This is a genomic window from Desulfosporomusa polytropa (assembly GCF_055380075.1).
The window spans coordinates 2,450,001-3,372,746 of the sequence record NZ_AP042400.1 but is presented as its reverse complement, the minus strand read 5'-3'; the positions used below and the strand labels follow the sequence as shown (position 1 = coordinate 3,372,746).

The 922,746-nt window shown below is 43.9% G+C and carries 820 protein-coding genes, 2 rRNA genes, 1 other RNA gene, 7 pseudogenes, 12 riboswitches and 5 other annotated features (1 of these 847 cut by a window edge); of the genes and pseudogenes, 706 read left to right on the top strand and 124 right to left on the bottom strand.

Going from position 1 to position 922,746, the window contains the following annotated elements; genetic code table 11:
* Positions 1-1,659 carry the 3' portion of a sigma 54-interacting transcriptional regulator gene (locus tag ACZ449_RS17555; RefSeq protein WP_464257354.1) on the top strand. 426 nt of this gene lie to the left of the window's left edge, so only the last 1,659 of its 2,085 coding nucleotides appear in the window; the start codon falls outside the window, past its left edge; it ends in the stop codon at positions 1,657-1,659.
* Positions 1,660-1,801: 142 nt separating this feature from the next.
* On the opposite strand, the gene ACZ449_RS17550 is transcribed toward ACZ449_RS17555, so the two are convergent.
* On the bottom strand, positions 1,802-2,638 hold the full coding sequence (locus ACZ449_RS17550) for a TIGR04282 family arsenosugar biosynthesis glycosyltransferase (protein ID WP_464257353.1): 837 nt from the start codon (positions 2,636-2,638) through the stop codon (positions 1,802-1,804).
* A gap of 374 nt (positions 2,639-3,012) precedes the next feature.
* Between ACZ449_RS17550 and ACZ449_RS17545 the strand changes: the two genes are divergently transcribed.
* The 14 genes from ACZ449_RS17545 to ACZ449_RS17480 all read left to right on the top strand — a co-directional run bounded on the left by ACZ449_RS17545 (position 3,013) and on the right by ACZ449_RS17480 (position 22,593).
* Positions 3,013-3,150, top strand: a complete 138-nt coding sequence (locus tag ACZ449_RS17545) for a hypothetical protein (protein ID WP_464257352.1) — start codon at positions 3,013-3,015, stop codon at positions 3,148-3,150.
* 796 nt (positions 3,151-3,946) lie between these two features.
* A complete protein-coding gene (locus ACZ449_RS17540) occupies positions 3,947-6,091 on the top strand; it encodes a molybdopterin-dependent oxidoreductase (RefSeq protein ID WP_464257351.1) in 2,145 nt (714 codons plus the stop codon).
* A gap of 28 nt (positions 6,092-6,119) precedes the next feature.
* Positions 6,120-6,455, top strand: coding sequence for a hypothetical protein (locus ACZ449_RS17535; RefSeq protein ID WP_464257350.1), 336 nt, complete (start codon positions 6,120-6,122; stop codon positions 6,453-6,455).
* A 389-nt stretch (positions 6,456-6,844) separates the two neighbouring features.
* The gene (locus ACZ449_RS17530) at positions 6,845-8,206 is read left to right on the top strand and encodes an MFS transporter (RefSeq protein WP_464257349.1); all 1,362 of its coding nucleotides are present in this window, start codon (positions 6,845-6,847) and stop codon (positions 8,204-8,206) included.
* A 277-nt stretch (positions 8,207-8,483) separates the two neighbouring features.
* A complete protein-coding gene (locus ACZ449_RS17525) occupies positions 8,484-9,887 on the top strand; it encodes an MFS transporter (protein WP_464257348.1) in 1,404 nt (467 codons plus the stop codon).
* Between the two features lie 554 nt (positions 9,888-10,441).
* The gene (locus ACZ449_RS17520; RefSeq protein ID WP_144034135.1) at positions 10,442-10,582 is read left to right on the top strand and encodes a hypothetical protein; all 141 of its coding nucleotides are present in this window, start codon (positions 10,442-10,444) and stop codon (positions 10,580-10,582) included.
* Between the two features lie 231 nt (positions 10,583-10,813).
* Positions 10,814-12,058, top strand: coding sequence for an L-lactate MFS transporter (locus ACZ449_RS17515; protein WP_464257347.1), 1,245 nt, complete (start codon positions 10,814-10,816; stop codon positions 12,056-12,058).
* A 457-nt stretch (positions 12,059-12,515) separates the two neighbouring features.
* On the top strand, positions 12,516-14,489 hold the full coding sequence (locus tag ACZ449_RS17510; RefSeq protein ID WP_464257346.1) for a methyl-accepting chemotaxis protein: 1,974 nt from the start codon (positions 12,516-12,518) through the stop codon (positions 14,487-14,489).
* A 326-nt stretch (positions 14,490-14,815) separates the two neighbouring features.
* Positions 14,816-16,138, top strand: coding sequence for an MFS transporter (locus tag ACZ449_RS17505; RefSeq protein WP_464257345.1), 1,323 nt, complete (start codon positions 14,816-14,818; stop codon positions 16,136-16,138).
* A 489-nt stretch (positions 16,139-16,627) separates the two neighbouring features.
* Positions 16,628-19,219, top strand: a complete 2,592-nt coding sequence (locus tag ACZ449_RS17500) for a molybdopterin-dependent oxidoreductase (RefSeq protein ID WP_464257344.1) — start codon at positions 16,628-16,630, stop codon at positions 19,217-19,219.
* Between the two features lie 14 nt (positions 19,220-19,233).
* Positions 19,234-20,046: a 4Fe-4S dicluster domain-containing protein gene (locus tag ACZ449_RS17495; RefSeq protein ID WP_464257343.1), complete on the top strand. Its 813-nt coding sequence runs from the start codon at positions 19,234-19,236 to the stop codon at positions 20,044-20,046.
* 76 nt (positions 20,047-20,122) lie between these two features.
* Positions 20,123-20,293, top strand: a complete 171-nt coding sequence (locus ACZ449_RS17490; RefSeq protein ID WP_464257342.1) for a hypothetical protein — start codon at positions 20,123-20,125, stop codon at positions 20,291-20,293.
* A gap of 46 nt (positions 20,294-20,339) precedes the next feature.
* Positions 20,340-20,462 carry a hypothetical protein gene (locus ACZ449_RS17485; RefSeq protein ID WP_464257341.1) on the top strand — a complete coding sequence of 41 codons (123 nt, stop codon included), beginning with the start codon at positions 20,340-20,342 and terminating at the stop codon, positions 20,460-20,462.
* 160 nt (positions 20,463-20,622) lie between these two features.
* Complete coding sequence (locus ACZ449_RS17480) at positions 20,623-22,593, top strand: methyl-accepting chemotaxis protein (protein WP_464257340.1); 1,971 nt, start codon at positions 20,623-20,625, stop codon at positions 22,591-22,593.
* A 44-nt stretch (positions 22,594-22,637) separates the two neighbouring features.
* On the opposite strand, the gene ACZ449_RS17475 is transcribed toward ACZ449_RS17480, so the two are convergent.
* The gene (locus tag ACZ449_RS17475; RefSeq protein WP_464257339.1) at positions 22,638-24,725 is read right to left on the bottom strand and encodes a sigma-54-dependent Fis family transcriptional regulator; all 2,088 of its coding nucleotides are present in this window, start codon (positions 24,723-24,725) and stop codon (positions 22,638-22,640) included.
* A 497-nt stretch (positions 24,726-25,222) separates the two neighbouring features.
* Here ACZ449_RS17475 and ACZ449_RS17470 point away from each other — a divergent pair, with 497 nt between their 5' ends.
* From ACZ449_RS17470 to ACZ449_RS17420, 11 genes are all read left to right on the top strand, one after another.
* A complete protein-coding gene (locus ACZ449_RS17470; protein ID WP_464257338.1) occupies positions 25,223-26,608 on the top strand; it encodes an SLC13 family permease in 1,386 nt (461 codons plus the stop codon).
* Between the two features lie 285 nt (positions 26,609-26,893).
* Positions 26,894-27,006: riboswitch (molybdenum cofactor riboswitch) on the top strand.
* Positions 27,007-27,064: 58 nt separating this feature from the next.
* Entirely contained in the window at positions 27,065-29,188 is a 2,124-nt protein-coding gene (locus ACZ449_RS17465) for a sigma-54 interaction domain-containing protein (RefSeq protein ID WP_464257337.1), read from the top strand.
* A gap of 382 nt (positions 29,189-29,570) precedes the next feature.
* Entirely contained in the window at positions 29,571-29,708 is a 138-nt protein-coding gene (locus tag ACZ449_RS17460) for a zinc-ribbon domain-containing protein (protein WP_464257336.1), read from the top strand.
* A gap of 201 nt (positions 29,709-29,909) precedes the next feature.
* A complete protein-coding gene (locus tag ACZ449_RS17455; protein ID WP_464257335.1) occupies positions 29,910-30,080 on the top strand; it encodes a hypothetical protein in 171 nt (56 codons plus the stop codon).
* A gap of 51 nt (positions 30,081-30,131) precedes the next feature.
* Positions 30,132-32,363: a molybdopterin-dependent oxidoreductase gene (locus tag ACZ449_RS17450; protein WP_464257334.1), complete on the top strand. Its 2,232-nt coding sequence runs from the start codon at positions 30,132-30,134 to the stop codon at positions 32,361-32,363.
* Between the two features lie 16 nt (positions 32,364-32,379).
* Complete coding sequence (locus tag ACZ449_RS17445; protein ID WP_464257333.1) at positions 32,380-32,721, top strand: hypothetical protein; 342 nt, start codon at positions 32,380-32,382, stop codon at positions 32,719-32,721.
* Between the two features lie 142 nt (positions 32,722-32,863).
* A complete protein-coding gene (locus ACZ449_RS17440; RefSeq protein ID WP_464257332.1) occupies positions 32,864-34,147 on the top strand; it encodes an S-layer homology domain-containing protein in 1,284 nt (427 codons plus the stop codon).
* Positions 34,148-34,306: 159 nt separating this feature from the next.
* A complete protein-coding gene (locus ACZ449_RS17435; protein ID WP_464257331.1) occupies positions 34,307-34,768 on the top strand; it encodes an NADH-quinone oxidoreductase subunit NuoE family protein in 462 nt (153 codons plus the stop codon).
* Positions 34,765-36,774 (top strand): NADH-ubiquinone oxidoreductase-F iron-sulfur binding region domain-containing protein, encoded by a 2,010-nt coding sequence (locus ACZ449_RS17430; RefSeq protein ID WP_464257330.1) that lies wholly within the window; start codon positions 34,765-34,767, stop codon positions 36,772-36,774. Before ACZ449_RS17435 ends, ACZ449_RS17430 begins: the two co-directional genes overlap by 4 nt.
* Entirely contained in the window at positions 36,762-37,373 is a 612-nt protein-coding gene (locus ACZ449_RS17425) for a 2Fe-2S iron-sulfur cluster-binding protein (RefSeq protein WP_464257329.1), read from the top strand. Before ACZ449_RS17430 ends, ACZ449_RS17425 begins: the two co-directional genes overlap by 13 nt.
* A gap of 37 nt (positions 37,374-37,410) precedes the next feature.
* Positions 37,411-37,764: a hypothetical protein gene (locus ACZ449_RS17420; protein ID WP_464257328.1), complete on the top strand. Its 354-nt coding sequence runs from the start codon at positions 37,411-37,413 to the stop codon at positions 37,762-37,764.
* Positions 37,765-37,915: 151 nt separating this feature from the next.
* Here the strand turns inward: ACZ449_RS17420 and ACZ449_RS17415 are convergent, their stop codons facing one another.
* Positions 37,916-38,809, bottom strand: a complete 894-nt coding sequence (locus tag ACZ449_RS17415; protein WP_464257327.1) for a LysR family transcriptional regulator — start codon at positions 38,807-38,809, stop codon at positions 37,916-37,918.
* A 332-nt stretch (positions 38,810-39,141) separates the two neighbouring features.
* Between ACZ449_RS17415 and tnpA (ACZ449_RS17410) the strand changes: the two genes are divergently transcribed.
* The 40 genes from tnpA (ACZ449_RS17410) to ACZ449_RS17215 all read left to right on the top strand — a co-directional run bounded on the left by tnpA (ACZ449_RS17410) (position 39,142) and on the right by ACZ449_RS17215 (position 80,235).
* Positions 39,142-39,558, top strand: coding sequence for an IS200/IS605 family transposase (gene tnpA, locus ACZ449_RS17410; RefSeq protein ID WP_464257326.1), 417 nt, complete (start codon positions 39,142-39,144; stop codon positions 39,556-39,558).
* Between the two features lie 145 nt (positions 39,559-39,703).
* Positions 39,704-41,029 (top strand): MFS transporter, encoded by a 1,326-nt coding sequence (locus tag ACZ449_RS17405; protein WP_464257325.1) that lies wholly within the window; start codon positions 39,704-39,706, stop codon positions 41,027-41,029.
* Positions 41,030-41,617: 588 nt separating this feature from the next.
* On the top strand, positions 41,618-43,645 hold the full coding sequence (locus ACZ449_RS17400; RefSeq protein ID WP_464257324.1) for a sigma-54-dependent Fis family transcriptional regulator: 2,028 nt from the start codon (positions 41,618-41,620) through the stop codon (positions 43,643-43,645).
* Positions 43,646-44,082: 437 nt separating this feature from the next.
* Positions 44,083-44,223 carry a hypothetical protein gene (locus ACZ449_RS17395; RefSeq protein WP_186450964.1) on the top strand — a complete coding sequence of 47 codons (141 nt, stop codon included), beginning with the start codon at positions 44,083-44,085 and terminating at the stop codon, positions 44,221-44,223.
* A gap of 257 nt (positions 44,224-44,480) precedes the next feature.
* Positions 44,481-44,705 carry a hypothetical protein gene (locus tag ACZ449_RS17390; protein WP_464257323.1) on the top strand — a complete coding sequence of 75 codons (225 nt, stop codon included), beginning with the start codon at positions 44,481-44,483 and terminating at the stop codon, positions 44,703-44,705.
* Between the two features lie 285 nt (positions 44,706-44,990).
* Positions 44,991-47,318, top strand: coding sequence for a molybdopterin-dependent oxidoreductase (locus ACZ449_RS17385; RefSeq protein ID WP_464257320.1), 2,328 nt, complete (start codon positions 44,991-44,993; stop codon positions 47,316-47,318).
* Positions 47,305-47,655, top strand: a complete 351-nt coding sequence (locus tag ACZ449_RS17380; RefSeq protein ID WP_464257322.1) for a hypothetical protein — start codon at positions 47,305-47,307, stop codon at positions 47,653-47,655. The genes ACZ449_RS17385 and ACZ449_RS17380 overlap by 14 nt, the downstream gene beginning before the upstream one ends.
* Positions 47,656-47,745: 90 nt before the next feature.
* Positions 47,746-47,886 (top strand): hypothetical protein, encoded by a 141-nt coding sequence (locus ACZ449_RS17375; protein ID WP_464257321.1) that lies wholly within the window; start codon positions 47,746-47,748, stop codon positions 47,884-47,886.
* Between the two features lie 119 nt (positions 47,887-48,005).
* Entirely contained in the window at positions 48,006-49,313 is a 1,308-nt protein-coding gene (locus tag ACZ449_RS17370; protein ID WP_464261897.1) for an MFS transporter, read from the top strand.
* A 266-nt stretch (positions 49,314-49,579) separates the two neighbouring features.
* The gene (locus ACZ449_RS17365; protein ID WP_464257320.1) at positions 49,580-51,907 is read left to right on the top strand and encodes a molybdopterin-dependent oxidoreductase; all 2,328 of its coding nucleotides are present in this window, start codon (positions 49,580-49,582) and stop codon (positions 51,905-51,907) included.
* Positions 51,894-52,244, top strand: a complete 351-nt coding sequence (locus tag ACZ449_RS17360; protein ID WP_464257319.1) for a hypothetical protein — start codon at positions 51,894-51,896, stop codon at positions 52,242-52,244. The genes ACZ449_RS17365 and ACZ449_RS17360 overlap by 14 nt, the downstream gene beginning before the upstream one ends.
* A gap of 26 nt (positions 52,245-52,270) precedes the next feature.
* Positions 52,271-52,405, top strand: a complete 135-nt coding sequence (locus ACZ449_RS17355) for a hypothetical protein (protein WP_464257318.1) — start codon at positions 52,271-52,273, stop codon at positions 52,403-52,405.
* Between the two features lie 485 nt (positions 52,406-52,890).
* Complete coding sequence (locus tag ACZ449_RS17350; protein ID WP_464257317.1) at positions 52,891-54,453, top strand: L-lactate permease; 1,563 nt, start codon at positions 52,891-52,893, stop codon at positions 54,451-54,453.
* Positions 54,454-54,973: 520 nt separating this feature from the next.
* Complete coding sequence (locus ACZ449_RS17345) at positions 54,974-56,947, top strand: methyl-accepting chemotaxis protein (protein WP_464257316.1); 1,974 nt, start codon at positions 54,974-54,976, stop codon at positions 56,945-56,947.
* Positions 56,948-57,501: 554 nt separating this feature from the next.
* Positions 57,502-58,329 carry a TIGR04282 family arsenosugar biosynthesis glycosyltransferase gene (locus tag ACZ449_RS17340; protein ID WP_464257315.1) on the top strand — a complete coding sequence of 276 codons (828 nt, stop codon included), beginning with the start codon at positions 57,502-57,504 and terminating at the stop codon, positions 58,327-58,329.
* A gap of 47 nt (positions 58,330-58,376) precedes the next feature.
* Entirely contained in the window at positions 58,377-59,471 is a 1,095-nt protein-coding gene (locus ACZ449_RS17335; protein ID WP_464257314.1) for a heterodisulfide reductase-related iron-sulfur binding cluster, read from the top strand.
* Between the two features lie 19 nt (positions 59,472-59,490).
* Positions 59,491-60,441, top strand: coding sequence for a DUF169 domain-containing protein (locus ACZ449_RS17330; RefSeq protein ID WP_464257313.1), 951 nt, complete (start codon positions 59,491-59,493; stop codon positions 60,439-60,441).
* A gap of 35 nt (positions 60,442-60,476) precedes the next feature.
* Positions 60,477-62,672, top strand: a complete 2,196-nt coding sequence (locus ACZ449_RS17325) for a molybdopterin-containing oxidoreductase family protein (protein WP_464257312.1) — start codon at positions 60,477-60,479, stop codon at positions 62,670-62,672.
* Positions 62,672-63,214, top strand: coding sequence for a 4Fe-4S dicluster domain-containing protein (locus ACZ449_RS17320; protein WP_464257311.1), 543 nt, complete (start codon positions 62,672-62,674; stop codon positions 63,212-63,214). Before ACZ449_RS17325 ends, ACZ449_RS17320 begins: the two co-directional genes overlap by 1 nt.
* A gap of 14 nt (positions 63,215-63,228) precedes the next feature.
* Positions 63,229-64,194: an NrfD/PsrC family molybdoenzyme membrane anchor subunit gene (gene nrfD / locus ACZ449_RS17315; protein ID WP_464257310.1), complete on the top strand. Its 966-nt coding sequence runs from the start codon at positions 63,229-63,231 to the stop codon at positions 64,192-64,194.
* A gap of 14 nt (positions 64,195-64,208) precedes the next feature.
* Positions 64,209-64,673 carry a GNAT family N-acetyltransferase gene (locus ACZ449_RS17310; RefSeq protein WP_464257309.1) on the top strand — a complete coding sequence of 155 codons (465 nt, stop codon included), beginning with the start codon at positions 64,209-64,211 and terminating at the stop codon, positions 64,671-64,673.
* 41 nt (positions 64,674-64,714) lie between these two features.
* Positions 64,715-65,503, top strand: coding sequence for an MBL fold metallo-hydrolase (locus ACZ449_RS17305; RefSeq protein WP_464257308.1), 789 nt, complete (start codon positions 64,715-64,717; stop codon positions 65,501-65,503).
* A 28-nt stretch (positions 65,504-65,531) separates the two neighbouring features.
* A complete protein-coding gene (locus tag ACZ449_RS17300; protein ID WP_464257307.1) occupies positions 65,532-66,125 on the top strand; it encodes a flavin reductase family protein in 594 nt (197 codons plus the stop codon).
* Between the two features lie 16 nt (positions 66,126-66,141).
* Positions 66,142-66,273, top strand: a riboswitch (molybdenum cofactor riboswitch).
* Positions 66,274-66,550: 277 nt separating this feature from the next.
* Positions 66,551-66,680: riboswitch (molybdenum cofactor riboswitch) on the top strand.
* Positions 66,681-66,874: 194 nt separating this feature from the next.
* Positions 66,875-67,855, top strand: a complete 981-nt coding sequence (moaA, locus tag ACZ449_RS17295) for a GTP 3',8-cyclase MoaA (RefSeq protein ID WP_464257306.1) — start codon at positions 66,875-66,877, stop codon at positions 67,853-67,855.
* Between the two features lie 2 nt (positions 67,856-67,857).
* Positions 67,858-68,334, top strand: coding sequence for a cyclic pyranopterin monophosphate synthase MoaC (moaC, locus tag ACZ449_RS17290; protein WP_464257305.1), 477 nt, complete (start codon positions 67,858-67,860; stop codon positions 68,332-68,334).
* Positions 68,335-68,361: 27 nt separating this feature from the next.
* A complete protein-coding gene (locus ACZ449_RS17285; RefSeq protein ID WP_464257304.1) occupies positions 68,362-68,850 on the top strand; it encodes a MogA/MoaB family molybdenum cofactor biosynthesis protein in 489 nt (162 codons plus the stop codon).
* Positions 68,851-68,896: 46 nt separating this feature from the next.
* Positions 68,897-69,331, top strand: coding sequence for an MOSC domain-containing protein (locus ACZ449_RS17280; protein ID WP_464257303.1), 435 nt, complete (start codon positions 68,897-68,899; stop codon positions 69,329-69,331).
* Positions 69,332-69,369: 38 nt separating this feature from the next.
* Positions 69,370-70,392 carry a molybdopterin-binding protein gene (locus ACZ449_RS17275; RefSeq protein ID WP_464257302.1) on the top strand — a complete coding sequence of 341 codons (1,023 nt, stop codon included), beginning with the start codon at positions 69,370-69,372 and terminating at the stop codon, positions 70,390-70,392.
* 23 nt (positions 70,393-70,415) lie between these two features.
* Entirely contained in the window at positions 70,416-71,654 is a 1,239-nt protein-coding gene (locus ACZ449_RS17270) for a molybdopterin molybdotransferase MoeA (RefSeq protein ID WP_464257301.1), read from the top strand.
* Positions 71,655-71,829: 175 nt separating this feature from the next.
* Positions 71,830-73,089: a [FeFe] hydrogenase, group A gene (locus tag ACZ449_RS17265; RefSeq protein ID WP_464257300.1), complete on the top strand. Its 1,260-nt coding sequence runs from the start codon at positions 71,830-71,832 to the stop codon at positions 73,087-73,089.
* A 12-nt stretch (positions 73,090-73,101) separates the two neighbouring features.
* Positions 73,102-73,413, top strand: a complete 312-nt coding sequence (locus ACZ449_RS17260) for an iron hydrogenase small subunit (RefSeq protein ID WP_464257299.1) — start codon at positions 73,102-73,104, stop codon at positions 73,411-73,413.
* Positions 73,414-73,425: 12 nt separating this feature from the next.
* Positions 73,426-74,127 carry a cytochrome b/b6 domain-containing protein gene (locus ACZ449_RS17255; protein WP_464257298.1) on the top strand — a complete coding sequence of 234 codons (702 nt, stop codon included), beginning with the start codon at positions 73,426-73,428 and terminating at the stop codon, positions 74,125-74,127.
* Positions 74,128-74,373: 246 nt separating this feature from the next.
* Positions 74,374-74,967, top strand: a complete 594-nt coding sequence (gene mobA / locus ACZ449_RS17250; RefSeq protein WP_464257297.1) for a molybdenum cofactor guanylyltransferase — start codon at positions 74,374-74,376, stop codon at positions 74,965-74,967.
* A 26-nt stretch (positions 74,968-74,993) separates the two neighbouring features.
* The gene (mobB, locus tag ACZ449_RS17245) at positions 74,994-75,515 is read left to right on the top strand and encodes a molybdopterin-guanine dinucleotide biosynthesis protein B (RefSeq protein WP_464257296.1); all 522 of its coding nucleotides are present in this window, start codon (positions 74,994-74,996) and stop codon (positions 75,513-75,515) included.
* Between the two features lie 94 nt (positions 75,516-75,609).
* Positions 75,610-75,795, top strand: coding sequence for a hypothetical protein (locus ACZ449_RS17240; protein WP_464257295.1), 186 nt, complete (start codon positions 75,610-75,612; stop codon positions 75,793-75,795).
* A gap of 35 nt (positions 75,796-75,830) precedes the next feature.
* The gene (locus ACZ449_RS17235; protein WP_464257294.1) at positions 75,831-76,709 is read left to right on the top strand and encodes a radical SAM protein; all 879 of its coding nucleotides are present in this window, start codon (positions 75,831-75,833) and stop codon (positions 76,707-76,709) included.
* A gap of 177 nt (positions 76,710-76,886) precedes the next feature.
* Positions 76,887-78,290 (top strand): DASS family sodium-coupled anion symporter, encoded by a 1,404-nt coding sequence (locus ACZ449_RS17230; RefSeq protein ID WP_464257293.1) that lies wholly within the window; start codon positions 76,887-76,889, stop codon positions 78,288-78,290.
* A gap of 95 nt (positions 78,291-78,385) precedes the next feature.
* Positions 78,386-78,934, top strand: coding sequence for a gamma carbonic anhydrase family protein (locus tag ACZ449_RS17225; protein ID WP_464257292.1), 549 nt, complete (start codon positions 78,386-78,388; stop codon positions 78,932-78,934).
* Between the two features lie 21 nt (positions 78,935-78,955).
* Positions 78,956-79,588 (top strand): nitroreductase family protein, encoded by a 633-nt coding sequence (locus tag ACZ449_RS17220; RefSeq protein WP_464257291.1) that lies wholly within the window; start codon positions 78,956-78,958, stop codon positions 79,586-79,588.
* A 50-nt stretch (positions 79,589-79,638) separates the two neighbouring features.
* Positions 79,639-80,235: a DedA family protein gene (locus ACZ449_RS17215; protein WP_464257290.1), complete on the top strand. Its 597-nt coding sequence runs from the start codon at positions 79,639-79,641 to the stop codon at positions 80,233-80,235.
* A 38-nt stretch (positions 80,236-80,273) separates the two neighbouring features.
* On the opposite strand, the gene ACZ449_RS17210 is transcribed toward ACZ449_RS17215, so the two are convergent.
* Complete coding sequence (locus tag ACZ449_RS17210) at positions 80,274-80,585, bottom strand: hypothetical protein (protein WP_464257289.1); 312 nt, start codon at positions 80,583-80,585, stop codon at positions 80,274-80,276.
* Between the two features lie 269 nt (positions 80,586-80,854).
* Here ACZ449_RS17210 and eutJ point away from each other — a divergent pair, with 269 nt between their 5' ends.
* Together eutJ and ACZ449_RS17200 are read left to right on the top strand one after the other, a co-directional pair.
* Positions 80,855-81,670: an ethanolamine utilization protein EutJ gene (gene eutJ / locus ACZ449_RS17205; protein ID WP_464257288.1), complete on the top strand. Its 816-nt coding sequence runs from the start codon at positions 80,855-80,857 to the stop codon at positions 81,668-81,670.
* Between the two features lie 10 nt (positions 81,671-81,680).
* Positions 81,681-81,879: riboswitch (cobalamin riboswitch) on the top strand.
* Between the two features lie 109 nt (positions 81,880-81,988).
* Positions 81,989-83,074: a hypothetical protein gene (locus tag ACZ449_RS17200; RefSeq protein ID WP_464257287.1), complete on the top strand. Its 1,086-nt coding sequence runs from the start codon at positions 81,989-81,991 to the stop codon at positions 83,072-83,074.
* 657 nt (positions 83,075-83,731) lie between these two features.
* On the opposite strand, the pseudogene ACZ449_RS17195 reads toward ACZ449_RS17200, so the two are convergent.
* Together ACZ449_RS17195 and ACZ449_RS17190 are read right to left on the bottom strand one after the other, a co-directional pair.
* Positions 83,732-85,044: pseudogene (locus ACZ449_RS17195) on the bottom strand (IS3 family transposase).
* Between the two features lie 286 nt (positions 85,045-85,330).
* Positions 85,331-86,488, bottom strand: coding sequence for an iron-containing alcohol dehydrogenase (locus ACZ449_RS17190; protein ID WP_464257286.1), 1,158 nt, complete (start codon positions 86,486-86,488; stop codon positions 85,331-85,333).
* 258 nt (positions 86,489-86,746) lie between these two features.
* A riboswitch (cobalamin riboswitch) is annotated at positions 86,747-86,947 on the top strand.
* Between the two features lie 118 nt (positions 86,948-87,065).
* Between ACZ449_RS17190 and ACZ449_RS17185 the strand changes: the two genes are divergently transcribed.
* The 26 genes from ACZ449_RS17185 to ACZ449_RS17060 all read left to right on the top strand — a co-directional run bounded on the left by ACZ449_RS17185 (position 87,066) and on the right by ACZ449_RS17060 (position 111,956).
* A complete protein-coding gene (locus ACZ449_RS17185; RefSeq protein WP_464257285.1) occupies positions 87,066-88,100 on the top strand; it encodes a nicotinate-nucleotide--dimethylbenzimidazole phosphoribosyltransferase in 1,035 nt (344 codons plus the stop codon).
* A gap of 24 nt (positions 88,101-88,124) precedes the next feature.
* A complete protein-coding gene (locus ACZ449_RS17180) occupies positions 88,125-89,762 on the top strand; it encodes a response regulator transcription factor (protein ID WP_464257284.1) in 1,638 nt (545 codons plus the stop codon).
* A gap of 300 nt (positions 89,763-90,062) precedes the next feature.
* Entirely contained in the window at positions 90,063-90,404 is a 342-nt protein-coding gene (gene eutS, locus ACZ449_RS17175) for an ethanolamine utilization microcompartment protein EutS (protein WP_464257283.1), read from the top strand.
* Positions 90,405-90,410: 6 nt separating this feature from the next.
* A complete protein-coding gene (locus tag ACZ449_RS17170) occupies positions 90,411-90,842 on the top strand; it encodes a EutP/PduV family microcompartment system protein (protein ID WP_464257282.1) in 432 nt (143 codons plus the stop codon).
* Positions 90,842-91,120 (top strand): propanediol utilization microcompartment protein PduA, encoded by a 279-nt coding sequence (gene pduA / locus ACZ449_RS17165; RefSeq protein WP_464261896.1) that lies wholly within the window; start codon positions 90,842-90,844, stop codon positions 91,118-91,120. Before ACZ449_RS17170 ends, pduA begins: the two co-directional genes overlap by 1 nt.
* A gap of 24 nt (positions 91,121-91,144) precedes the next feature.
* Entirely contained in the window at positions 91,145-91,936 is a 792-nt protein-coding gene (pduB, locus tag ACZ449_RS17160; RefSeq protein WP_464257281.1) for a propanediol utilization microcompartment protein PduB, read from the top strand.
* 21 nt (positions 91,937-91,957) lie between these two features.
* Positions 91,958-93,628 carry a propanediol/glycerol family dehydratase large subunit gene (locus ACZ449_RS17155; RefSeq protein WP_464257280.1) on the top strand — a complete coding sequence of 557 codons (1,671 nt, stop codon included), beginning with the start codon at positions 91,958-91,960 and terminating at the stop codon, positions 93,626-93,628.
* 16 nt (positions 93,629-93,644) lie between these two features.
* The gene (locus ACZ449_RS17150; protein WP_464257279.1) at positions 93,645-94,295 is read left to right on the top strand and encodes a propanediol/glycerol family dehydratase medium subunit; all 651 of its coding nucleotides are present in this window, start codon (positions 93,645-93,647) and stop codon (positions 94,293-94,295) included.
* Positions 94,296-94,315: 20 nt separating this feature from the next.
* Entirely contained in the window at positions 94,316-94,834 is a 519-nt protein-coding gene (locus ACZ449_RS17145; RefSeq protein WP_464257278.1) for a diol dehydratase small subunit, read from the top strand.
* A 13-nt stretch (positions 94,835-94,847) separates the two neighbouring features.
* Positions 94,848-96,671 carry a diol dehydratase reactivase subunit alpha gene (locus tag ACZ449_RS17140; RefSeq protein WP_464257277.1) on the top strand — a complete coding sequence of 608 codons (1,824 nt, stop codon included), beginning with the start codon at positions 94,848-94,850 and terminating at the stop codon, positions 96,669-96,671.
* A gap of 4 nt (positions 96,672-96,675) precedes the next feature.
* On the top strand, positions 96,676-97,164 hold the full coding sequence (locus tag ACZ449_RS17135) for a glycerol dehydratase reactivase beta/small subunit family protein (RefSeq protein WP_464257276.1): 489 nt from the start codon (positions 96,676-96,678) through the stop codon (positions 97,162-97,164).
* Entirely contained in the window at positions 97,146-97,724 is a 579-nt protein-coding gene (locus tag ACZ449_RS17130; protein WP_464257275.1) for a BMC domain-containing protein, read from the top strand. Before ACZ449_RS17135 ends, ACZ449_RS17130 begins: the two co-directional genes overlap by 19 nt.
* A gap of 1 nt (position 97,725) precedes the next feature.
* Positions 97,726-98,004 carry an ethanolamine utilization microcompartment protein EutM gene (gene eutM, locus ACZ449_RS17125; RefSeq protein ID WP_093794825.1) on the top strand — a complete coding sequence of 93 codons (279 nt, stop codon included), beginning with the start codon at positions 97,726-97,728 and terminating at the stop codon, positions 98,002-98,004.
* 196 nt (positions 98,005-98,200) lie between these two features.
* The gene (pduL, locus tag ACZ449_RS17120; RefSeq protein ID WP_464257274.1) at positions 98,201-98,848 is read left to right on the top strand and encodes a phosphate propanoyltransferase; all 648 of its coding nucleotides are present in this window, start codon (positions 98,201-98,203) and stop codon (positions 98,846-98,848) included.
* Positions 98,849-98,860: 12 nt separating this feature from the next.
* Complete coding sequence (locus ACZ449_RS17115) at positions 98,861-99,661, top strand: flavoprotein (protein WP_464257273.1); 801 nt, start codon at positions 98,861-98,863, stop codon at positions 99,659-99,661.
* A 58-nt stretch (positions 99,662-99,719) separates the two neighbouring features.
* Entirely contained in the window at positions 99,720-100,010 is a 291-nt protein-coding gene (locus tag ACZ449_RS17110; protein WP_464257272.1) for a EutN/CcmL family microcompartment protein, read from the top strand.
* A 125-nt stretch (positions 100,011-100,135) separates the two neighbouring features.
* Positions 100,136-101,113, top strand: coding sequence for a cob(I)yrinic acid a,c-diamide adenosyltransferase (locus ACZ449_RS17105; RefSeq protein ID WP_464257271.1), 978 nt, complete (start codon positions 100,136-100,138; stop codon positions 101,111-101,113).
* A 33-nt stretch (positions 101,114-101,146) separates the two neighbouring features.
* A complete protein-coding gene (locus ACZ449_RS17100) occupies positions 101,147-102,583 on the top strand; it encodes an aldehyde dehydrogenase family protein (RefSeq protein ID WP_464257270.1) in 1,437 nt (478 codons plus the stop codon).
* A gap of 32 nt (positions 102,584-102,615) precedes the next feature.
* Positions 102,616-103,947 carry an SLBB domain-containing protein gene (locus ACZ449_RS17095; protein WP_464257269.1) on the top strand — a complete coding sequence of 444 codons (1,332 nt, stop codon included), beginning with the start codon at positions 102,616-102,618 and terminating at the stop codon, positions 103,945-103,947.
* Between the two features lie 18 nt (positions 103,948-103,965).
* Positions 103,966-104,517, top strand: a complete 552-nt coding sequence (locus tag ACZ449_RS17090) for a BMC domain-containing protein (protein ID WP_464257268.1) — start codon at positions 103,966-103,968, stop codon at positions 104,515-104,517.
* Between the two features lie 177 nt (positions 104,518-104,694).
* On the top strand, positions 104,695-105,747 hold the full coding sequence (locus ACZ449_RS17085; protein WP_464257267.1) for a PocR ligand-binding domain-containing protein: 1,053 nt from the start codon (positions 104,695-104,697) through the stop codon (positions 105,745-105,747).
* Positions 105,748-105,893: 146 nt separating this feature from the next.
* Positions 105,894-108,266, top strand: a complete 2,373-nt coding sequence (locus ACZ449_RS17080) for an EAL domain-containing protein (protein WP_464257266.1) — start codon at positions 105,894-105,896, stop codon at positions 108,264-108,266.
* A gap of 482 nt (positions 108,267-108,748) precedes the next feature.
* Positions 108,749-109,441, top strand: a complete 693-nt coding sequence (locus ACZ449_RS17075; RefSeq protein ID WP_464257265.1) for an HAD family hydrolase — start codon at positions 108,749-108,751, stop codon at positions 109,439-109,441.
* A 59-nt stretch (positions 109,442-109,500) separates the two neighbouring features.
* Entirely contained in the window at positions 109,501-110,454 is a 954-nt protein-coding gene (locus ACZ449_RS17070) for an ABC transporter substrate-binding protein (protein WP_464257264.1), read from the top strand.
* A 6-nt stretch (positions 110,455-110,460) separates the two neighbouring features.
* Entirely contained in the window at positions 110,461-111,213 is a 753-nt protein-coding gene (locus ACZ449_RS17065; protein ID WP_464257263.1) for an ABC transporter ATP-binding protein, read from the top strand.
* On the top strand, positions 111,210-111,956 hold the full coding sequence (locus ACZ449_RS17060; protein WP_464257262.1) for an ABC transporter permease: 747 nt from the start codon (positions 111,210-111,212) through the stop codon (positions 111,954-111,956). Before ACZ449_RS17065 ends, ACZ449_RS17060 begins: the two co-directional genes overlap by 4 nt.
* A gap of 355 nt (positions 111,957-112,311) precedes the next feature.
* Here the strand turns inward: ACZ449_RS17060 and ACZ449_RS17055 are convergent, their stop codons facing one another.
* On the bottom strand, positions 112,312-112,761 hold the full coding sequence (locus ACZ449_RS17055; protein WP_464257261.1) for a hypothetical protein: 450 nt from the start codon (positions 112,759-112,761) through the stop codon (positions 112,312-112,314).
* 150 nt (positions 112,762-112,911) lie between these two features.
* On the opposite strand from ACZ449_RS17055, the gene ACZ449_RS17050 reads away from it, so the two are divergent.
* Together ACZ449_RS17050 and ACZ449_RS17045 are read left to right on the top strand one after the other, a co-directional pair.
* Complete coding sequence (locus ACZ449_RS17050) at positions 112,912-114,309, top strand: FMN-binding glutamate synthase family protein (RefSeq protein WP_464257260.1); 1,398 nt, start codon at positions 112,912-112,914, stop codon at positions 114,307-114,309.
* Between the two features lie 118 nt (positions 114,310-114,427).
* Positions 114,428-114,913 (top strand): GNAT family N-acetyltransferase, encoded by a 486-nt coding sequence (locus tag ACZ449_RS17045; protein WP_464257259.1) that lies wholly within the window; start codon positions 114,428-114,430, stop codon positions 114,911-114,913.
* 16 nt (positions 114,914-114,929) lie between these two features.
* On the opposite strand, the gene ACZ449_RS17040 is transcribed toward ACZ449_RS17045, so the two are convergent.
* Positions 114,930-115,499: a xanthine phosphoribosyltransferase gene (locus ACZ449_RS17040; protein WP_464257258.1), complete on the bottom strand. Its 570-nt coding sequence runs from the start codon at positions 115,497-115,499 to the stop codon at positions 114,930-114,932.
* Between the two features lie 164 nt (positions 115,500-115,663).
* Here ACZ449_RS17040 and ACZ449_RS17035 point away from each other — a divergent pair, with 164 nt between their 5' ends.
* The 5 genes from ACZ449_RS17035 to ACZ449_RS17015 all read left to right on the top strand — a co-directional run bounded on the left by ACZ449_RS17035 (position 115,664) and on the right by ACZ449_RS17015 (position 120,410).
* Positions 115,664-116,215 carry a GNAT family N-acetyltransferase gene (locus tag ACZ449_RS17035; protein WP_464261895.1) on the top strand — a complete coding sequence of 184 codons (552 nt, stop codon included), beginning with the start codon at positions 115,664-115,666 and terminating at the stop codon, positions 116,213-116,215.
* A 30-nt stretch (positions 116,216-116,245) separates the two neighbouring features.
* Positions 116,246-116,926: an HAD family hydrolase gene (locus ACZ449_RS17030; protein WP_464257257.1), complete on the top strand. Its 681-nt coding sequence runs from the start codon at positions 116,246-116,248 to the stop codon at positions 116,924-116,926.
* Between the two features lie 419 nt (positions 116,927-117,345).
* Positions 117,346-118,566 carry an IS110 family RNA-guided transposase gene (locus ACZ449_RS17025; protein WP_464257256.1) on the top strand — a complete coding sequence of 407 codons (1,221 nt, stop codon included), beginning with the start codon at positions 117,346-117,348 and terminating at the stop codon, positions 118,564-118,566.
* Between the two features lie 588 nt (positions 118,567-119,154).
* Positions 119,155-119,910: a 3D domain-containing protein gene (locus ACZ449_RS17020; RefSeq protein ID WP_464257255.1), complete on the top strand. Its 756-nt coding sequence runs from the start codon at positions 119,155-119,157 to the stop codon at positions 119,908-119,910.
* A gap of 125 nt (positions 119,911-120,035) precedes the next feature.
* Complete coding sequence (locus ACZ449_RS17015) at positions 120,036-120,410, top strand: STAS domain-containing protein (RefSeq protein ID WP_464257254.1); 375 nt, start codon at positions 120,036-120,038, stop codon at positions 120,408-120,410.
* A 469-nt stretch (positions 120,411-120,879) separates the two neighbouring features.
* On the opposite strand, the gene ACZ449_RS17010 is transcribed toward ACZ449_RS17015, so the two are convergent.
* Complete coding sequence (locus tag ACZ449_RS17010) at positions 120,880-121,158, bottom strand: hypothetical protein (RefSeq protein ID WP_464257253.1); 279 nt, start codon at positions 121,156-121,158, stop codon at positions 120,880-120,882.
* 386 nt (positions 121,159-121,544) lie between these two features.
* On the opposite strand from ACZ449_RS17010, the gene ACZ449_RS17005 reads away from it, so the two are divergent.
* A complete protein-coding gene (locus ACZ449_RS17005) occupies positions 121,545-122,525 on the top strand; it encodes a hypothetical protein (RefSeq protein WP_464257252.1) in 981 nt (326 codons plus the stop codon).
* Positions 122,526-123,161: 636 nt separating this feature from the next.
* Here ACZ449_RS17005 and ACZ449_RS17000 read toward each other — a convergent pair.
* The 3 genes from ACZ449_RS17000 to ACZ449_RS16990 form a co-directional block, all read right to left on the bottom strand.
* Complete coding sequence (locus ACZ449_RS17000) at positions 123,162-124,340, bottom strand: sensor histidine kinase (protein WP_464257251.1); 1,179 nt, start codon at positions 124,338-124,340, stop codon at positions 123,162-123,164.
* Positions 124,341-124,394: 54 nt separating this feature from the next.
* Positions 124,395-125,279, bottom strand: coding sequence for a patatin-like phospholipase family protein (locus ACZ449_RS16995; protein ID WP_464257250.1), 885 nt, complete (start codon positions 125,277-125,279; stop codon positions 124,395-124,397).
* A gap of 109 nt (positions 125,280-125,388) precedes the next feature.
* The gene (locus ACZ449_RS16990; protein WP_464257249.1) at positions 125,389-126,108 is read right to left on the bottom strand and encodes a response regulator transcription factor; all 720 of its coding nucleotides are present in this window, start codon (positions 126,106-126,108) and stop codon (positions 125,389-125,391) included.
* A gap of 252 nt (positions 126,109-126,360) precedes the next feature.
* Between ACZ449_RS16990 and ACZ449_RS16985 the strand changes: the two genes are divergently transcribed.
* The 14 genes from ACZ449_RS16985 (at position 126,361) to ACZ449_RS16920 (ending at position 150,684) form a co-directional block, all read left to right on the top strand.
* Positions 126,361-135,153: an amino acid adenylation domain-containing protein gene (locus ACZ449_RS16985; protein WP_464257248.1), complete on the top strand. Its 8,793-nt coding sequence runs from the start codon at positions 126,361-126,363 to the stop codon at positions 135,151-135,153.
* A 22-nt stretch (positions 135,154-135,175) separates the two neighbouring features.
* A complete protein-coding gene (locus tag ACZ449_RS16980) occupies positions 135,176-136,333 on the top strand; it encodes an ABC transporter substrate binding protein (protein WP_464257247.1) in 1,158 nt (385 codons plus the stop codon).
* A gap of 66 nt (positions 136,334-136,399) precedes the next feature.
* Complete coding sequence (locus tag ACZ449_RS16975) at positions 136,400-138,823, top strand: MFS transporter (RefSeq protein WP_464257246.1); 2,424 nt, start codon at positions 136,400-136,402, stop codon at positions 138,821-138,823.
* Positions 138,824-138,906: 83 nt separating this feature from the next.
* The gene (locus tag ACZ449_RS16970) at positions 138,907-140,802 is read left to right on the top strand and encodes a hypothetical protein (RefSeq protein WP_464257245.1); all 1,896 of its coding nucleotides are present in this window, start codon (positions 138,907-138,909) and stop codon (positions 140,800-140,802) included.
* A 7-nt stretch (positions 140,803-140,809) separates the two neighbouring features.
* Positions 140,810-142,210, top strand: coding sequence for a PP2C family protein-serine/threonine phosphatase (locus ACZ449_RS16965; RefSeq protein WP_464257244.1), 1,401 nt, complete (start codon positions 140,810-140,812; stop codon positions 142,208-142,210).
* Positions 142,207-142,887, top strand: a complete 681-nt coding sequence (locus ACZ449_RS16960; protein WP_464257243.1) for a 4'-phosphopantetheinyl transferase family protein — start codon at positions 142,207-142,209, stop codon at positions 142,885-142,887. Before ACZ449_RS16965 ends, ACZ449_RS16960 begins: the two co-directional genes overlap by 4 nt.
* Before the next feature lie 19 nt (positions 142,888-142,906).
* A complete protein-coding gene (locus ACZ449_RS16955; RefSeq protein WP_464257242.1) occupies positions 142,907-143,326 on the top strand; it encodes an ATP-binding protein in 420 nt (139 codons plus the stop codon).
* A gap of 215 nt (positions 143,327-143,541) precedes the next feature.
* Entirely contained in the window at positions 143,542-144,729 is a 1,188-nt protein-coding gene (locus tag ACZ449_RS16950) for a histidine kinase dimerization/phospho-acceptor domain-containing protein (RefSeq protein WP_464257241.1), read from the top strand.
* 29 nt (positions 144,730-144,758) lie between these two features.
* Positions 144,759-144,974, top strand: coding sequence for an ATP-binding protein (locus tag ACZ449_RS16945; protein WP_464257240.1), 216 nt, complete (start codon positions 144,759-144,761; stop codon positions 144,972-144,974).
* Positions 144,975-144,990: 16 nt separating this feature from the next.
* Positions 144,991-145,422 carry a tripartite tricarboxylate transporter TctB family protein gene (locus tag ACZ449_RS16940; RefSeq protein ID WP_464257239.1) on the top strand — a complete coding sequence of 144 codons (432 nt, stop codon included), beginning with the start codon at positions 144,991-144,993 and terminating at the stop codon, positions 145,420-145,422.
* 15 nt (positions 145,423-145,437) lie between these two features.
* On the top strand, positions 145,438-146,964 hold the full coding sequence (locus ACZ449_RS16935; protein ID WP_464257238.1) for a tripartite tricarboxylate transporter permease: 1,527 nt from the start codon (positions 145,438-145,440) through the stop codon (positions 146,962-146,964).
* 67 nt (positions 146,965-147,031) lie between these two features.
* Positions 147,032-147,982 carry a tripartite tricarboxylate transporter substrate binding protein gene (locus tag ACZ449_RS16930; protein ID WP_464261894.1) on the top strand — a complete coding sequence of 317 codons (951 nt, stop codon included), beginning with the start codon at positions 147,032-147,034 and terminating at the stop codon, positions 147,980-147,982.
* A 176-nt stretch (positions 147,983-148,158) separates the two neighbouring features.
* On the top strand, positions 148,159-149,106 hold the full coding sequence (locus tag ACZ449_RS16925) for a tripartite tricarboxylate transporter substrate binding protein (protein ID WP_464261893.1): 948 nt from the start codon (positions 148,159-148,161) through the stop codon (positions 149,104-149,106).
* 411 nt (positions 149,107-149,517) lie between these two features.
* Complete coding sequence (locus tag ACZ449_RS16920; RefSeq protein WP_464257237.1) at positions 149,518-150,684, top strand: ABC transporter substrate-binding protein; 1,167 nt, start codon at positions 149,518-149,520, stop codon at positions 150,682-150,684.
* A 559-nt stretch (positions 150,685-151,243) separates the two neighbouring features.
* Here ACZ449_RS16920 and ACZ449_RS16915 read toward each other — a convergent pair.
* Together ACZ449_RS16915 and ACZ449_RS16910 are read right to left on the bottom strand one after the other, a co-directional pair.
* Positions 151,244-151,594, bottom strand: coding sequence for a hypothetical protein (locus ACZ449_RS16915; RefSeq protein ID WP_464257236.1), 351 nt, complete (start codon positions 151,592-151,594; stop codon positions 151,244-151,246).
* Between the two features lie 75 nt (positions 151,595-151,669).
* The gene (locus ACZ449_RS16910; protein WP_464257235.1) at positions 151,670-152,032 is read right to left on the bottom strand and encodes a hypothetical protein; all 363 of its coding nucleotides are present in this window, start codon (positions 152,030-152,032) and stop codon (positions 151,670-151,672) included.
* A gap of 987 nt (positions 152,033-153,019) precedes the next feature.
* A riboswitch (cobalamin riboswitch) is annotated at positions 153,020-153,209 on the top strand.
* A gap of 76 nt (positions 153,210-153,285) precedes the next feature.
* On the opposite strand from ACZ449_RS16910, the gene cobT reads away from it, so the two are divergent.
* The 23 genes from cobT (at position 153,286) to ilvA (ending at position 181,229) form a co-directional block, all read left to right on the top strand.
* A complete protein-coding gene (gene cobT / locus ACZ449_RS16905) occupies positions 153,286-154,326 on the top strand; it encodes a nicotinate-nucleotide--dimethylbenzimidazole phosphoribosyltransferase (RefSeq protein ID WP_464257234.1) in 1,041 nt (346 codons plus the stop codon).
* Positions 154,319-155,371 carry a nicotinate-nucleotide--dimethylbenzimidazole phosphoribosyltransferase gene (locus ACZ449_RS16900; RefSeq protein ID WP_464257233.1) on the top strand — a complete coding sequence of 351 codons (1,053 nt, stop codon included), beginning with the start codon at positions 154,319-154,321 and terminating at the stop codon, positions 155,369-155,371. Before cobT ends, ACZ449_RS16900 begins: the two co-directional genes overlap by 8 nt.
* Positions 155,372-155,377: 6 nt before the next feature.
* The gene (locus ACZ449_RS16895; RefSeq protein ID WP_464257232.1) at positions 155,378-157,180 is read left to right on the top strand and encodes an LTA synthase family protein; all 1,803 of its coding nucleotides are present in this window, start codon (positions 155,378-155,380) and stop codon (positions 157,178-157,180) included.
* A 117-nt stretch (positions 157,181-157,297) separates the two neighbouring features.
* A complete protein-coding gene (locus ACZ449_RS16890) occupies positions 157,298-158,914 on the top strand; it encodes a mannitol dehydrogenase family protein (RefSeq protein ID WP_464257231.1) in 1,617 nt (538 codons plus the stop codon).
* Positions 158,915-159,082: 168 nt separating this feature from the next.
* Entirely contained in the window at positions 159,083-159,796 is a 714-nt protein-coding gene (locus ACZ449_RS16885) for a GntR family transcriptional regulator (RefSeq protein WP_464261892.1), read from the top strand.
* Positions 159,797-159,809: 13 nt separating this feature from the next.
* Positions 159,810-160,892, top strand: coding sequence for a mannonate dehydratase (gene uxuA, locus ACZ449_RS16880; protein WP_464257230.1), 1,083 nt, complete (start codon positions 159,810-159,812; stop codon positions 160,890-160,892).
* Positions 160,893-160,999: 107 nt separating this feature from the next.
* Entirely contained in the window at positions 161,000-161,524 is a 525-nt protein-coding gene (locus tag ACZ449_RS16875; RefSeq protein ID WP_464257229.1) for a TRAP transporter small permease, read from the top strand.
* Positions 161,524-162,816 (top strand): TRAP transporter large permease, encoded by a 1,293-nt coding sequence (locus ACZ449_RS16870; RefSeq protein WP_464257228.1) that lies wholly within the window; start codon positions 161,524-161,526, stop codon positions 162,814-162,816. Before ACZ449_RS16875 ends, ACZ449_RS16870 begins: the two co-directional genes overlap by 1 nt.
* A 105-nt stretch (positions 162,817-162,921) precedes the next feature.
* Entirely contained in the window at positions 162,922-163,941 is a 1,020-nt protein-coding gene (locus ACZ449_RS16865) for a TRAP transporter substrate-binding protein (protein WP_464257227.1), read from the top strand.
* Between the two features lie 313 nt (positions 163,942-164,254).
* Positions 164,255-164,785, top strand: a complete 531-nt coding sequence (locus ACZ449_RS16860; protein WP_464257226.1) for a hypothetical protein — start codon at positions 164,255-164,257, stop codon at positions 164,783-164,785.
* A gap of 394 nt (positions 164,786-165,179) precedes the next feature.
* Entirely contained in the window at positions 165,180-166,805 is a 1,626-nt protein-coding gene (locus ACZ449_RS16855; RefSeq protein ID WP_464257225.1) for an ABC transporter substrate-binding protein, read from the top strand.
* Positions 166,806-166,838: 33 nt separating this feature from the next.
* A complete protein-coding gene (locus tag ACZ449_RS16850; RefSeq protein ID WP_464257224.1) occupies positions 166,839-168,917 on the top strand; it encodes a TonB-dependent receptor in 2,079 nt (692 codons plus the stop codon).
* Positions 168,918-169,095: 178 nt separating this feature from the next.
* Entirely contained in the window at positions 169,096-170,178 is a 1,083-nt protein-coding gene (locus ACZ449_RS16845) for an ABC transporter substrate-binding protein (protein ID WP_464257223.1), read from the top strand.
* 27 nt (positions 170,179-170,205) lie between these two features.
* Positions 170,206-171,228: a FecCD family ABC transporter permease gene (locus ACZ449_RS16840; RefSeq protein WP_464257222.1), complete on the top strand. Its 1,023-nt coding sequence runs from the start codon at positions 170,206-170,208 to the stop codon at positions 171,226-171,228.
* 28 nt (positions 171,229-171,256) lie between these two features.
* Positions 171,257-172,063 (top strand): ABC transporter ATP-binding protein, encoded by an 807-nt coding sequence (locus tag ACZ449_RS16835; protein ID WP_464257221.1) that lies wholly within the window; start codon positions 171,257-171,259, stop codon positions 172,061-172,063.
* Positions 172,064-172,166: 103 nt separating this feature from the next.
* The gene (locus ACZ449_RS16830; protein ID WP_464257220.1) at positions 172,167-172,799 is read left to right on the top strand and encodes a MotA/TolQ/ExbB proton channel family protein; all 633 of its coding nucleotides are present in this window, start codon (positions 172,167-172,169) and stop codon (positions 172,797-172,799) included.
* Complete coding sequence (locus ACZ449_RS16825; RefSeq protein ID WP_464257219.1) at positions 172,786-173,199, top strand: ExbD/TolR family protein; 414 nt, start codon at positions 172,786-172,788, stop codon at positions 173,197-173,199. Before ACZ449_RS16830 ends, ACZ449_RS16825 begins: the two co-directional genes overlap by 14 nt.
* Positions 173,200-173,928 carry an energy transducer TonB gene (locus tag ACZ449_RS16820; RefSeq protein WP_464257218.1) on the top strand — a complete coding sequence of 243 codons (729 nt, stop codon included), beginning with the start codon at positions 173,200-173,202 and terminating at the stop codon, positions 173,926-173,928.
* A 329-nt stretch (positions 173,929-174,257) separates the two neighbouring features.
* Positions 174,258-174,905 carry a trimeric intracellular cation channel family protein gene (locus ACZ449_RS16815; protein WP_464257217.1) on the top strand — a complete coding sequence of 216 codons (648 nt, stop codon included), beginning with the start codon at positions 174,258-174,260 and terminating at the stop codon, positions 174,903-174,905.
* A 483-nt stretch (positions 174,906-175,388) separates the two neighbouring features.
* A complete protein-coding gene (locus ACZ449_RS16810; protein ID WP_464257216.1) occupies positions 175,389-177,470 on the top strand; it encodes a sensor domain-containing diguanylate cyclase in 2,082 nt (693 codons plus the stop codon).
* A gap of 137 nt (positions 177,471-177,607) precedes the next feature.
* Positions 177,608-179,269: a ribonuclease J gene (locus ACZ449_RS16805; RefSeq protein WP_464257215.1), complete on the top strand. Its 1,662-nt coding sequence runs from the start codon at positions 177,608-177,610 to the stop codon at positions 179,267-179,269.
* Positions 179,270-179,415: 146 nt separating this feature from the next.
* Positions 179,416-179,862: an OmpH/Skp family outer membrane protein gene (locus ACZ449_RS16800; RefSeq protein ID WP_464257214.1), complete on the top strand. Its 447-nt coding sequence runs from the start codon at positions 179,416-179,418 to the stop codon at positions 179,860-179,862.
* Between the two features lie 61 nt (positions 179,863-179,923).
* Positions 179,924-180,193, top strand: a binding site (T-box leader).
* A gap of 46 nt (positions 180,194-180,239) precedes the next feature.
* Positions 180,240-181,229, top strand: a complete 990-nt coding sequence (gene ilvA, locus ACZ449_RS16795) for a threonine ammonia-lyase (protein ID WP_464257213.1) — start codon at positions 180,240-180,242, stop codon at positions 181,227-181,229.
* 111 nt (positions 181,230-181,340) lie between these two features.
* Here the strand turns inward: ilvA and ACZ449_RS16790 are convergent, their stop codons facing one another.
* From ACZ449_RS16790 to ACZ449_RS16755, 8 genes are all read right to left on the bottom strand, one after another.
* Positions 181,341-182,381 carry an HD-GYP domain-containing protein gene (locus ACZ449_RS16790; RefSeq protein ID WP_464257212.1) on the bottom strand — a complete coding sequence of 347 codons (1,041 nt, stop codon included), beginning with the start codon at positions 182,379-182,381 and terminating at the stop codon, positions 181,341-181,343.
* Between the two features lie 174 nt (positions 182,382-182,555).
* A complete protein-coding gene (locus ACZ449_RS16785) occupies positions 182,556-183,026 on the bottom strand; it encodes a chemotaxis protein CheW (RefSeq protein ID WP_464257211.1) in 471 nt (156 codons plus the stop codon).
* 22 nt (positions 183,027-183,048) lie between these two features.
* A complete protein-coding gene (locus ACZ449_RS16780; RefSeq protein ID WP_464257210.1) occupies positions 183,049-184,212 on the bottom strand; it encodes a methyl-accepting chemotaxis protein in 1,164 nt (387 codons plus the stop codon).
* Positions 184,213-184,269: 57 nt separating this feature from the next.
* Positions 184,270-185,106, bottom strand: coding sequence for an HD-GYP domain-containing protein (locus ACZ449_RS16775; RefSeq protein ID WP_464257209.1), 837 nt, complete (start codon positions 185,104-185,106; stop codon positions 184,270-184,272).
* A 235-nt stretch (positions 185,107-185,341) separates the two neighbouring features.
* Complete coding sequence (locus tag ACZ449_RS16770) at positions 185,342-187,000, bottom strand: PAS domain-containing protein (RefSeq protein ID WP_464257208.1); 1,659 nt, start codon at positions 186,998-187,000, stop codon at positions 185,342-185,344.
* 858 nt (positions 187,001-187,858) lie between these two features.
* Entirely contained in the window at positions 187,859-188,008 is a 150-nt protein-coding gene (locus ACZ449_RS16765) for a hypothetical protein (RefSeq protein WP_464257207.1), read from the bottom strand.
* Positions 188,009-188,067: 59 nt separating this feature from the next.
* Complete coding sequence (locus ACZ449_RS16760; RefSeq protein WP_464257206.1) at positions 188,068-188,193, bottom strand: hypothetical protein; 126 nt, start codon at positions 188,191-188,193, stop codon at positions 188,068-188,070.
* 115 nt (positions 188,194-188,308) lie between these two features.
* Complete coding sequence (locus ACZ449_RS16755; RefSeq protein ID WP_464257205.1) at positions 188,309-188,551, bottom strand: hypothetical protein; 243 nt, start codon at positions 188,549-188,551, stop codon at positions 188,309-188,311.
* Between the two features lie 355 nt (positions 188,552-188,906).
* On the opposite strand from ACZ449_RS16755, the gene ACZ449_RS16750 reads away from it, so the two are divergent.
* The 4 genes from ACZ449_RS16750 (at position 188,907) to ACZ449_RS16735 (ending at position 197,924) form a co-directional block, all read left to right on the top strand.
* Positions 188,907-191,393 carry a LuxR C-terminal-related transcriptional regulator gene (locus tag ACZ449_RS16750; RefSeq protein ID WP_464257204.1) on the top strand — a complete coding sequence of 829 codons (2,487 nt, stop codon included), beginning with the start codon at positions 188,907-188,909 and terminating at the stop codon, positions 191,391-191,393.
* A gap of 95 nt (positions 191,394-191,488) precedes the next feature.
* A complete protein-coding gene (locus ACZ449_RS16745; RefSeq protein WP_464257203.1) occupies positions 191,489-191,719 on the top strand; it encodes a DUF2442 domain-containing protein in 231 nt (76 codons plus the stop codon).
* A 64-nt stretch (positions 191,720-191,783) separates the two neighbouring features.
* Positions 191,784-193,472: a ShlB/FhaC/HecB family hemolysin secretion/activation protein gene (locus tag ACZ449_RS16740; protein ID WP_464257202.1), complete on the top strand. Its 1,689-nt coding sequence runs from the start codon at positions 191,784-191,786 to the stop codon at positions 193,470-193,472.
* An 18-nt stretch (positions 193,473-193,490) separates the two neighbouring features.
* Positions 193,491-197,924, top strand: coding sequence for a beta strand repeat-containing protein (locus tag ACZ449_RS16735; protein ID WP_464257201.1), 4,434 nt, complete (start codon positions 193,491-193,493; stop codon positions 197,922-197,924).
* Positions 197,925-198,011: 87 nt separating this feature from the next.
* Here ACZ449_RS16735 and pdxT read toward each other — a convergent pair whose 3' ends face one another.
* Positions 198,012-198,599 carry a pyridoxal 5'-phosphate synthase glutaminase subunit PdxT gene (gene pdxT, locus ACZ449_RS16730; RefSeq protein ID WP_464257200.1) on the bottom strand — a complete coding sequence of 196 codons (588 nt, stop codon included), beginning with the start codon at positions 198,597-198,599 and terminating at the stop codon, positions 198,012-198,014.
* Between the two features lie 2 nt (positions 198,600-198,601).
* Entirely contained in the window at positions 198,602-199,480 is an 879-nt protein-coding gene (gene pdxS / locus ACZ449_RS16725; protein WP_464257199.1) for a pyridoxal 5'-phosphate synthase lyase subunit PdxS, read from the bottom strand.
* Positions 199,481-199,602: 122 nt separating this feature from the next.
* Here pdxS and pdxR point away from each other — a divergent pair, with 122 nt between their 5' ends.
* Together pdxR and ACZ449_RS16715 are read left to right on the top strand one after the other, a co-directional pair.
* Positions 199,603-201,048 carry a MocR-like pyridoxine biosynthesis transcription factor PdxR gene (gene pdxR, locus ACZ449_RS16720; protein ID WP_464257198.1) on the top strand — a complete coding sequence of 482 codons (1,446 nt, stop codon included), beginning with the start codon at positions 199,603-199,605 and terminating at the stop codon, positions 201,046-201,048.
* 4 nt (positions 201,049-201,052) lie between these two features.
* Positions 201,053-202,312 carry a purple acid phosphatase family protein gene (locus tag ACZ449_RS16715; RefSeq protein WP_464257197.1) on the top strand — a complete coding sequence of 420 codons (1,260 nt, stop codon included), beginning with the start codon at positions 201,053-201,055 and terminating at the stop codon, positions 202,310-202,312.
* A gap of 69 nt (positions 202,313-202,381) precedes the next feature.
* Here the strand turns inward: ACZ449_RS16715 and ACZ449_RS16710 are convergent, their stop codons facing one another.
* Positions 202,382-202,867, bottom strand: a complete 486-nt coding sequence (locus ACZ449_RS16710; protein WP_464257196.1) for a CarD family transcriptional regulator — start codon at positions 202,865-202,867, stop codon at positions 202,382-202,384.
* A gap of 276 nt (positions 202,868-203,143) precedes the next feature.
* On the opposite strand from ACZ449_RS16710, the gene ACZ449_RS16705 reads away from it, so the two are divergent.
* The 8 genes from ACZ449_RS16705 (at position 203,144) to ACZ449_RS16670 (ending at position 210,541) form a co-directional block, all read left to right on the top strand.
* Positions 203,144-204,043, top strand: coding sequence for a phosphate ABC transporter substrate-binding protein (locus ACZ449_RS16705; protein WP_464257195.1), 900 nt, complete (start codon positions 203,144-203,146; stop codon positions 204,041-204,043).
* A gap of 152 nt (positions 204,044-204,195) precedes the next feature.
* Positions 204,196-205,065 (top strand): phosphate ABC transporter permease subunit PstC, encoded by an 870-nt coding sequence (gene pstC / locus ACZ449_RS16700; RefSeq protein ID WP_464257194.1) that lies wholly within the window; start codon positions 204,196-204,198, stop codon positions 205,063-205,065.
* The gene (pstA, locus tag ACZ449_RS16695) at positions 205,065-205,889 is read left to right on the top strand and encodes a phosphate ABC transporter permease PstA (protein WP_464257193.1); all 825 of its coding nucleotides are present in this window, start codon (positions 205,065-205,067) and stop codon (positions 205,887-205,889) included. Before pstC ends, pstA begins: the two co-directional genes overlap by 1 nt.
* On the top strand, positions 205,882-206,616 hold the full coding sequence (locus ACZ449_RS16690; protein WP_464257192.1) for a phosphate ABC transporter ATP-binding protein: 735 nt from the start codon (positions 205,882-205,884) through the stop codon (positions 206,614-206,616). Before pstA ends, ACZ449_RS16690 begins: the two co-directional genes overlap by 8 nt.
* 20 nt (positions 206,617-206,636) lie before the next feature.
* Positions 206,637-207,110, top strand: coding sequence for a hypothetical protein (locus ACZ449_RS16685; RefSeq protein WP_464257191.1), 474 nt, complete (start codon positions 206,637-206,639; stop codon positions 207,108-207,110).
* A gap of 47 nt (positions 207,111-207,157) precedes the next feature.
* Positions 207,158-208,060: a uroporphyrinogen decarboxylase family protein gene (locus tag ACZ449_RS16680; protein WP_464257190.1), complete on the top strand. Its 903-nt coding sequence runs from the start codon at positions 207,158-207,160 to the stop codon at positions 208,058-208,060.
* 76 nt (positions 208,061-208,136) lie between these two features.
* Positions 208,137-209,873, top strand: coding sequence for a sensor histidine kinase (locus ACZ449_RS16675; RefSeq protein WP_464257189.1), 1,737 nt, complete (start codon positions 208,137-208,139; stop codon positions 209,871-209,873).
* On the top strand, positions 209,870-210,541 hold the full coding sequence (locus ACZ449_RS16670) for a response regulator transcription factor (protein ID WP_464257188.1): 672 nt from the start codon (positions 209,870-209,872) through the stop codon (positions 210,539-210,541). The genes ACZ449_RS16675 and ACZ449_RS16670 overlap by 4 nt, the downstream gene beginning before the upstream one ends.
* 424 nt (positions 210,542-210,965) lie before the next feature.
* Here ACZ449_RS16670 and ACZ449_RS16665 read toward each other — a convergent pair.
* Positions 210,966-212,278 (bottom strand): annotated as a pseudogene (locus ACZ449_RS16665) (IS3 family transposase).
* 827 nt (positions 212,279-213,105) lie between these two features.
* Here ACZ449_RS16665 and ACZ449_RS16660 point away from each other — a divergent pair.
* The 5 genes from ACZ449_RS16660 to ACZ449_RS16640 all read left to right on the top strand — a co-directional run bounded on the left by ACZ449_RS16660 (position 213,106) and on the right by ACZ449_RS16640 (position 221,084).
* Complete coding sequence (locus tag ACZ449_RS16660; RefSeq protein ID WP_464257187.1) at positions 213,106-213,447, top strand: hypothetical protein; 342 nt, start codon at positions 213,106-213,108, stop codon at positions 213,445-213,447.
* A 33-nt stretch (positions 213,448-213,480) separates the two neighbouring features.
* On the top strand, positions 213,481-215,190 hold the full coding sequence (locus ACZ449_RS16655) for a ShlB/FhaC/HecB family hemolysin secretion/activation protein (RefSeq protein WP_464257186.1): 1,710 nt from the start codon (positions 213,481-213,483) through the stop codon (positions 215,188-215,190).
* Positions 215,191-215,202: 12 nt separating this feature from the next.
* Positions 215,203-219,036, top strand: coding sequence for a two-partner secretion domain-containing protein (locus tag ACZ449_RS16650; protein ID WP_464257185.1), 3,834 nt, complete (start codon positions 215,203-215,205; stop codon positions 219,034-219,036).
* 152 nt (positions 219,037-219,188) lie between these two features.
* Positions 219,189-219,905, top strand: a complete 717-nt coding sequence (locus ACZ449_RS16645) for a DUF3794 domain-containing protein (protein WP_464257184.1) — start codon at positions 219,189-219,191, stop codon at positions 219,903-219,905.
* Between the two features lie 225 nt (positions 219,906-220,130).
* The gene (locus ACZ449_RS16640; RefSeq protein WP_464257183.1) at positions 220,131-221,084 is read left to right on the top strand and encodes a diguanylate cyclase domain-containing protein; all 954 of its coding nucleotides are present in this window, start codon (positions 220,131-220,133) and stop codon (positions 221,082-221,084) included.
* 525 nt (positions 221,085-221,609) lie between these two features.
* Here the strand turns inward: ACZ449_RS16640 and ACZ449_RS16635 are convergent.
* A complete protein-coding gene (locus ACZ449_RS16635) occupies positions 221,610-221,999 on the bottom strand; it encodes a helix-turn-helix domain-containing protein (RefSeq protein ID WP_464257182.1) in 390 nt (129 codons plus the stop codon).
* 159 nt (positions 222,000-222,158) lie between these two features.
* Here ACZ449_RS16635 and ACZ449_RS16630 point away from each other — a divergent pair, with 159 nt between their 5' ends.
* The 4 genes from ACZ449_RS16630 to ACZ449_RS16615 all read left to right on the top strand — a co-directional run bounded on the left by ACZ449_RS16630 (position 222,159) and on the right by ACZ449_RS16615 (position 226,386).
* On the top strand, positions 222,159-222,863 hold the full coding sequence (locus ACZ449_RS16630) for a two-component system sensor histidine kinase NtrB (protein WP_464257181.1): 705 nt from the start codon (positions 222,159-222,161) through the stop codon (positions 222,861-222,863).
* 91 nt (positions 222,864-222,954) lie between these two features.
* A complete protein-coding gene (locus ACZ449_RS16625; RefSeq protein WP_464257180.1) occupies positions 222,955-223,680 on the top strand; it encodes an MBL fold metallo-hydrolase in 726 nt (241 codons plus the stop codon).
* Between the two features lie 37 nt (positions 223,681-223,717).
* Positions 223,718-224,083 (top strand): VOC family protein, encoded by a 366-nt coding sequence (locus tag ACZ449_RS16620; RefSeq protein WP_464257179.1) that lies wholly within the window; start codon positions 223,718-223,720, stop codon positions 224,081-224,083.
* Positions 224,084-224,562: 479 nt separating this feature from the next.
* Positions 224,563-226,386, top strand: coding sequence for a DUF342 domain-containing protein (locus ACZ449_RS16615; RefSeq protein WP_464257178.1), 1,824 nt, complete (start codon positions 224,563-224,565; stop codon positions 226,384-226,386).
* Positions 226,387-226,444: 58 nt separating this feature from the next.
* On the opposite strand, the gene rbr is transcribed toward ACZ449_RS16615, so the two are convergent.
* Complete coding sequence (gene rbr / locus ACZ449_RS16610; protein WP_464257177.1) at positions 226,445-227,029, bottom strand: rubrerythrin; 585 nt, start codon at positions 227,027-227,029, stop codon at positions 226,445-226,447.
* A gap of 347 nt (positions 227,030-227,376) precedes the next feature.
* On the opposite strand from rbr, the gene ACZ449_RS16605 reads away from it, so the two are divergent.
* Entirely contained in the window at positions 227,377-229,353 is a 1,977-nt protein-coding gene (locus ACZ449_RS16605; protein ID WP_464257176.1) for a methyl-accepting chemotaxis protein, read from the top strand.
* A 102-nt stretch (positions 229,354-229,455) separates the two neighbouring features.
* Here ACZ449_RS16605 and ACZ449_RS16600 read toward each other — a convergent pair whose 3' ends face one another.
* Entirely contained in the window at positions 229,456-231,087 is a 1,632-nt protein-coding gene (locus ACZ449_RS16600; protein WP_464257175.1) for an L-lactate permease, read from the bottom strand.
* Between the two features lie 149 nt (positions 231,088-231,236).
* Between ACZ449_RS16600 and ACZ449_RS16595 the strand changes: the two genes are divergently transcribed.
* The 3 genes from ACZ449_RS16595 to ACZ449_RS16585 are packed head-to-tail and all read left to right on the top strand — an operon-like array spanning position 231,237 to position 234,090.
* Positions 231,237-231,965 (top strand): (Fe-S)-binding protein, encoded by a 729-nt coding sequence (locus ACZ449_RS16595; RefSeq protein ID WP_464257174.1) that lies wholly within the window; start codon positions 231,237-231,239, stop codon positions 231,963-231,965.
* A complete protein-coding gene (locus ACZ449_RS16590; protein WP_464257173.1) occupies positions 231,962-233,374 on the top strand; it encodes a LutB/LldF family L-lactate oxidation iron-sulfur protein in 1,413 nt (470 codons plus the stop codon). The genes ACZ449_RS16595 and ACZ449_RS16590 overlap by 4 nt, the downstream gene beginning before the upstream one ends.
* An 8-nt stretch (positions 233,375-233,382) precedes the next feature.
* Positions 233,383-234,090, top strand: a complete 708-nt coding sequence (locus ACZ449_RS16585; RefSeq protein WP_464257172.1) for a LutC/YkgG family protein — start codon at positions 233,383-233,385, stop codon at positions 234,088-234,090.
* Positions 234,091-234,163: 73 nt separating this feature from the next.
* Here the strand turns inward: ACZ449_RS16585 and larAH10 are convergent, their stop codons facing one another.
* A complete protein-coding gene (gene larAH10 / locus ACZ449_RS16580) occupies positions 234,164-235,459 on the bottom strand; it encodes an NPN-dependent 2-hydroxyacid racemase, LarAH10 family (protein ID WP_464257171.1) in 1,296 nt (431 codons plus the stop codon).
* Positions 235,460-235,518: 59 nt separating this feature from the next.
* Positions 235,519-237,210, bottom strand: coding sequence for a methyl-accepting chemotaxis protein (locus ACZ449_RS16575; RefSeq protein WP_464257170.1), 1,692 nt, complete (start codon positions 237,208-237,210; stop codon positions 235,519-235,521).
* Between the two features lie 83 nt (positions 237,211-237,293).
* Between ACZ449_RS16575 and ACZ449_RS16570 the strand changes: the two genes are divergently transcribed.
* The gene (locus tag ACZ449_RS16570) at positions 237,294-237,431 is read left to right on the top strand and encodes a hypothetical protein (protein WP_464257169.1); all 138 of its coding nucleotides are present in this window, start codon (positions 237,294-237,296) and stop codon (positions 237,429-237,431) included.
* 38 nt (positions 237,432-237,469) lie between these two features.
* On the opposite strand, the gene ACZ449_RS16565 is transcribed toward ACZ449_RS16570, so the two are convergent.
* From ACZ449_RS16565 to ACZ449_RS16550, 4 genes are all read right to left on the bottom strand, one after another.
* Positions 237,470-238,333: a GGDEF domain-containing protein gene (locus ACZ449_RS16565; protein ID WP_464257168.1), complete on the bottom strand. Its 864-nt coding sequence runs from the start codon at positions 238,331-238,333 to the stop codon at positions 237,470-237,472.
* Positions 238,334-238,577: 244 nt separating this feature from the next.
* Complete coding sequence (locus ACZ449_RS16560) at positions 238,578-240,794, bottom strand: EAL domain-containing protein (RefSeq protein WP_464257167.1); 2,217 nt, start codon at positions 240,792-240,794, stop codon at positions 238,578-238,580.
* A gap of 188 nt (positions 240,795-240,982) precedes the next feature.
* A complete protein-coding gene (locus ACZ449_RS16555; RefSeq protein WP_464257166.1) occupies positions 240,983-243,025 on the bottom strand; it encodes a methyl-accepting chemotaxis protein in 2,043 nt (680 codons plus the stop codon).
* Positions 243,026-243,122: 97 nt separating this feature from the next.
* Entirely contained in the window at positions 243,123-243,386 is a 264-nt protein-coding gene (locus tag ACZ449_RS16550; RefSeq protein WP_464257165.1) for a helix-turn-helix domain-containing protein, read from the bottom strand.
* 136 nt (positions 243,387-243,522) lie between these two features.
* Between ACZ449_RS16550 and ACZ449_RS16545 the strand changes: the two genes are divergently transcribed.
* Positions 243,523-243,825 (top strand): helix-turn-helix domain-containing protein, encoded by a 303-nt coding sequence (locus ACZ449_RS16545; RefSeq protein ID WP_464257164.1) that lies wholly within the window; start codon positions 243,523-243,525, stop codon positions 243,823-243,825.
* Positions 243,826-244,046: 221 nt separating this feature from the next.
* Here the strand turns inward: ACZ449_RS16545 and ACZ449_RS16540 are convergent, their stop codons facing one another.
* From ACZ449_RS16540 to ACZ449_RS16505, 8 genes are read right to left on the bottom strand one after another with little or no spacing between them, the layout of a single operon-like run.
* Complete coding sequence (locus ACZ449_RS16540; protein WP_464257163.1) at positions 244,047-245,522, bottom strand: sigma-54-dependent transcriptional regulator; 1,476 nt, start codon at positions 245,520-245,522, stop codon at positions 244,047-244,049.
* 38 nt (positions 245,523-245,560) lie between these two features.
* Entirely contained in the window at positions 245,561-246,163 is a 603-nt protein-coding gene (locus tag ACZ449_RS16535) for a response regulator (RefSeq protein WP_464257162.1), read from the bottom strand.
* 21 nt (positions 246,164-246,184) lie between these two features.
* A complete protein-coding gene (locus tag ACZ449_RS16530; RefSeq protein ID WP_464257161.1) occupies positions 246,185-248,362 on the bottom strand; it encodes a hybrid sensor histidine kinase/response regulator in 2,178 nt (725 codons plus the stop codon).
* 28 nt (positions 248,363-248,390) lie between these two features.
* Positions 248,391-249,944: a CheR family methyltransferase gene (locus ACZ449_RS16525; protein WP_464257160.1), complete on the bottom strand. Its 1,554-nt coding sequence runs from the start codon at positions 249,942-249,944 to the stop codon at positions 248,391-248,393.
* Positions 249,941-250,969 carry a chemotaxis-specific protein-glutamate methyltransferase CheB gene (gene cheB / locus ACZ449_RS16520; protein ID WP_464257159.1) on the bottom strand — a complete coding sequence of 343 codons (1,029 nt, stop codon included), beginning with the start codon at positions 250,967-250,969 and terminating at the stop codon, positions 249,941-249,943. Before cheB ends, ACZ449_RS16525 begins: the two co-directional genes overlap by 4 nt.
* An 11-nt stretch (positions 250,970-250,980) precedes the next feature.
* A complete protein-coding gene (locus ACZ449_RS16515) occupies positions 250,981-252,510 on the bottom strand; it encodes a methyl-accepting chemotaxis protein (RefSeq protein WP_464257158.1) in 1,530 nt (509 codons plus the stop codon).
* A 32-nt stretch (positions 252,511-252,542) separates the two neighbouring features.
* Positions 252,543-252,950 carry a hypothetical protein gene (locus ACZ449_RS16510; protein ID WP_464257157.1) on the bottom strand — a complete coding sequence of 136 codons (408 nt, stop codon included), beginning with the start codon at positions 252,948-252,950 and terminating at the stop codon, positions 252,543-252,545.
* Position 252,951: 1 nt separating this feature from the next.
* The gene (locus tag ACZ449_RS16505; protein ID WP_464257156.1) at positions 252,952-253,470 is read right to left on the bottom strand and encodes a chemotaxis protein CheW; all 519 of its coding nucleotides are present in this window, start codon (positions 253,468-253,470) and stop codon (positions 252,952-252,954) included.
* Positions 253,471-253,713: 243 nt separating this feature from the next.
* On the opposite strand from ACZ449_RS16505, the gene ACZ449_RS16500 reads away from it, so the two are divergent.
* From ACZ449_RS16500 to ACZ449_RS16470, 7 genes are all read left to right on the top strand, one after another.
* Positions 253,714-254,628 (top strand): DMT family transporter, encoded by a 915-nt coding sequence (locus ACZ449_RS16500; protein WP_464257155.1) that lies wholly within the window; start codon positions 253,714-253,716, stop codon positions 254,626-254,628.
* A gap of 46 nt (positions 254,629-254,674) precedes the next feature.
* Complete coding sequence (locus tag ACZ449_RS16495; RefSeq protein WP_464257154.1) at positions 254,675-255,478, top strand: AraC family transcriptional regulator; 804 nt, start codon at positions 254,675-254,677, stop codon at positions 255,476-255,478.
* A 71-nt stretch (positions 255,479-255,549) separates the two neighbouring features.
* Entirely contained in the window at positions 255,550-256,509 is a 960-nt protein-coding gene (locus ACZ449_RS16490; RefSeq protein WP_464257153.1) for a DMT family transporter, read from the top strand.
* A 2-nt stretch (positions 256,510-256,511) separates the two neighbouring features.
* On the top strand, positions 256,512-257,753 hold the full coding sequence (locus tag ACZ449_RS16485) for an allantoate amidohydrolase (RefSeq protein ID WP_464257152.1): 1,242 nt from the start codon (positions 256,512-256,514) through the stop codon (positions 257,751-257,753).
* A gap of 31 nt (positions 257,754-257,784) precedes the next feature.
* The gene (locus tag ACZ449_RS16480; RefSeq protein WP_464257151.1) at positions 257,785-258,651 is read left to right on the top strand and encodes a pyridoxamine kinase; all 867 of its coding nucleotides are present in this window, start codon (positions 257,785-257,787) and stop codon (positions 258,649-258,651) included.
* 35 nt (positions 258,652-258,686) lie between these two features.
* The gene (locus tag ACZ449_RS16475) at positions 258,687-259,214 is read left to right on the top strand and encodes an ECF transporter S component (RefSeq protein ID WP_464257150.1); all 528 of its coding nucleotides are present in this window, start codon (positions 258,687-258,689) and stop codon (positions 259,212-259,214) included.
* Between the two features lie 93 nt (positions 259,215-259,307).
* The gene (locus ACZ449_RS16470) at positions 259,308-259,793 is read left to right on the top strand and encodes a DUF134 domain-containing protein (protein WP_464257149.1); all 486 of its coding nucleotides are present in this window, start codon (positions 259,308-259,310) and stop codon (positions 259,791-259,793) included.
* Between the two features lie 150 nt (positions 259,794-259,943).
* Here ACZ449_RS16470 and ACZ449_RS16465 read toward each other — a convergent pair whose 3' ends face one another.
* The gene (locus tag ACZ449_RS16465; protein ID WP_464257148.1) at positions 259,944-260,819 is read right to left on the bottom strand and encodes a helix-turn-helix domain-containing protein; all 876 of its coding nucleotides are present in this window, start codon (positions 260,817-260,819) and stop codon (positions 259,944-259,946) included.
* 120 nt (positions 260,820-260,939) lie between these two features.
* Between ACZ449_RS16465 and ACZ449_RS16460 the strand changes: the two genes are divergently transcribed.
* Together ACZ449_RS16460 and ACZ449_RS16455 are read left to right on the top strand one after the other, a co-directional pair.
* Positions 260,940-261,260, top strand: coding sequence for a cupin domain-containing protein (locus tag ACZ449_RS16460; protein WP_464257147.1), 321 nt, complete (start codon positions 260,940-260,942; stop codon positions 261,258-261,260).
* Positions 261,261-261,468: 208 nt separating this feature from the next.
* Positions 261,469-262,701 carry an aminopeptidase gene (locus tag ACZ449_RS16455; protein WP_464257146.1) on the top strand — a complete coding sequence of 411 codons (1,233 nt, stop codon included), beginning with the start codon at positions 261,469-261,471 and terminating at the stop codon, positions 262,699-262,701.
* A gap of 83 nt (positions 262,702-262,784) precedes the next feature.
* On the opposite strand, the gene ACZ449_RS16450 is transcribed toward ACZ449_RS16455, so the two are convergent.
* The gene (locus tag ACZ449_RS16450; protein WP_464257145.1) at positions 262,785-264,218 is read right to left on the bottom strand and encodes a DEAD/DEAH box helicase; all 1,434 of its coding nucleotides are present in this window, start codon (positions 264,216-264,218) and stop codon (positions 262,785-262,787) included.
* Positions 264,219-264,746: 528 nt separating this feature from the next.
* Here ACZ449_RS16450 and ACZ449_RS16445 point away from each other — a divergent pair.
* The 7 genes from ACZ449_RS16445 (at position 264,747) to ACZ449_RS16415 (ending at position 272,761) form a co-directional block, all read left to right on the top strand.
* Positions 264,747-265,340 (top strand): HD domain-containing protein, encoded by a 594-nt coding sequence (locus ACZ449_RS16445; RefSeq protein ID WP_464257144.1) that lies wholly within the window; start codon positions 264,747-264,749, stop codon positions 265,338-265,340.
* Between the two features lie 179 nt (positions 265,341-265,519).
* Positions 265,520-267,424 carry a [Fe-Fe] hydrogenase large subunit C-terminal domain-containing protein gene (locus tag ACZ449_RS16440; RefSeq protein ID WP_464257143.1) on the top strand — a complete coding sequence of 635 codons (1,905 nt, stop codon included), beginning with the start codon at positions 265,520-265,522 and terminating at the stop codon, positions 267,422-267,424.
* 268 nt (positions 267,425-267,692) lie between these two features.
* Positions 267,693-267,900 (top strand) — a binding site (T-box leader).
* Between the two features lie 56 nt (positions 267,901-267,956).
* Positions 267,957-268,844, top strand: coding sequence for an isocitrate lyase/PEP mutase family protein (locus ACZ449_RS16435; RefSeq protein ID WP_464257142.1), 888 nt, complete (start codon positions 267,957-267,959; stop codon positions 268,842-268,844).
* Positions 268,841-269,881 (top strand): TRAP transporter substrate-binding protein, encoded by a 1,041-nt coding sequence (locus tag ACZ449_RS16430; protein ID WP_464257141.1) that lies wholly within the window; start codon positions 268,841-268,843, stop codon positions 269,879-269,881. The genes ACZ449_RS16435 and ACZ449_RS16430 overlap by 4 nt, the downstream gene beginning before the upstream one ends.
* A 39-nt stretch (positions 269,882-269,920) precedes the next feature.
* On the top strand, positions 269,921-270,457 hold the full coding sequence (locus ACZ449_RS16425; protein ID WP_464261891.1) for a TRAP transporter small permease subunit: 537 nt from the start codon (positions 269,921-269,923) through the stop codon (positions 270,455-270,457).
* On the top strand, positions 270,458-271,732 hold the full coding sequence (locus ACZ449_RS16420) for a TRAP transporter large permease (protein WP_464257140.1): 1,275 nt from the start codon (positions 270,458-270,460) through the stop codon (positions 271,730-271,732). It begins immediately after the preceding gene.
* 75 nt (positions 271,733-271,807) lie between these two features.
* Complete coding sequence (locus tag ACZ449_RS16415) at positions 271,808-272,761, top strand: P1 family peptidase (protein WP_464257139.1); 954 nt, start codon at positions 271,808-271,810, stop codon at positions 272,759-272,761.
* A 125-nt stretch (positions 272,762-272,886) separates the two neighbouring features.
* Here ACZ449_RS16415 and ald read toward each other — a convergent pair whose 3' ends face one another.
* Entirely contained in the window at positions 272,887-274,002 is a 1,116-nt protein-coding gene (ald, locus tag ACZ449_RS16410; RefSeq protein WP_464257138.1) for an alanine dehydrogenase, read from the bottom strand.
* Between the two features lie 290 nt (positions 274,003-274,292).
* On the opposite strand from ald, the gene ACZ449_RS16405 reads away from it, so the two are divergent.
* The 11 genes from ACZ449_RS16405 to ACZ449_RS16355 all read left to right on the top strand — a co-directional run bounded on the left by ACZ449_RS16405 (position 274,293) and on the right by ACZ449_RS16355 (position 289,274).
* Entirely contained in the window at positions 274,293-275,753 is a 1,461-nt protein-coding gene (locus ACZ449_RS16405; RefSeq protein WP_464257137.1) for a sigma-54 interaction domain-containing protein, read from the top strand.
* Positions 275,754-276,363: 610 nt separating this feature from the next.
* Positions 276,364-277,764 (top strand): amino acid permease, encoded by a 1,401-nt coding sequence (locus tag ACZ449_RS16400; protein ID WP_464257136.1) that lies wholly within the window; start codon positions 276,364-276,366, stop codon positions 277,762-277,764.
* 5 nt (positions 277,765-277,769) lie between these two features.
* Positions 277,770-279,431: a M20/M25/M40 family metallo-hydrolase gene (locus tag ACZ449_RS16395; protein ID WP_464257135.1), complete on the top strand. Its 1,662-nt coding sequence runs from the start codon at positions 277,770-277,772 to the stop codon at positions 279,429-279,431.
* A 193-nt stretch (positions 279,432-279,624) separates the two neighbouring features.
* Positions 279,625-280,716 carry an alanine/ornithine racemase family PLP-dependent enzyme gene (locus tag ACZ449_RS16390; RefSeq protein ID WP_464257134.1) on the top strand — a complete coding sequence of 364 codons (1,092 nt, stop codon included), beginning with the start codon at positions 279,625-279,627 and terminating at the stop codon, positions 280,714-280,716.
* Positions 280,717-281,043: 327 nt separating this feature from the next.
* On the top strand, positions 281,044-282,087 hold the full coding sequence (gene ord, locus ACZ449_RS16385; protein WP_464257133.1) for a 2,4-diaminopentanoate dehydrogenase: 1,044 nt from the start codon (positions 281,044-281,046) through the stop codon (positions 282,085-282,087).
* Positions 282,088-282,124: 37 nt separating this feature from the next.
* Entirely contained in the window at positions 282,125-283,561 is a 1,437-nt protein-coding gene (locus ACZ449_RS16380) for an amino acid permease (protein ID WP_464257132.1), read from the top strand.
* A 32-nt stretch (positions 283,562-283,593) separates the two neighbouring features.
* Positions 283,594-283,905, top strand: a complete 312-nt coding sequence (gene ortA, locus ACZ449_RS16375) for a 2-amino-4-oxopentanoate thiolase subunit OrtA (protein WP_464257131.1) — start codon at positions 283,594-283,596, stop codon at positions 283,903-283,905.
* Positions 283,895-285,307, top strand: a complete 1,413-nt coding sequence (gene ortB / locus ACZ449_RS16370; protein ID WP_464257130.1) for a 2-amino-4-oxopentanoate thiolase subunit OrtB — start codon at positions 283,895-283,897, stop codon at positions 285,305-285,307. Before ortA ends, ortB begins: the two co-directional genes overlap by 11 nt.
* A gap of 43 nt (positions 285,308-285,350) precedes the next feature.
* Positions 285,351-285,716, top strand: a complete 366-nt coding sequence (locus ACZ449_RS16365) for an ornithine aminomutase subunit alpha (RefSeq protein ID WP_464257129.1) — start codon at positions 285,351-285,353, stop codon at positions 285,714-285,716.
* Between the two features lie 2 nt (positions 285,717-285,718).
* The gene (oraE, locus tag ACZ449_RS16360; RefSeq protein WP_464257128.1) at positions 285,719-287,929 is read left to right on the top strand and encodes a D-ornithine 4,5-aminomutase subunit OraE; all 2,211 of its coding nucleotides are present in this window, start codon (positions 285,719-285,721) and stop codon (positions 287,927-287,929) included.
* On the top strand, positions 287,916-289,274 hold the full coding sequence (locus tag ACZ449_RS16355; protein ID WP_464257127.1) for a GlmL-related ornithine degradation protein: 1,359 nt from the start codon (positions 287,916-287,918) through the stop codon (positions 289,272-289,274). The genes oraE and ACZ449_RS16355 overlap by 14 nt, the downstream gene beginning before the upstream one ends.
* A 91-nt stretch (positions 289,275-289,365) precedes the next feature.
* Here ACZ449_RS16355 and ACZ449_RS16350 read toward each other — a convergent pair whose 3' ends face one another.
* The 5 genes from ACZ449_RS16350 to ACZ449_RS16330 form a co-directional block, all read right to left on the bottom strand.
* A complete protein-coding gene (locus tag ACZ449_RS16350; protein ID WP_464257126.1) occupies positions 289,366-290,532 on the bottom strand; it encodes an aminotransferase class I/II-fold pyridoxal phosphate-dependent enzyme in 1,167 nt (388 codons plus the stop codon).
* A complete protein-coding gene (locus ACZ449_RS16345) occupies positions 290,529-291,008 on the bottom strand; it encodes an Lrp/AsnC family transcriptional regulator (RefSeq protein WP_464261890.1) in 480 nt (159 codons plus the stop codon). Before ACZ449_RS16345 ends, ACZ449_RS16350 begins: the two co-directional genes overlap by 4 nt.
* 107 nt (positions 291,009-291,115) lie before the next feature.
* Positions 291,116-291,323 (bottom strand) — a binding site (T-box leader).
* A 70-nt stretch (positions 291,324-291,393) separates the two neighbouring features.
* Complete coding sequence (locus ACZ449_RS16340) at positions 291,394-292,350, bottom strand: ABC transporter substrate-binding protein (protein ID WP_464257125.1); 957 nt, start codon at positions 292,348-292,350, stop codon at positions 291,394-291,396.
* A gap of 20 nt (positions 292,351-292,370) precedes the next feature.
* Positions 292,371-293,093, bottom strand: a complete 723-nt coding sequence (locus tag ACZ449_RS16335; protein WP_464257124.1) for an ABC transporter ATP-binding protein — start codon at positions 293,091-293,093, stop codon at positions 292,371-292,373.
* Positions 293,074-293,844, bottom strand: coding sequence for an ABC transporter permease (locus tag ACZ449_RS16330; RefSeq protein WP_464257123.1), 771 nt, complete (start codon positions 293,842-293,844; stop codon positions 293,074-293,076). Before ACZ449_RS16330 ends, ACZ449_RS16335 begins: the two co-directional genes overlap by 20 nt.
* Before the next feature lie 151 nt (positions 293,845-293,995).
* Between ACZ449_RS16330 and ACZ449_RS16325 the strand changes: the two genes are divergently transcribed.
* The 7 genes from ACZ449_RS16325 (at position 293,996) to ACZ449_RS16295 (ending at position 300,652) form a co-directional block, all read left to right on the top strand.
* A complete protein-coding gene (locus ACZ449_RS16325; RefSeq protein ID WP_464257122.1) occupies positions 293,996-294,730 on the top strand; it encodes an HD domain-containing protein in 735 nt (244 codons plus the stop codon).
* A gap of 488 nt (positions 294,731-295,218) precedes the next feature.
* Positions 295,219-296,088, top strand: a complete 870-nt coding sequence (gene panC / locus ACZ449_RS16320) for a pantoate--beta-alanine ligase (protein WP_464257121.1) — start codon at positions 295,219-295,221, stop codon at positions 296,086-296,088.
* Positions 296,070-296,453, top strand: a complete 384-nt coding sequence (gene panD / locus ACZ449_RS16315) for an aspartate 1-decarboxylase (RefSeq protein WP_464257120.1) — start codon at positions 296,070-296,072, stop codon at positions 296,451-296,453. Before panC ends, panD begins: the two co-directional genes overlap by 19 nt.
* A 161-nt stretch (positions 296,454-296,614) precedes the next feature.
* Positions 296,615-297,796: a diguanylate cyclase gene (locus tag ACZ449_RS16310; protein WP_464257119.1), complete on the top strand. Its 1,182-nt coding sequence runs from the start codon at positions 296,615-296,617 to the stop codon at positions 297,794-297,796.
* Between the two features lie 256 nt (positions 297,797-298,052).
* A complete protein-coding gene (locus ACZ449_RS16305) occupies positions 298,053-298,535 on the top strand; it encodes a TetR/AcrR family transcriptional regulator (RefSeq protein ID WP_464257118.1) in 483 nt (160 codons plus the stop codon).
* A gap of 107 nt (positions 298,536-298,642) precedes the next feature.
* Positions 298,643-298,729: riboswitch (cyclic di-GMP riboswitch) on the top strand.
* Between the two features lie 65 nt (positions 298,730-298,794).
* A complete protein-coding gene (locus ACZ449_RS16300; protein ID WP_464257117.1) occupies positions 298,795-298,950 on the top strand; it encodes a hypothetical protein in 156 nt (51 codons plus the stop codon).
* Positions 298,937-300,652 (top strand): methyl-accepting chemotaxis protein, encoded by a 1,716-nt coding sequence (locus tag ACZ449_RS16295; protein ID WP_464257116.1) that lies wholly within the window; start codon positions 298,937-298,939, stop codon positions 300,650-300,652. The genes ACZ449_RS16300 and ACZ449_RS16295 overlap by 14 nt, the downstream gene beginning before the upstream one ends.
* 147 nt (positions 300,653-300,799) lie before the next feature.
* Here ACZ449_RS16295 and ACZ449_RS16290 read toward each other — a convergent pair whose 3' ends face one another.
* Positions 300,800-301,747 (bottom strand): P1 family peptidase, encoded by a 948-nt coding sequence (locus tag ACZ449_RS16290; RefSeq protein ID WP_464257115.1) that lies wholly within the window; start codon positions 301,745-301,747, stop codon positions 300,800-300,802.
* Positions 301,748-302,789: 1,042 nt separating this feature from the next.
* Here ACZ449_RS16290 and ACZ449_RS16285 point away from each other — a divergent pair.
* The 11 genes from ACZ449_RS16285 to rocF all read left to right on the top strand — a co-directional run bounded on the left by ACZ449_RS16285 (position 302,790) and on the right by rocF (position 316,222).
* On the top strand, positions 302,790-303,095 hold the full coding sequence (locus tag ACZ449_RS16285; RefSeq protein ID WP_464257114.1) for a helix-turn-helix transcriptional regulator: 306 nt from the start codon (positions 302,790-302,792) through the stop codon (positions 303,093-303,095).
* 187 nt (positions 303,096-303,282) lie between these two features.
* Positions 303,283-303,369, top strand: coding sequence for a K(+)-transporting ATPase subunit F (gene kdpF / locus ACZ449_RS16280; protein ID WP_094606971.1), 87 nt, complete (start codon positions 303,283-303,285; stop codon positions 303,367-303,369).
* A 1-nt stretch (position 303,370) separates the two neighbouring features.
* On the top strand, positions 303,371-305,077 hold the full coding sequence (gene kdpA / locus ACZ449_RS16275; protein WP_464257113.1) for a potassium-transporting ATPase subunit KdpA: 1,707 nt from the start codon (positions 303,371-303,373) through the stop codon (positions 305,075-305,077).
* A gap of 12 nt (positions 305,078-305,089) precedes the next feature.
* A complete protein-coding gene (kdpB, locus tag ACZ449_RS16270) occupies positions 305,090-307,114 on the top strand; it encodes a potassium-transporting ATPase subunit KdpB (RefSeq protein ID WP_464257112.1) in 2,025 nt (674 codons plus the stop codon).
* A gap of 25 nt (positions 307,115-307,139) precedes the next feature.
* Positions 307,140-307,271, top strand: coding sequence for a hypothetical protein (locus tag ACZ449_RS16265; RefSeq protein ID WP_464257111.1), 132 nt, complete (start codon positions 307,140-307,142; stop codon positions 307,269-307,271).
* The gene (gene kdpC, locus ACZ449_RS16260; protein ID WP_464257110.1) at positions 307,256-307,831 is read left to right on the top strand and encodes a potassium-transporting ATPase subunit KdpC; all 576 of its coding nucleotides are present in this window, start codon (positions 307,256-307,258) and stop codon (positions 307,829-307,831) included. Before ACZ449_RS16265 ends, kdpC begins: the two co-directional genes overlap by 16 nt.
* A 59-nt stretch (positions 307,832-307,890) precedes the next feature.
* Entirely contained in the window at positions 307,891-309,915 is a 2,025-nt protein-coding gene (locus tag ACZ449_RS16255) for a DUF4118 domain-containing protein (RefSeq protein ID WP_464257109.1), read from the top strand.
* Positions 309,916-310,105: 190 nt separating this feature from the next.
* Positions 310,106-310,513 carry a CBS domain-containing protein gene (locus tag ACZ449_RS16250; protein ID WP_464257108.1) on the top strand — a complete coding sequence of 136 codons (408 nt, stop codon included), beginning with the start codon at positions 310,106-310,108 and terminating at the stop codon, positions 310,511-310,513.
* 513 nt (positions 310,514-311,026) lie between these two features.
* Entirely contained in the window at positions 311,027-313,771 is a 2,745-nt protein-coding gene (locus ACZ449_RS16245; RefSeq protein ID WP_464257107.1) for an ATP-binding protein, read from the top strand.
* Positions 313,761-314,441 carry a response regulator gene (locus ACZ449_RS16240; RefSeq protein ID WP_464257106.1) on the top strand — a complete coding sequence of 227 codons (681 nt, stop codon included), beginning with the start codon at positions 313,761-313,763 and terminating at the stop codon, positions 314,439-314,441. The genes ACZ449_RS16245 and ACZ449_RS16240 overlap by 11 nt, the downstream gene beginning before the upstream one ends.
* Before the next feature lie 869 nt (positions 314,442-315,310).
* Complete coding sequence (rocF, locus tag ACZ449_RS16235) at positions 315,311-316,222, top strand: arginase (RefSeq protein WP_464257105.1); 912 nt, start codon at positions 315,311-315,313, stop codon at positions 316,220-316,222.
* A 145-nt stretch (positions 316,223-316,367) separates the two neighbouring features.
* Here the strand turns inward: rocF and ACZ449_RS16230 are convergent, their stop codons facing one another.
* Entirely contained in the window at positions 316,368-317,150 is a 783-nt protein-coding gene (locus tag ACZ449_RS16230; RefSeq protein WP_464257104.1) for a transposase, read from the bottom strand.
* A 655-nt stretch (positions 317,151-317,805) separates the two neighbouring features.
* Here ACZ449_RS16230 and ACZ449_RS16225 point away from each other — a divergent pair.
* The 5 genes from ACZ449_RS16225 to ACZ449_RS16205 all read left to right on the top strand — a co-directional run bounded on the left by ACZ449_RS16225 (position 317,806) and on the right by ACZ449_RS16205 (position 323,934).
* Entirely contained in the window at positions 317,806-318,960 is a 1,155-nt protein-coding gene (locus ACZ449_RS16225) for a DUF3798 domain-containing protein (protein ID WP_464257103.1), read from the top strand.
* Between the two features lie 105 nt (positions 318,961-319,065).
* Complete coding sequence (locus tag ACZ449_RS16220; protein ID WP_464257102.1) at positions 319,066-320,664, top strand: sugar ABC transporter ATP-binding protein; 1,599 nt, start codon at positions 319,066-319,068, stop codon at positions 320,662-320,664.
* Positions 320,664-321,707 (top strand): ABC transporter permease subunit, encoded by a 1,044-nt coding sequence (locus ACZ449_RS16215; RefSeq protein ID WP_464257101.1) that lies wholly within the window; start codon positions 320,664-320,666, stop codon positions 321,705-321,707. The genes ACZ449_RS16220 and ACZ449_RS16215 overlap by 1 nt, the downstream gene beginning before the upstream one ends.
* A gap of 1 nt (position 321,708) precedes the next feature.
* A complete protein-coding gene (locus tag ACZ449_RS16210) occupies positions 321,709-322,821 on the top strand; it encodes an ABC transporter permease subunit (protein WP_464257100.1) in 1,113 nt (370 codons plus the stop codon).
* A 36-nt stretch (positions 322,822-322,857) separates the two neighbouring features.
* Complete coding sequence (locus tag ACZ449_RS16205) at positions 322,858-323,934, top strand: M24 family metallopeptidase (protein ID WP_464257099.1); 1,077 nt, start codon at positions 322,858-322,860, stop codon at positions 323,932-323,934.
* A 100-nt stretch (positions 323,935-324,034) separates the two neighbouring features.
* Here the strand turns inward: ACZ449_RS16205 and ACZ449_RS16200 are convergent, their stop codons facing one another.
* Together ACZ449_RS16200 and ACZ449_RS16195 are read right to left on the bottom strand one after the other, a co-directional pair.
* On the bottom strand, positions 324,035-324,760 hold the full coding sequence (locus ACZ449_RS16200; protein WP_464257098.1) for an AAC(3) family N-acetyltransferase: 726 nt from the start codon (positions 324,758-324,760) through the stop codon (positions 324,035-324,037).
* Between the two features lie 188 nt (positions 324,761-324,948).
* Complete coding sequence (locus tag ACZ449_RS16195) at positions 324,949-325,176, bottom strand: helix-turn-helix domain-containing protein (protein WP_464257097.1); 228 nt, start codon at positions 325,174-325,176, stop codon at positions 324,949-324,951.
* Between the two features lie 473 nt (positions 325,177-325,649).
* Between ACZ449_RS16195 and ACZ449_RS16190 the strand changes: the two genes are divergently transcribed.
* The 5 genes and pseudogenes from ACZ449_RS16190 to ACZ449_RS16170 all read left to right on the top strand — a co-directional run bounded on the left by ACZ449_RS16190 (position 325,650) and on the right by ACZ449_RS16170 (position 330,428).
* Positions 325,650-326,825: an MFS transporter gene (locus ACZ449_RS16190; protein ID WP_464257096.1), complete on the top strand. Its 1,176-nt coding sequence runs from the start codon at positions 325,650-325,652 to the stop codon at positions 326,823-326,825.
* A 37-nt stretch (positions 326,826-326,862) separates the two neighbouring features.
* A complete protein-coding gene (locus tag ACZ449_RS16185; protein ID WP_464257095.1) occupies positions 326,863-327,969 on the top strand; it encodes a uroporphyrinogen decarboxylase family protein in 1,107 nt (368 codons plus the stop codon).
* A gap of 71 nt (positions 327,970-328,040) precedes the next feature.
* A pseudogene (locus ACZ449_RS16180) lies at positions 328,041-328,250 on the top strand (S-layer homology domain-containing protein); the annotation flags it as partial.
* Positions 328,251-328,256: 6 nt separating this feature from the next.
* Positions 328,257-329,414 carry a hypothetical protein gene (locus ACZ449_RS16175; RefSeq protein WP_464261962.1) on the top strand — a complete coding sequence of 386 codons (1,158 nt, stop codon included), beginning with the start codon at positions 328,257-328,259 and terminating at the stop codon, positions 329,412-329,414.
* A gap of 333 nt (positions 329,415-329,747) precedes the next feature.
* Positions 329,748-330,428, top strand: coding sequence for a Crp/Fnr family transcriptional regulator (locus tag ACZ449_RS16170; RefSeq protein ID WP_464257094.1), 681 nt, complete (start codon positions 329,748-329,750; stop codon positions 330,426-330,428).
* A gap of 70 nt (positions 330,429-330,498) precedes the next feature.
* On the opposite strand, the gene ACZ449_RS16165 is transcribed toward ACZ449_RS16170, so the two are convergent.
* A complete protein-coding gene (locus ACZ449_RS16165; protein ID WP_464257093.1) occupies positions 330,499-331,164 on the bottom strand; it encodes a flavodoxin family protein in 666 nt (221 codons plus the stop codon).
* A gap of 140 nt (positions 331,165-331,304) precedes the next feature.
* Here ACZ449_RS16165 and ACZ449_RS16160 point away from each other — a divergent pair, with 140 nt between their 5' ends.
* Entirely contained in the window at positions 331,305-331,616 is a 312-nt protein-coding gene (locus ACZ449_RS16160; RefSeq protein ID WP_464257092.1) for a hypothetical protein, read from the top strand.
* 47 nt (positions 331,617-331,663) lie between these two features.
* On the opposite strand, the gene ACZ449_RS16155 is transcribed toward ACZ449_RS16160, so the two are convergent.
* Positions 331,664-332,329 carry a phenylalanine--tRNA ligase beta subunit-related protein gene (locus tag ACZ449_RS16155; protein WP_464257091.1) on the bottom strand — a complete coding sequence of 222 codons (666 nt, stop codon included), beginning with the start codon at positions 332,327-332,329 and terminating at the stop codon, positions 331,664-331,666.
* A gap of 354 nt (positions 332,330-332,683) precedes the next feature.
* Positions 332,684-332,747: riboswitch (Fluoride riboswitch) on the top strand.
* 51 nt (positions 332,748-332,798) lie between these two features.
* Between ACZ449_RS16155 and ACZ449_RS16150 the strand changes: the two genes are divergently transcribed.
* The 3 genes from ACZ449_RS16150 (at position 332,799) to ACZ449_RS16140 (ending at position 335,048) form a co-directional block, all read left to right on the top strand.
* Complete coding sequence (locus ACZ449_RS16150) at positions 332,799-333,491, top strand: iron-sulfur cluster assembly scaffold protein (RefSeq protein ID WP_464257090.1); 693 nt, start codon at positions 332,799-332,801, stop codon at positions 333,489-333,491.
* A 22-nt stretch (positions 333,492-333,513) separates the two neighbouring features.
* The gene (locus ACZ449_RS16145; RefSeq protein WP_464257089.1) at positions 333,514-334,512 is read left to right on the top strand and encodes a GGGtGRT protein; all 999 of its coding nucleotides are present in this window, start codon (positions 333,514-333,516) and stop codon (positions 334,510-334,512) included.
* 122 nt (positions 334,513-334,634) lie between these two features.
* Complete coding sequence (locus ACZ449_RS16140) at positions 334,635-335,048, top strand: EamA family transporter (protein WP_464257088.1); 414 nt, start codon at positions 334,635-334,637, stop codon at positions 335,046-335,048.
* Positions 335,049-335,163: 115 nt separating this feature from the next.
* Positions 335,164-335,227: riboswitch (Fluoride riboswitch) on the top strand.
* A 289-nt stretch (positions 335,228-335,516) separates the two neighbouring features.
* On the opposite strand, the gene ACZ449_RS16135 is transcribed toward ACZ449_RS16140, so the two are convergent.
* From ACZ449_RS16135 to ACZ449_RS16110, 6 genes are all read right to left on the bottom strand, one after another.
* Positions 335,517-336,248, bottom strand: coding sequence for an ABC transporter ATP-binding protein (locus ACZ449_RS16135; protein ID WP_464257087.1), 732 nt, complete (start codon positions 336,246-336,248; stop codon positions 335,517-335,519).
* Between the two features lie 4 nt (positions 336,249-336,252).
* Positions 336,253-337,446, bottom strand: a complete 1,194-nt coding sequence (locus ACZ449_RS16130; protein ID WP_464257086.1) for an ABC transporter permease — start codon at positions 337,444-337,446, stop codon at positions 336,253-336,255.
* Positions 337,443-338,633: an efflux RND transporter periplasmic adaptor subunit gene (locus ACZ449_RS16125; protein WP_464257085.1), complete on the bottom strand. Its 1,191-nt coding sequence runs from the start codon at positions 338,631-338,633 to the stop codon at positions 337,443-337,445. The genes ACZ449_RS16130 and ACZ449_RS16125 overlap by 4 nt, the downstream gene beginning before the upstream one ends.
* A 458-nt stretch (positions 338,634-339,091) precedes the next feature.
* Positions 339,092-339,466 carry a DUF2680 domain-containing protein gene (locus tag ACZ449_RS16120; RefSeq protein ID WP_464257084.1) on the bottom strand — a complete coding sequence of 125 codons (375 nt, stop codon included), beginning with the start codon at positions 339,464-339,466 and terminating at the stop codon, positions 339,092-339,094.
* Between the two features lie 145 nt (positions 339,467-339,611).
* Positions 339,612-341,117 (bottom strand): sensor histidine kinase, encoded by a 1,506-nt coding sequence (locus ACZ449_RS16115; protein WP_464257083.1) that lies wholly within the window; start codon positions 341,115-341,117, stop codon positions 339,612-339,614.
* Positions 341,114-341,806 carry a response regulator transcription factor gene (locus ACZ449_RS16110; protein ID WP_464257082.1) on the bottom strand — a complete coding sequence of 231 codons (693 nt, stop codon included), beginning with the start codon at positions 341,804-341,806 and terminating at the stop codon, positions 341,114-341,116. Before ACZ449_RS16110 ends, ACZ449_RS16115 begins: the two co-directional genes overlap by 4 nt.
* Before the next feature lie 253 nt (positions 341,807-342,059).
* Between ACZ449_RS16110 and ACZ449_RS16105 the strand changes: the two genes are divergently transcribed.
* Together ACZ449_RS16105 and ACZ449_RS16100 are read left to right on the top strand one after the other, a co-directional pair.
* A complete protein-coding gene (locus ACZ449_RS16105; RefSeq protein ID WP_464257081.1) occupies positions 342,060-342,542 on the top strand; it encodes a permease in 483 nt (160 codons plus the stop codon).
* Complete coding sequence (locus tag ACZ449_RS16100; protein ID WP_464257080.1) at positions 342,539-343,132, top strand: permease; 594 nt, start codon at positions 342,539-342,541, stop codon at positions 343,130-343,132. Before ACZ449_RS16105 ends, ACZ449_RS16100 begins: the two co-directional genes overlap by 4 nt.
* 200 nt (positions 343,133-343,332) lie before the next feature.
* Here the strand turns inward: ACZ449_RS16100 and ACZ449_RS16095 are convergent, their stop codons facing one another.
* On the bottom strand, positions 343,333-345,501 hold the full coding sequence (locus tag ACZ449_RS16095) for a HelD family protein (RefSeq protein ID WP_464257079.1): 2,169 nt from the start codon (positions 345,499-345,501) through the stop codon (positions 343,333-343,335).
* A gap of 333 nt (positions 345,502-345,834) precedes the next feature.
* Between ACZ449_RS16095 and ACZ449_RS16090 the strand changes: the two genes are divergently transcribed.
* Both ACZ449_RS16090 and ACZ449_RS16085 read left to right on the top strand, forming a co-directional pair.
* The gene (locus ACZ449_RS16090; RefSeq protein ID WP_464257078.1) at positions 345,835-347,157 is read left to right on the top strand and encodes an ammonium transporter; all 1,323 of its coding nucleotides are present in this window, start codon (positions 345,835-345,837) and stop codon (positions 347,155-347,157) included.
* 210 nt (positions 347,158-347,367) lie between these two features.
* Positions 347,368-348,795, top strand: coding sequence for an MFS transporter (locus tag ACZ449_RS16085; protein WP_464257077.1), 1,428 nt, complete (start codon positions 347,368-347,370; stop codon positions 348,793-348,795).
* Between the two features lie 78 nt (positions 348,796-348,873).
* Here the strand turns inward: ACZ449_RS16085 and ACZ449_RS16080 are convergent, their stop codons facing one another.
* Positions 348,874-350,295 (bottom strand): glycosyltransferase family 39 protein, encoded by a 1,422-nt coding sequence (locus ACZ449_RS16080; protein ID WP_464257076.1) that lies wholly within the window; start codon positions 350,293-350,295, stop codon positions 348,874-348,876.
* 100 nt (positions 350,296-350,395) lie between these two features.
* On the opposite strand from ACZ449_RS16080, the gene ACZ449_RS16075 reads away from it, so the two are divergent.
* Positions 350,396-350,782 (top strand): YkvA family protein, encoded by a 387-nt coding sequence (locus ACZ449_RS16075; protein WP_464257075.1) that lies wholly within the window; start codon positions 350,396-350,398, stop codon positions 350,780-350,782.
* Positions 350,783-350,847: 65 nt separating this feature from the next.
* A complete protein-coding gene (locus ACZ449_RS16070) occupies positions 350,848-352,437 on the top strand; it encodes a PocR ligand-binding domain-containing protein (RefSeq protein ID WP_464257074.1) in 1,590 nt (529 codons plus the stop codon).
* 125 nt (positions 352,438-352,562) lie between these two features.
* Here ACZ449_RS16070 and ACZ449_RS16065 read toward each other — a convergent pair whose 3' ends face one another.
* Both ACZ449_RS16065 and ACZ449_RS16060 read right to left on the bottom strand, forming a co-directional pair.
* On the bottom strand, positions 352,563-354,251 hold the full coding sequence (locus ACZ449_RS16065; protein ID WP_464257073.1) for a methyl-accepting chemotaxis protein: 1,689 nt from the start codon (positions 354,249-354,251) through the stop codon (positions 352,563-352,565).
* A gap of 252 nt (positions 354,252-354,503) precedes the next feature.
* Positions 354,504-355,250 (bottom strand): hypothetical protein, encoded by a 747-nt coding sequence (locus ACZ449_RS16060; protein WP_464257072.1) that lies wholly within the window; start codon positions 355,248-355,250, stop codon positions 354,504-354,506.
* Between the two features lie 694 nt (positions 355,251-355,944).
* On the opposite strand from ACZ449_RS16060, the gene ACZ449_RS16055 reads away from it, so the two are divergent.
* Positions 355,945-356,421 carry a GlcG/HbpS family heme-binding protein gene (locus ACZ449_RS16055; RefSeq protein ID WP_464257071.1) on the top strand — a complete coding sequence of 159 codons (477 nt, stop codon included), beginning with the start codon at positions 355,945-355,947 and terminating at the stop codon, positions 356,419-356,421.
* Between the two features lie 156 nt (positions 356,422-356,577).
* Here the strand turns inward: ACZ449_RS16055 and ACZ449_RS16050 are convergent, their stop codons facing one another.
* The 3 genes from ACZ449_RS16050 to ACZ449_RS16040 all read right to left on the bottom strand — a co-directional run bounded on the left by ACZ449_RS16050 (position 356,578) and on the right by ACZ449_RS16040 (position 360,601).
* Positions 356,578-357,678 (bottom strand): GerAB/ArcD/ProY family transporter, encoded by a 1,101-nt coding sequence (locus tag ACZ449_RS16050; protein ID WP_464257070.1) that lies wholly within the window; start codon positions 357,676-357,678, stop codon positions 356,578-356,580.
* A gap of 122 nt (positions 357,679-357,800) precedes the next feature.
* Positions 357,801-358,973, bottom strand: a complete 1,173-nt coding sequence (locus ACZ449_RS16045) for a Ger(x)C family spore germination protein (protein ID WP_464257069.1) — start codon at positions 358,971-358,973, stop codon at positions 357,801-357,803.
* Entirely contained in the window at positions 358,973-360,601 is a 1,629-nt protein-coding gene (locus ACZ449_RS16040) for a spore germination protein (protein ID WP_464257068.1), read from the bottom strand. The genes ACZ449_RS16045 and ACZ449_RS16040 overlap by 1 nt, the downstream gene beginning before the upstream one ends.
* Before the next feature lie 309 nt (positions 360,602-360,910).
* On the opposite strand from ACZ449_RS16040, the gene fliB (ACZ449_RS16035) reads away from it, so the two are divergent.
* The 9 genes and pseudogenes from fliB (ACZ449_RS16035) (at position 360,911) to ACZ449_RS15995 (ending at position 366,892) form a co-directional block, all read left to right on the top strand.
* Complete coding sequence (gene fliB / locus ACZ449_RS16035; RefSeq protein ID WP_464261889.1) at positions 360,911-361,816, top strand: flagellin lysine-N-methylase; 906 nt, start codon at positions 360,911-360,913, stop codon at positions 361,814-361,816.
* Positions 361,817-361,907: 91 nt separating this feature from the next.
* Positions 361,908-362,732 (top strand): annotated as a pseudogene (locus ACZ449_RS16030) (SPASM domain-containing protein); the annotation flags it as partial.
* 399 nt (positions 362,733-363,131) lie between these two features.
* Entirely contained in the window at positions 363,132-363,935 is an 804-nt protein-coding gene (locus ACZ449_RS16025; RefSeq protein WP_464257067.1) for an RQC-minor-1 family DNA-binding protein, read from the top strand.
* Positions 363,935-364,324 (top strand): hypothetical protein, encoded by a 390-nt coding sequence (locus ACZ449_RS16020; protein ID WP_464257066.1) that lies wholly within the window; start codon positions 363,935-363,937, stop codon positions 364,322-364,324. Before ACZ449_RS16025 ends, ACZ449_RS16020 begins: the two co-directional genes overlap by 1 nt.
* 16 nt (positions 364,325-364,340) lie before the next feature.
* Positions 364,341-364,478, top strand: coding sequence for a 4Fe-4S binding protein (locus ACZ449_RS16015; RefSeq protein ID WP_464261888.1), 138 nt, complete (start codon positions 364,341-364,343; stop codon positions 364,476-364,478).
* A gap of 624 nt (positions 364,479-365,102) precedes the next feature.
* Positions 365,103-365,909 (top strand): nitroreductase family protein, encoded by an 807-nt coding sequence (locus tag ACZ449_RS16010; protein WP_464257065.1) that lies wholly within the window; start codon positions 365,103-365,105, stop codon positions 365,907-365,909.
* 28 nt (positions 365,910-365,937) lie between these two features.
* Positions 365,938-366,474, top strand: coding sequence for a hypothetical protein (locus tag ACZ449_RS16005; protein ID WP_464257064.1), 537 nt, complete (start codon positions 365,938-365,940; stop codon positions 366,472-366,474).
* A 14-nt stretch (positions 366,475-366,488) separates the two neighbouring features.
* A complete protein-coding gene (locus ACZ449_RS16000) occupies positions 366,489-366,674 on the top strand; it encodes a hypothetical protein (RefSeq protein ID WP_464257063.1) in 186 nt (61 codons plus the stop codon).
* Positions 366,602-366,892, top strand: coding sequence for a flavodoxin family protein (locus ACZ449_RS15995; protein ID WP_464261887.1), 291 nt, complete (start codon positions 366,602-366,604; stop codon positions 366,890-366,892). Before ACZ449_RS16000 ends, ACZ449_RS15995 begins: the two co-directional genes overlap by 73 nt.
* 189 nt (positions 366,893-367,081) lie before the next feature.
* Here ACZ449_RS15995 and ACZ449_RS15990 read toward each other — a convergent pair whose 3' ends face one another.
* On the bottom strand, positions 367,082-368,293 hold the full coding sequence (locus ACZ449_RS15990; RefSeq protein WP_464257062.1) for a hypothetical protein: 1,212 nt from the start codon (positions 368,291-368,293) through the stop codon (positions 367,082-367,084).
* A gap of 122 nt (positions 368,294-368,415) precedes the next feature.
* Complete coding sequence (locus ACZ449_RS15985; RefSeq protein ID WP_464257061.1) at positions 368,416-368,793, bottom strand: hypothetical protein; 378 nt, start codon at positions 368,791-368,793, stop codon at positions 368,416-368,418.
* A 117-nt stretch (positions 368,794-368,910) separates the two neighbouring features.
* Here ACZ449_RS15985 and ACZ449_RS15980 point away from each other — a divergent pair, with 117 nt between their 5' ends.
* From ACZ449_RS15980 to ACZ449_RS15955, 6 genes are all read left to right on the top strand, one after another.
* Entirely contained in the window at positions 368,911-370,926 is a 2,016-nt protein-coding gene (locus ACZ449_RS15980) for an LTA synthase family protein (RefSeq protein ID WP_464257060.1), read from the top strand.
* Positions 370,927-370,988: 62 nt separating this feature from the next.
* Positions 370,989-371,597, top strand: a complete 609-nt coding sequence (locus ACZ449_RS15975) for a peptidylprolyl isomerase (protein ID WP_464257059.1) — start codon at positions 370,989-370,991, stop codon at positions 371,595-371,597.
* Between the two features lie 265 nt (positions 371,598-371,862).
* Positions 371,863-372,627 carry a 4Fe-4S binding protein gene (locus tag ACZ449_RS15970; protein ID WP_464257058.1) on the top strand — a complete coding sequence of 255 codons (765 nt, stop codon included), beginning with the start codon at positions 371,863-371,865 and terminating at the stop codon, positions 372,625-372,627.
* Between the two features lie 161 nt (positions 372,628-372,788).
* Positions 372,789-373,553: an amino acid ABC transporter substrate-binding protein gene (locus tag ACZ449_RS15965; RefSeq protein ID WP_464257057.1), complete on the top strand. Its 765-nt coding sequence runs from the start codon at positions 372,789-372,791 to the stop codon at positions 373,551-373,553.
* 11 nt (positions 373,554-373,564) lie between these two features.
* The gene (locus ACZ449_RS15960; protein WP_464257056.1) at positions 373,565-374,218 is read left to right on the top strand and encodes an amino acid ABC transporter permease; all 654 of its coding nucleotides are present in this window, start codon (positions 373,565-373,567) and stop codon (positions 374,216-374,218) included.
* A 12-nt stretch (positions 374,219-374,230) separates the two neighbouring features.
* Positions 374,231-374,989, top strand: a complete 759-nt coding sequence (locus ACZ449_RS15955) for an amino acid ABC transporter ATP-binding protein (protein ID WP_464257055.1) — start codon at positions 374,231-374,233, stop codon at positions 374,987-374,989.
* Between the two features lie 74 nt (positions 374,990-375,063).
* Here ACZ449_RS15955 and putP read toward each other — a convergent pair whose 3' ends face one another.
* Positions 375,064-376,545, bottom strand: a complete 1,482-nt coding sequence (gene putP / locus ACZ449_RS15950) for a sodium/proline symporter PutP (RefSeq protein WP_464257054.1) — start codon at positions 376,543-376,545, stop codon at positions 375,064-375,066.
* Between the two features lie 182 nt (positions 376,546-376,727).
* Between putP and ACZ449_RS15945 the strand changes: the two genes are divergently transcribed.
* From ACZ449_RS15945 to ccsA, 19 genes are all read left to right on the top strand, one after another.
* Positions 376,728-377,111: a cupin domain-containing protein gene (locus ACZ449_RS15945; protein ID WP_464257053.1), complete on the top strand. Its 384-nt coding sequence runs from the start codon at positions 376,728-376,730 to the stop codon at positions 377,109-377,111.
* Between the two features lie 97 nt (positions 377,112-377,208).
* A complete protein-coding gene (locus ACZ449_RS15940; RefSeq protein ID WP_464257052.1) occupies positions 377,209-378,027 on the top strand; it encodes an AraC family ligand binding domain-containing protein in 819 nt (272 codons plus the stop codon).
* 84 nt (positions 378,028-378,111) lie between these two features.
* Positions 378,112-379,668 carry a ribosomal protection-like ABC-F family protein gene (gene abc-f, locus ACZ449_RS15935; RefSeq protein ID WP_464257051.1) on the top strand — a complete coding sequence of 519 codons (1,557 nt, stop codon included), beginning with the start codon at positions 378,112-378,114 and terminating at the stop codon, positions 379,666-379,668.
* 255 nt (positions 379,669-379,923) lie between these two features.
* Positions 379,924-380,727, top strand: coding sequence for an FAD binding domain-containing protein (locus tag ACZ449_RS15930; protein WP_464257050.1), 804 nt, complete (start codon positions 379,924-379,926; stop codon positions 380,725-380,727).
* The gene (locus ACZ449_RS15925) at positions 380,718-381,170 is read left to right on the top strand and encodes a (2Fe-2S)-binding protein (RefSeq protein ID WP_464257049.1); all 453 of its coding nucleotides are present in this window, start codon (positions 380,718-380,720) and stop codon (positions 381,168-381,170) included. Before ACZ449_RS15930 ends, ACZ449_RS15925 begins: the two co-directional genes overlap by 10 nt.
* Positions 381,167-383,449: a xanthine dehydrogenase family protein molybdopterin-binding subunit gene (locus ACZ449_RS15920; RefSeq protein WP_464257048.1), complete on the top strand. Its 2,283-nt coding sequence runs from the start codon at positions 381,167-381,169 to the stop codon at positions 383,447-383,449. Before ACZ449_RS15925 ends, ACZ449_RS15920 begins: the two co-directional genes overlap by 4 nt.
* 50 nt (positions 383,450-383,499) lie before the next feature.
* On the top strand, positions 383,500-384,840 hold the full coding sequence (locus ACZ449_RS15915; RefSeq protein WP_464257047.1) for a nucleobase:cation symporter-2 family protein: 1,341 nt from the start codon (positions 383,500-383,502) through the stop codon (positions 384,838-384,840).
* A 100-nt stretch (positions 384,841-384,940) separates the two neighbouring features.
* On the top strand, positions 384,941-385,690 hold the full coding sequence (gene yqeC / locus ACZ449_RS15910) for a selenium cofactor biosynthesis protein YqeC (protein WP_464257046.1): 750 nt from the start codon (positions 384,941-384,943) through the stop codon (positions 385,688-385,690).
* A complete protein-coding gene (locus ACZ449_RS15905; protein WP_464257045.1) occupies positions 385,687-386,286 on the top strand; it encodes a nucleotidyltransferase family protein in 600 nt (199 codons plus the stop codon). Before yqeC ends, ACZ449_RS15905 begins: the two co-directional genes overlap by 4 nt.
* Positions 386,287-386,334: 48 nt before the next feature.
* Positions 386,335-387,615: a 4Fe-4S binding protein gene (locus ACZ449_RS15900; protein WP_464257044.1), complete on the top strand. Its 1,281-nt coding sequence runs from the start codon at positions 386,335-386,337 to the stop codon at positions 387,613-387,615.
* A gap of 149 nt (positions 387,616-387,764) precedes the next feature.
* On the top strand, positions 387,765-388,658 hold the full coding sequence (locus tag ACZ449_RS15895; RefSeq protein WP_464257043.1) for a radical SAM protein: 894 nt from the start codon (positions 387,765-387,767) through the stop codon (positions 388,656-388,658).
* A gap of 164 nt (positions 388,659-388,822) precedes the next feature.
* Entirely contained in the window at positions 388,823-390,094 is a 1,272-nt protein-coding gene (gene uraA, locus ACZ449_RS15890) for a uracil permease (RefSeq protein WP_464257042.1), read from the top strand.
* An 83-nt stretch (positions 390,095-390,177) separates the two neighbouring features.
* Positions 390,178-391,146: a tRNA glutamyl-Q(34) synthetase GluQRS gene (gene gluQRS / locus ACZ449_RS15885; protein ID WP_464257041.1), complete on the top strand. Its 969-nt coding sequence runs from the start codon at positions 390,178-390,180 to the stop codon at positions 391,144-391,146.
* Between the two features lie 102 nt (positions 391,147-391,248).
* Complete coding sequence (locus tag ACZ449_RS15880; protein WP_464257040.1) at positions 391,249-392,097, top strand: methyl-accepting chemotaxis protein; 849 nt, start codon at positions 391,249-391,251, stop codon at positions 392,095-392,097.
* Between the two features lie 277 nt (positions 392,098-392,374).
* Complete coding sequence (locus ACZ449_RS15875; protein WP_464261886.1) at positions 392,375-392,995, top strand: ABC transporter ATP-binding protein; 621 nt, start codon at positions 392,375-392,377, stop codon at positions 392,993-392,995.
* Entirely contained in the window at positions 392,970-393,647 is a 678-nt protein-coding gene (locus ACZ449_RS15870; protein ID WP_464257039.1) for a heme exporter protein CcmB, read from the top strand. The genes ACZ449_RS15875 and ACZ449_RS15870 overlap by 26 nt, the downstream gene beginning before the upstream one ends.
* A gap of 41 nt (positions 393,648-393,688) precedes the next feature.
* Positions 393,689-394,348: a cytochrome c biogenesis protein gene (locus ACZ449_RS15865; RefSeq protein WP_464257038.1), complete on the top strand. Its 660-nt coding sequence runs from the start codon at positions 393,689-393,691 to the stop codon at positions 394,346-394,348.
* Positions 394,345-394,716: a cytochrome c maturation protein CcmE domain-containing protein gene (locus tag ACZ449_RS15860; protein ID WP_464257037.1), complete on the top strand. Its 372-nt coding sequence runs from the start codon at positions 394,345-394,347 to the stop codon at positions 394,714-394,716. The genes ACZ449_RS15865 and ACZ449_RS15860 overlap by 4 nt, the downstream gene beginning before the upstream one ends.
* A complete protein-coding gene (gene ccsA, locus ACZ449_RS15855; protein ID WP_464257036.1) occupies positions 394,713-396,917 on the top strand; it encodes a cytochrome c biogenesis protein CcsA in 2,205 nt (734 codons plus the stop codon). Before ACZ449_RS15860 ends, ccsA begins: the two co-directional genes overlap by 4 nt.
* A 242-nt stretch (positions 396,918-397,159) precedes the next feature.
* Here ccsA and ACZ449_RS15850 read toward each other — a convergent pair whose 3' ends face one another.
* From ACZ449_RS15850 to ACZ449_RS15840, 3 genes are all read right to left on the bottom strand, one after another.
* Positions 397,160-397,567 carry a VOC family protein gene (locus ACZ449_RS15850; protein WP_464257035.1) on the bottom strand — a complete coding sequence of 136 codons (408 nt, stop codon included), beginning with the start codon at positions 397,565-397,567 and terminating at the stop codon, positions 397,160-397,162.
* Between the two features lie 4 nt (positions 397,568-397,571).
* Positions 397,572-398,339, bottom strand: a complete 768-nt coding sequence (locus ACZ449_RS15845) for a histidinol phosphate phosphatase (RefSeq protein WP_464257034.1) — start codon at positions 398,337-398,339, stop codon at positions 397,572-397,574.
* A 133-nt stretch (positions 398,340-398,472) separates the two neighbouring features.
* A complete protein-coding gene (locus ACZ449_RS15840) occupies positions 398,473-399,027 on the bottom strand; it encodes a UbiX family flavin prenyltransferase (protein ID WP_464257033.1) in 555 nt (184 codons plus the stop codon).
* A 269-nt stretch (positions 399,028-399,296) separates the two neighbouring features.
* On the opposite strand from ACZ449_RS15840, the gene ACZ449_RS15835 reads away from it, so the two are divergent.
* Entirely contained in the window at positions 399,297-402,230 is a 2,934-nt protein-coding gene (locus ACZ449_RS15835) for an insulinase family protein (protein WP_464257032.1), read from the top strand.
* A 72-nt stretch (positions 402,231-402,302) separates the two neighbouring features.
* Here ACZ449_RS15835 and ACZ449_RS15830 read toward each other — a convergent pair whose 3' ends face one another.
* Positions 402,303-402,596: a hypothetical protein gene (locus tag ACZ449_RS15830; RefSeq protein ID WP_464257031.1), complete on the bottom strand. Its 294-nt coding sequence runs from the start codon at positions 402,594-402,596 to the stop codon at positions 402,303-402,305.
* 132 nt (positions 402,597-402,728) lie between these two features.
* Here ACZ449_RS15830 and ACZ449_RS15825 point away from each other — a divergent pair, with 132 nt between their 5' ends.
* Genes ACZ449_RS15825 through ACZ449_RS15815 form a run of 3 tightly spaced genes read left to right on the top strand, consistent with a single transcriptional unit; the run spans position 402,729 to position 406,275 of the window.
* Positions 402,729-404,765 carry a hypothetical protein gene (locus ACZ449_RS15825; protein WP_464257030.1) on the top strand — a complete coding sequence of 679 codons (2,037 nt, stop codon included), beginning with the start codon at positions 402,729-402,731 and terminating at the stop codon, positions 404,763-404,765.
* Between the two features lie 36 nt (positions 404,766-404,801).
* Positions 404,802-405,383 carry an RNA polymerase sigma factor gene (locus ACZ449_RS15820; RefSeq protein WP_464257029.1) on the top strand — a complete coding sequence of 194 codons (582 nt, stop codon included), beginning with the start codon at positions 404,802-404,804 and terminating at the stop codon, positions 405,381-405,383.
* A complete protein-coding gene (locus ACZ449_RS15815; protein ID WP_464257028.1) occupies positions 405,373-406,275 on the top strand; it encodes a hypothetical protein in 903 nt (300 codons plus the stop codon). The genes ACZ449_RS15820 and ACZ449_RS15815 overlap by 11 nt, the downstream gene beginning before the upstream one ends.
* 213 nt (positions 406,276-406,488) lie before the next feature.
* Here the strand turns inward: ACZ449_RS15815 and ACZ449_RS15810 are convergent, their stop codons facing one another.
* Positions 406,489-407,610 carry an HD-GYP domain-containing protein gene (locus tag ACZ449_RS15810; protein ID WP_464257027.1) on the bottom strand — a complete coding sequence of 374 codons (1,122 nt, stop codon included), beginning with the start codon at positions 407,608-407,610 and terminating at the stop codon, positions 406,489-406,491.
* Between the two features lie 129 nt (positions 407,611-407,739).
* Between ACZ449_RS15810 and ACZ449_RS15805 the strand changes: the two genes are divergently transcribed.
* From ACZ449_RS15805 to ACZ449_RS15605, 41 genes are all read left to right on the top strand, one after another.
* Positions 407,740-408,582: a carbon-nitrogen hydrolase family protein gene (locus ACZ449_RS15805; RefSeq protein WP_464257026.1), complete on the top strand. Its 843-nt coding sequence runs from the start codon at positions 407,740-407,742 to the stop codon at positions 408,580-408,582.
* Between the two features lie 2 nt (positions 408,583-408,584).
* On the top strand, positions 408,585-409,202 hold the full coding sequence (locus ACZ449_RS15800; protein WP_464257025.1) for a LysE/ArgO family amino acid transporter: 618 nt from the start codon (positions 408,585-408,587) through the stop codon (positions 409,200-409,202).
* 151 nt (positions 409,203-409,353) lie between these two features.
* Positions 409,354-409,563, top strand: coding sequence for a 50S ribosomal protein L31 (gene rpmE / locus ACZ449_RS15795; RefSeq protein ID WP_464257024.1), 210 nt, complete (start codon positions 409,354-409,356; stop codon positions 409,561-409,563).
* A gap of 117 nt (positions 409,564-409,680) precedes the next feature.
* Positions 409,681-410,571, top strand: a complete 891-nt coding sequence (locus ACZ449_RS15790) for a DUF1385 domain-containing protein (RefSeq protein ID WP_464257023.1) — start codon at positions 409,681-409,683, stop codon at positions 410,569-410,571.
* Complete coding sequence (gene prfA, locus ACZ449_RS15785; RefSeq protein ID WP_464257022.1) at positions 410,561-411,628, top strand: peptide chain release factor 1; 1,068 nt, start codon at positions 410,561-410,563, stop codon at positions 411,626-411,628. The genes ACZ449_RS15790 and prfA overlap by 11 nt, the downstream gene beginning before the upstream one ends.
* Positions 411,628-412,488, top strand: coding sequence for a peptide chain release factor N(5)-glutamine methyltransferase (gene prmC / locus ACZ449_RS15780; RefSeq protein ID WP_464257021.1), 861 nt, complete (start codon positions 411,628-411,630; stop codon positions 412,486-412,488). The genes prfA and prmC overlap by 1 nt, the downstream gene beginning before the upstream one ends.
* Positions 412,489-412,571: 83 nt before the next feature.
* Positions 412,572-413,618 carry an L-threonylcarbamoyladenylate synthase gene (locus ACZ449_RS15775; protein WP_464261885.1) on the top strand — a complete coding sequence of 349 codons (1,047 nt, stop codon included), beginning with the start codon at positions 412,572-412,574 and terminating at the stop codon, positions 413,616-413,618.
* 62 nt (positions 413,619-413,680) lie between these two features.
* Complete coding sequence (locus tag ACZ449_RS15770; RefSeq protein ID WP_464257020.1) at positions 413,681-414,274, top strand: manganese efflux pump MntP; 594 nt, start codon at positions 413,681-413,683, stop codon at positions 414,272-414,274.
* A gap of 65 nt (positions 414,275-414,339) precedes the next feature.
* A complete protein-coding gene (locus ACZ449_RS15765; RefSeq protein WP_464257019.1) occupies positions 414,340-414,804 on the top strand; it encodes a low molecular weight protein arginine phosphatase in 465 nt (154 codons plus the stop codon).
* Between the two features lie 55 nt (positions 414,805-414,859).
* Positions 414,860-415,306 carry a ribose 5-phosphate isomerase B gene (gene rpiB, locus ACZ449_RS15760; protein WP_464257018.1) on the top strand — a complete coding sequence of 149 codons (447 nt, stop codon included), beginning with the start codon at positions 414,860-414,862 and terminating at the stop codon, positions 415,304-415,306.
* Between the two features lie 123 nt (positions 415,307-415,429).
* Positions 415,430-415,981 carry a TIGR01440 family protein gene (locus ACZ449_RS15755; protein ID WP_464257017.1) on the top strand — a complete coding sequence of 184 codons (552 nt, stop codon included), beginning with the start codon at positions 415,430-415,432 and terminating at the stop codon, positions 415,979-415,981.
* 137 nt (positions 415,982-416,118) lie between these two features.
* Positions 416,119-417,354, top strand: a complete 1,236-nt coding sequence (locus ACZ449_RS15750) for a serine hydroxymethyltransferase (protein ID WP_464257016.1) — start codon at positions 416,119-416,121, stop codon at positions 417,352-417,354.
* Between the two features lie 18 nt (positions 417,355-417,372).
* Positions 417,373-417,999: a uracil phosphoribosyltransferase gene (gene upp / locus ACZ449_RS15745; protein ID WP_464257015.1), complete on the top strand. Its 627-nt coding sequence runs from the start codon at positions 417,373-417,375 to the stop codon at positions 417,997-417,999.
* 67 nt (positions 418,000-418,066) lie between these two features.
* Complete coding sequence (locus ACZ449_RS15740; protein ID WP_464257014.1) at positions 418,067-418,528, top strand: deoxycytidylate deaminase; 462 nt, start codon at positions 418,067-418,069, stop codon at positions 418,526-418,528.
* Positions 418,529-418,543: 15 nt separating this feature from the next.
* A complete protein-coding gene (locus ACZ449_RS15735) occupies positions 418,544-419,218 on the top strand; it encodes a nucleoside triphosphate pyrophosphohydrolase family protein (RefSeq protein ID WP_464257013.1) in 675 nt (224 codons plus the stop codon).
* A 107-nt stretch (positions 419,219-419,325) separates the two neighbouring features.
* Positions 419,326-420,375, top strand: coding sequence for a glycosyltransferase family 4 protein (locus ACZ449_RS15730; RefSeq protein ID WP_464257012.1), 1,050 nt, complete (start codon positions 419,326-419,328; stop codon positions 420,373-420,375).
* A 110-nt stretch (positions 420,376-420,485) separates the two neighbouring features.
* The gene (wecB, locus tag ACZ449_RS15725; protein WP_464257011.1) at positions 420,486-421,649 is read left to right on the top strand and encodes a non-hydrolyzing UDP-N-acetylglucosamine 2-epimerase; all 1,164 of its coding nucleotides are present in this window, start codon (positions 420,486-420,488) and stop codon (positions 421,647-421,649) included.
* A 197-nt stretch (positions 421,650-421,846) separates the two neighbouring features.
* The gene (locus ACZ449_RS15720) at positions 421,847-422,056 is read left to right on the top strand and encodes an AtpZ/AtpI family protein (RefSeq protein ID WP_464257010.1); all 210 of its coding nucleotides are present in this window, start codon (positions 421,847-421,849) and stop codon (positions 422,054-422,056) included.
* A 21-nt stretch (positions 422,057-422,077) separates the two neighbouring features.
* Complete coding sequence (locus tag ACZ449_RS15715; RefSeq protein WP_464261884.1) at positions 422,078-422,491, top strand: ATP synthase subunit I; 414 nt, start codon at positions 422,078-422,080, stop codon at positions 422,489-422,491.
* A gap of 18 nt (positions 422,492-422,509) precedes the next feature.
* Positions 422,510-423,190 (top strand): F0F1 ATP synthase subunit A, encoded by a 681-nt coding sequence (gene atpB / locus ACZ449_RS15710; RefSeq protein WP_464257009.1) that lies wholly within the window; start codon positions 422,510-422,512, stop codon positions 423,188-423,190.
* A 55-nt stretch (positions 423,191-423,245) separates the two neighbouring features.
* Positions 423,246-423,497: a F0F1 ATP synthase subunit C gene (gene atpE / locus ACZ449_RS15705; protein ID WP_075757102.1), complete on the top strand. Its 252-nt coding sequence runs from the start codon at positions 423,246-423,248 to the stop codon at positions 423,495-423,497.
* Between the two features lie 86 nt (positions 423,498-423,583).
* Positions 423,584-424,087, top strand: a complete 504-nt coding sequence (atpF, locus tag ACZ449_RS15700; RefSeq protein ID WP_464257008.1) for a F0F1 ATP synthase subunit B — start codon at positions 423,584-423,586, stop codon at positions 424,085-424,087.
* Positions 424,081-424,635 (top strand): F0F1 ATP synthase subunit delta, encoded by a 555-nt coding sequence (locus ACZ449_RS15695; RefSeq protein ID WP_464257007.1) that lies wholly within the window; start codon positions 424,081-424,083, stop codon positions 424,633-424,635. Before atpF ends, ACZ449_RS15695 begins: the two co-directional genes overlap by 7 nt.
* An 80-nt stretch (positions 424,636-424,715) precedes the next feature.
* Positions 424,716-426,239 (top strand): F0F1 ATP synthase subunit alpha, encoded by a 1,524-nt coding sequence (gene atpA, locus ACZ449_RS15690; protein WP_464257006.1) that lies wholly within the window; start codon positions 424,716-424,718, stop codon positions 426,237-426,239.
* Positions 426,240-426,245: 6 nt separating this feature from the next.
* On the top strand, positions 426,246-427,097 hold the full coding sequence (gene atpG / locus ACZ449_RS15685) for an ATP synthase F1 subunit gamma (RefSeq protein ID WP_464257005.1): 852 nt from the start codon (positions 426,246-426,248) through the stop codon (positions 427,095-427,097).
* A gap of 32 nt (positions 427,098-427,129) precedes the next feature.
* Positions 427,130-428,539 (top strand): F0F1 ATP synthase subunit beta, encoded by a 1,410-nt coding sequence (gene atpD, locus ACZ449_RS15680; RefSeq protein WP_464257004.1) that lies wholly within the window; start codon positions 427,130-427,132, stop codon positions 428,537-428,539.
* Positions 428,540-428,542: 3 nt separating this feature from the next.
* Complete coding sequence (locus ACZ449_RS15675) at positions 428,543-428,953, top strand: F0F1 ATP synthase subunit epsilon (RefSeq protein ID WP_464257003.1); 411 nt, start codon at positions 428,543-428,545, stop codon at positions 428,951-428,953.
* A 226-nt stretch (positions 428,954-429,179) separates the two neighbouring features.
* Positions 429,180-430,436: a UDP-N-acetylglucosamine 1-carboxyvinyltransferase gene (gene murA, locus ACZ449_RS15670; protein WP_464257002.1), complete on the top strand. Its 1,257-nt coding sequence runs from the start codon at positions 429,180-429,182 to the stop codon at positions 430,434-430,436.
* Between the two features lie 237 nt (positions 430,437-430,673).
* Positions 430,674-431,678 carry a stage II sporulation protein D gene (gene spoIID / locus ACZ449_RS15665; protein ID WP_464257001.1) on the top strand — a complete coding sequence of 335 codons (1,005 nt, stop codon included), beginning with the start codon at positions 430,674-430,676 and terminating at the stop codon, positions 431,676-431,678.
* Positions 431,679-431,735: 57 nt separating this feature from the next.
* On the top strand, positions 431,736-432,446 hold the full coding sequence (locus ACZ449_RS15660; RefSeq protein ID WP_464257000.1) for a peptidoglycan DD-metalloendopeptidase family protein: 711 nt from the start codon (positions 431,736-431,738) through the stop codon (positions 432,444-432,446).
* A gap of 162 nt (positions 432,447-432,608) precedes the next feature.
* Positions 432,609-432,866, top strand: a complete 258-nt coding sequence (gene spoIIID, locus ACZ449_RS15655; RefSeq protein WP_464256999.1) for a sporulation transcriptional regulator SpoIIID — start codon at positions 432,609-432,611, stop codon at positions 432,864-432,866.
* Positions 432,867-433,048: 182 nt separating this feature from the next.
* Entirely contained in the window at positions 433,049-434,077 is a 1,029-nt protein-coding gene (mreB, locus tag ACZ449_RS15650) for a rod shape-determining protein MreB (RefSeq protein WP_464256998.1), read from the top strand.
* Positions 434,078-434,149: 72 nt separating this feature from the next.
* Entirely contained in the window at positions 434,150-434,887 is a 738-nt protein-coding gene (gene flgF, locus ACZ449_RS15645; protein ID WP_464256997.1) for a flagellar basal-body rod protein FlgF, read from the top strand.
* Between the two features lie 21 nt (positions 434,888-434,908).
* The gene (flgG, locus tag ACZ449_RS15640; protein ID WP_464256996.1) at positions 434,909-435,691 is read left to right on the top strand and encodes a flagellar basal-body rod protein FlgG; all 783 of its coding nucleotides are present in this window, start codon (positions 434,909-434,911) and stop codon (positions 435,689-435,691) included.
* A 9-nt stretch (positions 435,692-435,700) separates the two neighbouring features.
* The gene (flgA, locus tag ACZ449_RS15635; RefSeq protein WP_464256995.1) at positions 435,701-436,675 is read left to right on the top strand and encodes a flagellar basal body P-ring formation chaperone FlgA; all 975 of its coding nucleotides are present in this window, start codon (positions 435,701-435,703) and stop codon (positions 436,673-436,675) included.
* A gap of 15 nt (positions 436,676-436,690) precedes the next feature.
* The gene (locus ACZ449_RS15630; protein WP_464256994.1) at positions 436,691-437,275 is read left to right on the top strand and encodes a flagellar basal body L-ring protein FlgH; all 585 of its coding nucleotides are present in this window, start codon (positions 436,691-436,693) and stop codon (positions 437,273-437,275) included.
* A 57-nt stretch (positions 437,276-437,332) separates the two neighbouring features.
* Positions 437,333-438,448, top strand: coding sequence for a flagellar basal body P-ring protein FlgI (locus ACZ449_RS15625; protein ID WP_464256993.1), 1,116 nt, complete (start codon positions 437,333-437,335; stop codon positions 438,446-438,448).
* A gap of 42 nt (positions 438,449-438,490) precedes the next feature.
* Positions 438,491-438,910 carry a rod-binding protein gene (locus ACZ449_RS15620; RefSeq protein ID WP_464256992.1) on the top strand — a complete coding sequence of 140 codons (420 nt, stop codon included), beginning with the start codon at positions 438,491-438,493 and terminating at the stop codon, positions 438,908-438,910.
* 74 nt (positions 438,911-438,984) lie between these two features.
* Positions 438,985-440,412, top strand: a complete 1,428-nt coding sequence (locus ACZ449_RS15615) for a phosphodiester glycosidase family protein (protein ID WP_464256991.1) — start codon at positions 438,985-438,987, stop codon at positions 440,410-440,412.
* Between the two features lie 64 nt (positions 440,413-440,476).
* A complete protein-coding gene (locus tag ACZ449_RS15610; protein WP_464256990.1) occupies positions 440,477-440,788 on the top strand; it encodes a biotin/lipoyl-containing protein in 312 nt (103 codons plus the stop codon).
* A gap of 11 nt (positions 440,789-440,799) precedes the next feature.
* Positions 440,800-442,620, top strand: a complete 1,821-nt coding sequence (locus ACZ449_RS15605; protein ID WP_464256989.1) for a SpoIVB peptidase S55 domain-containing protein — start codon at positions 440,800-440,802, stop codon at positions 442,618-442,620.
* A gap of 387 nt (positions 442,621-443,007) precedes the next feature.
* Here ACZ449_RS15605 and ACZ449_RS15600 read toward each other — a convergent pair whose 3' ends face one another.
* Entirely contained in the window at positions 443,008-444,228 is a 1,221-nt protein-coding gene (locus tag ACZ449_RS15600) for an IS110 family RNA-guided transposase (protein ID WP_464256988.1), read from the bottom strand.
* 760 nt (positions 444,229-444,988) lie between these two features.
* On the opposite strand from ACZ449_RS15600, the gene ACZ449_RS15595 reads away from it, so the two are divergent.
* From ACZ449_RS15595 to ACZ449_RS15325, 55 genes are all read left to right on the top strand, one after another.
* Positions 444,989-445,759, top strand: coding sequence for an MlaE family ABC transporter permease (locus ACZ449_RS15595; protein WP_464256987.1), 771 nt, complete (start codon positions 444,989-444,991; stop codon positions 445,757-445,759).
* A 57-nt stretch (positions 445,760-445,816) separates the two neighbouring features.
* On the top strand, positions 445,817-446,575 hold the full coding sequence (locus ACZ449_RS15590; RefSeq protein ID WP_464256986.1) for an ABC transporter ATP-binding protein: 759 nt from the start codon (positions 445,817-445,819) through the stop codon (positions 446,573-446,575).
* Positions 446,572-447,843 carry an MlaD family protein gene (locus ACZ449_RS15585; protein WP_464256985.1) on the top strand — a complete coding sequence of 424 codons (1,272 nt, stop codon included), beginning with the start codon at positions 446,572-446,574 and terminating at the stop codon, positions 447,841-447,843. Before ACZ449_RS15590 ends, ACZ449_RS15585 begins: the two co-directional genes overlap by 4 nt.
* 108 nt (positions 447,844-447,951) lie before the next feature.
* On the top strand, positions 447,952-449,295 hold the full coding sequence (locus ACZ449_RS15580; RefSeq protein WP_464256984.1) for a TolC family protein: 1,344 nt from the start codon (positions 447,952-447,954) through the stop codon (positions 449,293-449,295).
* Positions 449,296-449,445: 150 nt separating this feature from the next.
* On the top strand, positions 449,446-453,771 hold the full coding sequence (locus ACZ449_RS15575; protein ID WP_464256983.1) for a translocation/assembly module TamB domain-containing protein: 4,326 nt from the start codon (positions 449,446-449,448) through the stop codon (positions 453,769-453,771).
* Between the two features lie 14 nt (positions 453,772-453,785).
* A complete protein-coding gene (locus tag ACZ449_RS15570) occupies positions 453,786-454,427 on the top strand; it encodes a sigma-70 family RNA polymerase sigma factor (RefSeq protein ID WP_464256982.1) in 642 nt (213 codons plus the stop codon).
* Positions 454,428-454,844: 417 nt separating this feature from the next.
* On the top strand, positions 454,845-455,456 hold the full coding sequence (locus ACZ449_RS15565) for a hypothetical protein (protein WP_464256981.1): 612 nt from the start codon (positions 454,845-454,847) through the stop codon (positions 455,454-455,456).
* 75 nt (positions 455,457-455,531) lie between these two features.
* Positions 455,532-457,211 carry a BamA/OMP85 family outer membrane protein gene (locus ACZ449_RS15560; RefSeq protein WP_464261883.1) on the top strand — a complete coding sequence of 560 codons (1,680 nt, stop codon included), beginning with the start codon at positions 455,532-455,534 and terminating at the stop codon, positions 457,209-457,211.
* Between the two features lie 174 nt (positions 457,212-457,385).
* Entirely contained in the window at positions 457,386-458,567 is a 1,182-nt protein-coding gene (locus tag ACZ449_RS15555; protein WP_464256980.1) for a hypothetical protein, read from the top strand.
* Between the two features lie 85 nt (positions 458,568-458,652).
* The gene (locus ACZ449_RS15550) at positions 458,653-459,123 is read left to right on the top strand and encodes an OmpH/Skp family outer membrane protein (RefSeq protein ID WP_464256979.1); all 471 of its coding nucleotides are present in this window, start codon (positions 458,653-458,655) and stop codon (positions 459,121-459,123) included.
* A gap of 120 nt (positions 459,124-459,243) precedes the next feature.
* Positions 459,244-460,191, top strand: a complete 948-nt coding sequence (locus ACZ449_RS15545) for a molecular chaperone Skp (RefSeq protein ID WP_464256978.1) — start codon at positions 459,244-459,246, stop codon at positions 460,189-460,191.
* A 54-nt stretch (positions 460,192-460,245) separates the two neighbouring features.
* Positions 460,246-460,668 (top strand): OmpH/Skp family outer membrane protein, encoded by a 423-nt coding sequence (locus ACZ449_RS15540; protein WP_464256977.1) that lies wholly within the window; start codon positions 460,246-460,248, stop codon positions 460,666-460,668.
* 13 nt (positions 460,669-460,681) lie between these two features.
* Positions 460,682-461,701: a UDP-3-O-(3-hydroxymyristoyl)glucosamine N-acyltransferase gene (lpxD, locus tag ACZ449_RS15535; RefSeq protein WP_464256976.1), complete on the top strand. Its 1,020-nt coding sequence runs from the start codon at positions 460,682-460,684 to the stop codon at positions 461,699-461,701.
* Between the two features lie 912 nt (positions 461,702-462,613).
* Entirely contained in the window at positions 462,614-463,246 is a 633-nt protein-coding gene (locus ACZ449_RS15530) for a YjbH domain-containing protein (RefSeq protein WP_464256975.1), read from the top strand.
* 14 nt (positions 463,247-463,260) lie between these two features.
* Entirely contained in the window at positions 463,261-464,133 is an 873-nt protein-coding gene (locus tag ACZ449_RS15525) for a lysophospholipid acyltransferase family protein (RefSeq protein WP_464256974.1), read from the top strand.
* A gap of 44 nt (positions 464,134-464,177) precedes the next feature.
* Positions 464,178-464,492, top strand: coding sequence for a hypothetical protein (locus ACZ449_RS15520; protein ID WP_464256973.1), 315 nt, complete (start codon positions 464,178-464,180; stop codon positions 464,490-464,492).
* A gap of 988 nt (positions 464,493-465,480) precedes the next feature.
* Positions 465,481-467,832 carry a hypothetical protein gene (locus ACZ449_RS15515; RefSeq protein ID WP_464256972.1) on the top strand — a complete coding sequence of 784 codons (2,352 nt, stop codon included), beginning with the start codon at positions 465,481-465,483 and terminating at the stop codon, positions 467,830-467,832.
* Between the two features lie 37 nt (positions 467,833-467,869).
* Entirely contained in the window at positions 467,870-468,643 is a 774-nt protein-coding gene (locus ACZ449_RS15510; protein ID WP_464256971.1) for an amino acid ABC transporter ATP-binding protein, read from the top strand.
* 92 nt (positions 468,644-468,735) lie between these two features.
* Positions 468,736-469,563 carry a UDP-3-O-acyl-N-acetylglucosamine deacetylase gene (gene lpxC / locus ACZ449_RS15505; RefSeq protein ID WP_464256970.1) on the top strand — a complete coding sequence of 276 codons (828 nt, stop codon included), beginning with the start codon at positions 468,736-468,738 and terminating at the stop codon, positions 469,561-469,563.
* Between the two features lie 26 nt (positions 469,564-469,589).
* Positions 469,590-470,021 (top strand): 3-hydroxyacyl-ACP dehydratase FabZ, encoded by a 432-nt coding sequence (gene fabZ, locus ACZ449_RS15500; protein WP_464256969.1) that lies wholly within the window; start codon positions 469,590-469,592, stop codon positions 470,019-470,021.
* 194 nt (positions 470,022-470,215) lie between these two features.
* The gene (gene lpxA, locus ACZ449_RS15495; RefSeq protein ID WP_464256968.1) at positions 470,216-471,037 is read left to right on the top strand and encodes an acyl-ACP--UDP-N-acetylglucosamine O-acyltransferase; all 822 of its coding nucleotides are present in this window, start codon (positions 470,216-470,218) and stop codon (positions 471,035-471,037) included.
* Between the two features lie 95 nt (positions 471,038-471,132).
* Positions 471,133-471,936: an LpxI family protein gene (locus ACZ449_RS15490; RefSeq protein WP_464256967.1), complete on the top strand. Its 804-nt coding sequence runs from the start codon at positions 471,133-471,135 to the stop codon at positions 471,934-471,936.
* Positions 471,937-471,946: 10 nt separating this feature from the next.
* Entirely contained in the window at positions 471,947-473,083 is a 1,137-nt protein-coding gene (gene lpxB / locus ACZ449_RS15485) for a lipid-A-disaccharide synthase (RefSeq protein WP_464256966.1), read from the top strand.
* 4 nt (positions 473,084-473,087) lie between these two features.
* Positions 473,088-474,812: a lipid A export permease/ATP-binding protein MsbA gene (gene msbA / locus ACZ449_RS15480; protein ID WP_464256965.1), complete on the top strand. Its 1,725-nt coding sequence runs from the start codon at positions 473,088-473,090 to the stop codon at positions 474,810-474,812.
* A 24-nt stretch (positions 474,813-474,836) separates the two neighbouring features.
* The gene (locus ACZ449_RS15475) at positions 474,837-476,183 is read left to right on the top strand and encodes a 3-deoxy-D-manno-octulosonic acid transferase (RefSeq protein WP_464256964.1); all 1,347 of its coding nucleotides are present in this window, start codon (positions 474,837-474,839) and stop codon (positions 476,181-476,183) included.
* Entirely contained in the window at positions 476,180-477,343 is a 1,164-nt protein-coding gene (gene lpxK / locus ACZ449_RS15470) for a tetraacyldisaccharide 4'-kinase (protein ID WP_464256963.1), read from the top strand. Before ACZ449_RS15475 ends, lpxK begins: the two co-directional genes overlap by 4 nt.
* A gap of 31 nt (positions 477,344-477,374) precedes the next feature.
* On the top strand, positions 477,375-478,115 hold the full coding sequence (gene kdsB, locus ACZ449_RS15465) for a 3-deoxy-manno-octulosonate cytidylyltransferase (RefSeq protein WP_464256962.1): 741 nt from the start codon (positions 477,375-477,377) through the stop codon (positions 478,113-478,115).
* Positions 478,115-478,939 (top strand): 3-deoxy-8-phosphooctulonate synthase, encoded by an 825-nt coding sequence (gene kdsA, locus ACZ449_RS15460; protein ID WP_464256961.1) that lies wholly within the window; start codon positions 478,115-478,117, stop codon positions 478,937-478,939. The genes kdsB and kdsA overlap by 1 nt, the downstream gene beginning before the upstream one ends.
* A 19-nt stretch (positions 478,940-478,958) precedes the next feature.
* Positions 478,959-479,933, top strand: coding sequence for a KpsF/GutQ family sugar-phosphate isomerase (locus tag ACZ449_RS15455; RefSeq protein WP_464256960.1), 975 nt, complete (start codon positions 478,959-478,961; stop codon positions 479,931-479,933).
* Positions 479,933-480,478 carry a KdsC family phosphatase gene (locus tag ACZ449_RS15450; protein WP_464256959.1) on the top strand — a complete coding sequence of 182 codons (546 nt, stop codon included), beginning with the start codon at positions 479,933-479,935 and terminating at the stop codon, positions 480,476-480,478. Before ACZ449_RS15455 ends, ACZ449_RS15450 begins: the two co-directional genes overlap by 1 nt.
* A gap of 51 nt (positions 480,479-480,529) precedes the next feature.
* Complete coding sequence (locus ACZ449_RS15445; protein WP_464256958.1) at positions 480,530-481,414, top strand: lysophospholipid acyltransferase family protein; 885 nt, start codon at positions 480,530-480,532, stop codon at positions 481,412-481,414.
* Positions 481,411-481,974, top strand: coding sequence for an LPS export ABC transporter periplasmic protein LptC (lptC, locus tag ACZ449_RS15440; protein WP_464256957.1), 564 nt, complete (start codon positions 481,411-481,413; stop codon positions 481,972-481,974). The genes ACZ449_RS15445 and lptC overlap by 4 nt, the downstream gene beginning before the upstream one ends.
* The gene (locus tag ACZ449_RS15435; RefSeq protein ID WP_464256956.1) at positions 481,974-482,795 is read left to right on the top strand and encodes an LptA/OstA family protein; all 822 of its coding nucleotides are present in this window, start codon (positions 481,974-481,976) and stop codon (positions 482,793-482,795) included. Before lptC ends, ACZ449_RS15435 begins: the two co-directional genes overlap by 1 nt.
* A 30-nt stretch (positions 482,796-482,825) precedes the next feature.
* A complete protein-coding gene (gene lptB, locus ACZ449_RS15430; protein ID WP_464256955.1) occupies positions 482,826-483,545 on the top strand; it encodes an LPS export ABC transporter ATP-binding protein in 720 nt (239 codons plus the stop codon).
* Between the two features lie 30 nt (positions 483,546-483,575).
* On the top strand, positions 483,576-484,664 hold the full coding sequence (locus tag ACZ449_RS15425; protein ID WP_464256954.1) for an LptF/LptG family permease: 1,089 nt from the start codon (positions 483,576-483,578) through the stop codon (positions 484,662-484,664).
* 15 nt (positions 484,665-484,679) lie between these two features.
* Positions 484,680-485,948, top strand: coding sequence for a DUF3084 domain-containing protein (locus ACZ449_RS15420; RefSeq protein ID WP_464256953.1), 1,269 nt, complete (start codon positions 484,680-484,682; stop codon positions 485,946-485,948).
* 492 nt (positions 485,949-486,440) lie between these two features.
* Positions 486,441-487,589, top strand: a complete 1,149-nt coding sequence (locus ACZ449_RS15415) for an S-layer homology domain-containing protein (protein ID WP_464256952.1) — start codon at positions 486,441-486,443, stop codon at positions 487,587-487,589.
* An 805-nt stretch (positions 487,590-488,394) separates the two neighbouring features.
* Complete coding sequence (locus tag ACZ449_RS15410) at positions 488,395-488,808, top strand: RuvC family protein (RefSeq protein ID WP_464256951.1); 414 nt, start codon at positions 488,395-488,397, stop codon at positions 488,806-488,808.
* A 417-nt stretch (positions 488,809-489,225) separates the two neighbouring features.
* Complete coding sequence (locus ACZ449_RS15405) at positions 489,226-490,500, top strand: S-layer homology domain-containing protein (RefSeq protein ID WP_464256950.1); 1,275 nt, start codon at positions 489,226-489,228, stop codon at positions 490,498-490,500.
* Positions 490,501-490,719: 219 nt separating this feature from the next.
* Positions 490,720-491,985: an S-layer homology domain-containing protein gene (locus ACZ449_RS15400; RefSeq protein WP_464256949.1), complete on the top strand. Its 1,266-nt coding sequence runs from the start codon at positions 490,720-490,722 to the stop codon at positions 491,983-491,985.
* Positions 491,986-492,249: 264 nt separating this feature from the next.
* Entirely contained in the window at positions 492,250-493,179 is a 930-nt protein-coding gene (locus ACZ449_RS15395; RefSeq protein WP_464256948.1) for a hypothetical protein, read from the top strand.
* 148 nt (positions 493,180-493,327) lie between these two features.
* The gene (locus tag ACZ449_RS15390; RefSeq protein WP_464256947.1) at positions 493,328-494,728 is read left to right on the top strand and encodes an LPS-assembly protein LptD; all 1,401 of its coding nucleotides are present in this window, start codon (positions 493,328-493,330) and stop codon (positions 494,726-494,728) included.
* A gap of 27 nt (positions 494,729-494,755) precedes the next feature.
* Positions 494,756-495,751 carry a bifunctional heptose 7-phosphate kinase/heptose 1-phosphate adenyltransferase gene (locus ACZ449_RS15385; RefSeq protein WP_464256946.1) on the top strand — a complete coding sequence of 332 codons (996 nt, stop codon included), beginning with the start codon at positions 494,756-494,758 and terminating at the stop codon, positions 495,749-495,751.
* The gene (gene rfaE2 / locus ACZ449_RS15380) at positions 495,751-496,242 is read left to right on the top strand and encodes a D-glycero-beta-D-manno-heptose 1-phosphate adenylyltransferase (RefSeq protein WP_464256945.1); all 492 of its coding nucleotides are present in this window, start codon (positions 495,751-495,753) and stop codon (positions 496,240-496,242) included. Before ACZ449_RS15385 ends, rfaE2 begins: the two co-directional genes overlap by 1 nt.
* On the top strand, positions 496,235-497,497 hold the full coding sequence (locus ACZ449_RS15375; protein WP_464256944.1) for a capsular polysaccharide export protein, LipB/KpsS family: 1,263 nt from the start codon (positions 496,235-496,237) through the stop codon (positions 497,495-497,497). The genes rfaE2 and ACZ449_RS15375 overlap by 8 nt, the downstream gene beginning before the upstream one ends.
* Before the next feature lie 16 nt (positions 497,498-497,513).
* Entirely contained in the window at positions 497,514-498,887 is a 1,374-nt protein-coding gene (locus ACZ449_RS15370; protein WP_464256943.1) for a UDP-glucose dehydrogenase family protein, read from the top strand.
* Positions 498,888-498,896: 9 nt separating this feature from the next.
* Positions 498,897-499,859, top strand: a complete 963-nt coding sequence (locus ACZ449_RS15365) for a GDP-mannose 4,6-dehydratase (RefSeq protein WP_464256942.1) — start codon at positions 498,897-498,899, stop codon at positions 499,857-499,859.
* Positions 499,860-499,870: 11 nt separating this feature from the next.
* A complete protein-coding gene (locus tag ACZ449_RS15360) occupies positions 499,871-501,016 on the top strand; it encodes a glycosyltransferase family 4 protein (RefSeq protein ID WP_464256941.1) in 1,146 nt (381 codons plus the stop codon).
* Between the two features lie 16 nt (positions 501,017-501,032).
* Positions 501,033-502,085, top strand: coding sequence for an O-antigen ligase family protein (locus tag ACZ449_RS15355; RefSeq protein WP_464256940.1), 1,053 nt, complete (start codon positions 501,033-501,035; stop codon positions 502,083-502,085).
* Between the two features lie 49 nt (positions 502,086-502,134).
* Entirely contained in the window at positions 502,135-503,082 is a 948-nt protein-coding gene (locus ACZ449_RS15350; RefSeq protein WP_464256938.1) for a glycosyltransferase family 2 protein, read from the top strand.
* 14 nt (positions 503,083-503,096) lie between these two features.
* On the top strand, positions 503,097-503,810 hold the full coding sequence (locus tag ACZ449_RS15345; protein ID WP_464256937.1) for an acyltransferase: 714 nt from the start codon (positions 503,097-503,099) through the stop codon (positions 503,808-503,810).
* A 106-nt stretch (positions 503,811-503,916) separates the two neighbouring features.
* Entirely contained in the window at positions 503,917-504,246 is a 330-nt protein-coding gene (locus tag ACZ449_RS15340) for a hypothetical protein (protein WP_464256936.1), read from the top strand.
* Positions 504,234-504,491, top strand: coding sequence for a hypothetical protein (locus tag ACZ449_RS15335; protein WP_464256934.1), 258 nt, complete (start codon positions 504,234-504,236; stop codon positions 504,489-504,491). The genes ACZ449_RS15340 and ACZ449_RS15335 overlap by 13 nt, the downstream gene beginning before the upstream one ends.
* Before the next feature lie 408 nt (positions 504,492-504,899).
* Complete coding sequence (locus ACZ449_RS15330) at positions 504,900-506,312, top strand: MBOAT family O-acyltransferase (RefSeq protein WP_464256933.1); 1,413 nt, start codon at positions 504,900-504,902, stop codon at positions 506,310-506,312.
* A gap of 14 nt (positions 506,313-506,326) precedes the next feature.
* Positions 506,327-507,304, top strand: a complete 978-nt coding sequence (locus tag ACZ449_RS15325; RefSeq protein WP_464256932.1) for a hypothetical protein — start codon at positions 506,327-506,329, stop codon at positions 507,302-507,304.
* Positions 507,305-507,621: 317 nt separating this feature from the next.
* On the opposite strand, the gene ACZ449_RS15320 is transcribed toward ACZ449_RS15325, so the two are convergent.
* Together ACZ449_RS15320 and ACZ449_RS15315 are read right to left on the bottom strand one after the other, a co-directional pair.
* Entirely contained in the window at positions 507,622-508,899 is a 1,278-nt protein-coding gene (locus ACZ449_RS15320; protein WP_464256931.1) for a CDP-glycerol glycerophosphotransferase family protein, read from the bottom strand.
* A 28-nt stretch (positions 508,900-508,927) separates the two neighbouring features.
* Positions 508,928-510,109, bottom strand: a complete 1,182-nt coding sequence (locus ACZ449_RS15315) for a glycosyltransferase family 4 protein (RefSeq protein ID WP_464256930.1) — start codon at positions 510,107-510,109, stop codon at positions 508,928-508,930.
* Positions 510,110-510,213: 104 nt separating this feature from the next.
* Between ACZ449_RS15315 and ACZ449_RS15310 the strand changes: the two genes are divergently transcribed.
* A complete protein-coding gene (locus ACZ449_RS15310; protein ID WP_464256929.1) occupies positions 510,214-511,311 on the top strand; it encodes a glycosyltransferase family 9 protein in 1,098 nt (365 codons plus the stop codon).
* On the opposite strand, the gene ACZ449_RS15305 is transcribed toward ACZ449_RS15310, so the two are convergent.
* Both ACZ449_RS15305 and ACZ449_RS15300 read right to left on the bottom strand, forming a co-directional pair.
* On the bottom strand, positions 511,283-512,371 hold the full coding sequence (locus ACZ449_RS15305) for a polysialyltransferase family glycosyltransferase (protein ID WP_464256928.1): 1,089 nt from the start codon (positions 512,369-512,371) through the stop codon (positions 511,283-511,285). The genes ACZ449_RS15310 and ACZ449_RS15305 overlap by 29 nt on opposite strands.
* 98 nt (positions 512,372-512,469) lie before the next feature.
* A complete protein-coding gene (locus ACZ449_RS15300; RefSeq protein WP_464256927.1) occupies positions 512,470-514,461 on the bottom strand; it encodes an LTA synthase family protein in 1,992 nt (663 codons plus the stop codon).
* A gap of 308 nt (positions 514,462-514,769) precedes the next feature.
* On the opposite strand from ACZ449_RS15300, the gene waaC reads away from it, so the two are divergent.
* From waaC to ACZ449_RS15135, 33 genes are all read left to right on the top strand, one after another.
* Complete coding sequence (waaC, locus tag ACZ449_RS15295; protein ID WP_464256926.1) at positions 514,770-515,792, top strand: lipopolysaccharide heptosyltransferase I; 1,023 nt, start codon at positions 514,770-514,772, stop codon at positions 515,790-515,792.
* 122 nt (positions 515,793-515,914) lie between these two features.
* Positions 515,915-517,405, top strand: coding sequence for an undecaprenyl-phosphate galactose phosphotransferase WbaP (gene wbaP / locus ACZ449_RS15290; RefSeq protein WP_464256925.1), 1,491 nt, complete (start codon positions 515,915-515,917; stop codon positions 517,403-517,405).
* Between the two features lie 77 nt (positions 517,406-517,482).
* On the top strand, positions 517,483-518,355 hold the full coding sequence (rfbA, locus tag ACZ449_RS15285) for a glucose-1-phosphate thymidylyltransferase RfbA (protein WP_464256924.1): 873 nt from the start codon (positions 517,483-517,485) through the stop codon (positions 518,353-518,355).
* A 79-nt stretch (positions 518,356-518,434) separates the two neighbouring features.
* Entirely contained in the window at positions 518,435-518,890 is a 456-nt protein-coding gene (locus tag ACZ449_RS15280) for a dTDP-4-dehydrorhamnose 3,5-epimerase family protein (protein WP_464256923.1), read from the top strand.
* A gap of 12 nt (positions 518,891-518,902) precedes the next feature.
* A complete protein-coding gene (gene rfbB, locus ACZ449_RS15275) occupies positions 518,903-519,913 on the top strand; it encodes a dTDP-glucose 4,6-dehydratase (protein WP_464256922.1) in 1,011 nt (336 codons plus the stop codon).
* Between the two features lie 9 nt (positions 519,914-519,922).
* Positions 519,923-520,759, top strand: a complete 837-nt coding sequence (gene rfbD, locus ACZ449_RS15270; protein ID WP_464256921.1) for a dTDP-4-dehydrorhamnose reductase — start codon at positions 519,923-519,925, stop codon at positions 520,757-520,759.
* Between the two features lie 25 nt (positions 520,760-520,784).
* Positions 520,785-521,594 (top strand): ABC transporter permease, encoded by an 810-nt coding sequence (locus ACZ449_RS15265; RefSeq protein WP_464256920.1) that lies wholly within the window; start codon positions 520,785-520,787, stop codon positions 521,592-521,594.
* Positions 521,595-521,644: 50 nt separating this feature from the next.
* On the top strand, positions 521,645-522,556 hold the full coding sequence (locus ACZ449_RS15260; RefSeq protein ID WP_464256919.1) for a class I SAM-dependent methyltransferase: 912 nt from the start codon (positions 521,645-521,647) through the stop codon (positions 522,554-522,556).
* Positions 522,553-523,494, top strand: coding sequence for a hypothetical protein (locus tag ACZ449_RS15255; RefSeq protein WP_464256918.1), 942 nt, complete (start codon positions 522,553-522,555; stop codon positions 523,492-523,494). The genes ACZ449_RS15260 and ACZ449_RS15255 overlap by 4 nt, the downstream gene beginning before the upstream one ends.
* Positions 523,495-523,543: 49 nt before the next feature.
* A complete protein-coding gene (locus tag ACZ449_RS15250; RefSeq protein ID WP_464256917.1) occupies positions 523,544-524,821 on the top strand; it encodes an ABC transporter ATP-binding protein in 1,278 nt (425 codons plus the stop codon).
* 31 nt (positions 524,822-524,852) lie between these two features.
* Positions 524,853-527,723, top strand: coding sequence for a rhamnan synthesis F family protein (locus ACZ449_RS15245; RefSeq protein WP_464256916.1), 2,871 nt, complete (start codon positions 524,853-524,855; stop codon positions 527,721-527,723).
* Between the two features lie 152 nt (positions 527,724-527,875).
* On the top strand, positions 527,876-528,010 hold the full coding sequence (locus tag ACZ449_RS15240) for a hypothetical protein (protein WP_464256915.1): 135 nt from the start codon (positions 527,876-527,878) through the stop codon (positions 528,008-528,010).
* A 75-nt stretch (positions 528,011-528,085) separates the two neighbouring features.
* Positions 528,086-529,630 (top strand): hypothetical protein, encoded by a 1,545-nt coding sequence (locus ACZ449_RS15235; RefSeq protein WP_464256914.1) that lies wholly within the window; start codon positions 528,086-528,088, stop codon positions 529,628-529,630.
* Between the two features lie 27 nt (positions 529,631-529,657).
* Complete coding sequence (locus ACZ449_RS15230; protein ID WP_464256913.1) at positions 529,658-530,611, top strand: glycosyltransferase family 2 protein; 954 nt, start codon at positions 529,658-529,660, stop codon at positions 530,609-530,611.
* A complete protein-coding gene (locus ACZ449_RS15225) occupies positions 530,601-531,341 on the top strand; it encodes a class I SAM-dependent methyltransferase (RefSeq protein WP_464256912.1) in 741 nt (246 codons plus the stop codon). Before ACZ449_RS15230 ends, ACZ449_RS15225 begins: the two co-directional genes overlap by 11 nt.
* A 30-nt stretch (positions 531,342-531,371) precedes the next feature.
* Positions 531,372-532,037, top strand: a complete 666-nt coding sequence (locus ACZ449_RS15220) for an acetyltransferase (RefSeq protein WP_464256911.1) — start codon at positions 531,372-531,374, stop codon at positions 532,035-532,037.
* Between the two features lie 50 nt (positions 532,038-532,087).
* The gene (locus ACZ449_RS15215; protein ID WP_464256910.1) at positions 532,088-533,857 is read left to right on the top strand and encodes an HAD-IIIC family phosphatase; all 1,770 of its coding nucleotides are present in this window, start codon (positions 532,088-532,090) and stop codon (positions 533,855-533,857) included.
* Entirely contained in the window at positions 533,847-534,113 is a 267-nt protein-coding gene (locus tag ACZ449_RS15210) for an acyl carrier protein (RefSeq protein ID WP_464256909.1), read from the top strand. The genes ACZ449_RS15215 and ACZ449_RS15210 overlap by 11 nt, the downstream gene beginning before the upstream one ends.
* Complete coding sequence (locus ACZ449_RS15205) at positions 534,110-534,802, top strand: WbqC family protein (protein WP_464256908.1); 693 nt, start codon at positions 534,110-534,112, stop codon at positions 534,800-534,802. The genes ACZ449_RS15210 and ACZ449_RS15205 overlap by 4 nt, the downstream gene beginning before the upstream one ends.
* An 18-nt stretch (positions 534,803-534,820) precedes the next feature.
* The gene (rffA, locus tag ACZ449_RS15200; RefSeq protein WP_464256907.1) at positions 534,821-535,963 is read left to right on the top strand and encodes a dTDP-4-amino-4,6-dideoxygalactose transaminase; all 1,143 of its coding nucleotides are present in this window, start codon (positions 534,821-534,823) and stop codon (positions 535,961-535,963) included.
* Between the two features lie 405 nt (positions 535,964-536,368).
* Complete coding sequence (locus ACZ449_RS15195; protein WP_464256906.1) at positions 536,369-539,275, top strand: beta strand repeat-containing protein; 2,907 nt, start codon at positions 536,369-536,371, stop codon at positions 539,273-539,275.
* Positions 539,276-539,742: 467 nt separating this feature from the next.
* Positions 539,743-541,878: a peptidase domain-containing ABC transporter gene (locus ACZ449_RS15190; RefSeq protein WP_464256905.1), complete on the top strand. Its 2,136-nt coding sequence runs from the start codon at positions 539,743-539,745 to the stop codon at positions 541,876-541,878.
* A 1-nt stretch (position 541,879) separates the two neighbouring features.
* Positions 541,880-543,247 (top strand): HlyD family type I secretion periplasmic adaptor subunit, encoded by a 1,368-nt coding sequence (locus ACZ449_RS15185; protein ID WP_464256904.1) that lies wholly within the window; start codon positions 541,880-541,882, stop codon positions 543,245-543,247.
* 6 nt (positions 543,248-543,253) lie between these two features.
* Positions 543,254-545,395 (top strand): peptidase domain-containing ABC transporter, encoded by a 2,142-nt coding sequence (locus tag ACZ449_RS15180; protein WP_464256903.1) that lies wholly within the window; start codon positions 543,254-543,256, stop codon positions 545,393-545,395.
* Between the two features lie 23 nt (positions 545,396-545,418).
* Complete coding sequence (locus ACZ449_RS15175) at positions 545,419-546,636, top strand: glycosyltransferase family 4 protein (RefSeq protein ID WP_464256902.1); 1,218 nt, start codon at positions 545,419-545,421, stop codon at positions 546,634-546,636.
* Positions 546,637-546,694: 58 nt separating this feature from the next.
* Positions 546,695-547,759: a glycosyltransferase family 4 protein gene (locus ACZ449_RS15170; protein WP_464256901.1), complete on the top strand. Its 1,065-nt coding sequence runs from the start codon at positions 546,695-546,697 to the stop codon at positions 547,757-547,759.
* A 42-nt stretch (positions 547,760-547,801) separates the two neighbouring features.
* The gene (locus ACZ449_RS15165) at positions 547,802-549,211 is read left to right on the top strand and encodes a glycosyltransferase (RefSeq protein WP_464256900.1); all 1,410 of its coding nucleotides are present in this window, start codon (positions 547,802-547,804) and stop codon (positions 549,209-549,211) included.
* A gap of 79 nt (positions 549,212-549,290) precedes the next feature.
* A complete protein-coding gene (locus tag ACZ449_RS15160; RefSeq protein ID WP_464256899.1) occupies positions 549,291-549,833 on the top strand; it encodes a class I SAM-dependent methyltransferase in 543 nt (180 codons plus the stop codon).
* Between the two features lie 385 nt (positions 549,834-550,218).
* A complete protein-coding gene (locus tag ACZ449_RS15155; protein WP_464256898.1) occupies positions 550,219-550,389 on the top strand; it encodes a hypothetical protein in 171 nt (56 codons plus the stop codon).
* Positions 550,390-550,626: 237 nt separating this feature from the next.
* Entirely contained in the window at positions 550,627-552,321 is a 1,695-nt protein-coding gene (locus ACZ449_RS15150) for a calcium-binding protein (protein ID WP_464256897.1), read from the top strand.
* A 49-nt stretch (positions 552,322-552,370) separates the two neighbouring features.
* Entirely contained in the window at positions 552,371-553,234 is an 864-nt protein-coding gene (locus ACZ449_RS15145) for a class I SAM-dependent methyltransferase (protein WP_464256896.1), read from the top strand.
* A 300-nt stretch (positions 553,235-553,534) separates the two neighbouring features.
* A complete protein-coding gene (fliB, locus tag ACZ449_RS15140; RefSeq protein WP_464261798.1) occupies positions 553,535-554,776 on the top strand; it encodes a flagellin lysine-N-methylase in 1,242 nt (413 codons plus the stop codon).
* A 52-nt stretch (positions 554,777-554,828) separates the two neighbouring features.
* Positions 554,829-555,194 (top strand): EamA family transporter, encoded by a 366-nt coding sequence (locus tag ACZ449_RS15135; protein ID WP_464261797.1) that lies wholly within the window; start codon positions 554,829-554,831, stop codon positions 555,192-555,194.
* A gap of 214 nt (positions 555,195-555,408) precedes the next feature.
* Here the strand turns inward: ACZ449_RS15135 and ACZ449_RS15130 are convergent, their stop codons facing one another.
* The gene (locus ACZ449_RS15130; RefSeq protein WP_464261796.1) at positions 555,409-555,873 is read right to left on the bottom strand and encodes a hypothetical protein; all 465 of its coding nucleotides are present in this window, start codon (positions 555,871-555,873) and stop codon (positions 555,409-555,411) included.
* A 329-nt stretch (positions 555,874-556,202) separates the two neighbouring features.
* On the opposite strand from ACZ449_RS15130, the gene ACZ449_RS15125 reads away from it, so the two are divergent.
* From ACZ449_RS15125 to ACZ449_RS15110, 4 genes are all read left to right on the top strand, one after another.
* Complete coding sequence (locus tag ACZ449_RS15125; protein ID WP_464261795.1) at positions 556,203-557,051, top strand: transposase; 849 nt, start codon at positions 556,203-556,205, stop codon at positions 557,049-557,051.
* A gap of 678 nt (positions 557,052-557,729) precedes the next feature.
* A complete protein-coding gene (locus ACZ449_RS15120; RefSeq protein WP_464261794.1) occupies positions 557,730-558,710 on the top strand; it encodes a glycosyltransferase family 2 protein in 981 nt (326 codons plus the stop codon).
* A 2-nt stretch (positions 558,711-558,712) separates the two neighbouring features.
* A complete protein-coding gene (locus ACZ449_RS15115) occupies positions 558,713-559,798 on the top strand; it encodes a glycosyltransferase family 4 protein (protein WP_464261793.1) in 1,086 nt (361 codons plus the stop codon).
* Positions 559,795-560,919 carry a glycosyltransferase family 4 protein gene (locus ACZ449_RS15110; protein ID WP_464261792.1) on the top strand — a complete coding sequence of 375 codons (1,125 nt, stop codon included), beginning with the start codon at positions 559,795-559,797 and terminating at the stop codon, positions 560,917-560,919. The genes ACZ449_RS15115 and ACZ449_RS15110 overlap by 4 nt, the downstream gene beginning before the upstream one ends.
* A gap of 48 nt (positions 560,920-560,967) precedes the next feature.
* Here ACZ449_RS15110 and ACZ449_RS15105 read toward each other — a convergent pair whose 3' ends face one another.
* Positions 560,968-562,023, bottom strand: coding sequence for an acyltransferase family protein (locus ACZ449_RS15105; protein WP_464261791.1), 1,056 nt, complete (start codon positions 562,021-562,023; stop codon positions 560,968-560,970).
* 124 nt (positions 562,024-562,147) lie between these two features.
* Positions 562,148-564,388 carry a M10 family metallopeptidase C-terminal domain-containing protein gene (locus ACZ449_RS15100; protein WP_464261790.1) on the bottom strand — a complete coding sequence of 747 codons (2,241 nt, stop codon included), beginning with the start codon at positions 564,386-564,388 and terminating at the stop codon, positions 562,148-562,150.
* Between the two features lie 420 nt (positions 564,389-564,808).
* Between ACZ449_RS15100 and ACZ449_RS15095 the strand changes: the two genes are divergently transcribed.
* A complete protein-coding gene (locus tag ACZ449_RS15095) occupies positions 564,809-565,825 on the top strand; it encodes a Bug family tripartite tricarboxylate transporter substrate binding protein (RefSeq protein WP_464261789.1) in 1,017 nt (338 codons plus the stop codon).
* A gap of 254 nt (positions 565,826-566,079) precedes the next feature.
* On the opposite strand, the gene ACZ449_RS15090 is transcribed toward ACZ449_RS15095, so the two are convergent.
* The gene (locus ACZ449_RS15090) at positions 566,080-566,445 is read right to left on the bottom strand and encodes a helix-turn-helix domain-containing protein (RefSeq protein WP_464261788.1); all 366 of its coding nucleotides are present in this window, start codon (positions 566,443-566,445) and stop codon (positions 566,080-566,082) included.
* A 166-nt stretch (positions 566,446-566,611) separates the two neighbouring features.
* Here ACZ449_RS15090 and ACZ449_RS15085 point away from each other — a divergent pair, with 166 nt between their 5' ends.
* The 9 genes from ACZ449_RS15085 (at position 566,612) to ACZ449_RS15045 (ending at position 577,237) form a co-directional block, all read left to right on the top strand.
* On the top strand, positions 566,612-566,860 hold the full coding sequence (locus tag ACZ449_RS15085) for a helix-turn-helix transcriptional regulator (RefSeq protein ID WP_464261787.1): 249 nt from the start codon (positions 566,612-566,614) through the stop codon (positions 566,858-566,860).
* Between the two features lie 128 nt (positions 566,861-566,988).
* Positions 566,989-568,638, top strand: a complete 1,650-nt coding sequence (gene ilvD, locus ACZ449_RS15080) for a dihydroxy-acid dehydratase (protein ID WP_464261786.1) — start codon at positions 566,989-566,991, stop codon at positions 568,636-568,638.
* 40 nt (positions 568,639-568,678) lie between these two features.
* Positions 568,679-570,208, top strand: a complete 1,530-nt coding sequence (locus ACZ449_RS15075) for a gluconokinase (RefSeq protein WP_464261785.1) — start codon at positions 568,679-568,681, stop codon at positions 570,206-570,208.
* Positions 570,209-570,234: 26 nt separating this feature from the next.
* Positions 570,235-571,185, top strand: a complete 951-nt coding sequence (locus tag ACZ449_RS15070) for a phosphoglycerate dehydrogenase (RefSeq protein WP_464261784.1) — start codon at positions 570,235-570,237, stop codon at positions 571,183-571,185.
* A gap of 74 nt (positions 571,186-571,259) precedes the next feature.
* The gene (locus ACZ449_RS15065; RefSeq protein ID WP_464261783.1) at positions 571,260-572,486 is read left to right on the top strand and encodes a nickel pincer cofactor-dependent isomerase, group 22; all 1,227 of its coding nucleotides are present in this window, start codon (positions 571,260-571,262) and stop codon (positions 572,484-572,486) included.
* An 82-nt stretch (positions 572,487-572,568) separates the two neighbouring features.
* A complete protein-coding gene (locus ACZ449_RS15060; protein WP_464261882.1) occupies positions 572,569-573,789 on the top strand; it encodes an MFS transporter in 1,221 nt (406 codons plus the stop codon).
* Positions 573,790-573,816: 27 nt separating this feature from the next.
* A complete protein-coding gene (locus tag ACZ449_RS15055) occupies positions 573,817-574,464 on the top strand; it encodes a bifunctional 2-keto-4-hydroxyglutarate aldolase/2-keto-3-deoxy-6-phosphogluconate aldolase (protein ID WP_464261782.1) in 648 nt (215 codons plus the stop codon).
* A 458-nt stretch (positions 574,465-574,922) separates the two neighbouring features.
* On the top strand, positions 574,923-575,726 hold the full coding sequence (locus ACZ449_RS15050) for a transposase (RefSeq protein ID WP_464261781.1): 804 nt from the start codon (positions 574,923-574,925) through the stop codon (positions 575,724-575,726).
* A 338-nt stretch (positions 575,727-576,064) separates the two neighbouring features.
* Positions 576,065-577,237: an RNA-binding domain-containing protein gene (locus ACZ449_RS15045; RefSeq protein WP_464261780.1), complete on the top strand. Its 1,173-nt coding sequence runs from the start codon at positions 576,065-576,067 to the stop codon at positions 577,235-577,237.
* A gap of 373 nt (positions 577,238-577,610) precedes the next feature.
* Here ACZ449_RS15045 and ACZ449_RS15040 read toward each other — a convergent pair whose 3' ends face one another.
* Positions 577,611-578,024: a type II toxin-antitoxin system HicB family antitoxin gene (locus tag ACZ449_RS15040; RefSeq protein ID WP_464261779.1), complete on the bottom strand. Its 414-nt coding sequence runs from the start codon at positions 578,022-578,024 to the stop codon at positions 577,611-577,613.
* A gap of 360 nt (positions 578,025-578,384) precedes the next feature.
* Between ACZ449_RS15040 and ACZ449_RS15035 the strand changes: the two genes are divergently transcribed.
* The 5 genes from ACZ449_RS15035 to ACZ449_RS15015 all read left to right on the top strand — a co-directional run bounded on the left by ACZ449_RS15035 (position 578,385) and on the right by ACZ449_RS15015 (position 580,825).
* Positions 578,385-578,801 (top strand): GxxExxY protein, encoded by a 417-nt coding sequence (locus ACZ449_RS15035; RefSeq protein WP_464261881.1) that lies wholly within the window; start codon positions 578,385-578,387, stop codon positions 578,799-578,801.
* Between the two features lie 572 nt (positions 578,802-579,373).
* The gene (locus tag ACZ449_RS15030; RefSeq protein ID WP_464261778.1) at positions 579,374-579,661 is read left to right on the top strand and encodes a nucleotidyltransferase family protein; all 288 of its coding nucleotides are present in this window, start codon (positions 579,374-579,376) and stop codon (positions 579,659-579,661) included.
* The gene (locus ACZ449_RS15025) at positions 579,648-580,043 is read left to right on the top strand and encodes a nucleotidyltransferase substrate binding protein (protein WP_464261777.1); all 396 of its coding nucleotides are present in this window, start codon (positions 579,648-579,650) and stop codon (positions 580,041-580,043) included. The genes ACZ449_RS15030 and ACZ449_RS15025 overlap by 14 nt, the downstream gene beginning before the upstream one ends.
* 54 nt (positions 580,044-580,097) lie before the next feature.
* Positions 580,098-580,508, top strand: a complete 411-nt coding sequence (locus tag ACZ449_RS15020) for a nucleotidyltransferase substrate binding protein (protein ID WP_464261776.1) — start codon at positions 580,098-580,100, stop codon at positions 580,506-580,508.
* Positions 580,505-580,825, top strand: coding sequence for a nucleotidyltransferase family protein (locus tag ACZ449_RS15015; RefSeq protein WP_464261775.1), 321 nt, complete (start codon positions 580,505-580,507; stop codon positions 580,823-580,825). Before ACZ449_RS15020 ends, ACZ449_RS15015 begins: the two co-directional genes overlap by 4 nt.
* Before the next feature lie 213 nt (positions 580,826-581,038).
* Here the strand turns inward: ACZ449_RS15015 and ACZ449_RS15010 are convergent, their stop codons facing one another.
* The gene (locus ACZ449_RS15010; RefSeq protein ID WP_464261774.1) at positions 581,039-581,410 is read right to left on the bottom strand and encodes a hypothetical protein; all 372 of its coding nucleotides are present in this window, start codon (positions 581,408-581,410) and stop codon (positions 581,039-581,041) included.
* A 147-nt stretch (positions 581,411-581,557) separates the two neighbouring features.
* Between ACZ449_RS15010 and ACZ449_RS15005 the strand changes: the two genes are divergently transcribed.
* Complete coding sequence (locus ACZ449_RS15005; RefSeq protein WP_464261773.1) at positions 581,558-582,412, top strand: hypothetical protein; 855 nt, start codon at positions 581,558-581,560, stop codon at positions 582,410-582,412.
* Between the two features lie 95 nt (positions 582,413-582,507).
* Here the strand turns inward: ACZ449_RS15005 and ACZ449_RS15000 are convergent, their stop codons facing one another.
* Positions 582,508-583,101: a Uma2 family endonuclease gene (locus ACZ449_RS15000; RefSeq protein ID WP_464261772.1), complete on the bottom strand. Its 594-nt coding sequence runs from the start codon at positions 583,099-583,101 to the stop codon at positions 582,508-582,510.
* Between the two features lie 387 nt (positions 583,102-583,488).
* Here ACZ449_RS15000 and mntA (ACZ449_RS14995) point away from each other — a divergent pair, with 387 nt between their 5' ends.
* The 9 genes and pseudogenes from mntA (ACZ449_RS14995) to ACZ449_RS14955 all read left to right on the top strand — a co-directional run bounded on the left by mntA (ACZ449_RS14995) (position 583,489) and on the right by ACZ449_RS14955 (position 590,003).
* Positions 583,489-583,893 (top strand): type VII toxin-antitoxin system MntA family adenylyltransferase antitoxin, encoded by a 405-nt coding sequence (gene mntA / locus ACZ449_RS14995; protein ID WP_464261771.1) that lies wholly within the window; start codon positions 583,489-583,491, stop codon positions 583,891-583,893.
* Between the two features lie 2 nt (positions 583,894-583,895).
* The gene (hepT, locus tag ACZ449_RS14990) at positions 583,896-584,309 is read left to right on the top strand and encodes a type VII toxin-antitoxin system HepT family RNase toxin (protein WP_464261770.1); all 414 of its coding nucleotides are present in this window, start codon (positions 583,896-583,898) and stop codon (positions 584,307-584,309) included.
* 160 nt (positions 584,310-584,469) lie between these two features.
* Positions 584,470-584,988, top strand: a complete 519-nt coding sequence (locus tag ACZ449_RS14985) for a hypothetical protein (protein ID WP_464261769.1) — start codon at positions 584,470-584,472, stop codon at positions 584,986-584,988.
* An 85-nt stretch (positions 584,989-585,073) separates the two neighbouring features.
* Positions 585,074-585,196, top strand: a pseudogene (locus ACZ449_RS14980) (NAD-dependent epimerase/dehydratase family protein); the annotation flags it as partial.
* Positions 585,197-585,209: 13 nt separating this feature from the next.
* Positions 585,210-585,467, top strand: coding sequence for a hypothetical protein (locus tag ACZ449_RS14975; protein ID WP_464261768.1), 258 nt, complete (start codon positions 585,210-585,212; stop codon positions 585,465-585,467).
* 2 nt (positions 585,468-585,469) lie between these two features.
* Positions 585,470-586,684, top strand: a pseudogene (locus ACZ449_RS14970) (BREX system ATP-binding domain-containing protein).
* Positions 586,671-587,900: a BREX system ATP-binding domain-containing protein gene (locus tag ACZ449_RS14965; RefSeq protein WP_464261767.1), complete on the top strand. Its 1,230-nt coding sequence runs from the start codon at positions 586,671-586,673 to the stop codon at positions 587,898-587,900. Before ACZ449_RS14970 ends, ACZ449_RS14965 begins: the two are co-directional and overlap by 14 nt.
* A 71-nt stretch (positions 587,901-587,971) precedes the next feature.
* Positions 587,972-588,559: a Uma2 family endonuclease gene (locus tag ACZ449_RS14960; protein WP_464261766.1), complete on the top strand. Its 588-nt coding sequence runs from the start codon at positions 587,972-587,974 to the stop codon at positions 588,557-588,559.
* A 61-nt stretch (positions 588,560-588,620) separates the two neighbouring features.
* Positions 588,621-590,003 carry a mannose-1-phosphate guanylyltransferase/mannose-6-phosphate isomerase gene (locus ACZ449_RS14955; RefSeq protein ID WP_464261765.1) on the top strand — a complete coding sequence of 461 codons (1,383 nt, stop codon included), beginning with the start codon at positions 588,621-588,623 and terminating at the stop codon, positions 590,001-590,003.
* Between the two features lie 109 nt (positions 590,004-590,112).
* Here ACZ449_RS14955 and ACZ449_RS14950 read toward each other — a convergent pair whose 3' ends face one another.
* On the bottom strand, positions 590,113-590,781 hold the full coding sequence (locus tag ACZ449_RS14950; RefSeq protein WP_464261764.1) for a hypothetical protein: 669 nt from the start codon (positions 590,779-590,781) through the stop codon (positions 590,113-590,115).
* Positions 590,782-590,995: 214 nt separating this feature from the next.
* Here ACZ449_RS14950 and ACZ449_RS14945 point away from each other — a divergent pair, with 214 nt between their 5' ends.
* From ACZ449_RS14945 to ACZ449_RS14925, 5 genes are all read left to right on the top strand, one after another.
* A complete protein-coding gene (locus ACZ449_RS14945) occupies positions 590,996-592,357 on the top strand; it encodes a phosphohexomutase domain-containing protein (protein ID WP_464261763.1) in 1,362 nt (453 codons plus the stop codon).
* Between the two features lie 23 nt (positions 592,358-592,380).
* A complete protein-coding gene (gene galU / locus ACZ449_RS14940; RefSeq protein ID WP_464261762.1) occupies positions 592,381-593,286 on the top strand; it encodes a UTP--glucose-1-phosphate uridylyltransferase GalU in 906 nt (301 codons plus the stop codon).
* Positions 593,287-593,297: 11 nt separating this feature from the next.
* On the top strand, positions 593,298-594,764 hold the full coding sequence (locus tag ACZ449_RS14935; protein ID WP_464261761.1) for a glucose-6-phosphate isomerase: 1,467 nt from the start codon (positions 593,298-593,300) through the stop codon (positions 594,762-594,764).
* Positions 594,765-594,776: 12 nt separating this feature from the next.
* Positions 594,777-595,448 carry a response regulator gene (locus tag ACZ449_RS14930; protein ID WP_464261760.1) on the top strand — a complete coding sequence of 224 codons (672 nt, stop codon included), beginning with the start codon at positions 594,777-594,779 and terminating at the stop codon, positions 595,446-595,448.
* Between the two features lie 61 nt (positions 595,449-595,509).
* Entirely contained in the window at positions 595,510-595,986 is a 477-nt protein-coding gene (locus ACZ449_RS14925; RefSeq protein WP_464261759.1) for a glycosyltransferase family 2 protein, read from the top strand.
* Positions 595,987-596,069: 83 nt separating this feature from the next.
* On the opposite strand, the gene ACZ449_RS14920 is transcribed toward ACZ449_RS14925, so the two are convergent.
* Complete coding sequence (locus ACZ449_RS14920) at positions 596,070-596,660, bottom strand: hypothetical protein (protein WP_464261758.1); 591 nt, start codon at positions 596,658-596,660, stop codon at positions 596,070-596,072.
* 271 nt (positions 596,661-596,931) lie between these two features.
* Between ACZ449_RS14920 and ACZ449_RS14915 the strand changes: the two genes are divergently transcribed.
* The 3 genes from ACZ449_RS14915 to ACZ449_RS14905 all read left to right on the top strand — a co-directional run bounded on the left by ACZ449_RS14915 (position 596,932) and on the right by ACZ449_RS14905 (position 600,835).
* Complete coding sequence (locus tag ACZ449_RS14915; protein WP_464261757.1) at positions 596,932-597,537, top strand: IS607 family transposase; 606 nt, start codon at positions 596,932-596,934, stop codon at positions 597,535-597,537.
* A complete protein-coding gene (locus ACZ449_RS14910; protein ID WP_464261756.1) occupies positions 597,530-598,744 on the top strand; it encodes an RNA-guided endonuclease InsQ/TnpB family protein in 1,215 nt (404 codons plus the stop codon). The genes ACZ449_RS14915 and ACZ449_RS14910 overlap by 8 nt, the downstream gene beginning before the upstream one ends.
* A 174-nt stretch (positions 598,745-598,918) precedes the next feature.
* On the top strand, positions 598,919-600,835 hold the full coding sequence (locus tag ACZ449_RS14905) for an ABC-F family ATP-binding cassette domain-containing protein (protein ID WP_464261755.1): 1,917 nt from the start codon (positions 598,919-598,921) through the stop codon (positions 600,833-600,835).
* A gap of 321 nt (positions 600,836-601,156) precedes the next feature.
* Here ACZ449_RS14905 and ACZ449_RS14900 read toward each other — a convergent pair whose 3' ends face one another.
* Positions 601,157-601,489, bottom strand: a complete 333-nt coding sequence (locus ACZ449_RS14900; protein WP_464261754.1) for a hypothetical protein — start codon at positions 601,487-601,489, stop codon at positions 601,157-601,159.
* Positions 601,490-601,734: 245 nt separating this feature from the next.
* Here ACZ449_RS14900 and ACZ449_RS14895 point away from each other — a divergent pair, with 245 nt between their 5' ends.
* From ACZ449_RS14895 to ACZ449_RS14865, 7 genes are all read left to right on the top strand, one after another.
* The gene (locus ACZ449_RS14895) at positions 601,735-602,325 is read left to right on the top strand and encodes an RNA polymerase sigma factor (RefSeq protein WP_464261753.1); all 591 of its coding nucleotides are present in this window, start codon (positions 601,735-601,737) and stop codon (positions 602,323-602,325) included.
* 78 nt (positions 602,326-602,403) lie between these two features.
* Positions 602,404-602,628, top strand: a complete 225-nt coding sequence (locus tag ACZ449_RS14890) for a DUF1659 domain-containing protein (protein WP_464261752.1) — start codon at positions 602,404-602,406, stop codon at positions 602,626-602,628.
* Between the two features lie 31 nt (positions 602,629-602,659).
* Positions 602,660-602,872, top strand: a complete 213-nt coding sequence (locus tag ACZ449_RS14885; protein WP_464261751.1) for a DUF2922 domain-containing protein — start codon at positions 602,660-602,662, stop codon at positions 602,870-602,872.
* Between the two features lie 94 nt (positions 602,873-602,966).
* Positions 602,967-603,101, top strand: a complete 135-nt coding sequence (locus ACZ449_RS14880; protein WP_464261880.1) for a YvrJ family protein — start codon at positions 602,967-602,969, stop codon at positions 603,099-603,101.
* Between the two features lie 362 nt (positions 603,102-603,463).
* On the top strand, positions 603,464-605,665 hold the full coding sequence (recD2, locus tag ACZ449_RS14875) for an SF1B family DNA helicase RecD2 (protein ID WP_464261750.1): 2,202 nt from the start codon (positions 603,464-603,466) through the stop codon (positions 605,663-605,665).
* A complete protein-coding gene (locus tag ACZ449_RS14870) occupies positions 605,659-606,315 on the top strand; it encodes a ComF family protein (protein ID WP_464261749.1) in 657 nt (218 codons plus the stop codon). Before recD2 ends, ACZ449_RS14870 begins: the two co-directional genes overlap by 7 nt.
* 60 nt (positions 606,316-606,375) lie before the next feature.
* Positions 606,376-606,726 carry a hypothetical protein gene (locus ACZ449_RS14865; protein ID WP_464261748.1) on the top strand — a complete coding sequence of 117 codons (351 nt, stop codon included), beginning with the start codon at positions 606,376-606,378 and terminating at the stop codon, positions 606,724-606,726.
* A gap of 215 nt (positions 606,727-606,941) precedes the next feature.
* Here ACZ449_RS14865 and ACZ449_RS14860 read toward each other — a convergent pair whose 3' ends face one another.
* On the bottom strand, positions 606,942-607,538 hold the full coding sequence (locus ACZ449_RS14860) for an HD-GYP domain-containing protein (protein ID WP_464261879.1): 597 nt from the start codon (positions 607,536-607,538) through the stop codon (positions 606,942-606,944).
* Between the two features lie 386 nt (positions 607,539-607,924).
* Between ACZ449_RS14860 and ACZ449_RS14855 the strand changes: the two genes are divergently transcribed.
* The 28 genes from ACZ449_RS14855 to fliB (ACZ449_RS14720) all read left to right on the top strand — a co-directional run bounded on the left by ACZ449_RS14855 (position 607,925) and on the right by fliB (ACZ449_RS14720) (position 633,751).
* Entirely contained in the window at positions 607,925-608,326 is a 402-nt protein-coding gene (locus ACZ449_RS14855) for a flagellar protein (RefSeq protein ID WP_464261747.1), read from the top strand.
* Positions 608,327-608,467: 141 nt separating this feature from the next.
* Positions 608,468-608,761, top strand: coding sequence for a flagellar biosynthesis anti-sigma factor FlgM (flgM, locus tag ACZ449_RS14850; protein WP_464261746.1), 294 nt, complete (start codon positions 608,468-608,470; stop codon positions 608,759-608,761).
* 29 nt (positions 608,762-608,790) lie between these two features.
* On the top strand, positions 608,791-609,279 hold the full coding sequence (locus tag ACZ449_RS14845) for a flagellar protein FlgN (protein WP_464261878.1): 489 nt from the start codon (positions 608,791-608,793) through the stop codon (positions 609,277-609,279).
* Positions 609,280-609,325: 46 nt separating this feature from the next.
* Positions 609,326-611,233, top strand: coding sequence for a flagellar hook-associated protein FlgK (gene flgK, locus ACZ449_RS14840; RefSeq protein WP_464261745.1), 1,908 nt, complete (start codon positions 609,326-609,328; stop codon positions 611,231-611,233).
* An 11-nt stretch (positions 611,234-611,244) separates the two neighbouring features.
* Positions 611,245-612,507, top strand: coding sequence for a flagellar hook-associated protein FlgL (gene flgL / locus ACZ449_RS14835; protein WP_464261744.1), 1,263 nt, complete (start codon positions 611,245-611,247; stop codon positions 612,505-612,507).
* A 33-nt stretch (positions 612,508-612,540) separates the two neighbouring features.
* Entirely contained in the window at positions 612,541-613,101 is a 561-nt protein-coding gene (locus ACZ449_RS14830; protein WP_464261743.1) for a DUF6470 family protein, read from the top strand.
* Positions 613,102-613,304: 203 nt separating this feature from the next.
* Positions 613,305-613,763: a flagellar assembly protein FliW gene (gene fliW, locus ACZ449_RS14825; RefSeq protein ID WP_464261742.1), complete on the top strand. Its 459-nt coding sequence runs from the start codon at positions 613,305-613,307 to the stop codon at positions 613,761-613,763.
* 1 nt (position 613,764) lies between these two features.
* Positions 613,765-613,995: a carbon storage regulator CsrA gene (gene csrA, locus ACZ449_RS14820; RefSeq protein WP_464261741.1), complete on the top strand. Its 231-nt coding sequence runs from the start codon at positions 613,765-613,767 to the stop codon at positions 613,993-613,995.
* Between the two features lie 106 nt (positions 613,996-614,101).
* Complete coding sequence (locus ACZ449_RS14815) at positions 614,102-614,485, top strand: flagellar protein FlaG (RefSeq protein WP_464261740.1); 384 nt, start codon at positions 614,102-614,104, stop codon at positions 614,483-614,485.
* A gap of 24 nt (positions 614,486-614,509) precedes the next feature.
* A complete protein-coding gene (gene fliD, locus ACZ449_RS14810) occupies positions 614,510-616,042 on the top strand; it encodes a flagellar filament capping protein FliD (protein WP_464261739.1) in 1,533 nt (510 codons plus the stop codon).
* Positions 616,043-616,080: 38 nt separating this feature from the next.
* On the top strand, positions 616,081-616,473 hold the full coding sequence (gene fliS / locus ACZ449_RS14805; RefSeq protein WP_464261738.1) for a flagellar export chaperone FliS: 393 nt from the start codon (positions 616,081-616,083) through the stop codon (positions 616,471-616,473).
* A gap of 7 nt (positions 616,474-616,480) precedes the next feature.
* Positions 616,481-616,819 (top strand): hypothetical protein, encoded by a 339-nt coding sequence (locus ACZ449_RS14800; protein WP_464261737.1) that lies wholly within the window; start codon positions 616,481-616,483, stop codon positions 616,817-616,819.
* Positions 616,820-617,101: 282 nt separating this feature from the next.
* Positions 617,102-618,334, top strand: coding sequence for a flagellin N-terminal helical domain-containing protein (locus tag ACZ449_RS14795; protein ID WP_464261736.1), 1,233 nt, complete (start codon positions 617,102-617,104; stop codon positions 618,332-618,334).
* Positions 618,335-618,668: 334 nt separating this feature from the next.
* The gene (locus ACZ449_RS14790) at positions 618,669-620,576 is read left to right on the top strand and encodes a 6-hydroxymethylpterin diphosphokinase MptE-like protein (protein ID WP_464261735.1); all 1,908 of its coding nucleotides are present in this window, start codon (positions 618,669-618,671) and stop codon (positions 620,574-620,576) included.
* A gap of 1 nt (position 620,577) precedes the next feature.
* Complete coding sequence (locus ACZ449_RS14785) at positions 620,578-621,138, top strand: GNAT family N-acetyltransferase (protein ID WP_464261734.1); 561 nt, start codon at positions 620,578-620,580, stop codon at positions 621,136-621,138.
* On the top strand, positions 621,125-622,141 hold the full coding sequence (locus ACZ449_RS14780) for a Gfo/Idh/MocA family protein (RefSeq protein ID WP_464261733.1): 1,017 nt from the start codon (positions 621,125-621,127) through the stop codon (positions 622,139-622,141). The genes ACZ449_RS14785 and ACZ449_RS14780 overlap by 14 nt, the downstream gene beginning before the upstream one ends.
* Complete coding sequence (locus ACZ449_RS14775) at positions 622,134-623,432, top strand: DegT/DnrJ/EryC1/StrS family aminotransferase (protein ID WP_464261732.1); 1,299 nt, start codon at positions 622,134-622,136, stop codon at positions 623,430-623,432. The genes ACZ449_RS14780 and ACZ449_RS14775 overlap by 8 nt, the downstream gene beginning before the upstream one ends.
* Positions 623,404-624,402 (top strand): hypothetical protein, encoded by a 999-nt coding sequence (locus ACZ449_RS14770; protein ID WP_464261731.1) that lies wholly within the window; start codon positions 623,404-623,406, stop codon positions 624,400-624,402. Before ACZ449_RS14775 ends, ACZ449_RS14770 begins: the two co-directional genes overlap by 29 nt.
* On the top strand, positions 624,399-625,136 hold the full coding sequence (locus ACZ449_RS14765; protein ID WP_464261730.1) for a cytidylyltransferase domain-containing protein: 738 nt from the start codon (positions 624,399-624,401) through the stop codon (positions 625,134-625,136). Before ACZ449_RS14770 ends, ACZ449_RS14765 begins: the two co-directional genes overlap by 4 nt.
* Positions 625,137-625,146: 10 nt before the next feature.
* Positions 625,147-626,157 carry a polysaccharide biosynthesis protein gene (locus tag ACZ449_RS14760; RefSeq protein ID WP_464261729.1) on the top strand — a complete coding sequence of 337 codons (1,011 nt, stop codon included), beginning with the start codon at positions 625,147-625,149 and terminating at the stop codon, positions 626,155-626,157.
* A gap of 79 nt (positions 626,158-626,236) precedes the next feature.
* Positions 626,237-626,833: a hypothetical protein gene (locus tag ACZ449_RS14755; protein ID WP_464261728.1), complete on the top strand. Its 597-nt coding sequence runs from the start codon at positions 626,237-626,239 to the stop codon at positions 626,831-626,833.
* A 16-nt stretch (positions 626,834-626,849) separates the two neighbouring features.
* Entirely contained in the window at positions 626,850-627,587 is a 738-nt protein-coding gene (locus ACZ449_RS14750) for a cytidylyltransferase domain-containing protein (protein WP_464261727.1), read from the top strand.
* A 13-nt stretch (positions 627,588-627,600) separates the two neighbouring features.
* Complete coding sequence (locus ACZ449_RS14745) at positions 627,601-628,059, top strand: GNAT family N-acetyltransferase (protein ID WP_464261726.1); 459 nt, start codon at positions 627,601-627,603, stop codon at positions 628,057-628,059.
* Positions 628,060-628,062: 3 nt separating this feature from the next.
* A complete protein-coding gene (gene pseI / locus ACZ449_RS14740; RefSeq protein WP_464261725.1) occupies positions 628,063-629,112 on the top strand; it encodes a pseudaminic acid synthase in 1,050 nt (349 codons plus the stop codon).
* A gap of 19 nt (positions 629,113-629,131) precedes the next feature.
* Positions 629,132-630,232, top strand: a complete 1,101-nt coding sequence (pseG, locus tag ACZ449_RS14735) for a UDP-2,4-diacetamido-2,4,6-trideoxy-beta-L-altropyranose hydrolase (protein WP_464261724.1) — start codon at positions 629,132-629,134, stop codon at positions 630,230-630,232.
* A 21-nt stretch (positions 630,233-630,253) separates the two neighbouring features.
* A complete protein-coding gene (gene pseC, locus ACZ449_RS14730) occupies positions 630,254-631,411 on the top strand; it encodes a UDP-4-amino-4,6-dideoxy-N-acetyl-beta-L-altrosamine transaminase (protein ID WP_464261723.1) in 1,158 nt (385 codons plus the stop codon).
* Between the two features lies 1 nt (position 631,412).
* Entirely contained in the window at positions 631,413-632,360 is a 948-nt protein-coding gene (locus ACZ449_RS14725) for a dTDP-glucose 4,6-dehydratase (RefSeq protein ID WP_464261722.1), read from the top strand.
* A 149-nt stretch (positions 632,361-632,509) separates the two neighbouring features.
* The gene (fliB, locus tag ACZ449_RS14720) at positions 632,510-633,751 is read left to right on the top strand and encodes a flagellin lysine-N-methylase (RefSeq protein ID WP_464261721.1); all 1,242 of its coding nucleotides are present in this window, start codon (positions 632,510-632,512) and stop codon (positions 633,749-633,751) included.
* A gap of 217 nt (positions 633,752-633,968) precedes the next feature.
* Here the strand turns inward: fliB (ACZ449_RS14720) and ACZ449_RS14715 are convergent, their stop codons facing one another.
* Complete coding sequence (locus ACZ449_RS14715; protein WP_464261720.1) at positions 633,969-635,027, bottom strand: tetratricopeptide repeat-containing glycosyltransferase family 2 protein; 1,059 nt, start codon at positions 635,025-635,027, stop codon at positions 633,969-633,971.
* A gap of 234 nt (positions 635,028-635,261) precedes the next feature.
* Here ACZ449_RS14715 and ACZ449_RS14710 point away from each other — a divergent pair, with 234 nt between their 5' ends.
* Positions 635,262-638,207 carry a flagellin N-terminal helical domain-containing protein gene (locus tag ACZ449_RS14710; protein WP_464261719.1) on the top strand — a complete coding sequence of 982 codons (2,946 nt, stop codon included), beginning with the start codon at positions 635,262-635,264 and terminating at the stop codon, positions 638,205-638,207.
* Positions 638,208-638,332: 125 nt separating this feature from the next.
* Here the strand turns inward: ACZ449_RS14710 and ACZ449_RS14705 are convergent, their stop codons facing one another.
* A complete protein-coding gene (locus tag ACZ449_RS14705) occupies positions 638,333-639,136 on the bottom strand; it encodes a hypothetical protein (RefSeq protein WP_464261718.1) in 804 nt (267 codons plus the stop codon).
* Between the two features lie 351 nt (positions 639,137-639,487).
* On the opposite strand from ACZ449_RS14705, the gene ACZ449_RS14700 reads away from it, so the two are divergent.
* Both ACZ449_RS14700 and ACZ449_RS14695 read left to right on the top strand, forming a co-directional pair.
* A complete protein-coding gene (locus tag ACZ449_RS14700; protein ID WP_464261717.1) occupies positions 639,488-639,745 on the top strand; it encodes a type II toxin-antitoxin system RelE/ParE family toxin in 258 nt (85 codons plus the stop codon).
* Between the two features lie 115 nt (positions 639,746-639,860).
* Entirely contained in the window at positions 639,861-640,241 is a 381-nt protein-coding gene (locus tag ACZ449_RS14695) for a DUF8042 domain-containing protein (protein WP_464261716.1), read from the top strand.
* A gap of 161 nt (positions 640,242-640,402) precedes the next feature.
* Here the strand turns inward: ACZ449_RS14695 and ACZ449_RS14690 are convergent, their stop codons facing one another.
* Positions 640,403-640,573: a hypothetical protein gene (locus ACZ449_RS14690; RefSeq protein WP_464261715.1), complete on the bottom strand. Its 171-nt coding sequence runs from the start codon at positions 640,571-640,573 to the stop codon at positions 640,403-640,405.
* 256 nt (positions 640,574-640,829) lie between these two features.
* On the opposite strand from ACZ449_RS14690, the gene mntA (ACZ449_RS14685) reads away from it, so the two are divergent.
* Both mntA (ACZ449_RS14685) and ACZ449_RS14680 read left to right on the top strand, forming a co-directional pair.
* Entirely contained in the window at positions 640,830-641,135 is a 306-nt protein-coding gene (gene mntA, locus ACZ449_RS14685; RefSeq protein WP_464261714.1) for a type VII toxin-antitoxin system MntA family adenylyltransferase antitoxin, read from the top strand.
* Positions 641,136-641,191: 56 nt separating this feature from the next.
* Entirely contained in the window at positions 641,192-641,524 is a 333-nt protein-coding gene (locus ACZ449_RS14680) for an HI0074 family nucleotidyltransferase substrate-binding subunit (RefSeq protein ID WP_464261713.1), read from the top strand.
* 79 nt (positions 641,525-641,603) lie between these two features.
* On the opposite strand, the gene ACZ449_RS14675 is transcribed toward ACZ449_RS14680, so the two are convergent.
* Entirely contained in the window at positions 641,604-642,209 is a 606-nt protein-coding gene (locus ACZ449_RS14675) for a hypothetical protein (protein WP_464261712.1), read from the bottom strand.
* 461 nt (positions 642,210-642,670) lie between these two features.
* Here ACZ449_RS14675 and ACZ449_RS14670 point away from each other — a divergent pair, with 461 nt between their 5' ends.
* The 6 genes from ACZ449_RS14670 (at position 642,671) to hpf (ending at position 646,591) form a co-directional block, all read left to right on the top strand.
* Complete coding sequence (locus ACZ449_RS14670) at positions 642,671-642,967, top strand: zinc-ribbon domain containing protein (RefSeq protein ID WP_464261711.1); 297 nt, start codon at positions 642,671-642,673, stop codon at positions 642,965-642,967.
* 161 nt (positions 642,968-643,128) lie between these two features.
* A complete protein-coding gene (locus tag ACZ449_RS14665; RefSeq protein ID WP_464261710.1) occupies positions 643,129-643,920 on the top strand; it encodes a basic amino acid ABC transporter substrate-binding protein in 792 nt (263 codons plus the stop codon).
* A gap of 129 nt (positions 643,921-644,049) precedes the next feature.
* Positions 644,050-644,715, top strand: coding sequence for an amino acid ABC transporter permease (locus ACZ449_RS14660; protein WP_464261709.1), 666 nt, complete (start codon positions 644,050-644,052; stop codon positions 644,713-644,715).
* Positions 644,702-645,421, top strand: a complete 720-nt coding sequence (locus ACZ449_RS14655) for an amino acid ABC transporter ATP-binding protein (protein WP_464261708.1) — start codon at positions 644,702-644,704, stop codon at positions 645,419-645,421. Before ACZ449_RS14660 ends, ACZ449_RS14655 begins: the two co-directional genes overlap by 14 nt.
* An 85-nt stretch (positions 645,422-645,506) precedes the next feature.
* Positions 645,507-645,707 carry a cold-shock protein gene (locus tag ACZ449_RS14650; protein ID WP_021169152.1) on the top strand — a complete coding sequence of 67 codons (201 nt, stop codon included), beginning with the start codon at positions 645,507-645,509 and terminating at the stop codon, positions 645,705-645,707.
* 335 nt (positions 645,708-646,042) lie between these two features.
* A complete protein-coding gene (gene hpf / locus ACZ449_RS14645; protein WP_464261707.1) occupies positions 646,043-646,591 on the top strand; it encodes a ribosome hibernation-promoting factor, HPF/YfiA family in 549 nt (182 codons plus the stop codon).
* Between the two features lie 40 nt (positions 646,592-646,631).
* On the opposite strand, the gene ACZ449_RS14640 is transcribed toward hpf, so the two are convergent.
* Positions 646,632-646,874: a hypothetical protein gene (locus ACZ449_RS14640; protein ID WP_464261706.1), complete on the bottom strand. Its 243-nt coding sequence runs from the start codon at positions 646,872-646,874 to the stop codon at positions 646,632-646,634.
* Positions 646,875-647,143: 269 nt separating this feature from the next.
* Between ACZ449_RS14640 and ACZ449_RS14635 the strand changes: the two genes are divergently transcribed.
* The 18 genes from ACZ449_RS14635 to uvrB all read left to right on the top strand — a co-directional run bounded on the left by ACZ449_RS14635 (position 647,144) and on the right by uvrB (position 669,620).
* Positions 647,144-648,403, top strand: coding sequence for a [FeFe] hydrogenase, group A (locus ACZ449_RS14635; protein WP_464261705.1), 1,260 nt, complete (start codon positions 647,144-647,146; stop codon positions 648,401-648,403).
* 12 nt (positions 648,404-648,415) lie between these two features.
* Positions 648,416-648,727, top strand: coding sequence for an iron hydrogenase small subunit (locus ACZ449_RS14630; protein ID WP_464261704.1), 312 nt, complete (start codon positions 648,416-648,418; stop codon positions 648,725-648,727).
* 12 nt (positions 648,728-648,739) lie between these two features.
* The gene (locus ACZ449_RS14625) at positions 648,740-649,438 is read left to right on the top strand and encodes a cytochrome b/b6 domain-containing protein (protein WP_464261703.1); all 699 of its coding nucleotides are present in this window, start codon (positions 648,740-648,742) and stop codon (positions 649,436-649,438) included.
* 315 nt (positions 649,439-649,753) lie between these two features.
* Complete coding sequence (gene secA / locus ACZ449_RS14620) at positions 649,754-652,276, top strand: preprotein translocase subunit SecA (RefSeq protein ID WP_464261702.1); 2,523 nt, start codon at positions 649,754-649,756, stop codon at positions 652,274-652,276.
* Between the two features lie 21 nt (positions 652,277-652,297).
* A protein-coding gene (gene prfB, locus ACZ449_RS14615) for a peptide chain release factor 2 (RefSeq protein ID WP_464261701.1) occupies positions 652,298-653,408 on the top strand; the annotation gives its coding sequence in 2 pieces (ribosomal slippage) (positions 652,298-652,369 and positions 652,371-653,408; 1,110 coding nt in all).
* Positions 653,409-653,446: 38 nt separating this feature from the next.
* Positions 653,447-654,139, top strand: a complete 693-nt coding sequence (locus ACZ449_RS14610) for an LmeA family phospholipid-binding protein (protein WP_464261700.1) — start codon at positions 653,447-653,449, stop codon at positions 654,137-654,139.
* A gap of 100 nt (positions 654,140-654,239) precedes the next feature.
* Positions 654,240-656,309, top strand: coding sequence for a DUF5693 family protein (locus tag ACZ449_RS14605; RefSeq protein ID WP_464261699.1), 2,070 nt, complete (start codon positions 654,240-654,242; stop codon positions 656,307-656,309).
* Entirely contained in the window at positions 656,302-657,393 is a 1,092-nt protein-coding gene (csaB, locus tag ACZ449_RS14600) for a polysaccharide pyruvyl transferase CsaB (protein ID WP_464261698.1), read from the top strand. Before ACZ449_RS14605 ends, csaB begins: the two co-directional genes overlap by 8 nt.
* A 12-nt stretch (positions 657,394-657,405) precedes the next feature.
* Positions 657,406-658,251, top strand: a complete 846-nt coding sequence (locus tag ACZ449_RS14595) for a YitT family protein (protein ID WP_464261697.1) — start codon at positions 657,406-657,408, stop codon at positions 658,249-658,251.
* A 279-nt stretch (positions 658,252-658,530) separates the two neighbouring features.
* Entirely contained in the window at positions 658,531-659,373 is an 843-nt protein-coding gene (locus ACZ449_RS14590) for a transketolase (RefSeq protein ID WP_464261696.1), read from the top strand.
* Positions 659,374-659,565: 192 nt separating this feature from the next.
* Positions 659,566-660,507 (top strand): transketolase family protein, encoded by a 942-nt coding sequence (locus ACZ449_RS14585; protein ID WP_464261877.1) that lies wholly within the window; start codon positions 659,566-659,568, stop codon positions 660,505-660,507.
* 685 nt (positions 660,508-661,192) lie between these two features.
* Complete coding sequence (locus ACZ449_RS14580) at positions 661,193-661,933, top strand: site-2 protease family protein (RefSeq protein ID WP_464261695.1); 741 nt, start codon at positions 661,193-661,195, stop codon at positions 661,931-661,933.
* 194 nt (positions 661,934-662,127) lie between these two features.
* The gene (gene ftsE, locus ACZ449_RS14575) at positions 662,128-662,814 is read left to right on the top strand and encodes a cell division ATP-binding protein FtsE (RefSeq protein WP_464261694.1); all 687 of its coding nucleotides are present in this window, start codon (positions 662,128-662,130) and stop codon (positions 662,812-662,814) included.
* Positions 662,804-663,691, top strand: a complete 888-nt coding sequence (gene ftsX / locus ACZ449_RS14570; protein ID WP_464261693.1) for a permease-like cell division protein FtsX — start codon at positions 662,804-662,806, stop codon at positions 663,689-663,691. The genes ftsE and ftsX overlap by 11 nt, the downstream gene beginning before the upstream one ends.
* 14 nt (positions 663,692-663,705) lie before the next feature.
* Entirely contained in the window at positions 663,706-664,845 is a 1,140-nt protein-coding gene (locus ACZ449_RS14565; protein ID WP_464261692.1) for a murein hydrolase activator EnvC family protein, read from the top strand.
* Between the two features lie 222 nt (positions 664,846-665,067).
* Positions 665,068-666,204 carry a S41 family peptidase gene (locus tag ACZ449_RS14560; protein ID WP_464261691.1) on the top strand — a complete coding sequence of 379 codons (1,137 nt, stop codon included), beginning with the start codon at positions 665,068-665,070 and terminating at the stop codon, positions 666,202-666,204.
* Positions 666,205-666,290: 86 nt separating this feature from the next.
* The gene (locus ACZ449_RS14555; protein WP_464261690.1) at positions 666,291-667,526 is read left to right on the top strand and encodes a PDZ domain-containing protein; all 1,236 of its coding nucleotides are present in this window, start codon (positions 666,291-666,293) and stop codon (positions 667,524-667,526) included.
* A gap of 33 nt (positions 667,527-667,559) precedes the next feature.
* Positions 667,560-669,620 carry an excinuclease ABC subunit UvrB gene (gene uvrB / locus ACZ449_RS14550; protein ID WP_464261689.1) on the top strand — a complete coding sequence of 687 codons (2,061 nt, stop codon included), beginning with the start codon at positions 667,560-667,562 and terminating at the stop codon, positions 669,618-669,620.
* 291 nt (positions 669,621-669,911) lie between these two features.
* Here the strand turns inward: uvrB and ACZ449_RS14545 are convergent, their stop codons facing one another.
* Complete coding sequence (locus ACZ449_RS14545; RefSeq protein WP_464261688.1) at positions 669,912-670,310, bottom strand: hypothetical protein; 399 nt, start codon at positions 670,308-670,310, stop codon at positions 669,912-669,914.
* A 179-nt stretch (positions 670,311-670,489) separates the two neighbouring features.
* Between ACZ449_RS14545 and uvrA the strand changes: the two genes are divergently transcribed.
* The 3 genes from uvrA (at position 670,490) to rd (ending at position 675,410) form a co-directional block, all read left to right on the top strand.
* Positions 670,490-673,324 carry an excinuclease ABC subunit UvrA gene (gene uvrA, locus ACZ449_RS14540; protein ID WP_464261687.1) on the top strand — a complete coding sequence of 945 codons (2,835 nt, stop codon included), beginning with the start codon at positions 670,490-670,492 and terminating at the stop codon, positions 673,322-673,324.
* Positions 673,325-673,348: 24 nt separating this feature from the next.
* Positions 673,349-675,154: an excinuclease ABC subunit UvrC gene (uvrC, locus tag ACZ449_RS14535; RefSeq protein ID WP_464261876.1), complete on the top strand. Its 1,806-nt coding sequence runs from the start codon at positions 673,349-673,351 to the stop codon at positions 675,152-675,154.
* 97 nt (positions 675,155-675,251) lie between these two features.
* Complete coding sequence (rd, locus tag ACZ449_RS14530; protein WP_464261686.1) at positions 675,252-675,410, top strand: rubredoxin; 159 nt, start codon at positions 675,252-675,254, stop codon at positions 675,408-675,410.
* A gap of 39 nt (positions 675,411-675,449) precedes the next feature.
* Here the strand turns inward: rd and ACZ449_RS14525 are convergent, their stop codons facing one another.
* Positions 675,450-675,989, bottom strand: coding sequence for a DUF3231 family protein (locus tag ACZ449_RS14525; RefSeq protein WP_464261685.1), 540 nt, complete (start codon positions 675,987-675,989; stop codon positions 675,450-675,452).
* 166 nt (positions 675,990-676,155) lie between these two features.
* On the opposite strand from ACZ449_RS14525, the gene ACZ449_RS14520 reads away from it, so the two are divergent.
* The 35 genes from ACZ449_RS14520 to smpB all read left to right on the top strand — a co-directional run bounded on the left by ACZ449_RS14520 (position 676,156) and on the right by smpB (position 714,353).
* Complete coding sequence (locus tag ACZ449_RS14520; protein ID WP_464261684.1) at positions 676,156-677,169, top strand: alpha-hydroxy-acid oxidizing protein; 1,014 nt, start codon at positions 676,156-676,158, stop codon at positions 677,167-677,169.
* Complete coding sequence (locus ACZ449_RS14515) at positions 677,163-677,687, top strand: methylated-DNA--[protein]-cysteine S-methyltransferase (protein WP_464261683.1); 525 nt, start codon at positions 677,163-677,165, stop codon at positions 677,685-677,687. Before ACZ449_RS14520 ends, ACZ449_RS14515 begins: the two co-directional genes overlap by 7 nt.
* A gap of 87 nt (positions 677,688-677,774) precedes the next feature.
* Complete coding sequence (locus ACZ449_RS14510) at positions 677,775-678,119, top strand: phage holin family protein (protein ID WP_464261682.1); 345 nt, start codon at positions 677,775-677,777, stop codon at positions 678,117-678,119.
* Between the two features lie 30 nt (positions 678,120-678,149).
* Entirely contained in the window at positions 678,150-678,947 is a 798-nt protein-coding gene (locus ACZ449_RS14505) for a Cof-type HAD-IIB family hydrolase (RefSeq protein ID WP_464261681.1), read from the top strand.
* Between the two features lie 28 nt (positions 678,948-678,975).
* On the top strand, positions 678,976-679,851 hold the full coding sequence (gene rapZ, locus ACZ449_RS14500; RefSeq protein WP_464261875.1) for an RNase adapter RapZ: 876 nt from the start codon (positions 678,976-678,978) through the stop codon (positions 679,849-679,851).
* Between the two features lie 189 nt (positions 679,852-680,040).
* Entirely contained in the window at positions 680,041-681,396 is a 1,356-nt protein-coding gene (locus ACZ449_RS14495; protein WP_464261680.1) for a gluconeogenesis factor YvcK family protein, read from the top strand.
* A gap of 17 nt (positions 681,397-681,413) precedes the next feature.
* Positions 681,414-682,376, top strand: coding sequence for a DNA-binding protein WhiA (whiA, locus tag ACZ449_RS14490; protein ID WP_464261679.1), 963 nt, complete (start codon positions 681,414-681,416; stop codon positions 682,374-682,376).
* Positions 682,373-683,128 carry a polysaccharide deacetylase family protein gene (locus ACZ449_RS14485; RefSeq protein ID WP_464261678.1) on the top strand — a complete coding sequence of 252 codons (756 nt, stop codon included), beginning with the start codon at positions 682,373-682,375 and terminating at the stop codon, positions 683,126-683,128. The genes whiA and ACZ449_RS14485 overlap by 4 nt, the downstream gene beginning before the upstream one ends.
* A gap of 79 nt (positions 683,129-683,207) precedes the next feature.
* Positions 683,208-684,299, top strand: coding sequence for a copper amine oxidase (locus ACZ449_RS14480; RefSeq protein WP_464261677.1), 1,092 nt, complete (start codon positions 683,208-683,210; stop codon positions 684,297-684,299).
* Positions 684,300-684,431: 132 nt separating this feature from the next.
* The gene (scfA, locus tag ACZ449_RS14475; protein WP_021169117.1) at positions 684,432-684,578 is read left to right on the top strand and encodes a six-cysteine ranthipeptide SCIFF; all 147 of its coding nucleotides are present in this window, start codon (positions 684,432-684,434) and stop codon (positions 684,576-684,578) included.
* 189 nt (positions 684,579-684,767) lie between these two features.
* Positions 684,768-686,123, top strand: a complete 1,356-nt coding sequence (gene scfB, locus ACZ449_RS14470) for a thioether cross-link-forming SCIFF peptide maturase (protein ID WP_464261676.1) — start codon at positions 684,768-684,770, stop codon at positions 686,121-686,123.
* 18 nt (positions 686,124-686,141) lie between these two features.
* Complete coding sequence (hypF, locus tag ACZ449_RS14465) at positions 686,142-688,412, top strand: carbamoyltransferase HypF (protein ID WP_464261675.1); 2,271 nt, start codon at positions 686,142-686,144, stop codon at positions 688,410-688,412.
* Positions 688,413-688,414: 2 nt separating this feature from the next.
* Positions 688,415-688,642: a HypC/HybG/HupF family hydrogenase formation chaperone gene (locus ACZ449_RS14460; RefSeq protein WP_464261674.1), complete on the top strand. Its 228-nt coding sequence runs from the start codon at positions 688,415-688,417 to the stop codon at positions 688,640-688,642.
* A complete protein-coding gene (gene hypD, locus ACZ449_RS14455) occupies positions 688,626-689,723 on the top strand; it encodes a hydrogenase formation protein HypD (RefSeq protein ID WP_464261673.1) in 1,098 nt (365 codons plus the stop codon). Before ACZ449_RS14460 ends, hypD begins: the two co-directional genes overlap by 17 nt.
* Positions 689,716-690,732: a hydrogenase expression/formation protein HypE gene (hypE, locus tag ACZ449_RS14450; RefSeq protein ID WP_464261672.1), complete on the top strand. Its 1,017-nt coding sequence runs from the start codon at positions 689,716-689,718 to the stop codon at positions 690,730-690,732. The genes hypD and hypE overlap by 8 nt, the downstream gene beginning before the upstream one ends.
* A 75-nt stretch (positions 690,733-690,807) precedes the next feature.
* Positions 690,808-692,217, top strand: coding sequence for an RNA polymerase factor sigma-54 (rpoN, locus tag ACZ449_RS14445; protein ID WP_464261671.1), 1,410 nt, complete (start codon positions 690,808-690,810; stop codon positions 692,215-692,217).
* Positions 692,218-692,367: 150 nt separating this feature from the next.
* Positions 692,368-692,934 carry a glycerol-3-phosphate responsive antiterminator gene (locus ACZ449_RS14440; protein WP_464261670.1) on the top strand — a complete coding sequence of 189 codons (567 nt, stop codon included), beginning with the start codon at positions 692,368-692,370 and terminating at the stop codon, positions 692,932-692,934.
* A 350-nt stretch (positions 692,935-693,284) separates the two neighbouring features.
* Positions 693,285-694,781: a glycerol kinase GlpK gene (glpK, locus tag ACZ449_RS14435; RefSeq protein ID WP_464261669.1), complete on the top strand. Its 1,497-nt coding sequence runs from the start codon at positions 693,285-693,287 to the stop codon at positions 694,779-694,781.
* A 123-nt stretch (positions 694,782-694,904) separates the two neighbouring features.
* On the top strand, positions 694,905-696,515 hold the full coding sequence (gene glpA, locus ACZ449_RS14430; RefSeq protein ID WP_464261668.1) for an anaerobic glycerol-3-phosphate dehydrogenase subunit GlpA: 1,611 nt from the start codon (positions 694,905-694,907) through the stop codon (positions 696,513-696,515).
* On the top strand, positions 696,502-697,746 hold the full coding sequence (glpB, locus tag ACZ449_RS14425) for an anaerobic glycerol-3-phosphate dehydrogenase subunit GlpB (RefSeq protein WP_464261667.1): 1,245 nt from the start codon (positions 696,502-696,504) through the stop codon (positions 697,744-697,746). The genes glpA and glpB overlap by 14 nt, the downstream gene beginning before the upstream one ends.
* 42 nt (positions 697,747-697,788) lie before the next feature.
* Positions 697,789-698,985 (top strand): anaerobic glycerol-3-phosphate dehydrogenase subunit C, encoded by a 1,197-nt coding sequence (locus ACZ449_RS14420; protein WP_464261666.1) that lies wholly within the window; start codon positions 697,789-697,791, stop codon positions 698,983-698,985.
* A 152-nt stretch (positions 698,986-699,137) separates the two neighbouring features.
* Positions 699,138-700,172: a sugar-binding transcriptional regulator gene (locus tag ACZ449_RS14415; protein ID WP_464261665.1), complete on the top strand. Its 1,035-nt coding sequence runs from the start codon at positions 699,138-699,140 to the stop codon at positions 700,170-700,172.
* 13 nt (positions 700,173-700,185) lie between these two features.
* Positions 700,186-701,193: a type I glyceraldehyde-3-phosphate dehydrogenase gene (gene gap, locus ACZ449_RS14410; RefSeq protein ID WP_464261664.1), complete on the top strand. Its 1,008-nt coding sequence runs from the start codon at positions 700,186-700,188 to the stop codon at positions 701,191-701,193.
* 84 nt (positions 701,194-701,277) lie between these two features.
* Positions 701,278-702,465 (top strand): phosphoglycerate kinase, encoded by a 1,188-nt coding sequence (locus tag ACZ449_RS14405; protein WP_464261663.1) that lies wholly within the window; start codon positions 701,278-701,280, stop codon positions 702,463-702,465.
* An 18-nt stretch (positions 702,466-702,483) separates the two neighbouring features.
* Positions 702,484-703,236, top strand: a complete 753-nt coding sequence (gene tpiA, locus ACZ449_RS14400; RefSeq protein WP_464261662.1) for a triose-phosphate isomerase — start codon at positions 702,484-702,486, stop codon at positions 703,234-703,236.
* Positions 703,237-703,253: 17 nt separating this feature from the next.
* A complete protein-coding gene (gene gpmI, locus ACZ449_RS14395; protein ID WP_464261661.1) occupies positions 703,254-704,795 on the top strand; it encodes a 2,3-bisphosphoglycerate-independent phosphoglycerate mutase in 1,542 nt (513 codons plus the stop codon).
* A 137-nt stretch (positions 704,796-704,932) separates the two neighbouring features.
* A complete protein-coding gene (gene eno, locus ACZ449_RS14390; protein ID WP_464261660.1) occupies positions 704,933-706,219 on the top strand; it encodes a phosphopyruvate hydratase in 1,287 nt (428 codons plus the stop codon).
* Positions 706,220-706,247: 28 nt separating this feature from the next.
* A complete protein-coding gene (locus ACZ449_RS14385; protein ID WP_464261659.1) occupies positions 706,248-706,481 on the top strand; it encodes a hypothetical protein in 234 nt (77 codons plus the stop codon).
* Positions 706,482-706,687: 206 nt separating this feature from the next.
* The gene (secG, locus tag ACZ449_RS14380) at positions 706,688-706,918 is read left to right on the top strand and encodes a preprotein translocase subunit SecG (protein ID WP_464261658.1); all 231 of its coding nucleotides are present in this window, start codon (positions 706,688-706,690) and stop codon (positions 706,916-706,918) included.
* A gap of 79 nt (positions 706,919-706,997) precedes the next feature.
* Complete coding sequence (locus ACZ449_RS14375) at positions 706,998-709,004, top strand: sodium-translocating pyrophosphatase (protein WP_464261657.1); 2,007 nt, start codon at positions 706,998-707,000, stop codon at positions 709,002-709,004.
* 582 nt (positions 709,005-709,586) lie between these two features.
* Entirely contained in the window at positions 709,587-710,306 is a 720-nt protein-coding gene (locus ACZ449_RS14370; protein ID WP_464261656.1) for a gamma-glutamyl-gamma-aminobutyrate hydrolase family protein, read from the top strand.
* 125 nt (positions 710,307-710,431) lie between these two features.
* A complete protein-coding gene (locus ACZ449_RS14365) occupies positions 710,432-711,076 on the top strand; it encodes an alpha/beta hydrolase (RefSeq protein WP_464261655.1) in 645 nt (214 codons plus the stop codon).
* 16 nt (positions 711,077-711,092) lie between these two features.
* Positions 711,093-711,488 carry a PaaI family thioesterase gene (locus ACZ449_RS14360; protein WP_464261654.1) on the top strand — a complete coding sequence of 132 codons (396 nt, stop codon included), beginning with the start codon at positions 711,093-711,095 and terminating at the stop codon, positions 711,486-711,488.
* A gap of 1 nt (position 711,489) precedes the next feature.
* Positions 711,490-713,763 carry a ribonuclease R gene (gene rnr / locus ACZ449_RS14355; RefSeq protein ID WP_464261653.1) on the top strand — a complete coding sequence of 758 codons (2,274 nt, stop codon included), beginning with the start codon at positions 711,490-711,492 and terminating at the stop codon, positions 713,761-713,763.
* A 119-nt stretch (positions 713,764-713,882) separates the two neighbouring features.
* The gene (smpB, locus tag ACZ449_RS14350) at positions 713,883-714,353 is read left to right on the top strand and encodes an SsrA-binding protein SmpB (protein WP_464261652.1); all 471 of its coding nucleotides are present in this window, start codon (positions 713,883-713,885) and stop codon (positions 714,351-714,353) included.
* Between the two features lie 56 nt (positions 714,354-714,409).
* Here smpB and ACZ449_RS14345 read toward each other — a convergent pair whose 3' ends face one another.
* A complete protein-coding gene (locus tag ACZ449_RS14345; protein ID WP_464261651.1) occupies positions 714,410-715,330 on the bottom strand; it encodes a DMT family transporter in 921 nt (306 codons plus the stop codon).
* Positions 715,331-715,532: 202 nt separating this feature from the next.
* Here ACZ449_RS14345 and ssrA point away from each other — a divergent pair.
* Positions 715,533-715,878, top strand: a transfer-messenger RNA (tmRNA) gene (ssrA, locus tag ACZ449_RS14340).
* 292 nt (positions 715,879-716,170) lie between these two features.
* Here ssrA and tnpA (ACZ449_RS14335) read toward each other — a convergent pair.
* A pseudogene (gene tnpA, locus ACZ449_RS14335) lies at positions 716,171-716,467 on the bottom strand (IS200/IS605 family transposase); the annotation flags it as partial.
* Positions 716,468-716,974: 507 nt separating this feature from the next.
* Between tnpA (ACZ449_RS14335) and ACZ449_RS14330 the strand changes: the two are divergent.
* The 7 genes from ACZ449_RS14330 (at position 716,975) to ACZ449_RS14300 (ending at position 724,939) form a co-directional block, all read left to right on the top strand.
* Complete coding sequence (locus ACZ449_RS14330) at positions 716,975-717,256, top strand: hypothetical protein (RefSeq protein WP_464261650.1); 282 nt, start codon at positions 716,975-716,977, stop codon at positions 717,254-717,256.
* A 2-nt stretch (positions 717,257-717,258) separates the two neighbouring features.
* Entirely contained in the window at positions 717,259-718,383 is a 1,125-nt protein-coding gene (locus ACZ449_RS14325; protein ID WP_464261649.1) for a TniB family NTP-binding protein, read from the top strand.
* A 971-nt stretch (positions 718,384-719,354) separates the two neighbouring features.
* Positions 719,355-721,262 carry a hypothetical protein gene (locus tag ACZ449_RS14320; RefSeq protein WP_464261648.1) on the top strand — a complete coding sequence of 636 codons (1,908 nt, stop codon included), beginning with the start codon at positions 719,355-719,357 and terminating at the stop codon, positions 721,260-721,262.
* 711 nt (positions 721,263-721,973) lie between these two features.
* A complete protein-coding gene (locus ACZ449_RS14315) occupies positions 721,974-722,789 on the top strand; it encodes a hypothetical protein (RefSeq protein WP_464261647.1) in 816 nt (271 codons plus the stop codon).
* An 85-nt stretch (positions 722,790-722,874) separates the two neighbouring features.
* On the top strand, positions 722,875-723,498 hold the full coding sequence (locus ACZ449_RS14310) for a hypothetical protein (RefSeq protein WP_464261646.1): 624 nt from the start codon (positions 722,875-722,877) through the stop codon (positions 723,496-723,498).
* A 42-nt stretch (positions 723,499-723,540) separates the two neighbouring features.
* Entirely contained in the window at positions 723,541-724,338 is a 798-nt protein-coding gene (locus tag ACZ449_RS14305) for a hypothetical protein (RefSeq protein ID WP_464261645.1), read from the top strand.
* A gap of 454 nt (positions 724,339-724,792) precedes the next feature.
* Positions 724,793-724,939, top strand: coding sequence for a hypothetical protein (locus tag ACZ449_RS14300; RefSeq protein ID WP_464261644.1), 147 nt, complete (start codon positions 724,793-724,795; stop codon positions 724,937-724,939).
* A gap of 299 nt (positions 724,940-725,238) precedes the next feature.
* Here ACZ449_RS14300 and ACZ449_RS14295 read toward each other — a convergent pair whose 3' ends face one another.
* Positions 725,239-725,586, bottom strand: a complete 348-nt coding sequence (locus ACZ449_RS14295) for a magnetosome magnetite crystal formation protein family (RefSeq protein ID WP_464261643.1) — start codon at positions 725,584-725,586, stop codon at positions 725,239-725,241.
* A gap of 401 nt (positions 725,587-725,987) precedes the next feature.
* Here ACZ449_RS14295 and ACZ449_RS14290 point away from each other — a divergent pair, with 401 nt between their 5' ends.
* The 6 genes from ACZ449_RS14290 (at position 725,988) to ACZ449_RS14265 (ending at position 729,570) form a co-directional block, all read left to right on the top strand.
* The gene (locus tag ACZ449_RS14290) at positions 725,988-726,761 is read left to right on the top strand and encodes a transposase (protein ID WP_464261642.1); all 774 of its coding nucleotides are present in this window, start codon (positions 725,988-725,990) and stop codon (positions 726,759-726,761) included.
* A 339-nt stretch (positions 726,762-727,100) separates the two neighbouring features.
* Complete coding sequence (locus tag ACZ449_RS14285) at positions 727,101-727,688, top strand: RQC-minor-1 family DNA-binding protein (RefSeq protein WP_464261641.1); 588 nt, start codon at positions 727,101-727,103, stop codon at positions 727,686-727,688.
* Positions 727,688-727,831, top strand: coding sequence for a hypothetical protein (locus tag ACZ449_RS14280; protein WP_464261640.1), 144 nt, complete (start codon positions 727,688-727,690; stop codon positions 727,829-727,831). The genes ACZ449_RS14285 and ACZ449_RS14280 overlap by 1 nt, the downstream gene beginning before the upstream one ends.
* A gap of 29 nt (positions 727,832-727,860) precedes the next feature.
* A complete protein-coding gene (locus ACZ449_RS14275; protein ID WP_464261639.1) occupies positions 727,861-728,241 on the top strand; it encodes a hypothetical protein in 381 nt (126 codons plus the stop codon).
* Positions 728,242-728,472: 231 nt separating this feature from the next.
* The gene (locus tag ACZ449_RS14270; protein ID WP_464261638.1) at positions 728,473-729,090 is read left to right on the top strand and encodes a hypothetical protein; all 618 of its coding nucleotides are present in this window, start codon (positions 728,473-728,475) and stop codon (positions 729,088-729,090) included.
* A gap of 237 nt (positions 729,091-729,327) precedes the next feature.
* A complete protein-coding gene (locus ACZ449_RS14265) occupies positions 729,328-729,570 on the top strand; it encodes a transposase (protein ID WP_464261637.1) in 243 nt (80 codons plus the stop codon).
* Between the two features lie 97 nt (positions 729,571-729,667).
* Here ACZ449_RS14265 and ACZ449_RS14260 read toward each other — a convergent pair whose 3' ends face one another.
* Together ACZ449_RS14260 and ACZ449_RS14255 are read right to left on the bottom strand one after the other, a co-directional pair.
* Entirely contained in the window at positions 729,668-730,015 is a 348-nt protein-coding gene (locus ACZ449_RS14260; protein ID WP_464261636.1) for a magnetosome magnetite crystal formation protein family, read from the bottom strand.
* Positions 730,016-730,257: 242 nt separating this feature from the next.
* Positions 730,258-732,006, bottom strand: coding sequence for an IS1634 family transposase (locus ACZ449_RS14255; protein WP_464258205.1), 1,749 nt, complete (start codon positions 732,004-732,006; stop codon positions 730,258-730,260).
* Positions 732,007-732,458: 452 nt separating this feature from the next.
* Here ACZ449_RS14255 and ACZ449_RS14250 point away from each other — a divergent pair, with 452 nt between their 5' ends.
* The 20 genes from ACZ449_RS14250 (at position 732,459) to ACZ449_RS14155 (ending at position 755,759) form a co-directional block, all read left to right on the top strand.
* Positions 732,459-733,232 carry a transposase gene (locus tag ACZ449_RS14250; RefSeq protein WP_464261635.1) on the top strand — a complete coding sequence of 258 codons (774 nt, stop codon included), beginning with the start codon at positions 732,459-732,461 and terminating at the stop codon, positions 733,230-733,232.
* Positions 733,233-733,313: 81 nt separating this feature from the next.
* Positions 733,314-733,901: an RQC-minor-1 family DNA-binding protein gene (locus tag ACZ449_RS14245; protein ID WP_464261634.1), complete on the top strand. Its 588-nt coding sequence runs from the start codon at positions 733,314-733,316 to the stop codon at positions 733,899-733,901.
* Positions 733,901-734,047 carry a hypothetical protein gene (locus tag ACZ449_RS14240; RefSeq protein WP_464261633.1) on the top strand — a complete coding sequence of 49 codons (147 nt, stop codon included), beginning with the start codon at positions 733,901-733,903 and terminating at the stop codon, positions 734,045-734,047. Before ACZ449_RS14245 ends, ACZ449_RS14240 begins: the two co-directional genes overlap by 1 nt.
* Positions 734,048-734,118: 71 nt before the next feature.
* The gene (locus tag ACZ449_RS14235) at positions 734,119-734,307 is read left to right on the top strand and encodes a hypothetical protein (RefSeq protein WP_464261632.1); all 189 of its coding nucleotides are present in this window, start codon (positions 734,119-734,121) and stop codon (positions 734,305-734,307) included.
* 152 nt (positions 734,308-734,459) lie between these two features.
* Complete coding sequence (locus ACZ449_RS14230; RefSeq protein ID WP_464261631.1) at positions 734,460-735,077, top strand: hypothetical protein; 618 nt, start codon at positions 734,460-734,462, stop codon at positions 735,075-735,077.
* Positions 735,078-735,716: 639 nt separating this feature from the next.
* Positions 735,717-737,483, top strand: coding sequence for a sigma-54 interaction domain-containing protein (locus tag ACZ449_RS14225; protein ID WP_464261630.1), 1,767 nt, complete (start codon positions 735,717-735,719; stop codon positions 737,481-737,483).
* 263 nt (positions 737,484-737,746) lie between these two features.
* Positions 737,747-738,805 (top strand): Leu/Phe/Val dehydrogenase, encoded by a 1,059-nt coding sequence (locus ACZ449_RS14220; RefSeq protein WP_464261629.1) that lies wholly within the window; start codon positions 737,747-737,749, stop codon positions 738,803-738,805.
* Positions 738,806-738,961: 156 nt separating this feature from the next.
* On the top strand, positions 738,962-740,365 hold the full coding sequence (locus tag ACZ449_RS14215; protein ID WP_464261628.1) for an amino acid permease: 1,404 nt from the start codon (positions 738,962-738,964) through the stop codon (positions 740,363-740,365).
* A gap of 522 nt (positions 740,366-740,887) precedes the next feature.
* Positions 740,888-742,933 (top strand): OPT family oligopeptide transporter, encoded by a 2,046-nt coding sequence (locus ACZ449_RS14210; RefSeq protein WP_464261627.1) that lies wholly within the window; start codon positions 740,888-740,890, stop codon positions 742,931-742,933.
* A gap of 339 nt (positions 742,934-743,272) precedes the next feature.
* A complete protein-coding gene (locus ACZ449_RS14205; RefSeq protein ID WP_464261626.1) occupies positions 743,273-744,046 on the top strand; it encodes a transposase in 774 nt (257 codons plus the stop codon).
* A gap of 79 nt (positions 744,047-744,125) precedes the next feature.
* Complete coding sequence (locus ACZ449_RS14200; protein WP_464261625.1) at positions 744,126-746,738, top strand: FIST N-terminal domain-containing protein; 2,613 nt, start codon at positions 744,126-744,128, stop codon at positions 746,736-746,738.
* Positions 746,739-746,826: 88 nt separating this feature from the next.
* On the top strand, positions 746,827-747,021 hold the full coding sequence (locus tag ACZ449_RS14195) for a hypothetical protein (RefSeq protein ID WP_464261624.1): 195 nt from the start codon (positions 746,827-746,829) through the stop codon (positions 747,019-747,021).
* A 21-nt stretch (positions 747,022-747,042) separates the two neighbouring features.
* Positions 747,043-747,129: riboswitch (cyclic di-GMP riboswitch) on the top strand.
* A gap of 96 nt (positions 747,130-747,225) precedes the next feature.
* Complete coding sequence (locus tag ACZ449_RS14190) at positions 747,226-749,796, top strand: FIST N-terminal domain-containing protein (RefSeq protein WP_464261623.1); 2,571 nt, start codon at positions 747,226-747,228, stop codon at positions 749,794-749,796.
* Between the two features lie 215 nt (positions 749,797-750,011).
* Positions 750,012-750,464 carry a chemotaxis protein CheX gene (locus ACZ449_RS14185; RefSeq protein ID WP_464261622.1) on the top strand — a complete coding sequence of 151 codons (453 nt, stop codon included), beginning with the start codon at positions 750,012-750,014 and terminating at the stop codon, positions 750,462-750,464.
* A gap of 21 nt (positions 750,465-750,485) precedes the next feature.
* Positions 750,486-750,854, top strand: coding sequence for a 50S ribosomal protein L18 (locus tag ACZ449_RS14180; protein ID WP_464261621.1), 369 nt, complete (start codon positions 750,486-750,488; stop codon positions 750,852-750,854).
* Positions 750,855-751,015: 161 nt separating this feature from the next.
* Positions 751,016-752,731, top strand: coding sequence for a methyl-accepting chemotaxis protein (locus tag ACZ449_RS14175; protein WP_464261620.1), 1,716 nt, complete (start codon positions 751,016-751,018; stop codon positions 752,729-752,731).
* A gap of 368 nt (positions 752,732-753,099) precedes the next feature.
* A complete protein-coding gene (locus ACZ449_RS14170) occupies positions 753,100-754,029 on the top strand; it encodes a hypothetical protein (RefSeq protein WP_464261619.1) in 930 nt (309 codons plus the stop codon).
* Positions 754,030-754,318: 289 nt separating this feature from the next.
* Positions 754,319-755,167: a potassium channel family protein gene (locus ACZ449_RS14165; protein ID WP_464261618.1), complete on the top strand. Its 849-nt coding sequence runs from the start codon at positions 754,319-754,321 to the stop codon at positions 755,165-755,167.
* A 149-nt stretch (positions 755,168-755,316) separates the two neighbouring features.
* Positions 755,317-755,499 (top strand): beta-N-acetylglucosaminidase domain-containing protein, encoded by a 183-nt coding sequence (locus ACZ449_RS14160; protein WP_464261874.1) that lies wholly within the window; start codon positions 755,317-755,319, stop codon positions 755,497-755,499.
* The gene (locus ACZ449_RS14155; protein ID WP_464261617.1) at positions 755,436-755,759 is read left to right on the top strand and encodes a hypothetical protein; all 324 of its coding nucleotides are present in this window, start codon (positions 755,436-755,438) and stop codon (positions 755,757-755,759) included. The genes ACZ449_RS14160 and ACZ449_RS14155 overlap by 64 nt, the downstream gene beginning before the upstream one ends.
* 121 nt (positions 755,760-755,880) lie before the next feature.
* Here the strand turns inward: ACZ449_RS14155 and ACZ449_RS14150 are convergent, their stop codons facing one another.
* Complete coding sequence (locus ACZ449_RS14150) at positions 755,881-756,276, bottom strand: pyridoxamine 5'-phosphate oxidase family protein (protein ID WP_464261616.1); 396 nt, start codon at positions 756,274-756,276, stop codon at positions 755,881-755,883.
* Between the two features lie 120 nt (positions 756,277-756,396).
* Between ACZ449_RS14150 and ACZ449_RS14145 the strand changes: the two genes are divergently transcribed.
* Positions 756,397-756,792, top strand: coding sequence for a winged helix-turn-helix transcriptional regulator (locus tag ACZ449_RS14145; RefSeq protein WP_464261615.1), 396 nt, complete (start codon positions 756,397-756,399; stop codon positions 756,790-756,792).
* Between the two features lie 515 nt (positions 756,793-757,307).
* Here ACZ449_RS14145 and ACZ449_RS14140 read toward each other — a convergent pair.
* A complete protein-coding gene (locus ACZ449_RS14140) occupies positions 757,308-757,457 on the bottom strand; it encodes a small acid-soluble spore protein P (protein WP_464261614.1) in 150 nt (49 codons plus the stop codon).
* A gap of 282 nt (positions 757,458-757,739) precedes the next feature.
* Positions 757,740-757,853: riboswitch (molybdenum cofactor riboswitch) on the top strand.
* Between the two features lie 67 nt (positions 757,854-757,920).
* Between ACZ449_RS14140 and tig the strand changes: the two genes are divergently transcribed.
* Positions 757,921-759,255 carry a trigger factor gene (tig, locus tag ACZ449_RS14135; RefSeq protein ID WP_464261613.1) on the top strand — a complete coding sequence of 445 codons (1,335 nt, stop codon included), beginning with the start codon at positions 757,921-757,923 and terminating at the stop codon, positions 759,253-759,255.
* Positions 759,256-759,423: 168 nt separating this feature from the next.
* Here the strand turns inward: tig and ACZ449_RS14130 are convergent, their stop codons facing one another.
* Positions 759,424-759,906, bottom strand: a complete 483-nt coding sequence (locus tag ACZ449_RS14130; protein WP_464261612.1) for a hypothetical protein — start codon at positions 759,904-759,906, stop codon at positions 759,424-759,426.
* Positions 759,907-760,180: 274 nt separating this feature from the next.
* Here ACZ449_RS14130 and ACZ449_RS14125 point away from each other — a divergent pair, with 274 nt between their 5' ends.
* From ACZ449_RS14125 to ACZ449_RS14000, 26 genes are all read left to right on the top strand, one after another.
* Positions 760,181-761,884, top strand: a complete 1,704-nt coding sequence (locus ACZ449_RS14125) for a uracil-xanthine permease family protein (protein WP_464261873.1) — start codon at positions 760,181-760,183, stop codon at positions 761,882-761,884.
* A 289-nt stretch (positions 761,885-762,173) separates the two neighbouring features.
* Positions 762,174-762,554 (top strand): hypothetical protein, encoded by a 381-nt coding sequence (locus ACZ449_RS14120; RefSeq protein ID WP_464261611.1) that lies wholly within the window; start codon positions 762,174-762,176, stop codon positions 762,552-762,554.
* A 343-nt stretch (positions 762,555-762,897) separates the two neighbouring features.
* A complete protein-coding gene (locus tag ACZ449_RS14115) occupies positions 762,898-763,326 on the top strand; it encodes a MarR family winged helix-turn-helix transcriptional regulator (RefSeq protein ID WP_464261610.1) in 429 nt (142 codons plus the stop codon).
* Between the two features lie 85 nt (positions 763,327-763,411).
* On the top strand, positions 763,412-765,421 hold the full coding sequence (locus tag ACZ449_RS14110) for a methyl-accepting chemotaxis protein (RefSeq protein ID WP_464261609.1): 2,010 nt from the start codon (positions 763,412-763,414) through the stop codon (positions 765,419-765,421).
* 231 nt (positions 765,422-765,652) lie between these two features.
* The gene (locus ACZ449_RS14105) at positions 765,653-766,495 is read left to right on the top strand and encodes a C40 family peptidase (protein WP_464261608.1); all 843 of its coding nucleotides are present in this window, start codon (positions 765,653-765,655) and stop codon (positions 766,493-766,495) included.
* 311 nt (positions 766,496-766,806) lie between these two features.
* Positions 766,807-767,481, top strand: coding sequence for an aspartate/glutamate racemase family protein (locus tag ACZ449_RS14100; RefSeq protein ID WP_464261607.1), 675 nt, complete (start codon positions 766,807-766,809; stop codon positions 767,479-767,481).
* A gap of 143 nt (positions 767,482-767,624) precedes the next feature.
* On the top strand, positions 767,625-768,599 hold the full coding sequence (locus tag ACZ449_RS14095) for a bile acid:sodium symporter family protein (RefSeq protein WP_464261606.1): 975 nt from the start codon (positions 767,625-767,627) through the stop codon (positions 768,597-768,599).
* Positions 768,600-768,650: 51 nt separating this feature from the next.
* Positions 768,651-769,058, top strand: coding sequence for a GlcG/HbpS family heme-binding protein (locus tag ACZ449_RS14090; protein ID WP_464261605.1), 408 nt, complete (start codon positions 768,651-768,653; stop codon positions 769,056-769,058).
* Positions 769,059-769,180: 122 nt separating this feature from the next.
* Positions 769,181-769,897 carry a FadR/GntR family transcriptional regulator gene (locus tag ACZ449_RS14085; protein WP_464261604.1) on the top strand — a complete coding sequence of 239 codons (717 nt, stop codon included), beginning with the start codon at positions 769,181-769,183 and terminating at the stop codon, positions 769,895-769,897.
* A 12-nt stretch (positions 769,898-769,909) separates the two neighbouring features.
* Positions 769,910-770,770, top strand: coding sequence for a class II fructose-bisphosphate aldolase (locus tag ACZ449_RS14080; protein WP_464261603.1), 861 nt, complete (start codon positions 769,910-769,912; stop codon positions 770,768-770,770).
* A 21-nt stretch (positions 770,771-770,791) separates the two neighbouring features.
* A complete protein-coding gene (locus tag ACZ449_RS14075; protein WP_464261602.1) occupies positions 770,792-771,595 on the top strand; it encodes a beta-keto acid cleavage family enzyme in 804 nt (267 codons plus the stop codon).
* Between the two features lie 14 nt (positions 771,596-771,609).
* Entirely contained in the window at positions 771,610-773,046 is a 1,437-nt protein-coding gene (locus tag ACZ449_RS14070; RefSeq protein ID WP_464261601.1) for a four-carbon acid sugar kinase family protein, read from the top strand.
* Positions 773,047-773,174: 128 nt separating this feature from the next.
* Entirely contained in the window at positions 773,175-774,068 is an 894-nt protein-coding gene (gene garR, locus ACZ449_RS14065; protein ID WP_464261600.1) for a 2-hydroxy-3-oxopropionate reductase, read from the top strand.
* A 17-nt stretch (positions 774,069-774,085) separates the two neighbouring features.
* Positions 774,086-774,934, top strand: a complete 849-nt coding sequence (locus tag ACZ449_RS14060) for a methyl-accepting chemotaxis protein (RefSeq protein ID WP_464261599.1) — start codon at positions 774,086-774,088, stop codon at positions 774,932-774,934.
* A 418-nt stretch (positions 774,935-775,352) separates the two neighbouring features.
* A complete protein-coding gene (locus ACZ449_RS14055) occupies positions 775,353-777,365 on the top strand; it encodes a methyl-accepting chemotaxis protein (RefSeq protein ID WP_464261598.1) in 2,013 nt (670 codons plus the stop codon).
* A gap of 319 nt (positions 777,366-777,684) precedes the next feature.
* Positions 777,685-778,455, top strand: coding sequence for a DeoR/GlpR family DNA-binding transcription regulator (locus ACZ449_RS14050; RefSeq protein WP_464261597.1), 771 nt, complete (start codon positions 777,685-777,687; stop codon positions 778,453-778,455).
* A gap of 12 nt (positions 778,456-778,467) precedes the next feature.
* Positions 778,468-779,406, top strand: a complete 939-nt coding sequence (pfkB, locus tag ACZ449_RS14045; protein WP_464261596.1) for a 1-phosphofructokinase — start codon at positions 778,468-778,470, stop codon at positions 779,404-779,406.
* 32 nt (positions 779,407-779,438) lie between these two features.
* On the top strand, positions 779,439-780,812 hold the full coding sequence (locus ACZ449_RS14040; protein ID WP_464261595.1) for a PTS fructose transporter subunit IIC: 1,374 nt from the start codon (positions 779,439-779,441) through the stop codon (positions 780,810-780,812).
* 163 nt (positions 780,813-780,975) lie between these two features.
* The gene (locus ACZ449_RS14035; RefSeq protein ID WP_464261594.1) at positions 780,976-781,428 is read left to right on the top strand and encodes a PTS sugar transporter subunit IIA; all 453 of its coding nucleotides are present in this window, start codon (positions 780,976-780,978) and stop codon (positions 781,426-781,428) included.
* A gap of 10 nt (positions 781,429-781,438) precedes the next feature.
* Positions 781,439-781,708, top strand: coding sequence for an HPr family phosphocarrier protein (locus ACZ449_RS14030; protein WP_464261593.1), 270 nt, complete (start codon positions 781,439-781,441; stop codon positions 781,706-781,708).
* A gap of 21 nt (positions 781,709-781,729) precedes the next feature.
* Entirely contained in the window at positions 781,730-783,466 is a 1,737-nt protein-coding gene (gene ptsP, locus ACZ449_RS14025; RefSeq protein ID WP_464261592.1) for a phosphoenolpyruvate--protein phosphotransferase, read from the top strand.
* Positions 783,467-783,841: 375 nt separating this feature from the next.
* Positions 783,842-784,714, top strand: a complete 873-nt coding sequence (gene wtpA, locus ACZ449_RS14020) for a tungstate ABC transporter substrate-binding protein WtpA (protein ID WP_464261591.1) — start codon at positions 783,842-783,844, stop codon at positions 784,712-784,714.
* 36 nt (positions 784,715-784,750) lie between these two features.
* Positions 784,751-785,848: an ABC transporter substrate-binding protein gene (locus ACZ449_RS14015; protein ID WP_464261590.1), complete on the top strand. Its 1,098-nt coding sequence runs from the start codon at positions 784,751-784,753 to the stop codon at positions 785,846-785,848.
* A gap of 27 nt (positions 785,849-785,875) precedes the next feature.
* Complete coding sequence (locus tag ACZ449_RS14010; protein WP_464261589.1) at positions 785,876-786,901, top strand: FecCD family ABC transporter permease; 1,026 nt, start codon at positions 785,876-785,878, stop codon at positions 786,899-786,901.
* On the top strand, positions 786,901-787,683 hold the full coding sequence (locus ACZ449_RS14005) for an ABC transporter ATP-binding protein (RefSeq protein ID WP_464261588.1): 783 nt from the start codon (positions 786,901-786,903) through the stop codon (positions 787,681-787,683). Before ACZ449_RS14010 ends, ACZ449_RS14005 begins: the two co-directional genes overlap by 1 nt.
* A gap of 152 nt (positions 787,684-787,835) precedes the next feature.
* Positions 787,836-788,561, top strand: a complete 726-nt coding sequence (locus ACZ449_RS14000; RefSeq protein ID WP_464261587.1) for an SAM-dependent methyltransferase — start codon at positions 787,836-787,838, stop codon at positions 788,559-788,561.
* Positions 788,562-788,916: 355 nt separating this feature from the next.
* On the opposite strand, the gene ACZ449_RS13995 is transcribed toward ACZ449_RS14000, so the two are convergent.
* Positions 788,917-789,699, bottom strand: coding sequence for a FadR/GntR family transcriptional regulator (locus ACZ449_RS13995; protein WP_464261586.1), 783 nt, complete (start codon positions 789,697-789,699; stop codon positions 788,917-788,919).
* A gap of 217 nt (positions 789,700-789,916) precedes the next feature.
* Positions 789,917-791,545, bottom strand: a complete 1,629-nt coding sequence (locus tag ACZ449_RS13990; protein ID WP_464261872.1) for an L-lactate permease — start codon at positions 791,543-791,545, stop codon at positions 789,917-789,919.
* 316 nt (positions 791,546-791,861) lie between these two features.
* Here ACZ449_RS13990 and ACZ449_RS13985 point away from each other — a divergent pair, with 316 nt between their 5' ends.
* The 4 genes from ACZ449_RS13985 to ACZ449_RS13970 all read left to right on the top strand — a co-directional run bounded on the left by ACZ449_RS13985 (position 791,862) and on the right by ACZ449_RS13970 (position 798,130).
* A complete protein-coding gene (locus ACZ449_RS13985; RefSeq protein WP_464261585.1) occupies positions 791,862-792,470 on the top strand; it encodes a LutC/YkgG family protein in 609 nt (202 codons plus the stop codon).
* A 3-nt stretch (positions 792,471-792,473) separates the two neighbouring features.
* Positions 792,474-794,645 carry an L-lactate dehydrogenase (quinone) large subunit LdhH gene (ldhH, locus tag ACZ449_RS13980; RefSeq protein WP_464261584.1) on the top strand — a complete coding sequence of 724 codons (2,172 nt, stop codon included), beginning with the start codon at positions 792,474-792,476 and terminating at the stop codon, positions 794,643-794,645.
* A 91-nt stretch (positions 794,646-794,736) separates the two neighbouring features.
* Positions 794,737-794,995: a binding site (T-box leader), on the top strand.
* 60 nt (positions 794,996-795,055) lie between these two features.
* The gene (locus ACZ449_RS13975) at positions 795,056-796,018 is read left to right on the top strand and encodes a bile acid:sodium symporter family protein (RefSeq protein WP_464261583.1); all 963 of its coding nucleotides are present in this window, start codon (positions 795,056-795,058) and stop codon (positions 796,016-796,018) included.
* Between the two features lie 321 nt (positions 796,019-796,339).
* Positions 796,340-798,130, top strand: coding sequence for a C69 family dipeptidase (locus ACZ449_RS13970; protein ID WP_464261582.1), 1,791 nt, complete (start codon positions 796,340-796,342; stop codon positions 798,128-798,130).
* A gap of 134 nt (positions 798,131-798,264) precedes the next feature.
* Here ACZ449_RS13970 and bioA read toward each other — a convergent pair whose 3' ends face one another.
* The 6 genes from bioA to ACZ449_RS13940 all read right to left on the bottom strand — a co-directional run bounded on the left by bioA (position 798,265) and on the right by ACZ449_RS13940 (position 804,659).
* Positions 798,265-799,602, bottom strand: a complete 1,338-nt coding sequence (gene bioA, locus ACZ449_RS13965) for an adenosylmethionine--8-amino-7-oxononanoate transaminase (protein WP_464261581.1) — start codon at positions 799,600-799,602, stop codon at positions 798,265-798,267.
* A 3-nt stretch (positions 799,603-799,605) separates the two neighbouring features.
* Positions 799,606-800,292, bottom strand: coding sequence for a dethiobiotin synthase (gene bioD, locus ACZ449_RS13960; RefSeq protein ID WP_464261580.1), 687 nt, complete (start codon positions 800,290-800,292; stop codon positions 799,606-799,608).
* On the bottom strand, positions 800,285-801,253 hold the full coding sequence (gene bioB / locus ACZ449_RS13955; RefSeq protein ID WP_464261579.1) for a biotin synthase BioB: 969 nt from the start codon (positions 801,251-801,253) through the stop codon (positions 800,285-800,287). The genes bioD and bioB overlap by 8 nt, the downstream gene beginning before the upstream one ends.
* 1 nt (position 801,254) lies before the next feature.
* Complete coding sequence (locus tag ACZ449_RS13950) at positions 801,255-801,821, bottom strand: biotin transporter BioY (protein ID WP_464261578.1); 567 nt, start codon at positions 801,819-801,821, stop codon at positions 801,255-801,257.
* A gap of 177 nt (positions 801,822-801,998) precedes the next feature.
* On the bottom strand, positions 801,999-803,840 hold the full coding sequence (locus ACZ449_RS13945; protein ID WP_464261577.1) for an APC family permease: 1,842 nt from the start codon (positions 803,838-803,840) through the stop codon (positions 801,999-802,001).
* A 132-nt stretch (positions 803,841-803,972) separates the two neighbouring features.
* Positions 803,973-804,659 (bottom strand): response regulator, encoded by a 687-nt coding sequence (locus tag ACZ449_RS13940; RefSeq protein WP_464261576.1) that lies wholly within the window; start codon positions 804,657-804,659, stop codon positions 803,973-803,975.
* A gap of 149 nt (positions 804,660-804,808) precedes the next feature.
* On the opposite strand from ACZ449_RS13940, the gene ACZ449_RS13935 reads away from it, so the two are divergent.
* Entirely contained in the window at positions 804,809-805,771 is a 963-nt protein-coding gene (locus ACZ449_RS13935; protein WP_464261575.1) for an AEC family transporter, read from the top strand.
* Positions 805,772-805,862: 91 nt separating this feature from the next.
* Here ACZ449_RS13935 and ACZ449_RS13930 read toward each other — a convergent pair whose 3' ends face one another.
* Complete coding sequence (locus ACZ449_RS13930; RefSeq protein ID WP_464261574.1) at positions 805,863-806,957, bottom strand: response regulator; 1,095 nt, start codon at positions 806,955-806,957, stop codon at positions 805,863-805,865.
* A 220-nt stretch (positions 806,958-807,177) separates the two neighbouring features.
* On the opposite strand from ACZ449_RS13930, the gene ACZ449_RS13925 reads away from it, so the two are divergent.
* The 40 genes from ACZ449_RS13925 (at position 807,178) to ACZ449_RS13730 (ending at position 847,533) form a co-directional block, all read left to right on the top strand.
* Positions 807,178-809,823: an ATP-binding protein gene (locus ACZ449_RS13925; protein ID WP_464261573.1), complete on the top strand. Its 2,646-nt coding sequence runs from the start codon at positions 807,178-807,180 to the stop codon at positions 809,821-809,823.
* Positions 809,824-809,839: 16 nt separating this feature from the next.
* Positions 809,840-810,922: a response regulator transcription factor gene (locus tag ACZ449_RS13920; protein ID WP_464261572.1), complete on the top strand. Its 1,083-nt coding sequence runs from the start codon at positions 809,840-809,842 to the stop codon at positions 810,920-810,922.
* A gap of 305 nt (positions 810,923-811,227) precedes the next feature.
* On the top strand, positions 811,228-812,475 hold the full coding sequence (gene urtA / locus ACZ449_RS13915; protein ID WP_464261571.1) for an urea ABC transporter substrate-binding protein: 1,248 nt from the start codon (positions 811,228-811,230) through the stop codon (positions 812,473-812,475).
* An 83-nt stretch (positions 812,476-812,558) separates the two neighbouring features.
* On the top strand, positions 812,559-813,464 hold the full coding sequence (gene urtB / locus ACZ449_RS13910) for an urea ABC transporter permease subunit UrtB (RefSeq protein ID WP_464261570.1): 906 nt from the start codon (positions 812,559-812,561) through the stop codon (positions 813,462-813,464).
* Between the two features lie 28 nt (positions 813,465-813,492).
* The gene (gene urtC, locus ACZ449_RS13905; RefSeq protein WP_464261569.1) at positions 813,493-814,566 is read left to right on the top strand and encodes an urea ABC transporter permease subunit UrtC; all 1,074 of its coding nucleotides are present in this window, start codon (positions 813,493-813,495) and stop codon (positions 814,564-814,566) included.
* A gap of 21 nt (positions 814,567-814,587) precedes the next feature.
* Positions 814,588-815,343, top strand: coding sequence for an urea ABC transporter ATP-binding protein UrtD (urtD, locus tag ACZ449_RS13900; protein WP_464261568.1), 756 nt, complete (start codon positions 814,588-814,590; stop codon positions 815,341-815,343).
* Positions 815,333-816,028, top strand: a complete 696-nt coding sequence (gene urtE, locus ACZ449_RS13895; protein ID WP_464261567.1) for an urea ABC transporter ATP-binding subunit UrtE — start codon at positions 815,333-815,335, stop codon at positions 816,026-816,028. Before urtD ends, urtE begins: the two co-directional genes overlap by 11 nt.
* 26 nt (positions 816,029-816,054) lie before the next feature.
* Positions 816,055-816,372 (top strand): urease subunit gamma, encoded by a 318-nt coding sequence (locus ACZ449_RS13890; RefSeq protein ID WP_464261566.1) that lies wholly within the window; start codon positions 816,055-816,057, stop codon positions 816,370-816,372.
* Positions 816,373-816,374: 2 nt separating this feature from the next.
* Entirely contained in the window at positions 816,375-816,728 is a 354-nt protein-coding gene (gene ureB, locus ACZ449_RS13885) for an urease subunit beta (RefSeq protein ID WP_464261565.1), read from the top strand.
* A gap of 30 nt (positions 816,729-816,758) precedes the next feature.
* On the top strand, positions 816,759-818,465 hold the full coding sequence (gene ureC, locus ACZ449_RS13880; RefSeq protein WP_464261564.1) for an urease subunit alpha: 1,707 nt from the start codon (positions 816,759-816,761) through the stop codon (positions 818,463-818,465).
* Positions 818,466-818,496: 31 nt separating this feature from the next.
* A complete protein-coding gene (locus ACZ449_RS13875; RefSeq protein ID WP_464261563.1) occupies positions 818,497-818,928 on the top strand; it encodes an urease accessory protein UreE in 432 nt (143 codons plus the stop codon).
* A 32-nt stretch (positions 818,929-818,960) separates the two neighbouring features.
* Complete coding sequence (locus tag ACZ449_RS13870) at positions 818,961-819,599, top strand: urease accessory protein UreF (protein ID WP_464261562.1); 639 nt, start codon at positions 818,961-818,963, stop codon at positions 819,597-819,599.
* 11 nt (positions 819,600-819,610) lie between these two features.
* Positions 819,611-820,222: an urease accessory protein UreG gene (gene ureG / locus ACZ449_RS13865; RefSeq protein WP_464261561.1), complete on the top strand. Its 612-nt coding sequence runs from the start codon at positions 819,611-819,613 to the stop codon at positions 820,220-820,222.
* Positions 820,222-821,100 carry an urease accessory protein UreD gene (locus ACZ449_RS13860; RefSeq protein WP_464261560.1) on the top strand — a complete coding sequence of 293 codons (879 nt, stop codon included), beginning with the start codon at positions 820,222-820,224 and terminating at the stop codon, positions 821,098-821,100. Before ureG ends, ACZ449_RS13860 begins: the two co-directional genes overlap by 1 nt.
* A 495-nt stretch (positions 821,101-821,595) precedes the next feature.
* Entirely contained in the window at positions 821,596-822,090 is a 495-nt protein-coding gene (locus ACZ449_RS13855; RefSeq protein ID WP_464261559.1) for a hypothetical protein, read from the top strand.
* A 607-nt stretch (positions 822,091-822,697) separates the two neighbouring features.
* A complete protein-coding gene (locus ACZ449_RS13850; RefSeq protein ID WP_464261558.1) occupies positions 822,698-823,105 on the top strand; it encodes a putative ABC transporter permease in 408 nt (135 codons plus the stop codon).
* A 305-nt stretch (positions 823,106-823,410) separates the two neighbouring features.
* Positions 823,411-824,577 carry a branched-chain amino acid ABC transporter substrate-binding protein gene (locus tag ACZ449_RS13845; RefSeq protein WP_094607346.1) on the top strand — a complete coding sequence of 389 codons (1,167 nt, stop codon included), beginning with the start codon at positions 823,411-823,413 and terminating at the stop codon, positions 824,575-824,577.
* Between the two features lie 19 nt (positions 824,578-824,596).
* Positions 824,597-825,520, top strand: a complete 924-nt coding sequence (locus tag ACZ449_RS13840) for a branched-chain amino acid ABC transporter permease (protein WP_094607345.1) — start codon at positions 824,597-824,599, stop codon at positions 825,518-825,520.
* Positions 825,521-825,532: 12 nt separating this feature from the next.
* Positions 825,533-826,687, top strand: coding sequence for a branched-chain amino acid ABC transporter permease (locus ACZ449_RS13835; protein ID WP_464261557.1), 1,155 nt, complete (start codon positions 825,533-825,535; stop codon positions 826,685-826,687).
* 4 nt (positions 826,688-826,691) lie between these two features.
* Positions 826,692-827,462 (top strand): ABC transporter ATP-binding protein, encoded by a 771-nt coding sequence (locus ACZ449_RS13830; protein ID WP_464261556.1) that lies wholly within the window; start codon positions 826,692-826,694, stop codon positions 827,460-827,462.
* Positions 827,456-828,193 (top strand): ABC transporter ATP-binding protein, encoded by a 738-nt coding sequence (locus ACZ449_RS13825; RefSeq protein ID WP_464261555.1) that lies wholly within the window; start codon positions 827,456-827,458, stop codon positions 828,191-828,193. The genes ACZ449_RS13830 and ACZ449_RS13825 overlap by 7 nt, the downstream gene beginning before the upstream one ends.
* Complete coding sequence (locus ACZ449_RS13820) at positions 828,186-829,340, top strand: M20 family metallopeptidase (RefSeq protein WP_464261871.1); 1,155 nt, start codon at positions 828,186-828,188, stop codon at positions 829,338-829,340. The genes ACZ449_RS13825 and ACZ449_RS13820 overlap by 8 nt, the downstream gene beginning before the upstream one ends.
* 286 nt (positions 829,341-829,626) lie before the next feature.
* A complete protein-coding gene (locus ACZ449_RS13815) occupies positions 829,627-830,547 on the top strand; it encodes an ABC transporter permease (protein ID WP_464261554.1) in 921 nt (306 codons plus the stop codon).
* Positions 830,548-830,557: 10 nt separating this feature from the next.
* On the top strand, positions 830,558-831,442 hold the full coding sequence (locus tag ACZ449_RS13810) for an ABC transporter permease (RefSeq protein WP_464261553.1): 885 nt from the start codon (positions 830,558-830,560) through the stop codon (positions 831,440-831,442).
* 19 nt (positions 831,443-831,461) lie between these two features.
* The gene (locus tag ACZ449_RS13805; RefSeq protein WP_464261552.1) at positions 831,462-832,490 is read left to right on the top strand and encodes an ABC transporter ATP-binding protein; all 1,029 of its coding nucleotides are present in this window, start codon (positions 831,462-831,464) and stop codon (positions 832,488-832,490) included.
* 12 nt (positions 832,491-832,502) lie between these two features.
* Complete coding sequence (locus ACZ449_RS13800) at positions 832,503-833,474, top strand: ABC transporter ATP-binding protein (protein ID WP_464261551.1); 972 nt, start codon at positions 832,503-832,505, stop codon at positions 833,472-833,474.
* A 65-nt stretch (positions 833,475-833,539) separates the two neighbouring features.
* On the top strand, positions 833,540-835,156 hold the full coding sequence (locus ACZ449_RS13795; RefSeq protein WP_464261550.1) for an ABC transporter substrate-binding protein: 1,617 nt from the start codon (positions 833,540-833,542) through the stop codon (positions 835,154-835,156).
* Between the two features lie 79 nt (positions 835,157-835,235).
* Positions 835,236-836,135 carry an aminopeptidase gene (locus ACZ449_RS13790; RefSeq protein WP_464261549.1) on the top strand — a complete coding sequence of 300 codons (900 nt, stop codon included), beginning with the start codon at positions 835,236-835,238 and terminating at the stop codon, positions 836,133-836,135.
* Positions 836,136-836,291: 156 nt separating this feature from the next.
* Positions 836,292-836,957 (top strand): YkgJ family cysteine cluster protein, encoded by a 666-nt coding sequence (locus ACZ449_RS13785; RefSeq protein WP_464261548.1) that lies wholly within the window; start codon positions 836,292-836,294, stop codon positions 836,955-836,957.
* A 282-nt stretch (positions 836,958-837,239) separates the two neighbouring features.
* The gene (codY, locus tag ACZ449_RS13780; protein ID WP_464261870.1) at positions 837,240-838,019 is read left to right on the top strand and encodes a GTP-sensing pleiotropic transcriptional regulator CodY; all 780 of its coding nucleotides are present in this window, start codon (positions 837,240-837,242) and stop codon (positions 838,017-838,019) included.
* Positions 838,020-838,214: 195 nt separating this feature from the next.
* Positions 838,215-838,883, top strand: coding sequence for a DUF1638 domain-containing protein (locus ACZ449_RS13775; RefSeq protein ID WP_464261547.1), 669 nt, complete (start codon positions 838,215-838,217; stop codon positions 838,881-838,883).
* Positions 838,873-840,711: an ASKHA domain-containing protein gene (locus ACZ449_RS13770; RefSeq protein ID WP_464261546.1), complete on the top strand. Its 1,839-nt coding sequence runs from the start codon at positions 838,873-838,875 to the stop codon at positions 840,709-840,711. Before ACZ449_RS13775 ends, ACZ449_RS13770 begins: the two co-directional genes overlap by 11 nt.
* 57 nt (positions 840,712-840,768) lie before the next feature.
* Positions 840,769-842,040 carry a PocR ligand-binding domain-containing protein gene (locus ACZ449_RS13765; RefSeq protein WP_464261545.1) on the top strand — a complete coding sequence of 424 codons (1,272 nt, stop codon included), beginning with the start codon at positions 840,769-840,771 and terminating at the stop codon, positions 842,038-842,040.
* A gap of 14 nt (positions 842,041-842,054) precedes the next feature.
* Positions 842,055-842,714, top strand: a complete 660-nt coding sequence (locus ACZ449_RS13760) for a corrinoid protein (protein WP_464261544.1) — start codon at positions 842,055-842,057, stop codon at positions 842,712-842,714.
* Between the two features lie 292 nt (positions 842,715-843,006).
* Positions 843,007-843,642: a cobalamin B12-binding domain-containing protein gene (locus ACZ449_RS13755; protein ID WP_464261543.1), complete on the top strand. Its 636-nt coding sequence runs from the start codon at positions 843,007-843,009 to the stop codon at positions 843,640-843,642.
* Positions 843,643-843,668: 26 nt separating this feature from the next.
* On the top strand, positions 843,669-845,048 hold the full coding sequence (locus ACZ449_RS13750; protein WP_464261542.1) for a methyltransferase MtaB domain-containing protein: 1,380 nt from the start codon (positions 843,669-843,671) through the stop codon (positions 845,046-845,048).
* A gap of 71 nt (positions 845,049-845,119) precedes the next feature.
* On the top strand, positions 845,120-845,917 hold the full coding sequence (locus ACZ449_RS13745) for a dihydropteroate synthase (protein ID WP_464261541.1): 798 nt from the start codon (positions 845,120-845,122) through the stop codon (positions 845,915-845,917).
* 244 nt (positions 845,918-846,161) lie between these two features.
* A complete protein-coding gene (locus ACZ449_RS13740; RefSeq protein WP_464261540.1) occupies positions 846,162-846,755 on the top strand; it encodes a GTP-binding protein in 594 nt (197 codons plus the stop codon).
* On the top strand, positions 846,748-847,125 hold the full coding sequence (locus tag ACZ449_RS13735) for a hypothetical protein (RefSeq protein ID WP_464261539.1): 378 nt from the start codon (positions 846,748-846,750) through the stop codon (positions 847,123-847,125). Before ACZ449_RS13740 ends, ACZ449_RS13735 begins: the two co-directional genes overlap by 8 nt.
* Before the next feature lie 24 nt (positions 847,126-847,149).
* On the top strand, positions 847,150-847,533 hold the full coding sequence (locus ACZ449_RS13730; RefSeq protein WP_464261538.1) for a helix-turn-helix domain-containing protein: 384 nt from the start codon (positions 847,150-847,152) through the stop codon (positions 847,531-847,533).
* A 196-nt stretch (positions 847,534-847,729) separates the two neighbouring features.
* On the opposite strand, the gene ACZ449_RS13725 is transcribed toward ACZ449_RS13730, so the two are convergent.
* The 3 genes from ACZ449_RS13725 to ACZ449_RS13715 form a co-directional block, all read right to left on the bottom strand.
* Complete coding sequence (locus ACZ449_RS13725) at positions 847,730-848,260, bottom strand: hypothetical protein (RefSeq protein ID WP_464261537.1); 531 nt, start codon at positions 848,258-848,260, stop codon at positions 847,730-847,732.
* Positions 848,261-848,350: 90 nt separating this feature from the next.
* Positions 848,351-848,953, bottom strand: coding sequence for a TetR/AcrR family transcriptional regulator (locus ACZ449_RS13720; protein WP_464261536.1), 603 nt, complete (start codon positions 848,951-848,953; stop codon positions 848,351-848,353).
* Between the two features lie 13 nt (positions 848,954-848,966).
* On the bottom strand, positions 848,967-853,190 hold the full coding sequence (locus tag ACZ449_RS13715) for an acyl-CoA dehydratase activase-related protein (RefSeq protein WP_464261535.1): 4,224 nt from the start codon (positions 853,188-853,190) through the stop codon (positions 848,967-848,969).
* A gap of 264 nt (positions 853,191-853,454) precedes the next feature.
* Between ACZ449_RS13715 and ACZ449_RS13710 the strand changes: the two genes are divergently transcribed.
* The 45 genes from ACZ449_RS13710 to ACZ449_RS13490 all read left to right on the top strand — a co-directional run bounded on the left by ACZ449_RS13710 (position 853,455) and on the right by ACZ449_RS13490 (position 906,320).
* On the top strand, positions 853,455-853,763 hold the full coding sequence (locus ACZ449_RS13710) for a YtxH domain-containing protein (protein ID WP_464261534.1): 309 nt from the start codon (positions 853,455-853,457) through the stop codon (positions 853,761-853,763).
* A gap of 85 nt (positions 853,764-853,848) precedes the next feature.
* On the top strand, positions 853,849-854,214 hold the full coding sequence (locus tag ACZ449_RS13705; RefSeq protein WP_464261533.1) for a hypothetical protein: 366 nt from the start codon (positions 853,849-853,851) through the stop codon (positions 854,212-854,214).
* Positions 854,215-854,352: 138 nt separating this feature from the next.
* Entirely contained in the window at positions 854,353-854,685 is a 333-nt protein-coding gene (locus ACZ449_RS13700; RefSeq protein WP_464261532.1) for a hypothetical protein, read from the top strand.
* Between the two features lie 366 nt (positions 854,686-855,051).
* Positions 855,052-856,008 carry a homoserine O-acetyltransferase MetA gene (metA, locus tag ACZ449_RS13695; protein WP_464261531.1) on the top strand — a complete coding sequence of 319 codons (957 nt, stop codon included), beginning with the start codon at positions 855,052-855,054 and terminating at the stop codon, positions 856,006-856,008.
* 5 nt (positions 856,009-856,013) lie between these two features.
* A complete protein-coding gene (locus ACZ449_RS13690; protein ID WP_464261530.1) occupies positions 856,014-856,667 on the top strand; it encodes a helix-turn-helix domain-containing protein in 654 nt (217 codons plus the stop codon).
* 285 nt (positions 856,668-856,952) lie between these two features.
* Positions 856,953-857,171 carry a hypothetical protein gene (locus ACZ449_RS13685; protein ID WP_464261529.1) on the top strand — a complete coding sequence of 73 codons (219 nt, stop codon included), beginning with the start codon at positions 856,953-856,955 and terminating at the stop codon, positions 857,169-857,171.
* Positions 857,172-857,424: 253 nt separating this feature from the next.
* Positions 857,425-857,949, top strand: coding sequence for a cob(I)yrinic acid a,c-diamide adenosyltransferase (locus tag ACZ449_RS13680; protein WP_464261528.1), 525 nt, complete (start codon positions 857,425-857,427; stop codon positions 857,947-857,949).
* A gap of 18 nt (positions 857,950-857,967) precedes the next feature.
* Positions 857,968-859,650, top strand: coding sequence for a methylmalonyl-CoA mutase family protein (locus tag ACZ449_RS13675; RefSeq protein ID WP_464261527.1), 1,683 nt, complete (start codon positions 857,968-857,970; stop codon positions 859,648-859,650).
* Between the two features lie 24 nt (positions 859,651-859,674).
* Entirely contained in the window at positions 859,675-860,073 is a 399-nt protein-coding gene (locus tag ACZ449_RS13670) for a cobalamin B12-binding domain-containing protein (RefSeq protein ID WP_464261526.1), read from the top strand.
* A gap of 5 nt (positions 860,074-860,078) precedes the next feature.
* Complete coding sequence (gene meaB, locus ACZ449_RS13665) at positions 860,079-861,053, top strand: methylmalonyl Co-A mutase-associated GTPase MeaB (protein WP_464261525.1); 975 nt, start codon at positions 860,079-860,081, stop codon at positions 861,051-861,053.
* Between the two features lie 69 nt (positions 861,054-861,122).
* Positions 861,123-862,310 carry a M24 family metallopeptidase gene (locus ACZ449_RS13660; protein ID WP_464261524.1) on the top strand — a complete coding sequence of 396 codons (1,188 nt, stop codon included), beginning with the start codon at positions 861,123-861,125 and terminating at the stop codon, positions 862,308-862,310.
* A gap of 87 nt (positions 862,311-862,397) precedes the next feature.
* On the top strand, positions 862,398-863,372 hold the full coding sequence (locus ACZ449_RS13655; RefSeq protein WP_464261523.1) for a CoA transferase subunit A: 975 nt from the start codon (positions 862,398-862,400) through the stop codon (positions 863,370-863,372).
* The gene (locus ACZ449_RS13650; protein WP_464261522.1) at positions 863,373-864,185 is read left to right on the top strand and encodes a CoA-transferase subunit beta; all 813 of its coding nucleotides are present in this window, start codon (positions 863,373-863,375) and stop codon (positions 864,183-864,185) included.
* A gap of 327 nt (positions 864,186-864,512) precedes the next feature.
* Positions 864,513-867,455 carry a DUF5752 family protein gene (locus ACZ449_RS13645; RefSeq protein ID WP_464261521.1) on the top strand — a complete coding sequence of 981 codons (2,943 nt, stop codon included), beginning with the start codon at positions 864,513-864,515 and terminating at the stop codon, positions 867,453-867,455.
* 137 nt (positions 867,456-867,592) lie between these two features.
* Positions 867,593-868,945, top strand: coding sequence for an NADP-specific glutamate dehydrogenase (gdhA, locus tag ACZ449_RS13640; RefSeq protein ID WP_464261520.1), 1,353 nt, complete (start codon positions 867,593-867,595; stop codon positions 868,943-868,945).
* A gap of 203 nt (positions 868,946-869,148) precedes the next feature.
* Positions 869,149-869,610 (top strand): hypothetical protein, encoded by a 462-nt coding sequence (locus tag ACZ449_RS13635; protein ID WP_464261519.1) that lies wholly within the window; start codon positions 869,149-869,151, stop codon positions 869,608-869,610.
* Positions 869,611-869,640: 30 nt separating this feature from the next.
* Entirely contained in the window at positions 869,641-870,171 is a 531-nt protein-coding gene (locus tag ACZ449_RS13630) for a hypothetical protein (protein WP_464261518.1), read from the top strand.
* Between the two features lie 24 nt (positions 870,172-870,195).
* Positions 870,196-871,059 (top strand): CAP domain-containing protein, encoded by an 864-nt coding sequence (locus ACZ449_RS13625; protein ID WP_464261517.1) that lies wholly within the window; start codon positions 870,196-870,198, stop codon positions 871,057-871,059.
* A gap of 31 nt (positions 871,060-871,090) precedes the next feature.
* Positions 871,091-871,273: a hypothetical protein gene (locus ACZ449_RS13620; protein ID WP_464261516.1), complete on the top strand. Its 183-nt coding sequence runs from the start codon at positions 871,091-871,093 to the stop codon at positions 871,271-871,273.
* Between the two features lie 78 nt (positions 871,274-871,351).
* Positions 871,352-871,738, top strand: coding sequence for a hypothetical protein (locus ACZ449_RS13615; protein ID WP_464261515.1), 387 nt, complete (start codon positions 871,352-871,354; stop codon positions 871,736-871,738).
* 425 nt (positions 871,739-872,163) lie between these two features.
* Positions 872,164-873,384: a diaminopropionate ammonia-lyase gene (gene dpaL, locus ACZ449_RS13610; RefSeq protein WP_464261514.1), complete on the top strand. Its 1,221-nt coding sequence runs from the start codon at positions 872,164-872,166 to the stop codon at positions 873,382-873,384.
* Between the two features lie 69 nt (positions 873,385-873,453).
* Positions 873,454-874,695, top strand: a complete 1,242-nt coding sequence (locus ACZ449_RS13605; protein ID WP_464261513.1) for a YgeY family selenium metabolism-linked hydrolase — start codon at positions 873,454-873,456, stop codon at positions 874,693-874,695.
* 76 nt (positions 874,696-874,771) lie between these two features.
* Positions 874,772-875,776, top strand: coding sequence for an ornithine carbamoyltransferase (locus ACZ449_RS13600; RefSeq protein WP_464261512.1), 1,005 nt, complete (start codon positions 874,772-874,774; stop codon positions 875,774-875,776).
* Between the two features lie 2 nt (positions 875,777-875,778).
* Complete coding sequence (gene arcC / locus ACZ449_RS13595) at positions 875,779-876,729, top strand: carbamate kinase (protein ID WP_464261511.1); 951 nt, start codon at positions 875,779-875,781, stop codon at positions 876,727-876,729.
* A 98-nt stretch (positions 876,730-876,827) separates the two neighbouring features.
* Positions 876,828-879,383, top strand: coding sequence for a selenium-dependent xanthine dehydrogenase (xdh, locus tag ACZ449_RS13590; RefSeq protein ID WP_464261510.1), 2,556 nt, complete (start codon positions 876,828-876,830; stop codon positions 879,381-879,383).
* A gap of 24 nt (positions 879,384-879,407) precedes the next feature.
* Entirely contained in the window at positions 879,408-882,518 is a 3,111-nt protein-coding gene (ygfK, locus tag ACZ449_RS13585; protein ID WP_464261509.1) for a putative selenate reductase subunit YgfK, read from the top strand.
* Between the two features lie 12 nt (positions 882,519-882,530).
* Positions 882,531-883,859: a putative aminohydrolase SsnA gene (gene ssnA, locus ACZ449_RS13580; protein ID WP_464261508.1), complete on the top strand. Its 1,329-nt coding sequence runs from the start codon at positions 882,531-882,533 to the stop codon at positions 883,857-883,859.
* 222 nt (positions 883,860-884,081) lie between these two features.
* Positions 884,082-884,933 carry a selenium-dependent molybdenum cofactor biosynthesis protein YqeB gene (gene yqeB, locus ACZ449_RS13575; RefSeq protein ID WP_464261507.1) on the top strand — a complete coding sequence of 284 codons (852 nt, stop codon included), beginning with the start codon at positions 884,082-884,084 and terminating at the stop codon, positions 884,931-884,933.
* 21 nt (positions 884,934-884,954) lie between these two features.
* Positions 884,955-886,724, top strand: a complete 1,770-nt coding sequence (locus tag ACZ449_RS13570; protein ID WP_464261506.1) for a sigma 54-interacting transcriptional regulator — start codon at positions 884,955-884,957, stop codon at positions 886,722-886,724.
* Between the two features lie 471 nt (positions 886,725-887,195).
* On the top strand, positions 887,196-888,548 hold the full coding sequence (locus tag ACZ449_RS13565; RefSeq protein WP_464261505.1) for an 8-oxoguanine deaminase: 1,353 nt from the start codon (positions 887,196-887,198) through the stop codon (positions 888,546-888,548).
* 111 nt (positions 888,549-888,659) lie between these two features.
* The gene (gene xdhA / locus ACZ449_RS13560; RefSeq protein ID WP_464261504.1) at positions 888,660-890,939 is read left to right on the top strand and encodes a xanthine dehydrogenase subunit XdhA; all 2,280 of its coding nucleotides are present in this window, start codon (positions 888,660-888,662) and stop codon (positions 890,937-890,939) included.
* A gap of 17 nt (positions 890,940-890,956) precedes the next feature.
* On the top strand, positions 890,957-891,835 hold the full coding sequence (xdhB, locus tag ACZ449_RS13555; RefSeq protein WP_464261503.1) for a xanthine dehydrogenase subunit XdhB: 879 nt from the start codon (positions 890,957-890,959) through the stop codon (positions 891,833-891,835).
* Entirely contained in the window at positions 891,832-892,338 is a 507-nt protein-coding gene (xdhC, locus tag ACZ449_RS13550) for a xanthine dehydrogenase subunit XdhC (RefSeq protein WP_464261502.1), read from the top strand. Before xdhB ends, xdhC begins: the two co-directional genes overlap by 4 nt.
* Before the next feature lie 21 nt (positions 892,339-892,359).
* Positions 892,360-894,072, top strand: a complete 1,713-nt coding sequence (gene ade, locus ACZ449_RS13545; RefSeq protein ID WP_464261501.1) for an adenine deaminase — start codon at positions 892,360-892,362, stop codon at positions 894,070-894,072.
* A 59-nt stretch (positions 894,073-894,131) separates the two neighbouring features.
* A complete protein-coding gene (locus ACZ449_RS13540) occupies positions 894,132-895,472 on the top strand; it encodes a nucleobase:cation symporter-2 family protein (protein ID WP_464261500.1) in 1,341 nt (446 codons plus the stop codon).
* A gap of 47 nt (positions 895,473-895,519) precedes the next feature.
* Positions 895,520-896,911: a dihydropyrimidinase gene (gene hydA, locus ACZ449_RS13535; protein ID WP_464261499.1), complete on the top strand. Its 1,392-nt coding sequence runs from the start codon at positions 895,520-895,522 to the stop codon at positions 896,909-896,911.
* 37 nt (positions 896,912-896,948) lie between these two features.
* Positions 896,949-897,050: riboswitch (purine riboswitch) on the top strand.
* A 97-nt stretch (positions 897,051-897,147) separates the two neighbouring features.
* On the top strand, positions 897,148-898,497 hold the full coding sequence (locus ACZ449_RS13530) for an NCS2 family permease (protein WP_464261498.1): 1,350 nt from the start codon (positions 897,148-897,150) through the stop codon (positions 898,495-898,497).
* A 52-nt stretch (positions 898,498-898,549) separates the two neighbouring features.
* Positions 898,550-899,839: a guanine deaminase gene (guaD, locus tag ACZ449_RS13525; RefSeq protein ID WP_464261497.1), complete on the top strand. Its 1,290-nt coding sequence runs from the start codon at positions 898,550-898,552 to the stop codon at positions 899,837-899,839.
* Between the two features lie 157 nt (positions 899,840-899,996).
* Positions 899,997-900,419, top strand: coding sequence for an HIT family protein (locus ACZ449_RS13520; protein ID WP_464261496.1), 423 nt, complete (start codon positions 899,997-899,999; stop codon positions 900,417-900,419).
* Between the two features lie 351 nt (positions 900,420-900,770).
* The gene (locus ACZ449_RS13515) at positions 900,771-901,502 is read left to right on the top strand and encodes an amino acid ABC transporter ATP-binding protein (RefSeq protein WP_464261495.1); all 732 of its coding nucleotides are present in this window, start codon (positions 900,771-900,773) and stop codon (positions 901,500-901,502) included.
* A gap of 33 nt (positions 901,503-901,535) precedes the next feature.
* Positions 901,536-902,348, top strand: coding sequence for a transporter substrate-binding domain-containing protein (locus ACZ449_RS13510; RefSeq protein ID WP_464261494.1), 813 nt, complete (start codon positions 901,536-901,538; stop codon positions 902,346-902,348).
* Positions 902,348-903,019 carry an amino acid ABC transporter permease gene (locus ACZ449_RS13505; protein ID WP_464261493.1) on the top strand — a complete coding sequence of 224 codons (672 nt, stop codon included), beginning with the start codon at positions 902,348-902,350 and terminating at the stop codon, positions 903,017-903,019. Before ACZ449_RS13510 ends, ACZ449_RS13505 begins: the two co-directional genes overlap by 1 nt.
* Entirely contained in the window at positions 903,016-903,666 is a 651-nt protein-coding gene (locus ACZ449_RS13500) for an amino acid ABC transporter permease (RefSeq protein WP_464261492.1), read from the top strand. Before ACZ449_RS13505 ends, ACZ449_RS13500 begins: the two co-directional genes overlap by 4 nt.
* 257 nt (positions 903,667-903,923) lie before the next feature.
* The gene (locus ACZ449_RS13495) at positions 903,924-905,066 is read left to right on the top strand and encodes an HD-GYP domain-containing protein (protein WP_464261491.1); all 1,143 of its coding nucleotides are present in this window, start codon (positions 903,924-903,926) and stop codon (positions 905,064-905,066) included.
* 189 nt (positions 905,067-905,255) lie between these two features.
* Positions 905,256-906,320 carry a hypothetical protein gene (locus ACZ449_RS13490; RefSeq protein WP_464261490.1) on the top strand — a complete coding sequence of 355 codons (1,065 nt, stop codon included), beginning with the start codon at positions 905,256-905,258 and terminating at the stop codon, positions 906,318-906,320.
* Between the two features lie 131 nt (positions 906,321-906,451).
* Here ACZ449_RS13490 and ACZ449_RS13485 read toward each other — a convergent pair whose 3' ends face one another.
* Positions 906,452-907,099: a 3D domain-containing protein gene (locus ACZ449_RS13485; protein ID WP_464261489.1), complete on the bottom strand. Its 648-nt coding sequence runs from the start codon at positions 907,097-907,099 to the stop codon at positions 906,452-906,454.
* 231 nt (positions 907,100-907,330) lie between these two features.
* Between ACZ449_RS13485 and ACZ449_RS13480 the strand changes: the two genes are divergently transcribed.
* The 5 genes from ACZ449_RS13480 to ACZ449_RS13460 all read left to right on the top strand — a co-directional run bounded on the left by ACZ449_RS13480 (position 907,331) and on the right by ACZ449_RS13460 (position 913,438).
* Entirely contained in the window at positions 907,331-908,191 is an 861-nt protein-coding gene (locus ACZ449_RS13480; protein WP_464261488.1) for a DUF6612 family protein, read from the top strand.
* Positions 908,191-908,478: a DUF1294 domain-containing protein gene (locus tag ACZ449_RS13475; RefSeq protein ID WP_464261487.1), complete on the top strand. Its 288-nt coding sequence runs from the start codon at positions 908,191-908,193 to the stop codon at positions 908,476-908,478. The genes ACZ449_RS13480 and ACZ449_RS13475 overlap by 1 nt, the downstream gene beginning before the upstream one ends.
* A gap of 232 nt (positions 908,479-908,710) precedes the next feature.
* Positions 908,711-910,402: a methyl-accepting chemotaxis protein gene (locus ACZ449_RS13470; RefSeq protein WP_464261486.1), complete on the top strand. Its 1,692-nt coding sequence runs from the start codon at positions 908,711-908,713 to the stop codon at positions 910,400-910,402.
* A 25-nt stretch (positions 910,403-910,427) separates the two neighbouring features.
* Positions 910,428-910,730, top strand: coding sequence for an STAS domain-containing protein (locus tag ACZ449_RS13465; RefSeq protein ID WP_464261485.1), 303 nt, complete (start codon positions 910,428-910,430; stop codon positions 910,728-910,730).
* A 77-nt stretch (positions 910,731-910,807) separates the two neighbouring features.
* Positions 910,808-913,438 (top strand): PAS domain S-box protein, encoded by a 2,631-nt coding sequence (locus tag ACZ449_RS13460; protein WP_464261484.1) that lies wholly within the window; start codon positions 910,808-910,810, stop codon positions 913,436-913,438.
* A 108-nt stretch (positions 913,439-913,546) separates the two neighbouring features.
* Here ACZ449_RS13460 and ACZ449_RS13455 read toward each other — a convergent pair whose 3' ends face one another.
* Positions 913,547-913,861, bottom strand: coding sequence for a zinc-ribbon domain containing protein (locus ACZ449_RS13455; RefSeq protein ID WP_464261483.1), 315 nt, complete (start codon positions 913,859-913,861; stop codon positions 913,547-913,549).
* Positions 913,862-914,098: 237 nt separating this feature from the next.
* Here ACZ449_RS13455 and ACZ449_RS13450 point away from each other — a divergent pair, with 237 nt between their 5' ends.
* Positions 914,099-914,674, top strand: a complete 576-nt coding sequence (locus ACZ449_RS13450) for an N-acetylmuramoyl-L-alanine amidase family protein (protein ID WP_464261482.1) — start codon at positions 914,099-914,101, stop codon at positions 914,672-914,674.
* Positions 914,675-914,740: 66 nt separating this feature from the next.
* Here the strand turns inward: ACZ449_RS13450 and ACZ449_RS13445 are convergent, their stop codons facing one another.
* The gene (locus tag ACZ449_RS13445) at positions 914,741-915,157 is read right to left on the bottom strand and encodes a PaaI family thioesterase (RefSeq protein ID WP_464261481.1); all 417 of its coding nucleotides are present in this window, start codon (positions 915,155-915,157) and stop codon (positions 914,741-914,743) included.
* A gap of 119 nt (positions 915,158-915,276) precedes the next feature.
* Between ACZ449_RS13445 and ACZ449_RS13440 the strand changes: the two genes are divergently transcribed.
* The 7 genes from ACZ449_RS13440 (at position 915,277) to rrf (ending at position 922,711) form a co-directional block, all read left to right on the top strand.
* Entirely contained in the window at positions 915,277-916,542 is a 1,266-nt protein-coding gene (locus tag ACZ449_RS13440; RefSeq protein WP_464261480.1) for an MFS transporter, read from the top strand.
* Between the two features lie 85 nt (positions 916,543-916,627).
* Positions 916,628-917,170 (top strand): NADH peroxidase, encoded by a 543-nt coding sequence (locus tag ACZ449_RS13435; RefSeq protein ID WP_464261479.1) that lies wholly within the window; start codon positions 916,628-916,630, stop codon positions 917,168-917,170.
* A 14-nt stretch (positions 917,171-917,184) separates the two neighbouring features.
* Positions 917,185-917,508, top strand: coding sequence for a DUF1540 domain-containing protein (locus tag ACZ449_RS13430; RefSeq protein WP_464261478.1), 324 nt, complete (start codon positions 917,185-917,187; stop codon positions 917,506-917,508).
* 143 nt (positions 917,509-917,651) lie between these two features.
* A complete protein-coding gene (locus ACZ449_RS13425) occupies positions 917,652-918,053 on the top strand; it encodes a DoxX family protein (protein ID WP_464261869.1) in 402 nt (133 codons plus the stop codon).
* Positions 918,054-918,196: 143 nt separating this feature from the next.
* Positions 918,197-918,487, top strand: a binding site (T-box leader).
* Between the two features lie 73 nt (positions 918,488-918,560).
* A complete protein-coding gene (locus ACZ449_RS13420) occupies positions 918,561-920,150 on the top strand; it encodes an L-lactate permease (RefSeq protein ID WP_464261477.1) in 1,590 nt (529 codons plus the stop codon).
* 720 nt (positions 920,151-920,870) lie between these two features.
* Positions 920,871-922,426 (top strand): 16S ribosomal RNA (locus ACZ449_RS13415).
* 168 nt (positions 922,427-922,594) lie between these two features.
* Positions 922,595-922,711, top strand: a 5S ribosomal RNA gene (rrf, locus tag ACZ449_RS13410).
* Positions 922,712-922,746: the final 35 nt, after the last annotated feature.

The window sequence follows — 922,746 nt, the reverse complement described above, 5'->3', positions numbered from 1 at the left end:
GATACTCGGACAGGATTTCTTATCAATGAAGAATCTGAGGGTACTACTGCTCATGAATTATGCCTGCGGCTTAAACATCCTGTACAGTTACTGGGTCCAGAACATTATTGTATAGCTTTCCAAAACAGTATTGCTTCAGCAGCTCCGATAAAAGACGAAAATGGTAATGTCCAAGCAGCACTGGTATTAGTAAGCCAGCCCTTATTAAATACGCCAGAGGAAGAAACTCTTAAAAAGATGGGGCCACATAGCTTATGTCTGGTAACTTCTTTGGCGACTACGATAGAGAAAGAGCTTAATCTTGAAAATAAGTATATTTCAATAAATAATACATTGAAGACCACTTTGGCTTGCATTGATGAAGGCGTTGTGACACTTGATGGAAATGGTCAAATTTTACATATCAATCCTGCCGGCATGCGCATTCTGAAGTTGAGCCCTGAAGAAAATAATGACAGAAATATTAATGAGTTTCTGGGAAGTACTTCTAGTATAATGGATTTCGTGAGAAAAGGCGAAAACGTTACTTTTGAAGAACATTTCGGTTTGGGTAATGACAGATGCTTTTGTCATGTGAATGCTAGGCCAATTCTAAACCAACACACCCAAGAAGTAGATGTCATTGTGCTAAAACTAAGTTCTTGTGAAAAGTTAGCCATTCAGCAAAATAGCAAACCCGGCAACATGGCTACTTACACGTTTGAGAGTATCATAAGCCAAAACAAAGAGTTTCAGAAGAGTATGGCGTTAGCGAGGCGCTTCGCCAGTTCACCGGAAAACATCCTTGTAATTGGGGAAAGCGGTACAGGGAAGGAACTTTATGCCCAGGCGATTCATAACGTGTATCGTCCTCAAGGACCGTTTATGGCAGTAAACTGTGCCGCTATGCCCCGGGAATTAATTGAAAGTGAACTATTTGGCTATGAAGGTGGCAGCTTTACTGGTGCGGAGCGAAACGGCAGAACTGGTAAAATTGAATTGGCTCATGGCGGTACACTGTTTCTAGATGAAATTGGTGACATGCCGCTGGAGCTTCAGGCTGTTTTGTTAAGAACGTTGGAAGATAAGCAAATTATGCGAGTTGGCGGTAGCCGTTATAAAAAAGTTGACTTTAGATTAATTGCAGCCACAAATAAAAATATCTATAAAATGGTAAAGGAAAATCGATTCCGTGCGGATCTATATTATCGGTTATCTGTATTAACGATTAACATACCATCATTGCGGGATAGAGGCGCAGATATCAAAGTTCTTAGTGAGTTCTTTGTTGAGAAATATTGCCGGAAAAATGGCTGGGGTATTCCGCAAATCAGTTTAGCAGCACAAAAAAAGCTTAATGAATATGAGTGGCCGGGCAATGTACGGCAATTGCAAAACGCAATGATTTATGCCGTCAATACTGCCCAAGGAGGCGTAATCAAGCCGGAAAATTTGCCGAGTTATATTATTTTGGAAACCTGCCCGATAAAAATTGAGGATATATCTGGCAGCAATGGAAACCTGGGAGAAATGCTTTGTCTGGAAAATCTTGAAAAGGCTGCCATCGAAACAGCGCTAGCACATGCTAATAACTACGTACCTGCTGCCGCCGAGATACTGGGTATAAGCCGATCTACCTTATATCGAAAACTAAAAGACTATAATATTGAATATGGCTAATGGGATAACTTATATGTTAAACAAAAAAAATACTCCTTGAATATAAGGAGTATTTTGCGTTTTTGCCCAGAGAGGATAATTTTTTGGATAATATCAAAAACGGCTTTCGTCAAAGGTTGACGAAAGCCGTTTTTCCATATAGTTAGTCGACAATCTCGGATATTGGGGCCGAGGCTTGGAGACCTAATTCTTCTAAATAACGTATCGTTCTTTTTGGCAATACAATGTTCGAATCGTATTGACGGACAAGCTTAAGTGTACTAAGTACAGGAAGTAAGCTGGCCAGATCTGCCGGCAAGTCAATATCAGGGATCATTTCAACAAGGTTAATAGGAATGTTTTTTTCTGCGGCTTTATAAGCAATCATATCCAAGGCTGTTATGCCATCTGGGTTATAGAAAGCGCCATTAAATGAAAATGGTGTAGAGTACGTGTAGCCGATTAAATTAAAACCACCTTCTTGATCGACAGATTCGATGATTCCGGCACCAATTATTGGATTAGCAATATGTGTCTGTTTTGCACAAGTAAATGCCTCAGGAATGGAGGCTATCAATTCAAGTTTTTTTACGGCTTCTTGAATTGTGGAGGCCTGGAGTGTAGGGGTATCTCCACCTAGGATAAATACACTGTCTGCCAGCCGTTGGTCAGACCCATCTTTAAATATGTAGTCAACCGCATATTGCATGCCTTGGTCAAACGAATGTCCTTCATCCTTGAAGATTTCTTTGAGAGCGCCATGGCCGAATGTCGATTCAATGAGCTGATTCAGGTAATTTTTATCTCCGGCTAAATTTTGGCAAATATATATATCACAGCAATCTGCGGTAATACAGCTATCAATCACATCCAATAGAGAGGCTTCATAAAACTCTTTGGCTTCTTCCAGTGTTAATATGCCGCCACGTTCTACAGTGAGTCGGGTCTTGTTGTCGCCGGTTTTGGGAACCTTCGTAAATATGACAATTGCATTTTTCATATCTGTACCTCCAAATTGGTTTGTATTGAAAACTAGTAGACATCTAATAAAATAGCGTTTCTTCTTTGAATATAAAGGAAAAATGGTCAATTTGCAATATAAAGGTAATTTTTTTATGTCCAATTAATCCAATTAGGTTTATGAATCCTAAAATGACATTATGCTCCTAATTTTAGACTGCCTGATTTTCAGCGATTTCCCTGCATTACAGAGCGGCAAGCAATAATTTAACCATCCCAAAAAGAGATTAAGTAAGGGGTGCTTTAGGTAAAGTAAATAAGCTATAAACCCTGAAGATACGCGGATCTTCAGGATTATAAATAAGCTGGCATGATTATTGCTTAATAGTTCTGACATAAAGGAGGTGATTTTCTATGACAGAAAATAAAGAGGAAAAGGCTCCAAAGACAGAGGAGGCTGGCAAAGAGAAAGCAGTTGATAATTCTCAAGTGCCACCATCAAAGCGTAAACCCGGACAGAACTATGGTTCAGCAAATTTCACAAAAAAATAAGTCTGTCTAATGCTCACAGGGTCACCAGAAGCGATGTGGATAAATTGTGGTCAGTTAAGCTGGAAGTGTCTTTGAGAAGAGCAAAGGCAGTTTTTGTATGTTCGGCTTGGAATAACCGAATAGCGAAAGCTGCAATTTAATGCTTCCTTGCTATCATAAAGAATAAGAAAGATGGCTACTTCGAATGAGGAAGGACGTAGTCGTCTTTCTGATCGCAATTTATCCAACGGCTTATACAATCCTTTTTTGCTGAAAACATATGCTGTTTATATGCCGCTAACATCTACAATGCTTTCGCTAAATGAGATCCTATAATGACATATTGGTCGCAAAAAAGGATTATCCAATATTCTGGTGTTTTCCCAGGTTTGCAGACTTATAAGCTAGAGTTTATGATTCCTAAAAAAAGAATATTTGCGTTTTTGTGAATTAACGAAGAACGCCGAATAATCCAAGAAAAGAGCAGCTTTCGGGTTATAAAGAGAGTTGGCATGTTTATTGCAATAATACTTCTTCGGGCAGACAAGCAACTGAACGGATATCCAAACTATAGCTGTACAGCTTTTTGCAAGTTAAATAAATCGAGACTAAGAAAAAAGGTGCTCTGGTCTGTCAAACGCCTGAGGAGGTGTTTTGAAGCAAAAACACATGCTTGGATTGTTCAAAGTAAAAGAGAGTTTTTGAAAGGGTTGGTGAGATCGTGGAAAAAGAATGGAAAAAAATACACGAGGACGGTAGTTATACAGTTCGGACTTGTGGTTGGTCACCCCCGGGAGATCATCCAGTAGGCTGCGGCATGAAATTAACTGTTAAAGATGGTAAGCTGGTTAAAGTTGAGGGTGACCCTGAACATCCTATTAGCCAAGGCCGTTTATGCGTAAGATGCTTATCTTTACCAGAGTTTGTACATCATCCCGACCGCATTATTTATCCTATGAAACGTGCTCTTGAGGATCGCGGTAAAGATAAATGGGTAAAAATCACCTGGGATGAAGCCTGGGACATCATTGTAGAGAAAGTAAACGGATTTAAGAAAAATCATGGTGCTGAGTCGATCGTTGTATTTGGCGGTACTGGTAGGGAAGCTTGCTTGTACTATTATCCGCTTGGGTTCTCCTCACTGCAAACTCCAAATGTTTGCTATCCTTTGAGCGGTTGGTCTTGCTACGGACCTCGTTGCGCTATCACTGACTATATCTTAGGCGCAGGTTATCCGGAAATCGACTTTGCGGGTCACTACCCAGACCGTTATGACCATCCTGGATATAAAGTACCGGAATATTTAGTGCTTTGGGGCAAAATGCCATTATGGTCAAATCCTGATGGATTCTATGGTCACTCCATTATTGATATGATGAAACGCGGAACCAAGATTATTTCCATTGACCCACGGTTGAATTTCCTTTCTTGCCGGGCAGCATATTGGATGCAATTACGACCAGGCACAGATACCGCATTGGCTCTTGGCTTCTTGAATGTCATCATCAACGAAGATCTCTATGATCATAAGTTTGTTGAAGACTGGTGCTATGGTTTTGAAGAACTTAAAGAACGCGTTCAACAATATCCAGTAGAAAAAGTGGCAGAGATCACTGGTATCCCTGCTGAAAAAATCAGAGAATGTGCTAGAGCTATGGCTACAGCTAAACCTACTGCCATTCAGTGGGGTCTGGCTGTCGACGAAAATCCGAATGGCGTTCAACTTGGTCACGCTATTCTTTCGATCTCTGCCATCACTGGCAACCTCGACGTGCCAGGTGGCATTACATTAGGGCCACCGGCTGCATTACTTGGCAAATGGCGTGTTGAGACCCGGTCTCAGATTTCTGAAGAACTTTGGGATAAACGTATCGGAGCAAAAGAATGGCCAGCACTGGCTACTGCTCTGGCTACCACTCATCCAGACGAAACTTTGGATACTCTGGAATCAGGTAAACCTTACAAACTCAGAATGGGTTGGTTCAACAGCAGTAACTTTATCACTCCTACCAACTCAGCTGCTCCTCAAAGATGGTATAAAGCTCTTAAAACGCTGGAATTCAACGTTGTACAGGATTGCTTCATGACTCCGACTGCTATGGCTTTTGCCGATGTCTTCCTGCCATTGCCAACATTTGCTGAGCATGATGGTGTAGTTCTGACTCACTTTGGTCGGAATGCCATTTTCATAGGCGCAATGAACAAAGCCTTCTCTGTTGGCGAATGTAAATCTGATATTGAGGTTTGCATTGAATTGGGTAAACGCCTCAATCCTGAAAACTGGCCTTGGGAAAGCGTTGAAGATTTCTTCACCGACCAACTCAAACCAGAAATTGGCATTGACTTTAACGGCTTGAGAGAAGCCGGTGTATACCAACCTGGGTACACCTATCGTAAACATGAAAAAGGCCTCTTGAGATATGATGGTGAGCCTGGCTTTAATACAGTAACAGGTAAAGTTGAACTTTGCTCGACACTCTTTGAAGAATGGGGCGAAGATCCGCTTCCTTATTACAAAGAGCCACCATATAGCCCGGTAAGCACTCCTGAACTTGCGAAGGAATATCCATTGGTATTGACTACCGGTGCTAGAAAAGTTACCTCCTTCCATTCAGAACATAGACAAATTGAAACTTTGCGTACTATTGATCCAGATCCGATTTTGGAAATTAATCCAGCTACTGCTGCCAAACTTGGTATCAAAGAAGGCGACTGGGTCTATATTGAAAACCAATTTGGTAAATGTAAAGAAAGAGCTCATCTGATGCCTGCCATTAAGCCAGATGTTGTTCATGCAACTCATGGCATGTGGTATCCAGAAGAAGACGGTGAAGAGCCAAACTTATATGGTGTTTGGAAATCCAACATCAATACCCTAATCCCGCATAAACATATCGGTAAACTTGGCTTCGGCGCTCCGTTCAAGAGCATACTCTGCAAAGTTTACAAGGTAGAAGACTAAGATTATAGAATAGAATGGAGGGAAAAGGATGTCAAAGAACGGTATTTTGATCGATTATCAATATTGCACAGGTTGCCGTAGCTGCGAAGTTGCTTGCAGAAACGAGAAAAAAATCCCCAAAGACAAATGGGGGATAAAAATGACTGAAGTTGGTCCCTTTAACGTTGAAGGCGATAATTGGGAATGGAACTTTGTTCCTGTTCCTACTCAACTTTGTGACTTGTGTAAAGATCGCTTAGCTAAAGGTGAGAAAGCAGCATGTGAGCTTCATTGCCTAGGTCAATGTATGGAAGTAGGCCCGATTGAAGAACTGGCTAAAAAAGCTGCTGAAAAGGGTACAAGAGTAGCTGTATTTCTTCCCTGATCCGTGCGTGTTTAAGTGACATAGAATTATAATGTGAAAGATAAAGTGCCATGACGTGTTCCATTTCACGATATGGACCGTTATGGCATTATTCTTTTACGCTAGGTCAACCCTAGCTTAAAAGAATAATCTTCAGATAGGCTGGGCCGTCAATTCCATGACAATTGTTCAGTATCGCTTGTAGTAAGAGTGGTATTAGTATTAGATGGTTTAAATTGAAACCTATTGCGGCAGTTATGCTAATTACGGTAATTACGGTAATAAAAAAAATATTATGCTGTAAATATTCTGAACAATTAATAATATCTGAATAATTACAGGCTAGTTTAACCACTTACTTTATTTATTTCTTGCATGACCGCAAAGGTTAGCGGAAGGAGAATAAAAAGGTGAAGAATTTTACCATTTCAGAAGTAATCGATTCTTTTGGGGTTAACAAATTTACCTGGTCTATCTTTTTCTTTCTCGGTATGTCAATGGTTTTTGACGGCTATGATTACATGGTTGTATCTTATACTATGCCGCAAATATCCGCTGAATGGGCGTTAAGCAAAGTACAAACCGGTAGTCTGTCTTCCTGGAGTCTCTTCGGTTTGATCATTGGGGGAGCACTGGCCGGCATCATTTCAGACAAAATTGGTAGAAGGAAAACGTTGATATACTCGATCGCTGCGTATTCACTTTTAACCATTCCTATCTATTTTGTCCAAAGTTTTGAGGCCTATGCTTTTTTTCGTGTGTTGACTGGAGTGGGGCTAGGCGCTTGCATTCCTGTTGTTACAACAATATTTTCAGAGACTACGCCCACCAACCGCCGGGCTCTATTTATTACATTTGGTATGGCATGGATGATTGTTGGTTGGGTTCTGGGCGGTCTTATCCCCACGCTCCTTGTTCCGTCGCATGGCTGGAGAATTTGCTATCTGATAGGAGGAATACCTTTCTTATACGCGGTATTCCTGCATTTTAGAATGCACGAGTCTGCTCACTGGCTGGCTAATAAAGGACGCAAGGAAGAGGCCGTAAAGGTTCTCCAAGATATTGAAAGAATCGCAACTGGAAAAGTAACTGATTGGGATCCTAATGCCTTAGTTGTTCCGCCAAAGTCCAAAGTTGCTGGGCCTAAAGCTCTTTTTTCCAAGGACTATAGAATGGCAACTGCTGGTGTCTGGCTCACATATTTCTGTGGGTGCTTTATCGTTTATGGCATTAACGCTTGGTTGCCATCTTTGATGTTGGAGAAAGGATTAAAACTCTCATCTGCCTATGGATTGGCGATTGCCAATAATGCTGCTGCGGTAATTGCCAATGCTTCTACTGGCTTTGCCGCCGAAATATTTGGTCGTAGAAAAAATCTTATTTTCAGCTACTTCATTGGTGGTGTTTCGATTCTTATTATGGCTTTCGTTCCAAGTAATTTTGCAGCTATCCTTGCGGCCAATATTTTTATGGGTTTTGCTATTAACTATGCAATTACTGCTGTACAACCTCTTATGGCGGAGAGTTACCCAACGGAATTTAGAAATACAGGCGTATCCTGGTGTCAGGCGTTTGGTCGGCTCGGAGGGGCTTTAGCACCTATTGTTGCCGGGTTCATTATGTCAATGAACCTCGGGCCGCAGATGTCATTCTTATTTTATATTATTCCGGCAGTTATCGGCGGATTAGCGGCCTATCTTTTTGTTAAACGAGAAACCAAAGGAAAATCTCTCGACCAACTTGCTCAGGAACGGGCCAGTATGACATTATAATAAGCTAAATTATATGTATCGGTGTACAAACCACAACTGGTCCCTTTATTTAAGGGACCAGTTGTGGTTTGTGGGCATCATAAATAATTAAGGAAGTGGCTAGAGTGTCGTTTATCTGTAAAAGTGCAATGTTACTTTTAACTGGACTAAATCTTATAGATTCTTTTGTTGAAGTGGATTTGTCACAGCTTGTTTTTATCATATGTTTGGGGGTCGCCTTAGATTCTAAGGCGATTAGTGATAGAGCAGATCTAGTCTACAACGGAGGAAACTAATCATGAAACTACAACTTACAATGGAAAAAACTGCAACAGTTGTTGTAATGACAGCCTATTTTTTAACACCTTTTATGACCAGTGCTGTTAATCTTATCATTCCAGCTATTGGCACTGAATTTTTCAGCCAGACATTGCTTCTTAGCTGGTTGGTAACAGGCTATTCTCTTGCTACCGCTGCCTTTTTGCTTCCATTTGGTAAACTAAGTGACATTATTGGCCGGAAGAGGGTCTTTATAATCGGGATGTTTTTATTTTCCCTTTTTACCCTATTATCCGGAGTGGCTTGGTCTATATGGTGGATGATCCTTTTTAGAATATGTCAAGGAATCGCCAGTGCTATGATTTATAGTACCGGCATGGCTATCATAACATCTATCTATCCACCCCATAGGCGAGGGCAAGTATTAGGACTTTGTACTGCAGTTGCTTACATTGGGTTATCACTGGGTCCTTCTCTCGGCGGATTGATTAGCCACTATTTCAGTTGGAGAGTTATTTTTTATTTGACTGGGTTCGCAAGTGTTTTGGCAACGTTACTGGCTGCTTGGCGTCTTAGGGGAGAGTGGACGGGGGCTAAAGGGGAATCTTTTGATTTTCAAGGAAGTGTATGCTATGTATTAGCGCTTGCCTTATCGTTATTCGGTTTTTCATCATTAGCTCAAACGGAGTGGGCCATTTATTGTTTGTGCATTGGCTTAGTGCTCATGGTTTATTTTTTTGTGTATGAATCAAAACAAGCCTGTCCGCTTCTACGGATACAGATTTTCCATCATAACTCAGCTTTCGCTTATTGCAATTTAGCTGCCATGATCAATTATAGTGCTACATTTGCGATAGCATTTCTTGTATCATTACAGCTTCAACTTGTTATGAAATGTGATTCCTATGTAGCTGGCCTGATTATGATTTCTCAGCCGTTAGTTACGGCTTTATTAGCGCCACTTGGCGGCTACTTAGCTGATCATTTTGATCCACGGGTAGTGACTTCCTATGGTATGGCGCTAAGCGCAGTAGGACTATTTTCATTCAGCCTTGTTACTTCAGAAATGTCCCTTTGGTTGATTGCAGGTAGTTTGGCGATTGCTGGAGCCGGGTTTGCTTTATTTGCCGCACCTAATAATAGCGCTATTATGGGGGCTGTCGATAAAAGTGATTATGGAGTTGCTTCATCTATAGCGGGAACTATGCGGAATATTGGTCAGTCAATAAGTATGGCTGTCGTGACATTGGTTATGTCAGTTTACCTAGATGGAATCGATGCGGCTAGCTATAATCAAATGTTAGTAACTTGTTTTCGCACTGCTTATATTATATTTACTATAATTTGTATTGCAGGGGTGTTTTGTTGTCGCAGGGGTAAGCAATTTGAAACTAAGGCTGAAGTTGTGAATCAAAGATCGTAAAGACAAACCACCATGATCCTTATAATTTTTGAATGATTTGTACAATACAAATAGCGATGGTAGGCATTTTAGAAAATCCTAAAATGATATTGTGATTAAAAAAAAAGAGTAGCTTATATCGCTTGATTTTTCTGATTTGCGAGCTTTTAAGCAAAGGTTTTAGAATCTCAAAACGAGACCTGCAGTTATCGGTAAGAGGCAAGAAAAATCGGGACTAACCCTTGTAATACACAGGTTTATCATGATTGCAATAAGTTGGCATAGTTAATGCATAATATTTTTAAAGAATGATAGCAATTCTGCTTTTACTCAGGCTATAGTTATTTATTTATCCAGATGGAAAGGTTACCTTTCCCTGGATAGAACGACTAAAGCTTGTGCCGGCGTCCTAAAGGACGTCGGCGCAAGCCAAGTCTTATCTTATTAGCAAGCTGAAATTAGCACGTTTGCGGGATGATGAAAATTAACCCGAAACAGCGATAAAAGGAGGTGGGTAGAAACCAATACGCAAAAACGATGGGAGCATTACTAAACAATAAAGGAGGTACAATATAATGTGTTTTAGACCAGCAGCCTTATCCAAGCCGACAATATGCCCGAACTGTGGTAAAAAAATCGCAGCGATGGCAGGCATTAAACAAAAAGTTTGTCCTTTTTGTAAGACCGAATTACCAAAAGACGAAGACAAAAAGTAAGATTATCACTTTTGATGAATAATTGATTCACTGGAAGTTGTAAGTGGATAAAGGCAGGCCAGATAATTAGGCCTGTCTTTATTTAAGCGAAAAACACTAGAATTTTTGCCTTTGGCACCAAGGAACACTTTTTCTACATCACAGTTTTATCTATGTCGCATTTGAAGCCGAAATAATGAGACTTTATTTGACACAAAAATCGAAATTACAGTATAGGAAGAGGTAAAACAATTGTCACAACAAACGTATAATCGATGGCTAATTCTTGTTGCTGCAGTGGTAATTAACATTTGTATAGGTACATTATATGCTTGGAGTGTGTTTGCCTTGCCGTTAGGAAAAACCTTTGGCTGGGCTGCAACCTCCATTGCTTTGGCCTTTACAATTAATCATGCTTTAAGTCCGGTCTCGATGATCGGAGGGGGGTACATTCAAGACCGTTTAGGCTCAAAATCCAATATTATTATTGGTGGTATTATGTTTGGTGTAGGGTTATTTGTAACCGGGTTTGTATCCAGCGTAGAAATGCTTTACGTTACTTATAGTGTGCTTGCTGGTATCGGCGGCGGGGTTATTTATGCCGGAACACTAGGTAATACCGTAAAATTTTTTCCCGATAAACGGGGTTTAGCTTCAGGTCTAGTTGCAGCCGGATATGGTTCCGGAGCTACAATTGTTGCCCCTATTGCCAGTTCGTTAATTACCAGCTTTGGTGTATTAACTACTTTCAAAATTTTTGGTGCCGTATTCTTCGTTATTATCATGCTGTGTTCAATGGTAATAAAGAATGCTCCGGCGGGTTTTAAGCCAGAGGGCTGGAATCCCCCTGTTGATGTTAAAATTTCCAAGCCTGCCGCTCGCGATATGGTTTGGTCTCAAATGTTGCGTGACGGCGTGTGGTGGGTGATTCTGGTCATGCTTACTTGCGGAGCAATGTCAGGATTGATGATTACCGCTTTCGCCTCGCCGATTGGGCAACAAATGTTTAAGTTGTCTCCCATGGACGCAGCTTTGTTTGTTAGCTTGGTTGCTGTATCCAATGCTTTAGGACGAATTATTTTTGGTGCCGTATCGGATAAAATTGGACGAGCAAATACCATTATGGTGATGTATACCCTTTCAGCCTTAGGTATGTTGAACTTGGCGTTAACAGATTCCGTAGCCGGATTTGCTGCTTCCGCTATCGCTGTTGGTGCAGTTTTTGGTGGTTTCATGAGTACAATGCCATCAATTATCAGCGAAAGATACGGATTGAAAAATTTTGGCGTAAACTATGGAATTACCTTTATTGGTTTCAGTTTAGCGGCAATTTTTGGTCCGATGACCGCTGCCACTGTCCGACAGTCTACAGGAAATTATGAACAAGCCTTCTGGGTTGCCTTAGGTTTAAATGTCGCGGGCCTAGTTTTCGCGTTTATTTTTAGAACCTTAGAAAAACGCAGCGAAGAGGAAAACTTAGAAACTGCTTTAGATTAAGTAATGTGGTAATTAGGGTAGAGTCGGCTATTTACATAAATTTAATAATGTAATAAGGAAAATATATATTCTTGTTATAATACTATAATTCTGTAAGTGGTTCGGTTCTACCCGGCTTCTTATTTTTCCTCAAAGGATATAGCAAATTCTTAGTCTGGTTTCATATTGTTAGCTTGTGGATTCTACTTTTACAGGGATGATCGTAGCAGAAAAAATTTGCATTATATCGGTTAATACGATTATTGTTGATATGGTTCTTACCAGATGATCATCCCCGTGAGTGCAGAAGCAATAATCAACAGAATGGAAATGTCCAGGTTGAACACGCGAGCAAAGTTGGCATGGGATCAATGGAATATGAAGTGCTTGAAGTAGAGTGCTAATTTTTAATTATATAGAAGTTGAGGTTTGTTTTTATTAGGGGCATTACCCAATTTCATTATGGTGAGGAGAAAAAATGAACAGTATAAAATTAAAACTGGGTGCAATTATTATTACTTTACTGATAATTGCACTAGGTCTATTATCAGGCTTGAACTATTGGCAAGCGGAAAAAATCATTTTACAAGATGTCGAAACAGATCTTGCCAGTAAAGCGCAAGGCAGTTCCGTCCAAATCGGCGGATGGCTGGACAGCAATAAACGAGATATTGCAACACTTGCTCGTTCTCCGGTCATTGTTAACGGCACTCGTGAAATAATAGTACCTTATTTAAACGCAGAACTAAGCAATGCTAAGATTTATGAAAGTTTGATTTGGATTGATGGCAAAGGCGATTATATTGACTATAAAGATGAAACAGGGACTTTAGCAGAACGCGAATACTTCCAACGCGCAATAAAGGGGGAAACTGTTGTTTCTGACCCTGTAGTTTCGAAAAAAACCAATAAATTAGTAGTTGCTGTTTCGACTCCTATTCGCGCTGGAAATCGTATCACCGGTGTACTTGTGGCCCTAATTAATATTGAGGAAATCGAAAAAATAGTTCTGGAAATAAAAGCCGGTGATACAGGGTATGCCTATGTAATCCGAGGAGACGGAATAGTAATGGTGCACCCTAACAAAGAATTAGTCAACAAAGTCAGTAGCATGACTGACCCTAATGCACCTCCGGAATTAAAAGCAGCTACTGAAAAGATGACTAAGGGAGAGCAGGGAATTGTGAGCTATGACTATCTTGGAACTAGCAAATATCTAGCTTATGCGCCGATTCCAGGGTATAACTGGTCAATTGCCGTAAATGTGCCGAGTAGTGAAGTAAGGGCAAAATTAAAAACATTTACTTGGACATCGCTAATCATAAGTTTGATTGTGTTACTTATTGCCGCCATTATTGTGCTGATAGTGGCAAATAAAATCGCTACGCCATTGAAAATACTCAAGGATGCAGCTGAGCGTATTGCTGATGGTGATCTCTCTTTGAGCAGTATCAATATTTCCTCTAAGGATGAAATGGGGCATTTGGCCCACGCTTTTGAAACGATGGTAGGTAATTTACGTGGTCTGGTACAACAGATCAACGGATCATCCGAACAGGTTGCTGCGTCTTCGCAAGAACTAACCGCTAATGCCGAGCAGTTAGCGCAAGTAGCAGGTCAGGTAAGTACTTCAGTTACAAGTACTGCTCAGGGAGTCGGCGATCAGGTAGCTGTTGTCGATAAGGCCCTATTGCTTGTAGAAAAAATTGCGTCTGGTGCTCATGCAGAGGCCATTAAAACAGGAAATGTAATCGATATTACAGCTAAGGCTGTGAGTGCGGCAGCAGAGGGAAATCAAGCTGTTGAAAGTGCTATTAGTCAAATGAATAGTATCCGGCAGACCGTAGATAATTCTGCCCAGGTCGTTGCCGAACTAGGAGAACAGTCTAAAGAAATTGGACAAATTGTCGAAACAATTTCCGGTATTGCTGGTCAAACTAATTTACTTGCGTTAAACGCTGCGATTGAAGCGGCACGAGCAGGCGAACAGGGACGAGGATTTGCCGTCGTAGCCGAAGAAGTTAGAAAATTGGCTGAGCAATCCCAAGAAGCAGCTAAACAAATTGCAACACTCATTGGTGATATTCAGAGTAAAACCGATAAGGCTGTAATCGCAATGGCTAACGGTACCCAAGAAGTAAAAACAGGATCTGACGTGGTTGATCAGGCTGGTAAAGCCTTTACTGATATTGACCTGCATATAAAAAAGGTTGCTTCGATTGCCCAAGCGGCAGCAGACGGCATGCAACAGCTTGCCGCTTCCAGTCAACAAGTAGTTGAATCAATGAAAGAAGTTGAAACCTTTAGCCGTGAGATTTCTAGTCAGACACAAAGCATTTCGGCCGCCACAGAGGAGCAATTGGCATCAATGGAAGAAATATCTTCTTCCAGCCACTATTTAGCTCAATTGGCAGAGCAGTTACAAGGAGCAGTGAATAAGTTTAGGATGTAAGCGAGGCATTATATGTCTTGGTGCAATTTAACATTGCTAACAAATCAAAATAAAGTGAGGCTTTGGAAAACTTATCTAAGTTTCCCAAGCCTCACTCTTTTTGTCTAGAGGAAAAAAATTACTAGTTAATATGATGATAATTCTCGATAATTGAAAAATAAAAAATCAAAAATAGGAAGTTTCCCATTTTTGCGAGGTAATTCCTAGAAATGAAAAAGGTCAGTAACTCTGTAAGGCTGCTAACTGGGCAGTTTAATGGTTGTTGCAATTTGGCATGTTTAATGCACAAGTAATTTATTTAAAAAATCAAAACAGGAGGTTTTTGGATGAGATCAGTTTTCATCAATGAGGTAATTGACCAGAGTAGTTTTAACAGGTTTTACCGTAACATTATTGTCATTTGCATGTTAACATCAATTTTTGATGGATTTGACCTCAATTGTTTCTCACTGGTCATCCCGTCGCTTATGGCAGACTGGCATTTAAGTCCGGTTGAGATCGGCTGGCTAGGCAGCTATGGCTTTGCAGGAATGATTCTAGGATCTTTTGCCTTTGGGCCAATTGCTGAGTGGATTGGGAGAAGACGCGCCATTATATTGGCGACAGCAATTTATTGTATTTTTACTGTGGCAGTAGGTTTTGCCCGAGGATTTACTGAGTTTGCAGTGTACCGCTTTATTGCCGGTATGGGATTGGCAGGGGCTTTTCCTCTTGTTGTTGCGTTTACTTCAGAATATTCTCCCAAACCTATCCGGAGTCGCCTCGTTGTTTGGGTTACGTCCGGTCAAGCCATAGGTACCGTTTTGGCAACCCTGGTAGGACTGGCTCTGTTAGCTGAGTTTGGTTGGCGGGTCATGTTTTATGCTGCGGCTGTTCCCTTACTCTTAGTTATTTGGCAATGTTTTTTGCCTGAATCATTGGCGTATTATTTGAAAAAGGGGAAACGAGAAAAAATTGCTCAGGTATTGGTTGCCGCGAACCCAGAGTTTACGCCCACGACAGAGGACGATTACAAATTTAACTGTCAACATTCCGGTAAGGACAATCCTTTAGCTTTGTTCAAGGCTGGCGAGGCCAGAAACACGATTTTGTTATGGATTATGATGATTGCTAATTATGTGTTTACCTTTGGCATTGTAGTCTGGTTACCTAAATTAATGACACTACAGGGTTGGTCACTAAACTTCAGTTTATGGTTTACACTGGTCTGGAATGCAGGATTTGTTGTGGGGATTCCACTTTCTGGTTGGGCTCAGGACAAATTTGGCGGCAGATGGACATTATTAGCTATCACGATTATTATTGCGGCTTTTACCAGTGTATTGGGAGTAATTAAAACGCCGATGCTGCTTTCGGTGATGATTTTTTTCACCGGTGCTTGTCAACATGCACTAATGGGAGTATCAGGCTCATATATTGCCCAGAATTATTCGTTGACCATCCGGGCGACAGGTACAACCTGGGGTTACGGTGTTGGCCGCATTGGCGGTATTATTGGTCCGATGGTTGGTGGTGTTTTATTAGCAAACCAGGTTTCTGTGCCGATGAATTTTATTGTTTTCGCCTGTGTTCCGCTTATTAGTGCGCTGACTGTTCTGCTTACAACTGATCGCTCACGAGTTATCGAAAGTAAGTTAGCGATAGTATAGAGTTCTATCAAGGGAATCCCATAAGCCGGAAGAAGTCGCAAGGGTGGGAAAATGTTGCGTCCAAATGTAGCCCGTTTTATGAAAAAACCAATTGAATATTATCTCTCTAACTCCAAATTTTGCAAAATTATTGAAGATTTTTTGGCTTTGTAAATGTAGGCTCAGATGTGCTTGTTGATTGGATTCTAAGCACACAAGGGTAAGTGTTTATTGTATTTAAAAAGGTTAGATTATTATGTTTAGATATAGTAAACTTTTACTTTTGGCACGGTTTTTGCTTTTTATATCATTGTAGATGTTTCTCATACTTTTTCATCTTCAGCTACTTTAGCACGGACTCTGGTATGGCTAATAGATTTAACAGGAAGATATGACTTTTTATAGTAAGTAGCAGGACAGTAGCTGAAGAGGAGTTTATACAGAGAAGGAGGTAACGTTTCGGTTATAGCTACATTTACTAAATATCTAATTAAGTAAGGGAGGAAAAAAATGTCTAAGAAGAATAGCGAAATAAAAACCTATTATAAAGGACTTGGTTTTTGTGGTTTTGGCATTGGAGCGAATACCGCAGAAGTTGATGTAAAAGACGGTAAAGTATTACGTATTCGTCCTGCTAAGTTTGATAAAAAATACAAGCAAGAAGAACTTAATCCTTGGAAAATTGAAGTTAGAGGCAAAACGTTTGAGCCCAAAATGAAGACTCTGTTGCCTCCATTCAGTTATATATATAAAAAGAGAATGTTTTCAAAAAACCGTGTACTTTATCCGTTAAAACGGGTTGACTGGGACCCCAATGGTGAGAGAAATACAGAAAATCGTGGGGAAAGCAAATTTGTAAGAATTAGCTGGGATGAAGCTACAGACATCATCGCTAATGAAATCAAACGTATTCATAAACAATATGGTCCATATGCTATCCTTTCTCAAGGTGACGGCCATGGCGAAACTAAAGCAATCCATGGTCCACATGGTTGTCAAAAAAATCTTCTTGAATTACTTGGCGGATCGACTACGCAAGCAAGAAATGCCGACAGTTGGGAAGGTTGGTACTGGGGTATTAAGCATTTTTGGGGTTGTGAGCCTATTGGCCAAGGTCTCCAAAAAAATATGTGGTGGGATGTTTCCAACAATACAAAAATGCTATTGTACTGGGGTTGTGATCCTGAAACCAATACTTGGGGCTGGGGTGGGCAAAATCCAAGTCGTCTCAGTCGTTGGTTCAAAGAAATTGGCATAAAATCAGTATATATTTCTCCAGACCTCAACTATAGCGGCGCTGTTTGGGCTGATAAATGGATTCCTGTTATTCCTAATACAGATGCGGCCTTACAATTGGCAATTATGTATACTTGGATTAAAGAAGATACTTACGATAAAGAATATATCGCTACTCATACGGTTGGCTTTGAACCCATGAAACAATACGTTATGGGCGAAGAAGATGGCGAAGCGAAAACTCCAGAGTGGGCCTCAAAAATCTGTGGTGTTCCAACCTATACGATCAAAGCGCTGGCTAGAAAATGGGCAAAAGACGCTACGACAATTGGTCACTGCAACGGCGGCTCTTATATCCGTTCAGGGTATTCTAGTGAACCTGCCCGTTTGGAAGGCTGCTTACTTGCCATGCAAGGCCTTGGCAAACCAGGGCGTGGTCAATTAAAATTCATCGAATTCGGCCAATACGGGTTACATGAATATTATCCTTGTCCTAAATCGAAAGTAATCCCAAATGTTGGTGGTGCTTATAATGGCGCTACCTACGATATTTCCGGTCAGTTTTTACCGAAAACGTTAATTCCCAAAGCCATATTAGGTGACTGGACAGCTGAAAATCCTATGACTTGGTACGGAGTTACTTCTTCCGGGTTCCCGGCAGACGACCAGTTCGTTGAGTATCAGTACCCAATCGAAGAGGATGGTTCCGAACTTCATATGATCTGGACAGATACTCCATGCTGGACAACTTGCTGGAATGGCGGCAACAGTATGATTAAGGCATTAAGGAGCCCCAAAATAGAATTCGTTCTGGCGCAACATCCATGGCTTGAAAACGACTGCTTATTTGCCGATCTGATTTTACCGGTAAGCAGTAAATTTGAACAAGAAGATATTGCTTGCGATAATCAAAGTGGTGCATTTAATAGCCTGTATTATGAGGGACAATGCGTTGAACCTCGTGGAGAAGCTAAAAGCGACTATGAATGTGTTTGTGAAATTGCCAAAAAGCTAGGTGTATATGAAGAGTACACTAAAGGCATGACTTATGAAGATTTGATTAAACGAGGCTTTGAAATGTCTGGATGTCAAACATTAATGAACTATGACGAGTTCCGCGAAAAAGAAATCTGCGTTGTTCCTACCGATGAGAACTGGAAAGATGTTGTCCCAGGGTTCGGCGATTTTGCGAATGATCCAGAAGCAAATCCAATGACGACTCCATCTGGAAAACTAGAATTTACTTCTGAAAATCTTTCTGAATATTTCCCGGATGACGAAGAACGTCCCCCACATCCGAAATTTATTCCTTTTGGTAAAACCCACCAAGAAAGCTATTTGCATCCAAGAAGCGAGCAATATCCTTACTTGTTAGTCTCTAACCATCCTCGCTGGCGGGTACATGCAAACATGGATGATGTAACCTGGTTACGCGAAATTCCTACCTGCAAAATGAGAGCTAGAGACGGTTATATGTATGAGCCGGTATGGATTAATCCGATTGATGCTAAAAAGCAAGGCATCGCACATGGTGATGTTGTAAAACTTCATAATGAACGCGGCTGGGTGCTTGGTGCAGCCTATGTAACAGAAAGAATCATGCCACATGTCATTTATCAGGATCATGGATCCCGCCTTGACCCAATCGTAGCCGGAGAATCTGATCGCGCTGGTGCAAACAATCTTATTTGCCCCACCAACACCGTATCTCAAAATTGTTCAGGTGAGGTTACTAGCGGTTTCTTAGTTGGAATTAGTAAAGTAGATGAACTTGAATTAGCTAAGCAATATCCGGAACAATTCAACAGACCATATTGTCCGCACTCTGGACAAATTCTGACTTCTAGAGTTATTGAAAAAAACTAAGGTGGTGTAAATAAATGAAAGTTTTTGTCATTGATGTTGAAAACTGCAATGGTTGCTATAACTGTCAATTAGTTTGTAAAGATGAACACGTTGAAAATGATTGGTCACCAATTGCAAAACCACAACCTGATACCGGTCATTTTTGGATGAAAATGACGGAAAAAACGCATGGTCAGGTTCCCAAAGTAAAATTAGAGTATGTCCCCCAAGGCTGCATGCACTGCGATAACGCACCTTGTATGGAAGTAGCTAAAAATGATGCCGTTTACAAACGTCCGGATGGACTTGTTATTATTGATCCGGAAAAAGCCCAGGGACAAAAAGTAATTGTTGAAGCTTGCCCCTATAAAGCCGTTTACTGGAACGAAGAATTGAAGATCCCTCAAAAATGCACAGGCTGCGCCCATTTAGTTGATGAAGGCAAAGAACCGCGCTGCGTGGAGGCTTGCCCGCATGATTGCATTAAGTTCGGTGAAGAAAGTGAATTTGCCGATTTAATTGCCAAAGCAGAAATTATGCTTCCTGAAGTTGGCGCAAAACCTAGAGTGTACTATGTAAACCTACCTAAAGTATTCGTTGCAGGCTTGGTTTATGATGCGGAAAAAGACGAAGTAATCGAAAATGCCAAAACTACTTTAACCTGCAAAGCAACAGGTGTTGCGCTAAATGCAACTACTGATGACTTTGGTGATTTTTGGTTCAGAAAACTTGAGGTCGGTAACTATGTGTTAACAATTTCGGCCAATGGTTATCAAACCTATGAAAAAGATATTGTTGTTGACCAAAGTCTTAATGCAGGTGACATTGCTTTAAAAGCCGCTCTTTAAAAAATTAGAGTTGAGTTTTGTCTGATGTTTTCATTCAGACAGTATATAAATTTCTTTTGATTTTAGGGAGGATAATATGGAAGATCAAGATAAGAAAGTAGCTGTAGATCCAGGAACTGCAAATATGGAAAGCCATTTTGCTGGCAGCAAAAACAGAAAACCAATTAAATGTCCCGAATGTGGGACACTGAATCCAGGGGCAAGGACTACATGTAAAAAATGCAAGGTGGATTTACCTTTACCCTGATTAACCAGATTATATGCGAGTTCAATAACTAGTAGGAGTTGTTAAAATGTGTTTTAGACCACCGACTGTAGCTAAACCGATAAAATGCCCTTCATGTGGTGCGTTAAATCAGCCAACGAAGAAAACTTGCAGCAAATGTCAAGCCGACCTTACGGCTGCCAAAAAGTAGTTAATAGCCAAAAAACATAAAAATTTATTCTTTTTCTAACTTAGCAAAATTGTAACAAATGATTCTGGCGTTGAAAAAAGTTCCTTGCCCTATCTAGGAGCTTGGGCCTTTCAACGCTTTTGTCATTTGGTGTAATTGAAAAAAGGGGGGGACTTTGTTTGTGAAGATTCAAGCAAAGCTTACGCTGATTATTGGTGTTTTGTTTACGCTTGCGCTAGGGGGGTTAGCCGGTCTGAACTATTGGCAGGCTAAGAATCTGTTAACGCAGGACGTAAAAACTGAATTTGCTATAACAGCAGAAAGACATAGTGAAGAAATCGCTTCCTGGCTTGATCTATATAAAACTGAAATGGTTACTATTGCCCGAACTCCTGTTTTAACTAGTGGCAACAAGGAAGCAATAAGGCAATACCTTGCTGCCGAAGTCAAGAATAACAGCGTTTATGAGACAATGCTGTGGTTTGATATTACAGGAATGTCAATTAACGCCGAGGGCGTGGTCCGTAATGACGCGGATCGTGAGCACTTTAAGCAGGCAGTACAAGGTAAGACTGTAGTATCGGATCCAATTATTTCCAAGGGAACAGGCAAACCGATAGTGGTTATTGCCACACCTGTTAAAGTAAACGGTACAATTATAGGGGTAACGGCAGGAGTAGTAAATATTGCGGAGTTAGGAAAACTGGTTGAACAAATAAAAGTTGCTGATACTGGTTATGCTTTTGTAGCTCGCAGTGATGGCATGATAATACTTCATCCGAACAAAGAACTAGAAGGCAAAGTAAATGCCCTGCAAGATCCTAACACCAATTCTGTCATGAAGGCAGCTTTGGGAAAAATGGTGAAAGGAGAAAAAGGCTTTGCTGAATACCAAAACTTAGGGGTGGAAAGATATGTAGCTTATGCTCCCATTCGAGAAACTTCCTGGGCGATTGCGGTAGTTGTGCCTGTACATGAAGTTACCGGTAAACTGACATCATTTACCTGGACTTCGCTACTTTCGATAGTTATTGTACTTATTCTGGCGGTTGTTATTATCTTAAGGGTAGCGGCTCATATCGCCGGGCCGCTAACAATATTGCAAGATGCGGCAAACCGTATAGCCGGCGGCGATCTTAGTGTGACTCAGATTCCTGTTAACTCGCAGGATGAAATGGGAAGTCTGGCACGATCTTTTGAGAATATGGCCGCCAACCTTTGTCAATTAGTACGGCAGATTAGTGATTCTTCCGGCCGGCTAACTGTTTTTTCGCAAGAACTAACGATTAATACCGAACAGTCGGCGCAAGCGGCCAACCAGGTAGCCGGGTCGATTACAGAGACGGCGCGTGGTGCCGAGCAGCAGGTAACTGCTGTAGGAAAAGCCATGGTTCAGGTGAGAGAAATTGCCGAGAGTACTAGACAGGAGTCAGCGCAGAGCAAAAGTGCTATAGAGATGGCTCATAACGCGGTAAATGCTGCTAATGAAGGCAATAAAGCTGTTAGTATGGCTATAAGCCAGATGAACAGCATACAACAGACGGTAGATGCTTCAGCGCAAGTGGTTACAGAACTTGGCGAATACTCTAAGAGAATTGGGAAAATTGTCGAAACCATTTCTGGTATTGCCGGACAGACCAACCTGTTGGCTTTGAATGCTGCCATTGAAGCGGCCCGTGCCGGTGAACAGGGGCGGGGGTTTGCCGTAGTCGCTGAAGAGGTGCGTAAGCTCGCAGAGCAATCACAAGAGGCGGCCAAGCAGATAGCACTTTTGATTAGTGAAATTCAAGGAAAGACGGCTGATGCAGTCAATGCCATGGGAAGCGGTACTCAGGAAGTTAGACGCGGTTCTGAGGTTGTTAACAGTGCAGGTGGATATTTTCAGGATATTGAGGTGCATATTAGAGAGGTTTCAGTTATTATCCAAAAAACTGCAGAGGGAATGAACAAACTAGCAGATAGCAGTTACTCTGTTCTTGAGGCGATGCAGGAAACGGAAACAGTTAGCTGCGAGATTTCCAGTCAGTCACAAACTATATCAGCAGCTACTGAAGAACAGTCTGCGTCTATGGAGGAGATTGCTTCTTCCAGCCAACATCTGGTCCAACTGGCAGAGCAATTGCAAAACGCGGTGGCCAACTTTCATACTTAACAACAAACAAGGAGGAGCCGAAAGCTCCTCCTTGTTTGTTGTTATTATATTTCAATTCCATATTCTTTTATCTTGCGATACAGGGTGGACTTGCTAACCTGAAGAAGATGAGCAGCTTGCACGACGTTGTTATTAACACGGGAAAGGGCTGAGCGAATAAACAGGATTTCCGCATCTTGCAAAGACACCATTTCTTCGACATTGATATCGGGAGGAGGATAGTTTATTTGTGCCGGAGTGGAGAATTTGCAACGTAATATTTCTTCCGGTAAGTGTTCAGGGTAGATAAAGTTGTCTTGCGCCATATTAACGGCGTAGATCATGGCATTTTCCAGTTGACGGACATTACCCGGCCATGAATATTTACTGATGAGGTTACATACTAACTCGGAGATTTGCGGGATGGGTAACTTGGCACGTCGACAGTAAGTTTGAATAAAATGTTTTGCCAGCATTAGGGTATCATCACCACGCTCGCGTAAGGGAGGAATTTGCAATTTTAGGACAGATAAGCGGAAATACAAGTCTTCCCGGAAGGCTTTTTCATCTATCATTTTAAAGAGATCCTTATTGGTAGCGGCTACCAGGCGGAAATCCACCGGCTGATAGCGTTTACCGCCTACACGCATAACCTTTTTATCTTCCAGAACGCGCAGTAACACAGCTTGTATTTCAAAAGGCATATCACCTATTTCATCTAAAAAAAGGGTGCCACCGCTGGCTAATTCGATCTTGCCGGGACGTCCACCGCGTTCAGAACCGGTAAAACTTCCCCCTTCATAGCCAAAAAGCTCACTTTCAATTAAATTACGGGGCATCGCGGCGCAGTTAATGGCAATAAAGGGTCCATTAGGACGGGAAAAGTTATGAATAGCCTGCGCAAAAAGCTCTTTGCCAGTACCGCTTTCGCCAATTAACAAAACGTTTTCTGGTGAGCTGGAAAATCGCTGACACATCATTTTTGTTTTACTGATAGCTTCGTTATTGCCAATAATATCCTCAAAACAAAAGGTTGCACTATTACCTGTTCGACGAGCCACCAGGGCATTGATCTTATCTACATGATTCAAACGCAGGACGGCGCCGGCTACTTCGGTGTTAGTTTGAAAAAATACCGGTCGGGTACTGATAATGCAGGGCTGTTCTCTTTCATCAAGGTTCAAAGTTTCTTCTATATAATTAAGGGTAGTCCCGTCTTTCACAGCTTGAACAATCAGGGAATCAGGGCTTAGATAATTAAACACACTATAGTTGGTCGCCTGTTCCGGAGCGATTTGCAGCATATTTAATCCTTCTTGGTTGCTATGGATGACCTTTCCCAGAGGATCAACCATGATGATCCCTTCATCGATAAAACTAATGGTAGCTTCCAGCGTGTTTTTGGCAACCTTCAGGCGCTGGTTGGCTTGTTTTAGGCGCATTTGCTGCTGGATAGCCAAAGCCATAGATGTTATCCAACCAAGAGAATGAGTTTGTATTTTATTCAGAGCATGCTTGTTGTCACACTTTCCAAAATCATGGGCCAGTACCAAAGTGCCGATAAGCTGATTATTGGCATCGAAAATGGGGGCAGAAGAACTAAGATTATCGTGAAGTACCAGAGGATAATTTTCCGGACCAAGCAACTGAATGGGTCGCTTGAGACGCATGCACAGGTTATGTGCGCAGGTTCCGACGATTTCTTCAGCCCAGACTACTCCAATTACCGAATTAACATTATTAAAGGCAGTTATTTCCTCCGAATTTCCTTCCTGCAGTAGCAGGACCCCCTGTTGGTCCCGCAGTGTCAGCATATAACCGGAGTGTATCGCCAGACCGCTAAAGGCCTTAATTAGGGGGGTAGCCGTTTTAATCAATAATTGGTTTTTAATCAGAAGAGTTTGTAGTTGAACAGCGCTTACATTAGTTCCTAGTATTGGGGAATAGGGATTAGCGCCTGCTTTACGGGAACGAAGCCATGATTCAGCTACCTCACGACGCATGAAAGGAGCTGTAAGCGGGTTCTCGCCATATTCCAGGAAACGCTTTTTGCATTCGATGATTTGTTCCCAGTTTTCCATGGAGATAATCGCGCTATCGTTGCAAAGTGATTGAGCATTTGGGTCTAAATGCTCTAGGGGATTAGAATTCATATCTAAAGCCTCCAAATATGTCGAGTATCAAGTATTTCAGGTAGCGAAATGAATTTTGAAGGAGAGAAGATGGTTGTTTAATTTCGACAATATGGTATATATAATTATATCTTTCTACAGCAGTGAGCGAATTCCTGTATAGACAGTAATTCGCTCACTGCTTTTTAATTAGGTTATAGTATCGTGGGGGCAGTTTAGTGCCCTGGTTTTATAAACGGGAAGTTTCCTAATTTAAAACTATTTTAAATTCCGCCATTGGGAAAATTCCTGGAATAAGGAATTGGTCAATTAAAGGCTGTTTTACTATATATAGTACAATTTCCTCTAATTGACCACTTTATATTGTATAATGACACCTTGGCATGCTTTATGCAAAAAGAATAATAATAGATGCAGGTCTTTTTGTTTGAGAATTTATTCCAAAGGGGGAAAAGCAATTTTGTAACAGCGGTACATCAAGCAGAATGATTTGACTCGAATTGAAAGGACGTGACAGTGTGAATAAAAGAGTGGTTAGTCTATTGGCGGCAGTAGCGATAGTATTGCTATTTTGCCTTATGCCCATTCCGGAAGGTCTGAACCGGGGAGGAATAATTTCACTTGGACTTTTACTCGCAGGTATTTTGCTGTGGATTACGGAAGCTATGCCGTTGGCAATCTCCGCGTTGTTATTAATGGTGCTAATGCCATACTTGGGAGTAACCAATTTCCCAACCGTTTGGGCTAAGTTTATCAGTCCGGTAATTTTCTTTGTTATTGCCGCGTTTGGATTAACAGTAGCTTTATTAAAAACCAACATACCACTGAGGCTAACAGCTTCTTTGATGAAATGGTCAGGAACAAATGCTCCTAAATTGGTGTTTGGTTTTTTGCTTTGTACTGCTCTTGTTTCCACAATCGTAACTAACACTGCAGATTGTGCATTGTTTATGGGGCTGGCGTTATCGATGCTTCGGGCAAATAATTCGATACCAGGGAAATCCAATCTAGGCAAATGCTTGATGATGGGAGTACCAATGGCTGCTATGGTGGGCGGCGGAGTTACTCCGGCAGGTGTATCCATCAACATTATGGCAATGAATATGTTTACCAGTCATACCGGTATTACGATAAAGTTTCTTGATTGGGTCGTTATGGGGCTTCCTATGGCGATTATCCTTTTACCGATTTGTTGGTGGTGCCTGATTAAGACGTTTAAGCCGGAAGACATATCAGAAGAATCCTTGCAAACTGTTTTAAAACAGGCTGATGCACTTGGACCATTGAATATAGTGGAAAAAAAGGTTTTGGCAATCGTAACTCTTATGCTTGTGTTCTGGGTAGCCGGTAATTGGGTTCCGGCTCTTGATGCAACTGCTGTCGCAGTGTTGGGCCTAGTTGTTATGTTTTTGCCAGGAGTGGATTTATTAACATTTGAAGAACTGACTAAAGGGGTATCATGGAATGTTGTCTTGCTGATCGGCGGTGTACAATCACTAGCTGCGGGCATATTGAGCACAGGCGCTGCAGCCTGGCTGGTAAAATCGGCGATGTCTCTTGTCGCTGGCGCCAGCAATACAACAATTATGGCTGGCGCAACTACACTACTCTCATTCTTGCATCTTATTATTCCGGTTGGACCGGCTATCGCAGGTATGACGACGATTCCATTGGCAGATTTGGCGGCATTAACCGGCATTAGTCCTGTAGCTATGACGGTTATGGTAGCTTTTTGGGCGGCCATATCCTTTGTTTTGCCAATTGACTGTGTACCGCTTATTACCTATGGTTTAGGTTACTATAAAATGGTTGATATGTTTAAGGCAGGTTGGTTTCCCACAATTGTATTGATTGCTTATTGTACCTACGTTCTTCCTGTCTTGGCGCGTATGTTGGGATATTAGATGAAAAAGTATCCGATATATCAAAAGAAAATAGGTTTAGCGTCGTTTGACTAGCAAAGCCCTCATACTGTTTAGTGAGAAGCCCCCCAATCGTAATAAAATTGATTACGATTGGGGGGCTTCTGCATGGATGACTATAGGTAATCTCGTTTTACGCTTAGCTAGTTAAAATGAGCCTTAAAACATTGAGGAGATGTTAAAGGTGGTTCATTAATTGCCGAAATATTTTTAATTAAACAATTAATTTTTGGCAGGATTTTATAGTCATATCAAGAATGATTATAATCATAAGATGAGTTCCAAGTCATCATTGCCCATGTGGAAATGATGACCGAAGGGTATGAAGAGTAATTTTTGTGCCTGCCTGTATTGTGCGAAGGAAGTCTGGTAAATCAGGCTTTCTTTTTTTAACTTGTTGAGTTGGTACGGATTTATTGACGAAATGGAGGTATTTTAATGATCTTAGTTTGTCAGAAACCGGATATTAATGATATTTTCAGTTCAATCAATAGCGATAAGTTCTTTTCCAAGGAGAGCTGGAAAAATATACAGCAATGTAGAATTAACTTTTTCGAAGATGCAGAAGACCCCCGAAATAGTCAATATGTTGACAAAGAAATAGCTAGATCTTGGATATACTTGCGTGATAGGGGTATAAACCCTAATTCTCTGGTAACTAAAGAGTGGTTAAATTCCGAAGCACTGGAGAAAACGATAGAAAAAAACAGACTTCTCATTGAAGTTACCAATTCGATTATCAGAAACTTTAAATATGTAATGTTTTATTCTGGTTATATTATATACTTGATTGATAAAAATGGGATAATACTTCTCCAGGATGGTGATTGGGAGAGCTTAGTTCCATTCTCCAAACAAAAATCATTAACTGGCTTAATTGTGAATGATACTAGTATGGGCAACAGTTCCCACATGTTGTGTATGTATCTAAAAGAACCAGTGCAGTTGCTGGGACCGGAGCATTACTCAGCTGCTTTTCAGAATAATATTGCCTCAGCTACTCCCCTATTTGATGAACATGGAGAAGTAATTGCCTCCCTGGTATTGTTAAGTCAAGCTTTGGTAAATCCCACCTGGGAAGACAGCTTGCCAAGGCTAAGTCTGCATACCCTTGGCCTTATTATTGCTATGGGTGTGGCTATTGAAACTCAAATAAAACTTATAAAGAGCAGTGACAATCTTATCCGTGCCAATAATAATTTAATGCAAGTTAATGAGAGTCTAGAAACCTCCTATAATATGCTGGAAGCTACCCTGGCATTCACAGATGGGGGATTAATTACAGTGGACAGATTCGGCGATATTACGCATATTAATCAGAAAGCTAGTCGAATATTAAGGCTGACACACTCTGAAGCTATCAGTAGAAATATTTCAGACTTTCTTACTGACAAGTCGTTTATAACAAAAGCCCTTACTTGTGGTGAGCCTGTTAGTTATCGGGAGACAACGTTCAAAATTGGTAAAAATGAGGAAAACTACATTTTGACTATTCGCAGTATGCATAGTCAGGACCCCCAAATAATCCGGGGAGCAGTAATTCGAATCGTTCACCCCGATAAAATTAATGCTCTGGCAAGCCTGCGAGCAGGGTTTCAGGCCAAGTTTGGATTTACTGATATTATTGGCGATTGTAACGAAATAAAGAAGGTAAAGGATATAGCACAACGTTTTTCTTTGTCCTCGGAAAACATTTTACTTATTGGCGAGAGCGGTACTGGGAAAGAACTCTTTGCGCAAGCAATCCATAACAATTATTGTCCCCAAGGCCCTTTTGTTGCTATTAATTGTGCGTCTATGCCGAGAAGCTTGATTGAAAGCGAACTGTTTGGATATGAAAGCGGTTCATTTACCGGTGCCGATAACCATGGTAAACCTGGTAAAATAGAGTTGGCCAATGGTGGCACTCTCTTCCTGGATGAAATAGGCGATATGCCTTATGAGGTTCAGGCAGTACTGCTGCGGGTGTTGGAGGATAAACAAGTCATGAGAGTAGGTGGGAAGCGGTATCAAGAAGTTGATTTCCGAGTTGTAGCCGCAACGAACCGCAATCTGCTTAAAATGGTCCAAGAAAATCAGTTTCGAGAAGATTTATATTATCGATTATCAGTCCTGAGAATTTCTATCCCTCCCTTACGTCAGCGAGAACATGATATAATACTGCTGTGTCAGTACTTTATCCGCACTTATTGTGATAAAACTGGCAGGTCCAAACCACAAATGAGCCCTGCTGCTATAAAAAAAATTCTGGAATATAATTGGCCGGGAAATGTGAGGCAATTGGAGAATGCAATTATTTATGCGATTAATATTACCCAGAGTGACGTCATAAATGTAGAGCACTTACCTTATGAAATGGTAGAAGACGGTGGGGAATTTATCAATGATAAAAATAATAGCACAGAAACCGAGGAAATACTTCCTATGCGGGTCTGGGAAAAAGCAGCAATAAAGAGTACTTTATTAAAAAGCCATAATTCCATTGCTCAGGCTGCAAGTATCCTGCAGATAAGCAAATCCACACTGTATAGAAAAATTAAAGAGTACGATATTACATTATAACCTACAGTTCGCCGCTACCGCTGGCGACAGAAATAGTAAAAAGACGCCCTCTCATGTAGATTCTTAAGTCTACATGGGAGGGCATTTTAATTTCAATCATATCCTTGTTGTATGTGGCAGTTTTGGCAGTTGCAGGACAGAGGTTGCTAAAATGCGTAGTTATAACTTTTTGCAAAATAGCGAAAAGGTTTTTTAAAATAGGAGTGCGATTTTGTCATAATCGTATTTTTAGATGGCAAATCAGTATGCATTTTTTAAAAAGACCCTGATGTATTGCCCGGTATGGGGATATGAAGACTAATTGGCACACTTAATGCTATATATAGGGTTATGCAGCTTACAAACTAGTATTGCAAATTCAAACCGGGAAGGAGAAGATGTCATGTGTTTTAGACCACCAGGTGCAGCCAAAGCGGTAAAGTGTCCTTCATGCGGAATGCGCAATCAGCCGACCGTTGAAAAATGCAAAAAATGCGGAGCAGACATGACCAAAACGAAAGATGTAACTAGCGAAAAATAGTTAAACTCATTAAAAAACGTATTCAGTTTGAATGTAGCCAAAATGTGCCCTGATATAGGGATAAACATATTGGACAGCAACATGCGAAAGGGGGCATTACAACATTGAGAATGTGTACATGCGGTCTGGATTATCTAACCGGATAGCATCGGGTTGAGGCCGCGTGGCGGAGAAATGACAGTTAGAGGGAGGTTTTCGAGTATGGATAAGAAAAAAACAGAGGGAACTCCGGGCATGCTGACTAATCCGAATTACAGTTTAAGTGACTATGCAACTAAAAATGTCAAGTGCCCTTCCTGCGGGATGTTTAATCCGCCGACCCTTGAAAAATGCCGCCGATGCGGGGCAGATGTTCCCAAAAAGGAAAAATAGCAAAACCTAAATAGCAATACAAACATTGATATTATAAGGAGGCAGGCAATTATGGGTAGTGATAGTAAAAAAGTACAGTGGCAAGAAGGCGATTTGACTGTAACCCGTACCTGTTCATGGACAGCGCCGGGTTGCCATGATGGCTGCTCAGTCCTTTATTACACTAAAGGAAATGAGCTGGTTAAGGTAGAAGGAGACCCGGAAAGCCAATATAATTTTGGCAGACTGTGTATGCGGTGCTTGAGTGCTCCGGAACTGGTTAACGATCCGAAACGTGTCAAATGGCCGATGAAGCGAATTGGTGAACGCGGCGAGAACAAATGGGAACGGATTACCTGGGATGCAGCCTATGATATTATCGAAGAAAAAGTACGTTCCATCTGGAAAGATTATGGACCGGAGTCTATCGTAACCGCCATAGGAACCGGACGTAATACCTGGTCAATCGTACCGAAGCTGACGTATTCTGCTTTTAAGAGTCCTAACTTCTCCATGGGATTCCTGGCTGGTGACTCCTGCTACCTGCCCCGTGCAGCAGCCATGGGAACCATGATTGGGGACTTCTTTATTGTTGATGCGTCTCAGTTAGATCCACGCCGTTATGATAATCCCGAATGGAAGCTGCCGGAATGTATTATCATCTGGGGTAATAACCCAATAATCAGTAATGGTGACGGATTTCTGGGCCACTGGATCGTTGACATGCAAAAGCGGGGGACCAAACTGATCGTGGTAGACCCCTACCTGACCTGGTTTGCTTCTAGAGCTGATTATTGGCTGCAGTTGCGCCCGGGTACTGACGCTGCAGTTGGTCTGGCTATGCTTAACGTAATCATTGGCGAAGAACTCTATGACAAAGACTTTGTAAAAGACTGGACCTATGGATTTGAGCAACTGGCTGAACGGGTTAAAGAATATCCCCCGGAAAAAGCAGAGGAAATCAGCTGGGTTCCTGCCGAAAAAATTAGGGAGGCAGCACGGTTCTTTGCTAAAGCGAAACCAGCTTCGGTTCAATGGGGACTGGCCATCGACACCCAGAGAGCCGGGGTTTCCGTTGCTAACTCCATTTGTGCCCTGATTGCTATAACCGGCAATCTTGATGTTCCTGGCGGAAATCATCTTATTCGGTCGGCATTCGGTGTAGATCGTCTCGCTCACGTAGCGTCTGACTGGGGTTTTGCAGAATTGCCTGAAGAAATGCGGGCAAAGCGCCTTGGTGTTGATGATTATCCGCTGTTTAAATATGGATTGGCTGCAACGTCTCGTGGCGACTCAGTCTTAGAGGCTATTGAAACTGGCAGGCCGTATCCTGTTCAGATGTACTGGATGGAATCTACCAACACCTTTGTAAACACGGCAAGTGAGTCAAAACGTGTTTACGCAGCCTTGAAGAAAGTACCCTTCGTTGTAGTTGTAGACCCGGTTTTAACACCTTCTGCGGTAGCTCATGCTGACCTGGTTCTGCCAGCTTCCATGAGCGTAGAACGTGACAGCTTAAGAAATTGGTGGACGCCTTTACGTTCCATTTCCAAGGTTACCCAATATGAAGAGGCTAAGACCGATGAAGAGATCGTCTTAGACATCGGCAAACGCCTGAATCCGGAAGCATTTCCATGGGATACAGTGGAAGACATGATTGACTGGGCCCTAATACCAGCCGGCGTTACCTTCAAAGAGCTTGAAGCAAAAACCGTGATATGGCCGGAAGTTCATTACAAGAAATATGAAACAGGGAGGCTGCGTGAAGACGGAGAGCCTGGATTCAACACAGATACCGGAATGGTCAACCTTTACCAGGACATCTTTGTTGAGTGGGGATTGGATCCACTGCCAGACCATATGGAACCGCCCTATGGTCCAGTTTCTACTCCCCAAATGATGAAGGAATATCCGTTAATTCTGACTGCTGGATCACGGCAATGGGAATTCTTCCATTCCGAACATCGTCAGAGTGCTACCTTGCGGGAATTCCATCCCAATCCAAGAGTGAGCATGAACCCCGAAACTGCTGCAAAATATGGCATTAAAGAGGGAGACTGGGTATGGATCGAAAATAATATCGGGAAATGCAAACAGCAGGCGGTGCTTGATCCGGGTTGGGACCCCAGAGTCATTCATGGTGAACATGGCTGGTGGTTCCCGGAAAGAGAAGCTGCAGAACCTACCCTGTATGGTGCATTCGAATCCAACATCAACAACCTTACAACCCAGTGTACAACTGGCCCCACCGGCTATGGTGCCCCGCTAAAGAACACAATTTGTAAGATTTACAAAGCAGAATAAATGGAGGTGTAGAAAGATGTCACGTAATGGTTTATTAATAGATTATGAATATTGCACAGGCTGCCATAGCTGCGAAGTTGCCTGCAAAAAGGAGTTAAATCTTCCCAATGGCAAGTATGGTATTAAACTAGCTAAAAATGGTCCTTTTAAACTAAAAGATACTGAGGACAAATGGGAATTAACCTATGTTCCCATTCCTACCCAACTTTGTGATTTGTGCGGTGACAGGGTGGCCGCTGGTAAAAAACCTTCCTGTGTACACCATTGCCAGGCTTCGGTTATTGAATACGGCCCGGTAGAAGAACTGTCTGCCAAGTTAAATAACAAAGGCAGACAAGTACTGTTTGTTCCTGAGTAAAAACAGATGCTCATGCTTGCTCCGGCTCTAGTGGCGAGTTAGTGAGCTGATTAGGGCTCCCTCAAAGCAGAGGGAGCCCTAATCGGCGTTATACGGGTAGCGAAAAAATCGTATCAACATGAAAATGAGGGGGGGAAAACACATGAAACGTAGTCTCGTAGCTACACTAGCACTTGTATTCGGACTTGGTGTCGCAGGTACTGGCTTTGCAGCAACAAGTCCTTTCGCGGATGTTCCTGCTACGCACTGGTCCTATGGTGCAGTTAGCAAACTGGCTCAAGCTGGTATTGTTGATGGTTATGGCAACGGAACTTTTCGGGGTGACAGTACGCTAACCCGCTATGAAATGGCAACACTCATTGCCAATGCCATGACCAAGATGGATAAGGCTAATGCCGAGCAAAAGACGATTATAGATAAACTGGCTTGTGAGTACTCTTCTGAACTCGAAGGTCTCAATGTTCGCGTAATTAAATTAGAAAACAAAGTGGGCAAGGTTAAGGTAGGCGGTGAAGTCCGTTATCGTTATGAATGGACAGACAACAACGACGGATCACCTGATACATTTACCCGTGTGCGGATTAATTTATTTGCCCCACTGACAGACAAATTAGTATTTAGTGGCCGTGTCGAAGGCGAAAATAGAATTGGTACTAAATCAGATATAAATATTGCACATGCATTTATCGCTGGTAAAGCATTTGGCTTAGATACTTTTATCGCAGGTCGTATTCCTCTTTATCTTGGACAAGGTCTGATTAATGGCATCGGAGCTGAAGGTAGTGCACACAGCGGTGCTGACGGCGTTGTTCTTGGTATCAGTGGTAATCAGGTGAAATTTGCCATTGCCGGTGGTAAGGCCGGTGCTGATGAGGCAACTAGTCTTAACTTGCGTGCTGCTAATCTTTCCTATGATGTTAACAAGAATACTAATGTGACCGCATCCTATATGAAAGATAAAGATAGTGAGTTTTATGAAAGCTATGCAGCCGGATTCAACTATCGGGGTATCAAAAATATTAAGGTAACCGGTGAATATGGCGAAAACGATGCTAATTGGGCAAAAAAATATAACGGGGATACTGCCAAGGCTTGGTATATTACAACAAAATATCGTGGTGCTGACCCTACGAAAGACAATAGTGACGGGTTATGGGTTGGTTACAGAAATGCGGATATAGGTTTTGACCCACTGACTCTTGGTAATGCGGAAGCTTCTGGATTGCAAAAATCATTTGATCCTATGGATCCAAGTTTTAGCCCATATAACGCATTTTGTATGTCTAACGTAAAAGGTTTTGAATATGGCTATGAACGGACTGTATTTAAAAACGCCATCTTTAGCCTGCAATACAATGATCTTGAGAAAAAAGACGATAAGGCAAGTGCCGACAGCTTATTGGTAGGGTTAACTTACTCCTTCTAACACAACAACCTTACAACTCAGTGTACAACTGGCTCCACCGGCTATGGTGATCCGCTAAAGAACACAATTTGTAAGATTTACAAAGCAGAGGGAGCCCTAATCGGAGTTATATAGGTAGCGAAAATATTTATAGTTGCAACTGTTAACAGAGGAGGGAAAATGATGCCGACAAATCTGGAAGAATGGGAGCAGTTACCGGAAAGCGATAAACAGCTAATCAATATCCTTAATCAGGTTCAGGAGGAGCAGGGGTATATTCCGCACGACCGGTTAACCGAACTGGCCCGGCAGGCAGGAGTGCCGGAGTCACAACTGCATGGACTGGTAAGCTTCTTTAATTTTTTTCGCAGTCGTCCCGCCGGTAAGCACAAACTATCGGTATGCTATGGAACTGCCTGCTATGCCCGGGGGGCTTCCTTAATAAATGATCGCCTGGTTGCTGAGCTAAAACTAGAGGACGGCGAAGATACTTCAGCTGATGGTTTTGTAACGGTAGATCACGTTTATTGTGTTGGTGCCTGCAGCCGTGCTCCGCTGGTAGTGGTAGATGGGCAAATAAACGGTAAAATCAAATCATACCAGGTACCTCTGATGCTTGGAGATTTGAGGAAAAAGGGATGATTGGCCGTTCAGAATTTCGGTTTCCAGCCATACATAGCTATCAGGTAGCTAAAACTATTGCGGCAGAAAAAAGGAAACCGATACGATTTGAACCGTACAAACCGCTGAATTTTGCGGTGCATGTACCCCTCAAGAGTCTGGCCGAAGAAGGGAAGATAACGCTCTGCGGTCGTAAATCCCGGATCAATGTAGGAACGGCTACCTGTGGCAGAGCTGCTGGAGCGCTGGAGGTTTATAATAATTTAGAAAAACGGGATTGGAACGAAAAAGCCGGAGTATACAAAGTAGGCTGTCAGGGAGCCTGTTATGCGGAGCCGCTGGTGAATGTCAGAACACCAGACGGAAAACATTACTTTTATGGAAATATAGACACGAATTCCTTTTGGCGCATTATTAAAACCGCGGAGGAACCCCCAGGAAGCAAAACGTCCCCTTATCTGTGGGCTATAGCCCAAGAGCGTAAACCTGGAATTCTTCGTAGCATTCAAGATTTGGAACTAATAAAAGTAGTGAACTCAGGTTTCAGTGAATTCTTTCAGCCCCAGATGCGGCGCATCAGCGGTCGCTGTGGTTTACTAGATCCGGAAAGTATAGCAGAATATGCCGCCATGGGCGGCTATCTGGCACTGGAGAAAGCACTTTTCAAGTTAAAAAGAAGAACGATCATTGATATGATCGGGGCATCCGGCCTGCGTGGTCGGGGGGGAGCAGGATTTCCTACCGGGGAAAAATGGGATATAGCCTATCAGAGCCCTGATCCTGTCCGTTATGTAATCGCCAATGCCGATGAGGGGGATCCCGGGGCCTATATGGATCGAGCTCTTTTAGAAAGTGATCCGCATAGTGTACTGGAAGGTTTGATGATTGCTGCGCTGGCGGTTGGTGCATCTCAGGCCTATATATTTGTGCGGCACGAATATCCGCTGGCAGTTCAGCTACTAAGGAAAGCAATCGCAAGTGCACGTAAGGTGGTTTATTTAGGAAACAATATTATGGGTTCCAATTTTAGCCTTACCATTACCCTGGTGGAGAGCGGTGGAGCCTTTGTGTGCGGTGAAGAAACATCCATGCTGCAGGTTATGCAGGGTAAGCGCGGGGAACCCCAACTTCGTCCACCCTATCCAGCCAATAGCGGCTTTTATGATCATCCCACTGTTATCAATAATGTGGAAACGCTCGCCAATATCCCATGGATTATACTCAACGGAGCTGAAGCCTTCCGAGAAGCAGGTACGGAGAAAAGCCCGGGAACGAAAATATTTTGTCTGGCCGGGGATATCAAGCGTATGGGATTTATTGAAGTCCCATTGGGTACCAGCACTCAGGTATTGGTAGAAAAAATTGGGGCTGTAGATGAGGAGGCTATTAAAGCTTTGCAGATTGGAGGACCATCGGGCGGGATAGTTCCTTATCGCGATTTTCCCCTTGATTATGAAACAGTCGCTTCTGCAGGAGCCATCATGGGCTCAGGGGGATTAGTACCTTTGGGTAAAAACCGCTGCATGGTAGATATGGCCAGGCATATGACAAACTTTATGGGCAGTGAGTCCTGCGGCAAATGCAGCATCTGCCGGGGTGGTTTGCTGGAATTGGAAGCTCGGCTGTTGACATTAACAATTGGGAAGGGTTATAAAGGCATAGTGGAAGAAATAGAAGAATTGAGTAAGACTATTCCTCAAGTGGCGCTATGTGGTTTAGGTCAGACAGCAACGAATCCGGTAATTACAACGTTAACTTATTTTAGAGACGAATATGAGGCGCATGTAAAAGGTAAATGTCCGGCAGTATCCTGCAAACCTCTAATCGATTTTGAAATTATTCTGCCCTGCAAAGAATGTAAGGCGTGTTATCAGGTTTGTCCAACTGAAGCAGTTACAATGCGAGGGGGAAAAACAGACCGCTTCATTGTTGACCCTGAGCGCTGCATTAAGTGCTGGGCCTGCTATGAGACCTGCCCCTTTAACAGCATCCGAATAACTTCGGAGGAATTTGCATGGCAGAATTAGTAGAGATAGTAGTCGACAGGAGGAGTCTGGCTGTCTCCAAGAGTGCTATCGTGCTGCAAGCTTTGCGAGATCATGGAATAGATATACCTGCTTTGTGCTATTATCCATCTTTAGAAGCCTATGGAAGCTGCGGCCTGTGTATGGTAGAAATCTGGAACAATGCTATTTGGAAACCCTGGCATGCCTGTTTATTGGCAGTCGAAGCTGGTCTGCAAATAAAAACTGCTACCCCGCGTCTCCAGCGTCTACGCTCCTGGGCAGCTCAAATTCTCTTGCGCGGCAGGCCCTTCCATAACAGTGAAGCAGAAGATTTACTGCTGCAACTCGTACAAGGCGAGACGGCAGACGGCCAGGTGTTATCTGGTTCCACAACAGCAGGGTGTATACTATGCGGGCTATGCATAAGAATGTGCAGGAAAATAGGCAAAAATCGCCTGACATTTTTAGGCCGAGGCCAAAATCTGCGGATTGGTTTAGTTCCTGGAGAAGGTAACAAAGCCACCTGCGGAACCTGCAGCGCCTGTCGCAATATCTGTCCCATGGGATTTATTTCTCCTGATGCCGAGCATGCCTTTACGGCCCGGTTGTATAAAGAGTAGTATCGCAAAAATAAATAGTAAATGGAGATATAAAAATATGAAGAATAAGGACCGTGTACTAATTGAAGTGTATGGTGGAACCAAGCCGAATTCTGAGCTTGATCAAGCAGGCAAGCAAGCTGCTTTGGAGCTTGCTTCATTTGAAGATTTAGTTAAAGAATTAAAGCAGAGTTTCGGTGACGGTGTTGCCATAAGATATATTGATACTGATGTTAAAGGGATACAGAATGACAAATGCCGCCAATTAGTTGAAGCTGGCAAGCCTTTTCCCATCACTGTCATCAATGGAGAGCCTTGTATTGTAGGTGGTATCAATAGTAAACTTGTTAGAAGATTTCTGGATGAAAGAGCCTTTCAAATGCTAGAAAAATTGAATGCCCAAAACAAATAATCCAGTCTTTCAGCAAAGGAACATCACATGATGCAAAAATCTTTAACACATCGTATATAGTTTTGAAACAAAATATAGATAAAGTAGGGCTGTGAATAAACTTATCTCTAAGTTATTCACAGCCCTGTTTTTTTATAAAGGGTGATTTCCTTTATTTTTCTAAAAATTCGCTTTTTTCCAACTCATTTAGAAAAAAGGAGATAGCCGGATTTGAATTTGCTGAATTCCAAGCGATTACAAACTCAACTTGAGTATCATTGCCTTCCAGGCCAGATAACTGGAGGTTAGGACTGCCATAAGTATCAGGGATTAAACGGGGGAGTATTGAGATCCCCATTCCAGACTCAACAGACATAAGTACTGTTCCCCAATTTGGGGCTAAGTTAACGTTAGGCGTAAAACCCCTATTTGAACAAACTCGTGTTAGATTATTAAAGCCCCTTGGAGATGTTAAGCGATCCTGAAAGAACACTGTTTCTTTAATTAAATCCGAAAAACTAATATCGTTGCTTTCTGTTAATGGGTTATCATTACGCGATACTACGCAAAGAGTGTCTCTTTTGAGGGTTTTCCAGTTCAAAAAGCTTGGTGCAGGTTTTTCTATTAATGTAAATCCTACATCTACATTTTGAGCTTCAAGGGCTTTATCTAGGGCACCCATTGAGAGTAGCTTTAAAGATATTTTGATATGCGGATATTTTGAGCGATAAGATAAAATTAACGAAGGGAGAAAACTTCGCTCAGAAAGGCCTAAAACGCCAATTGTTAAACAGCCCGCCATACCACTCTGAACCTGGTTTGCAAGTTGCATGAATTCATCCGACTTAGATACAAGATATTTTGCTTCTGGCAATAACTCATCAGCAGCTGGAGTTAAAAAAACAGAATGCCTGTTACGGATGAACAGTTTTACTCCAAGATGACGTTCGAGGTCAGCAATTTGTTGGCTAAGAGCAGGTTGTGTCATAAAATGCTCTTGTGCCGCTTTGGTAAAATTAAGATGTTTAGCCACAGAGATAAAATATCGTAATTGCTTTATATCCATAATCTCTCCTCAGTCAATACCCTTATTTTAATTATACATAGTTACCTATATTAGAACAATGGACGAAAACTCTGAATCTTATATAAAATTTTATTATCCTTTAATAAGTAATACTTATCTCCATTGAACTTAATATTGTTCTATAATATAGATGTATATACAAGACTGAAAAATCCGAATATTAAGGTTTTAATGAAAATCCTAATCCCCCAGCTATGCTGGGGCGAACAGAGTACGCAGAAGCGTTACTGCGGGTGAACTAAAAAAACCCTGTGTTAGTCTGATACTGGTGTCGCAAGCCAATATCATACTAACACAGGGGGTTATCCAAAATGGACAGTTCAAGCTTATCATATACAAAATGGAAATGCCAGTATCACATAGTTTTCATACCGAAGTACAGAAGGAAAGTTCTGTACGGAAAAATAAAGGCGGATGTAAGAGAGATAATAAAAAAGCTTTGCAAATACAAAAATGTAGAAATCGTTGAAGGAGCCGTATGTGTAGACCATGTACATTTATGCGTAAGTATTCCGCCCAAATTGAGTGTAGCAGAATTTATGGGGTATTTGAAAGGGAAAAGTGCGTTAATGATATATGATGCACATCCAGCTCAAGGAAGTAAGTGGAGCAGAGCATTTTGGGCACGAGGCTATTATGTATCAACCGTGGGAAACATCACGGAAGAAACAATTAAGATATATATACAAGAACAACAGGAAAAAGCCAAGAAAGAAGAAATGAACTAAAGAGCCTCTTTTAGAGGCTGATGGTAACAGTGTTTGCGATACCCGCCTTTTAGGTGTAGCAAGTAATCAGCCCTTACAGGGCCAACAACAAACCACCACTTGATGTGGTGGTCATGACTTAGTAAATAAATTGGGAGTGGTGTTTATGGATAAAAGCATGATGCTCGAAAAACTGAAAAAATATCAGTGGACTATGTATGCGATTATTTGCATTGCATATATGCTCAGTCCTTTTTGCCGCCAAGCGCCCGCGGTTATGGGGCCAGATCTGATCCGTGATTTAAAACTTGACGCCGCACAATTCGGATTATTGGGGCTTACCTTCTTCTGGGCGTATGCGATTGCCAATGCTCCCGCCGGAGCAATAATCGACCGGGTAGGTTCCCGTATAGGTTTAGTTCTCAGTTTATTAGTTACTGCAATTGGCAGCTTTATTTTTAGTATGGCTGAATCTTTAGCAATGATTGTTGTTGGACGAATGTTGGTGGCTGTATCGTTGGCAGGGATATTTATTGCCGGTGTGAAGATAATTTCCTCTTGGTTTTCCGCAAAACAGTTTGCCACAATTAATGGCATTTATATGGGCTTTGGAGCATTAGGTGGATTATTTGCTACTGCACCACTCCAAGTTTTAATAAACCAAACTGGCTGGCGTAGTTCCTTTGTGATTATTACCATTACATGCGTAGTGATGGCAATAATTTCTTATCTAGTAATAAAATCCCATCCATCGGATATTGGGTTACCTACACCTGATGAGCTCGACGAAGATACAATTCTTCAAATAAAGAAGGATTCCCCGCAGGTTCACTGGTGGATATCGACCAAGCAAGTGCTTGCTCAACCGCGCTTATGGCTAATTGCGGTGTTTGCTCTCGGGACGAATGCCACTAGCCAAGTTATTGTAGCCTTATGGGGTGGAGTTCTTCTCTCCAACGTGTATGGTCTCACTAAGGGGGAGGTTGCCGAAATATTAACTTATGCTGCTTTGGGAGCAATTTTAGGGAGCATTGTAGTTGGATGGGTTAGTAAAAAGATTGGTAATGCAGGAGTCATGTTATCGGGGGCAGTAATATTTCTATTGTCATGGTTGTATATGCTGACTAATTTGCGAACCCTTAGTATTATGGAACTAAAGATTATCTATGCAACCATTGGTTTTTGCGGTATGTATGCAGTAGTAGGAGGTTTTGCCGTTGTTAGACAACTTGTTCCAGCCTCGCAGGTAGGTACGGCTATTGGAGTATGTAATACTTTTGCTTGGATTTTTGGTACAGGTGCATTTCAACAAGTGTGGGGTCTAATTATCAACACTGTCTCAAAAGGGCAAACACCTTATCCGGTGGAAGCCTTTGAATTGGCAATGTGGGTACAAGCAGCTACGTTGGTAGTTAGTTCATTTTGCGCAATCTATCTTATTAAAACTTTGCATAGGTCTGAATCTACCGCAAATCGTACTAACGCCATTTAGGTGTAGCCTAGTAATAAAGGGAAAAGGTGGCGTACGTTCAAGCAAAACCCCCGGCTAAGCCGGGGGTTTTGTAATTTTGAAACGTTAAAAGGTTAAATATGTGAAATAAATATCATGAAATATCGAAAAATATCAGAAAATATCAAAAATAGGTGCAGGATTTTTTTTGAATTCCGAGAATAGCATATATTACCACGAGGAGTTCCTAGTTATTATTTCCCAATGGAAGTGATGACTGAAGGATATGAAGAGTAAATTTTTATGCCTGCTTTATTATGCAAAGGAAGTCTGGTAAATGAGGCTGCCTTTTTTAATGCCAAAATGTAGTATGGCAAGGGGATGTGAATGCTCTTTATATTCTAAAATAAGGATGTACTATGGCCGCCTATAAGTACATCTTTATAAGGGAAGGTTTGTTATCTTTAGTATGCTTGGAAAGCGTCTAGTTGTTAGTCCTGCCGGTTTAGCAATGAAAGCTGTAAAAAATTCACTTAAAAATCGGCAGAATTTTGGATTAATTTGCGGAGAAATTGAGGACTCAACCACCTGACGAATACCAAGAATCTAAAATGAAGAGGGGGCAGGGGATTGAAACTCAAAAATCGTTGGCTGGAAATACAGCAAAGCAAGATAAGATTTTTCAAAGATAATGAGGATCCACGTAGCTGTATTCACATTAATTCGGAAGTGGCTGAATCCTGGATTAAATCTCAAGCTATGGGCATCAGCCCTTACACCGAGATAATTGCGGAGCGTTTGGATCCCGAACAACTTGAGAAACTCTTGGAAGAAAACCGTTTGCTTATTGATGTTGCTAAATCTGTATTTGAAGCCGTGAAATTGAAAGACCTGATGATTGCTTCTCGGTATGCCATCTATTTATTTGACGGAAATGGTGTATTGTTGTTAAATGAAGGCGATTTGTTAAGATTAGTTCCTGACCGTGATTCGATGACTGGAATCGTTTGGAACGAAAAAACCATGGGTACCTGTGCACATATATTAAGTATGCAACTTAGGCGCCCGGTGCAATTGGTCGGGCCGGAACATTATTGTATGACCTTTAATAATTCTAATACTTCAGCAGCTCCTATAATGGATGACAACGGTGATATTATTGCCATCATGGCTTTGAGTCAGCATTTAATGAATGAACCTGTGGATGATGACATTTTTCTTAATTTGAATTCACATGCCCTGGGTTTGGTAACTGCCATGGCAGCCGATGTTGAGAATAAACTAAAATTAAGAAAAAGTTATGATCAACTGCAAATTGCTAATGAACGGCTAAAGATGGCTAATTATACGCTTAAAGTCACCTTAGCGGTCATCGACGAAGGCATTATTACCATAGATTCAATTGGTAAGATAATTCATATTAATAAAGAAGGCAGCCAGATGTTGAGGTTGGGGAACGGCGAAACAGAGAATAAAAATATCCGTGAATTTTTAAGCAGCCAGTCTCGCCTTATGACATTGATCGCAGATGGGGAAAATGCCGATGTTGAAGAAAGCCTTTGTGTTGGAAATGTTGAACAAAACTATGTAATTAATATTCGGGTGGTAAATTCTACAACCGGGGAAATAGACGGAGCTGTTCTAAAACTGGTAAGCGCGGAAAAAGTAAATGCTTTGGTAAACAGTCGATCAGGCGCCATTGCGAATTATTGTTTTGACGATCTTATTGGTGAGAGCAAAGAATTTAAAAAAGCGGTAGCATTAGGCAGACGTTTTGCCAATTCTCCGGAAAATATTCTGTTAATTGGTGAGAGTGGTACTGGCAAGGAGCTTTTCGCCCAGGCCATTCATAATAAGCATCGACCCAATGGTCCCTTTGTGGCAGTAAACTGTGCAGCACTACCCCGGGAATTAATTGAAAGTGAATTATTCGGCTATGAAGGTGGAAGCTTTACCGGTGCTGAGCGTGGCGGAAGGCCAGGCAAAATAGAGTTAGCTCATGGTGGAACGCTTTTCTTAGATGAAATTGGGGATATGCCTCTGGAACTTCAGGCTGTATTGCTTAGAGTTTTAGAGGACAAGCAAGTTATGCGTGTTGGTGGACGGCGCTATAAACGGGTAGATTTCCGCGTGGTTGCCGCCACCAATAAAGACCTCTATCAAATGATAAAAGAAAAACTCTTTCGCGAAGACCTTTATTTTCGCCTGTCTGTTTTGTCAATCAACCTTCCTCCATTACGATTAAGAGAAAATGACGTGGAGCCCTTGGGTCAATATTTTATCAAGAAATACTGCGAAAAGATGGAGTGGAAGGTTCCGGTAATAAGTCCATCTGCGCGAAACATAATGAGAGAATATAACTGGCCCGGCAATGTACGGCAATTGGAGAATGCTGTAATTTATGCAGTTAATACTGTTCAGAATCAAATTATCGAAGCTGAAGACCTGCCTGCAATAATTCTAAATGGTGAGCCTGCCCAAACTGCTGCTGTTGGCAATATAGCGGAAGTATATACCATTGAGGTTTTAGAAAAAATATCCATTGAAAATGTATTATATAAAACTAAAAATAATATAACTAAGGCGGCTGATTTACTGGGAATAGGCAAATCTACGCTTTATAGAAAACTGAAAGAATATAATATTAATGTTGGTTAATTAATATATGAGTTTTATTTTTGCGGTAATCTACTTCCTGTTAAACAACTCTCTTAGCAAGATAAGAGATGTTGTTTAACAGGAAGTAGTATTTTTATGTCCAAATAACACTAGTTCTGGTACTGATATTTATCATACTATGTTTTTGGCAACGTTGGTTTGCAAGCTCGGATTCCCAAAATAAAGCAGTAATTCTTTAAATGAACCGATTGACTAACAGCCGGAGTGGCGGATAAATATCTAAAAACATTGAAGAAACAAGAGGTTATGGGCGCTACGATAGGATTGGCACATATTTTGCATTCTTAGAAGATTGGAAAGAAAAATCTTGATAGTTGTGAGTTAGCGTTAGAATGTATGTTGCAAAAGCGGCGGCCTATTGTTATACATAAGTTTAGCGTTAAATCATACTAGCACACGAGAAGGAGAGGATTTTTATGGGAGCAACTAATGCCAAGGGTGGTTTTGTACCACCGTTAGCAGAAAAACTGGTTTGGGAGTGTCCCGCCTGTAAAGGATTCAATTCCATAAAACTGACAAAATGTAAAAAGTGCGGTGCCGAAAAGCCCCCAAAATAGAATTCAGACAAAATCATAAAATGCGCCATGTAGAATTACGTGGACGAAGATTCGCCATTCTGAAAGGATGGCGAATTGTTCTCCAGATGGAAAGTATAACTTTCCCTGGATAGAACGACTAAGGCTTCTGCCGGCGACGCACCCGGATGGTGCTAGTGCCGATTGCGCCATGGATGGCATAGCAATTCGGCCGTCCTAAAGGACTTGGTACAAGCCAAGTCTTATCTTATAGAAGGATAAATATAAGGAGCAAAAATATGAATGATGAAAATAAACTAACAGTGCCATATCTCTTAAAATTGCTCGAGATTGACTCGCTTCCCGGTGGCAAATTACTGGAGACATTCGTATTACGCAGTGCGACGGGCCTCATAAACGAACATGGCGAAGACTGGATTAGGGAACAACGGTCGAGGTTGGTGGAAGAATTGGAATTTATCACAAAGGAAATTGAAAAGGAAAATACTCATCCTGAACAATGATTACCTGCAATTTGTTCTTGGTTTGGAGCAGAATAAATTCCCAAAAGAAATCACTGATTCTTTAAATGATGCGGTTGGCTCGTAAGCCGGAATAGTGAATAACTAGCTGAAAGTGTTGAAAAACCAGGAGTTTTAAAACTGTTGTGAAGGTTGGCACACATTTTGCAATATTAGAAAAGTGGTAACATTGAATATTTTCGATTTATTTCTAAGTATTAGGGGGGATCGAATAAAACAGCTTCAGTTGAATTAATGTTATCCAAAAAGAGTTAAGGAGGGAAAAGCATGTCTGAAGAAATTAACAAAGAGCTTTACAAAACGGAAGCCCGTTGGCAGGAAGGCGAGTATGATGTAACTCGTACCGCAGTGTGGACGGCTCCAGGGTGTCACTGCAGTTGCGGAGTACTTTTGTACACTAAGAATGGCAAGCTGGAGAAAATTGAGGGTGATCCCAATTCTCCGGTTAATCGTGGCAGATTATGTTTGCGTTGTATAAACATGGTTGAGCAAATATATAGCCCGGAACGCTTAAAATGGCCTCTCAAAAGGGTTGGAGAAAGAGGCGAAAATAAGTGGGAACGTGTTACCTGGGATGAAGCGTATGATTTGATTGAAAGCAAATATAATGACATCAAAGAAAATCACGGTGTAGAAAGCATTGTTACCTTGGTTGGTACAGGCCGTAACGCCATGTGGCAGCCTGCGGTAATTACGCGTACCATTTTTGGAAGCCCGAATGTTTCCTTTGGATTTCTTAGTGCAGACTCCTGCTATCAGCCGCGGATGACTGCTAACTTGATCAAAGCTGGCGATTGCCTGATTGCTGACTGCTCACAAACTCATCCACTGCGCGAAGCTCGTCCTGAATGGCAGAAACCGGAAGTTATTCTAGTTTGGGGCAACAATCCGCTTGTGTCGAATGGTGACGGTTTCCTTGGTCACTGGCTTGTAGACATGATGAGACTAGGTACCAAACTAGTTGTAGTAGATCCTGCCCTGACTTGGCTAGCAGCCAGAGCAGATGCATGGTTGAAGATTCGTCCTGGCACCGACGCTGCCCTAGCTCTTGGTATCCTTCACGTGGTTATCAATGAGAAACTTTATGATGAAGACTTTGTTGAAAATTGGACATACGGTTTTGATGAGTTAGTCGAAAGAGTACAGGAATATACGCCGGAAAAAGTAGCGGAAATTACCTGGATTCCTAAAGATTTGATCATCAAAGCGGCACGTATGTATGCAAATGCCAAAAACGGAGCTGTTCAATGGGGTCTGGCGATCGATATGCAGATGGCTGCCATGGAAGCTTCTTGCTTAATTACAGATTTAATGGCAATCACTGGCAACATTGACGTACCAGGTGGCATGGTGTTACAACGGTATGCTTACAACCGTGGTAAAAAATATGGCAGTGGTTTGGAAAATATATCGGAAGAAATGCTCTTAAAACGGATTGGCACCTATGAGTCTCCTATCCATGAATCTGGTTACACTCCGTTCATTCCACCTGATAAACTTCTAGAAACCATGGAAAGCGGCCTGCCATATCCTGTGCAAATGCTGTGGATGCAGGGAACCAATCCAATTGCCAACATGGCCGGTGAAGCGCCTCGCGTATATGCGGCTATGAAAAAAGTACCTTTCAACGTAGTTGTTGACTTGTTCATGACCCCGACAGCAGTAGCGTGTGCCGATTTGGTTCTGCCTGTTGCGATGAGTGTTGAACGTAATAGCTTCCGGTCATGGTGGACCCCGCTGCGTGCTCTGACTAAAGCGGCTGACACCTACGAAGATACCAAAACAGACGAGCAAATTGTTCTTGACTTAGGCAAGCGGATCAGACCTGACCGCTTTGAACAATACAATACCGACGTAGACTTCCTGGATGATTTCCTTAAAGATGACGATGGCGTAGATTATGATTTTGCTGATCTTGTTGAAAAAGTGCAAGACTGGTGGGATTGGGATTACACCTATAAGAAATACGAAAAAGGCCTGCTTCGGAAAGATGGCCAACCAGGTTTCGTAACTCCGACTGGCAAGTACGAAATTACGTCCACCTTGTTTGATGTTTGGGGATTTGATTCCTTAGGATTCCACATTGAACCAAATGAAGGTCCGCATACCACACCGGAACTTATGAAAGAATATCCGCTGATTCTTACCACCGGTAACCGGCTCTGGGGCTGCTTCCACTCTGAGCACAGACAATTACCAACCATGCGTGAAATTCATCCGCAACCGATGATGGATATCAACCCGGAAACAGCAAAAGCATTGGGAATCATTGAAGGAGACTGGGTATGGCTTGAAAATCGTCGTGGCAAGTGCAAACAGATAGCAAGATTTAATGTTGGCCTTGATCCCAAAGTAGTTCGCGGTGAACATGGCTGGTGGTTCCCTGAGAAAGAGGGAGCAGAACCAACGTTGTTTGGGGTATTTGATAGCAACATCAACAACCTTACAACAATGGGCGTACATGGTCCTACTCATTATGGAGCTCCATATAAATCAACCATTTGTAAGGTATATAAAGTGACCCCTGAGAACGATAAAGAATTACCTTCGAAAATAGTAACCAAGCTGGGGGGTTTTGGCTATGTCAAAAAGTAATGAAAAAGGTCGCTATGGCTTACTAATCGATTATGAATATTGTACAAATTGCCATAGCTGCGAAGTGGCCTGTAAGAAAGAATTAGACCTGCAAGTGGGTCAATACGGAATTAAGGTTGTAGAAGAAGGTCCCCGTCAGAATCCTGATGGCAGTTGGGAATGGAATTACATTCCTGTTCCCACATCGCTTTGCGATCTCTGTGCCAAACGGGTTGAAGAAGGGCGTAAACCAACCTGCGTACACCATTGTCAAAGCAATGTTATGTACTACGGAACCCTGGAAGAGCTTGCTAAGAAAATGGAAGAAAAACCAAAAATGGTGCTGTTTTCTAAATAAGCAAAGTCACTCTATGTAAGCTGGGGGCCAATGTTAAACGTAAGTTTAACATTAGATAAATACTAAAACGAAGAGAAGGAGAGGATTTTAATGGGAGCATCTAATGCCAAAGGCGGATTTGTACCACCGTTAGCAGAAAAACTGGTTTGGGAGTGCCCTGCCTGCAAAGGCTTCAATTCCACAAAACTGGCGAAGTGTAAAAAGTGTGGTGCCGAAAAACCTCAAAAATAAGATTCTGACAAAGTCATAGGTAAACCACGTAAATTTGCGTGGATGAAGATTCGCCATTCGCTTAAAGAATGGCGAATCTTTCTAAAATAATGAAATACGAGGAGGCGAGTATCTTGGATATGAATAAACAAAAAATGCTTACTAAGTTAAAAAGGCATCAATGGCCAATGTATATTATCGTCGTTTTAGCGTATATGCTCACGTTGTTTCATCGAATGACGCCCGGAATCATGGGGCCGGATTTGATGAAAGACCTACAACTAACGGCTATAACTTTTGGATTCATGGGACTTGCTTATACGTGGGTTTACGCGATTGCTCAGGCACCGGTGGGAACACTGATGGACAAAATCGGTGCCCGTAAGGGAACAACCGCTCTTTTGATTCTGAGTGGTATTGGCGGGTTGGTTTTCGCCGGAGCACAGGGTTTCACCATGCTGGTAATCGGTCGTGTTATTTTAGCGCTAGCAGTATCAGGATTCCTGATCGGCGGAGCGAAGATCACCTCTGCATGGTTTACTAGTGCCCAGTATCCTCTTCTATGGGGCCTGTTTATGGGACTTGGGGCTCTGGGAAGTGTAGTGGGAACAGCTCCCTTGGGCCAACTTATGGACACTGTGGGATGGCGTCCGGCTATGGTGTTCGTGGCCATTTTTAGCTTTGTACTTGCCGTAGCCGCATTTCTGTTCCTCAGAGACAAACCTGGTGAAAAAGGTTTGTTAACGCCTGATGAGTTGGCAGGAATCGCTCCGATAGCCATGGATGATGCTGCGAATGCAGAACAAGCAGGGATCGGCACCGTATTAAAGAGTCCGCTTCTCTGGCTGGTCTTTTTGCTTTCACTGGGTGGGAACTCCCATGCCCAGTGCTTTGGCGGCATGTGGGAAGGCGTTTATCTGTCCAATGTATTCGGCTTTGAAAAACCCATGATTGGCAGCATTATGGTGTGGTATGCATGGGGCATCGTGGTTGGCTGTTTCCTTAGCGGGGTGATTGTGAAAGCGCTGGGCTCCAGAAAAACAATGTTCTATGGGGTTATTTTAGTAGCACTGAACTGGATCTGGCTGATGACACAGTCCGGTACGATCGGTGTAACCGAGCTGAAGGTATTTAACTTCTTCCTTGGCGGGCTGCAGATGTTTGTAATTTCAACCACCTTTATCTTCTGCCGTGAAGCCTTTCCTGTTTCCTATCTGGGAACAACCATGGGTTTTTTGAACACCTCCGTGTGGGTTGTTGCTGCAGGTGTAGGCCAACAAATCTGGGGCCTAATCATTCAGAGTGTTTCTAGAGGGGTTACTCCTTATCCTGTTTCAGCCTTTGCAGCTTGCATGTGGTTTAATCTGATCCTGTCTATCATTGCAATTGGTTGTGCATGGATTCTTATGACAAACAAAAAATACAGTGCGGCGCATATAGAAGCCTGAGTTTTGGTTGGATGATAAATTCCCAAAAGAAATCAATGATTCTTCAAATGAAGCGGTTAGCTAGTGAAGCAGAGTGGGTTGTACATAGCGGAAAGTCTTGAAAAAACAGGGTTTAGGACAATGTTGTCAGAGTTGGCACACATTTTGCATTATTAGTAAGTGGTACCATGAATGTTATTGATTTTAGTTTTAGATAGTAGGGGGGATCCGATAAACAGCTTCTCAGTTGTACTACTGTTACCCAAAAGAGTTAAGGAGGGAAAGGCATGTCTGAAGAAATTAACAAAGAGCTTTACAAAACGGAAGCCCGTTGGCAGGAAGGCGAGTATGATGTAACTCGTACCGCAGTGTGGACGGCTCCAGGGTGTCACTGCAGTTGCGGAGTACTTTTGTACACTAAGAATGGCAAGCTGGAGAAAATTGAGGGTGATCCCAATTCTCCGGTTAATCGTGGCAGATTATGTTTGCGTTGTATAAACATGGTTGAGCAAATATATAGCCCGGAACGCTTAAAATGGCCTCTCAAAAGGGTTGGAGAAAGAGGCGAAAATAAGTGGGAACGTGTTACCTGGGATGAAGCGTATGATTTGATTGAAAGCAAATATAATGACATCAAAGAAAATCACGGTGTAGAAAGCATTGTTACCTTGGTTGGTACAGGCCGTAACGCCATGTGGCAGCCTGCGGTAATTACGCGTACCATTTTTGGAAGCCCGAATGTTTCCTTTGGATTTCTTAGTGCAGACTCCTGCTATCAGCCGCGGATGACTGCTAACTTGATCAAAGCTGGCGATTGCCTGATTGCTGACTGCTCACAAACTCATCCACTGCGCGAAGCTCGTCCTGAATGGCAGAAACCGGAAGTTATTCTAGTTTGGGGCAACAATCCGCTTGTGTCGAATGGTGACGGTTTCCTTGGTCACTGGCTTGTAGACATGATGAGACTAGGTACCAAACTAGTTGTAGTAGATCCTGCCCTGACTTGGCTAGCAGCCAGAGCAGATGCATGGTTGAAGATTCGTCCTGGCACCGACGCTGCCCTAGCTCTTGGTATCCTTCACGTGGTTATCAATGAGAAACTTTATGATGAAGACTTTGTTGAAAATTGGACATACGGTTTTGATGAGTTAGTCGAAAGAGTACAGGAATATACGCCGGAAAAAGTAGCGGAAATTACCTGGATTCCTAAAGATTTGATCATCAAAGCGGCACGTATGTATGCAAATGCCAAAAACGGAGCTGTTCAATGGGGTCTGGCGATCGATATGCAGATGGCTGCCATGGAAGCTTCTTGCTTAATTACAGATTTAATGGCAATCACTGGCAACATTGACGTACCAGGTGGCATGGTGTTACAACGGTATGCTTACAACCGTGGTAAAAAATATGGCAGTGGTTTGGAAAATATATCGGAAGAAATGCTCTTAAAACGGATTGGCACCTATGAGTCTCCTATCCATGAATCTGGTTACACTCCGTTCATTCCACCTGATAAACTTCTAGAAACCATGGAAAGCGGCCTGCCATATCCTGTGCAAATGCTGTGGATGCAGGGAACCAATCCAATTGCCAACATGGCCGGTGAAGCGCCTCGCGTATATGCGGCTATGAAAAAAGTACCTTTCAACGTAGTTGTTGACTTGTTCATGACCCCGACAGCAGTAGCGTGTGCCGATTTGGTTCTGCCTGTTGCGATGAGTGTTGAACGTAATAGCTTCCGGTCATGGTGGACCCCGCTGCGTGCTCTGACTAAAGCGGCTGACACCTACGAAGATACCAAAACAGACGAGCAAATTGTTCTTGACTTAGGCAAGCGGATCAGACCTGACCGCTTTGAACAATACAATACCGACGTAGACTTCCTGGATGATTTCCTTAAAGATGACGATGGCGTAGATTATGATTTTGCTGATCTTGTTGAAAAAGTGCAAGACTGGTGGGATTGGGATTACACCTATAAGAAATACGAAAAAGGCCTGCTTCGGAAAGATGGCCAACCAGGTTTCGTAACTCCGACTGGCAAGTACGAAATTACGTCCACCTTGTTTGATGTTTGGGGATTTGATTCCTTAGGATTCCACATTGAACCAAATGAAGGTCCGCATACCACACCAGAACTTATGAAAGAATATCCGCTGATTCTTACCACCGGTAACCGGCTCTGGGGCTGCTTCCACTCTGAGCACAGACAATTACCAACCATGCGTGAAATTCATCCGCAACCGATGATGGATATCAACCCGGAAACAGCAAAAGCATTGGGAATCATTGAAGGAGACTGGGTATGGCTTGAAAATCGTCGTGGCAAGTGCAAACAGATAGCAAGATTTAATGTTGGCCTTGATCCCAAAGTAGTTCGCGGTGAACATGGCTGGTGGTTCCCTGAAAAAGAGGGAGCAGAACCAACGTTGTTTGGGGTATTTGATAGCAACATCAACAACCTTACAACAATGGGCGTACACGGTCCTACTCATTATGGAGCTCCATATAAATCAACCATTTGTAAGGTATATAAAGTGACCCCTGAGAACGATAAAGAATTACCTTCGAAAATAGTAACCAAGCTGGGGGGTTTTGGCTATGTCAAAAAGTAATGAAAAAGGTCGTTATGGCTTACTAATCGATTATGAATATTGTACAAATTGCCATAGCTGCGAAGTGGCCTGTAAGAAAGAACTAGACCTGCAAGTGGGTCAATACGGAATTAAGGTTGTAGAAGAAGGTCCCCGTCAGAATCCTGATGGCAGCTGGGAATGGAATTACATTCCTGTTCCCACATCGCTTTGCGATCTTTGTGCCAAACGGGTTGAAGAAGGGCGTAAGCCAACCTGCGTACACCATTGTCAAAGCAATGTTATGTACTACGGAACCCTGGAAGAGCTTGCTGAGAAAATGGAAGAAAAACCAAAAATGGTGCTGTTTTCTAAATAAAATCAATAAATGAAAGGGGAATTTCCATGTGCTTTAGACCGCCGGAACTAAACAAAATGATGACACAGTGTCCCGCTTGCAAAGGGTTTAATCCACCCAAACTTACCAAATGTAAAAAATGTGGTGCTGATTTGCCTAAGCCGGAAACTGAGAAAAAGTAATAAAAAACATTGCGGTTAGCTGTTAGTGAGGTTCGTTCTGGACGAACCTTACTAACATGTTTTTAACTGGAGCAGGCGGCAGCAGAATAACAAAGCGATTTCAAGATTGAATTTTGTAAATTTGTGGAACCCCTTGTAGTATCGTTTTTCACATGCAAAAATACAAGCACAAACTCGCTTCCACTGTAGTCAGTTCGTAAAACCTGACTACAGTGAAAACGAGCAGGGAAGAAAATGACACCAATCAAACTAAAGACTAGCAATTGAATTCTAAATTAAACAAATATTATGAAAATAAATGCATAGGGGTACCCGTTATATACGAAATGCTTTATTAAGTATGTTTTTGACTAAAAATTCTAGAGTGTATCAGGATGCTTTGGGTGGAAGTAACCCACCCCATTTCCCCATAGCCTGATTTGGCTTACTTTGTAAAATATCATTTATACTACTAAGTTGCAAATAGGAAACTGAGGGGGATTTATGTGGAATTGTTAAGCTTTTTAACTTTGCTACCAATTATTGTGATTTTTTTGTTGCTAACATGGAAAAATGTCGCTACCCATACCAGTGCTCTTATCGGCTGGGTATTGTGTATGTTGGTAGGTTACTTTTTCTTTTATACGTCTTTTGAAATTAGTTTGAGGGCGAGTGCTGCCGGAATTATTGCTTCTTTTCCCATTACATTAATGGCGGTTACATCAATTCTTCAGATTAACTTTATGGAAGCTACTGGTGCGCTAAGAAGAATTGCCGTTTTTTTGAAAACCTTAGCTCCTTCGGATTCGGCTACGCAAATAATGACCGTTAATCTGGGAGCGGGTATGATGTTAGTAGCAGCCGGAGCTACACCAGTAACCGTCTTGCCTCCGATTATGGTGGCAATGGGTTATTCTAATTTTATGGCTATTGCCTTGCCAGCCTTAGGCTTCGACGCACTCTGTACATATTCAATGTTAGGAGCGCCACTAGTAACTTATTCAGATTTTACCGGTGTTCCATTGGTTGAAGCTGCTCAGGTTTTTTCTAAATATTTACCAGTCATATCGACTTTAATTGCATTTGCGATGATGTGGCTTGTGGGCAGAACAAAGATGATGCTGCAAGGATTTTTCCCATGCCTTCTCGCTGGGCTGACAGCCGGTTTTACGGCTGTGGCTATTGCCTATATTCCAGTTCTTAGTTCAGGTGTAGTATTGACCGGCATAATTGCTGGTATTGCCGTGATGCTGGTGATGATGCTTTATCTTAAAGTAATGGGCAAGCCGATTATTTGTAAAGACTGCTTAACAGCAGAAGAATTGCAAATAGAAAAGGAGATGTCGTTGCTTACAGCATTTTCTCCTTGGATTATTTTGATTATATCCTTGTTGATCGTTAATTTTTATCCGCCTTTAAATACATTACTATTTAAAGAATTTGAAATGGCAGTTTCCGTAGTACCTGGTCAGATGATAAAGATTCGACCGCTTTGGAATGCGTATACTTGGGTATTGATAAGTACATTGCTTTCGGCAATTTTTCTTAAGCCAAAAAAGAAAGAGGTTCAAAAAACCCTAAACAATTGGCTGATAAGAGCTCCTAAGCCAGTATTATCATTAGCGGTATTTTTTATGCTGGGCTTGCTAATGAATAATACCGGACTGGAAAATGTCGGAGGAGTCTGGAAGAATGTCGATCCCACTCATAATATGGTTTCGGTTCTGGCTTTAGAATCAGCGGAAATATTTGGTTCTTTATATCCGTTGATTACCGCGCCTTTAGGGATGTTTGGAGGATTTGTTACTTCAAGTGAAGCTTCTGCTTTGGCCATGTTTGCTAAATATAATATATTAACCTCTGACATGATACATGTTGATCCGCGGATTGTTACAGCCGCTACAGGTATAGGTGCTGGCTTGGCCAGTGTTTGTTCACCGGGAAAACTACAAAATGCTGCTTATGTCATAGATGCTTTCGGAGAAGAAAATAAAGTCATGAGAGCTACTTTTCCAATATCAATTATTTTAGTATTGATAACTGCTGTTATGTGTTATATGTTGGCTTAAGTACAAATTTAATTAAAGAACGTATATGAGAAATCATAGCCTCATCCTAACGGAATGTACGTCACCACTACTAGAAATTTTTACTGCTGACCGAAGGTTGCCTGAGGCGTCCGGTCAGCATTTTTTGTTTGAACTTCTAGAATAAAATACGTGTTTGAAAAAGAGAGGAGGAAGTAGTATGTGCTGGGTCTGTAATCCATCCTGTGGGAAATGTAAACCACCGATTCAAATAGTAAAATGTCCTGGATGTGGTGCTCATAATTTAGCCAATAGTAAGAAATGTAAAAAATGTCGGTCGATTCTACCGGAGCCTGTTGAACAATCTGCCATTAGGTGTCGATATAGCGGGATGATGTGCGCGAATCCTTGTAATAGACATCAAGATATTCCTAAAGATGGTGTCGTAAGACCTTGCAACCGAAATACACCACCGAAAAAGGATTTAAGTATACCTGAATCAAGTACTGGAAGTTAACTGGCAATGGTTAGTGTTAAATAATAGTAAATGGGAGCGATTTTTGTGAAAAGTATTAAAGCTAAACTGCTGGTGGCGATTATCACTCTTTTCGTGGTGACGCTCGCCTTTCTGGCGGGGCTAAATTATTGGCAGGCAAAGAAAATTATTACAAAAGATATCGAAGTGGAAATTACCAATCTGGTACAAAACAGTGGTAAAGAAATCGGCATGTGGTTGGCAGGAACTGAGACGGAGATGGCTACTATCGCTAGATCGCCGATCTCAGTTAGTGGCAACCGTGAGGTTATTGCACCTTACCTTGGCGCAGAATTGAGCAAGAATAAGATTTACGAAAACATCCTTTGGATTGACAATAGTGGAAATTACTTTGATTCCAAAGGTGAAACCGGGAACTTGGCTGATCGCGACTATTTTAAACGGGGGATAAAGGGAGAAACCGCCATTTCTGACCCGGTTGTTTCCAAAGGAACAGGTAAGCTCATTGTGGTTATTGCCGTCCCTATCCAAACCAATGGTCGCATTATCGGTGTTTTGGCTGGGCCGGTCAACGTTGAGGAAGTGGAAAGAAAGGTTCTCGGTATACAAGTTGGAAAAACCGGTTATGCCTTCTTGCTTCGTGAAGATGGGTTAACCATTATCCATCCCAATAAAGATGTTGCCAATAAGACAAATGTGTTGACCGATCCTAACGCCAACCCCGCGCTGAAGGCGGCAGAGGGGAAAATGGTGAAAGGCGAAAGCGGTCTTGCAAGCTACGAATATGACGGTTCGTTAAAGTATTTGGCTTACGCACCGGTAGCGGGAACGAGCTGGTCTATCGGAGTCAATGTACCAATAAGTGAAGTGACCAGCAAATTGGACGCTTTTACCTGGATTTCCATTGGTACTATCATCATAGTGCTTATTATTGCCAGTTCGGGCATTCTGATGATGGCTTCTCGCATTTCCAAGCCATTGCAAGCATTGGAGGTAGCAGCAAACGGCATAGCTGCTGGCGATCTTAGCGTGACAGAGATCAACGTCAATTCCCAGGATGAACTGGGGCATTTGGCGAGAGCATTTGAAATGATGGCTGGGAATTTGCGCAACCTAGTGCGGCAGATCAGCAGTACTTCAGAGCAGGTTGCTGCTTCCTCAGAAGAACTGACCGCCAACGCCGATCAGTCAGCCCAGGCCGCTAGCCAGGTGGCTGGCTCCATTGTCGAAACGGCTCAGGGAGCCGAACGCCAGACCGGCGCTGTAACTAAAGCCGTAGATTTTATGCAACAGATTACGAGTGAAGCACGGCAGCAAGCCGACAAAACACGAAATGCAGTGAACATTGCCAGCAGAGCGGTGAATTCGGCTACAGAAGGCAATAAAGCAGTTACTACTGCGGTGAGTCAGATGAACAGTATTAGGCAGACGGTAGATAATTCAGCTCAAGTGGTCGCTGAACTGGGCGAACGCTCCAAGGAGATCGGGCAGATTGTCGAAACGATATCTGGTATTGCCAGCCAGACAAATCTATTAGCACTAAATGCTGCCATTGAGGCGGCGCGCGCTGGTGAACAAGGTCGAGGTTTCGCAGTGGTAGCCGAGGAGGTCCGCAAGCTGGCAGAACAATCGCAGGAGGCGGCAAAAAAGATCGCTGAACTTATTAGCGATATTCAAGGAAAGACGGATAAGGCGGTTACAGCCATGGCCAACGGTACCAAGGAAGTCAGACGGGGATCTGAAGTCGTGGATCAAGCCGGCATAGCCTTCCGGGATATTAACGGGCATGTGAAAGAGGTCGCAGACATTGCGCAGGGAGCCGCGGATGGGATGGATGGATTGGCTATTAACAGTGAAAAGGTACTTGAGACAGTGAAGGAAGTGGAAATGATAAGCCGAGATATATCCAGCCAGGCGCAGACTGTTTCCGCTGCAACTCAAGAACAGTCGGCTTCAATGGAAGAGATCGCGTCTTCCAGTCAGAATCTAGCTGAATTGGCAGAACAATTGCAAAGTGCAGTTAATAAATTCAGGATTTAAGTATAGCTATTTATGAAGGTTGCAGTTTATCCAAGAAGCGGACGGTGGTAAAGTCGAATTTTGTAAGCAGCGATGATTTGCCATAGTCCCAAAATAGAAAAATTAAGTCAATTTGATTCGTTTTGTTATAGCGATAAAAAGTAGTTATATAAGGAATTTCAGGATTTTGTCACTATAATTTAGTTGGCATGAAATTTGCATTTAGATATCTATAGAAATATAATGAATTCATTTTTCCTCTCTATCTGGGGGGGAAGAAGGGTTGTTGTTTTTAAAATGAGACAAAAAAAATGTGATGATTCTCAAAATGAAAAAAAGAAATAAACATCACAAAACTTGATAGGGCCGCAAACGCTTTAATTATAAGGAGTTGTAGGAGTTGATAATAAAATAACTAATTGGCACGAATTTTGCATTAAATAGTATTCAGATAATAATATAAATGAACATAAAGAGAAAAATACTGAGCTAACAGATGCAAGACAGTCCACATTGGCAATGTGCTTGGTATAGAATTAAAAGTTGGATGAATCGGATTTATAGGAGGAATAGTAATGCACAGTGCAATAGTTGTATTTACCAAAGTTCCTAAGGCCGGAGAAACTAAAACCCGGCTTACTACAGATCGTGGTGGTATATTGACGCCGGAAGAGGCTATGGCTTTTTATGAAGGCTGCCTGTTAGATGTAATTAATGTTTGTATCGAAGCGAAAAGCGGCGATATTCTGGTTTGTTACAATCATGATGGGGATCGCGAAAATCTGGAAAAACTGTTGTCCAAGGTTTCTGATCGCTCGCAAATTAAAGAAGTTTATCCGGACCAAGGTGGCAACTTTGACCAATGCATGCAATATGCCGCTGATTATATTTTGAAAAATGGGGCTCCGGAACGGTTAGCTGATAGTGTGATTCTTGTCGGCGGAGACTTGCCTAGTTTGCAGCCTTCCATCCTAAAGGATGCTGTTTGTAAACTGGGACAACTGGCGACAAGTGAAAATGGGCTGAAAGTGGCCCGTAAAATTGATACTGTTTCCCAGACACTGGGGGCAGCGTTAGTGGAAGGAGCTTGTCAGGAAGGCGGCTTTTCTGTTGTCGGTTTTACCTGCACGACGCCCTTTGATTTCAACCGGGTATTTTACAATTCGGACGGGATAACCGCACTGGATATGTTGGTTACTAAGGCGGTACAGCAAGATATTCCGTTTGGTATAGTGGAAGCTGCTTCTGATGTTGACATTCCAGTGGATTTAGCAAGTATGATTCCAGTTGTCAGGGCATTAGAATTAGCAGCGCGTTGCGATAAAAATATTAAGGTACCAGTAAATACCATTGCAATTTTAAATGAGATAGGCTTGGAAACTACAGCAGTTAAACATCGTTGATCAAAACCCATGTAATAAATCGTGGCGTTCTTAAGGGGAGATCTTGCATGGATACGCTAGCGGAAAACTGTATTGAGTGTGGGAAATGTACTGCTATTTGCCAATTCTTGGCGAAAACAGAAAAAACACCCGCGATTATAGCGAAACAAGGGGCTGAGGTTAGCGAGGCCTTTAGTTGTTCACTATGCGGAGCCTGTGAGGCTGTTTGTCCACTAGGACTAAGCCCCAAAGAAATGTTTGCCAGCCGAAGGAATGAAGCAGTAGCTAATGGTGAATTGGATATTGATGAATATCGGTATCTATTTCCTGATAGAAAAAACAATGTTATGAATGTTTACCGCAGCTATTGCGGTATTGACTATCGTGATATAGAAAATGTCGGCAGTGGTGGAACTTGGTTTTTTCCTGGCTGTACCTTGTTGACTTATTCGCCGGAACTAACGCGTGAGGTTTATCGCAGGTTACAAAGTGACTGCAATTGTCAGGGCATATGGACAGAGTGTTGTAGCAAACCTTTGATTCAAATGGGTTTGCAGCAAAGAGCTGAAACCATGCAGGCCGGGTTAAGGGAATTTGTGCAAAAACATAACATTACCAGACTTATTACCGCCTGTCCAGGTTGTTATTATCAATTGAAAAACGTCTTTGAGTCTTGTGATGTTAGTATTCAGACAGTGTATGAAGTGTTAAAAATTGAGCCGCTTAAGCGGACTGACAAAATCAAGTGCACCATTCATGATGCCTGTCCGGACCGGTTTGAACTTACGTTTGCCAATCAGGTGCGTCAAGCGTTGGAACAAAGTGGGTTTTCTATAATAGAAATGAAACACAGTAAAGAGCAAGCAATTTGTTGTGGCAGCGGTGGGCAGATTTCCCATTTCAATCCAGAATTGACACAAGAACTTGTACAGCAAAGACTGAATGAAGCTCAGCTCTCCGGAGCCGATATACTGGTAGGGTATTGCTTAAGTTGTGTATTGAAATTTGATGCAGCTAATTCGCCTATTCCAGTAACTCATGCGTTACACTTGTTGCTGGATCAACATAAAGACTTCACTGGGGCGAAAGCACGAGTGGCTAAAATGCTTACAGGTGCTGATGGGGAAAAAATTTGGGAACAAATTATGACAGAGGACAGGTAAGAAAAGGAGACCAAGCAGCGTGAATAATAATGAACTTGCCACAGCACTTACAAAAATGTTGACACTTAGGTGGTCACCAGTTGCTGTAAAACTAGTAAAGCCTGGTGAAAAAATTCCGGAAAAAGTAACCCAGCCTTCGGTTCCGCTAAGACACTGTCAGGCTATCACCCTTGCTCGGCGTGGTAATAGCTTATACATGCCACCCAGTCGGCATGCCTGCCCAGATGGAGCGGCAATTATGGGGCTGGTTCCGATGTCTCCTAAATTGCGCTCTGGTGAATTATATCTGTTGTTTAAAAAGTTACCGAACATTGAATGTGCACAAAAGATGATAGCCACCCGGCAGGAGTTTGAAGCAGGAACCTATGCGGCGACTGTGCTTGCTCCGCTTGAAGATGCCACTTTTGAACCAGATGTAGTTATTTTTACTATGTATCCTGAGCAAATGATGTGGCTAATGTGTGCATCCAGCTATAGCACGGGGGAACGGCATAATTTCCATACTTCAGGTTACAACTCCACTTGTGCCGATCTGACTGTACAGGTTATGAAAACGCAACAAATGAACATTTCTTTTGGTTGTTATGGTGCCAGAGCCGTTAGCGATATTAGTGATTTTGAAGCCTATGTTTCTGTACCGTTTCAACAGCTGCCCACACTGGTAGGGGCACTGGAAAAATTATCGGCAAAAAGTATTCCGGAAGCGCGGCGGCGGATTTATATGCCGCCAGTTATTGATAAAGTAGCTTACGCTGAACCGGTAGGAGGTACTTCGGTTGATGTTCGTATTGACAGCGACCAGTGTACCGGCTGTGGTTTATGTGAAGCGTTTTGTCCGGAAGCCGTAATTACGATGGTGACTGTGGATGGGCAGCAAAAGGCAAGTGCATCAGCTGCCGAGAAGTGCTGTGCCTGCTATACTTGTGCCGGGCAGTGTCCGCAAAAGGCCATACAGCTGACAGTCAGGTAAACAAACTAAAATTGCATAAAATTGGGGGATAAAGGATGAGTGAAGTAAAAAAGGCGGCATGTCATTTCTGTCATATGAATTGTGGCATGCTGGCAACAGTCGAAAATGGAGTGGTAACAAAGGTTGTGGGAGACCCGGAGCATCCATTTAATGCAGGGGCGCAATGTCCTCGGGGAGTTTTGGCATTAGATCACCTCAACCACCCCAACCGGATCAACTATCCTCTTAAACGGGTAGGTGAACGTGGGTCAGGTCAATTCAAACGGGTATCCTGGGAAGAAGCATTAGATGACATTGCGGCGCGTTTAACTGCGTTAAAAGAAAAATATGGTGCTGAGACAATCACTACTACCGGAGGAACTAACCGGACTGACGATTTTGCCCGCAGGCGTTTCTTCAATCTCGTGGGCAGTCCTAATGTTGTTCATACAGCTCCTGTGTGCTGGATACCCAACTTTTTAACTGAGGCAGCTTCTTATGGTTGGGCTGCTTTCGATCCTGAAGTTGCAGGGTCCAAATGTGCTGTTATTTGGGGTCATAATGGCGGGTCTTCTTATTTACCGGAAATGCGCGGTATGTTGCAAGCAAAAGAGAATGGTACCAAAATTATCGTTATTGATCCAAACTTCAGTGAAACAGCCTCAAAGGCCGATATCTGGATGCCTTTAAAACCAGGCTCAGACAATGCTCTGGCCCTTGCCTGGTTAAATGTTATTATTAGCGAAGGTTTATATGATTTTAACTTCGTTGACGAATGGACAGTAGGATTTGACGAATTAGCTGAAAGGGTGGAAGAGTACACTCCTGAATGGGCAGCCGAAAAAACCGGTATTTCTCCGGAATTGATTGCGGAGACTGCCAGAATATATGCCATGAGCAAGCCGGCTTGTATTGTTTGGGGGGTTGCAACTGATCAATTAGGTAAAGGCAGTTCAGCTTCAGCGCAAGCGCGGGTTGCGCTGCGGGTTATTTGTGGCAATCTAGATGTTCCGGGCGGCGATGTCATGCCTGGTCCTCATCCGACCTTTATTACTGACTGGGAAATGGAATTAAACGATATGCTGCCGGAAGAGCAGCGGGCAAAACAATTGGGGTCAGATCGGTTTAAACTACAGTCCTGGCCAGGCTACAAACTGCTAACAGAAAATATGCTGCGCGTGTGGGGCAAAAGTATTCCGGCAGAATGGTTTTGTGAAGCTAATCCTTCGACCGTATTTCGAGCCATGGCGACAGAAAAACCCTATCCGGTAAAAGCCTGTATCACATTGGCCAATAACCCGCTGGTGTCGTACGCAAACTCCAAACTAGTTTATGAAGGATTAAAAAATCTTGATTTGTATGTAGTGATGGAGTATTGGATGACGCCGTCAGCTATGCTGGCTGATTATATTTTGCCAGCCGCCTCTTGGTTAGAGCGACCGGTTATGACAACCACATATGGTGTTTCCGATTGGTTGATTGCTTCTGAAAAAGCAATTGAACCTATGTATGAACGTAAAACTGATACAGAGTTTTGGTCAGAACTTGGTCATAGAATGGGGCAAGCAGAGCATTGGCCTTGGAAAACTGATGAAGAAATATTCAAATACCGGCTTGATCCACTAGGCTTAGAACTTGAGAGTTACGAAGAATTTGTTGAGCTCTATCGGATGCATTTTGCTGACAGGGAATACCGGAAGTTCGAAACTCGTGGTGTGGCTACACCGTCAGGAAAAGTTGAATTGAAAATTTCGATTTTTGAGCAACTTGGCTATGATCCATTGCCCCACTATGTTGCACCACCGTTTAGTGCGGAAGCTAAGCCTGAATTAGCCGAGCAATATCCCTTAAGCCTTGTTGCTGGTGGTGGGTTTATGCCTTTCTTCCATTCGGAACATCGGGAAATAACAAGAATCAGACTGCTTAGGCCCTATCCACGGGTTTCCATTAATCCGGCTCTTGCCCAAAAAATGGACATCAAGGAAGGCGAGTGGGTTTGGATTGAAACGCCAACCGGCAAGGTTAAGCAGACCGCATTTATCACCTCGGCCGTAGCACCTGATGTCATTCAGGCAGAACGTGGTTGGTGGTTCCCTGAAAAGGAAATGAAAGCGCCGAGCTTAATGGGCGTATTTGAATCCAATATTAATGTATGCGTGGATGACGATCCGGACACCTTAGATGAGCTTTGCGGTAGTTTTTGCGCTAGAGGCGTTATGTGCCGGATTTCGAAAGTGGAGGGGAACGACTAATGCACTGGGGAATGCTAATTGATTTGACAAAATGTGTTGGCTGCCATGCCTGCACGATTGCTTGCCAAAATGAAAACAAATTACCTTTTGATATGAAATACTGTAAGGTTTCCAAGGTGGGGCCAATTGGGGAGTATCCGAATTTAACTTCCTATAATATTACGCTAGGGTGTATGCATTGCCAAGATGCCCCCTGTGTTGACGGTTGTCCTACTGGTGCTAGTCACCACCGGGAAGATGGTATCGTGACAATCGATCCGGATAAATGCGTAGGCTGTCAATTCTGTATGGTAGTTTGCCCCTATGGTGTGCGCCAAATGAATAAAGAAACTGGAGTCGTTGAAAAATGCTCCATGTGTTTTGAGCGCTTAGACGAGGGTATGGTTACACGGTGTGTAGAAACCTGCCAGTTAAAGGCAAGACATGTCGGTGATCTTGACGATCCTGATAGTGAAATCGTGAAATTGATACGAAAAAATAATGCACAGCCGTTGTACCCGCATTTAGGAACTAAACCATCGATTTACTATATTATGCCGTAGGAGGAGGGACTAGCATGGAAAAACAGCAAGAATATTGGGGAAGTCAACCAGCATGGTACTTCTTTCTAGCCGCAATGGGAGCGATGATGTTTGTTATTGCTGCAGTAACAGACTTGGTAGGAAATCCAATAGCCGGACAAATTAACGGCTGGGTAAGTATCGTGGCATTAGCAGCGGCCGGAGTAGGCGCATTGTTACTATTAGAAGAGTTAACTCATAAAACCAAGGGGCATTTGGTTAATGCACGTCCGTTTGCTTCTGTTATGAGTTTTGGCTCACTCATACAAAGTTTGTATATACCTTTGGTTTTTGTATATGGAACATTTTTCTTCAGTTTTATTCCTTGGGCAGGATTGGGTTGGCTCAAAACGATTGTTGCGGTTTTGGCTATTATAGCGGCGTTGCTCTATGTTACCTACCCAGGCGTAGAGCTGGGTGAAGCAAAAGGCAGAAGCTTTTGGAATGGTGGCGGACTGATTGGTGTTTTCCTAATCAATGGGACTGCAACTGGGGCTGCCGCATTAACTCTGGTGTTGTGTATATTGGGTTATGGTGAGGATGCTTATACTGTTACCATTACGAATGTATTGGCCGCTTTGTTAGTTGCTCAGCTATTTACTATACCTGGCTATGTATTAGGAATGAAGTTGTCATCAGCCGAAGAAGCGCGGCGGGGAGCCAATAAATTATGGAGTGGCGAGTTTAGCTCAGCTTTTTGGGGTGGAGTCGTTATCTTCGGAACGATAGTGCCAATGATAGTTAGCTTGCTATTTAGCTCTGTATATTGGTTGGCTATGGCAGCTGTATTGGTTCTTATTGGCGGGGTTTCTTTCAGAATCGATTTCTTACGAGCTGCAGTACGAGTTGTTTTGCCTGGTGAAGAAAAGGATGAAATGAGTAGAAAAGAAATCGCCAAGCTGGCTAGTGCACTGGAAACCCGTTGGCAGGAAAAGGCTAGTTGGTTAAATCCACAAAAATAAGTAGAGGTATTACTATGAACGACATAGCATTTGCCACTAGCGAAGAGGAAGATGAATTACAAGATTTATTCACAAGCTACGGTATGGGTCTTGCTGGCGATATTGAGGAACACGTACTGGTAAAAGTAGATGACAAAGTGTTAGCTGGGGCGATGTTATCTCAAATTGATACTAACTTCTTTCATTTGTTAGTATTTGCCGTAAGAGAAGAAGGACGTAACAGGGGAATCGGCAGTCAACTGTTACAAGAATTGCTCAAAAAACCTGAAATGTACTGTCATACTCCCTTTGACAGTATTGACAGCTCTTACAAGATTTCGACAGTTGCCAAAGGTGACGCTGTACATTTTTATGAAAAAAACGGGTTTGTCGCTTGTGATTTTTCCGCACTAGCAGAGCCTTATGATGAGCAGTGTGGAAAATGTCCGGACAAAGAGGACTGTAAGCCTGTTGCGATGATCATTGCATGTCATAAATAACAGTATCTTACAAGAATAGGTACAATGAGGAGAGAACTGACGTGGAAGCAACTTTCATATTACTGGGGACTGGTGCAGGGCCTGGCTTACCTTCCTTCTTTTGTGATTGTGTGGGATGCCAGGAAGCCAGAAACAATCCGGAGTTAGCCAGAACACGCAGTGGAGCATTCATCGACACCGGTACTAGCAAGATACTTATTGATGCTTCTCCGGATTTACGGCGTCAACTTATCAAAGAAAACATTACCCAAGTTGACTGTATATTTATGACTCATTGGCACTACGATCATTTTGGCGGACTTGGAGAACTTGAATATTATGTTAAATTAGCTAGAAACGAAGCGATTCCTATATTCTTACCACCAAGTGCAGTAAGACAGTTTACAGAGGCGTTCCCTAATTTGTCCGAAGTTTTTGAGGTTAAATCATGGGAGTTTAACAAGCAATATTGTTTGGGTGCATTACACTTGACTCCTTTGCCTGCAAATCACGGGATAGAAACGGCGGGTTTTTTGCTGGAATCAACGGGTAATAGGCTTGCCTATTACCCGGATACCGCTGGGCTTCCGGCAGCTAGCGCTGCCAAGGTGTGTGGGGTTGATTGGTTGATATGTGATGCGACTTTTCATGGCGAGAATTGGTTTCCCCATGTTCATATGTCAATTGAGCAGGCCGTTGATCTTGGCAACCAAATTCGAGCTAAAAGAACGGTGATTACTCATTTGGCGATCCATTACAGCCAACCAGTGACCACAAAGCAGCTTGCTGAGGAAGTTGCAAAATATGAGAATGTATATGTCGCTTATGATGGAATGCGTATTAAACTTTAGAATTGTTTACGAATGAAGAGGTGGGAGTATGAAAAAGTCTCTAGGAACTAAATTATTTGCTATGCCCTCTCCGGTATGGGTTGTAGGAAGCTACGATGCTAGCGATCAGCCTAATATTATGACTGTTGCGTGGGGTGGGATATGTTGTTCGGCTCCCCCATGTATAGCAATTTCATTGCGAAAATCACGATTGACGTATACTAACATTCTTCAGCAGAAAGCATTTACGATTAATATACCATCAGTGCAACATATCGCTGAAGCAGATTATATTGGTCTTGTTTCAGGTAAAAATACAGATAAATTTGGCGTGACTGGCCTTACTCCGATAAGAAGTGATAATGTTAACGCGCCATATGTTAGTGAGTTTCCCTTAGCTTTTGAGTGCAAACTCCTTCATGCTATTGAAATGGGGGCTCACACGCAATTCATAGGTCAAATTCTTGGCGTCAAAGCAGATGAAGAAATTCTTGATTCAAATGGAACCCCGATGGCTAGTATGATTAATCCATTAATTAGTAGTGCTTCAGACCGCTCGTATTATGCATTTGGAGAATATTTAGGTCAAGCCCATTCACATGGACTGACATTTTTGGATAACCATGAGGGTGAATTGAATTGATATAGATTCACAACTGAATAAAACTGGCACTCCGAACTGCATGACCTAAAGTTATCCATGGTCTGGCAGTCTGAACTACAAGTTCACGGGGTAGTGAAAGAAATTTCACTACCACCCAATCTGGGAAAGGAGGCGCTTCATGAGTTGTTGATATGAAAACTTCTGTGCGCTTTGCATAGAAGTTTTATTTTTCAGACAACAAGTATAACTGTCCATAAGAACTAGCAACAAACAAAATGAAAAAGAAGATTGTTTATTTCAAAATGATACAAAATGATACGATTTTCCCAAAATAAAAAAATAAATAATATATCACAAAAGCTAAGAACGCAATAAAGGCTTTATTTACAAGAGTTTTCTTGGATTGGATAATAGGAAAACTGATTGGCACGAATTTTGCAATAAAGAGTATTTAGAATAATAAATAAAAACTGGCACTCCGAGCTGCATGACCTAAAGTTATCCATGGTCTGGCAGTCTGAACAACTAGTTCACGGGGTAGTGAAAGAAATTTCACTACCACCCAATCTGGGAAAGGAGGCGCTTCATGAGTTTTGAGACAAAAACTTCTGTGCGCTTCTCGCAGAAGTTTTATTTAGTCTACCAGACAATATAAATATTTTCTGGTAGACATAAGAACGACTAAGGCTTGTGCCAGCGTCCTAAAGGACGCCGGCACAAGCCAAGTCTTATCTTATATTCTGAAAGAGATTTCGTTCTATTTAATCTAGGAAGGGAGTGAATGAACTGTGTTTGACAGTTATGCTCGAAGCATTGACTATTTGCGGGTTTCTGTTACAAATAGGTGTAATTTACGATGCAAATATTGTATGCCTGAAGAGGGAGTAGAAGATCTTGGTCATGATATAATACTAAGCCTGGAAGAAATTGCTCATCTCGTTAAGGTTGCTGCCCGGATAGGAATTCAAAAGGTTAGGTTGACAGGTGGAGAGCCACTTGTTCGTAGAAATATTACTAAACTTATTGCAGATATCGCCCAAATTCCAAAGATTAACGATATAGCGATTACGACAAACGGAATGCTATTTGCTGACATGGCAGAAGAACTAAAAACAGCCGGTTTAACTAGGGTTAATTTCAGTTTAGATAGTCTTGATCCGGAAACGTTCAGATATATTACCACTCGAGGCAGCCTGAATGATGTGATTCGTTCGATTTCCAAAGCATTGGAAATGGGTATGGCACCAATAAAAATTAATACTGTGGTTATGAAAGGCATTAATGACCACGAAATATTGGATTTTGTTGAACTAGCAAAAAAAATGCCGCTTCATGTGCGATTTATTGAATTTATGCCTGTAGGGGATTTGCCCTTTTATAAAACAGACCGGGTGGTGACGGTAAGTCAGATTAGAGAGACCATTGAACAAAAATACGAGTTGTATAAAGGTGCAGTAATACAAGGGAATGGCCCGGCCAAATCGTACCGAATACGCGGTGGAATGGGGACAGTTGGTTTTATCAGTGCCATGAGTGATCATTTTTGCAGTGAATGCAATCGAATCCGCATGACAGCCGATGGTAAACTCCGGGGTTGCTTGTTCGCCAAAGAAGAGTTTAATTTAAAATTGGCACTGCAAAATCATGCCAGCGACGAAAAATTGGCAGATATCTTTAGCAAGGCAATTAGAGAGAAGCCACAACGCCATCATATGGATGAAGGTTGGGGTGCGGACAATAAACGTAAGATGTACCAAATAGGGGGATAATAATGGATTTTACGCATTTCAATAATGACGGATATGCTCGCATGGTGGATGTCAGTGAAAAAAATGATACTGTGCGTACAGCTACAGCACAGGCCGTTGTTCATATGCAACCCGCTACCCTGCAAGCTATAAAGAGTGGCGGTATCAAAAAAGGGGACGTTTTGGGAGTTGCCCAGGTAGCCGGTATTATGGGGGCAAAACAAACGTCCAGCCTTATTCCTATGTGCCATCCCCTAATGTTGACTTCTGTAGACATTGAGTTTGAAATAGACGAATTAAATTCAAACATAATCATACGCTGCCAGGTTAAAACCACAGGAAAAACCGGTGTGGAGATGGAGGCAATCAGTGGTGTCAGTGTTGCGGCTATGACCATCTATGATATGAGCAAAGCTATTGACCGCTGGATGGAGATTACCGATATAAAGCTTATGGAAAAAATGGGCGGCAAAAGTGGCCATGTTAAGCGAGATATATAGAGAAGGTTATTTTATAGAGGTGATACGATGTACAAGACAGGGATACTTATCCTGAGTGACAAGGGCGCCAGGGGAGAACGGCAGGATTTGAGTGGCCAGCAAATACGGGAATCTCTAGGACCTCAATATAGCATTGAATATTACAAAATTATACCAGATGAAAAAGATCAAATCGTGAAAGAGCTTTGTTATATCTGTGATGAATTAGCACCGGCACTTTTACTTACCTCCGGGGGAACTGGCTTTTCCCATCGTGATGTAACTCCAGATGCTACCGGGGAAGTGATTGAAAAAGTTGTTCCAGGGATACCGGAAGCAATGCGGTACTATGGTTTGCAAAAAACACCAAAGGCTATGTTATCAAGAGCGACAGCCGGAATTCGGGGAAAGACACTTATTATTAATTTGCCAGGTAGTGTTAAAGGAGTGCGGGAATCGCTTGAAGCTATTATGCCGGCTCTTAATCATGCGTTAGATATTATGCTGGGGACAGCTTCCGAGTGTGGACAGGGTTAATGTAAAAATTCATGGTTGCTTTTGTTAGTATACGGGGGGAATAAATGTGGCAAAGGTATTGGCAGTAAATATAAGTGAAAAAAAAGGTGAGCCTAAGCAGGCCATCGCAAAGGGTTATTTTGAAGTGAACTCAGGCTTGCAAGGGGATGCACATGCCGGTGATTGGCACAGACAGGTAAGTCTGCTTGGAAACGAGAGTATTGATAAGATTAGAAACATGGGGTTTGATCAGCTTGAAACAGGAAGTTTTGCCGAAAATATTACTACGGAAGGTATCATTTTGTTTGAGCTTCCTGTAGGAACTAAACTTAAGATCGGCGAAACACTGATGGAAGTGACACAAATCGGTAAAGAGTGTCACAAAGGGTGTGCCATCAGAGAAAAGACCGGAGACTGCGTTATGCCTAGAGAAGGCATATTTACCATAGTGCTTACCCCAGGATGGATAAAAGCCGGTGATCCAATAGAGCGGATCGGTTAAAGTTACTTTTCTAGGATAAAACGAGAGGGGAAAAATCGATGCAGATAGTCAGAGTGGAAGACGCAATAGGCAATGTGCTATGTCACGACATTACTAAAATAATACCAGGCGAATTCAAGGGAGAAGCCTTTAAAAAAGGGCACATCATTACAGAAGAAGATATACCAGATCTTTTAAAGCTGGGTAAAGAACATCTCTATGTGTGGGAAATGAAAAAAGGATTTTTGCATGAAAATGACGCGGGGCTACGTCTTGCCCGAGCCGTAAAGGGACAAGGACTTAGCATGACTGAACCCAGTGAAGGCAAGATTACTCTTATCGCCGAGCATGATGGAATGCTTGTTATAAATGAAGAGGATCTAAATCGTATTAATATGATTGAAGAGATTGTTGTTGCTACCCGTAATAATAACAGGCCTGTGAAAAAGGGAGATAAGATAGCAGGTGTTCGGGTTATCCCCTTACTTGTTGATGAAACAAAAATAGAAATGGTTGAGAAAATTGCGCAGCAAACCGAGGTTACTGCCGTTAAAGCGTTTCACCCTTATAAAGTGGGCGTTATTACGACAGGAAGTGAAGTTTATCATGGGCGCATTCAGGATAAATTCGGGCCAGTTGTAAAAGCAAAGGTTGAAGGATTTGGGTGCAAAGTACTTGAACACATCCTTGTCCCTGATGATGCAGAGCAAATAGCACAGGCGGTGAAATCATTAATAGCTAATGGTGCTGAGCTGATATTAACAACTGGGGGAATGTCGGTAGATCCTGATGATGTGACTCCTAGTGGTATTAGAAAAGCAGGTGCGAAAATTGTAACCTATGGTGCCCCTGTATTGCCAGGTGCTATGCTGATGGTAGCGTATTTGGGGAAAGTACCGGTTTTAGGGCTTCCGGGCTGTGTTATGTATCACAAAACGACTGTGTTTGACCTTATCTTGCCGTTAGTTCTGACAGGTCAGCAGATTACAAGGCCAATGGTTGTGAAACTTGGGATGGGTGGCTTATGTTTGGAATGTGAGGTTTGTCAGTATCCTGCCTGTTCGTTTGGTACTGGTGCGTGAAAAAGAAGCAGGAGGTAGAAAAAATGAAGACAGGTATTTCATTAGAAGAAGCGCAGACATTGTTATTGAAATTTACCCATCCGGTTAATGAATGTCAGGTGGCGTTGACTGACTCTGTCGGCAGAATTTTAAGTCAAGATATACAAACAGCTATAAATCTACCGCCATTTGACAAATCTCCTTTGGATGGTTATGCTTTACAGGCGAAAGATACAGAAGCCGCTAGTTCATCAAATCCTGCAACCCTGGAAGTTATTGAGGAAGTGCGGGCTGGCTATATGCCTAAAAAACAAGTAACTTCGGGAACGGCTATCAAGGTTATGACCGGGGCTCCGTTACCAAAGGGCGCAGATGTAATTATTAAATTTGAGGATGTAACAAGAACCGAGAATAAGGTCGATCTATATTATCCTCTAAAATCAGGAAATGATATCATTCGAGCCGGTGAGGATTTACGGCAGGGAGAAGTTATTGCTAAGAGAGGTGCGGTGTTGACTCCACCACTTGTGGGGCTGTTAGCTTCAATTGGATTAGATAAAATACCGGTGTTTAGTAAAACTAGAATAGCTATTCTTAGTACCGGTGACGAAGTGATTGATCCAGCAGAAGAACTCAGGCCAGGTAAGATATATAATTCCAATCAACATTTTCTAAGTGCCTATTGTTCACAACTAGGGGCAGCACCTGTGTTAATGGGAATTGTTCCTGATGAAAAAGCAGCTATAGTTGAGCGCCTTACCCAAGCATTAGATGTAGCAGATTTAGTAATTACTACTGGGGGCGTTTCAGTAGGCGATTACGATATAGTACCAGCCGCTTTTAAGGAAATTGGGGCAGATATCATTTTTCGAAAAATTGATATGAAACCAGGTTCGCCGATGATAGCTGCAAGCCACAATAATAAATTAATTATTGGCCTTTCGGGAAACCCTGCCGCCGCCTACATAACCTTTGATTTGATTGTTGTGCCTTTAATTAAAATCATGCTCGGGCTTGAGCAAAAAATGCCGCTCAAATTTTCGGCAATTCTGAAAGACAGCTTCAATAAATCAAGTACACAGCGCAGATTTTTACGGGCAAAAGTACAGACAATTAACAATACTAATTATATAGAACTTACAGGCGCGCAAAGTAATGGCGTTCTGAAATCCATGGTTGCCTGTAATGCGCTAATTGATGTGCCGGCGGGAAGTGGTCCGCTACTAGCCGGGCAGGAAGTTTCCGCAGTTATGGTAGGAAGCGGCAGTGAACTTTTTATATAAGTGTGTCAACGGAAACAAGCTTAGGCAGTACCCTATATCATTGGTTTAAATAGTTTTTTTAGTAAATCAGAAAGTTATTTTACTTTCTGATTTACTAAGCTAACTCAGTTCTCGTCAATCGCCACAGGTTTGATGCGAGCCAAGTTATCTTAAATTTTATAGGGGAGGTCTAAATTTGAAAGGATTTCAAGGGCATGAGTTAACGAGCGTTATTGAAATCGATCGCAAGGCTTGTAAAGGCTGCGATTCCTGCAAGTCGTTTTGTCCGGCAGAAGCTATCGACGGCAAATATGGAGCCGTTCATACGATCAACAGTGAGAGATGCATCTCTTGTGGACAATGTTTGATAAATTGTCCTTTTGGGGCACCGAAGGATAAGGTTGACGTTGTTGACAAAGTGCTCGCGCAACTAAAAAACAAACAGCTCACTGTTGTCGCAACAATTGCTCCGGCAGTTCGCGTTGCTATCGGTGAGGAGTTCGGCATGGAACCCGGCAGTCTGGTAACTGAAAAAATGTATGGAGCAATGAAACAGGCTGGGTTTAAGGTTCTTGACACTAACTTTACTGCTGACCAGACCATTATGGAAGAAGGCATGGAGCTTATTGGTAAGATCCGCCACTATGCGTTAGGCGAGCCAGCAGAGCATCATTTAGGACCTTTGCCACAGTTTACCTCGTGTTGTCCGGCTTGGGTTCGGTATTGTGAGCTGTATTATCCTGAACTTTTGCCAAATATGTCTTCTGCCAAGTCACCAATGATGATGGCTGGAGCACTTGGTAAAACCTATGGTGCTAAAGAAGTTTGGAAGGTTAATCCAGAAGATATCTTCATGGTAGGCGTTATGCCTTGCACGGCCAAAAAATTCGAGGCTTCTCGTCCTGAATTCAACAGCGCTTCTCAGTATTGGAAGACGCAAGGCAGAACCGGGAACTATCCTGATATCGATGTAGTGCTCACTACCCGGGATTTAGCCCGTTTGTTTAAAAAGTTAAATATTGATCTTAAGACTGTTGCTGAGTTTACTGACAAGGATAATCCCTTGGCCCAGTACAGTGGTGCAGGTACGATCTTTGCTAATACCGGCGGCGTAATGGAAGCTGCTTTACGGACAGCCTATTTTGTAATCACTGGCAAGGAACTGGATGTGCTTGAATTCAAGCCTGTTCGCGGTCTCAAAGGCGTAAAGGAAGCCAGTGTTACCATGAAAGATGTGAAAACAGGTAAAGAAGTTACCTTGAAAGTAGCAGTAGCTCATGGCACCAAAGAAAACGTGAAACCGCTATTGGAAGAAGTCAAAGCTGGTAAATCACCGTATCATTTCATCGAAATCATGAATTGTCCGGCCGGCTGTGTTAATGGCGGTGGTCAGCCAATCAATCCAATGGGTACTTCCTGGCTGGATAAAGCCAAGGCTGTACTGCCTTGGTCATAAGGAGGGAACACAATGGCGCAGTATGATTATATAGAAAAGGCCGTCAAGGTCTCACGGCGTGAATTCATAGGAATCGTGGGTGTAGCCGGTGCCATCCTATGGACTGGGGCCTATGTTGCAACAGATTTGGTACAAGACCGCACAAAATACATCAAGATGCGGGCACAAGGCATCTATAACGATGATGTAAAATCAAAAATCCGTCAGAGTCATAACAATCAGGCAGTTACTGATGTGTACGAAAAATTTGCCAAGAATCCACTCAGTAATTTGGCCGAAGAACTGTTTCATACTAAGTATGTAGACAGAACGAAATTAGGGTAGGAGGGATAATTGATGAGTGATCATGATGAACATGGACCGCGGGTACTCAAGCACCCTCTTATCTCGCGGCTATTTCACTGGGGATTAATAATAGGTTTTTTACCAGCAGCCATTACCGGATTTTTTATTTGGCTAAAACCATTTGGTGAAGATCTGCAAAATTTGATTATGCAAATCCATATTGTTGGTGCCTGCGTTCTTACGTTATCGTGTATTTTTTACACCATCTTTGCTTTGGACAGAATTGTGGCCTTTACTCGTCGAATATTTACCTTTGATGAGCGGGATATGGCCTGGATGAAGATTTGCGGTGGCTATCCGCAGAAAATTCTATTAGGCAAAACCATTCCGGTACCGCCGATGGGTAAAATGAACTCTGGCCAAAAACAAATGGGAATTATGATGTTGTTTGGTGGTATACTGTTGATTGTTACTGGTTGGGCCTTATACGCCTTCCTGCCAGTAGCTCCTAAAGCAGCCATGTACTGGTTTGATATGGTGCACTTGGTGGTTGGTATCGTCCTGGGGCTGAGTGTATTTGCCCATATCTTCCTCGGCATTTACAATTGGGGCGAGTTCTTGTGCATGTTTGGTGACGGAACTCAGCCACTTCATGAGGCTGAGCATCACAACCCGGTTTGGGTTGAAAACGAAATTGTACGAGTAAAAGTAACTGCGTCTGTGCCTGTTACAGGGCAGCAGCATGCACGTTAGTGAACTCGTTTCAGCCAAGCTGAAACATCGGGGGTTCAGGTGGAGAGTCTACTCCACCTGAACTGACGCCGCCTATAGAGGCGGGAGTCTTGACTCGTACGCTAAGATAAAATGGAACAGAAGTAGTTCACTGTTTTGAACAGATCTATATACAAAACGTAAAAAAATTGCAGGTGGGTGGTGTGTTGTAAAACACCCCCTGCAAAAATATAATGGAAATACAATCAATGGGTTAGGGGGACTATTATGGCGGTAAGTGGTATAATTTTGGCAGGCGGACGTAGCTCACGCATGGGGCGTGATAAAACACTGCTATTAATTAAAAATGAAACTCTTATCGAGCGTACTGTGCGAAAATTGCGAGGTTTTGTGGATGAAATAATTATTGCCAGTAACCACACGGCAAAATATGATTTGCCGGGAATTGTGGAGGTTCCAGATAGCTACCCGGGTATGGGACCACTTGGCGGAATGCACGCAGGGCTTATGGTCGCAAAGCATCAGTATTCATTTATTGTCTCATGTGATATGCCATTTTTTACAGAAGAGTTAGCCAGGTATTTGCTGGAGCGAAAAGCAGGCTATGACGTAGTAGTTCCCGAGATAAGAAACCGGTTGGAACCACTTTGCGCAGTCTATTCCCGCGATTGCATAAAACCCATCGAACAGTGTTTACAAGCAGGTGTTAGCCAAGTATACAGATTTTACCCCGATGTAAGAGTCTGTAAAATAGTGGAAAGCGATTTAGGGCAGATCGGAGACCTTAAAGAAATATTTTGTAACCTGAATACACCAGAAGATTTATCCTGTCTTGGCGAGATCCATAAACCGGTTAGTTAGCTATAATAAAGGAGCGCAATGATAAAATGAATAACCAGTTTACGCCTGTAATATCTTTTGTTGCTAAATCATCAGGATCAGGAAAAACTACTTTATTGGAAAAAGTAATAAAAAGGCTCAAAGACGAGGGAATCAAAATTGCCGTTATTAAACATGATGCTCATCAATTTGAGATAGATAAACCAGGTAAGGATACTTGGAAACTAGCGCAGGCAGGTGCAGATATTGTTGCAATATCTTCAACTGAAAAAGTTGCTATCATTGAAAAAGTGGAAGAAGAGAAAAAACTTGATGAAGTAATTGCAATGCTTTCTGGTGTGGATCTAGTACTTACAGAAGGTTTTAAGCGTAGTGATAAGCCTAAAATTGAAGTTTTTCGCTCAGAGGTTCATAAGGAGTTATTGTGTAGTGCTAAGGAATTGGTCGCGATAGCTAGTGATGTTGAATGGAATATTGGCGTTCCTTGCTACGATATTAATGATGTAGAAGGAATTGTCAAAGAAGTTTTACAGTATATGAAAAATTTTTCAGCCGCTAAACCTGTGTAGTATCATCCTAGTCTCTAGGTTTTGCATGATATAAAATTATAAGCAGGTCAATTTGTAGCTGAGTCCTAAAAATATCTGATTGAGGTGTTGTACTATGGAAACATATGAAGTTAAGTATCGGGTTTTCCCAACTGCAGGTGAGGTTTTTTTAATGATGAATACAGTAGAAACGAATAGTCCGGAAAATGCTAAGAAAATGGTATATAGCATGCTGTTTAGAAATAAACCGAAGAAAGCAAAAGTTAAGTTTATGTATGTGCGCAAAGTAACAAATAATTAATCGGTGCTTGATTGTGGGGAGAGAAGAGATTCATTATGAGATATGAAGGAGATATTTACAGCCCCCATATAGCAGGGGATGATTACATACTTCAGTGTACGATTGGTTGTAGTCATAATCAATGCACATTTTGCTATATGTACAAAAATAAAAAATATCGAATTCGTGAACTACATGAAATATTGCAAGATATTGAGCTTGCAAAAAAATATTATGGTGATATCGAAAAAGTTTTCCTTGCAGATGGTGATGCTCTAAGTATGCCAACAGAAGACTTGGTAACGATCTTAGATTGTCTATATGATACATTTCCTACTCTTACATATGTTGGAATTTACGCGAGCGCAGTTAGCATACTAGATAAATCGCTCGCAGAATTGGAAGAACTTCAAAAACACGGGCTAGTTGAGGCTCACTTGGGAGTAGAAAGCGGAGATGAGCAAGTTCTTCGTGATATACGAAAAGGAGTCAGCCGCACGGAAATGGTGCAAGCAGGGAGAAAAATAAAAGAGGCGGGTATCAATTTATTTGTTACTGTGATTGTAGGACTGGCTGGAAAAACGCCTAAAGCTCAGGAACATGCAAAGAATACGGCTCAAATCTGTAATGAGATACAGCCAGATTATATAGGAATGCTAACGATTATAGTGCAGCCAGGAACCGAGCTCTATGAGAAAAGCCAACAAGGCGAGTTTGAAGTCCCGGAAAAAATGGAAATATTGGAAGAGATGCGTTTAATGATTCAAGATATGGAGTTGAATCATTCCGGTATTACATCGCTTCATCCATCTAACTGTATTTATTTGCAAGGCTTGCTGCCTGAAGATAAAGACCAACTTATGCGAACGCTTACTCAGATTATAGATAATAAAGACGTTTCCCAGCTCCGGTCACGAGATACCGAAAAGGTGTAATAGCACCATTTTGGTCAATAGTTATTAGAATTAAACAAATTGTCTAACATATACAGGGCTGCATGGCCCTGTTTTCGTTATTTGACAAGGAGTAAACTAGTAATAGTAAAAAGGTTTTGTAACATGGGAGAGAAAGTGGTAGTATTAAAGAAGTTTTTTATGTAAGGAGATGAGTATGTGAAAGTACGCTTTGCCAAAATTGCCGTTTTGTTGAGTGTTGCCGTAGTGTTTTTTTCTTATCCGGCCCCCAGTGGCTTAAGCGTAACGGCGTGGCATTTATTTGGTGTTTTTGTTGCTTTAATACTAGGACTTATTTTACAACCATGTCCTGAACCGACGTTGCTATTGGTTATTACAACATTGGCAAGTATATTTGTTCTACCCATTCAAGCGATATTAGTTGGATATACTGATGCAATGCTGTGGCTGACACTAGTGGCCATGATGATTGGTGTCGGCCTGAAAAAGTCCGGACTTACCCGGCGGGTTGGACTTTGGTTAATTTGTCGTTTCGGCAAAACAACACTGCGGATTGGTTACATTTTAAGTTTTATTGATATGATACTAGCTACTAGTACGCCGTCTTCACCGGCCCGGACAGGCGGGTTGGTGTACCCACTGGCTGAGGGGGTTATTAATGCCAGCAGTTCTAGTCTGGAAGGTAAACAGCGAACCGGTGCCTATTTTACTTTGCTGGCATTTAATGCCAGTATGCTTTCAGGCGGGTTGTTCATGACTGGGATGGGGCCAAATCTGATTAATGTTAAGCTAGCTCAGGATGTGTTAGGCATAAGTATTAGTTGGCCATTATGGACCCTGGCTGCGCTGCCAGGGTTTATCGGTTTTTTGTTGACACCCTATATTGTATCTAAGCTATGCCCGCCGGAGTCTGCCTCGATGGTCGAGGTGCGAGCAAGAGCTAGCCGGGAATTGTCAGGCATGGGTTGTATTACTAGGAACGAGTTAACTGCGATTGGAATATTTTTCACGATATTGATTCTATGGTCTACAGGTACGATAACCAAAGTGGATAGTACGCTGGTCGCCTTTATTGGTGTATCGCTTATGCTGGTCACTGGCGTTCTCGATTGGGAGGACTTGGCTGAAACCAAAGAAATGTGGTCACTTCTCATCTGGTTTGGTGCTATTTTGGGCTTTTCAGTGGCACTGACCAAGTTGGAATTTTTTACTTGGTTTGCCGGTGTTATCAAACTAATGTTGCCGACCGCTGGCCTGGGGGCCTATTCGATTTTGCTCTTAGTCGCGGCGCTGGCCATTGTGCCACACTATTTTTTTGTATCCTATACTGGCTATGTGGTAGCCTTTTCACCACTTATTTTTTCGTTTGTAGCGGCTACCGATGTACCCCGCTATCCGGCCTTTTTTGTGTTAGCCTATTTAATGATTATTTCGTGTACACTGACTCATTATGGCAACGCGTTAGGGCCATTCTTGATGGAAAAGGGATATAATGATAAAAAGACTTGGTGGCTTGTTGGTACAGTGATTACCTTGCTGCATGCCGCGCTGTATTTGACAGTCGGCGTTGGGTATTGGCGGCTAATTGGATTATGGTATTAGTAGTACGTTATTTTGATAGGATAATATTGTATAGTAAACTGAAAAATACAGAAATGACGATGTTTATGATCGTTCCCGTATAAGGAGATGTAGTAATGATTGCAGAATTTGAAGGAATTAGTCCCAAGCTTGCTGAGAAAACTTTTATTGCAGATGGTGCTAAGGTTATAGGTAAGGTTATAATGAAGGAATTTAGCAGTCTGTGGGTGAATGTTGTTGCCAGGGGAGATGTAAATCAGATTGAAATTGGCTGCTACAGCAATGTACAAGATAATACTGTTGTGCATGTAGCCGATGATCATCCAACACTAATTGGCGACTATGTTACTGTTGGACATAATGCCGTTATTCACGGCTGTATTATAGAAGAGCATTGTTTAATTGGCATGGGGGCTATTATTCTAACTGGTGCGGTGATTGGTAAAGGCAGCATTGTTGCTGCCGGAGCAGTAGTCAAGGAGAACCAGATCATTCCTCCTCATTCCCTAGTGGTTGGCGTTCCTGGTAAAGTGGTGAGATTTGTACCAGAGGAATGGGACAGCATTCACGCTCAGGCAGTAAAATATAAGACTTTGTGGAGTGAGCGGTATAAATTTATGCCTGACGCTGGCGGTGAACGCTATAAAGGTGAAAAAATAATTTAATAGCTAAGGAGGTTAGTTGTTATGGATCTTGATTTTATTTACAAGCGTCATAGTGTACGTCGATTTACCAAGGAAGAAGTCCCTGAACAAACCATTAAAGAATTAATTAAAGCTGCCACTTATGCACCTTCGGGAAAAAACCAGCAGAATTGGCATTTTGTTGTTATCACCAATAAGGAGAAGATTGACGAGATTGCGCGGATTGTTGAGCGAAAGAATGCCGAGTTATGCACCTATTTATGTGATGAGGCAAAAATCAAGGGGTTAAAAGCGAGCCTACCCTATCAAACGGTTTTCAAAGCTGCACCTGTGCTAGTTCTTGTGTATGCCGGTCCATATGACACTATTGCTGATATGCTATTGGCTGATGGCATTATGCCGTGCGAAGAGGCCGTAAAATATGCTAAACCCAATCCCGGAATTCAAAATATCGCAGCTGCCCTGGAAAATCTGCTGTTAGCTGCTGCCGATCGAGGTTATGGAACTTGCTGGATGACCGGACCGACGCATGCTGCTGAGGAGATTTCAGCATATATTGGTTTTAGGAAAGAAGGCTATTATTTGGCTGCCATGACACCGCTGGGAGTACCAGCTTCTGATAAATTATCAGCACCACCGCGAAAACCAGTGGAGGACGTATTGACTTTTATCTAGGTTACATTAGCAATGTATCTATTACTCAGTGGAGGTTAGGTAATTCGACAATGGAACAAGTAGCACAAGCAGTGCTTGATCAGCTAGATACATATGGCTACTTTACTATTTTTGCAGCTATGATGCTTACTGGTATGGGTCTGCCCTTGCCAGGAGAATTAACTTTGGGGTTTACCGGATATTTAGTGTTTAGCGGACAATTGGAAATAATTCCTGCCATTGCGGCTGCTGCGACGGGAGATTTACTGGGGGCTGTTATTAGTTATGGACTTGGCTTTTTTAGTAGAACAAAAATTGTAGCGCGACATATCTCCCTGTTTATGCCAGCTGAGTCTAAATTGATGACTATTGAGAAATGGCTTAACAAATACGGCATTTCTGCCGTCGTTTTCGGCAGGCTCCTGCCGGTCATCCGCGGCGCTATCCCTATTTCCGCAGGCTTTGTTCAGATGAATGGTAAGAACTATATTTTCGGGACTTTTTTTAGTTCAATTGTTTGGTGTGGTGCTCTTATCTATCTGGGGATTGGATTGGGGTATAATTGGCAACAGATAGCTGGTGTAGGTAATTCTATTGGTATGTTAGCTATAGGCGTAGTGGCTATCGTAGTTTTAATCTGGTATTTGCTTTTTTGTGCAAAAAAATAAACCGGCACATTGAGGCCGGGCTAATTACTTGGTTGCCTTTAAACAGGACGGCGGGCAAGAGAACGAATTTTGATTTCATGTTCGCCGGTGACTTCTGCCAAGGACTTTAAATCTTCATGAATGGTATCAATCTTTTTACTGGTTAATTGGAGCAGGTGATAGATGTCCTTTTGCTGGACTTCGCCATATTGCTCAATTTTATTTTCTAATCGGGTAATATCGGCTTTAGTGGCCATATCTGACTTGATGGTGATAATATCTTTTTCCATGTTGTCTAGGCGTTGGGTAATAGGTTTAATTTCTTCTTTGATAATAGCGCTGATGGCTCGCAGGAATTCTGTATTCTCCATTGCTGACACCTGCCTTTAAAACTATCTATTCTTATTATAGCCTTTACGAGCGGGAGAGACAAGGCAATCTTATTACACCAGTTGTAATAAGCGTTAATTATTTTAGCAACAGAAAAAGACAAGAATCTACTATATACAAGCGTGTAAGGGGATAGTAAAATACAGGTAATAAAATTATGGTTATGGTAACAGATATTTGCCTGAGTTTTAGGGAAAGCAAATACCTATAAACCTAAGTAATGCAGGTGGTTAGGGGGGGGGGCTAATGCGTGGAAGCTTATGAGAAGATTCATAAATTGCATGAATTGATTGAAACCAAAACGGTAGCCGATCTGCCAGGCCCTTACAAGGTCGGGGTTGATCTGGGAACAGCCGATGTTGTGCTGGTTGTTACTGATGCGGCCGGTAACCCGGTGGCAGGGAGTATGCAGTGGGCTTCGGTGGTTAAGGATGGTTTGGTTGTTGACTTTCGAGGAGCCATGGTTATTGTTGAAGAGTTGAAGGCCGAGATCGAAGCACGGATGGGAATTACCTTAGATAAAGGAGCTACTGCCATTCCCCCGGGAACAGTAGGAAGAAACGCGATGGCCTGTGGTCATGTTATCGCCGGGGCTGGTTTGGAACCAGTTTGCCAGGTAGATGAACCGGTGGCAGCAGCGGAGGCGTTGGGAATTACGCATGGTATTGTGGTAGATATTGGTGGTGGCACCACCGGTATTGCTGTGTTACGTAATGGGGAATTGGTTTTTACGGCCGATGAACCAACAGGCGGTACACATGTGTCTTTAGTTTTGGCTGGTGCTTATAAGATATCCTTTGAAGAAGCTGAATTGCTGAAGCGCGATTCTACTCAGCACCGTAAAATTATGCCGGTCATTTTGCCGGTTGTGGAAAAAATGGCAACTGTGGTTAAAAATATGTTAATCGGATATGAAGAGTTTGATGATTATCCTGTTTATGTAGTGGGCGGTACTGCATATTTGCAGGGGTTTGAAACCGAGTTTGGTAAAGCGTTTGGCCGGCAGGTGCATGTTCCGCCACATCCGTTGCTGGTGACACCGCTCGGAATTGCTATGTTTGGTTAAAAATAGAACTTAATAACGCCACCATACAGGTGCCTCTTACGTTTAAGAGGAGAATAGGGAAGTTCGGAAGGATTGGAAAATCCTTAAACGACGCGGTCGCGCCACTGTAATCGGGGAAGATTACCTTTAATATGCCACCGAGAATCCGGGAAGGTGAGGTATTCTTACGATCCGTAAGCCAGGAGACCTGCCTGTATTGGCTGTTATTTACCTCCGCGCCAGGGGTAATACCAGAAGGATAGGATTATGAATAGTAAGCTCCTAGCCCTTTTGGGCTAGGAGTATTTATGTTTGGCGCAAAAAAAATAGGGGGTAAACATGTTGAGTATGCAGGATTTGATTGTAGCTCTGGGAGTAGTAATCAACGCCATACCAGGAGGTTTATATGCTTTGACCTTCGGTTTTGCGTCTGTTCCGACGGCAGCTGGTTTTATTATTGGCGCCATCGGCTGTGGGGTATTAGGGGTTGTGGCTCCTATTTCTTTTCAGGCGGAGACGTTAACGCTGGTAGGAACCATGGGGCGTACTGTGCAGGAACGAATTTCGATGGTTTTTCTTGAGGGCGTGATTTTGCTTGCTGTCGGGTTGTTAGGACTGTTTAAAGTTATCGTTGCTTTTATTGGTCCGGTGATTACATATGCCATGATGGCCGGTATAGGGATAGTTTTAGCCAAGGTTGCTGTGGAAATGACTGTAAGAAATCCTATTGTGGGTAGTAGTTCTATAATTGCAGCTCTTTTAAGTTATTATATTACCCCAAATCCAGCTGATAAACTTATTTATGCTATTGTTAGTTGTGTTGCTATTTCGTCGCTGGTTAGTGTTTGGTTAAAACGGAATCAGCAGCTGGCGGTTGAACCGGGGCGTGAACGGTTTGTTATGCGAAAGCTGTCCTTTACGAAAAATGTGGTTCGCGGGGCGCTAGGCTTAAGTGCTCTGAATATTGGTGCCAATATCGCTTTTGGTAATATTACGGCGCAGACCTTAGCCAAGACGGAAGTGAATCTTGATTATCTGACAATTATCAGCAGTATTGCTGATATCGTATCCTCACTTTTTGGCGGTGCGCCAGTTCAGGCTATCATTTCAGCTACCGGAGCTGCGCCGCATCCACTAGCGTCAGGAGTTTTAATGATGGTCAGTATGGCTGCTATTTTGGCGGCTGGGTTACTTGTCAAGATTGGAAAGTATGTACCAAATGAATCCATTGCCGGCTTTCTCTTAGTGTTAGGTGCTATTGTAACTGTACCCATCAATGCCAGCTTGGCACTAAATAGTGGCGTGGGTAGTGTTGATACCATTATTGGTGGTGTAACTATGACTGTGACAGCAATAGCTGACCCCTTTATGGGGATGGTTTCAGGTTTGCTGGTAAAGGCGCTTATTAGTATGTTTGGCATGTAAAGCAAAAAAGTAATGCCCTGCAGTTCATTCTCGCTGTAGGGCATTACTTTTTTTATGAATTTATAAGTTTTGGGAGTCGCGGAGGCATTATAAAACAAGGGGCGTCAAGTACAAAACCCGGCACAGGCGGCCGTACTGTTTACGCCCGGCAACTCCCCGTAGCCCCCTCGGCCTTTGCCGGAAAAAGCGTTCCGCAGGAGAAAAGCCGGGCGGTATTCCGTTAAAAAATCCGTATTGTTTGAGCGTAGCGAGTTTACGGATTTTAGGAATATTGCCCGGCTTTTCAGCTTTTGGAGGCTTAGGGCCTAGACCTTTTGTTACTTTTGTGGCAATGACAAAAGTAAAACCGCTTACCCTTCGAAACCCTTTGCGCTCTTTGTGTCCTTTGTGGTTTAACAAACCTAACTCCATAGCCTAAAACCAAGCCTATTTTAAGGATTGTTACCGCAAAGTACTCAAAGTATGCAAAGGGGTTAACGGTATCGTAGTAATTGCAAGGGTTAGGCCTTGCAATTCACGGCAACTCCCCGTAACCTCCCGGCCTTTGCCGGAAAAAGCGTTCCGCAGGAGAAAAGCCGGGCGGTATTCCGTTAAAAAATCCGTATTGTTTGAGCGTGAACTGGTACCCTAAATTAGGACAGTGAGAAGAAATCCGTTTTAGGAAGCGATAAGATGATCCCGATATTGATTTGGGGTCATCTTTTTTAATCCCCATTGGTAACGTTGGCAATTGTAATACTCAATGTATTCATCGATCTTATTCTGAACTTCAGTAAAGCTTTGGCACTCTTTTATATTAATTTCATCCTTCATATGTCCAAAGAATGACTCCATTGATGCGTTATCCAAACAGTTGCCCTTCCTAGACATGGACTGTTTTATCAATAATTCTTTCACCCTGCACTGAAATTCAGGATGTGTATAATGAAATCCCTGATCCGAGTGTATAATTGCGTCAGGGTGGATGTTTCCGCCCAAAGTTTCCTGTAATCGGTCCAGCGTTTTCATCACAAGACCCATTTCGAGAGAAGTCGATAGATGGTAAGCCAAAATTTCTCTTGTTGATCCGTCTTTAATGACCGATAAGTAAGCCTTACGCCCCTCGGCGTAATATAGATAGGTAATATCGGTTAACATGACCTTTTGCGGCTCGTGGTGATCAAACTTGCGCTTTAGCAGATTACATACCGTTTTATGAGGTTGAGTTGCCTTTGCCATTTTTCGATACGGATTCTTCCGTCTCACCACCGTAACCAATTGGAACCTTCGCATAATACGCAAAATCTTCTTGTGATTCATAAGAATTGCGTACTCTCTTTCTAGATTCATCTTTATCGTGCGCCAGCCACCCTTTCTTTTAGTAGCAATAAATATTTCTTCAATCAGTTTATAATCATTTCTGTCATGCTCTTCTCTCTGGTATCGACTAGGTGCTGCCTTCAGCCAGGCATAGAACCCGCTACGGCTAACTTGTGCTATCTCACATAAGTAACTAATCATACGATACTTCGGATACTTTCGTATGACTCGATATATGATTTGGAACTTTTCTGCAGCATTTAACGCCTTCTTTCTTTCTCCCGTATCTTTTTTAACAATTCATTTTCTGCCTCAAGAAAATAAATTTTGGCCTCGGCCTTTTTTAACTTATCTTCAATGGACGACTCTCTGCCTGTTAAACGGATACCTTTTGAACTTCGTCCCGCTTCTCTCAGACCTTGCTCACCACGCTGTTTGAAAATGATACGCCATCTTTTGATACAGACAAATGGTTTATCGTCTCCTATTAGTTGAAGATTGAAGCCATTGTCAATAAAAATTTGTCTAGGCTTCTTTCCAGATAAGTATTCTTTGACCGCTCTAATTTTAAAATCGGAATGATACGAGATATAGCGGTCAGTTACTTTCTCTACATTGGGGTTTCTCAGAAGGATGTGTTGATCCGATTCGCTATAGAATATATTACTCACTAAAATTCCGCCTCCGGTAATTAATAATTTCATTATATACATTTATTCGTTCTATGAACATACAAAAACCCCGATACGGACTTTATAATAGTGTCCATTATCGGGGTACCGGTTCACGTAGCGAGTTTACGGATTTTAGGAATATCGCCTGGCTTTTCAGCTTTTGGAGGCTTTGGGCCTAGACCTTTTGTTACTTTTGTGGCAATGACAAAAGTAAAACCCCTCTCTTCGTATTCCATTGATTGAACTTTAAGCCAAAGGAACGCGTTAGCGGTTTTCTTTAAGCCTATAAAATTGATTGGTAGATATCTTCGATATCTTGTTGTGAGCCCTGGCGGGGGTTGGTTTGGCAGCAGACATCCTTAAGCGCATTTTCTGCCAACAAAGGTATGTCTTCCGGTTTAAAGCCTCGTAGTTCCGATAGTCTGGCTGGCAGGCCCAAATCTTTATTAAGCTGCTGCACTTGGGCGACAAATTCGTTGGCGCTTGCCTCTGATGACTGGTTGGTAGTATTGATTCCGGCAGCGCGGGCAAGATCAGCATATTTAGTAATGGCGGCTGGCAGGTTATATTTCATGACAGCAGGTAATAAAATAGCATTGCACAGGCCATGGGGCAGATTGTAAAAGCCGCCCAGTTGGTGAGCGAGAGCATGTACATAGCCAAGACTGGCATTATTAAAGGCAATGCCAGCTAGGTATTCCGCGAAAACCATGGCTTCTCTAGATTTTAAGTCGCTGCCATTGTTATAGGCAGTACATAAGCTACCGGCAATTAACTCAACCGCCTTTACTGCTTTGCAATCAGTTACCGGACTGGCATTTGTCGATACATAAGCTTCGATGGCATGGGTTAAGGCATCCATGCCGGTAGCTGCAGTGAGACCAGGTGGCATGCCCAGCATGAGTTCGGCGTCGCTTACCGCAATGATAGGGGTAACATGCCAATCGTTAATGGTCATTTTTACGTGTCGTTTCTCATCAGTAATAACGCAAAACCGCGTGAGTTCACTGCCTGTTCCGGCTGTCGTATTTATGGCAATAAGCGGTGCAGCTCGTTTTTTGGATTGGTTCAAGCCCTCGTAGTTGGCAATTTCACCGTCATTGGTAGCTAAAAGAGCGATGGCTTTAGCGCAGTCATGAGGGGAGCCGCCGCCAAACGATATCAAGAAATCACAGCCATTATCCCTAAGTAATTTTAAACCATAATTTACTTGGTCGACTGTTGGGTTAGGCGAAACGTCCTTATATATGATATAAAAAATCCCCTCAGTAGTAAGTAAGCTCAGAAGTTTGTCAATCAGTCCAGTATCGACAAGAATTTTGTCGCTGACAATTAGAGCTTTTCTAAACATCATTGGTTTTATATAGGCGACAATTCGTTCCATACAGCCTGTACCTAAGATGCTAATAGGTGTCATAAAATATTCATGGATCTTTTCCATAAGACGATAGCCTCCTTATACATCGGTTCACCAAAGAGTAGCATTGTTTTATAGTTTGTGCAAGGATATAGCGGCGTAATCGAGAAACGTTAGCAAAAAAACAACAAATCATAACAAGGGATAACTATCTCGTTTTACGTAAAAACTATAAAATAGAACTTTTTGGACTAAATATTTCAACATTTTGCGAATCGTGCATAGGCTAACAGGAGAACAGGTTTACCTGTAGAATACGATAAATATAGAAATTAAAATTTAATAAATTTCCACCATACAGGTGCCTCTTAGTAAGTTAAGAGGAGAATAGGGAAGCTCGGAAGGATTGAAAAATCCTTAAACGACGCGGTCGCGCCACTGTAATCGGGGAAGAATACTTTTATTATGCCACCGGCAATCGGGAAGGCGAGGGTATTCTTATGATCCGTAAGCCAGGAGACCTGCCTGTTTTGGCTGTTATTTACCTCCGCGCCAGAGGTAGTACCAGAAGGACAGGATTTATGAAAACCATAACCCTGGCCCTTTTGGGCTAGGGTTTATTTTATTATTGGCGCAAAACATGAAAATTGGAGGCGTAAACGTGAATTATCAGGCAAAAGTAAACAATTTAGTTGATGGTGCAGCAAAACCAGTAAACAGCCTAGGCTTATTAGAGAAAATATTCAAAAAAATGTTATTGGCTTGGGGTACGATGCATCCAGAAATCAAACCCTATCACTTGATTTTTGCTGCTGATAATGGTGTTATTGAAGAAGGAGTGGCGACTTGCCCAGAGGAAATCACCTACCTTCAGGCGCAAAATATGGTAGACGGGCGAGCTACTATTAGTTGTTTTTGTCAAGCCAATAATGTGCCCTATTCTGTCATTGATATCGGAATAAATAATAAAAAGATAGCAGGTATTAACCGCAGAGTTGTTGCTGGTACAAAAAACTTTATGAAAGAGGAAGCCATGACGCTGGCTGAATTTGAACAGGCATGGCGTGTAGGGGAAGAGATGGCTGGCTATGCCATTGATACGCAAGGTGCAAACTTAGTTTCCTTTGGCGAAATGGGAATTGGCAATACCACTACCTCCTCAGCCGTTTTGCATGCCATGACCGGAATCTTACCTGAATTTGTTGTAGGGTATGGCGCTAGTGGACCAGTCAATGAGATTGTTAAAAGAAAATGTGTTGTAGTAGCTAAAGGCGTTGAACGCCATCGGGAAAGCTTCCGTAGTATTGAAGATATTTTGCGTTGTGTTGGGGGCCTGGACATTGTTGCTATATGTGCGGCTATGATTGAGTGTGCAAAACGCAAAACCCCCTTTGTCATCGACGGTTTTATTACTGCCGTCGCCTTTGCCTGTGCTTCTAGGATTAATAAGAAGGTAGAACATTGTGGGTTACCCTCGCATATGTCCAAAGAGCCGGGTATGTCTTATGCGATGCTGTTAGGCAACATATTAGCTGATGATATACCTATCAGGGCCAATATGGGGTTGGGCGAGGGAACTGGCGCGATATTGATGGTTGCCATGCTTAAAACCATGACCTATACTATGTATAATATGGCAAAGCTTTCGGATTTTAATTTAAGTACACCAGAACCGCAGCAAGTGGCAGGTATGTAGTGAATTATATAGGGAGACATATGTATGTATACACTGTTGATTGCCGACGACGAACAATTAGAACGGCAGGCTTTACGGTTTATCATTGAACGTAATTGTCCAGAAGTGCGCATTATCGCTGAAACCGGGGATGGCAGAAGTGCTGTAGCTATTACTGCAGCTGAAAAACCGGACATTGTGCTTATGGACATTCGTATGCCAGAGATTAGCGGGCTGGATGCGGCTCGTGCCATCAGGGCAACGTTGCCTGACACAACCATTATCATGTTGACGGCCTTTGATGAATTTAACTATGCTAAAGAAGCTCTTTCATTGGGTGCAGCAGAGTATTTGTTAAAGCCGCTGCGACCTAAAGACTTATTGCAGACGTTAACGGCTGTTGTAGAAAAAATCCATCGGAGAAAGTGCAAAGAGCAGGAAGAAGTTGAACTCAAAAAAAATCTCGATCAGGCTATGCCGTTTATCAAGAATTCATTTATCCATGACGTGATTTCCGGCAAGGTTACTGATTTAACCAACTTTCGGGATCGGGCTGGTTTCTTGGGGATCAAGGCTGATTCTGGTGTGATTTTGGTAGCTAATATTGATAATTTTAAACAGCTTACCCGCAGGGCATCCGAACTGGAAAAACAGGTGGTTAAGCAGCAGGTATATCAGCATGTTTGCGAAATCGCTGGCAAAGAAATACTGGTGGTACCTTTTGGCGGCGATGAAATCATTATTTTTATCGGCTATGAAGGTGATATCGACCCAGGGCAAGTCGAACAGCAAGTCCGGGAGTTGGCCGGAAAAATCAGGGATGATATAATTCAAGTAGGCATTAGCTTAACAATTGGCATTGGCCGTTATTATAACGACCCGCTGCAAATTCATAAATCATACCTTGAAGCGGTCAGTGCACAGCAACAAAAATTTTATATAGGCGATAATCAAATTATCCATATTGATGATGTGCCGCACCTAAACGTTGCTTCCTTTCGCTATCCCTTTAATTATGAACGCAATCTCCTAGATAAAGTTCGCTGTGGTGAACGGCAGCAAGCTAAGGAAATTTTGCGGCAGCTTTTACAGGAAGTCTTTACAGCCAAAGCCAGTATGGAGACGGTAAAGGCGTGTGTATTGGAACTACTGATTGTATTATCTAGAGCAGCTGTAGAAGGTGGGGCCAATCTCGAAAAATTAACGTTGCTCAATTTTAATTGTATCAATCATTTGATAAGCTGCACAGACAGGGAAGAGGTGCGGTGCTGGATTCTGGATTCACTGGATCAATTCATGGATAATATGCTAGAGAACCGCAGCAGTATGAACGTAAGACTAATAAATAAGGCTTGTGCTTATATAACAGAAAACTTCCATAAAAGTATTTCTTTAGATGAAGTTGCACAAACTGTCCATTTAAGCCCCTACTACTTCAGCCGCATTTTTAAAGCAGAACAGGGCTGTAACTTTGTTGAGTTTCTGACTAAGGTTAGAATTGACAAAGCGAAACTTATGCTGCAGAAGCCGGAAATGACAGTTGTTCGTGTGGCTGCTGAAGCTGGTTACCAAGATGCCAGTTATTTTTGCCGGGTATTTCGTCAGGAAGTGGGGGTTACACCCAATCAATACCGTACAAAGCTTAAGAATAGTAAACTAAGTTCTGAAGTCTTAAAAGGGTAGCAATAAATTTTTAGAATATAACGAAAAAATACTGTCATAATATAAATATCATATAGAACTTGAATACATACAAAAAAGACTGTGAGAAACAGTCTTTTTTTGTTTTCATTCGCAAAAACACCAAGATAGCACAAAGAAATACCATGAGATGAAAATAAGAGCTGCTTCTTGAAGAGTGGTTTATCCGGAATACAGGCAAATATGTCCTGTGGTTACGCAAGTTCGTCTCAAGGTAAACTTGCAAAAAAATCTAATTATTAAGAGGAGTCAAAAAGACAACAGAATTGTGAGGTAGGGGTCATGCTCCAAGAAAAGCCGAGAGTAGTACAGGAATATGTGCCTGGTAAACAGGTAACATTAGCGCATCTTATCGCCAACCCCAAAAAAGAACTGTGCGAAAAACTGGGTATTGTGGATAAGGGGGCCATTGGTATCTTGACAATTACTCCTTGTGAAGCAGCTATTATTGCAGCCGACGCAGCAACCAAAACAGCAGCAGTCCAAATTGGATTTATGGATCGCTTTACTGGTTCTGTAGTTATTACCGGCAATGTCTCGGCTGTTGAGGCAGCTTTAAAGCAAGTCGTCAACTTATTATCTGAGGGTTTGGGTTTTTCGACCGCCAAGCTGACAAGGTCGTAGCAGCATATGATTATGTTGGTCGGACCTGTAGGTGCAGGAAAAACATCATTAATTAATGCCCTTAATAATGACTGTAACAAGGCTGAAAAAACATCAAGCATCTGTTTTACTAACGGAGCCATCGATACACCTGGTGAATATGCGCAAATGCCGCGTTTTTACTCGGCTTTAGCCGTGACAGCTACTGAGGCCACGTTAGTTCTAATGGTTCAGGATGCCACAGATTGTCGTATCACACTCCCACCCGGGTTTACTGCCATGTTTCCGCGACCGGTAGTAGGAGTAGTCACAAAAATAGATGCCCCTGGGGCTGACCAGGAAAAAGCCAAAAACCGTCTTTTACAGGCAGGAATCAAAGAACCTTTTTTTTGTGTTTCTGCGTATACCGGAGCAGGTTTGGCTGAATTGACAGAATATCTCATGCGAAAGGAGGTGTAATTATGAGCGAAGCGTTAGGCATGATTGAAACAAAAGGTTTAGTAGGAGCCGTTGAGGCTGCTGATGCCATGGTAAAATCAGCTAATGTCATTTTAGTAGGTTATGAAAAAATTGGTTCCGGTTTAGTTACTGTGATGGTGCGTGGTGATGTTGGCGCCGTCAAAGCTGCGGTTGATGCAGGTGCTGCTGCTGCCAGAAATGTGGGAGAGGTAGTATCTGTTCATGTAATTCCCCGTCCGCATACTGATGTTGAGAAAATTCTTCCTACAGTTAAATAGCCATAATTTTGGAGGTGTAATTATATGCAAGACCAGTTGATCGAAAAGGTCATGGATGAAATTAAGAAACGTATGGAGACAGAAGCTCAGGCAGCTCCAGCCCAGGAAGCCGTGAAGGCAGCCTGCAACCCCGGTATTACCGAGTTTGTTGGTACTGCCATTGGTGATACGGTAGGTTTGGTTATTGCCAACGTTGATCCTATGTTACATGAAAAAATGAAACTTGATCCTAAGTATCATTCTATCGGTATTCTCGGTGCCCGTACTGGCGCCGGCCCGCATATTATGGCTGCTGATGAAGCAGTAAAAGCCACCAATACCGAAATCGTAACAATTGAGCTTGCCCGTGATACCAAAGGTGGCGCAGGTCATGGTTGCCTGATTATTTTCGGGGCTGAAGAAGTATCTGATGCTCGTCGGGCCATAGAAGTGGCTTTAAAAGAACTTGACCGTACTTTCGGTGATGTATATGGTAACGATGCCGGTCATCTTGAGCTTCAATATACGGCCCGCGCCAGCTATGCGATTAATAAAGCCTTTGGCGCACCTATCGGTAAATCCTTTGGCCTAATTGTAGGTGCACCTGCTGCTATCGGTGTTTTAATGTCTGATGTCGCCGTAAAAACGGCCAGCGTTGAAGTTGTCGGTTATGCCAGCCCTGCTAGTGGCACTTCCTTCTCTAACGAGGTTATTCTTCAAATCACTGGTGACTCCGGTGCTGTACGTCAAGCGGTAATTAGTGCTAGAGAAGTAGGCAAAAAAGTATTAGAAGCTATGGCTGGTCCGGCTCCATCCACGACAAATCCATATATCTAAAAATACAGGGGGGAAATTGAGATGAAGAGATCAAAACGTTTTGAGGTGTTGGAAGCCCGCCCTGTAAATCAGGATGGTTTCGTAGTCGAGTGGCCGGAAGTTGGCCTGATGGCTATGGGCAGCCCCAACGATCCTAAACCCAGTATTAAGATTGAAAACGGTAAAGTAGTTGAAATGGACGGTATTCCTCGCGCCCAGTTCGACTTTATCGATCAATTTATCGCAGATTATGCTATTGACACTGGCATTGCTAATAAAGCAATGGCTATGTCTGATGTTGAAATTGCCAAAATGCTTGTTGATGTCAATGTATCCCGGGATGAACTTATTAAGATTATTCGTGGCTTGACGGCAGCAAAAATTGTTGCTGTACTTAACACCATGAATGTAGTAGAAATGATGATGGCTTTGCAAAAAATGCGGGCCCGGAAGATTCCTTCAAATCAATGCCATGTTACTAACCCGCAAGATAATCCAGCACTCATTGCTGCCGATGCTGCTGAAGCAGCATTACGCGGTTTCGATGAAATGGAAACAACAGTAGCTGTTGTTCGGTATGCACCGTTTAATGCTTTGTCCATATTAGTAGGTTCCCAAGTAGGTCGTGGTGGCGTACTTACTCAATGCGCTCTTGAGGAAGCAACCGAATTGCTCTTAGGCATGAGAGGCATCACTGCTTATGCCGAAACTATCTCGGTATATGGTACTGAAAACGTATTCGTAGATGGTGACGACACTCCTTGGTCCAAAGCCTTCCTGGCCTCGGCATATGCTTCACGCGGTCTTAAAATGCGCTTTACTTCCGGCACTGGTTCTGAAGTACAAATGGGTTATGCTGAAGGCAAATCGATGTTATACCTGGAAGTTCGCTGCATTATGCTGACTCGTGGCGCTGGGGTCCAAGGTCTCCAGAACGGTTCTGTAAGTTGTGTTGGCGTACCTGCCGCTGTTCCTTCCGGTATTCGCGCTATTCTTGGTGAAAACCTAACAGCTGCAATGCTTGACTTGGAAGTTGCTTCAAGTAATGACCAAACCTTTACCCATTCCGATATTCGCCGTACCGCCCGAACTCTGATGCAAATGTTGCCAGGCACTGACTTTATTTGTTCCGGTTACAGCGCAACTCCGAACTATGATAACATGTTTGCCGGTTCCAACTGGGATGTTGATGACTATGATGACTGGAATATTCTCCAACGCGACCTTATGATTGATGGCGGTCTCAAGCCGGTATCTGAAGAAGACGTTATTGCTATCCGTAGTAAAGCGGCTAAAGCTATTCAGGCAGTATTTAATGAGTTTGGTTTCCCGGCTATTACTGATGCCGAAGTGGAAGCTGTTACTTATTGCCATGGCACCAAAGAAATCATTAAACGGAATGTTGTTGAAGACCTGAAGGCTGCCGAAGATATGATGAAACGTGGCATTACTGGTGTAGATGTCGTAAAAGCCCTTGCCAAATCCGGTTTTGCTGATGTTGCTGAAAATGCACTAGGTGTTCTTAAACAACGTATTTCTGGCGACTATCTCCATACCTCAGCAATTCTCGATAAAAATCTTAACGTTATTAGCGCTGTAAATAACAAAAACGACTACGCTGGGCCGGGAACAGGCTATCGCCTCAGCAAAGAACGTTGGGATGAAATTAAAGACATACGCCAGGCAATAAAACCGTCTGATTTTGACGTTTGATTTAGGAGAAAGGTGGATGGAAATGGAAATTAACGAACAATTGATTCGCGAAATAGTAGGGCAGGTTCTTGCCGGCATGGCGCAGCCTGGAGCTCCTAAAACAGCGGCCGCAGCAACCGGACGTCCCATGACCCTCGTGGAAAAAGGGGAAGCTCGTCCAGGTACCCGATCAGACGAAGTTATCATAGCTTTGGCTCCGGCCTTTGGCAAATATCAGAATAAAACTATCGTAAATGTACCCCATAGTGATGTACTCCGCGAAATGATTGCAGGCATTGAAGAAGAAGGCGTGCATGCAAGAGTAATCCGGGTTCTCAGAACCTCTGACGTAGCGTTTGCTGCTCATGACGCTACCAAGCTTAGTGGGTCAGGTATCTCTATTGGTATCCAATCCAGAGGCACTACGGTAATTCATCAAAAAGGTTTGCCGCCGCTGAGCAATCTCGAATTGTTCTCACAATCCCCATTACTCGATCTTGAGGCTTATCGGCAAATCGGTAAAAATGCCGCTCAATACGCGAAGGGTCAATCCCCTACCCCAGTACCAACTAGAAACGACCAAATGGCCCGGCCTAAATACCAGGCTATTGCAGCAGTACTTCATATTAAAGAAACTGAGCACGTAGTTCCCGGCGCTAAACCGGTCGAACTTGATGTGCAGTTTTAACTAGGCGGAGGTGAAAATAAATGTCAGAAAATAAAATGTTAGAAGATATCGTTCGTGAGGTATTAAAATCTATGGCTGGTGCTCCCGCTTCCCAAGCAACTACCTGTCAGGCTCCGGCATCAACTGGCCTTTGTCCTGAACGTGACTATCCGCTAGCTAGCAAGCGTCCCGAACTGTTAAGAACTCCTACAGGCAAAACATTGTCAGATATTACCTTAGATAAGATTATGAGCGGCGAGGTAAAATCCGAGGATGTTCGTATTACCCCGGAAACTCTTAGAATGCAGGCAGAGATTGCTGATGGCGTAGGCAGATACCAGTTTGGCGATAACCTGCGTCGTGCAGCTGAAATTGTTGCTATTCCGGATGATCGTGTTCTGGAAATTTATAATGCAATGCGTCCCTATCGTTCCACTAAACCAGAATTACTAGCTATTGCTGAAGAACTGGAAGTAAAATATAACGCAAAAATTAATGCCGCTTTAGTGAGAGAGTCCGCAGAAGTATACGAGCGCCGGAACCGTCTCAGAGCGGATTAAGGTGGGAATTTTCATGCCTATTATTGCAGGCGTGGATATAGGAAACTCCACAACTGAAGTGTGTTTGGCCCAAATTGAAGCAGGTCAAATAAAAAAATATGTAGCCAGCAGTATTATTAAGACAACAGGCATCAAAGGAACACTGGCTAATGTACCTGGTATTATTATCGCGCTGCAAGAGGCGGTAAGAACTGCTGGACTAAGCTTGAACGAGATAGGTCAAATACGGCTTAACGAAGCGACGCCGGTTATTGGTGATTTGGCTATGGAAACCATCACGGAAACCATTATCACCGAATCCACCATGATCGGGCATAACCCATCTACTCCCGGGGGAATTGGGTTAGGTGTTGGCATGACAATCACCTTTAGTCAGCTTGCCGGGAGTCAACCGGGGGCGAAAGTTATCTGTTTGATTCCGAAAGGCATTGATTTTGAAGATGCTGCGCGTGGCATTAATTCTGCCCTGAAGCGTGGTGTGGCCGTACAAGGTGCGATAGCACGGCAAGATGACGCTGTGCTTATCGCAAATCGGTTGAAGCAGGTAATACCTGTTGTTGATGAAGTTACTTTAATCGAAAAAGTTCCGGTGGGTATGCTGGCTGCTGTTGAGGTGGCTGAGGCTGGGCAGACGATTAAGACTTTATCTAATCCCTATGGAATTGCTACTGTATTTGATCTTACACCAGAAGAAACGAAAATGGTTGTACCCATTGCCAGAGCTTTGATTGGCAATCGCTCAGCCGTTGTTGTCCGTACTCCTGAGGGTGATGTAAAAGCTCGCTCCATTCCAGCTGGTTTCATTACTATCGTAGGGCAAAAGGGCAAAGCCGATATTGATGTCGAAGCAGGTGCAGCCGCTATCATGGAAGCCGTGGAACGAGTGCAGCCGGTTGTTGATGTACAAGGTGAAGCAGGTACTAATGTGAACGGTATGTTGGAAAGAGTGCGGCAGGTAATGGCTGAACTTACCACCCAGCCGCTAGCTGACATGAAAATCCAGGACATATTAGCTGTTGATACCTTTGTACCGCAAAAAGTACAAGGCGGTTTAGCCGGGGAATTTGCGCTGGAAGGTGCGGTAGCATTGGCTGCTATGGTTAAGACCAGTCGCTTGCCTATGCAGCAGATCGCCAACAAACTTCAGGCAGAACTGGGAGTAAGTGTCGTGATTGCTGGTGTTGAAGCCAACATGGCAATTCGCGGTGCCTTAACCACTCCAGGCACAGATACACCGCTGGCCATTTTAGATATGGGCGGTGGCTCTACCGATGCTGCCATCATTACCAGAGACTGTCAGACCCACTCCATTCATTTGGGTGGGGCTGGTGATATGGTAACCATGCTGATTAATTCCGAACTGGGACTCAATGATTTTGACCTGGCAGAAGATATAAAGAAGTATCCCTTGGCTAAGGTTGAAAGTTTATTTCATGTCCGGTTGGAAGATGGTACAGTAAAGTTTTATGATAAACATTTGCCGCCACATGTATTTGCCAGGGTAGTTATTTTAAAAGATGACGGTATGGTTCCGATACCTGTTGACCATGCGCTTGATCGAATCCGGCATGTACGGCGGGAAGCCAAGAAACGTGTTTTTGTTACCAATGCGCTCCGCTCCTTGAAGCGGGTTGCGCCTACTGGCAATATCCGGCACATTGAATTTGTCGTATTAGTCGGCGGTTCAGCTATGGACTTTGAAGTACCTGATATGGTAACAGATGCTTTAGCGGAATATGGTATCGTTTGTGGACGTGGTAATATACGCGGCAGCGAGGGACCTAGAAATGCTGTTGCTACAGGTCTGGTACTGTCTTATCTTGATAGTGAGGCGTGAGCTTATGCAGTCAGCTACAACACTAAATCGACCCAGCATAATTATTTGTACCTCTCCCGATCCAGCATGCGAAGCTAAGCTGCGAGAACTTCGAGCTGGAATGGAAGAAGAAGGCGTACCCTGTTCGCTCGTAGACGGCGGTTCGGCAGATGCCATAGCGCTTGCTTATAAGGGGGCGCAGGTTTCGCTGCTTGGAGTGGGCGTAGGTATTGCTCCAACTGCCATGTGTATCCATTATCAAAAATTGCCTGAAAACCAGCCGCTGTTTGTGCATGATGGTCAAAGTACTTTAGCTGAGTGGCGGTATTTCGGTTATAATGCCGCCAGGCTGGTAAAAGGGTTACCTTTTAAAGAAAATCCAATGGAAGAAGCTGCGGTTCCGGAAGATGCTACGGCCCAGCTTTACGAAAGTGTACGCGAGATTATTCTGAAAGTATTACAGGAAAGTGCTCAAGGCCATGGGGAGGTGAATACATGGTCAAAAATGCCTTAGGCCTGATTGAGGTAGTAGGTCTTGCAGCCGGTATGGAAGCGGCTGATGCTGCCGTGAAAGCAGCTAACGTGGAATTACTTGGCTATGAGCTTGCCAAAGGCGGTGGTTTAGTTGTTATTAAACTAAGCGGCGATGTAGGCGCTGTAAAAGCAGCTGTTGATGCAGGCGCAGCAGCGGCTGCAAAAGTAAACACAGTATATGCCAAACATGTCATACCGCGTCCGCACAATGAACTGGGCCAAATTATCATTAGTAAAGAGACTGTAGGACAAACGCCGGCCCCGAAGCTGACAGAAATTCGGCCAAGGATGGAAGAGGCTGCTCCGGCTGAGACTATAATTGAGGTGAAAGCGGACTCAGAGCCTGCTGATACGGCTAAGGAAAATACGAATATTCAAGTCGCGGAACCTGCGGAAGCGCCGCCGGCTGAAACGGAAAATCAGGCGCCTAGTAATCCGCCGGATGTTTGTAACTTGTGCGGAGATCCTGCATGTCCACGGAAAAAAGGCGATCCCAGAATCACCTGCATTCATTATGATAAGAACAAGGAGGATGAATAGTATGCGCGGAGAGGCATTAGGAATGGTTGAAACCAAAGGGTTAGTTGGCGCTATTGAAGCTGCTGATGCGATGGTAAAGGCCGCTAACGTAGCTTTGGTTGGATATGAGAAAATTGGTTCAGGATTAGTCACGGTTATGGTGCGCGGTGATGTTGGTGCTGTAAAAGCAGCTACTGACAGTGGCGCAGCTGCTGCCCAACGGGTGGGTGAACTGATATCTGTACACGTTATTCCCCGTCCTCACACAGATATTGAGAAGATTCTTCCCAAGTCAGAATAAGTAAAATAAAAGCGAGATCGCCACGCGTCGTACCTCAGTCGAGCATTTGCGTCCCACGTTCGACACTAGGCACGTCAGGTGCCGTCGTCGCAATGCCCATAAGTAATTTGGGTCATTTGCGAGGAACAGCGTGGCAATCTCGCTTTCTTAGAAAAAGTTATAGCAACTTGGTCATCGGATTAAACGGGGTGAGCTGATGGAACAAAAACTACTCGAACAGATTATAAGTCAAGTATTGGCTGCTATGCCTGAATTAAATCAGTCGGCAAAGACAGAGCAAGGTATACCAGTTGGTGTATCCAACCGTCACATCCACCTCTCTGCCGAGCATATGGAAGCCTTATTTGGTAGTGGATATACTCTTACTAAGGATAAAGATTTAAAACAAATTAATGAATTTGCTGCCAAGGAGACTGTTACCTTGGTAGGTCCCAAAGGCGTTATGCGTGGCGTAAGGGTGCTAGGGCCGATACGCAAATCAACTCAAATTGAAATATCCCGGACAGACGGATTTGCTCTGGGAGTAGCACCACCCTTGCGGGATTCTGGTAACATTCAAGGGTCACCCGGCATTGTTGTTGTAGGTCCTAAAGGTGCGGTTAATCTTGCCGAAGGCGTCATTTGTGCAACCCGGCATATTCACATGGAGCAAACCGATGCACAGCGGTTTCATGTAGCTGACGGTGACCGTGTCACTGTTAAAGTCAGTGGTTCCCGGGGTGGAAGTTTTGATGATGTTTTAGTACGGGTAAATCCTAATTTCCGACTGGAATTTCACATTGACACAGATGAAGCCAATGCCGTATTTCTGAAAAACGGCGATATGATCACTCTGTGTAAATAGGGGAGAACTAGTGTGGACAATGAAAAACTTGTGGAGTTAGTTATCACTGAGGTATTGCGTCGGCTCAAACAAGCGCAGAGCGAAAAACTTGTGCAAACGACCGGTTCACGGCATAAGGCATTGGCTATTTTCACGGGCGGCAGCATTGGACTTGAACCAAGCCTGGAGGAGCTTAGAGCTCTGCAGAATATCGGCGTAGAACTTACTATTGTGCTTTCGCTGACAGCAGAAACGATTGTAGGGGAGAAATGGATAAAAGAGAAACTGGGTAATGACGTCCGTGTTATTACTACCCAATCCCCTTATCCAGGTAACTATTTGCGTATGGCCGATATTGTATTGGTCCCGGTATTAACCCAAAACACAGCGGCAAAATTGGCGCATACTCTAGCTGATACCATGGTGTGTACGTTGATAATGCAGGCGTTGATGCTGGGTAAACCTGTAATAGCGGCAGCAAATGCAGCTGATCCGCAGGATAGTTGGCGGATACAAAAAAATATGAATCAAACACCGCCGGTGCTGTACGAAGCACTGAAAAATAATCTAAAAAAAATTGCCACCTATGGCATTGAACTTACTTCTGTAACAAATTTGGCGGCTGCGGCCCAAAAGGTGTTAAACAAAGAAGTTAGCGTTGATCTGCCAGCTGCTACGGCAAGAACCGCTAAAAAACAGGTACTGGATGCTGCTTTTCTTAGACATGCTGCACAGAGCGGGGAGAAGATCGTTCGTGTTGCCCAAGGTACCATTATCACTCCGCTGGCACGCGATGTTGCTAGAGAATGTAATGTAGATATCATTTGGGAGTAAGGTAGACCTGGGAAGCGATATTGAACCGCACTCTAGCAGAAGGAAAGGAAGAGTGAATATGTGGGTAGGTAAAATAATTGGCACACTTGTGGCTACACCTAAGGATGACAGCTTAACAGGCTGCAAACTGCTCATTGTTCAACCAACACGCTTTGGTACTGGTGCGCCAGGTAAGCCTATCGTAGCGGTAGACACAATTGGCGCCGGTACAGGTGAAACCGTACTTGTTGTTGATGGCAGTTCTGCGCGCCACGTGACCGGCAATCCGCATTCGGCAGTTGATGCAGCCATCGTTGGAATTATTGATAGTATCGAGATAAAGCGAGACTTGCTTGAGGAAGAGTGTTAACTCGAACTGAAGCTTAGCCGAGCCTATCCAGGGACTTAGGTGCTCTTAAATCCCGCTCAGAAGCGGGAGTCTTAGAGCAACTTGGTCATCGGATAAAACAAGATTTACTCGAGGAGTAATGTACCATGAAAGTGTATACCAAAACAGGTGATGAAGGAAAAACCAGTCTTCTGAGCAAAGAACGGGTATTTAAAGATAGTGACCGGGTAAACGCTTACGGTACTGTAGATGAAGCCAATGCCGCTATGGGCTTGGCAAAATCGCTGACCGACAAACAATGGGCGATTGATATTATCCATGCGATTCAAAAGGAATTAATTTTATTGAATGCTGATTTGGCTACCGACAATGCAGCCGATACTAGCGAGTATCGCATTACTCCCCAACATGTAGAGCGATTAGAGAAAATCATTGACAAGCTGGAGCTGCAGCGGATTCCGCAAAAGTATTTTGTTACGCCAGGGGAAACACAAACAAGCGCTGCGCTTGATTTGGCGCGGACTATTGTCCGGCGCGCTGAAAGATGTATTGTCAGACTTAGACGTACAGAAACTGTGAATACACCTGTGGCCCTGTATTTAAACCGTCTATCTGATCTGTTATTTGTTCTGGCAAGGTGTGTTGAGCAGGAAGATCTGATTACGAAGGTAAGCCAAATTGTAATGCAAGTTCTTCAAGGAACACCACAACAAGTTGATGGGGGGAAGAACGATATGTTGGAAAAGGCGAAAAAAATGATTGCTGCAGCTGAAAAGAAGGCAATTGAAATTAATGTACCGATGGTAATTGCCGTAGTGGATGCTGGCGGCAACCTTGTGGCTCAGGAACGAATGGATAATGCTTTACTGGCCAGTGTTTCTATCGCTTTGAACAAAGCATATACGGCAGTTGCACTTAAGATGTCTACCGAGCAGGCGGCAGCGGTATCCCAGCCAGGGCAAAGTCTATATGGAATCAACACTACTGATGGTTGTCGCATGGTCATATTCGGCGGCGGCATACCCATCTGGGATAACGGTGTTTTAGTTGGCGGAATTGGTGTAAGCGGCGGAGCAGTCGAGGAAGATATGTCTGTAGCCAAAGCCGGTCTGGCAGCCTTTTAAGATAAGGCTGTAAGGACGGAAGGAGGAAAATGAATGACAATTGATCAAAGTTTAGTTGCAAAAATTACAGCAGAAGTAATGTCCAGGGTTCAGGAATATAAAGCAGGTACTGTCGATAATGGCGGTATTTATGCAACTATGGATGAGGCTATAGTTGCAGCTCGTGATGCTTATAAACAGTTAAAAAAATTGTCTATTGCCCAAAGGGAAGAACTCATCCAGGCTATGCGTAAGGTTGCCCGTGAAAATGCAGAAATATGGGCTGAGATGGCCGTCAAGGAATCTGGCATGGGCCGGGTTACTGATAAAATCATCAAACATCATCTGGTTGCTGACAAGACTCCAGGTACGGAAGGACTTGCAACTGAAGCATGGTCTGGTGACAAAGGGTTAACATTGATTGAGATGGGACCTTATGGCGTCATTGGATCGATTACACCAACAACAAACCCGGCAGCAACCGTTATTTGTAACGCGATTGGCATGATTGCAGCCGGTAATGCGGTTGTCTTTAGTCCTCATCCTACTGCCAAAAATACATCCCTAACAGTAATCAGACAGCTAAATGAAGGCATTGTTAAAGCTGGTGGTCCGGCCAATCTATTAACCGCAGTTGTTGAACCATCGCTGGAAGCAACCAATGTTATGATGAAACATCCGTACATCAACATGCTTGTGGCTACTGGCGGCCCTGGTGTAGTAAAGTCTGTTTTGTCTTCTGGTAAAAAAGCTATTGGTGCCGGTGCCGGCAATCCGCCGGCCGTTGTTGATGAAACTGCCGATATTGAAAAAGCGGCCAGGGACATTATTGCCGGTTGTTCATTTGATAATAACCTGCCATGTATTGCTGAAAAAGAAGTTATTGTTGTCGGCTGTGTAGCTGATAAGTTGATATCCTACATGCAGCGGTATGGGGCTTATCTCATTTCCGGTCAAGATATTGACAAGTTAGCTAACGTCATTTTGACTGAAAAAGAAGAATTAGTTGCTGCCGGTTGTACCGAAAAACCCAAAAAGAGCTACGGAGTTAATAAGAAGTATGTCGGTAAAGATGCTAAGTACATTTTAAGCCAAATTGGTATTAATGTACCTGATAGTGTTAAAGCCGTCATTTGTGAAGCGCCGGCTGACCATCCATTTGTTGTTGAAGAATTGATGATGCCGGTACTGCCCATTGTGCAGGTAAAAGACATTGACGAAGCTATTGAGCTTGCTGTCAAAGTCGAACATGGCAACAGACATACGGCGATTATGCATTCCAAGAATGTGGATAACTTAACTAGATTAGCTAAGGCGATTGAGACTACTATATTTGTGAAAAACGCTCCGTCATTTGCTGGAATCGGTGTTGGCGGCGAGGGATTTACGACCTTTACTATTGCAGGGCCGACCGGCGAGGGACTTACCTCTGCACGCAGCTTTACCCGCCAGCGTCGCTGTGTTCTTGTTGATGCGTTTTCCATCGTGTGAGTAACATGATACGCCAAGAGAGTAGGTGACATATGCGGGAAGAAATTATTGCCGCCGTTAAAGCGGCAGGCGTAGTAGGAGCCGGCGGAGCCGGCTTCCCTACCTATGTAAAAATCAATGCCAATGTAGATACCGTTATTATTAATGGGGCAGAATGTGAGCCGCTGCTAAGGGCGCATCAGCTTATTATGGCAAGTGAAAGCAGCAAACTTATTGCCGGTCTAAAGACCGTCATGGTGGCTACTGGTGCGCGGCGAGGGGTTATTGGCCTCAAACGCAAATATGAAGATGCCGTAAATAAACTACAGACCGAACTTAAGCAAACAAGCGGTCAAGGAATTGAACTTTTTTTTCTGCCAGATATTTATCCGGCAGGTGACGAACAGGTGCTTGTGCATGAGGTAACTGGCAGAGTGGTACCTGAGGGCGGCATTCCACTGCATGTTGGAGTCGTTGTAGCTAACGTTGAAACTCTTATCAATGTAGCCGAGGCACTTACTGGGCAACCGGTTATCGATAAGTATGTTACCGTCACAGGTGCGGTCAATAAGCCTGCTACCTTTAAAGTACCTGTTGGGATGGCTATTCGCGAACTTATCCTATTGGCGGGTGGAGCTACTGTTGCCAATTATGCCGTTATTGATGGTGGACCCATGATGGGAAAGCTTACAACTGATGATCAGCCTGTTACCAAAACAACAGGCGGCATCATTGTGTTACCGCCTGATCACTCATTGGTAACCCAAAAAGCTACCCCCTGGTCGGTTATTGCTAACAGGGCTAAAGCCGTTTGTTGTAACTGCCGGGCTTGTACTGATGTATGTCCGCGTAATCTCCTCGGCCATAGTTTGGAACCACATCGGATTATGCAGGCCATTGGCAGAGGGCAGTATAACGAACACGATGTTGTTACGAAAGCCCTTCTCTGCTCAGAATGTGGAGCTTGTGAAACCTTCGGCTGTACCATGGGGTTATCACCACGCCGAGTTAATGCTGAACTAAAACGACAATTTTCTCAGGCGAAAATGAAGAATCCTCATAATGCTAAACCGCAAAAGTCCCGCATCAATCGGGAATATCATCTAATTCCTACGAAGCGGCTGCTCTACCGTCTGGGATTGGATAAATATGATGTTAAAGCACCGCTTGCAACAGTGCCAGTTACAACGAAAAATGTAAAAATACTTCTTTCGCAGCATATTGGTGCGCCAGCAAAACCTGTTGTTGCTGTAGGCACTATGGTTAACAAGGGTGATTTAGTTGCTGTTATTCCTGAAGGTGCAGCAGTAGGCACCAATCTGCATGCAAGCATTTCAGGACAAGTGGTTGCTGTGGATGGAGCCATTAGTATTCGGGCAGTGTAATGAGCAGGGGGGATTAAAATGAAACGTGCCATAGGATTGTTAGAACTTAAAAATATTACCAAAGGCATTTTGGTTGCTGATGCCATGTTAAAAGCGGCTAATGTTGAGTTAATACTATCGCAGCCCCTGTGCCCGGGAAAGTATGTTGTGATGGTTGGCGGCGATGTTGGTGCAGTGCAAAGCGCTGTACGGAGTGGGAAAAGCGTTGGCGGGACAGAGAATGTAGTCGACGAATTTGTTCTGCCCAACATTCATGCTGACGTATTCCAAGCATTATCAGGCTGTACTGAGGTTAAAGAAATCAAGTCATTAGGCGTAATTGAAAGTTACTCAGTGGCTTCGGCGATTGTTGCTGCCGATACAGCAGCGAAGGCAGCTAATATACAATTACTTGAAGTTCGTCTGGCGCGGGGGATGGGCGGTAAGGCTGTCGTTTCCATGACTGGCGAGGTTGGCGCGGTGACAGCTGCTGTTAGAGCTGGTAGTAATGTTATCAAAGACAGTGGCTTCCTTGTTGATCAACTGGTTATTCCGGCACCGCATCATAGTCTGCATCAGTCGTTATTTTAATCTCGATTAACAGTAATTGAGTACTTATTATATGAAGGGATCAGTAAGGCAATTGCTAACTGGTCCTTTTTATATATTTCATAAGTTACATAATTCTTACAAGGAAATATATCGAAACATAGCGAATAAAGTAATAATTCACAAAATTTAAATAAATCATATGAGGGGGACAGCTTAATGCAAAACCAAGTGATAAATGCAAATCAAGGCTTAACCGACAGCAATAATGTAAAATTGCAGGACATCGTCGACTTGGATTTTTTGCAAAAATTTCAGGACAGCTTTGCAGACTCCTTGGGTGTGGCAAGTATTGCAGTTGATATTGATGGAAATCCAGTAACTAAACCAAGCAATTTTACTAAATTTTGTATTGGCCATACCCGGGGTTCAAAAGTTGGTCTTGCTCGCTGCATGGAATGTGATCGCAAGGGCGGCGAGGAGTCAGCCAGGACAGGTAAACCATCGATTTATGACTGCCATGCTGGACTGGTAGATTTTGGTACTCCTATTATGCTAGAGGGGCGGCAAATCGGCTCAATACTCGGGGGGCAGGTGTTGACCTCAACTCCGGACGAATCCTATTATCGCAAGGTAGCCCAGGAAATTGGTGTAGACCCTGAAGAATATATAGCTGCCTTGCGTGAGGTAAAGCAAATATCAAGAAAAAGCTTAGACGCCGCCGCCAATATGCTGTTTCTGGTGGCTAATACCCTTTCGAAAGCAGGGTATCAGCAGTATAAATTAAAACAGATGGCTGGTTTGATAAATGATAGTGTTGTCCAGATATCGGCTACTATGGAAGAATTGGCGGCATCTGCAAATGATGTCAGCGAAAATCAAAATACACTCAACAACGAGATTAAAAACGTAAATGTTGTCTCAGGAAAAATCAATGAAGTAATGGACTTTATTAAGGATATAGCGGATGAGACTCGGTTACTTGGCCTAAATGCAGCGATTGAAGCGGCACGAGCTGGACAAGCGGGCTTGGGCTTTGGTGTGGTAGCTCAGGAAATACGCAAGCTCTCCGGTGATTCTAAGGAAACGGTTGGCAAGATTAAAGAGTTTACTACCATCATCCAAGAATCTGTTGACAAAACGGTTACTATGGGACAAGCAACCTCTGTCACGGTAGAACAGCAGGCTGCTGCCATTGAGGAAGTCACTGCCAGTATTGAGGAAGTGACCAGCATGGCTGAGCAACTACACGCCTTGGCTAACGAAAAGTAGCATGAACGCGGGTGCGATTGCAGTTCTGTATCATTAAATGATACGGGGGATTTATTTGTTGAAAATTGACGAATTTTGCAAAATGGAGGTTGCCAGATTGCCATAAACATGAAATAATTAGATATACTAGCGCGAGGTGGTGCGGGGTGTATACGGAACATAAACTTGCTGCCGGATATCTTCTTATAGTAGCTGTAATAATAGTCTCGGGCTTGCTTAGTTATGGCAATTTGGTGAAACTTGAAAAAAATGTTGACCAAATTCAAATAAATCATATGCCAAGTGTTGAAGCCCTGGGTCGGATGAGTATTACTGCATCAAGTATTCAGCGCCTGTTGTATGAATTAACAACAGAGCAAGACCCCCTGAAGCTTGAAGAGGCCAGGCGAAAATCGCTGGATATTATGACCGAAGTCAATTCCCGTCAGATGATCTATCGACTAAGATATATAGGCAGTCTGGAAGAACAGGAATTGTTTAATGATGTTGAAAATTCGTGGAAGAAGTTTTTACCTGAAGCAAAAGCAATAGCATCAGATCCTTGGTCAGCAGCGCGTTGGTATGAGTCCAAACAGTTAGGACAATTGATGGGCTATTGGCAGGAAATTGATCAAAAGATAATGGCGCTGATTGAGTACAATACGGTAGAGTCAGCTCAGGCAACCAACGAATCAACGCAGTTAGTTCGGGCTGTCCGGGCACAATATTCAGCAGGTGCAATCGCTGTGGTTGTACTGGTATTTTTCATATGGGGACTGACATCAAGGGTTATTACTCGTTCAGAGGCGTCACTACAAAAAACAGTAGAAGAACTTAAAGCAAGTAATGAAGAGTTATCTACAAGCCGGGATATGTATCAGCTACTGTTGGAAGGTTCGCATGATGTGCTTTGGGATTGGGACTTGATTAATGACAAGCGGACTATTTCCACAAGGTGGAAAGAAGTAATGGGATTTACAGAGGAATCTTTTGTGAATTTGCAGGTGTGGTGCAACGCTATTCACCCGGAGGATTTGCCGGGAGTTGATAAAGCGCTGGAACGGCATTTATTGGGTTTGACACCATATTATGTGTGTGAGCACCGCTGCATAAATGCAGACGGAGAATTTCGCTGGCTACTTGCCCGAGGCAAGGCGTTACTTGACAGTAAAGGAAATCCCATAAGACTGGCTGGTTCCTATACGGATATTACGGAAATGAAAGTTCAGGAAGATAAGTTATACAGGCATGCTTATTATGATCGTTTAACAGGGCTGCCAAACTCAAGCCAATTCAACGAGAAAGTTTCATCGATTTTGAGTCAATTGGATTTGATGAGTGGCGGAATCTTTTATATCGATCTTGATAATTTTAAACTTATCAATGATTCCTATGGACACGACTGGGGCGATTTATTTCTTGTCGCGCTGGCCAAACGGGTGGAACAGGTTATGCCACCAGGGGGCTTATTTTGTCGTATGGGTGGCGATGAGTTTGTTGCATTACTACCAGGTATTACCGCGAAGGAAGCTAGCAATTTCGCCCGGACAATTTTGGAGGTTATGCACGAACCTTTCGAAATCAATAGTATCCTGTTTTTTACTACCGCCAGTTTAGGTATTGTTTTATATCCTGAACAGGGTAACGAGGTTGCTGAATTATTGCGCAAAGCAGATACAGCGATGTATCATGCCAAAGAGTCAGGTAAGAATAGTTTCTGTCTGTTTGATAACTTTATGGAGGATGCTGTTGTGGAGCGGCTTTCGCTAGAAAGTGGTCTTAGACAGGCGCTTGCTAATAATGAGTTTGTACTGCATTATCAGCCGATCATCAATCTGGCAGATAACCAGGTTAGCGGATTTGAAGCACTTCTCCGCTGGAATAGTAAGGAATATGGTCAAGTATCGCCGCTAAAGTTTATTCCGGTAGCAGAAAGTACCGGGTTGATTATTCCGATTGGCGAGTGGGTAATGCGGCAAGCCTGCGAATTTATCCAAAAGGTTCACATGGCAGGTTATTCGAAGGTTACAATTGCGGTCAACGTATCTGTCAATCAATTGTTTTTAGGTAATCTAGTCGATACTGTAACTAAATTATTAGAAGAATTTCAGCTAGAACCTCGTTTTTTAGAGCTGGAAATAACGGAATCAATATTGATGGAGTCTTCAGGTACAAGTATAAAGCAACTGGAGAGCCTCAAGGCACTTGGCATCTGTGTGGCGTTAGATGATTTTGGCACAGGGTATTCGTCACTTACCTATTTGCGCCAACTGCCTATTAGTTCGCTTAAACTTGATAAAACCTTTATCGATCATTTGCAACAAGAGGATGTAACATCTGCTAAGGCTATTGTTGAAGGTGTTATTGTTATGGTTCACAAACTAGGGCTGAGTGTTGTTGGTGAAGGTATTGAAACTGAGGAACAGCTACGTTATTTGCAGGGGCATGGCTGTGATTATGGACAAGGGTATGTAATAAGTCGTCCTATTCCTGAACAAGAGATTTTTCAGTGGCTTCAACAATCGGAAATTTCTGAATAATACTGCTTGCAAAAATGGTGTGTCTATGTTATTATCTAAGTAAGCACCATCCTTATAGCGTAGATTCAAAACCCAGGATGCAGTAGGTAGGAAACTTTTCGTTTTCCGGTTGTTGCAAAGTTGGTTAGTTGATCTGGCAGGATAGTGTTTTTGGTTTCCGCAAAAAAAGTCAATTGAATCACATCTTTCCATTTGGCATAAGCGTTAGGTTGTTCCCGTTGGCAAGCAAGGTAGTATACGGTTAGTGTGTATCAAGTACAGTGACTGCTATAGGGATGGGCTTTAGGTAAGAGGGAAGGGTTAAACCTTCCTTCTTTTAATTTATGTCAATACTTGTAAGTTACAGGATTTGTCAGTATAATTTTGTTCAGTACTATATACAACGTGGTAAAGACTTCTGCATCACCTACCTGCGCCTGCAAACTTCTTTACTGCGGAATATATACATAAAAACAAATAAGAAATAGTTAGGGGAATGTTTGTTGAAAATACTTTTTTGGGATATTGATGGAACACTAATCAGAACAGCCAAAGCTGGCTTATATGCTTTTGCGCAGGCAACAACAGAATTCTGGGGCGAAGCAGTGGATTTTGATACTATTGCCACAGCTGGCATGACCGACAATTATATTGCAAGACAAATTATTAAGGTATCTTCCGGCCGTGAAGCAACGCAGACTGAGATAGATAGTTTATGTCGGCGTTATGAAGAACTCCTTCCCCGCGAACTAGCTGCCAGAAAAGGTTTGGTTCTACCTGAGGTAGCCAACATCTTGGCAAGACTTCATGAGCGTGAAGACTACAAGCTGCTGTTGTTAACAGGCAATAGTAAAACAGGTGCGCAAATAAAGTTAAAGTACTTCGCGTTGGATCGGTATTTTGATTTTGATAGCAGTGCGTTTGCGGAGCAGTTTGAGCAAAGAGACGATATAGCCAAGAGCGCTCTGGCAACAGTGCACTCAAACTGGGGTGACCCCGGGCAGCATAAAATTTATGTAATTGGTGATACTCCCCATGATATCACGTGTGGAAAAGGTATTGGAGCATACACAATTGGCGTTGCTACAGGTCGGTATTCGATAGAAGAATTACAAAGCCTAAGTCCCTGGTGGGGTGTGCAATCTCTACCAGAACCGGATGTTTTTGAAGCTAAGATTGCAGCGAAAAGAGTGTAATCGAACAAAATAGAGCAAGCCCAGTCTTTAAATTATTCATAGGAAATGAGGTTTGTACAATGAAAAAAAAAGCTATCTTAATTACGGTTATGCTGCTGCTGCTTGTAGTAGCAGGATGTGCTAGTGAGAAAAAGGAAAATACGGCGCAGAAGCAAGGTCAGATGCAGAATATTACCATTGGTCTTATGCCTGACGTAGATTCTATTCCCTTTATTATTGCCCAGGAGAAGGGATATTTTAAAGAAGAAGGGTTAACTGTTACCCTGAAACCATTTAAAAGTGCCATGGAACGAGATAGTGCATTGCAAAGCGGTAACCTGGATGGTGCTATCTCTGATATATTGGCTGAGGCTTTTGCCAAGGCTGGCGGCTTTGATACTGTAATTACTGCCTTAACAAACGGGAGTTATAAGTTGGTTGTGAATAAAAGCGAGACGGCCACGTCTGTTCAAGAACTTACGGGAAAAGATGTGGCTATTTCTAAAAATACCATTATCGAGTATGTCACTGACCAGATAGCCGCACAAGGTGGCTTAGCTGCAACTGCTATGAACAAAACCGTTATTCCCCAGATTCCTGCACGCTTAGAAATGTTGCAAAATAACAAGATTGCTGCAGCAACTCTGCCAGACCCGCTAGCAACAGTGGCTGTTAAGAATGGCGGCAAAGTAATAAGTAGTTCGGAACAATTAGGCATTAACCCCGGAGTTATGCTATTTACGCGGAAGTCTGTCAATGAAAAAGAGAAAGAAATTCAGGCCGTGTATCGAGCCTATAACAAGGCGTTAGACTATTTGGAACGCGAGCCGATGGAAAACTATATTGACATGGTTATTGAAAAGGCAGGCTTTCCGAAAGACGTTAAAGCAGCACTTAGCTTGCCAAAATACAAAAAAGCAACCGCACCACAGCAAAAAGATGTTGATGACGTTATTGCCTGGATGCAGGCAAGGCAGCTTATTCAGCAGAAATATCAATATACCGACTTGGTTGATACCCGGTTTGTCAGGTAGTTAGCGATGATCCAGATTAAAGACTTGAATATTGGTTATGAATCTAGTGGAGTCTGTACGACTGTGCTTACAGATATTAATCTGGAGCTTGCCGATGGGGAAACATGTGCCATTATTGGTCCTTCAGGCTGTGGAAAATCAACATTATTGAAGATCTTGGCCGGAATTATTACCTCTTTTGAGGGCACTGTCCTAATTGATGGGCAACCAATTATGCCTAAGCAACAGAAGATTGGGTTTATTCCGCAAAACTATGGATTATTACCTTGGAAAAACATAGCAGATAATATTCGATTAGGTGTAAAGATTAAGAATAAAAATGCCAAGGACTGTGCCAATGCTCTTGCTGAGATGGTGCAACTTCTGGGGCTGGGCGGTTTGGAATACCGGTATCCAGGTGAACTTAGCGGCGGTCAGCAGCAGCGAGTGGCATTAGCCCGTGCTTTTTTGTTACATCCCGATTTGTTACTGATGGATGAGCCATTTTCCGCTCTGGATGCTATGACTCGGGAAGAAATACAGAATGTGTTTTTGGATGTCTGGAGAAGGCATTCTGTGTCCACTATTCTAGTCACCCATCATGTGGAAGAGGCTGTATATTTAGGCCGGAAAATTGTGATTTTATCGGCTGCTCCTGGGACAGTTAGCAAAGTAATTGATAATCCACTTTTTGGAGTAGAAGGTATTCGCAATCACCAAGATTTTTTTCAACTCTGTCTTGAGCTACGAAAGACAATAAAAGAGGATTGGTCAAAATGAAAGAAAAAGGAGCCGGGGTTTGGTATATCTATGGTATGCTAATTTTCCTCACTCTGTGGCAGGCTGTCGCTAGTTGGTTGCAGTTACCCATTATTCCAGCGCCAGGGATTGTTCTTGTTAATTTATTTCATGTTTTTCTGTCGCAAATTGCCGTTCATGGGCTTTATAGCATATGGCGGATTGTTGCCGGGGTTTTGCTTGCTGTGATTGTTGGTATTCCACTTGGTCTGTGCATGGGGTATTTCCCCAAAGGGGACAGGTTGTTGTCTCCCCTTGTTTATTTAACATACCCGGTACCCAAAATTGCTCTGTTGCCTGTCGTAATGTTATTGTTTGGTTTAGACGAATTTTCAAAGATTTTAATGATATTTTTAATCGTTGTTTTTCAGGTAATTGTTGCGGTAAGGGATGGCGTTAAAGCAATCCCCAAAGAAACCTATTACCCATTGTATTCTCTGGGAGCCGGGTTTCTTGATATTTTCCGGGAAATTCTCATTCCGGCATCTATGCCCAAATTTTTGACAGCGTTACGGGTGGCTATGGCTACTGCTGTATCAGTTCTCTTTTTTACCGAAACCTTTGGAACTCAGTATGGGATGGGGTATTTTATCATGGATGCATGGCTTAGGGTTAATTATTTGGAAATGTATTCTGGCATTGTAGTATTAAGCACCATTGGACTGATTCTATTTGGTATTATTGATTATTTGGAAAGAAAATTGTGTGGCTGGCAGTATAAGTAACTATAAAACCCGGTAACCCTCGTAACTCCCGTAACCCCGCGGCCTTTGCCGGAAAAAGCGTTCCGCAGGAGAAAAGCCGGGCGGTATTCCGTTAAAAAATCCGTACTATTTGAGCGTAGCGAGTTTACGGATTTTAGGAATACCGCCTGGCTTTTCAGCTTTTGGAGGCTCAGGGCCTAGACCTTTTGTTACTTTTGGGGTAATGCCAAAAGTAAACCCCTTACGCTTTCGTAACCCTTTGCGCTCTTTGTGTCCTTAGTGGTTCCCACCTAACCCCATAGCCATAGCTCAAACCTAAGCCTATTGTAAGGATTGTTACCGCAAAGTCCGCAAAGTTTCCAAAGTACGCAAAGGTTTATTTTACGGTTACCCACAAATCGGTTGCTCTGTCAGTCTCCGTGCTGTTGGGAATAATCTGGAGTTTGCCTTTGCCGGCATTCTTAGCGGTAAAGATGAGTTGACCGCTACTGGTTTGTTCACCTTCCTGCTGCATAACATCGCCCCAAAAATTGTCAGTGCCTGATGTAAAGCGGGTGTTCTTGGTTAGGCCGGGGGCAGGCTGCAAAATAAGCTTTTGCCCTACATTGAGTACCAGATTATTGGCTGAAAGCTGAATTGGACCGGTATCGCCATAATTATACGTGACTGTGTGTTCCTGAACGTTGGCGGTTTCTTTAGCTGGAGAAGGGGGCACAGTTGGGTTCTGAGGTTCAAGAGGGGTCATGTTGGTGCAGCCCCCAAGTAACAGGCAGCTTACCAGCAGTAGTAAGGTAGCTGCCTGTACGATTTTCTTAGGATAAATCATTTTTGCAAACCTCCTAGTATTTAGTGTTACCATTATTATTAGGAATTTGTTATTTATTATCCGAAACCGATTTCGGATAATTTGCCTGATTTCTTTGCGTACAAATGGTAGTACCCGGGCAGACTAACAGGTAAATACGGAGGTGGTTTCATGTTGTTAAGCTGGTTGATGATGAAAATGATGGATCCGATGGCTGATGAAGCTATGGCTAAAATGCTTACAGAAGATTATCCTGATAACCCGTTTCTCATGGTGACTGTCGCTGAAAAATTATCGCCCCGCGCCATTATGGAAGCGGCTATGCGGGCTGAACTGGGCAAAGAGTTGACCCGACCACTAGGCAGCCCAGTGGTCTTATCGCCATGGGACAAACTGTTACTTAGCCCCAAACAGCTATTCCAATTGCCGCATCCGGATTATACACAAGTTGACACGACAACTGTGATTGGTCCCACGGCAAAACGGCCCCTGCAATTAGCTATTCCCATTATGATTACAGGCATGTCCTATGGCGGCTCATTGAGTCTGCTTATGAAAATGGCGTTGGCTAAAGGAGCGGCGCTGGCTGGAACTTCAACCAATACGGGCGAATCGGCTGTTACCAATGAAGAACGTGACGCCGCCAAATTTCTGATAGGGCAGTATCATCGGGGCGGGCAACTAAGCGGTCAGGAGCAACTGAGCCGGTTGGATGCGATTGAGGTTCAGTTAGGTCAGGGCGCTTGGGGTGGAGCTGTTGACGAACCTATGCCTGCTGACAAAATTGGTAAACATTTGCGACAAGCCTGGCACTTGGAGGAAGGGCAGGGGAGCACGGTCTATGCACGAATGCCTGGGAAGCATACATCTCAGGATTATATTACTATGGTTAATAATATGAAAGCTCAGTATGATGTACCGGTAGGCGTAAAAATCGCCGGGACTGATTACATAGAATATGAACTGGCAATAATTGCCCAGACCCAGGCCGACTATATTGTTGTCGATGGTTCAGAGGGAGGCACGGCCTCATCTAATCCTACATTGCAAGACAATGTAGGATTGCCAACCTTTCATACTCTTGTGAGAACAATAGATTGGTTGGAGGAAAATAATCTACGCAGTCGGTTTAGCGTGATTGCCACAGGCGGCCTGACAACTCCTGGTCATTTTCTTAAAGCGTTGGCTTTAGGGGCTGACGCTGTATATATTGGTAGTATTGCATTGATGGCAGCCATGCAGGCTCAAGTGGCAAAAACACTGCCACAGGCACCCCCCACCCAAATGGCGATGTATTTCGGGAAAATGAATGACAAGCTGGATGTTGATAAGGCAGCACAGCATTTGGCTAACTTTCTAACCTCTTGCCAGGCCGAAATGCAGCTTGCTGCCCAAGCGGTTGGCAAACAAGCACTACGAGATCTAGACCGCAGCGATCTTGTTTCAGTCGAAAAGGATCTTGCGGAGTTTGCCGGAATCCGTTATGCGGCCAGTCACAGGCCATATCAGGGACAGCCCGCTGTCGAACAGAAAGTACAGTGCCAGCTACAGGAACTGCAGCTGCACTAGTGCATAGGCAGGAAAAATAGGTTGATATAGCGAAAAGAACCATAATTATCCATGAAGTTCTTGGATAATTATGGTTCACCTTATTTTCTAATGTTATGTGAGGGGACGGGTTTAGCCAATGGAACCGATTGAGATAGTAAATTTAACCGAAGGTCGATTAGAAGAAGCCTTAGCCGTCTTCAAAGCCAGCGGCTGGGACGAAGATAGCTTGTTTTATGTAAAAGTGGAAATGCGGGCTTTTTTAAAAGGAGACATCAATGGTTACATCCGCGCCCACTTTATTGTAGCCATTGTCGATAATCGGGTTATCGGAGTAGCCGCCTGGGCGCCGTCCATGTGCTCTTTTTGGCTTTATGAATTATCCTGGGCCACAGTATTACCTGAGTGGAGACATCGCGGCATCAATTCGCTGATGCTTACTGAGCGGATACGCCAGATACGGGAGCACCATGGTTCAGAGGAATTTAGCGTAATGGTCTGTACCTGGGATAACCCCATGTATACCAGAAACGGTTTTGTACCTATGCAGGTGCACGGGAGAAGTTCGCCAGATAAAAAAGGTAAAAGCTTGTTATTGGCTCAATTCGGTCCGACTACTGCCTAGGAGAGTGGAACTGACTTTATAAAAACTCCACTTGTCCATTAACAAACGATTTTATCCGGGCAAGTGATTCTACACGATACCCAGCGTCGGTGAGCTTTTGCGCGCCAGGCTGGAAGGATTTTTCGATGACAATGCCGATGCCAACTATCTTAGCTTTAGCTTGCTCTACAATATTGGCAAGGCCAGCGGCGGCTTCGCCATTTGCTAAGAAATCGTCAATAATGAGCACATTATCCTCAGACTGCAGAAACTGTTTGGAGATCATAATATTGTTGCTTTCACCCTTGGTATAGGAATATACTTTGGCCGTATATACATCATCGCCGGTGACCTTGGGCTTGCGTTTGCGGGCGAAAATAACAGGGACTTTAAGAATTAGTCCGGTCATAACCGAAATGGCAATGCCGGAAGATTCGATTGTTAAAATTTTGGTGATTTTTTCACCAGCAAACCGGCGGACAAACTCTTCGCCAATCTTCATCATCAGTTCAGGATCAATCTGCTGGTTCAAAAACGAGTCAACCTTGAGTAAAGAGTTATTCAAAATCAGGCCATCAGTCTGAATACGTTGTTTTAATAAATCCATAACAGCCTCCTGTATTGTGTGGGCTATAATCGAAGAATATATGATTCCTAAGTTATTTAAGCCTTATTGTAACAGCATTTTTGCGAGGTTGTCAACAAATGCAAAACAAAATTCGACAGATCGTGAGATGCTTTTTTCGACAGAGGGAGAGAGTATAATTGATAATGGTAAATGAACCAAAACCGTTTCCTACAATTAAGACTGAGCGGCTGATATTACGTCAGCTACTAATAGAGGATGCCGTAATCTTACAGCAATATTGGTCAGACCCGGCAGTGACGGAGTATCTGACACTTGAGCCTTTCAAAGAACTTCAAGAAGTCGTTGTTATGATTGAATTGCTAAACAGCTTGCCTGAAAGTAATCAGGGGATTCGCTGGGTGATTACTAGCAGACTGGAGGGGAAAGTTCTTGGTACTTGTGGTTTTCACAACTATAACCCAGAACACAGCCGGGCTGAAATGGGATATGAACTAGGACAAGCTTATTGGCGACAAGGGTTCATGACAGAAGCGTTAACCGCCATCTTGCACTATGGTTTCGAAAAAATGTCTTATAATCGAATTGAGGCTTTTGTAAATGTCGGCAATATCAAATCCACAGGGACTTTAGAAAAAATGGGCTTCAAGCTGGATGGACTTTTGCGTGAATACGAATTTGCCAGGGGTAAATTCGTCGACCAGTATTGCTATTCTTTATTGAAGTCTGAGTATTAAGCTGCTTATTTTTGGGGGAGGAGTATTGAGATGGGTTATGAAGTGATCTTATTTGATTTGGATGGAACCTTGACAGATCCTAAGGTTGGAATTACCAAGTCGGTGCAGTATGCGCTGGCGAAATTTAATATAGATGAGCCTGATTTGGACAAACTGGTGCCGTTTATTGGTCCGCCGCTGGTTGAGTCTTTTCAGGAGTTTTATTCGTTGAGTGAAACCGAGGCAATTGCTGGGGTGGGGTATTACCGGGAGTACTTTACTAAGGCTGGAATGTTTGAAAATGCAGTTTATCCAGGTATCAAGGATATGTTGGCACTGTTGGTCGAACAAGGTAAGCAATTAATTATTGCTACTTCCAAACCCACAGTATATTCTGAGCAGATTATCGAACACTTTGGGTTGACGCAATTCTTCCAATCCATTGTGGGCAGCAATCTGGATGGTTCGCGTATTCATAAAGACGAAGTTATTGCGTATAGCTTAGCAGAGCTGTCTCATGTTGAGCGGGAGAAGATTGTAATGGTTGGAGACAGAATGCATGATATTGTAGGTGCGCAGAAAAATGGTATTGATGTGATTGCTGTTAAGTATGGTTACGGAACGGCGGTAGAGTTGCAAACCGCTAAGCCTACTTATATAGTATCTACGGTTAATGAGCTTGCAGAGATTTTGCGGGGGCCGAGTATTCTACTTGACACCCCTTGTTTATAAAGCCTATGTAACTCCCAAACCTTTATTTCTACAATAAAATAACCCTTTGCGCACTTTGGCAACTTTGCGTACTTTGCGGTAACAATCCTTACGATAGGCTTAGTTTTGGGCTATGGCTATGGGGTTAGGTGGGAACCACAAAGGACACAAAGGGTTACGAAAGCGGGGGGATTTACTTTTGGCATTGCCCCAAAATCAGATGCAACGCGCGCTGTAGCATCACCATAAACGAAAACAATGTCGTATAATTAAAGTGTGGCATAAGGTCGATACTTTTTGAGCTAAGAACTCGACCCCAAAATTGATATGACTTCCTGCTTGAACCACATATTGTCCAGCTCATTCGGGCGAAAGGACGTGTAGTAAAATAATAACTTACAGGAAGTCGCGCCATATTTTATCTACAAGGGGATGATATTGTGAACATAACTTATGAGCGTTGTTGTGGGATTGATGTACACAAAAAGATGATAGTTGCCTGTCTAATCTGTGGTGGAAAGCAGGAACTTCGTCAGTTTGGTACAACGACAAAAGAACTGCGGGATTTATCAGCCTGGCTAGTCGAAGCTAGATGTCAAATGATTGCCATGGAAAGTACCTCTTCCTACTGGAAGCCATTGTACAACATCTTTGAACTGTCCGGCTTGGATGCCATGGTAGTCAACGCCCAGCACATGAAATCTTTGCCTGGTCGTAAGACCGACGTCAAAGATGCAGAATGGATTGCGGATCTTCTCCGACATGGGTTACTAAAAGCAAGCTATATTCCAGACCGTGAACAACGGGAACTGCGGGAAATCTCTCGCTACCGCAAGAGCTTGATTGATGAGAGAAGCCGTGAGCTGAACCGATTGCAGAAAATGCTAGAGGGAGCCAATGTGAAACTATCTAGCGTAGTAAGTGCTATCAACGGCAAGAGTTCCCGGCGACTTTTGGAAAGCATTGTCCAGGACAAAAAGCTGGATGAAGACGAAATTCTAAGGCTACTTCATCCCAGCATGCACGGTAAACTCAATGAAATCATGGCTTCTGTTGACGGAGTTATCTCGCCTTTGCAACGCAGATTGCTGCGCAATGTCCTGGATCATATTGATGATATGACAAAGCGTATCGAAGATATGGACAAACTCATCAAAGACTACCTAGATAAATATGAAGCTGCCATCACAGCCATAGATGAAATTCCGGGTGTTGGGAGAATCAGTGCAGAAACCATCTTAGCGGAAATCGGGCTTACTATGAATCGGTTTCCCACAGATGGCCATATTAGCTCTTGGGCCGGTGTGGCTCCAGGTAACCATGAGAGTGCAGGAAAACGAAAGAGTGGAAAAACCACTCATGGAAACAAAACATTAAAAGCCATCTTAATTCAATGTGCTAAGGCTGCGCAAAAAGTGAAGGGAAGCTTCTTTTCAGCCCAATATCAACGGATTGCAGCACGAAGAGGAAGCAATAGAGCCGCCGTAGCTGTCGCCCATTCCATACTGATAGCGATCTACCACATACTAAAAACAGGCGTTCCTTATCGAGAGTTAGGTTCCGAGTATTACAATCGATTTAACCGGGAGAAGAAAATACAATCATATTTGAAGAAATTAACGGCTTTGGGTTGGGAGCTCCCCACCACAGCTACGACCTAATTGCCTACATACTATAAATTTTTTGGCCTTAGACTCTAAGGCTTGTATTTGTGCGCCCTTTTTTTCTGGCACATAGGAGATGTTTTCATAGTAAAGTAACAAAAGGTCTAGGCCCGAAGCCTCCAAAAGCTGAAAAGCCGGGCGATATTCCTAAAATCCGTAAACTCGCTAACGCTCAAACAGTACGGATTTCTTAACGGAATACCGCCCGGCTTTTCTCCTGCGGAGCGCTTTTTCCGGCAAAGGCCGGGGGGTTACGTGGTTTATACTTGACACCCCTTGTTTCATAATGCCTCCACGACTCCCATACCTTATACTTTCTACAATAAAATAAACCTTTGCGCACTTTGGCAACTTTGCGAACTTTGCGGTAAAATCCTTACAATAGGCTTAGTTTTGGGCTATGGCTATGGGGTTAGGTGGGAACCACAAAGGACACAAAGGGTTACGAAAGCGGGGGGTGTTACTTTTGGCATGGCCCCAAAAATAACAAAAGGTCTAGATTCGCTTCCTGTTAAAAACTGCATTACATTGAAACAGTTATTTGGCAGAAACTATAATAATAGTTTGGTAAGGAGGCGAATGCAAATGACGCATAAACTGCATCGAAAACACAATAATTCCCTTAAACGCAGACTTAAACGTATGGCAGCAGCTGCTGCTGTTGCTGGTGCCGCGTTTATATCGTCTGCCTTTATGCCAGGGTTACCAGCTACCGCCCATGCCTCGGCCCTGCCTGATGTCGTGGCCCCGCCGGACGCTGCTGTGCAGCAGATGGTAAAAACCCCCAAGGGCCACTACAATTTACAGTCAGACAGTAGGATTCCTTTGAAGAAACAGGCTAGAATGCAGGCTAAGGCGGCAGCACGTGCTCAGACAGCTGAGCGTGTACAGGCTGCAGAACGTAGTCAGCAACCAAACAAATCTGTACAAGGCAGTACCATAGACAAGGCCAATAAACAGATAACCCAAGCCAAAAAGGTTCAGGCTGCATCGACAGCCGAAAAAACATCAGCAGATGCGCCTGATAATTTCCAGAAGGTCATCGACGTTAAGGCCACTGCGTATGCTCCTGGTGCTCACGATAATGAACAATGGGGGGACAAGACCTTTCTCGGGACAACAGTTCGCCCAGGCATTGTTGCAGTAGATCCGAATGTTATTCCGCTCGGTTCACAGGTATATATTGAATACCCTGATGGCACTGGTCACTATGCAACAGCAGAAGATACCGGTGGTGCCATCAAGGGCAATCGGATTGATGTGGCCATGAGTTCGGTAGATAAAGCCTATGACTTTGGGATCAAAAATGTAAAAGTATATGTTGTAGGCTCAAAAGCATAACTTTTCTCAAGCTCCACCTGTTATTAGGAAGGGTGGAGTTTTTCAATAAAAAACTTATACTTTCTGCTCCCAAAGGAGAAGGGATTTTTCAACGCAGGTCGAAACTTTCTGTAAGAGGCATAGAAGTGTCGAAACGCAAGTGTGCTTATTTTACATATGAAGAGGGGATTTCGATGGATGTTAAGTCAGTAGGCGATGTGAAAATACCGGTGATTATACCTCGTGTGGATGCACATACTGCCAAGGAAGTGGAAGCCAATCTAAACGATTTAGTAAATGGGGGAAATAAAAGAATTGTATGCGATTTCTCGCAGAATGATTATATTTCCAGCGCAGGTCTGCGGGTATTTTTGCAGATGCTGAAGATTATGCAAAAGTCGGGCGGTAAAATCGCCCTATGTTCTTTAAAACCTCAGGTTAAAGAAGTTTTTGACATGGCTGGGTTCAGTCAGTTATTCCGTATTTTTGATACGGAAGAAGAAGCGATAAAAGAATTATAGGACAAAAAATAAGACCTGCTACGCCTTCAACCAAGGTTTAGCAGGTCTTATTTTGTCTACCAGAAATTTATAAAAAAATCTGTTGACATAAAAAAGTATAAGTTTTTGAGAGTCATGGAGGTCTTATAAAACAAGGGGTGTCAAATACAAAACCCGGAACAGGTGGCTGTACTGTTTGCGTCCAGTAACCCTCGTAACTCCCGTAACTCCCGTAACCCCTCGGCCTTTGCCGGAAAAAGCGTTCCGCAGGAGAAAAGCCGGGCGGTATTCCGTAAAAAAATCCGTACTGTTTGAGCGTAGCGAGTTTACGGATTTTAGGAATACCGCCTGGTTTTTCAGCTTTTGGAGGCTTGGGGCATAGACCTTTTGTTACTTTATTATGAAAACCCCTATAGTGTGTGAGGAAAAAAGGACATACAAAACAAGCCTTACACATTAAGGCTAAAACGATTGTGTAGTATGTAGGCGATCAGGTGGTAGCTGTGGTGGGCAATTCCCAGCCTAAGGCCGATAATTTCTTCAGATATGATTGAATCTTCTTCTCCTGATTGAACTGATTATAGTACTCAGAGCCTAACTCTCGATAGAGGCTACCTGTCTTTAGCATGTGGTAAATTGCTATCAGCATAGAATGGGCAACGGCTACTGTCGCTCTATTACTTCCTCTCCGTACCGCAATGCGCTGATATTGCGCTGAAAAGAAAGATCCCTTAACTTTTTGAGCCGCTTTTGCACATTGCGCTAACATGGCTTCCAGTGCCTTATTTCCATGGGTCGTTTTCCCGTTTTTTGGGGCAATGCCAAGGAGTAACAGGCCCTCACCTTGTATTCGATTGACCAAATATCTGATGTGTGCAAATCCAAAGAACTAGCCCAAAGTCAAGCCCATCCCATTTTAAGGATTGTTACCGCAAAGTATTCAAAGTACGCAAAGAAATAACGGTATCGTGGACTAGAGCATTAGTATTTTTTGGCTGAAGATTAAAAGGCCGCGCTAGCGGTTTTCTTATCGTAACTGTCTTCATCGACTAGGGATAGAAACAATATTTACGGACGTCTCAGCACATTGCCATAATTATTTGCATATTTTAGAGTATAACCAATTTTTTACTAAAGAGGGAGGGCGAGATTACTATGCTTTCTGATGATCCCAAAAGTATTCAGGTAAGCGACAACAGTGATAAGACCGATTCCAGACCAGGAAGCGTCGAGTCCAATGGCCGCATTCCATATTTCAAATGCTCTAAATGTCATAAATATCATACAGATGAAGACTGTTCTTGCGATCAAGAAGATTCTGAAGACCAAGAATGTACTGACGACCAAGATTGTCATGACGACCAAGAATGTCCCCCAATATGTCCACCAATATGTCCACCAATATGTCCACCAGTATGTCCACCAGTATGTCCTACCGGACCTGCTGGTCCTGCTGGTCCTGCTGGTCCTGCTGGTCCTGCTGGTCCAGCCGGTCCTGCTGGTCTTGCCGGACCTGCTGGTGCTGCTGGTGCTGCTGGTGTTGCCGGTCCTGCTGGTGTTGCCGGTGCTGCTGGTGCTGCTGGTGTTGCCGGTCCTGCTGGTGTTGCCGGTCCTGCTGGTGTTGCCGGTGCTGCTGGTGCTGCCGGTCCTGCCGGTCCTGCCGGTGCTGCTGGTCCTGCCGGTCCTGCCGGTGCTGCCGGGCCTGCTGGAGGAGTATTAAGTGCTGCAGATTTTTATGCGTTGATACCTACTGATGCTCAGGTAGTTGCTGCCGGTAGCGACGTAATGTTTCCGCGAAATGGACCTGTGGTTGGGACTAATATTACCCGTCTCAGCGCCAGCGAATTTAATTTGGGTGCAATTGGCACTTATCAGGTCTTATTTCAGGTGAGTGTGGACTCAAACGGACAACTGATTTTAACTCTCAATGACGCTGACCTAGACTATACGGTGGTCGGGCGAGCAACAGGTACTACACAGATAGTAGGAATTGCGCTTGTGGAAACGGAAGTTATTGATAGCGTACTCACTGTACGATATCCTGCTGGCAATGCACCACCGACTATAGTCCCCACTACTTCGGCTGGAGGGGAAAGGCCTGTTTCAGCACATATTGTTATCACGCAAATCGCATAGAGAGAAATAGGATGGCCTATTCGAGGTCAATTCTATCTCAATGAAGCTCTGAGTGTAGAAAACCCGATTACTTTAGCCAAGATACCGTCATAGCGCCAATCGTATTCCCCGAGCTGCAGATAGATCTTAAAGAAATATTTCCAGAGGAAAATCAGGAATAGGCATAATAGCGTACTCCTGATTTTTTTGTCTACCAGAATTTATAGTGCGACCAGGCAAGGTCGTAGTTCCAAGCGGGTGGGAATCCTGCCTGGTAAAGCCTAACCAGCAACCAGTAATGAGTCTTTGGATTCGACGCGGTAACGCGTCGAATTAAGCGTAGGACAGGGAGGTAGCAGGCCGAAAGCGATGAGCTGAAGGAATGCAGAAAAAGAAGAAAAAGCCAGGAAAGCCAACACCGCCGCGCCCGAGTACAGTGGTTTACCTTGTTTAAGTGTGAAAACAAGAAGAAATCCCCTACCAAGTGGTAAGGGACTTTGATAAGCAGGATATTACAAGGGATCTAAGCTACCCACCACAGTTTAGCTGTGGTGGGGTAATGCATCCACGTTACTACAAAGGGGTTCATGGATTTGAGTACCGAATTTCGGATGTACTCGAAGCCAAAGGACAGCGCTAGCGGTTTTTCTTATTGAATTAGCAAGATGGAGCCGCAAGCGGGAGGGAAAATGTAAAGGTAGTTCCTTCGTGAAGCTGGCTTTCAACCCAGATTTGGCCATTATGAGCAGTAACAATCTCTTTAGCTATGGCCAGTCCTAGTCCAGAACCACTGTGTTTGCGGCTATCGCTACGATGGGGACTTTGGTAATAGCGGTTAAAAACAAACGGCAGATCTTCGTCGGCAATGCCGTTGCCAGTATCCTGTACAAAAAACAAAGCAGCAATTTTCTCGGGGGCGCTTGGAAAGCGTCGAAAGCGAACTCCGATATAAATTGTTCCACCAGGCATGGTGTGGCGGATAGAATTAGTTAGAAGATTTAAAAATACCCGTTCAATTCGGTCAGGATCAGCATAAATGGTGTCGTCTTTAGGACATAACTGAGGTTCGGAGTCGGGTGAAATAAATTTGACTGACAGATTGGCATTTTGGGTATCTGTCTCATATTTTTCATAGATACTTTTGGCAAGATTAGTTGCCGAAATTGGCTGAATTCGCAGTGAAAGCTGACCTGACTCAAGCTGGTTGAGGTCAAAAAGTTCTTGTATTAGCCGGTTAAGCCTGAGCACGCGGGCATGTATCAGATTTAGATATTTTAGTTGATCTTCGGGCGTAGAAGCTATCCCATCAAGCAGCGTTTCTGTATAACCCTGAATGAGTGTAATAGGAGTACGTAAATCATGAGATATATTGGCAATTAAGTTGCGGCGGGCGGCATGACTGCGTTCCAGGGCTGCTGTACGTTCGGAGACTAACATTTCTAATTGCGAATTTATATCCTGCAGATGCTCGTTTAGTAGATCATGTTCCCTAAGCATGATTTCTAACGCCTGGATTTTTTTAGCATCTTGCTGGGTCGAGGATGAATTGTGAGCAACTGTTACCTGACGAAGTCTGTCCGATTCTTGCTTAGCATGTGATTTATAGGGAAAGGAGAACGCAAGAGTGCCTTTGCTGGATTCTATGATTCCGGTATACAGGTGTCTGGCCAGGGTGAACAGTATTCGGGTAAAGAATAGTCCGGTGACAAGTATGCCAGCCATAAAGGCTGTAAGCCAATAATATCCTGTCCATACGCTCCAAACGCCTAGTACCACCAGCGCAGTAATAGCGATAGTAACAAACACAAATCGTGAAGAAGTGTCTGCTTCGTTCATGATTAATCACCACCACACTCGAATTTATCTACAGGATGGAAGGAGAGGTTGTTGTCAATCAACAGGGACTGTAAAACTTTCGAGGGCACCCAAAATTTCGTTTTTACGGGAACGAACGGCTTCCCGGCCGGTTGCAATAATGTCCGCAAGCCCTTTATCGGAAAAGAACTCTGCAGTGTACCCAAAATGAACATTAATTAATATCATTTCATGGTGATGCAGAGAAATTGCGAGAGCGGTTTGATTTCGTTCACCAGTGGTCAGAACCTTGTTAATAAATTGCCAATAGTGATCGAAAAAGTGAGCGGGTTCTTGTTTTGGATGGTTGTCAAATGACATAGCAATGATAATATCCATATTATGTCGTACTGCTTCCATAACTGGAAGCGCAGAAATATAGGAACCGTCCACAAGCAGTTGGTTATCGACTGCAAGGGGCGGTAAGAAAGGAAATTGAGCAGTTGTAGCATACACAGCATTGGCTGCCTGTCCCCGATTTAGTGCTATTCCCAGTCCTGAACGAATATCTGTTGTTTGTAATATCGTACGCGGATGAAACTCTTCCAGGTGGCGTTCTTTAAAGATAGTTTGGCAAACCGATAACAATCTATGAGGTCGTAAAATGGCGGCTGTAGGACTAAATTGGCCAAAAGGCAACCCGAGAATATCTAAAATTGTACGATAATCTAGGCGGGAGAATAGCTTGGGGTTCCAAAACTCCCGTCCACAGGATTTCATCTCATCTGGTGTGAAACCAGCTCCGCGTAGTGCCGCCATAATTCCGCCGCCACTACACCCGACTAATAAATCAATGGGCAGGTTGGCTTCGTCCAAAAATTCAAATAAACCTATTGCGGCCAATGCCCGCCAGCCGCCTCCCCCTAAAACAACGCCAATTTTGGGGCGTCGGTTAGCGGAATGTTGGTTTGTATCTGTCATAGTCAATATCACCACCTGCAATTAGTGATTACCCAGTGTTATTATGTGTTATATACGTAGTATAAGCGTTTATTGCTGTCCTGCGGTTAAAGGTTTTATAAAGAAAGACTTAGCTTTCGGATAAAGTTGGGTTAAAGCGGTACCCGGCACCACGTACGGTAAGAATATACTCTTTGCTATCAGGAAATATCTCTAATTTTCTGCGCAGGTTGCTGATATGAACCATTACGGTTCGGACATCATCTAACCCTTGTGCGTGCCAAACCAGCTCATAAAGCTGCTCCGTGCTGAAAACCCGGTGGCGGTTTTGCACAAGCAGGTACAATAGCTTAAACTCGATAGTGGAAAGGGGCACTTCTGTATTTCGAATCCGAACGCTATGGGCTAGCAGGTCAATCACTAGATCGGCAAAACACAGTTGCTGCTGATTTTCCGCAGCAACTGAAGGGCTGGCGGTTGCTCGTTTACGACGTAAGCGGGCTTCTACCCGTGCTGTAAGTTCACTTGGGCTGAAAGGTTTGGTCACATAATCATCACCAAGATGTAAGCCTTGTACAATAGTTTCCTCTTCGTTGCGGCAGCTAAGAAATATCACCGGGATATCACTCAAGCCAAGGTCGGCAAGTTTGGTAGTGACCTGGAACCCGGTTATATCTGGTAGAACGATATCAAGGACGATCAGGTCTGGTCGCATATGGACAGCTGCATTAATGGCCATCTCACCAGTGGTTGCCCGGAAAACCTGATAGCCTGCTTTATTTAGGTATAGTTCAATAATGTCAATGATTTCTGTTTCATCATCTACGACTAGAATGTTGGCTAAGGCCAAGCCTCACACCTCCTTGCTTAGTAGTGATTTCTGCGTGAGGAAGAATAATCCTCTCAATTTATTACATAAGATGAGCGATTTGGAGTAATTTTTAAAAAAATCTTTAGGTTTTGATTTTACCAGGGTGATATAATGGAAATAGATTAGCCATTTTTGCACATAAAAGTCGATATTGTGCAGCAAAGAAGCTTGAGGAACAGTTTGCACGCAAAGATTTAACGATAGATATGTCAGCATTTTGAGGTGGAAAATTTGGGAGAAACGAAAATAACTACACTCCACGGTTTATTTGCAGAACAAACTAAAAAAACTCCTAACCAGATTGCGGTAATAGCTGGCTCAGAACAACTGAGTTACCACGAGTTGGAAGTCAGAGCTTCTCAATTGGCCTGGTTATTACAACAACACGGGGTAGGACCTGCTGCTGTTGTTGGGATTATGCTTAGGCGGTCAGTACATATTCTGATTGCCATGCTAGGAATACTTAAAGCCGGGGCTGCTTATCTGCCTGTTGATCCGGATTATCCGGCTCAGAGAATTAACTATATGCTTAAGGACAGCGGGGTGCGACTGCTACTTACAGAACAGGACGTTACTGGAACTCAATTTGCTGGTGAGAAACTTGATATTACAGACGAAACTATCTTTCGGGACATGACCGAAAAGGCTCTTGTTGATGTGCAGCCAGACAATTTGGCTTATTTGATTTATACATCAGGTTCAACAGGCAATCCCAAAGGTGTTATGATTGAGCATCAATCAGTCTGCAATATGATTGCAGGCATGACGGCGCTTATTGATTTTGTCCCAGGTAAGACACTGCTATCATTAGCGCCGATAGCTTTCGATATGTCTGTATTTGAAATTTGGGTTCCGCTCGTAAATGGCGTAACTGTTCTTCTAGGCACTGAACAGGAGCAGCAAAGTGTGGAAGAGTTAAAAGCGCTGTTTGCTACCCACACTATTCAGATAGTGATGATGACTCCCTCACGGCTGCAATTATTAAAAAATACCGGCGAACTGGCTATATTATCACAGACGACTGAGATTATGGTGGGCGGGGAAGCTTTTCCGCCATTGTTGCTGCAAAGTCTTGTTGAGTATACCTGTGCTCGGATTTATAATTTATACGGGCCTACAGAAACCACGGTATGGTCAACAGCTAAAGAACTTACCACAGATTGTGAGATCACGATCGGTCGTCCTTTAGTTAATACCTATGTCTATATTCTGAATGAGAACAGGGAGCTTCAGCCTGAAGGTGTTGCCGGTGAGTTGTGTATCGGCGGGGAAGGGCTGGCAAGGGGATACTGGAATCGTCCGGAACTGACCGCTGAGAAATTTGTCCCCAATCCATTCCGGCCGGGTGAACAGATGTATCATACCGGCGATTTAGCCAAATGGCGTCCAGACGGAGAAATTGATTATTTGGGAAGAGTCGATCAGCAGGTAAAAGTACGGGGTTACCGGATTGAATTGGGGGAAATAGAGACTTTATTAGTTACATATCCGGGTGTTCAAGCAGCAGTGGTTGTTGCGCAGGAAGATCAGACTGGCGACAAATTTCTGTGCGCTTATTTTGTCGCGCCCCAAGAACAGGCTAGTGAACTGCTAAGACAATATCTAGGTCAACAATTACCGGAATATATGGTGCCCTCGTATTTTGTGCGGTTGGAAGCGATTCCATTGACAGCCAATGGAAAAATAGACCGCGCCGCCTTGCCTGTGCCACAAGGCCGGACCGACTTTGCCTCCGGGTACCAGGCGCCAGATACAAATACTGAACAAATCATTGTAAGCATCTGGGCAAAGCTGCTTAGAACCCAATTTATTGGTCGTGATGATAACTTTTTTTCTTTGGGTGGACATTCATTAACAGCCATGTACTTTTTGGCAAAGCTTCATAAGGAAACCGGAATAGCGCTATCATTGAAAGAGTTGTTTGACAATCCTGAAGTCAAGCAATTGGCACGTATTGCTGACACCAAAGGAAAAACTTTTGTAGCACCTATTACTAAAGTTCTGGAAAACCCAATGTATCCGGTATCGCCAGCGCAAAAACGTTTCTTTTTTCTCAATCAGCTGGGGGCCGGCAGTACGGTATACAATGTGCCAATAGCGGTGCGGATTAGTGGCAAGCTGGATAGAACGGTATTTGCAACAGTACTGCGGCAGCTGACAAAGCGGCATGAACTGCTGCGTACCTCCTTTGCACTAGATAATAATGAAGTAAACCAGAAGATGGAACAAGATTGTGTTATTGATTTTCAGCATCTGGATGCAGGACAAGATGAAACCAGATTAGCGACTATACTAGAAAATTTCATTAGGCCGTTTGAATTGGCTAAGGCTCCGTTATTGCGAATGGCACTGGTAAAGACAGGCCTAGATAATTATATTTGGCTTACTGACATGCACCACATTATTACTGATGGAATCTCTGTTCAGCTGCTATTGAAGGAATTCTTTGTGCTATATGCTAGTAGGGTGGGTGAGGTGCCCTATGAACTGAAGGCATTACCGATTCAATTTAAAGATTATGTTCAGTGGCAGCAGGCACAAAAAAAACATAATGATATACAGCAACAGGCGAAGTATTGGCAGGAAATGTTCGCTGCTGCCGTTCCGCTGCTTGATTTGCCGCTGGATTACCCACGACCAGCGATACGGAATTATCAAGGGGAGCAGGTTAGTCAGGTTGTAGACCACGGTTTAGTTAATGCCTTGAACAGTCTTATACATACTTCCGGCGTTACGCTATTTACGATACTTTTCGCAAGTTTTAGCATTCTCTTGGCGAAATATAGCGGACAGCAGGATATTGTTATTGGTACGGCAACTGCAGGCAGACGCCACAGTGATACCCAGAACATGCTCGGTCCTTTTGTTAATACGTTAGCGATCAGGAACTTTCCTGATAGGGAGCAATCATTTTTAGAATTTATAGCTGCGGTACAAGATACACTTTTAGCGGCTTTTGCCAACCAGGATTACCAGTTTGAGGATTTGGTGGAAGAGTTGGCTCTGACACGGGAGGCTAGCCGGAACCCACTGTTTGACGCTTTATTTCTTATGGAAGAAAAACCAACCTGGTTTGTCCCTGGCTTGACTGTCAGTACGTATGATCTAGCGCCCTTTCACAAGGTTTCCATGCTGGACATAACGCTATTGGCTGAATTTAGCGACGAAGAACTGGAACTGAAGGTGCAGTATTCGACAGAACTATTCCGGCGTGAGACCATGGAAAAGTTCATTAGGCATTATATAAAAGTTTTGGAAAGCGTTGTAGCTAACCCGTCAGTCAAGATTGCCAATATAGGCATGCTTACTGAGGCCGAAAAAAGGCAGTTAACATATGAGTTCAATGATACGTACGATGGTGTTTGCTCTTTCCAGACAATTCAGGAATTATTCGAGAATCAAGTCATGGTCACCCCGCAGGCAGCAGCGGTTATCGCGGGAACAACTTGTTTAAGCTACTCAGAACTCAATCGGCAAGCTAACCAGCTAGCCTGCGTGCTACGGCAACAGGGTGTTGGGCCGGATCGTATTGTGGGCCTTATGGTTAGGCGCTCACCGGCAATGCTTATAGCTATTTTGGCTGTTCTTAAAGCCGGGGGGGCCTATTTGCCGCTAGATCCGGATTTCCCTGCCCAACGAATTGGGTTCATGTTGCAAGATAGTGGGGCAGGGCTGCTGATTACGGAAGTCCAACACGTTGCGAGCCATGATTATCAGGTGGAAAGCATTTTTATTGACAAAACTGGCTTATTTGTCGGGACGGGAGAAAATCCAGCGATTATTAATCAGCCTGGAGATTTAGCCTATGTTATTTATACCTCTGGTTCGACGGGTGTGCCCAAAGGGGTCATGCTCGAACATAAGTCGGTACTGAACTTCATTGGTGACATGAGAAAACGGATCGATTTTTCGCCAGGCCAAAGAATCTTGAATTTGACTACAATATCATTTGACATTTTCGTACTGGAAACCCTTGTGCCGCTTTGTGCGGGCGCTACTGTTGTCATCGCTAACGAAGAGGAACAGCATAGTGTTGAGGCACTACGCCAGCTGCTTGTAAAGCAAAAAGTTACGATGGTGCAGTTGACACCTTCCCGGCTCCAAGTGTTGAAAAACGCGGATAGTCTTGACTGTCTTGCACATGTGTCAGATATTTTACTGGGCGGCGAAGCGCTTTCGCCTAGTTTGATCGCGGCACTAGCGACGCAGACCACTGCCAGAATGTACAATATGTATGGTCCGACTGAGACTACGGTCTGGTCGATGGTCAAAGAGCTTACTGATCAGGAAATAACTATTGGACAGCCCATAAGCAATACCCAGATTTATATCTTGGACCCTACTGATCAGTTGCAGCCTATCGGTGTAGCGGGAGAACTCTGTATTGGTGGCCAAGGGCTGGCACGGGGTTACTGGAATCGGCCGGAATTAACAGCCCAGAAGTTCGTGCCAAATCCCTTTCGCCCTGCTGAAAGAATGTATCGAACTGGCGATTTAGCCAAATGGCGGCCAGATGGGGAAGTTGAGTTTTTAGGAAGAATCGATCATCAGGTTAAGGTGCGGGGTTACCGGATTGAATTAGGGGAAATAGAAACCTGCCTGCTGCAGTATCCGGGGATGCAAGAAATCGTTGTAACTGCCAAAGAGGATAAGTCGGGAGATAAGTATCTTTGTGCTTACTTTACAGCAATAGAACAGCAGCAGGTTGCGAAAATCAGAGAATATGTCAGTCAAAAGCTGCCTGACTATATGGTTCCTTCCTATTTTGTCAAGCTTGAAAATCTGCCTTTAACCCCTAATGGGAAAGTTGACCGTAATGCTTTGCCAGAGCCTGAAGTGGATGCCAGTGAAGTTGGCACCCTGCCACAAACAGGTAGCGAATGCCTGCTTACAACTCTGTGGCAGGAACTCCTAGGGGTCAGCCAGATATATACAGAGGATAACTTTTTTGATCTTGGCGGGCATTCGCTCAAAGCCATGAGTTTTTTAGCCAGACTTCATAAGGAGACGGGGATTGAACTTTCCCTAAGACAGTTCTTTACCAGCCCAACGATTAAAGCTACGGCTGAATATCTTATGTCACAGACAGCAGACTTTGATCTGATAACTGTACTACCAGAGCAGCCCTATTATGCACTCTCAGCAGTACAAAAACGCATGTACTTTTTGACGCAGTATGCCGATAATGGTGTAAATTATAACATTCCCTTTACAGTTTCACTAGAAGGCGATCTGGATAGAGAAATGTTTGAAAAAGCCTTGCAGCAGCTAGTAAACAGGCATGAGGTGCTACGAACGTCGTTTGCTGTCATCCAGGGTGAATTGGTGCAAAAAATCCAGCCCACTGCTATTAGTAAGGTGGAATATCAGGATGTATCAGGTAAAAGCGAAGCCGTAGTCCAACAAGAGCTGGCGGCTTTCATTCGTCCATTTGATTTTACGCAAGCGCCGCTTATGCGTAGCAAGCTGCTGGAGTTAGCAACCGGCCAGTATAGTTGGCTTGTTGATATTCATCATAGTATCGCTGATGGTGCTTCGATTGCTATTTTACTCCGGGATTTTGCAAAGTTGTACCAGCTGCAGGGCGACTTGCAATACATATCAGTTTTGCCTGAGCTAAAGGTGCAGTATAAGGATTTTGCAGCCTGGCAAAATCAACGGCTAGCCTCTGATCGGCTGAAATCCCAGCAGCAATATTGGCAGCAGGTATTTGCAGAGGAAGTGCCGGTATTAGCACTGCCGACCGACTACAACAGACCGGAAAATAGGAGCTTTTCCGGGAGGGTTGTAAAGTTTTCCATAGGCTGTGAACTGACTGCTCAAGTAAAGAAATTAGCTAAAACAACAGGCACTACTGATTTTATGGTACTATTAGCCGCCTTTAACGTGTTGTTGTTTAAATACTGTGGACAGGAGGATATCATTGTTGGCACCGTTACATCAGGACGAAGTCACGCCGATATCGAGGATGTTGTCGGGGTGTTTATCAATACACTGGCATTAAGGAGTCAGCCGGCAGGATCTAAGTCTGTTGTTCAGTATTTAGGTGAAATAAAGGATATTGTTTTGGCGGCGTTTGATAATCAAGACTATCAGTTTGAACAATTGGTGGATGAGTTAGCCATTAAACGAGAGGTTGGCCGTAACCCGTTGTTTGATAGTATGTTTCTACTACAAAACAATCCTCAAGTGTGTTATAGTGCCGCTGGTCTTACGATTTCGAACCTCGTGATGGGGGCTGAAGACTATGTTGCACAAATGGATTTGCTACTGGAAGCGGAAGAACAGGGCGGGCAATATGTATTTCGTTTTAACTATGCCACCGAGCTGTTTGCCAGTTCGACTGTTGCGCGGCTGGCAGCGCACTTTAACCAGCTGCTAGAGCAAATAGTTACCAAGCCGCAAGCCAGTTTGTCGGAACTAAAGCTTGTATCAGTCGCAGAAGAAAAGCAGATTCTTACCGAGTTTAATAATCCAGTTATAGCGGCTTCAGCGGTAAGTACTATCCATCAGTTAGTTGAACAGCAGGCAGCTGTGCGACCAGCAGCACCGGCAGTTAGCTATCAGGGAATGAGCATGTCCTATGCAAAACTTAATAACCAAGCTAATTTGCTGGCCCAGGTTCTCCGAGAAAAGGGGGTCGGTCCTAATGTTATTGTCGGCCTATTAGTGGACCGTTCCTTCTCGATGATGGTTGGGATACTCGGCATTTTGAAAGCCGGTGGAGCCTATCTGCCAATTGACCCCAAGTATCCTAAGGCGAGAATTGAATACTTACTGAAAGACAGCAAAGCAAGAATCCTGTTGACTAAAGCGTTGCCGGATATGGTTATAAATTTTGACGGATTGACGATCAATATTACAGATGAGTGTTTTAGCCAAGGCCAAGGCAATAACCCGGCAGTAAGCAGCACTTGTTCGGATTTAGCTTACGTAATCTATACATCAGGTTCGACCGGACTACCGAAAGGGGTTATGATTGAACATCAGTCAGTAATCAATCTGGTGCAGGCGCTTGCTGAACATATTAGCTTTGCAGCAGGTAAGCGGGTAGTGTCGTTGGCGACCTATTCATTCGATATGTCGATACCAGAGTTGTTGCTACCGTTGGCTTTGGGCATGACTGTCGTTATTGCCGGTGAGCGAGAGCAAAATGATATTAATGCTTTTCAAAAGCTACTGGTTGATGAGGCCATTGATATTATGCAAATCACCCCCGCTCGCCTAGCTCTGCTGCATGAAGGCAACAGACTTGATTGCGTAAAAACAGTCGGGGAGCTGATTGTCGGCGCTGAACCGTTTCCCCTTGCGCTTAAGGACAAATTGAGCCAAGCGGGAGAATGTAATGTATATAACATTTATGGTCCGACAGAAACGACGGTGTGGTCGCTGATTAAAAAGGTGAATAGCAGCCAGCCGGTTACGCTGGGCAGGCCGCTTGCCAATACACAGGTGTATATAGTTGACAGATATAATGCGCTGCAGCCGATCGGCGTTGTAGGAGAACTGTGTATTGCCGGTAACGGTCTGGCGCGCGGTTATCTAAACCGTGATGAACTTACCTCTGAAAAATTTGTACCAAATCCGTTTGTACCGGGAACGCGGATGTATCGTACCGGCGATCTGGCTAAATGGACAGAAACCGGGGAAATTCAGTTTATTGGCCGGAAGGATGAACAGGTAAAAATACGCGGCTATCGAATTGAATTGGGAGAAATTCAAACTTGTCTTGCTAACCATCCTGCGGTGAAAACAGCTGTAGTGGTAGATAAAATTGATCGTGCGGGCCTGAAATGTTTGTGCGCCTATTATGTTGCTGCAGGTCACATAACAACAACTGAATTTAGAAATTACCTGAGTCAGTCACTACCTGAGTATATGATTCCTTCTTATTTTGTAAAAATTGAGACAATACCATTGACGCCTAATGGCAAGGTAAACCGCCAGGCTTTGCCATCACCGGAGCAAGGCGGCGCTTGTTCGACACTTTATCAAGAACCACGAAACGAGGTTGAGCGTGATATCGCTACAGCGTGGGAGGCTGTATTGCGAGTGGGGCAGGTTGGGGTGGATGATAACTTTTTTGAGATTGGCGGCGATTCACTTAAGGCCATTCTTGTAGCAGCTAAGCTAGCCGACCTAGGGCGTACCATCGGAGTTGCCGATTTGTTTAAATATCCGACAATTGCCAGCTTGAGTGAGCGGTATAGCCATAGTCAGACTGCATTGCCTGCGGTAATTTCCTCAAGCAGCCGGATTAAGTGGCTGCCTAGCTCAGTGATTGCTCAAGGTGACGGCAGTACTACTAAGCCTAGATTACGTTTATTTTGTCTGGCGTTTGCCGGTGCATCGGCTGCTGTGTACGCTTCTTGGGATAAACACCTGGCTCCAGATATTGAGCTTTGTATGCTTGAATTACCAGGCAGGGGAATACGGTTTCAGGAGTCGCTTCAACATGATTTTGAGATGGTACTTGAAGATATCTATAAGTCGACTGAACCATGGCTGAATGGCGTGCCTTATGCTATTTTCGGGCACAGTCTTGGTGCATTATTGGGGTATGAATTGGTGTGTAAACTTACAGCTGCAGGCTGTCCGCCACCAGTACACCTCTTTTTATCAGGTACCGTGACCCCGGAAAAACTCCAGCAGCAAGGCGTCAGCCAGTTGTCTGATACTGAGTTGAAAAAATTAATTAATTGGCAGGAAGACCGGCTGGGGCAGGATGCCGCCGCTAACGATATGTGGCAAACTGCGTTACCGGTTTTGCGGGCTGATTATAGCTTAATAGACTCCTACGGGGCAAGAACTTCGCGGAGTCAGCAAGAAAAACTACCCTGCGATATCACTATATTGAACGGAACAGCCGAAGGTTATGAGGCGGTGTCTGGTGCTGACGAGTGGCAGCAGTATACACAGGGACTGTGCACTATGGTGAAAATCACTGGTGGGCATATGTTTGTCAGAGAACAGGCAGATAAAGTGGCTAAGATAGTCACCAACACATTGCTAAAAAAACAGTAAGCATAAGGAGGTAGTACTGAGAATGAAAATGAAGATGAAACATATTGCCGTCATGATGCTAATCACGATGGTCTGCAGTATGGTATGGGCAACAGCTGCAGATGATTCCATATCTTCCAACCCTAATACCAACAACGGTCAGAAATGGCGTATTGGCTATTACGAAGCAGGCAACTATTCCAGTTACACAATTGTTTTTGGCAATATTATTAAAGCCTTAAATAAAATGGGCTGGCTTGAAGGTGTGGAGGACTGTCCCTTTAATAGTGATTCCCGTACTATGTGGAAATGGCTTGCGGCACGTAATACCGGAAAGTATATTCAGTTTGTTGACGACGGATTTTATAGTTTTAATAACAATGAAGGTGCGCGGCCGGAAATCAGGGAAAACCTGCTAGCGCGGCTAAGTCAGAAAAAAGATATTGATTTAATGCTTGCTATGGGTACTGCTGCCGGACAGGATTTGGCTACTGATTCACATTCTGTTCCAGTTATGGTCTTTTCTACTACTGACGCCGTTAAAGCCAAGATTGTGCAGTCAAATGAGGATTCAGGTCGTGATCATGTGTGGGCCCATTGCGAGCCAGATCGTTACAAACGGCAGATAGAACTGTTTCATGATATTTTCAACTTCAAAAAACTGGGGATTGTCTATGAAAATACCCCTACTGGCAGAGCACTAGCTGTTGTGGATGATATTGAGGCAGTTGCTAAAGAGCAAGGATTTGAGGTTGTTGCAGAATATTTTAATGAAAATATAGCCGATCCAGATGCATACCATCAGGCATTAAGTCAGGCCTATGACAAAGTTGCCGAGCAAGCTGACGCCATATACATTACTTCACGTACTAAGCTGCGCGAGGATCGTTTACCAGAAGTGGTAGCGCCAATTATTAAGAAAAAGATACCGACTTTTTCCTTTACAGCCAGGTATGTTCCAAATGGTGCTTTAATGGCAGTATCTATTGCAAATTTTGAAATTGTCGGAGCTTTCGATGCGGAAGCTATTGCTAAGGTGCTCAATGGCGCTAAGCCGCGCAGTGTCAACCAGGCGTTTATAACACCACCAAGTATTACTCTTAATTTACAAGTTGCTGATATGATTGGATATGCTCCGCCGTTTACTATTCTTCTTACTGCCGACCAAGTGTATCAAGAAATTCAACATAATCGACTGTAGTTGGCACAGAGTTAGTGCTGTAGGAGAATAGTGTGGTAATTATCAGGGAATAAGGAGCGGGTAGATATGCTGTACAAAAGACCAAAGCGGCTTATTTTGTTGGCGGCGGCTGTGCTGGTATTGATTACGATAGGATTTGGGTGTTTATTAAATATCGCTTCATTTAAGAAAGGGTATAGCGAATCGTTGGCAGCAGGCTATAAAGTGATAGCACTCCAGGGCCATAGAAATATTGAGTATTCGGTGCGCTATGGAAAGCCGCTCAATAACTTTTTAGGTATGACGGAAATATTGGACAGTATGAAAACCAGTATTCCCGAGGTTGCTGAAGTGCGTGTAGCCCAGGCAGATGGGCAGATTCTCTATAAAAATGGCGTTAAAGAAAAAATTAAGGACGAAGTACTTTCTGCCACGGTGATGAATGATTTCAATGTACATCAGGCGAAACAGGATCGCGATTTTTTCGTAACCCATGAACAGGATAAGTATCATGTTGTTGTGCCTATCAGGGATAAGCAGGGAAGTTATATTGGCGGCCTGGACATGGTTTTCCCGGAAATAGTGTTTCAAGCGCATATGGACCCGTATATTTGGAAACTTGTTGCGATTATGGCGATGATTGTTGTTCTGACAATCGTTTGCACTGAAATCGGTTTGCAAAAAATGAGTGTCATTAGTAGTGCCGGACATATTGAAAAGAAACGGCTGCTTGCGGTAATCTGTGTATGTTTTGGAGTAGCTCAATTAGTCTATGGTGTCTATAGTGTGAGTTTGTTTAAGACTGCCTATGAGGGAATGGTAGTGCGCAATCTCCAGCTTGTTGCCCACAGTCTGGCGGAAGATATTAATCATGTAACCACCAAGGGCATATCCTTTGACAGGCTAGTTGGTCTTGAAGACTATATGCGGAATGTAATCAGTACAGTGCCTGAACTGGATAATATGTACATTACTGATTCCCATGGACAGGTATCTTATAAAACGTCAGTAAATGATTTGGCTCTTTCAGAAAATGATAAGCAGCATAAAGCTGATATTATCCTAAATAAAGACAAGCAAGGAACAGAACGTACCTTATCCCTCCTTCCTTCAGGTGCCTATATTCAAGGAAAAGTGAATAATATCATTTTGGATATGGCCACAGTCGGTGCTATTGCCTTTTTTCTGATGTATGAATTAGTTAACTTGTTTACCATGGCCATTAAACGTAAGCTGCAAGGCGATGAAGGCGAGCAGGATGATGGTTCCAGTATTTTGCAGTTTATTCGTCCGGTTACCTTTCTGATGTTTATTGGTACAGATATGTCCTTGTCCTTTGTTCCGCTGCATATGAAGAATTTATATAATGCAGGAATGGGGTTATCACCGAAGGTTGCCATGGGTATTCCCATAACCGGTGAAATGTTGTTTGCCGGGATTACCACAGTTATTGCCGGCATTATTATTGATAAAAAAGGCTGGCGCTTGCCGTTTAGGATTGGGATAGGGGTTCTTTCGGCAGGAGCGATACTGTCAGGCTTGGCGCAGAATGCGTATCTATTTGTAGTGGCGCGGTGCGTTGTTGGGGTAGGTTATGGATTAGCCTGGATGGCCTTGCGCGGTTATATTGCCAAGTGTCCCTGGAAGTCAGGCAAGGCGATTGGTTTTTCCCAGTTTAGTGCTGGCATTCTAGCTGGCAGTGCTTGCGGGTGTGCGTTTGGTGCTATGCTGGCAGAACGAATTGGCTATTCAAGTGTGTTTTTTTGTGGAGTAGCTCTATTTGCTGCTACTGCCTGGCTGGCGACGTTATATTTGACTGACTTGAAGCTGCCAGGTGCTAGCGCACCTGCTGCTTTGCAACCGCCGCAGACAACAGGGGCTGTTGCAAAGATGGGTAAATTCCTCGCTAACCCCGATATAGTAGCTTCTTTCTTCTTATATATTGTTCCCGCCACTATTTGTACTGTCGGGTTTATCAATTACTTTCTTCCGGTATATTTTGGCGAAATTGGAGTATCTACAGCCAACACGGGCCGGGCGTATATTTTGTACGGAATATGTATTATCTACTTTGGCCCCTGGGCAGGTAAGTATATTGCTAAACACCGCGGTGAAGCCAACTATGTAATACTGGCAGGAGCCATGGTAGCGTTGGGACTGATTGGATTTTCCTGGATTTCCGGCTTCTCAGGCTTGGTAGCAGTATTGTTTATGTTGCTTATTATTGGGATATCCGAGAGCTTTGGCGCTCTTGCGGTAAATACCTTCTATCTTAATCTTGATGCTACCAAGGAATATGGGGAAGGTAAGGCGCTGGCGTTATCCGGACTAATCAGGAAAATTGGACAAGCTTTGGGACCTGTTGTTTTCGGGAGTGCCACGGTAGCCGCAGGCGCCAATGGTGTGCAGTTTGTTGGTATGGGCTATCTGGTGCTGTTGGCAGGATTTATCTACTGCGTTTTTCTTGCGAAGAAACATAAAGTACAGCGTGATGCAGGGCTGGGCGGCTAGCCTTACCCCGTCTGCCTGTACCGATACATTTTTATAATGCAAATCCAGAAATCGTATTGATGAGAAGGGAGGTAAAAAGTAACATGAAGCAAAATAACAGACTTCGATTGGTGCTAATTACGGTGTCGATTCTTTTAATAATCATAGCTTTGAGTTTCAGCGGCTGGATCACGATAGTTACCTTTCAGAAAAACTATGTTGACTCGCTAGCGACCAGTTATCAGGTGGCAGCGCAGTCTGCCAAACGTAATATTGAGTATGCAGTGCGCTATGGCAAACCACTGGATCGCTTTAATGGCATGGAACAGCTGTTGCGCTATGTCAAGGATACTGTGCCAGAACTTGAGAATGTCCGGGTTATTCAGCCTAATGGCAAAATTCTCTATGATTTATCTGGCCCGGTAAAAAACCAAACGCTACCGGCTGATATGGTAAGCGAAATCAATTTTGATCCAGGTCTGACAGGTGCACGTTCTTATACCAAGCTATATGCGCAGGAGCATCATTTCTTTATACCACTGCGGAATAAGGCTGGTGATTGGATTGGCACATTAGATCTTAGCGTGAATGAAACTTATATTAAGGATCATGTTGCCCAGTATTCCTGGACGGTTATTCAGGATACCGTGGTTATTGCTATCATTTCATTGAATTTCATGGTATTTTTGCTGTTTGCAGTACCCCTGCTTGATCAGCAGGGGAATATCCGGCGTACAGTACTGATTGCCATTGTTGGCTGTATTTTTGGTTTGGCGCAGATTTCGTACAGCGCGCTTAATATTGGCTTATTTCAAAAGGCGTATATTTCCATGGCCCAGAGTAATATTGAGGTTATGGCCAAAAGTGTCAAAGCCGATGTTGATGGGGTTATTGCTAAAGGAATTCCCTATACCAAGCTGGCAGGACTTGATGAGTATTTGAACCAAATTATTGGCAGTTCGCCAGGCATTGAACGCATTGCTGTAGACACAAGTTCAGGCGAGGTTCGCTATCAAGCCGCTGCCACTCGCGCTGACGAGTATCTTTGGGCTAATGCGGTTGAATACTCGCAAGAACTTATGGCTGATAAGAACGGTGTGACCGGAAAAGTTCAGGTGCAACTGTCGGATTTTTATATCGCTAGCAAGATAAAACATATTTTAACAGATTCCATTATCATCGCTGTGGTATTTTTTCTATTAGTGTATGAGATGTTTCGGTTTGTGCCCTTTGCGTGGCGCAAGTCCATTCAAACTGACGCCACAAGTACGTCAGCTATCTCCTATCATATCAGGGTGCTTGCGTATTTGTTTTTTCTCGGTGCGGGAATGGCGCTTGCTATTATGCCGACATTGAGTACCTATAGCGAGTGGTCTGCAGCGCTTATTATGCAGCTTTGTGGAACTGCTTTCACGGTTAGTTATGCGGAAAAGTGGGCTAAAAAACAGAGTTGGCACAGGATACTGTACGCCGGAATGGCCATTATCGGCGTAGGGGCTATTTGTGCAGCCAAGTTTTCAGGATTGGTAACAATCCTTTTAACCTGGGGGCTGGTCGGCAGTGGCTACGGCTTAGCATGGCTGGCAATGGAAGCTTACATGGCGACAAGTGAACTGGGTGCGTTAGGCCTGGATCAGCGTACCCTGCATTTTTGGGCCGGAGTGGTAGGAGGCACACTCTGCGGTACAGCGGTGGGCAATTTGCTGGAAAACCGCGGTGGTGTACTCAGCGCAGGTATCGCCATGCTGCTATTGTTTCTAGCGGCGGCGGCTTTTGTATCTAAGATTAAGAGCAATGAAAATTTGCAGACTGGAATAGCAAGCAGCCAACTGGCAACGAACACACGTAAACGATGCATTTGTGCGATAGTTCCTTTGCTAGTCGGGTTAGCGTTTGTTTATGGTAATCTAGCTAATTTTAATATAGTCAGCCTAAGTTATGTGGCAGCATTGATTGCACTTGTGACAATGACGGCAGCTAAGGGTGCGAAAGTGAGGTGAACAGGGTATGGAATTTGTGACACAACTTGTCATTTCGATAGCAAGCACTGCCTGCGTTATGGCGGTCGTAGCCTACGGGGTTATACGGACTAAGTTATTTACTATGATTTTGGCAGATAACGAGCTTTCGTTTCGGAATCAATTGGTGCTCATTTTGCCGTTTGCCGTGTTTTCCGCTTACGGCGCTGTAAATGCTATTCCTGTAGCCGGAGCGTATGTTGCCTTGGCTCATGTTGGCCAGATCGTAGGGGGCTTACTGGCTGGCCCCATTGTTGGTATTGGCGCAGGAACTATCTTATGTGCCTTTCGCTATCTATTCGGCGACTATATTGCCTTGCCAGCAGCGTTGTCATGTATGTTGGCTGGTTTGTTTGCCGGACTCTATCACGAGTGGTACAAGGAGTTTAAAGAGTCCAATGCCGGCAAATTAGATGCTAGGCGAGCGATTATATTTACCGTAATTGTAGAGTTATTTGGATCAGGCTTATCGCTGTTACTGCTGCCTGATTTCCAGAAAGCGCTTAGTATTGAGTTGGCTGGCGCATTACCCATGATGATTGGCAATGCTGGTGCAGTCGGGTTGTTTATCTTTATTATGAATGCATTGCTGGCTGAAAGAAAGACGCTGGCAGTTAAAGAACGGATTGAAAGTGAGCTCCGGGTAGCGCGCGATATCCAGCTTAGTCTGGTTCCTAAAACCTTCCCGGCTCCCCCTGAAGTACCAGGCTTTGAGGTATTTGCCGTTTTGGAACCTGCCAAGGAGGTCGGGGGTGATTTATATGACTTCTTCTTTATTGACGAAGAATGCTTTTGTTTTGTTATTGGCGACGTGTCTGGCAAGGGTATTCCGGCAGCGTTATTTATGTCGGCAACTCGTAGTGTGCTTAAAGCACAGGCTGATAAAGGGACATCTCCAGGCACAATTCTTTACAAGGTAAACAATGAATTGTGCCGCGGCAATGATACCTGTATGTTCGTTACCTTATTTTGTGGTATTTTGAATGTGCGTACAGGCGAAATTACCTATAGTAATGCTGGCCATAATCCGCCGTACATCTACCGCCGTGATGGCAGTATGGAGGAGTTAACTAAGATACAGGGAATGGCTCTTGGTACTATGGAAGATATGCCCTATGGCCAGGAGAAACTGCAACTTCAGGGCGGTGAGTCTTTGGTGCTTTATACAGATGGAGTATCGGAGGCTATGAGTGTAACCTATGAACAGTTCTTAGTTGAACGGTTGCAGGCGTCAGTCACCAATGGCGAGAGCTACGAGCCGAAGAATATTGTAGAGAATATGATGAAGGATGTCAGTGCACACACTGTTGGTGCTGAACAGTCAGACGATATTACCCTGTTGGTTTTGACATACCGTGGGGATTCAGATGCGAAAGAGACAGTGGCATGATAACCGGATTAGTCCTATATGCTGCCCGTACGCCCAATTTGAGTGAGCAGCAAATTTTTCGGTATGCTGCTGCTCTACCGGCAGAACGGCAAAAAAAAATAGCAAGCTACAGACAGCTAAGTGACAAATTGCGCTCATTGACTGCTGGCTTACTGCTCAGGCAAACGCTAAAAAAGTGCTGCAATACTGCTGTCGGCGATACAAACTTGTTGGTTACAGATTACGGCAAACCCTATCTGATGGGTAGGATAAGTATGAACTTCAATCTGTCTCACTCTGGCGATTGGGTGGTTTGTGCTGTTGATAAGCAACCGGTAGGCATTGATATTGAAAAAATAGAAGCACATGTGGACCTGAAATTGGCAGACATGTTTTTTTCCCGGCAGGAGTTTGCGGATATTTGCTCAGTAAACGCGTTGGAACAGCCTGCCCGGTTTTTCCGGATTTGGACACATAAAGAAAGCTATGTGAAGGCAGTAGGGACAGGACTGTACATGCCGCTAAAGTCGTTTACTATCGGCATTTCTGACGATAGTCAGACAGTGCTTGCCGATGAGGATAGACGACTTTGGTTTTTTAAAGAGTATGAAGTGGATAGGGATTATGCGCTCACCGTGTGTGCCGCCCATAACCACTTTCCTCCTATGATAACTATTCAGGATGTGCTCGAAAATTAATAAAGGGTTGGTGGTGTGAATGGCAAAGAACAGGACATTGATCTTACAAAACAACCTTGATGAACTGGAAAAACTCAGCATGGCTCTGGAAGAATTTTTTGAGGAAAATGATATTGCTCCCCCAATATTGTTTCAAGTAAACTTGGCGCTGGATGAGCTTGTGACCAATATCATCTCTTACGGACACTCAGACGGTTTACTGCATGAAGTGGTCATTGAGATTGGTCTTGCTGAGAGTACACTTAGTCTGACGGTTTCTGATGATGGCGTAGCCTTTGACCCCTTGGCTATTCCCGAGCCAGACCTTAATCAGTCTGCCGAGGACCGGGAAATTGGTGGACTAGGCATTCATTTTGTGCGGAAAGTCATGGATTGTGTAGAGTATCGGCGACTGGACGGAAGAAACTTACTTTCTCTAAAAAAAGTGGTGGGATCATAAATATGATCCCACCACTTTCCCATTTTTATACAAAAAAATAAAGGAGTTTGCTGGAAATTGTAGAATACAATAAAAAACATAATTATCAAAAAAAACAATAAATGCAAAAAAATGTATCTATTTTTTACCAACGCACCACCTACCTGCAAAAATCTTTAACACGTTGTATATAAATGGTTGCTGGAAAAATACTGTAGCGAAAGCTTGGGGATATCGTGAAAATATCTAATCTGACTACCAGACTAAACATTAAAGCAGTCGGCATTGTTTTGGTATTTATGCTGTTTTTTTCTATATATCATCAGTGGGTAGCCTTTGACGAGAAAACGGCAACCCGTGCGCGGGTTATGGAGAACTATGCCACCTATCTGGAAAGAATGCTTCCTAGCTGGATCTTGATTGAGGCTACTGAAAATCAGGGCTATGCCGAAAAATCATCGGAAGAACAGGTAATGCTGCTTAATACTAAGCTGCAACCAGCCTTGGACAATGTTTATATTCCTACCTATCCTCTCAGGTTTGGTGTATATTCCACTCGGTTACAGCGGATTGTTGCCATTGGCCCGGAACTCGACAAATCCTTGTTATCAATCGTAGATCCCCAAGTGTTTGGCGATTTGTTTCAAAAAGATGTAGCAACGTTTGGTCAACAGAACAACTCGGTGTTATGGTATGGTGCACAGATAGCATATTTTGTGAGGCCAATCCAATATGAGGGTGAGGTTATTGGTTACATCTTTGTCTGTGACAATCTGGATAAAGTTAAAGCCAGCCTGTGGATAAGCTATACAAGGCCACTGCTGGGCGGCATTGTAGCGCTGGTTGTGGTCATTATGCTATTTCAAGAGATATTTATTCGCTTAAAGCAGGAGCTTACGTTATTTGCTGGTGCCATCGTAGAAGGCCGCGGGAAAAGCTTTCAAAGTGAAATAGCTGAATTAAATCCTATTTTACAGTATATCAGCGAGCAAACCGACCGCATGGCCCGGCTTGACCGGTTAAATACAATCGGTGAGATGGCAGCTAGTATTGGTCACGAGGTGCGTAATCCATTGACAACGGTAAGAGGGTTCTTACAATATATAGGCAATAAGCAGACCTTCGAAGACTATAAGTCTCATTTTCTGCTGATGCTTGAGGAACTTGACCGTGCTAACGCTATTATTACAGATTTTTTGTCATTGGCTAAAAACAAGGCCATGAATTTTAAAGAAAACCATTTAAATATGATTATCCGGGAAGTGGTTCCCTTGCTGGAGGCAGATGCCTTGCGGTATAACTGCCAGCTAGAACTGGACTTGCAGGATATTCCGCTCCTTAGTCTTGATGGAAACAGCCTGCGCCAGCTTATTTTGAACATTGTAAGGAATGGGATAGAAGCTATGCCGCAGGGGGGAAGCTAAAAATCAGCACCTATAGCTCTGATTCTACGGTGCTCCTGACCTTTCGCGATGAGGGGATAGGTGTTCCAACTGAACTTATTGACAAACTGGGGACGCCGTTCTTCACTACCAAAGAAAATGGTGTAGGTCTTGGTTTGGCTGTATGTTACCGGATTGTAGAGCGGCATAACGCCACTATGATTATAGAAAACCTGCCCGAAGGGGGAGCCAAGTTTACTATCACTTTTAAACAGGGAGTAAGCTAGGGCGTGAGGTGAGAAAATGACCGAAAAGCTAATTGCTATTTTCTTTTTAATCCTGAGTGTTATCTATACCTATGATGCCTGTTCTTTGTCTTTCGGTAGTTTTATGGCGCCGAAAGCGGGATTTATGCCACTAATAGCAGGTAGTATTGGCATCATGGTAGCGCTTGTTCTCACTATAAGCGCGTTGTTCCAGAAAGGGTGTAAGGAAACAGGAAGTGCTAAGGTTGACATCAATGGGAGAAAGCTGATTTTTCTAATTATCGGCATACTTGTTTATCTAATTCTTTTCCGTTTACTTGGTTATATGGCAGCTACCTTTATTAGTCTGATCTATTTGCTAAAAGTGACCGAAACGGCAGGCTGGGTTTATCCGTGTTTCTTTTCGGCAGGAATTGCGGTAAGCTTCTATTTTCTATTTTCAGAGTTGTTAGGATCTAATTTGCCGTAGGCTGGAGTGGATACTATGGACGTTTTAGCTATGATTGTAAATGGTTTTTATGTGAGTATGTCAGCGGCAAACCTGCTGGCCTGTACAATCGGTGTGCTTATCGGAACACTGGTGGGTGTTTTGCCTGGCATTGGGCCGGTAGGAACGATGGCTCTATTGCTCCCTTTTAGCTTTACTATGGATGTTACCACTTCGCTCATTATGTTTGCGGGGATTTACTATGGCTCCTTATATGGTTGTTCTACGACGTCGATTCTTTTGAATGTTCCCGGTGAAGCCTCTTCCGTAGTCACTTGTATTGACGGCTATGCTATGGCTAAAAAAGGACGGGCAGGAGCAGCACTGGCGATTGCGGCTATTGGTTCTTTGATTGCAGGCACAATGGGGCTTGTTGGGTTAACTTTTTTTGCGCCAATTATGTCCAGGGCGGCCGTAAGTTTCGGGCCGCCGGAATATTTTGCGATTGCCGTGTTCGGGTTGTTAGTTCTTATGAGATTAACAGGTACTTCGATGCTCAAATCTGGTTTGATGGTGATAATAGGGGTTATGCTTGGCACAGTAGGCTTAGACAGCTTGACCGGTATTAACCGGTTTACCTTTGGTGTTGATGAATTACAGCGCGGCATGGAATTTTCCATTGTGGTGATGGGATTATTCGGGGTTGCTGAGATATTACATACCCTGGTTCAGTCTGAGGCTGACGAAAAGATACAATCTGTTCGGTTTCGTGAGTTGTATCCCAGCAAGGAAGAATGGCAACGTTCGCTAGGCCCCATTTTTCGCGGCGGGGTGATTGGCTTTTTAGTGGGTTTACTTCCCGGGCCGGCAGCCACTATCTCAACCTTTGCCTCCTATGCGGTAGAAAAGAGGCATAGTAAGCGACCGGAGGAATTCGGCCAGGGGGCCATTGAAGGTGTTGCCGGACCGGAATCGGCAAATAACGCAGCAGCTTCGGCGACCATGATTCCCTTATTATCCTTGGGTTTGCCGTTTTCTCCCTCTGCCGCCATTTTACTGAGTGGTTTTATGATTCATGGAATTATGCCAGGCCCAACCTTAATGACGCAAAATCCGGATTTGTTTTGGGGACTTATTGCCAGCATGTATATCGGCAATGTGATATTGCTGATAGTGAATCTGCCGCTGGTGGGGCTGTTTGCCTATCTTTTAAAAACCCCGATAAGGATTCTTATGCCGATTGTTTTGATCATTACCCTAACAGGTGCTTATTCCATCAATAATAGTTTTTTCGATCTCGGTCTATTAACCGCCTTTGGTATCCTTGGTTTTTTTATGAAACATACAGGCTATGAACCGGCGCCGCTGGCTCTGGGACTTATGTTGGGACCTGTCCTGGAAAACGGGTTGGCGCAGGGCTTGATTATTGGCGATGGTAGTATTTGGTTTTTTCTTTCGCGTCCGATCTCTGGTACTATTCTTTGGCTTGGTATTGCTTTGCTGCTTTTTAACATCGGCATCTGGGTTACCGAAAGATGGCAGAGCAAAAAATATAAAGCTAGAATGGGGGGGTATAGTGACTAAAGATAAGGGTTTTCTAGTCCTGGGGGTACTCTTTTTAAGTATGGCAATTATTATGGGGGGATGTAGTATGGGAGCAAAAGAGAGTATGGTTTCTGAGAAATATCCTAGTAAACCAATTACAATAATTGTGCCGTTTGCCGCCGGTTCAAGCTTAGACGTGCTGGCAAGGGCACTGGAAAAGTCAGCCCAGAAGCATCTGGGTCAGCCGCTAGTAGTAGTCAATATGCCTGGTGGCGGAGCCACTATCGGCATGAATGAACTTGCCAGTGCCAAACCGGATGGCTACACAATTGGAATTGTTGCCACGAGTGTAATATTGCAACCACTTATTGGGCAGACAAGATACCATTATCCTACTGCATTGGAACCGTTAGTTAATGTTGTATCTTCACCCGTGGTAGTGGCCACGCTTGCCGAAAAACCGTGGAAAAACTTGAGTGAATTAGTTAGCTATGCCAAACAGCATCCTGGTGAAATCAAGTTTGGACATGGAGGGTTGGGTACGTCAACACATGTTACGGGAGAAACGTTTGCCAGAGAAGCCGGTATTACGATCAAACAAGTTCCTTTCCGGGGTGGTGAATCAGAAGCTTTGGCGGCTCTCTTGGGCGGGCATGTGCAGCTTATTGGAGTATATAATCCAGCAGTCATAAAAGAACATGTAAAAAGCGGTACTATCAGAATACTGGGGGTTGCAGAGGAGAATAGACTAACCATCCCTGGCTTTGAGGATGTGCCAACCTTCAAGGAACAAGGAATAGATGTAGCTTTTAACTTTTGGACGGGAATCGCCGCTCCCAAAGATATGCCGCTAGCTGAAAAGGCCAGGCTGGCAGCAGGGCTAAGGGAAATGATCAATGATCCTGACTTCAAAAAGAGTATGGAAGAACTGGGAATGGAAGTCCAGTATTTAGGGCCTGAGGAATTTAGTGCAAGATGGATAGAAGATAATGCAAAATTAACGAAAACAGTAAAAGAGACCGGAATTGCGGAGCTGATTGCGTCTCAGAAAAAATAATATCGCTTATTTATACAGTGGGTGCCCATCCCGCTTTTTAACATAGGTATCTGGTTTATCGAAAGAAGGCAGAGCGAAAAAATGTAGAATGGGGGGGTATAGTGACTAATAACAAAGGTGTTCTTGTCCTGGTGATACTATTATTTAGTATGAGCATTACGATGGGGGGATGTAATATGGGAGCAAAAGAGAGTATGGTTTCAGAGAAATATCCGACAAAACCCATTACGGTGATTGTGCCGTTTGCCGCCGGTGGAAGCACTGACATGTTGGCGCGGGCACTGGAAAGGTCGGCACTGAAGCATCTGGGGCAATCTCTGATTGTAGTCAATATGCCCGGTGGTGCAATGACTATCGGCATGAATGAGCTTGCCGGCGCCAAACCCGATGGCTATACAATCGGCGTTGTTGGGTCTAGCGCAATATTGCAGCCGCTTTATGGAGAAACAAGATACCATTACCCTACCGCCCTGGAGCCATTGGTTAATGTTGTATCTTCGTCAGTAATGATAATTTCGCTTGCTGACCAGCCATGGGGAAATTTGAATGAATTAATCAGTTACGCCAAAGAGCATCCAGGCGAAATTAAGGTTGGTCATTCAGGATTAGGTACGACAGTACATATTACCGAAGAAATGTTTGCCAAGGAAGCCGGTATTGCTATTAAACAAGTTCCATTCAAGGGTGAGTCGGAAGCCATTGCGGCTCTCTTGGGCGGGCATGTGCAGCTTATTGGCGTGTTTAGTCCACCGGCCATAAAAGAGCACGTAAAAAATGGTACAATCAGAATATTGGGAGTTGCAGAAGAAAATAGACTAACCATTCCCGGCTTTGAAAATGTGCCAACCTTCAAAGAACAGGGAATTAATGTTGCTTTAAACTTTTGGAGTGGACTTGCAGCCCCCAAGGGTATGCCGGCAGCTGAAAAGGCCAGGCTGACAGCCGGGCTAAGGGAAATGATCAATGACCCTGACTTCAAAAAGAATATGGAGGAACTGGGAATGTCAGTCCAGTATCTGGGGCCAGACGATTTTAGTGCAAGATGGATAGCAGATAATGCAAAATTAACGAAAACAGTAAAAGAGACCGGAATATTAGAACTTATCGCGGCTCAAAAAAAATAAAGTGTTTAATACACAGTGTGCTCATGCCAAAGTAACGGGATGGGTACACTTATTTTTTATTAGTAACGTAGTAGTATTGAGACAGAATATCGGCAAATAACACGCCAGGGAGACGAATAAGGACAATGTATTTGTGAAAAGGACAAATGGTGAAAAAAATCAAGATAATTAGTGATTGATATCACTAATTATCTTGAAAAAGCCTGTGGGATGTAATATAATGTAGAACTATAGCAAACAAGATTAAAAAAATACTATAAAAGTACTCGGGCGGTATACTTTTATGGATGTTTTTAAAGGCCAGCTTTTCGACAGCCTGAAACGAATTCGTTGTAGAAAGTATTCATGCGAGGAATTTGTATATGTAAGGTGAGTTGTTGCGGCCAAAAAAGAGGGGGAGAAATTTACAAAATGAACAGGACAAGTGTAAAAATGGTAGCCGTGCTAGCAGCAGTACTACTAATGGCAGGTATTTTGACTGGCTGTGGCGGTGCGTCTTCTAATGAGATTAAAATTGGTGTTTTGAATGAAATGACTGGTGGCAATGCCACCATGGGCACCTCGTCAGCCAATGGTGCCAAGATGGCAATTAAGGAAGCTAATGCCAAGGGTGGTGTTCTTGGCAAACAGATTCAAGCTGTTGTTGCAGATAACAAAAGTGAGCCATCAGAAGCTGCCAATGCGATGACTAAATTGGCAACCCAAGATAAAGTTGTAGCTATTACCGGAATGTTTGCCAGCTCAAACGCGATTGCTGCTTCTAGTGTAGCCGAATCAACAAAAGTTCCTTTCTTGGCAGTCGGTGCCACCAACCCTAAGGTAACTGTTGATGAGAAAACAAATAAAGTAAAAGATTATACCTTCCGGGTATGTTTCATTGACCCGTTCCAAGGTACAGTTGGTGCTAACTTTGTACTTAATACACTAAACCTTAAAAAAGCCGTATTCTTAGTTGATAACAGCAGTGATTATAGTAAAGGCTTAGCTGCCTTCTTCAAAGACGCTTTCACTAAAGGCGGCGGTGCTGTAGTAGCTGAAGAGGCCTACCTGCAAAAAGACCAGGACTTCAAAACCATTTTGACTAAGGTCAAAGCACTTAATGCAGAAGTTATCTATGTACCAGGTTATTATGAAGAAGTAGGGAAAATTGTAAAACAAGCTCGCGAAATGGGCATTACTGTTCCCATAATTGGTGGCGATGGCTGGGATTCACCTAAATTAGTAGAAATCGGTACTCCGGCTGCATTAAATAATACTTATTTCACCAATCACTACTCGGTGGATGACACCAGTGCTGCCTCACAAGCCTTTGTTGAGGCCTACAAAAAAGAGTATGGCCAAGCACCTGACGCTCTGGCAGTACTTGGTTATGATGCTGCTAATGTGTTAATTGATGCTATTAAACGTGCTAATAGCACTGAACCGGCCAAAATCCGTGAAGCATTAGCTGCGACTAAGGATTTTATGACCGTAACTGGCTCTACTACGTTAAATGCCACCCATGATGCTGTAAAAAGTGCTGTCATCATTGAAATGAAAGATGGTAAGCAAATGTTTAAAGCCACTGTGAAACCGTAAACGGTTTAAGCAGCAGGCAAAATAAGCAGTCGCTCATTTAGAGCGGCTGCTTATTTTTTTCCAGATGGAAAGAATAACGTTCCCCGGATTGAACGATAGTATCGACATCCCACGTAATTCACGTAACCCCGTAACCCCGTAACCCCGTAACCCCGTAACCCCCGTACCTCCGCGGCCTTTGCCGGAAAAAGCGCTCCGCAGGAGAAAAGCCGGGCGGTATTCCGTAAGAAAATCCGTACTGTTTGAGCGTAGCGAGTTTACGGATTTTAGGAATATCGCCCGGCTTTTCAGCTTTTGGAGGCTCAGGGCCTAGACTTTTTGTTACTTTTGTGGCAATGACAAAAGTAAAACCCCTTTTCTTGTATTCCAGATAATCCATCGTTGCTGGCGGTAAACTTCCGCTTAGGCAAATGGAAGCAAAAAGAACGTCTCGTTGCTTCCTGACTTCCACTTTCGTACCCCTTTGCGCCCTTTGTGTCCTTTGTGGTTAACAACCCTAACCCCATAGCCCAAAACCAAGCTCAGTTTAAGGAGTGTTACCGCAAAGTACACAAAGTATTCAAAGTACGCAAAGGGTTAACGGTATCCTCCTAATTGCCAAAGTGGTAACCCCGTAACCCCCGTGCCTCCTCGGCCTTTGCCGGAAAAAGCGTTCCGCAGGAGAAAAGCCGGGCGGTATTCCGTAAGAAAATCCGTACTGTTTGAGCGTAGCGAGTTTACGGATTTTAGGAATATCGTCCGGCTTTTCAGCTTTTGGAGGCTCAGGGCCTAGACTTTTTGTTACTTTTGTGGCAATGACAAAAGTAAAATCCCTTTTCTTGTATTCCAGATAATCCATCGTTGCTGGCGGTAAACTTCCGCTTAGGCAAATGGAAGCAAAAAGAACGTCTTGTTGCTTCCTGACTTCCACTTTCGTACCCCTTTGCGCTCTTTGTGTCCTTTGTGGTTAACAACCCTAACCCCATAGCCCAAAACCAAGCTCAGTTTAAGGATTGTTACCGCAAAGTACGCAAAGGGTTAACGGTATCCTAATTGCCAAAGTGGTATCCCCGTAACCCCCGTGCCTCCCCGGCCTTTGCCGGAAAAAGCGTTCCGCAGGAGAAAAGCTGGGCGGTATTCCGTAAGAAAATCCGTACTGTTTGAGCGTAGCGAGTTTACGGATTTTAGGAATATCGCCCGGCTTTTCAGCTTTTGGAGGCTCAGGGCCTAGACTTTTTGTTACTTTTGTGGCAATGACAAAAGTAAAACCCCCTTTCTTGTATTCCAGATAATCCATCGTTGCTGGCGGTAAACTTCCGCTTAGGCAAATGGAAGCAAAAAGAACGTCTCGTTGCTTCCTGACTTCCACTTTCGTACCCCTTTGCGCTCTTTGTGTCCTTTGTGGTTAACAACCCTAACCCCATAGCCCAAAACCAAGCTCAGTTTAAGGAGTGTTACCGCAAAGTACGCAAAGGGTTAGCGGTGTCCTAATTGCCAAAGTGGTATCCCCGTAACCCCCGTGCCTCCCCGGCCTTTGCCGGAAAAAGCGCTCCGCAGGAGAAAAGCCGGGCGGTATTCCGTAAGAAAATCCGTACTGTTTGAGCGTAGCGAGTTTACGGATTTTAGGAATATCGCCTGGCTTTTCAGCTTTTGGAGGCTTTAGGCCTAGACTTTTTGTTACTTTTGTGGCAATGACAAAAGTAAACCCCCTTTTCTTGTATTCCAGATAATCCATCGTTGCTGGCGGTAAACTTCCGCTTAGGCAAATGGAAGCAAAAAGAACGTCTCGTTGCTTCCTGACTTCCACTTTCGTACCCCTTTGCGCTCTTTGTGTCCTTAGTGGTTAACAACCCTAACCCCATAGCCCATAACCAAGCTCAGTTTAAGGATTGTTACCGCAAAGCACACAAAGTATTCAAAGTACGCAAAGGGTTAACAGTATCTTAATTACCAAAGTGGTATCCCCGTAACCCCCGTGCCTCCCCGGCCTTTGCCGGAAAAAGTGTTCCGCAGGAGAAAAGCCGGGTGGTATTCCGTAAGAAAATCCGTACTGTTTGAGCGTAGTTTACGGATTTTAGGAATACCGCCTGGCTTTTCAGCTTTTGGAGGCTTTGGTCCTAGACTTTTTGTTACTTTTGTGGCAATGACAAAAGTAAAACCCCCTCACCATAACTCTTTGTGTCCTTTGTTGTTTTACAAACCGATACAACCTCAATCAAGCCTATCTTAAGGTGGTTACCGCAAAGTACGCAAAGGTTCACAAGTACTCAAAAGCTTATTTTATTGAGTAAAGCAGTAAAACTGGATTTCACCATTGACGGTAGTAAGGCCGTCTGTTATAATGACCATAAAATTATACATATTTTACGGATAAGGTGCCCTCTAGGGGGAGAATAGGGAAGTCTGAGTATAGGGAGACTATAGACTATACATAGGCGCGGGCCCACCACTGTACCGGGGAGATCTTACATGGCCACTCGTCAAGGGGAAGGCGTAAGAGCTGATGAACCGGGAGCCAGGAGACCTGCCTTAATCGCAGAACCATCCTTCATGGACAAGAAGGCTTTTTTGGGCTTAACCAAAAAAGCCTTTTACTTTTATTATCTAACAACAGGAGGTATTATGAGCGTACTGCAAGAAACGTTAGTGAAGATTATGGCTCCAGATACAGCAATCAAAGAACAGGTACAGGCTAGCTTGGCTGGCTTATTACAGTCAGCAGGCAGTCTGGGCCGATTGGAAGAGATGGTACAAAAGTATGCCGGAATAACAGGTGAACTAAGGCCTACACTGCCAAAGGCTTGTATGGTGGTAGCTTCAGCTGACCATGGAGTGGCTAGACGTGTGGTGAGTGCTTATCCAATCGAAACAACGATTCATATGACAGCCAATTATCTTATCTCCAAAGGCGCGAGTGCCAATGCTTTTGCCAACTTCTGCGGGGCGGATATGGTTGTGGTTGATATGGGCGTGGCTGGGGACATGTCGTATGTTCCCGGACTGTGGCATCGAAAGATTGCCTATGGCACGCAGGACTTCACCCAAGGCCCGGCAATGACGCGTGAGCAGGCCATACAGGCGGTGGAAACAGGTATCGAAATTGTTAATGACCGAGTGAGGCACGGTTTTCGCTGCTTTAGTTTGGGGGAGATGGGTATTGGTAATACAACATCCAGTGCCGCTATTGTCGGAGCGTTTACCGGTCTAACTCCGGAAAAAGTAACTGGGCGGGGAACCGGGATATCAGACAGCCGGCTTAAGACCAAGATGGAGATTGTTGGTCAAGCCTTAGCTGTTAATAAGCCCAATCCACAGGATGGCTTGGATGTTTTAGCCAAAGTGGGCGGTTTTGAATTAGGTGCACTAGCTGGCGTAATCCTCGGATCAGCTGCCAATCGCTGCGCTGTTGTCATCGACGGACTTAACACTACTGCTGCGGCTTTAATCGCTAATGCCATTGAGCCCCTGAGTAAAGAGTATATGTTTGCATCGCACCTTTCTGGCGAACCGGCTCATATTATTGCATTACGTCATCTGCAGCTAGAAGCTTGTTTGGAATTGGGGGTCAGGCTAGGGGAGGGAATTGGTGCTTCCATGGTTGTTGATATGCTCTATATAGCTATTAAAATGCTCAATAATCTGGGAGGTAAAACTAATGCTTGAAGAACTAATTGCAGCCATAAAACCACTGGATAAGGTAGCAATGGAGCGGTGTCAACTAAGAGTCGATAATCTAACTAAGCCGTTACATAGTTTGTACTCGTTCGAACATATCGCCTGTAAGCTTGCAGGCATTACCGGGAATAGCCGACCGCGCTCACTGGAAAAAAGTATCATTATTATGGCCGCTGATAATGGTATAGCAGACGCAATTGAGCAGCAACTGCTGCCAACAGCTGCACGACTGCAAGTTTTCGGCCAGGGAAAGGCACCGATCCAGGTGTTTGCTGCCCATGTTCAGGCCAAGCTAATTGTGGTGGATATTGGCGTTGCTGCCGAGTTGCCGTTATCTCCGGTAGTATGTCAGGAAAAGATCACGTATGGCAGTCAAAATAGTATGGAGGGCCCGGCTATGACCCGTGAACAAGCGCTGCAAGCGATTGAAGTAGGGATAAGAATGGCCCGCACAGAGATTGCGCGCGGCTGCCAGGTGATCGGCTTGGGTGAAATGGGGCAGGCTGGCCTGGTTGCGGGTATGGCGGTTGTCGCTTGCTACCATGATGGGCCACTGCCGGGCTTGACCGGGCAGGAGTCAGAACTTGTCAATACAGCCGTAGCAGTCAACCGGCCAAATGCTACTGATGCGCTGGATATTCTGACTAAAGTGGGTGGTTTAGCTATAGCGGGTTTAGTTGGCATTATTCTGGGGGCTGCTGCCGGGCGAGCGGCAGTAGTGCTGGATGGCTTGGCCACCAGTGCTGCCGCATTGCTTGCTGTAAACCTGGCGCCAGGTGTCAAGCCCTATTTGCTAGGCTCGCACTTTGCTGCCGAGCCAGCCCATGAGAAGGCATTAGCGTTGCTTGACGTATCGGCCTATATTCAGCTAAAAATGAATCTGGGAGAGGGAACCGGGGCGGCCCTCGGGATGTCAGTAATTAACGCCACGTTACATATGCTAAATGATATGAAAACCTTCGGCGAGGCCGAAGTTGCTGTGGCGCAGGACGGACCGGGTGCGCTAAGGCAAAGCAAGGATGTTAGAGATTAAGCAGCTATGACAAATGCATATGAGTTTTGGCTGTTATGGCTCAGTACCCTGTGTGCTTTATTGTTTAAATCAGTTTTCTTAATTGGTGTGGTAAATTGCACAGAATTTTTCAAGGCCGCTTTCGGGGATGTCTGGTCGATTGTACCTACCTATAATGTCTATCTGGCCTTTATTGTAATACCGCTATCTTTGGTTTGTTTGCTGAAAGGTCAGCATCATTTTTGGCTATTGCTATTAGGCAATAGCCTGCTTTCATTGCTCTTTCTCTTTGATCTCTGGCATTTTAGGGCCTTTGGCACCTTTCTCTCGGTGCATGTGGTAAGTCAGGCTGCCAACCTAACTAATCTTGGCAGCAGTATTTGGTCTATGAGTCAGGCCGAAGATATCCTGTTATTTTTGGATATCCCCGTATTGCTGGTTCTGACTGGGTTAACCTACAAGCGCCGTAAGGCGCCTGTAGGCAACAAACGGCTGGCTGGGCTGCTGCTCAGTCTTGCCGTCGGCTATTTGCTATATGCGCATTATGTGTTTGATGTATCGCCAGAACGCGGTCAAAAACAGTTTCTTTTTGCTATGTGCTGGGCTCCCAGTCAGACGGTGACTGGTTTATCACCGGTAGGGTATCACCTTTTTGATGCGTATAGCTATATTGCCGATTCGCGTCCCCTGGTACTCAGTGAGTCTGAAAAAGCGGAAATAGCAGCTTGGTACAACGATAACCAGGAAGTCCGGTCTGATAATGCCTACAAAGGCCTTTTTACCGGCAAAAACCTTATTTTTATCCAAGTAGAATCCTTAGAAAGCTTTTACTTGGAAAATTCGGTTGGCGGGCAGGAGATTACGCCTAATCTGAACAAACTGCTAAAAAACAGTTTGTATTTCTCCGATTTCTATGAGCAGGTCAGCAATGGCACTACCGCTGATGCGGAGTTCATGGCGAATACGTCTATCTATCCACTGCGCCGGGGCACCGAATATTTCCGCTATCCTAATAATACCTATAACTCGCTGCCCAAACTTTTGGCTAAGCAGGGCTATACAACGCTAGCTATCCACCCTGATAATAAATCCTACTGGAATTGGCAGTATAACATGGAGTCCATCGGGTACAAGCTATGTTTGGATTCTTCAAACTTTATTATGGAGGAACAAATTGGTTTAGGCTTAAGTGATGGTGCTTTTTTTCGTCAAGTGGCACCTATCCTTCAAGAGTGCAACAACCCTTTTTTAGCATTCATGATTACTCTGACAAACCACACTACCTATGAGCTACCTGATAACTATAAGGAACTTGAGGTTGACGAAAAGTTTGCCGGCACCATGCTGGGTAAGAGCTTTCATACTGTACATTATACTGATAAACAAATAGGGCAATTTCTGAATTTGCTGGAGGATAACAAGCTGTTGGATAACACGGTTGTTGTCATCTACGGCGATCATACCGGCGTACACAAATTCTATTCCCCGGAAATAAACAGTATCACACCTGCTGAAGCTTGGTATCTGGATAATCAGCATAAGGTACCACTGATTATCTATCAGAAAGGCTTAACAGGTCAGGAAGTTAAAACAAGTGGCGGCCATATTGATATATTGCCAACTGTCTCCTATCTGATGGGGATTGAGAAAGATGAATATGTGAATACAGCTATGGGGAGAAACCTGCTGAATACAGGCAAAGATTTTGCCGTATTGGCTGACGGACAGTTTGTCGGAACGGCTGCAAGCGAATGGGAACAGGTGCATGCTGCTAAAGGCTGGGAATTGGCCAATAAAATTATCTGTAGTAGCTATTTCGGTAAACGGTAGCTGTATTGACTAGAAAAAGAAGGGGTTAATATAGGCAAGTATTAAAAAAAATATTGCTAACCATACTAGTATGGTAGTACAATCAGAGTGTAAATCATGGAAGGAAGAAGGGATTGTATGTTACAGTTGAATAAAGACAGTATAAAAAATACTGTTTTATGGGAACAAGCAGGTATCGAAAATGTAAAGTTTAATTATGAGCATATGGCAGCAGTTACAACAGAGAATCCGACATGGGTGCATTTTGGCGCTGGTAACATTTTTCGCGGATTTATTGCCATGCTGCAGCAATCTTTGCTAAACGCAGGTATAGTGGACAGCGGAATTGTTGTTGTGGAAACCTATGATGAGGAAATTATAGAGAAAATTTATGCACCTTATGATAACTTAGGGTTATTGGCTATAATGAATACCGATGGCAGCCTGGAAAAGAAGCTTATTGGCAGCATCAGTGAAAGTCTTGTTGGCGATCCAACCAGGGACAAGGATTGGCAGCGTCTAAAGACTATTTTTGCTAACCCTTCGCTTAAGCTAGCTAGTTTTACCATAACGGAAAAAGGCTATAGCCTGAAAAATGCGGCAGGCAACTATTCTGCTGAGGTAGAGCAGGATATGGCAAACGGCCCAGACCAGCCCAAAAGTGTTATGGGCAAAGTGGCTGCTTTGGCGTACACCCGTTATCAGCATGGGGAACTACCCATTGCTTTTGTCAGTATGGACAATTGCTCCCATAATGGGGATATACTCTATAATTCAGTGGTAACAATCGTAAAAGCCTGGCAGGAAAAGGGCCTAGTTGAAGCCGCTTTTGTGGACTACATTAATAATCCTGGCAAAGTATCTTTTCCTTGGAGTATGATTGATAAAATTACTCCCCGACCTGCGGAAAGTGTTAAAAATGCCTTGGAAGCCAGTGGCTTTGGCAGTACCGGTATTTTACGCACCACGAAGAACACCTTTATCGCTCCATTTGTTAATGCAGAAAAATCTCAATACCTGGTTATCGAAGATAAATTCCCTAATGGCCGGATGCCACTAGAACAAGCGGGTGTAATCTTTACCGATAAAGAGATTGTAGATCGGGTGGAAAAGATGAAGGTATGTACTTGTCTCAATCCGCTACATACATCACTTGCTGTCTTTGGCTGCTTACTTGGTTATCAACTAATTGCCGATGAAATGAAAGATCCGGAATTGAAAAAACTGGTGGAAAAGGTAGGCTATCAAGAAGGAATGCCAGTGGTTGTCAATCCCGGGATTATTCAGCCGGAAGCTTTTATCAAAGAAGTTATTGAGGTTCGTTTTCCCAATCCCAATATCCCGGATACGCCGCAGCGAATTGCCACAGATACTTCACAGAAAGTGGGTATACGCTTTGGCGAGACAATCAAGGCCTATAAAGAGCGGGCTGATCTTGACGTGAAACAACTAACCTTTATTCCCCTTGTTATCGCTGGCTGGTGCCGTTATCTGTTAGGTGTGGACGATCAAGGGCAGGAAATGAGCCTAAGTTCAGATCCCTTATTGTCGATGCTCAGCACTCATCTTACCGGCATAAAAGTAGGTGACAGCAAATCGCTACAAGGACACCTGCAACCCATTTTGTCTAGCAAAGAAATATTTGGTTCTGATCTATACAGTGTCGGTTTGGGAGAAAAGATTGAGGCGTATTTTACTGAAATGATCGCCGGACCAGGCGCGGTACGAGCTACTTTGCAAAAATATGTAAAATAGAAAAGTCTTTAACACATTGTATGAGAAGCTCCGGCAGCAACCGTTTGCAGTCGGAGCTTCTCATACAGTAAGAATATGTAATTATTTATTATTGCGAAAATTCAATAGACATGTTAGTATGGTAGTGTGGTAGTCGTACCAGTCCGGAAAAGGAGTATTAGAAATTTGGTGATTATTGAGCAAAACCCGCAAGAGTCTATTCGTGAGTATGTGTATAGATTTCTAAAGTGTAACATTATTAATTTGGAGCTTCCTCCAGGGCAAAATATTTCCGAACAAGAGGTAGCCAGTCAGTTGAAAGTCAGCCGAACGCCGGTAAGAGAAGCTTTTATTAAGTTAGCGCAGGAAAACCTACTGGACATTATTCCCCAGAAAGGAACCTATGTTTCGTTGATTGATACAGATCAAGTGGAGGAATCCACCTTTGTCAGGAAAACATTAGAGTATGAGGTCATTCAACAGGCCTGTACTTGTTTTCCGGCTGAAGAATTATTCCAGTTACAGTCTTGTTTAGCGCTGCAAAAGCTGTGTATTAGTGAAAAAAACTATTATAGATTTTTTGAACTAGATGAAACCATGCATGCGGTTATTTTTAGGGGCTGTAAAAAGGGTCGTACCTGGGAGATGCTGCAGCTAATGAATGCGCATTATAACCGGGTGAGAATATTAAACTTAAAGACTAAGGAATTCCAATGGGATCAATTGCTTGAGCATCATCAAGAGCTTATCAGGGCAATTCAAGAGCAGAACGTAGAATTGGGAAAGAAAATAATTAATTTGCACTTAGAAAAAGTACTTATTGATTTGGAATATCTGAGAAAAGCTCATGGTGATTACTTTTTGCAGCGTAAGCAACAAATCTTTACCAAGACACAAAAATAAAGGAGGATTAATTATGTTGATGTCCTTTCGCTGGTATGGTAATAAGCTTGACAAAATTCCGCTCCGCTATATCCGCCAAATACCAGGAATGAAAAACGTGGTAAGTGCCATCTATCATATTCCGGTAGGTGAAGTATGGCCGTACGAAGACATTCTGGAGCTTAAGAAGGAAATTGAAGCAGCTGGCCTTATGTTTAAGACAGTCGAGAGCGTAAATGTGCACGAAGATATTAAACTTGGTCTACCCACTAGAGATCGCTATATTGAGAACTACTGTATTACGCTTAAAAATTTGGCCAAAGCTGGCATCGAAGTTGTGTGTTATAACTTTATGCCTGTATTTGACTGGACCCGTACCGAGTTAGCCAAAGTTCTGCCTGATGGCTCAACCGCGTTATTTTATGATGAAAAAGTCATTAAGGGCCTGGAACCAAATAAGCTAGTAGAAGAGATGGAAAAGGGGTCTAATGGTTTTGAGCTTCCCGGTTGGGAAAAGGGCCGTCTGGCTTCGATTAAGAAGCTGTTTGACTTATACAAGGATATTGACGAAGAAAAACTATTTGCCAATCTCAAATATTTTCTGGAGGGAATTATCCCTACTGCCGAAGAGTGTGGTATCAAAATGGCAATTCACCCGGATGATCCACCTTGGTCAGTATTTGGGTTGCCACGGATTATGACCAGCAAGGCTAACCTTGAGCGTCTTGTGAAGCTTGTTGACAGCCCAGCCAATGGTTTGGCTTTGTGCAGCGGTTCGCTTGGTGCTAATCCCAACAATAATATTCCAGAGATTTTTGGCCATTTTGCCAAAATGGGCCGGCTTCACTTTGCTCATGTACGTAATATAAAAATCTATGAACCAGGCGTATTTAGCGAAACCGCCCACAAAGCCGATGATTCGTCGCTTGATATGTATGCCATCATGAAGGCCCTCTATGAGGCAGGATTTAACGGCCCCCTCCGCCCAGACCACGGTCGGATGATTTGGGACGAAGTCGGCATGCCTGGCTATGGCCTTTATGACCGGGCGCTGGGCGCAGTATATTTATATGGTTTGTGGGATGCCATTGACAGAGAGACCAAAGGATCTAAGTAATTCTTATCCAGGATTTAATTGCGCTACAATCCTGCCTATGCCACAGGGAGACAAGGCGGGATAAGCGCAGTTTGATCCTCCAATAAAGATAAGGAGGACATAAATAATTGGAGATCTTGAAAAAAATTGCTTTGAAAATTGATACATTTTTTGAGTCATTTGCAATTATAGCTTTATTAAGTGTTATTCTGGTTATGTTTATGCAGGTAATTACGCGGAAAATATTTAACTTTGTCTTTTTCTGGTCTGAGGAGGGCATTTTGCTCTGTTTAGTATGGTTTTCCTTCATGGGGATTGCTGTTGGTTTCCGCGAGGGAGTTCATATGGGTGTAGAATCTTTGACCGACTATTTATCGCCCAGGGTGAATTTCTGGATTGATAAGTGGATCGAACTAATGGGCCTAATGTATGGTCTTTACTTTGTTGTTTATGGCTGGGAATTCACGGTGCTTATGTTTGATTCCACCTTGCCGGCTACCAAATTGCCTAATAGTATTGTGTATTTAGTTATGCCTGTCAGTGGCCTAATGGTATGTGCTTATTCCTTGTTGCATCTTGCAGGTATTGATACAAAGCGCCATAAAGGTTCTGACCTTGAGGTTGGCGGGGACGACTTGGAGGGTAAAGCATAATGGATGTAAATGATATTGCGATATGGCTATTGGCAATCACCTTTATTGGTTTTACATTGCTAAAATTGCCGGTAGCGCAAGCACTATTTGCTTCTTCACTGTTCACCATGGTATTTTTGGAAGTTCCTCTGCCTACTATCGGGCAGCAAATGATTAACGGGGTTAGTACCTTTACACTGCTTGCGATTCCATTCTTCATCCTTACTGGTCAAATTATGGGTGAAGGCGGTCTGGCCCAGCGGCTTGTTGACTTTGCCAGCTTGCTGGTAGGCAGAATTCGCGGCGGTTTGGCCTTGGTAAACTGTATTGCCTGCATGTTCTTTGGCAATATTTCGGGATCAGCAGGTGCGGATGCCGCTTCTGTTGGCTCAGTTATGATTCCGGCTATGAAGAAAAAGGGTTATGATGCTGATTATGCGGTTGGTCTTACGATTTCCTCCGCTATTCAAGGGGTTGTTGTCCCACCAAGTCACAATCTGGTACTGTTTTCCGTAGTTGCCGGCGGTGTTTCAATTAAGAGCCTATTCCTCGGTGGGATTGTGCCAGGGTTCATGCTGTTGGCTTCCTTAATGACTGTAGCTTATATTATTGCCAAAAAACGCAATTATCCGATGAGTGATCCTGTTGAAAGAAGCGCTGTTCCTGGTATTGTATTTAATGGAATTTTGTCTATATCTCCGGCCTTTGTTATTCTCGGCGGTATTATTTCCGGTGTATTTACTGCTACTGAATCGGGTGCGATTGCTGTTGTCTATGCATTTATTCTGGCTTTCGGCTACTATCGTGATGTGCCAATAACCCGGATGTGGAGTGTGCTTAAACGGACACTCAGGACAGTCCTGATGGTGTATTTCCTGATTGCTGCTTCAGCTGCCTTTGGTTATGTAATGGCTTATCTCAGCATTCCTGATATGATTACCGACTGGTTTATGAGTGTTTCTGATAATAAATATGTAATTTTGATGATGATTAATATTCTGCTCCTGATTCTAGGCGGACCAATGGATATGGCGCCGATGATTCTAATTTTAACCCCTGTTCTGTTACCGGTATGCACTGCTTTGGGTATGGATCCCGTCCATTTTGGTTTGATGCTGATCTTCAATGCTGGCATGGGTTTGTTGACACCGCCGGTAGGTACGGTATTATTTATTGGCTGCGCCATTGGCGGTGTAAGTATCTCCAAAGGTACCAAAGCCATGTTGCCGTTTTTCTATGCGATGATCGTTGTCTTGCTCCTGATCACTTATATTCCGCAAACCGTTCTTTGGTTGCCATCTCTCTTTAAATAGAGATTTGTTTTAAGTATGCAAACTAACGGGTAAGAGGAGGCGGTTGGTTTAAAAATAACTGTCAGAGTATTACCATATTTGCATTAATTTTTGAGGGGGAAGAAAATGAAAAACAGAAAATGGTTAGCAGCGTGTTTAGCAGTTGTACTAGGAGCCGGTCTTGTGGTAGCAGGCTGCGGTGGGGCAAAAAAGGATGCAGCTGCAGGTGATACGCAAAAGCCTAAGTACACCTTCCGTTTGGCAGAGGCACATCCGCCAGATTATCCGACAACAATGGGCGATAAAAAATTTGCAGAACTGGTTAATGAGCGCAGCAAAGGCCGCATTCAAATCAAGGTATTTGATTCTGGACAGCTTGGCGATGAAAAGTCAGTGGTTCAGCAGATTCAAATGGGTTCGCTTGAGTTTACTCGGGTAAGTACAGGCAATTTGGCTGAGTTTAATAAAGCTTTTGGCGTATTTTCTCTGCCCTATATATTCAATGATGATGCCCATGTATGGCGGTATCTTGACAGTGAGTCAGGTAAGCAAATGTTAGCAAGTCTTGATAAGTCCAAGATGGTCGGACTTGCCTACTACAGCTCAGGTTCCCGTAGCTTTTATACCAAAAACCCTGTTAAATCACCAGAAGATCTGAAGGGTATGAAAATCCGTGTAATTCAAAATGCCATTAATATTGATCTAATGAAAGCCTTTGGTGTCAGCGCTACTCCCATGGCCTATGGCGAAGTATTCAGTGCCTTGCAGACTGGTGTTATCGATGGTGCAGAGAATAATGCTCCTAGCTATTTGACTGCCAATCATAATCAGGCTGTAAAAAACTATGTGTTGGATAGCCATCAACGCGTTCCTGAAGTGTTAATGATGAGTAAATTAACCTCAGATAAACTGTCTGAGGAGGATCGGGCTCTTATCAAACAAGCTGCTCAGGACTCTGTTGCCTACCAAAAAGAGCAATGGAACAAATATGAGAAAGATGCTATGGATAAGCTGGTTCAGAGCGGCGTAGTTGTAACTGAAGTTAAAGACGTAAAACCGTGGCAAGATGCTGCCAAATCGGTAGTTGATAAATACGGTGTGGACTTCAAACCTGAGCTAGAAGCTATTCAAAAATTAGCTAAGTAAGATAACGGAAAAGAAACTTAAAAGACAGGAGTTTAGCCTGTCTTTTAAGTTTCTTCAGGTTGTTAAGAAAATCCAAAAAATTAATAATACAGAAAATGATTTTAGGGGTCCTATGTAGAATATCTATATAGGACTTTTTTGATGGTGGACTTGCTAAGAAGAACATTCCTTTGGTGCAAGCGCTAGGTGAATTGGCAGTGTAACAGGTAAAAGCCGTCTGGATAAGTGGATAGACAGACGGCTAACAAGAGTAAGCATTTTATCGCGTCCTGTTTTGCTTTCCTTGCGAAATACCTTCCGGAGGAAATGGCGTTTGGCTTTGACATTACTGACGCTGACAGTTGCGGGAACGGTATTTATGGCCGTCTTTTCCATTCGGGCATCGTTGTATTCTACATTAGATGATGCCCTTGATTATTTTCGTTATGATATCTCTGTTGGTTTTAGTCAAAACTACCGGGCTGCCAGGATTGAACACGAAATTCTTGAGGTTCCTGGTGTCAAGGCAGCAGAGCCATTGGGCTTTACTTCTGGACGATTACTCAGGAATGAACGAAAGGAGTCGGAGGATGAGGCCAGCAAGAACGTATTTATTCTTGCGCCGCCAGTAAGTACTCAGATGATTCATCCCAAGATGATTGAGGACGTTGGCTGCTGGATGAAGACGAGAGCGCTAGGTATACCTGAATTAGAGATAGCTGGTAAAGTAAAAGCCATCAGAGCATATGGCGAAAAGAAACGTGGTGACATTACATATACCGTCACCGTCGCGCCTGAGCGCTGGGATGATAGATTGCGTTGGAATATGACAGCACAGCTTGCGATAATGCCGTCAGATCTATAGATAAAACAGCAATGTGTTTAATTGCTGTTAAATAGTGTCGGCAAAGAACATCCTTCCCTTGATCAATCAGGGGGAGGATGTTCTTTTGTATAGTTGCTTGATATTTTGGTGAATGGCAGGGAATCTTTGGATTGGTGAGATTTTTGTACCAGAACTGTTCTTGGGAAAGCCGGTTCGGCTTTCTATTGTTTAGTTGTATTCATTTATGTATTGAATAGTTTTGTTAAACAAATATGAATTAGCGAAAAATTGACGAAAATAGAGGGACCATGATATTATGACAAATAAAAACGAATAATAATTAATTTATTTAGTTAATTAGTTAGTTAATGTTGATTTATGTTATTGACCTGTCTATTGCTTTATAGTTTATGATGAAAAAAGGAGATTGTTGATGTATACCATCGGACAGATAGCAAAGAAGTTTCACCTTTCTCGCACAGCACTTCTATACTATGACTCCATCGAACTTTTGAAGAGTTCAGAGCGAACGTCATCTGGGTATCGACTTTATTCCGAGTCCGACTGCCAGTTGCTCGAAAGGATTTGCAGCTATCGCGAAGCTGGAATGTCCTTGAATAGTATTAAGGAACTACTATCTGGTTCTCAAAGTATAACAGTGTCTCTTTTGGAAAGGAGAATCCACGAACTAAACCAATCTATCGAGACATTGCGTGACCAACAAAAAGGGATTGTCCGGTTATTGCTGGACTTTCAAGTGCAAGAGCGAAAAGCACTAGTTGCCAATGATGCATGGGATGGGATCTTTAGTGCTGCAGGATTTAGTCTTTATGATCAATGGCAGTGGCACCGGGAATTTGAGATGATGTCGACAGAGCAGCACCAGTTGTTTTTGGAATCGGCTGGTGTTTCACCAGGAGAAATTTCAAAAATAAGAAACTGGGCGCAAAACGATTTTGAAATAATCAATAATTCCTATTGGGGCCGATCAAAAAATAACTCCATTTTTATAATGACGCTAACCTTGTTACTGTTGTTGAGCGGTTGTAGTGCGGATGTTCCAACGATGCCAGCGATAAAACAGGCAATGTTGGTAACCGATATGTTCGGTGTGCCGGTAAATTTGAACAATAAAATTTACCGCATTGCCGACGCCTGGGCAGCTCATCAGGACATTGTCTGCTTATTGGGCGGCGGTAACAAAATTGTGGCGACAACTATGGCGACAACCCAAAAAATGTGGCTGCAAAAAATCAACCCGGACATTAATAAGGCGGCGATAATATTCAGCTCTGCCAGTACTAAGGTGGAAGAGTTGATTAAATGTGAACCGGATGTGGTTTTTGTCTCAAATAGTAATAAAGACGTGGAGGCCATCAGAAAAGCTGATATTCCTGTAGTTCAATTGTCAGTCACCGATTTTAACAGCTTGAAAGACTGTGTCAGACTTACAGCAGCCGTGCTGGGCGGTTCGGCGATAGCGCAAGCGGATAAATATATTCGGTATCTGGATGATAAACAGGCCCAAATAACCGGAATTACCACCCAAATACCGCTGCAGCAAAGACCACGGGTATTACATATTGCCAAACTTAATCCCCTGCTCATTGATGGTGTCGGCACGATTATCGATGATTGGATCAATATGGCCGGCGGTGTAAATGTCGCTGCCGTAACCGGCAACTTACAGGCGGCTACGCTGGAACAGGTCATCAAATGGAATCCCGAGGTACTTGTTATTGCCCGGGAGGCTTTAGTTGGCCGGCAAATTATCATGGAGTTGGAGCAAGATGATGTATGGCGACAGATCGCTGCCGTAAAGACCAAGCGGGTGTACGTCAATCCTCGAGGGGTATTTTCCTGGGATCGTTATGGCGCGGAGGAAGCGCTACAAATACAGTGGGCGGCTAAGGTTTTTCATCCGGAGAATTTTACAGATGATTTAGGGCCTGAAGTTAAATGGTTTTTTAAAGAATTTTACCATTATGAATTGACTGACCACGAAGTAAGACAAATCATTGGCGATGAATCGACCCAGTTAATAGGGGATTCAAGTTAACACGCATTTATGTTGGGGAGGCGTTTATATTTTATGAAACACAACAAGTTATTGATAGCATTGACAGTATCTTCCATAGTCTGTGGTGGTACAGTGTTGTCGGTACAGGCCCAAGAAAGCGATAATGAAAATACTACTGTACTTAGCGATGTCCAGGTAACGGGCAAAAAAATTGCAACACCTGCCAAAGAAGCAACAAATACAATGGCCGATCCGGTAGATACTCGTTTGGCTGTTCCAGAAAGCAGCAAGATAGCGACGGAAACCTTTACCCAGGAAGACATTGAAAAAATGCATCCTAAAGATATATTGGAACTTATTCAAAACGGGATGGGACTCAATGTCATGCGCTATGGTGCTAAAGGCTATTGCAAAGTTGAGACGCGCGGCGGTGATGAAATTGGTTATATCATTGATGGTGTCTGGCTGCCAGAAGCGCAAGCCTCGCGTATGCTCATGAATCTGCCGGTTGACATGATCGAATCGATTACTTTTTGCCGCGACGCATCAATCTTGACGATGGGGCCAGTAGCCTCCTTCGCGCAAACTAACGTTAAGTCCGGTGCTCCTGCTCAAGGTTATATTATCATTACGACCATGACGCCTACCAAGTCGGTTGACAAGGCCAAAGTGAGTTACGGAACTTTCAATGCAGAAAAAGCAAGCTATGTGCATGGTGACAAGATCGGTGATACAGGTTATTATACGTTGGGCTACGCGAAAGACAAGACCGACGGTATGGATGGCTGGAACAATAGCCAAAATCTGAACACATATTTATTTAAAATCGGGGATAAAGGCGAGGACTGGGTTGCCAATCTGACACTGCTGTACAATGAAGGCGATGTCCATAATAAAGCTTATTTTAACTCGGTAGCAGATTCCTATGCTCTCAATATAACTCCTGCAAATAAATTGGCCCTTGGCGGATTTTTGCCGATCAAGACGACAGTATTGGCGTTGAATGCGGCGAAAAAATGGGATGAGCATCATACAACTGACTTTAGTTTCGGCTGGAGTCATGTGGATTCATATAGATGGGCACTAAATGGAGACCCGGTTACCAAGAAGGCTGGCGGTTTCTATGAACGGGATTATTTGCGGCAATTGAATCTGGGACATACGCTGGATTATGGCCGGGATAAGCTGAAATTCGGTACGCAGCTCATGTGGTATGATGCACCGACCGGGATGGGTACATACGGCGGCAGCCCACGTGAGGAAGAACTGTACGGCTTTTATATGTATGGGGAAAGAAAAGCTACGGATAAAGTGACGCTTGATGTTTCGGCTAGGCTCGATAAAAAACATATTACAGCAGGAATTGGTAAATATTTAGCGGGCTCAACCTCAATAGCGTATGATCGGCTTTTTGGAGACATGTGGGAAGGAAATTCGGTCAGCACATCGGTAGGCGCGGCTTATCAGATCAACAAGGTCTATAAAGCAACGGCGCGTCTGGGCTATTCGCAGCAGTCAGATAACGATTTTGCCCTCGTGGATAACAATGAAAAACTGGGCGATGAAAAGCGTATAAAATGTGAAACAGGAGTGGAAGCGAATTACAGTAAAGCGCTGAATGCCTCGTTGACAGCCTTCTATTATGACATTGATAATGCTCGGGTTGCTACAGGCAACAAATATTATGAGTCTTGGGATACATCGCATAGCTACCCGGTTTACAGCTATACTGCCAGAGATTTGCAGCGTAGAGGTTTTGAATTGGGTTTTCATGGCGATATAACCGATCACTTCGGTTATAAAGCGAGCTACGCTTATTTTCATTCAAGTAATGCCTTGGATAATAGCCGCACACCGCATAACCTTTATAATATAGCGCTAAATTATAAAAATAAGGACATATCGGCTAATCTGATGCTGCATCATAACAGCCAGTATCGAGGTACAGCCAGTGGCGTAAATGCAGGTAGCGGCACAGACTTTAATATGGATGGAGTAACTACCATCGATATCAACATCAACAAGGAATTGAATGCAAATACCACCCTTACCCTGTTCGGCAACAATATCACTGACCAGCGCTATGCTACAGGCATGTACGTGTATGATACCGGAGCCACCTACGGTGTTCAGCTCAGCAAGAAATTCTAATTTTGTGCTGACATTGTAAAATATAAAATGAGTAAAGCTGCTCAGCCCAACCGTTAATCATGTGATGGTTGGGTTGAGTAGCATCAATATGAATTAGACAATTACGTAAATTGCTTCAATAAACTCCAAATTCATAGCTCATTGAATTATTTAACAACAGCAGAAAGGATGTAGCGTTATGTCATATAAAAGTGTATATAGAAATGGTTTTATTTTTGTAACATTGCTTTTATTGATTTTGGCTTTAGTCGGTTGTGGCAGTGAACTGACAGCAACAAAACAAGAAAGAGTTGTTATAACCGATTCTGCCAAAGCCAAGATTGAGATTCCCGCTAAGCTTGAAAGTATTGCGGATGCCTGGCCGGCCCATAATGAAGTACTGACGATGCTTGGGGCGGGTGATAAAATAAAAGCTACTGTAGATATAAAAGGTGCCAGGCCTTGGCTTTATATTGTGAATCCGGCGATGAATGATGCGCAAATTGTGTTCACACCCAAAGACGTGAATATCGAGGAACTTATGAAGACAAAACCGGACATTGTATTTATTTCGACAAACAATGTAATTGCTACAAAATTGAAAGATACAGGGATACCGGTTGTGCAATTGTTTTTTACTGATTTTGCTGGACTTAAGGAGTGTTTCCGGACAACCGGTACGATTTTGGGCCCGGAGGCCAAGGCGAAGGCCGATGCTTATATTGCTTATTTAGATGAAAAAATGGCTAAGATCAAGGCTGTTACCGATCCGATTTCCCAGGAACAACGGCCTAAAGTCTTGCATATCAATTCTTGGAATCCATTGCTCATTGATGGAACAACTACAATCATTGACAATTGGATTGAAGTTGCCGGAGGAACGAATGCAGCGGTTGATGTTAAAGGCAATATGAAACCAGTAACAATGGAGCAAGTTATGGCTTGGAACCCTGATGTTATTATTGTGAGCAGTAATGCTTTGCCTATTGAGCCGGATGGTACTCGCAATATACATAGGATTATGGATAATCCTGTTTGGCAGGGCATCAAAGCGGTTCAAAATAAAAAAGTCTATGCCAATCCTGATGGGGCCTTTTTGTGGGATCGCTATGGAGCGGAAGAGGCACTGCAAATTCAATGGGCGGCTAAAACATTGTATCCTGAGCAATTTCAGGATATAGATATTGTCAAGGAAACACGGTATTTTTATAAGACATTTATGAATTATGATCTTTCGGAAGCTGAGGCGAATCGCATTATTTCCGGGAAAAATCCGGAATAAGAATATAAATAAGTGGGGAGTAAAGTGATGAAATGGATCAGATGTTCTGAGGATACAGTGAAATTGATAAGCTTATTGATCACTTTATTGACCGTTTTTTTTATATCTTTTATGGTGGGGCGCTATCCTATCGCTCCAGATACGGCCTTGGGGATATTAGCCGCAAAAATTATGCAGATCACGCCGTTTTGGACACCAAATACAGAGATTATCCTGTTTAAGATCCGCTTGCCGCGGATTATTGCCGCTATGCTTGTCGGCGCAGCGTTATCTGCAGCTGGTGCAGCCTATCAAGGGATGTTTCGCAATCCAATGGTTTCGCCTGATATTTTAGGCGTGACGGCGGGAGCAAGTTTTGGTGCTGCTATAGCCATCCTTTTGTCATGGTCAACGTTTGGTATCCAGCTTTCTGCTTATGTATTTGGACTTATTGCTGTATTGTTGACTTACGGCATTGCGACGTGGGTAGGCAAACGTGGCGATAGGGTTTTAATGATGATTTTAGCGGGGATTATCATAGGGATGCTCTTTGCTTCGTTTGTATCCTTGACGAAATTTGTGGCTGATCCCGAAAACACTTTGCCGGCAATTACCTATTGGCTGCTTGGCAGTTTGGCTTCGGCCAGTGGTGAAGCCGTATACATTACAGCAATTCCTATTTTATTGGGAGTTACGCTGCTCCTGGCACTGCGCTGGAACCTGAATGTCATATCGTTTGGTGATGAAGAAGCCAAAGCATTAGGCGTGAATGTTACTAGACTGCGTTTTTTCGTTATTTTAGCGGCAACACTTATTACATCAGCCGCAGTTTCTATAAGCGGTATTATCAGCATGGTTGGTCTGGTGGTACCACATCTGTCGAGGATGATTGTTGGACCGAATAATAAAATCTTATTGCCGGCATCGGTTGTTATGGGGGCTATTTTTTTGTTGCTGGTGGATGATTTAGCGCGAACGTTATTTTCGGTAGAAGTTCCCCTCGGGATATTGACCTCGATCATCGGCGCACCATTTTTTATTTATTTGTTGTATAAAACCCGTAAAGGTTGAGCCAGGTTGCAGAAAGGAATAAAAAAACATGGAGCTTCAACTTGATCACGTGAATTGTGGTTACGGTAAAGTAACAATTTTGAAAGATATATCATTTACTGTAAAATCAGGCGAGTTTTTCTGCCTGCTGGGGCCGAATGGCGTAGGGAAGACGACCTTATTTAAGACGATTTTGTGGTTGTTGAAATTACAGTCGGGACGGATTTTGCTTGATGGCGAAGACATAGCCAAATGGTCATGCCAGGAATTTGCCAAAAGAGTTGGTTATGTGCCGCAAGCCCATTCATCTGTTTTTGAATTTAAGGTCCTTGATGTTGTCGCTATGGGGCGGGCTGCTCATCTGGGCCTTTGGGGATCACCGAGCAAGGCCGATATTGAGATTGCCGCCACGGTTCTAGAAACTTTATTCATTGGGCATTTAAAGGATAGTATTTATACCGAAATCAGCGGTGGCGAACGTCAGCTTGTATTGATTGCCAGGGCATTGGCGCAAAAACCGGATTTTTTAATTATGGATGAACCTACATCAAATCTTGATTATGGGAATCAAATTCGCGTGCTCGACTACATTCATACGATGATTCAAAAAGCAGGGCTGGGCGTAATCATGACAACGCATTCACCGAATCATGCCCTGCAGTATAGTTCCAAAGTAGCCGCGATCAGCAGTGGGGGCCGGTTTCAAATCGGAAGACCGGATGAAGTAATCAATCCGACCTACATAAAAAATACATACCATGTTAATGTTCAGATTGTAAGGCCGGAACTGGAAAACGGTACGAAAGCTGTAATCTGTGTACCATTTAAGGAGCAGAATTTTTGGCGAGATTTTTAATGTGGATAAAAGCCCTGTGCCGGGTTAAGGTAAATTTGATCTGGGACGAGGGGTTTAATCAGGATATTCAAATTTTATCATAATTAATGGGAGGAAATTATTTATGGACTTAATTCTTCAGGGAGCCGCTTATTTTCAAAAGGGCGGTTTCGTCATGTATATTCTTTTGCTGTGTTCGATTTTCGTTGTAGCTATCGCCATTGAGCGATTTCTTTATTTTCGCCGGGCTGATTCCGGACGCAAATTTGCCGAAGACTATTGCAATGCCCTCAGTAATGACCGCTGGCAGGACGCCAAGCAATTGGCAGCAGCAACAGCAGGCGATCTCGCTGGTATTCTCGAAGTCGCCATGCAGAAGGCGGGCAAAGATGCCAAAGCCATTACGGGCTTTGCTGAAGTCCAGTCTGGCGTTGCGTTGGCAAAATTCCGCAGCCGTTTATATTATCTGAGCGTAATCGTAACTATGGCACCATTGCTAGGTCTCTTAGGCACGATCAGTGGCATGATTTCCGCCTTCAGCATTTTCAATCTACAGGTCGGCCAGCCGATGGCAATTACCGGCGGCATTGGAGAAGCCCTGATTGCCACGGCTACAGGGCTTTGTGTTGCCATTATTTCCATGGCTGTACATGCTTACTTCATTCAACGGCTCGATCATATCGTAACCGATATGGAACAATGTTTTTCTTCGCTGGAAAATCAAGTAGAACGGGGGGCGGCCCATGAGGTTGCGTGACCGCCGCTCCTTCAAAAAACCGGAAATCATGATCATTCCGATGATCGATATTATGTTCTTCCTGTTGGTGTTTTTTATGTTAAGCACTTTATATATGGTTGATTTAAAGGCACTACCGATTAATATGCCAACAGCAAAACATGCGGAATCTCAGATCAATGCGACATTTCTGGTGACAATAAAAGAAGATGGCACTTTATGGCTCGAAGATAAGTCCATTACTGAAGAGAACTTGCTGCTGCAGGCTAAGGCCGAAAACACTAAAAATCCAAAATTTGCCATGGTTATCCGCGCCGAAAAAGGCCTAGCTTATGGCAAGGTCATAACATTTCTTGATAACCTCAAAGCTGCGGGCATCACACGTTTTGGCTTGGCTGTCGATGCTGAGGTGAAAAACTAAATGAAACAAGATAAAAATGAACGCATCGGCTGGGGCCTTTCGATTCTTTTGCATCTTGTTTTGTTCATTGTATTGGCAACCAGTGGTTTCTTTAACTATTTAGAACAGCAGAAACCGCCATTGATGGTAGATGTCATCTACGAAGTTGTCAGCGGTAGCAGCAGCGGTAGTGCTGGCAGTGATAGTAATAGCAGTGACAGCTCGGTTCCTGCTTCGAATATAGCTCTGCCAAAACCAGAACAGCCAACAACGCATCTGGATGAGCAAAAACCAACGCCATCTGACAGCACGCGGCAAGAAAAGCCGTCGCAAACGCCTGAATCAGCTTCTGATGCTGGTTTCAACAGCGGCAAAAGCAATGGTACCGGCAAGGGCCAGGACAGTGGAAACGCCGATGGCATAAAAGGCAATGGCCAAGGTGGCGGCGATTCAGACGGGAAAGATAATTTGGAACCGGCAACACCGCTGCGCGTGCTCAGCCGTACGAATCCGGTTTATCCGGAAGAAGTGCGTCGGCAGGGCATAAGCGGCACCGTGAGCATCCGAGCTATTATCGGTACGGATGGCAGCATCGAAGGGGCTAGTATCACCGCTTCTTCTGGTTCATCTGCTTTAGATCAAGCGGCTTTAACGGCTTTTTATCAGTGGTCCTTTGCCCCAGCTAAAAACGCCCGGGGAAGAGCTGTTCGCTGCTATATATCCCAAAGCTTTGTATTCCATTTAAATTAATTAAAGCTCTTTAGGCATTTTTGATGCCATGACTAATGACCGGCCATACCGCAAAGCCTTGTCACAAAGTGAGGCGTTAACTGAGATTGCACGTTGTTCCGGAAGTCAGTTTGATCCGCTACTTGTGCAGATCTTTATTGAATTGGTATGTGAGCAGTGAGGTCGAAAGTTTCTCTTTTTTGCAGTATTTTTAGCGAATTTATGATAAAATTAGCAGAGAAAAATAATAGACTATATTGACGTGGTTAAGACTTTTGCATTACCTACCTGCGCCTGCAAACTTCTTTACTGCGGAGTATATAGAATAGAATGCAGGAGAGGGACGAATCATGACAGCGTGGAGTGTATTTGAAGTTATGGGGATAATAGCTTTTGCGGTTTCAGGCGCATTAACAGGGATTCAAAAAAAACTGGATGTCTTTGGTGTGTTGGTATTGGCGATAACGACAGCCATTGGTGGCGGGGTACTGCGGGATGTTATTATTGGCAATACGCCACCGCTAACTTTTCGTGATCCTACTTTCCTGATAATCAGCGCTATGGCTACCATAGGTGTTTTTTTTACTTACCGTTGGTTGGACCGGTTCAAATATACTATTCAGGTAGTTGATGCCATTGGGTTGGGCGCTTTTACGGCTACTAGTGCTAATCTTGCCATTCAGCATAACCTCGATTCCTTATTTATCGTTACAACTGTCGCTGTAATTACAGGGATTGGCGGCAGTGTCATGCGTGATGTATTTGTCAAAGAAATTCCCTATGTGTTTCGCCAGGAGGTCTACGCAATTACTACCATCGTGGGTGCTATGGCATTTTATTATGCTCAATCGTATTATACTGGCAACCTACCGTTGTATCTTTGTTTTTGTATTACGACAGGCTTGAGATTGTGCTGTATTAAATACGGCTGGAACTTTCCAATTCTTGGCTTAGATTCTAAGGATGTAGTGTCCGAGAACCGTAATTCTGGTAATTAGTGATTTGGACTGTGCTGGGGATGGGGTATAATAGGAAAAACTGAGAAATACAAGAAGTAATGGAAGCTGTTCATCGTTGGATGCGCCAGCTTCTTTACTTTTTAAATCAGATATGGAATTATGCGCTTTTGCCAACACACCACCTACCTGCAAAAGTCTTTAACACGTTGCATATAGGTCGACCTGTCCTGTGTTTTCGAGGAGCTATACAAGTACATATTGCTAAAAAAATAAAGGATATTGCAATAATTTGTCGAATTCAATTAATTTAACTTATATAGATATTTAGCGGAGTATTCTTGAGGATTGGCTTATATTGGCAAGTAAATGGATGAGCCGGTTTTAACTAAAGATAAAAAACTGAATATTGCAATATTTATAATTGGACAGTGATGTGTCATGGTTGTACCCTGTTCCTAGAAGGGTGGAATTGTCAGGGTTATTTGCTCGGAATCAGTGGATAAACTAGTAGGGGGGAGTACGGTGTTACCTACAACAACCCTGGTGAATAAGGTAGCTGACCTGTGGCAAATGCTAAGTTTGCGAGCCAAGCTAAGCGTTTACCTGGTTGGCATGACAGTGATTCCCTTGCTGCTAACAACTGCAATAACTGGTTATAATGGCGAAAAGGCATTGACTGAATTAGTTATTGACCATAATTGGAATGCAGCTTTGCATACAGCCGAGGATATTGACAGGATGTTTGGCGAAAAGATTAGAATTTTGCGAATGGCTGCCGCTACCAGTGAGATTAAATCTATGATTTCAGAAAAACAGTTGCCACTGCTTAGGGCTATTGAGGGGCAGGATGCGGATATACTGATTGTCACGACAGCAGATGCTGAAGGCAACCTGCTTGCCCGTTCTGATGCGCAACCGATCGAAAGATGGATTAATTATAGCAGCAATAGCTACTTTCAGAACGCGCAACAGACAGGCAAGACTACTGTTTCCGATGTTATTTTATCGAAAACCACAGGCTATCCTAGTATTGTTATTGCTCAACCCATTCAGGATGAGCAGCAGAAGATAGTAGGTGTTTTATCGATTACCGTTGAGTTGAGAACAGTTATGGACCATATCAACCGAACCAAAATTGGTCAAACTGGATATGTGTATCTTGTTAATCAAGAGGGCCATATTCTGGTACATCCTGACTGGAAACTGGTTGCCAGCGGGGAAGAGGCTTCGCAGTGGGCTCCGGTTAAAGCCGTTATGGAGCAAAAGACTGGGTGGACAGAATACGAAGTTAACAGACAAAAAAAATTGGCTGCCTATAGCTATATCCATACTATTGGTTGGGGATTAGTGGTAGAGCAGCCACTTAATGAGGCTTTGGAATATGTAAATCATGTCAAGCGGACGGGAATTGTCATGAGTATGCTGGCTGCTTTGGTTGCTTCATTGCTAAGTATTATTATTGCAGGTATGATGACAAAGCGTATTACTACTATAGCAGCGCTCACCGACCACCTGGCTGCTGGTGACCTGAATGCATCGCTCAAGGTTACAAGTAAAGATGAAATTGGGCAGTTAGCCCTGGCATTTAATAAGATGGTAGTCCAACTAAAAGCCAGCAGAACAGAATTGCGTGACAGCGAAGAAAAATATCGCTCGCTGGTGGAAAATAGTAATGTTGGTGTATACCGCAAAACAGGTAATGATAATTCTTTTATAGAATATGCCAATCCAGCGCTTGCGAAAATGTTCGGTTTCTCTTCTGTGGAGGAACTGTTACAAACGTCTGCAATTCATTTTTCTGACCAGGAAAGTTTTAAGCTGTTGCTTGAAGAAATCGACCAGCAGGGAGCAGTGAAAGACCGAGAAATTAGGCTGAAAAAAAAGGATGGAGCTAGCGTCTGGTGTTCTGTGACTTCGATCAAACATTTTGATGAAAAAAGGCAAGTTTTTCTAATTGATAGTATTGTAAAAGATATTACTGAGCGTAAAATCGCAGAGGAAGCTTTGCGTCAGGTTCATGCCGAGTTGGAGATAAAAGTAAACGAACGAACGCAGGAATTAAGAGTGTTGAATGAAAAATTGTATAGGCTTTCTTTGGAGGACGGGTTGACCGGCATTGCCAATCGGCGCTGTTTTGATGAATTTCTGCAACGAGAATGGCAGCGAGCCAGACGGGAACAACTGCCACTGGCTTTAATTATGATTGATGTTGACTTATTTAAACACTATAACGATACGTACGGTCATGTTTCTGGCGACGAATGTCTTAAGCGAGTTGCCGGAGTTATAAAAGAGGTAGCCAAGCGGGCGACAGATTTGGCGGCACGTTATGGCGGGGAAGAGTTTGCCATAGTCTTGCCCAATACAGATCAAGCAAATGCTGTGAAGTTAGGAAATGAGATCTTAGTTGGTGTTAGAGAATTGGGTATTCGTAATGCAACAGCTGTAAGCAGCCAAATCGTTACCATAAGTCTGGGCATAGCCGTGATTATACCGTCAGACATTACTACTCCTGATAGCTTGATTATCGCAGCAGATCAGGCTCTCTATCAGGCGAAGAATGAAGGGAGAAACCAGTTGCAGGTGGCCTCAACGAATACGTAAACACGAATCCTTGTTATAATTTGCAAATTACTTGACAGTTGTATATAATTAAAGCACTAGTTAGGGTCGGCGTTACGTTTAAGCATAGAGGACGGATGAAAGAATAATTAGTGAATACTATATAACTGGAGGTTCTAGTGAGTAAAAATGATAAGCTTTTAATTATACCGCTCGGGGGACTTGGTGAGATTGGTAAGAATATGACGGTGTTTCGCTGTGGCGATGACATGATTATTCTTGACTCTGGTCTGGCTTTTCCTGAAGAGGACATGCTAGGTATTGACTTAGTTATACCAGATATCTCTTATATTATTGAAAATAAGGAAAAAATCAAAGCCGTTGTCTTAACCCATGGTCATGAGGATCATATTGGATCATTGTTTTATCTATTGCGGCATATTGATGTACCTGTGTATGGTTCGCGGCTTACGTTAGGTTTGGTGGAGGGACGCTTAAAAGAATATGATGTATCCGCGCCTAACCTAATTCCGGTCGCTCCCGGCGATTCTGTTACGCTGGGTTCATTTGAAGTTGGTTTTATCCGGGTTAACCATTCGATTGCTGATGCGCTGGGGATTTATTTAAAAACGCCAGTCGGTACAGTGGTTCATACTGGAGACTTTAAAATCGACCAGACCCCTGTTGATGGCAAGATGATTGATATCCACAAGTTCGCTGAATTGGGTAATCAAGGAGTGCTTGTACTGCTTTCAGACAGCACCAACGCCGAACGTCCAGGCTATACCAAGTCGGAACGCACTGTAACGGTGAGTCTTGATGAGCACTTTCGCACAGCAAGGGGACGTATTATCCTAACCACATTTGCTTCTAATGTATCCAGACTGCAGCAGGCCATTAATGCGGCCTGTAACTATGGGCGCAAAGTAGCACTGCTCGGACGGAGCATGGTGACAGTGGTAACTAAGGCCAGTGAGCTTGGTTATATGGACATACCAGAAGGAGTCCTGATTGGCGTTGACGAAATCAGTCGCTACCCTGATAATCAAATGCTGATCTTAACAACCGGCAGCCAAGGCGAACCCATGGCTGCGCTCAGCCGTTTGGCGTCGAAAAGTCACCGTAGTCTGCAACTAGCTCCAGGAGATACTGTGCTAATAGCAGCCAACCCAATACCAGGCAATGAACGCTCGGTTGGTCGCACTATTGATGCTTTAATGCGTTCTGGGGTTCATGTTGTGTATGAACGATCCTCAGGTATCCATGTTTCGGGACATGCCAGTCAGGAAGAGCTTAAGCTTATCTTGAACCTGGTTAGTCCTAAGTTCTTCATTCCTGTTCACGGCGAACACCGAATGCTTCGACAACATGGTAAACTAGCACAAGAAACAGGTATACCTAAGGAAAATGTTTTTATCGGCGAGAATGGACAGGTTTTGGAGTTTACGGCTGAGACCGGACGTTTTGCCGGTAAAGTAACTGCTGGCAAAATCTTTGTTGACGGTCTGGGTGTCGGTGATGTCGGCAATATTGTTATCCGGGACAGGCGGCAATTATCTCAGGACGGGGTATTGATTGTTGTGGTTACCCTTGACAAAAGTCGTGGTTGCGTTCTGGATGGTCCTGATATTGTTTCGCGGGGCTTTGTCTATGTTAGAGACTCAGAAGCCCTGATTGATGAGTCGCGTAATATTGTAAAAACTGTGTTAGAACGTTTTGAAAATCAGCCAATCACCGAATGGGCTCCCCTAAAGAATGGTATTCGGGAAGCGTTGGCGAAGTATTTATTTGCAAAAACTGGCCGGCGCCCCATGATTTTACCAATTATCATGGATTTATAAGGTATTGCCGTTACGCTGAGCTGAATAAGTCATAGTAAAAACCCTGCAGGATATTAATTTCTGCAGGGTTTTTGATATAAAGCAAGAATTTAATTATAATTACCACCTGATAACAAATTAAATGACAAGAAAGAAGGGTATTACTTATGTTTGTGCAAAAGAAAAAGGTTTGCATGTCTATGCTGCTTACATTACTGTTTACAATTGTGGTTGGCGCAACCTTAGTGGAGGCCGCACCGGCGCCTGCTGCCATTGTCGGTGTTGTTGACGTCGCATATCTGCTTAACAACCATCCGGATACGCCTAAGGCAAATGAAGAACTTAAGGTAGCGCAGGAGCAGGCGAAACAGGAGTTCGAGACCAAGTCAGCCGGTTTGGGTGACAAGGAGAAGCGGGATCTTGATTTGCAGCTAGGGCAGCAGCTGGCCCAGAAACGGCAAGAACTGCTTAAGCCTATTACAGAGGGAATTGCCAGCGCAATTAAGGAAGTGAGAGCAGCTAAGGGTTTGTCAGTGGTGCTAGGGAAAAATGTCGTCATTGACGGCGGGGTAGACATTACCCCTGATGTGCTGAAGAAACTTACCGGGAAGTAAGCTGAGGAAACACTTGACAGCAGGCAAGCGTTTCGATATACTAATGAACAATAATATTGAATTAAAAACGATGAACAGAAGAGTAGGCATAACAAAGATATTTTCAGCGAACTGGGTTTGGTGTGAGCCAGTAACTATCTGATATGACCGAAAATCCTCTGTGAGTTGCAGGCTGAACAATAGTAAGCTTTGCCGGGGCCCGTGAGGGTAACAGTGCCCGTTATTGTGCTGGGGTATCGAGCTTTGCTCCGTACTTTAATGAGAGATTGCAGTCTTTACATAATGACTGTAATAATTAGGGTGGTATCGCGGATTAACCTCCGTCCCTTTGTACAAGGGGACAGAGGTTTTTTTATTTTATAAGGAGGTAATTTGAAATGGATGTTCATGAGCTAAACTTAGTAAAAATAAAAGAGGCATGGCAACGAATTACCCCCTTCGTTCATCAGACCCCGCTGCACCATTCCCGTACTTTAAGTGAAATAGCCAATTGCCAGGTCCACTTAAAACTGGAAAATATGCAAAAAACGGGTTCTTTCAAAATCCGGGGGGCTGCCAATAAGATATTCAGTTTACGTCCAGAAGAGATGGCTTGTGGGGTAATAACAGCCTCGGCCGGCAATCATGCCCAGGGCGTAGCCTGGGCGGCAAAAGCCTCTAATGTACCTGCCATTGTTGTTATGCCGGAAAAAGCACCAACAGCCAAGGTAGGGGCTACCAAGGCCTATGGTGCCAATGTAGTGCTGTATGGTCAGAATTATGATGAAGCCTACCAGCACGCCCGTAAGCTGCAGGCAGAGCAAAACAGAACCTTTATCCATGCATTTGATGATCCAGCGATCATTGCTGGTCAGGGAACTATTGCGTTGGAAATCATGTCGCAGATGTTTGATGTGGATGCCATCATTGCTCCTGTTGGCGGGGGCGGTCTAATCGCCGGTCTGGCTGCGGCTGCCAAAGAGCATAATCCCAAAATCAAAATAATCGGCGTGCAGGCGGCTGGTGCGCCCTCTATGGCACAAGCACTGGCCTGCGGAGCGAGGTCCTGCCTGCCATCTGTCAGTACCATTGCCGATGGGATTGCCGTAAAGCAGCCAGGCGAGCTTACCTTCCACTATACACAAAAGTATGTTGATGATCTTATTTTAGTTACTGAGGAAGAAATTATTGCTGGTATTTTGTTCATGCTAGAGCGTGGTAAAATAATGACTGAGGGGGCAGGGGTAGTCGGAATTGCGGCTCTATTGGCCGATAAAATCAAGCTGCCGGCACAAAAAATTGCTGTAGTCGTCAGTGGTGGCAATATTGATCCCATGCTTTTATCCATGCTTATCGAGGATAAGTATCATCAGGTAGCCTGTTGGTAACAGGACAATGACTTTAGTTATCTAAGTTACTTGATCAGGTCTCAGTAGCCAAATTTGTTTTGAGATCCTTGCTGACTCATAATTATCCTCCTGCTGTTTTATTGAATGAACTCAATCCAGTACTGCGACGACGGTAATTGTTTCATCATTATCTAAGTCGAGGAAAATGCCGTTATCCAGCCTTACTATAGGTCTGGATGTGGTGATATTTAGCATCTGAACTACTTTACCCTGTTCCCCATTGCTTAACAAAACCCGCATACCAATTAGGAATTTCCGGAGGTTGATTGACAGGGTTAAGCAAGTGGCGGAGTCAAGTTTGTCGCCCATTTGATTAAGCATTATATTTATTGCAGTAAAAGGCAGCATTTTTTTCCGGTACACCCGCTCGGTAGTCATAGCGTCGTAAATATCTGCAATGGCTACAAACTTAGCGCAAGTACTGATATCTTTGCCCTTTAACCCCAAGGGGTAACCGCTGCCGTCTTCTCTTTCGTGGTGTTGCAACACTCCTAGTTTGGCTTCTTCCGAAATTTCGGCACAATTGCTTAGCAAGTGATAGCCTTGTGATGAATGCAACTTGATAATGTCCATTTCATCGGCAGTAAGTGGACCCGGTTTATCAAGTATTTTCCAGGGAACAAGGGCTTTGCCGATATCATGCAATAGCCCGGATAAGATAAAATCTTTTCGCTTTGCGTCCGAAAAGCCTGTCCATTTACCCAGGAGGCCGGCAAGTATGGCTACATGAAGAGAGTGTGTGAAGGTGTACTCATGGTACGTCGTAATCCGGTAAAGGGCATCCAGAACACCTTCGGTATCAATTATAATTTTTATGTATTTTTCAGCTAATTCTTGGCACTCGGTAATCGGAACTTCTTTACATTGCCGGACTTTTTCAAAAATAGACGAGATTAAGTTTAATGTTTCATTATAGATGCTAAAAAGGTAGGGGCTTACGGAAGGGCGGGGGTCTGGGCAGGCTACATTAACAGCCGAAATTCCCCAATGTAAAAGTTTTTTTATGGTATCTTCAGTAATAATGGCACCCTGCTTTAACAGGATATGCTTTTTTTCTGAAATTACCGGCCGGGCAATTACCATACCGGTTTTGAGGTTGCTGCTTAATACTAGGTTACATTTTGAAAACATTGGTAGCCTCCGCGAATTTTATACCCATTACGTCGGTATATGAATTTAGGGAGAGTCGTAATATTTGGTGGGTAAGGGCTATCCTAAAGGTTTTAATAGGATAGCCCTTTCAAGTAGAATGTTTGCAATAATTTTAAAGAACGGAACGGTTAGTCGCTCCGTTCTTTAAAGTTCCTAGACTACGTCTTGGAGCTCTTGCGCTTCGCGCTGGTTTAAAATTTTATCCATATCCAGTGCAATTATTAATCGCTCATTCATCTTGCAAATACCGAGAATAAAGTTGGCACTTACTCCGCCGGCAATCGTTGGCGCTTCGGATACATCTTCAGTTTCTATTGGAATAATTTCCAATACGTCATCAACAAGTATTCCGCATTTTTTGCCATTGATATGTACAACAATGATTCTGGTTGTATCTTGGGTAATGGTATTGCCAAAACGGAATCGTTCTTTTATATCAACAACCGGAATAACGTCACGACGCAGGTTCATAACACCATTAACAAAAGCTGGCATCCCAGGAAGCTTGGTGGTCGACAGGGGGCGGGTTATTTCATAAACCTGCTGGATAGGAATACCATATTCATAAACTTTACTGTCATGTTCTAGCACAAAGACAACTAGTTTGAGATTTTCTTCTGCCATCCGTATCACACATCCTTTTAGATTAGAGCTTAGCAGCTGTTTGCGTTAAATTACCTGCTATACTAGTCAATTCTTCGATTGTGGCGTTAACCTCCTGAATGGCTGCAGAAGTTTCCTCAACCACGGCTAACGTAGATTCAGAGGCGCCTGACGTTTCTGTCATGGATTTATCAATTTGACCGGTTAATTCCCGAATTTGTGCGACTGTTTTCTTGGATTCCTCAGATAGCTTTCGAATTTCTTCGGCCACTACGCCAAAACCCCGACCGGCTTCCCCAACTCTGGCCGCTTCAATTGCCGCATTTAGCCCGAGCATTTTGGTTTCATCAGCAATTTCTTTAATAAAGCCCATTACTTTATTAATATTGTCCAGGTACTCTTTTACTTGCTGAATTTCGCCGTGAAGGTGAGATTGGTTTTCGCTAATATCATTGGTGGCGGCGGTGATTTGTTGTACTGATGCGGAAACACCGGTTAGCCCCTGGTCGAGAGAATTGGCGATTTCTTTTAAATCATTGGCTAGCTGCCTTGGCAATGTTAAGCCGAAGCTGCCTACGACTTCTCCGTTATCCACAATGAGCGGAGCGGAAGCAACCATAGTTGGAACGCCATAGATGGATGCGTCTACCTCTTGCATGACTAGTTTTTTTTGTTGTTGAGATTGAATAGCTATACTATCATTCCGCAATGGGGTATTAACCTGTACTCCCTCAACATCGAACTTGTTTGAGCCCTGTTTCTTTATAATTTTTTCTTTGTCGGCTACATACAATACCCCGCCTTCTGGTAGTAAATCGGCCAACGTCGGGGCAAAAGAGTCAAAGGCATTTACAAGTTTGTGCTGTCGCGGTATGGCTAGTACCCAGGCACCAAGAATTTCCCTGTCGGTTTCATCCCAGAGGGGGCCGCCTATGGCAAATATTCTCACTCCATATACATTGCGGTCAAGCTGTTGTAAAATCACTCTGCGGGCTTGGATGACCTGAGCAGCGATACCGTTTTGACTGTATTGAGTTCCTACCTCCAAGCCGGCAATATCAAATGTATGCTTTGATTTAAATGTTACTGTATTTAAATCGGTAACAAAAAAGCAGGCCCCATCTTCATAAGAAGAAATAGTAATGTCCAAATATTGCTTTAAAAACGCCAGTTCCTTTGTATGTACCCGTAAATCAGTTAGTTCCATTTTACCCAGTCCCTTCGTTTATGTTATCCAGGATGGTTTTTCATCCTAGATAATGCTTTATTCTAATACTGCGATGACGGTAATTTTTTCATCATTATCTAAGTCCAGCAAAATGCCATTATCCAGCCGGACTATAGGCCTGGCTGTGGCGATATTAGGGATTTGCACTACTTTGCCTTGTTTGCCGTTGTTTAACAAAACTCGCATACCAAGCAAATAATTTTGGAGTTTGGCTGAAAGCGTTAAGCAAATGACGGAGTCAAGTTTGCCGTACATTTGATTGAGTATTATATTGATAGCAGTAAAAGGCGGTATTTTTTTTCGACACGTCCGCTCTGTGGTCATTGCGCTATAAATATCTGCAATGGCAACAAACTTAGCGCAGATGTTTAAATCCTTTCCTTTTAACCCCAATGGGTAGCCACTGCCGTCTTCTCTTTCATGGTGTTGCAGTACCCCTAATTTCACTTCTTCAGAAACATCGTCACAATTGCTTAGCAAATGATAGCCTTGTTCTGAATGCAGCTTGATAATGTCCATTTCTTCAGTAGTAAGTGGCCCGGGCTTATCAAGTATTTCCCGGGGAACAAGCGCTTTCCCAATATCATGCAATAGCCCGGATAAGATAAAGTCTTTTAGAAGTGCGCCCGTAAAGCCTGTCCATTTTCCCAGGAGTCCGGTAAGTATGGCTACATGAAGCGAGTGTTTAAAGGTATATTCATGGTGTGTCTGAAGCCGGTAAAGGTTATCCAGAACACCCTCGATGTCAATCATAAGTTCTATGTAATTTTCAGCTAATTCTTGGCATTCGGCGATCGGAACTTCATCAAATATCCGGACTTTTTTAAAGGTTGATGATATTATGTCCAGCGTTTCGTCATACTTTGGAAACATTCGCAGCCTTCGCGATTTGATGCCATACAATCGTGTATCATCACTCCCCCAAAAATGCATAATATAATTAAATGCGTCAATGTTCTACTCGATTTATAATTTTAAGATAAATAGCATAAATATACTATTGGACCAGATACTAGAAAATAGGAGCAGTTATTGTTTCCCTATAACAATAACTGCTCCTATTTTATATTATAAAAAGCATATTGATTGTGATAATAAGCAAGAATGCTTACTGTTTCTTTTCTAAATCTGTTTTATTTTGTAGTTCCCATATTTTTAAATGCAACATAAGTGTTACCTTGGTTTCCATTTTGTCTAATGACATGCTCAGCAATTCCTCTATCCGATGTTTTCGCCATATTGCGGTATTGGGATGAATATAAAGCTTTTGGGCAACTACTTTCAAGCTATCGCCTTCCAAAATGTATTTTAATGTTAACAATAAATTACCTCCGCGAGTCTGGTCATATTCTACAAGTCGCCCTATCGTGCTGGCGGCTAAGGTGACAATATTTTTATCTTTTATAAGTTGAAAGGCAATTTCATAAAGCCCAATATCGTCAAAGTGCACTATCTGTGGGTGACTATCTGCGCTTGCAACAATAGCCGCGCGGTTAGCCTTTTCATATACATCCTTAATATTGAGAGGAATGCTGGATGAGCCAGATATACCAATTATTGTACAGAGAGTAGGAAAGTGCTTTTTCATTTCGTGAGCCAGTTGATGGGAGAAGTCCAACTGATATTGCTTGGTACTAATGGCTTCGTCTGATAGAGCTACTAAGAGAATGATAGTATTGTTTAAGTTCCATATTTTATCATGCCCCTTGTCAGCAAGCCAAATGAGAACCTGCTGTTTTATCCCTGCTGTGTCATCTTCAGCATTGGCTGTCTCAACTGCGTTTCCCGTACTGTCAGTCACTTGAATCACAAAGCAACAATACACCACATGGCTTTCGAGGCCGAACTCACTGAGAGCCTTACTGGTATATTCCAATGGATAATCATTCAACAACAAGCGATTCAGATAATTACTTCGCGTGTTAACTTGATTAATGAAAATCAAGTCCTTTTCTGCCTTGTGGATACGGTTTTCTGTCTGCTTTTTTTTCGTAATATCCTGGGTTACCCCCAATAGTTTGGTTAAGTGCCCTTGCTGATTTGTAATTGCGTTAATTCGGGCATAGACCCATCCAACAGAATGATCACTCTTTAGAATCCTGAACTCTAATTCTAAATATTTTGCATTTTTTATTTCGGCTACTGCTGATTTTACGGTCGCACTATCATCAGGATGAATGCGCCTGGTAAAAAGGTCTACTGTCGGCTTAGCTTTTTGAGGTGTATAACCAAAGTTTGCATATTGTTGATCTGAGCAGTAGATAGTACCATTGCTAATATCCAGTTCAAAATAACCCAGTTTGGCAATTTTCTGCGCCATCTCTAAATGATGCTGATTTGCACTTAATTTGTTTTTATGGAATACTAATTGATCAAGTACTTTTTGTTCTTTAGTCACATCACACACTATGCCAAGTACGAATTCTATTTCCTTGTTGCTACTTTTCTCAGGAACCAAGGAAATGTGGTACCGTCGTATTCCTACATTTAGTTGAAACACTTCTTTTTTTGCAGTGGCAAAAGCTCGCTTTAAATGATATTCACATTTTTTGTAATTTTGGAATTCAAGGCGAAAGTGAGTAAGGTTCTTACCAACAATATTTTTTGTTACAATGCCGGTACTTGGATCATTATAGCTCACTTGTACCAGTTTGCCTTCACGATCCAACCGGCTTACTAAGATGGGGCCGGGGTTTATCTCGTATACGGTTTTTCTTTTATTAAGACTAACGTTATTCTCGTTTATTCCAAAAAAACAATCGCTCATAATTGCCTCGTAATATCGAATTTGTTTACCTATGATATATATATTTACAAGTATTGTCAATGTACACGGGTTTTTGCACGGTTTTTACATAAACCTTCTCCGAGATTTCATTGTTTCCCTTGTGAGTTTCGATAATTATGTAAAAATTTGTTTATGATCCAAATAGTATAGCAGATTATAAGTTGTAAAGCCTTAGGTTAATTAGGCGAGTATTGTAAGTCCGTGTCCAACTAAGTCCAAGGTGAGAGATAGTTAGAAAATAATATGCATATGCATATGCATATGCGTACGTAGACTATACGGCATAAGAAAAGACTTGGTTTGTGCCAAGTCCTTTAGGATGCCGATAGAAGCCTTAGTCGTTCAATCTAGGGAAAGTTATACTTTCCATCTGGATAAGAAAACCGCTAGTGCGGTCCTTTGTCTTACGTTGAGTCAGTGGAATACAAGGAGAGGGGTTTTACTTTTGGCATTGCCCCCAAAGTAACAAAAGGTCTAGGCCCTAAGCCTCCAAAAGCTGAAAAGCCGGGCGATATTCCTAAAATCCGTAAACTCGCTACGCTCAAACAGTACGGATTTTTTAACGGAATACCGCCCGGCTTTTCTCCTGCGGAACGCTTTTTCCGGCAAAGGCCGAGGGGTTACGGGAGTTACGAAGGTTACTGGACGCAAACAGTACAGCCACCTGTTCCGGGTTTCGTATTTGACACCCCTTGTTTTATAAGACCTCCATGACTCTCAAAAACTTATACTGTCTTATCTTATAAAAAAAGAGGCCATGCGGCCTAATTGGGGGAGGGAATGATCTATTGCTAGTATCTTCAGTTCCCGGGGATTTATGTGCACGACTTGCCTGGATTATGAATGAATGTTAGGGTCACGGCGATTACGTAATTTATCTTGAATTTTTCCGCTTGTTGCAGGGTTATTGTATTTGACCAACGGCTGCTCGGACACATTTTTGTTAAATATATCTTGCTGTGTTGCGCCGCTATCTCCTTTAGCCATTTCTAACACCTCTAAACAAATTTTATTTTAGTGTTTCGCAATAGTAGCCTATGCTGCTCTCAGGTTGATGGGTGATTGGGACCAGTAAGGTGTTTATCGTCACTGCTATTCTTGTTTTTGAGGTTCTGATTTTGTTCTTTTGCTTGTTTCTGAGCTAAAGAGTCATTAGCGTTGTTCTTAGCCACAGTATCACCTCCTGTGGGTTATTGTTTACAAGATTAATCACTAAAATACGGAAAAAAGCTCATACTTCTTTTTAATCTAAAAGGTGGCCTAATCCCCGTATAGGCCACCTTTAATTTATTCGTTACTATACTTAAAAATGTTATCAATTTTTTTTGTGTAATGTTTTCCCGACAAACCTATTATGAACTGGCAGTCGGTGCTTTTGCAGGTGCTTTCACCGCTGCAGTATTTTGTTAGCAGTTCACTGGTTGGCTGAGCCGCTTGCTTGGTAAGAATATAGGCTGAAAATTGTTGGGCAACTTCCTTGCCGGTAAGTTCGCAATGGGTAATCCGGTTAATAGTGATGGTTTCACGCATGCGTTAAATCCCTCCCGAAAACATATTATTTTTTAATATAACATGTTTTCGGGAGACAGAATAGGCTGTTTGTGTTAAGAAAATGTTAATTTTTGTTTGTATATATTTCGCAGTAAAGAAGTTTGCAGGCGCAGGTAGGTGATGCAAAAACCGTTAACACGTTGTATATAGTTCTGCAAAAGATAATCAGTTGCTGCAAAACCCGCTTTGTTAAAATGTGTAATAATTCAGCAGGACATAGGATACTAAGTATAGAATATAAAATTACCCATAATTTGCCGGAAAAGTAGGTTGTGAGTCTATATAATTATATTACCGATCGAGGAGATCAAGCATATGCTCAGGAGGCGTTTTCATGTTAAAAAACGATGCCCGGATTATGTACATGCGCAAGTCGGTCAATGGGGCTCTGGATAAGATATGGGAATATCCGCTGACTGTGGTGGAAGCGCCAATGGGCTATGGAAAAACAACCGCGGTGAAGGAGTATTTAAAGACAAGCCAGGCCCAGGTGCTGTGGCAAACGCTGTTGGATGAGTCAGAAACAAGTTTCTGGAATGGTTTTTGCCGTCTGTTTAGAAAACTCAATCCAACCGCTGCGGCCAGTCTTGCGGAAGTGGGGGTTCCTAGCAACAGCGTATTTTTGGAAGAGGCTGTCGGCATTTTGGAGGGGATACAATTTCCAGCAAGAACGGTTATTGTTTTGGATGATTATCATTTGGTGTCATCTGCCGATGTCGATCAATTTGTTGAATTGCTGGTCAAGGCTGAGATTCCCAATCTATATATCGTAATAGTATCGCGTAGCGTTTTTGGCGATAACACAGGCGAGCTTATCCTCAAAGGGTATTGCAGGGTTATCAACAAGAACTGTTTTGTGCTTTCGCGGGAAGAGATTATCGAGTATTGCAAGCTGCGTGGAGTTAAACTCCATGCAGAGGATGCGGATTTTCTGGTTTCTTATACGGAAGGCTGGATTAGCGCCGTATATCTTTGTTTACTGGGTTTTCTACAGGATGGGCGGATTGAACATCAGGTCAGTCTGCATGAGTTGATAGAAAAGGTCGTCTATCGGCGGCTTTCTACAGAAGCTCGTGAGTTTTTGTTAACTATCTGCATTTTTGATAACTTTACCTTAGAGCAGGCGGAATACATGTGGTGCCAGGACAATGTCGAGGTGCTGCTGCGACAATTAGCGGCAAACAACGCTTTCATCCGGTATGATCAAACCGCTGGAACCTATTATATGCATAATATTTTTACAAGTTACTTGCGGCGAATGTTTGACAGATTGGGTTTAGACCAGAAAAAGGCTGTTTGGAATAGAGCGGGGAAATGGTATGTAAATGTCGGCGATTGTATTCATTCCCTGGATTATTTTTATAAAACGGCCGGCTTCGACGATCTGTTACTGGCTATTGAATTGGATAAAGGAAATGGCATATGGAGTGAGCATAAAGAAAAACTGATCCGCTATTTCCATGAATGCCCCATAGATATAAAAAGAGAGCATTTGCAAGCTTGTCTGATCTACGCCATCAATCTGTTTTCGTTTAATGAAATGGAATTGTTTGCGCAGCAGTGCGAAGAAATCGGCGAGTACATCGAGTCTTTGCCAGAGGAAAAGGAACACGAGAGAAAACAGCTGATGGGAGAACTCGAACTCCTGTGCAGCTTTGGCAGGTATAATCACATAGCCGGGATGTCCGAGCATATTGAGCGGGCTGATAGCTTGCTAAAAGGGCCGTCAGAGTTCATCGACAAAAACAGTTCATGGACATTTGGTTCACCATCTGTTTTGTATATGTTTTATCGTGAGAGCGGGCAACTTGAACAGGTAGTACAGGAGATGAATGTTGCCATAACGCATTACTCCCGCTTAACATCAGGACATGGCTCGGGTGCGGAAGCTGTTATGCAGGGCGAACGGTATTATTACATTGGCGATTTTGAAAATGCGGAAATTGCGGTGCATAAAGCCCTGTACAGTGCCCAGTTCCAGGGACAAACAGCCATTGTGCTGTGCGCGCTGTTTCTTCAATTGCGGTTGGCACTTGTAAAGGGAGACTTAGAATATGTAACGAGCAGCTTGCGGAAAACGAGGGAAAAAATCAAGCAACAGGGATTGTATCAATATCTTCATACCTGGGATATGTGTGAAGGGTTTATCTATTCATACCTCAATCTAGAGAAGAAAATTCCGACATGGATTGCGAATGGTGATTTGCAGGATCGGTCGATCTATTTCCCCAGTTACGCTTTTTTCAATATTGTTTGGGGCAAGGTACTGCTAATCAGTGGTCAACAGCTGAAGCTAATCGGCTTATCCGAAACATTCATCGATCTTGCAAGCGTGTTTCCCAATCTGTTGGGTCTGGTGTATACCTATATCTATGAAGCAGCCGCTAAGTTCAAATTGGGGCATCAGGAAGCCGCGCTGTTCGCGCTCGAAAAAGCGTTAGCTGTTGCAGCTCCGGATCAGGTGATAATGCCATTTGTGGAAAATGGAGAGTACCTTATCGAACTGCTTACCGAGTTGGAAGCAGGTGGGCATTACCCGGAATTGATCAGCGAGATACGCAGGAAGTTTACGCCAATTGCCAAAAATAGGGAAATAATGTCGACAGAACTAAGCGGTGGTAACAGCAAATTGCCGCTTACCGAGCGGGAATGGACTATTGCCGAACTGATTGCAGCAGGAAAAACAAATCGGGATATCGGAAAAACATTGCACATAGCCGAAGTCACGGTGAAAAAAGCGTTGCAGAACATTTATGTAAAGTTAAGTATCAACAGCCGAACAGTACTTGCCAGGATAATCATTGAAAACAAGACTGGCTGATGGAAAAATGTATACTTTCGGATAGTATCTTCTAAAGCTAATTCATTTTATGATTAAAATGAATTAGCTTTTCTTTATTGATGTGAGGTGAGTGTATGGGAAAAATCACGGCAGTGATTCTTGGTGATGATTATCAGGTTACCGTTCGCTTTGATAACAACCATTCGGTGATGCTTGATATGAAAAAAAAACTGCATACTGCTCGGTTTTCTGAACTTAGAGACGAGCAGGTGTTTCAAGCGGTGAAAACCGACGGAAAATCGATATATTGGCCGGGAGGAATAGCTATTGCTATTAGTGAGATTATGGAGATCGTAATGAAATGAAGTTGGTGGATATGGCATGTGTAATGCTAGTACTACCCTATGCAAAGAAAGGAAGTAATATATAATGGATCATTCATCCATCAACCGCTGCCTTACAACCGGACTAGCCCTGCTGATGGCTGCTGCGCCACTAGCCGCGCTGGCTCTGGAAGCGCCTGATGCCGGCAAAACCATTGAAGGACTCAAAAAACCCGAACTGGCTCAACCGCAGCAAGAGTATAAAGACATCGTCATCCAGCAGCCGTCGCCCTCAACTCAGGTCGATCAATCCACCCGCTTTCCCATTGCCAAGCTGCGGCTGACCGGCGAACTGCCTGTTCCTGAAGGCCAACTGCAAACCCTGTTGCAAGGCTCGCTCAGCCAGGAACTGACGCTTGCCGATCTTAATGGATTGGCAGCCAAGCTCAGCAACTATCTGCATGAGCAGGGTTATATTGTTGCCACTGCCTATATCCCGGCCCAGACAATCCAAGATGGTATTGTTGAAATCACAGTTGTTCCAGGCAAATACGGAAATATTATCATTAAAGATAACTCCCTTATTGGCGCAGATAAAGCCAACTCGTTTGTCAACCCTCTCAAATCGGGTGACATCATTCGCAAACCGGCTCTGGAACGGGCGCTGCTTCTCTTGCGAGACCTGTCAGGCATTCGTACCAATGCCACCCTCAGTCCGGGAACTCAGCCCGGAACTAGTGACCTCACCATCGAAATTAACGCCGCAAGCACTACCAATGGTGCCATCTATGTCGACAATTATGGTAATAAATTCACCGGCGCCAACCGTTTGGGAATGGTCGTCAACTGGAACAACCCCTTCCGGCAGGGTGATACCCTAACCTTCAGCGGCATAACCGCCGGTTCCGGTCTCACCAACTACGGACTATCCTACCAATTGCCGCTGGGCGGCGGCTGGGATATAGGTGTCAATTACGCCCATACCCGCTACACCCTGGGCAAAGACTTCGCCAGCCTTGACGCCACTGGCACCGCCGATACCAGCGGGATATACCTGGCCTATCCCTTCTTGCGCTCCTATAACGCCAACCTGAGCGGCCGCATCGGCTATGACCACAAAAAACTTGTTGACGATATCGGCTCAACTGACAGTCACACGCCTAAACACACCAACGCCTGGAATATTGGCCTAAACGGCAACTGGCAGGAGAAAAATACAGCCTACACCAGTTATGCCCTGACCTATACCAGTGGCCGCTTGGCATTTGACAACAGCGCCGACAGCGCCAACGATGCCCTGACTGCTCAAAGCGAGGGCCGTTATCACAAAACCGTACTCAATCTAAACCGCCGCCAGTACCTAAATAACCGGCTGACCCTGGGACTGAACTTCACCGGACAAACTACCGGGAAAAACCTTGACTCTTCTGAGAAAATATCACTAGGCGGCGCCAATGGTGTCCGCGCTTACCCGCAAGGCGAAGCCACTGGCGACCAGGGCTATCTGTTTACCGGCGAATTCAACTGGCAGCTGCCGCTTAAAAACAGTAAAGAAAATTTGGCCTTGGCTCTCTTCTATGACCAGGGCGGGGTAACCCTTAACAAAAACCAGTGGAACGGAGCCAGCGGCGACAACCACCGCACCTTGTCCGGTGCGGGTCTGGGCGTCATCTTAAGCCGCGCCGGGGAATATTCCTTGCGCATGGATTATGCATGGAAGCTTTCTTCCGCAGAGGCCACTTCTGACACCGATAAAAACGGACGTTTCTGGCTGCAAGCCGTAAAGTACTTTTAAGGAGCGTGAACCTGCAGTATGAGAAGAAAATGGCTGCGAGCCTGGCAACGCAATGAATCCGGGACGAGAAACATCGCCCATACTATGACCAGGACTATAATGCCGCCGGTATTGGCGGCAGGTATCTTCCTATTCTCGGCTACCGGCGTATACGCCAGCCCTAGCGGCGGGCAAATTGCCAGCGGCTCCGGGCAAATCGCCCAAGCTGGCGGCAACACCACTGTCACCCAAACCACCGATAAACTGGGCATTAACTGGCAAAACTTCAACATTGCCAAGGGTGAAACCGTCCGATTTATTCAGCCGGGCACTAACGCTGTGGCCTTAAACCGTGTCCTAGGCAGCAACGCTTCCGCTATCTATGGCACACTCAGCGCCAACGGCAAAGTGTTCCTTATCAATCCCAACGGCATTTTGTTTGCTCCTGGCTCCCAGGTCAACGTCGGCGGCCTTGTGGCTTCCACTATGAATATGACTGACAACGACTTTCAGGCCGGACGCTACAAACTGAGCGGCAGCGGTGCAGGTGCAGTTATCAACCAGGGCTCCATCACAGCAGCCGACGGCGGCTATGTTGTCCTCCTGGGCGCCCAGGCGAAAAACGAAGGCATCATTACCGCCAATCAAGGCACAGTCGCCCTTGCCGGCGGCAAAGCCGTTACCCTTGACTTCACCGGCGATGGCCTGCTGAAGCTGGCTGTCGACCAAAAAACCCTGAATGCCAGCGCGGCTAATAGCGGACTTATCCAGGCCAATGGCGGGCAGGTGGTCATGACTGCCAGTACGGCTAATACGTTAGCCGGTACGGCTGTCAACAACAGCGGTGTGATCAAAGCGCAAAGCGCTGTGAGTAAAAATGGTGTTATTATTCTGGATGGTGGCACAAACGGTGCAGTGACAAATAGCGGTACACTGGATGCCAGCGGCAAGAATGCCGGACAAACCGGCGGCACCATCAAAGTACTTGGCGGAAAAATCGAACTGACCGGACAGGCTAAACTCGACGCCTCAGGCGAAATCGGGGGCGGCACAATTCTTGTCGGCGGCAACTACCAGGGCAAAGGGACAGAACAAAACGCCACCACGACTAAAGTTGCTGCCGGAGCCAGCCTTAACGCTGATGCCATCACTAGTGGCAACGGCGGCAAGGTAGTGGTGTGGGCCGACGACACCACCACCTTCGCCGGTAAGATAACTGCCAGAGGCGGCTCAGTCAGCGGCGACGGCGGCATGGTTGAGACCTCGGGGAAAAACACTCTCAGTGTAACTGGCGCGGTCAACGCCGGAACTGCCAAAGGTAAGGGCGGGAGTTGGCTGTTGGACCCGACGGACTATACCATTGATACGGCGGCGGCCAGCAGCCTTAAGACAGCTTTGGATGGCGGCACCAGTGCTACTGTGACCTCCAGTAGTCCTGGCGCAACAACCGGTAATGGCGACATCCACGTCAACTCGGCGCTAAGCTGGACAGGCGGCGGCTCGCTGACTTTAACCGCATCCAGAAATATCAATGTCAATGCCGCCATTACGGACGGAGGCGCGGGGAATCTGACCTTTACGCCGGGCAGTGCAGGAAATCTGCTGGTCGGTAAGTATGGGTCGGTAAGTCTGACGGGGACCGGTGGGTTATCTATTTCTGACAATCAAGGTAATCTTCATCCATACATGCTGATTAACACCGTGGGTGATTGGAATAGTATGCTATTGTCCGGCTATTATGCGCTCAACAACGATATTACAGGTGTGATCGCGGCGAAAGGAACATTAGGTAGCCCTTTTGTCGGCGTACTTGATGGGCTAGGGCATAAGGTCGAAATCAACATTAATGCTGGCGGTGGTGGCGTTTCTGTCGGTTTATTTGGCAGGACTGAAACCAATGCTCTTCTCCGCAACGTTGGCGTTAGTGGGTCGATAACCGGGACGGCTGGCCGCGTCGGCGGCTTAATTGGGAGTAATTATGGAGGCAACATTATCAATTGCTATAGCTTAGTTAACCTGAATATGACGGCGGCTCCTGATATTGGCGGCTTGGTTGGCGTGAACAGCGGAACTAGCATTGATACCGGAGCGATTATCAACAGCTATAGCGCAGGAAAAATGGCTTCGGCTAACTCAACGGATGCCGGCGGCTTGGTAGGGTTAAACTCCAGTGGCGGCAGCATCAAGAACAGTTATAGTACGAGTGAAGTGAATGCTTACGGTAGTAATGCTGGTGGCTTGGTCGGGAAAAACACTGGCACAGTTGATAATTCCTACAGCACGGGAGACGTGACTGGCAATTTGGTCGGCGGCCTGGTGGGATATAGCTCAAATGCTATTCGGTATTCCTTCAGCACTGGAAAAGTGACTGGCGTTGTCGGCGTCGGCGGTCTGTTGGGAACGTACGCATCGGGAATGGATCTGATCCAAAATTGTTTTTGGAACACGACCGTCAACGCTGGACTAAATGGTGTTGGTGATGGCACTACTTCTGGCGCAATTGGTAAAACAGCAGATGAAATGAAGATGGCAGCTACTTTCGCTTCATGGGATCAAAGTGTGTGGAAATTCTACGATGGCAGCACCATCCCTTTGCTCAAGTCATTCTTACAGTCGGTAACAGTTACGGCTAATTCGACTAGCATGATCTATAACGGAACGATATATAACGGCAGTGCAGGAGTTACGTATTCATCGCCTGTTACACTTTCCGGCACACTGGCTTTTACCGGCGCAAGCAAAGATGTGGGAAACTATACCGTTATTCCCACAGGTCTATTTACTGATCAGCAAGGCTATAATATTACTTTTGCCAGCGGTACTCTAACAGTGACTAAAGCCCCCTTAACGGTAACGGCGACTGGAGTAAATAAGGTGTATAATGGCTTGACTGATGCTAGCGTGACCTATGGCGGCTGGATAAGCGGCGATAATCTGAGCGCCAGCGGCACAGCGGCCTTCGGCGATAAGAACGTCGGAAACAACAAGGCAGTGAACGTGAGCGGCATTAACATCAGTGGGACAGATGCCGGGAACTATAGCTTGCAGAACAGTACTGCTACGACGACAGCCAACATCACGCCGGCCCTCCTAACGGTAACGGCGACTGGAGTAAATAAGATCTACAATGGCCTGACTAATGCCAACGTGACCTATGGCGGCTGGATAAGCGGCGATAATCTGAGCGCCAGCGGCACAGCGGCCTTCGGCGATAAGAACGTAGGAAGCAATAAGGCAGTGAATGTGAACGGCATCAACATCAGTGGGACAGATGCCGGGAACTATAGCTTGCAGAACACTACAGCTACGACGACAGCCAACATCACGCCGGCCCTCCTAACGGTAACGGCGACTGGAGTGAATAAGATCTACAACGGTCTGACCGATGCTAGCGTGACCTACGGCGGCTGGATAAGCGGCGATAATCTGAGCGCCAGCGGCACAGCGGCCTTCGGCGATAAGAACGTAGGAAGCAATAAGGCAGTGAATGTGAACGGCATCAACATCAGTGGGACAGATGCCGGGAACTATAGCTTGCAGAACACTACAGCTACGACGACAGCCAACATCACGCCGGCCCTGCTAACGGTAACGGCGACTGGAGTGAATAAGATCTACAACGGTCTGACCGATGCTAGCGTGACCTACGGCGGCTGGATAAGCGGCGATAATCTGAGCGCCAGCGGCACAGCGGCCTTCGGTGATAAGAACGTAGGAAACAACAAGGCGGTGAACGTGAGCGGCATCAACATCAGTGGGACAGATGCCGGGAACTATAGCTTGCAGAACACCACCGCATTAGCAAACGCCGACATTACACCGGCTAGTCTGACGTACACAGCTAATTCGTCTAGTCGGTTATATGGCGAGGCCAATCCAGTCTTCAGCGGTACGGTAATCGGATTTGTTAATGGGGAAACACAAACGACAGCCACAACAGGAACTCTCGCTTTCTCCAGTTTGGCCGATACCGTCAGTCCTGTTGGCCCATATGCTATTAATGGAAGTGGTTTGACAGCGAACGATGGGAATTATACTTTTGTCCAGGCACCTGGTAATAGTAATGCGTTGGCCGTTCATTCCATCCCGGTTAATCCGCCGACACCAACGCCGACACCAACGCCGACACCAACGCCGACACCAACACCGACACCAACACCAACACCGGCACCGACGCCGACGCCGACGCCGACAAATACATTGGATGTTTTCAAAAGAATATTGCCATCGATTCTCCAGTACGTTTCCAGTGCTTTTGGTAGTCCCAGCCACGCCGATAGCTTTTTTATGTCAGGCAATACAGCAGGAATAAGGGGAACTAGCAACTCGCTGTATACGATAGAAGGGAGCGGCATTAATATTGGAACCTTATCCAATCCGTCTGCCTTGTTGCCAGCTAATCACCCCAACAATACAGTAGACCCAAATTTGCCAGTAACAGGTGAAGATACTAAAAAACAGAATAATATATAAAAGCGGAATGCGGACAATAATTAGCAGATAAAAATACCTTGTGCCCACTAGTGATGGTGTGCACAAGGTATTTCTTATTTGTCATGTTTATTTGCTGAAGCAGGCTTTCGCTTTGTCAACAAAGTATCTGTGAAAATCCAGGCAGCCACTTAATTCCGGATGAAAAGCGGTTGCCAGCATGTTGTTTTCTTCTACAGCGACAATTTTGCCAGCAACAACGGCCAGTATTTTTACCGCCTGACCGGCCGTAACAACATAAGGGGCGCGGATAAATACCAGGGGTACAGGCGCAGCGGAGACTGCTGGCACAATTTGCTCTGTGCAAAAACTATCGAGCTGACTGCCATACGCGTTACGCTGGACAGTAATATCCATTACCCCCAGATGGTTGACAGGTTCGTCAACAATAGTCTTGGCTAAGAGAATCATGCCAGCGCAGGTTCCCCATACCGGCAGGCCTGATTTAATTTTGTCAGCCAGGAGGGGAGCCAGGTCAAACTCCTGTAACAGCTTGCCCATGGTTGTTGACTCGCCGCCAGGCAGGATAAGGGCATCCACGGTGCTAAGTTCAGCCGCCTTCTTTACGGCAATGCCCTGGGTATCAGGGAGTGCGTTCAGACAGTCCAGGTGTTCCTGCACAGCTCCTTGGAGGGCTAAAACGCCAACTGTGAGCAAGTCTACCACCCTCTGCTTGCCAGGCGATCAGCTGGCTCAAGTTTGTCCAGTCCAATACCGACCATGGGCTCACCTAGGTTTTCGGAAACACGGGCTAAAAATTCAGGGTCATTGTAGTGAGTGGTAGCTTCGACAATGGCTTTGGCGCGTTTGGCAGGATCACCTGATTTGAAAATACCTGAACCGACAAATACACCATCGCAACCCAGCTGCATCATGAGGGCGGCGTCGGCTGGAGTGGCAATGCCGCCGGCAGCGAAGTTAACAACAGGCAATTTACCATGTTTCCAGATATACTCAATAAGGTCAAAGGGGGCGCTCATTTCCTTAGCAATACTCATTAGTTCTTCGGCCGGTGCGGCTTTTACCCGGCGCATATCGGCCAGCATGGTACGCATATGCCGGACAGCCTCGACAACATCGCCTGTGCCAGCTTCTCCCTTGGTGCGGATCATAGCGGCACCCTCGCCAATACGGCGCAAGGCTTCGCCCAGGTTGCGGGCACCGCAGACAAAGGGGATTTTGAAATCGCGTTTATTAATGTGGTAGGACTCATCGGCCGGGGTTAAGACTTCACTTTCGTCGACATAGTCAATACCCAAAGCTTCAAGAATCTGGGCTTCAACAAAATGACCAATTCTAGCTTTCGCCATGACAGGTATCGTAACGGTGGCTTTAATTTCACGAATCATTTTCGGATCAGACATCCGGGCTACGCCGCCATCTTTACGAATGTCGGCAGGTACACGTTCCAGGGCCATAACAGCGACGGCCCCGGCTGTTTCCGCAATTTTGGCCTGTTCCGCATTGGTAACATCCATAATGACGCCACCCTTTAACATTTGAGCCAAGTTTTTGTTGAGTTCATATTGGTTTTGCATAATTTATTGTCCTCCTCTTTGCATAAAATGAATTGTTCTGTTAAAATAATTGTACCGACACGATTTCAATGTATTAGTACAAAATTTTTGTAATTATAGCAAGGTGGGAAAGAAAAAGCAAGATGACTACGGAATTTTTAGAATTTGTATCGATACAATTAATAAAAAACAATAAAATAGCTCTATATGTTCAGTTGTATGATAACTTGCGCGAGCTGATTACCAGCGGCAAATTGAGTTATGGCTATTTATTGCCGCCGGTGCGTAAGCTAGCAGCTTTTTTGGAGGTTAATCCGGGGACGGTGGTTAATGCCTATAAATTACTGGAGCAAAACGGCTACATCTTTTCCCGTGCCGGCAGCGGCAGTTATGTGGCTGAAATACCAGTCAATGGCAATACCGAATATCAGCCTGCTGCTGAAAACGAAGTAGAGCTCCTATCACCTGTTACGGTAGACCCAGGAAAAAATTATCTTGATTTTGCCACTGTAATGCCGCCCCCTGATTTATTGCCAATTGACGATTTTAAAAATGTGTTGATCGAAGTCCTGGATCGAGATCAGGGCAATGCGTTTAGCTATCAGGACAGCCAGGGATTTGAGCCCTTACGGCAGGCGATTTCCACTTATCTAAAGGAACAGGGGATCAAAGCGCAGGCTAATAATGTTCAGATTATTTCAGGAGCCCAGCAAGGCATAGATATTGTTGCTAAGGCTGTATTAAATTATGGTGACTATGTGTTTACCGAAAACCCCACTTATCCTGGTGCCATTGCGGCTTTTCGTTCCCGCGGTGCCAAAATTGTTGAAATAAATATGGAAAGTGACGGCATTAATATTCAGGAATTGGAAGCCAAAATCAGATCATTTCGTCCTAAATTGATTTATGTAATGGCAAATATCCAGAACCCGACAGGCTATTCCTATTCACTTGGCAAAAGGAATCGGTTAATTGGTCTTGCCAGGCGATATAATGCGCTAATTTTGGAAGATGACTATATCAGTGAACTGGATGTTTCTGACGTGCCCTTGGCCCCGCTAAAGGCGCTGGACCGTGACCAGCGGGTTATATATTTAAAAAGTTTTTCTAAAATCTTTATGCCTGGTCTCAGACTAGCTTTTCTGTTAATGCCGCCGTCCATGGTGGCGAAAGTGCTGGCTAGTAAGCACAATTCGGATATTTCTACTTCCGGCTTGACGCAGCGGGCCTTTGATCTCTACTTGCGCAAAGGCATCTGGCAGCAGCACATTGCGGCTATTCGCCGCATTTACATAGAACGGTATCAAACAACACTGGCGGCCATTGAGCAGTTTCTGCCGCCTAGCGTAACCTGTCACCGACCCCGGGGCGGCTTGACCTGCTGGCTGGCTTTACCGGAAGGGGTATCTGCTCAGCAGGTTGTTCAAGCTGCCGAGCAGCAGGGTATGCTGTTAACCCCAGGTACGGCATTTTTTCCGCGACATGCGCCTGACCGGTTTATCCGGCTAAGTTTTGCGGTGGTTTGCTCGGAAGAAATACTACAGGGAGTAAAACTATTGGGTAAAATTATAGGTGAAAGGGTCAGGTGAGTAGATGAGAAAAACAAAGCTATTTTTACATATCTTTTTTCTTGTTATTGTTTTGGTGCTCAGTTCTTCGTCAACCTTTCTGTCAACAATTGCTATGGGGGCCACGGCGGCTCCGGAGCATATTACGTTAACCTGGTCAGCTGATCCTAAAACCACGCAGACGATAACCTGGCGAACGGCGGCTGTTACGGTTGGCGGGCAGGTGCAGTATGCTGAAACAATAAATGGCCACTTGTTCCCTGAGCATGCTATAACTATAGTTGCCAGTGTAGAAGCACTTCATACGAATATCGGCGATTTGGCTATTCACTCCGCCCTCATAACTGGACTAAAGCCCAATACCCGTTATGTTTATCGGGTGGGCGGGCCTGATGGCTGGAGCCAGCCAAAATATTTCACTACAGCACCAGCAATAACACAGAATTTTACCTTTTTGGTATTTGGTGACTCCCAGAGCATTAATTATAATGTTTGGGGGACTACCTTGCACAAGGCATATCAAGCTAACTATCAAGCTGCATTCTTTGCAAATGTAGGTGATCTTGTTGATGTCGGTCAGGATTATGCCCAGTGGAATAGCTGGTTTAGTGCGGGGCGAGGGGTTGTTGATACAATCCCGGTTATGCCTGTGACTGGTAATCATGAGTACTATACACCACAGCGCCGCCAGTTCACCATGCCGGTTTTGTTTACGGCGCAATTAAAGTTACCGCTCAATGGTCCTGAGACTCTGAAGGGCCAGGTATATTCTTTCGATTACGGAGATGTACATTTTGTTATGTTAGACAGTCAGGCAGGAGAGCAACGCGAATTTGTGCCTGACATGCTCGAACAGCAAAAGGTCTGGTTGGAAAACGACTTACAGAGTACCCGGAAAAAATGGAAAATTGCCTTCTTACATCGCCCGCTCTACAATAATAAGCCTGAGGACAATGATGCTATCCGCAAAGCGTTTGGGCCTATTTTTGATAAATATCATATAGACGTTGTATTTACTGGCCATGATCATGCCTACGCCCGGACCTACCCGCTTTATGGTGGCATGGTGACAGCTAGCCCGGTTCAGGGGACAATCTATGTTGCCACTGGCAGGAGTGGAACTAAAACCTATCCGAATGTGCTAGCCAAAGAGTGGCATGAGTTTTTCTATGATCCGCAGGACGAACCCAATTATCTGGTTGTAGCAGTCAGTCAGACTACGCTGCAGGTGAAGGCATTTAAGCAAAGTGGTGTGCTTATTGACAATTGGGTTATTAGTAAATAAACGAAACATAGCGCTGAAACCAGAAAAAACCCCTAAGCCATTTGGCTCAGGGGTTTTACTGGTTGTGTGTTATTGAAGATCGCATATTTCGTCTAATAAATGAGTGGCTTGGTCATGAGGAATATCTTTTACCAGTACGACTTCGCTGATGAGAATTTGCCGGGCGTTGTCAAGCATGTTCTTATCAGCCATCCCCAACTTGCGCTTATTTTTGATTCTGAGTAGATCCCGAATGACAGCAACTTCTTCGCAGATATCACCACTCTTGATCTTGCTCATGTTCAGTCGCTGCCTTTGGGTATCATTCATTGGTGTTGTATCTGTTTCACCACTGTGGAAAGTGCTAAGCACATTATCCAGCTTATCTGGATCTACTATCGGGCGCATCCCCAGTTTTTCTGTCTTATCCAAGGGGAGCATTACCTGCATGTTTCGATGAGGTATATTGACAACATAATAAAGCTGTGTCTGCCCAAACATTTCTTTCTCTTCGATCTTCTCGATAATACCTCCACCATGCATTGGATAAAAGATCTTATCACCTATTTGAAACATGAAGTCACCCCCTAGTAACGATGTTATTAAGTATATCACAAAAATAGAAAAATATCAAATTAAAAACCATAATTATAGCACTGCAATTTGAAGCCGTCAATATGTTAATTTATTATCCAGATATTCCTGTATGAGGCAATAGTTACTTTAGTGCTTATAACTGGTAGGTAGACTTGAAGTTGCTCTTCTTTTTAGAAAAAATCCATTGACAAACCATATAGATATTATAGAATTAATATAGCATTTATCATAAATAAGTCGATTTGGGAGGAAATAATGAAGAAGCTGCTAACGTATTTTCTATTACTAATTTTTACCGCTGTTATTGCAGGCTGTGGTGGTTCTACTACTAATAAGCCACCGCAGGCTAAGGACTTTTCAATTAAAATTGGTGGTTCCAGTACGCTGGCACCGGTAGTTGCCAAGGTTGCTGATGATTTTACTGAGAAATATAAGACCTGGAAAAAGGTAAAAGATAGCTTGGCTGATGAACCGATTGCAATTTTCGTGGCTACTGGTGGTTCAGGCTTTGGGGTAAAATCGGCTACTAATGGGACTGTCGACATTGGTCTGGTGTCGCGGGTAGTGACTGAAGCTGAAAAACAAAAACTTCCCAACCATAAGCTGTATACGGTAGGATTTGACGCGTTGACGATTGCTGTACATCCACAAAATCCAGTTGCAAAAGTCAAACCAAATCTGACTAAGAATGAGGTTAAACGCATTTTTTCTGGTGAGATAAAAACTTGGAAGCAGCTTGATGCCAGCTTGCCGGAACGACCGATTGTTGTGGCAATTCGTGACCTGGGCGGTGGTGCCAGCCAGGCATTTGATGAAGCAGTAATGAAAGGCACGCCAATCTCTAAAGAGGCTATTCAATTCCCATCAATGGGGGCATTGGCAGGTAAGGTTCAAGACAACGTGGATGTTGTCGGCTATGTTTCTACAGGTTTGGTTGAGCAAAATAAGGGCAAAATTGCTGTACTGTCTGTTGATGGTGTAGAGCCCACCAATGAGAATATCGTAAGCGGTAAGTATACCATAGCGCGTCCGCTAATTCTTATCGCCAAGACTCAGCCTGATGAACGTGAACAACAGCTTATCAACTATCTGATATCAGATAGCGGCCTTAAAACCTTAGAAGAAATGGGATTTGTACCTGTCAAAAACAAATAGCAGTACTAGAGTGAGATTGCCACGCTGCGCTCGCAATGACCGTTTGGGAGGCGCCCATGTCGTCATTGCGAACATAGTGAAGCAATCTCGTTTTTATTTTAGTGCTGAAGTTGCGGGAAAATAGAAAAAGATTTTGTTTGGTGGAGAGTTCTATGGCATGTGATAGAAAAGATATAGTACTAAAATGGTGCGGCAAAGTATGCGCAATAGGTTCAGTGCTAGTACTGTTGTCGTTATATGTGTTCATTGCTGGCGAAAGCTTGCCAATTTGGTGGGATGCAGGAATTTTACCACTACTGTTAGGCAAGGAATGGCAGCCACTGGGTGAATCGTCACAATTCGGCTTTTTCACTATGCTGGTCAGTACGCTGTGGTCGTCACTGGGAGCTATGCTTATTGCTGCGCCGCTGGGAATTTGCTGTGGTATTTTTCTTGCCGAATATGCACCAGGCTGGTTGTCGGCTGTAATCCGTACCGTACTGCATATTCTTACCGGAATTCCCTCGGTAGTGTACGGTTTTCTGGGAGCGAGTGTAATAGTCCCCTGGTACGAACGGGTACTAGGCGTACCGAGCGGGGAATCGTTGTTTTGTGCATCATTAGTATTGTCGATTATGGTTGTTCCATACATTGTGTCAGGCACTTATGCTGCCTTTAAAGCAATTCCTCTGACATACCGGGAGGCTGGGTATGTGCTAGGTGTTTCTAAGCTGTATATAACAACTAAAATATTAACCCCATTGGCAGGACGCAGTATGGCTAGTGCTGTTACACTTGCTTTTGGCCGGGCCGCCGGAGAAACTATGGCAGTGCTCATGCTTGCAGGAAATACACTTACATTGCCGCTTTCCTGGTTTAGCAAAGGAGAGCCGCTGTCAGCGCTTATCGCACTAGAAATTGGGACAGCTGGCATTGGCAGCCGCCAATATCAAGCCTTGTTCGCGGCAGGTTTAGTCTTGCTTTTGTTTGTTTCTTCCATTAACTTCGCGATTTATTATTGTAATAGCAGGGGGAGAGGCTAATGGGAAGAATCTGCTTATGGGCTTCAGGGCTAGTGGTTATCGCTATTTTACTATTTATTATGGGATTGCTGGTTGTTCGCGGTGGTGGGGTGATCTCCTGGGAATTTTTAACCTCAACACCCAAGGGTCTATATTTGGGAATGGAAGGCGGAATCTTCCCGGCAATAATTGGAACAATTAGTTTGGTTGCTATTGCTACTTTGACTGCTGCCATACCGGCCCTGTTGACAGCCATCTATCTTGTTGAATATGGGAAAGCATCACCACTTGCACATGTGATCAATTTTGTTATCCAGGCTATGATTGGTATCCCGTCAATCTTAATCGGTCTATTCGGCTATGCTTGCTTTGTTGTTACTCTGGGATTAGGTATATCGTTACTGTCTGGTGGACTTACGTTAGCAATTATGATTCTACCGACTTTGGTAGTCTTGATGCGGGATGCATTACAAGCAGTCAATGATGACTACCGACTTTTAGGGGAATCGCTAGGCGTTTCGCGTCGCTATTTGCTGCAAAGAATTATTCTGCCTGTAGCTAGTCCCCATTTACTAAGTTCAATATTATTGGCTATGGGGTATGCTGCTGGCGCGACAGCGCCTATTATGGTTACAGCTGCTGTTGTCATGTCGCGGGGTTCTGTTAGCCTGTTAAACCCGGTTATGGCCTTGCCATTTCATCTATACATTTTGTTTAGTCAGCATATTTCGCTTGAACGGGCTTATGGAACGGCATTAGTTCTAGTACTGATTTTGCTGGCGCTAAATCTGCTTAGCCTTTATTTGCGCAGCCGGTATGGAAAGAGAGTGGCATTCTATGATTAAAATAAAAGAATTTACTGCTTTTTACGCTAAAAAGCAGGTTCTTCACACTATAACGGCTAATTTTAATAGAAAAGATATTACTGCTCTTATTGGCCCTTCCGGCTGTGGCAAAACAACGTTGTTAAAGTCTATCAACCGGACAGCCGAACTGCAGCAGGAGTTTCGGGCTGCTGGGAGTATCTTACTGGACGGCCAGGACGTTTATCAATTGAATAACCCGGCAGCAGTGCGGCGGCAAGCTGGTATGGTTTTGCAAAAGCCAATAGCGCTGCCGCTAAGTATTAAGGAAAACATTCTGTTTGGACCAAGGTACTATGGTGTAAGAGATAAGGTGGAGCTAGATACTGTGGTTACAACAACTCTTACAAAAGTCGGCTTATGGAATGAGGTAAAAGATAAACTGAATTCACCGGCAAGTGAGTTGTCAGGTGGCCAATTGCAACGACTATCTATTGGTCGGATATTAGCAGTAGATCCCAGGGTGTTGCTGCTTGATGAGCCCTGTTCTAGTCTTGACATCAAATCCACGCAGTTGATAGAAAAATTGTTGGTAGAGTTAAGGGAACATGTAACAATTGTTATTGTTACTCATAATCTTATGCAAGCCAAGCGATTGGCCGATCAAACGATTTTCATGTCCGCAGGACGAATCATCGAATATAATGCAACAGCATTACTGCTCGAACAGCCGCAAAATCAGATTACCCAGGAGTTTTTGGCATTTTGAGATGTAAGGAGAGTAGGTTGATGATAAATTTTACTTTGCCAGATGGTCGCGAGTATAAAATAACCAATGCAGTATTTGACTATAATGGCACACTGGCCGAAGATGGTGTAATTACTGGGGAAATAAAGGAACTCCTGGAAAAGGTAGGTGAAGCAGCCAAAGTAACGGTACTTACTGCCGATACCTTTGGCCTGGCCCGGGCACAGTTAGAAAACGTGGCAGGTGTACAGCTCCATATCATTAATAAAGGGGAGGAAGCTGCCCAAAAACGAGATTTTGTCAGAGCGTGCGGTGCGGATACTACCATTTGTTTTGGCAATGGCGCCAATGATTGCGCGATGTTTGCGGAAGCCATTTTGGCGGTTGGTGTTATTGGGCCGGAGGGTGCTTACCAGCCAACCTTAGCGCAAGCTGATATTGTGGTAACCAACCCTAAAGCTGCGCTCTTGCTGCTGCTTAAGCCGGGGCGACTTGTGGCCACTTTGCGAACATAAACGACTAAGAAAATTCACCAATTTACGTCAGCAAGATTGGAGGCATTATGAAACAAAGAGCAAGAGTGGAACAAGCCATCAAACGACTGCCTGTCGATCAGACACCCTGCGGTGAGCTTGTCATTACCGATAAACTGGTACAAATGATGTTTAAGCAAACAGTTCTACAGTTTGAGCACCGTTTAGAGTTTATCAATACAATGGGGTTGGATGCTGTGTGTTTGCATCCAACCTGTACGGATATTTCCCGCGGTACTCCTTGTGTTCAGGATATTGTATTTAACGATTTACCGAACTGGGTGAACACCGAGTTATTTACCTTTGCTGTAGTCGATGGTCCGATTGGCTGGGCTGGTAAACTACTGGGTTTTGAGCAGTTGATGATGCAATTGGGTCGCCGTACTTCGGAGTTTTGTGAGTTTATTGCAGCTATCGAAACCCTGAATAAAGAGCTTATTAAGCGATTGGCGGGCAACGGGATAAATGGTATCCTCCTGGCTGACGATATTGCCTATAATCAGGGCGTTATTGCTCGTCCGGCGCTTTTGCGGGAAATGATATTTCCTTCATTAGCCGCGCAAGCCGATTATGTCAAGCAGTTAGGCTTGCCGGTGTTCTTTCATTCTGACGGCAATCTGACGATGGTGCTTGATGACATCGTCGCCGCCGGGTTTGACGGTCTGCAATGCATTGAGGCCCTGGCTGGCATGGATATTGGAGAGGTAAAAAGGCAGTATGGCCACAAATTATGCTTGTGGGGGAACTTAGATCCTGCTGAATTAATTCAATCGCGCAATGTAGCGCAGCTTGAACAAAAGGTAGAGCAGATTGTTACTGCTGCCGGTAGCAATGGTGGGTTGATTTTTGGTACGTGCAGTGGGCTTTTTGAAGATATGCGGTTGGACAGTGTAAAGGCTGTTTATGAAATGGCCAGAAGAAAAACAATATAGCGTATAGAGTCAGTATGATAAACATAGGGAAACCGTAAGGGATTAATTTTTTCCCAAGCAAAGGAACTGATTATTTGTGCTAAGTAGAGCGTATCAACCAGTCGAACCTATATGGCTTTATCTTTTGGTTACCGGGGCGCTGATTGCCTTAATGACCTATATCTGGAAATTTCGCAAAATGCCGGGTGCAAAACAGCAGGTCTGTCTGCAGGGCTGTAAAGCCGCGTGGCTAGTGTCCATGATCCTGATCGGTGTCAACCACGAATTGACCGATAAGCTTATTGCCTATCGGCTTAATTTACTGGCAGGCGTGCTTTCTCCTTATCTCTGGTTTATTTTTACATTGGAAATCAGTAATCAGGGGAAACTGGTACCGCCATTTGTTAAACAAGGATATTTGGGAATTATCGGCTGTTTATGGTTAGCCATTCTAACCGATCCCTGGCATGGGCTATATGGGCAGCAGACCTGGCTTGACGGCCAGGTCTTACACGTTATTCTGGGATACGGCAACCTGGCAATTAGGCTATCTAGTTATACGCTCAGTATCATAACTCTGGCCTTGAATGTGCGTTGGATTTTCATTACAGCAGGCCTGCGCCGCCATCAGGCTTGGTGGTTTACGATGTCAGGTTTGGCTTCGCTAATCGGTATTATATTTGAGAACCACCCGGGGGTCGGTTGGCTGGTGCCGCTGCCGCTGGGCTTCTTGCTGGCAGGGCTCTTTGTTACCTGGGGCTTTTACCGGTGGCAGGTCTACAATATTTTGCCGTTGGCGCAGCAAGTTGCCGTCAGGAACATGTTTGACGGCTTACTCGTTGTCGATGAATATGGTTTTGTTGTTGATATGAATCCGGCCGCACAAACAATCCTAGCCGGTTTGCCGGCTGCTGTTGGTACTAAATATGAAGAACTTGTCGCAGCCTGGCCGGAACTGGCGCACGTTGCTGACAATTCCGGGCGAACTGTATTGGAAGTGGTACGGGAATTGTCTGCAGGCAACCGGTTTTACCAACTAAATGTAACTTCTTTGCATACCAGGGGACATTCAATGGGAAAAGCGATTATCTTTAAAGATATAACCGAGCAAAAATGCAATCAGGCCAAGCTTCTGGAACGCGAAAAAGCGTTGTCCATTTTGACCGAACGGGAACGGCTGGGCAGGGAACTGCATGACGGACCGGGACAACAATGGAGTTATATCCATATGCAGGTCGAGGCCGCTCGGACATTTTTAGAAAAAAAAGACCCTGTTCAAGCCGAAGCACTGCTGGCAAGACTGGCAGGAGTTACTCGGGATATGCATGTCGATATCCGGGAATCCATCACCGGGTTACAACTCGCAGCGGCAACAGAGCAAGGGATATGGCAAAACGTAGAGGAATATCTCCAGTGGTTTAAGCAAAATTATGGAATTGACACCGTGTTAACAGTTAGTAACGAATTTGCCGCCAGGCTGCTGTCGCCGACGACCGAAGTGCAATTGCTGCGAATTATTCAGGAAGCGTTGACCAATATCCGCAAACACGCGGGTGCCAGTCAGGTCAGGGTTATGGTCAGGATTGACGGCAACCTGGCCGATATTTTGGTGGAGGACAACGGAACTGGGTTTGACTTTGCGACGGCGGCAGTGAAAAAAGGCAGCTTTGGGCTGAAAATTATGCAGGAACGGGCGGCAGAGATCGGAACGCAGTTTGACATCCGATCAAAGTCAGGTGCTGGAACCACGATTATTTTACAAGTCCCGTTGGCGTCGGAGGTTGGTAACGAACCGGCTATAGACCGCGGTGACAGAAAGGAACTGCCGCAATGAGAGTGCTGTTAGTTGATGATCATGCTTTATTTTTGGAAGGACTGAAAAATCTCCTGACCGCCAATGACATTGAAGTGGTCGGAATGGCGGTGGATCTCCGGGAGGCGCTGTGCAAAACGGCAGAACTGATACCTGAGGTCATTTTGATGGATGTGCAGATGCCAGGTGGGGACGGAATTGAGGCAACCCGGCTTATTAAGGATAAATACCCGGACATAAAAATTGTAATGTTGACCGTATCTCAGGATGACGAACATCTGTTTAAAGCTATCAAGGCCGGCGCTTCAGGCTATTTACTCAAAGGCCTGCCCAAAGAACAGTTCTTGTCATTATTGGTTGGGTTACACCGCGGCGAATCGCCCCTTTCCCCTGGCTTAGCCGCCAAAGTGTTTGCAGAGTTTTCCCGGAGGGAACGGGAACGAGAACAGCAAATAGCAGATATGGCTCCGGAAAAAATCAACTGCTTAAGTGCTCGCCAAATTGAAATCCTCAAGCTGGTCGCCCAGGGTGTGACCTACAAGGAGATAGCCGCTAAACTGAATGTCAGTGAAGCAGCGATTAAATACCATATGGGGGAAATTATTGGCCGGCTTCAACTCGAGAATCGTGCTCAAGTCATTACCTTTGCCACAGAATTGGGATTGGCTGCCAATAAGGAAAACAATTAATAACAAAATACAATCTTTGATAAAAAGCATAGGAAACTATGCTTTTTTTTAATGTATCAGACAAAACCCGGCACAGGCGGCCGTCATACAACGTTTCGCCGCTAGCGCTTAACCTCTGCTTATGCATAACGACCGCCTGTGCCTCCGTACTGTTTACGCCCGTCTTGAGCAAAGAGACGGTGGTTTTGTCTTGTTAACTCACCCCCCCTAAGATGGTAACGCCACCCCCTTACCGTAAAAAAATTGTGCCCCATAAGGTGGTGGCACCCCGGCACCCCCGTAACTTCCGCAACTCCCGTACTCCCCGGCCTTTGCCGGAAAAAGCGTTCCGTAGGAGAAAAGCCGGGCGGTATTCCGTTAAAAAATCCGTACTGTTTGAGCGTGAACTGGTACCCTAAATTAGGACAGTGAGAAGAAATCCGTTTTAGGAAGCGATAAGATGATCCCGATATTGATTTGGGGTCATCTTTTTTAATCCCCATTGGTAACGTTGGCAATTGTAATACTCAATGTATTCATCGATCTTATTCTGAACTTCAGTAAAGCTTTGGCACTCTTTTATATTAATTTCATCCTTCATATGTCCAAAGAATGACTCCATTGATGCGTTATCCAAACAGTTGCCCTTCCTAGACATGGACTGTTTTATCAATAATTCTTTCACCCTGCACTGAAATTCAGGATGTGTATAATGAAATCCCTGATCCGAGTGTATAATTGCGTCAGGGTGGATGTTTCCGCCCAAAGTTTCCTGTAATCGGTCCAGCGTTTTCATCACAAGACCCATTTCGAGAGAAGTCGATAGATGGTAAGCCAAAATTTCTCTTGTTGATCCGTCTTTAATGACCGATAAGTAAGCCTTACGCCCCTCGGCGTAATATAGATAGGTAATATCGGTTAACATGACCTTTTGCGGCTCGTGGTGATCAAACTTGCGCTTTAGCAGATTACATACCGTTTTATGAGGTTGAGTTGCCTTTGCCATTTTTCGATACGGATTCTTCCGTCTCACCACCGTAACCAATTGGAACCTTCGCATAATACGCAAAATCTTCTTGTGATTCATAAGAATTGCGTACTCTCTTTCTAGATTCATCTTTATCGTGCGCCAGCCACCCTTTCTTTTAGTAGCAATAAATATTTCTTCAATCAGTTTATAATCATTTCTGTCATGCTCTTCTCTCTGGTATCGACTAGGTGCTGCCTTCAGCCAGGCATAGAACCCGCTACGGCTAACTTGTGCTATCTCACATAAGTAACTAATCATACGATACTTCGGATACTTTCGTATGACTCGATATATGATTTGGAACTTTTCTGCAGCATTTAACGCCTTCTTTCTTTCTCCCGTATCTTTTTTAACAATTCATTTTCTGCCTCAAGAAAATAAATTTTGGCCTCGGCCTTTTTTAACTTATCTTCAATGGACGACTCTCTGCCTGTTAAACGGATACCTTTTGAACTTCGTCCCGCTTCTCTCAGACCTTGCTCACCACGCTGTTTGAAAATGATACGCCATCTTTTGATACAGACAAATGGTTTATCGTCTCCTATTAGTTGAAGATTGAAGCCATTGTCAATAAAAATTTGTCTAGGCTTCTTTCCAGATAAGTATTCTTTGACCGCTCTAATTTTAAAATCGGAATGATACGAGATATAGCGGTCAGTTACTTTCTCTACATTGGGGTTTCTCAGAAGGATGTGTTGATCCGATTCGCTATAGAATATATTACTCACTAAAATTCCGCCTCCGGTAATTAATAATTTCATTATATACATTTATTCGTTCTATGAACATACAAAAACCCCGATACGGACTTTATAATAGTGTCCATTATCGGGGTACCGGTTCACGTAGCGAGTTTACGGATTTTAGGAATATCGCCTGGCTTTTCAGCTTTTGGAGGCTTTGGGCCTAGACTTTTTGTTACTTTTGTGGCAATGACAAAAGTAAAACCCCTCTCTTTGTATTCCATTGATTCAACTTAACCGCCGATTTTACTTGTCAATCATGTGGGGAGATGTATCCCCGCTACTACAATAGGGTTCATGGATTTGAGTACCGAATTTCGGATGTACTCGAAGCCAAAGGACCGCGCTAGCGGTTTTTCTTAATTGAATAAGAAAGTATAAGTTTGGGGATTCGTGGATGCCTTATAAAACAAGGGTTGTCAGGTGGCCGTACTATTTACGTCTGGCAACCCTCGTAACTCCGTAACCCCTTGGCCTTTGCCGGAAAAAGCGTTCCGCAGGAATACCGCCTGGCTTTTCAGCTTTTGGAGGCTTGAGGCCTAGACTTTTTGTTACTTTTGGGGCAATGACAAAAGTAAAACCCCTCTCCTTGTATTCGATTGACCCAATATCTGATGTGTGCAAATCCAAAGAACGAATAACGGTATCGTGGACTATAGCATTACTATTTTTTGGCTGAAGATTAAAAGGCCGCGTTAGCGGTTTTTCTTATTGATCCTATACTTTAGTCTAGTGTGTTTTTACCTAATTTTTGCTAAGGTGATAGCAAGGGTATCAGAAATCTGTCAAATCTGGGGAAATGGGGTGGATTTTTGCAAAGGGTGGAAGTCGTTTTCTGCGGCAACTCTGTATATCTCTGCGGGCTGGCAGGCGGCTTGCAACAGTTTGCGCACATCCGTGTTTGCCTGGTTTCCTCATTACCGGAGCAGCTAATACCTGAGCTAAAAATGCTTTGCCCGGACATCGTTATCATGGAGGCAACCGGTAATAACGCAGGCTTGATCGACTGTTTGCACAGGGCAAATTTATGCCCGGTGATTATTATTGTTTATCCGAAGACCGACTCGCTGGCGGTATTTGCTGGCGGGCGTTACTTTACAGCTCCATTAGATGGCTTGGTACAGGTAATTGAGGAGTGCATTTTCAGAAATTGAAGGTAACTGTTACTCGAACGAAAGGATGATATCATGAATACGAACAAATGCCGTACCGGCAGAAAAAATAGGGCCGTCATTTCCCTACTCTGTATGTCAATGCTGGCTCCGGCCTCTGCGGCGGCTGCGCTGCCCAACAGCGGCACCGTTCTCGAAGGGGCTAAGCCACCGGCTGCCCAAGCACCGGCGCAGCGTCAAGCACCAGTCATCACTGTGGAAGGCGAACAACCGGCGGCAACAGATGACAACCAACAGAAAATCGCGATCAGCGGCTTTCGTCTTAGCGGCGAGTTTCCTGTCCCGGCAAGTGAACTGCTGAAACTCCTTGATGATCAGGCCGGCAAGGAATTGCCGCTTGGTCAGTTGAATAAGCTTGCTGGCAAAATTACCGATCACCTACGGCAACAAGGCTATCTTGTCGCCTTTGCCTACATACCGGCGCAGACCATCAAGGATGGCATTGTCGAGATAACCGTTGTCCCCGGAAAATACGGCCGGCTTACTATCACCGGCGAAGGCATCAGCCAAGCGCAGCTGCGACGCATGTTTTTCGCCGCTAAGCCTGGCAGCTTTATCACCCGGGAGCCGCTGGAACGGGCGCTGCTGTTGGCTAGTGACCTGAGCGGCGTAAATATCAAAGCCACCCTGACTCCCGGCAAGGAGGCCGGTGCGGCTGACCTGGTACTGAACGTTTCCCGCACCAATAAAGTAACTGGTATTTTCTACACCGACAACTGGGGCAACCGCTATAGCGGTAAACTGCGTAGCGGCGCGCAGATCACCGTCAATAACCCCGGCAACAGCGGTGATCAGTTAACCCTGGGCGGCTTGCTTACCGAAGACAGGCGGCTGGACGACTACAACCTAAGCTACCAGACGCCCCTTGGCAACAACGGGGCGCATCTTAACCTCGGCCATTCTAAACTGCACTATACCCTGGGTGAAACCTATGATGACCTTGGTGCTACTGGTGAGGCAGATACCGACAGTATCAGCCTGAGCTATCCCGTGATTCGCAGCCGCGCCTTTAACCTGACCGGCACGTTAGGCTATGACCACAAACGTCTCCATGACGATATTACCGCTTCTGATACCTATTCCCGTAAAACCAGTGGATTATGGAACCTGGGAGTGTCAGGCAACTTCAGTGATACCTGGCTGGGCGGGGGAATCAACAGTTTTGCCTTGACCCAGTACTCGGGACGGCTCAGCATCCATGATACCGATACCGCTGCCATTGACGCTATGACTACCAATACCGCCGGACATTTTAACAAAACGGTGCTGAACTTGGAACGGCAACAGGCAGTGGCCCAAAATCTGAGCTTTCACTTTACGTTTACCGGCCAGTTGGCGAACAAGAACCTTGACTCCTCGGAAAAACTTTTTATCGGCGGTGCCGACGGTGTCAGAGCCTATCCTCAAGGAGAAGCATCTGGTGATCAGGGCTATCGGTTGAGCGGCGAACTAATGTGGCGTCTGCCGGGATTGTCTACCGCCAAAGACAGTGTGTATCTGACTAGTTTCTATGATTATGGCAATGTTATAGTGAATAAAAACACCTATACTGGCTCAGGCGATAACCGGCGCAGTCTTATGGGAGCCGGTCTCGGTTTGTTATGGAACAAGGATAAAAACTTCACCCTTCGCCTGGATTACGCCTGGAAACTCGGACATGAAGCAGCCAACTCCGACACTGATAAAGGCGGGCGCTTCTGGCTGCAGGGCGTGAAATACTTTTAAGGAGGCAGACCTATGCAACGAAAATGGAAACGGCACTGGCAGCGCCTTGCAAAAATGATAATGCCACCGCTAACGGCAGGCATACTGCTCATGAGCACCTATAACCCGGCCTATGCCAACCCGGCAGGGGGCCAGGTCACCGGTGGGGCGGCTACGATCACTACCAACGGTGCGAGGACAACGATCAACCAGACTTCAAACAAAGCGGCCATCAACTGGCAGAGCTTCAACATCGCCAAAGGCGAAACCGTGAACTTTGTCCAGCCGTCGGCCAGCGCGGTAGCTCTTAACCGGGTAATCGGCAATAATGCCTCCGCCATCTACGGTACGCTGAGCGCTAACGGCAAGGTCTTTCTCATCAACCCCAACGGCGTCCTGTTTGCTCCCGGTTCTCAAGTCAATGTCGGCGGTTTGGTGGCTTCAACCTTGAATATGTTTGACAGCGACTTTATGAACGGCAACTACACTTTCAGCGGCAGCGGCACAGGCAGTGTTATCAATCAGGGCGCCATTCAGGCCGCCGGCCAGGCCGTACTCATCGGGCCGCAGGTGAAAAATGAAGGCACCATCGCCGCTCAGGTTACCGGCCTGGCGGCAGGCAATAAAGTCAGCCTGGACTTTAGCGGGGACAAGCTGTTGAACCTGACAGTCGACACCGGCGCTGCCGGGGGCAGTGCTGTGAACAACGGCACCATCTTGTCTGACGGTGGCCTGGTGGTTATGAGTGCCGGGACAAAGAGTGCGCTCCTTACCACTGTTGTAAACAATAGCGGCATGATTCGGGCGCAGAGTGTGAACAGCGAGAATGGCGTCATTAAACTGGAAGGCAGTACAGTGACCAATAACGGCACCCTTGATGCCAGCGGCAAGGCAGTAGGCCAAACCGGCGGCACGGTCAAGGTGCTGGGTGATACCGTTACTTTGGCACAAGGTTCGTCGATTGACGTAGCCGGTGACAGGGGCGGCGGCACTGCCTTGATCGGCGGGGCGTACCAGGGCGGCAGCAGCGAGTATGCCGCTACTAAGACCACAGTCGCCCAAGGGACAAGCATCAAGGCCGACGCTCTGACAAGCGGCAACGGCGGACAGGTCATCGTGTGGTCCAACGATACAACCACCTTCGCCGGCAGCATCAGCGCCACAGGCGGCACGGCTGGCGGCGACGGCGGCAGTGTCGAAACCTCGGGACATCATACGCTGACAGTCGCCGATACGGCAAGTGTCAATACTACGGCTGTAAACGGCAAGACAGGCAATTGGCTGCTAGACCCGGCAGATTTCGTGGTAGATGATACCGGCAGCAAAGGGATGAAAGCTGCTGTTCTGTCGAATGCATTAAATAACTCCAGCATTACGATTACCACGACTAGCGGCACGGCAACTGCAACTAATGGCAATACTTCCGTCGGCAGCAATAGTGATATCAACGGCAATGGTGATATTACTATCAGCAGTGCGGTAAGTTGGAATACTCCTGCCAACATTTTAACTTTGAGCGCTTACCGCAACATTAACATTAATGCTGCTATTACCGCCTCAGGTGACAATGCAGGTTTGGCGCTTGCCTGCGGCACGGGTACGACCGGCACCTACAGTTTGGGTAATCGAGCGAAGATTACTCTATCCGGCAGTGGGGCTAAGTTTAGTTTGAATGGTGACAACTATGAAGTGATTAACAGTCACAGTACAAGCGGCGCGCTGAACGCACTGCAGGCTATTGGCACAGATAGCACGACACTGGGAAAAAGTTATTTTCTCGGCGCGGACATTGACGCCAGCGGCATAGGCACAGGCGTTCAGCCTATCGGTACTTTATCTAATATATTTACCGGTTCTTTTGACGGCGGCGGTCACACCATCAGCGGCTTAACAATTAATACAGCGAACGCAGCGAATACTCACTCTGTTTATGCCGGTTTATTTGGCTGCACCAGTAGTACCGCCACCATCCGCAATCTTGGATTGGTGAACAGCAGTGTGATAGGAACTGTTACCAGCCCCAGCGACGATATAAACGCTTATGTCGGCGGGCTGGTAGGCGAGAATGAAGGCACAATTACAAATTGTTATAGCAGTGGTGACGTGATTGCTACTGCTATTGCTACTGGCACCAACTCCGCTATAACTAATGCTGGCGGGCTGGTAGGCGAGAATAATGAAGGCACAATTACAAACTGTTATAGCAGCAGTAATGTGACTGGCACTGCCACCGCCACAAACAACGCTCAAGCAAAGGTTGGCGGGTTGGCAGGGGGGAATTATTCCAGTGGCATAATCACAAACTGTTATAGCAATGGTGACGTGACTGCTACTGCTACTGGTACCTTCGCTGCAACTTATGCTGGCGGGCTAGTGGGGGATAATCTGTGGAGTACGATTGACAATTGTTATAGCACAAGTAGCGTGACGGCTGTCGACTACACCGTTGCCAATGTTGGCGGACTGGTTGGGAATAATAGTTATTACGGAACAATCCAGAATTGCTATAGCACCGGTGATGTGGCTGTGGAAGACGACATAAGGGCCAATGTTGGCGGGCTGGTGGGGTATAATGATAATTACGGAACAATCAAGAACTGCTATAGCACTGGTGCAGTGACTGTCCACAAGCAGCATACCAACGGTGCCTACACCGGCGGGCTGGTTGGGGGTAATGCTAATGCTAGTAATGTTGGTGATGCTGGGATAATCATGGATTGCTACTGGAATACCGATACTTCAGGCATTCCATCAACCGGAATCGGTGATGGAACTAATAGCGGCGCTACCGGACTGAGCACCTCTCAAATGCAAACATCATCTTCCTACACAAACTGGGATACCTCAGTCTGGCGCATCTATGAAGGCCACACCTATCCATTATTGCGGAGCTTCCTCACGCCGCTGACGGTTACCGTTACTGACGCCACTACAACTTACAGCGGCAGCGCCCAGAGCGCCGCGGTGAGCTATTCCACAACTCCGAACAGCGCGTTGCTGGGCACATTTTCTTTATCTTACACCAATAACGCTACAGGCGTAACAGGGGCTGCCATCAATGCCGGTACCTATACCGTTTCCGGCGGCTCGGGCCTGTATTCCACGCAGCAGGGATATGACATCAGCTACGGTGGCAGCGGTACGCTGACCATCAACCCGGCGGCGCTGACAGTTAAGGCTGCTGCGCAAAGCAAGACATATGGCAGCAATGATCCGGCGCTAACCTACAGTGTGACCGGCCTGCAGGGGAGTGACACGGCAGCCGGTGTGTTAAATGGCAGCCTGACGCGAACAGCAGGCGAGACAGTAACAGGCGGCCTCTATGCCATAACCCAGGGAACACTTACACTGCTAGGCAACGCTAACTACACCCTAAGCTATATCGGTAACTTCCTGACCATCAACCCAGCAACGCTGACAGTTAAGGCCAACGATGTTAGCCGGTATTATGGATATGAAAATCCTGCCTTTACCTATACGGTTGTAAGCGGTTTAATTGGCAGTGATACTAAGAATGATGTGGTCAAAAACCTTGCACTGACAACCACGGCGATAAGGACATCGCCTGTTGCCCAATATGATATTACTCTAGGCGACAAACAAATTTCGTCTAATTATGCCCTGAATTTCATTCCCGGCAAGCTGACAGTAAACCAGGCGCCATGGCAATATAATAGCTACCAGGGGGCGGTTAGTTACGTCTACAGGTTGGCTGGCCAATCCGGTTTGACGGTAGGTAACTATGTGACGAACGGTGATTATCAGACTAGTACAACAGGCGACGTTCCAGGGTTAACCGTAGTTGAAACTGGCATTAACATTGACGGGCTGCTAGCGTCGACAGGTGGTCTAAACGAAACCGAGTAGAAAAATAAGCGGTCAGCTCCCTGTACTAGGAGGCTGACCGCTTTAATCTTTATTATTAGAGGCGTAAATAACAGCATTATTACCTACCGCTAGCGCCTTCCACCACTCTTTTGCATATATATATTATAAGGGGATGGGAAAGGAGGGTAACAATGACACATAGCGAGCCATGGGAAATGCCGGGAAAATGTACTTTAGGGTATGCCCCTAAGTCTATCGTAGTGCAGCAGGTGTTGGGCGAAAGACGGGTTCAGAAATCGATTGATGTGCATGTGTGTGTGCCACGCCACAAACCAGCGATTGAACAAATTGTCGATGTGTTTGTTAAAAAACTACAAATTACTGACGTTGATGTCATCCATGATAAAGTGGTTGTCAGAGGCGAGTTTGAGGTAAAGGCTTTGTACGTTGCCTGCAGGCCACGCCAGCCAGTGCATGCTGTCGAGGTGTGGCCTATCCGCTTTACCGCGCATGCGGATATTAGAGGTGCGCGGCGGGGAATGGAGGCAGATGCCAGTGTGATGGTCGAATTTGTCGATTATGATGTTGCGAAGCATACCCGCGCCTACTGGCATAAGAAAAAAGATCATGATTACGATCATTGCCAGGATGATGCTGCTGAGTACTGCGATGGTGATTATGATGATTGTGACTGCGATTGCGACTGTGATGAGGATTACCACCATAAACATAAGACGCTTAAAAAACATAAATTTAAGCCCAGCTGCAAGCCTCACAAGCCGCCATGCCACTGCACCCGCCACTTTGATGTTTCAGTAGTGCTAGGAATTGCCGTCAAAGTCATGATTGATCGCGAACTCATGATGTATCCTCAACCGCAGGGACTGCCTTATAAACCTAAGGGATAATTTTATATTTTAAAAGAAAAAATCTCTGGTTCGACAAATTACCGAACTAGAGATTTTTCTATATTTACCATATAGTCTACCTTCTGGATAAAATATTTATACAGAATATTTTATAATTTTCTGAAATATGATATTATAAGTATAAAGGCATAGTGTAGATAACCATGGGATGTAGCCGTTCTTTAAATTTCGCTAGTATTTGCGAGAAAAGGAAGAGGTGAAGTTATGGGGATATGCTTAGCTGAACAGGGCGATATAGACTTACTCTCTAATTCAAGGGAGGATTTTTTTACCTGGAGTGAGGTTAAATATCGGGCTCTGTTAGAAAACATGAATAACAGTTATGCTCTGTATGAAGTTCTCAAAGAACAAAGCGGAAAGCCGGCAGGGTATGTATTACTTGACGTAAATCCTGCATTTGAAAGGCAAATAGGTGTTCTTAAAGAAGCTGTTGTTGGTAAGGATATATCTGAAACTATTATTGCCGCACGCTATATGGGAATTGACTGGATTACTTTGTTTAATAAAACTGCTAAAGACGGAATAGCTCGCACGTTTGAAAAACATTCAGAGTTGTTGGGACGATGGTTCTGGATTGCGGTATTTTGCCCGCGGGAAGGGTATATTGGAGTATTGTTTTCTGATATAACCCAGCAGAAAGACATGGAAGAAAAACCTCAATACTATGCCTATCATGATCATAATATGGAGGTATCTAGCCAGCGTCTTTTGGAGGACAGGCTCATGTTAGCGATTTTGCAGGCCAAGAGAAATCGTGAGCAGTTGGCTGTTGCCATGTTTAGCGTGGATAATTTTCAGTGGATTGTTGATAACTATGGACAGGCGGCCGGAAATGAGCTGTTACAAGAGATAGCCAGACGGACAGTACGATGTCTCCGTCAAAGCGACACCATTGCTCGCGTCGAGAGCGATACCTTTGGTATTATATTGCCTGCGGTCAATTCCAGAACAAATGCCGTGATGGTGGCTAACCGTGTGCTAGAAGAATGCAGGCGTCCTCTTCTGTTGAGAGATGTAACGATAATAGTATCAGGTAGTATAAATATCTGTTTTTTTCCACAAGACCAAGTGAATTTTGCTGAAATGGTTAGCCCGGAAGATGTCAAAATGTATTTGTCAAAACAACGAAGGTATGCGCAGGTTTGTTTAACTATGTAACAGGAAAGTGAGATGCCACCGTTTACGATATAGAAAGAGTAAACGGTGGCATCTCATTTGAAAAAAATAACCAAATAATAACATACAATTAACACAAAGCTAAATGGCAAATGGTATGCTGAAACAGAGGGTGAGCATATGTCAAACAAAGTGGTGTACGGCTTGTTCCTGTTAGTGGTAATTCTTTATTTGGTCATATACTTTTTTCAATTACACATTCTTTCCGAAAGCACGGGAATGTTCGAGCTTCCTTCATCGTAAAGAACTAAATATTGCTCCCGCTTCCTTCCTGACAGACCAAAACAGGGGGGCGGGTGGCTTTTCGACTTATTCCAGGGTTTAGTTTCAAATCAAGTTTATATAGCTAAGAGATATTTGAAGTCTGAATTTAACTAAAAAACCAAGGCAAAGAGATGGTCCCTTTGTCTTGGCTTTTTTACGCTGTAAAGCGGCGATCGTAAGAAAGCTTTTTGGTTACAAAATTTAGGTAGTCTGTACAAGATGTGATTTGGTCAGATACAAGTATTATTTTCGATTGTTTTCTTTCAATACTAACGCTATTTTTGCGTTTACTTCAAGCAGCTGAAGAACAATACTCGGATCAAAGCCATAGGCCTGAGCGGTTGTTATTACCTTGTGCCAGTTGCTGTCGATTGATGACTGATAGTTGCCAGCAGCTTCGTGAAATTGAGGTGCTCTTGCGGGAAAAGCTTCTTTTTCAAGTTTATGGTTGACAAGCCAATCAACGCTTACTTGGAAAAAAGTTGCTATGCGGCATAATGTTGCTATATCTGGCTCTCGCCGGTTAACCTCCCAAGACGCCAGCGTTGAGCGATCTACTCTGAGTAAGCCTGCCAATTCTTCTTGTGTTAATTTGTTTCTCAGTAGTTTGATTTTTTCTCCAAGGGTTTCCATAAGCCACACTCCTTACTACTTACAATAACGTGCTTATGCCCTTGATTTCAATTATTGTGTCCATAAGACATTTCCAAGAAGGAAAATGGAAACAATTGGCGAAAAGGTGTCATAGAGACACTAAAACAAAGAGGGTCTATATCTAAGGGGGCGTATTCGGTGGAGGGTATTGAGCGAAGGGTAAGTCATGCCAGGTTAGGGAAGAGTTCTCACCGGGCTTTAATTGGTCGAATGGCTATTGGGGTGGCACACGAAATAAGAAATCCGTTAACTGTTATTAAAGGCTATTTGCAACTGCAGGAAAAAAGGGCTACATGTTGTACCAACGAATCACTAGGCATTATATTTCAGGAATTACATCAGATCGAAGTACTGGTAACCAATATTATATCATTGGCTGAGAACAAAGCTATTAAGAAAAAACCGGAAAACCTTAACCAGATACTTGAAAGGGTTTATCCGGTTGTGCAGAGGGCTGCAGTCAAGAGCGGTATTATGACTGAACTACGGTTAGCTGATAATTTACCGATGTTGAACTTACATGCGGAAGAGATAGAGCAAATGGTACTAATTTTGGCTAGAAACGGCATAGAAGCCATGCAGGTTAGCGGGAGTTTACGTATCGGTACTATTCGTAAATCAGGCAGCGTTGTTTTATATGTTAAAGATGAAGGCAGTGGTATTCCACCAGAACAAAGAGGAGAAATTTTTGATCCATTTTATTCGACTAAAGCAGGTAATGCAGGTTTAGGACTCGCTATCAGCCTCAATATTGTTGAAAGGCATCAAGGAGAAATTGAGGTAGATTCAACGTTGGGTGTGGGCAGTGTATTTAAAGTTTTGTTCCCAATAGGTAAGCAGTGACAGTGGACTGATTGCTATAGCTGGTTCGTTGCTTGCCTTTCTAGAATGTGGTAATATAAAAATAAATATGCAATGGTGCGGATGGTGAGAAATGAATTATTTGATGTCACAATTGACTGCTGGTGCTTATGTAATCGCTGTTAAAGATACCCATACATGGGATGTTGCATCATACACCAACATGTATGTATTACAACGTCCAGGGCAAACCATCTTAATTGATGCTGGGCTGCAAGAATATCAGACTGCCATTATCCCGGCGCTAGCTCAAATTGGAATAGCGCCTAATATGGTTACACATGTGCTCTTGACCCATGGTCACCACGACCACGTCGAGGGCGCAGCCTTGTTTAACAAGGCGAAGAAGTTTGTACATAGTGCTGATTTACCCATGATAGCGCCGGCGTTGGCGACACAGTTTGCTGTGTTTACGCCACAGTTGGGGAATGTTACGTATGCAGCCGAAGGCGTAAAGGGGCTGGAAATAGTGCTTGTTAACACGCATTCTCCCGGTTCGGTCGCTATTTTTGATAAGGTATCCAAGGCTTTATTTGTTGGCGATTTTTTCTGCTATTTTGGCGAAAGTCTGCCTGAAGGCGAGTTAGTTACGACTAGTGAACGTATTAAGCGAGGCTCATGTGACTATGTTGCCGGCCAGGCAACGGCTGGCGAGCCGGAATTTGAAAAATTTATGCTGGGTTTGACCAGGCTGCGTACTTATCAGCCTGAATTCTTCTGTACCGGTCATGGTGTAGTGCTGCGACAGGATATTCAGACTTTCTTAATGAATATGTGGCAAAGCGGAACACCAACGTAGTACCGCTCAAAAAAATTTACATTGGGAGTGAGGATGTATGAACTTTAGATTTACCCACAATAACATTAATGTGCTAAACCTGGAAAAAAGCATGGCCTTTTATCACGAGGCGTTGCAACTGACTGAAACCCGGCGTATTGAAAAGCCTAGTTTTACTATCGTTTATTTAGGAGATGGCCAGACACCGCATAAACTGGAATTAACCTGGATCAAGGAGCGTAAGGAAGCGTATAATCTAGGGGAAAATGAGTTCCATCTGGCTTTTATCACCAGTGACTTTGAGAAAGCGTACAACCACCATAAGGCCATGGGCTGCATCTGTTATGAAAATAAAGAAATGGGCATCTATTTTATTTCTGATCCAGACGGTTATTGGTTGGAAGTTCTTCCAGAACGTTTTTAAAACAATACACAATAGTGAAAGCCGGAACCTTTTATTTGTCAGGGTTCCGGCTTTTACTATTGTGCCAGAAGACTAATAAAAAACACGGGGACCTTAGCTTCTACTATTCTGTAAAGGCTCTCGTAGATGCATGACGCTTCCCGTGTATAAACCATTCGAACAGGCCGCCTTGTGTGCAGTGTTACAAGTCCCAACCAATATTAACCACCAAATCATGTTCGAGTTTCATGCTAAATAGGGGGATTTTTCACACTGCATAGCATATCATCAGGCAACCGTCGTTAGGACAATTTTCCTATATAATCAGGACATTTATTACACGATGTAATTTATAATAAATGTCTCACAAAAGCTCCCGGTTGCGCTTAGCTAGCTGTGAATTCAGAGTAATATTTATGTGTACATCGGTTAGTCTCCGGAGAGTGCAATAGTTATAGTGCGTTATTTCCAACCTGATTAATGGACTAGGATGTGGTTTTATGGATGAAACAGTTTTGCCTGTGGCGCAAGACGGCCAGTATCAAATTACTGCTAATGATGTTGGCATATACCTGAGTGTATGGGCTCCAGCTAGGGGCGGCTGGACAGTGACAAAAGCTGCAATTATTGAGGAATTAACAAATCGGAAATGTACCAATTTTGATAGTGATTTCATTTCAGTGGTAATTAGAGAAGCTATGGGGACACCAGTGCTGATTGCCAATACAGGACCGAAGATCGATGGGCGGTATGAAATCAGTGCCAATGACGCCGGTGTGTATCTCAGCGTGTGGGCTCCCGGCAATGACGGGTGGCCGGTATCAAAAGCAGCAATTATTCAGGATTTGACAGATCGGAAATGCACCAATTTTGACAGTGATTTCATTTCCGTGACAATCAGAGAAGCCATTGGGGCACCGGTACTCATTGTCAGCTCACAGCTATCAGTTTTGCCGTCAGAGAATCTGGTTAGAGTCAAGGTTGGATACAAGCGCCTTGAAGCCAGGGTTAGTGTCAATATCCCTGTAGATAGGCCGCCGGTCACATATTTACAGCTATTAGCCGATTTGAAAGCTGCCGGTGTCTGTTATGGTATCGACGAAGATGCTCTTAACATGCTTACGCAAACACATACAGCAACCAATATTATTTGTGCCCGTGGTACGCCGCCTTGCAAAGGCGACAACGCCTTCCTAAAATATTACATTGATCCTGACAGCCAGGGGCGGCCGGTAGAACTGGAGGATGGGCGGGTTGATTTCAAAGAAACTAACAATTTTCTCTGTGTGGAAGAGGGGCAATTGTTAGTAGAAAAAATTCCTGCAACACCAGGTACTCCGGGAACAGACGTATTTGGGTTACCGCTTCCGCCTAAGTCCGGTAATGACATCCAAATGCCTGTGGGACAAAATGTAATTAATGTAGACGACTGGCGTCTTTATGCTGCGATTAATGGGCATTTGCATATATTCCTTGATAAACGCATTAATGTCATACCGATTATTGTAATTGACGGGGATGTTGACTATTCTACCGGAAATATCGATTTTAAAGGCAGTATCATTGTTAGGGGTTCTGTCCAACCTGACTTTTTTGTAAAAGCCGGCGGTAATGTTGAAGTATGTGGTACAATATCCGGTGGCACGGTAGAGGCCAACAACATCATTGTGCGCAAGGGAATTCAGGGCATGAAGCGTAGTGTAATCAAAGTACGGGAACGTCTTGTGGCCAATTTTATTGAAAGTGCTACTGTTTTTGCCGATGAGGACGTTATCGTCAATGATGTTATCTTAACTAGCTCCGTGTACGCAGGTTCGCGCGTCATTGTTGAAGGCGGTCGGGGACTTATCCGGGGCGGACGTGTATCGGCCGGTGAATTAATCCGCGCAAGTACCATTGGCAATCAATCCGGTGTTGTTACTGAGATTGCGGTGTCGGCTAATTCACTTCTCAAGGATGAACTAATTAGTCTCCATCAGCAAATTAAGAAAGCAGAAGTTACATACAATGAATTGCAGTTAGCAATGTCTCACTTTCGCAATCAGGGCAGTAAACATCTTTCAAGTGAAAAAAGGGAACGCTATACAAAACATGAACTGGAGTATAAAACTCTGCCCGACCGGGTGGAAACGATGAAGCAGCGCATAACCAATATCGAGAGGATTCTCAATACCACCAAGCCAGGCAGGGTTCGGGTTAGCGGCTATATTTATCCTGGAACCATAGTCTTTATCTGTTCATTAACCAAGAGCATCAATGATTCATTGCAATTTGTCTCTTTCTATGTGGTTGGTGGTGAGATTACGTTTAGTTCTCTGCGGTGAGTGGAAACACGGGGACCGGTGAAGTGTTTCGAGGTGAGAGGGTGTTAGTCAAAGCAGACTAATAAGTTTCAACAAACACTTCAAAGTAGCCTTGTGGATGCGCACAGGCCGGGCAGAGGTCAGGAGCCTGATCGCCGGTATGGATGTAGCCACAGTTATTACATTTCCATTGAACAGTAGCAGGCTTTTTAACTACAGTATCATTGACAATATTGTCATGCAGCTTTCTGTAGCGGGCTTCATGATGTTTTTCTACTTCAGCGATCTTCCGGAAAACAGTGGCAATAGCCGGGAAGCCTTCTTGGTCAGCAACATCAGCAAAATGCGGATAGAGTTCAGACCATTCCTCATTTTCCCCTTGCGCGGCAGCTAAAAGATTGGCTTTGGTGTTGCCCAAAGCAACGGGAAAGTCGGCTTGAATGGTAACGTTTTGGCCATCAAGGCATTCCACAAGAAACTTATAGAAACGTTTAGCATGTTCTTTTTCATTGTCGGCTGTTTCAGTAAACAAGTTGGAGATTTGCACATAGCCTTCTTTTTTTGCAGCAGAAGCATAGTAGGTGTAGCGCATTCTGGCTTGGGATTCTCCGGCAAATGCTTGCATCAGATTGACCGCAGTTTTGGTATCTTTTAGTGATTTCATACTAATCCCCCTTATGATAATTTAAATTTTTCTGTTTTTGCATAGAACTGCCGGAATGTTTATTCGCGGCAGCTCTTTATATGTAATTAATTACTACAAAGTAATGGAAAATCCTGCTGCAGATAATTAATTATATATATTGGATAATTATGAGAAAAAACAATGTTTATGGGGACTTATGGAGGAATAATAAAAAAGTTTATAGAACATAGCAGAATATGTTTATTTTTAGAACCATTCATTCAGGTTTGTCTGACAAGACGTATGTTAGTCAATCGTTAGGGTGCTCCGAGTAAGCGGAAGGCCAGGTTTATAGCTGTGCAGAAATTATCTTGGAGGTTTTGAGAATGGTAAAAAAAGTTTCATTCACAAGTCTGAGAAGTAAACTGCTTCTCTTTTTTTCATTAATTAGTTTAGTGCCCTTGCTTATCCTTAGCAGTGTTAATGGGTATCAGGATTATCAGGATGATGTCCTTAAAGCCAATAAAGAGAATCAACAGTTATCGGCGGCCTTGGCTGACGATATAGCAAGCATGCTTGAGGCTCGAGTTGGTGTACTGCGGACAGTAAGTAAATTGCCACAGATCCAAAGTATGAATCCGGAGCAGCAAGTTCCTGTACTGCAAGTAGTAAAACAGCAGTATGATGATTTATCTACTGTTGTCACAGTGGCAACAAGCGGACAACAGATTGCCCGTGATGCCGGCAAATTAATCAGTATTGCCGACAGGGATTACTTTCAGGGCGTTATGAAGGGGGAGCAGGAAGTAATTAGTGAGGTGCTTGTTTCTAAAGCTACCGGCAAACCAGGTATTTTTATTTGTCTGCCCATTAAGAATGCCCAGGGCGCTTTAGTTGGTGCGATTTTTGCAAACCTGGATTTGTCAGGGTTGGTAAACAAAACAACGGCCGTTAAAGCAGGTGCCACCGGCTATGCTTTTGTCACCGATAATTTAGGTAAGGTTATTGCCCATCCTGTTAAAGAACTGGTGGATAAGCAGGTCGATATGTCGCAACTGGTGCCTGTGCAGAAGGCAATCACCAATAATACGGGTAATGCTACTTATGAATTTGAAGGACAAAATAAACTTGCAGGCTATGCCTTTGTTCCTAGAACAAGCTGGGCCGTTGTGGTGCAGCAACCAGAAAGTGAAGCGCTTGCCGACGCGCGTACCAACCTAATGATGTCTGGCGGTATGGTTGCTGTTGCCGCTTTGTTGGTCATTGTTGCCGCTTCCGCCATTGCGCGGTCCATTACCAGGCCGCTTGGTCGGTTAGTGGCAAATACGCAGGCGGTGGCGGCTGGTGATTTATCGCAGAGTCTGCCAGTCGAAAGCCGAGACGAAATTGGCCAATTGTCAGAAGCCTTCAATACCATGACGACTGAGTTAAAGGCCTTAATCAGGCAAATTACTGTTGATGCCGAGCAACTTACCGCCTCGTGTGAGGAACTTACTGGCAGTGCTGAGCAATCGTCACAAGCAGCTAATCAAGTAGCAGGTACGATCACCGATGTAGCTAAAGGAGCAGAAGAGCAGCTGACCACAGTACAGGATACTGCGGCTGTGGTGGCCCAAATATCAGTGGTTACCCAGCAAGTAGCTGCCAACGCGAATGAAGTAGCTCTACAATCAGCTGAGGCTGCCGGTAAGGCCAGGGAGGGCGATAAATCGGCTGTAAAAGCAATTGAACAAATGAATTCTATTGAGCAAACTGTCAATACTTCGGCAGCGGTAGTGGCTAAGCTCGGTGAACGTTCCAAAGAAATTGGCCAAATTGTGGATGCTATTGCCAATATTGCCGGACAGACTAACCTGCTGGCGCTCAATGCTGCTATTGAAGCTGCCAGGGCGGGGGAACAAGGTCGTGGTTTTGCGGTAGTAGCCGAGGAAGTGCGAAAGCTGGCTGAGCAGTCCCAGGATGCGGCCCAAGAAATTGCCGGCCTAATTACGGAAATTCAAGGCGATACCGATAGTGCGGTCATTGCCATGAACGACGGAACACGAGAGGTAAAACGAGGCGCAGAGGTAGTGAATGCCGCTAGCCAAGCCTTCCGGGAGATTGTAGGTCTAATAACGCAGGTATCGGAACAAATCAAGGAAATATCAGTAGCCATTCACCAGATGGCTGGCGGTACTCAACAAATCGTAAGTTCTGTTAACAAAATAGAAAAAATTAGCCGCAATGCTACCGGAGAGGCACAGACCGTGTCGGCTGCCACCCAGGAGCAAGCGGCAGCCATGGAAGAAATAGCTTCTGCCAGTGAGGCGCTTGCGATGTTGGCGCAAAATCTTCAAACAGCTGTTAGCAAATTTCGGATATAATTATATTATATATGACACAGTAGGATACGCCTTGGAGCAACAATAAAAGTAGATCTAGCCTAAGCAATTAGGCCAGATCTACTTTTTTCTACTTCGCAATTCTTACGGAATCATCCAGGATAGGGCATAAGCTTGCAGATAGGTCATGATTCCTACTAGGATAGCCAGAGTGATAGAATGCATGACAGTAAAGCTGAATAGATCCCCTTCTTTACCGACAAGACCGGTAGCGGCAGTGGCTACGGCAATACTTTGCGGTGAAATCATTTTGCCGGTAACGCCACCGGAAGAGTTGGCTGCCACAGTCAAAATAGGGTCAACGCCTACCTGCTGGGCAGTGACTGATTGAAGATTACCAAACAAGGCATTGGCTGATGTATCTGATCCAGTTAGAAATACTCCCAACCAACCAAGCCAGGCAGAGAAAAAGGGGAAAAATGATCCCGAGCCTGCCAGGAAGAGGCCCAGACTGGAACTCATGCCAGAGTAATTCATGATATAAGCCAGACCGAGTACCGCAGGAATGGTAATCAATGGTTTGGTTAGTTGGCTAAAGGTTTTACCAAGAATGCGGAAGAACTGTCCAGGTCCTACACCCAGTATCATAGCTGATAGTATGCTGGCAATAAAAAGTGCTGTACCAGCGGCGCTTAACCAGTTTATTTTGTATACTGCGGTCATAGCAGTAGGTGCTTTGGCGATAGGCGCAACCTGCGTAACTAGATTATGTAAGCCGGGTACATAAATTGATAAGGTAGGCATATCCAATAGCGCCTTAATAGGTTTTAGTCCCCACAGAATAACCATAACAGTCAAAATGATAAAGGGGCCCCAGGCGGTAACAAGCTCTGTTGTAGAATAGGTTGGTAAAACCGCTGTTTTTGATTTTCCAGCCTCTTCACCAGGAAATCGCCAGATGGAGGCGGGTTTCCATATCTGCAGAAAGAAGGTTAGTGAAAAAATCGATGCCAGTGAGGAGAGAATATCTGGAAGTTCCGGGCCGAGGTAATTAGCAGAGAAGAACTGTACGACAGCAAAAGAAACGCCAGCCACCAAGCAGGCAGGCAGTACTTCTCTAGTTGCTTTCCAACCAGACATAAGTACCACCAGCCAAATGGGGATGAAAACCGAAAGAAAAGGCAGTTGCCGTCCAACCATCTGGCTTATCTTCATAGTATCTAGGCCTGTAACCTGTCCGGCCACGATGATCGGAATACCAATGCCCCCAAAGGCAACTGGTGCGGTATTGGCGATAAGACAAAGGCCAGCGGCATACAACGGATTAAAGCCCAGTCCAACGAGCATGCCGGCAGAAATGGCTACTGGAGTACCAAACCCGGCTGCGCCTTCTAAAAACGCGCCAAAGGCAAAGGCAATCAGCAAGGCTTGCAGGCGGCGATCATCGGTAATTGTGGCAATAGAATTTTTGATTACATCGAATTTACCTGTCTCAACAGTCATGTTGTAAATGAAGATGGCGGTCAATACTATCCAAAATATGGGAAAAACACCATAAGCTATACCCATCAGAGCTGCTAGAAAAGCAGTGTTCAAGGGCATTTTGTAGACAAGCACTGCTACCAAAAAAGCGGCTATCAGTGCTGAAATTCCCGCAACCTGTCCAGGTGAACGGCGAATAGCCAATAAATAAAAAATTATGATCATCGGGATGGCGGCGGCTAATGCGGATAATGCGATACTGCCTAACGGCACATATTCTTGTGTCCATGTCATAATAATAGTTCCCTCCTGAGCACTTTAATTTCTTCTCTGCTATTATTTGTCACTAAGAGGAAAAAAAATCAGGATAATGCTGGATAAAGTGCACAAACTAAAAATGCTTCAATGGCTAAGGCTTACTTTATTTGTGGAGGTCACATGTGATGAAAGCATCCATATTTATTACTTGCATTTGTGATAGTATGTATCCCCAGGTTGGTGAAGCTATGGTTCGCGTTCTGGAAAAACTGGGCGTAACATTAGATTTTCCGCCTGAACAGACTTGTTGCGGCCAACCAGCGCTTAGCAGCGGCTACTGGGAGTATGCTCGGCCAGTTGCTGAGACCATGCTTACCGCCTTCAAGAACAGCCAGTACGTGGTTGCACCAGCTGGCTCGTGTATTACCGCGGTTAAAGAGTATTATCCGATCCTGTTTGAGAAGGATCCTGAGAAGTATCGCCAGGCCAAAGAGTTGAGTGCTAAACTCTTTGAATTTAGTGAATTTGTGGTCAAGATTTTAAAGAAAGAGGATGTAGGAGCGCGTTTTCCTCACAGGGTAACCTATCATTCCAGCTGTCATGCGCGCAGATTTTTAAATACAGACCAATATGTTCGTACATTGCTCACAAACGTAAAAGAAATTGATTATGTACCCTTGCCGCATGAAGAAGCTTGCTGCGGTTTTGGGGGAACATTCTCAGTAAAGCTGCCCGAAATATCAGAAGCCATGGTAGATGAAAAGGCCCGAAATATCATGGAAACCAAGGCCGATGTACTTGTTGGTGTTGATTTAAGCTGTCTGATGAACATTGATGGTAGATTAAAGAAGCAAAAAACTAACGTGCGGGTCATGCATGTGGCTGAATTATTAGATGAGGGGATGAGACTGTGAGCGAGAGGCCAACTTTGCACTTGCGCGACAGAGCGGTCAAAGCCTTAAAAGATGACCAGATGCGGCAAGCTGTTCGCAAAGCGGTAGACCGTTTGAGCGCGAACAAAGATAAAGCGGCCCGTGAACTTCCCAATTGGGAGGAATGGCGGGAGCAAACCAAGCTTATCAGGCAGCATACGGTCAATCATCTTGACTATTACTTGAAGTTGCTAACAGATAATGTGAAGAAAGCAGGTGGAAAGGTTCACTTTGCTCCAAATGCTGAAGCGGCGCGTAAGATTATTGCCGACTTATGCAAGGAGTACAATGCTAAAAAAATTATTAAATCAAAGTCCATGGTGACTGAGGAAATACATCTTAATACAGCACTTGAGGCAGTTGGTATGGAAGTAATCGAAAGTGATCTGGCAGAATATATTCTGCAGCTGGCAGGAGAAACACCCTCCCATATTATTGTTCCTGCCATCCATAAAAACCGCAATCAGATTGCTGAACTATTCTCTAAGGTAGCTGGTAAAAAAGTTGAATCCGATACACCCGCCCTTACTGCTTTTGCCCGTAAAATTTTGCGCAACAAATTTATTAGTGCCGATGTTGGCATTACCGGCTGCAATTTTGCCGTTGCCGAAACTGGTTCTATTACACTTGTTACTAATGAAGGAAATGCCAGGTTAACAACAACCTTGCCGAGGGTTGTCATTAGTGTCATGGGTATGGAACGGGTTGTCCCGACCTTTGAGGATTTGGAAACTGTCTTATCAATGTTGCCACGCAATGCAACTGGGCAGAAGCTTACCAGTTATGTTTCGGTTATCAATGGCTCGCGGCAGCCAGGCGATATTGATGGCTGTGAAAAGTTCCATCTGGTGATTGTTGATAATGGGCGTTCACGTATGCTGGCAGATGAAGAATACCGTCAGGCGCTTAATTGTATCCGCTGTGGTGCCTGTTTTAATGTGTGTCCTGTATACCGTCAAATCGGTGGACATGCGTATGGATCAGTCTATGGCGGTCCCATAGGATCGGTTATTACTCCGTTATTAGAAGATGATATCGACTTTTGGGGCGAACTGCCATATGCTTCGACCTTGTGCGCTGCCTGTACAAGTGTCTGTCCAGCAAAGATTCCGTTACAGGATTTGTTGTTCAAGCTACGGCATCGGCGGGTGAGTGACGGTTATGGCCAAGTAGTTGAAAAGTTTGCTTTTAACATGTGGAAGCGGTTTTTCAAATTGCCTAGTACCTATAAATTTGCCATGAAAGTCGCGTCACTGGGGCAAAAGCCTTTAGTCAATAATGGCTATATTACTGCTAAATTACCGTTGCTTGCTAATTGGACTAATTCACGTTATATGCGGGCGGCTGCAGATACAACCTTCCGCGAGCGATGGGAAAAACGTAAGAAATAGGTGAGCATATGACAAATATTCAGGAAGATATTGCGCAGGAAACTATGTTTTTGCAAACGGTAGCCAAGGCCTTGGGGAGGGATAAAGTACTTACAGTAGCCCCTAACCGGAAAGAAGTTGGACCGCCGGCTTTTTGGCGGGAGCAGAAGTTTGAAGCGGAGCAGCCGCTTACACTATTTAAGGCCAACCTGGAAGCGCTAACCGGCAAAGTCGCCATCGTTAACAATGGAGTAGAGGCTACTAATCAGATAAAGTTGTGGCTCAAAGTGCTAAATGCCAAAACTGCTATTGTGTGGGATCACCCTGAGTTACGTAAGCATATAGAATTCTCCCGCTTGGGCGTAAAAACTGAGCTTTGGAATAGTGATAAGTCCCGGCAGGAACTAATCGAAATTGCAGAACAGGCTGATGCCGGCATTACCTGGGTTAACTATGCTATTGGCTACACCGGGACGGTAGCTTTGTTCAACGGAGCCAATACCGGACGTTCTGTGAGTTTGCTGCCGCCTACCCATATTGCAGTCATGCACAAGTCAGATATTGTGCCAACTATGTCTACGGTAATGAGGCACCTCGTTGAGCAGCGCGGCCAAGGTAAATTGCCGTCAGTCGTTGATTTTATCACAGGACCCAGTCGTACCTCTGACATTGAGATGGATCTATCAATAGGGGTGCATGGGCCATTTCGTATGTGGGCTGTAGTTATCGATAATTGAGGCTGCCTGCTCAGAAAATAAAAGCAGCCAGAACCCATAGTTATTTTGGGTTCTGGCTGCTTTTATTAATAGACTATTCCGGCAGCAGCGGTACAGTATTAGCACCGTGCGGCATAAGAGTGATGGTATAGTTTTTGCGGTCAAGTTTTTGCACGGCAATCGCTAGGGCTTCTTCCAGGGTGGTGGTGGCAATTAAACCGGCGTTCTCGATGAATTCTTTATTTTGTGGAAGTGTGACAATAATGTGCGGCACTTTTTTAGCCGCGAGACCGGTTTTGAGAGCAATAAAACCAGGAACAGTAAAGGCTTTACGTAGAGCGATTTCACGGTCATAGAGTGACTCGTAGTTAAACCAGCCGCTAAAATCAGGCGGTTCCATAATATCACGACACTCCATCAAAGTAATGATAACACCATCGTCCTTCACGGCCATAAAGGCATTTTCCGTGGTCTTGGTAGCCTGATAGAGATTAATGTCTTTGGGGAAGCCACCAGCGGAGGCAATTACCAAATCGGCTTTGGCGGTAATGGGTACGCCGAAAATATCTTTTACCGTTTGGCAGCCTTCCAACCAGGCAGTGTGCCAATGGCCGGCGACAAATCGGGCAAATTGTCCTTCCGGTGTAAAGACAGCATTGACGAGAAAGACTTGTTTAAGCATAGCTGCCATTTCCATCATGTCTGCATGCATGTTATTGTCATTAAGCTTCCCAGCCATGCAGTTGGGGTTAATACCCTGACCAACAACCTCATGCAGGCAAAAGCTATGATTGCCCTGAATGGTGGAATAACCGGCAACACCTGGCATAATAGCTTTACGGCCACCGGCGAACCCTGCCATGGAGTGGTAGACAATGCCACCAGTCATGATGACCTTGTCAGCAGCAACAACATGTTTGTTAAGATAGGTTTCTACACCACGCGAAGTTTTGCCCATATAGACAAAGTCGGCAGTATTAGGAGCATAGCTTTGGACAAGTTGAACACGGCGTACTGCTTCCTGGCCATAGACTGCGATATTTTCCTGGTCGGTATGTTTGCGGTGGGAACCAAGGCTGACAACGATGGTGATGTTGTTGTCAGGAATGCCGGCACCGTTCAGTTCGTTTAAGAGTGTTGGCAAAAATGCAGGATACGAGATCCACTTACGGGTAATATCGCTGGCAATGATTGCGACTTTGTCGCCAGTTTTGACTACTTCTTGCAGCGGCGGTGAGTCAATTGGATTACGTAATGCTGTTTTTATGGCTGCAGGTACATCGGTAATAGCTTTGACGGCCTTACCTTCAATAATGTGAAGAATTTGCTCTTCTGGTAGAGTGAGTGCGACTTCTTTTTCTCCAAAACCCAATACGATTTCTTTTTGCATATTCATCCCTCCAGCTGATTATATACTCGCTTATATGATATATTTCCTGCTGGCAGGGATTACATTCTAAATCTTGCAGTGATTTCATTAAGGTCGGTAGCCATCGTAGCCAGCGCTTCGGAACTGGAACTGACCTCATGGAGGCTGGCGCTTTGTTCTTCTGCTGAGGCTGCTACTGTTTGGGTGCTGGCACTGGTTTCTTCTGCTACCGTACTGATATTTTGGACATTGTTGACCACAGATTGCATACCATGAGCTGTTTCTTCCACTGCATGGCTAATCTGCTCGATACTGTTTTTGACTTGATCCAGTTTAGTAATGATCGCCTGGAAACCCTGTTGTGTTTCATCAGTTGCTGTTTTGCCTGCTGCTACTTCTGTAGTAGCCTTGGCAACCGCATCTACTGAAAACTGGATATCGGTGGTCATGTGGGCTATGATTTCTTCAATATGGCTGGTAGCGGCAGCGCTTTGCTCGGCCAGCTTGCGGACTTCGTCTGCTACCACCGCGAAGCCTCGTCCGGCTTCGCCGGCTCTGGCTGCCTCAATGGCGGCATTCAAGGCCAGCAGGTTGGTCTGACCAGCGATGTTGTGAATGGTGGTGACAATCTGCTGGATATCATCTGAGCGTTTTACTAGTGATTCTGATACTTGAGTAATAGCTACCATTGATTTTTCGATAGTGGTATTTTGAGTAACAAGCCTGTTGATACGCTGCATTCCCTGATCGGCGTCGCCCACTGCATCCTGAGTAACACTATTGACGTGAGCGGCGCTGGCGCTCATTTGCTCGGCTCCGGCGCCAACCTCTTGGATAACAGCGGAAATATCAGTGATAAGCCTGGTATTCCGGTCAGCCCCAGCGGCAACATCGGTAATGGTTTTGGCGATGTTTTCTGATACTTGCAGCTGCTCATGCACCGACGAAGACAGCTCTTCACTGGAAGCAGCCAGCATATCGGCATTGTTTCTGACCAAGCGGACAATGTCCTGCAGTGCCTGCTTCAGCGCAATAAGCGCATCGGCCATGTCACCGATTTCATCATTGCGGGTGGCATAAATGTTTTTACCAGATAAGTCCAGCTCGCTGAGGGCCAAGAGGTCGCTGCGCAGATTTCCCATTCGATTAGCCAGTTGACGGCTATACCAGATCAGAAGAGCGATAATAGCAAGAATCCCCAGGACGCTGGAGCCAATGACTATTTTAAATACGGTAGCTTGTCGTTCATTGAGCTGGCTGACGCGTTGCTTAAGAGCTGTGTCCTGAGTCGTCATGGCATCGTTGAACAGCTTGTTGACTGTTTCAGTTTTCTGCCGGGTTCCCGCCAGTACGGTGGCATAACTGGCATCATGATTCTGTTTTAAGGCAATGGAATGCTTAATGTCATCAATATAAGAGAGCAGAGCTACCTGCAACTGTTCACTTATCTGTTTACTCTCTACTGCTGTAACCGCGGCGTTAAACGTCTTTATCGCTTCTGAGCTTTGGTTCAGCAGAGTAATGGTGTCGGCTGCATATTTTTCGTCATTATAAGCAACATAACCACGCATGTTGCTCAAGCCTTCATGGAAGTCATCCTGAGCATTTTGTAAAGCCATAGTTCGCGTAACAGCACCGGATAGCATATTCTGATAGCTGTTGCTGGTTTCTTGAATTTCATAAAGGACTATTCCCAGTAGAATGACCATAAGTACTAAGGCAGTTCCCATAAGTACACCCAATTGGGCGCCGATTGGCATACGTTTTTTCATTTCTTATTCCTCCAATTATAGTAATAGTAGAGTTGCAAAGTTTTCAGCAGTCATAGGTAAAAATAGTGTGCGCGGCGTCTAAAATGGGCTGTAAAGATTGTTCTCCAGATGGAAAGTATAACTTTCCCTGGATTGAACGACTAAGGCTTCTGCCGGCGACGCACCCGGATGGTGCTAGTGCCGATTGCGCCATGGATGGCATAGCAATGCGGCCGTCCTAAGGGACTTGGCACAAGCCAAGTCTTTTCTCACCAGCTTGCTACGCAGTACAATTTCGTCCGGTTTGTTTGGCCAGGTATAACTGGTTATCAACTTTATCAATTAGTTGATGCAGATCAGTTTCCAGGCCGGAAAAAGTATGTACGCCGAAACTGGCGGTAATATGAAGCTGGCCTGCCGAGGTTGAGAAGGGAGTCTGCTCAATGATTGTGCGGAATTTTTCTGCAGCTTGATATGCTGGACTTTCCGGGCAGTTGATTAAGACAATCAGAAATTCTTCGCCGCCATACCGGGCAACCCAATCGCCGTTTTTTTGACGAATGTTGTTTTGCAGCTGCGCTGCAAAAAACTTCAGTATTTCATCACCAACCGAATGTCCGTATTGATCGTTAATTTGCTTAAAATAATCAATATCGGCCATGATAACAGAAAAAGGCAGGTTGTGTTGTTGGGACAGGGAAATTTCTAGTGGAAGCTGTTCGTCAATATACCTTCGGTTATAAATGGTGGTTAAGGCATCTTTGATTGCCAAGTCATTGAGTTCGGCGATAGCACGGTAAAGGTTGGTGCTTTTTCCTGGCAGGGGCAGAAAGCTTTCTGCCGTTTTTTCACTGATGCATTTTATAAGCTCAAGCGCTGCAGTGTGTCCGGCTATTTCTAACGGCATAGCGGTAATCATAAAGAATTTTTCTTGTCGCACTTCAATTTTGATAAAGGTTTCTTTTTGCTGGATTGCCTGTAAGGAGACACAATTTTTGCAAGTATGGGCACTGTTTCCCAAGTGATAGCAATCCCACAGACCGTAGACAGCTGGTGGCAGGGAGGCTGGTGCTAGTGGGTCAATGACTCTGGCAATGTCATAGTATTTTTCTAATATCGTCAGATCGGTGAGCAGAGTAGTCAAAATGATCATCTCCTGTTATTACGCCAAAATGTACATGGATTATTATATGCCCCAGATAGGTATTATGTAATTGGACTACAATTATCTTAATTAATGCAAAAAGCATGCCAAAGTTGGCATGCTTTTTGTTTTAGTGGGTTTTCAGTTTAAGATATCAGTATAAATCGTGCTAATTAAGCCCCAAAAAATAAATTGATCGTTATTTTTGCTTGTTGTTATGTTAGAGGTCCACTGTGGTAGGTGCTCACAAAAACTTCCCGGGTGAGAAGTTTTTGTGAGAAGTTTTTGTAAATACTTCATTCATCTTGCTTATGTACTCATAAGCTTTATCTGGTGACAGTGCCGGACTGTATAGATATCCCTGGCAATGCACACGGCCTAGCTGCCGCAATACAGTTCGTTGTTCCTCTGTCTCGACATATTCTACGATTGTTTTAATATTAAGAGAAGCGCAAAGGTTTATAATGGACGAGACAATTTCCTTGCAATTTTTTTCTTTTGCTATATCCATACTTAATGACTTATCAATTTTCAATGTATTTACAGGAAAATTTTTAATATAACTTAGTGAACTATGTCCCATGCCAAAATCATCAATGGCAATCCGCACCCCCATTTGGTACAGGCTATTTAGCATTTTTTTTGTTTTGGTATCAGTATTCATCGCGATATTTTCCGTAATTTCAATTTCAAAATTCGTTGGCTGGATACCGTTTCTGTCAATGGCCTGGGAAATATCTTCCAGAATATTTCCATGATCAAATTGGGTGGCTGATACATTGACAGACATGGTTATATTTATTTTTTTGTCATTCCAGCTTCTAAGTTGCCAACAGGCAGTATCAATAACCCATTTTCCTAAAGAATGAATCATCCCTGACTCTTCAGCAATTACAATAATCAGTGGTGGTGGTATATGACCATAGACTTTGTGGTGCCAACGTAATAAAGCCTCAACACCTGTCACCTGCTCATTTTGATCAATCTGAGGCTGATACTTCAGTGTCAGTTCTTGTTTGGCAAGAGCCTCTCTTAAATCATGTGCTAGAACCCGTGACAGGTTTCCAACAGTATCACGCCGGGCCAAGACAGATTGCGTAACACTGTTAGAAATCGCTAGTTGAAAAAGGGTATCTAGCGCATGGTTCATTTTTAGCGCTTTTTGTTTATTTGCCAGCCACACAAACGGGAGATAAATTGCGACTCCTACCACTATATCGATAAGTTGCAAGACCACCCCTGTCCAAGAATTGGTTGCCATATAACCGCTAAGTAAAATAGGAGTAGTCCAATTAAACACACTATTTGTCAGGGGTACAAAACCAACTGCCATGGCAGTATATGATAGTAATGTCATACTGATAGGCGCTAATATAAAGGGAATTAAATAAATGGGATTAAGTACAATTGGCAAACCAAAGACAAGTAATTCATTAATATTAAAGATACCTGGTAAAATTGATAATTTAGCCAGCCAAGCGGTATTACCTTTTCGTACGATAATCAATATTGCAATAATTAGGCATATTGTTGAACCAGTTCCACCTATTGTAGAATAAGCATCTATAAAGCTAGTAGTTAAAAATTCAGATGGTTGTCCCCCGTCAAGATACATCGTCATGTTTTTATCTGCGGCAGATGCATAAATGCTTTGTTGGATTGCTCCAAGAACATTTTGACCATGAATACCAAAAAACCACAACAACTGTACCATTGCATGAAATATAATCACTGTACTTAGAGTATTCGGCAGTTCCATAAAAGGAAATTTGATAAGGTCGTAAACCAGTTGATGGATGTCCATAACATCTCCGGTAATTGTCACAAACTTAAGTAGTGAAAAAATAAGTAAAGTGATTGCAGCTGGAAATATTCCTGCTACTGCCTGTGAAATAACCGGCTCAGCTTCATCAAAAAAAATACTGGGGCGAATTTTTTTTATGGAACTTAAATACAGAAAAATCTCTGTTGCGGCTAATGCTGTTAATATTGCCGGCATTAGCCCGAATACACCTAACCAGTTAAGGGGGAGTCCTAGTGCCCCTTGGTTTCGTAACGGCTGCATTATTGCAATCAAGCAAGTCAATGATACAATAGACGTCATTTTCGGATAAATAGACCCATTTTGTGCTAGTACACTGGATTTTGCTAAAAAATAACTAATTGACAACACTAATAAGACGGACAGCATGCCAAATGTTGAGTTGTATATGGCGCTGCCAATTGTTTTCCACTGAGAACCCAGTATGTTGATCATAAATTGCTGATAAACTGGTAGTGGCAAATTTATAAACATATTTGCAAATGAACCAATTACCACGAAAGGTGTATTGAGCAAGAGCCCTCGTCTGATTGCAGTAATATGTCTTTGTTCAGCTATTTTTTCTGACAACTCCGCAAGTCTTTTAAAAGGCAGGTGTGTAAGATTATTTCTGGTCTTAAAGGGAGCATTGCCATCCATCGTAACCTCCTAGTATAAATAAAAAGCAGCAAGATATTGGTTTGCTAAGAAATGAACACTTACTGATGAGCGACTCTAAAATTAATTTTCGTGGTTTTTCATCGACAGTGCTTTTTAGTACAATAAGAGATAGCCATTTTGGCAGTTCTGATTAATGGTTTTTTGAAGGGTTTCACTGTGTATCTTGGTTATAACTGGAATTTTGCTATGGCAACTTGTAAGTCGGTAGCTAACGTAGCCAGGCTTTGACTGGCGGAGGCAATTTCCTGCATAGATGCAGATTGCTCCTCGGTAGCTGCTGAAACATTCTGTGATTCGGATGCTGCCTGTTTGCTGGCCATATCAATTTCTTGAATTGATTCAACAAGTGTCTGATTGCCAGTGGCAATCTCGTGGATGGATTCGGAAATGTCTTTGATTTGATCGGATAGATGGAGAATGGCCGCTACAATCTTTTGGAAATTTTCCCCGGTATTATGGACAAGAGAAATGCCTGTTTGAATACCGGCAGCTCCAGTTTGGGTAGTAGCAACAACTTGCCCCAGGTTAGTTTGATTTTTTTCAACAAGTAAGCCAATTTGGTGGGCAGCTTGGTTGGATTCTTCGGCCAATTTTCGAACTTCTTCGGCGACGACGGCAAAGCCACGTCCTTGCTCACCCGCCCGCGCTGCTTCAATAGCGGCGTTTAAGGCTAAGAGATTGGTTTGTCCGGCAATGGAAGAGATGAGGGTAACGATTTCGCCGATTTCCTGGGAGCTTTTGTTTAATTCTGCGATAGAGGCTTGTGTAGCAGCAGCGCCTTTGCCAATTTCATTCATTTGTTCGACGGTTTGCTCTACTGTCTGTTGGCCTTGTTCTGCTGCCTGGGCGGTAGCGGTTGCAATGCTGGATATATCTTTTGCTGTTTGAGAAATTTGGTTTACTTGATCTGACATGGTTTGTGCCACAGTCATAATTTGATTAGCAGATGTCGCCTGCTTTTCCGCTCCATGGGCAACTTCGGTGATGGAACCGGCGACCTGATTGGCCGCATCTGCTGATTGATGGGCGCTGGCTGTCAATTCTTCACTAGAGGCGGCTAACTGGTTTGATTCAGATTGAACTTGCTGTACCAGTTTACGCAAATTTTGATTCATAAGGATGATGTTGTCTGACAATTGCCCAAACTCGCTTTTGTCCTGAATGGTTTTTTGAATGGATTTTAACTGGCCAGCGGCAATATCCTGAGTGATCTGATTGATACGGATGATGGGGCGGACAAATGAGTTACTTTGCCAAAAGGTAATTCCTAGAACAAGCAGCAGGCAAAAGATGGACAGGCCGATCAGGGTTCGGGATAAAGCGGTAATTTCACTGGCGGCATCTGCTTTCGTTGTGGACATGAAAAGAACCCAATGTTGACCACCGGGCAGTTCAATCGGAGTGAAGGAACCAACTTGTTCCAAACCTGTGGGTTCTTTATATTCCAAGCGGACACGCATATTTTTTTCCGTGGATTCGGCAAAAGCAGCTATGAATTTAGGGTCAAGAGCGGTGTTGCTGTCCAGTTGTTTTTTTAGTTCAGCAGAAATTTCTCCGGTTTTTACGTTCATGCTGCCAGCTAACTCGGGGCGGGTGGGATGAGCTAAATATACGCCGCTGTCATCAAGCAACGCTCCATAACCCTGTTGCTTAAATTTGATGTCTTTGATAATTGGCAATAGTTTATCCAGCGAGTAGGTGCCAAATAAGACACCGGTCACTTGATCGGCGTAGATAACCGGAACGCATAGGGTAATTGATTGCTTTTGGTTGGCACGTGAGAGAAATACTTCTGAAATATATGGTTTTTTCGTGCTGACAACTTTATTAAAATACTCCCTGTCGGCAACATTGATTACGACACCGGCTCCGTTAATGGTTGAGCCATCCAAAGAAGAAAAAACAATATCGTCATATTTACCAATGCGCTGCATGGCTTCCTGTAAGGCAGGTTGAATCTGTACTTTGTCGCCGCTTTGCAACCGGGCAATGCTGGCGAGGTCTTCCAATTGGGTAATTGCCATACTGAGTTCCGAGTCTACGTGCGCGGCGGCACTGGCAGCTACTGCCTGCTCTGTTTGATTCAGACTCTCTTCCAGATATTTTTCGGAAAAGTAATAACCGATGCCAGATACGACCAGCAGTGTGCCGACAACAAGACCGGCAATGAGACACATAAGCCGAAAACGAATGCTGTGTGTCAGGTACATGTCTTTTTCATCTCCTTTTTGGGGTTCTGCCTACTTGTTTTGCAAAGTTAAGTATTGGGGTCATTATAAGCGATATAACACGCAGATTGCGCAGCTCTTAATGAAAATCACACGCCCCATTTTTATATTTTTTAGATGTCGTTGGCATGCATTCGGGGCTGTCGACACTGGTTAATTCCAACAGAGTGACACCCAGAGCGATGGAAAGCTGTTGGAAATAGATGATTCCTGGATTTTTACGTTTACCAGATTCGATTTCACTGATGGCCGATTGAGGGACTTTTGAAATAGTCGCTAATTGGTTTTGGGATAAGCCTTTGCGTTCTCGCAATAGCAGCAATTGCTTTCCAATATTACTCATTTCACCACCTCCAATATGGATTATAACATAATTCTATCCTTTTAAGTATTAATGTCAATACTTAAAAGGATAGTGAATGCTGAAAATATTTATGCTACATTAGCCATACGAATCCGTATAGCAAAGGAGCACTATTATGAATGTAGGGCAAAAAATAAAAGCAATTCGGGAATCTCAAAACATCAGCATGAATAGTCTGTCAAAAATATGCGAAGTGTCGCAGGCGAATTTAAGTCGTATTGAAAGTGGACAACAGCAACCAGCTTTCGATACATTGGAACGTATTATTACTGCTTTAGGTTTTACTCTTGTTGATTTTTTTTCAACAGACAATTCCGAATTAGAACCAGATTTAAAGCGTTTGCTTGATATTATTCGAACATTAAAACCCCAACAGAAACAGGCTTTGCAGGTATTCTTAGAACAAATGAAAAAATAGGATAATAGTTCTTATATGTTTAAAAATGCAAAAAGCATGCCAAACTTAGCATGCCTTTTGTTTATTTGCTTTTCAGCTGTTATAGAGTCTGATAATGTACCAATATAATATCAAAAAATTGGTGATCTTCCATTTTTTTTATTATAGTTACGGTAAAATTTAGACAAGGAAAGGGTTGCAAAAACTTCCCAGTGGGAAGTTTTTGTGAGAAGTTTTTGTAATTATGCCAGATGTTGTTCTTTCTTATTGCGCATTTCTTCTAGGCGATAGGATAATGCTCTGCGGGAAATCCCCAAATAATTGGCTGTAGCTGATTGATTGTTATTATGTGCCGCCAAAATCTTCAGGATGATGTCCTCAGTGTAGTTTTTTAACGGATAACCCTGTAATGGAAAAGGAAGCTCGATCATCCCGCCGTGCTCAGGTAAGGAAGAAGTTTCTTCGCGTTGTGGTTGTAATAGTCCGATAATGTGTTCCGGCTTTAGTTCTTTATCATTATAGGCAAAGGTGGCATATTCGATAATGTTCCGCAATTCCCGGACATTCCCGGGCCAGTTATATTCTTCCATAATCCTTGCTGTTTGCGGAGCAATTGTGGCAAACTGCTTCTTCTTGTGTCGCGAAAATTCCTGTAAGAACATAGTAGCCATTGGCAGAATTTCCTCTTTACGCTTTCTCAGCGGCGGAATGACAATATGCGCAACTTTTAAGCGGAAATATAGATCTTTCCGGAAAGTGCCATGTTCGACGCCTTGCTCCAAAGGTATATTGGTTGCACAGACAGCGCGGATATCAGTTTTAATTTTCTTCAAACCGCCTACCCGGTAAAAATCTTTTTCCTGCAATACACGGAGTAATTTTCCCTGTAAATCAGAAGGAATTTCACCGATTTCGTCAAGTAACAAGGTTCCGCCATGTGCTAAATCGAATTTCCCTTTGGCGCCTTTGGCCATACTGCCGGTAAAAGAGCCTGCTTCATAGCCGAAAAGTTCGCTCTCAAACAGAGTCGGCGCCAGTGCAGCGCAATTAATATCCACAAAAGGGGCAGCACTCAAGGGATCAAAATTGCTCCCGTAGTGAATCAACTTGGCAATTACTTCTTTGCCGGTGCCAGTTTCACCCTCAATTAAGACAGGAATGGAGCGGTCTGCGTGAAGTTGCTCGGCTTGTTGAAAAATTGCCTGCATGCATTCTGAAAAAACACCTACTGAACCAATGATAGATTCTGCTACAATTTGTTTTATCTGGACAAGCTCACGCCGGGTTTCTTCGGTTGCGGCATGTACCTCGTCATGAAAGCGTTCTGTCAGGTTTTTATTTTCTCGCAAAAGTGTCTGGTGTTCGGCAACCCGCTCAATGACAGAATTCAGTTCTTCCGGATTTACGGGTTTTGCCAGATAATCATAGACTCCTGCACGTAATGCGGTAACCGCCGAGTTTAAGTCAGCATAGCCTGTGAAGAGAACAATATCGGTTTGCCAGCTATTGGGTAATTTTTTAATAGCTTTAGCCAGTTCAATGCCAGACAAACCTGGCATCTGAATATCTGATAATACCATGGGGTAATTATCAGTAGAAAATTTTTCCAAGGCTTCCACGCCGTTGGCACACTCGGTTACTTCATGGTTCTGATGCTTTAAAAACCACAGCATAGCCTGGCGGCTATGCTGTTCATCATCTATGAGCAATATCTTCATGCGCTATCCCACCTTGTTGCTAAAACTTGGTTAAAAATTTATATTCGCAATTTTTTAAGCATACTGGCAAGAAGGTCAGTTTGAACCGAAATTTTTTCCATACAGTCGGAGAGTTCTTCATCAGGTAGTTTTTCCCCCTGCTTTAGTAAAAAGAGGATACCGCCAGCAATCATTTTTATCGAATTAAGCGGTTGATTAAGGTCATGAAAAAGTTTTGCAGGCATTTGGGTTAGAGAATCAGGTACAGATTCTCTAACTGGCAGGTTAGCTAATGCAGCCAGAACTGTTTCTGCAAAATTTTCGTCTTTTAGGATGTAGGTGATTCCCAGACTGGTCGCTTTCCGGACAATGATTTCATCGGTTTCACTGGTTAAAATTAGAAACAGTAGGTCAGGATATTCAGTATGGACTTGTTCAAAGAGTGCAAGTCCATTGGTATCTGGCAAATACATATCAGAGATAATGCCAACATATTCGTTACCATTGTGTAGCTTTTGCAAGGCTTCTGTACCGCTCTCGACACCGGTTACTTCATAGTTCTCTGTTTCCAGAGTTAAGATAATCATTTCTCGCATAAAGCTGTCATCTTCAATAAGCAGCAATTTTATGGGAGAATTGTTTGCGTTTGTAGGTTTATTCATAGTTCATCCCTTTCAAACGTATTACCCGATGACGTTTTTCAGTGTTTCAATAAGGTTAGTTTGATCAAAGGCACCTTTAACAATATAGGCGTTGGCACCAACCTGAATACCCCGCCTTTTATCTTCTGCCTTTTCGCGGGAGGTTACAATTATTATCGGAATTTGTTGATAACGCTCATCTTGACGCAAATGTGAAGTAAGGCTGAAGCCATCGAGCTGAGGCATTTCCACGTCGGTTATAACAGCATCATATACTTTTTTGTCAGTTTTTTCAATAGCTTCCAGCCCGTTTTCGGCCAAGTCTACCTGGTAGCCATAGGACTCTAGAATGCTTTTTACAATATCCCTGGTGTTGACAGAATCATCGACAACCAAAATGGTTCTGTATTGTTTTTGCGAGTCAGTTTCTGAAGAAATTCCTGCAGGCACTTTATTTTTGCGAGACTGCTTTAGTAGTGCTGCGACTCCGAGCACACTGATTATTTCATCATTGCTGCCTACAGTAAAACCAGAAAGCAACGCAAGTGGCTTTAGCGCTGAAGGTAAAGGTTTTATAACCATGTCGGCTTCACTTATGAGAGTATCAACAATTAGACCTAGTCTTTCCGCGCCTGATGCCAGTAAGATAATCAACAACTCAGATCGTTCATGCGGTACGGTTTGCGGGCAACTTAAAATAGTCTCAAGTTCCTCCAGGGGGACAATTTGCTCACGTACGCGTAGGGCTCGTTTGTCGACGACATAGATAATTTGGCTGGCAGGTACCATTATTATTTCCTGAACCGAGTAGGTGGGAATGGCGAAGGTGTGGTTGGCGGCTGCCACAAGTAACATTCGTGACAGTGCTAGCGTGATGGGGACTTTCAGCAGAAATGTAGTTCCTTCTCCGGCGCGTGTTTGGATGCTGACAGAGCCCTTAAGCTTCTCTGTAATTGTTTGTTTCACAACATTCATTCCTACACCGCGCCCGGATATGTCGGTAATAATGGGACTTGTGCTAAAACCAGATAAAAAGAGCAAATCCAGCAATTCCATTTCTGTCAAGGTACTTACAGCATCTTCAGTTAGCAGTCGTTTCTTTACAGCAGTTGTTTTTATCTGATCTAAAGAGATGCCTGCCCCGTCATCATGGAGCACGATAGTGACTCCGCCCGAATCGTAAAAAGCGGATAACCGGATGATGCCATATGACTTTTTACCTGCCATAACCCGGTCTTGCGGCAATTCAATACCGTGGTCAACGGCATTACGAACCATATGGAGTAAACAGTCGCCCAACTGCTCAATAATTTTGCGATCAAGTTCGGTATTGCCGCCCTCCACTTGAAATTCAATTTCTTTGCCTGTTGTGCGAGTAAGATCTCTGACTACCCGGTTAATTTTATCAAAAACGGTTGCTAACGGCAGCATGCGTATTTTCAATGATCGTTCCTGCAGGTCAGCAGTCAGAAGGTTTTCGATTACAGCGTCATTGCGCAGGGAATCTTGAAATTTTGACAATTGACTGTGCATAGCGGCTAAGGTGCCTGTCAATTCCTTAAAAACAGGTGTCTGTTCATTGGTAAGAGCTTGGCAGGATGCTAACGCAAGACTTGTTGTTGATAATCGCATGATATCGCGGACTATACTGACTTGCTGTTTTTTTCGATATTGAAAGGAAATGATTTCTCCCATCAACTGGATTAATTCATCTAGTCGCTCTGCGCGTATTTGGACAAAATCATGTGGTATATTTGAACCGACATCCTGGACACAATCGTTTGTTACTGTGGCAGAAGTTTGATCTGGACATTTTTCCTGGTTATCAGCGGTATCTTTCTGCAGAAATTCCTCTAGTTCAAAGCAGACCGGGGGCAATGGTTCCGGCAAGGGGGCCTCGGCAGCAACTGCAGCAAGGAGTTGGCGAATCGTATCAACGCCTTTTAATAACAGATCCATTACTTCTTGAGAAAGGTTGCTTTGTCCACTTCTCAGCAGCTCAAAAACATCTTCCATTCGGTGTGCTACTGTTGAAATACCTGTTAATTTTAGCATGCGGGCAGCGCCTTTTATCGTATGCGCAGCCCGAAAAACCGAATCAAGAATCTCTGAGGAAAAGCCTTGTGCCTCTAATGTGAGTAATTCTTTTTCAATTTGATCGCAATGTTTCGCGGCTTCTACTGTAAATTTAGTCAAAAGAAGTTTGATATTTAATGCCATACTGCCATACCCCTCCTTCAGTAGGGATTTAGTGGTCATAAGCCTGCAATTTTGCTATATTGTGCTGGCATAATCGGATAAAGTTATCGAGCTCAAACGGCACTAAAAAAAAGCTTAACCCATGTTTTTCAAAGTTGCCTTGTTTGAGTATTTTCATAGCCACTTCATATTCCCGCTTGGCGTAAGGGGCTTCTTCTGGCAGTTGATACATTTCTGCCAGAAAGAAATGAGCCAGCCAGCATTCGGGATACACATACACCGCTTCCTTAAAGCGTTGGATGGCCTCTGAATGTTTTCCGGTAAGCTTGGCTGCTATGCCAAGGAGCAGATAAGCTTCCAAGCAAAAAGTATCTATCATCAGCGCTGTCTGGCACAGTTCGATTGCAGCTTCCACTTGCTCATGATTCAGAAGAATATTGGCTTTTAAGGTATAAGCCTTAATGAAAAATGAATCAACGGCAAGGATTTCGTCCAGACGGCTAATGGCCTCAGGATATTCTTTCAATTTCACTAATTCCAGTGCAGCGGTGAACCGTTCGTGGCAGCGAGCGCCTTTGGCAGCTAATGACAAAGGTGATTGCCGCATACTGGTTGTTAAACTGGAACGAACTGTTTGCGGTGCAAGTTTAGGTGAGTGTTTCTTTAGGTGTGATGGGGGAATTTGCCTTGGCAGGTCAGCAGATAGGTACTGTTTATTTGTTGCAGTTATCTCTCTGGCAACAGCAGCGCGGCCAGTCGTTGCTTCAACAGCTTGTTTTTGGTAATAAAATGCGTCACCATTTTTAACCAGTGATAGTAGCTTATTATTGTGATATAAAGTTTCCGTACAGCTTAGAAACAAGCAGCCGTCAGCATTTAGCAACTCAGACAAACGACGAAAGACTGCTTTCTGTTGCTCTTTAGAAAAATAAATGGAGACATTCCGATAAAATACGATATCCATGTTTTGCGTCCAATCCGGATACGCTTGCGCAAATAAGTTTAACGATTCAAACCGTACTTTTTTTTTGATATGGCTTTTAATCATAAAACTCTCTTTTGATACGCGATCAAAGCAACTATCACGGATATCATTGGGACAGGAACGAAAAGAATATAAGCCATATAAACCGGCTTGCGCCTTTTTTATGGCTTCTTTGTCCACATCAACACCGATTATTTCAAAGTCCCAATCAATTCCTGCGCCAGGTATTGTAAGAGCAGTTATTGCCATAGAATAGGCTTCTTCACCTGTTGAGCAACCGGCGCTCAACAGGCGAAGAAAAGGAAGGTGTTTCCCGGTTTTTAGTAACCGGGGAATGACCTGCTTACTCATAGTAGCAAGGTGGGCCGGTTCACGGAAAAAATAAGTCTCATGAATAGTTAAAAGGTTAATAAGCAGCAATAATTCGTCTTCTTGTTGCTGCACCAACTGCAAATAGTCGTTAATAGTGAAAATTTTACATACTTCCATACGTTCACGGACAGCTTCTTGTAACAGTTTCAGTCGTTGCTGACGAAATTCCAGCCCATACTGCTGGTTGATGAACAGGCTAAGTTTTTCTAAATCAAGCTCTGCCAGCATAGTTGGCTTCATTATCATAAGGCAAGCACCTTAATCAATGTGGACGAGATATCCTTTTCTGCCACAATAAAATCGGCTAAACCAGCTTCAATTACTAGTCTGGGCATGTTGTAGATAAGTGAAGTTTGTTCATTTTGAGCGATAGTAACACCGCCGGCTGCTTTAATGGCTCGCATTCCTTTAACTCCGTCTTCCCCCATGCCTGTCAGAATAATGCCGATTGCTCCTTTACGGTAGACATGCGCTACCGAAGAAAGCAGCATATCACAGGAGGGATGATAGATATGCCCGGGTGAATAGGGTAGTAGTTCCATGTTGCCATTTACATCTACCTGCACGTTATATTCCGGCGGGGCAATCAATACTCTACCTGGAAGCAAAGAATCGGATTGTGACGCCACCTTTACGGTAAGTGGTGTTTGCGAATCAAGCCAGTCTGCCAGCGCTTCGGCAAAACCTTCCGAAATATGTTGTGCAATAACAATCGGAGCCGGAAAATCAGCAGAGAGTTGTGAAAGCATGGTTCCCAGTACTTTTGCGCCACCTAAGGAGGAGGCTATGGCTACTGCTCTGGTGTGACGGTTTGTCTGGGTCTTGGTGATAATCGATTTTGATTTCGCTTGCCTGTGGCCGGTGATATGCCTGATCACTTTTACTCCAGCCAGTAGTTTGAGCTTATGAATGAATGGCCGATAATTGCTGGAATCAATACTGGGTTTTTCAACAACTTCCAAGGCGCCTCTGCTTACTGCTTCGTACGCTAAATGCGCATCATTATCGGCAGTAACAACTATGATCGGAGTAGGATTATTCTGCATAATGACTTCAATGGCTTCTAAGCCATCCATGACAGGCATCGCGATATCCATAATAATTAGATCAGGATGCAGCAGGAAAGCCTGTTTGATTCCTTCTTCGCCATTGGCGGCTTCACCGACTATCTTAATGCCAGGTTCTTCTGCTAAAAGCCCAGTTATAAACTCCCGTACAATCGGGCAATCGTCAACAAGCAGTACTCGAATAACGTACTTTTGAACAACCATAGAATCCCCGCCTAACCGCTGACTTGATCAGCTGCTGCAACCTTTTTACCATGTTCAACGACACGTTCCAGTTCTTCGGCCAAAATAGCCAATTCTTTACTAATTGTTTTTGTTTGTTGTATCATCGCGGTATTGTCGTTTGTTCCCTGTTTAATCTGTCGTAACGCCGTTAGGACTTGTTCGCCGGCGGTTTGTTGTTGCTGGATAGAAAGAACAATTTGCTGGACTGCATCGGTTGTCTGGTCTGCTGCGGTTTCTATGTCATAGATAATAGAAACCGTACGTTCCGAATAGGCCATCCCTTCTTCAATTCCTTTAGTATTCTTTTCAGAAGCAACTACCTGTCGGCTTACTGCCGCCACAATTTCATTACTTTTTGATTCAATCTCTTTTGTTGATTCCATGACACTATCTGCCAAGCGTCTGATTTCTAAAGCAACTACCCCAAACCGTTTGCCGGCTTCCCCGGCGCTGGCTGCCTCTAGTGCGGCATTAAAGGCAATCAAGCGGGTTTGACTTGCGATACTATTAATAAACTCCATGATTTTGTTAACTTCTTTCGACTTATGGCCTAAGGCAACAATCTCCTGAATATTAACTTGATTATCGTTATAGATTTCTTTCATTTTTTCCATCAAGGCCTCAACTTCAGCAACGCCTTGCCTGGTCCTTTGCAACGTTTGCGCAGCACTATCGGCCACTCCCTGACTATGGTTGCTAATTAAAATAGCTGATGAGGAAAATTCCTCCATAGTTGCGGAAATTTCACTTACCGAAGAGGAAAGCTCAAGCGAAAAGCTAGCCTGGGTTGTCACGGTTTCATCCATTTTTGTCGCATATGTATTTACTTTGGTAATGGCTCCGGTCAGTGGCTGGGTTATATAGCGGTTAATTAAGAAACCGGCAGCAGCAATAATAAGTACAAGTGCAAAAGCTGCTATCAGCAAATATCTTTGCACCGTATTCCATACCTCTTGTTGAATAGAGCTTTCTTCTTTATGGACAGCCGCTGCTACATCATCAAGATATACGCCTGTTACTACCAGCCAGTTCCACTTGCCAATGACCTTGCCATACGATAATTTGGATTCGGTTTTTGAGGAACCTGGTTTTAGCCAGGTGTATTGTATTGTACTTTCGCCGTTTTCTTTGCATTGTTCAAGCAGCTTCAGCAAAAAGACTTGATTATCGGCATCTTTTATCGTTGCTAAAGGCTGGCCTTCCAGCAGTTGATCAATATGGACAGCCATACTGCCATTGGTATTGATAACCAAAAAGTATCCATCAATACCATAGCGGGCATTGCGCACAAATTGTTTAGCCTCTTCTTCTGTCATTAAGGATGCAGTACTGGAAATGGCTTCAACAAGGTTTTTCATGTTATCTGTTTTCTGCTTATAAAGCATATCCTGGTATTCGTGCAACCGGACTTCGCCGCGCTGCAGTGTACTAATAACAGAAACATAGGACAATACAGCCACTAAACAACACATGAAAAGCGCCATAAGTCCGATAATTTTTACCTTAAGACTACTATTCATTTCTACACGCTCCTTGTGACTGCATCGCATATCTAGTTATCGATACTACTTGCAAGTCGTTTAAATAGTTGATTCTTATAAAAGTCAATCAGTATTATTACGCCGCTTTTCTGCGGTAAAAGTCCCCATATGCCTTTTTTCCCAGATGCCACAGTCAAAACAGCAGGCAGTTTATGAATGTCGCTGACTTGGAAGGTTGTTACTTCGTCAGGTTCAGGAATGAGGATTGGCGTTTGCAGTTGCTGTTTGATGAGTAGCATTTTTGAATAAGGACAGTTCATAACAGGATCTGCGGCCAGCAATTGTTCAAAGCCTACAGAGGATTCGGTTGTATCAAAATTCGTCAAATAAGCAATCTGATCAATATCAATACCATAACGGTTGTCCCCTAACGAAATGATCAATAGTTGAAGTTCATTTTGGTCTATATCCATAACCACGTTAGGAAGTCGCCTTCTCTATAAGTAAGGAAGCATCCAAAACTGTTACCATATTACGCCTATATTCAAACTGATTTAACGCAAAACGCTTGAAACGTTCGTCCAGGGTTGGCAGTAACTGGGTAGTTTCAGAAACAGGCACCTCAACAACATCTACGATAGTATCCACTAGAATTCCAGTTCGTCCGTCCCCGGCCCGTACCATTACCACGAAATTATCTGCTGTTTTTGAACTAGTCTCATTTATACTAAGTATCTGCTTTACATCAAGTACTGCCGCCACATCGCCGCGGACGTTGATTACTCCTGGAATAAGCGCGGTTGCACCAGGAATCCATGTTATGGTTGTATATGGCAGTATTTCACGAGTTTGGCTGCCACCAAAAGCAAACAAATAGCCTCCAAGCTGAAAAATAAAGAAACAAATTTGTTCTTCATCTATTGCGACGATCTTTTCGGTAAGATTATGGGCCTCAATCTGGCGAAGAATAGTGTCACTTTTAAATGATTCATCTGCCACCTTTCGCTTGCCCTCCCTCAATTATGCTATATTTCTCTATAATATAGCATGAAGCTGTTTTAATTTACCAGCATTTTTCGCACTATAGGCATCAAGAAATGTACAAAAAAAGACAGACCAGAGCGATTAAGCAGGCCTGCGAACTAGACGAAAGGCTAATTTGGTGGTAGTATGGTACCAATGCCCCTTTTCTATTTGTTCTAGGAAGGGGGCTTGGTCTTTTAGCAAAGGAGTTTGGATATTATGAGTGCGATGAAATCAAATTTGCTGTTATTACTTGCGGCTGCTATCTGGGGCTTTGCTTTTGTGGCGCAGCGAGTAGGCATGGAGCATGTAGGACCTTTTACTTTTAATGGGGTACGATTTGTACTGGGTAGTCTTTCACTGTTGCCGCTAATTTTTTACTATCGAAATAAGCCTGGGCACTCACCCACGGTGAGTGCCCAGGGAGCGCTATTGCCAGGGATTTTAGCTGGTTTGATTCTGTTTGCAGGAGCATCTTTGCAACAAATCGGCCTTATTTATACGACCGCAGGCAAGGCCGCATTTGTTACTTGTCTATATATTGTACTTGTCCCTATTTTAGGGATATTTCTGAAGCAGCATGTTAGCAAGGTTACTTGGATTAGCGCGGTGTTGGCTGTGGTAGGATTGTATTTGTTATGTGTCAAGGAAAGTTTTTTCATTTCCTATGGTGATTTGCTGCAATTGATTGGTGCTTTATTCTGGTCGGTACATATTCTGCTGATTGATCACTTTGCTGATAGGGTGGATGTGCTGAAATTGTCTTTCTTCCAGTTTGTTACCTGCGGCTTGCTGAGTATAGGGACGGCTCTTGGGTTTGAGAGTATAACTCTGGAGGGGCTTAGCGGGGCGCTTATCCCTATCCTGTATGGCGGCTTTTGTTCAGTGGGAATTGCTTACACTTTGCAGGTGGTTGGTCAAAAACATTCACCACCGGCTCAGGCGGCCATTATTCTCAGTATGGAAACGGTTTTTGCCACCATTGGCGGCTTTTTGCTGCTGGATGAACGGCTGGGTTTTCAGGAACTAGTGGGCTGTGCTCTAATGTTAGCTGGTATGCTATTAACCCAACTGCAGAGTATCCAGCCTGTGGCCGGCGCAGAGCTGATAGAGGAAGCGAATGGTAAAGGCTAGTTGGCAAAATAGATTCGCAAGGTAGTGCGTAATTGGAGGGATTGCTATGGCAGGAGTGCAATTTTACCGGGATGCTGATTTGCCATTTTTTGAGTTGAAACTATGTGATGCCAATCGCCTCTGTTATAAGAAACATTCTCATGAAGAATATTCCTTAGGGGTAGTGGAGGCTGGTAATAGTGTTTTGTGGTATGACGGCAAAATAAGCAAGGTTAATCCTCAGACCATTGTGCTTATCCCACCTGGCCTAGTTCATTCCTGTAATCCGCAGCTGCAAGACCAATGGAAGTATAAAATGCTGTTTATTGACGCAAATTGGATGAGGCGGTTCTTTGAAAGTAAAGGGCTGCCTGCTTTGTGTCGACCAGTTGTCACAGGTCTGGCGAATGTTCATTCTTATATTGCTCTGAATAGTATGCTTGAGTGTCTGATTAAACCGATAAGCCCGCTAGAAAAAGAAGCAGGAATAATGGCCTTTTTTGAACAGACCGTTCAGGGTATAGGAAAGCTGCAAAAGTTCAGCAGGGCAAAAGAAATACCCAAATTGGAAATCATAAAAGAGTATCTAGACAATAACTATTTGCGAAGGATTACCTTAGAAGAATTGGAACAAGTATCAGGCCTAAATAAATTTAATATCATTCGTTCTTTCAAGGCAGAATTCAGTATACCGCCCCATATGTATCAAACCCTACTACGAGTTAATTGTGCCAAGAAACTATTAAGGCAAAATAACCAGATAACCGAGGTGGCTTATAAAACTGGTTTTTATGACCAGAGTCACTTTCATAAAGTATTTAAAGACCACACCGGAGTAACACCTGATAAATACAAAAGCTGTGAGGTATAATCAATTTTTTACAATACGCCTGCAGGTTTTGCTGATACGATAGAAAAAAAGAGCAGGAGGGTGTTGTTGTTATGCGAAAAAATGGGGTTGAGACGCAGGCTGATGCAGGTCTGAGGGATAAGAAATATATATTGGCTAACATACTGATGTTGGTGACAATTCTCTTTTGGGGAGTATCTTATGTAAGTATCAAAATTACAGTTACTGAGGTGCCGCCGGTTACGACAGCGGCCATTCGGTTTATAATTGCTTCGGTATTACTGTGGATACTGCTTAAACGAGTCGAGCCCGGTGCCAAACTAGCCAAGGCTGATATTCTACCAATGGTTGTAGCTGGTTGCTTAGGTATTACGCTGTATTTTTACTTTGAAAATATTGGTATAAAACTGACGACAGCTGCCAATGCCTCACTTATAGTTACTATTATCCCCATTCTAGCAATTGGTTTGGACATACTATTTTTTGGTGCCAAGGTATCGATGATTAAGCTAATAGCAATCGCCATTGCTATCATCGGTGCCTATCTTTCAGTGACCGCCAATGGCCAGCTTGATTTAAACTCTGCCAACTTTGTGGGCAATCTATTTGTAGTGGGTGCCATGTTGTCCTGGACTTTCTACACACTTGTTAATAAATCGCTGCAGAATAAGTATTCAGGTATGTGCATGACTACCTATCAAACTGTAATTGGGACGATATTCCTCATACCATTATCTCTTACCGAGTGCGGTGAATGGCAGATGCTTTCGTTGACTGCGTGGGGACATATTCTGTTTTTGGCAATATGCTGTTCGGTGCTTGGTTATCTATTTTACATGTATGTACTAAAGCAGTTAGATGTTGCCATTACTACCTTATATCTTAATTTAGTGCCTGCTGTTGGAGTAATCAGCGGCTATTTCATCTTGGGGGAAAGTGTATTGCCAATTCAGATAGCTGGGGGAGCACTAACACTAGTGGCTATTATCGTTATGAATTTGGAAAGATCAAGACATGAAAAAGTTGGCGAAAATGTAGTGGAGGGGGTATAACCATGGTTTGTAGCAAGCGATTAGAAGAGAATTTCCGTAAGCTGGCAACCATTGGCGCCCAGGTGGACGGAGGCATAACACGTTTGGCCTTCAGCGATGCTGATTGGGAAGCGCGCAGTTTCATTATTGAACTCATGCAGCAGGCAGGACTTGCTGTGCGGGTTGATGCGTTTGGTAATCTTATTGGTCGGCGGGAAGGAACTGATGGTGCAGCGCCTGTGGTCATGTTGGGTTCGCACATTGACAGTGTACCAAATGGCGGTAATTTTGATGGCGGGCTGGGTGTGTTGGCTGCTATCGAAGTAGTCCAATGTTTGCAGGAGGCGGGGGTACAAACTCGTCATCCCATTGAGGTTGTGGTATTCATGGCCGAAGAGTCCAGTCGTTTTGGCATAGCTACTATGGGGAGTAAGGCGTTTTGTGGTAAGCTATCGCTGACTCAGTTGGAGCAACTTACAGACAAGCAGGGCATGACGTTGATCGAAGCTATGCAACAGCGGGGGCTTGAGCCGGAGAAAGTTGCTGCCGCCCGGTATGTTGGTGAAATTAAGGCTTTTTTTGAGTTACATATAGAACAGGGACGGGTATTAGAAAATAGCGGCGATCAGATTGGTATTGTCACCGGGATTGCGGCGCCGACTCGTTTTAAGGTAGTGGTTACTGGCCAAGCAGACCATTCCGGGGCTACACCTATGAATATGCGCCAAGATGCGCTAACCGCAGCTGCCGAGATCATACTGCTAGTGGAAAAGCTGGCCGGGCAAGAAGCTCATAACGGCACTGTGGGTACAACCGGTATGGTTGAGGCTGAGCCGGGAGTTATGAACGTTATTCCCGGACGCGTTGAATTAGGAATTGATATTCGCGGCATTGTCGCAAGTAGCAAACAACAGGTGGTACAAGAACTGACAGCAGGCCTGGCGGAGATCGAAAATCGCCGTGGTGTGGCAATTGAGAGTAGGACCATTACTGATGAAAAACCTGTTGAAATTTCCCGGGAAATAGTCGAATTCTTACATGGCATAGCGAAGGACGGGCAATATGCTAGTCGACTGATGCCTAGCGGTGCCGGGCATGATGCCATGCATTTGGCCGGGATTGCTCCTACCGGGATGTTGTTTATATCCTGCAAGGGTGGAGTTAGTCATAATCCAGCAGAATATGCCAGCATAGAGGACATTACCGCTGGTACCCAAGTAATGTTCAGGGCAGTAACTAAACTAGCGGAAGCTGGAAAGCTGTAAATATGTTGGGAAATTTAGAAGGGAGTAGACCATGAGTTCAAGGGTTCCGCGGGTTGCGGCTGTTCATGATATTTCTTGTTTTGGCCGGTGTTCTTTAACTGTAATTATGCCAATATTATCTTGTATGGGCATTCAAGTGTGTCCACTGCCAACAGCGGTATTAAGCACCCACTTAGGTGGTTTTACGCAGATTGCTTTTTGCGATTTCACCGAGCATATGCCTGGTTTTTATCAGCATTGGAAAAGAGAAAACATTGACTTTGATTGTATCTACAGTGGTTTCTTAGCCTCAGAGAAACAAATTGATACAGTGATTCATTTTATTGAGGAATTTTCGGACAATAAGTCTTTGGTACTGGTTGATCCGGTGATGGGGGATGAAGGTAAACTCTATTCGGTTTATACACCCCAAATGCAAGAGCATATGAAGCGGCTTATTAGCAAAGCCGATATTATTACCCCTAATTTTACCGAGGCTTGCTTTCTATTAGGGGAGCTTTATACAGATCAGGTAGTGAAAACTGATTTGATTAAGAACTGGCTTATCCGGTTGGCTGATTTTGGCCCGTCAGTTGTTATTATGACCGGGATCCCTGTAGAGGGTAAACAGATTATGAATATTAGTTATGAGAAGAGTACTGGTTCTTTCTGGCAAGTGTTCAGTGAACATATTCCAGCAAAGTATCCGGGAACAGGGGATATTTTTGCCAGTATTTTGGCTGGTGCCTTGCTCTCCCAATATAGTGTGGCTGCGGCTATGCAACTGGCAGCTGATTTTGTTGCTATGGCAATCAAGGTTACCTATGAGGCAGGTACTCCCGCGCGGGAAGGTGTAATGCTAGAAAAGGGTCTGCCTTGGCTAGCCCAGATGTGGGCTAAGCTAAGCGTTAATAAGTAATCTTCTATTACGTTATACATAAGGAGAAAATGAGTATGAATGAAAAACGAAAATTGACTACCAAAGACATTGTTTATAGCGGTGTGTTAGCTGCTATGTGTGCTATTGCTACTTCCCTCAAAATTCCGTTTGGCGTAGGAGCGATGGTTCATCTTGGTACTGCTTTTTTATTTACTGTCGGGATTTGTTTTGGTGGCGTCTATGCGGGTTTGGCTGGTGCCATTGGGTCAGCTTTCTATGACCTGCTCATGGGTTTTTCCCCCTATACGGCCTGGTCTTTTATTATCAAGGGTACTGCTGGTTTTATTGTTGGTTTTGTCGCCAAAGGGGTGTGGCCTGCACCGGTAACCAATGAAACAGGCAGCTGGGCTTGGCGTGCAGCGCTTGGCTGTATATTGGCAGCATCTTGGACACTAGGTGGTTATATTGTGGCTTGGTGGCAAATAACAGGAAGTTTGGCGACGGCATTAGCCAATATACCAAGCTCGCTCATGACCTCAGGCGTCGGCATAGTAGTCGCGATGATATTGTCGCCCAAACTGCGTAAAAGTGTGAACAGATAAATTTTAAAAAAATTAGTATTGTCTATTGAACTTTTCCGGTAATTTGGTATATACTATAAATGAGCATATGCTCAAAATAGGAGTTGATAGTTTGTGCCAAGGCGACGTTGTTGCGGATTAGTTGATGAGGAACCGTTATGTCGAAAATTTTCCCCTGAGGTCGAACCTGGGGGGGAGCCGGTTATTTTGCAATTGGAAGAATTAGAAGCAATCCGCCTGAAGGATAGTAAGGATTTTGAGCAAGCTATTTGTGCGTCGCTGATGGGGTTATCTAGACCGACGTTTCAAAGAATCCTGTATTCTGCCAGGCGAAAAATCGCGACGGCGTTGGTGGAAGGCAGGACTATTATTATTGAAGGGGGAAATTACGTTATGAACAATCGGGTTTTTGAATGTGTGGAGTGTCAGCATGTATGGGAGGTAGCTCCTTGTACTGAAGGTGGAAAACACGGTTACGAAATTGCTTGCCCCAAATGTGGCAGCATGAAAAAAATGAAGCTTGACAATGGGGTAAAACACGCCTGTGGCGGCGGCCAACATCAGCATGGGCAAGGCGGCGGTTGCTGCGGCGGTCACTAGGAGAAGTACGATTTGTATAGTTACCACAAGCATTAATGAAATTGCAAAAAAAACACCTAACTCTTGAAAATTTAGAGTTTGGGTGTTTTTTTATACCATCAAGCCTGTAATGTTTATAGAATCGGACTTACCAAGATGCAAGTCGGGTATTTACTGCTTAAGTGTTCGGCTGCGGTACTGAGCCGGGGTTAAGCTGTATCTACTTTTAAATAACCGGCAAAAATAGGAGAAGTTACCGATACCTGCTGCTTGCCCGATTTCTTGCACAGATAATTGCGAAGTAGTTAGGAGTACACAAGCCTCCCGTAGTCGGCAGGAAATGAGATAATCGCTGATGGTACTGCCAGTGGCTTTCTTAAACAAGTGCGATATATGGTAATTGGATAAATGCAGTTCCTGAGCCAGGGCGGTTAAGCTAAATTCTTCACGAAAGTGCGCATGAATCCACTGCATAATTCTTTCCGCATAGTGGACATGCCGGAGCTTGGCCTGGCTGTCAATAGTCTCTGCTGTCAGCAGCCAAGAATGTTTTACTAATTGAAGGAAAACAGCGGTAAACAGGCCGAAATTTTCCAGGCTGTCGGCAGACGAAGGCTGGATTCGCGGCTGGAGGCCCAACAGGGCCTCAAATTCGCCGGCATTTTCAGGTAAGTGCAATACTTGGTGGGTAAGTTGATCTTCCCATAAATGACGGAAAAAAGATTGCAGCAAGGGAAAACTGGCAAGCAGCGGGAAGATAAGTGTTGGTTCAAACAGCGTCTTGGAGCGAATATAGCAACTGTTGCCGAGCTCGGCTTTTACGCGATGCAGCTGAAAAGGCTGAAAGTACATTAAGGTGCCAGGCCCAAAAGGATAAATATCCTGATCAAGAATGACTAAACCGCGCCCTTGATGAACAAAAATAAACTCCATACCTGGATGGGCATGGTACTTGTCCCACTCCTGCTCGGTGGTTGTGCGGTGGCGGGAAATGAACTGATAGGGGTAGTGTGTTAGATCAAAACTAAAATCATCGGTTGCAAACATATCGAAGCTCCTATTACCACAATTGAGTAATATTTTATCACAACTTGTGTCAGTGACAAAATAGATATTTTTGGTTACACTATAGATAAAACAGAAATTATAATTGGGGAGGTATTATTTATGAATAACACTAATTTGCCATGCATTCAGCTTACTGATAAGACTACCAGGCGGGTAATAAGCTATGGTGAAGATTTGATGTTGGTTGAGTTTGGCTTTAAAAAAGGCGGCATTGGTCAGCCGCATAGCCATGAAGAGCACGAACAAATCGGCTATGTGGCCCAAGGCAGTTTTGAGCTTATTGTGGGTGAGGAAAAAAGTATAATCAAGCGTGGAGATACCTATTATGCACCGCGTAAGACGTTGCATGGTGTTGTGGCTTTGGAAGATGACTCCATTCTTATTGACGCCTTTACTCCTATTCGCAAGGACTTTCTTTAATCTATATATTGCGCAGAAAAGAAGTTTGCAGACGCAGGTGAAACAGGGGACTGGGACGGTGTTTTTGCCGCTGGCAGAAACATGGTCTCGGTCCCCTTGTTTCGAGAATTATTATTATATATTAATCATACCATGATAAAGTGAATACGATGTGTTAAGAATAAAGTACTACGAGATAGTAGAATGCAAGTGATGGAAAGGAGTCAACATGAAATCTGCTATGCTGGAAAAATATGCTCAACTGGTAGTAAAAACAGGGATAAATATTCAACAAAATCAAACTCTGGTTATTTCTTCGCCGCTGGAGTGCGCTCCCTTTGCCAGGAGTATTGCCACGATTGCCTACGAGGCTGGTGCCAGGGAGGTGGTTATGAATTGGAAGGATGAGTTATCCTCCAAGATTAAGTTCTTGCAGGCTCCTGATGAAATTTTTGATGAATTTCCTGAATGGCAGAAGGAATTTTATCTTTCCTATGCCCGTCAGGGCGCCGCGTTTATAAGTATTGCCGCTTCTGATCCGGAATTGTTAAAGGATGTAGACCCCGAGCGGGTAGTCAGGGTGCAGAAGGCTGGTAATGCGGCGTTAAAAGAGTATCGGGAACGCATGATGAGTAATAAGAATGCCTGGAGTGTTGTGTCAATACCCACCGAGGCCTGGGCGAAGAAGGTATTCCCCGAGGTATCGACTGAAGAAGCTATGGAAAAATTATGGACAGCTATTTTAAAGTCTGTACGGGTGGATACTGTTGATCCGGTTGCTGCCTGGCAGGAACACAGTCGTCAGTTAAAACTAAGTATGGATTACCTAAATTCTCATAAATTCAAGCTGCTTTACTATAAAAATTCGCTGGGCACGGATTTACGGGTGGAACTACCAGCAGGGCATCTATGGCTTGGTGGACCGGAATATACGGCAGATGGTACCGAATTTGTTGCTAATATGCCGACAGAAGAGGTGTTCACTCTCCCGAAAAAGTCAGGTGTCAATGGTGTAGTGGTGAGCTCGAAGCCGCTGAATTATAATGGCACATTGATTGATGATTTTTCACTAACCTTTAAAGACGGGCGGATTGTTGACTGCAAGGCGACGCAGGGGCAAGAGGTGCTTAAAAAACTTGTAGAAACTGATGAAGGCTCCCACTATCTGGGTGAAGTAGCCCTTGTTCCTTATAATTCCCCCATCTCCAACGCCAATATTTTGTTCTATAATACACTGTTTGACGAAAATGCCTCCTGCCATTTGGCCATCGGTAAGGCGTATCCTATCTGTCTGAAAAACGGGGTTGACATGAATCAGGAAGAGCTAGAACAAGCTGGAGTCAATGATTCCATGGTACATGTTGATTTTATGCTGGGTACAGCCGATCTGGAGATAACCGGAACAACAGATACTGGGGAGAGTATTCCGGTATTTAAAAACGGTAATTTTGTAATTTCATAAAATAAGAAGAGCAGAAAAGGCGAGATTGCACGCATAGCGTGGCAATCTCGCCTTAATTTTTTAGTAGTAGTATATTGTTTTAACTATTTCCGAAAGCCGTTTGATTTATAACGTGGTTTGCCACCTGCAGCGGCAGGTTTTCTATTTTCCGGTGGTCTGCGTTTGCCGCCGCCACCGCCACCGCCGTAAGAACGGCTGCGTAATGGTGCTTCCTCAGTAATTTTGATGGGGGTACCATCTGGCTCTTTGGTTAATAGTTTTAGTGCGGCTGACAGCAAGGCAACGGAATCTGTTTCGGTGAGCAGCTCTTCGGCACGGCCGCGGTATTGCTCAAGACCGCCATCTTCAATCTGATTGAGTAATTTTTCAACAGCTAAGCGCTGCTGGCCCTCAATAGCCTCAGTTACGGTAGGTACAGGCATCCGCACAATTTTGCGCTTAGTGAGCCGTTCAATGGAACGTAAATGGTCTAGTTCGCGGGGAATAACAAAGGTCATGGCTATGCCGGTTTGCCCAGCACGGCCTGTACGGCCAACCCGATGAACATAGCTTTCAGGATCTTGGGGAATATCAAAGTTATATACATGGGTGACACCGCTGACGTCTAAGCCACGGGCGGCCACATCGGTCGCAACAAGAATATCAATAGTACCTTCGCGGAATTGGCGCAGGACGGAATCGCGCTTGGCTTGAGTAAGGTCACCGTGAATGCCTTCAGCCGAGTAACCACGTTTTTTCAGGCCCTCAGTCAGTTCATCTACCCGACGTTTGGTTCTGCCGAAAACAATCGACAATTCGGGTGATTGGATGTCCAGGAGGCGACAAAACACGTCAAATTTTTGTCTGTCAAGTACTTCCATATAATACTGCTCAATCAGCGGAACAGTTACTTCTTTAGATTTGATGCTAATAAGCGCCGGGTCTTTCAAAAACCGCTGGGCCAAGTTTTGAATTTGGCGAGGCATGGTAGCTGAAAAGAGCAGCGTTTGCCGGGAATCAGGTGTAGCGCTTAGAATCTTTTCAATATCCTCGATGAAGCCCATGTTGAGCATTTCATCGCCTTCGTCCATAACTACCATTTTGATATCGCTAAGCTTAATGGTACGGCGATTCATATGGTCCATCAGCCGACCAGGGGTAGCGACAATGATTTGCGGTTTTCTTTGTAAGGATTTAATTTGACGCTGAATATCTTGGCCGCCATAGATAGGGAGGGTACGCACGTTAGAGAACTGTCCAAGTTTGTTAAGTTCTTCGGCCACCTGAATACATAGTTCGCGAGTCGGGGTTAACACAATCCCAAAGATTGCCCCAACGCTGTTGCCGATGTTTTCTAATAAGGGAATGCCAAATGCGGCTGTTTTACCTGTACCGGTTTGGGCCTGTCCGACCAAATCTTTGCCTGCAAGTAATAATGGGATAGCCTGTTCCTGAATAGGTGTCGGTTCTTCAAAGCCCATATCACTCAGGGCCCGTATGGTTAAATCGCTAATTCCTAGCTCTTTAAATTTTTCCAATTAATGTAGCCTCCTCTTGTTGCTTGAATCTTTTTTTTTTAATAGTATCGCCAGTCTGTAAGGGGTTATATACGCTCGGCCGTAATGATAAAATAATGGAATCTACACTATGATCTTTCGAAGATGGTCAGCTCATCTTGGTAATATCAATATTTGCTTAAAAGCAAAAAAATTCAGTTTCGTAAATTTACTACAGCCAAGGAGTGGCAAAGCCCAGGCCATGGAACCAAACTGCTTCATTATGTTATCGCCGCGGCTAATGCCAGTCGGCAACCGCCTTTTATCAAAGGTTTGGTTAGCTACCACTAGCGAATTTTGAGCGGTTAGACCTTAAGTATATCATAATGCGGAAATAATTGCCAACGAAATATAAAATTTTTTTTGATAAGTCCTATATTGTTGCAGGATAATTAAGAAGTTTCAAGAAGATAGCAAAGTTACGCTGTATTTATTCGCTTCTAACTATATACTCCGCAGTAAAGAAGTTTGCAGGCGTAGATACTGATTTTCGGGGGAAAGAGGGACGTTGTGACTACTGAACGATTGAAACAGCAAATCGAGTTCATTGTCGAAGTAGATAAAATTAAACAGATATATCGGAAAAATTTTGTAATTGATAGTGAGCGGCATGAAACAGATGCAGAGCATTCCTGGCATTTAGCCATGATGGCTATGCTCCTGGCTGAGCATGTTACCAGTCAGCAAGTGAATGTGCTCACAGTACTCAAAATGGTGCTCATTCATGATATTGTGGAAATTGATGCCGGTGATACCTATTGCTTTGATCAACAAGCCGGCCTGGATAAGGCGGAACGAGAAACGAAGGCAGCTGATAGGTTATTTGGCTTGCTGCCTAGTGATCAGGCCCAAGAATTCCGTTCATTGTGGGAAGAGTTTGAACAAAGAGTCAGTCCGGAGGCCCGGCTTGCCGATGCACTTGACAGGCTGCAGCCATTGATATTGCACTATCATACGCAAGGAAAATCCTGGCAGCTAAATGGTATCACTAGCGATAAGGTAAAAGAGCGCAACCAGCATACAGCCGCCATTGCCGCTGAGCTGGGGCAGCTTGTTGACGAGATTATTCAAGATTCTATCAAAAAAGGCTATCTTAAAGAATAGTCAAGTCGCCGTAATGTTGAAATAAAGGAGTCTGGAACGGTAACAATTAAATCGTTTCGGACTCCTTTATTGTTTAGATATAGTATTTTGAGAAAAAACTCACAAAATGCTTTAACTTGTTAAGGATTGGCATTATAATAGCAATAGTGAGAAAATTAACAAGGTTCAGGTGATGCGGAATGAGTGAAGACATTTTATTAACCAAGGAAGACTTATGTGCCGGTTGTAATAAATGTATTGCCAAGTGCCCGACTAAAGCTAATGTTGCGTATGAACTTAATGGGGCAAATAAGGTAAGGGTAGATCAAAATCGCTGTATTCACTGTGGTGAGTGTTTGGAAGTATGTGATCATGGGGCGAGAGACTTTGCTGATGATACTGATCGATTTTTTGCCGATTTGCTGCAAGGGACAAGCATTTCGATTATTGCTGCACCTGCAGTACGTTTTAATTTTACTAACTATAAACGGCTTTTCGGTTATTTAAAGTCAATAGGTGTCAAGGTTATTTATGATGTGTCCTTTGGAGCCGATATTACTACTTGGGCGTATTTGAAAGCCATCAAAGAGCAGCAGCTGAAATCGGTGATTGCCCAGCCCTGTCCGGCCATTGTTAATTTTGTACAAAAATTTCGGCCAGAACTAATTAAAAGTCTGGCTCCGATTCATAGTCCAATGATGTGTACTGCTGTTTATCTGCGAAATTATAAGAATGTTACAAATAGATTGGCTTTTTTATCGCCCTGTATTGGTAAAATTGATGAAATTAATGAAAAAACTACAGCCGGATTAGTGCAATATAATGTAACTTATACCAAACTGGAGCAATATCTTGTGCGAAATGGTATTAACCTTGCTAGTTATCCGGAGGTTGATTTTGAGGAACTTAGCTGTGGCTTAGGGTTGACCTTCAGCCGACCAGGCGGATTGCGGGAAAACGTTGAATTTCAGACCCAAGATGCCTGGATTAGGCAGATAGAGGGGCCAAGCCATGTCTACCATTACTTGGATGAATATACTGGCCGTGTGCAGGCTGGTAAACCAATTCCCCTGCTGGTTGATATCTTAAACTGTGTTTGTGGCTGCAATCTTGGTACCGGCACAAACAAGGTTAGGGCGCTTGATGATATTGATTATCAGATGAACGCACTAAAAAAAGAAAAAATTAAAGAACATACCCAAAACAAACTATTCAAAAAAACGTATGACTTATTTGCGCAGTTTGATAAAGAACTTACGTTAAGCAATTTTGTCAGAAGGTATGAAGATAAGTCGTTAGCGCGCTACAATACGGAAGCTGAAGGGGTAGAGGCGATATTTGCCCAGCTGCATAAACCTACGGAGGAGTCCCGCAAAGTAAACTGTTATGCCTGTGGTTTTGGTAATTGCCAGGACTTTGCCATGGCGGTAGCGAAAGGCATTAATCATGTGGATAACTGTATCGACTATAATCGTAAAGAAGTTGAAAATGAAAAGCTAGAGTTAGCGGCAAGTCATTCGGAGGTTGAGGAAATGCTTTGTAAGATGAAAGCATTAAATGCAGAACGTGAGCGTGCTGCCGACTTGCTTAAAGAGCATGTCAAAGACATAACTGCTGCTATCAATGAGGTATCGATTGGTAGTAGTGAAAATGCCAAAAGTATCGAGAATATCAGTGAAGAAGTGCATTTTATTTTCAAAACAGCCACTGAGCTTAGAGGCAGCGTCGGTGAAGTGGAAACAAAGCTGGGTGATTTTGGACAGGCATCTGACGAAATTGTTGGTATTGCCAGTCAGACCAATCTGTTGTCACTCAACGCTGCCATTGAAGCGGCGCGGGCGGGCGAACTGGGTAAAGGTTTTGCAGTGGTAGCCAATGAGGTCAGGGTTTTGGCTGATCGCTCGAAAACGGCAGTTACCTCTACAAAACACAGCGAAAATGATATCAGACAGCAGGTAACTAAAATTATGAGTATTTCTGATGATTTGGAAAAGAAAGTAAATACAGTTAATAACGAAATTACTAATATTTCCGCAACTGTGCAGGAAGTAACAGCTAAGTGCCAGGAAATTGCTGCAACGGCTTCTATGCTGCAAGAAAAGTAATATATAGATATTACGCAGTAAAGAAGTTTGCAGGCGCAGGTAGGTGATGCATTAACAACGCTTCACCACTAGCGTTTAACTTCCGCTTTTGCCAATACACCACCTACCTGCAAAAATCTTTAACACGTTGCTGTTAAGAAGTGTATAGGTAACAAGTCTCTGCTCCTTTTGCGGGTGTCAGAGACTTGTTTTTTATTTTGGAACCGAACATGATTGACAAAATGACAGCAAGCTGTAATAATGTATACAAAGTTACATTATTTTTTATACCTAAGTAATGATTGGGTTAAAGCGGCGGTTACGTTGCAACAGAGAGCCGGTGGCAGGTGGAAACCGGTGCAGCAGCCATTGTGAATCTCACCCATGAACTCTTTTGTTGAACCCCTTATCGGTGCAAGTAGGCAAAAGCGACTCCCGGGCGTTAACCGGCTTGTAAGTATAATGTAGGGTGGTACCGCGAGTAATTCGCCCCTATTGGCGTAGCAATATGCCAATAGGGGCTTTTATATTTTGAAAAGGGGGAATTGGAATTTTGACCGACAAAGCGACAAACTTACGTAAGTTACTAATGGAACCAGATATTTTGGTATTGCCGGGAATTTATGATGCACTGACAGCCAAAATCGCCGAAACGGTAGGATTTAAGGTTGTGGTTATGGGTGGGTACAGCATCGCGGCCGCAAAATTGGCGCAGCCTGATGTGGGCTATCTGTCGATGACTGAGATGGCAGAAGCGGTTAAGGTAATAAATAATGCGATAGATCTGCCGGTAGTGGCTGATGGCGATACCGGGTATGGTAATGCACTGAGTGTGCGGCGTACGGTACGTGAATATGAGCAAGCTGGTGCGGCAGCCATTATCTTCGAGGATCAAGTCTGGCCAAAGCGTTGCGGGCACATGGGCGGCAAGGAAGTGATTGCTCCCGAGGAGCATGCGCAAAAAATACGGGCTGCCGTAGAAGCTAAGGTAAACCAGGATACCTTGATTGTGGCCCGCACAGATGCGCGCAGTGTATTCGGTTTGGATAATGCTATCGAGCGTGGCAAACGCTATCTCGCCGCTGGAGCGGAGGCATTGTTTATTGAGGCGCCGCAGGATGAGCGGGAATTAGAATGTATTGCTAAAACCTTTCCTGATGTGATTTTAATTGCCAACATGATCGAGGGTGGCAAGACACCAGGGTTAACAGCAGGGCAGCTGCAGGCATTAGGCTTCAAAATCGTCTTTTGGCCTTGTACGGCCCTCTATGGGATAGTACATTCCCTAACGGCCATCTTCAAAGAATTGAAAGAGACAGGCACTACCAAACGTTGTGAAGATGCTATGCTTAATTTTAATGAATTTAATCAGTTTATCGGGCTAGAAAAGTTTCAGGAACTAGAGCGAAAGTACAAATGTAGTGGAGGGAAAAACATATGAAAAAAGCAGGGATGCTTCGAATAGTAATAACATTATTCGTGGTAGCGTCGTTAGTTGTACTGGCAGGTTGTGGCAAGTCTTCCGAACAAAAGCAGGCAGCCAGCACTGGGGCCAATGGTAAGGTTGTGGCTAAACTAGCTCATAATTTGCCTGTTGCCCATCACTTAGCCCGGGGTATGGAGGATTTTGCCAAGAAGGTAAATGAAAAGTCACAAGGCAATATTCAGATAAATATTTATCCGTCAGGTCAGCTTTATAATGATAAAAGTATGAATGACGCTGTAATGAACGGCGGGGTAGAGATGGGTCTTAACTCGACAGCCATGTGGTCTTCGGTTATTCCTGCTATGGAGATTTTTGACGTTCCATTTTTGTTTCCTAGCTATGATCGCATTGCAAAGGCCATCGCTGGTGGTGTGGGCGAAAAATTATCTGGCGAAATGGAGAAAAAAGGCGCTAAAGTGCTAATTTGGGCCGATTATGGATTTGTTCAATTTGCGAACAATAAACGTCCGCTTACCAAACCTGAAGATTTTAAGGGGTTGAAGCTGCGGGGCTATGGTGAACTTCCGTCAGAGACAGTAAAAGCATTAGGTGCATCGCCTGTGACGATGGGATCTGGTGAAGTCTATATGGCTACCCAGCGTGGTACTATCGATGGACAAACCTCTGGCACGACAGCTATGTATGAACGCAAAATGTATGAGGTTTCTAAGTATCTTACCATGACTAATCATGCTTTCCCTGAGTTTGTAGTGTCAATTAATCTCAAGTTTTGGAATAGCCTGACGCCTGAACAGCAAAAGATTATGCAGGAGGCTGCGAAAGAGGTAGGCGATTCGATCAGGGCTGAAGCTAAAAATGAAGATCAAAAGACGCTGCAGGCATTAAAAGATAAAGGTGTAGAAGTCTATGTTGTTCCTGAAAGTGAAATTCCGGTTTGGCAAAAAGCCACTGAACCAGTGCAAGCGCTGTTTGTGAAACGTACTGGACAAATAGGACAGGAATTGATTACTATCTGCACAGGTCTCAAATAATTGTGTTACTATTCTGCGGGAGGTATTGTTTTGCGTAAAGTGGTAGAGATGGTTGACCAGATTATCCAGAAAATAACGAGCTTGGCAACTGTGCTTGCAGGGTTGTTTATTCTGGCTACAGCAGTTATGGTATGTTATGAAGTTATTGCCCGCGGACTCTTCGATGCTCCCACTGAATGGTCGCTTGAAATGTCAGTGTACTTAGTGCTGGCAAGTGGTTTTCTAGGGTTAGCAGCTACGTATGCTGATGATAAGCATATTCGAGTAGATATTTTGACAGCAAGGCTATCTGAACGCAGTAATACCTGCCTAAATATTTTTGTAGGCCTCGTTTCACTAGGGATGTGTTTGGTTTTTCTAGTGGAGAGTTGGGATATGGTACTGACGTCCTATCAGATGAACAATACTTCACCGAGTACGCTTAGGGTGCCTTTATTCATTCCGCAACTATCACTGCCGGTAGGTTTTTTGCTGCTGTTCTTGCAGCTTGTCCGTAAAATTATGTTAGACATCTTAGACTTGAGTACTAAGCGGCCCCCAGCTTCAGAGATAGCAGCGCAAAGGAGGGACGACTAAGTGGAAGTTTTAATCGCTGTATTATTGTTGCTCCTGCTTACTGGTGTGCCGGTGGCTTTTAGTCTCAGTCTTGCCGGCCTAGCTGGTATGTACTTTTTGGCTGGTGGGGCTGCTACTTTTGCCCAAGTTCCGAATATTGCCTATAAATCGCTTGACGATTTTGTGCTTTCGGCAATACCGTTATATGTTCTAATGAGTCAGATTCTCCTTAGTGGCAAAGTCGGCAGTGATTTATTTGAGGTGGCCAGTAAATGGCTGCGCCACTTGCCTGGTGGTTTAGGAATAGCAACTATTTTAGCTTGTGCTATCTTTGCTGCTATTTCCGGATCAAGTGTAGCTACTGCTATAACCATTGGGGCGGTGGCTATTCCCGAGATGTTATCACGTGGTTATGACAAGCACATGGTACTTGGCTCAGTGGCGGCTGGTGGCACACTAGGTATTCTGATACCGCCAAGTATTCCGATGATTCTATATGGTTCTATTACCGGAGAATCTGTTGGTGAACTATTTATATCCGGGGTTGTACCAGGGATACTGCTGACGTTGTTTTTTATTATTTTGGTTGTGTTCCAGGCTAGAAATGTAGTGCCAGAGCCGGCTACTTCTTGGGCAGAACGACTGGAGGCTTTGCGCCATTCTTTCTGGGGGCTCTTGCTGCCTGTTCTTGTTGTGGGCGGAATTTACGCCGGCTGGTTTACTCCCACTGAGGCAGCAGCCGTTGGTACTGTCTATAGTATCATTATTACCTTCTTTGTGTACAAAACACTCACATGGCGTGACTTATCAAACGTTCTTACCGATACTGTTAAAACAACAACTATGATTTTTGCCATAATTATCGGTGCCATGATGTTTGGTTTTGTTTTAACAGTGCTACAGTTACCTCAGCACATGACTGAATTCGTAATTGGGCTGGATGCTGGTCGTTGGGTGATTTTTGTACTCATTAATCTAGTGCTATTATTTTTGGGTTGTTTTTTGGAGACGGTATCAATCATTCTTATTACCCTACCGATTCTGTACCCGATTATCATGAAGCTAGGCTTTGACCCAATCTGGTTTTGTGTAATTATGGTTATTAACATGGAGTTGGCACTGATTACCCCACCTGTAGGGATGAACTTGTTTGTTATTCAGGGAATTAGCGAAAATACACGAATGGAGGAAATCGTCAAAGGTGTATTGCCGTTTGGTCTGGTGATGGTACTGCTGATGGTCATATTGGTCTTCTTTCCGGGTATTGCGACTTGGTTACCTGCGTTTCTTAAATAGTGATGTCATGGTAAAAGGCTCCTGTGGGAGCCTTTTACTTCAAATTTATGTGTTATAAGGTAAGGTGGTAGGAATATGCCAAAACTAACAGATATTCCTGGAATACGTATTGGCCATGCTGGCAACCCGGTGGCAGCTACTGGTTGTACAGTAATTCTTTGTCCTGAAGGTGCAACCGCTGGGGTGGATGTGCGCGGTGGTGCGCCTGGCACGCGGGAAACGGATTTACTTAATCCGGTAAACTATGTGGACAAGGTGCATGGCATTTTGCTGGCAGGCGGCAGTGCTTTTGGACTAGATGCAGCTGCAGGGGTTATGCAATACCTGGAGGAACAGGGCTGCGGGTTTGATGTCGGTGTAACCAAGGTGCCCATTGTGGCTGGTGCGGTGCTGTTTGATTTAAACTGTGGCGATTACCGGATACGACCGGATAAGTGTATGGGCTATGAGGCCTGTCAGCTGGCTGACAATCAGGAAATAGTCGAAGGTTCAGTGGGGGCGGGTACCGGGGCGACAGTCGGGAAAATTTTTGGTACCGAGCATGCTATGAAGGGCGGTATTGGGGCAGTGTGTTTAGGTGTTGGTAATTTGCTGGTAGGTGCCATTATCGCCGTCAATTGCCTCGGAGATGTAGTTAATCCTGCTAATGGCAGCATTGTGGCTGGTGCGTTTCAAGCTAATCCCTTTGGTTTCTTAAATTGTGAAGAGGGTCTGCTTGCGCAGCAGGAAAAACCAATCAATAGGTTTGCCGGTAATACCACTATTGGTGCGGTTATTACCAACGCAGTCATGACCAAAGGGCAGGCCGCCAAGGTGGCGTCGATGGCGCATAATGGTTATGCTAGAACCATCCGCCCAGCACACACGCTGTTTGATGGAGATACCATTTTTGCCTTAGGGACCGGCCAGGTTGAGGCTGATATCAATGTAGTCGGTGTGCTGGCCGCCCGGGCGGTTGAACAAGCCGTACTCCGCGCGGTAACTCAGGCTAGTTCGTTGGCAGGAGTTATGTGTTGTGGGGATATCTAAGCCAGTAGGACTTAACCTTATATATAATCACTAATACAAAAAGATGGCTACTTCAATGCTGGCAGTAGCCATCTTTCTTATATTGTAAAGAACCAGGGGCTGTGTGAAAACACAGTCTCTTTACGTTAAGCCAACACTTCGGCTACTGAAGTCAATGGAAGGTTATGAGCTTCGGCAACACCTCTGAAGGTAATCTTACCTGCATAGGTATTAAGGCCTGTAGCCAACCCGGGGTCAGCCTGGAGTGCGTCCTTCCAGCCCTTATTGGCAATTTGCAAGGCATAGTCAAGTGTGGCATTGGTCAGTGCAAAAGTTGAGGTACGCGAGACCGCGCCGGGCATATTGGCCACCGAATAATGAACTACACCATGTTTTACATAGGTAGGATTGCTGTGCGTAGTAACACGGTCAATTGTTTCGACTGAGCCGCCCTGATCAATTGCTACGTCAACAATGACTGAACCAGGTTCCATGGATTTAACCATTTCCTCGCTAACCAGCTTGGGAGCTTTTTCTCCAGGCAGCAATACAGCCCCAATAAGGAGATCGGCTTTTTTCACCCAACTGGCAATATTATAGCTGTTGGACATAACGGTTGTTACTCGCCCGCCAAAGATATCGTCAAGATAAACCAGACGGTCTGCTGATGTATCAAGCACGGTAACCCGCGCGCCCATGCCCACAGCCATCTTAGCTGCATTAGTACCAACAATACCGCCGCCGACAATAACGACTTGAGCCGACTCAACACCAGGTACGCCGCCTAATAAAATGCCCTTACCGCCGAATGGTTTTTCCAGACAGTGCGCGCCTACCTGCACTGCCATTCTCCCTGCAACCTCGCTCATGGGGGATAATAATGGCAGTGTGTGATTACGTTCAATTGTTTCGTAGGCAATACCGGTTACCTTTTTATCAAGCAATGCCCTGGTTAATTCAGGCTCAGGTGCTAAATGCAGGTATGTGAAAAGAATTTGTCCTTCATGAAACAACTCGTACTCAGGAGGCAAGGGTTCTTTCACCTTGATAATCATTTCAGCCTGGTCAAACAATGCTTTTTTGTCTGCAAAAATCTGCGCCCCGGCTGTTATATAGCTTTCGTCGGAAAACCCACTGCCAACACCGGCGCTTTGTTCAACAAGCACCGTGTGGCCAGCCCTTTTCAAGGTTTCGGTACCAGCCGGCGTAAGTCCCACCCTGCTTTCATTATTTTTGATTTCCTTTGCTACACCAATAATCATTTGTTTTCCCCCTTATAATGATTGATTAAGTTACGCCGCTAAAATAGCGTCGTGTATTGAACGATTAACAATGCAATTATTATGCCAAAGATAGTGAATGAGAGGATGTATGTCACGTTAATAAAATAACGTGGCATATTATGGTGTAGTGACTTGCTTAAACAACATAATGGATATAGAATGTATTTGTCATAAAATGTTAATTTGAAACGATATCACTCTTCAGTTTGAGCCAATAGTAAAGTGTATATTATTCAGGGCTTTGTAATGCGAAGAAGAGAGGTAAAAAGTTGAAAAGTATAGCTAAAAGAGAAACTCTATTGGACGAACTTCGGCATAAGATTCAAGGCTATGAGACAATTCTCGGGAGGTTGGACGTAGGTATTCATGTTATTGACGAAGAGGGTAAAACCATTGTCTATAACGAGACTATGTCAAAACTGGAAGGCTGCGAGGTGTCCGAAGTATTAGGAAAAGACCTTTTGAGTGCGATGCCGCATTTGACGGTAGAGAACAGCACATTGCTTACTGTTCTCCGGACAGGGACAGCGCTGCCTGACCGCCAGCAGAACTATATTAACGCTAGGGGTAAGCAGATTGTTACAGTAAATAGTACCACGCCGCTTATTATTGACGGGAAGGTAAAAGGGGCATTAGAGATTGCCAAAGATATAACCTTTATTCAAGCATTAGCAGATAAGATTGTAAATCTGCAGGAGAACTTGATTAAACAAAAAACAAGAGGTCAAATGCCGCACCATCCTAATACCCGCTATACCATTGAAAGTATTTTGGGTGAAGCACCGCAATTAAGAGTAGCTATACATTATGCTGAACGAGCAGCACACACGTCTTCGAATGTTCTCATATTTGGTGAGACAGGTACTGGTAAGGAGCTATTTGCTCAAAGTATACATAATCTAAGTCCGCGCAAGCGCCAGCCTTTTATTGCTGTCAATTGCGCGGCATTGCCGGAACAATTATTGGAGGGGCTGTTGTTTGGTACGACAAAGGGCGGTTTTACCGGCGCGATTGACAGGGCAGGTTTGTTCGAGCAGGCTAATGGCGGTACGTTATTGCTAGATGAGCTTAATTCTATGAATATGGAACTGCAGGCTAAACTCCTCCGCGTTCTTCAGGAAAACATAATAAGGCGGGTAGGCGCAGTCAATGAAATAGCTATCAATATGCGGGTTATAGCTACCATGAATGTGGAACCGGCTGTGGCTATCGAGCAAAAGAAACTACGGGAGGATCTGTATTACCGCCTCGGTGTAGTGACAATAAGGATTCCTGCTTTGAGGGAGAGAAGAAGTGATATTGCTATTTATACGGATACCTTTATTAAAAAATATAGTACGATTTTAACCCTAAAGGTTAAGGGCGTTGATAAAGAAGTGGAGGATACTTTTTTACGGTACAACTGGCCGGGGAATGTTCGTGAATTACAACATGTAATTGAGGGAGCTATGAATCTCGTTACAGATGATGAATATATTACAATGGGGCATTTGCCGATGCTGTTTTGCGCCAATGCGGCAAATACGCTAGAACGGTCTCAAGAGCAGGTTGTGCATCCTGTTGCTTTCCCCAAAGGGCTTTCCCTGGGCAATCAAAGGGAATTGCTGGAGATGGATAATATTGCTGCTGCGCTGGCTAAAACCGGCGGTAATATTACCCGGGCTGCTGATTGTCTGGGTTTGACTCGTCAAGTGCTGCAATACAAAATAAAGAAGTATAAAATGAAGTAGCTTTATAGGCCGATGGCTTAAAAACAGGCATTGATTGTGCAGTATGTTTTGATAGAAACATAACTGCAAATCAACGTAGAATTTTTGCCATGGGCTATTCTTTTGTAGAAAACTAGTTGCAAACAATGGGACAGGCATGCAGGGAAGCAATACGAGATGAGATAAGCTGTACCGCAAAAAAAATTGCTCCAGGTTATTGGCTGAAGTGCGGAAAAAATTGGTTCTATCTTCTGGGAAAAAATAGTCGATGACTTTTGACAATAGCACTATTTATGCGAGTTTAATGGGTCAGTGGATGATTGTGTTTGAATCATATGGACTGGTGCAAAAAAAACGGCGTTAGTGCCATTTTTTTTGCAGACTAAGAACAGTTAAATACGGAATAATCAGTCTTTTCCGAATTTGGCATTAATCTTGCTGTTAAAAGAAATGGGTATGTAGCGAAGGTGTTACAGATAAATATGACAGTTAGTTTTGCCGAAGAATGATAAAACGAGGAGGGATATTAATTGTTCGGGGTTGGTAACTTCTATACGAACAGAGTTAGTTAGCGAGAAATGCCCGGTGGGTTAAGAGCGAAGAGTGCGCAAAAATGGAGGAGTGTAAAACTATGGATAAACTGGAGATAGCTCAGGAAAATTTGCACCGTGGCTTGCATGACCGGCATATTCAACTTATTGCCATGGGCGGTGTCATTGGGGTTGGACTATTCTTAGGCTCTGCATCAGCTATCAAAACTGCAGGCCCAGGAATTTTGTTAGCTTATTTAGTAGGCGGTATTATTGTGTTTTTTATTATGCGGGCATTAGGTGAAATTGCTGTAACATATCCTGTATCTGGTTCGTTTGCTCAATATGCCACTACCTTTCTCGGTTCGAAATTTGGCTATATTACTGGCTGGAATTATTGGTATCAATGGGTAGTGGGATGTATGTGCGAAATCACGGCAGTCGGCATGTATATGAAGTTTTGGTATCCGGATATTGAACAGTGGATACCTGCGCTTGCGGCACTGGCTTGTATGACAGTTGTCAATCTGGTGGCGGTTAAATTTTATGGAGAATTTGAGTTTTGGTTTGCCCTAATTAAAATTATAGCGATTGTTGGTATGATTTTGATTGGCTCTCTGATGATCTTATTTGGGATAGGTAATGAGGGTGTGGCGCTGGGGATATCTAATCTGTGGGCCAACGGTGGTTTTTTACCCTTTGGCATACAAGGGGTGTTTATGTCTATGGTTATGGTTACCTTTGCTTATTGTGGCAGTGAAGGTATCGGGCTAACTGCGGGAGAGGCTAAAGATCCCAGCAAAACGTTGCCGTCGGCGATAGACAAAGTTTTTTGGCGGGTATTGATCTTTTACGTTGGTTCGTTATTTGTAATACTATCAATCTATCCTTGGGATCAGATTGGAACTATTGGCAGTCCGTTTGTTGCGACATTTAAAAAACTTGGTATTTCAGGTGCTGCAGCCATTATCAATTTCGTAGTAGTCACAGCTGCATTATCTGCCTGTAACACTGGTATTTACTCTTCCGGACGATTCTTATACAGTCTGGCGCTGCGGGGAGAAGCTCCTGTCTATTTTAGAAAGCTGAATAGTTCTCAAGTGCCGCAAAGGGGGATTTTAGCTACTTCAGCAGTAATACTGGTAGGGGTAATTCTCAATTATTGCGCTCCTGCGCAGGTTTTTGTTTATGTAACAAGTCTTAACGTTTCGGGTGCTTTGTGGACCTGGCTGATGATTCTTTTGACACAGCTGAAATTTAGAGAAAGATTGATGCCAGATGAAATTAGCAAATTAAAATATCGTATGCCTGGATCGCCATATACTAATTGGATATGTATAGCATACTTGTTGTTAGTAGCTATCATCATGTTTGTTAATGATCAAACGCGTATTGCAATATACCTTGCGCCGGTATGGTTTGGATTGCTGTATTTTACGTATTCGGTATTTATTGCTAAAAACTCTGGTAAAGACACTATAAATATTAATATAAAGGAGTGATTTTCGTGAATAAGATCATCGCGGGCAATTTGGGTGAAAAAATAAGAAACATTGCTGTTGAACTTACCCATATCCGTAGTGTTGTAGGTACCTATGGGGAAATTACTATTGCCGAAGAAATTTATAAGCATTTAGAAAAAATAGAGTATTTCAAGAAACATCCGGATAATTTACGGTACCTGCCACTAAAAAATGATGAATTGGGCAGGAAAAACGTCCTGGCGTTCATTGAAGGAACAAAGCGACACTCTAAACGGACAATATTGTCTCTCGGGCATATTGATACTGCCGGTATTGATGATTTTGCAGAATTAAAGGAGTATGCTGACAAACCAGAAATAATCCAAGAAAAATTAAAATCCATTAAATTTTGTGAGGAAACACTGGCCGAGATTCATTCACCTGATTGGATTTTCGGACGGGGAATCTTTGATATGAAAACCGGTGTGGCGGCATTACTCGTCATGCTGGAAGAGTTCTCCAAACAGGTTGATGACTTGGAGGGCAATATTGTCTTTATTGGTGTTCCCGACGAAGAGGGTAACTCTGCCGGCATGCTTTCCGGTGTTGAGGATCTGGAACAGCTTGCAATGGAGCGGGACTGGGAGTTTATCGCCGCTGTTAACACCGATTATATGACAACAAAGTATCCTGGTGATGACAACAAATATGTATATATTGGTACGGTGGGAAAACTATTGCCTTGTTTTTATCTTTATGGTGAAGAAACCCATGTTGGAGAAGCCTTTAATGGACTTGATGCTAACCTTCTGGCGTCAGAAGTCTTGTATCAGGTAGATTTGAGTACAGATCTTTGTGATATAGCCGATGGCGAGGTTACGCTGCCACCGATTAGCCTTTGCCAGCGGGATTTGAGAACAGAATATTCGGTACAAACAACCAACGCGGTTAATCTGTACTTTAATTATGCAACCCACTCAAGTCAGCCGGATGAAGTTTTAGCAAAGTGCAAAGCAAAAGCGGAGCAATCGTTTGAGAACGTCATTAAAAGGCTGAATGAAGAATATGAAAAGTATTGTAACCTGTCCAATATACCTTTCCGAAAACTGCCGTGGAAAACACAGGTACTGACGTATGATGAACTATATCGGCACGTAAAAAGTGAAATGGGGGATAAGATTGATGAAATTATCGCAGGCCTAGTCGCTGCTTTAAAGCAAAAAGGTGTGGATGATAGAGCGTTTTCTCTGGCTATTGTTCAGGAAGTACATAAATATTATTCTGATCAAAATTCAAAAATCGTCGTGTATTTTGCGCCGCCCTATTATCCTCATATTTTTGTTCAGGGATATGACGCAAAGGAAAGAAACCTGCTTTGTGCTGTTGAACAAGCGGTGACTGATGTTAAAGTACAATATGATTATAATATTGTGATAAAAAAGTTTTACCCCTATATTTCGGACTTGAGCTACTGCAGTATTTCTCAAAACACTGCAAATATCAAAGGGTTAACAGATAATCTGCCGGCGTGGCCACATAAATACAATTTGCCTATAAAGTCGATGCAAAATATCAGTATGCCGGTAGTCAACATCGGACCCTTTGGCAAAGATGCCCATAAGCTGTCGGAACGATTATGCACTGCCTATTCTTTTGATGCCATGCCCCAAATTTTATATAAAACTCTGCAAAATTTATTGAAATAAGATTGCATGTTATTAAATGGAGCCGTCCGATGGGCGGCTTTATTCACTTATTATACAGAGCGTATAAATTTGTTAAAAGCAAGATAAAGGCAACCGCGGCTTCTGTCAGAGGCTTGGCGTACTTATGCTTGGCATTGTTTTTGCAAGATATCTTATTGATAAATAAAATACATTTTGAGGTGGAGGTTTTACCATGGGTTATCCTTTTGTAGAAATTGATTTGGAGAAGATAGCGGCGAATACGCGGCTGCTTGTTGAATTATGCAGGAAACAGGATATTCAGGTTGTAGGTGTAACTAAAGCTTTTTGCGCTGATACAGCTATTGCCCAAACGATGATAAACGGCGGGGTACAGATGCTGGGAGATGCCAGAATACAGAATCTCCGTAAACTTCGCGAAGCGGGAATCAAGGTTCCATTCATGCTGCTGCGGATTCCTATGCCTAGTGAAGCCGATGAAGTTGTAAGAATCGCTGACTGTAGTTTGGCTTCTGAATTTACAACGATGCGTCAGTTGAGTCAGGCAGCAAAGAAAGCCGGATATGTTCATAATGTTGTTTTAATGGTCGATATGGGAGATTTGCGGGAAGGTGTTGTGCCGCAAAAAATTTTGCCATTAGTTCAACAAAGTTTGCTTTTACCCGGAGTTAGGATACAGGGTTTTGGTGTTAACTTCGCTTGCTATGCCGGTTTGATTCCAACGCCCGAGATCCTCAATAATCTGGTTAGTCTGACGCAAGAGGTGCGGGAGAAAGTTGCGATGGAACTGCCTGTTATTTCAGGCGGTAATTCGGCCAATATCGAATTACTGCTAAATGGCGGCATACCAGCTGAAATTACCCAGCTGCGACTAGGGGAAAGCATTCTTCTTGGTCGGGAAACTGTACATTACAGACCCATTCCCGGTGCGTATCAAGATGCTTTCATTTTGCATGCCGAAGTTATTGAAGTTCAGGAAAAACCATCAGCATCTCAGGGTGAAATGGGTCGGGATGCGTTTGGCGATATACCTGTACTTGAGGACCGGGGGATTAGAAAGCGGGCTATTGTTGCGATTGGCCGGCAGGATGTTACGCTGGAAGGGTTACAGCCGCTCTTGCCAGGCGTGGAAAATTTAGGCGGCAGCAGTGACCATTTAATACTTGATGTTACTGATGCGGACAGCGTGATATCTGTTGGGCAGGAGCTGTGCTTTTCAATAGAATATGGGGCGTTAGTCCATGCTATGGTTTCTCCGTATGTATCCCGCGTTTACAAATATCCGGAAAATTATTGTTGCGGGTAAAGGCTGTGAGCAAACTGCAAGTAAAAGATACCTGTAGTTCAATTTATCTTAGCGTGCGAGTCAAGACTCCCGCCTCTATAGGCGGCGTCAGTTCAGGTGGAGTAGAATCTCCACCTGAACTCCCGATGTTTCAGTTTGGCTGAAACGAGTTCACTCACTGCGATAGTGCAAAAAAAACAGCAATGCTGCAAATTTTTTTGCAGCGGGCGATGATCTATTATGGAGTAAATAGAGCACGCGCAGGTTTCTGAAAATTGGCATCATTCTTGCAATAGGTAAATTACAAACATGTATTGTGATGTTTATAATTACGAGGAGGTTGATTTTATGGAGAATGTTAAAGTGATTTTATGGGGCTTGGGTTCGATGGGCAGTGGTATAGCTACCGACATAGTAACAAACAAACAGGGTATTGAAATTGTGGGAGCGATTGGACAAAATCCTGCCAAAATCGGTAAAGATTTAGGTGAAGTACTGGGGCTAAATCGTAAGCTGGGCGTTATTATCTCCGATAAGCCGGAACAGGTGTTGGCAAATAATAAAGCTGACATTGTCCTTCACTCTACGCAGTCGTTCACCAAAGATGTATTTCCGGAGCTTGCCCTTATTGTGAATTCTGGCAAGAATGTTATTACCATTGCAGAAGAAATGTCGGCACCGCAGGTAGAAACTCCTGATTTGGCAGATGAGCTTGATAAGCTTGCCAAGAAGAACAATGTAACGATTCTTGGTACCGGTATTAATCCCGGCTTTGTTCTTGATACACTCATTTTAACGATGACCGGAGCCTGTCAGATTGTTAATAAAATTTGGGCCTCACGTGTTAATGACCTTTCGCCGTTTGGACCGACAGTTATGAAAACGCAAGGGGTAGGGACAACGGTGGCAGAGTTTCAGGCCGGGGTAAAGAGTGGTGCAATTGTTGGCCATATTGGTTTTAGGCAATCCATATACATGATTGCTAAGTCCTTGGGCTGGAAGCTGGATAATATTGTTGAAACCAGGGAACCGATCATTACTAATGTGTATCGGGAAACACCGCACGTTAAAGTTCAGCCGGGGATGGTGGCAGGCTGCTGTCACATTGCCAAAGGCTACAAAAATGGGTTAGAGATTATTACGCTGGAACATCCGCAGCAAATTCACCCTGAACTGGAAGGCGTTAAGACAGGTGATTATATTGTTGTCGAAGGCACACCAACGATTAAATTTGCTGACGAACAGGAAATTCCCGGCGGCATAGGTACAATGGCTGCTGCTGTTAATATGATTCCACAGGTGATTAACGCCCGCGCCGGTCTTCTTAGCATGCCGGAACTTCCTGTTATCAGTGCCCTAATGGGTGATGTCCGTCAATTGATTACACGTTAGCAGGGGAAGTAATCCGTTAAGTGAGGTGGATTTTCTTATGGAAGGTAGTCATTTTGATGATAAGGTCAACGGTGTGGTGTCCCAGCAGTCTGGTCTAGATCGAGGAATGAAAAGCAGACACCTGTTTATGATTACTTTAGGCGGTGTTATTGGTACCGGGTTGTTTCTTGCTTCGGGGTCTACAATTAATCAGGCCGGTCCTGGCGGTGCTGTTGTGGCCTATGCTATTGGCGGTTTTATCATGTATATGGTTATGCTTTGCCTGGGTGAATTGGCTGTGGCTATGCCTATCGCCGGGTCCTTTCAAACCTATGCAAGTACCTTTATCTCGCCGTCGATAGGCTATCTGTTAGGCTGGTTATTCTGGTTAAACGGGGCAACGACTATTGGCATTGATTTGGTCGCAGCCGGAATGCTGATGAATAATCTAACCGGAGTATCTGAGTGGGTATGGGTACTTGGGTTTGGTGTTATATTGTTTGGACTAAACTCGCTGCGGGTAGGAACGTTCGGCGAATCAGAGTTCTGGTTTGCTGGTATTAAGGTAGTCGCAATTGTAGCCTGTATTATCACCGGAGGTTTGGCGATGACGGGGACGATCGGCGGGCATAGTCCGATTGGTATCAGCAATTATTTTGCTGATGGTTTATTTCCTAATGGTGTTGGGGCTATTTTGCTGGCTATGCTGACAGTGGCTTTTGCATTCAATGGTACAGAGATTATTGGGATTGCCGCCGGTGAAAGTGAAAAACCGGAAAAAACCATTCCGAAGGCCATTAACGCTACAGCTGTCCGCACGCTGCTGTTCTATGTTTTGTCAATTATGGTGGTTGCTGCAATTGTCCCGTGGAAAGAAGCCGGGGTTAAAGAGAGTATCTTTGCCGAGGTTTTCCAGTATGCCGGTATTCCGGGTGCTTATACGATTATGACACTTGTTGTTATTACATCGGCACTTTCTTGTGGGAATTCCTGGGCATACAGTGCTACTCGGATTTTGTGGGCTATGTCGAAAGGTGGAATGGCGCCTGAGTCTTTAGGCAAATTGAACAAATATCAGATACCGATGAACGCTTTGATTTTGACAATGGCTGTGTCAGGAGTATCGCTGCTTTGCAGTGTGTATGCTGCTGATAGTGTATATCTATGGCTTATCTCTATCTGTGGTTTAGCCGGAGTACTTGGTTGGATGGGCATCTGCGCATCGCAGTTTTTCTTCAGAAAGGAATTTATCAACAGCGGTGGCAAGGTGAGTAATTTAAAATACCGGACACCACTGTTCCCGTTAGTTCCCGCTTTAGGTTTTTTCCTTAACGTGATTATTGTCATTGGACTATGGTTTGATGACAATCAGCGAATTGCAATTTATGCAGGGATACCATTTATTATTGTGGTCATGATCTATTATTACGTGGTAGTGGCGCCGAAAAGGGCAGCTAGGAAAGACCAAATCACAAACGGGTTAAAAATAGGTTAAAAATAGTATGATTTCTAAGGGAGGAGAGCATTTTGGCTTATGCACGGCAAGGAGACTGGGTACAAATCTATCAGGTTGTTTTGCAGGCCGGAGAACGGGCTCCGCAAGTACCGCCGGAAACAATGCAGGTGCCATTGGAATTGAAGGTTAAAGGTTTTTTATTAGATGAACAGGCGCAAATAGGAGAGCAAGTTACTATTTGTACTTTGGCCAGAAGGCAGCTGTCTGGTAAGCTGGTAGCAATAAATCCTGCTTATGGCGTAGATTATGGTCTGCCGCAACCTGAATTAGTTACTATTGCTGGAGAATTGCGGGGCCTGCTGAGGGGGGAACATGATGCGTGACACAAGTTATCAGGCAGTTATGGCTCGCCGGTCAGAGATTATCCGGCGCGCCACTAATATTGACTATTGTGAATTTGAAAGCGGCAGTATTGCTTTTGACTATGAAAAAATGATGCGCCAGGCGGCTTATGATATTGCAGAAGTTGCTGCGATTCAGCGAGAAACTGCTATCGGCGCAACGCCGCTAATTGAACTGAAAAATATTACGAGGCTTGTTAGGCAGATAGCGCCTCACGGTAAGGGAGCGAGAATTTTTCTCAAGGATGAAGCAGCTAATCCTTCAGGTAGTTTCAAAGCCCGCCGGGCGTCGGTGTCGGTATACCATGCTTGTAAGCATGGTTATCCCGGAGTCATCGCTGCTACCAGTGGGAACTTTGGTGCTGCCATAGCCTCACAGGCAGCTATGAGAAATCTTAGCAGCATTATCATTCAGGAGGTTTTTGACAGTAGAGGTGTTTGTCAGCCGGAAATCATGGAAAAGGGGCGGGCCTGTGAGGCCTATGGAGCAGAAGTATTACAATTATCAGTCGGGCCGGAATTGTTTTATATGTTTCTTTTGGTATTAGAGGAGACGGGATTCTTTAATGCATCGCTGTATACGCCTTTTAGCATTGCCGGTATCGAAACCTTAGGCAAGGAAGTTGCTGAGCAAACGAAACAGTATGTCGGATGTTATCCTGATGTTGTGGTTGTCACTCATGCCGGTGGGGGTAATGTGACAGGTACTGCCCGGGGACTGCGGCATGCAGGCTGTGATAAGACAAAAGTTATTGGCGCCAGTGTTGATTTGTCCGGCCTGCATATGGCTAGTGACAATGATTTTAACCGCAAGTCGTTCACAACCGGACATACTGGTTTCGGAGTTCCCTTTGCCACTAATCCTGACCGGGTTGATGTACCTCGCAATGCCGCGCGCCCGCTTCGTTATTTGGACCGTTATGTCACTGTAACCCAGGGTGAGGTATTTTATGTTACGGAAATGCTAGCTGCCTTGGAGGGTATTGAGCGTGGTCCGGCAGGTAACACTTCGCTGGCAGCGGCCATTGCTTTGGCTAAGCAAATGAGTCAGGAGGAAGTTATTGTGGTACAGGAGACCGAGTACACCGGGGCGGGAAAACATCCGTCGCCACAACTGACATTTGCTAAAGCCAACGGTATTTCCGTCCGGCGTGGGATGCCGACAGATAACATACCCGGTAAAACCATTGTTATTCCTGAAACTCCTGGCCAAATATCTGTTAAGGATATTGACCTTGATAAAATGCGATATTCCTATATCCGTAATGCTTTGAGCCAGAATAGGCGGCCTAATTTGGCAGATATTGAGTTTTTAGCGCAGGAGACCAGGCTTTTACCTGCGGCTGTGGAAGAGCTAGCCAATCAGATAATGAGTAAAAAATAGCCCAAAAATATGCAGGAGGTGAACCGGGGGATTCCCGGATTATATGCAAAGACAAGATGATTTTCCGGAACGGCGTGTACAGCTGGCTGCGCTATCTGACGCAGAGCTGAAAGAACGGTTTTGGCAGTTAACCGAGCAAGTGGTTCAGCCATTAGTGGAATTAGCCCGTACTCATACTTCGCCTTCTGTTGAGCGCTCTGTGTTGCTGCGCATGGGCTTTTCCAGCATACAAGCCAAAGAAATTATTGATAAGTGTGGAGAAAGAGGAATGCTGGGCAAAGGAGCAGGTCATGCCGTATGGCGGCTTGCACAACTGGAAAACATAGCTTATTTGGAGGCGGGAAAGCATCTGGCGCAAGGTGCAGGCTGGGATCGTCTGCAGGAATTTTGGCAAATGGGAGGGGAGTGAGCATGACGCTTAAGGCTGATGAAAAATTAAATTTAAACAATTTGCTGGCAGATTTACAGAGTTATCGTCCCCGTCGTAAAGGCTGGACATGGCGCAGTCATCCGGGAGCCAGACAGCTGGGACCTTTTACTTATAACCAGGTTTCCGAACCGCTCAAGCAATCCTGCCCATTGCCAGCTGCCAAGTATTTTAACAACATTGATCCGCAGCCTGATTGTGTGATAACTACCGAGATTGCTTCCGGCCGCTTTGAGGATGATATTCGCAGGATGCGGATGGCCGCGTGGCATGGTGCTGATCATATCATGGTTATTCGCACCGCAGGCCAAAGCCATTTTGATGGGCTTATTGAAGGTACTCCGGAAGGCGTTGGCGGTGTGCCCATAACCCGTAAACAGCTGCGAGCTACCCGCAAGGCGCTTGATTTGATTGAGGATGAGGTTGGCAGACCAATTAACTTTCATTCCTATGTGAGTGGGGTCGCTGGTCCGGAGGTGGCAGTACTGCTTGCTGAAGAAGGAGTAAATGGTGCGCATCAGGATCCGCAGTACAATGTATTGTATAGGAATGTTAATATGCACCGTTCCTTTGTAGATGCGGCAGTTGCCAAACAGATAATGGCAGCTACCGGCATGGCACAGATTGACGGGGCGCATAATGCCAATGCTACGGCTCGGGAAGCCTGGAAGGTCATGCCTGAGCTTATGGTACAACACGCTATTAATTGTCAGTACTCCATTCTGGTTGGTATGCCCAAAGACAAGATTTGCTTATCAACAGTGCCGCCCACTTCCCCGCCGGCTCCCTGTATTAGTCTTGATTTGCCCTATGCTGTTGCTTTGCGCCAATTGTTTGAAGGTTTTAGATTCAGGGCGCAGATGAATACCAAGTATATGGAGTCGTGTACCAGGGAAGTAACCGTTACTCACGTACTCAACGCCTTGTTGTCACGGTTAACCAGTGCCGACATTCAGAGTACCATTACTCCTGATGAAGGTAGAAATGTTCCCTGGCATTATAATAATATCCACGGAGTTAACACGGCAAAACAGGCTTTGCTTGGACTTGATGGTTTGCTGAATATGGTCAGTTTGAATTTCGACGGCGAATTGGGGGTCAAAGTTCGCGAACTAAAGGAACGCGCCTGCTTATTTATGGAAGAGATTATTGCTGCTGGCGGTTATTTTTCAGCAGTCAGTCAAGGTTTTTTTGTTGATTCTGGTATGTATCCCGAACGCAATGGCGATGGAATCGCCCGCCAGATCAACGGTGGGGTAGGTGTTGGTACAATTGTACCGCGGGATGTCGACTATATGGCACCAGTGTGTGATCATTTTGGCTACAACGCATTGCCTGCAGGGGTGACCAAGGCTTGCGAGCTGATTGGTGGTTGTACCTTGTGCAGCCCGGATAAAATAGTCTGGATAGATGAATTGGATAAGGAGGACAATGTGCACTGTCGGATGGCTGAACATGATGTAGAACGGCGTCAGGGTCTGTTGCAGCCTGAAGTTCAATGGCATGGGGATGGCATTGTATGTATGACTATGTTTTTGCCAGCTGCCGAGCGGGTGGCTGAGTTTGCTGCCAAAAGCATTGGTGAGCGGATGGGGTTTGAGGATGTAGAGGTCATTCATAAACAAATTATGCATCCCGCCGAAGGTACTTTGGTGGAAGTCAAGGGCCGCATTCCTTTTGCTATTAATCCGGCAGAACTGGTGATACCTCCTGTGGAGGAAATATTAACCGAAGATGCAATCAGGCAGTATGTTGCCGATCACCAATTTAAAATAGTGGCTGCTACTGTTGGCGAAGATGAACACTCGGTGGGTTTGCGCGAAATATTGGATATAAAGCACGGTGGTATCGAAAGATTTGGTATAGAGTGCCACTACCTGGGAACCTCTGTGCCTGTGGAAAAACTGGCTGATGCAGCTGTTGAGCTTGGTGCTGATGCTGTCTTGGCAAGCACCGTCATATCCCACGCGGATATTCACCGGCTCAATATGCGGCGGTTACATCAGTACTGTCAGGAAAGAGGGATTAGAGATAAATTGATTGTCGTTTGTGGCGGTACACAAGTAACTAACGAACTAGCTGTTATGGAAGGAATGGACGCCGGCTTTGGTCGGGGTACCAAGGGTGTGCAGGTTGCCAGTTTGCTGGTAAAACGGCATAAAGAACTAGGGAGCAATAAGAATGAGCATGTTTGATGTGCTTGTTGCAGAAATCGGCAGTACGACGACTGTTGTTAGTGCTTTTTCCGGCGTAAAAGCTGGCGTGCCAATGCTGGCCGGGCAAGGCCAGGCTCCGACAACGGTTTTAGCTGGAGATGTTACACTTGGATTATCCCAGGCAATTGACGCGCTGGAAGGACAACTAGGGTTCCCTGTTGTGTGGAGAGAGATGATGGCTTCCAGTAGTGCAGCTGGGGGTTTACGCATGACGGTTCACGGCTTGGTTTATGATATGACAGTCAAAGCAGCCCGCGAGGCTGCTTTGGGAGCCGGTGCCAATATTCATCTGGTGACAGCGGGGGAACTGAGTGCAGTAGATCTTGAGGAAATTCGCAGAATTAATCCTAATATTATTTTATTGGCCGGTGGGGTTGATTATGGCGAAAAGCAAACTGTTATTACTAATGCCAACAGGTTGGCAGCAGGGCTTTCGCCGGCTATACCGGTGATCTATGCAGGCAATGTTGCTGCAAAGCAACAAGTGTGTGCAATATTCACTAACCAAGGGTTTAGTGTAAAGGCGGTTAGCAATGTTTATCCCCGAATTGATCAGCTCCAAATTGAACCCACCCGGCGAGTTATTCATGAAGTTTTTGAAAAGCATATTACGGAAGCGCCAGGTATGAGCAAAACCCGCGAATTGGTCAGTGGACGCATCATTCCCACGCCGGGTGCTGTTATGCAAGCTGCCTGTTTGTTGCGGGAAGAGATTGGTGACCTTGTTGTTCTAGACGTTGGCGGGGCGACTACTGATGTACATTCAGTAACAGAAGGTGATCCTGAGATTGCCGCTTTGTTAATTGCACCTGAACCATTAGCTAAACGTACTGTGGAGGGTGATTTGGGCGTTTATATCAATGCTGACAATGTATTGGCGCTAACTGACTGTGAGCGGTTGTGCGAACAGCTATGCTGCCAGCCGGAGCAGTTAGCTCATTTGCGCACACCGTTGCCGGTAACTATGGCAGAAAAAGAGTTTGCGGGAATTTTGACTGAGCTTGCGGCAACTACGGCGATAAAACGGCATGTCGGCACAATAGAGTATATTTATGGGCCAACAGGACGAATGACACTTGCCAGGGGAAAAGACCTAACAGCTGTCAAATGGATTATTGGCACCGGGGGAGCGTTGACGAGATTACCGGTTGGCCATTGTATTCTGAACAGTATTAATGTTCCACGCAATAACAGTTATTTATTGCCGCATAATGCCCAGGCACTTATTGACAGGCACTATGTTATGGCGGCGGCGGGGTTACTGGCTGAACGGTATCCTGAGGCAGCGCTGCATTTAATGAAACAGAGTTTGGGAATAGCTTAATGCTTCCGGGGGCTACTATCGAAAAGGCGAGATTGTCACACTGCGCTCGCAGTGAAGCAATCTCGCCTTTGTATTTTTTTCTTCCTAATTCCTACTGATACTGCTTAATAAAACGACCAATTCTCTCCAGCGCCTGAGAGAGGTTACTGACTGAGGAAGCATAAGAACAACGGATGAAGCCTTCGCCACTTTCGCCAAAGGCATCGCCTGGGACTACGGCCACTTTTTCAGCTTTTAACAGTTCTTCAGCAAACTGCAGTGAGGTTAGGCCGGTTTCTTTAATAGAAGGAAAGATATAGAAGGCTCCTTTGGGCTCAAAACACTTGAGGCCCAGCTGGTGCAAGCCATCCAGTATTAGCTGGCGGCGGCAGTTATATTCAGCCACCATACTGTCCATTTTATCTCTGCCATGACGGAGGGCTTCAATCGCCGCAATTTGAGCGGTAATGGGAGCACACAGCATGGTGTATTGGTGGATTTTGTTCATCGCCGCAATAAAATCAGGATTAGATAACGCATAGCCAATTCGCCAACCTGTCATAGCATAGGCCTTAGAAAAGCCATTTAACAGAATGGTTCGATCACGCATCTCCGGCAGGCTGGCAAAACAGGTGTGAGTACCTTCATAGGTCAAATCAGCATAGATTTCGTCTGAGATAACAATTAGGTCATATTTTTTGGCAAACTGCGCAATGGCCGTTAATTCCTGTTTGGGCATGATTGCGCCTGTCGGGTTGTTGGGATAACCGATTAAGAGAACTTTGGTGCGGGGGGTGACCAGCTTTTCCAGCTGTTCTACAGTAACGCGGAATTCATCCTCCATTGTGGTCGGGACTGGCACCGGCTGGCCACCAGCCAGCGTGACACAGGCTTTGTAGGAAACATAACAGGGTTCAGGGATGAGTACTTCATCACCAGGACTTAACAGCGCACGGATAGCCAGGTCCAGTGCTTCGCTGACTCCGACGGTGACTAAGGCTTCGGTACGCGGATCATAGGTGACCTGATAGTTGTTGTAGATGGTGCGGACAATTTCCTCTCTAAGTTCTAGGAGACCGTAATTGGACGTATAGGAAGTATAGCCCTTATGCAGGCCGTGCATGCAACTCTCGCGGATATGCCAAGGGGTAATAAAGTCAGGTTCGCCGACGCCTAGCGAGATAACGCCCTTCATTTCGGCTGCAATGTCAAAGAAGCGACGAATACCGGAGGGCGGTACAGCTTTGACAGCCGGTGACAGGCGGTTAGCCCAACTCATGGCGACACCACCAAACGGTGATCTTCTTCCCGATCATTAATAATTACGCCAGCATATTTGTAGGGCTTGAGCATAAAGTGGGTGGTAGTACTGATAACGCCGTCAATGGTGGACAGCTTGGTAGATACGAATTTAGATACTTCTTTGAGGGTATGGCCTTCGACCATAACGCTTAAGTCATAGGCGCCAGACATTAGATAGAGGTTAACCACCTCAGGGAAACGGTAGATGCGCTCGGCAATGGCGTCAAAGCCGACTTCGCGCTGGGGGGTTATTCTTACATCAATGATGGCAGTTACCTTATCTTCGCCAGCTTTCTCCCAGTTGATAATCGGCTGGTATTTGACAATGATTTTGTCATCTTCCAGTTGTTTGATTTGCGCAGCCACTTCTTCTTTGGTTTTGTGGAGCATGGCGGCCAGCTGTTCAATTGGCTGCGTACAGTCTTTTTCTAATTGTGCTAATAATTCTTTCAATGACTCTTTCACAAGTAAGTGCCTCCCTTAATTTATTAGATAAGCCTTAGTCGTTCAATCCAGGGAAAGTTAACCTTTCCATCTGGGAAAATAAAAAATCCCGTCCGTAAAAGGACGAGATTATAGTTCCCGCGGTACCACCTAAATTAGCCACAAGGCTCGCTTGATCCTGTTAACGCCAGGTACGGTAAGGCCTACTTACTTTCAGCCTCCAGCTCAAGGGTGGCTTTCTTATACTGCCTTCCGCCGGTTTTCACCATAGCCGGCTCTCTGGAGGTAAGACAGATATAATACTTTCCCTATCATCACAATGTGGATATTAAGTTTTTTATAGAATACCATAAAAAACGGCCTGGGGCAAGTCGAATATTCAGTTTTTTTATATTTATTTGCTCAGGTCTTTGAGTAACTTTTTGATTTCGACTTTCTGGGTCAGTAAGCCATTTTGCACCAAAAAGTCCTGAGTTTTTTCCAAGTCTTTAATATCACTGTCTTTGATGCTAGGGTCAAAGTCATACCAGCCGTACATCTTCTGGACATCTTCAATGGAGATACCTGTTTCTTCGGCTGCCAGGCGATAGACTTCTTCCGGGTGTTCCTTCATGTAGGTTAAGCTTTGCTGGTGGACCTTCATATACCGTTTGGCTACATCAGGGTTTTCCTTCAAAAACTTACCATCTACGGCAATGACAATGGTGGCATCTAAGAGGCCTTCGCCTGTAGTAATAATCCGGGCGCCAGCTTCTATGGCTTTTGGCACAGCCGGACCGGCGACAAGTGCGGCATCGGCGTCACCGGATAGTAACGCGGTTACACCCTGGGGAATGCCCATATTAACATAGTTTACGGCATCGCCAGATAAGCTATGCTGATTGAGAGCCGCTAATAGTAGCTGATGGAGAATAGTGCCTTTGGGGCCAGCTACCGTTTTGCCTTTAAGGTCGGCTACGGTTTTGATGTCTGGACTCTTGACCATTATCGTAAAGGCTTTGGGAGCACGACTGTACATCCCGATAATTTTAATATCAAGTCCATTGGCGGCGGCCAAAATGGCCGAAGTACCACCTAAAGCATTACAGAAGTTGAGTGAACCGGCAGCTAAGGCAGATGTCATTTTGGGGCCTTCGGTTATTTCAGGATAGGTAATCTTGGTGTTGTCGTTGGCAAATTCTTTTTCAAATAGTCCCAGTTTTTTCTCAACAATCGAGGGTACATTAAGGGGGAGCTTAACATAGGAAATTGAGATCGCGTCTAGTTTTTTGGCAGCTGGTTGGCTGCTGCCGCAGCCGGTAATTGTCACTGTAAAGGCGACAAGCAGCAATAAGGTCGTTAGTTTTTTCATAAAGAGGAACTCCTTTCAAATCATTCTGTCATAATGGCTTGCAGTACCTGGGTTCGGATATCATAAAACTCTTTGTCAGCCGTATTGCGGGGATAGGGTAGTGGGACAGCGAATTCATTGAGAATTTTTCCATCGCCCATGACAATAACCCGTTGGCCAAGCAGCACAGCCTCATCAACATCATGGGTAACAAAGAGAATAGTTTTACCAGCCGGGCGAAATAGCAGGACAAGTTCTTTCTGCAAGGCGGCTCTGGTAAAGGCGTCTAGTGCGCCTAGTGGCTCGTCCATCAAAATGATGTCCGGATTAAAGCACAGCGCCCGGCCTACGGCTGTCCGCTGCGCCATGCCGCCAGATATTTGGGAAGGATAGGCACTACGAAAGTCTTCCAAATGGAGCAGCTTCAGATAATGAGTTACTGTCTGCTCTACAAGCTTTCGGTCAGTTTCTTTGAGTAACGCAAATGCCATATTGTCTTGCACTGTCAGCCAAGGCATGAGTCGTGGTTCTTGGAATACCAGCCCAATTTTGGCATTAGACGGGGTGAAGAGTAACTGGCCAGAAGTTTTTGCTTCCAGGCCAGCAACCAGCCGGAGCAATGTTGTCTTGCCGCAGCCGCTGCGCCCGACAATGGTCACAAACTGGCCAGTCTCGACTGTCAGGTTAATATCAGTTAGCGCCGTAAGCTGATGATCTTCGAGTAAATAGGTTTTACCAATGCCATTAAGGGTTAACGCTGTCATGAGCTGCCGTCCTTTTTGCCCAGGGCATACTGTAATGGGCGATTTTTAAAAACAAATAATCAATACTATAGCCGATCATGCCAATTGTCAAAATACCGATAATGACAATATCTGAGCGCGAAATTTGCTCAGCATCCAAAATCATATAGCCGATGCCCGCAGAGGCTGCAACTAACTCAGCACCAATCAATGCCCGCCAACTGTAGCCTAGTCCCAGACGCATGCCAACAATGATCGCAGGCAGACAGGCAGGTAGAATAATTCGCCGGAACTTTTCGTAAGGATTCAAACCAAATGCATCACCAACCTCTAGCAGTTTTTGATCACATTGGCTGATGCCATTTAAGGTATTTAAAAATATGGGAAAAAAAGCGGCCATGATGATAACCGCCAGCTTAGAGGCTTCGCCAATACCGAACCAGAGTATAAGCATGGGAATACAGGCAAGTGGCGGAATATGTCGGACAAATTCGAGCGGCGGGTTGATAAACGGGGCAAACCGCCGGTTCATGCCAAGCAAAATAGCTATGGGAAAAGCAAATAAAAAGGAAATACTAAAGCCGGCAATAACCCGATAAAAGCTTGTTGACAGATGTTTTAGCAGGGTGCCCTTTTCTAAAAGTATAAGTGTTGTTGCCAATACCTGCTCTGGAGGTGGAATGATATAAAAACTAATTAGTTTGAGCTTAGATACAATCAGCCAAACCAGGAGTAGGAAAGCAGGCAAGGCAAGTCCTTTGATCAAGTTCATTAATGAGGTAAGCTCCTTTATATAATGGCAAATGCTACTAAATTCGACAGGTGTGCACCGCTATTCCTGCCCTACTGCTACAAATAGTAAGGATGGTTTTCTAAACTTGATCGGCGCGTATGCTATAATGATAAGCGAAGGAGGCGCAGCAATGACTAAACTCCACTATTTATACCAATGGTTAGAAAAATATATCCACACTTTTTATACTGACGACAAATTCATTATGGACCGCGTGCTGCTGAAAGAGGAGCATAGTAAACGGGTAGCAGACAATGCCGTACAGCTTGCGCATTATGCACAGCTTACAGCTCGTCAACAAACCCTGGCTGAAGTCATAGGTCTATTTCATGACCTAGCCCGCTTCCGGCAGGTTACCGAATATCGCACTTTTGTGGATGCTGAATCCTTTGACCACGGCGATGTAGGTGCAGCCCTGCTAGAAGAAACAGGAATACTGCAGGAGTTTTCGCCAGTCGAGCAGGCTGCGATTGCTTTTGCCATCATAGCGCATAATAAAATGGTTATTGCACCGACAACGCCAGAGAATGAGCTGTTCGCCAAAATTATCCGTGATGCGGACAAACTCGATATTTTCCGGATTTTGCCACCCGTCCAGGCCAATCATGATTATTCTCCCAAAATGATTGAGCAGCTGAAAACAGGCGGCGTCTTATCCTATATTGATGTTAAGACGTTGGCCGACAAGCGGCTCATTCGGTTAAGCTGGTTTTATGATATCAATTTCGACTGGACATTAACACAACTGGTAGAAGAGGGACAGCTAACAAGGCAGTTGGCGGCTTTGCCTGATACCGCAGACTGTGGCGTGATTAAAGAGACCTTAAACCAATATATTGCTAGACGGATACAAGGAGCCAATTAATTGATTATCCAACAAAAAAATCCTGAGTTAAAAGATGTGGTTAAGTCATAAGGTACCGGAGAACCTTCCCCCTTGTATTTCTAAATTAAGTTCTTGCAAATTTTGCGAGATATGATATTATCAAAATGAGCTGCAACTGTTGTATGGGTGACATCCATTAGGAGTCATACCGTTAAGCAATGATAGTTGTAATCTCAAACGACAACTATATACACATTTAGCCGCTTGGATCCAATGGACTGAGACGGGAGGTAAAATAAGGGATTACTATGCCTTCTGGACATGCCAGAGGGCTTTTTTGTTTCCTCGCTCAGTTGTGAAAGGTAAATATGGAGGGGAGAGATTTGCATAACACAAATAAAAGAGATATCGCCGTTGTAAACGAGCATATAACCAAAGTACATAATATAAGCGTTCCCAGAGCGTAGTGCAGCTTTAGGGATGTCGGTCTGGAGTTTGATAAGTTACATTAGAGAGGAGAATACACCTTGGAAGTAATAACAACAGTCGAAGCTATGCGCCAACTGGTAAGCCAAGCTAAACGGCAGGGGAAAAGCATCGGACTTGTACCAACAATGGGCGCCCTGCATGACGGGCATCTAGAGTTACTGCGTCGTGCTAAGTCAATGTGTGATGTAGCAATAACCAGCATCTTTGTCAATCCTGCGCAATTCGGTCCCAACGAGGATTTTAGCAAGTATCCACGCGATTTTGCCAATGACTGCACCAAAGCCGCTAATGCTGGTATTGATATAGTCTTTCATCCTGCGGCGGCCGAAATGTATCCAGAAGGCTATGTCACATTCGTCAATGTCGATGGCAGTATTACCGATAAATTATGTGGTCTGTCCCGGCCCGGGCACTTTCGTGGTGTTGCGACCATTGTTAGCAAATTGCTTAATATTATTCAGCCTGACAAGGCTTTTTTCGGTCAGAAGGATGCGCAACAGGTGGTTGTAATTAAGCGCATGGTTGAGGATTTAAATTTGAGTACAGCTATTGAAATAGTTCCTATCGTCCGAGCTGCCGATGGCTTGGCCTTAAGTTCACGCAACGCCTATTTAAGCAGTCAAGAACGGGAAGCGGCGCTGGTGTTGTCGCGCAGCTTACGATTGGCTGAACAAGCCGTAAACTCTGGGCAACGCGACCTCGCGCAGATCCGTCAATTGGTAGTGGACGAGATTAACGCTCAAAAATTAGCCAGCATTGACTATGTGGAAATATACAGGTTTCCTGGCCTTGAACCTATCCAACAGCTTGACGAGAAAGCTTTACTGGCCCTGGCCGTTAAATTTGGCAGGACTCGCTTAATTGACAATACTATTTTGGAGGCTGCAGCATGCTGTTCACATCGTTAAAAGGCAAAATTCACTGCGCTACCGTAACCGAAGCCAATCTCAACTATATGGGCAGCATTACTATTGATGAAGCCTTATTGGAGGCGGCAAACATTTTGCCTAATGAAAAGGTTCAAGTAGTCAATAATAATAATGGTAGCCGTCTGGAAACCTATGTAATTAGAGGCCCACGAAATTCGGGAGTCATCTGTCTTAACGGAGCTGCTGCCCGTCTGGTTCAGCCTGGTGATAAGGTGATTATTATTGCTTATGCTATGATGACAGAACAAGAAGTGGTTGCCTTCCGGCCGACTGTTGTACTGGTGGACGGCAATAATCAAATTGTGGAAGTGCGCAACGCTGAGGTTCATGGGGAAAGTGCCTAGCAGAAATAGGGTAAGTCCGGTGATGTGCTTATTCTTTCTAAAGAAGATTTGCTGTGTAAAAATGATAGTTTTCGCTAATTTTCGCTAATGAAGAACTTCATTTTGTACGATTATATATGTACTAGTGGTTTGGTTTACATATATATTTAGGAGCGAAAACAATGATTTCATTTAATGATATTAATCTTTTTCCTATCGTGTATGAATTATTACAAAACTTAGCTATCATGTATACATTTATTTCTTTATTCATGCCGATGGTAACGCAAGGTTCTTTAAAATATAGCGCTCGAAAAATACATAGTAAGGGAGTAATTTTCTTTAGTGTACTTGCGTTAGTATCAATGTTAATACCTATTCGCTTTATCCAAATTCCTGACGTTGTTGTTGACCTCAGAATAGCTATTATCACATTGGCAAGTGCCTATTTAGGGCCATTAAATTCATTTTTGGTTGGCACTATGACAATTGCATATCGCTTAATGTTCGGAGGCTTAGGCTGGATCTCTTGGTTGCCCGTGGCCTTACTAGGTGGTCCGCTGGCATATTATATTGTAAAACAAGTAAGGAATCGCACAATAGGGTTAATTATGGCAAGTGTGGCTTGCACATTAACATCAACAATGTTTTTTGCACTAATTGCGCAATATTTTAATGTTTTTGTCTACTTTTCTCCTTTTGCCAACTTAGATAATTATCTTAAGATTACCTTTGCTTTATTAGTTTGTAATTCGCTGGCGGCTATTGCTTATGATCATGCCATAAAAACCATTATTAACCGCCAACAGAATTATCAAGCACTTCGTATAAAAGCGGATACAGATGGCATGACGGGGCTTTATAATCATAATAGATTTCAACAAGAATTATCCCAAGCCTTAGAGAGTGCGCGAACAAATAAAAGACATCTTTCTTTACTATTGCTTGATTTGGATTATTTCAAAGAATACAATGATAATCTTGGACATCAAGCGGGTGATGCCTTATTAAAAGAAGTAGCAAAAATATTTCTAGATAGTATTCGTCCAAATGATATTGCTGCTCGCTATGGCGGTGAGGAATTTGCCATTATTTTACCTGATTGTTCTTCGTACGAGGCACTCAAAATTGCCGAAAGAATACGAGTGAGAATTGAACAAAATTCCTTTTATGGTCGTGAAAAAATGCCCAAAAGAAAGGTTACGATTTCCATTGGAATTGCCTGTTTTTCAGGGGCTGTAATGGATAAAGATGATTTGATTCGAATGGCTGATGCCGCTTTATATTCTGTTAAACGAACCGGGCGCAATAAATCCTTAGTGTTTAGTCCGTATAAAAATGTTTGTTTTATGGTCAAATCATAGTTTGTAAATTTAACCCAAGGCGCCTATGGGCCAGCGTGGGGCATCTAAAGAATAAGAGTGGCCGCACGGTTCTTTTTGGGGCTCAGATGATGAATAATACTGGATTATGGATGATGAAGGAAATGCTTCGTGCAGAAGAAAAATATCGGTTGTGTAAATATAAAAAAAATGATGAAATAAAAGGAATTTTGTCATTGGCGTATAATTATATGTAAAGTAAGTACTCACTATCGATAAAGTGGTGAATTTAAACTAAATGAAAGATATCGAAGCGGCAGTTATTAATGCGACTATCGAACTTATAATTGATAAAGGCATCACCGGACTTAAAACAGCCCAAATAGCTCAATGTGCTGGTACTTCTGAGACAGTTGTATATCGTCACTTTAAAAGCAAACAAGACATTATTGGGCAAACGGTTTCTTTTTTGCTCCTAGAATTAATGCAAGAGTTTGAAGCTGTAAAAACGCAGCATTTACCAGCCTTAGTGAGATTAGATGAACTACTTAATATCCATTTGAGTTTTAATGAAAAAACAAAAGGAATATCTCGGCTAGCTTTTTCTGATCAATTTCATTTGGGAGATAGTACCTTAAAACAAATTGCGAAAACTCACCTTGAGAAATATGAGGCTTTTATTATGGAGACACTTCAGGATGGAATTGCGGAAGGGGTTTTCAGAACCGATTTAGATCTTAAAACGTCTGCACAGAGTTACATAGCAACCATTTATTTGTAATGAACAAATGGTCCCTTGCAGATTTTTCGTGGAGTTTACAAAGCGAAAAGGACCGTATCTTGCAGTACTGGACTAACTTATGGGGTATACATTCAATTGAATAACTATTTTATCAAAGGCAAACTTATTGAAAAATAAGGACGCAAAGCCGTGGGTCTAAAGGTATTATTATCAATGACTGCCAGGTTGCATCAGAGAATTGTACGATTTTCGCGATGCTCCTGGCAGTCTTGTTTTTATTAACTCATAGGAGGGGGGGATGCTAGATAAGCAAGAGTTTGAATTGACAAAAGAAGAATTGGAGGAATTAATTAAGGAACTTCCGGAAATCTTGAAAGAACTCGAAATGTTGATAGTATTTGATAAAAATAGATATGGAAAAAGTGTAAGGAGTAAAGAATATGACTTTTTTTAACAACATGAAAGTAAAGTACAAATTAGGGGTTTTAATTTTTATCGCTTTTTTTGCATTAGGTGTTATCGGTTGTACAGGGTATTATTATCTTCAACAATCGAATACAACAATAAATACTATGTACAAGGACCGGCTAATCCCTGTCCGGGATTTAAATGAAAATCGCATGCTTATTGCCAGAGCTAATGCGGCGATCATGGAATTGATGCTTACTACGGATGAGAATAAAAAAAATCAACTTAAAGCAATCTTAGAGGATACCGGTAAACGAGCCGCTGCTAATCTGACAGAGATTGAAAAAATTCATCTAGATGTTAAAGCCAAGGATTTGTTGAACAAAGTGAACACGGCCAGAGGAAAGTACCGTGATGCAAGGGAGCAAGTTATTAGTTTAGCTCTGCAAAATAAAAATGCCGAAGCATATGCCCTATATGTTGCTAATTTGGATAAGCAGGCGGCAGAGTATATTGATCTAATGCGCGAGTTTAGCGATTATTATACAGAATTATCCCAAAAAATGAACGAGGATAACCAAGCCGCTTTTAAAAATGCTAACCAAATTACTTTGGGAACTCTGTTGTTGGCCTTTCTTGTATTGGGTCTGAGCGGCTGGTACATAACAAAAATCATAACCCAACCGCTAAATGAGTTGAGCTTAGTTTGTGATGAACTTGCTAATGGTGATTTTCGTGATAAGCCGCGCCGGGTTAACAGGACAGATGAAATCGGAAAAGTGGCAGATGCTTTGGTAGCTATGCGTAGCAATGTCCGAACGCTGATGAAGAAGATTGACGTGTCTGTTGAGCAGGTGGCTGCAGCCTCTGAGGAGCTGACAGCTAGCGCTGACCAATCGGCCCAGGCGGCCACCCAGGTAGCTGGCTCCATTGTAGATGTGGCGCAAGGCATGGGAGAACAGTTGAGTATAACCGGAGACGCTTCGGCAGTCATACGACAGATGTCGGCAAGTATTCAGCAAGTTGCTGCTAACGCCAGCGACGTGTCTGGACAATCGGCTTTAGCCGCTAAAAAGGCTAATGAAGGTAATATTGCAGCAGATAAAGCGGTACAGCAAATGGCACACATTGAACAAACGGTTACGAGCTCTGCCGGGATAGTGGCTAAACTAGGTGAACGGTCTAAAGAAATAGGCCAGATTGTAGATACGATTGCCGGTATTGCTGGTCAAACCAACCTTCTGGCCTTGAATGCCGCCATTGAAGCAGCACGGGCTGGGGAGCAGGGACGCGGCTTTGCCGTGGTAGCAGAAGAGGTACGTAAGTTGGCTGAGCAATCACAGGATGCTGCCAAGCAAATTGCTACACTTATCGGAGAAATACAAGGCGATACCGATAAAGCGGTTATCGCCATGGGGGAAGGTTCTCAGGAAGTTAAAATGGGAGCAGAGATAGTCAATGCTTCAGGTCGGGCTTTTCATGAGATTACTAAGTTAGTAACACAAGTATCTGACCAGGTCAAGGATATGTCTATGGCCGTAGATAAAATGGCAATTGGCAGTCAGCAAATTGTTAGCTCAGTACAACAAATTGATGAGTTGAGTAAAAAAGCTTCCAGCGAAGCACAAAGCGTCTCAGCCGCTACGGAAGAACAATCCGCATCGATGGAGGAAATAGCTGCCTCCAGCCAAGCTTTAGCCCATCTTGCCATGGATTTACGGGACGCAGTCAATAAGTTTCAAGTTTAGAGGGATAGTTGATGAAATAAAGCAATTTAAAAATTCCCAGAAACCTTTAAAAGCAAGGTTTCTGGGATATTATTTTTGCGGTGATGGAAACATTTGGTGAGGAACAACTATCACAGATTCAGGCCCTATTTGGTGTGTATATCCCTATTATTGCGCCGCCAGTGCTCCCCGGATAATGGCCTCCTCCAGTACCACAGCAGCGGCTGTACCCACCAGCGTAACGAGCTCGTCGCTCGTTAGGTTACTGGTGTGTGAACCCAAGGCGAGGCAGAAAATTGTGTCACCGTCCCATTGAGTGTGATTGGGGGAGATTGCTCGGGCCATTCCATCTTCGGCGAGCATTGCCACCCGGTTAGCCTGTGCCTTGGTCAGTCGAGCGGTGGTAGCTACTAGTGCGATTGTGGTGTTCCTGGTCTGGCGGGACTTCGGTACCGGTACACCAGCCAACATCGCTTGGGTCTGGTTAACAAAGGTTCCGTCAGGATTTAGCGCTCCAACGACGATACGCCCACCACACCATACGTCTCCGACGGGATTGACCACCGCCAAGGCTGCCACCACGGGACCGCCGGGAATGCAAAGGGAGGCTGTGCCAAGTCCGGACTTCATCGGCCTTCCGTAGATTTTCCCCGCCGTTGCTCCCGCTCCGGCACCCACATTTCCTTCCGGCACGGGACCCGCATTTGCAGACTGGCAGGCGGCGTAGGCAAGAGCTGCATCAGGCGGAGGGGAGCCCATGGCGAAGGGGAGGTCGTAGATGACCGCCGCAGGTACAATGGGTACATCGTCGATCCCTCGCTCAACGAGCCAGCGCATCACCCCGCCCGTTGCCGGCAGCCCAAAGACACTGCCCCCTGTGAGGAGGACGCCATATATAGGATTATCTGCAGTGCCAGGGCGGATGTTATCGGTATTCTGGGTACCGGGGTCGCCTCCGCTAACGGATACGCCGGGGATTGCCCCATTCGGGCAGAGAATGACCGTGCATCCCGAGCGGCCGTCTCTATTCATAGCGTTTCCTACCAGGATGCCGGGAACATCAGTAAGGCCACCCATGGTGGCTGCTTTCATTTTGTGGTATTTTTTCATACTCATTTTATCTCACCCTTATCGTTAAAGATTTAAGACAATAAGGCTTTTTTCTATGTTGTCAAGCGTATCCCCAATTTCGACTGCAATGGTCACAACATAAAACGATACATCCAATCAGTCCGGGTTCTTTGCAATGGGGCATTCAAACCTCTTTCCTATTCAATATCATAATATGTAAACCGAAACAAAAATGTGATTTGGCAAGTAAATTATAATTTTTTGTGTTATTCACACCTCTTTGGTTCATATCTTGATTAAATAAAACCCCCACTCTTTAGCATATTCTCTTCTCCAAGGAGAGAGTTTCTGCCGAAAGTGGGGAAGTTTAAAGTGGCCGTTATTGAGGATTTTAACGTTGGCATTCACACACACAAACAATCCAGGATATACCAATGACTTCGCCACAAGTATTTAATGCATTTACCTGAAAATATGGCCCATCTGAATTAACACAAATATTTGTCTCAAATCCGGTGCGGGGGGTATTAGGAACTCGATCAAGAGGTCTATTCAAGTGCTTTTTTGCACACGCGGTTAACACCCCTTGATGCATGTAAATTATGATGATTTTTGCGTAAGGATTTAATCCGGCAATAAGAAACGCCCCCCTACCCTTTGAAGTGAACCCGGGTTTGGGAAGGTAAATTAAAAACCCTACTCGTAGGATTGCTTAACCTTACGTATACTGACACCGTTTTTCATATGGTGTCAGTTTTGTTTTTAGTTGACAGCGTTCGTAGCTTCTCTTGGCTGAGAGCTCAATATTGACAGAATCTGTACGTAACTGACTACATTTTTGTCCCCGTATTTACGGACTTTAGTAGTATTGTATATACATGAGGAGCAACTCAAATTTAGAAGTGAAGGGAATATAAATTAGCAGGATTGATCTCAGCGGACAAAGACGGATACTTTCACATCGCTCTGCAAAAGGAATTCCGTCACTTTGGTTTGGCAGGCGATAGTGTAATCCAATTTATGTCTTAACGTGGCTAAGGTTTTATACTGCCGGTAATAAATTAAGCTGAAAGAAGGGGGGATCGTCGTGATAAGCGATACCATTCGCATCCTGCGAATTGAACATAACATGAGTCAGGAGGAACTGGCTGAGAACGTTGGCGTAAGCCTGATAGCAATTCGAAATTACGAGCATAACATCTGGAAGCCAGGATTGCAGATACTGCAGCGATTGGCAGACGTGTTTCATGTGAGAACAGAGGAAATTACTCGCGGATACCGTCTTGCTTATGATGAAGCTTCAAATCAAATGATGATTGTACGTAATATGGGCGGGAATATGATCCGGGTAATCGAGAAGCTGCATTGCTCAAAGCCAATAAATATTAAATGATGGCCAGATAAACTTATAAGACAGTATAGTAAATATGCTTGATATCCCAATGATTTACGTGCTTATTCCCAATATCCTGACAGAATATTGACACCTTTAAAGACTTCCCAGACAGCATCCTGACGGAGGTTTGGGGTACAATAAGCTTGTTGCTGCATTATAAAAAGTAAATCAAGGAGGCGCTAGCATGACCGACCTATGGTTGGCAGGGGGAATAACATTTCTATTACTGATTTATCTCATTTATGCTTTGATGAAACCGGAGGAATTTTAAAATGGCAAGCGACCTGATGCTATTTGGTCTGTTTTTTGTAATTCTTTTTGGCCTGGCTTGGCCACTTGGCCGATACATGGCCAAAGTATTTAATCTCGAAAAAACTGTCTTTGACCCAATCTTTCAACCACTAGAAAAATTACTGTATCGCTTAACAGGTGTTGATGATTCAACAGAAATGAACTGGAAGCGATATGCGAGTGCAGTTATCTGGTTTAATCTTCTGGGTATGGCACTGGTATTTATCATCCAGATTCTGCAAGATAAACTACCGTTTAATCCTGAAAATTTAGATGCGGTAGCGCCGTGGCACTTAGCTTTCAATACAGCAGTCAGTTTTATGACCAACACGAACTGGCAGGCTTACGGCGGCGAGACGACGATGAGCTATTTTACCCAGATGGCCGCACTGACTGTGCAGAATTTCTTGTCTGCAGCTACAGGCCTTGCAGTGGCAATAGCCTTTATCAGAGGTCTTACTCGCAAAACAACGCAGCTTATCGGTAACTTCTGGGTCGATCTTACCCGCAGTGTTATCTATATTTTGCTTCCGATATCGATTTTGTTTTCAGTGGTGCTTGTCCAGCAAGGCGTACCGCAAACGTTGTCATCCTATGTGAGTGCGCAGACTCTCGAGGGAGCAGAACAAAAGATAGCGGTGGGGCCGGTTGCTTCACAAGAGGCAATTAAAATGCTGGGAACAAATGGCGGCGGCTTTTTTAATGCCAACTCGGCACATCCCTTCGAGAACCCTACCCCGCTTACTAACTTTCTTGAGGCTCTCAGTATCTTTTTAATTCCTGCCGGTTTAGCATTTACCTTCGGGCATATGGTCAGAGACCGGCGTCAGGGTTATGCGATACTGGCAGCGATGACACTCTTGTTCCTCATGATGCTGACACTTAACTATGCCAGTGAACTAGCTGGCAATCCCCTGGTAGCGGCCAACGGCATTAGTGGACCATCTGCCATGGAAGGTAAGGAAGTCCGCTTTGGTATCGGCGGGACTTCGCTGTTTGCAACCGTAACCACTGCTGCATCATGTGGAGCGGTAAATGCGATGCATGACAGCTTTACGCCGCTGGGTGGTTTGGTGCCGATGCTGCAAATGATGCTTGGTGAAGTTGTCTTCGGTGGTGTTGGCGCTGGTTTCTATGGCATGCTTATCTTTGTAGTGCTTACCGTATTTATTGTCGGGTTAATGGTGGGGCGGACACCCGAATATCTAGGGAAAAAGATAGATTCCCGGGAAATGAAAATGGCTACAATCGCTATCCTGGTTCCGGCTGTTACAATCCTTATCGGCAGTGCCATCGCATCGGTGACAGAGGCTGGACTGGCAGGTATTGCCAACCCAGGTCCCCACGGCCTGAGTGAAATGCTTTATGCTTTCGCTTCCGCTGCCGGTAATAACGGTAGTGCTTTTGCCGGACTCACGGTCAATACTTTGTTTTACGATCTTTTGCTTGCCATGGCGATGCTACTCGGCAGGTTCGGCGTTATCATCCCAGTGCTGGCAATTGCCGGCAGTATGGCAGAAAAGAAAATATCACCGCCTGGCCCTGGCACATTCCCGACCACGGGTTGGTTGTTCGTAGTGCTGTTAGCGATCATTGTACTGGTGGTCAGTGCACTGACCTTTTTGCCAGCGTTGGCGTTGGGACCCATTGTCGAACACTTATTAATGCTACAGGGCACTACCTTTTAAGGAGTGAAGGAAATGAATGAACGCAGTAGTTTCAATAAAGATATTTTAGTGCAAGCAATCCGGGACGCTCTTAATAAGCTTAATCCAAAGACACAGTTCCGTAATCCGGTCATGTTTATTGTCTATATTGGTGCTCTATTAACCACTTGGCTGACTGTCCGTGACTATTTTATTGGTGAGCCAATAGCTTTTTCTTTGCAGATAACTCTTTGGTTATGGTTCACTGTATTATTCGCCAATTTTGCTGAAGCGGTGGCTGAAGGCCGGGGTAAAGCCCAGGCCCAATCCTTGAAGACGGCCCGTTCCAAGACCAAAGCGAATAAAGTGACCGGTAACGGTACTATCCAGACCGATGCTACCGAACTTCGTAAAGGCGACATAGTTTTAATCAATGCGGGAGAATTTATTCCCGGTGACGGCGAGGTTGTCGAAGGAATGGCATCGGTGGATGAGAGTGCCGTAACTGGTGAATCTGCTCCTGTCATCCGTGAATCCGGCGGCGATAGGTCGTCGGTAACTGGTGGCACCAGGGTTCTGTCTGATTGGATTAAGGTCAGGATTACGGCTAATCCCGGTGAAACTTTCCTTGATCGGATGATTTCGCTGGTGGAAGGTGCGAAACGCCAGAAGACGCCTAATGAAATCGCGCTTACTATATTGCTTGTTGGTCTGACCATTGTATTTTTGGTAGCCGTGACAACGATTGAACCCTTTGCCGTTTACTCAGGGACTCTAATCTCAGTGATTACTTTGATATCATTGCTGGTTTGCCTCATCCCGACAACGATCGGCGGGTTACTGAGTTCCATAGGCATTGCAGGTATGGACCGCCTCCTAAAACGTAACGTGTTGGCAATGTCCGGTCGGGCGGTAGAGGCCGCCGGCGACGTTAATGCCCTGTTACTTGATAAGACTGGCACCATTACTCTCGGAAACAGAATGGCAACAGAGTTTATCCCCGCACCAGGTGTAAGCGAAAGCGAACTGGCAGATGCAGCGCAACTGTCATCCTTGGCGGATGAAACCCCTGAAGGACGTAGTGTTGTCGTGCTGGCTAAAGAAAAATATAACATCCGTGAGCGGGAGCTAACCACGCTTGAAGCCGAGTTTGTGCCGTTTACTGCCCAAACTAGGATGAGCGGCGTTAATATCAAGGGAAATCAAGTTCGTAAAGGCGCTATTGATGCTATTCAAAAATATATAGTAGAACAAGGCGGCCAGTTTCCTGATGCAGTGAAAGCTGCTGCCGAGCATATTGCTAAAGCCGGTGGGACGCCGTTGATTGTTGCTCAAGGGGCTAAAGCCCTAGGCACTATCTATCTGAAGGATATCGTTAAAGGCGGTATCAAGGAGCGATTCCATGAGCTTAGGCAGATGGGCATTAAGACAGTTATGATAACAGGGGATAATCCTTTGACTGCCGCCGCTATAGCCGCTGAGGCGGGGGTAGACGACTTTTTAGCAGAGGCAACTCCAGAGGCTAAACTTCGTCTAATCCGCGACTATCAGGAAAAAGGCATGCTGGTTGCTATGACAGGTGACGGCACCAACGATGCACCTGCTCTTGCTCAGGCTGATGTAGGTGTAGCGATGAACAGCGGTACTCAGGCGGCAAAAGAAGCCGGCAACATGGTGGATCTTGACAGTAATCCGACGAAGCTTATCGAAATTGTTGAAATCGGTAAGCAGTTACTCATGACTCGCGGCTCGCTTACAACGTTCAGTATCGCCAATGATGTTGCTAAATATTTCGCGATTATACCGGCCATGTTTGCAGGTACTTACCCAGCAATGAATGTTCTTAACATCATGCATTTGGCAACTCCTGAGAGTGCGATACTTAGCGCTGTTATCTTTAATGCGCTGATCATTGTTGCGCTCATTCCGTTGGCACTTCGTGGTGTTAAATACAGGCCAATGGGAGCTGAAGTCATTCTTCGCAGAAACATTTTAATTTACGGTGTCGGAGGATTAATAGTACCGTTCATCGGCATTAAAATAATTGATGTAATAATCGTCGCATTGGGGCTTGTTTAACATGGAGTAGGGAGGTAACAGAATTATGGGTAATTCGATAAAATCATTCAACTGGATTGTTGGCGGTAAATGGATAGATATTGTAGCAACAATTCAGGATGGGAGTAGCCCGGATAACATCCAAGAGGGAGCTGAAGGTCAATGTGGCGCCAAATAGTAAATTCATTCAGAATGCTGCTTGTTTTAACAGTTATTACTGGCTTAGTGTATCCGCTAACTATGGTTGGGGTAGCCAAAACAATTTTTCCGTCTCAGGCAAAGGGATCGTTGGTTGAGAGCCAAGGGCAGGTTGTTGGTTCCAAACTAATCGGACAAAATTTTACGCAACCGGGTTACTTTCATGGGAGACCGTCATCAGCCGGCAAGGATGGTTATGACGCCGCAGGGTCGTCTGGTTCCAATCTTGGTCCCACCAATAAGAAACTAATTGATACGGTTGCTGACAACGTGAACAAAGCACGCGAAGAAAACAGTCTTGATGATAATGCTGCTATACCTGCTGATCTGGTAACGGCATCAGCGAGCGGACTAGATCCCGATATTTCCCCAGAGGCGGCCTATCTCCAGGTTGAGCGCGTTGCTGAAGCCCGTGGGTTATCGGCCAAGGAAGTATACAGTTTAGTGGATAAAACTATTTCAGGCCGGCAACTAGCGCTGTTTGGAGAACCAAGGGTTAATGTACTGGCATTAAACATGGCGCTTGATAGCTTAAAATAAGTAAAAAATGCCTAGTAATATAAAAACGTAAATGAAGGTTTCGTTTGGGGGAGTTCAAAATGCCATCAAGCATCAAAAATCCAAGTCGGCCTGATCCAGATGCTTTACTGGACAAAATCAATAAAGCTGAACACGGCAAACTAACGGTGTTTCTCGGTGCTGCGGCAGGGGTGGGTAAAACCTACGCCATGCTGGAGGCGGCACATGATCGTCTGCAAGAAGGTATTGATGTAGTTGTTGGCTGGATTGAGACCCACGGTCGCCGGGAGACGGAGAGCCTGGTACTTGGCCTTCCCCGTATTGAGCCTAAAGGCATCGAATATCGAGATAAGACCCTAAACGAAATGGATATTGACGCCATTATTGCACGGAAACCAGAATTGGTTCTAGTCGATGAACTTGCCCATACCAATATTCCCGGCTCCCGCCATGTGCGGCGGTTCCAGGATGTCGAGGAGCTTCTGAGAGTCGGTATCAATGTTTATACAACATTGAATATCCAGCATATTGAAAGCTTGAACGATGTCGTGGCGCAGATTACCGGGGTCATTATCAGGGAGACAGTCCCGGACCATATTATCGATCATGCTGATTCCGTGAAACTGATCGATATCCCACCGGAAGACTTAATCAAGCGACTCAAAGAAGGAAAGGTGTATATTCCTGGGCAAGCGGAACAGGCTCTGCAAAAATTCTTTAGGCAGGGGAATATCAGTGCTCTGCGGGAACTATCCTTACGTTTTACCGCTGCACGGGTGGATAAGGACTTAAACGAATATATGCGTGAACACAGCATTTCCGGTCCGTGGCCCGTTTCGGGGCGGGTCATGGTCTGTGTGAGCGCAAGTCCATTTTCTGCCCAATTGATCCGGGCCGCCAGTCGGTTGGCTGGAGGACTGCAGGCCGACTGGTTGGCTGTTCATGTTGAAACGGTTCGCCAACTGCCGATGAGTGATAAGGAAAGAGATCGATTGGTTCGAAATATGCGATTGGCCGAGGAACTAGGGGCTAAAACTCTTACCGTTGTGGGCAAAAACTTGACTACAGAAGTATTGGAAGTTGCCTGCAGTCAGAACGTATCGACGATTGTAATTGGTAAGCCAAGGCATAGCCGCTGGTGGGAACTGATTCACGGCTCAGCTGTGGACAAAATAATTCGCCTTAGTGGTGGGATTAACGTCTATGTTATTCGTGGTGAAGCAGAGACAGAACAGGCGGCCACCACAATTAAAACGGGCGCCGCTGTTCGCCCCACTTCATGGCTTCGTTTCGGTGGTGGGTTATTACTTATGGCAGTTGTAACAGGCTTTAGTTTATTAGTCAATATAAAGTCCCAAATGGAAATTACTAATATTGCTCTTTTGTATCAATTGCCGGTCATGCTCAGCGCCTTCTGGTGGGGTAGGTGGCCATCTTATCTTACCGCTCTTTGTAGCGTTATGGTATTTGATTACCTATTCATAACTCCGTTATTGCATTTTGAAGTCAATGATGTAGGGTACTTATGGAGTTTTGCCACTTTTCTGTTTGTAGCCTACGTCATCGGTGGTCGGACAGATCATTTGAGAATGGAGGCGGCAGCGGCCCGGGTCAGGGAAAGAAGTACCCGTGCTCTTTATCATTTCAGCCGGGAAATTGCCGCAATCACTGACTTGAAAACAATAACTCAGGGAATTGTCACGCAAGCTGGCGGGGTTATCAACCGGGCCATTGCGGTTCTGTTACCCGATGAAAATGGGAGACTGAAAGTATGGGCGGAATATAAGCTGCCCCTTCCGGAAGGCAGTCAACCGGAAGCTAAAGAACCACATGCCCTTGTAGATTTGACAGAAAATGTCGTTGCAACCTGGTCCTATCAGCATGGGAAGGTAGCAGGGAGGTCCACTGAAACGCTTTCGGGCACTGAATATTTATATATTCCATTGAAAACGCGTGACGATATAGTAGGCGTACTTAGTATCTATGTTGGAGAGAATAAGCTGACACCTGAAGAACGTCGACTTGTGGACGCTTGGACGGGGCTTGCTGCCATCGCTGTAGAGCGTGCGCTATCAGCTCAAGGTAAGTGTATCCAAACGAAATAATTATTTTCAAATTAAAGTAGGTGATGTAATATGCCGAGTAATCACCTTCGGATTCTTGTCATTGAGGACGATCCATTTTTGTGTAGGTTACTAAAAATTATGTTTCGCACACAAAACTACAAACTGGATGCAGTATATTATCCGTAACTTCAACTAATTAGCTCAAAAAGATATAAGAGGAGTATTTTTCGTGAATATCGCGTTTTTTCTTATTCCAAAAGCAAAAGTTGTTTATTTGCCGCTTGATTGCACCATGAGACAAGCTCTTGAGAGGATGGAATACCACCGCTATACGGCTGTTCCGATTCTTGATAAACATGGCAAATACTCTGGGACACTTACTGAAGGAGATTTATTGTGGAAAATGAAAAATACACCGGACTTGACTTTTGCTGGTACCGAGAAGATCAAGATTAAAGACATACCATGGAGGATGACTAATACTCCGGTGCATATTAATGCCGAATTGGAAGATCTTCTTTCTTTAGTTATCGCTCAAAACTTTGTTCCGGTGGTGGATGACAATGAAATTTTTATCGGAATTATTCGCCGCCGAGAGATTATAGAGTATTATACCAAGCTACCTCCAAAAGGCTGATCGCAATTACAAGTGTGTTTTAGCCTGACTAAGCTAATCATTTTGACGGAATACTGACACAATGCATAAGTAAATTTACCCATTATTTACGGGATTGTATGTTATCATTACCTCAAAGTTAATGCAATGAGTCGGGGGGAGTATTAGTTTCATTTTGGAGAAAGAAGGTAAAAGGTATGGATGCTTTAGATCTAACGGGTGTGATATTATTCGTTTTTGGTTTAGGCTTTTGTCTGGGTTTACTTTTGTGGCCAAGATTAATTGGATTCAAATAATATCGGATTGGGATGATTTGTATCTTTGCTTGTTATTATAGATGTGTAAATATTAATTCATGTAGGCACGTAGTTGCATTAAAAAAAGCGCGTTGATTTTATTTCAACGCACTTTTTTTATAATATTTTTGTTCATTTTGACAATATCTTTACAGGTAGTTTAGAATCTTAGACACCTTTTTGATAGAGGTAAGAGCTATACTAACACTGTACGTTGCAACTAATGGAGGAAAATTATATGTTTATGAAACCGGAGAATCGTGCTGATCCTGATATGCTTCTGCAAAAAATATCAAGAAGCGAAAAGGGAAAGCTTACTGTATTTTTAGGCGCTTCGGCTGGTGTGGGAAAAACCTACACCATGCTGGAGACTGCCCATGAACGTTTGCGTGAGGGGATCGATGTTGTCATCGGTTGGGTGGAGACCCATGGGAGGAAGGAGACAGAAGGCTTGGTTTCCGGGTTGCCTGTCATCTTGCCTAAGTTGATTACCTATCGAGGCAAGACAATGCAGGAAATGGATATTGATGCTATTCTTGCTCGAAGGCCTGATATTGTCCTGGTTGATGAATTGGCACATACCAACATCCAGGAGTCACGCCATGTGCGTAGATTTCAGGATGTTGAGGAACTTTTGAAGGCCGGTATCAATGTATATACGACTCTTAACATTCAGCATATCGAAAGTCTGAATGATGTCGTTGCCCAGATTACCGGTATTATTGTTCGGGAAACGGTTCCTGATTATGTTGTGGAACAGGCGGATAATGTTCAATTAATTGACATATCGCCGCAAGACTTAATTAAGCGTTTGCAGGAAGGCAAGGTGTATATTGCCGGACAGGCAGAACAAGCGCTACAAAATTTTTTCCGGCAAGGCAATATTAATGCGTTGCGCGAAATGGCCTTGCGGTTTATGGCCAGGAGAGTAGACAGTGATTTGAGTGAATATATGCGCGAACACAAGATTGATGGCCCTTGGCCGGCTTCGGGCAAGGTCATGGTATGTGTTGGCGCAAGTCCTTTTTCTGCTCAGCTTATTCGGGCGGCCTGCAGGCTGGCAGCTGGTCTGCAGGCCGAATGGCTGGCAGTTCATATTGAAACCAATGATAGGTTTTCTCAAAAGGAAAAGGAACGCCAGCGCGACCGCGTGGCACGCAACATGCGCTTAGCTGAAGAGCTTGGTGCTAAAACGATCAGTATAGCAGGCCGAGATTTGCTGCATGAACTGTTAGATGTTGCCAGAAACAATAATGTTACAGCCATTGTGATTGGCAAGCCTCAACATAGTCGTTTATGGGATATGGTGCATGACTCGGTTGTCAATAAGTTGATTCGGTATAGCGGCGGTATTAATGTATACGTTATTCAAGCACAAAAAGAGCAGCAGAACCGAAATACACACATCAATACAGAAGTAGCATCTGTTCATGGGAAATGGCAATATTATCTGATGAGTTTTGGCATGACAATGGCTATTAGTAGTTTCGGCTGGTTTTTTAAAGATTTGATAGAAATTATCAATATTGCCCTGCTTTATCAGCTGCCTGTAACGTTAAGTGCATTTTGGTGGGGGCGTTGGCCTTCTTATTTTACGGCTTTGAGCAGTATGATTTTATTTGATTTTTTGTTTGTGCCGCCAATATTTGCCTTTACTGTATATGATTTGCGTTATATTTGGAGTTTTATCACGTTTTTGATTGTTGCTTTTGTTATTGGCGGACGTACTGAATTTTTAAGAGAAGAGGCCGCTTTGGCACGCCAACGGGAACGTAGTATTCGTTCATTATATAGTTTTAGTAAAGAAATTGCTGCGGTAGTTGATTTAGAGACTATTACGCACAGTTTTGCGATTCAGGCAGCAGACACCTTGGGACGTCGAGTCATGGTATTATTGCCTGATGAACATAATCAGCTTATGGTATGCGCGGAACATGAGGCAGGAACAGTATTGGAGCAAGATACAGGTCATCCGATTGCCGATAGCTCGGAGGCGGCTGTGGCGGCTTGGGTATTTACGCACTGCGAAGCTGCCGGACACTCTGCCGAAACTCTGCCAAGTGCTGAATATCTATATTTACCACTGTTTACACAGGAACGCATTGTCGGAGTGTTGGGGATAAAAATTATCGAAAAACTTATTACTCCTGAGCAGCGCCGCCTCATGGAAGCTTGGGCCGGTTTAGCGGCGATTGCCATTGAGAGAGTACAATTGACAGAAAAAGCCCGTGAAGCAGCTTTGCTGCTGGAATCTGATAAACTTAAGAGCACTTTGTTAAATTCAGTCTCTCATGAATTGCGAACCCCGTTGTCATCTATTATCGGGTCAGCGTTAACTCTTAGAGACGCGGCTCAGCATTGTTCTTATGAAGAAAAAAATGAGTTATGGGATAACATAATCGACGGAGCAAAACGAATGGTGCGGGTCGTGGCAAACTTATTAGATACTGCAAGGTTAGAGGGAGGAACTTTCCGACTGAAAAATGATTGGTGTGACTTGCAGGATATTATCGGTGTAGCTTTGCGGCAGCTTGAAGATCAGATAAAAGAACGGCCAATCCAATTCAATATTCCATCTGATGTTCCCATTGTTCGTGGTGATAGCCGGTTATTAGAACAAGTTATGGTGAATTTGCTTGATAATGCTTTAAAATATTCACCATCCAACAGTCCGGTGGAAATATCAATTGTAACAGATAAAAACAGAGTTCAGGTTTCCATTGCTGATAGGGGTATTGGTATACCGACTGCCGATTTATCACATATTTTTGATAAGTTTTATCGGGCAAAACAAATTGAGAGCAATATTAACGGTATCGGCTTAGGATTATCGATTTGCCGAAGCATTATAGAAGCACATAACGGAAAAATTTGGTCTGAAAATCGCAAAGACGGAGGTGCGATTATTCATTTCTATATTCCACTTCATGAACAGGATAAAATGCTAATGGATCAGGAAGGCGGTATTTTTAATGGGCATTAAAATTTTAGTCGTTGATGATGAACCACAGATTAGAAAATTCTTAAAGGTTTCTCTTAGAGTTGGTGATTATGATACGGATGAAGCCACGAATGGGCAGGAAGCCATTCAACGTGCTGTAATATTTAAGCCTGATATTATTTTGCTGGATTTGGGGTTGCCTGATATGGACGGCAAAAAGGTAATTAACCAAATTCGCGAATGGTCGCAGGTGCCGATTATTGTCCTTACGGCACGTGAGCAGGAAAAAGAAAAAGTCGACGCGCTTGATGCAGGTGCCGATGATTATGTTACTAAACCTTTTGGGGTTGAAGAGCTTATGGCTCGAATAAGAGTATTTATTAGAAGAACGACACGTGTTGATGATAAACCTGTAGTAGTATGTGGTGAGTTAACGGTTGATCTTGCCAAGAGACACATCCTTGTAGGCGGTAAGGAAGTAAAGCTGACACCGACTGAATATGAAATTATGAAAGTTTTAGCACAGAATGTGGGGAAAGTGATAACCCACCGACAGTTATTTACAGCCGTATGGGGAAACAATTATTGCGATGATAACCATTATATTAGGGTGTATATTAATCAATTGCGGCGCAAAATTGAGGATAATCCTATCAGGCCAAAGTATATCATTACTGAATCAGGTGTTGGCTATCGGTTAATGGATTATTAATAATGTTTGATTTTGTAATGCTTATTAATAATAATGCCAAGAAGAAGCAAAAAGGAAGCAAAGGGACATATATTTTGCTTTTCGTTGATCGAATGGATAAAGCGGGAAAGATATAATAAAACAAGGGTTGTCAAGTACAAAACCCAGCACAGGTGGCCCGTATGTATACGTCTGGCACCCCTCGGAACTCCGTAACCCCCTGGCCTTTGCCGGAAAAAGCGTTCCGCAGGAGAAAAGCCGGGCGGTATTCCGTAAAAAAATCCGTACTGTCTGAGCGTAGCGAGTTTACGGATTTTAGGAATACCGCCCGGCTTTTCAGCTTTTGGAGGCTTAGGGGCTAGACCTTTTGTTACTTTTGTGGCAATGACAAAAGTAAAAGGCCTTCACCTTGTATTCGATTGACCAAATATCTGATGTGTGCAAATCCAAAGAACTAGCCAAAAGCCCATCCCATCCCATTTTAAGGATTGTTACCGCAAAGTATTCAAAGTACGCAAAGGAATAACGGTATCGTGGACGATAGCATTACTATTTTTTGGCTGAAGATTAAAAGGCCGCGCTAGCGGTTTTCTTACGGTTGACTCAGTTGCCTCCCAGGCTTTATGCTTGGAATCCGACATTAAGCATACAAGTAAAGGTGACTTTTCAGTACAGATTACTTCCAACGAAATATTGTAGAAACAATGACAATACCCCATAGCGAGCCGTAACAGGCATTCTCTGGGGTGTAGTTTATTTAATTTCGTATTAAATTAGGGGAAAATCAGTAACCTAGTTTTGGCTACTAATTTGCCGAATCAAAGTTTTATTTGAGACTATACTTGATTATGAGTAAGAAGATAAGGGATATGTTTAAGGGGGTTCTCTATATGAATCCAACTATTAATAATCGCATTTCTATTATCGGAGTACCGTTAGATCTAGGTGCGGATCGCCGGGGCGTAGATATGGGGCCTAGTGCTATCCGTTACGCAAAAGTGGGTGAAAAACTCCAGGCACTCGGTTATGAAATTGACGATAAGGGAGATATTGCGGCTAATAGGCCAGATTCCTGCTATGTGGACGGAACGAGTCTAAAATATCTGGATGAAATTGAAAGAGTTAACACTGAGCTTTGCCGCATGGTAGCTGAGGAAATGGCAAAAGCCCGTTTTCCCCTGATTCTTGGCGGTGACCACAGCATTGCTATTGGTACCATCTCCGGTGTGCTACAGCATAAAAAAAAGTTGGGTGTTCTCTGGTTCGACGCCCACGGCGATATTAATACTGCTGTAACTTCGCCGTCCGGCAATATTCACGGAATGCCGGTGGCGGTGTGCTTAGGCCGGGGTCATGATCGGTTGACCGGAGTCGGCGGCCAGGCTGCAAAACTTGAACCGGGGAAGTTTGTAATGATTGGTATTAGGGATTTGGACCCAGGGGAGAAGATATTACTTAAAGAACTTGGTGTTGTCGTGTATACCATGCATGAAATCGACATAATGGGCATGGCTAAGGTAATGGAAGCGGCTATTAAGATAGTAGCTAATGGCACTGATGGTGTTCATGTGAGTTTCGATATGGATGTCATCGACCCCTTACACGCACCGGGCGTTGGTACACCGGTACTTGGCGGATTAACATACCGTGAAAGCCATTTAGCCATGGAACTTATTTCTGCGGCTAATATTGTTACCAGCGCCGAGTTCGTGGAAGTGAATACCATATTAGATGATAGGAATCAGACCGCTAAAGTGGCGGTAGCCCTTATGGGATCGTTATTAGGAGAAAGGGTTTTGTAGCAGTTTAATGGTTTTGGCATATATGATAAACTATTAAAACATTATCACTGCCCCTTGTTTCTTCCATCCGTATCTACCGAAAGTCGGAGGGAAGCAAAGGGACTCTAAAAATAAAACATGAAATGATGGGTATTAATCCTGCAAATTATATAAGTTTGCAGGATTTTGTATTTTTATGGTAAATAAGAATGGTATATGGAAATGAGTTGGGTTGAATCGAACCATAAATCATATTGATGTGATAGATAAAGTATAGGATACAAAAGAACCGTCCCGCTGTATCCTCTTTGCTTTCTAAAAAATCAAACATATCTTTTGATGGATAACCCCGATCAAATAAAAACAGGTCATTTTGAAAGCCTTTAAGTTCAAGTCTTTCAATAAGATATTTTGCTACATCTCTTTCGGCAGCTTTCCATGTGCGGATATCAGATTCAAGTATGATATCATTTTCTATATCATATATTACACATACCATCGCCCTTGCTTGCTGCCTATCGCTTTGGTTATGATAATATCCGAAATGTTCTCTGTTATTAACTGTATTTGGAATTTCAGTAATGCTGCCGTCAATCGAAAGCAATCGATAACCCTTATACTTATTAAAGTCACCATCGCTGTAAAACCAATTTATATATTTTTCATTCAGCTGTATAAACGCATCTGGTTTAATTTTTTGTCTCAGTTGCGAAAAGGCTTGTTTTGTCATAGTATTTTCCCCGCCTAAAAATTCAAACCAATCATCTATTTCAATTTGTAGCGTTTTTCTTAATCCTTTTAAAATGAAATATATTGCATCCTTAAAATTCATTTTAGCAGTATTTTTTGTAAAATATGTGCTTTTGGTACGGTTGGTGAGCATAAAAAGAGAATCATTAATTTGCTCTTTGGCTATTTCAAGAGAAGTCATAAATTTTTTTAACATCATTATATCACCCAACAATGAGAGGATATACCCTAAAAGGGGTATTCACCTCGATTATTGGGATACTTCTAAAAAGTCAAGTGTTTTTACGATTTCTCAAAATTTTTCTGGTTTTCAATCAATTACCTATTTGTTACAGTTAAGCTTTATGACATTGGACGGCAGGCTGTGCGAAAAGTCATCACTTCTAAGAAAACTTAGTTAAAAGTGGAGGGTGATCTCTATTTTACTAAGCATTTTTGATTATATTATGTCTTAAATATGACTTTTATTGTACTAAAGTGGGGAATACAAAATGGGAAAAATAGTTTTCGCACACTCTGACGGTACTTATGATTCCGTGAAATAATAGGCTGACGCAACAGTACAGTCCTTATTTGCCTGACTGGCTACTTGATTAGAAAGACAATGTTTCCTTCCAATGTCAAATAATGAGACGATATCCCTGTCCCCTGTGTTTCTTTTCCCGTGTTTCTAATAATGAAAAAATGTTGCATTATAAGCGCGATCCCATTATAATAAATTTATGGAATAATTTGTATAAACCGGGAATAACTGTAATTATCGGTGGCTTGTATTTTACTTGCTTTCTTAATGGAAGAAAGCGTAAGTGTCTTTTTTTCCATAAAAAAGAGTAGAAAAAATGGAGGGGATTCATTTGTTCAAAAAGGGATTAGCGCTACTTCTTGCTGGTATTTTTGTAGTCAGCCTCGCAGGATGTGGTCAGTCGTCGAAACCGACGACCGAGGCGCCGAAAAAGATTAAGATCGGCATAATGACGACTACTGTTTCTCAAAATGAAGAAGAATATCGGGCTGCAGAAAAAATGGTAAAGAAATACGGTAAAGATGTCATTTTATTTAAAACGATTCCCGACAACTTTATGACAGAGCAAGAAACAACCATTGCAAATATGCTGGCTATAGCCGACGACCCTGATTGTAAGGCTATTATTATGGCTCCAGCCGTTCCGGGTACTTCGGCTGCTTTTGAAAAAGTTAGAGAAAAAAGACCAGATATATTGCTGATTGCTGGTGCTCCTAATGAGGATCCGGATATGGTGGCTAAGCGAGCCGACATTAGTCTTGCTGTCGACGAATTGTCGATGGGTAAAACTGTACCGGCGCAAGCTAAAAAATTAGGGGCCACGACCTTTGTCCATTACTCCTTCCCACGGCACATGTCCTACCCACTCCTTGCTCAAAGAAGAGATATCATGAAAGCGGAGTGCGAAAAACTTGGAATGAAATTTATCGATGCAACTGCTCCAGATCCGCTGGGTGATGCGGGTGCACCAGGAGCCCAACAGTTTATGCTGGAAGATGTCCCGAGAAAAGTGAAAGAATTTGGCAAAGACACTAATTTCTTTAACACCAACTGCGCCATGCAGGAACCGATGATTAAGGCTACGCTGGATGCAGGCGGAATTGATGCACAGCAATGTTGCCCGAGTCCGTTCCATGGTTATCCCGGAGCTCTCGGTATCCAGATTCCTCCGGATAAAGCTGGCGATGTTCCATTCATAGTCGGTCAAATTAAGGCTAAAATCGCTGAGAAAAACGGAACAGGTAGGTTCTCCACTTGGCCAGTACCTGTAAACATGACCATGATTGAAGCAGGCGTAGAATATGCCAAAGATTGGGCCGAAGGAAAATTCCCGGAAAAGAATAACAAAGCAATGCTTATGAAGAAATTATCTGAAGTTGCAGGTACCAAAATTGAAGTTCAGACTCTTAAATCTGCCGATAAGACGGGTAAAGAAGTTACTTACGACAATTATTATCTAATTCTTATTGATTTCGTGAGCTTGTAAAAGCCAGACAAATTTATATTTATATATATTAAGGTTGCTATTTTTATGGCAGCCTTAATATATATGGGAAAAACACAATAGTATGTGGGCAGGGGGGGCTGACAAATGGAAGCAGGATACTTACTTGAGATGAATAATATTGCAAAAGACTATTTTGGCAATAGGGTGTTAAAAGGCGTAACCCTTAAGGTTAAGCCGGGCGAAATCCACGCGTTAGTCGGTGAGAACGGGGCTGGAAAGTCCACTTTGATGAATATTTTATTTGGTATGCCTGTTATCTATAGCACCGGCGGGATAAAGGGGCAAGTTGTTTTTGACGGTAAACCAGTGGAAATTAAGTCGCCGAAAACCGCGATGGATCTAGGAATAGGCATGGTGCATCAGGAATTTATGCTACTGCCTGGCTTCACTATTACCGAGAATGTGAAACTAAACCGGGAGACCACCAAACACAACCTAGTCAGCAAAGTGTTGGGTGATCACCTTAAATCCTTGGACATTCCAGCAATGAGGAAGGACGCGCAGAAAGCACTTAACACACTGGGGATGAACGTGGATGACTGGCTACCGATTGCGGGGCTACCGGTGGGATATATGCAATTTGTTGAGATTGCTCGAGAAATCGACAAGGAAAATATCAAATTGCTGGTATTTGACGAACCAACAGCGGTGCTGGCTGAGAGTGAAGCCGACAAGTTGTTGGCGGCGATGAAAATACTTGCCGCTCAGGGTATTGCTATTTTATTTATTACGCATCGCTTGGACGAGGTATTGGCTGTTGCCGATAATATTACTGTTTTGCGGGACGGAGAGCAGGTCGGTTTCATGACGCATGCAGAGGCCAGCCTTGAGAGAATCGCCGAAATGATGGTTGGCAGAAATATTGAGAGCATGGTGCAAACTGCTAAAGAACAGAAAGAGGAGATAGCCCTTTCGATTCGCAATATGAGTGTGACAATGCCGGGAGAATTGGTGAAGAATATTAGTCTCGACGTGAAAAAAGGTGAGATTTTAGGATTAGGTGGATTGGCGGGACAGGGGAAGATCGGGGTAGTCAATGGTATTATGGGTCTTTACCCGGCTACTGGCGAGGTATATAAGGGAGAAACCAAGCTGGAACTCAACAATCCCAGGAAAGCCATCGAGAGTAAACTGGCCTTCGTCTCTGAAGACAGAAGGGGTGTAGGGTTGCTGCTCGACACTTCCATTGAAATGAATATCATGATGACAAGCATGCAGATTCAAGGGGGCTTTCTAAAAGCTTTTCTAGGAATTCGTGCTATTCAGATGACCGACGATAAGAAAATCCGTGATCATGCGCTTACAATGATTAAAGACCTAGATATTCGTTGCACTGGGCCGACCCAAATCACCAGGCGACTTAGCGGCGGGAATCAGCAGAAGGTCTGTGTGGCCCGCGCCTTGACTTTGGAGCCGGACATTTTATTTGTGTCAGAGCCCACCAGAGGGATTGACATCGGCGCAAAGAAACTGTTGCTTGATTTATTGGTCAAGCTTAATCGGGAGTTGGATATGACCATTGTGGTAACTTCGAGTGAGCTTGCTGAACTTAGGTCGATCTGTGACCGAGTAGCTATTGTTTATGAGGGAAGAATTGAAACCATATTAAGTCCGGCGGCGTCTGATCTGGATTATGGCTTAGCGATGGCTGGAAAATACAGTACTCGCGAGGAGGCCGTATAATGATGAAATTATGGCAACAGGCGATCGACAGGTATGGCTATCCGAAGGTCTTTATCACAATTTTTCTGGCGCTATTAGTTAATTTGGCTTTTTATCACAAGCAAGATGTAGCGACAATGTTTGGTGACGCACTGGTCAGGATTGCGATGAACGGCATCCTGGTACTGGCGATGGTACCAAGCATCGTGTCAGGAGTAGGCCTGAATTTTGGACTGTCGTTAGGGATTATCACTGGCTTATTAGCGGGCTGTATTAGTATTGAAATGAACTTGCAGGGGATGTCGGCATTTATATGGGCGGTCATTATCACGATTCCACTTGCAACAGTAATGGGCTGTTTCTACGGCTGGATACTCAATAAGGTAAAAGGTGATGAAATGACGGTCGGCACTTACATGGGCTTTGCGATGGTGTCGTTGATGTCAATTGGTTGGTTGCTTATGCCGTTTAAAAGCCCAGAAATGGTCTGGGCAATTGGGGGAACGGGTCTAAGGACTACAATTGCCCTTGGCGGTAGATATGCTAAGGTACTGGATAATTTTATGGCCATTCCGCTTTTGGGGACGAAGATTCCCACGGGTACAATAGTATTTTTCGCTGTATTTTGTTTGCTAATGTGGCTGTTTTTGAAATCTAAAACTGGTGTTGCGATGCTAGCGACTGGCGATAATCCCAAATTTGCCGTGGCCTCCGGGATTAATGTCAATCGGCAGCGGATGATCGGGACTGTTCTTTCCACGATACTGGGCGGAATTGGTATGCTTGTGTATGCTCAAAGTTTTGGCTTTTTGCAGCTGTACCAAGCGCCGTTAATGATGCCGTTTGCGGCGACCGCGGCCATCCTAATCGGCGGTGCAACGGCTAAAAAAGCAACCATTTCACATGTTGTTGCCGGAACGGTATTATTTCAGGCTCTGCTGACCATATCCTTGCCGGTTATTAACGCAGCAGTAAATGTCGGAAATCTTTCTGAGGTTATTCGCATCATCGTCAGCAATGGGGTTATTCTCTATGCATTGACGAAAGTGGGAGGCAATGACTGATATGAATACAAGATTGGCAACGAATACAAAAAGGGTAGTTTCTAGTAATTGGCTGAAAAAATTTCTTGCGGCCTACACCGTGCCGCTTATTTTCTTAGTATTGTGCATCGGTGCGACTATTGCTTCCGAATTGTCACTGCGATTTGTGATCAATGAATTGGTAGTTCGCTTGTCTAGGAACTTGTTCCTGGTAATTTCGCTGATTATTCCGGTACTTGCCGGCATGGGACTCAATTTTGCGTTGGTTATCGGTGCGATGGCGGGACAAATCGGCTTGATTGCAGTGAAGGTTTGGGATACTGGTGGACTCATGGGGTTCCTTATGGCCATCTTAGTCGCCACTCCCTTTGCAATTGGGTTTGGTTATCTTACGGGAGTTATTTTAAACAAGTCAAAAGGGCGCGAGATGATTACCAGTATGATACTGGGTTACTTTTCGAATGGACTTTGGCAATTGGTATTTTTATTGTTCATTGGTACACTTATTCCCATTTACAATCCGGAAATCGTGCTAAAAGGCGGCGTAGGATTAAAGAATGCGATTGACCTTAAGTTTCTTCAATACGCCTTGGACAGGCTGGTTCATTTTAAACTATGGGGAATTGATATTCCGGTGATAACCTTTGTCGTAATCGGCGCGCTCTGTTGGTTTACCAAATTTATTGTTAAGACAAAAATAGGACAGGAATTTAGAGCGTTGGGGCAGGATCTGCATATCGCTCAGATTGCTGGTATTCCCACCAATAAAATACGGCTGGTAGCGATTACGATTTCTACTGTTTTAGCGGCCTGGGGTCAGGTCATATTTTTGCAAAATATTGGGACACTCAATACCTACAACAGCCATGAACAGGTGGGCATGTTTTCGATTGCGGCGCTCTTAATTGGCGGAGCTACCGTTGCCAAGGCGACAATTTCCGATGCAATTATTGGAACGTTGCTGTTTCATACGCTGTTTATTGTTTCGCCTCAGGCCGGTAACAACCTGTTCGGGGATGCGCAGATCGGCGAATTCTTCCGGGTATTTATCGCTTATGGTGTAATCGGAATGTCGCTATTGCTGCATGCTTGGCATAAGTTTCGGGAAGCCAAGAAAAAGACGATGTTGGAGTGAGGCCGATGCCTACTATACTAATTAAAGAGGTGGCTTATGAAACAAGAACGACTTACTAAAGTATTGAACGATATGGCTGCGCAAAATATACCGCAGATGGTGGTTTCTGACCCGGCAGCGATCTTTTATTTGACCGGTAAATGGATTCATCCTGGGGAAAGAATGCTGGCACTGTATCTCACTCTTACCGGGAAGCATAAATTATTCATTAACGAATTGTTCAGGGTGCCTGAGGAACTTGGTGTGGGCAAAGTCTGGTTCAATGATACACAAGATGGCGTAAAAATATTTGCGCAGTACATTGATAAAGCTGCGCGAATGGGCATCGATAAGAACTGGCCAGCCCAATTTTTGCTGAGACTGATGGAGCAAAAAGGCGATAACGCATTTGTTAATGCTTCAGCGATTGTGGATAGAGTGCGAATGTGCAAGGATGAGCAAGAAAGAGCTGCCATGCGGGAAGCATCCAGACTCAACGATTTGGCGGTTGACAGGATGATTAAGCTTGTTCCTAAGCAGTATTCGGAAAAGAAGCTAGCGCAGCTACTGCCGGGTATTTATGAGGAATTGGGAGCGGAAGGTTGTTCATTTGCGCCCATTGTTGCCTACGGTGCCAATGCGGCTGATCCTCATCACGAACCGGAAAACTGTCCACTCAAAGAAGGGGATAGCATCATCATCGATATGGGTTGTAAAAAAGATTCCTATTGTTCCGACATGACCCGTACGGTATTTTATAAGTATGCTTCAGACCATGCTCGAAAGGTGTATGACATCGTATTAGAGGCCAATAAAAGGGCGATTGCGGCTGTAAAACCAGGGACGAGATTCTGTGATATTGATGCTGCAGCCAGAGATCATATAACGGCCGCTGGCTATGGGAAAGGCTTTGTCCACAGAACGGGTCATTCGATCGGTCTTGATGTTCACGACTTTGGCGATGTTTCTGCAATCAATACCGATCGGGTTCAGCCAGGCAATATATTTTCCATTGAACCCTGCGTAATTGTACCGGGGGAATTGGGTGTCAGAGTCGAAGATTTGGTACTGGTCACGGAAGACGGCTGTGAAGTTCTTAACAAGTATAATAAGGAATTAACTATTGTAGGATAGGCCTAGTACTTATTTTCATTCTAAATGAATTACCTCTTCGCAAATTCCGACATTGTCCACAGGGCCGAAAAAGAAAAAGTCCGGCTAATGCCGAGAACTTTTACTTAATTCCATATAACCTAAGAGCATCACTGGCCAGTGCATTTTTATAAAGATTTATTACATCATTAACTTTGAAAAACATACACTTGGCTTTTCCAATGTTAATATCTTTTATATATTCGTTTGCATATGCTTGATCTTGTATTTTATACCAGGCCTTTTCAGGAGGTTTTCCTGTCTCGATATACCATTGATCTTTTGGGTAATAGCTTTGAACTTCAGCTGTTGGCCTAAATATGTTTTCTATTTCCGGTGGAAGATTATCTTCTACATAATGCATACTAGTGAGTTTATATATATCGACGCCTAATAATAAGCCATAGCCATTTTTTAAGTGTAGATTTGATAATCCTTTACTATTTTTATCTTGCTCCGCACCCCAGACCGATACTCTATACATTCCTTTGCCGGTTATTACATCAGGCATTTTTCGAAATGTATCTGAAATAATTCCCATTCCGGTTCTCTCACTAGAATTAGGGTTCAATATTTTTATCTTGCAGGTTAAACCTCTTTGCCTATCGTCTTCTGTAAGTTCAAGCGGTTTTGACATAGGAAATGAAGTCATAATAATTGCACCTGTTGGTGTAATAATATTCTTTAATGCTGAAATTACTGATTCTGCTCCGCCATCAGCTTGACCAAAACTGCTAAGAGAGCTATGTACTTCAATGTACATACTTTTTTGTAAACCAAGCTCACGTATATTTAGATTCGATTGCATTACGGGTAATCATACTATTATTTCCTTTCTTTCGATTTGAGTAGGAACAAGACAAGGACGGAGGAACTGTCTTGAGATTAAGAAGATACCACCCTTTGTCCGCTCTGAATTGTTTCGATCATCAAAAACGCCTAATCAACCGGAATTTGTCAGGTTGGTTAGGCGTTTTAACCTTTTATTTCTAATAATTATCGCTTTGTTGGGTCATTAGAGCGCCCAACCAAATAATCAAGCGATACAGCAAAATAGTCTGCTAAAGCGGTAGTAACATCAAGAGGAGGAAGACGATCACCCAATTCCCAACGGCTAACGGTTTGTTTTGAAACATTGAATTCTTTGCCGAGTTGCTCAGCAGTGAGTTGCCTAGTCTGCCGTAGGCTTCTCAGTCTTTCGCAAAAAAGTTTTTGAGAAAACATAAAAAATCTCCTTGACAGTCACCATAAAGGTGACTAAAATAAAGGTGAGGTTGTCACCTTTATGGTGACAAGCGAGGTATACCCAATAGCTGTTTGGTTTTGAGGGCTGAGAACTAGATAAAGCGTTGCCGGTTGGTGAGAAAGCCGGGAAAGGCAAAACACTTAACATCTAGTCTGAGAAAGGAGGTGGATAAAAGAGCAACCTAAACCACACCAGGCTTACACAATGTAAGCCGTCAAACAAGGGCAAATCATGCCTAAAAATGTGTCCAAAAGACACTTGTTGCCTATCGTCACAGTAAGACTGCTGCTAACGCGGGGGCAAATCGAACGGAAAACAGGGGTGTGCTCCACATGCGATTGTCTCCATTATAGCGCAGCAGACGCCTGTCTTCAATGCGGGTGATGCAAAAAATGGAGAAAGGGGCGAGAGAAAGTTCAACCATTACGAAACAGGAAAGAGGTGTAGATCAATGAATCGGGTTCTGTTAAAAGCGGCGGTATTGTCCATTTCCCTAGTACTCTTGGCAGCCACAGCGGTTTCCCCGGCTATCGCCAATATCAGTGCGGCCTTTAAGGAGGTAAGCACCCAGACCATTATGCTGTTGGTTGCCTTGCCATCGATGACAATGGTACTAGCTTCCCTGGTATTTAGCAAACTGAGCGAGTTAATGGGTAGACGAACGCTCGTTCATGTGGCCATGCTGCTCTTTTTGGTTGGCGGCATTACGCCGTACTTTATGAATGACATGACCATGATCCTGGTGATGAGAGCTATTTTAGGCTTAAGTTTAGGCCTGATATTTCCGCTATCGCTGGTACTTATTTCCGACTTTTTCGAAGGCGGTGAGCGGGCTACGATCATGGGCCTGCAGAGTGTTTGTGTAAATATTGGCGGGATCCTATTCTCCCTGCTGGGCGGTCTGCTGTGTGTAGCCGACTGGCACAATACCTTCCTGGCCTACGCTATTGGTTTCTTGGTACTCATCTTTGTATATTTCTATCTCCCCGAACCGCCTAAACCTCAGGTGACGGCAACCCAGGAGGAGGCAGCAGCCAAATCTCCGTTGCCCGGTAAGGTGTATTTTATCGAAAGTGTTGTGTTCCTGTATAATCTACTGATCTTCGTTTTCTTCACCAACGTAGCCATTCAGGTTGTTGGTGAAAATATGGGCAATGCGGCGAGTGCCGGTTTTGCGTTAACCCTGTTTACCGGTGGCGGTCTGGTAGGTGGTTTGCTGTTTGGCAAAGCCATGCAGCGGTTAAAAGGCTATACTATTGCTGTTGGCTGGTTACTGACCGGGGCGGGGATGGCACTGATAGCCGGAACCCATGACTTTACGCTGCTACTAGTCGGCTGCTTTATCGGCGGCATCGGCTTTTCTACCACCTGTCCGGCCTTCTTTGTTACTCTTTCCATATTGTCACCGCCAGCCCGGGTGGCGTTCAGTATCGCCTTAGCCTCGGCGCTCAGCGGTATCGGTCAGTTTGTCGCCCCCTTTGTGTTGGAAGCTGTAGCAGGACAATTTGGCCAGGGACCGGGACGGTTTCCGCTCCTGGTCAGTGCGGTATCCTTTGTAGCGGTGGGTTTGCTGTTGCTGCTGCAAAATTACCTACAAACACCCAGGCCAGTTAAGTTGAATAGCTGATCTGTAAACAAAAAAATAAATGGGAGGGTATACCTGGATGAAAACAAATCAGGAGTTACTTAAGGAGCGTACCGAGCGACTAAAGAAAGCCATCCTTTTGGAGAAAACAGACCGGACCCCCGTCATTCTTACCGCTGACGCATTCTGCGCCAGACATGTCGGGATGAAACTATCCGAGTTTTGTTTAAACATGAAAGCATCCCATGAAGCCATTTTGTCTTCCTTCCAAGCCCTGGGAGACGTAGATGGAACAGGAGGTACCTTTGCCGCCGCCGCGATGTTCCCGTTGATGTTTTATACGAAGATTAAACTGCCGGGCCGCGATCTCCCGGATGATACCCCCTGGCAGCTGGATGAGCAGGAAATCATGACAGTCGAAGATTATGATACGATCTTGAACAAAGGCTGGCAAGCCTTTAGCGACGACTTTTTAAAGAATCGCCTGGGCGTGGATGTGGATTCTCTCTACGCCCAACTGGCCGATGTTCCGCTATTCATGAAAAACTTTGAGGAGGCCGGGTATCTAGTGTATACGCCCAGTGCCTCCATAACAGTAAATGAACACCTGAGCGGTGCACGGTCCATGCCTAAATTTTTGCGGGATATCTACAAAATGCCGGACAAAGTGGAAGCCGTGCTGGATATTATTCTGGCAGAAACCCTTGTCGGGTTCCGGGAACAAATCCGTGCTTTTAAGCCCTTAGTGGTATTTATTTCCCCGGCCCGGGGGGCCAGTGAATTCTACTCCCCGAAAATCTGGGAGCGGTTTGTCTGGAAATATCTCAAGGCCGCCGCTGAAGTGATCATCGAAGAAGGGGCGGTTGTTGACCTGCATATCGACGGCAACTGGGAACGGGATTTAGCCTACTTCAAGCAATTACCCAAGCATAAATGCATCTTTGAATCCGATGGCGCCACAAATATTTACAAAATTAAAGAAGTCTTAGGCGATCACATGTGTATTAAAGGCGATGTGCCGGCAGCCCTGTTAACCCTGGGTACACCAGATGAGGTCTATACCTACTGTACGAAACTGATTAACGATATGGGACCAGGCTTCATCCTGGCCTCCGGCTGCACCATCCCACCCAATGCATCTGTCGAGAATGTCAAAGCCATGATTGCCGCTGCTACCGGTAAATAAGCGTAGTCGTCCCAGATCAACTTAGAGAGATAGAGAGATCGAGAAAAATAAGTTGTTAAGGTGGGAGAAGGATGAGAAAATGCGTAGTCATCGCTGCCGTGCTGGCGGTACTGGTGAATATCACCGGTACCATAGCAGCGGCCGGACCAACGAATCCCTTTGGCGATGTCCCGGCTAATCACTGGTCCTATGCGGCGGTCAACAAACTAAACCAAGACGGGATCATTGACGGCGACGGCCAAGGACAAGGTTCCTTCGGGGGTGACAGAACAGTTACCCGCTATGAAATGGCGCAAAGGATCGCCCGGGCTATCTGGAATATGGAAAAAGCCAATACGGAGGACAAGGTGTTAATCGATAAGCTCGCGGCAGAGTTTACCAGTGAACTTACCAGTTTAGGGGTGCGTGTCGCACCCCTGGAAAAGAAAAGTGACAAGATAACGATCTTCGGCTTCCTGCATCTGTCTGACCAGGTATGGAATAACAGCGGCTCTTTTGCCGGTCATACCGCAGCTACCGGCGATACCCCGCATCCTAACGACGGTCATTATCCGGCAGTTGGTATGGATCTCTATGTCAATTACAGGATTAACGACAAATGGCAAGTGAAAATCGAGAACGAAGCTGTGAGAGATTTCAGAACAGGGGGCTTTTGGTCCCGGATTCCTAACGGCGACGGCACATATACGACGATTGACGGCACCGTTAGCGGTTCGCAGCGCTATGATCAACTGTATGCGGAGGGGCTTGTCGGCGCAGCTACCGTAAAAGCCGGCCGGTTTGATTACGGAGCCGCCTACGGATTAATGGTCACTCCCGGCCGCAAAGGGATCAATGGGGTTCAGTTGGCGGTTGGCGACCGGAACCGGACCACGTTGACCTATGGCTATTTCCGGCAAGGCTGGACGGGTAACGCCACCAATCCCTATCTTATTTCTAACAAAGCAGACAACCGGTATGCCGCGATTGAATGGGACGCCCCGCTTGCCAAAGACCTCAATCTAAAAGCAGCCTATCATAACCTAGCCACTGACGGCTCCGATACAAGCATTGTGTCCGATACTATTAACCTGTGGGAAGTCGGTGTCGATACGATGCTCGGCAAAAAACTGAACCTGTTTGCCACGTATGGCAAATCCGATGCCTCAAGCCAGAACAAGGCCTACATGGCCGGGATTACCTATGGACAAGCTGATCTCAATACCCCCGGCTCTTATTTCGTAACGGCCCGCTATCTGAACGCCGAGGCCAAGGCTTCCATTGCTCCGGATAATTACTGGGTGTCAAAATATGATTGGGGCCTAAAAGGGCCGGAGTTAACAGGGCAGTTCATCATTGATAAAAACATGGATATCTTTTTGTGGGCTGCCTCCCTGAAGCCTACTGACGGTATTCATACCGGCAAGCTAAACACTGTTAAACTGGGGGTTGACTTCTACTTCTAAATTTTTGGCAGTTATGGGGATACAGGGCTATAAAAGGGTCTGTGTTGAAATTTCAATACAGACCCTTTTTGTAGCGCACAGAGGATGTCGATTTGGTTCGGGGCATGGGGCTGGTGGTTCTGTCTTGTGATATACTACAAAAAGACAGGGGATTGCTACTGAGGTTGCAATTTTCACTCCAAACATTTTCAACAATAAGAAAACAGGAGAATTACAGAAATAACAGAAGAAAAGTAATTTAAGTGAAATTGTAAAAAAATAAATAAAGCTATGGAAGGATATTTCCCCAAAAAAGTGGGTGGGTTGTGCAAAATATATTGGAGGATAGTGATTATGACCAAGCGATGCATGAAAAATTTAGATATCTTTTCCGCTTTAAGTCACACTGATCGAGAGCAGATTGGCGATCTCGCTCTAAAAAAAATCTACCGTAAAAATGAGCTGATTTTCACTGAAGGAGTGGAGGCAGACTCGATCTACCTCATTAAATCCGGTAGGGTCAAGCTATATAAGATATCAGAAGAGGGTAAGGAATTTACACTCGACTACTTGAAATCTGAAGACATTTTTGGCGAAGTCACTTTTTTCGAGAACGCTGTGCATACCATGAATGCAGTGGCTATGGAAGATACATTTATATGCTGTTGCACTAAGGAACTCTTTGTCAAGCTCTTAAGCAACCCCCAAACGGCGCTCAAAATTGTCCAATATCTGGGCAAAAAAATGAATACGTATACTGAGCACATGTCCCACACCGCCTTTAATGACGTAAGAGGCAGGGTGCTAGGTGTGCTTTGCCGATTGGCGGAGAGCTACGGGACACGAACCGGTGCCGGACTTACCATAGCACTGGATCTCACACATCAGGATATCGGCAGCCTTGTCAACGCCTCTCGAGTTATGGTGACAAATGTGTTAGGTGAATTACGCAAAGAGCATCTGGTTCATATTGATGGTCATCGTATTACCGTGTCTACTGAAAGCATTACGATGTATCAGAATCGGGGCATTTAGGAAAATTAGTAGTCTGGTTTATAATCTTTTAATAGAAACATGCCTCTGCTACTTTAGCAGAGGCATGTTTCTATTTTGGAGATACTTCTTTTTTAAGTGTCTCGGTAATTAATCTGCCCAATCTACTAGCTTCTTCCATTGATGGTTGATCTTCGAAATTGTTAACACCGGCTTTTGCTACTGTGGCGGTCGGACCTAATAGCATTTTAAGACCAGATATCTCACACGTGTCACCAACGCCGCATCTGATACAAGGCACGTTACCCATGACTTTCACCCCACCGAGATAATTCATTCCTTCCTCCATCATATAGTACATGATGGAATTTTGCCCCATAGAAGCCGCCTGCGGCAACTCAAGATTTGCTTCTGGCGCTGCATGTGTAACCACGGAAACAGCTGGTTTACCTTTCATATAGTTCTTTAAATGCCGGTTAGCAAAACATCTCTCCATGAATGCCTTTGTACGTGAATCCAATGATGAGTAAGGCGTCCATCCTCCTATCACAATTGCATCCGCTTCTCTAGCTTTTTCAATTAGTATAGGACCATCGTCATCTGTAATTGCGCACTTATTCGTGTATGTACATTTCAGACAGTGCATGCAACCAGAAAATTTATAATCGCTCAATTTGATAAACTCTGCTTCTAATCCTGTTGCATTCAGTATTGCCTTGACAGCGCGGTCGGTATTGCTGTTGGAAATAGGTGAACCTGAAACTCCAAGTACTTTCACTATTTTTTTTCCTCCTTTAAATTCTGCTGAGCACAGCTATGTTGTCAAAAACTATATTATACTAATTTTCTTATTATAGATGTAAAGTGTTTTACACAATCCAAAAGAAATGTGAAGACAGGGGTGTTTTTTCGAGTAACATGGATACAGATATCAATAATGTGTTTGAAGGCTTATTAGAATGTCCGCAATTAAAAAGGTTTGTAAAAGTAGCTGGTGTTTGGGAATTAGTATTGAAGGAACAAACGGTTAAGATAAAAGTAACTTATGATTATAAGACCACGTATTATAGTTATATAGTAAGTCATTATTATCAAGGACCTACAGATGATAGGCCTAATATTCCGCGTAAAATAATTGATAATACATCAGATGGAATACTGAAAAGAGCAGTACGGAGTATTCTTAGTGTATATGATAAGGATTATGTGGGCGGGAAATGGTTTATTTAATAGCAGGAATTGAATAGAATCACGGGGATATATCCGCACAAGCCGTATTAACCGAAAATCTGTTGCAACTCAATTTCAGCGTTTACGCTGACAACCGCGACATAATTGTAAATATCAGATAAGTGATCTGATATTTCCTTTTGGGTAATACCAGGAGGTGCATAAATGACAAAAACGGCTTTTTGTGTGTCGGGCTTTATTTGAGTTCGTAAATCAGGTCCATGAATAATACTAGAAATAATTCCCTCGTAGTCTTGAATAAGCATATCCCCTGGCTTTAACTGTTGTTCACGACCATTAATTAGAATATATTTTTCATCACCCTTTGCAACATTCAGAGTTAGAGGCAGTTTTAGTGTTTTGTAATCGTGCCCCGCAGTCAGTAAACAGTTTTTTAGTTCGGCCATAAACATGGCTTCAACCAGACTAGCCACACTTGGGATTTTTTTACCTTTGAAAATAACTGATTCTAGTTGTTGCTTGACATGATACGTCTTTCCGTACCGTTTATAATAATCAGTATAAGCCTTGATTGGACTATGATCATTTAATTCTTTTCGATCTAAAAACCTTGCAGCTAGATTCTCTATTAAGGTTTGCTTATGAATATCTAATTCTTTACATTGTGCAGGGTTAAACACATTATTTATAACCATTACACCAACATTTGCTTCGGGATATGCTTTCCTCCAGGCTTCTGTGATTTTTAACAAACTGGACATCTCCTTGTTAACAACATTATTCCGATAATGATATGCAACGAAATAGTACAATCCTCCTAGCAGATTCCATATCTAAAGCGATATGCTAAGGAAGATTGTAATAATGGTATCATAATTACTGGTGTGATTATAGAGCCACTAGACTACGAATTTTAAAGGGCCAGTTGCATCGATGCTGTCAAGATAGTGTCAAACGTATCAATAAAATAATGAAAAGGTCGCCAGCTCGTTATTGGGGGTTTCATAATTAAGCAACTTAGTTGTGTGAGTATGAGTATGAACAATGAACACAACATATAAAAAACTAAATTGACTATTTAAGGCAAGCATTGTTATAATAAAGCTATTATAAGAGGCGATGGAGTTCGCCATTAAATCCGTTTAGTGCGGTGATGACTCCTACTAGTAATTAATATACTAGTAGGAGTTTCTTTATTTTTAGCTGGAGAGGAGAGAGAAGATGAACTATTCAAAAGAAGTTTTAGAAATGTGTACTGTAGCCAAGGGTCCTAATCATGGAGCTGCTCCCATTCCGCAAGAAGGACGATGGACAAAGGTAAGAAAGGTTAAAGATATAAGCGGGTTAACCCATGGTATTGGCTGGTGTGCGCCGCAACAGGGAGCCTGTAAACTAACTGTGAATGTTAAGGAGGGAATTATTCAAGAAGCTCTAATAGAAACAATCGGATGCTCTGGGATGACTCACTCGGCGGCTATGGCTTCAGAAATACTTCCGGGAAAAACAATTTTAGAAGCATTAAACACCGATTTGGTTTGTGATGCTATCAATACTGCTATGCGCGAGTTATTCCTTCAAATTACATATGGTAGAACACAGACAGCATTTTCTGAAGATGGGTTGCCAATAGGTGCAGGCTTGGAAGATCTCGGTAAAGGTTTACGCAGCCAAATAGGTACAATGTATAGTACTTTGGATAAAGGGCCTAGATACTTGGAACTGGCAGAAGGGTATGTTACTCGAATTGCACTTGATGAAAACAATGAAATTATTGGTTATCAGTTTGTCCAGCTTGGAAAAATGATGGAGATGATATCCAAAGGGATAGAGGCTAACCAGGCTTTGCAGAGTGCGACAGGCCAATACGGACGATATGATGAAGCAGCTAAAGTAATAGATCCCCGGCATGAGTAAGATAGAGAGGAGATGAGGAATAGTGACTACATTTGAAGGATATGAACGCCGCATTACGGGCATTAATGAAGTTTTGAAAAAGAATGATATTGCATCACTAGATGAAGCAAAGAATATTTGTGAGCAGAAAGGAATAAATGTACATAACATAGTTAAGGAAATCCAACCTATTTGTTTTGAAAATGCTTGTTGGGCATACACGCTAGGGGCTGCCATTGCGATAAAAAAAGGCATCACAAAAGCGGCTGATATAGCGTTGTCACTAGGAGAAGGACTACAAGCTTTCTGTATTCCCGGTTCTGTTGCTGATAATCGTAAGGTTGGAGTAGGACATGGCAATTTGGCAGCGATGCTTTTGCGGGAGGATACTCAATGCTTTGCTTTTTTAGCTGGACATGAATCCTTTGCCGCGGCAGAGGGGGCTATTGGTATTGCTAAGTCGGCAAACAAAGTAAGGTCAAATCCCTTGCGAGTTATACTTAACGGACTGGGGAAAGATGCCGCCCAGATTATATCGCGCGTTAATGGATTTACCTATGTTCAAACAAATTTTGATTACTATACTGGCTTATTGCATATAGTTAAAGAAATTAAATACTCATCTAGTGAACGGGCTAACGTAAGATGTTATGGGGCCGATGATGTAATGGAAGGCGTGGCTATTATGGCCATGGAAAAGGTCGACATATCAATCACCGGAAATTCTACCAACCCGACACGTTTTCAACATCCGGTAGCAGGTACTTATAAAAAAGAATGTATAGAGAAAGGAAAAAAATATTTTTCAGTAGCTTCTGGTGGCGGAACCGGCAGAACGCTGCATCCTGATAATATGGCGGCTGGTCCGGCTTCTTATGGTATGACAGATACTATGGGCAGAATGCATTCTGATGCTCAATTTGCTGGTTCCTCTTCTGTTCCGGCTCATGTAGAAATGATGGGGTTGATTGGTATGGGAAACAATCCAATGGTTGGTGCCAGTGTAGCAGTAGCTGTTGCGGTTGAAGAAGCAAGCATGTAATCTAAAGGTAATAAAAAACTAACGAGTGGAGGTATCACTGACAAAACTTATCCGCGGTACATGCTAAATGGATAAGATGGGGATGAAATACTTTGAAAAACGAACTTCAGGGAGAGAAGTATATGTGGTTTGTATTTGCACTATTGTCTGCAGTTTTTGCCGCAGCAACTTCAATTTTGGCTAAAATCGGTATAGAAGGGGTTAATTCCAATTTGGCTACAGCCATTCGCACAATTGTCGTGTTAGTGATGGCTTGGGGTATGGTGTTTATTACAGGGACGCAAAATGAAGTTACTAACATGAGCACTAAAAGCTGGACCTTTCTAATATTATCTGGTATGGCTACAGGCCTTTCTTGGTTGTTCTATTACAAGGCATTGCAAATAGGTGAAGCATCCAAGGTTGTTCCGGTGGATAAATTCAGTGTAGTTATTACCATGCTTTTGGCCTTTGTTATTTTAAAGGAGGCTGTTACAACAAAGGTCATTATCGGTGGAATTTTAATTACCGCTGGGACGTTTGTTATGATATTGTAATAAGTAGAAAATTATATGTTAAAACATCGCAAATGAAAATGATATGTTTGCAGTGCTTTGTTGTTATTAGTTTTTTAAAAATTTGATGGTGAAATTGTATCAATAATGGATTAATTAATGATGGGGCGATGGAGTTCGCCATTAAATCCGTAAAAAACGGTGATGACTCCTACCAGTTGTGGTAGGAGTCTGTTTTTTTTAGTCCTAAATCCAATAAAAGGGAGTTAGTGTGAGTTGGAACAGAACTTTTTAGTGGCGATCGAGTGGCTTTTATTGGCAGTGTTGCGCAAAAAGTGGTAACCTATTCGAAAATGCCTGTTCTAGTGATAAAGTAAAGCGGGATAAAGAGGTGTTTTAGGAACTATTTTATCTAGTTGGCAATTGGTAACATCTACGCTGGTATTGGGCCAACTTGCTTCGTTTCCTGATATCATGATTATCCATATGGATTCCTCCTGTGTTCCTGCATTAGTCTGGAAATGGTAGACCTTGCCCCTGTTCTTCATGGGCAATACCATCCCGCAGGCGGTACAGCCTTTTAAACCGGGGGATAATGATGTCATCATGAGTAACCACAATAATGGCGGTCTGGTATTGTTCGGCCAGCTTGGTTAGTATTCTCATGACAATGAGGGATCGTTCGCTATCTAAAGGAGCCGTCGGCTCATCAGCCAGGATAAAGGGTGGTTTATTGGCCAGGGCGCGGGCGATGGCCACGCGCTGCTGCTCGCCCCCCGACAGTTCGGATGGTTTCGCATGAGAACGATGGTCAACTTCCAGTGCGGTCAACAGTTCCCTAGCCCGTTCCCGGGCTTTGGCATTGGAGAGACCGGCCAGCATGGGCAGGAGCGCCACGTTGTCCAGCACCGAAATAAAGGGAATGAGATAGGGGGCTTGGAAGATAAAGCCGATTTTATCCCGCCGGAGTGCTCGAAGGTCGTCCACACGCCAGCCGTTGTCATAGATGACTTCTCCTCCTAGGACAATTTTACCGCTGGTCGGGTCAATGACTGCGCCCAGGCACTGGAGTAACGTGGTTTTGCCTGAACCGCTGGGACCTAGTAGACCGACGACTTCGCCAGGCGAGACTTCGAGATTGACGCCTTTGACGGCATGGACGGCGGTGGAACCAGAGCCGTAGGTTTTGACCACATTGTCCATACGGATGGCTAAAGAGGGAGTGGAATGCTCAGTTGTCATAGTATCATCCTCCTATCGCCGAAGCTGGCTGGACTTTGAGTGCCGCTCGGATGCCGATGAGGCTGGCCAAGGTGCAAATCAAGAGAGTAAGGATAAAGGCGACAATGCTATCGGTCAACACAAATTCAATGTGTTTGGGAAACAGCGGCGCCCACAGGGTAGCGGTTGTTTTACCTACAGCAAAACCAATAAGCCCCAGCCCCCAGGCTTGCTGCAAGATCATGCCGGCAATAATCCGGTTTTTGGCGCCAATGAGTTTTAGAACTGCGATTTCTTTGATTTTGCCCATGGTCATGGTATAAATAATGAGGGCGATAATGGCCGTGCTGACGATGGCCAGAATGATCATAAATATGCCCAGTTGCCGGAGCGCGTTCGAGATCACCTTAACGAGGAGAATTTGTTCCATCTGGGCAAAGGTGTAGACTTCAAAGTGCTTCCAGCGCCGGATGGTGTCAGCCACAATCGCCGGGTCGGACCCAGGGGCTACCCGGACGAGTACGGCGTTTACTTTGTGATTGGATTGCTGGGATTCGGTAACTGCCTGCAGGAGACCGGGCACGCCGGGACGGTTGATCTGGGGGTCGGCGGCCAGGCGGTTGCGGTCATTATAGATGGAGGTGTTATCTTTTTGAAACTGTACTTCTTGTGCATCCTGCATGGTAATGAAGACTACCGGGTCGCCGCCGGAGGATACCATGCGATCGGTTAAGCCCACAACGGTGTATTCGTTGCGGCGGATGCCAATTTTATCGCCGACTTTGAACCCGGTCTTGGTGTCGGCGATGGCTTCATAGCGGGATTTGCTGATGGGGCGGCCGGCCACCAGATACGGTGGTTCACCGGGTTTGTCATGTTCAAAGCCGGCTACCATAGCACGCACGTCTTTGTCACCATATCGCATTTGGACTGTCAGATAGGCCACATTACTGACTTCGGCCACACCGGGCAGACCGGCAATACTGCGATACACATCATCATAGAGGGTGGAAGATTCGGCGTAAGGCCCCATGGTATCATCCTGTACCACCCACAGATCGGCGTGGGTACCACGGATGAGGGCCAGGGCATCGTCCATCATGCCGCGCACCAGACCGGTCATGGTTAAGGTCACGCCGATTAACAGGCCTAGGCCGACTGCCGTCAGCACATAACGAACCCAGCTATGGGAGATTTCTTTTACGGCTAAATTAATCATGGCTTTTTCTCCACCCGGACGCTCATGCCTTCGGACAATTGTTTCGGGCTGTAGATTACCACGGCGTCACCCGGATTTAATCCGTCAATAATTTGAGTCTGGCCGTCCAATGTCTGTGTGCCAACCGTAACCGGCTGAAAGCGCAGACGATCATTTTCCACTAGCCATACGCCATTTTGTTTGTTGAGGCGTTTGACAGCGGCGGTGGGCACTACGAGCGTATCGGCAACAGGGGGCAGGTCAATGGTGACCTCAGCTAACTCGCCGAGGGGAATTAGGCCGGCCAAATCGCTGAATGAGACATCAACAAACCGTTCCTCGGTTACATTATCGCCCTGGACTTCCAGACGCGCTACTTTACCAACAAGAGGAGCGTCCTGGCGGGAGCGGAGAACAATGCTGGCCAGTTGGCCGATGGCAATCCCATAAAACCGGGATTGGTCAATGCGGGTTCGTACCCATAAGGTTGCCGGGTCTACCAGGTGAAATACCGACTGCCCGGCGACGACCGTTGTGCCTGGCTCGGCGTCCCGGGATACGATGATGCCGTTAACCGGGCTGATCAGTTGTAAGTTACTGCGTTGGCTCAATATGGCTTTTTGGTCAGATGCTGCCCGGGCTACTTCTTCCCGCGCTGCTGCCAGTGAAGCCTGGGCGGAGTCATAGGCGGCTTGGGCAGAATTGGCTTCGTTTTGCTTGGAGTCAGTCAGCTCGGCGCTAATCGCCTGGGCAGCCAATAAATCGCTATATCGCTTGGCGTTGGTCTGGGCCAAGGCATTGCGACTGTAAGTATCCCGTACCTGCGCTTCGCTACTGGCCATTGCGCTTTGTGCTTTGGCCGTGGCAGCCGCAGCAGACTGCAGTTTCTGGTCCAGGTCTACCGGGTCAATTTCGCCCAGTACCTGTCCGGCTTTTACAAGGTCACCGTGGTCGGCCAGCGCGGACAGCAGCCGGCCGGCTTGGATTGGTCCGACGGTATAGGATAAGCGGGCTTCCACGGTGCCGATGCCGAACACGGCGGGTTTTAGATTTTCTTTATGGGCTTTGGCAATGGTTACTTTCGATGGACCTAGTGGTCCTTTGGTGTACAAAAACCAGCCGGCACCGCCAACTAGGGCCAGGGCGCAAAGCGCGATAATAGGACGTTTCCATTTTCTCAGCCAGGTCATCAAACTACAACACCTCAATTCGTATTAGTCAGGAGGGAAGCAATACCGCTAGGGGTGCACGGTAGCCAGTACTATAAGTTCAATAAACAAGACGAACAGTTTCCCCAGGCTGCAGACCTCCTGATGACAAGTATATTAGAAAAGTTAGGCGAAACTGTGCCGCAAATGTGAAATAACTGTGAAATCTTCCCTGGTATAAGAAAGTATAAGTAAAGTAAAACACCTCTCCTTGTATTCCATTGACTCAACGTAAGACAAAGGACCGTGTTAGCGGTTTTCTTATATTTTTGTATCCAATTGCAGTGAGTTCTCCTTTGGCATAGCGAAGCTTTAGCAATTCATGACTGCTTAAGTCATCTGAGGCATGGGTGATGATATCGCCAAAGGTTGCGGCATATCCTAATCGTCACGCAAATTATGGTAAAAAAAAGAATCCCGCTTTGGCGGGATTCTTTTCACCCTTACTTGTTAACAGGCTATTGCTGTTGCCAGCCAGGGCCAAAACCATGGCCACCGCGCATCATACCAGGGCCTCTGCCCATCATGCCGGGGCCTGCGTTGTTTTCCAGACGTTCTTTCATCCAGGTGATACGCTGGTCAGCCTGCTCTTGGGTCAGGTTGCCGAATTCGACTTGTTTTTGGATGACTTGCTTACGGACTTCAAACATTTGCTTTCTGAGGTCGGTCATTTGATTAAATAGGGGAGCCAGTTCCTGCTTCTGGGCGTCGGTCAGATTCACCTGGTTGCGGGCGAAGGGCGGCACGTTGGCCGGAGTTGCGGCAGATACCAGGGAAGCGGCAAAGGCCAGCACCAACAGACCGACTACCGCGATGAGAAGGGATTTTTTCATACTTTTTACCTCCTTGTATTGATTAATCGGTTGGGTTTTGCCAACTGATTTTAGTGTATACAAGAAATTGGGCAAAAGTATGGAGAAAGTGTAAAAGAAGTGTGAAATCGAATTGGGGTTCGAATGGGGTATCAGATTTTTGCTGTTATGCTAGGGGAAACCGGACCGTGACAGTGGTGCCTTGACCAACCTGGCTGGTGACTGTCACCGCCGCCTGGTGCAGCTCAATAATTTGCTTGGCGATGGCTAACCCCAGGCCGGTGCCGCTGTCGTCCCGGCAATGGGATTTATCCACTTTATAAAAACGTTCCCAGATGTAGGGCAAATCTTCGGACGGAATCCCGGTGCCAGTGTCAGCAATTTTTATCGCTGCGGCGTCACCGTCGGTAAAGGTCGTGAGGGTTACCGTCCCACCGGACGGGGTGTATTTTATGGCATTATCCAACAGGATTAATAAGAGCTGAGTAATCCGGTCGCCGTTAGCCTGAATAGCAGGGAGTGGTTCTTTGGTGTCGGCTACTAGGTGAATTCCTTTTTGCTCTGCTTGCTGTGTAAGCATATGCACCACACTGTTGGCTACTGCCGCCAGTGGTATTTTTTCTTTGTCGGCAACTTTGGCTGACTGCAGCCGGCTGAGGTCCAGTAAATCATTAATCAGGCGTTCCAGCCGCACTGTTTCGTCCCGCATCAGCCGGTGGTGTTTTTTGATTTGCGCGGGTTCGTCAACCGTCCCGTCCAATAGCGCTTCGTTATAGCTCCGGATAATGGTCAGCGGTGTCCTGAGTTCATGGGACACATTGGCCACGAAATCGCGGCGCAATTTTTCCATTTTATTGAGTTCGGCAAGATAACTGGCTAAATCCCGGGCCAGGGAATTGAGTGCCAAGCCCAGACGGCCCACCTCATCAGTGGTTTCTACTTTGACCAGGGTGTTATAATCACCCCGTGCCATGGCTCCGGCTGTTTCCTGCATGGCTTTGAGCGGGCGCACGATGTTGCGGGTGAGATAGTTGACTACCAAGAGAGCTAACAGGATGGCCAGGAGGCCCGCTCCGCCAATATAATAGTAAAGGTGCTGCATGAAGGCGTTGATACCGGCTACCGACGCATGCAACAGCACTGCTCCGCCCACCTGACCGTTTGCCAGGGTGATAGGGACAGCAACGACCAACATTTTTTCACCATAATACGGGTTGTCGAATGTTTTTGTCCAAGTTTTGCCGTCAACAAATACGGGGTCCAGTTCGTTGATAATGGCGTATATGCCGCCTTGGGACTGGAATCCCATGCCGGGCTGTCTGGGGCTGCTCAACCCAGGCCCGCCGTTCATGCGCCAGCCGGGGCCCGGGCCCATACCCATGCCGGACATGTTAACCACGTGACGAGATGCGTCCAGTACCCATATCCGCGCGTCCAGGTAGCTGTCGACATTGGACAAAAAAGTGTCCAGGCCGGTAAAACTGCCGTTTTCAGCGTGAGAATTTTTTAGGGCGCTGGCCAACTCCGTTCCCTTGGCCGTAAGCTCTTGCTGCTTGGCTGCCAAGGTTTGCTCTTTGATGAGGGCCGATACCCCCAAGAGGACGCCGCCGATTAAGACGATGATGACCAGCATAAAACTGAATAATAGTTTGAGTTGCAAGGAGTGTTTCATGGTCGTACCTCGAAGCGATAACCGACTCCCCACGCTGTTTGAATATCCCAGGGAGTGGTTTCTTTCGTGCCTAGCTTTTGCCGCAGGCGCTTAATATGGCTGTCGACCGTGCGGGTTTCGCCGCAGTAGGTGTAGCCCCACACTTTTTCCAGCAGCATTTCCCGGGAGAAAGTTCGCCCGGGGTGAGACGCCAGACACCATAACAGTTCCATTTCTTTCGATGTCAGTGGCACAGTTTGTCCAAAGGTAGTAATGGTATGTTCATTGATGTTAATTTCCAGATTGGTAAAGCGCAAGACCTCGGCTTTGGTAAATTCGGTATCCGGCGCCCGCCGCAGCACGGCGTTGACCCGGGCCACTACCTCGCGCGGGTTGAAGGGCTTGGTTATATAGTCGTCAGCCCCTAATTCTAGCCCCATAATCCGGTCATCATCTTCGGCACGGGCTGTAAGCATGATGATGGGTACACGAGAAAATTTGCGGATTTGCCGGCACACTTCGATACCATCAAGTACCGGCATCATAATATCTAACAGAATCATGCTGGGTTTTAATTGCTCAACTTTGCGAATGGCTTCCACACCGTCCGCTGCCTCCTTGACGGTAAAGTTTTCTTTGGTAAAATACAGGGCTAATATCTCCCTGATTTTTTCATCATCATCGACAATTAAGATCGTCTGTTCCCGCATGAGAATGCCTCCTTTGTGGTGATAGTTATCCTCATTATACTGGAAAGCGGTGGCGGAAGTATGACTCAAATGTGAAAAAAGTGTGAAATCTATTTTTCCATACGATATGCGGATTGCTTTTTTAGTAACAGGGGAATATAGTAATAGTGAGCATATGCTCACTTGAATGGGGGAGTTACATAGTGAAAAAACGGCGAAGAAAACTGTTTCATTAACCAGTGCGGCAACAAAACCTGGTAAAGGAGTGGAATTTATGGATGTAGTGATTACTTACGCGCTGGCCATCGGCGCGCTGGGATGGTCCTATTCTAAAGACAAGTCCAAAACGCGGCAGGGATTGAAAAAAGCATGGAAGGCGTTTGAAAACATTCTTCCCGCTTTTGCCGTCGTTTTACTCTTGATTGGCATTTTACTTACTGTTATTTCACCGGCAACGGTAACGGCCATGCTAGGGCGGGACAGCGGCTTTTGGGGGATGCTTATGGCCAGTATCATTGGTTCCATCACGTTGATACCCGGGTTTATTGCCTTCCCGTTGGCTAAAGCCGTTCTGGACATGGGGGCGGGGATTCAGCAGGTGGCTGTCTTTGTCTCCACGCTCATGATGGTGGGTGTGGTGACGGCTCCGCTGGAGCGGCAATTTTTCAACACCAAGACCATGCTGTTGCGAAATGGCATGAGTTTTGTCTTTGCCTTTGTGGTAGCTTATGTTCTGGGGCAGGTGATGACGTTATGAGTTGGCTCATGCGATATAAATGGGTCCTGGTTTTTTTGTTGGCTGATGTCTTGCTGTACATAAATGACCAAACGCTGGGTAGGGAAATTATGCACCGCACCCAAGAAAGTTTTATCGAGATGTTAAGTTTTATTCCGCCGATTTTTGTTTTATTGGGTCTTATGGATGTGTGGGTGCCACGGGAAAAAGTAGTTGCCCATTTAGGACCGAATTCAGGAGTCGCGGGCATGGGACTAGCGACGTTTTTAGGCTCGGCTGCCGCTGGCCCGCTGTATGGTGCATTTCCCTTTGCGGCGGTCATGATGAAAAAAGGAGCCAGCTTTTACAATGTCATGATTTTCATTGGCTCTTGGGCAACCTTAAAAATCCCGATGTTCTTGTTTGAGACACAATACTTAGGACCTGTGTTTGCCGGCACTCGCTGGCTATTGAGTTTAATCTGTATTGTCGTGATTGCCGTCACGATAGATTATTTGTTGTCTCCAGGAGAAAAGACGGAAATATATCGTAAGCATACTGAGGACAATGTCTCTTTTCAACCAGGGATTAAACACTCAGGTATGCCCATACAAGATAGACTACGGCCTTAGGTGAAAAGCCGAAAGTTTGAGGGTGTTACTTGTTGCTATGGAGCGAATTAAAAGTCAGTTTAGGCAACAAAAATATCATCTTATTTCGATTTGTTAAGTTTGCGAAAAAATAAGGGGCTGCCCTCAAAATGTATGAGAGGTAGTCCCTTTAAGCTGAAAAAGAGGAGCAAAAGGCGGATACAGTATTCGTCTATTAATTTCTATGTAAGCAGCGGTGTAAGTTTTCCCTGGTGCAGGATATGCAGGTAATACATGGCTCGCGACAGGGCAACATAGAGTAGTTTGGCATCATAAAAGGCAGCAGTAAAGTTTTTATCTGAGGCGTTCCAGATAATGACGCCGTCAAATTCCAGGCCTTTGGCTAAGGGGATAGGCGCAATCGTAATGCCACCATGATAGCTGAGGACGCTGGTGGTGATCAGGTGGAGGTTGGTGAGGTGGGGGGCGGCCTGGTGCAGTCCCTCATATAGTTTGTGGCTGTCGCTTTCGTCTTTGGTCAATATGCCAATTGATTTGCAGCCCAGGGTTTGATATTCCTCAATGATTTCAAGGGTGCGTTTGAGTGCAGTCAGGGTAGATGGTACTGGCTCGATAATTGGTTGCCGGCCAATCTCGTAGACAGGGATGGCCTTTGAACGGCCTGAAGGGAGTACTTTGTTGAATAAATCGACAATTTCCTTGGCGGAACGGTAGCTGAAATTGACTTCGTAATAACGGCATTTAGCCTCGAAAAATACTTCTTTCAGCAGCTGTTGCCAACTGGTAAGCCCACGGTCGGTGTGAATGGCCTGAGACATGTCACCCATGATGGTAAAGGAGGTATTGCGGGACAAGCGAGAGAGGATGATATATTCTAATAGATTACTATCTTGTCCCTCGTCTATCGCAATATGGTCAAATTTCTCAACATGAGCAAAGCCATCAAGCAAATATTTCAGATAACACAGCGGCGCCAGATCATCACGTTCCACTTGACTGGCTGCTAGTAATGTAAGTGTGTGGGAGAGCAGGACGTCAACGGTGGTACCATACGGTTTGACTTTGCGCCAGACTGGTTTGTCGTGAAAAAGCTCTGTATAGCCAGCGAATAGCTTCAGGAAGGGTAGTTTGGCAAAATGCTTTTCCATAAATTGTTTACCTGCGGCGGCATAGCGGGTTGCTGTTTTTTCGTCAGCGCGCTCATCGCCGCGCTTGGTTCTTGCTTCATAGACTTCAATAAAGTTTCTAACTCGGAACCGGATATATTTCTGGAGTGACTGCAGCCGCTCGTTGTAGGGTACATTAGCTCCATCAATTACTTTTTCCAATTGCTGTTCTTTGGTAATGATCAGCTGGTTGTCAAATAGGCTGAGATTAGTAAGCTTAACACAGAATTTTTGTAGTTTTTTATCTAAAAAGGTTTCCATGACCTTGATGAATTCGGAGGTGCCTTTCCATCTGGACACTGCTGCCAGTGTTGCCGATGGGGTTGTTGCCTGACAGATGACTGGCTCTATTTGCATAATAGCTGTTGCCAGATCAGGGAAAGTGGTTTGATGAACATCTTGGGCATCAATTTCAGGCAAGAGCTCAGAAATATAATCCAAAAAGATTTTATTAGGGGCGACAATGACCAATTTTTCCGGTTTGAGCTTTTCATTATAGAGAAGGTATGACAAGCGATGCAAGCCAATGGTGGTTTTGCCTGAACCGGCTACTCCTTGAATGATGGTAACTTGGTTGAGCGGTTCGCGGATAATCTGATTTTGTTCAGAGCGGATGGAGGTAACGATATCTTTAAGCCGGTCGCCAGCCCCAGCTAACAGACGGTCCAAGAGGAATGGGTCAGCAATGAGCGATTCCTCTTGTCGAGACATAAGCTTGCTGAGAATAGTATCCTCTGACATTGAGATTAAACAGCCATCTTCAATTTTGTATTGCCGTTTGAGGCTGACATCACCAGTATAGGTGTAACGGTCCAGTACTTCATAGGCAGCACGTCCGTCCTGGCATTCATAAAAAATAGTTGAGATCGGGTCACGCCAGTCAAACACCAGGATGTCTTTACTGCTTTCAATGTCCAGCTTGGCTACCTTGGTTCGCCCAATGTAATAGCACTCAAAGCTCTCAGTGCCGTCTTCGCGAAAGTCCACCCGGCCAAAGTAGGGATTATCAAGCGCCTTGGTGATATCAGATACTTTCATAGCGTGGTCGCTTTTCATGAGCGAATGAACATAGGCGCTGACCGCGTCTTTTTTTGACAATGACTGATTGATTTTGTGTACACGGTCGTCCATATCATGTTCTAAAGCTTCAATCACTTGTTTCATGGCCGCGATAGTAGTAGCTAAATGCTGTTGTTCTTGGAGAAAATCCGGATGGTTGCTCATAGGGTTTACCTCGCGTTAACGTAACATTAAATTCCAGGTCTGCTACAATAGTATAGGACTATATTATTATGTTTAGCAAGCGGTTTTGTAATGCTTGCCAAGTATTACTGATTCTATTGAAAATGTACTTCGGATACGTACGGATGATGAATGAGTTACAGCTTTGTAGTACAAAAGAAAAAAATGTTGTTATAAATGTATTGCGAGATTAAGATATTGTGCTATACTATAACTAAAATTCATACAAAATTATGGCGAAGAAGCCAGTGATGCCGATGTATTAATACATGGGTATTACTGGCTTTCTTATTTTTTCGAGGAAGGTGAGTAAAAATGGAATTATCAATTAATTCGCTTAATTCTCTGGCGACCGGTATCGACACAGTTTGGGTGCTCATATGCGCCGCTCTGGTATTTCTTATGGAGGGCGGGTTTGCAGCGCTCGAGGCTGGTTTTGTTCGCAGCAAGAATTCGTTAAATATTATTATGAAAGTAATCATGGATTGTACTGTTGGTATGTTGGCATATTTTGCCGTTGGTTTTGCCATAATGTATGGTCTGGATAAAGCCGGTGTCATCGGCTGGTCAGGTTTCTTTTTAAAAGGAGACATGGAGTATTTAGGATTAAAAATACCTGTATATGCATTTTGGCTGTTTCAGGCGGCTTTCGCCATTGCCATGGCGACCATTGTGTCTGGTGCGGTGGCTGAACGCATGAAGTTTATGCCTTATTTAGTTTTTTCGCTTATTGCCACAGCTGTTATTTATCCTATTGCCGGGCATTGGGTATGGGGTAACGGCGGCTGGCTTAATAAACTGGGCATGCTTGATTTTGCCGGGTCGGCAGTGGTCCATTCATTAGGTGGCTGGGCCTCGTTGGCGGCGGTAATGGTATTAGGGCCGCGGACAGGCAAGTTTGGTAAAGATGGCTCTGTACATGTTTTGCCGGGCCACAATCTGCCCTTAGCCGCGCTTGGTGCTTTCCTATTATGGTTTGGCTGGTTTGGTTTTAATCCGGGCAGTACTTTGTCCGGGCTGGACTTGAATATTGCCCGGATTGCCGTCAATACCAATTTGTCGGCTGCCGCTGGTGGTACAATTGCTGCGTTATACACAGCAGTAAAATGGGGTAAGGCTGACCCTAGTATGGCTATTAACGGAGCCCTGGGTGGACTTGTTGCCATCACGGCTGGCTGTGCTTTTGTGGAACCTATCAGTGCTATCGTTATCGGTGGTATTGCCGGTATGTTGGTGGTATTTGCTGTACCGCTGCTTGACCGCTTACGGGCTGATGACCCGGTTGGTGCCATTGCTGTGCACGGGGTATGCGGTACTTTTGGAACAGTGGCTGTCGGGATTTTTGCTGAAAAAGGTGGCCTGTTATATGGTGGCGGTCTAGGACTGCTCGGTGTACAAGTTCTTGGTGTAGCGGTTGTATCGTTGTGGGGCTTTGCTGCTACCTATACGCTGTTTTCTGTTCTCAAGGCAACAGTTGGTATACGGGTATCGGTGGAAGAAGAGACAGAAGGCTTGGATATGAGCGAACATGGCATTACGGCCTATAGTGATCTGGAGTGTAATCCTCTTACTGCTCTTGGTCCTGTAGCCAATATCGGAGGGCTGCCAGTAGTGCAGCACCAGCTTGCAGAAGAATAGGTTATAACCACCGCATTAAAAAGTTTTAACAGGCACATGTAGTTTTCAATAAATTGACTAAATCAGCATATCTCGCTTGACGGGATATGCTGATTTTTTTACAATGGAGTAAATTGGCAAAGGGAATAGCGTATTACTGGTGGAATTTCTCAAAGAATAGCAGGCAAACTAACTTTAATACGTTGTATATAGTTGGAAAGGGGTTTCTGGGTGCAGGAAAAATTGCAGCAACTTCCATATTATAAGTGGATGATTTTTGGTGTTATTAGTATAGGCATTTTCATATCGACAATGACGTCTTCGATTGTTAATGTTGCTTTGCCGCCGATTACTATCGCGTTACATACTGACATTCCCACAGCCCAGTGGGTGGTAACGGCATATTTGCTGGCAATAACCAGCTTGTTACCACTTGTGGGGCGGCTTGGCGATGTATGGGGGCGGCGGACTATCTATGGCTATGGTTTTATCGGTTTTGCCGCAGGTTCATTATTGTGTGGTATGGCTAATTCGATTGGTATGTTGATTGGCTTTCGCGTAATTCAGGCGATTAGCGCTGCAACATTGATGGCTAATGGTATGGCCATTGTGACGGCAAGCTTTCCACTCAAGGAGCGCGGTAGGGTACTGGGAATGATTGGCACTATTGTAGCGTTAGGCAGTCTGAGTGGTCCAGGCTTAGGTGGACTGATTGTCGAAAATTTTGGCTGGCATGCTATCTTTTTTGTCAATATTCCCATTGGCTTGCTCGGCTATGTCGGAGTGCGACTGGTTTTGCCAGTTGATCAGGATTTGCAGCAGGAGAAAATTGATTATCTTGGAGCGGCTTTATTTACGATAGGTATGGTTAGCTTTTTATTGGCGTTAAGCTATGGCACCAGGTGGGGCTGGCTTTCAATGAGAACATTTGCCTGTATGGGGTTTGCCAGCGTCATGTTTATCCTATTTATTAGGCAGGAAAAGAGCATTGATTATCCGATGCTGGAACTGTCAATATTCAAGAATTGGGAGTTCTCCGCAGGCAATCTGGCTGGGATGCTCTCTTTTATGGCCATGTTCAGCAACACCTTGCTGTTGCCATACTTTCTGCACGATATATTAGCTTTTACCCCAGCCAAGACGGGGCTGATTATGTCAGCTTTTCCCGTGGTGATGGCGGTAGTTGCACCGCTTAGCGGCAGTTTATCAGATAAGGTTGGTACAGGTCCGTTAGCTACTACTGGACTGGGAATACTGGCGGTAGGCTTGGTTTTGACTGCCAAGCTTCAGCTAGATACTACGTTATGGCTGATTATGGCCTCACAAGCCCTTATGGGCTTGGGCAATGGCCTTTTTCAGTCTCCTAATAATAACAGTGTAATGAGTGCTGTACAGACCAGGCAGCTGGGGGTGGCAGGCGGTATCAATGCTTTGGCGCGAAATTTTGGCATGGTATGCGGTACGGCGGTATCGGTGTCTATTCTAGAATACCGGCGGTCTGTCAGCCTTAGTAGCTTTAGTCAGCCGACGCTGGCGCAGCAGGTAGCGGCTTTCATGGATGGATATCAGGCCGCATTGCTGGTGGGTGCTGCCTTGGCTGTTGTCGGAGCCATAGTTTCCTTTCAACGGTCTGGGAAAAATACGGCAGGAAAACCGTGAGCAGGAATCTTGCGGCGAAGCTCTATATTCCGTAATAAAGAAGTTTGCAGGCGCAGCAGGGGAAAAAGCAGTTGTGCGTTACTTGGGACTTGACAGAAGTGGGGATTTTAGCTGATTACAGCGATATATACTGAAACTGCGTGTAATATAGTTATCCTGATACACCAGGGTGTCAAGTAGCACAACCGTGGTAAACAATTGTTCGAGCTGGGGAAGTTTTTCGGGGCTGCCAATATAGACGGCTTCTTTGATGGTTTTACCTGCCAGTTGGGCTTGCCAATAATCAAAGTTGGAGGGCGGGGCAGTGGTAAGAATATATACTGCGGGTTGGCCTTCCAGGTAGTACCAGGCCATGGAGGCGTTTTGATAGCTGTCACTTAAGACTAGGGTGTGGCCGGGCACAATATAGCTGCTGGCAGCTTCCATGATGTTGCTGTAGCCCAAATATTGTTTTTTAAGTATAAGCTCTTTGGGAAGAAAGGGGAACATTTCCGGGAGTCTAACTAGTGTCAGCAAGAGAATGGATAAGAGTAAGCCGATGGCTATCAGACGCTTTTTTTGCTGCTGTGCCAGCCAATAGCCCAGTAACAGGCTGCCTGTTATATAGGCAGGAGCCGGCCAGTTGGCCTCCGCTTTTTTGAACATGGCTGTATAGGTGAAAAAAGCCAGCGAGAAGATAAACGGCCAGAAAAGAAAAGCTAGCTTTTCTTGTTGCGTGTTCTGCCTGATTTTGGTCAGGGTATAATAAATCATGGTTAGAAAAAATACGGGATTGGCCAGGCCCAGCTGCCCGCCGATAAACTCACCCAGGGTAGCTGGATTAAAGATACGCTGTTCGGCCATGCCGTGATTAAACTGATAAGCGAAGGAACTCCAATCATGCTGCCAGTTCCAGATAATAACCGGCGAAAAAACAAGAAGTCCGAGCAGGATAGCTGTATAAGGTCCTTTGGTGCCAAGGAGAGAGCGGTAGCGGGTTGTGATTAAAAATAGAAATAGGCCTGGAAGCAAGAGTATGCCGGTATATTTGGACAATAACATCAGTCCGCCGCTGATACCAGCCCAGTACCAACAGTGCTGCTGCTGCTGGAAAACGGCTTTGTAGACAAAATAAAGGGTGGATGTCCAGAAGAGCAGTAGGGGCGGGTCGGGGGTCATAACCTGGTGGCCAAGTTGGGTAAGCGGCAGAAATAGAAAGATAATAAAGCTATAGGTGGCTGCCTCAGGTGAAAATAAGTTTTCCGCCAGTTGATAAATTAGCAAGCAGGTGAGTGACATGGCAATAACAGCACCCAAGTGAATAGACCATTCTTGGGCACTGAATAAGGTTGCTATTTTAATGAAATAAGCAGCCATGGGGGGATGGTCAAAATAAGATAATTGCGGGTTTTTGGTCCAAATCCAATAATAGGCCTCATCCACATGCAGGGGTAAATAAGCATTGTAAACCAGGTTGCTTACTAGGCTTATGACAAAAAGAATAATCAAAGTATAAGGCATATGTCGCTCCCCATTATTGTTGTATATTGATGTTTTTGCCAATAGGCTAGTTCATTTTACCATATTTCAGAAAAAAATGTAGAGTAAGGCTGGTGATACCATGATAAAGGCAGGACGGGTGTTTCAAGTTTGGCCTTTGCTAAAACTTGTGCGGGAAAATGCCATAATTTTATTCTATGCCTGGCGGCATCCGCAAACTCCGCATTATCTCAAGGGAATACTGGCAGCAGTAGTTGTTTATTTGCTCAGTCCGATTGATATAGTGCCTGATTATCTGCCGTTTGTGGGCATTGCCGATGACGCTGTGCTGTTCACTGGTGCCATGCTGTATTTGACTAATTTACTGCCAGCGTCAGTACTCACAGACAGCAGACGGCAAAGTGAAAAATGGCGCCGGCGATTGCCCTATATTATGGGCGTGATTGCGGTAGCGGCTGTGGCCTGGATTGTTATAGTTGTGATGGTTGTCCGTAAATTGATACAGTAAGCAGTAAAGAACAGCAGAACCAAGGGATGAATCGGGTTTACCTCACTTGCATAAGGAGGGCGAGCATGAAGTATGATTTTTGTGATTTGGTCAATATAAACAAACTTAATACGCTAATGCAAAGTTTCTATCAAGCGACAGGAATCCCGTCAGGAATCATTGATATCAAAGGAAATATATTAGTGGCAGTTGGGTGGCAAGAGATTTGCCAAGATTTCCACAGAAAAAATTTGCATTCCGAAGAACTATGCAGGCAAAGCGATGAGTGCATTAAGCAACAGCTTGCCACGCAAACGACTGACAAGCCCTATCTGTGTTACAAGTGTCCCCATGGGTTAATTGATGCGGTTGCCCCTATTATTATTGACGGATTACATGTGGCCAATGTTTTTCAGGGGCAGTTTCTATTTGAAAAGCCTGATGTGAATTATTTTATACGCCAGGCTGAGTGCTATGGTTTCGATAAAGAGGCTTATTTGGCGGCTCTTGCCAAAGTTCCTATATATACTCAAGAAAGACTTGATAATATTATGCGGTTTTCTGTTGAATTTGCAGAAATGATCGCTGATTTGGCAGTGCCTCGCCTTCGACAAATTGAACAACAGAAGCAAGCATTGCAGCGAGGCGATGAACAAATCTTTATGATATTTAACAGCACGCCGAATGTAGCCATCCAAGCCTATGACGAGCATGGTAACATCACCTTCTGGAATAATGCTTCAGAGCAATTGTTCGGGTTTAGGCAGGCAGAGGTAATCGGACGGCCTTGTAAAGAGATACTGTTAGACGATGAAGATGCGGGAGTATTCATTTCTATCTTGCAAGAGGTTAACCTTACTAATTTGTTATATGGACCTAGTGAGTGGAAAACCAAACATAAAAGTGGAAATGAGAAATTTGTCTATGCAACTTTGTTCCCGATCAGATTGTCTACAGGGAAGAAAGAATTTATTTGCATGGATATAGACATAACAGAGCAAAAGCATTTTGCGAAAGAAATTGAACGTCTTGACAGGCTGAATTTGATTGGAGAAATGGCAGCTGGCTTGGCTCATGAAATAAGAAACCCGATGACAACTGTTCGTGGTTACTTGCAGTTGTTGAGGAATAAACAGTGCTACCAAGAACATATAAATCGGTTTGACCTGATGATTGAAGAATTAGATTGCGCGAACAAAATTATCACGGAATATCTTTCCCTAGCTAAGAACAAGTCAGTTAAGAAAGAAACACATGATCTAAATCAAATAATTAATACATTGCTTCCCTTACTGTTTGCGGAGGCAAATCGAGAAGGTAAAGTTATTCATTGGACGCCGGGTGACATTCATACTTTGTTATTGGACAACAATGAAATGCGTCAGCTGGTCATTAATCTAGTGCGGAATGCTTTGGAAGCCATAGATTGTGGCGGGATTGTACAAATAGGTACTTTCATGGACAATGGGACGATTGTACTACAGATTCAAGATAACGGCAAAGGAATTCCGAAAGAGGTATTAGATAAGATGGGCACGCCTTTTTTTACCACGAAAACCACCGGCACTGGTTTAGGATTGCCTGTTTGCTTTAGTATTGCCTCCAGACATAATGCTAGCATAGTTATTCAATCAAATGCTTTGGGAACAAGTATTTTTGTAAAATTTTTTACCTAACAGTTTTAAGCGAAAAACCACCTCAGAGATTTTGGCGGTATTATCCAGATATACAAAAAGCTAGTTGTCTACTACTGGACAACTAGCTTTTTTGTACAAAGTTTTCCGCCTTTTTCTTAAATTAACTAAACCTGAAACTTATTAATAGTTTCCCGTAGTTCCATAGCAAGTTTGGCTAATTCCTGACTGGCTGAGTCGATTTCCTGCATGGACGCTGACTGCTCTTCGGTTGCCGCTGATACCGTCTGCGTTTCCCCAGATGCTTTTTTGCTTAGTTCGTCAATCCGTTTTACCGATCCGACAATATGCTGGCTGCCAATGGCCATTTGCTCAATGGCGGTGGATATTTCCTTGACCTGAGCAGATACTTGGGTTACCAAATCTGCAATTTCCCGAAAGGCTTGTCCTGAAGCGTTGACGACTTCGGCACCCAGCTTGACTTCCCGCGTGCCATCGTTCATGGCGACAACAGCTTTGTCAGTATCGCACTGAATTTCATTAATCAATGTGGCGATTTGCTTGGCGGCTTCCTGGGATTGCTCGGCCAATTTACGAACTTCTTCAGCTACTACGGCAAAGCCACGCCCCTGTTCTCCCGCACGTGCCGCCTCAATAGCAGCATTCAAGGCTAAGAGATTGGTCTGTCCGGCAATACTGGATATAGCATCTACAATCTGTCCGATTTCCTTGGATCGCTCACCTAATTGAGTGACTATCTCAGCGGAGGTGGTAACAGTCTGTTCGACTTGGGCCATTTGGGTTACCGCTTTTTCCACCGACTTATTACCTTCTTGGGCTTTATTGGCTGCCTGGGCCGATTGTTCAGATACTTCATTGGTGTTGGCAGCAATTTGCTGGATACCAGCCGACATCTGCTCTACTACCGCAGAGGCATTGCTGGCGGCAATCAACTGTTCTTCGGCGCCTTTTGCCACATCGGTAATCGAACTTGCAACCTGATTAGCGGCTTGAGCCGATTGATCAGCACTGGCGGTTAGTTCTTCTGAAGATGCTGCCACCTGCTCGGCCGACTCATTAACGTGTTTCATCATTGTGCGAATACTACTGCGCATGTTTACCAAGGCATCAGCCAATTGACCGATTTCATCGTTGCTAACAAAGGTCCGTGGTTTATCCCGAAAATCGCCATTTGCCAATTCTTGACTAAAAGATAACATCGCTTTTAGGGGTCTTGTAATAATTCTGGCTGCAAAAATCCCAACCAATATACCTAGGATAGCCGCAATTATACTGGAACTAACGGCAGCAGTCCTAGCCGCGTTTGAAGCTTGAATACTTTCCGTTAATACACTTTTGGTTGTTTGTACCCCTAAATTTTGATATTCTCTCGATTTTGCTATCAGTGCCAATCCTATTGGTGTTAGTTCATCGGCTGCCACCTGTAAGGCTTCCTGATCCTTGCCTGCCTGTTTTAAAGTCAGTACCCGTTTTGCAAACACCTCGTTATATTTATCATCAAGGGCCTTTACTTCCTGGAGAAATTCGCGTGCCTTCTCTGATTTAACGTCGCTAATTAATGCAGTTTCTAATTGCTCATTTTCCCTAGCTTGTTTATGATATTCATCAATATAGTTTTGTTTATTGAAAAACAAATAGCCCCTAACATTGCCAACTTTTCCAATTGCATTGGCGGTCACTTGAGAGGCCCCGTCTAATCGTGGCAACGCATACTGGTCAACAAATTCAATGCTGGTAGAACTTTGGCCAATCTTATAGAATACATATGTGGAACCAATGGCACTCACCAAAACTACTACTAAAAAAGAAACGATCATCTTTGTAGATAACTTCATCACTATTCCTCCTTGAGTGAAAATCTGTTTTTCTTCTGCATTTCATATACCTTGGAAAAGCATACGTTTTATATTAGCAAGTATCCTTCATCACGACACCCCCTTTCCCCCAAAAAAAAGAGTCGACTAGCCATCCTTGGCTGTCGACCTTTTTCTGACTTGTTAGTTCAGAATATTGGATCAATACAAAACTTATTTGAAATTATTCTCCTAAAAATGAGTGTTAGCGTGCTGTAGACAGGCTAATTGACTCTAATGATTATGGCAAAATTCCGAAGCTACTATCTCCTTGCTAGATAATGCAAATTCCCCCGTCCCGAAAACCAATGAAATACTAATATCTTTGTCTATGTCAATGATATTTACGTTATTTATAGGCGTACCAGTATATAATGAGTTAAAGGCCTCATTCAGATTATGTTCGGCAATGTTTTCAATACATTTAGCGTTATCCATGCTTTTTTCAGCAAAAAGCTTATCCCCTTTTGATACCAACCCATTTACTACATACACTATTAAACTTGAGTTCATGCATATTGCTCGTGTTTTTTGGGGGCCTCTACCTGTAAGCTGCCGGAGGTTTTTCGCTAGCAAGCCTACATGCTGATCTTCCAAATTCTGAATATCTGCAGCGGCCTTGCGGAAAATTGGTTTTTCAAAAATAGCTATAATAAATAGTCGATACTGACCATCTAGATATATCAATTTATAATCTGAATGAAGGATGTGGTGTTGATATTGTTGCTCATACTCTAAACAAAGATATTTTCGTATAATAATCCTAATAATTGGTTGCATTTCTCTATGTTGTAAGACAAGGGGATCTTGAAAAAATTCGATTTCCCAATAGGGTATTACAATAGCGTGCAAAATTCTGACATTCGATTGCGTCAAAACAGACTGTACCTTTAGCGGGGTGAAATGATATTTTTCACAAAACTCGTCTACTCGCTTCTGCGAGATTATAATTTCATCTTCTTCTCGCACATACTTATTCACAAAGGCTTCCACTGCTCCGTTCACTAACTCATAAATTACGTTTACTAGGTATCTTCATTTTTTTTAGTACATTCGGTAAAAACTTGCAAAATCCTTTAATTTATTCATGTTTTTTGTAATAGCTGTAGTCAGAATCACCAAACAGCATTTTCTATTATTGCACAATAAACTAGTTATTAGAGAAGATACAGCTCTTGCATATTCAAAAGAATGGTGGGGACAGTTCCGACGAGTTACTTACATTGCTGAAATATCCAAGCCCGATTGATTAGGAGGTGGTTTTAACTGTTTATTTCCGAAAAATGTAACGAATACTGCGGTTGGCATAACATTTCCTTAGATACCAAAACCGTGCCAGCTGTAATATTGTAAATTTAAGAAAAAATCCTAATATTGCGAAAGGAGTTTCCTAGTAAAGCGCGAATGGTATATAAAAGCAGTAATTGAAGAATTTTGTCGAATGATTTATGTAAACTAATTCACCTCTATTGCGATTATTGGAAGACTCTGATTGATCAATTGTTTTTCCAAAGGCACTGCTTGGTGGAGGAAAATAAAAGAAGACTAAGGTAACTACCTTACTCTATTTGCCTCTCGGGTTTCCGAGAGAGTTCTAGGAAAAGGAGGTATGAAATTAGCAAAAAAATGTTATATCAAGTCGGTAAATAACAATAGAGAAGGAGTGGTTCGTTAAATGAGAAGAAAAGTTATTTGTATGTTAGTATTTTGTATGGTAATGGTGATGGGATTTGCAGCAGTAGCGCAAGCTGCTCCAGTCGTGAATTTGGAACATGCGAAAAAAATGATTTCCGCCGCTGAGCAAAAGGCAATAGAGATTGGCTGTCCTATGGTTATTACCGTAGTTGACGAAGGTGGAAATATGGTAGCCCAGCATCGTATGGATGGGGCACTTTTGGCCAGCGTTGATATATCCCATGGCAAAGCCTATACTGCAGTAGCTCTCAAAATGTCTACTGAAAAGCTTGCTAGTTTAACTCAACCAGGTCAGATGTTATTTGGAATTAATACAACTGATAATGGACGTTTGGTTATTTTTGGCGGCGGTTTGCCTATTATTGAAAATGGTCAGGTAGTAGGTGGCATTGGTGTAAGTGGTGGTTCAGTAGAACAGGACGTTAGTGTTGTTACTGCAGGTTTGTCTGCTTGGTAAAAGAAGAATTAACTTTGTTTTAATACAAAACTAAAAAAGACGTAATGAGTCAAGGGCGGTTCCACGACTCATTACGTCTTTTGGTATTATATAGCAATACCTTTATAATTTATCGTTTTTTCTGTTATCCTATGCTTTTTAATATCGTGCCACAGATTAACGGTTACAGTCAATTTTCATGTTCATAGTTCTTTTAAGAAAAAAAATAGCCAGCGCAAATACAGGAATAACAAACATAAAAATTAAGTTGATATAAGGTACGTAGTATTCAATAATATTGAATACTATAACAGACTTAAGAATCTCTGTTTTTAAAGCAGTTATGAATATCACTATACCCATGGGAATAATGAGAATCTTGCGTGTTTTAAGTTCCAGAACTTGAACCGAACATAGTATTGCCAAATATATCATTAGTGAAATTTTGACGAACATGCTAATATTCCAGGCGGCAACAATGAGAAATTCAATGCGTGTGATGAAATCATAGATGTTGATTTGTTTTATAAAGAGATAATAGGGGTCAAAGGTTTTTTTGGAGAGATCTAGTCCTAAGCCTGCTAGCGTTGGAACGATGATTATAAGGGAAAATATGATAATAATGATCATTGCCCAGAAAAAAATCATAGTTATATTCCCTTTTTTAATAGATGGAGCTAGTATAGCAAGAACTACAAGTTCGTTGACCCTGGCAGCTGTAATAAAGGCCTGAAAATTAATTTCCGAGAAAGTGGAATCAGCCAATATTGGCAAAAATACTTTGAAATCCATATCAGGGATTTGCAGCAATGCATAAAAGAAAATGATGGCAAAAATTTGCGGGGTAAAAAACTCCGCCGCCCTGCAAATGCATTCCAGGCCCAGATATACACCATAAGCACAAGTGGTTAACGCCAGTAAAACGATGACAGAATCCGGAGTTTCGGGATAATTTATTGGCTTAAGAATGTTATTAAACAACGATAAATCAAGGGTAGCCAAAAACAGAAAAAAAACAATATATAACGATCCCAGTATTTTACCGATCAGTTTACCGGTTATTATTGGTAAATACTCGATTAGCGTCAGATTAGCAAACTGCTTACTTAAAAATAATAAAGGAGCAGATAATATTGCAAGGTAAAACAAAGCAAGAATTTCTGTAATCCATACATCCTGGTTGGCGAAATTAAACCATAATAGTACAATAGCTATGCGGCAAAAGCTCAATAAAAGAATGACTTGTATGGGAGATATTTTTTCTAAATTTGCTATCAATTGTTGTTGGCCCCTTTTTATTTGGATACGAGTCAAGATTCCCGCCTCTATAGGCGGCGTTAATTCAGGTGGAGTAGACTCTCCACCTGAATCCCCAATGTTTCAGCTATGCTGAAACGAGTTCACTCCTGCACAGGATCTGCTGATTTGCCTGTTTTGGTTATCTTTGTTTGGGTTTCCACTTCAATGGTTGCTTGTGAGAACAAGTCATTCCAATTATCCTGCATGTTCTTCCACTCCTGAGGATATTTGCGGTGGACAAGTTGTCCAAAGCCAAAAATATCAGACTTATATTCGGTCTGCACTTTTAGCAAGGTATGCTCCACTTCCTGTTTAATGGTCTGTGCAGTAGCCTGTTCTAGCATTGCTAGTACAGCAGGATCTGTTATTTCGACTTTAGTTGTTTCTTCATCAAGCATACCAGTCATAGTGATTTTTACTTTGATTTTTATATCATTACCGCTAATCTCGACCTCATTTTTACTTTTGGCTGTTAATATTTCTACAGAGCTAGTTCCATTACTATTGGGGGTAGGGGATACAACGATACCACTATGTACTTTGCCGATTACCCAGTTATAACCTCGTGTTTCCTCACCGTCCAGAAATCCGACCAATCTGTCCTTTAAAAACACGGCTGCTCCTTCAGGGCTCAATTCGTATTCTTCATTTTGCTCTGTTCCTATTTTGGCCTTCTTTACTTTCTGTAGTACCGTAACAACAGGGTTTATACCTTTGCCGTTATATGTCTTTAAGAAATCAATAACTTTGGAATCCACGCTTTTCGCATGGGCTTTATATTGCCTAAGTATGTCTTCGAGATAGCTTGAAGGAATAATATTGATTCCACTGGCAATGGTCATACCATCGGCAGCAGAAGCGTCTTTTACAATTAATAAATGCATTGTCAGTCTCATCTCATGGTCGCGTAAAATCATATCAAGATGCTTTGCCAACCCATTTCTGGCAAGTTCTTCACTGAACAAAAATCCTTTTGCGTGCGCCACGAATAGCTTGCGGTCAAACCGCAGCGGTGTAACGCGGAATGTTTCTATAACTGTTCTGCCGTTAGCTTGTACGTACTTGACAGGTTCAGCTTGTTCGCCACCACTTTTACTGGTTTTCTTAGGATTAATGATCTCAAACGTAGATTTAATGCCATCATTACCAGCGTCTACGCCTACCAGGCCGACAATTCCAAGCGTGTTTAACTCGCGACGATTCCAGCACCCGGTAAGCGATAAAGCTAATACAAGTATTACGATGCTTGCTAGCATTCTTTTGTGTAGGACCATTAGTTCTCCCCCCGCCTTTGTTGGTTGTCCTTTGCAATAGCTGGCGGCCTTTTTTTCATCGCCCATAGCGGAAATCTAAGAAAAAAATCCATAAGTACGCCTTGATCAGAAGGGGCTAACGAGGAGGTATAGGGAACACCAAAGGAACGCAGCGAAACTGCGTGAAACACAAGGAGGAATAACCCGCACACGATGCCATACAGGCCCATTACGCTGCCTGCAATTAAGAAAAAAAATCGAAAAAACATGATAGCTTCTGATAAAGCCGGTACAATAAACCCGGCAACTCCAGTAACGGCAGTAACAATAACCACAGGAGCACTTACGAGGCCGGCATTTACCGCGCTTTCGCCAACAATCAGCGCGCCGATGATACTGATTGCCGATCCTACTGCTCGGGGAAGTCTGACGCCTGATTCACGGAGAAACTCATAAAAGACAACCATGATAAGCATTTCCGCTCCAGCCGGAAAGGGTATATCCGAGATTGAGCCAGCCATGCGTAATAGTAGTATTGTTGGAATCATTTCTTGATGATAAGTCTGAAGCGCGACATATAAACCGGGTACAAATATACTAAAGAAAAGAGCTGTAAGTCGGATTATTCTCCACCCTGCTGCGATGAATGGTCGCATGTAATAATCCTCACTGGTTTGCAGTGTCTCGATAAGCAAGTGGGGAACAGTGAGTACATGCGGAGTCCCATCACAAAATATGCCTACCCGACCTTCGAGTAGTTTGGCCGCCAGAATATCGGGCTTTTGGGTATTGGTAATAGTCGCCAGTGGCGAAAACGGGCTATCTTCGATAAACTGCTCAATGTAACCTGTTTCTAGTATCGAATCGGTATCAATCTTATTTAGCCGTCTTCTCACTTCCCCTAGTACTGCCTGGTTTACAATGCCATCAATATAAGCGATAGCAACATTGGTGTTTGTCTGCTTGCCAAGGCTGATATTTTCAAATACTAAGTTGGGATTTTTTATCTTCCGTCGCAATAAACTTGTATTTGTTCTGATATTTTCAATAAAACCTTCCCGGGGACCGCGAATAACTGACTCGGTATCAGGCTCAGATACCGCACGTTTTTCCCATCCTTTGGAATCAATGAGCAGGGCCGTAGCTACTCCATCGACAAACAGAACCGTGTTACCATTTAATACATCATCAATAACCGTAGACATTATTTTGGTTTCTGTCACGTCTGCTACCGCAATTAAGTTTTTCAAAATTTTCGGATTAAGCAGCGCATTTGCTTGTAGTTCTTTCGAGTTCATAATAAATGAATTTATAACGTCTCGTCCCAATAGTTCCTTATTTACTAATCCGTCAATATATACTATCAAGACTTTTACGCCTGAAAAGGTAGCAAATTCATTAAACGTGATGTCGCCACTATGTTTCAATGCCTCCTTCAAACAAGTTTTATTGGCTGCTACGGCTGTAAAGACGGCTGCAGCTTCTACATGTCTAAGTTTTGCAATAATCTGCGATATTCCGCCTGTGACTTTCTCGCTTTCTATAAGTAGTTGTCTAAGAGCATAAAGCTTTTTCCCAGCCATGGCATGCGAAGTTTCCGGCATTACAGTCGATAGCTTATTTATATGTAGACACTTTTGCTCTTTCATTAACATACACCACCTAAAACAACCTGCATACGTTAGTATTACACTATGTGGGGCTTTTACTCAGGTACTGGTTGATGTACCGGAAAACACTTGATGGGGTGTGCGAAAGAGATGGCACGCATAGACAAATAACGCAAGCCTGACCCGAAATGGCTGGTATAGGGACAGGGACTTGTCTTGCATGAAAGGAAAGAGTATCATATTAATTAAAGAGACTAGGGTTATGTGTTTCATAAAAACACTAACCTTGTCTGTTTTCTATTGCTATTTCTGTAAATTGTCTCTAAGTAAGAAGGTGTTTTTACGTACATTTATCTAGATCTGTGCGCACAGTTCACTTGTGAAATGTGCGGTACTTGTTGCCGCAATCTCTGGCAGGTAACCATGGATGAAACCAGCTATCGCCGCAATGAAGCGTTGTTTACCAGCACTGGACGTAAGGCTGAGTTTGACCAGGCTTTTATCAGGCTAAAAGAAGCTGCAGGGTATGGTGAATATGCCTATATTGCGAAACAGGACGGGGGTGGCTGTTGGTTTCTGGATAATAACAATCACTGTCGGTTGCATAAGGAAGCTGGTCACAGTCATTTGGACGCGGTTTGCCAGACTTATCCGCGTTACCCAATGAGTACTTCACGGGGAATTGAACTGACGCTTAGTTTCAGCTGTCCGGCCGTATTGAAGTTGGCTGCCAGAGAGGAACCGCTGGCTATTGTCAAAGCCGACCAACAGCCAATGGCATTCCCGGAGAATAATTATGCTGTCGAGGTTTACCCCCAGCAGCAGCCACCCTGGGAACCGTTGCACTACTATTTTGAATTGGAAACTCATTTTATTGATATCTTGCAGTGCCGGAGCCTAGCAATGGGCGAACGTCTGGATTTTTTGGTGAAAACAGTTACGGCAGTAATGGCTTTACCGCAAGACGAAAATATTGGCAGAGAGCTGACGGCTTTATTTAATCGCAATTATGACTGGCTGGAAAAACTGGCTGCTGATAAGCTGCCGCTAGTAACAGGACCGGGGGATTACTTGCTGGAAAATTTTTTAGTCAGCTTTATCTTTAGAAAACCCTTCTACATTTATGGCTTTGAAAAAACGTCACTATTGCTGGAACGCCTGTGGAGGCAAATGCGTGATACCAAGACGATTGCTGCGGCTATCCTACAATTTGAATTTCAATATGGGCATGACCGTCAGGCTTTGTGGCGGTAAAGAAAAAGTATACGGAATAGTAGCGAATTAGTGTTAAGGAATAGTTTAGGGTATGATTGTATTGGGATTTGTATGGTACCCATTTTCGGAGTTAAAATGGATCGGTGTAGGTTATGTCGGTATTTCTTTGGATGATTTGCGTGAAGTAAACGATAAGTTTCGCGGTAAAGAGGGCGCTTTCCAAGCCGCAATGCAGGGAATTCAAAACTGTGTTGCGGCCGGCCAGCGTGTAGGACTGAGATTTACCATAAACCATCACAACCTACAAGAGTTGAATAATATCTTTGATTTTATTGAAACGGAAAAAATTGATCGTGTTTGCTTTTACCACTTGGTGTACTCTGGGCGCGGTAACCTAATGATGGGCGAAGATATAACTAATGCTGAGTCACGCCAGGCTATGGATATTATTATTCATCGGACCCGAGACTTCGAAGAACGCGGTTTGACTAAAGAAATTCTAACAGTTGATAACCATTGTGATGGAGTATACCTTTACCTGAAAGCACTTGACGAGAATAATCTTGCATTGGCTGAAAGAATCAAAGCGTTGATTTCGCTTAACGGCGGTAACCGATCCGGAATTGCGTTTGCGGAAGTGGATCCAAGCGGGTTTGTTTATCCCGATCAATTCACCCAACACCATACCTTTGGTAATGTGCGGGAACGGAAATTTGGGGAAATCTGGACTGATCTGACTAATCCAATTCTTAGCGGACTTAAAGACCGTAAACCATTGCTTAAAGGTCGGTGTGGTGCTTGCCAATACCTTGCTATTTGTAATGGGAATTTCCGGACGCGGGCTGAGGCAATGACCGGGGATTTCTGGGAAGCTGATCCCGCATGTTATCTTACAGACGAAGAAATTGGGATAAGAAAACCGCTATCGCGGCCTTTTAATCTTCAGCCAAAATAATAGTAATACTATCGTCCACGATACCTTATTTCTTAAGGCTTTATGACCTCTAAAAACCTATACTTTCTGTTATATTAAGATAAGACTTGGCTTGTTCCAAGTCCTTTAGGACGCCAGCAGAAGTCTTAGTCGTTCTATCCAGGGAAAGTAACCTTTCCATCTGGATAAAAAATAAGTAGTAATTTTTTGCCATTTTTTGGGCCTAGTTATTGCAAAGCCAATGCCGTTACTGACTGACATGTGTCAAGGTGACGGCATTTTTGACGCTTACATTTCATGCAAATTTTCCGGTGGAACCGGAAGTTCGACTAGAGGATTTGGCTGCATAGTGGAGAATTATCTACAGGCAGCATGACACAAGCGGGCGAAGGAGCCTGTAACATTTAAAGGGGTGTTACAGTGAAAAATTTCAAAGTGGATCATTTTAACAAAAGAGAGGATAAGCTGGTACTGTCGGAAGAAATTAACGCTATTTTGCGGGCTGCAGATGATATTATTGCATGTGGTGGACGCACGTTGTTGGCAAAAATTTTAAAAGGCTCTAAAGATAAGAAGGTACTGCAACTTGGGCTTGAACAGAATCCGTGCTATGGTTTCTTCAGAGCTTTAAAGATAGAGGAAATTGTGGCGAAGATCGACTGGATGATTATTCATGATTTCCTGGAAATACAATATAGCGGTAAACTGCCGATGCTTGTATTTACGGAAAAAGGATGGATACTTGAACGCGATCAATATGCTAATGAATTGCTACGACAGTGGGATGAATGGTTAGCCCAAGGCATAATTCCTGAAAGCATGGAGTACCTTAAAGATCGAAATCGCGGGTTAATATTGCTCTTTCTTGAGAAAATCAGACAGACTGGTGATGAGAGATATATCCCGCTGTTAGAACAGTGGGTCGGCATTGAATACAAAAAGGTGCGACAAGCAATTTGCCGGGTTATTAATCACTTACAGAGTCCGGGCGATAGTGGCTGTAAACGTATTCAAACTGAACCTATTGGTGCCGGAGAATTAGCGGAATTATTAAAAGTAGATACTCTTACACCAGAAGTATTAAAATGCTGGGAATGTGGCAAAAAGTTTGTTTGGAGTGAAGAAGAACAGAAATTCTTCAAATTAAAAGGATTTGTTCCTCCTAAGCGTTGTCCCGTGTGCCGGGATACAAAATGGCTTGGGAAAATGGGTGTTGAAGTTTAATGAAGAAGAAAAAAGCAAAGTCATCAGTACCTCGACATAAGCGACTTGTTAGGTCTGCTCGTTTGCAGGCGGCAAAACACTGGATTCCCAAGTATGAAGGGAAGAATATATTGAAGGGCTACAAACAACATTTTGGCTTAAATTGGGAATGTGCAATTATTGAACTTGAAATGCTCGGAGTCACACTGAATCCGCAATATATTCATCAGCTCAGACAAAGCGAAACTGCACGGCTGCAAAGTATGCAGGCCAAGAAACGGAAGCTGCTGGAACAAGCGAATGATAGCTTTCTTGAATCTGATGACACTTTTTACTTTATAGCGGGATATACCGAAAATGGATTTCCTTTTGGGATTACGTGGCTGGAAGCAGATCAATTAAAGAGATAGTGAGACTAGGGATGGAATCATCAAATCTAACCAATTTGCAGGAACTAATATTGAGCAGGATATAGGAAGGCTTGAACCTACCCTCATTTCGCTATGTACTGGTTGTGGAGACTGCCAAAGAGCATGCCCTGTAGGGGCTATTACTTTTAACTGACGCTAGAATTTAGTTAACAGAAAAATTGCTTATTTTACCTTTTCGCGGCGATGGGCACTGCCAAGGAGTGTTTTTATCAAGTACTTGCAGCAAGCGTGTTTCCAATATATCCAGAGGTTCCAGGTGATTCTCAATATCGCTTGGAACCTCTATTTGTTTTTATTGCGCTATGCAGGAAAAAGCAAAGAATTCACGAAGTAAAAAAATGGCAATTATACAAATAATTGGAGTGAAGTTATGAAGCTCGAGCAAACAACGGGGCAAACAAGCACCAACCTCCGGGTGTCAATTGGCAAAGGCCTTGTACTGCCTATACATATACTATCGTGCAAGCGGTACAGAGAGTAGCTGAAGAAACACCCATATCCTGAATATTTATGGCATGCTGCAGGTGAGCCGGAGAGTACAGGCCGTAACCAAGGCCAAGGAATTAAAGCTGATAAACTAAGAAAACATCCTTATGCGCTGTTGAAGGGATGTTTTTTTGAAAATATCACATCTCACCCGTTTGGGTGATCCTCTTTTGGTAATAATACTGTAATTTTGAAATTAGCCTATGTATCTAGGCTAAGGATATCAAGTATTAATAGAAAGACTGATATTATTAGAAGGAGTGGTTTGATAATGTTAACTGTTAGTGCAAAGTGTACCAAATGTGGTACTTGCGTAGAGATATGCCCGGCTATGGGAATTATTGAAATGCGGCAGCAGGGGCCGGAACTGCTTTTGCCGGAAGTATGCTGTAAGTGTGGGCATTGTGTTGCGGTATGCCCGGAAGGGGCGTTAGATCATCCACAGGTACCACTTAGTAAACAAGTGCCTGTAAATGATCTTCCTGTGCTGGACCCGGCTGCTGCTGCCCGTTTTTTAAGATCGCGCCGGTCGATCCGCTCTTACAAGCAGGAGGCCGTCCCGCAAGAGCTATTGCTGCAACTGCTGGATATTGCCAGATTTGCACCATCCGGTTGCAATAGCCAGGGTCTGTCATACCTAGTCGTTACCAAGCGGGAACTGATGGCAAAGCTAACTGAGGTGACGGTGCAATATCTGGAAGAACAAATTGGGAACAACGTGGATTGGGTAATGCCGTTCAAGGGTTCTGTGGACGTTTACCGAAACACCAAGCAAGACGTTATCCTGCGAGATGCACCACATTTGATTGTTGCCATGGCTCCCAAAGAGCATTTCCTCGGACGGGACAATGCGCGCCATTCATTGGATTATGTTGAACTATTCGCGCCAACCTTAGGGCTGGGAACCTGCTGGGCCGGCTTATTGGAGATATGTGGTTTTACTGGTTATCCTGAAATGTACCGATTGCTAGAGATCGGGGAAAACATGACTATAGTTGGCGCGCTGATGGTGGGCTATCCCCGCTATACTTACCAAAGGCTGGTTGATAGGAATCCGTTGGAAGTAACCTGGCGATAAGAATCGATATTAGGGGAGGAAAAGGAAAATGGCAACCCAGCAAATGGTAACTATCGGACAGGGGACCAATAACGCTGTAATCAACGTTCCACTGAAATCGATCAATCTGGCAAAATGGTTTTTTAGCCTTACGGATGAGGAATACAGAGCATGTTCGTCCGGACACAACGGTATGGTGCAAGGCCGTCTACCGAGCGGTAAGCGAGTAGCGATAAGTGTCGAAACAATTGGTGGTAATTTTATTGTGAATAACTTTATTGAGGACCTAGCCCAGCGTGATCACGTACGCACTGTATCCAGCTCTGTTATGTGGATTGGGGGACCGGATGGAACTTTTTCGGTATTGGTCAAAGTTACCTGGGAACTTAAAATTGCTGTTGTGTCTGCTCAGTCATGTATGCTGACCTGTAAAGTTACGGCTGAGACGGCGGATATGACGTTCCTCTCAATGCTTCAGAATCTTCCGTCTAGTGATTCTGATCCGACGCACGAACATTTCATCAGTGAGACCCCTCTTTTCGCAGCAGACATAGAGCAAAAAGCAAAGGTCGGGATATTTTATTAAGGGAGGAAAGAGAAATGAAGATTACAGTTATAAATGGAAGTCCTAAAGGTAAAGATGGCAATACCAATCTAATGGTGGCCGCCTTTTTAAAAGGCGCACAGGCGGCAGGCGCAGAAACAGTTAACATCTGGCGGAAAAGGAGATCAACCATTGTAGAGCTTGTCATACCTGTTGGTTTGGCACTCCCGGGCAGTGCGTAATTCATGATGATATGGCGGAAATACTGTCTCTGAGTCAAGAAACAGATATTCTGGTTTTAGCCACACCGCTAAAATATGCCAACATATCCAGTATGCTAAAAGTTTTTATTGAACGAATGTTTGCCCAAGGGTTGAGGAAATTGAGTTTTCGAAAAAAATGGCAGTATACATTTGGATGTCCTGAGCGTGAAAATAGATTGCCTCTCTGTGTGCTATGATGCGCAGAAAGGCAATCTATTTTTCGTCCAGATAGAATAACTTTCCCTGGATTGAACGTCTATACTCCTAAAGAAGGGCACAGGCGGCTTCGGCCGGCGATGCGCCCGGATGGGGCGCTAGTGCCGGTTGCGCCATGGATGGCATAGCAATTCGACCGTCCTGACGGACTTGCCACAAGCCAAGTCTTTTTATTTTTTGTATAAGGTATAGTTACTCAAGGTAGTGCCATTTTGGTCTACAAATTGAATATGAATAGGATTGCCAAAGTTTAATGTCAAGCGGTCAAGGGGAATGACGTCATTGGTTTTAGTTGGCGCTAGTCGGTGGTTTTCCAGCGGGCTTTTCATTCTGATGGTGACAGTCAGGTCATTGCCTGTTTGTACAACTTTTTCAATGCCAATACCATAGCCTTTGCTATCCACAGAGCCGATATGGGTGAAGAGTACAAGTTGCCGTTCAAAATCAATAGGTTCCACCTTATCGACAATGATAGCCGGAATGTCTGCAATAGCAGCTGATTCAGGTTTGGAGAGCAGAATGCCGACTTGCATATCTGCGGGGTAGTTACTTTCGTGCCATGTCCAATCGGTAAAGGTAGTGTTACTATACAATGTTCGAGCAGGAATAGTTGTCACCGCTCCCAGCGTTCGATAGCCATAGAGACTGGCTGGACGATAAGTGGCAGGGTAGTTGCTGTTGCCGATGCCGCGAATTGTAGTGACAATCCATTTGTCGCCGCCTTTTTCCAGATCAACTTTGAAGGTTTGACCACTGGTTTTTACTTGGACAATGGCTTTGCTGCCAGTTATTGACAATAGCGTGAACCTATCATTGGAAGTATCAAAGCCGAAGGTAGCCGCATTGGCCTTTACAACATCGACCGGATCACTTAAATGGATAACATCATCACCATGGCCGCCGGTAATGACCGTTGTCACGCCATCAATTTTCCAGTTGCCAGCTGCCATGCTTAGACGAACTTTGAAGGTTTTGCCATTGTCTGTGCGAACCATGACCACAGCTTCTGTCGAACTTTGCCATTGTAGTGAAAAACTGTCCTGCTTGGCATCGAAGCCATAGGCAGTCGCCGCTGCCTTAACAGCGGCTAGTGGTGAAGCAGACTGCTGCTCAGCATGACGTTCTTGATCACGGTCACGATTTTGGGCATTTTCTTTAGTAGTTTCTGTGGTATCTTTGGTATCGGCGTGCTGGCCTTCCGTGGGAGGACTGGCCGAAGTGTCAGGCGACGGAGCCGAGATTGTCGTGTTTTCTGCGGCATGAGCCTTGGAGAAGGGGAGTCCGGGCAGCAAAGCCGAGGTGATAACAGCAGCACCGGCAAGGGCAATCACTAGACGTTTGTACTTGCGTTTAGCATTTTTTCTACGGCTGGTGTGCTTCATAATGTGCTCCTTTCTATGCCAAAGTTTAATTATTTATTTGTTATTGTCTGCAAAAATCGAGGATAACAACCGTGACAGTTTATGGCTGATTAGCTAATTTTAAAAATATCGTCCGGTTGCGCTCATTGTGTCCTTTGTGGTTTAACAAACTTAACCCCGTAGCCAAAAACCAAACCTATCTTAAGGATTGTTACCGCAAAGTACTCAAAGTACGCAAAGGGGTTAACGGTATCGTAATTGCAAGGGATCAGGTTTTGTAATTCCAGAAATTGTGTCTCCAAAGTGGTATCCCCGTACTCCCGCGGCCTTTGCCGGAAAAAGCGATCCGCAGGAGAAAAGCCGGGCGGTATTCCGTAAAAAAATCCGTACTGTTTGAGCGCAGCGAGTTTACGGATTTTAGGAATATCGCCCGGCTTTTCAGCTTTTGGAGGCTTAGGGCCTAGACCTTTTGTTACTCTTGGGGCAATGCCAAAAGTAAAACCCCTCTCCTTGTATTCCATTGACTCAACGTAAGACAGTATCTTAGATAAAAAACTTTGCTGATTGTAGCAGGATTTTAGCAAATAAAGTAGAAATCTACCGAGACTTTAACTTTAGTTAAATCAATAGTTTGCTTCATGGTGGGAAAGGTTGGGTTTATCATAAAACTGGTTAGCTGGGACGAATTCTATGTTGAGTTGCAGCAAGATTGCAAACTCTTTATTTTTATACTGGGAGTATTCTGCCTGTTTCGCATGGGTTTTATCATTGTGCTGCATTCCTTTCTGAGTGAAGCTGTAACAATGAGCGACATTGGCGCAGCCTTATATTATGGGTTTAGAATCAGTTTAAAAAGCGCTGGACTGTTGGTAATGGTGCCACTTGTTTGCTGTACGGGTTTTCGCTTGCTTCTTCCCTGGAAAAGACTCAGCCATATTCGCTTCTATCTGGGAGTTATTTACGTTACCCTGCTCAGTTTTTTATTTCATGCGCGGATCCCGTATTATCAGGAATTCCGCATGGCCTTTAATCAATTATTATTCAATACGGTAAATGATGACATGACAGCCATTTTGCATACTATTGTTGAGCAGTACAATTTGCCTGTTAGAATTCTTATGGCGAGTGTGACAGCATTTGTATTATGCAAACTATTGCGGCGGTGGTTGGCTGTTAAAACCTTCCGGTTTCCCCGCTTATCCAAATGGTATCAAAATATTGTTCTACGTGCGGCCCTGCTTGTGGTCATTTTTTATGTAGCCATTTTCATTCGTTTTGGTGGGACAATGACCTATGCCTATAACATCGACTGGGAAAATTCTGGGATTACTAAAGACCAGTTGCTAAATGAAGCTATCTTGGATGATGTGCAGGCCCTGTACCGGGCTTATGTATTACATGAACGGGTCTGTTCCTCTACCGGCCTGGATATGGAGCCGGCACGGTTGAATGATTATGGCAATTACCTGGCAGGGACTCCAGTGAATTCGGTGAATTTGGACGACTTTTTACGTAAAAAGGTAGTAGTGGGAACAGCTGTGCCGCCTAAACAGGTATTTCTCATCATTGCCGAAAGTTATGCCAATTGGCCTTTACTACCTCAGTATAGCAGCCTTACTATTGCAGGTGGCATGAAGGAACTTATTGCGCAAGAAGACACCGCTTATGTACCCAATTTTTTACCAAATGGTATGAGTACCATTTCTGGCGTAATGGGTGTAATTACTGGTTTGGCTGAGGCTAACCTGTATCTGAACTACCTGCCAGAGTCGTATAAAGAACCCTATGCTACGGCGTTGGCGCCGCAGATGAAGCGGTTGGGCTATACCTCCGATTTTTGGTATTCCGGGCCTGCTTCCTGGGAAAAAATCAAGGATTTTACGTTAGCGCAGGGCTTTGAGTCCTTCTATGGTATGGGCGATTTTGCTAGCCAAGGCGGCAACGTCTGGGGCGTTGATGATGCCGATTTGTATAAAGCCGTGCTGGGACAGGTAAAGGATGATAAACCTGGTTTTCATGTTATTCTTACAGTATCCAATCATTCACCCTATACGGTCGATTTGGCCAAGGCAGGTTTTGACCCTAGTATTGTTATTGACGGGCTGCCTGACAAGTTTAAGGATGACCAGGAGCTTATTAAGAAATTGGGGCATTTCTGGTATGCTGACAAAATGTTAGCCCAATTTGTTAAAGCGGCCCGCCAGCAGTACCCTGACAGTTTGTTTGTCATTGTGGGTGATCATGCTGATAGAGTCAATGTGGAGACAAACCCAGCCTTGTTTGAGCGGTATGCGATTCCCTTTATTGTTTGTGGCAAAAACATCAATAAAGAGTCTTTGCCAGAGCAAACGGCAGGCAGTCATATTAATGTTACACCCACCTTGCTGGAACTTGTCGCCCCAAGCGGTTTTGAGTATTATTCTGTGGGCCGTAGTCTGACCAACGGCAATGACTTTGGTATGAACTATGGGTTCTGGATTACGCCTGGTTATGTGGGTAAAGCCGACGACAATTACACTGAGGCGCATTTAACAAAGCAAGGGCTCCTACCGCCAGATCAGGATAAAATTCGCGAGGAGATTGATTCGGCCAGAGCCATTTCCTGGTGGCGAATAAAATACGGAAAAATGTTGCAAACGGTAAAATCGATTTAATCTATAGTATCGTTTGTGGTATACTAATATTTGGATAACAAATGAAGAAAAGAGTTGATTTTATGAAAAAATATGTAACGACTTTTATTTTGCTGCTAACATTAGTGGTGCTTTCAACGGCAGGCTGTGCCAGCAGCAACACCAGTCAGCCCAAACAAACGGAGAACACTCCTAAGCAAACACAAACAGCTGTAGTTACTACGAAAAATAGTGTAGCGCTGTTTGAAACCTCGAAAGGTAATTTCCGCATAGAATTGTTTGAAGATAAAGCGCCGCAGACTAGCAAGAACTTTATTACTCTTGCTGATAAAGGGTTTTATAATGGATTGATTTTTCATCGGGTTATCGCTGACTTTATGATCCAGGGCGGCGACCCCAAGGGAAATGGCACAGGCGGCCCCGGCTATACCATTCCTGACGAGTTTCACCCTGACCTTAAGCATGCCGAAGGCGTTATTTCCATGGCCAACGCCGGTCCCAATACGGGCGGTTCTCAATTTTTCATAACACTGAAAGCGACCCCTTGGCTGGATAACAAACATGCTGTATTTGGCAAGGTAATTGAAGGGATGGATGTTGTTCAGGCCATTGGTAAAGTCAAGACAGGCGCGCAGGATAAACCGGCAGAAGATGTTGTTATCAAGAAGATTACGATCGAACCAGCTAAGTAATCAGCATTTATTCGTCTGTGAAATGTTCTATAAGCAATACGACCTACAACCGGGACCTTTTAGGTTCCGGTTGTAGGTTATCTGTATCGTAATGTTGCGGACAATTCTAGTTAATATGATAAAAGAATTGTACAGGGTGAATATGAACAAACAGAACATTATACGATTATGCGTGAATTTATTAATAACAGGAAAAAGATGCTTAAGATATTAATGAACACTTAGAAAGTATATTATATGGCTAAAAGCAAAGGGAGGAAGAAAATTGGAACTACAGACAATTGAGCAAGCCGTGACTGAATTTATTATCAGAACACCGCTTAATGTTGTGCCGGAAATTGAACTGGATAAAATCTATGATAGGCCGCTGATAGGTGTGGCTAGTGCTGAGGATGGTTTGTTTGAGACGTTAAAGGCAGATAATATTGTCGGTCCCCATCACTTGACGCCGCGTAAATGGCTGCCGGCGGCGCAGTCGGTGATTTCTTGGTTTTTACCTTTTAGCCAAGCTGTACGGGAAGCCAATCGGCAGGGTGAGCTGCCAGCTACTGAGTGGCTGTATGCGCGAATTGAAGGTGAAATGGTCAACAATGCCTTACGCAAGTTTTTAGTAGAGTGGTTTCAGGCAGCAGGCTATCAGGCTATAGCGCCAGGGCTTGATGAACGGTTTGCTGTAGTCAGCCGCAAAAGCAACTGGTCAGAACGGCATGTTGCCTATGTGGCTGGTTTGGGTACCTTTAGCCTGAATAGGTCATTTATCACCAGGGCCGGTGCGGCCGGGCGGTTGGGCAGTGTTATCGTCACGACGAATATTACGCCCTCACTGCGCGCTTACCAGACATATGACGAGTATTGCAGCAAATGTGGTGCCTGTATAAAACGCTGCCCAGCCCGAGCCATTGACGATAGTGGCAAAAATAATGATATTTGTGCTAAGTTTGTTGATGGCACGGCATTGCGGTTTAAACCACGCTATGGCTGTGGTAAGTGCCAGACCGGGGTACCCTGTGAAGCGGCTGTACCGATTTAGTATTTGTCAAAAGAACAATATACTGAGATTTAAGCCGTAAAGGCAAGCTTTTTCATACAAATACTAGACCATTTGCTAAAACAGCGCTTTTTATTACTTCCAAACTTTAATGTGTTAAAGTAAAATGGAAATAGATTTTAGGGAGAGTGGAGGAGTTCAGAGTGAGAAAATTAGTAGCAGCCATGTTAGTGTTATTGGTGACAGGCATGTTGGTGGCCGGATGCGGCGGCGCTGACAAGAAAAAAGTCGTGGTTGGTCTTGATGACAATTTTCCGCCCATGGGTTTCCGGGATGATAAAAACAACATTATTGGTTTTGACGTAGATATGGCGAAAGAAGCTACCAAGCGTATGGGCGTAGAGGTTGAATTTAAGCCTATCGATTGGAACAGTAAAGAAGCAGAATTGAGCGGTAAACGGGTTGATGTGCTGTGGAACGGTCTGACGATTACCGAAAAGCGCAAAGAAAATATCCTCTTTTCCAATGCTTATATGGAAAATCGCCAAATTATCGTTGTAGCCGCTAATTCACCGATTAAGACTAAGGCTGATTTGGCAGGCAAGGTAGTGGGGACTCAGGACGGCAGCAGCAGTATTGAAGCTATTGAAAAAGATGCTGCCACGCTGAAGTCTTTTAAGGAACTCAAGAAGTTTGGCGACAATGTAGCAGCTTTTATGGATTTAAAAACCGGTCGTCTGGATGCTGTTGTTGTAGATGAAATTGTTGGCCGTTATTACATAGCTAAAAAGCCGGGTGAATTTACCATTTTGAAAGATAACTTCGGCTCAGAGGAATATGGCGTAGGCTTACGCAAAGACGACAAAGACCTGTTAGGCAAACTGCAAAAAGCGTTGGATGAAATGAAGAAAGACGGCACATCCGCCAAGATTTCTCAGAAATGGTTTGGCGAAGATATTGTAAAATAAGGAAGACATAAATGGACTATGTAATAGGAATTTTGCCGCCGCTGCTAGAAGGCACGGTAGTAACGCTGCAAATGTTTTTTGCCACTATTGTTCTTGCATTGCCACTGGGATTATTGCTGGCCTTAGCCCGTATTTCTCGGTTTAAGGCCTTGAGCAGTGCAGTTGGCGTCTATATTTGGTTGTTTCGGGGAACACCCTTGATGCTGCAACTGTTATTTATCTATTTTGGGCTGCCGTTTTTGCCGTATGTTGGCATAAGGCTGCCTGATTTTCCGGCGGCCTTATTGGCCTTTGCGCTAAACTATGCTGCTTATTTTGCTGAAATATTCCGGGCAGGTATTCAGTCCATTGATCGTGGTCAGTATGAAGGAGCCAAGGTGTTGGGCATGAGCTATGTACAAACCATGCGCCGTATTGTTTTGCCTCAGGTCATTAAGCGGGTATTGCCGCCGGTGAGCAATGAAACCATTACGTTGGTCAAAGATACTTCCTTGATCTATGTTTTGGCCATGAATGATCTGTTGCGGACAACTAGAGCCATTGTCCAACGAGATTTTAATACAATGCCATTTATTGTTGCTGCCGTATTTTACCTGATTATGACCCTGGCACTTACCTGGTTGTTTCAAAAGCTGGAAAAGAAATATGCTGTATATGACGAGTAGGAGCAAATGGCAATGAACATGATTAAAGCAGTAAACATTCATAAGCAGTTTAACCAACTTGAGGTGTTAAAAGGCATATCACTTACGGTGGATAAAGGCGAGGTTATTGCCATCATCGGTCCCTCCGGTTCAGGCAAAAGCACATTTTTGCGCTGTCTGAATCGCTTAGAAACCATTGATAAAGGCACTATTGAGATTGAAGGCGATGTATTGGTGGCAGATGGCGGTCAAGGAAAAGTCAGCTACGCCGCTGAAACCGAAGCCAGACAGATTTGCCGCCGGATGGGAATGGTATTTCAACAATTTAACCTTTTCCCCCATCTTACCGTGCTGGAAAATGTTATTGAAGCGCCGATTACCGTCAAAGGCAGCAAACGCGAAGACATTGTGCCGCAGGCCGAGGAGCTTTTGCGGAAGGTTGGACTAGCCGAAAAATGCGATGTATATCCTTCATGCCTGTCAGGTGGTCAAAAACAGCGGGTGGCTATTGCCAGGGCGTTAGCTATGGCTCCAGACATCATGCTGTTTGATGAACCAACCTCAGCGCTTGATCCGGAGCTAACTGGCGAAGTTCTGAAAGCCATGCGCAAGCTGGCCGAAGAGCATATGACCATGATTGTTGTCACCCATGAAATGGCCTTTGCCAGAGAAGTAGCTAACAGGGTTATTTTCATGGACAATGGCGAAATTGTTGAAGAAGGGCTGCCGAACGAGATATTTGGTTCGCCGTCACAGCCTCGGACCAAGGCCTTCTTGCAGAGGGTAGTGTAATAAAAATACTTTCTTATTCTAGGACAAAAGCGCGATTGCTTCAACGAAGCAATCGCGCTTTTGGTTTAATGGTACTAGATGTTGCTGTTATTTACTTCTTCAAACTCATCAAGAATCGCCTGCGCTGGTGGAGTATCCAACATACTCACAACATAAATAGCCAGACAGGATAGGATAAAGCCAGGTACAATTTCATACAGCCCAAACAGCGCCAGCTGTTTCCAGATGAGTACGGTAATGCCGCCAACGATAATGCCTGCTAAGGCACCATTGCGGGTCATACGGTTCCAGAAGAGTGATAGTACCAGTGCCGGACCAAAAGCAGCGCCAAAGCCGGCCCAGGCATAAGATACCATATCTAATACAAAGTTATTGGGGTCTAAGCCGATAAGAACGGCAATAACGGTAACGCCAATGACAGTCATACGGCTAACCCAAACCAATTGTTTTTCACTGGCATCTTTATTAATTAAGGCTTTATAAAAGTCTTGTGATACAGCTGAGGCTGTAACTAATAGCTGGGAAGAAGCGGTACTCATAACAGCCGCCAACACGGCCGAGAGAATAAGACCGGCAAAGAAACTGGAAAATAGATCATGAGTCATAACCATGAACACAGTTTCAACTGCTGAGCCTGTGAGCGGTTCTGGTAAATAGACCCGGCCCACCATACCGACAAGCACGGCGGCTGCTAATGACAGAATAACCCAGGTCATAGCGATCTTGGTAGCGTGCTTGATTTGGGAAGATGATTTGATGGCCATGAAGCGAACCAAAATATGTGGTTGGCCAAAATAGCCAAGTCCCCAAGCCAAAAGGGAAATAATAGCAATAAGCGACAAAGGTTTACCATCCGGAGTGGTAAAGGGATTAAACATCTCGGCATTAAGGGTAGCTAGGGCGGCAACAGTAGTTGCTGGTCCACCCATCATAAAGGAGGCAGTAATCGGTACAGCCAGAATAGCAAAAAACATCATGACACCTTGCACAAAGTCTGTCCAGCAGACAGCCATGAAGCCGCCGAGAAAGGTGTAAAAAACTACGACAAAAGCGCCTAAAATCATTGCCCACGTATAAGGAATACCAAAAACGGTGTTAAATAATTTTCCACCGGCGACAAAGCCTGAAGACGTATAAATCAAGAAGAAAATAAGAATAAATACCGCTGATATAACCCGGAGAATTTGGGAATTATCCCGAAATCTGTTTTGAAAATAATCAGGGACCGTCAGTGAGTCATTAGCAATCTCAGTGTATTTCCGCAGTCGTTTGGCGATAAATTGCCAGTTGGCCCATGTTCCTAAAATAAGTCCTAAGGCAATCCAGCCTGCGCCAAGTCCGGCCACATAGGCATAACCTGGCAGGCCCATAAGCATCCAGCCGCTCATATCAGAAGCTTCGGCACTCATTGAGGTAACCCAGGCACCTAACTGGCGGCCGCCTAATATGTACTCTGACATTTTTTGTTCTTGCCGCCAATAGTAGATACCAATTGACATCATGGCACTCAGGTAGACCACAAAGGCAATAATGACGCCCATATTCAATTCTAACATATGTATATATCCCCTCCTTACAATATGTAAAATTATAACCCCAATATGTAAAAATGTGCAATAGGTGGAGACTTTAATTGTAAAGTACACATCCTAGAGAAGATGAGCAATAATGTACAAAACAAAGGACGGTTGATGTGTAATGATTGTAATGCATCAATTACACAAGGGGGATGGATTATATGAGTATTACTATTGAAAAGGTTCAGCAGGGTAAGGTTGTTTTTGGCGCTAATGAGTATGAGGTGGACTCGTTACCTTGGAATAACCACCCTACATTTACTGGGGTTGCGCTAAAACATCTGATTACAGGCAAAGATACAGCTGATAAATTTAGTTGCCATCTGGTACGGATAGATACAGGCTGTGAAATTGGCAGTCATATTCATGTCGGCAAGTGGGAGCTGCACGAAGTAGTCAAGGGGAAAGGGTATTGTCTGATTGAAAATAGCAAAATTGCCTATGGCGAGGGTATCGTCACAGTAATCCCCGCAGATTTACCCCATTCGGTATTTGCTGACGAACAACTCTATTTATTAGCAAAGTTTGTGCCAGCTTTACTGTAGCTATTGCCAACAAGATTGCAATTTGTTATAGTGAGACTAAAGAAAAGCCGACCAGCTATGATAAACTGGTTGGCTTTTGCCTATTGGGGGTGAGCGGTTGGGTAAGCGTCAAACAGATAGCGGAATAATTCATTTTTCGGATTATCGAAAAACGTTAGGAGTGGAGCTGGTCTATGGCAGGGAGATTACTCACGAGTTCACCCGTCACACCCACCGTACATTAAGTTTTGGCCTGGTAGAGCAAGGGGTGAGACTGTATAGCTGTCAGGGCGAAAGCTATCAGGTCACTCCAGGGCAGATTTTTGTAATACCTCCTAATAGTGAGCATTCCTGTAGTGCTGTTAACAGACAGCCGCATACCTACCGGTTGCTGATACTTTCCAATGACGTATTACAAGCCAGCGGGTTGCTAAGTGATGAATATAATTATATATCTAAGCAGCTAGTAATTAGCAATACTGACGCATATAATCAATTGAGGCAACTGCATGATACACTTGAAAGTGATGAACCAGAATTTATTAAAAAGTCATTACTGCTAACCGTTGTAGGTTATTTATTAGAAAACTATGTCGAAGTTCCAGTTAAGGTCAAGATCAGTTCACATCACTATGATACTATTAGGATGGTACAAAAATTTATTGAAGACAATTATGCTGCCTGTTTTTCATTAGAAGATATTGCGCAACTTGTACATATCAGTCCCTATCATTTGTTGCGCTTATTCAGCCAGATTGTGGGAATACCTCCTCATGTCTACCAGCAACAGGTACGGATTCGCCAGGCTAAACAACTATTGTCCCAGGGAAGGTCCATTCTTGATACCGCAATGAGCACCGGCTTTGCCGACCAAAGTCATTTTACGAAGGCGTTCAAGCGAATGGTCGGCATAACTCCAGGTGAATATATAAGGTAGGCACATCGGAAAATGGTTTTGACAGCTCTAGCCGCCTTGCGCTAAAATATAAAGGTATTTGCTAAAAGTAAGAGGAGTAAAAAAATGAGTGTTTTAACTGTTGAAAATGTATCACATGGCTTTGGTGCTCGCGCTATTCTTACAGAGGCTTCTTTCCGCCTCCTAAAAGGCGAGCATGTTGGTTTGATCGGCGCTAATGGTGAAGGAAAATCGACCTTTTTAAATATCATTACAGGCCAATTGACACCTGACGAGGGTAAAGTGGAATGGTCTAACCGCGTGAATGTCGGTTATCTTGATCAGCACTCGGTGCTAACCAAGGGTAAGACCATCAGGGATGTACTGCGGGAAGCCTTTCAAAAGATGTTTGACATGGAGGCTGAGATGCTGGGCCTATATGATAAAATGGGCGAGGCTACCCCGGAAGAATTAGATAAAATGATGGAAGAAGTCGGCGAGATACAAGACATGCTTGAACATGGCAGCTTCTATATTCTTGATGCCAAAATTGAAGAGGTAGCTAATGGCTTAGGTTTGGGTGATATCGGTCTTGATCGCGATGTAGCCGATTTAAGCGGCGGCCAGCGTACCAAGGTGCTTTTAACCAAATTGTTATTACAGAATCCGACTATTCTTATTTTGGACGAACCGACTAACTATCTTGACTTTGAACATATCGAATGGCTGAAGCGCTACCTTAAAGCCTATGAAAATAGCTTTATCCTGGTATCTCATGACATTCCGTTTTTGAATGAAGTTGTTAACGTTATTTATCATGTAGAAAATGCGGTTCTTACCCGCTATACTGGCGATTATGAGCAATTTGAACAAATGTATGCTATGCGCAAGAGCCAGGAAAATCGGGCCTATGAGCGGCAGCAGCAAGAGGTTGATCGCCTGGAGGACTTCATCGCCCGCAATAAAGCCCGGGTGGCTACTCGGGGCATGGCGAATAGCCGCCAAAAAAGGCTGGATAAAATGGAGATAATGGAAAAGCCACGGGAGAAACCGAAACCTACTTTCCAGTTCCGGGAAGCCCGGACGCCCAGCCGCTTTGTTGTTGAGGCCAAGGATTTGGTGTTAGGCTATGATGAGCCGCTTACCAAACCAGTGGATATTACCTTAGAGCGTGGTCAGAAAGTAGCTATCAGAGGTGTCAACGGCCTTGGCAAATCAACATTGCTCAAAACGCTGCTTGGCTACATCCAGCCAGTTGACGGTAAGGTGATACTGGGGGATTATCTGCAGCCCGGTTATTTTGAGCAAGAATCCAGCCGTAATAACAGCCGGACAGCCATGGAAGAGGTGTGGGAGGAGTTTCCCGGCCTGACCAACTTTGAAGTGCGGGCTGCGCTGGCACGTTGTGGTTTGACCAATGAGCATATTACCAGCCAGATGATGGTTTTAAGCGGTGGTGAGAATGCCAAAGTGCGGCTATGTAAGCTGATGCTTAAGGATGTTAACTGGTTGATACTGGACGAACCTACCAACCACCTTGATATCGAAGCCAAGGCCGAACTGAAACGGGCTCTGATCGAGTTTAAAGGCACCATTCTTTTGGTTTCCCACGAGCCTGAATTTTACGAGGACTGGGTCACCGTGGTATGGAACGTTGAGAATTGGACGACAAAGATAGTGTAAAGAAAACACGGCTTGCGCCGAGCCTATGGCGACAGTGCAAGTCGATGTTCCCTTATCCTGCCTTTAAGAAAGTTGTACTTTCTGTTGGGGTAAAAGTATCGGCCGGTCGTTTGCAAATGTTGCAGCGGTCGGCATTTTTCTTTCTATATACACACAATATATATATAACATCTTTTCGATAAGCAAGCTCCTATGTTATAATTCGCACTGTAATAGCGAAATAATTGCCGAATGTTCGGTAATGGAGGTTGGAAATTGTTTACATTGCTTACTGTAGCACAACCAGCTACGCTGGAAGCTGCTTATAAAGTATTAAAAGAGAAAAAAAGCAATGCCGTGCTGGGCGGCTGTGCCTATCTGCGACTGGGTTCTCAGAAAATTAATACCGGAGTAGATTTGTCCAAACTTGGCCTGAGATATATTACAGACAGTGATAGTTCGATTGAAATCGGTGCTATGACAAGTTTGCGCGATATAGAAACCAATGTAGCTTTGAATAATTATGCCGACGGCCTATTACCAAAAGCAGCCGCCAATATTATTGGGGTGCAATTTCGTAATGTTGTGACTGTTGGCGCATCAGTCTTTATGCGTTATGGTTTTTCTGATGTTATTACCGCCTTATTGGCGCTTGATACTGAAGTTGAATTAGTTAAGGGCGGACAGATGACGTTAGCGGCTTTTCTGGATACGCCTCGCAGCAAAGATATTTTGACAAAAATAATAATTAATAAAACCAAGGGCCACGCGGCCTATCAGTCGTTGCGCAATTCAGCCAGTGATTATCCCCTGTTGACAGTGGCTGTATCTCAGCTTGACGGTGAATGGAAAATTGCCGTTGGAGCCAGACCTACTCGCGCTAAATTGGCTATTCAGGCGGCGACACTGTTGGGACAGGCCGGTAATGATATGACCGCCGTGATCGTGGAACAGGCGGCGCAAACGGCAGCCGGCGAATTGCCATTTGGTGATAATCAGCGCGCTTCGGCGGCATACCGCCAGGCGGTAGCCGAAACGTTGATTAAACGGGCTATTACGGAGGTGGTAGCATGCAGATAACAGTCATCATCAATCATCGGCAGGTTATCCTGGACGTTCAGCCTGACGATTTCCTTGTTGATACGCTGCGTGAGCAGGGCTTATATAGTGTAAGAAGAGGCTGTGACACTTCTTGTTGCGGCTTATGTACTATCTGGTTAAATGGTAAACCGACATTGTCCTGCGCTACCTTATCCTTTCGCGCGAATGGCCAGCATATCACCACCATTGAGGGGCTGAGGCATGAGGCTGAGGAATTTGCCGGCGTTCTGGCGACAGAAGGAGCTGACCAATGCGGTTACTGCAGTCCTGGCTTTATCTTGACAGTACTGGCAATGAAACGGGAACTAGTTAATCCCACCGAGGCTGACATTGTTCACTATTTGACTGGTAACCTGTGCCGCTGTACCGGTTATCAGGGACAGCTCAGGGCAATCAAGAAATACCTGGGGGTGATAGAATGATGAAATATGTAGGCCAAGCTTTGCCCAAAACCGATGCGATTGCTATTTGCACAGGTAAGCCTGTATATACCGAAGATTTGGCACCAGCCAATGCGCTGGTGGTAAAGATCTTGCGCAGTCCGCATGCATTTGCCAGAATCAAGTCGATTGATACAACGAAAGCGCGTAATAGTAAAGGGGTAGAATGTATCCTTACCTATAAAGATGTCCCTAAAGTGCGCTTTACGCTGGCTGGCCAGTCCTATCCGGAACCATCGCCCTATGACCGATTGATTCTTGACCCCATTGTCCGGTATGTTGGTGATGAGGTAGCCATAGTTGCTGCTACCAGTGAACGGGCTGCTAACACTGCGATGAAGCTAATCAAAGTTGCCTATGAGGTGTTTGAACCAGTACTTGACTTTGAGCAGGCCATTGATCATGCCTCAGTCGTTCATCCGGAAGCTGACCTTTCCTGCAATTTTGATATTGGCATGGAAAAAGGCCGCAATATTTGCTCCTCCCATACCTTAGCAGTAGGTGATGTCGAACAGGAATTGAAAAATTGCGATATTGTTATTGAAGAAACCTACTATACACAGGCGCAGGCACCGGCAATGATGGAAACCTTTCGTGCATTCACCTATCTTGACCATAATAGTCGTCTGGTAGTGGTAAGTTCCACGCAAGTCCCTTTCCATATTAAACGCCAGGTGGCGCGGGCCTTGGAATTGCCTGCCACGAAAGTGCGGGTTGTTAAACCTCGGATTGGCGGTGGCTTTGGCGGCAAACAAACCGGTTCAGGTGAGGTATTTGCCGGGCTGGTTACCCTTAAGACTGGTAAGCCTGCCATGTTTATCTATAGCCGTAACGAGACCTTCAGCTGTACTACCAGTCGCCATGCTATGCGGCTGACAGTCAGATTAGGGGCAGATAAGGACGGTTTTATCCGCGCTATTGATATTGAGAATTTATCAGATACAGGGGCGTATGGTGAACATGCGTCAACTACCTTTATGGTATGTGGCGATAAAACGCTGCCACTTTATAATAAGACCAGAGCTGTTCGCTATTACGGCCATGCCGTGTATACGAACAAAACGCCGGCAGGGGCGCTCAGAGGCTATGGCGCTACGCAGGGAACCTTTGCGCTGGAATCGACAGTCAACAAATTGGCGGCCAAACTCAATATGGATCCAGCTGAACTTAGACTTAAAAATATAATCAAAGCAGGTGAAACCGCGCTTGCTTATCACGGCAATGTGCTTGGCAGTTCGGCCTTAGAGAGTTGTATTCAAAAAGGTAAAGAGTTGATTGGCTGGCAGGATAAATATCCCCGCCGGGAGCTGCCAAATGGCAAGATACGTGCTGTTGGCATGGCTGTAACTATGCAAGGCTCAGGCATTGCCGGTATTGATACGTCGTCGGCAGCCATTCGTCTGAATGAAGATGGTCACTATGTCTTGCTTATCGGTTCCACTGATATGGGCACAGGCAGTGATACTATGCTGGCCCAGGTTGCCGCCGAAGTGCTTGATACACCGCCAGAGGAAATTATTGTTCATGCGGCAGATACTGATGTCTCACCCTATGATCCCGGTTCCTATGCCTCCAGCACCGCCTATGTTACCGGTATGGCCGTGCTGCAGGCTGCTGAAGACTTGAAAGAACAAATTATCGCCCATAGTGCCAAAGTGCTAGGTGTAACCCCTGAACAAATTGAATTTGATGGCCAAACAATTACGGCGCTTAACGGCAGTAAGGTGATTAGTCTCAGAAAGCTGGCAGAAGCACTGGTCGTGGGAACTGACAAGAGCCAGTTAGTCGGCAATGCAACCTATGGCTCACCGATATCACCGCCACCCTTCATTGCTGGGTTTGTGGAGGTAGAAGTCGACCCGGAAACCGGGAAAATTAAGCCGATTGAATATGTAGCGGTTGTAGATTGTGGTACTGTGCTGAATGCCAACCTGGTAAAAATCCAAGTAGAAGGCGGGATCGCCCAGGGGATTGGTATGGCTATGTACGAAGAAGTTCGTTATGACAAAGGCGGCCAGCTGCAGACTAACAACTTTATGCAATATAAGATTCCCTGCCGGAAGGATGTGGGCAGGATTACCGTGGCTTTTGAAGAAAGCTATGAACCAACAGGCCCGTTTGGGGCTAAATCAATTGGCGAGGCAGTTATTAATACGCCATCGCCGGCGATAGCGCATGCTGTTGCGAATGCCGTGGGCGTCAGCGTTACTCATTTACCAATTACTCCGGAAAAGGTGTTTATGGGGATGAAACGCAAGTAAGACCTGAATAATCGTCAATCCCCCAAGAATAGAAGGAGGAGAAAAATGTTATGCAAGAGGACCAATCAAAACATCCAGTAGATCAAATGCTGCCGTTAGGCCAGCTGTTTACCTACGGCTTGCAGCACGTATTGGCTATGTACGCTGGCGCTGTGGCTGTGCCGCTCATTATTGCCAATGCGTTGGGCTTAAGCAAAGAACAGCTGATTTACCTGATTAATGCCGACTTGTTTACCTGTGGTATTGCGACCCTGATTCAGACCATTGGTTTTGGAAACATGGGTATTCAGATGCCTGTTATTCAAGGGGTAACCTTTGCGGCAGTAACGCCGATGATTATTATTGGCAAGACCCATGGACTGACAGGCATTTATGGATCCATTATGGTCGCCGGTCTTGTCACGTATTTAATGAGCCCTTATTTTAGTCGCCTTATTCGTTTCTTCCCGCCGGTCGTGACTGGCACTATTATAACCATCATTGGTGTCACGCTTATGCCGGTAGCTGTTCGCTGGGCAGCTGGCGGTAATCCGGCAGCCAAAGATTTCGCAGCCTTTCCCTATATCTGTATGGCACTTATCACCTTGATACTTGTGTTGTTTTTCTATCGCTATTTTAAAGGATTTTTGAGCAATATTGCCGTTCTATTGGGATTAATTGTAGGTACGCTGATTGCTATTCCCTTAGGTATGGTTAACTTTTCGCAGGTTTCTACCGCTGCGTGGATGGGAGTTACCACTCCTTTTGCTTTTGGAATGCCAACCTTTGATCTGGCCTCCATTCTCGCCATGATACTGGTTATGCTGGTAGTTATGACCGAAACGACAGGCGACTGTATTGCTATTGGTGAGATTATTAATAAGCCTGTTACGCAAAAAGATTTGACCCGGGGCCTCCGCGCGGATGGTTTTTCCACTATTCTGGGAGGTATCTTGAACAGCTTCCCTTACACTGCTTTTGCGCAAAATGTCGGTTTGGTTGGTTTGACTAGGGTTAAAAGCCGGTTTGTGGTAGCAGCAGCCGGTGTCATCTTGATAGCTTTGGGCTTATTTCCTAAGGCGGCTGCGGTTATTGCGGCCATTCCGAATCCAGTCCTGGGTGGCGCAGGTATTGCCATGTTTGGTATGGTAGCTGCCAGTGGGATTAAAACCTTATCCAAGGTTCAATTTGACGGTACTCACAATATCATGGTAGTTGCTGTCAGTATCGGTGTGGGTATGATTACACTGGCAGTTCCCAACTTTTATCAAAACTTCCCTAGCTGGGCACAGGTTATTCTCCATAGCGGCATTACCGCCGGTAGTGTGGCTGCTATCATTTTGAACGCTGTCTTGAATGGTACCGATAAACCAGGTGAAGCTGCTATTGGGAAGCAGGAATATATTGGTTAAATAGCGAAACAATAAAGGCGACAACCACATGTATGGTTGCCGCCTTTACTTTGATATAAACCGTTGGCGGCGGGGTACTGGAAGCTAGGGGGTAGATATTATGTTGCTGGATGCAGTAGGGCTAAAACAGCCTGAGGTAGTGGCTTGTGTTGGTGCGGGGGGGAAGACATCCTTAGTGCAATCACTGGCCGCTGCTTGCCTGGGAGGGCCTATTGTGATTACAACCACAACTAAGATGTTTTATCGCCAGGTAACTGATTATCCGTTGGTGGTGAATGATAACTATGGCGCTGGGGTGGCGCAGGTTATGCACATCTTGGCAGAGCAGCATCAGGTGGCGTGGTTTAACAGGCAAGCCGGCGAAAAAGTCATTGGTATACCACCAGACTGGGTGGATAAGCTGGCTGCCTTGCTGCCTGCTGCCTATATTTTGGTCGAAGCAGATGGGGCACGCGGTTGTCTCGTCAAAGCCCCGTCTGAGCAGGAACCGGTTATACCTGCCAGTACTACTAGAACTGTCGGCATAGTAAATCTAAGTGCCCTGGGCCAGCCGTTATCGGAAGGAAATACCCATCGTTTGGATTTGGTGACTTGTAGAATTAAGAAACAGCCGGGAGAAGTAATCACCTGGCTGGATATAGCCCGGCTGGCTGTGCATCAGCAGGGCATTTTTCAATATGCTCGGGGGAGTAAGGTCTTACTGCTGAGCGGGTGTGACGACAAGGCTGCCAGGCTGGCAGCCAAGCAAATTGCTGGCTATGTTACGTTAGCGAATGTGGGCATCGACCGGGTAGTGGCAGCCACAGGCTATGGCGCTGCTATGCAGGCAAATGAGGTGTATGTGCTGTGAATAACGGAATTGGTGCGGTAATTTTGGCAGCAGGTACTGCCAGCCGTATGGGCCGGCAAAAACTGTTGTTGCCATTGGCGGGGCAGCCCTTGCTAACCCATGTGCTCGGGACTGTGCGCAAATTACCATGGGCTGATTGTATTGCCGTTATTGGGGAACCTGAGGCTGAACTAGCTGCTCTGTGCCACACGCAGGCTATTCGTTCTATCTATAATTCCAAGCGCCAGCAGGGGCAGGCTGCGTCGATTACCTTGGGTGTGCAGCAGTTAACCAGTGATCTTGCCGGCATTATGTTTTTTTTAGGTGATCAGCCATTGATATCTCCAGCCCTGATTGCAGGTGTAATTGATCAATTTACCCAGTCGGCTAGTGATAAGGCTATTATTGTGCCCTGTTATCAGGGACAACGCTATAGTCCCGTACTATTTGGAGGCTACTGGCGCGGGTCGTTGGCTACTTTGAGCGGTGATACCGGCGGACGGCAGATCATGCGCGCTAACCAGGCACAGGTTGTGGAGGTTAACTGGCCTGAGCAGGCACCGTTTTACGATGCTGATACCTGGGAAGACTATCAAAGATTAAAAAGGTTACTGTAAATCTTTAATGGAACTATATAAATCGGGTAATTGGTAGGAGGCCTGGTCTTGGGACATATCGTCAACGGCGAACGCGAATACCGACTGCTGCAGCAACGGCTAGACCAAAATATCACTGGTGCGCCGTATTCACCGGTATTCATCCAAATACTGAAAATGCTATTTTCACCTAGCGAGGCCACCATTGCCAGGCAGATTCCCCTACGCCCCACCTCGGTAGCCGCAATGGCACGAAAAATAGGACTTCCTGAGGATGAATTGCATGATAAAATAGTAGTGATGGCTGAAAAGGGCCTGGTATTTGATTTTGAATATAAGGGACAATGTCATGTGGTATTAGCACCTGTGGTTATTGGCTTTTTTGAATTCGTTTATATGCGTACCCGTGATAACCTGGCCATGGCCGAACTGGCACAGCTATTTGAGCAGTATATGTTGCAGGATGATCAATTTGCTCGCGACATATTCCAAGAGACTACCCAGTTAGGGCGTGCTCTGATACGGGAAGAAGCCTTGGACGATTACTCTGAGGTGCTTGACTGGGAAAAGGCTAGCCAGGTCATTCGGTCGGCCAAGACAGTTGGATTATCATTATGTGCCTGCCGTCACAAAGCCAGCCATTTGGGCAAGGCCTGTGCCGCGCCGCTCAGGACTTGCCTAACCTTTAACAATGGGGCTGATATGCTAATAAAAAAAGGGATAGCCGAACAGTCAAGCGTCAGTGAGGCTATGTCTGTACTTGAACAATGCAAACAGGCCGGTTTAGCGCAAATCGCCGACAATGTACAGCACTCAATTGGCTTCATGTGCAATTGCTGTGGCTGCTGCTGTGGCATGTTTCAAGCAATAAAGACTTTCAATATTAGGAATGCGGTTGTTACTTCCAACTGGATGGTTCAGATTACTGCGGAAAAATGTACTGGCTGCGGACTGTGTGTCAAGGCTTGCCCGGTAGATGCCATCAGCCTTGAGGCAGGCTGCGCCGGACAGCCTAAAGCCGTGTGTGAACCTAGTCTTTGTCTGGGATGTGGGGTATGCTACTCGGCCTGTAAGCGTGGTTGTATTAGCATGAGTAGTCGCGAACAGCAAGTCCTGGTTCCTGAGACAACCTTTGATCGCATGGTAACTATGGCTATTGAAAGAGGTAAACTAAGCAACTTTCTCTTTGACGACCCCTCACGACTTAGCCACCGGGCGTTGGGACGTATTGCCGCAGTTATTGAAAGGTCCGCTCCTGTCAAGGCATTTATGGCGATTAAGCCGATACGCTCGGCATTTTTAAGCGCTATTGCCGCCGGAACCAAAAAGTATATATATAATCGGCGGTAAAGAAGTTTGCAGGCATAGATAGGTGGTGCATTGACAACGCTACACCACTAGCGTTTAACTTCCGCTTTTGCCAACACACCACCAACCTGAAAAATCTTTAACACGTTGTATATAGAACGGTAATTTTACTTAGACTAGAGGCGATATATTTGTATTTTGCCAATGCCGAGGGACCGGTATTTCGTCCGCCCAGTGAGGCATACAGCTTTATTTTGCGAGTGACAATTGGTTGTTCGCATAATGCCTGCACGTATTGTACTATGTACCGGTCAGTTATGTTTCGCACCTGCCCCCGGGAAGAGATAATGGCTCAGATTAATGCCGCTAAACCGTATAACCAGAACATTCGCCGTATATTTTTGGCAGATGGCAACGCATTGGTTCTGGCAACAGACAAGCTGTTAGACATATTGCAGCTTTTAAAGCAAACCTTTCCCCGTTTACAACGAGTATCTTGTTATGCCGGGCCAAAAGACATATTGAATAAAACGCCGTTAGAACTGGCGGCGCTCAGGGATGCCGGGCTCAGGTTGGTTTATTATGGACTGGAGTCAGGCGATGATATTGTGCTAAGACAGGTGAATAAAGGTGTTAGCGCAGCCGAAACGATCGAGGCTGGTCAGCGTATTGTTGCTGCCGGCATCAAACTGTCAGTTATGATTATTGCCGGTCTTGGCGGGCAAGTCCATTCTAGCCGGCATGCATTCCATACAGCGCAGGCGGTAAATACTATTCGCCCTCAGATGGTGAGTGCGTTGACGTTAATGCTATACCGCGGTAGTGAACTGGTAGAGCAATTTGAACGTGGTGAATTTATGCCTTTACCACCAGCTAACATTATGGCCGAACTCTACCAACTGGTAAGCGCCATTGATTTACCGCTAGGTAGTCATTGTTTGTTTAGAAGCACCCATAGCTCTAATCATATTGGCTTGGCAGGTACTTTGCCCAAGGATAAGGCCAGATTGCTCCAGGAATTGCAGGCAGCTGAAGCCCAATTGAGATATTTGACTGACTGGGACCCCTACAACAATGTTGAGTAAGAGTAAGATATAGATTCATTGCATTCCATATCTTGACAAAAATCGCCCTAGGGCTTAAAATTATGAAAACTTATCAGGTTATCTTCAAAATCTGAGACCGAAAAAATGCAGTAAATCGGCCTTGCTGACAGATAAGTTATTTACTAGTATTAAGGAGGAGTTACATGCGACGCACTATTCAAGTGGAAGAAAAGTTACCGATGATTGAAACGCTGCCGTTAAGTCTGCAACACCTGTTTGCCATGTTTGGAGCCACAGTCCTTGTACCTATTTTATTTAAAATTAACCCCGCAACTGTATTATTGTGGAATGGTATCGGCACACTGCTCTACATATGTATTACTAAAGGAAAAATTCCAGCCTATCTTGGCTCAAGCTTTGCTTTTTTATCACCGGTATTTTTGGTATTGACCCAATACGGGTATGGGGCTGCACTCGGTGGTTTCATTGCAAGTGGTCTTATTTTTACTATCGTAGCCTTAAGTATTGGCGTTGTCGGTACAAAATGGATTGATGTTGTTTTTCCACCGGCAGCCATGGGCGCCATTGTCGCCATTATCGGCCTGGAACTGGCGCCGGTTGCTGCTGACATGGCAGGGCTGTTGGCCAAGACTCCTGATTCCCAAGCGATAATGGTATCGATCTTTACGCTCGGGGTGACTATTCTTGGTTCAGTGTTATTCAGGGGCTTTTTTGCTGTTATTCCAATATTAATTGGTATTGTTGCCGGCTATGCCTTAGCATTGGCATTAGGAATGGTCAATTTAGCAGCCGTATACACAACGCCCTGGTTTGCGCTGCCTACCTTCTATACGCCTGAATTCAATCTGCAAGCCATCATAATTATCATTCCTGCTTCATTAGTAGTTATTGCCGAACACATCGGCCATTTGGTAGTTACCAGTAATATTGTGGGTCGCGATTTGTCAGCATCACCAGGATTACATCGGTCCTTATTAGGCAATGGTATATCGACAATGATATCTGGGTTCTTTGGCTCTACACCCAATACTACATATGGAGAAAACATTGGCGTTATGGCTATATCCCGGGTCTATAGTGTCTGGGTAATCGGCTTTGCCGCAGTCCTGGCTATTATTTTATCCTTTGTGGGTAAACTGGCAGCTCTTATTCAAAGCATTCCTGGCCCGGTTATGGGTGGAGTATCGCTGCTATTATTTGGGGTAATCGCAGCCTCCGGTGTTCGGATACTGGTGGATTCGAAAGTGGACTATAACCGTTCACGCAACCTAATTTTAACCGCTGTTGTCCTGATTATCGGTGTCAGCGGTGCCCACATGACCTTTGGTTCGGTTACACTGAAAGGCATGGCGTTAGCTACGATAGTAGCTATCATCCTGGGTTTGGCCTTTACACTTTTTGACAAGCTTGGTATAACCAATGATGTTGCTGAAACTCAGAAAGGTCAGGAGTAAAAATAAACCGGGGCCATCAAGCCCCGGTTTTTATTTTTCTATAGAAAGGTTAACTTCCCTAAAAAGGAGGCAAGAGGTTTATTATGCGAACAATGCGGGGGCGTTTTGCTCCCAGTCCTACAGGTGAAATTCACTTGGGGAATGTCTGGACAGCGCTGCTGGCCTGGCTGCAGGTGCGCGCTCTTGGTGGAACCATGGTGTTGAGGGTGGAGGATCTTGATCCTGAGCGATCTCGGCTTGTTTATGTCAAAGGTCTGATGGCTGATATGAAATGGCTGGGGCTTGATTGGGACGAAGGGCTGGATATTGGCGGCCGGTATGCGCCCTACTGCCAAGACAAGCGGCGTGAACTGTACCAGGCAGCGATTGAACGGCTGGCCGCAGCAGGATTTGTGTATCCCTGCTACTGTACCCGGGCGGAACTGGCCGCCTCGGCGCCGCATGCTGGCGAAAGGGAACGCGTTTACTCTGGCATCTGCAGGCTGCGTAAGCCTGGCGATGCCACGCAGGCAACCCGGCGTCCAGCGCTTCGTTTAGCTGTACCACCTGGTGAAATTTGTTTTACAGATTTGCACGCAGGCTTTGTTAGTCAGAATATCAGTCAGGAGGTTGGAGACTTTGTCGTGCGTCGTTCTGATGGTATTCATGCCTATCAATTAGCAGTGGTGGTGGACGATGCAGCTATGAACATTACTCATGTTTTACGTGGGTACGATCTTTTAAGTTCAACACCTCGCCAACTGTTGCTATACCGTCTGCTAGGAATGGAAGCTCCGGTTTTTACGCATGTGCCGCTATTAATAGATCAGGAAGGTCATCGCTTATCCAAACGCCAGCAGGCTTTATCCATTGGGGCGCTGCGGTTGCAGGGCGTGAAAGCCGAAGCTATTATCGGTTATCTGGCCTGGAAATCCGGTTTGCTGGAACAATATCAGCCAGCCAAAGCTTCAGAACTCATTGAGATTTTTACGGTTGACAAATTACCGTCAGGCCAGCTTGTCGTTGATCCGTTGCCGCTGTTGCCCTTGCGCCACTCAGTTGCCAAACGGTAACGCATTATCTATAGTGATTGCGAAAAAAGGTGTTATTAGTAAAAATGTAGAATAAAATAAACAAAATTGGTTGGCGATAGCCTGGCAGGAGGATACTAACACATGGGGGAATTTACCGGTTCACAGATTCTGGATATGTTTTACGATATAGCGCCCTATCTAAATGATACAATTGCAGGTGATATCGGTGTATTGATTTCGCGGGAAGGAAAATATGTACTTTATATTGCCGCAGACGAGTTGGATCTAAAGGTCAAGGTGGGAGATCCGGTATTGCCAGGGACGACGAAACAGGCACTGGATACAGGCAAACAAGTAGTGCGAGTGGTTTCCAAGGAAAAGTCAAACTATGGAGTTGCCTATATTTCTAATGCCATGCCCTTTAAAGACGGTGACACAGTGGTTGGCAGTGTTACTACCTATCAGGCCATTTCAGCGATCGAAAACATCAATCACGCTACCAGCGAGTTAGCGGCTGCATCTGAGGAACTAACGGCAGGGCTGCAAGAACTGGCGAGTCGCTCAGCCCAACTGGTTGGCACCAGCAATGAATTGGACCAATTGGGGAAAACACTGTTGACTACGGCTAATCAGACGAATGAGATTGTAAGCTTTATTCAAAATGTGGCCAGTCAAACAAACCTCTTGGGATTAAATGCCGCCATTGAGGCAGCCCGGGTAGGGGAAATGGGTAAGGGGTTCGCTGTGGTAGCCGCCGAAGTTCGGAAACTGGCGGTTTCTAGTGCAGAGTCGGTTACCCAGATATCAACCTCGCTAGGCGCCATTCAACAGGCGATAATGCAATTAACCCACAAAATTAATACTATTGATGAACATGTCAGTGGGCAAACAGAAGCTGTCCACGAGATGGCTAAATCTAGTCAGTCATTGGCTGAGTTAGCAGGCCGCCTCGCCGATTCAGCCAATAAAATTTTTCAGGTAACAGAGTGAACTCGTTTCAACAGAGCTGAAACATCGGGGGTTCAGGTGGAGAGTCTACTCCACCTGAACTGACGCTACCTGTAGAGGCGGGAGTCTTGACTCAGCAATTGAGATAAACAACAAAAGCAACAGTCCTGACGTCAAGTGTCAGGGCTGTTTTTAAAATCATTGTTAGTAATGACATGATTATCAGTCTTTTATTATTTCTCTATATCGATAAAAATGATATAAAGATGGCATATTAAGATGGATATAAATTCCTTATGGAGTAATTATTGTGAAAGAAATGCATATAGTGGTAGAAAATGTCGGTAAACGCTTTGACAATAGGTGGTTGTTTGAACATATTAATGCCGGAATTTTGCCAGGGCAGTGTCTGGGTATAACAGGGCATAACGGCTCAGGTAAATCCACGCTGCTCAAGATTGTTGCTGGGTTAATCAGACCAACTCAAGGCCGGGTGCGGTTTTTTAGCAATGACTCGGGCCGGGAAATTAACGTGAAGGAAGGATTAACTGGTATTGGCTTGGTAGCTCCTGATATGTCGATGTACACGGCGCTCACTGGGGTGGAGAATATATTGTTTTGGACAAAGGTACGGGGAATTGCCTGCTCACCTGGTGAGGCGGCGAATTTTTGCCTACAGCTGGGGCTAGATAGGATTGCCGCAGGACAGCAGGTACAAACCTATTCCACAGGTATGCGTCAACGGCTTAAGCTAGCAGTGCTTGTAGCCATCAATCCTGCTATTTGGCTGTTGGACGAGCCTTCGACCAATCTTGACAACAACGGGAAGGCTCTGGTGGGTGAGCTGGTGGCATCTGCGGTTAGGCGCAAGGCGGTGGTACTACTAGCTACTAACGAACCTGAGGAGGCCGGATATGCCAGTACCACAGTTGAACTTTAGTCAAGCAATACAAGCGGTGTGGCACAAGGATGCGCTGTGTGAGTATCGGACGCGCTATGCGGCGGGGGCATTACTCATGTTTGCTCTTACGACCCTTTCCAGTGTCAGTATGGCTATTGCTGGTACGTCTTTGCCGCCGGATCTGGCAGCTGCGCTCTTGTGGATTGTCCTATTTTTCTGTGCTATGGCAGGCTTAGCCCGGGTATTTGTTCAGGAGCAGGAGGCCGGTACGCTCTTAGGACTACGTTTATACGCCCCGCCTCAGGCTGTGTTTTTTGGTAAGCTGCTATTTAATCTGGTGCTGTTAGCCAGTTTGGCCTGCCTTGTCGTACCGCTGTTTGTCATTTTTCTTGCTATTGAGGTTGAGCAGTGGCTGGCATTTGGGGTTATTTTGGTTTTGGGCTGCACCGGGATTGCGGTGGTGTCTACTTTGACAGCAGCCATGGTAATGTATGCCGAGGGTAAGCATGCCATATTTACTGTGCTTACGTTTCCAGTATTGCTGCCACAGTTTTTAAGCGCTATCAGCGGTACTGCCCGAATTTTAGCGGGTGGTATGCCGGATTATACGGAATTACTGTTTATGGCAGGTTATGATGCTGCTATGATTGCTGCCGGGGTACTCTTATTTGATTATCTTTGGCAAACTTGAATAGAGGTTTGTAAGCAAAATGCGGAGGGTGACAACAGTATATGGACTCAAATATAGTTGCGGTAGTAATCGCAGGTTGGTTGGTTGGAGTTGCTGGCGCTGTATTTTATCTGGTGCCACCGGTAGCAGGATTAGGGTATCTTGTCAGGTTAGCTTTTTTTCATATACCGGTTGCCTGGGTGTCGGTACTGGCTTTTTTGGTGTCAGCAGGAGCGGCTATCCAGTATTTACGAACCAGAGAGCGCAAATATGATTGCCTAAGTGCCTGTTCGGCAAAGCTTGGCTTAATTTTTTGTATTTTGGCTACAGTCAGTGGTGCCATATTTGCCAAACTGACCTGGGGGGCATATTGGAATTGGGACCCCCGGCAGACCACGGTGTTTATTTTGCTATTGATTTATGGTGCTTATTTAGCATTGCGCGCGGCGATTGACGAGGAGGAGCGGCGGGCCGGAGTATCGGCAGTATATGCGTTATTGGCCTGTTTGTCGGTGCCATTTTTGGTGTTTGTTATTCCCCGCATGTATTTTTCACTACACCCCGAGCCTGTGCTTAATAGTGCAGGCTCGGTAGCGATGGACCCGATATTGTTGTATGTGCTCATAGCTGCTCTTGGCGGTTGTACTGCGCTGTACTGTTTGCTGCTCTGCCGGGCTGTGTCCAGGAAAGCACAGCTGTCAGGAAAGGAACTGCATATATGAAAAAACATCAGATAATCTGTTTAGCTGTGATTATTGGGTTTGTAGCGTATAGTGCGTTAGCTTTTCAAAGTTCGGTTACGCCTTATGTTACTTTTGCCCAGGCCAAAAGCAGCAAAAGTACTGTTCAGGTTAAGGGAACTATGGGAGTAGGCAAAGTACTACCGGCTGAAGATGGTCAAGCCACGCAGTTTGTGCTGCGTGATGATGCGGGTGAGGAAGTGACGGTAGTCTACCGGGGTGTTAAACCTGATGGCTTAGAACAGGCGACTGGCATCGTGGCTATTGGTAAGTATGTTAAAGGGCAGTTTCTGGCAGACAAGCTGTTAGTTAAATGTCCGTCAAAATACCAGGGGAGCGTGAATCAATGATTGGTTATGGTGCAGTGCTGCTAGCACTTGTTGTTACCCTGAGCGTAATAGCTTGCTATTGGCCAGCCAGACGCAACCAAATAAGAGCAAGGCAGTTGGCAGGTAAGGCACGTATTTTGTATGGCGTGTCCGCAGGTTTGGTCGGGGTGGCAGCCTGCTATTTACTGTACCTGATAGTAGGTGACAGATTTGATTATGCCTATGTAGCAGGTTATTCCTCGCGGGAGTTAGCTTTAGGGTATAAGCTAGCCGCTTTCTGGGCAGGTCAGGAAGGCTCCTTTATGTTATGGCTGGTATTTCATGCCGCCTTTGGGTTAATATTATTGCAAAGGCCAGCAGCACCGGCGCCTGTCATGACAGTATATGCGCTTATTCAAGCAGTACTGCTGGGGCTGCTCTTGGTGAAAAGTCCGTTTATGATGCTGACCGAGCCGCGTGTTGACGGTTTTGGGCTTAACCCGCTTCTGCAGGACCCCTGGATGGTTATTCATCCGCCTGTGCTGTTTTTGGGGTATGCGGCGTTGGCTGTGCCCTTTGCCTATGCGTTAGGCAGTATGTGGAGTGACCGCCATGTGGAGTGGCTGAAACCAGCCGCAAGCTGGACAATGTTGGCATTGTCAAGTCTGGGGGCGGGGATGTTTCTGGGCGGCTTTTGGGCTTACAAGGTATTGGGCTGGGGCGGCTACTGGGCCTGGGACCCGGTGGAAAATTCATCGCTGGTACCATGGCTGGCAGCCGGGGCAGTAATCCATCTGCTAGTGTTGGCGAGGGTGCGACTTGCTGCTGTTAAGCAAGTGTATGCCGGAGTAATTACCAGCTTTATCTTAGTACTATACGGCACTTTTCTCACCCGCAGTGGTGTGTTGAGTGATTTTTCTACCCATTCGTTTACCGATGAAGGTGTTGGCGGCTTGTTAGGTCTGACAGTGTTGGTGACGACTTTTATCGCTTATGTCTTATATATTGTTAAATGGTCAGGAATGCCATCAGGAGAACTTTATTTGAGACTTGCCAGCCGGGAGTTTCTGCTGGCGCTTACGGCTTCGGTACTGGCCTTTCTGGGCGTATTGGTGTTTATCGGTATGTCTACACCGCTGGTTACGATGGCTCTGGGGAGTCCCCAAAGTGTCAGCAGCACTTTTTATAATCAGGCGGCTTTGCCATTGGCAGTTGCCTACGGGGTGGCGCTGATTGCTGGTCCGCTTAGCAAATGGGGCGGCAGCACTGGCGGAGTGTGCAAAAAAAATTGGTGGCTGGGGCTAATTTTGATCGGTGGCCTGGCTGTGAGTAGCTGGCTGAAACTAGGGCAACCGCTTGTTGTTATAGCTTTTTGCTTGGCAGTTACTGCTGCTGCAGCCAATGGGCATGCTGCCTGGAACCGGACATTGTCCTGCGCAGCAGCCTGCAGCCATATCGGGGTAGCTATCTTGCTTGCCGGGATTATGGCTTCAGGGGCAGCTAGCCAATCGGCAGTTGTGATGTTTAGCGCTGGCCAGGTACAGACTGTTTTCGGTCAACAAATCAGCTATGAAGGAACTGAGTCAGAACCGTCAGGCAAAGAAATCTATCGTACATTTCACGTCGGTCCGGACAAAACAATTGTCCAGGCGTTGACTAAGCTGAATAAGGCAGGGATGCCTGCAGCCAGGGAGCCAGGTATCTACCGGAGCCTGTTGGCTGATATCTATATTGCACCAATTGAAAAAGAAGTTGAGTCTGGTTCTGAATTGACACTGGTCAAAGGTCAGCCGCTAACACACGAGGGTCTTAGCCTGAAACTTGTAACGTTTACTATGGCTGGTATGGATGGAAGCACCACCGTACGGGTACAGACTGTCCTTGAGGTGACGACCGGGGGTCAGACCCAGGAAGTACGGCCTGAGCTTACTAGCCAAAACGGACAGATTGTTGGTTCGACAGTCACCGCCTTTGACCGGTATCAGCTGCATATAACAGGCATTAGACCACGGGAAGGACAGGTTACTATAGAGTATAACGACAGCAAGGCCGCTAATGCCGCCAGACCGGCGCGGCTGGAGGCTGAGGTCAGTCATAAGCCATTGATCAATCTGGTGTGGCTGGGAGCTTGCCTGATAACTGTGGGGACAGGCTGGGCAGGAGTAAAGCAACTGATTGGTCAGCGTCAGGTACTGCAAAGGGGGCAAGGTCCTGCTGCCAGGACTAATAGTAGAACCCGCTAAAAGGGCCTTTGCCGGAAAAAGCGTTCCGTAGGAGAAAAGCCGGGCGGTATTCCGTTGAAAAATCCGTACTGTTTGAGCGTAGTGAGTTTACGGATTTTAGGAAAATCGCCCGGCTAGTATGGCAAATATATTATAGAAATCGCGAGAGGGAGTGGACTCAAAAAAGTAGTCCGCCACATTTTTCATGTGGACGGACTACTTTTTTGAGTGTAAAACACTATAGGACGTCAGCAAAAATAAATTTATTGCTTAAAGGAATCGTAAACCACTTGATACTCAGGGGTTGGAGGAATGGATTTATAAATATACACATGAACACCACTAGGGTCATTAACAACAAAACTGCGTTCACCCCAGGGCTTATCCATGATTTCTTGGCATATTTCAACTTCAGCCTCTTTCAGTCGACTGTATTCAGCGTCAACATCGTCAACTTCCAAAGAAATAATAATGCCAGAACCGTTAAAAAATTCGCCGGCATCCCGTTGCGGCTTAGTAAAGCTAATACCAGCCGGCAATCCTGGAGCAATGAGTTCAATATACCAGTCACTCTCATACACTAATGTAAAATTAAAGTAACGCATATAGAACTCTTTGGATTCATTCAGCTTATCAGTACTAATGGTAGTATCAATCCGTTTTATTTTCATAAAGCTATTTCCTCCATTCAGGTTTGCGCTGCTTGAAATAGACTACTCTCAGCTTACAAGCTTCTGCCATATCTGTTGCTATCGCCAGATTACTGCCAATCGATTCAGGTTTATGAGCGTCAGATCCAAGCGTAACCATCTGTCCTCCCAATTCATGAAATCGTTTGTAAATGGGCAGCAGGTTGGCTACAGTATCCGGATTTGTCAGACGGCGGGTGTTAATCTCCAGGGCTTTCTCGTTACGAGCAACCAGTTTTAGTATTTCGTCAATTCGATCACTAAATTCATAATAGTAAAGTTCCGGATCGTCATAGCGGGCATAGCGAGATATGTAATCAATATGTCCCACACTGTCGATAAAATCGTATGTCTTCAGGCAGTCCAGCATAGATTCAAAATAACGATTATATGTGTCAAGCTTGGATCGGGAATGATAAAATTCCTCTAGATAGATTTCTATATTATCTACAAAATGAATGGAACCAATAACAAAATCAAAAGGATTATTATTGACGATATCGCGATTATCATTGAAACATTCGGTCCGCATTCCTAACTCTATTCCTAGAAGCACCTTTTCGCTTCGATACTTTGTATAGTTTTTAAAATACTGTTTGATATCAAAGGTAACGTCTGCCTCGGGATACGCCATATCCATATGTTCGGTAATAGTAATGGCCAGTCCTAACTCGGACGCACGATGGATAGCCGTCTCTATGGCCATATTTGAATCATTGGAAAAACAGGTATGAACATGAGTGTCAACTAACAAGAAAACTGCCTCCTAATCAACTAAAGAAATATTATAATCCACATATACCATTTTAATACAAAAATAAGCAAACTACAAATATTGTTTCAAAAAATAATGGCAGCTTAAACGGAGCTGCTTAGTAAGGAAGGTATTATGATTGTTCTCCCCAGCGTTTTATCATGTCATGTTCGATAGCAAGCAGGTCTAATATTCGGCCAGTATGATGGTTTACGATATCATCAATACTGGTTGGTTTATGATAAAAACTTGGCATATAGGGCATAATAGTGGCTCCTTTATAGGCCATATCCATCATGATTTTTAAATGATCAGGGAGAAAGATGGGTTCACTTATAACCACTATCAGCTTTTTCTTTAGTTTCAGTATATTATTAGCGGCTGCTTGCAGGGTGTTTAGGGGCGAATCATGAACAATTGCTGCAATTGAGGCTACACTGCAGGGAACGATGATCATAGAGTCAGCTTCGTGCTCGCTATATGGTAAAGTTGTATCATCATGGAAGCAAAAGTGATGAACCAAACTTTTAACATGAATTAAAGAGCAATTCATTTCCTGGCTAAGAGTTGCTTCGGCTTCGCGACTCATAATAAGGCAGGTTTGCGCGTTGAGTGTATAGAAAGTTTCTAAAAGACGTAGTGCATAAATCATTCCCGTGGCATTGGTTATTCCAACAATGGGTTTCATAGGGATCCTCCACAGCCAATATTTCAATTTGTATGGCTTACTATATTATACCAACAGCATGCGTAGAAGGAAATCTTTATTAGTGACAATATTAATTTATTGCCAAGCGGGAGAAGCTATTTATTAGCTTCTCTTTGTTGCGTTTGAAGGAAAACTGTTCCAGATTGGCGAAAGACAGAATAATAACTTCTCGGTAAGGCACTACATAGGATAATGTAGACTTAGCTTCAACGATAATTAAAACAAAAAGATAAAAGCGAGGTAACGATATGTCCTTTAAGACAGGTAAAACCTATCATGGCTTTAGGTTGTTAGAGGCAAGCCATGTTGATGAGATTAACTCTGATGCCAAATTGTTTGTGCATGAGCAAAGTGGGGCGCGCCTACTGCACTTAGGTAATGAAGATGATAACAAGGTATTTTCCATTACCTTCCGTACCCCACCGGAAGACTCAACCGGTGTGCCGCATATTGTGGAACACTCGGTGCTCTGCGGTTCACGCAAATTTCCGATAAAAGAGCCATTTGTCGAATTGGTAAAGGGTTCACTCAATACGTTTTTGAATGCCATGACCTTTCCGGATAAGACCATGTATCCTGTTGCCAGCCGCAATGATAAGGATTTTCGCAATCTAATGGATGTTTATCTGGATGCGGTATTTTATCCACTGATGCTGGAAACTCCCGAGATTCTTATGCAGGAAGGCTGGCATTATGAGCTGCCTGATAAGGCGGCCGAGCTTACCTACAAGGGTGTTGTTTATAATGAAATGAAAGGCGTATTCTCTTCTCCTGATGCTATTTTGGAACACCAGATTTATGCCAGTCTGTTTCCTGATACCACCTATGGCGTTGAGTCTGGCGGCGATCCTGAGTTTATACCAGAACTTACCCAGGAACAATTTGTTGCTTTTCATAAAAAGTATTATCACCCCGCCAATAGCTATATTTTCCTTTATGGCGATATGGATTTGGAGGATAACTTAAAGTTTTTACATGCCGCCTATCTCAAGGACTTCACGATGGCTGAGATTGACTCTGAAATTTCGCTGCAAAAACCGTTTGAAGAAATGGTAGTAAAAGTAGTTGATTACCCGGTTTCGCCAGATGAGTCAACAAACGATAAAACCTTTATTACGCTAAATATTGTTGCTGGCAAAGCTACCGATCCTGAAAGTTACCTGGGCCTTATGATGCTTGAACATATTCTCTTAGAAACTCCGGCGGCACCGCTCAAAAAAGCGCTGCTGGATGCGGGACTGGGAAAAGAGGTGTTTGGCAGCTATAATAAGAGTATTCTTCAACCTACCATGACCTTTGGGGTTGGTGGCGCTAATCCTGAGCAAGTCGATTTATTTAAAGATACGGTTTATGCTGTGCTAAGCAAACTAGCGTCCGAAGGTTTGGATAAAAAATTGGTAGAGTCCTCGGTAAATATTTTTGAATTCCATTTGCGGGAAGCGAACTATGGCAAACATCCTAAAGGATTGGTTTACAACATAAAATGTCTTGACAGCTGGCTCTATGACGAAAGCCCGCTTATCCATCTGGCATATGAACCGGCACTGGAAAAAATTAAACAAAAATCTGGGCAAGGTTATTTTGAACAACTGATTAAAACCTGTTTACTAAATAATCATCACCAAGCGCTGGTTACCTTACAGCCTAATAGCAAGATTGGTGCAACCAAGGCGGCTGAGAGTAAGGCCAAGCTGGACGAATATAAGGCTGGGTTAAGCCAGGCTGAGTTAGCGACAGTTATTAAGCAGACAAAGGCATTGAAATTACGTCAGGAAACCCCTGATGCACCGGAAAAACTTGAACTTATTCCACTAGTGGAGCTAAAAGATATTGATCCAAAAATAGAAAAATTAGTGGTAGAAGAGCACCAGGAACAGGGCGTACCGATATTGCTTCACCCCTTGTTCACCAACCGTATTGCTTATCTTAATCTTTATTTCAATACCGGTGCTGTAGCCGAAGCAGAGTTACCATATCTGTTTTTGCTAGCTGATATTTTAGGCAAGATTGATACAAAAAAATATTCGTATGCCGAACTAGCGAAAGAGACTAATATTCATACAGGCGGTTTTTCCTATGATGTCTTTGCTTTTTCAGATAACGGCAATGATCAGAAATATACGCCGATGTTTAGGGTTAAAGCCAAAGCGCTTGTGAGCAAGCTGTCTGAACTGTTTAGCCTGTTAGGCGATATAACTGGCAGTAGTATATTTACCGACACAAGCCGTCTGAAAGAACTCATCCGCGAGAACAAAGCAACCTGGGATACTGCACTGTTCCGGCGCGGCCAGCAGGTGGTGGCCAGCAGGCTGCTATCCTATATATCGCCTGTCGCCAAATTTAATGAAGTGGGTCAGCTGACCTATTATAAATTTATTGCAGCACTAGAGCAAGACCTTGATGGCAAGATACACGAGATTGGCCAGACGCTGGCAAAGGTAGCTCAGACGATCTTTAATAGCGGTAACATGTTGGTAAGCATAACTTGTGAAACTGAAGATTATAAGGACTTTTGTCAGAACTTGCCGGTACTTATCGACAAACTGGGAACAAGCCAATATGAGCCGGTTACCTATGGTTTCCAGGCTAAGGCCCGTAATGAAGGGCTGTTGACGTCAGGAAAAGTACAGTATGTAGCCAAAGGGGCCAACTTCTCCCGCTTAGGCTTTAGGTATCATGGCAGTATGAAGGTGCTGGAAACCATCTTGCGTTATGATTATCTTTGGAATCGTATTCGGGTGCAAGGCGGAGCGTATGGTGCTTTTGCCCAGTTTGACCGCAGTGGTAATGCGGTATTTGGTTCCTACCGCGACCCCAACCTGGCTGAGACCCTTAAGGTTTATGATGAAACGGTAGATTATCTGAATAACTTCACCGCTGAAACGGTTAGTAAACGTGAAATGACCAAATACATTATTGGAACCATGAGTACCATGGATACGCCACTGACACCGCAGATGAAAGGCGAGCGGTCAGACGCTGCTTATATTCGGAATATTAGCCAGTCAGATTTACAACAGGAACGGGATGAAATACTGGCGACTACCCAGCAGGATATTCAAAAACTAGCCCAACTAGTTGATGCTGTGATGAAAGCCAATATCTTGTGTGTCCTGGGCGGAGAGGAAATCATCAAGGCCAATAAAGAGTTGTTTACTGAATTGGTGACTGTAATAGAGTAATAGAAAAATGCCACGCCTATTGTGTACAATGAAAGCTTTACAGGCATTGTGTACGTAAGCGTGGCGATTTTATTATTCTGTTAAAATCCCTTGTGCCAGTAAGCAATCATCTTTTTCCCAAGATTCTACAATTACTTTTGCGGTAGGATAGTCAAATCCCATGCCCATCAAATAGGCGATTAACGCTAATTCTGTTAGGGCATGGCGAGGGTTACTTTCTACAAGCTCGGCTATTCCGTGACGGATGGCAGGTTCAACCTGTAGTAAAAAATAACCGGTAGTCAGCGGCTGACCGGGAACAAGCTGGAATACTGGCACGGCCCTGGAACTACGCTGGCCAGATAGTAGTTTGCGGAATTTCGCCATGTAGCAGCCTCCTTTAGGGCTTTTACTATAGTTTATGTATTGGTGCAAATATTGTGAGTTATGTTAAGAAATTAAATAAAAATCCCGATAACAGAGATAATCATATGTAAAGCAGGAAAAGGGTGAGAGACTATGAATATTAACACCATTAACGATACCGGCTCTGCCCAGACTGTAGCGGCGGTGAAACCGGAAGCCATACCGGCGGGGCAACAGACGGAGAATAACCAAGTAGAGCAGGATACAGCAGGTAAGGCTACCACCACCAATTCATCGCAAGCGGTATTGGTGGCGTTAGAAAGCACGATTGCAGCCAAACTGACTGAACTTACTCAGACTGTTGCCGACAGAACAGCACTTGTCAAAAGCTTACCACCAGAAATAAGAGAGCTTGTACAGCAACTTTTAAGTCAAAATCAAGCTGGGCAGACTACTCTGTCAGAGGGTTTGGTTACGCTGCTTCAATCGCCAAAGACCGGAGCCGAAAAGCTGGTAATGCTAGCCGATATGCTGGAAAAGGCAGGTCTGCCCGTTCCGGAAGGGCAGGCAGAAGCATCAACCCCGGCAGCAACCGGTAAACAGCAACTACTGACACAGCTTGCGGCTGCCTTGCAGGGAATGCAGCCGGACGACTTACAATCAGCAGCCAAAGTGCTACGAGAGCTGGTTGCTGCTGTTCAGCCAAATGAGCAACAGAACACCATACCGGAGACGCCAAAAAATATGGCACAGTCCAATGTAGCAGACAATAAGCAACAGGCGATGCCAGTAGCGATCCCCCCCCAGTCAATCGAATTAGTAAGCCAATCGCCAGAAAAAACAGCAGTGGCCGTGCAGACTGGTATACTGCAGGAAGAACAAGCTGAAGTAGTACTGCGTAGCAAAACTTCTAACCAAGGGGCTGATGCAAAGCAGTCTGAAGTGCCTCAGCAGCAGGGGAGTTTGCCTAATAAGTCACAGGAGTTGCTGATAAAACCGGCTATGCCAACAGGTGATTCTGTTAAGTCAAAAGAAATGACTCAATTACTCAAGAACGTCATTGCTCAACCCAAGCTGCTTGAAAGCCTGCCGCCAGATATCAGGAAGATTGTTCTAACTATGTTGCAGCAGGAAGAACCAGCAGCGCAAACAACACAGCAGCAAGCGCCGCAGGCAACACAGTCAGGCCAAACAACACAGCAGCAAGCGCCTCAAACAACACAGTCAGGCCAAACAACACAGCAGCAAGCGCCGCAGGCAACACAGTTAGGCCAAACGACACAGCAGCAAGTGCCGCAGACAACACAGTCAGGACAAACGACACAACAGCAAGCGCCGCAGGCAACACAGTCAGGCCAAACAACACAGCAGCAAACGCCGCAGACAACACAGTCAGGCCAAACGACACAGCAGCAAGCGCCTCAGGCAACGCAGTCAGGCCAAACGACACAGCAACAAGTGCCTCAGACAACGCAGTCAGCACAAAGTCAGCAAAAAACTCTGACCTTGCAAACACCAACATCCCAACTAGTAACATCAACCTCGGCAACCCCTGCGCAACAGATGCAAACATTGCCACCAGCGTTGGCGGGAATAGTAACCTCCCTCAATAAATCGGAGAAGTCGCCGAAGGAAAAGATTATAGTGCTTGCCAATGCGTTGGAGCAGGTGGCGGAGTTGCTTACTCCCAAGCAAGCACAGGCTACTCAACAACTAGCGTTGCGACAACAAGCCATGGCAGAACTTACCAACATTTGGCAAGAGAAAAGTCCGGAAGAGCTTAAAGCAGCCATCAAGGTATTGCAGGAATTGGCTGGGACTATGTCTAAAGCCAGTGGTGTAACTGCTGAACGGCAGGATGCCCAGAAGGTATTGACTTTTGCGGTACCCTTATACTTTGGTGAAGGACAAACGGCTTATCCAGCCTATGTTCATGTTTATCATCACGAGGAAGAAGATAAAAAAAATCCCGGACAAAAAGTGACCGAGACGTGGCTGAGAATTTGTTTGGAAACTGAAAACATCGGTATAGTAGATACGGCGTTTCACTTATATGACGAGAATATCCTGGATGTAAAAGTGCGCTTTACCGATACTGAAGCGGCCGCTGGCTTTGCCAACAGTATGGAGGAAGTAAAAGAGCAGTTAGGACAGTTGCCGCTCACTCTGGGGGAATTTTTGGTAAAATAAGTTGTAAATATGTGAGGGTAAAGCGTGGTGACATAGATGCCGTATGATGAAAATAGTATGATTACCAAGGCGCAAAGCGGTGAACGGGCCGCCCTTAATGAGCTAGTTGCCACCTATTGGCCGATTGTCTACCGCTTGGCTTTATCCAAGACTGGCAGCCCGGAAGACGCCCAGGAAATTGCACAAGACACCTTCTTGCGGGTATTGGCGGCACTGCCGCGGTATAAAGAAACCACTGCCACCTTCAAAACCTATCTATCGCGCATTACGCTTAACCTCATTACTGATTATTACCGAAAACGCGGCCGGTCGCCCCAAATGGTTGATATTGATCAACATAATGAGCTGATAATTGACGCAAGTACCCGTCCTGACGAAGCCCTCGTAAGTGCGGAACGGCGCGGGGAAGTTGTTCGGCTGCTAGCACTTTTGCCGGAGGAGCAGCGGCGGGTGATTGAACTTAGAATTCTTCAGGGTGTGGCGGTAGCCGATGTCGCAAGGATTATGGAGAAAAGTAGTGCTGCCATAAAAATGCTGCAACAGCGGGCACTCAAAAAATTGAAGGATTTATTTGCTGAAAATGGTATTACTGGAGGGGGGGAAGCTGATGCAGGATAGCACCAATACGGAAAAAAGGCAAGCAGAAGCATTGTCAGCCGCGATTGATAGGCTTAATCAAGGTTTGCCGCTAGAAAACATGCAAGAGGAAGAGATCACAGAACTGTTATATGCTGCTAAACTTGTCAAAGTATCAGCCAAGCCATTGGCCGTGCCGCCGCCAGCAGTACTAAATCATATTGTGGAGCAAGCAGTTAGCGATATTGCTCAGAAAAAACGTAAAAAACGCGTAGCCTGGGGCATAGCTAGTCTTGGCGGCACGGCAGCGGCGGTACTATTAATTATACTCTTACATGGTATGCCACCAGCCACACAAGAACCGCCACTGGCTAAGGCGCCGACGCAGACGGCACCGGCGCCTACCACTGAAGCGCTGCAGTCACCATCTATTGCGAAAACGCCAGCTACGCTAACAACGCCGCCGGACGAGCTGCAGGCGCCGGCTGTCGATACTGAAACCACGGTGGCAGTTCAACCAGAATCTGAAGCAGCCACCCCAGCTCCTAGTGTGGCTTTGGCCTTGGATTTGCCTCCCGCCTCGATACCGTCAGCTAGCGCTACCATGCTGGTCTTAGCTGACCGCAAAGCAGATAGTGTTACAATTGATGCAATTAGTAAGACAATTAGGCAAGTGTACCGCCAGGGGGAGCCTGATGAAATCATCATTACTCAGGCCCCAAAACGTACCAACGAACTCCGTTCAGTACCAATGTCGCCCCCGATACTGGCAAAAAAGTCTATTCGCAAGGAAATCGTTGCAAATAACCTGCCAAACCGTAACAAAGTAACGGTCATTATTGATAATAATGAAGTAACGCTGGAAGGTGCAGGCAGCCAGGAAGAACTACTGAGCCTTGCCAAAACACTAACCGAAGTGAGTGCTGCAAGATAAGTGAGTGAACTTGTTTCAGCAGAGCTGAAACATCGGGGGTTCAGGTGGAGAGTCTACTCCACCTGAACTGACGTCACCTGTAGAGGCGAGAGGCTTGACTTAGCGATTAAGATAAAAATAACCAGGACAATTGCCTGGTTATTTTGCGTGAATTTCGTTGTAATGAGAGCGTTTTACCTATATTTTCAAGTATTGGAAATGCTATAATAATGGTTACAGGGGTGAAGCGGTGTCCAACTGCATAACCTCTGTAGGGGTAAATACCTTACTAATAAATGTTGTCAGGTGTCTAGTCAAGTCAATTTCAGGCCCGTTTTTCAACCTGCAGCCCCTGTCATCCAGGAGAATTTTTAAGGTTGGCCGGGTTTGCAGTCCGGGAATTACTTTTGTAACTACTGCAATGGCGCCGGTGGTAAGCTGGACGATGCTGCCAAGCGGATAGATAGCAACTTGGTTTAGAAAAGTCCGTAAAATAGTTGGATCAAAGTGGGTATTGGCCAGTGACATCATGATTTCATAGGCTTCGTGTGGTAAGGTTCCATCTTTATAAGGACGGTCTGAGGTGAGCGCATCATACACATCGGTAATGGCTACAATACGAGCATATTCATGAATATCTGTGCCGCTAAGGCCGCGGGTATAGCCTGTGCCGTCAAATTTCTCATGGTGTTGAAAGGCAATATGGGCAGATATTAGGGGGATATCTCCTTGCTTACGGAGAATATCAAAACCAAGGTCGGAATGTTGCTGCATGAGTTTGCGTTCATCACTGGTAAGTGGACCCGGTTTGATAAGGATATCTTTAGGAATGAGCATTTTGCCTGTATCGTGGAGTAAAGCGCCTAATGCTAGTTCTTTAAGCTTAATCATGTCATAGCCTAACTGAACGCCGGTGAGGGTAGAAAGTGCGCAAACATTGACAGAGTGCCCAAAGGTGTAGCCATCGCGGGCTCGGATATCTGTAAGATGAATCATAGCCCCGCGATTTTTGATAACTTCATCAAGGATAAAATCAGAGATCGCCTTAAACGGCTGTGCGTCAAGTTCTTGCGTATGAGCAAGATTTTCGAAGGCTGTATTCACGATTTGGACGGCCTGGACCCGTGTTTCTTCGCGGACAACCTCGGGAATAGTATTGATAAGGTCGTCGTCAAGTAGGTTGTCTGTAAAGGGATTTTTTATATAAATACTAGGAAGGTTGAATTGTTGTAATCGATCAATTTGCAGAGTATTAAGCACAGTATTTGCGCTCAAGAGTAATACGCCTTCTGTGCTGAAAATATTACGGGCAACTACCATGTTGGGCTGAAGGTTTGGTATAGCGATTTTTTGCATGATATAAGTTATCCTCCTGATAGTCTGCTAAAATTATTCGACAGGCACTATTGGGAAATCCTGCTGTTTTCGCTTACCTTTTGCAAAATAGTCTATTATATGGTGTAAATTATGATCGGAGGGGTATTTGTGGCTGTAGTTACTGTGGGAATTTGTCAATTAGGGGTTGTGACTGATAAAGAGGCCAATATTCGTAATGCTAGAAGCATGATTGCTGAGGCGGTCATGCGGGATAGCCGTTTGGTGGTATTGCCGGAGATGTTTAATTGTCCGTATCAGTCTGAGCTATTTCCCCAATATGCCGAAACCTATCCGGCGGGGCCGACAATTGAAATGTTGGCAGAGTGCGCTCAAAGGCACAAGGTAATCCTTATTGGTGGCTCAATTCCTGAACGGGACGAGGCTGGTAATATTTACAATACCAGTTTTATCTTCAATGAGCAGGGTAAGTTGATTGGCCGCCATCGCAAGGTGCATTTGTTTGATGTAGCTATTAAGGGGGGGACGGTATTTCAGGAATCAAAGACGCTGACAGCAGGCAGCGAGATGACGGTGGTAGACACTTCGCTGGGAAAGATTGGTGTGGCTATTTGCTATGATGTGCGTTTTCCTGAGCTGGCCAGGACAATGGTGCTCGAGGGAGCCAAAATTTTAGTTTATCCAGGAGCCTTTGGCTCGGTAACCGGGCCGGCCCATTGGGAGTTATTAATGCGGGCCCGGGCTATTGATAATCAGGTATATGTAATTGGGGCATCGCCGGCATTAAATGCGGCGGCTGAATATAAGGCCTACGGTCATTCGATTATTGTTGACCCTTGGGCTAGAGTATTGAAGATTGCCGATGAAGAAGAAACTGTGATTACCAGCCAAATCGATTTTAGAACGTTGGACAGAGTGCGGGAAGAATTGCCGTTGCTGCGGCATCGCAAGCCAGAAGTATATGGGGGCTGGGGAGGAGAAAAGAGAACATAAGGATGGAAGCGTTTATTCATGGCATTATTTTAGCGTTTGGGCTTATTTTACCGTTAGGTGTGCAAAATTTGTTTGTTTTTAATCAAGGGGCAGTACAGGCCAATTTGTGGCAGGCCATGCCTGCGGTAGTAACTGCCGGACTTTGTGATACGGTGCTTATTCTGGCGGCCGTGCTGGGGGTATCGCTAGTTATACTAAGCTTTTCTTGGCTAAAGACCGCGCTGTTGGCTGGCGGCTTTGTCTTTTTGGCTTATATGGGGTGGATCGCTTGGCAAAGCAAGGCTGAAGATAGCCAAACAGCTGAGGGAACAGGCTTGCCTCCGAGTAAACAGATCATGTTTGCTGCCTCAGTATCATTGCTAAACCCTCATGCTATTTTAGATACTATCGGGGTCATTGGTACCAGCTCCTTGCAGTATGCAGATAGCAGCAAGCTGTTGTTTACAACTGCTTGCATTCTGGTGTCCTGGCTGTGGTTTTTCTCCTTAGCCTTTGCTGGGCGGATGCTGGGAAACTTAGATAGCTCAGGCAGGGTACTGGGGTTGCTGGGCAAATTTTCAGCGGTATTTATTTGGGGAGCTGCCCTATATTTGGGCTATAGCCTGATGGCTGGGTTTTAATACAGTATTAATGTTCAGCCTGAGCTGACCGAGATATTTGTAAGGATATTAGCAAAGTTACCGTGAGACAGCTTGCGCAGCGTAATTCGATATGCTATAATTACTACGCATAAATTTAATTTAAATGGCTCTATAAAGTGAGGTGCAAGATATGCAAGAAAAGATTCATCCCCAATTCAGTGAAGCCAAAGTTGTCTGCGGCTGTGGCAATACATTTGTTACCGGTTCGGTTAAAAAAGAACTGCGTGTAGATGTATGCTCCAAATGCCACCCATTCTATACTGGTCAACAGCGCCAAATAGCAGCAGGCGGCCGTGTAGAAAGATTCAACAAACGTTTTGGCAGCAATACCCAAGAGTAATTGCCGCTTGGCTAATTGAACAACATTTGGGCAGCAGAGCAGGAATGCTCTGCTGTACTTATATGTGAACACAGACGAATATTTCGTAGAAGTTTTGATAGAAGGAGGGCGGGCAGCATGAGTCAAAAAAAACCTTTTGTTGGCGGCCAAGCTGTTATTGAAGGTGTCATGATGCGTGGTCCGGAATTTATCGCCACTGCCGTTCGCGAACCGTCCGGCAATATTACAATTCAAAAGGAACGGTTGACTTCAATTACTGACCGTTATCCTATTTTAAAAAAACCAATGATCCGTGGGGTTGTTGCGTTAGCCGAATCGCTGATTTATGGACTAAAAGCCTTGTCGTTTTCCGCGCAAGCGGCCGGTGAGGAAGAAGAGACTTTATCTACCAAAGAAATTGCCATAACCATGGTGTTCTCGCTGGGATTGGCTATTTTGCTGTTTGTAATTATTCCAACCTTCGCTGCTAAATATATTCATAGTGCAGTCACTGATTCGCGGTTGCTTAATACCTTTGAAGGAATTTTGCGATTGGCCATTTTCTTTCTGTATATTTGGGGAATATCACTCATGAAAGATATTCAGCGAGTATTTCAGTATCATGGCGCTGAGCATAAAACCATTCATACGTATGAGGCCGAAGAGGAGTTGACAGTCGAGAATATCAGAAAACATAGTCGGCTGCATCCCCGCTGTGGCACTAACTTTTTGCTTATTGTCATGGTAGTAAGTATTATTATGTTTGCGTTTTTGGGGTGGCCGGACCTATGGCTCCGGATTTTGTCCCGGGTGGTTTTGTTGCCAGTAGTGGCTGGCATTGCCTATGAGATTATTCGGTTTGCCGGACGGAGCAAAGCCCGCTGGGTTGCTTGCGCCATTACGCCAGGTCTGTGGCTGCAGCAACTGACTACCCGTGAGCCTAGTGACGATCAGATTGAAGTAGCTATCGCCGCCTTACATGCTGTGCGGCCTGACCAAGAGATAGAGGTGAAAATAAATGCTGGATAAATTACAGGCACTGGAAGATAAATTTCTCGAGCTGGAAGGGCGGATCAGCGATCCGGCGGTCATGGCTGATATGGGCGAATGGCAGAAGTTGACTAAGGCTCATAGTAAAATGACTTTGATTGTGGAAAAGTTTCGGGAATACAAGAAAACGCTGCAGACTGTTGCCGATGCCCGTGAAATGCTCAAAGATAAGCTGGATGCTGATTTTCGCGAGCTGGTGGAAGCCGAGTATAGCGAGGCACACAATAAAATCGGGGGTTTGGAGGAAGCATTGCGAATTTTGCTTCTGCCCAAAGACCCTAATGATGATAAGAATGTTATTGTTGAAATCCGGGGCGGTGCTGGTGGTGATGAGGCTGCACTATTTGCCGGTGATTTATTTCGCATGTATACCCGTTATGCCGAAAATCAAGGATGGCGGACGGAGATGCTTGATGCAAATGCGCCCGATCTAGGCGGCTTCAAGGAAGTGGTATTTTCTATTCAAGGCGATGGAGCGTATTCTAAGCTCAAATATGAAAGTGGTGTGCATCGAGTGCAGCGGGTACCGACCACCGAGTCAAGCGGTCGGATTCATACCTCCACCGTGACAGTAGCGGTGTTGCCTGAAGCCGAAGATGTAGATATTGAAATTAATCCCAATGACCTTCGTATTGACACCTATTGTGCCAGTGGCGCCGGCGGTCAGCATGTTAACAAAACCGAATCGGCTGTACGTATTATTCACTTGCCGACCGGGGTTATGGTAACATGCCAGGATGAAAAATCGCAGCTCAAAAATAAGGATAAGGCCATGCGGGTGCTGCGGGCCAGAGTATTGGAAATGGCGCAGTCTGAGCAAGCTGCCGAGATGGCGGAAAATCGCAAAAGCCAGGTAGGTACCGGTGATCGCAGTGAGCGGATTCGAACCTATAATTTTCCGCAGGGACGCGTTACCGATCATCGTATCGGCCTGACACTGCATAAACTGGACTTTGTTCTAAATGGTGATTTAGATGAACTAATCTCTGCGTTGGTAACGGCTGGCCAGAGTGAGAAATTGCAAGAGGTTGAATAATGACGGAACAATGGACCATATCTTCAATTGTACAATGGACTAGGCAGTACTTCGGCTCCAAGGGGATTGATAATCCCCGCCTGGATGCCGAAGTACTGCTTTCCCATATACTGGGTAAGGATAGGCTGTATTTATATACAAATTTTGACCAGCCATTAACGCCTGAAGAACTTGCTGCTTATCGGCAGGCTGTCAAGCGCCGGGTTATGTATGCGCCGGTAGCTTATATTAACGGCTACAAAGAGTTTATGGGGCTGGATTTTATGGTTAATCCAGCAGTACTTATTCCTCGCCCTGATACCGAAATTTTGGTGGAAGCCGCGCTTGAACGCCTGAATGGTATTGAAGTGCCAGCTATTGCAGATTTGGGTACAGGCAGTGGTGCTATCATTGTCAGTCTACTAGTAAAACTAGTTACTGCGGTAGGTATGGCGGTTGACATTTCGCCAGAAGCATTGGCGGTTGCCGGGGAAAATGCTGACAGACAAGGGGTTGGCGAACGTCTGACATTTTTTAAGGGTGATATGTTGCAGCCGCTGGCAGGTGAAAAATTTGATGCAATAGTATCTAACCCGCCGTACATTCCAGACAATGACATCTGTGGTTTAAGCCCTGAGGTACGTCAAGAACCGCGGTTGGCGTTGGCTGGCGGGTCTGATGGCCTTGACTTTTATCGCCGGATTGTGGCGCAGGGAGCAAACTACCTTAAACCAGCAGGCTTTATTGCGGTAGAAGTCGGAATTAACCAAGCTGGGTCGGTAGCCGCACTGGCTGATACTGACAGTAGGCTGAAACTGGAAGCTATTATTAATGATTATGCTGGTATCGAACGTGTTGTAATTTTTCGTTTAATGCCTTAACAAAACTTGCAGGCACCTATAAGAAGTAAAGGGCTGTACATAGAATGAACTGGCTTCTTGACTTTGTCGTGGAGATGATTAACGTGCATACTAATTATTATAAGATAGACCCGCTTAAACCAGATATAGCTATTTTAGCAGAGACAGCCGCGATGCTGCGACAGGGACAACTGGTGGCTTTTCCTACAGAAACAGTATATGGTCTTGGTGCTAACGGGCTGGACGTGCAGGCAGTAAAAACTATTTATGAGGCCAAGGGACGACCTTCAGATAATCCACTTATTCTACATATTGATGCTGTTGATAAACTATATACTTTAGCAGCATCTGTGCCGGCAAATGCCCTGGCATTGGTGGAACGCTACTGGCCAGGGCCACTTACGGTGGTGGTGGAGCGTCGGCCATTGGTGCCAGATGCTGTGACTGGCGGTCTGGATACGGTGGCCATTCGATTGCCGTCGTCGCTGGTGGCCAGGGAGTTAATCCGTCTAGCTGGTGTGCCGGTGGCGGCGCCCAGTGCCAATACTTCGGGAAGACCAAGCCCGACGACGGCGCAAGCTGTGCTGGCAGATCTGGATGGTAAAATTGCCGCTGTGATTGATGCCGGGCCCTGTGCAATTGGTGTAGAATCAACGGTGGTTGACTGTACTACCCCGGTGCCGACATTGCTGCGACCAGGGGGGATTACGTATGACATGCTGGTTGAAGTGTTAGGAGAAGTTGAAATTGATCCGACGCTGGCTGGTGCGCAGGCGATACCTAAATCGCCTGGCATGAAATATACGCATTACGCGCCTTTGGCGCCGCTATTTTTAGTAGAAGCCAAACCGGCTATTGCGGCTGTGCTGCTAAAACGCGAGCTGGAACAAATGCTAGCGTCCGGGAAAACAGTGGGGGCTATTGTATCTACTGAATTAGCAGGCAGTTTACCACCTCAGGTCATCACGTATGTTTACGGGCCACGTGCCGATGCGGCTGCTATTGCAGCCAACCTTTACACCGCTCTTAGAAGTTTTGATGATAAGGCTGTGGATGTCATTTATGCTGAAGGTATCGCCGACCAGGGGTTGGGGCTTGCTGTCATGAATCGATTACGAAAGGCAGCTGGGTATCGCATTATCCGCGCTTAGAATGGATGAATGCTTCATATTGCCTCCTGTTGCTACATATACATTACCAGCGGAGGTGGAATATGAGCTTGTTTGAACTGTTTGTTCTGAGTGCCGCATTGGGAACAGATTTGTTTTCAGTGGCTGTGCCTATTGGTATGAACAAGGTACGGCGTTTGGTGATCCTTCAATCAGCCATTGTATTTGCTGTATTTCATATAATTATGATTCTAATTGGATATCATATTGGCCACTGGTTGGGGAGCATTGTAGAACACGTAGGGGCTTACCACATCAATTGGCCGGTGGCCAGCGTGCAAAACTTTGCGACAATTATTGGCGCATTGGTGCTTGCGGGCTTAGGCACCTTGATGATTAAAGACAACATTAGTGATTCGAAAGACACTGTGTCAGGCAATCCCTTGCATGGTATGGCCCTCATCGTATTGGCTGCCAGCGTTAGTATTGATGCCCTGGCAGCGGGGTTTAGCCTGGGCATGATTGATGTAAATTTATTCCAATTGAGCTTGGTTTTGGGGACGGTGATCTTTGGTATTGGGCTGCTTGGCCTGGGATTAGGTCGTAAGCTAGGTCGGTATATTGGCGGACGGGCTGAACTGATGGGTGGCAGTGTGTTAGTGTTGTTAGCAATACATATCCTATGGACAACAATCTGAGGATGATACTGTCCGCAGGTATGAGAAATTTTTTCCTGGTACAAAATAGGAGGGAGTGAACAAAGATGTTTAAGGTGCTATTCGTATGTACCGGCAATACCTGCCGTAGCCCCATGGCAGCCGCTTTGCTTGATGATATGACCGTACAAGCGGGGTTGGCAGATAAAATTGTTGTGGCCTCAGCAGGTATTGCCGCTTGGCAAGAGCCCGCCTCACCCCAGGCCCAGACTGTTATGCGTCAGTCTGGTCTTAGTTTGGACAGGCATTGTTCGGTGCAGCTTGATTTGGCACAATTGACGGCTGCAGATTTGGTACTTACTATGACAATCGCGCATAGACAGGCGATTGTGGCGATGGCACCAGCTATGGCGGAAAAAACATTCACCCTAGCTGAATTTGCCGGTCAAACAGGCAATGTTACCGATCCGTTTGGTGGTAGCGAGGTTCAGTACCAGGCTTGTGTCCAGCAGTTGCGACAATTGCTAACTTCAGCGTGGGAAAAAATTGTAAGTCTAGCAGGAAAAAAGTAATTAACGTTGAAATGGAAGAAGACGTGAAAAAATATACATAGGAAGTGTTACTGCAATGAAAGTGGCAATTGGCAGCGACCATGGTGGTTTTCGCCTAAAAGAAGAGATTAAAACCCTATTAACTGAGCTTAAGGTAGATAGTTATGATTTTGGCACCTATACCTCCGCAACGGTTGACTACCCCGACATTTCCCGTCAAGTAGCCGAAGCAGTGGCAAAAGGCGAGTATGAGCGGGGCATTATTGTTTGCGGCACAGGCATTGGGGTTAGCATTGCGGCTAACAAAATTAAGGGAATCAGAGCCGCTCTTTGTAATGATGTCTTTTCAGCGCAGATGTCGCGGGAGCATAATGATGCTAATATCCTAACACTGGGAGAACGCGTGATTGGCATTGGTTTGGCCAGGATGATTGTTGAGGTCTGGCTTAAGACTAAATTTGCTGGTGGGCGCCACGCCTGCCGGGTAGAAAAGCTTATGGAGTTAGAAAAAGACAGCGAGTGAACTCGTTTCAGCATAGCTGAAACATCGGGGGTTCAGGTGGAGAGTCTACTCCACCTGAACTGACACCGCCTATAGAGGCGGGAGTCTTGACTTACCGATTAAGATAAATTGGAGTGAATGACCATGGATACAGACTTGGCAACAATCGGCCGTCAAACAATCCAGGCGGCTGAAGAATTGATAAAAACAGCCCATTTAAAGCCAGGAGAAATTCTGGTAGTGGGGTGCAGTACTAGTGAAGTACAAGGGGCGCGTATTGGCTCTTATGGTTCTGAGGTAGTGGCTGCTCGAATTTTGTCAAATCTCTTAAAGGTTTGTTCCTGGTATCAGGTTTCGTTGGCGGTACAGTGCTGTGAGCATCTTAATAGGGCACTTGTTGTCGAAGCAGCAGTGGCTGCTGCCTACCATCTCGAAGAAGTGACAGTCATTCCGGTGGCAAAAGCCGGTGGTTCGCTGGCTGCGCAGGCTATGCGTGAATTTACCAAGCCGATGGTCGTGGAAACTATCAGTGCCCATGCCGGCCTTGATATTGGCAGTACGCTTATTGGGATGCACATTAAGCGAGTGGCTATTCCAGTACGGTTAACGCCAAAACATATTGGACAAGCCTATCTAACGGCGGCTCATACGAGGCCCAAACTAATTGGTGGCGTTCGCGCTGTTTATGAACTATGAACTATATACAACGTGTTAAAGGCTTTTCCAGGTAGGTGGTGTGTTGGCAAAAGCATCACCTACTTGCGACTGCAAACTTCTTTACTGCGGAATATATATACTAAAATAAATTGCTTTATATTTGGGGAGGAATACACATGACAATACTTGCTGGAGTAGATCCTGAAGTAAAAAACGCTATTGACCTTGAACGCGCCCGCCAGCAAAATAAACTGGAACTTATCGCGTCAGAGAATTTCGTCAGTAAAGCCGTAATGGAGGCCCAAGGGTCGGTACTTACCAATAAATATGCTGAGGGGTATCCGGGGCATCGCTATTATGGTGGCTGTGAATGTGTTGATATTGTTGAGCAACTGGCCATTGACCGGGCCAAAGAGATTTTTGGTGCAGAGCATGTCAATGTGCAGCCACATTCAGGAGCACAGGCCAATACTGCCGTATATTTTGCTTTCTTAAAGCCTGGTGATACCATTTTGGGTATGAATCTTGCCCATGGTGGCCATCTAACACATGGCAGCCCGGTAAATATTTCTGGACAATATTTTAATGTAATTCCTTATGGAGTTGACTCGGTTACCCATCGTATCGACTATGACCAGGTTGCTGAGCTTGCTTACAAGCACAAGCCCAAGATGCTGGTGGCTGGTGCCAGTGCTTATTCCCGGATTATTGATTTTGCCCGATTAGGACAAATTGCTCGTGATGCAGGGGCGATGTTGATGGTAGATATGGCTCATATTGCCGGCTTAGTGGCAGCTGGGTTTCATCCTAGTCCGGTGCCGCATGCCGATATTGTTACCACAACGACTCACAAGACGCTCCGCGGTCCGCGGGGTGGTATGATCCTGTGTCGTGCCCAATATGCCAAAGCCATTGACAAAGCTATCTTTCCTGGCATCCAGGGTGGTCCGTTAATGCATGTGATTGCTGCCAAGGCAGTGGCTTTTAAAGAAGCACTTAGTCAGGAATTCCGCCTTTATCAGGGCCAAATTATAAAAAATGCCCAAGCGCTAGCTGAACGGCTCAAACAAAAGGGGTTTACGCTGGTATCGGGCGGCACCGATAATCATCTGGTTTTGGTTGATTTACGGGCACAAAACCTAACAGGCAAGCAAGCGGAACACTTCTTAGATGAAATTGGCGTTACTGTCAATAAAAATGCTATTCCTAATGATCCGGCCAGTCCTTTGGTAACAAGTGGTGTTCGCATTGGCGTTCCGGCTGTTACTTCCCGTGGGATGGTAGAGGCCGATATGGTAGCAATTGGTGATATTATTGCGATGACGTTGACCAGTCCGGATGACAGTGCAGCCCAAGACACAGCGCGGACTATGGTGGCTGAATTATGCCGCAAATACCCATTGTACGCATAAGGAAGGAGAGATGATATTATGCAAGTAAAAATAATTGATCACCCGCTCATTCAGCATAAACTTTCGCTCATTCGTGATGTTAGGACAGGGACTAAGGAGTTCCGCGAGCTCTTAGAGGAAATTGCTATGCTTATGGCCTTTGAGCTGACCCGGAATATGCCTCTGGAAGAGACCCAAGTCGAAACGCCGCTTACAACTTGTACTTGTAAAGTGCTGTCAGGTAAAAAAATCGGTGTTGTGCCGATTTTACGTGCTGGCTTAGGCATGGTGAATGGCATTATAAAACTTATTCCTGCGGCCAAGGTTGGGCATGTTGGCTTATATCGTGATCATGAAACGCTAAAACCGGTAGAGTACTACTGCAAACTGCCGACAGATGTTGCTGAACGTGAACTTATCGTTATTGATCCCATGTTGGCTACCGGCGGTTCCTCGGTCGCGGCCATTGACCTCTTAAAAGCCAAAGGTGCTAAGAATATTAAACTGATGTGCTTAGTAGCTGCACCGGAAGGTATTAACCTAGTCAACTCCCATCACCCTGATGTTGAGGTGTACGTAGCTGCTGTTGACAGCCATCTCAATGAGAATGGCTACATAGTACCAGGTTTAGGAGATGCCGGCGATAGGATCTTTGGCACCAAGTAAGCGGTTATTTTTTGCTTGTGCCATGAATACACTGTTAGTACACTGTTTGGCCAAGGGGGTAGTATCGATGACTGATAACCAAGAATTTGTCCGGCCGTCCTGGGATGAGTATTTTATGGAAATAACCAAAGTAGTTGCTACTCGCTCAACTTGTCTGCGCCGTCAGATCGGTGCGGTTATTGTTAAAGATCAGCGCCTTTTATCTACTGGGTATAATGGTGCGCCTTGCGGTTTGGCCCATTGTGGCGAAATTGGCTGTGTGCGTGCTGTTAACCATGTGCCATCAGGCGAACGTCAGGAGCTTTGCCGGGGGCTTCATGCCGAGCAAAGCGCGGTGGTTCAGGCTGCTATGTATGGGGTTCCTATTCGTGGCGCAACAATCTACTCTACTCATCAACCTTGCTCGTCCTGTACCAAAATCTTGATAAATGCTGGTATTGCACGAATTGTCTATCAGTATAGCTATCCTGACAAACTGGCTGAACAGTTAATTGCTGAAGCAGCAATAGCATATGACTGTTTCGGCTAATAAAAGGGGAGTTCGATGGTAGAAGATATTTATTTGCCAAAACTCAATAACCTTACGCCTACACTGGAATCGACTTTGTTAAAGGCTATGGAAGAAGCCGGAGAATTAGCCCGTGCTGTACTTAAATTTATGTTATGGGAGAAACTAAGTCCGGAGGAACTAGCAAAACAGCCAGTGGCTTCAGAGTTACTAGCTGATGTCAAAGAAGAGCTATTGGATGTAGCACAAACCTGTGTGACAATGATTTTTGTCATGGAAGACTGCTTTACAATTGATGCCGACAGTCTGATTGGTGAGCACCTTACCAAATTAGTGGACAAAGGCTACTCCTATGATAACAGTCAAAACTATCGCATAACTACGATAAAAAATCGCCATGGTGGCAACTACAAATATATTAGTTTACCACACCTTCAGCTTGCTGACGTTACACTATTGACTACTGTGTGCAAAATTCAGGAAGAACTTGGGGAACTCACTCAATTTCTTGGCAAACATGCTGGCGCGTCAGGTGAGCAAGAGTGTCTTGCTGTTGACGAGGTTAACAAAGGAGCGGCGTTGGAGCTATTGGATGTGGCCCAATGCTGTTTTACGATGATGTATATTTTGGCTGAGCGGCATGCTGTAAATATACCCGCGCTTGTTGAAAGGCATGTGAATAAGCTGCGTCGCAAAGGATATTGTCAGTAGTATTCGTACAATACGAAATTGCAGGCCTATTTCTTCGTTTGCTTTAGATTGACAACTTTCGCACAGGGAGTTACAATGAATGTTGTGTAGAAATGAGGTGTTAGCATATGCAAACATATGTAGTGGCTTTTACAGTTGCTTTGGCAGCAGCTTACTTTATCACGCCGCAGGTCAAGGACTTGGCCATTAAGGCAGGAGCTATGGATGCCCCTGATGCCCGTAAAGTGCATACTATTCCAATTCCCCGGATGGGTGGATTGGCAATATATTTTGGCTTCGTGCTTGCTGTATTGTCCAGCATGCATATTAGCCATGAGATTTTAGGATTATTGTTAGGTGGTACTGTCATTTTGGCAGTAGGTATTATTGATGATATGATACAGCTGTCAGCTAAGGTAAAACTGTTAGGCCAGATTATGGCGGCAGTTGTGCTGGTACTCTTTGATGTCCGAATCGAGTGGTTGACTAATCCGTTTGGCGATATGATTTATGTTAATTATTTAGCCATTCCGATTACGATTATGTGGGTAGTCGGACTTACCAATACGGTTAACCTGATTGATGGCCTGGATGGCTTAGCTGCCGGGGTATCGACTATTGCTTCACTTACCATTCTCTTAGTGGCGGTAGAACAAAATTTATGGACAGTAGCCATTTTGACAGCTGCATTGGCTGGTAGTGCGCTTGGTTTTCTGCAGCATAACTTTAATCCAGCCAAGATTTTCATGGGTGATACTGGCAGCATGTTTTTGGGATATATGTTAGCTGCTGTTTCCATATTAGGGGCTGTTAAAAGTGCGGCAACCATTGCGCTAGTAGTTCCTATCGTAGCATTAGGGTTGCCGATCATGGATACTGCCTTTGCTATTATTCGTCGTTATATGAATGGCCGTCCAATTTTTAAACCAGATAAAGGACACTTGCACCATCGGCTTCTTGCCATGGGGTTAAGTCAGAAACAGGCTGTACTGTTGATGTATGTAATCAGCGGCTTCTTAGGAGTGAGCGCCATTGCACTTACTGAAGTCAGCAAATCCTATGCCGCGTTAATTATTCTGGCAATTATTATTGTGGCCTGCCTTGGTGCCAAAAAAATTGGTGTGCTAAGTAATAATGACGGGGTGCTTAAACCTAGTGATTCAGTGAAAAGCCATTAAAAACGATTTTCAAACAAAATATGTACTAATAGGCGGGCATTTTGCCCGCCTTGTATTTATCAGAGGAGATAGTGAAAAACACCACTTGTTACCAGCGGAAGGAGTTTTTTATGTCACGCATTAAAGTTATGACTGTTTTTGGCACAAGACCTGAAGCCATAAAAATGGCACCTGTTGTACTCGAATTAGCAAAACACCCCGAATACATAACGCCGGTAGTCGCAGTCACGGCCCAACACCGGGAGATGCTAGACCAAGTACTCGGTCTATTTAAGATTACTCCCAATTATGATCTAGACATTATGAGCCAGGGTCAAACCTTGTTTGACATTACCTGCCGGGCGATGCAAGGTCTCAACCAGGTATTGGCCGAGGAAAAACCGGATATTGTCCTGGTTCATGGCGATACGACGACGACCTTTGCCGGTGCGCTGGCTGCCTTTTATCACCAGACTGTAATCGGCCATGTCGAAGCAGGACTGCGTACTGGTGATAAGTATTCGCCATATCCTGAGGAAATCAACCGTAAGCTGACAGGGGCATTAACCGATATTCATTTTGCGCCGACAAGTACAGCCAGACAAAATCTGCTGCAGGAAAACGTAGATCCCCAAACAGTATTCGTGACAGGCAATACCGTTATTGATGCGCTGAAAGCTACCATTGACGCGGCGTATACCTTTACTGACCCGTTATTGCAAAGTATTGACTATGTTAGCCGGAAAGTTATTCTAGTTACTACCCATCGCCGGGAAAACCTAGGTGAACCCATGCGACATGTCTATCAGGCATTAAAAGCTATTGCTGATGGTTTTGACGATGTTGAAATTGTTTTTCCTGTACATAAAAATCCGCTGGTACGGCAGGTTGTTCAGGAGGAACTAGGTGGGCTTAGTCGCGTACATTTGATTGATCCGCTTGATTACCAGCCGTTTGCTAACCTTATGGCCAGATCCTATTTGATCCTTACTGATTCGGGTGGAATCCAGGAGGAAGCACCAGCCCTTGGTAAACCAGTGCTAGTCTTACGTGATACCACCGAACGCCCAGAGGCAGTAACCGCTGGCACGGTTAAGCTTATCGGCACAGACAAGGAACGGGTATATAGTGAGACCCGCGAATTGCTTGTGAATGATAAAGAATATCAGCGTATGACAAGTGCCGTAAATCCCTATGGAGATGGCAAGGCGTCCAGTCGAATTGTGAATGCTATTTTATATAGGCATAACTTGATTTCGACTCTGCCAAATGAATTTGTGGCTAGCAGTAAGTAACAAAATTGTTTTAAATTATTCAAATTAATGAAATTTTTACTGTTTTCTGTAACATAATTGCAGGATTTATTGTGTACAGTATAGAACATATAAAATGAATGTTAGCCTTTTGACGTTTTATTGCATAAAATGATAACTTGTTGCTATTTGGTTATAATAAGCAACGAATAGCTAACAGGTTTATAAGAGGTGAAGCTATGCCGGGAAAACCTGATGGGACATGGTCGGCGCTTAGCGTGGCAGCGAACATAGGTCTTACTACAGTGGCTACGGTAGCGGTAGGACTGTTTTTAGGGCGCTGGGCTGATAACTACTGTGGTGTTTTCCCCTGGTTTACTGTGTCAGGAATTGTACTAGGCATGCTGGCCGGATTATGGGCTACCTACAAAAAAATTGTCAAGTCATAAAGGGTGTTATTTTTGCTCAAAATGGAGTTTTCCAACAACTATACTAGTCACGTGCGGCGAGTATTGCTGCACCTTTTGGCTTGGGGTTTATTTATAACTGTTAGCACTTTGGTATCAGGTAGAATTGGCATTTTATTGGGTTTGTTGACTGGTTGGACAAGCAGTCTGTTTTATTTTTTGCTCATGTGCCGCCGGATAAAAAAAAGTGCTGAATTACCTCCCGGACAAGCAGTGGCATCAATGCGTACAGGCTGGTTGCTCAGGTATGGCTTTATGATTTCGATGCTGGTTTTATCAGTCCATCTACCAGGTATTGATTTTTGGGCGGCAGTAGTGGGGTTATTCTCACTTCATATAGTGCTTTTTCTGAATGCCGTAGGTATTGTGGTTTCCGGGCTTATAACAAATTTAGGAAAGTCCAAAATAAACTCGTAGAAAGGAGTGAAAATGAATATGGGACATGGTGGAGGAGGCCATGAGATTGGCAGTCATAAGCTGGCACATTTTGCCGGACTTACCTTTAATATGGACACCTTAACTATGACATGGCTGACTATGGCAATTGTCATTATCTTCGCAGTGATCGCCACCCGCCGGGCAGCGCTTGTTCCTCGGGGTTGGCAAAATTTCCTGGAAATGGCTGTTACCGCCTTGCTAGACCAAATTGATAACACAATGGGGCCAAAAGGCAGAAAAATGGCACCGCTCATTATCACATTGTTCTTGTTCCTTGTTGTTGGCAATGAATTAGGTTTGGTGCCAGGATTTACCTCACCAACCAATGATATCAATACAACATTAGGATTGGCCTTGATGGTTGTTATCTTGGTACATATTATCGGTATCAGGGAAAAGGGAGCCGGTAGGTACATTAAACATTTTTTTGAACCCTATATCCCCTTTGTTATTATCAACATTATTGAAGAACTGGCGAAACCGATTACCCTATCCTTTCGTCTATTTGGCAACATTCTGGCAGGCGAGATTCTGCTCATTATTTTGGGTATGTTAGTGCCATATGTTATTCCGACAGCGTGGTTGGCCTTTAGCGTGTTTGTTGGCATTGTTCAGGCATTTATTTTTACCATGTTGTCCATGTCGTATCTGTCCAACTCATTGAAAAATGAACACTAGTTTTTAGCTTACTCTGAAAGTCTATAACTGAACAAACAAAAAGGAGGAATTTTCTGTGGAACAAGCTATTATTATTGCGGCTTCTGCTATTGGTGCTGGTTTAGCTATTGGTCTTGCCGCCATTGGTGCCGGTATTGGTGACGGTGCAGTAACCGCCAAGGCAATTGAGGGTATGGCAAGACAACCAGAAGCAAAAGGAACTATTCTCGTAAACATGTTGATTTCTGTAGGTTTGATCGAGTCTATTCCTATTATTGCTGCCGTTATTGCGATTGTACTAGTATTTGCCAATCCATTCATTAAGTAATCTAAGCGTTATCGGGCGACTGGCAGGACGCATTATGCCTTCTGCTAGCGCTCCCCTTATACGCCGGAAAGAGGAGGGGCCCTCAATTGGTTGATTTGAATGCGACGCTTATAGCGCAAATTATAAATTTTCTTATACTTGTTGCTATTTTAACAAAAGTGGCATATAAACCGCTAATGCAGGCGCTGGCTGACCGGCAGGCCAAAATTGCTGATAGTCTGGAAACGGCTGAACAGGAAAAGCAAGCTGCTGAGAAACTCAAGCAGGAGTATCTTGCTCAACTGGCTGAAGCACGTACTCAGGCACAGACTATTGTTGAAAAGGCCGCCAAGCTGGCTGAACAGACCAAAGAAGAAATTCTTAAAGAGGCCCGTGAAGAAAGTTCGCGGCTCTTAAAGGCCACCCAGGAAGAAATTGCCCGCGAACGAGAACAAGCTATTGCCGAACTTAAAGGCGAGGTTGTGACGCTTGCTGTTGCTGCTGCTTCCAAAATTATTGCCCAGAATATGGACGAACAAGCTAACGCCAGAATTGTTGATGATTTTATCAATAATCTTGATGGCAAGAAAATTGGTGGTCTGCCATGCTAACCAATAAGTTAGCACTTAAATACGCACAAGCTGTGTATGAAATTGCAAACGAAAAGGCTATGCTGGATGTAGTGGAAAAACAGCTTAAGTTGGTGCAAGCCACCATTGCCGGACATGATGATTTGACTACGCTTATGTATCATCCACTGGTACCGGCTCCGGCTAAAAAGGAAACAATTAACCGAATTTTTGCCGGAGATCTGGACGGTTTTGTCCAAAACTTTTTATTGCTCTTAATTGATAAACGACGTGAACCAGCGTTACCGGCCATTATTAGCGAATACATTCGCTTGGCCAATGAAGCCAGAAATATTGCCGAGGCCGAAGTCTTTACAGCCAAAGAACTCAGCGCAGAGCAGCTTGAGGCGTTAGCGGCTAAACTTAGCAAAGTTACCGGCAAAAATATTGTGCTCAAGACAACCCTGGACCAGACACTGATCGGTGGAATTATTGTCAAAATCGGTGATAAACTGATTGATGGCAGTGTAGAGCGCCAGCTTAAAGTGATGAAAGCAGCGCTACTCACGAATCAAGCCGTTGCAGTGTAGTGATAGTATCTGATGAATAAGACTGCTTACGTCTTGAGCCGCCTTGCTGTAGACTTTATGATTGGGGTGACATACGAGATATGAAAATGAGGCCAGAAGAAATAACGGCTATCATTAAACAACAGATTGAGAATTATCAGGTAGACCTCAATGTTGATGATGTTGGCACAGTTATCGAAGTAGGCGATGGTATCGCCCGGATTCACGGCCTGGAAAAGGCTATGGCCGGCGAATTATTAGAATTTCCGCATGAAGTATTTGGCATGGTTCTCAACTTAGAGGAGGACAATGTCGGCGCTGTACTTTTAGGCGGTGAAATTGAGATTAAAGAAGGCGACACCGTGCGCCGCACCGGACGCATCATGCAGGTTCCTGTAGGGGAAGCCATGGTTGGTCGGGTTGTCAATGCACTTGGTCAGCCTATTGATGGTAAAGGTCCAATTAATACTACTGAGTTTCGCCCAGTTGAATACCGTGCGCCTGGTATTGCTGACCGACAGTCTGTTAAAGAACCATTGCAAACAGGTATTAAGGCAATTGACTCCATGGTACCTATTGGTCGCGGCCAGCGCGAGCTCATTATCGGTGACCGTGGTACAGGTAAAACAGCCATTGCGGTTGATACCATTATTAACCAAAAAGGCCACGGCGTAATTTGCATTTACGTCGCTATAGGCCAAAAAGCATCGACCGTTGCCCGGGTTGTAAAAACCCTGGAAGAGGCTGGTGCCTTGGAATATACCATTATTGTAGTCGCTACTGCCTCTGACAGTGCACCGCTTCAGTACCTGGCACCTTATGCCGGTGTTTCTATGGGCGAGTACTTTATGTATAAAGGCGGAGCAGTTCTTTGCGTGTATGACGATTTATCCAAACATGCTACAGCATATCGTGCTATGTCGCTCTTACTTCGTCGTCCTCCCGGACGCGAAGCGTACCCAGGCGATGTATTTTACTTACACTCCCGTCTCTTAGAACGGGCGGCCAAGTTGTCGAGCGAGTTAGGCGGCGGCTCTATTACGGCTCTGCCGGTTATTGAAACCTTGGCAGGTGACGTATCGGCCTATATACCAACAAATGTAATCTCCATTACTGATGGCCAGATATTCCTGGAAGGCGAGCTGTTCTATTCCGGTATTCGTCCGGCCATTAATGCAGGCCTGTCAGTATCCCGTGTCGGTGGTTCCGCTCAGATTAAAGCCATGAAACAGGTTGCAGGACGCTTGCGTCTAGATCTGGCGCAATACCGCGAACTCGCGGCATTTGCTCAATTCGGTTCTGACCTTGATAAGTCTACTAAGGCACAACTAGATCGCGGTCAACGGATGATGGAAATTTTGAAGCAGCCACAATATGCGCCGTTGGCGGTTGAAGAACAGGTTTTATCTATTTATTGTGGTATTAATGGCTACCTTGATGACGTGCCAATTGAGGATGTAACTAAGTTTGAACAAGACCTCCTCAAATTCATGCGCAGCAACTACGCGGAAGTGCCTAAAACTATTAGAGACAAGAAGAATCTTGACACTGAGACTGAGGCAGCTCTTAAAAAAGCTGTTAAAGAGTTTAAAGACACTTTTGTCAAAGTTGAAGCGGCGAGGTGATAATACATGGCTAGCGCCAGAGATATTCGCCGCCGCATCAAGAGCGTAAAGAATATTCAACAGATAACCAAAGCCATGAAAATGGTGGCTGCAGCCCGGCTGCGTCGGGCGCAGGAAAGGGCTATTGCCAGTAAGCCTTATACTCACAAGGTTAGAGAAGTATTGGCCAGTGTGGCGGCCAATGCCCGTGATGCTTCCCATCCGCTCTTGGCGGTGCGGGAAATAAAGCACATTGGATATTTGGTATTAAGTGCTGACAAAGGCTTGGCTGGGGCGTATTCGTCTAACCTAATTAAAGAGGTTTTGCCGCAAGTACGCGGTAAAGATAACGCCAGATTGGTTACTGTAGGTCGTAAGGCCCGTGACTATTTTAAGCGGCGGGGTTATACCATTGATGGCGAGTACACCGGCTTTTCGGAAAGACCATCCTATCAGGATGCTGCCAAGCTGGCTGAGCTCATGGCTGATAAATTTGCAACAGGTGAATATGATGAAATTTATCTGACATATACTCATTTTTATTCACCAATTAATCAGAAGCCAACAACAATTAAGCTTTTGCCGGTAGCTGAAGTTGGCGAGGGGGAGGAAATGCCCCAGACTGAGTACATTTTTGAACCGTCAGCTAATGAGGTTCTTAATTTACTCTTACCGCGTTACCTGGAAACAGTCATTTATGGAGCACTGTTACAATCTGCTGCTAGCGAGCTGGGTTCTCGTATGACTGCTATGGGATCGGCTACTGATAACGCGCAAGAACTCATTTCCAAACTGACCTTAAACTACAACAAAGTTCGTCAGGCCACCATTACCCGGGAAATTTCCGAGATCGTGGGCGGTGCCGAGGCACTTAAGTAGATGGTTCTAAGAAGTTAAGGAGGGGAAACCCCGTGAATATCGGTAGAATTATACAAGTTATCGGTCCTGTTATTGACGCTGAGTTCCCCCCGGAAAAACTGCCTGCCATATATAACGCTGTCACAATTGACGAAACAGTTGGCGATGTTCAAGTTAAGCTGACTGCGGAAGTAATGCAGCACCTGGGCGACAATACCGTCCGCTGCGTAGCTATGTCTTCTACTGACGGTCTTACTCGCGGCATGAAGGCGGTAGATACCGGGGCACCAATTAAAATTCCAGTTGGTAAAGGTACATTAGGCCGGGTATTTAACGTACTTGGTGAAACAGTGGATAAAAATCCAGAACCAGTGGTTGCTGATGAGTATTGGCCTATTCACAGGCCGGCACCGAAGTTTGAAGATCAGGAAACTTCGACGCAAATACTGGAAACAGGCATCAAGGTTGTTGACCTCATAGCTCCCTATTCACTTGGCGGCAAAATTGGCCTGTTTGGCGGTGCTGGTGTAGGTAAAACAGTACTCATTATGGAACTTATCCGCAACATCGCCACAGAGCATGGCGGCTACTCCGTATTTGCCGGTGTAGGTGAACGTACCCGTGAGGGTAATGACCTTTGGAATGAAATGATTGAATCAGGCGTTATTGATAAGACGGCGCTTGTTTACGGTCAGATGAATGAACCGCCTGGAGCTAGAATGCGGGTAGGGCTTACCGGCCTTACTATGGCCGAATATTTCCGCGATGTTGCTGGGCAGAACGTGCTGTTGTTTGTTGATAATATCTTCCGCTTTATTCAGGCTGGTTCCGAAGTTTCGGCGCTCTTAGGCCGGATGCCATCGGCGGTAGGATATCAGCCTACCTTGAGTACAGACGTTGGTGCATTGCAGGAACGGATTACTTCTACCAAAAAAGGCTCTATTACCTCAGTACAGGCCGTATATGTGCCTGCTGACGACTTGACTGACCCGGCGCCTGCGGCGACTTTCGCCCATCTGGACGCCACTACAGTACTGTCACGCCAGATTGCTGAGCTTGGTATTTATCCTGCTGTTGATCCGCTGGATTCTACATCCCGGATTATGGATCCGCATGTACTGGGCGAAGATCACTACCAGGTTGCTCGCGGTGTTCAGGAAGTTCTGCAGCGCTATAAAGAACTGCAAGATATTATTGCTATTTTGGGTATGGAAGAATTGTCTGATGATGACAGACTGACTGTTTCCCGGGCAAGAAAAATTCAAAGATTCCTAAGCCAGCCGTTCTTCGTAGCTGAAGCCTTTACAGGCACTCCAGGTAAATATGTACCGCTTAAAGAAACCATTCGTGGTTTTAAAGAAATTCTGAGCGGTAAGTATGATGATTTGCCGGAAACGGCCTTCTATATGGTAGGAACTATTGAGGAAGCAGTGGAAAAGGCTCAGAAGATGAAGGGGGAATAATACATGGCCAATAAAATTCGGCTGGATATTGTTACTCCTGATCGGATGGTCTATTCCGCAGACGTCAATATGGTTATTGCCAGAGCCACTGACGGTGATCTGGGTATTCTTCCCGGTCACGCACCTTTAATTGCCGGTCTTGAGATATGGCCGCTGAGAATTCAGACAGACGAAGGCGAGAGCCTGTTTTCCGTGTGTGGTGGCTTTATTGAAGTTCGCCCCCAAAAGATAACTGTGTTGGCAGGCTGCGCTGAGTTACCAGAAGAAATTGATATTGACCGTGCCGAATCTGCCAAAGAACGTGCCGAGAGGCGCTTAAAGGAAGCCGAAGCTGCGTCAGGTATTGATGTTCGGCGGGCTGAAGTAGCGCTAAAACGTGCTATAGTGCGTCTTAAGGTCGCAGAAAAAAAATAATCGGGCTATTGTAATAATTGGATTGCGACGTTAGCGTCGCAATCTTTTTCTTTGCTCACCATAATTTACATGGAATAACGAGCCTAAATACTGGCAAAAATGAAAGTAACGGCTATATTTAAAGTAATTATATGATTAGGAGCTCTTGCGTTAGCTACCACGGTAATGATAAACTAGGTTAGGGAATTTATGCATTGTACTTACCGCTGTGGTGGGAGGAAATTTTGTGGAAAAATTAATTATTCGAGGGGGCAATAGGCTTTCTGGCACAGTAAAAGTCAGCGGAGCTAAAAACGCAGTGCTGCCGGTAATTGCCGCAACACTACTAGGGACAAGTCCTAGCACCCTGGAAGAAATACCAGACTTAGAAGATGTCCGCACAATTGCCGAGGTGCTCACACACTTGGGCGCGGCGGTTAAAATTGAACCAGGTGCGTTCTATGTTGACAGCACTACTATAGCAACCTGCGAAGCACCCTATGAGCTTGTAAGAAAAATGCGAGCCTCTTTTCTGGTTATGGGGCCGCTGTTAGCACGAGAAGGTTGCGCTAAAATTTCGTTGCCTGGTGGCTGCGCGATTGGCACTAGGCCAATTGATTTACACTTAAAAGGGTTTGAAGCATTAGGCGCTGAAATTGTAATGGGTCATGGCTTTATCGAAGCCAAAGCGCCAAATGGCTTAAAAGGGGCCAGGATTTACCTGGACTTTCCTAGTGTTGGTGCTACTGAGAATATTATGATGGCAGCAAGTATGGCCAAAGGTAAGACCATTATTGAGAACCCGGCAGAAGAGCCAGAGATTGTGGATTTGGCCAATATGCTTAATCATATGGGCGCTAATATCCGTGGTGCTGGCACCAAGATGATAAGAATTGAAGGTGTCAGTGAACTAAAAGGTGCTTGTCACTGTGTTATTCCTGACCGAATTGAAGCAGGCACTTATATGGTAGCTGCAGCGATCACCGGTGGCGATGTTTATGTGGAAAATGCGTTAATAGAGCACCTAAAACCAGTGATTGCTAAACTAAAAGAAGCTGGCGTTACCATTGAAGAAGACGTAAATGGCGTAAGAGTCTGCAGTAACGGTAGTATTCGTTCAGTTGACATTAAAACATTACCTTATCCTGGTTTCCCAACAGATATGCAGGCTCAATTTATGGCGCTTATGACGGTGGCACAAGGAACCAGTATTGTAACCGAAACCGTCTTTGAAAATCGATTCATGCATGTTGACGAACTGAAACGGATGGGGGCGTCGATTAAAATTGATGGTCGCAGCGCTGTGGTAGAGGGTGTGAGAGCCCTTACTGGTTGTCCAGTGAAGGCTACTGATCTTAGAGCAGGTGCGGCGCTTGTGTTGGCAGGTCTGGTTGCTGAAGGCCAAACCGAGATTGGCTATATTCATCATATTGACCGTGGCTATGACAATTTAGTGGAAAAATTTCGGAGCATTGGTGCTAATATCGAACGTATAGATTGCTAGTCACGTAGCTGAACTAATTATATAATTATACAGTAAACGCAAGCGAGATTGCTTCGCTATTACTCGCAATGACCTTTGAGGAGAAACTCAACGGTCATTGCGGGCGTAGTGGAAGCAATCTCGCTTTATATTTTTCATATAGCTCCTCTATTGACTCATAGCGTGGAGCTTGTTTGCATAGTATGAATATAGGGATAGAAACCGGTGTAATTGAGTTGCTGTAAAGAAGGTGAGAGGGTGCGGTATTATATAGCCATCTACAGTGTATTGCTTGTGATTGTCGCAGTTATTGCTATTCCGTCAATCGTAGTGCTAAGTATATCAAATACAAACAGGGAAATGGCGGTCAACAAGTCTGCTGTTATGCTGGGTGAGGATGTTACCATAAAAGTATATATGCATGAAATCAATCAGGTTGTTGCGATGAATCTCGAGGATTATGTCAAAGGAGTAGTCGCTGCTGAAATGCCTGCTGAGTTTGAATTAGAAGCACTCAAGGCACAAGCGGTGGCGGCACGAACCTATGCGGTAAAGCATATGGCAATATTCGGTGGCGCAGGTAGCCAAGAACATCCTGGCGCTGACGTCACTACCGACTATAAAGACAGTCAGGCCTGGTATAATGAAACCAAGTTAAAAGAAAAATGGGGAGAAAATTATGGAAAATATTGGAGTAGAATCAGCCAGGCAGTAAATCAGACTCAAGGCCTGATAATTACCTATCAAGGAGAACCCATTAATGCGGTATTTCATTCCACTAGCGGGGAACGCACTGCAAGTGCCAAGGAGGTATGGGGATTCGAATATCCCTATCTTCAAAGTGTAGCCTGCAGTTGGGATCAGTTGTCGCCACGGTATCAGGATACTAAAGCGATATCGCTTGTCGAACTAGAAGCCCGCTTAGGCACAGATGCTGGTATTATGGCAGCTGCTCAGGGGGGCAGAAGTGCTGATGTTGTTAGCATTATTGATTATACCAATTCAGGCAGGGTCAATAGAGTGAGAATTGGCTCAAAAACATTAACAGGACTTGAAGTTCGCCAGCAATTGGAATTGCGTTCAGCCAATTTTATTGTGGAGGCAGCCAGCGATAAGTTAATATTTAAAACCATCGGCTATGGTCATGGTGTTGGTTTATGTCAGTATGGGGCTAATGGTCAGGCAAAGCAAAACCGCAATTTTCGGCAAATTCTAACATATTATTATACTGGGACAGCTATAAAAAACATTCATGGCTCCTAAAGGAACGCGGGTTTTAATACCTGCCATAACTGGGCATACTATCCATGAGGTGATTATATGCCTAGAAAAATTTTTGCTAAGATAGTACATGCTGGTTATTTGGGTCAGGTATTAACAGCCGGACTATTATTGACAATAGCGGCGCTGCTCATGTTTGCCGTTATTAGTACGCTAGAACCGGTTGCAAAGCCACCAGCAGCGAAAACGGCGCCGGTATCAGAAGCTGTGCAGCCAGACCAGACCGCAGCTTCTAATTCCCTGTTAACAGACCCTGTTGTCACTATCCAACCTTCAACATCATCGCCTAGCGTTGCTGCGTCAGAGGAAGCAGTTGCCGATGATAGTCGTACAGTTACAAATAGTCAAGCTATTCGTGCGTTATGGAGCGGTATAATCACGCAGAAATTTGGCTGGCAGCTTCATCCCCTATACCAGGATTGGCGATATCATAATGGTGTTGATATTGCTGGTGAAGAAGGACAGATCGTGCCAGCCTTAGTAAGTGGTAAAGTAATTGACATATATACTGACAAACAATATGGTTTGACGGTAGTTGTTAAAAGTGATAGATACCTAATTTCTTATAGCTCGCTTGCCAGTGCTGCTGTGCAAGAAAATACAATAATAAATCTAGGGAGACCGATCGGATCTATGGGAATTACCCTATCTGAGCCTGAGTCACACTTGCACTTGGCTGTTCAGACGCCAGATAAGGAACAATACCTTGACCCTTACGAAGTGTTTTCTCAAAATTCCGGAATAAAGTAGCAAAATACTGTCACAGTCCCTCGGTATGCAGCAAAGCTAGTCGTAGCGATTTACGAGTGCTTGGCTTAACCGGGGGGCTGTTTTTTGTTCTTCTTCCCCCGTCCACCGCATATACATGGTATCAAAGAGTTAAAAGGACGGGCGCGAGGGGGAAGAGAATGGATGAAAGAATACATTCGCAAGCGGGTTCTGGATATATGCAATCACATCATGGAAACCAAGCATACAGTACGGCAAACCGCATCAGTATTTGGGGTAAGCAAGAGCACAGTCCACAAAGATATGATTGAACGTCTCCCGGAAATAAATAAACGACTGGCTGTAAAGGTGAAAAATATTCTTGAGATGAATAAAGCCGAACGGCATATTCGCGGTGGTGAGGCTACTAGAAAAAAATATAAAGAAGAAAAACAAGGATAATATGTGTAAATAAAGAGGATAGATGTCTGGATCGATGACGAAAAATAGAGGACTTTTAAATTATTTGTAGAATATCTAACTCACTTGTGATTATCTTACTGCCACCTCTTTTTTCTTTTAGAAAAATACGAGGACAAGTTAGAGGTAGGCATAGATAACTTGAAAGGGGATTGAAATTTTACATGTTTGGAACTATGGATATTGGCGTCGATTTGGGAACAGCCAACGTTTTAGTATACATAAAGGGAAAAGGTATTGTATTACGGGAGCCTTCGGTGGTCGCTATTGATCGCGATAGTAACCGCATTTTGGCAATCGGTGAAGAGGCTCGCCGGATGTTGGGGCGGACGCCAGGCAACATTATTGCCACTCGTCCTTTGCGTGAGGGGGTAATAGCTGATTATGACACTACCGAAAGTATGCTCAGACACTTTATTCAAAAAGTAGCTGGCAAGAAATTCTTTTTTAAGCCTCGAATTATGGTTTGCATTCCGTCAGGAGTGACTACTGTAGAAAAAAGGGCTGTATTAGAAGCTGCTATGCAAGCAGGTGCCAGTAAAACCTATCTTATTGAGGAACCACTGGCAGCCGCTCTGGGTGCCGGTCTTGAAATCGCTGAACCGTGTGGCGCTATGGTTGTTGATATCGGCGGCGGTACGACTGATGTAGCGGTACTTAGTCTTGGCGGTATCGTTGTTAGTGAGTCACTGCGTATCGGTGGCGATAAATTTGATGAAGCACTGATTCGTCATGTAAAAAAAGAATACAATATTTTGATTGGTGAACGTACAGCGGAAGAGATAAAGGTTGCGATTGCTACTGCTTATCCTAATGGCCGTAACGAAACCCTGGAGATTCGTGGTCGGGATTTGGTGTCTGGTTTACCGAAAACTCTGCGCGTTAACTCGGCTGAGACACGGGAAGCCTTGAGTGAGACTGTATCACTTATTGTCGAGTGTGTAAAATCTGTATTAGAAAAGACACCACCTGAACTGGCGGCAGATATTGTTGATCGCGGAATCGTAATGACTGGCGGCGGTTCGCTTATTCATGGTCTGGACAAGCTTATCAATCAGGAGACGGGTATTCCTACTTATTTAGCGGAAGATCCCTTGTCCTGTGTGGCACTCGGGACTGGTAAGGCACTGGATTCACTGGAGAGCCTGGAAGATACTTTGACAACACTAAAAAAAGGCAATTTAGCCGGATAAAAACGGCAGTAGCCAAATTGTGGTATTAAGGAACCAGAAGAATTTTACGATACTATCAAAGAGGTGATACCATTGATTCGAGGTATTTATACAGCAGCTTCTGGTATGCTTGCCGAAACCACCAGAGCCGATACGATTGCCAATAATTTGGCTAATGGCAATACGGCTGGTTTTAAGAAAGATGTGGCTATATCCAAGGATTTTGCCAGCGTGTTAATCAGGCGGATCAACGACGGTCCGGAGGCGCCGGTTATTGGCGGGTTGGGTGTAGGCACTGTGATTGATGAAATAGCTACTATTCAGTCCACTGGTTTGATGCACTTTAGCGGCAATCCCTTTGATTTTGCGATTGATGGTAAAGGTTTCTTTGCTGTTCAGACTGCAGCGGGGGTACGCTATACCAGAAATGGTACATTTACCCGCAATGCAAGAGGAGAATTGGTAAATGCTGAGGGGCAAAAGGTGTTGGGGCAAAACGGGCCGATTACTCTGCCTGACGGCCAAGTAACTGTTGATGGCACTGGCAATGTGATAGTTGATGGTGCTAATGTGGGACAACTTAGAGTGGTTGAATTTAATAATGAACGTGAATTAGTAAAGGAAGGTGCCAATCTGTATCAGGCACCGAATAATGGACGTCAGGCAACCGGAAAAGTAGCTCAGGGCTTCCTGGAACAATCCAACGTTAATGTTGTTTCAGAGATGGTGAACCTTATAAGTGGTTATCGGGCCTATGAACTTAACGCAAAAACCGTGCAAACGCACGACCAATTGCTGGATAAAGCTGTAAACGAAGTTGGGAAAGTCTAATAAAATACGGGGGTAATACTGATGATTCGAGCTTTATGGACTGCCGGTACAGGTATGGGTGCTCAACAAGCTAACCTTGATGTTATTTCCAATAACCTAGCAAACGTAAATACGACTGGTTTCAAAAAAAGCCGGGCCGATTTTGCCGATCTTATGTATCAGAACATGCGTCAGGCTGGTGCTTCCACCGGCGCTGACAGTCAATTGCCAAGCGGTATTCAAATGGGGCATGGCACACGTCTTGTGGCTACTCAAAAAATATACACACAAGGCCCTGTGCAGGGTACTGACAACGAATACGATCTTGCCATTCAAGGAGATGGCTTTTTCCAAATAACTCTGCCTGATGGGACGCTGGCTTATACTCGAAACGGCTCATTTACGAAAGATGACCAGGGGCGTGTAATAACTTCTGAGGGGTACCCGCTGGAACCGGCGATTACTGTCCCCTCTGATGCCACTGAAGTTACAATCTCAGCTGAAGGAATAGTTACAGCTACCAGACCTACGACTACGGAAGAGTTAGGTCAGCTTACCCTGGCGCGGTTTATCAATCCTACTGGTTTAGAGAGTATGGGCGGCAACCTAGTTAAAGAAACTGTTGCGTCAGGTGCGCCGATTGTCAACAATCCTGGTGAAGAAGGTGCAGGAAAATTGCTGCAAAAATATGTAGAAATGTCGAATGTCCAGGTAGTGGAAGAGATGGTTAACATGATTGTGGCTCAGCGGGCCTATGAGGTTAACTCCAAAGCCATCACGACGGCTGATTCTATGCTAGAAACAGCGGCTTCTCTTAAACGCTAGGAATAACGTATGAAAACTACTCTATACCGGCTTACCATGGTGCTTCTATGTGTTGCCGGTATATTCTTTACCGGACAGCGTGTTGTTCAGGCCCAGGACCTGAACATTGTCATTCCCGCAGAAGCCACCATTACCGGACAATATTTTGTTTTGGGAGACATCGCGAACATCAATGGCGATGATGCTGAGCGCATTGAGCGTTTACGGCAAATTCGGCTAGGACATACACCTTCGCCAGGCCAAAGCTTTGCAATTGCGGGAGATATTTTAATGGCCCGAATTAGGGCGGGAAATATTGATTTATCGGGGATCACTTGGCACATGCCGCAGCAGCTAAAGGTAACAGCATTATCACAGTCAATTAGTGGCCGGCAGCTTGTTACTCAAGCCGAACAGTATCTAAAAACTAGTGTAACTGGTGAGGTTATGATTACTTCGGCTGGGCAACCCCAGGATATTTTGGTACCGCCAGGAGATATAGCATTTAACATTGCGGTGCCACAGGGCATTCGCTATAACGTCCCCACTAACATCCGAGTTAATGTTCAAGTAAATGACCAGCCAGTCACTACAGTTATACTGCGGTTTGATTTGAAAAAATACCAACAAGTTGCCATTGCTAGCCGGACACTGAATTCTGGTGAACCTATAACGACTGACAGTATTATCTTTGAGCGGCGCGATATTGGTCAACTACCAGCTGGATATTTTACCGAGCTTGATAAGATACTAGGATTATCGGCAAAACGTCAATTGGCTCCAGGAATAGTCATCACTAAGAATATGCTGGGGGAAATAATACTTATCAGACGAGGTCAACCAGTTAGCATTGTTGCTAAAATCGGCGGCATTGAGGCAACGATGTCAGGCACTGCCTTGCAAGATGGCAGTAAAGGTGAGTTTATTCGCGTGAAAAACAGTAATTCTCAAAAAGTAATTGTCGGGCAAGTAATTAATGACACAACTGTTCTGACAAATATATAAAAGTAAGGTGATATAATGCGCAAGCTTATAGGTTTTTTACTGCTATGTACATTGATCATGGTGCCTGCGCTTTATGCGGAGGCCAATTCCCTTTGGGTAGATAGCGGGTCGGCTGCTAACTTATTTTACGACCATCGGGCCCAGGCTGTTGGTGATGTTATTACCATTATTATCAGCGAGTCTTCCACTGCCAAGCGTGCTGGTAGTGCTTCTAACAAAAAAGATGCCAGTGCTAGCCTGGAGAGTGGTACAGGGTTGTTTACTTTTATTAGCGCACTTAGTGGCTCAAGTTCTGACAGCTTTGCTGCCGACGGTTCTTTATCTAACACCAACAAAGTAAGTGGTCGAATTACCGTCAAGGTAACGGAAGTTCAACCCAATGGTCAATTGGTTGTAAAAGGCACGCAAACCATTAGACAAAATACCGATGTACAGACAATTACCATTACTGGCATAATCAGGCCAGACGATGTGACTGCTAACAACACAGTGCTATCAAGCAATGTAGCTGATGCACAGCTTAAGATCGAAGGAAAAGGTCCGCTGACTAGCAAACAGCGGCAGGGAATATTAACACAAGCATTCAATTTTTTATTCTAGAGCAATCCTAAAGTGAACAAACAGTTTAATTGCTCTAGAAATAGTATTGGAGGACATATGCGCAAAGTAACAGCAATCCTTCTAGCCGTCGCGTTAGCTGTAAGTATGACGATCCCGTCAATAGCTGCTGCTCAGGTCAGTGCCCGGATTAAAGACATAGCCAAGGTGCAGGGTGTACGTAGCAATCAATTGGTAGGCTATGGTTTGGTGGTCGGTCTAAATGGTACAGGTGATGATAGTAATAAAAGCAAATTTACTATCCAGTCGATAGGCAATATGCTCAAAAGCTTCGGCGTTTTTATTGATGCAACCCAGGTCAAAACCAAAAACGTGGCCGCTGTTATGGTAACAGCTAATTTACCAGCTTTCGCCAAAGCCGGTGATGCTATTGATGTTACTGTTTCTTCTATGGGTGATGCCAAAAGTTTGCAGGGCGGCACACTACTACAGACACCAATGCGGGCAGCCAATGGACAGGTATATGCTGTTGGTCAGGGAGCAATATCAACAGGCGGTTTTGTGGCTGGTACTGGTGGTAACAGCCAGCGTAAAAATTTTCCTACCGCTGGCAATGTCCCGAACGGAGCGTTAGTAGAACGGGAAGTACCTATGCCCTTTACGGACAAAGACAAAATTTCATTATTGCTCAGTCAGCCAGACTTTACTACCGCTAACAGGATTAGTGAGGCGATTGGCCGAAATTTTGGTCAGATAGCTTCGCCCCAAGATCCTGGTACAGTGATTGTTGAGATACCTTCCTATTACGGTAACAATGCAATAGCTTTTATTGCGGCTATTGAGGAATTACCAATCACGCCGGATAATGCTGCGAAAGTTGTCATTAATGAACGTAACGGGACAGTGGTTGTTGGCGGCAATGTAACAATTGATCAGATAGCTGTCGCCCAAGGCGGCCTTACTGTAAAGATTGGCCAGACGAATAATGTTTCTCAGCCACCACCCTTTTCAGGCGGTAGTACAGTGGTAACAACAGATACCACTGTTCAAGTAAAAGAAGAGCCTGCCGGACTTGTTGAATTACCTGCTTCGTCCAGTGTTGGTGATGTAGTTGCTGCTCTTAATGCGGTAGGTGCAACTCCACGTGATGTTATCTCTATTCTGCAAGCCATAAAAGCAGCAGGAGCCTTGCATGCTGAGCTACAAATAATGTAAAAGAATGATAAAACAAAGTTCATCTCTTTAGGTGGTGATTGAATGCGAATTAACGCTAATAATTTGATTCAGCCCAGTACACTATCTGGCGATAGTGGTGCGATGGCCATGCCTGACCAAGGTGCGTCCTTTGCTGATCGTCTGGGAAAAGCTGTTCAGGCTTCCGAACAGGGCAAAACCACAGCGACTGCAACAGCGACAATGTCTGCAGCCGAAGATGCCAAACTCAAAGCTACTTGCCAGGATATGGAGGCTGTCTTCCTTAATATGATGATGACACGTATGCGGGCTACTGTTCCCAAAGATGGTTTGCTAGGCAATAGCCAAGCGGAACAAATGCTGACCTCAATGTTAGACACCGAGTTAACCCAAAATATGGCGAAAGCCGGTGGGATGGGCTTAGCCGATATGCTTTACCGTCAGTTGAGTAAAACTACTGTTAAAAGCCAGGCTACTCGTTAGCCTGGCTTTCCCCTTACTATGTAGGCAGGACATGTAGCAATTTTATTAGACTCTCAAGGAGCGTGGTATATAGTATGGGCAATCAATTTCGGCAGCGAGTATTGTTTTATGCCGTAATCACAGTTATAGCTATCTTTGCTATGCAAAGTGTAGTTTGGGCAGCACCTAGTGCTGTTTTGAGCAAAGTCCGGACAAGCCAAACCGCTGATACAGTGCGAATTGTTTTTGATGTCACGACCTTGCCTGAGTATTCCGTATCAACCCTGGAAAACCCAATGCGGTTGGTTATTGATATGCCAGGTGTTGTAAATAAAGCGGCTAATCAATATGTTTTTAATGATGTAACAGTAGACAAGCTACGCTTATCTACTGACGAAGGTGCTAAGGTTAGAGCTGTTCTTGATCTTAAGACCGCGTACACGTATAAAGTATTTACCCTGAAAAACCCTAACCGCGTAGTTGTTGATATTATTAAGAAATATGATCGAAAGTTTGTCGATGAAGTAGCGCCAGGTATTACCTATACTTCGTGGTTGAGAAGTGCAGCTAGTGGTCCGGTGTTGGCCCATATTCTTGATATTGCCCCTCAAGCTGGCTTTACGATAAAACCAGCGCTCTCCAATGGCGTTATTCAGGGTCTTGAGCCACTATTGCCAATGGTTGAACGTACGCAGGCGTTAGCGGCTGTTAATGGCTCCTATTTTGGACTTGATGGTTCTATTATCGGGTTACTCAAAATTGATGGCGAAATTGTCAGCACGCCGGAATTACCACGGACTGCTCTGGGCATTATGCCTGACGGAAAAATACTGATTGATCAAGTAGAATATGACGGTAAAGTTGCGCTGCCTGACGGACAGACAGTGCCAATTAGTGCAGTTAACCGGGAACGTGGTGAAAATGAGCTTGTAGTATATAATCGATTGTATGCTCCTACTACTGGCAGCAACAACTATGGGCAGGAATATGTTGTAGTAAATGACATAGTAACTGCTATTAACCTCAGCAATTCACAAATACCACCTAACGGGGTTGTACTGTCAGCTCATGGTGATGCTGCTAAACTGATGTCCTCCCTCAAAGTAGGTGATAGCGTTAAGGTGCAGCAAACACTTGGGACGGTATGGGATAACACGTCGCATGTACTGGGCGCTGGTCCGATGCTAGTTAAGAATAACAGTGTATTTTTGACTACTAAAATTGAAGAATTTGGCTCCGACGTAGCTGGTGGCCGTGCTCCGAGAACAGCCCTTGGCCTTAAGGCCGATGGTCATATTCTGGCAGTGGTTGTTGATGGCCGCCAAGATAACAGTATAGGCATGACACTTTTGGAACTAGCCTTATTTATGCAAGAATTAGGAGCCCAGGATGCCATGAACTTGGATGGAGGCGGCTCAAGTGAGATGGTAGTAAAAGGTAAGATTGTCAACAAGCCGTCTGATGGCCGTGAGCGGCGAGTAGGTGACGCGTTAGTAATTGTACCAGACCATGTTGCCAATTAAAAAAAATACGTTATAATGAAGGTAAGAGGAGCCTTTTCACTAAAGTAAAGGTAGGTGTTATGTTATGACTCACAAAAAGAGTATTATTGCCATTACTATATTACTGGTGATTGGTGTGGTCGCTTGGTCGCTGGCGGCTGGTCAAACCGTTGATCAGCACAGTGTACTGTCAGGCAATGTTTTACCAAATGGTCTTGTTGCTGCTGGCACTATGGCGCGTGAGGGGGATATTCTAGTATATGTTGAAACCATTACTGGCCCTGCTGCCGCAGTACGTGCTAATGTCGACGGCGTTGTCCGCGAAGTAGCGGTCAGACCTGGTGACAAAGTCAAAACAGGCGATATAGTAGTCCGAATTGAACCAGCTAAAAGGTAATTTGGGGAAGGATGAACATTTTGTCGATATTTATGAGACGCTGCCTGGCAGCGCTGGTAGCTGTGTTTTTCGTGCTACCAATTACTTACGTCCAGGCTGCGCCTGAATTTTTGCCTGTAGACCAAATTACTAAAGGTATGAATGGTATTGCAAAAACTGTTGTTGCCGGTAATACCATTGAGGAGTTTGGTGTTGAAGTTCTGGAAGTTATGAAACAAAAAGGTCCAGCAGGAGACCTCATTTTAGTTCGCACATATGGTGATGTGATTGAACGTACTGGTGGTATTGCCCAGGGAATGAGTGGCAGTCCAGTATATATTAATGGCAAGCTAGTAGGCGCTATTGCTTATGGCTGGTCGCTAACCGACCATAAAATTGGTATGGTAACACCGATTGCCGACATGCTGAAGTTATGGGAAATTGCGGATGGCCAAGCTGAACAGAAGGTGTCAGAGCAAGAGTTGGCAGCTATGCCGGCAGCTACCCCACTGATGGTTTCAGGTTTTGGTGAACAAGCTTTAAAAATGTTGGCAGATAAGCTTAAGCCCTATAACCTTACACCCTACGCTGTAAGTGGTAGTATTGATGATGCAAATAATGGAATTGCTTATAAAACAGTGGAACCTGGCAGCACTATCGGCGTACAATTAGTTCGCGGCGATGTCAGTGTAGGAGCATTAGGAACGGTAACCTATGTGGAAGGGGATAAAATTTTGGCCTTTGGCCATCCTTTTCTAAAACGCGGTAAAGCCAACTATTTTCTCACCGACGCCGATGTTTTTACAACAATCAGTGGCTTGGAAAACTCCTTCAAAGTGGGAACATCCACGGAAGCCATTGGCGTAATCAACCAGGATAGAGGTGCTGGTGTTGCCGGTAAGCTGGGAAAATTTCCTGGCATTGTACCGTTGCGGATCAGTGTTACTGATAAGAATCTAGGACAGACTAATGACATGTGGGCGCAGGTAATCCAGGATGAAGAATTAGCGCCTACCCTGGCGGCAGTCAGTGTTTTTAATGCCATTGAGAAAACCACAGATCGTGTTGGCTCAGGAACAGCTAAAATCAGCTTTGAAATTAGCGCTAACGGTATTCCTGGCCAGGCATTAAAACGTGAAAATATGTTCTATACCCAGGGAAACATTGGTGAATTGGCAGTGGCTGAAGTACATGAGGCCTTGGCGCTGTTGACTGGCAACCAGTTTTCTGCTGTTGATATCATGGATGTTAAAGTAAATGTTGCAATTGACACTGAACGACGGACAGCCACTATTATCGAGGCCAAGGCTGCTACCGATCCTGTCAAGCCAGGTGATAAAGTGGACATTGCCGTAAAACTAAAGCCTTATCGCAGTGAGCCCATTACTCGCCATATTACCTATACAGTGCCTAAAGATCAGCAAGCAGGCACACTTATGCTGGCAGTGCGCGGCGGTGGTATGGTCTCAATGGCACAATTGCTTGGCAAGCGCCAAAATGGAGAAGAAGATTTAACTAAGCTATTTATAAAAGCCCGTCCTAAGTCACTGGATGAAGCAGTCAATGAACTGGTTAATCGTGATCGTAATAATGACCTTGTGGTAGAAGTGATTGATATGAATGTTCCGGAACCTACACAAAATGGTGAAGGGAAAGCCCCCAAAACGATAGCTGAAAAATTCGAAACCAGTCCCAGCCCGGCGTTGCATACTACTACTCCTAAAGCAGGAACCGGTGATGGCAATGCAGCTACCAAGGTCACTAAAGGTGACAACAGCCAGCGTAAAGTATATATCACCACCGACTATATCATCGACGGCGATACGCAGCTTATACTCAACGTAAAAAAATAAATGACTCCCCAAGAAGCCGAACATCGGCTTCTTGGGGAGTCTACCAGCATTTACAGGTTTTAGTGTGGCGGAGGCCTTATAAAACAAGGGATATCAAGTACGAAACCCGGCACAGGCGACCGGTAACTCCCGTAACCCCTCGGCCTTTGCCGGAAAAAGCGTTCCGCAGGAGAAAAGCCGGGCGGTATTCCGTAAAAAAATCCGTACTGTCTGAGCGTAGCGAGTTTACGGATTTTAGGAATACCGCCCGGCTTTTCAGCTTTTGGAGGCTCAGGGCTAGACCTTTTGTTACTTTACTATGAAAACATCTCCTATGTGCCAGAAAAAAAGGGCGCACAAATACAAGCCTTAGAGTCTAAGGCCAAAAAATTTATAGTATGTAGGCAATTAGGTCGTAGCTGTGGTGGGGAGCTCCCAACCCAAAGCCGTTAATTTCTTCAAATATGATTGTATTTTCTTCTCCCGGTTAAATCGATTGTAATACTCGGAACCTAACTCTCGATAAGGAACGTCTGTTTTTAGTATGTGGTAGATCGCTATCAGTATGGAATGGGCGACAGCTACGGCGGCTCTATTTCTTCCTCTTCGTGCTGCAATCCGTTGATATTGGGCTGAAAAGAAGCTTCCCTTCACTTTTTGCGCAGCCTTAGCACATTGAATTAAGATGGCTTTTAATGTTTTGTTTCCATGAGTGGTTTTTCCACTCTTTCGTTTTCCTGCACTCTCATGGTTACCTGGAGCCACACCGGCCCAAGAGCTAATATGGCCATCTGTGGGAAACCGATTCATAGTAAGCCCGATTTCCGCTAAGATGGTTTCTGCACTGATTCTCCCAATACCCGGAATTTCATCTATTGCTGTGATGGCAGCTTCATATTTATCTAGGTAGTCTTTGATGAGTTTGTCCATATCTTCGATACGCTTTGTCATATCATCAATATGATCCAGGACATTGCGCAGCAATCTGCGTTGCAAAGGCGAGATAACTCCGTCAACAGAAGCCATGATTTCATTGAGTTTACCGTGCATGCTGGGATGAAGTAGCCTTAGAATTTCGTCTTCATCCAGCTTTTTGTCTTGGACAATGCTTTCCAAAAGTCGCCGGGAACTCTTGCCGTTGATAGCACTTACTACGCTAGATAGTTTTACATTGGCTCCCTCTAGCATTTTCTGCAATCGGTTCAGCTCACGGCTTCTCTCATCAATCAAGCTCTTGCGGTAGCGAGAGATTTCCCGCAGTTCCCGTTGTTCGCGGTCTGGAATATAGCTTGCTTTTAGTAACCCATGTCGGAGAAGATCCGCAATCCATTCTGCATCTTTGACGTCGGTCTTACGACCAGGCAAAGATTTCATGTGCTGGGCGTTGACTATCATGGCATCCAAGCCGGACAGTTCAAAGATGTTGTACAATGGCTTCCAGTAGGAGGCGGTACTTTCCATGGCAATCATTTGACATCTAGCCTCGACTAGCCAGGCTGATAAATCCCGCAGTTCTTTTGTCGTTGTACCAAACTGACGAAGTTCCTGCTTTCCACCACAGATTAGACAGGCAACTATCATCTTTTTGTGTACATCAATCCCACAACAACGCTCATAAGTTATGTTCACAATATCATCCCCTTGTAGATAAAATATGGCGCGACTTCCTGTAAGTTATTATTTTACTACACGTCCTTTCGCCCGAATGAGCTGGACAATATGTGGTTCAAGCAGGAAGTCATATCAATTTTGGGGTCGAGTTCTTAGCTCAAAAAGTATCGACCTTATGCCACACTTTAATTATACGACATTGTTTTCGTTTATGGTGATGCTACAGCGCGCGTTGCATCTGATTTTGGGGCAATGCCAAAAGTAAAACCCCCGTTACTTTCATACCCCTTGCGCTCTTTGTGACCTTTGTGGTTCAACAAACCTACCCCTCATAGCCCAAAACCAAACCTATTTTAAGGATTGTAACCGCAAAGTACACAAAGTGTTCAAATGGTTAACGGTAGCGTAATTGCAAGGGGGCAGGCCTTGTAATTTCAGAAATTGTGTCTCCAAGGCGGTTATCCCGGCACCCACGTAACCCCACGGCCATTGCCGGAAAAAGCGTTCCGCAGGAGAAAAGCCGGGCGGTATTCCGTAAAAAAATTCGTACTGTCTGAGCGTAGCGAGTTTACGGATTTTAGGAATACCGCCCGGCTTTTCAGCTTTTGGAGGCTTAGGGCCTAGACCTTTTGTTACTTTTGGGGCAATGCCAAAAGTAAAGACACTCACTTCCTTGCTTTGAATAATTTAATTAACAGGGAAGCAGCAGGGAATTTGAAATAAATATTGAATACTATTACACATTATCTGAACCGAATACAGGGTAAGGAGTCTGGGTATGCTTATTGAATTTTTTGCCCGTACCGGTAGAGTGGTTATTGGCATTTTGGAAGATATAGGAAAAGTATTGATTTTATTTGGTCAAACGGTCTATCATTTACGTCATGTAAACAGTAGGCTGCTGCTCAGGCAAATGGCACATCTAGGGGCCGACTCGTTACCAATTGTACTACTGACCATGTTGTTTACAGGTATGGTTATGACAGTGCAAACTGCTCATGAATTTGTAAAATATGGGGCACAGTCCTCAGTTGGCGGTTTGGTAGCGGTGGCTATGGGCCGCGAATTATCACCAGTGTTGGCAGGGGTCGTGTTTGCCGGACGGGTGGGGGCAGCCATTACTGCTGAGATTGGCTCAATGAAGGTAACCGAGCAAATTGATGCCTTGCGGGTTATGGCAGTAAGTCCTATTGCTTACCTGGTAGTGCCCCGCCTGCTTGCCTGTATGGTTATGTTACCAATATTGGTTATTTTTGCTGATGTTATTGGTACTATTGGTAGTTATCTAATTGCAACATTCTCTGCCAACATTACTCCGTTTACCTTTTTTAACTCGATTAAAGTGTTTGCGGTGCCACATGATATTCTTGGTGGACTGATTAAAGCCATGGTCTTTGGGGTTATTGTTGCCATTATCGGCTGTCATAAAGGGTTAACAACTGCGCAAGGTGCGGAAGGCGTGGGTCAGGCAACAACCGGTTCAGTAGTATTGTCTATTATTCTAATTTTTATTAGTAACTATTTTTTATCTGTAGCGCTATATCAGTAACGATAAACACACCGCCGTCTGCAACCATTGTTGTATATAGAAATGTGAGGTTCAACCATGATCAAGCTAGTTAATGTCAATATGAATTTTCGGGGAAAACAAGTCCTTAAAGACATTAACCTGACAATTGAACAAGGGGAAATCATGGTCATTATCGGGCCAAGTGGTTCGGGAAAAAGCACCCTGCTCAGATTGATTATCGGTTTATTAAAACCAACAAGTGGCGAGATTTGGGTTAATGGCCGGGAAATTACCGCAATGACAGAAGATGAGCTTAACAAAATCAGGTTAGAAATGGGTATGGTTTTTCAGTATTCAGCCTTGTTTGACTCCATGTCAGTAGGACAGAATGTGGCCTTTGGTTTACATCAGCATACCGATATGACAGAAGAAGAAATTGCCCGAACCGTGCGGCGTAAGCTGCGAATGGTCGGGCTGCGGGGCCAGGAAACGGCTATGCCTAACGAATTGTCTGGTGGGATGAAAAAACGGGTTAGCTTGGCTCGGGCGATTGCGATTGATCCGCACATTGTGTTGTATGATGAGCCTACCGCGGGTCTTGATCCTATTATGTCAAATACTATTGACAGGCTGATTGTTAGTACCAGACGGATGATTGATGCTACTTCGGTTGTTGTTACCCATGACATGTCGAGCGTTTTCAATATTGCTGACCGGATTGCGATGATTTATGGCGGCAGCATTATTGAAACTGGTACGCCTGACAAGATAAGACAATCCGAAAACCCGATTATGATTAAATTCATTCGGGGAGGAATTGCGTTCCCAGAAAGTAAAGGGAGGTCCAGAGCATGAATACAGAAGCAAAAGTCGGAGCCATAACGCTGGCTGGTCTTGCTTTACTTGTTGGAATGATTATTTATTTAAGTGGTATGAGTTTTAGCGATAAAGGATATCCGGTACAGGCCATGTTTGGGCAGGTAAGTGGCTTGAAGCCTGGTAACCTTGTGCGTTATGCCGGTGTAGAGGTCGGTAAGGTGTCTGATGTACGGGTGTTACCTGAAGCGGTTGTTGCTGATATTATGCTGAATCCTGGAGTTAAGGTTCCTATTGGCTCGAAATTTACCATCGGCTCAGATGGCTTACTGGGGGAAAAATTCATCAATATTGTACCGCCACAGGATGTGAAAGGTTTTTTAGTTCCTAATGACAAGGTGTATGGCGAGAACCCGCAGGGAATGGATGAACTCATGGTATCAGCCAATCAGGTACTGGATGAAGTCAAAACTTTGGTTAAGGCGCTCAACGATATTATTGGCGACGAAAAAGTCCGAGCTGCACTTAAAGCAACAGCCCTAAATACCAGGGATATAACTGATAACCTGAATCGTTTGACAGCTACGTTGGCCATATTGGCTGATGCGAGTCATGGTGATGTAACATCCATGGTTAGTAACCTAAAAGACATGTCAGTCAGCCTCAAGGCTACGGCGGGCAGGGTCGATACCATGCTTGCCGATGTGGATAACAACGGGCAGACAGCCCAAAATTTGCGGGAAACCATTGCGGCTCTTCGCCAAACCAGCAGCCGGGTTGAAAAGATGGCTGCTGCCCTAGAAGGGGTTGTAACCGATCCCGAAACGTCCAAAAACCTCAAGGAAACCCTAAAAAATGCTCGTGATGCTTCGGCCAAGGCTAATCAAATGCTCAATAAGGTAGCGAATATCAAAACAGAGGCAAGTATCGAAGCGCTCTATGATCCTGATAATCATAAGTACCAAAGCAATGCCAATATTACCATCAATACATCACCTAGTGATTTTGCGGTTATTGGTGTTAACGATATCGGTGAAGATGATAAAGTGAACTTGCAACTAGGCAAAAGCGGTCCGGTTATAAGTCAAAGGGTAGGTATTATTGATAATAAGGTCGGCATTGGTGTGGATGCCAAGCTGGGTAAAGAGCTGCGAATGTCGCTGGATGCCTATGATCCCAATGATGTCCGGGTCAAACTGCGTACCCAATATCAGGTAGCACCAGATACTTTTCTGGTGGGGCAGACAGACAGTCTGAATAAGCAGGATGAAAAAACGTCTTATTGGGGGATACGACGCTCATTTTAGCGGTATTTCGCATTGACACCGTCAAGCGGTGAACCTATAATAATAAGTGCTTGACTAAACAGTCAATACATACAACAAGTGATAATTTCAAGGAGGTTATATATATTTATGGTAAAATTAAAATTATGTAGTCGCAGGGCCAAACAGGCAACAGCGCTACTTGCAGGGACAATGATCATGGCGGCAGCGCTTCCAGGCTTTGCTGCCCCAGTTGAACTTACGCTAGAGGAAGCTGTGGCAATGGCACTCAAAAGTAACCCTGCCGTAAAAATTTCGGAATCTGAGCTGGAAAAGGCCAACTGGGATGTTAGCGTTGCCAAGGCTGGCAAAGCGCCGTCAGTCACTTTATCCCATAATGCAAGCCGTTATAAGACAGGCGCATCAAGTTCATACTACTATACTGGAAGTTCGATAGCTAAATACCCTGTTCCGGCGTACTTAACCACCCTCTATGCCAATAGTATTGATATGACACTGCCCTTATACACTGGTGGCAAGCTTGAAGGTACTATTGATAATACTAAACTAGCAGTGAAAGTTGCTGATTTAGGTGTAACCGACACCCAGCAGCAAATCAAACTGAATGCCACAACCGGATATTACAGAATTCTACAAACTCGTAATTTGGTCATCCTTAACGGAGAATCCCTGGATCGTCTTACCGAGCATCTGAAGAATGTAGAGGCCCAATATAATGCCGGTACTGTGGCGAAAACTGACGTATTGCGTTCAGAGGTAGAAAAAGCCGATGCGGAACAAAATCTAATTATTGCCAAGAATTCGTATGAACTTGCGGTATCTAACTTAAATAATATTATCAGTTTGCCGCTTGATACTGAGCTTAGCGTTAAAGATGAGCTGAAATACCAAAAATATGATAAAACGATGGAAGAATGTATTGCGGCTTCCTTGAACAACCGGCCTGATTTAGCGCAGTCAAAGACCAATGTGGAGATTGCTAAAACAAATATTAAAATAGCCGAAAGCGGTAATAAGCTGACAGTATCGGCGACGGCCTCTGAAAAGTGGCATGACAGTGATTTTCCAGGTACCGAAAATAACACCTGGACGATCGGCATCAGTGCCAATTACAATCTGTTTGACGCTGGCTTAACCAAAGCACAAGTCAAAGGTGCGGGGGCTCAACTCACTAAAGCTACAGAGCAGCTGCGTCAGGTCAAAGACAGTGTGCAGCTAGAAGTCCGCCAGGCATACCTCAATATGCTGGAAGCTGAAAAACGCATTGATACCAGTAAAGTAGCTGTAATTAAGGGCGAAGAAGACTATAAAATCGCCCAAGTGCGGTATAGTGCCGGGGTTGGTACCAACCTTGACGTTATTGATTCTCAGGTCGCCTTAACCTCAGCCAAGACTGATTATGTACAAGCCTTGTACGACTACAATACTAGTCGTGCCAACCTAGATAAAGCCATGGGTATAGCAGTAAAATAGGTTTGATCTGAAATAAAAAGAGTTGTTTTGGCAGTTATGTCAAAACAACTCTTTTGCATTGGAAGCGTAAAATTCCCAGGCTGGTCTTACAGGAAGAAGCAACTAGTCTGTCGAAGTAAAGCAGTACCGAACAAGCCGAGGAGGCACATAATGCGAACCAAAGTGATTGCTTTACTTAGTATAGTACTTATGGTTGGACTGGCTGCATTTGGCTGGTGGTCTAGCCACAGTCAGGCTGTGTTTGCCCAAATGGAAGACACATTAGCTGCCCAATTGACTGAGTCGTTGGGAACCAAGGTAACGATCGGTCAACTGCATACGACCGGACTAACCTCAGCTGCCGTAGATGATGTAATGATATTTGATAAACATGGCCGGGAAATGGCGGCTGTCAAACAGGTCACGATTCACTATAACCTGCTGGCTTTGCTCCACGGTCAGACGGCGATGGATGCTCTCAAACAATTCACGCTCACACAGGCGAAGATTCTATTGGTAGAAGAAACAGATGGTACCTGGAATGCGGCTTGCCTAAAACAGGAAGCTAAGCCTGACAGCCCGGAATTTAGTGGTAACGTGTTTTTGGAACAAGCTAGTATTCAAGTCCGCTCATCCAAAGGCCAATGGGATTTGGAAAAGATTGATGGTCAGGTTACTGTCAATGGGAGTCAAACCGTTGATGCAAGTCTAACTGGCAGCCACAACGCTTCGCCGCTGAAAATACAAGGGTCACTTAACAATTCTAAAAACAGTCTGTGGTTAACCGTCAAAGCAGAACACCTGAACCCGGCCGACTATCAGGCCATAGTGCCTGCTGGTACAGAACTCAAATTTACCGCTGGTTTGCTCAACCAAGTAGAGGTTACGGTTACGAATAGTCCGACAGGTTTGCGCTATGCAGGGAAATTTGGACTAGATAACCTTGCGGCACAGGTGTCAGGGATACCTGTTGAACAGGCCTATGGTGATATCTCGTTTACTAATGAAAATGTTTACATATTGAGTAGCTATGCGCTTGTTGCCAGTCAGCCAGTAACCGTGCTCGGAAAAATCGGTATAGCGGGTGATCAACCGGTGTTTGACCTGAGGGTAGGCTCTCCTGGTTTTGATTCTGCGGCCATTACTAATGACTTGCCTGTTACCGGGATAGTCAAGTTTGATGCTACCGTTGCCGGGACGCTTAACAGCCCGATTGTCGCTGCAAAAATCGCCGTAGCCCAGGGCTCGGTTGCCAACTATTCCTTGCAAACGGCAAAAGCCAACCTTAAGTTTGCCAACAATATCCTTACTATTGACGATTTTTCTGTCAGTATACTGGGGGGGCAGGTACAAGGGCAGGGTGAATTCGATATTGTCAGCAATCGCTATCAACTACAGCTTGCTGGTGAAAATCTGGAGGCAGCCGCTGTCCAAAAGTTACCGCTGGAACTAAGTGGACGGGGACAAATCAATCTTTCTGTCAGTGGACAAGGGTGTGATTGGCAGTCAATGGCTGGTATGGCTGTGGTCACCTTGACCGATGGGAATGTCAAAGGGATACCCTATAACACGATATCAACCTTGATAGAACGCAGTGGCAACAAGACAACCGTAGAATATTTCAATGCAGCGCTGCCAACAGGGTATGTTGCTGCTAATGGCCTGTTGCAAGGTGAGCAGTTGACAATGAAGGTCAGCGGCCAGGGTATTGGGCTGCAAGATATTCCCGCTGCTGCTGTGAAGAATAATAATTTTGCCGGGACAGCGTCATTTGCGGGGCAAATTACCGGGACAATAACTGCCCCGAATATTGTTCTTGCTTTTGACGTTGCTAACCTAAAAATCAATGAGCAATTGTTGGGTACAGCCACCGGCAGCCTCACTGCTGATTCCCAGCAGGTGACTTTGCCTCAGGTTCTGCTTACCGATGGTACTGCCAACCATGAAATTGCTGGTAAAATCTTGTTGGCAGGTCCTGAACCTGAACTCAATCTTGTGGCAATTACTCACGCTGCCCGGGCTGAGACCTTTACTCGAATAGTTATGCCTGACTTAAAACTAACAGGCAATGTGGACCATGAACTACACATGACAGGGCCGCTGAGTAATCCAACCCTTCAAGGAAAAATTAAACTGACACAAGGCAGCTTGTACGGCCAGCTTGTTGCCAAAGCGGAAGGCTCGTATGAGTATCAGGATGGTGCCATTATTGTCGATAATCTTGAACTAGTATCACTGGGTACCAGTATAAAATTAGCAGGAAGGGTGGGGGCTGACAATAGTTTAAACTTTGCTGTAAATGCCCAAAATATGAAGCTTAGCCGACTGCGACTAAATTATCCCTACCCAGTTGCCGGTAAGGTAAACATTAGTGGTCAAGTGACAGGCACGATTGCTAGTCCGCGGCTGGAGGGGCAGCTAGAAGCGCCACTACTCTTATTAAACGGTCAGGAGCTTAGAAATATTTTCTCTCACTTAAGTTATCAAGACGGATACGCCAATATCCAGGAACTACATTTTGCTCAAGGAACTGGCAGCTATGTTTTCGCAGGGGCTGTTGATCTAAATACAAAGGCTATAGATGGTTTGCTCAGAGTCGAAGATGGCGAACTATCTGGTATCCTGGCTATTGCTAATATACCGGATAGGGATATTAGCGGCCGGCTTAACGGCGAAATTGCCTTAAGTGGCAGCATCACCAACCCCAACGTGCTATTACGCGGCGCTATCACTAACGGGCAAATTAAAAACTATTCACTTGATAGCATTGACATTGATGCTGAGCTTACTAACAAGATTATTACCATTAATAAATTTATGGGTAAACAAGGGGCTGAAGGGATACTGGTTGCCAAAGGTCAGGCTGATCTAAATGGGGCCATTGATATGGAAGTTGGCGGCCGCAACATTGAGACCGGAATTTTACCAGCGTTGTTTGATACAACTATTGCGACCACAGGCAAATTCAGTTTCAATGTTCAGGCTACAGGCCTAGCTGCTGATCCTAATGTGGCAGTATCATTGGATATGCAAAAAGGTAGTGTTGCTAATGCTGAATTTGATAACCTCTATGGACTGTTTGTCTACAAGCAAGGCAGTATTCATGTCAATCAGCTATTTTTAGCGCGAGGCCCCTACAAAGCAAGCGCCTATGGCATAGTACCGTTAAAAGCCCTCAATAGTCAAGGACGCAGCAAGGCAGATATGACTGATAGAATGGATCTAAAATTGCGCCTTGATAACGCTGATCTAAGTATACTGCCGATGCTGACAAAAGAAGTGGCTTGGGCCGCTGGGCCAACCGCCGGTGAAATCAGCGTTGGCGGCACACTGGCCCAACCAACCTTGAATGGTCAGCTAACAGTAGTCAATGGTACCATTAAATTGGCAGATATTAGTGAACCCATCCAAAATGTAGGGGTTGATATTCGGTTTCAAGATGATACAATTACTATTAACGACTTTGGTGGACAAATGGGTGGCGGTTCCTATGCCTTAAGTGGTTCTGCCCGCTTAAACGGCTTAGCGCTGGATGATTATAATATAATGCTAAACCTAAATCATTTGGGAATTAAACATAAATACTTTGCCGGACCGCTAGATGGTGTGGTATCATTGACAAGTGAAAAGGGAAAACCGCTGCTACACGGGAAGCTGAATGTTACAAATGCTACCATTAATATCCCGGCTGTGCCTGAGGGCGGAGAGCTTGATTGGGATGCTGGACTTGATGTTGAGCTTGTTATGGGCAATAAAGTCCGGATGTATAATCCCTATCTCTATGATTTCCTGGCCGAGGGTAAAGTTAAGTTTTCCGGAACGTTGCAAAAACCGCGGACTTCTGGCCGCATAGAGGCGCGGCGCGGTACGGTAAAATATCTGACAAACCGCTTTACCATTGAAAGTGGCAGCGCCGAATTCACCCAACATCGCTCGATTATACCGATAATTAAGTTAAAAGCCAATGCTAAACTGCAACAAACACGCGTCAACCTGGCGATCAATGGCCCGGCAACAGCGATGGAACTTACCTTGACCTCCGATCCAGCCATGAGTCAGCAGGAAATTATCTCAATTCTGACATTGCGTGGCGGTGACTTTTCCAATAGCCAGTCTAAATATGATAGCGTGTTAGGGCATGACCAGTTAGTTAACCTGCTAGAGGCGGGTTTGCAGATGCGTTTTATTGCTGAGATAGAGAATACCATGCAAAATGCGCTAGGGGTCGATGAGTTTCGTTTAGTAAAATCATCAGTATTTGATGCCTATAGTAATCGAGCCGGTCAAGATAATAATGACAGCAGTTTCCAGGGCTACAACTTGGAAATTGGCAAATATCTGACAGATAAACTGCTGCTAAGCTATACCATGGATCTTGATCAGAAAAAAGATAGTGTAAGCCTCAGGTATGACTTGAACAAGCGTATTGCTGTTGGGGGTACCTTTGGTGGTACTAATAATGGGCTATTCATAATTGAGACCAGAGTTAATTTTTAAAAAGGGTGGATACCATGATTCTCAGTCAGTATTTGTCAGAACTGAATAAAATTGAAATGTTGCTGCCTGAAGAAGAACGTAGTTTGTGGCAGAGTTATAAGGTGGACGGTGACCTTGAAAGCCGCCGCTGCCTTATCGAAAGCTATCAGCCGTTGGTCTTTAAAACCGCCATGCGCTGGCGTCTGTCTGAACCAGCTATGCTGGATAGTATTCAGGAAGGAACAGTGGGACTTATTGAAGCTGTTGAAAATTATGACCACACCCGCGGAGTAGCCTTCAGCTTGTTTGCGGTGCATCGCATCAAAGGCCGGATTATTAATCACCTGAAAGGTGAAGATAGCAGCCTGCTGCATATTGATAGCCCACTAACTGAGAGTGCCGGCAAGTCAACAATCGCTGATTTATTAATAGATGCTCAGGCTGAGGTGTCTGCACAAGTAGAGCAGAACTACCTTGTCGAGCAACTTAAAACAGCTATGGATCGGTTGCCTGCCAAAGAACAGCAAGTCTTGCAGGGGGTATTTCTTGATGACTGTCAGCCCAAAGAGCTGGCGGCGGCAATGGAAGTAAGCCTATCACATATCTATCGTTTGCAAAAACAAGGAATCCGGCGCATGCGTGGGATGATGTCTAAGCTAATGGGAAACTGGCGATAAAGTGAGACTTGTCGAACTAATCCAGGGACTTAGTTGCTCTTAACTCCCGCTTGTAGAGACGGGAGTCTTAGAGCAACTTAGTCATCGGATAAACGCCCATCTGCTTCGTTGCTCCTCAAAACGCTTGCTTGCGTACGCCGTGTACGCGGCGCTGCATGTTTTTCCGGTGCGCCTCGCAGCTGAACATTTCTCGCCAGTTTCCGGAAATTAAGGTAGCGTGTTTTATCAAACACGCCGAAGAAGGGGTTGCCCCACTCGATAGCGTGGTAATCTCACTTCCGTACCAACTTCGAAAAAGACAGTAAATACGTCAAAACTACTCGAAATACCGACTATCAACAAGCTAATTGAGCTATTTGCTCGTTTTTGCTTGTTTACTAATGACCAGAATCTGGCCTCTTCACAGGAGTATATATAATGTTTATAATAGGGGTGGTGAATGTGGCGGATTGCAAACAAAATGTTAACCGGCATTTAAACTCAGCGCAGCAATGGCTTTCGGAGGCTGAACAGGCCTTTGACAAAGACAAAACCATTCGCGGCGAGCTTAACTTGTTTTTAGCTCAGGCTGAACTTACCCATGCTCGGGAAGTTAACCGTTCCCAGCAGTGGCGCTACAAATACCCTATGCTGCGGCATAGTCTGGCGTTTGGCTTGGCTGTAGCTGTAGCCATTAGTGGAGTAGGTGCTAGTTACTGGTGGGGGGGGAATCATCACCAGTCTCAGCCAGTAGCTGAGATTCATCAGTCAGTTCCAGCTGTGGAAACAAGTTCTATGCAGGCTCCGCCTGCTGCTAAAACCATAACTCCGGCTTCGTCCCCAGCATTGCCAGCAGTTGCATCAGTAATTGGTCAGTCTGGGACGACTCAGGCACAGACTGCTGGTTATAAGCAGACTGTACAACCCTCGGAGTCAACAGAACAAAAAAAATCCGCTTCCGATGCCGGCCAAAGCAAAGAAGTTCCCCTGACAACGGATGAGATTAACAAACTGGTCCGTACAGCTGGACAATCATTGCGAGGTCAATAACAATAAATAAGGAGGTAATAGATGAAGAACGATCTACGCTGCAAACTTTTTGTTATTGCCGCGCTTGTTTTAAGCATGACCGCAGGTTTAATCCTGCCTGCTTATGCAGCAAATATGGAAGGTAAGACAGTTACCGGCATAACAGTTACCGGCATTAATAAAGTTGCCGAAAGCACTGTTCGCGGTGTGGTAAAAATTCAGCCAGGTGATGCCGTAACCGCTGAGAAAATCAAACAAGACATGCAGGCCATCTACGATTTAGGCTACTTTTTTGATGTTGTAGCTAACTTCACCGAAGTGCCTGAAGGCGTCAATGTGGTATACACCGTTATGGAAAACCCCAAATTAGCAGACATTATTGTCAAAGGCAATACTAAAGTGTCTGCGGACAAAATTAAAGAACTAGTGACAACCAGTAAAGATAGTATCTTGAACACCAGAACGCTAAATGCTAATGTTCGGGCTATCGAACAATACTACCATGATCAGGGTTATATTTTGGCAAAAGTAAGTGATGTGGCTATGAGCCCAGCTGGCGTACTGACCTTGACCATTAGTGAGGGTTCATTGGAAGGCATTGTTGTTAAAGGCAATGAGAAAACTAAAACCAATGTTATCACCCGCGAAATGAAAGTTAAACCAGGCGAACCTTTCAACGTAAAGGATGCTCGCCGCAGTATGCAAAAGGTGAACAACTTGGGTTATTTTGAAGATGTTAACATGAAGCTTAATCCAGGCAAAGAACCTAATGCTGTTGTGCTTGAGACCAATGTTGTTGAGCAAAAAACAGGTACTTTCTCCATTGGCGGCGGTTACAGCAAGTCTGACGGGATGATTGGTATTATTGAAGTGGGCGACAACAACTTCAGAGGCAGTGGCGACAAAGTTAAATTTCACTGGGAGTTTGGTGGTGTCGACAACAAAAACTATGAAGTAAGCTATACTCGCCCCTGGCTGGACAGTAAGCAAACCTCGCTGAGTTTCAGCTTATACGATCTGACCAATGAGTATACTGATTACTATGACGGCACCGATAAAGAGAAGTCAACCTACGACAAAAATCGTAGAGGTGTTGATATTACCTTAGGTCGTCCGTCAGGTGAATATATCCAGAATTATATCACCTTAAAAAACCGCAAAGACAAGTATGAAGAGTATGAAGACGGACCGATAAACTATTTAGACGGAACTGCAGAGCATAATGAATATCTCAAAGATAACTATGGTCTGACCCGCAGCATTACTTTAATGCGAGTGTTTGATTCGCGGGATAACGTTTTTGCTCCGTCTGAGGGAGCGCGGTACTCCTTATCAGCTGAATTTGCTGGTTTTGGTGGTGACTTTGATTTCAACAAATATACTCTTGAAGGACGCAAATATTTCAAAGTCGGCCCTGACCACGTAATCGCTACTCGCCTCACAGCCGGTTATGCGGATGGTAATATTTCAGATTCAAACCGGTTTGAAGTCGGCGGTGCCGATACACTTCGTGGTTATGAGGATGAACAATACAAAGGCAGCAAAATGCTTGCCGGGTCTGTTGAATACCGCTTCCCAGTCATTAACAAAATTCAGGGTGTAGTTTTTACTGATATTGGTAATGCCTGGACAGATGGCGGCTTCAAGCTCAATGACCTAAAAACCAGCGTTGGTGTTGGTATTCGCATGACAACCCCAATTGGGCCAGTCCGTATCGACTATGCGCAAGGCGATGAGGGTGGACGTACTCACTTTAGCTTTGGCGGTCAGTTCTAATAAAATTTAGTAATAAGTCAGGCCGCAGGCCTGACTTATTTACTAAGAGGGGCGGTATGCGCTATTTGCAAAAAATACCCACGTCAGGTGATGCTAGTTCTCAGCACGGTTGTTTTGCTGCTCAGTGCATGGTCGGGAACAGGCTCAGCTGCAATTGAGACGGTGGATAAAATTGTGGTGAACGTTGCAGCCGCTGAGTTGCCGACTGATAGAATTGTCAAGCGGATGACAGCAAGTATTATGGCAGTCGGAGAGCAGATGCTTGTTGGGCGAACCATAGTTGATGTAGAGACCAATCAAGCCAAATATGAAAATCTTGTCCGGGATATATTCAACAGAGTACTTGTTGGTTATACAGTCGAGCAAGTCAGTTTAAGTCCAGGTACTAGCACTGGTATTGTAGTGAACATGAGGCCCTGGGGAGATGTCGTACGCGACGTTTCTGTTGAAATTGACATAGGTGGTCTGTCTCCGGATGTAATGGCATTAATCAAACAGGATATGGGTAAAGTAGAAGATCAAGTAGCCGACGTCTTGATCGGTTTGCCTGTGGACTCGGTAGAATGGGCAGGCGGCATATCTAAGACTGTTATCCGCGAATTATTAGCAGACCAACTGCCGGAATTTCGTAGTAATCTTGAAATTACCGCCGGGCAGCATACTATCGTTAAACTTTCGCTAATTCCCACAGGTCCGATAATTAATAATGTCCAATTGTCCCTGCGCTCCCGTACCATTCCCAATATCCTGCTGGCCGAGGCCAGACCCCCTGTCCGAGAAGCAGCCGAAATGCTGCGTGGCTTGCCGGTAGCATTTGTAGAGCGGCATAAAGAGTATTTTTCAAATAAGGTACAAAAAACGGCGGCGAATCATCCCCTGGTCAAGACATATGGGTTGATACTAACTCCAGTTGTAAGTCCTGGGGTTGACACTGAAATAACACTCCAGGCCGAAACCACCAAATATCGGGTAATTCTCGAAGGTAATTTGGATATGGGGCGACAGCATGATAATACATCAGGTAAACTTCACTTTGGTAAATTTGCCGGCAACCGGGATGAGGTTTTTATGGAAATTAAATTTATTCCTACTAACATGGAATGGGAGTTTGAACCAGGCTGGGGTCATAAATTTACTGAAAATACCATAGCTGGCATAAAGTACAATATCGCAGACCGCGAAAGTATCCTATGGCTTGATCACTCCCTTGGCCCCAATTGGACGCTCCGTTTGGAAGACACGCCCAAAGCAGATTACTACGAATTTGGAGTCAGATATAAGCTGCATGAATTCCTGAGCGCCGAATATGTTATTACTGAAAAAGAAAACTGGCTTAGACTGATAGCGAATTTGTAGGGCTTGCTGAATAGAGTAGGGCCTGTTATAATTGGTAAGTGGAGGAGAAATTTTATTGCCTAGTGGCAGGAAAGAAGGGTAAAAAATGTTTAAAAACAAAAAAATGGCTAAAATGGTTGCTGTTACTATAGCTGCAGTATTCTTGCTGGGTGTCTTTGGTTTGGCGCTTTCGCAAACTGGTACAGGTCATGCGGCTAGTGCCGGTACTGCATCTAATGTTGGTAAAGTAAACAGATCGCTGCTCATTCAACAGCATCCGGATCTAGCTAAAGCGGAAGAAACCATGAAAACCGAAGTAGAACAAGCCAAAACCGATTTTGAATCCAAGTCAGCTAACATGGCTGAAAAAGAAAAACAGGAATATTACAATCAAACCATGCAGCGCCTTGAATTGAAACGGCAAGAGTTATTTGCACCAATTCAGGACAAAGTAGATGCAGCCATCAAAGGAGTAGCTGATGCCAGAGGTATTGCTGTCGTATTTGATGTCAACAATGTAGTTTATGGCGCGCAGGATTTGACAGATGATGTTATGAAAAAAATCACCGGCAAATAATATATAATTATCCGGTAACAATGAGCCGAGCCGGTTAAGTCTGTGCTCGGCTTTAACCTTATTATATGTGAATTTAATTTTGGTAATCGTAAGACTAGAAAGGGTGATTTGGTGTTTACAATGAAAAAACAAACAACACCAATATGGTTTCTGGCAATCCTACTTCTTAGTGCTGTCCTTTTTACAGGCTGCTCTCGTTCGAAGACACCTGAAACCAATCCCCCTGAAGTGCCGCAAGTCGGTGTAATTGATATGGATAAGGCCATAAATGCTCATCCTAAATACCAAGAGTGGCAAAAGCTCAAACAGCAGGCAGCTACCCTTCGCCAGCAGCTAAGCGGGCAAAGTAATCAAACACCTAGCACTGCAGCGGCGCCAGCTTTAAATCTCCAAGGGAGTGCGGCAGCTGGATTACAAGCTGCAGCTGCGCAAGAATTCAATGCCAAAATGGCAGCAAAGCAACAAGAATTGCAGGCTGCACTTGCCGAAAAGGCTGCTGAAGTCCATGGTGAACTGTCAAGCCAGCTCAAGGCCTATGCTCAAGAGCTAGATAAAGAGTATCAGCCACAGATTTTTAACCAACAGCTAAAATTGCAAACGGTTCGACTTGATGAAAAACAAGCAACTGAAGTAAAAAAGACACTTGACGCTTTGAAAGCAGAGCAAGCCAAGAAAGTGGCAGCAAAAGAAAAAGAGTTAAGCCAAAGTGTAGATGTACTAATGGCTCCTGAAAAAGAGGCTATGGAACAAAAACTTGCTGCTTATGCCCAACAGGTAAATGTGGAGCTCAATGCCAAAACATCATCCCAAGCGGCCAATATGTCTGCCCAAATGGCCCAGTCGATTATTCCCTCTGCTACAACTACTGCGAATACGCAGTTAGAGCAGCAGCTGGGCATGAAACAGCAGGAAATCAATGTGCTTGAAGAAACTATTTTAAATGATATCCGTGATAAAACCGCCAAAGTGGCAACAGAACGTCGCCTTGATACCGTACTGACAGGATATCAAGTCAATGTTACGGCTGTGGATATTACTAATGCGGTGATTGCCGCGTTTAAGAAATAATTTGCATGCACATACTATAACTAAGTTATGAGGGTTCCAAAGGAGGAGTTTAACATGAATAAACAAATTAGAATGGCGCTGGTAGTAGTACTCGTTTTTATTGCTGGTTTGGCACTTACAGGCTGTAATAGCGGTCAGGCGGCCATTGGTGTTCTTGACGTAAACAAAGTCATGTCTGACAGCCCGAAAATAAAGCAGTTCCAAGACCAGCTTAATGTTAAAGGCAAAGAATTGAGTGATCAGTTAGAAAAAGACAAAGCCAGTATCAGTCCGGAAGAATTTCAAAAACGCCAGGAAACTGCATATGGTGACTTTTTAAAGACCAAACAAGAGTTAGAAACTCAGATTGATACTAATATCAAACAGGCTATTGAGCAAGTAAGCCAAGAGAAAAAAATGGGTGTTGTACTTTACAAAAATAGTGTTGCTACTGGCGGTACCGATATAACAGATGCCGTTATTCAAAAAATGCAATAAACGGAGGCATCCAGTGAAAAAAACATTAGCTGAGATTGCCGCCTTGGTTAACGGAACAGTCATTGGCGACATTGATAGGGAGGTTACCGGCATAACAAACATTGATGATGCCGGTCCTGGGGACATTACCTTTGCTGTGCCTCCCCATCTTGATAAAGCCGCTAAGTGCGCCGCCGCAGCGGTAATTATTCCTGATACAATCGAAGAGTTTCCTAAACCGGCTATCCGGGTAAACAACCCCCGGATGGCCTTTACCACGTTACTGGCCGTGTTTACTCCCAAACCGGCGATTGCTGTAGGTATCCATCCGACCGCTGTCCTAGGGACTAATGTAAAACTGGGAACAGCAGTGGCGATTATGGCTCATACTGTTATTGAAGATAATGCCCAAATCGGCAGTAATACCATCATTTATCCCCACACCTATATCGGCAGAGATGTGACAGTGGGTGAGGATACGATAATTTATCCTAATGTCACCGTGCGCGAAAGCTGTCACCTTGGTAACCGGGTCATTGTGCAAAGCGGCGCTGTCATTGGTAGTGACGGTTTTGGTTTTGTTACTGTTGATGGTCGCCACCAAAAAGTACCCCAAGTAGGCAATGTCATCATCGAAGATGATGTCGAAATCGGAGCCAATACTTGTTTGGACAGAGCTACAACCGGTAGTACGATCGTTAATAAAGGTACCAAAATCGATAATCTAGTACACTTGGCACACAATGTAGTAGTTGGCGAAAACTGTTTCTTTGTCGCCCAGACAGGTATTGCTGGCAGCACCAAGATTGGCAATAACGTTACCTTTGCCGGGCAATCAGGCAGCAACGGCCATATAAATATTGGCGACAATTGTGTGTTTGCTGCTCGCACCGCCCCCATTAACGATGTCCCGGCCAACTCCTTTTGTGCGGGCTTTCCCGCCCGACCACACCGGGAATGGCTGCGTTCCGAAGCCGCCATTAACCGGCTGCCTGAGCTAGTCAAAAAAATCCGCAGCCTTGAACAAAGACTAGCTCAACTGGAACCTAAGTAAGCGGGAATGCAAGGCAACATCGGCTTGAGCAAAGAGACGGTGGTTTTGTCTTGTTAACGCAACCCCCAAGATAGTATCGCCACCCCCTTGCCTTAAAGAAATTGTGACCCATAAGGTGGTATAACCCCGGTACCCCTCGTAACTCCCGTAATCTCGCGGCCTTTGCCGGAAAAAGCGATCCGCAGGAGAAAAGCCGGGCGGTATTCCGTAAAAAAATCCGTACTGTTTGAGCGTAGCGAGTTTACGGATTTTAGGAATATCGCCTGGCTTTTCAGCTTTTGGAGGCTCAGGGGCTAGACTTTTTGTTACTTTTGTGGCAATGACAAAAGTAAAACCCCCGCTTTCGTACCCCTTTGTGGTTTTCAACCAACCCCCATAGCCATAACCCAAAGCTAAGCCTATTGTAAGGATTATTACCGCAAAGTACGCAAAGTTGCCAAAGTGCACAAAGGTTTATTTTAATGTGAAAGTATAAGGTTTGGAAGTCACGGAGGCATTATAAAGCAAGGGGTATCAAATACAAAGCCTGGCACAGGCGGTCGTACTGTTTACGTTCGTAACCCTCATACCCTCGCGGCCTTTGCCGGAAAAAGCGATCCGCAGGAGAAAAGCCGGTTGGTATTCCGTAAAGAAATCCGTACTGTTTGAGCGAGTTTACGGATTTTAGGAATATCGCCCGGCTTTTCAGTTTTTGGAGGCTCGAGGCCTAGACCTTTTGTTACTTTTGTGGCAATGCCAAAAGTAAAACCCCTCTCCTTGTATTCCATTGACTCAACGTAAGACAAACGGCTGCGTTAGCGGTTTTCTTATTTACAAAAATTACTCAGGCCTTACAGGCAGGATTCTGGGGGCTTATGGGGGAATAGATATAGATTCGTACCACCAAATACACTTTTATTAAGGAGAACTAACATGAAAAAAACAATACTTGCGGCTATAACCCTTTTGTTAGCAGCGGCGCCGGTGTATGCGGCCCCTTCAGTCAATGGCTCAACAGGCCTTATTAATACTCCGACGGCCGATGTTCTACAAGAAGGGCAATTCGCTTTAGGGTACTATCATTTAAAAGATGGGGGTGTCGGCACCTTCAATATGAATTTGACTGGCAAACTTGAGGTTGGTGCAGCAGGCTTTCGCTATGATAGCGAATCCGGCCGCCAAGATCACACCTATGTCAATGCTAAATATGGTCTGGTGCCTGAAACCGTTTTAACCCCGGGTGTGGCTATTGGCGTTGAGGATATTGCCGATTTGGACAAGCGCACAGCATATGTGTCTGCCAGTAAAGCCTTGCCCTTTGGGTTCCGCATTCACGCCGGTGTCGGCAATGGACGCTATGATGGCGTATTTGCTGCCTTGGAAAAAACCATTAGTCCGCTAGGCATGCTTACCGGCAATAATGTTTTTCCGGCAACAACGCTGATTGCTGAATGGGATGGCAATGACATGAACTATGGTGCTCGTATGGCAGTAGTGCCTGGCCTCAAACTGGATGTTGGCCACCGCGCGCATCAGACGTACTTTGGTGCCAGCTTTACTTACTAAAAGGAGGGACAGCGGTGCTGTACTACCTAGTAAAAATAATTAGTGGTGTGGTATGTAGTTTGCCGCGAGCTTTGCGACATAACTTGGGTATGGTGCTTGGCAGACTTTGCTGGCCGCTGGTATCGGCAAAACGCCGGAAGATGACTATTGACAATATTAGCCGTGGCCTCGGCGTTACTGAGGAACAGGCGGCCAACATCGCTAAGGCTAGTGGAATTCGCTTTGGACCGATGTTTATGGAAGTACTCCATATGCCCAGACTGAATAAAGACAACATTAATCAGTATGTTACCCTCAGAGGCAGTGAGCATCTTGAAGCAGCACTTGCTATGGGGCGGGGGGCAGTACTGGCTACTGCCCATAGTGGCAATTGGGAACTGCTAGGGGCGGCGCTGGCCATGCATGGATTCCCCTTAGTGGCCGTAGTCCAGCGTCAGACTAATGCAGCCATGGATACCTTTATAAATGAATATCGTACCAAAGCCGGTATGCATGTTACCTATAAGCAAGGGGTACGGGAAATGGTCAAGCTGCTGGGAAAAGGTAAAATTATCGGCCTCTTAATGGACCAAGATAATCACAATCATGGGGTATTTGTAGAGTTTTTCGGGCGGATGGCGTCCACTCCGCAAGGGGCCGCGGCGCTAGCCAGATTAAATAATGCGCCCATTGTCCCGGCCTTTATAACAGAGAACCCGGATGGCACCCACACCGCCATTCTTCATCCGCCAGTTTTGGTAACGAAAACAGCCGACCGAGCCGAGGATATCCGTAGTACTACAGCGCATTTAACCCGAATTATTGAGCAGCATATCAGGCAGCATCCCCAGGAATGGTTTTGGCTCCACAACCGCTGGAAGACAGCGCCGCCTGATTCAAAAAAATAAAAATTGCAAGTAGGAAAAGCGAGATTGCCACGTTGGTGCTCAAAGTGACTGTAAAGGGAAACGGTACTAGCACCCTAGTCATTGCGATAACAGCCCAACAGGGCAAACTTGCTTTTTTCTATGTATTAGATGAGTTTTGGGAGTCGCGGAGACATTATAAACAAGGGGTGTCAAGTACAAAACCCGGCACAGGCAGCCGTCATACAACGCTTCGCCACTGGCGCTTAACCTCCGCGTATACAAAAAGAAGCAAAAGGAACGTCCCATTGCTTCTCGAAGGTGGTGGCAACTCCCGTAACCCCGCGGCCATTGCCGGAAAAAGCGTTCCGCAGGAGAAAAGCCGGGCGGTATTCCGTTAAGAAATCCGTACTGTTTGAGCGTAGCGAGTTTACGGATTTTAGGAATATCGCCTGGCTTTTCAGCTTTTGGAGGCTCAGGGCCTAGATTTTTTGTTACTTTTGTGGCAATGACAAAAGTAAAACCCCTTTTCATGTATTCCAGAAAATCCATCGCTGCTGGCGCTTACCTCCGCGTATACAAAGAGAAGCAAAAGGAACGTCTCATGCTTCTCGAAGGTGGTGGCAACTCCCGTAACCCCGCGGCCTTTGCCGGAAAAAGCGTTCCGTAGGAGAAAAGCCGGGCGGTATTCCGTTAAAAAATCCGTACTGTTTGAGCGTAGCGAGTTTACGGATTTTAGGAATACCGCCTGGCTTTTCAGGTTTTGGAGGCTTAGGGCCTAGACTTTTTGTTACTTTTGTGGCAATGACAAAAGTAAAACCGCGCCCTTCGTAACCCTTTGCGCTCTTTGTGTCCAAACATAACCTATAGCCTAAAACCAAGCCTATTTTAAGGATTGTTACCGCAAAGTACTCAAAGTACGCAAAGGGTTAACGGTATCGAATTGCAAGGGGTCAGGCCGTGCAATTCACGGTACCCCTCGTAACTCTCGTACCCCGCGGCCTTTGCCGGAAAAAGCGTTCCGCAGGAGAAAAGCCGGGCGGTATTCCGTTAAAAAATCCGTACTGTTTGAGCGTAGCGAGTTTACGGATTTTAGGAATATCGCCTGGCTTTTCAGCTTTTGGAGGCTCAGGGCCTAGACTTTTTGTTACTTTTGTGGCAATGACAAAAGTAAAACCCTTTTTTATGTATTTCAGAAAATCCATCGCCGCTGGCGCTTACATCCATGTATACAAAGAGGAGCAAAAAGAACGTCCCATTGTTTCTCATTCATTCGTAGATAAAATAACACAATATCATATATAAAATATAAGTAATTTTGATATACTTATTTACATAAAACTGATATACGTGGTATAATGTACTCCAGAAATGGGGTGACTAAAGCGTATGTTAAAAATGAAAATAATGAAAATAGTTAGAAGTATATGTAAGGATTCTATTCAACGAGATATCTTGGCACTGCTGACTGTAAGTGTAATTATTGGCTCACTAGTGGCTGGCTCGGTCTCCATGGCCGCTAACACCTATTTTTCAAAAACACTATCTAGCCTTGTGGGTGACTATGGTGAATATGATTTAGTAATTCAAGTCAGAGAAGAGATGAAAGACGATACAGCCGTGCAGGTGAATAAAATTGTTGCAGAGGTGTTCCCCGGGGGGAAAGTAAGCCAAGGTCCGACCGTTACCGGCAAATCGTATTTCTATGTTACTCTGCCTGACCAATATAAAACTAAGCAAATTTACGAAGATCTGCCGAAAACCTTTGGCAGTATCCCCGGTGGTGCCAGTGTTGGTATGATGACCGAGCCGCGCCTTAATATCCGCGGCGTGCCAGATGGTGCCAAAAATATGTTAATTGAGCGTATTATGCAAATGGATGGTGTTCGTTTCGCTTTCCGTGATGGCAGCAGTGTTGGCGTCATTTTAGCGTCGCTGGATAAGTCATCAGCTGTAAGTAGCAGTATCAAGAATATTTTAAAAGATTATCAGGTTATTGAAATTACCTTCCCGGTAGGTAGTGAACCTGCCAATCCTGTGCGTCTGGGAGAAGGCATTTCAGAGGCTATGCACAAAGAGCTGCGCCTGGAATATGCACAGAATGTATCGATTGACGGTAAGAATGATGATATGACCTACATGGTCAGTACCATGATTGAATTGAAACGATTCCTGTCAGCCTATGCGTCACAAGTCACCCTAACTCCGGCTGCCGGCACTAAACTGGCAAAAGGGGATATTGTTGTCTTTCAAGGACTGGCAGCACAGCCGCCACAGATTGGTCAAGCACCTGAAAAAAACAATGTAATTGTGGAAATAACGGCTGCCGGAAGTGGCCTGGCTGAAGGTCGCATTACTCAGGGTGATGCTGCCCAGCTAGGTAATATGTCAGGTTATAAATTGGAAAAAGAGGTAGTTGGCTCGCAAGCTGCAACTGCCACCTATAAAAATCCTCGCCAGGAACTGGGAAATGCGTTAGGCGAGACAGGTAAGCTTGTCGGACAGATTCCCGGTTTTGCCCAAGATGCCAAAAGTCTAAGTGGTATTGCTCTCGGGGCACTTGATAACTATGGCGGTAGTGTTGACGCGTTAGCAGGCACTTTATCAAGCCTGCAGGTGGCAGGTGGTACCATTCAGGCTGCTACCAGCGCTCTGGCTGGTATTGATACCCGCGGTATCAGGTATCAACTTGACAGCTCCTCGCGTAATATCGGCGGCTTAGTGAACAGTCTGCAGGTACTGAAGTTGCTCAATGGTGATGTCAATTCGACCATCAGCACGTTGACAGGGGCGCAGCAAAACCTGGGCGGCTTAAGCTCCAGTCTAGCGTCGCTTGATGGTGTGGCAGCAAATGCCAGGCAGGCTAAATCAGCCATTGACAACATTGTTGCCAATGGCGAAACAACGCTTGGTACATTGCGCGCTTTTGATGCGCAAGGAGCTAAGCGGGGACTGACAGACGCCAATGCCCGCCTAAATGGGCTGCAGGAACTTAATGTGCCCATGATTACCGCCCAGGTTCAATATTTGGCAAGCGCTGTGCCTAATCTCAAAGATGAAGAAATTAGCCACTCAGTTACGCTGCTGGATAAATTCATCGCCGGACAAGTTATTCCCGGTGCCAGGATTCAAATTCTGACAACAAGCAATATCGGTATAGAAGCAGTGACCCCCCTTGTTCAAGCCCAGGCCGGTCATACTAATGTATCACTATACTCGACTGCTCTCGGGGTAATTGAGCCTAATGCGCGCGGCGAGTTATACCAGGTGCTTAATGAAGTAAGAGGAGTGTTAGCAGGCATGACAGCCATCATTATCACCATTTTGCTGCTGGGTCTTGATCACACGGCCATCATGACTGTCATTCGCCGCAAGCGCTTAGCGAAAAAGCTGCCTGCCACAGGCTGGCGCAAAGTAGTTGAGCGCCTGACAATAGCATTTACTGCACCTGAGCGCCGCTATGGCATGAGTGTAGGTGCCGTTATGCTGACAGGCATGTTTGTGCTCTCTGGTGGTGGTATTCCGTATCTGCCTTGGATTGGGGTACCTCTAATTGGTGGCTTGCTTGGCTTGCTAGTGGCTGCCTATACCGAAAAAATTAGCCCGATTGCGGGCGAAGAGGTTATGGCTGGTGAAGCACTGGGCATGTCTCTAGATGAGGTCATGCGGGAGATTGTTATTCCCAGTGGCCGCCCAGGTCTGCTGCAAAAATTGAACCAACGCAAGGTAAAGTTTAAGTAATTGACTGACAATGGTAACTAGAATGGCGGTGAGCAGTATGCTCAACATCCAGAACCTATATAAACAATTTGGCAGTCTGGTAGCTGTCAATAACCTTAGCCTGACAGTGGCTCCCGGGGAGACTGTTGTCATCATGGGGCCATCAGGGTGTGGTAAGTCAACAACCATCCGGACAATTAACCGCCTGATCCAACCAGACAGGGGTTCTATTGTCTTTGATGGTGTAGACATTACCCAATTATGCGAGGATGAGCTGAGAAAGGTGCGTAAGCGTATTGGTTATGTTTTTCAGCACTTCAATCTGATTAGTCGGCTCAGCGCTGTTGAAAACGTTATGCTAGGACTAGTCATGGGGGGGCAGTCCAAAGAGGAGGCCTATGACAAGGCGCTTATTGCCATGACCAAAGTAGGGATCGAACAAGTGCAAGACCACAAACCAGATCAGCTGTCTGGCGGTCAGCAACAACGGGTAGGCATTGCTAGGGCTCTGGCTTTTGAACCAGAACTCATGTTGTGGGATGAACCTACCGCCTCCCTTGACCCGATGTTAGTACGAGAAGTTCTTGTCGTTATGGAGGAATTGGCTAAATACCGGGCAGCCACCATGCTGGTAGTGACCCATGAAATTGCTTTTGCGCTGCACGTAGCCGACAGGATTGTGCTTATGGAAAAAGGCGCTATTGTAGAAGCAGGAATTCCAAGTCAAGTATTTGTTAATCCGGCTTCCCATGTTGGCCGTCAGTATAAAGAACTCATTGAGTACCAACTCAATACCAGCGCCCGTACTCTAGCTGGCAAACGTATTGCCTAAATCTCAGTTTTCCAAATTTTTATCAACATACTTGCGTAAAATCTCAATTTCCTGTAAAATTAATTGGACTTAGACAACTCAGGAGGAAACCTATGGATCGCCAAACCACAGTAGCTTCGTGCGTAACTTATACCGGTATCGGTCTGCATTCCGGGCGGGATGTAACCATCGCACTCAACCCGGCGCCATCCGGTAGTGGCATAGTATTTGCCCGGACTGACCTTGCTGGTATGCCTAGTGTAGCAGCCAAGGCAATCAATGTAACTAATGCCATGCGGGCGACTACACTAGAATTTGGCGAGGCCAAAGTTTTTACCGTGGAACACCTCTTAGCGGCGTTTGCAGCTATGGGTATTGACAACTGCCTGGTGGAAATTTCTTCAGTAGAACCACCGGTAGCTGACGGTAGTTCGCTGCCTTTCATTAAAATGCTGGAGACAGCAGGTATTAAAAGGCTGGCTGAACTGCGTCATCCGCCCATTGTCATAAAACAAGCCATAACAGTGCGTTATCCCGAAAAATTTATTACTATTTTACCATATGACGGATTTCGCATTACCTTTACCTCCATTAATCCGCATCCGCTGTTAGGTGTTCAATTTGGTGATTATGAAATAACTCCTGAAGTATTTGCCCGGGAACTGGCTCCGGCTCGTACCATTGGCTTTATGCACGAGGTGGAGGCTCTCAAAGCACAGGGATTGGCTTTGGGCGGAAGTCTGGACAATACAATAGTATATGATGACGAAAATTGTTTAACGCCGCTGCGGTTCCCAGATGAACTGGTCCGGCATAAAATTTTAGATGTAATCGGAGATTTAGCATTAGCTGGCCGCATTGCCGGTCATGTTATTGCCGTAAAGTCAAGCCATGCGCTCAATACGACGTTGGCTAAAGAGATTGTAAAAGCAAGTATGTGATGAAGATTTGAGGAGGCGTTTCCTAGATGATTTTGACAGCAACAGAGATTCAAGCCATTATCCCGCACCGTTACCCTATGCTACTGGTGGACCGCATTATTGAACTTGAACCAATGAAACGGGCGGTAGGCATAAAAAGTGTAACTATCAATGAACAGTTCTTCGCAGGACATTTCCCGCAAAAACCGGTTATGCCGGGAGTGCTTATTTTGGAAGCTATGGCGCAGGTTGGCGGTGTAGCTATGCTATATCCTGAGGAAAACCGCGGTAAGTTGGCTGTTTTTGCAGGGATGGAGCGGGTTAAATTCAGAAAACCGGTTACGCCTGGTGATCAGCTTCGAATGGTAGCTGAGGTTCTGAAACTTCGCGGTTCAATCGGCAAGTTATGGGCACAAGCCTTTGTTGACGGTCAAATTGTGGCGGAAGCCGAATTTTTGTTTGCTCTTACAGCAGTATAATGATCGAAAAACGGATATAAATACTGAAAGATGGTTGATAAATGCGAGTAATGTAGGTATTCGGCTAATAGCGCTTAATTTTACCCGAAATTAGCATGTCATTTTTCGACTGTCCAGTCGGAATATATATAACAACAAACGACACTTAAGACCTGCTTATATAGCTCTAATTCTAGTGGGGAGTTGATTTTGATATGAAACCGGAATCGGTGGTAATACCATTGCGAAAAATACATGAAACTGCAGTAATCCACCCCAATGCCCGTATTGGTAAAGACGTAGAAATCGGGCCCTACGCCGTTATCGGCGAAAATGTGCTTATTGGCGACGGTACGCAAATTGGCGCTCACGTAGTAATTGACGGTTGGACTAGCATTGGCAAAAATTGCGTAATCTATCCAAGTGCTTCCATCGGCGCTGAACCGCAAGATTTGAAATTTCGTGGCGAAAAAAGCTACGTATTTGTAGGGGATAATACCAAAATCCGTGAATTTGCCACAATTAACCGGGCTACCGGCGAAGGGGAAGAAACACGGGTTGGCTCTAATTGCCTGCTGATGGCCTATACGCATGTAGCCCATAACTGTACTGTTGGCAATTATGTAATTATGTCAAATGCAGCTACATTGGCTGGCCATGTAGTTGTAGAGGATCGTGCGGTTATTGGTGGGTTGGCCGGTATTCATCAATTTGTTAAAATTGGCAGGAATGCTATGATTGGCGGTGCTTCCAAGGTTGTACAGGACATTCCGCCGTTTGTGATTGTTGACGGTCACCCGGCTAAAGTATGCGGACTAAACAGTGTGGGTATTGCTCGCGCTGGTGTGAGCTCAGTCGCTCGCAGTAATTTGAAAAAAGCCTATAAAACTCTCTATCGTTCCGGACTCAGCCTGCCGCAGGCCATTGCCGTGATGGAACAGGAACTGGAAGCCTGTGAAGAAGTTGAGCATATGCTGCGGTTTCTCCGCAACGCAGAACGCGGTATTTGCCGCGGACGCAGAGACTCAGATAATTAAGAGTGCATAGGTAAATGCTGCTCAGCAAAACCTATAGTTAACATCCGCTTGATGCGGCAGTGTGCCGCATCAGCTACATAAGGTGGGAAGCCATTATGAATAGTATTGGATTGATCGCCGGCATTGGTCGGTTACCAGTAGAATTTGCCCGTGCCGCTCGCGGCATGGGTTTTGACGTGATAGCCATAGCCGTAGCGCCAGGGGTGGAAGCAGAACTGGCACAAGCCGCCACCCGCTTTCACACAATTGGCCTAGGCGAATTAGATAAACTGATTGCCTTGCTGCACCAAGAAGGTGTACAGCAAGTTACTATGTTGGGCAAGGTCACCAAAGAGCATCTCTTCAGCGGCACTGCGCGTCCAGATGTGCGCATGCAGCAGCTGTTAGCAAGTCTCCCAGATTTGAATGACGACACCGTCATGCTAGCACTTGTGAACGAATTTGCCCAAGCAGGAGTAGGTGTGCTTGACCAGACACAGTTAATTCGTCAACTTATGCCTGCCCCAGGTGTACTTACAAACCGCCAGCCCACCCCAGAAGAACAAGCTGATATGGAATACGGCTTGGCTATGGCGCGTCAGGTTGGCGGCCTGGATATTGGACAAACCGTTGTTGTGAAAAATAAGGCTGTTATGGCCGTGGAAGCCATTGAAGGCACTGATTCCTGCATTAAGCGGGGCGGGGAGCTTGGCCGTGGCGGCATTGTTGTGGCCAAAGCTGCTAAGCCTAAGCAGGATTCCCGCTTTGATGTTCCCAGTGTGGGACCAGATACCCTAACAGCCATGATTGCCGCAGGTGCAGTGGCTTTGGTTATCGAGGCAGGTAAGACATTGTTGGTGGATAAAAAGCTAGTTATTGAACTGGCTGACACGAATAACATAACCATTGTTGCTATGTAGGAGGAAATCCATGAAAATTATGCTCTCAGTCGGCGAAGCCTCAGGCGATATGCATGGGGCCAGTGTGGCCAGCGCGCTTAAACTTTTGCAGCCAGATATTGAACTTTTTGGAATGGGCAGCAAAGCCATGCGGTCTGCCGGCGTAAGAGTGGACTATGATATTGCTGGTCAGGGAATTATGGGTTTAGTGGAAGTAGTAAAAAATTTAGGAAAACTATTTGAACTGAGAGATAACCTGGCGGCACTGATGGACAAAGAACGTCCGGATGCGCTTGTCATTATTGATTATCCGGACTTTAATATGCGTCTGGCAAAAATTGCAAAAACAAAAGGGATTCCGGTCGTGTCGTATATCAGCCCCTCAGCATGGGCGTGGCGGCGCAGCCGGGCCAAAGGGGTGGCCGAGACAGTGGATAAAGTTGCGGCCATTTTTCCCTTTGAGGCCGAAGTGTACAAAGACGCTGGCGCTGATGTTACCTTTGTCGGCCATCCACTAGTAGATATCGTAAAACCAGTTATGACCAAAGCAGCAGCCTATCAGCACTTTAAAGCCGATCCAAACCGGCCGGTCGTACTGTTAATGCCAGGCAGCAGGCAACAAGAAATAGCCAAACTTCTGCCGGTAATGCTGGGAGCAAGTCAGTTAATCCTGCAAGAATTGCCTGACTGTCAATTCTTTTTACCGATAGCATCGACAATTTCCCAGGAAATACTGCAAAATAGTATTGACAGCTGTCAGGTGCCTGTTACCTTAACAACCGATTATACCTATGACCTAATGGGTTTGGCAAATGCCGCTATTGCGGCTTCTGGTACCGCCACCCTGGAGACCTCCATCATGGGAGCGCCTACGGTCATTATTTATAAAATGGCTCCGCTCACCTATTTCTTAGGCAAGTTCCTGGTTAAAATACCTAATATCGGCTTGCCTAACATTATTGCCGGGCGGCGCATTGTTCCTGAATTAATACAAGATGCTGCCAACCCGCAGAACATTGCAGCAGAGACACTGAAAATCCTCACAGATCGTCAAGTCTACGCCCAGGTTCAAGCAGACTTGGCCGAAGTACAAGCAAAGCTCGGTCAAACCGGCGCAGTCAAACGGGTTGCAGAGGTCATCTTAGAAGTAGCAGAAAAAAAGAGGTAACTATATGAAGATCTACTTACGACTGCTAAGCTATGTACGTCCCTATTTACGGCGACTGGCACTGGCCATTGTGTGCATTTTAGTTGCATCAGGTACCAACTTATACGTTCCTTGGATTATCAAGGACGTTATCGATGGTGTGCTTGCTTCCAAAGATATGGCGATGCTTAATACAATTGCCGGCGGCATTGTTGTGGTGTTTATGGTGCGAGGTATTTTCTTTTACGGGCAGACCTATTTAATGTCCTTTATTGGACAAAAAGTCATTATTGATATCCGGGAAGCCGTATATCGGCACCTACAACGGTTATCCTTATCCTATTATGAAAAACGCCAGACAGGTGCGATCATGAGTCACATTACCAATGATGTGTCCGCTTTGCAAAATGCGTTGGTCGATAGCGTAATTGAACTATTTACCGAATCCATGATACTGATTGGCTCGATGGCCACTATGTTTTACTTGCATTGGAAGCTGTCACTGCTCACTTGTATTACGCTGCCGCTAATCGCGCAAGTCATGAGCATTTTTGGCAAACGTCTCAGACGGGCCAGCCGTGTCATGCAGGAGCGGGTGGCAGATATTACCTCTGTTCTGCAAGAAACCATCTCGTCGGTGCGGGTCATAAAGTCCTTTGTCCGTGAGGATTACGAAATCGGACGCTTTAACAAGGAAAATGACTCCAATCTTCGCGCCCAAATGAAATCAGCGCAATTAATGGCTACTCTGACACCGATTATCGAATTTTTAGCGGCTATTGGCATTACCGTAATTATTTGGTATGGTGGCCGTGAGGTCATTAACGGTAATCTTACGTCAGGTTCTCTGATTGCCTTTTTGATTTATGCAGTTAATATCAGCAACCCTGTTAAACGCCTTAGCCGGGTGTATGCTAACATTCAGCGAGCCTTGGCGGCGGCACAGCGAGTTTTCGAAGTCCTTGATACTGAACCTGAAATTCAGAATTTGCCAGGAGCCAAGGTGTTACCGCGCATTACCGGACGAGTAGTCTTTGAAAACGTCGATTTTTCTTATAAACCAGGTGAACCGGCCCTTAGCAACTTGTCCTTAGTGGCCGAAGCCGGACAAATGATTGCCATCGTCGGACCTAGTGGCGCCGGGAAAACTACGATTGCCAACCTTGTTCCCCGTTTTTATGACCCAACCGCAGGACGTATCACTATTGATGGTTACGATATTAAAACCGTCACCTTGAATTCCTTACGCGAACAAATTGGCATCGTGCCGCAGGAGACTGTTCTCTTTAACGGCTCGGTCTATGAAAATATATTGTATGGCGATCTTGCAGCTAACAAAGACCAAGTGATTGCCGCGGCTCAAGCTGCCAACGCTCATGAATTTATCATCGCAATGCCTGAGGGATATGATACCCAAATCGGTGAACGCGGTTCCAAACTCTCCGGTGGACAGCGCCAGCGTATTGCCATTGCTCGGGCTATACTCAAAGATCCCCGTGTGTTGATACTTGATGAAGCCACTTCGGCACTTGATGCTGAAAGTGAAAAACTGGTGCAGGGAGCGCTCGATAAGCTGATGGTTGGCAGAACCTCATTTGTTATTGCCCATCGCTTATCTACTGTACAGCGTGCCCAGGTTATTTTGGTTATAGATAAAGGCCGAATTATTGAATGTGGTACACATGAAGAACTAGTTACGGCAGGAAGTCTGTACAGCAAGCTGTATCAAGTGCAATTTGCTGATAAGTAAGAGGGACGATAACGAGGGATCAATATGTATTTTATTTACAATATCTTGGCAGTCATACTAGTCATCTTGGCATTGCCGGTATTTGCCGTACGTGTTGTCAGGGAAGCGGGGTTTGCGGAGCGGCTGAAGCAGAGCTTTGGTGCCCTGCCGGCCGAAACTTTGGCAAAAGTAGCAGGCAAAGAGGCAATTTGGGTGCATGCTGCGTCAGTCGGCGAAATTGTGGCGGCAAGTCCAATTGTTAAAGAAATACGACGAGAGTTGCCAGCTATACCTATTATGGTATCGGTAGTTACGGCCAGTGGCTATGATATGGCCAAACGCATTATCCCGGAAGCAGAGGGAATTATCTTTTTCCCTTTGGATTTACCATACCTTAGCTATTCCGTTGTTGCCAAAATCCGACCACAGGCTTTTCTCATGGTAGAAACCGAATTGTGGCCAAATTTTCTCAAAGCCATCCGGAGATTCAAGATACCAGCCATGATGGTTAATGGCAGAATCAGCGACAAGAGTGTCAATCGCTATATCTACTTTCGACGAGTACTTACCGATATGCTAAATACTGTTGTCCAATTTTGCATGCAATCGAATATTGATGCCAAGTATATTATCCGGCTAGGTGCTGATCCGGCGCGGGTGGTTGTTACCGGTAATACCAAATTTGATCAAAGCTACACCGAACTTGGTCTGGAAGACAAGACTAAAATGCTTACTGACCTGGGGTTGAGTGGTGCTGATCACATCCTGGTGGCAGGTAGTACCCACCGGGGTGAGGAAGAATTGTTATTTCCGGCCTTTAGTGAGGTTCGTGTTCAATTTCCTCATACCCAATTTATTGTTGCCCCGCGTGATACCTTGCGGGCGGGAGAGCTTATTGAGTTAGCAGCTAAGTATAACTTTGCTGCCGTAAAACGTACCAGTATGCCAGATAAACAGATTGTGAAGCCTGATATGATCATTATTGATACCATTGGCGAATTGGGAAAAATCTATGGACTTGGTGACATTGTCTATGTTGGCGGCAGTCTTATCCCCCATGGGGGTCACAATATTCTGGAACCAGCCGCTCATGGCAAACCCATACTAGTTGGTCCACATATGTTTAATTTCAAAGAAACCTATGCTCTGTTTTCTGAGCGCGGGGTGTGTCTGACTGTTCATGACAGTGTTAGTTTAACCGCAACAATGCTCCAGCTGCTGAATAACCCTGAGCAGAGACGAGAACTTGGTCAGGAGGCACTGGCGATCATCAATGAAAATCGTGGCGCTTCCCATAAAAGCGCCTTATATTTGAATATAATATTGCAGCATAGGCAAGCTCCAGCAAGTGGTGAACAGTGTAAGTCCAAGGAAAAGGCGGAAACTATATGATGAATCAGCGGGAAGCGCTTCAAGTATATTTATATAAACTAGTGCACGGCGAGAAACGTGGTTTGTTAGCAGCCGTGATTCTTGGCGTGCTTCGCGTCATGTCTTTCATTTATGGAATGGGAGTGCAATGTAAGCTTGCATTGTACCGCTGGGGTGTCCTGCAGCGGCACAAACTTCCCTGTAAAGTTATCAGCTTGGGTAACATTACTGTTGGCGGTACCGGGAAGACCCCGACAGCTCAGCGCCTGGCCGCCCTTATTCGCGATAAAGGATACAGGGTTGTCATACTTAACCGGGGTTACCGGGCTGGCTGGAAAGGACAAGTTGGCGTCGTTTCAGATGGTCGTAAAATTTACATGACAGTTACCGAAGCAGGCGACGAGGCGTATCTGCTTGCTAAGAGCCTGCCGGGTGTACCAGTGGTCATTGGTCGCAACCGCTCGATTACTGGTGATTACGCAGTACAGTATTTAAACGCAGAAGTTATTATCCTGGATGATGGCTACCAGCATTGGCAACTGGAACGCGATCTTGACATTGTGCTAATTGATACCATTAACGTCTTTGGTAATAACTTTCTGTTGCCAAGAGGGACGCTGCGTGAACCGCTCACCAACCTGGATAGAGCTAATGCCTTCCTCTTAACCAAAGTCGATCAGTCTACAGACATTGCCAGGGACGCTATCAGAGAGACTGTACGCAAGTACAACTCGGAAGCACTAATCATTGAGAGCACCCATACCCCACGCTGTTTCATTGAAATTGAAGAATGGTACAAAGGGGTTCGCCCGGAAGCAGTGCCTTTGGATGTTATTAAGGGATGTTCGGTATTGCCATTTTCAGCTATTGGCAATCCGTCCTCCTTTGAACAAACCATTACTGATTTAGAAGGTAAAATCGTTGATGCTGTTCGCTATCCGGATCATCACGACTATACCATGGCCGAGATGCAGGTTATTATGCAAAAAGCGGTTGATAACAACGCGGAGGCACTTATTACCACCGACAAAGATGCCGTTAAAATTCCTGCCGAATTTATTCATTCCGAACGGCCCTTACCAGTGTATGTATTGTCCATTGAAGTCCGATTCCATGACGGTTATGAAGAGCTAATGGACATGATAAAACAATGCAGTCAAGAGTCAAGCGTAAATAAGTGATATTCCTACAGTTTCTATTTGGAGGTAACCCATGAACATACTTTGTGTAATTCCTGCCAGGTACTCATCCACTCGCCTGCCAGGCAAACCACTGGCCCTGATTGCTGGTAAACCCATGATCCAGCGGGTTTATGAGCGGGCGAAAGAGGCTAAAAGGCCCAATGCCGTGTTGGTAGCCACTGACCATGAACTAGTGTACCAGGCCGTCCAAGGCTTTGGCGGCCAAGTAATGATGACTTCGCCTGACCACCCTACAGGCACTGATCGTCTGGCAGAGGTGGCCAAAGAGCATCCAGAAGCTGAGATTATTATCAATGTCCAGGGCGACGAACCGCTCATTGCTCCGGAAGTTATTGACTTATTGGCAGGTGCCTTTGATGGTGATCCTGAACTAAACATGGCTACCTTAATGACTGAAATGGATAAAAGCGAATATAATCTGCCAAGTGCGGTCAAAGTAGTGGCAAGCCTTACTGGCTATGCTCTGTATTTTTCCCGCTCACTCCTGCCTTACCCACGTAATAGCAAACTGCCTGGCGGTCCGCTGCCGGTGTACAAGCATATTGGCATCTACGCCTACCGCCGTGACTTTCTGCTCAAATATGCCGCCTTGGAGCCGACACCGCTTGAACAGACAGAGTCTTTGGAACAGTTGCGGGCATTAGAACATGGCTATAAGATTAAAGTACTTAAAACCGACTTTAAATCCATCGGGGTAGATACCCCGGAAGACTTAGAAAAAGTAAACGAATATTTTAGGAGGAAGGCGTAATGAATACCGTACAGATTCAAAACATTACAGTTGGCGCACAAAACCCCATTGCCCTGATTGCCGGGCCCTGTGTTATTGAAGATCCCGAACGTACTTTAGCTATTGGACGGGCAATCAAAGCGATTGCTGATCGTTTGAACATTCCTTATATCTTTAAAGCTTCCTATGATAAAGCCAATCGTTCTTCCTATAATTCCTTCCGCGGTCCTGGTTTGCAAGAAGGCTTGCGAATTCTGGCTCATATCAAAAAAGAGTTGGGCGTACCTGTAGTGAGCGACATTCACTGCATTACCCAGATTGAACCAGCTGCTGAAGTACTCGATATCCTGCAGATTCCTGCGTTCCTTTGCCGTCAGACTGATTTAGTATATGAGGCTGCTCGCAGCGGTAAGGTTATTAATGTTAAAAAAGGCCAGTTTTTGGCCCCGCTGGATATGAAGAATGTTATTGCCAAAATGGAAGAGGCCGGTAACAAAAATATTCTGCTGACTGAGCGCGGTGCAACCTTTGGTTACAACAACCTGGTAGCTGATTTTCGCGCTTTGCCTATCATGCGCTCACTCGGTTATCCGGTAGTATTTGACGCCACCCATAGTGTACAGCTCCCTGGTGGTGCTGGCACAACCTCCAGCGGTCAGCGCGAATTTGTGCCTTATCTGACTCGCGCCGCTGTCGCGACAGGTATTGACGTATTGTTCATGGAAGTACACGATAACCCGCCTGAAGCCAAATCAGATGGCCCCAACATGCTCTACATTGATCAAGTGGAGGCTTTACTCCAAGATGTGTTAGCCATTGATAATGTGGTCAGGAAGCACAAGTAACCTACAAGGAGGTAGTTTTATGCCGATTGAACATGCACGTGCCTGCTTAGAGCTTGAGGCCGAAGCCATTCGCGCGTTAATTCCCCGTATTAACGACCAATTTGCCGCCGCCATGGACATGATTTTGAACTGCCACGACCGGGTAATTGTTACTGGTATGGGCAAGTCAGGCATTATTGGCAAAAAGATAGCTGCAACTCTGGCCAGCACGGGTACGCCGGCCTTTTTTCTTCATCCGGCCGAGGGGATTCATGGTGATTTGGGCATGGTTACAGCCAATGATATTGTTATCGCCATTTCCAATAGTGGTGAAACCAATGAAGTGATCGGCCTGCTGCCAACACTCAAACGAATTGGTGCGCCCATTATTGCTATGACAGGTCGGGCCGAGTCCACGCTGACCCAAAATGCTGATATTTTTCTGGATGTAACCGTAGAACGAGAAGCCTGTCCACTTGGTTTGGCACCTACGGCCAGTACAACAGCCGCCCTGGCGATGGGCGATGCCTTAGCGGTAGCGCTGCTATCAGCCCGCAACTTTACGCCTGAGGATTTTGCCCTATACCATCCGGGCGGTGCATTGGGACGCAAATTACTGCTCACAGTGGAAAACGTTATGCATGGCGGCGAGGATCTGCCAATAGTAACACCAGATAAAACAGTAAAAGAAGCCTTATTTACCATTACTGCCAAAGGACTTGGCGCTGTATTGGTAGTAGAGTCGCTAGCTGCCATGCAACTGGTGGGACTATTAACCGATGGCGATATTCGGCGCAGCCTGGAAAAAGGCCATGAGTTTCTGGATAAATCAGTAGCAGGACTGATGACGAAAAAGCCGCGTACTATTACCAAAGACAAACTAGCCGCTCAGGCTCTTAATATGATGGAGAAAAATCAACCACGCCCGATTACATTGTTGCCAGTAGTTGACAGCGAATTTCGTGCCATTGGAATTATTCACCTTACTGACTTATTGCGCCAAGGAGTGGTATAATGAATAGTGTCCATTATGCTGAGCAGATCAAACTGATCATTTTTGATGTGGATGGCGTTCTAACCGAGGGACATATTATCTTCGGTCAGGATGGCGAAGCCCTAAAGGCCTTCCACTGCCAAGATGGTATGGGCATCTCACTAGCTCATAAGGCCGGTCTCAAAACAGCCATCATAACCGGACGCGAAAGTCAAATTGTATATCGACGGGCCAGTGAACTAAAAATTGGTGACATCCACCAAGGTGCCACCGACAAAGTAACTGCTCTCTACAAGCTTATGGAAAAGCATTCATTAGCCCTGGAGCAGATTGCCTATGTTGGCGATGACATTAACGATCTGCCTGTCATGGTACAGGTGGGCCTCCCCTGCGCGGTAGCTAATGCCGTATCAGAGGTTAAGGCAGTGGCTAGGTATATCTCCGCTTGCTCAGGCGGTAACGGCGCTGTACGTGACATTATTGAGTACATTTTGAAATCCCAAAATGGTTGGGATAAGATTATCGCCGAGTATATGCAAAAAGAGAGATTTATGGTAACACAGTAACGCAATCGAAATTAGTAGGGGGTGGAGGCTGTTTATAAACAGCCGGGGAGCATGGCAAATGAGTGGCAATATCATACGTGGAAACTTGTTAGCCGTTTCGTGTGCCTGCTGCCACGTTCTGCTATACTGTCTTCCGGTAAACTGCTAGGGCGCCTATACTACCATATTGCCGCTAAACAGCGCAATCGTGCCCTCCTGCAGATCAAAGAACGTCTCGGTTTACCCCAAGAACTAGCTGAAGCCACCATCAAAAGTTCCTTCATCAAGCTTGCCCAGACATTTCTGGAAGTGCTTTCGATGCCTGCCTTGACCAGAGAAAAACTAGAAAACTATGTAACTATTGAAAATCGTCACTACCTTGCCGATGCACTGGCTCAGCACAAAGGAGTTGTATTTTTAACCGGTCATCTTGGCAATTGGGAATGGTTTGGCGCAGCACTCGCGGTGGCTGGTTTTCCTGTTGCTGATATTGTTAAACGCCAGCCCAATGATCAACATACCCGTCTATTGAACGAAAACCGCCAATTGTTTGGCATTGAGATTTTTGCCAGTGGCACCAGTGAAGTTGTTGGTGCTGCTAAAGCCTTGAAAAAAGGCAAGATGCTCGCTTTTTTCGCCGATGGTGATGCCGGCCGTGACGGTATATTTATTGACTTTTTTGGCAAACCAGCTTCGACTCACCTGGGACCGGCCGTATTTGCCCGCAAATTTAAGTCACCGGTAGTGCCTGGCTTCATTACCCGCAATCCGGACGGCACACATTGTATCCGTCTACAGCCACCTATTTACTATGAAGACACCGGCAACCCTGATGCCGATTTATATAAGCTAACAGAACGCACAACCAAAATCATTGAGTCAGCCATTAGGACCTATCCTGACGAATGGGTCTGGTTTAAAAAGCGCTGGAATACAGAGGCGGTGAAGTCTCCTTGAACAAAACGGCATATCTAAGTCTTGCCTGTGCATTACTGCTCGTAATCGGGGGACTTTATTATTTTTTCCGGGAAGAACCGGTGCTGCCTGAAAATACCCCGGCAATTGAGCAGACAACTGCCCAGCCTGCGGCTAACCTAACCTTTGCCGGATCTTCGATCATTGAAGAGAAAAACGGCAAAAAGGTCTGGGAAATGAACGCCGAAAGCATCGAAGCTGACGCTGGCGGCAAGCTGGTTTATCTGAAAAAACTCAAAGGCACATTTTATCAGGAAAAAGGTGGCACAGTGGACATTATTGCCCAAGATGGTATTCTTGATACCAAAACACATGACATTACTTTGCAGGGCGATATGAAAGCTACCTCTAGCGATGGTGTTGTATTTACGGCTCCCCAAGGTCGCTATGTGGAACAAACCAAAACCTTTTCCGGTACAGGCGGTATTACTTTGACCAGGGGTGATACCATCATCACTGGCGACCAAATTGATGCTGACACCACTATGGAAAAAGTAAAAGTCCAAGGTAATGCTAAGGTTGTAACAGGAGGGCAGAACTAATGATGGATAATAAAAAGCAAGATTGTTTCATAGATGTTCGCTATGACAGACACCTATTTCGGTCACTGCGAGGAGCAGTAGCGACATGGCAATCTCATTCTTACCGTATCCTGCTTGCAGCTGCATTAGTCATAAGTGCTACAAGCCTATACGCCGTGGCAGCTCCACAGTCCCAGGCCAAAACACCGGTTGAACTTGTTGCTGATACCATCGACTACGACTCCAAACAAGGGGTTATCAATGCCACCGGCACAGTTCGTATAACTCAGGGACAGGCAATCATTACAGGGGCTAAAGCCGAATACAACACCAACAGCCAGGAAGGGCGCATTACCGGTGGTGTCAAAGCCGTCAACCAGGATGCTACTCTAACAGCTGCTGAAGTCCAAACCTACAAGAACAACACTTATCTCGTTGCCATCGGTGATGCCGTGCTGACCAAAGGCGAAAACCGTCTTACTGGTCCCAGAGTGGAGTACACTGCCGATACGCAATATGCATTAGTTCCCCAAAATGGCAAAATTGAAATGCCGGACGGCACCATGACAGCCGACAAAATTGAGGCTTTTCTGCCGGAAAACAGTGCAACAGGCACTGGTTCTGTACACATAGTCAGCCCAGTCCGTAACCTGGATGCAACTGCTAATACGGCCACCTATTACGGCGATCCCAAAGGCCAGAGTAAAGTTATTCTAAACGGTAATGCCCGTGCCATCCAGGACGGTAATGTCCTGACAGGCGAAACCCTCAACCTACGTCTTGACGAAAAGGCGATGGACTCCCAGGGTGGCCGGAGCAAGTTAGTTATTACCCCAAAATAATCTAAAATGGTAGCAAGGATGTTGCGCGATATGTATATCGAAACCCGCGATTTAGTAAAAACCTACAAAAACCGTAATGTAGTCAACGGTGTCAGCCTTCGCGTCGACCAAGGCCAAATCGTCGGCCTGTTAGGTGCAAACGGTGCAGGTAAGACAACCACCTTCTATATGATTGTCGGCCTGGAACGTCCGAACAAAGGCAAAATATATATTGACGACCAAGACATTACCGGTCTGCCCATGTACCAGCGTTCTCGTTTTGGGATTGGCTATCTGCCCCAGGAAGCTTCGATTTTTCGTAAAATGACGGTAGAGGATAACCTCTTGGCCATTTTGGAAACAACGGAGCTTACACCAGCAGCACGTCAAGACAAAATGAATAGTCTGCTGGAGGAATTCAACGTCACTCATGTTAGGCAGCGCCAAGGCTCTGAATTGTCAGGCGGCGAACGCCGCCGGGTGGAAATTGCCCGGGCATTGGCTACAGACCCTAAATTTATCTTGCTGGATGAGCCTTTTGCCGGTGTTGATCCCATTGCTGTTGCCGATATCCAAGCTATTATTGCCTATCTCAAAGAACGCGGCATCGGCGTACTCATCACCGATCATAACGTCCGTGAAACATTGACCATTGTTGACCATGCCTATATCATGAATGATGGTCAAATCCTCATTGCCGGCGATAGTGATACCATTGCTACCAGCGAAATTGCCAAAAAGTATTACCTGGGGCAAAACTTCACACTGTAAAAATGTTAACGTACCAAGCAGGAGAAACGAATGCGTATACTTGACAAATATATCATCAAAGAGATGCTGGGACCGTTTGTTTTCGGCGTAGCCGCCTTCTCAAGCATTTTTATCGGTACCAACGTACTTCTGAAATTAACAAAATATATTACCCAATATGACGCGTCTGTGCAGACTGTAGTTAAGCTTTTTATCTACAGTCTGCCGAGCATCATTGTCCTGACATTTCCGATGGCTATGCTGCTGGCATCACTCCTGGCCTTTGGTCGGTTATCAAGTTCGAGCGAAATAACCGCCATGAAATCAGGCGGTCAGAGCTTTTTCAGGCTGGCTGTTCCAGTGCTTATTGCTGCGTTCATTGTTAGCTCAGCGGCCGTAGTTCTCAATGAAGCCTTAGTGCCAGCCGCTAATATCGCTTATGATAACATTGTGCGCTATGAGGTAGAAAAAAATACTAGCCCCAAAATCCAGGAACACATTATTATTAAAGACATTAAACAAGGTGAACTGGAACGCCTAACCTATGCACGAAATTTTGTAGTAGAAACCAGTACCATGAATAAAGTGGCTGTTCAACAGTATCAGGATGGTCGGCTTGTGCGGGTAGAAAACGCCGAAAAAGCTGTATGGCAGAATAACCACTGGCTTATGTACGATGGCACAATTACCGAACTTTCAGCTGAAGGGCGGGTAGAACGGACACTCACATTTTCCGAACAGGTATTACCTATAGAGAAAAATCCTGTTAGTATAGCACGAGAACAAAAAGATGCGGAAGACATGTCGATCCAAGAACTCAGACAGCATATCGCGGCGTTAAAGCAGGAGTATGTAGCCACCAGCACCTATGAAGTAGAATTATATCAGCGGCTGGCCATTCCGCTCGCCAGCTTCGTTTTTGCCATGATTGGCACGCCGCTTGGGCTATCGCCGCACCGCTCCAGTTCATCCATTGGTCTTGGTTTGAGTATCATCATCATCTTTATATACTATATACTATTGACAATATCAACCGCTTTGGGAAAAGGCGGGGCGATAGATCCGTTTATCGCCTCCTGGATACCGAATATCATTGGTATCCTGGTAGGCACATATTTAGTATCTAAATCATCGCGGTAGGGGGGAGGGAGTACCATGTACGGGTTGGCGCTAATCGCCATTATTACCATCATGGGAGGAGCTATTGCTTATATTGGCGACAAATTAGGCACCAAGGTGGGCAAGAAAAAACTGAGTATGTTTGGCCTTAGGCCCAAACATACATCCATCATTGTTACTATTGTTACCGGTATCTTGATTTCTGCTACAACACTTGGCTTTATGACCGCCGTGTCTTGGGATGTACGCACAGCCCTCTTCGGTATGGAAGAACTCAAAGCCGAACTCCTATCTCTAACTACAGAAGTTACTTCAAAAACAGCCGAACTAGAAACCAGCCGTGCGGCTCTTGACGCTAAAAATGCCGAATATACCGCCATCAGTGCCAAAGTAAAACAAACCTCAGAGCAACTCGCCACAATCATGGACGAACTCAACGAAGTAACAGCTGAACGCGATCATACAATTGCAGCCTTAACGACCCTGCAAGCAGACTATGCTCTGGCCCAAAGCGATTTGCTTAGCTATCAGGATAATATCAGAAGTCTTCAGGCTACTAAGACGGAACTAGACAACCGGGTTGCCGGGCTTAATAGCCAAATTGGCGAATTAAACACGGCAAAGACCGCGTTGCAAAGCGATGTTGACCGTCTTAATGAACTGACATCCAATCTGAAAAAAGGCTTGCAGATTGTTAGGGAAGGTACGGTAGTATTTAGAACAGGTGAAATTCTTTCAACTTCTCTTGTACATGGTGGACAGGCAACGGAAGCTACAGCAAAGGAACTGGGCGGCGTAATCTATAATACCAATCAACATATCCTTGATAAGCTTAATGTAACTGATAAAAAACTCGAAATACTATGGATTGCTCGCTCGGAGTTTGATCAAGCAGCAAAACTGATTGCCGAAACCAATCAAGAAGTCATTGTCCGTATCTCAACCGTTGGCAACACCATCTATGGCGAACCAGTCATCGGTCGGATTGAATTGTTTCCTAACTATCTTGTCTATAGTCAGGGCGATCCGATTTACAGTGATACTGTCAATATAACATCTGCTAGTTCGGCAGAAGAGACAGTTATCTCTTTCTTGCAAAGAGTAAACACCGCTGCCGTAACCAAGGGCATTCTGTCTGACCCCATCCAGGGCACAGTGGGCAGCATGAGTGGCTCCCAGCTATTTGATACCGTTAGCAAGGTTAAGCGCCAGTCAGGCCAAGTAGAACTGACTGCTGTCGCCAAAAGCGACACCTATACCGCAGGACCGCTGCAAATAGAGATAAGAATCAAAAGCGTGTTGTAAGACAGAGAACTAAGGGGGGAGGCGCGGGAACGCGCCTTCCCCCTTAGTCATTGCAAGCGCTAGCGTGGCAATGACTTCAGTTCGTTCCTGCCCCTTTATTAACAAAATATACTAGTGAAGAATCCTGTTTACTAAGCAGGATTCTTTCTTTTTTGTGAGAATATATATGAGTATAAAGATTGATTATGTAAAGTCCATAATCAATCAAGACATGGCCAAAATATTCCTGCAAACCCATACAAACAAAGACTTTTACCAAAACATACCTCAGCAAAACAAGCAGGAAACATTGCAACTGTGTCGAAGTTATGTTAATATAAAACCTGCGGAATGCGGCAGGTGCGTATCGAGAATAAGCCCTGCAGAGAGGAAGGAAAGATTGAGGAAACGTGGATACTCATTCGAACCCCTCCCCCTTGAACGGGTAGTACATCCGGTACGCCGGTGGCAACACCCGCTAAAATTAAAAATATTACAAGGGGGATTTTTCAAATGAACAAAAGATTTCTTAAACTAGCTGTGACTACAGCTCTTACCGTAGCATTCGCCGTTCCGGCTTTTGCGAATCCTTTCACTGATGTACCTGCAAAACATTGGGCTTATGACGCAGTAAATAAATTAGCTCAAGCTGGTGTAGTAGCCGGTTATGGCGATGGCACCTTCAAAGGCGACAAAACCGTTTCCCGTTACGAAATGGCTTCCGTGATTGCTACTGCTATGCAAAAGAATCTCAACAGCGACCAAAAAGCAACTGTTGACAAACTGTCTAAAGAATTTGCTACCGAACTTAACAGCATGGGCGTCAAAGTCGAAACTCTTGACAAAAAAGTGGACAACATGGTTAAAATCTCCGGTGACGCTCGTGTCCGTTATGGCGCTAGCGACAGCGTTGACAACACCGATTTCCGTGCCCGTGTAAGCTTTGACGGTAAAATCAATGACAACCTGAAGTTCAATGCTCGTTTGACTACTAATAACATGAACTATAACGACGATTTTACTACCAAAACTGGTATCAAACTTGATACTGCTAACGTAACCTTCAACGCTCTTGGTCTGACTAACACAGTTGGTCGTCAAGATCTGGTATTGGGCAACGGCTTCCTGCAAGACTCCGCTATCACTGGTATCGCTTCCCAAGCGGGTAACCTGAAAATGTTTGCTGGTCATCTGAATGATACCAACGAAATGTATGGTGCTGAGTACAACATGAAACTTGGTGCTGCTAACATCACTGCCGACTATGTAAACTACGATACGGGAACTGATAGCGTTGATGTTTATGGCGCTAATGTAGGCGTTAAATTGACCAACAGTGTAACTGCTCTTGGCGAATTCTACAATGTCGATAACGGCACAACTGATGGCAATGCTACTGCTTATGGTCTTAAATTCAACAAAATTGGTTTAACAGCTCTGTATCGTGACGTAGAAGCTGCTGCTGACTCCAAGTACTCCAACATCCACAGTGATATCCTGAGCCTTGGCGATACCGGTTACAAAGGTCTTGAAGTAAGATACGACCGTGCAATTGCTAAAAACACCACGTTGAACCTCAAATATCAAGATTTCGAAAACCAAGATGGTACTGAAATCGCTGGTGGTGCTCGTACCCAAGCTGCTATTAACGTTAAATTCTAATACTGCATTCCGCAAATGTAAGGACGCCTTAGGGCGTCCTTTTTTTTATAAGATAAGAAAGTATAGGTTTTGGGAGTCGCGGAGGCAACCCTCGTAACTCCGTAACCCCCTGGCCTTTGCCGGAAAAAGCGATCCGCAGGAGAAAAGCCGGGCGGTATTCCGTAAAAAAAATCCGTACTGTCTGAGCGTAGCGAGTTTACGGATTTTAGGAATACCGCCTGGCTTTTCAGCTTTTGGAGGCTTGGGGCCTAGACTTTTTGTTACTTTTGGGGCAATGCCAAAAGTAAATCCCCGTAACTTTCGTACTTCTTTGCGCTCTTTGTGACCTTTGTGGTTCAACAAACCTACTTCTCATAGCCCAAAACCAAACCTATTTTAAGGATTGTAACCGCAAAGTACACAAAGTACTCAAAGGGTTAACGGTAGCGTAATTGCAAGGGGGCAAGGCTTTGTAATTTCAGAAATTGTGTCCCCAAGGCGGTATCCCGGCACCCCCCGTAACCCCGCGGCCTTGCCGGAAAAAGCGATCCGCAGGAGAAAAGCCGGGCGGTATTCCGTAAAAAAATCCGTACTGTCTGAGCGTAGCGAGTTTACGGATTTTAGGAATATCGCCCGGCTTTTCAGCTTTTGGAGGCTTAGGGCCTAGACTTTTTGTTACTTTTGGGGCAATGCCAAAAGTAAAACCCCCTCGCCCAAACCCAAGCTTAATTTAAGGATTGTTTCCTATTCTATACATAGATGTGGTATCATAAATAAAGGAAACCTTTACTAAGTGTATGCATATAGATAAGAAGAGGTGGATGAAGTGGCAGAAGACATAGTGGTAGCTATTGACCCAGGCCGGGAAAAGTGTGGTATTGCCATAGTACATAAAGCGCAGGGGGTTATTTACAAAGCTATTATTGCCACTGGCGAATTGGTCAACATTGTTACTACTCTGGCTGCAAACCATAAGCTAACCACTGCCGTCATCGGCGATCGCACGACCTCCCACACTGCTCAAACTGCCCTTACAGGCATCATGGTGGACGGACAACAAATAAATATCATTCCTGTCAACGAACACCACTCTACCGATGAAGCCCGCAAGCGTTACTGGACAGAACATCCGCCAACAGGCTGGAAACGCCTGCTTCCCACAACCATGCAAGTTCCACCAAGGCCGGTAGATGATTATGTTGCCGTAATCCTGGCTGAACGGTATTTCGCAGGATTATAATCTCTGCACATTCGTAAGTTTAATAAAAAAACAATAGCATGAACTTTGCCGTCAAAACCTGTATGTTTATATTTCGAATATGTACATTAACTTCAAATAAAAGCATTTTGTATATGTATGGATGATAAAATGCAATATAAAGTTTTTTTGATGTAGAAAAAAAGTTCCTTTTTAGTAAAATTGTCAGCGCATAAAAGCAGGATTATATTCCATAACGTAGAATATCACTAAAAAGTCAGATCAAGGAAAGAATCCCAAGATATAATGCGCTCATATTCGGTCTTTACGCCTGTGAAAAGCAGGCGCTTAGATAAGAGCACAAGCCAAGAAGAAAATTTGAGGAAACATGGCCACTCAGATAGTCTCTTCTTAGGTAGTTGCTCCAAACAAATTTAAAAAACCTAGGGGGAAAACACAATGAAAAAACAAACAGCTATGGCTCTAGCAGCAGTATTTGCTATGAGCGTAGCAGGAACCGCTCTGGCAGCTCCTGCAAATCCTTTCGTCGACGTACCGGCAAAACACTGGGCGTATGACTCCATCAACAAACTTGCTCAAGCTGGCGTAATCTCCGGCTATGGCGACGGTAGCTACAAAGGTGACAAAACCCTTACCCGTTATGAAGTTGCTACTATCGTAGCGAAAGCAATGGCTAACAGCGACAAAGCTGATGCTGCATCCCAAAAAGAAATTGAAGCCCTGAAAGCTGAATTTGGCACAGAACTGAGCAACCTCGGCGTTCGCGTTGACAACCTTGAGAAAAATGCTTCTAAAGTAAAATTCACTGGCGAAATTCGCTCGCGTTATGATTACCAGGATAGAGAAGATAATGACACATTTGATGGTACTAAAGAACGTACTCGTCTTCGTTTAAACATGACAGCTCCAATTGATGAAAACGTTACTTTCCATGGCCGTTATGAATCACAATCAGAATGGGGCAGCAGTTCAGGCAGTGAAGCTAAAATGACTCAAGCTTACATTGATGGCAAAATTGGTGACGTAGGCTATAGCTTTGGTCGCCAGCCTATCTGGTTGGGTCAAGGCATGATTGCCGATATTTCCGGTAATTGTGATGGCTTAGTGTTAAGCGGCGGTAACAAGGTAGTAGTTGCAGCAGGCGCTTTTAAAAAGAAAGATTCGACCTATGCAGGTGATGACTATAATTTGAATTTTGTTGCTGGTAATATTTCTGCGGATTTAAATAAAAATCTCAATTTAAGTGCATCCTACCTTGCTGATAAAGATGATAATGTTTATAAAACTACTTCATTCGGCTTAAAGTATAAAGGAATTAAAAACTTCGCTATAACCGGTGAGTATGGCGAGAATGATTCAGATATTGCTAATAACAATAATAATGGCGATGCAGCCAAAGCCTGGATGGCGCAGCTTAAATATCGTGGTGCCCAAAGTGATAAAGTTGGTTCATTAGGTCTATGGGTAGGTTATAGAGATGCTGAGCAAGGTTTTGATCCTGGCGAATTGACTACTCTTGATTCTGGTAGATATGATGATACAACTTATGGCATTCTTGACAATGCTAAGGGTGCTGAATTTGGGGTTGAGTATACTGTGTTTAAAAATGGTATACTGACAGTTCAATATAATGATCTGGAGCTTAAAGATTCAGCAGTTGGTCAAAATAAAGATAAACAGAGTCTATTTGCCCAATTAGTTTATACATTCTAATTAACACAAAATAGGAACCGTTAACTTCTGTTAGCGGTTCCTATTTATTTTTCAACAAAAATATTATTTTTTTTAGCAGGAATATAATACATAATGTAGAATATATATCCTATGAGCAAACTACAGAGAGAAAAGTATGAGGAAACATGGACACTCATAACAGTTTCTCCTTAGTAGCTCAAAAATAAAATTTCCAAAATCTAAGGAGGCAAAAACACAATGAAAAGACAAACCGCTATGGCTCTTGCAGCAGTATTTGCAATGAGCGTTGCTGGCACCGCGCTGGCAGCACCTGCTAATCCCTTCATCGACGTACCTGCAAAACACTGGGCGTATGATTCCATCAACAAACTTGCACAATCTGGCGTAATCTCTGGCTATGGCGACGGCACCTACCAAGGTAACAAAACCCTTACCCGTTATGAAGTTGCTACTATCGTAGCTAAAGCAATGGCTAACAGCGACAAAGCTGATGCAGCATCCCAAAAAGAAATTGAAGCTCTGAAAGCTGAATTCGGCACAGAACTGAGCAACCTCGGCGTTCGTGTTGATAACCTGGAGAAAAATGCTTCAAAAGTAAAATTCACTGGTGAAATCCGTGAGCGTTATGAGTATGCTAAAGACTCCAAAGATGGCGATAAAACCGACATGAAAACTCGTGTCCGTATCACCATGACTGCTCCGATTGCTGATAACGTAACCTTTAAAGGCCGTTACCACAGTGAACCTGAATGGGGCAGTTCGACTAGCTCTGAGGCAAAACTTGACCAAGCATATATTTTTGGTAAAGTAGGCGGTATTGACTATAGCTTTGGTCGTCAGCCTATTCTGCTTGGTCAAAAAATACTCATTTTCAACACCCAATATAATGATGGTATTTCGTTAAGCGCTGGTAAAGATATTAGAGTTACCGGAGCTGCTTTCAAGCTTGAAAAAGATTACAATGGTAGTGGGAAAACTGATTCTAACGAAAACCTTAACTTTGTTGCCGGTAATATTGACTTCAAAGTTAATAAAAAACTCAACATTACTGCTTCTTACCTTGCCGATGATGATGATGAGTTTTATAAGAGCACCGCTGCTGGTTTGAAATATACTGGCTTGAAAGACTTCACTATTACCGGCGAGTATGGTGAAAATGATTCTGACTGGGCTAATGCCAGAAATGACAAAGACGCAGCTAAAGCTTGGGCAACCAGAATTAAATATAAAGGTGCAACCGGTACTCCTAACTCCTATGGTCTGTATGTTAGCTACAGAAAAGCTGATGCTGGCTTTGACAATCAGAACTTTAATGATTTCTCTGATATGGCTACTTGGAATGGCGGCTTTAAAGAAATGGACGACATTAAAGGTTTGGACTACGGTTTTGAATATGCATTATTCAAAAATGGTATTATGCGCCTTCAATACAATGACATGGAAAGCCATGACGGAAAAACCGATAAGAGAAACATGTTCGCTGAACTTATTTACAGCTTCTAACTGTGATGTATTAAAACGACCGCTAATCTTATTAGTGGTCGTTTTTTTGTGGATTATGGCGGTTATGTAAGATAATCAGCTCTTCAAATGATTCACGGGGACGCTTCTTTTTAGTCACAGAGAGACAACAAGGGCAATGCTTCTGCAGTGTGCAAAAGGCGGCTAACAGAATTCTGCTATCATAATATCGTGCTTCTACGGCAGGATAATTTCTTTGTCATGACGAATTATTCCAATTATATAATTCATCAAGGAGGAATTTACATGTTTAACAAAAAAATAACGGCGGTGATTACCACCCTGATACTAATGATTTCAGCATTCGCCTTGCCTGTTGCGGCGCAAGCGGATAGTGAACTTACCGTTATTGAAAAATTGGCTGTTGTCGAGAAAGCCATTTATGGCGCAACACAAACAGGGTCGTTGACCGATAGGATAACCAAAGTAGAAGTAGATGTCTATGGCAGTGAAGCGAAGGAAGCCCTAATGCCACGGGTGGATACACTATATACCCATGTCCTCGAAACAACCGAACAAGCACCGTCAATTCTTACTAAACTTAACGCTGTCGAATGGACCTTTACGCACCATGTAAGTAATACTCCAATAAAAGCGCGGCTAGAGAATCTCGAGACCATAATGAATGGCAGCCCGATAACGGGATCGGTGAATTCGCGTATCACTAAACTCCTTAAACTTGCTTATACAGACGGTCAGTTTGAAATTGCCGCTATGACAGTTCCCAAAGATACGCTGGTAAAAATAAAAACCCTTTCGACACTAAATAGCAAACAAAGCAAAGTCGGTGATACCGTAGCTTTGGGCATTGCGGAAGACCTAATCATCGATGGCGTACTGGTATTTCCCCAAGGAGCCAGCGGGATCGGTACGATTACAAAAGTTGAACGTTCTAAGAGTTTTGGCCGGGATGCCAAGCTGGAAATAAGCTTTGATAATGTGCAAGCAACTGATGGTAGTACAGTTGCGACATTACTAGGAGACAAGGCTAAAAAGGAAACCAAGTCTTTGGTTACAGCTGCAGGTGCCAGTGTGGCCGGGATGATTATCCTCGGACCAGTTGGTATACTTGGCGGAGCTTTTGTTAATGGTAAAGATGCTGACATACCTATTGGCAGTCAACTCTACATACAGACTAAAGAAGCTGTTGAAGTATATGGAATTAAAGTTAAATAAAACGGTAAAAATTTTTAGGAAGCCGCATTTATGCGGCTTTTCTACATATTACTAACCCACGAATGAAGGAATAGTGCGCTAGATATAGAATAACTGTTAATAGTATACTTACTTTGCGATATTAAATGACAGGAGAACAGGAAGCGCTATGCTTAATAATAAAATGATTCTTGGAATATTGGCCTTAGCCATTGTTTTTGGCGCAACCAACCCCAGCCAGGCCAAAGAAGAAGTAAAAGCCAAGCAGTCAACAGCAGTTCAGGCACCGATTGTAATTGAAGCCGATAATCTCTCTTTTAGTGATGAAACAGGTGACATTCTTGCTAATGGCAAAGTGGTAATCACAAACCAAGGTCGGCGGATGGAAGCAGAACACATTAATGGGAATACGAAATTGAGTGAGATATGGATTAACGAAAATGCTGCTTTTTTTGTGCCTGGTATTACACCTGACAAGGCGACCACGCTTACCGGTAACCATACCTTATACAACTATAAGCTCAAAACCGGCAGTATGGAACAGGTTAAAGGCAAGGTTGAGCATAAATATGTCTCTGGTGAAAGCATTAGCATGTTTCCTGACAAATATCTCATCACTAATGGGACAACGACGAATTGTCCTGCCAAAATTCCTGATTATCATGTAAGTGCTGACAAAATCGAAATCTGGCCTGACGATAAGATGATAGCCTATAACGCGAAATTCTGGATTGGTAATACCGTGATTTTTGCGTTGCCGAAATACCAGCAGTCAATTAAAGATGGTGAAGGTGATAAAATCTTTCCGCGTATAGGGTATGACAGTGATAATGGGGCCTATATAAAACAGCACCTTGAGTATCCGCTTAATAATAAGCTTTCTGCTTATGCCAATATTGATTACTATAGCAAGCCAGGATTTAAATCAAGCTATGGGCTTATTCAACGTGAGACCAATTTTGCTCTCCGTGTTGACCAGGGCCATTTTCTTGATGATGACGACAACTGGATAAAAAAAGAACCAGAATTTAAATTTTCCTACTATCCCCACCGCTTAGGGAATCTGCCTGTAAGCTATACCTTTACAGGTATTTATGGCAAATGGACAGATAAGTATAAAACAAGCTGGCATCAGGAGTATGAGGTGTACTTTAGTCGTGACCCTATTAAACTGAATAGCACGATGAACCTGTACTTGGGTACCGGTTTTGAACATATCCGTGAAAGCTATAACGACTCAGCACAAAACATCTTCAAATATGATATCACTATTGACAAAAAGTGGTCTGAACGGTTAAATAGTTGGGTAGCCTATCATTACAACCAAAGCAATACGACCTTGTTTTCCTATGACAGCGATGATCTAAACCGTGAACTAGCTACCGGTTTTGTCTATAAAATTGACAAAATGAACTCGATCGGCGTAACCCGAAACTATGACCTAGACCAAAAACGTGTGGAAGATTTAGACTATACCTGGTATCGCAACCTCCACTGCTGGCAAGGCACGCTAACTTACAAATCCAAAAAGGATGAAATAAAATTTGGTATCACTACCACTCGCTGGTAATCTCTCCCTGCGAAAGGAGTCGTACTCATGTCTCAGAATCTAACTCACCTTATCGATAAACTCCAAAACAAAAAAATCATGGTCATTGGTGACATGGTCGCCGATGTCTACCTGGAAGGAAAAATCTCCCGTATATCCCGGGAAGCGCCTGTCCTTATTCTTGACCACTTGGGAGAAACCGTTGTTCCTGGCGGTGCGGCCAACGCGGTTCATAATGCCGCAACCCTAGGCGGCCAAGTCTATGCTGTCGGCATAATTGGTGCAGACAATGCGGGACAGGAACTCATCAGAATAGTAACTGACAAAAAAGTCAACACCGTAGGGTTGCTCGCTGACCCTACCCGCTCCACAATCACGAAAACACGCATAATGGCAGGCGGACAAGCAACAGTACGACAGCAGGTGGTACGCATAGACCGTGAAAGCAAAGCGCCACTTAGCCCTGAAATTGAACAACAAATGCTTGCATATATAGAAAAAAATATTCCCATCATGGATGCCGTAGTTATAAGCGATTACGGCAGTATGACCATATCGCCCGCTGTCAGGGAACAGGCTATTACGGCCTGCAACCGAGCGGGCATTGTGTCGATGGTGGATTCGCGTTATAATATAATGGCTTATAAAGGCATCAAACTTGTCAAACAAAACGAGTCCGAAGCAGCAGCTGCAGTAGGCGTAACGGCGTTAACAAATGACCAGCTTCCGCAAGCAGCTCAAACCCTGCTAACGCGTCTACAGGCCGATGGTATTCTAATAACACAAGGCCCGGAAGGAATGACTTTTTTTGCTAAAAATGGGACAAGTACGCATATTCCGGTAACCAATATCAGTGAAGTATACGATGTTACCGGAGCAGGCGATACCGTTGTAGTCACAATGATGCTGGCGCTTGCTGCCGGCGCAGACTATATCAGCGCTGCATCTCTAGCCAACTATGCTGCCGGAGTCGTTGTTCGTAAACATGGTACTGCCACAACCACACCCGCCGAACTAAAAGCCGCTATTGGAGAATATATGTAATGAAACTCATCGACCGCACTACTATTAGTACAATTGCTAACAACGAAAAAACAGCCGGTAAAACACTTGTTTTTACCAATGGCTGTTTTGATCTGCTCCACGTTGGCCATGTCCGTTATTTGGCAAGTGCCCGCGCCTTAGGGGACTGCTTAATAATCGGTTTGAACAGTGATGCATCAGTGCGCAACCTCAAAGGACCCACCCGCCCTATCAACAGTCAGGAAGACCGGGCTGAAGTACTGGCTGCGCTGGCAGTAGTCGACTATGTGGTGATCTTTGATGAGGTTACTGCCGAAGCCTTAATAGCTGCTATCAAACCTGATATTTATGCCAAAGGCGGCGACTATACAATTGATACATTACCGGAAAGCAAAACAGTAACAGCCTATGGCGGAAAAGTAGTTTTATTGCCAGAAGTACCTGGCCGGTCGTCAAGTACTATCATTAAGAAACTTAGTGCAATCGACGACAGAGGTGAGAACCATGGCTGACCTGCGGAAGCGGATACTGTTCATTTCTTTGAATGGACATCAACGACGATACTTTCAAACAGTAGAAAATTATCTTAAGGAACAGTACCAGATTTTTCATGTCAACTATTCGGCCTCAACCATGTTGGATATACTAAACCCGCCATCGCTGGAAACCTTACCGGTAGAGCTTGGTATTACAGAACAAGACATCGAAGAAATGATCTCATTTCTATTGATAAAAGGGCGATATCGAAATTTTGGACTAGTAAGGCGCTATCTTCATAGTAGACAAGTGCTGGAGGCCCAGGCGTATGGGGCCTTACAGTTTTTTTATAAGTATATTAAGGAACACAACATTGCCCTGGTATGCGTGTGGAACGGAACCTTGATTCCATTGGCGGCTGCAACCAAAGTAGCTAAAAAACTTGGTAAGAAAACCCTGTTTTTTGAAAATGGCTACTTACCTGACACTACGACAGTCGATCCCTGTGGTGTAAATTACGCCAATAGTCTTGTTGGCAAACCACGGTCATTTTATGATAAAATTATACTTGATACCGAAAAACTGCGACAGCTATATGAAACAAAACCTGTTATTCGCGCGTTGAAGACTAAATGGTATCAAAAGCCAAAAAATAATCAAAAACAGGAGCAAATGGAAACTGTTCAGCTGCCTGCCCAATACCTCTTTGTCCCCTTTCAAGTCCATGATGATACCCAGGTACTACTAAATTCACCTAACGTAAAGACAATGTCGGAATTACTTGACTGTATTGTTCCTGCAGTTAAGCGATATAACAACGAGACCAATGATAATCTTGAATTAGTAATCAAAGAACATCCCTCAGACTTTGGCCGCATAAATTATGACGAGTTGCAGCAAAAGTACCAAGGGAGCAGAGTTATATTTTTTCGACATTTCCCTACGCCACAACTGATTGCTTCTTCCGTAGGTATCATAACAGTCAATTCTTCTGTTGGTATAGAGGCACTTGTAAAGCACAAACCGGTTATAACCTTAGGTAATGCTTTTTATAATGTTCCCGGACTAACCGTAAATGTTCCCGACCCGGCTAACTTAGCCGCCGCTTTTGCTAGCGTAAAGGCGGAGCCTGACCACAGCCTAATCGACAAGTTTTTGTATTATCTTCGTTATCATTATTTAGCAGAAGGAAGTTGGCGCCAGCCTGATCCAGCTCACCTGCTAAGTGTCAAAACTAAGGTCGATACCGTATTGTTTGCGGGTGACAATGAATTAAGAATAAAAAACTAAAGAAAGTAGTGAATGTATGAATCCATATAGCTTAAACATTTGTGTAGTGGGAACCGGGTACGTAGGTTTGACAACCGGCGTATGTCTTGCTACTATTGGTCACAAAGTAACTTGCATTGATGTTGATACTAACAAAATCAACATGTTGCTGCATGGTAAATCACCCATCTATGAGCCTGGCATTGAAGATTTGCTAAAACTAGCAAGTGATCATCTTGAATTTACAGCCTCATACAGCAATTGCAATAATGCTGATGTTATCATCTTAGCGGTCGGTACACCTTCTACAGCAACAGGTACAGCCGATCTGTCTTATCTGGAGGCGGCGGCGGTAGAAGTTGCTAAATACCTAAGCGCCAGCAAGTTGCAAGTAATAGTGAATAAATCTACTGTTCCCATCGGCACAGCTAAACGGGTAAGACTCATTATTGATATGGCTCTTAGTCGGGCAGACAAGACGGCTAAGTATGCTGTCGCTTCCAACCCGGAATTTTTACGGGAAGGGGTAGCTGTCCATGATACCTTATATCCAGACAGAATTGTCATCGGCTCAGACAGTATGGATGCAATCAATGTGCTTAGGACAATGTACGCCCCCATCCTTGAACAAACATTTACAGTTCCCCAGGAATGTCCTCGCCCTGAAGGGTTTTCTTTACCGGGGATTATTACAACAGATACCACCAGTGCTGAGATGATCAAATACGCGGCCAATGCATTTTTAGCTACCAAAATAAGTTTTATTAATGAAATTGGCGGCCTCTGCGAAAAAGTCGGGGCAAACGTTACTGAAGTAGCTCGTGGTATTGGCCAAGATAAACGGATTGGCAGTCGTTTTTTACAGGCCGGAGTGGGCTGGGGCGGCAGTTGTTTTGCCAAAGATACGGCAGCCCTTATTAGCACAGGCAAAGAATATATGTACGAACTGCCGATTATTTCGGCAACCGTCAAATTAAATAAACGGCAACGGCAGCGGATTATCGAAAAATTGCAGGAAACCTTAAAAGTAGTGCGTGGCAGGACAATTGGTCTATTAGGACTTGCGTTTAAACCTGATACTGACGACCTGCGGGACGCCCCGGCACTTGACATTGTCCGCGATTTGTTAGAAATGGGGGCACGCGTAAAGGCCTATGATCCCATTGCCATGGATAATTGCCGGAGCCGCTATCCCGAACTGGAAATTGAGTACTTTCCTAATGCTCTCGCTGCCGTAGAAGGCTGTGATGCTGTAATTCTCGTCACCGAATGGGATGAGTTCAGACACCTTGCCTTGACCAATATGGCTGAAAAAATGTGTAACGAGAAAGTCCTAATTGACGGGCGCAACCTGTATAAACCGGAGGAGGCTCGGCAGGCCGGACTGACTTACATCGGGTTCGGGAGGTAACGTAAACATATGCAGCACCTATTAGTTACCGGCGGTGCCGGTTTTATTGGCAGTCATCTGGTCGATAGACTATTAGCCGCAGGCCATAAGGTAACAGTTATTGACGATTTCAATGATTTCTATAATCCGGAATTAAAGCGACAGAATATCAGTCAACACCTGTCCTCGCCTCATTACCAACTCGCTGAGGGAGATATCCGGGATAGTAGCTTCCTGGACAACGTATTTTCTGCAGCACCCTATACTGCTGTTATTCATCTTGCGGCACGGGCTGGCGTACGCCCGTCATTAGAAGAACCGGTACTCTATCAGCAAGTCAACGTGGCAGGTACCCAAAATATCTTCGAGTGCTGCCGCAAATATAGTATTAAGAAGTGTGTGTTCGCTTCCTCCAGCTCGGTCTATGGTATCAACAGCAAGATACCCTTTGCCGAAGATGACAATATTGCCAAACCGATAAGCCCTTATGCGGCCACCAAGGCTGCCGGGGAATTACTGGCCCATGTTTATAGCCACCTGTATGATATCCAGATAATATGTTTGCGATTCTTTACAGTATACGGACCACGTCAACGCCCGGATTTGGCCATCAATAAATTCACCAGACTCATTGATAATGGTCAGCCGATACCTCTTTTTGGTGATGGCACAACTCGTCGGGATTATACCTATATCGATGATATTATGGCCGGTATTCTGGGAGCCTTAGTATACCGTGATACTCAATATGAGGTAATAAACTTAGGAAACTCAGCCACCGTGGTTTTAAAGGACCTAATCCAGATACTAGAGAAAACCTTGGACAAGCAGGCGATAATTAAGCGGCTGCCAAGTCAACCGGGTGATGTACCGCAAACCTACGCCGATGTTAGCAAAGCCGCTAGATTATTAGGCTATAAACCACAAACCTCAATCGAACAGGGCATAGCTAATTTTGTAGCATGGTATCGCCATGAAAATAAGTGCAAGTAGAGGGTGAAGTAATGGCGCGAATATGTATGGTTCTTAATAATTTTGAACTTCCTTTCGGCGGACCGGAACTTCAGGCGCAAAAAGTTGCTGCTGCACTTATGGCGCGAGGGCATCGCGTGTTTATTATTGCCAAAGGGAGCGGCAAGGCACCTGCTCAGGAAGCATTAGGAGAACTGAACATTGTTCGCCTAAATAAACGAGGATTAGCCTCAGTGGAACTCTTTTGGCAGTTATTCAAATATCGGAATGATTTTGATGTCATTCATGTGCACGGTGTGGGCAGACTGGCTTCTGTGGCTGTACGGTTTACTAAGCAGTTTCAAAAAAAGGTATTTATCAAAGTAACAACAATGGGGCATGTCTTTAAAAAGCCCCAATCTAAGATTAAGGAATTGTTGCAAAAGGCATTGCCTTTTCGCCAACAAAAACTGAAACTGCTGCAAAAAGCTGACGGCATGATTGCTATCAGCAGTGAAATCAGAACTGAACTTGAAAATAATGGCTTTCCCCTTCCCAGCATCTATGACATCCCAAATGGAGTTGATACTGCGCGCTATCATCCGATAGAATTGGGAAATAGGAATCAGCTGCGAATTAAATTGGGATTACCGGTAGATAAGCGCGTTTTTGTTTACACCGGCAAGCTTACTCGGCGTAAAGGCATCGACACTTTACTGACTGCCTGGTGCAAAACCTCACAGGCGAAAAAAGCAGGGCAGCTAGTTATGCTAGGTAGCGGGCACGGTCAGCAAGACAGTCTGGAAGCATATATTCAAACCACTATTAAGGAACATGGCCTTGAGCAGTCAGTAGTTACTTTGGGTGATGTTGATAATGTTGCCGAATATCTCCAGGCAGCTGACGTCTTTGTTTTTCCATCGCGGCGTGAGGGTCTGCCTAATTCCCTCTTAGAGGCCATGGCTTGCGGTCTGCTATGTATTGCCTCCGATATTGGCGGCAATAACGACTTAATTTCCTCAGGGCAGAATGGCTATTTAGTGCCGGTTGAAGCTGTGGATCAGTGGAGTAAGCAGCTTGAAAATGGAGTAATGAACATAGATAAGAGTCTAATGGAGGCAGCTGCTACGACGATTAGGGATAACTATGATCTGAATGTTACGGTGGACAGGTTGGAGCAGCTTTTTAATGAAAAATAGGGGAAAGGAATTTTAAATGCATAATTTTAAAATTCGCAGCAACCATATATTTTGGGTCTTGTTTAGTTTTTTGTTATTCGCGCTGCCATCTGTTATTTATTATCATACTGAACAAGCTTTAAAAGCATATGGTTATCTTATTGGCGGCAGTGCTTTGTGTTTCGTAACATATAAAGCTGCGCAAATCCCACAATATCGACGTTATATAAAAGCTGTTTTGTGCCTGTTACTAATTTGGAGCGCCGCTGCTGCGGTAAAAGGCATGTACCAATATGAATTTTTACATATTGAGCGACCGTTAGCATTCTTTAGACATCCCAATCTTTTCGCTATGCATATGGAAGTTATGATTCCTATCGTGATCGCCGCTATTTTAAGTAAGCAGAACTTATATAGTAAGGTAGCATTAAGTGGTATTTTACTACTGTTGTTTGGGGGACTTATCGTTACCCTGTCAAGGGGGGCTTGGCTGGCAGAAATAGTTGCCGTTATCGTAATGCTAATGGTAGAAAAAAACTATAAAGTTTTGTTGATGGCCTGTACAGCGTCTGCTTTGGCGATAGTTGCCAGATATGATATTGTTTTGGAACGGCTGCGAAGTATTTTTGATTTGCAAATGCAGAGTAATGCCGAAAGAATATATGGTCTTTATAGCAGCCTTGAAATAATTAAAGCAAACCCACTAACAGGGATCGGCTTTGCGAATTTTGGTAAGGTTTACCCGCAGTTTGTCTTGCCTGATGCTAAAGAATTACTGCCACATGCTCATAATGTATTCCTAGCCTATGCAACCGAAGCAGGCATTTTAACTGCCATTGCGTTTATCGGCTTTATTTGTCTGGTGGGTTTGTACTTTTACTTGAATTATTCGCAGATTTCGAATAAAAATCATCGCCTGCTAGTCTTAGGTATTGGTTGCGGGGTGTTAACACTTATGCTGCACGGACTTGTCGATCATACCCTGCGGCGTTCGGAACTTTTGTTGATTTTTATGTTTTTGACCGGTTGGGGACTAGGGATAGTTAGCTGCTATGCAGACGGTAACTATAATAAAAGGCTAACAAAATAACTTAGCTTATAAGGTGGGGAACTTTATTAATAATACGGTTTCTATTATCATGCCTGTTTATAATGTGGATGAATATATTGCCAGCAGCATTGAATCTGTACAAAAGCAGACATATGAAAATTGGGAGCTAATTGTAATAAATGACGGTTCCTGCGATAATACACTAGCAGTTGCTAATGATATAGCCAAAAATGACAAAAGAATCATCGTGGTTAACCAGCAGAATGCAGGAGTATCCCGAGCCAGAAATAAAGGTTTGGCAATGGCTAATGGTCAATATGTTGCCTTTTTGGACGGCGATGATCTTTGGAAACCTGAGTTTCTTGCTAAGTTAATCACAGCTAAAGGAAATGCCGAGGTAGTTTATTGCGGCTATCGACGGTTACATGCCGACGGGCATTGTGGACAATATAAGTTTCCATATCACAATGGTTGGCTGTTACCAGAGTTTATCCAAAACTATGCTCTCCTGCATATTAGTAGTTTTATAGTAGATAGAGCAGTGCTAACTGAAAAAAATATTTGGTTTACCGAAGAGTGCAGTATCGGCGAAGATTCCGAGTTCATTGTAAAAATATTGGTGACAGCGAATGTACGGTCTGTACAGGAAAACCTTACAATATATCGGCTTAGGCAAGGATCGGCCACTCATACAAGCTGGGATTGGCAAAAACTATTAGATGGTATGAAAGCGATAAAAAGAGCAACAGATTATATTTTGGTAGAGTTGGAACAAGATGATGCAAAAATCACTTGCATAATGCCAGTGCTGTATAATTATCTGACATACAAAACAATCAAGTTTCTTTGGAAGATGATTAAGCTCGGACATCATGAAGCTGCGCTTTCGTTAATTAATGACGAATTTGCCTACAATCTGCAGCAGATAAAAAAAAGCACGCTGAGCAGTTCTGATTATTTACGGTATTTAGCGATAATTTCAAAAAACAGAAAGTTGTGGGGGTATATTACTACTTTTTATAAAAATAAAAAATGAAAGAGATGGTGCTCATGTTTAGTTGGGATACCCTCAAAAGGTGGTTTTATTTTCATTTTCTCTGTAAAGTAAGTAACAGAGGAACAGGCAATACTATTATCAGCGACATGGCGACTTTAAAAAAAGTGAACATCACTATTTCAGGAAGCAATAATGTGATAAAGATAGGAAAAGGCACATTATTGCGTGGAACCAAGGTGGTAATGAAAGGAAATAATAATAAACTTATTATTGGTGAGAATTGTACATTCAGAAAAGGACTATTACAATTTTGTGATCATGATGGCACAATAGAGATAGGAAATGGTACGACAGCTGGTGGTGGCACTGAAATATTAGTCAGCCAGCCTGATTCAGTTATCAAGATCGGCGATGATTGTATGATTTCTTACGATGTTTTAATCCAAAATAGTGATGGGCACTCAATAATAGATCTAGCAACTAGAAAAAGAATAAATTTTGACCAAAGTATTTTAATCGGTAATCATGTGTGGCTTGGCGCTTATTCGAGAATCCTAAAGGGCGTTGCAATTAACGATAATTGTATTATCGGTTTGGGTTCAATTGTAACCGCGCAAGTTCCCGCTAATAGTATTGCGGCAGGAATCCCGGCGCGAATCATAAAACGTGATATAACATGGACACGGGAAAAATATCTTAGGGATGAACCAATTCCTGAAGAATTAATATATAATAGCTTAAGTTTCGCACCCAATAAAACAGGTTAAATCTGTGGTTGTGAAAAGATAAAAAGGCAGTAAAAATCCGCATGAACACTGGGTTTTTGGTATAATAAGAGTACCAATCCAAACCATACCAAACCGAGGTGTTATCATGCGGAAAGATGTAACCGAGATTCAAAACGTGCTTAAAACTCATGGATATTCAGTTAACATTATTATATGCGATGTGATGAAAACCTTCAAGTTGAAATCACTTTGTCGACAAGTGGGCTTTCAAAAACAGGAAGGCTATAGTGCATTTGAAGTCATATCGCTAATGCTGATGCTTCCCCTGATGATACTCAAAAGTGTGAACGCTCTATACCGGAGCGAATTCAGGCAGGTCACTGACATGAAAAAAGATGCTATCTATCGTCTGAAAAACAATGAAAAAATGCCGTGGCGTGACCTGCTACTGAGCGTAGCAAATTGTTTGAGGTGATCAAGGATGAACTCATAGAGAAGAATGTGGCTGAACGATTGTGGACGTTGTTCGAGGAATTATTGCAGACTGTCATTAACGCTATAACTGAATCCGGCGCACTTGATATCAAAGAGTTCCAAAACTCTGTCGAGTATCTATACATAGTATCCAAAATTAACAACGGTCAAAAAATCAAACTGTACATAGAAGCGAAGGGCGAAACCAGTTCGAGAGGCGAAAATAATTTTCAAAAAAAACCGTAATCGATTTGGGGAGGCTTTTACTAGTAGTCAGGTAAGAGAACACATTGGCCAAGCACTATATAAAGTTGCTCAAATACTCTCTCTAAATGATTCGAGTTGTGAAATTAGAGCGGCGATTGCCATTCCCAAAAATAAGCATCATTTAGATCAAGTAAAAAAGATACAGAAAGCATTAAATAGATTAGGCGTGGCTCTTTTTTTTGTAAACGATGATTTGATCGTGGAAATTCAATCACCATTACCATTATAAATATTAGTCAAAACGACACCGGCATCGAGGAGCCAGGGCGCAGTCGGTAAAGTCCGGGAAACCACGCCCTGGCTTCGGCAATGTCGACTTCTACCAATTTATCTGAATTTTATATAGACTTGTAAAAAATAAATATTGTAATTTTTGGAGTGAATATTATGTTGTTTAACTCATATGAATTTGTTTTTGTTTTTTTACCGATTACATTACTAGTTTATTTTATATTAATTAGTTTTAAATTGACCAAATTAGCGACAACGTCACTTGTACTTGCATCATTAGTGTTTTATTCCTATTGGGATATTCGGTATTTGCCATTATTATTAGGATCAATATTATTTAATTATACTATTGGTTCTTTTATAGAAAAAACCAGAAAAAAGTACTTGCTTTTTTCTGGTTTTTTGGTCAATTTATCATTATTAGGTTACTTTAAATATGCAGGTTTCTTAACACAGACTTTTAATGACATAGCAGGAGTTAATTTTCTTGTACCAGAAATAGTCCTTCCTTTAGGTATATCATTTTTCACTTTTACCCAAATTGCTTATTTAGTAGATGCTTATCGTGGAGAAACTCAAAAATACAGTTTACTAACGTACAGCCTTTTTGTAACTGTGTTTCCACACTTAATTGCTGGTCCAATACTATATCACAAAGATATGATTCCACAGTTTTCAAAGCTTGAAAACTTCAAATTCTCAACTGAAAATATGGCATTAGGTATTTCAATATTTGCTATAGGTTTATTTAAAAAGGTAATAATTGCTGACGAGCTAGCCTTATGGACTAAAGTTGTATTTGAAAATGCCAATAACGCCACTTTTCTTGATGCATGGGCAGGTGCTTTAGGATATACTCTCCAATTATACTTTGACTTTTCTGGTTATTCAGAGATGGCGATAGGATTAGGTTTGATGTTTAACTTTAAACTTCCTATTAATTTTAACTCTCCATATAAAGCTACATCTATAATTGATTTTTGGCGTAGGTGGCACATAACATTATCAAATTTCCTTAAAAATTACTTATATATACCTCTTGGGGGAAACAGACATGGTAAATTTAAGCGATATATAAACTTAATGATTACAATGCTTGTTGGTGGTCTCTGGCATGGCGCAGGCTGGTTATTTGTAATATGGGGTGGCCTACATGGTGTATATTTAGTAATTAATCACCTATGGAGAAAACAAAAACTTATACTTCCAAATTATTTTGCATGGCCTTTAACATTCCTTTGTGTAGTAGTTGGATGGGTTTTCTTTCGAGCAAATACAGTTGCAGATGCAATGTCGCTATTATACTCAATGACCGGTCTAAATGGACTAGATTTTTCAACAAATATTGGACATGAGTTTCCATCGTTTAAAATTCAAGGAATTCTGTTTCCTAAAATGTTCTTATATATTCCATGTTTAATTATATTATGCCTTTATTTAAAAAATAGTTATGAAACATTCAATAATTTTAAACCATCTATGAAATGGGCTATATTGATAACTACTTTTTTATCAATAAGTCTTCTAAGTCTAAATAAAACATCAGAATTTCTATATTTTCAATTTTAAAAGGGGTTACTATAATGAAATATAAAACCTATCTTATATTAATATTGTCAATTACTTTTCTCATTATTGCAAGTGCTGTAACAATTAATTATATTGTTGATCCGTATGGAATTTTTAAAAAAGATTTCCATAATCAAAAAATTGAACCAAACCAACACTTTGTTAAAATGAAACTTTTGCTTAATAATCCTACAAAATACGAATCGTTTATTTTTGGATCGTCCAGGGTAGGTAATATTGATATAAATAAGATACCGAATCAAGAACGATTCTATAATATGACATATTCAGAGGGGCTTCCAAAAGAATTTCTAGATGATATTAAGCTAATGATTAATAGTGGAATAAAAATAAAAACCATATTAATTGGGTTAGATGAATTTTCGTTTAGAGTTGATCCTAAGAAACATTTACAACAACCAATGAAAATGCCTTATCCAGAAAACCCAGAAAACGTTACAAAATTTTATATGAGCTATCTAATGAAAATGCCTAACCCCATGATAATTAAATCAAGTCTTTTTAATAAAAAATCAAGTTATTATGATATCTTGAATTCGGGAAGACAGTTACAACCGCAGATAGATACGAAAATAGAGAATAACCCAGAGGTTCATATAAATGACCCTAAATTTAATAAACCTATGGGTTATAGAGGTAATAGAATAAAAGAAACTTTAGAAGAACTGCAAGAATTAAAACATATAGCATCTCAAAATAACATTTGCCTAATATTTTTTATTAATCCAATTCATAAAACGACTTATCTTGATACGAATATGACTGAATTTCAAGAATTTAAGCAAGGGTTAGCTAATATATCTTCTTATTACGACTTTAGCGGAGTAAATTCAATAACAAGTAATAATTATTATTATTACGAAACATCACACTATAGACCACTAGTTGGAGATATGATAATTGCAAAACTGTTTGATATCCAAACTGTTCCTATTCCAGATGATTTTGGGAAACGGGTTAATCTCAATTAAAGGAATACTGGCATTATCTACAGCCGGATCGGAGCCAGAGAGCAGTCTGTCAAAATGGATGCCGGTCACGGTCATGACCCGGAGCGGAAGAGATTTTAAGTCACGCGTAAACAGTCCCCTTATCCCGCTCCCACCGCTCTAATTCAGAATTTATGTGATCCAACTCCTCAAAGTGTTCTCGTGCTTCTCTAACTGCAATAAGGATTTAAGCCATTCTGATCATCCCGTAAGACCTCGGTTTTCGGGGTGCGAAACTTAAGTAATAGAATGTAAAAAAGGGTTGCCTGCGTTGGCAACCCTTTTTACCATTCTATGTATTATTTTATGTTTACTTTAATCCCTGTTTTGATGGACACTTGTGGATAAATAGTATCCTCCAATTTCTCCATCAGATACTCAAAGACCCTTTTGGAAGCAAAACCATCCTTATAGGTAAACCCAATATCGGCAACTTCCTGGCGTCTGGTTTTAAAACGGTCGTTGCCGTTGACTAAAAATTCGTGAATGGTTTGTAGCAGCTCTGTCTGCGTGCGACATTTGGGGCCAGGTGTAATCCAGTCATAATCAAAGCTTATTTCTCGGTCTTTGGCCACATATTTTTCATAGTCGTAAGGAAAAAAGAGGAGCGGCCTGTCTAACAGGACATAATCCATATAGATCGAGGAGTAGTCCGTGATCAGTAAATCAGCTAACCTCATCATCGGATAGGTATCGCAGTGCCGGTCATACTCCCAGACATGACTGAGTTCCGCGATTGATTGGGTAGTTTTGGCTTTATAATGCATTTTAAAGATAAAAATAATATGATGGCGTTCGCCGAAAGCATTAAGGTCATTGAGCCGCAAAATGCCATCAGCCAGCGCATCCCCGCCTGTATCCCTAAACGTTGGGGCATAGAGGACGATCTGATACCCTTGCTGTTTTCTGCTCCGAATACGCTGGATAAGGGTATCGTCACTGCCGATAAGTTCCAGGGGAGACACCTCGCGAAATAAGCAGTCATTCCGAGGAAAGCCGGATTCAATAATATCTGTGGGCATAAACCGTGTGGCAAAAACATTCTCGCTATAAAAAGCAGAAGGTGCCGTTGCCAAGTCCCATTTTCCGGAAAAGCCTACTGCCTTATTAAGTTTATAAATCCAGGGATGGTCCCCATACTGTTTTTTTCGCAGGCTGCCGGTTTTTTTCATGGTAGCGCCATGCCATAATTGTACTTTATAGGCTCGTGAACTGCAGAGATTATCAAAGTTGGATAAATTGCCAGCAACGACAACCGCTCCGGCACGGATTAGTGCAGCTATACTTTGCGGCGTAGGATGCAGTAAGATCGGTAACCCTTTGGCAGTTAGTGTTTGACAGAGTTCCTTATCTTTTACGATATAGGAAACAGCAATATCCTGCCTGCCTTGGCTATGAATATATAAAAACAAATATTTGACATTATCGCTAAAACTGCCATATTTACCAATTAGAACAATGGACTTCTTCTTTTTCGGGAGAAAGAATTGCAGCGGCATAATGATCAGCCAGTAAAGCAAGCGTAAAAAACCACAGCGCAATACTTTACTGCCTAGTTTTCGTAAAGCTTTAAACATGGAATCACCTTCTCAACACAGATACCAGTTAGGATTTCGCCAGCGTATTTTCATACACCGCAAGATATTGAGCCACAATCTTCTGTGGCAAAAATTCCTTTGCTTTGATAAGACATGCTTCGCGCATGGTTGCAGCCAGCTTGGGATTATCAAGAAATTTATTGAGCATTGTGACAAGTTCCTGAGTATTGTCCGGATCAAACAGGAACCCCGTCTTACCCTCTTCAATTAATTCGGGAATTCCGCCGCGGCTTGCGCCAATGACTGGAATCCCGTACGCATAGGATTCGAAAACCGTTCGGGGAAGGGGTTCATGCCACAAAGAAGGAGCAACAAGCACATCAATTTGCTTGAATAATTCTTCAGGGGCGACAAAACCAATGTAGTTCACATTGTCCTTGCTCTGTTGTCTGAGCTTGACTTCATAACGGTCAGTACCATTTCCAGCGACCACAAGCTCAATCTTGTCTGGGGAAATGTGTGCTACTGCAGTTAATAACCTTTCTATTCCTTTTACCCCGCGTAATCGCCCGATAAAGCCAATCCGTAATTTTTCACTGTTAGACTGAGGTGTTATCAGTCTAGTGTTTTCAAAGGCATTAAAAATAACTGCCGGCGTCGCATGCGGGAAGAGCGAAAATTGCAGGTGTTTTTCAAGAATAAACCGGCTATTGCCCACAACGGTATCGACACAATGAGAAGCCTTGTGTTTGGCCAGAGAATACAGATTGCAGGAAAAACAAGGCTTGTCACAGTTTTTCCCTTTGCGGTACATCGAAGAGTCAGGACAGAGGGCATAATAGTCGCGTAAAGTATGGACAAGTGGCAACCCTCGTTTTTTAACAACTGACCAGACAGCAGCAGAAAAGCAGGAAATGTTATTAGTGTGAACTAAATCAGGCTGTTCGATTTCAAGGATACGGTCAAGCTCCTGAGCCATGAACGGATTATACGCATCAATGAGCTGCCATAACGGTTTCAAAAACTTCGGCTTTTGCTTGGCAAACGGCCAGTATACATTTTTGATACCCACATAATAGGTCTTAACGCCGTTAATCATGTTTGTACGGCGGCCTGATTCCGGCATAGCGGAAACAACCACGATTTCATGGCCGGCTTTGACTAAATTCTCAGCCAAAAATTGCACAGAACGTTCTGCGCCGCCAATGATATTCGGATAATACAAGGTATTTACAATCAAAACCTTCATTAAACTACTCCTTCAGGCAGGATGCGTATTAGGAATTGTTTTTTGCATCCTAATCAATTACAATTAGTAGGACTGGCAATTAAAAATTTAATGGGGAATGCACTATGAAACAATATATCTTGGATAACGAAATAAAAAACATCCTGATTATTCGGTTAAGCTCAATCGGCGATGTGCTTAAATGCACGGTAACGATTGACAAGCTGCGCAAACGGTTCCCTCAGGCCAAGCTTACCTGGCTTGTTGAGACTAAGTCCCAGGGAGTACTGGCTGGTAACCCCCACATTGACGAATTGATTGTGTGGGACCGCAAGGAGTGGAGCCGGCAAGCGCGTCAGACCAGAAATTACCTGCGTTTTGCCCAGCAACTGCTTACTTTTGTCAGGGAAATCCGGGCTCGCCGCTTTGATTTAGTCGTTGATTTGCATGGACTGCCGCGCAGCGGGATGGTTTCCTTTTTGAGCGGCGCTCCCTATCGTGTCTGTTATGACGGAGCGCGTAAAAAAAGTCATCTGTGGTCCAATATTCGCGTAACGCCTGACAAAAAACAAGATAATACAGTGATGCAGCGTTATGCGGGGCTGCTGCGCGTACTTGGCATTGAGACCGCTGACTTAAACATGCAGATGCCGGTCTTGCTTGATGACGAAGGCTTTGCCCAGCAATTTATGACTAATAACCGCCTGACTCCTGGCGGCTTTATCATTATTAACCCTGCCACCAGCTGGCAATCCAAATGCTGGCCAAGTGAATATTATGCCCAGCTTGCCGATCGTATTATCGAAACCTGTCAGCTGCCTGTCCTGCTGACAGGCGGGCCGGCAGACGCTGCTCTTTGTCAGCAAATCACTGACCAAATGCGCCATCAGCCTATCAATGCCTGCGGCCAAACAACACTGCGTCAGCTTGCTGCGATAATAAAAAATGCTTCACTATTTATCAGCGGTGATACTGGTTCGCTCTTTATCGCTGAGGCAGTGGGGACGCCGACCTTGTCCATGTTTGGCCCCACAGATCCTGACTGGCATGCACCCCAAGGTGAAAACCATGTTGCTTTAAGCACCCGGCTGTGCACTTGTGATAAGAGTTTTTGTGAAAATCCCATTTGTTTAACCAAACTTACTCCGGAAAAGGTATGGGACGAATTTGTAAAACTAGCACGACAACTAGCAATTAAAGGGATGCCAGAAGTTCATCCTTAGAGTGGGGCAGCCGCACCCCAGCTAAGCACATGATTTTTTCCAGTTTTTCCTCATCTTTTTCGAGGGAAACCATCTTAAAGAGGGCAATGGCTTGTACGCTTTGCTGCGAAAACACATCGGCGTACAATAGACCTGATGAGCTATAAGCAAGTACCGTTTTGATCTGCGGATGGCAATAAAAGAAAATTTCAATCGGATCAGAAAAGTTTATAAGGATAAGTTCAGGGATTTGTGTTTGATAATAGGCTAGTTTTTCTTTTTCTTCAAACGGGTGCGGCTTATAGCAAAGCTGCATCTTTTTTTCTTTAGCAACAGCCGCTATGTCTTGCAGCAGCGAGAGTTCCTGGTCGCGCGATAAATGGCCACGATCAACAAACACACTACCAAGAAAAACCATTGCGTCATTATGACAAAGTAAAGTACGGGCGGTATCCATACCTGCCGTCAGTTTTGCCAGCGAACGGTGAATAGCCGCTTGCGGGATGGCTATGGCCTGCGGCGATGAGCGCTGCAATAAATGCGGTTTGAACAGGTAATCGGCTGTGGCGGCCTGCCCATACCCGCCGCCGCGGTAATTATAACGCAGGCCGGTGTGAACGCCTGTAAGTAACTTGACAATGCGACTCCAGATAAACATGCCGACTTTTTCTTTGCTAGAACGGTCAGGGCTGGAATAAGACCAGACACCGTCTTCCAGTCTGGCATACGAAGTATTGCCGACAAGTTCAACAAGGTATTGGTTGTCAAATTCCCGGTCTGCTCCCAGGTACACCTGATCCACGTTTCCCGGTTCGAGAAGCTGCTGTTTTAGTTCGCCAAGCCGTTCACGCAGTCGAAATATTTCTGAGCGGCGGGCAACCCGGTGTGTCTGGGTAATCACTTTATGCCAAACCTCTTGATCGGTTGCCATCCTCTTTAGGCAGTAGGTACTTTGCCACAGAGTATTGCCCCGAGGGTTAATCAGGACAAGATCATTTACTGCCTGTGACTGCTCTTGTCCTGCAAGTATATAAGCAGATAGCAATTGCAAAGGAGTGCGTACAACAAACAAATTATGCATGGCTTTTTTATCCCAGCCCTTTAACTATTAAATAGGTTAATAATACCAATAAAAATCGTACATTCGACAAACATCCTTTAATTTCCTGCACTTTGCGTTCACTTCTCGCCATTTCCGCGATCTTGCACAAGTTCGCCTTTTTGGATTCGCCACCAGGATAGTGCATTCACAGTATCGATGCTTTCGTGCAGCTGAGCTGGATCAGGCGGTGCAGTGATTGAACTCTGGAAAGGTAAAGGTTCAGCAGCTTGTGTGTCTATTTTGCCAATATAGTCAGGTGTTATCCATAACTCACTGTTAATGCCAAGTTGACTGTTTTGCGTCATACTTTGCCCAATTGAATAATAGACAAACCCTTTCGGCGCAATCAGCTCCAGTAGAGTTGGAGCAATATTTAGATGGCTGCCGGCCGTGTGGGGCGGCAGGACATTCTTAGTAACCCCTTGGCCGTAAAGAATGAAGGGAATTCCGCAACGTACGAACAGCGAGGGGGTTGGCTCAATATTTACCCGGTCACCGTGGTCGGCAGTGATAATAAACAAGCTTTCCGGAGCCTGAGCCTCCATTCGCTTAACAAATTCAGCGAGTACTTTGTCAGCGTACCAGAAATGGCCAAGTTTGGTCAGCCACGCTGTATCATTTTTCAGATTGTCAGGCAGGCCACCTTGAATACTTTGCGGATCGAAGCCTTCTTGAGCCAAATTAACCGTAAAAGGAGGGTGGTTCGATGTGGTCAGGATTACGTGAAAGCTTGGCTGAGAATCAGTAGCATTGATTTCATTAAATAGCTGCTTATCTTCCATCCCCCAGGCATTGCCGCCGGTGCTATTTCCCATGTCACCATAGGCAAAGAAGTGATCAAAGCCTTGCGACAAGGCGAAGTCTTTCAAACGCTGCCAGGAATTAAAACCGCCATACCAAAAATAAGTCGTATACCCCAGCTTTTTCATCTGCGCCGCTAACGCGGTAGCATAGGGCGCTTTATAGGATTCCGGCTTGTAATTAGGATATAAATTAACTTCAGACATACCTGTAATGACGGTAGTGATGCCGCCGATGGTATTGGTGCTGCCAGGCAAAAAGGCTTGAACTGTAGCTGATTTTTCGCTGGCAGCAAGTGCTTTTACCCCGTCGGCCAGATGGAGGTTTTCATACTGCGGCAAAAGTGGCCACTGGGCAAAACTTTCATCAACAATAAGAAAAATATGGCGTGGTTTATTAATGAGTGCGCCTTGCGCTTCTTTACGAAAGTAGTCATTGATATTTGTACTAGTAAGTGGCTGGCCAACAAGCTTTGCCCCATAGCTGGCTGCTTTTTCAGCCGATAGATTCAGTTTGGAGGCTCGCTCAAACCGGTGATTCAGTTGATACGCTCGATAGAGTGCTTGTACGTCATCCAAAATAGCTTCATTGAGAAACTCATCTTTGGTTACAGCGGCGTTTTCCCAATGTACCGATCCCGCGTAACCGAGACTGCCGCCAAAACGGGTAAAAATAGTAAACAACACAATGACAAGGACTAAGGTTGAGCGAAATAAGAGTGTTTGCACTTTTGTCCCCCAACGGGGCAGCGGCAAGGTTGAAGTCCTCAAGCAGCGGGCAAGCAGTTTGCTGATGACTATCGCGATTAAAGCAACAATGAATAATCGTACAGGCAACTGGTATTCCTGGATAAGTGTTGTAGTCAGCGCGCCAACATCATCCCTAAAGGTATTGAATAACATTTGGTTGAAAGCAGCGTGAAACTGCTCATAATAGGGAATACGGACAGCAAAGAGCAAGGTTAGGAGTGACACCGCTATTCTTCCAATGGCCAAGCGAAGGGTGTCATTCTTGAGCCGGGGGAAGCCAATCGATAATACGGTGCAACAGAGAAAGGATAAAAGTGTAACCATACCGGCACTTTTGAGACTAATTCTCGCTCCATAGTAGAGAGAGGTGCTAATATCAGTAAACGTTGACGCCTGACCGATATATTTTTGCAAGATAAGAATAAAAGCCAATCGTAAACAACACAGTAAAATAAGGACAAACCCAAACAACTTTAAATCCTGCTGGATATTATAATAGAACTTCTCCCATTTAGACATGATTGTGGCCAACTTTCCAAGTAAATTTTACTAACCATACAATATTTTACACCAGATGCCGGAGAAGTTAAATACCTATTATAAAGTGAGACTTAGCTTCAGGTGGGGTTTTAACCCCATCTGAAGTTTAGTCGAACTAATCCAGGGACTTAGTTGCTCTTAACTCCCGCTTGTAGAAGCGGGAGTCTTAGAGCAACTTGGTCATCGGATAAAGGGTTAAAGCTATAGGCAGTCAAATTACACTTGACTTTGACCCGCTATCAGGCGCAAAATGGTTGATAGTAATCAATAGATAAAAGGAAAAGTATATGCAATACAAAAATATTCTTATTGTCAAGTTAAGCGCCATCGGCGATGTTATTCATGCTCTGCCAGTGGCTCCAGTAATAAAACAGCAATTTCCGGAAGCGAAAATAACTTGGGTGGTAGAAAAGCCAGCCTATGATTTATTAACCAATAATCCCTATATTGATGACATCATCATCTTTGATAAGCCTAAGTTTAAATCATTAGGCGGTTTATTGACTCACGGGCGGGAATTAGCGCAGCTGCTCAAAAACAAAAAAATAGACCTGGCGCTTGATTTGCAAGGTCTGTTTAAAAGTGCTGCTATTGTCTATCTGAGCGGGGCGACTACGCGGTTAGGCTACTGTAACATGCGCGAGCTTAGTCAGTTGGTTAGTAAACCAGTTATTGGCGAACACCAAACTGGACATGTTGTTGAACGGTATCTTGATGTTGTCAGGGCACTGGGGTGTGAGGTTACACAGCCGATAGTTTTCCCTCTATATATTACCCCACAAGAAGCGGCAACCGCCGAAGCCATTGCCGCGCAAGCTGGTCTGGGGCGAGATAGCCGCTACGTTGTTTTGGCCCCAGGCACTAACTGGACAACGAAATGCTGGCCGGTACATCATTTTGCTCAGCTCGTTGATAAACTATATCAGGATAATATGATTCCTGTTCTTATCGGCGGAACTAGCGATAAACGGTTAGCCGAAGAAATCACTGCTAAAGCCAGTATACCGCCGGTTGACCTTGTCGGCAAAACCAACTTGAAACAGCTTGCCCATATTATTAAACAAGCCAGCTGTTTTGTCGGCGGCGATACCGGCCCCATGCATCTGGCGGTCGCGGTCAATACCCCGGTAGTAGCATTATTTGGTGCGACTGATCCCCGGCGTAATGGGCCTTATGGGGCAGAACACAGGATATTGACAGCAGATCGACCCTGTCAGGGCTGCTGGAAAAGAAGCTGTCCCCAGAACGAGGTGTGCTTGGAGACAATCGCACCTGAGCTTGTGCACCAATGCGTAATTGACAGTATTTAGTTTATTCAGATAGAAACCAACAATTTCTACAATTATTACTAAAATAATCATGCGAAAAATTGCAGGATTTTGTATTGCTTTGCCTAATTAAGAGTATAGACAACACTTAGGAGCTAAAATTTATGTATGAAATAAAACCCGAGACCTTGTCGATGGGGGGAGGAATTTCCAGATCCTTGGCCTGGACTGATAGTCTAAGGCGCTGGCTTGTTCCTATTATCTTTGTATGCAGCGATTATATTGCAGTCTTGCTGGCTATTGGGAGTGCGTATGTAGTACGCACCGAGCTGCTGCCAAAGATAATTACCTTACAGACCTTTAGTGGTATTCCCGACATCTATACCTATATAACAATACCGATGACCGTGATATTTTTCATGCACTTCGGCTGTCTGTATCGGCGGCGGCTTTCTCTGTGGCAGCAGACCGAAAAAATATTTGAGATAACAATCTACTCCCTAGTATTCATTTTAACTATAATGTATATGACGGAAACGGTAAAACAGGTATCGCGCCCATTTATGTTGGCGCTAAGTGTATTTATGTTTGCCTATTTGACTTTTAGCCGACATGTAGTAAAAAAAATATTACTTGCTTTTGAATTATGGCAAATTCCGATTGTAATCATTGGTGCTGGTAAAACCGCAGAATTATTGTTAAAAGCCTTTCAGGAGGATGACTCTTTAGGTTATAAGGTAGTTGGCCTTATTGATGACAACCCTGAAGTGTCTTCGGCATTGAGCAGAATACCGATAATCGGAAATTTTAAACAGACAGAAAATGCCATAAAAAAAACCGGCGTAGGGCATGTCGTTATTGCCGCCCCCGGCTTAGAGCGGGGAAAACTTGTTGAACTAGTGTATCGGCTGCAGCTTAATTCCCTGAAAGTGACCTTTGTGCCTGATTTGTTTGAAATCCCGGTTGGCACTCTGGAAATGGAAACCTTATTCAATGAAAAAGCCGTATTACTGACAATCAGGAATAACTTAGCCCAGTATCATAATGTAATTAGTAAACGCATATTTGATATAGTGGTTAGTGGGCTTTCTTTTTTGTTTGTGCTACCGGCATTATTACTTATCGCCGTACTTATTCGCCTTGATTCACCCGGGGCGGCCATCTTTGTTGATAAACGCATTGGAAAAAACGGCCAGATTTTTAATTGTTATAAATTCAGGACAATGCACACTCGCTCAGAGGTTGTATTACAAGAATACCTGCAGGCGAATCCCGAGGCATTAACCGAGTGGCAGCAGTATGCCAAACTGCGAAGCTATGACCCGCGAGTAACAAGACTGGGCAAATGGCTGCGCAAATATAGCCTGGATGAACTGCCGCAATTTATCAATGTGTTGAAAGGCGAAATGAGCCTTGTCGGGCCACGGCCGTATTTGCCGCGGGAAAAAGAACAAATGGGATACTATGCGCAGACCATCGAAAAGGTACACCCTGGCATCAGTGGGCTATGGCAAGTTAGCGGACGTAATGATCTTACCTTTGAAAAGCGGTTGACATTAGACTGCTGGTACATTCGGAACTGGTCCTTGTGGCTGGATATGATGCTGTTAGCCAAGACGCTCAAAGTTGTATTCGCAAGAAAAGGCGCCTATTGATAGTGGGATAGTGGCTATTTTATAGGTTTGACTACAAGCCAAAGTATGTAATATATAAACGGAGGGAATTATTCATCGTGATCAAAAAAGGTATAATTTTAGCTGGCGGCTCAGGAACAAGACTGCACCCCTTAACCAAGGTTGTCAGCAAGCAGCTCATGCCCATCTATGACAAACCCATGATCTATTATCCGTTAAGCACCCTGATGCTTGCGGGTATTACCGATATACTAATAATCACAACCCCGCAGGACGCAGCCTTATTTCAGAGTTTGCTGCAGGATGGATCCCAATGGGGTATTAATATTTCCTATGCCGTTCAGCCAAGTCCTGACGGACTGGCACAGGCCTTTATCATTGGCAAGAATTTTGTGGGCAAAGACGGTTGTGCTTTAATTTTAGGAGATAATATTTTTTATGGTCACAGCCTGATTGATTCCACACAGCGTGCGGCAGCTCATACTAACGGTGCGACCGTTTTTGCTTATCAAGTAAAAGAACCGCAAAGCTACGGGGTTATCGAATTCGACAAAGACAAGAACGCTGTGAGCATTGAGGAAAAACCGGCTAAGCCGAAATCCAACTTTGCTGTTACCGGGCTTTATTTTTACGATAACCAAGTGAGTGACATTGCTGCCTCGCTCAAGCCCTCTGCTAGGGGAGAACTGGAAATAACTGATGTAAATAAGGTATACTTAAATAACAAGCAACTGCGGGTGGAAACACTAGGACGCGGCTATGCCTGGCTGGATACCGGTACGCATGAATCACTATTGCAAGCGTCTTCTTTTGTACAAACCGTTGAAGAGCGTCAGGGTTTAAAGATTGCTTGCCCTGAAGAAATTGCCTTCCGCATGAACTATATCAATGCCGTGCAGTTGCAAAGACTTGCCGAGCCGCTCAAAAAGAATGGCTATGGTCAGTACCTGTTGAATTTGGCTGCAAAATAAGCCTTGTTAGAATGAATGTAAGGCAGATAGAAAAGTTTATATCAACGAAAAATAGAGCGGGAAAGCGAGTGGAGACAACATGATACATGGTGTAGAGGTTAAGAAATTAGTCCGTCACCCTGATGATCGGGGATTTTTTATGGAGATATTGCGAGATGATGATGATTTGCTGAAAAGATTTGGGCAAGCCTCATTGTCAAAAAGCTATCCAGGCGTCATTAAAGCCTTCCATTATCATAAACGGCAGGATGACATCTGGTTTTTCCCTGTAGGAAATGCCCAAGTTGTACTCTGTGACGTAAGGGAAGAGTCACCTACCAAAGGCGAAACTAACGTTTTTTATCTTGGTGAAGACAATCCACAGATTGTCGTAATTCCTGTTGGAGTAGCCCACGGGTATAGGGTGTTAGGGAATACTCAGGCAGTCATTGTCTACTTTACCACCGAGTCATATGACCCCAAGAATCCCGATGAATACAGGATTCCCTGGGATGACCCGGCAATTGGTTTTGACTGGACAACAAAACATAAATAAGGATGGAATTAGATGAAAAGGATTTTGGTGACAGGCGGAGCCGGCTTTATTGGTAGCAATTTTGTACGCTATATGGTAAATAAATATTCACAATATAAAATCATCAACTTTGACGCCCTGACCTATGCAGGGAATTTAGAAAATCTCCAGGATGTTACAGATAAGTCTAACTACGCTTTTGTTCACGGTGATATCACTGATGCGGTTGCCGTCGATAAGGTAGTTGCTGATGGGATTGATGCCATTATTAATTTTGCTGCAGAATCACATGTAGACCGGAGTATTACCGATCCAGGCATTTTTGTAAAGACCAATATTATGGGGACTCAGGTGTTACTGGATGCCGCCAGAAAATATCATGTAGGAAAATACTTACAGGTGTCAACTGATGAAGTCTACGGAACCCTAGGTGCGGAAGGTTTTTTTTCCGAAACAACACCCTTGGCGCCTAACAGTCCGTATTCTGCCAGTAAAACAGGTGCGGACTTATTAGTACGGGCATATCACGAAACATACGGTATGAATGTGAATATCACGCGCTGCTCCAACAACTATGGCCCCTATCATTTCCCGGAAAAACTGATACCATTAGTTATTACAAACGTCTTAGAGGGAAAAGAAATCCCTGTTTATGGTGACGGTCTCCAAATACGAGATTGGCTCCACGTAGCAGACCATTGTAGAGCTATCGACTTAGTATTGCAGCAAGGGAAAAGTGGGGAAGTTTATAATATTGGTGGTAACAACGAAAGAACCAACATGCATATAGTAAAAACCATTTTAAAGGAACTCGGCAAACCGACAACACTCATTAAACATGTTGCCGACCGGTTGGGACATGACCGCCGTTATGCCATAGATGCTACCAAGATTCGCACTCAACTGGGATGGACACCTCAGTACACCTTTGAGACAGGCATTAAAGATACAGTTAAGTGGTATTTGGAAAACCAAGACTGGTGGCAGCGGGTTAAATCTGGCGAGTATTTAACCTATTATCAAAATATGTATGGTAATCGGTAGGTGTACACAATGAAAATAGTGCTAACAGGTGCCAATGGTCAGCTAGGCCGGAAACTGACAAAGAGACTACAGGGTACGGATTTTTTGGCGACAGATGTGGCCGAAATGGATATTACCAGCCAAAAGAAAACCATTGAAGTCATTCGTAACTATCAGCCGGATGTCGTCATCCATGGTGCCGCCTATACCAATGTAGACGGTGCAGAACAGCAGCCAGATGTTGCCTATAGGATTAACGCCATTGGTACCCAGAATGTGGCAGCCGCCTGCCTTACCTGTGGGGCCAAAATGGTTTATATCAGTACAGACTATGTGTTTGACGGCACATTAGGCAGAGCTTATAATGAATTTGACCAGACCAACCCCCAAAGTATCTACGGTAAAAGCAAACTGGCAGGAGAAATACTGGCCAAACATATCGTTAATAAGTTATTTATTATGCGCACATCTTGGCTCTATGGTGATGGCAATAATTTTGTCAGAACAATGCTTAAATTGGGTCAGGAACGGGAGGAACTGAAAGTAGTCAACGATCAGTTCGGTTGTCCTACCTCTACACAAGACTTAGCAACAGCTATCTTAGCCTTGATTGAAACTGAACATTATGGCATCTACCACGCTGCCAATACAGGAATAACAACATGGTATGACTTTGCCAAAAAAATATTTGAGCTAAACGGCAACCATAAGATAACAGTGTTGCCACAGACTACCGAAGAATTGGGAAGACCTGCGCCGCGGCCTAGATATTCCCAGCTTGATAATATGATGCTGGGCCTTACCATTGGAAATGGTATGAGACCATGGGAAGAAGCGTTAGCAGAGTATATCGCAGCTGAACGTTAGCTCAAAGTCTATGGAGTACAAGCTTATGAAATATGTAGAGCAAATTTGGACTTTATTAACAGATATAATAAATAACAGAAATCTCATTATTGAAATGACCAAAACAGATTTTCAGACTAGATACCTGGGGTCGTATTTGGGAATTTTCTGGGCTTTTGTTCAGCCGGCCATTACTGTGTTAATTTTTTGGTTTGTATTTGAGCAGGGGTTCAAATCCAAGCCTGTGGATGATTTTCCGTTTATACTATGGCTGCTGCCAGGTATGCTGGTATGGTTTTTCATAGCCGATAGTATAAACGGCGCGACCAACTCCATTCTTGAAAATGCCTTCTTAGTCAAAAAGGTAGTTTTTCGCGTGAGTATATTGCCAATAATTAAGATACTTTCAGCCTTATTTGTTCATAGCTTCTTTATTCTGCTGCTAATAGGCATATTTTATTTTTATGGCCATGTGCCTGATGTCTATACTTTTCAGGTAGTTTATTATCTATTTTCTGCGATTGTTTTGCTGATGGGCCTATCATGGCTGACTTCGGCGCTAGTAGTGTTTTTGCGTGATGTAGGTCAATTGGTAGCCATGCTGCTGCAGTTCGCCTTTTGGCTGACACCTGTTTTTTGGTCTGCGAGAATGATTCCTTCCGAGTATCATCAGCTATTGCGATTAAACCCGGCTTATTATATTATTGAGGGATATCGTAACTGCTTTGTTTATCATCAATGGTTTTGGCAGGATATGCCGCTGACAATCTACTACTGGATAGTGACACTGTGTATCTTTGGATTGGGGGCAATTGTCTTTAAACGTCTGCGTCCCCACTTTGCTGACGTGTTATGAGACTAAGGTACTCTTTGTGTCGGAAAATTTATCTAGGGAGTATTTGACCGATGAATATTGGACAAGTAATAGTAAATCTGCAATTCTATACCGGGACAGACACTTACAGTGACGGCGATATTGAAAATGAGTTACTGGAGATTGTTAAAAACAATTCTGACCTTAACGCTGTCATAGCGCAAGACAACAGATGGCCTGTACTTTGCCATTTCAGCCCGCAACGACGGAATCTCTTAGAGTGGTACAATTTTAAACCACATGCCTCAGTACTGGAAATCGGAGCCGGTTGTGGTGCAATTACCGGTTTGTTATGTGAAAAAAATGACCGAGTTGTAGCCGTCGAGCTATCAAAGCGGCGGGCAGAGATTACCGCTTACCGTCACCGTAATAAAGCCAACCTTGAAATAATGGTTGGAAACCTTAATGATATGAAATTTATTCAAAAATTTGATTATATTACGTTGATAGGCGTACTGGAATACGCGGCTGCATTTACGGCCACGGCACAGCCGCATTTGGATTTTTTAACAAGCTTACGTCGCTTGCTTAAACCCGATGGTGTACTTATTGTTGCCATTGAAAACAAATTCGGTCTAAAATATTGGGCCGGTGCTCGCGAAGACCATACCGGCGATTTTTTTGAGGGATTGGAAGGCTACCCTCAAAATAACCGGATTGCCACATTTGGCCGGAAAGAACTAACCAACCTGCTCACCGATGCAGGCTTTGCAGGGCTAGAGTATTACTACCCTATGCCTGATTATAAATTACCCGGACAAATATACTCCAGTCAGTACTTACCACGCATTGGGCAACTTGGTAGCTATGCTCCAAACTATGATCATGAACGTATTAGGCTTTTTAAAGAGAATTTGGTCTATAATCATATTATTAAAAATGATGCGTTTGAGTTTTTTGCCAACTCTTTTTTAGTTTTTTGCCAGAATCGAGGATGCGAATGATTACTCTGTATGCAAAATACAATAGAGAACGACTGTCGAAGTTTCAGATTGAAACAACCATATGTCGTGACGGTGACCGTATGTTGGTAAAAAAACGCTCCTTGCAAAGTCAAGCGGCTCAACATATCCATACTATGTACAAAAATTATCTGCTTCTTAGTCAGGAATCTACTAACATTCATCTTGCTGCTGCTACTATGGAGGGGCAGGACGAAATTACCTTCGAATATATACACGGTCAATCTTTTGCAGATAGGCTGATTGATGCTCTAATGCGTAAGAATACAACCCAAGTCATTGAACTATTAGAGCAATTTGCAGAATTGCTTCATCATAGCAGCGCTGTTACCGTGATGCCTGTAGAAAAATTGTTTGGTGTGACGGTGAACCTGACTGCTGAAACATGTCTGAACACTGCTAATATTGACTTTACTTTTGATAATGTATTTTGTTTCGATGGGCAACCCCAGCCGTACGCCGTCATTGATTATGAATGGGTATTTGAACAGATACCTGTCTCCTATATCTTATTCCGAAGTCTACATTACTTTGCTTACCATTATGTCGATTTGTTTACTGAACAGTTCCCACTAGAGCAAGCCTATAATTGTTTAGGTGTTACGCTCCAGCATATTGCCATATTCGAGCAAGTGGAACATGGCTTCCAACAGTATGTTTACGGATCAAGTAGGCCCTACCGGATACCTGACAATTATGGAAAGAAGCATGAGTATTTTGCTGATGTTTATCATAATAGTAAAGAATTGCCCAGGGTTTGGGAATGGGGCAAGGGTCTGGAGAATACTGTCCGTGAGTTAGGCTATCAGCTGTTTGAACGGGAACAGGAGATCAACGATTACAAGAACTCCCGTGGTTACAAATTACTATGCCGGTATTATCGTGTGCGTGACGCAGTGCGGAATCTTTGTGGGCGATAATACCAAACGAAAAAGCTACACAGCATTTTAAACAGAGGAATAAAATAGTATGAACACATCTAGTGTTATCCGAGTACAGAATTTATCCAAAACATACAAGTTATACCATAAACCGGTAGACAGGCTCAAAGAATCCATTCATCCCTTTGGCAAAAGTTATCACCACGAATTTTATGCTGTCCGTGATGTATCCTTTTCGGTTAGGCAAGGTGAAATGGTGGGAATTATCGGCAAAAATGGGTCAGGAAAATCGACCTTGCTCAAAATGTTGACAGGAGTACTTACACCCTCTGCCGGTGATATTCAAGTGAATGGGAGGATATCCTCATTACTTGAATTGGGTGCGGGGTTTAATCCGGAATTTACTGGTATGGAAAACATATTTTTTTATGGCATGATTACAGGCTTTACCAAGGAAGAAATGGAGCAAAAAGTCAATGCCATTTTGCAGTTTGCCGATATCGGCGAATTCGTTCATCAGCCTGTAAAAACATACTCCAGCGGGATGTTTGCCCGCTTGGCTTTTGCAGTAGCAATCAACGTTGAGCCAGATATTCTGATTGTTGATGAGGCTTTGTCGGTAGGAGATATCTTTTTCCAGGCAAAGTGTTATCAAAAATTTAATGAATTTAAAAAACAAGGCAAGACCATCTTGTTTGTTACCCACGATATGAGCAGCATCGTCAAGTATTGTGACCGTGCCATTATCCTGAATGAGGGAGTGCTGGTCAAGGATGGGGCACCAGCTCAGATGGTGGATATTTATAAAAAGATACTGGTAAATCTTTATGATGATTCCCCAGAAGATACGCAGGGGGGGGGATTTACAGAGGCTGATGATACTGTAGTGTGGAGAAACTTCTATTCTACCAATACCAACGCCCTTGATTATGGCAACGGTCAAGCTGAAATAATCGACTTTGCCATCATTGATGATCGTAATCAGTTTACAAACACGATACACAAAGGAAGGTCATTTCAATTAAGGGTAAAAATCAAGTTTCATCAGACGGTGTATGACCCCATCATTGCTTTCACCATTAAAGATACAAAAGGAACAGAAATCGCCGGTACCAATACACTGCTTGAGAATCTTTCTACAGGGGAAATTTTGGCCGGTAGAGTGATAGAAGTATCTTTTTCCCAAGCTGTTCATCTGCAAGGAGGCAGTTATATCATATCGCTTGGTTGTACTGGATTTGCAGGCGGTGAGTTTGTAGTTTATCACAGACTGTATGATATTTTAGAACTAAATATCATATCAACTGCTAACAAAGTGGGTTTCTTTGATATGAATTCGCAAATTGAGATAAAAAAACTTCAGTAGTATTCTATTACCAAAAGGGGTTAAAGCAGAAGTGTTGCATTTTTCTTCGACAACTATCAAATACATCAAAAAAATATATAAGGTATTGCCATTACATCCGGCTCGGAAAGAAAAAGTCAAAGATTTCGTTTATACCTATTTTGGTTTTATGCTAAGAGATACCTTAATGTATCGTATGTGGCAAGTGTATAAAAAAAACGGAGGTTACCCACAGGATAGCCAGTTGGCTGCTGGGGGAACGCAAGTCGTTTATGAATTTACTCAGGAACTTGACAATAGTCAGCCAGGTAAAATAGGCATTCATGTACATCTGTATTATATCGATCTATTGGATGAATTTGTCAGATTTTTGGCCAACATGCCTTTTAACTATGATTTATATATATCCATTACCGACGAGACTCATCGCGAGCCAGTAAGCGCAAAGCTCCGCCAACTGCCATATCTGCAAAAATTCAAAATTGAAAAGGTAACCAATCGCGGCCGCGATGTAGCCCCCTTGTTGGTGACCTTTGCCAAAGAATTGTTACAATATGACTTCATTTGTCATATTCACACTAAAAAATCATTGTATAGCGGGAAATCCCAGGACAGTTGGCGCCAGCATTTATTGCATAATTTGTTCGGTAGTGCCGATATTATTAAAACCATATTTACCATTTTTAAGCGGCATAAAACAGTTGGCTTGGTATATCCGGAAACCTATAATGAACTGCCATACTGGGGGCACACCTGGCTTTCTAGTAAATCTGTGGGAACAAAGTTTTTAGCCAGTTTGGGGATTGCCCTCGATGGAGCAGCCTATATTGACTATCCTGCCGGTACTATGTTCTGGGCTAAGGCCAAAGCAATTCAACCTCTCTTGGCGTTAGGACTTAGCTACCAGGATTTTGCCGAAGAAGCAAAGCAGACAGATGGAACACTGGCGCATGCAGTGGAACGTTCCCTGGTTCCGGTTGTCAGGCAGCAGGGTATGACTTTGTGTGAAATAAATTGTGAAAATAACCTATACCGCATTGGTACTGGCAGTAAAAACCTGTGGCAATACTGGCTCAAAACCAAGAATGATATTGCTACAATGCCTGATACGGATATTGTGTCTTTCGATATCTTTGATACCTTGGTGACAAGACCATTATTGGACCCTGACGCCGCTTTCTTATTGGTGGAGCATAAAATACGGCAACAATTGAATATGACCATTGAATATGTACAAAACCGCAAGCTGGCCGAAGGCGAGGTGCGAAGCAAACAGGAGTTTAAGGGCGATTGCTCCATTGACGAAATCTATCAGGAATTTGCCCGGTTAACTAAGCTGCCCCAAGAAACTTGCGAGACCATTAAACAGATGGAAATACAAAACGAAATAAATATCTGCATCCCCAGGAAAGACATGGTGGATATATTTTATCAATTGAAAGCAAACGGAAAAAAGATATGGCTGGTTAGTGATATGTACCTTTGTAAAAACCATATAGAGGCTATTTTGGACAAGTGTGGCATTTCCGGGTATGATGAATTATTAATATCCTCCAACCTTGGCAAACGTAAAGACACCGGTGAAATGTGGACACATGTCCAGAAGTGTACGGCTGGCAAACAGTGTCTGCATATCGGAGATAACGAACACTCTGACATTCAGATGCCAACAGACCGGGACATTGCCAATTATCATGTTATGTCAAGTGCTAACTTGTTTTATCAAACCAGCTTGGGGACGGTTATTCATAAACATCGTCGTTCGCTGCAATGGGGAGATTCTGCTTTGTTCGGTACTATTGTAGCCCAAAAATTTAATAGCCCGTATACCCTTAACCAAACCAATGGCAAATTCCAAATCACTGATTTTCATTCTCTGGGATACGTGATTTTTGGACCTGTTATGTTATATTTTATTGTGTGGCTGCTAAGATACATCAAAGAGGATAATATTAGCAAAGTATTATTTTTGGCAAGAGAGGGATATTTACTGGAAGAATTGTTTAAGATGGTTTACCACTGCAGTGGTGTAGCTAAAGGCAATTTACCAGTTGACACCATGTACTTCCTGACATCCCGTCGCGCCAGTTCGGTGGCTGCCATCGCTGAGGAAGCCGATATTGATGCTCTACTGTCAACTACCTATAAGGGTACTGTTGCCAATCTTTTGGTCGCGCGCTTTGGCATACAGGTTGGGGATGATACCGATGAACTTAAGCAGGTTATAGCCTTGCCGCAAGACTATAAAATGGTAAAAGCGATCTTGTCAGACTACCAAGACACAATTCTAGAAAACGCCAAGACAGAGCGAGAAAACTATAGCGGGTATTTGGTGGAGAATGGTGTTGTGTCAGCAGATCACATTGCTGTTGTTGACCTAGGTTATTCAGGAACGATACAATATTACATATCTAAACTTTTAAAGTCCTCCACAACAGGTTACTACTTTGTTACGAGTAATGACCAGAAAGCAAACAACTATCGTGGTAACGTGATGAAAGGCTGTTTTGGGGAAGGGGAAGAATATCTAACAACGTCAAAGCCGGTTTATAAATACCATCTTGTTCTGGAAAGTATCTTAACTTCACCTGACGGGCAATTTATTGGATTTGGCCGTAATGGAGACATCCTTCAGCCGCAATTTGGTAAACCCGGCTACTCACAGCAAATATTTGACCAAATTAGTCAAGTGCATCAGGGGATTAGGGACTATTTTAAAGATGTATTGGATCAATATGCCGACTATGTACTGGACATGCCTGTCACAGAGGAAATTATTCAGGAATACTTTGCTATGATCTTCCAAGATGAAACATTACTAGCAGAAGACATCAAAAAAGCCTTTTTTGTGGAAGACAACTATTGTTCATCAGAAGAGATTACCGTTTTCGATTTCTATCGCCAATTGTGGCGACAGTCATAGCCTGCCATGAGCTTGTGTAAACTGTACGGGGGAAGTGAGGAAGACAATATGCGTCAATCATATCAAATTGCTCTTTTATCACTTATATTTTCCGGTATCTATTGGCTGTTCTGGGGCAATATTGGTCTTCGGCCGGCAGATGAAGGTTTTTTATGGTACGATTCATATCAGGTTGTGCATGGCTAATATGTACTATTGCCGATGGCGATCAACAAATACTGGCTATGGCCAAAGTCGTGACTATAACCAAACAAAAGCAAGGACAGAGGGACAGGGACATGTCCTGATCGAATCGCATTATGATTTTTTCATAGATTGCTACTGCGTGACAGGGCTTGAGCGTTAGGAGAGTGTGATCACGTTTGAAACTAAAACAGTATATTTTTATTACGGTTATCAGTATCGTAATGGCCTGTCTGTATTGGCAGCTGTGGGGTAATATCGGCCTCAGGCTTGCGGACGAAGGCTTATTATGGTATGACTCTGTTCGGACTCTGCATGGGGACATTCCCATGCGTGACTTGCAATCTTATGATCCAGGGCGTTACTACTGGAATTCCTTTTGGATGAACTGGATTGGTGAAGGTATCCTTGGTGTTCGTATATCCATCCTTATTTTTCAAACCATGGCCTTTGCTTGTGCTATGCTGATTTTAAAGAGAGTGGTTAAGTCCTGGTGGATGCTTATGCTTTTAGGGGTTGTTATCGCCACTTGGATGTTGCCTATACACAAAGCATATGATCATTCACTTTCCATTTTTTCCGTATATGTCGCCGTGCTGCTCCTCGAAAAACCAGTAGTGCAGCGATATTTTATGACCGGACTCTTTATTGGGTTAGCAGCTGTTTTTGGACGCAATCATGGCTTCTACAATCTAGTGATTTTTGCTATCCTTAGTGCCTACATTTATTTTAAAATAAATAAAAACCAAACCATCGCCAAATTACGGGCCATGGCCGGGGGCATTATTATTGGCTATTTGCCAATGCTTGTCATGTTGGCAGTCATACCTGGTTATTGGGAAGGGGCGTATGCCTTTCCTTTTCGCTATATGTTTAATATGCACGCTACGAATATTGCGCTGCCGATACCTTGGCCTTGGACCGTAGACTATGCACATTTGCCCTTGGTTTATGGGATTAGCTCTTTTATTATTGGTACTTTGTTTATACTTATTCCGGTATACTATTTTTGCACAGCAGTGTGGCTTATCAGACTTAAGCATACCGGGATAAGCAGCCAGCAGCCCGTTCAGTCCATCGCTATCGCAGCATGGGTAACTGGTATTGTGTACATACATTATGCGTTTTCACGAGCTGACATCGGACACTTGGCATTAGGTATACACCCCTTTCTGCTTTCGATAATGGCTGTCGTTATCGGCGGAGTCCGTAATACAGGTGCTCGTATACTTGGTATATTGATGCTAGTAGTGATGACTGCTTTTTCTGTTGGTCTTTTTACACCCTACTATGCTATGCATAGCGGTGCCCCCGGTAGTTGGCAACAGAAGCAAGTGCAAGGCGATACCTTATGGCTGGATAAAGATACTGTCGCTATAATCGATGCCACAACCGCTCTTAGTCGTCAACTGGAACCAGGACAAACCATGCTCATTGGACCACACTGGCCGGGGCTATATGCAGCCGTTGGACTGCCGTCGCCAGTATGGGAAACCTATCTTCTCGTCAATCAACTACCTGATAAGCAAGAGCAAATGATTGAGCAAATGAAAAAGCATCAAGTAAAATACGTTATCCTCGGCGATGTTCCATTAGACGGAAGAGACGACTTGCGTTTTAAAAATACCCATAGTTTGCTGGATAGATACATTCAGGCTAATTTTCACAGTATCGGCAGCAAGGGTTTTCCTGCTAATTATCAAGTTCTGCAGGTAAATCCTTAGATAGATAACAATAATAGAAGGTGCAGCATGGAGTCAGCGATTGAGCTAAGCATTGTAACCACACTATATAAATCCCAATCTTTTGTGCATGAATTTTATAGCCGTATGATTGCGGAAGCCGAAAAGCATACCTATTCCTTTGAACTGATCTTTGTTGATGATGGTTCCCCAGATGCGTCCGGGGAATGTGTCAGAGAATTGATAAAGCAGGATTCTAGGATAATTTTGGTTGAACTGTCAAGAAATTTTGGACATCACTATGCGGCCTTAGCAGGACTAAAACAAGCAAGGGGACAAAAGGTCTTCCTGATTGATTCCGATCTGGAGGAGCAACCGGAGTGGTTAGGCATATTTCAAAAAACAATGCATACAAATCACGCGGATGTGGTTTTTGGAGTGCAAAATGCGCGAACTGGGAGTGCTTTTAAAAAATATTCCGGAGAACTATTTTACAAAGTTTTTAATAGAGTATCAGAGATAAAAATTCCGGAAAACGTGTGCACAGTTCGCTTAATGACAAACAGATACGTAAAAGCCTTGACTCAGATAGAGGATAAGAATTTATTTCTAGCTGGCATTTTTTCATGGACAGGCTTCAAACAACAGCCGCTTATTGTGCAAAAAAACATCAGTAACCGTCATTCGAACTATAATATTATCAAATTGATGAGCCTGTGTTTAAATGCCATTACATCCTTTACCAGTTATCCGTTAAAACTGATTTTTTTTGTAGGATTAGCTATATCCACGTTTTCCGGACTTATAGGAAGTATGATGCTTGTTGAAAAAGTATTGCATTCAGAAAAAGTTTTGCTTGGCTATTCCTCGATTATGGTTTCCATCTGGTTTCTAGGTGGATTGATTATTCTGTTTGTTGGTACCATTGGCTTATATTTATCAAAAATGTTTACAGAAGTAAAAGGACGGCCTCAATTTATTATTCGTAAGATTTACAGGAGCGAAGAAAGCAATGAAAAATAAGCTAGATGAGTTAGCAGGTGCCTATGTTGAAACAAGTGATTTTTATCAGGATAATGTATTAATGCTTGATTGGTACGCTCGACGGATGGTCAGTACCCTGCAAGAACATAACTATCGTTCTATGATTAGTTTAGGAATAGGGCACACCATAGTGAGCACAACAGTACTGGAAACAATGTCAGAAACATTAGAACAATACTGGATAATTGACGGTTCGGCTGAGATTATTGCAAACTTTAAAAAGAATAATAGTCTGCCTGAACAAGTTTGCCTTGTAAATGAGTGGTTCGAAAATTTTGTTTTGCCGCATAAAGTGGATGCAATTGAAATGGGATTTGTTCTTGAACATGTAGATGATCCTTTAGAAATACTAAAACAATATGCCCAATTCTTAAATCCTGGGGGTACTCTGTTTATCGCGGTTCCCAATGCCAGCTCGCTCCACCGGATCATTGGCTATGAAGCAGGTCTGCTTGATAATATTTACAATCTCAGTCCCCAGGATATCGGTTATGGGCATAAACGGTACTTCGATATTCAATCCCTAACCGAGTTAGTTCATACAGCCGGGTTGAAGATTACAAATACCGAAGGCTTGCTGCTCAAACCCATTGCCACTTCCCAAATGAAAGCCTTACAATTAGCACCGGAGGTTATGACGGCACTAATGAAAGTGGGAGTTAAGTATCCGGAATTGTCAAATGCAATTTACATGGAAGTTACGATATAATGTGAAGCACATAAAGAAGGAGGCCAGACGGTGAAGGATGTTGTCATATTTGGTATTGGTGAACTTGCCCAGTTAGCCTATTACTTCTTGAAAAACGACAGTGATTACAATGTGGTGGCCTTTACCGTTGACCGGCAATATAAAAAGCAAGAGACATGCTTCGATTTGCCTGTTATTGACTTTGAAAATGTGGAAACGATATATTCCCCTGCGTCAGTGGGAATGTTCGTTGCTGTCGGTTACAATCAGTTAAACAAAGTCCGCGCTCAAAAATGCCAGGAAGCTAAAATGAAAGGCTTTTCCTTAATCAGCTATGTTAGTTCCCAGGCCACAATCTGGCCGGACAGCAAAATTGGCGAGAATTGCCTTATAATGGAAGCTGCTGTTATGCAGCCCTTTGCTGCAATTGCAGATGGTGTTATTCTGTGCAGCGGAGTTCATATTGCGCACCATACTGTAATTGGCGAGTACTGTTTTCTTGCGGCGAACTGTGTGATTGGCGGCAATACGCGGCTAGGCCCGTACTGTTTTGCCGGTATGAACGCGACAGTGCGTGAACATATTTCGGTGGGACAATCCTGCCTGCTTGGAGCAGGTGTTCTGTTGCTTACAGATGCTCCCCCAGGCAGTGCCTATGTAGTTCAAGGTACACCGCAAGCTTCATTCGGTAGCCGCATAGCGAAAAACTTTCTTTAAAAGAAAACATACGAAAGCGAAACATTGAACCGTTAAAGGTGGAATGGCAGATGGATTTCCTTGAACTGATGAATACAGTCAACGAATTGGAGAAAAAAGAACAATCCTTTGATAAAAAAATAAAACTTGCTTTTTTGAGAAATTTCACCATTGAAGGGATAAAACCGTTTCTGCAATATCATTTGTACAAAACAGAAATTTGCCCCGAATTTTTTTTTGGTGGATATAACACCATGCATCAGGAACTATGGGACGAAACATCAGGTATCAGTCGCGGCGTAAAAGATATCACAGTAGCAGCATTAACCCTGGAACAAATGGAACCTGACTATAATTTGCCAGGCTGGCAAAGTCATCAAGTCAAAGAGCAGCTGTCAGACCTATTTACCCTCCTCGCTGGCAAGAGCCGCTCTTTAGTAATAGTGAATACCTTCTTATTGCCCTTTTACTCCGAAACAGGCATAGCTCATTCCCTAGATAATGATAATCTAACCTGCAAAATTGCTGACCTGAATCAGTTCATCAGAAAGTATGCGCAAGCTCATGCCGGTCAATTTATTGTCGCCGACTGGGAAAATTTCCAACGGCAAATTGGCGAACAAGACAGTATGGATTACAGGAACCAGTATATGTTCAAAGCGCCGTTCAAACCAAGCTTTTTGAATGCCTATGCGCTGGAAATTGCCAAAAGTGTTCGTGCCTTACTTGGTCAAACAAAAAAATGCCTGGCACTTGACTGCGATAATACCTTATGGGGCGGCATCATTGGTGAAGATGGCATACACGGCATAGCCCTTGATCGGAACGAATATCCGGGAAACATCTATTACGAATTTCAAAAGACAATCCTTCAGCTTCAGGAACGGGGCGTTTTAATTGCGCTGTGCAGCAAAAACAACGAGTCTGACGTATGGGACGTGCTGGATAAACACCCCCACTGTCTTATCAAACGCTCCCATCTGGCCGCCTGGCAGATCAACTGGGACGATAAAGCGCAAAACCTAAAAAACATAGCGAAACAACTGAACATAGGCAATGACAGCTTTGTGTTTGTCGATGATAACCCGTTGGAATGTGATATAGTCAAAAAATTCCTTCCGGAAGTTACTGTATTGCAAGTACCTAAGAAAATGTATTTATATCCTAAGCTGCTATTCACAGAGGGTTTGTTTGATACCTTAACGATCAGTGCTGAAGACCGAAACCGCACAGCCATGTACCGGCAGGAGCAAAACAGAACACAGCAGCAACAGAAGTATCAAGATATAAATGAATATTTAGCTACCTTGCACATGGAAGCCCGTATCAAAAGGGCAGACAGTCAGCAAATACCGCGGATTGCCCAGCTGACCCAAAAGACAAACCAATTTAACCTGACGACCAGACGCTATTCCGAAGCGGAGATTGAAAACTTCCTCCGATTACCGGAACACTATTTTGTTTTTACACTGCAGGCTGCTGACAAATTTGGTGATTTAGGTTTGACCGGGGTCTTTATCGCCCAAAAGCAGGGACAGGAAGTTCATATTGATACATTTTTAATGAGCTGCCGTATTTTAGGAAGGAAACTGGAACAAGTATTTTTGGGACATTGCCTGCAAATAATCGAACAGCAATGGAAATTTTCACAGTGGCGGGCACAGTATCTGCCAACAGCCAAAAATCGGCAAGTCGCCAACTTTTGGCAAGAGATGGGCTTTAATGAAATAATGGCAGCCTACAGGTCTGAGAGCAAGGAATATATACTCGGCAAAGGCCAGCAACAGGCAATGGACGTACCGTTTATTACGATTGTGGAGGAATCATACAATGGCACCTGAAAACAAGCAGCTAGTCATTCAACAGCAGCAGGTGAAAGCCGTTATGGCGGCTGTGCTAAATGTGGACATAGAAACAATCCGCCCCGAAGCAGCCAGAGAACAGTTTGCAGCCTGGGACTCACTGACACAAATCAGACTAATTGCGGCTTTGGAAGAACAATTTGCGGTGGAATTCAGTGATGAACAAATAACCGGGCTTATCAGTTATCAGTCAATCTGTCAGGCTATTGCGGCACTAAATAAGGAACAACGATGAAAAAAGTTGCTGTACTTCAGTCCAACTATATACCTTGGCGCGGCTACTTTGATCTCATACATGATGTGGATAGCTTTCTCTTTTATGATGATGTCCAGTATACCAAAAATGATTGGCGCAACCGCAACAAAATTAAAACCCCGCAAGGTACAGTCTGGCTGACCATTCCTGCCGGTTATGATTGTACCCGTTTGATTTGTGAGGTAGAGCTTGCCGACCATACCTGGCAAGCAAAACACTGGCGCACCATTTGCCAGTATTATAGCAACGCCGCCCAGTTTGCCCGCTATCGTGAGTTCTTTGAACATGTCTATTTGGAATGCCGCTGGCAATCCTTATCAGAACTCAATCAATATCTGATCACTACCATAGCCCGTGACTTTCTGGGAATAACCACTCGCTTTGAGGATTCCCGTCATTACCAGCCAGCCGGGAAAAAGCTCAACCGTTTGCTGGATTTATTGGAAAAAGTCGGGGCTACCCATTATATTTCGGGCCCCTCGGCGCAAAATTATATTGAAACTGACGCATTTACCAACAAAGGGATTGCGCTCAGTTACAAAGACTATGCTGGCTATCCTGACTATCCCCAATTCTTTCCGCCTTTTCGTCCGGATGTCTCCATCCTAGATATGCTGTTTCAGTTAGGATCGGATACGCCTGAGTATATCTGGGGTTGGCGCCCATAATAGAGGAAGGTGGGTATTATGTTACCATTTAACAAGCCATATGCTACAGGGAAAGAATTTGACTATATTCGTCAGGCCATTGCTAATGGTCATTTGTCAGGCGACGGAGAGTTTACACGCCGCTGCCATAACTGGTTAGAGAGCACGATTGGCAGTGCCAGGGCGCTACTCACCCATTCCTGCACCGCCGCTTTAGAAATGGCGGCGATACTGGCCGACGTCCAGTCTGGTGACGAAATCATCATGCCGTCCTTTACCTTCGTCTCCACCGCCAATGCCTTTGTCCTACGCGGTGGTGTGCCTGTGTTTGTGGACATTCGTCCTGATACCCTCAACCTGGATGAACGCCTGCTGGAGGCCGCCATTACCCCCCGCACCAAAGCCATCGTCCCCGTACACTATGCCGGTGTCGGCTGCGAGATGGACGCCATCTTAGATATTGCTGACCGCCATAACCTCCTGGTCATCGAAGATGATGCCCAGGGGATTCAGTGTACGTATAACGGAAAACCCCTCGGCAGTATCGGCCACCTGGCCGCCCTGAGTTTTCACGAAACCAAGAATATTATCGCTGGCGAAGGCGGGGCGTTACTCATTAACGACCCTGTTTTTGTTGAACGGGCCGAAATTATAAGAGAAAAAGGCACCAACCGCAAACAGTTCTTTCGTGGCCAGGTAGACAAATATACCTGGGTGGATATCGGCTCCTCCTATTTACCCAGTGAAATCATCGCTGCCTTCCTGTGGGCGCAAATGCAGCAGACCGATGAGATTACTGCTGAGCGGCTGGCTATCTGGCAGACCTACCATGTTGCTATGGAACCCTTGGAGCAGTGCAGTCTACTGCGCCGTCCCATCATACCAAGCCATTGCCAGCATAACGCTCATATGTACTATATTATCCTCAATACCAAAGCCCTCCGTGATCAGTTACTCCAGCACCTGCAGGAACAGGGCTTTGGTGCTGTCTTTCATTACATACCGCTGCATAGTGCTCCGGCTGGGCTTCACTACGCACGCACCCCATTTCCGCTACCCCATACCGACGCCGTGAGCGCCTGTCTGCTGCGCTTACCGCTATGGCTGGGTATGACAACAAGCCACAGCCAAGCCATCAGCCAGACGATCACCCGCTTTCTAAAAAGAACAAAAGCTAAATGACATTATTTACAAAATAAATCTAAACAAAAAAAATATATAAAAAAAAAGGAAATCTCGCTTTTTTGTAGAAATTAATCCAATAGTTACCTAACTAATTGACTCAAACAGTTTAAATCAATTACCTGACTCTGTAGTGTCAGTACTTGTGCAGAGTATTTGTAAAAACGTAAAACTGCAGACGATACGTATAATTTGCTAAAAAAGTTATATAATGCGAAATATGGTATTTATTTTACCAGCATTGTGTGATACAATTATCATTGTATAATTTTGAATTACTATTATACGTAAACTTCGTCGTTATTTCGATGAAGGAGGTATGTTTATAGGAGTTACTTTGGTTTTTATGGTATGCTTTTGATGCCATTAGAATAGTTTTTTAATACGAAAGGGGATTTTTAAAGAATGGCTACAGCTATAACTAATGCAAGTTTTTCCAATGGTACATATGTGGTTCCGGCTGCTGGTGATTATTCGTACGCTGACGTAACTGCTACCACTGGTGGAGAGAAGATTATTCTTAGTGCAGGTAATGATACTTTAACTTACGCCGCAGCAGTCACTGATGCCCAAACTACCTATGCTGGTGCTGGCAATGACAGCATTGATGGTGCTCTTCTTACAGTGAAGTTAACTGCTTATGGTGGCGATGGTAATGATTCTATTGCTGGCGGTACTGTTGATGATGTTCTATATGGCGGTGCTGGTAATGACTCGATTTGGGGCAATGCAGGCGCTGATACTTTGTATGGCGATGAAGGCGCTGACATCCTAGTTGGTGGCGCTGGTGCTAACAAATTGTACGGCGGAGCTGGCAATGACTTCTTAGACAATAGTGCTGGTACTGTCGTTGCTGGTTATCTGAGCGGTGATGATGGTAATGATACTATTATTGGTAGTGCTTTGGGTGATAGCATCTACGGCGGAGCTGGTAATGACATAGTAACTATTGCTACTGGTACTGTTGGTAGCTTAGTGGATGGCGGCGACGGTAATGATATCTTGACTGCTAATCCTAATGCCGCTGCTGTAGGCGATACCCTCTTGGGTGGTGCAGGCGCTGACACGATTACTGGTGGCGTGGGTGCTGATTCTATCGTTGGCGGCGACGGCAATGATAAAATCGTTGCTACTGGTGCTGGTGCTGCTGGTGCTGACACTATCATTGGTGGTGCTGGTAATGAATATATTGATATAACTGGCAACACTGACAATGCTACTATCATTTTTGACGGTGGCGCAGATACAATTACTGGTGCCCTTGCTGGTGATAAAATTAAATTCAATGTGACTGCTGACAAGCTTAGCTTTGCATATAATACTGCTGGCAATGTAGTAATTACTGCTGGCGACGCTGGCACAGTGACCGTTGATGCTGCTACTTTAGGCACTGCCACTATCAATGTGAAGAATGCTGATGGCACTGATACTGTTTTTGGTGCTAATTTTGGTACTACTGCTGATGATACTGCTGCTACTGATGTAGATATTGCTGCTTATAAAAATAGCTACGCTTTTGCTGGTAATGACGAACTTAATGCCGCAACTGCTACTGATCTGAATAAAGCCACACGGATTGACGGCGGTGCGGGCACAGATACTATTACTACTGCTGCTGCAGTCGGTGCTGTTAGTATTAACCTGTATGACAGCAAATTTGTTAGTGTTGAAAACATTAATAATGCTGTCAATGGTGTTGGTGGTTCTTACCTCCGCGGTGACAAAGCCGGCACTAATAACTTAATTACAGCTACTAATGCTGTAGCTCCTGGCGCAACTGGTGACCAATTGTGGGGCGGTACTGCTGGCACTGGTACTGGCGATGCCGATACTTTAGTTGGTGGTTCAGGAATTGATACCTTCTGGTTTGGTAAAGGCGACGGCAAGGATATTGCGAGTGGATTCACTACTAATGATATTATCAACTTGTACAATGTTAGTCGTAATGACCTTACCTTTACTCGTTCCGGCAATGATTTGTTAGTAGCTATCAAAGGTACTACTGATGTACTGACAATCAAAGGCTACAATGTAGCTGGCGCGGCAGCTCTTACCTTCAAAGATGCATCTGGCGTATTTACCTTCAGCTATACTGATGCCACTGATACCACGAAAGCTACTATTATTTATGATCCTGCTGCTACCACTATTGCTGGTTCAGACGGCGTTACCGATACTGTGAAAATCGCTGCTGCTCCAGATAGCCAAATTAACCTGTTTGATGCTAAATTTGTTAGCATTGAGAACATCGACCACAGTACCAATGTCAATGCTGCTTATCTGCGCGGTGACAAAGCCGGTACCAATAACGTGATTACAGCCGGTATTGGTGGCGATAATATTTGGGGCGGATCAGGCGCTGACAGCGATACCTTGGTTGGCGGTATTAATGCTGGTGCTCTTGCTGGTAATGATATCTTCTGGTTCGGTAAAAACGACGGTAATGATGTAATTACTAGTTATCAGACTACTGATGTTGTAAATCTATACAATGTTGGGTCCGCAAGTGAACTGACCTGGACTCTTTCCGGTGACAATCTTGTCGGTACTATTGCCGCTACCGGGGATTCCGTAACTTTGGTTGGCTACAATGCAGGTGCTGCTGCTGTAAGTCCGACATTCCAACTGAGTGATGGCAGCCAATTTGCCGTAGCTGTTGGCACAGATTCAGCTGAAAATATTACTTCTACTGGTGTTGTAGTTGCTGGTGCCGGTAGTGATGTTATTACGAAGGATCCTCTTGTAGCCGATGTATACATTGATGGCGGCGCTGGTACAGATACCTACATCTTAGCTAATGCAGATTCTGGAGCGTCCATCAATCTTTATGACACTACCAAATTCAAAAGCGTAGAAAACGTGACGAATACTGGTACTGTATCTACGTACCTGCGTGGTACTGTGGACAATAACATTCTAACAGCTTCTGCTACACTTAATGCTGTTGGCGACGAATTGTGGGGCGGCACAGGCGGTAACGATACCATGGTTGGCGGCGTTGGTGCAGACAGCTTCTGGTTTGGTACTGGCGACGGCAAAGATGTTGTTACCCAAACTGCCAACGCTGCTGGTTTAGTTGATAAAGTAATGCTCTACAGCGAAGGCTTAACTTCTTCTAATGTAACTGGCACTGTGGTAAATAATACTAATCTGGTATTAACCCTTGCCAGTGGTGAAACACTTACCATTAACGGGTTTAGTACTGCTACTCAATATGTATTCGGATCTACCGCTAATCCGGATAACAGTAATGTTTATACAGTTGAATTAAATGCTGATCTATCCTTCAAAGGATTTAAAGCAGCAGTATAACAACGTTAAATGATTATATCCGGTACAGTAGCAATACTGTACCGGATATTTTTTTGGTCTACCAGAATTTATAAAAAAACTCTGTTGACATAAGAAAGACTAAGCATCTGTCAGCGTCCTAACTGACTTGGCACAAGCCAAGTCTTTCTTATCTTATCCAAAGGGCCGGATAGAACGACTGAGTTTTCTGCCAGAGTCCCAAGAATTTGGCTTGTGATTAGTAGCGGGCTTGCTAAAGAGTAAAGCAGCAGATTAAAATGCAGGAAAAGGGAGCTTTTGTATAGAATCTTATAAGCTATAGAATAAAGCGAGTATTGTTTCGCTGAGGAGAGATGCGTTTTAGGCTTTTTGAAGGTGGTGTAGTTTATGCAACACAGCAGGGAGAAACGATTGACCATTCCAGTGCTTTCTGCGATAATAGTAAAGTATAATAATTATAATAAAGTTTTTACGTATTGAGGTAGAGAATGTCATTACAAACACAAGTACAAACAAGTTTACAGCCAACAGATACCGCTTTGGCGTGTTTTGTTATTGCTGCCAATTATTTAGGCGTCAAGGTCACTACCGATGTATTGGCTGAACGCTGTGGCGGTTGCACGGCTGATATGCAGATGCTGGTGCAGTTGGCTAAGTCGTTTAAATTTAAAGCAAAGATTATGACAACTAAGCTGGAAAATTTGCCGAACATTCCTATTCCCGCTATTGTTCGCATGATAGACGGGCATTTTGCTGTTATGGGCTGGAATGACGGTAAAAGTGTTTTTGTCTCTGATCCGACGCGGGATAGGCCAGTGGCGCTGCCGGTGGAAGAGTTCGCGACCGAGTGGAGTGGTGAACTGGTTGTGTTCACACAGAAGTTTGATTGGCGCCGGATTGTAAAGAAGTACAATCTGGACTGGTTTTATTCCGTTATTCTGCATTATAAACGCTATTTTGCCGAGGTATTTGCCGCGTCCTTCTTTTTGCAGGTATTTGGTCTAGTGGTGCCGCTGTTTACTCAGGTCATTATTGACAAAGTGCTAGGGAATAACGGCATATCGACCTTGGATATTCTGGCCGGCAGCTTAGTGGTTCTTAGCGTGTTTCAGTGCGGGTTGAGCATATTGCGTACCTATCTATTGACCCATACGACCAATAAGCTGGATGTTATCTTAGGTTCGCGTTTGTTCCGCCATTTGTCGGCGTTGCCGCTGCCGTATTTCGAGCATCGCCGGGTTGGCGATACCATGATGCGGGTCGGGGCCTTGGCCAGTATCCGAGAGTTTTTGACTGGAACGGCGATTACGGTAGTGCTAGATGTGCTGTTTTCTGTGGTATTTATTGCTGTTATGTTTTATTTCAGTGCGCCGCTGACCTGGCTGTCGCTGGCAATTGTACCGGCTTATGTATTCCTAAATGTGGTAGTAACTCCGATATTTCGTCAACGTCTGGAGGCTGTATGGGCGGCCGGGGCGGAGAACAACGCCTTTCTTATTGAAACCGTCACCGGGATGCACACCGTTAAGTCGCTGGCACTGGAACCACAATTTGTTCACCGATGGGAACAACTGCTTGCTAGGTATGTGGGCAAAAATTTTGATTGTGCAAAGTTGGGTATTACCATTAACAATAGTGCTGGTGTTTTGCAATTGCTGTCGTCGATGAGTATTTTATGGATGGGCGGTCACATGGTTATGGATGGTGAGCTGACACTCGGTCAATTGATCGCGTTTCAGATGCTGGCCGGACAGGCCAATACGCCGCTGTTGACATTAATTGGCATGTGGCAGAATTTCCAGCAGACGGTATTATCAATGGATCGGTTAAGTGATATTCTCAATACTAGGGCTGAGCCGGTGTTAGCCAGAGTGCAGCCGAATACACCGCCCCTTGAGGGCGCGGTGGCTTTTGAGAAGGTGTCCTTTCGGTATCGTCTGGACCTGCCGGAGGTGCTTCACGATATTTCGTTCCAGGTTCCGCCGGGAACCAAGGTAGGGATTGTCGGCCGATCGGGTTCAGGCAAAAGTACGCTGACAAAGCTAATCCAACATATGTACATCCCGGAGCAAGGGCGGGTACTGCTTGACGGCCATGATATTGCTGGGCTGCCACCAGGCTGGCTGCGAGCACAAATTGGGGTTGTTTTACAAGAAAACTATCTGTTTAACTCCAGTGTGCGGGACAATATTGCACTGACTCGCCCTAGCGCCTCAATGGCAGAGGTAATTGAAGCTGCCAAGGTGGCCGGCGCCCATGAATTTATTTTGGAGTTGCCGGAAGGGTATGATACCAAGGTGGGCGAGCGAGGGACGGCGTTGTCAGGAGGTCAGCGGCAGCGGGTGGCGATTGCGCGGGCACTTTTAACTAACCCGCGAATCTTGATTTTTGATGAAGCGACAAGTGCCCTGGACTATGAATCAGAGCGGATTATTATGGAAAACTTAGGTCAGATCAGTAAGGGGCGGACCTTGTTCATGATTGCTCACCGGTTGTCCACTGTCGCCCACTGTGATATCATCGCCGTGCTTGACAAAGGACGTTTGGTGGAAGCGGGTAATCACTCCCAACTGCTGGCAGCAAAGGGTTTATACCACTATTTATACGAGCAACAAGAGGGGTAACATGAAATTTAATATTAAAAAATGGCTTGGCTTACAACAAAATACGGAATTAGGCAGGGAAGAGACTGAGTTTTTGCCGGCAGTTCTGGAAGTGACGGAAACCCCGCCTTCACCGATTGGCCGGATATTACTGGTTGCTATTATGGCCCTTTTGACAATTGGACTATTGTGGTCTATCTTTGGGCATGTGGATGAGGTGGCTGTAGCCAACGGGAAGATTATACCGACAGGTCAGGTGCAGCTTGTTCAGCCGGAAGATAAAGGCGTAATTAAGCATATCTATGTCAAAGAAGGGCAACTGGTGAAAAAGGGTGATTTGCTGGTAGAGCTTGACCCGACGATGTCGGCGGCGGATTTGACCAACATTAACAAACAGATTGCTTATTATAATCTGGAAATTGACAGGCTGATGGCGCAAAAGACCGGACAACCCTTTGGTCCGGTTCCCAATGAGGCTTTGGACCCTAAGGATCTGGCTGCACAACTTAGTTTGTATCAAAGCTGGTTGGCTGAGCGTCAGGCCAAATTAGCAGCGGCGCGGGCGGCCGTGCAGCAAAGTGCAGCGGCATTGGAAACAGCGAGCGCGAATCGGACGAAGTATAGTCAACAGCTTACGATTTCCAGGGAAATGGAAGAAAGGACGCAAACGCTTTACCAACAGAATGCGGTAGCATACTTTCAGTTTTTAGAGCAGCAGTCGAAACGCATGGAATTGGAGCAAACCTTGGTAGCACAGGAAGGCGAAATTGCCAAAAGCCAAGCCGCTTTGCTGCAGAGTCAGGAAAGTCTGGCAAATGCTGTTGCTGCCTATGATAAAGATGTAGACACGAAGTTAAATGAGGATCGAAAACAACTGCTAGAGTACACAGAGCAATTTAAAAAAGCCAATGAGAAAAATCGTTTGTCCCGCATTCTGGCACCATCTGATGGCCGCGTGGGACAGTTGGCTATCTATACTGTGGGAGGCATTGTCACCGCAGCTCAGCCGCTGATGAATATTGTTCCTGAAGATGTAGAAATGGAAGTGGAAGCTTGGGTCGCCAACAAAGATATCGGCTTTATTCAAGTCGATCAAATAGCAGAAGTGAAAGTAGAATCCTTTAATTTTCAGAAGTTTGGTACACTGGAAGGACGGGTTGCTGAAATCAGTCCGTATTCGGTAAGTAATGAGAAAGAGAAAGATAAGGATATGAAATATCGAGTCGTTTTGCGTCTGAATAAGGGGCATATCGCAGTAGCAGACCGGAATGCGGCACTAAGCCCGGGTATGTCGGTGACAGCGGAGATAAAGATTCGACAAAAGCGTATTATCGAGTTCTTCTTAGACCCGTTCCGCAAGTATCAGAGCGAAGCATTAAGAGAGAGGTAAATGGTTATGCAGCAAGCGGAACAACCGATAGTCCGCCGTATGGATACGGCCCTGGAATGTCTGATAGTGGTAGCACGTATGCTGGGGATTGCGGCAGAACGTGAGCAGTTGCGGCGCGCTTATGTGGTTTCAGCGGCAGGAATGGATGTCTTGACCTTACTGCGGGCAGCGAAAGACTTAAGTTTGAAAGCGCGCGTAGTACGCCCGGAGCGGGAGATTTTTGCCAAATTGCCTTTGCCGGCTATTGCGATCTTAACGAATGGCCAATTTGCTGTTGTAGCGCAAACCGACGGGGAAAAGGTTGTGATTATTGATCCTTCTCAGCCCCGTCCGTTTACGGTAACGGTTGCCAAGTTTTTTGAAGTGTGGAGCGGCGAAATTGTTTTACTGGCTCGTCATTTTGCCTTAAAAGAACAAGTAAGGCGTTTTGGCGTAAGCTGGTTTTTCCCTGTTGTTATGCGCTATAAACGGTTTTTTGGCCAAGTGTTGTTTATGTCTTTTGTGTTACAACTATTTGGCTTAGCCAGTCCGTTATTTACCCAGGTAATTATTGATAAAGTACTGGTGCATCGCAGTAGCAATACTTTGGATATTTTATTGGTGGGAATGCTGTTTGTTGGGCTGTTTAAAGCCTTGCTGACCGCGTTACGGTCCTATTTGTTTACTCATACCACCAGTAAGATTGATGTGACTTTAGGTGGTCAGCTGTTTCGGCATGTTTCAGCGTTGTCGATTAAATATTTTGAGTCCTGGCAAGTGGGCGATGTGGTATCAAGGGTACGGGAACTGGATACGATTCGTCAGTTTATAACCGGAACGGCCCTTACAGTTGTGTTGGATATTATTTTTGCTGTGGTATATGTTGCTGTGATGGTAATGTATAGCGGCATGTTAAGTATTGTTACCTTTATGGCGGTATTGTTATATGTTGTGCTGAGTGTGATTGTGACACCTATTTTCCGCAGGCGTCTGAATCAGCGTTTTATGGCTGGTACGGAAAGTCAGTCTTTCTTGATTGAAGCAGTAACCGGTATTCAAACCGTGAAATCACTGGCAGTTGAGCAGCATTTTATTACTCGCTATGAAGGTTTGCTGGCGCGGTATGCTAAGACGGCTTTTGCGGCACTTAATCTGGGAAATATTGCTGGCAATCTTGGTTCTTTGATTCAAAATCTGTTTACGATTGCTATTTTGTGGGTAGGCGCTCAGGCGGTTATGGAGGAAAAGCTGTCAGTAGGGGAGTTAATAGCCTTTCAAATGATTGCCGGGCAAGTCATTAGTCCAATCCTCCGCCTGGTGAATATGTGGCAGAATTTTCAGCAGACCATGGTGTCGGTGGACCGCTTAGGCGATATTATGAATGAGACGCCAGAGCCGGCTTTCAATCCTGGACGCACAACGCTGCCTGCTTTGGCCGGTGAGGTTGTACTAGATAAGGTAACTTTCCGTTATCGTCAGGATGGCAGTGAAATATTGCGGCAAGTGAATCTGCATATTAAGGCCGGGATGCGTGTGGGGATTGTCGGTCGTTCAGGTTCAGGAAAAAGTACGCTGACGAAATTAATTCAGCGTTTGTATGTACCGGAATCAGGGCGGGTACTCATTGATGGTGTTGATTTGATACAGGTAGAGCCGGCTTGGCTCAGACGTCAGATTGGGGTGGTATTGCAGGAGAACTTCTTGTTTGGCGGGAGTATTCGGGATAATATCGCGATAACCGAACCGAATGCCACGCCAGAGGATGTGGTACAGGCAGCTAAGATTGCCGGTGCTGATGAGTTTATCACTGAATTGCCCAAGGGCTATGATACGCCGGTTGGTGAGCGGGGCGCTTTGTTGTCAGGTGGGCAGCGGCAGCGGATAGCCATTGCCCGCGCGCTGATGACCAATCCGCGGGTGCTGATTTTTGACGAGGCAACCAGTGCGCTGGACTATGAATCAGAACGGATTATTATGAATAATCTGGATGCCATGGCTGCTGGCCGGACGATGATTATGATTGCCCATCGCTTATCTACCGTACGGCGCTGTGATGTGATTTTTGTGATGGAGCGCGGTGCTATTGTTGAACAGGGCACCCATGAAGAGCTTATGGCTCAGGGTGGCTATTATTATAACCTGTACAGTCAGCAGGAAAAAATTCAATAAATAACAACGAGGGATAGTAAGGTATGCGTTTTTTATTTATACATCAAAATTTTCCGGCGCAATTTGGCCGGATGGCGACACAGTTGGCCAAAGTTCCTGGCAATCAGGTGGTTTATATTACAGGACGTAAAGATATTGAATTACCGGGTGTTTATAAAGTCGTTTATAGTGAGCCACGGGAACCTGCCAAAGAAACACATCATTATATTCGCTACCTTGAACGTGCTGTGCTGCAGGGGCAAGCTGCTTATCGTGCTGGCCTGGGGCTTAAGCAGCAGGGTTTTGTGCCTGATGTGATTTATGGTCATTCTGGTTTTGGGGCAGCTATGTATATGCGGGATTTATACCCGAAGGTACCGTTAATGGGCTATTTTGAATGGTTTTATCATGCCCATGGCACCGATGCTGATTTTGATCCCAGTGAGCCGTTTGGTCTGGATGATGAATGTCGCATCCGCACTAAGAATATGGTGATGTTACAGGAATTGTATGCCTGTGATGCCGGTGTCAGCCCGACGTACTATCAGCATAGTCAGTTTCCCCTGGAGTACCGCACTAAGATTCGGATTATTCATGATGGTATTGATACCCGGCTGTTCCGGCCTGTACCAAATGCTAAGCTGGTATTGCCTGAACATAAGCTGGATTTGTCAGAGGCCGAGGAAATTGTTACTTATGTGGGGCGCGGAATGGAGCCTTATCGTGGGTTTCCCCAGTTTATGGAGGCTATGTCACTGCTTATGAAGCGGCGACCTAAGTGTCATGTGGTGATTGTCGGGGCTGATCGGGTGGCTTATGGCGGCTCCCATCCCAGTGGTAAGGGTTATAAAGAGCTTATGCTGGAAAAATTTTCATATGATGCGAATAGGCTGCATTTTACCGGGCCTTTGCCGTATGGCGATTATCGGCAGGTCTTGCAAGCCTCCAGTGTGCATGTATATTTGACCAGACCCTTTGTGTTGTCTTGGTCGATGCTGGAAGCCATGTCCTGCGGCTGTGTGCTGGTAGCGTCAGATACGCCGCCGGTGCGCGAAGTGGTGCGTGAGGGGCAAAATGGCTTATTGGTTGATTTCTTTGCACCTGACAAGCTGGCAGACCGGGTGGAGGAAGCGTTAGGGAATAAGAAACTTCGTACTTCTCTTGGTGCTAATGCTCGTGAGACGGTTAAAGATAATTATGATATGGAACGTTTATTGCAGCAGCATATACAGCTTGTGGAGAGCATGGCGCAAAAACGGTAGTGAACGTATTTCTTGGGATGGAGTAGAGTTACCGCTTGTTTAATGAAGGGAGAATAGTATGAAGGTTGGGTTTGTGTTGCCGGGGCCTATGAACACACCTTCCGGTGGCTTTCGCATTGTCTATGAGTATGCCGACCGTCTTGCAGCACGCGGCCATGAGGTAACGGTTTATCACAATTTGATTTTGCCTAAGATTAACTATAATCAGGACTGGCTAATTAAACGTCTTATTTATTGTTTGCGACAAAAATGGCCGCAGGACTTTCAGCCAGGCTGGTTTTCTTTCCGTCATTCGCTACGGACCGTAATTGTACCTGAGACGTCTGATTTATATGTAGAGGATGATGTGGTAGTAGCTTCTTCCTGGCCAACGGCGTACGGTGTGGCAGGCTTGCGTCCGGAGCGAAAAAAGTTATATTTAATTCAAGGCTATGAAGTATGGCAGGGAGAAGTAGATAATGTTCATAACAGTTATAAGTTGGGACTAGGAAATATTGCTGTTGCTGGTTGGCTAAAGGAAATAATTGAAAAAAGCGGGGCGAAAGTTGCAGCGCATATTTCGAATAGTATTGACTTTAGCCGATTTTTTTTGACTAGTTCCAGTGAAGATAGAGACCCTTATTCAGTGGCGATGGTGTACCATACTTTGCCGCTGAAGGGGGCAGAGGATGGATTAACGGCTTTGAAGCTGGTTAAAGAGCAATTTCCACAGCTGCAGGCAACGTTGTTCAGTATTTTTCCTGAACCAGCCGGACTGCCAGCGTGGATTCAGTTTGTTTTTCAGCCATCGCAGTCTGCGATACGAGATATTTACAATAGTCATAGCGTGTTCTTAAGTTCGAGTTGGGAAGAAGGGTTTGGCTTGCCGGGAGCGGAAGCCTTGGCGTGCGGCTGTGCACTGGTGACGACCGATAGCAAGGGCGTGCGTGATTATGCTGTTAATGGTCAGACAGCGTTGCTGTCACCACCGAAGAACCCGCAGCTGTTGGCGAAAAACGTGATATCGTTGTTGCAAAATCCTTCTTTGCGAACAGTATTAGCCCAACATGGATATCAGAATATTCGACAATTTTCTTGGGACGCAGCAGTGGAGCGGCTTGAATCACTAATGACTGGTTTGTAGAAATTTACTCATTTATTAATGTCAATATTCCGGAGGTTATAAATGAAACGTTCTGAAAAAACGGGCAAAACATTATCAACGTTAAAGCACAAAACCAGTATTATTATACTGACATATAACCAGCTTGATTATACGAAAAAATGTATCGAAAGCATACGAAAATATACGGCACCGGATACGTACGAGATTATTGTAGTTGATAATAATTCAACTGACGGGACAGTAGAATGGTTAGGGCAGCAACAGGATATCTTGTGTATCTCTAATAGCGAAAATAAAGGTTTTGCGCTAGGCTGTAACCAAGGGATTCTGAAAGCGCAGGGTAATACTATTCTGTTGCTTAACAATGATGTTGTTGTTACTCAGAACTGGCTTACTAATATGGTAGCCTCTCTTTATAGTCGGGATGATATTGGCGCTGTCTGCCCAGTGACAAACTTCTGCTCTTATTATCAGTCCATACCTGTTTCTTATAAATCACTTGATGAAATGCAGGAATTTGCCAGCAATCATAATAAGTCTAACTCGGCTTTGTGGGAAGAAAGACTGAAACTTGTCGCCTTTTGTATGTTGTTAAAAAAAGAGGTAATACATGAGATTGGTTTGCTGGACAAACGGTTTTTCCCGGCTAACTACGAAGATGATGATTATTCTTTTCGTATTCGTTTTGCCGGATATCGGCTAATGCTGTGTAAAGATACTTTTGTGCATCACTTTGGCAGCATTTCACTGAAAAGTAATCCGCAAGCTCATGCCGAATCATTGCAAACTAATAGGAAAAGGTTTATTGATAAATGGGGATTTCACCCGGCGTATTCGACATTTGTTCGTTCTGACGTTATTAGTCTAATGACTCATCCTAATGATAGCACTCTTAATGTTCTTGAAGTTGGTTGTGCCTGTGGCGGGACGTTGCTTAAAATTAGAGATAAATATAAGCATGCCAATTTATTTGGAATAGAATTAAGCGAAAGCGCTGCTAAATCAGCCCAGTTGTTTGCGAAAGTCGTTGTTGGGGATGTGGAAAAGGCCGAGATCAGTTATCCGGACTTTTTTTTCGACTATATTATTTTTCCTGATGTGCTGGAACATTTGAAAGACCCTTGGGGTACTTTGGCGAAGATTAAGCGTTTTCTGAAACCAGGCGGCAAAGTGATTACCAGTATTCCGAATGTAATGCATCACCAGGTAATCAAAAATCTTTTGTATGGAAACTGGACGTATGAGGAAGCCGGTATTTTAGACAGAACGCATTTGCGCTTCTTTACGCTGAAAGAGGCATTACGGATGTTTGAGCAGGCAGGATATCAAAATATTACCTATGGCCAAATTAATGCGAATGTTACGGAGCAGGATAAGCTCTTTATCAGCGAACTTGCGAAACTGACTAATGAGAATATGATAAAGCAGTATGCTGCTTATCAGTATATTATTAGTGCTACAATAGGTTAGTAGTTTTCTTAGTATTAAAAAATGATTTATACTAGAAAATAGTTACAATAGTTTATTTTAATTATATGGAGTGGTCTTAATGCATATAGGTTCTTTAGCCAAAATGAAGTACTTTGTTAAAAAATATCTTGAACGTTATTCGGATAGGAAGTTAAGAATTTTGGACATAGGTTCACAGGATGTAAATGGTTCTTATAAACAATTTTTTGTCAAAGAAAATTGGCAATATGTTGGCTGCGATATGGTAGAAGGAAATAATGTTGATATAATTTTAAAGGATGTATACAATTGGAAAGAATTTGACACAAATTCTTTTGATGTGATTATTACGGGACAAACTTTTGAACATATTGAATATCCGTGGCTAACTATATTGGAAATTGCACGTGTATTAAAACCAGGCGGATTATGTTGTATTATAGCACCAGCGGCAGGACCAGAGCATAAATATCCAGTGGATTGCTGGCGAATATATCCAGATGGATTTAAAGCTTTAGCCCAGTATGCATCTTTGGAAGTGATTGAGGCATTTACGGAATGGAACGGAGCATATCCTGATAAAAGTGAAATATGGAAAGATTCAGTGCTGATAGCTACAAAGCCCCCTATTAAAGAAGGATAGGGATGCAGGGTCCAGGGTCAGGGCTTGGATAGTGTAGGATGCAGGGTCAGGCTTGCGTTATTTAAAATAGTTGAGTTATTTAGAGCTTGTCAAAACATCCAATAGGGGATAGGGAATTGGCTTGGCGTGAGAATTTGATACTATAATTGACATGCCAAGGCAAGCACGAAAAAATGTATTCAAATGGACGGGGTTGGTGACAATGATGAAAACTGTCACAATTCCTTTTTTTTGATATTTTTTATTAGAGTTATATTGGTATAATATTTTATATAGTATTTATAAAGTGTTAAAAATATTGTATAATCTTGAATCATAAGGAAGAATTTAGAAACGATGGATAATGTAAGTATTTTATGTATTTTTTGAAGGGAGTGGAGAGGTAATGACGTTTACTAATGCTACAAGTACGATAGCAATGAATAGTAAGGTTGTTACTATCGCTGATTGTGGAGAAACGCTGAATCTTTATGAACCTGCTTATTCAGCTATAAATAAGGTACTGGGGAAAGATATTATACAAATAATTATCAACCTTCTGGTGAAGGTTTTGTAAGCTACACAATGCAAGCCTTATTCGGAAATGCAGATTATAATAAAGATAACTATATTTTCACAACCGAATTATATTCCTATGACTATGACAATTTATTTAATTTTGGGCAGCGAAATAATTGGATGCAGACATATGGGAACGATATACATGCCTCAATTTATGATAGTAGTAATGGGAATTTTATATTTAATAAATTTGTATAAATCGTAAGCTAATTTTGCTTAAGGGAGGCAGCACATGGCAAGTCGCGAGGGAACCAGTGTATATGCGGATTGTTCGGGCGATGTGGTGAATGCCTTTGAGCCGCAATATCAGGAAGTTGTACAGATTATTGGCGGCCAGGGAAATGATATTTTGCGGGGAAATGAGGGTGATAACCTCATAACAGGGGCTAGCGGGGCAGACCAGTTATGGGGGTATTGTGGCGGACAGGATACAATGACTGGTGGTTCAGGACATGACGCCTATTGGTGGGGCAGTGGTGACGGGCAGGATGTAGTTCTCAATGAAGCAGTCAATGTTGGCGATGCTTTGATTTTATATAATGTAAGCCGCGGTAATTATGCGGCTGGTAATGATAATGGTAATCTTTATGTTCGGTTAAACGATGGGGCCAGTTTGGAGGTTAGTGGCTGGTATACTACGCCGGTCAAAGAACGAATCCAAAGCTTTGTATTTTCTGATACTATTGCGTATGCCTGGAATGATGGTGCGGGAGCCGAAGTTAATTTGTTTGATAGTATCTATGAATACAATCAAGTTCGAAGTCTTGTTTCAGTTGATGCTGGTGATTGTACCCTACGGGGTGGTTCAGGTAATGATTGGATAGCAGGAGCGGCTGGTGACGACCAGATTTGGGGCGGGGTAGGCGCTAATGACAGCATGGCAGGGGGCGGTGGCCGAGATACTTATTGGTATGGATTCGGGGACAGGCTTGATGTAATTGAAGCTGGTGCAGGTAATACGGGAGACACTGTCAAATTATATAATGTACAAAGTTCCAGTTCGACTGCGATCAGCCGTGTTGACAATGATCTTGTGATTGTATTGTCTGATGGTGAGCAGTTATCGTTAGCTGATTGGTATATTGCCGATGAAGATAAAGTTAACCGGTTTGTGTTTGCTGATGGTGTTGGTAAGACCATTGTGAATGATACCTGGCAGACGATGGGTGTTGAAAACACCGGTTTTTCTATTGAAGTTGATTATTCCCGGTATGATCAAACAGGTTTTTTTGCCGGCCATCCGGAACGCCAGGCGGTGGTGGAGGAGGCCTGTCGGATTTGGGAAAGTATTATTGCGGATGATTTTGATAATGTTTATACCGGTACTACCATAACGGTGATGAATCCCAATACACGTTCTGGCGAAAGTGTTGTATTGGATCAGGAAATAGATGATTTTAAATTGTATATTGGCTCTTCTGCGATGGGTACAGGTGGTACGTTAGGTATTTCGACGGCATTATCGCAGGCGAATACAGGTGATTCTCGTCTGGATGAGCGTTATAATAGTTATTATGATATTGAACCTTGGGTTGGTTCAATTGCGCTCAATAGTCAGTATGCGGATTTATTTTATTATGATGTAACTCCTGATGATCCGTATGATGATACAGTTCCTGGTGATAAATATGACTTTTTGCATATTATTTTGCATGAAATTGGACATGCGTTGGGATTAGGGCCGCAAAATGCAGGCAGTCAGTATGTGACGCAAAGCGGTGGGACATATTATTTCAATGGGCCTCAAGCAACTTCGGTATATGGCGGTCCGGTTCCGCTAGACTTTGCCAGCGGTTCCCATATTGCCTCGTGGTCGAAGATTGAGTCGCTGATGGAACCCACATTACAATTTGGTCATCGTGTTTTGCCTTCTTCGTTGGACAAAGCTATGTTTGCCGATATAGGCTACGAGATTCGTTTGAGTTGATAATATACTATTTGGGGGCTAGGTATGCTGGTATGTCAGGAGAGTCAAAATGAAGAAGTGTATTAAATGCGGACAAGTATTTGCAAAGGATGATTGGGAGTGTCCTGCTTGTAGCTATTCGCCTATAAAGGTGGATGGCTACATTTCATTCGCTCCTGTTTTGTCAGCTGGTAATGAGCATTTTGACAGTGCGGCATTTTCAGAGTTAGCGAAGTATGAGGGAATCAACTTTTGGTTTCGGGCACGCAATAAATTGATTGTTAGTTTGCTGCAAAGGTATTTTTCCACCTGTGGTAAATTGTTGGAAATCGGTTGTGGTACAGGCTATGTGTTAGCTAACATCGAAAAACGGTTTCCTTACCTGGAGGTATATGGCAGTGAAATATATACAGAAGGATTACGGTTTGCCGATAGCAGGTTAACAAGTGCCAGTTTGTTTCAAATGGATGCGCAGGATATTCCGTTCTATGAAGAGTTTGATATTGTGTGCGCTTTTGATGTTCTGGAGCATATTGAAAACGATGCGCTGGTACTGCAGCAGATGTACGAGGCTGTCAGACCGGGAGGTGGGATACTGGTTACGGTTCCCCAGCATCGTTTTTTGTGGAGTCAGGCTGACGAATTTTCTTGTCATGTAAGACGCTATGAACGTAAGGAGCTTGTTGATAAGGTTGCTGCAGCCGGTTTTAGGATTGTTAACTGCGGTTCCTTTGTATCGGTGTTATTGCCCTTGATGATGATTTCCCGCCTAATGCATTCGAAAAAGAAGGTACAGATTAAAGATGAACTAAACTTGAATCCAGTACTCAACAGCTTGTTAGAAAAGGCGTTGGATATGGAAAGAATAGTAATTAATAAAGACATAAAATTTCCTTTCGGTGGTTCTCTTTTTTTGTGTGCCACCAAAGAGTAAATATTCAATTGTAATAATACCCATTTCGCTTCTGCAGGAAAAATCCATGTAAGCCGCGAATAAGGATGTATAGATATATATTTGAAGATAAATTATAAGAAAAGACTTGGCTTGTGCCAAGTCCTTCAGGACGGCCGAATTGCTATGCCATCCATGGCGCAATCGGCACTAGCACCATCCGGGTGCGTCGCCGGCAGAAGCCTTAGTCGTTCTTATGTCAACAGAATTGCGTTGTAAATTCTGGTAGACTAAGAAGTCAACGGGATTTCATATATTTAATAAGGTGGTCAAGTAACTGTTATGTCTTATTTGAAAGAAGATTTGCCATTAATTATTCCTTCCCATATACTTGCGTATCAATGTAAACAGTGTGGGCAATGCTGTATTCGTTTTCAGCAAACAGAAGAGGCATTACCAGTAGATAGTGTATCTTATGATAAGATAGTGTCATTATATAAATCTACCAAAGGATTAGGCCGCCGAACTTCGTTTATCAAAAAAAATAAAGCAGGAAAGTTGGTTGTCAAATTCGCCAATCATAGCTGCATTCACCATATAGAGGGAAAATGCAGAATTCAGAGTTATGGAGGAGAATACTTGCCAGATGCTTGCAAGGTGTATCCCAGAAGAGTTGGGTTGACATCACGGGGCATCGAATTTTCGTTGTACTTTGGCTGCGAAGCGGCGGCTGAAATGTTATTTTTGAAAGATAAAATCGCAGGGAATCGCTATTCTCCTGAGTCTTGTACGATGCAATTTACTAGGCCGAATTTCCCCGAATATAGTGCCTTTCCGGAAAAGTATTCACCTCAGAATAAACTATTTCACTATTATTATATGGAGAATTTATTTATTCGGATTCTTCAGTCGCGCTCCGTGTCGTTACCGATAAGGATGGGTATTCTTGGTAGATTGGTGTTTGCGATTGCCAATGTTGAGAAATGTGAAAACTGGCCTAAACTTGTTATGGATATGCTTGAGAAGATAAAGCATTCTAGGTATAACCTGAATACTGGCAGTGATTACAAGAATATATTCATGCAGGTAGTGAGCGGTCGAGTAAATCAAGTTTGCCATGATTATGATGTTAAGTTAAAAGAAAACATAAAGGAACTTAGTACTGCATTCACAACTTGGACATGTAGTCAGGATAACCTAAATTACGATATATCCTGGGAGGAATATGTTTCGTTAAAGCAAGAATATTGTTCTTCCACTATTTATCATGAATTTGAGTATGTGTTTGAAAATTACTTGGTAAACTTTATTTTGCATAAGTTCTTTTTTATGGAAAATGATTGGAAAAAAATATTTCTGATTATGGCTTTTTTATATGCCATGATACAGTTTTCTTGTGTAGGATATTGTCGTAGCCAACATAAGCAGTTATCAAAAGAAATTCTGATTAGGGCGATATCGGAGCTTGATTTTGGTTTTCTTTACTCGCTTAATGTTACTGCAACATTGCTCGATAATGCGGTCGGCAAGCGTAGCGACGAGGAGCAACTCGCAATTGCACTACAGTGGATTGAACAATTTTAAGGACAGACGAAGGGACCGGTGAATCTACTATTTTTGGTGGGAGTTAGGAAGAATGAGTCATTTATATATATTAGGCACAATAGTATTTACTATTTATGGACAAATTATTCTTAAATGGCGGATTGGATTTTATGGATCACTTCCTGTCAGTGGGCAACAGAAGGTAGCTTTTTTACTTAACTTATTATTAGATCCTTTTATTATATCAGGACTGGTAGCTGCATTTATTGCTTCTTTATGTTGGATGGCGGCGATGACGAAGTTTGATATGAGTTATGCATATCCGTTTATTGGTACAACATATATACTAAATCTATTTTTTGCGGTAGTTCTTTTGCATGAACCGTTTGCCTGGAATAAAGTTATAGGCAATGCGGTTATTTTATTGGGGATTATTATTGCAAGTAGAACGGTATAAAACGGGTTCCGTCTGATAGGCAAAAACCTTTTCTGACTGCACATGAAACGCCCCAAAGACGTGGGGACGGTAGAAGATGAAGAAGACAACCAAAAACTAAAATTAGTTTTCCTCAATAAAAATATTCCTGGCAGTTCATGGCTGCACAGGAATATTTTATTGGGTGTAGTAAAGCTAAGTTTATCCTCTTTCCTATGAAATTAATTGTAAGAATTTATTTAATTAGCGCCCACTGACTCGCGCCATTGGTCATGGAGAGCTGGTAGGTATGCTTATCGCTAGCAAAGTAAAATTGATTTAATTGATAGTCTGTACCTATGTTCCAACCTTGTATGGTAAGCTGATTTGAGCCATACCTAAGTATTAGGTCATTTCCACTTACAACAGTATCAAGATTATTTTTGGTTAAGTTCCCATAGATATATACTAAATCCTGGTTGTTACTGCTTGAAGCAGCAATAGTGTCATAGCTGTCGCCGGCACTCCACCAGTAAGTATCAGCACCAGATCCTCCTACTAATGTATCGTTTCCGCCTGCACCTCCCCAAATTTGATCAGAGCTGTTTCCACCTTCAATAACATCGGATAATAACCCGCCACGCAGCGTAGAATTTCCAGCATCTAAGGATATTAGATGGTTAATACCATTATCCAGGTAGATTTTATTGGATAGGTTCACTGTCGCGCCACTACCGTTATTCCATGCATAGGCTATTTTATCTGCAAAAACAAAACTTTGAACTCTGTTATTTGAAGCAGAAGTGTACCAATTTTTTAAATCAAGAGTTGAGCCATTCGCTAAGGCAAAGTGAAAATCACCGTTTATATTTTGGGCAGTATATTGGCCTCTGTATACATTATATAACCAAAGAGCATCTTGCGCATTATCTGGAGAATGTGTAACTTGATCAGGGGAACATGGGGTCAGGCTTGAGTTATATAAAAATTGACTTATTCACAGTCAATTTTTATATAACTCAAGCAAAGTAAGGTTGGCAGGTGAGAAGGATGGCAAGAAAACCAAGGATACACTACGAGGATGCAGTCTATCATGTAATAGCCCGAGGAAATAATAGAGCATATATATTTGAAACAAATGAAGAAAAAGCAAAATATCTAGAGATAGTAGCAGACTATAAAAAACGATATGATTTTCGATTGTACGCATATGTGATTATGGACAATCATGTGCACCTACTGCTCCAAGTAGGTGAAGCTCCATTGGCAAAAATTATGCAAGGCATTCAACAGAGATATACACAGTATTACAATTGGCATCGTAAACACAGCGGGCATGTATTTGAACAACGCTACAAGGCATTTTTATGTGATAAAGAGAGCTATGTAATGATGGTATTATGTTATATTCATCAGAATCCAGTACGGGCAAAGATACCGGAGGGAATCGACTATGGGTGGAGCAGTCATCTATCCTATGTTAGAAAAACGTATGGATTAGTAAATGTGGAATTTATATTAAATATATTGAATTCCGATCTTGATAAGGCAACAGATCAATACCTGAAAATAGTAGGGACAGTCGTTGATAAACTGGAATATAAAAGCGGAAAAGAAGAACAGCAAGAAGAACAAAAAACTTTCCCCAAAGCAGGAATGGAAAAAATACGGACGGAGCTAACATGGGAGCAGCTAGTTGAGAAGATTGTTGTAGAGGAAGAAGTAAATCAAGAGCAGTTGGTAGGAAAGTGCCGGATACGGCAGGTGGTGGCAGCAAGAAAGCGCTTGATTTATGAAGCAATAAAGAGAAATTTAATGACAAGAACGCAGTTAGCCAAAATACTCCAGATTGATCCAGCCAATATTACAAGGATTTGGCAAGAGTTAATAGACAGTTAAGAAAAAAGGAAATAAGTCAAAAAATATATCACTCAAGCCTGACCCGTCTGCCCTTCTGATCTTGCATATTTTTATTCTTATGGGTATAATAATATAAGAAAAGGACTGACGTGCTCTAACACGCCAGCCCACAGGCTGTCTAACCGGAAACGGTTAACCCAAAAGAGTTTAGTTACAAGAAGTAACCGCTTACCTTTGGCCAGGAGCGGTTACTTGCCTTTTATGACTAAAACTACTAGAGTAGCAAACACAATCCATATGTAGTCATTAAGTAACACCCCCCTTATTGCGGGAGTGTTAACCGTCTCCTGACAACCTGTACGCTTATTATAGCATATTCTGCCAGACGGGAAAAAGGAATTTTCTCGTCTGGCAGAATATGCCGTGCAGCCCTTCTTTGACTAGGGCGGCCTTTTTATTTCCTAATTGCGCAGTCTGCGATTCTCTTGCTGCCGACAAAGCTCATCTGTAGGGTCAGGCTTGAGTTATGTAAAAATTGACTTATTTGATCAGCTTGTATGGCTCTTAAAGAGTTTAACGGTATAGTCAAATTACGAAGAGAATAAGAAATAAGTCAAAAAACGTATAACTCAAGCCTGACCCCTGTGCCCCACTGGTTGTTTTGGGGAGTATTATTGTGAGCCAAGGATGAAAATATCTGAAGTAGACGAGGGCACCATGAGCGATAAGGTATACATTTTAATATTGAATTGGAATGGCTGGCAAGATACAGTTGCGTGTTTGGAAAGTGTATTTGGCAATGATTATAACCCATATGTGGTAGTTGTTTGCGATAATGGCTCAACTGATGATTCGTGGCAGCAGTTACAAGCTTGGGCGCAGGGAAAAACAAGTGGCAAGCTAATTACTTATATAACTTATTCGCGTAAAGAGGCTGAAGCCGGGGGAATAGATGGTCGTGAAGCTCCGCTAATTTTGATTCAGACTGGTGAGAACTTAGGTTTCGCTGGCGGGAATAATGTGGGGTTACGGTATGTGCTGCGGCGTAATAATTTTGCTTATGTGTGGTTATTGAATAATGATACTGTTATTGACAAACATGCGTTGACTGCAATGGTCGAGCGAATGAGCCCCTTTTCTGATGGGGGTCTGTGTGGTTCGACGTTACGCTATTATTATCAAGAGGATTATATTCAGGCGTATGGGGGGTTTACATATAATTATTGGTTCGGAATATCACATCAGATTGGGCAGTGGCATCATGTGAGTCAACCTGTACCTACTGTGGTCGTGGAAGAAACCATGTTTGGGATACAAGGAGCCTCCATGCTGATAAGCCAATCGTTCTTGAAAAATGTAGGCTTGCTGTCGGAAGACTATTTTCTATATTTTGAGGAGCAAGATTGGGCTGTTCGGGCTCGGCGCAAGGGGTATCGGCTGTTATATGCTGCCGATAGTATTGTGTATCATAAAGAAGGCCAAAGTAGTGGTGCCAATGATCGCTGCAAGGAAGGAAAAAGCTGGTTAGCCGATCAGTATATGGTAAGAAACCGGATTCGCTTTACCCGGAAGTTTTACCCATGGGCGTTGCCTACGGTGTATTTGGCATTTATTGGAACACTTGTCAATCGAATGCGTCGAAGGCAGTGGGATAGGGTATGGAAGATTGTGGCGATATTGTTGCGTGGGGGGGCATAGCAGTGATTATAAGCGTCGATGCTCGTATGATTCAGTCATCCGGGATTGGCCGCTATTTGCAGCAGGTGTTGCCGCAGGTCGTGCGCTATCTTCCAGAGTACCAGTTCTGTTTATTAGGTTCGGTTGCCACACTGTCGCAATATGAGTGGGTAAAGAGTGCAAATGTTAGGGTAATAGAATGTGAGGCTCCCATTTATTCGCTGGCGGAACAGTGGCGTTTGATAAGGAAGATTCCTGCGAATACTGATTTATTTTGGTCGCCTCATTACAATATTCCGATATTGTATCAGGGACGGCTGTTGGTTACTATTCACGATGTGCTTCATTTGGCTATGCCTGAGTTATTTCCGGGCTGGCATAAACAGCTTTACGCCAAGGGCATGTTTCAATGTGTAGCACACAAGGCGGACACGATACTTGTGGTATCTGCCTTTACGCAACACGAATTGTTACGGTTTATTTCGTATGACATTGGTAAGATGCAGGTAATTCCTAATGGTATCGACCCGACATGGCTTGCGTTGAAGGGCGGCAACCCGGTTCATTCCAGACCCTATTTTCTCTATGTGGGAAATGTGAAGCCACATAAAAATATTGGGAGTTTGTTGCGGGCGTTTGATTTACTAAAGAATGAGATTCCGCATGATATTGTTATTGTTGGTCGCAAAGAAGGGTTCATTACCGGTGATACAGATGTAATCAATGAAGCTGATAAAATAGGAGAACGGATAATTTTCACTGGAATGATTGACGATGGTTTGCTGCAACAATACTTTTTAGGAGCAGAGGCTCTAATTTTTCCTTCCTTATATGAAGGATTCGGATTACCACCGTTGGAAGCTATGGCCTGTGGTTGCCCTGTCATTGTTTCGCGTGCAGCTTCCATGCCGGAAGTTTGTGGCGATGCCGCTCTTTATTGTGATCCTAGGCAGCCAGAAGATATCGCTAAGCAAATGTGCATGCTGTTGCAGGAGCAAGGTTTGCGCGAAAGATTGCGCATAAAAGGTTTCGAACAGGCAAGGCTTTTTTCTTGGGAAAAGTGTGGGAAGAGTGTTGCCGCAGTAATGCGGAAGGTGTTGAGTCAATGAAAGTAGCAATTGTGTGTGACTGGCTGGTTACTTATGCCGGTGCGGAACGAGTAGTGGAGCAGATTGTTGCATTGTTTCCAGAGGCCGATATCTATGCGGTAGTAGATTTTTTGCCACAGGAGCAGCGGGTTTTTCTTGGAGGTCATACTGTACAGACAACTTTTATACAGCAATTGCCTTTTGCGCAGAAGCATTACCGTCAGTTTCTGCCTTTAATGCCGCTCGCCATAGAGCAGCTAGATCTATCCGGCTATGACTTGGTGCTTTCAAGCTCTCATGCGGTAGCAAAAGGTGTGTTAACTGGTCCGGACCAAATACATATTTCTTATGTCCATTCGCCCATTCGCTATGCCTGGGATTTGCAGCATCAGTATTTACGGGAATCTGGTTTGACAAAAGGAATAAAAGGGTATTTAGCCAAAGTCATTTTGCATTATATGCGTATGTGGGATGTACGGACAGCCAATGGTGTTGATTGCTTTATTGCCAATTCGCAGTTTATCGCCAAGCGTATTTGGAAGGTGTACCGACGTGAGGCGTTGGTGGTATATCCGCCGGTTGATGTTATGGCATTTACACTATGCGAGGATAAAGAGGATTTTTATGTAACAGCTTCCCGAATGGTGCCATACAAGAAGATGGATTTAATTGTTGAGGCCTTTAGCGAAATGCCGGATAAACGCTTGGTGGTTATTGGTGACGGACCTGATTATGCTAAGATTAAGGCTAAGTCGGGTAAAAATATTAATTTCTTAGGCTATCAGGCTTTTCCTGTTTTGAAAGATTATATACAAAGGGCTAAAGCGTTTGTCTTTGCTGCCGAAGAGGATTTTGGCATTACTCCGGTAGAAGCGCAGGCATGCGGAACTCCGGTTATTGCCTATGGTCGTGGCGGCGCTGTAGAAACGGTTCAAGGGCTTGATAGCCAGCAACCCACGGGAGTATTTTTTGGCGAACAAACGACTCAGGCATTACAGGCGGCAGTAAAGAGGTTTGAACAAGAACAAGGGCAAATTTTACCCTCTGCCTGCCGTAGAAATGCCGAAAGATTCTCCGCGGAAATCTTTCGGCAAAAGTATAAGGACGCGTTGATAAAGCAAATAGAGCTTATAAGAGAATGAGCGTGACTATAGTATTGTTGACTGTTGTATCATAAGCGTCAAAAATCCTCATCTTGAATTAGATGAGGATTTTTCATTAATAATGCTCATTTTTGAAAATTTTAGTATCTCCCGTATTAATCTCTCGCATAGTAAGGGGATGGTTAGCCCAATAATTACATAAGCAACCCATGATACTCCTGGAATAGTAGGAAATTTTGCCAATAAGTATTTTGACATACCGTAATAATGTATATAAGCAAACGAGACAATCTTAAATGCCAGAAAATGCAAGGCCATAATTGATAAAGATTTTTCTCCAAGGTATGATATAAAATTTGCTGGAATTTCGTATTTATTAAGTATTTTACTAGCATAAAGATTTACATAAATTCCAGCCATTGAGGCTGCTAGAAAAGCAGCCGGATTTAAAAATATTTTTCTACTTAATTCAATTTGACCGACAAAATGGCAAATCGTAATAACAATAAACATACTTATTGCGAGGAATGACCAATGAAACGGTAATTCGATATTGTATTTTTTTATTAAAAAACCAGTAAGATATACCGGCAAAACAATCAATGCAACATTACCGTACATTGACATTTCTTTTGTACTAAATCCTGCAAGATACAAGAAAAATACTATTATTATTGTTAGAACCGTGCTGTGATTTTGGCTATAAGTAATACAGAAATATCTTATCAGGCAAAATAACATACAGACAATAAGCAAGACAATTATAAACCACATTGCCCCTGCGAGTTGTTCAATATTTTTAAATAGTAACGTATTTTTTACGGCAGATAAATAGTGTGTAGGTAATAACTTAGGGATTTCTTCGCCACTGTAAACATGAATCCGAATAAAAACATTATGAAGTAACAAAAAGAATAGACCGTATTTTATATATGGCAAATATAAACTCTTTATTTTTCTTACCGCAAATTTTCCTGGCGACAAAGAATATGTATCTTTATATAAAAAACCGGATGCATAAAAAAACAGTGCCAAGTGATACATGTATACATATCGCCCTAGTGGCGACACCGTGTGACCTATTACTACTGCAATAATCCCCAATCCTTTGAGGATATTCCAGTATCTGATATTCATATTCATAAAAAAACATCCTTATTTTTTGAAAACTAACCATATGGTCGTCAGCTTTTCATCTATTTTTTTGTTGTATTTTAGAATATAATGATAAGTTTATCCTCTTTCCTATGAAATTAATAGTAAGAATTTATTTCATTAGTGCCCACTGACTCGCGCCATTGGTCACGGAGAGCTGGTAGGTATGCTTATCGCTAGCAAAGTAAAATTGATTTAATTGATAGTCTGTACCCATGTTCCAATCTTGTATGGTAAGCTGATTTGAGCCATACCTAAGTATTAGGTCATTTCCGCTTACAACAGTATCAAGATTATTTTTGGTTAAGTTCCCATAGATATATACTAAATCCTGGTTGTTACTGCTTGAAGCAGCTATAGTGTCATAGCTGTCGCCGGCACTCCACCAGTAAGTATCAGCACCAGATCCTCCTACTAATGTATCGTTTCCGCCTGAACCTCCCCAAATTTGATCAGAGCTGTTTCCACCTTCAATAACATCGGATAATAACCCGCCACGCAGAGTAGAATTTCCAGCATCTAAGGATATTAGATGGTTAATACCATTATCCAGGTAGATTTTATTGGATAGGTTAACTGTCGCGCCACTACCGTTATTCCATGCATAGGCTATTTTGTCCGCTAAAACAAAACTTTGAATTCTATTATTGGAAGCGGAAGTGTACCATCCTTTTAAATCAAGAGTTGAGCCATCCGCTACGGACAATTGAAGATCGCCGTTTATATTCTGGGTCGTATATTGGCCTTTGTATACGTTATATAACCAGAGAGCGTCTTGAGCGTTATCTGGAGAAGTGGTAATTTGATCATGACCGTCACCTTTACCCCACCAATAAGCGTCGGCACCTGCTCTTCCTATTAATGTATCGCTTCCGCCTACACCTCCCCAAATTTGATCAGAATTATTCCCACCTTCAATGACATCAGATAGTAACCCGCCACGCAGAGTGGAATTTCCAGAATCAAGGGATATTAAATGGTTGATACCATTATCGAGGTAGATTTTATTAGATAGATTAACTGTCGCGCCACTACCGTTATTCCATGCATAGGCTATTTTGTCTGCAAAAACAAAACTTTGAACTCTATTATTTGGGGCAGAGTAGTACCATCCTTTTAAATCAAGAGTTGAGCCATCCGCTAAGGCAAAGTGAAAATCACCGTTTATATTTTGGGCAGCATATTGGCCAGAATATATGTTATATAACCAGAGAGCGTCTTGCGCATTATCTGGAGAATTGGTAACTTGATCATGACCATTACCTTTACCCCACCAGTAAGTATCACTGCCGGCACCGCCTAGCAGAATGTCGTCGCCGCCTGTGCCACCCCATAACTGATCCTGGCCTGCACCGCCGTCTAATACATTGTTAGCCAGGTTTCCTCGTATGATGTCGTTACCGTATCCTCCAACGGCATTTTCGATTAAGGAACAAGGATTGTTATTATATAATAAAGCGTTGGCGACGTTTCCAGGCGGTTTTTGACCATCTCCCAAATCTGCTAACTGGTTATCTGAAAACTTACTCCAGGAACCGGGATTGAGTTGAATGACGGTGTCGGTTGTATAGCTTGATAAATCATAAGTATCTACACCGCCACCATCCCAAATCGTCTGGAAGATTTTATAATCAGTAGGGTTGAATTTGTATATTGTATTGCCTGAATTATAGTTATAGTTTGCGCCATACATGTATTGGACTGCTTGAATATCATTCATCATAGGGGTTTGAGGAAATGAATTAACGTCACCGTGATAATAATTATAATTTGCTCCAACATAAGCGCAATAACTCATTACTGTGTACTGAAAAGCATCAATAGTACTATTAGCTTCTATACCTTTATCACCATAGTTGTAATTTTGGGGGTGTTTAAGTCCTATTGCATGACCTAATTCATGGAGGAAGCCTGCCGAGAAACTAAAGTTGGCATAGGTTTTCCATTGTGGATTTGAATAGTCCTCATAAGATCCGAACCAAACGTCTCCGGAGCTTTGATCTGTGCCAGGACGATACGCCTGCGCTGTACTAGGAGAATCGCTTTGGGCAATTCGTATTGTTCCAACTGAGTTAGGCTCAGACACTTCAGTAAAAGTAATATTTGCTACATTTGCCCAGGCTTGCAGAGCGGCTCTTGCACCCGCTTTTTGCGCTTCGGATAATGGCTGGAAGCCATCCCAAGGCTCATTGTCATTTGAGTATTGATATAGGAAATGAGATTCCCAGTTAGGAAAACTGTATGTTATATTTTTTGAACTCCATCGAAAATTTGAAAGTAAAGAATCGATATTATTTTGACCACTATTCCCTACATAGAGTACATTTGCAGTTCCATCTGAGTTGTTAGCCATAAATAATCCCTCCTTGGATGATTTCAGATATGCAGACCATTCGGAAAAATACCAACGCAATATACTTGCTGGGAACGATCTGAGCATATCTAAAGTTAAGTCACATTTTAGTGTTATATTATATAGTTCTTCGATAAGTAAAGAATTCCCTGCAAATTTGTCAAGGAATGGGATTATAATCAAGAAATGTCAGGGGACGGGATTACTAAGAGATGTCAGGGGACGGGGTGACTGACAACAATATAACTGTGAAATAAGAAAAGACTGGGTTAAAAAAATACCACAGAAAGAAAAGTAAAAGCGGTTAAGACACTACCACCGTCTTCGTGTCGTTTATTTCAAAATTATCATCTAAAAAAAGGAAATAATGTATTTTTGTAGAAATAATGTAAATAAAAATCATAACAAGGAGGGGACAATGTGGTACATAAGAAGCTTATTCGTCTAGTATTTGTGTGCTTCTTAGCCACAATGACGATGATGATGGGATGTGGTGTGAAAGATAAAGAGATGACTGTTTCTATGGAATATCCAACTAAACCGATTACGGTTATTGTTCCTTACACTGCTGGTGGAAGTACGGATAAAATGGTACGGGCGATGGAGAAAACGGCAATGAAATATATGGGCCAGCCGCTGGTTGTCACCAATATACCGGGTGGCGGCGGCAATATAGGTTGGAATGAATTGGCTGGAGCTAATCCTGACGGCTATACGCTTGGTGCAATAGGCACTGGAACGATTTTGCAAACACTTCATGGTCAGACAAGATATCATTATGCTACTGCTTTAGACCCGATAGTTCAGGTAGCAGATTTTCCGATTGTTGTGGCGGTCCGGGCAGATCAACCGTGGCAAAATATTGGAGAATTAATCGAATATGCGAAAGAGCATCCGGGGGAAATAAAGTTCGGTCATTCGGGTGTAGGCTTGGCAGTGCATATAACAGGGGAAATGTTCGCCAGGGAGGCGGGCATTAGTATTGCGCAGGTTCCATTTAGGGGAGATTCTGAGGGAATTGCTGCTCTTCTGGGCGGACATGTTCAACTTTTGTTCGGAACTGCGGGGATAAAAGAACATATTAAAAATGGTAAGGTTCGGGTGTTGGCAGTTGCATCTGAGAGACGGTCAACTATTCCTGAACTCAAAGATGTACCAACGCTAAAAGAACAGGGAGTAAACGTCACGTTTAGTATTTGGCAAGGAATCGCAGCGCCCAAGATGCTGCCAACTGATGTAAAGATACGGTTGGCTGAAACGTTCAAAAAAATAGTGAACGACCCTGATTTTAAAAAGCTCGTGGAAGAAATGGGAATGTCGGTAGATTATATGGGACCGCAAGAATTTAGTGAAAAATGGATAACCGAGTGTGCAAAGCTTGATAAAATCCTAAAGGAATCTGGTATTGCCGAACAGATAGCGGCGCAAAAAAAATAGAAAGCCAGGGACGACACTTAAAAAGCCATCTACTAATTTCTGTAGATGGCTTTTGTAATAGGGGGTCATGAGTTATATATGTGCCCACGTGCATGTGAATGAGCGTGTCTATATTTGCTTATTAAACTATTTTGAGGTCAACGGTAAAATCCGCTGACCTCATTTTTTCAGGGTATCGTTTGAGAAAGGACAAGGATAAAGGATTATAAAGGGTCTGCGGATAAGTGGAACTCTACGATAGACGAAATTTCTTATTACTTATCTATCTTAGTTTTTTTGCCGTACTTAATTCGCATTAACTCTTTAAATTCTTCTATACGTTCAATTGCCTCTGATGGTAGGTCATCGATTGTTTTTTCTGCTTGGTGGGTGGCGATAGGTGAAATATTATGTTGTTTACGATCAGTAGCAATACCGAAGAGATAGTCGGTGGAAACATTAAGTCGTTTGGCAAGCTCAACTATGATGGTGGCATGAGGTAATCTACCACTTTCCCATTGAGAAACAGTCGATTTTCGCATATTAAACCAATTTCCAACATCCTCTTGTAATAAGCCTTTTTCTTCTCTAAGTTCACGTAACCTTTTACCGAAAAGAATATTTGTACTGTCATTACTCATTTTCATCACCACCTAAAAACATGATATCACAATTAGTGAACAACAAAAATAAAAGTTCACAAAAGAATAACTTTTGCACTAAAAAACATTGACAGTTCATAAAACGTGAACTATAATCGAGTTAACAGAGCGTGAACTGAAGGCGTGTGGGGAGGTGATTATTGCAATGGGGATTTTACAAGAAATTATGATTGTTCATCAATTGAAACCTCTAGAGATGGCAAAAAGACTAAAAGTTAGCAAAAGTTATTTTTCAATGTTATTAAATGGAGAACGACCCATATCAAAAAATATTGCATTAAAACTTAATAATGAGTTTGGCGTGCCGCTAGAGGTTTCACTATGTCTTGAAGTTCACGCTGTGGAAACAAATACTAATAGAATAGGAGAGGATGCAAGAAGGATGACGTACTAATGTTTGGGCATCAGAAAAACACAATTACAAGTCGTAAACGTCTATTGAAGCAAAGACTTGGATTTCTTTATTTCCCGGCAATATAGAAGAAGTCTAGTTCCAAAATCTTTTTAACCAAGGTGATAATCATGAAAACACAGCTTAACCTTTTACCACCCTACCAGCGTGCTATTGCCAAAGGCCACTTAGGCTCAACCGGCATCCGGTATCGTGACCTCGATCGCCCCATCATCGCCGTAGTTAATTCATGGAACGACATTGTTCCCGGTCACTGCCATCTGCGCGAGCTGGCGGAACAGGTAAAAAAAGGTATTTGGGAAGCAGGCGGTTTTCCGCTGGAGTTTAACACTATTGCCCTCTGTGATGGCATTGCCCAGGGGCATGCCGGTATGAAGTATGTACTGCCCAGTCGGGAACTTATTGCCGATTCCATTGAGGCCATGATCCGGGGGCACGGGATTTTTGACGGCATGGTCATGCTGGCTTCCTGCGACAAAATTGTCCCCGCCATGCTCATGGCGGCAGGAAGGCTCAATTTGCCTGCGGTCATGGTGACCGGCGGTCCGATGGTCAACCGTAGTACCCCGGCTGCATCCAAACAAGCGCGCCGGGAATTCCTGCAGGGGAGAATCAATGAAAAATCTCTTTTTGATACCATGCTGGAGTATTATCCGTCTGCCGGGATTTGTCCCTTCCTCGGGACAGCCAACACAATGTGCATAGTAGCGGAAGCGCTTGGCATGACGCTGCCCGGTTCGGCCACGTTTCCGGCGCGGAGTAAGCTGCGGCAAATGCTGTCCTTGGAAACAGGAAAGGCTGCCGTTTCCCTGGTACACAAGGGGCTCAAGGCCCGCGACATTCTGACGAAAGAAGCTTTTGAAAATGCCATTACTGTAGTCCTGGCCATGGGCGGTTCTTTAAACACGGTGCTGCACCTGCCGGCCATCGCTCAGGAATGCGGCCTGGCGGTTACCTATCAAGACTTTGACCGTATCAGCCGGATCACGCCGCTCCTTACCCGGATAGTGCCCAACAGCCAGGAATACACCGTAGCTGATCTTTATCCGGTTGGGGGCCTGCCCACCATTTTAAAAGAACTGCAACCACTCCTGCATACCGATGCTATTACCATAACCAACCAGCCGCTCACGTCCATCCTGGCAAGAGCAGAAAGTGCCGATGGACGAGTCATTCGTCCCTTAAGCCGGCCCTTCGCCGCTGAGGGAGGACTGGCGGTGCTAACCGGAAATCTGGCGCCGGCAGGGGCGATAGTAAAGAGTTCGGCAGTGCCGGCAGAATTATGGGATTTTCAGGGACCGGCCCGCGTATTTGATGCAGAAGAAGAATGTATGACAGCTCTTGCCTCCGGGCAAATTCAGCCCGGTGATGTCATTGTGGTCCGCTATGAAGGACCGGTAGGCGGGCCGGGGATGCGGGAAATGCATCGGCTTACCGAAGTAGCCGCCGGAATCGGACGGGTCGCCATTCTTACGGATGGCCGTTTCTCCGGCGCATCTGCCGGATTGTCCATTGGTTATTTATCACCGGAAGCGGCGAGCGGCGGTCCCATTGCCTGGGTACAAGACGGTGATTGGATTTCCATTGACCTAGAACGGCGGCAACTCAACTGGCAGGTAAGTGAAACCGAACTGGCGGCACGAATGGCCCGGAGTCCGGCGAAATGCGGACAGGCAAGTGAAAGTCTGTTTCTCAATCTCTATCGGCAGCAGGCCGCTTTTGCAGCGCAAGGCGCGGTGAGACGCTGTCAGGACAAATAAGTATAGCTGGCTAAGGGGTGATGAAATGAAAGAATCCATCATGCTCGGGGTAGATATCGGTACAACCGGTATCCGTTCGGCAGCTTACCGGCTGGACGGTAGTTCCACTGCTATTGCTACCGAGGAATACCCGCTGTTTACCGACCAATCCGGGTGTGCGGAACAAGATGCCGATACGCTTGTTATGGCCATGGAGGCAGTGATTGGTAGGACGATGGGTCTATTAGGCGGGGAAGGGGCACATGTAACAGGGATTTCCCTAAGCTCGGTACTCCATAGCTTTTTAGCCATTGGCGAAGATGGCCGGCCTTTAAGTCGGTTGATGACCTGGGCCGATACCCGGGGGCAGATTTACCTCGAAGAGCTTAAGGCCAAACTGGATGCGACCGCTTTGTATCACCGGACCGGTTGTCCGCTCCACCCCATGTATTCCCTGCTTAAAATTTTCTGGCTTAAACAGAAACGGCCGGACGTGTTTGCCCAGACCGCCTGGTTTGGTTCCATCAAAGATTATGTCTTTTACCGTTTAACAGGCAGACGGGTGGTGGACCGGTCTGTAGCCAGCGGCAGCGGTTGCTACAACCTTACGCTTTTAGATTGGGATACCGAAGTATTAGCAACACTGGGCATTACCGCTGACCGGATGATTCCGGTAGTGTCAACCACAACCTGGTATCCGCTGCTGGCGGGAATCGCCAAGCGGCTGGGACTGCCGGCGGGATTGCCTGTCATTATCGGGGCTGGCGACGGCATGCTGGCCAACGTCGGAGTCGGAGCGGTAAAAGCAGGGCAAATCAATATTACCATTGGCACCAGCGGTGCTATTCGTATGGCGGCGGATCAGCCCACAACCGATGCCAAGGGGCGGACTTGGTGCTATAACCTCGCCGATGGCCGCTGGATGCTGGGCGGCGCCATCAACAATGGCGGCATTTCGTTCCGCTGGGTGCGGGATAAGTTTGCCGAAACCGAACAGCGGGTAGCTGAGAAATTAGGCTTGGATTCCTATAGCCTTCTGGCTTCCTATGCCCAGCATGTTCCGGTCGGTTCCAACGGCCTGATCCTCCTGCCTTTCTTTACCGGTGAGCGGGCGCCCTATTGGAATGCCGATGCCAGGGGCGTGTTATTCGGTTTAACCTTGAACCATGACAAGCGTCATATGATCCGCGCCGTTTTAGAAGGTATCTGTTACCGGATGAAAAGCATCCTATTGTCCCTGGAGGAACTTACTGGCCAGGCGCAGGAAATCCGCGTCAGCGGCAGTTTTACCCGTTCTGAGGTATGGCTGCAGATGTTAGCCGACGTGTTGGGCCGTGAAATCTCCCTGCCGGATGTGGAAGAAGGAGCCGCCTTTGGCGCTGCGATTTTGGGATTTTATACGTTGGGTCTGCTGCCGAGCCTCGATGCCGCCGCTGACATGGTAGGCATCAAACGGATTTTCACTCCCAGTGAAAATCATCATCAGACTTATGAAACACTCTACGCTATCTACCAAGACGTCTATTGGAATATACAAGAACAGTTTCATACTATTTCTGCCTTTCAACGCAGCGAACTAGGAAGGCTATGAAAAATGAGGAGAGGAGAGATGAAAATATGGCCGTCATTTTGACAACACCCCGTTCGTTTACCGGCTGCAGCAAAGCGCAGCAGCTCCTTACAGAGGCCGGGCATGAGGTGCGGGTGACAAAACCGGACAAGCCGTATACCGCTAAGGAACTATGTGCCCTGATCCTAGGTGTCGATGCCCTGATCGCCGGTCTGGATGAAATCAATCGGGATGTGATCAGGCAGGGGGCGCCTACGCTTAAGGTGATCGCCCGCAACGGCGCGGGGTACAACAACATTGACCTGGCAGCCGCCCGTGAGGCGGGAGTGGTAGTAACAACCACTCCCGGCGTAAACAGCATTTCGGTTTGTGAATTGGCGTTCGCCTTAATGATCGGGCTGGTCCGCAAGGTCCATGTCATGCATGCTACTATCCGCCGGGGGTACTGGACAAGAGTTCCCGGCAGCGAACTATGGGGGAAAACACTGGGCGTGATAGGCACCGGCGCGATCGGCAGTGAACTTATCCGCCGGGGCAGGGCCTTCGGTATGAACATTCTGGCCTATGATCTCTATCCGAAAGAAGAATTGGTCTGTGACGTTGGGGTGCGTTATGTCGAGTTGGCAGAACTGTACCGGGAGGCGGATGTTCTATCCTTGCATTTACCGGCAAGTGAACAAACCAAAGGCATGATTAATGAAGCGGCTTTCGCACAGATGAAACGGGGCGTCATTCTCATCAACACCGCCAGAGGCGATCTTATCGACGAAAATGCTCTTTTCGCGGCGCTAACAAGCGGTCAGTTGGGTGGGGCCGGACTGGATGCGTTTAATCAGGAACCTTTTACCGATCATCGCTTTTTCGGACTGCCTAATGTATTACTTACGCCGCATAGCGGTTCCTATACCGCTGAAGCGGTGGAGCGAACGCTGGTGGCTGCGGCGGAGGAAGTGCTGCGCGTCTTATCAGATCAGCCGCCGCTCCATGCTATTTCGTGATTTTTTGAAACTGGAAGGAGGGGTGCAGCATGGAAGTGCTGAAAGCATTGCTGGCGGATATTGTGCTGCCGAAAATGGTGCGGGTACGGCAGGAGTTTCCGGGTGACAGGGTCGGCGATCTTGCCGTCAGGCTGAGTGAAGAGTTTGAAAAACCGGGCATCGGTGAGCGGATTAAGCCGGGTCAAAAGATTGCCGTGGCCGTCGGAAGCCGTGGTGTCGCGGATATTGTGACGATAACCAGGGTAGCTGTGGCCCAGATCAAACGCCGGGGAGGAATTCCATTCATCGTCCCGGCCATGGGAAGTCATGGCGGCGCGACAGCCGCAGGGCAACAGGAAATATTGGCTAATCTGGGTGTGACGGAAGCGGCAGTGGGCTGTCCGATCCGGTCATCCATGGAGGTTGTGGAAGTAGGGCGATTGGACAATGGTTTGCCGGTACTAATGGACCGGCTGGCCTATGAAGCAGAGGGTATTGTGGTGATTAACCGGGTCAAGCCGCACACCGCCTTCCGCGCTCCGGTGGAAAGCGGCTTGTCTAAGATGATTACTATTGGACTCGGCAAACAAAAAGGGGCGGATTCCTGTCATGCTTATAGCTTTAAGTATATGTATGAATTCATTGTAAAAATGGCCCAGATCAAAATCGCCCGTACTCCAATTTTGTTTGGCATTGCTACAGTGGAAAACGCCTATGATCAAGTGGCGCTGGTGGAGGCGGTTCCGGCGGAAGCCATTATTGAACGGGATGCGGAGCTGCTAACCATTGCTAAAAAGAATATGCCGTCGATTTTGTTTGCAGACATGGATGTACTTATTGTGGATTACTTAGGAAAAAACATTTCCGGCGACGGCATGGACCCCAATATTACCGGCCGGTATCCGACCCCTTACGCCAGCGGTGGACCGGCAATTAACAAACTGGTGGTGCTGAACCTGACGTCTGAGACGCATGGCAATGCCAATGGCATTGGTGCGGCCGATTTTACAACGGACAAGGTGGAGCAGGCGATGGACCGGGTTGCCACCTATATGAACGGACTGACCTCCACGGTGGTTTCACCGCTCCGGCTGCCGGCGGTCATGGGGTCGGATAAGCAGGCCATGCAAGCGGCGCTTAAAACCTGCAATGCATTTGATCGGACAAAGGCCAGAGTAGTACGCATCCGCGACACGTTGCATTTAGGGGAAATTATGATTTCCGAGGCAGTCTTAAGCGAGGCTCGAAACCTGGAGCATGTTACTATTCTGGGGAGTGCGGCGGATTGGTGTTTTGATGAAAAGGAAAACCTGATGGGATGAATGCGAACAGCAAAGGAGGAGAAAACCGGTGAATAACGTTTTACAAGGCAAGACTCATATCCGTTTCTATATTGGTATCCTCATGTGGTTGGCGATTGTCATTAATTATCTGGACCGCACCGTGATGTCGGCTGCGGCTCCCGCCATCATCCAAGATCTCCATATTGGTCCGGGGGAGATGGGAATCATTATGTCGGCTTTTTTCTGGAGCTATGCCGCTTTTCAGATTCCGGCCGGCTGGTTGGCTGACCGGATCGGCCAGCGGTTATGTTTGGCGGTGTCAGTGCTGTGGTGGTCGCTGGCGACTGCCGTTACCGCTATGGCGAAAACCCCGCTTGGCTTCATTGGAGCCCGTATCTTTATGGGGACAGGCGAGGCGGGTGCTTATCCTTGTAATGCCGGAGTGGCGGCCAAGTGGTTCCCAGACAGGGAGCGTGGCCGGATTACCGCCTTATTTGACAGCGGTTCGAAGTTCGGCACTGCCTTTACCATGCCGCTGGTCGCCTGGACTGTGGCGGTGTATGGCTGGCAGGTTGCCTTCCTGATTTGCGGCGGTCTGGGTATTTTCTGGGTATTTGCCTGGTGGGCTTATTACCGGGACCCGGAAAAACATCAGTCGATCAATGCGGCTGAGCTCCAATATATCCGGGACGGACAGGCGAAAAAAGAAGGGATTGACAAGGTGCAGCCACTGAAATGGTACCAGTTGCTTCGCTACCGGAATGTGGTTGCCATGTGTATCGGTTTCTTCATGCTGAACTATGCCATCTATTTCTTTATTACCTGGTTTCCCACGTATTTGGTGCAAGAGCGGGGCATGACGCTGATGAAAATGGGCTGGATGGCTATGCTGCCGCCCCTCACGGGGATCTTAGCTCAGTGGGCCGGCGGCATTTTTACCGATTATATGTACGCGAAGACCGGATCGCTGAATAAAGCGCGGAAAATAAACCTGGTAGGCGGCATGACGCTGGCGACGTCGATTGCCTTGGCAGGCTTGACGCAGTCAGATGTTGTCGCGATTGCGCTGCTTTGTATCTCGTACGGAGGCTTGGCGTTTGCAGCCAGCGCCATCTGGTGTTTACCCGGTGACATTGCGCCAAGGAATATGACTTCGGTGCTGGGCGGGATACAAAATTGTGTGTCCAATTGCGGCGGTATTTTGGGGCCGATTGTGACAGGGTTTATTATCGCTTCGTCGGGTTCGTTTATTCCGGCGCTGATGGTTTCCGGGGCATGCTGTCTGATTGGGGCGATGGTGTATTTGTTTATGTTGAAGGATATTAAGCCGATTGAGGTGTAGGACGGAAAATGGAGAGGAGGAGTTATTTTGAACAAACAACAAGTGTTGGAACGAATTTTTCGGTCAGGATTAGTAGCAGTGGTGCGGGCCGAGAATGGGGACCAGGCTAAGCATATCGCCGAAGCTTGTCTGGCTGGTGGTGTGCAGGCAATCGAAATTACGTTTACGGTTCCAGGAGCGCATTCTATCATAGAAGAGTTGGCCAAAACGTATTCACCGTCTGAGCTTATTATCGGCGCCGGTACGGTTCTTGACCCGGAAACAGCCCGCATTTCATTGTTAAGCGGTGCGCAGTATGTAGTTTCGCCTTGCTTACATGTCGAGACAGTACGTTTGTGTAACCGTTACCAGGTACCAAGCATGGCTGGCGCGATGACGATTAAGGAAATCGTCGAAGGTATGGAAGCAGGTGCTGATGTGATCAAACTATTTCCCGGTGAGTTATTTGGACCCGCTATGGTCAGGGCGGTGAAAGGGCCTTTGCCACAGGCTCAAATCATGCCAACCGGCGGAGTTAGTGTTGATAATGTGCAGGAATGGATAAAGGCTGGCTGTGTGGCGGTCGGCGCAGGCAGCAGCCTGACCGCCGGTGCCAAAACCGGTAATTATACGGCAATCACGGAAACGGCCAAGCAGTTCCTGGCAGAGATTGTTAAAGCCCGGGGAGTAAAATAAACAAGGGTAACATCAGGTTCAGGCTTGAGTATATAACTCAAGCCTGAACCTGATGCCCTTCCCTTGACAACACAACCGGCTTTTATTTTGTCGGTAGATGTAAGAATAAGAAGACAAAAATACATTTACATTTATTAGGAATAACGGTAAGCTGTAATTAAGTAAAGTGATGTTTGCCTTCATGGTCACCCTATGGACTCATTTAATAAGGGGGTGAGTATTGTGGGGTTTATCACTCTTAAGGACATAATAACAATAGCTGCATCTATTTTAGCAATATTTAAAACCATCATCGAGCTTTGCTCGAACCCGCAAAACAAGAAACGTTCTCGTTCCCGCAGAAAATGTCATCCATAATTGAGCCGTAAGGCTCTTTTTTCATGCTCGTGAAAACCACTGGGGACGGTTCTGATTGACAACGATCTAATTTTGGAATAAAATGGTCTTGGGTGATTTCTATGCCAAGAAATGCTAGGCAACTAAGTAAAACAGGTATTTATCACATAATGTTACGTGGTAATGAACGGAGAGATATATTTTTAGAAGATGCAGATAAATTAACCTTCATAGATTTCTTGTATGCAAAGAAATCTGATGAAGGTTGCTTGTTATATGCCTATTGTCTGATGGATAATCACGTTCATATAGTGGTTAAAGAAGGGTGCAATGGCATCGCTAAGCTTATGAAACGAATTGGAACAAGTTATGTAAAATACTTTAATCAAAAATACCAGCGGGTTGGGCACCTATTTCAAGACCGTTATAAAAGTGAGACTATAGAGAGCGACAGTTATTTCTTAACTGTTATCCGCTATATTCACCAGAATCCTGAAAAGGCTGGTATAGATAGGAGCGAGGCGTATAAATGGAGTAGTTATCAAGCTTACTTAAATGGATCGGGTGTAACACGCTATTTACCGGAGATGACTGAAGTTTTAGGGATGTTCGGGCAGGAGACAGAGATAGCGCTTAATCGATTTCGGCAGTTTCATGCAGAGTATGACGGTGAAGTATGCCTTGATATTCGTAATTGCAATGAACTGGATGAGAAAATAGAGGCTTACGTTCAGCGGTTATTAAATGATATTTTGCAAAGTAATGAACTGACTTTAAAGGATATAGCCAAAAAAGAAAACACGTATATTCTTAAGGAATTTATACTTAAACTAAGGAATGATACTGGTTTGTCAGGAAGAATGCTATCACAGCTAACAGGAATAAATAGAGAAACTATTAGAAGGGCACTACTGACTTTTAGATGAAGGGGGTCAGACATTGCGATTTGTGTTTTATTATGGCGTTATATCAGATTACACGGGGATTTAGGGATATATCGAATGCGAAGGTATATTTTTGCCCTTATTTGACTCCATCTTTTCTCGCGTTAATAATACAATTGTACAATACAACAGGAAGTGGCAGGCGAGATTTTCAAACAGTTAGCTGTTTATTTTATTGAAAAAAATGCAAGGTCTATTATGCAACGGTTATAATATAAAGAAAGATGCTGTTGGTATAATGCTGGCAGCTAATGAGCGTAAGCAATGAAATAATGTATAATAGACGCCAATGACACTTAAGGGTGGGGAGGTAGGAAACCATGGGCGGAGTGGAAATATTAGAAAGAATTGAACTGGGAGAAGGCAGTACTACTCAATTTAAAGAAAATATTACTAATAATGTTGCTCTTGCAGAGGAAATGGTTGCGTTCTCGAATGCGATTGGTGGACTAATTATTATTGGGGTAAAAGATAATGGTGAAATAAAAGGGCTTAGTGCGGAGGATATCAGAAGGCTCAATAATATGGTTTCTAATGTTGCCACAGACCATGTAAAACCACCGATTACTCCTTTAACTAAGACGATCAAGGTTGAAGAAAAAGTGCTATTGGTTATTGATGTAAAGGCAGGTATAAATAAGCCATATTGTACTAATAATGGTGTGTATGTAACTAAGTCCGGTGCTGATAAGCGAAGAATTTCTCAAGAAGAGCTTCAACGTCTTTTTCAGGAATCTCAAAAAATATATGCAGATGAATTGTTGGTGTATGATACAGGAATAAATGATATTGATAATGTGTTGCTGCAACAGTATTACGAAAAAGAATATGGTGAACCATTGACGGAGCAGGAGATTTCCATTTCTAAAATTATGGAAAATTTGTGTCTGGTTAAAGAAGGTCGTCTTACTTTAGCCGGCTTATTATTGTTTGGTAAAACTCCTCAGTTGCGTAGGCCTGTATTCATGGTTAAGGCAATTAGTTTTGTCGGTAACGAAATATCAGGCATATTATATAGGGATAGTGAAGATATAATAGGGAATATCCCCGAGTTATTTAAAAAAAGTATGGGATTTTTGTTGCGTAATCTTCGTAAACTTCAGAATGAGCAGTCATTTAACAGTATAGGCGAACTGGAAATTCCTAAAATTGTATTAGAAGAATTACTAGTTAATGCTCTTATTCATCGGGATTATTTTATTGATGCACCTATTGATATTTTTATTTTTGACAATCGCATAGAACTGGTGAGCCCGGGCAAATTGCCTAATAGTATTAACATTGACAATATAAAATACGGAATATCTGTAATCAGAAATCCGATTATTACCTCATTTGCGGTCAAATTATTGCCTTATCGGGGCATCGGCAGTGGAATACTCAGGGCGCTCAAGAATTATGACAAAATAGATTTTGACAATGACCGGCAAGCCGAGCGCTTTAAAGTTACCTTGTGGCGAAAGACGGATGCCACTAGGAACGGTTCCGGTTGACAACATCCTTACTCCCTTCGTGGAGTCACGGTGCTTATGCATTCAACCGGGACAAAGGGACATGTAGAGACCTATTAGCAGAAGGGTGCAAGGTGAGCCACAAAACTATCTACGTGCAAAATTTTTTATTGCCCAGGAAGAAGGAAATCGCGGTTGTTCGGCTATGGATTTTCAATTGAGGAGAGTCCCTTTTTTTTTACTCTTTTTTAAGATAATTTTGGTTAGGAGAAGCGCGGGGACGTTTCATTTTGTTTCTTTACAGTATGAGAATGGGCTGGGTGTGTGGAGTCTATCATAATAGTCTCCACATTAGCAGATTTCGCAAGTAAAAGCAAGGTAGATAACAAGAGACGTCAAATGGCGGCTCTTAACATTACCGGATACCTAAACGATTTTTTAAAGCAGACTGTAGCTCATGGGAGAAGTTAATCTTTTTCTTTTCGGCCATTTGATTGAGATAATACGGAATGGTCAGTGTCTTTTTGATAGCGCGGGTGTCCAGCTTAGCACGGAAGGCGAGCAGTGATACTTCAACCAAGCCGATGATTTCACCAGGGTATTCACCATGTACGGCGTCAACGGTAGATGGTGAAGGAATCTCTTCATTATCACGCTCGAAACCCCAGAGATGCAAGCCAAGGGCTTCTTTTGCCATGCTGTGGGTATGTTGTAAATCATCACCCATTGAAACACAGCCGGGGAGGTCAGGAAAGAATACGCCATAATGGCCTTGCGGTGCTTTTTCAAAGACAGCGGGAAAAACGTAGGAATCACGGTCTTTAGCCATATAGTAAAACCTCCTTTAGTGGCGGGGCTATTTCGAAAGTCCAGCCTGTTTTAGGATTGACTTTTCTGTTCTGGGGGTAAGGTCGATGTTCATGGAATGAGTTGCAACTGTGATATATTAGTATGCAACACGTGTAAGCACGTGTCAATTGTTTTCGGGTGGTCTGCAATGAGGTTATAATATCTATTACATCTTTTCGTGCTAAAGGCAAATATCGGATTTCTTGAAATGTCAGCAAAATGTATGCTAAGATAAAGGAAGAATGTTGTTTGTTACTGTTGAGGATGTAGGGATTAGGTTTGTTGAACCACAAAGGACACAAAGCGCGCAAAGGGTATACGAAGGGTAGACGTGATTTTGATGTTGCATGAAAAAACAGATGAAAAAATAGAAGCTTTGGCTCATAGTGTTATTGGTGCAGCAATAGAAGTTCATACTGTATTAGGACCTGGTTTTTTGGAAAATATGTATGAAGAAGCACTGGCAAGTGAATTGTCTCTGAGGAAGATTCCGTTTGAACGCCAAAAGAAAATAGGCTTATATTATAAAGGTTGCTCTATTGGCGAACATAGAGTTGATTTACTGGTGGATGGTCAGTTAATTGTAGAATTAAAGGTTGTGGACAGTTTTTCCCCAATTCATACTGCTCAAGTTTTATCGTATTTAAAAGCTACAGATTTGAAATTAGGTTTATTAATTAACTTTAATGTTACTAGCCTTAAAATCGGTATAAAGCGAGTCATAGCAAAAAACATTTCAGTTCTATACCAACCATAAAGAGCGTAAACCCTTTGAGATCTTTGAGTACTTCGGGTACTTTGTGGCAACAATCGTTAAGACAGGCTTGGGTTAGCTTGTGGGATTAAGTTTGTTGAACCACAAAGGACACAAAGAGCGCAAAGGGATATGGAGGGTAGACGTGATTTTGATGTTGGATACCCTTTGAGATCTTTGAGTACTTCGGGTACTTTGTGGCAACAATCGTTAAGACAGGCTTGGGTTAGCTTGTGGGATTAAGTTTGTTGAACCACAAAGGACACAAAGAGCGCAAAGGGATATGGAGGGTAGACGTGATTTTGATGTTGGATACCCTTTGAGATCTTTGAGTACTTCGGGTACTTTGTGGCAACAATCGTTAAGACAGGCTTGGGTTAGCTTGTGGGATTAGGTTTTTTGAACCACAAAGGGCACAAAGAGCGCAAAGGGATATGAAGGGTAGAGTATTAACAGACCACAGGAACGGTTCTGATTGACAATGAAACTAAATTGTAATAAATTGGTTTTAGAGTATGTGCGAGTTTATCAATAGAGTTGTAATAGTAGATAGTAGAGTGTCAAGAGGTAGTTAGATGGATAATGTATTGCTGCAAATAAAAGAAATTTCCAGTAGGTATCATATACAAAAGGTGATTTTATTTGGTTCACGTGCTAGAGGAGACAATTCGCCTGTTAGTGATTATGATATTGCCGTTTTTGGCAAGGATATGTCAGAAAGAGTAAAAGCTGGTTTTTACCTTGATGTTGAGGATATTGATACACTTAAAAAGATCGACATAGTATTTGTTGACGATAAAGTAAGTCCAAGACTTCTAGATAAAATTGCCGACGAGGGGGTTGTTGTGTATGAAGGGGCTTGAAACTAAGCTTGAAAATCTTATCAACGCAAATCTACGATTAAGAGAAGCTGTAATAAAGTTTGCCAATAATAGCGATGATCTTTTTCGGGACGGTTTAATTCAACGGTTTGAGTTTACTTACGAACTGGCTTGGAAAACACTAAAGGAATATTTAGAGTCTATTGGGATAGTAGATAGGAATTCACCGAAGGCTGTTATGAAAGAGGCGTTTGTCCAAAAACTTATAGAGGAAGAAGATACATGGCTTCTTATGTTAAAAGATAGAAATTATACAGCTCACGTATATAACGAAGAGCTGGCATTAGAAATAGCTAAACGTATAACAACGTTGTATGTGGATGAGTTTGGGAAACTGATAAACGTTATAGGACAGAAAGAATAGGTTTTAACAAAAAGTAGGAAACATAAAGATGCTTTGAAAAGAGAGGATGCCAGTATGCTAGATTTACGAAGCTTGAAAAAGGCATTGGAAGCGTTAAAGATTGCTTTCGAAATCTATGACCAAAATCTACTGCCCAATCATATGCCGGAAAAAATCGTTTTGCGTGATGGCGTAATTCAGCGGTTTGAGTTTACGTTTGAATTGTCTTGGAAAACTCTCAAACGATATTTGGAAGAATACGGGTTGGAGAAAGTTGACAGTTTAAATAATCGTGATTTTTTTCGTGTAGGTTTTGAGCAAGGTCTGCTAGATGATCCGGAAGTTTGGTTTCATTATCTTAAGATGCGGAATCAGTCCAGCCATGTTTATGATGAAGCCAAAGCAACCATAGTTTTTTCCAGTGCGCGAAATTTTCAGAAGGATGCTCAATCTTTGCTAGAAAGGCTTGAGGAGAAAATTCAATGATGGATATTCAGCCTCAGCATGAACATATTGTCAAGACCATTCTGCGGCAACATGTGCCGGGGGCAGTCGTTTACGCTTTTGGCTCACGAGTGGCTTTAACTGCGAAGCCCCATTCTGATCTTGATCTAGTCATTGTGGGAGAAGGCGAAATACCAATTCAGCGCATACATTTGCTGGAAGAAGCTTTTGCCGATTCGGATCTGCCATTCCGTGTGGATGTGCTGGATTGGCATGTTATTTCTGATGACTTTCGCAAGCACATTGTAGAATGCTGCGAAGCCATAGAACCCGCGGCAGCACGTAATTCTTATGGATGAGGTATTTGGAGGTTTAATATGGTAAAGCAGGATATTATAGAACGCAAGCTTGGTTAAATTGAAAAGTCATTGTGTAAGATAAGGCCGTATAAAGTATTGTCATATGCTGAGTTTATCAGTCATGTTGTTGCAAGAGATGTTATGTTAATAAAAATATTCCTGACAGTTCATGGCTGCACAGGAATTTTTTATTGGGTGTAGTATATATAATTACTATTTGGCTCGTTTAAGTAATGTAATTTCTGCTTCGTGCTGGGCCGTATCGGCGGCCAGTTTTCTAAGCATTTCTGATTGTAAAGCCTGAGTGGCATCAATTTTGTCGACCTTTTTTCCAAGGATAGTGATCATCTGGACAACGTCAGTAAATCCATTTTCTACGGTGACTTCCAGGCGATCGCCTTTGGTTTCCAGGCAATCTACTTTGGTCTCTAGGCGATCTAACCTAATCCCCTGATTATCAACTTTGGTTTCCAGACCGTCCATCTGCTGGCGTAGTTCTTCGGTTACAGCATTATTGTGGCCGACCATTTTGACGAGTTGTTCCATAAGGGTTTGCATTTGATTGAGTTGGTCTCTGAGTTTCATCGCATTTTCACCTCATGTTTCTAAAATGGTAGGTACGATTATCTCTTTTACTTGATTGTATACTAAAATAAACAAAAAATAAAGAAGAAGTGTGGGGACGGTTATGTTACAATGAACTTACGGTGGAGGAGGGTTTGAGGAGAAGACATGAAAAATAAAAGTAATATTTTTAGTTGCTGTTTAACCTTACTTATTCTAGTCACTGTATCTTTAACTGCATGTGCTCAGGCAACTGTTGGGCAAGAAAATGCAGTCGCCGAGCAATCGTTAGTTAGGATTGAGCAACTCAACGATGTAACAGATACTGAAGCGACGATAATTGAGCGCGCGGCAGCGGAAACAACGCGGTTTTTTCAGGATGCCGGTCTGGATTTAAAATCACCCATCGAAATTATTCTTGTACGCGGCCGGCAGGCCTATATATCGGAAGTGATGTCAAGGTTCAAAATCAGTGAAATCGAGGCAACCAGAGCAATTAAAGGAACAGATGCAGTTGCTGGTCCGGGACGGATTATTATAAATATGGACGGAGTTCCTTCTGATAGGCAAAAAACGTTTTTGACGGCCCATGAAACGACTCATCAGTATCAGCGGAGCTTGGCAGGCAACCGCGCTGTCACTGTGAAATGGCTGCTGGAGGGTATGGCTGAGACTGTTGGCGCTCAGGTGGTAGACCGTATGGGCTATATGACGCTGGCTGATTATCGGAGTAATTGGCAGAATGGCCTGCGCATGATTCCTAATAAACCAGAGTTGGCTGAGCTGCGAGCTAGCGCTGATTGGTCGAATGCTCTGTCCCGCTATGGCTCTCCGGCAACCTATAAGACTGCAGGCTTTGCGGTAATGGTGCTGACCGAACGCTTTGGGCAGGAAAAGGTTCTGGCGTATTTTAGTAGCCTAGGTAAAGGCGATAGTGCGGAAAATGCTTTTTATCGTAGTTTTGGGATAAACCTAGCCGACTTCGAAACCGAGATCATGAGTTCGCTTAGGAAAGCGTCCTAAAGCCAGGTTCCTGTTCCCCTGTCGTGTCTAAAAACTGTTGCAGCGATAAAATGACCCCTTCGGCCTAAGGGCTGAAGGGGTCATTTTATGAATTTTCATTCTTCCCAAGTGTCAAAAATATCACTTAGCTTAATAACTAAGTCAGGAAAAGTAGTCGCCCCAATTTCATCATCATCCGCTACTGCATAAATAGCAGGCTTATTATAGTGTTCTTGTTCATCAAGAGTATACTTCATGATTGATTGGTTTTCAGGGATAATGATCCAATATTCTTTTACACCGGACGTTTCGTATTTATTTAATTTCAAAACTTGATCACGTTTCACCGAACTTTTAGATACGATTTCAACTATTAAAGTAGGCGCTCCGCTATAGCCATTTTTGTCAAGTTTGGATTTATCGCAAATGATAACTATATCAGGTTCGACGATGTTTTTGTTTTTCCGTTCCGTTGTTTCCCCGCTATTCATTGGTAATCTAACAGTAAATGGCGCTGCAAATACTTGGCATTGTTTTCCTTTTAAATAAACATGAAATGCCGAACTTAAATTCATTGATATTCTTTGATGTAATGGAGATGGAGTGGCCTGCATAAGTGCTATACCATCAATAATTTCCCAACGTTCATCTTCCGGCCAACTTAAATAATCCTCGTAGGTATATTCCCGCTGTTCTTTTGATAATGGCATTTTACTTGCCTCCTTTCATGGCTTTTCTTATTTCTCTAACTGAGATAATGGGAGCAGCATAAGCAAAAAGCATATATCAGAAGGTTGGTAAGACTAGACAAAATTAAATTTTTACTTAATCATTATTGTAGCATAAAATACTAGAAACTATAAATGGCAAAACAGATTTTGTAGCAGGTGAGTTTTTGCTCTTTGAAACAAGGTTATAAAATTAGCCGCAGCTGATGCTGCGGCTAATTTTTGCTCATTTCTGGGGGGAGAGTAGAGATATTAAATTTGTTATATGTTGACAATTCATATGGTATAATAAAGAATAAGATATAAGCGAGAAGATAGATGGCGTATTGGGAAACTGTGTGAATAGATACAGGGGAGATGTTTGTATTTATGCTTATTGATTATGAGTTGATGATAAATGGATTAAAAGAGTTTTTTAACAATAGAAATGAATTGTTATTTGTGTGGTTATTTGGTTCTATGGCTACTCAAAAAATGAATAAGTTCAGTGATGTAGATATTGCAGTGTATGTAAAGGATGAAAGGTTAATTGATGATTATGATTGGTATTTGGAATTGAAAGTACAGCTTATGAAGATAACAAAACGTGAAGTTGATCTAATTATTCTAAATTCTGCAGCTCCTTTGGTTAAGCATGCGGCAAATATGAAAAAACGTGTTTTGTTATCCCGTATTCCGCTGTTTGAAGCAGAATACTCGTTAGCCATAATCAAAGAATATAATGATGTACGGTATTGGGCCAGGCAAACAAGAAGAAGATATTTAGAGGTGTGAACATGGTAAAACATGATATTATCGAACGTAAGTTGTGTCAAATAAAAAAGTCAATGGAGAAGTTACAGCAATATAGTATATTATCGTATGATGATTTTATCAATCATGCGGTTGCTCGAGATGTAGTCGAATATAATCTGTTTATCATAATTAATTGCATGATTGATATAGTTAATCATATTGTTGCAGATGATAATTTAGGTGAAGTGGATATGTTGGCAGATGGTTTTAAAATTCTTGAAGGATATGGATATTGGACAGAGGCTGAATGTAAGGTGTATGTAAAAATGGTAGCTTTTCGTAATATGATATCACACCAATATCTGAGTATTGACGAAAAAATAGTATATGACATTTTACAAAATAGATTGGAAGATATTATTGAATTCGGACAAAAAATAGTGAATAAAATCTGATATTATCACAAATATATTTCCCGATACCGGGGATCTAATTTAAGAAGTTGATATTGCACGTTTTGATGACATATATGGACGGGCGTAACATAGCTTGCTGTGATATAATCAGATTAAAAAGTAGTGCGTTATTTTAACAGGCGCAGCGAGGAGGATTTCTATGAGTGAGGAACGTTTTGACCAAATTGAAAAAATGATGGCCCAACTTATTCAAATGGTAGGCCATAATAATGCTGTTACCGAAGAATTGCGTCAGGATGTCAGTGGACTGAAGCAAGATGTTGCAGTTTTGAAACAGGATGTCAGTGGACTGAAGCAAGATGTTGCAGTTTTGAAACAGGATGTCAGTGGACTGAAGCAAGATGTTGCAGTTTTGAAACAGGATGTTAGTGGACTGAAGCAAGATGTTGTAGGTTTGAAACAGGATGTTAGTGGTTTGAAACAGGATGTTGCTGGTTTACGACAGGATATAGTAGCTCTTGACGCTAAGATGGAGAAGGGGTTTGCGGATATTGTTACTATGGTTAATGTGCTTGGTGAAAAGGTTGACAAAATAGAGATGACACAAGCCAAGCATTCGGATTTGCTGGAAGTATTTGCAGTACGTACTACTAATCAGGAAGCGGAAATTCTAGGATTAAAGCGGGCAAAGTTAGGGGGGCAGGCTTGCGCTATTTAAAAGTATTGAGTTAGCGTGAAAAACAACTTGACATTTTTTCATTACTATTTGTGTCGCCAGCGGCAGCGGCGAAATGGAGGTTTAAATGAATATCTTAGTTACTGGTGGGGCGGGTTATATCGGTTCGCATACAGTATATGAGTTATTGGATGCAGGTTACCATGTTGTCATTTGCGATAACTTATCTAGAGGTCACGTAGCTTGCTTACCGGGAGGGAGAAGTGCTCTGGGGCCGGGCGGTGGCATTGGACGAGTTGTATGAGTTATTGACTTTAAAACGTGGTTCCCGCCAGGATTTTCCGAAACCGCTGTTTTTGTTTGAACTGGGGCGGCTTAAGGAACAGTTTGAGATGAAGTTGGACGAGTATCAGTTTGAGTTTGGATTCCCCCGCAAGCAGGAAAAGGCTGTGACGATTGTTGACAGTCGTGGCCGGGAGAGCCGGGTCAGCAGTTTGACTATTCATAAGGTGGTTGAATAGTCATGATTTTTTATGACAGGGATTTAGCGGCGCTGCAAGCAGGGAATCCGCCTTCTAGTCCAGAATGGCTGCAGGGATTAACTCTGGGACGCGAAGTGTGGCTGGACAACTTTAAACGGCATTATTTGCAAAATTACATTGTTAGCGGCGGCAGTAAGGTTAAGGTGTTGGTGGGCAGCCAAGGCAGTGGCAAAACCCATTTACTGCGCTGTGTGGAAGCCGATGCTCGCAGTCTGGGGTATGCTGTGGTATACCTATCAGCACGGGAAATGGTTTGCCGGATTAATGATTTACCTAATTTGTACCGGAGTATTTTTCAAGGAATTGAATCGGCAGTGCTGGTCAAAGGGTTGTGTCTCAAGGTCGCGGAAAGACTGGGCTATGGCAAGGAACGCTATCAAGGTGAGGGTAGGCTGCTGCCGCTGCTTATCGAAGATGGGTTTGCCCGCTATGATGCCGAGCGGGAAATCCGGAACGCGGCGGTCAGGACATTCCGTGGGATTGACTTTGGTCCGTCATTTGTTACTTTTGCCTACACCACGGCGTATGACGGCCTGACAACCGGCTTGGACAGCGATTTGTTCCGGTTGCGCCTCAAGTGGCTGTCTGGCGAAAAATTGGAGAAAAAGGAGCAACAGGAAACCGGACTGTTGGAGCAGCTAAAACGGGTAAATGCCCGCTACTGACTGAATTCACTGATTCGACTGCTAGAACAGGCCGGGATGCCGGGCCTGGTAGTGTTGCTTGATGACCTGGAGGTTATTACCGAACGGGTACCGGAAACAGGTAAGTTTCGCTATACGCCGAATGCTATTAAAGATACCTGTGAGTTATTTCGCCAGATGATTGATGATGTGGAATTGCTCAATGGCTTGTTGATGGTTTTGTCAGGTCAGCGGGCTATTATTGACGATGAACGGCGTGGTTTTAAAAGCTATGAAGCCTTATGGATGCGTCTCCAAACTGGCTTAGTGCCATCAACACGGTTTAACCCGTTTGCTGATATTGTTGATGTGGATGCCCATTATGACGCAATTGGCGAGAAATTTCCGGAACGGTTAGCAGAGCGCTTGGCCCAGTTCTTGAAACAACAGGGCTTTGAACGGCGGTATCGGGAGGATTTGCCTGATACTTCGCAGGCGGGTGTGCTCAGGCGAGTTGTGATGGAGAATGCGCTACTGGCGGCAAGGAGTGAGGCAAGCCATGGAACGATATGATGAAAGCCGGTTAAATGCGGTACGTGTGGTAGAATCGCTCCGGGCGGGTGTTCCTACCCGGATTTCAACGCGGCGGTTACCTGATTTGCGGCAAAATCTTACTGACGCTATCAGGGCTGATCTGCTTACTTTTTCTGAAGGACGTATTCCCCGGGGACGGATTGTTTGGGGGCAGTACGGTCAAGGTAAGACCCATGTATTGACAACAGTGGAGCATATTGCGCTGGATATGGGTTTTGCGGTTAGCATGGTTTCCTTAAGTCGGGAGGTATCCTGTCATAACCTGCTGCAGTTTTTTGGCAGAGTGGCGCCACGGGTTCGGACACCGGATTCGACGATTATGGGGATTGAGCGGGCGCTGAATGCCGGCAGTATTGAGGACTTAGAGCGTAGTCTGGTGGTCGAGTCTGAGCGCTATGTGCATCCTTTGCCTGCTTTGGTGTTGGAGGATTTTTTTCATACCAGCGGCGAAGAACAAAACCTATTGTATGGTGACTTGACTGGGATTAGGCTGCCGATGCCTGAGCTAAGGCGTATTCATCGGGCGGCGCGCCAAGCGAGTTTTCCAAAATTACCGCCGTTTCGGGTCGGTGAACATGCCGGTGCGTATTTCGGGGTAATGGCTGATGCCATTCAGCTATGTGGCTATAATGGCTGGGTTATATTGGTTGATGAACTGGAGCTTATCGGACGGCTGAGTGCGCTTGGACGACTGAAGGCGTACCGCAATTTGGCGTGGCTGTTGAATTGGGCAGAGTCGCTGCAATACCCCATTTATACCCTGGCTGCTGCCGCTACCCGTCTGCAAGACGACATTTGGTATGGCGGCGGCAAGGACGATCGAACGATCATGCCATCGTTGGCAGAAGCCCGCTTTGGTGAGGCAGCCAGACGGGATATGGAGATTTTCTTTGAACGGGCCATTGGCAGTGAAAGTCCGGTGGTAGCACCTGTCGGCGGTGATAGCCTGATGGAGATGCTGGATACGCTGGCCGATGTTCATGGCATTGCGTATGACTGGATTCCGACGCTTGATGTGCAGGCACTGGTTGCCGAACTCGGTTCGCAGCCGATTCGTACCTATGTCCGGGCCGCATTGGAGTCACTTGACATAAAGTATATTTACAACGAAACGGTAACAATGACAGCAACAGAATTAACAGAACAAAGGCTGGAGGAAGAGACCGATTTTTTGACTGATGCTGACGGTGAGTGAAAAAAAGGGTAGCTTTATGATTTTCCAATAATTTGATATACTAAAAGAAAAAATGAGTGGAGGATGAAGCCATGGGTAGTTACGCCATAAAAAATGATAAAATTTATACGTACGCTGATTATCTTACGTGGCCAGGTGATGAGCGATGGGAGATCATCGACGGAGTAGCCTATGCTATGGCTCCACCTTCTACCGAGCATCAGATAATTGTAGGCAGCTTATTTGTTGAATTTGCAAACTACCTCAAAGGCAAGTCCTGTAAGGTTTTTGTAGCTCCTTTTGGAGTAACCTTTGAGAAAGATATAAAAAATGAAAAGAATACCTGCGCTGTAGAGCCTGATATAGCTGTAATCTGTGATAAAACAAAGATTACAGAGAAGGGCTGTAAGGGAAATCCAGATTTGATAGTAGAAGTTTTATCAAGGACCACGGCCAGTATGGATATTATCAAGAAACGTCGGCTGTATGAACAAAATGGGGTTTTGGAATATTGGATAGTTGACCCAGTACACCAGATAATTACTAGACTTTACCTGAGTGATGATTTAAGTGAATATAGGAAACCGGAATATTACAATCGAGACAACCAGATAACTCCGGTTATCTTTCCTGACTTACAAATAAACCTGGCAGATATATTTTCCGAGACAGAGGATTGATAGAATATAGGATATATTCTATCAATTAAATCAATAGGAGTAAAAAGGAGATCAATTTCATATGAAGCTTATTATTCTTGCTGGCGGCGGCGGTACGCGTTTGTTTCCGTTATCCCGTACTTGCATGCCAAAGCAATTTCTAAAGCTTGGGAATTCTGACTCGCTGTTAACGCAAACAGTCAAACGTTTTCTGCCTTTGTTAAAACCGGCAGACATTGTTGTTGTAACAAATAAAGAATATATGCACCATGTTAAGACTGAGCTGGCAACTTGTGGGGCTAGCAGCGCACACATTCTGTTGGAACCAGTTGCCCGTAATACGGCCCCGGCGATAGCGCTAGCCGCGCGGTTTTGTCAGGAGGAATTGGGCGCAGCCGCGGAAGAGGTTTTATTTGTGACTCCGGCAGATCATATTATTCATCCTGTCGATATTTTCATTAAAAATGTGCGGCAGGCTGTTGAACTGGCGGCACAGAATAAGGTTGTTACTCTGGGTATTAAGCCTGATAAACCAGAGACTGGCTATGGTTATATTCAGGCAGGTGAAGCTTTTGGTACAGGGTACCAAGTGGACTCTTTCCGGGAGAAGCCGGACAAAGAAACGGCTGAGCGATATCTGGCTGCAGGCAATTACTACTGGAACTCAGGTATGTTTGCCGTTACTACCGGTTGTATTATGGAAGAGTTTCGTGAGCACGTACCGGAGATTTATCAGCTTGCAGCGGCTCCGTTGGCAGACGTTATCAGCAAGTTCGCTGGTATGCCCAGTATCTCTATTGACTACGCGGTAGCTGAGAAATCGGTGCGGGTAGTCATGGCGCCACTGACTGCTTATTGGAATGACATTGGTTCCTGGGATGCCATCTATGATGTGCTGGACAAAGATCATTCCGGTAATGCGCTGCAAGGCGATTGTCTGCCAATTGATTGTTCGAACACGCTTATGCTGGGGCGTAACCGTTTGATAGCAGGCATTGGACTGGAAGATGTGTTGGTGGTTGAAACCGATGATGTTATTGTGGTTGCCAAGCGCGGGGAATCGCAAAAGGTCAAGGATGTGGTGACTGAGCTCAAGGCCCGCGGGCGGCGCGAGGTGGATGAGCATACGACCATGTACCGTCCCTGGGGCAGTTACACAGTATTGGGTGAGGGTACTGGTTACAAGATGAAAAAAATCATGGTGACACCTGGTCATCAGCTCAGTCTGCAGCTGCACTATCACCGCAGCGAGCACTGGATTGTCATTAGTGGTACGGCGAAGGTTACTATTGGCGAGCAGGAGCAGATGGTACATGTGAATGAGGGTGTGTATATTCCGCCATCCACCAAGCATCGTCTGGAGAATCCTGGCAGGATACCGCTAGAGATCATCGAGGTGCAAAACGGCAGTTATCTTGAGGAAGATGATATTGTGCGTTTTGACGATGTATATGGACGAGAGTAAAGCCAGTATGTCTTGTTGATTAAAGCAGGCAAAGTGATTTTAAAAAAATAAGAACAGGGCAGCTTTGAAATCGTTGTTAGGGCTGCCCTGTTCTTATTTTTTTAATGAATCAGATAGCTTTGTCTTTTCCTCGCGGTAATGTTGGTTGATCAGTTTGGAACTGTTTACTCCAGACTACGTTAATCATAAAGCTAAGGACAGCACAATATGCTCCGAGTTCCCATAGTTCTTCGAAAAGCTCGGTTCTGGCCCCAAACATCCCCCCAGAATGGTGTTCAATCATGTCAGCTATAAACATAGCGGCGCCGACGATGCCAAAGTCCAGAAGGGGAAGTATGCCTTGTTTAAGCCAAAGGATCAATTCTTTATGTATGCCATTGGCGAAAAAATAGCCAAAAGCGGCAAAGACTATAACCGCTATGGACGGGTACACGTAGGGCCCATACCACAGGGATTTCAGTGACGGTATGCCACCGGTGCTGGTGGTATAGAAAGTTCGGCCCCAACTGAGTTCGCGGGCGATGCTCAGTAGCCAGATAACGCTTGTTAAGGCAAACAGCCGTCGGCGGGCTGGGGCTAGATTGGTTTGCAGCAGGGCGCTTATTGATACAAGTGCAGTAAGACCTAAAACGACGACCTGCAGCCACTCGACAGGTCCATTTTCCTTCCCGTAGGCTGGGGGTAACAGCCAGGCAAAGCTGATGGAAAATAGTAATACAGTTAAGCTGATATGGGTTGTTGGTGTAAGCCCGCGAAAGCGGTGCGCAAAGTTTGTCAAAATACTCCCTCCATTTGAAATAGTTTGTTACTATTGTTATTTATATAGTAACTTGTTATGATGAACATGGCAAGGCTATGCAAGCTAGATTGTTACGCTCATCACAAAGCGCGAAACATGAATTAATATTCCTGGCAGCTATGGCTGTACAGGAATATTTTTATCTGGTGTAGTATATAGTATATGGTTGAGAAAAAAGAGAGGCGGGGTCATTATGGAAATTAGACGTGATGCATTTAAAGCGTATGATATTCGCGGTAAGGTTCCGGAGGAACTTAATGAGGAAATAGCGTACCGTGTGGGACGCGCCTTTGTCGATATATTTAAAGCCAAGAAAGTAGCTGTTGGTAATGATATTCGGTTGTCAGGGCCTGCTTTTAAAAGTGCTATAATTAAAGGTCTTACAGAAATGGGCTGTGATGTTGTTGATATTGGACTATGCGGGACAGAGCAGATTTACTTTGCCACTGCGCATTTAAAGTTGGATGGCGGTATTATGATTACGGCCAGCCATAATCCTAAGGATTATAACGGCATGAAGCTGGTGCGGGCAGAGTCAAGGCCGATCAGCGCTGACACCGGTCTTAAGGAGATTGAAGAACAGGTGGTTACTGGTGAGTTCCCGCCTGTCAGCCAGGATATTACTCCTGGTACGGTTACTTATGTGGATATTCTAAAAGATTATATCGAGCACTTACTCACCTATGTGGACAAGGCTGCGCTTAAACCACTAAAGGTGGTTGTTAATGCTGGTAATGGTGGTGCAGGGGCTGTGATTGATGCGCTAGAGCCATACCTGCCATTTGAGTTTATCAAAGTTAATCATCAGCCTGATGGCAGCTTCCCTAACGGAGTACCAAATCCTTTGTTGATTGAGAATCGTGAAGTGACTGCCAAGGTGGTGCGTGAGAATGGTGCTGATGTTGGTATTGCCTGGGATGGGGATTTTGACAGGTGCTTTTTGTTTGATGAAAAAGGGGATTTCATTGAAGGCTATTATCTTGTTGGCTTTTTGGCGCAGGCTTTTCTGCAGCGCCGGCCTGGGGCTAAGATTATTTACGACCCGCGCCTGACCTGGAACACCATTGAACTTGTGGAGAAGGCAGGCGGGCTGCCGGTGTTGTCCAAAAGCGGTCATGCTTTTATTAAAGAGCGGATGCGCAAGGAAGATGCTGTATATGGCGGGGAAATGTCGGCCCACCATTATTTCAAGGATTTTTCCTATTGTGACAGTGGCATGATTCCCTGGCTCTTAGTGCTGGAGATTCTTTGTCAAGAGGGTAAGCCGTTGTCGGCGCTGATGCGGGAAAGAGTTGCGTGCTACCCGGTGAGCGGTGAAATTAACAGTACGGTGGCTGACGCCAGGGCTGTTATCGGGCAGATTGAGGAAAAGTATACGCCGGGGGCGCTGAAGATTGAGCGCGTGGACGGACTAAGTGTGGAGTACGACAAGTGGCGCTTTAATGTGAGAATGTCGAATACCGAGCCGGTGCTCAGGCTTAATGTGGAGTCCAGGTGTGATGTTAAGCTGATGGAAGAGAAGACCAAGGAATTGTTGGCGCTGATCCGGGGGTAAGATGAAAAGAAAGGATTGAGTATATGCCTAAAACCCACCAAAAAATAAAAAAGGCGATCATTCCTGCGGCTGGTTTGGGGACTCGCTTTTTGCCGGCTACTAAGGCGCAGCCTAAAGAGATGCTGCCGATTGTAGATAAACCTGCTATTCAGTTTATTATCGAAGAAGCCATCCAGTCTGGTATTGAGGAAATTCTCATTATTACTGGTCGGAATAAACGGGCGATCGAGGATCATTTTGACCGGGCGATTGAGCTGGAGATGACGCTTAAGGCCCAGGGAAAATACGAACTGTTGGGGCTGGTGGAGGAGCTAGCGGAAGTCACGATTCACTATGTGCGCCAGAAAGAAGCCAAGGGGCTGGGGCATGCCGTGTTGTGCGCGAAGCAGTTTGTTGGCAATGAGCCGTTTGCGGTGCTGCTGGGTGATGATATTATTGATGCCAATGTTCCATGCCTCCGTCAGTTGATGGATGCCTATGACGACTGTCAGGGAACTATTCTGGGGGTGCAGGAAGTGCCGAAGGAAAAGGTATCAAGCTATGGTATTGTTAAGGCTGAGCCGGTGAAGGATAATCTGTGGAGAGCTGTTGATTTGATAGAAAAGCCAACAATGGAAGAAGCGCCGTCCCAGCTTGCTGTGTTAGGGCGGTATGTGATTGAACCGGAAATTTTTTATCTCCTGGAAGATACACCGCCAGGGCGGGGTGGCGAGATTCAGTTAACAGATGCGCTGCGCCGCTTGGCTGCTTTTAAACCAGTATATGCCTATAATTTTGAGGGGCGCCGCTATGATATTGGTGATAAGCAGGGGTATCTGGAGGCGACGGTGGAATATGCATTGAAGCGCCCTGAACTGAGGGATAAGTTCTTGCGCTATTTGATGAAAACAGTGGGGCAGTTAGAGAAGGATTCGTCGACAACGAAATAAGGAGGTAAGGCATGGAGGGACAATCCGCAATAGTTGCGTTGCCATCAGGTTTTTCTTTTGATTATAGTAATCTTTATGGTCAGGGCTTGATAACACAACAAGATGTTGCTGCGATTGCGGCGCGCACTGAGACCGCCCACAAGGCTATTGAGCATATGCGGGCAACTGGTGAAATACGCGGCCATTTGTCAAAAGACGGTACTCCGGAGAAAGTATTATTTAGTCAGCTGCCGTATGTCGAGGAAGGGAATATAAATAGCCCGGCTTCGATTGCCAGGCTCAAACAATTCGGGCAGTCACTGCGATATAAGGTGGATGCGGTACTATCCTTTGGAATTGGCGGCTCTTATCTCGGAAACAAGGTACTGTTTGATGTGCATTGTGGCGAGTTCTGGAATGGTAAGAGCGGTGAGGAGCGGCAGGGGTATCCGAAACTGTATTTTAGTGGTAATAACATTGATCCGCGCCGAACGCTGGAGCTTGTGGAGCAGATTAAGGCTGAGGCACGGGCAGCGGCTGCGCACGCCGGGGCGGGGCGATCTTTCCAAGTCCTGCTTGTTGTTATTTCTAAGTCGGGTTCTACGTTGGATACCATGTCGAATTTCATGGTGGTCTATGATGCTCTTAAACAAGTCTCCAATATTACAGTGCAGGTGGTGGCTGTTACTGACCCGGCTACAGGCACTCAGGAGACCTTGCTGCACAAGCTGGCTGATGAGCAGGGTTGGCCTATGTTTAGTGTACCTGACGGAGTTGGTGGACGGTTCAGTGTGTTTTCCGAAGTCGGGCTGGTGACGGCGGCCTGTATTGGTTTTGATTTTGAAGCCTTTTTAGGCGGGGCCAGGGCTATGGACGAGGCGTGTAAGACAGAGGATATTTGGCACAATCCGGCTATGCTCAATGCAGTACTTAAGTATCTGGCGGCTGCCAACTATGGGCGGGATATTGAAGTATTTATGCCGTATGCCGATTATCTTAAGTCTGTGGCCGAGTGGTATGTCCAGCTATTAGCCGAATCGCTAGGCAAGCGGACTGATCGCGCAGGCCGGGAGGTGTTCTACGGACGGACGCCGATTGTTGCAGTGGGAACAACAGATATGCATGCCCAGACGCAGCTGCATCAAGATGGCAAAAAGGATAAGGTTGTGCAATTTATCAAGGTCGCTAAGTGGACCAATGACCTGCCAATACCTGATGTTTTCCCCACAGCGGCTAAATTGTCAGACATCTCTGGTTTGCGACTCAGTCAGGCGCTGGATGCTGCGAGACAAGCTAATGCGGCGGCACTGAGTGAGGATGGCAGGTTTAATGCCACATTTGCGCTGTCTGAGATGAATGCCTTTCATCTGGGCGAGTTGTTATATCTCTTGGCCTTATCGGTGGCCTATGAAGGCGAGTTGGCTGATGTGGATGCGTTCGATCAACCAGGGGTTGAAACATATAAGCGATTGTTGGGGCCGATGCTAAAAAAAATGTAGAAGGTGAATTTAGTGCCAATTAAACTAGTTATTGCTGATGACCACGCGCTTCTTAGGCAGGGAATTAAGAATGTGCTATCTTTAGAACCTGATTTGGATGTAATTGGTGAGGCAGGTGATGGCGAAGAAGCTATTAGTAAGCTTGAGAGCCTTAAGCCTGATATACTGTTGCTTGACGTGAATATGCCGCATATGAATGGGTTGGAGGTAACGAAGCGTCTCAAGACCGCCAAGTCGACGGTGAAAATTATTATTTTGACCATACATGATGATGAAAACTATGTGATTGAGGTTATTAAGTCCGGCGCAGATGGCTATCTCTTAAAAGATATTGAGCCAGGTATGCTGGTCAAGGCCATCCGCCTCGTCTATGAGGGCCAGTCTTTTATCTACCCGACATTGGCAAAACGATTATTTGGCGAGCTTTCCCGTCAGGAGGAGCGAAGGCTGGAGGTTCCGAACATGTTGGAGCGCCGCAAGGAAGAACGCCTGACCTATCGTGAGGTGGAAGTGCTGCAGCTTATCGGGCGGGGAATGAATAATCAGGAAGTGGCCCAGAAGCTATTTTTAAGTGAAAAGACGGTTAAGAATCACTTGACAAATATTTTTCGCAAGATCAATGTGGTCGACCGCACGCAGGCGGTGTTGTATGCAATTAGAAATAAGATTGTAGTGCTGGAATAGTTGCATTAATATAATAGTGTGCATATACTATCCTATCCCAAAGCGAAGGGGGTAGGATAGTTTGTTTTTGTCATATTCTGCAAGTGTTATTCTGGTTTCACTGGCCCTATATGGTTTATGGTATGCTAGCAAGGAGATATGGGCCTGGATTATTATGATGAAATTTGTGCGGTTACCTGCTGCCAGCTTTGTGATTCTTGTTCATAATATGGAATATGAAGTAGAAGAACTGCTACGGTACTTGGTCAATGAACTAACAGACGGCGGCCAGGAATATGATACTATTGTGGTGGATTGCGGCTCTGATGATTTGACCCCGGCGATTCTACGGCGGCTGGCCGAGGAATTGACTGTATTGACAGTGGTCAATGCGCCACGGTCATCGCGGCCTGTGACTGAGATATTGCCATTGTGCCGGGGGGCGGTGGTGCATGTACTTGATTTAACCGGACGGCTTACCAGCGAACAGTTTACGGTCGTAGTGTCAGCGCTGCTGAGGCAAAGTCAGCAGGATGTGGCGGTTCGCAGAGACAGGTAATACTAGCGTGAGACTGCCATGCTGCGCTCGCAATGACCAACCACTCGGTCATTGCGAGCGTTAGCGAAGCAATATCGGTTTTTTTACTGGCGTTGTTTGCTGCTCAATATGTCTTGGAAAATGTCAATTAGCTTTACCGCCAGGGTTAGTAACTCCGGTTCGTAACCGGGGAAGGATTCCCGCAATATACTGGCAGAAGGTGGTTGAGTAGTAGGCGCTGTATGGGCGGCCAGGCGAGCCAGCGCCAATTGGCGGTTAACAGTGGCGGTTGTCCAGAGTACCGGGATTTCTGTTTTTCCAGATAGCATAATGGTTGTTTGGTAAGGCTTGTTTGTGTTGGGACAGATGGTGTCAACGGCGTAAAAATTGATATAGCCGGTGGTAGTATCACCGGCTATTCTGGGTTGGCGAACCTTAACCGGGACGAGGACAAGCCCTGGCGCTAAGGGGAGCGGTTCCAGGTTTGTCCTCTCGGTAAGAGCACGGACTTGGCTTCGCAGCGCCGCCAGGTCAACAGCCCGGCTTTTGGCCAGTCGCTGAATGACAGCGCGGACGCGGGAAGTAAGAATGGTCGCGCTGCCGTTGATAGAGAATATGGTAGTGCTGTCACCTGAGGAGTTATAGCAGGGAACAATCGCCGCGATCTGTGCATGAATAGGTATAGATGGGGTCATAGTGATACCTCCTAAGATTACGAACATATGTTCAGGATTTGTTTTTATACTAACAGAAAAGTAAGTTATTGGCAAGTGAAATAAGAGTAGCAGCAGGGGTGAGCTTGCGCAGCAATCTCGCACTTGTATCTAATTGCGTTAATCGGTACAATAGTAGTGGCAGACAGGGAGGGGACAACTGTTGGATAAAAGTTATTAAAAGTTATTAAAAGTTATATAAAGTTATATATAATTAATAATATTAGTAGTATAATATTATTGAGGTGTTAACATGGAATATTATACAATTAACAAATTTTCTAAGATGGTTGGAAAAACTCCCCAAACATTAAGAAACTGGGATAAAAGCGGTGTTTTAAAACCACATCATACTTCTACAAATGGGTATAGGTACTATTCAGAAGAACAAGTTCAGCAGGTTTTACACATTAGAATTGATAATCCTAAAATTGTAATTGGTTACTGCCGAGTTTCATCATCTAAGCAAAAAGATGATTTAGAACGGCAAATTAGTAATGTAAGTAGTTATTTGATAGCACAAGGCAAACCGTTTGAAATAATATCAGATGTTGGTAGCGGTATTAGTTACAATAAAAAAGGCTTGCAAAATTTAATACAACGAATAGAGTCTGGTGAAGTTGAAAAGGTTGTTATTTTATACAAGGACAGACTGATTAGATTTGGTTTTGAATTGATTGAATATATCGCTAGTCTTAATCAATGTACTATTGAAATTATAGATAATGCAGAGAAAACGCAAGAACAAGAACTTGTTGAGGATATGATCCAAATTGTGACTGTTTTTGCTTGTAGACTTCAAGGCAAACGAGCAAACCAAGCAAAAAAGTTTGTCAAGGAGTTGGGCGAGCATGATTAAATCAATCAAAGTTCAACTCAAACCAAATAATAAGCAAAATTCATTACTTTTTCAATGCGCTGGTGTGGCACGTTGGGGGTATAACTGGGCGTTAGATAGGCAACAGAGGAATTATGAAGCTGGTGGCAGAAAGATTATTTCTGATAGTGTTTTGAGAAAAGAATTAACGCAACTAAAACAGACCAAGGAATTGAAATGGCTATATAAATACAGTAACAATATCACAAAACAAGCTGTGAAAGATGCTTGTATGGCTTATGACGAGTTTTTGAACATCAAAAACAAGCATTATTCAAAGAAAACTATTGCTAAAGCTAAACGGCAAAATAGAGTATTAACATACAGAGATTTAGAAGGGTATCCGAATTTCAAGTCAAAGAAAAAGTCTACACCTAAATTTTATCAAGATAACATCAAAATTAAGTTCAATCATACCCATGTTCAACTTGAAAAGTTTGGCAAGGTAAAACTTGCTGAATTTGGACGTATACCTGTTAATGGGAAGTACACTAATCCAAGAATAAAACATGATGGATTGAATTGGTTTGTATCTGTCGGTATTGAAATGGGCGATATGACAATCAATAATCCTACGACTGAATCTATTGGAATTGATTTAGGTGTTAAAGATTTAGCGATAGTCAGTACAGAAAAAACTTACAAGAATATCAATAAGACTAAGCCTGTTAAAAAAGCTAACAAACGCCTTAAACGCTTGGAAAAACAAGCAAGCAGCCAGTACGAAAGTATGAAAAATAATAAAATAAAAGAAAAGGGCAAGAACTTATTAAAACTTGAAAAGCAGATCAATAAAACTTATAAGCGACTAACGAATATTCGTACTGATTATGTGCATCAAATAACTACTTCACTGGTGATAGCCAAACCAGAATACATAGTTATTGAGGATTTATACATAAAGGGTATGATGAAAAATAAGCATTTATCTAAAGCTATTGCTGAGCAAAAGTTACATGAGTTTAGGCGACAACTTGAATATAAATGCAGTTGGTACGGTGTTCCGTTAATTCTTGCAGATAAATGGTATCCATCAAGCAAAACATGCTCATGTTGTGGGAATATCAAAAAGGACTTAAACCTTTCTGATAGAGTCTATAAATGTACTGAGTGCGGATTAGCGATAGATAGGGACTTAAATGCAAGTATTAATCTAAGAGAATACCCTAAATTAGCGAAAGCCATATAAAAGACTTTGCTAATATGTACCGATTCGTTATGTCGGGAATTTAAGCCCTTGGAGCGTTATAGCAAACGAAAGTAGCTTAGGCAAAATCGGACGCAATGAATTGGGAAAAGAACATAAAATTATAAGTTTTTATCTAAAGTTTATAAGTTTTAGTAAGTTTCTTGTAACGGACAAATGAGTTTATTGGAAGTTCGCGGCCTGAGTAAGGCCTATGGGATACAAACTATTTTTGCAGATATTAATTTTCAAGTGCGGCGTGGGGAAAAGGTGGGCTTGATTGGGCCTAATGGTGTGGGTAAGACCACACTGGTGCGTTGTTTACTGGGGTTCGAAAAGCCAGACAGCGGCCATGTGGCCTTGACTCCCGGTGAACGAATCGGCTATGTGGAGCAGGATACCGGCCTGGGTGATAATACGCTATATGAGGAGCTGGTAGGTGCGTTTGGTGATGTGCTGGGCTGGCAGCAGGATATGCGCCGGTTGGAGGCGGCCATAGCCAGTGAAAAGGCAGCAGACAAGCTTGACAAGTGTATGAAGGAGTATGCACAGGCTGTCGAGCGCTTTGAGCGGGGCGGTGGCTATGAGGTTGAGAATTCTGTGCGCCGGGTAGCTTTTGGCTTAGGCTTTACGGCCGAAGACTTGACGCGCCGTACTAATGAATTTTCCGGGGGGCAAAAGACTCGGATTTGTTTGGCACGGGCGCTTATTCGTCAGCCTGATTTTCTATTTCTGGATGAACCGACTAATCATCTTGATTTGGGGATGGTGGAGTGGCTGGAGGAATTTTTGACAGGTTATTCCGGGGCTGTGTTGGTGATATCCCATGACCGCTACTTTCTTGATACCGTAGCTGAGCGGATTCTGGCTATTGAAAATGGTAGTATCGCCGATTATAGTGGCAATTACAGTGAATATTTGGCGAAAAAAACAGAAAAGCTGGCAGCGCAGGAAAAGGCGTACGGCAAGCAGCAGGCGTTTATTGCAAAAACAGAGGAATATATTGATCGCTACCGGGCAGGCATTAAGTCTAAACAGGCGCGCGGGCGGCAAAGTCAGCTCAGTCGGTTGGCGCGGCTGGCCCAGCCGGAAGATATGAAAGGATTTGACTTTTTCACCTTTAATCCACCGGCAGAATGTGCCGAACGGGTGGCCGAGCTGGGTGAGGTTGTGGCTGGCTATGGCGATAAGACAGTACTTGACAAGGTGTCACTATTGGTGCGGCGCGGCGATGGTGTGGCGCTGGTGGGGCCAAACGGGGCAGGTAAGACGACACTGTTAAAGCTGCTAACCGGGGATATCACGGCTAATTATGGCAAGGTCAAGCTCGGGAGCCGGGTGCGGCTGGGATATTTTGCTCAGGAACATGAGACGTTGACTGACAGCAACAGTGTGCTTGATGAGGTTATGCGGGAGTTCGCTTTTAGTGAGGAACGGACGCGGCATTACCTAGGAGCCTTTCTGTTTCGTGGCGAGGATGTATACAAACTGGTAGGTGACCTCTCCGGTGGCGAAAAGGCGCGGCTGGCGTTGTTAAAGCTCATGTTGGCCGGGGCCAACTTTCTCATCTTGGACGAACCTACCAACCATCTGGATATTGCCGCACGGGAAGCGGTGGAAGAAGCTATTATGAACTTTCCTGGCACTTTTCTAACAGTGTCACATGACCGGTATTTTCTTGATAAAGTGGCGAACCGCATGGTCGAGTTAGATGGCGGGCAGCTGACTGAGTATGCCGGTAATTACAGCTATTATCATGATAAAAAGGCCGCTGCAGCCAAAACAGCGGCACAAGCGTCCAGTCAGGCGGCTGCTGCTGAAAAGAAACAAAAGGGCAAGCCGGAAAAACCGACGCAAACGCAAGGCACCGGTAAAGGGGCCAATTGGCGTAAGCCTGATACAGATAAGCTAGCTAAAAAACTGGAAGAGGAGATTGCCATGCTGGAGCACGACCTGGCGGCTCTTGAGGTCAGGCTAAATGATCCGGCCAGTCATGCTGATGCCGTGCTCAGTCGGGAGTTATCTGACGAATATGCGGCCCGACAGGCTGAACTTGACGAAAAGTACGTTGCATGGCTGGAAATGACGGAATAGACTTTGTGCCTCTTTCAGGGGCTGCTGGTTCTGAACGCCCATCTGCTTTGTTGCTCCTGCGATCTGTTGCTCAACGTACTCCAGTGACTTTGCACTACGTTCAATGGCTGCTGGCTCTGAACGCCCATTTGCGTTGTTGCTCCTGCGATCCGTTGCTCAACGTACTCCGTGTACGTCTCCGCTACGGTTCTCGGTGCGCCTAGCATCTGGGCATTCATAACCAGCAGCGTGTATATTCATGGATAGAAGGGTAACGTGGTCTGACTTGCGTTATTTGAGAAAAAACTAGCGCCTACCGGTGTCCGGTAGGCGCTAGTTTTTCTACTTCGCTCGGCTTAGCTGCCGTATATCTTGCTCGTGCTCACTAGCCTTGCGAACAAGAAAGATAACATCGTTTGCCATGCGATCAAACTGTTCGTCCGTCTTATTGAATCTAATATCCAGTTTATTCATTACACCGGTCAGCGTATTGAGGTTATGTGCAAGTCCATGCACTTGGGCATTAATTTCTTCATGCCAGTGTTTTAAACCCTTGGTGACGTCAATGTTTTCCTTAAGCGCAACCTCCACCCCATCAAGCCTGGAATTAATCTGCTTAACCTCAGCAAACAGCTGTTTCTGTCCATCAAGAATCTGCTTTAGAATTTCCTCCACCCCATACCCCCCTTTTTGCGATATCGAGATAGTTTACTTTATTATAACATAGAACAGACACCCAGTCCTAGTGTAACTGGGGTCAGATTTGACTTATCATTATTTGCAGTCCATTTTTTAAAAGCCGGGCTAGCTCAGTCATCAACCTGAGCCAGTTCGGCTTTTGTTTTTTGCTCGGCGGTAATGCTATTCTTACCGCAAGCGCTAATATAGAGGGACCGGTTCCTTGCCGACAGGTGAGGATAATGAGTTTGGAACAGTTGGTTATAAAGGCCCAGACCGGAAGTTCGGGCGGGGCAGCATTTGCGGAGGTTTGTCAGCGGTTCACCGGTTTGGTGAAGAAGTATGCTAATCAGCCGCATTTGGCAGGGATAAAAGAAGAAGCCACCGCTGAAGGGTGGCTGGCAGTGGCGGCAGCAGTACAGAACTATGACCAGGCTGCCGGTGTCCGGTTTGCCGGCTATGTTGAGAGCCGGGTCAAGTATGCGGTCTGGAACTTGTTTAAGCGGGAACGGCGGCGCTGGCAGCAGGAGCTTCTGCTAACCGGAGGAGGTACAGAGGATGAGGAAAAGGCAGCGCCTAGTTGGCTGGAAACCCTGGCTGCTGTTGACAATGTAGAGGCTGCAGTTGAGGCAAGTTTGGTCACTACCGCCGTTCGCGAAGCCTTAGTTACCTTGCCTGACAAGCAGCGGGTAGCTGTAGTGCGGACTTTGCTCAAAGAAGCACGGTTAGGCGAAGTGGCCGCAGAGCTCGGAGTTTCCCCGCAGGCAGTATATAGTTTGCGCCAGCGGGGATTAGCCCGTCTTAAAAAAGAATTGGCGAAAAATCTCTTTTAAAATACTTATGAATTCTTCTTCTCCCGTTTAAAATCGCAAATCCCTGGAATGTATGAGAGTATAAAGGGGGTGAGCAAAATGGCAGTAGCAAAAGTACCGCAGAGCGTCAAGCTGGTTCTCAAGGTGCAGACCGGCGTAAATGCATCCGGTAATCCGGTTTACCGGTCCCGGACATTCGCGAACGTCAAAGCGGCGGCCGCTGATAGTGATGTTTTCGCAGTCGCTGAGGGTTTGGCTGGTCTGCAGAAGAACACACTGGTAGACATTGTTCGACAAGATTTGAACAACCTTGTTAACCAGTAAAAAAACACCGTATTAGAAAGGAGGAATAATCATGACTAAGACACTGGAGTTGGTGTTTCGCACCAGTGCCGGTACTGAGACAACCATCAGTGTGGTTGATCCCAAAGACGACCTGACATTGGCGCAGGCGCAGACCGTGATGCAAGACATTATCACCAAAAATATCTTTGAGATCAAAGGCAGCGTACTGGCAGAAAAAGTAGAAGCCCGCATTCGCAGTCTGGATACTGTGGCCTTGGTGTAAGGCTCTAAGGAGGAGCGCTCTAGCGTAGCTGGGGCGCTTTCTCACTATGGAGCTAAACTGCGCATTGGGGAAAGGAGGAAATGCTGTGGAACAGATGCTTATCTATGCTTCCAGCTACGGTTTTCCGATGGTAGTGGCTGCCTACTTATTGGTACGTATTGAGGCGAGATTGGAAACATTGACAACCAGTATTAACGACCTGGCTAAGATAATTGCCGAAAAGCTGTAGTGCAAAGAGAAAGGCCCTGTTTACCGGGATGTGGTAAGCAGGGCCTTGTTCATGTAACCTGTAAGCTTTGTTTTTTTAGTGTGCAAAATAAAGTGTAGCAACAATATACATAGTTGAAGATAGGAGTACCATGTGGAAGATAAAATCAGGGAAGCGGGACGGGCGTTGAATGGTACGGTTCTGAAAGTAATGGTAGGTGTACATATGCTCTTTCACAATTTATGCCTCACAATTTGTAAATTCTTGTAGTAATAGTACAGTTATTTATAAAGTACTCCATTTATAAGAAAAATCCTGCTTGTCAAGTGAAAAAAATAGGCAGGATTTTATCCCAGCTGGTGCGAATAAAGAAACAGGAACTTATGTTTGGAATTATCCTAGGTATTGGGAGTAACAATGTGGAGAATAAACTAGAAGGTATTGTTGAAAATATAACATTTCAGGCAGTTGACGGCAGCTTTACTGTGTTTCGCCTTAAGCCAAGTAGTGAAAGCGGCATTGTGGCCGTAACAGGCAACTTTCCACCTCCCTTGGTAGGTGAGCAGGTCATGCTAACAGGAGACTGGGTAGAGCATGCCCGCTATGGACGACAGTTTAAGGCCATTAGCTGTCGGCGGATTGCACCAACCTCTGAAACGGGGATCGAACGTTTTTTGGCTTCTGGGGCGATCAAAGGAATTGGGCCGGCTATGGCGGCCCGGTTGGTCAAGCATTTTGGTTTGCGTACTCTGGAGATTATGGAATTGTCGCCGCACCGATTGGCTGAAGTCGAGGGAATTGGCAGCAAAAAGGTAGAGCAGATCCGTAAATCTTTTGCCGAACAGGCTGAGCTCAAAGAGGTTATGCTTTATCTAGAAATGCATGGGGTTACCGGTGCCTACGCGGCTCGAATTTTTGCCTGCTATGGTTCAGACTCAGTAGCTGTATTAGAAGCCGATCCCTATCGCTTGGCCGAAGAGGTAAAAGGCATTGGTTTTCGTATTGCTGATCAGATTGCCATGGCGGTAGGTTTTGACCGGGGACATCCCTCGCGCTTAGCGGCTGGGGTGCAGTTTGCTTTGCTCATGACAGGGCAAGCAGGTCATTGCTGTGTGCCGACAGAAACACTAACTGCTGAAACCGCCAAACTTTTAAACCTTGATGCCGCTGAAATCGCGGGTATTGTCAGTGAACAAATTCAGTTAGGCAAGCTATATACTGAGGATTTTCACGGTATGACCTTAGTCTATCCCCGCTATTTGTACCGGGCTGAAAAACAGGTCACCGAACGATTGCTCACGCTCAGGGACAAGGCCAAGCCGATTGCTGATATTGAAAGCCAGAGCCAGACTCTTGTGGATGCTTGGGAGACGTCAGCTGGTGTTACTTTGGCAGTAGAGCAGCGCGAGGCATTAGCGGCAGCACTGTTGCATGGTGTGCTGGTGCTGACTGGCGGGCCGGGAACTGGCAAGACGACGACGGTAAAAGGTATTTTGGCTTTGCTGGAACAGCAGGGCTTTAAAATCGTACTAGGTGCACCCACCGGCCGAGCGGCTAAGCGGTTGGCTGAGACGACCGGTCGTGCGGCTTCGACCATTCATCGGCTGCTAGAAGCAGGGGGCGGTATGGAAGAGGACCCCATGTTTGCCAGAGATGAGCAGAACCCGCTGGATGCCGATGTGGTCATTGTAGATGAGACCTCAATGATGGATATGGTTTTGATGGGCTGTTTTCTACAGGCTGTGCCGGATGGCTGCCGAGTGGTACTGGTGGGTGATGTGGACCAGCTGCCAGCAGTCGGTCCAGGTTCGGTCTTGAAGGATATTATCCGCTCTGCTGCTATTCCGGTTGTCCGGTTGACTGAGGTATTTCGTCAGGCAGGCGAGAGTATGATTGTACTTAACGCCCACCGGATCAACCGGGGACGCCTACCCGAATACGGTAGTCTTGATTTTCAATTTCGTGAACTAGAAGGCAGTGAGGCAGCGGCTCAGGCCATTGTTGATCTGTGCCAAAAGGAACTGGCACAAGAGGGGTTTGACAGCTGGCGCGATGTTCAGGTGTTATCTCCCATGCACCGACAGCCATGCGGAGTTGAGAATCTCAATCGATTACTGCAAGCAGCGCTCAATCCCCCGGTTGACGGTAAGGACTATCTGCAGGGTGTCAATCAGGTGCTGCGCGAAGGTGATAAAGTTATGCAAATCCGCAACAACTACACCAAACGGGTATTTAACGGCGATATTGGTTTTATTCGGGCGATTGTTGACGGTAAAGTGCTTGTTCATTACCCGGAAGAGGATGTTGTATATGAAAAAGGGGAGTATGACGAACTAACGCTGGCCTATGCCATGAGTGTTCACAAAAGTCAGGGCAGTGAGTATCCGGTTGTTGTTATGCCGCTTACCCCTGGCCATCATATTATGCTGCAGCGCAATTTGTTGTATACGGCGGTAACCAGAGCCAAAGAACGCGTCATTTTGCTTGGCACGCGCGCGGCACTCAATACGGCAGTTATGAGTGACCGCACCCGTCGGCGTTACTCACTGCTGGCAGAACGTTTGCGGGGCGAGAGTCTATGCTAAAAGACTGGTGGACAGCACTGCTTGCTTTACTCTTTCCCCAACGCTGTCCAGCTTGCAAGGAGTGGGCTGACGGCGCAGGGTGGTGTTCAACCTGCATTGCCCAGATCGCCAAGCTACGGCAAGTGGCCTTGGTTCTCCACAATCTCCGGTGGCTGGACGAGTGTGTGACAGTTACTAACTATACCGGCCCAGTCCAGCGTTTGATCCGGGACATGAAATTTCGCCGCATGACCAGGCAGGCCGCAAAACTGGGTCAGCTGCTTGACCATGCGATAGCCAGTGGACAGTACGCGGACATGGAGGCTATTGTACCTGTACCGCTTCATAATGACCGTCTCCAGGAACGCGGCTTTAACCAGACGGCACTTGTATTCAAACCCTGGGCAGCACGTCAGAAGCTTATCTGGACAGAAGCACTTGCGCGTACCAGACCTACTGCGCCCCAATGGGAGCTTACCCTGAAAGATCGCCGGAAAAACATCAAAGGCGCGTTTACAGTAACGCGCCCAGAGCTTATAATTGGAAAACATATTCTATTGGTGGATGACATCTTTACCAGTGGTCTTACTATGGAGGAGTGTGCCAAAGTATTGAAGAAAGCTGGCGCAGTAACAGTGAGGGGACTGGCACTAGCGAGCGGGGCAAGATAATTTACTATTGCCCAGTCTGCCTTTAGCAGGATATAATAGTTTTAAAAGAAGGTGTTACTAATGGAAACCTTATTAAGGCAACTCTTAGAAGGCCAGCAGCAAATTATCAAACGTCTTGACCGTATGGAGGAAAGCCAACAGCAGCTTAGCGAAGATATCGCTGAACTTAAAACCACCGTTAATAACATCGAAGGTCATCAGATAGAGAATAGCCGCTTTATTCATGCTCTCCGGCATAACTCAGAAGAAGTTAATGCTCAGCTTCACAACATCGGCCATAATCTCGATGTACTTACTGGACGAGCTGCCACAAAAGAGGATATTACTGAATTAAATGCCAAGTTTGACCTGCTTAACAATCGCCTATTTCAGCAGGAAGCAGCCATTCACCAATTAAAAGCGGTTAAATAGTGACCCCGGCAACTTTCGTAACCCCCACGACCTTTGCCGGAAAAAGCGTTCCGCAGGAGAAAAGCCGGGCGATATTCTGTAAAAAAATCCGTACTGTTTGAGCGTGCGAGTTTACGGATTTTAGGAATATCGCCCGGCTTTTCAGCTTTTGGAGGCTCAGGGCCTAGACTTTTTGTTACTTTTGGGCAATGCCAAAAGTAAAACCCCTCACCAACCTATCCCAACGCATCAATAAATGCACGAACGACCTCAGAATCAAACGCCATACCTGACAGACTTAAGAGTTCGCCGACGGCTTCATCCTTAGTCTTGACCCAGTTCTGCGTACACGGATTAATAAACCGGTCATAGTGATTGGCCACGGCAATAATCCGCGCACCAAGCGGGATATTCACACCTTTTAGCCGTTTAGGGTAGCCTGTGCCGTCAAACCGTTCATGGTGGAAACGGATATACGGAATAAGCTCCTGACAGGAGGGGATATTTTCCAACATGTAACTGCCAGCATTGCAGTGACTTTTGAACACACTCATCTCACGAGTGGACAAATAAGGCACTTTAGCCAGCACCTGATTGGGTACAGTAATATGCCCCACGTCATGTAATAGTGCGGCCAAACGGATACGCTCAATCTCTTCTCGGGGAAGGCGCATTTTAGCGGCAACACTAACCGCATAGTTGGCTACTTGTTGACTGTGGAGAAATAGTTTGGCGTTTTTTAGCTGAATAAGCTGCATAAGATTGGCAAAAATACCATGGAAGGTTTCCATATCGCCCGCATAAATTTCCGGGTCCTGCATGAGCGTTAGCATATACACGACAAACTGCCTTTCGTTGGAGACCAGCACCTAGATAATGACATGGCTGGCTTCCGTAATTATAAAGAAAACACGGCTTGCGCCGAGCCTTTGGCGAAAGCGGAAGCCGATGTTGCCCTTATCCTGTTTTTAAGAAAGTTTTATACTTTCTGTTAGGGTAAGAAAGCGCTGAATAAGCAATATTGTTAATTAGATAAAAACCGCCATAATCCTGCCTATTGAAATAAAAAAATATCTATTATTTCAGAAATGAGTCTAAAGGCCTAGGCTATAAAGCGAAAATACTATATAATAACGATAATTATAGTAGTGCAATAAAGAATGTATCGTAGGAAGCAACTATTTTATTGCAGCCTATACAGAAAAAGGGGGGCAAGATCATGGGACTTGCGAATTGTTCGGAATGTGGAAAGCTGTATGTCGAAAATGCGGCGCGAGTGTGTCCGGAATGTTACCGCCGACAAGAAGACGATGCGGAAAAAGTAGTAGAGTATCTGCGTGATGTAGACAAAGCTACGTTAGAAGAAATCCATCAGGCTACTGGTGTTAAACACAAGATAATACTGCGTTTGCTTCATAGCGGCCGCATCATGGGCAGTGCGATTTCCTATCCCTGCGAAACCTGTGGCACCTTAATTGCCGAGGGGCGGTTATGTGATAAATGCAGTAAAAATATCCTGGATCAGATAAAAACCGATGAACGGCATGAAACACATGAACAGCATGCGCAACCGCAAAAAAGCCGGTCGCGGATGTACGGCAGTTTGGGGGATAAAGAATAACGTTGATATTGAGAGCAAAATGCCGAAATAGTGTGATATAATCAGCAAAACAGCGCTAATTACTTGTGGCGGGGATTAATAACCCCGCCGCTTTTATCGATAACATGATATAGAAATTCCGGAGTTGTGAGGTGCTCATTTATGAATATCAAAAACATCCAAAATGTTGCCAAAATATATGGCGAACAAACGAAAACATCTAAAAGTTCCAAAGGTCAGGTAGCCGGTACGACTCAGCAACCGGACGAAGTCATCCTGTCCAGCCAGGCTCAGGAAGTGAGTCAGTATGTGCGGACAATTAAAGGCATGTCTGAAGTGCGGGATGAAGTAGTCAATGAACTGTCTGAAAAGATTGCCAGCGGCGAATACAAAGTGGATTCAAGGGAACTTGCCGACAGAATTATTGCCTATTCCAAAAATGAACGTTTTTACTAATAGAGGAGGCTTCTTCGTAAGTGACAGATATGTGGGATAAACTGGTGGTTGCTTTGAATCAGATTCTTGAGATCTATCAAGCACTTTTGCAGTTAAGTCGAAAGAAAAAGGAAATTCTGATAGCAGCAAATCCACAAGAACTTGAAAAATTGACTAAGCAAGAGGAAATGCTCATAATTCAAGCGGGTAAACTGGAAAAACTCCGATTGGTGGCGATGCAGGGTCTTGTGGTCGAACTAGGTATTTCACCTGATCAAGTAGTAATGTCAGCACTTATAAAGTATGCGGATAGCACTACTGCCGCTAAGCTAAGTGAAATCTTCCAGGCGTTCACAGAAATAACAGGTGAACTTAATAAACTGAATGAGCTTAATGAAAAGTTAATTCGGCAATCTTTGGATTTTGTTAGCTATAACATCAATATTCTAAGTCAAAGTAAGGCAGATACTACTTATGCGCCCCAAAGGCAGGAGTCAGTTGGTAAGTCGGGGCGTACAATTTTAGATGCAAAGGTATAATAGATAAATTGCAGCGAAAATATGCAATATGTAACGGAGGTCACAAATGAGATCGACATTTGCTGGTTTAAACACAGTTGTACTGGGTCTTGCGGCCCAAAAAATGTCCCTTGACACGGTCGGACATAATGTTGCTAACGCCAATACTGATGGTTATTCCCGGCAACGGGTTAATCTGATTACGTCTACGCCTCAAACTATCTATACAGGCAATGGTGGTTCGGCGCAAATTGGCAATGGTACGCTTGCGCAATCCATTACCCGGATTAGAGACAGTCATATTGATAAGCAGATGTGGAAAGAATCATCTACGTTGGGTTACGGGCAGACCATGCTGGATAACTTGACGAAGATTGAAGGCGTTTTTCAAGAACCAACAGAGACAGGTATGCAAACCGTGCTTGATAAGTTCTGGAAGGCATGGAATACCCTATCCACCGATGGTTCGAATAATAGTGCTCGCACAGCCTTGCGGGAATGCGGTGTTGGACTGGTGGATGCCATACAACAGGCCAACACTCAGTTGACAAATATGATTTCCGATATTAACGATGTAGTTAATTTAAAAGTGAGTTCCGTAAATCAAATAACCTCAGAAATGCTTTCCCTCAACAAGCAGATTGTCAACGTGGAAGCAGGCGGCGTGGATCATGCTAATGACCTAAGGGATCGCCGGGACCTTTTAGTTGATCAGTTATCGTCACTGGTTAATGTGCGGGTCACGGAGACAGCAAACGGCAGTTACACAGTGCAATCTTCGGGCTATACGCTGGTGGATTATACGAGCGCAACTAAATTGAAGACAGTCCAAGATATGGATCCGGATTATGAATATGGAACAGTGCGGGTTGTAACAGCAGATACGGAAGAACCTATCAGTTTTACAGGTGGCGAGATAGCTGGCCTTATTGATGCACGGGACAAAACGTCTGACGGCACAGATGATGCGAAGGAAACTGATATTAGCTGCAAAGCTTATTTGAATAAATTGTCGTCGATGAGTCAGTTTTTGCTGCAAGAGTTTAATGCTGTCCAACGGGATGGGTATGGATTAGGCGGCGAAGCCGATACCGGATACAATTTTTTCGGGATGCAAGGGAATAATACTTCGACGACTGACTACAATGACCCTGTAGGTATTGAAACTATATTTAATCTTGCGCCTGGTGTCAAGCCTAAGGCGAAAGACTGGATTAATCAGTTGCATGTTAATGAGGATTTGTTTGATGCGACAAATGGATTAGGGCATATTGCCGCTAAAACAAAGGTTGGCAGTTTGACCATCACGCAGAGTGACCCTAAGTCACCCAAAATTTCGATTGGCGGGAATTATTCTACTGGTGTAACGTTGCCTGCTACTTATGATGTTACAGTAAAAAGAGATACTACAACAGGAAAGATTACTTCAATTGATTATAGTGTGAATAGTGGGGTAGTGACATCACTAACACCGCCTTTTTCAGACTCTGCAACAGGAACAACAAAAATTTATCTAGGTACACCACCTACACCACCTGCGCTACCTACGTGTTTAACTATTACAGTTGATTCAATAGATACAAGAACTTCGCCTGCTGATTGCAAATATTCCTTTACTACGCTTAAAGAATCCCAGGGCAATGCTGCCGGCGACAACGCCGTTAATTTAGCCAACCGATTAAAGGTCGATATTTCAACTAACCTTGGCAAATCTTCTCTCGACACATACTATGGTTCCATGATTGGTGCACTTGGCGTACAGGCAGATAATGCCGACCGCTTAACAACAAACCAGACAACCTTAGTCAGCCAAATTACCAACTGGCGCTCCTCGGTTTCAGGAGTCAACCTTGATGAAGAACTAAGTGATATGATTCGCTTCCAAAAAGGCTATAGTTCAGCGGCCAGGGTACTAACCACTATGGATGAAATGCTTGATAAACTAATTAACGAAACCGGTCGTGTGGGAAGGTAGGTAATGAATAAATGCGCGTAAGTTCAAATATGCTCAGTTATAACTTTATGTCAAGTTTAAACAAATCTCTGGCGCGGCAAAACGAACTTCAGGAAAAATTGTCTGATGGCAAAGCCATTCACCGTCCCTCAGACGATCCGGTCAGAGCTGTCAGAAGCCTTAGATTTAACATTAACTTACGGGAAAACGAACAGTATACCCAACATGTCAAAGATTCCATATCCTGGATGGAAACAAGCGACAGTGCAATGAGCAGCCTAAGCTCTTTGACAATTAAAGTGAAAGAACTCGCTGTTAAAGCAGTCGCCCCTAATCCCGACCTTGGTTTTGACGCTATTGCCGAAGAATTAGATGGTATAATTAACCATATGGTGGAAATTGGAAACACAAAGATTGGTGATAGATATATTTTTGCTGGGCAAGATGATAAAACAAAGCCCTTTGAGCGACGTATGGTTGATTTTGGGCCACCAATAGGAAAAAAGGATGCAGTCGTTTACTCGGGTGATTCAAACGCAATATCTATGCGAGCCCAACCAGGGGTAATTACTCCTACGCAAGACGGTGTTAATGTCAAAGGCAGCGAATTATTTGGACCATTGACTACGGCAGCAGGCGAAAACGCACCTGTTTCCGAGATGTTCAATCATCTTATCCAGTTGAAAGATGAGCTGTTGTGCAAAAATACAAGTATTGAAAAACGCCCGATTGCGCAAAGCAATCTGGAAGGCGGAAAAGCTACTCTTAGTGGTTCATATGCTCCAGCAAGTGACAATCCTCAGATTTCAATTAAAGTCACAAATGTTGGTGTTGGTGGTGTGGTTTCTGGGGTAGAGTATTCGCTGGATGGCGGTACGCCTGTAGCTGTATCGCCAACGGGAGCACCGCCAAGTTTCCTCATCAATGGTGTAAGCGTTACTATTGGCGACAGCCCTAAAAATACAGTGGGCGATACATATGGATTTAAGCCCTCCCAGGGAACTGAGCCCGATTTAGAGTGGATATCAAATGGTGCCATAGCATGGAATGATGCAGATCATAATAGTCTACTGGGTTTACAGACAGAATTGGGTGCCCGTATGTCCATGTACAATCAAGCTGAGTCCCTCCTGGAGGGGAGTTATGTTACTATTAATGATTATTTATCTGCGAATGAAGATCTTGATATACCTAAAGCTATGGTTGACTTTAAAACAAGCGAAAGCGTGTACCGTACTGCCTTGTCGATTGGGGCAAAACTTTTGCCGCCAACACTTGCTGATTTTCTGAATTAATCCAACACACTCATTCTTAGGGGGCGATAAGAAATGCTCACCCTCAATATTTCTCAGCAATATGCCAAAATTAATATAACCACAGCACGGGCTGACATGGGGCTTTCCACTACCCCGCCCCAACTTACTATAGAAACCGAGCCGGCTGTTGTTGAAATCAGCCAGCCCAAAGGCGAGCTGGAGATTGACTGGGAACCCTTTTGGGCATCGATTGGTTTGAAAACGCCGAGTCAGTTTTCACGCGATTATGCCGAGTTAGGCCGACAAACCGCCTTGGAAACAATCGGCCGTATTGCGCAAGACGGCGATCGCATGGCGGCAATCGAATCGAAAGAAGATGCGATGGTAGCCATGGCTGCTGAGTCGATTTTGCAACCGGTGCCTGAGGTGGTGTGGGCACATTTAGAGCCGCCTGCTATCCATTACACAGCCCGCCCGCCGGTATTTAACCCATCGCCTGGTTCTGTTAAGTATAACTTCGTCCGAGGAACCTTAAACATGGATTACCAGCCTGCACAAGTTAATATCAGCATGGCTCAGTATCAAAGCGTAAAAATGTGGGTAACAGATAGTTCGGTGGACATTAATGCCTAAACTTGCTGCAATGTGAAAAACTGGGTATAATAATCATTATAGATGAAAAAATCTATGTATTTAAGAGTAAGGTATTACCCTTCATTAAATATTGGGCAGAGTTATACCTCTGCCCAATATTTGTTGTGACAAACAGAAGAAGACAGGCTAATTTCCATTCAGCTACATAGTATTACCTATAATAGATAGAAGGAGGATTACCCATGTTAATCCAATCTACCCGGTTTGGTCAATTGGAAATTGCTGATAGCGAACTTATTTATTTTCCACATGCTCTTCCCGGTTTTCCAGAGGAAACCACGTTTGCATTCCTTCCTTTCCAGCCTGACAGTCCTTTCGCCTTTTTGCAGTCTACGAAGGAACCTGATTTAGCCTTTGTTATTGTGCAACCCTTTACTTTTTTCAAAGAGTATAGTTTTACCCTGGATGATATTGTTATTGCAGAATTAGGATTATCTGACGAAAATATGCCTGGAATTTTTAATATTGTACGTATTCCGGATAAAACGGAAGAAATGACTGCCAATCTCTTAGCCCCCATCATTATTAACTGGGAAAACCGCAAGGCTATGCAGATTGTTTTAGAAAAATCATCCTACACCGTACGACACCGCCTTTTTCCTCAGGGTCTTCCTGACCAATCAGAAAGAGGGGGTAAGTAGCATGCTGGTGCTTACTCGTAAGATCGGTGAAAACATTATTATTGATAATAATACAATCTTGACGATTGTAGATGTAAAAGGTGATAGTGTTCGTATAGGTATTGAAGCTCCCAAAGAAATTACAATATATCGGGGCGAGCTATATGAAGCTATCGTTACCGCCAATAAACAGTCCGCGCAGCCTGCGAATTTAGACAAACTGGATATGCTAAAATCGGTAAAGCTGCCGTAGCTTAACTAATTACATACTTTTTCCTACATTTTCAAAAAACTTCTAAGGATTTTGCAGATTTCTTCGATAATATAGGTAGAATAGCAATTCTTATGAGGTGGTTTACGTGGAGATTAACAGTGTAACACTCACAAAAGGTCCGGCAATTTATACTCCGCCTGCAGCGTTGGGTAATTTGGGCAGTGGTACTGAAGATAAAATCGAAACTAAGCCTGATTTAGCCATTGAAGGCATCAAAATGGAAAACGCTGAAGACCGGGAAAAGCCTAAAGACGAACTAGATAAAATAACAGATGCTATGAATAAAATTATGGAGCTATTCAATGCGGATCTTAAATTTGTCCTACATGACAAGACACAACGCTTGATGGTTCAGCTTGTTGACCTTAAAGAACACAAAGTGTTAAAAGAGTTTCCGCCCCATCAGCTCTTGGATACTCTGGCAGCAATACGGGATTATGTAGGAGTGTTATTAGACAAAAAAGCATAATAAATCCAGGGAGGGATTATTGGTATGGGAATACGAACTTACGGCCTTAGCGGGTCTGGCATGGATGTCGACCAAATGGTCAAAGACCTAATGAAAGCGCAACGTGCTAGATACGATGCATTAGGACAAAAGAAGACGCAGACGGAATGGAAAAAAACTGACTTTAACTCCATGTATACGACAATCAATGATTTTCGTAACACTGTTTTTAGCTATAAGCTTAGTAATACTGTTTCGCCTAAGGTAGTTTCGTCGCAAGACGAAAAGGTTGTAAAAGTAACCGCGAATGCTGAAGCATCCAATGTAAATCATAAGATCGAGGTTTACAAACTGGCTGAGGGCGTGACGCTAGCAAGCAGTCAGGAACTTAGCGCATATAAAGGTACATTAACTGAACAATTCGGTGCAGCTTTACCTAGCGGCGATATTGTCCTGAATATTTCTGATGGCAAGATCGGTAAGGAAATAAAGGTAAATAAGGATGGCAGTCTGAATGATTTGGTAAGCCAGATAAATAATTCCGGTGTAGGTATCCAGGCGAACTATGATGCAACGCTGGGAAGGTTTTTCTTATACAGTAAAAATACCGGCTCAAATGTAAAGATAGATATTAGTGGCAGCAATGCGGTTGACTTCATGAGCAATGTCTTGAAGATTCCGGCATCATCGCCCAGTACAATAAGCTATTCCGGGTCGGACGCCGAATTTTCTTTGGACGGTATTGGTGCCGATGTTGATGTAGATGGCAACCCCATTAATCCGTTAAAGCAAGTTAACAATACCTTTACAGTTTCTGGTGTTACCTATGACCTAAAAAGCACAGGCAAGGCTAACGTAACAATTAAACCTGACACTGACAAAACCATCGCCAATGTCAAGGCATTTGTAGAAGCCTATAATACCCTATTGAGTAAATTAAATGGTGAAGTGGCCGAAGCGCGTTACAAGAACTTTAAGCCGCTGACTGCTGATCAAAAGTCGGCTATGAGTGAATCTGATATCAAAGCCTGGGAAGAAAAAGCAAAAAGTGGTATGCTCCACAATGATCCGATACTGCGTGATTTGGTTAGTAAAGTGCGTAACGATATAGCAAGTCCTATTTCGGGACTATCAGGCAAGTACACCAGCCTGTCTTCGATTGGGATTACTACTAGCGCAGATTATCTGGAAAATGGTAAGCTTGTTTTTGATGAAGCTGCTGAAACTAAGCTAAAAAAGGCGCTCGAGGAAGATCCGAATATAGTGAATAAGCTATTTGCAACAACTGTTGACAAAGGTAGTAGTAGTAAACAAGGTATTGCTGTAAGAATGTATGACACTCTTAAGGGTGCCATGGACAAGATTACTGATGAAGCAGGCTTTAGCGCCTCTACGAAAGGTGATACCAAGAGTACCCTTGCCAAGCTTATCAATGACTATGATGACCAAATGGATACTCTTAATGCCCGGTTGGTAGATCTGGAAAATCGGTATTATAAACAATTTAATGCGATGGAAGCGGCGTTAAGTAAACTTAGCAAGCAAAGTAGCTGGCTTACGCAGCAATTAGGTTCCTAATTTGTATTAAATGACAGGAAAGCAGGTGGACGAACTTTATGAATGCTGCAAGCACTGCTAACGCTTATAAAAGTCAACAAATTATGACGGCTTCTCCCGAGGAGCTAACCTTGATGTTGTATAATGGTGCCATTCGGTTTATTGCGGAGAGTATGCAGGCCGTTGATCAAGGCAATCTTGAGAAAGCGAATCATGCTAATTTGCGGGCTCAGAATATTGTTCGCGAGTTTATGTGTACGCTGGACATGCAATATGAAATATCGCAAGGCTATTATAAACTTTACGATTACATTGAATATCGCTTAATCCAGGCGAATCTTAAAAAAGACAAAGGTCAGTTGGAGGAAGCAAAAAACTTACTAGCCGAACTGCGTGATACCTGGGTACAGGCTATGAAGCTTGCCCGAACCCAGCGGGCTGCAGCAAGGTAATGATGTGATGGCTGAAGTAAAAAAAACAGCGCGGGAATTATGGCAGAATTATGCTCTTTTAACCCAGGAAATTGCTAAATTTATTAAACGTGATTGGGACTTGGTAACAGAGCTTTTGAAGCAAAGGGAGAACCTACAATCACTTATCGAAGCGGCACCTGATGACGGCTATAAAGCGACCATAGAGGGGCAGGAAACGCTACAATCTATTCGAATACAAAACCAGGCTATTACAGTTGGAGTGCAGCGCCTATATAACAACGCTCAGCGCAACCAACAAATATCCCAGGCTTATGAGCAAGAACTGGCTTCCTATTCGGGAGCATTTATGGATCGGCACAGTTAAGTTAATCTGTTAGTAAGAGGAACGACAGCAATCAAGCCGTGTCGTTCCTCTTTTTTTTGACAGAGTTTTATTTACCTGCTCCAAACTTCCAATAAAAACCTAATAAATTTTCTAATAAATTTCTAATAAATATCTTAAGTTCTTTGCACCTCTTTACGATATCATTAATGAATAATTCAGTAGACTATTCCCTCTGAACCGGCCGGACAGGGGGAATATGCTGAATATAATTTAGCCGGGCATGGATGCCTGAGCATAAACATCAAGGAGGAAGAAAATACTATGATTATCAATCACAATATGTCAGCCCTTAACACCCTTCGCCAAATGGGTACCAACGAGAAAACTACTTCCAGCTCATTAGAAAAACTGTCTTCCGGTCTTCGCATCAACCGTGCCGGTGACGATGCAGCTGGCTTGGCAATTTCTGAAAAAATGCGTGGGCAGATCCGTGGCTTGGATCAAGCTTCCCGTAATGCCCAAGACTCCATCTCCCTGCTCCAAACTGCTGAAGGCGGTCTGAACGAGACTCACAGCATTCTTCAACGTATGCGCGAACTGTCTGTTCAAGCTGCAACTGACACCAATACCACCACTGACAGACAAGCGCTGCAAGACGAAATGAAGCAATTGACTTCTGAAATTGACCGCATTGCCAGCACTACTGAGTTCAATACTAAGAAGCTATTGAATGGCGATCTGAAAGGTGCTACTGACTTGGTTAAAGGTTCTCTGAGTCTTGAGTCATCGTTTGCTAATGGTGATGTTACGCTAACCGCAACAGTCAGCGCAGGCGGACAGGATGTATTTGAAAATACTGATGTCATCCACGTCAATGTCGTGAGTGGTGCACAAGTGGCTTCGTTAGCTAAGGCAAGCTCCTTCAAACTATCGAGCAGTGTGGTTCTTGGCGGTATCCCCGGTGCCAAAGTTACGTTTAGTTCCAAGAATGGCACCATTATAATCAGTACTACTAGACTTCAACTTTCTACTGGTAAATGGAGTGCGGTTACCCTTAAAATTGCAATAAACAATTCTGATAAACTTAAAGCTGGCGATAGCATAACCATTTCAATTAAAGCAGCTGAAAAGGCTGTAAATGGCAATAAAACAGCGGTTGCCCAAATTGGCGCCAATGCCGGTCAAAACCTGAAAATCGGCATTGGAGCTATGGATTCAAAATCAATCGGTGTACGCGATCTCAACGGTAATGCCTTGGATCTTACTTCTCAGAAGAATGCGGACGGTGCTGTCTTCCTGGTGAACAATGCGCTTGAAAAAGTTTCCACCGAGCGTTCCAAGCTGGGTGCTCTCCAAAACAGATTGGAGCATACCATTAACAACCTTGGAACTTCTTCTGAAAACGTTACTGCTGCTGAATCACGCATTCGCGATGTTGATATGGCTAAGGAAATGGCTAACTTCCAGAAGAACAATATCCTCAACCAAGCCGCGCAAGCTATGCTGGCGCAAGCCAACCAACAGCCGCAAGGCGTTCTCCAATTACTCCGGTAATTGAGGCTGAGGCAAATGAAATAATGTATAGAATGGCTGATCGTAATGGTCAGCCATTTTATAGTATTATCGTCAAATTGTAAAAATTTTCTTGTTCGTTTTGTGCTCATTTCTGATTTCAAAAGGTTTTGTTGAAAAATAATTAAAGAAGGTTTTTGACATGAGAAATGAGCTGCCAACTACACATCCAATGACGGCGGGAAGATTGCTGCGCTGGCGCTCGCAATGACGATGGAGAAACCCAACCTCTTGTCATTGCGAGCGGTAGCGAAGCAATCTCACTGCTCTCGTCACTTGCACTCCCACCATGTTGTAGAAAAGGAGTAATTAGTCTATGATAACAGAAGTATTACGAAAAAATATGGAAATAATTGGAGAACATGCCCCGTTTCTCTTAAATGAATTACTGCCGCTTGATTTTTCGCAAATCGGGGACGGGGTAGCCGAAGAGATTGCCGAGAGTGGCAGCCGGGATATTTATTTTTGTCATAATAATAACCGGTATTTGCTGCATAGCAGTTATGACCCGGCAGCCGAAGCGCGGCGGATTGTGCGGCAGGCAACAGTAGACAAGGATTATTTGTACGTGGTGTACGGTCTGGGGCTTGGCTTGCATCTGCGGGAGCTGCGGCAGCGAATCTCCCCGGGCAGCAAAGTGGTTATCATTGAACACAATGTGGATGTGGTGAAATATGTGCTGGGGCATTTTGATGTATCAGACATTTTCGCAAAGGGACAATTTGTGTTGCTGTTCGGTGATGCCCCGCAGCTTGGGAAAATGATTTTGTATTTAGCTGGATTGAATTACTATAATTTAGCGCATAACCTGCAGACACTGACTCTACCCAATTATTATGTATATACAAAAAAAAACCAAGCTGCATTTAGGCAGATTACAACAGTTTTGCATAATACGTTTTTATCACTGGGCAACTCGCTGGACGACCAGTTTGTCGGCTTTGCCAATATGTGTCATAATACGGAATCAATCATGAACAGTAATTCCATTGAGGATATAAGAGTGAAATACAAAAATATTCCAGCTATAATAGTGGCTGCTGGACCATCACTGGACAAAAATATTGAGTATTTAAAAGAGGCCAATGGCAAAGCCCTGATTATTGCTTGTGACGCTAGTATGCGGGCGTGCGAGCAACATGGTGTGCGCCCTGACGCTCTTGCCAGTATTGAGCGGGATGAACCCACCTATACCTATTACTATAAGGACAGAACCTTCCCGGAGGACTTGGTACTACTAGGACCTGGCTCGTTATGGCCAACAATTTATGAGGAATACCCCGGGAAAACCATCATTATGTCACGTAATGATGCCGGCTTTGAACAACTGTGGTTATCTGCCTGCACCCAGTTCAAGTTTGTCAGCTTGGGGAGCTCGTGTGCGACAGTAGCTTTTGCGGCAGCCAAAGAGGCTGGCTGCAATCCAATTATTCTGATCGGTCAGGATCTTGCCTATACCAGCGGCAAAAAACACAGTGATCTGACCCATACCGAATTGGAAGGTACCAATGATGACCGGGATTCCACCGCAGGCGTATATCTAGAGGATCATGAGGGCAATTTGCTGCAATCGCATATTGTGTACAAAATGTTCAAGGAATGGTATGAGATGCAGATTGCCAGCAACCGGGAATTGGAGGTCATTAATGCCACTGAGGGCGGAGCCTATATCCAGGGGACGACGCTGATGCCACTCAGGGAAGCCATTGACCGCTACTGCCGGGAACCTGTCGGCAAACGGCTTGCAGACTGCCTGCCTGACTGGAGGTCGAGGGAAGGCGCCAGCCTGAAGAAGTATGACAAAATTCTTAAGGCCCTGACCAAAGATCTGTCCATATTGAAAAAAACGCAAAAGAATGCGGACGAACACATGAAGCGGCTGGCAGAAGTGGATAAGTGCCTGACCGAAGCGAGCGATGAGCAGGAACTGACGGCGGCGGTTCGCAAGATGCAGCGGGGGGACAAGATCATCCGGCAGATTACTGCCACCGACTCGATTGTAAGCTACTTCACGCCTATTATTGTGCCGACAATTATGGAGGTAAAAAAGCTTGGTAATGAATTAACCCTGAAAAATGTTCAGCGCAACTGTTTCCTGCAATATAACCTGATGTTTATGATTGCCAATAGTATTGACCTGATTATCAGGGAGTACAGCAACGCCCAGGAAATATTGACTGAAAAAAGGCAAGAATTCAGAGAAGTATCGGTTAGGAGGGAATAGTGTGCAACAGCCGTTTTTGATTGCCAATAGAATTTACTTACGCCGACTGGCAAAGGAAGATATGGACGGGAACTATTTTCAATGGCTTAACGACCAAACGATTACGCGCTGGATGAGGCAGGGGATTTTTCCTAATAGCTATGAAGCCATGGTGGCATTCTATGATTGCCAGGCCATGAGTAAAACGGATATTGTTTTTGCAATTGTAGTAAAGGAACAGGATCGACATATTGGCAATCTCGGGTTGCACTCTATTAATTATGTGTTTCGTTCTGCTGAGATTGGTATAATTATCGGCGAGAGTGATTGTTGGGGTAAAGGATATGCTGCTGAAGCAATCGCCCTACTTGCTGACCATTGTTTTACACGGATAAATTTAAACCGTATAGCCGCTGGCGCAGTTGATGAAAATGTTGGCTCAATACGTGCTTTTGAAAAAGCGGGATTTCGTAGAGAAGGGGTTTCACGTCAGGCCTATTTTTGTGAAGGCAAATACCATGATTGTATAAATCTAAGTTTACTACACAGTGAATGGTTGGAGAAAGAACATGGCTCAATATAAGGCCGCTGTTGTTGGTTTAGGCCAGATTGGTCTGACTTATGATTTGGACCCCAAAAGAGAACGCCCCTCTTCACATAGTTTAGCTTACAGCCTTCACCCGAGCATTGAACTTGTAGCTGCTGCCGATGTTAACAGAGAACAAGGCAAGGTTTTGAACAGTCTGGTGCCTGAAACTCGCTTTTATCAGAGCCTTCCAGAACTATTGCAAAACCATGCTCCTGATATTATTAGTATTTGTACGCCGCCTGTTCACCATTTGCCAGCTATTCAGTATATTTTAGGTAACTCAACTGCTAAGATCATTTTTTGCGAGAAACCTCTGGTGCATTCTCTGCAAGAAGCAGCTTTATTAAAGAAAACTCTCAAGGATTCAACCTGTTTGCTAGTCCCGAATCTTTCCCGCCGTTGGAATAGTGGGATGCAGCGAGTCAAAAAAACGATTGCAAGTGAAAAATATGGCGAGCTTCAAAAAATTTATGTTAAATATACCAGAGGTATCTATAATACAGGTGCTCATATATTCGATTTAATACATTGGTGGGTCGGACAGATAGATCAAGTGCAAGTCGTTCATAGAGTAGATACATCGGCTGACGCAGACAATGATCCTTCTTTTACATTTACTTTCAGAATTGGTGATAAAATAACTGGTTTTGCCGAAGCATTTAATGACAAGCAATATTATTTGTTTGAAATTGATCTATATTTTTCACATGGGAAAATTTCAATCTGCAATAGTGGGGATGAAGTCTCCTACTATTGCGTAGGAGATCATCCTTTATTTTCAGGATTCAAAAGTCTGAATTTAGAACGTCAGGAAGGAAAACTGCTGGCAGATGCAAACTTAGCCAAAGCTATCAGCAATCTTGCCAACGTGCTAGCTGACATTGAACAACCCCGATGTACGGTTGATGATAGTATATATCCTTTATATGTCGCACAAGCGTTATTACAGTCATATAACAATAACTTTTCTCTAGAAAGGGTTGAATGGTATGGATAACTTGGCTTTATTAGGGGGAACTCCACTTAGAAATACTGCTATTCCCTGGACAAACACTATGGGAGAAGAGGAAAAAGCTGCTGTTGTAAAGGTGATGGAGTCTGGAACGCTTTCGGCCTTTCTGGGGCGAGCAGGCGATGGATTTTTGGGTGGTCCCAAAGTAAAAGAAATCGAGCAAATGTTTGCCAGCCGATTCGGAGCAAAGTATGGAATTTCTGTCAACTCGGCAACTACTGCACTGCATGCAGCGGTCGCTGCCTGTGAAATTGGTCCTGGCGATGAGGTGCTGGTTTCGCCTTATACAATGTCGGCCACGGCTACTGCTATTTTAATGAATAATGCTGTGCCGGTTTTTGTGGATATTTGTGCAGACACCTATAATTTGAATCCTAACGAAATTGAAAAATGGCTCACTCCCCGCACAAAAGCCATCATAGTAACCAATTTATTTGGTTTGCCGGGAAACTTGCCTGAAATTGTCCGGATTGCCAGAAAACATGGTTTGTATGTGATTGAAGATAATGCACAGGCACCTGGTGCCACCATCAATGGTAAACAGGCGGGAACTTTTGGTGATTTAAGTATTTTCAGCCTTAATTATCATAAGGTTATTCATAGCGGCGAAGGTGGCATTGTTTTAACTGATAATCAAAAATTGGCCTATCGTTGCCAGTTGATTCGAAATCATGGCGAAGTGGTGATGGATGATCTGGATGATGACGAAACCGTGGTCTTGGGTTCTAATTATCGAATGACTGAACTGCATGCCGCTATCGGCATTGAACAGCTAAAAAAATTAGATGGTTTTTTAGTAATGCGCCGGGCTTTGGCAGACAAGCTTACTGCTGGCTTAAAAGCTTTCAAGGGTTTGCAAGGTGTTACTGTGCCTGTAGGGTATGAACATTCGTACTATGTATATCCTATGCAATTTGACAAATCTATATGGGGAATTAAAAGGGCCACTTTTGCTGCCGCAATGAAAGCCGAAGGATTTTCATTAGGTATGGGCTATGTGAAACCGATTTATTTAATGAAAATATTTCAGCATAAAAAAGTGTATAATCAGACGCAATATCCCTTCTCCTTAATTGCTAATCCTGCACAAAAATACCAAAGTGGGATTTGCCCAGTTGTAGAAAGTATGTACGACGAAAGACTTTTGAGTGCAGATGTGTGCAGGATACCATATTGTGAACAGGATATTAATGATTTTCTAACAGCTGTGGAGAAGGTATGGCAATCTCGCCAGGAACTTTATGAATATGAAAAAAATAATATTTTTGGCTCATGATCCTGGGGGATATGATGTAGTTTTTCCGGTTGTCGAAAACTTTCAACGGGTAGGTATAGCAGCAGAGTTTTATTGTATCGGTCCGGCTGCAAACCTAAATCCATTATACAAGATTACGTCAGAAGAACTCCTGCAAATAATTCAATATCAATTGGAGTGTGGGAAGATAACCGGACTTGTAACCGGAACCAGTTGGGGAAGCATTATTGAGTTACAGGCAATAGCTGCCTGTAAACAAGCCGGAGTGCCTACTGTTGCGATTTTGGATTATTGGTCAAACTATCAAACACGGTTTGTTTGTCTGACCGGTGAGACCATCTATCCGGATTACTATATTGTGATGGATGAACTGGCCCGAAACGAGGCGATTCTGGCCAGTGTTCCACAGGCGATTATCAAGGTTCTGGGGCATCCCGGACTTGATAAATATATTGCCAGTCAGGTTTCAGTAAGGTGTTCAAACAAACAAATTAAGAAGGTATTATTTCTTTCTCAACCTCTTTCGGCTTTGTATGGCGAGAATTTAGGATATACTGAGCAGCAGGCGCTGGCCGACTGTGCTAATGTGCTTGCTCGGCACAACTGTCTTTTGCACGTTAAATTCCATCCAAAGGATGAAGATAGCTTTCAACAACGTTATGCAGAGATGGCAGTATCAGGTAATCTGCTTGATATTATGCCTAGCTATGATTTAATTATTGGTATGTCCACTATGGGTTTATTACATGCAGTACTTATGGGAATACCGGCAATTAGTTATCAGCCGAACCTGCGCGAACCTGACATGTGTATTACAAATAAACTTGGCTTAACCGAATGCGCAGACTCGTTGCAAGAATTAGAGCTGCAGCTAGCGCTAATGAGTGGTAATGTTATAAATAAGTGTAATGAATTATCGCAAAAGCTTATTTGGCTTGACGGGCATTCGACAAAACGGGTGGCCGCCTTTATTCGGGAGGTGTTTACATGAAGTTTAATGCAATAGTAGCGACCAGAATGACGTCTTCCCGGTTGCCGGGGAAAGTGCTGATGGATTTAGCGGGGCAACCGGCTTTGGTTCGCTTAATCGAAAGACTTAGAGGATCAAAATATTTAGCTGACATTGTGATTGCGACAACTACCAATCCAACCGATGATGTAGTCGTGGAAACCGCGAAGGGCCAGGGAATTAAGTACTACCGGGGTAGTGAAGAAGATGTGCTGTTGCGGACTGTGGAGGCAGCAGAAGCTACCGATACTGATTATATTGTTCAGATAACCAGTGATTGTCCACTGGTTGATCCGGAGACGATTGACAGGGTAATTGAGAGATTGCTGGAGCACCCGTATCTTGACTATGCAGCAACCCAATTGGTTCGTACATTCCCGTTGGGGTTTAGTGTAGAAGTTTTTCGCACAGCAGCTTTGCGGCATGTGGAGCGGACAATATCCGATGCAGCAGTGCGTGAGCATGTGTCATTATATTTTTATGAGCATCCTGAACTGTATCATTTGTCAAATGTGGAGGCACCGCGCTTCTTGCGTCATTCTGAATATCGTCTGACCCTCGATACCGAAGAGGATTACCGGTTAATCCAGAATATATATGAGGCGCTCTATCCTGTTAAACCAAAATTTGATTTATATGATATTACCCGTTATTTGGAACAAAACTCGCAAATAGTGTCAAAAAACAGTCATATTGTGCAGAAGAAAGCTAGATAGGGGGTAAACTTTGAACTTTTTTGCAGGACAAAAGATTTTAATTAGCGGAGGCACTGGGACAATTGGTCAGAGTTTACTCAAACATATATTAAATGAGAAGCCTGAAGTTGTTCGGATTTTTAGCCGTGATGAACATAAACAATTCGAATTACGGGAAAAAATGGGGCACTACCAGAATATCCGTTATCTGATTGGTGATGTTCGGGATTGTGACCGCATTGAACGCGCTATGAAGGATATTGATTATGTTTTTCATCTGGCTGCTATGAAGCATGTTCCAGCCTGCGAGTACAATCCGTATGAAGCAGTGAAAACTAATATTATTGGCACGCAGAATATTGTTAAAGCTGCTCTTAATACTGGAGTAAAGAAGGTTATATTTACCAGTACCGATAAAGCGATTGCACCTACCAATACCTATGGGGCCTCCAAGCTTATGGCCGAGCGCCTAATTGCTTCGGCACAATACAATAGCGGCAATCATGCAACGATATTTGCTGCCGTCCGGTTTGGAAATGTCATGGGTTCACGCGGTTCGGTAATTCCTTTATTCAAATCCCAGATTGCGGAGAAAAGAAAAATAACAGTTACTAATTTTACCATGAGCCGGTTTATGATGACCTTGAAACAGGCGACTGATTTGACCATCAAAGCCATGCAAACCGCTCAAGGTGGCGAAGTGTTTGTTTTAAAAATGCCGGTGATATGTTTAAAAGATTTAGCTGAGGTCATCGTTGAAGAGACAGCGAAAAAAATCGGTATAGGGTCAACTGATGTCGAGATACTCGAAGGCGGCTTGCGTCCTGGAGAAAAAATGTATGAAGAATTAATGACAATCGAAGAAGCCAAGGATGCATACGAATTGCCTGATATGTTTGTAATTCCGAATATGTTTTTACAAAGAGAACTTTTTTACCCGGGTGCTAAAAAGGCTATTCAGAAAAGCTATAGTTCGAATGATGAGGCACCAGTCAGTCGCCATAAACTCTTAACAATGTTAAAAGAAAACGGACTTATATAAGTGCTTTCTATTACAGATTGTGGCCGCGTATCAGGGGCGGTGGTAAACTGCTCTATTTTAATTTTAAGAGGTATTGACTATGCAAATTAAAATAATGGATAAGGTTTATGAATGCGAAAATCAAATTGTTGCTATTGAAAATATATTTAGTCAAGTTAATGAATTATTAATTCAGACTAAGCTTAATCTTAGCAGTATTGTCATTGATGATACAGAACTATTTGACGATTATGATCAATATATAGTTGATCATATCGAAGGTATCCGAACAATTACTATCAATGTGAAAACATTAAAAGAATTAATGGATGATACTCTTATTACAATTCAGGAATATTTACTGCGGGCTGTTCCTGAAATAGATAAAATTGTGGATGAATTTTATCATGAAGTTACTCAAAATACCTGGGACAAATTTGCTCAGTTATTGGAAGGATTACAATTTATTACAGATAGTCTTGCTACAATTAGTGAAAATCAGGAATGGTATTATAATGCTTCGCAATTTAATTTAATAAAGCAAAATATCCTAAGGCAGATCGTCATGTTGCAAGAGGCAATGGAAATTCAGGATCGCGTTAAGTTAAGTGATGTGCTTCTTTATGAAATAACTCCATCCTTTCAGGCATTAAATAAAGAAATAACTGTAATTTCTGAGTACGGTAAAGTACAATAAACGAAGGTGAATATTGGTGAAGACAGTAGCTATTATTCAGGCCCGAATGGGCTCCACAAGATTGCCCGGGAAAATAGTAAAAGTCTTGATGGGAAAAACGGTTTTGCAGCATGTAATCGAGCGAGTTCAGCAGGCTAAAAGCATCGATGAGGTAGTGGTTGCAACTACTACGCTTGCCCAAGATGATGCGGTTGTTAGGGAAGCAGCGCGGTGTGGAGTTAAGTATTTCAAAGGCAGTGAAGAGGATGTGTTGGCCCGCTATTTTTTAGCAGCCCAAGAAAATAATGCAGATATTGTAGTACGCATCACGTCTGACTGTCCATTAATTGATCCATTAGTTACAGATGAAATTGTTGAATTTTTTAAGGATAAAAAAATATATGACATAGTGACCAATGCAAGCAGCGACTTGAGTAAGCGAACATATCCTAGAGGGTTGGATACTGAAGTTTTTTCGTTTAGTGTGCTTAAAAAAGCATTTAATAATGCAGAAAAACAATATCAGTGTGAACATGTTACTCCGTATATATATGAAACTAGTTCGAAGATATATTTTTACAAAAATAAATTTAATTATTCCCAATATAGATGGACTTTGGATACAAAAGAAGATTTTGCCCTTATTGAAGAAATATACCGCCATTTTTATAAAGGCAAACATGACTTTTATATGCAGGATATCATCAATTTATTTTTACAGAAGCCAAATTTAATGCTAATTAATTCACATATTGAGCAGAAAAAACTAGTATAATGATAGGTGGATTATGAATAAAATAATACTTAAAGAAGTAACTAGTGAAGATATCGATTTACTCTTTGAGTGGGCAAATGATGATACTGTCAGAGGGAATTCATTTAACTCCAGTAAAATAGAATATAATGAACATAAAGCCTGGTTTTATCGCAAATTGCAATCATGTGATTGCAAAATTTATATTGGTTATTGTAATGATATACCAATTGGTCAAATTCGGATCGATATTGAGGGAGAGGCAGCTGTGATTGGCTATAGTGTCGACAGGCGCTATAGGGGAAAAGGATTCGGGACCTTACTGCTAAATGAGCTTATTAGTAAAGTCAGAGAAGCGAATCGACATATTAAGAGAGTAATTGGAAAAGTTAAGGATAATAACTTTTCCTCCCAGCGTACATTTGAAAAGGCTGGATTTATTAGAAAAATTGAAGATGAGAATATAATCTATTATAAAAGCGTGGGGGAATAGTAAATGAATGAACCTTTTATGATAGGAGAACGGATAATTGGCGGTGGCAACCCCTGTTATTTTATAGCAGAGATGTCGGCTAATCATGCCGGAAGTATTGACAGAGCTATCGAGATAATTCATGCTGCAAAAGAAAGCGGCGCAGATTGTATCAAGCTTCAAACATATACAGCTGATACGATGACAATTGATTGTGATAAAGAGTATTTCCAGATTAGTAAAGGTACATGGGAGGGCGAAAATCTTTACAAGTTATATCAAAAGGCGTATACTCCTTGGGAATGGCAAGAAAGGTTAAAACAAGAAGCTGAGAAAGTAGGACTCGATTTTTTATCTACACCGTTTGATAAAACTTCAGTAGATTTCTTAGAAAGCCTGAAGGTAGCTGCTTATAAAATTGCATCCTTTGAGTTAACTGATTTGGCATTAATAAAATATATAGCATCAAAAAACAAGCCAATTATAATGTCGACAGGTATGGGTACTTTGGGAGAAATTGAAGATGCAGTGTCTACTATACTTTCACAAGGAAATAATAAGTTATGTATTTTAAAATGCTCTAGCTCTTATCCAGCTATTCCGGATGATATGAATCTCAGGACGATTCAAAACTTAAAAGATATATATGGTGTTCCTGTAGGATTATCCGATCATTCTATGGGCTCGATTGGAGCAGTTACAGCGGTTGTATTAGGTGCTAATGTGATTGAAAAACACTTTTGTATGAGCAGAAAAATCGAAAATCCTGATGCATTATTTTCAATGGAACCACAGGAATTTAGACAAATGGTTGAAGATATAAGAACTGCGGAACGAGCTATGGGAAAAGTTAGTTATCATTTATCTGATAGGGAACAAGCGAGTAGGATATTTCGACGCTCTATTTTTGTAATAAACGACATAAGAAAAGGTGACGTTTTCACAGAAGATAATATTCGTATAATTCGGCCTGCACATGGTCTACCACCTAAAGAATATAATAACGTTTTAAGCAAAGTTGCCACGAGGGACATAGAACGAGGTACACCTTTAGAGTGGAGTATGATTATGTGATTAGGAAGGTTGATTGAGGATGCTTAGTGTTGCGTTTCGAGTCGATGGCGGGAAAAATGTGGGTATGGGGCATATTATGCGCTGTTTGTCATTAGCTAACGCTTTTCGACGAGATGGACACAAGGTTTATTTTTTTAGTAAAGCGGATGAGGGTATCGAAATAATCCAGAATGAGAAATTTGACGTTGACAGCTTACCTTCTGTAGCTCAAAATACAGAAGGATTTTTTTACGGTAGCCCTGCCGAACTTATAACAGAAGCGGAAGCCGTTGTTTCTAGGTTGTATAGTCAACAGATTGATGTTTTGATTGTTGACACCTATAATGTGACGAACGAGTATTTTCAATTACTTAAACCACATGTCAAAAAGTTAGCTTACATAGATGATATTAATAAATTTTCTTATGCGGTCGATATTATTGTTAATGGGAATATTACCGGGAAATATCTGGGGTACCGGCAATATGATGGGCAACCACTAGTATTGTTAGGGCCTTCCTATAATATGATACGCAATGAGTTTCAGAGTCTACCTGTAAGGAATATGAGAAAACAGGTTGCTGAAATTATGATAACGACAGGTGGAGCCGATCCTTATAATCTAACAGATAAGTTACTTGCCATTTTGTTGCATAATGAACAATTGAAAGTTTTGCGAATGAATGTATTGGTAGGTAGCGGCTTTACTAATATAGAACATTTAATCAATATAAGCCAAAAACATGATAATGTTGTCTTGTATGCTAACTCAGCAGTGGCTGCCAACTTACCGGCTATTACTTATTCAAATATATCTGACATTATGTTGCGGTCAGATCTGGCCATATCGGCAGGTGGCAGTACTTTATATGAATTTGCTGCTTGTGGGACTCCGGTATTGGTATTTGTATTGGCAGATAATCAGGAATTTATTGTGCAAAAGATGGATGAATTAGGCTATATACAGAGTCTGGGCTGGTATAATCAACTGGATGATAGCCAAGTGGTTAGTGCTTTGCTAAATCTGATGAGTAATTTGGAAAAACGTCAGGAAATGAGTTGTAAAGGTCAAAGGTTAGTTGATGGCAGAGGCACCGAACGAATAGTCAAAAGTATTATTGATAGTTTACAGGTTAATTGATAATGAGAGGATGAACAAGTTGTGAGAGAAACTTTCTTACCTTATGGTAAGCAGTGGCTTGATGAGGATGATATCGCCGCTGTAGTTGCAGTGCTAAAATCAGATTATTTAACAACCGGGCCTAAGATTTCTGAGTTTGAAAAGACTTTCGCCCAATACGTCGGCGCGAAGTATGCCGTAGCTATATCTAACGGCACTGCAGCTCTGCATGCAGCGTGTTTTGCAGCCGGAATCCAATCAGGCGATGAGGTTATTACTACTTCCATAACGTTTGCCGCTTCTGCGAACGCGGTTCTCTATTGTGGAGGAACTCCGGTTTTTGCTGATATTGATGTGGCTACCTATAATATTGATCCCCGAGAAATCCGCAAAAAGATTACTGCCAAAACGAAAGCCATAATACCTGTACATTTTACCGGACAGCCGTGCGCTATGGATGAAATTGACGAAATTGCAAAAGAGTACAATTTGACAGTGATCGAAGATGCCGCTCATGCGGTTGGCGCCGAGTACCGGGGAAAGTTGATTGGCGGCATTTCCAATATGACGACATTTAGCTTTCACCCTGTAAAACATATTACCACTGGGGAAGGTGGCATGATCACTACCAATAATGAAGTTTTATATAAGAAACTGCTGCTGTTCAGAAGTCACGGCATTACCAGGGATGATGCTATGATGCTGGATCATCAAGGCCCATGGTATTATGAACAGCTTGAATTGGGCTATAATTACAGGATGACCGATATCCAAGCATCCTTGGGGCTTAGTCAGCTTAAAAAGGTAGACAAGTTTTTGCAAAGGCGTCGTGAAATTGCTGATATGTACACAGCTGCGTTCAAAGATTCAAAGGGTCTGACAGTGCCTTTCCAGCAAGACGGTTGTAGTTCAAGTTGGCATTTATATGTTATCCGACTGAATTTAGAGAAGCTCAAATGTGGCCGGAAAGAAATATTTAATGCGCTCCGCAGCGAAAATATTGGCGTGAATGTGCATTATCTGCCTGTATACAAACATCCTTATTATCAGCAGAACGGCTACCATAAAGTAAAATGTGATTACAGCGAAGAGTTATATAGTAGTATTATAAGTCTGCCTATTTTCCCCAAGATGACAAATCAAGACGTACAAGATGTGATATATAGCGTAAAAACCGTTCTGGAAAGGAATGAAAAGTAGCGTGAAAATAGTAGTTACTGGCGGAGCCGGATTTATTGGGCGTTGGGTAGTGAAAAGACTGCTAGAAGACGGTCACGATGTGTGGGCTCTTGATGACTTATCTAATGGGCGACAGGAAAACATTGAAGAGTTTAAAGAGGATGCTAAACTAAAAGAGTTTATTAAAGGTGACATTAGAGATGTGGAACTTTTAAATAAACTTTTCCTCAATCGCTTTGATATTTGTTATCATTTAGCCGCAAGTATTAATGTGCAGGATAGTATTGATGATCCGCGTACTACTTTTGAAAATGATGTAACTGGTACCTTTAATGTTTTGGAGCAATGTAAAAAATATAATACTAAGATTGTTTTTATGAGTACTTGTATGGTATATGACCGTGCTAATGACGCAACAGGAATTACCGAATTGCACCCGGTTAAGCCTGCTTCACCTTATGCCGGCAGTAAAATTGCCGGAGAAAATATGGTTTTGTCATACTGGTATGCTTATGGTATGCCGGCCGTTGTTGTTCGTCCTTTTAATACTTATGGTCCATTCCAGAAAACCGGCGGGGAAGGCGGTGTAATTGCCATCTTTATTAAAAATAGTTTGGCTGGTAAGGACTTGGGCATCTATGGCAGTGGCGAACAAACCAGGGATTTTCTGTATGTAGAGGATTGCGCTTCCTTTGTGGTTCAATGTGGCTATAATGAGGCAGTTAATGGTGAGATTGTTAATGCCGGACTAGGGCGGGATGTTACGATTAATGAGTTGGCGAAGCTCATTGTTAAGGATGAAATTAAAATTAAGCATTTGCCGCATATCCATCCCCAAAGTGAGATAATGAAATTGCTTTGCAATTCTACTAAGGCCAATAAACTGCTAGGGTGGCAGCCAACGTATGATTTAGAAACGGGTATTGCTAAGACCACAGAGTGGATCAAAAATAACGCTAGCCTTATATAATGAGCCACGCATCGGTTTCCAGGTGACTAGGCTGCCATTGGATTTTGTCAGGTTGTAGATGGAACAAAAGACGACTTGGGCTGTGTTAAGTCCTTCAGAACGTTCGCAAAAGCCTTAGTCATTCTTACAATAAGGAGGGATTTATTCATATGTCCAATAAGACTCGTAAAATTCTTCAACCAGAGTATATGAAAAAGTTTCAGTGTCTTGGGACTAACTGTGAAGACACTTGTTGTGCTGGTTGGCGCATCGGGATTGACAAGGACACTTATAAAAAGTATCGCGAGTGTCCGAATAAAGAGTTGCGAAAGCGGTTAAAAGCTTGCGTATCTCGCGTCCGTACTGATCCCAGCGATGTTAATTATGCCAAAATTAGACTAAATGAGGACGGAGTGTGCCCGCTCTTAGATGAGGATATACTTTGTTCGCTCCAACGCCAATTGGGTGAAGAATATTTATCATTGGTCTGCGCCACCTATCCCCGTGTGACAAATCTGATAAGTGGGGTAGCTGAGACGGCATTGTCCGTATCATGTCCGGAAGCTGCCCGAATTGTGTTATTAAATCCTGAACTCATGGCCTTTGAGGAAGGGGTAGAAGACACGAAGATTCGCAATGTGCATGCTTGTGTGATTGAAACCAACAATGGCATGTTTAGTCATCCGGCTCTTCGCTATTTCTGGGATTTACGCATTTTTATTATTGCCTTATTGCAAAACCGTAATTATAAGCTGTGGCAGCGGCTGGTTATTTTGGGTCTGTTTTGCCGGAGTCTAGAGCAGCATGTTCATGAAGGTAATAGTCAGGACATTCCCAAACTGATTGCTACCTACCTCGAGTATCTAGAGACAGGCAATTTGTTAGAAGAATTGAATGCCATTCCCACTGAATATACCCTTCAAATGAAATTGATGAAAGAAGTAGCAGATTATCGGATTGATAATGGTATGTCTAAACGGTATTTTAACTGTTTTGCTCAATTTCTGGAGGGGATTCAATATACTGCTGATAACACAGTAGAACAAATTGGTCAATACTATACTGAAGCATATAGTAAATATTATCAACCGTATATGGAGAAACATGAATATATTTTAGAAAATTATCTTGTTAACGATGCTTTTACGAGCATATTCCCATTTATGGGGCAACAGTCTATTTTTGATAATTATGTAATGTTTGTTGTTAAATATTCCATGATTAAGATGTTGCTGATTGGCATGTCAGGATTACATAAAGATAAATTTAGTGCAGAACATGTAATTATACTCATTCAGTCGTTTGCTAAAATGATTTCTCATAATGTAGCTTTTTTGCAAAATATATCCCAGCTATTAAAGTCTTCAAATTTTAATACAATGCCTTATATGGCTATTTTAGTTAAAAATTAAGATAAAAATTGTCTTTACTCACCCGCTTATAGAAGTGGGAGTATTAGCGCGGATTAGGCATTGGATAAAAAAGCGGATTAGCAAGGGGGCAGATCGCTTCTACCATGTTAATCCGGATTGTTTGAGGAAATAGGAAACCGCTATTTGTCTGTGATGGACAAGTAGCGGTTTTCTTATACCTGCTGCGGACTATATTCTTGTGAGCTTGGCTTGACACTTACTGTTTAAAAGAGGCTAGCCTTATTTTTGCCGGCTCATAGTTGCCGCATTGTTTATAATAGCCGATGGCTTCTTTACGATACCCCAAAATTTCATAAATAACGCCAATATTGTAATTTGCCAAATAAGAATTGACGCCTTGGATTTTTCCTTCTATAGATCCTATACATAGTAGAAAATTTTCGACAGCTTTGCTAAATAGGGCATTATTCATATATATTAATCCCATAAGAAAATTAAAATCAGGCGAATGATGATAATATGAGCTGAATTTTTCAATTTCGAGTGCTTGCTTGTACTTTTCGCTATTGATCAGGGTATATCCAAAAGTTTCGACAAGATCCTGGACATACTCGTAGGCATAATCCAGTGGTAAAGACAGAGCCATCTCAAAGCTATTGTGCGCTTGGTCGTAATCTTTTGCTAAGTAGTAGGATTTGCCAAGTTGGTAGTGCAGATACGGATCGGCAGGATTAGCGGCAATTGCTTGTTGTAATAAAGTGATATTGCGCTCCAGTTTGCCAGTTCTATTTAGTACTTCTTTGGCATAGCCAACATGGTCAACAGTAATATTGAGAGGAATGGTTTTGTAGGAATCGCTTCCACTCTTTTGAACGATTTGTTCATGAATAATACCTTCATAGTGATAAAAGTTCCTGTTAAATACCCGGCTTATTCGTTCTATATGGCGTGTTGGGCCCCACTTGTCTTCAATATAATTTATTCGTTTTATTCTACCTACCGTTGTTTCTCCTGCGTGGATTAGTGACTTTGAAATGTTACGGCTAAACTCGGTCACGATTTCATCGGCATCCAGTATGAAAACCCAGTCATGGCAGGCTTTACCAATCGAAAAGTTTCTGGCTTTTGCAAAGTCATTGCACCAGGTAAAGTCATAAACCTTATCAGTAAACTGATTGGCGATAGTTTTGGTTTTATCTGTGGAGCCGGTATCAACAATAATAATCTCATCGACTTGTTTGGTTATGGCCTGCAAGCATTTCGCTAATAAATCTTCTTCATTCTTTACTATCATGCAGAGACTGATTTTCATCATGTTCCTCCGATCAGATTACAATTACTAGTATTTTCGATAAGAATCGCCAATACCCTCTAAATGATATTGTGAAAAAATTAGCTATTAGTGGCATTATAGTACTAAAGTCCTATAACGTGAGAAAATGGTCCTAGAATGAAAAATACTCGCAAAAACCGAGTTAATCATTATTTAATGAATAGACGATATATATTTACGATACGGCTTTGTAAAAGCTTTTCGGAGGTACCTTGCATGATAATTTGTAATAATATTCTTGGCCTTAATGCATTTAAAGAACTAAGTAAGAATGAACGGAAAACTACTGGTTCTCTGGAAAAATTATCTTCTGGTTTAAGAATTAATAATGCGGCGGACGATGCGGCCGGACTTAGTATTAGTGAACGGATGCGAGCGCAAATCCGCGGTCTCGCACAAGCGGCTAGAAATATTCAGGATGGAATTAGCTATATGGATACTGCGGAGGGCTATCTTAGCAGCATCCATACTCCGCCGCTTCAAAGGCTGCGGGAGCTTGCGGTGCAGGCGGCTAATGATACTTTAAACAAACGTGATCGTGAGGCAATTCAGGAAGAGGTTCTGCAAATTCAGGAACACTTAAAGAAGATATTTAGTTCAGCCGAGTTTAATACAATCGATATTTTTGCTCAAGATATCAAGCGTATAAAAACACCGATTCCGGGAGTATTACCAGGCGATACGGTAATACGGCAATATGGGCTCAATGTAGTAGCTGGTAAAAATGACAGATTGACATTTCGCTGGGGTGATGCGCAATATGAAATTACTCTGGAAGCTGGCAATTACACTGCAGAGCAGCTTGTGGACAAACTGAATGACAAATTTAAAACGGCCGGTACTGACGTAACGGTTCAGTTTGAAGGAGATAGTCTGGTCTATTCTTCGCCCACCAAACTGCTGGATAGTTTCGGTGGTTCGATGATTGCGATAGATTCGCCGCTTGCGTATACTTCTATTATTTACGACAATAGCAAGCCCGGTTATATTTCCGGTGCTGCTATTTTTGGTGCAGAAAATATATCTGACGGAGTAATTATCGATAGTTCGCATAACGCATTAGCCTTTCGCATAGGGAGTAATGGCGTATACACAGATGTTGCACTAACCTTGGCTGATAGTACGTATACTGAACAAGGTATATTAGACGCATTAAATGGCTATTTTGCGGATAATAACATTGATGCTACGGCTACTACTGTATCAGGGCGCCTGAAACTCCAGCATAATAAGTGCGGTGCAGGATACACCCTGGATCAATTAAGCGGAACAGCCCGGTCGGTCATATTGGATCAACTAACTTCTTATACATATAATGAAACTATAGTCGGCGGTTCAGATGGCTATGCCGCTGCGATTACCGGATATAAATCACTTGCAGCCGGTATTACTATTGAGGCAGGACACAATGATACTTTGCGCCTTAATGTTGGTGGTACTACCTATACCGTAACTTTAAGTTCCGGCACTTATACGCAAGCCGGAATTTTAGATCACTTAAATGATGTGTTTGGCAGTAACGGTATTACCGCTACTGCCAAAGCGTCTGGTACTGCTTTGCGTCTGGAGTATACTGGTCCAGGCGCAGGGGAAATCGGCACGGTAACAGGTGGCGCAGCATATACTCTTATGGGGCTGGCAGGCTCCGGGCCTGCTATATATCCGGGAACATACTATTTTGTAGAAGGAAATTCGACGCCACTGGCCGGGAATCATGCGACAGCAATAGGGCAGACTTCACTGAGTAATGGTGTGCAGATAGTAGCAGGATATAATGATACATTAACGTTTAACCTGGACGGCGAAGCGAAAACAATTACGCTTGGTGCAGGCTGGTATAACGCTAATGCTTTGTTGTCGGCAATTAATACAGGGTTAACTGGCATGGATGTAACGGCACAGTATTATGGTTCTAACCAGTTGGAATTTGAACACAAAAAAGCTGGTGGAGGAATCCCGCTTTTTCCGTATTCATTAAATAATTTTGGCGGCAATGCTCTGTCTACACTCATGAGTACGACAATGCCTGTGAGTCAGTACTCAGGTGCTGCGGCTTCTCCCTGCCATGTATATGGTGCGGCTACTGTTACCAATGTTACTATCAGTGCAGGGGTTAACGATGCGTTAACGGTGAGAGTTAATAACGCAGATCATTCTATTGTGCTGGATGCCAAAACATACACACAGGCGGACTTGGTGGCAGAGATAAATAAAAAGCTATCAAATGAGGGTATAGGCAGTGATATCGTTGCGAGTCAGTATTCGTCATACTTAGAACTTCATTCAAAGACGACTGGTACGACTACAACGATAAATTCCGTTTCAGGTAATTCAGTAAATACACTATTTCGTAATGTTCAACAGTATTACACTTACGCCAGCCTTATTACACCAAGTGCGTCAGATACCTATATCGACGGCCGTGCAGATTTGAATGGCGGAGTAATTATTGCAGCCGGAACAAATGATAAGCTTGCTTTTGACCTTCATAATGATGGTGTAATTGAACGGAAAACAATAACACTGGATGAAGGAGAATACACTGCAGATAGTTTGGTAAGTATGATAAATGAAAAGCTGCAAGCACAAAACTTACTTATGTCTGCTGCCCTTAAAAGTGTTAGTACGCCATCTGGGGATAAATCAGTTTTGACACTAACCTATTCACCAGGCAAAAACGGTAATTTTGCGATTGACGGTGTAGGCGGCAGCGCTTCCTATGTTGTATTTTATCCAGGACCGTATGATATCACGTATAAAGGCGGTGTCGCTCTAAATTTTCATGTCGGAGCGAATTCGGGAAATAAGTTGGCATCAGGAACACAGCTTCTGATGAATCTGGAAATTCTCGGTATAGAAAGATTGGATTTGACCACTCGTAGTGGAGCAGACCAGGCTATCCAAGCAGTTGATGATGCTATAAACATGGTTAGTTCTGCTCGCGGGCTGACAGGGGCCATACGAAATGAGCTTGAAGCCATTTATCGCAATGTAACTCAATCAGGAGAAAATTTGCAGGCTGCGGAGTCGCTAATTCGTGATGCCAATGTAGCCAAAGAAATGGTGGAATATGCAAAAATTTCTGTGTTGTCACAAGCATCTAACGCTATATTAGCTCAAGCTAATAAACAGTCGGAGATGATTCTGGAACTGCTGAAATAGAGGTTAGGTCTGGGCAGTAGGGGGTTTAGGGCTTGCGATTTGAATGTAAAAAAGGGACTCAATGTTACCGTCCTCTTTATGGTAACATTGAGTCCCTTTAGCATTGCTTGTTGAAGATTGTCCATTTAAATCATTACATCAACTAACGTGGATTCCTGGTTTCTTTTTTTGTCCTTTTTATCTTCAGGATATTCTGGAATGCTCTTGGAATCACGTGTATCAGCAATAGGAGCAGCCTCAGTTTCTATTGTTATATCCCCATTATCAGCTACATTACTAACAGACATATTATCTTTGCGATCTTCTTTTATTTCATCTTTGTTTTTCCGCGTATTCTCCGCTTCTTTTATCCCCAATTTTACGGAGCTCTTTAGGTCCTTCTGGACTTTTTCCATTTTTAGTGCCATGTCGCTTTCGAGCTTAGAAAGTTTACTCGAAGTACTAATAATGACATCCAATTGATATTGGATGCTACCATGAACGGCATATTTGATTTGAGTTTGGGCAATGGACGTTTCTGCGTTTAGCTTTCTACGTGCATTGTCCATGGTTTTTAATTCTGAACTATTTTTACTTGCAGCGAGTAATTTATTCAAACTGGGAGACAATATGACTCCTTGATTATTTTCGTCTGTCTCGCGTTCGTATTTTTTAATTTCTGCTTTTTCCGCAGCTTTTTCCTGGGCTTCTTTTATTTCTCGTTGCTTAGCATCTAAATTCGCCTGAATGATCTGCTGATCAATATCTGCTATTTGAGTAGTGAGATTCTTAATTTTTTCTGCCTTTGTTTTACTATCTTGCTTACTGGCTTTTACTTCCGCAATCTGTTTAGACAATTCTGCCTTTTGCTTTTCCAATGCTTCAACTGCACTATTAGATTTATTAGTAGTACCCAAGCTGCTACTTGTTGCCACTTTGGAAATAGTCATGATATCAATCGCCTCCAATAAATATATCGTAAATATTTCCAATTTATTAAATATATCCTGACTCTTCGGGGTCCGGCCTTGCGATTTGTGTTTCTAAACAATGAAGTAATGCATTTTAGTAGCCTATTCATCCTAGTAGCAGGCAATATCGCAAATTATCAGCCCAGAGGCACTATCTTGGATGAGTGGGACTGGGCACAGGCATCGTGATTCTTCGGAATGGGAACCATTGCCGAAAGAGGTGTTCATGGTGCTGGTGACTTCTGGAATGGAGGTATTCGATTTTTGCACTCGTAGATAAGTATGACGTGTAAATTTTATCAATTTTATGATAAAATGGAGGTGAGAGTTATGCCCGTTATTCGTCCAATCTCTGATTTGAGAAATAAAACTTCGGAAATTGAAGAGACTGATGAACTTGGACAGAGTATTTTGAGGTTAGAGGACATTCCGCTTATGGGGCTAACTCCAAAAAATCGGCGACTAGTTCTTAAAGGATATAAAATTTGGATTGTAAACGATTACTTGATATTTTACGTTATTGACGGCGGAATGGTAGAGATTCGAAGAATTCTTTCAGGAAAAAGAAATTACACTAAACTACTGTAAGTGGTAGGCGGGCTAGATGGGGTCCGGCCTTGCAATTTCAAATTCTTAAAGACAGCGATTTTAACACCATGGTCTATATGCCATCTTAATCAAAAACTGATGTGGGTGAGCTTTTATGCAAATATATAGCGATAGTCGCAGTGAGGTGATTTATCAACTCCTCGCATTGCTGCCGATAATCGAAGAAGGACTTATGCATATGCAGACCCAACTAGAGGAACTGCGTCTCGAAGAATCGACAGCGCTATTCCAGGACGCCGCAATGGGCATTGGCATTATTGCCAACCACTTGCCGCCATTACTGGACAATAACCATAATCAGGACTTGCTGGATAAAACCATCCAAGTCCGCACAGCCATAACCATACTCATTGATGCCTACGAACAAAACGAGCTATTGGTCATCCAAACAACATTGAACAGCCATTTACTACCCGCCTTTACTGCCTGGCAACTGGAACTGCTATCCCTCTTCAGCCCAGCAGTAATGTCATAGGACTGCGATTTGGCGGTTCGATTTGCAGATGGAGCTCATGAAAGAAGTGGCCGATGAGCGCATTTACCCCCAACCGCGAAGTTATTTATTATATCCTCGAACTCCTAATAACACCAAATAAGCACCTACCAGGCAGCCTGATAGGTGCTATCTCGTTTTTCTCAGACAATAGGCCTCATCTTATTCAATAGCCTTCCGTGCCTTAACCCCATGGTAACGTCAGTGTTTTCCTTTAGCGCAACATCAATACCATCCAGCCTAGTGGTAATTTGCTTGAATTCGGTAAACAGTTGTTTCTGCCCCTCAAGCAACGGTTTGATCATGTTCTCCATGTCCACCACTCCTTTGCTGTTGTATCGCGTTATTTTGCTTTATTGTAGCATATAATAGATTCCCAGTCATATAAAAAACATCAAGTAGGGGTTAGACTTTGCGATTTGCGTTGTGCTGTGGTATTATATGGAATAATAAAGTGATGTTTGCCTGATGAGAGATATTTATGGCGGGAAAGCAGAGAGTAAATTATAAAGGTGCGATTTATCATGTTACGGCTAGAGGTAAATCAAAGCTTTATCAGGGGAGGTTGCTATGGGAAGCATAGCGCGGCAGCAGATTTTGGATATGGTCAGGCAGGTTGTGTTGACTGAAATTGGTGATGAGCCTGTTACAGTGTATTTGTTTGGTTCATGGGCGCGGGGCGAAGAGCACCTATCTTCTGATATTGATATTGCTGTGGATAGCATAGACGGGGTACATTTAGAAAAATTAGTCCGGTTGCGTGAGGCGCTCGAAGAATCAGCGATTCCTTATCGCGTTGATGTGGTTGATTTGGCGGAAGCGGCAAAAATACTTGCGGCCAAAGTGCGGAAAGAAGGCATAGTATGGAAAGACTAAGAGAAAGATTAGCGGTTGCTGCCCGGGCAAATTCGCGGTTATAGGAGGCTGTTCAATTGCCAAATCCCAGTGATTTGGAAAGAGATGCAATTATTCAACGCTTTGAATTTGCTTTTGAAGCTGTTTGGAAGGCGGCTCAAGCCTATTTGCGTGCGGTAGAAGGAATTGATTTGGCTTCGCCTAAAAGCGTGATTCGTGCTTGCCGTGAAATAGGATTGTTAGATGAAACAGAAGCCATGTTGGCATTGAAAATGGCTGATGACCGCAATCTGACAGTCCATACTTATAATGAACCGCTGGCTATTGCTATTTATGAACGTATTTTACAACATCAAGTGTTATTAGCCAATTGGCAGATGGACATGGAACAACGTTTGGAAGTACAATAATGGGGGTGCGTGGGCTGTAAGGGGGCTCATTTTAAAAATATAGCGCCTACCCGTTGAACGGTGTAGGCGCTTTGCTTATCTATTTTGCCCGGGTTAGATGCCGCATAACTTCGTCATGTTCGCTGGCTTTGCGCAGTAGGAATGATACATCGCCAGCCATTGAATATACATTGGCATCAATACGGGTTGCTTTTCGTTCTAAGCTGTCCATTCGGTCGGCAAGGGTGTCCACTTTCTCATCAACCTGATTGACTTTCCCTTCTAGCTTGGCCATGGCATGTCCGAGGCTCTGAACCTGGGCATCAAGTTCCTCTGTCCAGTGTTTTAATCCCTTGGTCATATCCACATTTTCTTGGAGAGTAATTGCTATGCCATCTACTTTTTCTTCAAGCTTATCGATCCTAGTACACAGTTGCTCTTGACTTTTGAATAATTGTTCTTGGCCTTTGAACAATTGCTCTTGTCCTTTGAATAGTTGCTCTTGTCCTTTGAATAGTTGCTCTTGGCCTTTGAATAGTTGCTCTTGGCCTTTGAGTAGTTGCTCCTGAACTTTGAATAGTTGATCCTGGCCTTTAAGCAGTTGATCCTGGACTTTGAATAGTTGATCCTGGCCTTTAAGCAATTGTTCCTGGACTTTGAACAGTTCCTGCTGCCCGTCGAGGATTTGTTGGAGGATTTTTTCCATTGCCACACCACCCTTTCGCACCATGGTACATCATTATTTTATTATAGCATAACACGTTCGCATAGTCACTAAAAGCCTTGCGAGGAAGCTGTGTTGTTTATGATGCAAAATAGGAATATTTAACCAATTTTGCGATTATCCAAAAAATATGTGCTTGCTTTTTTCCTTATGCACTCCTATAATTTAATATAAGAACCAATTTGCTTAGGTCTGTGGTTGAAAGTCGATGCCAGTCGCAGGCGAAACGACCCACGTAAGAAGCCCAAAGCGGCTTTGAGCATGGTGCGGCTTAGAGGTAAGTCCTGCCGATCCAGAAAATGATACATATATATTGATCGAGAGAAGCAGTAGTGAGGAGATTGATTTCTTAGTAGCGACCCTTCCAGCAGGCGAGTGTGGGGTCAAAGACCAGGTCGGCTAAGCAGTGGTTTTTAATTTCTTAAGGTGAGGGGATTTCATTAATGGCTTTTCAGGACAAAACTCTTAAGTGTAAGGACTGTGGAAAAGATTTTGTTTTTACAGCAGGGGAACAGGAGTTTTACGCAGAAAAAGGTTTTGAAAATGAACCTGCTCGTTGTCGTGAATGTCGGGGTAACAGAAGACGCAGTCGTGATGGCGGCGACGCGCAGACAACCCCACGGGAAATGCATGAGGCAATATGTGCCGAATGTGGTGCAGTTACTCAAGTGCCATTTAAACCTCGCAATGATCGTCCTATTTATTGCCGTGACTGCTTTATCGCTAAAAAAGAGCAATAATATATATAATAAAATGAGACAAACCTACCCGGGATATTTATATTCCGGGTTTTTGCTTGTCCATTAAAATGTATACATAGTAACCCTCTTGTTTAATTATGCACATACTCGTATAATTATTTACGGAGAAGTTTTTACTGATTAAAGGGAGGGGTACATAGGTGTCAAAAAAACTGATTGCTTTATCGGTGGTTGCTATGTTTGTATTGGTATTTGGGTTGGCAGGCTGTGGTGGTCAACAGTCAGCAAAACAGGCTGATCAGGGTAAAGGCAAGGTGCTTAAGGTTGGTTCTGAAACCACGTTTGCACCGTTTGAATTCCAGGATGAAAAGACCAAAGACTATGTTGGTTTTGATATGGATCTGATCAAGGCTGTCGGCAAGCAGATGGGGGTAGAAGTCCAGGTGCAAAGTATGGGCTTTGATGGCCTGATTCCGGCGTTGGAAGCTGGCAATATTGATGCGGCGATCTCTGGTATGACCATTACTGATGAACGGGCGAAAAAGGTTAACTTTTCCAAGCCATATTATAAGTCTGGTTTGTCCATGGTTGTCAAAGCCGATAACAACACGTTAAAGACTTTTAAAGATCTGGAAGGTAAACGGATTGCTGTGCAAATCGGGACTACTGGTGCCAGCGAAGCTAAAAAGATTAAAGACGTCAAAGTGCGGGAGTTTAATAACGCGCCAGAGGCATTTATTGAGCTTAACAGTGGCGGCGTTGATGCCGTTGTTAATGATTTGCCTGTTAACGAATATTACATTGCTCAGGCTGGCAGTAAAGATGCCAAGATTGTAGGCGAACCGCTTAACTCTGAGGAGTATGGAATTGCTGTTGCCAAGAAAAACACCGAGTTGACTGATAAAATCAACAAAGCCATGGACGAACTTAAGAAAAATGGCGAGTATGAAAAAATTTATGTCAAGTGGTTTGGCAAGAAGCCTCCCCAATAGATTTGACAGTAATGGCGCGGAAATCGCGCCGCTTTTTTTGCTCTTTATTTATTGACACCTATGGTCTGTCCGCATATAATTGACATGTGATTTTATCCGCCTTATATAATTTTAGTAAGGGTGAGGAATTTGAATTTTGATTTTGAGCTAATCATTCAGTCGTTTCCATTGCTGCTTATGGGCGCAGGCGTTACTGTGCAAATTACGGTGCTTAGTGTTGGTTTTGGTCTTTTAATAGGTATGTTTGTTGGGATTGCACGGCTAGCGACAATTTGGCCGGTTAAGATGTTGGCAGCTGTATATGTGGACTTTATCCGGGGTACACCGCTTTTGGTGCAGATTTTCCTCATTTATTTTGCGTTACCGCTTATCGTAGGGCAGCGGATTGACCCGTTTATTGCAGCAATTACTGCTTGTAGTGTTAACAGTGGTGCTTATGTGGCCGAGATTTTTCGCGGGGGCATTCAGTCCATTGACAAAGGACAGATGGAGGCTGGACGGTCGCTGGGGATGACCTGGGGGCAGACAATGCGTTACATAATTTTACCCCAAGCTTTTAAACGTATTATTCCACCATTGGGTAACGAATTTATTGCCATGCTCAAAGATTCCTCGCTGGTGTCGGTAATCGGCTTTGAAGAGCTTACACGGCGCGGACAGCTAATAATTGCCCGTACCTATGGTTCGTTTGAGATTTGGATCACAGTGGCCTTTATTTACCTTGTGATGACTTTTACGATATCCCGCTTTGTGGATTATCTTGAGCGGAGGTACAAGACTGATGATAAGCATTAAGAATCTTCACAAAAAATTTGGTAATTTACATGTATTAAAAGATGTTAGTGCCCATATCGCTGAACAAGAGGTTGTTGTTATCATTGGCCCGAGCGGTTCTGGCAAGAGCACGCTGCTCCGGTGTATTAACTATCTTGAACAGCCTACTGAAGGCGAAATTGTTGTGGATGGTATTCCCCTTACCAGTGAAGCGAATATTAATAAGGTACGCGAAGAAGTGGGAATGGTTTTTCAGCGCTTTAATTTGTTTCCCCATATGACTGTGCTGCAAAATATTGCCCTTGCGCCGGTTAAGGTTCGTGGAATGCAGCGGGCGGAGGCCGAGCAGGTAGCGCTTGTTTTATTGGAAAAGGTAGGGTTGTCAGATAAGGCGAATGCCTATCCGGAACAATTATCTGGTGGTCAGCAGCAACGGGTAGCGATTGCCCGGGCGCTTGCTATGAAACCTAAGGTTATGCTATTTGACGAGCCGACCTCGGCACTTGATCCTGAGATGATTAAGGAAGTACTGGATGTTATGAAGACGTTGGCCAATGAGGGGATGACTATGGCTGTAGTTACTCATGAGATGGGGTTTGCCCGTGAAGTGGGTGACAGGGTTATTTTTATGGACGAAGGCCGCATTGTAGAAGAAGGATTGCCTGATGATGTGTTCTTGAACGCCAAGGAAGAACGTACGAAGGCTTTTCTTTCGAAAATATTATAAATTGACAGTGCTGCCATTTTGTGTTATACTTCCTCTTGTGGCTGTGAAATAGCAGTCTGTAGTTCAATCTTAGGAGGAGTTTCACATGATTGGTAAAGTTAAATGGTTTAGTGCAGAAAAAGGTTACGGATTCATTGAGAGAGAAGATGGCGGCGACGTATTCGTACACTTCTCGGCTATTCAAGATGAAGGTTTCAAAACCTTAAATGAAGGCCAACAAGTTGAATTTGAAATCGTTGAAGGCGCTCGTGGACCACAAGCCAGCAACGTCTATAAGGCTAACTAGGATATATCAACATAAATACCCGGCGATGAATTTTCGCCGGGTTTTGATTTACCCTAACAGAAAGTATAAAACTTTCTTAAAAGCAGGATAAGGGCAACATCGGCTTTCGCTTTCGCCAAAGGCTCGGCGCAAGCCGTGTTTTCTTTATCCAGATGGAAAGTATAAAAGAATAACATCGGCGTGTGCTGTCGTCGTCAATAAGAGACTCGGCGCAAGCCGTCTTTTTATGTAAAAAAAACGCAGAAAAATAAAAAGAAATTTGAATTTTTGGACAGGACTTTTTGAATTGATAGGGAATAATAACTATATAGGAACCAGGAAAGGGGATGGGTAATATGGCAATTACAGTACGAGGAAAAAACATTGATATTACACCAGCACTAAAAGATTATGTCACCAAGCGTGTCGGCAAAATCACGAAGTATTTTGATGGTGCAAGCATGGGTGAAATTACTGCAATCCTCATTGTTAACAAAGGCCGTCATATTGTTGAGGTCACTGTGCCTATTAATGGAATTCTTCTTCGGGGTGAAGAAGCGACGCCAGATATGTACACTTCCATTGATTTGGTTATTGAAAAACTGGAAAAGCAAATTGAAAAATATAAAACTAAACTGTCTCGCAAATTAAAAAGTGGCAGCTTTAAGACTGAATTAATCCCGACCGCCACGTTGGCTAGTGCGCCGACTCTTGGTGATGATGAGTTTGACATTGTAAAAACCAAGCGGTTTGCCATTAAACCAATGGCTGTTGATGAGGCTGTTATGCAGATGAACCTTATTAATCACGACTTTTATGTTTTTGCTAATGCTGACACCGAGGAAGTTAATGTGGTGTACCGCCGTAAAGATGGTCGCTATGGATTAATTGAACCGGAATTTTAGGTTAGTAAAAAAATAGCTGGAAGTTATCTTCCAGCTATTTTTAGATTGATTTACTATCATTTCGAAGTGTTCGTAATTCTGACCGTCGTTTCATAATTATCTCAGCCAGGGAGGCTGATTCCAGCTCTTGGGCTTTTTGAGCGAATTCCTGTCTGGTGAAGAGTCCTTTATCGATGAGAAGTTCTATCAGCACGGCAATGGCTAATGTATTTTTGGAGTCAATCGATTTAAGGTCGGCAAGCTGACCGGCTATGTCGAGGATATCCATGACATCATGCTTCATAATGCTACCTCCTAAGGTAAAACCTTTGGTAATAGTATGCATGAATTGATAGATTTTTAAACTTTTCCTTAAAAAAAGGACAAAGTGAAATAAATAACTTGTTCAGACTATTTCAATATTATTGACAAGTCTCACAATTTAAATTACAGTTAAAACATGGCATTCATTTATCACTAGAGTATCACAGGTTTCAAATGTTCCAATTTTCACAATGGTGGTTGCTGCACATTGGCATACTATTTAATTTTCATGGGTGAGGAGGTTTTGTCTTGAAAGGTTTTCAATCACAGGAGGTAACCCGTATTATCGAGATTGACAGCAAGATATGCAAGGGCTGTGATTCGTGTAAGGCATTTTGTCCAACAGATGCGATTGAGGGCAAGTATGGTGCCGTTCACAAAATCAACAGTGAGAAATGTATTTCTTGCGGTCAATGCCTTATTAACTGTCCATTCGGGGCTCCTAAAGACACGGTCGACGTAGTGGATCAAGTTATTGACAAGCTCAAGAACAAGAAACTGACAGTTGTCGCAACAATTGCTCCGGCAGTTCGCGTTGCTATCGGTGAGGAGTTCGGCATGGAACCCGGCAGTCTGGTAACTGAAAAAATGTATGGAGCAATGAAACAGGCTGGGTTTAAGGTTCTTGACACTAACTTTACTGCTGACCAGACCATTATGGAAGAAGGCATGGAACTTATTGCCAAGATTCGCCACTATGCGTTAGGCGAGCCATCAGAGCATCATTTAGGACCTTTGCCACAGTTTACGTCGTGTTGCCCGGCTTGGGTTCGGTATTGTGAGCTGTATTATCCTACACTTTTGCCAAATATGTCTTCTGCCAAGTCACCAATGATGATGGCTGGGGCACTTGGTAAAACCTATGGTGCTAAAGAAGTTTGGAAGGTTAACCCAGAAGATATCTTCATGGTAGGCGTTATGCCCTGTACGGCCAAAAAATTCGAGGCTTCTCGTCCTGAATTCAACAGCGCTTCTCAGTATTGGAAGACACAAGGCAGAACAGGGAGTTACCCGGATATCGATGTAGTGCTCACTACCCGGGATTTAGCCCGTTTGTTTAAAAAGTTAAATATTGATCTTAAGACTGTTGCTGAGTTTACTGATAAGGATAACCCCTTGGCTCAGTACAGTGGTGCAGGTACGATCTTTGCTAATACCGGCGGCGTAATGGAAGCTGCTTTACGGACAGCCTATTTTGTAATCACCGGCAAGGAACTGGATGTGCTTGAATTCAAGCCTGTTCGCGGTCTCAAAGGCGTAAAGGAAGCCAGTGTTACCATGAAAGATGTGAAAACAGGCAAAGAAGTTACCTTGAAAGTAGCAGTAGCTCATGGCACCAAAGAAAACGTAAAACCGCTATTGGAAGAAGTCAAAGCTGGTAAATCACCGTATCATTTCATCGAAATCATGAATTGTCCGGCCGGCTGTGTTAATGGCGGTGGTCAGCCAATCAATCCAATGGGTACTTCCTGGCTGGATAAAGCCAAGGCTGTACTGCCTTGGTCATAAGGAGGGAACACAATGGCGCAGTATGATTATATAGAAAAGGCCGTCAAGGTCTCACGGCGTGAATTCATAGGAATCGTGGGTGTAGCCGGTGCCATCCTATGGACTGGGGCCTATGTTGCAACAGACTTGGTACAAGACCGCACAAAATACATCAAGATGCGGGCACAAGGCATCTATAACGATGATGTAAAATCAAAAATCCGTCAGAGTCATAACAATCAAGCAGTTACTGATGTGTACAAAAAATTTGCCAAGAATCCACTCAGTAATTTGGCCGAAGAACTGTTTCATACTAAGTATGTAGACAGAACGAAATTAGGGTAGGAGGGATAATTGATGAGTGATCATGATGAACATGGACCGCGGGTACTCAAGCACCCTCTTATCTCGCGGCTATTTCACTGGGGATTAATTTTAGGTTTTTTGCCAGCAGCCCTTACGGGATTCTTTATTTGGCTTAAACCGTTTGGTGAAGGTCTGCAAAATTTGATTATGCAAATCCATATTGTTGGTGCCTGCATTCTTACTTTATCCTGTATTTTTTATACCATCTTTGCTTTAGACAGAATTGTTGCTTTTACTCGCCGAATATTTACCTGGGATGCGAGGGATATGGCCTGGATGAAGATTTGTGGTGGCTATCCGCAGAAGATGCTGTTAGGCAAAACCATTCCAGTACCGCCAATGGGCAAAATGAACTCTGGTCAAAAACAAATGGGAATTATGATGTTGTTTGGTGGCATACTGTTGATTGTTACTGGTTGGGCCTTATACGCCTTCCTGCCAGTAGCTCCTAAAGCAGCCATGTACTGGTTTGATATGGTGCACTTGGTGGTTGGTATCGTCCTGGGGCTGAGTGTATTTGCCCATATCTTCCTCGGCATTTACAATTGGGGCGAGTTCTTGTGCATGTTTGGTGACGGAACTCAGCCACTTCATGAGGCTGAGCATCATAACCCGGTTTGGGTTGAAAATGAAATTGAGCCGGTCAAGGGTAGTAAATTCACTACTCCTGGTCAGCAGCAGCCAGGCTAAGATAACTGGCGTTAAAACTACCGTATATAACTAACCAGCGAGATTGTTTCGTGATTCTTGTAGTGACGAGGGCTTACAGCCCTTGGTCACTACGAGCGTAGCGTCGCAATCTCGCTTTTGCTTTTTGGCTGCGTATTTAACTTTTCCAAGCAATCCAGTTTTTGACTTTGCACGAGCTTTCTGTTAAAATCATATATTAGGCACATACTAACCCCATGACTGCGGAGAAAGGCCTATCTATGCGATGTTGCGCATTTCTAAACGGTCTAAGTTACTTGTGCAATACATTTGTTTTTTTGCTGGGGAGTTGATAATTTGTTTAAATTTTTGAAGAACATATTTGGTGATGATAACGAAAAAGAAATTAAACGCATGTTCCAGTTGGTGGAAAAAATTAATGCGTTTGAGCCCGAACTTCGGAATATGAGTGATACTACGTTAACTGCCAAAACGGCTGAATTTAGGCGCCGGCTTGATAAGGGTCAGACGATTGATGACCTTTTGCCGGAGGCATTTGCTGTGGTGCGGGAAGCCTCGCGCCGGGTTTTGGCTATGCGTCACTTTGATGTACAGATGTTGGGTGGTATCACCTTACATGAAGGAAAAATTGCGGAGATGCGGACAGGCGAAGGTAAAACGCTGGTAGCTACTTTGCCGGTATATCTCAATGCCTTGACCGGCAAGGGTGTTCATGTTGTTACCGTTAATGACTACTTGGCAAGCCGCGATAGTGAGTGGATGGGGAAACTCTACCGCTACCTTGGTTTGTCTGTCGGTCTTATTGTTCATGGTCTGGACTTTGATGAACGCAAATTGGCCTATAGCGCTGATGTTACTTATGGTACTAACAATGAATTTGGCTTTGACTATCTGCGGGACAACATGGTTATTTATGCTGAACAAATGGTACAGCGGCCACTACATTACTCGATTGTCGATGAAGTTGACAGTATTTTGGTCGATGAGGCGCGGACACCGCTCATTATATCTGGCCCTGGAGAAAAGTCTACTGATATGTACTTTGTTTTGGCTAAGGTTGTGCCAAAATTAACAGCAGGCGATGACTATACCATTGATGAAAAAGCCAATACGGTAGCACCGACCGAGGCTGGCGTGGCTAAAGCTGAAAAGCTGCTTAATGTTAAAAATCTCTATGATAGTGAAAACATTGAGATGTCGCACCATTTTAATCAGGCACTGCGGGCGCATGCGTTGATGAAGCGGGATAAGGACTATGTGGTTAAAGAGGGCGAGGTTGTCATTGTTGACGAGTTTACCGGACGGTTAATGTTTGGCCGCCGCTACTCGGAAGGTCTGCATCAGGCCATTGAGGCCAAGGAAGGCGTTAAGGTGGAACGGGAAAGCCAAACGCTGGCTACTATTACGTTCCAGAATTATTTCCGGATGTATAAGAAGCTTGCTGGCATGACTGGTACGGCTAAAACTGAGGAATCTGAATTCCGTAAAATCTATAATCTTGATGTTATTGTCATTCCGCCCAATCGTCCGATGCAGCGGCAGGATTTACCTGATGTCATTTATAAAACCAAACGCGCCAAATACAGGGCGGTTGTTAATGAGATTGCTGAACTCCATAGCAAGGGTCAACCCCTGCTTGTGGGTACAACCTCGATTGTTCAGTCAGAAGAATTGTCGGCTATGCTCAAGAAAAAAGGTGTGCCGCACAATGTACTTAATGCTAAGTTTCATGAAATGGAAGCTCAGATTGTGGCGCAAGCTGGTCAGGCTGGGGCGGTAACCATTGCTACTAATATGGCTGGCCGTGGTACTGATATTGTGCTGGGTGAGGGTGTTAGCGACTTGGGTGGCCTCCGTATTATTGGCACCGAGCGCCATGAAAGTCGCCGGATTGACAATCAGCTGCGCGGCCGGGCCGGGCGTCAAGGCGATCCGGGGTCCACGCGGTTTTACCTGTCGCTGGAAGATGATCTGATGCGTCTGTTTGGCTCAGATAATATTGCCAGCATCATGGATAAACTGGGTATGGAAGAAGATGAGCCGATTGAGCATTCGCTGATTACCCGTTCGATTGAACAGGCACAGAAAAAGGTGGAAGCTCGTAACTTCGATATCCGCAAATATGTTCTTGAATATGATGATGTCATGAATCAACAGCGTGAGGTTATTTACAGCCAGCGTAAGAAGATCCTGACCGGGGATAACCTCAAAGAGAATATCGATATGATGATTGAAAAAGTCATTGATTATGGTATGGATGGATATGCTGATGAAAAGATATATCCTGAAGAATGGGATTATGCCGGCTTGATTGAATACTGTGAAGGTTTTTTTGCGCCTGTTGGTGGGCTTAAGCAGGAGGAACTTGAGAAGCTAAGCCGTTTCGAGCTTAGGGAGGAACTTGTGCGTGTAGCCCAGGCTGCCTATAGTGGACGGGAAGATTTATTCGGTTCTGACAATATGCGTGAGCTTGAAAAAGTTGTTATGCTCAAAACGCTTGACGCTAAATGGATGGAGCATCTTGATGCCATGGATATGCTGCGCCAGGGTATTGGCCTTAGAGCATATGGCCAAAAAAATCCATTGATTGAATATAAAATTGAAGGCTATGATATGTTCCAGCAAATGATGGAAAATATCCAGGAAGATATTGTCCGGTATATTTTCAGGGTCAATATTGTATCTCAGGCCCAACCGGAAGATCATTTGCGCGGAGCCCATGCCACTCGTGGCGGCGAAGAAGGAGAAGAACAGTCCCAGCCGCTAGAACCCATTGTTAATACAGATACAACAGGCCGCAATGAATTATGTCCTTGCGGCAGTGGTAAGAAATACAAACGCTGTTGTGGCGCTAAATAGTAGTAATAGGGAGTTGAGAAAGTGCTTTTGGAAGAGTTACGCGGGTCAATTGAGACCCTGGCCAAACGGATTGACGAGATGAGGGCTTCTCTTTGACGTTGCCAGTAAAAAGGAACGTATTGAAGAACTAGAAGATAGAATGAGTGATCCCACCTTCTGGGATGATCCTGCTGTGGCACAAAAAATTGCCCAAGAGGTCACCCACATGAAGGACAGTATTAGTCAGTATCGTGATTTGCTTAGTCGCCACAGTGATATGGCTACCTTGTGGCAACTGGGGATGGAAGAGCAGGATGAGAGTGTCTATTCTGAGGTAACTGCCAGCCTTACCAGCATGGAACAGGAGCTGGATCATCTCGAACTGACTCAGATGTTATCTGGTGAGTATGACCAAAATAATGCTATATTGACTCTGCACGCTGGAGCTGGCGGCACCGAGGCCCAGGATTGGGCGCAAATGCTGCTTAGAATGTATGTGCGCTGGGCCGAAAAAAATAATTACAAGGTTGAAACCATGGATTTTCTGGCAGGTGATGAGGCTGGCGTTAAAAGTGTGACACTGATGATTAGTGGCACCAATGTTTATGGCTATTTGAAAGCCGAAAAAGGGGTACATCGCCTTGTGCGTATTTCACCCTTTGATGCCAGTGGCCGTCGCCACACATCATTTGCAGCTGTCGATGTTATGCCCGAGATTGATGATTCGGTAGATATTGATATTAATCCGGTCGACTTGCGGGTAGATACTTATCGGGCCAGCGGCGCCGGTGGTCAGCATATTAATAAAACCGATTCAGCTGTTCGCATGACTCATCTGCCGACAGGTGTTGTTGTGCAATGCCAGAATGAACGTTCCCAGATTCAGAATCGGGAGCAGTGCATGCGCATGTTGCGGTCCAAGTTATTTGAATTGGAACGGCAAAAGCAGGCAGAGAAGAAGGCCGAGCTTGGTGGCGAATACCAAGCCATTGAATGGGGCAGTCAGATCAGATCCTATGTTTTCCATCCCTATAATATGGTGAAAGACCATCGGACTGCTGCCGAAACAGGTAATGTCCAGGCGGTAATGGATGGAGAAATTGAATTGTTTATCGAAGCCTACTTAAAAAGTGAGGTTAATGGTAAGGAATGAAAAGTGAGAGAAAGTTTTCCTAAGGGGGGGCTAACCCTATGAAGCGCTTTACAACCATTGTTCTGTTTCTGGTTATGGTTATAGCGGCCATAGAAGTCGCACTACCTAAGGTGGTGTCAGATGCTGTGGCCCATGGGATCAGCGAGCTGACAGGCAGTAAGCAAGTGACTGCTAGGGTGGATAAAATCCCGGCCGTGTTTATGCTTGATGGTAATTTTGACCATGTGACGGCAGATGTTAGCGAGGCTAAGACTGAGAAAATAACCTTTCGCAATATGCATGTTAGTTTAAGTGATGTAAAGGTGGATATTCAGTCACTATTGAAGAGCAGAAAACTGGTGCTTGAACAAGTAAAAGATATTGAGCTTACAGCGACCATCGGGCAAGAGGAATTGGCTGCTTTTCTCAATAGCTCAGTCAAAGGGGTTAAAAATTCAGTTGTAACGATAACTCCGGGGAAAATCCAGGTGAGCAGCGCATTAACCGTGGGTGGTCTTGCCCGAGTTGATGTCAAAATGGAAGGCCGGATTGCAAGTGATCGTGAGAATCGACGAATTACGTTTGTTACTGACCGGTTTTGGCTGAACAATACCCCTGTTGGCAATATCGGCGGCTCGCTGCTGACAGAACTGCCATTAGTGGATCTGAAAAAATTGCCATTTAATGTGAATGTGCGGGATGTTGTTATGGAACAGGGCCAGGTTATTATTTATACCGATAACCGGAATTAGTATTGGTGCAAGCTTGTGCTGGATTTTGGGAATAGTACATATACCATATAATTATCGAAACTGCCTCAATATTGGCGGTTTCAAAAAGGGTGGAGAAATTTTGTCAACCTTTACATATAACAAATGGCTAATTGGCGTAGTCATTGTTGGCCTATTGGCGTCCCTTACTATCGATTGGCAGCGTCACACGGTTGAACAGGCCAATTCCACGGTTGAAGTGGTTATGGAATATGAAGATGTTGTGGAATTAGCGCAAATTGAGGGTGTCCGGCCAATTGACATGTTTAAGCAATTTAAAGAGGCTGGCATTACTAGCTTGGCCGTGTATGAAGCTACTCTGGAAAAACTCAATAAAAGTGGCAAAATAACGGCATTGCCTGGTGCAGATATTCTTCACCAGAAAAATACCGGCACGCTAGCCGATCCCTTTTGGCGCAATTTAATTGCCGAAGGTAAGATCCAGGCTGAGGATGTATATGTCGTTGGGCAAGATCAACAAGTATTCCAGGAAGTGATGGCTGACTTAAGCCGCCGTTTGGGACCTGACAGGGTAACGCTGCTGGCAGATGGTGAGCGTCCGGTATTGGAAGCCAAAGCCAATTTTGAAAAAGTTGTGAAGTGGAATCTGGGGCTATCTTCAGCAGAACTTGCTGTAGTTGACAAGCTGGGCTTTTACGTAATTGCCCGTCCAACAAACTATACTAAGGTAACTCCTGCAGATATCGATTCAGTGTTTCAGCGCTTGGCAACGGTTAATAACCTGAGTGCGATCATGTTTTCTGGTGAGGAGGTCTTAGGTTATCCAGATCTATTGCCACTTACGGCCAGCCAGTTTCGCGAACGACAGCTGACCTTAGCCATGATTGAGCATCCGTTGCAACTGCAGTTTCTTAAACAGGAAGGGCTTACTCAACTGGCAACTGCCAATAACTATCAGTCTGCCCGGGTTTATGTTATTCCCAAAGATGAACAGGTAAAATTAAAATCAGCTGAAGCTATTCAGCGTTGGGCGCTGGCTGATCAGGAACGGAATATCCGGATCAATCTCCTGCGCCGGTATGATAAGCCGGAGCCAGGAAAAACTCTGACTGAAACTAATCTGGATTATGTGTCAGGTGTTAAACGAGCTTTAGTGGACGAGGGCTTCAGTCTTGGTCGGGCGGGTACCTATAACCCGTATTTTCCTGCGCCATGGCTCTTGGCCTTTGTTGCGCTTGGAGCAACGGCGGCTGGGGTACTGTTTTTGTCTTTAGTCTATCCCTTTGGTGCCCGCTGGCAGTATGCGCTTACCGCTATAGTGGCAGTGCTGCTGATCTTCCCGATTATTAAGGGCGGCGGTACGCTTAGCCGTCAGATGGTAGCGCTGGCCAGTGCCAGTGTTTTTCCGGCTTTGGCTATGACTTGGCAGCTGGATCATTGGCGGCAGCTGGAGGCGACTGGTCTGTTTGAACGTCCGGCTTCTCTGGGTAAAATTATTACCGCTGGTTTGGGCGCTGTTGTTATTACTACGTTTGTTTCTCTGGCAGGTGGTCTCTATTTAGGCGCTGTGCTTAGCGATGTGCGCTTTTTTCTTGAAATGGAAATATTCCGGGGAGTAAAGCTCACGTTTGTCGCCCCAATGCTATTAGTTACTATGGTGTACTTAACTCGCTATAATTTGTTTGACAATGTTCAATTGAAAGATGCCAGAGGCTTGTGGCGTCAGGTAACTACTATCTTGAATTATCCGGTAACTATGAAAACCTTGCTATTGGTTGGCATGGCTGCATTTGCGGCTTGGGTGTATATTGGCCGTTCAGGACATACGGCCGGTGTACCGATACTGGGGATTGAACTTAAACTCAGGGCACTATTAGAGCAGCTTCTGTACGCTCGGCCAAGGGGAAAAGAGTTCTTAATCGGACATCCGGCCTTTTTGTTGGCAGTCATGGCTGTCTATCGCCAATGGCCGCGTCTGGTGCAATACTTGCTGATCGTAGTAGCGACTATTGCTCAGGGTTCACTTGTGGAGACTTTTGCGCATTTGCGGACCCCGGTACTCATGTCCACCGTTCGGGGCTTAGACGGCATGGTTTTAGGTGCAATCATTGGCATAGTAGCGGTTGTTGGCGTGTATCTGGTTCAAGCCGTAATCACTCGTTTGGGAAGGAGTACGGTTGCCCATGAGTGATATTGTTGTTTCAGGCTATTATGGTTTTGCCAATGCGGGCGACGAGGCGATGTTGGCAGCTATGATTGAGGCTTTAACCGATATTGAACCTAATATTAAAATTACGGTCATATCCGGTAATCCGGAAGATACGAGAAGGCGGCATGGCGTAGCTGCTGTCTATCGTTTGAATTACCCGGAGATTGCCAAGGTGTTAGCTAAAAGCCAGCTGTTAATCAGCGGCGGCGGCAGCTTGCTGCAGGATGTGACCAGTGACCGCAGTCTTTACTATTATCTGAGTATTATGATGCTGGCCAAAAAGCTGGGTAAGCCGGTTATGCTGTACGCGCAAGGAATTGGTCCGGTACGAGGAACGCTGGCCCAGGGGGCCATGCGCTATATTGGCAATATGGTCGATCTGATTACTGTTCGTGATGATGGTTCTTATGAGGAACTAAAGCGGTTAAAGGTAACTGCGCCGCCTGTTCATATAACGGCTGATCCAGTTTTGGCCATGCATCCGGTGGATAAACTCATTGGCCGCAGCATTCTAAAAAAACATGGACAAGAAGGCGTGGCGCCATTAATTGGTATCTCTGTGCGGGAATGGAAAGATTGGGGCCATTTTAAACAGGTGATGGGCCATGCGGCTGACCTGATGATTGAGGAACTGGGGGCCAAAGTTGTATTTATTCCTATGCAGTGGCCTGATGACCTGGGGGTTTCTGAAAAGATTGCCAGGCGCATGAATAATAAAGCGAGTGTGCTGCCAGGTGAATATACTACAAGTGAGTTACTTTCACTTGTTGGTAATTTGGATTTATTAATTGGTATTAGACTGCATGCACTTATTTTCGCTGCCGTTATGCATGTACCAATGGCTGGTATATCCTATGATCCCAAAATTGACCGTTTTTTGGAGACGATTGGCGAACGACATGTCGGGACCTTAAAATCGGTAACGGCCGATAACCTGATGACCAGGATACGCGCGATGTGGGATGAACGTAAACAGCCGAACCGGGAGCGGGAGGATCGTATTAACATTTTGCGTAACAAAGCTTTTTTAAATGCCGAACTCGCGCTCAGCCTGGTGAAAAAGTAAGGAGGGGTGGCGATGGTAAAGCGGCAGTGGCTGCGTGACTATTTGGGAATTGTGCTGGGGACAGTGATTACGGCATTGGCTCTTAATATGTTTTTAATCCCTAATAAGGTTGCGGCAGGCGGCATTAGCGGCCTAGCCACAGTGCTCCACCATACGTTTGGGTTGCCAGTCGGCATGACTATGCTGGCCTTTGATATTCCCATGTTTTTTCTTAGTGTTAAAATCTTGGGAACTCGCTTTGGATTTAATACGCTGCTAGGTGCCGGCATCTTAGCGGCCAGCATTGATTTAACCGCACCATTTGTACCTGTTCTCACCCATGATCTACTGCTTAACTCCTTATATGGCGGTGTGCTTGCCGGTGTTGGTATGGGCATTGTATTTAAATTTAAGGGAACCACAGCTGGTACTGATTTGGCAGCAGCCATTATTCATAAATTAACGAAGATCAGTATTGGTCAGGCACTGCTGAGCGTTGACTGTTTCGTCATTGTTACAGCCGGTATTGTGTTTGGCAGTGCTGAGTTATCATTATATGGACTTATATCTTTATTTGTTACCACCCAAATCATTGATTTGGTGCAGGAAGGTTCAAGTAATGCCAAAGCTTTTTTCATTATGTCACAATCGCCAGCGAAGGTGTCTGAGGCCATTATGACTGAGCTCGGGCGGGGCGTGACCTTTTTGGCAGGCCGCGGTGCTTATACGCATGCCGACCGTGAGGTTGTTTTTTGCGTAGTCAGTACCAGCGAGGTTTCTGCTGTCAAAGATTTGGTGTACCGTATTGACAGCCAAGCTTTTGTTATTGTTACTGATGCACATGAGGTGCTGGGTGAGGGTTTCAACGCCTATCACTGAAACTGCTGAAACAGGCTATAAACGCCCATCTGCTTCGTTGCTCCTCAAAACGTTTGCTTGCGTACGCGTGTACGCGGCGCTGCACGTTTTTCCGGTGCGCCTCGCAGCTGGACATTTCTAGCCAGTTTCAGGCCTTGGCACATTTGTTTTATATAGTGCAAACCTAGTAGTAGTAGTGGACTTGTTTCAGCTAGCTGAAACATTGTGGATTACGACGGACTAGTTGAAACATTGGGGATTAACCCCGCCTAGATAAAGGACTTATAGGAGGTTGAAAGAATGACACAAAAACTAACGCAGCAGCAGCTTACTGAGCTTGCCGGGCATGCAAAATCCATTCGGGGCAATATTATACGTATGGTTACTGAAGCAAAATCAGGTCATCCAGGCGGTTCCTTATCTGCGGCTGACATTCTAACTGTGCTTTATTTTGCCGAGATGAGAGTAGATCCGGCTAAACCTAAGGATGCTGAGCGTGATCGCTTTGTGCTTTCGAAAGGTCATGCGGCGCCAGTGCTGTATGCCACACTTGCTGAAAGAGGGTATTTGCCCAAGGAAGAGTTATTAACGCTGCGCAAGATTAACAGCCGCTTGCAAGGGCATCCTGAGATGAAACATGTTCCTGGTGTAGATATGTCCACTGGTTCGTTGGGACAAGGTTTGAGCGCTGCCAATGGTATGGCCCTGGCTGGTAAACTGGATGCCCGGGATTACCGGGTATATGCCCTGTTAGGTGACGGGGAACTGGAAGAGGGTCAGGTATGGGAAGCTGCTATGTTTGCCCCACATTATAAGCTGGACAACCTTACGGCTTTTGTTGACTTTAACGGTTTGCAGATTGACGGCCCGATTAGTGAAGTCATGTCACCGCTGCCGATCCCTGAAAAATGGCAAGCTTTCGGCTGGAATGTAATTGTTATTGACGGTCATGACTATAACGCCATCTATGATGCCATTCAAACAGCCAAGACAGTAAAAGACAAACCGACCATGATTGTGGCTAAAACCATCAAAGGCAAAGGCGTTTGTCAAATGGAAAACCGCGCCGAGTGGCACGGCAAAGCCCCTTCACGCGAAGAATGCGCGACATTCTTAGCCGCATTAGAGGCTATGGACGATTAATATAACACGGTGTACATAGGTTTAAAAAAGTTATGAATATACACGCGGATGGCTATGAATGCCCAGATGCGAGGCGCGACGAGAACCGTAGCGGAGGCGTACACGGAGTACGCTGAGCAACGGCTCGCAGGAGCAACGAAGCAGATGGGCGTTCAGAGCCGTCCGCCTATGAAAGAGGTGCAAAGTTTTATTATGAGTAATCTCGCTACCCGCGAAGCCTACGGTTTAGCATTAAAGGATCTGGGCGATCGCAATAAAAATGTTGTGGTATTGGACGCCGACCTGTCTAAGTCCACCAAAACCAATGTGTTTGCCAAAGCGCATCCTGACCGTTTTTTCAATGTCGGCATTGCCGAGCAGAATTTGATGGGGGTTGCCGCTGGTCTAGCCGCTGCTGGCAAAATCCCCTTTGCTTCAACCTTCGCCATGTTTGCTACCGGCCGCGCATTTGAACAAGTGCGTAATTCTATCTGTTATCCGCAGCTCAATGTTAAAATAGCTGCAACTCATGCCGGTCTGACTGTTGGAGAAGACGGCGCATCTCATCAGTCTATTGAGGATATTGCTATCATGCGAGTATTGCCGAATATGACGGTTATTGTACCTGCTGATGCCACCGAGACTAAGCAAGCCATTGATTTTGCTGCTGAGCATCATGGTCCAGTATATATTCGGCTGGGACGGGCAGCAGTACCTGATATTTTTGGTGAAGCTTATGAATTCCGTATTGGTAAAGCCGCGTTGTTAACAGAGGGCACAGATGTAACGATTATCGCCTGTGGGGTCATGGTGGCTCCGGCGCGGCATGCAGCTGAGCAGCTTATTTCCCAGGGAATAAGCGCACGGGTACTAGATATGGCCTCGATTAAACCGATTGATAAAGAGGCTATTATTGCCGCCGCCCATGATACAGGTGCCATTGTGACCTGTGAAGAACACAGCATTATCGGTGGCCTTGGCAGCGCTGTTGCCGAAGTACTTGTTGAAAATGCACCTGTTCCGTTAGAACGACTAGGTGTCATGGATACGTTTGGCGAGTCAGGGACACCAAGTGATTTGCTGAAAAAATATAATTTGACAGAAGAAGCAATTGTTGCTGCAGCTAAAAAGGTAGTTAGCCGCAAAAACGCGTAATATAATAAAAAATCCCGCACATGCATATCTATGATGTATGTGCGGGATTTTTCTGTCCTGAAAGAAAGTATAACTTTCTTAACTTCGTAACCCTTTGCACTCATTGTGTCCTTTGTGGTTCCACAAACCTAACCCTATAGCCCCAAAACCAAACCATTTTAAGGATTGTTACCGCAAAGTACGCAAAGGTTTAAAGGTATCGTGGACTATAGCATTACTATTTTTGGCTGAAGATTAAAAGCTGCAATAGCGATTTTTTAATGTATCATTAAATAAATTGTGCATCCATAAGGTGGCACCCGGCATCCCTCGTAACCCCCCGGCCTTTGCCGGAAAAAGCGTTCCGCAGGAGAAAAGCCGGGGGGTATTCCGTAAAAAAATCCGTACTGTTTGAGCGTAGCGAGTTTACGGATTTTAGGAATATCGCCCGGCTTTTCAGCTTTTGGAGGCTTAGGGCCTAGACTTTTTGTTACTTTTGGGGCAATGCCAAAAGTAAAGCCCCTCACATTCGTAAACCTTTGCGCTCTTTGTGTCTTTTGTGGTTCAACAAACCTACCCCTCATAGGCAAAACCCAAGATTGTTACCGCAAAGTACACAAAGTACGCAAAGGTTTAAAGGTATCGTGGACTATAGCAGTACTATTTTTTTGAGGGTACCCAACTGATCACCGGGAGGAGGGATGCTGTGAGTTGCTGGAAGGTCATCAATCTGGGGCGGCGAGTACTGCGCCGAGCAGGGATCGGGATAGTAGGGTTGCTGGCACTATTCCAGGTGGACGGTGCTCTTTCTATGGCTGTATCCATGTTGGTATCGCTGGCTTTTTATGCGCTCGCCTTTGGTGTTAAGTTTGGTATTGGCTTTATTTTGTTGTTATTGGTTCATGAATTAGGACATATTGCAGCCTCGCGCATTGTTGGGCTCAGAGCCAACGGTCCCACCTTTATTCCCTTTATTGGTGCTGTTATTAGCTTAAACCGTCCACCCATCAATGCTAAAATGACAGCTAATATTGCCATTGGCGGTCCCGCAACCGGGACGTTGAGTGCATTAGTATGTTTGGCTTTTTACCTGTGGAGCAATAGCACGCTAATGCTGGTACTTTCGTATACCGCCTGCCTGTTAAATATTTTTAATCTTATTCCCTGCGCTCCACTGGACGGAGAACGCATTGCAGCTGCCATCTCGCCACGGCTTTGGTGGATTGGCAGTTTTGTTATTGGTGTTGTGTTCTTGTATACCTATAACATCTTAGTTTTGATTATTTTTTTGTTTTCACTGTTTGAATTGTGGCGGGGCGAAGAACCACAGGATCACAGCTACTATCAATTGACAGCGATGCAGCGGTTGCAGGTGGCATGGTGGTATTTTGGTTTATTAAGTGTGTTAGGATTGACGACTTTGTATACGATGGAGTTGCTGAAGTGAACTCGTTTCAGCAAAGCTGAAACATCGGGGGTTCAGTTGGAGAGTCTACTCCACCTGAACTGATGCCGCCTGTAGAGGCGGGAGTCTTGAGTCAGCAATTAAGAATAATACGGCGAAAAAGGAGGGTTTTGTCTATCGGCGTCGAATATTCTATATGTTTTGGTCTTTGAATTTAGTTTGGAGGTATTCTACGATTGATTTACATGAATGAAGTGTCGAAGGTATACAGCAACGGCTCAGTTGCGTTGGCCGAGGTTACGGTAGATATCCACAAGGGTGAGTTTGTTTTTGTCGTGGGTACGAGCGGCGCTGGGAAATCGACATTCATTAAGTTGCTTTTACGTGAAGAGCTGCCCACAAGAGGACGGCTTGTTGTTAACGGACGGAATGTCATAGAGATGCTGTCCAAGGACGTGCCTTATTTACGGCGGAGCTTGGGCGTAGTATTTCAGGATTATCGCTTGTTACCCAATAAAACGGTATATGATAATGTGGCTTTTGCTATGCAGGTGGTTGAAGCGCCGCGCCGGGAGATGCAAAAACGGGTGCATAATGTACTCGATTTAGTTGGGCTCAGGCATAAGGTGCGCACCTACCCGTCAGAACTGTCAGGCGGTGAGCAGCAGCGGGTAGCTATTGCCCGGGCCATTGTCAATAATCCGGTTATCGTTATTGCTGACGAACCTACAGGCAATCTGGACCCTGATACCTCGTGGGAAATCATGAAAGTATTTGATACCATTAACAAGGCTGGGACGACCATTATTATGGCTACTCACGATAAAACTGTTGTTGATGCGATGCGCAAACGGGTTATTGCTATTGAAAAAGGCCGTATTGTCCGTGATCAGGTAAAAGGAGTATACGGCTATGAAGATTAGAACTTTTGAATATTTTGTGCGCGAGGCAGTGTCTTCCCTACGACGTAACAGCCTTATGGGGATTGCTTCTGTAAGCACGGTGGCAGTGTCACTATTGATTTTGGGAATGTTTTTGGTGATGGTGCTTAACCTTAATCATATTGCCTCTACGCTAGAAACCCAGGTACAGATTACCGTATATATGGAAGATGGGTTATCTGATCGGGACATGCGGGAAATCGGCACCAGAATAACCAAGCTGCCTGGTGTGACTGAGGTAATGTTTATTGATAAGGACGAGGCTATGGTTAAGTTCAAAGAACGTTTAGGCGAGCAGCAAGGCCTGCTTACGGCACTAGGGGATACCAATCCGCTTCCTAATTCCTTTGAAGTAAAAGTAGACAAGCCGGAGTATGTGAAGCCAGTGTCCCAGGCGATTGGACAGCTTAAAGGGGTAGAAAATGCCAAATATGGACAGGAAATCATTGAGCAATTGTTTGCTTTGACAAGAATGATTCGGATTTTTGGGCTTATCCTGATTGTTTTTCTGGCTCTGGCGGCTTTGTTCATTATTTCAAATACCATTCGGATTACCGTTTTTGCCCGTCGAAGAGAGATTGGGATTATGAAATTTGTGGGAGCTACCGACTGGTTTATCCGGTTACCTTTCATGATTGAAGGCATGATACTGGGCTTTAGTGGAGCTCTCTGTGCTGTGCTCATCTTGAGCCAGACCTATAGCACCCTTACCGAAAAGGTCTACGAATCCCTAGCATTTTTGCCTTTAATCCCCAAGAGCCCATTCTTGACTCATATTAGTATTGTGTTATTGGTTGTGGGCACAGCCATCGGCGCTTTAGGCAGTTCTATTTCGCTTAAGCGTTTTATGAAGGTGTAACAGGGGGGAGAACTTTGGTTAGTAAACGAATATTATCAGTAGTTTTAGTCATTTTACTGGTTACAAGTGTGATAGCTACGGCGCTCGCAGATGAGATTGATCAAAAACAGCGTGAACTTGAGAATGTTCAGCAGCAGATAGAGACGCAGCAAAATAAAGCGGCTCAGGCACAACAACAGGTAGATAGTGTCTCTGAACAGCTCCGGACGATTCAGGGCAATCTTGATACAGCTACCAGTGAATATAACAGTATTTTATCTAAGCTGGCTGCCACTGAGCAACAGATAACGGTGAATACGGCGCTGCTAGAAAAAGTAGAAAAAAATCTGGCTGCACGTAGCCAAGTTTTGAATAAGCGAATGCGCGATATCTATAAAAACGGTCAGGTAAATTACTTGGATGTTCTATTTGGGGCTACCGACTTTGCTGATTTTACGACAAGGGCCGAGTTGTTAAAAAGGGTTGTTAATCTGGACATCAATCTTGTTGCTCAGGTAAAAGCTGAACGCGAGCTTGTAGTTCAAAAACGGGCCGAACTTGAACGGGACAAGGAAGTTATTAGTGAGCTTAAGGCGCAAGCTGCTACGAAAAAGGCGCTTATTGTGACCAGTAAAAATGAGCGGGAAAAAGTATTGGATTCAGCTGTAACTGAACGTGATACGGCTGAGCAGGCCTATAGGGAGCTCATGGAAACCTCTAGTCAGATTGAGCAAATGATTAGACGAATTCAGTCTTCTAGCAGTAATGCGGCTGGCCCGGCAGGCGGCAGTGGTGCGATGATGTGGCCGGCCTCAGGCCCAATTACATCGCCCTTCGGTTGGCGGACACATCCGATTTTTGGCACCGAACGCTACCATAGCGGTATTGATATTGGCGCTGATTATGGTGATGCGGTTGCAGCAGCCGATAGTGGCGTAGTGGTGTCCAGTGGCTGGATGGGCGGCTATGGTAATGCCATTATTATTGATCATGGCGGCGGTATATCGACATTGTATGCACATAATTCAGAGTTACTAGTGGAAGAGGGAGCTCGGGTGAGGAAAGGGCAGACAATTTCCCGCGTTGGCTCGACAGGATATTCGACTGGTCCGCATTTGCATTTTGAAGTGCGGGAAAATGGTTCACCAGTTAGCCCTATGAGTTATTTGCCTTAATGAAAGAGAGTGAACTCGTTTCAGCAAAGCTGAAACATTGAGGGTTCAGGTGGAGAGGCTACTCCACCTGAACTGACGCCGCCTGTAGAGGCGGGAGTCTTGACTCAGCGATTAAGATGAATGGTAAGAATATTTATAAGCAGTTTAACATATAGTTAAAAGGATAAGAAGAAAAAGGGATAAGTCCGGTAGCAAAACCGCGACTTTTGCGAGGTGTATTGATTGAGCCGCCGTAAAATACTTTTTGGCGCAGTAGTAGTGGTGTTAGTGACTTTTTTGGCGACATCGGCCGGATTTTTATATCTGATGAATGCCTGGTCGTCTGATGTTGTCAGCACATTGAAGGTGCTGAGAGCGCTTCAGGTTGTCAAGTCCCGTTATGTGGAAGAGGTACCGGTAGAAACACTGATGGCCGGATCTATTAAAGGGATGGTAAAGTCCCTTAATGATCCGCATTCCATCTATATGGACGCCAAAATGTTCAAAGAATTTATGATTGAGACCGAAGGCTCCTTTGGCGGGGTGGGTATTGTTATTGGTACTAAGGATAAACTGCTTACCGTGATTGCTCCGATTGAGGGTACGCCTGGTGAAAAAGCCGGAATTAAAAGCGGTGACCAGATTATTAAGATTGACGGTCAGGATACCAAAGAAATGGTGCTAGATGAAGCGGTCAACAAGATTCGGGGTACAGAAGGCAGTCAGATTATATTAACCATTATGCGCGGGCAGGAGGTACAAGATTATACCCTGACCCGCTCTAACATTCAGATTAAAACTGTGGCTGGCAAGATGCTCGATAATAATATTGGTTATATTCGGATATCCATGTTTAATGAGAATACGGGCAATGATTTTGCTCGTAAACTACAGGAACTGGAAAAAGAAGGAATGAAAGCCATGATTCTTGACATGCGGGATAATCCTGGCGGACTTTTGGATGAGAGTGTCAAGGTGGCCAGCCAGTTTGTTCCTAAGGGTCCGGTGGTTTCGGTAGTTACCCGCGATGGACGGCGGGAGACTCATTCGTCTAATTTGGAGGCCACGAAATATCCGATCGCTATTTTGGTTAATGGCGGTAGTGCCAGCGCCTCAGAGATTGTAGCCGGGGCGGCCCAGGATACTGGCGTAGGTACGCTGATTGGTACCAAGACCTATGGTAAGGGGTCTGTTCAGACCATCATTCGTTTAGATGAGGGTTCGGCCATTAAGCTGACCATTGCCAAGTACCTGACGCCGAAAGACCGGTCCATTAATGGTGTGGGGATTGAACCAGATATTGTAATTGAATTGCCGGAAAGTAGAGATAAGGATGTACAGCTGGATAAAGCCCTTGAGGTTTTGAAAGGCAAAATGTAGGATTGTACAAAAGCTGAGGGTTGGTTTATAATTTTATAAACCAACCCTTGTTTGCATACATATAGAATACATTGAGGTGAGACAAGTTGTTTCCCTGGTCTGATTTAAGTTTACTCATTATTCGTGGTGTTTGGGATGTAGTCATGGATGCCAACTTTTGGCTAATTTTGGCGTTAGTGGGCTATCAGTATCGGCAGATGCAAAAAAGTCAGCAGCGAATGTTCGGAGTTTACAACTACAGCTTGCCGCAGCAAATTTTGCTGGCCGGGGTATATGGGCTTAGCGGCGGCTGTATTGGCAGCTTTTTGCTGACACTTGTTGGTGTTACGTTGAATCAGCTTGCCTTCAATTATATTTGGCCGGTGGCTTTGGTGCTGATGTTGATCAATATGCGGTTTTTGTGTTTTGCTTATGCTGGCGGTCTGGTGGCTTTGGCCAATATTATTTTTGGCTGGCCGGAGGTTAATGTACCTCAATTGCTGGCACTCGTGGCTGTATTGCATATTACTGAGAGTCTGCTAATTGCCATTAGCGGTGGCTACAGTGCAATGCCAATGATTGTAAAAAAACAAGATGGACGGTTGGTGGGCGGCTTTAGTTTGCAGAATTTCTGGCCACTGCCGTTGGTTATTCTGGCAGCGGTTACCGTACCCTCAGGCACTGCGCCTAGTGACAGCATGCCGCAGTGGTGGCCGCTACTTGCCATGTCGCAGGAGCCGCCAACTGGTTCGAGCTGGATCTATGTATTGGCGCCGGTGGTAGCTGCCCTGGGGTATACTGACATGGCAATAGCCAGTCTGCCGCAGCAGCGTCGGTGGAATTCCGCACTACATCTGGCTGGTTACAGCATTCTCCTGCTAGTACTGGCGCTTTTATCAGCAAAATACACCTGGCTGCAAGTTGTCGCCGCTGTTTTGTCGCCGCTTGGTCATGAATTGCTTATTCAAATGGATAATCGTCGTGAGCTGGCGGCACCGCCCCGCTTTGTACCGCCGCCCTATGGGCTTATGGTGCTTGACACAGTGGGTGACTCACCGGCGGCTAAGGTGCTTAAACCAGGTGATATTATTACTAACGTGGCTGGCTTGCCGATAAATAGCCGTTATGATTTGGCAGTAGCGATTAGTCAAGCTCCGGCAGAGTTCAGTATGGCTTTCGAGCGAGCTGGCAAGGATTTCTATAAGAATAGTAGGTTTAAACAAGGTGAACGCCGTTTAGGTGTAATTTTAGTTCCCGATGGGGACGAGCCATTTTATGTTGAAATGGTTACTGATAGGTATGGGCTAATTGATTGGCTTAAAGATAAGTTTCGAAAGCGTTAAAAACAAAGTGAATAAATCAGATAGGTGATAATTATGGCAACTGTACCAAAACTCAATACGGTTCATCATGAAGGTAGCATTCCTTTTAAAGTAGAAGCCCCGTTTGTGCCGACTGGTGATCAGCCGACAGCTATTGTGCAGTTGACTGAAGGCATTGATCGCGGCGAGATAGCGCAAGTACTGCTGGGAGCTACTGGTACTGGCAAGACCTTTACTATAGCCAAAGTCATTGAAGCTGTGCAAAAACCAACATTAGTGATTGCGCATAATAAAACGCTTGCGGCTCAATTGGCCAGTGAATTTAAAGAGTTTTTCCCGAATAATGCGGTGGAGTATTTTGTGAGCTACTATGATTACTATCAGCCAGAAGCCTATATTGCGCAAACTGATACGTATATCGAAAAAGATGCTTCGATTAATGATGAAATCGACAAGCTGCGTCACTCAGCAACTAGTTCACTGTTTGAGCGGCGAGATGTTATTATTGTGGCCAGTGTGTCGTGCATTTATGGTTTAGGTTCACCTGATGAATATCGGGGATTAGTGCTGTCGTTGCGGCAGGGTCAAACCAAAGACCGGGATGACATTTTGCGTAAGCTTGTGGAAATCCAGTATGAACGCAACGATTATAACTTTACCCGCGGTACTTTCCGGGTAAGGGGCGATATTGTTGAAATTTTTCCGGCAGCCTATGGCGAGAAGGCTGTGCGGGTGGAATTATTTGGCGATGAAATCGAGCGGATTTTGGAGATTGATACCTTGACAGGTGAAATTATCACTGAACGCAAACATATTGCGATTTATCCGGCCTCCCACTATGTTACTTCGCGGGAAAACATGTTGCGTGCGGTACAGGATATTGAAGTTGAACTGGATGAACGTCTGGCTTATCTCAAGGCAAATAACAAGCTATTAGAAGCCCAGCGTCTGGATCAGCGCACCCGCTATGACTTGGAAATGATGTTAGAAATGGGTTATTGCTCAGGAATTGAAAATTATTCCCGGCATCTTACCCAGCGCCAGCCAGGCGAGTCGCCGTATACGTTGATAGATTATTTTCCGGAAGACTTCCTTATTGTAGTTGACGAGTCCCATGTTACGTTGCCGCAGGTCCGGGCTATGTATGCAGGTGATCGTTCACGCAAGGAAGCACTTGTGGGGAATGGTTTCCGTTTGCCCTCCGCATTTGATAACAGGCCGTTAACTTTTGACGAGTTTGGCGAGCGAATTAATCAAATTGTCTATGTTTCAGCAACCCCGGCCGCGTATGAACTGAAAGAAGCCAGTCAGGTAGCTCAGCAGGTTATTCGTCCGACCGGTCTTATCGACCCTGAAATTGAGGTTCGCCCCATTAAAGGGCAAATGGACGATTTGCTGGATCAAATCAAATTGCGGACAGCAGTCAATGAGCGGGTGCTTGTGACCACGCTGACCAAGAAAATGGCAGAAAACTTGACCGAGTATTTAAAAGGTATGGGGATTAAGGTGAATTATCTCCACTCAGATATTGCAACAATTGAGCGGGTAGAGATTATTAGGGATTTACGGGCCGGGGTGCATGATGTGCTTGTGGGCATAAATCTGCTGCGGGAAGGACTGGATATGCCGGAAGTGTCACTTGTGACTATTCTCGATGCGGATAAAGAGGGTTTCCTGCGTTCGGAGACTTCGCTGGTTCAGACCATTGGTCGTGCCGCCCGGAATGCCCATGGCAAGGTTATCATGTATGCTGATAAAATTACTGATTCCATGCGCCGGGCTATGAGCGAGACTGAGCGCCGCCGGGAAATTCAGCTGGCGTATAACACAGAGCACGGCATAACCCCAAAAACCATTGAAAAACGGGTGAAGGAACTTATCGAAACCACCAAAGTTGCGGAAACTCCGGCAAACTACAAAGTCGATCGCATTGGTAACATGAAGAAGGACGATATGCTGGAACTGGCTGCTAATCTGGAGAAAGAAATGCGTCAAGCCTCTAAGTTATTGGAGTTTGAACGGGCGGCTGAGCTTAGAGATATGATTGTCGAATTGCGGCAAAAGGCCGGGGCGGGACCGGTAAAAGCGAAATCTGCTAAACGGCAAAAAAAATAATTACGTTAAGTCAATGGAATACAAGGCGAGGGGGTTTACTTTTGTCATTGCCACAAAAGTAACAAAAGGTCTAGGCCCAAAGCCTCCAAAAGCTGAAAAGCCGGGCGATATTCCTAAAATCCGTAAACTCGCTACGCTCAAACAGTACGGATTTTTTAACGGAATACCGCCCGGCTTTTCTCCTGCGGAACGCTTTTTCCGGCAAAGGCCGAGGGTTACGTGAGTTACGAGGGGTGCCGGGGTACTACCTTATGACGGTTGCCTGTGCCGGGGCATTTTACAATCATTGCTTTAGCGTGCTTTCTTGAGCATGCGAATATCAGCTGCTTGATTCAAAATGTAATCATTAAGTATTTCAAGCTTGGTTTCAAGATGAGGAATAGTATCCACTTTTTCTCCAAGGAGATTAACCATAGCGGTAAGTCCGGCAAAACCAGTTTGTATTTGTGTTTCCATACAGTCAACTTTAGTTTCTAGCTTATCGACTTTGGTTTCTAGATTATCAAACTTTGTTTCTAGATTATCAAACTTGGTCTCTAGTTTGTCCATGCGATCGCTAAGCTCTTCAGTAACAGCATTATTATGGCCAACCATTTTAATTAGCTGTTCTGTCAGGTTTTGCATTTGACTCATTTGGTTTTGGGTTTGTTCCAGCATTTTTTCAAGCCGGTCAAAACGTTCTTCGCTCATACAAGCCTCCCTCTATCTTTTTCTACATTCTATATTATCATTCTACCTGCTACGACTTGGGAGGACAAGTACTATTTTTATGTTCGTAGACGCTACCATTATATTAAGAATACTGATATAATATAAAAATAAAATAATTAATATCAATTAATATATATAGTCTAAAAGGGGAACCAAAAATGCCAGACAGTATTATTGTTAAGGGTGCTAGACAGCACAATTTAAAAAACATTGACATAACCATTCCGCGTGATCAACTTGTGGTTATTACCGGCCTGAGTGGTTCAGGCAAGTCCTCATTGGCTTTTGATACCATTTATGCAGAAGGTCAACGCCGCTATGTGGAGTCGCTATCGTCTTATGCCCGTCAGTTTTTGGGGCAGATGGACAAGCCAGATGTTGACTATATTGAAGGTTTGTCGCCAGCTATATCGATTGACCAAAAGACCACCAGCCGCAATCCGCGGTCTACAGTGGGGACAGTGACTGAGATTTATGATTACCTGCGTCTGTTGTTTGCTCGGGCGGGGCGGCCGTATTGCCCTAAATGCGGCAAACCAATCAGCCAGCAGACCGTAGAACAGATGGTTGATCAATTGATGGCCTTAGGCGAAGGTGCCAGGCTGAGTATAATGGCTCCGGTGATCCGTGGTAAAAAAGGCGAGCATTCGAAGGTGTTGGAAGACATTCGTAAGAATGGCTACGTCCGGGTACGGGTGGACGGCGAAATCCATGATATTACCGATGAAATCAAGCTTGAAAAAAATAAGAAGCATACTATTGAAGTAGTTGTTGACCGCATCGTTGTGCGCGACGGGGTCGGCAGTCGTTTAGCCGATTCGCTGGAGACTTCACTCAAGTTAAGCGGCGGTATTGTGGCTGTAGATGTCGGCGGCGCTAAGGAGCTTATGTTCAGCCAGAATTTTGCTTGTGTTGACTGTGGCATTAGTCTGCCGGAGATTGCACCGCGGATGTTTTCCTTTAACAGTCCTTTTGGTGCCTGTCCGGATTGTACGGGGCTAGGCAACAATCTGGAGATTGATCCAGCGCTGGTTATTCCTGATGCCAGCAAGGCCTTTATTGATGGGGTCATTGCCCCACTGAGCAAGAGTGCTAATTCTTATTTTATGTGTCAGTTAGAGGCTGTTTTGACACAATATGGGCATACGCTGTATGATACCTGGGAAAAGATGCCTGACACTATCAAGGAGATTATTCTCAAGGGAGCAGGCGAGGATAAATTTACCTTCCACTACGAAAATATGTATGGCGAGACTAAGACCTATCACGCTAACTTTGAAGGTGTGCTGCCGCTGCTGGCTCGCAGGCACCGTGAATCCACGTCAGACTGGTCACGGGAGGAAATCGAGGAATACATGAGCTCCAAGCCTTGTCCGGCATGTAAGGGAGCCAGGCTTAAACCAGAGGCGCTGGCTGTCAAGATCGACGGGAAGAATATCAATGAAGTCACTAGGATGACAGTGGCTGAGTCCCAGGCATTCTTTAGCAGCCTTACGCTTAGCGAGCGCGAGATGACTATTGCCAGGCAAATACTAAAAGAAATCAATGCCCGTCTAGGATTTTTGCTCAATGTCGGTCTTGATTACCTGACGCTTGACCGGGCGGCTGGTACTCTTTCCGGTGGTGAAGCCCAGCGTATCCGCCTAGCTACCCAGATTGGTTCCGGGCTGGTAGGGGTGCTCTATATTTTGGATGAACCCAGCATTGGTCTCCACCAGCGTGATAATAACAGGCTGTTAGACACCTTAAAGCATATGAGGGATCTGGGCAATACGCTCTTAGTAGTTGAGCATGACGAAGATACCATGTATGCAGCTGACCACATTATTGATGTGGGACCATTGGCTGGGGCTGGCGGCGGGACTATTGTGGCTCAAGGCAGTGTAGAAGAAATTAAGGCTTGTGAGGCCTCGATTACCGGACAATATCTAAGTGGTCGTCAAGCCATTCCGGTGCCTGCTGAACGGCGGCAGCCTAATGGTAAATGGTTGGAGGTTATTGGTGCTAAGGAAAACAATCTGAAGAAGCTCAATGCCCGTTTTCCGCTGGGGGTATTTACGGCTGTTACCGGCGTGTCCGGTTCAGGCAAAAGTACCTTAGTTAACGAAATCTTGTATAAAGGTCTGGCCAGCCAGCTGTATCGCGGCAGCCGTACCCGGCCAGGTGTTCATGATGGGATTCGAGGCCTGGAATACATTGATAAAATTATTGATATTGACCAATCCCCCATCGGACGTACGCCGCGCTCCAATCCGGCTACTTATACCAGCCTGTTTGACAATATTCGAGAGGTTTATAGCCAAACGCCGGAAGCCAAGATGCGCGGCTATAAACCCGGACGGTTCAGCTTTAACGTTAAAGGCGGTCGTTGTGAGGCGTGCAAAGGCGATGGAATTATCAAGATTGAAATGCACTTTTTACCTGATGTCTATGTGCCTTGTGAGGTGTGCAAAGGTGCCAGGTATAACCGTGAGACATTGGAGGTGCGCTATAAAGGCAAAAGCATTGCTGATGTGCTTAATATGGTAGTGGATGAAGCGGTGGAGTTTTTTCAAAATATCCCGAAGATTCATCGCAAGCTGCAGGTCTTGCAGGATGTCGGTTTAGGCTATATTAAGCTGGGGCAGCCAGCTACCCAGCTATCAGGTGGTGAAGCTCAGCGAATAAAGCTAGCCACTGAATTGGCTCGTCGCAGTACTGGTAAAACGTTGTATATTCTGGATGAACCGACTACTGGGCTGCATACGGCTGATATTCACCGGTTACTGGAGGTACTACAGCGGTTGGTTGACGGCGGGGATACGGTTGTGGTGATTGAACACAACCTGGATGTTATTAAGACCGCTGACTACATTATTGACTTGGGACCAGAGGGTGGAAATAAAGGCGGGACCATTGTGGCCCAAGGAACGCCAGAACAGGTGGTTGCTGTGTCCCAGTCTTATACGGGTCAGTATTTAGCTCCTATTCTCGCCCGTGGCCCGCGGCAGTAAAGGAGGTGTACGGCTATTTCTGTAATATCTCCCCTAGTAGAAGAAAAGTTGGCGCTTTTACCGGATAAGCCTGGTGTCTACCTGATGAAGGACGATAAAGGCCGGATTATTTATGTTGGAAAAGCTATTAATTTAAAAAACCGGGTGCGTTCCTATTTTCAGTCCAGTCGCAACCATTCAGGCAAGGTATTGGCACTGGTGGCGCGCATTATCGATTTGGAATATATTATTACCGCCTCAGAAATTGAGGCATTAATCCTCGAGTGCAACCTGATAAAAAAACATCGTCCCAAGTACAATATTAGTCTGCGGGATGACAAGACGTATCCATATATCAAATTGACCTATGAGGATTATCCTCGGGTGTATGCTACTCGTAAGGTACTAAAGGATGGAGCCCGCTATTTCGGGCCATATACTAGCGCCGGGGCTGTACATGAAACATTACGGCTGTTAAAGACCTTGTTTCCGCTGCGCTCTTGCCGCAAGCTTGTGGCCAAGCGACCTTGTTTGGAGCATCACATCAAACGTTGTTTGGCGCCTTGTGCCAACAAAGTGGATCAGGAGACGTATGGTGAAATGATAAAAGCTGTGGCTCTGTTTCTTGAGGGCCGCAGTGATGTTGTTGCCAAAAATCTCAAACGGCTCATGGCAGCGGCAGCAGAAGAATTGGAGTTTGAGCAGGCCGCCAGACTGCGTGATCAGCTTGCTGCGGTTGAGAAGATTATGGAAAAGCAAAATATCGTGACAGGCAGTGGTGATCAGGATGCTATCGGTCTAGCCCGTTCGGCCGTCGGTATTTGTGCCCAGGTATTCTTCATTCGCAGCGGTAAGATGGTGGGGCGTGATCACTTTATGTTGTCAGGTGGCGAGGATGAAGCCGATGAAAATATTCTGGAAGCTTTTATTAAACAATATTATAGCCAAGCAGGGTTTATTCCCAGGGAAATCTTGCTGCCTCTGGAGCTAGAAGAGCAGCAGTTGTTAGCTGACTGGCTGAGCAGTAGTAAGGGCAGTCGGGTGCAGGTGGAAACGCCCAAACGCGGTACGAAGAAGGATCTAGTCAATATGGCGGCAGGCAATGCCGCTATTGTACTAAAAGAACAGGCAGTCCGCCTGGAAACAGATGTTGCCAAAACTACCGGGGCAGCAGCTGAGCTGGGGCAGTATTTGGGGCTGCCTAATGCACCAGAACGTATTGAATGTTTTGACATCTCGCACATTCAGGGCTCGGAGACGGTGGCATCCATGGTGGTGTTTGAAGGTGGTCAAGCTAATAAAAATGAGTATCGTCGCTATAAGCTTAACACCGTAGAAGGCAAACCTGATGATTTTAAGTCCATGCAGGAGGTAGTAGGGCGGCGTTACCGTGACGCATTGGAGAAGGGGCCTATTCCTGATTTAATCATTATTGATGGCGGTAAAGGCCAACTTAATGCCGCGCTCACGTTGATCCGCGCTGCTGGCCTTACAGAAGTTCCGGTTGTTGGTCTGGCTAAGGAGTTTGAGCATATTTTTCGGGAGGGGATTAGTGAACCGTTGATTTTGCCGCGACATTCCCAGTCCCTTTATCTGGTGCAACGCATTCGTGATGAGGCGCATCGGTTTGCCATCACCTATCATCGCAAATTACGCTCAAAGCGGAATCTGGTTTCGGTGCTTGACCATATTCCGGGTATTGGTGCCAAACGTCGTAAAGCGCTCTGGGATCATTTTGGCAGCTTAGCCAAAATCAAGACTGCCGAGGTGGAAGTACTTGCCAAGGTTGAGGGTATGACATTACCTGCAGCGGAGGCTGTCTACAATTTTTTTCGCAATAAAAATTTGTAAGGTCTTGTAAAAATACGGACAAATTGATTTGCATTATCATTCCTAAAATAGTAAAATTAGGGTAAGTGTTTTGATTATTAAAAAGGAGTGATTTTTGTTGGAAAAATACAAGTGCATGGTATGTGGTTATGAGTATGATCCGAGCCAAGGTGATTTGGATCATGGAGTTCAGCCGGGAACAGCCTTTGAAGATGTATCTGAAGACTGGCAATGTCCAGTCTGTGGTGTAGGCAAGGATCAGTTCGAAAAGATCTAAAGTGGAATTAAAAAAGTCGCGCATGGGCGCGACTTTTTTTTAATGAGAAATCTTATTGAGATGTGGCAACCAGCCGCGATCAAGCATGAGTTGCAGCAGACGGTAGTCAAAATCCAGCCCATGGTCCAAGGCCTTTCGATACATAAGGGCAACATCCAACTGGTAAGAACCGTGAAGACCGGTCAGCAGTGCCGTTTGCGCAGCTTTGGCCATTGTGCCAACAGCAATGGCTATTTCTTGATCAGACATCCGGGCATCATCAGGGATGTTAACAGGTGAGTCATGCAGGTTGCGTTTGACAAACTGGAAGGCTGGTGTATGGCCGTCGCTTTCAAAGAGCTTATCTTCTGCTTCTTCCATGGTCATTTCTGTGTGGTGGTTAATGGCTTCTTTAATGAGGACTTTGAGTTCAGGATCATGGGCGTGATTGTACATGACTTGCAGGAGAGCGATATTGAAACGTCCTTGAGCGACGATGCCATATAATCCGGCCGCTTCAATGTAATTTAACGGTTCTTTATCCAAGATTGCATTCATGATGGTACGAGTCTGGGAGTTTATTTTGTCCATTACCGTCATAGTGTAACCTCCTAAATGTAACTGTTTTTTATATGGAATTCAATATATCTCTAATTTAATCAATATGATGAATTTTATACTTGTTAGTAGCTAAGCAGCAGGAATTTGCCGGATAAAAAAGAATTTCAACAAAGTATGAACATATAATTCCAGGAGGATCTTATATATGGATATAAATAGTATTAAAAAGGCAGCCAAAGAACGGTTTGCCGGTGTTTGCCGGGTTTGCCCGGTTTGTAACGGTATTGCTTGTGCGGGCGAGGTGCCAGGCATGGGGGGGGTAGGGACAGGAGCTGCTTTTCGCCATAATGTGCAAGCCTTGGCGGAATGCCGGTTGAATTTGCGAACCATTCATGATGTAAAAAAAACCGATTTGTCCTACCGGATATTCGGTGTAGATTTGGCAATGCCGGTTATTGGCGCCGCCATTGGCGGGATTGTTCTTAATATGAATGGTGCTATGACAGAAGAAGAATATACGCAGGCCGTTGTTGGCGGTTGTCATCAGGCTGGCAGCATTGCTATGACTGGTGATGGTCCTAATCCGCTAGTGTTTGACTCTGGTATGGCTGCTATTGCTAAACAAGCAGGCTGGGGTATACCTATAATGAAACCGAGAGAAACTGAAAAGGTAGTGGAATTGGCCAAACAGGCGGCTGCTGCAGGCTGCCCGGCGTTTGGGATGGATATTGATGCGGCGGCCCTTATCAATATGACCAATGCAGGACAGCCGGTAGGCCCTAAAACTATCCAGGAACTTGAGTATATCAAAAATCATACAACCATTCCCTTTATTGTCAAAGGTATTATGACTCCTGATGAGGCGGAGTCTTGCTGGCAGGCTGGGGTAGACGCCATTGTTGTTTCTAATCATGGCGGGCGGGCACTTGACCATACTCCTGGTACCGCAGAGGTACTGCCCTATATTGCGGAGGCAGTAAAAGGTAAAATGACAGTATTGGTGGATGGCGGCATTCGTAGCGGGGCTGATGTTCTTAAGATGCTGGCACTAGGAGCTGATGCCGTGCTGCTTGGTCGGCCACTGGCCATTGCTGCTGTAGGCGGCAGCAATGAAGGAGTAGAATTTGTTTTAAATAAATACAAAGCAGAGCTGAGCGCCGCGATGACACTGACTGGTACCGCTCAGGTAAGCGACGTACCGGTAGAGATTTTATGGTAGAACCGTCAGCGCTGTATTACAATGTAATTATGACTAGCTGGGGTCAGGTGGCAGCCGTATGGTCTGATATGGGGTTGTGGGAACTTGGTTTTCCGCGACCGGAAGAGAACGCGGCTTTTGCCGATATTCATGCTAAAAAGATTAGTGTTTTGACAGCAGATCAAGAGGCTTGTCTGTGGTCTGAACAGCTTGCTGAGGAATTACGCTTATATTTTCAGGGATTTCCTGTTGCTTTTGGCGTGCCTGTTGATTGGCGGTTTTACAGCTTATTTCAGAAAGCTGTGCTTACTTACACCGCTGCTATTCCCTACGGGGCCACTGTCAGCTACCAGACAGTGGCCAAGGTCGTTGGCAGCCCTAAGGCTGCCAGGGCTGTTGGCGGGGCTATGCATAGCAATCGCACACCGCTGGTTGTGCCTTGCCACCGGGTTATAGGGGCGAGCGGCAGCCTGACTGGTTTTGGTGGTGGGCTGGATATGAAGAAGGCGCTGCTGCTTTTAGAGACGCAGCAACAATAGATTGCCGGAATTTTGTTTGTTGGATATAATATAGAGGATTCGATGTTCAGCTCGGCGAGTTCACTAGCGGTAGGAGGGATATAAGCAGTGACAGGTTTTTTATTGCGGATTATTATAAATGCGGTGATTCTAATTATGCTGGTGGTTGAATTGCCAGGAGTATTTGTCGACACCTTGGGCGGGACACTGCTCGGTGGGGTGATTGTCGGGTTGGCAAATGCCACCATTAGACCGCTATTGATGCTAGCTGCTTTGCCATTCAATTTCTTGACTTTGGGCAGCATTACCTTCATGGCCAATATTTTTACACCGTTGATGGTTGTTAAAGCGCTACCCGGGTTTCAAATTTCCAGCGTGATGGCATCGTTCACCGGTATTTTGCTGATGACGCTATGTAGCTTTACTTTGTCCAAAATAATACAGGATCGATAAATTGCAGGATATTACCAAAGAGGAGATACTATGACAATAAAACTTATTGCAATAGATTTAGATGATACTTTATTAGATAGCAAATTAGCTGTTTCGCCAAGGGCTTGCGAGGCCATCCGGCAGGCTGTAGCGAGGGGCGTAACTGTGACAATTGCCACAGGGCGGATGTATTGTTCAGCTTTGGTATATGCTAAGCAGCTTAAACTTGACGTACCGCTTATTACCTATAACGGGGCTTTAATCAAGTCTTGCTTGTCTGGAGAAACATTGCTGCACCAGCCTGTTGAAAGAGAGCTTGCGCTGGAAGTTTTGGAATTATGCCGGGAACGGGATTGGTACATTCAGACCTATATGAACGATAAATTGTATGTAAAAGAACTGGATGAACACGCGCTATATTATGAGCGCTTTTCAGGAGCACCGGCTAATGCTATAGGTGACAGACTATATGCTGCAGAGCAACTACCGACCAAAATGTTGGCCATGTCGACCGCAGAAAATATTAAAGCAGCCTATAACATCATGAAAACACGGTTTGACAATAAGCTGACAGTATCAATATCCAAACCGACCTTTCTGGAAATCACCCATCCGCTGGCTAATAAGGGGCGTGCTTTGGCTTATTTAGCAGATAAGCTGCATATTAAACAGGAAGAGGTTATGGCGCTTGGCGATAGTGGCAATGATTTGGATATGATTACATATGCTGGCTGGGGGGTTGCTATGGGTAATGCTAGTGACGCTGTTAAGGCGGCTGCCTGTGCGGAAACTCTGGCTAATGATGCTGATGGGGTGGCAGAAGCCATCGAGAAATATGTATTGAGTTAAGGCGATCAAAATAGAGGTGTACAGGATGATAGATGACTTTCGATTGGTAATTATTACCGGTATGTCCGGGGCTGGTAAATCTCAGGTGGTACGCGCTATGGAAGACCTGGGTTATTTTTGTGTAGATAATCTACCGCCTATGCTAATTCCTAAATTTGCTGAACTATGTGCGCAGTCTGGGGGCAAGGTTACCAAAATTGCGCTGGTAGTAGATATTCGCGGTGGTGACTTTTTCGACACACTGGTGCAGGTGCTGGAGGGGATGGAGAAGCAAGGTTTACTTTATGAGATATTATTCCTGGAAGCTTCGGATGCAACGATCATCCGCCGTTATAAGGAAACGCGCCGCCGTCATCCCATGGCCCCCCATGGACGGATCAGTGAAGGTATCAACCGAGAGCGGGACCGTCTGGAACAAATCAGGGGACGGGCTACACATATTATTGACACCTCAGGGCTCTCTACCGCTGAGCTTCGCGGCAAGATTACGGCACTGTTTGCCAAGGAGCACGAGCATGAGCGTATGACAGTTACGGTTGTGTCTTTTGGTTTTAAACATGGTATGCCGCTTGATGCCGATATGGTAATGGACGTGCGGTTTTTACCCAATCCCTTTTATGTCGAGTCTTTGCGACGCAAAAGCGGACGTGAGGCCTTGGTGGGTGACTATATCTGGAAATGGCCTGTTACTCAACAATTTATGGAAAAAATGTCAGGTATGGTTGATTTTCTTGTTCCGCACTATATCAAAGAAGGAAAAAGCCAGCTGATTATTGCCATTGGTTGTACAGGCGGCTTGCACCGCTCGGTGTTTATTGCTGAGAAGCTGTTCGAATATCTCAAAGGCAAGGGGTTTAAGGTCAATGTTGAGCATCGGGATATTAAACACAATGTCATTGAATAAGCGAGGGCGGCAGGTTCTAAACGCCCATCTGAATAACGGAAATACTACAAGTTCAGAGCAGGTTAGAAATGTCCAGCTGCGAGGCGCGATGAGGACGAGACCGCAGTCGTACTGGGAAGTACGTCGGAGGGAGCGCCCGCAAGAGCAACGAAGCAGATGGGCGTTTATCACCTGCTCGGGGGTGGAAGCATGCACTTTCTGAAATGGCTATATCCAGGCATGAAGTTTAAACGCTGGCTGCTGTTGTTTTCCGCAGGGGTTATTTGTGCCAGCTTAGGCTTGGCGATTGTGTTTAACTATAAATATATTGGGGTAGTGGAAGAAGCTATCTTTCGGTTGTTTTATCTGACGACAGGTAAATATTATTATGCTGTGACTACTATTGCCGGCACTGCCATTATTGTGCTTGGTCTTAGTATTATGATGGCAGCAACGCGGCAGATTATAAGGTCTGTTATTAGTGTCCTGGTGCCTGAGGGTTCTGATAAGCTTGTGGAGATTATTTTTGAAAAACGTAAGCTCAACCGCGGTCCGGCTATTACTGTTATTGGCGGAGGTACCGGCTTGTCGGTCTTGTTACGAGGAATAAAAAGCATTAGCAGTAATCTTACGGCAGTGGTGACAGTAGCCGATGATGGCGGGTCATCCGGGCGATTGCGCGAGGATCTGGGAATTATTCCGCCAGGTGATTTGCGCAACTGTCTGGTGGCACTTGCTGATACCGAGCCACTCATGGAAAAGCTGTTTCAACATCGGTTTGGTGGCACCGGGGAGTTAGCTGGTCATAACTTTGGTAATCTGTTTATTGCAGCTATGACGGAAATTGTTGGTGATGTTGAGCAAGCACTTAAAGAGTCGAGTAAAGTATTGGCTGTACGGGGGAAGGTGCTGCCTTCTTCGACTGAACGAGTATTACTGGTAGCTGAAATGACTGATGGTACCATTGTTGAGGGAGAATCCAAGATTCCACTGTCAGGCAAAACGATTAAACAGGTATATATTGAGCCAAAAGATGTTATGCCGCTAAAAGGCGCGGTAGAGGCCATCCGTGATGCCGATGCCTGTATCCTGGGACCAGGTAGTCTCTACACCAGTGTTATCCCTAATTTATTGGTTAAGGGTATTGCTGAGGTTGTAAGAGATAGTGATGCCGTTAAAATATATATTTGTAATGTTATGACTCAGCCTGGTGAAACCGATGGGTATAGTGCGTATGACCACATAAAAGCCATTATTGACCATGCCGGTCCGGACATAATTGATATTGCGGTTGTTAATGTGCAGGAGGTAGCGCCCGAATTACGGGAAGTCTATGCTGAACAGGGGGCCTACCCGGTAATGCCGGACATCGCGGCCATTGAGGCATTGGGAATTAAAGTAGTTAGAGCTAACCTTATTAGCGAAACAAATTTGGTGCGTCATGATCCGGCGAAGCTGTCGCGCACTCTTATGTCTGTGGTGTATGATTTGAAGCTTAACTCTGACCGGATGCGCTTATTAGACTATTATATTATGGCGGAAAGTATCAAAAAACTAAAAGATTAACCGAAGGACTGAGGCCCTTGTCATTTTCAACTGAAGTAAAAAATGAGCTGGCTCGCGTAATCGGCGAGCGCAGCTGTTGTGATGCTGCCGAACTGGCAGCGCTCATCCGGATGGGGGGCGCGATGTCTATTGGGGGCAATGCCAATCTGGGGATCAATTTTAGCAGCGAGAATGCTGCCGTTACCCGGAAGGCACTTGGTTTAATCAAAGGATACGCGAATATTAAAACCGAAGTGGTTGTAACCAGAGGGCGGCGGCTTAAAAAAAATAATACCTATCATGTACGGGTAATACCGTCACCGGGGGTTAATGAACTTCTGGCGGCCTTAGGCATTATGCGGGATGGTGGTCTTAATGTCCACTCAGATCGAGCGATTCTTCGCAAAGTCTGCTGTCGTCGGGCCTATCTCAGAGGGGCGTTTTTGGGCGCTGGCTCAGTCAACCGCCCTGAGGGCTCCTATCATTTGGAATTGGTCACAGGTAATGTTGAATTGGCAAAATCGCTGGTGCGAGTCATGAAAACCCTTGACTTACCAGGGCGCATGACTGACCGTAAAGATGACTATATTGTCTATTTGAAGGATGGTAACGCCATTACTGCTTTTCTCCAAATTATTGGCGCCCATAGTGCTTTGTTGACTTTTGAAAATGTACGAGTTGTTAAAGATATGCGCAATCAGGTTAACCGACTGGTTAACTGTGAGACGGCGAATCTGCAAAAAACCGTAAACGCTGCTGTACGGCAGGTGGAGAGTATCCGGGTCATTGCCGAGGCAGTGGGGCTTGATAAGCTGACTCCACCGCTGCGGGAGGTGGCCGAGGCGCGACTGGCCTACCCAGAGGCCACTTTGTCTGAATTGGTAGAGATCTTGGAAGGGCGGATCGGCAAGTCCGGCATCAATCACCGGTTGCGTAAGCTGGGAGAAATAGCCCAGTCAGTAGGTTTTCACCAAACAGAAATTGAGATGAGTAGAAAATGATACGAGGTTTACAAGTTATTGGTGTTCTTATGTTGATCGTTACTCTCTGGCTACTGGCTCCTGGTGGTGGTGTGCCCATTCTGGCCTACCATCAAGTGGGCAGTTTGCCTGAGATATATAGCGTTGATGCTGATGAATTTGACCAACAAATGCAATATTTAGCAGAGCATGACTATACAGCCATTTCCTTAGGCGAATTATTTGCAACCAAACAGAGTGGTGGCAAGCTGCCATCCAGGCCAGTCATTATTACCTTTGATGATGGTTATGAGGATAATTATTTGACCGCTGTGCCTATTATGGAAAAGTACGGCATGAAAGGCACTATATTTGTTATTGCTGGACAAGTGGGTCAACCCGAATATATGACCTGGGAACAACTGAAGGTGTTGCAGCAGAAGGGAACGGAAATAGGTTCTCACACGTATAGCCATGTGGCGTTAAACGAAATCAGCCCAACTGAGCAATTGGCTGAGCTTGGGCGCTCTAAGCAGGTGCTTGAGACTAATCTCGGGCAGCCGGTTGAGTTTCTAGCCTACCCGTATGGTCAATATGATAGTGCGACCCTTGCAGGGGTGCAGCAAGCTGGTTATACTGGGGCTTGCACTGGTCGACCTGGTTTAGGCACGACAAGCGGAGATGTCTATCAGCTCAATCGTGTCAATATCCCTCGTCCCAAATATGGTTTGTGGGAATTTCGCCTGCGGCTGCTCAGGGCACAAGTCTATGGAAAGCTGGCGTCCTTGCGGTAAACTCTGCCAAAGGTTGATGGACAGGCACTAGTCTGTTATAATACCGGTAGGTGCTCAACCAATGCTAGGAGGTATATTTTTGTTGAATTTTTTTAAAAAAATGAGTGTAGCCGTAGCTGTTACACTTGTAGTTGGTTTTGTTTCTACACCCCAGCTTGTGCTGGCCAAGGCTGGGTTTCCGGCAAATACTGATATGCGGAACCTGACAGAAATGCCTGTTACAATGACTGAACAAGAGGGTAAGTTGCTGCTATCAGACAGTCCGGAGATGGTGGAAGCAGATGGTATTATGTATCAGGATACCGTAAACGGTGACACCCGGTTATTTTTTCATCATGTTAATGCTACCAAGGAGTTAAAAAAGATTGTCGTTCTCTTGGTCAACGATTCAGACACAGCCACAGATGTTGTGGTACATCAGCATGGACTAGGTGGTCCGGGTCTTGATTATATGGCGGTAGGCAAAGCCGCTCAAATGAAGTATCTAAAACAAGAGGAAATCGAGCTTATTGAAGTGCCTGCCAAAGGTGCAGCATTATTAGAACCAATCCTCAATAAGACGGTTGTTGCGCCAGATGAACTGGTTAATGGCATCTATGATTTCCAGAGCAAAAGGCCGATTAAAGTTGTTATTATGATGTTGCCTGTCGATGCCGACCCAGCTGCATTTGCTGCAAAAGCCAGTGTATTGCCAAACACCAATCACCGGCTTAGGGGAACTTTCTCTGGTCGGGACCGCTTACTTGTTCCTAGTCAGGTCTATAACTCAGCCACAGATGGCGTAATGGCTATTACCCTGGCTGATAACAAGATTGATACCTATGTTAGCGGTATTGATGCCACTGACGGTTCTAAGACGCTTAACTTTGGCAACTATGGTGTTATGTACAAGTTGTTTTTACCTACGGCATTTGCACAAAACTATGCTGTTTACTTAAATCCCCGGGGCGGGCAATATGCTGGTGGGATGAAGGTAAAATACCGCCACCAGGAAGAAAATACGACTGGGACCCCGGCCGATAAACTGTTTTTTGGCAACCAGACAAACAATGATGTTGCATATCTTGGCGACTTTGTGGGTGGGCAATCACTGTGGCTGACATTTTCACCACCAGGCGCATCTAATTTGCCTGTTAAGCTCATTTTGGCCCCTGTCGCTAAAAATCAGTGAAGTGAATTATGGTAAGGGGACGTCCTGCTGGCAGGAGGATCTCCTTTTCCTATTGATTACTGTTGGCAAAAGGGCTAAAATAGTAAAGTAAGAAGTAATTACATATTTGCATAGGCAAGGAGGGAATTAACTATGAAAAAGCATGTTGTAACTATCAATAAAGCATCGCTCACTCAAACTGTACAAACTGGTGGTTGTGGGGAATGCCAGGCTTCCTGCCAGTCGGCCTGCAAGACTTCCTGCACTGTTGGCAATCAGGTTTGTCAGCAACAGGCGTAGTGCACCAGCCCCTTGCCCAGTCAAGGGGCTTACTTTTTTGGAGGCGGCTTATAAATGCCCATCTGCTTTGTTGCTCCTCAAAACGTTTGCTTGCGTACGCAGTCATGTACGCGGCGCTGCACGTTTTTCCGGTGCGCCTCGCATATGAACATTTCTAAGCCGCCTCAATCCAAGGAGAAAGGAATTAAAATGCAAGTTCATAAATTTAAAATAAACGATCTATTCATTGTTCTTGATATTAACAGCGGTGCCGTGCATGTTGTTGACAGTTTGGTGTATGAAATATTGGATATTTTTAACGGCGACAACGAGGCGGAAGTTTTGGCCGCTTTTAGTGATAAATATGAAGTAGCAGCACTTACCGAAGCTTTAACTGAACTAAAGGAACTGATGGGTGCCGGACAATTGTTTGCGCCTGAATTAACAGTGCCGTTAACTTTTCGCGATAAGCCGTTGGTGAAATCGCTATGCTTGCATGTGGCTCATGATTGCAACCTGCGCTGTGGATACTGTTTTGCCGGGACAGGTGATTTTGGTCATAGTCGTGGCCTAATGTCCCAAGAGGTTGGTGAACGGGCTGTTGATTTCATTATTGAAAATAGTGGACAACGCCGTCATTGCGAATTGGATTTTTTTGGTGGGGAACCACTTTTAAATATGAAGACTGTCCGCCATGTTGTCAGTTATGTGAGAAAGCGCGAGCTTGAGACTGGTAAGGTATTTAAGCTGACACTGACTACTAATGCGTTATTGCTGACAGATGATACCATTCAATACCTCAATGATAACAATATTAGTTTAGTTCTTAGTCTGGATGGTCGCCCAGAGGTTCATGACCGCATGCGCCCGCGGGTGGATGGCAGCGGCAGTTATGATAAGGTTATTAAGCGCTGCAAACAGGTAGCCACTTCGCGTGGGGATCAAAACTATTACCTGCGTGGTACCTATACGGCCTATAATCTTGATTTTGCCGCCGATGTATTGTCAATGGCTGATCAGGGATTTGGTCAGCTTTCGGTTGAACCTGTTGTGGCCAAAGACGTTGAGTATGCTTTGACAGAAGAGCACTTGCCTGAGTTATTTCGCCAATACGAACTATTGGCCGAGGAGTATTTGAAGCGCAAGCTGGCAGGCAATGGCTTTGATTTTTTTCATTTTAATCTTGACCTCGGCAATGGTCCCTGTATTGCCAAACGCCTGAGTGGCTGCGGTGCAGGGCATGAGTATTTTGCGGTCACGCCTGAGGGAGATTTATATCCTTGTCACCAGTTTGTCGGGCGGGATGAATATAAACTGGGTACTATCTATGAGGGTGTTAAGAACACCGAAATACCAGTGAAATTCCGTCAGGCGCATGTGCTGAACAAGCCAATCTGCCGCGAGTGCTGGGCCAGATTTTATTGTAGTGGTGGCTGTCATGCCAATGCCGATTTGTTCCACCACGATTTGCATCAACCTTACGAAATAGGCTGTGAGCTGCAGAAAAAACGCCTGGAATGTGCTATCATGATTCAGGCCAAGCTGGCAATAGCCAGTCAGAGCTAGTATTTTTAGGAGTACTTTATGATGGATACGGCAGTTCATATTCAGATAACTGGTATCGTCCAAGGGGTGGGGTTCCGCCCCTTTGTTTATAACCTGGCCGGACGATATGGACTAAAGGGATGGGTATCAAATAATGCCAGTGGTGTAGATATTGAGGTTGAGGGCAGTCAAACGGCTATTACTGACTTTTTAGCTGCCCTTCGCCGCCAACCGCCGCCACTAGCTGTTATTGACACTATCCTAGTCACTTCCTGTCAGCTGTACGGCTATCCTGGTTTTCATATTAAGGAGAGTGTGGCTGGCAAGGCTAAAACTGCGCTGATTTCACCTGATGTGGCTACTTGTTCGCGCTGCCAGGAGGAGCTCTTAAACCCGGCTGACCGTCGTTACCGCTATCCGTTCATCAATTGCACCGATTGTGGTCCGCGGTTTACTATTATTAAGGATATTCCTTATGATCGGCCAGCAACTACCATGCATAATTTTACTATGTGTCCGGATTGCCAGGCCGAATATGATAATCCTGCCAACCGTCGGTTTCACGCTCAGCCCAATGCCTGTCCGGTGTGTGGTCCGGCGTACCAATTGCTGGACAAAGAAGGTCAAATGGTCGACAGTCAGGAACAGGATGTTTTTGTTTTGGCTAGACAACAGATAGCCGTTGGCCGGATACTGGCTATCAAAGGTATTGGCGGTTATCATCTGGCTGTTAATGCCTTTGATCAATCTGCCGTCGCGCGGCTTAGAGCGCGGAAAGTGCGTGAAGATAAGCCATTTGCCGTGATGGCCGGCAGTCTGGCTGCAGGCAAGACCCAGTGCCTGGTGTCAGCAGCGGAAGAACAATTGCTGACAAGTGCAGCCAGGCCGATTGTGCTGCTGAACAAGGGGACAAGCTACAGTCTGGCAAAAAGTATTGCTCCAGGCAATCCCTGTGTTGGCCTGATGCTGCCTTATACGCCGGCACATAGTTTGCTTTTGTCACCAACTGATATCTGGGTTATGACTAGTGGGAATCTTAGTGATGAGCCGATTGCCTACCAGGATAACGATGCCATCAGCCGGCTTACTACGATTGCTGACTATTTTTTGGTCCATAACCGGGATATATATTGCCGGGCCGATGATTCGGTGGTCAGGGTAGTGGCTAATAAGCCCTATTTTCTCCGTCGCAGCCGCGGCTATGTTCCTGCACCTATCAATCTGGCGCGTGAGCTGCCGCCCGTATTGGCTGTGGGCGGCGAGCTAAAGAATACTTTTTGCCTGACTAGGGGCAAACAAGCCTTTTTAAGTGCTCATGTCGGCGATTTGGAGAATATGCCGACATATCAATCCTATGTTGAAGCCATAGACCATATGCAAAAACTGCTGGCGGTTAAGCCGGTGGTGGTAGCTTGCGATCTGCATCCTGAGTATCTGTCAACTAAGTATGCAAGAACATTAGGGTTACCGTCGGTTGCTGTCCAGCATCATCATGCCCATATTGCCGCTGTTATGGCTGAACACCATATAACCCGACCTGTTATCGGCCTTGCCTTTGACGGAACAGGCTATGGGCCAGATGGTACTCTGTGGGGCGGCGAATTTTTAGTGGCTGATCTCAGGGAATATCAGCGAATCGGACATTTGTCCTATCTGCCGCTGCCCGGCGGGGCGCAAGCCGTTCGCCAGCCGTGGCGAATAGCCATCTGCTTGCTTAAAGAGTTATATGGCAAGGAGTTTATTAATCAGGCAATACCCTTGGTGCAAGAGTTGCCTGTAGGCTGGGAGCTAGTGGTAGCGGCTGCTGAAAAGAAGATTAATACGCCATTGTCGTCAGGGGCTGGTCGGTTATTTGACGCTGCTGCTGCCTTGCTAGGTATCCGCCAGAGTATCAATTATGAGGGGCAGGCAGCAATTGAACTTGAATTGGCAGCGCAGGGAGCTGTTGGCAGGGTGCTGCCTTATGAGATAAAAGAAGTAGACGGCAAATGGGAGCTTGATTTTAAACCCGTATTTGCTGCCTTATGCCAAGTACTGCAACAAGGCGTAGCAGTAGGGCAACTAGCTGCTGATTTTCATACTACATTGGCTGCGGCTACCTGCGATATGACACTGAAAATCAGTAAAGCCACCGGTATTCGGGATATTGCCCTGAGCGGTGGAGTTTTTCAAAATATTACCCTGCTATCACAAGTTATCAGAATGCTCGCGCAACAAAATTTTTCGCTATATCTTCACCACCAGACACCACCCAATGATGGTGGTTTGGCTTTAGGTCAGGCGGTAATTGCTGGGGAAAGGAGTCGATAGATATGTGTTTGGCTGTTCCTGCCAAAATAATTAAACGCAGTGAATTTTTGGGTACGGTTGACATCAGCGGCGTAACCCGTGAGGTTAGCTTGATGTTGTTACCTGATGCTGTGGTGGGTGATTATGTGCTCGTTCACGCCGGTTTTGCCATTCAGGCTATTGATGAAGAAGAGGCGTTACGCACGCTGGAACTGTTTAAGGAGCTGGAACAATATGAAATTGACAGCTGAGGAAACAGCCCGCGCTGCTGACTTTTTCACACAGGCCATTGCTAAGCTGGTAAAACATCCGGTACGGCTTATGGAGGTGTGTGGCACCCATACGGTGTCCATCTTCCGCAGTGGTATCAGGCAGCTATTGCCTGATACTGTTGAGCTGGTCAGTGGTCCTGGTTGCCCGGTATGCGTAACACCGAATGAATATCTGGATACGGCTATTGCTTATAGTGGCCGGAAAGATACAATTTTGACTACCTTTGGCGATATGCTCAAAGTGCCAGGCTCTCAGTCAACACTTATGGCTGAGAAAACACAAGGGGCAGATATTCGGATTGTCTACTCACCATTAGACAGCCTGGCAGTGGCCAGGGAGAACCCCGAGAAAGTCGTGATTTTTCTGGCGGTTGGATTTGAGACTACAGCACCTACGGCCGCAGCTACTATACTACAAGCTGAGCAACAGGGATTAGACAACTTTTTTGTTTTATCTGCACACAAGTTGGTGCCGCCAGCGCTGCGGACCATCTTGTCCGCGCCAGATATTAGAGTAGATGGTTTTTTGCTGCCAGGGCATACGGCGGCCATCAGTGGACTTGCGCCCTACCAGTTTGTTGCCAGCGAGTATCAGGTACCGGCGGTTGTTACCGGCTTTGAGGCGCTGGATATTTTGCAAGGTATATACATGCTGTTGGCACAGATAGCTAATAACAAAGCCGAAGTGGCTAATCAGTACCGACGGGTAGTTAAACCGGCAGGCAATGAGGCGGCCTGCCGTATTCTCCAACAAGTGTACCAACCTGCACCCGCTATTTGGCGGGGGTTCGGCGAGATTGCGGACTCAGGGCTAGTACTAAAACCGCAGTACAGCGGTTTTGATGCCAAAGCGAGATTGCCGCTGGCGGCAGTGGTAACCAGGGAACCGTCTGGCTGTCGCTGTGGTGAGGTACTCTGTGGTCGGATTCGTCCAGAAGATTGTCCACATTTCGGATTAAGCTGTACACCAGAGCATCCGGTAGGGGCCTGCATGGTGTCGGTGGAAGGGGCTTGTGCTGCTTGGTATAAATACGGCCAAGGACGGTGGAATTATGCATAATCAAGAAGAACTAATCTTGCTAGGTCATGGCAGTGGTGGTCGTTTAAGTCATGACTTAATAAAAAATATTATGGTGTCAGCTTTTGCCAATCCGTTACTGGCCGAGTTGCATGATGGCGCGCGCTTCAGCATTGGTGGTACCAAGCTGGCCTTTACTACTGACAGCTATGTTGTCAAACCACGATTTTTTCCTGGCGGCGATATCGGTAAACTGGCCGTTTGCGGCACTGTGAATGATTTGGCCATGTGTGGTGCTAAGCCACTCTATTTGAGTGCCGGCTTTATTTTGGAAGAGGGCTTACCTGTTGTTGAACTTAAACAAATTGTAGAATCGATGCGGGCTACGGCGAAGATTGCTGGTGTCGATATTGTTACCGGTGATACTAAAGTGGTCGAAAGAGGGGCAGTAGACGGTATCTACATCAATACGGCCGGGATTGGCGCTGTACTGCCTCAGGCAGATATTACCGCTAGGCGCGTCAAGCCAGGTCAGGTAGTCATTGTCAGCGGTTATCTTGGCGATCATGCTATAGCTGTCATGAGTGAGCGGCACGGCTTAACACTGCCAGCACAAATTATCAGTGACTGTGCACCCTTGAACGGACTTGTCCAGGAGCTATTAACTGAGGTGCCTGCTATTAGTATGTTGCGCGATCCCACTCGGGGGGGACTTGCTACAACCTTGAATGAGATTGCTGCTGATGCCGGGGTAGGTATTGTGCTGGAGGAAAGTGCTCTGCCAGTGAGGCCAGAGGTACAGGCTGTCTGTGAATTATTGGGATTTGAGCCTTTGTACCTTGCCAATGAAGGGAAAGTAGTTACTTTCGTCGAAAAGGAATATAGTGAAAAAGTTCTGAAAATTATGCGCCAGCATCCTGTGAGTGCAGCTGCCTGCATTATTGGCACTGTGACTGACAAAGCGGCTGGACAGGTAGCGCTCAGAACAATGGTAGGTGGTTTACGCCTACTAGATATGTTATCAGGTGAACAGCTACCGCGAATTTGCTGATTTTTTTTGGATTCATATATCATAAAATTATTATCATGGGACAGACATAGTTCTGGCTCGGGGGAGGTTATCTCTGTGCAATTGGATTATGGGCTCAAATTGGAAACAACCCAAAAGTTAATAATGACTCCCCAACTCCGTCAGGCAATCGCCATTCTCCAACTTCCGGCTACCGAGTTGGCCGCATTGGTGGAAAAAGAATTACTGGAAAATCCGGTGCTTGAGGCTGATGCCCCTGAAAGTAATGATGAGTCTGAGGGCGAGGTTGAACCGCTCAGCAATGAGCAAACGGATAACCAGCATGAAGAAGATGGTTGGGTTGAGTATTTGCTAAGTGGTACGCAGAGCACAACAAGTGGTCAGTCCGGAAGTACTGAAATGGCAAAGCAGCGGGAGATAGCGGATGCGGAAATGGTATCACTGCAAAACTATCTGGAAATGCAGTTGCATTTTGCTGTACTGGATGCCAGTTACTTGAATATCGGCAAATATCTTATCGGCTGCATTGATGACAATGGCTATTTGTGTGGGACAACAGCAGAAGCGGCTGCCCGACTGGGAACAACAGAGACCATAGTAATTAATGTGCTGGAAATTATACAAACCTTTGATCCTATTGGCGTAGGCGCGCGCTCTTTGCAAGAATGTCTGCTCTTGCAATTAGAACAAAAAGTGGAAGAATACAGCAAGGAATTCGCGTTAGTGGCTGCCGTTATTAAGGACCATCTTGATCAAGTGGCTTTAGGCCGGTATAAACAAATTGCTGACAAACAGCACTGTTCAATCCACGAAGTCCAACAGGCTGTGGATGTTATCCGGACACTTGATCCCAAGCCGGGCTGTGCTTTTGGTGGCGGGCAGGCAGGCTATATTGTACCTGATATTATTATTGAGCGCTTAAATAGCGAGTATGTCATTCTCATTAATGATAATCATGTGCCGCAATTATCCATCAATTCATATTACCGGCAGATTGTCCGGGAAGAACACAGTGACGCCCGCAAATACGTAGAAGGTCGGATTAATGCAGCAGTCTGGCTAATAAAAAGCATTGAACAGCGCCGGCGCACCTTATATAATGTGGCGGAGGCCATTATTGATCTGCAACAAGGTTTTTTTGATCATGGTCCCAAATTTTTGCGGCCGCTCACTATGAAGAAGGTGGCCGATCAGATTGGTGTTCACGAATCTACCGTGAGCCGTGCAACAGCCAATAAATATATGGCTACACCCCACGGAGTTTTTGGTATAAATACGTTTTTTACTGCTGGCATTCAGAGCGCCGTCGGCGAGAATATTTCGGCCAGTCGGGTAAAACAAGAGATACGAGAAATGATTGCTGGCGAAAATCAAATGCAGCCGTTAAGTGATCAGGCTTTAGGCGACATTTTGAATGGTAAAGGCATTATGGTTTCACGGCGAACGGTTGCTAAATATCGGGAAGAAATGAATATTCCCGCCTCAAGTAGACGAAGAAGGCATTAATATAGAGGATATGAGACTTCCTTAGCTAGTAGCTAAGGAAGTCTTATATCTTTACATTAAATGGCAATAATTCACCAAAAGCTGGAAGGGGAAATTGGAATATATAGCGAATAAGTAATAAGAAATTATTACAGAGGCGGTGAACGTCGATTGGCACCCTACAATATCTTTAAATTGTTATGTGACGGCCATGTTATACCGGCGCCTCGCAATTACGAGGATTTTAAATATGCGCTGGAATATTCTGCAAGTCCCAGTATCATTTTGTTATTTGGCGATATCAATGTTTTACCAGAGCTTCTAACTCAAGCCCGCGAACACAAAAAACGTATTCTGGTACACTTAGATCTGATAAGCGGTATAGGTAAAGATAAAGCTGGCATTATCTTTTTGGCGCGAATGGGGATTGCAGCTGTTATTACCACCAAAACGCAGCTGGGAAAACTTGCACGTGAATCCGGAATGCTGGTGATTCATCGCTTGTTTTTGATGGATTCGGAAGCCATTAAGACCGGGGTCAATTTGCTCAAAGGGTATAAACCAGATGCGTTAGAATTATTACCGGCATCAGTTCCTGCAACTGTTGTAGCTGAACTTGCCCGCATGACCGGACTTCCTGTTCTGGGTGGTGGTCTGATGCATACCCAAGAGGACATTGAACAGGCTATCAGTAATGGCTTGAGTGCCGTGAGTGCCAGTAAACGTGAACTCTGGTAAGTGTTAAAGTAACTTTCAAAATGAGTGAAAATAATAACTTTTCACATTATTTAAAATTTAGCAGGAATTATAAAAAGCGGCGAGAATATAGTTACAACAGAAGAATAAAGGGACAGAGATAAAGTAAGTCCGAAGTTTTCGCCTTTGTAGAAATTGCAGCTCTATAGGCGTTACTTTGGGCTTTGTTTTATGTCTGGACAGGGAGGGCGATGCTCGAGCAGTGGTAGTAAGAAGTCGAAGAAATTATTTACTTGTTATGTTTAATCTGGAGTTTGGTTAATATAGAATGCTTGCCCCAAAATGCGTTAAAGCAGTCTCAAAAATAATATAAATAAAAGGGAGTTGCTGTTATGTCCAAAAAGTATGTACTTGCACTTGATCAGGGAACTACCAGTTCGCGAGCCATTGTGTTTGATTCAGAGTCCAACATTGTGGCCGTAGCTCAAAAAGAGTTCACCCAGATATTCCCCAAACCAGGCTGGGTCGAGCACAATGCCGATGAAATCTGGAGTTCACAGATTGGGGTTGTTGCTGAGGCTATTGCTAAGGCTGGTATCAGCGCAACAGATATAGCTGGCATTGGTATCACTAATCAGCGCGAAACTACCGTAGTGTGGGATAAAACCACAGGTAAGCCAGTGTATAATGCGATTGTCTGGCAATCCCGCCAAACTATGGATATTTGCAATGAGCTTAAAGCTAAAGGATTGGAAGATATCTTCCGCCAAAAAACTGGTTTGGTAGTAGATGCATATTTTTCGGGCACTAAGGTAAAATGGATTCTAGATAATGTTGAGGGTGCTCGCGCCAAAGCGGAAAAAGGCGACCTCCTGTTTGGAACCATTGACACTTGGCTTATATGGAAACTGTCAGGCGGAAAGTTCCATGTAACAGACTACTCGAATGCATCCCGGACATTAATGTATAACATTCGTGAACTCAAATGGGATGAAGAACTGTTGGCAGCTTTGACTGTTCCTGCCTGCATGCTGCCAAAGGTTCGCCCCTCCAGTGAGGTGTACGGCAACACTGAGCCTAGTGTATTTTTAGGCGCAGCTGTACCTATTGCCGGCGCAGCTGGCGATCAGCAAGCAGCATTGTTTGGGCAAACCTGTTTTAAACCTGGTATGGCGAAAAATACGTATGGTACTGGTTGCTTCATGCTAATGAATACCGGTGACAAAGTATATGAGTCTAAGAATGGCCTGTTGACTACTATTGCCTGGGGGATTGACGGCAAAGTCGAGTACGCACTGGAAGGCAGCATCTTTGTAGCCGGCTCTGCAGTTCAATGGCTGCGCGATGGTCTTAAACTGATTGATGCGGCTCCTGATTCAGAATATATTGCGAAAAAAGTCAATGATTCTGAGGGTGTATATGTAGTTCCAGCTTTTGTTGGTTTGGGTGCTCCCTATTGGAATATGACGGCTCGCGGCGCTATCCTTGGTTTAACCCGTGGTACGACTAAGGCTCATGTGGTTCGTGCTACGCTTGACTCCATGGCTTATCAGACTAAAGATGTACTGAGCGCTATGGAAGCCGATTCTGCTATTAAACTACAGGCGCTTAAGGTTGACGGTGGCGCTGTAGCTAATAATATCCTGATGCAGTTCCAGGCCGATATCCTGGGTGTGCCAGTTGACCGGCCTCAGGTTACTGAGACCACCGCATTAGGCGCAGCGTATCTTGCCGGTTTAGCGGTTGGTGTATGGAACAACAAAGAAGAACTTATTAAGAATTGGAAGTTAGATACCCGTTTTGAGCCCAAAATGGCAGCTGAGCAGAGCAGTAAATATTATAAAGGCTGGCAAAAGGCGGTTAAGCGCTCAATGGATTGGGAAGACTAAGCAACAATAGATAAAAATTCAGAAAAAGTAATATCGGACTTAGAGATGAAGAGAAGTCCTTCTTGCGCCAGTTATCGGCCCAGGGGGGCTTCTCTATCCTTTTTTAGCGGGGGTTAAATAAGTATGCAAGCTACCGTAGTTGTCATTGGTGGCGGGGCAACAGGAGTTGGGATTCTCCGAGATTTGTCTATGCGAGGCATCAAGACTGTTTTAGTTGAACAAAAAGATTTAGCTTATGGTACCAGCTCGCGTTTTCATGGATTATTGCATAGCGGTGGTCGGTATGCCGTAAAAGATGCTGAATCAGCCCAAGAATGTATTGAAGAAAATACCATCCTGCGCAAGGTAGCCCGCTATGCCGTGGAAGAGACTGAGGGTTTGTTTGTCAGACTACCGGAAGATGATGAGCAGTTTGAGTCTTCTTGGGTAGCGGCTTGTGCCAAAGTTGGCATTCCAGCTATTCCCATTACACCAGCAGAAGCAAACAGGCTGGAACCGCAACTTACTAGACGCATACGTTCGGCTTATCGCGTGCCCGATTCAGCCATCGATGGCTTCCGCCTGGTATGGCAGAATGTTATGTCAGCGCGGCAATATGGCGGTGAAGTGCTGACCTATACTGAAGTAACCGCTATTGAACACGTAAACAATCAGGTAACAGGTGTTAAGGTCAGAAATACGATAACGGGAAAGACCGACTCAATTGCCTGTGATTATATTGTAAATGCTGCAGGCTCCTGGGTGGGCCATGTGGCCCACTTAGCAGGCGTGGATGTTCATGTTAAGCCAGATAGAGGCGTATTAGTCGCTTTTAATCATCGTTTCACTAGTCGGATCGTCAACCGGTTGCGGCCAGCTTCTGATGGCGATATCTTTGTACCTCATGGTTCCATTACGATTTTAGGTACAACGTCTTCACCGGCTGAGCGGCCTGATGATACTATCCCGCGTACTGCCGAGGTGGCGACATTGCTCAAAATCGGCCAACCGTTATTTGAAAACATTTATAATTACCGGATTCTCCGGGCTTTTGCCGGAACGCGCCCGCTCTATAGTGCTGATCCCAATGCCGCTGGTAGGTCGGCTTCTCGTAATTTTACGATTATTGACCATGAAAAAGACGGACTAACAGGTATGGCTACTATCGTCGGCGGCAAATTGACAACATACCGGCTGATGGCTGAAAAGATGGCTGACAGAGTGTGTGGCAAGCTTGGTGTCGATGCTGCATGCCGGACGGCGGTTGAACCCATGATTGCTGATGCGTCGGCCGCCGATATGGCAGCAGCCAAACGGTTTTTCCCTGCGTATAGTGTTAACAGTGCGGTATCACGGTTAGGCGCGAAATTGAATGAAGTTGTTAAAGTTATGGAGGATAATCCAGCGAAACGACAATTGTTATGTGAGTGTGAAATGGTTACACTGGCTGAGGTTGAAGCTATGGCAGCTGATCCTACCAGTTACACCCTTGAAGATGTAAGGCGTAAAACTCGTATCGGCATGGGAACTTGCCAAGGGGCTTTTTGTGGTTTCCGTGGCGTAGGCGTGGCAGTAGCCAATGAATTTATTCCTGCCCAAGAGGCTCCTAATTTTATTAAAGATTTTTTAGAAGCACGCTGGAACGGTATCCGGCCAGTACTGTGGGGGAACCAGCTCAGGGAGGCGGAACTGATGCGCGGCATCTATGGAGCCTCATTAAATATAGATGGAGCGGTTAAACATGAGAACAAGTGATGTTATTGTAATCGGTGGCGGACTTGCCGGTTTGACGGCAGCAATTGCTGCTGCGGGTCGGGGCCGGCAAGTTACCCTTATGACCTCTGGTGCAGGGACACTGGCCATTGGCGGCGGCACGATTGATCTATTGGGTTATCTGGAGAACAATACCCTGGTTGCTACCCCGCGTGCTGGTTTAAGTCTGTTACCGCCCGAACATCCATATAGCAAGGTGGGCAGCCAGGTAGTGGAAGACGCGGTACAATTCTTCTTAACCATGTGTCAGGAAGAAGGATTTGCATATACTGGCGGTTTGGATCAGATCCAGTGGCTGCCAACGGCTATCGGCACCGTGAAACCTAGTTGTCTGGTACCACTTACTATGGATAGCACTCCTATTCAAACAGCTAGCCAGGTTGTAGTGGTAGGATTTACTAGGTTGAAGGATTATTTTCCAGAATTAATTAGTAAAGGCTTAGGGACGATTCCGGGTTTTCAAAAAGAGTATCAAGAGATTGTTGTTGATCCTGGTTTTACTGGCGGGCGAGATGTAACTACCCTTGACATTGCCAGATGGCTTGATACCATCCAAGGCCAACAAGTTTGCCGGGAACAATTGGTAAAGCATATGAAGCCTGGCAGTGTAGTTATTATTCCGCCGGTATTAGGCTCAAGGCCGAGCTATGTTGTCAGAGATACTCTGGAAAAAATGCTTAATTGCAAATTTGTTGAGGCTGTAATTATGCCGACAGCTGTTGTTGGGCTCAGATTGCGTGCTATGCTGCTGCAGCGTGCTAAACGGCTGGGTGTTACCATTATGGAACAAGCGCATGTTGTCAGGGCCGTGCAGGAAAGCAAGCGAGTGACTGCTGTTATTACTGGCAATGTTGACAGAGAACGTTCGTATCCCACCAAGGCTGTTGTCTTAGCGACAGGTGGCTTTTTTGGCGGCGGTATTGTCGCTGAACATGATAGTATAGGTGAACCTATTTTTGATTTACCGGTGACAGCCCCAGCTGAGCGGGAGGAGTGGGGAGCACGCAACCTATTTGCCGATGCAGCCCAACCTTTTGCCAAGATTGGCATTCAGGTTGATACCAATTTGCGGCCAGTAAATTCTGAGGGGCAGGTAGTGCTCGAAAACGTCTATGTTGCTGGCCGCAATCTGGCTGGTTATGATTACTGTCTGGAAAAGTCGGGCAATGGGGTAGCATTGGTTAGCGGCTATAAGGCGGGTTTAAACTGTTGACACCTTTTACAGTTTAAAATTAAGTATATGGAGAGAAAAACCATGAAAAAACATCATTATAATCCTGATGCCTGTACAGCCTGTACGTCTTGTGTTATTCATTGCCCGGTTGCCCAAGCTGTGCGGGAGTTCCAGGGCCCCAAGCTTGCCGGTCCGGCTGGCGAACGCTTTCGACTACAGGAAGACGAGTGGGAGTCTGCGTTGGAGTATTGCTCAAATTGCAAAAATTGTGATATAAGCTGCCCTTCACGTGTTCCTATTTCGACACTGAATATGAAGGCTAGAGCCCAGTACTATAAAACTCATAAGCAGCCTTTGAGAGACTGGATTTTGTCACATGGTGAACAAATGGCCAAGATGGCCGGACTTACGCCAGGACTGGCCAACCTCGGGATGAATAACGTTGTGAGCAAAGCAATTTTAAACACCATAGGAATATCAAATAAAGTGCCGTTGCCTGCCTATGCCAGCGAGAGTTTTATCAAACAGTTTAAAAAAATCAAACAGCAGACTTATGCAAATAAAGCAGTGTTTTATCCAGGTTGTTTCGTCAATTATAATCAGCCGCAAGTAGGGCTGGATGTTGTGGCTGTGTTGCAGGCCAATAAATTCGAGGTGATTGTTCCCGAGGCGGCGGTATGTTGTAGTTCGCCATTAGTGGTCAACGGGTATATGGACGAGGCTGAGGCCAATGCTCATAAAAATATCGCTATTTTGCAAGACTATGTTAAGAAGGGCTATCCGATTATAACGGCCTGTACCAGCTGTGGTCTTATGCTCAAACAAGAATATCAGGAGTTATTTACAATTGAAGGGATAGAACAAGTTGCCAGCCACATCTATGATATCGCAGAATTTTTACTAGAACTCTATGATAAGGGACAGCTTAATACTAACTTTGCCAAGCAAACGGGACGATATCTTTACCATGCTCCTTGTCATCTGCGTGTACAGGGGATAGGAACCCCCAGCCTGGAACTTGTCCGCATGATTCCGGGTATTGAGATTATTGACGCTGATGCTGGTTGTTGCGGGATCTCAGGCAACTATGGGTTTAAGGCCGACAAACATGATATTGCTATGGCGGTTGGCAATACTCTTTTTGAAACCATCAAAGCTAGTGGTATAGATACGGTGCTCTCAGAATGTGGTACCTGCCGTTTGCAGATAGCCCATGGCGCTGGTGCGAAAACGGTGCATCCTATCTCGATTGTTAGGGCTGCCTACGATCGGAAGTAACAGGTTGTTATAAAATTTTCCTGCGGTAGCAGGAGTTTCTAGGCGCTTGCCGAATAGGTGTAAAGAAAGAGATAGGCAGGCTATCTAGTTTTTTTATCTGACATGGGACATAATATGTTCACATGGGACATATTTTAACCCGAGGAGCTAGTATGGAGAAATTTATTCAGCTACAGCGCAAACTTGCGCCAGAACTTATACAAATTATTGAAGCACGCTACAATCTCTTGCGCCATATCCAGCATGCTCAGCCAATTGGACGCCGTGCGTTAGCCAGTATGTTAGATATGGGGGAACGCGGAGTTAGAGCTCAGGTAGATTGGCTCAAAACGGCTGGACTTGTTGAATTTTCGCAGCTGGGCATGAGTGTCACGGCCGAAGGCCAGACTATGCTGGCCGATTTGGCTGAATATATTCGAATGCTTCATAATTTAGTCGGACTTGAGGCTGAACTGGCCGAACGTCTGAACCTTACTCAGGTAATTATTATTCCGGGTGATAGCGAGGCTGACAGCGCCGTGCGCCGCGAACTTGGCCGGGCTACGGCAAGTGTACTCAGCCAGCATTTGGGAGACAATATGGTTGTTGCCGTAAGCGGTGGTTCAACTATGGCCAAGGTGGCGGAAGCCATTAATTTTAGCGCTCCCACAACAATCGTTGTACCAGCCCGGGGGGGACTCGGTGAGGTAGTGGAGTATCAGGCTAATACCATTGCCGCCGTTATGGCCAGCAAGTTAGGCGGGCGTTATCGTCTACTGCATATTCCCGATGGGGTAAATGAGGAGACTCTAGAAGCCATTCTGGACGGAGATGCCAATCTTCGGGCTGTGGCCGACATGATTAAAGAGGCTAACATTCTGGTACATGGCATTGGTGAAGCCGTTGAAATGGCTGAACGGCGTGGTATGGCAGCAGCTACTATTGCTGAGCTTGAGCAGCTTGGTGCTGTGGGCGAAGCGCTTGGCCAATATTGCGCTTTGCCAGGAGAGATTGTATATGTCACCAGCAGTATTGGTTTGCGACTGGATGACTTGGCCGGAATTGACACGGTAATCGCTGTAGCCGGTGGTAGCGCTAAAGCCAAGGCAATCTTGGCAGTCGCTGGTACCGGTGGGCAAGGTGTGCTTGTTACCGACGAAGCTGCGGCTAAAGCTATTCAGTTATTAATAAATACTAATAATATTTAGGAGGAGTTTTATTATGACTATTAAAGTTGGTATTAATGGTTTTGGCCGTATTGGTCGGAATGTTTTGCGGGTAGCAATCAATAACCCTAAGTTTGAGATTGTGGCGGTAAATGACTTAACAGATGCCAAAACTCTTGCTCATCTTTTGAAATATGATTCTGTCCATGGCACACTGAATGCCGAAGTCAAAGCTGTTGATGGCGGTATCGAAGTAAATGGTAAGCTCATCAAAGTAATTGCTGAAAAAGATCCGGCCCAGCTGCCCTGGAAAGCCATGGGTGTTGATATTGTAGTTGAGTCGACAGGCCGTTTCACCGAAAAAGACAAAGCAATGGCACACATTACAGCCGGTGCGAAAAAAGTTATCATCTCCGCTCCTGGCAAAAACGAAGATATTACCATCGTTATGGGCGTAAATCAAGACAAATACGATCCGGCCAACCATCAAATTATTTCCAATGCTTCTTGCACGACCAACTGCCTGGCACCGTTTGCCAAAGTGCTGCAAGAAAAATTCGGTATTAAATCTGGTTTAATGACAACAATTCATTCCTATACAAATGACCAAAACATTCTTGATCTGCCACATAAAGACCTCCGTCGTGCCCGTGCTGCTGGTATGTCTATCATCCCGACGACCACCGGTGCAGCTAAAGCGGTAGCTTTGGTTCTGCCTGAACTGAAAGGCAAGCTCAATGGCTTTGCTCTGCGGGTACCGACTCCGAATGTATCCATTACCGACCTGGTTGCGCAACTGGAAAAACCGGCTACTGCCGAAGCTGTTAACGCTGCCTTAAAAGAAGCAGCTAATGGTGAACTTAAAGGCATTATGGCGTTTTCCGAAGAACCGCTGGTATCGATAGACTACAATGGCAATGCCCATTCCTCCATCGTTGACGGCTTGTCAACAATGATGGTGGGTGATAATCTGGTCAAGGTAGTTTCTTGGTATGACAATGAGACTGGCTATTCCAACCGTGTTGTCGATCTGATCAACTTCGTTATTGGCAAAGGCCTGTAAGATTATTAAGGGTGAAGCAATCTCAGTTATTTGGGATTGCTTCTCTTACACCTCACCTGCTTAAGCTAAGATGGAGGAATGGTTATGAATAAAAAAAGCTTACATGATGTTTGGGTATCTGGGAAAAAAATATTAGTGCGGGTAGACTATAACGTACCGATGGATAAGGCGGGCAATATTACCGATGATACGCGTATCCGGGCTACGCTTCCTACTCTGGAATTTTTACTGTCCAAAAATGCGGCTGTTATTATCGCCAGTCATCTGGGACGGCCAAAGGGCAAAATTGCGCCTGAATTTTCGCTCAAGCCTGTTGCACAAAAACTGTCACAATTACTTTATGGCCGTGAAGTTTTGTTTGCTAATGACTCGGTAGGGCCGGAAGCCAGAAAAATGGCGGCTGCCCTTCAGCCTGGTCAATTGCTTATGCTGGAAAACCTGCGCTTTAATCCTGAAGAAGAAAAGAATGATCCTGAATTTGCCAGACAACTGGCTGGTCTTGCAGAAATTCTTGTTAATGATGCCTTTGGCGTATCCCACCGGGCTCATGCTTCGGTGCATGGTATAACCAAGTACATCCCGGCCGTATCCGGTTTTCTGATGGATAAAGAGTTACTGTTCTTAGGTCAAGCTGTTACCAACCCGGCACGTCCGTTTGTTGCCATTATCGGCGGCGCTAAAGTTTCTGATAAAATTGGTGTCATTGAAAATCTATTAAATAAAGTGGATACCCTAATCATCGGCGGCGGTATGGCCAATACCTTTTTGGCTGCTCAAGGTTACCAAACAGGTAAATCGCTGGTAGAAACCGACAAGTTGGTTTTGGCTAACGAGCTTATGGTAGCTGCCAAGAGCAAAGGCGTAAACCTGTTGTTGCCAGAAGATGTTATGGTGGCTGAACAATTCGCTGCCGATGCTGACCACAAAGCTGTGTCTGTTACGCAAATACCCAGTGAGTGGATGGCACTTGATATAGGTCCGTTAACAGCTGAAAAATTTGCAGCAGCATTGCAAGATGCCAAAACCGTAGTGTGGAATGGGCCGATGGGTGTATTCGAATTTGATGCTTTTGCTGTAGGTACCGAGGCAGTCGCTAAAGCAGTAGCTGCATCAGGTGCTAAAAGCATTGTCGGTGGTGGTGATTCGGTAGCTGCTTTGGAAAAACTCAAGCTTGCCGCAAAGATTAGTCACATCTCAACAGGCGGCGGCGCATCACTGGAGTTTTTAGAAGGTAAAGAACTGCCAGGCGTTACTGCGTTGGCTGATAAATAATGTTAAGGAGTGGAGACTATGCGCAAGCCGATTATTGCTGGTAACTGGAAAATGCATAAAACAGCCGGAGAAGGCGCTACACTCGTGCAGGAATTGAATGCTCTAACAAACGCAGTAAATGACGTGGAAATTGTTGTATGTCCGCCCTTTACGGCCTTGACTGCTATCGCTGATGCTACCGCCGGAACCAATATTGGTTTAGGTGCTCAAAACATGCATTGGGAAGACAAAGGTGCCTTTACTGGTGAAATTGCGCCTGGTATGCTCAAAGATATCGGCTGTACCCATGTAATTATTGGTCACTCAGAGCGCCGCCAATATTTTGCGGAAACAGATCAAACCGTGAATAACAAGCTTAAAGCTGCTCTTAAAGCCGGTTTGAAGCCTATTATGTGTGTTGGTGAAACGTTGGTTGACCGGGAATCAAAGGCTACCGAACGGGTTGTCGGCGTGCAGGTGAAAGGCGGGCTGGAAGGCCTTAGTGCTGACCAAGTGGCTGGCCTGGTTATTGCCTATGAACCGATTTGGGCCATTGGCACTGGTCGCACGGCTTCGGCTGACGATGCCAATGCTGTGTGTGCTTTTATCCGTCGTACGGTTGCCGAAATGTTTGGGAAAGATAGCGCTGACAGCGTCCGAATCCAATACGGCGGCAGTGTTAAACCCGATAATGTCGCTGAACTTATGGCTAAACCTGATATTGATGGCGCTTTGGTCGGCGGGGCAAGCTTAGAGGCCGAGTCCTTTAGCAAATTAGTTAAGTTTAAATAACTGTGAGGAGAAAAAACGTGTCTAAACTATCATCGCCAATTGCACTTGTTATTCTTGACGGTTGGGGAATTGGCCGTGAGAATGACGAGTTCAACTCCATTGCCAGAGCTGATACTCCGCATATTAAACTATTGACAGAGCTGTACCCAGTAACCAAGCTTGTTTGCTCAGGCGAAGCTGTCGGTTTGCCGGAAGGGCAAATGGGAAACTCGGAAGTGGGCCATCTTAATATTGGCGCAGGCCGGATTATCTACCAGGAGCTTACCCGTATTAGCAAATCAATCAAGGATGGTGATTTCTTCACCAATCCCACACTCTGCCAGGTATGTGAGCAGACCTGCAAATCAGAAGGGGCACTTCATCTCATGGGCCTGTTGTCTGATGGCGGTGTTCACAGTCATATTACCCATGTGTATGCCTTACTGGAATTAGCTAAAAAGCAGGGTGTTAAGAAAGTCTATGTCCATGCCTTTTTAGACGGACGGGATGTACCGCCCAGCAGTGCTATTTCCTATATAAAAGCGCTTGAGACTAAAATGTCCGAACTTGGGGTAGGGCAGATTGCTACTGTAGCTGGTCGCTATTATGCTATGGACAGGGATAAACGCTGGGAACGTACTAGCAAGGAATATGAAGCACTTGTCTATTGTCAGGGTGCGCAAGCTAGTAATGCAGTAGCGGCTGTTGAAGCATCCTACCAGGCGGGGAAAACGGACGAATTTGTTGAGCCAACTGTTATGAGCAACTGTAGTTGTAAGGGGATAAAACCAGCTGATGGTGTTATCTTCTTTAACTTTCGCCCTGATCGGGCCAGACAGCTTACCCGAGCACTTACGGATGTTAATTTTGACAGCTTTGAGTGCAAAAATGGTTGTTTACCCCTTCATTTTGCCAGTATGACTCAATATGATGAAACCTTACATGTCCCAGTAGCTTTTCCACCAACTCATATTATGAATACGCTAGGTGAGGTAGTTAGCCAGGCGGGATATACCCAGCTGCGAATTGCTGAAACCGAAAAATATGCCCATGTTACTTACTTCTTTAATGGTGGGGAAGAACACCCTTATGCCGGCGAAGAACGGCTGCTTATTCCTTCACCCAAGGTAGCTACCTATGATCTGAAGCCTGAGATGAGTGCGTTTGAAGTCACTGGCAAGGTCGTTGAAGCCATCAAATCAGGTAAATATGATTTGATTGTTCTCAACTATGCTAATGGCGATATGGTGGGTCATACAGGCATACTTGACGCTGCGATGAGTGCAGTGAAAGCAGTGGATCAATGTGTCGGTCGATTGGTAGACGCCATGCGCGACCAGGGCGGCATTACTCTGATAACAGCCGATCACGGTAACGCGGAAGTCATGCGCGATCCGAAAACCGGCGAGCCGTTTACCGCCCACACTACCAACGAAGTACCGCTTATTATGGTTTCAGAAGTGCATCGTGGCAGTAAACTACGAGACGGTATTTTAGCCGATATTGCGCCCACTATCCTGGAATTGGCTGGTATTACTCAGCCTGCAGAGATGACCGGTAAGAGTCTGTTGGTAAAGTAAAGTGAACTCGTTTCAGCAGAGCTGAAACATCGGGGGTTCAGGTGGAGAGTCTACTCCACCTGAACTGACGCCGCCTGTAGAGGCGGGAGACCCTTGACTTAGCGATTAAAATAAACACATAGCTAGGAGGAAAATACATGTCTACAACAATTATTGATATTTTAGCCAGAGAGATTCTCGATTCGCGCGGTAATCCTACCATTGAGGTTGACGTGCTACTCGAAGACGGTACCTTGGGTCGTGCGGCTGTTCCGTCCGGCGCATCTACCGGTGCCTATGAAGCTGTTGAGCTTCGCGATGGCGACAAGAGCCGTTTCCTGGGTAAAGGTGTGCTCAAGGCTGTGGAAAACGTTAATGAAATTATTACTCCGGAAATTGTTGGCATGGATGCTCTTGACCAAATCGGTATTGACCGAGCCATGATTGAACTTGACGGCACTCCCAACAAAGCTAAATTAGGTGCTAACGCTATCTTGGGTGTTTCCATGGCAGCTGCAAAAGCAGCAGCATCGTCGTTAGATATGACCTTGTATCAATACCTGGGTGGTGCTAATGCTAAGGAATTGCCTGTTCCCATGATGAACATCTTAAATGGTGGTAAACATGCTGATAATAACGTGGATATTCAAGAATTCATGATCTTGCCGGTAGGGGCAGAAAGCTTTGCGGAAGCCCTTAGAATGGGTGCGGAAATTTATCATAACCTCAAAAAAGTACTTACTGACCGCAAGTTAGCGACTGCTGTTGGCGATGAAGGTGGTTTTGCACCTAATCTAGCCTCTAATGAAGAAGCATTGAAAATTATTATTGAAGCGATTGAAAAAGCTGGCTACAAACCAGGCGAACAAATCATGCTTGGCCTTGATGTTGCTGCAACCGAAATATTTAAAGACGGAAAATACCATCTCGAAGGTGAAGGTGTTGTGAAAACTTCAGCCGAAATGGTGGAATACTATAGTCAGTTAGTTGAAAAATACCCCATAATCTCAATTGAAGACGGCATGTCCGAAGATGACTGGGATGGCTGGAAGCTCTTAACCGATCGTTTGAGCAGCAAAATTCAACTAGTCGGCGATGATCTGTTTGTTACCAATGTGGAACGCTTAAGCCAAGGAATTGTTGCCAAAACCGCTAACTCCATTTTGGTTAAAGTAAATCAAATTGGTACATTGACTGAAACCTTTGATACCATTGAAATGGCGAAACGGGCTGGTTACACCTGTGTAATCTCACATCGTTCCGGGGAAACAGAAGATGCCACCATTGCTGATATTGCGGTAGCTGTTAATGCTGGCCAAATCAAAACTGGTGCGCCGGCCCGTACTGACCGCGTGGCTAAATATAACCAATTACTCCGGATTGAAGAGCAATTGGGTGATTTAGCCCAATACCGTGGGTATAAGGTTTTCTATAATTTAAGGTAAGTTCGCGCCGAAGGGAGGTGAACGAAAAATGCCGAAGGGATATTTGCTAAAATGCAGTGATTGCGGTTACCTGGATGAGTGTGGGAACGACTTGCTGGAATGCCTAAATAACAATGTCTGTGAGCATTGCGGCAGTTCTAACATGGAAGTTTTTCAGCAGCACGAAGGCCGGTTTGGCTGTACTAACCGTCTCAACACCCATGATGCCAAGAATGTTAATTCTTCTGTAGATCATCCCGATCCGGTACTACCCTCCCGCTAAGGCGTAATAAATAGGTAAAAATAAACAGCCGGAGCATTTGGCTGTTTATTTTTTTGCAAATTGGGAAAAATATATATAACTATTATGTGAAAAACTTGACGAAAGAATTGTCAAGCATCGTTTAAGTGTGTTAAAATGTTGATATGCCTTGGCAGCTTAGTATTGCGGCAAAGGATAACCGTATCAGTCATGGGGGGTGTTAAGAAATGATAACAGGACTGATGATATTGGAAGGCGTACTTTCTATTGCGCTAATTGTCGTAGTAGTATTTCAGTCAGGGAAAAGTGCCGGTTTATCAGGGTCCATTGCCGGAGGGGCCGAATCTATGTTCGGTGGCAAAGCTAAAGGACTTGATGCAATTTTGGCAAAAGCAACAATTATCATTGCCACATTGTTTGGAATTGTAACAATGGTTTTGGTTAAATTGATGCAGTAGGGTTACACCTCAATGGCTGGAGTATCATCCGGCATATTGAGGTATTTTTAGGGGTTTAGTCAAAGGGGGAAAGTTAATAATGGATTTATTGTACATTGCGCCGTTTGCTGGACTTGTGGCGCTAGCTTTTGCTGCGTATTTTATGGCTAGCGTACTGAGGGAAAGCCCAGGCAACCAAAAAATGCAGGACATTTCTCAGGCGATTTTTGAAGGAGCTATGGCTTTTCTTAACCGCCAGTACAAAACATTGATTCCGTTTACTATCGTTATTTTCTTTATACTTTTCTATGTGGATGGCTACAAGTTGGCCGTATCCTTCCTGGTCGGTGCGATTTGCTCCGCCATTGCGGGATATGTTGGTATGACTTCGACAACCAAGTCGAACGCTCGTACAACGGAAGCTGCCCGCAGCAGTCTTAACAAAGCCCTGAGTGTTTCTTTCCGTGCCGGTGCCGTTATGGGTATGTCTGTTGCCGGTTTGGGCCTTTTGGGTGTATCTACGTTATACATAATTTTTAGAGATCCTGTTGTTATCAACAGCTTTGCCTTTGGCGCTAGCGCCATTGCATTCTTTGCTCGTGTCGGCGGCGGTATTTTTACCAAAGCAGCTGACGTTGGTGCTGACCTGGTAGGTAAGGTTGAAGCAGGCATTCCTGAGGATGATCCCCGTAACCCAGCGGTTATTGCTGATAACGTGGGCGATAATGTTGGTGACACCGCCGGCATGGGAGCTGACTTGTTTGAGTCCTATGCAGCTACTGCTATTGCGGCGATGCTTATTGGTCAAACCGTGTTCAAGGGGGATATTAACGGTGTGTTGTTCCCACTAATAATCGGTGCAGCTGGTATCTTTGCATCTATCATCAGTACCTTCCTGGTTAGAACCAGTGAAGATGGTGATCCGCAGGCTGCTCTGAATCGAGGAATATGGGGAACTAATATACTTGTTGCTATTTCCACCTATGCCATTGCCAGCAGCATGCTTCCAGCTAAAGCAATAGGCATTACGATTGCTGTTATCTGTGGTTTAGCTGTTAACGTACTTGTAGGTGCCATTACTGAATACTATACTTCCAGCAACAAACCACCTACTCAGCATATTGCTGATGCTTCACAAACAGGCCCGGCGACCAACATTATTGCAGGCCTTGCCTGTGGCTTGAGAAGCACCGCACTGCCGATGCTGGTATTCGCTGTTGCTATCTGGGTAGCTTATGGTGCAGCTGGCATCTATGGTATTGCTATGGCCGCTATGGGCATGCTCTGTACTGCTGGTATGGTTGTTGCCGTTGACTCTTTTGGTCCGGTTGCTGACAACGCTGGTGGTATCGCCGAAATGGCCGATCTTGGCCCTGAGGTTCGCAAAACTACTGATAAATTAGACGCAGTTGGCAACACTACGGCCGCAATTGCCAAAGGTTTTGCCATTGGTTCTGCTGCTCTTACTGCATTAGCCTTGTTTACTGCTTTCGGTGAAGAAATTGCTAAAAACCCTAAACTGTCCGGTCTGTTAGTAAACGGTCATTTAGTAATTAATCTCACCGAACCAACCGTAATTATTGGTATCTTCCTTGGTGCAACTCTGCCGTTTTTGGTATGTGCGTTCACAATGGAAGCTGTAGGTAAAGCTGCTTTTGAAATGATTGGCGAGGTTCGCCGTCAGTTCCGTGAAATTCCAGGCATTATGGAAGGCACTGGTCGTCCTGATTATGCCAAATGTGTAGATATTAGCACTAAAGCGGCTATTCGCGAAATGATTATTCCTGGTATCTTTGCTGTAGGCTCGCCTATTCTTGTTGGTTTTGTCCTTGGGGCAGAAGCCCTGGCTGGTTTCTTGGCCGGTGCCACGGCAGCCGGTGTATTGTTGGCATTGTTCATGTCCAATGCTGGCGGCGCTTGGGATAATGCGAAGAAATGGATTGAAACCGGTAAATATGGCGGTAAGGGTACTCCGACCCACGCTGCTGCTGTTATCGGCGATACCGTAGGTGACCCGTTCAAGGATACTTGTGGTCCGGCCATGAACCCGCTGATTAAAGTGTGCGGTACTATCTCGCTAATCATTGCACCGCTTCTTTTCTCATAAAGGTAAGAATGAAACGCCAAGCTATTGTAGCTTGGCGTTTTTTTTGATGTGTCAGAGGCATTATAAAACAAGGGGTGTCAAGTACAAAACACGGCACAGGTGGCCGTACTGTTTACGCCCTTCTTGAGCGAAGAAACGGTGGTTTTGTCTTGTTAGTGGTACTTCGGCAACCCCCGTAACTTCCGTACTCCGTAACCCCCTGGCCTTTGCCGGAAAAAGCGTTCCGCAGGAGAAAAGCCGGGCGGTATTCCGTAAAAAAATCCGTACTGTCTGAGCGTAGCGAGTTTACGGATTTTAGGAATATCGTCCGGCTTTTCAGCTTTTGGAGGCTTGGGGCCTAGACTTTTTGTTACTTTTGGGGCAATGCCAAAAGTAAAACCCCTTTCTTTGTATTCGATTGACTGGATATCTGATGTGCGCAAATCTAAAGGCCCGCGATAACGGTTTTTCTTATGCCACTGGCATACCATAAGCTATATTTCCCTTACGTGCCAGAGAATGGTATAATTAGTAGTAATCGCATATAATGCCACAAATACTTACAGACAGTATTTTAAAATTACTATATTGGAGTGTGCTGATGTGGCAAAACCTTTGATAGGTATTACTACTAATCAATTTTTAACCGAAGGCGGCATCATGGCTGGTACCAAACGGCAATTTGTGAGTGATGCCTATATACAGGCAGTATTCAGTGCAGGTGGTGTGCCTCTATTGCTGCCGATAATTGGGGAGCAGGCGGTAATCGTAGAACAGCTAGCTGTGATTGACGGTCTCTTACTTTCAGGTGGCGGCGATATTCAGCCGCAGTTATTTGATGAAGAACCGGTGCGTGAATTGGGTAAAGTACTTCCTGAACGCGATACGCATGAGCTGGAATTGGTAAGATTGGCGCTAGCATCAGGTAAACCCGTACTAGGTATTTGCCGTGGCTGTCAATTGCTTAATGTAGCGCTAGGCGGTAGTGTTACCCAACATTTGGCCGAGGCTACACTGCAGCATGATCAACAATCTCCCGGTGATTATGCCGGACATAACGTGATTTTGGAAAACGGCAGCAGGCTGGCTGGGCTATGGGGGAATACTGTTATGACTAACAGCTTTCACCATCAGGCAATTAACAAGGCAGCTCCTGGCCTTAGGATAACTGCCAGAGCTAAAGACGGAGTGGTCGAGGCCGTAGAACACGAAACAGCGGCTTTTGGCGTTGGCGTTCAATGGCATCCTGAACTTATGATTACTAAATATCCGGCTATGCTTACGTTATTTACAGCGTTTGTCAACACAGCTTACCGGAAATAATAAGGATATAAACACAATGAGGGGGAGTTTTACTTGGCCATAATGCCGGGAGCTGAGCCCTTTTTTTACCAGGCGGTAAAACCGGGGTCCTTGTAGTACATGGATTCACCGGGGCACCGTCAGAGATGCGGCTGGCGGGAGAATATCTTAACAACCTCGGCTATACTGTGTTAGCCCCACGGCTTTCAGGACACGGAACTACGCCGGAGGATATGGCAAAAACAAACTGGCCGCACTGGTATAGCAGTGTTGAGGATGGTTATCATGTATTAAGTGGAATCTGCAGCAATGTGGCAGCAGTAGGCTTGTCGATGGGCGGTCTATTAGCCCTTAAACTAGCCAGTGAGTATCCTGTAAATAAGCTAGCTGTACTTAGTGCTCCCATCTATATTGCTAACAAGCGGTTACGATTATTGCCGCTTTACCGGGTGTTTACTAACTTTGTTTCGAAAAAGCGCAAGCGTTTGCCTGATAGGGGCGAGGAATATTCCATTAGTTATGATTTGACACCGCTGAGCAGCTTAACCAGTCTTATTCACCTAATCAACCATGTAGATACTCTTTTACCGTTAGTAACAGTACCGACGCTTGTTATTCAATCAAAAAAAGAGCACACGGTTGAACCGGAAAGTGCTCAATATATTTATAATAAACTGGGGAGTGCTGATAAAAGACTGGTGTGGCTTAATAAATCAGGTCACATAATTACCCTGGATACTGAGCGAGAGTATGTATTTCAGGAAATTAGCCGGTTTTTGGCCGAAGATTAATGATGAGGTGTGTAGTATGAACGATATGAATGACTGGTGTTTTGCCTGTGGTCCACGCAATCCCATCGGGCTTAAACTAACCTTTCGTGAAGTGAATGATGTCTATTTGACAGACTTTACTGCTGGTCCTGAGCATCAAGGTTATAACGGGATTATGCATGGCGGATTGATAAGTACGCTGTTGGATGAAATAATGGCCCGCTATCTGTATGCCCAAGGCCTGAATGCAGTAACAGCCAAACTGGAAGTGCGGTATCGTCAGCCAACCCCTATTGGAGAAAAATTGACGATAAGCGGATGGATTACCAGTAAACGGGGAAAAATGGTTGAATTAGCAGGTAAGATTACTTTGCCGGACGGAACGGTAACAGCGGAAGGCAAAGCGATGGTTGCCATAAAAGGAGATGAATAATATGGATTTGGCAGATAGAATTCTGGAGTTTATGCGTAAAGAAGCCTATAAACCGCTCACAGCAGAGGACTTGGCTGATGGTATGAGCATTCGTGGCAAAGAACTGGAAGAGTTTTGGCAGATACTGGACAAGCTGGAGGAAACGGCTGCTATTATAAAAACTCGGTATGGCAAATTTGGCGTGCCTGATCGCATGAATCTGGTTGTTGGTAAGTTTTCAGCAACAACCAAGGGATTCGGCTTTATTTTACCGGAAAAACAGGAAATGGATGATGTCTTTATTCCTCCTGATGCTATTGGCGGGGCCATGCATGGCGATCGTGTGGTAGCCCGTATGCATCAGCGGCATGTTTCTGGTAAAGCGGTCGAGGGAGAAATCATTCGGGTGGTCACCAGGGCCAATAATAAAGTTGTGGGAACCTTTGAAGCCAGCCGCAATTTCGGCTTTGTTCTCCCAGATGACCGACGGATTGGCCGGGATATTTTTGTGCCGAAAGATGAGTTCAATGGTGCCAAAACAGGTGCCAAGGTAGTTGTTGAGATTGTTGAGTGGCCACACAAACAAAAAAGCGCCGAAGGCCGAGTTGTCGAGGTACTAGGCCAGCAGGGTGATACAGGTATTGAGATTTTATCCATCATCAAGAACAATAACCTGCCTACTGAGTTTCCGCCAGAGGTCGAAAGCGCGGCTGAGCGCGTGACCACGACCATTAGTCCAGAGGACTTACTTGGCCGCAGAGACCTTAGAGAACTCAATCTTGTCACAATTGACGGTGACGATGCCAAAGACTTAGACGATGCTGTGTATGTCGAGCGAATGAAAAACGGCCACTATCTTCTGAGTGTACACATTGCCGATGTCAGTCACTATGTACGGGAAAACACACCACTAGACAATGAGGCTAGAGCCAGAGGCACTAGTGTGTACCTTGTCGATCGGGTGCTGCCGATGCTGCCGCCTCGGCTATCGAACGGAATTTGCAGCTTAAATGCCGGGGAAGACCGGCTGGCTTTGTCAGCCCAGATGGAAATCGATGGTCGCGGCCAAGTAATTAATCATGAAATTTTCGCTAGTGTCATTCGGGTGAAAACCCGCTTAACCTACAATATTGTGCGACAGATGGTTGCCGATCATAATGAAGAGTTGCGGGACAAGTATGCTGATTTGGTGGGACCGCTGGAAGAAATGGAACGCCTGTGCCGGATCTTACGTGACCGCCGGATGCGCCGGGGAGCCATTGATTTTGATTTCCCGGAAATAAAGGTAAAGCTGGATGCTGAAGGTCGGCCTATTGCCATTGAAAAGAGGATTCGCAGCATTGCCGAATCCATTGTCGAAGAATTTATGCTTGTCGCCAACGAGACAGTAGCCGAGCATATGCATGATTTGGGCATACCATCCATGTTCAGGGTGCATGAAGAACCAGACGGAGAAAAAATAGCCAGACTCAATGTATTACTCGGAAACTTTGGCCAGCATATACCCAAAACTCAGGAAATCCAACCCATGGCCCTACAACGCGTGCTTAGCAAAATTGCCGGACGTCCGGAAGAGCGTATTATTAGCACGGTTATGCTGCGCTCGCTCAAACAAGCCCGCTATGATGCCGAGAATCTGGGGCATTTTGGTTTGGCGGCAACCTATTATACTCATTTTACCTCGCCCATTCGGCGCTATCCGGATTTGATTGTTCACCGGCTTATTCGGGAGACGTTTTCTACTGGCGATATTTCAGCGAAACGCCGTCAGAAGTTATCAACCATGCTGCCTGAGATTGCCATGCATTCCTCTGAGCGGGAACGGGCGGCAGCTGAGGCGGAACGTGCTACCGTTGATTTGAAAAAAGTAGAATATATGGCTCAGTTTGTTGGTGAGGAGTTTGACGGCATCATTAGCGGAGTTACCGCCTTTGGCTTTTTTGTTGAAATCACCAACGGGATTGAAGGCTTGGTACATGTATCCAGTCTGGATGATGACTATTATCGGTATGCCGAAGAACAGTATTCTTTGATTGGGGAACGAACAAGCAATATTTACCGTCTGGGTAACGCGGTCAAAATCATGGTAGCCAAGGTCAATCCGGCAGAACGTAATATTGACTATGTGCTGGCAAAGACTGATAAGCCCCTGCAAGCGGTCAATAGTCAGGCAACAGAGCCAAAACGTAATAAGCCAAGTCCAAAGCGCAGCACCAGTAAACCACAAACTGTTACGGCTAAGAAAAAACCTGCTGCCAGTACCAAACCCCGGAAGCCCAGGACTCCGAAAAAGTAGCCAAGAAACATCCCTCACCCTATCGCTTTCCCTCTTTCAGGGACAAAGCAATTGACGTGTAGCAGCAGATACTATACAATAAATATACGTATTAGCAGGATTCTACGAGGTGAGGAAGCATGGCCAAAGAGGCTGGCATAAAAATAGCGGCGGAAAACAGAAAGGCACGCCACGATTATCATATACATGAAACCTATGAAGCAGGAATTGCGCTTACCGGTACAGAGGTTAAATCACTCCGCGCTGGCAAGGCCAATCTAAAAGATGCCTATGCGCGGATTGATAATGCTGAAATCATGTTGCATAACATGCATATCAGCCCTTATGAGCAGGGTAACCGCTTTAATCACGAGCCACTGCGTACCCGTAAGCTTTTGATGCATCGGTACGAAATCAATAAATTAATTGGAAAAACGAAAGAAAAGGGTTATACGTTGGTGCCGCTCAAACTGTATTTTACCAAAGGCAAAGTGAAAGTCGAACTAGGACTTGCCACAGGTAAGCATACCTATGATAAGCGTCAGGATCTTGCCGAACGGGATGCTAAGCGCGACATGGAACGGACGCTGCGCGACAGGCAAAAGGAATAGTGCGGCCATTGTCCTATCAGTCGGTTGGTCAGCAGAGGAAGTGCGACGGGGCGATCTCAATCGCGACGTTCCTCGATTGCAAGCGCAAAATCAGACGACTTGCAATCGCTTTTTCCAGCCCAAAGTTGTAAAAATACAATACCGCCAAGGATCAAAATGCCGCCGCCTACTTGTAGCGGCGTTATTTTTTCATTGAGCAAAGCCACTGACAATAATACAGTTATAACTGGTTCCAGCGTACTGATAATGGACGCATTGGTAGCGCCAACCCGGCTCATACTTGCGAAAAAACCCACAATTCCCACAATGGTTGGCAGTAGTGCAATACCGATAATGGATAACCAGCCTGCGAGCGGCAAACTCCAATTCAGGGAATCAGTCGCCATACCAGTTACCAGGAAAACGATAGCGGCAGAAGCGCAGACGTAGGTAGTAGTAACCAACGGGTTCGTATCTTTCAACAGACGATTGCCAATAATGATGTACAGGGAATATACCAATGCCGAACCTAAGCCAAAAACAAAGCCGAGCATACTGACTTTATCAAAGGATACACCAAGCACAAGAAATAAGCCGGAAAAGCAAATTGTTAGTGCCAATCCCTTTTGCCAAGTGTATTTTTCATCACCACTAAAAAAGGATAGCACGCTGACTATCGCCGGATAAGTGTATAGCAACATAGCTGCCAGCGATGCAGGCACATGTTTTATGGTCATAGCGAACAACATGGACATTGAACCATAACCCAAGCCACCTAAAAGTGCCAGCTGTTTCATCAGACTTTTATCAATCATCAGCGAAACACCGCGCCATTTTAGCAGTATGGCTAAACAGATTGCGGCCAAAACAAACCGCCAGGCCAAAATCGTAATCGTACTGGCTCCAGCGGCATAGGCGAATTTAATAAAAATGGCCAGAGTAGCAAAGCCGGCAGCCGATGCTGCGACCAGCAACGCTCCGGTATGTTGTTGATTCAAATCAGATCACCCCTTAGCTACAATATATTCGGCAGTAGCAAAAATTTCTCCTGTATGCCAAAGTATAGTTATAATACAAGGAAAAAAATATGCTGGAAAAAGATTTATTTGGCGGTAATCAAGCTTTATGATATAATAAGACCATAATGAAGTGTATAACCGTTTGCAGCTAAACACCATCCCAGGTATTTTAAAAAAATACGGGGGCGCACTGGTTTCGACAGGGGTAGTTATGGTATAGGTAGCGAGCCGGGGTTCCATCAGCCCGTCAATACGGTGGAAAATTGTAAACGCAAACGAAGATTACGCTTTAGCAGCTTAATGCTAACGTTCTACCTGCGCACTCCCGCGGCCTAGGATAGGACGTCATTTAGTGGGATACCTGAGGCTCAATTCTCGGAGAGCTGACTGGGAACTTTTATCGAGATAGCGCCAGAGCAGCCTGTTAGTGGGCGGCAACGGAGCGAAATTTAAATCACTGACTGCGCTCGGAGAAGCCTATGCAGTAATGTCTTTGGACAGGAGTTCGATTCTCCTCGCCTCCACCAAAATTTGGAAATTAATAAAACCCGCGAATTTCGCGGGTTTTTTGCTGTGTATTTGGGGTGTAGGTGGTGGAGGCGACCAAGAATATGATTTTGATCAAAAAAGCGGCAATGATGTTTAAGCACAAGGAGATTGTCGGATTTAGCTAGAATAGTAAACAATGGTATGGATTGGAAGATGTATCATGAGTCGAGAAACTATCACCTGACTCATCTAAGAATACGAGGATTGATAGAAATACTATTTTAGAAGCATATCAGGTTGTCGGCAACCCCGTCCCCGTGACACTCCAACGTACTTATATTTCAAATTCGCATGTTTATCAAATATCATCAACGAGCTTTTTCCTTTTAAGTATCCCACGAAATACGCCACACTTATCTTAGGCGGTATGCTAACTAACATATGAATGTGATCTGGACATGCATTAGCTTCAAGTATTTCCACACCTTTGTACTCACATAACTTTCTTAATATCACGCCTATATCTGATTTTATTTTTCCGTATATTACTTGCCTTCTGTACTTTGGTGCAAATACTATGTGATATTTACAACGCCATTTGCTATGTGCTAAACTTTTAGTATCCATTTGGATGCGCCTCCTTTGTTCAGAGTTATGCGGTCGGCAAACCTGCATTTATTCTAACAAAGGAGGCTGTTTTTTTCGAGGCATAGCTGTAAGCTTTTTGGAACCACATGCATAGCATGTGGTATTCGCTTACGCAATTAGTAAAACCCGCGAATTTCGCGGGTTTTTTGCTGTTTATTTGGGGTGTAGGTGGTGGAGGCGACCAAGAATATGATTTTGATCAAAAAAGCGGCAATGATGTTTAAGCACAAGGAGATTGTCGGATTTAGCTAGAATAGTAAACAATGGTATGGATTGGAAGATGTATCATGAGTCGAGAAACTATCACCTGACTCATCTAAGAATACGAGGATTGATAGAAATACTATTTTAGAAGCATATCAGGTTGTCGGCAACCCCGTCCCCGTGACACTCTATATAGCCTATGCCTTTCTTCAAGGTGCTTGGGTAGAATGCATTTCCCAGTACTATGCCATTTTTCAGGGAAAAACTGAGCGAGAATTACTTTTGGCCTCAGAAGAAATTCGCAAAAATAAATCCAACAGCCAGAAAAAGTACATCGTTACAGCCGCCCAATTGGCTGAATTCTTTCAAAAAAATGTCCGGTCAAAAGAAAACGAACTTAAAGAACAATATAAAGCAGATAATGATATTCCTGAATTGCATGTTTTACATGGTAAAGGAAAGCGTATCGAACCCAATAAGCAGAAAGTTAAATCTGACAAAAAGAATACTCTGCCCTCCGTTAATCAGCGAACGGTACCCAGGCAGATTTATGAGGAGTATTGAGTATGGATATAAATAATAACTCAACTTCCAAAGTGTTAGATGAAACCCATACGGATCTGTTAGCTGCATTTAAAAAATTCACGATTTCCCATCCTAAACTGATTGAGACCGATGAAGCATTAGAACGAGTCATTCGTGAGCCGGGTGGTTCCCGTATTATCTTTGTAATTGGTCCCAGTGGTGTAGGCAAGACAACGTTATTTAAACACATCAGTACCCGTTTGGCAACCCGATACAAAGATCCTGATGATCCGGGACATATACCGGTAGTTGCTGTGGAAGCTCCAGCGGCAAGTTCAGGGCAATTTAGCTGGCGCTATTATTATGTTGAATGTTTGAAGAAATTGCGGGATCCGATTACTTTACACAATTGTAATAGGGTAGATCTTTTCGGTGACCTGGTCTCCGCCAAAGAGCGCCGGTCGGAATTTGAACTTCGATTTGCCGTGGAAACGGCTTTAAAACAGCGTAAGACAAAAATTGTGATGATTGATGAAGCGCAACATATCTCCATTGTAGCCAGTGGCCGGAGGATGAAAGATCAAACCGAGTTTTTGAAATCGACTGGTAATATGACGGATGTTACTTATGTGCTCTTTGGCACTTATGACCTGTTGCAGCTCTGCAATTTAAATGGTCAATTGGCCAATCGCAGCACCCTCATTCACTTTCCACGCTATGATGCCCGTAACGAAGAAGACATTGAAACTTTTCAAAACATATTACTAACGTTTCAAGCCAATCTGCCCATCGAAGTGGAACGCGATTTAGAAGTGGACTGGGAATCCCTCTATATACGCAGTATTGGCTGTGTTGGGGCTTGTAAGCTATTGCTCAATAAAGCGGTAGCAACGGCGCTAGATGAATCAGCACAATTTCTGACATTAGATCATATAGAACGTGTGGCCCATTCCTTACGACAATGTGAGCAACAAGCCAAAGATGCTTTGCATGGTGAAATGCGGTTTGTGGAAACCGATGAACAACTGGAGAGTCTTCGAGAATTGCTGGGGCTTACAGGCTATCTGGATTTAGGGAAAAACGAAAGCAATAAAAAGGGGTCTAAGAGAAGCAACAAACCAGGGCAACGAAAGCCTACGCGAGATAAGATTGGGCAACCGGCGTGAAGACGATTGATTATGTGGGGCTTTAACTAGCGAATGCAATAGAAAAAGTCTTATGAACAAGTTTAAAAGTTTGCCTAAATATGCTAAGATGGCAGTACTATCAGTGGATAGACTCTTTTCTGGAACAGCTTGAAACAGAAATGTCTATGGATTACTATTATCGAAAGCTAGGGTGGAATCCTGTGGTAACTACGCTTAGATGCCTTGATGTTAGGAAATCTATAGAACAAGCAAGGAAGAATTAAAGCGTTGTTTGAAAGTTAAATTTGGATTACCTCCCGATAGCCCCACAGCGGAAGAATTATTTGATATTCTCCGAGAAATTGAAAAGATACCAAGACCTAGTAGAAATGATATTGTTTGGTGAAACGTTGTATACAACATCGTAATATTTGGTGGAAAGTTTCTATATCACGGATTGAATTTTAGTGACTTAAACATTCTTCATGTACAAATTCAGTTGTTATTGCCTCCATCACCAAAGAAGTGACTTATAATTAAGAAAGTAAATCTTTGTGGTTCTTGCTGCAAGTATATCTTTAATTAGAAAGAGTGGATATTAGTACTAATTCCAGTATTTGCGCGGATTTGAATATATTCCTGGCGGCAAGTTATGATTGAAAAACGGCAAATACATGGTTAAAGTCACACCCGCGAATTAGGCGGGTTTTTTGCTATGTATTTTTTTGACGGTTACGTGTGGCTCCACCAAGTAGATTGTTTTTACTTAAAATAGCAGAAATGGTGGTTTTGTACAAGGGTTTTGTCGGATTTGGCTAGAAGTATTGTATATTCTTGGAAACAATAGTAAGAGTCACAAAGATCGTTACCCAACTCATGTAATTCAGCTTTGCATATAACACTCACTGTTGGGTTTAATTTTTTGATTTAAATGCAACTACTAGGAGTTTCCAATAGTTCGTTAAGGGTATAGTATTGATTTAATTAATGAGTAGAGGAGAATGCAGTCTATGCTTAAGCAGCAAGGTATAGTACAAAGAAATGATTTAAATCTGCGAATTGAATATATTGGGCTTGAAACAGAGATTTATCAAACAGATACATACAAGTATGCAATTTATTGTGCCAATTATAAAGGCGATTTTGAAGAATTGCTAAATCATTTTAACTATTCGATACGACAAGGTGGAACGAATGTAGTTTTAACCGACCATCGGCCAACGGAATTTCTATATAGAATAGATACCATTCCTCTATCGGACGTAGTAAACGGATTTAGAGCAACCTGCGTGACTGAATGCGATTTGGACAACTTTATCCGAAGCAAATTCTATGATATAGATATTTCAAAGATTACGATTCCTAAAAAAGGAATTGACTTTGAAATCCTAATTGAGGTCTCCAAGGAGACCGAAGATTCCCAAATGGAAAAAATAAGGGGATTTCTCTTAGATGCAGACTTGGGCACTGACAAAATAATAGTAAAATATGAAAACGAAAATTACAATAAACAACTGGAAGAGGGTTTTCCAAAGATAAATGCAGAGAGCCAGAGAATTAAACAATATGAAAACAGCTTTAAAGTCATGCATTTGAGTCTGCATAAGGAGCTTCCGTTTACGATTGCAGAAGCTGATTATTGGTTTGAGCGTGCAGAAGATATATATACAGGAAAAGCCGCAAGAAATGATCTGCCTTTTTATCGAGGGGACTCTTTAAAGTGCTTTCTTGACTTTTCTGTATTTGATAATATTGATCTACGCAATGTCTTATTGCTGTACGATACTGTTTATATAGCTCTTCCCATCGAAGAACACTGGGCTAGGTTTTTAAAACAGCAAAGCATTACTCCTGCAGAATTGATTGACCTTGTAGATATGGGTAAAGTCGTTTTACTTTTGCCTAATCTGGAAACCCGATATAACAAAAAACTTCTTTTAGAAGTATATAAACGAAATCCTGCTGCTATTGTGGGTAGGCGCGGTATCAATACATTATTGGCAGCTTACCTGGCTGAAACAAAATTTCAATATGAAAGACGTTTGCCGGACATATACAAAATCGCTTCGGATATTTATATGAAAGGTATAGAACAGAAAGAGTCTTGCGTACAAAATATAGCCCGTTTAATAGCCTGGCCGATTACGGCAACTGCAGAGAGTTTTCAATATCTAAATCAAAGTAGCCCGATGGCGGTGAGCAACTTTGGCATTAACAATGTGATTTATGATAACATAATTAAAAATGATGAGCAGGAAAAAATAGCGTTTGAGTTTACTGTAAATTCATTAAGCACACACATTGCGTCAGCACTAAAAGCTACATACTTTCCATTTCAGCAGTACGGTGAAGATGGAGCAAAATATTCCGACGCAGGAATCTCAAATATCCTGGGAGACTTTTTAAAACTTTATTGGTATGACGCGGATAATATACAGAATCTAAAAGATATACGCCTTCAGGGCAGTGAGGATTGTCTGAATTTAATTAAATGTAAACACAATATAAGTATTTTAAAAGTAGCCTCGTTAGCAGATGAATATAATACGCAAGGGGGATTCAAGGATATTTTGACCAAGTTAGGTCAGATGGATGAAGAACAACGCAAATATAAAATCAGGGAATACAACGATATTTTATTTGAGGTTAGTAAGATTCAAGGCAATAATCATGGTGGCTTGTTCAAGTTTATGCTTGGTAGCACCGGCTTTTTACCGCTGGACTATACAGCTTCGTTTATATTATCGTTAATAGGGATGATAAAAGAACAGGCAGATGCTTCTTCTCAGATGAAAAGGATCGCAGAAATGAAAGCCATTGAAAAATGTATTGAGGATCACGGCGTGATTCCTAAGAAACAAAGTGTGAAAGACATTTATCTGCTTGATAAAATATCAAGTGTTGCAATATTAAAGTAATGGATTAAAGGAAAATAGGACTAAACAATGGCTATAATTCAGAGTATCATGATTTGTTGTTTGCATACTGTTTACTATATTATTGGTGATGATGAGAACGGATGGTTTATGAGCAGAGGCTTTTTGATGATGATAGGAGAATGAAAATAATATAGCTAATATAATTTGCAAAATGGACGCATTCCTTTGATGGATAAAAATGACGATATTTTAAAGAGTCGGAAGAAACAGTAACAAGTATTACAAAGTGATTTGAAGTAGCAGAAGCATAACGGTTATTATTGGACTGTTTGGTATAGATCGTAGGGATAAAAACACTATTTTAGAAAAGAAGGTTTTTGATCAAAGTTTCGATGTGGGCATAGCTGATTATCCAGCTTGCGCAGCAACCGACTGCAAGAAAAAATTAAGAGCGGATTGTTATACTTATATATGGTGCAAAATGATATTATCGGGCATACCGTTCTAGAATTGGACGGTCAAGATAACTGTGTAAGATATATATAACTCATAGTAATGATGAATTAGATAAATTGATTTACGGCTCAATCATGGATAAGCTACTTTTAAAGATAGAGTCTATAGTTTATATAGCAGGATAAAAGCAAAAAGATAAAGAAAATAACCATAGTTTACTATTAGAGTAAGCTGTGGTTTATTTTTACATATGCGCTATTGTCGGACGAATTTTTTGCAGGTAGGTGTGTTATTTTGCTAGATCTAGAGTTTTGTATACTCAAGGGAGAGTTTCAAGAGGTTAATAGTTTAGAAATCGATTCAGCTTCTGCTAATTATGCTAATGATTTGGTAGTGAAAGCAATTAATTATTTATATAGTGAATTAGAAATTGAAAAGAAGTTAATAACATTTAAGCTAATACTTGCAAGAAATTATTTAGATGTTATTAATAATGTAAGAATGTTTAAAATTGAAGAAAGTAATTCTAATGGGACTTTCTTACCTATTTATTTGCAAAAAAAAGAAAATGGATTTAGGGATATGCCCATTATTGTAATTAACTGGCGAAAAATTAATGAAGCTAAAGCTGAAGAAACTTTTATAGAATCAGTATTAGTTCATGAACTTACACATTACATTATTGATTTGAAGTATTTTGAGTCTTTTATGGAGAAATATTATATTTGTTACGGTACGGAAAAAAAGGATATTTTAGGCGGGTTTTATGAAGCATATTCTGAAATGATGGCAAAATATTTTCAAGAAAAGTATAATTGCATGGCAAAAAAATATAAGGAACAAATATTCATTGAGTATATAGAAAAGACCGTTACAAAAGTGAGAGATGAAAAAGATTTTTATCGCATGCAACATTTTTGGGGGCAAATATTTTGCTGGGAACAACTCGCAGAAAAGTGGCGATTTAGAGATGGACTTTATTGGATAGAAAAAGCAAAAGAGGATTTTTTGATAAGATATGAAAAGCAGTCGTATTATAGGTACTTTACCACGATAGAAGCCTTTTGGAATTTTTGTGATAGTTTTATTTCTGAGGAAGAGAAAAACTAAATAAACATGATTAATTACCAAAAGTTCTTCTATATTGTACAATTAACTTTGATTAAAGACTGACCAAAAATAGAAGGGGAATTTTATGAATCTAAGGGAAAGAATTCTTTTGCTTGTAAATAATAGAGATGGGCTCACCGACCGTGAGATTACTGATGCAATTATAGGGAAAGGACAACCCCCGCAAAAAATAAATGGAACATGTAGAAAATTAGCTGATAATGGATTGTTGGTGCGTAGGAAGGATTCGAATGGCAAGATAAGGAATTGCGTGACAATTACGGGACAAAGTTATCTTAGAGGAGACGAACAAAAATGCGTTGAAATGTCAAAGGATATTGAACTTCTAACTGAAGATGCGTTGAAAGCGGTAGTTTGCCAATGGTTAATTGACCAGGGGTGGCAAGCAAAAGTGGCTTGGGGAAGAACCCATGGAATAGATATTAGTGCGTTCCGAAAAGATGAATTGTGGGTTATTGAGGTAAAAGGTCAAGGGTCACTTGATGCAATGAGGGTCAATTATTTTTTGGCTATTCTTGGAGAGATTTTGCAAAGGATGGATGAACCAACAACTAAGTACAGTATTGCTTTGCCTGATATCTTTCAATTTCGCAATTTGTGGGAGAGATTACCCCGTCTAGCTAAAGATAGACTAAAGGTGACGGCGTTGTTTGTTTCAAATAATGGAAACATTGACGAGGTATTTTGAGCTTGGATGTAACTAAGATATATCAGGTTAGGAGTGAAAAATGTGAATAAAAACAGACAAGATAGTGACATTGAAGAACTAATAAACTCGGGATCAGAAATTGTTGGCGCCGCTACAGGTGGAGTTTTAGGTTTTTTTTCAGGAGGTCCAGTGGGTGCAGCTTTGGGTGGGGCAGGAGGAGTTGTTGTTGCAAAAGGCCTGTCAAAACTGGGGCTGGAAGTAAAACAGAGATTTTTGGGAAAGCGTGAAGAGGTTAGGATCGGAGCAACAATTTCTTATGCAATCATGAGAATACAAGAGAAGCTATCTAGTGGTTGTAGCTTAAGAGATGATGGATTCTTTAATAACGAAACCAATAATCGTTCAGCTGCAGATGAAATATATGAAGGTGTAATTTTGGCTGCACAACGAGAACATGAAGAAAAAAAAATAATGTACTACGGTAATTTGCTTGGGAACATAGCCTTTAATAAAGAGATTGATAGAGCGTTTGCTAACCAATTGATCCAGCTTAGTGAAAGTTTATTATACAGGCAACTTTGTTTGTTAAATGTTTTCTTTAAGTCAAGCAAAAGCAAATCAGTTATCCTTAGGCAAACAAATTTTAGAGATCCGTCTGTAAAGATACCAAAAGAATTGATTCCAGTATTATATGAAATATTAGATTTGTATAATCGCAATCTAATTGTTGACCCCAAGGCTCATGTTTTTGGCTTAACTGATGTTAATCCTGCTGGTGTGGATGTGCATGGATTAGGCATAGTGCTATATCAAATGATGGAATTGAGCACAATTCCTAGTGAGGATGTAAGTTCTCTAGTATATCTATTGCAACAATAAAGTTATTATGTCTTTCCAATAATAGTTCAACTATATGCGTGCGGGGTATATGATAATTACCATGTAAAAATTAGCTCTCAACAGAAAACCACCCCTATCTTTAAGGGTGTCGAATCTTTACGTGAATTCGGTAATTATACGTATTAGTATTACCTTTCTACCAAAACACAGTACGTCTGGGAGAAAACATGCCTAGGTAATGAGAAACATGATTATATCTTAATGGGTGTATCTGCAAGGTTAAAGATCGTTTCTTCAATATAAATAGTTATAGTTCAAGCCCGCCGATTTGGCGGGCTGCCGAATTTGATGACCATGTCGAATTGAGATATTTATCTAAGGATTCTCGGCAAACTTACGCTTATAAAACGTACTCACGGCAAACATATGTTTAAACTAATACATAATGGATATTAGTATTAAATTAAGTGTTTGAGCGGATTTACAGACCTATATGGCGGCAAATTTATGCTTAAAAAACGGCAAAGTTATGGTTAAAGTCACAGCGAAATTCGCGGGTTTTTTGCTGTTTATTTGGGGTGTAGGTGGTGGAGGCGACCAAGAATATGATTTTGATCAAAAAAGCGGCAATGATGTTTAAGCACAAGGAGATTGTCGGATTTAGCTAGAATAGTAAACAATGGTATGGATTGGAAGATGTATCATGAGTCGAGAAACTATCACCTGACTCATCTAAGAATACGAGGATTGATAGAAATACTATTTTAGAAGCATATCAGGTTGTCGGCAACCCCGTCCCCGTGACACTCCTTAATAAAAGTATAGAGAAAAACTGCGTAGAGGTGGATTATGTCGCGCTATGTTACCAGTAAGGAAAGCACTCTGACGGTTCCGTTGCTCCCCTTTCTTCTTTTATGTTAAACTGGGGTTTCTTAGTGATCATATTTTATTCACAAGTCCTTGAATTATTGGATACTTATAAACCTGGCCGTCAGCCGCTTTAACTGCGGCGATGATGGAGGTTATCAATAGCAGCAGCCAAAGAATAGCTATGATGGGTAACAGTAGCAGCCCAATTAGCAGGGTACATAGTAGGCCAGTAGCCACAGAAACGGCCAAGATCACCAAGTGGGCAACTAAGGCCTGTTTAGCATGTTCATATACGAAAGGGTCATCTTTTTTGACTAAGAAAATGAGCAGTGGAGCAATAATGAAACCAAGTCCTCCAAACAAATAAGCCAGGTGTGCCAATACGGCCAGCAGTTTTTGTTCTCCAGTAATATTCATGACTGGACGCCTCCTTCTCACCAGTAAGTTTTCATCAGCAGTATATATCATATTATAGCAGATGGTGGCTCTCTATGTGTTTGTAGGGTTTATCTCAGCATACTATTTCTCATCCTTGGTCAGCAATTTTGAGGAAGATTTTTATTGCAACTGCCAGTATAATTAAACTAGGGATTTTTTATCACGAAAAATATTGCTAGGCAGGAGCTGGGGAATTATGAATATTTATTTTTACAATACCATCATCGGCAAGATCGGAATCGCCGAAACAGACGGCAGCATTACCAATGTGTGTTTTGAAACCGATATCCTGCCACAGCAAGAAGCGTGAGGGACGGTTCTATTGCTTCCTCTATTTTTTTATGTTAAAATGAAGAAAAAAGATAACGGAGTGAAACCTGATGTCAAGGAGCGCAAGAAAGAAAAGTAGTAGCGGTATCTATCATGTCATAGTGAGAGGAATTAATCGGCAAGATATTTTTCATGAAGAGGAAGACTATACAAAGTATTTGGAAATAATCAAACGCGCAAAAGATATTAGTAAATTTGAGATATACGGATATTGCTTAATGAGTAATCATGTTCACTTGATGGTGTGTGAAAAAGCAGATAGTCTGGATTCAATTATGAAGCGCATAGGAGTAAGCTACGCTGGCTGGTATAATAGAAAACAGGAGCGGGTAGGACATTTATTTCAAGATCGGTATAAAAGCGAGCCTGTAGAAGATGAGACCTATTTGTTAAGTGTGTTAAGGTATATACATAACAATCCAGTAAAAGCAAAACTGGTTTTGAAAGCAGAAGAATATAAGTGGAGTAGTTATAGGGAATATAATGCTTTATCGTATTCTGATAGGATTATTAACAAAAGATTTATACTAGGGATATTTGCTGAGAGTGAAGAAGTAGCTTTACAAAAATGGCGGGAGTTCGAAAAACAAGATAATAATGAAAAATTTCTCGATGTAGAGGCTATGCAACAAAAAATAAGTGATGAGCGCTTATATCAAGAAATACAAGCTATTTTGAATGGACAATCAGTTGGTGTGTTGCAATCAATGGAAAAATCCAGCCGGGATAAAATAATACGCCAAATAAAAAATATCGAGGGAGCAACACAGCGGCAAATAGCTAGGGTAGCAGGTATTAATCAGAGTCTTGTGTTCAAAGCATAGGAGCGGCGGAAGAACGAAATCGCTTTCGCGATGGCTTATTTACAGTTCGGCCTGGATAAGATAAAATTGTAATGTACACATTTATAATTATGAGAAAACGTCGAAATAAGTCGAAAAAGATTGAAAATCCATAAGGAGAAGCCCGCGATTTCCTCCTTCCTGGGCAATCAAAAATTTTGCGCGTAGATAGTTTTGTGGCTCACCTTGCAACCTTCTGCTAATAGGTGAGCCTTTTTGCGCGCAAAACTTCCGATTGAACCCTTAACGAACTGTCCCGTTGCTTTCCGTAAAAAAGAATATGTGTTTTGATTGCACAGGTAGCACAAAGGGGTAATAACCATGAGCGGAAAAAAACAACGAGTCAGATATAAGATTGACAGCGGTGACATAAGCCACCTTGCAGATGAAGAAATAAAAGCAATTCTTCGTGTTGCCGACGAGCTTGTTGCGACCGGGGGAAGGAGCATGCTGGCAAAAGTCCTTAAAGGCTCCAAAGACAAAAAGGTTCTTGAGCACGAACTGGAGCAATGTCCTGTTTATGGATACTACCGGGAGCTGACCTTGCAGGAAATAACCAACCGGGTTGACTGGATAATAAAGAAGGGCTACCTTGAAATAGAATACAGAGACAGGCTTCCCCTGCTTGTTTTTTCGGAAATCGGATGGGAGATTGAGCGGGAAACCTATGCGGAGGAATTGCTTCAAAAGCTTGTGGAGCTGCTGGAGGGGAAAGATTACAGCTTTGTTCAGGAGTTGAAGGACAGAAACAGGGGAATGATTTTGCTCTTAATTGAAAAAATCAAACAGACCGGTAGTGCAAGGTTTATACCGTTGCTGAAAGCCTGGAAAGAAATTGAATACCAAAAGGTGCAGACTGAAATTCAAAAGGTCATAGAGTGCCTGAAAAAGGAAGGAAGGATTTTTTGATGAACCTTAACGATTTTGAAAACCGCATTGATAAAAAAATCCTTGCAAGGGGATATGACTATTTTGAAAACAACTGTGTAGTCTCAATAAAGGAAACGGATGACAATAAATATGAGATGGAAGTGGCGGGCACATCGCTCTAGTTGGTGGATGTTGATTTTTTAACAAGCTCATGGAAGAAGCGTCCAATAAACGGTATGAGGGATGGTCTGACCAAATCATCTCCCGGTTGGAAGATCAAAAGAGATTTCATAGCGACATTTATACTCGTATTCTTATCGAGGAAGGGGAAAAGAAAAAAATCCTTGAGTATGTTAAAAAAAATTTCTCAGAAGTTGAAAGCTATTATAAGTACTTTGTTCCTGAATTTAGGAAAGAGGATTTTGGTTTGTTTTTGAAATATATTGAACAGGCGGCAGCAAGGGCGTCAATAGAAGGGCTTACAAGGAGTTTGTGCTATTATCCGAAACCTGAAAAAAGCAGGGGGAAAAGATCAGGCGTTGGAAATCAAACAAAAACTTTTTATCAACTATGCAAACAGACCGGCGTTTAGGGATGAATTGACAAGGGTATAACCTCGGAATAGTATGGAATGATGAAAAACCGCGGAATTCGCGGTTTTTTGTTATATAGAGAAATGCTTCCCCTGTTTGACGATAACCGTGGATTTCTAATGATTTTAAATAAGGTTCTAAATAAAAACAAAAAAATGCAAAGTATACTACGGGTATAGCAAGTTACCATAACTACTAAATATAAAATAATTTAAGGAGAAAGATTACAAATGAAAAAACTGATTCTGACAACAATGCTTGCTTCGCTAACTCTTGTCGGTACTGCTGTTGCAAGTGTACCAGGTATGGATGCAGCCGCAGGACAAGGGCAAATAGGCTATTCCTATAATAAGTTAGATACCAGTGTGGGAACACTTGGCGATCTGGGTTCTTTAAAAAATAATAATTTTGAAGGTGCCTATGGTCTAAGTGAGAAATTCGCTGTTACCGGCGACTATCTCAATTCTGAGTCAAACAACTATTATTCGACAGGTAATGGCTATTACAATGATCTGAGTCTCAATTCAACTGAAATTGGACTGCAATATAAATTAAATAAAAACGTTGCCGTTTCTGTAGGTAATGTAAAATCTGAACTTAAAGCCAACAGCGACTCGATTTCGACAAATGAAATGTTTGCCGGTATTGCGTATAAAGGCGCTATTAGCAACAAAGTAGGCAGCTATGCATCCTATATCCGTTCTGAAAATGTGCAGGACTGGAAAGCCGGTCTAACTTATGACGTAGGTAGCAACATCACACTTGATACAGGGTATCGTAGCTTTGATAATAATGACTTGGGTATCAAAGCCGACGGTATGGGCTTTGGTGCAAACTATAAATTTTAATTAGGAAATATGTTGAAACGGGACTACCGCGGTAGTCCCGTTTGGGAGTTTTAGTAGCTACCAGAAGTTATAAAAAAATTCTGTTGACATAAGAACGACTAAGGCTTCTGCCGGCGACGCACCCGGATGGTGCTAGTGCCGATTGCGCCATGGATGGCATAGCAATTCGGCCGTCCTGAGGGATTTGGCACAAGCCAAGTCTTTTCTTATGCTAAACTGGAGAAAAAAGAAAATGGAGTGAAACCTGATGTCAAGGAGCGCAAGAAAAAAAGTAGTAGCGGTATCTATCATGTCATAGTGAGCGGGATTAATCGGCAGGATATTTTTCACGAAGAGGAAGACTATATAAAGTATTTGGAAATAATCAAACGCGCAAAAGATAGTAGTAAATTTGAGATATACGGATATTGCTTAATGAGTAATCATGTTCATTTGCTGGTGTGTGAAAAAGCAAAACTGATTTTGGAAGCAGAAGAATAAAATATACCCTATAGAGTAGACGGTAAAAAGGAAAAGCACCGGGACGGTTCCGTTGCTCCCCTTTCTTCTTTTATGTTAGACTGGGGTTTCTTAGTGATCATATTTTATTCACAAGTCCTTGAATTATTGGATACTTATAAACCTGGCCGTCAGCCGCTTTAACTGCGGCGATGATGGAGGTTATCAATAGCAGCAGCCAAAGAATAGCTATGATGGGTAACAGTAGCAGCCCAATTAGCAGGGTACATAGTAGGCCAGTAGCCACAGAAACGGCCAAGATCACCAAGTGGGCAACTAAGGCCTGTTTAGCATGTTCATATACGAAAGGGTCATCTTTTTTGACTAAGAAAATGAGCAGTGGAGCAATAATGAAACCAAGTCCTCCAAACAAATAAGCCAGGTGTGCCAATACGGCCAGCAGTTTTTGTTCTCCAGTAATAGTCATGACTGGACGCCTCCTTCTCACCAGTAAGTTTTCATCAGCAGTATATATCATATTATAGCAGATGGTGGCTCTCTATGTGTTTGGGTAGGGTTTATCTCAGCATACTATTTCTCATCCTTGGTTAGCAATTTTGAGGAAGATTTTTATTGCAACTGCCAGTATAATCCCGAGTTTGACACTTGCAAGAGAAAAAAGTGCCTAGAACCCTTGAAAATAAAGGGTTCTAGGCACTTCGTATTTTCTTACTTTTTGAGTAATGTTTTTTCGTTTTTAGTGGCTTTAAAAATTTTTTTCATTTCTTGAGTTGGAATAATTTGTCGGTCTGTATGGAATTGAAATTTTTCATGAAGTAGATCTGTAAAGTCATCGCTGACATAGGTAGGCATATAGCCTTCGGAAGCGACTTTATAAAAATTGAAATTGCGCAGGCCATCTATAATTCTGTGGCAAGAGAAGCGTTCGTCGAGGATCTTCTCTAAAAGGCGATACAGAGTCAGTGCTAAAAAGCATGTTGTAAAATGAGCGTGAATGCGGTCATCGCGGCTCAAATAAACGGGGCGTGCCTGAAATTCTGTTTTCATAATGCGAAAGCTTTCTTCAATTTCCCAACGTTGATGATTTGTATGTATGATGGATTGTGCATCATCTTCCAGATTAGTACAGATACCATAATATCCATCAAACATTTCTTCTTTTAGGATGAGTTCTGCGTCGATGCTATACAAGTTTTTTGCAGCGATTTCACCATCGGGAGTGATACTTTTTTTCGCGATAAAGCGTTTGAAGTCATTTGAATGGCATTTACCGATTTTCTGCGGATTTTTTTGAACAAGCTTCATGGCACGTTCTAACTGGGAGCTGCGTATTTTTCTTTGATAATCCCTGTATTTCAAAGAAAAAGTAACAATCAGGCGTTGTTCTAAGTCATTTTCTTTTATCCAGCGTTCTTTGAAAAAAGTGGTATTTTTATAGGCCTTATAAAGGGTATCGTCTGTATCGAGTTTTGTGAGATCAAAAGTACCGTCAGTGCCTGGAATAAACCATCCTGATTTTGCAAGAGCCCACTGCAGTAAAGGTTTCTTTAACTTTTTTATCGACTGAGTGGTAATGAAGGCTCGATTTTTTTTATCGTTAAATCTTCTGTTTGCGTTGGAAGCAAGACCGGCATCGGTGCAAACAACAAGCTTAGATAGTTCAAAGTCTTTCAGAAGTTTTTGCTCTAACGGAGTCAGAGTCACTTGTTCATTGGTGTTGCCTTTGGAAATATTGAATGCCAGCGGGATGCCGTCACCATCCATAAAGAGGCCCATTTGAACAATCGGGTTCGGTCGGTGTTCTTTAGACATACCATATTGTCTAAGACCGGACTCCTGTTCGATTTCAAAGAAATAATTTGTGCAATCATAGTAGAGGATGTGAGTATTTCTATCGAGGGTGCGGCGGCTATTTTTATATAGTTGGGATTGAATGAAATCGCTTTCTTCGGAAATAATGCCAAGAGCCCTATAAATATGTTGAATTTCAAAGGAAGGAGGTTCAAGGAATTTTTGTGCAATTTGCATGGTGGCAAGTTTGGAGGCGGGAAAAAGAATTCGGGCATATAGCAAATTAGAAAGAATGGAATTAAGATCAAAGGCAAATTTATGTTTTTTCGAAATGGCTTTCGAGATCGAATCAAGACCTAAAGCATAGTAGATAACTTGCAAAAAAAGATATCCGCCGTTAAAAAGGACTTGCTGATTTTTCCCGATGTGTTTTGCTGGAGAAAATGAGATACTTACTTCGCGTTTGCCGGCTTTTTCCTTTTTGTTGAGCTCATCAATATAGGTTTTGGCCCACGCGATAGGATCTTGGCCGTTTAGTTTTTCTAATAATTCAGTATAGGTGCCGAGCTTTTCCACTCGTTCAGAAGAATTGCGACCGTTTTTATAAGTAGAACGAATGACATATAGAGATTTAGAATTTTTGGACTGAACAATACTCAAATGCATAACGAATACCTCCTGTCACCTATATTATAACACATTATTAGATATTACTCGATAATCAAAAGAAAAATTTGACAAAAAAATAAGCCTATTTCAAGGCTTCAAGGGCATTTTTTGTTTATACAAGTGTCAAACTCCCGGGTTTATCTCAGCATACTATTTCTCATCCTTGGTTAGCAATTTTGAGGAAGATTTTTATTGCAACTGCCAGTATAATTAAACTAGGGATTTTTTATCACGAAAAATATTGCTAGGCAGGAGCTGGGGAATTATGAATATTTATTTTTACAATACCATCATCGGCAAGATCGGAATCGCCGAAACAGACGGCAGCATTACCAATGTGTGTTTTGAAACCGATATCCTGCCACAGCAAGAAGCGTGAGGGACGGTTCTATTGCTTCCTCTCTTTTTTTATGCTAAAATGAAGAAAAAAGATAACGGAGTGAAACCTGATGTCAAGGAGCGCAAGAAAGAAAAGTAGTAGCGGTATCTATCATGTCATAGTGAGAGGAATTAATCGGCAAGATATTTTTCACGAAGAGGAAGACTATACAAAGTATTTGGAAATAATCAAACGCGCAAAAGATATTAGTAAATTTGAGATATACGGATATTGTTTAATGAGTAATCATGTTCATTTGCTGGTGTGTGAAAAAGCAGATAGTCTGGATTCAATTATGAAGCGCATAGGAGTAAGCTATGCTGGTTGGTATAATAGAAAACAGGAGCGGGTAGGACATTTATTTCAAGATCGGTATAAAAGCGAGCCTGTAGAAGATGAGACCTATTTGTTAAGTGTGTTAAGGTATATACATAACAATCCAGTAAAAGGAAAACTGGTTTTGAAAGCAGAAGAATATAAGTGGAGTAGTTGTAGGGAATATAATGCATTAAATTATCCAGATATGATTATTAACAAAAGATTTATACTAGGGATATTTGCTGAGAGTGAAGAAGTAGCTTTACAAAGATGGCGGGAGTTCGAAAAACAAGATAATAATGAAAAATTTCTTGATGTAGAGGCCATGCAACAAAAAATAAGTGACGAACGCTTATATCAAGAAATACAAGCTATTTTGAATGGACAATCAGTTGGAGTGTTGCAATCAATGGAAAAATCCAGCCGGGATAAAATAATACGCCAAATAAAAAATATCGAGGGAGCAACACAGCGGCAAATAGCTAGGGTAGCAGGTATTAATCAGAGTCTTGTGTTCAAAGCATAGGAGCGGCGGAACTGTCCCGTTGCTTTCCGTAAAAAAGAATATGTGTTTTGATTGCACAGGTAGCACAAAGGGGTAATAACCATGAGCGGAAAAAAACAACGAGTCAGATATAAGATTGACAGCGGTGACATAAGCCACCTTGCAGATGAAGAAATAAAAGCAATTCTTCGTGCTGCCGACGAGCTTGTTGCGACCGGGGGAAGGAGTATGCTGGCAAAAGTCCTTAAAGGCTCCAAAGACAAAAAGGTTCTTGAGTACGAACTGGAGCAATGCCCTGTTTATGGATACTACCGGGAGCTGACCTTGCAGGAAATAACCAACAGGGTTGACTGGATAATAAAGAAGGGCTACCTTGAAATAGAATACAAAGACAGGCTTCCCCTGCTTGTTTTTTCGGAAATCGGATGGGAGATTGAGCGGGAAAACTATGCGGAGGAATTGCTTCAGAAGCTTGTGGAGCTGCTGGAGGGGAAAGATTACAGCTTCGTTCAGGAGTTGAAGGACAGAAACAGGGGAATGATTTTGCTCTTAATTGAAAAAATCAAACAGACCGGTAGTGCAAGGTTTATACCGTTGCTGAAAGCCTGGAAAGAAATTGAATACCAAAAGGTGCAGACTGAAATTCAAAAGGTCATAGAGTGCCTGAAAAAGGAAGGAAGGATTTTTTGATGAATCTTAACGATTTTGAAAACCGCATTGATAAAAAAATCCTTGCAAGGGGATATGACTATTTTGAAAACAACTGTGTAGTCTCAATAAAGGAAACGGATGACAATAAATATGAGATAGAAGTGGCGGGCACAGAGCGTATGTAAAAAAAAGTTCCTCAGAAGTTGAAAGCTATTATAAGTACCTTGTTCCTGAATTTAGGGAAGAGGATTTTGGTTTGTTTTTGAAATATATTGAACAGGCGGCAGCAAGGGCGTCCAACAGAAGGGCTTACCAAGGCGTTTGTGCTATTATCAGAAACCTGAAAAAAGCAGGGGGAAAAGATCAGGCGGTGGAAATCAAACAAAAACTTTTTATCAACTATGCAAACAGACCGGCGTTTAGGGATGAATTGACAAGGGTATAACCTCGGAATAGTATGGAATGATGAAAAACCGCGGATTTCGAATAATTCTAAACAAGGTTCTAAATAAAAACAAAAAAATGCAAAGTATACTACGGGTATAGCAAGTTACCATAACTACTAAATATAAAATAATTTAAGGAGAAAGATTACAAATGAAAAAACTGATTCTGACAACAATGCTTGCTTCGTTAACTCTTGTCGGTACTGCTTTTGCAAGTGTACCAGGTATGGATGCAGCCGCAGGACAAGGGCAAATAGGCTATTCCTATAATAAGTTAGATACCAGTGTGGGAACACTTGGAGATCTGGGTTCTTTAAAAAATAATAATTTTGAAGGTGCCTATGGTCTAAGTGAGAAATTCGCTGTTACCGGCGACTATCTGAATTCTGAGTCCAACAACTATTATTCGACAGGTAATGGCTATTACAATGATCTGAGTCTCAATTCAACTGAAATTGGCCTGCAATATAAATTAAATAAAAATGTTGCCGTTTCTGTAGGTAATGTAAAATCTGAACTTAAAGCCAACAGCGACTCGATTTCGACAAATGAAATGTTTGCCGGTATTGCGTATAAAGGCGCTATTAGCAACAAAGTAGGCAGCTATGCATCCTATATCCGTTCTGAAAATGTGCAGGACTGGAAAGCCGGTCTAACTTATGACGTAGGTAGCAACATCACACTTGATACAGGGTATCGTAGCTTTGATAATAATGACTTGGGTATCAAAGCCGACGGTATGGGCTTTGGTGCAAACTATAAATTCTAATTAGGAAGAATGTTGAAACGGGACTACCGCGGTAGTCCCGTTTGGGAGTTTTAGTAGCTACCAGAAGTTATAAAAAAATTCTGTTGACATAAGAACGACTTAGGCTTCTGCCGGCGACGCACCCGGATGGTGCTAGTGCCGATTGCGCCATGGATGGCATAGCAATTCGGCCGTCCTGAGGGATTTGGCACAAGCCAAGTTTTTTCTTATGCTAAACTGGAGAAAAAAGAAAATGGAGTGAAACCTGATGTCAAGGAGCCGCAAGAAAGAAAAGTAGTAGCGGTATCTATCATGTCATAGTGAGAGGTAGCTACGCTGGTTGGTATAATAGAAAACAGGAGCGGGTAGGACATTTATTTCAAGATCGGTATAAAAGCGAGCCTGTAAAAGATGAGACCTATTTGTTAGGTGTGTTAAGGTATATACATAACAATCCAGTAAAAGCAAAACTGATTTTGGAAGCAGAAGAATAAAATATACCCTATAGAGTAGACGGTAAAATATCTGCCCTATAGGGTATTTCTATATATTGACGCTTATATTTTCCCTTTGTCCACTGAGCAGGGAGGAATTAAAAAAATATATGGAGAAATGTGGTAATAACATTATAAAGAGGAAGGTATTTAGGGGGGATTGTGTGTGGTGAAAGTACGGAAATTAATAGCAAGCAACGACTGGAGTATCAGTAGCCGCGAAATGCAAGATATTTTAAATTCGACTCATGACGCGGTCGTAGCTGTCAATAAAAAAGGGATAATTATACTTTTCAATATCGCGGCTGAGCGGCTATTGAGGATTTCGGCGTGGAAGGCCTGTGGTGAATATGCACAGGACATCATTCCCGGTTCTCGTCTGCATTGTGTGTTAGAGACTGGTCTGCCTGAGCTTAATCAGCGCCAAGAGATTGGTGATTCTTGTATCCTCAGCAATCGTGTTCCGGTTCGGGATGAAAATAACCGAATTGTTGGTGCGGTGGCTGTATTCAGGGATATGACCGAAGTACGTCAGTTAGCCGAGGAAATGACTTGCATCAAAGAAATGAAGAAGTTATTGGAAGCCATCATCAACACTTCACAAGATGTCATTTCCGTTGTGGATGACCAAGGGAAGATTATACTTGTCAATCCGGCTTATACGCGGCTCATAGGGATGCGCAAGGATGAAGTTATGGGTAAACCGCCTACTGTGGACATTCGCCAAGGGGAAAGTGTTCATCTGCGTGTCATGCAATCAATGGAGGCAGTGCGGGGAGTGCCGCTAAAGGTGGGACCTGCCAATCGCAAGGTTATTATTAATGCGGCACCGCTGATTGTTGATGGCCGGTTGCGCGGCAGTGTGGCAATGGCGCATGATATTTCAGAATTGAAATTTCTCTCGGAGGAACTTGTCGGTATGGATGCGCTGCTAAATCAGGGGCAGGCCCGTTATACCTTTGATGATATAGTTTGTGGGCCGGCGATGCAGGCGGCGGTGAAGAAGGCCTGTCGGGCTGCGCTTACACCTGCCACAGTGCTGCTTACGGGGGAAAGTGGGACTGGTAAAGAGTTATTTGCCCATGCTATCCACAATGCCAGCCAGCGAAAGTTCCGGCGGTTTGTCCGGGTAAATTGTGCTGCGATACCGGAGACGCTGCTGGAAAGTGAGTTATTTGGCTACGAGTCTGGGGCGTTTAGTGGGGCTCTAAAAAGCGGTAAGAAGGGACTTTTTGAAGAGGCTGATGGTGGTACGCTGTTTCTTGATGAGATTGGCGATACTCCGCCGTCTATTCAGGTAAAATTACTGCGGGTGCTACAGGAGAAGGAAATTCTTAGGGTCGGTGGCGTCAGGACATTTGATCTTGATCTGAGAATTATCGTCGCTACTAATAAAAATCTGGAAGAAGAAGTAAGGATAGGAAATTTTCGCAAAGACCTTTATTACCGGCTTAATGTTTTTCCGATAACCATTCCACCGTTACGCCAGCGTATAGGGGATCTGCCGGAGTTAGCTCAGCACCTGTTAGCGAAGCTCAATCGGGAATATGGACGCAGCGTGCAAGGCATAGCGGATGATGCAGCGGCCTTGTTAGCCGAACACAGCTGGCCGGGTAACGTACGGGAACTGGAGAATGTCCTTGGCCGCGCTTTGATTAATATGCATTTTAATGAATATATGATTATGGTCTCCCATTTACCGCCGCTTACATCAAGGACAAGATCAAATGCAGAGTGTAAAGCTTTAGAAAATACGGTATTCCCTTGCTGTACGCTGGCGGAAACATTGGAAGAAGCCGAACGGAAGGCTATTGCTGGTGTTCTTGCGGGGTATGGCGGCAATCGGGCAGCAACTGCCCGTCACCTTAATATTTCTTTGCGTACCCTGTATTACAAACTGGAGAAATATGGAATAACCGATAGCGTAGGCTGATCGTACACTGCAAAACGGTTCACTGCAAGATTCTGCAATGCATGCAAAGTCTTGCAGTGATTTTCTTTGTCCAGATGGAAAGGTTAACTTTCCCTGGATGGAACGACTAAGGCTTATGCTGGCGTCCTAAAGGAATTTGCACAAGCCAAGTCTTTCTTATCTGGACAGTGCTTATAGGATTGTCGGGTGTTTTTATGTTGGCACACTTCTTGCGATTAAGTATTATCAGAGTGAATACTTAATTATTATAGGAGGGATTTGTAATGGAAATTTTTAAAAAGATGGAACAGCATGGATACGAGCAATTGGTTTTTTGCCATGATGCAGCCTCAGGTCTAAAAGCCATTATTTGTATCCATGACACTACTCTTGGCCCTGCGCTGGGCGGCACTCGTATGTGGCAATACGAGTGCGAAGAAGACGCAATTACAGACGTAGTGCGTCTTGCCAGGGGGATGAGTTATAAAAACGCAGCAGCCGGTCTCAATCTAGGTGGCGGTAAAACTGTTATCATCGGCAATTCCAAGACTGATAAAAGTGAAGCTCTTTTCCGGGCATTTGGCCGCTTTGTCCACAGTCTGAATGGACGGTACATTACGTCAGAAGATGTGGGGACAGCTGTGGAAGATATGGACTACATTCGGATGGAAACTCCTCATGTGGTTGGCTGTGGCGTGGCTGATCCATCGCCAGTCACTGCTTATGGAGTTTGGAAAGGTATGAAAGCTTGCGCCGCAGAGGTTTTTGGAACCGATTCGCTCCAGGGAAAAACTGTGTCTGTACAAGGGCTGGGGCACGTGGGCTATACCCTTTGCAAGCATCTCCACGGAGAAGGGGCTAACCTTGTTGTGACAGATATCAGCGAGGAGAATGTCAGCCGCATTGTTACTGAATTTGGCGCCAGAGCTGTTGCTGCCCATGAAATATACGGGGTGGATTGTGATATTTTTGCTCCCTGCGCTTTGGGTGCCGTGATTAATGATGAAACACTCCCACGGTTAAAGTGCCGCATTATTGCCGGTGCTGCCAACAATCAATTAAAAGAAACGCGGCATGGCGATCTTTTGCAAGACAAAGGAATTCTATATGCTCCTGATTTTATTATCAACGCCGGCGGCGTCATCAACGTGGCTGATGAACTGCAGGATAGTGGATATAATCGTGCCAGGGCTATAAAAAAAGTAGACGGTATTTATAATAACATTGAACAGGTTATTACTATCTCTAAACGGGAGAATATTCCAACCTATAAAGCCGCTGATATTTTGGCTGAAGAGCGGATTGCATTGATTGGCAAGGTCAAAAAAACCATGTTGCCGTAACCGCTATTTCCCCTCCCGCACCGGGATGCTGCTAGGAGCGCACCAGAGAGAACATAGTTATAGTTACTGATATAACGGTGGGGAGGGGGATTGTTTTCTACATGGGGAAATCTAACATAAATTATCTGAATTTTATAATAACAAGGAGGGAAAAAGATGAACTTGTTGCGTAAGAAAAGTATTGCGGAACTGGTTCGGGGGACAGAAGGGAATTGTCTGAGGAAGACGCTGGGAGCAACGGACTTGGTTTTATTGGGTATCGGGTGTATTATCGGGACCGGTATTTTTGTGCTTACTGGTGTCGCGGCTGCAAAATACGCCGGTCCCGGAATTATGCTGTCTTTTGTTTTATCAGGCCTTGCCTGCGCTTTTGCAGCGTTAACCTATTCCGAACTGGCATCTATGGTGCCGGTAACAGGTGGTGCGTACACTTTTGCTTATGTTGCAATGGGTGAAGTGGTCTCATTTATGGTAGGTTGGGCATTGATTTGCGAATACACGATTGGGTCGGCGGCGATAGCGGCTGGCTGGTCAGGCTATATGGTCGGGTTACTCAAGTCAGCAGGCATCGTATTGCCAACTGCGTGGACGGCGGTCCCGGCTGATGGCGGTATCTTGAATGTTCCCTCAATATTAATTACTGCCATCCTCACTTTTTTATTAATTCTGGGTACGAGAGAAAGTGCAGCCCTGAATAAAATCCTGGTATTTATTAAACTCGGGTGTATCGCCTTTTTCCTATTTCTTGCCACTCCGCATATTGATCCGTTAAATTGGCAGCCATTTCTTCCTTTTGGTTGGGGCGGTGTGGCTACTGGTGCAGCAATCGTATTTTTTGCCTATATAGGGTTTGATACTGTGGCTACCGCCGCGGAAGAATGTAAAAATCCCAATCGGGATATTCCGATCGGTATTGTCGGTTCGCTTGTGGTCGCTACCATACTTTATATTGCAGTTGCTGCTGTTTTGACAGGTGTTGTACCTTACTCAGCCCTGAACAACAGTGAGCCAGTAGCCTACGCGCTTCGTGCTATCGGCATGAACTTTGGTAGTGCTCTCGTGGCGTTGGGAGCTATCTGCGGCATTACCACCGTACTCTTGGTCTTTATGTATGGTCAGAGCCGTGTATTTTTGGCGATGGCGCGTGACGGGATGATTCCGCAAAGCTTGGTGAAGATTCATCCCCAATATGGTACCCCTCATATTATTACAATCATTGCTGGCGGCGTAGTGAGCGTGTTAAGCGGCTTATTGCCTATCAACATTATTGCTGAATTATGCAATATGGGAACACTTTTTGCATTTGTTTTAGTTTCGTTGGGCGTGTGGGTACTTCGCAGGACGCAACCCGACATGCCCAGACCATTCCGGTGCCCTGCCGTCGGGGTGGTTGTGCCGCTGGCCGTGCTGTTGTGCAGTTATTTGATTGTCAATTTGCCATTGAGAACGGTGCTTTTCTTCGGGGGGTGGCAGATAATCGGTATGGTGGTGTATTTCATGTATAGTCGTAAGAATAGTACCCTGGCCTCAAAACCTGTTGGCATTTCGTTGAAAGAGTGAAATTGTTTCAGCATAGCTAAAAATGTTTTTCTTTGCTATCCAGGTGATAGACGTTATGGATTAAGGTAATCAAATGACATTTTGGGAGTGGGATTACAAATCCGGTAGCAGGTAATGCGGATATATTACTAATGCCTTGTATTGGAGACAGGAAATACGCTGTATAAATCAATCGTCACAGAATATTAGCAATCAACCCTGGATCAACATCAACTAAAATTGCAAACCTCCTAGCCTTTGTAACTGTATGAACATTCGCCGGGGCTTGTATGCCGGTCGTACATTAATATTGTACTTGAAGCATAAGGATACAAGGGAAAGATCTCCTGGTGTCTTGATTTTTTGTATATATAAGTGGACAAAAACATTCTTTTGTCTGCCTATTGTGTATATTATCAAAGTTTACTGCGGAGCAAAAAAGAGCTTATTGCAGTAATAGCGAGAGGGGGGAGAGACTTGGAGATTTCGTAAAAATGTGACGGAATCCAGAGTGGCAAATATTATTAGGTGAGGAGGATACATATGAAACAAGTTGATTTTATGAGTGATGAACTGCATGTGCCTGAACTTACGCTTCGGGGTATGCTACTGGGAATGTTAATTACGGCCATTTTTACGGCATCCAATGTTTATTTGGGCTTAAAAGTAGGCCTCACGTTTTCGTCGTCTATTCCGGCAGCGGTTATTTCTATGGCGATTTTAAAGATGTTTAAGGATTCCAATGTCTTGGAAAATAATATGGTTCAAACTCAGGCATCGGCAGCAGGTACTCTTTCGGCAGTTATATTTATTATTCCCGGCTTACTGATGATCGGATATTGGCAGGGATTTTCTTTTTGGCAAACCTTGATGATTTGTGCTTGTGGCGGCAGCCTCGGCGTGTTGTTCACTATTCCATTGCGTCGTGCTATGATTGTCAATAGTGATTTGCCTTATCCTGAAGGTCTGGCCGCTGCAGAAATTTTAAAAGTAGGCAGTGGTAACGCCGCCGGTGCCAAAGAAAATGGCATAAAAGATATTATGGCTGGTGGTATTATTTCGGCTATTATCGGTTTGTGTGCAGATGGTTTTCATGTTATTTCATCGGCAGTGCACTATTGGTTCACTTTCGGCAAAATTACTTCGCAGCTGCCTCTCGGCTTTTCTTCTGCCTTATTGGGAGCTGGCTATTTGATAGGTATAGCCAGTGGTTTGGCAATGTTAGTGGGCACTATTCTGGCATGGGGCGTATTTGTACCATACCTTACATCTGTGCTGTTACCGGCAGCTGGGCAGAGCGCCAGTGCGTTTGCGTCCGCTGTATGGGCACAAAAGGTGCGGCTTATCGGTGCTGGTGTGATTGGTATTGCTGCAATATGGACGTTGATTACGTTAGTAAAACCAATCATCGATGGTATGCGCATTTCGATACAAGCCATGGGGCATTCGGAAACAGGAAAAAATTTACATCGCATGGATACAGATTTGTCTCCTAAGACGACAGCGATGGTTTTTGGGGTTATTGTTATCGGTTTAGTGGGAACATTTTATTCTTTTGTTGCTGATGCGAATCTGTCAGCAGGTACTACCTGGATTTTTGTTGTCGCAGGTGTTACCGTCGCTATCTGCATGGGCTTCTTTGTAGCTGCCGCGTGCGGCTACATGGCCGGATTAATCGGTACATCGGCCAGCCCGATTTCGGGGATTGGCATTTTGGGAATTATTATATCCTCGCTTGTTGTATTGGGAATCGGTACAGCGGTCAGTCTTTTTGATACGGAAATAGGTAGTAAATTCGCCATTGCTCTAGCTATTTTCATGACAAGTGTTATTGTTAGCATTGCCGCTATTTCAAATGATAATCTGCAAGATTTAAAGACAGGTTATCTTGTTGGCGCTACGCCATGGAAGCAGCAAGTGGCTTTATTTCTGGGTTGCATTGTCGGAGCTTTTGCTATTGCACCAGTATTGAATTTGTTATATGAAGCGTATGGTTTTGTCGGGGCTATGCCGCGTGCTGGAATGGACGAAAGTCAAATCCTGTCTGCACCTCAGGCAACGTTGATGACTACGATAGCCCAAGGGATTTTTAGTCATAATTTGGACTGGAATTACATTCTTTTCGGAATAGGAGTCGGGATTGTAATTATTGGTGTAGACTTACTATTGAAAAAAAACTCGGTAAAATACTGCCTGCCGCCGTTAGCCGTAGGCATGGGGATTTACTTGCCGCCTACCTTGGAAATGCCGCTTATCATAGGTGCAGTCATGAGCTATTTGGTGTGTCGGTATCTACGTAATCGGGCAACGCAACAGAGTCCGAAAAACATTGAAGAAGATGTGGAAACTTGCAACCGCCATGGTGTACTGTTTGCGTCTGGTCTTATTGTTGGTGAAAGTATAATGGGGGTTATCATTGCCATTATCATTGTATTTTCAGTAACTGGCGGCGGCAGCGATTCGCCACTGGCACTCGTAGGCAAGGATTTTGGCGCCACAGCGGATTGGCTCGGAGTGATCGTTTTTATCGCAATGATTGCCATATTTGTTTATCGCATTGTTAGTGTAAAATCCACGAATCAACGATGATTTCGCCTGTAACCATGACGAGCTATAATTAATTTTTATTGATGAACTTGGCTCTGTATATAGGCAAAAGCCACCGATCAGATTTTACTATGACCGGTGGCTTGTTTTCGGAGGGGATCGCGGGGTCAGGCTGTGCGCCAAGCAAAGGGTGTATCATATAGCGGGTGGGAACCCCGCTGAATAAGGTTTAGCGAAACATTCATAGCGAGTCTTGGACGGTATGGGGTAACCCATGCGGTTAAGCGTAGACAGCGAGATAGCAAAAGCAAAGGGACGGTTCCTTTGCTTTTGGCTTTTTTTATGCTAAAATGAAGAAAAAAGATAACGGAGTGAAACCTGATGTCAAGGAGCGCAAGAAAGAAAAGTAGTAGCGGTATCTATCATGTCATAGTGAGAGGAATTAATCGGCAGGATATTTTTCACGAAGAGGAAGATTATACAAAGTATTTGGAAGTAATCAAACGCGCAAAAGATATTAGTAAATTTGAGATATACGGATATTGTTTAATGAGTAATCATGTTCATTTGCTGGTGTGTGAAAAAGCAGATAGTCTGGATTCAATTATGAAGCGCATAGGAGTAAGCTACGCTGGTTGGTATAATAGAAAACAGGAGCGGGTAGGACATTTATTTCAAGATCGGTATAAAAGCGAGCCTGTAGAAGATGAGACCTATTTGTTAAGTGTGTTAAGGTATATACATAACAATCCAGTAAAAGGAAAACTGGTTTTGAAAGCAGAAGAATATAAGTGGAGTAGTTATAGGGAATATAATGCAGTAACGTATCCTGATATGATTATAAACAAAAGATTTATACTAGGGATATTTGCAGAGAGTGAAGAAATAGCTTTACAAAAATGGCGAGAGTTCGAAAAACAAGATAATAATGAAAAATTTCTCGATGTAGAGGCTATGCAACAAAAAATAAGTGATGAACGCTTATATCAAGAAATACAAGCTATTTTGAATGGACAATCAGTTGGAGTGTTGCAATCAATGGAAAAATCCAGCCGGGATAAAATAATACGCCAAATAAAAAATATCGAGGGAGCAACACAGCGGCAAATAGCCAGGGTAGCAGGTATTAATCAGAGTCTTGTGTTTAAAGCATAGGAGCGGTGGAACCGTCCCCTCGCTTTCCTGAGACCACCTTTTGAAAATAGTCGTGCTGCAGAAACTTTAGGAGGATTGTATGAAAAAAGAAAATCAACAAGCAATTGAAGTTGGCTATGGAATGGCGAAAGATGCTTCTTCAGTTTCATGTGGTATAAAAGCAGCCCGGCAGGCAGTATTATCCATCCATGTACATGCTATTTCAGCGGTTTTGGTATTTGCTTCTGTAGTGTACAACCTGGACGAGGTGCTGCAAGGTATTCATAGTGTAGTGGGGGATGTACCTGTTTTTGGGGCTACGACCGCCGGAGAGATTTGCGATACAATTTATCAGGGGACTGTCAGCGTTGTCGTATTAGCTTCCCCTTATTTACGGGTGCACTGTGGTGTGGGCACGAATGTGTCAAATGATTGGCGGCGCGCTCTCAATGAAGCGATTGACTCGCCGAAGGTATGGCCTTTTTTTTATGACTCCCAATACAAAGAAAGAATACGGCGTAAAGGGAGCGACTATTTTGTTATGCTTTCTGCACCTGGCATAACCCGGAGCACCCGCTATCACGGTTTTGAAATATTAGAGGCTCTTAAAGAAAAAGCCGGAGGAGAGTTTCTGGTGATGGGGGGCGGGGCAACCGATGTATGTCTGGAGGAGAATCATGTTCTTTTTAATCAACAGGCCTATTCTGACAGCATCCTGCTGGTTGTGTTCGAAACCGAGCTTCAGTTCGGCATTTCCTTAAGCCACGGTTTTCAACCTGCTGACAAAAGGGCAATCGTTACTGCTGTGGAAGGTGATGAAGTATTGACCATCGACGGAGTGACGGCGGTGGATGTATATAGTCGGCTGATAGACATTCCCAAAGAAGAAATGACGAGGATTCATCCCGCCCATGCCCATGAGAATGGAGTCACAATTGGGATATCTGACCCTATGGGACAACATAGCGTGAATCTGGTAGACTCAATTACGTCTCGCGGTGGCATCCGCCTGAGCAGGCCGGTTTCAGAAGGAACAGTTTTAACCAGAATGAATCCCATTAAGGCCAGTCTTGTGCAAGCGGGAGCGGAAGGCATTCGCAAAGCCGCAATCCGGGGTGACATAACGGACATAGCCCTGTGTCTGCTCTGCTACTGTTCGTTTCGACCCAAAATACTAGGCAACCTGATTGAACAGGAATTTGCCGGCATGAGGGAGGTACTGGCAGGCAAGCCGTTAGTTGGTTTTTGCTGTTGCGGTGAAATCGGCGTTGCAGATGATGGTGTCAGTCGCTTTAATACCTCATCAATAGCTTGCCTCGTACTCGGCGGACAATTGTCGCGGAATGCACGCATTACTATCAAATACAATGAAGTACTTGAAAAAATGGAAGTACAGTCCAATATACTTGCACGGACGAACAAAGAGTTGTTGACAGAAATTGTTGAGCGCAAGAAAATTGAAGCGGCTTTGCGTAGTGAAATTTCCGAAAAGGAAAAACTTGAAGCGGCTTTGCGAGAAAGCGAAAAAAAGTTAAAAGACTTTGCTCAAGCTGTACCTGATATTAGCGTGATTATAGATGAGGATGGCCGGTATATTGAAGTATTTGACAGTGGTTATCAGCTGCTAAAGAGGCCTAAAGAAGAATTGAATGGATATACACTTCACCAGAGATTTCCGGCAGAAACCGCTGAAGCTATCCTAAGACAAATACGGCAGACTATTTCATCCGGGATGTCGCAGTGTTTTATTCATAAAGTGGCGGTTGGAGAAGAACAGCGGTTTTTCGAAGGCAGGACAGCGCCAATGAGTTACCTGACTGACGGCAAAAAGACAGTAGCCGCTGTAGCGATTGACGTTACGGAACGGTATAAAGCAGAGAGAATGATCGAGTTCGCTTATGAGCTGCGGCGCAAAAGTGATTTCATCAATGATATCATTACCGGGAATATAAAGGTTGATGAAAAGGCCAGCGATACTGCCCAAACTTTTGGGCTTGATTTTTCTCGTCCGCTGTTCTGCTGTTTACTAACGGTGAATAAACCTGCCCATTCAACAGCAGAAATTAGCAGTACTACCAATAATCAAATACTTAAAAATAATATTATTGAGTTGATAAGTCGCGATTCCGGTTATTTAGTCTGGGATTGCCGCGAAGGAATAGGTGTTCTATGCCAAACAAGGGAGAGTGACGATGCTTGGGGAAATAGCATGCAATTTGCTTTTCGCCTTCAGGAAAAGATCACCTGTTACGACTCTGATTTTACAGTAAGAATTGGTGTTAGTAATATGTACAGCGGAACTGATAGTATAAACAAAGGTTATCAGCAGGCCTGGAGTGCTATTGTCGCAATGCGATGCCAGCGTGAAGGCAATAAGGTAATCAATCATTTTCGTGACATAGGCATTGTTCAACTGCTGGCAAACATGGACGGCAAAAAACAGGTTATGGAATATATTCATGAAAAGCTTGGTAAGCTCATCGATTATGACCGTAAAAAAGGAACGCAGCTTTTGCTTACCCTTGAAGAGATTCTGCAAAGCAATAACTTGAAAGAGTCAGCGGGAAAAATGTATGTTCACTATAAGACAATGTTTTTTCGGAAACAGCGTATTGAGAAAATATTAGGGGTCTCTATTGATGCGTATGAGACAAAACTTGCTCTTGCGGCAGCAGTTAAACTGTATAAATTGAGTGATGATTTCGATAAATGAGTTGAAAAAAGCACAGGTCCTTATCCTGCGAGGATATAACCTGTGCTTTTTTGTTTCTAAAAAGTAGGTATTCGAGATAATCGAAATTATGGTAAAGATGACTTATAATGTAGGACAGCCGCCGGCTGGTCTTAGCGATACAATTCATGTATGGATTACGGCGAGAGACACGAAAAGCAATGAGACGTCGGTTATCTTCAAACTGATTATTGGCGCTGCAGTGAGCGACCAGGAAAACCTGCAGGCAGAAATTATGAAAATAAACTTACCGGGAAACAGGTAAGTTTATTCGGAGTTCGAATAAACTATATAGGGGCAAACTTGCCGAAAGGTAAGGACGCAAAGCTATGGGTCTAAAGATTTAGTGCTCTATGACTGCCAGGTTGCAACGATTTAGGTTTATTTCGTTATAGCGTGGCAGTCTTTTTTGTTTGTCCAATACATTCTTTTGAGAATAGCCATGATGCAGAAGCTTTAGGAGGATTGTATGAAGAAAGAGAATCAGCAAGCAATTGAAGTTGGCTATGGAATGGCTAAAGACACTTCTTCATTTTCTAGTGGCATGAAAGCAGCCAGGCAGGCAGTATCATTCATCCATGTGCATGCCGTTTCAGCAGTATTGGTATTTGCTTCTGTAGTTTACAATCTGGATGAGGTGCTGCAAGGCATTCATAGTGTAGTGGGGGAAGTGCCTGTTTTTGGGGCTACAACCGCCGGGGAGATTTGCAATGGGATGCATAAGGAAACTGTGGTGGTTGCAGCATTGGCTTCTCCATTTTTGCGGGTGCATTGTGGAATAGGGACAGATGAATCAAAGGATTGGCGGCGGGCTTTAAATGAAGCGGTAAAATTTCCGGCAGTACAACCTTTTTTTCATAATGCTTCTGAGTATAAGCGAGAAATGAGACGAAAAGGCAGGGAGGCCTTTATCATGCTTTTTTCGCCAGGCAATACGCGGCAAAGCAATGATCATAGCTTTGAAATTGTGGAAGCGATTAAGGAACGGTCCTTGGGGGAATTTCCCATTGTTGGTGGATCGCCGGCTGACGATTGGCGGATGGAACAGAATTATGTTCTATATGCACAGCAGGCTTATCCTGACAGTTTGCTACTGGTTGTTTTTGAGACAGAGCTCCAATTCGGAATTTCGTTGACGCATGGGTTTCGTCCGACTGAGATGTGGGCAACGGTGACGGCGGTTGATGGGTATGAAATTTTAACACTGGATGGGATTGCGGCGGCTGACGGTTACAGCAAATTAGTCGGGCTGTCCAGGGCAAATTTAGAAGGAAAGCATTTAACTTACACAACGGGTACTACTATTGGCATAGCCGATTCCATGGGCCAGTACAGTGTGAATATTGCCAGCTATTTTACAGAGCGCGGCGGAATTCGCGTAACTCAGCCGGTGTCTGTAGGAACTGTCTTTACCCGAATGGAGCCTGATCCAGATAGCATGGCGGGTGCCGGTGTAGAAGGCATGCGCCGGGCGAGCATACGGGGAGGAATCATGGAACCTGCGCTTGGCATAGCCTATTACTGTGCTTTACGACCCAAAATCATGGGTGATAAGTCCGAAAAAGAAGTTGCTGATATGACAAAAGTATTAGCAGGAAAACCGTTGGTCGGTTTTTGCAGTTTTGGTGAACAAGGAGTCGCTGATAATGGCGATAGCCGTCATAGTAATTCTGCGGTTGCCGGTCTGGTGCTTGGAAGCCAGTTATCGCAGACGGCCCGGATTGCCTTTGAAAATAATGAACTGCTGGCAGAAGTGGAAGTGCAGAAGGAAATGCTGGTGAAAACCAACGAGGCATTGCTAAAGGAAATTTCCGAACGTACAAAAATGGAAGCAGCCTTGCGGGAAAGTGAAGAGAAGATAAAAGACTTTGCTCAGGCGGTTCCTGACATTAGTGCGATTATGGACGAGGATGGTCTCTATATTGAAGTATTTGGTGATATTAACAAGTTATTAACAAGGCCTGGCGAAAAATTCAAAGGCTTTACGCTTCATCAAATATTTCCTGCTGAAGATGCTGACAATAAATTAAGTCAAGTACGGCAGACTATTTTATCCGGGACGCCGCAGTGTTTGCTCCATCAAGTGGAGATTGGAGGCGTAATGCGATTTGTTGAACGACGGACGGCACCGATGGGATATTTGGCTAATGGAAAAAGAACGGTAGCTGTTGTAGCCATTGACGTTACGGAGCGGTGGAAAGCCGAAAGAATGATCGAATTCGCTTATGAACTGCGGCGTAAAAGTGATTTCATCAATGATATCATTACCGGGACTATAAAGGTTGATGAAAAGGCCAGCGATACGGCCAAAAATTTTGGACTTGATTTTTCTCTTCCGCTGTTCTGCTGTTTACTAACGGTGAATAAACCTACCAAGTCAACAGCAGAAATTAGCGGCGACACGACTAATAATCAAATGCTTAAAAATAATATCATTGAGTTATTAAGCCGCGATTCACGTTATTTAGTCTGGGATTGCCGCGAAGGGATAGGTGTTCTAAGCCAAACAAGGGACATTGACGATGATTGGGAAGATAGCATGCAATTCGCTTTTAAGCTTCAAGAAAAAATTATCCGCTATGACCAGGGATTGGCGGTAAGAATTGGTGTTAGCAATATGCATACTGGGACTGATATAAATGAAGGTTATCGGCAGGCCTGGAGCGCTGTTGCCGCGGCGCGATGCCAGAGTGAAGAAAGTAAGGTAATCAATCATTTTCGTGACATAGGCATTGCGCAATTGTTGGCAAACATGGGCGGCAAAGAGCAGGCAATTGAATTTGTTCACGAAAAGCTTGGTAAGGTCATTGATTACGACCACAAAAAAGGAACGCAGCTTTTGCTTACCCTTGAAGAGATTCTACAAAGCAATAACCTGAAAGAAGCAGCAGAAAAAATGTATATTCACCATAAGACGATGGTTTTTCGGAAACAGCGTATTGAAAAAATAGTAGGGGTTTCCATTGATGAGTATGAGACAAAACTTGCTCTTGCGGCGGCAATCAAGTTGTATAAGATAAGTACTATCTTCAATAAATAAGTTTAAGCGCAGGTTGTTATCCTTCAAGGATATAACCTGTGCTTTTTTATTCCTAAAAATTGGGGTGCTTAGATAATGGAAATTGCTAGAAAAATGACATATAATATAAATAGTTGGAATATTTTGGTGATAAATGTCGATAAATACATATTAATCAGTATCGCTATAAACCTTAGCGTAGACGTAAAATTCATAAGTAAGAGAGGTACTTCAGTATGGATGCACGATTTGTTAACTGCACTATTGCTGCTTTGTTAAGTGTACTTCCGCAATTGGGGTTTAAAAACGTAGTAAGAGGCAAAGTATTTGCGAAAGAGCAATTTATAGACAGTCTGGGGGTTGCAGTAAATGTGGTAACCAGTCAGCCTGCGGGCAATATCGTTTTTAATATGACGGAAGAATCGGCCAAAAGATTGTCATCGGTCATGTTAAACGGGGCAGCAGTGGAAGAATTAGATGATTTAGCGCAAAGCACAATTTGCGAGATGGTAAATATGGTCAGTTCTAATGCGGCGATTTCACTTAATAAGAGTGGAATCGAAATTCAATTAGCGTCACCTGCATTATCTCAATGCAATTCGAAAGTGAGAGTCTGTAATAGTAATTATATTGGCATTGAAATGGCTGTAGATGAACTGATGATTGAAATAGGAATTGGTTTGAATTAGTATGCGAAAGGAGTGAACATCTTGTTGCGAAAACTAAACAAAAACATCGTCAGCCCAAAGCGGCAATTAGGAGCACAAAAAAAGCTGGTTGGTTTCGCCGAACGATCGCGTCTCAATATGCTCCGCAGTTTGAAACACATCTATGTGCAAATAGTCAATGTTAAAACTGGTGTTATCTTAGTAGAGGTCAGCACATTGGATAAAGAACTCAGTGCCAAAGTCGAGTATGGCGGCATTATTAATGCAGCGAAAGTTGCAGGCGCAGCAATCACCAAAAGGGCTCTCGAAAAAGAAAGTACAAAAGTGGTATTTGATCGTGCCAGTATTTATCACAGCCGCGTGGCTGCGATGGTTGCTGCTGCGCGCGAAGCTGGACTTAAATTGTCCTAGCCTCTCTCCGTATTTCCTTACTCTTCACTTAGGTAAAATACCAAGTTTGGAATTGTGGATATCTCAAAGCAGTTGTTTAAAAACTTCTGTTATAGATGAAGGAAAATGTCTAAAAATGTCGAAAATTAGGTAATGATCAAATGTATAAAAGGAGAAACTAAATGAATTTTTTCGACAACATGAAAGTAAGTTTGAAATTAGGTGTCTTAACTCTGATTGCTTTGTTATCTATGAGTATTATAGGGTATACAGGATATTATTATCTTCAGCAGTCAAATGCAAATAGTAACTCTATGTATGCGAATCAATTGGTGCCAATTGAACTTATAAATGAAAATCGTTCTTATATTAACAGGGTGAATGCGGTGATAATGGAATTGATGATCACAACGGATGACAAAAGAAACCAAGAGCTTAAAAAGATTATAGATGATCGTGTAAAAAGCTATAATGAAAATTTTGCAGAAATTGAAAAAGCCAATTTAGATGCCAAAGCGAAGGAAAAGTTGGCTGAAATAAAAACTTCTATGCAAAAGTATCGTGAGGTCAGAGATAAAGTCATTGAGTTGGCAATGCAAAACAAAAATGCTGAGGCCTATGCACTATATGTTGCTAGCGCAGAGTCATTAGCAACAGAAGTTCAAGATAGATCCAGGGATCTTTCTAAGTATTGCGTTGAAATATCACAGAAAAATAATGCTGACAACAAAGCAGAATTCGAAAAATCAACACATATTGTAATTGGTATTATTTTTGTATCCTTAGTCATATTAGGATTAAGTGGGTGGTACATAACCAGAATCATAGCAACTCCCCTAAATGCAATGGTAGTATTTTGTAAAGAATTGGCAGCGGGTGATTTCCGTGATAAGCCTCGGAATGTAGTTAGAAAAGATGAGATTGGTCAAGTGGCCGATGCCTTGGCAGACATGAGGAGCGCTCTCCGTAACCTGATGAAACATATTAATGATTCGGCTGAGCAATTGGCAGCATCTTCAGAGGAGTTGACGGCTAGTGCCGATCAGTCAGCTCAAGCTGCCAACCAAGTTGCACAGTCCATTACCGATGTGGCACATGGTGCAGAAGAACAACTAAGTATGGCTGATGGCACATTTGCGGTGGTGCAGCAAATGTCAGCGAGTATCCAGCAAGTTGCTGTTAACGCCAACGAAGCATCTGGGGAATCAACTGAGGCAGTTAATAAGGCAACCGAAGGAAATAAGTCAGTGGAGAAAGCGGTAAAGCAGATGGTTTCGATCGAAAAGACTGTGACAACCTCTGCTCAAGTCGTCGCTAAATTAGGAGAGCGGTCTAAAGAAATTGGTCAGATTGTAGATACTATCTCCGGCATTGCTGGCCAAACTAATCTTTTAGCATTAAATGCTGCCATTGAGGCTGCCCGGGCAGGAGAACAAGGGCGTGGTTTTGCTGTGGTTGCAGAAGAAGTCCGCAAGCTTGCAGAACAATCACAAACTGCTGCCAAACAAATTGCAGCCCTGATTGGTGAAATTCAGGGTGACACCGACAGAGCCGTAGTAGCCATGAACGATGGTACTAGTGAAGTTAAGCTGGGAGCAGAAGTAGTCAACGCCTCCGGAAAAGCGTTCCAAGAAATTGCGGCTATGGTAACCCAAGTATCTGGACAAACAAAGGAAATGTCCGCGGCCATAGAACAAATGGCTAGCGGTAGTCAGCAAATTGTTGATTCAGTTAAACAAATCAATGAATTAAGCAAAAAGGCATCTGGAGAAGCACAGACAGTATCGGCTGCAACAGAAGAACAATCAGCATCTATGGAGGAAATTGCCTCATCCAGCCAAGCGCTAGCTCATTTAGCAATGGATCTTCGCGACGCTGTTAGTAAATTTAAAATTTAGGTGCTTATGGATTAGATAGAGTACATATATGTTGACTTATTTCATTGATTTGACTTGCGAAATCTTGATAAAACCGTGTGATGCGGACGGAACAATGGTAAACTCTCTAGACAGTTGCTGTCTTGTACAAATGTTATTATTAATAGCAGCATAAATTTTAATTCACTCTACAAACAGTCCGGAAAACTCAATTTCCGGACTGTTTTCAGGTTCTGGGCTGTGAGACGTTTGTTATGTATACCCTGTTTGGGGTGCATTTAGATCTGGGGGCTGAACTTATTTTTATTTGCAGGAATCCATATAAAAAAAGAAGAATATTCTAAAAATAGGGTTTTGCCAATTATATTTTGGCAATAAAGGAAGGAGTGATGAATTTGCGGTACATTTTAGTTATGTTTCTAATGGTGGTATTTATGGAATTCAGTGTGCCAGTTGGAGTATCAGCTGCGGACACAGCTTCGCCCAGTTTGACTCCTGAACAGTGGGGCGGGCAAACTTTTTTGTTTCATTCAATGCCCAAGGATCGGCAGGAAGAAGGCTATGAAATTTTTAAAACTACCGATGCCGACCGTGGCTGGGTAGGAGATCGTTCGGTTAGGCTTCCGTACGCTGCGCATGTTTACAAACGAGTCAGGGTAACTAGTGTAATTGATTTTCCTGCCGGTACCGGTCAGACCGAGTATCTCATATATATGACAGAAGTAAATACGGGAATGAAGTTGGTAGGGCGTACAGTGCGCGGTCAACTGGAGGGATTATTACTGGAATCTGATTTAAATCAGGCGCGCAGCCAGTTCCTGGGTAAAAAAGTATATGTAAAGAAACGTTTTTTACAAATGGAAGACAGTCTTGGGAGTGGGAGCGCACCCCAAGTCATACCTATCAAAATTGGCAGTGAGGCTAAGGTTGTTAACATTTATGACGGAGTCCGCACCAATGAACCAATCTGGTTGGTTGTTTCGGTTGATGGGAAAAGAGCGATAATGCCAATTGCATATAGTTGGAGCAATATAAGTGTTTCGGACTGGAAACAGACCTTGCCTTGGCAGGAAGAACTGTTTACAGAAGACGACCCTCGATCCAGTTTTGGCTGGTCTGAGGAGGTATGGGATAAAATTGATGCTGGCTTAGTAGACAAGGAAATGACCAAAAAACAAGTAGAGCTAAGCTGGGGGTCTCCTCTCAGTATATCGGAAAATCCTATTGGAAGTGGCGATTCAGTTTGGTCCTACGGAAGCAGTGTTTTAACATTTAATGGCGATACTCTCATATTGATAGACAACATGTGCGAGAAATAAACGGATTTTTGCAATTAAGGCTTACAATTTGAAGAGGCTTAATTTGAAGAAAATTTGTAAATGTAGCAGGAAAAATATTGTAGCTAAAGAAATAGAGACATAATTCACCTTTGCTGGTGGATTATGTCTCTTTACTTAATGGTTAATATAGAACATCGTGAGGCTACATTCAAAAATCATTATAACTAACCCTTGTTTTAGCACATTTACAAAAATGTGGGGCGTTAGCGGATAATTTTAGTATTTTTGTATAGGAAAATACGTTTTAAGATGTGAGGAAGGGGTCAAGATGGCTAACAGCAAAAAAAAATTTCTTATTGCAATAGTATCAGTTATCGTACCACTGGTATTTCCAGATTTAGTCGGTCAGTATTTTGATATTAGAAAGGGCTCTCATATAGCAGTTGCTATAGTTATTTTTCTTTTCTGTTTTGCCATAATTACCAGGGTAATGTGGTTTTTCTTAACTAGAATATTTGATTTTCAATTCACAAGTATTGCTCGCCTTAAATACATATTGGCTGGATATCTATATGTTATTGTATCATTCGCAGGAATTTTTTTATTGTTATCATTTGTTTATGATCTATTCGATGCTTCAAATAAATATTTTTACTATAATAGCATATCTGTACATGACACTGTTGAAGTTAAAGATTACATGATAGAGAATAATTTGCGTATTAATAATGAAAATGCATTCCAAGGAATAGGGGGGAGACTATGGTCTAGTGTTGATTCTTGGGAACTGCCGGAAAATCAGAGCGTGCTATTTTTGACAAATATTACAGGTCAAGTACCACTAAAAAACATATTGGAGACAGCAAAACTTCCTCGGAGCAGAGTAATCTATTACTTAGATAGTAATAAATGGAAAGTGTACGCCGATTGTCTATATCTAAGTACTGTTACAGTTGCAACTGTAGGTTATGGGGACATTTCTCCTAAAACCTCATTTGCAAGGATGTTTGTAGCGATTGAGGTACTTATTGGGCAGTTATTACTGATAATTGGGTTAGGGACGGTCTTCTCTGACCCATTTAAGGGCAATCATATACATACGCGGATGCGCGAACCAGAATCAATAATCTCAAGCCGACCTGAAGTAACTAGATTAAACAGAAATACAGATAACTAGTGGAACTACATTTCAGAAATAGGAGCTCATTCCCAATAGACTAGAAACAGTTTACTGTTAAGAAGAGTTAAGTGGAGTTTCTGAAATGGCACAGCACAGGTCTCTCGCTTAGCGGGCTGATCTTGAATAGTAAGAGCGGGGGTATTTTTTTGCTGCTGATATTACGTATTGGATTTTTGTTGATGATGCTTTTGATTTTTGACCACAGTGCGATCGCTATGGCACAGATACCGTTGCGCGGTGTGGTCGAAGGTTTTTACGGGAAGCCGTGGACGCAGGAAGAACGTCTGAGTCAGTTCAGTGTAAGCCACAACTGCAGTTATTGGCGCTGACAACAGTTGCAGATCACAGAGCCATTGCTATGATTGAAGCAGAAATAAATGAAGAGACGCAACTTTCCCGGAAGTATTACCGTTTATTGCTGGGAGAACGTGCCAAGCTTATCGATAAAGAAAAAAATACAAAGATTTCCGAAAAAACGGCGCGGGCTTTTGTTGACGAAGCAGCTTTATGGTATGAAAATAGGCATAAAAAAATGACGAGGACAAATGACAGAGTTAATCAAAAGAACCTACTTGATGATTACAAATGAGATCGGTATGCAGGCTGATTGCACCAGTAAAATATAATTCCCTGGTGCGAGACGAAAGCATTCACGCTATCGCGCGCATACTTCCGTCTCGCCCAGGGAGAAAATTTCATTAAGGTGCTCTTTAAACCGTCAATATCTTCTTTTCACCTGACATAGTTTGGCACACTGCCTGGATATTGTCCAAATAGAATATCTCGAACTTTCCATCGCCTACGGCGTACATGTTAGCGAGAGCAGGCATTATCTCCAGTGCCTTGCGTTGTGTTTCCGCTGTGGTGCAGAATACCGCTTTACCGCAGATGCGAAGGGTAGTATATTTGGCATCAACACAACAGATTTCCACTGTGGGATTGGCCACAAGCTGCTTGTACATATTTTTTTGATTAGAAGTACCAAAAGCCAGTTTTCCGTCATGGTCCATTACAAACCCCATTGGCCTAACATGTGGCTGACCTCCTTCGGTTGTTGCCAGATAAAAGACCCTGCTTGCCGATAAAAAATCCATAATTTCATTCATAGTAAATCGCTCCTTTATAATGTTTTATGTTATTATTGTATTACAAAATCAGTTTAATACAAGTACGCAGATTTTAATGATTAAGTATGGAAAACCATACCATATACGAGGAGAGTATGCATGAATAAGAAGATTGTGGATGTGGATGAAACCTATGCTGGAGAGAATCTACTTTGCCCTATTCGCTATACTATCGATGTTGTAGGCGGTAAGTGGAAACTGCCAATAATCTGTATGCTTGCCAGTGGATTGCCGACAAGGTACAGCAGTATCAAGCGTAAGCTGACAGGTGTAACAAATATGATGTTGTCGCAGTCGCTAAAAGATTTGGAAGCAGACGGTATTGTCCATCGTGAGCAGTACAATGAAGTTCCGCCAAGAGTGGAATATACATTGACTGACAAGGGCAAGAGCATAATACCGCCTTTGATGAAGCTGGCCGAATGGGGCGCAGGCCATATGCGAGAGGATCCGACATGCACGGTTTTCTGCGATACATGTCAATCGATGAAATAGTATTTTTGTCCCTTTCCCAAAAGAACAAGATAAAGTAATTTGGACGAAAAATGGTATATTGAGAAAAAGTGAGAAAACGGGCTGATTCGGGAGAAATTAGCGGAAACTATGAATAACTTAGATTCTATAGTTTCTTTTTGAGCGGATATAAGGCAATGGGTAGAGCGATTGAAATAATCTATATGGCAAAGGGTGGTATAATGATTATAGGTTTTAGATAAAAGGAGATGTTTAACGAATGGGAGATAAAAGCCCTAAAAATAAGAAAAAACAACTGAAAAAAGTCGCTGAGAAAAAGGCCGCTGCCCATAAGGAACAAGCGGATATTTTAAAATCCGAATGACGTTACAAACGAGTTGCAACATATATAATCGGTTGCAGCTTTTTTGTTGATGAAAAACTGGTTGATATATAGTTAAGCCCCCGGCGTGTGTGAAGCCGGGGGCTTAACTTCATTTGTCGTAATGGCTATTAGCGGTTATAAATTTAGGTATTCGCCATTGTGTAATAAAAATTCAGGAGCCTTCTCCGTGGCGCTGACCAGTGTGACTTTGATTTTTTACTTTCTTAGATCCTGAAAGTGGTTCAGGTATATCGTTGTCATTATTCTTTGTACGCCTAGGGGCATTTGGCGGTTCTACAGGGTAAGCTTCGGGCTTAGTCATGATATCTCCTCCAATTTATAGATTTGCTATGAATTTTTAGAGCTTTCTGGCGTCGATCGTTTCGGTCTCGCTGAGCCTGTTGTGCTTGCTAACTGTTATAGAGCGAAAATTTAACTCTTTGGTACATTTGTTCACCTTATTACATAGCGTATGGCGTCTTACTTTGTTTTATCCGTGGAATAATCTGAAAGAGTAGAAATTTGTCGTAAATTGTCGAAAAGTTTTCCGGGTAACTAGTTGACTTTTTTGCAGGATTTTATAGAAATTTCAAGAAAATTATATAATAAAGATGAGTTCCGAGTCATTAGTTTCCATTCCGGAAGTAATGACCGAAGGGTATGAAGAGTAATTTTTATGCCTGCCCCTATTGTGCGAAGGAAGTCTGGTAAATCAGGCTTCTTTTTTTATTTAAGTAGGAGCCTCAAAATTGGATCGATAATTGAATAAAAGGAGTATGAACCTTATGAATGCAACATTAGAAAAAGTAGAAAACAGTGAAGCTTACTTGGAGTTTATGATTGAAGCAGAAAAAATTGAGGAAGGTCTTGAAAAATCGTATAAAAAGAACGTTAAAAAATATAATATCCCTGGTTTTCGGAAAGGGAGTGCACCACGTTCAAGATTGGAATCGAAATATGGACCAGAAGTGCTCTATGAAGATGCTATTGATTTTGTTGTACCAAATGAATATTATGCTGCCATTAAGGAACTGAATTTAAAAACTATTGGCGAACCTGATATTGAAGTAGGATATATCGTAAAAGGAAAACCGGTTAATGTTAAGGTGCGTGTACCAGTTAAACCTGAAGTTAGCCTTGGAAAACTGGAAGGCTTAGAAATCAAAGTACCAAAACCGTACGAAGTGACTGAAAAGGATATTGAGAAATATTTGCAAGACTTGTGTTCGAAAAACAAAACAGTCATTGATAAGGCCAAAGAACATGCCGCCCTTGGAGATACAGTAACCATTGATTATGAATGTACAGTAGAAGATACTGATGTTGGGGGAAAAGAAGAAAATTGTAAGATAATTCTTGGTTCAGATTCATTTTTTCCTGGCTTAGAGGAAAAATTGGTGGGGGTAAAAAAAGGCGATAAGTTGAATGTTGAAGTTAGCTTTCCCCAAGAACATCCGGCAGTTCAATTGGCTGGTAAAAATGCATTTTTCAAGGTAAAAGTAAAAAATGTTGAAAACATTCAACTTAGAGAATTAAATGATCAGTTTGCCCAGGAAGTGGCAAAATTGAATAGTCTGGAGGAATTACGTTTAGACGCTAAGCAAAAGATTGTTGAAATGGCTTCTCAGCGTGATTTGAATATGAAAAAACAAGCTGTTATTAAGGCTTTATTGAATGCATGTGAGTTTGATGTTCCCGAACCCCTTGTCATGCAGCAAGCTCAGTCGATGCTAGAGGAGTTTACAAACCATTTAAAAGCTGAGGGAGGAACCATTGAACTGTATCTTCAGATGAACAATATGGATTTTGCAAGTTTCAAAAAACAAATGTGGGAAAACGCTAAAATAGTTATCAAATCCAATTGTCTGTTGGAAAAAATTATTGAAGAGAAGAATTTCGAAGTAACTGACGAAGAATTAAATAATGGCATTGAGGCATTCGGTATTAGTATCGGTATGGCACGAGAAAACGCCAAAAAAGAGAACATTGGTCCACTAGTTAACAAAGTGTCGTTTGATTTAAAAGCAGACAAGGCAGTCCAATATGTGCTGAATCATGCGGTTATTACGATTACAGATGCAACTGAGACTACAACTGAGGGGCCACAAGTTAATTCGTAAGAATAGTTGGCTAGATACAAAGTGAAATTAAGGTTGTTCAAAGATTGAGAAGCCGCTAATTATCTGTAATCGTGCAGACAATTGGCGGCTTTTGCTTATGTAGGTCTGGTTTCGCACCCAGCATCTAAACATAGCGAAGAAAATGCCCGCTATACGGGCGAGATTCAATTATTCAAAGGAGTAGGAAAATTGACCGTGGGCTCCGTTTTCCTTAATAGAAAAGAAATAGACAGTTGTCCAATCCTTCGAGCTAACATATTCTCCACCTTTACCCCAATATTGGAAATTACTAGCGGTATTAACTGGTGACGAAATATCTGGATCAGATAGATTCGCATTGGGATCGCCTTGCCAGACGCAACTGTTTGATATGGCATACAAACCAAGGACTTGTTCCCAATCACCATAATGTTCGATTGTAATTGTAGTAGAGGAATTAGGATTGATAATAAACCAGCCTTTGGTATAATCTGTATTACGGTTGGCATCCCAACCATGAAAAGTTACATATACAATTTCTGGTCGATTGTTAATCAATTCCAGCGTGGCTGTGTTTGCGGCTGAAGCCGGATTTGGTACAGTCACCATCACCAGCGTAAGCAGCAACAAACCTAAAAGAATTCGCATGATGTCCGGTCGATAGTTTTTCATTTACTATCATCTCCTTTGAATATCTTAAGAAAACCTAACTGCATTTTAATGATATAGGAATCAAAGCATTTTCACAAGTCTGATAGAAAAAACCTTTCAAAAAACTAAAAATTGGAGAGAAACTTTATTTTATTGAAATGACGTCTATTTTTGCGCTTAAGTGGTGGAATCCAAAATAGAAAAGGCGTTTATGAATTTGCAGGAAATTCGTGGATTGCAAAGAATATTTTGGTATGGTTCTTTTTTTAGTAAAGGGAGGTTGTCTGTGTCAAATATGAAACGCAAGAAACCAAGCGATATTATCTACGATGTAGATGAAAAACCGCCGCTTCGAACATTGATGCCGTTGGTATTGCAACAAATTATCGCACTCTCTGTTGATCTAATGTTCCCGGTGCTTATTGTTTCGGCAATTGGCGGTTCAACAGAACTGGCACAAAGCTTGGTAAGTTTAATGATGATCACTATGGGAATTGGGACGATATTACAGTCATGCAATAAAGGAGCGGTGGGCTCCGGGTATTTCTGTGCTCAGGAAACGAATTCCTTATTTTTTCCTGTTTCCGTTTTGGCAATTAAGACTGGCGGCCTACACCTGATGCTGGGAATGACAGTCGTGGCGGGAATAGCGCAAGCACTGTTTAGCAGAGTGGTACACAAAATGCGGGTACTGTTCCCGGTGGAAATAACGGGCTTAATTATTGTGATGCTAGCAATTTCTCTGATCAAATACTCTTTTTTTAGTTTTGTAGGAGACGGAAAAGGTTCTGACGGATCGGAAGCAATAATAGCGTTTGTCACACTAGGAGTAATTATGTTTATGCATGTGTGGGGAAATGAAAGTTTGCGGCAATATTCGGTATTAGCCGGCATTGTGGTGGGTTTTTTGGTCTCTTATTTCACTGGTGTGCTTACTGAGGAACATTTACAAAAAATATCGGCAGCGCCTGCGATGGCTTTTCCTAGTATTAACCATATCGGTTGGTCGTTCAACATAGAATTGTTAATACCATTTTTACTTGTGGCATTTTGCTCCAGCATAAAAACAGTGGGTAACATAACTGTTTGTCAGAAAATGAATGATGCGAATTGGACCAGGCCGGATATGAATACAATTAGTGGTGGTTTGTTGGCTGAAGGCTTCGGGACAATAATCAGCGGATTATGTGGAACAATGGGTCAAACAACCAGTTCCAGTAGTATGGGGTTGTCCATCGCAACCGGAGTCCTTAGCCGCTATATCGGGTATTGTGTGGGTACGGCATTCATAATATTGGCCTTTTTTCCTAAAATTGCAGCTGTATTTGCCATCATGCCAGAACCGATTATGGGGGCAATTCTCATGATGTCAATAGCATTCGTAGTTCCGTCGGGAATGCAGATTTGCACTTCGCGTATGCTGGATGCACGCAAATCTTTTGTTTTGGGTTTGGCCTTCGTCACCGGTCTGGTTGTTGAGATGTTTCCCGGCTTTGAATCAACCTTTCCTGTTTATATGCAGCCTTTCTTCAAATCCTCGTTGGCTGCTTCGAGTATAACGGCTATCTCTCTTAATTTGCTATTCCGTGTTGGTGTTGCCAAACATCACGTGATTAAAATGACTCCCGGTGTCACCACTTCGGAAGAGGTTGCCAATTTCATGGAAGCTCACGGAGCTGCGTGGGGTGCACGAAAAGAAATTATTAATCGTGCATCGGCAGTACTCAATGAATTTATGGAATCTGCGGCTAATCTAGGATTAACACAAGAAGAGGTCAACGTAGATGCCAGCTTTGATGAATTTAATCTTGATGTGGAGCTTTACTATAAGGGTACATTGATGCAATTTCCAGACATAAGACCAACGCAAGATGAACTTCTACAAGATGACACAGCATTTTTAAAATTATCTGGTTTTCTAATTAAGCAGCATGTTGACTGGCTTAAGTCTGAAAGCCATAATGATAACTGCCACATAAAATTCCACTTTGATCATTAGAATCACTAAATTCAGAATCACTGAAACCCGCGAAAAATTTCGCGGGTTTTTTTAAAATAGAAAAGTATATACTTTCGGATAGTATCGCTAAGAATAATTACGTTATACAATTATTAATGTCAGTATATTTCATACCGGCACATACGTTTTACCACTCATTAGCGGGGCAAACTGACGATTGATGGTTCATGTTTGGAAGAGTGGTGAGGCAATAGGGGGGTGCCTTTGCAACAGGGCCTGTTTACATGATGCAAATTCAGAACGTTAAACATTAATGGAGGTGTGTAGTATGGGTTGTTCGAAAATAAGACTGCTTGTAGGTATGTGTTTGTTGGTGGTGATGATGGCGTTGCCAAGTGTGGGGTTGGCCGGAAGCCAGGATTTTACTTTGGTGAACAATTCGCCTTATAGTATCGTTGGTTTTTGGGTAGCACCGGCTAATAGTGATAATTGGGAAGAAAACCTGATGGAAGGTACGTCTTTGGCAGCAGGCGACAGCATTGAAATCAGCTTTGACAATTCCAGTGATACCCAGTGGTGGAATTTCAGAGTCAAAGACGGCAGCGGACATGTTTGGACCTGGGAAAAGAATGATTATGATTTAAACCAAATCTCACAAATTACGTACTATTATAATAACTCTGGCAAAGGCGCGATTAACTATAAGTAACGCAAAATGATGCAAGGGGCCCTGTTGCAAGGGGAAAATCAGCAATAGTACTGGCTCTACCTAAGGGGGCACTGAACTTTTTTGACGCTATGTGATTTTAACGTTCAAGCTATTTATGAATATCAGAGAGTAATGAGTATCAGCGTAAAGCTGGTACTTTTTTTGTTTATACTAACTACACCTATTTTTCTGGTTTTACAAGGCTGGTGGGAGAATGTAGCGAAAACTGGCCTCAAATCGGATAAATTAGGTCAGATTGTATATAGTAATGGCTATATTTGTATTTTTGTAGTAAAATACTTTCGAAACAGTTGATTAGTCAACTAATCATGAGGAGGTAATAGTGGAAATAAACGGGTTAATAATGCGTCAGCTTTTTCAGCTCACTCGCACTATTTCTAGAAGCCTAAATAGCAATTTTAGTCCTTATAATCTGCACTTTTCAGAGTGGGGTATCATTTTAACGCTAATGGAAAAAGGGATGATGACGCAGGGCGAGTTAGCGACCTACTTGAATATTGAACCATCAGCTGTATCGCGAAGTTTAGTTGGACTGCAAAATAAAGGCTATATAATGAGAAAGGCAGGCGTTGACCGGCGCGAAAAACAAGTTTTTTTGACTGAACTAGCTAAAAACCAGTATCAAGTATGGGATAGTATTGCGGGGCAGCATAGACAAAATCTTTTGGCTGATCTCTCTGAGGAAAAGAAGAAAGAATTGTATGCGGTGTTAAATGATATTTATCAGACAGTCCAATGTAAAGATGGGTAAGCCTGTTCCTAGATTACAGTGAAACCTTGACTTGTGGGAATGAAATCCAGTTATTATATAATCATATTTCAAAGGAGATATCAGAATGCTCAAAACAGATAAGGTAGCAAACTTTTCTACAAAAAGCATCAAGACCAAGTTAATTATTTTTGCATGCTTAGTATTGACCATTTCCATTGGAGTTGCAGGGTTCTTCAATTTAAGAGGTAGCCAGATGGCTCTTAATGAAAAAATCGAGGAGAACATGATCGAGAGTGCGGAAACTGCAGCAGAGGGGATTGGCAAGGAAGTGGCAGCAATGAAAGCGGTAGTGGGATTTATCACTATGGACGATAAAATTAAATCGAGCGACCCCAATATTGTGGTTGCGAGATTGGCAGAGATGAAAAAATCAATGCCCAAAATCGAGAACCTGCTTTTTGCCGATTCTAACGGTAGGTATATTGGGGCTAACGGGGCAGCAGGATCAGTTGCTGATAGAGAATATTTCAAGGAAGTCCTGCAAAAAAAAGAAACGGTAATATCCGGCGATCCGGTTGTATCGACATTCTCTGGCAAACTGGTGGCCGTAACGATAACTCCGGTAAAAGGAGATCAGGGCCAGATTACAGGGTATTTGGCTGCAGGAATTCAGATAGACGGCATTACCAATTATGTCCTAAACCGGAAGATTGGCAAGCAAGGTTATACTTACGCATTCGGAAAATCGGGTATGGTTTTCATACACCCTGATGAAAATGTTGCCATGAAGCAGAATGTTTTAAGTAATGATATGAGCCCGGCACTTGTTGAGTTAGCGAAGACGGCGCTTGCTGGCAAGAAAGGGGCGAAGGAGTATGAATTCAATGGCAGCATGAAGTTTGCCGGATGCGCAGTGGTTCCGGGGACTTCGTGGGTGGTAGGTACATCGCTGCCTAAAGATGAAGCTTTCGTAAGAATTAATGATATAAGGAATCAGGCTATTCTCTTCGCCGTCATCGCCGTGCTACTAGGCGGAATATCGATGTACTTTATCGCTGCTAGAATGACAAATCCCATTATGCGTTTAGTGGGGGCGGCAAACAAGATGGCCGACGGTGATCTTACTCAGACCGTGAGTGTATCTTCAGATGATGAGGTTGGACAACTATCGGCAGCTTTTAATGAAATGGGATCTAACTTGAAGAGCTTGATTCAGCAAGTACAGAAAAATGCTGAACAGGTTGCAGCCTCGTCTGAGGAATTGACCGCAAGCGCCGAACAATCGGCACAGGCTGTAAGTCAAGTAGCCGGATCAATTAGCGATATTGCACAGGGCGCAGAAAAGAGCTTGAATGCAGTAGACGAAACATCTGCTGTGGTAGAACAGATGTCAGCTGGTATTCAACAAGCAGCTGCAACTGCCAATCAGGTAGCGGCCAATTCGTCGCGAGCAGTTGAATCGGCAAAAGAAGGTGACAAATCTGTGGAAAAGGCTGTCAGCCAAATGGCAAACATTGAACAGACTGTCAACAATTCTGCACAAGTCGTTGCTAAGCTGGGCGAGAGATCGAAAGAAATAGGGCAGATTGTCGATACGATATCCGGTATCGCCGGGCAAACAAATTTATTGGCGCTTAATGCTGCTATTGAGGCCGCACGAGCGGGTGAACAGGGCAGGGGTTTTGCTGTCGTGGCGGAGGAAGTTCGTAAATTGGCGGAACAATCACAAGATGCGGCAAAACAAATCGCCGCACTGATTAGTGAAATTCAGGGGGACACTGATAAAGCCGTTGTTGCTATGGATGAAGGTACCCGTGAGGTTAAAGTGGGGACAGAAGTTGTCACTACAGCAGGACGTGCATTTAAAGAAATTGCGGCAACGCTAGCGCATGCATCTGAACAGGTGAAGGAAATTTCCGCTGCTATGCAGCAGATGGCCAGTGGCAGCCAGCACGTAGTAATTTCTGTGAAACAGATTGACGAATACAGTAAAGCATCTGTCGGGCAAGCACAAACGGTGTCGGCGGCAACAGAAGAACAATCGGCATCCATGGAGGAAATTGCCTCATCCAGCCAGAGTCTCGCCAAGCTGGCCCAGGATCTCCAGACTGCCGTCAGCCATTTTCGGGTTTAGTATCGTAGGATGAGCCAGTGATGGTTTTCTTAACTGGATTTTTAAAAGAGTATACTTTCGGATAGTATCGCAAAAAGCTAATTCATTTTATTATTGTAATAAATGAATTAGCTTTTTATTATTGAAGCGAGGTGTTTTGATGGAAGAACCATAGAGGCATTTTAATAAATTATGGCAAAACATTAGAGAAAAGTAGAACATTATGGCGTGATTAGGAGGCAATGAACAGAGATGCTGGTACAAGTAATACGAAAGCTAATGATTATTTTAGTTTTGTTGATGATAGTTGCACCACCTGCGGAGGCTCTTAAACTTACCGTAGATAATCGCTATGACCAGCCTAAGACTTTTTCGATGCTGTATTATGATGAAACCGTTAACAAATGGCTTTGTATTGGCTGGTACAACGTGCCGGCCAACGGCCAGAAAGAATATTCTTTCCCCAATTCTAAAGAGTTGCCGTACGCGTTTGCATTCAGCACGGCATGGCATGGCGGTGACATAAGTGATGATATCCAGATGATTGTGACACCAAGTAAATTTCGCTATTATGAGGACGAAGCTTTTCCTGAAGGTGCCGATGCCAAGCTGGTGACTTTTGGAAAATTTGATATTCATGATGGTTCCGCACAACTTGTTTTTGGTGGCGACAGAAAAACGGAACCGGCACAAGTGGCGCCGGCAGGTCTAGGCGGTAAAATTGTTAATATTGCGATGCAAATGAAAGGCAAGCCATATGCGTGGGGTGGTTCGTCGCCAGAAACCGGCTTTGACTGTTCCGGATTTACTTACTATGTACTTGGACAGCTTGGAATAACTATTGAACGTACTGCTGACATCCAGTATCATTCCCAGGAATCTATTAGTTTCAAGGATTTACTGCCAGGGGATTTGGTGTTCTTTTCTTGGAATGGTGCAGAACCAGAGCATGTGGGGATTTATATCGGCAATGGGAAATATATTGATGCGCAGAATACAGTTGGTGCAGGGCCGGGCGCTACCGGGTTGGTAACGGTGAGTTCCTTTGATAACTGGAATAAAAAATACTTTGTGGGTGGGCGGCGCTTTCGCTAAAGTAAATTAAATACTCTCGTGGTATGATACCACCTCCAACATGTAAATCGGGATCTTTTTTACAAAACAGAAATGGCTATTTGTCTATTACAAGACAAATAGCCATTTCTGGCCCCAACCAGCTCATGAAAGATTCTACAATACATACTTGCGGTAATAGGGGGTGATTAGCTAATGAAATTAATAAAGTGTTCAAATAATATAAAATTCTAAATTATTTCTATTTACTTTTAAATTAGAATATGAGATAATATGACCATCAACGTAGGATGTAGTATGTAGTACATCCTAAATATAAGGAGGGCTTTTTAATGAAAGTAGCTTTAGTTTATACGGGTACCACACCAGAATTGATTGAGTTGGTAGAAAAAGAGGTTCGGCAATTACTTCCGAAGGATACCGAGATAATCAGCAGCCAAGATCCGTCGATTATTGCAGAAGTTAGAGATAACGGATATGTAACGGCGCCCCCGGCGGCTAGACTTGTTAGCATGTTTATGAAAGCGGTATCTGATGGTGCAGATGCTATTCTTAATATTTGTTCATCAGTTGGAGAAGTAGCTGATGCTGCTCAAGATATTGGTAGATATACTGGCATTCCAATCGTACGTATCGACGAAGAAATGTGCCGGGAAGCTGTAAAAGCAGGAGCACGTATCGGTGTTATGGCTACGCTGCAAACGACTTTGGTTCCAACCAAGAATACCATCATGCGGGTAGCACGGGAAATGAACAAGCATGTAGAATTAGTGGATGTGTTGGTTGACGGTGGTTTTGGACTTGATCAAGAACAGTTCAAACAACTGATGACGAAATATGCGGGCGAAATCTGTGACAAGGTTGATGTTATTTTGTTTGCACAAGGTTCTATGGCTTACTGTGAAGAATATATTCATCAAAAATGTGGGAAGCCGGTTCTGTCCAGTCCGCGATTCGGTGCGTTAGCGCTTAAAGAGGCTTTGGTGAAACAAGGTTTAATGAAATAACTCTTATGTTCCTATCAGTTCCCTGCAATAAACTTATCATAAATAAAAAATAGAGGTGCCGTCCCCAGCCGATAGGCCGGGACGGTTTGAACCTCCGCTGTTGATGGTAAAAATTTTAGATTATAGTAAAAGGAGCGAAAGAAATGATTGAAAAATTAGGAAAAATCGTAAAATTCATTACGAGGTTTTTCTCTTTGTGGATTATTTTGGGTGTTATTGCTGCCTATATGACTCCGGAAACATTTAAGCCATTATCCAAATATGTTGGCTATTGTATTATGGCGGTTATGCTGAGTATGGGGCTTACTGTATCAGTGAATGATTTTAAACTGATTTTTTCGCGGCCTAAAGATGTGTTTTGGGGTATTGTTTTGCGGTATATGATCATGCCGTTTATTGCGTTTGGATTAACAAAGCTGCTTGATTTGCCACCGGCTTTAGCTGCAGGACTTATCCTTGTCGGATGCTGCCCAAGTGGAGTGGCCAGTAATGTTATGACATTTTTGGCTAAAGGAGATACCGCACTCTCTATAACGGTTTCTACCATCAATACTGTTATAGCGCCGTTTATTACGCCGTTTATGTTTACATTCCTGGTTGGTTCCATAGTCCCTGTTAATCCTCAGGCTATTTTGTTCGATATATTGAAGATTGTTTTGATTCCCGTATTTTTAGGGGCAGTTATTCGGGCGGTTGCTTCTGAGTTTGTTGATAAAATTATGCCGATTATTCCAATCGTATCTGTTATTGCTATATTTGTTACCACTAGTTCAGGTTTTGCTCTCAGTGCCGGTTCGCTGGCTAATGTTGCTTTGATCGCTGTTGTAGCCGTAGTTCTTCACAATATCCTTGGTCTTACAACAGGGTATTGGGCTGCGCGTGGTGTAGGAATGCCGCATTTCAAAGCTAAAGCGATTTCTTTTGAAATAGGCATGGAAAATGGTGGCTTGGCGATGGCGTTGGCAATAGCTCATCTTGCTCCGTTAGCTTTTATACCGGCTGCCATATTTAATTTAGTACACAATCTTACTGGCCCAACCTTGGCAAGCTACTGGCGCGAAAAAGAAGAAAAAAAAGCAGCTGCCGCTGGAAATGGGGAAAGTGTTGTAGAATCCTAAGATTTGCTTACTATTGATAGATACGCAACTACTATAAAGGGGTTGAATATATTGGAAAATATTACACTTGCATTAGCAAAAAAAATAGGGAATTATGCTGAAGAGATCGTTGCGAAAGAATATGGAGCAAAACCGTTTAGTGTGGCTGTTTGTGATAAGGACGGATTTACCGTTTTGTTCAATAAGCTGGATGGTGCCAAATTATTAACTATCAACCTGACACCTAATAAAGCGTATACTGCTGCAAGAATGGGTGTAAGTACTGCTGACTTCCTGCTGCGGTTGCAACGGGACAATCTCAACATTTCCTATTTTGCTGATGATAGATTTGTGGGGATGCCAGGCGGTGTGCCGATATATAATGATCAGCAACAGATCATCGGTGCAGTCGGCATCGGCGGGCTGAAAGAAGATGGTGAGGTTGCTGTCAAAGTGGCTGCGGCGGCGATTAGTTTATAAGAAACTGCATAATTGTAATCGAACGTTTTCAAACCAGTATCTTATCACATAGTGTCTTAGGATTGTGTTGGACCGACGTATGATGTTATACTGAAAAAACAAAATAACATCAGGAGGTCCATATGGTAAAAGAAACTTTTTTAAGAGAAATAGGTGGCAAATCTGTTGTAGAGCAGATTGTAGATAATTTTACGAATGCTATCATCAATGGGGAGTTGAAGCCAGGCGATAAGATTCCGACTGAAAACGAACTCTGTGTATCTATGGGGGTCGGCAGAAATTCTGTTCGTGAGGCAATTAAGATATTAGTAGCTTATGGTGTTCTTACGATCAAACGGGCAGAAGGAACCTTTGTAAACCAAGGTTATGACAGCAAAATGTTATACCCTGTTCTGTATGGGATTATTTTACAAAAAGATTCTGCGAATCAAATTGTGGAACTTCGTAAAATAATTGATGTTGGGATACTCCAATTGGCGATAGATAAGCTGGATTTAGACTCCTTGCATAAAGTGGAACAGGCGATGCAGGATCTTGAAAAAAAGATTACAGCAGCAGATGTAGAAGCCAAAGATATATTTGAAGCAGACATCGCGTTTCATATGGCACTGGTTGATATTACCGAAAATGCTTTATTAAAAGGAATCGGCTTTTATGTAGATCAAATTACCAGAAAATCCAGAATGAAGGCGACAGAGAAGTTTATCAACGAAAAAGCGACAGAGCAGTTTCTGCTAATGCACAAAGATATGCTGCGTGTTTTAAAAGAAAAAGCCAGGGATCAGATTAATGAAGTAGTGGAAACCCATTATCGGTATTGGGAAAAAGTAAACTTTTAAGGGGCATTCACAATGCTGGTAAATTTAAACGACATCCTCAAGGAAGCTTATGTCAATAACTATGCGATAGGTGCTTTTAATGGTTATAACTATGAAACCTTTAAAGGAATTATCGATGCAGCAGACGCGACAAAAATATCGGTTATTTTGGCTTTTGGTGCCAAGTACCTGAAGAATATGTCACTGGAAACGGCATATTCCATGGCAAAGAGTCTGGGAGAGGGAAGCGAAACACCGATTTGCTTGCATCTGGATCATTGTAGTGATCTAGATACGGTGTTTCGCGCCATTCGTATCGGTTTTGGCTCAGTCATGTATGATGGTTCGGCATTGCCATTTGAGGAGAATATAAAAAATACAAAACTGGTTTGTCAGATAGCGCATGCTTGTGGTGTCTCGGTGGAAGCTGAGCTGGGATGCTTGGCGGCTGGAGAACGTTCTCACGAAGGCTCGGTGTCAGATGTGGAAGTCTATACCGAACCCACGGCAGCGAAGCAGTTTGTGGAAGCGACACAGGTTGATGCATTGGCTGTTTCGATTGGGACCGTACATGGATTGTATAAAGCAGCACCTAATATACGCCTTGATCTATTGGAAACCATCAATAAACTGCTGGCAATGCCACTGGTGTTGCATGGCGGCTCAGGATTGTCTGAGAAAGATATGTTAGGCTGCATTGCCAACGGTATTGCCAAAATCAATATCAATACAGAAATCTCCGTATATGCTGTCGACAAGACAACGAAGCTTTTAGCTAATAAACAGCCGCATTTTTCGGAGTTGTCCTTAAGCCAGGTCGGTTTTGTGAAAGACATTGTAAAAAAACACATATCATTTTTTAAGCGACGGTATTTAGCTGCTAGTGATAGGTAAGTTTGTTATGGGAGGGAAAAAATGGATAAGGTAATGATTTCAGTTGCTCCGGTAGCTGCAACAGATAAAATAATTGTTCCGGAAAAAATTGCTGAAGATGTTTTGAATTGCTATAAGGCAGGAGCTGCTATGGTGCATTTGCATGTACGCGATGCCCAGGGGAACCTGACTACAGATATGAGTGTCCTGGAGGAAACGCTGCGGCTGATTCGTAAGGATTCTGATATCATCATTGAAGTGTCAACCGGTGGTGTTTCTAACCTGACCATAAAGGAACGTTGTGTTCCCTTGTACTCGGATTTGGTAGAAGCCTGTTCTTTGAATGTTGGTTCCACCAATTTGGGTAAGGCTGTCTATTGCAATCCAATTGGTGATGTGGAATTTTGCGTCCGCGAGTTATTAAAAATGAAAAAAACACCGGAAGTAGAAGTATTTGAAATAGGCCATACTTATGCGATGCAAGAACTTATGGAACAATATGAGTTTTGCAATCCAGTTCTTTTTAGTATTGTTTTGGGGCATAAAGGAGAAGCTCCAGCCACGCCGCAAGCATTGGCTGCTATGATTCAAATGATTCCGCCGGGGGCTCTCTGGGGCATCACTCATGCCAACAGACGGGATTATTCCATTATTGCGGCGGCTCTGGGAATGGGGGCCAGTACCGTTAGAATTGGTTTTGAAGATAGTAACTATTTGGATGCTAATACAGTAGTCGATAGTAACGTTCCCTTGGTAGAAAAGACTATACGACTTCTTAGAGCTATGGATAAAGAACCGATGAGTCCGGCTGAGGCAAGACAACATTTTAATATATTCAGCAAATGAATAGGATTGAAGAAATGAAACCACTACAAAAGCTGAGTGCTGATATTTTACAATCATATCCGACGGTAAATGAAAATTATATACAGACACTGTTAGTACAGGCTGTTAAGAATGATCCGCATAAAATCATTGTGCTGGATGATGATCCAACCGGTATTCAGACTGTGCATGATATTTCCGTGTACACGGATTGGTCTTACGAAAGTATTAGCAACGGTTTTAAAGAAAAAAACAAAGTCTTTTACATTTTGACGAATTCACGCGGTTTTACAGAAGAACAGACAAGTAAAGCGCATCGGGAAATCGGCGAAATGATTGCTCAAGTCGCTAAAGACCAGCTGCAAAAGTATCTGATTGTTAGCCGCAGCGATTCCACTCTCAGGGGCCATTATCCTTTGGAAACAGTGATATTAAAAGAACAAAGCGAGCGTTATTCTGACCTAAAGGTTGATGGTGAAATTATCTGTCCCTATTTTAGGGAAGGTGGCCGCTTTACGATTGATAACATTCATTATGTGCAGTATGGGGATTTTCTTGTCCCAGCTGGCGAAACTGAATTTGCCAAAGACAAAACATTTGGTTATCAGTCATCAGATTTGACCGAGTATATTGAAGAAAAATCAAAAGGCTGCTATAAGAAAGAACAAGTTGTAACGATTTCACTGCAAGAGTTGCGGGCACTCAACATTGAGGAAATTGCTGATAAACTGATTCAGGTAACGAATTTTGGGAAAGTAGTAGTCAATGCTATTGATGCTTGTGATGTAAAAGTATTCTGTATAGCCCTTTACCGCGCACTTGCGCGAGGAAAATATTTCCTGTTTCGTACCGCTGCAGGCATTGTAAAAGAATTAGGCGCTATCACGGATAAGCCGCTTTTGACGAGACAAGAGATGGTAACAGGCAGTGACGCTACTGGCGGGATCATAGTGGTTGGTTCCCATACACAGAAAACAACAAGCCAAGTTGAGCAATTAAAAACATTCGAGGGAATACAGTTTATCGAGTTTAATTCTGATTTGGTTCTTGAAGAAGAACGTTTTCAGGAAGAAATCGCCGCAGTCGTAAAGCGGGAAGAAGAACTGTTGAAGCAGGGTGTTACAGTCGTCGTTTATACTAAACGAAAATTATTAACGTTGGACAATGATTCGAAGCAAGATGCTCTGGCGCGTTCTGTTAAAATATCAGATGCCGTACAATCACTGGTTGGCAGATTGAATGTAACTCCGGCCTTTGTTGTTGCCAAAGGCGGTATTACGTCTAGCGATGTTGGGACTAAAGCATTAAAAGTAAAACGTGCCAACGTACTTGGTCAAATAAGGCCGGGTGTACCAGTCTGGCAAACAGGTAAAGAAAGTAAATTTCCGCAGATACCTTATGTGATATTTCCTGGAAATGTTGGGGAGCAAAATACACTTAAAGAAGTCGTGGAAATATTACTGGCAAAATAGTAAAACTAAGAAAAATTAGTAGGATAATGCTGTAAATATAAACCTCCAATGTTAAGTAAATAAAACTAATATTGGAGGTATTTTATAATGTTTTTTAGGAATTAAGAGAAATTTGGAGGGTAAGCGCAATGGATAAAATTGGATTTGTTGGACTGGGAATCATGGGGAAACCAATGGCTATGCATCTTCTGAAAGCCGGTTATGAGGTAATCGTTTTTGACATTAACCCGCAGGCTGTCGCAACTTTAGTTGAGGCTGGCGCCTGTGGGGCGGATTCACCTATGGAGCTTGCGCAAAAAAGTAATATAGTCATTACGATTGTACCTAAGGCAGATCATGTTTGGGATGTAGTGACCGGAGAAAAAGGGTTATTAAAAGGAGCAACTGCCGGAACGATCATTATTGATATGAGTTCTATATCGCCAGTTGATTCGAAAAGCATTGCTGAAGTGGTAGCAAAGAATAATTGTATCATGTTTGATGCTCCGGTAAGTGGGGGAGAACCTGGTGCCATCAATGCTACGCTCGCTTTCATGGTTGGAGGGCCTGAAGAACATCTGAATAAAATCGAAAAAGTGCTTTTGGCAATGGGTACGAGCGTGACTTTAGTTGGCAGTAATGGTAGTGGTTCGGTGGCTAAACTGGCAAATCAAATTATGGTAAATCTTAATATTGCAGCAATGTCAGAGGCGTTAGTACTCGCACAAAAGGCAGGCGTTGATCCGGCCAAGGTGTATGAAGCTGTTCGTGGCGGTTTAGCTGGTAGTGCTGTTTTGGATGCAAAAGCACCAATGGTTGTGAAACGCAACTTTAAAGCAGGTGGCCGATTGGATATTAATTTGAAAGATATTACAAATGTAATGGATACTGCACATACCATTGGAGTACCGCTACCACTGACAGGCCAGCTTTTGGAAATTATGCACGCGCTTAAGGTAGATGGGCATATAGGGGATGACCACGCCGGGATTATTCAGTTCTATGAAAAGTTAGCCGGAGTTGAAGTAAAAGAAGGCTGTTAAGCTAGGAAGTGGGACATATGGACGTAGCAGAAGAGAAAAATCAAGAGTTGTTAACTCATTATATGCGGTTGCTGCCAATGTTTTCTGACTTAATTCGCGGTGATCACAGTATGTCGATGACTGACCGGGAAAAACATATCTTTTTTAAACCGGCAAAGACATTTAGTCTTACTATACCGCTGAATGCACCCGTAAAACCCGGAATGGCTTCTTTTGATGTATTGCGGGAAGGAAAAGCGATAATTCGCAGGATACCAACCGAAACATGGGGTGTTCCCATTATAGCTGTTGTTATTCCCTTGCGTAACGATGACGGCGATGTGATAGGAACTGCTGCTATACAGGAATCTGTGGACAATATCGAAAATCTGAGGAAAATGTCACAGGAGCTTCATGACAGTATAAACACGCTAGCAGGAACATCAGAGGAGATATCAGCTCAAACTGAAGAAATAGCAAGTGTCGTCCGAACACTAGCGTTAACAGCTGACCTATCTCAAAAAAGAGTACGAGAAACTGATCAGGTTTTAGCTTTGATCCGGTCCTTTGCCGGGCAGACAAATCTGCTAGGGCTGAATGCCGCTATCGAAGCTGCCCGGGTAGGTGATCAAGGACGTGGTTTTGGTGTGGTAGCCAATGAGATCCGAAAATTGGCTACCAGCACTAGCGAATCTGTGGAAAAAATTGAAACAATTATCCACGCGATCCAGGGTGACAGTGATAATACAAGCCTACAGACTGAACAAATCGCTAGTGTAACAGGTCAAGTTGCGGATGCAATTGCCCATCTAGTGGAAGCGGTGCAGACAACGGCAGCCACTGCGCAGAAGCTCGAGTCTCTTGCAGAAGCGGCTAACGGAGCTTAACTCAATGACTGCAGGCCCATTCAAGTGGAGGTTTATATGGTCGATATTGCCAGTTTTGGCTATATTGGTTAATTAAGCTTTGCTGACGTTAAATCGAATTCGTTGACCGTTCCAAGAAAATCAAGGGGCCGTGCTGAAAACGTAAGCATTTCAGCACGGCCCTTTTTGCATTACCGGGAAGTATAGTTTTTTTCGATAATATAGAAGAACAACTTAAAATAATAATATCAATATTACTAGATCAGAGAGGATATTAGCTAATATTATCGAAATATAAAGATAATTCAAATTATAGTGCATAACCATTCGCTGTGGCAGAAAGGAGCATCCTGTTCATTTTGTGGTGTTTATACTAAGAACTTCTTGACAGTATAGGATCAATCATATATTTAGTTCTATTGTAGGAGGAGTGATAAACATGCCAAAAGATGTAAAAACGGCGGGGGTTAGATTACGAAGTATGAAAACAAAGTTGGTTATTGCAGTTTGTCTGGTGGTGGCTTTGTCGATAAGTGTTTCTGCTTTTTTTAGTCTTCGAGGCAGTGAACAAGCACTGTCCAAACAGATTGAGGCAGAGATGCGGAGCAATGCGGAAGCTACCGCCGAAGGAATTGGTAAGGACGTCGCGGCGATAAAAGCAAAGGTTGAATTTATTGCAATGGATGCAAAAGTTAAGTCTGAGGATCAGGCTGTTATCATCGCTCGTTTGGCGGAAATAAAGCAGACACAGTCGACTATAGAGACTCTATTCTATGTGGATATGAACGGACGCTATCAGGCAAGTGAAGGGACAAGCGGCTCGGTAGCTGAACGTGACTATTTCAAAGATGCCATACAAAAGAAAGGTACTATTGTATCCGGAGACCCGGTGGTTTCTAAAGCAACCGGCAAACTGGTTGCAGTGGGGATATCCCCGGTAACGGGAAACAATGGTCAAGTCAAAGGCTTTGTGGCCGCAGCAATGAATATTGATAGCATTAACAGCTATGTATTAGACCGAAAATTTGGCAAAGATGGCTATGCCTATGTTGTAGGACGTTCAGGACTGGTTTTTATTCATCCTAGTGATAAAGTCGCATTGAAAGTCAATCCTTTGACCGATGCCGTTGCCCCGGAACTAAAGGAAATGACAAAAGCGGCGATTGATGGGAAAATAGGGGCCAGAGAATATGAATTTCAAGGGATATCAAAATACGCAGGCTATGCATCAATACCTGGTACGTCATGGGGGGTGAGCACCACCCAGAGTAAAGCGGAAGCTTTAAGTGTAATTTCCGTCATTCGAAATCAGTCGATACTTATTGCTGGTATAGCAATAGTGCTAGCTGGTGTGTTTATGTACTTTATCGCAGGCCGAATGACGAAGCCGATCACCCGCCTTACAGAAGCAGCGCAAAAGATGGCTGAAGGTGATTTGACTCAAACTATACATATAGCGTCAAATGATGAGGTTGGACAATTATCAATAGCGTTCAATACCGTGGGAGCCAATCTGAAAAATATCATTCAGCAGATGCAAAAGAATGCAGAACTACTTGCGGCCTCCTCCCAGCAGCTTACCGCCAGCGCCGGGCAATCAGCCAATGCGGCGAATAGTGTAGCCGTTTCGACTCAAGAAGTTTCGGCCGGACTGCAGACTGTTTCCGCTTCTACAGAAGAAATAACTGCGTCGGCTGAGAATGTAGGAGCCAATGTAATGCAGATTACACAAAACGCGGCACAGGGCAGTAATGTGGCCAAAGGTGTGGAACAGCAGGCCCTCAACCTACAACAAAATGCCCAGTCTTCGCGTCAATCTGCTGTGGACTTGTATGATGACATCAGCAAGCGGGTGATTCAGGCTATCGCTGATGCCAAAATAGTGGAAGAAATATCTACTATGGCTGCTTCTATAGCGGCTATTGCCGGACAGACAAACCTACTGGCATTAAACGCCGCCATTGAAGCTGCACGGGCTGGTGAACAGGGTCGTGGCTTCGCGGTGGTCGCCGAAGAAGTGCGCAAGCTGGCAGAAGAATCAGCCAATGTGGTTGGCGGTATTCAAAATCTTACGAAACAAGTACAAGGTGCGATCGGTGAATTGGTTGGCAATAGCAATGAACTATTGCAGTTTATTGATCAAACAGTCCGCAAGGACTATGATGCCTTTGTGGATGTTGGGCAACAGTACAAGCGGGACGCTGACGCATTTCTAAGTATTACCACAGATATTGGTTTTAAATTGCAGCAGGTGACTGGTGAAATGAACGAAGTTAACCGTGCCATCGAATCTGTTGCCGCTACCATTGTGCAAAGTGCTTCAGGGACGCAGGACGTATCCCAGAGCATAGTCAGCGTCAGTCAGGAACTGGATGGGATTAACCGAGCAGCAAAAGCGCTAGCAGATACAGCAGGTGGTTTAAATCAAATGACTTCGCGTTTCAAAGTGTAATTTAAAATAAGTTAGGTGACGGGTTTTTGAATCACGTTGATTCAATTACAAGGTTGGATTTACAAGGTGTCGGATCATCTCTAATTAAATAACGAGATAAAAGGAACCCGCGAAAAGTTTCGCGGGTTTTCGTATTGTGTTACTTTGAAGTGAAAAAGCAACTCGCCAAGTGTGCACTGGGTAAAGAATAAAAAAGTTACGTAGGGGTTATTGACAATTATAAATTATCGCAATATAATAAAAACAATCAAAAACAATCAAAAACAATTACAAACAATCACAAATGAGCATGACGCGAAATATGGAGGAAGATAGTAAGATGTTGTATGAGGAAGAGCGCAAGCAGCTAATTATTGAGTATCTCCAAAAACAGACAAGGGCTTCTGTACAAGAACTTGGGAAAATTTTTCAGGTATCAGAATCGACAGTGCGCAGGGATTTGCAAGAGTTAGAGGATGTTAAGCTGCTAAAAAGGACTCATGGTGGTGCCGTTTGCTTGGAAAATGTCAATTTTGAACCGACTTTTTTAGAAAAAGAAGATAAGTTCCGGAAAGAAAAAGAAAGTATTGCTCAAAAAGCGGCAGAGTTTATTCAGGATGGAGATACCTTGGTTATTGATTCAGGGACTACAACAGCATATTTGGCTAAAGAACTGAAACGGTTTTCTAACTTAAAAGTAGTAACTAACTCGATTATTTTGGCGCAGGAGTTACGGGGAATGGACGGGATAGAGGTTATTGTTACCGGTGGAATGTTACGGCAAAACACGTTAGCGATGGTCGGTCCGATTACGGAACAATCCCTTAGTATGCTGCGGGTGGATAAGGCTTTTATGGCAACAAATGGATTGGATTTGCAGGCCGGGCTGACAACCCCGAATATTGTGGAAGCAGCTACAAAAACTAAGATGATTGATATCGCCAAGCAAGTTATTTTGTTAGCAGATTATACAAAAATGGGGAAGGTAGCCTTTGCGAAATTTGCGGATGTAGAAAAAATTGATATATGTATAGTTGATGACAAAGTAACACAGGTTGTGGTTAATGAAATGGAACAAGTGAGAGTTCGAGTTTGCATAGTAACCCCCTAGGAGGAGATTGGTTTGAAACCATATGTAGTTACGGTTACCTTAAATCCTGCAATTGATAAAACAGTGCTTGTTGATAAGCTGCAAGTTGGTGGTTTGAATCGCGTACAAAGTGTAAGGATGGACCCGGGCGGCAAGGGGATTAATGTTGCAAGAGTGTTAAATCAATTTGACATAAATGTTACTGCTGCAGGTTTAATTGCCGGTTCTCAAGGGCAAAACTTACTGCAATATTTGGCAGGAGAAAGAATTACTGCCTGTTTTTTGACGATAGCCGGTGAAACGCGAACAAATTTGAAAGTGGTTGATAGCAGTTCCGGTATTACTACTGAAATCAATGAGGCCGGTTTTGCGGTAGGGGAAAAAGAAATAATTGCTTTTAAGGTTCAGATGTCTAAACTCCTGGAGGAAGCTTCTTATCTGGTTTTGAGTGGGAGCTTGCCGCCAGGCGTTGAGTGCGGTATGTATCGTGAATTGACGGAAATCGCTAAGCGTAAAGGTGTAAAAACTATACTGGATGCAGATGATGATGCTCTGTTCGAAGGGATACAGGCCGCCCCTTTTGCCATTAAGCCCAATATACATGAGTTGGGAAAATTAACAGGTCATGAATTAGCCAATGATCAGGATGTTATTAGTGCAGCCCGAAAGATTCTGGAAAAAGGTATTGAAATTGTCATTGTATCCATGGGGGAGCAAGGTGCTATTATCATGGATAAAGAGGCAATCTATCGAGTAAGGACTGAAGCTATAGTACCTAAAAGTACAGTAGGGGCAGGGGATTCAATGGTAGCAGTATTAGCGTATTCACTGCTAAGTCAGCATTCTTTGGCGGAAACAGCGCGCTGGGTTACTGCCGCAGGGACAGTAACAGCTTCAAAATCGGGTACACAGGTATGTTCTTTGCCAGAAGTACAACAATTCTTGAATAAGGTGCAAGTCGAAAAAAGATAACATAAAAAACTGTAAAATGGGGGGGATTTGCTATGAAAAAGATTCTAGCGGTTACAGCTTGTCCGACAGGTATCGCACATACCTACATGGCGGCCGAGGCTCTACAGCAGGCGGCCAAGGAAAAAAACGTGGAGATCAAGATTGAAACTCGCGGGGCGATGGGAATTGAAAATGAATTGACGGCAGGAGATATTGCCGAAGCTCATGCTATTATTGTTGCTGCAGCAACCGATGTAGAAGAATCCCGTTTTGTGGGGAAGTCGGTTGTAAAAGTTGCCATTGGGCAAGCCATTAAAGATCCCCAGCGTGTTATCGACGAAGCATTAGCGATGAAGCCTGCTGCTCCGGAGTATATTAACCAGGCGTCACAAAGTAAAGAACCAAAAAAATCACAAATAACAGGACCATATAAACATCTGATGACAGGTGTATCCTATATGCTGCCTGCTGTTGTTGCGGGTGGCTTACTGATTGCAGTTTCATTCATATTTGGTATTGAAGCCTTCAAACAACAGGGAACACTGGCGGCGGCGTTGATGGATATTGGCGGTGGAGCGGCGTTTGCCCTGATGATTCCGATACTTGCCGGGTTTATTGCATTTTCAATTGCGGAAAAGCCTGGTTTAGCTCCAGGGCTTATCGGTGGGATGCTGGCATCAAAGCTGGGAGCCGGTTTTCTAGGAGGAATTATTGCCGGATTTTTGGCAGGCTACATTGCAAAATGGATGAAAGAGAACATTAATTTGCCGAAAAATTTTGCAGGTTTAGTACCAATATTAATTATTCCCTTTTTCGGTAGTGCAATTGTTGGCTTGCTAATGATTTATGTAATTGGTAGTCCGGTAAAAGCTATTATGGATGGACTTAGCAGCTGGCTTACCAATCTTGGTACAGGAAATGCAAGTATGCTGGGTTTACTTTTAGGGGCGATGATGGCCTTTGACATGGGGGGGCCGGTAAACAAAGCAGCGTATACATTTGCGGTCGGGCTACTAGGAAGTGGTCTATATGCACCTATCGCCGCGGTTATGGCTGCTGGCATGACGCCACCTCTTGGCTTATGGTTAGCTACTGTTATTGCACCGAAAAAGTTTTCTGTTGAAGAAAGAGAGGCAGGTAAGGCGGCAGGGGTACTTGGAATTTCTTTTATTACTGAAGGTGCTATTCCGTTTGCTGCAGCCGATCCTTTCCGAATCATTCCTTCAATCATGGCTGGCTCTGCAGTGGCCGGTGCGCTATCGATGGTGTTAGGAGCTACTTTAAAAGCGCCACACGGCGGGATTTTTGTTCTCATGATTCCTAATGCAGTGGGTAATTTGGCCATGTACGTACTTGCTATTCTCGCCGGAACAATAGTGACAGCATTATTGATCAGTGTAGTAAAGAAGAATAAAACGTCTGTTTAAAGGTGAGTGAACTCGTTTCAGCAGAGCTGAAACATCGGGGGTTCAGGTGGAGAGTCTACTCCACCTGAACTGACGCCGCCTGTAGAGGCGGGAGTCTTGACTCGGCGATTAAGATAAATAGAAAATGTAAGAAGTGTTTTAAAATCGCAGGAGGTGCAATGTTATGGAAATTTCAAACATTTTAAAAGAGGAAACCGTCAATTTGGAACTAGCTGTGTCAAGCCAGGCTGAATGCTTGCGCGTAATGATTGAAGGTATGGAAAAGGCTGGATTTGTCAACGATAAGGCTGTCTATTTGGCTGCAGTGAATGAGCGGGAACAAAAGGGGTCAACAGGTATTGGTTTTGGTGTAGCAATTCCTCATGGCAAATCCAGCGGTGTAGCTGCTGCCGGTTTGGCATTTGCACGGTTGGCTAAGCCTATCGATTGGAACTCCTTAGATGGAAATCCGGTGCAAATAGTATTCCTTATTGGCGTACCCGAAAAAGATGCCGGGAATGAGCATATGAAAATATTAATCGCTTTATCTAGAAAACTAATCCATGAAGATTTTCGCAAGAAACTACTGGCAGTAAATACAGCGGCAGAGCTTTATGCAGTTCTGCAATCCATTTAGGAGGTGTGACATGATGATCGTGGAAGGAATATTACAAAATAAAACGGGTTTTCATATTCGCCCAGCCCAATTGTTTATGGAAAAGGCGAATGAATTTAAGGCTAATGTTACAGTTAGAAATGAAGATGGAATGGAAGCTGATGGGAAAAGCATTTTAGGCTTGATGACCATGGGTTTTGAGTTTGGGTCTAAAATTATAATTGAGACCAACGGAGACGACGAGGAAAAGGCAGGAAATGCATTGCTTGAGTTGGTAAACAGTAAATTTGGCGAAGAATAACTTTTGAAAGGTGAAAAAGCCATGGCTGAAATTAGATTAGCTGGTATCGGGGTCTCAGAAGGAATTCGGATTGGGAAAGTTGTCCGCTATGATCATAGTTTGCATAATCCGCAATTTGGGGATGTTGCGGCAGCTGATGTTGCCAAAGAAATTAAACGCTTTGCGGTTGCAAAGGAAAAATGCAGCCAGCAAATTGAGCAACTTATTGAGCAGGCGCAGCAGACAGTGGGTGCTGAAAAAACAAATGTTATAAAGGCTCAGAAAAGTTTTTTGATAGATCCCACCTTTTGCCCTGAAATGGAAAAGCTAATTAGTAAACAATTATTTTCAGCCGAAAAAGCAGTTGATCAAATTGTGAAAAAAGTAGTAGCAATTTTTGAAAATATGCCACATGAATATATGCGTGAACGGGCTGCTGATGTAAGAGATATCGGTAACAGGCTGTTGGTAGCTTTGAATGGGGTAACAGGCATAAATTTGGGAGAGATTCGGGAAGAAGTTATTCTGATTGCAGATGATCTTGCGCCTACCGACACCGTTCAGCTTAATAAAAAATATGTACAAGCTTTCGCTACGCAAAAAGGCGGTAAAACTTCACATACCGCCATCTTTTCCAAAACACTAGGCATTCCGGCGGTTATTGGAATTGGTGAGGGCATTGCTCAGATTCAAGACGGTGAAACCATTATCGTTGACGGTACAAGTGGTATTTGTATTGTTAATCCTGATGCAGAAACTATTCGCAGCTATTCGCAAAAAATGGTTATAGAGGCCAAAGCTGAAAGTGTTTTAGAGGCCTATGCATCTCTGGAAGCGGTTACCCAAGATGGATATCGAGTTGAGATTGCGGCAAATATTGGTACGACAACCGATGCTCTATATGCTAGGGACCAGGGAGCTGAAGGCATCGGTTTGCTAAGAACTGAACTTATATATATGTCAGAAGACAGTTTGCCAGATGAAGAAATGCAATTTAAAGTGTACCGGGATATTGTCCAGGTTATGGGTGATAAGCCGGTAATCATTCGTACGTTAGATATTGGTGGCGATAAAGAACTTTCTTATTTACAGATACCTAAAGAAATGAATCCGTTTTTAGGGTATCGAGCCATACGGCTTTGTCTTGATCAGAAGCCGCTTTTTGTAACACAATTGCGAGCGATTCTGCGCTCAAGTGCCTATGGTAAGATAAAAGTAATGTTTCCGATGATATCTTGTCTTGAGGAGTGGAGAGTGGCAAGAGGCATAGTTGAAGAGGTCAAAGAACAGCTTAGAGCCGAAGGTAGTTCTTTTGATGAGGGAATAGAAGTGGGTATTATGGTAGAGGTGCCTTCAGTTGCTATTTTAGCCAAACAATTCGCCAAAGAGGTTGATTTTTTTAGTATAGGAACAAATGATCTTGTTCAATATACACTGGCCGTTGATCGGATGAATGAGAAAATTGACTACTTGTACGACCATTTTAATCCAGCCATCATTAGCCTTCTACAAAACATTGTGAATGCCGCTCATGCGGAAGGGAAGTTCGTAGGAATGTGTGGCGGTATGGCAGGCGACTCGAAGGCAGTGCCCCTGCTGTTGGCGTTGGGGTTAGATGAGTTAAGTATGTCAGCGACCGCGATTAGAAAAGTAAAATATACCATTAGCCAGATTGAATTGGAAAAATGCAGATACTTATTGGAAGATGTCTTGCAGCTGAGTACTGCGCACGATATTCGGTTGAAGATGGAATCTTTCTGCAGTGAAAACGGAATTTGATTCAATTATAGTTGGCGGTTACCGATAAGAAGATCCTATAATACCTTGCATAAGGTGTTGCGGGATCTTCTTGCATTAGCAGAATTTATAAGATTTTTGTGCATGCAAGTCCTTGAAAATTAAATCATTGCGTTACTAATAAAACAAGTTGTATAATTACAACATGATGTTTATGTTTGTTTATGTTTGCTTATGTTTTAAAACCTTATAAAAACCTGTTTTTATTGAAATGATAGGATAATGCCAATATGTGTAATGCGAAGATTTATTGTTTAATATAGTTTATGTTTGTTTACGTTAGATAATGTTTTTGTATATATAGAAAGTTAGCATATGATGTTGTAAAAATAATCACGAGGGAGGGGGGGATTAGAAATGGAGGAGTTGATTATCTTTCATGCAGGGAGTCTAAGTGAGTCTCTGCGGCATATTGCGCAGCATTTTGAAGGAGAGCATCCGGGAGTTAAGGTTCACATGGAAGGGAGCGGAGCCCGAGAAGCGGCGCGTAAAGTGACTGACCAGCGGCGTTCCTGCGATATTGTAGCATCAGCTGATTATCAGGTTATTGAAGATATGTTGAAGCCAGATTATGCAAGGTTTAATATTCTTTTTGCCGGAAACAGGTTGGTTCTTTCCTTTAGCAACAAAAGTAAGTTCGCTGATGAGATCAATCAAGAGAATTGGTTCGAAATTTTGCTGCGGGAGGGAGTGGTATACGGTCACACTAACCCTGAATTAGATCCTGCGGGCTATCGTGCCCGGCTATGTTGGCAGTTGGCTGAAAAATATTACGAAGCACCGGGATTATACCAAAAGCTGGTGTCTAAGATTACGCCGACAAACATTCTTACAGACAGAGAAACCATTCGTTCGCGGATAATGAACGGTGAGCTTGATTACTTTTTTGGGTACGAATCATCTGCACGGCAAAATGGCTATCGATTCGTCAGCCTGCCGGCGGCTATTGATTTTTCATCCAGAGACTACACTGATTATTATCGCCAGGTTCACATACAACTATCTGGTAGAAGTTTGGGTACATGGATAACTGTGAAAGGCGAACCGATTATTTATGGGATAACCCTTGTGGAGGGAGCGCCAAACCCGAAAATAGCTACCGAGTTTTTGGAGTTTTTATTGGATAAGGGGGAGGTATATATAAAAAAAGCCGGTCTTATCTCGTTTCCGCCGGAAATATCTAAAGGAGATTTTGCGTACTTGCCAGAGCGGTTGCGTAGGTTTTTCTAATAGACTAATACTTTACATAATGAAAGGAAGAGTAGAATGAACAAAAAATATCGTTGGTTTACAGTGGTTGTTATTTTGGCGATTTTATCCAATGTGTTGCTCGGGTGTAGTTCTTCTTCGCAGGTTGCCGCTCCAACGCCGCAAAAGCAAGAGACAAGAACTGTCGTGGATCAATTAGGTAAAACTGTGACTATTCCTAAAGACCCCAAACGGGTAGTCTGTTTACAGCACCACACCCTAGATATTATTCTTGAGTTACAGGCCGGTGACAAATTAGTGGGAGTTATCAATAAATGGCAATCACTTGTGTCACCCACTTTGGGCGACATTTATCCTCGATTGAAAGAATTACCTACTCCCGGTGACCTGGAAACAGTAAACATAGAGGCGCTTACCAAACTTAATCCGGATTTAGTTTTGGTCACTCATTACATGTCCAAAAATGTTATTGAGCAAATTGAAAAAATGGGAATTCCCGTTGTAGCCATTTCTTTGTACAAGTCAGATTATGAACAAGCATCCAAACTGAATCCAAACCTCAAAGACCCTGATAATGCATACACGGAGGGATTTAAAGAGGGAGTTGCCTTAATTGGCAATATTATGGGCAAAGAGCAAAAAGCAGCTGAACTTGTAGAGTATGCCTTGAAAAATCGGGAAATTGTTAAAAATCGCTTACAAGATATACCGTCAGACAATCGGGTGTCTTGCTACATGGCTAATCCTGATCTCTATACATATGGAACCGGGAAATATACCGGAGTAATTATTGAACGAGCCGGAGGCCGCAATGTGGCAGAAGGTATTAACGGTTATAAACAGGTTACCATCGAACAGATTATGGATTGGAATCCGCAGGTTATTTTTGTGCAGGATCGTTACGAGAACGTGGCAGAAGAAATAAAAGCTAATGCCGCGTGGCAAGAAATTAGTGCCGTCAAAAACGGTAAACTCTACATTGCTCCTGAATATGCCAAGCCCTGGGGACATCCTTGCCCTGAGTCGATGGCACTAGGAGAATTATGGCTAGCGAAAAAACTCTACCCCGAAAAATTTTCTGATATTGACTTACAAACCACAGTCAATGACTTTTATACTCGGTTTTATGGAGTTCCGTATAAAGGAAAACACTAAATATATTTTTCAAAGAGATGTGATGCTATGCAATTCAGAACAACTATGGGCAGGCGAAAGCTAAGTACTTCTAGTCTGCTTGTTATACTGCCAATACTAGTGTTTTTACTTTCCTTTATTATCGGTCATCATTCCATATCGCTGGCAACAGTTATCAATATTTTGGCAGCAAAATTCTTGCCACTGGAGCCTACCTGGCCGCCTTTGATAGAAAAAGTAGTACTTCAGGTAAGATTTCCTAGAATTGTAGCAGCTATGTTGGTTGGAGCAGGACTATCGGCAGCTGGTGCCGCATTTCAGGGGGTATTTCGGAACCCATTGGTGTCTCCTTATATTCTTGGAGTTGCTTCAGGGGCGGGTTTTGGAGCAGCATTGGCCATACTGCTGTCAGACAGCCTAGCGATAGTCCAGGTCTCAGCTATGGGATTTGGTATTCTCGCAGTAGTTTTAACGTATGGAATGAGTTCGGTATATAAAAGTGCGCCAACATTGGTATTGGTTTTGGCGGGTGTAATTGTAGGATCGTTTTTTTCTGCTTTAATATCATTGATTAAATACTTGGCAGATCCTTATGAAAAGTTACCCAGCATTGTCTTCTGGCTTATGGGGTCATTAGCAAATGTTAACCCAGAAATATTGCTTACAATAGGTCCTGTTCTGGTGATAGCGGTAATATTGCTGGTTCTAATGGGGTGGCGGATCAATGTTTTATCCATGGGTGAAGAGGAGGCTCTGTCTTTTGGCGTCAATACCAAAAAGGAAAGGGCGTTTGTTTTAGTTCTTTGTACTGTTATAACTGCCGCATCAGTATGTTTGGCCGGAGTAATTGGCTGGGTTGGGCTGGTGATTCCTCACATTTGCCGGATGCTGGTAGGACCAGATTATCGCAAAGTCATTACGGCGAGTATCTCTATTGGTGCTTGCTACTTATTGATTATTGATGACTTGGCACGCGCGCTCACTTCATTGGAAATTCCGCTTGGAATTCTCACCGCACTAATAGGGGCGCCTTTTTTTGCATACTTACTTATGAAAAATAAGGTGGGCTGGTAATGGGAATAGATGTAAAACAAGCGACTTTTTCCTATGATGAAGAACGGCCTACTTTCTGCAATGTTAGTTTTTCCGTTTCGCAAGGAGAAGTCTTGTGTTTACTTGGCCCTAATGGAGCTGGTAAATCAACGCTGATTAGATGTCTAAACGGATTACTGCCGTTAAGCAAGGGGGAGGTTTTTCTTGACGGTCAAGATATTTCCCGGCTTTCACGTCGGCAAATAGCCAAAAAGATTGCTTATGTTCCCCAGTCACATATTCCCGCATTTCCTTATACTGTACTTAATGTTGTGTTAATGGGGCGTACAGCTCATCATGGTTTTCTGTCATCTCCAGGTAAGAAAGATAGGGACATTGCAGAACAAGCTCTGGAATCGCTAGGGATAACCTATTTGGAACACAAACCTTATACACAAATCAGTGGTGGTGAACGACAATTAGTCCTGTTAGCAGCAGTCCTGGCCCAGGAACCGGAATATTTACTGCTAGATGAGCCGACTTCTCACTTGGATTTTGGCCATCAGACGCGTTTGCTCGAAGTGATTAACCGCTTATCCAAGCAAGGAATGGCTGTTATTATGTCTTCTCACTTTCCAGATCACGCTTTTTTAACAGGTGGGACGGTAGCTATATTAAAGGAAGGCAGTCTTGTTGATATAGGGACTGCGGCCAAAGTTATAACCGAGGCAAATATACATGATACTTATGGGATAGAGGTACTTATTGGGCCGGTGGCTGGTAGGCAGGATGTGATTACTTGTGTTCCCGTCATGAATAGCTGATATGAAAAGTCAATGCTAAAGTGAGAGCGACATGGTGATTTTGCTGTGTCGCTTTTTTGTTTCTGAATTATCTTGTAGGGTGCATTGTAATAATATAACTACTATAATTGATTTATAGCTGCAAGATAAAGGATTAACGGAGGAAGAATATTATGTACACATTTACAAATCAATTTATTTCCAGTCAGAATAACATGGAATTTTTGAAAGCTACCATGATGGGGCCTAATGCCATGCGAGTAGCAGAGGAATTAGCGTTATGCCTAAACGTCAATGAGAATATGCGTATACTTGACCTCGGTTGTGGGTGCGGTCTTTCCACGCTCTTGCTGACAAAAAAATACGGCGCAAAAGTTTTCGCCGCCGATTTGTGGATTTCACCGACTGAAAACTATGAGCGTTTCAAATCTATCGGGATTGACGATAAAGCCGTTCCGATTTCAGTAGACGCGACCAAAGGATTGCCTTTCGCAAACGGATATTTTGACCTGTTGTTTACTGTGGACGCTTACCATTATTTCGGTGATACGGCGGAAATGCTCCCATCGCTCATTCCTTTTGTGAAAAAGGGCGGCTATATCGCCGTGGCTATTCCCGGCTTAAAATACGAATTTGGGAAAAATGTTCCCGATGATATGCAGCCATTTTGGAATAACGAGATGGATAGAACCCTGCACTCTCTTGATTGGTGGAAAGATTTGTGGAAGAGGGCCGAGGGCATTGAAATGGTGGACAGCCGCGAAATGGCCTGTTGCAGACAGGCGTGGATAGAATGGCAGACCGGTTATCATCCCATTGTCGCTGAGGACATCAAAATGATGGAGGCTGAGGGCGGAAAGTATTATAATCTTGTTCAGTTGATTGCTAAAGTCATTTGAATGGCGACCACATAATAAGAATCCTGCCGCTTGACGGTCAACAAAAAAAACGTGCGGCGGCGGGTCATTCTCCATGCCTAACTGACTGACCTCTGGACATTTTGTCCAGAAGCGGCAGAACGGCAAAAGCAGACGGTTTAATCACCGTCTGCTTTTTGTGCCCCCTTTTTTCTAAAGTGCCGTCTGACTCTTTAGTTTGTAAGGACTAGTGCCGTAGTTTTGTTATTAAGTTGTTAATTTCCATAATTTAATTCTATATAGGATCCTATAAAGACTTACCAGCAAAAAATGGAAGAAAATCTTTATGGGATTATATATAGAGTAAACAAGTAGTTTCAATCGAACTATGTTTAATTCAGGAAGGAAAACCAAAATTTGTTTCTATTTTATGGTCAATCGTAACTTCGCTTAGTGTATTTAAAGCGGCTGCTTCTTCTGTTTTTAGTTGTATCATGGCATGTTCCACCATAGTTAAATGCTTCTCCATTAATTTGCGGGCTGATTGAGGTTGCTTTTGGGTAATTGCTTGAAAAATAGAACAGTGTGATTCATGCAGGCGCTTTGGCATATCTTTCTGCAAAAACAGCTTTTGTCTCGAAAATTGAAGAGTACTTGTCATAAGATCAGAAACAGCGCTCATCAATTTAATTAATATAGGGTTATGGGCAGCCGTAAGTATTGCAAAATGAAAATCAGCATCAGCTGCAACACCAATTTCTCCAGCATTCACTTCATCCACCATACGTTGTAAAGCGTGCCGTATATTTTCAATATCTTCTTCTGTAGCACGTTTTGCAGCTAAAGCTGCAATTTCCAGCTCTAAAATTTTGCGTACTTCCAATAATTTCATAACATCGTCAACGTCAACCTGCAATAAGAAAGATAAGGGTTCTAACATGCCTTCATAGGAAACTTGACGAACAAAACTTCCTTCACCTGGGCGAATTGTAATAATTCCCATCATCTCTAACGCACTAAATGCTTCACGTACAGAAGCCCTGCTTACATTTAATTGGTCCGAAAGTTCACGTTCGGATAATAATTTGTCGCCTGGCTGCAGTTTGCCATCAACAATTAGTTTCTTGATTTGTTCAATTACTTCCTCATAGATTTTTTTTGTTTTAACTGGTTTAAACATGTGATCCTCCGTACTTATTAGTAATATTTTTGCTGACTTATGGTTGTTTCAACCACTATTAAATACATGGCGGGCTGCATAGGTTGCTGCCCGCCATGTATTATGTTGGTAACTACGTATAGTTTACCATGCTTACAAATATTCTAGTTTAATCATACACTATTTTTTAGTAAGAGTCTATCTTCTGTTGCTTATTCTGTCAAGGGTGACACTGGTTTTACGGAATCATCCAGGTTAGGAAATAAGCCTGTAGATAAGTCATGATACCAACGATAACAGCTAAAATAAGAGAATGTTTTACTGTAAACCTAAACAAATCTCCTTCTTTACCAACTAAACCGGAAGCTGCAGTTGCTACGGCAATACTTTGCGGTGAAATCATTTTTCCGCAAACGCCACCGGACGAGTTTGCTGCTACTGTCAAAATAGGATCAACACCAACCTGTGTTCCGGTAACCGCCTGTAGATTTCCAAATAGTGCATTGGCAGATGTGTCGGAGCCTGTTAAAAAAACACCAAGCCATCCTAAGAAGGGGGAGAAGAAGGGGAATAAAGATCCTGTGCCTGCTAGGAATAAACCGAGTGTAGAACTCATTCCTGAGTAATTCATGATATAAGCTAAACCAAGCACACAAGGGATAGTAATTAAAGGTTTTAGTAATTGCAATATCGTTTTTGTAAAAATAGATATAAACCTTCCGGGGCCCACACCTAATACTGCTGCTGTGAGTATACTTGCAATAAATAAGGCAGTACCGGCGGCGCTCAACCAGTTTATTTTATATAGTGCCGCCATTGCTGTTGGGACTTTTGCAATTGGTGCGGCCTGAACAACGAGTTTATCTAAACCGGGAACTAATATTTTAAGAGTAACAGAGTCTAACGTTGCAACTACTGGCTTCAAGCCCCACAAAATAACCATTACAGTCAAAATGATAAAAGGAGACCAAGCTTTGATTACTTTGCCAAACGTCAAATTACTCTTGTTGGTAACAATTGTAGGTGCCGGTTCGTTAGCAAAGCGCCATATTTTTGCTGGCTTCCAAAATTTTAGAAAGACTGTTAACGAGATGATACAGGCAAGTGAAGATAAAATATCGGGAAGTTCTGGTCCGATATAGTTTGAAGAAAACCATTGCACACCAGCAAAGGATACACCTGCCACTAAACATGCAGGCAAAACTTCTTTGGTAGCCTTCCAACCAGACATTAGCAGAACTAACCAGATAGGAATTATAACAGAGAGAAATGGCAATTGTCTGCCGACCATGGCACTAATTTTCATTGTATCTAAACCTGTAACTTGTCCGGCAACGATAATTGGAATACCGATACCACCAAAAGCAACTGGAGCAGTATTAGCAATCAAACATAAGCCGGCGGCATAGAGTGGGCTAAAGCCAAGCCCTACCAACATGCCTGCGGAGATAGCAACAGGAGTACCAAACCCAGCTGCTCCTTCTAAAAAGGCACCAAAACCGAAGGCAATTAAAAGACCTTGTAAACGACGGTCATCTGTAATAGTAGCAATAGAATCTTTTACGATTTCAAATTGTCCTGTCTCAACCGTCATATTGTAAATAAAGATGGCAGTAAGAACAATCCAAAAAATCGGGAATATTCCGTAAAATGCCCCCATGCCGGTAGCTGTAAGAGCAAGGGCTGCAGGCATTTTGTATATAAAAATTGCAACTAAAACCGCAGAAGTAACGGCAATAGCACCTGCAATTTGTCCTGCAGTACGACGAATAGCGAGAAGATAGAAAATTACGATAATGGGAATCGCAGCAAAGAGGGATGAAATTGCCAAATTATTCATAGGATCATAAATTTGAGTCCATGTCATCATATACACCTCTATTCTTAATTTTACCTATGGAAATTAGCGATAAATTGCCTCAAAGGTTAATTTTTTATCTCACCTCGCTCTCATTTCAACATATTGCTTGGACTGGTGGTCTGACCAGTGTATGTGCATTTCAACATCATATATTCAAAATCCTGCTTGCAAATTGAGATAATTCAAAAAAATATAAAAATAAAATTAATTTGTCATGCCAGAAGGATTTTTGTTATCTAATTCAGAATATACTGGTCAGACCACCATACCATCATACCGCGAACGCGATGTTTTTTGTGAAAATAAAAAAAGGACGTGACGTATGAAAAAAATAAGTAAAAACTGGAAAGAAGCATTCCCTAAGGAAAGCTTTGGTAATCAATTTTTTGACGAATTCGTAACTCGTGCCCAAAATGTGGCCGCTAAGGTCATTCGGGTAAAAACAACAATAGAGGCACAAACAGCCATTCTTGATATCATTAAATCTAATAATGCCAAAAAAGTGGTTGCTACCCAGGAAGTAATATCTCCAGCTAATGGCTTGGCAGATACTTTAAAAAAGATTGGCGTGCACTTATACACAACGCAATCTGATATTCGCAATCATGCCGATACAGCAGATATTGGTATTGCCGGTGTTGAGTTTGCTATAGCTGAGACAGGCAGTGTTTGTGAAGATGGGCTGGCTATTGAGCAACGTCTGATTACCACTCTTCCACCAGTATCCATTGTTATTTTAAATAGCAATTATGTTGCAGCTACTATACAAACGGCTTTTGGAATAATTTCTAAGGTGTTTGATCGCGGATATATCAGCTTCATCACTGGTCCTAGCCGTACATCAGATATTGAGCGAGTCCTAACTATTGGTGTACATGGCCCTAGCCAACTAATAATTATCGCTATTGATGAAGAGATAAAGGGGGTATAAATAGTGACAAGTTCTAACCGCAACCTAAAACAAGAGATTAATGAGAAATTAATGGATAAAACTTTACGCGGTGCTTTAAACCGATTCGCCGAAGCGTATCCTATCGCTCGCGCCAAAGCCTATGAAAATGTGGACGATATTGATGCTTTGCGTAATTCCGTGCGGGATATGAAAATAGACACGGTAAAAAGAATTGACGAAATTGCTGACCAATTTGAAGCACAAGTGACTGCGCGCGGCGGTAAAGTTTTTCGGGCCAAAGACGGAGATGCTCTCAAGCAATATCTATATAATTTATGCAAGGAAAAGGGTGTTAAACGGATTGCAAAATCTAAGTCAATGGCCACAGAAGAAATTCATCTAAACCATTTCTTGGAGGAAAAAGGTCTCTATGTAAAAGAAACAGATTTAGGGGAATGGATTATTTCTATCGCTGGTCATAAACCTTCGCATATGGTTATGCCTGCCATTCACCTGGACCGTAACCAAGTGGCCAAATACTTTTCGCAAGAACTGCATAAGGATATTGAGCCTGATATTGCCCTGATGGTCCAAGAAGCCAGAGTTACATTGCGCGATGAATTTCTGCTAGCGGATATGGGTATCACTGGAGCCAACTTTGGTATTGCGGAAAATGGTGCCATCGGTTTAGTAACCAATGAGGGAAATGCTCGCTTAGTTGCCACATTACCACCTATTCAAGTTGTTATCATTGGTTATGAAAAGCTAATTCCGACAATTAAAGACGCTGTACCCATTTTAAGTACATTACCTAGAAATGCTACCGGTCAGCTGATGACGAGTTACATGAGCATGATTTCCGGACCTGCGCCTGCCCTGGTAAAAAAAGATGGACAATGGGTGGAACAAGAGAAGGAACTTCATGTTATTCTTTTTGATAATGGACGACTGAGAGCTGCAAAAGATGATAAGCTCAAACAAATCTATCAGTGTGTTCGGTGTGCATCTTGTTTAAATGTTTGTCCAGTTTATACTTTAGTTGGTGGACATGTTTACGGTCATATTTATGCGGGTGGAATTGGAGCTATTTTAACTGCTTTATTGAATAGCATGAATGATTTTAAACAAATTAATGAAATGTGCATTGGCTGCCGCCGTTGTACTGAAATCTGTCCTGGGAAAATTGATATTCCAGGCTTAATTGAGTACTTGCGTGCTAAAACTGTTGAGCAAGAAGGACTGCCCTTTGGTGTAAAAGCAGTTTTTGAAAATGTTCTTGCTAACCGCAAGGTATTCCATAATTTATTGCGTTTGGCTTCCATTGGGCAAAAACCGTTTACAACCGGACGATTAATCAGACACTTGCCGTTATTCTTTGCTGGATTAGCAAAAGATCGCAGTTTGCCTGCTGTTGCGGATACCCCTTTCAGAGATCGGGTGGAAAGGGTTACTAAACAAGTGAAGAAACCTAAAAAGCGGATAGCCTTCTTCAGCGGTTGTAATATTGACTTTGTTTTCCCGGAAATTGGGGAATCTGTTTATAAAGTCTTACAGGATCTCAATTTGGAAATGGTATTTCCTGAAGCTCAAAGTTGCTGTGGTAAGCCGGTAATTGGTATGGGTGATCTAGAAACGGCCAGAAAAATTGCCAAACAGAATATTCTTGCTTTCGAAGAAGCCAAAGCTGATTATATTATGTTTGCTTGCCCAACATGTGCTGAAACTTGGCATCTTACCTATGTCGAATTATTTAAAGATGATCCGGAGTGGAGCAAGCGAATTGCGAAATTAGCTCATAGTGTTCGCGAGTTTACAAGCTTTGTGGCAAGTGAATACGATAAGCTTGGTCGGCTTAAAAAATCGGCTGGTGGCCAGAAAATCACTTATCATGATTCCTGCCATATGAAACGTGGCCTTAATATCTACACTGAACCAAGAAAATTATTAGCCTCGGCCCCAGGTTATGAGTTTGTTGAAATGCAAGACAGCGATAAGTGTTGTGGAATGGCTGGTGCTTTTGGTATTAAATATACTGAACTTTCTATGCCAATACTGAAGAAAAAAATCGATACTATTAAAGAGTGCGGTGCTGATGTAATTGCTGTGGGTTGTCCTGCCTGCATGATGCAAATCCAAGGTGGCTTGGATAAACAAGCTCCGAATATTAAAATTAAGCATGTAGCTGAAATTATTGCGGAGCAAATAAAAGAATAATAATATAACCAAACACTTGCTGCATATTGACAAGTGGAAACCGGTGAAGTATATTAGAAACAAGCAAATGTTTTGATCTAATTTCATATATATAAATGTGATGAGGGAGAACGTTGTATTTCGAAACGTTTCAGAGAACCGGTGGTTGGTGCGAACCGGCAAACGATAAGAACTACAAGGATCACTCCTGAACAGCAAGGCTGAATCGTAAGAAGTAAGCTACGCCGGTATCAGCTCCGCGAGGAGTGCAGTCGTTATTCTGCTAAGGTTGTTAGACCTGATGAGAGATGCAGATAGTTTTATCTGTAAAAAGGGTGGTACCGCGAGAAGAATTGCCTCTTGCCCCTTTAAGTCTGTTGACTTAAAGGGCAAGAGGTTTTTTGTATTTTTAATTTAGTAGGAGGATGGTTATGAAGTTTCTAGAGAAGTTGGCTCAGTTTATTTGCAAGTATATGACGCTGTGGGTGGTAGTAATTTCGGTCATCGCTTTTTTTTATCCAGCACCGTTTAAGCCCATTGGCAAGTATATTTCGTATATGCTGGGGGTTATTATGCTGGGAATGGGACTTACTATGTCGCTTGATGATTTCCGTTTGATTCTGACCCGGCCAAAAGATGTTTTTTATGGTGTGTTTTTTCGGTATCTAATCATGCCTTTAGTTGGTTTTGGCGTAGCGAAGATGCTGGGTTTGTCACCTGCACTGGCTGCAGGGATGATACTTTTGGGGGCCAGCCCAAGTGGTACTGGTTCCAATGTTATGACATATATAGCCAAAGGGGATACGGCGCTGTCGGTTACCGTTTCAAGTGTGAATACCATATTGGCACCAGTGCTGACCACCTACATTTTTTCATTTCTAGCTGGTGGCATGATTCCCATTGATATTGGGGCGCTACTTATGGATATTGTTAAAATCGTTTTAATTCCCGTAAGCATCGGCGTTGCGCTGCATACTGCAGCACCCAAAATGGTGGAGAAACTTACCAAAGTTGTTCCGGCTGTATCGGTAATTTTCATTATCACGATTATGTCTTCAGTGGTAGCTCTTAATGCAGCTAGAATGGCGACAATGGCGCTGGTGCTTTGCGTAGCAGTGGCCATTCATAATATAGCTGGTCTGGTTCTTGGCTATTATGCCGGTAAATCTGTCGGCATGTCTGAGAAAAAATCCAGGGCAGTTACCTTTGAAATTGGTATGGAAAACTCCGGCCTTGCCGTAGCATTGGCATTAGCGCATTTGGATCCCATGGCGGCTCTGCCGGGTGCGGTTATGACGGTCTGGGAATATATGACGGGAAGCTTGCTGGCCAGCTATTGGGGGAATAAATCAAGTAGAGAAGAGCGGGCTGAGGAAGCAGAAGTGTTGACCTAAGAACAGGGAGTCTCATGTAGCACTAGTTAGCTATTGTTTTCCGAGCAATTGAATTTAATGTTTGACATATAGTGCATAATAAATTACAATATTTATTAAATATTTGTAATTTATTATGCACTATATGATCTAATCGTCAATGAAGACTCTTCAGCTTTTAGCAGGAGGGTCTTTTGTTTTTAGGAGCTGAAATTGCAGGTGACAGCGGTTTTAGCTTTTAAGGCTAGTAGAGAAAGGAGTGATTTAAGTTACACGAAGGAAACGCCTATTATCCCGCTCGTTGTTATCGGTGTTAAGATTTAATAATGAGGAGGACATGCAATGAATTTAAAACGTACATCCTTGTTTCAGCGTATTTCACTTGTCAGTTGTATTTGTTGTTTAGTATTACTATTTAGTGCTACTACTTTTGCGGCACAAAATAGCAGTTATCAGGATGGGATTGAATTTGGACGAATACACTCAGTAGCAATTCAATCTAATGTTGCTGCACTGGAAAAAATGGCAGATCCTAATAAGGTGGATATGGCTGCTGTTATGGCGCAAGCCTATCAAAATGAAGAGTTATATAAGAAAGTAATTCCAGATAAAGTGAGTTGGATGCGTGGTGTTGCTGAAGGAGCTAAACTTCCTTATGATAGAGTATTGGTATTAAACTCTGTAGATCGGAATATTACAGGATTTCAAGGTGAATGTACGACCTTTATGGCTCAAGGTACTGCTCTCGAAAGTGGTAAAGGAACTATAATATCCAAAAATCGTGACCAATCAGCTGCCACTTTATCAGAAATTGGTCTGCAGGAGAAATCCCGGCATACATCAGATGAAGTATATCAGGCAGCTTACATTGATATTCCGCAAGTAACCGAAACCTATAAATTCATCGGCTCTCGTACAGCAGGCCGCTGGGGTTACGGCATGGGAATCAATGAATTTCAGGTAAGTGTCAGTGATAATGATTCCACTAGTCGTGATATGTTAGAGTTTAAGAAAGGTCTACACGATAATGATGTAGTACGACTAGTTCTGGAACGTGCCAAGACAGCGCGTGAGGGGGTAGATGTAGTCACTAAGCTGGTGGAAAAGTATGGTCAGGCGTGGAATGGCATTATGTTTGAAATTGGTGATCCCAATGAGTTGTGGATTGTTGAAGTTACAGGTCACCGCTGGGCGGCTAAAAGGTATGTAAACACGATTACAGCTCGATCCAATCAATATCAAATTGGTGATGATTATGATTTGTGCTCGAAGGATCTAGTTCCCTTTGCGATCGAACAAAAATGGGTTAAAGAAGGCACGCAAAGAATAAATTTCCGCAGCGTATATGGCACACTAGAGCTTTATCCTGAAAGTAACGATAATTTTGCTAAACGTCCTGCTGTTGAAAAACTGTACAATACGGAAATGCGTTATCAAAGAGCGATGGAATTATTAACAAAAGCAAACGGACAAATTGATGCAGGTACGTTAATTCCGTTTACTCGAGATCATTATGACACTTATAAACTGCCCAGCGGCAAAGTGATCGATATGCATCAAGTTCCCTTTTATAGCAGTGATGTTGTTGACTGGTATAATAGAGAATGGATGGCTCAGTGGCCAAAGAAAGATACGATTGAAACTTCAATGTATATTCGTGGCGTTTGTGGTCATGATTTAGGATGGGGAGCAACAAGCTCAACCGGAATGATGATATCCAGACCTGACGTTCCGAATGAGTTGGGTTTAATGCTTCATAGTTATATGCAGCCTTGTAGCAGTACCTATGTACCATTCTATATAGGAACTACCAAGGTAGATTCAAGATATAGTACACCACAGGCAGCATATACTTTCCATAATATTGCTATGCGTAGCTTTGGGTACTATAAGCTCTACCACGAAGGGATCCGCGCGGCATTCGATCCTTATGAAAATCAACTATTAACAGATATGCCGACATTCGAGCAACAGTATATCAGCCTCAGAAATTCCGGCAGTAATGAGGAAGCTCAAAACGCTATTAATAATTTTGTCGCCGAAAAATGCGACAGTGCTCTAAAAGCCGCAGACAAAGCGCTGGCTAATATGGAGGAGGCTACTGTTAAAAACAGTGACTGGGAGGCTAGGTAGTGACATTGTAAAGACAGATAATGCGAGGTAACAACTTCAGCGATCAATGGGTCTCCGGTATATAGAAATCCGCCGTTTAAAAAACGGCGGATTTTCGCTTTTCTTTATGGCGTATTAGCTAAGTTTGTTTGTTATCATAGTACATTACCGATGCACTCCTTACATACCTGGACCACGAAATCCATCTCTTCGCGGTTAATTGTCAGCGGCGGATTGAAGTATAATACATCACCAAGCGGTCTGAGCACAACGCCTTTGGCGAGGGCCTTTTTGTAAATTTGATAACCAATTCGTTGTTTGGGGTCAAAGGGTTGTTTTGAGGATTTGTCTGCTACTAGTTCGATAGCGTTAATTAGGCCGATGGAACGGATCTCGCCAACATGCTTGTGATTAATTAAATTGTCGCTAATCAATTGTCGAAAATAATTGGCATTTTTATTGGAGTTTTCCAAGATGCATTCTTCTTGCATAATCGCAAGCACTTCATTTGCCGCTGAGCACGCCAGTGGGTTGCCGCTGTAGGTATGGCTGTGCATGAACGCTTTACCTTCGCTATAGTCGGCGTAAAACGCATCATAGACAGTTTGTGTGGTTACCGCAAGCGCCATAGGCAGATAACCGCCTGTCAGCCCCTTGGACAGACAGATAATGTCAGGCGAGATATTGGCATGGTCGCAGGCGAACATCTTGCCGGTTCTGCCAAAACCTGTGGCAATTTCATCGACAATCAGGTGTACTTTATATTGATCACACACCTGACGAAGTTTCTTAAGGTATATTGGAGGATAGATCCTCATGCCTGCCGCTCCCTGTACAAGTGGTTCGGCGATGAAAGCACATACTGTATCCGCATAGTTTGCGAAGGCCTGTTCTGCTGCCGCGAAACAGGGCGCCTGGCAACTGTCGCGGTGCTGTCCATACCGGCAGCGATAACAGTCCGGTCCGTTCACGCGAATGATATCAAGCAACATCGGCTTATATATACGCGAATATAAATCGACTCCGCCGATAGACAAGGCGCCTACGGTTTCTCCATGATAAGCGTCGCTCAAAGCTATAAACCGTGTTTTTTGTGGGTTACCTGTCTGATAGTGATACTGAAAACTCATTTTCATGGCGGCTTCGATCGCTGAAGAGCCATTATCTGTAAATAAGAACTTGGTCAGTCCGGACGGAAGTATCTGGGAAAGACGGTCACAGAGATCGATAGCGGGAGTATGGGAGAAGTTTGCGAAAATAACATGCTCAAGCTTGTCAATCTGGCGTTTAACAGCATTGTTAATACGCTCGTTGCAGTGGCCCAATAGGTTACACCACCAGGAGCTGACGACATCAGCATAACGCTTGCCGTGAACATCATAGAGATATAGGCCTTTGGCATGGTCGATTATGATCGGAGGCAAGTCTTCGTAGTCCTTCATTTGTGAGCAGGGATGCCAAATATGTTGCAAATCTTTTTGTACCAAATTCATCAGTTAGACCTCCTTATAAAGATTGCAAAGAGCAGTCGTTTTCATATCGAGGTGTGCTGCATGACGGGCGACACAAGCGACGACAGGCAATTTTGTTATCCGCTGGATACTATTCCTGTTATCTTTGTGTAAAAAGTTAGTGTCATCATAGTTATTGAGAATGAGTCCGTTTACAGTGATCCCCAGGCTTTCGGCATAACGCACGGTTAGGACGGCGCTATTGATGGAGCCAAGTTCTGCTGAGGATACAATGAGTAGATCAAGATTTAAAAGCTTGATGATATCGGTTTGCATCAGTATTTTATCATCCAGGCGTAAGGGACAAACAATGCCGCCACAGCCTTCCACCGTGATAAAATCGTGTTGCCGTGAAAATTTAATAAAGTCGGCGCGGATAACGTCGGCCTCGATTGGACGGTGTTCTATCTGCGCGGCCAAATGGGGAGATACTGCTGGTTCATACATATAGGAGGTTAACGCCTGGGGCGGGATGGGTAGTCCGGCGATGTCGGCGACAAATTTACAATCACCGGGTATCAATTTCCCGCCTATGAATTCCGCACCACTCAGCGCAGGCTTATAGTAACCTGCATTGATATGGCTGCTGCGGAGTTTTTTTACAATCAGCCCGGTAACATAGGTTTTGCCGACATCAGTTCCGGTTCCGGTGACAAAGATTCCCTTACTCATGGAATTTAACCTCGAAGCCTAAATCTTTTAGTAGGGCCATATCGTTACTGATACTGATCCCAGCTGTTGTCAGCATATCGCCTGATATCGCTGCGTTTGCGCCTGATTGGAACACAGCTTTGCCTTTGTCTGTCAATAAACCGCGGCCGCCAGCCAAACGAATGGCGGCATCTGGCAGGATGAAACGGTAGACGGCGACAATACGCGCTACCTCGTCAGCCGTAAGTTTAGGTGAATTCTCAAGTGGTGTACCTTTAATCGGGTTTAGCACATTGACGGGAATCGATTTTACTCCCAGAGACCGGAGGTCAAAAGCCATGGCAATCCGGTCTTCTATTGTTTCGCCAAGTCCCATAATGCCGCCACTGCAAACTTCTAGTCCTGCCGCCAAGGCGTTTTTTATTGTTGTGATTTTATCGTCATAGGTATGGGTGGTGCAGATATGTGGGAAATAACGTCGCGAGGTTTCGAGATTATTGTGATAACGCGCGACGCCGGCTGCTTTAAGCTGCTGTAACTGTTCGAATGACAGCAGACCGTGAGAGGCACAAAGCGAGATAGTACAGTTGTCACGTAGCGTACGGTATCTCTCGCAGATCATATCCATCTCAGCGACAGACAGATTTCGGCCTGAAGTGACGATGGAATAGCGGAGAACACCGCTATTTTCGTTGTAAACTGCTGCTTTTAGGAGGCTTTTACTGTCCAGAAGTGAATATTCTTGAATTTCTGTACAGTAGTGGACTGATTGAGCACAATACTTACAGTCTTCTGAGCATCTGCCGCTTTTACCGTTACTAATCGTGCAGATATCAAAGGCGTTCCCGCAGAAATGTTCGCGCAGCTCATTGGCAGCTGCGCATAATTCTTTCAGCGGAGCGCTGTATAGCGAAAGAGCATCTTCCTGGGTCACTTGGTAATCGTTGATAACATCAAACTTTAAACGCTGAATAAGATCCATTTTATCGAACTCCTTTGTTTAAGATGGGGATTAGGCGTTTTGCCAGCAGTGTACTGGCAAAACAAAGAGCAATGTCACCAGGGAGCGGCAAAAGAAAGCAGTATAAAATGAGGGGCCAAACCCCAAGGGGCTTATTGATATAGAAATTGGCAACAACATAGTAGTAGATCATGCCAATAAGATAAACAAGTAGTAAACCAACAAAGCTTGCGGCTAACAGCCTGCGAAAAGAGGCTTGCCTGGACGTAGCAGCGATAGTCCCTGTGGCATATGTACCGATGCAAAAACCGAGGAGATAGCCGAAGGTCGGCTGAAGAATGTAGCCAAAGCCACCGCCGTTAGTAAATACGGGAATGCCAAGCAGGCCGATCCCTATATAAACTCCGACAGAGAGCGAACCAAGTCTGGGGCCGAGGAGCAGGCCGGCTAGAGTCGTAAATAAGAATTGCAGAGTGAAGGGAACAGCAGGTACGGGGATTTTGATAAAAGCGCCTACTGCGATTAAGGCCGAAAATAATCCACAGAGAATAAGATTACTGGTGTTGGTTCTTACTGCTGGTTGCAACAAGGCGATTGGACCTCCTTTTATTGGTATGTATTGCTTGTTCTTCCGTTTGTCTAAGAACTATTATAATACGCAAATAAACATTGTCAACCTTGTGAAATAAAAACGGTTAACAATATAGTTGCAATACTATTATACATAGCATTATGGTAAAGAACCATCAGCATAGCTGATGGTTCTTTATTTTTTAAGGTGATAAGGAATAGTGGTTACCACTACATCTTTCTTTAGTATGAGTAAAGTCCGTAATATCCACCCTGTTTGATTATGCAGGAATCTATGCCACCATTTCTTAGTTTCAAATTCAGGAATCAAGATCGTAATAAAATCCTCAGCAGCCTTATTACTTTGTAACTTTTCAACAAAATGGATGAGCGGTTCAATAACAAGACGATAAGGGGAATATATAGTTATCAAGCGTACCCCAGGATCCCATATCTTCCACTTTTCTTCTACCTTATGGCCCATTTCCCAATCAGTAGTAATATGCAAAGCAATAACATCTGTACTAATGGAATGAGCATATCGCATTGTTTGAATTACAACACTAGTAGGACTTGATACGGGGACTACAATTATATTTTTCCCTGTTGGCCCTTGTTTTAAGGATTCCCAATCAGCAAGTGATAAGTGCAATTGCTCAGCCATATCAGTATAGTGCTGTTTGATGGCTTTGAATACATAGATCATAGCAGGAATGAATAGTAGTACAATCCAGGCACCATGGAAAAATTTTGTAATAGCAATAATCAATACAACAAGTCCGGTAATGACAGCGCCAAAGGCATTGATCGTGGCCCGTAATCTCCATTTTGCCCCTCTTTCTCGTCGCCAATGAACAACTAGGGCAGTTTGGGCAATCGTGAAGGAGAGAAATACTCCAATGGCGTACAGAGAAATCAAATGCTCTACACTTCCACCAAAACCGGCAATCAATGCTCCGGCAAATACACTCAAAAGAATAATTCCATTAGAAAAACTTAAACGTTCCCCTCTTGCACCCAAATAGCGCGGCATATAACCATCTCTTGCCAGTATTGATAGCAACAAAGGCAACCCGTTATAGGAGGTATTAGCTGCTAAATATAGTACCAACATGGTTGCCAGTTGGAGGAAATAGTACATCCAGCCACGCCCTAGTGTTTCTTCTGCTAACAGAGAAAGCATGGTTACGTTTTCTTGGGGCAAGATGTGATTATGGAGAATTAAAAAGGTAGTTCCGGCCAGCATAATAGCTAACATTCCGGCCATGAAAAATGTTGTCTTGATGGCATTTGCGGCCTGCGGTTTTTGGAACATGGGAACGCCGTTGGAGATAGCTTCAATACCTGTCATTGAGCTACAGCCACTAGCAAAAGCGCGCAGCAATAGCGCTAACACCATCCAGTCAAAAGGCTGCCGCACAGAAGATTCGGCAGGAATGGCAGGAGCTGCACCGGTAAAAGCTTGATAAGCCCCCACGCCAATTAGGACAAATATGCTGAGTACGAATAGATATGTGGGCAATACAAAAACATTGGAGGACTCCCTTACACCCCGTAGGTTAACAATCATTAAAATACCAAATAAGACGCATAAGTCGATAGTAACTTCTGAACTGATTAGTGACGGAAAGGCAGATAGTAAAGCTTCTGTTCCGGAGGAAACACTAACCGCTACGGTCAAAGTATAATCGGCAAATAAAGAGGCAGCAGCGACCAGTGCGGGAAATTCTCCAATATTATTCATGGCTATAGCGTACGAGCCGCCACCTCCAGGATTAGCCTGGGATACCTGGACGTAAGAAATAGTAACAATAGCCAGTAGCACTAAAATAGCGGCGGCAACGTAGCCAATGTAGCCATAAAGCAGTAAACCCGGTATAGCCAAAGTGACAGCAATTTGTTCAGGTCCGTACCCAACCGACGAGAGCGCATCTGAGGAAAAGATGGATAGCGCTTTCCACTTGGGCAAATGCTCAGCGGCGAGCTCACGGTTATGCAATGGACGACCGATAAATAACTTTCTTAGCTGGTGGTACATATATACGCCTCTCAATCATTGATGATATTTCCTTTATAGACAGCTATATTGTACCGCCATTAATAGCAAAGATGTCGTCAAGAAATAGCTCAATGATGTAAAGAAAGTATAAAGAAATGGTAAACAAGCTGGTTAATGATCCATTAACCGATAACCAACGCCTGATTCGGTAATGATATGACGCGGTTGCGTCGGGTTGTCTTCGATTTTCCGGCGAAGTTGTCCAATATATACCCGGATATAGTGAGTATCTTCATTGTAGGCTGTACCCCAAACAGCTTTTAATAATTGCTTGTGGGTTAGTACCCGTCCCCGGTGCTGGGCCAAAATTTTGATTAGCTCATATTCGGTTGGGGTCAGCTTTACTTCTCTTTCGGCTACCGTTACACGCCGTTGGATAAGATCAACAACAAGATCGCCGCAGGTTATAACAGGTTCATGCTCTGAGGAGGCCGCTCGCCTCAGAGATACCCGCATTCTGGCCATGAGCTCACCCACACTAAATGGTTTAGTTACATAATCATCAGCACCAACATCAAGAGCTTCGATCTTCTCTTGTTCTTGATCGCGTGCTGTTAAAACAATAATGGGTGTCTGTGACCATTCACGTACCGATTTAACCACATCTTTGCCATCTATATCAGGCAGTCCTAAATCAATGATAAGTATGTCTGGTTTAAAAGTAGCTGCCCGACTGATACCATCAACCCCCGTTGCTGCTTCATCAATATCGTACCCATGTGCGCCAAGAGCAACCTTTAATAGTTTTCTGATTTGCGGTTCATCATCGATAATCAGGACACGCATTCCTTTTTTCATAAATTTCGTAGTATTCCTTTCTCAATTAATCATCTCTAAGTATACTCCTATATCACAAGAAAGAGTTGGTAAATTTAAATCTTGACTAAATATGTAAACAATGGGAAAATACAATACGTGTACAGTTTTTAGAATAGGAGTTGTCCGCCATGTCTATTTTTTTTCACATATTAAGTCATAATATTATACCGATATTTTTATTGATTAGTTTAGGTTTTTTACTCAGTAAAAAGTTTGATTTACATATATTTAGCTTAAGCAAATTAATGTTTTATTTATTTGTACCACCATTCATTTTTGTAAATTTATATACAACAGAGCTAAAACTGAATATGCTTAGTGTCCTTCTTTGTGGAGTTCTGCTGCTTATAACCAATGACATGATTGCCCGAATTGTTGCTAAAATTCGTAAATACGATGTAGGTATTACCAATGCTTTTAAGAATTCCATCATGTTTAATAATTCCGGTAACATTGGAGTTTCCCTGATAACCCTTATTTTTGGCAGTGCTCCTTTTGTAATTGATGGAAAAACGCCGTATCTCAATGAGGCGATCACTGCCCAGATTATGATTCTTGTACTACAAAATATATCTGTTAATACTTTGGGATTTTATAATGCCGGAAGGGCTAACAGTAGCATGAAAGATTCCATTAAGACAATTTTAAGGATGCCTGCAATATACGTTATACCACTAGCGCTTATTTTCAAAAGTATGCAGATTGATATTACGACAACGCCAGTTTGGCCAACCTTAGAATATCTGAAAAACGGACTCGTTCCAATGGCTTTGATAACATTAGGAGTTCAACTTTCGAAAACTAACTTCGATTTTAAAAATGTAGACATTCATATTTCTGTTTTCATTAAGCTCATCATTAGCCCCTTATTGGCACTCGTATATATCCACTTGTTGGGTTTAAACGGCGTTGTAGCCCAAACTGTATTTATTGCTTACGCAGTTCCTACTGCTGTTAATACAGCACTGATAGCGGTTGAATGTGATAGCTGCTCAGATTTTGCCTCTCAGGCTGTCATGCTTTCAACACTTTTTAGTGCCATTACACTGACATTAGCCATTTTTGCAGCGCAATTTTTATTTCCTGCTTAAAACTTCCGGTTTCGAGGGGAAAGTAAGCAGCACCTTCTAATAGCTCAATGTAAGCCGGGCAAGTGAAGTGACCACCTTGGTCACTGTTATTTTAAGGTTTTTTTCTCAAGCTAAAATAAAAGCTGGCTCCTTCATTGACTTTTCCTGTTATCCATGCCGTGCCATGGTGTCGTTTAAGTATTTTTTGGCATATTGCTAATCCAACGCCAGAACCTTCAAATTCATTATTAGAGTGAAGTCTCTGGAATATGTTAAACAATCTGGATGAATATTTCATGTCAAAACCTGCGCCGTTATCTTGAATTGCAATAACAAATTCAGTATCAGTTTGTGTAGCGGTAACCTTGATAGACGCTGTTGCTTTATGGCGCGTATATTTTAAGGCGTTGGAAAGAATATTTTGTACAAGCAGTTTGAGCATTAGAGCGTCTCCTTGAATGGTAGGGAGAGGCGCCAGTGTAAATTCAATATCTCGCACCGGTTCCAGTGCAACTAGTTCAGTATAGGTCTTGGAGAATAACTGACTTAAGTCAATAGTAGTTAGATTCATCTTCCTTTCACACATACGTGATAAATCAAGCAGGTGATCGATGATTTGGATGACTTCCTGGGATTTTTCCTGGATGTTGCTGATTAGTTCCTGTCCATCGGCATCAATTTTATCTGCGTAATCAGCAGCAAGATATTCGGTAAGTTTATTTAAAGATAGTAAAGGCGATTTTAGATCATGGGCAACCGAGTAGCAGAAACTATCTAGTTCGCTATTAGCATGCTGCAGGGATTCGGCCTGCTTTTTTAGTTTGATATGGGTGTTGACTCTGGCAAGCAATTCAGAAGTATTGAAGGGCTTGGTCACATAGTCCTGTGCACCCAGCTGAAATCCTTTGCTGATACTTGCTTCATCATTAAGCGAGGTCAAAAAGATTATCGGAATCGAACGGAAGGCAGGATTGCTTTTGATCATCTGACAAATCTCAAAACCATTTATTTCCGGCATATAAATATCAAGGAGAATCAGGTCGGCCATATGTTGTTCCAGTAATTTTAAAGCTGTATTACCTTTGGTAGCAACGCGAACGTGAAAATTATTATTGCGAAGTACGACCACCGCAGTTTCTATATGCTCAGGTGTATCATCAACAATTAGTATTGTTGGTTTTTCAACAGGCTTATTAAAATTCACCATAAATCATCTCCGTAAAGTCGAATGTCGATATCTAATTTTAAAGTAGCAGTAACTTGAATACAAGTAGTTCTTGGTTATATAAAAACAAAAAAGTATTTGTCAATTGTATTTATTTGCATTACAATAAAAGAAAAAAGTTTCTTATGGCATAGTGGCCGTTTGAGCAATCAAACTTGCTGGCTATGTCTTTTTGCTATTTTCCGTGTCAGGAGGTGTATTCATGCCAGCCAAATTTATTGTAAAACAGTCAACAATTAGTGCCTTAATGCTTGTGCTTTTTCTTATCATTGCGCTGCTGCTTGGGGGGAGTGTTATGTATATGAACATTAGTATTCAAGACGAGCAAACAGCAGAGAAAAGGCGAACTGAATTTAAGCAGTTAGGTATTAATCTAGCAACTGCTTCTGACTATTTGACAGATGAAGCACGAAAGTACGCTGTCACAACAGACGCTATCCATATGTATAAATACTGGGAAGAAATTAATCTGACAAAAACCAGGGATTATGTTATAGCACGGTTAGGAGAACTGAATGCTCCTAGTGCCGAAATGGAATTACTTGCAGAAGCTAAAAAAAATTCGGATGCCCTCGTAGAAACAGAGAAGGAGTCCATGCGGTTGGTACTTGAAGCGCAAGGGATACTTGAAAGTGAGATACCTCCGGAGGTTGCCGTCTTTCAGCTAAATGAGCAGACAAAAAGGTTAAGTCCGGAAGAAAAACTAGCCAGAGCGCGGAGTATCATGTTTGACGGTAAATATGACTTAGACAAGCGCAGTATAATGAGTCCGATCGCGCAATTTCAAAATATCATGAATGCCCGCTTAGAAGCAGACTTATCAGCTGCCCGTGACAGAACAAATAAGGCTGCACTAGTACAGGCTATACTTGCAGTAATTATTATTGGGGCTGTCGCTACGCTGATGAGACTTTTTTTTACCCAAGTCAATCGTCCAATTCAAAACTATAATGAAGTACTAAAAGCCTTTTCTCTTGATAACGAACATTTTAGGCTTGTGCCGGAAGGCTCACAGGAATTAAGGCTCCTTGCGGACACCTTTAATAAATTGTTTACTTCTATGAAGTCTGCCAAAGAAGAAGCCGAGCAGGCCAACAGGGCTAAAAGCGAATTCCTTGCTCATATGAGTCATGAAATACGTACGCCAATGAATACTGTTATTGGCTATAATTACTTGCTTGGCAGCACAATGCTTACGACGAAGCAGCAGGAATATATCGACAGGATGAGTAAGGCGGCCAAGGGACTTTTGACTATTATCACTGAAATTCTTGATTTTTCGAAGATTGAGGCGCAGCGAATGACAGTAGAAGCAGTAGAATTTGATTTATATGATACCATTCACGAGCTGTGCAGTATGGTAGAGGTGGAGGCGAGGCAAAAGGGCCTGCTTTTTAATCGTGATATTCAGCCTGATGTACCAATGTATGTTAAAGGTGACATAGTCAAGCTTAAGCAAGTTATTTTGAATCTACTTTCTAATAGTGTCAAATTTACTCATCATGGCAGTATTGCTGTTTTGGTAGAAGTTATTGAAAATAAGGGCAGTCAAATTAACCTTGGTGTCAAAGTAACAGATACAGGAATTGGAATTAGTCAAGAGCAGCAGCAGCGACTATTTAATGCGTTTACACAAGGTGATGCCTCAACGTCAAGAAAATATGGCGGTACCGGGTTAGGGTTGGCTATTTCCCGGAAAATAATAGAGCTTATGGCAGGGAGCATTAGTATTCAAAGTGTTGTCGACCAAGGATCTTGCTTTGGTTTTACTGTACCGCTTGAAACTGTTGATAAAATTACCTATCACCAAACAGATGCTGAAATAAATAAGAAATTCATGATAAACAAGCATATTTTGTTAGTCGAAGATAATTTGATTAACCTGCAGATGACTAAGGAAATCCTGGAAACTTTTGGTTTGACAGTTGATACCGCCCCAAGCGGGCGAATGGCGTTAGAACAGATAAGTAAAATTCAGTATGATGCCATTTTGTTAGATATACGGATGCCGGAAATGGATGGCTATGAAACTGCGAGACAGATAATAGCCGCAAAAAGAGGGGAATGTCCGCCGCTGGTGGCTTTGTCGGCTGATGCTGTCCAAGGGGTAGAGGAAAAAGCCAAACAAGCTGGGTTTAGCGGCTATCTGACCAAGCCATTGGAGGCAGCAAAATTAGTCGGCGTTCTTAAAAAGTATCTGTGTTTGCCGCCAGAGTTAGGGTCAGTAGAAGAAATAGCTGCCGATGGGACTAACAACGATACGTGTTTGGACGTTAAAAGTGCCGTTACACGTTTAGGAGGCAAGACGTCAGTATATAAAGAGCTGCTACGGCGTTTTATAATCCACGGTGAGGATGCAAGAAACATAGCAGAACGGTTATCTAAGGGTGAATTTGATTGCGCAAAAATGTTGCTGCATACGCTTAAAGGCACGGCAGCTAACATCGGCGCCAACAGGTTAGCTCAGGTTTGCCGCCAATTAGAGCAGACAATAGAGCAAAAGGACGGTCGCGCGGTCCTGGCGGGTACAGCAAATTTAGCAATTGTTTTAGATGAAACCTGCCTGTGTGCGATGGAATATGAGGCTGGTATTGCTGTTGAAGCAGTGAACGCACCGCTTGTTGGTCAAATAACTGATAGTCGCGATGTGCTGGAAAAGATCGTGGAATTACTTGAAGCTGGTGATGCCGAGGCAGCTATTTTACTTGAACAGTCGCAGGATATTCTTCAAAAAGGTATTTGCAGTGATGCATATTGGCAAATTCATAGTACGATAAAAGCTTATGCTTTTGACGAAGCATCAAAGCAAATTAAAGCAATACTAGCCAAAGAAGAAAACAAGTCATGAACTGGAGGAGAAAAATATGTATAAGGTGCTGCTGATTGATGATGATAAGACTGCCCGTTATATTCTAAAGCGCTTCAACTGGAAAGCATACGGGTTCATGATTGCCGGTGAGGCCAGTGATGGGAAAGAAGCGTTACAAATGCTTACTAATGACAACTTTGATCTAGTTATTACTGACATTAAGATGCCGGGAATGGATGGCATCGAATTTTCGAACGAACTAAAGTGGGCCAATGTGGATATTTGCCTGATTTTTCTTAGTACTCACAGCGACTTTAAGTATGCTAAACAAGCCATAAGGCTTGGGGTGTTTGACTATATAACAAAACCTGTTGAAGATGCAGTACTTTGCGAAGTATTGGATCGAGTCAGACTGCATTTAGCAAGAAAAGAGAGTAGCCGGCTAAAAATACAGGAAGAGCATAGGTTGATAGAAGAAAGCCTGGCCGTACATTATCCTGTAAATAAAGAAAAAGAAATAATGAAATATATATTAACAGGTAATGCTGCAGCAATGGCAGTAGCTGAAGAGACTGTTAACGAATTAGCCGAAATGTTGGGGCAGGATACCTTGAAATTAGAGCAATTGCTGGCAATTATACTGGCTAATTTTAATCAGGTAATAACCAAACATTTTCCGTGGCTGCCTAACTTTGAAAGTACGGTATATCATGACAAGATAGAACGTAGTAACTCGCTGGCAGTTGTTAAAGATAGTTTTCTTAGCTGCGTTGCTTCAAGGATAAAAGTTATTAGAAAATATGAACTACATCACACGGACAGTGTTATCAGCAGAACCTGCCAATATGTTATGGAACATATTGAAGAAAGCAACACCCTTGAGGTGATTGCCAATGAAGTATTGCTGCATAAAGATTATTTAAGCAAAATATTTAAGCAAAAAACAGGTTTAAATTTAAATGATTATGTTACAAAAGCCAAAATGGAGCATGCTAAACAGCTTCTAAGTATGGGCAGGTATAAAAATTATGAAATAAGCGAGCGGCTTGGTTATAGCAGTCCGGATTATTTTTGTCGCCTTTTTAAAAAATACACACGTCAGACGCCGTTGGAGTATAAGAGAAGACTTGGTTTGTGACAAGTCTTTTTTTGTGTCTCAGAATGGTTACTTTTTGACAGACAAAAAGTTTTCTTAGCGGTTTTTTAATGCAAAATAACGGGATTTTGCTGTTTTCAATGACTGTTAAACACTATAAAATAGAGATATCAATAAAAAAAGTAATCCACCAGCACAGGCGCTGTGAGAAGACAGTATCCGGTTAACGGATATTCCTTTCTTACAGCGCCTTTTTGTTTGGACCTAGCGCTATGGCATCTATTAGCACCTGAAATGGCCAATTCGGTGTTGGAGTAACTAAAAAATGCTTGAAAGGTGGAATTCTCATGACCAAGGGTGTTATGCAAAAATTTAAGAAGCGCCTTGCTGCAGCTATATCGGTGACTTTAGTGGCAAGTGTAATGCTTACAGGCTGTTCATCAAACCAGCCAGCCAAACAAGCGGCGTCCGCATCAGGTGACACAATTAAAGTAGGTATATTGCATTCGCTTAGCGGCACAATGGCAATCAGCGAAGTATCTGTTAAGGATGCGGAACTAATGGCTATCGAAGAAATTAATGCTTCCGGAGGTCTATTAGGCAAAAAGATTGAACCGGTAATTGAAGACGGTGCATCTAACTGGACTACCTTCGCAGAAAAAGCTAAAAAGTTGTTACAAAAGGATAAGGTCGCTACAGTTTTTGGTTGCTGGACATCGGCAAGTCGCAAGGCTGTTCTGCCAGTATTCGAAGAAAACAAAGGGCTGCTCTGGTATCCGGTCCAATACGAAGGGATGGAGGCGTCGCCTAATATCTTTTACACAGGGGCTGCTCCTAATCAGCAAATAGTTCCGGCTGTGGAATGGCTGCTGCAAAACAAAGGCAAAAAGATGTTCTTATTAGGTTCTGACTATGTATTCCCCCGTACCGCCAACAAAATTATCAAAGAACAGCTGAAAGCCATGGGCGGCGAATTAATTGCCGAAGAATATACTCCTCTCGGCCACACTGATTACAGCACAATTATTAATAAGATTAAAGCTTCCAAGCCAGATATTGTGTTTAATACCCTAAATGGGGACAGTAATGTGGCGTTCTTTAAACAACTTAAGGATGCGGGTATTACTGCTAAAGATCTTACAACCTGTTCTGTAAGCGTAGCAGAAGAAGAAGTTCGCGGGATTGGTGCCGACAATCTGAAGGGCCATCTAGTGTCCTGGAACTACTATCAAACTACTGATACGCCAGAAAACAAAGAGTTTGTTAAGAAGTATAAGGCCAAATACGGTGCCGACAGGGTAACAGACGATCCGATTGAAGCAGCTTATATTGCCGTTCATTTATGGGCCCAAGCTGTTACTAAAGCAGGTACAACTGATATCGAGAAAGTAAAAGAGGCAGCAAAAGGTATTGAGTTCCAAGCACCGGAAGGACTTGTTAAAATCGAAGGTGAGAATCAACATATCTGGAAGCCGGTTAGAATTGGCGAAGTTACGGAAGACGGTTTAATAAAAGAAATTTGGAGTACTGGCAAGACGGTACGACCTGACCCCTATCTTAAGACATATGATTGGGCCAAAGGAATAAGCAACTAGTACTAAGACGGTTTATGCAGTCAGGCGGTGCAGCAGGTGATTGGTCTGCATCGCCTGACATAATAAAACAAGGTGGTGGGCAGATGGATACGTATATCTTACAGCTTTTTAATGGCATTAGCGTCAGTTCAATATATATGCTGGCCGCCCTGGGGCTGGCCATTACCTTCGGCTTAATGAAGGTCATTAATATGGCCCATGGTGAATTCATTATGATTGGTGCTTATGTAACCTATGTTATTCAGAATATTTTTTTGAGCTATGTTGATAAAAGTCTTTTTGGTTTATACTTTGTTGTCGCAATTCCAGTAGCTTTTGTTATTGCCGGTGCGATGGGTTTCGTACTCGAAACTTTGGTGATAAAGCATCTTTACGGCAGACCTTTGGATAGTATGTTAGCCACCTGGGGGATAAGTTTGATTCTCCAGCAATTGGCTAGAAGTATTTTTGGAGCGCCAAACGTTGATGTAAAAAGCCCGGCTTGGTTAGACGGGGCTTTATTACTTACTCAAGGCGTGCAGTTACCGTATAAACGGCTATTTATCATCGCCCTAGTTATTGTCTGTATCATAGGGATGTTTGTGCTGTTGTACAAAAGCAAATATGGTATCTGGATAAGAGCTGTTATGCAAAACAGAGAAATGGCGGCTAGCCTTGGTATTAATACCAGACTTGTTGACGCTTACACTTTTGCTGTAGGCTCAGGTGTTGCCGGTATTGCTGGCTGTGCGTTAACCTTGCTCGGTTCCATTGGTTCTACCCTTGGTACGTACTATATTGTGGACACTTTTATGGTTGTTGTGCTTGGTGGTGTGGGAACACTGCTTGGTACAGTCGCAGGGGGGCTGGTAATCGGTACTGCGAACACTACCTTTGAGTTTTTCACCAATACTTCAGTAGGCAAAGTGTTAGTCTTTACACTTGTTATTATGTTTTTGCAATGGCGGCCTAAAGGGCTATTTACCATTAACAGCCGCTCGTTAGATTAAGCAGCATACAAAGGAAGGAGGGCTACCCTTGAACCTTTTACATAGGATTAAATCTAAAGAAAAACTAGTTTTTCTGATTATTGTTGCCGGGCTGGTATTGGCGCCCCTGTTTTTATCAGAATTCAGAACAAATCTGCTGGGAAAGTTTGTGGCCTATGCGATTTTGGCCATTGGACTGGATTTGATCTGGGGTTATACAGGGATTATGAGTCTCGGTCACGGAGTATATTTTGGCATTGGGGCCTATGCTATGGCCATGTATTTAAAGTTGGAAGCGGCAAAAGGCAAATTACCGGACTTTATGTCCTGGAGCGGCCTTGAGGTTTTGCCGTGGTTTTGGGCACCTTTTGCCAATGGGGCGGTGGCTATGGTCTTAGCCATACTCATCCCAACATTGATAGCCTTTGTAATTGGCTATTTAACCTTTAAGAATCGTATTCAAGGCGTGTATTTTTCGATACTATCACAAGCCTTAGCCATTATATTTGTCGTACTTTTTGTCGGTCAGCAAGCCTATACCGGCGGTACAAACGGCTTAACAAACTATAAGAGTATCATGGGCTTTTCGTTAGCGGATGATACAACCAAGCTGGTTCTCTATTATGTGACAGTAGGTCTGCTGGTTGTGACCTACACTATCTGCCGGGTATTGGTGGAACGCCGGATCGGCAAAATACTTATCGCAATTCGCGATGGCGAAAATAGAGTCCGATTTTCCGGGTATAACCCGGCCACCTATAAGATCTTCGTTTATTGCCTTTCCGCCGCTTTTGCGGGTTTGGCCGGTGCTATCTTTGTACCGCAGGTGGGCATCATTTCTCCAGCTGAGATGGGCATCGTTCCTTCCATTGAAATGATCATTTGGGTAGCCATCGGCGGGAGGGGAACTTTAGTCGGGGCTGTTATCGGAGCCATCCTTGTTAACGCTCTCAAGAGCGGTGTAAGTGAAAGCTTCCCTGATGTGTGGTCGTATTTTATTGGCTTTGCCTTTGTCGGTGTAGTTTTGTTTATGCCTGAAGGCCTTGTCGGACTTGTCAGGAAGTTTGCCCAGCGCGTAGGTGTTCCCAAAAATAAGGGTGTAAAGCCAAGTGAGGCAGCATGATGGTGAAAGGTGGCAGGACAAATGGAACCAATTTTGCAGATTGATAATCTGACTGTTAGTTTTGATGGCTTTAAGGCCGTAAATAGTGTAAATACCGAGATTGCTAAAGGCGAAATACGATTTTTTATTGGCCCTAACGGCGCAGGTAAAACAACATTGCTTGATGCAATTTGTGGGCGGGTAAAGCCTGCAGATGGTCAGGTTTTATTTAAAGGAAATCTGGATGTAACAAGATATGCCGAACATGAGATCGTTAATATCGGTATTGGCCGTAAGTTTCAAGTTCCGTCAGTATTTACGAGTCTTACTGTCGATGAAAACATGGAGCTTACAGTGGTAAAAGATCGCTCGTTGTATTCCTCCCTGTTTGGTAGTATGAGCAAAGCGCAGCAAGAGTGTAATGATGATATATTAAACACCATTGGTCTATATGAAAAACGCCACAGCGAAGCAGCGGCATTATCGCATGGGGAAAAGCAGTGGCTGGAAATTGGTATGCTGCTAGCGCAGCAGCCCAAGTTAATGCTGCTTGATGAACCCGTTGCCGGCATGGGCAGAAGAGAAACTGAGAAGACCGGGGAATTACTTAAAAAGATTTGTAATGATTGCACCGTTGTAGTTGTTGAGCATGATATGCAGTTCGTCAGAGACTTTGCAACTAAAGTCACGGTGTTGCATGAAGGCGCAGTACTTGATGAAGGCAGTGTTTATGATGTACAAAACAATCCCAAAGTCATCGACGTCTATCTAGGGCGAGGTGGCGAGCATGATGCTTAGCGTAAAAAATTTAGATGCATTTTATGGCGAAAGTAATATTTTAAACAAAGTAAATATTGAGGTAGCGGCAGGGACAGTTGTTTGCCTGCTAGGCCGGAATGGGGTCGGTAAGTCAACTTTTCTCAAGAGTTTAATGGGTCTTGTAAATACTCCCACAGGTAGTATTGTTTTTAACGGCCAGGAGCTTATCAATGACGCTACATACCAGCGAGCCAGGCAGGGTATTGGCTATGTACCGCAGGGACGAGATATTTTCCCGCAATTAACCGTTTATGAGAATTTGCTGCTAGGCCTTGAAATGGCTGGCAGTAAAGGTCAAGTTAGTGATAAAATATTCACCTTGTTTCCTATTTTAAAAACCATGCTCAATAGAAAAGGCGGTGACTTAAGCGGCGGTCAACAGCAGCAATTAGCTATTGCCAGGGCCCTTGCAACCAATCCTAAACTGCTTATTTTAGATGAGCCGACTGAAGGGATTCAACCGTCAGTAATTAAGGATATTGGCAGAGTTATTAAGCAGCTACGGCAGGAAGGAAATATAACTATTCTTATAGTTGAGCAGTATCTCGAATTTATCATGGATGTCGCTGACTACTATTATGTCATGGAAAAAGGGCAGATTGTGGCAGAAGGTTTGACCAAAGACAGTAATCAAGAAGAAATTCAAAAAAGAATGGCTGTTTAGGTGAAGTGTTGATAGGGGGTTAGAGAATGCATCTGAGTCCAATGGAAAAAGATAAACTTTTAATTTATGTTGCCGGGCAGGTAGCACGTGAACGCCTGAACCGGGGGCTGCAGCTCAACTATCCTGAGGCTGTAGCCTTGATAACAGCAGAATTGCTGGAACGCATTCGCGATGGTTATAGTGTGGCTCAACTTATGGACATGGGGACTAAAATTTTAGGACGTGATCAGGTTATGGAAGGCGTGCCGGAAATGATCGATGAAATTCAGCTAGAAGGAACTTTTCCTGATGGCACAAAGCTGGTTACCGTGCATCATCCCATTCGGTTAGCAGGGAGGCCTTAACTATGATACCAGGCGAACTAAAGTTGGCAAATGAGATCATTCGTGCTAACTGTAATCTTGTAATAGATAGAATAACTGTTGCCAATACTGGTGACCGGCCAATTCAGGTAGGGTCTCACTTTCACTTTTTTGAGGTCAACCGCTACTTAGTATTTGATCGAACTAAGTCCTGGGGGATGCGGCTTAATATTCCCTCAGGGACTGCTGTCCGCTTCGAACCTGGCGAGAGCCGCGCTGTAGAACTTGTAGCGTTTTCCGGCAGCGGCCCTTGGTTTGGTGCTAATAACTTAACTGCAGGTTCGACCAACCGGCAGCAATGCATTGACCGGGCTAGAGAAAAAGGATTTGTGAAATAGCTTTTAAGAAGAGGCCAAGGGGGGACGATAGTGAGTTTAATAATGACACGGCGGCAGCATGCCGATATGTATGGGCCGACTACCGGCGATAAAATACGATTAGCCGATACTGAGCTATGGGCTGAAATTGAGAACGACCTGACAAAACCCGGTGATGAAGCCAAATTTGGCGGCGGGAAGGTCATACGTGATGGTATGGGACAAGACCCAGAGGCGCTCGCAGAAGCCATGGACCTTGTGATTACCAACGCGGTAATCATTGATCATTGGGGTATTATTAAGGCCGATATTGGAATTAAAGACGGTCGAATTTACGGAGTAGGTCAGGCAGGCAATCCGAAAACAATGGCTGGTGTCAATCTTTCTATCGGGGCTGGCACAGAGGTTATTGCCGGCGAGAACCACATCGTTACAGCTGGCGGCATAGATTCACACATCCACTTCATTTGCCCCCAGCAAATCGAAACAGCCATTGCTTCAGGAGTCACTACCATGCTGGGCGGTGGCACTGGCCCGGCAGCAGGTACCAATGCCACCACGTGCACACCAGGCGAGTGGAATATGTATCGTATGCTTCAGGCTGCAGAAGCGTTTCCGATAAATCTTGGCTTTTTTGGTAAGGGAAACAATTCGTGTCCTGAGCCGTTAGTCGCCCAAGTTAAAGCGGGAGCAATTGGTCTCAAATTACACGAAGACTGGGGTTCTACTCCGGCAGCCATTGACTGTTGTCTAAAAGTGGCTGACGAATATGATGTCCAGGTTGCCATTCATACCGACACGCTAAATGAAGCCGGATTTGTAGAAGATACGATTGCAGCTATTGGCGGTCGTACAATCCATACCTTTCACACCGAAGGAGCCGGCGGCGGACATGCACCAGACATTATTACGGTAGCTTCACTGCCGAATGTCCTGCCATCGTCAACGAATCCTACCAGACCGTTTACAGTAAATACCTTAGAAGAACACTTAGATATGCTGATGGTTTGTCATCATCTTGATAAAAACGTTCCGGAAGATGTTGCTTTTGCTGACTCACGTATTCGCCCTGAAACGATAGCTGCCGAGGATATCCTTCACGATTTGGGTGTTATCTCCATGATGTCATCAGACTCCCAGGCCATGGGGCGGGTCGGGGAGGTCATTATCAGAACCTGGCAGACAGCCCATAAGATGAAGTTGCAGCGGGGAGCATTAGCAGGAGACAATTCAAATAGTGATAATAACCGTATTAAACGGTATATCAGCAAATACACTATTAATCCGGCGATAACTCACGGTATTAGTCATATGGTTGGGTCGGTGGAGCAAGGGAAACTAGCTGACCTGGTATTGTGGCAGCCCAAGTTTTTTGGTGTTAAGCCGGCCCTGGTTATTAAAGGGGGCTTGATCATGAATGCTGCTATGGGTGATGCTAACGCCTCTATTCCGACACCACAGCCTGTAATCCAGCGGCCGATGTTTGCTGCTTTTGGTAAGGCTATTGCCAGTTGTGCAGTTACTTTTGTTTCGCAAGCTGCCGATACTGCTAGGCTAACAGAGCAGCTCAAGCTGGAGAAAACGCTAGTGCCTGTTATTAATTGCCGCAATATTAGCAAGCAAGATATGAAGCATAACTTTGCAACACCTGCTATTTCAGTAGATCCCGAAACGTATCAGGTTACAGCTGATGGCGAGGCACTTGTCTGTGAACCACTGGCTGTACTGCCTATGGCGCAGCGGTATTTTCTATTTTAATAGAAGCGAATGTAAGAGGGAGTTAGTCGAAATGATGATTCGTCAAGTTGTAGGTAAACTAGCTGATTTGAATCTTGGTCATTACGGTGGCAGTACGGACTTGACCATTGAAAGGGTAGTACTATCCTGGGATGAGCTTCATAAAAGAATCTTGCGCAAAACTACTGACGTGGGCCAGGATATTGGCATCCAGCTGGAGACCGGACATTTACACCCCGGCGATATTTTGCACCGCGAGGGTAATCATATCGTTATTGTGGAAGTCAAAGAAGAAGCTGTTTTAGTTGTGTCTGTCAGCACTATGCGTGCTATGGGGTTGGCAGCGCACGCAATCGGTAACCTGCATGCACCAATCGAAATTATTAACCAAACAGTGATTACACCCTATAATTCCGTTTTAGAGGATCAGTTGCAAAAGCTGGGTTTAGCAACACAAGTAGAAAATCGGCCTTTTGCCCCATGAACAAGCCTTCATTACAAGCAGGACTGAGGCTCATGCAGCTCGCTGATTCCGCTTTTCCTTCAGGAAGTTTTACGCAGTCTTTTGGGATGGAAACCTTTATTCAGCGTGGTGATATTAAAAACGGACAACAGTTGACTAACTATATGCAGACTTACCTTTACTATACTTGGCGAGCCACAGACTTACTGGCTGTTAAGCTTGCCTGGCAGGCAGCCGGGATGTCGGGTATGAACAAGCTGGCTTCTTTGGATAAACGGCTTCATGCGATGAAACTACCTTATGAAAGCCGGGATGGCAGTGTAAAAATGGGTAAGCGTCTACGACAAATGTTAGGTGAAATTGATCCAGCGTATCAGCTTGATAGTAAGCTGCCTTGGTGCCATCATGCGATAGTATTTGGCCACTATGGTGCAATGGGTATGGAACTCGCTCCGCTATTGGCGGCCTATGCTCATGCTGCTGTTGTTTCTTTAGTTGCCAATGGCGTACGGGCCATTCCACTGGGGCAGACTAGCGGCCAGCAAGTCATTGCTCAGCTTCAGCCACTCTTAGAGCAGTGTATTGACTGGGTTTTAGCGGCAACAGAACAGGATTGGGGCGGGAGTGCCCCTGCTTTTGACTGGGCTGGGATGGCTCATGAATGCTTATATTCACGAATCTTTATGTCATAGGAGGCCAGGTTATGAAACCCATTCGAATTGGAGTAGGTGGTCCGGTTGGTGCAGGGAAAACAGCGCTGGTAGAAAAACTAACCCGATATTTAGCGACTGATTTTAGCTTAGCTGTTATAACCAACGATATTTTTACTAAAGAAGATGCGCAGTTTCTTTGTCATAACGGTATTTTGCCGCCTGACCGTATTATTGGTGTCGAGACAGGCGGCTGTCCTCATACAGCCATACGGGAAGATGCTTCGATGAATCTGGAAGCAATGGAAGCTTTACTAGAGCGTCATCCTGACTTGGAGATTATTTTCGTGGAAAGCGGCGGTGATAACCTAGCTGCAACCTTTAGCCCCGAACTTGTCGATGTGGCCATTTATATTATTGATGTCGCGCAGGGTGAAAAGATTCCCCGCAAAGGCGGTCCAGGCATTACGCGCTCAGACCTGTTGGTTATTAATAAAATTGACCTGGCCCCGTATGTTGGTGCCAGCCTGGAAGTTATGGCCAGCGATTCTAAACGCATGCGCGGTGAGAGACCATTTTTGTTTACGAACTTAAAAACCGAAGAGGGCTTGCAGCAAGTTTTATCCTGGATTCGTCACAATGTCATTATGGAGGATATTGCCTGATGCTAGCCAAATTAAAGCAGGGAATTGTTCAAGCTGAGGTAGCGGCGATAAATGGTCGTAGTGTGCTTAGTTCCGTACGGCAGCGTATGCCGCTCCGGGTATCTAGCCCGCTTTATCCTGTCAGTGAACAGACAGTAAATTTTTTTATCATGAATCCTGCTGCTGGTCTTCTTCAGGGAGATCAGCATTCTATTTATGTACGTGTAAAAGAAAATGCGCAAGCTGTCATAATGGGGCAGGGTGCTACGAAGGTTTTCCGTTCCCCCACGTGCAACTTTTCCAAACAGTTTACAACAATATGTGTAGAGGCTGGTGCGCGGCTGGAGTATATGCCGGAAGTTGTAATTCCCTTTGCAGAAAGCTGTCTGTTAAGTAGAACCAATATCCTGGTTTCAAGCCAGGCATCGGTTCTATTCTGGGAAATTAATGCTCCCGGCCGTTCAGCGCGGCAAGAGTGTTTCGCCTATAGTAAACTGGATCAGCAGACTAATATCTATATTGATAAGGAGCTTATCTTTAGTGATCGGTTTGTGCTTGAGCCATCAATCGTTCCGACTGAGCTACAGTCGTGGAACAATCCTCTTGGCCTTGTACATGGCTATACGCATACTGGTACTTTTTGGGTTATTAACCCGAACGCCAAGCAGGAACTAGACTATATGGTGCAGCGAAATACGGAAGCTGAGGAAGGCTTTCTTGAAAAAATAGCTAACAAGTACGGTGTGTTATTAGCAGGTACTAAGCTCACCAAAGAGGCTTATTGTTTTCGTGCATTAGGACGTAATGCAGATAATATTCAAGAAGCCTTCAAAGAATTATGGCAGATTTTCCGCAAGCGTTTATTTAATCAAACCGCCTGGCCATGGCGAAAATATTAACATGGAAAATCCGTACTTGCTTTTGCCTCATTGCGTAGTTCTCTCACGTTTCCCGGTCAATCATAGTGTTGAAAAGCGGTTAACGTAATAAGTTCGAGGCGTTAGGGAGACTTTTATCCAGATGGAAAATATAACTTTCCCTGGATTGAACGACTAAGGCTTCTGCCGGCGACGCACCCGGATGGTGCTAGTGCCGATTACGCCATGGAGGGCATAGCAATTCGGCCGTCCTGACGGACTTGGCACAAGCCAAGTCTTTCTTATCCTGCAGCCATTGCAGTGAGCAGTTGCCGACTTTTCAAGGCAGTATGCTGAGAACGGATTCTACAGAATTTTTCTTAATATAGATAATTTAACAAATTCTAAAGAAACTCTAAAATTTATGTGGTATATTTATCCTAGGTAAATAATTCACCGGTAAATTACTTTACCTAAAAGCTTTATCAAAGATGAGAATGTTTGGTAGAACTATTACAATGTGATGGAGGTTTTCCAATGAAAAAGAGTTTACTTATTTTAGGATCGTTCCTTGTTTTGAGTACAGGCACAAGTTTTGCTGCTCCACTCAATAACCTGGCTAACGAACAAACGGCGGTTGGCGCAACTGGTGACACGGTTTATATTGAACATAAATTTGGTGATCGCTTTACGCTTGGGTATCAAGCCAGCGACCGTGATAACTATGGTGATATGAAAGATGTTTACGGGCAGTACCAGTTTTCCGAGAATGTCCGAGGTATAGTCGGCAATCGGGATTTTGATTATCATGATTCAGAGATGTATCTGGGGTTAGGTCTGCAGGGGTCATTAGCGCCGAAAATTGACGGATCTGCTGCGTTTATTGCCGGTGATGAATTTAAAGAAGTACAAGTAGGGGCTGGTTTTCAATTAGCTACCAATGTTGATCTCAATGTTACATATACCAATTTTATGCCTGATGAAGGCCGCGATAAAGATCAGGTTGAAGTTGGTGCAACCTTTAAGTTTTAAAATTCCGAGTGCGTATAGCAAGTCCGCGGAATACGTCATAAGTGTTTGTTAAGCTAGTGTGGCAATGGCAGCCATGCCAAGGGAAAGGGGATGGCTCGTTGAAATCGAGACTCCCCTTTTTTGTCCAATGGAAAGTATAATTTTGCCTGGATTGAACGCCTATACCCTAAAGGGCACAGGCGGCTTTTGCCGGCGACGCATCCGGATGGCATAGCAATTCGGTCGTCCTGAGGGACTTGGCACAAGCCAAGTCTTTTCTTATAAGATAAGAAAGTATAAGTTTTTGAGAGTCGTGGAGGTCTTATAAAACAAGGTGTGTCAAATACGAAACCTGGAGCAGGTGGCTGTACTGTTTGCGTCCAGTAACCCTCGTAACTCCCGTAATCCCTCGGCCTTTGCCGGAAAAAGCGTTCCGCAGGAGAAAAGCCGGGCGGTATTCCGTAAAAAAATCCGTACTCTCTGAGTGTTGCGAGTTTACGAATTTTAGGAATACCGCCTGGCTTTTCAGCTTTTGGAGGCTTGGGGCCTAGACCTTTTGTTTCCGCGTGCGTAATATTCATTTGCGTGAACAATGAATAATTACTTGTTGTAGGTTTACACTATAAATATGGTACACTTTGTCATTTATGGAATAATAGGCTGGTGTCTTGAAATTATCTGGACAGGTGCAGGTTCGCTATTAAATGGAGATGTTTGTTTGACAGCCACAACCTATTTGTGGATGTTTCCAATATATGGGTTAGTAACATTGTTTGAACCACTGCATGACGCAATTAGGCTCTGGCCGATGTGGGAGCGCGGTACTGTCTGGATGTTACTTTATTTTGCCGTTGAGTACCTTACTGGTTGGGTGCTAAGTGTACTAATCGGCACAATACCTTGGGATTACTCCAGTAATGCCCTCAATATACAGGGGCTAATACGTTTAGATTATGCGCCTGCTTGGTTTGTTGCCGGCCTATTATTTGAAAAAATTCACGACTGGTTAGACCAGATTCGGATATCAATAGTATAGGTGTAGCTTCAAGGCAGAGGATATTGGTGTCTATAACAATATTTTCCTCGAAAAAAGGGAATAGTTGGTTTGCTTGTTTGTCGATTTGTGTTTATAATAGTGAAATAGTTTAAATTTGTGTTTCGAAGAGGAAACATTTAAGTATGTAAAGTTTGCATACCTAAATGTTTCTTTTTTTTATCCAGATGGAAAGTATAACTTTCCCTGGATTGAACGACTAAGGCTTCTGCCGACGTCCGAAAGGACTTGGCACAAGCCAAGTCTTTTCTTATAAAATACTATTCATTACAAAGGGGAGAGTTAGGATGAAAAAAGGTTTTGTATATCTGATGTTGGTAATGTTTGTGATCACCGGGGTGTTGACAGGCTGTGGCACTAGCAACTCTAAAGTTGTAAAAATCGGTTTCGTGGGGCCATTGACAGGTGGGAACGCGGCTATTGGTATTGGTATGAAAAACTCGGTGGATTTAGCTATTAAACAAGCTAATGCATCAGGAAAACTGCCTTACAAAATTGAATTGGTGGCGGTGGATGATGCTGGCGATCCTACTACGGCTGTTAATGCTGCAAATAAACTTATTGCAGATCCAGGCGTTATATCAGTAGTAGCTCATTTTAACAGTGGTGCGGCATTGGCTACCGTACCGGTATTTCACAAAAACGGGATGCCAACTGTTATTGCAGCGGCAATACATAATGACATAACCAAAGGTGGCTTCAAGGAAATCACCCGGGTTATTACGGCAGCCGATGTACAGAATGAAGTGGCAGGTAATGTAGCCACTAAAGACTGGGGCCTAAAGAAGTTTGCTGTTATCCATGACAAAACCGACTACGGCAAAACGAATGCTGAGCAGTTCATTGCTTCGGTAAAAAATAATGGCGGTGAAATCGTTTCTTTTGATGGCATATCTGTAGGACAGCAAGACTTTGCTGCGCTGTTGACTATTATTAAGAGTAATAATCCGGACATGGTCTTTTTCGGTGGTGTTGCAACTGAAGCGGCGCTGATTAAACGTCAAATGGGCGAGTTACAAATGAATGCAATTTTCATGAGCGATTCAGGAATTTTGTCAGAGACCTTCAATAAAATAGGCGGGCCTGCTGCGGATGGAACATTAGCCCATGGTATAGGAAAACCGTTGGAGGATTTGCCAGGTGGAAAAGACTTTATGAAAGCCTATGCAGATGCAAAATACGCGGAGCCGCATGAAGCCTATGCGCCTTTTGCCTATGATGCTGCAAATATTATTATTAAAGCCTTGGAAAAAGCTGGTCCGGATCGTGTGAAAATGGCAGAAGCTATTCGTGGTATTACTAGCTTTGAGGGTATACTTGGCGAAACAACGTTCGATGATAAAGGCCAGACGCGTCTTAAAATTATCACTACCTACATCAGCGAAGGTGGAAAATGGGTTCCATACTATCGCTCAGGCATGAAAGTTATCGATAAAAAAATTCAAAAGCAATAACGTAACAGGGGGGATACCATTGACTGGGGAGCTTATTATTCAGCAGTTACTCAATGCGCTAAGCCTGGGAGTCATGTATTCCTTGATGGCCGTAGGGTTTACACTGTTTTTTGGGGTAATAGAAGTTATTAACTTTGCTCATGGTGAAGTATTTATGTTGGGTGCTTTTGGTGCGCTCGCAGCCAGCGGAATCTTTATTTCCGCTGGCGTAGCCCCCGGTTCGATTGGACTGTTTGTGCTGGTTTTACTAGCCGTTTTAGTAGTCGGCGGATTAATTGGTGCAGTAATGGAGCGGACTATTATTAAACCTATGCGGTCGGCACCGGAGATCATGACACTATTGATTACGCTGGGTGCATCAATAGTCATGCGGGAAGCGGTGATGCTATTTTTCCCTAATGGTCGCAATCCGCAGCCGTTTCCCCAACTAATTGCCTTGAAAAGCTTTTCAATCGGCGGTGTGCTTATAAAACCTGACATAGTATTGACAGTCGTTTTGGCGACGCTGTTAATAACTGGTTTGCATCTATTGATTCAAAAAACGGCTTTTGGCAGATATATCAGGGCTACGGCACAGGACCGGGAAGCAGCAAAGATGATGGGGATACGGGTAGATCGAGTATTTCTAATTACTTTTGTTTTAGGATCGGCTTTAGGGGCGGTTGCCGGACTGATGAACGGGATGTCTTATGGTATTGTTAAATTCACAATGGGTTTTATCGTCGGTATCAAAGGGTTTGCTGCGGCAGTTGTTGGTGGTCTTGGTAATGTGTATGGTGCAGTAGCAGGTGGTTTGCTTTTAGGATTTTTAGAGACCATGGCCGTGGCCTTTATTCCTGATGGTTCAAGGTTTCAAGAAAGCATTAGTTTCATTATTGTAATTCTTTTCTTAGTCTTCAGGCCGGGCGGTATCTTTGGTGAGCGGACTTATGAAAAGGTTTAAGGAGGGACGTTTATGTCGCTAAGAATCCTTGTGGCAGAACTTATATGTTATGCGGGATTTTTGCCTTTTGTGATGATTGAAGATCCTTTGTTTGTGTTGCTGGTTGCTGTTCTTATTTCTATGCTGGCAATAGGCATGCTGCGTTATAAAAAGGATTTTTGGCTGCAATTAAAGTCCGAGTTCAGTCAAAATATGGGTCAGGCTTTTGGAATGGCAATTATTATAGCCTTGAGTTTTCCTTTAATCGTTGCTGGTAATCCGTACTGGCTTCAAGTTACAAACTTAGCAATGTTGTACGCTATGATGGCATTAGGTTTAAATCTGATGACTGGGCGGGCAGGGTTGGTATGTCTCGGTTATGCAGCTTTTGTTGCTATCGGGGCCTATGTAGTAGGCATTTTAACATTAAAAGCAGGCGTGTCTTTTTGGCTGGCATTGATTATGGCAGGATTTGTAGCTAGTTTATTTGGCATTGTGCTTGGTCTGCCGGCTTTGCGAGTAAAGGGTCATTATCTTGCCCTTGTCACTATTGCCTTTGGGCTTATTGTGCAAGAATTATTGTTGAATTTTGAAAGCATTACAGGGGGAACCAATGGGCTAATTAATATTCCTTCACCGCAACTATTTGGTTTTGATTTGAGCACTCCGTTAAATTTGGGTTTCACCAGCTTGCCCTATCAAGCCAATTTTTATTATGTAATTATCGTTTTGCTAGCCTTATCCGTATTTTTTGTGAATAGATTGAGCCATTCCTTTTTGGGGTTGTGCCTTAATGCTATGCGTGAGGATCAACTGGCGGCACAGTGCTATGGGTTAAATCTGACGAAATACAAATTGCTGGCTTTTGCAATTGGTGCCTTTTTTGGTGGGATAGTCGGTGGCGTATACGCAGGTATGATTAATTTTATCGCTCCGGAGAATTTTGGTTTTCAGCAGTCGGTACTAGTGCTTAGCATGGTGATTTTCGGGGGATTGGACTCAATTCCCGGTGCCGTCCTGGGTGCGATTATCTTGACAGTTATTCCGGAAAAGTTCAGAGCGTTTGATGATTTTCGCTTGATGTTTTATGGAATCATTATTGTGTCCTGTCTGTTGTTTATGCCGCAAGGACTATTGCCTTTTAAGCATCGTATCATTACTACCAAGCCCAAAGAGCAGGAGGAATAGAATTATGCTAACAGTGCAGGGATTAACTATTCAGTTCGGAGGCTTGGTTGCGGTAGATCATGTCGATATGTCGTTAAAGCAAGGCAAGACCCTAGGGGTTATCGGGCCTAATGGATCAGGTAAAACAACGTTGTTTAATCTGTTGTCAGGGATTTACTTGCCTACGAGTGGCAGCATCCAGCTCAATGAAGTGGCAATCCAAGGACGCAGTGCCGATCAGGTGTTTCGTATGGGAATTGCGCGTACATTCCAGAACGGTCGACTCTTTTGGAACTTGAATGTCATTGAAAATGTTATGATGGGTTTTGAAGAAGTTCGCACTATATCGCTAAGAGGTACCTTGTTTGGCCGCAGTGGCCAATTATATAAAAAGTCAATTGACAAAGCGACTGAGATCATGAGTATTTTCGGCGATCTGTTAATTAAGCAAAGTAATAAATTGTCGAAAGATCTATCATATGCGGATAGGCGCCGATTAGAAATTTGCCGGGCATTGGCGGCTCAGCCCAAAATCCTGCTTCTAGACGAACCATCGGCAGGGATGGACGCCATAGAAACGGCGACTTTGATGAGTGATCTCAATAAAGTGAAAGCTAAATTACCTGATTTATCCATCATCGTGGTTGAACATGATATGGATTTTATTAAAGGCTTGGTTGACCAGGTAATGGTGTTAAACTATGGACGGTGTATTGCTTGCGGTTCTTTTGACGAAGTGGAACAAGACCCGGAAGTCATTAAAGCGTACTTAGGTCAGGAGGAATCGGCATGCTAACGATCAATAAGGTTTCCACAGCATATGGTTCTATTCCGGTGCTTAAGGATGTGTCACTCAAGGTGCCGCGTGGCTCGATTACTTGTTTGTTGGGCAGCAATGGCGCTGGTAAAACAACGATGATTAAAACCATTTTGGGCTTGGTACCGGCGCTGACCGGTGAAATTGTTTTTGGGGGTAAGAAAATTAATGGTTTGCCTACTGAGGACATTGTTAAAAGTGGTATTGCTGTAGTTCCGGAAGGCCGACGGGTTTTTCCAAAAATGACAGTCTGGGAAAACCTGCAAATCGGGGCTTGTAATATCAAAGATAAAGCCCAGGTCCGTTCTAGTCTGGATAAAGTATTCACTCTGTTCCCGCGTTTGGCCGAAAGAAGCAGTCAGAATGCAGGCACGATGAGTGGCGGTGAACAGCAAATGGTGGCCATGGGCCGAGCAATGATGAGTCAACCGCAAATTATGCTGATGGATGAGCCTTCGCTGGGTTTAGCACCGCTCATGGTCAATGAAATTTTCCGTACTATTGATGAGATTAGTAAAGAAGGTACCACTGTCTTATTAATTGAACAAAATGGATTCAAAGCTATCCAAATGTCCCATCACGCCTATTTGTTGCAAAAGGGAAGAATTATCTTGGAAAGTACGGAGTCTGATCCGGCTTCCAAAGAGAAAATAAAAGAAGTATACCTTAAACATGGGACAGGAGGGAATAGCAGTGAGTCTAATGAGTGAATGGGATGCTGGGGCAGCGATTAAATTGCTGCAGGATATGATCGCCATTAATACAACAAACCCGCCAGGCAATGAAAGTAGTTTGGCAAAATGGCTTGCTGACTGGCTAAAAGAGCGCAATATAGATAGCGAAATTATTGAGATTGAGAGTGGCCGCAGCAATCTTATCGTAACCATTAAAGGGAAAAACAGCAATTCGTCACTACTTTATACAGGACATATGGATACGGTGCCCCCAGGCCAGCAAAAGTGGCTGTACGACCCTTTTGCTGCCGAGATTGTCAATGGCCGGCTTTATGGTCGTGGTGCCGCTGATATGAAAAGTGGCTTGGCGGCGATGCTTTATTCATTAGTTTTGCTGAAACGGCAAGGCTTTGTGCCAGAACAAGATGTTATCTTGTTGGCCACTGCCGGGGAAGAAGTAAGTTGTCTTGGGGCCAAGGCCTTTGTTGCAGCTGGCGGTATGAAAAAGGTAGCGGCAGCCGTGGTCGGTGAACCTAGCAACGGAGATGTCATTGTGACACATAAAGGTGCTGCCTGGTTGGAAATCACTACCCGGGGATCTACGGCGCACGGTTCAATGCCACATTTGGGAGTAAATGCTATCGTAAGGATGAACGCAATTATAACGAAATTGACTGCAGTTTCTTTTGATTTGCCGCCAAATAAATGGCTGGGTATGCCTACATTGAGTATCAACCAGATTGCGGGCGGAGTTGCGACAAATGTGGTGCCAGATGCGTGTACCTGCCAGGTGGATTTTCGATTAATACCAGGCCAAACAGCCAGCGATGCGCAAAAAATAATTGAGGATATCATTCTCGCGCTCAAACAAACTGAACCCAACTTTGCTGCCGAGGTAAAGTTGCTGCATTCCTGTGATCCAGTAGCGTGCCCAGAAGACCATCCGGTGATCAGCTTGGCGCAGCAGTGTGTCCAGGAATATTCGCAAGCAGCGGTAACTGTCAGAGGCGTAAATTTCTACACCGATGCTTCTATTTTGTTACAAGGTAAAAATTTGCCGGTTATATTTTATGGTCCGGGAGATGATGCGCAGGCTCATCAGCCAGATGAGTATGTAGTGATCGAAAAGTATTTGGCTGCGGTGCGTTTTTACGAAGATTTTGCAAAAGGCTTTAAATCGTAAGTGATTAATTTGGTAAGGACTAAATCTTGCAAAATTTGCCGGGTTTAGTCCTTAAAAGTACCAGTTTTCTCTCAAACAAACAATGTTACGAGTTTGTTTGACTCAAGTTAGACATCATGGTATAATCTTACATGGTAAATTGATGCATGGTAAAAGTGTGATTATAAATTAAAAATTAGGCAAAGACGCCGTGAAAGTTCGAATAGTAGTAGATGCGAATACACGGCGTTTTTATTTTTTGCTGTTACAATTTGTATATATTTGCTCTTTGTGGGAGGATTATTAAGTGGTACTATTCATTATTAAGCGTATTATCAGTTCCATTCCAATATTATTAGGAGTAACATTACTTATTTTTATACTTTTACATATTGTTCCCGGGGACCCGGTGACCTTGATGATGAATGACCATGTTGATCCGGATACTATAGCGCGGGTACGGGCGCAAATGCATTTGGATGAACCAATATATATCCAGTATTTTAATTTTATATGGGATGCACTGCATGGAGATTTTGGCGTTTCTTATAAAATGAACAGGCCTGTTGCGACATTACTATGGGATGCTTTTCCTAATACCTTAGTATTGGCAACGGCGGCGATGATTTTTTCCTGGGTAGTAGGAGTTCCGGCAGGAATATTGTCTGTTGTTAAAAAATATTCTGTTATTGATTATTTTTTTATGGGTAGTGCGTTGCTCGGTGTATCGATGCCTGTTTTTTGGTCAGGTCTTTTATTGCAGTACATTTTTGCTTTTACACTTGGTTGGCTGCCTGTTTCGGGCTTTGATAATATACTTTGTCTTATTATGCCTGCAGTGGTTTTGGGGTGGGGGGCAGCAGGGACGATTGCCCGTCTAACTCGTTCCAGCTTGCTGGAGGTTATGGGTAATGATTATATTCGAACAGCTAGAGCCAAAGGCTTGTCAGCGATTGCTGTTCTTTTTAATCATGCGCTTAAAAATTCATTTTTACCGGTAGTCACAGTTATGGCGATCCAAGTAGCTTCCATGCTTTCGGGATCAGTTATAACTGAGACTATTTTTAGCATTCCGGGAATAGGGCGTATTGCGGTTAACGCCATTCAAACTAGAGATTTGCCGCTATTACAAGGCTCCATCCTTTTTACGACCATTTTGGTTATTTTAGGTAATCTAGCAGCTGATATGATGTACTTTTTCTTAGATCCACGCATTAAAAATAAATGAGGGTGAACACATGGAATCGCAACTACAGGCAATAGAGCAACCACAATATGTTGAGGAATCGTTTTTGACCGAGCTAATGCAATCATTACAGCAAAATAAAAGCGCTTTAGCTGGCTGCATAGTATTATTGATATTTATTAGCGCAGCTGTGTTGGCGCCTTATATAGCGCCATACGATCCTTACCATGTGGATATGAGTCAACAATTTCAGAAACCTTCTGCCCAATATTTACTGGGTACAGATATGTTCGGCCGTGACATTTTAAGTAGAATTATCTATGGATCGAGAATATCGTTAGTGATTGGTTTGGTGCCAACAATAATCTCCATGATGATCGGAACAATGCTGGGACTGATAGCCGGTTATTATGGTAAGAAGACCGATTATATTATTATGAGAACAGCCGATGTTGTTATGGCTTTTCCTTCGTTGCTGTTGGCGATGGTGGTAATGTATACATTAGGAGCAAGTCTGCTGAACATCTTCATTGCCATAAGCCTGGTCAACTGGGCGGGAACAGCCAGGGTCGTCAGATCGCAAACACTCGTATTGAAAGAAAAAGAATTTGTCGAAGCAGCTAAAATAATGGGTGTAAAGAATTGGGTGATACTGGTACGGCATCTGTTGCCTAATTGTATTCCTTCTTTGCTGGTGCTGTTTACATTGGGTATTCCTGAGGCTATTATGGCAGAAGCAACCTTGAGCTTTTTGGGTGTGGGCGCACAACCGCCTATGGCCAGCTGGGGTCTCATGGCTTCATCGGGAAAGGAATTTTTGTTTATGGCTCCCTGGATAGCCATTGTACCAGGAGTCGCGATATTATTAGTGGCGTTGGCTTTTAATTTCCTGGGAGACGGTTTGCGAGACGCTCTGGATCCATATCTAAAACAGTAAGCGTTTGGGGGCAATGTTCATGGCAGAAGATAGTGCAGTGATTGATGAGCACAAGATAAATGGTACAGCTATAGCTCAAAAGGATACGATGCTAACAGTAACAGGCCTTAAAACCTATTTTTTTACCAAAAAAGGTGTAATTCCTGCGGTTGATGATGTAAGCTTTACGGTAAAAAAAGGACGAATCGTTGGTATTGTCGGCGAATCTGGTTGTGGCAAGAGCATGACAGCATTGTCCCTCATGGGCTTGGTGCCTGCTCCGTCAGGAAAAATTGTAGCTGGCAGTATTATTTTAGATGGAAAAAATTTAGTGGGTTTGACCGAAAAAGAAATGTGCCAAGTCAGAGGCAATGAGATGTCAATGATTTTTCAAGAGCCAATGACCTCGTTAAACCCTGTTTATACAGTGGGTAAACAGGTGATGGAAGCAGCAATCCTCCACCAACAGCTAGGTAAGGTCGAGGCGAAAGAAAAAGCTCTTGAAATGTTCAAGTTAGTAGGCATACCAGAGCCACAAAAGCGACTGGACGCGTATCCTCATCAACTTTCTGGCGGCTTGCGCCAGCGAGTGATGATTGCGATGGCGCTTTGCTGCAGGCCGAAGCTGTTAATAGCGGATGAACCAACTACAGCGCTTGATGTTACTGTGCAGGCCCAAATTTTGCAATTGATGAAAAAATTGCAGGCCGAACTTGATTCCGCAATTGTGCTGATTACCCATGATATGGGAGTTGTGGCCGAGGTTTGTGATGATGTTACGATTATGTATGCAGGGAAAATTGTAGAACAGGCCAATGTTTTCGAACTGTTTGACAATTGTTTGCATCCTTATACAGCCGGTTTGCTAAAAGCGCTGCCTACCCTCCGGAAAAACGGCGAGCGGCTTTACAACATACCAGGTATGTTGCCAAACTTGCTGCAGTTGCCCAAAGGCTGTAGGTTTTTTCCCCGCTGCGAATCTGCCTCGGCTATCTGTGCGGAACAAGAACCAGACTTGGTGGATGTCGGCCAGGGACATTTGGTTCGCTGCTTAAAGTATCGTGGTTAGGGAGTGCTTACTGTGGGCGATATACTTATTCAAAGCAAGAATTTAAAAAAATACTTTTTTGATACAGGCGGTTGGTTGAGTAAACAGAAAAATATTGTTAAGGCTGTAGATAATGTTGATTTAGAAATAGTTCAACATGAAACGTTGGCCTTGGTAGGTGAATCAGGCTGCGGTAAAAGTACGTTGGCGCGATTGCTGATTAATCTATTGCAGCCGACAGACGGAGAAGTTCTTTATAAAGGCGAAAATATCTTTAATCTACGAGCTGAGGCAGCTAACCAGTTCAAAAAACAGGTGCAATTTATTTTTCAGGATCCGTATGCCTGTCTCAATCCGCGGATGAAAGTTGTCGATATTATTGGCGAGCCGTTGACAACACATCAGCTGGCCACAGGTAAGAACAAGGAAATTAGGGTCGAACAATTAATGAACCTGGTGGGATTAAGACAAGAATTTATGAATCGGTATCCCCACCAATTTAGCGGCGGACAACGTCAGCGCATCGGTATCGCCAGAGCCTTGGCGTTAAATCCGGAATTGTTGATTTGTGATGAGCCAGTATCGGCGCTTGATGTTTCGATCCAATCACAAATTCTCAATTTGCTCAAAGATTTGCAGGCACAGTTTGGGTTGACTTACTTTTTTATCTCTCATAATTTGAGTGTGGTACGTTATATGGCTGACCGTGTGTGTGTGATGTTTTTGGGGAAAGTTGTCGAACTAGGAAATTGTGAAGAGATATTTGAGCAGCCACTGCATCCGTATACATCATTTTTGATGAATGCGGCACCAGTGCCAAACCCTAAGCTGCGCAATCGGGCAAGACTGCTGTTGGAAGGGGAGGTGCCTAGTCCCATGAATCCGCCGCCGGGTTGTAGATTTCACACCCGCTGTCCCTATGTACAAGAAATTTGTCGGGTAGAGGAACCAAAGTTAGCGGACTATGGCGGGAGAAAATGTGCTTGTCATTTTTCTCTAACCTAAACAAAAAGGCACTTAGGTTAAGGGTTTTATAGATGTCTATTTAGAAATTTTAGGGAGGGGTTTTAGTGAGTTACTGTAAAAAAATGATCGCGATCGCTATTGTTTTATGTTTTTCGTTTGTATTTATGACAGGTTGTTCACTCATGAATAAATCCACTAGCAAAAACACACTAAGAGTGGCGGCCATAAATGATCCGGGGACTGCCGATGCTCAGCTGACTACGGAAGAATATAATTTGCCGCTAAATATCTTTGAACGACTGGTGGAAATAAAAACGAGTGCACCAGGGGTATCAGAAATGGTCCCCGGGCTGGCAGAAAAATGGGATATTTCTGCTGACGGCAAAGTATATACCTTTCACCTGCGGCAAGGGGTTAAGTTTCATAATGGCGAAGAACTTACCGCTGATGATGTAGTATATACCGTCGACCGGATGCTCAATCCCAAAACCAAAGCCTTAAATTCCGATTTTTTTGATATGATTGCCGGTGCAAAAGAACGGATGGAGGGTAAGGCCGATACTACTGCCGGCATAAAAGCTGTTGATAAGTATACTGTTGAAATTACCTTAGCCCAGCCGTTTGCTCCATTTTTAGCCAATCTGGCCACACCGGCAGCGTCTATTTATAACCGTAAAGCTACTGAAGCGGCAGGAATACAGTTTGGGTTAGATCCCGAAAAAACGGTGGGTACAGGGCCGTTTAAACTCAAAGAATGGAAGGTTAACGACCATATTACGATGGTTGCCTATGACCAGTATTGGGGCGGGAAAGCAGCTCTGGACGGCATTATTATAAAAATTGTGCCAGACGCAGATACGCAAAAAATGCTGTTTGAAACAGGCGAACTAGATGTATTTAACTGTGATTTGGCCAGAACACAGATTCCTTATTTTGAGGGCAGTGATAAATGGAAAAGCCAAATTGTTAAAGGTCCAAGAGTAGGTCTCTATTATTATAGTATGAATCAAAATATCAAACCTTTTGATGATGTACGCGTCAGAAAGGCGTTCCAAATGGCGATTAATCGTCAGGAGCTGCTTGATAAACTATATTTTGGCAAAGGGAAATTAGTGAATACCATCATGCCGCCAGGTTTGCTAGGCTATAATCCGAATGCTTCGCAAATTGCGTATGATCCGCAAAAAGCCAAACAATTGTTGGCGGATGCGGGATATCCCGATGGCTTTAGTATGGTGATTGCACACGTGTCAGACAGGCCGGAAGCACTTCGCGTCAATGAAGCTGTCCAGGCAATGCTGAAGCAAGTTGGCATCACTGTAGAAATTAAGCAAATGGATAGAGCCGCATTATTATCTACCAGGAAACAAGGCCAGTTGCCAATGTATATGGATATATGGTCGGCTGATTTTAATGATCCGGATAATTTCGTTTATACATTTTTTGCGCCCCGTAATTCGATAGCACGCTCCTATAACTATAAAAATGAAACAGTAGCTGGGCAGTTGGAACAAGCACGGAAAATGACCAATCAGGAAGAACGCTATAAGCTGTATCAAGAAATGGAAAATCAGATTGTCATTAATGATGCTGCTTGGTTACCACTCTTTTCGCCAGAACATCTATTTGTGGTTCAACCAAGAGTGAAGAACTTTAAAGTGGCTTGGAATGGCTGGGGTGATATGCCGTACTATGGTATCAGCCTGGAAGCAGCAAAATAAAGGAAAATTAGCGCTCGTTCTTTGTGACGAGCGCTTTTACTTATAATATAAACGGTAAAATAGATGGAGGACTATTATTATGAATGTATTGCGACAAAATTTAATTAATTCACTGAACGAGGGCGGCCCTGTCACTGGGGTAGCGGTGTGTTATCAATCAAAGCAGGACTTGGCAGAGGCCATAGCAAAACTGCTGCCCTATCAGGTGTATGTGGTAAATACTGTGACACCATCACTGGCAGACCAGCAATGGTGTGATAGTGTGAGTCATGTTATCGAGGTATATGAACCCGATAAGCCGGGGTATGAAAAATGTAAATTGGAACGCATTCGCATGCTTCAGCGGGGATGTCGAATACTGAGCTTATTTGACTGGCAAAAAAGTTATTTGTCAGATGCTTTTTGGGGCAAGACGAACTATCGAGAACTGGCGTTGCAGTTAGCACAAATAAAAAAAGCGCTGGAAGGGGTGGATACAATCCATATTACCTCGGCGTTAGGTACCGATATTTCCTTTGGCGTTACCGGACGGCAATGGATTGCTGCTGATGGTATCTGCAGCAGCAGTCACTTGGCGCAACTGCCAGATGGTGAAATTTATACCTGCCCGATTGAAGAATCGTTCAATGGAGTGCTGGTAATTGACGGTACAATTACGCGTTCGTGGCTGCCAGCTAAGCCACAAAGACTGGTGTTTGAGCAGGGGCAGCTTATGGAGTGCTCATCAGAGTTTCGAAAATATATTGCACCGTTTGAGCCAGCGATTAACATGATTGGTGAGTTTGCACTAGGGTTTAATCCAGCTTATCAGCAAAGCATGCACAATATTTCAGTTGATGAAAAAGCAGCTGGCACCGTGCATTTTGCTCTTGGCGACAGCTATAATTTAGGAAAAAATCAGTGTAATTGTCATGTGGATATGGTTATTTGCCACCCCAAGATTAGTACATTTCCAGCTATCGACCTGCCCTACTTTTAGTATGGGCAGTGCATAGCGGAGTTCATTTTGCTAGAAAAAGATAATGCCTAACAAGGAGTTACCTGGAATAGTGAAGAAATATTATGTGTATAGTATTGACAGATTAGTTGGCGAGAGCGATTAGAACTTTGACTTTTGGACATAGTATAGAAAGGAATGGTTAGACTGAAGTTATTCTTTAACCAAGAAAATGAAGTAGATATTAGTGGATTAAACAATAAATCTACCGTGCAAGACTTTTTCGATGGTGTTGATGAGTTTTTCACTGAGAATCCATTGCCATGTGATGAATGCAAGCAAAATTGCTGCAAAGGCAGATTTAAAATCAATATGGACAGTATCAGTGCTAAAAAGATATCCAAAGGAAAGGTTGAACGCATAATTCCCAAATTGTTTGTTAACGCAGGCGAAAATAAACTAGAGATTTTCATGGTCGCCGGGAACAAGAAATGCCGTCATTTGAATGGTTTGTCGCGATGTCTTATTTACCAAGAGCGACCAGCAAGTTGTCGGACGTATATCTGTATTCCGAAAAGTATTTGTTATAAAATCCTCGATGCGGCCATTGTTGCGGAAATGCATCACGCAATGCGTGCCGAATTTCTTGATGTGGTTATAAAAGACCGGACAACCCCGCCAGGAGCTATTGAGCCTGCCAAAGCATTGCGCCAAGAAATAATAAGCACAAGCGTAGCATACGGGTGCAACAATTATAACGAAATCTTGCTTAAGGATTGCGTACGATCTGATTTTGCACATTCCAACGTATCACAAGAAGAAGCCCGCTTGTTTCATGAAATCATCAATAGAGAAGAAGTTTAGCACATAAATACTGTGTTTCCATAAAAAAAGTATAAAAATTGGATTACCACTTTGAATTTGCGAGAAAATTATGGTATAATGATGATGTATAGACATAATGTTAGTACTTGAGAGTTGACAGATTAATTAAAGGTGAATTTGCAAGGTCATGGATTGCCATTGCTATGCAAATTAGGATTTTTATTCGGAAATTTCAAGTAAGAAACATAGATTGTCTGTAAAAGATGGTCTATGTTTTTGTCGTAATATAGGTGGGTAATTATGGAAAGGTGGGATTTTACAGTGCCAACATTGATAAAACAGACACGAGAAATAAATCAACTGTTACAAAAAACCGAAAAAGTGAATTATAGTGAGGTTACTAAGCTCCTCAGCAGGTGTATGGCAGCTAATGTTTATCTTATTGGGAAAAAAGGTGCAATTATCGGTTATGCTTTGCATAAAGAATTTGAATGTGGAATCATGCTGGAGGACGTATTAGAGCAAGGGTCGTTTCCCGAAGAATATATGAAAACGCTGAGAAGTGTACGTGAAACTACCTGCAATATTCGACTTAAGAGCGGTTGCTGTGTGTTTAATGAACAAATAAAATGTCCTGTTGATGGTGAAAAGTACACACTGGTAGTGCCTGTTGTTGGAATTGGTAAACGTCTGGGCTCTTTACTTATTGCAAAGTTTTATGAGGAATTTACTGAAAATGATCTTGTGCTGGCCGAGTATGGTGCCACAATGCTTGGTATGGAATTACTTCGGGGCCGGGTTGACCGATTAGAGGATGAGACCCGCAAGCGAACTACTGTACAGGTGGCTTTAAGTACACTTTCTTATTCTGAGCTTGAAGCGGCAATGAATATTTTGAGTGAACTTGATGGCAATGAGAACTTGATTGTGGCCAGCAAAATTGCTGACAGGGCTGGAATCACCAGGTCGGTCATTGTCAATGCCTTGAGAAAACTTGAGAGCGCAGGCGTGATTGAGTCCAAGTCGCTAGGCATGAAAGGTACCTATATAAGAATTCTCAATGATTACTTGATTGAAGAGTTTAATAAGAAAAAACACTGAGGTAAGTAGTAAATATAGGGGACGATTATTTGATTTGAATATACATATTCAAATTAATAATCGTCCTTTTGTGTTTCTTAGAAAAAAATATATGTACAACAAACCTTTGACATTAAAAGTAAATGTAGATATTATTGAATTATAGTATGTAATTTTCGACTATTTTAATTTTTAAAACAGTTGATGGGGGATAACGTGCGAATTAAGCTGATTGGCTGTCTTTCTACTAAGAATGAAGTGCTAGATATGGGATTTTCCTCCCCAGTTGACTGTGATTTTTTAGACTTTACCTTACATGCATTTCCAGACCAATTGCATAAGGAACTGCAGCGTAGAATTGATGCGTCCCAAGATTATGACTTGATTATTCTAACTTATGGGAGATGCTCTCATGCTGTAGCGGGGCTGGTATCTGCCAGGGTGCCTTTGGTACTACCTAAGGCCCATGATTGTATTAGCTTATTGCTAGGTTCCGATTTACGGCGGCAAGAACTGTCTGAGGAGAATCCAGCAGTCTACTATTTTAGTCAGGGCTGGCTGGAATATGCGCGGGATCCTTATGCGGAATATCTGGAATATGTTGATATCTACGGGGAAGATACTGCGAAATACCTGATTGAAACTCTCTATGGCATGTACCGGGAAGCCGTGTTTATCAGAACAAGTTGTGAGGAGGAAAAACTGGAGCAATGCAGGCAGAGGGTTAAGCAGATTGCTGAATTTTTTGCCTGGAAGGTCAGCGAGATAGTGGGGGATCTTGCATTATTGAACGCAGTTCTTACCAGGAAGCAGCAGGCGGATGTTATCTGTGTGGCTCCTGGCACACCACTAATATTGGAGGAGGGGAACAGTTATGCAGATTAAAGTTAATTCTGAATCGTTGGTTGTGAAAGACGGCGAAAGCCTAATGGTGACCTTACTTCGCTATAACCAACCCGTAACTAATATTTGCAATGGGCAGGGGTCTTGTGGGAAATGTAAAGTACGAATACTAAGTGGCGTGCCAGAGCCATCAGAACTTGAATATCAAAAACTTAGTGCCGGGGAGCTTGCTACTGGAGTGCGGCTTGCTTGCCTGGTTCAGCCTCAGCCAGGAATGGCGGTGGTCTGCGGCGCTACTGGTAATGTTGATAGGAAGGAAGGACTCTTGTTTATTGAGCAGGCAAGCAGCGAGTATTGCGGTTTACGCCAGGTGCAGCTTAATCTTGACCAACCGACGCTTGCCGATGAGCGGGGTGACTGGAACCGACTGTTGGCAAAATTGCAGGAGACTTGCTCGCTTACTGACTTAAAAATTGGGTTGTCACAGTTGCAAACCCTGGCTCCGTTACTAAGACAAGAAAATTTTGCTGTTACGGCTGTTGTGTGGGAACAGCAAATTCTGACTGTTCTACCAGGGACGGAGCAAGTACCTGTTTATGGTGTGGCGATTGATATTGGTACAACCAATATTGCTGTTGCATTGTACAATTTAGAGACTGGCGCTATGGTCAAGTTGGCGGCGGCAGAGAATGGCCAGACACGTTATGGAGCTGATGTTATTTCACGTATTGAATTTGCCAATAAGGGGGCGAGTAACCGTAATTTACTACAAGAGGCGGTTAACGGTACCATTAATGGTTTATTAAACAAAGTGTGTACTGCAGCAGAGATTGCGAGCAACCAAATTTACAAGGCGGTTGTGGTGGGCAACACTACAATGCATCATTTGTTTCTAGGTCTTGATGTCTCTTATTTGGCGCTTTCTCCTTTTGTGTCGGTGTGTAATGCGGATTTAGAGTTTGATGCTACCGAGGTTGGGCTTGCTTTACACCCACAAGCTAAAGTCATCATGTTTCCCAATGTAGGAGGTTTTGTTGGCGGGGATACGTTGGGAGCTATTCTGGGGTCAGAGGAACTCCTAGCGACAGGGCGCCATTTGCTGATAGATATTGGTACAAACTGTGAATTGTACTTACAAGACGGAAAAAAAATGTGGGCGTGCTCCACCGCTGCCGGTCCTGCCTTTGAAGGTGCGGGAATTACGTATGGCATGCGGGCTCAGCCTGGTGCTATTGAGCGGGTGGCTATTGATGAACAGGGCGTGTCTCTCGCGGTCATAGGTAATGGAGCGGCCACCGGTATTTGCGGGTCAGGACTCATTGAAGCAGTGCAGCAAATGCGTAAGGCCGGGATCATCAGTCAATCAGGAACCATCAATGACCCTAATGATCCGGAGGTGCAAGCTGAGCTGGTGCCCGAACTGTTAAAGCGTATTCGCGATGGTCAACAGAACCGGGAGTTTGTCTTAGCCTATAATCCAGGCGGTGATGATATCGTTTTAACCCAGCGTGATATCAGCCAACTGCAATTGGCAAAAGGTGCAGTTTGTGCCGGTATTCGGACGCTATTGGAAATTGCCGGACTGGGTGTGGCGGATTTAGATTCAATAGTATTGGCGGGAACCTTTGCTACCCATCTCAACTTAGCAAGCACGGTGGATATCGGACTTATTCCACAAGTGAGCTTACATAAATTGAAGACGGCAGGAAATGCTGCCCATGCCGGAGCGGTGAAGGCTTTGCTTGACCAACGAGCGTTTACTAACTTGCGGCGGCAGGCTGATACTATTGAGCACGTAGAGTTGGGAGGAAGCGCTACCTTTAGTATGTATTTCATGGATAGCATGTACATAGAACCTTGTAAGATATAGTGTCCTGCCAGGTGGGCAGTGTAGTCGTATTTTTTTAGATTGGGGTGTTGGAAACTGATGGTCAACAGGAATTTAGCTGACCTTCAATATCTTGAAGAGATATTGGATAATTTTTCCAAATCAACCGGTCTACATGTGGCAATAGTAAATAAAAACGGAGAATCTTTTGGGCTTTTTGATACTGCTGAGCGTTGCGGCTTTTGCCGCTATATCCGCAGCAAGTCTAGCGGGATAGCCAAATGCCGGGCTTCATATAAGCAGGCTACACAGGAAGCATCCAAGTGGGAAGAACCGTATTTTTTTCGCTGCCGTGCTGGACTGGTTATTTGGGCAGTACCTATCAGTTTACGTGGTATTTCATTGGGGAGTATTATTTGCAGTCAGGTGCTGTTATGGAAACCGGATCGTTTTTTCTATCAAGAACTTCGCGAATTGAACCCGGAAGTGGATGATTTTTCTGAAATGGAAAAGAAGGTAGGACAACTGGATATCATTTCTCCGGTACGTTTTCAAGCGGCCGCTGATGTTTTGTACGTTACTGTCAATCAGCTGATGAAGCGGGATTTGCGCGTTTTGGAGAATGTTGAGACTTATAAGATGCAGCAGCGTATCCATAAGGAATTGGAAGACCGTAAACTGCAGAAAACCTCCGCAACCAAGGAAGGCGATGATTATGGAACCTATTTACATCGCGAGCGGAGCTTTCTTCGCTATATTCGGCTTGGTGATAAACCACGGGCTGAAAAGAATCTGCATACGCTGTTAACCAAGCTTTTTGTAAAAGCTACCGGCGAGCTGACGACGATAAAAATGCGCATTAGTGAATTAGCGACATTGACTTCCCGGGCTGCTGTAGAAGGTGGCGCTGAAGCAGAACTCGTGATGGTAGTACTAGATAAATTCAATGAAAAGCTTAATGATTGCCAGCGTATGGAGGATTTCTTTTTACACATGCAAAAATTGGTTACCGTATTGTTGAACAGCAGTGTGTCACTTGAGGATAAGAAACATTATGGATTGGTGAATGAGGCTAAAGGTTTTATTCTGGAAAACTATTCACGGCCGATTAAAATTGACGATGTGGCTGCACAACTATTTATTAGTCCTTCGCACCTCTCACGGTTGTTTCGCCAAGAACTTAACTGTACTGTTAATGACTATATTACCAGAGTGCGGGTAGAGCAAGCTGTTGAACTTATGAAGAAGCCGGAGTTTAGCGTTGCTCAAGTCTCCCAGGCGGTCGGTTTTCAAAGCCAAAGTTATTTTGCCAAGGTTTTTTCAAAACACATTGGTGTTGCGCCGTTGATTTATCGTAACAGCTTGTCTTAACTGGAGGGATGGTCATGATTTATGCCGAGATAGCTGAAAAGGTCAAGACTGGTGAGGCGGAAGCCGTGATGGAACTATGCCGTAAAGCGTTGGCGCAAGGCTATCCTTCGCTGGCTATTCTTGAAAAGGGACTTATTTTGGGGATGGACCAGGTTGCCGATAAATATAGTCACCGCCGGGTTATCGTGCCTGAGGTATTGATGTCTTCGCGGGCGATGCATGCCGGCCTGTCTGTTGTGGAACCGCAGTTGAAGTACAAAGCAAAGCGCCCGAACGGTACTATTGTAATCGGCACGGTAGCAGGAGACTTGCATGATATTGGGAAAAATCTGGTGAAGCTAACCGTAATGAGTACAGGTGCCCATATTGTTGATTTGGGAATTGATGTAACTCCGCACCGATTCCTCCAGGCTGTAGAAAAAAACAAAGCGGAGATATTGATGATGGCTGCGTTGTTGACTACGACTATGCCTGGCATGAAAAAGGTGATTAACGCGCTAGATGAGGCCGGTATGCGCAAAGGCCTAATTGTTGCCGTAGGCGGCGCTCCACTGGATGAAGCCTTTGCCCGGGGGATTGGCGCCGATTGTTATTTTAGATGTGCTAAAGATGCTAAAAGCTTTCTGGAAAATAATCTAAATAAAATAGTGCTGCGACGAAAATTAGCTACATAAACCATAAAAATTACAGAAAATGTAAACAGCTAGCCTTTAATGATTAGGGTAGCTGTTTTGTTTTTTATAGTTTTAATTAGCTGAAGTTAGTAGAAGTTAGTAAGTGTACTCGAGAAAGGATCTATATAAGTCTTTTTCTTCACGTAGTGGACGATGCACGGATTGTACTCAAAAGAGCAGTAATGAAGCGAATTTTCAGAATAAGAACAGTGCTATAATGAAATCAGTCAAAGGGAATATGTGGTAATAGGTGATCAAAAACAAAAACTATAAAACACGAGGAGGAAGAAAAATGGATTTACAACAGCTTTCACTCTACGTACAAAAAGGGAATGGTGCCAAGGTTAAAGAAATGGTATCTGAGGGCTTAGCACAAAAAGTATCTCCTAGTGAAATATTGAATGCCGGATTAATTGAGGCTATGGCGGTAATCGGGGAAAAGTTCAAAAATAACGAAATCTATGTACCTGAAATGTTGATGGCCGCAAAAGCAATGAATCAAGGGATGCAGGTATTGGAACCAGTTTTAACCGCTACTGGCGTCAAACCTATTGGTAAGGCAGTTATTGGTACTGTTAAAGGCGACTTACATGATATCGGGAAAAATTTAGTCCGTATGATGCTCAAAGGTGCTGGTATTGAAATGTACGACTTGGGTATTGATGTATCGGCCCAGGCATTTTTAGACAAGGCCAAAGAGGTTGGCGCCGACATGATTTGTCTTTCAGCATTGCTAACTACAACAATGCCTTATATGGATAGTGTAATCAAGGAATTCGAAAAAGCCGGTGTACGTGGCCAGTATAAATTCATGATTGGTGGAGCTCCTGTCAGCGAAGCTTATGCTAAGAGCATAAATGCCGACTGTTATGCAGACGATGCTGTTGTAGCAGTTGATGTTGCTAAAAAAATGTTGGCTAGTCGATAATAAAATTTAAGAGGGGGTATATCGAGATGGCAAAGACTTTTGACAAAATAGCGTATAATTCGTTAAACGATTTTGTATATGGTTGCGCACCTAATCCTGTTAAATGCAAAAATGGCATGGTTATCGGCGGCGGCGAGGTTTATCCGGAACTTAACTTTACATTACCACCCATGGAACTTACTGCAGCCACTATGCCAGAGGTCAAAGAAATATATACCGAAATGATTAACGGAGTATTAAAAAGAGCCCACGAATTGTATGCACCCGGAATTGTTGTGGAATTTGAAATGTTGCCAGAAATGACTCTTGTACCTGAATGGGGCATAGAAGTCACCAGCATTCTTCACAATGCAATGGCTGAATTTGAAGCTAAACATGGCATGAAAACCGCTTTACGTGCTACCCCAGGCGATGTACGCGAATTTAAACGTCCGCCAATGATGCGCAGTGGAGAAATTTTTGATAATGTTCTTAAAACATTTGAAGGTTCAGCTAAAGCTGGCGCAGATTTCTTGGCCATCGAAACAACTGGCGGTAAAGAAATCCATGATGACGCTCTTGTAAATGCCGATTTGACCAAAGTGATTTTTGCTTTAGGCATTATGGGCTGCCGGGATATGAAATTCATTTGGGAACATATCGTACGGATAGCAGGAGAAAATGGTTCGATAGCATCTGGCGATACCGCTTGCGGTTTTGCTAATACCGCGATGGTTTTAGCCCACAAAGGATTTATTCCTAATGTATTTGCTGCGGTAGTACGGGTAGCCAGCGTGGCTAGGGGCCTTGCCGCTTATGAAGCCGGTGCTGTTGGTCCGAATAAGGACTGTGGTTATGAAGGCGTATACGTTAAAGCTATTGCTGGTACACCTATCGCTATGGAAGGAAAATCAGCAGCTGGTGCTCATTTAAGTGCTGTTGGTAATGTTGCCGCTGCTGTCTGCGACTTGTGGAGTAATGAATCTATCACCCCAGTTCGTCTCTTATCAGATATCGGCCCTGTCGTTGGTATTGAACAACTGATTTATGACTGCCGCCTGATGAATTTGGCTAAGAAAAAAGGCTATGGTATTACCTTCAGAGACTTACTTGCTGAATCCGATTCCCCATTTGATCCTCAAGCTTATGTACTTCGTCCTGATGTTGCCTTCGAAATTAGTAAGGAATTGGTTAAAGCCAAAACTCCTTTCTTGAGAACCAAAGCTGGTGCTAAATTGGCTATTGATGCTATCAGAAAAGCTGTTGACACCAAAGAAGTGTTTATTGCTGAACGCGAGAAAAATTGGCTGGATATTATGGATAGCCAAGTGACAGCTATTCCTGATGACGAAGAAAAATTCTGGCATGAAATTAAAGGCGAGTTAGATCTATCTACCTTTATTCCTTCTGAATACGGTCTTAAATAACGAATTGCTTGTTTGAACCATTATCAGAAATCAGCTGAAAAAGCTGAAAACGTAGCAGAAGGAGGATAAACATGATAGTTGTTGGTGAGTTAATTAACTCCAGTCGCAAAGCCATCGCGGCAGCTATTGAAGCCAAAGATGCTGCCGCTATTCAAAAAATAGCCAAAGACCAGCTGGAAGCGGGAGCAAACTATATTGACGTTAATGCTGGTATCTTTGTAGGCAAAGAGGCAGAGTATCTTAAATGGCTTGTAACAACAGTGCAAGAAGCGGTAGATGCGCCCTGTTGTATTGATAGTCCAGATCCGAAGTGCGTAGAGCAGGCGCTTGCTGTTCATAAGGGAACAGCGATGGTCAATTCAATTTCTTTGGAAAAAGATCGATATGATGCGTTATTGCCGGTTGTTGCCGGAACTGATCTCAAAGTTGTTGCTTTATGCATGAGTGATGAGGGAATGCCTGAAACCACGGAAGCCAGATTAAGAATTGCGGATAAGTTAATTAATAGTTTGGTTCAAAACAAAATACCGTTGGATAATATCTATGTAGATGCCTTGGTTCAACCAGTAGCGACTAATGATTCTTTCGGAATTGAGTTTATAGATGCTATCCAGGCTATTACCACTAAATTTCCGGGAGTTCATACTATCTGTGGCTTATCAAACATTTCTTACGGATTACCTAACCGTAAATTTATGAATCAAATGTTCGCGGTTATGGGGATTGCCAAAGGATTGGATGGATTAATTATTAACCCGCTGGATAAGGCCATGATGGCTAGTATTGTTACAGCTGAAACACTGGCTGGCCGGGATAATTTTTGTTGCAACTATCTGGAGGCTCATCGCCGGGATGCTTTTATCTGGTAGCCGTATAGATGTGAGGGGGTTGTCTCCAATATATGGAGATAGCCCCTTTACAGTATAAAGTAAGACTTAGTTTCAGGTGGGGTTTCAACCCCTCCCCATCTGAAGTTTAGTCAAATAACTTCCAGGGAAGTAGCTCTAGACTCCCACTTACCACCAAGTGGGAGTCTTAGAGCAACTTGGTATTAGGAAAGCCAGGTAACCTTACTTTCTGTCAGATTCCGCGAGTCTATGGGAGGAGAAACCTATGCGTATTTTGCTCTTTGGCGGTTTTTTAGGATCTGGTAAGACTACGACTATTTTACAGATAGCCAAATACCTAACTACCATACGCCAGGAAAAGGTAGTCATTGTTGAAAATGAGATTGGTGCAGCGGGAGTTGATGACAAACTTTTTGCTAATAGTGGTTTGCAAGTAAAGTCGTTATTTGGTGGCTGTGTTTGCTGCCAGATTACCAGTGACCTAATAAGTACCATTGATGAAATTAATGAGACAATGAACCCGGACTGGGTGATAATTGAAATGACAGGTCTCGCATATCCCTCAAAGACGGCCATGTCGCTGAAAAAATATAGTAAAGTTTACTCAGCTTTTAAAACTATAACTATCGTTGATCGTGGACGATGGTCAGAGTTGATCGCCATGTTAAAACCGCTTGTTCTTGGACAGATAACCGGCAGTGATCTCATTATTCTTAATAAAGTTGATCTTGCTGGTGAAGCTATAGAGAAAATTGAAAGAGAGTTGCATGAAATTGATGAACACCTGAAGGTTGTGATTACCAGCGCAGCCAAGGATTTATCCTTGGCCGTACTTGAGGAGGTCGTTTGCTGTGAATAGTGAAGCTACCATTTTTAGCCGACACTATTGCGTTTTTTTTGAAAAGTCTCTGACAACCGTGCAAATGGAAATTTTATTGCGAGAATTTATGATGTCAATTGGCAGGACAATGTCCCGTTACGGGACTATTTTGGGGCATATCAAACTGCTAGCCAAATTATCGGAACTAGCGGTAGAACATTATCTTTTTTTGTCGCTTACCACTTTGGATAACGTGAATGTAATTCCTTCAAAATGCTGGTCTAATGCCAGTGGTGTTAGTTTAGATTGTGTAGAATTAGATGTAAACGTTTTGGTTTTCGGTCATACAATGAATGAAGTTGAAGTACAGGTGGATAGTGCATTAAAAAAACTAGGGCGAGGAATATAAGAAATATTAGGGAGGAAGCAACGGATGAAGTTTGGTGATAAGGTACGATATATTCGTAATAGATTTTCTCTTACCACTGAACAATTAGCTAAGATTTTGAATGTAACTCAGTCGTACATATCACATATTGAAAATAATCGCAGGCAGTTAAGTCGTGATAAAATAGTAATTTTGGCAAGAGAACTCAACACTCCTATAGAGTTTTTCTTGTGCGATGACCTGAAAACGTTGGAGGAAATCGGGGCTGAAGAAAAATTCAAAGCAATGCTACATGATGAAAAATATTATAGCTATTTTGTCATAGTGAATAAAGCTGTGGATGCCAGTATTAGTCCTGATGAATTAGATCAGGCCATAGAATTTTTAAAAAATTATAAGGCACGGGAGCAAATGTCCCCAACTAGTTGAAAAAGAAGTAAAAAATTCTGAGCTTCGCGCCCGATGAAAGAGAGGTAGAAGCTAATTCAAGTCAATAATCGTCCCCAATTAGTTAGGTTAATTGCAGGATAAAGCCACCCTTCTAGTTGTTAGGGTGGCTTTACTATTTGTTAAAATCTATGTCAGCTTGTGAAGCGGCTCATGGTTTCGAAAATTGCAGTCAAGTTTATAAGGCACGAACACTAATGATTGTCCATTCGCCACCGTAGGTGCGTTCTAAGAGTACATTATATAGTGCGCCAGTGTCTTGTTTACGTACTTCAACGAGCGCCCTGCGATTGGATATGGTAAGCAGAGAAAAAGAATCACGGGAAGAATCAAAGCCATAGCTGGCGGCACTGGCTTTCACATAATCAACAGGACCATTGATGGAATAGGCATATTCATGACGGTTATTATTGTCACTCCGATAATAAATCTTGCCGTCCTGATACCAGCCCTGGTTTTCGTCAGGACTTGGCCAGCTATACTTGTGTTGATGCCAACCATGTCCTGGTGGGCGCGAATCTTTAGTGACCTGTAATGCCTGTTCGGTTTTTATAGGAGGCGGATTTGAGGGTGCTTCAGCAGCTAGGGCCTTAGTGACAGGGATACCAGACAATACTGCACCTGTCATGATTGCGGCGCCCATTAGAGCGGCGGCGCGATGTTTGCATTTGAGTCGCAATTGCTTACGCTTAACGGAATTCTTTCCCATTATTTTCACCTCCTCAGCTGTATTTAATTATAGTATTTCGGATTTTTAGATCAAAACTCTTGGTAAATATAGCAATATGCAGCTGACGCGTTACGGAGTTAATAGGGATTTTAATACTAAGTCGAGATATTTGTAGCGAAAGTCCTGGTCAGAGTAATCAAACTGTGCTAGGATTTTCATTTTGTCTCCCACTAATATCGGAAATTCCAAACTGCTGAACATTTGGAAGATCTTCATTGTTAATTCAGTTTCAGCTACGTTTGCCCGGGTGATTTCCCGCACAGAACCTTTTAACTTATGTAAGCCTGTTTGCTTTATAAACTCAATATACTCAAATGACGCAGATGATTCATGCAATACTTGCTCAATGAAATTGCGGAAAAAATCCGGATATTCCAGGGTATAATCGGCATAGCTTCTAAGAAAATTTCTAATCCTTTCCTCTGGTGGTGTCTCAAAGTCATCAAGATAATTAAAAGAACTCATCAACGTACTGGTAAAGGTTTTTAAGGCTTCGTTAATAACCATGTCTTTAGAACCAAAATAGTAGTTTATGGCGGCTAAATTAACATCTGCCAAGGCTGCAATTTTTCGACAGGTAGTATGATGGATGCCATTTGCACCAATAAGCTTCAAGGTGGCATCCAGAATTTTTTCTTTAGGTGTTGGTTTAGTTTGTGAGTTTATTGTCAATGGTTTCACCTCGTTAGCGTACACCTTGTTTAATTCTTGTTTTGGCTACAGCCAGCATTAATTTTATCCGGTTAAGCTGGTTAACCTCACTGGTCCCAGGGTCATAATCGATAGGAACAATATTGACATCAGGGTAACTGTATCGCAATTCGTGGATCATACCTTTGCCAGTAATATGATTTGGTAAGCAGGCAAACGGTTGCAAACATACAATATTATGTACTCCGCTGTTAATGAGCTCGACCATCTCGCCAGTCAGCAACCAGCCTTCCCCTGTGAGATTTCCCAAGGATAGATGCTTGGATGCCAATTTGGCAATATGTTCTATACTAAGCGGTGGCGTAAAACGCTTGCTGCTCTTTAGCGCTTGGCGGAGGTGCCGGCGATAAAATTCAACAACCTTGATAAAGAATGCGCCTTTTATTTTGTTCATCAAACGGCCTGCTAGCAGATCGTAGTGCACCTTGTTGTCATAAGCGCAGTACAAGAAAAAGTCCAACAGATCAGGCACAACGGCTTCAGCGCCCTCTTTTTCTAACAGAGTCACAAGATTATTGTTTGCAGTTGGATGATATTTTACCAGGATTTCACCAACCAGGCCGACACGTGGCTTAGTTTGCTGTTCATCAAGTTCAAGTATGTCAAAATCCCTGACAATGCCAAATATATTATTTTTAAAGTTGTGTTTAGTATCAATTTGCATGTCCTGCCTGCACTTCGCAGACCAAATATCGCACAGCTTTTGCGCCGAACCAGGGGATTTTTCATAGGGTCGTACCCGGTATAGTACCCGCATCAACAGGTCACCATAAATAATACTAATGATCAGGCTTTCTAACAAGGAAAAAGTCAGAGACAAGCCGGACGGTCCGCCCAAAGTGAGCACCGGGACCTGAGGCATGCCGGCATCTTGCAAAGCTTTACGGGCAATAGCTACATAATTGGTTGCCCGGCAACCGCCGCCAGTTTGAGCTAATATAACTGACGTAGTAGCTAAGTCATATTTTCCGGATTTCAAGGTCTGTAATAATTGTCCCACAACAATAATAGTAGGGTAACAGGCATCATTATTAACAAATTGCAATCCTTCATCAATGGCTGTTTGATTGGGGGCGGGAAGTACTACTAGTTGATAACCGGCTTTTTGGAATCCGGGTTCTAAAAATTGAAAATGAATAGGAGACAGTTGTGGTGCCAGGATTGTATGGCGTTGTTTCATTTCGTCGGTAAAGGCCGGTGGGCAGGTGGCTGCCTGTTCTTCTGACTGGTGGGCAAGAAAAATTCGCCCCTTCTCCTGTAGAGCTGCCAGCAGGGACCGTATCCTGATTCTGGCGGCGCCGAGATTATTGATTTCATCCAGTTTAACCACTGTGAATATGCGGTGGTGAGCTTCAAGAATTTCTTTTACCTGGTCAATAACAATGGCATCAAGACCGCAGCCAAATGAGTTAATTTGGATTAATTCCAGATTAGGCTGTCTGGCAACAAAGCTGGCTGCTGCATATAAACGTGAATGATAGGTCCATTGATCAACAACTCGGAGCGGTCTGGGTACTGGTACTAAATGTCGGATGGCGTCTTCAGACAATACAGCCAGCCCAAAGGACTGGATGAGTTCAGGCAACCCATGATTAATCTCGGGATCAATATGATAAGGTCTGCCAGCCAAAACAACTCCCTTACAATTGTTGTTAGCCATGTAGGTAAGTGCAGCTTGACCTTTTGCACGGATAGCGGCTTTATACTGGTCAAGTTCGTTATAGGCCGCATCGACTGCTAGAGCAAGCTCAAACCGGGCAATGTGTTCTGACGCTAGTTCTTGCATTAGCCTATTAATTAAGCGGTCACGATTATTGAGCGGCAAAAAGGGATGAAGAAATACTATGTCTTTGTCGCGAAAGGCATCCATATTAGACTTGATGTTTTCTGGATAAGACGTAACAATCGGGCAGTTATAGCAATTGTCGGCTGTCAGGTCTTCCTGAAGGTTGTAAGGGATGCAAGGATAAAATATTTTTTTTATTCCTTTTTTGAGTAACTGGCTGATATGGCCATGAGCAAGCTTGGCCGGGTAGCAAATGGAGTCAGAGGGAATGGTTCCCATGCCTAGCTCATATAGCTGGCGGGAAGAGCGGCCAGACAGAATGACCTGGTAACCAAGCTTGGTAAAGAAGGTAAACCAGAATGGGTAATCCTCATACATATTAAGTACCAGGGGAATACCGATAGTTCCGCGTCGCGCCAGTGAATCAGGCAAAGGTTGATACTGAAACAGTTGTTGGTATTTATAGGCATAAAGATTAGGCAAGTTATCGTTTGCTTTAGCCTTGCCAACGCCACGTTCGCAGCGGTTGCCAGCATGATATTTTTGTCCACTGGGAAAGCACTGTGTAGTAATCAGGCACTGGTTACCGCAACCTTGACAGCGGTGATTGGAGGTATGAGTGGAAAAACCAGCAAGCTCAGCCGCCGCCAGCAGTGTAGTGGCTGTAGCTGAGTCATACCGTTCCTGGGCAAGCAATGCTGCGCCGAAGGCACCCATAAGACCGGCTATGTCCGGGCGGATAACTTCCCGACCGATGGTTTGCTCCATAGCCCGCAGAACCGCGTCATTATAAAAAGTACCGCCCTGGACTACAATGTTGGTGCCTAATTCGTCCCTGTTTTTCAAACGAATGACCTTAAACAAGGCATTCTTTATTATGGAGATGGCAATTCCCGCTGAAATGTCACCAACTGCGGCCCCTTCTTTTTGAGCCTGCTTGACCTTGGAGTTCATAAAAACCGTACAGCGACTACCGAGATCAACTGGTTTTTCTGCTTGGAGGGCAAGCTGTGAAAATTCGGCTGCTGTCATATTCAGAGCTTGGGAAAAGGTTTCAATAAACGAGCCGCAACCGGCAGAACAGGCTTCGTTGAGCATGATAGAAGTAATGAAGCCATCTCGCACAAAAAAGCTTTTCATATCCTGTCCGCCAATATCCAGCACAAAAGTAACATCAGGCAAAAAATGCTTTGCCGCTCTGAGATGGGCCACAGTCTCGACTTCGCCAATGTCTACCTGTAAAGCAGCCTTAATGAATTGTTCACCATACCCGGTAACTGCCGAATAAACAATCTGGGTATTGCCATTCAGTCGCTGATACATATCGTTAAGTGCTGCAATTATCGTCGCTAACGGCTTCCCCTTGTTACTGCCATAATAGGAATACAATAAGCTGCCGTTTTCACTGATAAGCGCGAGCTTAGTTGTCGTTGAGCCGGCATCAATTCCTAAATAGGTTTTGCCGGCATAACTAGTTAAATTTGCTCGTTTAACAGCACAGTTTGCGTGTCTGGCAGCAAATTGCTGATACACTTCTTTAGTAGCAAACAGGGGAGATAATGGGTTGTCATTCTCTAGACGCAATTTAAACAAATGGGGGGATTTTGCACGTAAGCGTTCGTAGGAAACAGGCTCTTCATGCAAGGCCAGGGCGGCACCAATCGCTACAAAATATTGCGAACAGTCCGGATGCAATACTTGGTCAGGCGTTAAGCCTAAGGTTTCTATAAATCGCTTTCTCAGTTCTGATAAAAAATACAAAGGGCCACCTAGAAAAGCTACTTTGCCGCTAATCACCCGTCCTTGCGATAAACTGCTAATAGTTTGATTTACTACCGCCTGCAGAACCGAAGCGGCAATATCTTCTTTAGAAACACCTTCATTCATCAGTGCCTGCACATCGGTTTTGGCAAATACACCGCAACGGGAAGCAATCGGATAGAGTGTGCGATAGTTTTGCGCAAGTGTATTTAACCCTAAGGGATCAGTCGCTAAGAGTGCTGCCATATGATCAATAAAAGCACCAGTGCCACCGGCACAGACACCGTTCATTCGTTGTTCGAGGGTGTTGTCAAAATAGGTAATTTTTGCATCTTCCCCACCAAGCTCAATGGCGGTGTTGGTATTGGGGATAAGATACTTAACTGCAGTGGTGGAGGCGATTACCTCCTGGACAAATGGCAGTTCAAGCATCTTGGCAATACCAATACCTGCCGATCCTGTAAGCATAACAGATGTTAAGGTTTGCCGCAGGATATGCTGAGCCTTGGTTGCCACAACCTGAAAAGCAGTTGTTATATCAGAGAAGTGCCTGAGATATTGCTGGAAGATAATGTTGTTTTGCTCATTAAGAATAACCATTTTTATTGTTGTTGAACCAATATCAATACCAATGCGCAGAGTTTTATCCATTTTGTTCCCTCTCTCCCATTACTAAACAAAAACGTTGCAGTAATTTTAAGAATCACATAATAAATTAAACACTGTTTAAATTTATTATATCCTTGGTACTAGAAAATGACAATTGGTTTAATAGCATACAATTCTTAATTAACAAAAAAATCTGCTAATTTGCAGATTTTTTGTTTTTGATAAAAAGGTTAGCAGGTGTTTTTGGGATTTTTGTCGAAAGTAAGAAAATATAGTAATTACCTAATATTACCGGAGGTGGTATACATGTCGATTATGGACTTAATCGAAAAAGGGAAAAAAGAGCGTAAGCAAAAGAAACAGAAAAAAGCCCTGCAAAATGTAGCGATTGGTGCCGCCATTGGTGTGACAGTTGGAGCAGCCGCTGGCGTATTGCTGGCACCTAAATCTGGCAAAGAAACTCGGGCCAATATTGCTGAGGCCGCTAAAGAACTACCTGAGAGAGCTAAAGAAGTCGTCGAAAAAACTAAAGAAAAAGTTGCAGAGGCCAAGAAGGAAATTGCTGGACGGATAAAATCATCCGATGTTGCTGTAAATGAGGAAGTTCCACAATAACTTTATTTCCACGCAAAAGGGCTGGATGGCCGGGCAGCAAATGCTCGGCCACTTGTTAATTTAGCTGCAGAAAGAAGGGGACAGTTTGTATATCTCATTATACGATGTAGGCTTTTTTATCCTGTTCGTGGTGCTTGTCGTTATTGGTGGATATTTAATCGCGGTTTTGCGGCGAGTGTTTGGTATGCTCGGCTTGGTGCGCGGTATTTTGGATACACATCAAACTGATATCGGTGAAACCGTGTTACTGTTCAAAGAGACGCTTATCAATATTAATGAGCTTACCGTAAGTTTAAAAGAAACTACTGACCAAACGAATAGGGCTGTGCGAGCCCTGCCGGGCGAGTTTACTGATACAGTAGATGATTTGCGAGAAAGTTTCGAGACGTTTGCTCTCTATGCCAGAATTGCTGGCGATGTCGTCAAGGCAGTATTCTCTAAAGCTGCCTAGTGAACAGGATACAGGCCTAATAGAATACAGGCAAACTGATATCATTTTTCTTATGGTATCAGTTTTGATTTTTTTAAAACTGTGGTAGAATTATCAACAAATAGATAACTCTTAATTGAGTAGAGGAGAGTATTACATATGAATACGATGACAAAGAAAATAATTGCTTACTCGATGGTAGGTTTACTGCAACTTGGGTTGGGTGTTTCCGCAAGTGAAGCGGCGCAAAAACATTCTGAGCCGCCGCGCCAGGAGCAAGGCAATGACAGGCAGCAGCAGGAGGAGCAGGAGCGAGATAACAGAATCCAAGCAGAAAACGAACGGCATGAGCGCGAAATGCGTCGTCGTGACAACGAAAGCGAGCAGGAATGGCATGAACGCCAGGCGCAGGAAAATGAAAAACATGACAAAAAGTTAAAAACGATTTCCAAACTTGTTCTGTCTAGATCATCTAATGCGGATGATAACTAGTTGGTTATTTTCAAAGGGCTCTGCTTTCCTGCCTTAGACCAGGAAAGCAGAGTTTTTTTTAATATATCTTATTACTCAAATTACAAAAAGATTAAGGCACTTTATGAGCAATTCGCGATAATTCATTAATAACATTATTTAAAGAGATATTTACAGAGAACCCTGCGTTCCTGCTTTCAGGCAAAAACGCAGGGTTCTTATATATCTTGTGCTAATTTTGTGGTAGAATTTAATGCATATGTTGTTATATATAGTAGTATAAATGGAGCGGCGCATAATACATGTTGTTTATTGCAAATTAAATCCAAACAGTATAATATTAGTTAATATAATAGTTGAAAAATTAACGCAAAGGAGCGGAATATTATGCCAATAAAAATCCCCAATAATTTACCTGCTGTAAACATTCTTGAAAAAGAAAATATTTTCGCAATGGATGAAAAACGTGCCTATTCGCAAGACATACGTCCGCTTCGAATATTATTGTTAAATCTGATGCCTACCAAAATAGTCACAGAGACGCAATTGCTTCGGTTGCTTGGCAATTCTCCGCTGCAGGTGGAATTTGATTTCCTGTATACAGCCACATATGAACCTAAGCATACGTCACAGGAGCATTTGGTTAAATTTTATGAGACGTTTGATGAAGTGAAAAACCGCAAATATGATGGGATGATTATCACCGGAGCACCAATAGAACAAATTCCTTTTGAAGAAGTCGTCTATTGGAATGAGTTGTGCGAAATTATGGATTGGAGCAGGAAAAATGTGTATTCGACGTTCCATATCTGTTGGGGAGCACAAGCAGCCTTGTATCACCACTATGGTATTCCTAAATATGATTTGCAGCAGAAGATGTTTGGGGTATTCCCTCATACGGTAAATAGGAAGGAAAAAATGCTGTTTCGTGGTTTTGACGACATTTTTTACGTTCCGCACTCCCGCCATACCGAAGTGCGGCGGGAAGATATCGAGAAGGTATCGCAATTATCGATACTTTCAGAATCAGCAGAATCAGGCATTTATGCCGTTATGGATAAAAAATACCGGCACTTTTTTATCACTGGTCACTCCGAATATGACCCCTTGACGCTCAAAGCAGAATATGACCGCGATGTTTCGCAAGGGCTGCCGATTAATGTACCAGCTAATTATTATCCTAACGATGATCCGCAGCAGCAACCAGTGGTACGCTGGCGAAGCGCGGCCAATTTACTGTTTTCCAACTGGCTTAACTACTATGTTTATCAGGGAACACCCTTTGATCTGGACAAATTGACTGAGTCTGAAGATTTGTGCGGGCTTTATGGCGATGGAATCTAAGAAAAATGTATATATCACAGCGAAAACTCCATAAGTTTAATGAAGTTGTATTACGGTTACATCAATGCGACAGTCAAGCAACTTTTATTACAGAATCCATGTCCCTTATTCGTCGCATTATCCCTTATGAAAATGGTGTTTTTTTTTCGGTTGAGCCGAGTTTGCAATTATTTGATTGTCTTTATCATAGCGAGATAGAAGGCGCGTTATTTAATTATTATTACGAATACTATCAAAACTACAACAATTACTTGGCAGTAGTTCACTTGATGTACAGTGGGAATGTGTTGGCTGACATCACGCTTCATCGTACACAAAAGCAACGTGATTTCGATGATGGTGAGATGCAACTGCTCAAAATGTTAGGTGAACATATGCAGTATATTTTTGCAAAGCTTAAAGATGAGGAAAATGCTAAACAGAGAGAAAAAAAGCAGCAAGAGTTAACTATAAAGCCGACAATATCATCATTTACTACACGCGAGTCGGAAATTTTGCTTCTTCTTGCTCAAGGGCTACCAAATAAAGAAATAGGCGAGCGCTTGTTTATTGGTTCGGAAACGGTAAAAACGCACCTGAAAAATTTGTTTGCTAAAACGAATGCACGGTCAAGGACTGAATTATTAGCGCATAGTATAAAAAAAATTTCTGATGAGTAATGTGAAATCCCCCATTTGGGGGATTTTTCCCTTTTTAAGGGAATGTTATAATGAAATTGTAATATATCTGAATGTTCGGATATATTACAATTTCATAAATAAAGGAGTGTGAATCTATAGCGGGTTAACTGCCGATACGGGTTAGTTTGCTGCTCTGTTGTTTTGGTAGTGAAAGCCGACGGATAACAGCAAACGCCAGGAAAGAAATATGCCCCAATAATCATTAGCGAGTCTGAGACGCTAAGTCAGCTTAAAATTAATACAGTCTGACGAGGACGGTTAGCTATGGATAACGTAAACCAACCCTTTACTAGTGTTCGAAAAGAAGTTAGCTATATGGATGTGGAAGGCAAGCATGTGCAACCGGAAAAGGCAGTAAAGGTTCTAACCAAGGAGTATGATGATCAAGATAAACTCATTCAGACAAGGATGTCGATTGATTTTTCAAAAATAAAGGTGCCGCGAGGCTGGTTTTTTAATGTAGCCAAAGGACAATTTTTTTGAGTGAGACTATCAGGTTAAACACTGTTTACTGTATTGGTAAGCGGTGTTTTCTTTATTCAGATGGAAAGACTAAGGCAGTGGAAGTAAGCAAGAAGTGGTAACAGATTGTTGACTGGATGGCAGTGGTAAATCTTCCAGAGCGGGAGGAGATAGGCGGTAGGAAGAGAATTAATTAATTGGGGGCAATTCTTAGAGCGAGACGTGTTTTACGGAAGAGGGTGAAAATATTAACAGTGCAGCAGAGAAAACAGCTGTGGCTAAACGTGGCCTAGTAATGGTAATTACTGGTGACGGCAAGGGCAAAACAACAGCTGCGTTTGGTCAGGCATTACGTGCTGTCGGACAAGGCTATAAGGTTTGTATTATCCAGTTCATGAAAGGGCGGAAATACGGTGAAGTTTTAGCGGTGGAACGATATTTGCCAGATATTACAATTATTCAAGCAGGTCTGGATAGCTTCGTCATGCGGGACAAGCCAACACCGCAAGATGTTGCTCTTGCCACACAGGGTTTAGAAAAGGCAAAAGAGGTTATTCATAGTAAAAACTATGATATGGTTATTCTGGATGAGATCAATGTTGCTGCTGATTTCCATTTGATTTCCGAGAAAGCTGTCTTGGATTTAATCATAAGTAAGCCGCCTGAAGTAGATTTGGTATTAACTGGACGGTATGCCTCGGACAAAGTTACGGATATGGCTGATATGGTAAGTGAAGTAAGGGAAATTAAACACCATTACTATGCTGGTGTCAAGGAACGAGCAGGCATAGAATATTAAGCATAGGGGGAACCAACATTGTTTACTAAAGAATTATTAGACCAAAATGATCCACTGCGGAAAAAGTGGGAGGATGAAGTTAAACGTTCTGTCGCTAAACATGCGGATCAAAAAGAAAACTGGACCACGGTTTCTGATTTGGAGATAAAGAGAATTTATGGCCCTGATGATGTTAAGAATATGGATTTTGCAAACGATATCGCCTACCCGGGGCAATTTCCCTTTTTACGGGGCAATCAACCTACTGGTTACCGGGGCAAGTATTGGACCTTTCGTATGTTCTCAGGTATGGGCACAGCTGTCGAAACCAATGAGCGCTGGCATTATCTATTGTCAACCGGACAGACTGGTCTGAGTACTGCTTTTGATTTTCCGACCTTGATGGGCTATGATACTGATTCACCTAAAGCCAGAGGGGAATGTGGCAAATGCGGGGTAGCCATTGATACCTTAGATGATTTCAATGACCTTATCAAGGGGATTCCCTTAGACAAGATTAGCACTTCTATGACTATTAATCCGCCGGCAACTGTGTTATGGGCTATGTACTGCGCCGCAGCCGAGAGGCAGGGTGTACCCCTTAACACAATAAGTGGTACCATCCAGAATGACATATTAAAAGAATTTATTGCGCAAAAAACCCTTATGTGTCCGCCGGAGCCTTCGGTAAAGCTTATTAGTGATACCATTGAGTTTGGTACTAAGTATGTACCCAAATGGAACACCATCAGTATTAGTGGCTACCACATCCGCGAAGCTGGCTCAACAGCTGCTCAGGAATTGGCCTTTACATTGCGGGATGGTATTGAATATGTTGAGGACGCCATCAACCGCAAAGGTTTGCAGGTCGATCAATTTGCGTCCAGATTGTCCTTCTTTTTCAACTCCCATATTGACTTTTTTGAGGAAATTGCCAAGCTGCGGGCTGCACGCCGCATTTGGGCCAAGGTTATGCGTGACCGCTTTGGCGCTAAAGACCCGCGCTCGTGCTGGATGCGGTTTCACACCCAGACGGCTGGCTGCTCACTGACTGCCCAGCAGCCCTATAACAATGTTATCAGAACAGCTGTCGAAGCGTTGGCTGCTGTCTTAGGCGGAACCCAGTCGCTACATACCAATTCGCTGGACGAGGTCTTATGCCTGCCGTCCGAACATGCTGTGCAGATTGCCGTAAGAACCCAACAAATTCTGGCCGAAGAAACAGGTGTTGCCAACACAATTGACCCCTTAGCCGGCTCGTACTTTGTGGAATCACTTACCAATGAAATGGAAGAAAAAGCCTGGGAATATATCCATAAGATTGACGATATGGGCGGCATGATTGCTGCCATCGAAAAAGGCTATCCGCAAATGGAAATTTCGGATGCTGCCTATAAGTTCCAACGGCAAATTGATGCTCAGGAAAAAACAATGATTGGCGTTAATAAGTATGTGGAAGCCAACGAAAAGGTAGATATTCCGATGGTCGCCATCGATGAGGCTGTGGAAGAACAGCAGCTCAAGCGGTTAGCTGAGGTTAAGAGAAAACGGGACAATCGTAAGGTTAAGGAATGTCTGAAAGACCTTGCTGGTGCCTGCAAAAAAGGCGATAATGTTATGCCTTACTGCATTGAAGCTGTTAAAAGCTATGCTACTGTTCAGGAAATTTGTGATGTCTATCGCGAGGTTTACGGAGAATACCGTGACCCCGGAATATTCTAAAAACACCCTTTAGGAGGCAGTAAGATGAGAAAAATTCGCGTTTTATTAGCAAAACCGGGTCTTGACGGACATGACCGGGGGGCAAAGGTGTTAGCCAGATGCTTCCGTGATGCCGGTTTTGAAGTTATTTATACAGGCTGTCATCAAACATCGGAACAAATAGCAGCCATTGCTATTCAAGAAGATGTTGATTTAGTAGGGTTAAGCTGTTTGTCAGGAGCACACAAATACCTGTTTCCCGAAGTAGCCAGACTGCTGCAGGAAAGAGATGCCGAAGATATTATCGTTATTGGCGGGGGCATTATTCCCGAACAAGATATGCCAGCCTTGTATGAGGCTGGGCTGAAGGCGATATTTACTCCAGGGACCAAGCTGGACGCTATTGTCGAGTGGATTAATACCAATGTAAAGCCTGAGGCGTGAATAAGATGGAAGAATTAAGCAAAAGAGTGCTGGCAGGCGATATTCGCGCTGCCTCCCGTCTGATAAGAAATTTGGAAGACCAAATACCAGATACCTATGTGGCCATCAAAGAGTTGTTTACTGCAACCGGTAATTCTCATATTGTGGGCATTACCGGTGCCCCCGGTGCTGGCAAAAGCACGCTGATTGATGAATTGATTGCAGCGTACCGCAAAAAAGAAAAAACTGTGGGAGTGTTGGCAGTTGACCCGACAAGCCCTTTTACGGGCGGGGCTATATTGGGAGATCGGATTCGTATGTTGCGCCATGCCGAGGACCGTGGCGTGTTTGTCCGCAGCCTGGCTACTAGAGGCTCAATGGGCGGACTGTCTAAGGCTGTTGGTGAAGCCATCCATGTAGTGGAAGCGTCAGGTAAAGAAAAGGTAATTGTCGAAACCTGCGGTGTTGGCCAGCAAGAGGTTGATATCATCAATCATGCTCATACTGTTGTTGTTGTGCTTGTACCAGGGATGGGGGATGACGTCCAGGCTATTAAAGCAGGCTTGATGGAAATAGCCGATATCTTTGTTATCAATAAAGCTGACAGAGACGGTGCAAATAAACTGTATCAGGAGCTATTAAATATTGCTTCTTTATCCCGTAATGGCGATACGGCCTCAAGTGAGCAATGGACAATCCCGGTTATGAAGGTCGAGAGCATAGCAGAACCCCTCAAATTTGCTGAGAGTGTGAATCTTTTGTGTGATAAGATAGAGGAACACTATCAGTATTTAGTAAAAAGTAAGCTTTTATCTAATCGTTTGCGTCGCAAAACCACAGCTGAACTTAATGAAGCCTTATGGGGCAGTATTCTTCAACCTATCTTACAGGAATTGAATGACGGTGGGGAAATGGAATCTATGGTGGACAAACTAATTAATAAGGAAATTGATCCCTACACACTGGCTGAGCAAGTAGCGCAAAGGTATGTGAAGAAGTAATATTCTGCAATAAAAAATTGCAGAGTGTTACTGCGTTGCACATAGAATATAGAGGAAAGGAAGTTCATTATGGAATTAACACCGACAGTCGAAATTGAATCCAGAATCAGTAAATTCCAGCAAAAGCTAGTTGAACAAGCCGCCAATGGAGCCTTAATTTTAATGCAAAGTGATTTATTTTACTTTACCGGTACGATGCAAAACTCGTACTTGTTTATCCCGGCCAGCGGTCAACCGGTACTTATGGTGAAGAAGAGTCTAACACGCGGTCAGCAAGAGTCACCATTAAAAAATATTGTCGCCATCAAGAATCCCAAGCAAATTCCGGAAATTCTGGCAGCCCATGGATATAATGATATTGGCAGAATCGGTCTGGAATTAGATGTAGTACCTTTCAATATATATAAGTCCTATCAAAAGATTTTTTCCACTACGGAGTTTATAGATATTTCGCCTGACATCAAAGAAATTCGTGCGGTTAAGTCAGCATATGAAATTGAACTAATGCGTGGAGCCTTAGGTGTTATTGATCAGGCGTTCCTGGCAGTGCCTTCTTTTTTACGAGAGGGAATGTCAGAATTGGAATTAGCCGCCTTATTTGAGGCTGAAATGCGCAAACGCGGTTATGCCGGTCCCTGCAGGATGCGGGCCTTCAGTCAGGACTTTTTCTATGGTACTGTGTGTACCGGCGACAGCGGTTTTTATCCCAACTATTTCGACGGGCCGGTGGGTGGTCAGGGCCCTAATGCCGCTCAGCCGGCAGGAGCCGGCTGGAAAAGGATAAACCGCAATGAGGTTGTTTATATTGACTATACTTCCATCGTTAAAGGCTATACTGGTGATCAAACCAGGATATTCTGTATTGGTGAACTTTCCCCAAAATTGGTTAAGGCTTATGAAGCGGCCTTACTGATTGAAAGGGAAATTGTAAAAAGCATTAAGCCAGGAACTTTGGCCGAAGAACCCTATCTGTTGGCCGTAAAGCTAGCAGCAGAACTGGGGTATCAGGATCATTTTATGGGTTATAAGGAAGACCAGGTCAAATTTGTTGGTCATGGCATTGGTCTGGAATTAGATGAATGGCCGATATTGGCGAAAGGCATGAAGACGCCGATAGTACCGGGAATGACTTTTGCACTTGAACCTAAATTTGTTTTTCCTGAAGGGGCTATTGGTACAGAGAATAGCTTTGTTATGACTGAAACAGGTCCACAATATTTGAGCATAACTCCTCAGGTTATTACGTACGTAAAATAGCCAGCACACCACCAACTGCAAAAATCTTTACCGCGTTGTATAATGTACAAAGGGTGATGCCAACAGTAATATGGAGGAGGACTTGAAGTGAGTCAACCGAAAAAAATTAATCTAGCCGAGGCTGCTGCGTTGGTGCAGGATGGTGACCAGATAACCTTTAGTGGTTTTACCATCTGGCGACGCCCAGTAGCGCTCTGTTATGAGTTGATACGCCAGAGAAAAAAAGACCTGCATTTATTTGAGGTGCAGGGTGGCTTTCATAGTGATTTATTAGTCGGTGCAGGCTGCGTAAAAATCTGGGAAGGAGCCTGGATGGGCCAGGAAATGCTGGGGAAAATTGGCGAGAATTTAGCCCGCAAGCAAATCAGTGGGGAAATTCTGGTAGATGATTACAGCCACGGACATACGGTGGGACGCTTGATGGCCGGAGCATTAGGGTTGCCGTTCTTCCCCTGTGCCTTAGCCATGGGTACCGATATTTTCAATCCTGAGTATGACCAATTAGCCAAAGCCGGTTTGAGGGATGGCAGGCATCGCAATATTCCTGCCAAGAAATACATTATGGCTGATGACCCGTTCTTTAACCGGGGAGAATGTGCGCTGCTGCCGGCAGTAAACCCAGACGTGGCTTTGGTGTATGCACCGATAGTCGGGGATGAAGGTACTGTGAGAATTCTCTCGCAAAGCTATAGTGATGCCGAGGTTATCAAAGCTTCCAAGACCGTAATTGTCATCTGCGAAGAAATCGTGCCAGACAGCTATCTGCGACGAGATCCGGCGGCAAACTTGGCCTCGGGATATGAGATTGACTATATTGTAGAATGTCCCTGGGCGGCTCATCCGACAGGTTCCCAATTTTACTATGATGCTGATGCCGACTTCCTAAAAGCCTTTAACAAAATTCGGGAGCAGAAAGCATTTGACGAGTTTGCGGAAAAATGGATCTTTAGTGTTAAGAGTCATGAAGACTATTTGGAAAAGCTGGGAGTCAGACGACTGGAAGAATTACGGGCCAGTAAAATTTTAGGCTATTCATCTAGGGTCAAAAGGGGGACAAGATAGGTGAGCCATGCAAGTGAATACTGCAAACCTGGCGAGTTTAAACCGATCGATTTATTGGCGGCAGCAGCTGCCAGAGAAGTAAATGATGGTGATGTTGTTTTCGCGGGTACCGGATTGCCCATGCTGGCCATCACGCTGGCTCAGCAGGAACATGCCCCTAATGCCGTATGTATTTATGAAGCGGGTAGTATTGACGGCAGGCCTTTACATACGCCGACTTCGGTGGGTGATGCCCGCTGCACCTACCAAGCGTCCAAAGCCGCAGGTTTGTTTGAGGCCTTCTATGGGCAGCTACATTCCGGTACGGTTGATCTCGGTTTCTTAGGCGGTGCGGAAATTGATAAATATGGTAATGTAAACTGTACCGTGCTTGGCGACTATAATCATCCGAAAAAGCGTTTTACCGGCAGCGGCGGCAATTCGGATATCTGTTCTTATGCGAAAAGAACGGTGTTTATCATGGTACAGGAAAAACGCCGGTTTAAAGAACAGGTTGATTATGTTACTTCACCTGGCTGGCGGGTAAAAAAATGGCCCTCAGGTGAATGGGTGACCAAGCAAGAAGTCTACAAGTCTTATTTTAAAGGCGGAGTATCTACTGTAATCACCGATATGGCGGTATTTCGTTTTGATGAAACCGGCGAAATGTATTTAGATACTGTGCATCCCGGCTTTACTGTACAGGATGTTATTGATAACGTGGGTTTTAAACTCAATGTATCCCGGGTTTCAGGGCAAACACTGCCACCCACTAAAAAACAAGTTGAATTACTCTATCAGGTAATCGATCCCGAAGGAATTTTCTTACCCTAACAGAAAGTATAACTTTCTTAAGAACAGGATAAGGGCAACATCGGCTTCCACTTTCGCCAAAGGCTCGGCGCAAGCCGTGTTTTCTTTACCATAAGCTTCAGGGGGGCTTGCAGGACTGTGCGACGGGACTGTTCGGCTGAGACAAAGGGGACGGTGCTGTTGGCGCATAGATCTTATTTCTATGTAACAACAGCACCGTCTTTTTGTTAGCCATATATTTCGCAATAATGAAGTTTGCAGGCGCAGGTAGGTGATGCATTGCCAACACACCACCTACCTGCAAAAGTCTTTAACACGTTGTATCCCGACAGTTAGGAGGGGAATTTTATGAAACGGTTCGTCGATTTAAAGGCCCGCTTTTCGAGTATTCACGATTTAATGAAGTTCCGGGTTACAGAAATACTCCTGGTATCCACTTTGTACGACGGGTTTGTGCTTGAAGAGGATGGTCAATTATCTGAACAGATATATAATCAGTTCGCGGATCTTAATATTTCCCTTATTCCTCGTATTCAGCGGGTTGTCAGCTTGGAGGAAGCGCTCACTGCACTGGAGGAACGAACGTTTCATCTCATAATTACTATGTTTCGCATTAGTGATATGACTTCTTTTGAATTGGAGAAAGCACTAAAAGAAGCCCAGCCTGACATACCCATTGTCATGCTGTCTTATGAGCGGCTGTCGGCTCAGACAATTGCTCAAGTACGCAACACTCCCTGGATTGAGAGGGTATTCTATTGGTCAGGAGATAGCAAGATTTTACTGGCTATTATTAAATATATAGAAGACCAGCGTAATGTGGCAGCAGACAGCAAACAGGGCGTACAAATCATCCTGCTTGTCGATGATTCCCCCTTATACTATTCGCAAATTTTGCCGACAATCTATACTGAAATTTTAACGCAGACGCGCTATCTGGTTTTGCATGCCATGAATATTAGCCATCGACTGCTTCGCCTTCGTCTAAGACCCAAGATTCTGCTGGCCGAAACCTATGAAGAAGCCTTGTCTATTATTACGCAATACCGTCATAACTTACTTGGTGTTATTTCTGATGCAAAATTCCCTAAACATGACGAAATGACTCCAACGGCAGGTATAGAATTGGCCCAGATAGTAAGAGAAATGGGTACTGATTTTTCATTTCTATTGCAGTCAGAAGATTGTGAAAATGCGGAGAGGGCCAAAGCAAATCAGCTGCGGTTTATGGATAAAAATTCGCCCAATCTATTACATGATTTACGCACCTATATCTTTGAAAATTATGGCTTTGGTCCGTTTGTATTTAAATATCCGGATGGGAGAATTATTGCTGAAGCTACTCATATAACAGATTTAGAGAGAGTAATCCGGGATTTACCTGATGAGAGCTTATACTATCATGCGGTTAACAATCATTTTTCGCGGTGGTTCAGAGCGCGTACAGAATTTGAAATTGCAGAAAAGCTTAGATACATTGGCACTGTTGATTTTTCCAATATAGCGGATATTAGAAGCTATATGCTGGAAGTACTAACTACCTATTTTGAAAGGTATCAATCAGGCGTTATTCTTGACTTTGAGGGTCTTTCCAAGAAAGATATGGAGAATGCCTTTATTAAGTTGGGAAAAGGTTCTTTAGGCGGGAAAGCCAGGGGAATTGCCTTCATCAATTCATTGATTACGAAAGCCTATTTGCGTGATAAATATGAAGAAATTAAAATCAAAATCCCGAGTTCTTTTGTTATTTGCAGTGAAGTGTTTGAACAATTTATTGAAACAAATAATCTCTATGGTTTTATTGCAAATACCTGGGATGAAGATGTAATTTCCAGAAAATTTCTGGAAGCAGAGCTGCCTGCAGATATTCAAAAAAATCTACATGATTTGCTGCAATATGTAAAATGTCCGCTGGCTGTTCGATCTTCAAGTCTTCTTGAAGATTCAAGGGTGTTGCCTTTTGCCGGAATTTACAAGACGTATCTGGTGCCTAATAGTCATAATGAGTTGGCAATTCGCTTTAAACAGCTTGCCGATGCCGTGAAACTTGTTTATGCATCGGTATTTTACGCATCCCCCAGGCAATATATTTACAATGCCGATATTCGTATTGAAGAGGAAAAAATGGCCGTATTGATTCAGGAGCTTGTCGGTGAACGTTATGAGGACATCTACTATCCAGTTATTTCCGGAGTGGCACAGTCTTACAACTTTTACCCCTATTACCCCATGAAGCCAGAAGAGGGTACTGTGAGTCTTGCACTAGGTTTAGGGAAAAGTATTGTTGAAGGGGAGAAGGTATATCGTTATTCTCCGGCGCATCCGAAAATGAATCCAATGTTCGCAAGCCCGCGGGACTATCTGGACAATTCACAAAATACCTTTTATGCAGTGAATCTTGCTGCTTCAGCCGATAGCAGTCTTTGTGTAAATGATGATTGTAATTATGAAAAACTTTCTATCTCCAGAGCAGAAAAAGATAATACGCTGGAGTATATTGGCAGCACTTATTCTGCTGAAAATGATTGTATTTATGACAATGCAAACATAAGAGGTCCGAAAATAGTGACATTTTCCCAAATTTTAAAATACAATAGACTGCCTTTGACAAGTATTATCAAAGACTTGCTCCGACTGGGGAAACAATCATTTGGTGCCGATGTTGAAATTGAATTTGCTGTTACAATTCCGCAAGACAAAAATAAGCCTAAGGAGTTTTATTTTTTACAGATTAGGCCGATGGTAGTTGGTAGGGAAGCTTTTCAGGTAAAATTGGATGTGCCCAAAGAGATAGTATGTTTTAGCCAACATACCATTGGTAATGGTTTCTTTCAAAATATCCATGATATTATCGTCGTTGATCCGCAGAAATTTGAATTGAAGAAGAGCAGGCAAATAGCTGGCGAGATTGGCGAACTTAATAGTATATTATTTAAAGAAAGACGCCGTTGTATTCTCATCGGCTTTGGCCGGGTTGGTACTTCAGATCCCTGGTTGGGAATACCTTTAGCCTGGTCTCAGATGTCTCAGGCTCTTATTATCGTGGAAGTTGATACCAAGGATCTTTCGCCGGAACCATCGATGGGAAGTCATTTTTTTCATAACCTTACGGCAACTAATATGGGGTACTTTCATATTCACTATAATAAGGCTGAAGAACACCTTGATTGGAATTGGTTATTGAGACAGCCTGTTTTGAAACAGACTGAACACGTAAGATTGATCAGACGGGAGGAGCCTTTTCTGGTTAAACTTGATGGCCGGAGATTCCAGGGGGGAATATACAAGTGAATTAGTGTTTAAAAAAGCGGTAGTTTGGCGGATATTATTTATGTAGTAAACAAACATATAAATATTCGTGGGCAATGCACAAAATAAATGATATAATATTCTTAAGATTCAATCATTTACTTAAAGGGGGCTTATAAATGACTGCAAATGCCAAAAAATATTGTGACGAACTCTACAGACGGGTTGTCAAAAGGAACGCTAATGAGCCGGAATTTCATCAAGCAGTTCAAGAGGTTCTTGAATCTTTGGTTGCAGTACTGGAAAAGCATCCGGAATATATTGAGCTTGGAATAGTAGAAAGACTTGTTGAACCAGAGCGGCTAATAATATTTAGAGTTCCCTGGGTTGATGATATTGGCAGGGTGCAGGTTAACAGAGGATTTAGGGTACAGTTTAACAATGCTATTGGACCGTATAAAGGCGGTCTGCGTTTCCATCCTTCGGTGTACGCTGGCATAATTAAGTTCCTGGGATTTGAACAGATATTGAAGAATTCGCTGACAGGGTTGCCAATAGGCGGTGCTAAAGGCGGCTCAGATTTTGATCCCAAGGGAAAATCAGATGCGGAAGTTATGCGATTTTGCCAAAGCTTCATGACCGAGCTTTACAGATATATTGGACAGGATATCGACGTTCCTGCCGGTGATATTGGTGTTGGCGGACGGGAAGTTGGATTTATGTTTGGTCAGTTTAAGAGAATCAAAAATGTGTATGAAGCCGGTGTATTAACCGGTAAAGGTTTATCTTATGGCGGAAGCTTGGCAAGAACGCAAGCTACTGGTTATGGCTTAGTATATTTTATGGACGAGATGCTTAAAGCAAAAGGAATGGCATTTAGCGGTAAAACCGTTGTGGTTTCAGGCTCTGGTAATGTTGCTATTTATGCAACAGAAAAGGTGCAGCAGCTTGGCGGAAAAGTGGTTGCCATGAGCGATTCCAACGGCTATATTTATGACCCTAACGGGATTAATTTTGCTACTATAAAACAACTTAAGGAAGTGGAAAGGAAGAGAATATCTGAGTACATAAAAGCACACCCTGCAGCCGAATATTACGCTGGCTGTGAAGGAATCTGGACAATCCCCTGTGATGTTGCCCTTCCTTGTGCAACCCAAAATGAAATTAACGAAAATGCAGCTAAAACCCTTGTTAAGAATGGCTGCAAGGCCGTAGGTGAAGGTGCCAATATGCCGACCACGCTTGAGGGAACAAAAATATTTATTGACAGCGGTGTTTTGTTTGGACCTGCAAAGGCGGCTAATGCCGGCGGTGTAGCAACCTCAGCCCTGGAAATGAGCCAGAATAGTATGAGACTTTCGTGGACATTCGAAGAAGTGGATGCCAAACTCAAAACCATCATGGCTAATATTTATAAAAATACCAGCAGTGCTGCCGAAGAGTACGGACATAAGGATAATTTGGTAGTCGGCGCAAATATTGCCGGATTTATTAAAGTCGCCGAAGCTATGAAAGCGCAAGGATTAGTATAGAAATAGACGGAGCTAACGTATAGAGCCTTGGACGCTTGTCAGAACATTGTTGACAAAGCGTCCAAGGCTCTAGATTTTTAAGAGTATTCTCCGAAAAAGTATACTTTCGTATAGTTTTAAAAAAAATAAAATTCCTTTATTATTAAATAAGGTAGTATTGCGTTTATTTAATGAAGAAGTTAAAAAAAATCAGGGGGTAATTTATGAAAAAGATCAAAATATTTATCGCTTTCTTAGCTTTATGTCTGGCAGTAAATATTCCTTATGCCTATGCTTCCAATGTGCAGTCGGTAGATAATTTGGATAATGACCGGTTTACCTTTTCTAATGCAGTAACAGGGGTTCAATATATCAATGACTGGCTAAAAAGTTTTCATGAGTTAACCAAACTTACAACAGATAGAGTATCTCCCGAAGAAAAACAGCAAGTAGGTAATTTAGGTATAGAAATGCAGACTATCGGCTTCTATAACTGGGTAAAGTCTGTAGAGGGAACCCTTTGCAAACAGGAGTATGAGATTCGTAAGCTAGAATACGAATTGGCGCTTGAGCGGAATGCATCCGGCAAGGTCAGCCAGGCAGAGGTTGATGAAAAAGAGATAAGTTATCAGAAAGCCAGAATCACTATGCAGAACTTCATAACCAAGTTTCATATTGCAGATTAAGATCCGGATTAGAATAGGAGAAGTGAGACAATGGCAAGAAAACAAATAGTTGTTTTAGTGGGGATGCTTTGCTTATTGGTTGTGAGTTTTACCAACACGGCTATGGCAATGGACAATGCGGATAATCCCATTGATCAGGCCTTTGCCAACGATTTTACACAGGCGGTGGCTACGGCAGAATTGAATTATGTATCAGAACAGTACATGCAAGCCTGGAAAGCGGAAATGGACAATGTAGCTGCTGGCATTAAGCAGCAATATAAATTTGATGAAGATAAAGGCCGCATTGACACTTATGTAGCGGCCTATGAGAGGGTAGCTGTTGCTGCCAGTTCTGTGGAATGGCTCAACTGGTCTGATCGGGATAACGATCCTAAGCACAGAAGCTTTGGTACCGGCGCCGCAAGTGCAAGTTTATCAGCAAAAGCCAATATTTATAAGCAGGCAACGCTTAATTTGATTACTACCTACCAAGGTCTGTCAGGGGAGACTAAATATAACTATGCTTATTCCGGTATAGGTGCTGAATTGGCAAAAATACGCCAACAACATCATAAATAAGCAAAGTAAAGAGAGGGATAGTTTATGGAAGCTCTTACAAGGGCTATCGGTAAGGTGCTAATGAGTCTGCTTGTTATTACAGCAATAACGCTTACTGCTCTGCCTCAGGCGGAGGCGTTCAAGCTTACAATCACCAATAACTACGACAAAGCCAAATCTTTTTCAATTCTATACCACGAGGATAGTACCAACAAGTGGTTATGCCGAGGCTGGTACACTGTGCCGGCCGGTACTTCTAAAGAGTATAATTTTAGCAGTTCAAGTCCGTCCCATGCGTATATATATAGTTCAGTATGGAATGGCGAGGGTGAGGAAGGTGCGGTTCGGCGGACGGTAATTAGTGATAAGTTTAAATACTATGACGGTGAAACCTGTCCGCAGGGGTCCAACCGCCATCAGGTAACTTTTTCTAAGTTTGGTATGTGTGTTAACGGTGCGCACTTAATATGGGGCGATGAACCGCAAGCGACAGGGAAAACGCAAACGACAAGTCAAACCGCAGGCATTACCAAGAACGAGCTGCTCGGGATTGAATTGTTGAATAATGACAGAAGCAAGCAAGGCTTGCCGCGGCTTGTTGCTGACGCGAGGCTGACAGAAGTGGCTCGGAACCATGCAGCCGATATGGTAGCGAACAATTATTTTAATCACACTAATCTACAAGGGCAATCGCCTTTTGACCGCATTGAGGCGAATGGTATTACTTATAAGTCAGCTGGTGAAAATATCGCTTACAATTACTCTGTAGAGAAGCTGGAGGAGGCATGGATGAATAGTCCGGGACACCGTGCCAATATCCTTAATACTGGCTACACTCATGTTGGCTTGGGTTTATATCCAGGGAAAAATGGTTCGCTCTATGGAGTTCAGGTGTTTGCCAGTTACTAAGTAAACAACTTAGGCAAAGGAGCAGCTTTTCGTGGATTTGAGTTTGTTTACAAGATTAGATTTTTGTGTGCTGTATTTTTTAGTAGGGTTGGTAGGCATTGTTTATGGCATAAAACAGCAAAACAGGTTAACACTGTTTATTGCGGCTAGTGTTAGTTGTGCTAGTGGTCTGATGATTATTGCAGGTGTTATCTTGGTTAATGGGATCAAGTAGAGAGAAATTTTATGGAGGGAGGTGCTGGCTGCTATATTCTTTGAGGCTAATAAATACTGAAAAAAGAGGTGGAGCGCAATGAAAAGAAATTTGAAGATTATTACTGTATTATGCTTGCTGCTTATAGGTGTGCTGGGAAGTACGGCTTATGCAGCTGATCTGGACTGGAAAACGACAAGTGTAAACGTTGAAGATGGCTTGCTGTATATTGGAGGATATTTTACTAACAATCGAGCCGACAGGGTTGTTAACCAAATAAACTGGTTTCAGCCCAACATCACCTTTACGCTGATTGATGGCAATGTCATAACATTAACCGAAAGAGATGCGACACCCATAGCAGTCTGGATTGAACCTGGTTGTACTTATGAGGCGATATTTACCATAAGCCCGCCGGGAGATGTCTGGAGAAATTGGAAGGTAAAACCAACCTTCAACTATAATTTTGATAAAATTCAGGGATAAAGTCAAACTAAGAATTAAATATAATCACAAACAAAGAAAGATGGCTACCTCAACATATTTGTGGTAGCCATCTTTCTCAATTTGATAAATTAATAGTGTATTAATACAGGCTTAACAGAAAGCGGAAGGAGCACTTTATTCATAATAAGAAACAAAGAAAGGGGTAACAGGTACAGTTTATCAAAATGATAAATTTATCATTTTGATAAAGGGAAACCGGAGAATTCTAGAAGAAAGTAGACAGGATTATTAGAATATTTAGAGAGAAGGAAAAATAACGAAGTTAAATTCATCAGACTCTATGGCGTGCGTGGGAATAGCTGAGCCAACTGGAACAAAAATTCTACGTAACAGGTAAGATTGGCATGATTTTTGCTTAAATAATTAGTGACTGAAATTATAAAACCAGAAGTGAGGTACTAGTAATGGACCAGAAAATTAAATGGGTTAAAAATCAAATGATGGAGAACCAAGAAAAGGATTCTATTGATTTTTTGAGTCGTCAAGAAATTGGCAAGGTGAGGCAATTCCATAAAAGCTTCCCGGAATATAGCACAACCCCACTGTGCCAGTTGAATGAACTGGCTGGTTACTTGGGCGTAGCTGGTGTGTATGTAAAAGATGAATCCTATCGTTTTGGCTTAAATGCCTTCAAGGTACTGGGTGGTTCTTTTGCAATGGCTAAGTACTTAGCGCAACGCCTGGGTAAAGATATTAGTGAACTGGACTATGCACGGCTGACATCAGCTGAAGTTCGTCAACAGCTGGGAGAAATCACCTTTACTACAGCTACTGATGGTAATCATGGCCGGGGAGTTGCGTGGACAGCCAACCGCTTAAAACAAAAATCTATAGTATATATGCCGAAGGGTTCTTCGCTTACCCGGCTGGAAAATATCCGGGCTGAAGGTGCCGAGGTTTCGATAACAGATCTGAACTATGATGATGCGGTACGCCTGGCAACAGAAAATGCTAAAAAGTATGGCTGGGTGGTTGTTCAGGATACGGCTTGGGAGGGCTATGAAGAGATTCCTGCCTGGATTATGCAGGGTTATGGCACGATGGCCTTGGAAGCTTTGGAGCAACTGCAGGCCATAGGCGTGGAAAAACCAACCCACGTGTTTGTTCAGGCAGGGGTAGGGTCGTTGGCCGGTGCGGTGCAGGGCTTCTTTGCTTCAGCCTGTAAAGGTGAACGTCCAATAACGGTGATTGTAGAATCTGATCAGGCTGACTGTTTATATAAATCAGCCTTGGCTAATGATGGTAAGCCAAGAATTGTTACCGGGGATTTAACCACCATTATGGCAGGTTTAGCCTGTGGTGAGCCGAATACAATTGGCTGGAATGTGCTTAGGGATTACAGCTATATGTTTGCTTCCTGCCCTGACTGGGTGTCTGCGAAAGGAATGCGGCTATTAGGTAATCCGGTAGGTAAAGATGCCAGAGTAATTTCCGGTGAATCGGGAGCGGTTACTGCCGGTCTGGTAGTAGAACTTATGACTAACCCGGATATGGCGGAAGCCAAAGCTAAACTAGGTTTGAATGAAAATTCAAGAATCCTGCTGTTCAGCACCGAAGGCGATACCGACCCGATGAAATATCGCAGTATTACCTGGAATGGAGAATATCCTGCTCCGGCTAGATAAAGGCCTCCCTACCATCCTGCTGGCAGGGAGGATAAATATATAATCTCACAAGCGAAAGGGGCTAGTATTTTGAAAGTAAAATTCGAACAAATAATGGAACTTGCAAAAAGGTATGAACCCGAAATCAGCAAATTTTTACGCGATATGATTGCTATTCCCAGCGAAAGCTGCCAGGAAGAAAAAGTTGTATTGCGGATAAAAGAAGAAATGGAAAAAGTAGGCTTTGACAAGGTGGAAATCGACCCGATGGGCAATATTCTCGGCTATATTGGCCATGGAAAACACCTTATCGCTATGGATGCTCATATTGACACAGTAGGGATCGGCAACCCGGAAAACTGGAAGTATGATCCCTACAAAGGCCATGAAGATGAGGAAATCATCATCGGCCGGGGTGCCAGCGACCAGGAGGGCGGGATGGCTTCTATGGTATATGCCGGAAAAATCATAAAAGACCTTGGCTTAGAAGGTGAATATACCCTAGTGGTGGTTGGTTCAGTACAGGAAGAAGACTGTGACGGTCTGTGCTGGCAGTATATTATCCAGGAAGACAAGCTGCGTCCTGAGTTTGTGGTAAGCACCGAACCAACAGATGGTAAAATCTACCGAGGGCAACGTGGCCGGATGGAAATCCGGGTAAAGACAACCGGGGTAAGCTGCCATGGTTCAGCACCGGAACGGGGTGACAATGCTATCTATAAAATGGGCCCTATTTTAAGCGATTTAAAAGCACTACATGAAAATTTAATGGATCATGATTTCCTGGGAAAAGGCAGCCTGACAGTTTCGGAAATCTTCCACACCTCGCCTTCACGCTGCGCCGTAGCCGATAGCTGTTGGATTTCCATTGATAGACGATTAACAGCTGGTGAAACAGGCGAATATGCTTTGCAGCAGATTAAAAATCTGCCTTCCGTAAAAGCCGCTAATGCTGAAGTAAGCATGTACACCTATGAGAGACCGGCTTATACTGGTTTAGTCTATCCGACTGAGTGCTATTTCCCGACCTGGCTTATCGAAAATGAGCATCCGGTATGCAATACCTTAGTGGATAGCTATAAAGGTTTATTCAAAAAAGATCCCGAAGTCGACAAATGGACCTTCTCCACTAACGGTGTTTCCATTATGGGGCGCTTTGGTATTCCTTGCATCGGCTTTGGTCCTGGTCACGAAGATCAAGCGCATGCGCCTAACGAACGCACCTGGAAAAAAGAACTGGTAAACTGTGCGGCTATGTATGCGGCCATTCCGTTGATTTATGCTAAAGAATATGCAGACAAAATGACAGATCACACGGAAAACTTAGTATAAAGTCTATACTACCCGCGAGTTATAGTAATTAGGTTATACTACAAATATAAAATGAAAAATATTGGAGGAAATTAGAATGCAAACTATTTTTAGAGGAAGACATTTTATCAATCTGGAAGATTTCACTAAAGAAGAAGTAGATACCATGCTGGAGGTTTCATTAGATCTAAAGAAAAAGTTTGCTATGGGAACGCCAACACCTTATTTGTTACATCAATCCATGTTTCTTATGTTCTTTGAACAATCTACCCGTACCAGGAACTCGATGGAGGCCGGTTTTGCCCAATTGGGCGGTCATGCTGGATTCCTGGATTCCAGCAGCATGCAGATTGCTCATGGTGAAAGCGCCAAAGATACGGCCATCATCCTGTCCCGCTTCGGGCATGCCATTGCTTGCCGGTACTGCAATTGGGGTTATGGCAACAAATACCTTACCGAAATGGCCAAATGGTCAACAAAACCTATTATGAACCTGCAATGCGACCTCTATCATCCGTTCCAGGCCCTGGCTGATCTTATGACTATGAAAGAAAAAATCGGCGACTTAAAACGGGTAAAAGTATCTATTATCTGGGCTTATGCCGAAAGTCATAAAAAACCGATATCGGTACCTGTATCTCAAGTATTGCTTTTCCCGCGCTATGGAATGGACGTTGTTCTGGCGCATCCCAAAGGTTGGGAACTGCCTGATTGGGTGATTGCCCAGGCTAAAGCCAACGCGGAAAAATACGGCGGCAGTGTTACTGTTACCGATAATGAAGCGGAAGCCTACGAAGGTGCTCATATCGTTATTCCGAAAAACTGGGGCAACTGGGTAACCGACCAAACTGGCGTAGCTGCTTCTGGTGCGGTTGCGGTAGTGGATGACAAGCTAAAAGCTCAAAAATCTTGGAAGTGTACGGAAGCAAAAATGGCGACTGCTGATAAAAACGTGCTGTACATGCATGCATTGCCGGCTGACCGTAACAACGAAGTCGAAGATTCGGTTATCGATGGACCGCATTCTGTCGTGTATGATGAAGCTGAAAATCGTTTGCATACAGCTAAAGCTGTTATGACATTATTAATGGGTGGCAGATAAGCATGGCCAAGTTAGCTGTTATCGCCATTGGGGGCAACTCCTTAATTCGAGATAACATGCGCCAGACGGTAGAAGACCAATATGATGCTGTCTGTGAGACCGCTAAGCACATTGTTGGCATGATCGAACAAGGTTATGATGCCATTATTACTCATGGCAATGGACCACAGGTAGGCTTTATTCTCCGAAGGTCGGAAATTGCCTGTGAAATGGCAGGTATGCATAGTGTACCGTTGGTAGCCTGCGGTGCGGATACTCAAGGGGCACTCGGTTATCAAATTCAACAGGCTATGGATAATGAGTTTAAGAAAAGAGGCATGGACAAATCAGCTGTAACCTTGGTAACGCAGGTAGTAGTAGCTGCTGATGACCCGGCCTTTACAAAGCCCACAAAACCTATTGGCTCTTTTTTCACCCCGGAGCAGGCGGAAAAACTTCAAAAGAGTAATCCGGATTGGGTACTAGTCAATGACTCCGGGCGGGGGTATCGCCGGGTGGTTGCTTCACCACAGCCTCAAGAGATTGTAGAGAAAGATGTTATTAGTAAATTGGTGCGGGAAGGCTACTGTATGATTGCTGTGGGCGGCGGTGGTATTCCGGTTATCCGGCAGGGGGATGGCAGTTTTAAAGGTGTGGATGCCGTTATTGACAAAGACTTTGCTTCCAGTCTGCTGGCTGTGCAAATTAATGCAGATGAATTGATCATTTCCACAGGTGTGCCTAAAGTTTATTTGAATTATGGTAAACCTGACGAGCAAGCGTTAGATAAGGTGACGCTGGCCGAGTTAAAAGAATATGTAAAACAAAATCACTTTGCGCCTGGTAGTATGCTGCCTAAGATTCAGGCAGTGATCAGCTTCCTAGAAAATGGTGGAAGCAAGGCTATTATCACTAATCCGGAGTCTCTAGAAGAGGCGGTAGCCGGAAAAACCGGAACGCACGTGTATCGGTAACAGACGGCAGAGATGCTCCACTAGTATCTCTGCAGTTTTTACCTTCTGGGTAATATAAAAAAGTAAACGCAAACCTTTCCTAAACAGGAGGGCTGAGTGTGTATAATTTTGTGCTGAACGGCCAGCAGGTCGATGTTGGCTATGATATAAATCTGTTAGAATATTTAAGAGACTATGCCCGTCTCACTTCCGTAAAAAACGGCTGCGCCGAAGGGGCCTGCGGTGCATGTATGGTACTGCTGGAAGGCAAGGCTACGCGGGCCTGTGTGTTGACAACCGCCAAAATCAGCGGCAAAACAGTGCTGACTGTTGAAGGCTTGTCTAAGCAGGAAAAAGACATCTATAGCTGGGCGTTTGCCACAGCAGGTGCTGTGCAGTGCGGTTTCTGTATTCCCGGCATGGTTATCAGTGCGAAAGCTTTACTTGATAAAACCAATGATCCTGCTTGTGATGAAGTGAAAAAAGCGCTGCATGGCAATATTTGCCGCTGTACCGGGTATGTTAAAATTGAGCAAGCTGTGCTGAAGGCGGCTAAAGCTCTACGCGAAGGATTCATGCCGTCAGGTGATATTACTTATAAAGTAGGCGACAGAATGCCGCGGGTTGATGCTAAAGATAAAACCTTAGGTACTGCCGAATATGTTGATGATATGGTTGTGGAAGGAATGCTGTACGCCGCCATTCTGCGCGCACCCAGCGCCCGCGCCTTCATTAAAAAAATTGATACCACAGTTGCTCAGGCACTGTCTGGGGTCGAAGCTGTAATTACTGCGAAGGATATTCCCGGACGCCGTAATCAGGGTCATATTATTCCCGACTGGCCAGCCTTTATTGCCGAGGGGGAAGAAACCCGCTATATCGGCGATGCACTAGCTGCTGTAGCAGCCACAAGCAAAAAAATAGCAAAAGAGGCTATTAAATTAATACAGGTAGATTATGAAGAGTTAATGCCGCTGCTTGTGCCCCGCCAAGCGCTGGCCGAGGATGCCCCCCAGCTTCACCCTAAAGGCAATCTATTAGCCAGAACAGTACTTAAACGTGGTAATGTTGAGGAAGCCATTGCTAAGGCCAAATATGTTGTGACCCAGCGTTACACCACTCCGGCTACTGAACATGCTTTTCTCGAACCGGAGAGCGCTCTGGCAGTCCCCAATATTGACGGTACTTTAACGGTGTACACTGCCAGTCAGAATGTATATGATGATCACCATGGCATTGTTTCGCTTCTGGGTGTAGAAGAAAATGAAGTACGCATTATTAGTAAAATGGTGGGCGGTGGCTTTGGTGGCAAAGAAGATCTATCAGTACAACATCATGCCGCCTTGCTCGCCTGGCATACTAAAAAACCGGTCAAAAATACTCTAAGCCGTCAGGAAAGTATTAATGTTCATCCTAAGCGTCATGCCATGGAAATGGAATTTACGACCGCATGTGATGAAAATGGGATCATTACTGCCATGAAAGCTGAACTTATTGCCGATACCGGAGCCTATGCCTCGCTCGGCGGGCCGGTACTGCAACGGGCCTGTACCCACGCCGCCGGGCCATACCAAATTCCCAATGTGGATATTGTTGGGTTAGGCGTTTATACCAATAATCCGCCAGCCGGAGCTTTCCGGGGCTTCGGTGTAACGCAGTCTTGTTTTCCCATGGAAAATAACATCAACATGCTGGCAGAAAAAGTGGGTATTTCCCAATGGGAGATACGCTGGCGTAATGCCATCGAACCAGGCAGAGCTTTGCCCAACGGCCAAATTGCAGACCAAGGCACAGCTCTCAAAGAAACCTTGCTGGCTGTTAAGGGCGCTTTTGAATCCAGTCCTTACGCCGGGATTGCCTGTGCTATGAAAAATGCCGGTATCGGTGTGGGGCTGCCTGACATAGGCCGGGTCAAGCTAAAAATCGAAAATGGCAAGGTCGTGATTCTTACTGGGGCTGCCTGCATAGGACAGGGCTTAGTCACTGTTATGACCCAGATTTTATGTGAAACAACAGGACTTGAATCCTCGCAAATCGCGGCGGTTGCGCCTGACACCTACCTTACTCCCGATTCCGGTACCACCACAGCCTCCCGTCAGACAGTATTCACCGGTGAGGCCACTCGCCAGGCGGCGCTTAAGCTCCAAGAAGCGCTGGTAACAGCCTCACTGTCTGACCTGGAAGGCCGCGAATTTTATGGAGAATACTCAGGTGTAACTGATCCCATGGGATGTGACAAACCGAATCCGGTTAGCCATGTTGCTTATGGTTATGCCAGTCAGGTAGTTATTCTTGATGACGCTGGCAAGTTAGTCAAAGTAGTCGCCGCCCATGATGTTGGCAAAGCTATTAACCCGCTGGGGGTCGAGGGGCAAATTGAAGGCGGCGTGGTCATGGGCTTAGGCTATGCTTTGACCGAAAACTTACCACTTAAGGCTGGCATACCGCAGGTCAAATTCGGAACGCTAGGTTTGTTCCGGGCCAGCAGTATTCCTAAAATAGAAAGTATAATTGTGGAAAAGAACCAAGCCGAATTGGCGTATGGTGCCAAAGGTGTAGGCGAAATTACTTCTGTCCCCACGGCTCCGGCCGTTGCCGGTGCTTATCTCCGGTTTGATGGCAAGATACGTCCAGACCTGCCGCTTGCGCATACACCATATAGCCGCAAAACATAAATAGAATAACGGGAGGAATGAATAATGGGCGACTTGATGAGACCTGTTCCCCTGCTTACACTTATTGCGCGGGTTTTCGAGGAATATGCAGCAGAGTGTGCTATCTTCGGCTATCCGGCCAGCCATTTTTTTCATAAGCAAACCGATAAAACCTTTTCTCTGTTTGGTGAAACCATTGAGACAGCCGTAGGTCCGGCTGCCGGTCCTCACACCCAATTAGCCCAGAATATTGTTATTTCCTACCTGGCCGGTGCCCGCTTTATTGAGCTCAAGACAGTGCAAGAACAGGAACCGCCTGTTGCTAAACCGTGTATTGATGCCGACGATGAAGGCTTCAATACTGAGTGGTCAAGCGAATACACAGTAGAAAAAGCATATGAAGAATATATCAAGGCCTGGGTGTTACTTCATGTTGTAGAAGAAGCTTTGGGACTTAGCAAAAGCGGCAAACGCTCCTTTATATTCAACATGAGCGCAGGTTACAACCTGGAAGGTATCCAGTCGCCGCGCATGGACGCTTATCTGAATAACTTGATGGATGCCTCTAAGCATCCGTACTTTAAACAATGTCTGGCAGAAGTAGAAGACCTCATTGCTGATGGCAGTTTTCTTAAAGGCACAGGGTTAGAAGACCGTCTGCCTGGACTCAAAGGCTTATCTAAACGCATTTCGGGCCATGTCTGCCAGTCGATTACCCTATCTACCATGCATGGCTGTCCACCTGCTGAAATTGAGAGAATTTGCATATATATGCTGACCGAAAAGAAAATCGATATGTATGTTAAACTTAATCCGACACTACTGACTTATCAAGGCGTGCGTTCCATCCTTGCTAGTACCGGATTTGATTATGTTGAGTTGTCAGAAGAAGCTTTTGACCATGACTTGCAATACAAGGACGCTATCCCCATGCTGACAAGGCTGAAAAAGCTGGCAGACGAGCATGGTCGCTTCTTTGGTGTTAAGTTGACGAACACGCTGGGATCAGTCAACTTTAAAGGGAAACTACCTGGTGGCGAAATGTATATGTCAGGCCGGGCCTTATTCCCGCTATCTGTTAACCTAGCTGCAAAAATATCGGCAGAGTTCAATGGGAAAATGCCTATTTCATTCTCCGGTGGGATTACTGAACACAATGTATTAGATGTATTTGCCACAGGGATTAAGCCTATTACCATGGCTACCGAAATGCTCAAACCAGGCGGTTATGCCCGAATGTCTGCTATTGCCACTAAACTGGAAACAGCTGCGGGCTGGGAATATGACAAGATTGATGTTGCTAAACTGCAAGCATTAGCCCACAAAGCCCTGAGCGCCGATTACTCACAAAAGGATTTCCGTGGCTATGCAAAAGCGGCTATCAAGAGCCCGCTGCCGCTATATGACTGTGCCGCTGCCCCTTGTAAAACGGCTTGTCCCATTAACCAGGATATTCCTGAATACATTCGACTGGTAGACCAAAAACGCTATGCCGAGGCATTGGCGCTCATCTATGAAAAGAACGCCTTGCCTGGCATTACAGGTACCATCTGCGATCATGTCTGTCAGCATAATTGTACCCGTCTGGATTATGAAGGCTGTGTGCATATTCGCGAAGTCAAGCGTTTGGCAGTTGAACAAGGTTGGGATGAGTACCGCAAAAACTATAAATTACCGCAAATTAAAAATGGTATCAAGGTAGCTGTTATGGGTGCAGGCCCGGCTGGCCTGGCCTCAGCGTACTTCTTAGTTTGCCACGGCTTTAGTGTAACAGTGTACGAAACCCGCGCAAGTGCGGGTGGCACTGTGCAGCACGTCATTCCTAATTTCCGTATTAATCGCGAAACTATTGAGGGTGACATCAACTTTATCAAAGAAAATGGTGTTGAGTTTGTCTTAAACTCTAGTCCGGACCTTACCCCGGCAGACCTGAAGCAAAAAGGCTACAAGTACGTAATTGTAGCCGTAGGTGCAGGCGCCGAAAAACCGTTCAACCTTAAAATTGAAGGTGGTAAAACACCTCAAATCATTCCGGCGCTGAAATTCCTGGCTCAATTTAATAAAGATGTGGCCGCTCTGAACTTAGGTAAAACTGTTGTGACAATTGGTGCCGGTAATACGGCAATGGATGCCAGCCGTACAGCTTTGCGGATAAAAGGTGTGAAAACAAGTGCTATTGTGTATCGCCGCTCCATCAACGAAATGCCTGCCGACCGCGCTGAATATAAACTGGCTGTTGCTGACAATGTTGATTTTAATTTCCTGGTTAACCCGGAAAAAATAAATGACCAGGGTAATCTTGTCTGTCAGGTCATGCAGCTTGGCAGACCAGATGCCAGCGGTCGACGTCAGCCGGAACCTACCGGTGAGTATAAGACCGTTGAAGCCGATACCATCATCATCTCAATTGGCGAAGATATCAATACAGGGTTACTTGCCAAACTGGGGATTACCACCCAAGGTCAGCAAGTAACGAATCAGGAGAATGTGTACTTAGCCGGTGATGTCCGTCAAGGTGCTTCTTCTATCGTAAAATGTATTGCCGAAGGCCGCAAAGTTGCTGACACCATCTGTCAAAAAGAAATAGCTGGTTTTGCAGGTAAAGCCGACAAGACAGGTAAAGCTGCAGGTGAACAGGCCCAAGAAATTACTGCCAAGAAAATTGGCCTGAAAACGGCTTCTCTGCTGACTGCCGAAGGTCCAGGTAAAGTCGAAGTGGCTATAGGAGAGCGAGAATTCAGCCGCTGCTTAGAGTGTAACTATGTTTGCAACAAATGTGTGGAAGTTTGCCCCAACCGCGCTAACTTGGCTGTACACGTAGGCGATGGCTTCGCTAACTATAACCAGATTATTCACCTGGATGCTTTTTGTAACGAATGTGGAAACTGCGCCAGCTTCTGTCCGTGGGAAGGTCGTCCGTTCACTGATAAGCTTACCATATTTAGCCGGCGTGACGACTTTGACCATAGCCAAAACAGTGGTTTCTTAGTAGAAGATGAGGCAGTGACGGTTCGCGTTAACAGTTTGGTTACTACCCACCGTTTGGTAAACGGCCAGCTTGAGGCAACAGGCAATGAAGCCTTTGACAGAATGGCCCAAGTATTTAATTATCTGCACACCAATCGGCCGGCGCTGTTCGGTCCTGTGGATGAATAAGGGGGGAGCATTGTGTTAGTACTAAAGAACGCCACAGTTGTTGAATTTCATCCGGCTTCCATACAATCCAACGTTGATATTGTTATTGACGGCAGCAAAATCACTGCCGTTGGCGCAGGTATTGCTGCCAATTATCAGGCCGACTGCGTGCTGGATATGCAAGGGGAGCTTGTCATGCCAGGCCTTGTCTGCAGCCACAACCATTTTTATTCCGGTTTGTCCCGGGGCATAACCGCCACTATTGCTCCCAGCCCTGACTTTATTTCGGTACTCAAAAACCTCTGGTGGCGGCTTGACCGGGCTATTGACGAGGAAATCCTCTATTACAGTGGTATGGTATGTTCGCTGGAAGCCATTCGCTGTGGGACTACTTCGGTTATTGACCATCATGCTTCGCCAGCCTTTATCAAAGGTTCGCTCAAAACCCTCAAGCAAGCCTTTGAAGAAACCGGGCTGCGCGGTATTACCTGCTATGAGACCACCGACCGTAACGAGGGATTGAAAGAAGTCGAAGCCGGAGTTCAGGAAAATGTTGATTTTGCCAAATTGTGCGAAAGTGATAAACAGGCAACGAACGGCAATCACTTGGTGGAGGCTATGATTGGCGGCCATGCACCGGTTACTATGCCTGACGCGGCCCTCAAACTGATGGCTGATGCCGTGCGCGAAACTGGGCGCGGTGTACATGTGCATGTGGCCGAAGACCGTTATGATGTGTCCCATAGTCACCATCTGTATGGCAAAGATCTGATTGTCCGGCTTAATGACTATGATTTGATTAACGACAAGGCGCTCCTGGTGCATGGCGTACACCTGTCAGATCAGGATATTGAAATTATCAACTCCAAGGATGCTTTCCTGGCGCACAACGCCCGCTCCAACATGAACAACAATGTTGGTTACAGCACCAAATTGCCGCTGTACAAAAACCTGGTTCTGGGAACTGACGGTATGGGCAGCGATATGTGGGAAGAAATGAAGTTTGCTTACTTCAAACATAAAGATACTGCCGGCTCAATGTGGCCTGACAGTTACCTGAAGTTTCTGTACAACGGCAACGAAATATTGAAGCGTTACTTTGCTGCTGATTTCGGCCGTGTGGCTCCCGGCTGCAAGGCTGATTTGACTGTGCTTGATTACCAGGCCCCCACGCCGCTTGTGTCTGGCAACATTGGCGGTCACATTGTTTTTGGCATGGATTCCCGTGACGTGACTACCGTTATCATCAACGGCAAAGTTGTGCTGGAAAACAGACAGTTTGCTTTTGACGTCAGCCCTATTTATGATAAAGCCCGTAAGGCCGCTAAACGACTGTGGGAGAACATGGATAAGCTGCCATAAAGTAGCTCAACAGGTATTCTTATGGTAAGTTCATGAAAAAGTATTGTGTGGCAGTGAGTTGGAAATCTCTGGCTCACTGCTTTTACTGTATAAGAAACCCTGCTCATTATCAAAAATATAGAGAATAATGAGCAATATTCACAGCAATATGAAGGGGAAAAAGCAAGTGCAAGCGAATTTCTATTATGTAATATCGTCGAGAGGGCGGATTTGGAGGATGTTATGAACCGATTAATCGTAATAAAAGGTGCAGGTGACTTGGCAACAGGGATTGCTCACCGGTTATTTCGCAGCGGTTTTCAGATCATTATGACCGAGTTAGCCCAACCTACAGTGATTCGACGGACGGTGTCTTTTGCGGAAGCAGTCTTTAACGGAGCAACAGTAGTAGAAGGGGTAATGGCGGTAAAAACTGAGATCAATAAGGCTGCGCAAATAGTAAACGAAGGGAAAATTGCTGTGGTTATTGACGCAGAGGCCACAGTTGTTGAGATGTTTAGGCCCTGGGGGGTAGTTGACGCTATTTTAGCCAAACGAAATCTAGGAACCCAAATAGGGGATGCACCAGTGGTCATTGGCGTAGGGCCTGGTTTTACAGCTGGAGTGAATGTGCATGCTGTAGTGGAAACCAAACGCGGCCATTATCTAGGTCAGGTCATTACTAAGGGACAGGCTTTACCTGATACCGGTATCCCCGGCGAAATTGGCGGCTATACACAAGAACGTATTTTACGGGCACCCTGTCAAGGTGTTTTTCATTCAATATGCCGGATTGCTCAGCAGGTAAAAGCTGGCGATATTGTGGCCCAGGTAAACGGATTGCCAGTGCGGGCTGCTATTTCCGGTGTGCTGCGTGGTTTGCTCCGGGATGGTCTTGCTGTAACGGCAGGGTTAAAGATCGGTGATATTGATCCCCGCGGTGTACCCGAGCATTGTTATACCATATCAGATAAAGCTCGGTCGGTGGGTGGTGGTGTATTGGAGGCCCTGTTCATGCTGGGCAGGTGTCCGGAGGATACATTTTTTAGAAACCATAGGCCAGTTGTGGATCAGGTTGCAGCCATAAATCAGTAAAGGCAAGTGGGACCAAAGAAAATGGAAAAATCAATTTTACAGGAAATTCAAGATGCAGTTAGTCAATATGCCAAAATTATTGCTCATGTTATTCGTGTCGATGTGGAAATTGTGGATACGAACTTATTCCGCATTGCTGGTACTGGCATCTATGACAAGAGCATTAATGAAGATATGTCCCAGGAGGGATTTGTCTATAAACATGTGTTGGCTACTGGGAAATCCCAGTTTATTGAAGAGCCCGGAAAGCATGAACTTTGTAGTATCTGTCCCAAACAGGGATGCTGTGAGGAAAAACTGGAATTATGTACTCCCATTACTTTGGGAGAGGAAATAATTGGAGTTATCGGTCTGATTTGCTTTGAGGAAGCACAAAAGAAGCAGCTGTTACAGGATTTAAACTTTTACCAGCTGTTTCTGGAGCAGATTGCTGACTTTATCAGCGTCAAGGCGTATGAACGGCAGGAAAGTGAACGTAATCAGCGCATGATGGAAGTGTTGCTGCAAGTTATTGACAATGTGGACAAAGGGGTGCTGGTGCTGGACGACAGTAGCAAAATTGTCCAGATTAATGACAGTGCACGTAAACAACTCCATCTTACTGCTGATTGGCATGATAAACTAATTGCCATGGTTGCAACCAGCGACTCTATGCTGGGAGTCGAGGAATATAAGGTAGTCATTGACCATACTACCTATTTTCTTAGGGGTCATTTATTATCGGTATCGTCAGGTTTGTCTTCCTATGATCGGATTTTTATCTTCGATGAAATAAAAAATGTAAAATCCGGTATTTATGATTTAACCAAGGTAGCAATACCAGTTACTTTGGATAATATTGTCGGCTGCTCTTTAGTAACAAAGCAGCTTAAGGGTAAGCTGACGAAAATTGCCGACTCCACCTCTACTGTGCTTATAACCGGAGAAAGTGGTACAGGAAAGGAGGTTGTTGCCAGGGCCATTCATACTATTGGCAATCGTAGTGATCGGCCATTTATTGCCATTAACTGTGCGGCCATTCCGGATACATTGCTGGAAAGCGAGCTATTTGGTTATGTAAAAGGAGCTTTTACCGGCGCTGATCCCCGAGGGAAAATCGGGAAATTCGAACTCGCTAATCGCGGGGTTATCTTCCTGGATGAAATTGGTGATATGCCTCTATACTTACAAGTCAAGCTGCTGCGGGTGCTCCAGGAACGCAAGTTGGTACGTATTGGATCTAATCAACTGCTATCGCTGGATGTACGAGTTATTGCTGCTACCAACAAAGATTTGAAAGAGCTTATCAAGGAAAAGAAATTCCGGGAGGATTTATATTACCGGTTAAATGTAATTCCCCTGGAGGTACCGCCACTGCGTAACCGTGTGGAGGATATTAAGCCGCTGGTGGATTCTATGATGGAAAAATACGGCGGCTTATTTAGCAAAAAAATTCGTGATATTGACAAGGAAACCATGGGATTATTAATGCAATACAGCTGGCCTGGCAATATCCGCGAACTTGAAAATACGATTGAGTTTATGATTAATATGGCAGATGAGGATGGTTGGTTGACAAGGGATACCCTGCCGCGCAACTTCTTTGACAGACAGACTGTTCAAGCGAATGAACAGCAGGCAGGTGAGCTCAAATCCTTGCGTCAGGTAGAACAGGAACATATCGTACAGGTTCTTCGGCAATTTGAGGATACAACCCAGGGAAAACTGGCCGCCGCCAGGCAGCTAGGAATTGGTATTGCCACTTTGTATCGGAAATTACATGAAATAGAAGAAATACAAACTACAGAATAAGACTTCCATACATTCTTGCTACCTTGTTGCTCTGCTACGAGATAGAAAGAATGTATTTTTCATAATTTATCATTTTGATAAGAATAAGTGAATTCGTGCAGAACAAACAGAAAGAGAAAGCTTGATTTTATAAGGGAGAGAACAAAAATGGGCTGGGTTTAACCAATTATTTTTATCAAAACGAAAAAAAATATCACTTTGATAAAAATAATTCATAAGTTTCAGAGAAAATTGACAGGCTTTTTAGAATTTTACAGAAAAAATAAATATAGTAAATTCAAATTGAACTAGGCTTACAGGGGCATGTACGGTCTGGTTACCTGTTTGACACAAGCTATTTCAATATGACAGAAAATTTTGGCACGTTTTTTGCAACAATAATATATATGAAAAAACAATAACGAAAAGATGTTCGTGTGTGTTAGAAAAGCTGTAAGGTCTGACAGTATGCCAGGGGGGGAAGATAATAGTATGACTACTATGTTAATAAAAAATGCCAAAGCTATTGTAACACTGGATAAGGAAGACCGGGTATTAGCAAGCCAGAATATTTTTATTCGTGATAATCGGATTGAATATCTAGGGCCAGACAGTCCGGTGGCGGCAGAAGTCATTGACGCTGCAGGAATGTTTGTTTATCCTGGTCTGATTAATACACATCACCATTTATACCAAACCTTTACCCGGAATTTGCCGCAGGTGCAAAATCTGGAATTGTTTCCCTGGCTGTGTGCCTTGTACGAAATATGGCGGGGCTTGACTCCGGAGATTGTCTATTATAGCGCGATTGTAGGCATGGGCGAGCTGATGAAATATGGCTGTACTACTTGCTTTGACCATCATTATGTGTTTCCCAAATTGAACTCTCAGCAGTTTATTGATCAGCAATTTGCGGCAGCAGGGCAGTTGGGGATACGTTTTCATGCCTCGCGGGGCAGCATGTCCAGAGGCAAAAGCAGTGGCGGGCTGCCACCTGATGAGTTAGTTCAGACAGTGGATGAGATTTTAAAAGACAGTGAACGTCTGGTAGCTGAATACCATGATAACAGCCGGTACTCCATGCGGCAGGTGGCACTAGCTCCCTGTTCTCCGTTCAGTGTTACCAGCGATCTGATGAAGGAAACGGCAGCCTTGGCCAGAGCGAGAAAAGTACGGCTCCATACCCATCTGGCAGAAACCAAGGACGAAGAAGAGTATTGCCAACAAAAGTTTAATCTCAGGCCGCTTGCTTATATGGAAAGTCTGGATTGGGTGGGCTCTGATGTATGGTTTGCTCATGGCATTCATTTTAATGAAGCAGAATTACAACTGCTGGCAGCTACCAAAACCGGTGTGGCCCATTGCCCGGTTTCTAATCAAAAGCTGTCCTCCGGTATTGCTCAAATTCCCCGGATGCTGGAACTAGGCGTGCCGGTAGGACTGGCGGTAGATGGTAGTGCCAGCAATGACGGATCTAATCTTTTGGGGGAAATTCGAACAGCCTTTTTACTGCATCGCTTATATGCCAGTGCTCAGGCACCGACCGGCTATGATATTTTAAAGTTGGCTACAACGGGTAGTGCGACACTTTTGGGACGGGATGATATTGGCAGTTTGGAGGTAGGCAAAGCCGCCGACTTATTTATGATAAATGGGAATACCCTGGAATATGTGGGAGCACAGTTTGATCCCAAATCCTTGCTCGCGACAGTAGGCGTATTTCGGCCGGCAGCCTATACCATTATTAACGGAAAAGTGGTTGTAAAAGACGGCAGACTTTGCACCATTGATGAAGAAAAAATTACAGCTCAGGCTAATGCGTTGGTGAACAAACTAATTGGATAGAAAATCCAATCAAGGTTTTCTTCACGATCCCCCAAAATGCAGGCAACTGCAAAGCGCTAATTCGTTGTATATCGAAAACAGTTAAGTTATTTATCCGGAAGGGGAGAAAAAATGAGTGTAGGCAGAAGTTTTCCGCGAGTTGATGGCATTGCCAAGGTAACCGGCAAGGCGCAATATGTGGATGATATTTATGAAAAGAATATGCTGCATGCCAAGGTTCTCCGTAGTACCATTGCCAATGGCTGGGTGAAAAATATAGATGTAAGCAAAGCCAATGCGTTGCCAGGTGTAGAAGCTGTTATAACCTACAAAGATGTTCCTGAACACACTTTTCCCACAGCCGGGCATCCGTATAGTAAAGACCCGGCTCACCAGGATGTGGCTGATCGCAATCTGCTGACTCGGCGGGTACGGCTGTATGGGGACGAAATTGCTGCTGTTGTAGCCGTAGATGAGTTAACTGCAGAAAAAGCTGCGCATTTAATTGAAGTCGAATATGAAGAATATGCTCCTATTTTAACGGCAGAAGACGCAGGAAAAGAAGGCGCAGTGGAAATTCATGCGGGAACAAAAAATATCGTAGGCAGTGACAATTATCAAGTAGGTGATATCGAAGCAGCCTTTAGGCAAGCTGATTATGTTTTTAAAGATAAGTTTGCTACTAGTACAGTACAGCACTGCGCCATGGAGAATCATACGGCGTATGCCTATATTGATAATAACGGCAAAATTACCGTGGTGTCTTCAACTCAAATTCCTCATATTGCCAGACGGATTATCGGTCAGGCACTGGGAATTTCCTGGGGGCGGGTGCGGGTGATTAAGCCCTATGTCGGCGGTGGTTTTGGCGGCAAACAAGATGCCGTAATAGAGCCGTTAGTCGCCTTTTTGACAACTGTTGTCCATGGGCGTCCGGTACGTCTGCAATTTACCAGAGAAGAGACTTTTATTGCCAGCCGTGTACGTCACGCCATTTCCTATACGCTGCGCTCGGCAGTCAATAAGGATGGCAGCCTGGTAGCCAGACAGGGTAAAGCGGTTTCCCTAAACGGTGGTTATGCTTCCCATGGCCATTCTATTGCTGCTAACAGCGGGTCCAAATACAGACAGCTTTATAATCAACAAGCCATTACGTATGAGGCCACTACTTTTTATACCAATATGCCTTCGGCTGGTGCCATGCGGGGCTATGGTATTCCACAGGTCATGTTTGCCTTAGAATGTCATATGGAGGATATTGCCAGGGACATTGGCATAGACCCTATTGAGTTTCGTCTCAAGAATATTACCAGACAAGGCTGGGTAGACCCACTCAGCAAAATTGTCGCAGGCAGTAACGGTCTTCCTGAATGCATTGCCAAAGGAAAAGAACTACTGCGCTGGGAAGAAAAGAAAACTCAATTAAAAAATCAGACTGGACCTAAGCGCCGGGGCATTGGCATGGCCAACTTTGTATATGCTACCGGAACCCATCCTGTGGGACTGGAAATCGGCGGTGCCCGTATTGTTATGAATGAGGATGGATCAGTACAGGTACAAGTCGGTGCTACTGAAATTGGTCAGGGCAGTGATACTGTCTTTTGCCAAATGGCAGCCGAAACTATCGGCATTCCTATGAATATGGTAGCTATTATTGCCGACCAGGATACTGATATTTCTCCGGTAGACACCGGTTCCTATGCTTCCCGACAAACTTATATTACCGGTATGGCGGTGAAAAAAGCGGCAGAGGAAATTAAACAAAAGACGCTGACTTATGCTTGGGGGATGACAGATATTCCGGCAGCGGCCATGGATATCATGGATGGCTGGCTCATTTACAAGCATGACGGCGAGCAGATTATGCCCTTGGCAGAAGTGGCGCTAGACAGCTGGTACAATCCGGTGTTTGCCGCACCCATTACAGCAGATGTTACTAACAATGCCAGAGTGAATGCGTTGGCTTTCGGGTGTACGTTTGTTGAGGTAGAAGTGGATATCCCTATCGGTAAGGTGGAAGTGTTGGAGATTTACAACATTCATGATGCCGGAAAACTTATTAATCCCCAACTGGCTGCCGGTCAGGTTCGCGGTGGTGTGAGTATGGGGATGGGGTATGCTTTATATGAACAACTGCTCTTTGACAGTAAAACAGGGAAACCTTTAAATAATAACCTGTTGGATTACAAGCTAATGACTACAATGGATACTCCGGACATTGGCGCCGAATTTATTGAGACTTACGAACCAACTGGACCTTACGGCAACAAGGCTTTAGGTGAACCACCGGCCATATCTCCGGCTCCGGCCATCCGCAATGCGATCTTGGATGCGACAGGCGTAAAATTTAACCAGGTACCTATGACGCCGCAGCGTCTGGTGGAAAAATTCAAGGCAGCAGGGTTAATTTAGAAAAGGTGGTGACGGGGATGTATGATATTGCCAAATATGAAGAAACGTATACGGTGGAGGAAGCCATAGCCTTACTGCAGGCCAATCCGAAAGCTGTCATTATTTCCGGCGGTAGTGATGTACTAATCAAGCTTCATGGAGGCAGGATGCCGGCGGCTGAACTGGTAAGCATTCACGGCATACCTGAGTTAAAGGGGGTAACCCTTGAGAACGATGGAACCATTGCCATTGGTGCTGGCACAAGTTTTACAAATATAACAAAAAGCCCGATTATTCAGCAGTTTATTCCCGTGTTAGGAGAAGCGGTAGCTATGGTAGGCGGACCCCAGGTACGTAATATCGGTACCATCGGCGGGAATGTTTGCAACGGAGTGACTTCGGCTGACAGTGCTGCCACCTTGTTTGCCTTTAATGCCAAGCTGCAAATTCAAGGTTCTTACGGCGAACGGGTGATTTCCATTCATGAATTTTACCAAGGGCCGGGAAAAGTGGCCTTGGCCCATGGAGAAATCCTGACCGCTATCTTGGTTACCAAGGAAAACTACGAGGGATTTAGCGGCCACTATATAAAATACGCCATGCGTAACGCCATGGACATTGCAACCTTAGGCTGTGTGGCCGTTTGCCAGTTTAATAAAGATCAGGTAGAAGATTTTCGCCTGGCATTAGGAGTGGCAGGACCGACTCCTATGCGTTGCAGCAAAACAGAAGAAATGGCTAAAGGCCGACTGGTTGGTGAGAAACTACTGGAGGAAATCGGGAAAACCGCTATTACGGAGGTTAATCCCAGAACCTCCTGGCGTGCTTCCAAAGAATTTCGTCTACAGTTAGTAGAAGAACTAAGTAAACGGGCTTTCATGGAAGCTTTTCGTAAGGCCGGGGGTGAAGCAAAATGATGACACGCAGAATTGCTTTTACAGTCAATGGGAAAGAACACATGCTGGAAGTGGATGTGCGGGAATCCTTACTGGATGTGTTACGCAACCGCCTGGCTTTGACTGGGGTTAAAAAAGGCTGTTCGGTTGGGGAATGTGGTGCCTGTACAGTGCTTATTGACGGGGAACCTTTTGACACCTGCATTTTTTTAGCTGTTTGGGCTGATGGTAAGGAAATCCGTACAGTGGAAGGAGAAGCTAAAGAGGGGAAACTGTCGAAGGTGCAGGAAGCTTTTTTAGAGGAAGCTGCTGTACAGTGCGGGTTTTGTACTCCCGGCCTGGTTATGACTACTACTGCCTTGGTGGAAAGCAAAAAATCTTATACAAAGCAGGAAATAAAAAAGGAACTTTCCGGCCATATGTGCCGTTGTACAGGATATCACAATATTATAAAAGCTGCAGAGAAAGCTTTGGAGGACAAGGCAGAAAAAGACCATGAATGCTGCGGGAAATGCCATCAATAAGATTTTCAAGGGGGGTGTAGCGTGAAGCGGGTACAGGAATTGGTAGATACGGCTTTAGGCCGTGCGGCGGCTGATTTGGTGCTGAAAAACGCCAATGTATTTAATGTATTTACAGGCCGGTTTGCTAAGGGGGATGCGGCCATTGTCAAAGGCTATATTGCCGGGGTTGGCGAGTATAGTGGCCGTAAGGAAATAGATGTAACAGGAAAATACATTACACCAGGCTTTATTGACGGCCATGTTCATATCGAAAGTGCTATGGTAAGTCCTGCACAATTTTCCTGTGCCGTAGTTCCGAGTGGCACGACAACGGTTATCGCTGATCCCCACGAAATTGCCAATGTGGCAGGAGTGGAAGGTCTTCGCTATATGTTGAATGCCACCGAACAGCTGGCCTTAAACGTATATATCATGTTGCCTTCTTGTGTACCGGCTACTCAGTTGGAAAATTCGGGCGCTACACTGATGGCAAAGGAACTAGCCGAGTTTATTCACCATCCCCGGGTTCTAGGTTTAGGAGAAATGATGGATTATTCCGGGGTAATCCATAAATCTGAAACCGTATTCGAAAAAATTTGTCTGGCCCAGGGTAAACTGGTTGACGGCCATGCCCCTGGCTTAGTAGGAAAAGAGTTAACTGGTTATATTGCCGCCGGAATTTGTTCTGATCATGAATGTGTTACTGCGGAAGAAGCAACAGAACGGCTGGCGCAAGGTATGCATGTTATGCTCAGGGAAGGTTCAGCGGCCCATAATTTGCTTAAGCTGTTGCCAGCAGTAAATCAGTACACGGTAGGACGCTGTTTGTTTGCTACTGACGACCGTCATCCGGAGGATTTAATTGAACAGGGGCACATCAATCATATGGTTAAGTTAGCTGTAGCTGCAGGTACAGATTTGGCTTGGGTGCTGCAAATGGCTACCATAAATGCAGCTAATTATTTTCGCCTTGGTGACTTGGGTGCGGTTGCTCCCGGATATCGGGCTGACTTGCTAGTGTTTGATAATCTCGAAGATTGGCATCCTGTTATGGTTTTTAAAGACGGACAGTTGGCGGCGGAAAATGGAAAATCACTGTTTATGAATTTCTTTGTGGACGACAAAGGGGTGCGTAATACGCTGAACTTGGGAGAGCTCAATCGGGAGAAGCTGCGGCTTCCCGCCAGTTCTCCCATCGCCAGAGTGATTGGGTTAGTGCCACACCAGTTGGTAACCACTGCTTTAGAATTGCCGATGCCGGTGATTCAGGGAGAATTTGTTCCCGACACTAGCCAGGATATTATGAAAATAGTGGTATGGGAGCGGCATAAGGGCACTGGCAAAGTAGGTGTGGGATTATTGCAAGGTCTAGGGCTAAAACAGGGGGCTATAGCTTCAACCATTGCTCATGATTCTCACAATCTGGTGGTCGTGGGAACCGACGACGAAGCCATTATGCTGGCCGTAAAAGAAATTGAACATATTCAGGGCGGGTTGGTAATTGCTGGTGAAGGAAAAATTCTCGGTACTCTATCCTTGCCGTTGGCCGGGCTTATGACTGACCAGGATATCGGCGAGGTACAGGAAAAACTGGCAGAGCTTCACAAAATCGCCCGCAATCTGGGGGTAAAGGAGGAATATGATCCCTTTATGACGTTAGCTTTTTTAAGTCTACCGGTCATTCCAGCCTTAAAACTAACAGATGAAGGTCTGGTAGATGTTGCGACTTTTCAACTTGTGTCTGTATCTGTATGAAATAAGCAGAACGTTGTGTTAAGGTGAACACAACGAAAATATTACGAGGTGATGCTAAAATGACAGAGAATACACGTCATCCAGTTGATGAAATGCTACCAACCGGACAGTTATTTATTTATGGTCTGCAGCATGTTTTGGCAATGTATGCCGGTGCGGTTGCTGTTCCACTCATTATTGCCAATGCCATCGGCTTAAGCCAAGAACAATTGATTTTTCTAATTAATGCCGATTTATTTACCTGTGGTATTGCCACATTGATTCAAACGTTGGGTTTTGGTAATATGGGTATTCGGATTCCGATGATTCAAGGCGTTACCTTTGCGGCTGTTACCCCTATGATTATTATTGGTAAAACCCATGGTATGACGGCCATCTATGGATCTATTATTGTGGCCGGGTTGGTTACCTACCTAGTAGCTCCCTATTTTAGCCGATTAATTCGCTTTTTTCCGCCAGTAGTTACGGGGACTATTATAACCATTATTGGAGTTACCTTGATGCCAGTTGCTGTCAGGTGGGCAGCAGGCGGCAATCCAGCTGCTAAAGATTATGCCAGCCCGGAATACATTGGACTGGCGTTTGTAGTTATGATGCTAGTGTTGTTTTTTTATAAATATTTTACCGGATTTTTAAGTAACATTGCTGTTCTCTTAGGTTTAATCTGCGGAACTCTTGTCGCTATTCCCTTTGGAATGGTCAACTTTAACCAGGTAGGGACTGCTGGCTGGATTGGTATTACCACTCCCTTCTGGTTTGGCTTCCCCACCTTTGATATTGCATCCATCGCAGCTATGGTGTTGGTTATGCTAGTAGTTATGACAGAAACCACCGGTGACTGTATCGCCATCGGTGAAATTATTGAAAAACCTATTCATAAAGAAGATTTGGCCAGATGTTTGCGGGCTGATGGTTTCTCGACCATACTTGGCGGCATTTTGAATAGTTTTCCCTATACTGCTTTTGCTCAAAACGTCGGGTTGGTTGGATTAACCAGAGTGAAAAGCCGGTTTGTGGTGGCAGCTTCCGGCGTAATTTTAATTGCCCTGGGTTTGATGCCTAAGCTGGCCGCGGTGATTGCTGCCATACCCAATCCTGTACTAGGGGGAGCAGGCATTGTTATGTTTGGTATGGTAGCAGCCAGCGGTATTAAGACCTTATCGAAAGTTAACTTTGATGGAACCCACAATATTATGGTGGTAGGTATTAGTATTGGTATTGGGATGATTACCTTAGCGGTACCTAACTTTTATCAGGGCTTCCCTGGCTGGCTGCAGGTTATTCTTCACAGTGGTATTACGGCTGGTAGCTTGGCCGCTATTGTCTTAAATCTCCTGTTAAACGGTAAGGAAGCTGCGCATGATGTTACAGCAGAAAAAGGAGCTACCGCCAACGGGTAGTCATTGGATGGAAGATAACGTATAGCTGCTGTAAGGGGGGCAATTTTATGGGAATTGTTTTGTGTGGTGGAACTATCGTCACAGATACTGCTTGTTATCAAGCTGATATTCGCATCCAAGGCGAGATTATTGACGCCGTTGGCAGTCAAGTGACGCAAGCGGGCGATACAGTGCTAACGGCAGAAGGTTGCTATATATTTCCTGGAGGTATTGATGCTCATACCCACTTTGATTTGCCGGTAGGTACCATGGCTACTGCTGATGATTTTGCCAGTGGCACCAAGGCTGCCATCCTCGGTGGCACCACTACAGTGATTGATTATGCTACTCAGTTTAAAGGTGAAACGTTACAACAAGGCCTGGAAAACTGGCATCAGCGCGCAGACGGAAAATGTTACTCAGACTATGGTTTTCATATGGCTATTACCGATTGGAATGAACAAGTTTCCCGGGAAATACCCTGGCTTAGCCAGGAGGCTGGGGTGGCCTCCGTAAAGTTGTATATGGCTTATAAAAATGTAATGCAGGTAGATGACAGCACCTTATTTCAAGTGTTGGAACGTAGTCGGGACTGGGGTATTCTAACCTGCGTCCATTGTGAAAACGGCGATATTGTTGATAATCTGGTCAGGCAGTTTCGCCGGCAAGGCAAAACTGCACCAGCTTATCATCACTTATCCCGACCGCCACGGGTGGAACAGGAAGCGGTAAATCGGCTGACGGTACTGGCTGAGATGGCTGATGCTTCCGTGTTGGTTGTCCATTTAAGTTGCCGGGAATCCCTGGAGACAGTAGCGCAGGCCAAGGCCCGGGGTGTCCGGGTGTTTGCTGAAACTTGTCCCCAATACCTAGTGCTGGATGATAGTGTGTATCAGGACACCACCTTTAGCTGTGCAAAATACGTTATCTCGCCGCCGCTCAGGGCGAAGGAAAACCAAGAGTATTTATGGAACGGGCTGAAAACCGGTATTTTGGATACTGTCGCTACCGACCATTGCTCCTTTAACTTCCATGGACAGAAAGAAGTGGGAAGCGAAGACTTTAGCAAGATACCCAATGGTGCTCCCGGCGTGGAACACCGGTTGGGGCTCTTATATACCTATGGTGTCAAGGCTGGGAAAATTAGCCTTACCCAGTTTGTTGACAAAGTAGCAACCCAGCCGGCAAAACTCTTTGGTCTTTTTCCAAAGAAAGGAACGATAGCTCCAGGCAGTGATGCGGATTTGGTGATTTGGGACGAGCGCCGTCAGGTTACAATTAGTGCTGCCTCTCAGGCTCAGAAGGTGGACTACAGTCCCTATGAAGGAATGAAACAGCAGGGGCAGGCCATTCATGTATTTCTCAGGGGACAGCAAGTGGTGAAAAATGGAAAAACATGTATTGATACCCCGCAGGGTCAATTTCTCTTTCGCAAACCGTTTCGCCAGGACTGGGTGTAGTATAACCGGAAGATAGCAGTGCTTGCTGAGTAGTTAATTGAAAAAAATAAAGGATTCTTGTATATTATTGACAATATGGGTCAATAGTTTCTACCAGGTTGCCGTAAATAACCTGACTATAAGAATAGGGGCTTTGTTGTACCTATTTTTCATAGTCAGGTTATTTTATTTATATATATTCCGCAGTGAAGGAGTTTGCAGGCGCAGGTAAAAATAATTATGAGGAGAGTGGTATAATGTTGGAGACAGCAACGCAAAAAAAATGTGCTGAAAATGGTTTTTTAGACCGCTATTTCAAATTATCCCAAAGAGGAACGACGCTGAAAACAGAAATCATAGCTGGGCTAACTACATTTATTGCGATGTCGTATTTGATTTTTGTAATTCCGGGTCAATTTTTAATTGCAGCTGGAATGCCGCCAGCCAGTGCAACTGCTGCGACAATTCTTTCCACTGCTTTTGCAACGTTACTTATGGGTATCTATGCTAATTTACCGATAGCTATGGGATCAGGTCTGGGACTTGGCGCTGTTTTCACCTTTATTATGGTTGGCAGTATGGGATTAAGTTGGCAAACGGCTTTAGGTGCGGTTTTTATTTCTGGGGTGCTGTTCTTTATTTTGGCGATTACAAATATAACAAAGGCGGTGATTGAGGCTATTCCAACCCTTTTGAAATCGGCGATTGGTGTTGGTTTGGGCTTGTTTATTGCCTTTATTGGTTTTAAAGGTGCAGGAATAATAGTTCCAGCGGCAGGTACGATTCTAACGCTAGGAAGTTTGAAGCAGCCGAACGTCTTATTAGCCGTAATCGGCTTAATCATAACTAGTTTATTAATGGCGAAAAATATAAAGGGTGCTTTCTTATTGGGAATCTTTGTGACGACAATCATTGGTATGTTTATGGGAGTTACTAAGCTGCCGACTAGCATGAGTGACATAATTTCTTTTGTGCCGCCTCTGCCAATTGATACGATGGGCCAATTAGATATTGTGGCTGCAGTAGGGTATGGTTTGGTATCAATTATTTTTACGATTACTATTGTCGATTTGTTTGATAATATTGGAACATTGATTGCGATTTCCGGTAAGGCTGGGTTACTTGATGAAAATAACAATTTACCTGATATTAATAAAGCCTTATTGGCAGGCTCTGTCGCCACTATGGTGGGAGGATTTTTCGGTTCCTGTACAGTAACTTCTTATATAGAAAGCGCTGCCGGTGTTGCCGCAGGCGGTAAATCAGGGTTAACGTCAGTTACTACAGGCCTGTTATTCTTAGCTACTTTATTTTTAACGCCGTTAGCAGGTTTAGTTCCAGGAGCGGCTACATCACCGATCTTAATTATCATAGGTGCTTTAATGATAGGTGAAATTGTCCACATCGATTTTACTGACTTCACCAACGCATTACCAGCATTTCTAACGATTATCCTAATGCCATTAACTTGCAGTATTGTTGAAGGTATGGCGTTTGGCTTCATTACATTTACTTTGCTCAAACTAGTTACAGGCAGAACTAAGGAAATACATCCGTTGATGTATGTGTTAGCCATCATTTTCGTTGTTCATCTATATATGAAATAGATGGCAAGCTAGTGATGTATTGTAATTATGAAAGGAATAGGTAGGATGATGTATGGAAAATGACCTAAAAATCATAAAGGGTAATATAGTTTTTACTCCAATTTTTGGACAACTAACAATTTTGGCAAATAGCTTTATGGTTATCGAAGGGAACAAGGTTAAAGGGACTTATGGGGTACTTCCGGCAGAATATAAAAATGTAGGTGTATTTGATTATGGGAATGCTCTGATTATTCCTGGGTTTGTCGATTTGCATTTCCATGCGCCGCAGTTTGTTAACAGAGGGGTGGGGCTTGATCTTGAATTACTTCCCTGGCTGGAAAGATATACCTTTCCCGAAGAAGCAAAATATAAAAATATAGATTATGCTGAAGCGGTTTATAAAAAGGTTGTAACCGAACTTTGGAAGTGGGGTACAACTCGTGTGGCACTATTTGGTACTATCCATAAAGAAGCAACAGCCAAATTAATGGAACTACTGGCATCAGCGGGTCTTGGCGGCTATGTTGGTAAAGTAAATATGGATAGGAATTCTCCCGATATTCTAATTGAGACAACGAAGCAATCACTTGCCGATACGGAAGAGTTTATTAAAAATACGGTTAACAGGTATGAACTGGTGAAACCAATTATAACGCCAAGATTTGTACCTACATGTACACCAGAATTAATGAACGGGATTGCCAAGCTGGCGAAAAAGTATAATTTGCCGGTTCAGTCTCATTTATCGGAAAATACTGGTGAAATTGCCTGGGTTAAAGAGTTGCACCCTGAATGCCAAAACTATGCCAGTGTATATCATGAATTCGGACTATTTGGACAACAACCAACCATAATGGCTCACTGTATCTATAATGATGATTCAGAGATGGAGTTAATGGCAAAAAACAAAGTATATGTTGCCCATTGTCCCTATTCTAATAACAACCTATCCAGCGGGATAGCTCCTATCAGAAAGTTAATTGATAAAGGAGTAGCGGTAGGTTTGGGATCTGACATATCTGGCGGGCATGAGATATCTATAGCAAAGGTTATGGCGATGGTTGTGCAAGTTTCGAAATTGAAATGGTTGGAAACGGGTAAGCAAGAAAACTTCTTTACCATACCGGAAGCCTTTTACCTGGCGACAAAAGGTGGGGGAAGCTTCTTTGGTAAAGTGGGAAGCTTTGAAGAGGGGTATGAATTTGATGCATTAGTAATTGATGACAGCTGTTTGGAGGTCTCAAATTACAATCAGCATTCAGTAGAAGAGCGGTTGAGCCGATTCATTTATATTGGCGATCATCAAAATATTGTTGCAAGGTATGTAGCTGGCAAAAAGATTGAACAACCCCAATTTTAATTCTATGTGAATCTAATAGGAACTTTTTAGTTTTTATGGAATGTCTTTATAGTAAGCGGACAAAGAGTGCGCGTTACTCGTTACTCTTATCAGGCATAATATCGGTAATTACAAATAGGCTAGGAACTGAAAATTACCAGAAAAGAGAGGAATTAAAATGAGCAGTGATTGTTTTTATTGTAACAAGGATCAAAGGCTGAAGGATTTGATGATTGAAGTATGTCGGTTGGGTGTTTCTACTCTGTATTTATTTAAGGAACAGACATATCGGGGCAGATGTGTTGTAGCCTATAAGGAGCATATTAATGAATTATTCGAGTTAGAAGAAAAAGAACTTGCACTTTTCATGCTGGACGTTACAAGAGCGGCAAATGCAATAAAAAAAGCTTTTTCACCAGATAAAATAAATTATGGTGCATACTCAGATAAACTTCCTCACCTTCATTTCCATGTTGTTCCCAAATATAAAGATGGTCATACCTGGGGTGGTACATTTGAGATGTCGCCTGTCGATAAAGTGCTTCTCAGTGATGCTGAATATCTGGAAATTGTTGAGCTGATTAAGAAAAATTTAAAATAAGCAGTGGATTCAACGTAGCAGTTTGCACTTTGTCTAGCTTATTTTAATCGACGGCACATCTGCAGTAACCTGGTAGGTTATCATGTCCATGACACAATGATTTTTCGGTTGAAGATTTTGTCGAAACGTCAATAATGCCTCTTTAGAGAAGAAAAATATCCAAAGATCCACTCTCTCCGGACTCTATCAGCATATTAATATAATTAACTCCTATATTGACAGCACGTTTTGTTTCAATTATACTAGCTACATAATATTAATCATGGTTAACATTATATTTGATGGCAAAGACGCCTGTTCTCTATTCAGAGACAGGTGTCTTTTTATTTGTTTAAGAGAGGAGGGAAAAACTTGATTACACTGGAAGGGGTACAGAAACACTTCGGTACAAATCATGTTCTTAAGGACATTGATTTGAAGGTGGCTGCAGGTGAAAAAGTTGTAGTGATTGGGCCAAGTGGCTCTGGTAAGAGTACACTAATTCGCTCCATGAACCTCCTTGAAACACCATCAAGCGGCAAAATTTTTGTCGATGGAGTAGAATTGACAGCGCCTAAAGCAAATGTTGCTAAAGTGCGAGAAGCAGTTGCGATGGTTTTTCAGCAATTTAATCTCTATCCGCATAAGACAGTCTTGGAAAATCTAACATTGGCCCCAATATTAATAAAAAAAGTGCCTAAGGCTGAGGCTGAAGAAACGGGACTGGCTTATTTAGACCGGGTTGGTCTTAAGGAAAAAGCGAATGCCTATCCAGCTCAATTGTCAGGTGGACAGCAGCAACGGGTAGCAATCGCTCGTGCTCTTACGATGAAACCTCGGGTCATGCTTTTTGACGAACCGACCTCGGCCCTTGATCCTGAGATGATACAAGAAGTACTGGACGTTATGGTGGATTTAGCAAAAGAAGGCATTACCATGGTAGTAGTAACTCATGAAATGGGATTTGCCCGGCAGGTGGCTGATCGTGTGATCTTTATGGACGCAGGCCGAATCGTGGAAGAAGGTACACCAGAGCACTTTTTTGTTAATCCAGAGAATGATAGGACTAAGTTATTTTTGAGCAAGATTCTTCGTTCCCATTGATAACTAAATTATTATAAAAGAGGAATGGTGAGTATGAAACGTTTTAGTGCATTTTTATTATGTATAGTAATGATAGTTGGGCTTATGGTAGTGGGCTGTGGCTCAAATAAGCCGGCACAAAGTGCGCAGGGTGATGTTGCAGCTGATATGAAAGCGATTAAAGACCGCGGAGTACTGAAAGTTGGCGTTAAGGTTGATGTACCAAAGTTCGGTTTTAAAGATCCCCAAACAAATAAGATTGACGGCTTAGAAATTGATATTGCCCGGGCTGTTGCTAAAAAAATTCTCGGTGACCCTGCTAAGCTTGATGTTCAGGGTGTAACTGCTAAGACACGAGGCCCTTTGCTTGATAATGGTGAAATAGATTTGGTAATTGCCACATTTACTATTACTGATGAACGCAAACAAAGTTATAATTTTTCCGAGCCATACTTTAAAGATGGCGTTGCCATGATGGTAAAGAAAAGTTCAGGTATTCAGTCTGTTAAAGATATGAATGGGAAGAAAATCGGTGTGGCGCAAAGCGCGACTAGTCGTAAGGCACTGCAGGAAGAAGCCGATAAGGCTGGCGTTAAGGTTCAGTTCCTGGAGTTTGGTACTTATCCGGAAATTAAGACTGCTCTAGACTCAGGTCGTGCTGATGTATTTTCAGTTGACGGATCAATCTTAGCTGGCTATCTGGATGACAGCACTACCATCTTAAACGATCGGTTTGCGCCTCAGGAGTATGGTGTGGCTTCTAAAAAATCTAACACCGCATTGGCTAAGGCCGTAGATGAAGTGATTGCTGAAATGAAAAAGAATGGCGAATTAGATAAATTAATTCAAAAGTGGGGTATTAAATAGTGAACGGACCTTTTGCGGACTATAAGTGGGTCGCATTAGCTCACGATTGGGCCGTATTTGGAGAAGGTTTTGCTAATACGGTGCTGGTATCGTTTTTTGCTCTCGTGTTGGCCTTGGCGTTAGGTGTTCTGTTTGGTGTATTAGGCAGTTCTAAGCTTACGTTTTTTCAAGTGATTACGCGGGTGTATGTAGAAAGCATTCAAAATACCCCGCTGGTAATTCAAGTATTTTTTCTTTATCATGGGTTGCCTCACCTTGGTGTTATGCTGCCTATCTTCGCGGTAGGTGTATTAGGGGTAGGCATTTATCATGGAGCATATATTTCCGAGGCTGTACGTGCTGGCATCCAAGCTGTTCCGCGGGGGCAGCTTGAGGCCGCATATTCACAAGGCTTTTCCTTCTGGAGTGCTATGCGCCATATTATTCTTCCACAGGCGAAACGGATGGCTCTTCCTCCGATGACAAATCAAGCAGTAAGTTTGATAAAAAATACCTCTGTATTGGCTATGGTGGCAGGGGGGGAACTTATGTATCAGGCTGATTCTTGGTCATCTACTAACCTGTACTACGGACCCGCCTATGTTGCGACAGGGGTACTCTATATAATTTTGTGCCTACCCTTAGCTACCTATGCTAGAAAACTGGAGCAGAAGGCGGAGGTGAATGCATGATTAGTGATCTTTTTAAGCCTGAAATTCTCCTGTTTTTAGCTGACGGATTGCTAATTACGCTAGAAATTTCTATTGCTTCCATCGTGCTTAGTCTAGTGTTGGGAATTGGTTTGGGCGTAGCTCGGTTTTCAGGTCAGCGCTTTTTTTCGCCAATTGCAGCCGTATATGTGGAAATAGTGCGAAATACTCCAACCTTATTATTCATTCTTGGATTTAGGTTTTTGACCAATTTACCGCCAGTGCAAGCAGGGATTGCTGCTATGACTGTATTTACCTCGGCTATTGTTGCAGAAATAGTTCGAGGCGGTTTGAACTCTATTCCATGTGGACAATGGGAGGCGGGGAAATCTCAAGGTTTGAATTATATCCAGGTTCTTCGGTATATTGTGTTGCCTCAGGCGCTGAAAAATATGATTCCACCCCTTGTTTCGCAGGGGACAACAGTTATTAAAGATACGTCATTTGTTTGGGCTGTCGGTATTGAAGAACTGACAGGTAAAGGTATGATAATTATGGGTAAATATGGTACGACAGCTCAGGTGTTTACTCTCTTTGGGATGATTGCCATCACTTATTTCGTATTAAATTATGCACTATCAACCTATGCTCGGTTATTACAACGTCGAATGACGCTGAGCAGTTCTTAAGCAGAATAATTAGGATACCAGGTCTGTGTTTAGCAACATCGTTTAACCGTTTTGGCGGTAAAACGATGTTGCTTTCTTTTCAAAACCTGGCGTTGCTGTATTTTGAGGTCAGATTGGATTTGCATGCATACAATATAGACACGAGAACTGGCAGTATGTCTTGCTGTCGTATTTTGTGGCTGTTCAGCTTTAAGTATTTTTGCACTATTATCGATATATATAATAGGGATAACATGCTTATTGTTAGGGGGAGTTCAATGCAGAGCATATCATTAGATGAAATAAAGCCAGGTATGTATCTATCAAAGCCACTCATGGCAACCGATGGTACCGTTTTACTGCATGAGGGCATAGAAATAAAAGAAAGATACATTCAGTATCTTCGTCATAAAGGGATTATCTCTTTATTTGTTGGAGAACCAGAATTTTCAGATCCTGCGGAGAAAATAGCAGAAGATCGCAATGAACCTAAGCAGCGGCAGCAAGCAATGACGGCTGCTCGGGAGGTCATTAATCACTTTCGTGTCGGTAAGGGGGTACAGCTTGACCGAATAAAAAATATTGTCAGCGATTTGGTCAACCAGCTTGACCAGAAACCGGAAAATATGATTCATCTTTTGGATATACGCCGTAAAGAAGAATATATGTTTTCACATGCGGTAAATACGTGCATTTTATCGGTTATGACCGGTCTTGCCAAAGGCTATGATAATAAACAGCTGTATGAATTGGGCTTGGCGGCTATGTTTCACGATGTTGGCAAAGTTAAATTTTCCAGAAACTTAGCGCTGCAGTATCCTAATTATGTAACTAATGAAGGTATGGAGGAATATAAGCAGCATCCTTTTTATTCATTGGAGATTTTGCGGCAAAATGAGAACTTATCGATTGATATTGTCAATGCCTGTTTTCAACATCATGAACGTTGGAATGGCAGCGGTTATCCTATGGGGCTTGCGGGAGATACTATTTCCGAGTATGCGCAAATTATTAGTATTGCCGATGTGTATGACCGCTTGATCGCGGGAATGCCGCATCGCCGTCCTACCCCGGTATATTATGCGGCTGCCATTTTAAACAAGGCGGCAGGAGAGTATTTTAACCCGGAGATTGTCGATAAATTCAACCAAAATGTGGCTATTTATCCGATGGGTAGAACCGTACGGCTTAATAATAGGCAAAGCGGCTTGATTCTGGGTGTTGGCATAAAAAGCAAAAATACTCCCGTAGTTCGCATTATTTCCAGCGAGGATGGTACTGAAGTTAATAAGCTTGTTGAGCTTGATTTGGAGAAAAACCCGGGACTTTTTATTGTTGACTTTGAAGAGGTATATGCAGGGCACGTTCAGGCCTATACTGAGTATGTTCCCATGAATTATTTAAAAGGGAAGCCTGTATGACAAGAATGATGTTTTGAAAAGTATAAATGATAAAACCACGATTCACCTGCAATTGTAGGAAGGAATCGTGGTTTTTTAGTATTACTAGTATCTGACTTAAAAATACAAATTAGTGCAGGATATTTTATAGTTTAGCAGAATCTAGAAGAGTTGTTTGTTTTTTTGATATTATCCATGTGGGGGGACACTATGAAACAAGTATTGGTGCTGGTTTGGATTATGATGATGCTGGGAAGTTTTGGAAGTGGAGCTACGGTTGCCGCCTTTGGGCCTAATAATCTAAATGTCGATTATCTGCCAGAGTTGGACGTGAAAACTAGTTCAACAGGTGGGAAGCTGCTATTCTCTGATAGTCCGGAGATGGTTGTGAATGATGGTATTTTGTATCAGGACAAGGTAGAAGGGAAGGTGCGTCTCTTCTTTTATCACGTCAACGCATCAAGTGACGTTAAAAAGATGGCAATACTATTAGAAAATAAGGGGAATAAAACAGCACATGTTACTGTCAGCCAAGCTGCTCTTGGTGGACCGGGATATAACTGGATGGCGGTGGGGAAAGAAACCCAGGCCCAGTATTTTTCTAAAAGTAAAAGCGCTTCTTACCAGATAAATATTCAACCAGGTGGCGTGATGCCTTTGGCGGCAAGCATTGAGTCTATGATGATGCCGAATATGCTGATTAATGGTATTTATGATTTTTCGGTCGATACCCCGATTACTGTTAAGGTTATAATGTTGCCGGTGAATGAAGATAGTATAAAATTTTCCAAAAACTTAAAGATATTACCGGCAGATCAATGTCATTTACGGGGTACCTTTGAGGGACCAAACCGCGAAATTTCTCCTGTTGATGTCTATGACCCTAGTAGTGATGGAGCAAGAGGCATCACATTAGCTGACAATCGAGTGGATGCTTATTTGCGGGGAATTGATGCTACCGATGGTAGTGCAGTTGTTAATTATGGAAACTATGGTGTTGTCTATCAAGTTTTACTTCCTTCTAAAAAAGGCAGTAGAATGGCATGTTATCTGGTGCCAATGGGTGGGAACTATGCCGGTGCGATACAGATAAACCATCCGGCGGTATACTGGAGCCCGCTGGCAACACCACGTGATAGGCTGTATTTCGGGGGGAATAAACAGCAAGATTTTGCTTTCTTAGGTACTTTTGAAAGCGGTGATCCGCTGTCGTTCACCTTCAGTCCGCCAGGTGCATCGAATTTACCGGTAAAGATTATTGTTGTGCCACAGTAAGGTTTATCCGATGACCAAGTTCTCTAAGACTCCCGCTTCTACCTGTGCCTGTCAGGGGGCAAGCGGGAGTTCGAGATTCAAAAAGAGGCTATGCTGAAAATGTTCCAGCATAGCCTCTTTTTCTTGGTTTACTATAGCACAAAAACTGTTATAGTTTTGCGGCCAAATCTAAAGGCTTCATTGCGAGTTTCATAAGCTAAATCAATAGTAGCACCCTTAATGGCGCTGCCAATGTCGTCTGCAATGGCGTAGCCATAGCCCTCTATGTACAAGCGGGTTCCCAGGGGAACTACTTTGGGATCAACTGCGACAAGTCCCTTGCGCAATAGGTGTTCACGCTTAGTTAAATTGCCACAACCTGGATCCTGAGAAGTATAGGCAGTTGCCTTCATAACAAGTTTTTTGCGATAGTTCTTTGGCTCTATTTTGGCTTCTTCTGTCAGGACGCCAATTAATTTTTGATCATACTTGCCAGTCTGTTTCAATTTCCAGGTTTTTTGTGCTAGGGTAATGGCTTCTTTAGTAGAAACATCTAACACGCCAGTCATTGAACCAGGATAGAAGCCTGTGTTAGCTAGCAGTTGTTGTAAGTGTTTTATTTTCGGATCACCGATCCTTACAGGGGGTGCAGAATGTTGCTTAACCGGTACTTTTGCCGCTGTACGCGATGGTGGCAGACTAGTGGATTTTTTCGCGGGTGCGGCCTCTGTTACGGTACAAAGCAAAAATAAATGAATAACAAGCAAAGGAATAATCCAAACAGATTGTTTTCTCCACATTCGTCGATTCCACCGCCATAATAGGCCACAAAAAAAGGTGGCTTGATTAATTCTTTCAACAGAATTCTAACATACGAATTGGTAATTAGTATAGTCTTTAGGAAAAAAATTTTTTGTTTTATCATTCAGCATTATTTTTGGAATGGAGGATATTTCTTTTTGGTGGTAGAAAAAGATAAAATTAGAATAAAATTTTTAATTTCCTAGGTTTATCAGAAAAGGAGCGATTAGATGAGTAGAATAAAATTTTCGTCAAAAATAATAATGGTTTGTCTAATGACGATGCTATTGTCTGTTTGCAGTGTCGGTAATGCTATGGCGACAATAAATGACGATCACAAGGAACTTGTGGTTAAGGCCTATGAGAATTTGCTTGCACTTAAAAGTTACCATATGACATTGGAAACTACCGGTTCCATGTCTTTCCTAGGTCAAACCATGAACATGGTTATGAACGGTGAATGTGATGCGCAAGTAAAACCGATGGTGGCCAAAAATGTTATGACCATTACTGTAGGTGATGCTGCTTCTAAAAATGAGCAAAAGATTGTGCAATATATCGAAGAAGCTAAAGGGCAATTTGCGATATACTCCAATACGAATGGTCATTGGGAGAAACAGTCTATACCCCATTATAACCCGCTTGATGAATATACTAACTATTCCAAAGCCATTACTAGCGTGATTCCAGTCGAGGAGACTGCTGATGTTGCGGTCTTTGCGGTTACCATGGATGGAAGTTATTTAAAGGACAATTTTGAACAGGCTATGAATTCTACCAATATGAAAAAAGTAAGCTTCGCCGATGAACTTTTTAAGAATTTAGGTGATTTTACATACAAGGTGACGATTAACAAAGAAACGGCTACTATTGTCAAAAGTGATATGGATATGTCGGGAATTTTAGCTGCGATTGGTAATAATATTGCTAATGATAAGGCGGTACCTGCCGAACAAAAGTCGATTATTCAGGGAGTATTTAGCAATATTAGGCTGTCTACTACTGTGGTCTTTTCTAAATTTAATAGTATAGATAAGATTGTTATTCCAAATGAAGTTAGAGTGAATAGTTTGCCCACCAAGCTTATCTAATGGTGTTTGATTTTGTTAACTCAGATGTGCCGATTTGGCTGGTATTGTATGGTATTTGGAGCCTAGTTGCATTTTTAATCGTTGGGGCTGATAAGCATTTTGCTCGAAAAGGAGCAAGAAGGGTTCGCGAGAGAACATTCTTCGGGATAGCAGTATTGTTCGGGGCGGCAGGTGTACTTCTGGGAATGTATGTTTATCGTCATAAAACCTTGCATAAGAGTTTTGTCATAGGCATACCTATGCTGCTATTGCTCAATTTGTTTTGCTTTTATACTTTGTGGAAATAAGGAGGCGTGAGTCGAGTTTCTTGGAGTAAGAATCAAATTAAGAATTAGAATAGCAGAAAGTAAAATGGTAAGCAGCCTTTCAGGGCTGTTTGCATTTTTTTTGAGAATTCAACCCAATATTCTACAAAAAACAACAAAGTTGGTGGTTTGCTGCTAGAATGAGTGGTATAATTTACAAATAGCAAGTGTAAACATAAAGGGGGGACTGATTCCATGGGGAATCAGGAAATCAATGAATGTAACATTAGCAAAAAAAATGATAGCGTATTTTTTATTAGTTATTTTAGTTGCAGGTGCCGGGTTTATGTATACTATTCAATTAAGTGGTGAATCTGAGCAGCAGATTACTGGTTTAGGCAATCAAGATATTCCCCAATTGGAGAAGGTGAACGAGATTGCTTTTAATGCCATGGCAAAAACTGCCAATGCCCGAGCTTATTTTATATATGGGGACAATCATTATCTTGCCGAATTTAAGCGAGTGACAGAAGCAAATAGCAAACTAGAAGAAGAAATGATCAGCCAGGCTCGTACCGATGCGGCACGGCGTCTGCTAACCGAAGTTAAAACCTTGGATGATAAGTATTCCAAGGTGGCTGAGACAAAGGTCATAGCCTTTGTCCAGCAGGGAAATAAAGAGGCCGCAATGCAGGGGCTTGTTAACGAATTAGCTCCCGCAGCCAATGAACTTCTTGCTAAGATTAATGAGGCAGAAAAAGTTCAAAAAGACAGCATTGATCAAGCCGTTACGGCTACAGTGAATAATGCCAAGCATACCAAATTAGTGGCAATAACAGCTGCAGGTCTGGCAATCCTAGTGGGGATGATTATTGGTGTGCTGGCTGCCCGCAAGATTACTAGACCAATACACGAGTTGCGGGATTTGATGGAGGAGGCTAGTAACGGTAATATGACAGTAACCGCGGTTGTAAGGTCGCAGGATGAAACTGGACAGTTATGCCACTCCTTTAACACTATGATGGCCGCTCAACTTGATGTCATTAAGGCGGTGAAAAGCAGCACAGTTGAATTGGCGGCGGCATCAGAGGAAATGGCAGCATCAGCAACTGAGGTCTCGTCGGCGTCAGCAAGCATTGCACAAGAGGTTCAGGATGTAGCGCAATCCATGGAAGATGCTTCTGCTTCCAGTACAGATACGGCTCAAATTTTAATACAGCTGTCATCTCTTATCCAAATTGCTAAAGATAAAGCAGCATCTGCTACCATCAATTCCCAGGTCACGGTGGAAGCGGCCAGAGGTGGTAAGGCTGTTGTTACCGAAGTAAAGAACAGTATGGACACTATTCATACTAAGACGAGGGAAGCAGAAAAAGTAATTACGCTTTTAAACGAATACTCCCAGCGTATTGGAATTATTAGTGAAACTATTACTGGCATTGCCAAGCAAACCAATCTTTTAGCGCTCAACGCTGCGATTGAAGCTGCCCGGGCCGGTGAAACAGGCCGAGGATTTGCTGTTGTAGCCGATGAGGTCAGAAAACTGGCTGAGCAATCCAATACGGAAGCAGATAATATTACCCAGCTGATTAGTAAGATTATCGAGAACACAGATAGCGCGGTAATGGCGATGAAACATAGTCTGACTGAGGTGGAAATAGGCGTTCAGTCGGTGGATAAAGCAGATAAGTCACTTGAGAATATATTAACAGCTGTTGCCGAAACAGTAAGTGATATCGATGGAATTGCTAAGGTTACCGATGATGAAATTGCCTCATCTGATAAAATTGTCAAATTGATTGAGGTTGTGGCTGAAGACATTGAACGAACCGAGCGGGATGCTCAACAGGTTTCAGCCGCTACGGAAGAAACTAGCGCAACCATTGAAACAATCGCAGCAAGCTCTGAACAGACCAGCGCTATGGCGCAAAATTTACAAAACTTGATTAACAAATTCAAAGTATAATGTAGTGCGGCAGGAGGCTGAAAAAATGGAACATTTGCTTACAATTAATGGCAATAAGGCGAGCGTGTCATTAGAGGGAAAAATATATGCACATGATGCGGGAATAATCCGCGATGAACTTCTAGCAGCAATTGAGCGGGGGGTTAACACTATTAACATGGATCTTTCGCGGCTCGAATATATTGATAGTTCTGGCTTAGGTGTATTAGTAACTATTCATAAACATACCCTGGATAAGAATGGTAAGCTTGTGCTGACTGGTGTTCATGGGATGGCGGCCGAGATATTAAAACGGACAAGGCTTGATAAGGTTTTTCATATTGATTAGAATTAATTGCCAACACACCACCTACCTGCAAAAGTCTTAACACGCTGTATATAGTTGATGTAGGGAGCGAATATGCTGTGATAAGTAATCGATTAGCACAGATGCAATTATTATTGGATAATATGCCAAGTATGGCTTGGATGAAAGATATGAATGGACGCTATCTGGTAATTAACAGACTTTTTGAGGATTTTGGCATTAGAAAAGGCATTAAAATAATAGGAAAAAAGGATGTTGATATTTTCCCGGAAAATATGTTGCGTCAGTTTTATGAAATGGAAAGCAAGGTAGTTGAGTCAAAATCACCACAAAGTGCTGATCAACTTTATGAAACTAAAACAGGCAGCGCCTGGTATGATACGTATATTGTGCCAGTAGTGGGGGTGGACGGCGAGGTTAGTGGCACAATTGGTTTTGCCCGGAGAATATCGCGCAGGAAAAATCTCGAAATCGAACTAAATCGGCAAAAAGAATTTTTGAAAACCATGATTGATACCATCCCTGATTTTATCTTTTATAAAGATGTGAATAGCAACTTATTAGGATGTAATAAGGCAGCTTTGCATCAGCTTTACGGAGTAGCTGAGGAAAAAGAAGCTGTTGGCAAAACTATTTTGGATATTGTTAAAGATCTGAATTTTGCGCAAGGCTGCTTAACACATGATTGGGAGGTACTAGCAACCGGCAGAATGGCCAAAGACGAAGAAAAAATGGTTTTGGTTGATGGAACTGTAAGTGATTTTGAAACCATAAAAAGCCCTTTTTTTGATAATAATGGCAAGATTGCTGGGCTTCTAGGAATTTCTCGCGACATTACCGCCCGGAAAAGGCTTGAGCGGCAATTAAAGGAAAGCCAGGAGAGATATGCTGCCATTATTAATAATGCTCCGGAAATTGTACTAATTTATCATAAGGGGATTATAAAATTTATCAATGATGTTGGTGCGAAGGCATTTGGATATGAGCGCAGTTCAATTATTGGCAGTCAGATAAAGTCATATCTTACGAAAGCATCATTGACACGTGTCAAACAAAGTGTGATAAATATTTCCAGAGGAGAACAACCTGCTGCTTATGACATAGAGTTTATCAACAAATCAGGGGAAATTCGCAATGGTCTTATTAGAACCGCGAAAATAACGCTAGGTGGTCAACCGGCCCAACTAGTGGTTTTAATTGATGTGACAGATAAGAAAAGAATTGAGGCCAAGCTATGGGAAAGTGAAGAACGGTTCCGACGGGTTGCGGAAAACATCAATGAGGTTCTCATGATCATGGAGGAAGAAAAAATTCTATATATCAGTCCTGCGTTTGAAAGGATAACAGGGCATTCGATTCAGAACTGCTTAGAAAATCCCCAGTTAATCCTAGAGATAATTATTTATCCAGATGATCGTGAAAGAGTACGGTGCAATCTTATCCAAAGCAGACAGTGTATGGATGAAACAAGTGATGAGTTTCGATTTTTACGGGCAGACGGTGATGTACGTTGGGCTTGGCTGCGATCCTACCCTATTCATACTGGTGTAGACAGCAATAAACAGCGAGCCGTTACGCTTGTTGATATCACTGACAGGAAATGTATTGAGGAGCAGCTTCATCAGCGAGATGAGCAAACCCAGCGCGAACTCGCGCTGGCAGCACGGGTGCAAGCTGATTCGCTGCCGGCACCATTCAGTTGTGCCAAGGTACGGGTTAAGCAGATTTTTTTGCCGTATAATACTGTCAGTGGTGATTTAATAAACTATCGGTGGTTTGACAATCAGCAAAAACTGCGCGGATACCTTGTTGACGTGAGTGGCCATGGTATGGCTACCGCATTGCAGACGGCTACGGTGAAGATGTTGTTAGATGATCGATTGCTTGGCGGCAAGGAGATTGATGAAGAGGATTTCCAGCAGATAAATAAGAGTATGCTGCTATACTTGTATGAAGAATCGTTTGCGGGGCTCATGTACTTTGAATTTGACTTTACCTCCTACTTACTTAAGGTTATAACTGGCGGGATACATTTTTTTTTGGCAGCAAAACCGGCTAAGTGTGAACTCGTGCCTGTATTTAGTGGTTACCTGGGAATGTTTGATAAGGCCGAAGTACAAACTAAGGTAATGTCTTTTCAACCAGGTGAAGTATATTGTATGATGAGTGATGGTGCCTCTGATTTGCTCGAAATATTCGGAGTAAGTAGACAGAAAAATTTTGGTGAATATATAAGCTGGTTTAAAGAGATAGCTTGTAAGCCGGAACTGACTGATGACTATTCTGTTGTTTGTATCGAAATAGTGGAAAAAAACACTAACACAAGCATATGCGGCATCGAAAGCCCGACCGACCTTGCCAAAGCGCAAGTCATGATAGCTGAGTTCCTTGAGGAAAATGCGCCGGCATGCGCGAGTACGGTCCTGTTCGAGGTTGCTATTAATGAAGCTGTTAACAATGGGATAGTATCAGGTGACCGCGTTCAAGTGAAAATGAAGCGGGCAGGCAGCAGAATAGTTGTAAGAGTAAAAGATAACGGTACAGGTTTTAGCACTAAACAGATAAACACCCGTGGCGCAAAGGACATGGACAAGGAGTTTGATCAAGTGGGCTTGTCAGAGCGAGGCCGGGGGGTTATGATGATGCAAATGTTTTGTGATCAAATAATCTACAATACTCAAGGCAGCGAAGTACTGTTGATGAAAAATTTTAGTAAAGCAATCAAATAAGTTAAGTGACAAAAAAAGAGCAAGACCAGGGATGCTCAATCCCGTAATCTTGCTCTTTTGGCTATAAAATAAGGAAACTCCCTTGCTAACCGCAAGAGAGTTTGAATCCTAGTAACGTCTGTTGTTTTGTTGGCTAAAGCAGTCTCTGCAATAAACAGGACGATCGCTGCTTGGACGGAAAGGTACTTGGGTTTGGCAACCACAAGCAGCACAGGTAACGTCATGCATTTCGCGTTGTTGGAAGTTAGAGCTGCGACCACCACCAAAACCACCACGGTTTTGTTGTTTACGAGCTGCGCGGCAATCCGGGCAACGACCAGGTTCGTTAGTGAACCCTTTTTCTGCAAAAAAATCTTGTTCTGAAGCTGAGAATACGAACTCAGCACCGCAATCGCGGCATGATAATGTTTTGTCTTCGGCCATGTTATATGACCTCCTCATAAAGATTACCCTGCTCTTAGCTTTAGAAGATTTACTCATTGGGCTTCTCTAAATGAGAAGGACTAATGGAAAATTCCTCGGGCCTATAGGGGCAATTTTTATTATACTAGCAAATTAGGGAAAAGTAAAGGATTTAATATAAAATAATTATGTTTAAAGATAGTTTAAAAATAGTGGTTCATTGAATATATTAGAATGAATGACAAAGGAGGGGCTGGAATGGCCAAGATATGTCTTGATCCCGGCCATGCGGGCGGGAGTACTGATCCCGGTGCAGTCAATGGCAAAACAGGGTTACAGGAGGCGACGGTAAATTTAGCTATTGCTAGTCAGGTGAAAAAATATTTGGTAGCTGTTGGCTATCAGGTGCTGATGACTAGAACAGAGGAAGAGCAGGTAGAGACTGATAGTTTGGAATATCGCTGTGAATTGGCTAATAATTGGGGCGCTGATCTGGTAGTTTCGCTTCATTGTAATTCAGCGGCCAGTAAACAAGCCAATGGAGTTGAGATTTATACAACTGCAGGAGAAACAGCCGGAGATCGTTTAGCTACTTGCATCATTAACCAGGTAACAGCCACTTTTCCAGATCTACAGCTCAGGGCTGACTGGGACGATGGTGATCCGGACAAGGAAGAGAATTTCTATATATTGCGCTATACGGATGCACCAGCAGTGCTCTTAGAGATGGCCTTTATTTCTAATCCGGAGGAAGCTAAAAAACTGGCCGACGCAGCTTGGCAGACAGATATGGCGCGAGCGGTAGCGCGCGGAATTAGCGATTATTTTGTGTAAACTTATTTAACTGATAAAGGCCCTGCAATCGGGATTGCAGGGCCTTTATCAGTTCTCAAATTATTTTTAGAAAAATGTGCCTGTTACAAAAAAAGTGGCTCTGGCGGTAACAACTAACTGATTTGTACTGTTAAAAATGTCTGTTGTTGCAACCATAGTTCTACTACCATTGTGGATTAGTGTTCCAACAGCAGTGAGTGTTTCCTGGTAGGGGATATTTTGAATATAATTCAAATTCATATCAAGGGTGACCACTTTTTTGCCAGTAGTGGTACAGGCCATCCCCATGGCGGTATCGGCCAGGGAAGACAGCGCACCGCCGTGTGCTGAATTATAAAAGTTGGTATGTTCGTTTTTTACTGGCATGGATAAGGTTGCTTTGCCAACTTCCAATGTAACAATTTCCATTTGCAGTAACGTAACAAAAGGATTTTTAGAATAAAGGGTGTATAGCTGGTCTTTTAAAAGCGGTAGGTCTGTCATAGCTTGCCTCCTGAATGTAATGATATTATTGTACCACAAAGCTACAATAATGGTTCTGCTTAATTTGGTAGGATAATCCCTTTTTAGCGCGAAAACTGTATTTTAGGGAGGGAAGGAATATGGCAAACATCATTAAGGCGCTTTATAATCGCAATTACCGGATTTTTTTTACAGGTCAAGGATTGTCGGTTATTGGAACATGGATGCAAAATATCGCCTTAAGCTGGCTAAGTTATCGTCTTACTGACTCAGCGCTTATGTTGGGGTGGGTGGCTTTTATGGGCCAGATTCCAAACTTTGTGTTGGCACCCTTTGCTGGTGTGTGGCTTGATCGATTGGGGAAACGCAGGGTGCTTATTGTTACTCAGCTTCTGAGTCTGATTCAGGCATCACTTTTAGCTTGGCTTACTTTATACAACATGATTGGGATTGAACACATTTTGGGTTTAAGTCTGTTTTTGGGTTGTGTTAATGCTTTTGACGTGCCAGCACGTCATGCTATTTCGGTGGAAATGATGGACACCCAGGAAGAACGACAAAATGCTATTGCTTTAAATTCTGTTACTTATAATATGGCGAGACTGCTGGGACCATCGATAGCAGGTATTCTTATTCCCTTGATTGGTGAAGGCTATTGTTTTGGGCTTAACGTTATTAGCTACTGTATTTCGCTTGTATCGCTCGTTGCTTTACGAATGAAATTGGTAAGTAGCAAACAGTCTCATAACAATATGCTTGAGCATTTTAAAGAAGGTTATGCATATACCTTTAAGCAACTGCCACTACGCAACATCTTAGTATTGTTGGGAATTATTAGTCTGACTGCCATGCCCTATACAGTATTGTTGCCAGTGTTTGTTTCGAAAAATTTAGGTGCCAGTGCAGGGGCGCTGGGCTTTTTGATGGCGGTTTCTGGTTGTGGTTCGCTGTTGGCAGCTCTTGCTATTGCTGCCAGGTCAGAATTTCAGGGCTTAGAAAAATTATTGGTTGTTGCTGCCACTACTATCGGAATTGCGCTTATTGGATTTATGTTGTCTGCGAGCCTGTGGTTAGCTGCTGGACTGATGTTTATCCTTGGCATTGGGTTTTTGATCCAGGTTGTCGGCAGCAATACCTTATTGCAATGTATGGTGGATGATTCAATGCGAGGCAGGGTGATGAGTTTTTACACGATGATATTGATGGGAATTGGACCGATAGGGAGTTTACTTGCTGGCTTTTTGACAAACCAGATAGGTGTAGTTTATACATTGGCAGTAGGGGGCGTATGTTCGTTGGTGGGTGCTTTTTATTTTGGCTGGCATTTATCGGTTTTCCGTGTTCAAGCCTGTCCGATTTACGTCAAGTCAGGTAGCCTTTCTTCGCAGGATGAATGCCGGTTTTGAATAATTCAAGGTATTGTTATAAAAAAAATCCCAATACTATATTCGTAAGGGTTGATTTCATTCTGGATAAGACGGGGGAAATTCAATGAAAAAATTTGTTTGCACTGTTTGTGGGTATGTTCATCAAGGAGAAGAGCCTCCTGAGAAATGCCCGGTTTGTAAAGCCAACCATGATAAGTTTAAAGAAATGACAGGAGAGCTGGTGTGGGCAGATGAACACCGGATTGGGACTGCAAAAGATTTACCGGTAGAGATGCTAGATGGTTTACGGGCTAATTTTATGGGTGAATGTACGGAAGTAGGTATGTATCTGGCCATGTCACGTCAAGCAGACAGGCAAGGATATCCCGAGGTGGCAGAAGCCTATAAGCGGATTGCGTTTGAAGAAGCCGAGCATGCTGCAAAGTTTGCTGAACTCTTAGGCGAGGTTGTGGTAGCTGATACAAAAGCCAATCTAAGTGCAAGGGTCGAGGCCGAATATGGAGCTTGTGATGGCAAAAAGCAGTTGGCTGCATTAGCAAAACAGCACAATTTAGATGCTATCCATGATACCGTTCATGAAATGTGTAAGGATGAAGCTAGGCATGGGTGCGCCTTTAAGGGATTACTTGATAGATATTTCAAATAAAAGGGGATGGTAAAATGGCGAAGATTAGCTGTGAGGTAACTAAGTGTTCACATAATGATTCTGGTGTATGTTATGCTAATTGTGTTGATATAGTTGGCAATTCAGCTGTTGAGAAAAGTCATACTTGCTGTGGTTCCTTTTTGAACAAGCTCCATTATTCGGAGTTGACCAACAATGTACTGAGTTCTGGTTCTTGTGATTGTTTAAAATGTTCGGTTGAGACCTGCACATATAATGATAACAAACTTTGCAGTTTAGATACTATTCAGGTTGGTGGAGCCAGTGTCGACTATCACACGCAAACAGAGTGTGATAGCTTTAAACATAGAGATAGCTAATTGTAGCAGAATTGCGGAAGAACCTTGTAGGGGTGCTTAATCATTAATTTTTGGCTGATAAGTTAGAGGGTGTGATTTAGTTGAAACAATTATTACGGTATTTTGTGCAAGTACTTTCTCGGTACCAAGACCTGGCCTTACTTATGTTCCGTCTAGGTTTAGGGGGAATGTTTATGTGGCATGGCTGGCCTAAAATTATCGGTGGAACTGCAAAATGGGCAGGTCTCGGCAAGGCGATGGCGACTTTTGGGATTGATTTTGCCCCAGTTTTTTGGGGATTTATGTCCAGCTTCGCTGAGTTTGGTGGTGGTCTATTATTTGCGCTTGGTTTATTTTATCGTCCAGCCTGCTTACTTCTATTTAGCAATATGGTAGTAGCTTTTACCAGTCAAATGATTGGTGGTACAGGTCTGCAGAAAGCATCGCAGTCACTGGAGGATGGGATAAGCTTTTTCGGTGCGGCCTTTATTGGTCCAGGTAAATATAGTCTAGACCATTATATGAGAATTGAGGAACCTAGGGAAACGGTTCGAAAAATACGCTAATCAGAAAGTGATTTCTGTAAGTTTATTGAAAAAAGGAAGCTTGACAAAACACATCTGTACTGTTATATTATACTCAATATATTACTTTTGCCTGAAAAAATGCATAAGATAAAAGTAGTATTACAATTGAGAATGTAACTATCCAAAAGACTGTGAAGAGGAGAGTAGCCTTCAATTACAGCGCAGAGAGCCGGCAGTTGGTGAAAGCCCGGACTGGAGTTGAATCGTGAAGTACACCTCAGAGTTGCTAGCTGAAGGGTTCAAATAGTATAATTTTGAACTTGGTAGGCGTGGCCGGAACTTCCACCGTTATTGGGAAGAGGGTATCGGTAAGTTTGTGTCTTACTCGTACTCTGCAGAGGAGGAGTCGATAACCATGTTGGTTTAGTGGCTCTACGAGGGTGGTATCGCGGGAATATACTCCCGTCCCTTATTTAATTAAGGGACGGGAGTTTTTTATTCTATAGGTGTTAGTAGTATTGTAGCAAAAGTAGGAAGGGGATTAAAATGGAGACCTTAGTATTCACTCTGTTGCCAATTGTCGTTATTTTGGCTATGTTGATCATTTGGAAACAGGCAGCAGATGTAAGTGGCATTGTAGGATGGTTAGCGATTTCGGTAGTTGCTTATTTTGTATTTCAGACGAGTATTGAAGTACTACTACGTTCGACGGTTGCAGGTTTTATTAGATCATTTGCTGTCTCGCTTATTGTAGCGACATCCTTATTACAGATGGCTTTTATGGAACAAACAGGGGCGCTTAAGCGAATTATCATTTTTATCAAAACAATTGCCAGTGAGAACCGGGGAATTCAAATTATGCTGATTAATATTGGATTCGGTACCTTAATGGTATCAGTTGGTGCAACTCCGGTTTCGCTCTTGCCGCCGATACTTTTGGCGATGGGCTACTCAACTACTGTTGCTATTGCTTTGCCTGCAATAGGGTATGACTCTTTGTGTACCTATGCGCTCTTAGGTGCCCCCATTGTTGTGTTTGTCGATGTAGCCAACAGTTTTTTTGGTAAAGGAAACGAGATTAGTTTGGCACAGGCGGGAATGGCTTTTTACATGTTTTTGCCAGTAGTTTCTACCTTAATAGGACTGTGTATGCTTTGGATTGTAGGACAATGGAAAGGAATCAAAGAAGGCTTAATTCCTTGCTTGATTACAGGAATGATCATTGGCATCGTATCGTATTTCACTAATAAATATGATAATTTAGTCGTGCTTACAGGGGTGTTATGTGGCATTGCTGTCATTATAGGCATGGTAATGCTGCTGGTTTTATCAGGGAAAAATGTAATTGATAAGAGTAAACTAACTGCCGAGGAGATTGCGTATGAGCGTCAATATTCTTTGTGGCGCGCGCTAAGTCCCTGGATTATATTGATCGTTCTTATTCTAATTTTAAACATACCCCAAGACATTTTTAATTTCTTATATAGAACGCTAAAGTTACCGATTACTGGTATAACGGCTAATGGTAGTGCAATTGACACGCGAGCGTTGTGGAATGCTTATACATGGATATTGATCAGTACTATTATGTCAATACCATTTATTCGCCCCACAAGTCAACAGATAAAAAAGACTCTGAAAATCTGGTGGAAACGGGCTCCGAGACCGGTTTTTTCTGCGGCTATATTTTTTTCCATAGGTGAAATCATGAATATGTCCGGCTATAGTATGACCACAGGAAAGTTTGAAACTGCTAGTATGGTGAAAGTTTTGGCAGATTACTCTGCTATCTATTTTCATGATTCATATGGGGCTATCGTCGCGTTTATTGGGCTATTCGGCGGATTTATTACTGGTAGTGAAGCATCGACAATTGCTATGTTTGCTAAGTATACGATGACAACGGCGAAGAACCTTGACATGACGTTAATGGGGACGATTATTATTACAGCCGGGCTGGCTTTTGGGGGTGGTCTGGCAAGCGTGATTTCTCCAGCCAAACTACAAAATGCGGCGGCTTCTATTGATAAGTTAGGACAAGAAAACCAGATTATTCGTACTGCTTTCATATTTTCGTTGATTATAACGTTGATTACTTCGCTGTTTGTTTTACTGTTGTTAAAGATAGCTGTTTAATTCTTTAAAAATTAAATAGCGGGCCGAGCGATATTTAATAGTAACAATCCAGAATGGTCTAAACCTTCATAAAGGGGGTTAGACCATTTCCTTTTTGTACGGTAAGTTAAAGAAAACCGAAACACTTGGTTTGGATATAATTTGCATCAAATGACAGTTGACAATAATCAAAACAGCAGGTATAGTATTAACTCCAGGGGATGCGGGAATCGTGGAACTGCCAGACGTACAAGATTTAGATCTGGTGAGGCAACTCGTGAGGGTTCAAGTTCCTTCAGCTATACCGATTTATCCAAAAATTTGCAGTTGACATGATACAAGCAAAATGATATTCTATAAGAGTCGCTGTGAGCGGCGGAAATAACTGGGATGAATAATTTTATTGACATAACGAAAGATGAATGGTAAAATAAAATTCCGTCACAAACAGACGAAATATTCGGGCAATCATGTTTTATATGAAACGTCCGAAACTAGTGCATTCTATGCACAACAGTCTCGGGCAAGCATATCGTCCATGATACGCCCTCGACACTAGCACATTTATGTGCATCGTTCCCTGAAAACTGAACAATGTAAGTAATGCATCATAAAAGCCAGATGTGCGTGCGTACTACCAAAGTCATTGTGAGCGAAAGCGAAGCAATTTCACTTAGTAGTACAACCAAAAACAATTTCTTAATTGATTTATAGAGCCAACAAATGGCTTCAATAAAAACTTTATTGGAGAGTTTGATCCTGGCTCAGGACGAACGCTGGCGGCGTGCCTAACACATGCAAGTCGAACGGGGAGTTAGTAATAACTCCTAGTGGCGAACGGGTGAGTAACGCGTAGACAACCTGCCTCTAAATTGGGGACAACACCGCGAAAGTGGTGCTAATACCGAATGTGGTATCTTGATCGCATGATCGAGATAAGAAAGGTGGCCTCTATTTATAAGCTACCGATTAGAGATGGGTCTGCGTCTGATTAGCTAGTTGGTGAGGTAATGGCTCACCAAGGCGACGATCAGTAGCCGGTCTGAGAGGATGAACGGCCACACTGGGACTGAGACACGGCCCAGACTCCTACGGGAGGCAGCAGTGGGGAATCTTCCGCAATGGACGAAAGTCTGACGGAGCAACGCCGCGTGAGTGAAGAAGGTCTTCGGATTGTAAAGCTCTGTCGTTTGGGACGAACGTGGGATGTGTGAATAATGCATTCTAATGACGGTACCAAAGGAGGAAGCCACGGCTAACTACGTGCCAGCAGCCGCGGTAATACGTAGGTGGCAAGCGTTGTCCGGAATTATTGGGCGTAAAGGGCGTGTAGGTGGATAATTAAGTCGTGTGTCTAAGTGCGGGGCTCAACCCCGTATAGGCGCAGGAAACTGGATATCTTGAGTGCAGGAGAGGAAAGTGGAATTCCCAGTGTAGCGGTGAAATGCGTAGATATTGGGAGGAACACCAGTGGCGAAGGCGACTTTCTGGACTGTGTCTGACACTGAGGCGCGAAAGCTAGGGGAGCGAACGGGATTAGATACCCCGGTAGTCCTAGCCGTAAACGATGGGTACTAGGTGTAGAGGGTATCGACCCCCTCTGTGCCGCAAGCTAACGCAATAAGTACCCCGCCTGGGGAGTACGGCCGCAAGGTTGAAACTCAAAGGAATTGACGGGGGCCCGCACAAGCGGTGGAGTATGTGGTTTAATTCGACGCAACGCGAAGAACCTTACCAGGGCTTGACATTGAGTGAAAGACTAAGAGATTAGTTCCTATCTTCGGATACACAAAAACAGGTGGTGCATGGCTGTCGTCAGCTCGTGTCGTGAGATGTTGGGTTAAGTCCCGCAACGAGCGCAACCCTTATCCTTTGTTGCCAGCACATAATGGTGGGAACTCAAGGGAGACTGCCGTCGACAAGACGGAGGAAGGCGGGGATGACGTCAAGTCATCATGCCCCTTATGTCCTGGGCTACACACGTACTACAATGGGCTTAAACAAAGCGAAGCAAGACCGCGAGGTCAAGCAAAACGCATAAACAAGCTCTCAGTTCGGATCGGAGGCTGCAACTCGCCTCCGTGAAGTCGGAATCGCTAGTAATCGCAGGTCAGCATACTGCGGTGAATACGTTCCCGGGCCTTGTACACACCGCCCGTCACACCACGAAAGTTGACAACACCCGAAGCCGGTGGGGTAACCAGCAATGGAACTAGCCGTCTAAGGTGGGGCCGATGATTGGGGTGAAGTCGTAACAAGGTAGCCGTATCGGAAGGTGCGGCTGGATCACCTCCTTTCTAGGGAGAACCGTTCGGTGTAACAGCTGAACTAACTTCTAGGTCGGTACATCTTGGCAGATGACAACTCTTACATTGTTTAGTTTTGAGGGAATGCAAGTTACCAAAACTTACTTGTTGAAAAACACAAGTGACTATGGTAACATAAGTACTCCTGAAAACAAAATATCCAGTGACGATAGCTGTAGGGCTCCACCTGTTCCCATACCGAACACAGTAGTTAAGCCTACAAACGCCGAAGGTACTTGGTTGGAAACGGCCTGGGAGATTAGGAAGTTGCTGGTTTTGGAACGAAAGTTGCCAAAACTTACTTGTTGAAA

Excerpts from the sequence above, each read along its gene's own strand:
- ACZ449_RS15320 (WP_464256931.1), bottom strand. The coding sequence starts at position 508,899 with ATGTTTAAAGCTTTACGAAAACTAGGCAGTAAAGTATTGCGCTGTGGT.
- ACZ449_RS15135 (WP_464261797.1), top strand. The coding sequence starts at position 554,829 with ATGAGTCATTTATATATATTAGGCACAATAGTATTTACTATTTATGGA.
- ACZ449_RS15945 (WP_464257053.1), top strand. The coding sequence starts at position 376,728 with ATGAGTATTACTATTGAAAAGGTTCAGCAGGGTAAGGTTGTTTTTGGC.
- ACZ449_RS15090 (WP_464261788.1), bottom strand. The coding sequence starts at position 566,445 with ATGAGTAATGACAGTACAAATATTCTTTTCGGTAAAAGGTTACGTGAA.
- ACZ449_RS13670 (WP_464261526.1), top strand. The coding sequence starts at position 859,675 with ATGAGAAAAATTCGCGTTTTATTAGCAAAACCGGGTCTTGACGGACAT.
- ccsA (WP_464257036.1), top strand. The coding sequence starts at position 394,713 with ATGATTGGTTATGGTGCAGTGCTGCTAGCACTTGTTGTTACCCTGAGC.
- ACZ449_RS15445 (WP_464256958.1), top strand. The coding sequence starts at position 480,530 with ATGGCAAATGAGTGGCAATATCATACGTGGAAACTTGTTAGCCGTTTC.
- ACZ449_RS16340 (WP_464257125.1), bottom strand. The coding sequence starts at position 292,350 with ATGAAAAAACTAACGACCTTATTGCTGCTTGTCGCCTTTACAGTGACA.
- ACZ449_RS14595 (WP_464261697.1), top strand. The coding sequence starts at position 657,406 with ATGGTAAAGCGGCAGTGGCTGCGTGACTATTTGGGAATTGTGCTGGGG.
- ACZ449_RS15925 (WP_464257049.1), top strand. The coding sequence starts at position 380,718 with ATGCAGATAACAGTCATCATCAATCATCGGCAGGTTATCCTGGACGTT.
- ACZ449_RS16930 (WP_464261894.1), top strand. The coding sequence starts at position 147,032 with ATGGGAGCAAAAGAGAGTATGGTTTCTGAGAAATATCCTAGTAAACCA.
- arcC (WP_464261511.1), top strand. The coding sequence starts at position 875,779 with ATGGCCAAGTTAGCTGTTATCGCCATTGGGGGCAACTCCTTAATTCGA.
- ACZ449_RS15490 (WP_464256967.1), top strand. The coding sequence starts at position 471,133 with ATGAATAGTATTGGATTGATCGCCGGCATTGGTCGGTTACCAGTAGAA.
- ACZ449_RS16705 (WP_464257195.1), top strand. The coding sequence starts at position 203,144 with ATGAAGAAGCTGCTAACGTATTTTCTATTACTAATTTTTACCGCTGTT.
- ACZ449_RS17495 (WP_464257343.1), top strand. The coding sequence starts at position 19,234 with ATGAAAGTTTTTGTCATTGATGTTGAAAACTGCAATGGTTGCTATAAC.
- ACZ449_RS15100 (WP_464261790.1), bottom strand. The coding sequence starts at position 564,388 with ATGGCTAACAACTCAGATGGAACTGCAAATGTACTCTATGTAGGGAAT.
- ACZ449_RS16980 (WP_464257247.1), top strand. The coding sequence starts at position 135,176 with ATGAAAATGAAGATGAAACATATTGCCGTCATGATGCTAATCACGATG.
- ACZ449_RS16710 (WP_464257196.1), bottom strand. The coding sequence starts at position 202,867 with ATGTTTCAAATAGGTGATAAGATCTTTTATCCAATGCATGGTGGAGGT.
- rffA (WP_464256907.1), top strand. The coding sequence starts at position 534,821 with ATGTTACCATTTAACAAGCCATATGCTACAGGGAAAGAATTTGACTAT.
- ureG (WP_464261561.1), top strand. The coding sequence starts at position 819,611 with ATGAAACCCATTCGAATTGGAGTAGGTGGTCCGGTTGGTGCAGGGAAA.
- ACZ449_RS17255 (WP_464257298.1), top strand. The coding sequence starts at position 73,426 with ATGAGTGATCATGATGAACATGGACCGCGGGTACTCAAGCACCCTCTT.
- ACZ449_RS16780 (WP_464257210.1), bottom strand. The coding sequence starts at position 184,212 with ATGGAACTAACTGATTTACGGGTACATACAAAGGAACTGGCGTTTTTA.
- ACZ449_RS14280 (WP_464261640.1), top strand. The coding sequence starts at position 727,688 with ATGAACCTTAACGATTTTGAAAACCGCATTGATAAAAAAATCCTTGCA.
- ACZ449_RS13790 (WP_464261549.1), top strand. The coding sequence starts at position 835,236 with ATGAATGTATTGCGACAAAATTTAATTAATTCACTGAACGAGGGCGGC.
- ilvA (WP_464257213.1), top strand. The coding sequence starts at position 180,240 with ATGGATGTTCATGAGCTAAACTTAGTAAAAATAAAAGAGGCATGGCAA.
- ACZ449_RS15205 (WP_464256908.1), top strand. The coding sequence starts at position 534,110 with ATGAAAAAAGTTGCTGTACTTCAGTCCAACTATATACCTTGGCGCGGC.
- lpxA (WP_464256968.1), top strand. The coding sequence starts at position 470,216 with ATGAAACCGGAATCGGTGGTAATACCATTGCGAAAAATACATGAAACT.
- urtD (WP_464261568.1), top strand. The coding sequence starts at position 814,588 with ATGGAACCAATTTTGCAGATTGATAATCTGACTGTTAGTTTTGATGGC.
- ACZ449_RS14800 (WP_464261737.1), top strand. The coding sequence starts at position 616,481 with ATGGCTGAAGTAAAAAAAACAGCGCGGGAATTATGGCAGAATTATGCT.
- glpA (WP_464261668.1), top strand. The coding sequence starts at position 694,905 with ATGCAAGCTACCGTAGTTGTCATTGGTGGCGGGGCAACAGGAGTTGGG.
- ACZ449_RS14195 (WP_464261624.1), top strand. The coding sequence starts at position 746,827 with ATGGTAAAGATGACTTATAATGTAGGACAGCCGCCGGCTGGTCTTAGC.
- pseG (WP_464261724.1), top strand. The coding sequence starts at position 629,132 with ATGCTTAGTGTTGCGTTTCGAGTCGATGGCGGGAAAAATGTGGGTATG.
- ACZ449_RS14520 (WP_464261684.1), top strand. The coding sequence starts at position 676,156 with ATGGATATAAATAGTATTAAAAAGGCAGCCAAAGAACGGTTTGCCGGT.
- mobB (WP_464257296.1), top strand. The coding sequence starts at position 74,994 with ATGAATAACCAGTTTACGCCTGTAATATCTTTTGTTGCTAAATCATCA.
- ACZ449_RS14640 (WP_464261706.1), bottom strand. The coding sequence starts at position 646,874 with ATGAAGCATGATGTCATGGATATCCTCGACATAGCCGGTCAGCTTGCC.
- yqeB (WP_464261507.1), top strand. The coding sequence starts at position 884,082 with ATGAACCGATTAATCGTAATAAAAGGTGCAGGTGACTTGGCAACAGGG.
- ACZ449_RS17270 (WP_464257301.1), top strand. The coding sequence starts at position 70,416 with ATGAAGACAGGTATTTCATTAGAAGAAGCGCAGACATTGTTATTGAAA.
- ACZ449_RS15045 (WP_464261780.1), top strand. The coding sequence starts at position 576,065 with ATGGGCGGAGTGGAAATATTAGAAAGAATTGAACTGGGAGAAGGCAGT.
- ACZ449_RS13690 (WP_464261530.1), top strand. The coding sequence starts at position 856,014 with ATGTATATATCACAGCGAAAACTCCATAAGTTTAATGAAGTTGTATTA.
- ACZ449_RS13530 (WP_464261498.1), top strand. The coding sequence starts at position 897,148 with ATGTTGGAGACAGCAACGCAAAAAAAATGTGCTGAAAATGGTTTTTTA.
- ACZ449_RS15730 (WP_464257012.1), top strand. The coding sequence starts at position 419,326 with ATGCAAACATATGTAGTGGCTTTTACAGTTGCTTTGGCAGCAGCTTAC.
- ACZ449_RS15450 (WP_464256959.1), top strand. The coding sequence starts at position 479,933 with ATGAATAGTGTCCATTATGCTGAGCAGATCAAACTGATCATTTTTGAT.
- ACZ449_RS17005 (WP_464257252.1), top strand. The coding sequence starts at position 121,545 with ATGCTTTCTGATGATCCCAAAAGTATTCAGGTAAGCGACAACAGTGAT.
- ACZ449_RS14255 (WP_464258205.1), bottom strand. The coding sequence starts at position 732,006 with ATGCATTTGAGTATTGTTCAGTCCAAAAATTCTAAATCTCTATATGTC.
- ACZ449_RS15160 (WP_464256899.1), top strand. The coding sequence starts at position 549,291 with ATGCATATAGGTTCTTTAGCCAAAATGAAGTACTTTGTTAAAAAATAT.
- ortB (WP_464257130.1), top strand. The coding sequence starts at position 283,895 with ATGATGCGTGACACAAGTTATCAGGCAGTTATGGCTCGCCGGTCAGAG.
- wecB (WP_464257011.1), top strand. The coding sequence starts at position 420,486 with ATGTCACGCATTAAAGTTATGACTGTTTTTGGCACAAGACCTGAAGCC.
- ACZ449_RS15330 (WP_464256933.1), top strand. The coding sequence starts at position 504,900 with ATGTTGTTTAACTCATATGAATTTGTTTTTGTTTTTTTACCGATTACA.
- ACZ449_RS14190 (WP_464261623.1), top strand. The coding sequence starts at position 747,226 with ATGAAGAAAGAGAATCAGCAAGCAATTGAAGTTGGCTATGGAATGGCT.
- ACZ449_RS13850 (WP_464261558.1), top strand. The coding sequence starts at position 822,698 with ATGGTACACTTTGTCATTTATGGAATAATAGGCTGGTGTCTTGAAATT.
- ACZ449_RS14175 (WP_464261620.1), top strand. The coding sequence starts at position 751,016 with ATGAATTTTTTCGACAACATGAAAGTAAGTTTGAAATTAGGTGTCTTA.
- ACZ449_RS15840 (WP_464257033.1), bottom strand. The coding sequence starts at position 399,027 with ATGAAACCCATTGTTGGAATAACCAATGCCACGGGAATGATTTATGCA.
- ACZ449_RS16400 (WP_464257136.1), top strand. The coding sequence starts at position 276,364 with ATGGATAAACTGGAGATAGCTCAGGAAAATTTGCACCGTGGCTTGCAT.
- rpiB (WP_464257018.1), top strand. The coding sequence starts at position 414,860 with ATGAAAGTGGCAATTGGCAGCGACCATGGTGGTTTTCGCCTAAAAGAA.
- metA (WP_464261531.1), top strand. The coding sequence starts at position 855,052 with ATGCCAATAAAAATCCCCAATAATTTACCTGCTGTAAACATTCTTGAA.
- ACZ449_RS13765 (WP_464261545.1), top strand. The coding sequence starts at position 840,769 with ATGGTCAACAGGAATTTAGCTGACCTTCAATATCTTGAAGAGATATTG.
- ACZ449_RS14375 (WP_464261657.1), top strand. The coding sequence starts at position 706,998 with ATGGATTTATTGTACATTGCGCCGTTTGCTGGACTTGTGGCGCTAGCT.
- ACZ449_RS13500 (WP_464261492.1), top strand. The coding sequence starts at position 903,016 with ATGATTAGTGATCTTTTTAAGCCTGAAATTCTCCTGTTTTTAGCTGAC.
- ACZ449_RS13920 (WP_464261572.1), top strand. The coding sequence starts at position 809,840 with ATGTATAAGGTGCTGCTGATTGATGATGATAAGACTGCCCGTTATATT.
- ACZ449_RS15620 (WP_464256992.1), top strand. The coding sequence starts at position 438,491 with ATGCGAATTAACGCTAATAATTTGATTCAGCCCAGTACACTATCTGGC.
- ACZ449_RS13890 (WP_464261566.1), top strand. The coding sequence starts at position 816,055 with ATGCATCTGAGTCCAATGGAAAAAGATAAACTTTTAATTTATGTTGCC.
- ACZ449_RS16925 (WP_464261893.1), top strand. The coding sequence starts at position 148,159 with ATGGGAGCAAAAGAGAGTATGGTTTCAGAGAAATATCCGACAAAACCC.
- kdpF (WP_094606971.1), top strand. The coding sequence starts at position 303,283 with ATGACCGACCTATGGTTGGCAGGGGGAATAACATTTCTATTACTGATT.
- ACZ449_RS13480 (WP_464261488.1), top strand. The coding sequence starts at position 907,331 with ATGAGTAGAATAAAATTTTCGTCAAAAATAATAATGGTTTGTCTAATG.
- ACZ449_RS15165 (WP_464256900.1), top strand. The coding sequence starts at position 547,802 with ATGAAACGTTCTGAAAAAACGGGCAAAACATTATCAACGTTAAAGCAC.
- ACZ449_RS15110 (WP_464261792.1), top strand. The coding sequence starts at position 559,795 with ATGAAAGTAGCAATTGTGTGTGACTGGCTGGTTACTTATGCCGGTGCG.
- ACZ449_RS16815 (WP_464257217.1), top strand. The coding sequence starts at position 174,258 with ATGACAGCGTGGAGTGTATTTGAAGTTATGGGGATAATAGCTTTTGCG.
- ACZ449_RS16775 (WP_464257209.1), bottom strand. The coding sequence starts at position 185,106 with ATGTTTCCAAAGTATGACGAAACGCTGGACATAATATCATCAACCTTT.
- ACZ449_RS13730 (WP_464261538.1), top strand. The coding sequence starts at position 847,150 with ATGAAGTTTGGTGATAAGGTACGATATATTCGTAATAGATTTTCTCTT.
- spoIIID (WP_464256999.1), top strand. The coding sequence starts at position 432,609 with ATGAAAGAATACATTCGCAAGCGGGTTCTGGATATATGCAATCACATC.
- ACZ449_RS14060 (WP_464261599.1), top strand. The coding sequence starts at position 774,086 with ATGGACGTAGCAGAAGAGAAAAATCAAGAGTTGTTAACTCATTATATG.
- ACZ449_RS14075 (WP_464261602.1), top strand. The coding sequence starts at position 770,792 with ATGGATAAGGTAATGATTTCAGTTGCTCCGGTAGCTGCAACAGATAAA.
- recD2 (WP_464261750.1), top strand. The coding sequence starts at position 603,464 with ATGTTTGGAATTATCCTAGGTATTGGGAGTAACAATGTGGAGAATAAA.
- ACZ449_RS16685 (WP_464257191.1), top strand. The coding sequence starts at position 206,637 with ATGATAAATTTTACTTTGCCAGATGGTCGCGAGTATAAAATAACCAAT.
- ACZ449_RS15610 (WP_464256990.1), top strand. The coding sequence starts at position 440,477 with ATGACTCACAAAAAGAGTATTATTGCCATTACTATATTACTGGTGATT.
- ACZ449_RS17390 (WP_464257323.1), top strand. The coding sequence starts at position 44,481 with ATGAATGATGAAAATAAACTAACAGTGCCATATCTCTTAAAATTGCTC.
- ACZ449_RS13785 (WP_464261548.1), top strand. The coding sequence starts at position 836,292 with ATGGTTAGACTGAAGTTATTCTTTAACCAAGAAAATGAAGTAGATATT.
- ACZ449_RS16240 (WP_464257106.1), top strand. The coding sequence starts at position 313,761 with ATGGGCATTAAAATTTTAGTCGTTGATGATGAACCACAGATTAGAAAA.
- ACZ449_RS15615 (WP_464256991.1), top strand. The coding sequence starts at position 438,985 with ATGGGCAATCAATTTCGGCAGCGAGTATTGTTTTATGCCGTAATCACA.
- ACZ449_RS17210 (WP_464257289.1), bottom strand. The coding sequence starts at position 80,585 with ATGGAGAATACAGAATTCCTGCGAGCCATCAGCGCTATTATCAAAGAA.
- ACZ449_RS14585 (WP_464261877.1), top strand. The coding sequence starts at position 659,566 with ATGAGTAATCTCGCTACCCGCGAAGCCTACGGTTTAGCATTAAAGGAT.
- ACZ449_RS16245 (WP_464257107.1), top strand. The coding sequence starts at position 311,027 with ATGTTTATGAAACCGGAGAATCGTGCTGATCCTGATATGCTTCTGCAA.
- ACZ449_RS16500 (WP_464257155.1), top strand. The coding sequence starts at position 253,714 with ATGAGTGCGATGAAATCAAATTTGCTGTTATTACTTGCGGCTGCTATC.
- ACZ449_RS17450 (WP_464257334.1), top strand. The coding sequence starts at position 30,132 with ATGGGTAGTGATAGTAAAAAAGTACAGTGGCAAGAAGGCGATTTGACT.
- ACZ449_RS16220 (WP_464257102.1), top strand. The coding sequence starts at position 319,066 with ATGGAAGCAGGATACTTACTTGAGATGAATAATATTGCAAAAGACTAT.
- dpaL (WP_464261514.1), top strand. The coding sequence starts at position 872,164 with ATGGACCAGAAAATTAAATGGGTTAAAAATCAAATGATGGAGAACCAA.
- ACZ449_RS16475 (WP_464257150.1), top strand. The coding sequence starts at position 258,687 with ATGAATGAAAAACGAAAATTGACTACCAAAGACATTGTTTATAGCGGT.
- ACZ449_RS16870 (WP_464257228.1), top strand. The coding sequence starts at position 161,524 with ATGGATGTAAATGATATTGCGATATGGCTATTGGCAATCACCTTTATT.
- ACZ449_RS15025 (WP_464261777.1), top strand. The coding sequence starts at position 579,648 with ATGAAGGGGCTTGAAACTAAGCTTGAAAATCTTATCAACGCAAATCTA.
- ACZ449_RS16090 (WP_464257078.1), top strand. The coding sequence starts at position 345,835 with ATGGAATTATCAATTAATTCGCTTAATTCTCTGGCGACCGGTATCGAC.
- ACZ449_RS16525 (WP_464257160.1), bottom strand. The coding sequence starts at position 249,944 with ATGATAATGAAGCCAACTATGCTGGCAGAGCTTGATTTAGAAAAACTT.
- ACZ449_RS14515 (WP_464261683.1), top strand. The coding sequence starts at position 677,163 with ATGGTAGAACCGTCAGCGCTGTATTACAATGTAATTATGACTAGCTGG.
- ACZ449_RS16855 (WP_464257225.1), top strand. The coding sequence starts at position 165,180 with ATGTATACCATCGGACAGATAGCAAAGAAGTTTCACCTTTCTCGCACA.
- ACZ449_RS14360 (WP_464261654.1), top strand. The coding sequence starts at position 711,093 with ATGAACGATATGAATGACTGGTGTTTTGCCTGTGGTCCACGCAATCCC.
- ACZ449_RS15770 (WP_464257020.1), top strand. The coding sequence starts at position 413,681 with ATGAGCTTGTTTGAACTGTTTGTTCTGAGTGCCGCATTGGGAACAGAT.
- ACZ449_RS13935 (WP_464261575.1), top strand. The coding sequence starts at position 804,809 with ATGTCTATTTTTTTTCACATATTAAGTCATAATATTATACCGATATTT.
- ACZ449_RS14460 (WP_464261674.1), top strand. The coding sequence starts at position 688,415 with ATGTGTTTGGCTGTTCCTGCCAAAATAATTAAACGCAGTGAATTTTTG.
- ACZ449_RS16300 (WP_464257117.1), top strand. The coding sequence starts at position 298,795 with ATGCTAGATAAGCAAGAGTTTGAATTGACAAAAGAAGAATTGGAGGAA.
- ACZ449_RS17170 (WP_464257282.1), top strand. The coding sequence starts at position 90,411 with ATGATTATGTTGGTCGGACCTGTAGGTGCAGGAAAAACATCATTAATT.
- ACZ449_RS16790 (WP_464257212.1), bottom strand. The coding sequence starts at position 182,381 with ATGTTTTCAAAATGTAACCTAGTATTAAGCAGCAACCTCAAAACCGGT.
- ACZ449_RS13990 (WP_464261872.1), bottom strand. The coding sequence starts at position 791,545 with ATGACATGGACTCAAATTTATGATCCTATGAATAATTTGGCAATTTCA.
- ACZ449_RS14215 (WP_464261628.1), top strand. The coding sequence starts at position 738,962 with ATGAACTTGTTGCGTAAGAAAAGTATTGCGGAACTGGTTCGGGGGACA.
- ACZ449_RS14870 (WP_464261749.1), top strand. The coding sequence starts at position 605,659 with ATGCTAAAAGACTGGTGGACAGCACTGCTTGCTTTACTCTTTCCCCAA.
- ACZ449_RS17045 (WP_464257259.1), top strand. The coding sequence starts at position 114,428 with ATGGAACCGATTGAGATAGTAAATTTAACCGAAGGTCGATTAGAAGAA.
- ACZ449_RS17090 (WP_464257268.1), top strand. The coding sequence starts at position 103,966 with ATGAAACGTGCCATAGGATTGTTAGAACTTAAAAATATTACCAAAGGC.
- ACZ449_RS15715 (WP_464261884.1), top strand. The coding sequence starts at position 422,078 with ATGGAGTTTTCCAACAACTATACTAGTCACGTGCGGCGAGTATTGCTG.
- ACZ449_RS15345 (WP_464256937.1), top strand. The coding sequence starts at position 503,097 with ATGTTTAGTTGGGATACCCTCAAAAGGTGGTTTTATTTTCATTTTCTC.
- ACZ449_RS17130 (WP_464257275.1), top strand. The coding sequence starts at position 97,146 with ATGGTCAAAAATGCCTTAGGCCTGATTGAGGTAGTAGGTCTTGCAGCC.
- ACZ449_RS14055 (WP_464261598.1), top strand. The coding sequence starts at position 775,353 with ATGCCAAAAGATGTAAAAACGGCGGGGGTTAGATTACGAAGTATGAAA.
- ACZ449_RS14035 (WP_464261594.1), top strand. The coding sequence starts at position 780,976 with ATGGAAATTTCAAACATTTTAAAAGAGGAAACCGTCAATTTGGAACTA.
- ACZ449_RS15765 (WP_464257019.1), top strand. The coding sequence starts at position 414,340 with ATGTTTAAGGTGCTATTCGTATGTACCGGCAATACCTGCCGTAGCCCC.
- rfaE2 (WP_464256945.1), top strand. The coding sequence starts at position 495,751 with ATGAAACTCATCGACCGCACTACTATTAGTACAATTGCTAACAACGAA.
- ACZ449_RS15565 (WP_464256981.1), top strand. The coding sequence starts at position 454,845 with ATGTTTATAATAGGGGTGGTGAATGTGGCGGATTGCAAACAAAATGTT.
- ACZ449_RS14650 (WP_021169152.1), top strand. The coding sequence starts at position 645,507 with ATGATTGGTAAAGTTAAATGGTTTAGTGCAGAAAAAGGTTACGGATTC.
- pstA (WP_464257193.1), top strand. The coding sequence starts at position 205,065 with ATGGGAAGAATCTGCTTATGGGCTTCAGGGCTAGTGGTTATCGCTATT.
- ACZ449_RS13430 (WP_464261478.1), top strand. The coding sequence starts at position 917,185 with ATGGCGAAGATTAGCTGTGAGGTAACTAAGTGTTCACATAATGATTCT.
- ACZ449_RS13565 (WP_464261505.1), top strand. The coding sequence starts at position 887,196 with ATGACTACTATGTTAATAAAAAATGCCAAAGCTATTGTAACACTGGAT.
- ACZ449_RS16365 (WP_464257129.1), top strand. The coding sequence starts at position 285,351 with ATGCAAAGACAAGATGATTTTCCGGAACGGCGTGTACAGCTGGCTGCG.
- ACZ449_RS15825 (WP_464257030.1), top strand. The coding sequence starts at position 402,729 with ATGAATATTAACACCATTAACGATACCGGCTCTGCCCAGACTGTAGCG.
- ACZ449_RS16045 (WP_464257069.1), bottom strand. The coding sequence starts at position 358,973 with ATGGTCCTACACAAAAGAATGCTAGCAAGCATCGTAATACTTGTATTA.
- ACZ449_RS17545 (WP_464257352.1), top strand. The coding sequence starts at position 3,013 with ATGACAGAAAATAAAGAGGAAAAGGCTCCAAAGACAGAGGAGGCTGGC.
- msbA (WP_464256965.1), top strand. The coding sequence starts at position 473,088 with ATGAAGATCTACTTACGACTGCTAAGCTATGTACGTCCCTATTTACGG.
- ACZ449_RS13740 (WP_464261540.1), top strand. The coding sequence starts at position 846,162 with ATGCGTATTTTGCTCTTTGGCGGTTTTTTAGGATCTGGTAAGACTACG.
- ACZ449_RS17375 (WP_464257321.1), top strand. The coding sequence starts at position 47,746 with ATGGGAGCATCTAATGCCAAAGGCGGATTTGTACCACCGTTAGCAGAA.
- ACZ449_RS16020 (WP_464257066.1), top strand. The coding sequence starts at position 363,935 with ATGAAGAAGAAAAAAGCAAAGTCATCAGTACCTCGACATAAGCGACTT.
- ACZ449_RS16140 (WP_464257088.1), top strand. The coding sequence starts at position 334,635 with ATGTGGTTTGTATTTGCACTATTGTCTGCAGTTTTTGCCGCAGCAACT.
- rfbD (WP_464256921.1), top strand. The coding sequence starts at position 519,923 with ATGAAAATAGTGCTAACAGGTGCCAATGGTCAGCTAGGCCGGAAACTG.
- ACZ449_RS17100 (WP_464257270.1), top strand. The coding sequence starts at position 101,147 with ATGACAATTGATCAAAGTTTAGTTGCAAAAATTACAGCAGAAGTAATG.
- secG (WP_464261658.1), top strand. The coding sequence starts at position 706,688 with ATGATAACAGGACTGATGATATTGGAAGGCGTACTTTCTATTGCGCTA.
- atpG (WP_464257005.1), top strand. The coding sequence starts at position 426,246 with ATGGCTAGCGCCAGAGATATTCGCCGCCGCATCAAGAGCGTAAAGAAT.
- ACZ449_RS14905 (WP_464261755.1), top strand. The coding sequence starts at position 598,919 with ATGAGTTTATTGGAAGTTCGCGGCCTGAGTAAGGCCTATGGGATACAA.
- ACZ449_RS14960 (WP_464261766.1), top strand. The coding sequence starts at position 587,972 with ATGGGTAGTTACGCCATAAAAAATGATAAAATTTATACGTACGCTGAT.
- ACZ449_RS17370 (WP_464261897.1), top strand. The coding sequence starts at position 48,006 with ATGAATAAACAAAAAATGCTTACTAAGTTAAAAAGGCATCAATGGCCA.
- ACZ449_RS14085 (WP_464261604.1), top strand. The coding sequence starts at position 769,181 with ATGGTAAAAGAAACTTTTTTAAGAGAAATAGGTGGCAAATCTGTTGTA.
- csaB (WP_464261698.1), top strand. The coding sequence starts at position 656,302 with ATGAGTGATATTGTTGTTTCAGGCTATTATGGTTTTGCCAATGCGGGC.
- ACZ449_RS17010 (WP_464257253.1), bottom strand. The coding sequence starts at position 121,158 with ATGTTAGCGCAATGTGCAAAAGCGGCTCAAAAAGTTAAGGGATCTTTC.
- ACZ449_RS16560 (WP_464257167.1), bottom strand. The coding sequence starts at position 240,794 with ATGGATGGCAATGCTCCCTTTAAGACCAGAAATAATCTTACACACCTG.
- ACZ449_RS14210 (WP_464261627.1), top strand. The coding sequence starts at position 740,888 with ATGAAACAAGTTGATTTTATGAGTGATGAACTGCATGTGCCTGAACTT.
- ACZ449_RS14775 (WP_464261732.1), top strand. The coding sequence starts at position 622,134 with ATGGATAACTTGGCTTTATTAGGGGGAACTCCACTTAGAAATACTGCT.
- ACZ449_RS16160 (WP_464257092.1), top strand. The coding sequence starts at position 331,305 with ATGGATACAGATATCAATAATGTGTTTGAAGGCTTATTAGAATGTCCG.
- ACZ449_RS16750 (WP_464257204.1), top strand. The coding sequence starts at position 188,907 with ATGTTAAAAAACGATGCCCGGATTATGTACATGCGCAAGTCGGTCAAT.
- ACZ449_RS13570 (WP_464261506.1), top strand. The coding sequence starts at position 884,955 with ATGGAAAAATCAATTTTACAGGAAATTCAAGATGCAGTTAGTCAATAT.
- ACZ449_RS13855 (WP_464261559.1), top strand. The coding sequence starts at position 821,596 with ATGAAAAAGAGTTTACTTATTTTAGGATCGTTCCTTGTTTTGAGTACA.
- ACZ449_RS14935 (WP_464261761.1), top strand. The coding sequence starts at position 593,298 with ATGGAGGGACAATCCGCAATAGTTGCGTTGCCATCAGGTTTTTCTTTT.
- ACZ449_RS16415 (WP_464257139.1), top strand. The coding sequence starts at position 271,808 with ATGCCAAAACTAACAGATATTCCTGGAATACGTATTGGCCATGCTGGC.
- urtA (WP_464261571.1), top strand. The coding sequence starts at position 811,228 with ATGACCAAGGGTGTTATGCAAAAATTTAAGAAGCGCCTTGCTGCAGCT.
- tig (WP_464261613.1), top strand. The coding sequence starts at position 757,921 with ATGAATGCAACATTAGAAAAAGTAGAAAACAGTGAAGCTTACTTGGAG.
- ACZ449_RS13440 (WP_464261480.1), top strand. The coding sequence starts at position 915,277 with ATGGCAAACATCATTAAGGCGCTTTATAATCGCAATTACCGGATTTTT.
- ACZ449_RS16890 (WP_464257231.1), top strand. The coding sequence starts at position 157,298 with ATGTTACAGTTGAATAAAGACAGTATAAAAAATACTGTTTTATGGGAA.
- ACZ449_RS15515 (WP_464256972.1), top strand. The coding sequence starts at position 465,481 with ATGTTAAAAATGAAAATAATGAAAATAGTTAGAAGTATATGTAAGGAT.
- ACZ449_RS13635 (WP_464261519.1), top strand. The coding sequence starts at position 869,149 with ATGAAAAAGATCAAAATATTTATCGCTTTCTTAGCTTTATGTCTGGCA.
- bioA (WP_464261581.1), bottom strand. The coding sequence starts at position 799,602 with ATGAATTTGGTACAAAAAGATTTGCAACATATTTGGCATCCCTGCTCA.
- ACZ449_RS15255 (WP_464256918.1), top strand. The coding sequence starts at position 522,553 with ATGATTACTCTGTATGCAAAATACAATAGAGAACGACTGTCGAAGTTT.
- ACZ449_RS16115 (WP_464257083.1), bottom strand. The coding sequence starts at position 341,117 with ATGAAACACTCCTTGCAACTCAAACTATTATTCAGTTTTATGCTGGTC.
- pdxR (WP_464257198.1), top strand. The coding sequence starts at position 199,603 with ATGACTACGGAATTTTTAGAATTTGTATCGATACAATTAATAAAAAAC.
- cobT (WP_464257234.1), top strand. The coding sequence starts at position 153,286 with ATGAGCGTACTGCAAGAAACGTTAGTGAAGATTATGGCTCCAGATACA.
- ACZ449_RS14285 (WP_464261641.1), top strand. The coding sequence starts at position 727,101 with ATGAGCGGAAAAAAACAACGAGTCAGATATAAGATTGACAGCGGTGAC.
- ACZ449_RS15125 (WP_464261795.1), top strand. The coding sequence starts at position 556,203 with ATGGCAAGAAAACCAAGGATACACTACGAGGATGCAGTCTATCATGTA.
- ACZ449_RS17380 (WP_464257322.1), top strand. The coding sequence starts at position 47,305 with ATGTCAAAAAGTAATGAAAAAGGTCGCTATGGCTTACTAATCGATTAT.
- ACZ449_RS16820 (WP_464257218.1), top strand. The coding sequence starts at position 173,200 with ATGAAACAAGATAAAAATGAACGCATCGGCTGGGGCCTTTCGATTCTT.
- atpB (WP_464257009.1), top strand. The coding sequence starts at position 422,510 with ATGGGACATGGTGGAGGAGGCCATGAGATTGGCAGTCATAAGCTGGCA.
- ACZ449_RS16535 (WP_464257162.1), bottom strand. The coding sequence starts at position 246,163 with ATGAATAAACCTACAAACGCAAACAATTCTCCCATAAAATTGCTGCTT.
- ACZ449_RS16715 (WP_464257197.1), top strand. The coding sequence starts at position 201,053 with ATGAGAAAAACAAAGCTATTTTTACATATCTTTTTTCTTGTTATTGTT.
- gluQRS (WP_464257041.1), top strand. The coding sequence starts at position 390,178 with ATGCGAACAATGCGGGGGCGTTTTGCTCCCAGTCCTACAGGTGAAATT.
- ACZ449_RS14165 (WP_464261618.1), top strand. The coding sequence starts at position 754,319 with ATGGCTAACAGCAAAAAAAAATTTCTTATTGCAATAGTATCAGTTATC.
- ACZ449_RS16495 (WP_464257154.1), top strand. The coding sequence starts at position 254,675 with ATGGCAGGAGTGCAATTTTACCGGGATGCTGATTTGCCATTTTTTGAG.
- ACZ449_RS15570 (WP_464256982.1), top strand. The coding sequence starts at position 453,786 with ATGATTCTCAGTCAGTATTTGTCAGAACTGAATAAAATTGAAATGTTG.
- ACZ449_RS14120 (WP_464261611.1), top strand. The coding sequence starts at position 762,174 with ATGGGTTGTTCGAAAATAAGACTGCTTGTAGGTATGTGTTTGTTGGTG.
- pstC (WP_464257194.1), top strand. The coding sequence starts at position 204,196 with ATGGCATGTGATAGAAAAGATATAGTACTAAAATGGTGCGGCAAAGTA.
- ACZ449_RS13825 (WP_464261555.1), top strand. The coding sequence starts at position 827,456 with ATGCTAACGATCAATAAGGTTTCCACAGCATATGGTTCTATTCCGGTG.
- ACZ449_RS14130 (WP_464261612.1), bottom strand. The coding sequence starts at position 759,906 with ATGAAAAACTATCGACCGGACATCATGCGAATTCTTTTAGGTTTGTTG.
- ACZ449_RS17335 (WP_464257314.1), top strand. The coding sequence starts at position 58,377 with ATGGATACGCTAGCGGAAAACTGTATTGAGTGTGGGAAATGTACTGCT.
- putP (WP_464257054.1), bottom strand. The coding sequence starts at position 376,545 with ATGTTAGAATTGAATATGGGCGTCATTATTGCCTTTGTGGTCTACCTG.
- ACZ449_RS13420 (WP_464261477.1), top strand. The coding sequence starts at position 918,561 with ATGGAGACCTTAGTATTCACTCTGTTGCCAATTGTCGTTATTTTGGCT.
- ACZ449_RS15675 (WP_464257003.1), top strand. The coding sequence starts at position 428,543 with ATGGCCAATAAAATTCGGCTGGATATTGTTACTCCTGATCGGATGGTC.
- ACZ449_RS17275 (WP_464257302.1), top strand. The coding sequence starts at position 69,370 with ATGCAGATAGTCAGAGTGGAAGACGCAATAGGCAATGTGCTATGTCAC.
- ACZ449_RS16100 (WP_464257080.1), top strand. The coding sequence starts at position 342,539 with ATGAGTTGGCTCATGCGATATAAATGGGTCCTGGTTTTTTTGTTGGCT.
- xdhC (WP_464261502.1), top strand. The coding sequence starts at position 891,832 with ATGATGACACGCAGAATTGCTTTTACAGTCAATGGGAAAGAACACATG.
- ACZ449_RS14270 (WP_464261638.1), top strand. The coding sequence starts at position 728,473 with ATGAAAAAACTGATTCTGACAACAATGCTTGCTTCGCTAACTCTTGTC.
- ACZ449_RS16200 (WP_464257098.1), bottom strand. The coding sequence starts at position 324,760 with ATGCAATCGAATCTAAATATACGTGAGCTTGGTTTACAAAAAAGTATG.
- lpxK (WP_464256963.1), top strand. The coding sequence starts at position 476,180 with ATGATGAATCAGCGGGAAGCGCTTCAAGTATATTTATATAAACTAGTG.
- ACZ449_RS17085 (WP_464257267.1), top strand. The coding sequence starts at position 104,695 with ATGCAAAACCAAGTGATAAATGCAAATCAAGGCTTAACCGACAGCAAT.
- ACZ449_RS13985 (WP_464261585.1), top strand. The coding sequence starts at position 791,862 with ATGAAAAAAATAAGTAAAAACTGGAAAGAAGCATTCCCTAAGGAAAGC.
- ACZ449_RS14885 (WP_464261751.1), top strand. The coding sequence starts at position 602,660 with ATGACTAAGACACTGGAGTTGGTGTTTCGCACCAGTGCCGGTACTGAG.
- ACZ449_RS14860 (WP_464261879.1), bottom strand. The coding sequence starts at position 607,538 with ATGCTAACGCTCATGCAGGACCCGGAAATTTATGCGGGCGATATGGAA.
- ACZ449_RS17355 (WP_464257318.1), top strand. The coding sequence starts at position 52,271 with ATGTGCTTTAGACCGCCGGAACTAAACAAAATGATGACACAGTGTCCC.
- ord (WP_464257133.1), top strand. The coding sequence starts at position 281,044 with ATGGAGAATGTTAAAGTGATTTTATGGGGCTTGGGTTCGATGGGCAGT.
- ygfK (WP_464261509.1), top strand. The coding sequence starts at position 879,408 with ATGGGCGACTTGATGAGACCTGTTCCCCTGCTTACACTTATTGCGCGG.
- ACZ449_RS17440 (WP_464257332.1), top strand. The coding sequence starts at position 32,864 with ATGAAACGTAGTCTCGTAGCTACACTAGCACTTGTATTCGGACTTGGT.
- ACZ449_RS16185 (WP_464257095.1), top strand. The coding sequence starts at position 326,863 with ATGAAAACAAATCAGGAGTTACTTAAGGAGCGTACCGAGCGACTAAAG.
- ACZ449_RS14880 (WP_464261880.1), top strand. The coding sequence starts at position 602,967 with ATGCTTATCTATGCTTCCAGCTACGGTTTTCCGATGGTAGTGGCTGCC.
- ACZ449_RS15720 (WP_464257010.1), top strand. The coding sequence starts at position 421,847 with ATGCCGGGAAAACCTGATGGGACATGGTCGGCGCTTAGCGTGGCAGCG.
- ACZ449_RS16485 (WP_464257152.1), top strand. The coding sequence starts at position 256,512 with ATGGTTTGTAGCAAGCGATTAGAAGAGAATTTCCGTAAGCTGGCAACC.
- cheB (WP_464257159.1), bottom strand. The coding sequence starts at position 250,969 with ATGGTTGTTCAAAAGTACGTTATTCGAGTACTGCTTGTTGACGATTGC.
- fliD (WP_464261739.1), top strand. The coding sequence starts at position 614,510 with ATGGGAATACGAACTTACGGCCTTAGCGGGTCTGGCATGGATGTCGAC.
- ACZ449_RS16490 (WP_464257153.1), top strand. The coding sequence starts at position 255,550 with ATGCGAAAAAATGGGGTTGAGACGCAGGCTGATGCAGGTCTGAGGGAT.
- ACZ449_RS14405 (WP_464261663.1), top strand. The coding sequence starts at position 701,278 with ATGAATAAAAAAAGCTTACATGATGTTTGGGTATCTGGGAAAAAAATA.
- ACZ449_RS16305 (WP_464257118.1), top strand. The coding sequence starts at position 298,053 with ATGAAAGATATCGAAGCGGCAGTTATTAATGCGACTATCGAACTTATA.
- moaC (WP_464257305.1), top strand. The coding sequence starts at position 67,858 with ATGGATTTTACGCATTTCAATAATGACGGATATGCTCGCATGGTGGAT.
- ACZ449_RS13755 (WP_464261543.1), top strand. The coding sequence starts at position 843,007 with ATGGATTTACAACAGCTTTCACTCTACGTACAAAAAGGGAATGGTGCC.
- mobA (WP_464257297.1), top strand. The coding sequence starts at position 74,374 with ATGGCGGTAAGTGGTATAATTTTGGCAGGCGGACGTAGCTCACGCATG.
- nrfD (WP_464257310.1), top strand. The coding sequence starts at position 63,229 with ATGGAAAAACAGCAAGAATATTGGGGAAGTCAACCAGCATGGTACTTC.
- ACZ449_RS15180 (WP_464256903.1), top strand. The coding sequence starts at position 543,254 with ATGCAGCAAGCGGAACAACCGATAGTCCGCCGTATGGATACGGCCCTG.
- ACZ449_RS14655 (WP_464261708.1), top strand. The coding sequence starts at position 644,702 with ATGATAAGCATTAAGAATCTTCACAAAAAATTTGGTAATTTACATGTA.
- ACZ449_RS16840 (WP_464257222.1), top strand. The coding sequence starts at position 170,206 with ATGAAATGGATCAGATGTTCTGAGGATACAGTGAAATTGATAAGCTTA.
- ACZ449_RS17215 (WP_464257290.1), top strand. The coding sequence starts at position 79,639 with ATGGAACAAGTAGCACAAGCAGTGCTTGATCAGCTAGATACATATGGC.
- ACZ449_RS16960 (WP_464257243.1), top strand. The coding sequence starts at position 142,207 with ATGATAACCGGATTAGTCCTATATGCTGCCCGTACGCCCAATTTGAGT.
- ACZ449_RS17040 (WP_464257258.1), bottom strand. The coding sequence starts at position 115,499 with ATGGATTTATTAAAACAACGTATTCAGACTGATGGCCTGATTTTGAAT.
- ACZ449_RS14890 (WP_464261752.1), top strand. The coding sequence starts at position 602,404 with ATGGCAGTAGCAAAAGTACCGCAGAGCGTCAAGCTGGTTCTCAAGGTG.
- ACZ449_RS15870 (WP_464257039.1), top strand. The coding sequence starts at position 392,970 with ATGCCAGTACCACAGTTGAACTTTAGTCAAGCAATACAAGCGGTGTGG.
- eno (WP_464261660.1), top strand. The coding sequence starts at position 704,933 with ATGTCTACAACAATTATTGATATTTTAGCCAGAGAGATTCTCGATTCG.
- ACZ449_RS14920 (WP_464261758.1), bottom strand. The coding sequence starts at position 596,660 with ATGACCCCATCTATACCTATTCATGCACAGATCGCGGCGATTGTTCCC.
- eutS (WP_464257283.1), top strand. The coding sequence starts at position 90,063 with ATGCTCCAAGAAAAGCCGAGAGTAGTACAGGAATATGTGCCTGGTAAA.
- ACZ449_RS16000 (WP_464257063.1), top strand. The coding sequence starts at position 366,489 with ATGAAGATTACAGTTATAAATGGAAGTCCTAAAGGTAAAGATGGCAAT.
- ACZ449_RS13945 (WP_464261577.1), bottom strand. The coding sequence starts at position 803,840 with ATGTACCACCAGCTAAGAAAGTTATTTATCGGTCGTCCATTGCATAAC.
- ACZ449_RS15990 (WP_464257062.1), bottom strand. The coding sequence starts at position 368,293 with ATGAAGCACACCAGCCGTAGAAAAAATGCTAAACGCAAGTACAAACGT.
- ACZ449_RS14275 (WP_464261639.1), top strand. The coding sequence starts at position 727,861 with ATGGAAGAAGCGTCCAATAAACGGTATGAGGGATGGTCTGACCAAATC.
- ACZ449_RS15880 (WP_464257040.1), top strand. The coding sequence starts at position 391,249 with ATGGGGGAATTTACCGGTTCACAGATTCTGGATATGTTTTACGATATA.
- ACZ449_RS14260 (WP_464261636.1), bottom strand. The coding sequence starts at position 730,015 with ATGACTATTACTGGAGAACAAAAACTGCTGGCCGTATTGGCACACCTG.
- ACZ449_RS16835 (WP_464257221.1), top strand. The coding sequence starts at position 171,257 with ATGGAGCTTCAACTTGATCACGTGAATTGTGGTTACGGTAAAGTAACA.
- ACZ449_RS13685 (WP_464261529.1), top strand. The coding sequence starts at position 856,953 with ATGGATAACGTAAACCAACCCTTTACTAGTGTTCGAAAAGAAGTTAGC.
- ACZ449_RS17425 (WP_464257329.1), top strand. The coding sequence starts at position 36,762 with ATGGCAGAATTAGTAGAGATAGTAGTCGACAGGAGGAGTCTGGCTGTC.
- ACZ449_RS14790 (WP_464261735.1), top strand. The coding sequence starts at position 618,669 with ATGATAACAGAAGTATTACGAAAAAATATGGAAATAATTGGAGAACAT.
- ACZ449_RS15075 (WP_464261785.1), top strand. The coding sequence starts at position 568,679 with ATGCTCGGGGTAGATATCGGTACAACCGGTATCCGTTCGGCAGCTTAC.
- ACZ449_RS14320 (WP_464261648.1), top strand. The coding sequence starts at position 719,355 with ATGCTTAAGCAGCAAGGTATAGTACAAAGAAATGATTTAAATCTGCGA.
- flgK (WP_464261745.1), top strand. The coding sequence starts at position 609,326 with ATGAGATCGACATTTGCTGGTTTAAACACAGTTGTACTGGGTCTTGCG.
- ACZ449_RS13540 (WP_464261500.1), top strand. The coding sequence starts at position 894,132 with ATGACAGAGAATACACGTCATCCAGTTGATGAAATGCTACCAACCGGA.
- tpiA (WP_464261662.1), top strand. The coding sequence starts at position 702,484 with ATGCGCAAGCCGATTATTGCTGGTAACTGGAAAATGCATAAAACAGCC.
- ACZ449_RS15030 (WP_464261778.1), top strand. The coding sequence starts at position 579,374 with ATGGATAATGTATTGCTGCAAATAAAAGAAATTTCCAGTAGGTATCAT.
- ACZ449_RS15340 (WP_464256936.1), top strand. The coding sequence starts at position 503,917 with ATGCGGAAAGATGTAACCGAGATTCAAAACGTGCTTAAAACTCATGGA.
- ACZ449_RS13700 (WP_464261532.1), top strand. The coding sequence starts at position 854,353 with ATGAATACGATGACAAAGAAAATAATTGCTTACTCGATGGTAGGTTTA.
- ACZ449_RS16440 (WP_464257143.1), top strand. The coding sequence starts at position 265,520 with ATGAGTGAAGACATTTTATTAACCAAGGAAGACTTATGTGCCGGTTGT.
- wtpA (WP_464261591.1), top strand. The coding sequence starts at position 783,842 with ATGGAGGAGTTGATTATCTTTCATGCAGGGAGTCTAAGTGAGTCTCTG.
- ACZ449_RS17525 (WP_464257348.1), top strand. The coding sequence starts at position 8,484 with ATGAAACTACAACTTACAATGGAAAAAACTGCAACAGTTGTTGTAATG.
- ACZ449_RS15585 (WP_464256985.1), top strand. The coding sequence starts at position 446,572 with ATGAATACAGAAGCAAAAGTCGGAGCCATAACGCTGGCTGGTCTTGCT.
- ACZ449_RS14915 (WP_464261757.1), top strand. The coding sequence starts at position 596,932 with ATGGAATATTATACAATTAACAAATTTTCTAAGATGGTTGGAAAAACT.
- uvrB (WP_464261689.1), top strand. The coding sequence starts at position 667,560 with ATGGCAACTGTACCAAAACTCAATACGGTTCATCATGAAGGTAGCATT.
- ACZ449_RS15315 (WP_464256930.1), bottom strand. The coding sequence starts at position 510,109 with ATGAAGGTTTTGATTGTAAATACCTTGTATTATCCGAATATCATTGGC.
- ACZ449_RS13660 (WP_464261524.1), top strand. The coding sequence starts at position 861,123 with ATGGAATTAACACCGACAGTCGAAATTGAATCCAGAATCAGTAAATTC.
- prmC (WP_464257021.1), top strand. The coding sequence starts at position 411,628 with ATGACGGAACAATGGACCATATCTTCAATTGTACAATGGACTAGGCAG.
- ACZ449_RS14895 (WP_464261753.1), top strand. The coding sequence starts at position 601,735 with ATGAGTTTGGAACAGTTGGTTATAAAGGCCCAGACCGGAAGTTCGGGC.
- ACZ449_RS16995 (WP_464257250.1), bottom strand. The coding sequence starts at position 125,279 with ATGACAGATACAAACCAACATTCCGCTAACCGACGCCCCAAAATTGGC.
- ACZ449_RS14590 (WP_464261696.1), top strand. The coding sequence starts at position 658,531 with ATGACACAAAAACTAACGCAGCAGCAGCTTACTGAGCTTGCCGGGCAT.
- ACZ449_RS16830 (WP_464257220.1), top strand. The coding sequence starts at position 172,167 with ATGGACTTAATTCTTCAGGGAGCCGCTTATTTTCAAAAGGGCGGTTTC.
- ACZ449_RS15915 (WP_464257047.1), top strand. The coding sequence starts at position 383,500 with ATGCAAGAGGACCAATCAAAACATCCAGTAGATCAAATGCTGCCGTTA.
- fliS (WP_464261738.1), top strand. The coding sequence starts at position 616,081 with ATGAATGCTGCAAGCACTGCTAACGCTTATAAAAGTCAACAAATTATG.
- rpmE (WP_464257024.1), top strand. The coding sequence starts at position 409,354 with ATGCAAGAAAAGATTCATCCCCAATTCAGTGAAGCCAAAGTTGTCTGC.
- ACZ449_RS16575 (WP_464257170.1), bottom strand. The coding sequence starts at position 237,210 with ATGAAAAAACGTATGCCAATCGGCGCCCAATTGGGTGTACTTATGGGA.
- ACZ449_RS15790 (WP_464257023.1), top strand. The coding sequence starts at position 409,681 with ATGAGTCAAAAAAAACCTTTTGTTGGCGGCCAAGCTGTTATTGAAGGT.
- ACZ449_RS17405 (WP_464257325.1), top strand. The coding sequence starts at position 39,704 with ATGGATAAAAGCATGATGCTCGAAAAACTGAAAAAATATCAGTGGACT.
- ACZ449_RS16740 (WP_464257202.1), top strand. The coding sequence starts at position 191,784 with ATGGATCATTCATCCATCAACCGCTGCCTTACAACCGGACTAGCCCTG.
- ACZ449_RS16150 (WP_464257090.1), top strand. The coding sequence starts at position 332,799 with ATGAACTATTCAAAAGAAGTTTTAGAAATGTGTACTGTAGCCAAGGGT.
- ACZ449_RS16900 (WP_464257233.1), top strand. The coding sequence starts at position 154,319 with ATGCTTGAAGAACTAATTGCAGCCATAAAACCACTGGATAAGGTAGCA.
- ACZ449_RS16210 (WP_464257100.1), top strand. The coding sequence starts at position 321,709 with ATGAATACAAGATTGGCAACGAATACAAAAAGGGTAGTTTCTAGTAAT.
- ACZ449_RS14985 (WP_464261769.1), top strand. The coding sequence starts at position 584,470 with ATGAGTGAGGAACGTTTTGACCAAATTGAAAAAATGATGGCCCAACTT.
- kdpA (WP_464257113.1), top strand. The coding sequence starts at position 303,371 with ATGGCAAGCGACCTGATGCTATTTGGTCTGTTTTTTGTAATTCTTTTT.
- flgM (WP_464261746.1), top strand. The coding sequence starts at position 608,468 with ATGAATATCAAAAACATCCAAAATGTTGCCAAAATATATGGCGAACAA.
- pdxS (WP_464257199.1), bottom strand. The coding sequence starts at position 199,480 with ATGCAAAACCAATATGAACTCAACAAAAACTTGGCTCAAATGTTAAAG.
- pduL (WP_464257274.1), top strand. The coding sequence starts at position 98,201 with ATGGAACAAAAACTACTCGAACAGATTATAAGTCAAGTATTGGCTGCT.
- ACZ449_RS14050 (WP_464261597.1), top strand. The coding sequence starts at position 777,685 with ATGTTGTATGAGGAAGAGCGCAAGCAGCTAATTATTGAGTATCTCCAA.
- ACZ449_RS16480 (WP_464257151.1), top strand. The coding sequence starts at position 257,785 with ATGAGTTCAAGGGTTCCGCGGGTTGCGGCTGTTCATGATATTTCTTGT.
- ACZ449_RS16650 (WP_464257185.1), top strand. The coding sequence starts at position 215,203 with ATGCAACGAAAATGGAAACGGCACTGGCAGCGCCTTGCAAAAATGATA.
- ACZ449_RS13600 (WP_464261512.1), top strand. The coding sequence starts at position 874,772 with ATGCAAACTATTTTTAGAGGAAGACATTTTATCAATCTGGAAGATTTC.
- ACZ449_RS16080 (WP_464257076.1), bottom strand. The coding sequence starts at position 350,295 with ATGCCTTATACTTTGATTATTCTTTTTGTCATAAGCCTAGTAAGCAAC.
- ACZ449_RS17310 (WP_464257309.1), top strand. The coding sequence starts at position 64,209 with ATGAACGACATAGCATTTGCCACTAGCGAAGAGGAAGATGAATTACAA.
- ACZ449_RS13805 (WP_464261552.1), top strand. The coding sequence starts at position 831,462 with ATGGCAGAAGATAGTGCAGTGATTGATGAGCACAAGATAAATGGTACA.
- ACZ449_RS15955 (WP_464257055.1), top strand. The coding sequence starts at position 374,231 with ATGAACATGATTAAAGCAGTAAACATTCATAAGCAGTTTAACCAACTT.
- ACZ449_RS16670 (WP_464257188.1), top strand. The coding sequence starts at position 209,870 with ATGAGAGTGCTGTTAGTTGATGATCATGCTTTATTTTTGGAAGGACTG.
- ACZ449_RS13870 (WP_464261562.1), top strand. The coding sequence starts at position 818,961 with ATGCAGCTCGCTGATTCCGCTTTTCCTTCAGGAAGTTTTACGCAGTCT.
- ACZ449_RS15860 (WP_464257037.1), top strand. The coding sequence starts at position 394,345 with ATGAAAAAACATCAGATAATCTGTTTAGCTGTGATTATTGGGTTTGTA.
- ACZ449_RS16065 (WP_464257073.1), bottom strand. The coding sequence starts at position 354,251 with ATGAAGTTATCTACAAAGATGATCGTTTCTTTTTTAGTAGTAGTTTTG.
- meaB (WP_464261525.1), top strand. The coding sequence starts at position 860,079 with ATGGAAGAATTAAGCAAAAGAGTGCTGGCAGGCGATATTCGCGCTGCC.
- ACZ449_RS15400 (WP_464256949.1), top strand. The coding sequence starts at position 490,720 with ATGAAAAGACAAACCGCTATGGCTCTTGCAGCAGTATTTGCAATGAGC.
- pseI (WP_464261725.1), top strand. The coding sequence starts at position 628,063 with ATGAATGAACCTTTTATGATAGGAGAACGGATAATTGGCGGTGGCAAC.
- fliB (WP_464261721.1), top strand. The coding sequence starts at position 632,510 with ATGTCCAATAAGACTCGTAAAATTCTTCAACCAGAGTATATGAAAAAG.
- ACZ449_RS16070 (WP_464257074.1), top strand. The coding sequence starts at position 350,848 with ATGAAGTATGATTTTTGTGATTTGGTCAATATAAACAAACTTAATACG.
- ACZ449_RS15920 (WP_464257048.1), top strand. The coding sequence starts at position 381,167 with ATGATGAAATATGTAGGCCAAGCTTTGCCCAAAACCGATGCGATTGCT.
- glpB (WP_464261667.1), top strand. The coding sequence starts at position 696,502 with ATGAGAACAAGTGATGTTATTGTAATCGGTGGCGGACTTGCCGGTTTG.
- ACZ449_RS17510 (WP_464257346.1), top strand. The coding sequence starts at position 12,516 with ATGAACAGTATAAAATTAAAACTGGGTGCAATTATTATTACTTTACTG.
- ACZ449_RS16935 (WP_464257238.1), top strand. The coding sequence starts at position 145,438 with ATGGACGTTTTAGCTATGATTGTAAATGGTTTTTATGTGAGTATGTCA.
- ACZ449_RS15185 (WP_464256904.1), top strand. The coding sequence starts at position 541,880 with ATGAAATTTAATATTAAAAAATGGCTTGGCTTACAACAAAATACGGAA.
- ACZ449_RS13835 (WP_464261557.1), top strand. The coding sequence starts at position 825,533 with ATGTCGCTAAGAATCCTTGTGGCAGAACTTATATGTTATGCGGGATTT.
- ACZ449_RS16530 (WP_464257161.1), bottom strand. The coding sequence starts at position 248,362 with ATGGCATTAAATATCAAACTTCTTTTGACTAAATTTACAGTAGAAGCC.
- ACZ449_RS15580 (WP_464256984.1), top strand. The coding sequence starts at position 447,952 with ATGGTAAAATTAAAATTATGTAGTCGCAGGGCCAAACAGGCAACAGCG.
- ACZ449_RS13615 (WP_464261515.1), top strand. The coding sequence starts at position 871,352 with ATGAAAAGAAATTTGAAGATTATTACTGTATTATGCTTGCTGCTTATA.
- ACZ449_RS15550 (WP_464256979.1), top strand. The coding sequence starts at position 458,653 with ATGTTTAAAAACAAAAAAATGGCTAAAATGGTTGCTGTTACTATAGCT.
- ACZ449_RS16975 (WP_464257246.1), top strand. The coding sequence starts at position 136,400 with ATGCTGTACAAAAGACCAAAGCGGCTTATTTTGTTGGCGGCGGCTGTG.
- ACZ449_RS16205 (WP_464257099.1), top strand. The coding sequence starts at position 322,858 with ATGAAACAAGAACGACTTACTAAAGTATTGAACGATATGGCTGCGCAA.
- urtE (WP_464261567.1), top strand. The coding sequence starts at position 815,333 with ATGATGCTTAGCGTAAAAAATTTAGATGCATTTTATGGCGAAAGTAAT.
- ACZ449_RS13925 (WP_464261573.1), top strand. The coding sequence starts at position 807,178 with ATGCCAGCCAAATTTATTGTAAAACAGTCAACAATTAGTGCCTTAATG.
- galU (WP_464261762.1), top strand. The coding sequence starts at position 592,381 with ATGCCTAAAACCCACCAAAAAATAAAAAAGGCGATCATTCCTGCGGCT.
- ACZ449_RS15815 (WP_464257028.1), top strand. The coding sequence starts at position 405,373 with ATGCAGGATAGCACCAATACGGAAAAAAGGCAAGCAGAAGCATTGTCA.
- ACZ449_RS17235 (WP_464257294.1), top strand. The coding sequence starts at position 75,831 with ATGAGATATGAAGGAGATATTTACAGCCCCCATATAGCAGGGGATGAT.
- ACZ449_RS16755 (WP_464257205.1), bottom strand. The coding sequence starts at position 188,551 with ATGCGTGAAACCATCACTATTAACCGGATTACCCATTGCGAACTTACC.
- ACZ449_RS14125 (WP_464261873.1), top strand. The coding sequence starts at position 760,181 with ATGAAACGCAAGAAACCAAGCGATATTATCTACGATGTAGATGAAAAA.
- ACZ449_RS15435 (WP_464256956.1), top strand. The coding sequence starts at position 481,974 with ATGATGGATAATAAAAAGCAAGATTGTTTCATAGATGTTCGCTATGAC.
- gap (WP_464261664.1), top strand. The coding sequence starts at position 700,186 with ATGACTATTAAAGTTGGTATTAATGGTTTTGGCCGTATTGGTCGGAAT.
- ACZ449_RS16645 (WP_464257184.1), top strand. The coding sequence starts at position 219,189 with ATGACACATAGCGAGCCATGGGAAATGCCGGGAAAATGTACTTTAGGG.
- ACZ449_RS16620 (WP_464257179.1), top strand. The coding sequence starts at position 223,718 with ATGAACTTTAGATTTACCCACAATAACATTAATGTGCTAAACCTGGAA.
- ACZ449_RS14415 (WP_464261665.1), top strand. The coding sequence starts at position 699,138 with ATGGAGAAATTTATTCAGCTACAGCGCAAACTTGCGCCAGAACTTATA.
- ACZ449_RS14100 (WP_464261607.1), top strand. The coding sequence starts at position 766,807 with ATGAAAGTAGCTTTAGTTTATACGGGTACCACACCAGAATTGATTGAG.
- ACZ449_RS17360 (WP_464257319.1), top strand. The coding sequence starts at position 51,894 with ATGTCAAAAAGTAATGAAAAAGGTCGTTATGGCTTACTAATCGATTAT.
- hypF (WP_464261675.1), top strand. The coding sequence starts at position 686,142 with ATGATGGATACGGCAGTTCATATTCAGATAACTGGTATCGTCCAAGGG.
- ACZ449_RS15375 (WP_464256944.1), top strand. The coding sequence starts at position 496,235 with ATGGCTGACCTGCGGAAGCGGATACTGTTCATTTCTTTGAATGGACAT.
- ACZ449_RS15260 (WP_464256919.1), top strand. The coding sequence starts at position 521,645 with ATGAATATTGGACAAGTAATAGTAAATCTGCAATTCTATACCGGGACA.
- ACZ449_RS14005 (WP_464261588.1), top strand. The coding sequence starts at position 786,901 with ATGGGAATAGATGTAAAACAAGCGACTTTTTCCTATGATGAAGAACGG.
- guaD (WP_464261497.1), top strand. The coding sequence starts at position 898,550 with ATGGAAAATGACCTAAAAATCATAAAGGGTAATATAGTTTTTACTCCA.
- ACZ449_RS16135 (WP_464257087.1), bottom strand. The coding sequence starts at position 336,248 with ATGACAACTGAGCATTCCACTCCCTCTTTAGCCATCCGTATGGACAAT.
- ACZ449_RS15415 (WP_464256952.1), top strand. The coding sequence starts at position 486,441 with ATGAACAAAAGATTTCTTAAACTAGCTGTGACTACAGCTCTTACCGTA.
- ACZ449_RS14295 (WP_464261643.1), bottom strand. The coding sequence starts at position 725,586 with ATGAATATTACTGGAGAACAAAAACTGCTGGCCGTATTGGCACACCTG.
- ACZ449_RS16970 (WP_464257245.1), top strand. The coding sequence starts at position 138,907 with ATGAAGCAAAATAACAGACTTCGATTGGTGCTAATTACGGTGTCGATT.
- ACZ449_RS17135 (WP_464257276.1), top strand. The coding sequence starts at position 96,676 with ATGCAGTCAGCTACAACACTAAATCGACCCAGCATAATTATTTGTACC.
- ACZ449_RS17325 (WP_464257312.1), top strand. The coding sequence starts at position 60,477 with ATGAGTGAAGTAAAAAAGGCGGCATGTCATTTCTGTCATATGAATTGT.
- ACZ449_RS15240 (WP_464256915.1), top strand. The coding sequence starts at position 527,876 with ATGGTACGATTCATATCAGGTTGTGCATGGCTAATATGTACTATTGCC.
- ACZ449_RS15280 (WP_464256923.1), top strand. The coding sequence starts at position 518,435 with ATGATACATGGTGTAGAGGTTAAGAAATTAGTCCGTCACCCTGATGAT.
- ACZ449_RS15740 (WP_464257014.1), top strand. The coding sequence starts at position 418,067 with ATGACTGATAACCAAGAATTTGTCCGGCCGTCCTGGGATGAGTATTTT.
- csrA (WP_464261741.1), top strand. The coding sequence starts at position 613,765 with ATGCTGGTGCTTACTCGTAAGATCGGTGAAAACATTATTATTGATAAT.
- kdsA (WP_464256961.1), top strand. The coding sequence starts at position 478,115 with ATGAATACCGTACAGATTCAAAACATTACAGTTGGCGCACAAAACCCC.
- ACZ449_RS16800 (WP_464257214.1), top strand. The coding sequence starts at position 179,416 with ATGTTTGTGCAAAAGAAAAAGGTTTGCATGTCTATGCTGCTTACATTA.
- ACZ449_RS14040 (WP_464261595.1), top strand. The coding sequence starts at position 779,439 with ATGAAAAAGATTCTAGCGGTTACAGCTTGTCCGACAGGTATCGCACAT.
- ACZ449_RS15195 (WP_464256906.1), top strand. The coding sequence starts at position 536,369 with ATGGCTACAGCTATAACTAATGCAAGTTTTTCCAATGGTACATATGTG.
- ACZ449_RS17190 (WP_464257286.1), bottom strand. The coding sequence starts at position 86,488 with ATGGAAAAGATCCATGAATATTTTATGACACCTATTAGCATCTTAGGT.
- ACZ449_RS15310 (WP_464256929.1), top strand. The coding sequence starts at position 510,214 with ATGAAACAATATATCTTGGATAACGAAATAAAAAACATCCTGATTATT.
- ACZ449_RS14765 (WP_464261730.1), top strand. The coding sequence starts at position 624,399 with ATGAAGTTTAATGCAATAGTAGCGACCAGAATGACGTCTTCCCGGTTG.
- ACZ449_RS14625 (WP_464261703.1), top strand. The coding sequence starts at position 648,740 with ATGAGTGATCATGATGAACATGGACCGCGGGTACTCAAGCACCCTCTT.
- ACZ449_RS17535 (WP_464257350.1), top strand. The coding sequence starts at position 6,120 with ATGTCAAAGAACGGTATTTTGATCGATTATCAATATTGCACAGGTTGC.
- ACZ449_RS16430 (WP_464257141.1), top strand. The coding sequence starts at position 268,841 with ATGAAAAAAGCAGGGATGCTTCGAATAGTAATAACATTATTCGTGGTA.
- ACZ449_RS16010 (WP_464257065.1), top strand. The coding sequence starts at position 365,103 with ATGTTAACTGTTAGTGCAAAGTGTACCAAATGTGGTACTTGCGTAGAG.
- ACZ449_RS16545 (WP_464257164.1), top strand. The coding sequence starts at position 243,523 with ATGAATGTAGGGCAAAAAATAAAAGCAATTCGGGAATCTCAAAACATC.
- ACZ449_RS14245 (WP_464261634.1), top strand. The coding sequence starts at position 733,314 with ATGAGCGGAAAAAAACAACGAGTCAGATATAAGATTGACAGCGGTGAC.
- ACZ449_RS14105 (WP_464261608.1), top strand. The coding sequence starts at position 765,653 with ATGCTGGTACAAGTAATACGAAAGCTAATGATTATTTTAGTTTTGTTG.
- mntA (WP_464261771.1), top strand. The coding sequence starts at position 583,489 with ATGCTTATTGATTATGAGTTGATGATAAATGGATTAAAAGAGTTTTTT.
- ACZ449_RS14690 (WP_464261715.1), bottom strand. The coding sequence starts at position 640,573 with ATGGAGAACATGATCAAACCGTTGCTTGAGGGGCAGAAACAACTGTTT.
- ACZ449_RS15800 (WP_464257025.1), top strand. The coding sequence starts at position 408,585 with ATGGAAGCGTTTATTCATGGCATTATTTTAGCGTTTGGGCTTATTTTA.
- ACZ449_RS13470 (WP_464261486.1), top strand. The coding sequence starts at position 908,711 with ATGAATGTAACATTAGCAAAAAAAATGATAGCGTATTTTTTATTAGTT.
- ACZ449_RS14845 (WP_464261878.1), top strand. The coding sequence starts at position 608,791 with ATGTGGGATAAACTGGTGGTTGCTTTGAATCAGATTCTTGAGATCTAT.
- ACZ449_RS15385 (WP_464256946.1), top strand. The coding sequence starts at position 494,756 with ATGTCTCAGAATCTAACTCACCTTATCGATAAACTCCAAAACAAAAAA.
- ACZ449_RS16330 (WP_464257123.1), bottom strand. The coding sequence starts at position 293,844 with ATGAACTTGATCAAAGGACTTGCCTTGCCTGCTTTCCTACTCCTGGTT.
- ACZ449_RS15150 (WP_464256897.1), top strand. The coding sequence starts at position 550,627 with ATGGCAAGTCGCGAGGGAACCAGTGTATATGCGGATTGTTCGGGCGAT.
- ACZ449_RS13490 (WP_464261490.1), top strand. The coding sequence starts at position 905,256 with ATGAAACAAGTATTGGTGCTGGTTTGGATTATGATGATGCTGGGAAGT.
- ACZ449_RS16965 (WP_464257244.1), top strand. The coding sequence starts at position 140,810 with ATGGAATTTGTGACACAACTTGTCATTTCGATAGCAAGCACTGCCTGC.
- ACZ449_RS16540 (WP_464257163.1), bottom strand. The coding sequence starts at position 245,522 with ATGAAGATATTGCTCATAGATGATGAACAGCATAGCCGCCAGGCTATG.
- ACZ449_RS14955 (WP_464261765.1), top strand. The coding sequence starts at position 588,621 with ATGAAGCTTATTATTCTTGCTGGCGGCGGCGGTACGCGTTTGTTTCCG.
- larAH10 (WP_464257171.1), bottom strand. The coding sequence starts at position 235,459 with ATGCAAAAAGAAATCGTATTGGGTTTTGGAGAAAAAGAAGTCGCACTC.
- ACZ449_RS17540 (WP_464257351.1), top strand. The coding sequence starts at position 3,947 with ATGAAATTAACTGTTAAAGATGGTAAGCTGGTTAAAGTTGAGGGTGAC.
- ACZ449_RS14015 (WP_464261590.1), top strand. The coding sequence starts at position 784,751 with ATGAACAAAAAATATCGTTGGTTTACAGTGGTTGTTATTTTGGCGATT.
- ACZ449_RS17050 (WP_464257260.1), top strand. The coding sequence starts at position 112,912 with ATGTTGTTAAGCTGGTTGATGATGAAAATGATGGATCCGATGGCTGAT.
- ACZ449_RS14630 (WP_464261704.1), top strand. The coding sequence starts at position 648,416 with ATGGCGCAGTATGATTATATAGAAAAGGCCGTCAAGGTCTCACGGCGT.
- ACZ449_RS15040 (WP_464261779.1), bottom strand. The coding sequence starts at position 578,024 with ATGGCTAAAGACCGTGATTCCTACGTTTTTCCCGCTGTCTTTGAAAAA.
- ACZ449_RS16170 (WP_464257094.1), top strand. The coding sequence starts at position 329,748 with ATGACCAAGCGATGCATGAAAAATTTAGATATCTTTTCCGCTTTAAGT.
- ACZ449_RS13510 (WP_464261494.1), top strand. The coding sequence starts at position 901,536 with ATGAAACGTTTTAGTGCATTTTTATTATGTATAGTAATGATAGTTGGG.
- ACZ449_RS13750 (WP_464261542.1), top strand. The coding sequence starts at position 843,669 with ATGGCAAAGACTTTTGACAAAATAGCGTATAATTCGTTAAACGATTTT.
- ACZ449_RS17500 (WP_464257344.1), top strand. The coding sequence starts at position 16,628 with ATGTCTAAGAAGAATAGCGAAATAAAAACCTATTATAAAGGACTTGGT.
- ACZ449_RS14715 (WP_464261720.1), bottom strand. The coding sequence starts at position 635,027 with ATGATGAAAATCAGTCTCTGCATGATAGTAAAGAATGAAGAAGATTTA.
- ACZ449_RS14965 (WP_464261767.1), top strand. The coding sequence starts at position 586,671 with ATGGAACGATATGATGAAAGCCGGTTAAATGCGGTACGTGTGGTAGAA.
- ACZ449_RS16055 (WP_464257071.1), top strand. The coding sequence starts at position 355,945 with ATGAGAAGAAAAGTTATTTGTATGTTAGTATTTTGTATGGTAATGGTG.
- ACZ449_RS15390 (WP_464256947.1), top strand. The coding sequence starts at position 493,328 with ATGCTTAATAATAAAATGATTCTTGGAATATTGGCCTTAGCCATTGTT.
- ureB (WP_464261565.1), top strand. The coding sequence starts at position 816,375 with ATGATACCAGGCGAACTAAAGTTGGCAAATGAGATCATTCGTGCTAAC.
- ACZ449_RS14205 (WP_464261626.1), top strand. The coding sequence starts at position 743,273 with ATGTCAAGGAGCGCAAGAAAGAAAAGTAGTAGCGGTATCTATCATGTC.
- ACZ449_RS13435 (WP_464261479.1), top strand. The coding sequence starts at position 916,628 with ATGAAAAAATTTGTTTGCACTGTTTGTGGGTATGTTCATCAAGGAGAA.
- ACZ449_RS17145 (WP_464257278.1), top strand. The coding sequence starts at position 94,316 with ATGTCAGAAAATAAAATGTTAGAAGATATCGTTCGTGAGGTATTAAAA.
- ACZ449_RS16325 (WP_464257122.1), top strand. The coding sequence starts at position 293,996 with ATGACTAAACTCCACTATTTATACCAATGGTTAGAAAAATATATCCAC.
- ACZ449_RS16940 (WP_464257239.1), top strand. The coding sequence starts at position 144,991 with ATGACCGAAAAGCTAATTGCTATTTTCTTTTTAATCCTGAGTGTTATC.
- ACZ449_RS14675 (WP_464261712.1), bottom strand. The coding sequence starts at position 642,209 with ATGGAAAAAATCCTCCAACAAATCCTCGACGGGCAGCAGGAACTGTTC.
- ACZ449_RS15370 (WP_464256943.1), top strand. The coding sequence starts at position 497,514 with ATGAATCCATATAGCTTAAACATTTGTGTAGTGGGAACCGGGTACGTA.
- ACZ449_RS17385 (WP_464257320.1), top strand. The coding sequence starts at position 44,991 with ATGTCTGAAGAAATTAACAAAGAGCTTTACAAAACGGAAGCCCGTTGG.
- ACZ449_RS13845 (WP_094607346.1), top strand. The coding sequence starts at position 823,411 with ATGAAAAAAGGTTTTGTATATCTGATGTTGGTAATGTTTGTGATCACC.
- rfbB (WP_464256922.1), top strand. The coding sequence starts at position 518,903 with ATGAAAAGGATTTTGGTGACAGGCGGAGCCGGCTTTATTGGTAGCAAT.
- ACZ449_RS15005 (WP_464261773.1), top strand. The coding sequence starts at position 581,558 with ATGAAAAATAAAAGTAATATTTTTAGTTGCTGTTTAACCTTACTTATT.
- ACZ449_RS16570 (WP_464257169.1), top strand. The coding sequence starts at position 237,294 with ATGGGCTGTAAAGATTGTTCTCCAGATGGAAAGTATAACTTTCCCTGG.
- ACZ449_RS15395 (WP_464256948.1), top strand. The coding sequence starts at position 492,250 with ATGTTTAACAAAAAAATAACGGCGGTGATTACCACCCTGATACTAATG.
- ACZ449_RS13975 (WP_464261583.1), top strand. The coding sequence starts at position 795,056 with ATGAAGTTTCTAGAGAAGTTGGCTCAGTTTATTTGCAAGTATATGACG.
- xdhA (WP_464261504.1), top strand. The coding sequence starts at position 888,660 with ATGAGTGTAGGCAGAAGTTTTCCGCGAGTTGATGGCATTGCCAAGGTA.
- ACZ449_RS13465 (WP_464261485.1), top strand. The coding sequence starts at position 910,428 with ATGGAACATTTGCTTACAATTAATGGCAATAAGGCGAGCGTGTCATTA.
- ACZ449_RS13625 (WP_464261517.1), top strand. The coding sequence starts at position 870,196 with ATGGAAGCTCTTACAAGGGCTATCGGTAAGGTGCTAATGAGTCTGCTT.
- ACZ449_RS14505 (WP_464261681.1), top strand. The coding sequence starts at position 678,150 with ATGACAATAAAACTTATTGCAATAGATTTAGATGATACTTTATTAGAT.
- flgL (WP_464261744.1), top strand. The coding sequence starts at position 611,245 with ATGCGCGTAAGTTCAAATATGCTCAGTTATAACTTTATGTCAAGTTTA.
- ACZ449_RS15035 (WP_464261881.1), top strand. The coding sequence starts at position 578,385 with ATGTTGCATGAAAAAACAGATGAAAAAATAGAAGCTTTGGCTCATAGT.
- ACZ449_RS16785 (WP_464257211.1), bottom strand. The coding sequence starts at position 183,026 with ATGGCAGAAGAAAATCTCAAACTAGTTGTCTTTGTGCTAGAACATGAC.
- ACZ449_RS13455 (WP_464261483.1), bottom strand. The coding sequence starts at position 913,861 with ATGGCCGAAGACAAAACATTATCATGCCGCGATTGCGGTGCTGAGTTC.
- kdpC (WP_464257110.1), top strand. The coding sequence starts at position 307,256 with ATGTGGCGCCAAATAGTAAATTCATTCAGAATGCTGCTTGTTTTAACA.
- ACZ449_RS16255 (WP_464257109.1), top strand. The coding sequence starts at position 307,891 with ATGCCATCAAGCATCAAAAATCCAAGTCGGCCTGATCCAGATGCTTTA.
- ACZ449_RS14220 (WP_464261629.1), top strand. The coding sequence starts at position 737,747 with ATGGAAATTTTTAAAAAGATGGAACAGCATGGATACGAGCAATTGGTT.
- ACZ449_RS17105 (WP_464257271.1), top strand. The coding sequence starts at position 100,136 with ATGAAAGTGTATACCAAAACAGGTGATGAAGGAAAAACCAGTCTTCTG.
- smpB (WP_464261652.1), top strand. The coding sequence starts at position 713,883 with ATGGCCAAAGAGGCTGGCATAAAAATAGCGGCGGAAAACAGAAAGGCA.
- ACZ449_RS14030 (WP_464261593.1), top strand. The coding sequence starts at position 781,439 with ATGATGATCGTGGAAGGAATATTACAAAATAAAACGGGTTTTCATATT.
- hypD (WP_464261673.1), top strand. The coding sequence starts at position 688,626 with ATGAAATTGACAGCTGAGGAAACAGCCCGCGCTGCTGACTTTTTCACA.
- ACZ449_RS16350 (WP_464257126.1), bottom strand. The coding sequence starts at position 290,532 with ATGAGTTGGGCTAACCGCCTGTCACCGGCTGTCAAAGCTGTACCGCCC.
- ACZ449_RS15190 (WP_464256905.1), top strand. The coding sequence starts at position 539,743 with ATGTCATTACAAACACAAGTACAAACAAGTTTACAGCCAACAGATACC.
- ACZ449_RS16745 (WP_464257203.1), top strand. The coding sequence starts at position 191,489 with ATGGGAAAAATCACGGCAGTGATTCTTGGTGATGATTATCAGGTTACC.
- ACZ449_RS15560 (WP_464261883.1), top strand. The coding sequence starts at position 455,532 with ATGACCGCAGGTTTAATCCTGCCTGCTTATGCAGCAAATATGGAAGGT.
- ACZ449_RS13715 (WP_464261535.1), bottom strand. The coding sequence starts at position 853,190 with ATGGATAAAACTCTGCGCATTGGTATTGATATTGGTTCAACAACAATA.
- ACZ449_RS16455 (WP_464257146.1), top strand. The coding sequence starts at position 261,469 with ATGAAATCTGCTATGCTGGAAAAATATGCTCAACTGGTAGTAAAAACA.
- mntA (WP_464261714.1), top strand. The coding sequence starts at position 640,830 with ATGGGAAGCATAGCGCGGCAGCAGATTTTGGATATGGTCAGGCAGGTT.
- rocF (WP_464257105.1), top strand. The coding sequence starts at position 315,311 with ATGAATCCAACTATTAATAATCGCATTTCTATTATCGGAGTACCGTTA.
- ACZ449_RS16310 (WP_464257119.1), top strand. The coding sequence starts at position 296,615 with ATGATTTCATTTAATGATATTAATCTTTTTCCTATCGTGTATGAATTA.
- ACZ449_RS16460 (WP_464257147.1), top strand. The coding sequence starts at position 260,940 with ATGAATAACACTAATTTGCCATGCATTCAGCTTACTGATAAGACTACC.
- lpxB (WP_464256966.1), top strand. The coding sequence starts at position 471,947 with ATGAAAATTATGCTCTCAGTCGGCGAAGCCTCAGGCGATATGCATGGG.
- ACZ449_RS14010 (WP_464261589.1), top strand. The coding sequence starts at position 785,876 with ATGCAATTCAGAACAACTATGGGCAGGCGAAAGCTAAGTACTTCTAGT.
- urtB (WP_464261570.1), top strand. The coding sequence starts at position 812,559 with ATGGATACGTATATCTTACAGCTTTTTAATGGCATTAGCGTCAGTTCA.
- ACZ449_RS14545 (WP_464261688.1), bottom strand. The coding sequence starts at position 670,310 with ATGAGCGAAGAACGTTTTGACCGGCTTGAAAAAATGCTGGAACAAACC.
- ACZ449_RS14200 (WP_464261625.1), top strand. The coding sequence starts at position 744,126 with ATGAAAAAAGAAAATCAACAAGCAATTGAAGTTGGCTATGGAATGGCG.
- ACZ449_RS16865 (WP_464257227.1), top strand. The coding sequence starts at position 162,922 with ATGAAAAACAGAAAATGGTTAGCAGCGTGTTTAGCAGTTGTACTAGGA.
- ftsX (WP_464261693.1), top strand. The coding sequence starts at position 662,804 with ATGAAGATTAGAACTTTTGAATATTTTGTGCGCGAGGCAGTGTCTTCC.
- ACZ449_RS15810 (WP_464257027.1), bottom strand. The coding sequence starts at position 407,610 with ATGCAAAAAATCGCTATACCAAACCTTCAGCCCAACATGGTAGTTGCC.
- ACZ449_RS17060 (WP_464257262.1), top strand. The coding sequence starts at position 111,210 with ATGAAAGAAAAAGGAGCCGGGGTTTGGTATATCTATGGTATGCTAATT.
- ACZ449_RS16680 (WP_464257190.1), top strand. The coding sequence starts at position 207,158 with ATGAAACAAAGAGCAAGAGTGGAACAAGCCATCAAACGACTGCCTGTC.
- ACZ449_RS15835 (WP_464257032.1), top strand. The coding sequence starts at position 399,297 with ATGTCCTTTAAGACAGGTAAAACCTATCATGGCTTTAGGTTGTTAGAG.
- ACZ449_RS17340 (WP_464257315.1), top strand. The coding sequence starts at position 57,502 with ATGCACAGTGCAATAGTTGTATTTACCAAAGTTCCTAAGGCCGGAGAA.
- ACZ449_RS16845 (WP_464257223.1), top strand. The coding sequence starts at position 169,096 with ATGTCATATAAAAGTGTATATAGAAATGGTTTTATTTTTGTAACATTG.
- ACZ449_RS15070 (WP_464261784.1), top strand. The coding sequence starts at position 570,235 with ATGGCCGTCATTTTGACAACACCCCGTTCGTTTACCGGCTGCAGCAAA.
- ilvD (WP_464261786.1), top strand. The coding sequence starts at position 566,989 with ATGAAAACACAGCTTAACCTTTTACCACCCTACCAGCGTGCTATTGCC.
- ACZ449_RS15595 (WP_464256987.1), top strand. The coding sequence starts at position 444,989 with ATGCTTATTGAATTTTTTGCCCGTACCGGTAGAGTGGTTATTGGCATT.
- fliW (WP_464261742.1), top strand. The coding sequence starts at position 613,305 with ATGTTAATCCAATCTACCCGGTTTGGTCAATTGGAAATTGCTGATAGC.
- ACZ449_RS14365 (WP_464261655.1), top strand. The coding sequence starts at position 710,432 with ATGCGGCTGGCGGGAGAATATCTTAACAACCTCGGCTATACTGTGTTA.
- ACZ449_RS16585 (WP_464257172.1), top strand. The coding sequence starts at position 233,383 with ATGACAAATATTCAGGAAGATATTGCGCAGGAAACTATGTTTTTGCAA.
- ACZ449_RS15475 (WP_464256964.1), top strand. The coding sequence starts at position 474,837 with ATGTATTTTATTTACAATATCTTGGCAGTCATACTAGTCATCTTGGCA.
- rnr (WP_464261653.1), top strand. The coding sequence starts at position 711,490 with ATGGATTTGGCAGATAGAATTCTGGAGTTTATGCGTAAAGAAGCCTAT.
- glpK (WP_464261669.1), top strand. The coding sequence starts at position 693,285 with ATGTCCAAAAAGTATGTACTTGCACTTGATCAGGGAACTACCAGTTCG.
- ACZ449_RS17395 (WP_186450964.1), top strand. The coding sequence starts at position 44,083 with ATGGGAGCAACTAATGCCAAGGGTGGTTTTGTACCACCGTTAGCAGAA.
- ACZ449_RS14830 (WP_464261743.1), top strand. The coding sequence starts at position 612,541 with ATGCTCACCCTCAATATTTCTCAGCAATATGCCAAAATTAATATAACC.
- ACZ449_RS13495 (WP_464261491.1), top strand. The coding sequence starts at position 903,924 with ATGCAGAGCATATCATTAGATGAAATAAAGCCAGGTATGTATCTATCA.
- uxuA (WP_464257230.1), top strand. The coding sequence starts at position 159,810 with ATGTTGATGTCCTTTCGCTGGTATGGTAATAAGCTTGACAAAATTCCG.
- ACZ449_RS15060 (WP_464261882.1), top strand. The coding sequence starts at position 572,569 with ATGTGGTTGGCGATTGTCATTAATTATCTGGACCGCACCGTGATGTCG.
- mreB (WP_464256998.1), top strand. The coding sequence starts at position 433,049 with ATGTTTGGAACTATGGATATTGGCGTCGATTTGGGAACAGCCAACGTT.
- ACZ449_RS15325 (WP_464256932.1), top strand. The coding sequence starts at position 506,327 with ATGAAATATAAAACCTATCTTATATTAATATTGTCAATTACTTTTCTC.
- ACZ449_RS15105 (WP_464261791.1), bottom strand. The coding sequence starts at position 562,023 with ATGAATATGAATATCAGATACTGGAATATCCTCAAAGGATTGGGGATT.
- xdhB (WP_464261503.1), top strand. The coding sequence starts at position 890,957 with ATGTATGATATTGCCAAATATGAAGAAACGTATACGGTGGAGGAAGCC.
- ACZ449_RS16635 (WP_464257182.1), bottom strand. The coding sequence starts at position 221,999 with ATGGAAACCCTTGGAGAAAAAATCAAACTACTGAGAAACAAATTAACA.
- ACZ449_RS15625 (WP_464256993.1), top strand. The coding sequence starts at position 437,333 with ATGCGCAAAGTAACAGCAATCCTTCTAGCCGTCGCGTTAGCTGTAAGT.
- ACZ449_RS15170 (WP_464256901.1), top strand. The coding sequence starts at position 546,695 with ATGAAGGTTGGGTTTGTGTTGCCGGGGCCTATGAACACACCTTCCGGT.
- ACZ449_RS15830 (WP_464257031.1), bottom strand. The coding sequence starts at position 402,596 with ATGGCGAAATTCCGCAAACTACTATCTGGCCAGCGTAGTTCCAGGGCC.
- ACZ449_RS13995 (WP_464261586.1), bottom strand. The coding sequence starts at position 789,699 with ATGTTTAAACCAGTTAAAACAAAAAAAATCTATGAGGAAGTAATTGAA.
- ACZ449_RS16850 (WP_464257224.1), top strand. The coding sequence starts at position 166,839 with ATGAAACACAACAAGTTATTGATAGCATTGACAGTATCTTCCATAGTC.
- ACZ449_RS16230 (WP_464257104.1), bottom strand. The coding sequence starts at position 317,150 with ATGATGTTAAAAAAATTTATGACTTCTCTTGAAATAGCCAAAGAGCAA.
- ACZ449_RS17300 (WP_464257307.1), top strand. The coding sequence starts at position 65,532 with ATGAAAAAGTCTCTAGGAACTAAATTATTTGCTATGCCCTCTCCGGTA.
- ACZ449_RS14300 (WP_464261644.1), top strand. The coding sequence starts at position 724,793 with ATGGCGGCAAATTTATGCTTAAAAAACGGCAAAGTTATGGTTAAAGTC.
- yqeC (WP_464257046.1), top strand. The coding sequence starts at position 384,941 with ATGTTGCTGGATGCAGTAGGGCTAAAACAGCCTGAGGTAGTGGCTTGT.
- ACZ449_RS14745 (WP_464261726.1), top strand. The coding sequence starts at position 627,601 with ATGAATAAAATAATACTTAAAGAAGTAACTAGTGAAGATATCGATTTA.
- ACZ449_RS14695 (WP_464261716.1), top strand. The coding sequence starts at position 639,861 with ATGCAAATATATAGCGATAGTCGCAGTGAGGTGATTTATCAACTCCTC.
- flgG (WP_464256996.1), top strand. The coding sequence starts at position 434,909 with ATGATTCGAGCTTTATGGACTGCCGGTACAGGTATGGGTGCTCAACAA.
- panD (WP_464257120.1), top strand. The coding sequence starts at position 296,070 with ATGCTGTTCACATCGTTAAAAGGCAAAATTCACTGCGCTACCGTAACC.
- ACZ449_RS15975 (WP_464257059.1), top strand. The coding sequence starts at position 370,989 with ATGAAAAAATATGTAACGACTTTTATTTTGCTGCTAACATTAGTGGTG.
- ACZ449_RS14290 (WP_464261642.1), top strand. The coding sequence starts at position 725,988 with ATGTCAAGGAGCGCAAGAAAGAAAAGTAGTAGCGGTATCTATCATGTC.
- ACZ449_RS15750 (WP_464257016.1), top strand. The coding sequence starts at position 416,119 with ATGACAATACTTGCTGGAGTAGATCCTGAAGTAAAAAACGCTATTGAC.
- ACZ449_RS13520 (WP_464261496.1), top strand. The coding sequence starts at position 899,997 with ATGAGCAGTGATTGTTTTTATTGTAACAAGGATCAAAGGCTGAAGGAT.
- ACZ449_RS15120 (WP_464261794.1), top strand. The coding sequence starts at position 557,730 with ATGAGCGATAAGGTATACATTTTAATATTGAATTGGAATGGCTGGCAA.
- ACZ449_RS13770 (WP_464261546.1), top strand. The coding sequence starts at position 838,873 with ATGCAGATTAAAGTTAATTCTGAATCGTTGGTTGTGAAAGACGGCGAA.
- ACZ449_RS16515 (WP_464257158.1), bottom strand. The coding sequence starts at position 252,510 with ATGAATAGTAGTCTTAAGGTAAAAATTATCGGACTTATGGCGCTTTTC.
- ACZ449_RS14910 (WP_464261756.1), top strand. The coding sequence starts at position 597,530 with ATGATTAAATCAATCAAAGTTCAACTCAAACCAAATAATAAGCAAAAT.
- kdsB (WP_464256962.1), top strand. The coding sequence starts at position 477,375 with ATGAACATACTTTGTGTAATTCCTGCCAGGTACTCATCCACTCGCCTG.
- ACZ449_RS16640 (WP_464257183.1), top strand. The coding sequence starts at position 220,131 with ATGGGGATATGCTTAGCTGAACAGGGCGATATAGACTTACTCTCTAAT.
- ACZ449_RS15660 (WP_464257000.1), top strand. The coding sequence starts at position 431,736 with ATGCCTAGAAAAATTTTTGCTAAGATAGTACATGCTGGTTATTTGGGT.
- ACZ449_RS13725 (WP_464261537.1), bottom strand. The coding sequence starts at position 848,260 with ATGGGAAAGAATTCCGTTAAGCGTAAGCAATTGCGACTCAAATGCAAA.
- ACZ449_RS15010 (WP_464261774.1), bottom strand. The coding sequence starts at position 581,410 with ATGAAACTCAGAGACCAACTCAATCAAATGCAAACCCTTATGGAACAA.
- flgA (WP_464256995.1), top strand. The coding sequence starts at position 435,701 with ATGAAAACTACTCTATACCGGCTTACCATGGTGCTTCTATGTGTTGCC.
- ACZ449_RS17415 (WP_464257327.1), bottom strand. The coding sequence starts at position 38,809 with ATGGATATAAAGCAATTACGATATTTTATCTCTGTGGCTAAACATCTT.
- ACZ449_RS16735 (WP_464257201.1), top strand. The coding sequence starts at position 193,491 with ATGAGAAGAAAATGGCTGCGAGCCTGGCAACGCAATGAATCCGGGACG.
- ACZ449_RS16765 (WP_464257207.1), bottom strand. The coding sequence starts at position 188,008 with ATGGCTAAAGGAGATAGCGGCGCAACACAGCAAGATATATTTAACAAA.
- ACZ449_RS17035 (WP_464261895.1), top strand. The coding sequence starts at position 115,664 with ATGGTAAATGAACCAAAACCGTTTCCTACAATTAAGACTGAGCGGCTG.
- ACZ449_RS15540 (WP_464256977.1), top strand. The coding sequence starts at position 460,246 with ATGAATAAACAAATTAGAATGGCGCTGGTAGTAGTACTCGTTTTTATT.
- ACZ449_RS17095 (WP_464257269.1), top strand. The coding sequence starts at position 102,616 with ATGCGGGAAGAAATTATTGCCGCCGTTAAAGCGGCAGGCGTAGTAGGA.
- ACZ449_RS13820 (WP_464261871.1), top strand. The coding sequence starts at position 828,186 with ATGAGTGAATGGGATGCTGGGGCAGCGATTAAATTGCTGCAGGATATG.
- ACZ449_RS16465 (WP_464257148.1), bottom strand. The coding sequence starts at position 260,819 with ATGTTTGCAACCGATGATTTTAGTTTTGATCTAACACACTACCCCTAT.
- ACZ449_RS17445 (WP_464257333.1), top strand. The coding sequence starts at position 32,380 with ATGTCACGTAATGGTTTATTAATAGATTATGAATATTGCACAGGCTGC.
- ACZ449_RS17435 (WP_464257331.1), top strand. The coding sequence starts at position 34,307 with ATGATGCCGACAAATCTGGAAGAATGGGAGCAGTTACCGGAAAGCGAT.
- ACZ449_RS14325 (WP_464261649.1), top strand. The coding sequence starts at position 717,259 with ATGGATATAAATAATAACTCAACTTCCAAAGTGTTAGATGAAACCCAT.
- ACZ449_RS16655 (WP_464257186.1), top strand. The coding sequence starts at position 213,481 with ATGAATACGAACAAATGCCGTACCGGCAGAAAAAATAGGGCCGTCATT.
- ACZ449_RS16175 (WP_464261962.1), top strand. The coding sequence starts at position 328,257 with ATGGCGCAAAGGATCGCCCGGGCTATCTGGAATATGGAAAAAGCCAAT.
- ACZ449_RS16005 (WP_464257064.1), top strand. The coding sequence starts at position 365,938 with ATGGCAACCCAGCAAATGGTAACTATCGGACAGGGGACCAATAACGCT.
- ACZ449_RS16105 (WP_464257081.1), top strand. The coding sequence starts at position 342,060 with ATGGATGTAGTGATTACTTACGCGCTGGCCATCGGCGCGCTGGGATGG.
- ACZ449_RS17065 (WP_464257263.1), top strand. The coding sequence starts at position 110,461 with ATGATCCAGATTAAAGACTTGAATATTGGTTATGAATCTAGTGGAGTC.
- ACZ449_RS17150 (WP_464257279.1), top strand. The coding sequence starts at position 93,645 with ATGGAAATGGAAATTAACGAACAATTGATTCGCGAAATAGTAGGGCAG.
- ACZ449_RS15865 (WP_464257038.1), top strand. The coding sequence starts at position 393,689 with ATGGACTCAAATATAGTTGCGGTAGTAATCGCAGGTTGGTTGGTTGGA.
- ACZ449_RS16130 (WP_464257086.1), bottom strand. The coding sequence starts at position 337,446 with ATGATTAATTTAGCCGTAAAAGAAATCTCCCATAGCTGGGTTCGTTAT.
- ACZ449_RS13485 (WP_464261489.1), bottom strand. The coding sequence starts at position 907,099 with ATGTGGAGAAAACAATCTGTTTGGATTATTCCTTTGCTTGTTATTCAT.
- ACZ449_RS15155 (WP_464256898.1), top strand. The coding sequence starts at position 550,219 with ATGACGTTTACTAATGCTACAAGTACGATAGCAATGAATAGTAAGGTT.
- ACZ449_RS16095 (WP_464257079.1), bottom strand. The coding sequence starts at position 345,501 with ATGAGCAACCATCCGGATTTTCTCCAAGAACAACAGCATTTAGCTACT.
- ACZ449_RS15985 (WP_464257061.1), bottom strand. The coding sequence starts at position 368,793 with ATGGAATACAAGGAGAGGGGTTTTACTTTTGGCATTGCCCCAAGAGTA.
- ACZ449_RS17240 (WP_464257295.1), top strand. The coding sequence starts at position 75,610 with ATGGAAACATATGAAGTTAAGTATCGGGTTTTCCCAACTGCAGGTGAG.
- ACZ449_RS13830 (WP_464261556.1), top strand. The coding sequence starts at position 826,692 with ATGCTAACAGTGCAGGGATTAACTATTCAGTTCGGAGGCTTGGTTGCG.
- uraA (WP_464257042.1), top strand. The coding sequence starts at position 388,823 with ATGCGACGCACTATTCAAGTGGAAGAAAAGTTACCGATGATTGAAACG.
- hydA (WP_464261499.1), top strand. The coding sequence starts at position 895,520 with ATGGGAATTGTTTTGTGTGGTGGAACTATCGTCACAGATACTGCTTGT.
- ACZ449_RS15225 (WP_464256912.1), top strand. The coding sequence starts at position 530,601 with ATGAAAAATAAGCTAGATGAGTTAGCAGGTGCCTATGTTGAAACAAGT.
- scfA (WP_021169117.1), top strand. The coding sequence starts at position 684,432 with ATGAAAAAGCATGTTGTAACTATCAATAAAGCATCGCTCACTCAAACT.
- ACZ449_RS14150 (WP_464261616.1), bottom strand. The coding sequence starts at position 756,276 with ATGAATGAAATTATGGATTTTTTATCGGCAAGCAGGGTCTTTTATCTG.
- ACZ449_RS15215 (WP_464256910.1), top strand. The coding sequence starts at position 532,088 with ATGGATTTCCTTGAACTGATGAATACAGTCAACGAATTGGAGAAAAAA.
- ACZ449_RS14250 (WP_464261635.1), top strand. The coding sequence starts at position 732,459 with ATGTCAAGGAGCGCAAGAAAGAAAAGTAGTAGCGGTATCTATCATGTC.
- ACZ449_RS13760 (WP_464261544.1), top strand. The coding sequence starts at position 842,055 with ATGATTTATGCCGAGATAGCTGAAAAGGTCAAGACTGGTGAGGCGGAA.
- upp (WP_464257015.1), top strand. The coding sequence starts at position 417,373 with ATGCAAGTAAAAATAATTGATCACCCGCTCATTCAGCATAAACTTTCG.
- ACZ449_RS13630 (WP_464261518.1), top strand. The coding sequence starts at position 869,641 with ATGGCAAGAAAACAAATAGTTGTTTTAGTGGGGATGCTTTGCTTATTG.
- ACZ449_RS15065 (WP_464261783.1), top strand. The coding sequence starts at position 571,260 with ATGGTGCGGGTACGGCAGGAGTTTCCGGGTGACAGGGTCGGCGATCTT.
- ACZ449_RS17285 (WP_464257304.1), top strand. The coding sequence starts at position 68,362 with ATGTACAAGACAGGGATACTTATCCTGAGTGACAAGGGCGCCAGGGGA.
- ACZ449_RS15250 (WP_464256917.1), top strand. The coding sequence starts at position 523,544 with ATGAACACATCTAGTGTTATCCGAGTACAGAATTTATCCAAAACATAC.
- ACZ449_RS17110 (WP_464257272.1), top strand. The coding sequence starts at position 99,720 with ATGTGGGTAGGTAAAATAATTGGCACACTTGTGGCTACACCTAAGGAT.
- ACZ449_RS14865 (WP_464261748.1), top strand. The coding sequence starts at position 606,376 with ATGGAAACCTTATTAAGGCAACTCTTAGAAGGCCAGCAGCAAATTATC.
- ACZ449_RS15850 (WP_464257035.1), bottom strand. The coding sequence starts at position 397,567 with ATGAAAATAAAACGGATTGATACTACCATTAGTACTGATAAGCTGAAT.
- ACZ449_RS17260 (WP_464257299.1), top strand. The coding sequence starts at position 73,102 with ATGGCGCAGTATGATTATATAGAAAAGGCCGTCAAGGTCTCACGGCGT.
- ACZ449_RS16390 (WP_464257134.1), top strand. The coding sequence starts at position 279,625 with ATGGGTTATCCTTTTGTAGAAATTGATTTGGAGAAGATAGCGGCGAAT.
- oraE (WP_464257128.1), top strand. The coding sequence starts at position 285,719 with ATGACGCTTAAGGCTGATGAAAAATTAAATTTAAACAATTTGCTGGCA.
- ACZ449_RS14145 (WP_464261615.1), top strand. The coding sequence starts at position 756,397 with ATGAATAAGAAGATTGTGGATGTGGATGAAACCTATGCTGGAGAGAAT.
- ACZ449_RS14495 (WP_464261680.1), top strand. The coding sequence starts at position 680,041 with ATGCACTTTCTGAAATGGCTATATCCAGGCATGAAGTTTAAACGCTGG.
- ACZ449_RS16825 (WP_464257219.1), top strand. The coding sequence starts at position 172,786 with ATGAGGTTGCGTGACCGCCGCTCCTTCAAAAAACCGGAAATCATGATC.
- ACZ449_RS13810 (WP_464261553.1), top strand. The coding sequence starts at position 830,558 with ATGGAATCGCAACTACAGGCAATAGAGCAACCACAATATGTTGAGGAA.
- ACZ449_RS14770 (WP_464261731.1), top strand. The coding sequence starts at position 623,404 with ATGAAAAAAATAATATTTTTGGCTCATGATCCTGGGGGATATGATGTA.
- ACZ449_RS17055 (WP_464257261.1), bottom strand. The coding sequence starts at position 112,761 with ATGATTTATCCTAAGAAAATCGTACAGGCAGCTACCTTACTACTGCTG.
- ACZ449_RS15210 (WP_464256909.1), top strand. The coding sequence starts at position 533,847 with ATGGCACCTGAAAACAAGCAGCTAGTCATTCAACAGCAGCAGGTGAAA.
- ACZ449_RS17180 (WP_464257284.1), top strand. The coding sequence starts at position 88,125 with ATGTATACACTGTTGATTGCCGACGACGAACAATTAGAACGGCAGGCT.
- ACZ449_RS15020 (WP_464261776.1), top strand. The coding sequence starts at position 580,098 with ATGCTAGATTTACGAAGCTTGAAAAAGGCATTGGAAGCGTTAAAGATT.
- ACZ449_RS13475 (WP_464261487.1), top strand. The coding sequence starts at position 908,191 with ATGGTGTTTGATTTTGTTAACTCAGATGTGCCGATTTGGCTGGTATTG.
- ACZ449_RS13425 (WP_464261869.1), top strand. The coding sequence starts at position 917,652 with ATGTTCCGTCTAGGTTTAGGGGGAATGTTTATGTGGCATGGCTGGCCT.
- ACZ449_RS17420 (WP_464257328.1), top strand. The coding sequence starts at position 37,411 with ATGAAGAATAAGGACCGTGTACTAATTGAAGTGTATGGTGGAACCAAG.
- ACZ449_RS15355 (WP_464256940.1), top strand. The coding sequence starts at position 501,033 with ATGCATAATTTTAAAATTCGCAGCAACCATATATTTTGGGTCTTGTTT.
- ACZ449_RS17020 (WP_464257255.1), top strand. The coding sequence starts at position 119,155 with ATGACGCATAAACTGCATCGAAAACACAATAATTCCCTTAAACGCAGA.
- rbr (WP_464257177.1), bottom strand. The coding sequence starts at position 227,029 with ATGAAATCACTAAAAGATACCAAAACTGCGGTCAATCTGATGCAAGCA.
- ACZ449_RS16600 (WP_464257175.1), bottom strand. The coding sequence starts at position 231,087 with ATGACATGGACACAAGAATATGTGCCGTTAGGCAGTATCGCATTATCC.
- lptB (WP_464256955.1), top strand. The coding sequence starts at position 482,826 with ATGTATATCGAAACCCGCGATTTAGTAAAAACCTACAAAAACCGTAAT.
- ACZ449_RS17365 (WP_464257320.1), top strand. The coding sequence starts at position 49,580 with ATGTCTGAAGAAATTAACAAAGAGCTTTACAAAACGGAAGCCCGTTGG.
- ACZ449_RS15175 (WP_464256902.1), top strand. The coding sequence starts at position 545,419 with ATGCGTTTTTTATTTATACATCAAAATTTTCCGGCGCAATTTGGCCGG.
- ACZ449_RS16120 (WP_464257084.1), bottom strand. The coding sequence starts at position 339,466 with ATGAAAAAATCCCTTCTCATCGCGGTAGTCGGTCTGTTGGTGCTGGCC.
- ACZ449_RS17490 (WP_464257342.1), top strand. The coding sequence starts at position 20,123 with ATGGAAGATCAAGATAAGAAAGTAGCTGTAGATCCAGGAACTGCAAAT.
- ACZ449_RS16110 (WP_464257082.1), bottom strand. The coding sequence starts at position 341,806 with ATGCGGGAACAGACGATCTTAATTGTCGATGATGATGAAAAAATCAGG.
- ACZ449_RS14080 (WP_464261603.1), top strand. The coding sequence starts at position 769,910 with ATGCTGGTAAATTTAAACGACATCCTCAAGGAAGCTTATGTCAATAAC.
- eutM (WP_093794825.1), top strand. The coding sequence starts at position 97,726 with ATGCGCGGAGAGGCATTAGGAATGGTTGAAACCAAAGGGTTAGTTGGC.
- ACZ449_RS17505 (WP_464257345.1), top strand. The coding sequence starts at position 14,816 with ATGAGATCAGTTTTCATCAATGAGGTAATTGACCAGAGTAGTTTTAAC.
- ACZ449_RS17460 (WP_464257336.1), top strand. The coding sequence starts at position 29,571 with ATGTGTTTTAGACCACCAGGTGCAGCCAAAGCGGTAAAGTGTCCTTCA.
- scfB (WP_464261676.1), top strand. The coding sequence starts at position 684,768 with ATGCAAGTTCATAAATTTAAAATAAACGATCTATTCATTGTTCTTGAT.
- ACZ449_RS15000 (WP_464261772.1), bottom strand. The coding sequence starts at position 583,101 with ATGCCATTATCAAAAGAACAGCGGGAATATACCTACGAGGATTATTTA.
- ACZ449_RS17550 (WP_464257353.1), bottom strand. The coding sequence starts at position 2,638 with ATGAAAAATGCAATTGTCATATTTACGAAGGTTCCCAAAACCGGCGAC.
- ACZ449_RS15545 (WP_464256978.1), top strand. The coding sequence starts at position 459,244 with ATGAAAAAACAAACAACACCAATATGGTTTCTGGCAATCCTACTTCTT.
- ACZ449_RS15695 (WP_464257007.1), top strand. The coding sequence starts at position 424,081 with ATGCTAACCAATAAGTTAGCACTTAAATACGCACAAGCTGTGTATGAA.
- ACZ449_RS13930 (WP_464261574.1), bottom strand. The coding sequence starts at position 806,957 with ATGGTGAATTTTAATAAGCCTGTTGAAAAACCAACAATACTAATTGTT.
- ACZ449_RS14700 (WP_464261717.1), top strand. The coding sequence starts at position 639,488 with ATGCCCGTTATTCGTCCAATCTCTGATTTGAGAAATAAAACTTCGGAA.
- ACZ449_RS14525 (WP_464261685.1), bottom strand. The coding sequence starts at position 675,989 with ATGACGGTAATGGACAAAATAAACTCCCAGACTCGTACCATCATGAAT.
- ACZ449_RS15420 (WP_464256953.1), top strand. The coding sequence starts at position 484,680 with ATGTACGGGTTGGCGCTAATCGCCATTATTACCATCATGGGAGGAGCT.
- waaC (WP_464256926.1), top strand. The coding sequence starts at position 514,770 with ATGCAATACAAAAATATTCTTATTGTCAAGTTAAGCGCCATCGGCGAT.
- fabZ (WP_464256969.1), top strand. The coding sequence starts at position 469,590 with ATGATTTTGACAGCAACAGAGATTCAAGCCATTATCCCGCACCGTTAC.
- ACZ449_RS13710 (WP_464261534.1), top strand. The coding sequence starts at position 853,455 with ATGTCGATTATGGACTTAATCGAAAAAGGGAAAAAAGAGCGTAAGCAA.
- uvrA (WP_464261687.1), top strand. The coding sequence starts at position 670,490 with ATGCCAGACAGTATTATTGTTAAGGGTGCTAGACAGCACAATTTAAAA.
- ACZ449_RS14485 (WP_464261678.1), top strand. The coding sequence starts at position 682,373 with ATGATACGAGGTTTACAAGTTATTGGTGTTCTTATGTTGATCGTTACT.
- ACZ449_RS17455 (WP_464257335.1), top strand. The coding sequence starts at position 29,910 with ATGGATAAGAAAAAAACAGAGGGAACTCCGGGCATGCTGACTAATCCG.
- ACZ449_RS13940 (WP_464261576.1), bottom strand. The coding sequence starts at position 804,659 with ATGAAAAAAGGAATGCGTGTCCTGATTATCGATGATGAACCGCAAATC.
- ACZ449_RS14000 (WP_464261587.1), top strand. The coding sequence starts at position 787,836 with ATGTACACATTTACAAATCAATTTATTTCCAGTCAGAATAACATGGAA.
- ACZ449_RS15305 (WP_464256928.1), bottom strand. The coding sequence starts at position 512,371 with ATGCATAATTTGTTTGTTGTACGCACTCCTTTGCAATTGCTATCTGCT.
- ACZ449_RS16040 (WP_464257068.1), bottom strand. The coding sequence starts at position 360,601 with ATGAAAGAGCAAAAGTGTCTACATATAAATAAGCTATCGACTGTAATG.
- ACZ449_RS14755 (WP_464261728.1), top strand. The coding sequence starts at position 626,237 with ATGCAAATTAAAATAATGGATAAGGTTTATGAATGCGAAAATCAAATT.
- ACZ449_RS15085 (WP_464261787.1), top strand. The coding sequence starts at position 566,612 with ATGGGGATTTTACAAGAAATTATGATTGTTCATCAATTGAAACCTCTA.
- bioB (WP_464261579.1), bottom strand. The coding sequence starts at position 801,253 with ATGGATCTTATTCAGCGTTTAAAGTTTGATGTTATCAACGATTACCAA.
- ACZ449_RS14945 (WP_464261763.1), top strand. The coding sequence starts at position 590,996 with ATGGAAATTAGACGTGATGCATTTAAAGCGTATGATATTCGCGGTAAG.
- ACZ449_RS15425 (WP_464256954.1), top strand. The coding sequence starts at position 483,576 with ATGCGTATACTTGACAAATATATCATCAAAGAGATGCTGGGACCGTTT.
- ACZ449_RS15405 (WP_464256950.1), top strand. The coding sequence starts at position 489,226 with ATGAAAAAACAAACAGCTATGGCTCTAGCAGCAGTATTTGCTATGAGC.
- ACZ449_RS14705 (WP_464261718.1), bottom strand. The coding sequence starts at position 639,136 with ATGACTATTTCCAAAGTGGCAACAAGTAGCAGCTTGGGTACTACTAAT.
- ACZ449_RS15820 (WP_464257029.1), top strand. The coding sequence starts at position 404,802 with ATGCCGTATGATGAAAATAGTATGATTACCAAGGCGCAAAGCGGTGAA.
- ACZ449_RS17225 (WP_464257292.1), top strand. The coding sequence starts at position 78,386 with ATGATTGCAGAATTTGAAGGAATTAGTCCCAAGCTTGCTGAGAAAACT.
- ACZ449_RS16075 (WP_464257075.1), top strand. The coding sequence starts at position 350,396 with ATGATAAAGGCAGGACGGGTGTTTCAAGTTTGGCCTTTGCTAAAACTT.
- hepT (WP_464261770.1), top strand. The coding sequence starts at position 583,896 with ATGGTAAAACATGATATTATCGAACGTAAGTTGTGTCAAATAAAAAAG.
- ACZ449_RS17030 (WP_464257257.1), top strand. The coding sequence starts at position 116,246 with ATGGGTTATGAAGTGATCTTATTTGATTTGGATGGAACCTTGACAGAT.
- ACZ449_RS15365 (WP_464256942.1), top strand. The coding sequence starts at position 498,897 with ATGCAGCACCTATTAGTTACCGGCGGTGCCGGTTTTATTGGCAGTCAT.
- ACZ449_RS16895 (WP_464257232.1), top strand. The coding sequence starts at position 155,378 with ATGACAAATGCATATGAGTTTTGGCTGTTATGGCTCAGTACCCTGTGT.
- ACZ449_RS16550 (WP_464257165.1), bottom strand. The coding sequence starts at position 243,386 with ATGAGTAATATTGGAAAGCAATTGCTGCTATTGCGAGAACGCAAAGGC.
- ACZ449_RS14310 (WP_464261646.1), top strand. The coding sequence starts at position 722,875 with ATGAATCTAAGGGAAAGAATTCTTTTGCTTGTAAATAATAGAGATGGG.
- ACZ449_RS15350 (WP_464256938.1), top strand. The coding sequence starts at position 502,135 with ATGCCTGTTTATAATGTGGATGAATATATTGCCAGCAGCATTGAATCT.
- ACZ449_RS16920 (WP_464257237.1), top strand. The coding sequence starts at position 149,518 with ATGAACAGGACAAGTGTAAAAATGGTAGCCGTGCTAGCAGCAGTACTA.
- ACZ449_RS15230 (WP_464256913.1), top strand. The coding sequence starts at position 529,658 with ATGGAGTCAGCGATTGAGCTAAGCATTGTAACCACACTATATAAATCC.
- ACZ449_RS13645 (WP_464261521.1), top strand. The coding sequence starts at position 864,513 with ATGAAACGGTTCGTCGATTTAAAGGCCCGCTTTTCGAGTATTCACGAT.
- ACZ449_RS14230 (WP_464261631.1), top strand. The coding sequence starts at position 734,460 with ATGAAAAAACTGATTCTGACAACAATGCTTGCTTCGTTAACTCTTGTC.
- ptsP (WP_464261592.1), top strand. The coding sequence starts at position 781,730 with ATGGCTGAAATTAGATTAGCTGGTATCGGGGTCTCAGAAGGAATTCGG.
- ACZ449_RS13970 (WP_464261582.1), top strand. The coding sequence starts at position 796,340 with ATGAATTTAAAACGTACATCCTTGTTTCAGCGTATTTCACTTGTCAGT.
- ACZ449_RS14070 (WP_464261601.1), top strand. The coding sequence starts at position 771,610 with ATGAAACCACTACAAAAGCTGAGTGCTGATATTTTACAATCATATCCG.
- ACZ449_RS14140 (WP_464261614.1), bottom strand. The coding sequence starts at position 757,457 with ATGACTAAGCCCGAAGCTTACCCTGTAGAACCGCCAAATGCCCCTAGG.
- ACZ449_RS17220 (WP_464257291.1), top strand. The coding sequence starts at position 78,956 with ATGGATCTTGATTTTATTTACAAGCGTCATAGTGTACGTCGATTTACC.
- ACZ449_RS13860 (WP_464261560.1), top strand. The coding sequence starts at position 820,222 with ATGCTAGCCAAATTAAAGCAGGGAATTGTTCAAGCTGAGGTAGCGGCG.
- ACZ449_RS17475 (WP_464257339.1), bottom strand. The coding sequence starts at position 24,725 with ATGAATTCTAATCCCCTAGAGCATTTAGACCCAAATGCTCAATCACTT.
- ACZ449_RS14670 (WP_464261711.1), top strand. The coding sequence starts at position 642,671 with ATGGCTTTTCAGGACAAAACTCTTAAGTGTAAGGACTGTGGAAAAGAT.
- ACZ449_RS16625 (WP_464257180.1), top strand. The coding sequence starts at position 222,955 with ATGAATTATTTGATGTCACAATTGACTGCTGGTGCTTATGTAATCGCT.
- ACZ449_RS15755 (WP_464257017.1), top strand. The coding sequence starts at position 415,430 with ATGGATACAGACTTGGCAACAATCGGCCGTCAAACAATCCAGGCGGCT.
- ACZ449_RS15875 (WP_464261886.1), top strand. The coding sequence starts at position 392,375 with ATGCATATAGTGGTAGAAAATGTCGGTAAACGCTTTGACAATAGGTGG.
- ACZ449_RS16215 (WP_464257101.1), top strand. The coding sequence starts at position 320,664 with ATGATGAAATTATGGCAACAGGCGATCGACAGGTATGGCTATCCGAAG.
- ACZ449_RS15575 (WP_464256983.1), top strand. The coding sequence starts at position 449,446 with ATGCGAACCAAAGTGATTGCTTTACTTAGTATAGTACTTATGGTTGGA.
- ACZ449_RS17070 (WP_464257264.1), top strand. The coding sequence starts at position 109,501 with ATGAAAAAAAAAGCTATCTTAATTACGGTTATGCTGCTGCTGCTTGTA.
- ACZ449_RS17485 (WP_464257341.1), top strand. The coding sequence starts at position 20,340 with ATGTGTTTTAGACCACCGACTGTAGCTAAACCGATAAAATGCCCTTCA.
- ACZ449_RS14385 (WP_464261659.1), top strand. The coding sequence starts at position 706,248 with ATGCCGAAGGGATATTTGCTAAAATGCAGTGATTGCGGTTACCTGGAT.
- ACZ449_RS13745 (WP_464261541.1), top strand. The coding sequence starts at position 845,120 with ATGATAGTTGTTGGTGAGTTAATTAACTCCAGTCGCAAAGCCATCGCG.
- ACZ449_RS15300 (WP_464256927.1), bottom strand. The coding sequence starts at position 514,461 with ATGTCTAAATGGGAGAAGTTCTATTATAATATCCAGCAGGATTTAAAG.
- ACZ449_RS14420 (WP_464261666.1), top strand. The coding sequence starts at position 697,789 with ATGAAAAAACATCATTATAATCCTGATGCCTGTACAGCCTGTACGTCT.
- lpxC (WP_464256970.1), top strand. The coding sequence starts at position 468,736 with ATGGATCGCCAAACCACAGTAGCTTCGTGCGTAACTTATACCGGTATC.
- ACZ449_RS14710 (WP_464261719.1), top strand. The coding sequence starts at position 635,262 with ATGATAATTTGTAATAATATTCTTGGCCTTAATGCATTTAAAGAACTA.
- ACZ449_RS16380 (WP_464257132.1), top strand. The coding sequence starts at position 282,125 with ATGGAAGGTAGTCATTTTGATGATAAGGTCAACGGTGTGGTGTCCCAG.
- ACZ449_RS16290 (WP_464257115.1), bottom strand. The coding sequence starts at position 301,747 with ATGAGTATGAAAAAATACCACAAAATGAAAGCAGCCACCATGGGTGGC.
- ACZ449_RS14780 (WP_464261733.1), top strand. The coding sequence starts at position 621,125 with ATGGCTCAATATAAGGCCGCTGTTGTTGGTTTAGGCCAGATTGGTCTG.
- ACZ449_RS15265 (WP_464256920.1), top strand. The coding sequence starts at position 520,785 with ATGAAATATGTAGAGCAAATTTGGACTTTATTAACAGATATAATAAAT.
- ACZ449_RS16335 (WP_464257124.1), bottom strand. The coding sequence starts at position 293,093 with ATGACAGCGTTAACCCTTAATGGCATTGGTAAAACCTATTTACTCGAA.
- pduB (WP_464257281.1), top strand. The coding sequence starts at position 91,145 with ATGCAAGACCAGTTGATCGAAAAGGTCATGGATGAAATTAAGAAACGT.
- ACZ449_RS17430 (WP_464257330.1), top strand. The coding sequence starts at position 34,765 with ATGATTGGCCGTTCAGAATTTCGGTTTCCAGCCATACATAGCTATCAG.
- ACZ449_RS15145 (WP_464256896.1), top strand. The coding sequence starts at position 552,371 with ATGAAGAAGTGTATTAAATGCGGACAAGTATTTGCAAAGGATGATTGG.
- prfA (WP_464257022.1), top strand. The coding sequence starts at position 410,561 with ATGCTGGATAAATTACAGGCACTGGAAGATAAATTTCTCGAGCTGGAA.
- tnpA (WP_464257326.1), top strand. The coding sequence starts at position 39,142 with ATGGACAGTTCAAGCTTATCATATACAAAATGGAAATGCCAGTATCAC.
- ACZ449_RS14110 (WP_464261609.1), top strand. The coding sequence starts at position 763,412 with ATGCTCAAAACAGATAAGGTAGCAAACTTTTCTACAAAAAGCATCAAG.
- ACZ449_RS14170 (WP_464261619.1), top strand. The coding sequence starts at position 753,100 with ATGAATTTGCGGTACATTTTAGTTATGTTTCTAATGGTGGTATTTATG.
- ACZ449_RS15455 (WP_464256960.1), top strand. The coding sequence starts at position 478,959 with ATGCCGATTGAACATGCACGTGCCTGCTTAGAGCTTGAGGCCGAAGCC.
- fliB (WP_464261798.1), top strand. The coding sequence starts at position 553,535 with ATGTCTTATTTGAAAGAAGATTTGCCATTAATTATTCCTTCCCATATA.
- ACZ449_RS16615 (WP_464257178.1), top strand. The coding sequence starts at position 224,563 with ATGGATGAAACAGTTTTGCCTGTGGCGCAAGACGGCCAGTATCAAATT.
- ACZ449_RS14795 (WP_464261736.1), top strand. The coding sequence starts at position 617,102 with ATGATTATCAATCACAATATGTCAGCCCTTAACACCCTTCGCCAAATG.
- ACZ449_RS16195 (WP_464257097.1), bottom strand. The coding sequence starts at position 325,176 with ATGTTTTCTCAAAAACTTTTTTGCGAAAGACTGAGAAGCCTACGGCAG.
- atpA (WP_464257006.1), top strand. The coding sequence starts at position 424,716 with ATGAAAATGAGGCCAGAAGAAATAACGGCTATCATTAAACAACAGATT.
- ACZ449_RS17520 (WP_144034135.1), top strand. The coding sequence starts at position 10,442 with ATGTGTTTTAGACCAGCAGCCTTATCCAAGCCGACAATATGCCCGAAC.
- ACZ449_RS16595 (WP_464257174.1), top strand. The coding sequence starts at position 231,237 with ATGAAAGCATCCATATTTATTACTTGCATTTGTGATAGTATGTATCCC.
- ACZ449_RS15050 (WP_464261781.1), top strand. The coding sequence starts at position 574,923 with ATGCCAAGAAATGCTAGGCAACTAAGTAAAACAGGTATTTATCACATA.
- ACZ449_RS13875 (WP_464261563.1), top strand. The coding sequence starts at position 818,497 with ATGATGATTCGTCAAGTTGTAGGTAAACTAGCTGATTTGAATCTTGGT.
- hpf (WP_464261707.1), top strand. The coding sequence starts at position 646,043 with ATGGCAATTACAGTACGAGGAAAAAACATTGATATTACACCAGCACTA.
- gdhA (WP_464261520.1), top strand. The coding sequence starts at position 867,593 with ATGACTGCAAATGCCAAAAAATATTGTGACGAACTCTACAGACGGGTT.
- ACZ449_RS17320 (WP_464257311.1), top strand. The coding sequence starts at position 62,672 with ATGCACTGGGGAATGCTAATTGATTTGACAAAATGTGTTGGCTGCCAT.
- ACZ449_RS13445 (WP_464261481.1), bottom strand. The coding sequence starts at position 915,157 with ATGACAGACCTACCGCTTTTAAAAGACCAGCTATACACCCTTTATTCT.
- ACZ449_RS17155 (WP_464257280.1), top strand. The coding sequence starts at position 91,958 with ATGAAGAGATCAAAACGTTTTGAGGTGTTGGAAGCCCGCCCTGTAAAT.
- wbaP (WP_464256925.1), top strand. The coding sequence starts at position 515,915 with ATGTATGAAATAAAACCCGAGACCTTGTCGATGGGGGGAGGAATTTCC.
- ACZ449_RS16295 (WP_464257116.1), top strand. The coding sequence starts at position 298,937 with ATGACTTTTTTTAACAACATGAAAGTAAAGTACAAATTAGGGGTTTTA.
- ACZ449_RS14095 (WP_464261606.1), top strand. The coding sequence starts at position 767,625 with ATGATTGAAAAATTAGGAAAAATCGTAAAATTCATTACGAGGTTTTTC.
- ACZ449_RS15980 (WP_464257060.1), top strand. The coding sequence starts at position 368,911 with ATGGTGGGAAAGGTTGGGTTTATCATAAAACTGGTTAGCTGGGACGAA.
- ACZ449_RS14610 (WP_464261700.1), top strand. The coding sequence starts at position 653,447 with ATGAAGCGCTTTACAACCATTGTTCTGTTTCTGGTTATGGTTATAGCG.
- ACZ449_RS16355 (WP_464257127.1), top strand. The coding sequence starts at position 287,916 with ATGAGCATGTTTGATGTGCTTGTTGCAGAAATCGGCAGTACGACGACT.
- ACZ449_RS15590 (WP_464256986.1), top strand. The coding sequence starts at position 445,817 with ATGATCAAGCTAGTTAATGTCAATATGAATTTTCGGGGAAAACAAGTC.
- ACZ449_RS16265 (WP_464257111.1), top strand. The coding sequence starts at position 307,140 with ATGGGTAATTCGATAAAATCATTCAACTGGATTGTTGGCGGTAAATGG.
- ACZ449_RS14855 (WP_464261747.1), top strand. The coding sequence starts at position 607,925 with ATGGGACTTGCGAATTGTTCGGAATGTGGAAAGCTGTATGTCGAAAAT.
- ald (WP_464257138.1), bottom strand. The coding sequence starts at position 274,002 with ATGATTATTGGTGTAGCAAAGGAAATCAAAAATAATGAAAGCAGGGTG.
- ACZ449_RS16555 (WP_464257166.1), bottom strand. The coding sequence starts at position 243,025 with ATGTACCTGACACACAGCATTCGTTTTCGGCTTATGTGTCTCATTGCC.
- bioD (WP_464261580.1), bottom strand. The coding sequence starts at position 800,292 with ATGAGTAAGGGAATCTTTGTCACCGGAACCGGAACTGATGTCGGCAAA.
- ACZ449_RS15015 (WP_464261775.1), top strand. The coding sequence starts at position 580,505 with ATGATGGATATTCAGCCTCAGCATGAACATATTGTCAAGACCATTCTG.
- ACZ449_RS16690 (WP_464257192.1), top strand. The coding sequence starts at position 205,882 with ATGATTAAAATAAAAGAATTTACTGCTTTTTACGCTAAAAAGCAGGTT.
- ACZ449_RS15735 (WP_464257013.1), top strand. The coding sequence starts at position 418,544 with ATGGTAGAAGATATTTATTTGCCAAAACTCAATAACCTTACGCCTACA.
- hypE (WP_464261672.1), top strand. The coding sequence starts at position 689,716 with ATGCATAATCAAGAAGAACTAATCTTGCTAGGTCATGGCAGTGGTGGT.
- ACZ449_RS16955 (WP_464257242.1), top strand. The coding sequence starts at position 142,907 with ATGGCAAAGAACAGGACATTGATCTTACAAAACAACCTTGATGAACTG.
- ACZ449_RS14240 (WP_464261633.1), top strand. The coding sequence starts at position 733,901 with ATGAATCTTAACGATTTTGAAAACCGCATTGATAAAAAAATCCTTGCA.
- ACZ449_RS15360 (WP_464256941.1), top strand. The coding sequence starts at position 499,871 with ATGGCGCGAATATGTATGGTTCTTAATAATTTTGAACTTCCTTTCGGC.
- ACZ449_RS17465 (WP_464257337.1), top strand. The coding sequence starts at position 27,065 with ATGATCTTAGTTTGTCAGAAACCGGATATTAATGATATTTTCAGTTCA.
- ACZ449_RS15605 (WP_464256989.1), top strand. The coding sequence starts at position 440,800 with ATGAACATTTTGTCGATATTTATGAGACGCTGCCTGGCAGCGCTGGTA.
- ACZ449_RS15510 (WP_464256971.1), top strand. The coding sequence starts at position 467,870 with ATGCTCAACATCCAGAACCTATATAAACAATTTGGCAGTCTGGTAGCT.
- ACZ449_RS15530 (WP_464256975.1), top strand. The coding sequence starts at position 462,614 with ATGAAAAAAACAATACTTGCGGCTATAACCCTTTTGTTAGCAGCGGCG.
- ACZ449_RS16605 (WP_464257176.1), top strand. The coding sequence starts at position 227,377 with ATGGTAAAAAAAGTTTCATTCACAAGTCTGAGAAGTAAACTGCTTCTC.
- ACZ449_RS16770 (WP_464257208.1), bottom strand. The coding sequence starts at position 187,000 with ATGAGCGATTGTTTTTTTGGAATAAACGAGAATAACGTTAGTCTTAAT.
- kdpB (WP_464257112.1), top strand. The coding sequence starts at position 305,090 with ATGAATGAACGCAGTAGTTTCAATAAAGATATTTTAGTGCAAGCAATC.
- abc-f (WP_464257051.1), top strand. The coding sequence starts at position 378,112 with ATGAGTGTTTTAACTGTTGAAAATGTATCACATGGCTTTGGTGCTCGC.
- ACZ449_RS15630 (WP_464256994.1), top strand. The coding sequence starts at position 436,691 with ATGCGCAAGCTTATAGGTTTTTTACTGCTATGTACATTGATCATGGTG.
- ACZ449_RS17200 (WP_464257287.1), top strand. The coding sequence starts at position 81,989 with ATGTTGAGTATGCAGGATTTGATTGTAGCTCTGGGAGTAGTAATCAAC.
- ACZ449_RS17000 (WP_464257251.1), bottom strand. The coding sequence starts at position 124,340 with ATGAACGAAGCAGACACTTCTTCACGATTTGTGTTTGTTACTATCGCT.
- ACZ449_RS17140 (WP_464257277.1), top strand. The coding sequence starts at position 94,848 with ATGCCTATTATTGCAGGCGTGGATATAGGAAACTCCACAACTGAAGTG.
- ACZ449_RS14185 (WP_464261622.1), top strand. The coding sequence starts at position 750,012 with ATGGATGCACGATTTGTTAACTGCACTATTGCTGCTTTGTTAAGTGTA.
- ACZ449_RS13450 (WP_464261482.1), top strand. The coding sequence starts at position 914,099 with ATGGCCAAGATATGTCTTGATCCCGGCCATGCGGGCGGGAGTACTGAT.
- garR (WP_464261600.1), top strand. The coding sequence starts at position 773,175 with ATGGATAAAATTGGATTTGTTGGACTGGGAATCATGGGGAAACCAATG.
- ACZ449_RS15960 (WP_464257056.1), top strand. The coding sequence starts at position 373,565 with ATGGACTATGTAATAGGAATTTTGCCGCCGCTGCTAGAAGGCACGGTA.
- ACZ449_RS16190 (WP_464257096.1), top strand. The coding sequence starts at position 325,650 with ATGAATCGGGTTCTGTTAAAAGCGGCGGTATTGTCCATTTCCCTAGTA.